We start from the raw sequence: 922,746 nt of genomic DNA, 5'->3' as shown, positions 1-922,746 counted from the left end.
GATCGCGCGCCGCCATTTCGGCGCCACCTCGCTTGATGAAATGGTCGGCTTCGGCTTTCTGACCGAAGCCGAACGCAACGAGCTTAACGAATGCCTGCATCAGCTCTGGCGCATTCGCTTTGCGCTACATCTTGAGCTCAACCGCTACGATAATCGCCTGCTGTTCGACAGGCAGTTCAGCGTCGCCCGCCGTCTGCGCTATGAAGGCGAAAGCAACCAGCCGATTGAGCATATGATGAAGGATTTCTTCCGCGTCACCCGTCGGGTGAGCGAGCTGAACCAAATGCTGATCCAGCTGTTCGAAGAAGCGATTCTCGCGCTCACCGAGGATGAGAAGCCGCGACCGATTGATGATGATTTTCAACTGCGCGGCACGCTTATCGATCTGCGCGATGACACGCTGTTTATCCGTGAACCGCAGGCCATTCTGCGCATGTTCTATACGATGGTGCGCAACAGCAGCATCACCGGCATTTACTCCACCACGCTTCGCCATCTGCGCCACGCCCGCCGTCATCTGACGCAGCCGCTTTGCTACATTCCGGAAGCGCGGACCCTGTTCCTCAGTATGCTGCGCCATCAGGGCGCGGTAAGCCGCGGGCTGCTGCCGATGCACCGCCATAGCGTGCTGTGGGCCTATATGCCGCAATGGTCGCATATTGTCGGCCAGATGCAGTTCGATCTGTTTCACGCCTATACCGTTGATGAACACACCATCCGCGTGCTGCTGAAGCTTGAGAGCTTCGCCAAAGAAGAGACCCGTAGCCGCCATCCGCTGTGCGTGGAACTGTGGCCGCGCCTGACGCATCCGGAGCTGATCCTTATCGCCGCCCTCTTTCACGATATCGCCAAAGGGCGCGGCGGCGACCATTCGATTCTCGGCGCGCAGGACGTACTGAAATTCGCCGAGCTTCACGGCCTTAACTCGCGCGAAACCCAACTGGTCGCCTGGCTGGTGCGCCATCATTTGCTGATGTCGGTTACCGCCCAGCGTCGCGATATTCAGGATCCGGAAGTGATCAAGCAGTTCGCCGAAGAGGTGCAAACGGAAAATCGTCTGCACTATCTGGTCTGTCTGACCGTCGCCGATATCTGTGCCACCAACGAAAACCTGTGGAACAGCTGGAAGCAGAGCCTGCTGCGCGAGCTCTATTTCGCCACCGAAAAACAGCTGCGCCGGGGGATGCAAAACACGCCGGATATGCGCGAGCGGGTGCGTCACCATCAGCTACAGGCGCTGGCGCTGCTGCGGATGGAAAATATCAATGAACAGGCGCTGCACCAAATCTGGAACCGCTGCCGCGCCAACTACTTTGTGCGCCATACGCCAAACCAGCTCGCCTGGCATGCGCGCAATCTACTGAAGCACGATCTCAGCAAGCCGATGATCCTGCTCAGTTCCCACGCCACGCGCGGCGGCACCGAGATTTTTATCTGGAGTCCGGACCGCCCTTACCTCTTTGCCGCCGTTTGCGGCGAGCTGGATCGCCGCAATCTTAGCGTTCACGATGCGCAGATCTTCACCACCCGCGACGGCATGGCGATGGATACCTTTATCGTTCTTGAGCCGGACGGCAGCCCGCTTTCCGCCGACAGGCACGAGATGATCCGCGTGGGCCTGGAACAGACCCTCAGCCAGCGCAGCTGGCAGCCACCGGCGCCCCGTCGTCAGGCGGCGAAGCTGAGGCATTTTTCCGTGCCGACGGAGGTGAATTTCCTGCCGACGCATACCGACCGGAAATCCTTTCTTGAGCTGATTGCTCTCGATCAGCCGGGTCTGTTAGCGCGCGTCGGCCAGGTGTTTGCCGACCTCGGCATTTCGCTCCACGGGGCGCGAATTACGACAATTGGTGAGCGAGTAGAAGATTTATTTATAATCGCCACCGCAGACCGGCGCGCCCTTAATAATGAGCTACAGCAAGAAGTGCAACAACGGTTGACAGAGGCCCTCAATCCAAACGATAAAGGGTAACGTATTTTTTTTAAGTAAATGGAAAGAGTAAACAATGCAGCAATTACAGAACGTTATTGAGTCCGCTTTTGAGCGTCGCGCCGACATCACCCCGGCAAACGTGGATACCGTGACCCGCGAAGCGGTTAACCAGGTGATTTCTCTGCTTGATTCCGGCGCGCTGCGTGTCGCTGAAAAAATTGACGGCCAGTGGGTCACCCATCAGTGGCTGAAGAAAGCGGTTCTGCTCTCTTTCCGTATTAACGATAACCAGGTTATCGATGGTGCGGAAAGCCGCTACTTCGATAAAGTCCCAATGAAGTTCGCGGATTATGATGAAGCGCGTTTCCAGAAAGAAGGGTTCCGCGTCGTTCCGCCAGCGGCCGTTCGTCAGGGGGCGTTTATCGCTCGTAATACGGTTCTGATGCCGTCCTATGTGAACATCGGCGCCTACGTTGACGAAGGCTCCATGGTGGATACCTGGGCGACCGTCGGTTCCTGCGCGCAGATCGGCAAAAACGTCCACCTGTCCGGCGGCGTCGGTATCGGTGGCGTACTGGAGCCGCTGCAGGCTAACCCGACCATTATCGAAGATAACTGCTTTATCGGCGCGCGTTCCGAAGTCGTTGAGGGCGTTATCGTCGAAGAGGGTTCCGTTATCTCTATGGGCGTGTACCTCGGCCAGAGCACCAAAATCTACGACCGCGAAACCGGTGAAGTGTTCTACGGCCGCGTTCCGGCAGGCTCCGTCGTCGTCTCCGGCAACCTGCCGTCAAAAGATGGCAAATACAGCCTGTACTGCGCGGTCATTGTCAAAAAAGTCGATGCCAAAACCCGCGGCAAGGTTGGAATCAACGAACTTCTGCGTACCATCGACTAAGCAGTATGAAAAGCGGGAGGCATCCCGCTTTTTTTATATATTAAGCTGGCGAAGATAGATTTTTTCGTTAATTATTCAAAGATTACGATGATATCAAAGGTACCGTTATGTACGATAATCTGAAAAGTCTTGGTATTACCAATCCTGATGAAATCGATCGCTATAGCCTGCGGCAGGAAGCCAACAACGACATTCTGAAAATCTACTTTCAGAAGGATAAAGGCGAGTTCTTCGCTAAGAGCGTCAAGTTCAAATATCCGCGTCAGCGCAAAACCGTGGTCGCCGACGGCGTGGGCCAGGGGTATAAAGAAGTCCAGGAAATTAGCCCTAACCTACGCTATATCATCGACGAGCTGGATCAAATCTGTCAGCGCGATCGTAGCGAAATCGATCTGAAACGTAAGATTCTTGACGATCTGCGTCACCTGGAAAGCGTTGTCACCAATAAGATCAGCGAAATCGAATCCGATCTGGAAAAACTGACGCGCAACAAATAAGTTGAGCCTGTTCCCGGCGTTAATCCTCCCGGCCGGGAACGATATTCTATCTCTGCTCATCGAGCTGCAGCGCAATATACAGCAGCAGACGATCGTCAAAATTGCCTAAATCCAGCCCCGTCAGCTCAGAAATGCGGTTCAAACGGTATTCCAGCGTATTGCGGTGAATAAACAGCGCCTTTGAGGTCGCCAGCGGCTGCACGTTATGACGAAACCATGCCTGTAAGGTGCGGCGCAGCAGACCGTTGTTATCCATCGCCTTCAGGCGAACCAGCGGGCGCGCCAGTTCATTGGCCTGCCAGCCGCCGCGCAGGCTATCAAGCAGCACCGGCAGCATCAAATCCTGGTAGAAATAGCTGCGGCTCTCCGGCATCCGCTGCTTGCCGACCATCATCGTGGTTCTGGCGGTGCGGTATGAACGGGCGATGCTGCCCGGCCCGGTAAAAAAGTTTCCCAACGCCACGCGAAAACGCAGCTGACCGTTCTCTTTCATCCTGCTGATCAGCTGCTCGACCCGTTTGCAATGATCTTCCGCATCCCAGCGGCCAAAGGCATTCAGCGCGGGTTTCAGCACCACCATTTCCGTCAGCGAGACAATGGCCACCAGATTATTACGGTCCGGCGTGGTCAACGCGGTCTGGAGCTGCTGCAGCTCCGCCATCGCGCTATCGACGCCCAGCTGGCCGCTATCTACTTCTATCATCGCCACCACGCGCGGCTGATTGAGATCGATCCCCAGACGCTGGGCCCACTCGGTCAGCGCCGGGGTATTCTCTTCCGCCTGAATCAGGTTCATGACCAGTTCTTCGCGCAGACGGCTATCCTGGGCCAGAAGATGCATCAGCCGCGATTGTTCCAGCATCATCTCGGCGGTCATACAAACCAGTTCCCCGTATTTGCGCAGCGACTCCGGTTCCCCGGTCAGACCGATGACGCCGACGATCTCCCCTTCGAGACGCAGCGGCAGGTTTATTCCCTGACGCACGCCGTGCAGATGTCGGGCAACGGCATCATCAATATCGACAACCCGCCCCTGAGAAAGCACCAGCAGCGCCCCTTCGTGCAATTCACCAATTCGCTCGCGGTCTCCGCTGCCGATAATGCGCCCGCGGGCATCCATTACGTTAATATTGGTATCAATAATGCGCATCGTACGCGCCACGATATCCTGCGCCATTTTGGTATCAAGATGCCAGCCAGCCATGTAACCCTCCCGTGAGCAGGCTACCAGCATAAAAGAGTTGGCAAAACGTCGCATTGTGCATTCGCACAAAGGCGGGGCAAGATGTATGGAGTTGTGGAAGATGTCACAGAACGAAAAAGGAAAGGTCCAGCAGCAATAAAAAAGCCCCTTCCCTCCACAAGGAGAAAAGAGGCTTTGCGAACCGTCAAGAATTACTGCATCAGCAGATAAATCGACGTATCGCCGCGCTGGATATTGAGGGCCAGAACCGACGGTTTGGCATCAAAGATTTTGCGCAGGTCGGCGATATTTTTCACCGGCTGTTGGTTAGCGCCAACGATAATATCGCCTTTCTTCAGGCCAATCTGCGCCGCCGGCGTTCCCGCTTTCACATTGCTCACCACAACGCCTTTGTCCTGGCCTTTGTTGCTCATTTCAGCACCTTCAATACCGTTGAAGATAGTGCTTGAATCAACCTGATTCTGATTGCTTTGCTGCAGCTCAACGGTCACCGTCACCGGCTTACCGTCACGCAGCAGGCCAAGCTCGACTTTGCTGCCGATCGACATGGTGCCCACCTGGGCACGCAGCGCGGCAAAGCTGCTGATCGACTTACCGTTCAGAGTCGTAATCACGTCGCCGGCCTTAATGCCCGCCTTAGCGGCCGCCGAGTTCGGCATCACCTGGCTGACGAAAGCGCCGCGCTGAGCGTCGACTTTCATCGCTTTCGCCAGTTCGGAGTTCAGCTCGGTCCCCATGATACCCAGCTCACCGCGTTTAACCTGGCCAAATTTGACCATCTGATCGGTCAGGTTTTTCACCATGTTGCTCGGAATCGCGAAGCCGATACCAATGTTACCGCCGTCCGGCGCCAGAATCGCGGTGTTGATACCGATCAGCTCGCCGTTGAGGTTAACCAGCGCGCCGCCGGAGTTACCGCGGTTAATCGCCGCATCGGTCTGGATAAAGTTTTCATAATTTTCAACGTTCAGGCCGCTACGACCTAATGCGGAGACGATCCCCGAGGTGACGGTTTCGCCCAGGCCAAACGGGTTACCGATCGCTACGGTGTAATCACCAACGCGCAGAGCGTCAGAGTCCGCCAGCTTAATCGCGCTCAGGTTTTTCGGATCCTGAATCTGAATCAGCGCAATATCAGAACGCGGGTCTTTACCGACCACTTTCGCGTCGAACTTACGTCCATCGCTCAGCTGAACTTTGATCGTGGTGGCGTTATCCACTACGTGGTTGTTGGTGACGACATAGCCTTTAGCGGCATCGATGATCACCCCGGAACCGAGGGCCATAAATTTCTGCTGCTGGCCGCCATCGCTACCCGGCGCGCCGCCCTGCCCGCCGCCCTGACAGAACGGAGAGCTTTGGAACGGAGAACCATCCTGACAGAACGGCGAATTATCGCCAAAGAACTGCTGGAAGTTACGCGGCATTCGCGGCGTATTAACGGTGGTGCTCCCCTCAACGTTAATGCTCACGACCGACGGCATCACTTTTTCCAGCATCGGGGCCAGGCTTGGCATTTGCTGCGCATTAGTCGCCGAAGAAGCTGTTTCCGCCGCGCTCGCAGAGAGAGGGGACAACGCCAGACCTAAACTCAGAGCCAGGGCACTCATTGCTAACGTGGTTTTTTTCATATGTTTCAATCTCGATTTCAGATAACGAATAGTTGCTGTGTTGGTGACTATCAGAGTCATTTTATAGCGCGAAGTTCCGGAATGAAGTTTTGGTAAAAGTAAAAATTTATTGTCCGTCTTTACAAAACTTACCCTTATTCTACGGCCATCAATCGTCGATATTCATCCCATGCATACAAGTCGGTCATTCCGCTGATATAGTCCTGAATGAGACGACAGCGATAATAATATTCCAGCACCGGAAATTCCGGATTATTGCGCGAAATCTTATTTACGGCCTCTATGTAAGCTAACCGATGGCGGGTTGAAAGTTTCTGAAAGAGACGCGATGCAATCGGTAAACTGCGCACCCGCTCTTTTTCCACCAGCAGACTAAATTCATCCAGCGATAATTTTAGCAGCGGCTGGTAGATATCCAACAAACCGCTGATAACGCGATAGCCCTGCAGCTCCAACTGCTCGACATCAGGATGACTAAATACATGTTTTACCGCAACATTTTTATAAAGCTCAAGCAGTTGGCTGCAATCGCTGTCGTCCTCAAGCAGAGCATGATTAAAATCACCGCTAAAAATCTTCGGCAGATTATCAATAAACCGCCGCGCCGCGTAGGGTACCAGTCTATTGAGCGTATTCACCCGTAAATACATAAAAAACTGATCTTCGGTACTCCGGCTAAGAGAATTCGCACGCGATTTCTCCCAGGCGTTTTCGACAACTTGATTAAACAAGGAGCCTTTTTCGTGAACGCCCCAGGCTTCATAGAGATGCTGATAAAGCTGCTCTACGCTGAAGATGCGTTTTTCTACCGCATCTTCAAGATCGGCGACGCAATATGAGATGTCATCCGCAGCTTCCATAATCCACGTTAATGGGAAGCGATTGTAAGGGGCCAGATCCAGTTCTTTACGTAACCTCGCAATATAGCCCTCTTCGGCTAAATAATAACCAGGTTTTTTCATTAAATAATTGTGGCTGGCTGGCGGTTCCCCGCGCCACCATGCCGGACGCGTATATTTTAGAATACAGCCCACCTGCGCCCAGGTCAGATTCATTCGCATCAGCGTGTGCACTAAGCGAATGCCCTGGGCATTGCCTTCAAACCAGCATAAATCCTGGCGAACCTTGCGTCGGAGCTCGTTCAGTTGGCTATCGCCTTCCTGCAGGCGCAACGCCGCGACCACGCAGCGATCGTCAGTTAATGGCTGGCTGGCCGCATCGCCGGGGAAAAGCCGCTGGCTGAACCAATCGTTAATGGCCGCCTCGCCAAAATGGCCAAAAGGCGGATTGCCGATATCGTGCATCAGGCAGGCCATTTCAACGATGCTTTCGAACGGCCCGGTGAGCTCATCCAGCCCGTAGCTCTCCAGCAGCTTCTGTTCTTTCAGGCGGCTCAGCACTTCTTTAGCGATATAGCGGCCAACCTGTTGAACCTCCAGGGAGTGGGTCAGACGGGTTCGCACCGCGGCGTTGCGCTCCAGCGGGAAAACCTGGGTTTTCTGCTGCAACCGGCGGATCGCCGGAGAGTTGATGATGCGCCCGCGATCGCTTTCGAAAATTCGCAGGATTTCACGCTCCGTCTCAACGCCCTGCGGTGAACGATAGCGGCGACGCCAGTTAATCTTGTTGCGAAAATCGATCTTAGCCATGATCTCCCCCGAGCGAGCAATAACGTTTCCTTCTAAGCGCATGATAGACTATGCCGCTAAAACCCACATATCGCGAGTAAATCTATGAAAATCGGCATTATTGGCGCAATGGAAGAAGAAGTTACCCTTCTGCGCGACAAAATCGACAACCGCCAGACCCTCACTATCGGCGGCAGCGAAATCTACACCGGCCAGCTTCAGGGTATTGACGTCGCTCTGTTGAAATCGGGTATTGGCAAAGTGGCCGCCGCCATGGGTGCGACCCTGCTGATGGAGCACTGTAAGCCGGATGTGATTATTAACACCGGTTCCGCGGGCGGTCTGGCATCAACCCTGAAAGTCGGCGATATCGTCGTCTCCGACGAAACGCGCTATCACGACGCGGACGTCACCGCGTTTGGCTATGAGTATGGCCAACTGCCGGGCTGCCCTGCCGGTTTCAAAGCCGATGATAAGCTGATTGCCGCCGCGGAGACCTGCATCAAGGCGCTGAACCTGAATGCGGTACGCGGACTGATCGTCAGCGGCGACGCCTTCATCAACGGTTCTATTGGCCTCGCAAAAATCCGCCACAACTTCCCGCAGGCCGTTGCGGTAGAAATGGAAGCCACCGCCATCGCGCACGTCTGCCACAACTATGGCGTACCGTTTGTTGTCGTTCGCGCGATCTCTGATGTTGCCGACCAGCAGTCGCACCTGAGCTTCGACGAGTTTCTCGCCGTTGCCGCGAAGCAATCCACCCTGATGGTGGAAAACCTGGTGCAGCACCTGGCCCGTGGCTAAGTCGCTCAACGCGGCGCTTGCCGTCCTGATGCTGCTCGCCCCGGCGTGGCTTTTCGCCGCGCCGCGGGTGATTACGCTCTCTCCCGCCAATACTGAACTGGCGTTTGCCGCCGGTATTACGCCGGTTGGCGTCAGCAGCTACTCCGATTATCCCCCTGAAGCCGCAAAAATAGAGCAGGTTTCCAGCTGGCAAGGAATGAATCTGGAACGTATCGTCGCCCTCAAGCCCGACATGGTGCTGGCGTGGCGCGGCGGCAACGCTGAACGTCAGGTGAATCAGCTTAGCTCGCTCGGGATAAAAGTCATCTGGGTCGAAACGTCGACCATTGAAGACATTATCGCAACGCTTCGCCAGCTGGCGCAGTGGAGCCCGCAGCCGGAAAAGGCGCGGCAAGCGGCGCAGAAAATGCAGGACGAGTACCAGACCTTAAAAGCCCGCTATGCGAGCGGGCCGAAAAAACGCGTTTTTTTACAGTTCGGCGCCAGCCCGCTCTTTACCACCAGCAAAGGATCGATTCAGGATCAGGTTCTGACCCTGTGCGGTGGAGAAAACATTTTTGCCGCCAGCCGGGTTCCCTGGCCGCAGGTGAGCCGTGAACAGGTACTGGCAAGGCAGCCTCAGGCCATTGTCATCGCCGGCGACGCCAGTCAACTTCCCGCCGTTGAGCGCTATTGGCAGAATCAGCTAAAAATTTCGTTTATTGCGCTACATGGCGACTGGTTTGAACGCGCGAGCCCACGTATTATCCTCGCCGCAAAACAACTCTGTACTGCGCTCGAGCAGATAAAATAACCACCTGCTAACCCAGGTGCTCAGAACCTATCCCACCAGGCGCAATTGTTGCAGCCAGTCTGGAGGACAGCGCGGAACAACCGCTGCGTACACGCAGTACGTGAGGTTCGTAAGCGCTGACCAGGGCCAAACTGGCAAATGAAATAGCCTGATGGGATAGACTATAAGTGGGAACTGACGATGCTTGTCTATTGGCTGGATATTATTGGCACCGCCGTGTTTGCCATCTCCGGCGTCCTGCTGGCTGGAAAGCTGCGCATGGACCCTTTCGGCGTGCTGGTATTAGGCGTGGTAACTGCGGTGGGCGGCGGGACTATTCGCGATATGGCCCTTGCTAACGGCCCGGTATTTTGGGTTAAAGATCCTACCGATCTGGTGGTGGCGATGGTCACCAGCATGTTCACTATCCTGCTGGTGCGCCAGCCGCGCCGGTTACCCAAATGGGTACTGCCGGTGCTGGACGCCGTTGGTCTGGCGGTGTTTGTCGGTATCGGCGTCAACAAAGCCTTTATTGCCCATAGCGGGCCGCTGGTGGCCGTCTGTATGGGCGTCGTCACCGGCGTCGGCGGGGGGATCATCCGCGATGTGCTGGCGCGCGAAATCCCGATGATACTGCGTACGGAAATCTACGCCACGGCCTGCATCGTTGGCGGCATCGTGCATGCGACGGCGTACTACACTTTTCAGGTTCCGTTAGAAAACGCGGCGATGATAGGTATGGTGGTCACGCTGGTCATCAGGCTGGCGGCAATCCGTTGGCACCTGAAGCTGCCAACTTTTGCGCTTGATGAGAATGGGCGGTAATAAAAGCAAAACGGTAACCTTAACGTTACCGTTACCGTTTTTCGCGTTGGCTCCCTCTCTCTGTGGGAGAGGCTGGGGGGGCCGCGCTATCTTTAAACGCTGAACGAGGAGCCGCAGCCGCAGGTGCTTTTCGCATTCGGGTTGGTCACGATAAAACGCGAACCTTCCAGACCTTCGGTATAATCGACGGCGCCGCCGACCAGATACTGCAGGCTCATTGGGTCAACCACCAGGCCGACGCCCTGCTTCTCAATAGTCATATCGCCTTCGTTAACCTGATCGTCGAAGGTAAAACCGTACTGGAAACCGCTGCAGCCACCGCCGGTGATATATACGCGCAGTTTCAGGTTGGGATTGTCTTCATCAGCAATCAGGTCTTTTACTTTAATCGCTGCGGCTTCGGTAAACTCCAGCGGCAACGCTACGTCATCACTCATTTTATGCTCCCATTGATACTTCTGACCGGTTAAAGAATAACCCGACCTTTTGAGCCATTATCCAATACCCGAGTAAATCGTTCAAGTATTCTCCCCGCCGACCGGCTGCGCCCTGGCTTCCTGCTCCGCCTTTTGTTTTGCCAGGGTGCGCTGCAGGATTGTCGAGTATAAAGGCTTACCGCCGAGGAATTGTGCCAATAGTGTTGCGCCGAGACAGGTAATAATCATTGGCAAAATGAGCTGATAGTTATCGGTCATCTCCAGCACCAGAACGATGCCGGTCAACGGCGCGCGAACCGAGGCGGCGAGCAGCGCGCCCATACCGGCGATGGCAAAGGTTCCTGCATCCAGATGATACGCCGGAAACAGTGGGGTCGCCGCCATACCAAATGCCGTCCCCAGCAGCGTCCCCAGCGCCAGCATCGGCGCAAAGATACCGCCGGGCGCGCCGGAAGAGAAGCAGAGCAGCGTGGTGATCACCCGCGCGATAAAAATAAACAGTAGCAGGCCAACGGAAAAATTGCCCGCCGCGGCGATAGGGATCAGGTTAAACCCGCCGCCGGACGCCGTTGGCTGAATCAGCCCCAGTACGCCGCAGCTGCCGCCGATCAGGCCGCCAATCAGCACCCACTTTTTGATATTGCCGCCGTGGATCCGCTGGAACATATCCTGGGTACGCAGCACCAGCGTATTAAACAGTGGGCCAATGCAGCCAAAAATCATCCCGAGGATCAAATACAACCACAGGGTGTTGACCGGCGCATTGCTGAGCTTACCAACCTCGATAACCGCTTTATCGCCGTTGAAGATACGGAAAACGATGGTGGCCATAATCACGCCGGTAAATACGGCTTTAATGGAGATCAGGTTGTAGCGAAACTGCGGGCGCATCTCTTCAATAATAAACAGAATCCCGGCGAGCGGCGCGTTAAAGGCGGCGGAGAGCCCCGCCGCGGCGCCGGTGGCCAGAAGCGTATGGCGCGCTTCCGGGCTACGCATGCGGAACACGTCCACCACCATACGCCCAAGGTTGCCCCCAAGCTGGACCATCGGCCCTTCGCGTCCCAGCACCATTCCCGCGCCCAGCGTACCCATGCCGCCGATAAACTTCACCGGCAGCACGCGCCACCAGCGGACGGGACGCAGCTCTTCCAGCGCGCCTTCAATTTCCGGGATCCCGGAGCCGCCCGCTTCCGGCGCAAAACGCCGCACGAGGAAATAGCCCACCATTGCCAGCAAAGCGGAGAGTATAAAGGCCAGCGGCCACACCAGAAACCAGTGGTCAGCCACCTCTACCAGCGCGCCAATACGCAGGTTCTGCACCCAGTTGACGCTTTTCTCAAACGCGACGCCGACCAACCCCGCCAGCGTTCCGACAACGGCGGCCATTAATAACACCGCCAGCGGCGTCTTATCACGCTGAATCAACCGACGCACGGCATCGCTGCGGCGAACGCGTACGAACTGATGTGCTGAAGAAGAGGGATTTTCTGCTTTCATGCCATTATCAATGATGAGTAATACAAATAGAAAGAAGGGCATTCTAGCCAACCGGACAAGCGCCGTCGTCAAAAAAATGCGCCGCGACCTCATTGTTTCAATTGGGCAAAACTTTCATAACCTTCCTGGAATAACTTAGAATAGTCGACAAAACATTTTTCACGAACCAGGACCCAGGCAATGAGCAAATCTGAAAATCTGTATAACGCTGCGCGTGAACTTATTCCCGGCGGCGTGAACTCTCCGGTACGTGCCTTCACCGGCGTCGGCGGTACGCCGCTGTTTATCGAGCGCGCAGACGGCGCTTACCTTTACGACGTTGATGGTAAAGCGTATATCGATTATGTCGGTTCCTGGGGCCCGATGGTGCTGGGTCACAACCACCCGGCCATCCGCAACGCGGTCATTGAAGCCGCCGAACGCGGTTTAAGCTTTGGCGCGCCGACGGAGATGGAAGTCAAAATGGCGGCGCTGGTTACCGAACTGGTCCCGACCATGGATATGGTTCGCATGGTGAACTCCGGCACCGAAGCGACCATGAGCGCCATTCGCCTGGCCCGCGGCTTCACCGGTCGTGACAAAATCATTAAGTTCGAAGGCTGCTACCACGGCCACGCCGACTGCCTGCTGGTGAAGGCCGGCTCAGGCGCGCTGACGCTCGGCCAACCGAACTCGCCGGGCGTGCCGGCGGACTTCGCCAAACACACGCTGACCTGCACCTATAACGATCTGTCATCGGTTCGCGCCGCGTTCGAACAGTATCCGCAGGATATCGCCTGCATCATCGTTGAGCCGGTGGCCGGTAATATGAACTGTATCCCGCCGCTGCCGGAGTTTCTGCCGGGCCTGCGCGCGCTGTGCGACGAGTTCGGCGCGCTGCTGATTATCGATGAAGTGATGACCGGCTTCCGCGTGGCGCTGGCCGGCGCGCAGGATTACTACGGCGTGGTGCCGGATCTAACCTGCCTTGGCAAAATCATCGGCGGCGGTATGCCGGTAGGCGCATTCGGAGGTCGTCGTGAAGTGATGGATGCCCTCGCGCCGACCGGCCCGGTTTATCAGGCAGGCACCCTCTCCGGCAACCCCATTGCGATGGCGGCAGGTTTCGCCTGCTTAAGCGAAGTGGCGCAGCCCGGCGTGCACGAGACGCTAACCGAACTGACCAACCAGCTGGCCCAGGGTCTGCTGGACGCCGCTCGCGATGCCGGTATCCCGCTGGTGGTGAATAACGTTGGCGGCATGTTCGGCATTTTCTTTACCGACGCGCCAACCGTGACCTGCTACCAGGACGTGGTCAAATGCGACGTAGAGCGTTTCAAACGCTTCTTCCACCTGATGCTGGAAGAGGGCGTCTATCTGGCGCCGTCGGCGTTTGAAGCGGGCTTTATGTCCATCGCCCACAGCGAAGAAGATATCGACAACACCGTTGCCGCCGCGCGTAACGCCTTCGCGAAGCTGTAACTCTGATTGCCGGGGCTGCTCAGCCCCGGCAATGCCTCTCCGAGGTGCTGCACTCTTTGAAAATCAATAAGCGGCTTATAACATCGCGACGCCCGGCGGGCATCGCGATGCGGAAAAGCTACCGGCTCTGTTTTCTTAACAGATAGATAAAGTACGGCGCGCCGATAAAGGTCGACAACAAGCCCGCCGGGATCTGATACGGGAACAGCATCATCCGGCCGCACCAGTCGGCGAACACCAGCAGCCCCCCGCCAATCAGGCCGGAGATCGCCATATGCGGCATCGTACGCCGGAATCCCATCATACGCGCAATATGCGGCGCCATTAATCCCACAAAGCTGAGGGGGCCAATCGTTAGCGTTGCGGCCGCGGTCAAACATGCCGCCAGCAGCAGTAGCCCAATGCGTGACGGCGTCAGCGCCATACCGACCGCCCTCGCCGCCTCGCCGCCCAGCGGCAGAATCGTCAGCCAGCGGCGGCAGAGCGGGGCCAGCGCCAGCAGGATCAGCATCACCACGCCGCTGCGCACCACCAGCTCCGGCGTCGCGCTGTAGGTGGAGCCGGAAATCCACGTCAGGATCTGCGCCATTCGCGGATCGCCGCTGGCCTGCAGCATCATCAGCAGCATGGTAAACGCGGTACTCAGCGCCATCCCCGCCAGCAGCATACGGTGCGGCGAAAATCCGCCGCGCCCGGCGGCAGCCAGGATAACCAGCAGCGTCGCCGCCGCGCCGAGGCTACCGGCGGGCAGCAGCCAGCCAAAGGCGTTGCCCGGCACGAAAAATAGCATCAGCACCACGCCAAACGCCGCGCCCGAGCTGATGCCAAGCACTTCCGGACTGGCCATCGGATTACCGGTTAAGCGTTGGATAATGCAGCCCGCCACCGCCAGCATCACGCCGGCGAACAGCGCCGCCAGAATGCGCGGCCAGCGCCAGGGCATTAGCTGATCCAGTAGCGTTCCGCTGGCCCAGTGCCAGCCCTGCGCGTCGCGGCCGAAAGCCAGCGCCGCGACGATGGCCAGCAGCAGAATCGCCAGCCCGCCCAGCGCGAACCACAGCACATGTTGGCGTTCAGCCAGCACTTTATCGCCACCGTTCATCACCGGCGCACTAATGCTGCGTAGGCGCGGCAGCAGCCATAGCAGCAGCGGCGCGCCAATCAGCGCGGTCACCGAACCGGTGGAGACCTCCATCCACACCCGGGCCAGCCACAGGATGAGCTGATCGGAGAGCCACAGCAGCAGCGCGCCAATCAGGGCCGCCAGCAGCAGGCGCGATAGCAGGCGGCGAGCGCCCAGCATCTTCGCCAGCAGCGGCGCGAACAAACCGATAAAACCAATAATCCCCACCGCATTCACCAACAGGGCGCTGATGATAATCGCCAGAGTCAACGCCCCCAGCCGCGCCAGAGAAAGCGCCAGACCGAGATTGCGCGCCACGCCGTCGTCCAGCCCCATCAGGGTCAGCGGACGCAGCAGCAGCAGGGTCAGAATCGCCCCGCCCAGCAGCTGCGGCCACAGCCGCTGCACCACGCTCCAGTCGGTCTGCGTCAGGGTGCCGGTGCTCCACAGGAACATGCTTTGCAGCTGGTCATGATGGAAGATCGCCATCAGCTGATTAAGCGCGCCGCAGTAGAGACTCACCACCAAGCCTGCCAGAATCAACGTCACCGGCGAGAGGCGTTTGCCCCACGACACGCCAAACACCAGCGCGCCGACAATGCAGGCCCCGGCCAGCGCGGCAAACTGCGACGCCAGCACGCCAGGGATTGCCCATAGCGTGGTGACCGTCATGCCCAGCTGCGCCCCGGTCGCCACGCCGAGCGTCGTCGGCTCCGCCAGCGGGTTACGCAGCACCTGCTGGAACAGCACGCCCACCAGCCCCAGCCCGGCGCCGACCAGCAGCGATATCGCCAGCCGCGGCAGCAGGCTGTAGTGGAACAGCATCTGGGCGATATTATCGATACTCGGCTGCCAGAGCGCCTGTCCCCACTCGCTTCGCGGCAGCGCCACGTTGAGGTTGAACAGCGTCAGCGCAGCAGCGACGATAAGCAGAGTTAACAGCAGAGATGTCGCCAAAGGCGAAATACGCGATCTCACGCCGGGCCTCCCTGAGCATCGGCCAACACGCGGGCAAAATGCATCGCCGATAGCGTCGCGCCATAGAACCACACCGCCGGGACGCGTTGAAAACGCCCTGCACGAACGAACGGCATCGCTTGCCACAGCGGCGTCGCCGTGAGCTGCGCCATCTCCCGCGCATTGCCGTGATCGAAGCAGATAACGTCGGCGTCTCTGTAGGCCGCCAGCCGGTCAATACCGACGGTGACGCTGCCCCAAAAGGTGGTCTCGCCCTGCCAGGCATTGTTGATGGCAAAGCGGTCGAGCACTTCCTGGAACAGACAGTTCTGCGCAAAGACCAGCACGTGGCGGGTATCAAGCAGGGTAATCATCAGCAGCGGGCGATCGCCGCGACGGGCAAAGCGCGGACGCAGGCTCTCCATCAGCGCGTCAAATTCCGCCAGATGGCGCTTCGCTTCCTGCTGCCTGCCGATCAGGTCAGCCATTTCGCTAAGCGACTGCTGAGCCATCATCAGCGGACGCTTGCCGTCGCTGAAGGTGAATCCTCGTCCGGGCGCAATACGCGCCAGCTTTTCCGCCGACGGGCCATATCCTGCCGACCAGACCAGAAACGACGGCTTCATCTGCGTCAACAGCTCCAGATTGGGTTCGGTGCGCAGCCCAACGTCAATCACCGAATCAGGCAGCGCCGGTTCATTGACCCACAGCCTGTAGTTAGGGATATCGGCAACGCCGTAGGGCGTGACGCCCAGCGCCAGCAGCAGCTCTACCGGCAGCCATTCGAGCGCGACAATACGCTGCGGATCCACTTCCGCCGCCCGCGCGCCGCGCATCTGCCATAGCAGCGGCGACAGCGCCATCGCGGTCAGCAGGCGCCGCCGCGTGATGAATGTGAGGTTTTCCATCAATAGACAAAACTTACTGGCGCTGCGCCAGCCGGATGCGGCAGGATCCCCATCGGGATGCCGTAAATTTGTTCCAGGGTTTCGCTGCGCATCAGCGCCGCGGGCGTTCCCTGAGCGATCATCTCACCGCCGCGCAGCGCAACCAGATAGTCGCAGTAGCGCGCCGCCATATTGATATCATGCAGGACGGCGATCACCGTCAGCCCGCGCTGCTGGCTGAGGCGATGAACCAGCGCCAGCACATCCACCTGGTGGGCGATATCCAGCGCCGAGGTCGGTTCATCAAGCAGCAGGCAGCGGCTATCCTGGGCCACCAGCATGGCAATCCACGCGCGCTGGCGTTCACCGCCGGAGAGGCTGTCCACCAGCCGCTGGGCCAGCGGTTTAAGCCCGACCAGCGCAATCGCCTCTTCCACTTTCTCCCGATCCGCCGCGCCAAAACGCCCCAGCGCCCCGTGCCACGGGTAGCGGCCGATCGCCACCAGCTCACGCACCGTCATGCCTTCCGCCGGTGGCAACTGCTGCGGCAAATAGGCGACTTTGCGGGCAAACGCTTTGCTGCCCCAGCTGTCGAGCGGCTGGCCGTCGAGCAAAATATCCCCATCCGACGGCGGCTGATGGCGGCCAAGCATTTTCAGCAGCGTTGATTTGCCGGAGCCGTTATGGCCAATCAGGCCGGTGACTTTTCCCGCCGGGAAAGTTAACGACAGAGGATGCAGCAGCGTTCGGCCGGGCACGCGGAAGGTCACGCGGTCCAGTGAAAACGTCGTATCGGAGTGCGGAATGTTTTCCTGCATAACGGAACCTGGTCAGAGGCGCGGCGAACCGCGCCCGTTAAGTGGTTAGAAACGGAAAGTCGCGGTCGCCACAACCTGGCGTTCAGCGCCCCAGTAGCAGGCGTATTCGCTGTAGCAGCTGGAAACGTATTCGCGATCGAACAGGTTGTTGACGTTGACCCCGATCGACGAACCCGGTAGACCAAAGCGCGCCAGATCATATTTCACGGTAGCATCCATTAACGCGTAGCCCGCGACGTTGAAGGATTCGTCTTTTTTTCCCGTCGAAGTATTGTTTTTGTAATAGCTTACCGTTGAACCGACATAGCGCGCCCCGGCGCCCACCGTCAGGCCGCTCAGCGCGGTTTCGTGGAAGGTGTAGTCTGCCCACAGCGACGCCATATTGCGCGGCACTTCCGCCGGACGCTTGCCGTTAAAGGTGGTGTCATGCTGGTACTGGGCGTCGGTATAGGTATAGGAAGCCGTCACGTTGACGTTGGCGTTAACCGCCGCTTTCGCCTCCAGCTCAATCCCGCGTGAGCGGATTTCGCCCGTCTGGATACTGAACGAGGAGTTGTTCGGATCCGCCGTCAGGTTTTTATCTTTGGTCAGTTGATATACCGCGGCGGTCAGCACAACCGGCATATCCTTCGGTACGTACTTCACGCCGGCTTCGTACTGTTCGCCGTGGGAAGCATCGAAGGGTTTGCCATCCCGCGACGATCCGGAAACCGGCTCAAAGGACTGGCTGTAGCTGAAGTATGGCGAGATACCATTATCAAACAGATAGTTAATGCCGCCGCGCCAGGTGAACTGCTGATCGTGATTTTTGGCGAGGGTATTCGCAGGGCGCGTCAGGGTGGAAGCCATCGCATAGTCGTAGCGGCCACCCAGCGTCATCACCCACTTATCCCACGCCATCTGATCCTGCGCGTACAGGCCGGTCTGCTCCATGCGGTTCAGCACCGAATAGGGGAAGTTAACGCTGACGTCTGGATTGCCATACTGCGGGTTCTGCATGTCAATCGCGGAAGCCGTCCCGTAGTCGGCCTTAACATCATTACGCATGCGCGAATAATCCACGCCGGTTAACAGAGTGTGCCCTACCGCGCCGGTTGCGAAATCAGACTGCAGCTGGGTATCAACGGTGAACGTATTGAGATGCTCATCGGAGCGAACATACGCGCGGTTGATTTTGCCTGTCGGCGTATATCCGTTGCCGTAGACTGAACGATACAGGGTATGGACATCCGCATAACGCAGGTTCTGACGCACGGTGAAAGTGTCATCAAACTGGTGCGAGAAGCTGTAGCCGACCATCTGCTGACGGCGAGACATCTTATTATTCGCTTCGCCTTCGTTGAAGTCCGTCGGCAGCTTGTGCGCCTTACCGTTGGCGTCGTAATACGGCACCACTGTCCCTTCACGCGGCAGCCAGCCGTAATACCCGGCATAGGGATCGCTCTGGAAATTACTCAGGAAAGTGAAGTCCGTTTTGTCATCCGGACGCCAGCTAAAGGAGGGCGCGACCGCATAGCGGGTCGATTTCGCCATCTGCTGCTGGGCATCCTGGCTGCGACCCAAACCAGTCAGGCGATACGACCACACCCCGTCATCATCAATGGCATCGCTGAAATCAAACCCCGTCTGCCACAGATTATCGGTACCCATTTTAAACTGGATTTCTTTCAGCGGCTCAGTGGTCGGTCGCTTGCTGACCATGCTGACGATACCGCCAGGGTTGCTGTTGCCGTACAGCACCGACGTTGGCCCACGCATCACTTCAACACGTTCAAGGAAATAGGGGTCCATCGACACTTCAGAATAGTTATTCCCCTGCAGCTTCATCCCATCCAGATACTGGTTGGTGTTCACCGTCGTCGACGTGGTGAAGCCGCGAATCGTCACTACGTCATAGGTGGTTGAGCTGCCGCGAGTCGAGAATACGCCCGGCGTATAGGCCAGCGCTTCTTTAACCGTCGTCGGCTGCTTCATCTCCATTTCCTGGCGGGTCACTACGGAAATAGACTGCGGCGTTTTTTCGATGGGCGTATCGGTTTTTGTTGCGGTCGCCGAATGTTTCGCCGCGATGGTCGCTGCCGGTCCCCAGGCGCTCTCCTGCGGGGCCGGAGCGGCAGTTACGGTGATGGTTTCTTCTTTCGGTTCAACTGCCGCCTGTGCATAAACAGACATGCCGCTAACCGCCGTGGCTACTACAGCTGCGATTTTACGCAGCGAGTGATTTGGCTGAGCAGTTTTAAGACGCGCCATGGGTATATCTCTAATAGAAGTGAATGATAACGTAAACGAGAATTATTATTATAACGGCTGACATAATAGGCGAAACGATCGCGGCAAGGCAAGAAATATGCCCCTGACGAAATATCAAAGGATGAATAAATAACCAGACGGTAAGTGTGGAGTTAAGCGGGTGTTAATTAATTTATCGATATAAAAAGGCCCCCTAATACTGAGGTATTAGAGGGCCACTATTTTAGCATCCATTTAAACGACGAAGCGTCGGCTTAAAGGATGAAGCGGAACGTTAATTACTGCCGAACATATCCTTAATCCAGCCCGCGACGCCATCGCTCTTCTCCTGCTTCGGCGGTTGCTGCTGCTGGTTTTGCTGCTGTTGCGGCTGCTGCCCGGACTGGTTGAACGGATTATTCGCCTGCTGCTGCTGGAGCTGCTGCTGTTGGATCTGTTCGCCCTGGCGGCACAGCGCGTCCGGCGTGGTGGTCCATACCGGCAGCGAGCGCATGCCGCCGCTGCAGACAAAGTTACCGCTGCCATCGACGCCCATATCCACCACGTCTTCCGGCGGCGTCAGCACCAGCGGGGTCGGGGTCTGGTTTGCCAGATAGCGCTGGTAAATGGACATTGCGCCGCTGGCGCCGTACAGCTTGGTCGGCTGGTTATTATCGCGACCCACCCAGGTAATGGTCACCTGACCACCGTCAATACCGGCAAACCAGGTATCAACGTTGTTGTTGGTGGTCCCGGTTTTACCCGCCAGATGCAGGCCCGGATACTTCGCGCCCAGCTGGCGACCGGTACCGCGCTGCACAACCTGCTGCATGGTCCATAGCGTCATGTAAGCCGCCTGGGCCGGCACCGCGCGCTCCGCCTGCGGATAGCTCTGATAGAGCACGGTACCATCTTCGGCGATAACGGAACGCAGCGCTGACAGCGGCGCGCGGTTGCCCCCGCTGGCGATGGTCTGGAACGCCTGCGCCACTTCAATCGGCGTCAGGTTCAGCGCCCCCAGCAGCATCGACGGAACCGCGTTCAGCTGATTCTTCGGCGCGCCCAGTTTAGTCCAGGTATCGACCACCGCCGGCAGGCCCAGCGCCATCCCGAGGTTCACCGTCGGCACGTTCATCGAACGCGTCAGCGCATCAACCAGCATCACCTTACCGCTATCGCTGTAGCGACGGTCGTCGTTCTGCGGCGACCACGTCTGGCCATTAGACAGGCGAATCGAGATAGGCGCATCGGCAATCCAGGTATTGAGGCGATACTGGTTCGGCTGGCTTAGCGCGGTCAAATAGGTCGCCGGTTTTGCCAGTGAACCAATTGAACGGCGCGCCTGCATTGCGCGGTTATAGCCGGCAAACTGCGGCTCCGCCCCGCCGACCATCGCCCGCACCTCGCCGGTGAAGCGATCGACGACCACCATCGCGGTTTCCAGATCCGGCAGCTTACGCTGTTTCTTCAGCGCCGGAATACCTTCCGTCGCCGCCTTTTCCGCCGCATCCTGCGCGACTGAGTCGAAGGTGGTGAAGATCTTCACGCCGGAGAGATCTTTCACTTTGTCGCCCAGTTTCGCCTGCAGCTCCTGGCGCACCATCTGCATAAACGCCGGCTGCGGAGAGATAACCCCGCCGCGCGGCTGTACGCCCAGCGGACGCGCGCTCAGCATGTCATACAGCTCTTGATCGATAACCTGCTGCTGCTGCAGCAGACGCAGCACGAGGTTGCGTCGCTCCAGCGCCAGTTTTGGGTTACGCCATGGGTTGTAGACCGACGCGCCTTTTACCATCCCCACCAGCAGCGCCTGCTGATCGAGGCTCAGCTCTTCCACCGGACGGCCAAAGTAATAGAGGCTCGCCAGCGGGAAGCCGCGGATCTCGTTATCGCCGCTCTGACCGAGGTACACTTCGTTCATATACAGCTCAAGGATACGATCCTTGCTGTAGCGGGCATCAACGATCAGCGCCATATAGGCTTCGTTAGCCTTACGCCAGTAGGAACGTTCGCTGGAGAGGAACAGGTTCTTCACCAGCTGCTGGGTCAGCGTACTCGCCCCCTGCACCGTACGCCCGGCGGTCAGGTTCGCCAGCACCGCGCGGCCAATCGAGTAGAGGCTGATGCCGTCGTGTTCGTAGAAATGGCGGTCTTCCGTCGCCAGCAGGGTATCGACCAGCAGATCCGGGAAGCCGTTGCGCTTAACAAACAGACGCTGTTCGCCGTTGGCCGATTGCAGCATGGTGATCAGGCGAGGATCGAGGCGGAAGAAACCGAACTGGCGGTTATTATCCATATTCTCGATGGTATCCAGGCGATCGCCGTTGAAGGTCAGACGCGCGCGCACCTGTCCTTCTTTACTGTCCGGGAAATCGAACGGACGGCGGATCATCTCGATGCTGTTGGCCTGTACCGTATATTCGCCCGGGCGCGTCATCGCGCTCACCTGGCGATACTGCGTGGCGTTAAGCAGACGCACCATTTCGTTTTTGCTGATCTGCATATCCGGCTCAAGGTTGACCATCCGGCCATAGACCGCGGCGGGCAGATCCCAGACTTTACCGTCAATGCGGCTACGGATTTTCTGATCGAGGTAGACGCCATAGGCGGCAATCAACACCGCGCAGACGACCCCAATCTTAATCAGCAGCCATAGCCAGGCGCGTTTACGACGAGGGGGTTTACCGCCTTTGCCTTTTCCTTTCCGCGGCATCGGTTTTTCATCCTCATAGTCATCATCGTAATCGTCGTCGTAGTCCTCTTCCCGAACCCGACGGCGAGTTACCTTTTGTTTTGCCGGGCGCGAGGGTCTCCCCTTACGTCCGATCGGCTCGCGGTCATCTCCCGCCATGCTTTTTCTCCGCAACTTACAGGCGTAAAAGCCTGATTCTCAATGTTTCCCCGATTGGGGGAAAGAAGAAATCTCTCAAATTGACGCCCGACCGTTTTGGCTTTCAGGCGACCATTTATGAACTGCGCGACGCGTTATCATGTCGCTCGCATGATTTTCACTTTAAAAATTCACCATACAAATCACATTGTTACCGGCTTCATCGACAGAATAGTTCGGGACACGGAACTGATTGTCCAGGCGATACAGGATAGCACTAAACCGTGACATTCTTAACCAGCATTTTACATGCTCATCAGGTAACAAAAGGGAAATTATTATGTTTTTTAACAACATAAACATGTCCGCCCGTCTCCTTCTGCATACCGCCAAAAGAAAGCGGAACGGTAACGCCGGAAAATAGTATTTCCGCCAGCAAAAAGAAATAACGCAGATGAAAGAAAAAGAAATTTAAAAGCGCGCAATGATAAAAACGCGAGCGGCTTAACATTGTTAATTTGGCAGATTTTCTGATGACTACGGATAAATATTTGTTAAACTGTCAGCCAATTAATTTTTCCGATTAATATATTATGCGCAACTTTATTCTATTTCCGATGATGGCGGTCGTCCTGCTCTCAGGTTGTCAGCAAAATCGCCCGACAACCCTCAGTCCTGCCGTGAGCGGTCAGGCCCAGTTAGAGCAGCTTGCCTCCGTCGCCGCCGGGGCGCGCTATCTGAAGAATAAGTGCAACCGCAGCGATCTGCCCGCCGATGAAGCGATTAACCGTGCGGCAATAAACGTGGGTAAAAAGCGCGGATGGGCGAATATTGACGCGAATCTTTTAAGCCAGCGCAGCGCGCAGCTATATCAACAGCTCCAGCAGGACAGTACCCCGGAAGCGACAAAATGCAGCCAGTTTAATCGCCAGCTGGCGCCCTTTATTGATAGCCTGCGCGACAATAAATAGCGCTTATTTATATTCCGCCAGCGCTATTTTATTCTGCCTGCGGACTCTCCTCAATCGCCCCGCCCGGCCAGTCATCCAGCGCCGCGAGGGTAAACGTTTTACCGTTGAAGCTAAATACGGTGAGGTCCTGCTGAATCTGCTCGATAACCAGGTTCGCCAGCGGCGAGTCGCCCTCCTTCCAGGACTGTCCGTTTAATACAATGCTGCGTTTATCCGCCAGTGAAGCGTAGACGTGCGCGCTGTAGCGCAGAGGCGGCAGGTTATCTTCATCTATCGCTATTTCCGGTTCAGCCTGAATTTCGGGCCCGGCGTTAACCGGCGCCACGGCAGCTTTGACCGCCGGTTGATTCAGCGGGACTAACGCCGCATGGGCTACCGACTGCCTCATCGGCTGCGGCTCGGGCTTGTTCCGCCACTGCTCGCCGCCGAACCATCCGAGCGCAATCAGCAGCGCGGCGTACAGCGGTACGGTCACGTAGGGGATCTGCACCATTCTTCCTACCGCCGCCGGGGGCTCGGACTGCGGGTACGGCTCTTGCGGGCGAACAAGCACCGGCTTCTCCTTAATCAAGACACGCCATCCCGGCGCGGGGTTTTGACGCCGCGGGCCGGGAGGTTAAGGTTTTACTTACTGCTTACCGGCAGCCCGGCGCCCTGGGCTTCGCCCTGCGGCAGTTCCAGCACCGCAACGGACCAGGCCGGCAGAGTGACGGTGCCATCAGCGGCAATCTGCACGCCGTTTGCCAGCGAGTTTTCGCCCGCCGTCTGCTGGATCGCGCTCAGCTGCAGCGTTTCACCGGCAAACTCATTCAGCGTGCGGCTTTCCGGCGCGGCGTTAATCGCCACCACCAGACCGTCAAGGCGGCTATCCAGGCTGGCGCCCGCTTTCATCCCGTCATCCACGGTCATCACCAGCAGACCGGCCTGTTGGTCGGAACCGGTATTACGGAAATCAACGCGCTTCATTACCGCGCTGCCATCGCCCAATGTGAACAACGGCGAGGATTTCCGCAGCTCGGTCAGCTCCTGGTAGAACGCGGTCATCTGCTTCAGCTCCGCTTCGCCCGGGGTGGCAACCATCTCTTTGACGCGAGTAATCACCTCATAGTTGCTGCCGTCATCGCTGATGCGCGGCATACCAACGTTGTAGTTATTATCCTGCAGGGAATAATCCACGCGGTTGAACCAGTCGCCGGAGTCGTAGGAGTCGCGGGTAAAGGATTTCGAACGCAGCAGTTCAGAGCCCTGCTGATCGAACGCGATCCCCTGCCCCAGCATCACCGTCGCCAGCGAAACGGCCTGCATGCGAACGCGGGTCGCCAGATCGGCTTCCTGGGACGCTTTGTAGCTGATCATGTCCCACAGCGTCTGGTTGTCGTGTTTCGAAACATAGTTGACGACTTCCGTCGGGTCTGCGGCGTAGCCGCCAGGCGCGCCGTTATAGTCAATTTCGCTGCCTTTCTTCGCCGCGCCGTCTTTGTCGATCATCACAAAGTCAGCGAGGTTACCGGCCATCCCCAGACGGGTCAGATCGGCCAGATGGCGGACCTGGTCATCGCTCAGGCTGGCGAGTTCGTTTGGCAACACGCCCGCACCGCTGCCGATGCCCTGGTTCTGACGCAGCGCATCGCCGGAATCGAACGGGCCGCCGCCGCGCACGGAATCGCGCAGGCGATCGGAGAACGTGCCGATACCGGTACCTTTCAGGTTGATCTGCGAGGCGATTTCAAAACGATCGCTCTGGTTAGAGTCCCAGCCTTCGCCGAAGAAGTAGATATCCGGGTTCAGGGCCTTAATGCGCTCCCACGCCGACAGAATTTGCGCTTTCGGGTGATAGCCCATCAGGTCGAAGCGGAAACCATCGATTTTATAATCGGTGGTCCATACCGCCAGCGAGTCGGCGATCAGCTTGGCGAACATCCGATGCTCCGGCGCGGAGTCGGAACAGCAGGTGGCGGATTCGACGCTGCCGGTGGTTTCATTCAGACGCTGATAGTACCAGGGTACGATCTTATCCAGTACCGACGTGCGATCGGTCGGACCCGCGGCGTTGGTGTGGTTGTAGACCACGTCCATAATGACGTTCATCCCCAGATCCTGCTTGATCGCCTGAATCATGGTGCGGAACTCTTTGATGCGCGTCGTGCCTTCCGGATCGGTCGCGTAGGATCCTTCCGGAACCGTGTAGTGGAACGGATCGTAGCCCCAGTTGTAGGAGTCGGTCTGCGCCACCAGCGTATTCAGCGCCTGCACCTGCGGATTATCCTGGCTATCGCTCTGCTTAAGCTGATTCAGTACCTCTTCCACCGTGGAGCCGCTGTCGCAGTATCCGGCGAACTCGCTGCTTTTCACCGCGCTGTTCACTTCACACAGGCGACTGAACGGTTGCTGAATATCGGCGACCTTGTCGCTGAACTCGTTCACCGTCGCCAGATCGAAGACCGGCAGCAGCTCAACGTGCGTCACACCTGAAGCGGAGAGCGTCTTCAGATGCTGCACCATATTGCTGTCGCCGGCGGTCAGCGCAAGGTATTTACCGCGCAGTTCGGCCGGAACGGTCTGGTCCCAGGCGGAGAGATCGCGAATATGCGATTCATGGATCGTCATCTTCGCTAAATCCGCTTTCGTCTTCTGGGCGTGCGGCATCGTCAGGTTGTCCCAGCCGTCAGGCTTCAGGGCACTGTCGTTGAGATCGACAACCTGGCTGTACTCCGAGTTGGTCGACAGGCTATGCGCATACGGGTCGGTGACTTCGTACTGTTCAACCTTACGCGACTGCGGGTGATAAACCGTCATCGCATAGCGGTAGAACGCGCCTTTCAGATCGCTGCCGCCCTGCCATGACCACGCGCCGGAAGCGCTGTCGCGGGTCATCGGATGGCTGCCAATGACTTTCTTATCGGCGCTGTAGACCACCACATCCACCTGCTGGGCAGTCGGCGCCCAAACGCGGAAGGTGACGCCGCCGTCGGCCAGCTGCGCGCCGTAGCTCAGGGCTTCCGCCGCTTCGGCATAGGCGTCATCCAGGACGCCCGCCGTCTGCACCTGGGTGGCGGAAATCAGGATCCCGTCCTCTGCGGCGGCAATGGCGACCGTTTCGCCCTGCAGCAGCTCGTCCACGTTGGCGTTGTCCGGCAGCTTAAAGGCCGCATAGCTGGAAAGGTGCGGGAAGCGCATGCTGACCTGCTGGCTGACGGTAGTCGGCGTCAGCTTCAGGTAGCGGTCGGTAAATTTGCCTTCGCCGTCGGCCGCCACTTTACTGCTGTGGCTGTAGTAGAGGCGCACGATGGGCTTATCCTGCCCGCCCGGCCACAGCAGCGTATTTTTGTCGACCCAGTGGGCTTCGGCCAGCGCGACGCCAAAAGCGGCGCGGAAGGCGTCGGCGCGGGAGTCATAGACCGCGCTGTTACCGGCAATCACCGATACCGTACGATCGGTGAAGTCGCCAAACGCCACCCGCAGGTCGCTATCGATCAGCTTATCGGTGCCGTCGCGGACAATGACGTTGATACAACCGCTCTCTTTGTTGAGCGGAATCACCCAGTACGGGCCATATTTATCGCTGCCGCTCGGCGTGGTGCTGACGTCATTCCAGTCGGCCACCGGCGCGCTCAGCGCGTCGCAGGTTTCGTTGTTCCAGAGATAGAGGTTTTTGCTGCTGTAGTCCGCCGCGCTACTGCTGGTGATGCCGGCAATATCCACCAGGTGGATGACCGCCTGGTTTTCTACCGCCGTGACCGCTTCGCCGGGCACCGCAACGTCAGGTAAACGTACAACCACATCCTGATTATCAGGAGTGTCGGGATTTCCAGAGGAAGAAGAAGAGGATCCGTTATCGCAGCCGCTAAGTAAAACCAGCGATCCCAGAACCAGGGCATTACGGGTATATCTGAGCATTCGATAGTCCCTATACATGCTGATTAAATTATATGAAGTGTTATATACGCGAAACTATTCCTGGCGCACTTAAGCCCCATGAAGAAATGACGAGCATATCTTTAAAGCGTCGATAATTAGATATTCTTGCTCTCTTAGGTTCAATCATCCATTCACTCCTCCTCCGGGGGCGTAGGCGGCCGGAGGAGAAAAAATAAAAAGGGAATGACGACCGCAATAGCCAAACTCTTTATGATTCGCAGCGACCTACGCAGATTCCCGCAATAAGCACGCTCAAAAATAAAAAATGCCCCACCCATATCGGTAGGGCGGTACCTTTTGCTGAGGGAAATAGAATGAGCAAAGGAATAAAAATGCATAATTCCGTGATGAGATTAACAATACCAAATAAAAAAATAATTAATTACGCGCCTCATATTGTGACCTCCATCATATTATTTTTTATCTGCCAGCAGCTCGCGCAATTAACCTGGAAAATAATTCTCCCGGTAAACTTTACGGATAACGCATTGAGCTCTGCCGATATGACGTCGCCCGCAGCCCCCTCCGCGGAAACGGCGCTGCCGCGCTTTACGCTGTTTGGCCTTGCGGAGAAAACCTCCGCCTCCGCGCCCGGCGGCAACCTCGACCAGGCGCCCGTTTCGGCGCTCAGACTGCGCGTTACCGGCCTGCTCGCCAGCACCGACCCGTCCCGCGCCATCGCTATCATGATGAAAGGGAATCAACAGGTTAGCCTCGGTATTGGCGATAATACGCCGGGCGGAGAGGCGAAAATCATCGCCATTTCCCCCGACCGCCTGATTGTTAATTACCGCGGCAGAAATGAGGCTATCCCGCTGTTTAACGACCCGCCCGCCGTCGGCAAAAATAGCGCCGCGCCGCCAGCCCGCCACCTGGCGCAGGAGCTCCGCGCGCAGCCGCAAAATATTCTTCATTACCTCAATATTTCGCCGGTCATGGTTAACGACAAACTCAGCGGATATCGCCTGAACCCGGGCAAAGACCCGGCGCTATTTCGCCAGTCGGGTCTCCGGGAAAACGATCTGGCGATAGCCCTCAACGGTCTGGATTTACGCGATAAAGAGCAGGCCCGCCAGGTATTAGCCCAGCTGCCGGAATTAACTGAAATAACCCTTACCGTTGAACGCGACGGCCAGAAAAACGATATTTATCTAGCCCTGAGGGATGAATAATTGATCATCGCCAACGTTATCCGCTCATTTTCCTTGACGCTACTGATATTCGCCGCGCTGTTATTCAGACCGGCCGCGGCGGAAGAGTTTTCCGCCAGCTTCAAGGGCACCGATATTCAGGAATTTATCAATACGGTGAGTAAAAACCTGAATAAAACGGTCATTATCGATCCCAGCGTGCGCGGCACCATTACCGTGCGCAGCTACGATATGCTCAACGAAGAGCAATATTATCAGTTCTTCCTCAGCGTCCTTGATGTCTACGGTTTCGCCGTAATTAATATGAATAACGGCGTCCTGAAAGTGGTGCGTTCGAAAGACGCGAAAACCGCCGCGGTGCCGGTGGCGAGCGATGCCGCGCCGGGTATTGGCGATGAGGTCGTCACCCGCGTCGTGCCCCTGACCAACGTCGCCGCCCGCGATCTGGCGCCGCTGCTGCGCCAGCTTAACGATAACGCTGGCGTGGGCAGCGTGGTGCACTATGAACCCTCCAACGTCCTGCTGATGACCGGCCGCGCGGCGGTCATCAAGCGCCTGCTAACCATTGTCGAACGCGTCGATAACGCCGGAGACCGCAGCGTAGTGACCGTTCCGCTGTCCTGGGCTTCCGCCGCCGATGTGGTCAAGCTGGTGACCGAACTCAACAAGGACACCAGCAAATCAGCGCTGCCCGGCTCGATGGTCGCCAACGTGGTGGCCGATGAACGCACCAACGCGGTGCTGGTCAGCGGCGAGCCGAACTCCCGCCAGCGGATCATCGCCATGATTAAGCAGCTCGACCGCCAGCAGGCGACCCAGGGCAATACCAAAGTCATCTACCTGAAATACGCTAAAGCCTCCGACCTGGTCGAAGTGCTGACCGGTATCAGCAGCACGATGCAGAGCGAAAAGCAGGCCGCGAAGCCGGTGGCGGCGCTGGATAAAAATATCATTATCAAAGCGCACGGCCAGACCAACGCCCTGATTGTCACCGCCGCACCGGACGTAATGAACGACCTTGAGCGGGTAATCGCCCAACTTGATATCCGCCGCCCGCAGGTGCTGGTCGAGGCGATTATCGCCGAAGTGCAGGACGCTGACGGCCTGAACCTCGGCATCCAGTGGGCCAATAAAAACGCCGGGATGACCCAGTTCACCAATAGCGGCCTGCCGATATCCACCGCTATCGCCGGGGCCAACCAGTACAACAAAGACGGCACCGTCAGCAGCTCGCTGGCCAGCGCCTTAAGCTCCTTCAATGGTATTGCCGCCGGCTTCTACCAGGGCAACTGGGCGATGCTGTTAACCGCCCTCTCCAGCAGCACCAAGAACGATATTCTCGCCACGCCGAGCATCGTTACCCTCGACAACATGGAAGCCACCTTTAACGTCGGCCAGGAGGTCCCGGTACTCACCGGCTCGCAAACCACCTCCGGCGATAACATCTTCAATACCGTCGAGCGCAAAACCGTCGGCATCAAGCTAAAGGTGAAGCCGCAAATCAACGAAGGCGATTCGGTCCTGCTGGAGATCGAACAGGAGGTCTCCAGCGTGGCGGACGCCGCCTCCAGCACCAGCTCGGATCTCGGCGCGACCTTCAATACCCGTACGGTCAATAACGCGGTGCTGGTCGGCAGCGGCGAAACGGTGGTCGTCGGCGGCCTGCTGGATAAAAGCGTCTCCGACACCGCCGACAAAGTGCCGCTGCTCGGCGATATTCCGGTCATTGGCGCGCTGTTCCGTTCCACCAGCAAAAAGGTCTCCAAGCGCAACCTGATGCTGTTTATCCGCCCGACGGTGATCCGCGACCGCGACGAGTACCGCCAGGCCTCATCCGGGCAGTACACCGCTTTTAACGACGCCCAGAGCAAACAGCGCGGCAAAGAGAACAACGACGCGATGCTGAATCAGGATCTGCTGGAGATCTACCCGCGCCAGGATACCGCCGCGTTCCGTCAGGTCAGCGCCGCTATCGACGCGTTCAATCTGGGAGGCAATCTATGACCCCCGCCGCTGAACGACGCCCGCTGCTCCCCTTCGGCTACGCCCGCGCGCACAGCGTGATGCTCCTGAGCAGCGGCGAAAGCTGCGAGGTTTTCTGCCTCGCCGTTACCGCGCCGCAGGCGCTGCTGGAAGCCCGCCGGGTCGCTGCGATGCCGTTCCGCCTCGAACGGCTGGAAGAAGAGGCGTTCGAAAAGCTGCTGGTGCTGAGCTATCAGCGCGACTCCGCCGAGGCCCGGCGCATGATGGCCGATATCGGCAACGAGCTGGATCTGTATACCCTTGCCGAAGAGCTGCCGGACACCGACGACCTGCTGGACAGCGAAGACGACGCGCCGATTATCCGCCTGATTAACGCCATGCTCACCGAGGCCATCAAAGAGAAAGCCTCGGATATTCATATCGAAACCTATGAGCGCCACCTGCAAATTCGCTTTCGCGTCGACGGCGTCCTGCGCGAAATCCTGCGCCCCCAGCGCCGACTCGCCGCACTGCTGATCTCGCGCATTAAGGTGATGGCGAGCCTGGATATCGCCGAAAAGCGCATTCCGCAGGACGGGCGCATGGCTCTGCGCATTGGCGGACGCGCCGTCGACGTGCGCGTCTCTACCCTGCCGTCGAGCTACGGCGAGCGCGTGGTGCTGCGTCTGCTCGACAAAAATAGCGTCAATCTCGACCTGCTGACCCTCGGGATGACTCCCGCCCTGCTGCGGCAGGTAGATGGGCTGATCGCCCGCCCGCACGGCATCGTGCTGGTGACCGGGCCGACCGGTTCGGGAAAAAGCACCACCCTCTACGCCGCGCTGAGCCGCCTCGACGCGCGCGAGCGCAACATCATGACCATTGAAGACCCCATCGAATATGAGCTGGAGGGCATCGGTCAGACCCAGGTTAACGCGAAAGTCGACATGACCTTTGCCCGCGGGCTGCGCGCCATTTTGCGCCAGGACCCTGACGTGGTGCTGGTGGGCGAAATCCGCGACGGCGAGACGGCGCAAATCGCCGTTCAGGCCTCGCTAACCGGCCATCTGGTGCTCTCGACGCTGCACACCAACAGCGCGCTGGGGGCCATCTCGCGCCTGCAGGATATGGGCGTGGAGCCTTTTCTGCTCTCCACCTCGCTGCTGGCGGTGATGTCGCAGCGGCTGGTGCGCCGGCTCTGCCCGCATTGTCGCCAGCAGGAACCGGCAAACGCCGACACCGCCCACCAGATGGAGATCGCCCCCGGCACGGCGCTCTGGCAGCCCCGGGGCTGCGCCGAGTGCGGTTTTACCGGCTATCGCGGACGCACCGGCATCCATGAACTGCTGCTGGTGGACGATCGCGTACGCATGGCTATCCACCGCGGCGAAAATGAGGTGACGCTGATCCAACAGCTGGGGACGGATTATATGACCCTGCGCCGCGCCGGGCGGGAAAAGGCGCTGGCCGGGATCACCAGTTGGCAAGAGGTGCTAAGGGTCACCGAGCAGCCGATCGCGGAGGCTTGCTGAAATGGCGCTGTTTCGTTACCAGGCCCTCGACGAACAGGGCAAACCCCGGCGCGGCGTCCAGCAGGCGGACTCCGCCCGCCACGCGCGCCAGCTGCTGCGGGAAAAGGGCTGGCTGGCGCTGGACATCGACCCGGCAGCCGGCGGCGGCAGGCCATCGCGCTTTATGCGCCGCACCAGCGCCCGCGATCTCGCCCTCGTCACCCGCCAGCTGGCGACGCTGGTCGCCGCCGCGATCCCGCTGGAAAAAGCGCTCGACGCGGTGGCCCAGCAGAGTGAAAAACCGCAGCTGAAAACGCTGATCGCCGGCGTGCGCGGCAAAGTGCTGGAAGGCCATTCGCTGGCGGAAGCGATGCGCGGCCACCCGGGCTGCTTTGACGCGCTCTACTGCGCGATGGTCGCCGCCGGAGAAGCTTCAGGCCACCTCGACGGCGTGCTGAACCGGCTGGCGGACTACACCGAGCAGCGCCAGCAGCTGCGCGCCCGCCTGCTGCAGGCGATGATTTACCCCATCGTGCTGACCCTGGTGGCGGTCAGCGTGATCGTCATTCTGCTGTCGACGGTGGTGCCGAAGGTCGTCGAGCAGTTTATCCACCTTAAGCAGGCGCTGCCGTTTTCCACCCGCCTGCTGATGGCGATGAGCGATATGCTGCGCGCCGCCGGGCCGTGGCTGCTGCTGGCGATTTTGCTCCTCATTCTCCTGCTGCGCTACCTGCTGCGGCAGCCGGCAAAGCGGCTGGCCTGGCACAGGCTGCTGCTGCGCCTGCCGTTAATTGGCCGGGTCGCGCGCAGCGTTAACAGCGCCCGCTACGCCCGCACCCTGAGCATCCTCAACGCCAGCGCCGTTCCGCTGCTGCTGGCGATGCGCATCAGCGCGGATGTGTTGAGCAACGCCTGGGCGAAGCGCCAGCTGGAAGCCGCCAGCGACGCGGTGCGCGAAGGCGTCAGCCTGCATCGCGCGCTCGAAATGACCCAGCTTTTCCCGCCGATGATGCGCTACATGGTCGCCAGCGGCGAACGGAGCGGCGAGCTCAACAGCATGCTGGAGCGCGCGGCGGACAACCAGGACCGGGATCTGAGCGCACAAATTCAGCTGGCCCTCAGCCTGTTTGAACCCCTGCTGGTGGTGGCGATGGCCGGCATGGTGCTGTTTATCGTCCTCGCCATCCTGCAGCCGATACTGCAGCTCAATACCTTGATGAGTATGTGATTGTTCTAATGGAGAAAAATATGCAACGACAGCGCGGATTCACCTTACTGGAAATCATGGTGGTGATTGTTATCCTCGGCGTGCTCGCCAGCCTCGTGGTGCCCAACCTGATGGGCAACAAGGAAAAGGCCGACCGGCAAAAAGTGGTCAGCGATCTTGTGGCGCTCGAGGGCGCGCTGGACATGTACAAACTGGACAACAGCCGCTATCCCACCACCGAGCAGGGGCTGCAGGCGCTGGTCAGCGCGCCATCCGCCGAGCCGCACGCGCGCAACTATCCCGAAGGCGGCTATATCCGCCGTCTGCCGCAGGACCCCTGGGGCAGCGATTACCAACTGCTGAGCCCCGGCCAGCATGGTCAGGTGGATATTTTCAGCCTCGGGCCGGACGGCGTGCCGGAGAGCAATGACGATATCGGCAACTGGACGATCGGGAAGAAATAGTGCGACAGCGCGGCTTTACGTTGCTGGAGATGATGCTCATTTTGCTGCTGATGGGGGTCAGCGCGGGCATGGTGCTGCTGGCTTTCCCCGCCTCGCGCGACGATAGCGCGGCGCAGACGCTGGCGCGCTTTGAAGCGCAGCTGCGCTTTGTCCAGCAGCGCGGGCTGCAAACCGGCCAGTTCTTTGGCGTCTCGGTGCACCCAGACCGCTGGCAGTTTCTGGTTCTGGAGGCCCGCGATGGCGCCGATCCGGCCCCCGCCGACGATGGCTGGAGCGGCTATCGCTGGCTGCCGCTGCGCGCCGGACGCGTCGCCACTTCGGGCAGCATCGCCGGGGGCAAGCTGAACCTCGCTTTTGCGCAGGGCGAAGCCTGGACGCCGGGCGACAATCCCGATGTGCTGATCTTTCCCGGCGGCGAGATGACGCCGTTCCGGCTGACCCTCGGCGAGGCGCCGGGTATCGCGTTTAACGCCCGCGGCGAAAGCCTGCCCGAACCGCAGGAGGCGCAATGAAAAAGCAGTCCGGTATGACGCTGATTGAAGTCATGGTCGCCCTGGTGGTCTTCGCTCTCGCCGGGCTGGCGGTGATGCAGGCGACGCTCCAGCAAACCCGCCAGCTGGGACGCATGGAGGAGAAAACCCTCGCTAGCTGGCTGGCGGACAATCAGCTGGTACAGCTCCGGCTGGAAAACCGCTGGCCCGCGCTGAGCTGGTCGGAAACCACGCTGCAGGCGGCAGGCGTCAGCTGGCACATTCGCTGGCAGGGGGTGGAGACCGATCTGCCTCAGTTGCGGGCGCTGGACGTCGAGGTTCGCCACGCCAAAAGCGATAAGACGCCCGTCTCTTCGCTGCGCACCTACGTGACATCGCCATGATCCGGCGCTCAAGCGGCTTTACCCTCGTCGAAATGCTGCTGGCGCTGGCCATTCTCGCCGCGCTCAGCGTCGCCGCGGTCACGGTGCTGCAAAACGTGATGCGCGCCGATACGCTCACCCGCGATAAGAGCGGGCGCATGCAGGCGTTACAGCAAACGTTCAGCCAGATGGCGGCGGACTTTAGCCAAATCATTCCCCGCCGCAGCCGCGACAGCGCAAGCCTGTTTTTTGCCGGGCGCTTTCAGCTCGGCAGCGATGACGGGGCCATCGCCTTTAGCCGCAACGGCTGGCCCAATCCTTTGGGGCTCCTGCCGCGTTCGGAAATTCAGAACGTCAGCTACCGCCTGCGCGGCAGCCAGCTGGAACGTCTGAACTACGACCAGCAGGACCCGCTGCCCGGTAGCCAGCCAACGGTGACTATTGTGCTGCGCGACGTGCGGGCGTTTGGCCTGCGTTTTTACGCCAGCGGCCGCTGGCAGGACGAATGGCAGCAGGCGCAGACGCTGCCGCAGGGGCTGGAAGTCACCCTGACGCTGGAGCCGTACGGCGAGATCCGCCGGCTGTTTCTGCTTACGCCGGGAGACAGCCGATGAACCACCGCCAGCGCGGCATCGCCCTGCTCATGGTGCTGCTGATCCTCGCCCTGATGATGGTGCTGGCGAGCGCCATGACCGAGCGCAGCGCCCGGATGTACCAGCAGACCGCCACCACCCTCGATAACCTGCAGGCCAAATGGTACGCGCTGGGGGCGGAAACCCTGGCGGCGGCGCTGCTGCAACGCGACGCGCTCGACTCGCCGAACCAGACCCACCTGGCGCAGAACTGGGCCCAGCAGGGGCGCCGCTTCACGGTCAATGACGGCGAGATCTACGCCACGATTACCGACGCTCAGGCCTGCTTCAACCTCAACGCCATTAACCAGCGCGGCGACGACGAAAGCGCCGCAGTACCTTACCCCGCACAGATCTTTACCCGCCTGCTGGAAAACCTCGGCAGCGAGCCGCTGCGCGCCTTACAGCTCACTGCCGCCCTGCGCGACTGGGTCGATGACGATCGCCAGCCGCTGCTGAACGGCGCGGAAGACGAGGTCTATATGGCGCAATCCCCCGGCTATCTGACCGGCAATCAGCCGCTGCAGGACGTCAGCGAGCTGCGTCTGCTGGCCGGGATGGACGCCGCGCTCTATCAGCGCCTGCTGCCCTACGTCTGCGCCCTGGCGGACGAGACGCTGCAGGTGAACGTCAATACCCTGCAGCCCGATCGGGCCGCGCTGCTGGCGGCGCTGTTCCCCGCTGAACTCACCCTCGTCGAAGCCCGGCAGCTGCTGCAGGCCCGCGCGGCCACCGGCTGGAGCAGCGTCGCCGCCTTCCTGTCGCAGCCGGCATTACAAAAAACCGATACCGCCGCCGCGCGCCCGTGGCTGGCGGTTCACAGCGAGCGTTTTATCGCCACCTTCAGCGTAGTGATGGGCAACGCCCGCTATCAGCAACGCAGCCTCCTGCAAAAGCAGGGGCGTACCTTCGGCGTCGTCCAGCGGCGCTACGGAATCTACTGGGTAGCCGATGAATAACCACCATACCTCTTCCGCCGCCGTGCTGATTATTCGCCTCAATCCCGATGCCGCGACGGCGATATGGCGGCTGGCCGCGCCGGGCGACACGGCGCAGACTGGCGAGTGGCATCCTGACGCTGGCGATCCGACGCTCAGCCTGCTGGCGCAGCGCCATCCGGCCTGGGTACTGGTGCCCGCCAGCGATTGCGCATTTCATCGCGTCGCTCTGCCCGCCGGGGCGCGCAGAAGACCGCAGCAGGCGCTGGCGTTTTTACTCGAAGAACAGCTGGCGACGGAAGTTGAGGAGAGCCACTTTGCCTTGCTCCACCAGCACAAAACCGACTGCGCCGTGGCGGTGGTCGGGCGGGGAAAGATGCGCGCCTGGCAGGCCTGGTGCGACAGCCTCGGGCTGAGCGTACTGGCTCTGACGCCGGATGTCCTGGCGCTGCCGCACAGTCCCACCGGCTGGAGCGCCGTACGCTGCGGCGAGCAGTGGCTGTTTCGCTGTGATACGTGGGGCGGAATGGCGGTGGAAACCGTATGGCTCGACCAGCTGCTGACCCACTGGCAAGACCTCGCGCCCATCGCCTGCTACTCGCCGCCGCCGGATATCGCCGCGCCGTGGCAGCCTCTCCCGGCGCAGGATCTGCTGCAGCTGGCGGCGGCCAATCCTGATGCGCGCAGAATCTGCTTACGCCAGGGCGATTTTGCCGCAAAACGCCGCCGGCAGCCGACGCCACGACGCTGGCGCCCGGTAATCGTCGCGGCGCTGGCGCTACTGCTGCTGTGGAGCAGTAATTGCCTCCACGATCATCTCATGCTGGGACAGCAGGCCGACGCCGCCGTGCAGGCCAGCCGTGATTTTTACCGCCAGTGGTTCCAAACGGAAAAGAACGTCGTCAACCCGCGCCTGCAAATGCAGCAGCATCTGCGGCAGATGAAAAACGCGGGCGCCCGGCCGGCGCTTATCTCGCGGCTCGGCGCGCTGCAGCAAATCATCGACGACACGCCGGGCATCCGCCTGCGGACGTTGAGCTTTGACGCCGCGCGCAACGCGCTGCAGCTGGAGATATCCGCCGTTTCCTCGCAGGCCCTGGAGCAGTTCAGCCAGCGGGCGCGGGCGAGGTTTCGCGTGCAGACCGGCGAGATGAAGCCGCGCGCCGACGGTATTGAAGGGCGCCTGACGCTGGAGGGGAACGATGCATAACCTGCTCGCCTTATGGCAACAGCGTACGCGCCGCGAACGGTGTCTGCTGCTGGGTATGGCCGTGGTACTGCTCATCGGCCTGGTCTATTACACGTTATGGCAGCCGTGGCAAAACCGCGAGGCGCAGTGGCGGCAAACGCTGGCCAGGGAGCAGGCCAGCCTGCAGTGGATGCGCCAGCAGACGCCCCTTATCCGTCAGCTTCGCAATCAGAAGCCGCCCACCGCGCCGGAAGAACCCTCGACGGTGATTATGCGCGAAGCCGCCCGTCACGGTCTCACCATCGTTCGCCTGCAGCCGCAGGGCTCCCGCCTGAGCCTTACCGTGCAGCCCGCCGATTTCCAGGCGTTGATGGCATGGCTGGACGCGCTGGGGCAGGCGGGGATGACCACCGCCACCCTGGCGGTGACCGCCGTAGCGCAGCAGCCCGGCTGGGTGACCGTCAATACGCTGGTGCTGGAGCGCAGCGATGAAAAATAGACTCACTATCGGCCTGCTGCTGGCGGCGATCTATCTCTTCTGGCTGCTGCTCAGCGCGCCGGCGAGACTGCTGGCCCTGACGCTATCGGACGACGCGCGGCTCGCGCAAACGTCGGGCACTCTGTGGCAAGGAGAGGCTCATCAGGCCAGCTGGCGCGGCGTTGAATTAGCCTATTTACGCTGGGAGTTTGGCTTCTCGACCTGGCTTCCCGGCTGGCATATCCGTTTTAACGATCCCTCCGGCCTGCGCGGCCAGGCCTGGCTGCACGGCCTGAACGAGTTTGTGGTGCGCGAGGGACGGCTCGTGATTCCGGCCCGTTTAATCAGCCAGCGGCTGGCGCTGGGTATGCCGCTGGAAGCCCGCGGCCAGCTGGCGCTGACGCTGCCGGAGGCCAGCTTTAACGCCAACGGCTGCCGGCGGATAGCCGCGAGCGCCGTGCAGTGGCAAGATGCGGCGCTCAGCTCCCCCGCCGGGTTGCTCGAACTGGCCCAGGTCAACGGCAAATTAAGCTGTACCCCGGCGGGTGCGCTGGCTGTCGCCCTGACCCAGGACTCCCATCAGCTTAGCCTCACCGGACAGGGCGTTCTGACGCCCGACGGGCGCTATACGTTTAACGGTACGCTGCAACCTCGTCAGGCGGCCCCGGCGCTGCTGACGCTGCTGGTCGCGCAAAACGGCCGTAAAGATGAGCAGGGACGCATACCGTGGCGGTGGCAAGGAGAGTGGCTATCCGAGGAGAAAAAATAATGGTCGAAAACATCGCGTTATTACCCGAGTTCGCCGCGCAATACCCGTTTCTCTGGGGCAGCTTTTTATTCCTGTCCGGACTGGCGTTCGGCAGCTTTTTTAACGTCGTTATCCACCGTCTGCCGCTGATGATGGAGCAGGCAGAGGGAATCAATCTCTGTTTTCCCGCGTCGTTCTGTCCGCAGTGCCGTGAGCCCATCGCCTGGCGGGACAATATTCCGCTACTGGGCTTCCTGTTTCTTAAGGGGCGTTCGCGCTGCTGCGGGCAGCCGATCTCGCCTCGCTATCCTCTGATGGAGCTGGCGACCGGCGCGCTGTTTGTGCTGGCGGGATACCTAATGGCGCCGGGCGTGCCGCTGCTGGGCGGGTTGATTTTATTGTCGCTGCTGCTGATCCTCGCCGCCATCGACGCGCAAACGCAGCTGCTGCCGGACGGGCTGACGCTACCGCTGATGTGGGCCGGGCTGTTGTTCAATCTTAGCGCGACTTACGTGCCGCTGGCGGAGGCGGTCGTGGGCGCGATGGCCGGGTATTTATCGCTGTGGTCGGTGTACTGGGTATTCCGTCTGCTGAGCGGTAAAGAGGCGCTGGGCTACGGCGATTTCAAACTGCTGGCGGCGCTCGGCGCGTGGCTCGGCTGGCAGGCGCTGCCGCAGACGCTGCTGCTGGCTTCCGCCAGCGGCCTGGTCTGGACGCTGCTGCAGCGCCTGATAACCCGGCAGTCGCTCCAGCAGCCTTTGGCCTTCGGGCCCTGGCTGGCGCTGGCGGGCGGCGGCATCTTTTTGTGGAGCCAAATTTACCCCCCCATCTTCCCGGTGGCGCTGCGCTGACCGGGCTACGGGTTCCCCGCCGTCTGCGGGCCGGTAGCCCGGACAGGTGCGCCAGCACCGCCTCCGGGAAGCCGTACCCACCGAGGCTTCGCATACTCCCCCCCGGTGGCGGCTGACGCCTTACCGGGGCTACGGGTTCCCCGCCGTCTGCGGACCGGTAGCCCGGACAGGTGCGCCAGCACCGCCTCCGGGAAGCCGTACCCACCGAGGCTTCGCATACTCCCCCCCGGTGGCGGCTGACGCCTTACCGGGGCTACGGGTTCCCCGCCGTCTGCGGACCGGTAGCCCGGCCAGGTGCGCCAGCACCGCCTCCGGGAAGCCGTTCCTACCGAGGCTTCGCATACTCCCCCCCGGTGGCGGCTGACGCCTTACCGGGGCTACGGGTTCCCCGCCGTCTGCGGACCGGTAGCCCGGACAGGTGCGCCAGCACCGCCTCCGGGAAAATAACCGGTTACGAATATTTTTTGGTGCGCCGGGTCGGGGCGGTATTGGCCGGATCGTCCGGCCAGACGTGCTTCGGATAGCGCCCTTTCATCTCTTTTTGCACCTCGCGGTAGCTCCCCTGCCAGAATGCGCCTAAATCGCGGGTGATCTGCAGCGGGCGCTGCGCCGGCGACAGTAGCTCCAGCACCAGCGGCACCCGCCCCTGGGCGATAGTCGGGGTCGTCGCCTCGCCAAACATCTCCTGCATCCGCACCGCCAGCGCCGGAGGGTTATCATCGTGATAACGAATCGCGATGCGGCTACCGGTCGGCACCGTATAGTGCGTGGGTAGCTCGCTGTCCAGCTTCTGGCGCAGCGGCCACGGCAGCCAGTTTTGCAGCGCCTGACGCACATCCAGCGCCTTCAGCGCGCGCAGAGAATGGACGCCCGTCATCTGCGGTAACAGCCACTGCTCAAGCGATGCCAGCAGCGATGCCTCATCAACGGCTGGCCACGCCTCCTCCGGCAGCCACTGCGCCGCGCAGTGCAGGCGCAAACGCAGCTGCTCCGCCTCCGGCGTCCAGTTGAGCACGCTCAGCCCCTTTTCGCGGATGCCGTTGAGCATCGCCTGATGCAGCTCCTCTTCCGACGGCTTCGCCAGCGGTTGAGTTTTAATCACCAGCCGTCCGATACAGGTACGCCGCCAGGCCTTCAGCGTGCCTAACGCCTCATCCCACTCGACGATATCGGAGCGCTGGACCAGCGCCGGACACCGCTCAATCAGCGCGTTAATCTCTACCGGCAGCGCCAGCAGGATCCGCGCATCCGGCGATGAACTTCCCTGCAGCAGCAGCGGCGCGATCAGCCACTCGTGGCGGCCCAGCGCATCGTCGGCGTCGAGCATCGCCCCCATTCCGTTGGCCAGCTGATAGCGCCCCTCCTGGCCGCGACGATGGGCGATACGGTCGGCAAAAGCGGAGGCCAGCAGCGCCGCGATTCTGTCGGCGTCAGGCTGACCGCCGCGCACCGCCAGCCGTTTTATCAACTGCTGCGCCCGCTGCTGCCAGTTGCCCTGCTGACGGGCAAACGCCGCGCTAAGATCGCTATTGCCGCCGCGCGGCGGCTCTTCCAGGATCGCCGCCAGCTTAGCCGCCGTGGCGGCGCCATCGGCATCCTCCGCCGCGGTCAGCATCGCCGCCAGACGCGGATCGTTGCCCAACGCCGCCATTTTGCGCCCGTGCGACGACAGCCGCTCGCCTTCCAGCGCAGAAAGGTCGGTGAGCAGACGCCGGGCCGCCGCCAGATTAACCGCAGGCGGCAGATCCAGCCAGCTAAGCTGCGCCGGGTCCTGGCATCCCCACTGCAACAACTCCAGCAACAGTGAAGACAGGTCGCTTTGCAGGATTTCCGGATCGCCCTGCGCCGCCGCGCGCTCGGCCTGCTCTTTAGCAAGCAGATGCAGACAGATCCCCGGTTCCAGACGCCCGGCGCGTCCGGCGCGCTGGGTCATTGAGGCCTGGCTGATGCGCTGCGTGACCAGGCGGGTAAGCCCGGTGCGGGCGTCAAAGCGGGCGACGCGCTCCTGGGCGCTATCTACCACCAGACGAATCCCCTCAATGGTCAGACTGGTTTCGGCGATATTGGTCGCCAGCACCACCTTGCGCATCCCGACGGGCGCAGGCAGTATCGCCTTGCGCTGCTCACTCAGCGGCAGCGCGCCGTACAGCGGGCACAGCACAACATCGCTCGCCACCCGCTCCGCCAGCCGCTCCTGTACCCGTTGGATCTCGCCGACGCCGGGCAGAAACAGCAGCATTGAACCGTTTTCGCTACGCAGCAGTTCCGCGGCGGCAATCGCCACCGCCTCGTCAAAACGCTGATGGGTCGCCAGCGGCTGAAAACGCCGCTCAACCGGAAACGCGCGCCCTTCGGAAACGATAACCGGCGCCTCCGGCAGCAGACGCTGCAGGCGCTCATTATCGAGCGTCGCCGACATAATCAGCAGCTTGAGATCGTCGCGTAGCCCCTGCTGGACGTCGAGCAGCAGCGCCAGCGCCAGATCCGCCTGCAGGCTGCGCTCGTGGAACTCATCGAGGATCGCCAGCCCCACGCCGCTCAGCTCCGGATCGCGCTGGATCATCCGCGTCAAAATACCTTCCGTCACCACTTCGAGGCGCGTGTTCGGCCCGACGCAGGTCTCGGCGCGCATGCGGTAGCCCACGGTCTCGCCGGGCTTCTCCCCCAGCAGTTCCGCCAGCCGCTGCGCCACGTTACGCGCCGCCAGCCGCCGCGGCTCCAGCAGGATAATGCGCCCGTTAATTTTACCCTGCGCGAGGATTTGCAACGGCAGCCAGGTGGATTTCCCGGCGCCGGTTGGCGCATTAAGCAGAACCTGCGGCGCATGCCGCAGAGCAGAAAGAAGTTCAGGGAGGACGGCGGCAACCGGCAATGAGGACACGAAGCGCTCCGGAGGTTAACATTTGCGGGCAAGCATTGTAGCATCCCGGTAATTCATTACCGAGTCTCTATCATGTCCGAGCCGAAAAGGCTGTTTTTCGCCCTTGAACTTCCCGCAGAAGTTCAGCGGCAGATCGTTCACTGGCGCGCCGCCAGCTTTCCCGAAGATGCTGGTCGACCGGTGACGGCGGCAAACCTCCATCTGACGCTGGCGTTTCTTGGCGAAGTGAGCGCGGATAAGCAGCGGGCGCTGTCAGCGATGGCCGAACGAATTCGCCAGCCGGGCTTTACCCTGATCCTTGACGATGCCGGGCAGTGGCTGCGTTCGCGAGTGGTGTGGCTGGGCACTCGTCAGCCGCCGCGCGGAGTTCTGCAATTAGCGAATATGCTGCGCGCCCAGGCCGCCCGCAGCGGCTGCTATCAGAGCCCGCAGCCGTTTCATCCGCATATCACCCTGCTGCGCGACGCGCGCCACGCGGTGGCTATTCCGCCGCCCGGATTTCGCTGGGCGTTTGCGGTCAACGAATTTGTACTCTACGAATCCAGCTTTAGCCGCGGCCGCACCCGCTACAAGGCGCTGGAACGTTACCCTTTCGACAAGGAAAGCTGATGCTGTTTACTCCCCCGCTACGGTCCGCCACCCTCATTAAACGTTACAAACGGTTTCTCGCCGATGTGATCACCCCCGACGGTCGCGAGCTGACCCTGCACTGTCCCAACACCGGCGCCATGACCGGCTGCGCCGCGCCGGGCGATACCGTCTGGTATTCCACTTCAGATAATCCTAAACGCAAATATGCCCACACGTGGGAAATAACCGAAACCGTAGAAGGTGCGACAATTTGTGTTAATACTCTACGTGCTAACACGTTGGCGAAAGAGGCGATTCTGGCGGGAAATATTCCCGAGCTTTTGGGCTATAACACGCTGAAAAGCGAAGTGAAGTATGGTGATGAAAACAGCCGCATTGATATTCTGTTACAAGCAGATGACCAACAAAACTGCTATATTGAAGTGAAATCGGTTACGTTGGCGGAAAAGGAATACGGTTACTTCCCCGATGCGGTTACCGAACGCGGCCAGAAGCACCTGCGGGAGCTGATGAGCGTGGCGGCAGCGGGCGATCGGGCGGTGATTTTGTTCGCCGTGCTGCACTCGGCGATCGACCGTTTCTCACCCGCGCATCATATTGATGCCAGATACGCACAGCTATTGATTGAGGCGCAAAACAAGGGGGTGGAAATTCTCGCGTACAAGGCGGAACTTTCTACCGAGATGATGACTCTGAATAAGCCGATTACCGTGGTGTTAACCCCCGGTAAATAAACGGCTAAATAGTATTCGGGTCGCGAGCGCAAATACGCTTTTCCTCACAGGGTTGTCAAGTGTAACGTTTAGATAATTGCTATCCGGAAAAGCATCTGCTATTTATAGCGGCCTGATTTTTCCCCCAACACGGGGATCGATAGTGCGTGTTAAGGAGAAGCAACATGCAAGAAGGGCAAAACCGTAAAACATCGTCCCTGAGTATTCTCTCCATCGCTGGGGTGGAGCCGTACCAAGTGAAGCCGGGCGAAGAGTATATGAACGAAGCCCAGCTGGCGCACTTCAAGCGCATTCTTGAAGCGTGGCGTAATCAACTTAGGGATGAAGTGGATCGCACCGTAACGCATATGCAGGATGAAGCTGCTAACTTCCCGGACCCGGTAGACCGTGCCGCTCAGGAAGAAGAGTTCAGCCTGGAGCTGCGTAACCGCGACCGCGAACGTAAATTGATCAAAAAGATCGAGAAAACGCTGAAAAAAGTCGAAGACGAAGATTTCGGCTTCTGTGAATCCTGTGGCGTCGAGATTGGTATCCGTCGTCTGGAAGCGCGTCCGACCGCTGACCTGTGCATTGATTGCAAAACGCTGGCGGAAATTCGCGAAAAACAGATGGCAGGCTAATTCACTTCGCTGGCACATCTCTGGCGGGAGCTTTCTCCCGCCCTGATGCTTTAGTCATATCATGAAAGATTCACACTACATCGGGCGCTTTGCTCCCTCACCTTCCGGCGAACTCCACTTCGGTTCATTGATTGCCGCGCTTGGCAGCTATCTGCAGGCTCGGGCTCAGAACGGTATCTGGCGCGTGCGCATTGAAGATATCGATCCGCCGCGGGAAGTTCCCGGCGCCGCGGACACCATTCTTCGTCAATTAGAACGCTACGGCCTGCACTGGGACGGAGAGGTACTCTGGCAGTCAAAACGCCACGAAGCCTATCGCGAGCACCTCGCCTGGCTGCGCGAGCAGGACCTCTGCTATTACTGCACCTGCACCCGCGCGCGCATCCACGGCATTGGCGGTATTTACGACGGCCACTGCCGCGATTTACGCCTCGGCGCGGAAAACGCCGCTCTGCGTCTGCGGCAAACGCGTCCGGTCCTCGAATTTTATGACCGACTGCGCGGCACGATCGTCGCCGATGAGCCGCTGGCGCGGGAAGATTTCATTATCCACCGCCGCGATGGGCTGTTCGCCTATAATCTGGCGGTGGTAGTGGACGATCATTTTCAGGGCGTCAGCGAAATCGTCCGCGGCGCCGATCTTATCGAGCCGACGGTGCGGCAAATATCGCTTTATCAGCATTTTGGCTGGCAGGCGCCGGACTATATCCATTTGCCGCTGGCCCTCAACGCGCAGGGCAATAAACTGTCGAAGCAAAACCACGCTCCGGCGCTGTCTGAAGGCGATCCGCGCCCGGAAATTGTGCGGGCGTTAACGTTTCTTAATCAGGATGTCATTCAGGAATGGCAGACGCTCAGTATTGAGGATTTACTCGAGTACGCGATAGCGAACTGGCGGCCGGAGCAAATCCAGCATTCTCAAATGCGTTCCGCTGAGCTATGATTAGCCGCTATTTTTTTGTCCTGAAGTCCGTCTGACACTACGAGGTGTACCATTTTTACCCGAGTCGCTAATTTTTGCCGTAAGGTGCTAAGCCGTGAAGAGCGCGAGGCAGAAGCCGCCGTCGAACAATTACATATGACGGTTATTCCGCGCGAGCAGCATGCAATTTCCCGCAAAGATATCAGTGAAAATGCCCTCAAGGTCATGTACAGACTTAACAAGGCGGGCTATGAATCGTGGCTGGTCGGCGGCGGCGTACGCGATCTGCTGCTGGGCAAAAAACCTAAAGATTTTGACGTTACCACTAATGCGACCCCGGAACAGGTCCGTAAGCTGTTCCGCAACTGCCGCCTGGTAGGCCGCCGCTTCCGCCTGGCGCACGTGATGTTCGGGCCGGAAATTATCGAAGTCGCCACCTTCCGCGGCCATCATGAAGGCCACACCACCGATCGCATCACCTCCCAGCGCGGCCAGAACGGTATGCTGCTGCGCGACAACATCTTCGGTTCGATTGAAGAAGATGCCCAGCGCCGCGACTTTACCATCAACAGCCTCTACTACAGCGTGGCGGATTTCACCGTCCGCGACTACGTCGGCGGCATGAAAGATCTGCAGGATGGCGTCGTCCGTCTGATCGGCGATCCGGAAACCCGCTATCGCGAAGATCCGGTGCGCATGCTGCGCGCGGTGCGTTTTGCAGCGAAGCTCAGTATGAGCATCAGCGAAGAGACCGCCGAGCCGATCCCGCGCCTGGCGACGCTGCTGCACGATGTGCCGCCGGCGCGTCTATTTGAAGAAGTCCTGAAGCTGCTGCAGGCCGGCGACGGTTATGAAACCTACATCCTGCTGCGCGAATATAATCTGTTCCAGCCGCTGTTCCCGACCATTACCCGCTACTTTACCGAGCGCGGCGATAGTCCAATGGAGCGCATCATCAGCCAGGTGCTGAAGAATACCGATACCCGCATTCGCAACGATATGCGCGTTAATCCGGCGTTCCTGTTCGCGGTGATGTTCTGGTATCCGCTGCTGGAAACCGCGCAGAAAATCGCGCAGGAGAGCGGACTGGCCTACTACGATGCCTTCGCGTTGGCGATGAACGACGTGCTGGACGAGGCCTGCCGCACGCTGGCCATCCCGAAACGTATTACTACCCTGGTGCGCGATATCTGGCAGCTTCAGCTGCGGATGTCCCGCCGTCAAGGTAAACGCGCGTGGAAGCTGATGGAGCATCCAAAATTCCGCGCCGCCTACGATCTGCTGGAGCTGCGCGCCGGCGCCGAAAACAGCAGCGAGCTGCAGCGTCTGACCAAATGGTGGGGCGAGTTCCAGGTCGCCGCGCCGCCGGATCAGAAAGATATGCTGGATGATTTAGGGGACGATCCGGCCCCGCGCCGCCGCCACCGTCGTCCGCGCAAACGCGCGCCGCGCCGCGAAGGTAGCGCATGACGCTCGTCTATATCGCGATTGGCAGCAATCTGGCCTCTCCGCTGGAGCAGGTCAACGCTGCCGTTAACGCGCTGGCGGACATACCCGATAGCCGGGTAATAAGCGTTTCCTCTTTCTACCGCACGCCGCCCCTGGGGCCGCAGGATCAGCCTGACTACCTCAACGTCGCCGTCGCGCTGGAAACCGCGCTGACCGCAGAAGCGCTGCTCAACCACACCCAGCGTATTGAACTGCAGCAGGGCCGCACGCGTAAAGCCGAACGCTGGGGACCGCGCACGCTGGACCTCGACATCATGCTGTTTGGCGATGACGTGATTAGCAGCCCGCGCCTGACCGTACCGCACTACGATATGAAAAACCGCGGTTTTATGCTGTGGCCGCTGTTTGAAATCGCCCCCGAGCTGCGTTTCCCCGACGGTACGGCATTACGGGCTGTTCTGGCAAATCTCGGCGCAGAAAAACCCGCCCTCTGGTAATAACCCTTCTTTTTTAGCAATTACGGCGATCGTGGTAATCGGTTGCCTAAAACCATTGCCCCCCTGAATGCTGCTGTTAGAATGCCGGTTAAAATGACTTTCATCATCAGGAAACGTTATGAAACCGACCACTATCGCCCTGCTGCAGAAATGTAAACAGGAGAAGAAACGCTTCGCCACTATCACCGCCTACGACTACAGCTTTGCAAAGCTGTTCGCCGATGAGGGTATAAACGTGATGCTGGTCGGCGATTCGCTGGGCATGACGGTGCAGGGCCACGATTCCACCCTGCCGGTGACCGTTGAAGACATCGCCTATCACACGCGCGCGGTACGCCGCGGCGCGCCGAACTGTCTGCTGCTCGCCGACCTGCCGTTTATGGCTTACGCCACACCGGAACAAACCTTCGAGAACGCCGCTATCGTCATGCGCGCGGGAGCCAACATGGTCAAAATCGAGGGCGGCGCCTGGCTGGCGGATACCGTGAAAATGCTTGCCGAGCGTGCGGTACCGGTGTGCGGACACCTCGGTCTGACCCCGCAGTCGGTGAATGTCTTTGGCGGGTATAAAATTCAGGGCCGCGGCGATGCCGGGCAAGTTCTGCTTGATGATGCGCTGGCGCTGGAAGCGGCGGGCGCGCAGCTGCTGGTGCTGGAGTGCGTACCGGTTGAACTGGCGAAACGCGTCACCGAGGCGTTAACCATCCCGGTGATTGGTATCGGCGCGGGCAACGTCACTGACGGACAAATCCTCGTGATGCATGACGCTTTTGGTATTACCGGCGGTCATATTCCAAAATTCGCCAAAAATTTCCTTAGCACAGCGGGCGACATGCGCGCCGCGGTACGGCAATATGTTGCCGAAGTGGAGTCCGGCGTGTATCCGGGCGAAGAACACAGTTTCCATTAAGGAGTGTTGTTGTGCTGATTATTGAAACCCTGCCGCTGCTGCGCCAGCATATCCGCCGTTTACGCCAGGAGGGCAAGCGCATTGCGCTGGTTCCCACCATGGGCAACCTGCACGATGGCCATATGAAGCTGGTTGATACCGCTAAAGCCAGCGCGGATGTCGTGGTGGCAAGTATCTTCGTCAACCCAATGCAGTTTGACCGCGCCGAGGATCTGGCGCGCTATCCGCGTACCCTGCAGGACGATTGCGAAAAGCTGAACAAACGGAAGGTCGATTTGGTCTTCGCGCCTGCCGCGGCGGAAATCTACCCGCAGGGTACCGAAAGCCAGACTTACGTCGATGTCCCGGGGCTGTCGACGATGCTTGAGGGCGCCAGCCGTCCAGGCCACTTCCGCGGCGTTTCCACTATCGTCAGTAAGCTGTTCAACCTGATCCAGCCGGACGTCGCCTGCTTCGGCGAAAAAGACTTCCAGCAGCTGGCGCTGATCCGCAAAATGGTCGCGGATATGGGCTACGACATCGAGATTATTGGCGTACCGATTATGCGCGCGAAAGACGGGCTGGCGCTGAGTTCGCGCAACGGCTATCTCAGCGCAGAGCAGCGCAAAATCGCGCCGGGGCTGTATAAGGTGATGAATCGCGCGGCGGAGAAACTGGCGGCCGGCGAGCGCAACCTTGACGAAATTATCGCGATTGCCGGGCAGGAGCTGAACGAAAAAGGCTTCCGCGCCGATGATATCCAGATCCGCGACGCCGATACGCTGCTCGATTTGACCGAAAACAGCCAGCGCGCGGTGATCCTGATGGCGGCGTGGCTCGGCGAAGCACGTTTGATCGACAACCAGATAGTGGCGCTCGCTCGGTAGACACGGGTTAAAAATCGGGCAATACTGCCAGGAATTTCCTCAAGGCGGACGTCACGCCCGCTTTGTTATCGTTAAGCTTTAAAGGTAGACGTTATGATTCGTAATATGCTGCAGGGCAAACTCCACCGCGTTAAAGTCACGCAGGCCGACCTGCACTATGAAGGCTCCTGCGCTATTGATCAGGATTTCCTGGATGCGTCCGGCATCCTGGAAAACGAGGCTATTCATATCTGGAACGTGACCAACGGTAATCGTTTCTCCACCTACGCCATCGCCGCGGAGCGCGGTTCGCGAATTATCTCCGTTAACGGCGCCGCGGCGCACTGTGCGAGCGTCGGTGATATTCTGATTATCGCCAGCTTCGTTATGATGCCTGACGAAGAAGCCCGCGCCTGGCAGCCGAAAGTGGCCTATTTTGAAGGCGAGAACGAAATGAAGCGCCAGGCAAAAGCTATTCCGGTACAGGTTGCCTGATCTACCCCTGCGGCTGGTTGCTTATCAGCCGCGACATGGTTTCCAGCGAATCCGTTCTTAATACATACAGCCTTTTCAATAAGAACGGATTATCCCCCGGTTTCACCTTTCCTCTTACCGTCGTCACCGCCAGATGAAAACCAGCGTCATTCGCCGCCTGAACCGCCGTGGCGTTATAGCCGCCAAACGGGTAAGAGAGATACTGTACGTGCGGATTAAACTGCGCCAGCGCCCGCCGCGAATGCTCAAAATCAAACAGAATATTGTGATAGCTGCGGCTGAGCAGAATTGGATGACGATCGGTATCAACCCGATGGAGAAAATGGGTATGCGACTGCACGTCAAAAACGTCCTGAATCTGTTTTAGCTCGGAAATACTCATAAACTGCAGCGATTTCGGCGCCCATTTCTGCGGATGGCGCTTAATGCGCGACGAGATAATAAAAGCCGTGGCGTGAAAGCCATACTGCTTGAGGATCGGGTACGCGTAGCGGTTGACCGACTTCAGCCCATCGTCAAAGGTGATCACCACCGAGCGCGCCGGTAGGTTCACTTTATTACGCAGATAGCCCTCAAGCTGATACATACTCAGCGTGGTATAGCCCTGGTCGCGTAGCCAGGTCATCTGGTTGCTGAAGGCGCGAACGGAAGTCGTTGTTGAGGTATGGCGAAAGCGGGTGTTTTCTTCGTCACGAAGAATATGGTGGTAGGTAAGGATGGGGATGCCGTTATCTTCCTGGGCATCAAGGCTGCTCACCCACGCCAGCCGGTTGCCGATGCGAATCTGAAACCAGGTTTGATTCAGCCGATCTTTAAGCTTGCTGATAATCGGGTAACGCAAATTACTCGCCAGGGTGCCAAAGGGCGCGCTGCCAACGGCGGGGGCATCATATACCGGCGTATCTTTCCAGGTCATGAGGTTTTGGTTGCTCAGGGATTTATGCAGATCGCCCAGGCTGTCCTCAACCCGCTGCTTCCCCTGTACCGGCTCCAGGTGGCCTTTATCAATAAAGCCGGTCGCAAAGCCAAAATTAAACTCATAGTAATCCGCCGCCGTCGGCACTACCGCCAGAATCTGTCCTGCCCGCACGTTGCCGACGCTCACTACCTGATTGCCCACCTGTGCCCAGATATCGGCATCTTCGGTCGTCTGCATATAACGTGCCGGGACACCCTGCTGGCTTAACAAACTGGCTGAGGCGCCGAGCGTCGTGAACAGGAGAAGTAAAGCAAGAATTCGGGCAAACATGCGCATCGAACCAGTAGACAAGAACTGCCGTCATTGTAACAAAAGCATCATCAATACCAATGCTTAATTCCCGTACGGCTCATGCAGTAGTCGAAAAGGCGGATTTTTTTGCTGCTGATGCCAGAGGCTGCTCACCGCAGGACCTCCGGCGCTGACAATCGCGTGGCGGAAGGCTTCACTACTGAGGGACGGACGTAGCAGATACATACTTTCCAGTAATGGGTAGCTGATACCAGAAATCACTTCGCAGTGGGTGTGCTTGTGGCTCATCAGCGCAGCGACGCGATAAGGCGCCGCGCCGGTTTTATCAGTCAGAAAAATGACCCCTTTCCCGCCGTCAGTTTCGTGCAGCGCGTCGCACATCATGCGGCTCAGCATATTGCTGCTGAGATTACGCCAGTAGTTAACCGCCCGACACTGCGTCAGCGGCCCAAACTTTTTCTCCAGACGATCCAGCATCTCCTGCGCCAGTTCGTCATGACAGGTAATCACCCAACCTAACATCGCCTACCTCCTTAGCAGGCAAACAATTTAGCAAGGGAAGCGATAAATATCGGTGATGACAATCAAAATTGTTTGCTGGCGCTTCGCTTAACTGCGCAGCGAAGCGCCATGAACGGCTAAATTAGCTGCGCAGCCCGCGCCCGCGCTGGATCAGATACCAACACAAAATATAAAACGCGACGATAAACACCACCAGCACGCCGAAGGTTGTGGCGAGCGGAACATCGTTAATGCCGAGGAAGCCGTAGCGGAAGCCGCTGATCATGTAGACAATCGGGTTCAGATGCGACAGGCCTTGCCAGAACGGCGGCAGCAGGGTCAGCGAATAAAAAACCCCGCCGAGGTAGGTCAGCGGCGTCAGCACGAAGGTCGGAATGAGGCTGATATCATCAAAGGTTTTGGCAAACACCGCGTTCAGCAGACCAGCCAGCGAAAATAACACGGCGGTCAGCACCAGAGTCAGGGCGACAAATACCCATGAGTGAACCTGGAACGGAACGAAAAACAGCGAAATCGCCGTCACCAGAATCCCGACGCACAGACCGCGGGCAACGCCGCCGCCCACATAGCCGGCGATCACCACATGGGTGGGGACCGGCGCGACCAGCAGTTCTTCAATATTGCGCTGAAATTTCGCGCTGAAGAATGATGAAGCGACATTGGCGTAGGCGTTGGTGATCACCGCCATCATAATCAGGCCCGGCACGATAAACTGCATATAGGTAAAACCATGCATTTCACCGATGCGCGAGCCGATCAGATTGCCAAAAATGACAAAGTAAAGGGTCATCGTAATGACCGGCGGCACCAGCGTCTGGATCCAAATACGCATAAAGCGATGGATCTCTTTGGTCCAGATGCTTTTCAGCGCGACCCAATAAAGCTGCATCATGCTGATTCTCCTTTCCGATCGTGTACCAGCGTGACAAACAGCTCTTCCAGACGGTTAGCTTTGTTACGCATACTTAATACCTGTATTCCCTGCGCGCTCAATTGCGTAAATACGCTATTAATCCCCTGCTCGCGCAGCACCTCAACCTCCAGCGTCGACGTATCAACCAGACGATACTGATAGCCTTCCAGTACCGGTAATGGGCTTTTGGGAGCCAGATCGAGAATAAAGGTTTCTGATTTCAGCTTGGAAAGCAGCGCCTTCATCGAGGTGTTTTCCACCAGCTCGCCGTTCTGAATAATACCGATATTGCGACACAGCATTTCGGCCTCTTCCAGATAGTGGGTCGTCAGAATGATCGTGGTGCCTTTATCATTCAGATCTTTCAGGAATCCCCACATCGAACGACGCAGCTCAATATCCACTCCCGCCGTTGGCTCATCGAGAATCAGCAGCTTCGGTTCATGCATCAACGCGCGGGCAATCATCAGGCGGCGCTTCATGCCCCCGGAGAGCATCCGCGCGCGTTCGTTGCGCTTTTCCCAAAGATCGAGCTGTTTGAGGTACTTTTCGCTACGGGCGATGGCTTCTTTGCGCTCAACGCCGTAGTAGCCCGCCTGGTGAATCACAATCTGCTGCACGGTTTCAAAGGGGTTAAAGTTGAACTCCTGCGGCACCAGGCCGAGCTGGCGCTTGGCGTTCACCACATCCTTTTGCAGGTCATAGCCAAACACGTTGACCTCGCCGGAGGTTTTGTTCACCAGCGAACTGATAATGCCGATAGTGGTGGATTTTCCCGCGCCGTTCGGCCCCAGGAGCGCGTAAAAATCGCCCGCTTCTACCTGAAGATCGATTCCGCGCAGCGCCTGAACCCCGCCGGGGTAGGTTTTTTTGAGCTGTTTTAGTTCCAGAGCAATGGTCATTAAATGTCTCTTCTCGTGTCGTGACACGCGATGGGTTGTTTTAAAAAATGTGAGGTTAACCTATATTAGCGCAACGCACTTACTTGGTTACAGGCCCGTAAACATCCATGAACGATATAGATACACTCATCAGCAACAATGCACTATGGTCAAAAATGCTGGTGGAGGAAGACCCCGGTTTCTTTGAGAAACTGGCACAGGCGCAGAAGCCGCGCTTTCTGTGGATTGGATGTTCCGATAGCCGCGTCCCCGCTGAACGTTTGACCGGCCTGGAACCCGGCGAGCTGTTTGTACACCGTAACGTCGCCAACCTGGTGATTCATACCGACCTGAACTGCCTTTCCGTGGTGCAGTACGCGGTCGATGTACTGGAAGTCGAACACATCATCATCTGCGGCCACTACGGCTGCGGCGGCGTGCAGGCGGCGATTGAAAATACCGAGCTAGGCCTTATCGACAACTGGCTGCTGCATATTCGCGATATCTGGTTTAAGCACAGCTCGCTGCTGGGGGAAATGCCCGAAGAGCGCCGCCTTGATACGCTGTGTGAATTGAATGTGATGGAGCAGGTTTACAACCTTGGCCATTCAACGATTATGCAGTCGGCGTGGAAGCGTGGACAGAAAGTGACAATTCACGGCTGGGCCTACGGCATTCACGACGGCATGTTACGCGATCTTGACGTGACCGCCGTCAGCCGCGAAACGCTGGAACAGCGCTATCGCCATGGAATTTCCAACCTTAAAAGCAAGCACGTCAATCACAAGTAATTCACGCGCCCCTCTTAATATCCCGGATAAGCCGGGATAGATAATCCGCGTTACTCGTCCAGCAGCGTCACTTTGCCGATATACGGCAGGTGGCGGTAGCGCTGAGCATAGTCGATGCCGTAACCCACCACGAACTCGTCCGGGATCGCAAAACCGACAAACTCAACCGGCACCTTCACTTCGCGGCGGCTTGGCTTATCGAGCAGCGTACAAATCGCCAGCGATTTCGGTTCACGCAGGCTGAGGATTTCGCGCACTTTTGACAGCGTGTTGCCAGAGTCGATGATGTCTTCCACGATCAGCACATCTTTACCGCGGATATCCTCATCCAGGTCTTTGAGGATTTTGACGTCACGGGTGGTGGACATGCCGCTACCGTAGCTGGAGGCGGTCATAAAATCGACTTCATGCGGTACCTGAACTTCACGGCACAGGTCGGCCATAAACATAAATGAGCCACGCAACAGCCCCACCAGCACCATTTCGCTGCCGCTATCTTTGTAGTGCTCGTTGATTTGGCGACCGAGCTCAGCAATACGGGCTTTGATCTCGGTTTCCGGGATCATCACTTCTACAGTATGTTTCATAAAACTAACCATTTGATTCTTAATGTAAATCATCAACTCCGCTGCGATTGCACCGACGTTGACCGGCAAGCCACGCAGTATACCAGCAAAAAGAAATATGCGATGCAGTGATTAATAAAGCCCATTTTGTGATTCCGATCACACTTGTTAAATCCTATAATTAATTGCAGTTAAAAAATTAACAAACAAACGAGTGTCCTTCTATGGCAGAAACAAAATCTCAACAATCACGGCTACTCGTGACGCTGACGGCTCTTTTTGCAGCGTTCTGTGGCCTGTATCTCTTAGCAGGCGGGGCCTGGCTGGTCGCCCTCGGCGGCTCATGGTACTACCCTGTCGCAGGTCTGGTGATGCTGGCCGTCACCGTCTTGCTGTTCCGCGGTAAGCGTTCTGCGCTTTGGCTGTACGCCGCGCTGCTGCTTGCCACCATGATCTGGGGCGTATGGGAAGTTGGCTTCGACTTCTGGGCGCTGACTCCGCGTAGCGACATTCTGGTCTTCTTCGGCATCTGGCTTATTCTGCCGTTTGTCTGGCGTCGCCTGCCGATTCCCTCCTCTGGCGCCGTTGCCGGGCTGGTTGTCGCCCTGCTGATTAGCGGCGGCATCCTTACATGGGCTGGCTTCAACGACCCGCAGGAGGTCAACGGTACGCTGAGCGCTGATGCAACGCCAGCGGCACCAATTTCCGAGGTGGCCGATGGCGACTGGTCGGCGTATGGCCGCAACCAGGAAGGCCAGCGCTACTCGCCGCTGAAGCAGATTAACGCCGATAACGTGAAGAACCTGAAAGAGGCATGGGTATTCCGTACGGGCGATCTCAAGCAGCCTAACGATCCGGGTGAAATCACCAATGAAGTCACGCCGATTAAAGTTGGCGACACGCTCTATCTGTGTACCGCCCACCAGCGCCTGTTCGCGCTTGATGCGGCCACCGGTAAAGAAAAGTGGCATTTCGATCCGCAGCTCAACGCGGACCCGTCTTTCCAGCATGTGACCTGCCGCGGCGTTTCATATCATGAAGCCAAAGCGGATAACGCGCCGGCGGATGTGGTTGCCGACTGCCCGCGCCGCATTATTCTTCCGGTCAACGATGGCCGCCTGTTCGCCATCAATGCCGAAACCGGTAAGCTGTGTGAGTCCTTCGCTAATAAAGGCATTCTCAACCTGCAAACCAATATGCCAGTCACCACGCCGGGCATGTATGAACCCACTTCACCGCCGATTATTACTGATAAGACAATCGTCATCGCCGGCGCCGTGACCGATAACTTCTCCACCCGCGAGCCTTCAGGCGTTATTCGCGGCTTTGATGTGAATACCGGTAAACTGCTGTGGGCCTTTGATCCGGGCGCGAAAGATCCCAACGCGATTCCTGATGATGAACATCATTTCACCCTGAATTCACCAAACTCCTGGGCACCGGCGGCCTATGACGCGAAGTTGGATCTGGTCTACCTGCCTATGGGCGTGACCACCCCGGATATCTGGGGCGGCAACCGTACGCCCGAACAAGAGCGCTATGCCAGCTCCATCGTGGCGCTGAACGCCACGACCGGTAAACTGGCGTGGAGTTACCAGACCGTTCATCACGATCTGTGGGATATGGATATGCCGTCGCAGCCGACGCTGGCGGACATTGACGTGAACGGCAAAACCGTGCCGGTGATTTACGCTCCGGCAAAAACCGGTAATATTTTTGTCCTCGATCGCCGTAACGGTGAGCTGGTCGTCCCGGCACCGGAAAAACCGGTTCCGCAAGGGGCGGCGAAAGGTGACTACGTCGCGAAAACTCAGCCGTTCTCCGACCTGAGCTTCCGACCGAAGAAAGACCTGACCGGCGCGGATATGTGGGGCGCCACCATGTTCGACCAGCTGGTGTGCCGCGTTATCTTCCATCAGCTGCGCTATGAAGGGATTTTCACTCCACCGTCAGAACAAGGTACGCTGGTCTTCCCGGGTAACCTGGGGATGTTCGAATGGGGCGGTATCTCCGTCGATCCGAACCGCCAGGTGGCGATTGCTAACCCAATGGCGCTGCCGTTTGTCTCAAAACTGATCCCTCGCGGACCCGGTAATCCGATGGAGCAACCAAAAGACGCCAAAGGTTCGGGTACCGAGGCCGGTATTCAGCCGCAGTACGGCGTTCCTTACGGCGTCACGCTCAACCCGTTCCTGTCACCGTTCGGTCTGCCCTGCAAACAGCCAGCATGGGGCTATATCTCCGCGCTGGATCTGAAAACCAACGAAGTGGTGTGGAAAAAACGTATCGGTACGCCACAGGATAGCCTGCCGTTCCCGATGCCGGTTAAGCTCCCGTTCACCATGGGTATGCCGATGCTGGGCGGCCCAATTTCGACGGCCGGCAATGTGCTGTTTATCGGCGCGACCGCGGATAACTATCTGCGCGCTTACAATATGAGCAACGGCGAGAAGTTATGGCAGGCACGTCTGCCGGCTGGCGGTCAGGCGACGCCGATGACCTATGAAGTGAATGGCAAGCAGTACGTTGTCATCTCTGCGGGCGGTCACGGTTCGTTTGGCACGAAGATGGGCGACTATATCGTCGCTTATGCTTTACCGGACGACGCGAAGTAAAAAAAGAAGGCCCGGTTTCCGGGCCTTCTCTCTATGGTACGTCTCTCTCTTTTCGCGCCAGGCGAGCCCGCTTAGACGAGCTACACCGTAAATCCAAGCATCATCCCCGTATCTTCATGCTCCAGCAGATGGCAGTGCGCCATATAGGCATGTTCTTTCGGCGCATCGTGATCAAATTTCACCAGCACTTCACTGACATCGCCTTCCACCCTGACGGTATCTTTCCAGCCGCTCCGGTGGGGTGCCGGCGCTTTACCGTTTTCGGACAAAATACGGAACTGAGTACCGTGAATATGGAAAGGATGCAACATCATGTCGCCTTTGCCGGAAATCACCCACCGCTCATACTGCCCTTTCGCCGCCGCAAACAGGGGAACATTCATATCAAAGGCTTTACCGTTGATTCGATTCGCATTATGGAAATCAAAACCTTGATGACCGTGCTTCATCTGCGCCATGCCGCCATGATTCATGTTTCCGTGATTCATATTCCCCATATCGCCATGATTCATCATCATGCCATGGTCCATGCCGGACATCGCCTGGTCGCCATATTTTTGCATCAGCGCCTGCATCCCCATCATATCGAGCATCGGATCCATAGAGAGCTGCAGAGTACGCTGAGTAAACCCCTGAAGGGAGGGCAGCGCTGGCATAGCGGCCAGAACATCCGGCAGCTTACCGGAAGCCTGGATAGTCAGTGGCTGCACGCGTAATACCGGCTGCGGCCGATCAAACGGAGCAATCGCCATCCCCATCTGGTTAACCGGTAGCGTAATTAAATCAAAGGGTTTCCCGTCAGTGGTATCCACCAACACTTCGAAACGCTCCCCCATCAGCACCGGCAGCTCGTTGACTTTCACCGGCTCAGCCAGCAGACCGCCATCGCTTGCCACCACGTACATGGGCCGCTTATCGCTGGTGGCGAAATTCAAAGAACGCGCATTACAACCGTTAAGCAGACGCAACCGTAGCCAGCCGCGAGGCGCGGCATGCTCCGGGTAAAGCGCCCCGTTAGTCAGCAGCGTATCGCCAAACCAGCCAACGGCTGCGCTCATGATATCGAGCTGATAATCAATCTCTCCCGCTGCGGTGAACTTTTTATCCTGCACAATCACCGGGACATCATCAATTCCCCACTGCTTTGGCAAGAGCAGCTTTTCGCTTTCCGCATCAGAAATCAGTACCAGCCCGGCCAGCCCCATCGCGACCTGTCTGCCGGTTTTGCCATGTTGATGAGGATGGAACCAACAGGTCGCCGCCCGCTGCGTTGGAGTAAAGGTCACCGTGCGGGAGCCTCCGGCGGCAATCACGCCGTGGGGACCGCCGTCAACGGCGCCGGGAACCTCCAGACCGTGCCAGTGTACGGTGGTCTCCTCCGCCAGCCGGTTATGAATATCGATGGTTGCCTGCTCCCCCTGCTTAAGCTGTAGGGCCGGGCCCAGCAGATTACCGTTATAGCCCCAGGTGGTCGCAAGATGAGAGCCGAACTGCGTTTTTCCGGCCTGGATGATCAACGAGATGCGATTGCGCGCGTCGGCGGTAAGTAGCTCCGGTACAGGCAACGATGGACGACTGGCGGCGAAAACCGAGCGACTCCATAGCGGCAATGCGCTGGCTACGCTTACCGCAGCGGTTAGTTTAAGAAACTCACGACGTTGCATTTTCACATCCTTTTTATTCTGCTGGTGAATAATTGAGCTTAAACCCTCCCCCAACAGGAAGGTCAAGTAGAAGAGTAAGAATAAAGCTCGGCGCAGTGTAACGAAGTATGCTAACGTTGTTCGTCCGTGATTCAATGGTAGAAAAAATGAAGACGCTTTTCAGAACAATAGTGCTTGGCAGCCTGCTCACTCTCTCCGCCAATAGCTATGCATTAAGCGAGTCCGAAGCGGAGGATATGGCTGATTTAACGGCAGTATTCGTCTTTCTGAAGAACGACTGCGGTTATCAAAATCTGCCCAACACGCAGATTCGCCGCGCCCTGGTCTTTTTTGCTCAGCAGAACCAGTGGGATTTAAGCAATTACGACAGCTTCAATATGAAAGCGCTGGGTGAAGATAGCTACCGGGACCTCAGCGGAATCAAAATCCCCACCACCAAAAAATGTAAAGCGCTGGCGCGTGACTCACTTAGCCTGCTTGCTTACGTGAAATAATCCCCCTCATTTCAAAAAATCGGTAGCCGTGAGAATACGGCTATGATGCGCCGTAATAATAGCGGCTCAATTAACTACGCGCTTTAATTTATATCTCAATTCATAGAATTCACTAACAATTCAAACTTAATTCATTAAGAGTTTGACTCATCACTAAAACAAATATAATAAATAGACTTTCAAAAACAAAACTCTAATATTGCAATCTTCTTTTTTGCACACTATTATCGCCCAATAACACCCCTTTTTATCAATGGAATGAAACCTTGAACATATCCTTATTTACACGCATAGCGCCTCTGGCCGTCATTTTATTAGTGGGCTGTAATTCAACGCAGTCCAGACAATCCGCCAGATTAATGAAACCATTATCTGATACGACATTAAGCCAACAACAAACGGAACAGCAGAGAGTCGCAGATGAGCAAGCGCGTTTAGACTCCTGCCGTAAGGCTCTTGAGTCTCTGAAAGAAGTGAATCCAAAGCAGGCAGACAAACTCGGTAATGAGTTCACCGCCCTGCTGAGCGCTGCAACCCAATATAATTCTGTCCGCAGTAAAGTCGCTGAACCGACAAAACAGGGAATCGATTCGATGTACCAGTTCAAATCAATCAAGCTATGCGCTGATATTGAAAAGGCATTGATAGATAGTCTTGTTAAACGTGGTGAAAATGTTCAGCTATGAACGGGAAAATAGCTAAAAACTTCAATTCGGTATCGCTGGCAGCAGTGTTTGTGCTGGCGCTATCGCCGGACGCCTTTGCGGAAAAAGATGCGCTGATAAGCGTCACGACGAGTTCAAGCAGCGACGCTTCAGGCCCTGCATTTTTAAATTACGCTAAAGAGCAGCAGGCGCAGGAAAGTCGTGAGCCTGTTAAGCCCGTGGAGGAAAAAAGCAATAAAACAAAAACAACCAATAAAAAAAGCGTTCAGAGTACCAATGATATCTCCCGCCAGGCTGCAATAATTTCTCAAAAAGATAAACTCATCCGCCAGCTTCGACAGCAGCTGGAAGCTAAACCTGTGACGATTAATGCCGCAGCAGATAACCAAAAAGAGCTGACTGATAAAATTCAGCTGCTTGAGAAAAAATTAGCGGCTGCTGTAGCCGAAAAACAACGATTAATAGATAAAGAGCTAACGGCCGCAGCTGAAATAAAACAGAGCGTGGGCCAGCGTAACGCCTCCGAAAATAAAATAGTGCAGCAAGAAAAAAGGCTATTATTAGTAGAATCCGCAAAACAAAAAGCCGAGCTGCAGCTGACTGAGGCAACCGCTGAAAAACAGGCACTGATAAAGAAACTCGCCGCGGCGGAAACGGAAAAGCAAGATACGGCCTCCAGGCTCACGGCTGCTGCATCAGACAAACAAGCGCTCATTAGCAAGCTCGCTGCCGCTGAGTCAGCTCAGGGGCAAATGCGCGCAAAACTCACCGCGGCTGACGCCGCCCGGCAGGCGCTACAAACGAAGCTGGAGGCGGCTGAAACAGACCATAAAGTCGTGCTCGCGAAGCTCGCCGCCTATGAAACGAAAGAAAAGGATTTAACGACAAAACTGGCGGCTGCAGGGGTAGAAAAACAGGCGCTCACGGCTAAACTGGATTCCTTTATCATCAGCAAGCAGCAGTCATCCCTTCAGGAGGATGCCGCCGATAAAGATAAAGCCCAACTGCAAGCCAGCGCAGATGAAATTACCCGACTAAAAACCATGTTAGCTGATGCCGAAGCTAAAAAACCAGCGGCTATCGACCTTGCGAAAGCGCCCCTGCAGCAGGCTTACGCTATTGGCGTATCGATGGGCGCTGAAGTGCTACAGCTCTTATCCACCCGGGATTCCCAGGGCGTAAAAATGAGCAAAGATACCGTACTGCAGGGGATCCAGGATTCTTTTTCCGGAAATATCGCCCTTGATGAGAAAGCGCGCAATAAAGCTTTGTTCGATGTATCTAAAAAAGTCTTTCAGAACCTGAAGAAGATCGAACAGCAAACGCTTAGCGAAGGAAAGAAATATCAGCAAAAGTTCGCGCAGCAAAAAGGAGTGGTATTGAAAGATGGCGTTTACAGTCGCATAGATTATGCCGGTAAGGGCAAGATTCTCGATAGCGACATCGTTACCGTCACCATCAAAGAAACGCTTACTGACGGAACCGTCATTAACGATATGGAGGCGGAGGGTAAAGTGTGGTCTCAGTCCCTGAAATCTTATCCTCCACTGTTCCTTGGGCCCATAAAGCGGCTGGGAAATCACGGCGCTATTACGGTCGTGATCCCTCCCGAGCTCGCCTACGGCAGCGAAGGCAAACCGCCTAAAATCCCGCCGGGAGCGACCATGGTCTATTCGCTCAGAATCGTTGACGCCACTGCAGCACAACCGCAGGCTAAAAAACCCTGATCCTAACGCCTCCCGCCAGGGCGGCGTTCGCCATTTTCTTACCACGCCTCATTTGCTGAAATATCCGCCGTGCATCATCTTCTATAGTTGGCTATGATGTTGCGCTCATTTTAATGGGTGTAACAGATGTTAACAAAGGAGGATCTGCCCGTGGCCGATAGCAATCTGTGGCATGAAACGCTGCACGACCATTTTGGTCAGTATTTCAGCGTTGATAACGTTCTGTATCATGAGAAAACCGAGCATCAGGATTTAATCATTTTCGAAAACGCGGCGTTTGGTCGCGTGATGGCGCTGGACGGGGTGGTACAAACCACCGAGCGTGATGAGTTCATCTACCATGAAATGATGACCCATGTTCCGCTAATGGCCCACGGTCAGGCGAAACATGTGTTAATTATCGGTGGCGGCGATGGCGCCATGCTGCGCGAAGTCTCTCGCCACGGCAATGTCGAAAGCATCACTATGGTAGAAATTGACGCTGGCGTGGTGTCGTTCTGTCGTCAGTATCTGCCTAATCATAACGCTGGCGCGTACGACGATCCGCGTTTTACGCTGGTCATTGACGATGGCGTCAATTTTGTTAACCAAACGGCGCAAACGTTTGACGTCATTATCTCCGATTGCACCGATCCTATCGGTCCCGGCGAGAGCCTGTTCACTTCCGCATTTTATGAAGGCTGCAAACGCTGCCTCAATCCTGGCGGGATTTTCGTCGCTCAGAACGGCGTCAGCTTCCTGCAGCAGGATGAAGCCGTCGATAGCCATCGCAAGCTCAGTCATTACTTTAGCGATGTGAGCTTCTATCAGGCGGCGATTCCAACCTATTACGGCGGCATTATGACCTTCGCATGGGCCACGGACAACGAAGCCCTGCGCCACCTTTCCAGCGAAATCATCCAGGCCCGCTTTCATAAATCGAACCTGAAGTGCCGTTATTACAATCCGGCAATTCACGCGGCGGCATTTGCTTTACCGCAATATTTACTGAATGCGCTATCCACCGTTAAGTAAGGGGGTGATCTAAATTGAAAAAATTGAAGCTGCACGGCTTTAACAATCTGACCAAAAGCCTGAGTTTTTGCATCTATGATATCTGCTACGCGAAAACGGCAGAGGAGCGCGATGGCTACATCGCCTATATTGACGAACTCTACAACGCCAACCGCCTGACAGAAATTTTGTCCGAGACCTGTTCAATTATCGGCGCAAATATTCTTAACATTGCGCGTCAGGATTATGAGCCTCAGGGCGCCAGCGTGACGATCCTGGTCAGCGAAGAGCCTATCGATCCGCAGCTTATCGATCAGACCGAACATCCGGGCCCGCTACCGGAAACCGTTGTGGCGCATCTCGATAAAAGCCATATCTGCGTTCATACCTACCCGGAAAGCCATCCTGAAGGCGGGCTGTGCACCTTCCGTGCCGATATTGAAGTCTCAACCTGCGGGGTCATTTCACCGCTGAAGGCCCTGAATTATCTGATTCACCAGCTAGAATCCGATATTGTCACCATTGACTATCGCGTTCGCGGTTTTACCCGCGATGTGAACGGCATGAAGCACTTCATCGATCATGAAATTAACTCCATTCAGAACTTCATGTCCGAGGATATTAAGTCTTTGTATGACATGGTGGACGTGAACGTTTACCAGGAGAATATCTTCCATACCAAGATGCTGCTTAAGGAATTCGACCTTAAGCACTATATGTTTCACACCAGGCCGGAAGATTTAACCGAAGAAGAGCGCAGGGTCATCACTGACCAGCTGTGGAAAGAGATGCGTGAAATTTACTACGCAAGAAATATACCGGCGGTGTAACGCCCGGCGGAGCACGGAGGCTCCGCCAGACTTAGCGCTGCTGCATAAACTCACGATAGGCGGCAACGACCTGTAAAAAATCTTCAATACCGCACAGCGAGAGGCTTTCTTCGTCGTAGTAGCTCATCCCCTCTTCTATCTCATCGCCGGAAAAATCCAGCTGATTGGCGCGGATCATCACTTCTTCACCATCCAGCCATAATGTGTATTCATGACCGGCACGCTGCCAGGAACGTTCGCTGCCTTTGACGGTGCGCGCGGCCTGCTCGACTTCATCAAGCAGGGTAAGGTTATCTTTGACCTCTTCGTTGAACCAGTGGCCGATAGCCTCATGATCCATCGACATTCGCACCTTTACCACTCCGGTAATATCGCGCAGAAATTCGTAATCCATAGTCTTTTCCTCTGCAAGGGCAGTGCGTCACCGCTGCACTGTACCCATAGCGTCATTATCGCAGCAGTAAGGGAGAAAAAAAGCGTCGCGGACGGAGGGATTGGAAATAAAAATGCCCGGTGACGCAAAGTTCACCGGGCATTGAGGGGATTATGTACCGCTCTGACCTAGCGCATTACACCGCGGTCTGGAAAATAACCCCGTCAGCCTTCTCAGTGTACTGACCCAGCTGGTCGAAGTTCAGATAGCGGTAGGTATCCGCCGCGGTTTTATCCACCTGAGCCACGTAGGTCTGGTACTCTTCCGGCGTCGGCAGCTTACCGATAAGCGCGGCGACTGCCGCCAGCTCCGCAGAGGCCAGGAAGACGTTAGCGCCGGTACCTAAACGGTTCGGGAAGTTACGGGTTGAAGTAGAAACCACCGTCGCACCGTCAGCAACGCGCGCCTGGTTACCCATGCACAGGGAGCAGCCAGGGATTTCAATACGCGCGCCGCTCTTACCAAACACGCTGTAGTAACCCTCTTCAGTCAGCTGCGCGGCATCCATACGGGTTGGCGGCGCTACCCACAAACGGGTCGGCAGTTGACCTTTGTGGTTGTCCAGCAGCTTACCAGCCGCGCGGAAGTGGCCGATGTTGGTCATGCAGGAACCGATAAACACTTCATCGATCTTCTCACCCTGCACGTCGGACAGCAGACGCGCATCGTCCGGATCGTTCGGCGCGCAGAGGATTGGCTCTTTGATATCGGCCAGATCGATATCGATCACCGCCGCATATTCTGCATCCGCATCCCCTTCCAGCAGTTCAGGTTCCGCCAGCCATTTTTCCATGCCCTGAACGCGACGTTCCAGCGTACGGCGGTCGCCGTAGCCTTCCGCGATCATCCACTTCAGCAGGACGATGTTGGAGGTCAGATACTCAACGATCGGCTCTTTGTTCAGCTTGATCGTGCAGCCTGCAGCCGAGCGCTCTGCAGAGGCATCGGTCAATTCAAACGCCTGCTCAACTTTCAGATCCGGCAGACCTTCGATCTCCAGAATGCGGCCGGAGAAGATGTTTTTCTTACCTTTCTTCTCAACGGTCAGCAGGCCCTGTTTGATCGCATACAGCGGGATGGCGTGCACCAGATCGCGCAGGGTAATGCCCGGCTGCATTTTGCCTTTAAAGCGCACCAGCACCGATTCCGGCATATCCAGCGGCATGACGCCGGTCGCGGCGGCAAACGCCACCAGGCCAGAACCTGCCGGGAAAGAGATACCAATAGGGAAACGGGTATGCGAATCACCGCCGGTACCGACGGTATCCGGCAGCAGCATACGGTTCAGCCAGGAGTGGATAACGCCATCGCCAGGACGCAGCGAGACGCCGCCGCGGTTCATAATAAAGTCCGGCAGCGTGTGGTGCGTGGTGACGTCAACCGGCTTAGGATAAGCGGCGGTATGGCAGAAGGACTGCATCACCAGGTCGGAAGAGAAGCCCAGGCACGCCAGGTCTTTCAGCTCGTCACGGGTCATCGGACCGGTGGTGTCCTGAGAGCCTACGGAGGTCATCTTCGGTTCGCAGTAAGCGCCCGGACGAACCCCGGCTACGCCGCAGGCGCGGCCAACCATTTTCTGCGCCAGAGAGTAGCCGCGGCTGCTTTCCGCCACGTCTTTCGCCTGACGGAATACCTCGCTGTGCGGCAGGCCAAGCGCTTCACGCGCTTTGGTGGTCAGGCCACGACCAATGATTAGCGGGATACGGCCGCCTGCGCGTACTTCGTCGATCAGCACGTCGGTTTTCAGCTCGAAGGTCGCCAGCAGTTCGCCGGTTTCGTGGTTACGTACTTCACCTTTGAACGGATAAACGTCAATCACGTCGCCCATGTTCAGGTTGTTTACGTCCACCTCAATCGGCAGCGCGCCGGCATCTTCCATAGTATTAAAGAAGATAGGCGCAATTTTGCCGCCGAGAACCAGACCGCCGCCGCGTTTGTTCGGCACGTTCGGAATATCGTCGCCCATAAACCACAGCACCGAGTTGGTGGCGGATTTACGCGATGAACCGGTACCCACGACATCGCCGACGTACGCCAGCGGGAAACCTTTTTGCTGCAGTGCTTCAATCTGCTTAATCGGGCCGACGGCGCCTGGCTGATCCGGGTCGATGCCTTCACGGGCGTTTTTCAGCATTGCCAGCGCGTGCAGCGGAATGTCCGGGCGGGACCAGGCATCAGGAGCCGGAGACAGGTCATCGGTGTTGGTTTCGCCGGTGACTTTAAAAACGGTCACGGTGATTTTGTCAGCCAGCTGAGGACGGCTCAGGAACCACTCAGCGTCAGCCCAGGATTGCATCACCTGTTTGGCATATTCATTGCCCGCTTTGGCTTTCTCTTCAACATCGTAGAAGTTGTCGAACATCAGCAGGGTGTGGGACAGCGCTTTCGCGGCAATCGGCGCCAGTTTTGCGTCGTCCAGCGCGTCAATCAGGGGATGAATGTTGTAACCGCCCTGCATGGTGCCCAGCAGTTCGACAGCTTTTTCACGGGTAACCAGTGGAGAAGTTGCATCGCCTTTGGCGATCGCGGCAAGGAATCCGGCTTTAACATAGGCGGCTTCGTCGACGCCCGGCGGTACGCGGTTAATTAACAGGTCTAACAGGAATTCTTCTTCACCCGCTGGCGGGTTTTTCAGCAGTTCTACCAGCGCGGCCATTTGGGTTGCATCTAAGGGTTTCGGTACAATCCCCTCGGCGGCACGCTCAGCTACGTGCTTACGGTATTCTTCTAGCACGACGGTTCTCCTCGCTCTCATTGTAAAATGCGGTAGGCGATTCTCTTCACGCTCCTGTGAGACAGCAGTTTGTAGGGTAAATGCCCGATACCGCGTCGGCAGCATAGCAGGATTTTGGCGGGGTGTTAATCTGTTTACAAAAAAGCAACATTAAAAATTAGCTGAATCGTTAAGGGCAGAATATTGCAGGTTTTCTGTCAGTTTAGCGGTATATAAAATTAATTCTGTTACACATCATTGTCCAAAAACCCAACTAAAATCAAAAACGCAAATTCGCGATCTTTATACTCAGGCAATCCCCCGCTTGACGACAATACTCTGTCAAAACGGGCCAATCTTTGTGCCGGGAGTCCTTATGACGCTGCCTTTCAAACCCCATCTGCTCGCGCTGCTTTGCAGTGCCGGACTATTAGCCGCTGCGGGTACGCTCTACGTTAAAAGCCGGGAACCGCAAACGGCCCCCGAGCCACCCGCCGTTGCGCAGACGGCGCAGACCACCGCCGCCGCTCAGCCGGTTACCGCAACCTATACCCCCGCGCAGATAGACCAGTGGGTCGCGCCGATCGCGCTCTATCCGGACAATCTCCTGTCCCAGGTGCTGATGGCTGCGACCTATCCGAGTAACGTCGTTCAGGCGGTGCAGTGGTCGCAGGATAATCCCGCAATGAAGGGGGATGCGGCGGTACAAGCGGTGGCAAGCCAGCCCTGGGATCCCAGCGTAAAATCGCTGGTCGCCTTCCCTTCCCTGCTCGCGTTAATGGGAGAAAACCCGCCGTGGATAGAAAACCTGGGTAACGCATTTCTCGCCCAGCCGCAGGACGTCATGGATTCGGTGCAGCGCTTACGCGCCATCGCCCAGCAGACCGGAACGCTAAAATCTACGCCGCAGCAGAAAGTCATCACCGCCACAAACGCTGCGGCAACGTCGACAACCAGCACCTCCCGCAGCAGCAGCGCCGTGACATCCTCCCCTCCCGCCCAGGTGATTAAAATCGAATCCGCCGATCCGAACGTGGTGTACGTGCCGGCCTATAACCCTTCTGTAGTTTACGGCGCCTGGCCTAACACGGCCTACCCGCCGGTCTACCTGCCGCCGCCTCCGGGTGAACAGTTCACCGATAGCTTCGTCAAAGGTTTTGGCTATAGCCTCGGCGTCGCCACCACCTACGCCCTGTTCAGCAGCATCGACTGGGATGATGACGATCGCCATCATGACGATGACGATCACCACCACGATGATGATCATCACGGCGGCTACTCGCACAACGGCGATAATATCAATATCAACGTCAATAATTTCAACCATATTACCGGGCAGAATTTGCCGGGTAACCACGCTAACTGGCAGCATAATCCAGCCTGGCGCGGCAATATTCCATACCCGAACAACAACATCGCGCAGCATTACCATCAGACCAATGTTCCCGGCGGGCTTAGCGCTACCCAACATCAACCCGTCGATCGTAACGCGCAGCGTCAGGCGGCCATGACTCAGCTACAGCAGCGTACCGGGCCTGCGGCTGCCGCGGATAACTCGCTTGCTCGCGCGCCGTCCCGCGATGCCCAGCGTCAGCTCGCATCGCAGCAGCTGCATCAGGTGACCCAGCGCAATAACTACCGCGGCTATGACGCCACGCCGGCGGTTACACATAACGCCGTACAACAGCAGCATCGGGAAGCGGTAAAATCGCAAATTCAGCATCCAACGGCGCAGCAGCAACAGCGCCGCGAACAGCTGCGGACCGCAACGCCCGCACAACGTCAACAGAAGCTGAATGACCTGCACGCCAATGCCCTGAGCGGTAACGATATCCGCTCTCCTTCCTGGCAGTCGCAGCAGGCGCGCGGCCTGCAGAGCCGTCATATCTCGGGTTTAAGCAGCGAGCAGCGCAGTGCGGCCAGAGAACAGCTTTCTGAACATCATGAACTGCGCCGCCGCTGAGGATAATCAGATGAAAAAATTATTAACAATGACTCTGCTGGCCCTGGCGCCCGCCATATCGTTGGCTCAACAGCAGTTTTCCTCTCCGCAACAGGCCGCCAGCGCGCTGGCCGAGGCGATCGGCAAGCATGATGAATCGGCGCTCAACGGGCTGCTGGGCGATAGCTGGCAGCAGTTTTTACCGCCGGATGGCATTGCCCCTGACGCCGTCGATCGCTTTCAGCGTGACTGGAAAGTGAGCCATCGTATCGTTCAGCAACAGGATAGCGCCTGGCTGGAGGTAGGTCAGGAAGCGTGGCGGCTACCGATCCCCATAATTCAGGATAAGAGCGGCTGGCGTTTTGATATGGCCGCTGCTGAAGATGAGATCCTGACTCGCGCGATTGGCCGCAATGAGCTGTCAGCCATTCAGGCAATGCATGCTTACGTTGATGCCCAGCAGGATTTCTATCGATTAAACCACGCCTGGGCGCAGAAGATTATCAGCAGCGATGGCAAGAAAGATGGCCTCTACTGGCCAGCCGCTCCCGGCGAAGCCCCCAGCCCGTTAGGACCGGCGTTTAGTCCCGTAGAACCCGGCGAGGGCTATCACGGCTATCGTTTCCGCATAATTAAAGACGGCGAGAATCAGGGCGCCGCCCTGCTGGCATGGCCGGTGGAATGGGGAAAGACCGGCATCATGAGCTTTATGGTTAACCAGAATGACGAGGTTTATCAGGCTAATTTAGGTGATGAAACGCAGATCAAGGCGCGGGCGATTTCTCAGTTTTCGCCTGACTCCGGCTGGCAGGCCATCCATCAATAGTAAAATGCCCGGCGCGATATGGCGCTGCCGGGCAGTATCACTACGTTGGCTTAGCCCTGATGAGGCATCAGAGACGGGTAGCCGGCAAAAGCCGGTTTAGTGCTGGTCAACGCCGCTTCATCAGCGCTGATGCTACCGGAGTTCGCCGCCCATACGCCTTCGCTGGTCTTCGTTATTTGCTGATGCTGTATATTCAAATCCTGGCCCATAGCGGCAATATGGGTGCTTTCGGTACCGCCGCTGTTATCAGCCCAGGGAATCGCGGCATCCGCCGCGCAGGCCATACCAGAAACCAACGTTGCAGCCAGGAGAGTGGTGGTTAAAAGCCTTTTCATCGCATACCTCACATATAGTTAACTACCTATAAGTTTACATAGTTACTATTTTTCAGGAATTAATAAGGTATGCAATTTTATTAACGGCGACACAGTTCTAAACATCACCGATAAAAAAAGCGGCTCACTGAGCCGCTTTTTGATTTTGCCTGAAAGAAAAACTTACTTTTTCTTCGCTTTCGCGTTCGGCAGGTCGGTGATGCTACCTTCGAAGACTTCTGCCGCCAGGCCAACGGACTCGTGCAGAGTCGGGTGAGCGTGGATGGTCAGCGCGATATCTTCAGCGTCACAGCCCATTTCGATCGCCAGACCGATTTCACCCAGCAGCTCGCCGCCGTTGGTGCCGACAATCGCTCCGCCGATAACGCGGTGAGATTCTTTGTCGAAAATCAGTTTGGTCATACCGTCAGCGCAGTCGGAAGCGATAGCACGGCCAGAAGCAGCCCACGGGAAGGTGGCGGTTTCGTAGCTGATGCCTTTCTCTTTCGCTTCTTTCTCCGTCAGGCCAACCCATGCAACTTCCGGCTCGGTATAGGCGATGGACGGAATCACTTTCGGGTCGAAGTAGTGCTTCATGCCGGCGATAACTTCGGCAGCAACGTGGCCTTCGTGAACGCCTTTGTGCGCCAGCATCGGCTGACCGACGATATCGCCGATAGCGAAGATATGCGGCACGTTGGTACGCAGCTGTTTGTCAACGCGGATAAAGCCACGCTCGTCAACTTCAACGCCTGCTTTACCGGCATCGAGGTTTTTACCGTTCGGCACGCGACCGATAGCCACCAGCACGGCGTCATAGCGCTGCGCTTCAGCCGGGGCTTTTTTGCCTTCCATGGAAACGTAGATACCGTCTTCTTTCGCTTCAACGGCGGTCACTTTGGTTTCCAGCATCAGGTTAAATTTCTTACTGATGCGCTTGGTGAAGACTTTCACCACGTCTTTATCTGCTGCCGGGATAACCTGGTCGAACATTTCAACCACGTCAATCTCTGAACCCAGCGCATGGTATACGGTACCCATTTCCAGACCGATGATACCGCCGCCCATAACCAGCAGGCGTTTTGGTACGGTTTTCAGCTCCAGCGCATCGGTGGAGTCCCATACGCGCGGATCTTCATGCGGAATGAACGGCAGTTCGATCGGACGGGAACCCGCCGCGATGATAGCGTTGTCGAAGTTGATCACGGTTTTGCCGTTTTCGCCTTCCACTTCCAGGGTGTTAGCGCCGGTAAATTTACCCAGACCGTTAACCACCTTCACTTTACGCCCTTTGGCCATGCCAGCCAGACCGCCGGTCAGCTGAGTGATGACTTTTTCTTTCCAGGTGCGAATCTTGTCAATGTCGGTTTTCGGCTCACCGAAAACGATACCGTGTTCGGCCAGCGCTTTCGCTTCTTCGATAACTTTAGCAACGTGCAGCAGTGCTTTAGAAGGGATACAGCCGACGTTCAGGCAAACACCGCCGAGGGTGCTGTAACGTTCTACGATGACGGTTTCCAGACCTAAATCAGCGCAACGGAAGGCAGCAGAATAACCTGCGGGGCCTGCCCCAAGTACCACGACCTGAGTTTTGATTTCAGTACTCATCATGACCTCTGTAATTTGTATCCGGCGGGTCTGACGCTATTGTTTTTACGCCCATGTCCACCGGGACGTTCTATCCGCAAGCATTTTACAAAATTGTTAACAATTTTGAAACAACAAACGGCAAACGATTTTGTCCTTTATTGCTGGTAACTTCAAAACGGATAAGAGATTACCAGAAAAAAGCCGGCCGTCAGGCCGGCTTTTCGCTTACATCACCAGGCGGCGAATGTCGCTCAGCATATTGTTGATGATGGTGATAAAGCGCGCACCATCAGCACCGTCGATCACGCGGTGGTCGAAGGACAGAGAGATCGGCATCATCAGCCGCGGCACGAACTCTTTACCATTCCATACCGGCTCCATCGCGGATTTAGACACGCCGAGGATAGCCACTTCCGGCGCGTTCACAATCGGCGCGAAGTGGGTGGTACCCAGGCCGCCGATGCTGGAGATAGTGAAGCAACCACCCTGCATTTCGCCAGCGGTCAGCTTACCATCTCGCGCTTTCTTAGAAATCACGGTCAGTTCACGAGACAGCTCGGTAATGCTCTTCTTGTTCACGTCTTTAAAGACCGGAACAACCAGACCATTCGGGGTATCAACCGCCACACCGATGTTGATGTATTTCTTCAGCGTCAGACGCTGAGCATCTTCAGACAGGGAGCTGTTGAAGCGCGGCATCTGCTCAAGCGCCGCGGCAACGGCTTTCATGATGAAGACAACCGGAGTGAATTTCACGTCTAGCTTACGCTTCTCAGCTTCGGCGTTCTGCTGTTTACGGAACGCTTCCAGATCGGTGATATCGGTTTTATCGAAGTGCGTAACGTGCGGGATCATCACCCAGTTACGGCTCAGGTTAGCGCCAGAGATCTTCTGGATGCGGCCCAGTTCAACTTCTTCCACTTCACCAAACTTGCTGAAGTCCACTTTCGGCCACGGCAGCATGCCCGGGATACCGCCGCCGGTAGCAGCAGGCGCGGCTTCAGCGCGTTTAACCGCTTCTTTCACGTAGGCCTGAACGTCTTCGCGCAGGATACGACCTTTACGACCGGAACCTTTCACTTTCGCCAGGTTGACGCCGAATTCGCGCGCCAGACGACGAATCAGCGGCGTTGCGTGAACGTAAGCGTCGTTTTCAGCAAACTCAGATTTGCCTTCCGCTTTTGCAGCAGGCGCTGCGGCAGGTTTAGCCGCCTGAGCCGGTGCTGCAGCAGGAGCCGGAGCGGCTGCGGCCGGAGCCGCGGCAGGCGCTGCGCCTTCCACTTCGAAGACCATGATCAGAGAACCGGTGGAAACTTTGTCGCCGGTGCTGATTTTGATCTCTTTCACGGTACCCGCGAACGGCGCCGGCACTTCCATGGAAGCTTTGTCGCCTTCAACAGTGATCAGTGACTGTTCAGCGGCAATTTTATCGCCCACTTTCACCATCACTTCGGTCACTTCAACTTCATCACCGCCGATATCCGGAACGTGAACTTCTTTAGAACCCGAAGCTGCCGGTGCAGCAGCAGCCGGAGCGGCTTCCGCTTTTGCCGGAGCTGCGGCAGGCGCTGCGCCCGCCACTTCGAAGATCATGATCAGGGAACCCGTGGACACTTTGTCGCCGGTGTTGATTTTGATCTCTTTCACGGTGCCCGCGAACGGCGCCGGTACTTCCATAGAAGCTTTGTCGCCTTCTACGGTAATCAGGGATTGTTCAGCGGCGATGGTGTCGCCCACTTTGACCATGATTTCCGTGACTTCAACTTCATCACCGCCGATATCCGGTACATGAACTTCTTTCGCGCTGGCGGCTGCCGGTGCTGCGGCGGCCGGAGCGGCTTCTTTCTTCTCTTCCTGCGCAGGTGCAGCGGCTGCTGCACCATCGGCGGAATCGAAAATCATGATCAGTTTACCGGTCTCGGTTTTGTCGCCGACGGAGACTTTGATCTCTTTAACGACGCCAGCCTGTGGAGACGGAACTTCCATAGAGGCTTTGTCGCCTTCTACGGTGATCAGCGACTGTTCAGCTTCAACTTTGTCGCCCACTTTGACCAGAATCTCGGTGATTTCAACTTCATCAGCCCCGATGTCCGGTACTTTGATTTCGATAGCCATTATTCTTTTACCTCTTACGCCAGACGCGGGTTAACTTTATCTGCATCGATGTTGAATTTAGTGATGGCTTCCGCAACCACTTTCTTATCGATTTCGCCACGTTTAGCCAGTTCGCCCAGCGCTGCTACCACTACGTAGGAAGCGTCAACTTCGAAGTGGTGACGCAGGTTTTCACGGCTGTCAGAGCGACCGAAGCCGTCGGTACCCAGTACGCGGTAATCATCGGCCGGTACGTAAGTACGAACCTGCTCAGCGAACAGTTTCATATAGTCAGTCGATGCGACTGCCGGAGCGTCGTTCATCACCTGAGCAATATACGGAACGCGCGGCGTTTCCAGCGGGTGCAGCATGTTCCAGCGTTCACAATCCTGGCCATCGCGCGCCAGTTCGGTGAAGGAGGTGACGCTATAAACGTCAGAACCTACGCCGTAGTCGTTAGCCAGGATCTGCGCGGCTTCACGAACGTGACGCAGGATAGAACCGGAGCCCAGCAGTTGAACTTTACCTTTGCTACCTTCAACGGTTTCGAGTTTGTAGATACCTTTACGGATACCTTCCTCGGCGCCTTCCGGCATGGCCGGCATGTGGTAGTTTTCGTTCAGCGTGGTGATGTAGTAGTAAACGTTCTCTTGTTTCTCACCGTACATACGCTCCAGACCATCGTGCATGATGACCGCAACTTCGTACGCGTAAGACGGATCGTAAGAGATACAGTTCGGGATGGTCAGAGACTGAATATGGCTATGGCCATCTTCGTGCTGCAGACCTTCGCCGTTCAGCGTCGTACGACCGGAAGTACCACCGATCAGGAAGCCGCGAGCCTGCTGGTCGCCGGCCTGCCAGCACAGGTCGCCGATACGCTGGAACCCGAACATGGAGTAGTAGATGTAGAACGGGATCATCGGCAGGTTGTTGGTGCTGTAGGAGGTCGCAGCAGCCAACCAGGACGCGCCTGCACCCAGTTCGTTGATACCTTCCTGCAGAATCTGGCCTTTCTCGTCTTCTTTGTAGTATGCAACCTGCTCACGGTCCTGCGGGGTGTACTGCTGGCCGTTCGGGCTGTAGATACCGATCTGACGGAACAGACCTTCCATACCAAAGGTACGCGCTTCATCGGCAATGATCGGCACGAGGCGGTCTTTGATGGATTTGTTCTTCAGCATCACGTTCAGAGCACGAACGAACGCGATAGTGGTAGAGATCTCTTTATTCTGCTCTTCCAGCAGTGGCCCGAAATCTTCCAGAGTCGGCAGCTCCAGCTTCTCATCGAAGTTCGGCTGACGGCTCGGCAGATAGCCGTGCAGTTTCTGACGCTGGGCGTGCAGATAGGTGTGCTCTTCGGAACCTTCCGGGAAGGTCACGTATGGCAGTTTTTCGATATCCGCATCGGCAACCGGCACGTTGAAACGATCGCGGACGTAGCGAACGCCGTCCATGTTCATTTTCTTAACCTGGTGGGCGATGTTTTTACCTTCAGCGGTGTCACCCATGCCGTAACCTTTAATGGTATGGGCGAGGATAACGGTAGCTTTGCCTTTGGTTTCCTGCGCTTTTTTCAGTGCAGCATAGACTTTCTTCGGATCGTGGCCGCCGCGGTTGAGGGCCCAGATCTGCTCGTCAGTCCAGTCGGCAACCAGCGCTGCGGTTTCCGGATATTTACCGAAGAAGTGCTCACGCACGTAGGCGCCATCTTTGGATTTGAAGGTCTGGTAGTCACCGTCAACGGTCTCTTCCATCAGCTGGATCAGTTTACCGCTGGTGTCTTTACGCAGCAGTTCGTCCCAGCGTCCGCCCCAGATAACCTTGATAACGTTCCAGCCAGCACCGCCAAAGATGCCTTCCAGTTCGTTAATGATCTTGCCATTACCGGTAACCGGGCCGTCAAGACGCTGCAGGTTACAGTTGATAACGAAAACCAGGTTGTCCAGTTTCTCACGGGTCGCGATGGTGATCGCGCCTTTGGATTCCGGTTCGTCCATCTCACCGTCGCCCAGGAAGGCGTAAACGGTTTGTTTGGAAGTATCTTTCAGACCACGGTGTTCCAGATATTTCAGGAACTTAGCCTGATAAATCGCGCCGATAGGGCCCAGGCCCATAGAAACGGTCGGGAACTGCCAGAATTCCGGCATCAGTTTCGGGTGCGGATAAGAGGACAGACCTTTACCGTGAACTTCCTGACGGAAGTTGTTCATCTGCTCTTCAGTCAGACGACCTTCCAGGAAGGCACGCGCGTAGACGCCCGGAGAGATGTGGCCCTGGAAGTAAACCAGGTCGCCGCCGTCCTGCTCGTTGCGTGCGCGGAAGAAGTGGTTAAAGCACACTTCGTAGAAGGTTGCGGAAGACTGGAAGGAAGCCATGTGGCCGCCCAGTTCGAGATCCTTTTTCGATGCGCGCAGAACGGTCATGATGGCGTTCCAGCGGATCGCAGAACGGATACGACGTTCCAGATCCAGATTCCCCGGGTATTCCGGTTCCTCTTCAACGGCAATAGTGTTTACGTAACCGCCGGTCGATGCGCCAGCAGCCACTTTCACCCCGCCTTTGCGGGCTTCAGAAAGGAGTTGGTCAATAAGATACTGAGCGCGCTCAACACCTTCTTCACGGATGACCGATTCGATCGCCTGTAGCCAGTCGCGAGTTTCGATCGGATCCACGTCATTGGGTAAACGTTCTGACATGGGGGGTATTCCTTATCTATCTAATCGTTGATTAATCTGGAACCTGTCCCATTGAATTCTCGCCAGAGAATGCAATAAGACAGGTTCTGCGTTTAGTTGCCGCGCTCTAAAAATGGCGCTTAAGAACCGGAGTTCTCATCTTTTCGTTGCTGTAAACGACGCAGCGAGCGTTCACGACGGCTCTGCTCACGGCTACGATCCAGCAAAATTTCCTCAATGAACGCCAGGTGACGATGCGACGCTTCACGCGCCTGCTCCGGTTCCCCGGCGATTATCGCCTCAAAAATGCGAGTACGATGATTGCTGACCTGCGGGAGCATCTCCCGACGGGCGTACAACAATTCAAAATTCTGGCGAACGTTCTGGGCCAGCATCGGCTCCATACAGCGTAGTAGATGGAGCAGCACCACATTGTGCGCCGCTTCGGTGACGGCAATTTGATACTGGACGACGGCATCGGATTCGGCGTCAAGATCGCCGGACTGCTGAGCCCGCTCAATGGCCTGATGCAGCTCGCGAATACGTTCGCGGTCTTCATCGTTGCTGCGCAGCGCTGCGTAATAAGCCGCAATGCCTTCAAGCGCGTGACGGGTTTCCAGCAGATCGAATTGGGATTCAGGGTGGTCGGACAGTAGCTCTACCAGCGGGTCGCTGAAGCTCTGCCACAGGCGGCTTTGTACAAACGTTCCGCCCCCCTGGCGACGAAGCAACAAGCCCTTAGCTTCGAGGCGTTGAATAGCCTCACGGAGCGAGGGACGGGAAACGTCGAACTGTTTTGCCAGTTCACGTTCTGGCGGGAGTTTTTCACCGGGGCGCAACGTCCCCTCAAGGATTAAAAACTCCAGCTGCTGCTCTATCACATCGGATAGTTTTGGTTGGCGGATCTTGCTGTAGGCCATATTCCCTGTCTCTGCCATTAGCCCGGAGTCAATTGGTCTTACCAATTCATAGTTCGTATCGCTAAAGTAACAAAGTATTCACCTTCTGTCCATACAGGTTTTGATTGAAATCATTAAACCTGGCATGTTTTAACAACCTTACAGAAATAACATTTCATAAATGTAACTTTGCACAAATGTTGTGTTTACTCACAAAGAGGTAGCGTTAACTTAATCGAAACGAAAAATTACGCTATCTGAACCGATTCAACTCACCAAGTAATGAATATAAATTCAATAAAAGCGACTAAATGGCAAAGAAGAGGTAGGAGCGGAATATTGAGGTGTGATTTACAAATGGTTTCTTTTTGCTCGCTTCGTCATCATCCCTTCATAAAGCAGGTGCATTCAGCGGCGCTTATCACTATTCTCCATGATACGAAAGGCCTTTTCATGAATTCCCTCTCCGCCTTGCGTAAAGAAATAAATACATCATCGGAATTTGATAATTACACAAACACAACAATATGTGCGTTGCATCACTCGGGGCAAAACGGAGCTCAGGCCCGCTGAAATTTCACTGACTATGCTATCAGGCAGGGATGGACAGCGAAGAAGTCACCTGAAGGATGACGCGGACAAACATAATAACCATAACCACACACGAGGTTTCATGATGGAAGGTCAACAGCATGGCGATCGGCTAAAGCGCGGCCTTAAAAACCGCCATATTCAGCTTATTGCGCTGGGAGGCGCTATCGGTACCGGCTTGTTTCTCGGTAGCGCATCCGTCATCCAAAATGCAGGTCCCGGTATTATTCTGGGCTACGCAATTGCCGGTTTTATTGCCTTCCTGATTATGCGTCAGTTGGGCGAGATGGTCGTTGAAGAACCGGTGGCCGGTTCATTTAGTCATTTTGCCTACAAATACTGGGGCGGCTTTGCGGGCTTCGCTTCCGGCTGGAACTACTGGGTTCTTTACGTGCTGGTCGCGATGGCCGAGCTGACCGCGGTCGGGAAATACGTTCAGTTCTGGTGGCCGGAAATTCCTACCTGGGTTTCTGCGGCCATTTTCTTTATCGCCATCAACGCGATCAACCTGACTAACGTCAAAGTGTTTGGCGAAATGGAGTTCTGGTTCGCTATCATTAAAGTTGTCGCCGTCGTGGCGATGATCCTGTTCGGCGGCTGGCTGCTGTTTAGCGGCAACGGCGGCCCGCAGGCCACCGTACGCAACCTGTGGGAGCAAGGCGGATTCCTGCCGCACGGCTTCACCGGGCTGGTGATGATGATGGCGATTATTATGTTCTCGTTCGGCGGTCTGGAGCTGGTGGGTATTACCGCCGCAGAAGCGGATAACCCGGAACAAAGCATTCCAAAAGCCACTAACCAGGTTATCTACCGTATTCTGATTTTCTATGTGGGCTCGCTGGCCGTTCTGCTTTCGCTGCTGCCATGGAGCCGCGTGACCGCCGATACCAGTCCGTTCGTCCTGATTTTCCATGAGCTGGGCGATACCTTTGTCGCTAACGCCCTGAATATCGTGGTCCTGACCGCGGCGCTTTCGGTGTATAACAGCTGCGTTTACTGCAACAGCCGTATGCTGTTCGGCCTGGCCCAGCAGGGTAACGCGCCAAAAGCGCTGATGAGCGTCGATAAACGCGGCGTGCCGGTCAACACTATTCTGGTCTCCGCACTGGTGACCGCGCTGTGCGTCCTGATTAACTACTTCGCGCCGGAATCGGCGTTTGGTCTGCTGATGGCGCTGGTAGTTTCTGCCCTGGTGATCAACTGGGCGATGATCAGCCTGGCGCATATCAAATTCCGTCGCGCTAAGCAGCAGCAGGGCGTGGTGACCCGCTTCCCGGCGCTGCTGTATCCGCTGAGCAACTGGATTTGCCTGCTGTTCATGGCGGGAGTACTGGTGATCATGCTGATGACCCCTGGCATGGCGATCTCCGTTTACCTTATTCCGGTATGGATTGCCGTTCTCGGCGTCGGCTACCTGTTTAAGCAGAAAACGGCCAGCACCATTAAAGCATAATCATACATCTCCTGAATCTGTGCCCGCCCGCCGCTGGCGGGCACAGCGCATTGTTATCTGCTTCACACTTTCCCCCTGATAACCGATTTATCCATATCGTTAACCCTTTCCTACAACGCATTTATTTATTACCCGACTAATAATTCTCTCCATACCGCAACGGGGAGATCGCCGCGATGAATGGCAATAAGCTTTCAGTTAAAGAGAAAATAGGCTACGGGATGGGTGATGCCGGATGCAATATCATCTTCGGTGCCATCATGCTGTTTGTTAACTATTTTTATACGGATATTTTTGGCCTCGCACCTGCGCTGGTGGGTGTATTACTGCTCTCTGTACGCGTTATTGATGCGGTTACCGATCCGATTATGGGGGCGATGGCCGACCGTACCCGCAGCAAATATGGCCGTTTTCGTCCATGGCTGCTGTGGATTGCCTTCCCGTACGCGCTGTTCAGCGTCCTGATGTTTACCACGCCGGAGTGGACGTACAATAGCAAGGTTATCTATGCTTTCGTCACCTACTTCCTGCTCTCGCTGACCTATACCGCGATTAACATCCCCTACTGCTCACTGGGTAGCGTGATTACGAATGACCCGCAGGAACGCGTGGCCTGCCAGTCCTATCGCTTCGTGATGGTCGGTATTGCCACTCTTCTGCTATCCCTGACGCTGCTGCCGATGGCGGACTGGTTCGGCGGTGAGGATAAAGCCAAAGGCTACCAGATGGCGATGACCGTGCTGGCGTTTATCGGTATGTGCATGTTCCTGTTCTGCTTTGCCACCGTTCGTGAGCGCGTAAAACCCGCAGTCCAGACCAACGACGAGCTGAAAAAAGATCTGAAAGACGTCTGGAAAAACGACCAGTGGGTTCGCATCCTGCTGTTAACGCTGTGCAACGTCTGTCCGGGCTTTATTCGCATGGCCGCCACCATGTACTACGTCACCTGGGTTATGCAGCAAAGCACCCATTTCGCCACGCTGTTTATCAGCCTTGGCGTGGTCGGGATGATGATCGGTAGTATGCTGGCGAAAGTTCTGACCGACCGCTGGTGTAAACTGCAGGTGTTTTTCTGGACCAATATCGTCCTGGCCGTTTTCTCCTGCGCGTTCTATTTCTTCGACCCGCACGCCACCATGATGATTATGGCGCTCTACTTCCTGCTGAATATCCTGCATCAGATCCCCTCACCGCTGCACTGGTCGCTGATGGCCGACGTTGACGACTACGGCGAATGGAAGACCGGCAAACGCATCACCGGCATCAGCTTCTCCGGCAACCTGTTCTTCCTGAAGGTCGGTCTGGCTATCGCCGGCGCGATGGTTGGCTTCCTGCTCTCCTGGTACGGTTACGATGCTGGCGCGAAACAGCAAAGCGCATCCGCGATTAACGGTATCGTACTGCTATTCAGCGTTATCCCCGGCGTCGGCTATCTCATTACCGCGGGAGTGGTGCGTATGCTGAAGGTTAACCGCGAATTTATGAGGCAAATTCAGTCTGACCTCGAGAAACGCCGGGTCAACTATAGCGAGCTCAATGACTATCAGGAACTGAAAACCGGCGAACATGTAAGGAAAGCGTAATGAAAAACTGGCCGAATCCATTTATTGAACAACGCGCGGACCCGTATATTCTGCGCCATCAGGATAGCTACTACTTTATTGCCTCGGTGCCGGAGTACGACCGTCTGGAAATCCGTCGCTCAGCCACCCTTGAAGGCTTGCGCGACGCGCAGCCGGTGGTCGTCTGGCGTAAGCCGGACAGCGGCCCAATGAGCCAGCTCATATGGGCCCCGGAACTGCATGAGATTGACGGAAAATGGTACATCTACTTTGCGGCAACCCACACGCACGACCTGGATGCGCTGGGGATGTTCCAGCACCGCATGTTCGCGCTGGAATGCGCGGACAGCGACCCATTAACCGGTAAATGGCAGGAAAAAGGGCAGATTAAAACGCCGCTTGATACCTTTGCGCTGGATGCCACTACCTTCCGCCATCAGGGCAAACAGTGGTACCTGTGGGCGCAAAAAGACCCTGACATTAAAGGCAACACCAACCTCTATCTGGCTGAGCTGGAAAATCCGTGGACGCTAAAAGGCAAGCCGGTGATGTTGAGCAAACCTGAGTTCGACTGGGAGTGCCGAGGTTTTCTGGTGAACGAAGGCCCGGCGGTACTGTTCCACGGCGACAAGCTGTTCGTCAGCTATTCCGCCAGCGCCACCGACGAAAACTACTGCATGGGCTTACTGTGGATAGACGTTAGCGCCGACCCGCTCCGGCCGGAAAACTGGCATAAAGCGCCGCAGCCGGTATTCCGCACCAGTTATGAGAATCGTCAGTATGGGCCCGGACACAATAGTTTTACGCAGACGCAGGAGGGAGAAGATGTGCTGGTGTACCACGCGCGTAACTACACCGAAATCGAAGGCGACCCGCTGTACGATCCAAATCGTCATACGCGCCTGAAGCTCATTCGCTGGCAAGAAAACGGGATGCCTGATTTTGGCATCCCGGCAGCAGACACGTATTAAGAGTCATGCCTGCCCGCCAACGGGCAGGCGCTTAAATCAGCGTACCGTAAATGGTCAGCAGCGCCATAATCACCACCACCACCAGCGATGTTTTCTTCGCCATGGAGACCGCCGCCTTCGGCGTGGCCACTTTATCCACGTGCGGCTCACGCGCCAGCGAATACTGTGCCAGACGCGTCAATACCTGATACTGAGAAGAGTGGCGGTCGCCCAGCGAGGCAAACCACGCCGGTAAGGCTTTTTCCCCGTGTCCAACCAAAGCGTACACCACGCCGACCAGGCGTACCGGAACCCAATCGACCACGTGCAGAATACCGTCGATACCCGACTGTAAGCGATGGCGCGGCGTCTGATAACGCGCCAGCCACGTTTGCCAGGCCCGCAGCGTACAGTAGGCGATCAGGGTTAACGGCCCCCACGGCCCGCCGACCACAAACCAGAACAGCGGAGCAAGATAATAGCGGTAGTTAATCCACAGCAGCGCATTTTGCAGCTCGCTCAGATACTCACGCTGGTCGCAGCCGGGCGGTACGCCGTGGATCAGGGTAAGTTCACTGGCCATGGCGTCGCAGGCGCGGCTATCATCGCGCGCCGCGGCCTTCAGGTAGGCGTGATAGTGCAAACGGACTTTACCTGCGCCGATGCACAGCAGGCCCAGCAGGATCCAGAACACCAGCAGCGGAACGTTAAACAGCAGCCCCTGCAGCAGGCGCTGAATAATAAACACCACTGCCGCCGCCGCGACCGTCATCAGTACGGTTGTCAGCAGGGAATAATGCTTTATCCGGCGAAACAGCACTTCCAGCCGATGATCGAGCTGCCAGTGCTCGCCCAGCTTAAACAAGCGCTCGGCAATGAGGACTAACAGCGTAGTGAACAACGTCATGGCATCTCCTTATTCTGACGACGGGGTTAACAGACCGCGAAATTTTACCCAGTCAAAAGCCGGGCCGGGATCCGTTTTACGCACTGGCGCAATATCGCTATGGCCGGTGATATTGTCGGCTATCGCCGGATAGAGCGGGATAAGCTGACGGGTAACGGCTGCCAGCTGCTGATACTGCGCGTCGGTATAAGCCAGCTCGTCGGTCCCTTCCAGCTCAATGCCTATCGAAAAATCGTTGCAGCGCTCGCGCCCGTGATAGCTTGAAACACCCGCGTGCCACGCGCGCTTGTCGAAAGGCACATACTGCACGATTTCACCATCGCGGCGAATCAGACAATGCGCCGAAACGCGAAGATGGGCAATCTCGGCAAAGAAAGGATGGGCATGGGGATCGAGCGTACCGCTGAACAGGGCATCAATCCACGGGCCGCCAAATTCGCCGGGCGGTAGGCTTATATTGTGCACCACCAGCAAAGAGGGAGTTTCATTATCCGGACGACTATCTTGATGCGGCGAAGGTACCCGACGCGCCTCGACCAACCATCCCCCGTTCAACTGCATGTTGAGTCTCCTTTTACTAGCTTATGCATTCGCGGCACCGCGTCCAACAAATCCCCGGCATCATACGCCCTGTCGCTCAGCGGACTAACGCCAAAAGCTGAAACCGCCGGCAAAATGAAGCGGATGTGGTACAAAAACGTTGTTCAGGTTAGCATGTTTCCCACTTCTGAATCTTATCTATCTGGAGCTTTATCATGACGCCTCGTCGCTACAATCCCGACCGCCGCCGTGACGCGCTGCTGGAGCGTATTAATCTTGATATTACCGATGCCGTCGCCCAATCCCTGCGGGAAGATTTAGGCGGTGAAGTGGATGCGAATAACGACATTAGCGCACAATTATTGCCGCAGGATGCGCGCTCGCATGCGGTCGTGATCACCCGCGAAGATGGCGTATTTTGCGGTAAACGCTGGGTAGAAGAAGTCTTTATTCAGCTTGCGGGCGATGACGTTAACTTCACCTGGCATGTTGCCGATGGCGATGCGGTAAAAGCAAACCAGCCGCTGTTTGAGCTGGATGGCCCTTCGCGTATTCTGCTCACCGGCGAGCGCACCGCGCTTAATTTCGTGCAGACGTTGTCCGGGGTGGCGAGTGAAGTCCGCCGCTATGTCGATCTGCTGGCGGGCACCAAAACTCAGCTGCTCGATACGCGCAAAACGCTGCCGGGTCTGCGCACGGCGCTGAAGTACGCGGTCTTATGCGGCGGCGGTGCCAACCATCGCCTGGGCCTCTCCGATGCCTTTCTGATTAAAGAGAATCATATTATCGCTTCCGGCTCGGTACGGCAGGCGGTTGAAAAAGCGTTCTGGCTACACCCTGATGTGCCGGTAGAAGTGGAAGTCGAAACCCTTGAAGAGCTGGACGAAGCGCTGAAAGCCGGCGCCGACATCATTATGCTCGACAACTTCACTACCGACCTGATGCGCGAAGCGGTCAAACTCACCCAGGGTCAGGCGGCGCTGGAAGTCTCCGGCAACGTCACATTCGATACCATCCGTGAATTTGCCGAAACCGGCGTCGACTACATCTCCGTTGGCGCGTTGACGAAACACGTGCGCGCCCTCGACCTCTCTATGCGTTTTCGCTAATCCCCCTGCCCCGGTTTTCACTTTATGCCGGGGCTCGCTTTTGCGAACTGACTCGCATGCCAATAATCCCTCCATGCAAGCGGCCCAAAAAGCCTGGAACCCGGCTTCCTTAGGCGAAATCTGCGGCTCGTATCGCTAAAAAAAGCCCGGCAAAGTGCTCCCGAAGATAACAAGGAGCAACTTATGAACAAACAACATGGCTTTACCCTCATCGAACTCATGGTGGTCATCGGGATCATCGCCATTCTCAGCGCAATCGGCATTCCGGCCTATCAGAACTACCTGCGAAAAGCGGCGCTTACCGACATGCTACAAACCTTCGTCCCTTTCCGTACCGCCATTGAGCTATGCGCGCTGGAGCACGGCGGATTAACCCCCTGCGATGGCGGAAGCAATGGGATCCCCTCCCCCGCAACCACCCGCTACGTCTCCGCTATGACCGTAGCGACGGGCGTTGTCACGCTCACCGGCCAGGAAAGTCTCAATGGCCTGAGCGTCACTATGACGCCGTCCTGGGATAACGCTAACGGTATCACCGGCTGGCAGCGCGTTTGTAATATTACCGGCGATAGCGCACTCAAGCAGGCCTGTGAAGATGTGTTCCGTTTTAACTGAGGGGGCGGCAATGAAAACTGAACAATTGATCCCCCTGTGCCAGCGCTACAAGGCATTGCTGCTCGATAGCGATGAACACACCATTGCCATCGCCGTAGTCGATGCCCCTGCGCCGGAACTCATGGAAGCCCTGCGCTTCGCGACTCAGAAAAGGATTGATATCGAATGCTGGAGCCAGGACCGGATGGACAAACGGCTGCAGACGCCGGGAATATCAACGCTCGCCCCACCTGTTGAAGCCTCAGCCAGCGTCGTTGAACAGGTGAATAACCTTCTCGAACAAGCCCTGCGCCAGCGCGCGTCTGATATTCATATCGAACCCGGCGACGATCGCCTGAGAATTCGCCTGCGGGTAGACGGCGTACTCCATTCTCTTGCGCCGCTAGCCGCGGAGCTCGCCGCCCCAATCACCGCCCGACTTAAGGTGCTCGGTAATCTGGATATCGCCGAACATCGGGTACCGCAGGACGGTCAGTTCACCCTCACGCTCTCCGAGCGTCCGATCTCGTTTCGGATCGCCACGCTTCCCTGCCGCGGAGGGGAGAAAATCGTTCTGCGTTTACTACATCAGGTTGAACAAGCGCTGGACCTGGAGGCGCTGGGGCTCTCCTCCCAGCAGCTTGCCGCCTTCCGCTCGGCGCTAAACCAACCCCAGGGCCTGATGCTGGTTACCGGTCCGACGGGAAGTGGGAAAACCGTCACTTTATACAGCGCGCTACAGGCGCGGAATCGCGACGAGGTCAATATATGCAGCGTTGAAGATCCGCTAGAGATCCCCATTGTGGGGATGAATCAGACGCAGATTAACCCCCGGGCGGGTTTAACCTTTCACAGCGTACTGCGCGCCCTGCTCCGTCAGGATCCTGATATCGTAATGGTGGGAGAAATACGCGATGCGGAAACCGCTGAAATCGCGATAAAAGCAGCGCAGACCGGGCACCTGGTGCTCTCAACGCTGCACACCAATTCAACCAGTGAAACGCTGGTCCGCCTGCAGCAGATGGGCGTTGCACGCTGGATGATCTCATCCGCGCTTTCGCTGGTGGTTGCTCAGCGTCTGGTACGCAAGCTGTGCCCCCACTGCCGGCGGGAAACCGGCAGTTCGGCTGATGTTCCGCACAGCCTGTGGCCGCGGGCGCTTCCTCGCTGGCAGGCTCCGGGCTGTCAGCACTGCTATCACGGCTACTACGGTCGCCTGGCGCTCTTTGAGCTGCTACCCGTCAATACCACGTTACGGCAGGCGATAACTCAAGGTCTTAGCGCCGGGGAGATCGAGTCCCTGGCAAGGGAATCCGGCATGATGACGCTATTTGAGAGCGGCTGCCTGGCCGTCGAACGCGGGATGACCAGTCTGGAAGAAGTGGTACGCGTGTTGGGGATACCGCATGGCGACTAAACGACTGTGGCGCTGGCGCGGTATCACTCTCCAGGGCGCTCCCTGCCAGGGAACGCTCTGGCAGGATAATCGTCCGGAGGCATTGCAGGTTCTACAGCAGCAACGAATTATCCCGCTGACGCTGCGCCGCTGTAGCGTGCAAAACGCCCTCTGGCATCCGCGCTATAGCGGTGAAATCATCCGCCAGCTGGCGGCCCTTCTTCAGGCCGGCCTCCCGCTGGCTGAGGGGCTGGAACTGCTGGCTCAGCAGCAGCCCAATGCGCAATGGCAAGCGTTGCTGCAAACCCTGGCAGAGGATCTGGCGCAGGGCATTTCGCTTTCAGGCTCTCTGGAAAAATGGCCTGAAGCGTTCCCCCCGTTATATCTGGCCATGATCCGCACCGGTGAGCTTACCGGTAAACTGGAGCTATGCTGCGCCGAGCTGGCCCAGCAGCAGCGAGAACAGCTGCTCCTTACCGAGAAAGTGAAAAAAGCGCTGCGCTACCCGCTGATTATTTTGACTCTGGCGCTGCTGGTGGTCATGGGAATGCTGTGTTTCGTCTTACCGGAGTTTGCCGCTATATATCAAACTTTCAACACCCCGCTACCGTGGCTGACCCGCGTGGTAATGAGCGTCGGTGAGGGGCTAACTCGCTTTTGGCCATTGCTCGCGGCGCTGGGTATTTTGCCTGCGATACTCAACCGGCTGATTTGCCAGCGGCCAGGCTGGCTGCTGTATCGCCAGAAGCTGCTCCATACGCTGCCGGTGTTTGGCAAACTGCTATGCGGCCAGCGGCTTAGCCAGATTTTTACCGTACTCGCCTTGACGCAAAGCGCCGGTATCAGCTTTCTGCAAGGGCTGCAAAGCGTAGAGGAAACCCTGAATTGTCCGCTGTGGCGACAGAGGCTCCGCCAGGTTTGCCGGCAAATTACCCACGGCGATCCCATCTGGCAGGCGCTCGCCAACAGCGGAGGATTTACGCCGCTGTGTCTACAGCTGATTCGTACCGGTGAAGCTTCAGGTTCGCTGGATACCATGCTGGCTAATCTGGCTCGTCACCATAGCGAGCAGACGCATCAGCAGGCAGATAACCTGGCCACCTTACTGGAGCCAATGATGCTGGTTGTAACCGGAACGATTGTCGGCGTGCTGGTGGTGGCGATGTATTTACCCATTTTTCATCTGGGCGACGCCATTAGCGGGATGGGGGGATAACGCTGGCGCAAACGCGCCAGCGAGCGGCATTACAGGCTGTTGAACACGCGGTTCTCTTGTTCCTGTACGCGAATAAAAGTCGTACGTTTAGTCAGTTCTTTCAGCCGTGAAGCACCAACGTAGGTGCACGCGGAGCGCAGGCCGCCAAGAATATCGCGCGCGGTGTGTTCAACCGGGCCGCGCAGAGGCAGCTTAACGGTTTTGCCTTCCGCCGCACGATACTGGGCTACGCCGCCAACGTGACGGGTCATCGCCGACTCGGAGCTCATGCCGTAGAACAGCATGAATTTTTCACCGTTTTCTTCAACCACGGTGCCGCCGCTCTCTTCGTGACCAGCCAGCATACCGCCAAGCATAACAAAATCTGCGCCGCCGCCGAATGCTTTAGCCACATCTCCGGGCATAGTGCATCCGCCGTCGCTGATAATCTGCCCGCCCAGGCCGTGCGCCGCGTCGGCACATTCAATCACGGCGGAAAGCTGCGGATAGCCGACACCGGTTTTCACGCGGGTTGTACATACGGAGCCCGGGCCGATGCCAACCTTCACGATATCGGCGCCAGAAAGAACCAGCTCTTCGCACATTTCGCCGGTAACAACGTTACCTGCAATGATGGTTTTCTGCGGCCAGGCTTCGCGGGCTTTCGCGACAAACTGCACGAAGTGCTCGGAATAGCCATTCGCCACGTCAATGCACACAAAGCTAAGCTGCGGGTTCTGGATCAGAATCTGTTTGGTTTTTTCGAAATCCGCGTCGGAGGTCCCGGTGGAGACCATTACGTGCTGCACGACATCCGCAGATACGCTCTGAACAAACGCCTGCCACTGTTCAACGCTGTAATGCTTATGCACCGCGGTCAGAACGCCGAACGAAGCCAGAGCTTTAGCCATAGCGAACGTGCCAACGGTATCCATGTTAGCAGCAATAATCGGCACGCCAGTCCAGGTCTGGCCAGAGTGTTTGAAAGTGAATTCACGTTCCAGCTGTACGTCAGAACGGCTTTTGAGGGTAGAACGTTTCGGGCGGATAAGAACGTCTTTAAAACCAAGCTTCAAATCTTCTTCAATACGCATGTGCGAATTCCTGGGGTTAATTGCATTATTGTGAGAGCACAACTCCAGTGACGCTATCATACGCACGAATCATGGCCGCGCAAGACTGCGATTTTCACTTTTTTTACGCTACAATCGTATAAATTTACCTGGTGAATAGCCAAAAGCGAATTTGCGATATCCCATCGCTGGCGTATCATTTTTAACCATTTGATTTACATGCGCAAAAAAAAAAGAATAGGTGGTGACAGCGCTTTATCGGTTGATATTACGCCGGTAAACCCACTGTCGCAGTGGCGTCGTCGCGTCGTAAATAACGGCGCCGTTAGTGAAAAATGTGCATGTAGTCAGTTTCAGGATTGAGGTGTATGACATACACGGTAGCGTTAACAGGCGGCATCGGCAGCGGTAAAAGTACCGTAGCCGATGCATTCTCACACCTCGGGGTTAACGTTATTGATGCTGACATTATCGCGCGCCAGGTGGTAGAGCCCGGCACTCCGGGGCTCAACGCTATTGCTCAACGCTTCGGTCCGCAGATACTTAATGAAGATGGCACCCTTAACCGTCGTGCTCTGCGCGAGCATATTTTCGCTCATGCAGAGGATAAGAGCTGGCTAAACGCGCTGCTGCACCCACAAATTCAGCAGGAAACGCGTCGCCAGATGCAGCTTGCCACCTCGTCTTATATTCTCTGGGTTGTACCTTTATTGGTCGAAAACCGTTTGTCCGCCAAAGCCGATCGCGTGCTTGTTGTTGATGTGCCCAAAGAGACGCAGATAGAGCGCACGATGCTTCGCGATCGGGTCAGTCGGCAACATGCGGAACATATTCTTGCCGCTCAGGCCACGCGCGAGCAGCGCCTTGCCGTTGCGGATGATGTTATTGAAAATATGGGTTCGCCTGATGCCATCGCATCAGATGTCGCCCGCCTGCATGCAAAGTATCAACGGCTGGCATCGCAGGCCGCCTCACAGGAAAAACCGTAATGCATACCCCTGTTCTATTCGAACATCCGCTTAATGAAAAAATGCGCACCTGGCTGCGTATTGAGTTTTTGCTCCAGCAGTTGGCCGTACATCCGGCGATTACCAGCCATGCGGATGCACTTCACTTTTTCCGCAATATCGGCGACCTTTTAGATGTATTCGAACGCGGTGAAGTGCGTACCGATCTGATAAAAGAGCTGGATCGCCAGCAGCGGAAGCTGCAATCCTGGGCGGAAGTCCCTGGCGTTGATCGGGATCGTATCAACGAGTTGCGTCAGCAGCTGAAGCAATCTGGCAGTACGTTGATGTCGGCGCCGCGTATCGGCCAGTATCTGCGAGAGGATCGTTTGATCGCCCTGGTACGCCAGCGCTTAAGCATCCCAGGCGGCTGCTGTAGCTTCGATCTCCCGACGCTGCACATCTGGCTGCATATGCCGCAGGAATATCGCGATGAGCAGGTAGGCAAGTGGCTGGCCAGCCTGGAACCGTTGACCCAATCGCTGATGCTCATCCTCGATCTCATCCGCAACTCGGCCCCCTTCCGCAAGCAGACCAGCCTGAACGGTTTTTATCAGGACAACGGCGAAGACGCCGATCTGCTGCGTCTGCATTTGGATCTTGCCAGCCAGCTCTATCCCCAGATATCAGGCCATAAGAGCCGCTTTGCCATCCGCTTTATGCCGCTGGACAGCGAGCACGGTATCGTGCCGGAGCGTTTTGATTTTGAACTGGCCTGCTGTTAAGGAGAAAAGATGTCAGAAGAGATAACCGTCAACTGCCCAACCTGCGGAAAAATCGTGGTCTGGAATGAGCAGAGCCCGCATCGCCCGTTCTGTTCCAAACGCTGCCAGCTTATCGATTTAGGTGAATGGGCGGCGGAAGAAAAGCGCATCCCAAGCAGCGGCGATCTGTCGGATAGCGATGGCTGGAGCGAAGAAAAAGAGTAACTGACTCAGGGCGGGCACTCGCTGCCCCGCCCTAATTTGCCCGATGCCAGCGTTACCCCCGGCAGATCTGAGAATATTGAATTAATTTGGCAATGACAGGTTCGTTTGCCGGCGGAAAATCCTCCGCAACGAGCGCGCTCTGCGCAATCCAGCGGCCCGGTTGCCCTTCTTTACCCCACGGCTCGCCATCCCAGCTTTCCACCAGCCAGAACCACAGCGTGATATGACGATCGGGAAACTGATACTCCAGCTTATCAAACAGACGGGAAGCACGCACCGTAATGCCGACCTCTTCCTGCAATTCGCGAACTAAGGCCTGCTCAGACGACTCTCCTGCTTCGATTTTTCCGCCAGGGAATTCAAGTTTATTCGCCATATGCGCGTCGGCAGCGCGCTGGGTTATAAAAATTTCCCCTTGCGAATTACGGATAATACCCACTGAAATTTGCAGCGTTTTCATTGTCCTTGTTCCATAAAAAAGGCGCAGATATCTGCGCCCTGGTATTCAAGATTGTAAAGCTTAGCTCAGACGACCGTGGCACTGCTTATATTTTTTACCGGAGCCGCACGGACACGGATCGTTACGACCCACTTTACGCTCGCCGGTTTGTTCAGCCAGCGCCTCCGCGGCAGCGGTATCATCATCCTGGTGGCTCAACTGCTGCATCTGCGCCAGACGCTCAGCTTCTTCACGACGCTGCTGCTCCATCGCTTCCACCTCTTCCGGCATCCGCACCTGAACTTTGCTCAGCGTACTGATCACTTCATACTTCAGGGACTCCAGCATTGAAGCGAACATGGAGAAAGATTCACGCTTATATTCCTGCTTCGGATCTTTCTGCGCATAGCCGCGCAGATGGATGCCCTGACGCAGGTAGTCCATCGCTGCCAGATGCTCTTTCCACAGGGAGTCCAGCGTTTGCAGCATGACGCCTTTTTCAAAGTGACGCATCATTTCAGCGCCAACCACTTCTTCCTTGCGCTGATAGGTTTCAATGGCGCTCTGCAGAATACGCTCGCGCAGCGTTTCTTCATGCAGCTCCGGCTCTTTATCCAGCCACTCTTTGAGCGGCAGATCGAGGTCGAAATCATTTTTCAGACGCTCCTGCAGGCCTTCGATATCCCACATCTCTTCCAGCGACTGCGGAGGAATATGGGCATCGATGGTCGCTTTAAATACGTCTTCACGAATGCTGTTAATCGTCTCGCTCACGTCGGTCACGTCGAGCAGCTCATTTCGCTGGGTGTAAATAGCGCGACGCTGATCGTTAGCCACATCGTCATATTCCAGCAGCTGCTTACGGATATCGAAGTTGCGGCTCTCGACTTTACGCTGCGCGTTGGCGATCGCTTTGGTCACCCATGGATGTTCGATAGCCTCACCCGGCTTCATACCCAGTTTACGCATCATGCCGGACACGCGGTCAGAAGCGAAGATACGCATCAGAGCATCTTCCATCGACAGATAGAAACGGGAAGAACCGGCGTCCCCCTGACGGCCTGAACGACCGCGCAGCTGGTTATCAATACGGCGAGACTCATGGCGTTCGGTACCGATAATATGCAGACCACCCGCAGCCAGCACCGCATCGTGACGAACCTGCCAGTCGGCTTTGATCTGCGCAATCTGTTCCGGAGTCGGGTCTTCCAACTGGGCGATCTCAGCCTGCCAGCTACCGCCGAGCATAATGTCGGTACCACGACCGGCCATGTTGGTCGCAATGGTCACCGCAGACGGATAACCCGCCTGAGCGACGATATCCGCTTCGCTGGCATGGAATTTCGCGTTCAGCACGTTGTGCTTGATGCCCGCCTTCGTCAATTCATTAGAGACCACTTCTGATTTTTCGATAGAAATGGTCCCCACCAGCACCGGCTGGCCAGCGGCGGTACGCTGTTTGATATCTTCGATAATGGCCTGGATTTTTTCCGCTTCGGTCATATAAACCAGGTCCGCCATGTCTTTACGAATCATCGGGCGGTTGGTCGGAACCACAACGGTATCCAGCTTGTAGATCGAACTAAATTCAAACGCTTCGGTATCGGCAGTACCGGTCATCCCCGCCAGCTTCTCGTACAGGCGGAAATAGTTCTGGAAGGTAATTGAAGCCAGCGTCTGGTTTTCGTTCTGAATATCAACGCCTTCTTTTGCTTCAACGGCCTGGTGCAGACCATCGGACCAGCGGCGCCCCTGCATCGTACGGCCGGTATGTTCGTCGACGATGATCACTTCGCCATCTTTAACGATGTAATCAACATCGCGGGTAAACAGCACGTGCGCGCGCAGCGCGGCGGTCACATGGTGCATCAGCATGATATTAGTCGGTGAGTACAGCGACTCGCCTTCTTCCATAATACCTTCATTTACCAGCAGCTCTTCAATCAGCACCAGACCGCGTTCGGTCAGGTTTACCTGACGCGCTTTCTCATCAACGGAGAAGTGTCCTTCGCCGGTAAAGGTCTCGGAGTCTTCTTTATCCTGACGTACCAGGTGCGGAATGATCTTGTTCACTTTCTTATACATTTCCGAGCTGTCTTCAGCCGGGCCGGAAATGATAAGCGGGGTACGCGCTTCATCGATCAGAATGGAGTCGACTTCATCCACCAGCGCATAGTGCAGTTTGCGCTGCACGCGCTCTTCAGGACTGAACGCCATGTTGTCGCGCAGATAGTCAAAGCCATATTCATTGTTGGTGCCGTAGGTGATATCGGCTGCGTAGGCTTCACGCTTGGCCGGCGCAGGCAGGCCGGACATGTTAATCCCAACGGTCATCCCCAGGAATTCAAACAGGGGGCGGTTGTTCTCCGCATCACGCTGTGCCAGATAATCGTTGACGGTGACCACGTGAACGCCTTTGCCGGTCAGCGCATTCAGATACGCAGGCAGCGTTGCGGTCAGCGTTTTACCTTCACCGGTACGCATTTCTGCAATACAGCGGTCGTTGAGGACCATGCCGCCGAGCAGCTGAACGTCAAAGTGACGCATACCGAAGACGCGCTTACTGGCTTCACGCACGACGGCAAAGGCTTCCGGGATCAGGCTCTCCAGGCTTTCACCTTTTTCCAGGCGAGCGCGGAACTCCGCGGTTTTCCCTTTCAGTTCGTCATCGGAAAGCTTTTCCATGGAAGGTTCCATGGCGTTGATCACGTTGACGGCTTTGCGCATACGACGCAGCGTACGGTCGTTACGGCTGCCGAATACTTTAGTTAATAATTTGATTAGCATAATAAAATCTCAAACGCCCCGCGCTGCGGAGTCACAAAAAAATAGAATGGTCCGTTTTTGGTTTAGCTGAGGCGTTGAGGCCCGGCGCGAATGCCGGTAACCTGGCTAATCCAGGTACAGACGCGAAACGCGCGGTGGGAAAAAGAGGGGTTGTATGCCGCCAGGCGAACAATGGCAGGAGGTGTACTCTCCTGCGTCAACAGCGCGCTAAGCGTGTCAAGCAGAGCCAGATGCTGCGCCTGAAGCGGTGAAGACTCTTCCGCTACCGGCAGCGCCTGCGGCGCCATCGCAAAAGAGAGATGGCGAATAACCGTACGAATGGCGTGCTGATGCCAGTAATCAACGGTGAAATTAGGTCGACGGCTGGAAGATTCCAGCAGCGCTAGCTGAGAAAAATTAACTTTCGCAGGATTATGGTTGCTGGACGTCGTTTTAGCGGGCGACGCGGTCTCATGTTCATGACCATTGCTAAGCGCAGGCAGGCCGAGACTAGCCGCGACCATCCCCAACAGGAGATGCGGCCAGAAATACCGTCTGCCAAACTGTCGCCAGCGCGTCAGCAATCCACTCACTTACGTTACCTTTTGTTGGTAGCAACCCTGAGAAATATTTTGCGTCCAAATACTAACATTAATACGTCTTCACGGCAGCAGGAATGAGGTCTCAGGCGGGGTAAAAACGTTTAAAAAAGGAACGAACGCGCAAAAAATGCAGTTAAAAATCAAAGCAGGACGCAGCGAGAATATAAAAAAGAAAACGACTGGCTCCCTGGCCGGAGAGAGTACCAGGTTACCAGTCGAATTTACTGCCGGGTCTGACTTATGCCAGAACCAGCGTCGGAGCGCGGAACGCCAGCGGCATTTCTGCGTCGTCCTCGAAGGTCACATACTCCCAGGCTTCCTGTTTTGCCAGAACAGCCTGCAGCAGTTTGTTATTCAACGCGTGACCGGATTTGTATGCCGTAAATGCACCGATAATATTGTGACCACACATAAAGAGGTCGCCAATGGCATCCAGCATTTTGTGACGGACAAACTCATCTTCAAAACGCAGACCGTCTTCGTTCAGTACGCGATAATCGTCAACAACGATGGCACAATCGAAGCTGCCGCCCAGGCACAGGCCGCGGGACTGCAGATATTCGATATCACGCATGAAGCCGAAGGTACGCGCGCGGCTAATCTGGCGCATAAACGCATCAGCCGAGAAGTTCATTGCGTAGCGCTGGCTGCTGGAGTCAATCGCCGGATGGTTAAAATCAATGGTGAAGTCCAGTGAAAAACCATTATACGGTTTGAATTCAGCCCATTTATCGCCATCTTCAACGCGAACCGTCTCTTTGATACGCACAAATTTCTTAGCGCAGTTCAGTTCATCGATGCCGGCATCCAGCAACAGATAAACGAACGGAGCCGCACTACCGTCCATAATCGGGACTTCCGGCGCATCGACTTCAATAATAATGTTGTCGATACCCAAGCCAGCCAATGCAGCATTGAGGTGCTCGACCGTCGATATCCGCACGTCATGCTCGTTGACCAGGCAAGTACAGAGCATGGTATCACGCACAGATTTGGCATCAGCCGGAAAATCAACCGGTGGATTCAAGTCGGTGCGACGATAGATGACCCCGGTATTTGCCGGCGCAGGGCGTAACGTCAGGGTGACTTTCTTGCCGGTATGCAAACCGACGCCAGTCGCCTGAACGATACGTTTAAGAGTCCTTTGTTTGATCATCGTATAATCTCGCCAAGTTACCTATCCAACCGAAGTGTACTATACATTCGGCAGGCCAGTTTAGCACAAAGAGCGCAGATGCCCAACTTCCAGCCAATTCTTAATCGGCTTGCTTACGCAGGAAGGCTGGGATATCCAGATAATCCGGCTCTTTCGCCGCCTGCGGCGTATTGTCGTTGACCACTTTTGCGGCCGGTTTCTGCTCTTGAGTCAATGGAGACATACCGTGCTGCTGGTAACGATCCATCACCGGCTGCTGCACCTGCTTGTTAGTCACCAGAGTAATTTCCGGACGTTTGTCCATACCGATACCGGTGGCAACAACGGTTACGCGCAGTTCGTCGTTCATATCCGGGTCCAGAGAAGTACCGATAACCACGGTGGCGTTATCCGAAGCAAATGCGCGGATAGTATTACCCACGGTCTCGAACTCATCCAGACGCAGATCGAAGCCCGCAGTGATGTTGACCAGAACGCCACGCGCGCCGGACAGATCGATATCTTCCAGCAGCGGAGAAGAAATCGCCATTTCAGCCGCTTCTTCCGCACGGTCTTCGCCGCTCGCCACGCCGGAGCCCATCATGGCGTAGCCCATTTCAGACATCACGGTACGCACGTCCGCAAAGTCGACGTTCATCAGGCCAGGACGGGTGATCAGTTCAGCGATACCCTGCACCGCGCCTTTCAGCACATCGTTTGCGGCGCCGAAGGCGTCAAGCAGAGAAATGCCGCGGCCCAGTACTTTCAGCAGCTTGTCGTTCGGGATGGTGATCAGCGAGTCGACGTGCTTGGATAGCTCGGTGATACCCTGCTCAGCGAACGCCATACGTTTCTTGCCTTCAAAATTGAAAGGCTTCGTCACCACGGCAACGGTCAGGATACCTAAATCTTTTGCAACTTCAGCAACCACTGGCGCAGCACCGGTTCCGGTACCGCCGCCCATGCCGGCTGCGATAAACACCATGTCGGCGCCGTCAAGAGCGGCACGCAACGCTTCACGGTCTTCATCCGCTGCGTTACGGCCGACTTCCGGGTTTGCGCCTGCGCCCAGACCTTTGGTAATACCGCTACCGATCTGAATAGTCTGGCCAACAGCCGTTTTGCGCAGAGCCTGCGCGTCGGTGTTCACCGCGAAAAACTCAACACCCTCAATGCGCTCGCGCACCATGTGCTCAACGGCGTTACCGCCGCCGCCGCCGACGCCGATGACTTTAATCACCGCGTCGTTGGTCAGTTCCATAGGTTCAAACATAATTTCTCTCTCCGTTGTGCCTGTCGCCTGAGATCGCTAATTTTCTGCGTTCTCTTAAAAAATTAAAACTCTTTTCGCAACCAACTGTTGAGTCGTTTGATCCACGACCCGACCGTTACGCGTTTTTCCACTTCTGCTTCACCACTGAGATGAGATTCCTTCCCGTAGTGCAGCAACCCAACCGCCGTCGAGTAATACGGCTCCTGGGCATAATCCGTTAATCCGGTAATGTTCAGCGGCGCGCCAATTCTCACCTGCGTATGGAATACGCGCTGCGCGCAGGCGGCAAGTCCTTCTATTTGCGCCGCACCGCCGGTTAATACAATGCCTGCCGCCAGGTGGTGCTTCACACCTTGCTGACGCAGCTGTTCCTGCAGTTGCAGAATCTCTTCATTCACGAGGTTGAGCAATTCGGTATAGCGTGGCTCAATCACCTCTGCCAGCGTCTGACGCTGCAGGCTGCGGGGCGGACGCCCGCCCACGCTCGGTACTTCGACGTTTTCATCTTTACCAACGATGGAGCCCAGCGCACAGCCGTGACGCACTTTAATGGCTTCCGCGTCGCTCGGCGGCGTACCGAAAGCGTAAGCAATATCGCTGGTCACCACGTTGCCCGCGTACGGGATCACTTTGGTATGACGCAGCGCGCCGCCGGTATATACCGCGATATCCATTGTACCACCGCCGATGTCCACCACGCAGACACCCAGTTCACGTTCGTCTTCCGTTAATACGGAATAGCTGGCGGCTAAACCGGCGAAAATGAGCTGATCAACTTTCAGACCGCAACGTTCCACCGCTTTGACAATATTTTTCGCCATATCGTTATGGCAGGTAATCAAATGCACTTTCGCCTGCATACGTACGCCAGACAATCCGACGGGGTTTTTGATTCCCTCCTGGTAGTCGATGGCGTACTCCTGCGGGATAACGTGCAGAACGCGATGTTCGTCGCGCACGCGAACCGATTTCGCGGTATGTACCACGTTTTCAACGTCGTCCTGCGTCACTTCTTCTTCTGAAATCGGCACCATGCCAATTTCATTTTGACAGCTGATATGTTTGCCTGAAAGCGCCAGATAGACTGACGAGATCTGGCAATCCGCCATCAGTTCGGCCTGGTCAATGGCGCGCTGTACGCATTTCACCACGGATTCCAGGTCGTTCACTCCGCCTTTATCCATACCACGCGATGGGCAACTGCCCACGCCAATGATATTAATCATACCGTCGGGCAGAACTTCCCCTACTAAAGCGGCAACCTTAGCGGTGCCAATCTCCAGTCCAACTACCAGTTTTCTGTCCGTCGCCTTGATCATTGTTGTTCTGCCTGTGCCTGATTCTGTTGTTGTTGAGTTTCCTCTACGGGAACCGGTACCCAACCGACTGCCGCTCCCGAGTCATAACGCAAATCAACGTAGCTTATCCGTTTGCCGTCGGTCTGCGCCTGCTGCTGAAGAACCGGGTAGAGTTCCATAAAGCGCTGAAGCCGTTTCATGGTGTCACCCCGGCCAAGGTTGAGCTTAATATCGTTATTCAGCGTCAACTGCCAGGAACGACGCGCGGTCATTGCCGCCACTTTCAACGTGAACTTATCCTTTGCCAGCACCTGCCCCATGTCGCGGTATCCCTGAAGAACTTCGTTCTCGCTGCCTTCCGGGCCGTACAACATCGGTAAATTCTGTTTACTGGTGCGATCTGACGGCACGCTGAAAGAATTTCCGTCCACGTCTACCATATGCTGATCATTCCAGCGCGCAATCGGCACATATTCAACCAGATGAATCTTCAATTCGTCCGGCCACTGCTTTCTGACGCTCGCCTGCTTAATCCACGGCAGACGTTCAATCTGGCTTTGAATTATATTGACGTCCTGCGTCATAAAGGTGCCCGGCGACCCTAATGCCAGAATAGCCTGACGGATATCATCGTTGCGCGTGTAGTGACGCTCACCGGTGACCACCATCTTTGACAGCGGTAATCGCTGTGCATCCTCCATCCAGCCCAGAACCATCCATCCGCTGACCAGCACGGTACAGAGCACCGCCAGCAGGAAGAAAATACCTGCCAGACGAGAGCCATTACTTCGACGCGAAGAAGTTTCTTCTTCCTCTTCGTGGTTCCGCGTATTCAGCGCAGCCTGCGACATATCACCCCGCCAGGTCCAGAATTCGTACAACAAGCTGCGAGAAGCTCATCCCGGCCTGACGCGCCGCCATTGGCACCAGGCTATGGCTGGTCATGCCAGGAGAGGTGTTTGCTTCCAGCAGATAAAACTGGCCATCGCTGTCCAGCATCACATCAATTCGTCCCCAGCCGTAACAGCCAAGACTCTCCCAGGCTTTTTGTACCAGAGCCTGGATTTCCGACTCGCGCGCGGGATCTTCAAAACCTGGGCAGAAATATTGCGTTTCATCAGAGAGATACTTTGCTTCATAATCATAGAAGGTTCCAGCCGCCTGGATACGTATTGACGGTAAAATTTCTTCTCCGACGATGGCGACAGTAAATTCCGGCCCACTGAGCCATTTTTCAATCAGAACTTCATCATCATGCTGAAAAGCCAGCGCCAGTGCATTTTGTAATGCACAACTTTCGTTGACTTTGGACATTCCGACGCTGGAGCCTTCCCGGCTCGGTTTTATAATCAATGGCAGTCCGAGGGCCGAGATTTGCTGTTCAACTTCAGCAGAAAGCCCCGCGTCGAACTGTTTACGCGTTAGCGCAACCCATGGCGCAACGGGTAACCCCGCGCCCTGCCACAGTAATTTACTGCGCAGCTTATCCATTGAGATAGCCGAAGCCATCACGCCGCTGCCCGTGTAGGGGAGTTGAATGAGCTCCAGCAGCCCCTGCAACGTACCATCTTCGCCGCCGCGGCCGTGCAACGCAATAAACGCTTTCTGAAAACCCATATTTTTCAATTGGGTAATATCGGTATCGCGCGGGTCGACAGGATGCGCATCGACACCAGCTTCACGCAGACCGGCAAGCACCGCCGAACCTGAATTGAGCGAGACTTCACGTTCAGCGGAGGTTCCGCCGAAGAGGACCGCGATTTTATCAGCCATGGCGTTCCTCCTGCGTTGTTTGCGGTTGCAATTTGATTTCCGCCAGGTGACGAGCGATTTTTCCGATATTTCCCGCCCCCTGAACCAGCACCAGATCGTTGCCGGTCAATACCGAAGCCAACATTTCCGCCGCTTGCGCCGGGTCGGAAACCAGGATCGGGTCGACTTTACCGCGCCCGCGAATCGTACGGCACAGCGAGCGGCTATCGGCGCCAGGAATGGCGGCTTCGCCAGCGGAATAAACGTCCAGCATCAGCAGCGCGTCAACCTGGGTCAGCACGTTGGCGAAATCGTCGTACAGATCGCGCGTACGGGTAAAACGATGCGGCTGAAACAGCATAACCAGATTTTTATCCGGCCAGCCCGCCCGCGCCGCTTTGATGGTGGCATCCACTTCCGTAGGATGATGGCCATAATCATCGATCAGCATCGCGGTGCCGCTTTTACCGTTAACCTCAGCTAACGGGTATTCGCCAAGGAAATCAAAACGACGGCCGGTACCCTGGAAGCTTTCCAGCGCGCGCAGGATAGCTTCATCATCAATCCCCTCTTCCGTCGCAACGGCCACCGCCGCCGCCGCATTCAGCGCATTGTGGCGACCTGGAGCGTTCAGCGTTACCTGAATAACATCTTTATCCTGACGTACCAGACGGAAGTGGCCCTGGGCGCCGACCTGACGATACTCTTCCACGCGAACGTCGGCATCATCGCTGAAGCCGTAGGTGGTTATCTGGCGGCCAACGCGCGGCAGCAGTTCACGGATAACCGGATCATCCACGCACATCACCGCACGACCGTAGAACGGCAGATTGTGCAGGAAGTTAATAAACGTCTGTTTCAGGTTTTCGAAGTCGCCATGGTAGGTATCCATATGATCGGCTTCGATATTGGTCACGATAGCAACCATCGGTTGTAAATGCAGGAACGAAGCGTCGCTCTCGTCCGCTTCGGCAATCAGGTAGCGGCTGTGGCCAAGACGGGCGTGGACGCCAGCGGCTTTCACCAGACCGCCGTTTACGAAGGTTGGATCAAGTCCCGCTTCAGCATAAATGCTCGATACCATCGCCGTGGTCGTGGTTTTTCCGTGCGTGCCAGCAATGGCAATGCCGTGACGAAAACGCATCAGCTCCGCCAGCATCTCGGCGCGACGAATAACCGGAATACGCGCTTCGTGGGCGGCGACAATCTCCGGGTTATCCGCAGAAATTGCGCTGGAAACGACGACAACGCTCGCATCGCGCACGTTCTCAGGGCGATGGTTGAAATAAATCGTGGCGCCAAGCTGAGCCAGCTGCTGAGTCACCGGATTCGGCGCCAGATCGGAGCCGCTAATCTGATAACCTTCGTTGGCCAGAACTTCGGCAATACCGCCCATGCCGGCACCGCCAATGCCAACAAAGTGAATGTGCCGGACGCGACGCATCTCGGGCACTATGGAACGCAGTTTTGCCAGATCTTGTGTATTCATTCTTTACGCCATCAACTTCTTTATTCGGACGGTGATCATCACCGCGATTAGCGCGCCAGTGCTGCGGCGCTCACTTCTTCTGCTACCCGTTCGGTAGCGTCCGGAATCGAGGCTCTACGCGCTCGCTCCGCCATATCCAGCAGCGTTTCGCGATCCCAACTTGCCAGGGTTTGCGCGACGGCCTCCACGGTAAACTGCGGCTGCTCAAGGATCTTCGCTGCCCCGGCTTTCTCCAGCGGCAGCGCATTCCAGTACTGCTGACGATCTTTGTGCTGAAAAGGCACAAACAGCGCCGGTAAACCAGCGGCGGCAATTTCGCTCACCGTCAGCGCTCCGGAACGACACACAACAACATCGGCCCAGGCATATGCCGCCGCCATGTCGTCAATAAACTCGGTAACTTTGTGCTGAGGCTGCCCGGCATCGCAATAGGCCTGCTGCACGGTTTCCTGACCGCCTTTACCGCTCTGGTGCCAGATGGTGACAGAAACACCGAGCTTCGCCGCCACCTGCGGCATCGTCTGATTGAGCACGCGCGCGCCCTGCGAACCACCCACCACCAATACGCGAATCGGTCCCTGACGTCCGGCTAACCGCTGCTCCGGCAGCGGCAGCGCCAGCACATCGGTGCGAACCGGGTTACCCACAACATCAGCATGCGGGAAAGCGCCGGGGAACGCCTGCATCACTTTTTTAGCGATTTTCGCCAGCCATTTATTCGTCAGGCCGGCAATACCGTTCTGTTCATGCAGCACAACCGGGATCCCCAGCGACCATGCCGCCAGACCGCCGGGGCCGGAAACGTATCCGCCCATACCCAGCACCACGTCCGGCTGAAAACGCTGCATAATCGCCCGCGCCTGACGCCAGGCGTTGAAAATACGCACCGGCGCCAGCAGCTGCGCCTTCAGGCCCTTGCCGCGCAGGCCGGAAATCTGAATGAAATCAATTTCAATGCCGTTCTTCGGCACTAAATCCGCTTCCATACGATCCGCGGTGCCCAGCCAGCGAACCTGCCAGCCCTGGTCCATTAAATGGTGCGCAACCGCCAGTCCGGGGAACACATGTCCGCCGGTACCGCCTGCCATCACCATTAACCGCTTTTCCTGACCGCTCATCGAACACCCCGTGTAAACGCCTGGGCTTTTTCCAGGCGCGTTTCATAATCAATTCGTAACAGCAACATGATGGCCGTCGACATAATCAGCAAGCTTGACCCGCCGTAGCTGATCAGCGGCAGCGTCAGGCCTTTAGTTGGCAGCATACCCGCCGCCGCGCCGACGTTAACCAAAGCCTGGAAGCTAAACCAAATTCCAATGGCGCAGGCCAGAAATCCGGAGAAACGGTGGTCAATCTCCAGCGCCTTACGGCCAATGGACATGGCGCGAAAAGCGACGAAGAATACCATTAAAAGAGCGAGTACCACACCGATATAACCGAGCTCTTCGCCGATAATGGCGAAGATGAAATCGGTATGCGCCTCCGGCAAATACTCCAGTTTCTGCACCGAATTGCCCAGGCCTTGCCCCCACATTTCGCCGCGACCAAAAGCCATCAGCGACTGGGTCAGCTGATAGCCGCTGCCGAACGGATCTTCCCACGGGTTCCAGAAAGAGGTTACGCGGCGAATACGATACGGCTCGGCGAGAATCAGCAGGACAACCGCTGAGATCCCCATCCCGATAATGGCGATGAACTGCCACAGCTTGGCCCCCGCCAGGAACAACATGGCCAGGGTGGTCACAAACAGCACGACGACGGTCCCGAGGTCAGGCTGCGCCAGCAGTAAAATCGCCAGTACGAAAATCACGCCCATCGGCTTTAAAAAGCCGCGCAGGTTGTTACGCACTTCGTCGCCTTTACGCACCAGGTAGTTGGCGATGTAGCAGAACAGCGACAGCTTGGTGAACTCCGCAGGCTGGATACGCAGCGGCCCCAGCGCAATCCAGCGCGATGCGCCGTTGACCGAGCTGCCAACCACCAGAACAATCAGCAGCATGACGATAGAGGCGATCAGCATCGCGGTACTATGGCGCTGCCAGAACTCCATCGGCAGGCGCAGCGTCACCATCGCCAGCCCTAAAGCCAGCAGGATGTATAAGCCATCGCGCTTGGCAAACAGAAATGGGTCGTTAGCCAGACGCTGGCCTACCGGCATCGACGCCGAGGTCACCATAATGAAGCCGATCGCGGCCAGGCCAAAGGTCAGCCACAGCAGCATCCGGTCATACATGACCAGACTATCGGTATCTTTTTGCCGCGAGCCCATCACCCAGCCTTTCAGCGCGGCGAACAGCCATGCGAAAATAAACATTCCCGGCAGACGCGGCAGTCTCAGCCGTGGCATTTTCAGGCGCGGGAGTGATAAACGCATCAACCTAACTCCTTCGCCAGGCGAGCAAAGACATCGCCGCGTTGTTCAAAGTTTTTAAACTGATCGAGGCTGGCGCACGCCGGGGATAGCAGAACCATATCGCCCGGGACAACCTGTGGCGCAATCTGGCGCATCGCCTGCTCCATGGTTTCCGTTTGCACAGCGACATCCGGGCGAAGGGCAGCCAACTGCGCGCCGTCGCGGCCAAAGCAGTACAGGCGGACGTGGTCGCCGGTCAGGTAACGGCTTAACGGCGTGAAATCAGCCGATTTCCCATCGCCGCCCAGCAGCAGATACAGCGTTCCGTCAAGATGCAGTCCATTGAGCGCCGCTTCAGTACTGCCGACGTTCGTGGCTTTAGAATCGTTGATCCAGCGCACGCCGTTGTGCTCCAGCACCTGCTGGAAACGATGCGCCAGGCCGGTAAATGTCGTCAGCGCTTTCAGGCTGCTGGCGCGCGGCAAACCTGCGGCGTCCGCCAGGGCCAGCGCAGCCAGGGCGTTACTGTAGTTGTGCTGGCCGCTAATCTTCATCTCTTTGACGTTGAGCACTTTCTCGCCTTTAACGCGCAGCCAGGTTTCCCCTTGCTGACGATTCAGGTGATAGTCGCCAACGTCTACGCCGAAGCTGATGCAACGATCGTCAGCGCCGCGTACCGGCATGGTTAACGCATCGTCGGCGTTGACGATACAGGCTCGCGCATTTTCGTAAACTCGCAGTTTGGCGGCGCGGTACTGCTGGAGCCCCAGCGGATAGCGGTCCATATGATCTTCGGTGACGTTAAGGATCGTCGCCGCTACCGCCCGCAGGCTCGAAGTGGTTTCCAGCTGGAAGCTGGAAAGCTCCAGGACATAGAGTTCGCGCTCAGGATCCAGCAGCATCAGCGCCGGCAGGCCAATATTGCCGCCTACGCCGACGTTCAGACCCGCCGCCTTCGCCATTTCCCCTACCAGCGAAGTGACGGTGCTTTTACCGTTAGACCCGGTGATAGCAATAATCGGCGCCTGCGCCTCGCGGCAGAACAGTTCGATATCGCCGACAATTTCTACGCCTGCATCCGCCGCCGCGCTCAGGGAAGGATGCGCCAGCGCGATGCCCGGGCTGGCGACAATCAGGTCAGCCGTCAACAGCCAGTCTTCGTTCAGACCGCCAACATAGCGCTCAACGGCTTCCGGCAGTTTATCCAGCCCCGCAGGCGCAACGCGGGTATCCATCACCCGCGGCGTCACGCCGCGGGCCATGAAAAAGTCCACGCATGACAGGCCGGTCATACCCAGCCCAATAATGACGACTTTTTTACCCTGATAATCTGCCATGATTAACGTACCTTCAGCGTCGCCAGGCCTATCAGCACCAGCATCAGCGAAATAATCCAGAAGCGCACGATCACGCGCGGTTCCGGCCAGCCTTTCAGTTCATAGTGATGGTGGATCGGCGCCATGCGGAAAATGCGCTGACCGCGCAGCTTGAAGGAGCCGACCTGCAGAATCACCGAGAGCGTTTCCACTACGAATACGCCGCCCATAATCACCAGCAGAAACTCCTGGCGCAGCAGCACGGCGATAATACCCAGCGCGCCACCGAGCGCCAGAGAACCCACATCGCCCATAAAGACCTGCGCCGGATAGGTGTTAAACCACAAGAAGCCCAGCCCCGCGCCGACAATCGCCGTACAGACGATCACCAGTTCACCGGCATGACGCAAATAAGGGATATGCAGGTAGTTGGCGAAATTCATGTTCCCCGTCGCCCACGCGACCAGCGCGAATCCGGCGGCAACAAATACGGTCGGCATAATCGCCAGCCCATCGAGGCCGTCGGTCAGGTTGACCGCATTCCCGGTTCCGACGATGACAAAGTAGGCCAGCAGGACGTAGAACAGGCCCAGCTGCGGCATGACGTCTTTGAAGAACGGCACCACCAGTTGAGTCGCCGGCGTATCTTTCCCCGCCATGTACAGCGCAAAGGCAACGCCCAGCGCAATCACCGACATCCAGAAGTATTTCCAGCGGGCAATCAGGCCTTTGGTATCTTTACGCACCACTTTGCGATAGTCATCGACGAAGCCGATGATGCCGTAGCCGACCAGAACCGTCAGTACGCACCAGACGTAGGGGTTGGATGGGTAAGCCCACAGCAGAACGGAGACCACAATGGCGGTCAGGATCATAATCCCACCCATCGTTGGCGTACCGCGCTTACTAAAGTGAGATTCCGGGCCATCATTACGCACAACCTGGCCAAAGGAGAGTTTTTGCAGACGGGCAATCATGCGCGGGCCCATCCACAAAGAGATGAACAGCGCGGTCAGCAGGCTGACGATGGCGCGAAACGTCAGGTAGGAAAAGACGTTAAAGCCTGAATAATATTTGACCAAATGTTCGGCCAGCCATACTAACATGTTCCGTTCTCCTGTAATGCGCGTACTACCACTTCCATGGCGGCACTACGTGAACCCTTCACTAAAATGGTCATAATTTTGTGTTCTGACAGCAGCGCTTGCAGCCGCGTTACCAGCAGCACTTTATCGTTAAAGTGTTCACCGACGCCGCTGGCGCCGCTGATCTCCGCGCTCAAGGAACCTACGCTCAGTACGCGATCGAGCCCGGCTGCTTTTGCCGCTTCGCCCACCTGGCGATGGCACGCCTGGCTTTCCGCGCCGAGTTCAGCCATATCGCCGACCACCAGCACCCGGTAGCCCGGCATCTCAGATAGCACCTGCACCGCGGCGGTCAGCGAGCCGACGTTAGCGTTATAGGAATCATCCAGCAGGAGCTGGCTATCGGTCAGCTGAATCGGGAATAAACGCCCCGGCACCGCTTTCAGATCTTTCAGCCCCGCTTTAATTGCCTCATGCGTCGCGCCTACCGCCATGGAAAGCGCCGCTGCGGCCAGCGCGTTGGCGATGTTATGGCGCCCCGGCAGCGGCAGCAGCACATCAACGCTGCCGGTTGGGGTTTGCAGAGTAAATTCGGTCCCGTGCGAAGTCACATGAACGTTGGTTGCCGTGAAGTCGCTATTGGCGGCGTTCGGCGAGAAACGCCAGGTTTTACGATCGCCAATGACGCTTTGCCAGTTCAGCCAGTCATTATTGTCGGCGTTCATAATCGCGATGCCGTTGAGCGGCAGGCCGGTGTAAATTTCGCCCTTCGCTTTCGCCACGCCTTCCAGGGAACCAAAACCTTCCAGGTGCGCGGCGGCCAGGTTATTCACTAACGCCGCTTCAGGTCGCGTCAGGCTGACGGTCCAGGCAATTTCGCCCTGGTGATTGGCGCCTAGTTCGATAACCGCGTAGTCATATTCTTTGGTGAGACGCAGCAGCGTCATCGGCACGCCGATATCATTGTTCAGGTTGCCAGCGGTATACAGCGTATTGCCGCACTGGCTCAGAATCGCGGCGGTCATCTCTTTGACCGAGGTCTTGCCTGAAGATCCGGTCAGCGCGACCACGCGCGCCGGAACCTGCTGGCGCACCCACGCGGCCAGTTCACCGAACGCCAGACGCGTATCCTTCACCACCACCTGCGGCAAATCGCAGGCCAGCCGACGGCTGACCAACAATGAGCCCGCGCCGGCAGCCTTAGCCTGTTCGGCAAAGTCATGTGCGTCAAAGCGCTCGCCTTTTAGCGCCACGAACAGGCAGCCTGCCGTGACCTTACGGGTGTCAGTGGTGACGTCTTCGATCGCCACATCGCTGCCGTGCAGCTCGCCGCGCGTAATGTCAGCAAGCTGGCTGAGAGTCAAGCGAATCATGCTACCGCCCCCAGCAGACGCGCCACGGTGACGCGATCGGAGTAATCGAGTCGGCGATTGCCGACAATTTGATAATCCTCGTGGCCTTTACCCGCCACCAGAACGACGTCGTTTTCTTTCGCCTGCATTACCGCGTTGGTCACCGCCTCCGCGCGCCCTTCCACCGCTTTGGCATGGCCCGCATCGAGCATACCGGCCAGGATATCGTTGATAATCGCCCGCGGCTCTTCGGTACGCGGGTTGTCATCGGTGACAACCACGATATCGGCAAACTCTTCGGCGATCGCCCCCATCAGCGGGCGCTTGCCTTTGTCGCGATCTCCGCCGCAGCCGAACACGCACCACAGTTTACCGTTGCAGTGCAGACGCGCCGCCTGCAGCGCTTTTTCCAGCGCGTCGGGCGTGTGGGCATAATCAACCACGACGGTCGGTTTACCCGGCGCGCTGAACACTTCCATACGCCCGCAAACCGGCTGCAGGCGCGCGGCGGTTTTCAGCAGTTCGGCCAGCGGATAGCCCAGCGCCAGCAGAGTGGCTAACGCCAGCAGCAGGTTGCTAACGTTGAAGGCGCCCATCAGGCGGCTTTCGATCTCGCCGTTGCCCCAACTGGAGGCAAACTGAATGGTGGCGCCGCTGTCGTGATAGTTCACGGCGGTTGCTTTCAGCCAACGCCCCCGGCAGTTCGGGTTAATGTGGTCTTCCATTGATACGGCCACCGCATCCGGCAGCTTCGCCAGCCAGCGGCGACCGACTTCATCGTCCGCATTGACAATCGCCTGACCGCAATGATGGGTTGAATAGAGCAGCCATTTCGCCGCTTCGTAATGCTCCATATCACCGTGATAATCAAGGTGATCGCGGCTCAGGTTGGTAAAGACCGACGCGGCAAACTGCAGCGCGGCGACGCGATGCTGCACCAGCCCGTGGGAAGAGACTTCCATCGCGGCGAACGTCGCCCCCTGCCCTGCCAGGCCAGAGAGTACGTGTTGAACATCAACCGCCGAACCGGTGGTGTTTTCCGTGGGGATAACTTTCTCCAGCAGGCCATTGCCTACGGTTCCCATGACCGCGCTGGTTTCTCCCAGCAGCTGCGCCCATTGCGCCAGCAGCTGGGTAGTGGTGGTCTTGCCGTTAGTCCCAGTGACGCCAACCAGGCGCAGTTGTTCCGAAGGCTGATGGTAAAAACGTCCGGCCAGCGCGGATAAGCGCTCGTTGAGTTGGCTCAGATAGATAACCGGCACACCGTGCATTTCACGGATTTCGCCATCATGAGCCTCATCTTTGGCCTCAGCAATAATGGCAGCAACACCTTGCGCTATCGCCTGCGGGATATAACGACGCCCGTCCGCCTGATGACCTAAAACCGCGACAAAAAGATCGCCAGAAGCAGCCACCCGGCTGTCCAGCGTCATTTCTCGCAGAATTCGCTCCGGCGCATTTGGCACCCACGGAGCGAGAAGGTCGCGCAAATTACGATCTGCCACCTGTTCCCTCGCCTTGATTAATCACTAATTCACTTTTTTCAGCCGTTGCCAGCGCATCCGGTTCAATGTTCATGGTACGCAGTACGCCGCCCATGATGGCACCGAAGACCGGCGCGGAAACGGCGCCGCCGTAGTATTTACCCGCCTGCGGATCGTTGATCACCACCACCAGCGCAAAACGCGGGTGGCTGGCGGGCGCAACGCCTGCGGTGTAAGCAATATATTTGTTGATGTAGCGGCCGTCGGGCCCCACTTTCTTCGCCGTACCGGTTTTAATAGCGATGCGATAGCCTTTAATCGCCGCCTTCACGCCGCCGCCGCCGGGCAGCGCTACGCTTTCCATCATGTGAACAACGGTACGAACGAGTGATTCCGGGAAGACGCGCTCGCCCGGAACCGGTGGATCAACTTTGGTAATCGACAGCGGGCGATAGATGCCGTAGCTGCCGATCGTTGCGTAGACTCGCGCTAACTGTAACGGGGTTACCATTAGCCCATAGCCGAAAGAAAAGGTGGCCCTCTCTATGTCAGACCACCGTTGTTTTTGAGGGTATAAGCCACTGCGTTCTCCGACCAACCCCAAATTGGTCGCTTTTCCAAGTCCAAAACGTGAGTAAGTGTCTACTAACGCTGAGGACGGCATCGCTAACGCCAGCTTGGAAACACCGACGTTACTCGACTTCTGTAGCACCCCGGTCAGGGTCAATTCGCTGTAGCGCGCCACGTCTTTGATTTCGTGGCCGTTAATTCGATAGGGAATGGTGTTCAGTACGGTATTTTCGTTAACAATGCCGCGCTGAAGCGCCGTCATCACTACCATCGGTTTTACCGTTGAACCTGGCTCAAACACGTCGGTAATGGCGCGGTTACGCATGGTATCTTTGGAGGTGCCCGCGAAATTGTTCGGGTTGTAGGATGGGCTGTTGGCCATCGCCAGCACTTCACCGGTGTTGACGTCAACCAGAACCGCAGTACCTGACTCCGCTTTGTTAAACGCCACCGCATTATTCAGCTCGCGATACACCAGCGCCTGCAGGCGCTCATCAATGCTCAGCGCCAGGTTATGCGCGGCCTGGCTATCGGTAGACGAGATATCTTCGATGACCCGCCCGTAGCGGTCTTTACGCACGATACGCTCGCCGGGCTGGCCGGTGAGCCACTTATCAAAGCTCTTCTCAACGCCCTCAATACCCTGGCTATCGACGTTAGTGAAACCAATGAGGTGAGCGGTTACTTCGCCCGACGGATAGTAGCGGCGCGACTCTTCCCGCAGATGAATGCCCGGCAGCTTGAGTTTGCGGATGTAATCGGCCATATCAGGGTTAACCTGACGCGCCAGATAGATAAAACGCATCCGCGGATTGGTATTGATACGCGATGCCAGCTGATCCAGCGGCATATTCAGCGCATCGGCCAGCGCCTTCCAGCGGTTGTCGAGCGTCACGCCGCCGGCTTCATGCAGCTCTTTCGGGTCAGCCCAGATGGCTTTTACCGGTACGCTCACCGCCAGCGGGCGGCCGGAACGATCGGTTATCATGCCGCGCGCGGTGGAGACCTCCTGCACGCGCAGAGAACGCATGTCCCCCTGACGTACCAGCATGTCCGGGCTAATTACCTGTAGCCAGGCCACGCGGCCCAGCAGGAAGCCCAGCGCCAGCAGAATACAGCCGCACAGCAACGCAAAACGCCAACTGATAAAGTTGGCCTGTTCTTCCTGACGTTTTGCTTTTGGCGTTTTCGGCGCTGCTTTCATGCGTCGCAATAATCCTTATTTCTGTACAACGATATTTTCTTGTGATGGATCGACGTGCTGCATCTGCAGCTTCTCGGTCGCGATCCGCTCAACCCGACTGTGATCGCCGAGAGCGTTCTCTTCGAGGATCAGGTTGCGCCATTCAATATCCAGCGCGTCGCGTTCCAGCACCAGCTGTTCGCGCTGCGCGGTTAAGAGGCGAGTATGGTGCGCCGTTGTCACCACCGTAATCGCCGTGATAATGATGCAAATGAACAGGCAGAGTGGCAGCTTCCCAAACCGCAGAAGGTCGTCTCCGATCACGCCAGGCAAAGCATGGCGCTCGTTGCTTCCTATCGACCCTTTCACCTTGCTTAGGGCTTCTGTCACTCTGCCGATCATGCGTTCGTCCTCTCTGCAATACGCAGAACTGAACTACGGGCACGAGGATTTTCAGCTACCTCTTTTTCGCCCGGCATCAACTTGCCTAATGCTCTTAGCTCACGGCCGCCCAGTTTTTTAAGCTGCTCTTCGGTCATCGGTAACCCTGCCGGAACCTGCGGACCGCGGCTTTGCTCGCGCATAAAGCGCTTCACAATACGGTCTTCCAGCGAGTGGAAACTGATGATTGAGAGCCGCCCGCCCGGGGCCAGCACGCTGAGCGAGCTTTTTAGCGCCTGCTCTATCTCCTCCAGTTCACTGTTCACCCAAATGCGCACCGCCTGGAAGGTACGGGTCGCGGGATGTTTGAATTTGTCTTTCACCGGCGTCGCCGCCGCAACGACTTCCGCCAGCTCTTTGGTGCGGGTCATCGGTTCGATGCGGTTGCGTTCGACGATGGCGCGGGCGATGCGTTTACCAAAGCGCTCTTCGCCAAAGGTTTTGATAACCCAGGCGATGTCCGCCTCGTCGGCGGTTTGTAGCCATTCAGCGGCAGATTGACCGCGCGTCGGATCCATACGCATATCCAGCGGGCCATCGCGCATAAACGAAAAACCACGTTCAGCGTCATCCAGCTGCGGCGAGGAGACGCCAAGATCGAGCAAAATACCGTCGATCTTACCGGTGAGATTGCGCTCGCCAACATAGTCGGCCAGCTGAGAAAAAGGACCATGAACGATGGAAAAGCGGGGATCATCGATAGTTTTCGCGACGGCGATAGCCTGCGGATCGCGATCGATCGCCAGCAGACGTCCCTCCGCTCCCAGCTGGGAGAGAATCAGGCGCGAGTGGCCGCCGCGACCAAAGGTACCATCAATGTAGATACCATTTGGACGAATATTCAGGCCGTTAACGGCTTCATCCAGCAGTACCGTAGTGTGTTTATAATTTTCCATCATTTTACAAAGACAAATCCTGCAGGCGCTCCGACAGTTCCCCGGAAGCGGACTGCTCAGCGTCGATATCTTCCTTGACCCGTTGATACCAGGTCGTTTCATCCCACAGCTCAAACTTATTGAACTGCCCGACCAGCATCACTTCTTTTGTCAGCCCGGCATGTTGCCGCAGCACCGGCGCTATTAATAGCCGCCCGGCGCTATCCATCTGACATTCGCTGGCATGTCCCAAAAGCAAACGCTGTACGCGCCGCTCGGTGGGGTTCATGCTCGATAAACGCGATAATTTTTGCTCAATGATTTCCCATTCAGGCAAAGGGTAAAGCAGCAGGCACGGGTGATGGATGTCAATGGTGCACACCAATTGACCGGAAGCATCCTCGATCAGCCCGTCGCGGTAGCGCGTCGGTACGGCCAGACGGCCTTTGCTGTCGAGATTGACTAACGTTGCCCCACGGAACATGCCAGCCTCACCCCTTTTCGCCACTTTACCCCACAAATTCCCACAAGAAGGAGTTTACGGAGCGGAGGAAAAGCTTGTCAAGCCAGCACGAATGCCAACAGAGCTCAAAAACCCATTATTTACAGCCGATATTCGCCCTGAGGAAAAATCAACCAACAAACGAGGCAAATTAACGTTATGAATATCGGTAAGAAAACAACCAACAAACTTGTAACAGTTAAACCAGCAAAATATCTTCGCGGGGAAAATATAAAGTGTCAGTTTGCGACGCGAGCGGCATTTTAGGCCATTCTGGTGACCGTTAACAGTACCAGTTTTCGCAGGAGAGGCACTCTTACTGCGGAGTACAGCGCTTATGGCTTTCATAATAGCGAGGAAACGGGTGTTAATTCAGCAACTCACCCGCCGAATGTAACAAAATAATACAACTGAATTCATTAATCCCTTAATGGGCTAATTAAAGCGCAAAATAAAGAAGGCTAAGAATAAAATTAAAAGAGATGTCAGGAAGATTAAGGATTTGTCTGAAAGATGCTTAACCCTGCAATTTTTACGTCATCTCATCGAATTATCGCCAGACGCGTAACCGTCTGGCGAATGCGTAACGAATAATCCTGATAACGCACTAGCGGCGGTTCAGACTGCCGCGGCGATAAAGATTGCGCCGAATGCGGCTTAACCCCGGTTTCGGCTTCCGCGGTTCATCAAGGCTGGCGAGCACAATCTCCAGCACGCGTTCCGCAACGTCGCGATGACGCTGAGCAACGGCTAAAACGGGGCACTGGAGGAAATCCAGCAGCTCATTATCGCCAAAAGTCGCAATCGCCAGTTCCGAAGGCAGCTTCCCTTCCCGGCGCAGCGTGACGTCCATCACCCCCTGCAGTAACGGAAATGAAGTTGTAAACAGCGCCTGAGGCATCGGATGAGTTTCCAGCCACTTTTCGAAAAGCTGGGCCGCGGCTTCGCGCTCGTAGCTGTTAGCGTAGAGGAAATGCACCTCTCGCGGATCGTCCTTCCACGCCGTACGGAATCCCTGCTCACGCAGGAAGCTCACCGAAAGTTCCGGCAGTGCGCCAAGGTACAGCACCGTTTCAGCAGGGAATTTACGTAACTCCGCCCCAAGCATTTCAGCGTCGTCCTGATCGGCGCCGACGACGCTGGTGAAGTGCTCACGATCGAGCGCGCGGTCAAGGGCAACAATCGGGAACGGATCGTTAGCCCAGCGCTGATAGAACGGATGCTCAGGAGGTAATGAGGTGGAAACGATAATCGCATCGACCTGACGCTGCAGCAGATGCTCAATGCAACGCATTTCGTTATCCGGTTGATCTTCGGAACAGGCGATCAGCAGCTGATAGCCGCGCTGGCGCGCCTGACGCTCCAGGTAATTTGCGATGCGCGTATAGCTGGTGTTTTCCAGGTCCGGGATAACCAGGCCAATGGAACGCGTACGTCCTGCACGCAAGCCTGCAGCAACCGCATTCGGGTGATAGTTGTGCTCACGAACAACCGCCATCACCTTTTCAACAGTTTTATCGCTGACGCGATACTGCTTCGCTTTACCATTAATCACATAGCTAGCGGTAGTTCGCGAGACACCGGCCAGCCGGGCGATTTCATCCAGTTTCACAATTGCCCCTTGGGTAATAAGTACAGAACATAACCATTCTTCAGGTATGGATTCGTTTTTATAACATCTAAGCGCAGAAAAGTAAGTGCAGCAACCGCTTTAGTCCACAGTTCCCACCGATTTCGCAAAAAAATAGCCCGACAGGGGGTGTCGGGCTATTTTTACGTCAGTTTGCGCTGCTCAGCGCATGATTTTGTCGCCACGCGACAATCCGACAACGCCGGAGCGGGCTACCTCAACAATACGAGCCACATCGCGCAGCGACGCTAAAAACGCATCAAGCTTGTCGCTGGTTCCCGCCAACTGAACGGTATAGATAGACGGCGTGACGTCGATAATTTGTCCGCGGAAGATTTCCGTATTGCGCTTGACCTCATCGCGCCCATAGCCGCTGGCCTGCACTTTCACCAGCATAATCTCGCGCTCTACGTGCGCGCCTTGCCCGAGTTCGTTAACGCGCAGAACGTCCACCAGCTTGTGCAGCTGCTTTTCGATCTGCTCAATCGCTTTCTCATCGCCAACGGTCTGAATCGTCATTCTGGATAACGTCGGATCGTCCGTCGGCGCTACCGTCAGGCTTTCAATATTATAACCGCGCTGTGAAAAGAGGCCGATCACGCGGGATAAAGCGCCCGATTCGTTCTCCAGTAATACTGATAATATCCGGCGCATAATCAGGTCCTCTCCGTTTTGCTCAGCCACATCTCGTCCATACCGCCGCCACGAATTTGCATGGGGTATACATGCTCACTGCCGTCAACCGTGACATCGACAAAAACCAGTCGATTGTTACGTACCTGCTCCAGCGCCTCGGCTAGCTTCGCTTCCAGCTCCTGCGGGTCGCTAATACGAATTCCCACATGGCCGTAGGCTTCCGCTACGCGAGCAAAATCAGGCAATGACTCCATATAGGACTGCGAATGACGGCCGGAGTAGAGCATATCCTGCCACTGCTTCACCATCCCGAGATAGCGGTTATTAAGGTTCAGCACCAGCACCGGCAGCTCGTACTGCAGCGCGGTGGAGAGCTCCTGAATATTCATCTGGATGCTGCCGTCGCCGGTCACGCAAATCACCGTTTCTTCCGGCAGCGCCATCTTCACGCCCAGCGCGGCGGGAAGGCCGAATCCCATGGTCCCGAGACCACCGGAGTTAATCCAACGCCGCGGTTTGTCGAAAGGATAATAGAGCGCCGCGAACATCTGATGCTGACCGACGTCGGACGTCACGTACGCATCGCCGTGAGTCAGCCGCCAGATGGTTTCAATTACCGCCTGCGGTTTAATCTTGCCGCTTTGCGTGTCGTATTGCAGGCAGTGACGCGCGCGCCACTGTTCAATCTGCTGCCACCAGTCGCGGATTTCATCCAGCGGCTGCTGGGTCTCCTCGTGTTCGAGCAGCTCCAGCATCTGTTCCAGCACCAGGCGGGCGTCGCCAACGATAGGCACGTCGGCAGGCACCGTCTTGGATATAGAAGTAGGATCGATATCGATATGCAGTACCGTCGCGTTCGGACAGTACCTGGCCAGATTATTTGTCGTACGATCGTCGAAGCGCACGCCAACGGCGAAAATCACGTCGGAATTGTGCATGGTCATGTTGGCTTCATAAGTGCCATGCATGCCCAGCATCCCCAGCGCCTGCTGGTGCGATGCCGGAAAGGCGCCGAGCCCCATCAGCGAAGACGCCACCGGCAGCTTCAGCTTCTCAACCAGTGTATACAGCTGCGGTTCACATTGGGCGTTAATCGCCCCGCCGCCGACATACACCACCGGTTTTTTTGCCGCTACCAGCGTCTGCAGCGCACGTTTAATCTGCCCTTTATGGCCCGACGTCGTCGGGTTATACGAGCGCATGCTAACCGTATCTGGCCAGACGTACGGCAGTTTTTTGGCCGGATTGAGGATATCTTTCGGTAAATCGACGACAACCGGGCCGGGACGCCCGCTGGCCGCCAGCCAAAAGGCCTTTTTCAGCACGCCAGGAATATCTTCGGTTTGCTTGACCAGAAAGCTGTGTTTGACCACCGGTCGGGAGATGCCAACCATGTCGCACTCCTGGAACGCATCGTAGCCGATTAAGGAGGTCGCGACCTGGCCGGAAAGAATCACCAGCGGAATGGAATCCATATAAGCCGTCGCAATGCCGGTTATCGCGTTAGTCGCCCCCGGACCGGAAGTGACCAGCACCACCCCGACTTCGCCGGTTGCGCGGGCAAGGCCATCCGCCATATGAACGGCAGCTTGCTCATGGCGGACCAGAACGTGATCGATACCGCCCAGGGTGTGTAACGCGTCATAGATATCGAGGACAGCGCCCCCGGGATAACCGAATACCTGCTTGACGCCCTGATCGACCAGCGACTGGACGACCATTTCGGCTCCTGACAACATCTCCATGGTTTGCCTCCCGGCTTATTGTTTTTAACGACAGCGGAATCCGATTTCCGCGCGCTCGCACAAGACGAAGCGCAATGGCTTCGTAGTGAGGTGAATAGACTGCATGCCGTTACCATAACTGCTCGCTAACGGGCAGGCAATTGGCGACCGTCGGCGCATAAGGGGCATTAAAAGGATAAAAGAAAGGTTCGCAGGTAAAACACGGTGAAAAACTTCGGAGATAAGAAAATATGATAGTCAATACTCGGGGAAAATAACCAACTACAGCAAATCATCCATTTTTTAACTGACAGCGCGAGAGGCTGAGAAATGCAAACAGAATAAAATTCTACATTTAGTGAATTTTGTCACACAAAGCAGGAGCCGAAGCCCCCGTTTGTATTGCGACCGTTTATCGCTTGCAGATATTCACCAGCAATTCTTCCATCCACTGATGGCCTTTATCACGGCCCGCCGCTTCATGCCAGGAAAGATAGCAGGTACGGCTATTCACTTTCAGCGGCAAAGGTAATATTTGCAAATCCAGCTTATCGGCAAACTCGCTGGCTAACCAGCGCGGTGCGATAGCGACCATGTTGGTCTGAGAAACCACATTTAATACGCTGACCATCGCGTTCCCCTGATAGGCAATACGCGATTGTTTATCAGCAGTGTCGTACCATGGCTGGCTAAATGAGGCGTAACGATCGAGAGCGACAACGGCGTGCTCCTCCTGATAAATATCGTTTTCCATCATCGGGCCAGAAATACGTGGATGTTTACGGCTCGCCACCAAAACCATTTCATCTTTAAATAAAGGCACGCAGGCAAACTCAGGGCGACGAAACTCTTCATAGCCGACGACGAATTCGATTTCCTGATAACGTAATTGATGTTCCGTGTTTTGATTCAATGCCGATTTAAAGACCAAATGAATGTTGGGCGCGATCTCGCCAACTTTATTGAAAATAACCGAAGTCAACGCGTTATCCAGCGGGCTGCAAACGCATAAATTAAACACCCGCTCGCTGCTAAGCGGCTCAAAGCCCGAGCCCGGCAATTCGTTCTGCACTAATTGCAATGCCTGCCGTACAGAACCAAATAGCTGATAAGCGCGCGCCGTTGGCTGGATGCCGCGTCCATAACGAACAAACAGCTCATCATTAAACATCACTTTCAGCCGTGATACCGCATTGCTGACCGCCGGCTGCGACATGCCCAGGGAATGCGCCGCACGGGTGATATTTTGTTCCTGCATAACCGCATCGAATACGGTTAGCAGATTGAGGTCGACCATCCGCAGCTGAGGTTTAGTGTTTTCTACCTCAGAGGTTGATTTATATTCAGTATCTTCTTTTAACATATTTAACTCCACTGTCACGCTAAATTCCCTTTGCCAAAGTGCAGTAATTAATTCTGAAATATCATTTATCATGCATATGACATTTGCAAAAGAGCAAAGATGAATTTTAGGAATATATCAAGGTTATGAGTAGTACCAGAAAATCGGCTTTTAAACCTTCCCGTGACAACCCAAACCATATCGTTTACTTGATGGAATTAAGTGTACCCATAAATATTAAAAATAAACAATAACAGCAACGGTTAACTATAATTTAAGCACTATTACAATATCAATTTAACCCTCCCCTAAAATTCACATTTTATTATCATTGATAATTCACTTTCATATGTATGAACACATTCACAAAACAAATAAATTTAGCGTTTTCATTAAGATATGAAGCTGATCATGCGCCATATCCACGAAGCGGCAATTGAAAATGAAAATTATCAAATGGTGAAATTATCTCAACATGTCCCGATGCCCTAAAAAGGATCATCGGCAAAAAAGCGCGATTGTCAGCACAATTAGCTAATTCCCCTCTCAGGTAAAAAGGCCTTTTCTTCACCCAAGGGTTGACATCAAACCCCATATCCAGTAACTCTAAAAGCATAACGATTTCATCTGGAGCATGACGCAATGATTCGCAGCATTCGCTTTCTCAGCCTACTACTACTAAACGCATCCATTTTGCGCGGTAGGCTGTTGGGCGACGTTCATCGTTAAGTCATCTTCCAGCAAGACTATAAAACCCGCGCCAATGCGCGGGTTTTTTTATGCTCGCAAGCAAGGCGCCAGGACAGAGAACAAGGATCTAAACCATGAGCCAGCAAGTCATTATTTTCGATACGACCTTACGCGACGGTGAACAAGCGTTACAAGCCAGCCTGAGTGTGAAAGAAAAACTGCAGATTGCTATGGCCCTTGAGCGGATGGGCGTTGACGTGATGGAAGTCGGTTTTCCGGTCTCATCCCCTGGCGACTTTGAGTCCGTACAAACCATTGCGCGCACCATCAAAAACAGCCGCGTTTGCGCGCTGGCGCGCTGCGTAGAAAAAGATATCGACGTTGCGGCGGAATCATTAAAAGTCGCAGAAGCGTTTCGTATTCACACCTTTATCGCCACCTCGCCGATGCATATCGCGACCAAGCTGCGCAGTAACCTGGATGAAGTTATCGAACGGGCGATCTATATGGTGAAACGCGCGCGTAACTACACTGACGATGTCGAGTTTTCCTGTGAAGACGCTGGCCGTACGCCGATCGCCGATCTGGCTCGCGTTGTTGAAGCCGCGATTAATGCAGGCGCAACGACCATCAATATTCCGGATACCGTCGGCTACACCATGCCGTTCGAATTCGCCAACATTATCACCGGTCTGTACGAACACGTCCCCAATATCGACAAAGCCATCATCTCCGTCCATACCCATGACGACCTGGGCATCGCGGTCGGTAACGCCCTCGCCGCGGTCCACGCCGGCGCTCGTCAGGTGGAAGGCGCGATGAACGGTATCGGCGAACGCGCCGGTAACTGCTCTCTGGAAGAGGTGATCATGGCCATCAAAGTGCGCAAAGACATTATGAATGTGCACACCCGCATTAATCACCAGGAAATCTGGCGTACCAGCCAGACCGTGAGCCAGATCTGCAATATGCCGATTCCTGCCAACAAAGCGATCGTCGGTACCGGCGCCTTCGCCCACTCTTCCGGTATTCACCAGGATGGCGTGCTGAAGAATCGCGAAAACTACGAAATCATGACGCCAGAATCTATCGGGCTGAACCAGGTACAGCTGAACCTGACTTCCCGCTCCGGCCGCGCAGCGGTGAAACACCGTATGGAAGAGATGGGCTATAAAGAAACCGACTACAACATGGACCATTTGTATGATGCGTTCCTGAAGCTGGCGGATAAGAAGGGCCAGGTATTCGACTATGACCTGGAGGCGTTAGCCTTCATTAACAAACAGCAGGAAGAACCGGAGCATTTCCGCCTCGATTACTTCAGCGTGCAGTCCGGTTCCAGCGATATCGCAACCGCCTCCGTGAAGCTGGCCTGCGGCGATGAGACAAAAGCTGAGGCCGCTAACGGTAACGGCCCGGTGGACGCCATTTATCAGGCCATTAACCGCATCACTGGCTATGAGATTGAGCTGGTTAAATATGACCTGAACGCTAAAGGCCAGGGTAAAGACGCGCTGGGTCAGGTTGACATCGTGGCTAACTACAACGGCCGCCGCTTCCACGGCGTGGGTCTGGCGACGGATATTGTGGAGTCTTCCGCGAAAGCCATGGTTCACGTCCTGAACAACATCTGGCGCGCCGCTGAAGTCGAAAAAGAGTTGCAACGCAAAGCTCAGAATAAAGAGAACAATAAGGAAACCGTGTAATGTCGAAGAATTACCATATTGCTGTTTTACCAGGTGATGGTATTGGCCCGGAAGTGATGAACCAGGCGTTGAAAGTACTGGAAGCCGTTCGCCACCGTTTTGATATGCGCATTACCACCAGCCAGCATGACGTGGGCGGTATCGCCATTGACCGTCAGGGCACTCCGCTGCCTCAGTCTACCGTCGAAGGCTGCGAGCAGGCCGACGCGATTCTGTTCGGCTCCGTTGGCGGACCGAAATGGGAGCATCTGCCGCCCGCGGAACAGCCGGAGCGCGGGGCGCTGCTGCCTCTGCGTAAGCACTTCAAATTATTTAGCAACCTGCGTCCGGCTAAGCTGTACCAGGGTCTGGAAGAATTCTGCCCGCTGCGCGCCGATATCGCCGCCAACGGCTTCGATATTTTATGCGTCCGCGAACTGACCGGCGGCATCTACTTCGGCCAGCCGAAAGGCCGCGAAGGCAGCGGCCAGCACGAGAAAGCGTTTGATACCGAGGTGTATCATCGCTTTGAGATTGAGCGTATCGCCCATATCGCCTTCGAGTCCGCCCGCAAGCGTCGCCACAAAGTGACCTCGATTGACAAAGCGAACGTGCTGCAGTCTTCTATTTTGTGGCGTGAAATCGTCAGCGAAATCAGCAAACAGTATCCTGACGTTGAGCTGTCGCATATGTATATCGACAACGCTACCATGCAGCTGATTAAAGATCCGTCCCAGTTTGACGTTCTGCTGTGTTCCAACCTTTTCGGCGACATTCTGTCTGACGAATGCGCCATGATCACCGGTTCAATGGGAATGCTGCCGTCCGCCAGCCTCAACGAGCAGGGCTTCGGCTTATACGAGCCCGCAGGCGGCTCCGCGCCGGACATCGCCGGTAAGAACATCGCGAACCCGATCGCGCAGATCCTCTCGCTGGCGCTGCTGCTGCGCTACAGCCTGGATGCCGATAGCGCGGCAACAGCGATTGAAAATGCGATCAACCGTGCATTAGAAGAAGGCGTGCGTACCGGCGATTTAGCGCGCGGCGCGGCGGCGGTCAGTACCGATGAAATGGGCGATATCATTGCCCGCTATGTCGCTGAAGGGGTGTAATCATGGCGAAGACGTTATACGAAAAGTTGTTTGATGCTCACGTGGTTTATGAAGCGCAAAACGAAACCCCGCTGCTGTACATTGACCGTCATCTGGTTCACGAAGTGACCTCGCCGCAGGCGTTTGACGGCCTGCGCGCGCATAAACGCCCGGTGCGTCAGCCGGGTAAAACCTTCGCCACGATGGATCACAACGTTTCGACGCAGACGAAAGACATTAATGCGTCCGGCGAGATGGCGCGTATCCAGATGCAGGAGTTAATTAAAAACTGCAAAGAGTTCGGCGTTGAGCTGTATGACCTGAACCACCCTTTCCAGGGCATCGTCCACGTGATGGGGCCGGAACAGGGCGTCACCCTGCCGGGTATGACCATCGTCTGCGGGGACTCCCACACGGCAACCCATGGCGCATTCGGCGCGCTGGCCTTCGGTATCGGCACCTCTGAAGTCGAGCACGTTCTGGCGACACAGACCCTGAAGCAGGGGCGCGCCAAAACCATGAAGATCGAAGTCAAAGGCAAAGCCGCGCCGGGCATCACTGCCAAAGATATCGTCCTGGCGATTATCGGTAAAACCGGCAGCGCCGGCGGGACCGGTCACGTCGTGGAGTTCTGCGGTGAAGCCATTCGCGATTTAAGCATGGAAGGCCGTATGACCCTGTGCAATATGGCGATCGAAATGGGCGCGAAAGCGGGCCTGGTGGCGCCGGACCAGACCACATTTGATTACGTCAAAGGCCGTCTGCACGCGCCGAAAGGCGTAGATTTTGCCGACGCCGTCGCTTACTGGAAAACCCTGACCACCGACGATGGCGCGACGTTTGATAGCGTTGTCACCCTGCAGGCGGAAGAGATTGCCCCGCAGGTCACCTGGGGCACTAACCCGGGCCAGGTGATCTCCGTTACCGACATCATTCCGGATCCGGCCTCATTCTCCGACCCGGTAGAGCGCGCGAGCGCTGAGAAAGCGCTGGCCTATATGGGGCTGAAATCTGGCGTGCCATTAACCGAAGTCGCCATTGATAAAGTCTTTATCGGTTCCTGCACCAACTCGCGTATCGAAGACTTACGCGCGGCGGCCGAGATCGCTAAAGGCCGCAAAGTCGCGCCGGGCGTTCAGGCGCTGGTCGTACCGGGTTCCGGTCCGGTGAAAGCGCAGGCCGAAGCAGAAGGCCTGGATAAAATCTTTATTGAAGCCGGTTTTGAGTGGCGTTTACCGGGCTGCTCCATGTGCCTGGCGATGAACAACGACCGTCTGAATCCGGGCGAGCGCTGTGCCTCCACCAGCAACCGTAACTTTGAAGGCCGTCAGGGCCGCGGCGGACGCACTCACCTGGTCAGCCCGGCAATGGCAGCAGCGGCGGCCGTGACCGGTCATTTCGCCGATATCCGTAGCTTGAAATAAGGAAACCATCATGGCAGAGAAATTTACCCAACATACCGGCCTGGTGGTTCCGCTGGACGCCGCGAACGTCGATACCGATGCAATTATTCCAAAGCAGTTTCTGCAGAAAGTCACGCGTACCGGTTTTGGCGCCCATCTGTTTAACGACTGGCGCTTCCAGGACGACAAAGGCGAACAGCCTAACCCGGAATTCGTGCTGAACTTCCCGGAGTATAAAGGCGCCTCTATCCTGCTGGCGCGGGAAAACTTCGGCTGCGGCTCCTCGCGCGAGCACGCACCGTGGGCGCTGACCGATTACGGCTTTAAAGTCGTTATCGCCCCCAGCTTCGCCGATATCTTCTACGGCAACAGCTTTAACAATCAACTGCTGCCGGTCACGCTGAGCGAAGCGCAGGTCGATGAGCTGTTTAAACTGGTCCACTCTCAGCCCGGCATTAAATTTGAAGTCGATCTGGAATCCGAGGTGGTTAAAGCTGGCGATAAATCCTATAGCTTTAAAATTGACGCTTTCCGCCGTCACTGCATGCTTAACGGTCTGGACAGCATCGGCCTGACTCTGCAGCACGAAGAAGCGATTTCAGCCTATGAGCAAAAACAACCGGCCTTTATGAATTAAGGCGACCCGCAGTTTATAACTCAGCCCGAACTTCGCTTCGGGCTTTTTTTCGTCGGGCGAAAATGAGATCTGGCGCACATATATCAATATTAGTCGCCCTGGCAAAACAAATTTTTATCCGTAAAAAATATAAATCATTATCAATTGGGCATCTATTCAATCATTCCCCCACTCTTTTTGTGTCATTCCACAAGTACAAGTAAAAAATCGATTGAAATATTTAAGATAAAAACATGAATATGTAAATTGATTGTTAATCCCATAGAATCCCGCTATAGCTCCACGCAAAAAAAAGCATTATTTTTCTATTAGACCCCTCGTTATCTTTCCCCACAGAGAAATATTAACTTTGGACAGGCCAGAATCGCCGTAAGCGGCCATCAGGCATCCAGTGGAGAGAGCATATGAGCCACTACCCCCATCTTTTTTCCCCGTTGACCATTAACGGAATGACGATAAAAAACCGCATCATCATGCCGCCGATGGGGACCAACCTGGCGAGCCTGAACGGTGAAGTCACCCAGGAACAGATTGACTACTATGAGCTACGCGCGCGGGGCGGCACAGGACTCATCACTATCGAGAATATTTGTATCGATTTTCCTTTCGCCTCTAACGGCACCACGCAGCTGCGTATCGATAACGATCAATATATTCCGCGCCTGTTCAAATTAACCGAAACCTTACATAAACACGGTGCCTGCGTCGGTATTCAATTAAACCACGCTGGCGCTTCAGCCTATGCGTATCGCCTGAATGGTGAAATGCCGCTTTCTTCTTCAAGCACCCCGTCCAAAAAGAACGGTAATATTCCCCGTCCGATGACGCACGACGAGATTTATCATGCCGTCGATAAATTTGGTGATGCCGCGGAACGCGTACGCCGCGCCGGATTCGACTGCGTGGAAATTCACGCCGGCCACTCTTATTTAATTAGTCAGTTTTTATCACCGCTGTTTAATAAGCGCACCGATGAATTTGGCGGTAGCGTAGAGAATCGCGCCAGAATATTAACCTTAATCGTCGATAAGGTACGCGCCTGCGTAGGTCCGCGTTTCCCGGTCAGCCTGCGTATTAGCGCCGATGATTTCCTGGAGGGCGGGAATACCCTCGAAGATTCACTGCGGATCCTCGAACTGTGCGAGGAAAAAGTAGATATTATCAACGTCTCCGCAGCGCAAAACGACAACCTGAATTTCCAGATAGACCAGATGTCTCTGGAAGATGGCTGGAAGCGCTACCTCTCCCGCGCGGTACGTGACAAATTCCACAAACCCACGGTGATTGCCGGCAACATCCGTACCCCGAAAGTCGCAGAAGATATTATCGCCAGCGGCGATGCCGACCTGATTGCCATCGGTCGCGGGCTGATCGCCGAGCCGGAGTGGGTGCAAAAAGTTCAGAGCGGTAACGAACGTTTGATGCGGAAATGCATCTCCTGCAACATTGGCTGCGCGGATCACCGTATCGCCCGCTCGCGCCCTCTGCGCTGCTCGATCAACCCGGATATCATCCACGGCGACGCTTACAAACAGCAGCGCGTGATCCGTGATACCAACGTCGTGGTTATCGGCGCGGGTACGGCGGGAATGGAAGCCGCATGCACCGCGGCTGAAGTCGGCTGCCATACCTGGCTGCTGGAAGAAAAACACAGCATCGGCGGGCTGGCCAGTGAGATCTCCCTGCTGCCGGAGAAAAAGCGTATCGCTGATTTTCCGCAGTTTATGAAAAACCGTATCGCCTCCCTCGATAACCTGATGCTGCAGGTCGGCAAGCGCGCCACCGTGGCGTCCGTTTCCGCTTTGCGCCCGAATTTAATCGTCAACGCCACCGGTTCAGTTCCCCTGCTGCCGCCGATTGAAGGGCTGCGTGAAAACATCGATGTCGAAGGCGGCAACGTCTTCTCCATTACCAACATGATTCATCATCTGGACCAGTTTGCCGATGCAACGGGTAAACGCATCGCCGTCGTCGGCGCGGGCGCCGTGGGTCTGGACGTTATTGAATACTTCTCCGCGCGCGGTGCCAGCGCCGTGCTTATCGAGATGCAGGACGCGCCGGGACGCGATCTGGACATCATTACTAAAAATGCCATGTTGACCATGCTCGATGAACATCACGTGGAACAGCACATGCGCACGCAGCTGGTTGCCGTCACCCCAACGCATTTCACCGTTAAAAATGCGGATGGCGCCTTCGACATTCCTTTTGATTACGGCTTCGTCTGCCTGGGAATGCGCGCCAACACCGCCGGTCTCAATGAGATTGAGCAATGGGCCAGAGCCAATAACGTAAAAATAATGAACATCGGCGACAGCCTGATGGCCCGGCGAATTATTGATGGCGTGCGCGAAGGGCGCAACGTGCTGGATACCCTCGAAGATATGGGGGCTCTCGGCAACCGCGAATCGACAAAAATTCCATTTCTAACATATTGAGGATTTTATCATGGCAGAACGTATTACCGGACACACCGAGCTGATTGGCCTGATTGCGACCCCGATTCGTCACAGCATGTCACCGACCATGCACAACGAAGCTTTTGCCCATCTGGGGCTGGACTATGTTTACCTGGCGTTCGAAGTGGGTAATGAAGAGCTGAAAGATGTGGTACAGGGCTTTCGCGCGTTAAAACTGCGCGGCTGTAACGTCTCGATGCCGAACAAAACGGAGATTTGCCAGTATCTGGACAAACTCTCTCCGGCTGCAGAGCTGGTTGGCGCGGTGAATACCGTGGTGAACGACAATGGCGTACTGACCGGCCACATCACCGATGGCACTGGATATATGCGCGCGCTCAAAGAAGAAGGCATCGACATCATCGGCAAAAAGATGACCGTGCTGGGCGCCGGCGGCGCGGCAACCGCCCTCTGCGTACAGGCCGCGCTGGACGGCGTCAAAGCGATCTCCATCTTCAACCGCAAAGATAAATTCTTCGCCAATGCAGAACAGACCGTCGCCAAAATCCGTAACAACACCCGCTGCGAGATCCACCTGTTCGATCTGGACGACCATGACAAACTGCGCGCGGAAATCGACAGCAGCGTCATTCTCACCAACGCCACCGGCGTGGGCATGAAACCGTTTGAAGGCCAGATGCTGCTGCCTGACGACAGCTTCCTGCGCCCGGACCTGATCGTGTCTGACGTGGTCTATAACCCGCGCAAAACCTATCTGCTGGAAGTGGCCGAGAAAAAAGGCTGCCGCACCATCAACGGTCTGGGGATGATGCTCTGGCAAGGCGCGCGCGCTTTTGAAATCTGGACAGGCAAAGAAATGCCGGTTGAACACATCAAAAGTATCCTGTTCTAAGGATGGGCGCGATGAAAAATCCATATGTCCCAACGGCAGCTGGGCTCTATCTAAACTACCTGATCCACGGCATGGGGGTGCTATTAATTACCCTCAATATGGCGAATCTGCAGGAACAGTGGGGAACCGACGCGGCCGGCGTCTCCATCGTCATTTCGTCGCTCGGGATTGGCAAGCTCGCCACGATCGTCACCGGATTCCTGTCCGATCGTTTTGGCCGTAAACCCTTTATCTATCTCGGGATTGCCAGCTATGTGGTGTTCTTTCTCGGTATTCTGCTGACGAAAAATATCTATCTGGCCTACTGCTGCGGCATTATGGCGGGACTGGCGAACAGCTTCCTCGACTCCGGTACCTACCCGGCGCTGATGGAATCTTTCCCAAACTCCGCCAGCCGCGCAAATGTGCTGATTAAGGCCTTTGTCTCTGCCGGGCAGTTCCTGCTGCCGTTCATTATCAGCCTGCTGATTTGGGCGAATATGTGGTACGGATGGTCGTTTATTATCGCTGCGGCATTGATGCTCCTGAGCGCCGTCTACCTGATAAAAATGCCGTTCCCGGACCATCGGGCGAAAAAGGAGAGCGCAGAAAAATCGCCGGCTGCCGCCGCTGCCCCACAGGCGGACTCCAGTAAACTGGATATGGTTATCTTTACCCTGTACGGCTATATCGGTATGGCGACGTTTTATCTGGTCAGCCAGTGGCTAGCGCAGTATGGCGAGTTCGTTGCCGGTATTCCTCACGAGTCGGCAATTAAACTCCTGAGCGTCTATACTGCGGGTTCCCTGACGTGCGTATTCGTCACCGCCGCCTTTGTCAAAGAGGTATTTAGTTCAGCCGTCGCCATGATCGTCTACACCTTCCTGTCGATGATTGCATTGCTGATCGTTTGCCTGTTCCCGACGCCAATGGTGGTTACCGGCTTCGCCTTTATCATCGGTTTCTCCGCCGCCGGCGGCGTACTGCAGATAGGCGCGACCATCATGGCCATGAGCTTCCCGAACGGGAAAGGCAAAGCCACCGGGATCTTTTATACCGCAGGCAGTCTGGCCAGCTTTACGATCCCGCTGATCACGGCAAAACTATCGAAGATAGGTATCGCCAGCATTATGTGGTTCGATCTCCTGATCGCTATCGTCGGCTTTGTGATCGCCCTGTACATCGGTTATCGTCAGCTTCAGGTTCGCGCCGCTGCCAGAACATCCCATGTTGCAGCAACCGCCTGATGGTCAATGACAAAAAGAATAATGGATACCAACATGACTCAAGCAGTAACAGTAAAAAACATCACCTTCCAGGAAGGGGAAACCTTAATTTGCGTACCGCTGATCGGTAAAACGCTTGCCGAGCTGCAGACCAACGCTCGCGCGCTGGCTACCGCCGGAGCTGACATTATCGAATGGCGCGTCGATCACTTCACCCAGGTCAGGGAAATTGAGCAGGTCCTGCTGGCGCTGGGTGAAATTCGCCAGCTGCTGGATGCGATCCCGCTGCTGTTCACCTTCCGCAGCAAAAAAGAGGGTGGCGAAACGGAAATCAGCGATGAAGCCTACTTTGAGCTAAATCGCCAGGCGGCCGTCAGCGGTCTGACCGACGTGATTGATATCGAGCTGTTTAACGACGAAGCGCAAATTCGCTCGCTGGTGAATGATGCCCATGCTGCTGGCGTAAAGGTCATCATGAGCAATCATGATTTCCATAAAACGCCGGCCCAGGAAGATATCATCTACCGCCTGCGCCGCATGCAGGATCTCGGCGCTGACCTGCCGAAGATCGCGGTTATGCCGCAGTCGCCGCAGGATGTCCTGACGCTGCTCTCGGCAACGCTGACCATGAAAGAGAAGTACGCCACTCGACCGTTAATCACCATGTCGATGGGTAAATCCGGCGGCGTCAGCCGGGTAACCGGCCGTTTGTTCGGTTCAGCGATGACCTTCGGGACCGTAGGCCAGGCTTCTGCGCCGGGACAAATTGCCATTACCCAACTGCGTGAACTGATGGATATCCTTTCCTGATAAAACATCGCCCGGAGGTCTTCCTCCGGGCATCATGCTAGCGGATTTTTTGACTGTCATTAATAATGACATCTTTAAATGACTGAATAGCTGGAGAAAGTACCCGCTCTTTCATCGTTGCCAGGTAGATATAACGTGGAGGAATCGCATTTTTGATCGTCAGGATATGCACGTTGTAATACGAGAGCGCGGAAATTCGCGGCATAATCGCAATCCCATAATCAATACTGACCAGCCCCGCCATCGCCGTATCCTCATCAACGTAGCAGGCAATATCCGGCACCAGTTTTTGCTGCATAAACACGTTATCAATAAAAGGTCGCAGACCGCTATTTTCTGAAAAATAGATATAGGGGTAGTGGATTGTCTCCACCAGGTCGACTTCATTTTCATAGAGCCTGGCCAGAGGGTGATCTTTTGCCGTCACCACCACCAGTTCTTGCTGAATAATAGGAATAAAATCAATATCCGGTTCATCCGCAATATAAGAACAAATAGCCAGATCGCTTTTCCCGGCCTTGAGTTCCTGCAGAAGCGTTAACGACGTACCCTGCGTAAAGGAAAATGTCACATTGTGACGAGATGGTGAAAGTGAATACTTATTAATTAACTGCGGAACAACATACTCTCCCATGGTATAAATAAACGCGATGCGTATATTCTCTTTGTTCTCTGCGCTATTTTTTTGCAACGTCATGCGGCCATTTTCTAACGAGGCCAGCGCATCTTCCACGTAGGGAAGAAAGCGCTTACCGTTCTGCGTAATCTTGATATTGCGCCCCTGCCTGGCGAATAGCGCCACGCCCAGCTCTTTCTCCAGTTCAGATATGGCATGGCTCAGCGAGGGTTGAGTGATAAAAAGGCTGGAGGCGGCTTCAGTGTAGTGCTCGGTTTCTGCCAGCCGCTTAAAATAATAAAGTTGCTTTAGGTTCATTATTTTTGCTCGTATAATATAAGAATAAAACTAATGCCCCTAATATACCATACAAGCCATCTATGATGAGCCGAAACGGAGAAATACCGGCGTTATATCAAATATTGTTTTACGTAACAAAGCATGACTTCTCATCGATAGAGTCAATACTTAAGCAGAATATTTCTGCATGCATAAATACATGCAAAAATATTTTAAACTTTAAAGGAAATCACTATGAGGACGATCGATGCTCAGGAACGGCCGATTTTGCCGTCGGCCGCGCAGAAGCGAACTAAAACGCGAATTGTAATTTTAATGTTACTATCGATAGGGACGATGATAAATTATCTCGATCGTACTATTTTAGGTATTGTTGCTCCCAAGTTAACAAGCGAAATACATATTGACCCGGCGATGATGGGGATCGTTTTTTCTGCTTTCGCCTGGACCTACGCGCTGGCACAAATTCCCGGCGGGATGTTTTTAGATCGCTTTGGCAATAAACTGACCTACGCGCTTGCTATTTTCTTCTGGTCAACCTTTACCTTATTACAAAGTTTTTCTGTCGGGCTAAAGTCTCTGCTGCTGCTGCGTTTAGGCTTAGGTATCAGCGAAGCCCCCTGCTTCCCGGTTAATAGCCGGGTCGTCAGTAAATGGTTCCCCCAGCATGAACGCGCTCGCGCGACGGCAACTTACACCGTCGGTGAATATATTGGCCTGGCCGCATTCTCCCCGCTACTTTTTTTAATTCTTGAACATCATGGCTGGCGAACGTTATTTATTCTGACCGGCGGTCTGGGCATCGCGTTTACTTTTGTATGGTGGAAGTTTTATCACGAACCGCATCAATCAAAAACGGCAAATAAAGCAGAGCTGGAGTATATCGGCGTAGAAAATACGGCTGCCGCCAATGAAAACATCCCTTTCAACTGGCCGGATGCGAAGCGTCTACTCTGCTGCCGACAAATCATTGGCGCCAGTCTTGGGCAATTTGCCGGTAACACCACGCTGGTGTTCTTCCTGACATGGTTCCCGACTTATCTGGCCAACGAACGCCACTTACCGTGGCTACACGTGGGTTTCTTCGCCTCCTGGCCGTTCCTGGCCGCCGCTATCGGGATATTTTTCGGCGGCTGGGCATCCGATAAAATATTAAAGAAAACCCAGTCGGTTAATATTAGCAGGAAGCTGCCTATTATTTCCGGACTGCTGCTTTCGAGCTGCATCATCCTTGCTAACTGGGTCGACAGTAATACCGCAGTGATTATTATCATGTCGGTAGCTTTTTTCGGCCAGGGGATGGTCGGTCTCGGCTGGACGCTTATTTCTGATATTGCACCAAAAAATATGGGCGGCCTGACCGGCGGGATCTTCAACTTCTGCGCAAATATGGCGTCAATTATCACCCCATTAATTATTGGCGTCATCATATCAATGACTGGAAATTTTTTCTACGCGCTAATTTATATCGGTTTAACCGCAATAATTGGCGTTATCGCCTATATTTTTATTATCGGTGATATCAAAAGAATTGAATTGAAATAACCGGCCCAGACATTGCCCCGGCTTCCTGCCGGGGCAATGAAAACGCTTAGATATCTTTCACCCTGCTGGTCATAAACAGCGTCACCAGGGAAATCGCGGCAATCGTCCAGTAGACGCTGGCGTGGCCATAGCTTTGCGACAGCGCGCCCTGAATGACCCCGGCCAGAATGACTCCGGTGGAAATACTGTTGGTAAACAGCGTCGTCGCGGCCCCCGCCCTTCCGGGCATCAGATCCTGAAACCACAGCATGCCAATCCCGGCCACAATGCCGATAAAGACGGCATTAAACAGCTGTAAAATCAGCAGCGCAACCCGGTCGTGAAACAGAATCAGGCCGATATAAAACAGCACACCCGCCGCAACCGCCGTCACCATCATATTGCGCTTGCCCCAGCGCTTAACGTAGTAGCCCGCCAGAATCATCGCCGGGATCTCCAGCCCGGCAGCGGTGCCCATCAGGATCCCAGCAAGGCTGTCCGGCAGGCCAAGATCGCTGCTGATCCAAAGAGGCATATCAATGATATACATGGTATTGCAGGTCCACATCAGCGTGGAGGCGATAAACAGCATCCGCACGTTTTTATCGTGCCACCCTCCGGCCTGCACCAGCACTTCGGCCCCTTCCGAGGGTTGTTCAACGCGGGCGACCGACGGTAGCTTAAAAGCGATCAGCGCCAGGCTAATGACAAAGATCCCGGCGGCAATGGAGAACATGGTGGTGAAGCCATAATTCAGCGCCAGCATAAAAGCCAGCGGTGGGCCAATGACCCACGCTAGCGAGAGCTGCGCACGCATTATCGAACTGAACATCACCACTTCGCGCGCCGAGCTATCGGCATATTCCCGCGCCAGAGCGAAGAGCTGCGGCATCGCGGCATTCGCCACGGAGGCCAGCATAACCCCGCAGGTAATCAGCGTCAGATAGTGGCGATTGAACGCAAACAGCAGCGCGTTTCCCACCGCCATCAGGCAGCAAAACATAATCAGCCGTCGACGATCGCCTCGACTATCGGAGCGTTTAGCCAGCGCCAGGCTGACCAGAATCCCGGCAATGGCGTTAACGGTATAGAACAGCCCCACCCAGAAAGGCTGCGCACCGACTTCGCGGCTAAGAAATAAGCTGAGCGTCGGCGCCTGCAGCGCGCCTGCGATCCCCATCATGAAAGCGACAAGCATAAAAGCGGCGTAAACGCCGTTAAGCCGACGCCCCATCGTCATTAACCACAGCATGAAATATCCTTAAACACGCGAAGAAGAAAACGAAAAAAGCCAGCAGAAGTTTTCTGCTGGCGGGTGATTCTATACTCTATGGATTTCGAGTTGCGGGCAGGCGGCCAGAACGTAAGTCCCTGGGAACATAGATAACTATGTGACCCGGGCGAGCGGGCGCAGCCAACGCACCTGCAGCTTGAAAGACGACGAGTATAACACCAATACTCAGTCACACATGATGTCTGCAAGTCAATGTTCAGAGGTCTGCGACGTAACTCCCCACTGCATCAGTTCACCGAGAATTTCCTGCTGTCTTTCTGCCATCAGGCGGGCCATCCAGGACGCATCCTGCGTCGCAGAAAAGTAGCATTGGTAGAACTGTTTTGCGGTTGACCTCATCATATCCACCTCCTCGCTTCATCGACGTGGATTATTGCCTTAATATAGGAAGTAATAAATTGCTGAGTTTTTATCAGGAGTTCCCCTTTTATGTCTTCCGGTCGTTTACAACAGCAGTTCATCCGCCTGTGGCAGTGCTGCGATGGCAAGTCGCAGGAGACAACGCTGAATGAACTGGCAGAGATGCTAAGCTGCTCGCGTCGTCATATGCGTACCTTACTCAACATGATGGAGGCGCGCGGCTGGCTGACCTGGGAGGCGGAGGCCGGACGCGGCAAGCGTTCCCGGCTCGCTTTTCTCTATACCGGTCTCGCGCTGCAGCAGCAGAGGGCGGAAGATCTGCTGGAGCAGGACAGAATCGATCAGCTGGTACAGCTGGTGGGCGATAAAGCCGCCGTCCGGCAAATGCTGGTTTCCCATTTAGGCCGCAGCTTTCGCCAGGGTCGGCATATCCTGCGCGTGCTCTACTACCGGCCGATGAAAAATTTGCTGCCCGGCAGCGCGCTGCGCCGCTCGGAAACCCATATCGCCCGGCAGATTTTTAGCGCTCTCACCCGGGTAAATGAGGAAAATGGGGAACTGGAGGCCGATATTGCTCACCATTGGCAGCAGATCACCCCGACCCACTGGCGCTTTTTCCTGCGTCCGGGGATTCATTTTCATCATGGTCGCGAACTGGAGATGGAGGATGTCATCACCTCCCTGCAGCGCAGCAACGCGCTGCCGCTGTTTTCTCATATCGAGCGTATCGACTCCCCTACCGCCTGGACTCTCGACATTCATCTCAGCCAACCCGACCGCTGGCTACCGTGGTTGTTAAGCCAGGTACCGGCCATGATCCTGCCGCACGAGTGGCAGTCGATGGACAATTTCTCCAGCATCCCCGTCGGCACCGGGCCCTACTCGGTGGTGCGCAATAACCAGAACCAGCTCAAAATTCACGCCTTTGACGACTATTTCGGCTACCGGGCGCTGATCGATGAAGTGAACGTCTGGGTCCTGCCGGAAATCAGCGAAGAGCCCAACGGCGGGTTAACGTTACAGGGCACCACGCAAAGCGAGAAAGCGGTAGAAAGCCGTCTGGAAGAGGGTTGTTATTACCTGCTGTTCGACGCCCGCAGCCCGCTCGGCGCCAACGCGGCGGTACGCCAGTGGTTAAGCTATCTGTTCCAGCCCGCCAGCCTGCTCTACCACGCCGGCGAGCACTATCAGGGAAACTGGTTCCCGGCCTATGGTCTGCTGCCCCGCTGGCATCACGCGCGCAGCCACGCCTGCGAAAAACCGCCGGGCCTGGAAACGGTCAGGCTGACCTACTACCAGGACCACGTCGAGCATCGCGTGATCGGCGGGATCATGGCGACGCTGCTGGCCGAGCATCAGGTTAAGCTGGAGATTCAGGAACTGGAATACCAGGAGTGGCACCGCGGTGAAGCGGTCAGCGACGTGTGGCTTAACAGCGCCAACTTTACCTTGCCGATCGATTTTTCCCTGTTTGCCTGGCTGTATGAAGTCCCGCTAATTCGCAACTGTATTCCCATCGACTGGGAGGAAGACGCAAGCCGCTGGCGCGCGGGAGAGCTTAACCCCGCCACCTGGAGCCAGCAGCTGCTGGCCAATCAAACCGTGGTGCCGCTCATCCACCACTGGCTGATGATCCAGGGGCAGCGCAGTATGCGCGGCGTACGCATGAACACGCTCGGCTGGTTTGACTTTAAATCCGCGTGGTTCGCGCCGCCGGAACCGTAATGCTTTCAGTCCGCTGACAAAATCATTACACTAACTGCCGTTCTCAACGGGGTGCTGAATTATGGCTGAGAAAATACCCGTCGAACCTGATCCGGATAACGCCGGCGAAGGGATTTGAGGCCCACTCAAAATCCTTTGCCCCCCCTTTTTCTGAGGTGCAAAGTGTTGAAAAAATTACTCCCGCTGCTGGCGCTGGTCGCCGCGCCCGTTTTTGCCAAACCGCTACTCACCGTTTATACCTACGACTCGTTCTCCGCCGACTGGGGCCCTGGCCCGGCGGTTAAAAAAGCCTTTGAAGCCGACTGCGGCTGCGAACTGAAGTTCGTGGCGCTGGAAGACGGCGTCTCGCTGCTCAATCGTCTGCGCATGGAAGGCAAAAACAGCAAAGCCGACGTGGTGCTTGGGCTGGATAACAACCTGCTGGAAGCCGCCTCGCAGAGCAAACTGTTCGCCAAAAGCGGCGTACCGGCCAGCGCGGTCAGCGTACCCGGCGGCTGGGACAACGACACCTTCGTCCCGTTCGATTACGGCTACTTCGCTTTTGTTTACGATAAAAACAAGCTGAAAAATCCGCCGAAAAGCCTGAAAGAGCTGGTTGAGGGCGAGCAAAAATGGCGGGTGATTTATGAAGATCCGCGTACCAGCACGCCGGGTCTGGGGCTGCTGCTGTGGATGCAAAAAGTGTACGGCGATAAAGCGCCGGAAGCCTGGCAGAAGCTGGCGGCGAAAACCGTCACCGTCACCAAAGGCTGGAGCGAAGCCTACGGCCTGTTCCTGAAAGGCGAGAGCGATTTGGTGCTGAGCTATACCACCTCCCCGGCCTACCATATTATTGAAGAGAAGAAAGATAACTACGCCGCGGCGAACTTCGCGGAAGGTCACTATTTACAGGTTGAAGTCGCCGCCCGCACCGCGGCCAGCAAGCAGCCGGAGCTGGCGGAAAAATTCCTCAAATTTATGGTCTCGCCGGGCTTCCAGAACGCGATCCCGACCGGCAACTGGATGTATCCGGTCACCCAGGTTGCGCTTCCGGCGGGCTTTGACGCGCTGATGAAACCGCAAACGACCCTCGAATTTACCCCGCAGCAGGTGGCCGCCGAACGCCAGAACTGGATCAGCGCATGGCAACGCGCCGTCAGCCGCTAGCTTTCGGCTGGCTCCTGCCGGGAGTCACGGCGGCCATCATTCTGGTCGTCGTGGCGCTGGCCGCCTTTCTGGCGCTGTGGTTCAGCGCGCCGGAAGCGGCCTGGGGCGTGCTGATCGGCGATAGCTATCTCTGGCACGTCGTACGCTTCTCTTTCTGGCAGGCCTTTCTTTCGGCGCTTTTTTCGGTGCTGCCGGCGATATTTCTCGCCCGCGCCCTCTATCGGCGTCGATTCCCCGGGCGAACGCTGCTGCTGCGCCTTTGCGCAATGACCTTAATTCTGCCGGTGCTGGTGGCGGTCTTCGGCATCCTCAGCGTCTACGGCCGTCAGGGCTGGCTGGCCGAATTATTTAACGCTTTCGGCTGGCAGTGGTCGTTCTCGCCCTACGGGCTGCAGGGGATCCTGCTGGCGCACGTATTCTTTAATATGCCGATGGCCACGCGCCTGCTGCTGCAAACGCTGGAAAATATCCCCGGCGAGCAGCGGCAAATCGCCGCCCAGCTCGGCATGCGCGGCTACGTCTTCTTCCGCCTGGTTGAGTGGCCGTGGCTGCGCCGGCAAATTGCTCCGGTCGCGGCGCTGATCTTTATGCTCTGTTTCGCCAGCTTTGCGACCGTGCTGTCGCTGGGCGGCGGCCCGCGGGCAACCACCATCGAACTGGCGATTTACCAGGCCCTTAATTTCGACTACGACCCGGGCCGCGCGGCGATGCTGGCGCTGATCCAGATGATCTGCTGCCTTGGGCTGGTGCTGCTTAGCCAACGGCTGAGCAAAGCCCTCGCCATCGGGGCCAGCAACATTCACGGCTGGCGCGATCCCGACGATCGCCTGCACAGTCGATTAAGCGACTTTGCGTTGATTACCGCAGCGCTGCTGCTACTGCTGCCGCCGCTGCTGGCGGTGATACTCGACGGTCTGAACAGCAATCTGTTTCGCGTGCTGCATCAGCCCGCGCTGTGGCAGGCGCTCGGGACGTCGCTGCGCATCGCGCTTGCCGCCGGACTCTTGAGCGTTATCCTGACCATGATGCTGCTATGGAGCAGCCGCGAGCTTCGCGCCCGCCGTCGCCCGCTGGCCGGGCAGGCGCTGGAGCTAAGCGGGATGCTGATCCTCGCCATGCCGGGCATCGTGCTGGCCACCGGCTTCTTCCTGCTGCTCAATAACAGCGTGGGCCTGCCCGAGTCCGCCGACGGTATCGTGATTTTTACCAATGCGCTGATGGCGATCCCCTACGCGCTGAAGGTGCTGGAGAACCCGATGCGCGATATCGCCGCCCGCTACGGTACCCTCTGCCAGTCGCTGGGGATGCACGGCTTTACCCGTCTCAGGGTGGTTGAGCTTCGCGCGTTAAAGCGCCCGCTGGCCCAGGCGCTGGCCTTCGCCTGCGTGCTGTCGATTGGCGACTTCGGCGTGGTGGCGCTGTTCGGTAACGAAGATTTTCGTACCCTGCCGTTCTACCTGTATCAGCAGATCGGCTCTTATCGTAGCCAGGACGGCGCCGTGACCGCCCTTCTGCTCCTGCTGCTGTGCTTTTTACTCTTTAGCGTGATTGAAAAACTTCCGGGGCGCGATGCTAAAACTGAATGATGTGACCTGGCTTTACCAGCATCTGCCGATGCGTTTTACGCTTGCCGTCGAACGCGGAGAACGCATCGCGGTGCTTGGCCCCAGCGGCGCCGGGAAAAGCACGCTGCTGAACCTGATTGCCGGTTTTCTGCCGCCTGCCAGCGGCAGTATCGACATCGACGGCCAGCCTCATACCCACACGCCGCCCGCGCGTCGTCCGGTATCGATGCTGTTTCAGGAAAATAACCTGTTTAACCACCTCACCATCCGCCAGAACATTGCTCTGGGAATGCATCCGGGGCTCAAGCTGAACGCGGAACAAACCGCCCATTTGCGGGCCATCGCCGAACAGATGGGGATCGATGCGATGTTAGAACGGCTGCCGGGCGAGCTTTCCGGCGGCCAGCGTCAGCGCGCGGCGCTGGCGCGCTGTCTGGTACGCAAGCAGCCGGTGCTGCTGCTGGATGAGCCCTTCTCGGCGCTCGACCCCGCGCTGCGCCAGGAGATGCTGGCGCTGGTTGCCGACGTCTGCCAGCAGCAGCGGCTGACGCTATTAATGGTATCGCACAGCGTGGAAGATGCGGCGCGCATCGCGCCGCGGTCGATAGTTGTGGCCGAGGGACGAATCGCCTGGGATGGCGACACCGCCTCGCTGCTCAGCGGCAACAGCAGCGCCTCGGCGCTGCTGGGCATTAGCGCAAAATAACCTTCTGCAGGATCTCGAGATAGACCGGCATCAGCGGATGGCGGAAGGCGAAAACCAGCGCGGCCCCGGCGGCACACAGCGAAAGCGGAGCGAGCCACAGCAGACGCGAACGCGGCAGAAAGCGGGTTAACCGATCGGCGGAATTTTTAGCGCTGCGCCACAGCCGCCAGCACAGCCACGCCGCCAGCCACGCCAGCAGCGCCGCGCCCAGCAGCAGCCACTTAAAGCTGGCGCTATTCTCATCGGCCGGGATATCAATGGCCGCCCCGGCGAGGATCCCCGGTAAGAAGTAGAGCGGCGGCCACAGCAGGCAGCCAATGATATTGGGCGGGATGAATTTCGCGACCGGCAGATCGAGCATTCCGGCGACCATCGGCACCAGCGGGCGCGTCGGCCCGACAAATCGGCCAATCAGAATGGTCAACATGCTGTGCTGATGCAGCGCATGTTCGGTTTTATCCAGCAGCGCTTTATTTTTCTTCAAAAAAGACCAGCGGTGCAGCGGCTTTTTGAAGCGCCAGCCCAGCCAGAACGAAATCCAGTCACCGAGCAAACAGCCGATAATCCCCGCCAGCCACGCCTGCCAGAAGTTAACCTCGCCGCTGCCGATCAGCGCCCCCAATCCGGCCATCATCACCGTTCCCGGTAAGATAAGCCCCACCAGCGCCAGCGACTCGAGGAAGGCGACCAGCAGAACGGCTATCAGGGAATAGACCGTAGATTGAGTAATAAAGTGTTCCAGCAATGCTTGCATAATGTACCCGGTTTAAAAACGAAGCACGGATTCTCCGGAGCCGTTAATACTTCGTCAAGCCATCATTTGTTTGTATAGTTTACTGGCTGTGTTAATAACCCGGGCTATCATTTCACTTTCTTTACTTTTTATTCACACCCGGCGCGAAACTCGCTCGGGCTGGCGCCGGTACACTTCTTAAATACGCGCGAAAAGTAGAGCTGATCCTCAAAACCGACGTTACGGCCAACGGTGGCGATCGGCATCCGCGTGGTGCTCAGCAGCAGCTTGGCCTGGCTAATGCGCTGATCCTCCCGCCACCCCAGCACGCTGATCCCCAGCTGCTGGCGGAACAGATGCGACAGGCGCGACGGCGACAGGCACACGTGCTGGGCGACGCTGGCGATATCAAAATGGCTGTCCGCCAGATGGTCGCTGATGTACTGGCAGGCATCGCGCACCCGGTTATCCAGCGGCGGATGCAGCGATTCGTTGATGGCCTCCATGCGCCTGAGCAGCAGCTGTTCCATGAGATTGATCGCCAGCAGTTCGGAGTAACGCCCGGCCCCCTGCCCGGCTTCCACAATCTGCCCGAACAGTTCGCCAAAGCGCGTCTGCCACTGCTCATCCGGGCGAAAAAAACCGGTCTGGGCGAAAATCGTCGGCCAGTTTAGCCATTCATGCCAGTAGGCGCGCGGCCGGAAATAGACCCACTGGTGATACCACTCGCGAGCATCGGGGTGACGACCATAATGGTGAATCTCTCCCGGCGGAAACAGCAGCATATCGCCGGGCCGGCAGATAAACTGCTCCCCGTGGTTATTGATCACCCCTTCGCCGCGAATCGTCAGGTTCAGGATATAGCCTTTCATCCCCAGCGGACGGTCAATAAAGAAATCCAGATAGCCATCGGCGTCAATCGGCGTCAGGCCCGTCACCAGATGGGCGTTAAAAGAGTAACCCGGCAACAAAGGATCGTTTTGCGTTTCGGCCATAAACTCTGCTCTCCTGGAGACATTAAGGACACCAATTGTCCATACCTTGCATTTTATCCTCTGGCTGACAGCGCGTGCTGCGACGCGGGTTATAAATTGAATTAAAACCCGCCGCCTCTCGGCAAAAACTGAGCACAGCGCACAATTCAGGCGCTTTTAGCGCATAACTGAAGTGTCTATAAAGACGGCAGGAAAGTCCACATTGAATATTTGCACGGCGTCACACTTTGCGACGTCACAGCAATATAGTCCATAAGATTAGCGAATACAGCCTGACGGTTTTCAGCCCAGATATCTACTGTTTCACCATGAATGATTTTTAGCATGGAGTAACAGCATGGCAATTGCGATTGGCCTCGATTTTGGCAGTGATTCAGTACGCGCCCTGGCGGTAGAGTGCGCAACGGGCGAAGAGCTCGCCGCAAGCGTCGAGTGGTATCCGCGCTGGCAGGAGGGGCTATTCTGCGATGGCCCGAACAACCAGTTCCGCCATCATCCACGCGACTATATCGAATCGATGGAAGCCGCGCTGAAAAGCGTCCTCGCATCCCTTAGCGCCGAACAGCGCGCTGCCGTGGTGGGTATCGGCGTGGATAGCACCGGCTCAACCCCCGCGCCCATCGACGCCGACGGCAACGTCCTGGCGCTGCGCGACGAATTCGCCAGCAACCCCAACGCCATGTTCGTCCTGTGGAAAGACCACACCTCGGTGGAAGAAGCGGAGGAGATTACCCGCCTCTGCCACCAGCCGGGCAAAGAGGATTACTCCCGCTATATCGGCGGTATCTACTCCAGCGAATGGTTCTGGGCCAAAATCCTCCACGTTACCCGCCAGGATAGCGCCGTCGCCGAAGCCGCCGCGTCGTGGATTGAGCTATGCGACTGGGTACCCGCACTGCTTTCCGGTACCACCCGCCCGCAGGATATTCGTCGCGGCCGCTGCAGCGCCGGGCATAAATCGCTGTGGCACGAAAGCTGGGGCGGCCTGCCGCCAGCCGGTTTCTTCGATGAACTCGACCCGATTATTAACCAGAATCTGGCCTATCCGATGTTCAGCGAGACCTGGACTGCGGATGTCCCGGTCGGCACCCTGACCGCCGAGTGGGCCGCGCGCCTGGGCCTGCCGCAAACCGTCGCCATCTCCGGCGGCGCTTTCGACTGCCATATGGGCGCCGTCGGCGCCGGTGCGCAGCCAAACGCGCTGGTCAAAGTGATCGGCACCTCCACCTGCGACATTCTGATCGCCGATAAACAGAGCGTCGGCGAGCGTACGGTGAAGGGTATTTGCGGCCAGGTCGACGGTAGCGTTGTGCCTGACTTTATCGGTATGGAAGCGGGGCAATCCGCGTTTGGCGACATCTACGCCTGGTTTGGCCGCATCCTCGGCTGGCCGCTGGAGCAGCTGGCGCAGGCCCACCCGGAACTCAAAGAGCAGATCAAAGCCAGCCAGAAACAGCTGCTGCCCGCGCTGACCGACGCCTGGGCGAAAAACCCGTCTCTCGACCACCTGCCGGTGGTGCTGGACTGGTTTAACGGCCGCCGTACGCCGAATGCCAACCAGCGTCTAAAAGGGGTCATTACCGATCTCAACCTCGCCACCGACGCCCCGGCGCTGTTCGGCGGGCTGATTGCCGCCACCGCCTTCGGCGCCCGCGCCATTATGGAGTGCTTCACCGACCAGGGTATCCCGGTCAATAACGTGATGGCGCTCGGCGGCATCGCGCGGAAAAACCCGGTGATCATGCAGGCCTGCTGCGATGTGCTGAATCGCCCGCTGCAAATCGTCGCCTCCGATCAGTGCTGCGCGCTGGGCGCGGCTATCTTCGCCGCCGTCGCCGCGGGCGTATATCGCGATATCCCCGCCGCGCAGGAAAACATGGCCAGCCAGGTGGAAAGTACCCTGCAGCCCCGCCCGGCCCAGGCGCAACGCTTCGAACAACTCTACCAGCGCTACCAGCAGTGGTCGCTTAGCGCGGAACAACGTTATCTTCCTTCGACTGCAAAGGCGGAAACCGCGCCGCAATCGCAGGCAGCTCTCACCCATTAAGGATATAAAAATGACTATTTTTAATAATTATGAAGTGTGGTTCGTCATCGGTAGCCAGCATCTGTATGGCCCTGAAGCGCTACGTCAGGTTACGAAGCACGCAGAACATGTGGTGAACAGCCTGAATGCGGAAGCCAAACTGCCGTGCAAACTGGTGCTTAAGCCGCTGGGGACTACCCCGGATGAGATCACCCATATCTGCCGCGACGCCAATTACGATGACAAGTGCGCCGGGATGGTGGTGTGGCTGCATACCTTCTCACCGGCGAAAATGTGGATTAACGGCCTCACGATCCTCAACAAACCGCTGATGCAGTTCCATACCCAGTTCAACGCGGCCCTGCCGTGGGACAGCATCGATATGGACTTTATGAACCTGAACCAGACCGCGCACGGCGGCCGCGAGTTCGGCTTCATCGGCGCCCGCATGCGTCAGCAGCACAGCGTGGTGACCGGCCACTGGCAGGATAAAGAAGCGCATCAGCGCATCGGCGCGTGGATGCGCCAGGCGGTCTCTAAACAAGATACCCGCCACCTGAAAGTCTGCCGCTTCGGCGATAACATGCGCGAAGTGGCGGTGACCGACGGGGATAAAGTCGCCGCGCAGATCAAGTTTGGCTTCTCGGTTAACACCTGGGCGGTGGGCGATCTGGTACAGGTCGTCAATGCGGTCAGCGACGGCGAAATCAGCGCGCTGATTGATGAGTATGAAAGCAGCTATCGTCTGACGCCCGCGGTGCAAATCCACGGCGATAAGCGGCAGAACCTCCTCGACGCCGCGCGCATTGAGCTGGGGATGAAGCGCTTCCTGGAACAGGGCGGCTTCCACGCGTTTACCACTACCTTTGAAGATTTACACGGCCTGAAACAGCTTCCGGGTCTCGCCGTGCAGCGTCTGATGCAGCAGGGCTACGGCTTTGCGGGCGAGGGCGACTGGAAAACCGCCGCTCTGCTTCGCATCATGAAGGTGATGGCAACTGGTCTGCAGGGCGGCACCTCTTTTATGGAGGATTACACCTATCACTTCGAGAAAGGCAACGATCTGGCGCTGGGCTCGCATATGCTGGAAGTCTGCCCGACCATCGCCACCGCGGAGAAACCGATTCTCGACGTCCAGCCTCTGGGCATCGGCGGTAAAGCCGATCCGGCGCGCATCATCTTCAACACCCAGACCGGCCCGGCGATCGTTGCCAGCCTGATCGATCTCGGCGATCGCTATCGTCTGCTGGTGAACACCATTGAGACGGTGAAAACGCCGCACGAGCTGCCGAAACTGCCGGTCGCCAACGCCCTGTGGAAAGCGCATCCGGATCTGCGCACCGCGTCCGAAGCCTGGATCATCGCCGGCGGCGCGCACCACACCGTCTTCAGCCATGCGCTGACCCTCGACGATATGCGCCAGTTTGCTGAGCTGCAGGATATCGAGCTGACCGTGATTGATAACGAAACCCGTCTGCCCTCCTTCAAGGATGCGCTGCGCTGGAACGAAGTGTATTACGGTTCAAAACGCTAAGAGACCGCCCCCTCACCCTCTCCCCAGGGGAAAGGGTGAGGGGAACTGACTCGCCAGCAATTCGGAGCACAGTATGTTAGAAGATCTCAAACGCCAGGTTCTCGAAGCCAACCTGGCCCTGCCTAAGCACAATCTGGTTACCCTCACCTGGGGCAACGTCAGCGCCGTCGACCGTGAACGGGGGGTGCTGGTAATTAAACCCTCCGGCGTCGACTACAGCGTAATGCGCGCCGAAGATATGGTGGTGGTCAGCCTGGAGACCGGCGAAGTGGTTGAAGGCCAGAAAAAACCCTCTTCGGATACCCCAACCCACCGCCTGCTGTATCAGGCATTCCCGACGCTGGGCGGCATTGTTCATACCCATTCGCGTCACGCCACCATCTGGGCGCAGGCCGGACAGTCGATTCCCGCCACCGGCACCACCCACGCCGACTACTTCTACGGCGCGGTCCCCTGTACCCGTCTGATGACCGACGAGGAGATCAACGGCGAGTACGAATGGGAAACCGGCGCGGTGATCGTCGAAACCTTCCGTGAAAAAGGCATCGATCCAGCGCAAATGCCCGGCGTGCTGGTGCACTCGCACGGCCCGTTTGCCTGGGGGAAAAACGCCGAAGACGCGGTGCATAACGCTATCGTGCTGGAAGAGATCGCCTATATGGGCATCTTCTGCCGCCAGCTGGCGCCGCAGCTGCCGGAGATGCAGCAAACGCTGCTGGATAAACACTATTTGCGCAAGCACGGCGCGAAAGCCTATTACGGGCAGTAGCGCCACGGTTTCCCGGCTCGCGCTGCGCTTAGTCGGGCTACAGGTGCACAGCCGTCTGCGGGACGGGTAGCCGGGTAGCCCGGCTAAGGCGTTTACGCCGCAATCCGGGAAACAGCGCGCAACCCAACCTCCGGACTATACCTGTATAAAACCCCAGCATCATTCCGTGAACCAGGCTATAATCAGGCCTGGTTTTCACTCATGAGAGCACGGCGTGACGCAGCCACGAGCAGGTTTTTTACTCACCCGTCACTGGCGGGATACCCCACAGGGCACCGAACTGACTTTCTGGCTGGCGACCGATGACGGCCCGCTTGAGGTTACGCTGCCGCCGCAGGAATCCGTAGCGTTCATTGCCGAATCCCAGCGTCCGCAGGTTGAACGCCTGCTGCAGGGGGAAAACGGCCATCGCCTTGCTGCGCTCAATCTGCAAGATTTTCATCGCCAGCCGGTTTTTGGCCTTTACTGCCGCGCTCACCGCCAGCTGATGCGGCTGGAAAAAAAGCTGCGTGAAAACGGCGTCACGGTATATGAAGGCGACATCCGCCCGCCGGAGCGCTATCTGATGGAGCGCTTTATTACCGCCCCGGTGTGGGTGGAAGGCGAGGCGCGCGGCCAGCAGCTGGTCAACGCGCGAATGAAGCCCAACCCCCACTACCGCCCGCCGCTGAAATGGGTTTCGCTGGATATCGAAACCAGCCGCCACGGCGAGCTCTACTGCATCGGCCTTGAAGGCTGCGGCCAGCGGGTCGTCTATATGTTAGGTCCGGAGCCCGCCACCCCGCCTGCCGTCGATTTCACGCTGGAGTACGTCGCCAGCCGCCCGCTGCTGCTGGAAAAGCTTAACGCCTGGTTTGCCGCTCACGACCCGGACGTGCTGATCGGCTGGAACGTGGTGCAGTTCGATTTACGCGTTCTGCAAAAGCACGCTGAGCGCTATCGCATCCCGCTGATGCTCGGGCGCGGCAACAGCGAACTGGAGTGGCGCGAGCACGGTTTTAAAAATGGCGTCTTCTTTGCTCAGGCCAATGGCCGACTGATTATCGACGGCATCGAGGCGCTGAAATCCGCGTTCTGGAATTTCTCCTCTTTTGCCCTGGAATCGGTCGCCCGCGAACTGCTCGGCGAGGGCAAAGCCATCGATAACCCCTGGGATCGGATGGATGAAATCGACCGCCGTTTTCATCACGATAAACCGGCGCTGGCGACATACAACCTGCAGGACTGCGAGCTGGTTACGCGCATCTTCCATAAAACCGAGATCATGCCCTTTTTACTGGAGCGCGCGACGGTCAACGGCCTGCCAGCGGATCGCCACGGCGGTTCGGTCGCCGCCTTCAGCCATCTCTATTTCCCGCGCATGCACCGGCTCGGCTACGTTGCGCCGAACCTTGGCGCAGTACCGCCGCAGGCCAGCCCCGGCGGCTACGTGATGGACTCGCGCCCCGGCCTGTACGACTCGGTACTGGTGCTGGACTACAAAAGCCTGTATCCGTCGATTATCCGCACCTTCCTGATCGATCCGGTGGGGCTGGTTGAAGGGCTAGCGCATCCCGATGACGCTCACAGCACCGAAGGCTTTCTTGGCGCGCGCTTCTCGCGAGAAAAACACTGCCTGCCGGGGATTGTCGGGCAGATCTGGCACGGGCGCGACGAGGCTAAGCAGCATAAAAACAAGCCGCTGTCGCAGGCGCTGAAGATCATTATGAACGCCTTCTACGGCGTGCTCGGCACCAGCGCCTGCCGCTTTTTCGATCCCCGTCTGGCCTCCTCCATCACCATGCGCGGCCACGCGATTATGCGCCAGACCAAAGCGCTGATTGAATCCCAGGGCTACGACGTTATCTACGGCGATACCGACTCCACCTTCGTGTGGCTCAAGCGGGCCCACAGCGATGAGGAAGCCAGCAGCATCGGCCGCTCGCTGGTGGCCTTCGTCAACGAATGGTGGGCGGCGGAGCTCGCTAAAGATGGGCTGGCCAGCACCCTGGAGCTGGAGTTTGAAACCCACTTCTGCCGCTTTCTCATGCCCACCATCCGCGGCGCGGATACCGGCAGTAAAAAACGCTATGCCGGAATGATTCAGGAAGCGGATGAGCAGCGCATGGTGTTTAAAGGCCTGGAAACGGTGCGCACCGACTGGACGCCGCTGGCCCAGCAGTTTCAGCAGGAGCTTTATCTGCGCATTTTCCGTCATCAGCCCTATCGCGATTACGTACGCGAAACCATCGATAAGCTGATGAACGGCGAGCTTGACGATCGGCTGGTCTACCGCAAACGCCTGCGCCGTCCGCTGGCGGAGTATCAGCGCAACGTGCCGCCGCACGTGCGCGCGGCCAGGCTCGCTGATGAGCAAAACGTCAGGCTGGGCAGGCCGCAGCAGTATCAGCAGCGCGGCAGCATTAAATACGTCTGGACCACCGGCGGGCCGGAGCCGGTGGACTATCAGCAATCGCCGCTGGATTATGAACACTACCTTTCTAAGCAATTAGAGCCGGTCGCCGAAGGAATACTTCCCTTTGTCGACGACGATTTTGCTACAATAGTGACGGGACAACTGGGGCTATTTTGATTTTTCCTCACCCATTCCGCTGGCGCAAAAGCCGTAAAATGAAGGGTGAGGAGGACGTGACGAACGTTCCGCCATCCAGTAATATAGCGCCCTTTCCATTCCTGGACCCAATTTTGACGTATCTCCGATTCTCCATGGAGATGATCAACTATTGCCTGCAATCAAAGAACTAAAGAGCCGAACATATATGCCTTTTACACTTGGTCAACGCTGGATTAGCGACACAGAGAGCGAACTGGGATTAGGGACGGTCGTTGCGCTGGACGCGCGCATGGTGACTCTGCTTTTCCCCGCCATCGGCGAAAACCGTCTGTACGCACGCAACGACTCCCCGATCACCCGCGTGATGTTCAACCCGGGCGATACCATCACCAGCCATGAAGGCTGGCAGCTCCAGGTTGACGAAGTTAATGAAGAGAACGGTCTGCTGGCCTACACCGGTACCCGCCTCGATACCCAGGAAGCCAACGTCACCCTGCGTGAAGTGCTGCTCGACAGCAAACTGGTCTTCAGCAAACCGCAGGACCGTCTGTTCGCCGGGCAGATCGACCGCATGGACCGTTTCGCCCTGCGCTATCGCGCGCGCAAATTTCAGAGCGAACAGTACCGCATGCCGTGGAGCGGCCTGCGCGGCCAGCGCACCAGCCTGATCCCGCATCAGCTGAATATCGCTCACGACGTTGGCCGCCGCCACGCGCCGCGCGTCCTGCTGGCGGACGAAGTGGGTTTAGGTAAAACCATTGAAGCCGGGATGATCCTGCATCAGCAGCTGCTCTCCGGCGCTGCCGAACGCGTCCTGATCGTCGTTCCGGAAACCCTGCAGCACCAATGGCTGGTGGAAATGCTGCGCCGCTTTAACCTGCGCTTTTCGCTGTTTGACGATGAGCGCTACGCCGAAGCGCAGCACGACGCCATTAACCCGTTCGAAACCGAACAGCTGGTTATCTGCTCGCTGGACTTCGTGCGCCGCAGCAAGCAGCGCCTGGAGCACCTGTGCGATGCCGAATGGGACCTGATGGTCGTCGATGAAGCGCACCATCTGGTGTGGAGCGAAGACGCGCCAAGCCGCGAATATCAGGCTATTGAACAGCTGGCCGAGCGCGTGCCGGGCATTCTGCTGCTCACCGCGACGCCGGAACAGCTCGGGATGGAGAGCCACTTCGCCCGCCTGCGCCTGCTCGACCCTAACCGTTTCCATGATTTCGCTCAGTTTGTTGAAGAGCAGCAGAACTACCGTCCGGTTGCCGACGCCGTCGCCCTGCTGCTGGCCGGGAATAAGCTGAACGACGCCGAGCTGAACGCGCTGAGCGATCTGATAGGCGAACAGGATATCGAACCGCTCTTGCAGGCGGCCAACAGCGATCGCGATGATGCCCAGGCCGCGCGCCAGGAGCTGGTCTCCATGCTGATGGACCGTCACGGCACCAGCCGCGTACTGTTCCGCAACACGCGTAACGGCGTGAAAGGCTTCCCGAAACGCGAGCTGCACACGATTCGCCTGCCGCTGCCGACCCAGTACCAGACGGCTATCAAGGTTTCCGGGATTATGGGCGCCCGTAAAACCGCCGAAGAGCGCGCCCGCGATATGCTCTATCCGGAGCAGATTTATCAAGAGTTTGAAGGCGACACCGGCACCTGGTGGAACTTCGACCCGCGCGTTGAGTGGCTGATGGGCCATCTCACCAGCCACCGTTCGCAAAAAGTGCTGGTCATCTGCGCCAAAGCGGCCACCGCGCTGCAGCTGGAGCAGGTCCTGCGCGAACGCGAAGGTATTCGCGCCGCGGTGTTCCACGAAGGGATGTCGATTATTGAACGCGACCGCGCCGCCGCCTGGTTTGCCGAAGAAGATACCGGCGCGCAGGTGCTGCTGTGTTCTGAAATCGGCTCAGAAGGCCGTAACTTCCAGTTCGCCAGCAATCTGGTGATGTTCGATCTGCCGTTCAACCCGGATCTGCTGGAGCAGCGTATCGGCCGTCTTGACCGTATCGGCCAGGCTCACGATATTCAGATCCACGTTCCCTATCTGGAGAGAACCGCCCAGTCGGTGCTGGTACGCTGGTATCACGAAGGTCTGGACGCGTTCGAGCATACCTGCCCGACCGGCCGTACCGTTTACGACAGCGTGCATAACGAACTGATTAACTATCTCGCCGCCCCGGAAAATACCGACGGCTTCGACGAGCTGATCAAAGCCTGCCGCCAGCAGCATGACGCGCTGAAAGCGCAGCTGGAGCAGGGCCGCGACCGCCTGCTGGAGATCCACTCCAACGGCGGTGAAAAAGCCCAGCAGCTTGCGGAAAGCATTGAAGAACAGGATGACGACACCAGCCTGATCGCCTTCTCCATGAACCTGTTTGATATCGTCGGCATCAACCAGGACGATCGCGGTGAAAACCTGATTGTCCTGACCCCCTCCGACCATATGCTGGTTCCGGATTTCCCGGGTCTGCCGGAAGATGGCTGCACTATTACCTTTGAGCGTGATGTCGCCCTGTCCCGCGAAGACGCACAGTTCATCACCTGGGAGCATCCGCTGATTATCAACGGTCTGGATCTGATCCTCTCCGGCGATACCGGCAGCAGCACCATTTCGCTGCTGAAGAACAAAGCGCTGCCGGTGGGAACCCTGCTGCTGGAGCTGATTTACGTCGTTGAAGCACAGGCGCCGAAGCATCTGCAGCTCAACCGCTTCCTGCCGCCGACGCCGGTGCGCATGCTGCTCGACAAAAACGGCAACAACCTCGCCGGTCAGGTGGAGTTCGAAAGCTTTAACCGTCAGCTGAGCGCGGTTAACCGCCACACCGGCAGCAAGCTGGTTAACGCCGTCCAGCAGGACGTCCACGCGATTTTACAGCAGGGCGAAGGCCAGGTCGCCAAAGCGGCCCAGGCGCTGATCGACGCCGCGCGTAAAGAAGCCGACGACAAGCTGACGGCCGAGCTGTCGCGCCTTGAAGCGCTGCGCGCCGTGAACCCGAACATCCGCGATGATGAACTGGCAGCTATCGAGAGCAACCGTCAGCAGGTGATGGACGCGCTGGCTCAGGCAGGCTGGCGTCTTGATGCGCTGCGCTTAATCGTCGTCACCCACCAGTAACGGAACGCGAATATGGCGATGGAAAACTACAATCCGCCGCAGGATCCCTGGCTGGTTATTCTTTACCAGGATGAGCACATTATGGTGGTCAACAAGCCGAGCGGCCTGTTGTCCGTGCCGGGGCGGCTTGCTGAGCACAAAGACAGCGTGATGACGCGCATTCAGCGCGACTTTCCGCAGGCCGAGTCGGTACACCGACTGGATATGGCGACCAGCGGCGTGATTGTGGTGGCCCTGACCAAAGCGGCAGAGCGCGAGCTAAAGCGGCAGTTCCGCGAACGCGAGCCGAAAAAGCAGTACGTCGCCCGCGTCTGGGGGCATCCGGAAAAAGCGGAAGGTCTGGTGGATTTACCGCTGATTTGCGACTGGCCGAACCGGCCAAAGCAGAAGGTGTGTTACGAAACCGGCAAAGCGGCGCAAACCGAGTATGAAGTGCTGGAGTTCGCGGCGGACAACACCGCCCGCGTGCGCCTGAAGCCGATTACCGGGCGTTCGCATCAGCTGCGCGTGCATATGCTGGCGCTGGGCCATCCGATTCTCGGCGACCGCTTTTATGCGTCGCCGGAAGCGCTGGCGATGGCGCCGCGTCTGCTACTGCACGCCGAAACGCTGACCATCACCCATCCCGCTTTCGGTAATTCGATGACCTTCCGCGCGCCGATCGACTTCTGATCGCTTATCTCTGTCCCGGGTCGTGCCGCCAGCGGCTCACCCGGGCTATCCGTCGCTCATCATCGCAACGGGAAACAGGCGTTAGTCGCGGGCAAACCACGCATCAATCATCTGCTCGACGCGGGCAACAACCTCCCCGGTATCATGACGGCGGCTGCGGGCGCAGGCATGCGCGGGCTCGTCGCACAGCAGGCAGCGGCGCTGGTTCTCCCCCATAGACTGACGGCCCACCAGGCCATTCTTCGGGCAAATCACATCAATATCCCACAGGCGGCCCAGCGGGTGAGTATGCTCGAGGTCGGTACAGAAGGCTTTGATTTCGCTGGCGGCGTGATCGACGCACCACAGCGCTTCCGGCCCGGTCGGCAGCCACAGCACCTGGCGATCCAGCGTCTGCCAGCGGTGTTTCCACAGCATCTGATCGCAGGCCTGCAGCGCCACGCCCATCATATTACGGTAGCGAATGCTGTCTTTCACCGCGCCCGGCGTCACCAGGGTCAGCGAAATCAGCGGCCGTTGATAATGGGCTAACCAGTCGGCCTGGCGAGCCGCACGCTGCTCTTTCGCCGCCAGCAGCGCTTCCATGCTTACGCCCTCACGGGCGAGAGTATCCACTGACATTTGTTTCTCTCCTCACTTAATAAAAGGCAGCGGACAGGCTGCCGTCGCGGTCGCGAATAATGGCGCTGATTGTATCGCTAAACGATCCCTGTTTTGGAGACGGGGCGCAGAAATTTTCTGCGCTATTTAGCACGAAAAAGCAGACTTAGCTGTTATATAAAAGTTAAATCACGCCAGAAAGTGACTGAGGAACAGCAATCCCAGCGATACATTAATCGCGCCGCCGATTCTTGTTGCGATCTGGGCGAACGGCATCAGGTTCATGCGGTTGCCGGAAGTCAGAATCGCCACATCGCCGGTGCCGCCCTGCCCGCTCTGGCAGCAGGAGACAATCGCCACGTCAATCGGGTGCATGCCAATCTTTTTGCCGACCAGGAAGCCGGTCGCCACCAGCGCCGATACGGTGCTGATAATCACCAGCAAATTGGTAAGGGTAAAGGCGTTGACCAGCTCCTGCCACGGCGTGATCGCCACGCCGACGGCAAACAGAATCGGATAGGTCACCGCCGTGCGGAAGAACTTATATACCATCTGCGAGCCCTCCTGCAGACGCGGAGAGACGCCGTTTACCAGCTTAAGCAGCACCGCGAGAAACAGCATTCCCACCGGCGCGGGCAGGCCGATGGTCTTCTGGCCAAGCATACCCAGCATATAGAGCAGCACCGCCAGCAGCGCGCCGGAGGCCAGCGTCGTCACGTCCATTTTGCCCTCGGCGGGCGTTTCGCGGTGCGTCTCGTTGCGGCGGTTCGGCATCAGCTGCCCCTCGCCGGTCAAATGCGGGAAACGCTTGCCCAGCTGGTTTAAACCGCCGGCGATCACAATCGCCGTCAGGCTGCCCAACATCACCATCGGCAGCACGCGACCGAGCGCAACGCCCTGATCCATATGCATCAGCGCGGCGTAGCCAATCGACAGCGGAATCGCCCCCTCGCCGACGCCGCCGGCCATGATTGGCAGGACGATAAAGAAAAACACCTGAAACGGCTCCAGCCCCAGGGCGGTACCCACGCCGACGCCGACCACCATACCGACGATTTCTCCGCACAGCATCGGGAAGAAAATCCGCATAAAGCCCTGAATCAGCGTGGTACGGTTCATGCTCATAATGCTGCCGACGATAATGCAGCAGATATAAAGGTAAAGAATGTTGGTCGACTTATAGAATTTGGTAGTCGACTCCACCACCACATCCGGCAGCAGGCCGTAGTGAACCAGCGCAGAAGGAATAAAGGTCGCGCAGATGGCCGCCGCGCCGAGTTTACCGAGTATCGGCAGGCGCTTACCGAATTCGCCGCAGGCAAAGCCGAAAAAGGCCAGCGTCGCCACCATCACGACGATATCGCTCGGCAGCTTGCCGCCCAGACAGTCCAGCGCGATCAGGCCGCCGGCCAGCAGGAAGAGCGGCAGCGGGATAATACCGACTTTCCAGTTATCGAGGATATGCCACCAACGCTGCTTAAGCGGCGCTTTTGGCGTATTAATAGGGTCGATGGTTGCAGGGAATGCATTGTCTGTGGTGCTCATAATTAAGCCCTCTGGTTATTATTATTTTTCAGGTTAGAGGGCCATGCACAGAGTTAATGTGAGGATCGGCAGATTAAAAACGAAGTTTTAATGGTCACTATGGTTTTTATGGTTTCTATTATTATTGTGAAACCGCTCTGATTTATAGCCGTGGTTTTTAAGGTTTTTAAATCCAGCGCCTGATTAACCTTGATAAATTCCCCGCCAGCGGATAATTGTGGTTCCCTGACGCCCGCGTGGACGTCCACCGGTCACCCTCAGCCACGATGCCGGTAGCGAAAAAATGATACGCTGCCGCATCCCTGATACTGTGCATTATACTTATGAAGGTTTCATTTCAGTTTAAGCTGTTCATTTCGCTGGTCGCTTTTTTCTCAGTGCTGTTCGCGCTCCTGGGAGTCTATTACTATTTCGACGCCAGCCATCAGCTTTATCAGGAAATGAGCGCCCGCGCGAGAATACAGGCGGAAGAAATCGCGCTGATGCCTAATTTACGTCAGCAGGTGACGCGTGAAGATGCGCAGGCGATAAAGCCTTTTATGCAAAATATCGCCGCCCACAGCGACGCCAGCTTTATTGTTATTGGCGACAAGCGGGGCGTGCATCTGTTTCACTCGGTCCACCCGGAGTGGGTCGGCACGCGACTGGTTGGCGGCGATAACCAGCCGGTGCTCGAGGGGCAAAGCACGACCACTATCCGTAAAGGGGGGCTCGGTATTTCCCTGCGCAGCAAAGCGCCGATTTTCAATGACGCCGGCCGGGTGGTCGGTATTGTCTCCGTCGGCTATCTCACCAGCTATCTCGACAGCATCACGCTGGAAAAAGTCATCAACATCTTCGTCGCCGCGGTGCTGCTGCTTATCGCACTGTTTATCTTCTCCTGGTACTTCACCCGCAGCATTAAAAAGCAAATTTTCTCGCTGGAGCCGCGCGAAATCGGCCTGCTGGTGCGTCAGCAAAAAGCGATGATGGAGTCGATATACGAAGGGGTGATCGTGATTGACCATCACCGGCGTATCGAAGTGATAAACCACGCCGCCCGCAGCCTGCTCGGACTGAGCCAGCCCGCGCACCAGCTGCGCGGTAAGTCGATCGATAGCGTCATTACCCCGCAGCCGTTTTTCGCCAGCGGTGAGATGCTCGAAAACGATACCCACGATGAGCTATGCCGTTTTAATCAGCTTACCGTGCTCGCCAGCCGGGTGCGTATCATGCTGGAGAATTCGCTCCAGGGCTGGGTGATCACCTTCCGCGACCGCGATGAAATCAACTCGCTGAGCGCCCAGCTCAGCCAGGTGAAACGCTACGTCGATAATCTGCGCATCATGCGCCATGAACAGCTCAATCGGATGACCACCCTGTCCGGCCTGCTGCATATGGGCCACTATGATGAGGCGATTCGCTATATTCAGGCGCAGTCGGAGCATGCCCAGGAGCTACTGGACTTTATCTCATCGCACTTTAATTCGCCGACGCTGTGCGGCCTGCTGCTGGGCAAAGCCGCCCGCGCGCGGGAAAAAGGGGTCGAACTGAGCTTTGACCCGGCCTGCCGCATCGACCGTCCGCTGCCGTCGTTGATGGAGTCCGAGCTTATCTCTATCATCGGTAATCTGCTGGATAACGCCATTGAGGCCACCCAGCGCGCCGAACTGCCGCACGAACCGGTCGAGATCCTGATTCAGCTCAACGCCCGGGAATTAATGATTGAAGTCGCCGATCGCGGCGTCGGTATTCGCCCGGAGATCCGCGAGCATATCTTTGAGCGCGGCGTCACCACCAAAACTCGCGGCGATCACGGTATTGGACTGTATCTTATTGAACGCTATGTCACCCAGGCTGGCGGCACGATTGAAGTGGCCGACAACGCGCCGCGCGGGGCGATTTTCACGCTGTTTATTCCCGCCGACGGGCCAGCCCATCCGCAAGAAGAGAAGCACTATGCATCATGACCTGGTCGATGTTCTGATCGTTGAAGATGAAAGCGAACTGGCGCGGCTGCACGCCGAGCTTATCCAGAAACATCCGCGTATACGGCTGGCGGGCACGGCGGCTTCTCTCGCCCAGGCGCGGCAGATACTCAACGCCAGGCCGCCGCAGCTGGTGCTGCTGGATAACTACCTGCCGGACGGCAAAGGGGTCACCTTGATGAACGACCCTATTATGGGCCACGCTGGCTGCTCGGTGATCTTTATCACCGCCGCCAGCGATATGGAAACCTGTAGCCAGGCAATTCGCAACGGCGCCTTCGACTACATTCTCAAACCGGTGTCGTGGAAGCGCCTGAGCCAGTCCCTTGAACGGTTCGTACAGTTCTACGACCAGCAGCGCGAATGGAAGATTGTCGACCAGCAGAACGTGGATTCGCTGTATCAGCTGCAGGCTAAAAACTACCGAGCCGATAGCGGCAGTAAAGGTATTGAAGAAAAAACGCTGGCGCTGGTGCAGAGTCTGTTTACCGGCGAAGATGAACGCTGCTTTTCGGTGGATGACGTGGTGAGCGAGGCTGGATTGAGCAAGACCACGGCCCGGCGCTATCTGGAGCACTGCGTGGAAATCGGTTTTCTGCAGGTAGAAATGCTGTACGGCAAGATAGGCCATCCGCGGCGCATGTACCGCCGCGCCGCCAGCGCATCGTGACGCCTCTCCCGTCCGGGAGAGGCCGGTCGTTTAGAAGCCGCGCTGCTCTTTAATCAGCTCCCAGGCTTTCTGGATCTCCTGCGCTTTCTGCTTAGCCATCTCCATCATTTCCGGCGGTAGCCCTTTCGCCACCAGCTTATCCGGATGGTGCTCGCTCATCAGCTTACGATAGGCGCGCTTGACGGTGGCGGCATCGTCGGTCGCTTTAACCCCCAGCACATTGCAGGCGTCTTCCAGGGTTGGCCCGCGCTGCGCCTGCTGCCAGCCGGCGTTACCGCCGCGCTGCCCGTAAGATTGCTGCTGCGAACCGCCGCCAAACTGCGCCCCGCCCTGCATCATGCGCAGGAACTGCTCGAACTGAGCGCGGGAGATGCCCAGCTCATCGGCAATCACAAACAGCACGTCGCGTTCGTTGGGATGCAGTTCGCCGTCGGCGAAAGCCGCCTGCAGCTGAATTTCCAGAAACATCCGAATTAAATCAAAACGCCCAAAACAGACGCTGCGCAGCTGGCGCATTTTCTCACGCAGCGGGTAATCATCTGATTTCCCTACCCGAAACGCGTGCTGCGCCGCGGTTCGCGCTTCGCCGTGCAGACTCATGCGATCCATCAGCAAATTGGCGACATGAATATCGGCTTCGGTGACGCGTCCTTTCGATTTGGTCAAATGCCCCATCACTTCAAAAGTGGTGGAGAAGAACAGCGACTGACGCTCCTGCTGGTTGGCGAAGACATTCAGCCGGCGACTGCGCGCACGGTCAAACATATGCCCGACTAAGAACCCCAGCACCACGCCCCAGAAGCCGCCCCCCATCATCAACGCAACCGCAACGCCAATTATTTTACCCAAATACTGCATAGACTCCCCAATCTCTCTGCCGCCAGTTAAGCTATATCTGACCGCACGTTACAAAGCGTTTACGCCTCGGTCAATTGTGGGACATAGCCTATAATTTGCTTTATCATACTCGTCATTCTACACAGTGCCTAACGCTCGGGAAGTAAACGGGCAGGATTAACACTAGCGCGATTTAGACGAGTACGTTAGGCTCTGACCGTTTGCAAGCCGCTGCCACACGATGACGGAACAACAAATACAACGTATGAAAAAACGTATTCCCAGCCTCCTGGCCACTATGATTGCCAGCGCCTTGTATAGCCAACAGGGCCTCGCTGCCGATCTCGCCACGCAGTGTATGCTTGGCGTACCAAGCTACAATCGTCCTTTGGTTGAAGGGAAACCCAACGACCTGCCGGTGACGATCGATGCCGATCATGCGAAAGGCAACTATCCTGATAACGCCGTATTTACCGGCAACGTTGATATCAATCAGGGGAACAGCCGACTGCAGGCCGATGAAGTTCAGCTTCACCAGCAGCAGGCCGACGGCCAGCCGCAGCCGGTGCGTACGGTTGATGCCCTCGGCAACGTTCACTATGACGACAATCAGGTGATCCTCAAAGGGCCGAAAGCCTGGTCGAATCTGAACACCAAAGATACCAACGTCTGGCAGGGCGATTACCAAATGGTTGGCCGTCAGGGGCGCGGTACCGCTGACCTGATGAAACAGCGCGGCGAAAACCGCTACACCATTTTAGAAAACGGCAGCTTCACCTCGTGTCTGCCCGGCTCTGACACCTGGAGCGTGGTCGGCAGTGAAGTTATCCACGACCGCGAAGAACAGGTCGCTGAGATCTGGAACGCTCGCTTCAAGCTCGGTTCCGTACCGATTTTTTACAGTCCCTACCTGCAGCTGCCGGTGGGCGACAAGCGTCGTTCGGGCTTCCTGATCCCCAACGCCAAATACAGCACCAAAAACGGCGCAGAGTTCTATCTTCCTTACTACTGGAACATCGCTCCGAACTTCGACGCCACGCTGACCCCGCACTATATGAGCAAGCGCGGCGGCGTCATGTGGGAGAACGAATTCCGCTATCTGACCAAAGCAGGAACCGGCTTAATTGAGTTCGACTACCTGCCTTCGGATAAAATTTACCAGGACGATCACTCAGGCGACAGCAATAGCCGCCGCTGGCTGTTCTACTGGAACCATTCGGGCGTCGTAGACCAGGTGTGGCGCTTCAACGCCGACTACACCAAAGTCAGCGACCCGGACTACTTTAACGACTTCAGCTCGAAATACGGTTCCAGTACCGACGGCTACGCCACGCAGAAGCTCAGCGCCGGTTACGCTAATCAGAACTTTGACGCCACCGTATCGACCAAGCAGTTCCAGGTCTTTAACCGCGACTCAAGCAATGCCTATTCCGCCGAGCCGCAGCTGGACGTGAACTACTACCAGAACGATGTCGGCCCGTTTGATACCCATCTTTATGGCCAGGCGGTGCATTTTGTTAACTCGAACAGCAGAATGCCGGAAGCGACACGCGTTCACTTCGAGCCAACTATCAACCTGCCGCTGTCTAACGGTTGGGGAAGCATCAATACCGAGGCAAAACTGCTGGCAACCCATTACCAGCAAAGCAACCTTGATGACTACAACGCGGCCAACGGTACCGATTATAAAGACTCCGTTAACCGCGTGATGCCGCAGTTTAAAGTCGATGGCAAAATGGTTTTCGAGCGCGATATGCAGGAGAACTATACCCAGACGCTTGAACCGCGCATGCAGTACCTGTACATCCCGTATCGCGACCAGAGCAAAATCGGCACCTACGACTCAACGCTGCTGCAATCGGACTACAGCGGCCTGTTCCGCGACCGTTCGTACAGCGGTCTCGATCGCATTGCGTCCGCCAACCAGGTCTCCACCGGCATCACATCTCGCGTTTATGATGCCGCCGCCGTTGAACGTTTTAATATTTCCGTTGGTCAAATCTACTATTTCACCGAGGCGCGTACCGGTGACGACAACATCAACTGGGAGAACAACGACACGCGAGGTTCACTGGTATGGGCTGGCGATACCTACTGGCGCATCACCGACGACTGGGGTTTACGCGGGGGAATTCAGTACGATACGCGTCTGGATAACGTCGCTACCGGCAGCGGAACCGTGGAATACCGTCGCGACGAAAACCGTTTAGTACAACTTAACTATCGTTATGCGAGCCCGGAATACATTCAGGCGACCCTGCCGTCTTATTCCACCGCTAAGCAGTACAAAGATGGTATCTCGCAGGTGGGGATGACCGCCAGCTGGCCAATCGTCGATCGTTGGGCAGTCGTCGGCGCGTATTACTACGACACGAATACCAGAAAGTCAGCGAACCAGATGTTAGGGGTTCAGTATAGCTCCTGCTGCTACGCTATCCGCGTCGGCTATGAACGTAAGATCAACGGCTGGGATAACAGCAGCAGCGAAAGCAAATACGACAACACCTTCGGCTTTAACATTGAGCTGCGCGGCCTGAGCTCCAACTACGGTCTCGGCACCCAGCAGATGCTGCGTTCGAACATTTTACCGTACCAGAGCTCCCTGTGATGTGGCTGGTTTACACGTAATCCGCAATTGCGGTTAATTGAAATGGAAAAAGTATGAAGAACTGGAAAACGCTGCTTCTCGGTATCGCCATGATCGCGAATACCAGTTTCGCTGCCCCACAGGTTGTCGATAAAGTAGCGGCTGTCGTCAATAATGGCGTTGTTCTGGAAAGCGACGTCGATGGCTTGATGCAATCGGTAAAACTTAACGCCGGCCAGGCCGGGCAGCAGCTGCCGGATGACGCCACCCTGCGTCATCAGATCCTTGAGCGTCTGATCATGGACCAGATTGTCCTACAGATGGGCCAGAAAATGGGCGTGAAGATCTCTGACGATCAGCTCGACCAGGCCATCGCCAACATTGCTAAACAAAACAACATGACCATGGATCAGATGCGCAGCCGTCTGGCCTATGACGGTATCAACTACAGCACCTACCGTAATCAGATTCGTAAAGAGATGCTGATTTCGGAAGTGCGTAACAACGAAGTTCGTCGTCGTATTACCGTTCTGCCCCAGGAAGTTGAAACCCTGGCCAAACAGATTGGCGATCAGAACGACGCCAGCACCGAGCTGAACCTCAGCCACATTCTGATCCCGCTGCCGGAAAACCCAACTTCCGAGCAGGTGGCAGAGGCTCAGGAGCAGGCGAACTCGGTGGTTGAGCAGGCGCGCGGCGGCGCGGACTTCGGCAAGCTGGCTATCACCTACTCTGCCGACCAGCAGGCGCTGAAAGGCGGCCAGATGGGCTGGGGCCGGATTCAGGAACTGCCGGGCATCTTCGCCCAGGCGCTGAGCACCGCGAAAAAAGGCGATATCGTCGGCCCGATACGCTCCGGCGTTGGCTTCCATATCCTGAAAATTAACGATATGCGCGGCGGCAGCCAGAACATCTCCGTGACCGAAGTTCACGCCCGCCATATCCTGCTGAAACCGTCGCCGATCATGAACGACGATCAGGCTCGGGCGAAGCTGGAGCAGATCGCGGCTGACATCAAGAGCGGGAAAACCACCTTTGCCAAAGCGGCGAAAGAGTTCTCTGAAGATCCGGGCTCTGCCAACCAGGGCGGCGATTTAGGTTGGGCGACGCCGGATATCTTCGATCCGGCCTTCCGTGACGCCATTCTGCGCCTCAATAAAGGCCAGACCAGCGCTCCGGTTCACTCCTCCTTCGGCTGGCACCTGATTGAGCTGCTGGATACCCGCAACGTCGACAGAACCGACGCCGCGCAGAAGGATCGCGCTTACCGCATGCTGATGAACCGCAAGTTCTCTGAGGAAGCGGCGACCTGGATGCAGGAACAGCGCGCCAGCGCCTACGTGAAGGTTCTGAGCAACTAATCGCATTAGCCTCATACACAACATCACGCAGGGTGTATCGAGGCGGCTGAGCAAATCGCCCCGGTCTCTGACGGGGGCGACGAAGCGCAGCCAGTAAGAGACCGCCTGAAGGATGAAGTGTATGAATCGAGTTGTTATCACTCCCGGTGAACCTGCCGGGATTGGCCCCGACCTCGTTGTGCAGCTTGCGCAGCGCGACTGGCCGGTAGAGCTGGTGATCTGCGCCGATGGCGCTCTGTTATCCGACCGGGCAAAGCTGCTCGGTCTTCCTTTATCGCTTCTGCCTTACGATCCCACCGCCCCCGCTACGCCACAGCGCGCAGGCACCCTGACGCTTCTCCCCGTCGCGCTTAACGCGCCGGTTGAACCGGGCGTGCTCAACGTCAGCAACGGCCGCTACGTGGTGGACACGCTGGCCCGCGCCTGCGATGGTTGCCTGAACGGCGAATTCGCCGCCCTGATTACCGGGCCGGTGCACAAAGGCATTATTAACGATGCCGGGATCGCGTTTACCGGTCATACCGAGTTCTTTGAAGAGCGCTCGCAGGCCAGTAAAGTGGTGATGATGCTGGCGACTGAAGCGCTGCGCGTGGCGCTGGTGACCACTCACCTGCCGTTAAAAGCAATAAGCGATGCGATTACGCCCGAGCTGCTGCGGGAAATCATCACCATCCTGGATCACGATCTGCGTACCAAATTTGGCATCAGCAACCCACACGTGCTGGTTTGCGGCCTGAACCCGCACGCCGGCGAAGGCGGCCATATGGGTACGGAAGAGATCGATACCATCATTCCGGTGCTCGAAGAGATGCGCGCGAAGGGCATGAACCTCAGCGGCCCGCTGCCGGCGGATACCCTGTTTCAGCCGAAATATCTCGACCATGCCGATGCGGTGCTCGCGATGTATCACGATCAGGGCCTGCCCGTGCTAAAATACCAGGGCTTTGGCCGCGGCGTGAATATTACGCTCGGTTTACCATTTATTCGCACTTCCGTTGACCACGGCACCGCGCTTGAACTTGCGGGCCAGGGGAAAGCGGAAGTCGGCAGTTTTATCACGGCGCTTAATCTCGCCATTAAAATGATTGTTAATACTCAATGAATAATCGAGTCCATCAGGGCCACTTAGCCCGTAAACGCTTCGGGCAAAACTTTCTCAACGATCAATTTGTGATCGACAGCATTGTCTCGGCCATCAATCCACAAAAAGGTCAGGCGATTGTTGAAATCGGCCCCGGCCTCGCCGCGCTGACCGAACCGGTTGGCGAACGCCTCGACCAGCTCACCGTTATCGAGCTGGACCGCGACCTGGCCGCTCGTCTGCAAACGCATCCGTTCCTCGGACCTAAGCTGACGATTTATCAGCAGGATGCGATGACCATGAACTTTGGCGAGCTGTCGCAGAGCATGGGCCAGCCGCTGCGCGTCTTCGGCAACCTGCCGTACAATATCTCGACCCCGCTGATGTTCCATCTGTTCAGCTATACTGATGCCATTGCCGATATGCACTTTATGCTGCAAAAAGAGGTCGTCAATCGCCTGGTTGCCGGGCCGAACAGTAAGGCGTATGGTCGGTTAAGCGTAATGGCGCAGTACTACTGCCAGATCATCCCGGTGCTTGAAGTGCCGCCGAGCGCCTTTACGCCGCCGCCTAAAGTCGATTCCGCCGTAGTGCGTCTGGTGCCTTACCGCACGCTGCCGCATCCGGTGAAAGAAGTACGCGTACTGAGCCGTATCACGACAGAAGCGTTTAACCAGCGTCGGAAAACGATCCGCAACAGCCTCGGCAACCTGTTCAGCGTTGAGGTTCTGACCGAACTGGGTATCGACCCGGCCAAGCGCGCAGAGAATATTTCCGTGGCGCAGTACTGTCAGCTAGCTAACTGGTTATCTGAGAACGCGCCCACCAAGGAGAGCTAACCATGATTAATTCGCCCCGAGTATGTGTGCAGGTACAAAGCGTCTATATCGAATCGCAATCTTCTCCGGAAGAAGAGCGCTACGTCTTTGCTTATACCGTCACTATTCGCAATCTGGGGCGAACTCAGGTTCAGCTTCTTGGCCGCTACTGGCTTATCACCAACGGCCACGGTCGCGAGACCGAAGTCCAGGGTGAAGGGGTTGTCGGCGAGCAGCCGCATATTCCCGCTGGCGGTGAGTATCAATATACTAGCGGCGCGGTCATTGAAACGCCGCTGGGCACCATGCAGGGGCATTATGAGATGATCGATGTGAACGGCGCGCCGTTCTCCATTGAAGTCCCTGTTTTCCGTCTCGCAGTACCAACCCTCATCCATTAAAACAATGTCTACATACCTTATTGGCGACGTTCACGGTTGCTACGATGAACTGATCGCATTATTAGAGCAGGTGGAGTTTAACCCTGAGGTTGATACGCTGTGGCTCACGGGCGACCTGGTCGCGCGCGGCCCCGGTTCTCTGGAAGTGCTGCGTTTCGTGAAACAGCTTGGCGATAGCATTCGCATCGTGCTGGGCAATCATGACCTGCACCTGCTGGCGGTCTTTGCGGGCATTAGCCGCAATAAACCCAAAGATCGGTTGAAATCGCTGCTTGAGGCGCCGGACGCCGACGATCTGCTCAACTGGCTGCGTCGTCAGCCGATGATGCAAATCGATGAAGAGAAAAAGCTGGTCATGGCCCACGCCGGGATCACTCCGCAGTGGGATCTGGAAACCGCCAAACAGTGCGCCCGCGATGTGGAAGCCGTGCTCGCCAGCGACTCCTATCCGTTCTTCCTCGACGCGATGTACGGCGACATGCCGAACAACTGGAGCAATGAGCTCAGTGGCCTGGCGCGCCTGCGCTTTATCTCCAACGCCTTTACCCGCATGCGCTACTGCTTCCCGAACGGGCAGCTGGATATGTACGCCAAAGAGGCGCCGGAAAACGCCCCCGCGCCGCTGAAACCGTGGTTTGCCATTCCCGGGCCGGTGGCCAACGAATACAGCATTGCCTTTGGTCATTGGGCTTCACTGGAAGGAAAAGGTACGCCGGAAGGCATTTACGCGCTGGATACCGGCTGCTGCTGGGGCGGCGATCTGACCTGTCTGCGCTGGGAAGATAAAACGTACTTCACCCAGCGATCGAACCGGCAGACAAATCTTGATGAAGGCGAGGCGATCGCCTCCTGAAGAGAGTCACCCCGGTGAACGAACGCCACCGGGGGAAACCTTAGCGACGCTCCAGGATCTCGAAGCAGTAGCTATGGGAATTCTGCGCATCGGCATCGTGGAACTCGCTGAATACCGACTCCCACTCGTCCGGGTCGTAATCCGGGAAATGAGTATCGCCCTCCACCTCCGCATCAATATGCGTCAGATAGAGCTTGTGCGCTTTCGGCAGGAACTGCTCATACACGCGACCGCCGCCGATCACCATCATCTCTTCCACATCGCCGCAGGCGGCAATCGCTTCATCAACCGACTTGACCCACTGCACGCGATCGTCGGTGCCGGGCTGGCTGCTAATCACGATATTTTTACGTCCCGGTAACGGGCGACCGATGGATTCCCAGGTAAGACGCCCCATCACTACCGGTTTGTTTAAGGTATTGCGCTTAAACCAGGCGAGATCGGCAGGCAGGTTCCATGGCATGGCGTTTTCCATACCAATGACGCGATCTACCGCTAACGCCGCAATCAGACTGATCATTAAATAATTCCCGAATGCAAAAAATTGTCGCCACTATACGGAAAGCGTAATACTTCGTCGACTGGGCGAAGGGTAAAGAATCAGAAAATTTTAAGTTTTGCTGGCGAGCCCACGTAAGCCCCGTGAGCCGCCAGAACAGGATTTAAATTGAAAACAAAATGTTACTTGTAAAGCTAACGTAACACCCTGAATTTACCCTATAGCGAGGGCTTATTCTCCGGCTCATCGGCGATGTCGCCGGTATGCCGTCCCTCTTCCGTCCCCTGCCAGCCGTGACGCTGAACCAGCGATAAATGATTGCGGTCCTCGTTAATAATGCCGGTCAGCATATCGCTGGTGCGCTTGAATACCGCCACCCGGGAAGCCGCGTCGTTTTCCGCCATCGCCACCATCTCTTCGACCATTTGCAGGTTGAAACGGCGGAACAGATCGGCGCGTTCGCGGGCCTCATACGCGCCGAGGCCCAGCGCCTCCAGCGTCATGCGCCCGGACTTCAGCGCCGCTTCGAAGGTTTCGCGCTCCGGCGCTTCGACCCCGGCCTGGCGCAGCTTAATATAATGATCGACATCGCGGGCGCGGGAGATGATCTGCAGATGCGGGAAATGCTCTTTTGCCAGCTCCGCCAACTGCAGATTCGTCTGCGGATCGTCGATGGCGTTAATCAGCACTTCCGCTTTTTCCGCCCCCGCCGACTCCAGCAGGTCTACCCGCGTCGCATCGCCGTAGAATACCTTCATATCAAACTTACGCAGGGTATCAACATGGTCGGGATCGTGATCGAGGATCACCATCTTCACGCCGCTGGAGAGCAGCACGCGGCCGGCAATCTGCCCGTAACGACCGAAGCCAGCGATAATCACCCGCGGCTGCTCTTCATCAATTTCATCGGCTTCGCGCTCCTGACCGCTGGCGGATTTCTCCAGCCGGGTCAGCAGCACCAGCAGGATCGGCGTCGCCGCCATCGATAGCGCCACGGCCAGGGTCAGCGCCTTCGCCCACTCGCTATCCAGGACATCGGCCATCTGCGCCGCGCCGAAAACCACGAAGGCGAATTCGCTTCCCTGCCCCAGCAGCACCGCAAACCAGCGGCGCTGGGCGCGCGGCACGCCTAACGGCCGGGCGATCAGCCACAGCATCAGGGATTTAATCACCAGGAATCCCACCAGCAAAATCAGGATCCGCAGCGGATGGGTGACCAGGGTACCGAAGTCGATAGACATGCCGACGCCGATAAAAAACAGCCCCAGCAGCAGGCCCTTAAACGGCTCAATATCGCTCTCCAGGGCGTGGCGATACTCCGAGCTCGCCAGCAGCACGCCGGCAAGGAAGGCTCCCATCGCCATCGACAGCCCGACCTCTTCCAGCAGCAGACCGAAGCCGAATACCAGGAACAGGGCCACGGCGCTGAAGACTTCGCGCAGGCCGGAGCGCGCGACAAAACGCAGCATCGGCCGGGTCAGATAGCGCCCGAGCGCCACCACCAGCGCCAGCGCGCCCGCCACTTTCAGCGCCGAGAGCGCAAACGCGCCCAGGGTCGTCGAGCCGCCGCTCGCCGCCAGTAGCGGGATCATCGCCACCAGAGGAATGGCCGCGATATCCTGAAACAGCAGCACCGCAAAAGCGCTGCGGCCCAGCTGCGTGACCGTCAGGTTACGTTCGTTCATCGCCTGCATGGCGATCGCCGTTGAGGAGAGCGCCAGAGTCATGCCAATCAGCTCGGCAACCTGCCAACGCAGACCAAGCGACATGCAGAACAGGCCGATCAGCACGCCGCAGACGACCATCTGCAGCGCCCCGCCGCCGAACACCGAGGCACGCAGTTTCCACAGCCGTTGGGGATCCAGCTCCAGGCCGATAACAAAAAGCATCAGCACCACGCCGATTTCGGCAAAATGCAGAATCGACTCGGCGTCGGTGACCAGCCGCAGCCCCCACGGGCCAATAATACAGCCGGCAATTAAATAGCCGAGTACCGACCCCAGCCCAAGACGTACGGCAATCGGCACAATCAGCGCGGCGGATCCTAAATAGATCAGCGCCTGTATCAACGTATGGCTATCCATTATTGTGCGCCTCCTGCCATTCGATTAAGCGTTGACGATAGCGGCGCGCCTGCGCCTGAAGGGTTTCGTCATCGCAGATAAAAGTGCAATGCATCGCGAACGGCGGCAACCATTTCATGCCGCAATACAGCGCGGTGGCCTGCAGCGGCTGCGCCAGCACGTCGAAACCGGGGAAGGAACCAATATCAAAGTGGCTTTCGCCGCCGCCGGTGGTGACCGCCCACATCAATGACTTACCGCGTAATGCGATACCGTTGTGCCCATACGCCCAGCCGTGCGCCAGTACCTTATCCAGCCACAGCTTCAGCAACGGCGGTACGCTGTACCATTGCATCGGATGCTGCCAGATGACCAGATCGGCACGGGCCAGCGCGGCCTGCTCGGCGGCAATATCGATATTGAAATCGGGATAAAGTTGATAGAGGGAGCGTATCTCTACGCCGTCAAGCGTCCCTGCCTGTTCAAGCATCCGCTTATTCGCATGCGAGTGCTGCGGATAAGGGTGCGCATAAATTATGAGGATCATTGATTAGCCTGCGTTTACTCTTGTTGTAATCAGCAAGAGTGTAGACAGTTAATGCTGATACTTACAGCTTCCGTTGGCGTAACCGCAGGAATTGGGGGTGCCTGACACCCCGCGAGTCATGGCCGCTTTGCCCGCTACAGGCGTCGGTCTTGCGCATTTGGATAGCTTAATGGCACGCTTTTTTAATTCCGCTAACCCGGCTTTTTACCGTCTCGTTATCATTTTTATCTAACGTATCAATATAGCGTAAAAACTGCGGCCCAATATCCGAATGGCAAATGGACCGTATCGCCTCATCATTAAATGTCTCGCCTGTATTGGGCCAGTGACTCCTATAAAAGTCATCAGCGGCGATCTCCCACAATTGTCGGTCAGGGATGTTCGGTTGGTTACGTAACTGTGTATTCAGCAAAAGGGTAAAGATCTCAATTGCGTCCTTATTTGTTTCCAGCGAGGCATTATGGAAAGCGTTCTTAACGCGCCGTGCCGCGTAGGCTAAAATAAAGCTATTACCTTTATTATAATACAGTTCAGGATCCTGCCAGTTTATGCGCGAAATGACCTGATGAATGATATCTTTTTTGCCAAACATAACGACGTAGAATAATAAATTAGTACTGCCGGAATAATACTTACCAATATCAATTTGCTGACGTAATAACGAAGGTTGTTTTTTTAATATATCAACAAATCTCTCCGTTTCTCCGCCAAGAACATAGCTCGCCGCAGTTAATATTTCTGAATCTGGTTGAGAATACTTTGCAAATAATCTCATAGCGCGAACATCCGCGTTTTCAATGGTACGATCAATAATAGCGGCACCCGTTTGGGTTTTAGCTAATTCAGGAAATGCGGAAAGCAGCAGTTCGGCTTGCTTAATAACGCTATCGGGGTGGGTGGGTCTTTTATAATAAACATCGATCGGCTGGGCAAAGGTATGCTCCAGTCCTGTCCATTGTGCAGGCGCAGCATAAACAATGTCCTGAGCCTGCTTGCGCTCTGCGGCAGATGAAGCCTGAATAGCGTCAATAAAAACCTGCAGCGCCGTTAAATTTTGAGAATGGATGGCCTCGAAAAAGGGAATGGTATAATAATCACTCTGATTCGCATCGTAATCAAAAGAGCCTTGCCGGTTTTTTAATGGGCTACCCAACTGCTGTACAAAATATTGATATAACTCTTTCGGCAATGATTTATCATAGATGGCAAATAAATAGATTTCGTATTGTTCCTGCTGAGATTTACTTTTAAACAAGCGGTCAAACTCGGGTAATTTTTGCACTGTAAACTTACCCAGCCTGAACTCAGCAATGCTGTTCGCGCGGTCCAGTTCGGCAAAAGACATGTCGACCTGTTCCATTGATGGGCCAATAAATTTATTGGCGATAAGCGCAAAGGTCAGCAAAGTCAACGCATGAATAAATCCCGCATTTTTTACGGAAAAAGTGCTAAAAAGTATTAACGCTAAAATCAACGCGGCGCCAGCCGCCCAACTAAAATAAATAAAGTGGTCAAGTGTAAATGTATATAAAAAACCTAAATACTTATAAACCGCACACAATATTATCGCAGCAAAAAACAGAAAAACATAGGCTACTGACATGTTTTTCCCAATAACCCTACCTTTACTCCATAAAATAAGGAAAATCAGGAATCCCCCACCGATGAGCGCGGGAATAATAAAAACGCAGAAGATAACAAACAAAAAACCGTTACCATTCATTGAAACCATCCATATTTATTATCTGTTGTATATGCCATTTCCATGGCTTTTTAAGCGTATCAGGTACATCGGTAACTTAGAACAGAATGAGTATAGAATTAAAAATAAAAACATTAAATGGATTAATCACGGGCTGGTTGCAGTTTGCGTAAGACGTTACTGATGGCAGGGCAACACACTATTTTAATCGGCGTTTTTGAAACAGAATAAACCATTGCCGAACCGGCCCCGCCGTACTCCTCGCGAGGCCAGAGATAACGCTTAGTTATCCAGTTCATCCATCGATTTAACCTGATCGCGATTGATCTGCTCGGTACGACCGGTTTCCGCATTTTTGTAGGACACCAGACCGGTGTCGTCATCTACCTGCGGTTTGCCGTCGGTCACAATGGTTCTGCCGTCGGTCGTTTTCAACGACTGATTAGATGAACAACCGGCCACGGTAAGAAGCGCGGCGGCGGCGAAAACAGCTGCGGTGAGGGGCTTATAGTGCATCGTGTTTCTCTCCCATTATTCAGTCATATTCATTATCACCCTAACCATCTTAGGCTAGCTGACTGACCGGGGAGAGAAAACCAGAACTCTCCGAAGTAGGCTGTTAACGCCGATCCCCCTGTTTTTGTTCGAAGTTCACCGCCGCGCCGATCAGGTTAGCCTCGTTGCGGTACTGGCAGAGCACCACGTGCGGGAGAAATTCCGTTAACGCTTTTTCATTGACCAGCTCGGCCAGGCGTTGCTTAATACCACCGAAAATCTTATCGCTGGCGGAGATACCGCCGCCGATAATCAGACAGTCTGGGTCATAGCACACCTGCAAATTCAGTAAGCCTACCGCCATCCAGTGGTAAAACTGCGCCACTTCCTGCTGCGCGATATTGTCGCCCTCCTCGGCCAGGCGAAAGACATCCTCTCCGGAGACGGAGTCAGCCGCCAGCGACATGCGCCGGGCATAACGACGCGCCGTAGCGACGGCGGTTGCCAGTTCGCTAAAGGTTTGCCCCTCGTGCAGGGTCATCATGCCAAATTCGCCGGCGTAGCGATGGCTGCCGTGGCGCAGGACTTTATTGTCGACAATCGCGCCACCGATACCTGAACCGGCAATCACAAACAGTACGCTGTCATACTCGCGGCCCGCGCCCAATGCCGCCTCGGCGATACCCGCCGAGTTGGCGTCGTTCTCAATGCATACCGGAAGTGAAAACAGCCCGGAAAGCTCTTCGACGATGGGAAAGTGATGAATATAGGGAATGGCGCTCAGGCCGCTAATGACCCCGCTCTGCGGATCCACACACCCGGGAGCACTAATTGAGATCCCATCAATGGCGTAGCGCGGCTGGAACTGTTGATAAAGATCCAATAGCCGATTTTTCATCTCTTCCCAGCTATCAGGCGTCTCAACCGATGCGGTGTCCTTCAGCTCCCCCTGCTGCCAGACGCCATATTTAATCGATGTACCGCCCCAATCAAACAAAAGTATCGCCATGTAGTTATCCTTGCGTGCGTCATGAAATGGTTTTGTTCCATTAAGGATGAACCCTCCCGCCCCGTTTCGCTTTATCGCGACGCAAAAAAAAGCGCCTCCGGCGTTGGCCACCGGAGGCGCTTTTACTGGCAGATGAGATTACTTTTTAATCTGCGCGTGCATTTCCTGTACCGAGGTCACCTTCTCCATCGCGTTGGCATTCAGCGCCATTGCGGTAGCGAAACCGCCGTTCAGCGTGGTGTCGTAGTGCACCTTGTACTGCAGCGCGCTGCGGCGAATCAGCTTGGAGTCTTCAATCGCCTGACGGCCCGCGGTGGTGTTGATGATGTAGGTATATTCGCCATTCTTGATACGGTCCTGAATGTGCGGACGGCCTTCATGCACCTTGTTCACCAGACGCGGGTTGATGCCGGCTTCGCCCAGCACAATCGCGGTACCGTGGGTCGCATCCAGCTCGAAGCCAAACTTCAGCAGTTTTGCCGCCAGATCCACCACGCGCTCTTTGTCGCCTTCGCGAACGGAGAGCAGCGCGCGCCCTTGTTTCTTCATCGTCGAGTTGCTGCCCAGCTGCGCCTTGGCGAACGCTTCCGCGAAGGTGCGGCCTACGCCCATGACTTCACCGGTAGAGCGCATTTCCGGCCCTAACAGCGGGTCAACGCCCGGGAATTTGTTAAACGGCAGCACCACCTCTTTCACCGAGTAGTACGGCGGGATGATCTCTTTGGTTACGCCCTGCTGGGCCAGCGTTTGGCCGACCATTACGCGCGCCGCGACTTTTGCCAGCGGTACGCCGGTGGCTTTCGAGACGAACGGGACGGTACGCGCCGCGCGCGGGTTGACTTCAATCAGGTAGACTTCGTTGTTTTTAACCGCAAACTGCACGTTCATCAGGCCGCGAACCTGCAGCTCAAAGGCCAGCTTCTGCACCTGCTCGCGCATCACATCCTGAATTTCCTGGCTCAGGGTGTAGGCCGGCAGTGAACACGCGGAGTCGCCGGAGTGCACGCCCGCCTGCTCGATATGCTCCATGATGCCGCCAATCAGCACCATTTCGCCGTCGCAGATTGCATCGACGTCGACTTCAACCGCATCGTCAAGGAAGCGGTCCAGCAGCACCGGCGCATCGTTAGAGACGCTGACCGCGGTCTGGAAGTAGCGACGCAGGTCGATTTCATCGTAGACGATTTCCATCGCACGGCCGCCAAGCACATAGGACGGGCGCACCACCAGCGGGTAGCCAATCTCTTTCGCCTTTTCGACCGCCATTTCGATCGCGGTCACGGTGGCGTTGGCCGGCTGCTTCAGCTTCAGGCGGTCAACCGCGTGCTGGAAGCGTTCGCGGTCTTCCGCGCGGTCGATAGCATCCGGGCTGGTGCCGATAACCGGCACGCCAGCCGCTTCCAGCGCGCGCGCCAGCTTCAGCGGAGTCTGGCCGCCGTACTGTACGATAACGCCTTTTGGCTTCTCTATACGCACGATTTCCAGCACGTCTTCCAGGGTTACCGGCTCGAAGTAGAGGCGGTCTGAGGTGTCGTAGTCGGTGGAGACGGTTTCCGGGTTACAGTTGACCATAATGGTCTCGTAGCCGTCTTCGCGCAGCGCCAGGGAGGCGTGGACGCAGCAGTAGTCGAATTCGATGCCCTGGCCGATACGGTTCGGGCCGCCGCCGAGCACCATGATCTTGTCGCGGTCAACGGACGGGTTCGCTTCGCACTCGTCTTCATAAGTGGAGTACATGTAGGCGGTGTCGGTGGCGAATTCCGCCGCGCAGGTATCCACGCGCTTGTAGACCGGGTGCAGGTCGTACTGGTCGCGCAGCTTGCGGATTTCCGCTTCGCGCACGCCAGCCAGCTTCGCCAGACGCGCATCGGCAAAACCTTTGCGCTTGAGCTGACGCAGGAAGTCGGCGTCGAGGCCGGTAATACCGACTTCAGCCACTTTCTCCTCCAGACGCACCAGCTCTTCAATCTGTACCAGGAACCAGCGGTCAATATTGGTCAGGTTGAACACGCCATCAACGGAGAGGCCCGCGCGGAAAGCGTCAGCGATGTACCAGATACGCTCTGCGCCAGCATCTTTCAGTTCGCGGCGAATCTTGGTCAGTGCTTCCGGGTCATCAAGGCTCACTTTCGGGTCGAAACCAGTGGCGCCCACTTCCAGGCCGCGCAGCGCTTTCTGCAGGGATTCCTGCTGGGTGCGACCAATCGCCATCACTTCGCCCACCGATTTCATCTGGGTGGTGAGGCGGTCGTTAGCGCCGACGAATTTTTCAAAGTTGAAGCGCGGGATTTTAGTCACGACGTAGTCGATGGACGGTTCAAACGACGCCGGGGTACGGCCGCCGGTGATATCGTTCATCAGCTCATCAAGGGTGTAACCTACCGCCAGCTTCGCCGCGACTTTGGCAATCGGGAAGCCGGTGGCTTTCGAGGCCAGCGCCGAGGAGCGGGAGACGCGCGGGTTCATCTCGATAACGATCAGGCGACCATCTTTCGGGTTCACCGAGAACTGAACGTTGGAACCGCCGGTTTCGACGCCGATTTCACGCAGTACCGCCATCGAGGCGTTACGCATGATTTGGTACTCTTTGTCGGTCAGGGTTTGCGCCGGCGCCACGGTGATGGAGTCGCCGGTATGGATGCCCATGGCGTCGAAGTTTTCGATAGAGCAGACGATGATGCAGTTGTCGTTTTTATCACGCACCACTTCCATCTCGTACTCTTTCCAGCCGATTAGCGATTCATCAATCAGCAGCTCGTTAGTCGGCGAGAGATCCAGGCCGCGTTCGCAGATTTCTTCGAACTCTTCACGGTTGTAGGCAATACCGCCGCCGGTGCCGCCCATGGTAAAGGAAGGACGGATGATGCACGGGAAGCCAACGTCAGCGGCAACCGCCAGCGCTTCTTCCATGGTATGGGCGATGCCGGAACGCGCGGTGTCGAGGCCGATTTTCTTCATCGCCACGTCGAAACGGCGGCGGTCTTCGGCTTTATCAATCGCATCGGCGGTGGCGCCAATCATGGTCACGCCGAACTCGGCCAGCACGCCCTGACGCTCCAGCTCCAGCGCGCAGTTCAGCGCCGTCTGGCCGCCCATAGTCGGCAGAACCGCATCCGGACGCTCTTTCTCAATAATCTTGCGCACCACTTCCCAGTGAATCGGCTCGATGTAGGTGGCATCGGCCATTTCCGGGTCGGTCATGATGGTAGCCGGGTTAGAGTTCACCAGAATGACGCGGTAACCCTCTTCGCGCAGCGCTTTACACGCCTGGGCGCCGGAGTAGTCAAACTCACACGCCTGACCGATAACAATCGGGCCCGCGCCCAGAATCAGGATGCTTTTTATATCTGTACGTTTTGGCATGGCTCTCTTAACTCCTGATTATTTCGCGGACTGACGGTACTGCTCAATTAATTCGATAAAATGGTCGAACAGCGGTGCGGCATCGTGCGGGCCAGGGCTCGCTTCCGGGTGCCCCTGGAAGCTGAACGCCGGTTTGTCGGTACGGTGAATGCCCTGCAGGGTGCCGTCGAACAGCGACTTGTGGGTCACGCGCAGGTTAGCGGGCATAGACGCTTCATCCACCGCAAAACCGTGGTTCTGCGCGGTGATCATCACCACGTTGTTATCCATATCTTTTACCGGATGGTTGCCGCCGTGGTGGCCGAACTTCATCTTCACGGTCTTCGCGCCGCTCGCCAGCGCCAGCAGCTGATGGCCGAGGCAGATGCCGAATACTGGAATGTCGGTTTCCAGGAACTTCGTAATCGCGTCGATAGCGTAATCACAAGGCGCCGGGTCGCCAGGGCCGTTGGACAGGAAAATACCGTCCGGATTCATCTTCAGCACCTCTTCAGCGGAGGTCTGCGCCGGAACCACCGTCAGACGGCAGCCGCGATCGACCAGCATGCGCAGAATGTTGCGCTTGGCGCCGAAATCGTAGGCCACCACGTGGAACGGCAGCTCGCTTTCCGCTTTGGCTTCCGGCAGGTCTCCCGCCAGCGTCCAGCTCCCCTGCGTCCAGCTGTAGGTTTCTGCGGTCGTCACTTCCTTCGCCAGATCCATACCGTTGAGGCCCGGGAACGCTTTCGCTTTTTCCAGCGCCAGCTGCGCGTCCGGACTGTCGCCGGCGATGATGCAGCCGTTCTGCGCGCCTTTTTCACGCAGCAGACGGGTCAGCTTACGCGTATCGATATCGGCAATCGCCACGATGTTATGGCGCTTCAGATAAGAAGAGAGGTCTTCGGTATTGCGGAAGTTGCTGGCAATCAGCGGCAGATCGCGAATGACCAGACCCTGAGCATGTACCTGAGAAGACTCTTCATCGGCGGCATTGGTGCCGACGTTGCCGATATGGGGATAGGTTAGAGTGACGATTTGGCGGGAATAGGAAGGATCAGTGAGGATTTCTTGATAACCGGTCATTGAAGTATTGAAAACGACTTCCCCAACCGCCGTGCCGGTAGCCCCTATGGCCCGACCGTGAAACTGGGTTCCGTCTTCCAGAACCAATAGCGCTGACTTAATCAAAACACCCTCCAGAGAATATCCACTCACTTTATTTGCATATTAATTCATAATGTAGATCTGAATCAATGCAAATCTGTTGCCCGCAGAATTTTGGCAAACGGCGGCATTCTGGAGAGATGGCCGGTAAAAGTCAACTTAAAGCGGATATTTTTAATCTTGTTTCAAGCGACTATTCAGCAATACCGGTCTTAACGGGCAAAAAGATCAACTAACTAGCCTGGGAAAACGCTTGCGGAGGTGGATGATTGTAAAATCTTAGCGCAGGGATTGAAAAAGTAGACCAGACGGTCAAAATTTACAATAAAACAACAAAAAATACGCAGATAACGTATTATTTTGTAGATTTAACCATAAAAAATATCTAAAACCCAAAAAATAAAAAAGGGCAATAAAATATTGCCCCTTGCAATCAATTACTTATTGAATGCAATAACCACATCACGATGGGTAATAATCGTTATAAAGAGTTCAGTTCAAGCACATCACGCATATCAAAAAGACCGTTTTTCTTACCTTTCAACCATAAAGCAGAGCGTACGGCGCCATTAGCAAAAGTCATCCGGCTGGAGGCCTTGTGACTGATTTCAATGCGTTCACCGATATCCGCAAACATCGCCGTATGCTCGCCGACGATATCCCCGGCGCGGACGGTCGCAAAACCGATAGTGCCGGGAACGCGTTCGCCGGTGTAGCCTTCGCGACTGTAGACCGCACACGCTTTCAGATCTTTATCCAGGGCACCGGCAATCGCTTCGCCCATCGCCAGCGCCGTACCCGATGGCGCATCCACTTTGTGGCGATGATGCGCTTCGATAATCTCAATATCGGTATAGTCGCCCATCACCTTCGCTGCCTTCTCCAGCAACTTGAGCATCACGTTGACACCGACGCTGAAGTTGGCGGCAAAGACGATGGCGATCTCCTGCGAAGCCTCGCGAATGGCCTGTTTGCCGGCGTCGTCAAAACCGGTGGTGCCGATAACCATTCCTTTACCGTGTTGACGGCAAAAGGCGAGATGGTTCAGCGTGCCTTCCGGGCGGGTAAAGTCGATGAAAACGTCGAAATCGTCTTTTACCGCCTCAAGGCTGCTTTGCACCACAACCCCCGCCTTGCCTGCGCCCGCCAGCTCGCCCGCGTCGCTGCCGAGCAGCGACGAACCTTCGCGCTCCAGCGCCGCGCCAAGCGCCGCGCCGTCCATCTGCTGTACTGCCTGAATTAACTGGCGTCCCATCCGGCCGCCCGCGCCCGCGATGGCCACGCGGATTTGTGCATCATGCATAGCTATTCTCTTTTGTTAACACTACGTAAATTGTTTTCAGAGTAACCAGCCCATCGATGGGCCGCTACTCAAAAACACCGATAATTAGAAATTTATGACAAACTGCCGCCGATATCAGTAAAAACTATAAGATTGTGCCGAGAATTTGCCGTTGAGTAGTGAGGAGAGAGGAGCAAGCGCGGTCCGCAACCCCGGATCGGCCCTCTGCTGGCCAATCCGGGTAAACCGTCGAGATAAAAGCGAGCGATTAGTGCAGGAACAGCTCCCCGGCCGGGAAACCGGACAGGAACGAGGTGACCGCCAGCAGGTCGGCGCTGCCGCCGGGGCTAAGGTGACGGACAATCAGTTCATCATCCAGCTGGCGAAGCGCTTCCAGACCGCCGTCGGTCAGCACACCGCCTTCCCACAGCAGCCTTTGCGCCTGCTGCTGCACAAAATTCAGCCCTTCAAGCCCGCCGCGCGACACCAGGTTGGTGTCGTCATTCCAGGCCATCAGGTGCAGCAGGGTCTGCAATAACGCCAGATTGGTATCGCCGGTCTCCGCCATAACGCGATTGAATACCGGCATCGCCTGGGTGCGCACGGTGCGAAAGCCACTCTCCGCTTCGCCCCGGGCGCCGGAGAGCCCGTAGCGCAGGAAATGACCTTCGCCTTTACTCACCTTCTTTCCCGCGGCAGAGGAGAGCTCACGCCCGACCAGCCCCCGGCAGAAGCGGGCCACCTGATCGCAAACCCGGTGCTGCTCAACCGGCTCTCCTCTTGCCACCAACCTTCCCACCGCCGCGCTGAGCAGGCCAAAAGCGAAGATCGCGCCGCGATGGGTATTCACTCCGCCGGTGGCTGCCAGCATATCCGTCTCGCAGGCCATGCCTACCGGACGCAGCATCGTCAGCACCTTTTCCGGCATGATATTGGCGGTGTCGTGGCCCATAATGAAAAACTTCTCCATCCACGGGGCGACAACCGCCGTGCTGGCCTCAAAGGAGGCCAGATCCATATCCCGATGCGCGCCGGCGTTACGAATATCCACCAGCCCGGGCTTCGGCGTCAGGCGAACTTCGGTCAGCAGCGCCCGTTCCACACGTGAAACCATCTCCTCCGCCGCCACCGTTTGACGGCTCGATGGGCGATGCTGGCTCATCATCACTTCGCTCATGCCTTTCTCCTCAGCGCGTTTAACCGGCGCTTTTAACCTGATGAATGACGTCGATCACCGAACCGTCGCGATAGCGCACGACGGCCACCACCCGATCGGTAAATGCGATCGGCTCAGGCTTGCCGGTCAAAAGCTCGGCGCGCTGCTGTAGCGCTTCGATGGTCATCAGCGGGATATCCGCCTGACGCAGGCGATCGATCAGATCCTGACGCGCCGGGTTGACGGCGATACCGTGGTCGGTCACCAGCACATCCACGCTGGCGCCCGGCGTCACGCGGGTTAACACCTTCTCGACCACGCACGGAATGCGTCCACGCACCAGCGGCGCGGTGATAATGGTTAAGTCAGCACCCGCCGCCGTATCGCAGTGGCCGCCGGATGCCCCGCGCAGCACGCCGTTAGAGCCGGTCATCACGTTAACGTTGAATCCGGTATCGATTTCCAGCGCGCTCAGCATCACCACGTTCAGGCGTTCGCAGGCGATGCCTTTCGAACCCGGATTGGCGTATTGATTAGCGGAAATTTCGATATGGTTAGGGTTATTGGCCAGCGAACGCGCGGCGTCGCCGTCGAAAGACTGGGTATCCAGCAGCGCTTTGATCAGGCCCTTTTCGTGCAGATCGACCATTGTGCCGGTAATCCCGCCCAGACCAAAGCTGGCGGTAATGTTGTGACGGCGCATCTTATCTTCGAGGAAGCGGGTCACCGCCAGCGAGGCGCCGCCGGTACCGGTTTGCAAAGAGAAGCCATCTTTAAAATAACCGGAGTGCTCGATCACTTTCGCCGCCTGGCGGGCGATCAGCAGTTCGCGCGGGTTGCTGGTCAAACGGATCGCCCCGGCGGTGATTTTCGCCGGATCGCCGACCTCGTCGACCTGCACGATCAGATCGACCTGATCCTGGGCGATGCTGGCCGGATAGTTTGGATAATCCACCCACTCTTCGGTCAGCAGCACCACGCATTTGGCGGCATCGGCATCCACTTTGGCGTAGCCCAGCGATCCGCAGCGGGATTTACCGCTAAAGCCGTTGGCGTTGCCGTATTCATCGCAGCACGGCACGCCGAGGAACGCCACGTCAATGTTTAGCTCGCCGCTTTGTACTAAATACGCGCGGCCGCCGTGGGAGTGGATTTGGACCGGATTTTCCATCAGACCGGCGGAGATCTCTTCTCCCAGCTTACCGCGCAGGCCGGAGGTGTAAATCTGGCGGATCACGCCATTTTTAATATGTTCAATCAGCGGCCAGTGGGCGTCGATCAGCGAGCTTGAGGCCAGCGTCAGATCGCGAAAGCCCATTTCAGCCAGCTTCGCCACCACCATATTGACCACCTTGTCACCGCCGCGAAAGGCGTGGTGAAAAGAGATGGTCATGCCGTTTTGCAGGCCCGAACGGCGAATCGCCTCCTCCAGCGAGGCGCAGATTTTACGTTGGCGCTTTTCGCTTTCGCTGGCCAGCCACGGGCTTTTCGCCGTCACGCCCGCATAGGGCGCTAATCCTTCCGGCATCACGTACTGCTGATTAAGCATTGCTACGGTCTCTTTCATTATTTGCTCCTTAATCACGAATGCCGGAAGCCGACAGCGCCACGACTTTGCGCGCATGGTCGATAATCGGTCCATCTATCATCTTACCGTTCAGCGATACCACGCCCAGACCGCGCTCTTCCGCCTCTTCCGCCGCCGCGATCACATCGCGCGCATGCTCAACGTCTTTCAGGGTTGGGGCATAAACCTGATGCAGCAGTTCAATCTGGCGCGGGTTGACCAGCGATTTGCCGTTAAAGCCGAGGTTTTTCGCCAGATTCGCTTCCGCGAGGAAACCTTCTTCATTGTTAATGTCCGACCACACCACGTCATAGGCCGCGATCCCGGCGACGCGCGCCGCGTGCAGCACCGCGCAGCGGGCATAAAACAGCTCGGTGCCGTCGCCGCGGCAGGTGCCCATATCCATCACGTAGTCAAAGGCCGCCAGCGCGATCGCCGACAGACGCGGGCTGGAGCGCGCGATCTCGACCGCATTCACCACCCCCAGCGCCGACTCAATCGCCGCCATGAGCTTAGTGCTGCCCACTTCCCGTCCGCACTCGCGTTCAATCCGCTCGACGTGCGCTTCCAGTTCATGGATATCTTCTTTGCTGTCGGTCTTCGGCAGGCGCACCATATCCACCCCCGCGCGCACTACCGCCTCCAGATCGGCGAGGCCAAACGGCGTATTGAGCGGGTTAATACGCACCACGGTTTCCACATCCCGATAGAGCGGATGCTGTAGCGCGTGATGCACCAGCAGGCGGGCGGTATCTTTTTCACGGAGCGAAACGGCATCTTCGAGGTCAAACATCACCGCGTCAGCGCCGTACACAAACGAGGTGCTTAACATCGCGGCGTTGGCGCCGGGGATAAACAGCATACTGCGACGAGGTTTCATAGCTGGCTCCATTGCAGTTGAGATTGTTGCGCCGCGCGCAGCGCCGCGGCCTGAACGCGAGCCTTCAGCACGCACTCCAGCGCGCCTTTATCATCGACGACCACATTCGCGCGAGTGACACCAAGCTGCGCCAGGGTCTCTCTGACCACCTGCTCAATCGCCGCGCCGAACTGCTGCTTCACAATACTGTCGATTTCAAGCTGAATACCCGGCTCATTGGCAGGCCCAATCCTGACCATGACATCGCTGGATTCCAGCGTGCCGGCCAGGGCGTCAATCATCATTTCCATAGAGGCTGATCCTTAGTTATGGAGGTAATATCTAGGCGGTTTGATGTTCGCTTTCCGCCAGCTGCATCAGAAAAGAGAGCGTTCCCGGCGGAACCAGCGGCGCAATAGCCGACCACTGGCGCTCCTTATAGAGTTTGCGCACCCGTGAAGCCGAAATCGGTGCGCCGTCTTTCTCGACCCGCTCCAGCTCCACCACCTGAATCGCGGGCGTCTCGCCGGGCGCTTCCAGCAGTTCCTTCATGCGCAGGTTGTAGTTACGGGTTAAAGAGCACAGCGGCTCGCTACCGACAAAACGGTGGGTAATCTGTAGCGCCGGGGCTAAATGTTCGCGGAAAAGCTGTAGGTCGATCTGGCAGTGGCAATCATCGACCACGCCTTTATCTTTGAGGAAATAGCCGGGGAAAGTCGCCCGGGAGATCAGATAAGCCGAACCTGGATGTAAGGTCACGTTGGCGATCCCGGCGATCCCCTGTTCAATCAGCGCCACGCGATCCTGATAGCTGAAAAATGAAGCGTCTTCTTTCACCACAAACAGATGCAGCCAGTCGCACTGGCGAGCGGCCTGCTCTACCAGCCAACGGTGTCCCAGGGTAAAGGGATTGGCGTTCATCACGATAGCGCCGATTTTTTCCCCGGGCTGGCGGTACATGGTCAGTTGGCGGCAATAGCGCGCCAGGCGTTCGCGGCTATTTTCCATTAACACCGCCTGGTCACCCGCGCGGGCGATAGGCCAGAATCCGGCGCTGGAAAATAGCGCCGCGTTATCGGGTTTAGTGAACAGGAACAGCTCGCTGCGGCCCAGCTCATACGCCAGGGTCATCAGCTCAGTCAGCAGCTTCAGGCTGAGCCCTTCTCCCTGCAACGACGGGTCGACGGCAATACACTTCAGGACGCATCCGGCAATCGCGCCGCAGCCGACAATGCGCCGCTGATCCTCGGCGACAATCACCCTTTCGCAATCCGCCTCCAGCGAGAGCTGATGCTGATGAAGAAAGAGGTCAACGGCCTCTCGCCGCCGGGGATCTTTTTGTACGGTGACGCGTTTTATTATCAGATTCATTTTTTAGCGCTTCATTAACCAAAAACGGACTGTATTTCGCCACCGTTCCCGCAGCGGTTCTTTTATTTAAATCACATTTTTCCGCGTACCTTAATTGGCTTTATGGTTTTTATGTTGTTAATTAATTCAGAAGAATAAAAACAATTAAATTAATTAAAAACACGGCCAATCAGTGAAGATAATCACATATCGCCGTGGAACATATTTATTATTATGCCGCCGTTCTATTATTGCTTGTTCTAACGCCATTATTCCTTTTTTTAACAGGGTGACGTCATATGACTAATATGAGCCAGGCTCCATCTGCGGAGAAAAAAGGCGTTAGCGATATTCTGGGGTTTAAAATCTTCGGCATGCCGCTACCGCTTTACGCCTTTGCGTTAATCACTTTACTACTTTCACATTTTTATAATGCCCTGCCGACCGACATTGTCGGCGGCTTCGCCATCATGTTTATTATTGGCGCCGTTTTTGGAGAAATTGGCAAACGCCTGCCAATCTTCAATAAATATATCGGTGGCGCGCCGGTGATGATCTTCCTCGTTGCCGCCTATTTCGTTTACGCTGGCATTTTTACCCAGAAAGAAATTGAGGCGATCACCAATGTGATGGATAAAAGTAATTTCCTGAATTTATTCATCGCCGTGTTGATTACCGGCGCCATTCTCTCGGTTAACCGTAAACTGCTGCTGAAATCTCTGCTCGGCTATATTCCAACCATCTTAATGGGGATCCTCGGCGCATCCATCTTCGGTATTCTTATCGGCTTGTGCTTCGGTATTTCCGTAGACCGCATCATGATGCTGTACGTCCTGCCGATTATGGGCGGCGGCAACGGCGCTGGCGCGGTGCCGCTGTCTGAAATTTATCACTCCGTTACCGGCCGTTCGCGTGAAGAGTACTACTCAACCGCGATCGCTATCCTGACCATCGCCAACATCTTTGCCATCGTCTTTGCCGCGCTGCTCGATATTATCGGTAAAAAACACACCTGGCTGAGCGGCGAAGGCGAGCTGGTACGCAAGGCCTCCTTCAAAGTAGAAGATGATGAAAAAGCGGGCCAGATTACCCATCGCGAAACGGCCGTCGGCCTTGTGCTCGCCACCACCTGCTTCCTGCTGGCCTACGTTATCGCCAAGAAAATTCTGCCCAGCATTGGCGGCGTGTCTATCCACTATTTTGCCTGGATGGTGCTGATTGTCGCAGCCCTGAACGCTTCAGGTCTCTGCTCGCCGGAAATCAAAGCTGGCGCCAAACGTCTGTCTGACTTCTTCTCTAAACAACTGCTGTGGGTGCTGATGGTCGGCGTCGGCGTGTGCTACACCGACCTGCAGGAAATTATCGACGCGATCACCTTCGCTAACGTGGTGATTGCCGCTGTGATTGTCGTCGGCGCCGTCGTCGGCGCCGCTGTCGGCGGCTGGCTGATTGGCTTCTTCCCGATTGAATCGGCGATTACCGCGGGCCTGTGCATGGCTAACCGCGGCGGTTCCGGCGACCTGGAAGTACTCTCTGCCTGTAACCGTATGAATCTTATCTCCTATGCGCAAATCTCTTCCCGTTTGGGCGGCGGAATTGTGCTGGTCATCGCCAGCATCGTGTTCGGCATGATGATGTAACCAACACGCACGATGGCGATATTTGAGCGTCAACCACAGAGGTGCAAATTAGGGTCCAGAGCCGGGGGCGGCTTCGGGAAATCCACCCTACTCCTTAGCCGGAAGCACCGATTGGTTAACCTTCAAAGGCGCCATCGTGCCCTTACTTTTGGATCGTTTCATGACTGATGCAGCACTGTTACTGGGTGAAGGCTTCACCCTGATGTTCCTCGGCATGGGGTTCGTGCTGGCGTTTCTGTTTGTGCTGATTTTCGCCATCCAGGGCATGTCCGCCGCCGTCAACCGCGTCTTCCCCGAACCGGCTCCGACGCCCAGAGCCGCTCCTGCCGCCGCCGCGCCCGCTGACGACTTCGCCCGCTTAAAGCCGGTGATTGCCGCCGCTATCCACCACCATCGCCGACTTAACCCTTAATTCACGGAGGAATCCATGACCGTTGCCATTACCGATGTCGTCCTGCGCGACGCCCACCAGTCCCTGTTCGCCACCCGCCTGCGCCTCGACGATATGCTCCCCGTCGCCGCGCAGCTCGACGACGTGGGCTACGGCTCCCTCGAGTGCTGGGGCGGCGCCACCTTTGACGCCTGCATCCGCTTCCTCGGCGAGGACCCGTGGGTCCGCCTGCGCGAGCTGAAAAAGGCCATGCCGAAGACCCCGTTACAGATGCTGCTGCGCGGCCAGAACCTCCTCGGCTACCGCCACTACGCCGATGACGTGGTGGAACGCTTTGTTGAGCGCGCCGTCAAAAACGGCATGGACGTCTTCCGCGTCTTCGACGCCATGAACGACCCGCGCAATATGCAGGCCGCCCTGCGGGCGGTGCGCAGCCACGGGGCGCACGCCCAGGGGACTCTGAGTTACACCACCAGCCCGGCCCACTCCCTGCAGACCTGGCTCGATTTAACCGAACAGCTGCTGGAAACCGGCGTCGACTCCATCGCCATCAAGGACATGTCCGGTATCCTCACCCCGATGGCGGCGTATGAACTGGTCAGCGAAATCAAGAAGCGCTATGACGTCAGGCTGCACCTGCATGCTCATGCCACCACCGGGATGGCGGAGATGGCCCTGCTGAAGGCCATCGAGGCGGGCGTCGACGGCGTGGACACGGCCATCTCTTCCATGAGCGCCACCTACGGCCACCCGGCCACCGAGGCGCTGGTGGCGACGCTGGCCGGAACGGAACACGACACCGGGCTGGATATCCTGAAGCTGGAGAGCATCGCGGCCTACTTCCGCGAGGTGCGCAGGAAATATCACGCCTTTGAAGGCCAGCTGAAGGGCACCGACAGCCGTATCCTCGTGGCCCAGGTGCCGGGCGGGATGCTCACCAACCTCGAGGGCCAGCTGAAGCAGCAGAACGCCGCCGACAAACTCGACCAGGTGCTGGCGGAAATCCCCCGCGTGCGCGAGGACCTCGGCTTTATTCCTTTAGTCACCCCGACCTCGCAGATTGTCGGCACCCAGGCGGTGCTTAACGTCCTGACCGGGGAGCGCTACAAAACCATCGCTAAAGAAACGGCGGGCATTCTGAAGGGTGAATACGGCCACACCCCGGTGCCGGTCAATGCCGCCCTGCAGGCGCGCGTGCTGGAGGGGGCCGCCCCGGTGACCTGCCGCCCGGCGGACCTGCTGAAGCCGGAGCTGGCTGCACTGGAAGAGGACGTGAAGCGCCAGGCGCAGGAGAAGGGCATCATGCTTGCCGATAACGCCATCGACGACGTGCTGACCGTGGCCCTGTTCCCGCAGGTCGGTCTGAAGTTCCTTGAGAACCGCAATAACCCGGCGGCCTTTGAGCCGGTCCCGCAGGCGGAAACCGCGCAGCCGGTGGCAAAAGCGGAGAAACCTGCCGCCTCCGGCGTCTACACCGTGGAAGTGGAAGGCCAGGCCTTTGTGGTGAAGGTCAGCGACGGCGGCGATATCAGTCAACTGACCGCGGCTGTTCCTGCCACCGCGCCAGCCGCTGCCGCTCCGGCAGGTGCAGGCGCCCCGGTGACCGCGCCGCTGGCGGGCAATATCTGGAAGGTGACTGCCACCGAGGGCCAGACGGTCGCCGAAGGCGACGTGCTGCTGATCCTCGAAGCCATGAAGATGGAAACCGAAATCCGCGCCGCGCAGGCCGGCACCGTGCGCGGTATCGCGGTGAAATCCGGCGACGCGGTCTCCGTGGGCGACACCCTGATGACGCTGGCGTAAGGAACAGGAACCATGGAAAGTCTGAACGCCCTGATTCAGGGCATGGGCCTGATGCACCTCGACATCGGCCAGGCCATCATGCTGCTGGTGAGCCTGCTGCTGCTGTGGCTGGCGATTGCGAAGAAGTTCGAGCCGCTACTGCTGCTGCCGATTGGCTTCGGCGGCCTGCTGTCGAATATCCCGGAGGCCGGGCTGGCGCTGACCGCCCTGGAGAGCCTGCTGGCGCACCACGACGCCGGGCAGCTGGCGGTGATTGCCGCGAAGCTCAACTGCCTGCCGGACGTTCATGCCATCAAGGAGGCATTAGCCCTGGCCCTGCCGTCGGTGCAGGGGCAGATGGAGCAGCAGGCGGTGGATATGGGCTACTCCGCCGGGGTGCTGGCGGTGTTCTATAAGGTCGCCATCGGGTCGGGTATCGCCCCGCTGGTGATATTTATGGGCGTCGGGGCGATGACCGACTTCGGTCCGCTGCTGGCCAACCCGCGCACCCTGCTGCTGGGGGCGGCGGCGCAGTTCGGTATCTTCGCCACGGTGCTCGGGGCGCTGACGCTGAACTACTTCGGGATTATCAGCTTCACCCTGCCGCAGGCGGCGGCGATAGGCATTATCGGCGGCGCGGACGGCCCGACGGCGATTTATCTCTCGGGCAAGCTGGCGCCGGAGCTGCTGGGGGCCATCGCGGTGGCGGCGTACTCGTATATGGCGCTGGTGCCGTTAATCCAGCCGCCGATTATGAAGGCGCTGACCACGGATAAGGAGCGGAAAATCCGCATGGTGCAGCTGCGCACGGTGAGCAGGCGGGAGAAAATCCTGTTCCCGGCGGTGCTGTTGCTGCTGGTGGCGCTGCTGCTGCCGGACGCGGCGCCGCTGCTGGGGATGTTCTGCTTCGGCAACCTGATGCGCGAAAGCGGCGTGGTGGAGCGCCTGAGCGACACGGTGCAGAACGCGCTGATAAATATCGTGACCATTTTCCTCGGGTTATCGGTGGGCGCCAAGCTGGTGGCGGACAAGTTCCTCCAGCCGCAGACGCTGGGGATTCTGGTGCTGGGGGTGATTGCGTTCTGTATCGGGACGGCGGCAGGCGTGCTGATGGCGAAGCTGCTGAACCTGTTCAGTCACAACAAAATCAACCCGCTGATTGGCTCGGCCGGGGTGTCGGCGGTGCCGATGGCGGCGCGGGTATCGAACAAGGTGGGGCTGGAGTCGGACGCGCAGAACTTCCTGCTGATGCACGCGATGGGCCCGAACGTGGCGGGAGTGATTGGCTCGGCGATAGCCGCCGGGGTGATGCTCAAGTACGTGCTGGCGATGTAAATCGTTACCTTTCCCGGATTGCGGCTGACGCCTTATCCGGGCTACCGGCGCGATCGGGTAGCCCGGACAGGCGCTACGCGCCGCCTCCGGGAAATACCCCAGGCGACGGTGCCAAAGCCCAAACCGAAGGTACGTAAAACGTCGTATTCCGACTAAGCGAGTTCTGAAATCAGTCAATCTGTGGGCCGATTCCGCGCCGACGGCCACTAAAAAAGAGAAAATAACCTTTTGATGTCAATTCGCCCAATGTTTGCCCGAAAAATCACGCACTGGTTTGCCCGACGTTCGTTTCAGAACCGCATCTTCCTGCTGATCCTGTTTACCTCGACAATCGTGATGCTGGCGATGTCATGGTATCTCACCAACATTACCGAGGAGCGCCTGCATTACCAGGTCGGGCAGCGCGCGCTGATTCAGGCGATGCAGATCTCCGCCATGCCCGAACTGGTTGACGCGGTGGAAAAGCACGATTTACCGCGCATTAAAGCACTTATCGACCCGATGCGTTCGTTTTCCGACGCCACCTATATCACCGTCGGCGACGCGAAAGGCCAGCGCCTGTATCACGTGAATCCTGAGGAGATCGGTAAATACATGGAGGGCGGAGACAGCGACGAGGCGCTATATAACGCCAAAAGCTACGTGTCGGTGCGTAAGGGATCGCTGGGTTCTTCACTACGCGGCAAGTCGCCGATCCAGGACAGCACCGGGAAAGTGATCGGCATCGTATCGGTGGGATACACCATCGAACAGTTAGAGAACTGGCTGAGCCTGCAAATCGGATCGCTGATGATCCCGATGGCGATTATGCTGCTCCTGCTGCTTTACTGCGCGCGGCGCTTCTCGCTGCATATTAAAAAGCAGATGCTAAATATGGAACCTCAGCAGCTATCACAGCTGCTCATCCAGCAGAGCGTCCTGTTTGAATCGGTCTTTGAGGGGCTGATAGCCATTGACTCTCATTACAGAATTACCGCCATCAATCAGACCGCGCGGAGGCTATTAAACCTGAGCCAGCCGGAAACCATCCTGATTGGCAAAAGCATCAATAGCGTGATCTCTCAGGAGGCATTCTTCTATGACGCGCCGCAGACCAATAAAAAAGACGAAATCGTCACCTTTAACCAGATTAAAGTGATCGCCAGCCGCATGGCCGTCACGCTCAATAGCGAGCCTCAGGGCTGGGTCATTAGCTTTCGCAGTAAAGACGATATCAACACCCTGAGCCTGCAGCTTAGCCAGGTTCAGCAGTACGCGGATAATCTGCGGGCCGTGCAGCACGAGCATCGCAATCTGATCTCCACCATCGCCGGGCTGCTGTTTTTAAAACGCTATGACAACGCGCTGGATCTTATTCAGCAGCAGTCTGAAAGCCACCAGAAGGTGCTCGATTTTATTGCCCGTAACTTTAAAGTGAATCACCTTGCCGGGCTGCTGATCGGCAAGTATTACCGCGCCAAAGAGCTCGGAATAGAGCTGGTATTCGATCCCGCCTGCCACGTTGAGACCTTACCCTCGTCGCTTTCGCATAATGAGTGGATCTCGATCGTCGGTAATTTGCTGGACAATGCCTACAACGCCACCTTGCGCCAGCCGACAGGTTCAAGGCAGATCGAATGCCTGATCAACAGCGAGGGCGACGAAGCGATCGTCGAGATCGCCGACCAGGGCTGCGGAATTGACGAATCGCTGCGCGATCGTATTTTTGAACGCGGCGTCACCAGCAGCGACAGCGGCGATCACGGCATCGGACTCTGGCTGGTTCGCAGCTACGTTGAGCAAGCCGGCGGCAATATCGTCGTCGATAACAACATTCCTTTTGGCACCATTTTTACCCTTTATATCCCCCTGACCAGAGATGAACATCATGGATAGCATTACAACTCTTATCGTTGAAGACGAACCTATGCTGGCGGAAATCCTGGTGGATACGATCAAGCAATTTCCCCAGTTCGAAGTCATTGGCATTGCCGATAAACTGGAAAGCGCGAAAAAGCTGCTTCGCCTCTATCAGCCCCAGCTCACTCTGCTGGATAACTTCTTGCCCGATGGTAAAGGGCTCGATTTGATCCGCCACGCCGTCAACACGCATTATCAAGGGCGTATCATTTTCATCACCGCCGATAACCATATGGATACCATCAGCGAAGCCCTGCGGATGGGCGTTTTTGATTACCTGATTAAACCGGTTCATTATCAGCGATTGCAGCATACCCTTGAGCGTTTTGCCCGCTATCGCAGCTCTCTGCGCTCAAGCGAACAGGCAAGCCAAACCCATGTTGACGCCCTGTTCAATATCCAGGCAAAAGAGCATACGGAAGCCGCAGGCTCTCCGCTACGCGGTATTGATGAGAGCACCTTTAACCGGGTATTGCAGCTCTTCGCCGACCCGGAAACGGTCCATACCGCAGACACGCTCGCCCGTATTCTCGGCAGCAGTAAAACCACCGCCCGCCGTTACCTTGAGCAAGGGGTTAAAAATGATTTTCTTGAAGCTGAAATCAGCTATGGCAAAGTCGGCAGACCGGAGCGGATTTATCACGGTAAACATCCTGCGCCTATTTAAGCCCCAGGAGATGCCCTGTTTATCGCGCATCTCCTTTCATGCGCTTATTCCACGGTGTAGCTGACAATAATTTGGCCTTTTTTCATCTTCACCTGGCTAATGACGATTTTCCCCAGCTCGGACAGGCTGGCAACGTGCGTACCGCCGCAGGGATAGCTCTGCATATCGCCGAACCCAATCTGGCGCAGGCCATCGGCAAAAGCGACCTGACGCGGTAAATTTCCTGCCTGCCAGGCGGCGACTTTTTCCAGCAGCGCGCTGGCTTCGGGCAGCCCGCCGTTAGCCCCTGCGGCAAAAATGATACGGCTTTCTCCCGGCCAGTGATGCCCTTTCATCGGCTGCCAGCCTGACTGCTCGCCGGCCTGGGCAAGCACGTGCCCGGCGGAGTGCAGGCGCGCGTGAAGCCGTCGGCTTTCCGCATCGATTCGGATCGTGACCTCGCCTGACGGCAGCGGCTGTGAAACGATATGCGCTACGCTATCGCCGCGCGAAACCACGCCTTCGACCGCCAGATCGGCAATCCAGCCGCGATCCGCCGGCTGACCGCCGCCCTGCGGGTGAAACAGCGTACGGTCCAGCTCAATGGCATAGCGGCCATCGGCTTCGCTCAGGCAGTTGACGACTCGCGCCAGGCATTCAGTGGCGTCGCTGGTGTAATAAAGGCGTTCAGTCATGGTTGTTCTCCTCTCTGTCAGGACAGTATATTGATATTACTGGTGGCGATAATCCCGCCTGACATCAATGCAATTTTGCCCTGGAAGCACAAATGAATCTAAGCCTACTGCCCGACCTCGCCCTGTTTGTGCAGATTGTTGAACAGGGCAGCTTTTCCGTCGTCGCGCGCCAGACGGGCGCGACGCCCTCGGCTATCAGCCGCAGCGTTTCTCGCCTTGAACAGGAGATGGGCTGCAAGCTGCTGCATCGCACAACGCGCAAGCTACGCCTCAGCGAGTCCGGTAAGACGGTGTATGAACATGCGCTGGAGATGCTGGAGTCGGCGCGTCTGGCTATGGATTCCGCCAGCAGTACCCAGGCGGTGGCGCAGGGCAAGCTCACGCTAAGCGTGCCGAAAGCCGTGGGCCGGTTTGCCATTCACCCGCTGATGCTGGAATTTTTTACCCGCTATCCGCAGGTCGACGTCTGTCTGCGGCTTGAGGATCGGGTTCTCGATTTTATCGATGACGGTATTGACCTGGCGTTGCGTATCACCCACACCCCTTCCCCGGGTCTGCACGGTAAACCGTTGATGACGATAAGCCACGTCGTCTGCGCGACGCCCGGCTACCTGGAACAACATGGAACGCCGCGAATGCCGCAGGATCTGCGCGCTCATAGCTGTATCAGCCTTGGCGAAACGCCCGCCGATGCGCGCTGGAAATTCCGCCGTGCGGGGAAAACGGAGACGATCCAGACCCACGGCCGCTACGCCGCCAACCACACCGCCGTGCGCCTCGATGCCGTGAAGCAAAATCTGGGGATCGGCAGCCTGCCGCTGTTTACCGCCCGTGAGGCGCTGGCGCGCGGCGAAATTGTGCAGGTTTTACCGGAATGGGAGTTTATCAGCAGCTATTCCGGCCAGCTGTGGCTACTGTGGTCGGGCAACAAGCATATGCCCGCCAGAATGCGGGCGATGATTGATTATCTCAGCGAGAAGATGCAGCCGGCTTCAGGCAGCACAGCCATAGCGCGACGATCAAAAACCATGGAATAATAAGGCACAGGGCGAACCACCATCCTGAACGACCGATATCGTGCATCCTGCGGCAGCCAACGGCCAGCAGCGGAACAATCATCGGCAGCGAAAGAAGACCGCTGAGCGGTGCAGCGAAAAAAATGAAAACGCCGTACTGAGAGTTATGCTGCATCGCCAAAAACCAGGTCGCCAGCGGCAGGGCAAGAATCAACAGGTTGATGAGCAAAAAAGACCAAAACTCCTGCCTGCTGGCCACTCCGCTAAAATCGAGGCCCTTTTTCCATCCGTTAAAATACGCTTGTCCATTCGTCATTTTTCTCTCCCTGTTCATAGCCCAATCCAGTATTGGCTGCGTACCGGAGAGATTACGCCAGAATAACCCATCATGCGATAGCGCAAAACGGCGAGAGTTTTGAACGTGAGTTATTTTGCCTCGGCTATGAATAAAACGGGGATGATATATCATCCCCATTTATTCATCTTGCCGATGAAGATCATTTAATGTTGGTGGGTTGTTAAGCGTAATTTATTATAATTAATTAAGCTCCCCGCTTTAATAATCTCCCGCTCTGATGCGGTTAATCCCTCCATATAAAGCGAGATCTCTTTAACGGGATGCTGAGGGCTAATCACGAAGGCGGTAATTTGACTCATATTGGTTTCCAAAGCGGACTTGATTCCCGGGATATAGATGAAGTCGCCCACTTCAAATTCCGGCAGCGCCTCCATCTGCAGCGGCAGCATCCCCCAGTTGATAACGTTTGAACGATAGCGCTTGGTCGCATACTGCTGGGCAATATTCGCCAGGCCGCCGAGGACTCTCTGGCAGCTGGCGGCCTGCTCGCGCGCGGAACCATCGCCGGGTTTTACCGCATACACCATACTGCCTATCTCCGTCTGCTCGAGGGTGACATTTTCCTGTCCCGGCAGCTGTCGGATCCGGGAAAAAACCGCCTCAAGCTCCGGCTCCAGACGACAAGGGTTGTCGCCTGTCATCCGCCTTGTTTCCAGAGCGGCAATCTTCTTACTGCGGCCAACGTAGCCCGGGTCGCGTCGTGAAAGGGTAAACTCGGCCAGCCCTAAAGGATTGGAGCGGAATGAAGAGGTTTCTCCTGATGGAATAAGTTCATCGGTGGTGGTCACCGGATCCATTATCTTTGAGGTCACGTTTAACAGAATATTTTCCGTTAGCGCACTCATCTCCGGCCAGTCTTTAATATTCGGACCATAAATCAGCGATTGTTGCGTCGCCCCCTTAATAAAGCCTTGATAAACGCGATTTTTATAAGGCGAAGCATCAAATTCATACTGCGGAATGTTTTCCCAGCAATCGAGTTCGCAAGCCGATGTCAGCACGCCCCCATTGGCTGCCGTCGCCGCAATGGAGCGGGCATCCATCAGCGCGACAGCCGACATTTGCCCATTCCCCGGTTTTGACCCTTCCCGGTTTGGAAAATTACGCGTCGTGTGGCGAATGCTTAATCCGTTATGCATGGGCGTATCGCCTGCGCCAAAACAGGGTCCACAAAATGCGGTGCGCATAATCGCGCCGGCGCTCAACAGCGCGCTGGTCATGCCTTTTTTAGTCAGGTCCATTAATACCGGTTGGGAAGAGGGATATATCGACAGAGAGAAAGCGTTGTCACCACAGGAGCGGTTTTTTAGGGCATGCGCCGCTTCGACCACGTTAACATAATTTCCGCCGGCGCAACCGGCGATAATTCCCTGCTGAATCCGCAGTTTGCCATTTTCGATTTTATCCCGCAGGGTGAGCGCTGCGCGTCCCTGGGAAATTTTATCGGCCGCCGTTTCGACCTCATGCAAAATATCCTGCAAATTGTCATTAAGCGTATCAATTTCATATACGTTGGCGGGATGAAAGGGCAAGGCGATCATCGGCTTGATGCTACTTAAGTCCACTTCTATGCAGCCATCATAGTAAGCCATCTCTTTTGCCGAGAGCGGACAATAGTCCTGCTCCCTGCCATGAATGCGTAAGTAGTGTTTGGTCTCTTCATCGGTTTGCCAGATAGAGGATAAACACGTGGTCTCCGTTGTCATCACATCCACGCTATTTCTGAAGTCGGTAGACATCGTCGCCACGCCCGGGCCAACAAACTCCATAATTTTATTTTTCACGTAACCGCGCTCAAACACCGCGCCAATGATCGCCAGGGCAATATCCTGAGGGCCAACGCCGGGAGAGGGTTTACCCGTCAGATACACCGCAACTACCTCTGGATAATCAATATCCCAGGTCTCACCGAGCAGCTGCTTAACTAATTCTCCGCCCCCCTCGCCAACCGCCATCGTTCCCAAAGCGCCATAGCGGGTATGGCTGTCTGAGCCCAGGATCATTTTCCCGCCGCCGGCCATCATCTCACGCATATATTGATGAATAACGGAAATATGGGGCGGGACATAAATGCCGCCGTACTTTTTCGCTGATGACAAGCCAAATATATGGTCATCGCTATTGATCGTGCCGCCGACTGCGCAAAGGGAGTTATGACAATTCGTTAAAACATATGGCAATGGAAAACGCTCCATGCCTGATGCCTTAGCGGTCTGGATGATGCCCACAAAAGTAATATCGTGGGAAGCCATTGAATCAAATTTAATTTTTAACTTATGATCATCCCCTGACGTATTATGGGCGGAGAGAATCGACCATGAGATCGTTCTCTTGCGCGCCTCCTCCTTCTCCTCTACCGCGGCTGAACGATTATCAGCACAAATAATACCATGCTGATGCGAGATATAGACTCCATGGTCATATAATTTAATCATGACATATATCCTTAGATGTAGAAAAAATCACGCCTGAGCGATTAGCCCTACTTTTTAAAAGATCGCTGGCCGCGATTAATAAAATGGAAAGAAAATGGGCAACAAAATAAAGCTAACAATTACCGATATCAAAATAAGCGGCAAACCAACTTTTACATAATCGACAAACTTATATCCGCCGGCGGAAAAAATCATCATATTGGCAGGCGTTCCCACTGGCGTCGCATAAGCGCATGAACAGCCGATAACAATCGCCATTAACACCGCCCGGGGATCGGCGCCCATCGAATGGGCAATAGACAGGCCAATCGGCATTAATAAAGCCGCCGTTGCCGTATTTGACATAAAATTGGTTAAAATGCAGGAGATGATTAATACGGCGCTTAAAAGTAAGAAAGGCGAGGCCTGGTGTCCGAGCAAGTCTATTATTGAGCGTGCCATGATCGCGCCAGCGCCGGTGGTTTCCAGTGCCTTTGCTAATGCCAGAGTGCCGCCGAACAGGAAAATCGTCTGCGAGTCGATGGCCTGGTAGGCCTGTTTTTCAGTAATCACCCGGGTCATAACCAACGATAAAGCGCCAATTGAACCAATAATCGCGATCGGCAAACCAATGCGCTTTTCGAAGATCATGCCCAATACCGTCGCGATCAATACCGACAGCGCAATCACCTGCTTATACGTCGGGCAATCGACCGTCCTGATGCTTTCAGCGCCGTGCTTCTGAAGCGTATTTTTGCCGGGTAATATCCGGTAGCCGATAGTCACAAAATAGAGAATACCGCAGGCTAACATGGGAATACCTAACTTAGCGTATTCAAAAAAACCGAAACTTTGGCCAACCTGTTCCAGCGCCGATTGCGCGATCAGGTTGCCGGGTGAACCGATCAGCGAAAGATTACCGCCCAACGCCGAGGCAAACGCCAGCGGCATAAGAAGCCGGGAGCGGGCGTACCCTGATTTAATCGCTGCGCCTATTACCACAGGAATTAAAACCGCCGCCGTGCCGGTATTGGACAAGACTCCGGAAAGGAGCCCACAGACTAACATAATGATGACAATAAGCTGCTTTTCGCTCCGCGCATAACGCGTCACAATACCGCCAATCTTATCCGTTACGCCGGTTTCAAATAAGGCGCCGCCGACCACAAACATTGCCACAAACAAAATGACATTTTGATTAATAAAACCGGAAAAAGCCGTTTGCACATCAAAAACGCCGGTAACCACCAGAGTAATACAAACAATCATGGCCGTTACAGCCAGCGGGATTTTTTCCCATACAAACATTACTATAGAAAAAACTAATAGCGACAATGTAATCGTAACTGGAGACATAAATATATCACACCTCACCTTATCAAAGGCCATATAATCATATTTGAAATCAGGTAACTTCACCCATACTTAAACGCTCAAATAAAAAGAGCAGATAAGTCACATGCCGCTCTGAATAATAAACCTTGCCCCTGGGCACCCTGTGATGCCCAGTTAAGCTATCATTTCCTCAAAAAATTTTTAAATTACCTTCCAGGCGATTAATATTTCCCACCACCATACTCCTAGCGTGATTTGCAGGAGGAAAGTAAGTAACGCTAATATTCCACCGATAATCCACCATGATTTAATATCATTATAGCCAACGCCAAAAATAACTGGCCCTGCCGCCCCGCCGTAGTGGGTTACCATGCCACCATAAGAGTTGCTGAAGAGTAAGGCGAGCGCAGTTAGCATGACCGGTGCGCCAGAAACGTTCGCCAGCATAGCAAAAACGGGAACCATCGCCACAATATAAGCGCTGCCTGACGCAAAGAAGTAACGCACTAAAATGCTTAAGGCAACAATAACGATGAAAGCGACATTACCATGACCGTTAAATGAAATATTATTTTTTAATAAATCAGCCAACCATAAGAAAAAGCCAACTTTGGAGAGCAGGGAACTTAAACCAATAATACCGCCGTACCATATGAGCGTATTCCATCCCCCCTTATTCTTAATCACGTCATCCCAGGTGACGATTCTCAACACCAGCATTAACGCCATAACGCCGATCGCCACGGTAGACTCATTCACTCCCAGCGATTGACTAAATACCCAACCGCCAAGCGCAAGAACAAAGAGGCAGGACAGCATCTTTTCACGTAGCGTCATTGGCCCCAAAGCTTCCATACCGGCTTTGGCGATCTTTTTGTTATCGACTTTCTTCAGTTCTGGCGGGTAAAGCTTGTAGGTAATCAGCGGCGTCAACAGTAACATGATAATTCCGGGTAATCCGGCCGCCAGCGCCCATCCTCCCCAGCTCAATTTTATATGGCAAATATCTTCGATCATTTTTAGCGCAAGTATATTTCCGGCCATCGCGGTGAAGAACATATAGCTGGTTGTTTTGGTCACCATATAGACGTTCAGCATGAGATAATGACCAACGCGTTTTGCGCTGCGCTCCGGCTCGGACCCAAGAGCGACGGCAACACTGTTAATAATCGGCAGTACAATTCCGCCGGCACGCGCTGTATTTGAAGGCGTCGCGGGCGCCAGGATCAGGTCAAGGAAGGCGGTAACGTAGCCCAGACCCAACGTCGTACTGCCAATTTTGCCGATCAGAATATACGCAATTCTTTTCCCCAATCCGGTAATGACAAATGCCGCGCTCAGGGTAAATGCAGAAAACACCAACCAGGTGGTACCTGATGAATATCCGCTTAACACGCTGGCCGCTTTTATCGAACCGTCGCCTAAATTTCCCACAACCACCATTGATGCGGCCACCGCGATCAGCAGGACCACGGGCTCAGCAAAAGGTTTAATGACTAACCCGACAATCGCGGCCAGATAGATACCGGATAATACCCAGGCAAGTTTTGATAACCCTTCTGGCGCTGGGAATAAACTGATGAGTAACGGTATTGCTATTATAACAAGCAGTTTCCATAATTTATTCTTTTGCATTTCCATTCCTTCCCTGCAATCAATATGTAAGGATGCTGGTGAAACGTATTCACATCACTCCCTCCCCGATTCCGGGTATTTTTATAGATACTCAGAGAGTGGGTATTTATTCGGGAATGTAAACCGTTCCTGAAAGGATCTTCCGCGCAGTACGAATAACCGAAGCCCGGATATCTTCTGGGCGTTCAGTCGTCTGGCTTAAGTCGACTTCAATACCGCCGCTGGGGTGTTCGACTTTAATGATTCCGTCGCCTGATAGCTTCGTCAGTTCATTAGCAATGGTTTTCGGAATAATACATGCGCTTGCCAGACCGATAGCACCGGTAATCGCCAGCGATTTATGGCAATTATGCGGCATAAAATAGCGTACGTTTATACTTCCGCCGCTTAATGCAGGAGAAATCAGAACCGGTTTTGGGATAACCATATTCGTTACATCCCCAAACCCCATCGCCTTACCGGCCTGGATACGAATAGATTCAAGCGATTTTAATAACCCGCTATCCCGATCTAATTCACTCGCAGATTCATATCCGGTTTTGCCCAGACTCTGAGCCGGGATCACCACCATGGGCATCGCCATATCAATACAGGTCACTCGTACATCATCGAATACGTCCATACGATTACCCGTCGGGAAAAGGCGTCCGGATTTGGCCCCCGCCGCATTCAAAAAAGTCAATGCAACCGGCGCGGCGCGCCCCGGAACGCCATCGATTTGGCTATCCCCTTCATAGATAACCTTGCCGTCAGGTGTTTGAACGTCAGCGTCAATAAAAGTATTGGTGTTCACGTTTCTTATACGCACTCGCGTAACCGGAGACGCCGCCTCAACTAACCCATGTTCAATCGCAAACCCGCCTACCGCACACAGCATATTGCCGCAGTTTGGCGTTGTATCCACCCGCCGTTCATTAACGATGACCTGAACAAACAGATAATCGATATCCGCTTCTTCGCTAAGCGATTGACTGATAATCGCCACCTTACTGGTTTGTGGGCTCCCTCCGCCAATGCCGTCAATTTCCAGCTCATGACCCGAACCCATGATGGCTAATAAGCAGTCATCACGTTTCTGAATATCCTTGGGTAAATCATCTGCTAAAAGAAAGGCGCCTTTCGATGTCCCACCACGCATTAATACACAGGGAATGCTCTTCATAGCATGTTCCTTATTCGCTAAGAAATAGAAGAATGGTGTAAAACGGCTCCGTGAATTTAATTGGTTTTATGTTTTTTAAGATTTTTATTTACTTAATTAACGGCCAATATCAATCACCTCAGGCATTTTACAAATTCATTCTACTTGCCAGAATCTCACCGGTTGATAAAATTTTGCCATAACAGTTATTCCTGCTGAGTATTAATAAAAAAGCATTCCCGCTTAATAATGACTAGTCATCTACTTAGAGAAACGCTTATTAACCCCTACGGAGCAATAATGAAAAATGAACTATCCGGTATGAAAGCTTTTGTCACGGTTGCGGAGCTAGGCTCATTTAGTAAAGCAGCCGAGCAGCTCAACCTCACGCAACCCGCGCTGACTAAAAAGATAAAAAAAATAGAGGATAATCTGAATATTGCGCTGTTCGAACGAACCACGCGAAAAATTGCGCTTACTCAGGCCGGAAAAATGCTTCTCCCAAAGGCCAAAGCGTTGATTGCCAGCCTTGATGCGGCAATATTTAACCTCAACGATTTAACGTCTCAAATACATGATACGGTAACGCTATCTTGCATTCCGACCGCCGTATTTTACTTTTTACCGCGTGCTATCGTGCAATTTAACCAAAGCTATCCCAACATCAAAGTACGAATTTATGAACAAGGTATAGAAACGTGCATGAACTCGGTACGCAAAGGCGATGTTGATTTTGGAATAAACATGAACTTCATCACATATCCAGACATCGATTTTATCCCTCTGGTGAATGAACCTTTTGTTCTGGCGTGTCGGCAAGACCATCCGCTGGCGGGGAGACAATTAGTTGAATGGCGGGAACTGGTGAGCCAAACCTTAATCGGGGTAAGGAAATCAAGCGGCAACAGACAGTTAATCGAGAAATGCCTGGCTGATAAGCCCTGGCGACTGGATTGGTTTTATGAAGTCCGACACTTGTCGACCTCGCTCGGTCTTGTCGAAGCCGGGTTGGGCGTCTCGGCGCTCCCCTGCCTGGCGATGCCCCATAGCGGCAACAGCACCGTCGTGAGCGTTCCGCTTGTCGAGCCGGTGATCCGGCGCACGCTGGGTATGATCCGCGTAAAGAACCGGCCCCTTTCCGCGGCGGCAGAACGATTAGCGTCGCTATTACTGCTGATGTGGACCGATGAAGCGGGCACGCTATGGCGCAACGTCGTCGACCCCATTCAGAGCACCTGAGCGCCATGCCCGGCCGCTTCGTTACCGGGCTAGGGCGCCAGCGCAATCACCTCGGCCGCCCAGCGCTGAAATCCTTCGACATCCAGCCCCAGCGCCACCTGCGCATTTGCCGGTTGGCCCAGTTTGCCTTCGATATCCACCACCGTGGTGCCTGAGGTCCATATGCCCTGGGTTTCTACCGCCACAAAGCACGGTGCAAGGGTAAACAGCTGCGGACGGACCAGCCAGGCAATCGCGCACAGGTCGTGCATACGCAGCCCGCTGCTCATGCTCCCGCTACGGTAGTGGCTAAACAGCGCGTGCAGCATCTTTCCGGTCTGATTAAGCGTCGGCAGAGTGGCGAGATACGCCGGCGCCAGCATCGCCTGATTGGTGACATCCAGCCCGCACATAACGATCTCCAGCCCGCTGCTGAACACTTTAGCCGCCGCTTCCGGGTCGATGGCGATGTTAAATTCCGCGTTCGGCGTAAAGTTACCGCGCCCGGCGGAGCCGCCCATAATCACCAGACGACGGATGTTAAAACGGCATTCAGGGTACTGGGTCAGCAATAGCGCGATGTTGGTTAATGGGCCAATCGCCACCAGCGTCATCGGCTCCGGAGCGTGCATCAGCGCGTCGCGGATCGCCTGAAACGCCGGTTTCGCCAGCGGCTGACGGTGATGTTCAACAAAATCGTAGCCTTCCATCCCGGATTCGCCGTGCACGGAAGCGGCGTCGCGCAGCGGGCGAACCAGCGGCATCGACGCCCCCTGGGCCAGCGGGACACCAGCGTTCCAAAAATGCAGAAGCTGCAGGGCGTTGCGGGTCGTTTTCTCCACCGATACATTCCCCGCGACCGTGGTCATCAGCTGCAGATCCAGCTCGGGGGCGAACAGCGCGGCGGCAATCGCCGCGGCGTCATCAATGCCGGGATCGGTATCCAGAATGATAGGTAAGCGCATAGTTTCTCCATAAAAAATGCCAGACGTTAAGCCTGGCATCTTCTCATACTGCGGCGGAAAAGAACTTACTCTACTTCACGGACGTCTACGCGCAGCTCTTTCGGCACCTCGAAAACGATGTTCTCTTCGCGCCCTTCCAGCGGCACCGCTTCGCCGCCGCCCAGCTCCTGCAAACGCGTAATCACGTTCTGGACCAGAATATCCGGCGCCGAAGCGCCCGCGGTGACGCCGACGCACTGCGCTTCTTTCACCCACGCTTCCTGGATATCGGTCGCGTCGTCGATCAGATAGGCCGCTTTCCCCATCCGCTGAGCCAGCTCGGCCAGACGGTTAGAGTTAGAGGAGTTCTTCGACCCTACCACCAGCACCACATCGGCCTGCCCGGCCAGCGCGCGGACGGCTTCCTGACGGTTAGTCGTGGCATAGCAGATATCATCTTTGCGCGGCCCGACGATTTTCGGGAAACGCTCGCGCAGAGCGTCAATCACGTCGGAGGTATCGTCGACGGAGAGCGTCGTCTGGGTCATAAACGACAGCTTAGCGTCGTTTTTCACGTCCAGCGTCCAGACATCGTCCGGCGATTCCACCAGGTACATTCCCCCCTGCGGGTTGCTGTACTGGCCCATGGTACCTTCGACTTCCGGATGACCGGCGTGACCAATCAAAATGGATTCTTCGCCGCGACGGCTGGCGCGGGCGACTTCCATATGCACTTTGGTGACCAGCGGACAGGTGGCGTCAAACACCGTCAGATCGCGGCTTTTCGCCTCGTTGCGAACGGCCTGAGAGACCCCGTGGGCGGAGAAGATCAGGATTGCGCCGTCCGGCACTTCGCTAATCTGCTCAATAAAAATCGCGCCGCGCTGCCGTAGGCTATCGACAACATAGCGGTTGTGCACGACTTCATGACGCACGTAGATCGGCGCGCCGTACAGCGTCAGCGCGTTTTCAACAATGCTGATAGCGCGGTCAACGCCTGCGCAGAAGCCGCGCGGGTTAGCCAACAGAATCTGCATCTTACCCCTCCAGCGCCGGATCGATCTCCAGCACTTCAACATCAAAATGAACGGTACGCCCGGCCAGCGGGTGATTGAAATCAACGGTGATCGAATCGCCGTTCACTTCGCGGATCACGCCGGGCATTTCGCTGCCATCCATTGCGGTAAAGAGCATAATCGCGCCGATTGAAGGCTCGCCCGCGTCGATAAATTCCCGGCGCGAGAAGTATTGGATCAGGTCCGGGCTCGGTACGCCAAACGCGGCGTCCGGCTCCAGCGAAAAGGTGGTTTTATCCCCTTCTTTCAGCCCCAGCAGATGCTGTTCAAGACCTTCAGAAAGCGAGGTATCGCCCAGGCGAAACAGCGCGGGTTTACCGTTATTGCGTGTTGACTCTGCGGTGGAGCCATCGTCGAGCTTTAAGGTGAAGTGCACCAGCACCGCACTGTTGCTCTGTACTGATTTAGACATGCAGGTTGCTCACTTGTTTTGCCCGGCGGCGATGGCGCCGCCGGGCGAGTTTTGTTACGCCTGTTTCTTCGCAGCCGCGTTCGGTAAGAAGCCTTCCAGCACGATCAGCGCCGCGCCGATACAGATAGCGGTATCGGCAAGGTTGAAGGTGGCGAAGTGCCAGTCCCCGACGTAGAAATCGATCATATCGACGACAAAACCATGCCACAGCCTGTCGAATAAATTCCCCAGCGCGCCGCCAATAATCAGCGCATAGGCAATGTTATTCAGCTTTTGCGTCGCCTTAGAACGATACATCAGCACCGCGAGGATCACGCAGATACCGATAGCGATACCGGCGAAGAACCAGCGCTGCCAGCCGCCGCTGTCGGCGAGGAAGCTAAAAGCCGCGCCATAGTTGCGCGCATAGTGCAGATTAAGCGATGGGAACAGCGATACCGTATCCCCCAGAGCGAAGTTCTGGAGGATCAGGAATTTACTGCCTAAATCGATAATCAGCACGACTACGACGACCCACAGCCAGCGTAGCCCCGTTGAACAAATCGGTTTACTCATCAGGCAAACTTACGTTTTTCGCCGTCACCGGCGATGTTGCTGACACAGCGTCCGCAGATATCCGCGTGTTCCGCCACCTTGCCGATATCCGTGGTGTAATGCCAGCAGCGCGGGCACTTGTCACCTTCGGCTTTGCTCAGCACGACTTTCAGGCCTTTCAGCAGCTCACTCTGCCAGGCGTCGGCCGGAGCCTGCGCATAATCGGCAACTTTCGCCCCTGAGGTCAACAGGACAAATCGTAATTCGTCGCCCAGCGCGTTGAGCTTCGCCGCCAGATCGGCATCGGCGTACAGGGTCACCGCCGCCTCCAGCGAGCCGCCAACCTGCTTATCCGTACGCGCCTGTTCGATAACCTTGTTGACTTCGCCGCGCACCTTCAGCAGCGCGTCCCAGAAACCGTCGTTCATCGCTTCGTCAGCGTCCAGGCCAAACAGGCCGGTATACCATTCGCCGGTAAAGACGTATTTCTCGCGGTCGCCCGGCAGGTAACCCCAGATTTCGTCAGCGGTGAAGGACATGATCGGCGCCATCCAGCGCACCAGCGCTTCGGCAATATGGTACAGCGCAGTCTGGCAGCTACGACGCGCGATGCTGTCGGCCTTGGTGGTGTACTGGCGGTCTTTAATGATATCGAGCCAGAACGAGCCCATTTCGATGGAGCAGAAGCGCATCAGGCGCTGCACCACTTCGTGGAAATCGTAAGATTCGTAGGCTTTGACGATATCGTCCTGCGCCGCTTGCGCGCAGCCTACAGCCCAGCGGTCCAGTACGACCATCTCTTCCGGTTTCACCATGTCTTTTGCCGGGTCGAAGCCGTTGAGGTTCGCCAGCAGGAAGCGCGCGGTGTTACGGATACGACGATAGCTGTCGGCGGCGCGTTTGAGGATCTCGTCGGAGACGGCCATTTCGCCGGTATAGTCGGTGGAAGCCACCCACAGGCGCAAAATATCCGCACCCAGCTTGTTCATCACGTCCTGCGGCGAAACGGTGTTGCCGATAGATTTGGACATCTTGCGGCCCTGACCATCAACGGTAAAGCCGTGGGTCAGTACCTGGCGGTAAGGCGCTTTGCCCTTCATCGCGGTAGAGATCATCAGCGAGGACATAAACCAGCCGCGGTGCTGGTCGGAACCTTCCAGATACATGTCGGCGGCGTGACCGGTAAATTCCGGACGCACGTCAACAACGGAGGAGTGGGTCGACCCGGAGTCAAACCACACGTCCAGCGTATCCGGCACCTTCTCGTAGCTATCCGCATCGGCGCCGAGGATATCGCGGGAATCGAGATCCCACCACGCCTGGATGCCGTCAACTTCTACGCGTTTGGCGACTTCTTCCATCAGCTCCAGCGTACGCGGGTGCAGCTCTTGCGTCTCTTTATGCACGAACAGCGACATCGGTACGCCCCAGGTGCGCTGACGAGAGATACACCAGTCAGGACGGTTGGCGACCATCGATTCGATACGCGCCTGGCCCCAGTCCGGGATCCACTGCACGCCTTTGATTTCGGAAAGCGACTGCGCGCGCAGGCCTTTTTGATCCATGCTCACGAACCACTGCGGCGTGGCGCGGAAGATAATCGGCGTTTTGTGGCGCCAGCAGCACGGGTAGCTGTGCTGCATTTTTTCAACGTGCAGCAGCGCGCCTTTTTCTGACAGCAGCGCAACGACAACATCGTTGGCTTTGAAGACGTTTACGCCGTCCAGCGTCGGGTAAGTTCCCGGCAGGTAGGCGCCGTCCGGACCAACCGGGTTAGCGACTTCCAGACCATATTTTTGACCGATGACATAGTCATCCGGACCGTGGCCTGGCGCGGTATGTACCGCACCGGTACCCGCGTCCAGCGTGACGTGATCGCCCAGGATCGCCGGGACGTCGAAATCGAGGAACGGATGCTTAAAGCGCATCAGCTCCAGCTCGGCGCCGTTCACCACCGCCAGGATGGTGTAATCAGCAATGCCGGCGCGCTTCATCACGCTTTCGACCAGGTCTTTCGCCAGGATCAGCGCCTGATCGTCAACCTGCACCAGCGCATAGTCAAACGCCGGGGAGAGGGAGATGGCGCGGTTCGCCGGCAGGGTCCACGGGGTGGTGGTCCAGATAACCAGAGAAACCGGGCCGTTAACGTCGGCCACGCCGAATTTCGCCAGCACCGCCGCTTTATCGGTCGCGTGGAACGCCACGTCGATGGACGGGGAGGTTTTGTCGTAATACTCGACTTCCGCTTCCGCCAGCGCTGAGCGGCAGTCTACGCACCAGTGCACCGGCTTAGCGCCTTTGTGCAGGTGGCCGTTGCCGATGATTTTACCCAGCGCGCGGATGATGTTGGCTTCGGTTTTGAAGTCCATGGTCAGGTACGGGTGCGACCAGTCGCCGAGCACGCCCAGACGGATAAAGTCTTTACGCTGTCCGTCAACCTGGGTGGCGGCGTATTCGCGGCACTTGGCGCGGAACTCGGCGGCGGTGAATTTCTCGCCCGGCTTGCCGTACTCCTGCTCCACTTTCAGCTCGATCGGCAGACCGTGACAGTCCCAGCCCGGTACGTACGGGGAGTCATAGCCCGCCAGCCCTTTGGACTTAACGATAATGTCTTTCAGAATCTTGTTAACCGAGTGACCAATATGAATGCTGCCATTCGCATAAGGAGGGCCATCATGCAGAATGAAGGTTTTTTTGCCTTTTTTGGCTGCACGAATGATGCCGTACAGGTCATCATCGGTCCAACGCGCCAGCATTCCCGGTTCACGCTTGGCGAGATCGCCGCGCATCGGGAACCCTGTTTCCGGCAAATTCAGGGTCGATTTATAGTCACTCATCAGATTCTCGGTTCCGTATTTCGGTTTGATAAACACCGTCAGGGTTATGCCTGCCCGGTTAGCCCAAAGAAGTCGCGGGCCGTTAACTCATCACGTGCGATTTGCGTTTTTAGTTCATCAAGCGACGCAAATCGCTGCTCGTTACGTATTTTTTTACGCAGTATTACATCTATATGGCGACCGTAGAGGTCCATTACAACATCCAGGAGATGAACTTCCAGCTGCTGACGCACGCCGGATACCGTTGGACGAGTACCAATGTTGGCGACGCCCATAAACGGTTTGTCGCCAAGCCCTGTCACTTCTACCGCATAGACCCCTTTTACCGGGGAAACCTGACGGCGCAGCGGTAAATTCGCCGTCGGGAAGCCTATTGTGCGCCCGAGCTCATCGCCGTGCACTACGCGCCCGGAGATGGTAAACGGATGCCCCAGCAGCGTCTCCGCGAGGGGCAGATCGTCGTCAGCCAGCGCCTGGCGCACCGCCGTGCTGCTGATGCGCACGCCGCCTTCACAGAAGGTTTGGGTGCTGGTGACGTCAAAGCCATACTCCACGCCGGCTTTTTGTAATAACAAGAAATCCCCCTGGCGACCCGCGCCAAAGCGGAAATCATCGCCAACGGCGAGGAACTGGACTCCCAGCCGGCGGACCAGCAGTTCGCTGATAAAGTCCTGGGCGGTCAATGCGGCAAAGCGCCGATCGAAGCGCACGCACAGGACGTAATCGACGCCGCTTTCGGCCAGATAGTTCAGCTTCTCACGCAGGCGCGTTAATCGCGCTGGCGCTTTATCGGCGGCAAAAAGCTCAAGCGGCTGTGGTTCAAAAATCATCACCACCACCGGTAAGCCACGCTGGCGACCTTCTGCGCGCAAACGCTGCAATAATGCCTGGTGCCCGCGATGCACGCCGTCAAAATTTCCAATGGTCAGCACGCACCCGTGCGGGGCCTGACTGAGATTATGTATGCCGCGTATCAGCTTCATGTCTGGCTCAAAACAGTGAAAATCGTCCGAGTATACCTTGTACAACTGGCGACGTTAACCAGCGATTGCACCTCTTCACTGAAAGATCCCGGTAATTCATTCACTCAGCGCGAGATTGCGGGAAAATCTCTCCGGCATCGTCGATTTTTATGGTCGAAAGGCTGTATTCGCCAGCAACAAGCTGGTAGAATCTTGCGCCATCACTACGTAATGAAGCGTTGTTAGTTTGAACGACGCTTATTTGCACAAATCCATTGACAAAAGAAGGCTAAACGGGCATTCTCCTCGGCCTTTGAATTGTCCATATAGAACACATTTGGGAGTTGGACCTTGGCTAATATCAAATCAGCTAAGAAGCGCGCCGTTCAGTCTGAAAAGGCCCGCAAGCACAACGCTAGCCGTCGCTCTATGATGCGTACTTTCATCAAGAAAGTATACGCAGCTATCGAAGCTGGCGACAAAGCTACTGCACTGAAAGCATTTAACGAAATGCAACCAATCGTGGACCGTCAGGCTGCTAAAGGTCTGATCCACAAAAACAAAGCTGCGCGTCATAAAGCAAACCTGACCGCTCAGATCAACAAACTGGCTTAATCGCCAGCGCGTTGTCGCTTTGAAAAAAACCCGCGAAAGCGGGTTTTTTTATGTCTGCCATTTATGACGCTGGAGCCTGGACCCGGCCTCGGCATTGTCCTCGTGCAGCCCTACGCCTGAGGTGGCGTAAAAAGCGCCGAATAGTCACGGTTACAAATCCGCTGCACCGCCGGATGCTGGATCATTCGTTCCGCAAAGATGGCGTGATACTCTTCCATGACGTTGTCCATGCGCCCGATCTCAACTATCGATTCATCGCTATAGAAATCATGCGCATATAGCGTCGGCGCAACGAAAATCGCATTGTGCGCCGCGCCGAAGGCCTTCATCAACGCCGCATCGTCAAACTCGCCCAGAATTTCCACCTGCAGCCCCTGCGAGTTAAACCAGTTGAGCAGCTTGCGCCCTAACATGGAACGACGGCCGGGGATCAGCAGACGACGTTCTTCCAGGCAGCCCGGGAAGGGTTTTTCCGGCGGCGGATTCATGCACCAGAAGCTCACGCTGCACTCGCCGATTTTTACCGAAAATAGCCCTTCCTGCTGAGTGGAGTCGATGGGGCAGTCGGAGATGATCATATCGAGCTTATGCTGGCTTAGCTGCTCAAGCAGCATTTCGTGGGTCGACTCGAAACAGCGTAAATGGATCTGTTCGTTATCGACGACGGCGGCATCCAGTACACCGCTGACCAACCGTTTCGACAGCGCGTCCGCGACGCCAACATCAAACAGCAGATTCGACTCTTTACGATAGTTAACGATGTCGAGCATTTCCTGGCTTAGCGTAAACATACGATCCGCGTAGCGGAACACAAGCTCGCCGAGTTCGCTGGGCTCCAGCCCTCTTCCTTTGCGCTTGAACAGCTTCCCCTGCAGGCGCTCTTCCAGGGCTTTAATTTGCCCGGTAATGGTCTGCGGCGTCAGGAACAGCGCTTCCGCGGCGCCGACAACGGAGCCTTCTTTGTAGACGTGCCAGAAGTAGTACAGGTGATTGTAGTTGATATGCGACATGCTTCTCTCCCTGATAATGTCCTGGAGAGCCGTAGCCGGCTCTCCGTGAGATGTTAAGCCGCGTAGCCCGAATCCGTTACGCGCTTACGCAATATGATGTATCCCGTGACGGCCGATAGTATCGATCCAATCAGGATGCCAAGCTTAGCCCAGTTGATCAATCCGGGGTCTACGCTGCCGAAGGCCAAAGTGGCAATAAAAATCGACATCGTGAAGCCAATACCACACAAAATGCCGACCGCCATAATCTGCTTACAGGTAGTCCCTTCAGGCAACGAGGCCCATTTCAGCTTCAGCGCCAGCCAGCAGAACACGCTAATGCCCAATGGCTTACCGATAAACAGCCCGGCGATAATACCCAACGGCAGCAGCGAGGTCAGCCCTTCCAGCGTGACGCCTTGCAAAGACACACCCGCGTTAGCGAAGGCGAACAGCGGCAGGATCAGGAACGCTACCCATGGATGCAGAACATGCTCAAGCTGCTTCGCCGGTGATTTACCGTTCTGCTCTTTTAGCGGGATCATAAAGCCGACGATGACGCCAGCCAGCGTGGCATGAACCCCCGATTTCAGCACCGCGGTCCACAGTATGGCGCCGACCAGGATATAGATACCGGTCCGCCTTACGCCACACAGATTTAACGCCGCCAGCACAATAATGGCTCCGGCAGCGACAACCAATGACACCACGGAAAGATCGTGCGTATAGAACAGCGCAATAATAATGATGGCGCCCAGATCGTCGATGATAGCCAGCGCCATCAGAAAAATCTTCAGCGCAGCGGGAACCCGATTACCCAACAACGCCAGTACGCCAAGCGCGAAGGCAATATCGGTCGCCGCCGGAATCGCCCAACCCTCTCTGGCAATCGGATCCTGGCCGTTAAACGCGAGGTAGACCAGCGCCGGAACCACCATTCCGCCCAGCGCCGCGACGACCGGAAACACAGCCTGTCGACGGCTGGCCAGCGCCCCTTGATTCATTTCACGCTTCACTTCAAGGCCGATAAGCAAGAAAAATACCGCCATCAGCGCGTCGTTAATCCACAACAGCATGTTCTTGTTGATCTCAAGCGCGCCAACCTTTAGCTGAACCGGCGTCTCAAGGAAAGCATGATACCAACCGCTGGTCAGGCCGACATTAGCCATCAGCATAGCCAGCGCCGCGGCGATGATAAGAATGATGCCCCCGGAGGCATCACTACTAAAAAAACGATGCAGATGTTTCACTTTTTATAATCTCTTTCTGGGGAATACTTCGTAATTACTATCCTACTCCGCCTGAATCATCGTTAAAATTAGATTATACATGATAAATGGATCGGTTTTTACGAACTATAAAACCCACAACTGGTGATGTCATAGCGATAACCTGCGCCATTAGTTATCTCATTTTTGTAATAACCTGAGATCATCGTCGCTTCAAAAGCACGGTTTTCGTTTCAGGTTCAATCTCCTGCAAGATCAGATATGGAGATTAACGATAAGATGCACAATCCAGCTGTCGTTATCCGCTGGCAGCAGGATTTTGTTATCATCCCGGGAGCGGAAATTACCGTTATCAAGGACCATCAACTCAACGATTCCCGAACTGTCGTTCGCGAGCTCCACAACCTGGTGCTGCCGGCCGTTTCCATCTCACGGTCCGCAGCGTATCCAGCGACATGAACAGTTTTGCATGCGGGTTATACCGGTACATTTCCAGCGTAATACGCGGAAAGATAATAGTTTTCGGCAATGCCAGTGCTTCCACCGTCGGGATCAGCCCGTCTTTATCCCTGACGAAAAGTTGCTCATTATAAAAAAGCTGTAGCCTGGTTAGCGCGATGGAAACAGCCGCCGACGTTTCGGATAATCGTTTTGATGCTTTTGTCACATTCCCTGCCGATATAACGGCATCCAGCACTTTCACCAGATTATAATCAACCTCTTTTTAAAATTTCCTGAATTCCCCCCTGAAATAAATACAATACAAATAATTATTTAAGCAATGCACATCATATATAAAAAGGTATTTTGAGCACTATATCGCTCGTCTTGCATGCATTTTTTCAAGGTGTTTACGGTAGATAAAGTAAAATCAAAGATGACCCAGGAAAAAGAAAATTACCATAAAAAACAAAGAATAACATTACCACCAAAAAATCGAATATTTATTACCGAGGAAACACTTTTTATTGCCAATACGTAAGATATAAAAAAACCCGAAATAAATTTCGGGTTTTTTTATATAAAGTGATGATTAACGCGTCAAATCATCGAAAAATTTCTTCACACCGTCGAAGAAACTTTTGGAGCGTGGACTGTTCTTCTCGCCCGTCGGCCCGCCAAAGCTTTCCTGAAGATCTTTCAGCAGCTGCTTTTGTTTATCGTTAAGACCAACCGGCGTTTCGACCACCACGCGGCACAGCAGATCGCCCTGCGCGCCGCCGCGCACGGACTTCACGCCTTTGCCACGCATCCGGAACAGCTTCCCTGTCTGCGTCTCGCCAGGCACCTTAAGATTCACGCGACCGTCCAGCGTCGGGACCTCAATCTCGCCGCCGAGAGCGGCCATGGTGAAGTTAATCGGTACTTCACAGTACAGGTTGTTGCCTTCACGCTCGAAAATGGCGTGCTGCTTAACCTGAACCTGAACATACAGATCGCCTGCTGGCGCGCCGTGCTCGCCGGCTTCACCTTCGCCCGCCAGACGAATACGGTCACCGGTATCGACGCCCGCCGGAATTTTAACCGACAGCGTTTTGGTTTTCTCTACGCGACCATGACCATGGCATTTATTGCACGGATCTTTGATCAGCGTACCGCGTCCCTGACAATGCGGACAGGTCTGCTGAACGGCGAAGAAGCCCTGGCGCATCTGCACCTGACCCGCACCGTGGCAGGTAGGACAAGTCTGCGGCTGGCTTCCTGCTTTGGCGCCGCTGCCGTGACAAACGTCGCACTCTTCTAGCGTCGGAATGCGGATCTCTTTAGTGACTCCGCGAACCGCCTCTTCTAAGGTCAGATCCATGTTGTAGCGCAGGTCTGCGCCGCGCGATGCGCGCTGGCGACCACGACCGCCGCCAAAGATATCGCCGAAAACATCGCCAAAGATATCGCTGAAATCCGCGCCGCCGCCAAAACCGCCGCCGCCGCCGCCCATACCGCCTTGCTCAAAGGCGGCGTGGCCGTACTGATCGTAGGCTGCGCGCTTCTGGGCATCGGTCAGGACTTCATACGCTTCTTTGATTTCTTTGAATTTAGCTTCAGCCTCTTTATCGCCCTGGTTACGGTCCGGGTGATACTTCATGGCCAGGCGCTTATACGCCTTTTTGATTTCACGCTCTTCCGCCGATCTGGAAACGCCTAAAATCTCGTAATAGTCTTGCTTTGCCATTGGTGTTTTTCAGCCCCTTAACATGCGTGCACGGGCGGAGAGGAAACCTCTTCGCCCGTGCCAGTGTTTTACCCGTTCAAAGGGCGATTATTTTTTGTCTTTCACTTCTTCGAACTCAGCGTCAACAACATCGTCGTCCTTCGCGTTGCTCTCGGAAGCGTCAGCGCCGCCAGCCTGCTGCTGAGCGTGCTGCTGCTGCGCGATTTCCATCAGCTTCTGAGAAGCCTGAGCCAGCGCCTGCATTTTCGCTTCAATATCAGCTTTATCTTCACCTTTCAGCGAAGTTTCCAGCGCGGTCAACGCAGACTCGATAGCGGTTTTATCGTCAGCCGGCAGCTTGTCGCCTGCTTCCTCAACCTGCTTACGCGTGCTGTGCAGCAGGTGGTCACCCTGGTTGCGGGTCTGTACCAGCTCTTCAAACTTACGGTCAGCTTCCGCGTTCGCTTCAGCATCGCGAACCATTTTCTGAATCTCTTCTTCGTTCAGACCAGAAGACGCTTTGATGGTGATCTTCTGCTCTTTACCGCTGTTTTTGTCTTTCGCGGAAACGTGCAGGATACCGTCAGCATCGATATCGAAGGTCACTTCGATCTGCGGCATACCGCGCGGCGCCGGGTTGATACCATCCAGGTTGAACTGACCCAGTGATTTGTTATCAGAGGCGCGTTTACGCTCACCCTGAATAACATGGATGGTTACCGCGGACTGGTTGTCTTCAGCGGTAGAGAACACCTGGCTGTGCTTGGTCGGGATCGTGGTGTTCTTATTGATCAACGCAGTCATCACGCCGCCCATGGTTTCGATACCCAGAGACAGCGGGGTAACGTCCAGCAGCAGTACATCTTTCACTTCACCGGTCAGGACACCGCCCTGTACGGCTGCGCCAATGGCGACGGCTTCGTCCGGGTTAACGTCTTTACGCGGTTCTTTACCGAAGAACTCAGCGACTTTTTTCTGCACCATCGGCATACGGGTCTGACCACCGACCAGGATAACGTCCTGGATATCGGATACGGACAGGCCAGCATCCTGCAGAGCAACTTTCAGCGGCTCGATAGAACGGTTAACCAGATCTTCAACCAGGCTTTCCAGTTTCGCACGGGTCACTTTGATGTTCATGTGTTTCGGACCGGTGGCATCCGCGGTGATGTACGGCAGATTGACGTCGGTCTGCTGAGCGGAAGAGAGTTCAATCTTCGCTTTCTCAGCGGCTTCTTTCAGGCGCTGCATAGCCAGCGGGTCGTTACGCAGGTCAATGCCCTGATCTTTCTTAAACTCGTCAACGAGGTAGTTGATCAGACGAGTATCGAAGTCTTCACCGCCCAGGTGGGTATCACCGTTGGTCGCCAGAACTTCAAAGGTTTTTTCGCCGTCAACTTCGTCGATTTCGATAATGGAGATATCGAAGGTACCACCACCGAGGTCGTATACCGCGATGGTGCGGTTGCCGACTTCTTTATCCAGACCGTAAGCCAGCGCGGCGGCGGTCGGTTCGTTGATGATACGTTTGACTTCCAGACCTGCGATACGGCCGGCGTCTTTAGTTGCCTGACGCTGAGCATCGTTAAAATAAGCAGGTACGGTGATAACCGCTTCAGTTACTGGTTCACCCAGGTAATCTTCAGCCGTTTTCTTCATTTTCTTCAGCACTTCAGCAGAGATCTGCGGCGGTGCGGTTTTGGTGCCTTTCACATCAAGCCATGCGTCGCCATTGTCTGCGGCAACGATTTTATACGGCATGATAGAAACGTCACGCTGGACTTCTTCGTCCTGGAAGCGGCGGCCAATCAGGCGTTTAATCGCAAACAGGGTGTTTTGCGGGTTTGTCACTGCCTGACGTTTAGCCGGCTGACCAACCAGAGTTTCACCATCCTGGGTATAGGCAATGATAGAAGGCGTGGTGCGATCGCCTTCGGCGTTCTCCAGCACGCGTGCAGTAGTGCCATCCATAATCGCTACACAAGAGTTGGTAGTACCCAGGTCGATACCAATAATTTTACCCATCTAAACGTCTCCACTAAAAATTCAGTCAACATGTGGTTGTGAACCTGTAATAAGGGCGAAACGTGCGGTTTCAACTGCCCAGACATCATTTTTTTTCAGGTTCATTCACTGCGGTTGACTACAAGATGGGGTCACCCGCCGCTTCATCAAGGGGGGGATACAAAAAATTTTTGTCCTGATCCTGCCGCAGAGGGGGACCGGGCATCAGAAGAAGGCCGAAAAGCGGGTTTAAAAATGCACAATATATAATGAATAAAAATAATTAAATTAAAATTCATTCATATTGTAATTGACATAATCCGCAATGATTACGCGCTAAAGACAATAAAGTTCTGGTGATAAAATATTTATCACTGATAACACATCAAATAATAAGGAAATCCTCATGAAATCACTCATTCATATATCAGCAGGATTATTGTTAAGCGCCGCGTTAATCACATCCGTTTCCGCTAACGATCATAAAATTTTAGGCGTTGTCGCCATGCCGCGAAATGAGACTAACGATCTCACCCTGAAGCTGCCGGTTTGCCGGGTGATTAAGCGAATCCAGCTCACCGCCGATCGCGGCGATATCCAGCTTTCCGGCGCGACGGTGTACTTTAAAGCCAGCAATAGCGCCAGTCAGAACCTCAGCGTGCCGTCAACCATCAAAGAAAGGGCAACCAGCGACTGGATTAACATTAATAGCGACAACGATAACAAGCGCTGCGTTAAAAAAATCGCTTTTTCCGGCCACACCATTAACTCTTCTGACATGGCTTCGCTAAAAATCATTGGCGACGATTAATATCACTGTTCACATTATCTGAGATTTATGAAAATTAATTATCTGGATGATGAAGACCTCTCTTTTCTTCATCGCTGCAGCGAAGAGCATCTGGAAACATTCACCAGAATTCTGACCCACAATGAGAATGGTAAGCCGCGCCTTTCAAGCGCGCTATTGCGTAATGAAAATTTTCAGGCGATGGCCGGGCATCCTGAGCGCTATCGTCGCAACTGGCAGCTTATTGCCGGCGAGCTCCAGCACTTTGGCGGCGACAGCATCGCCAACACGCTGCGTCGTCACGGAAAGTTCTACCGGGAAATTTTGCTGGACGTCTGCAAGAGGCTAAAAATCAAAGTAGAAAAACAGATGTCTACGCCGGAAATCGAGCAGTATCTTCTGGAGCATTTTCTGGAACATAGCTGGAAGAAGATGGACGATCGGCAGAAGGCTGACTTTTTCATTGCCGTTGAGTGTCGGGTCAACGAGCATAAAGAGATACTCCCCTTTCTGCTACAGACGAATAAGCTGGCGCAGGGCGTCTCGCATCTTCTCGAGGCCCGGCTGACGAAGATCCTCCGCACGCACGCCGCCGTTAGCGTAATCGGCCACGGTTTGGTGCGTGGAGCCGGACTTGGCGGCCCTCTCGGCGCCGCGTTTAATGGCATTAAAGCCGTGAGCGGCAGCGCTTATCGCGTGACCATTCCGGCCGTGTTGCATATTGCCTGTTTGAGGCAAATGACCAGACTTCATCAGGTGAAAAATGAAATTGGTGAAAAATACCCCGCCAGATCATAGACAGTAACGCAGCGCCTAATTATTATGCCGCGCCCCGCCGCTGAGTGGCGGGGAATGCTTCCCTTTCTAATCATTATTTTGAGGAATTATGGGCAACACTAAGTTGGCTAATCCGGCACCGCTGGGCCTTATGGGCTTCGGCATGACCACTATTCTGCTTAACCTGGCAAATAGCGGCCTGTTCGCGTTTGATGTAGCTATCCTGGCGATGGGCATTTTTTACGGCGGCATTGCGCAGATTTTTGCCGGTCTGCTGGAATTTAAAAAAGGCAACACTTTTGGTTTAACCGCATTCACGTCTTACGGCGCTTTTTGGCTGACGCTGGTTGCCATTCTTTTGATGCCGAAAATGGGGCTTGCAGAAGCGCCTAATGCGCATTTCCTCGGTATGTACCTTGGACTGTGGGGCATTTTTACCCTGTTTATGTTCTTTGGCACCCTGAAAGCCGCGCGTATGCTGCAGTTTGTATTTCTCAGTCTGACCGTGCTGTTCGCGCTGCTGGCGATTGGTCACCTGGCTGATAACGAAGGCATTGTGAAGATTGCAGGCTGGGTCGGTCTGGTCTGCGGCGGCAGCGCCATCTATCTGGCGATGGGTGAAGTGCTGAACGAACAGTTTGGCCGTACCGTTCTGCCAATTGGCGAAAAGCATTAATTAACTTCACCGCCCGTCCGCGAGCGGCGAAGTAAGCCCTATCGATTTACGGCAGGCGCTGCAGTTCAGCTTTCGGCGCAGCGACCTGCTCATCCAGTCCCTGGCGTAGCCAAATCCCCAGCCCCAATCCCATAAACGACAGTGCCAGTACGTACCACGCGGGCGCCATCGGCGAAACGCCCATCAGCATGGTCACCGCAATCGGCGTCAGGCCGCCAAAGATGGCATAAGAGACGTTATAAGAGAATGAAATCCCGGTAAAACGCACTTCAGCCGGGAACGCGCGCACCATCACATAAGGAACCGCCCCTACCACGCCGACGCACAGGCCCACCGTACCGTAGAGCAGAAACAGACGCTGCGGGCTAGCGCCGGAAAGATGGTAGAAAGCCCAGCTTGCCGCCGCGAGGAATACGCTGCCGACAATAAACGTGCGGCTGGCGCCAAAACGGTCGGCGGCCAGGCCTGCCAGCAGGCAGCCGATACACAGCATGATGGTGGCGATACTGTTCGCCTGCAGGGTGATGGCGGGGGCAAAGCCGTAGTGTTTTTGCAGCCAGACCGGCGACATCAGGATCACCACCACCACGCCGGCGGATAAAAGCCAGGTCAGCAGCATTGAGACCGCCACCGCTTTCTGATGCTTCAGCGCGACGGCCTTAACCGGCAGCTCCTGCGCTAACGCCTTGCGCTGCTGCATTTCGAGGAAAACAGGCGTCTCCTGGAGCCAACGGCGCAGATACATGGCGACGAGCCCAAACGCGCCGCCCAGCAGGAACGGAATACGCCAGCCGCCCTCATGGATACCCTGCGGCGTCAGGTTGGTATTAATCAGCGTCGCCACGACCGATCCCAGCAGGATCCCAACCGTCAGGCCGGCGGTCAGCGTCCCGCAGGCGATACCGATTCTTTTTTCCGGTACATGCTCCGCCACAAAAACCCAGGCGCCGGGGACTTCGCCGCCAATCGCCGCCCCCTGAAGAATACGCATAAATAGCAGCAAAAGCGGCGCCACGATGCCCACCGACGCGTAGGTAGGCAGCAGGCCAATCGCCAGCGTAGGCAGCGCCATCAGTAAAATGCTCAGAGTAAACATTTTCTTACGCCCGACCAGATCGCCAAAGTGGGCCATAATGATGCCGCCAAGAGGACGCGCTAAATAGCCCGCCGCAAATATGCCGAAGGTCTGCACCTGGCGCAGCCATTCCGGGATATCCGCTGGGAAAAATAGCTCGCCGACGACGGCGGCGAAGAAGACAAAGATGATGAAATCGTAAAACTCCAGCGCGCCGCCGAGGGCGGCCAGCGTCAGCGTTTTATAATCCTGTCGATTCAGAGGTCGGGTGCAGTGTGACATAACGGGCAATCATCCAGAGGTATGAAGTTATTCTACGTACTGTGTAAAGTAAAAAACACTATATCGTAAATAAAACAACACACCACTGGTGATGCAGGTTATATCAGGAATACGGTAAATTCAGGATAATGTTTCACGTCTGGCGCTTTTAGGACGGAAAGCTGCTACTACTTCGCCGTTTGTTTCCACATAAGGCCCCTCAAGTAGCTGTACACAATACGGTACACTTGCGAAAACGCCGTGCACCAGCACGTTACCTTCCGCATCTTTCACGCCTTCCAGCGTTTCCTCAATCGCCTTTGGCTGGCCGGGCAGGTTAAGGATCAGCGCCTGCTTGCGGATAACGCCAACCTGACGAGAAAGAATGGCCGTCGGCACAAAGTGCAGGCTCACCTGACGCATTTGCTCACCAAAGCCGGGCATCACCCGATCGGCAATCGCCAGCGTCGCATCCGGAGTGACGTCACGACGGGCCGGGCCCGTGCCGCCGGTAGTCAACACCAAATGGCAGCCCATTTCATCCACCAGCTCGCACAGTGTTTGCTCAATAATAACCTGTTCATCCGGGATCAAGCGGGTCTGCAATTCGAAAGGCGTGGAGAGCGCGCGGGCCAGCCACGCTTCAAGCGCGGGGATGCCTTTATCCTGATAGACGCCGCTGGAGGCGCGATCGGAAATGGAAACTAAGCCGATTCGTAAGGTGTTCATGATTATTCCGTTCAAACAGTATCAATAAACAGAATAATACACCGAGGGGAGCAAGGCAGACAGTTTAATGTGGCCGACGGGCGTCGGCCACATGCAGGATTACAGCAGATCGCCGATCATTTTTTCCAGTTTTTCCTGGTCGATCGCAAACTTGCGGATACCTTCCGCCAGTTTGTCTACCGCCATCGGATCCTGATTGTGCTGCCACAGGAACTCGGATTCGGTGATACGAGCCGGACGCGCTTTAACTTCGCCGCTAAAGGCCAGTTTACGCTCGATAGCGCCTTCGCTTTCCGCCAGCTCTTTCAGCAGCGCCGGGGCGATAGTCAGGCGATCACAGCCAGCCAGCTCCAGGATCTCGCCGAGGTTACGGAAGCTTGCGCCCATAACCACCGTCTCGTAGCCGTGCTGTTTGTAGTATTCATAGATTTCGCTTACCGAAACCACGCCCGGATCTTCTGCCGGCGCGTATTCTTTCTTATCGGTATTGGCTTTGTACCAGTCGAGGATACGGCCAACGAATGGAGAAATCAGGAATACCCCCGCTTCCGCACAAGCGCGTGCCTGAGCGAAGGAGAACAGCAGCGTCAGGTTACAGTTGATGCCTTCTTTTTCCAGCTGCTCGGCGGCGCGGATGCCCTGCCAGGTCGAAGCCAGTTTGATCAGAATGCGGTCGTTACCGATGCCGGCATCGTTATACAGCTTGATGAGACGCTTAGCTTTGGCGATAGATGCCTCGGTGTCATAGGACAGGCGAGCATCGACTTCGGTGGAAATACGGCCAGGGATCAGCTTAAGAATTTCGAGACCAATATTCACCGCCAGCTTATCGGAAGCATCGATAATCTGCTGCGCGCGGTCACTGCTCTGGCCGCGAGCCCATGCAACAGCGTCATCAATCAGCTTACGGTACTCAGGGATCTGAGCCGCGCCGAGAATCAAAGAAGGGTTAGTCGTGGCGTCCTGAGGCTGATACAGCTTCATTGCCGCGATATCTCCGGTATCAGCTACGACAGTGGTGTACTGACGCAGAGAGGTCAATTTATCCGTCATGATAGTGTTTCTCTTAAACAGCAGTTAAGGGGATGTAACCGGTCTGCCAAGATGATAACACGCTGCCGGGGCAGCGCAACCGCCTACAATGCATGAGCGCAGAGTGTGATAAACTGGGTCAATTAATTACCTGAACACTAAAGGATTGTCACTGGATTGGTAGCGCTTACACTCGCGCACCGATATGGGCAAGAGGATGCTTGATGCCTGATTTTCTGTCGTTTATCAATGAAATACTCTGGGGCTCGGTAATGATTTACCTGTTACTGGGCGCCGGCGTCTGGTTTACCTGGCGAACAAAATTCATTCAGTTCCGTTATATCCGTCAGTTCAGCAAAAGTCTGAAAAGGAGCCTTCAGCCGCAGCCCGGCGGCTTAACGTCTTTTCAGGCGCTGTGTATGAGCCTGGCGGCGCGCGTGGGCAGCGGCAATATGGCAGGCGTTGCGCTGGCCATTGCCGCAGGCGGCCCCGGCGCCGTTTTCTGGATGTGGCTCTCGGCGCTGCTCGGTATGGCCAGCAGCTTCGCCGAATGTTCTCTCGCCCAGCTTTATAAAGAGCGCGACTCCCGCGGGCAGTTTCGCGGCGGCCCCGCCTGGTATATGGCCCGGGGACTCGGTATGCGCTGGATGGGCGTGCTGTTTTCCATTTTTCTGCTGCTGGCCTACGGGATCATCTTTAATACCGTACAGGCCAACTCCGTTGCCCATGCCATGGCGTATGCATTTCATTTACCTGAGGCGATTACCGGCGGCGTCCTGGCGGTTCTGACCCTGCTGGTCATCGTTCGCGGCATTCGCGGCGTAGCGCGAATGATGCAGTGGCTTGTGCCAGTGATGGCCCTGCTATGGGTGGCGACCAGCCTGGTCATCGGCCTGTGGCATATCACCGCCCTGCCGACGATTTTTGAAACCATCTTCCGCTGCGCTTTCGGCTGGCAAGAGGCCGCCGCGGGCGCAGTCGGCTATACCATCAGCCAGGCGCTAACCAGCGGCTTTCAGCGCGGGATGTTTTCCAATGAAGCGGGGATGGGCTCAACGCCTAATTCCGCTGCCGCCGCTGCCTCCTGGCCCCCTCACCCTGCGGCGCAGGGGATCGTACAGATGATTGGCGTTTTCATTGACACCATCGTGATCTGTACCGCCAGCGCCGTCATCATCATGCTGGCGCCGCGAGACGGCAATGGAGAAGCGGTGAACGGCATTCAGGCTATTCAGCACTCGATGAACAACCTCATCGGCGACTGGGGTTCCAGCTTTGTCGCTATCGTGGTGCTGCTGTTCGCCTTCAGCTCGATCGTCGCAAACTATATCTATGCCGAAAATAATCTCATTTTTCTCCGCATGGATAGTGACCGTAATATCTGGCTGCTGCGTCTGCTTACGCTGTGCATGGTTGCTACCGGGGCGATGATCGGCCTACCGGTGGTGTGGCAGATGGCGGATACCATCATGGCGCTGATGGCGATAACCAACCTGACGGCTATCCTGCTGCTCTCGCCGACGGTACGCATCATTGCCAGTGATTACCTGCGGCAGCGGCGGCTGGGCCAGCGGCCGGAATTTGACGTCACCCGCTACCCTGAGATTCATCAGCAGCTGGTGCCGGGTACCTGGGACAACCTGCCGCGCGAATAGCGCGGCAATCGCAGCTATCGATCCTCTCATGACGTTTTTTTGCTAAAGTCGTCAAAAATTTCCCGCAAGGACTGGATATGCTCATTCTGATTTCACCTGCAAAAACGCTCGATTATCAAAGCCCGCTGGCAACGACGCGTTATACCCAACCTGAACTGCTGGAACACTCTCAGGAGCTTATCGGTATTGCCCGCCAGCTGTCGGCGCCGCAGATTGGCAAACTGATGGGTATCAGCGACAAGCTGGCTGACCTGAACGCGACTCGTTTCCACGACTGGCAGCCAGACTTCACCCCGGACAACGCCCGTCAGGCGATTCTGGCGTTTAAGGGGGATGTCTATACCGGCCTGCAGGCAGAAACCTTTAGCGAGGCTGATTTCGATTTTGCCCAGCAGCATCTGCGAATGCTTTCCGGCCTGTATGGCGTTCTGCGCCCGCTGGATCTGATGCAACCTTACCGCCTGGAAATGGGGATTAAGCTTGAGAACGCGAAAGGCAAAGATCTGTATCACTATTGGGGAGACGTGATTACCGATAAGCTGAATCAGGCGTTGAAAGCCCAGGGCGACGATATTGTGGTGAATCTGGCTTCTGATGAGTACTTCAGGTCGGTTAAACCCAAACGGCTTGAGGGGCAATTGATTAAGCCGGTGTTCCTCGATGAGAAAAACGGCAAGTTTAAAGTGATCAGCTTCTACGCTAAGAAAGCGCGCGGCTTAATGAGCCGTTACATCATTGAAAATCGTTTAACGAAGCCGGAGCAGCTGACCCGCTTTGACAGCGAAGGTTATTTCTTTGACGCCGACGCGTCGGGCAACGGGGAGTTGGTCTTTAAACGCCATGAGCAGTAAAAGAAAACTCCCCTGCCGCGGATAACGCAGCAGGGGAGCGCGGGCTCGGGTTTAACCCATCATCAGCTTACGCAGCGCGGCAAAATCGGCCGGCAGATTATGCGACAGCAGCGGCAGGTCTGCGCGTTCGGCCAGCTCTTTTGGCAGCGGCAGCGTCTCTTGCAGAATCTCTTCCACGCTCTCTTTAAATTTCGCCGGATGCGCCGTGCCGAGGAACAGGCCGTACTCGCCCGGCTGCAGCTGGTCGCGCAGCGCGCGATACGCAATCGCCGCATGCGGTTCTGAGGTATAGCCGATGGCCTTCAGCTCGCGCATGGTCTCTTTGGTGGTTTCATCATCCACCGCCGCGTAGCCCAGCTCATTCAGACGCCAGATTTTACGGCGGAACAGCTCTTCCACGCGCGGCCAGTTATTCGGCTGGCTGACGTCCATGGCGTTGGACAGCGTGGCCTGAGTCGCTTTCGGCGACCAGTTGCCGTCCTGCAGGAAGCGCGGCACGGTGTCATTGGCGTTAGTTGCCGCGATAAAGCGTTTGATTGGCAGACCCAGGGATTTGGCCAGCAGGCCGGCGGTCAGATCGCCAAAGTTACCGCTGGGTACAGAGATAACCAGCTGATTACGGGCTTCCTGAGGCAGTTGAGCAACGGCTTCAAAGTAGTAGCAAATCTGCGCCAGCAGGCGGCTGATATTGATTGAGTTAGCCGAGTTCAGACCCAGAGCGGCCTTCAGCTCTTCATCATCAAAGGCCTGCTTAACCAGCGCCTGGCAGGCATCAAAATCACCGTCGATAGCCACGGTTTCAATATTGCCGCCAAGGGTGCAGAACAGCTTTTCCTGCAGCGGGCTGATCTTGCCGCGCGGGTAGAGAATGACGACTTTGACGTTTGGCAGGCCATAGAACGCATGCGCGACCGCCGCGCCGGTGTCGCCGGAGGTTGCCGTGAGGATAGTGACCGGTTTGTCGCCGGCGATATGGGTCAGCATCTGCGCCATAAAGCGGCCGCCGAAGTCCTTAAACGCCAGAGTCGGGCCGTGGAACAGCTCGAGGCAGCCGACATCGTCCTGCACTTTGCTGACCGGCGCCGGGAAGGTGAACGCGTTGCCGATGCGCGCTTGCAGCACGTCCTGCGGGATCTCGTCGCCGATAAATGCCGACAGGATTTTCGCGCTACGCGACACCAAGTCCTGCTGCAGCATTTCGTCGATTTCAGTCAGGCTGAATTCCGGCAGATCGTGCGGAAAGAACAGCCCCTGATGCTTGCCAAGCCCCTGGGTGACGGCCTGCGCAAAGCTGACCTGTTCGTTATGATCTTTTAAGTTATAGAGTTTCATTGGTTATCCCACTACTCGAGCGCCCGCCGTGTCCAGCCGGCAAATATGAACGAAGCCTTCCTGATTTTGCAGATAGTGCGTAGCCAGCCAGTCGGCGACGCGCTGCGCGGTTTCCGGTTTATCGCATAATGCGAACAAGGTTGGACCGGAACCGGAAATGCCGCACGCCTGCGCGCCAATTTCCATTGCTGCCTGACGCGCTTCGCTGAAGCCCGGCAGTAGTTTGGTACGATACGGTTCGGCAATCACGTCTTTCATCAATTTCGCCGCCAGCTGAGGCTGACGGGAATAGCAGGCGTGAATAAAGCCCGCCAGGTGACGACCGTGGGCAATACAGTCCTGACGGCGATACTGCGCCGGCAAAATTGCCCGCGCTTCCGCCGTTGAGACCTTAATCCCCGGATAGGCCAGCACCCACAGCCACTCGTCGAAGGACGGAATCTGCTGGCTGATGATGCCGTTTTCCTCAAGCATCAGCTGTATCCCGCCAAGATAGCACGGCGCGACGTTATCGTAATGGATACTGCCAGAAATCCGCCCTTCCATCTCGCCCATCAGCGCCAGCATTCGGCTCTCATTGAGCGGCTTGCCGCAGAACTCATTCATCGCCACCAGCGCGGCGACCACGGAACAGGCGCTGGAGCCCAGCCCGGAACCGATCGGCATGTTTTTTTCCAGCGTCATCGCCACCGGTACCTTCTTGCCAATCTCCTGGCAAAAGCGCTCCCAGCATTGATAGACGATGTTTTCCTGCGGCGCCGTCGGCAGCTTGCTGGCGAAGCGACCCACGTTTTGCAGGCTAAAGCTCGCCGCCGCCTCAACGGAGACGTTGTCCCCCAGCAGCGTGCCGTCAACCGGCGTCACCGCAGCGCCCAGCACGTCAAACCCGACGCTCATATTGGCACTGGAAGCCGGGGCATATACTTTGACCATCTTAAACTCCTAACTTCCATGACAGGGTACGCAGCAGGTCGGCGAAAACGCCAGCCGCCGTCACATCGTTCCCCGCGCCATAACCGCGCAGCACCAGCGGCAGCGGCTGGTAATAGTGGCTGTAGAACGCCAGCGCATTCTCGCCGTTTTTCACTTTGAACAGCGGATCGTTGCCGTCAACCGCGGCGATTTTGACGCGACAGGTGCCATCCTCTTCGATATTACCGACATAGCGCAAGACTTTACCTTCATCGCGCGCTTTGGCGACCCGCGAGGCAAACTCATCATCCAGAGAAGGCAACCGCGCCATAAAGCTGTCGACATCGCCGCTGGCATCAAACCCCGCCGGCAGCGCCGGTTCCACGATAATGTCAGACAGTTCGAGCTCACGTCCGGTTTCACGCGCGAGGATCAGCAGCTTACGCGCGACATCAACGCCAGAAAGATCGTCGCGCGGATCCGGTTCGGTATAGCCCATCTCACGCGCCAGCCTGGTCGCCTCAGAGAAGCTCACGCCCTCATCGAGCTTACCGAAGATAAACGACAGCGAGCCGGACAGAATACCGGAAAAGCGCAGCAGCTCATCGCCCGCGTTCAGCAGATTTTGCAGGTTTTCGATAACCGGCAGCCCCGCGCCGACGTTGGTGTCGTATAAAAACTTACGCCGTGAGCTGCTCGCGGCGTGGCGCAGCTGATGATAGTAATCCAGCGATGAGGTATTGGCCTTTTTGTTCGGCGTGACCACGTGGAACCCTTCGCGCAGGAAATCGGCGTACTGATCGGCCACGGCCTGGCTGGAGGTACAGTCGACAATCACCGGATTCAACAGATGGTACTCTTTCACCAGACGAATGAGTCGGCCCAGATTGAACGCCTCTTTGGCTTCCGCCAGCTCGTCGCGCCAGTGTTCAAGGTTCAGGCCGTGTACGTTAGTCAGTAAAGCGCGAGAGTTGGCCACGCCGCAAACGCGCAGATCGATATGCTTACTCTTCAGCCAGCTCTGCTGGCGTTTGATCTGTTCGATCAACGCGCCGCCGACGCCGCCAATACCAATGACAAACACTTCAATAACCTGATCGGTATTGAACAGCATCTGGTGGGTCACGCGCACGCCGGTGGTGGCGTCATCGTTGCTGACGACAACGGAGATAGAGCGCTCGGAAGAACCCTGGGCAATGGCGACAATGTTGATATTGGCGCGGGCCAGCGCAGCGAAGAACTTCGCAGAGATGCCGCGCAGCGTGCGCATACCGTCACCGACAACGGAAATAATCGCCAGACGCTCCATTATCGACAGCGGCTCAAGCAGCCCCTCTTTCAGCTCCAGATAAAATTCATCTTCCATCACCCGCTTCGCCCGGGCGCAGTCGCTCTGCGGTACGCAGAAACTGATGCTGTATTCGGAAGAGGACTGGGTGATAAGCACCACTGAAATTCCCGCGCGGGACATGGTGGCAAACACCCGCGCCGCCATGCCAACCATGCCCTTCATCCCCGGACCGGAGACGTTGAACATCGCCATGTTATTGAGGTTGGAGATCCCTTTCACCGGCAGGTCGTCTTCATCGCGGCTGGCGCCGATAAGCGTACCCGGAGCCTGCGGATTGCCGGTATTTTTGATTAAACAGGGGATCTGGAACTGGGCGATAGGGGCGATAGTACGCGGGTGCAAAACTTTAGCGCCGAAGTAGGACAGCTCCATCGCTTCCTGATAGGACATCGACTTCAGCAAACGCGCATCCGGGACCTGACGCGGGTCACAGGTATAAACGCCGTCAACGTCGGTCCAGATCTCGCAGCAGTCGGCGCGCAGGCAGGCGGCCAGCACCGCGGCGGAGTAATCAGAGCCATTACGGCCCAGCACCACCAGCTCACCTTTTTCGTTACCCGCGGTGAAGCCCGCCATCAGCACCATATGGTCCGCCGGGATCTGGCTGGCGGCAATGCGGCGAGTCGACTCAGCGATATCAACGGTGGATTCGAGATAATGGCCAACGGCCAGCAGTTTTTCAACCGGGTTAATCACCGTGACGTTATGACCACGCGCTTCCAGCAAGCCGGCCATAATGGCGATAGAGAGCTTTTCTCCCCGGCAAATAAGGGACGCGTTAACGCTATCCGGGCACTGCCCAAGCAGGCTAATGCCGTGCAGGACGTGTTTGATTTGTGCGAATTCCTGCTCAACAAAAGCTTTCAGCTGCGCGAGCGGAAAACCCGGTTGTGCATCGGCGAGACCTTGCAGAAGTTCGGCGAAAATGCGTTCGGCATCGGCGATATTGGTCAGCGCATCCTGCCCGCCAATGGTTTTTTCGATCATGGCAACCAGGTGATTAGTGATCTTCGCCGGGGCAGACAGTACGGTCGCTACCTGCCCCTGCCTGGCATTACTCTCCAGAATATCGGCAACGCGCAGAAAACGTTCTGCATTTGCCACTGATGTACCGCCGAACTTCAACACACGCATGGTTATGACCCCTTGATTTTTTATCGAAAAAAAAGCCCGCACTGTTCAGGTGCGGGCTTTTTTCTGTGTTTCCTGTACGCGTCAGCCCGCACCGTTACCTGTGGTAATAGTGGTGGTGATAATCGTGGTGATCATGCCGATGCGATTCATGGATGTTGTGTACTCTGTAATTTTTATCTGTCTGTGTCCTGTGCCTATATTGGTTAAAGTATCTGTCGACTTAAGTCAACGAATTTCTACTTTTGGCCCATTTTTTCACACCTGGCCAATACGCCATGGTCCCCTGATAATTCATCCGAATTTGCGCATCAGGAGGCCAATAATTAGCACATAAGGCCATATGAAAATAATATGACAGAACTTTAATCTGGAAGGTTTTTTTCAATATCGTGCAGTAAACGATGCAGCATGGCGGTGTCCCGCTGCTGCAAAAGACCCATTCGCTGCTGGAGCCAGTCGGTCAGTTTTATATCGTCCTCCACGCCGAGGCGCTCGAGCAGATCGCGAGTGCGAAGGCGTAGCGCCTGCAGCTGATTGTCATCCACGCTGGCGGATGTTGACGGGGTATTCTGCAGCAACGAAGTCAGCTGATAGCAATAGACCATCACCGACTGCCCCAGATTGAGCGAGGGATAGTCAGCCACCATCTGCACGCCGCTCAGCACATCGGCAAGGGCCAGCTCTTCATTGGTTAATCCGGAATCTTCCCGGCCAAACACCAGCGCGGCATGATGCATCCACTGCGCTTTTTCTTCCAGCAGCGGCAAGAGCTGTTGCGGCGTCGCGTAGTAGTGAAAACGCGCCCGGCTACGGGCGGTCGTAGCGACGGTAAAATCGACATCGTGCAGCGCCTGCTCTAACGTGGCATAAGTTTTAACATTATCGAGGATCTCGCCAGAACCGTGCGCGACCCAGCGCGCCGCAGGCTGCAAATGAGCATCGCTATCGACGATACGCATATCGCTAAACCCCATGGTTTTCATCGCTCTGGCTGCCGCGCCCACGTTTTCTGCCCGAGCCGGGGAGACTAATACAATTGATAAACGCATTTGGTTTCTCTTTTACTTTTTAGGCGGCGGGAATGACGATTTTTCCCTTCATATTACGCGCCGTGAATTTACAAATTTGCAACAAAAATCACTAAATTTGAGCTTTATCACCCATAAAAAAAACTAAACTATTCCCAAGGCACCATGTCACAGAGTATGTTAACAGAACGGCTTTATCCGTATGTTTGGCAATGAAATTTATGTCCGAATACGTTTTGAGGCTTTGGATTCATCACGTTTATTATTTTCTTAGCGCAACTAATTGTGCGGGATATGAATTGTGACGATGAATCCCGTTTAGATGCAATGATTTCACAAGACTGTTAACGTGCTACAATTGAACTTGATATATGTCAACGAAGCGTAGTTTTATTGGGTGTCATGCCTCACTTAGCCTGTTATGTTGCTGTTAAAATGGTTAGGATGACAGCCGTTTTTGACACCGTCGGGTCCAGAGGGAAAGTACCCACGACCAAGCTAATGATGTTGTTGACGTTGATGGAAAGTGCATCAAGAACGCAATTACGTACTTTAGTCATGTTACGCCGGGCATGTTAATTTGCGACATGCACCAGGCAGGTCAGGGACTTTGGTACTTCCTGTTTCGATTTAGTTGGCAATTTAGGTAGCAAACATGCAGACCCCGCACATTCTTATCGTTGAAGACGAGTTGGTAACACGCAACACGTTAAAAAGTATTTTCGAAGCAGAAGGTTATGATGTATTCGAAGCGACCGATGGCGCGGAAATGCATCAGATCCTGTCTGAAAATGATATCAACCTGGTGATCATGGATATCAACCTGCCAGGCAAAAATGGTCTCCTGTTAGCACGCGAGCTGCGTGAGCAGGCGGACGTCGCGCTGATGTTCCTTACCGGCCGCGATAACGAAGTGGATAAGATCCTCGGCCTCGAAATTGGCGCCGATGACTATATCACTAAACCGTTCAACCCACGTGAACTGACGATTCGCGCGCGCAACCTGCTCTCCCGTACCATGAATTTGGGTACCCCGAGTGAAGAACGCCGCAGCGTAGAAAGCTATAAGTTCAACGGCTGGGAGCTGGATATCAATAGCCGTTCGCTGGTTAGCCCTAATGGTGAGCAGTACAAGCTGCCGCGCAGTGAATTCCGCGCCATGCTGCACTTCTGCGAAAATCCGGGCAAAATCCAGTCGCGCGCGGAACTGCTGAAAAAAATGACCGGCCGTGAGCTGAAGCCGCACGACCGCACCGTGGACGTGACCATCCGTCGCATTCGTAAGCATTTTGAATCCACTCCGGACACCCCGGAAATTATCGCCACCATCCATGGCGAGGGGTACCGCTTCTGTGGAGATCTGCAGGAATAACATCATTTTTCTTGCTGTCATAACGTAAAAACGGCGCAATTCGCGCCGTTTTTTTATTTCCAGATCCTCAACTTATCGTCATCATCACCGCCCTCGGGCTGCCTCTCTTTTGGCTTCGGGAGAGATAGCGTGTACCAGTCAACGCGACGCGTCAGGAACATCAGCGCGCTGAGCGCCAGCAGTAGCACTCCCGTTCCCAATAGCAGCGCGCTATCTTCCGAACGCAATAGCATCCACATAACGCCATCCAGCAGCAGCAATGCGCAGACAAAAAGAAAGCTGTTAAGCCATCCCTTCAGCACCGCATTCAGATAAACCCCATTGATCAGCGCCCCTATCAGGCTGGCAACAATCCATGACGGCGTAAAGCCAATATGCTCGGACAGGGCCAGTAATATCAGATAGAACATCACTAGCGACAAACCAACCAGCAGATACTGCATCGGGTGTAAACGGCACTGAGTCAGGCTCTCGAAAACGAAAAACGCCATAAACGTAAGGGAGATTAATAGAATGGCATACTTTGTCGCCCTATCGGTCAGCTGGTACCGATCGGCCGGCGTCGTAACGTTAACGTTGAAAGCAGGCAGTTGACGCCACTCAATCTCGCGATCGTCCATAAAAAACCGGGCCATATTGTTCGCAAACCAGCTACTCTGCCAGCGGGCGCTATAACCTGATGGGGAAACCTCACGACTAACCGGGAGAAAATCGCCCAGGAAACCAGGATGCGCCCAGTTACTGGTCAGCTGTAATTGGCTATTGCGTCCGAGCGGCGCGACTGAGAAGCTTCCGGTTCCGTTCAGGTTGAGTGTGAATTCAACATCCAGCGTTTTTTGTTGAGGAGTTAACAGCGGCATTGGCATATGAATTCCCTCTCCGCTGCCGCTGATACCGATTCCGGGCTCCACCGGCAGTGCCTCTCCATTAATTTTCGGAGCAATAATGGTGCCAATCCCGCGTGCATCGCTAACGCCGACCACCATAACCGGTTTACCTAACGTAATATTATCTTTTCTGAGTTCAGCCAGACGGGAAACATCAAATTGCGCCTTAATCCCCAGATCGTTGTGCCAGATTTGGCCTTCATAAATCCCTATTTTTCTGGATTCAACGTTCTGTTTTCCGGCTATCGCCAGCGACTCAGGTAACCAGTAATGCAGCCAGTGACGTTGATATGTGACCTCTTTTTTATCCTCAATGCGGGTCAATACCTCGGTCACGGGAATGGCGATCAGCGGCCCGACCAGTTTCTGCGATCCGCTGGTACTGCTCTCCAGAGCTTCGATGACTTCGCTGCGATAATCCGCGCGTTCAACGATCAGCTGCCGGACGATCATCAGCGGGATCGATAACAGTAAAATACACCCCAGCAGGGTGCTCATTTTCCAGAATAGTGGTGATTTCAACATAGCCCTCTCCTTAGTAATGCGCTTACCTTAAAGGGGCTATGTGTGGAGAATTTGAAGCTATGTGAAGTGAGCGTGAAGTCTCAGCAAAGCGCACACGCCGCCTTCCGGGCGGTTAACCAGCTCGATATCGCCCTGATGCAGGCGCGCAACTTCACGAACAAACGCCAGCCCCAGGCCGCTGCTTTTTTGGCCATTGTCACGGGGAAGAGAATAGAAACGCTCAAAAATACGCCCTAGCGCGTAGTCGGGAATGCCGCTTCCCGTATCGCATACGGTTAATCGCACGCCGCCATCACCTTCTTCCGCGCCAAGAACAATCTCCCCTTCGGCAGGAGTGAAATCGATAGCATTATCAAGCAGATTACCCAATGCTTGCGCCAGGAGCTCACCATCGCCCTCTACCGTCAGAGACGTTTCCTGCCAACGCAGCGTGAGGTTTTTCGCTGCCAGCGCGATGTCGCGCTCCTCGGCCAGACGACGAAAAAGCGCAGCGACGGAGACGGGACGTTGGGCGATCTCCAGCCGATTCTCCAGCCGGGCCTGCTGAAGTAAATTTTCCACCAGCGCCTGCATGCGCGCATTCTGCGCCAGGATATTGCGAGTAAAACGCGCGGCGACCTCAGGCGGAGGCGCCTCCCGAAGAATTTCTGCCGCGCCGCGAATCGCCGCCAGCGGGCTCTTCAGTTCATGGGTCAGCGCATAAACGTAGTTTTCAATCGCGTTTTTACCTTCAAGCTTAAGACGCATACTTTCCAGCGCCTGCGCCAGCTTGCGCAGTTCGCTGCTGCCCGCGTCCGGCAACGGAAGCGGACGGTCGGCGGTCACGGAGTCGGCGTAGCGAACCAGCTTGCCGATGGAAAAGTTAATCCACCATACCATCGCAACGCCGATCAGTAGCGCGATCCCCAGCAGCGCCCCTCCGGCCCACAGAATACGCCGCTCGCTGCGTTTGATGACCGGCGCCATGGCCAGATTAGGTTTTCCGACGCTGAGCACGCCAATGATTCGACCGTTATCCGTCACCGGCGCGGCAATATACATCACCGAGCTATTATCATCGTTCGGATCGCTTCGCGTGCTGCGCGCCCCGTATTGCCCGCGTAAAGTGAGCCAGACATCGTTCCAGCGCGAATAGTCTTGCCCCTGCGCGTTGCCCGCGGAATCAAACACCACCTTGCCCTGCGCATCGGTCATATAGACGTGATATTCGTTGCGAACTTTCTTAATGCCGGCAATATTGGCGTTGATCGGCTGGCGATGCAGCGTTTGAAAAGCCTGGGCCAGGCGCCCGTGCTGGGGATCGGCGGAGAGTAAATCCTCACGGGCCAGCTCGGCAAGCAGGGTCGCCGTATCAATCAGCGTCCCTTCCGTTGCGCGCCGAACCCCGGGTTTAATCTCCTGAACGAAGATAGAAAGCACAAACCAGGCAGCGATCGCCACTATCAAAAAGTAGCCCATCAGCAGCCGCATACCGATGCGCATCAGAAGCCTCCAAGGCTGTATCCCATACCGCGGTGCGTGTTGATCGGGGAGAGATCGGGATTCACTTCTCGCAGCTTAGCGCGCAGCGTTTTGATATGGGTATCAACGGTACGATCGAAGCTCTCGTTCGCGTCGCCCCATACTTTCTCCAGCAGCAGCTGGCGGGAAAAAATGCGCCCAGGAGAATGAAGTAGCGTTTTTAATAATAAAAACTCATAGCGGGTCAGATTCAGACCCTGGCCGCACCACGTAACCTGAGCCGCGGCGTCATTCAATGTGAATTCCCCCACGCGCAAAAGCGGTGAAGGGGCGGCGAATTTCTGCAGCCGCCGCAGGACGGTGCGAACCCTGGCGCAAACTTCACGGGGGGAAAATGGCTTGGCGATATAATCATCAGCGCCGATTTCCAGACCGAGCAGCTTATCCACCTCTTCGCTGCGGGCCGTCAGGAACAGCACCGGCAGCGCCGGATAGCGGGCCAGCAGTCGCCGACATAGCTCAAACCCGCTGATATCAGGCAGGCCGACGTCCAGAATCGCGAGGTCGGGTTGGTGATGATGCGCCGCGTCCAGCGCAGGGAGCCCGCGCTCGAACGCCGTAACGATAAATCCTTCCTGTTGCAGCATGTAGACGAGCGTATCGGCGATACTCATCTCATCTTCCACCAACCAGATCCGCGGTTGTTGCATCGGCGTTCCCTGTTATTTATTCCATGGCATAATCGGCACGGCGCTAAGCGCATTTTTCGGCGAGCCATCGACGATTTTATCCGAATAGGTCAAATAGATCAGCGCATTGCGTTTGGCATCGTAAAAACGCACGACCTGCAGTTTTTTAAATACCAGCGAGGTCCGTTTCTGGAACACCACATCGCCCTGCGTTTTACCGTTTTTGATTTTATCCGCCAGCTCAATCGGCCCCACCTGCTGACAGGAAATAGCGGCATCAGAGGTGTCTTCCGCCAGCCCTAACCCGCCTTTAATTCCTCCGGTTTTCGCCCGGCTGATGTAGCAGGTGACGTTCTGAACGTCCGGGTCGTCAAAGGCCTCGACGACGATTTTATGATCCGGTCCAAGGAACTTAAATACGGTATCCACAGAGCCGATTTGTTCCGCCTGCGCCATCTGGCAGCCCGCCAGCAAAAGCATTCCCGCCACTAACTTCTTGTATTTCATATTGTTACCATTCTTAAAAATTTAGCTGAGTGATTATCACACATTAAGAAGAAAAGTTTTATAGATCACAGCTTTACAAAATTACCACCGAAACTTCTGGAAGAATCGCATTTAAAAGCAAAAAAAACACTGAATGCTAAAACATCAAAAAATGCTATTATCCGCTACCTTTAGTATCAGGCACCTGAGTTTAAGGATGGGGATATTTTATGGATCAAGCAGGGATTATTCGCGATCTCCTTAGCTGGCTGGAAGGTCACCTGGATCAGCCTCTCTCACTGGACAATGTGGCAGCGAAGGCGGGCTATTCCAAGTGGCATCTGCAAAGAATGTTCAAGGACGTGACCGGCCATGCTATCGGTGCCTATATTCGCGCCCGTCGCTTATCTAAGTCGGCGGTTGCCCTACGCCTGACCGCGCGTCCGATTCTTGATATTGCGCTGCAGTATCGCTTTGACTCGCAGCAGACTTTTACTCGCGCCTTTAAAAAGCAGTTTTCGTTGACGCCAGCCCTCTACCGACGCTCTCCCGACTGGAGTTCCTACGGTATGCGCCCTCCGCTGCGTCTGGGCGAGTTCACCATGCCGCACTATGAATTCGTCACGCTGAACACCACTCAGCTGGTCGGCGTCACCCAGAGCTATACCTGTAAGCTGGAGGAGATCTCCGATTTCCGTAATCAGATGCGCGTCCAGTTCTGGCGGGAATTCCTCGCCAATACGCCATCGATTCCTCCGACGCTGTACGGCCTGCATGAGCCGCGTCCTAGCCTCGATAAAGACGATGAGCAAGAGGTGTTTTATACCACCGCGCTGACGCCGGAGCTGGCAAACGGCCACCTGCATAACGCCCATCCGGTAACGCTGGAAGGCGGCGAATACGTGATGTTTACCTACGAAGGTTTGGGCACCGGGCTGCAGGAGTTTATTCTGACGGTTTACGGCACCTGCATGCCGATGCTTAACCTCACCCGTCGTAAGGGCCTGGATATTGAACGTTTCTTCCCGGAAGATGAAAGCCGGAATCAGGAACCGCCTATTCAGCTGCGCTGCGAATACCTGATCCCGATTCGTCGTTAACGCTGGAGCTCATCCATCGCGGGGGCATCAAGATGCGACACATCCCCCGCGGTTTCCACCACCCATCCCGACGCCAGCCAGGGGCTTTGCTGATAGTCAACGCGGGAAATAGAGCAGTTGCGTAGACGCAGGCGACGCTCCGCGTAAGCGGGCAGACCAAGAATCGTACTCACCAGACATCCCAGCGCCATCCCGTGGCTCACCAGCAGCGGTCGGCTACCCGCAGGCAGTTCCAGACAAGACGTCAGCGCCGCGTGCATACGCTCGCTCAGCTCCTGCATTGACTCCCCCTGCGGGATACGCCCGTCGGGCGTGCCGTTAACCAGCTGTCGACGCCAGCCCTCCTCTTCTTCGCTCAGCGAGTCGATATGGCGCTTTTCAAGCACGCCCATATCCAGCTCACGCAAGCGTGAATCGGTCACGACGCTGCATCCGCAGGCTTCAGCGATGATTTCTGCGGTACGGCGCGTGCGGCCTAAATCGCTGGCGATAATATGCGTAATTCCCAACGTTCTGGCGCGCTCGCCCACCTGCCAGGCCTGACGCTCACCGTGGGCGGTAAGCGGGCTGTCGGACTGGCCCTGAATACGTCGCTCGGCGTTCCACTGCGTTTCACCGTGGCGAACAAGGTATACCTGTAACATGCTTTATTATCCGTTCTGAGCTCTTAACCCTCGAGCTACAAGCATAGCCGCCTGCAGCAAGAATGATTTGGAGTATACTGCGATGATGTTTAGTAATTCTGAGTTGTTTTGATTATGCACCATGTTGTCTCAGCTACCACTAATCCCGCCAAAATTCAGGCAATTCTGCAGGCTTTTAACGAGATCTTCGGCGAAGGATCCTGCCACATTGAGTCCGTCTCCGTCGAGAGCGGCGTGCCGGAACAGCCTTTTGGCAGCGACGAAACGCGCGCTGGCGCACGAAATCGCGTGGCTAACGCGCGTCGTGCGCGGCCAAACGCGGACTTCTGGGTCGCCATTGAAGCCGGCATCGACGAAGGCAGCACCTTTAGCTGGGTGACGATCGACGACGGCAGCCTGCGCGGCGAAGCGCGCTCGGCGACCCTGCCGCTACCGCAGGTTATTCTTGAAAAAGTCCAGGCAGGAGAAGCCCTGGGGCCGGTGATGTCTCAGCATACCGGCATCGATGAAATTGGCCGCAAAGAGGGCGCTATCGGCGTATTCACGGCCGGCAAGCTCACCCGCAGTAGCGTTTATCATCAGGCCGTCGTGCTGGCGCTAAGCCCGTTCCATAACGCTATTTATCGTCAGCTTTAATCAACGCCTGCTCCAGCCACAGACGTAGCTCCGCCGGTGCCGATTTGAGGCTGTTCGAACCGCGGGTAATGGTGGCGATCCCGGCGCCGAGTTCGTTTTTCAGCTCGCGCTGGCTCATCTCGCCGCGCAGTAGTTCTTCAATGATGCGCACCCGCGTGCCGAGCGCCTCGCGCTCGTCGGGCGTCAGCATGAGCTGTAAAAGCGGCAGATGGAGATCGTCGGCGTACGCCTGCTGCAGGAGGGCGACAAAACGCAGCCACTCCTGATGACGCTGTTCGGCCACCGCCGCTGAATAGGGGGATTGTTGGGTCATGTTACGCCACCTGTCGAATGTACTCACTAACGAGTACAAAGCATAACATACTTCTGTCCGGACTCTACGGATTTCGGGCAACATCGCGAAATCCGATGTTGCCCGAAGGAGGCTGTATTAATAGCGCAGCTTCCACTCCGCATCGCTCAGCAGCGTGTCTTTCTGACCCATAAAATAGCGATAGTAGGCATCATAGGACAGAACGTTTTTCACATAGCCGCGCGTTTCAGAGAACGGAATGCTCTCGATGAACGCCACCGCGTCAATGCGTCCGCCGCTGTTGCCCCGCCAGGTGCGCACTCGCCCAGGACCGGCGTTATAGGCCGCAGAGGCGAAGATTCGGTTATTGCCAAACTGCTGGTAAACATATTGCAGATAGCTGGTACCAATGTTGATGTTCATTTCCGGATCCAGCAACTGCGACGGACCGCTATAGCCGGGAATACTGAACATGCTCACCGTATGCGTTGCCGTACCCGGCATAATCTGCATCAGACCGCGGGCGCCAACCGGTGAACCGGCTTTCGGGTTCCAGGCGCTCTCCTGGCGCGCGATGGCCATCGCGTAGCTTTGCGGAATATCTTTACCGCTGATGTAGCGGGTAAAGAGGTCGTTATAGGCCAGCGGGAAACGCTCTTCCAGCTGATCCCACAGTTTTCCGGCGATGGTGGCCTGGACGCTCAGATCCCACCAGTCCTGATTAAACGCGTAACGAGCCAGCTGCGCCTGCTGATCTTTGGTTTTGCTGGTCACCAGGTTTGCCCACTCGCTGCGGGCGGTATTATCCATATTCCAGTACATCAGCTCGCGGACCCGCGCCATTTCCGGCCCCGAGGTCAGCGCCGGGTCGAGATTCGCCGGCGCTTTGTCGACGCGGAAGGTGTACTCCTCGCCAACGCGCTGGGCGGCGACCATGGGATAAAAGCCGCGCTGCTGCATCAGCGAGCGCAGAATATCTTTCGCTTCGTCATCACGTCCGCGTTCCAGCAGCAGATCGGCCTGCCAATAGCGCCATTCGTCCTTCTCTTTCGCCTCCATCGGTAAACGCGCCAGCCAGGTGTTCAGGCCACGGCGATCCCCAAGCCCCAGCGCCATACGTACCCGGCGCTCCACCAGCGAGGTAGATTGCGAACGCATAATGGCGTCGTCGCGCCAGATGGCCTGCTCTTCGGTCACATCGCTGCCCATCAGGCGCCAGGCGACGATATCCCGCAGCTCCTGAATCTGATCTTCATTGAGCTGCTGCGCCTGCGCTAGTGAGGGGATCATCAGGCGCGCGTTTTCCACATCCTGCCGGGCAACGCTGGCAAACGCGACCGCCGCCATCTGGCGGGTGAAATCCGTCGCGCCGGTTGTGCGGGCGAAGGTCATCACGCTATTGGGATCGTCAGCCAGCGCGATGACCGCCGTGGCAATGGTTTGATAGTCGGCCGGCATCTGCTGGGCCAGAACCCGTACCAGGCTGGTATTGCCGGCTTTCATCGCCAGGCGAATGCGTTCAAGGTAGGCCAGCGGATCCTGCTGACCGGAGGCGCGCCAGGCGCCAAACAGCTGGTCACAGGCGTTTGGCTGGCTTTTGCCGCTCAGCCACAGCGCTTTCGCCCCATCCCAGGCTTCCTGAGCCTGGCCGACGTTCCATTTCGCATAGTAGTAATTGCACTGCGCCTCGGTGCCGGTCGGCTTATCCGGGCTGAAGGCCAGCAGGCCGCGCCAGTCGCTGCGGCGCGCCAGTTCGTTGACGAACCGTGATTTCAGCGATCGTGCGGGAGGCAGCGTAGGATTGGCGGCAATAAAATTGGTCACCACCAGCGCCGGCTGGTTCATCAGATCGTCGGTAATCTGCCGGTACTGGAGATAAGGATAGAGCGGATAGGTCGTTAGCGTGGGCATCAGCTGATTAACGACATCCATCTGTCGACCGTCCCACGCCTGTTTAATTTGAGCATAGCGGCTGCGCTGTTCATCCAGTGAATCCGCATGCGCCAGTTGGCTTAACGTCAGCAGACTTACGCCGGCGGCCAGAAGACGCCACGTCACAGTTTTGGCTTTTTCCACAAGCTCTTCCTCTATTCAGGTACACCACAGCAGCATCATGCCGCGGGCAAAAATTTCAGGTATTACGTAGATATGCTAATCAGACAACGCGAATCGCGCCACGTCCCGGACATTTTTTTACTCTTTTGTGAATCCCATCGCCTCGCTGGGATTAAAGCGCGAAAAAGGCTACACTTCGCCTTTGAAAACTATTCACTACCCTACTCAATATCATTCTGGCTGCATCAAGCTAGCCTGAGGGATGAAGAGTATATAAAAGAGGCGAAGTCCAACGTGGCTCAATTCGTTTATACCATGCATCGTGTCGGCAAAGTGGTTCCGCCGAAACGTCATATTCTGAAAAATATCTCCCTGAGCTTTTTCCCTGGCGCAAAAATCGGCGTTCTCGGTCTGAACGGCGCCGGTAAGTCGACCCTGCTGCGTATTATGGCCGGCATCGATACCGATATCGAAGGCGAAGCGCGTCCGCAGCCGGGCCTGAAAATCGGCTATCTGCCGCAGGAGCCGCAGCTCAATCCGGAGCAGACCGTACGTGAGTCGGTTGAAGAAGCGGTGGCCGAAGTGGTCAATGCGCTGAAAGGCCTGGACGAGGTGTACGCCAAATACGCGGAGCCGGATGCCGACTTCGACAAACTCGCCGCCCAGCAGGGCAAGTTCGAAGAAATTATCCAGGCGCACGACGGGCATAACCTGAACGTGCAGCTGGAACGCGCCGCCGATGCTCTGCGCCTGCCGGACTGGGATGCGAAAATCGCCAATCTCTCCGGTGGTGAACGCCGCCGCGTCGCGCTGTGCCGCCTGCTGCTGGAAAAACCAGACATGCTGCTGCTCGACGAACCGACCAACCACCTGGATGCGGAATCCGTGGCCTGGCTGGAACGGTTCCTGCACGACTTCGAAGGCACCGTGGTGGCGATCACCCACGACCGTTACTTCCTCGATAACGTCGCCGGCTGGATCCTTGAGCTTGACCGCGGCGAAGGTATTCCGTGGGAAGGCAACTACTCCTCCTGGCTGGAGCAGAAAGATCAGCGTCTGGCGCAGGAAGCGTCTCAGGAAGCGGCGCGTCGTAAGTCAATCGAGAAAGAGCTGGAGTGGGTCCGTCAGGGCGCGAAAGGCCGTCAGTCTAAGGGCAAAGCCCGTCTGGCGCGCTTTGAAGAGCTTAACAACGTTGAGTACCAGAAGCGTAACGAGACCAACGAACTGTTTATTCCGCCAGGCGCACGTCTGGGGGATAAAGTGGTGGAAGTCAGCAACCTGCGTAAATCCTACGGCGACCGTCTGCTGATTGACGATCTGAGCTTCTCGGTACCGAAAGGCGCTATCGTCGGCATCATCGGTCCTAACGGCGCGGGTAAATCGACGCTGTTCCGCATGATGTCCGGTCAGGAACAGCCTGACGCCGGTTCTATCACCCTCGGTGAAACCGTCAAGCTGGCTTCCGTCGATCAGTTCCGCGATGCCATGGACAACAGCAAAACCGTGTGGGAAGAAGTTTCCGGCGGGCTGGATATCATGAAGATCGGCAACACCGAGATGCCGAGCCGCGCCTACGTGGGCCGCTTTAACTTCAAAGGGGTTGACCAGGGCAAGCGCGTCGGCGAGCTGTCCGGCGGTGAGCGCGGACGTCTGCATCTGGCGAAGCTGCTGCAGGTGGGCGGTAACGTCCTGCTGCTTGATGAACCAACCAACGACCTGGATATCGAAACCCTGCGCGCGCTGGAAAACGCCCTGCTGGAGTTCCCGGGCTGCGCGATGGTTATCTCGCACGACCGTTGGTTCCTCGACCGCATCGCGACCCATATTCTGGACTACCAGGATGAAGGTAAGGTGGAGTTCTTCGAAGGTAACTTTACCGAATACGAAGAGTACAAGAAACGCACCCTCGGCGCCGATGCGCTGGAGCCGAAGCGTATCAAGTACAAACGTATCGCGAAATAAAAGCAAAAGGGCAACGCAGGTTGCCCTTTTTGGTGTTTGCCCTCTCTCCCGCCGGGAGAGTGTTGTAGCCCGGCTCAGGCATTCAGGCCGCAGAAGGCCTATCCCTGCTCGCCCATCATCTCTTTTACCAGCTCAACGCAGCGCAGGAAGCGGGCATCGTAATCGGCCTCTTTCACATGCACAAAATCTATCTCGTTTTCTTTGAGCAACGACACCAGCATCGTCTGAAACTCCTTGCGGTCTACCGAGCTGCCAAGGCTACGTAAACCGTCGGCTACCCACGGCGTGTTGTTTTCCAGCAGGATGACCAGGTCAAAACGATACTCGTCGATCAGCGCTTGAACAAAGGGGTGTTCCCGCCCTTCGTACTTGAGACAGAACGCCTGGGTGCTGACAAAATCCGTGTCGATGAACGCCACCTTGTTGGCATACTTCACCGCGAAATCAATATATTGCGCGTGCCCAAGGGCAATCTTGTCATAGTCGGAGTATTGCAGCGCCATCTCATCGCCGCCGAGGTGCGAAAAGACATAGTCGCGGCCATATTCCCAGGCGCTGGTGGTATTAAAGATATTGGATAGCTTATTCACCAGCGTCGATTTACCGCTCGACTCACCGCCGAGGATCGCCACCGTGCGCACAAAAAACGGCTTCACTTCGGTAGGAATATATTCCCAGTAGCGGAACGGATTTTCACGGATCTGCCCGCCGCTGATGTTCATAAAGGTGCGTTTAGGATCGATGAGTACGGTTTCAATTCCCAGATGATCCAGATACTGCGGCGCGTCGCCCTCTTCCGAGGTGTAGATCCAGTTAGGTTCGATGCCCTTCTCGCTCATAAAGGCGCGGATCCCGCGGCTCCAGACGTCCCAGCCGTGCGGATAAGGCTCCATTCCCTCTTCATTGAAGGCGTGGATGCGGATATTCTTCTGATACTTAAAGGTTTGCAGCAGCCAGCGCAGGCGGTCAGGTACGGTCGGCTGCTGCGACATCGCGCTCTTTTCAAACAGCTCACGGTCACGGGGATCGTCGTAGCCCATAATGATGTGCAGCTCATCGACCTGGCTACAGGCGCGCTGAATCAAGTAGATATGGCCGGTATGCAGCGGGTAAAACTTACCAAATACCACGCCAACGCTTTTTTGCCGACGCGGAAACTCCAGCCCGAGAAACCGGTGCAGCGCTTCCAGCTTCTGCGCGCTGGGGCTTTTAATTTTCGCGTTCAGCAACTGGCTCAGATAGCCTTTTGTCATCCCGCTGGCGTCCGCTACCTGCTGTAGCGTACAGCCCTTCTGCTTAATGGCGCTTTTTAAATAGTCAAATGACGACATAGCGAGTCTCCTTTTCACTTATTATAAGTCGTCAAAGACGCTTAGCGCGTCCGCAAGCTTTTTCACGCCAAAGATTTGCATCCCTTCCGGCGCTTTTTTCGGCACATTCGCTGCCGGAACAATCGCCCGACGAAAACCATGCTTAGCCGCTTCGGAGATACGCTCCTGCCCGCTCGGCACCGGGCGAATTTCGCCTGCCAGCCCCACTTCGCCGAAGACGACCAGATCCTGCGGCAGCGGACGGTCGCGCAGGCTGGATACCATCGCCAGCAGCAGCGCCAGGTCGGCGCTGGTTTCGGTGACCTTCACCCCGCCAACCACGTTGACGAAGACGTCCTGGTCGGCCATCTGCAGACCGCCGTGACGATGCAGGACCGCCAGCAGGATCGCCAGGCGGTTTTGCTCCAGCCCCACCGCCACGCGGCGCGGGTTGGACATCATCGAGTGATCGACCAGCGCCTGGATCTCCACCAGCAGCGGTCGCGTGCCTTCCCAGACCACCATCACCGAACTGCCGGAGGTCACTTCGTCCCCGCGGCTCAGAAAGATGGCCGATGGGTTGCTTATCTCACGCAGCCCCTGCTCGGTCATGGCGAATACGCCCAGTTCGTTGACCGCGCCGAAGCGGTTTTTATGGCTGCGCAGGGTGCGGAAACGAGAATCGGCGTCGCCGTCGAGCAGCACGGAGCAGTCGATACAGTGCTCCAGCACTTTCGGCCCGGCCAGCGAGCCGTCTTTGGTGACGTGACCGACCATGACGATAGCCACGCCGCGCGTCTTGGCAAAGCGCGTTAAATAGGCCGCCGTTTCGCGCACCTGGGCCACGCTGCCCGGCGACGACTGCACGTCGGCCATATGCATGACCTGGATGGAGTCGATAACCATCAGCTGCGGCTTTTCTTCGTCGGCTATCTGGCAAATCTGCTCAATGCTGGTTTCTGACAGCATATTGAGGTTGGCCGTCGGCAGGCCTAAACGGTGAGCGCGCATCGCCACCTGCTGAAGCGACTCTTCCCCGGTGACGTAGAGCGTTTTCATGCCTTCGGAGAGCTTACACAGGGTTTGCAGCAGCAGCGTCGACTTACCCGCGCCGGGGTTGCCGCCAATCAAAATCGCGCTTCCCGGCACCACGCCGCCGCCGAGCACGCGGTCAAACTCTTTAAATCCGGTCGAAAAACGCGGCAGCGCTTCGAGGCTGATATCGGAGAGCTTCTGCACTTTCGACACGCCGGCATTACCGGCATACCCTGACAGGCGTTCGTTTCTTGCCACCTGCGGCGAAGCGGCAATGCGCATCTCGGTTATGGTATTCCAGGCATGACAGGCGCTGCACTGCCCCTGCCAGCGCGGATAATCCGCACCGCATTCATTACAGACAAATGCGCGTTTTGGAGCTTTCGCCACGTTAACCTCTTACTTTTGATTCATGCTGCCGGAGAGAATACAGAATACCCCCATCAGGTCAGCGTGGCGGATTGTCACCTCCGCCAGTTCATTAACTTTTGGCTTTGCATGATAGGCAATGCCGAGCCCTGCCGCTTTAATCATCGGCAGATCGTTTGCGCCATCGCCAATGGCGACGGTTTGCGCCGGCGGGATCTCATACTTTTCCGCCAGTTTACGCAGCGTATTGGCTTTATATTTCGCATCGACGATATCGCCGATGACGTTGCCGGTCAGCTTACCGTCCCTGATCTCCAGTTCGTTGGCGAACACCGCGTCGAGATGCAGCTTGTCGCGCAGATACTCGGCAAAGAAGGTGAAGCCGCCGGAGGCGATCGCCACCTTCCAGCCAAGCGTCTCCAGCTTCAGCACCAACTGGGTCAGGCCCGGCATCAGCGGCAGCGATTCGCGCACCTGCAGCAGAATGCTGGCATCGGCATCTTTCAGGGTCGCCACGCGCTGGCGCAGGCTGGCGGTGAAATCAAGTTCGCCGCGCATCGCGCGCTCGGTCACTTCCGACACCAGCTCGCCGGTCCCGGCCAGTTTGGCGATTTCATCGATGCACTCAATCTGAATCGCCGTCGAGTCCATATCCATGACCAGTAAGCCCGGCGTACGTAAATGCGGGATTTTACCCAGCGGCGCCACGTCAAACCCGGCTTCATGGGCCAGACGGGTGGCACGAAGCGTAAGGGAGCCCGCCAGCCGCATCACCTGATAGTCGTCAACCGCCCAGGAGGCGACGATAACCAGCGCCGCGCCCAGCTCGCGCTGCCACTCGGTCAGACGATGCTTGTTAAGACCGCGACCATACAGCAGCCAACCGCTGCGTCCGGCATGATAATCCAACGGCATGACCTCATCACCGCTCAGGGAAAGCGGCAATCCAGGCCACAGGGAAACATCTTCAGGCAGGTCGCACCAGGTCAAACTGTTTGGCATCACGGCTCCACATAACTTCATTCAGGCGAGGAAAATAACGCATGAGGCTACCTTGTAACCAGCGCTTCTGGCAACATTAAGCTGCAAATTTTCAAAGGTGGAATATGGTACGCGCAAAACTTAAATTCCGACTGCATCGCGCGGTAATTGTTCTGATCTGTCTCGCACTCCTCGTCGCCCTGATGCAGGGGGCCTCCTGGTTCAGCCAGAACAGTCAGAAGCAGCGCAATCCGCAGCTGGAAGAACTGGCACGCACGCTCGCCCAGCAGGTCACGCTCAACCTGGCGCCGCTGTTGCGTAGCGAAACGCCCGATGAAAAGCGGATTAGCCAGCTGCTGGAACAGCTTACCCACAAAAGTCGCATCCTCGACGCCGGCGTTTATGACGAGCAGGGCGACCTGGTGGCGCGTTCAGGCGAAAGCGTCGAGGTACGCGATCGGCTGGCGCTGGACGGTAAAAAAGCGGGCGGTTACTTCAACCAGCAAATTGTCGAGCCTATTCAGGGAAAAAACGGCCCGCTCGGCTACCTGCGCCTGACGCTGGATACCCATACCTTAGCCACCGAAGCGCAGCAGGTCGATAATACCACCAATATCCTGCGCCTGATGCTGCTGCTATCGTTGGCCATCGGCGTCGTCCTGACGCGCACCCTGCTGCAGGGAAAACGTACCCGCTGGCAGCAATCGCCTTTCCTGCTCACCGCCAATAAGCCGGTGCAGGATGAAGATAAAGATGAATCAGAATAAGGAAATCGCTATGTCCACGTTGCGCCTGCTGCTCTCCGACTCTTACGACCCCTGGTTCAACCTGGCGGTTGAGGAGTCTATTTTTCGCCAGATGCCCGCCACCCAGCGGGTACTGTTTCTGTGGCGCAATGCCGATACGGTGGTCATTGGCCGGGCGCAAAACCCGTGGAAAGAGTGTAATACCCGACGCATGGAAGAAGATAACGTGCGCCTCGCGCGTCGCAGCAGCGGCGGCGGTGCGGTATTCCACGATCTGGGCAATACCTGCTTTACCTTTATGGCCGGCAAACCGGAGTACGATAAAACCGTTTCCACGAATATCGTCCTGTCAGCGCTGAATGCGCTGGGCGTCGAGGCGGAAGCCTCGGGCCGCAACGATCTGGTGGTGAAAACCACTGAGGGCGACCGCAAGGTCTCCGGCTCCGCCTATCGCGAAACGATGGATCGCGGCTTTCATCACGGTACGCTGCTGCTGAACGCCGATTTAAGCCGTCTGGCCAACTACCTCAATCCTGATAAGAAGAAGCTGCAGGCCAAAGGCATTACCTCCGTACGCGGACGGGTAGCCAATCTGGTCGAGCTGCTGCCGGAGATTACCCATCAGCAGGTCTGCGAGGCGATTCAGGAGGCATTCTTCGCCCATTACGGCGAACGCGTCGCAGCTGAAGTGATCTCGCCGGAGAACATGCCGGACCTGCCGAATTTTGCCGCGACCTTTGCGCGCCAGAGCAGCTGGGAGTGGAACTTTGGCCAGGCGCCCGCCTTCAGCCATCTGCTGGATGAGCGTTTTACCTGGGGCGGCGTAGAGCTCCATTGCGACGTCGAGAAAGGCCATATCACGCGCACGCAGGTCTTTACCGACAGCCTTAACCCGGCGCCGCTGGAGGCGCTGGCCGCCAGATTGCAGGGTTGCCTGTACCGCGCGGATATGCTGCAGCAGGAGTGTGACGCGTTGATTGGGGATTTCCCGGAGCAGGAAAATGAGCTGCGGGAGTTGTCAGCGTGGATTGCACAGGCCGTACGCTAGCTACGGCCTGGTGCCCTCATCCCGGCCCTCTCCCATAGGGAGAGGGAGGAAGAGATGATTACTCTTTATCGCCCAGCAGAACGGATTCCAGCGCGATTTTAATCATGTCGTTGAAGGTCGTCTGACGTTCAGCGGAACTGGTCTGCTCGTGGGTACGGATATGGTCGGAGACCGTGCAGATGGTCAGCGCTTTAGCGCCAAACTCCGCCGCGACGCCGTAGATACCGGCCGCTTCCATTTCCACGCCCAGGATACCGTATTTTTCCATCACGTCGAACATCTCGCCGCCATCCGGCGCATAGAACAGGTCGGCGGAGAAAATGTTGCCCACGCGAGCGTCAACGCCCAGCGCTTTTGCCGCGTCAACCGCGTTACGCACCATGCCAAAGTCGGCAATCGCCGCAAAGTCGTGGTCTTTAAAACGCATACGGTTAACTTTAGAGTCGGTGCAGGCACCCATGCCGATAACCACGTCGCGCAGCTTAACGTCCATACGCACCGCGCCGCAGGAGCCTACGCGAATGATTTTTTTGACGCCGAAGTCGGTGATCAGCTCTTTTGCGTAAATGGAGCAGGACGGGATCCCCATACCGTGGCCCATAACGGAAATTTTGCGGCCTTTGTAGGTGCCGGTGAAGCCCAGCATACCGCGCACGTTGTTCACTTCGCGGACGTCTTCAAGGAACGTTTCTGCAATGTGCTTCGCGCGCAGCGGGTCGCCCGGCATCAGCACAACGTCAGCGAAATCGCCCATTTCTGCGTTAATGTGTGGAGTAGCCATCGTTAAATCCTTCTGAATGTTGTTGCCTGATGGCGGCAGCGCCTTATCAGGCCGACAAAAAAGGCCCGGCGAACGAAGCTCGCCGGGCAAATAATCACAGCATGTTTTTGCCGTAGTCCATCGCAGAGGTACCGAAGTACGTCGCCAGGGTCTGGCCAATATCCGCGAAGGTTTCACGGTGACCCAGCGAGCCCGGCTTCACTTTCGGGCCATAAATCAGTACCGGAATGTGTTCACGAGTATGGTCGGTACCGGTCCAGGTCGGGTCGCAGCCGTGATCGGCGGTCAGGATCAGAATGTCATCTTCCCCGACCAGTTCCATCAGCTCCGGCAGACGGCGATCGAACAGCTCCAGCCCTGCGGCATAGCCTGCAACGTCGCGGCGGTGGCCCCAGGAAGAGTCGAAGTCTACGAAGTTGGTGAAGACGATGGTCTCGTCCCCCGCTTCTTTCATCTCTTTGACGGTGGCGTCAAACAGCGCATCCAGGCCGGTCGCTTTCACTTTTTTAGTGATACCGCAGTTGGCGTAGATATCGGCGATTTTACCCACCGATACGACCTGGCCCTTTTTCTCGTCGACCAGCTTCTGCAGTACCGTCGGCGCCGGCGGCTCAACGGCCAGATCGTGGCGGTTACCGGTGCGCTGGAAGTTGCCGGCTTTATCGCCGATAAACGGACGCGCGATGACGCGACCAATGTTGTAGCCGCCTTCGGTCAGCTCTTCACGCGCGATTTCACACAGCTCGTACAGCTTATCGAGACCATAGGTCTCTTCATGGCAGGCAATCTGGAATACCGAGTCAGCGGAGGTATAGAAAATCGGCTTGCCGGTTTTCATATGCTCTTCGCCCAGCTGGTCGAGGATAACGGTACCGGAAGAGTGGCAGTTGCCGAGGTAGCCCGGCAGGTTGGCGCGCTTAACCAGCTTATCCAGAAGCTCCTGCGGGAAGCTGTTTTCATGCTCGGGGAAGTAGCCCCAGTCAAAGAGAACCGGCACGCCGGCGATTTCCCAGTGGCCTGACGGGGTGTCTTTACCGGAAGAGAGTTCATGCGCCCATGCGTAAGCGCCGATAACTTCCGCGCTGCCGTCCATACCGGCGGCAACTTTACCGGTAGAACCCTCATGGGCTTTAACCAGCCCCAGACGGGTCAGATTAGGCAAATTCAGCGGGCCTTTGCGGCCGTTGTCAGCCTCGCCCTTGGCGCAGGCTTCTGCAATATGGCCCATGGTGTCCGAGCCGACGTCGCCAAAGCGATCGGCGTCTTCAGTCGCACCGATGCCGAATGAGTCCAGCACCATAATAAATGCACGTTTCATATTATTCTCCGTACCTTTTGCGCTGTAAAAAAGCGATCAGATCAGTATATAACTATTCGGTGATACGACGATAGACCGTCGGCGTCATTTCAGGCGCTTTAGCGCCAAGTTTTATGGCGGCTTTAACGGCCCTGGCCGCTTCCTGCCAGCTGTTTTCATCTTTTGCATGGATAACCGCCAGCGGCTGCTGCGCGTCTACGCGCGCGCCGAGGCGAACCATATCGGTGAAACCGACGCTGTAATCAATCAGATCCGAGGCCTGACGGCGACCGCCGCCCATCGACACCACCGCCATGCCCAACGCACGGGTGTCCATTTCTGCGACAAACCCTTCGCCTTCGGCGTAGACCGCTTTGCTCAGCATCGCGGCCGGCAGATATTTATCGTAGTTTTCCACGAAGTCGTTCGGCCCTTTTTGCGCCGCCACCATCCGGCCGAAGACGTCGGCGGCTTTACCGTTATCCAGCACCGCCTGTAGCTTCGCCCGCGCGTCGGCCTCGTTCTCCGCCAGTTTGCCGGAAATCAGCATCTCGACGCATAGCGCCATCGTCACCTCAAGCAGCCGCGGATTGCGGTACTCGCCGGTGAGGAACTGCACGGCTTCACGCACTTCCACCGCATTCCCGGCGCTGGAAGCCAGCACCTGATTCATATCGGTTAACAGCGCGGTCGTTCGCACGCCGGCGCCGTTGGATACCCCGACGATCGCTTCAGCCAGCGCGGCGGAAAGCTCATAAGTAGGCATAAAGGCGCCGCTGCCGACTTTGACATCCATCACCAGCGCGTCCAGTCCTTCCGCCAGCTTCTTGGCCAGAATCGAGGCGGTAATCAGCGGGATAGAGTCCACCGTCGCGGTGATATCGCGCGTCGCGTAAAAACGTTTGTCCGCCGGCGCCAGAGAGCTGGTCTGCCCGATAATCGCGACGCCGACATCTTTAATGATTTCCCGGAAGCGGCTATCGTCCGGGAAGATATCGAACCCTGGAATCGCCTCCAGCTTATCGAGCGTACCGCCGGTGTGCCCGAGGCCGCGCCCGGAGATCATCGGCACATAGCCGCCGCAGGCCGCGACCATTGGCCCCAGCATCAGCGAAGTCACATCGCCCACGCCGCCGGTGGAGTGTTTATCAACGATTGGGCCATTAAGGTTAAGATGCTTCCAGTCCAGAACGGTTCCTGAATCCCGCATCGCCATGGTCAGCGAAACGCGTTCCGGCATAGACATATCGTGGAAAAAAATGGTCATCGCCAGCGCGGCGATCTGCCCTTCTGAGACGGTGTTGTCGCGGATGCCGTTGATGAAGAAGCGAATTTCTTCATCACTCAGCGCATGACCATCACGTTTTTTACGAATAATTTCTTGTGCGAGAAACAAGATAACCTCCCGGGGAAAGAGTCAAAGACCAACCGCAGGCCGGACAACATCCGGCCTTGAGGTCGGCAAATTACGTTTTAGTAGCTGCTGGCGCTCTTACCATCGCCGTGACCCAGCGCTTTCAGCAGGCTTGCCAGCAGGCTGGAGGCGCCAAAACGGTAGTGGCGAGAGTCCGCCCAGTCGGCACCGAACAGCTCATCGGCAATCGCGAGGAATTTTTGCGCGTCTTCTGCGCTACGCACGCCGCCTGCCGGCTTGAAGCCGACGCTCTGCTGAACGCCCATATCGCGGATGACCTCCAGCATGATGCGCGCGCTTTCCGGGGTCGCGTTCACCGGAACTTTACCGGTAGAGGTTTTGATGAAGTCGGCGCCGGCTTTGATGGCGATTTCAGACGCTTTACGAATCAGCGCATCTTCTTTCAGTTCGCCGGTTTCGATAATCACTTTCAGCAGCACGTTTGCTGCCGCGCAGGCTTCTTTACAGGCTTTCACCAGGTCAAAACCGACCTGTTCGTTGCCGGCAATCAGCGCGCGGTAAGGGAACACGACGTCAACTTCGTCAGCGCCGTAAGCGATCGCCGCGCGGGTTTCCGCCAGCGCGATATCAATATCATCGTTACCGTGCGGGAAGTTAGTCACCGTCGCGATGCGAATATCCGGGGTACCCTGCTCGTTCAGCGTTTTACGCGCGATCGGGATAAAGCGCGGGTAGATGCACACTGCGGCAGTATTACCTACCGGTGTTTTGGCCTGGTGACACAGCGCGATCACTTTTTCATTGGTGTCATCATCGTTCAGGGTGGTCAGGTCCATCAGTTTCAACGCGCGCAGGCTGCTTGCCGTTAAATCAGTCATTTCATACTCCGACGGCGTAGTGCCGTTTTAAAGTTTGTTCACCTTGCGAGTCTGTTACTATTGTAACATTCCCTCGCCGCTACACTTCGATACACATCACAGTTAATGAAAACTAATTGCTAATTTGCATTACTGTATAGTGATAAAAATCACAAAATAAAGCCTAATCCGTGCGCTTCCACTGCCAGACTCTCTATAAGCATAATCAGGAATCGCCACTGCGAATCAATGTTATTATTATAACATAACCTCGCAACAAGCCTCGACACCGGCACCGACATTTTGTGCGAAAAAATGCCAGATACATCATGAGTGGTTGATAAATAGAGAATTATAAAATGATAGAATTTTAACACTCAGAAGTGAGAACCCCACGGCGGCAATGCCGCGGGGTTCTTGGCGTGCAAGACGGCGTTATAGCGCGAGGAATACGCCCGCTATCGTGGCGCTCATCAGGTTAGACAGCGTTCCCGCCGCCACGGCCCGCATGCCCAGTTGGGCAATTTCCTGGCGGCGATTAGGCGCCATGCCGCCCAGTCCGCCAATCAGGATGGCAATGGACGACAGGTTGGCAAAACCGCACAGGGCAAAGGAGATGATGGCCTTGGTGTGGGTTGAAATCACCTGCAAACCGGCGGCAGCGACCTCGGTATCGGCTTTCAGATACTCGCCGAAATTCATGTAGGCCACAAACTCGTTGATAATCAGCTTCTGGCCGATAAACGAACCGGCAACGGTGGCTTCATTCCACGGCACGCCAATCACCCACGCCAGCGGCGAGAAAACCCAGCCAAGGATCATTTGCAGCGACAGGTCCGGATGGTTAAACCAGCCGCCCACGCCGGAAAGAATACCGTTAACCAGGGCAATCAGCGCGATAAACGCCAGCAGCATCGCCCCGACGTTAAGCGCCAGCTGCATCCCGGAAGCCGCGCCGGATGCGGCGGCATCCAGCACGTTCGCCGGCGCCTGCGGATCGGCGTCATTTTTTTCCATCGCCGGGTTGTCCCGGGGCTGCTCGGTCTCCGGCACGATAATCTTCGCGAACAGCAGGCCGCCCGGCGCCGCCATAAACGAAGCGGCGATCAGATATTCCAGCGGTACGCCCATCTGAGCGTAACCGGCCAGAACGGAGCCCGCTACCGAGGCCAGCCCTCCGCACATCACCGCGAAAAGCTCGGAACGGGTCATGGTGGCGATGTAAGGACGCACCACCAGCGGCGCTTCGGTCTGACCAACGAAGATGTTCGCCGTGGCGGAGAGCGACTCCGTGCGCGAGGTTTTGAGTACCGCGCGCAGCGCCCCGCCGAGGATGCGGATAACAAACTGCATGATGCCGAGGTAATAAAGCACGGCGATCAGCGATGAGAAGAAGACGATGACCGGCAGGACGCGCAGGGCAAAAACAAACCCGCCGCCGCCGAAGACTTCAAACATCTTATCGGAAACCAGCCCGCCAAAAATAAAGCCGATCCCTTCATTGCCGTAGGCAATCACGTTAGCAACGCCGTTCGACATGGCCAACAGCGCCGTACGCCCGGCCGGTACATAAAGAATTAACGCGCCGATCCCGACCTGGATAATCCAGGCACCGAGGACGGTGCGCAGATTGATGGCTTTTCGATTACTGGAGAGGAGCACAGCGATGGCTAACAGCACCACCATGCCAATAAGTCCCATGATAATTTGCATACAGAGTCCCTGTGTATTGATAGTTCAGTCTAAAACCCCGCGATTATAACGGCATGAAACCATCACGCTTATTTCAGCTCACACATTTTAAGCAAAACAATGAGATAAAAAGGCAGGAATGAGACACAGGTCACTCAGTAAGACGTTACTGAAGGGAAAAAATCTCTTTTGTATTATCTATCAGGGTATTAGCTATCACTTCCGCGGGCTCAGGGCGCAGCTCGCATAGGGTGGAGAAGACGCGAGCCGCCTGTTCGGGCCGGTTCGGCTGCCCCTGGAAACCGTTCAACGGCATATCCGGCGCATCGGTCTCCAGCAGTAGCGCCGAAAGCGGCAGCTGCGCCATCACATCGCGGGTCTTGCTGGCGCGCGGGTAGGTAATGGTGCCGCCAACGCCAATCTTATAGCCCAGTTGCACAAACCGCTCCGCCTGCTGAAGGCTGCCGGCAAAACCGTGGACCACGCCGGTTCGCGGTAAAGCGTGTTTTTTCAGCAGCATCGCCAGCTTATCGTGAGTGCGTCTGGAGTGGAGGATCGCCGGCAAATCGTAGCGTTTCGCCAGACGTAGCTGCGCCTCAAATACAGAAAGCTGGCGCTCAAACTGCGGATCTTCGCGATAGAGATCGAGACCTATCTCCCCGACCGCGACCAGCTTAGCATCGCGTTTCGCCAGACAGCGCTCAAGCCGTTCAAGGCTGTCGGCGCCATGCCGCTCAATCGCTATCGGGTGGAGGCCCAGGGCGGCGTAGAGCTCGCTATGCTTCTCTGCCAGCGCTAACACGCGGTCAAAGTTATCCGCTTCCGTCGCGGGCACCACGATCTGCGTCACGCCAGCCCGCACCGCCCGGGCAATACTGGCGCTTTCGTCACCGGTGAACGGGGGGAAATCGAAATGGCAGTGGGTATCAATAAATCGCAGGGTCACGCCAGATCCTCACTCTCAAAGCTGGCATCATTGGCCTGCACGGCCGCGATAACCGGAGCCTGGGGGATCTCATTGGCCACCGGCGCCGGCGGGATAACCACCGTTTTCGGCACCGCAATACGCGGCGCATGGCGCAGCAGCGGCGGTCTGTCGGCCAGCAGTTTGCCGACGGTGGCGAGGAAATAGCGCCCGCACTGGCGCCCGGTCTTGTAGTCTTCCAGCAACGCCGGTAGACGACTGCCTAACGCCATACTCTTCAACGGCTTCTGCGGATAAATCTCCAGAATTCTCAGCTTACCCGGCGGTTTTTCAATGAACTCCTGGGTGGAGCGATAGGTGGTTTCGTGGTGCTGCACCAGATTCACAAACGGCTGCAGGCTGCTTTCGCCGAGCCAGCGCTCCATCCGCTTAAACCACTGCGGGGTGTAGTACATCTGGGACGGTACGGTGCGGATCACCACGATGGTTTGCGCACCGCGACGGGCGGCTTCCTGCACGGGGATCGCATCGCTGACGCCGCCGTCGAGATAGTTCACGCCGTCCAGCAGCACGCCGCTGCGGTAAAAACCGGGAATGGCGCTGGAGGCGCGAATCAGGTCAAGCCAGGTCTGCTGGGTTGGGGAGAAGTAGTTTGGCGTGTAATCATCGCCGCGACAGGCGCACATCCAGAACTCTTTGCCCTGGGCAAAACGATCTTCAGCATAGGCCATCGCCAGCGGCATTTTTTTCGCGGTGCTGTCGACCAGCCAGTCGAGATCGATAAGATTTCCGCCGCGCACAAAACGCATCGGGTCGAAAAACTCGCGGGCGGTGGTGTAGCGGGTGATCACCTTGCGGGCATAGCCGGGCTGGTTGCATAGATAGGCCGACAGGTTTTGCGCCCCGGCAGAGGTGCCAAACATCATATCGAACGGGTTAAATCCCGCGCGCATGAATTCGTCCAGCACCCCGGCGGTAAAAATCCCTCTCTGTCCCCCGCCTTCGCACACCAGAGCAAGCCTGCCCGGCTGGAAGGGTTTAACAGATAACGGCGTAATGTTGCCCAACGTAACGGGAATTCGCTGCCCCACCCTGCTTTCCTGTCCTGCTTATTATAAAAACAAAGGTAACGCATTTTTTAACGCCCTGAAACCGAGAAAGCCAGTCACATTGACTGGCTTTATGTAAGACGGTATTTCACACGTTAACGTCTAGGGACGCCGACGGCCGGTGAACAGGCTGACCAGGAACAGGATAATACCGACAACGAAGACAATTTTCGCAGCCCAGGCAGCGGTACCAGCCAGGCCACCAAAGCCCAAAGCGGCGGCAATTAACGCGATCACCAGAAAAATAATGCCCCATCTAAACATACGTCTCTCCTTACCATAGTTAATGACGGTCGATTTTCTGCGCACTCAGGCCGCGCATACACAACCCTGTGGTGCTACACATCCTGCGGAAAGGCCGCAGAATAATTTTTTTAATGAATAGATTTATTTGACGCTAAGGTCGTTCTTCACGCTTTTGACGCCGGATACAGCTTTCGCAATACCTTCCGCCCGCTCCGACTGCTTACTGGATGCGACCGTACCGGATAGATGTACAACGCCATCGGTGGTCTCTACCTTCACGTTTCGCGACGGAACGATATCGTCAGCCAGCAATTTAGCTTTGATCTCGCTGGTCACCGCCGTGTCGCCGGCATAGCCCTTCAGCGAAGCAGATTTTTCGTTCTGCACGCTAAGCTTATCGTTAACGGAGCTCACGCCTTCAACCGCCTTCGCGACGCTAAGCGCCTGCTGGTGCTGTTCTGAACTATCAACCGTCCCGCTTAAGGTGACGACTTTATCTTCAGTTTTCACAGAGATATCGGTGCTGCGAATATCTTTATGATCGATCAGCGCCGCTTTCACCCTGGCGGTGATGGTGCTGTCGTCCATAAAATTCCCGACTTTGTTCATCGAATTATCGACGGCTTGCCCGGCATTGCTTGCTGCAGATTTCGCGCTGTCTACGGTCGAGTTTTCTGCATACGCCGAAGCGCTGATTATTGCTGAGCCCAGGAAGAGGGCCAGGAGTGTCTTGCCGCTCTTAAGTCTTGTCATCGTCGTTCCTCGTTATATCTAAGCAGGTAAAGCAAAATAAGTAGTCTATTAAGCCAGGATTCCAAAAATTACTTATTAAATGTAGTAGATACACGGAAGAGTGCGGCATTAACGGGTAAAAAAGCGCGCAAAACGGTAAGAATTAAGAACTTTCCAGAAAGGGCAAACCGAGGGGAAAATGGCGTGGAGCGCGGCGAAAACCGCGCTCCAAAGAGGATTAGTGCTCGCGGGTTTTACGGAACTGGACGTCTGGGTAACGTTCCTGCGTCAGATTCAGGTTCACCATGGTCGGGGCGATATAAGTCAGGTTATCGCCGCCATCCAGCGCCAGCTGAATTTCATTCTTACGCTTGAACTCTTCAAATTTCTTCGCGTCGCTGCATTCCACCCAGCGTGCGGTCGCGACGTTGACGGACTCATAAATCGCCTCGACGTTGTATTCGCTCTTCAGACGAGCGACAACCACGTCAAACTGCAGCACGCCCACCGCGCCGACGATCAGATCGTTATTGGCGATCGGCCGGAATACCTGCACCGCGCCCTCTTCCGAGAGCTGTACCAGTCCTTTCAGCAGCTGCTTCTGCTTGAGCGGATCTTTCAGGCGAATACGGCGGAACAGTTCCGGCGCGAAGTTCGGGATACCGGTGAACTTCATCATTTCGCCCTGGGTGAAGGTATCGCCAATCTGGATGGTGCCGTGGTTATGCAGGCCAAGGATATCGCCCGGATACGCTTCTTCCACGTGCGAACGGTCGCCGGCCATAAAGGTTAGCGCGTCGGAGATCACCACGTCCTTGCCGATACGCACCTGGCGCATCTTCATGCCCTTCTCGTACTTACCGGAAACCACGCGCATAAAGGCCACGCGGTCGCGGTGTTTCGGGTCCATGTTAGCCTGAATTTTAAACACGAAGCCGGTGAACTTATCTTCCGAGGCTTCCACCGTGCGGGTGTCGGTTTTACGCGGCATCGGCGCAGGGGCCCACTCCACTAAACCGTCCAGCATATGATCGACGCCAAAGTTACCCAGCGCGGTTCCGAAGAATACCGGGGTAATTTCGCCCGCCAGGAACAGCTCTTTATCGAACTCGTTAGACGCGCCCTGCACCAGCTCCAGCTCATCGCGCAGCTGCTGCGCCAGGTCTTCACCCACCGCCGCATCAAGCTCCGGGTTGTCTAACCCTTTCACGATGCGCACTTCCTGGATGGTGTGGCCTTTACCGGTCTGATACAGGTAGGTTTCATCTTTATAAAGATGGTAAACGCCCTTGAACAGTTTGCCGCAGCCAATCGGCCAGGTGATCGGCGCGCAGCCGATTTTCAGCTCGTTTTCCACTTCATCCAGCAGCTCCATCGGGTCACGGATGTCGCGGTCAAGTTTGTTCATAAAGGTCAGGATCGGCGTATCGCGCAGACGGGTGACTTCCATCAGCTTACGGGTACGATCCTCGACGCCTTTTGCGGCATCGATAACCATCAGGCAGCAGTCCACCGCCGTCAGGGTACGGTAGGTATCTTCGGAGAAGTCTTCGTGCCCCGGGGTATCCAGCAGGTTAACCAGGCAGTCGTGATAGGGGAACTGCATCACGGACGTGGTGATGGAGATACCGCGCTGCTTTTCCATCTCCATCCAGTCAGATTTTGCATGCTGGCTGGAGCCGCGGCCTTTTACCGTACCGGCGGTCTGAATCGCCTGTCCGAATAACAGAACCTTTTCAGTAATGGTCGTTTTACCGGCATCCGGGTGAGAAATAATGGCAAAAGTGCGGCGCTTGGCCACCTCCTGCAAATAAGGAGACAACGTCATAATTCAATCTTCTTGAGTAAGCGGCAACGCGCCGCGCATGTTGAATACGAAAAAATTGCGGCTATTTTACCCATCAATGGGGGGGAGGCAATCAGTGTTTACACAGGAGTTGCTCCAGTTCGCTCAAAGAGGTGACCGTCCAGTCCGGGCGGAGGTCCGCGGGCAGCTCGCGTTGATGGGGGTTGAACCAGCAGGTCGCCAGGCCGGCATTTACGCCGCCGCGAATATCAGACTCAGCGGTATCGCCAACCATCAGCACCCGCGAACGATCGGGGTTGCCCGCCTGCGCCAGCGCATAGTCAAAAATACGCGCATCCGGCTTAGCCACCCCAACCTCTTCGGAGATAATCAACAAATCAAAGTGATCGCGTAAACCGGTACGTTCAAGACGCGTCTGCTGTAGCGAGGTAAAACCGTTGGTGATGATGCCCATTTTCACCTTCCCCTGCAGCGAGTCGAGCAGCGATACGGCCCCCGGCAGCGGCGAACAGATTTCCGCCATCGCGTTCATAAACGCGGCGTTCAGCTCGCCGGGAGGGACATTCAGGCGCTCCGCCCAACCGTCAAAGCGCTGATGCTGCAGCTGAAGCGAAGTAATGGCGCCGTTCTGATAATCCACCCACAGCGGCTTATTCACGGCCTGGTAGTCCTGAAAATCCTCTGCGGAGAACGTCACGCTATAGTCGAGAAACATCCGCTGTAGGCCGCTAAACGAGTCAAACGTAAATAACGTTTCATCGGCATCAAAGAAAATCCAGTCCCACTTCATCGTATCACCTTGTCTTACATACTGATTGGCAGTGCCATAATGATTGCGTCCTCACGTCCGTCGACCGTGGGGTAATAGTTGCGGCGAATCGTCGCCTCGTTAAAGCCTAAGCTTTCATAGAGCGCGATGGCGGCGACGTTAGACGCGCGCACCTCCAGCCACAGCGTGACGACGCCGCGTTTTTCGACCTCATCAATCACCTGTTCCAGCAGTTCCCTGCCCAGACCGCGACGCTGAAACGCGGGGTCGACGGCGATATTGAACAGCGTCGCCTCGTCGAGGATGATTTGCGTAATGGCAAAAGCCGCCATCACGCCGTCCACGGACAGTTGAAGATTCAGATAGCGCTCGCCCTGATTACTGGCAAACGTCTGCTCGCTCCACGGAAAAGCGTGGGCGCGCGTTTCAATTTGCCAGGCGCGGGGCAAATCAGCCGGGTTGAGGGTAGAAATCGTGTTCATGTGCGCAAATCTGTTGCCAGAGCGCCATGCGGGCAGGCGTACTGGTCTGAAGTTCATCGAAAGCGGGCGTGGCGATCTGTGCGCCCGCCAGCGGTAGCGGCGCGTCGGTGCCCAGCCGCCAGCTATTACAGCGTGCGTCCTGAGGCAGCATCGCAACGCGCTCAGGCGTCAGCTGCATCACCTGCTCCGGCGTCAGGGCCAGCGCGCGCAGAATATCGCTGATAAGCGGTTCGCTCAGCAATGGCGGTTCTTCCGCCACCATCACCAGGCGAATATGTCCAGGAAGCGAGATAGCGATTTCACCCTGTAACGCCCCAGGACGACGCAGCGACCACTGGGTGATGCCCAGCTGCTGTAATTGCCAGTCTCGTCGGGATGTCATAGCGAAACACTCCTGTTAATTAAGCGCGCAATATAGCAAATCCGTCGTATCTGCGCCAACAAACTACGCGGCGGTCGGAGCGCGTCCCACCGCCAACAAAGAGGCAGCCTGAAAGATAACGTGTATAATCGGCGCCAGTCTCAATGAAGGAGTGTTTCATGTCCGCTTTTACCCCGGCAAGTGAAGTCTTGCTGCGCCACAGTGATGATTTCGAGTCCGCCCGCGTTCTGTTTGCCGGTGACCTGCAGGATGACCTGCCCGCACGTCTGGACACGGCCGCCAGCCGCGCCCATACCCAGCAGTTCCACCACTGGCAGGTACTGAGCCGCCAGATGGGCGAAAATGCCCGCTATAGCCTGGTCGCAGAGGCCGGCGATGTCGCCGATTGCGATACGCTGATCTACTACTGGCCAAAGAATAAACCGGAAGCGCAGTTTCAGCTGATGAACCTGCTTTCGCTGCTGCCGACCGGTATTGATATTTTCGTGGTTGGCGAGAACCGCAGCGGCGTACGCAGCGCCGAGCAGATGCTGGCGGAGTATGCGCCGCTGAGCAAAATCGACAGCGCGCGCCGCTGTGGCCTGTATCACGGTCGTCTGGAGAAACAGCCCACGTTCGATCCCGAACAGTACTGGGGCGAGTACCCGCTGGAGAATCTGACGATTAAAACGCTTCCCGGCGTCTTCAGCCGCGACGGGCTGGATATTGGTAGCCAGCTGCTGCTTTCCACGCTCACCCCGCATACCAAAGGTAAAGTGCTGGACGTCGGCTGCGGCGCTGGCGTGCTGGCAACCGTGCTGGCCAGCCACTCGCCTAAAGTTCGCTTAACGTTATGCGACGTCAGCGCGCCGGCAGTAGAAGCCAGTCGCGCTACGCTCGCCGCTAACGGCATCGAAGGGGAAGTGTTCGCCAGCAACGTGTTCTCCGAAGTAAACGGCCGTTTCGACATGATCATCTCCAACCCGCCTTTCCACGACGGTCTGCAGACCAGCCTGGAAGCCGCGCAAACCCTGATCCGCGGCGCCGTTCGTCATCTCAACAGCGGCGGAGAGCTCCGCATTGTCGCCAACGCCTTCCTGCCCTACCCGAACGTGCTGGATGAGATCTTCGGCTTCCATGAAGTGATTGCTCAAACGGGCCGATTTAAGGTCTACCGAACGGTGATGACGCGTCAGGCGAAGAAATAACCTCGTTTTTTTCGGCGCCAGCAGCCGCTGGTCGCCGATGCTTCCCCTCCCTGACCGCCCATTTTTGCAACAATCAATCCAACTGATACAATTAACTATTGACGAATAGCTGAAAACCACTAGAATGCGCCTCCGTGGTAACGATACTTTCATAGTGTCGATGGTATGCGAAGGTGGCGGAATTGGTAGACGCGCTAGCTTCAGGTGTTAGTGTCCTTACGGACGTGGGGGTTCAAGTCCCCCCCCTCGCACCATAATCCACGTTGATATTGCTCGCACTGGGCGAAGGTGGCGGAATTGGTAGACGCGCTAGCTTCAGGTGTTAGTGTTCTTACGGACGTGGGGGTTCAAGTCCCCCCCCTCGCACCAACGAGGCGATATCAAAAATTAAGAATACTGTGCGAAGGTGGCGGAATTGGTAGACGCGCTAGCTTCAGGTGTTAGTGTCCTTACGGACGTGGGGGTTCAAGTCCCCCCCCTCGCACCAATATTCTTATCCCTTCTGCTTTATCCCATCAGCTTGACATTCATTATAATCAGCATCATTCCACTGACTAACGCCACGCATGACGGCAGCAAAACGAAATGTCGCAGCTGACGGTGCCAAATCATCATCGCTGACATAAGCATTCCCAGCGCCACCAATGCGCGCCAGGCATCAACCGACAAATCGGCAAACCCAAGCGCGGCAATCAGTACGCCGGGGAGCACCACGCCCCATCCACTCCCTAAAGTTCGCTGCAACATGTTTTCGCCTCTCGTAACGATAATGATAACCAATATCATATGGTAGTTTTTATCATTTGTCATGTCAGGGAAACGGGAAGCCTTTATTCTTTACGTTTGCAGTAATGACATACATTCATGAAGGTGATAAATTAAGCAAAAGAAATTATATATTAAATAATCTGATTATTTCGTAAAAACCTTATTTTGCGCACTGTTTTTTATTATTCACTTCAAACTAACATCACATTGAATTTTAACGATTAATAATGACAACTCCGACATGACTGCACAATCCTGGCGCTCCCATTACGAACAGAAATATCAGTATTCCTTACGGCTATTTTTACTGCTTAATTTAGTTTCATCTTTCTTATCCCTTGTCAGCCCGCTCTTCACCGTCATCACGTTTACTCTGCCCTGTTTTCTGATTGTTGCCTGCAGCACGGTCCTGCTGCTGTGGCACTGTAAGTTCGCTCAGCACAAAATAAATATTCCGGTTATTTCTCTGATATTTGGCCTGCTTTGGGCATGGCACGTTGCGCTAAAAGCAATGATGATGGGTCCGCCGCATTTTAACTACCTGGTGATCGCCTTATTAAGCGTGTTATTTATTGGCACTATTGCTTTTTCCAGCAATATCATTGGCTTTACTTTGCACTCTTTACCAACCTACCTTACCTGCCTGATTCTTGGCGGCGGAGAACAATGGTTGCGCATGTCCTGGTGCTTCTTGTTGCCTATTGCGGGTATCACCCTGCAAAGCTTAATTCAGAAACGCAGCGATATATTCACCCAGGGACTAATGGATAAGCTGCTGAAGGAACGTAATACCCTTAACGATCTCAGTATGTTGGATCCGCTTACCGGCTTGTATAACCGTCGGGGTTTACAAAATCGTCTGGATACCGTTCTCTCTCTGGACAGCGCCGGACATTACGTCCTGCTGCTGGATATTGACCATTTCAAAGCCTACAACGACCACTATGGGCATATGATGGGCGACCAGGCATTAATTCAGGTTTCCGCCGCCATTCGTAACGCCGTGCGCTCACGCGATATCGTAGCCCGCTTTGGCGGCGAAGAGTTCATGGTGCTGTTGACCAGCAGCAGCGCGGAGAACGCTCTTCAGGCCGCAGAGCGCATCCGTCAGCGGGTCTACGATCTGAAAATCCCGCATATGTTTAACGAAAGCGTCGCGACCAATGTGACCATTAGTATCGGTATGACGCCGCTGGTGGATGCTGATATCGACAGCGCCCTGAAACGGGCGGATAACGCGCTCTACGAAGCCAAAAACATGGGAAGAAACATCATTCTCGCCAGCTAATCCTTTACCGCGCGGCAAGAGTCGCCGCGCGGACAAATCACTTGCCAAGCCGGGACCACGGCATTAGTATCAGAAATCATTATCATTTAGATTTGTATCTGGCACTCGATGGCTTACCGTTCACTCGCATTCAATACTGAGATCATCTGGCGGGCCCCGCTCCCTTCGGCTGAGCGTGAACTGGCAAATTCAATACGCGACAAAATTAGCGCGTTACGTCCGCATCTGCTGGATTTTCTCCGTCTGAATGAAGAAGCCCCTCCCCATGCGCTAACTCTGGCTGAGTGGTCACAGCCCGCGACGCTGAGTTCGTTCATCGCGACCTGGTCCGACCATATTTATCGTCACCAGCCCGGTCAACCCCGTGAGCAAAAACCGCTGCTGTCCCTCTGGGCGCAATGGTACATCGGTTTATTGGTGCCCCCTTTAATGTTGGCGCTGTTGAGCGAAGAACGCGCCATTAGCCTGGCGCCGGAACATGTGCGCGTCGAGTTTCATGAGTCAGGCCGCGCCGCCTGTTTCTGGATTGATGTTCATTCAGCAGGTACTTCCCCGACAGAGTCCGCGCAGTCCCGGATGGAAAAGCTGGTCACCACGGCTTTACAACCCGTCGTGCAGGCGCTTGAAGCCACCGGCGATATTAATGGCAAACTTATCTGGAACAATACTGGCTACCTGATTAACTGGTATCTGGGAGAAATGAAAACGTTGCTGGGAGATGAAAAAGTGGCCGCTCTGCGCCAGCGCTGCTTCTTCGAAAAACAGCTATCCAACGGCGAGGATAATCCGCTGTGGCGAACCGTGGTTTTACGTGAAGGACAGCTTGTGCGCCGCACCTGCTGCCAGCGCTATCGCCTGCCGGATGTGCAGCAGTGCGGGGACTGCACGCTGAAATGATCTTTTGATAACGACAACGGGCGGCTATTTCAGCCGCCCGTTTGCTTTTATGCCGTCTGCTGGCTCTCTTCCGCAATGCGCTGCGCCTCTTCGGCCTCCTGCGCTAACAGCTGTTTCTCATAAACCTTGAAGAAGGGGAAGTAGATAATCGCGGAAACGCACGCGAGGACAACCACCAGAATCGCCGCCCGGAAATCCCAACCCAGCGCCCATGCGCCGCCAATCGGTGCCGGGGCGGTCCACGGCACAACCGAAATCACCCGACCAATGAGATCCATCTTCATGGCAGCCCAGGCCAGTACGGCGTTAACCATCGGCGCCAGCAGGAAGGGAATAAAGAACACCGGGTTCATCACAATAGGCGTGCCAAAAATGACCGGTTCGTTGATGTTAAACAGGCTTGGCACCACGCTCAGGCGGCCAATCGACCGCAGATGCGCGGAGCGGCTACGCAGATAACAGAACACCAGCCCCATCGTCGCTCCTGAACCGCCAATCACAATAAAAAATGTCCAGAACGCTTCCATAAAGATATGCGGCAGCGGCGCCCCCTGCGCCAAAGCCTGCTGGTTCATGCCGAGGTTAGTGAGCCAGAACATCTGCAGCATGCCGGAAACAATAGCCGCACCGTGGATACCCGCAAACCACAGCAGGTGGCCCACCAGAACCGCCAATAAAATGGCGGGTAACGAGTCGGCTGCGGAAACCAGCGGTTTAAAGATAGCCATGATGGCCTGAGGGATCAGCATATCAAAATGATGCTGAATAAGCAGGCTCAGGGGATATAGCGTCAGGACGACAACCAGTACCGGGATCAGCAGATCAAATGAGTTTTTGATCATCGGCGGCACCTGATCCGGCAGGCGAATACCAATATTATGCGCTTTCAGGAAACGCATCATTTCAACGCAGTAGACCGCTACAAGAATCGCCGTAAATATCCCGGTTCCTCCCAGGCTATCTACCGGCAGGTTGCCGTTCGTTTTTGGCGCCGCCACCAGCAGGAAGGCCATAATCGACAGCATGGCGCACATAAAGGGGTCGAGCTGATCGGTTTTTTCGTAATGCTTGCCGAGGTTATAGGCGATCGCGGCGCAAATGTAGATCGACATAATACCCATCGTCATATCGAACGGCGTCAGAATTCGCCCTTCAAACTCTTTTGCCAGATCCAGCCAGGCGCGGGCAAATCCCCATGTGGTATCCGGTGAAAACGGCGGATAAGCGAATACCAGCAGAAAAGAGCCGACAATCATAAACGGCATGGCGGAGATAAAACCGTCGCGGATAGCCATCACATGGCGCTGAGATGAGATGCGCCCGGCGACAGGGCTGATGTAATTTTCTACGAAGCGAAATATCAGATTAAATGCAGCATGGTTAGCAGACATAGCAGCCCTCCTGACAGGCTAGATGAACAGGCCCAACAACGATTATCCTGCCGCTGTGATGAATCTGCTTCTGCGAGTGGGCGACCAGATTTGATAACCCGCAGGCTTTAGTGCTCAGGTACGTTCGATTCATCTTCGGCTCTTTTGTTATAGGTGACGCAGGGAAGTTACCTTGTCAGTATTCATGTCTCCATGAATAACCGCAACCGGTTACAGTAACCGGTTGCGGCGAATGTGAAGGAGATCCAAAAATTAGAAAGAATCTTGATTATCAACGAGAGATATTTACACTTTGCGAAGCTTGTGACAGATTTTTAACAAGCCTTAATCAGGAGATTCCAATGAGTCTGCAGTCCGTGCGGCAGTTTTTTGCTGAGCGCGCCCCCGATATCGAAATCATCGAACTTACTCAGAGCACGGCCACGGTAGCGTTAGCCGCAGCGGCACATAATGTTGAACCCGGGCAAATAGCCAAGACCCTGTCTTTAAAAATAAAAGAAAGGGTTGTGCTCGTTGTCGCAAAAGGCGATGCACGCCTGGATAATAAAAAACTAAAGGAGGCATTTGGCGCCAAAGCGCGCATGCTCAGCAGCGATGAGGTCATTACGCTAACGGGACACCCCATTGGCGGCGTGTGCCCCTTTGGTCTGGAAGTTCCGCTGGCGGTGTACTGCGATATCTCACTGAGGCAGTACCCGGAAGTGCTGCCAGCAGCAGGATCAATTCATAGCGCCGTTCGCATTTCACCCGAGCGGATGGCGCAGTTGACTGATGCTAAGTGGATTGATGTTTGTCTTTAATAGACCATTGGCGCTACTGAGCAAGGCGCATAACTCTGGCATCGTCATTATTCGCCGACAGGCGCATTAAAATGTCTGCCGCGCTCAGTAGTCCTATATCAGAACTGACGCCAAGCTTGGTCATGGCATTGAACTTATGGGCCCGAATCGTTTTAATATTTCTTTCCAGCTGTGTCGCTATTTCAGGTAATGAGTAGCCATAAGACATATATCGTAGGATGGTATGTTCCGTTGGGCTCAAAATTTGGCTAGAAATGTTCTGCTTTTGACATACCGATCCCTCATTAGTCTGGTAGCTATGTTCGAGAAGCTGAAGCAAATATTCCTGCAGTTGGATCCGACAGGCCGATTTATTCAGAATGCCGTGTAAACGGGAAGGCGTCAAATGGCTAACCAAACGCATTTCCGCTTCATCATTAGCCAGGACAATTCTTTGCGTTTCGGGGCAATAACGCGCGATCTCATGGAGAAAGAGCAAACTTTCAAGACGGGACCTGCGGTTCCCTGAAAGGGAAAAAATAATCGCAGAAAAATCTTCAGACTGAAACTCTCGTTTTAATGCTTTAGTATCTTTAAAGAATTGAATACGATAATTCTTACCACTTTCATTAAGTAAGATGTGGCGAAGAGCCACTTCCGTCATCGCACATTTCTCTACGATAGCGATATATCGTGTTGTGAAGTCTTTTTCCATTCTGTTTGATCTCCATAGGCTGAATAAATATTCAGCTCCTTCATTCCCTGTGCACTATTAATCCAGGCATACATCTCTGCATTACTACGCAGAGATAAGCGGCGCATAGCACTATTTTTCTGCGCACTTATGGTTTTATTGCTCTTCTTCAATAAAGCAGCAATTTGATTAATTCCCCACCCTTTTGCAAGCAGCCTCAATACCTTACGCTCAGAAAGAGTCAAAATGACCATCTTTTGCTGTTCTTCACCGATGCGTTCAACTTCAGGAGAAAACAACGTCTGGCTAATACGCTCAGCGGCAAGACCACCGGCGCGAACCACTTCGATAAGGCGTTTTACCGGCTCGCTGTCTGAAATTAACGTACTTTCGGGACGCATTAATAATTGAACGGCTAACGGAAAACAGGTGCTACCTACCATAAAGACCCAGTGTATATCCCTGTATTGGGTCATTAAAGAGTAGTAGTGTTCACAAATATTTCCTGGATGCTCTATTTCACCGGAAAGATCAGCGATAACCAACACTGCGCGGCGCAATTGCAGCAGGGTTAGCTCATCCTGAGAACGACAAAAACTCAATTCATAATCAGGGAGATGCTCCCCAACGATGGCCTTCAAACCGGACTGCATCACCGGTATTCTACTGATAATAATGCCGAACTTACCCTGTCCTGGTAACATAAACCCTCCGCTTCCTGTCGAAGATTCACCGCCGGCGCAAAACAATCGGATGAATAATTTAATAGCCATCATAATTATTTTGCCAAAATGAATCTTTATCGTCCCTGGCGGGTACGCTCTTTCGCACCCTAAAGCCAACTTATATAATGAGGAGTAACATATTGCTGTTATCCATGCCAATGATTAACATTAACACAGGTAGTTGTCATCAATAAATTAGAAATGGTTAACATCGTCGTTAGATACGCTAACTTAAGATATATTAAATAAAGATTTCTTTATTTTATTTTTTTCCTAAATGCTTTTGGGGATTCACCGCTATAGCGACGAAAGAAACGAGAAAAATAGGCCGCGTCATTAAACCCCAAGTAATCAGAAAGTTGCGCAATAGTCATGCTGGTATACTGCAGGTTGCGCCGCGCCTCAAGCATCAACCTTTGATGTAAAACGCCCAGCGCACTGCAGCCATAAAATTCATGGCACAAATAATTTAAATGGGTCGCGGATACCCCCACCCGACTGGCATATCCGGCTAAGGGCAGATGTTCGCGATAATGGCTTTCTATAAGACGAGAGAAATGGCGCATCACGCTACGCTTGCGTTCCGCTTTGTCCTCCGCTATCGGCTGCGGGCGATATTGCCGATTCAGCCAGACCAACAGCGCTCCCAGCAGTGAATGCAGCATCATTTCACGCGCATCATATTCCTCACGGTACTCTTCTCGCAAAGCGGTAAACAGCGCCCGAATATGGCCTCGGGAGGCTTTTACCGGCACACACTGCGGCTGGCCGAGGAGATCCAACTGGCGACCAAACTGATTCTCAACCCTCCTGAGCAGGGGTAACGCCAGGGATAAAACGTATCCTTCCGTGCCCGGCGAAAATCGAAATCCATGAATACATAGCGCCGGAACAACCTGAATACAGGATTCCACCATCACGGTGGTTGTTCCTTCGATTTCAATTTCCGCCCGCCCTTTATGCAGGTACAGCAGTTGCACCAGCTCAGCATGCTGATGCACGCGGATATGCCATTCATAAAGATGGCTGCGCTGGAGTATCGACTCACAGTGCAGAAGTTCGGGCGTTGGCCAGCCCTGCTAGTTTGAAAACGGGAATGGTGCTCACTGCCTGCATCACGCCTCCTGATATTTTGGGTGTTACACCACGCGCTCCATCGGCAGACCAACATAGTTTTCAGCGATAGTGGTTAACCCCGCGCGTGATTGCAGATAATAACGACGATCCGCCGCCTGCATTTTTCTGTCGAACTCGCTTTGCTGCGGAAAATCATGCAGCAGACGCGTCATAAACCAGCTGAATCGCTCCCCCTTCCACACCCGATCCAGCGCCAAACGCGAGTAGCTGGCTAAGAGGTCAACGCGGCCATGGTGATAATACTCGCGCAGGATCCGCCATAAATAGTTCACGTCGGACGCCGCGAGATTCAGCCCTTTTGCCCCGGTAGGCGGTACGATATGCGCCGCATCTCCCAGCAGAAATAGTTTGCCGTACTGCATCGGCTCTACCACATAGCTGCGCAGCGGCGCGATGCTCTTCTCCAGTGAGTGACCCGTTACTAACTTGCTGGACAACTCATCAGGGAGACGCCGTTTAAGCTCATTCCAGAAGCGCTCATCAGACCAGGCCTCTACCTTTTCGCTAAGCGGTACCTGCAGATAATAGCGGCTTCTGGTTAGTGAGCGCTGACTACACAACACAAACCCGCGTTCGTGGTGAGCGTAAATCAGCTCCGGATTTACCGGCGGCGTGTCGGCCAGCAGTCCCAGCCAGCCAAACGGCCAGACGCTCTCGTACTCTTTCAGAACCCCTGCCGGAATGCTCTGCCGGGACACGCCGTGAAAGCCGTCGCAACCGGCAATAAAATCGCACTCCAGGCGGTGGTTTTCTCCGTTACAGGCAAAAGAGACCGACGGTCTATCGCTTTTGGCATCATTAATTGTGACGTCGCTAACGCCATAAATCGTCGGGGCGCCACTTTCCGCCCGCGCCGCCATTAAATCCCGCGTCACCTCAGTCTGGCCGTATACCATCACGCTTTTGCCTTCCGTCAGCTCCGTCAGCGCAACCGGTACGCGTTTGCCTTCAAACAGAAACTCGACCCCATGATGGATCAGGCCTTCAGCATCCATTCGCCGGGCCGCCCCGGCTTCGCGCAGCAGCTCTACCGTTCCGCTTTCCAGAATGCCCGCGCGGATCCTCCCCAGTACATACTCGGGCGTCTGCCGCTCAAGGATCACGGTCTGAATCCCGGCGTGATGTAATAGCTGCCCCAACAGGAGCCCGGATGGACCCGCGCCGATAATCGCCACCTGTGTTTTCATAGGATTGCCTCAGCAAAGTTAATTATTTGTTTGTTTTTTGTTTATTAAAAGTTTGAATTTGCATTTTTGATAAGTCTGCCGGGAAAAAGAAGGGAGAAAATGGCGCAAAAATTGTACTTTTCACCAATTTTACGGAAGTGTGGCTGAGTTCAAATTTTCACGGAGCCCGCAGAACGGGTGTTTTTTTACACATTGTTTGATCCTGACCGCTCAGAGAAAGCACGACTTCAGGTAAAAGTATCGCCAGACACTACGGCATCGGGCATCACGGACAGCAGGTATTTATGCAAGCAGATCGGGCAACCCAGCGCGCAATCACGCGCTTGTGCATTCAATGTGGTCTTTTCTTATTACAGCATGGCGCGGAAAGCGCGCTGGTTGAGGAGCTTTCAACTCGTCTGGGCCTGGCGTTGGGGATGGATAGCGTTGAAAGCGCCATCTCTTCCAATGCGATTGTGCTCACCACCATCAAAGATGGCGAATGCCTGACTTCAACGCGAAAAAACACCGATCGCGGCATCAACATGCACGTCGTCACGGAAGTTCAGCATATTGTGATTATGGCGGAGCATAAGCTGCTGGATTATAAGGATGTCGAAAAACGATTCGCGCAAATCAAACCGCTGCGCTATCCACGCTGGCTGCTGGTGTTAATGGTCGGCCTCTCCTGCGCCTGCTTTTGCAAGCTTAACAACGGCGGCTGGGACGGCGCGCTGGTCACCTTCTGCGCCAGTACGATAGCCATGTATATTCGTCAGGTACTCACCCATCGCTCCATGCATCCGCAAATCAATTTCTGCCTCACCGCCTTCGTCGCAACGACCATCTCCGGACTGATGCTGCGCCTGCCCGCTTTCGCCAGCACGCCGACGATAGCCATGGCCGCCAGCGTACTGCTGCTGGTGCCCGGTTTTCCGCTGATCAACGCCGTTGCCGACATGTTTAAAGGGCATATCAATACCGGCCTGGCGCGCTGGGCCATTGCCAGTCTGCTCACGCTCGCCACCTGTATTGGCGTGGTGATGGCGATGACGATGTGGGGGCTACGCGGATGGGCATAATTATGTATCTCTACGCGCTGGCGCAGGATATGGCTCTGGCAGCCATCCCCGCCGTTGGGTTCGCCATGGTATTCAACGTCCCGCAGCGGGCGCTGCGCTGGTGCGCGCTACTGGGGGCTATCGGCCACGGCTCGCGCATGGTCATGATGACGGCGGGTTTTAATATCGAGTGGGCAACGTTCATGGCCGCCCTGCTGGTTGGCAGCATTGGGATCCAGTGGTCTCGTTGGTATCTGGCGCACCCAAAGATTTTCACCGTAGCGGCGGTGATCCCGATGTTTCCCGGTATCTCCGCCTATACCGCGATGATTTCAGCGGTCAAAATCAGTCATTTTGGCTACTCGGAAGAGATGATGATTATGCTGCTGAGTAACTTTCTCAAGGCTTCATCCATCGTTGGCGCATTATCGATCGGCCTTTCTATCCCGGGGCTTTGGCTGTATCGCAAGCGTCCGCGCGTTTAATTCACCGCGCCGCCGGGTTACCTGCGGCGCTCCTTCCTGAGCGACCTCTATGCTACTATGTGTGCAGCTACCCCTCTCCTTTTAGTTGTTCAGAGTTGAGATTGATTTATGTCTTCACGAATATTAACTACCGATTTTAGCGGTCTGGATGACTTCATGCAGGATCACGCAGCGGTACTGGCAAAATCGGCCGGCGGCGCCGTCGCCGTGTTTGCCAACAATGCCCCCGCCTTCTATGCGCTGACGCCGGAGCGTCTGGCGCAGCTGCTGGAGCTGGAAGCCAAACTGGCGCGCCCCAATAGCGATATCGCCCTCGACGCGCAGTTTTTTGACGAGCCGACGGCGGTTCCCGTTGCGGTACCGATGGGGAAATTCCCGATGTACGCCGACTGGCAGCCGGACGCCGATTTCCAGCGTCTGGCCGCGCTGTGGGGCATCGCCCTGAGCCAGCCCGTTACGCCGGAAGAGCTGGCCGCATTTGTCGCCTACTGGCAGGCGGAAGGTAAAGTCTTTCATCACGTCCAGTGGCAGCAGAAGCTGGCGCGCAGCGTACAGATTGGCCGGGCCAGCAACGGCGGCCAGCCGCGGCGTGACGTCAACGCAATTAGCGAACCTGAAAATCATATTCCACGAGGATTCCGAGGATGAGCATGAAAAATGTCGGCGATTTAATGAAGCGCCTGCAAAAAATGATGCCAGCCCATGTCGAACCCGCGTTTAAGACAGGTGAGGAGCTACTGGCATGGCAAAAAGAACAGGGCAAGCTGCGGTCTGAAGCGCTGGAACGCGAAAACCGCGCCATGAAAATGCAGCGTACCTTTAACCGCTCCGGCATCCGACCGCTGCACCAGAACTGCTCGCTGGATAACTACCGGGTTGAGTGTGAAGGCCAGATGATTGCGCTGTCCCGAGCGCGCCAGTACGTCGAGGAGTTCGACGGCAATATCGCCAGCTTTATCTTCTCCGGCAAACCGGGCACCGGAAAAAACCACCTCGCCGCCGCAATCTGCAACGAACTGCTACTGCGGGGTAAGTCGGTGTTGATTATTACCGTCGCCGATATCATGTCAGCGATGAAAGATACCTTCGGCAACCGGGAAACCAGCGAAGAGCAGCTTCTCACCGACCTGAGCAAGGTCGACCTGCTGGTGATTGACGAAATCGGGATGCAAACGGAATCACGCTACGAAAAGGTAATCATTAACCAGATCGTCGATCGCCGCTCTTCGTCAAAGCGCCCCACCGGTATGCTGACTAACAGCACCATGGACGAGATGAACAAGCTGCTTGGCGAGCGCGTCATGGACCGCATGCGGCTGGGCAATAGTCTGTGGGTCAACTTCAACTGGGACAGCTACCGCGATCGCGTGACCGGCAAAGAGTATTAAGATATTTCTGAACACTGCCGGCGTTATAATCAGGGCATTGTTCACTCACGGCGAAGAGTATGTCTATGAAATCGGTAAAAACGTTATTCCGCACGGCGATGGTGGCCGGCGCACTATTGACCTTCGGCGCTCACGCCACCTCCTGGCAGGATTCTCTTTCCAGCGCCGCGAAACAGCTCAGCAGCCAGAGCGGTAGCCAGCAAAGCGGCGGCATGTCCCTCTCTTCGCTGACCGGTTTGCTCAACGGCGGCAGCCAGTCGTTGACTTCCAGCAGTATGAATAATGCCGCCGGGATTATGTCTTATTGCGCGAAACAGAAACTGACCTCGGTAACCAATACCGAAAACATTAAAAACCAGGTTCTGGATAAGCTGGGTCTCAGCGCGCCGGAAAAACAAAAAGAAGACACCAACTATCTTGATGGCCTTCAGGGCTTGCTGAGTAGCAAAGACGGTCAGCAGCTGAATTTGAATAACCTCGGCAGTAGCCCGCTGGCGGAAAAAGTGAAAACCAAAGCCTGCGACCTGGTATTAAAACAGGGCGTTAGCTTCCTCTCCTGATCCTGGCCGCATAATGCCGCGTTTGGCGCTTTACCCTGGCCAGCGCGGCCGCAACCTCTGTTTTTTAACATCTCTCCTTCTGAACCCCTGGCAGACAAGATGTGAAGCGGGTCAAAAATGGCGATTTCTAAACCAATTCTGAACCACAGCACAAATTCATGACGATACAATTGCGGCAATATTGCGCTGCAATTACAGTGTAGCGTGAAAAAAGATCTATCTGGCCAGCCGACAGCTGGCGTGAATGAGGATGAGCTGTGTCAGAGTTGTTATCCATCGCCCTGTTTGTTGCCTCGGTGATGATTTACGCGTTAAAAGCCGGTCGTAATACCTGGTGGTTCGCCGCCACGCTCACGGTGCTGGGCCTGTTCGTTATTCTGAATATTACCCTCTACGCCAGTAATTACTTCACCGGCGACGGTATCAATGACGCGGTACTTTATACGTTGACCAACAGCCTGACGGGCGCTGGCGTGGGCAAATATATTCTGCCGGGCGTTGGGCTGGTCGTGGCGCTGGTCGCGGTATTTGGCGCACTCGGCTGGGTGCTGCGCCGCCGCCGTCATCATCCTCATCACTTTGGTTACAGCCTGGTGGCGCTGGTCCTGGCGCTGGCGTCCGTGGACGCCAGCCCGGCCTTCCGCCAGATTAGCGAACTGGTCAAATCCCAGTCCCGCGATGGCGACCCTGACTTCGTGGCTTACTACAAAGAGCCGTCAAAGAGCATCGCGAACCCAAAACTGAACCTGGTGTACATCTACGGCGAAAGCCTTGAGCGCACCTATTTTGATAACGACGCGTTCCCGGATCTGACCCCGGAGCTCGGTAAAGTGAAAAGCGAGGGGCTGGATTTCAGCAATACCGCCCAGCTACCCGGCACCGACTACACGATTGCCGGAATGGTCGCTTCCCAGTGCGGGATCCCGCTGTTCGCGCCGTTCGAAGGCAACGCCTCGGCCTCGGTTTCCAGCTTTTTCCCGCAGAATATCTGTCTGGGCGATATCCTGAAAAACTCGGGTTATGAGAACTACTTCGTACAGGGCGCTAACCTGCGCTTCGCCGGAAAAGATGTGTTCCTGAAATCTCACGGCTTCGATCATCTGTACGGCGCGGAGGAGCTAAAAACCACGGTCGCCGACCCAGCTTATCGTAACGACTGGGGCTTCTACGACGATACCGTCCTTGATGAGACGTGGAAAAAATTTGAGGCGCTTTCGCAATCCGGAAAACGCTTCTCGCTGTTCGCTCTGACGGTCGATACCCATCATCCGGATGGGTTTATCTCCCGTACCTGCCAGCGCAAAAGCTACGATATGGACGGTAAAAAGAACCTCTCTTTCAGCGCCGTTTCCTGTAGCCAGGAGCATATCGCGGCGTTAATCGAGAAGATTAAAGCCTCGCCGTGGTTCAAAAATACGGTCATCGTGGTCTCATCCGATCACCTGGCGATGAAAAACAGCGCCTGGGATTATCTGAATAAGCAGGATCGCAGCAATCTGTTTTTCATCCTGCGCGGCGATCAACCCCAGCAGGATACGCTGGCCGTCAAACGTAATACCATGGATAACGGCGCGACGGTGCTCGATATTCTCGGCGGCGATAACTTTATTGGTCTTGGCCGCAGCAGCCTTTCCGGGGAGTCGCTTTCAACCGTTTTCCTCAATATGAAAGAGAAGGTTATGGCGTGGAAGCCGGATATCATCCGCCTGTGGAATTTCCCCAAAGAGATGAAGAATTTCACCGTCGATTCGCAGAAGAATATGATCTCCTTCTCCGGCAGCCATTTCCGCCTGCCGCTGCTGCTGCGCATCTCCGATAAGCGCGTTGAGCCGCTGCCGGAGAGCGAATACTCCGCGCCGCTGCGCTTCCAGCTGGCCGACTTCGCGCCGCGCGATAACTTCGTCTGGGTCGACCGCTGCTACAAAATGGGCCAGCTATGGTCGCCGGAGCTGGCGCTCTCCACCGACTGGTGCGTATCGCAGGGCCAGTTGGGCGGCGAACAACAGGTCCAGCGCGTTGACAAGGCCCTGTGGCAGGGTAAAACCGCCTTTAAAGATACCCTTATCGATATGGAACGTTATAAGGGCAACGTCGATACGCTGAAGATTGTCGATAACGATATTCGCTATAAAGCCGACAGTTTCCTGTTCAACGTGGCCGGCGCGCCGGAAGAGGTGAAGCAATTCAGCGGCATCTCTCGCCCGGAATCATGGGGACGCTGGTCTAACGCGCAGCTCGGCAGTGAAGTGAAAATTGAATATAAAGAGCCGCTGCCTGAGAAATTCGACCTGGTGATTACTGCCAAAGCCTACGGGCCGAACGCCAATAAACCGATTCCGGTACGCGTGGGCAACAGCGAACAAACGCTCACTTTGGCGAACGATGTCACCACCACTACCCTGCATTTCGATAACCCGGCGCACAGCAATACGCTAACGATTGCCCCGCCGGATCCGCAGTCGACCAACGAGGGGAATATTCTCGGCCACTCCCCACGCCAGCTCGGTATCGGCATGGTTGAAATCAAAGTGGTGAAAAGCGAAGGATAAAACAAGCGCGCCCGGCGGCTTTTTACGCCGGGCCATAGTATCAGGGGCAGGATATCAACAATGCAGCGGCTTTAATTCATCCGCCGAAAGCCCGGTGATCCGCTGTACCGTCTCTTTATCTAAGCCGTCCTGCAGCATGCTGCTGGCAATGCGTAGCGCCTCCCGTCGGCTCCCTTCCTGCAGGCCTTCCTGGCGACCTTCTTGTATCCCTTCCCGCATCCCCTCCTGCTTCCCCTCTTGCCAACCTTCCTGCTTAAGTTTTTGAGCGATAGACATCAACCTCTCCTCATACTGTGGCAGACGGCGGGCCAACCGGCGGAGAAACACGCTCGGGTCGGCGGTATTGCCGTACTGCAGCATATAGTGAAACAGCACTCGCAACTGTCTGCGGTTAGTGTATCCCAGCATCACAAGGGTCGCCAACGACTCCGTGATCCCGCTGAGATCGCGCTGGCGAATATGCTTTTGCATCAGCTCCAGCAGCGCGACCCGTCGATGCTGGACGATCTCGTCATCCGGCATCGCCGTAACGTCAATCAGCGGAAACGGGCGGCCATACAGCGTCTTAGCCATCTGCGGGTCGGCAAATTCATCCAGCCAGTTCAGGGAGAAAGGATAGGGACTGGTCGCGCCATGATAGAAAAGCATCGGCACCACCAGCGGCAGCTCTTTATGCCCGGCGTCGAGGTGGCGCTGCATCGCGGCAATCGCATAGCGCATCAGGCGAAACGCCATATGATTATCCGGCGAGCTTTGATGCTCTATCACCACATAGACATACCCCGGACCGGAGGTGGTTTGTACCGACCACAGCACATCAGAGTACCAGGCGCGCAGATCTTCATCGACAAAGCTCGCCGACTCCAGGCGCAGGGTGGCAAAATCACACTGCTGGCGGATCTCCTCCGGCAGGTACAGCGTGAGGAAATCATTCGCCGTCTCCGGGTGGCGAAGAAATCGTTTAAACACCGCATCGTGCGGCGTCGAGGTCATTCGTTTTTTCATGGCCATCCGCTTGCCTGAAAGTGAAGGAAAGCCGGACTCTACCACCGCTTTTTACCCGGTTGGTTTTGGCGATGATTTTCTGGGAAGCGCCTCGGAGAATAGCGCGGCGGCCAGCCGGGCTGGCCGCTACAGGCAAGAGTTAGTAATCAAACTGACGGTAATAACGACGGATATTCAGGTCGTGGCCGGTGTGATGCTCAAAGTGGGCCGCCAGCCTGTCCACCAGCAGGGTCGACACCACGCACGGCGCCATAATCCAGCGGAAGGCGTCATCAATACCGCTCAGCGGGTAGTCGCGCGGGTCAATCACCACCAGATGGTCGGTGATCTTCTCAGCGAAGCGTTCGACGCGCTCATCCAGCGCCCGGCATTTACCCTCGCCTTTGACCAGGAACAGCGGGACCTCTTTTTCCAGCAGCTCCAGCGTGCCGTGGAAAAACTCTGCCGAACTCACCGACTTGGTCCGCTTCCACTGCATCTCTTCCAGAATACACATCGAGAACAGATAAACCTCGCCCCACATTTCCGCCCCGCCAATCCACATCATGTAATCACTGGTATGATATTGAGCGGCGATTTTATCCGCCTGCGGATCGAACTGGCGTTTAGCCTGCAACAGATTTTCCGGCAGCAGTTCCAGCTGGCGTGCAAAACGATCGTAATCGGCAAATTCGCCGTGACGATAAATCACGCGGAAGAATAACCAGTACAGCAGCATATATTCATATTCCACGCCGTTCTTGTGGCACATCGGAATATGCCAGCTCGCCGCCTCGGCTAATGGCGAATCGGCATTACGGGTAATGGCCACCACGCGAATCCCCTGCGCTTTGCACCATTCTGCAATGGCTACCGACTCTTTGGTATCGCCGGACTTGGATAGCGTCACCACCACCGCATCTTTATTTAATTTTTTGTGTCCACGATGAATTAATTCCGCCGCCTGCTCAAGGTAAACCGGCACGCTGGTTAATTCTTTTGCGAACTCACTTATTGCCATCATCGGCGCCAAAGAACCGCCTACCGAGGCGAAAAATAACGCGCTACAGCCGCTGTGATAAATATCATCGGCGACGGCTTCCGCCTGTTTGCGCGCAGCGATGATCTCGCGAGCACTGGTCAGGTACTCGTCCTGATTAAAACCCAACATAGTTATTCTCCTGAATAATCAGATTTTACTTTTTAATACGTGGTCAAAATCGTCAAAAATACGTTTTGCCAGATCGATCCCTTTTAGTCGGGCGGTATGCCATGCCAGCATCTGGACAGGAACGATCAGCAGCAGCGGCGCCAGGTGATGGTCGCACGGACAGCTCAGCGCCAGCGCCTGCTCATCCTCTTCGTCGCTGAGCGTCAGCGTAAAGGCCCGGGCAATGGACGGCGCCATATAGTCCCGCAGCGCCCGGGTCCGCGCATCCGGCGCATCTTCGATAAACAGCATCACGTGACGGGCGTTCGCCTCCAGATAGGGGCCGTGCATATAGGCCTCAAGCTCAAATCCGCTGGAAGGGACGCGCACCGTCTCAGTAAATTTGGTTTCGAACTCCTTCGCCACGCCAACCAGCGCGCCATAGCCGGTGGCGACAAAGCGCTCGCCGCCCCGCAGCGTTTCGCCATGCCGCTCGATAAACCGCGAGGTGCGGGCGATAACGTCCGGGATCGCCGCCGCCAGCCGCTGCAGCTCGTCAAGATAGCGCTGCTCCTCGGCCTCGCTGGCTGTTCCCTGGACACGGGCTATCATCAGCGCCATCAGCAGCAAATTCAGTACCGTCGCGCTAAATCCGCGGGTGACAAACCCCACGCTCTCAATACCGGTATTGATATCCAGTACCCCGTCGCAAGCACGGGCTATCGGGCTTTGCGGGTCGGAGGTCAGGGCAAAAACCGGCAGGCTCAATGCCTGGACCTTGCGCATCGCCTCCAGCGTCGAGGCGCTTTTTCCGCTCTGCGAAATCGCCACCACCAGATCGGTATGCGGATCGACAGCCTCGTAATGCGTAAAGTTGTACGGCTCTTTAATTTCAACCAGCACGCCGAAGCGCTGTTCAAAGAAATAGCGCGCGCACAGAGCGGCGTTTAGCGACGATCCGGTCGCCAGCAGCAAAATACGGCGTACCGGATGCTGGCGGGCGAAATCCTCAATCGCCGCCAGCTTTTGCCGATAGTCGCGCAGGATCTGCGCCAGACAAGCCGGCTCTTCGCTGATATAGGTCATCATCGTTGGTACCATTTTCGACTCCCGTTAAAACAAGCCAATCCACGAACCCAGAATGCCCACCAGCGCCATCCCGCCAATAATAGAAAGCGGTTTGACCTTACGCCCCAGCAGCCAGTAAACGATGCCAAAGCTCAGCAGCGGCAACATGCAGGGCAGAATGTCGTTGATAATGTCCTGTACCTGGGTTTTCGCCTCCCCGGCGCCGAAAGAGACAGGGATGGTGATATCAATCATTGAGGCGGTCATCGCGCCCACCACCATCAGGCCGATAATCGACGCCCCGTAGGTCAGGCTCTCCATCATTCCGCTCTTCTGGATCCGCTGCAGCACCCCGGTGCCCAGCACATAGCCCCAGCGGGTAAAGAACCAGCGCACCAGGATATGGGGCACGTTAAACACCAGCAGAAACAAGATTGGCCCGAGAATATTGCCCTTCAGCGCCAGACTGGTGCCGATGCCGGTGGCGATCAGCCGCAGCGTGCCCCAGAAAAAGGAGTCCCCCAGCCCGGCCAGCGGCCCCATCAGCGACGCTTTAACGTTATCAATCGCGTTGGCGTCCATATTTTTCTGCTGGCTGTTTTTCTCCTCCATCGCCGTGGTGATCCCCAGCAGCAACGTGACGATATGCGGCGTGGTATTGAAGAACACCAGATGCCGTTTCAACGCTGCGGCCAGCTCCTCTTTGCGCGGATAGAGCTTTTTCAGCACCGGAATCAGCGCGTAAACAAAGGCGAGATTCATCTGCCGCTCATAGTTCCACGAGAACTCCATCTGGAAGGAGCGCCAGAACACCCGGCGTAAATCTCGTGGCGTAATACGGGTCTCTTCTTGCTCCTGCGGGCGCAGGGTCTCTTCAGAAATCATCTTCGTCGTCATCGCTGACTCCTTGTTCTGTCGTCGTACGAGGTGAGCTCAACGCGGTGACGTTAACCATGACCACCGCCACGATAGCGCCGAGAATGGCGATGCCGGTCACCGGGATTTTCAGGTAGGCCATCAGCACGAAGCCAAGGAAAAAGTACGGCGCGACTTTCTTGTTAATCAGCAGCCTGGCGAGCATCGCGAAGCCGAGGGCCGGAATGATGCCGGTAGCGACGCTGAGCCCGTGTTTGATAAATTCCGGGATCGTATCGAGCAGGGATTTCACCGCGTTGCTGCCGACCAGGAATGAAACGGTCACCACCGTGGCCAGCATCAGCGACAGCCCGAAGCCGGCAATCAGATGCATCCGCTCAATGCCCCGCGTATCCGCCCGTTCCGCGTAGCCGTCAGCCTTCTGGCTGAGCATCGGGATAAACATCCCCAGATAAACGTTTTTCAGGATCAGCGTCAGGGTGGCGATAGGCAGGCCAAGCAGCAGCGCCGTTTCCGTTCCCGCGCCGGAGGTAATGGCGAACGCCACCCCGAGAATGCCGCCGGTCACCACGTCAGGCGGTATCGACGCACCGACGGAGAAAGATCCGATAAACGCCAGCTCGAGCGTCGCGCCCATGATGACGCCGGTCTGCACATCCCCCAGCACCAGCCCGGTCAGCAGCCCGGTGACGATTGGCCGCGAAATCAGCGACGTCCCTAATGCATATTCCGATTGCGCGATAAACGCCACCAGACCCAGTAAGAGAGCCTCTACCATAATCTGTCCTCCGGAATTAAACGCATTCCGCAAAAAGCTGTTTGCGATCGTTAGGGACCTGGCGGATCTCAACCTCGACGCCTTTCCCGACCAGTTGCTGCAGTTGCTCTATTTCTTCCGGGAGTAAATTAATCGCCTTAGAGATATTTTTACTGCCCTCTTTAGCCTTAATCCCACCGAGATTAATGCTTTTTATTTCCGCGACGGCGCTGGCAATACGCCAGGCGTCATTCACCGACTCCACGACGATAAAGAGATTATATTTATCCGTAACGCCGCTTTTTATCGCCTCAATAGCGTCGTTAATATTTTTAATCACCAGTTTTACCGAAGGCGGTTTGGCGAGCTTAATGGTAGTTTTGCGTAATTCATCATCAGGGACATTATCGTTGGCGATTAAAATGCAATCGGCGCCGACATATTGCGTCCAGGAAAAGGCCACCTGGCCGTGAAGTAATCGATGGTCAACCCTTAAAAGCGTAATCATAGTGCTCCCTCATTTCAGAAGTCTTTATCAATAGTCGTCGCACTAGCAATCGTGTGATTGCAGTACTGAATGCTCTCTTTGGCGCTTATTAATGCTTCAGAAATTAATTTTTCGCTATTCTCTTCCCCTGCGGAAATGAGCAAATCAATAATTAGCGGCAGATTTAAACCAGACAATAAATGAAAGCGCGGACGCGATAAAAAGCGCACAAACTCATTATTGACGCTACCGGCGAAAATATCCGTAATGACAATCAGCTCATCCTCGGCGGGAAAACGCGCCAGCAGCGTCTCCACCTGCTGCGTCAGATCGGCCTCCTCTTCGACGTAGGCGCAGAGGGTATGAATATCCGGCTGCTTGCCGAGGATCAGCTCCACGGAGTTCAGCAGACCGTTAGCAAAGGTGCCATGGCTGGCAAAAATATAGTGTCGTTTCATCCTTACCTCGAAAGCGCATTCCACTGCTTTCTTAATTGCAACCGGCGTGCCAGAAACAGTGGCGCGCCGGTTAGCGCAAGGACGAACGGAGGAAGGGAACTAAAACTCTTGATCTTCCTGAATAAATTCTGTTTCCCGCGTCAGGATATCGTGAATGTAATACAGCTCCACGGCGGGGATTTTGACACTATATCCGCTCTCAATGACACTAAAGGCCTCGCGCAGAATAACCAGCTCGCTCTCCGGACACTGCCTTCCGGAATAATGGGATGGCGACGCGTTGCGGATCAGGCGCTCAATCAGACAGCTGATATGCACGTACAGCGCCACCTTGCGATCGTTGGGCACGTCGCAGCCGGCCAGATGCTCATAGCGCAGTAAAAACTGCTCGACCTGATTGATCACTTTACCGGTATCAAGGATCGTCACCGACTCGATCACCCGGCGCAGCGAGAAATTTTTCAGGATCAGGTTATTGATCTCGCTGACCTGTTCAGAGGAGGCCAGCTCGCCGAAGATACGCATCAGCGGGCGGCTCCCCTGGCCGGAAATCAGCGAATCCAGCGAGATCCACGGCAGATCGGCAAGATGCGGATCGAGAGTACCGACGATAGCCAGCACCTCGTAGCGGCTGAGCATCGGCTCCCGCCGCGCGGGATCGGCGAGCGTGTCCACATCGCAGGCCACAATATCGATGCCGAGCGCTTCGGGAATACTGGCTTTTAACAGCGCCGACAGATTCGCCGCCGCCCCCAGGCCGGTGGCGCAGGTCGTGAGAATCGCCCGCGGTTTGTCCGCCTGCGGATAATAGAGCTGATGCTCAACCGCGAGGTCATCGCCAATCTCACGGACAATATCTTCCAGCATATCGCCCTGCAAAATCCGCTCCCCGACGTACATCGCCATCCCGGTCGAGACGTTATTAATAATCGCCACCGGCGTAGTCAGACGGCGGTTAAAGTGGCTGTGAATGGCGTTCAGCGATCCCATATCGACCAGGATGATCAGCCCGGAGGCCAGCGCGTGGCTCTCGATATAGGCCATCACCTGGTCGGCGATAGCCTCCGGCGTCACGTCGAGCGGCATATCGAATGACTCAAACAGCTGGCTTTTCAGCAACCGGTTCGCCACGTTGGCGATGCTGCTGGCGGTGGCGTAGCCGTGGGCGAGAACGATCGCCCGGGTAACCTGCTGCTGGCTGATGGCGCCGTTTTTCTGTAACCACAGCACCAGCAGCAGCAGATCAATGCGCCGGGGTTCAATATCCAGCTTCAGCGCCAGCGCGGCGAGGATCTCTTCACAAAAGCGATACAGCAGCGGAAACTTTTGCGCCAGGAAATCCTCCAGCTGGCGGCTTTTCTCGTTGCTCATGGTGGAGTGCGCCTGACGAGAGCGATGTATCAGGTAGTGGCTAAGGGCATAAATACAGTTGCCGTTAAACTGGATATTGAAGCGCTTTTCAAGGCGATAAAACTCTTCCCGCGCCTGATGAGTCAGCAGCAGCAGCAGATGCGAACTATTAGCATCGTGATTATCGAAAATCAGCCGATCGAAGAGGGTTTCAATCTCCTCGCCCATGCTTTTTTGCGCCTCTTCCCAGACCGTTTTTTTACTTAATACCGCTTCATATAGCGCCAGAACGCGGCACTGAGTATCGTAGATCAGCCCCTGAACCGGATCGCGCGCGCGCAGCAGCCAGACCAGACTGGTCTGCGGTTCGATAAGCAGCGGCTCCTGCTGGCCCATCGGTTCGCTGAGCGCTGGCGTCGCGGCCATGATATTTTCCGGCAGATCGTGCAGCGTGACGTTAAGCATCTCGCTGCCCGGACACCTGGCCCAGGCCGACGCAACGGCGTACTTCACCACATTCTTCAGCTCACCGACGTTACCGCGATAAACATAGTGCGTCAGCACCTGTAGCAGCCGGGGCGTCAGCTGCAGCCGGGCGGCCAACGTGCGCGCCTCCTGCCAGAAAAACTGCAGCGTTAACGCTTCTTTTTCGTGGCGGCTGCGGTTTTGTAAATCAGGCAGGCTAACGAGGATCGGAATACGGCGAATAAAGGTGGTCAGAAAAGTGCTGTGAATATCTTCGGTAGTGGCAAACACCAGCCGCAGAGAAATCGGCATCCCCTGCGCCGTTTCCCCCACCCGATAGATCTCCTTGCGATCCAGCCAGGTGAAGAGCTTCTCCTGCCCCTGCGCATCCAGACGATGGACTTCATCGAGAAACAGCACGCCGCCGTTTGCCGCCTCAAAGGCCCCGGCTTTATCCCCCTGCGCGCCGGTAAACGCGCCTTTAACGTAGCCAAACAGGTTGGCGGCCAGCAGCTCCGGGTTACTGGCGTACTGGGCGCAGTTGAAGCTGACAAAGGGCGCATCGGGCGCCAGCAGTCCCTGGGCGATGGCAAACTCGTGCATCAGCTCCGCCATATAGCTCTTACCGGTACCGCTGTCGCCGGTAATCAGCAGCGGTAGGCCGCCGTTAGGATAAAACAGCGCGGTTTTCATCTGTTCGATAGGCTTGCGCAGGCTGCCGTCATGGCCGGTCAGCAATGAGAAATGATCCGCCTGCTCCGGCTGTCGGTCGCTCTCCGCCAGCAGCTCCGCCATGCTGACGTACTCGCTGCGCGAAAGAGGGAAAAACTGCTGGCAGAAGGCGGCCTTATGCAGAAAATAGACCGGCCGGGTATTGATCTTCACCAGCACATCCTGGGCCACCAGTTGATTCAGGTAGTGGCTGGCGGTGTTTCTTTGCATCGCAAAACGCCCGGCGAGATAGCTGGCGGTAAAGACCTCGCTCAGATTATCCGGATCAAAAAAATCGGTCTGATTTTGCAGAAAAGCCAACAGTTCCGTTTTACGCATCGCATCCCCCCTCTTCGCCTGTCAGGGGCTTATGATGCGGGAAATCCGCCAGGCGTTGGCGCTTAATTCATTTTTTGCGGTTCAGAGCACAAAAAAAAACGACGCCCAAATCCGCGGGCGCCGCACAACAAACCGACTACAGCCGCGACAGGGCCTCCCGCATCCCCGCGCTCAAAATCACTTCCAGATACCGCGTGACCTGTTCGGCAAGCCCCGGTATTGCCGTCAGATCCTCACCCCAGTGCGCGGTATCCTGCAAAACCTCCGTCACCAGCTCCCCCAGCGGGCGGCCCTGGGCCACCTGTGCCCACCCTTCGGCAAAACGAGTTAACCAGACGTCATCATCCTGTAACGGATACGTCTGCCCGTCACGCTGGCCGCGGTAGAAGGCGATAAGCGCCGCCAGGGCGAAGGTTAAGCGCGGCGGAATGACGCCATGCTGGCGGGTATTCGCCAGCAGCTGCGGCAGGATCCGGGTGCGAAACTTGGTCATCCCGTTCAGGGCGATGGAGAGCAGCTGATGGCGGATAAACGGGTTGAGAAAGCGTCCGGTAACGGCATCAGCAAACTGGCGTAGCTCATCGGCGGGCAAATCCAGCGCCGGGATAATCTCCTCGTCGATGGTTTGCTGCACATAGTGGCGAATGGCTTCGTCGCGCATCGCTTCGCCGACGGTATCCACGCCGCACAGCCACGCCACCGGGACCAGCGCGGTGTGCGCGCCGTTAAGAATGGCGACTTTGCGCTCTTTGTAGGGCCGGATATCCTCTACGATATGAATATTGAGCGGGCAGCGGTCAAGCCGCAGCTTTTCCGCCAGCGCCCGCGGTCCCTGGATAACGAACAGCCAGAAATATTCGGCGGTATCGAGGAAAGCATCATGGTAGCCCAGCTCCGCCTCCAGCTTTTCTGCTTCATCACGCGGGTAGCCGGTGACGATGCGGTCAACTAGCGTTGAACAAAACGTATTGGCGGTCTCAACCCAGTCGCGAAAAGCCGCGGGCAATTGCCACTCTTCGGCGTAGCGCAGCACCAGCGCCTTCAGCGCTTCGCCGTTGTAGTCAATCAGCTCACACGGGATAATCGTCCAGCCCTTATCCGCTGCGCCGTTGAAATGGCGGAACCGTTCGAGCAGCAGCTGGGCCAGCTTCGCCGGGAAACTCACCGGCGGCTTATCGTCAGGCCGGTCTCCGGCGTGATAGCTGATGCCCGCTTCGGTGGTATTTGAAAATACGAACGCGATCGCCGGATTTCGAGCCAGCGCCAGATAGCCGGCAAAATCCTGCCAGGGGTTAATTTCATTGTTTACGGAGCGAATAATCCGCGCCTCGCTCACCGCCTCGCCGCGTTCGTCCAGCCCGCGGATCACCGTGGTGTAGAGTCCGTCCTGGGTATTGAGCGACGGCGGAAACTCAGTGTTGATCGGGCGAACGATGGTTACGCCTGCCGCCAGATCGGTTTTCTCATTCAACAGATCCAGCTGCCAGTCGATAAACGCCCGCAGGAAGTTGCCCTCGCCGAACTGAATCGCGCGCGTCGGGTACTGCGGCCCGGGAAAATCTTGTCTGTTTAACGATTTCATGAGTTTACCTGCTAAAAATGAATGACGCCTTTGATCAGCTGGCGATTATTAATCACTTCGCTTTCGTAAATGTCCGCCAGCGATCTGAAATCGTAACGGTGGGTCAGCATCATCCTGGCGGTGATTTTCCCCTCGGCCATCAGCCGCCCGACTTTGGCAAAATCCTCTTCCGTCGCATTGCGGCTGCCCATCATGGTGGTCTCTTTCTTATGAAATTCCGGGTCTGAGAACTGCAGTTCACCTTTAAACAGGCCAACGAATATGATGCTGCCGCCGTGGCGGATTAAATTCACCGTGTTGTTCATCGCATGCTGATTCCCGGTGGCGTCGATCACTTTTTGCGCCAGAGAACCGCCGAAGGCTGCGCACAGCTGTTCGATAAACTGCGGGTCGGAAGGATCGAGGGTGCTCAGGCCGAGATGCTGCGCCACGTGTTCGCGCCGCGCTGGACTGGTGTCCGCCACCACCACCTGCGCCCCGTCGGCTTTGGCGATAGCCGCCGCCCCAAGGCCGATGGGGCCCGCGCCAACCACCAGCACCTGCTCTCCCGCCCGGATAGCGGCGCGACGCACCGCGTGGGCGCTGATGGCGAAGGGTTCAATCAGCGCCGCGGCTTCCGGCTCGACGTCATCCACCACCAGCAGATTTTTGACCGGCACGCTGAGGTACTCGCTAAACCCGCCGTCCCGATGCACGCCGATAACGGAAATCTTCTCGCAGCAGTTTGTCCGGCCGCTCAGGCAGGCCGGACACTGGCGGCAGGCGACGTAGGGAATGACGGCAACCTGCTGGCCGCTTTTCAGATTAAGAATATTTTTACCAAGCCCGATTATCTCGCCGCATATTTCATGACCAAGAACGCGCGGATAGCTAAAAAAAGGTTGATTGCCGCCCCATGCGTGAATATCCGTGCCACAAATCCCCACCGTTTTTATTTTAATGAGAACCTCATCGTCACCGGGAATGGGAATCTGGCGTTTTTCCCAGTGAAATTTTTTGGGTTCTTGACACACTAGCGTATTCATCGACGTCATAATAATTGCCTCCGTATTTGTTGGCTTAGATATCGATGAAAAACAGAGGTGAGAATAAATTCATTGCAAAAATTGTGAAATCTCGCGCACAAAACTGTTTTAAATCCGGCTTTAATAGCGAAAAAACAGGAAACCTATTATGAGCCGCTCGCAAAATCTTCGTCACAACGTCATTAACCAGGTCATTAACGATATGGCGCGCGGCTTTCTCCCCTCGCCGCTACCCTCACAAAGCGCGCTGGCGGAGATGTACAACATCAGCCGCACCACCGTGCGCCACATCCTCAGCCACTTATGCGAGCGCGGCGTGCTGCACCAGGTCAAGCAGGATTACCAGATCCTCCGCCAGCCGGAGGTGCAGGACGGCTTCGATGGCGCCAGCGCCTCGCTGGCCGAACAGAATCGTCTCTTCGAACAGGCGTTTTTCACCATGATCAACCAGCGCCAACTGCGCGCCGGGGAGATGTTCTCCGAACTACAGCTGGCGCGGGCGGCGGGCGTCAGCCCGGTGGTGGTCAGAGAGTTTTTGTTGAAATTCAGCCGCTACAACCTGATTGAAAGCGAAAAGCGCGGCCAGTGGAACATGAAGAAGTTTGAGTTATCCTGGGCCGAGCAGTTGTTCGAACTGCGGGAAATGCTGGAAACCCACGCGCTTCAGCACTTCCTCAACCTGCCGGATAACGACGCCCGCTGGCTGCAGGCCAGAACCCTGCTTGAGCGCCATCGCGCCCTGCGGGACAGCATCGGCGACAGCTTTCGTATGTTTTCGCAGCTCGATCGCGACTTTCATACGCTGCTGCTGTCCGCTGCGGAAAATATATTTTTTAATCAATCACTTGAAATTATTTCCGTGATCTTCCACTTTCACTATCAGTGGGATGAAAGCGATCTTAAACAGCGCAATATCATCGCCATTGATGAACATATGACCATCCTCAGCGCCCTCATCTGCCGCAGCGATCTGGACGCCAACCTGGCGCTGCGTAACCACCTGAACTCGGCGAAGCAATCGATGATTAACTCGCTCAAACAGAGCGAATCCCTGGCTCATTAAGTACCGATTAAAAACAGAAAATGATTATCAGCAGCACAAATCTCAAAACATAAACCAATGCCGTAAAAAAGGTTATTTATGCTGAAAACAAGTCGACTTACTTTACTGTGAAATAGGTGGGTGGTGTTTAAACCATTCGATGTCACTTGTCGTTCAAATAGAATAGCCAGGAGTCAGGCGTGGAACAACAAAATATAACTATCGACCCGCAGACAACCTTTAAAAAAGGGAAAGCGGAGACGATTTCAGTTCCGTTAGATAATACGTTAACGCGTAGCACTCGCATTAAAAAAATTCAGACAACGGCAATGATCCTGTTATTTCTTGCGGCGGTAATCAACTACCTCGACAGAAGTTCATTGTCCGTCGCGAACTTAACGATTCGCGAGGAGTTGGGGCTGAGCGCCACCGAAATCGGGGCGCTGCTGTCCGTTTTCTCGCTGGCCTACGGTATCGCCCAGCTCCCCTGCGGGCCGCTGCTGGACCGTAAAGGTCCGCGCATCATGCTCGGGCTGGGTATGTTTTTCTGGTCGCTGTTTCAGGCGGTCTCCGGAATGGTGCACAGCTTTACCCAGTTCGTGCTGGTGCGTATCGGCATGGGGATCGGCGAAGCGCCGATGAACCCCTGCGGCGTCAAGGTGATCAACGACTGGTTTAATATTAAAGAGCGCGGCCGCCCGATGGGTTTCTTTAACGCCGCGTCGACCATTGGCGTCGCCATCAGCCCGCCGATCCTGGCCGCCATGATGCTGATGATGGGCTGGCGCGGGATGTTTATCACCATCGGCTTGCTGGGGATCTTCGTCGCTATCGGCTGGTATATGCTCTATCGCAACCGGGAGGATATCGCTCTCACCGCCGATGAGCAGGCCTACCTTAACGCCGGGAGCGTCAACGTTCGCCGCGACCCGCTAAGCTTTGCCGAATGGCGCAGCCTGTTTAAAAACAAAACCATGTGGGGAATGATGCTGGGCTTCAGCGGCATCAACTATACCGCATGGCTGTATCTGGCCTGGCTGCCGGGCTACCTGCAAACGGCATATAACCTCGATCTGAAAAGTACCGGTTTTATGGCCGCCATTCCTTTCCTGTTCGGCGCCGCCGGGATGCTCATCAACGGCTACGTCACCGACTGGCTGGTCAAAGGCGGCATGGCGCCGATCAAAAGCCGCAAAATTTGCATTATTGCCGGGATGTTCTGCTCCGCCGCCTTTACCCTTGTTGTGCCGCAGGCCACCACCTCTATCGTCGCGGTGCTGTTAATCGGTATGGCGCTGTTCTGCATCCACTTTGCCGGCACCTCCTGCTGGGGATTGATTCACGTCGCGGTGGCCTCAAGGATGACCGCGTCCGTCGGCAGCATCCAGAACTTCGCCAGCTTTATCTGCGCCTCCTTTGCGCCGGTGGTGACCGGGTTTATCGTCGATACCACCCATTCATTCCAGCTGGCGCTAATTATCTGCGGCTGCGTGACCGCCCTCGGCGCGCTGGCCTATATTTTCCTGGTCCGACAGCCGATTAGCGACCCGCGTAACGGCTGAATCTTAACGCCCTGCCGACGGCAGGGCGCTCAAGGCCGCACTCATCTCATACTGTTTTAATGCCATGGGCGTATAGCCGGCGGCGTGAAACAGCGGCGTAAAGCGCTCCGGGATGGTCACCGACGTCCCGAGGCCGGGAAAGCGTTGGGCGAGCGCCCTCAACATTTCCTGTCCCAGCCCGCGCCCGCGGGCGGCGGGATCGACCCATAAAAACTGCAGCTGCGGCCTGCTGGATAAGGTCGCCAGCACGGCGAAAGCCTGCTGATGAAGGCTCAACGCCCGGCACGGGAGGGTGCTGAAGGTTAGCGGGTCCATCAGCCACGGCAGCTGGCCGTTAATCTCGGCGCCGGCCCTGCGCGTCAGCGCCAGCACGTCATACTCCTGCAATACGGATGACTCCCCGCTCGCGGCCTGCGCGCTCAGATAGCCGCACAGCCCGTGCCGCACCTCGAAGCCCAGCGATTGATACAGCGCCACCGCGGCATGGTTGTCGCGGATAACCTCCAGCCACATCCGCCGTACGCCCTGCGCGCGCAGCGCGTCGATAAGCGGCGTCATCAGCCGGCGGCCAACGCCCTTTCCGCGATACGCGGGCCGCACCGCGAACGCCGCCAGCCGGGCTTCATCGCCGCGTCGGGCGACGACCGCCATCGCGGCGGGGACATCACCATCCAGCCAGACGCGAGAATCCAGCAGGCTCAGCCCTTCGGCGCTAAAACGCTGGACAAAAACCTCCACCGACAGCGTGACGGGAACGAGATAATCTTCGAAACAGTCGCAGAGGATCGTCGTCAGCTGCTCAATGCTGAACTGGGTGGCGGGAACGGCGGTAAGCTCCATACATTTCTCCCGGAGGCTGCTATGCTGAGGTGATGAAAACTAACACTATAACCGCCGCCGCGACGTTACGCCTGACTGAGGAGAACGATATTCCCCTCCTGCCTGCGATTGAGCGCTCGGCGGCCCAGGCTTTTCGCCAGATCCCGGCGCTGGCATGGCTGGCGGAAAGCGATGTGATAAGCCCCGAGCGTCACCGGCTGTTTCTCGAAACGGACCACAGCCTGCTGGCCGTAGCCGATGAACACCCGATCGGCTTCGTGCTGACCGAACCGCTGGACGATGCGCTGTTTATCGTGGAGATCGCCGTCCATCAGGCGTGGCAGGGGCGAGGCGTTGGCCGCATGATGCTGGAGCAGGTTATAGCGACAGCCCGTCAGGCGGCGTATCCGGCGGTCACGCTCACCACCTTCCGCGACGTGCCGTGGAACGCGCCGTTCTACACGCGCCTCGGATTTTCAATGCTGAACGAGCTAAGGCTACCGGCAGGGCTGGCGGCGAAAAGAGATCTGGAGACGGAACACGGGCTAGCGCCGGAAACGCGCTGCGCCATGCGCTTAGCGCTGTAGCCTTCGTCGCTGCTTTCAGCGTCTGAATATGGTACAAAGTATCATTCCAAATTAACCCGTTGATACCCGTATGTCCTCGCCAATCGATATCATTTCCTGCATTACCGATCGCTTTGTTGAACTGACGGCGACCGAAAAGCGCATCGCGCAGTTTATTCTCGATGATGTCGCGGCGGCGGCGGCGCTGCCCATCGCGGAGATGGCGCGTCTGACCCATACCAGCCAGGCCTCGGTCACCCGCTTTGCCCGGGCGCTGGGCTGCAAAGACGTCCGCGAGCTGAAGATGAAGCTCGCGCAATCCCTCGCGGTCGGGCAGCGGTTTATCCTCGATGTGCCGGACCTTGAAGGCGTACAGGGGATCTACGAGTCGATCATCGGCGTGCTGGAGACCAACCGGCGGGCGCTGGATCTTGAGGCGCTGAAGCGTGCGGTGAGCTGGCTGAGCGACGCGCGGCAGATCCTCGCCCTCGGCATGGGCGGCGGCTCCACCATCTGCGCCCAGGAGATCCAGTATCGCCTGTTTCGCCTCGGCCTGCCGGTGGTCAGCCAGAATGACGGTCTGCTGGTGCGTATGATGAGCTCGGCGGTAACGCCAAAGGATGTGGTTATCGTGCTGTCCTTAGGCGGCTATACCCAGGAAATCATTGAAAGCGCGGCGATTGCCAGCCAGTACGGCGCGAAGGTGATTGCGATTACCCCTGCCGGAACGCCGCTGGCGGAACAGGCGGATCTGGTGCTGCCGCTGCTGGTGCGCGAAAACGACTATATCTTCAAGCCCAGCACTTCGCGCTATGCGATGCTGGCGATGGTTGACGTGCTGGCCACCGAGCTGGCGATGGCCAACAAGACCCAGGCAAAAGGCAGACTGCGCCGCATTAAGCTGGCGCTCGACAGCCACCGCGGCGGCGTCGACCGGCAGCCGCTGGGCGATTAACCGCAGCGGGCGGCGGCGATAAACCTCTCCGCCTGCTGACGGGTACGCTCCACGGCCTGCCCGGCGCGATAAAGATCGCTTCCCAGACCGGCGCCGGCGCACCCCGCCCGCACCCAGCTCGCCAGATTCTCCGGCGTCACGCCGCCGACCGCCAGCACCGGTACCTCCGGCGGCAGCACCGCTTTCAGCGCCCGAATGTAGTCCGGGCCGAATGCGGAAGACGGGAAAATCTTCAGCCACTGCGCCCCGGCGTCCAGCGCGCTAAACGCCTCGGTCGCCGTGGCGCATCCGGCGCAGACCCGCATTCCGCGCGCCACCGCCCGGCGAATCACCTCCGGCTGAGTATTCGGCGTCACGATAAGCTTCGCCCCGGCGTCGGCCAGAAAATCGACCTGTTCAACCTTAAGCACCGTGCCCGCGCCAATCATCGCCTGTTCGCCAAAGCGCGCGACCATCTGCGGAATGCTCTGCCGCCAGTCCGGTGAATTAAGCGGGATTTCAATATAGCGGAAGCCCGCGCCCACCAGCGTCGCAATATGCTCCGCCGCCTCAGCGGGGCGGATGCCGCGTAAAATCGCCACCAGTTTAATCTTGTCCATGCATTATCCTCGCCATGCCGTTCAGCAATGCCTCATCGCCGCTGCAGCGCTTTACCGTCATTCCACGCGCCCTCATCGCCCGACTGTAGCGGGCGTTCAGCGCCGGGTCGCCGACCAGCGTGACGGTAGAGGGGCGGTAACGCTGGCCCATGACCGCCACCTCCGCGCCAATCAGCAGGCCGGAGAGATAGTCGCTGACCGAGGTCGCCGCCAGCGCCCCGAGTACCCTGGCGGCCCTGGCGACAAACAGTTCGCTCACCAACGACGGCTGCGCCAGCCCTTTTTCCAGCCCCCGCTCAAACGCCGCCTCGTCCGGCTGCTGGGCCGGTAGCCCTTTGCCGAGCAGCGACTGCGTCATCAGCAGATGATGCAGTTCCCCGGTCATCGCCGTGACAAAATGGCGCACCGCGCCGTCCTCCATCTGCACCCATTTACAGTGGGTGCCCGGCAGCACGTAACACTCCGCCGGCGCCAGCTGCCAGGCCCCCAGCAGCTGCGTCTCTTCGCCGCGCATCACGTTGTAATCCCCGGCCTGGTCCATCTTGAGGCCGGGAATAATCCACACGTCTTCGGCCACGGCGCAAAGCTGCTGCCCCGGCGCGTCAATCGCCGCCGGGCAGGCAAGATAGGGCACCGCCTGCCAGCCGGCATCACTGCCGATCATCCCGGCCATCAGCACCGGCAGCGTCGCCGCGCCGCGCCAGGGCGCCAAATGCTCCTCGAATACGTCGGCGGGCGCCCGCCCGTTCAGGCGGGTGATGCCCAGCGGCAGCTGCTTCGTTTCGACGCACTGGCCGTTGCGAATCAGCCAGCCGCGCAGCTGGGTGGAGCCCCAGTCGACGGCAATATAGTCCCTCATTGCGCTTCTCCTGAGGCCTGCGCCACCGCCGTTTTCGCCGGCGCCGCCTGCCCTTCCCGCTCCAGGGTAATCATCTCCAGCGCTTGCTGACGGCTGATTTTGCTGGCAGGCGTCATTAACGTGACAAAAACAGCGGAAACGAAGCTGCCGACGACCGACGGTATGCACGGGTTGCCCCAGTAAGCCAGCCAGTCGGCCTTAATCAGAACCACAATAGAGACCAGCATGCCGCTCAGCAGCGCGGTTAACGCGCCCTGCCAGTTAAAGCGCAGCCAGAAGCGGCCCAGAATCGAGCAGACGAACAGCCCGGACATCAGCATCGAGATCATTTTGGTGATATAGCTGATGATATCGTTCGAGGTCAGGGCGAAGATCATCGCCAGGCCGATAACAAACGCCAGCATCCAGCGCGACAGCGTAATGGCTTTATCTGCCGGGGGCATTTTCCCGGTAACGAGGGTATAAACATCGCGCATCATAATAGCGACGGCGGCTATCGCATCGGAGCTGGCCGAAGACATGGTGGCGGAAAGCCCGGCAATCAGCACCACCAGCCCCAGCATCGCCGGCAGGAAGCTGGTCGCGAACAGGAAGGCGTAATTGCTGTTCTCCAGATGGGGGTTCATCGTCCATGCCGCCATGCCGATAATCGCCGGTAGCACCGAGAAAAACAGATACAGCACGCCGGTATAGACAAACGAGCGGCGCACCGAAGAGACGTCTTTCCCCGAGTAGATACGCTGACGATAGGAAGGGGTCGCCAGTACGCCGACGCCGATGACCATCGCCAGCGATAGCGCTGGCATCACCCCGAGCTTGTCAACGGCAAACAGGCTCATCGCCTTAGGATCCATCGCCTGAACAATGGCATCCCATCCCCCCACGTGAACCACGGCCAGAATCGCCATCAGAATAAAACCGAAAAACAGAATTAATGCCTGAATGGTATCCGTCCACACCACCGCAGAATAACCGCCAATAATCACGTAAATCGCAAACGCCAGAGCGATAATAATTTTTGCCAGCGTCAGATTTATTCCTGTGGCCCAGGATAAATACATGCTGCCGCCGAGAATATGCGCCCCCAGCCAGCCAATCGAAGCAATAAATATCATTATGCCGACGATATTTTTAATTAAATGGCTGCCGCCGGTATAATACGACAGCTCCTCGCTCATGGTCATAAAACGGAGTTTACGCACCGGCGCAAACAGCCAGGCCACCAGCAGAATACCGATCGCCCCGCCCACGCCGTACAGCATGCCGGCCCAGCCGTTGCTGTAGCCGAAGCCTACGGCGCCCATGCTTGAACCGGTTCCCACCATGGTCGCCACGGTGGAACCCAGCGTCAGAAAAAGCGGTAAGGAACGGCCGCCGAGTAAAAAATCTTCACCGCTTTTTTGATTACGCGACACGTACCAGCCAAGCCAAATCATGGCCAACGCGTAAATAATAAAGCCGACTAAAAAGATATGACTATTCATAATTCACATCCTGCCAGTTGAGTAGGTAAAAGGTAAAAGGCTACGGAGCGCTGAATGAATTCAGCGCTCAAAATTCTGTTTATATTTCTGATGAATAAATTTTTATACGCGAGCCGCGTTATAACAGGTCACATCCACTTCGACTTTACAATCCACCACCAGGTCCGCGACGCAGCAGATACGGGCAGGCGGGTTGTCGGCAAAGAACTCGCGGAACACTTTATTGAACGACTGAAAATAGCGCGAATCGGTGAGGATCACTTTGACATGCACCACGTCGGCCAGGCTGTAGCCCGCTTCGTTCATGATATCCACGCAGTTCTGAATCGCCAGCCGCGACTGCTCGACAATCCCGCCCTCCACCACTTCACCATCCTTCATCGGCGTCTGACCGGAGACATACAGCCAGCCTCCCGCCTCCACCGCGCGCGCGAACGGCAGATGCTGCCCGCCAGTCCCGGTACCGCCTTCCACGCCATAACGTTTAATACTCATCTTTCACTCCTCAGTTCATTTGGCGGCGCAGGAAACGCCCCGCACGCCCGATAATCTTTTTATCGCTGCCGTAGCTCATCACGCCGTTGACCATCACCGCCTCAATACCGTCCGCCGGTTGTTTCGGGTCGGAGAAGCTGGCGACATCGCGCACCGTCTGCGGATCGAACAGCACCAGATCGGCGAAATAGCCCACTTTCACCAGCCCGCGATCGGCGAGCTGGAAACGCGCCGCCGACAGTCCGGTCATTTTGTGAATAGCGGTGGTCAGCGGAAACAGCCTTTCATCGCGGCTGTAGTGGCCTAATACCCGAGGGAAAGCGCCCCACAGCCGCGGATGCGGCATCGGATCGTTCGGCAGACCGTCAGAGCCGATCATCGTCACCGGATAACGCAGTACCCGCCGTACGTCCTGCTCATCCATGTTGTAGTAAATGGCCCCGGCGGGCATCAGCCGCGCCGCCGCCTCATGCAGGCTAACCTGCCAGCCGTCGGCAATCTGCTGCAGGGTTTTCCCGGCCTGTTCCGGCTGCGCTTCCGACCAGGTGATGACGATGTCGAACTCATCGGTCACCTGCTTCATATCCAGCGTCGATGAGCTGGCGGAATAGGGGTAGCAGTCGCAGGCGATCTCCTGGCGCTGGCGCATTTCATCAAAGAAGGCCAGCGTCTCCTTCGTGCGACCCCAGTTTTTCGCGCCGGCGCACTTGTGGTGCGAAACCACCACCGGCACGTTGCCGTGGCGGCCAATGCGGAACGCCTCGTCGAGCGCATCCAGAATCGGCTCGAACTCCGAACGCAGGTGGGTGGTATAAATTCCCCCCTCTGCCGCCAGTTCCTCGGCCAGCGCCATCACCTCTTCAGTGGTGGACTGAAACGCGCTGGCGTAGGCCAGCCCGCTGCTCAGGCCAAGCGCGCCCTGGCGCAGCGCGTCGCGCAGCTGGACGCGCATCCCGGCGATTTCGCTTTCGGTCGCCGGGCGGAACAGATCGTCCATATGATTATTACGCAGCGCGGTATGGCCAATCAGCGTGCCAACGTTCAACGACGGCTTTGCCGCCTCCACCGCGTGGGCGTAAGCGTCCACGGTGGGGTAAATAAAGTGCTCCTGCTCGCCCAGCAGGTTCATCGGGTCCGGCACGCCGTCGCGCAGGGTCGCCGTCGCCGCGCTGATCCCGCAGTTGCCGACAATCACCGTCGTCACCCCCTGGCTCAGCTTGGGCAAATAGGCCGGCATACGGATGACGTTAATGTCGTCATGGGTATGCACATCGATAAATCCGGGCGCCAGCACGCGCCCCTGCCCGTCAATCACCTGCTCCGCCGGCAGGTTTAGCGCCGGGGCCACTTCCACAATTCGATCGCCCTTCACCGCCACGTCGCCGCGAAACTGCGGTCCGCCGCTGCCGTCAATGACCGTGACGTTTTTGAAAAGCCAGTTAACTTTCATCGCAATTACTCCCTTTCAACTCTGCCGACAAGTTAACCATTTACAAGGCGGAAAAACAGTGGAAAACTACGCAAAAACCAGATCAAATTATGATACTTTTATTCATACATAACGAAATAAAGTAAATAAATATATATTTTTCAATTAATTATAATTGATACTCAGCTTTAATCCGAGCATAAACCCTGAAAGGATAATGTTATGAAATACCATCAAGATACACTGATTCCGCATAAGGCCGCCGTCATGTCCGCCCCGGCGAATCTGCTGGCGGAGGAGGTCTGCCTCCCTGCCGCGCTGCTGAAAAAAACGGCGCTGGAGAATAACATCGCCTGGATGCAGCGCTATGCCGACGCGCGCGGCGTCTCGCTGGCGCCGCACGGCAAAACGACGATGACGCCGTGGATTTTTCAGGCCCAGCAGCGGGCGGGCGCATGGGGGATCGGCGCAGGCAGCGCCTGGCAGGCTGGCGCGGCGATGGCCAGCGGGGTTGAGCGCGTCCTGATGGTCAATCAGCTGGTCGGCAGGGCGAATATGCAGGCGGTTTCGCGGCTGAAAGCGCATTACCGGGCGGCGGATTTTATCTGCTGTATCGATAGCCTCGCCAACGCCCGCGCGCTGTCGGCCTTTTTCAGCGAACGGCGGCAAACGCTGGACGTGCTAATTGAGCTGGGCGTGGCCGGCGGGCGCTGCGGCTGCCGCAGCGTTGACGATGCGCTAACCCTGGCGCAGGCCGTCGCGGACCTTCCTGGCCTCAAGCTGCGCGGTCTCGAACTGTATGAAGGGGTGCTGCACGGCGACGATCCGCAGCCGCAGGTGGAAGTGCTGCTGCGCCAGGCCGCCGATTTGGCCTGCCGGATGGAGCATTTGGTTGAGGGGGAGTTTGTGCTGACCGGCGCGGGCACCGTCTGGTATGACGTGGTGTGCAATATCTGGCTGGCGGCGCAGAAGCCGGCGCGGTGCCGAATCGTCATTCGCCCCGGCTGCTATATCACCCACGACCGGGGGATCTACGATATCGCGCAAAAAGCGCTGGTGGCGCGCGATCCGATCGCCTGCGATCTGGGCGGCGATTTAACCTCGGCGCTGGAGCTGATGGCGATGGTCCAGTCGGTGCCGGAAGCGGATCGCGCGGTGGTCAACTTCGGTAAACGCGACTGCGCCTTCGACGCCGGGCTGCCGCAGCCGATCGACCGGTATCGCAACGGCGAGCGGCTGTCCGCAGAGGGGATCGAAAGCGTCGGGATCATGGATCAGCACTGTATGCTGCGCCTCGCGCCCGGCAGCGACGTGCAGGTCGGCGATATTCTGGTGTTCGGCACCTCGCACCCGTGCCTGACGTTTGATAAATGGAAAACCCTGCTGCTGGTGGATGAGCAGTATAACGTGCTGGAAGAGCTGGATACCCTGTTCTGAAGAACGCCTTCTCCCGGAGGCGGCGCGCTGCGCCTGTCCGGGCTACCAGACGGTGAACCCGTAGCCCGGACAGGTGCGCCAGCACCGCCTCCGGGATGTTTTTCGCGCGGACAACGCATTACGCCTCTTCCTCGCCCCGCGTTCCATTCCCCAGGGCGATAAACTCCTCCAGCAGCGCGGTAAGCTGGCGCATTTTTTCGACGGTAAACTCGGCTTCTATCTGGCGATAGGCTTCTTCGACCTGGGCCTGGGCGCTTTCATACAGCTTCAGGCCCGCCGGGGTCAGCGAAACGTACAGCTTGCGCTGATCGTTAACCGGCTTTAAGCGCAGTACCAGGCCGTCGCGTTCCATACGGGTCAGGATGCCGGTCAGGCTCGGGCGTAAAATACAGGCGCGAAAGGCCAGGTCGTGAAAATCCATCGACGGATTTTCGGCGAGGATCCGCACGATACGCCACTGCTGCTCGGTAAGATTATGGCGTTTAACGATGGGCCGAAAGTGGGCCATCGCCGCTTCCCGCGCCTGCAGCAGCGCGATAGTTAACGAATCATGCATCACATACCTCTGAATGAAATTCCTCATCTGTTAATAAGTTAATAATTAGCCTTAATTGCCGCAGAAGGCAACCGGTTTCTGTCTTTGAAAAGTACCAGATGGTACAAAGAAATTTAATTACCAATTGATTTAAAACATAAAAATTAAAATTCTGTAAATATATTGTTAATCCGATCACAAAACATTCACTTCTGTTTGCCAAACCTTCCTGCAAAGCATAAAAGATGATCATTAACATATTAATGAAATTCGTTATTCCCAAATCTGCAGCAGAGGAGTGGTCAATGAAAGGCACCATCTTCGCCGTGGCGCTTAACCACCGCAGCCAGCTCGACGCCTGGCGCGAAGCGTTCCAACAGGCTCCCTATAAAACCCCGCCGAAGACCGCGGTCTGGTTTATCAAACCGCGCAACACCGTTATCGGCGACGGCGAGAGTATCCCCTATCCGGACGGTGAAACCGTGCAGAGCGGCGCCACCGTGGCGCTGATCGTTGGTAAAACCGCGCGCAAAGTCGCCGCAGAAGACGCTGCGGCTTATATTGCCGGGTACGCGCTGGCCAACGACATCAGCCTGCCGGAAGAGAGCTTCTATCGTCCGGCCATCAAAGCCAAATGCCGCGACGGCTTCTGCCCGCTGGGCGCCCTCGCGCCGCTCAGCAACGTCGATAACCTGACCATCATCACCGAAATCAACGGTCGCGAAGCGGACAGCTGGAATACCGCCGATCTTCAGCGCTCCGCCGCCGAGCTGCTAAGCGCCCTGAGCGAATTCGCCACCCTCAATCCCGGCGATGCGATTCTGATCGGTACGCCCCACACTCGCGTTACGCTGCGCCCCGGCGATCGCGTACGCCTTCTCGCCGAGGGCTTCCCGGCGCTGGAAAACCCGGTGGTTGCTGAAGGAGAGCTGGCATGAGACGAGCACGTATTGAGTGGCAAGGACAGCGGCACGATGTCCAGGTTAATGAACGCGGTCAGGTCAAGCTCGCCAACGGCAGTCTGCTTAAGGAAGGCGAGTTTCGCTGGCTGCCGCCCGCCAACGGCACCCTGTTCGCGCTGGGCCTGAACTACGCCGATCACGCCAGCGAGCTGGCGTTTACGCCGCCAACGGAGCCGCTGGTATTTATCAAAGCGCCCAACACCTTTATCGGCCACCGGCAGGAATCAGTGCGCCCGGATAACGTCGAGTACATGCATTACGAGGCGGAACTGGTGGTGGTGATTGGCAAAACCGCGCGTAAGGTCGCCGAAGCCGACGCTATGGCGTACGTAGCCGGCTACACCGTCTGCAACGATTACGCCATCCGCGACTACCTGGAAAACTACTATCGCCCCAACCTGCGGGTCAAAAGCCGTGACACCCTGACGCCGATCGGCCCGTGGATCGTCGGCAAAGAGGCGATCCCGGATCCGCATAACCTGGCGCTGTGCACCTGGGTCAACGGCGAACTACGCCAGCAGGGCACCACCGCCGATCTGATCTTCAGCATTCCGTTCCTGATCGCTTACCTCAGCGAATTTATGACCCTGCAGCCGGGCGACATGATCGCCACCGGCACGCCTAAAGGGCTATCGGACGTGGTGCCGGGCGATGAAGTGATCGTCGAAGTGGAGGGCGTCGGCCGTCTGGTCAACCACATCATCAGCCAGCAGGCATATGAGGAGAAGCTGTCATGAAAAAAATTAACCACTGGATCAACGGCAAAAACGTCGCCGGAAGCGACTATTTCCACACCACCAACCCGGCCACTGGCGAAGTGCTGGCGGAGGTCGCCTCCGGCGGCGCCGACGAGGTGAATCAGGCGGTAGCCGCGGCGAAAGAGGCGTTCCCGAAATGGGCCAATCTGCCGATGAAAGAGCGCGCGCGTCTGATGCGCCGGCTGGGGGATCTGATCGATCAGAACGTCCCGGAGATCGCCGCCATGGAGACTGCCGATACCGGTCTGCCGATCCACCAGACCAAAAACGTGCTGATCCCGCGCGCTTCGCATAACTTCGAGTTCTTCGCCGAGGTGTGCCAGCAGATGAACGGCAAGACCTACCCGGTTGACGACAAGATGCTCAACTATACCCTCGTGCAGCCGGTCGGCGTCTGCGCGCTGGTGTCGCCGTGGAACGTGCCGTTTATGACCGCGACCTGGAAGGTGGCGCCGTGCCTGGCGCTGGGTAATACCGCGGTGCTGAAGATGTCCGAACTGTCGCCGCTAACTGCCGACCGTCTTGGCGAGCTGGCGCTGGAAGCGGGTATTCCGGCGGGTGTGCTGAACGTGGTTCAGGGCTACGGCGCGACAGCGGGCGATGCGCTGGTCCGCCACCATGACGTGCGCGCGGTGTCTTTCACCGGCGGTACCGCCACCGGGCGCAACATCATGAAAAACGCCGGGCTGAAAAAGTACTCCATGGAGCTGGGCGGCAAATCGCCAGTGCTGATTTTCGAAGACGCCGATATTGAGCGCGCCCTCGACGCCGCGCTGTTCACCATCTTCTCGATCAACGGTGAACGCTGCACCGCCGGTTCACGCATCTTTATTCAGCAGAGCATCTATCCCGAGTTCGTTAAACGCTTCGCCGAGCGGGCGAACCGCCTGCGCGTCGGCGACCCGACCGACCCGAACACCCAAGTGGGGGCGCTGATTAGCCAGCAGCACTGGGAGAAAGTCTCCGGCTATATCCGCCTCGGCATTGAAGAAGGGGCGACCCTGCTGGCCGGCGGCGCGGATAAACCGACCGATCTGCCCGCCCATCTGAGAAACGGCAACTTCCTGCGGCCCACGGTGCTGGCGGACGTCGATAACCGCATGCGCGTGGCGCAGGAAGAGATTTTTGGCCCGGTAGCCTGTCTGCTGCCGTTTAAAGACGAGGCGGAAGGTCTGCGCCTGGCCAACGACGTGGAGTACGGCCTCGCCTCGTATATCTGGACCCAGGACGTCAGCAAAGTGCTGCGCCTGGCGCGCGGCATCGAAGCCGGAATGGTGTTCGTCAACACTCAGAACGTCCGCGACCTGCGTCAGCCTTTCGGCGGCGTGAAGGCCTCCGGCACCGGCCGCGAAGGCGGCGAATACAGCTTTGAAGTGTTCGCTGAAATGAAAAACGTCTGCATCTCGATGGGCGACCATCCGATCCCAAAATGGGGAGTCTGATATGGGAAAGTTAGCGTTAGCAGCAAAAACCACTCACGTACCGTCGATGTATCTTTCTGAACTGCCGGGTAAAAATCACGGCTGTCGTCAGGGAGCCATCGACGGGCACAAGGAAATCGGCAAGCGGTGCCGCGAACTCGGCGTCGATACCTTCATCGTCTTTGATACCCACTGGCTGGTCAACAGCGCTTACCACATTAACTGCGCCGACCATTTCCAGGGCGTCTATACCAGCAACGAGCTGCCGCATTTTATCCGCGACATGACCTACGACTACGACGGTAACCCGGAGCTCGGCCACCTGATCGCCGACGAAGCGGTCAAGCTCGGCGTCCGCGCTAAAGCGCACAACATCCCGAGCCTTAAGCTGGAGTACGGCACGCTGGTGCCGATGCGCTACATGAACGCCGATAAGCACTTCAAAGTGGTGTCGATCTCCGCCTTCTGTACCGTTCACGACTTCGCCGACAGCCGCAAGCTGGGCGAAGCCATTCGTAAAGCTATCGAGAAATATGACGGCACCGTAGCGGTTCTGGCCAGCGGCTCGCTCTCACATCGCTTTATCGATGACCAGCGCGCAGAAGAAGGCATGAACAGCTATACCCGCGAGTTCGATCATCAGATGGATGAGCGGGTCGTGAAGCTGTGGCGCGAGGGTAAATTCAAAGAGTTCTGCACCATGCTGCCGGAGTACGCCGACTACTGCTACGGCGAAGGCAATATGCACGACACGGTGATGCTGCTGGGCCTGCTGGGCTGGGATAAATACGACGGCAAAGTGGAATTTATCACCGAACTGTTCGCCAGCTCCGGCACCGGCCAGGTCAACGCCGTGTTCCCGCTGCCGGAAACGGCTTAAGGAGAGCGCAGAATGCCGCATTTTATCGCTGAATGTACCGACAACATCCGGGAACAGGCTGATTTACCGGATCTGTTCAGCAAAGTGAACGACGCGCTGGCGGCGACCGGCATCTTTCCCATCGGCGGCATTCGCAGCCGCGCCATCTGGCTGGATACCTGGCAGATGGCCGACGGCCAGCATGATTATGCCTTTGTGCATATGACGCTGAAGATTGGCGCCGGGCGCAGCCTGGAGAGCCGCCAGGACGTGGGCGATATGCTGTTCACGCTGATCAAAGCCCATTTCGCCGCGCTAATGGAGAGCCGCTACCTGGCGCTGTCGTTTGAGCTCGATGAACTGCACCCGACGCTGAACTACAAGCAGAACAACGTGCACGCCTTGTTTAAATAGCGTGCGCCCGGCCAGTCCCCTCTCCTCGTTAGGGAGAGGGAGAAAACAAGCACTGCCACAAAACCCCAGGCCGGGTAAGACGCGCCAGCGTCGCCACCCGGCGCAGCAGCACCGAAAGACGTAACAGGAAGCGACTATGCTCGATAAACATACCCATACCCTGATCGCCCAGCGGTTGAACCAGGCGGAAAAACAGCGTGAACAGATCCGCGCCATCTCGCTGGATCACCCGACGATCACCATCGAAGACGCCTACGCCGTACAGCGCGAATGGGTAAATATGAAAATCGCCGAAGGCCGCGTGCTGAAAGGGCATAAAATCGGCCTGACCTCAAAAGCGATGCAGGCCAGCTCGCAGATAAGCGAGCCGGACTACGGCGCGCTGCTGGACGATATGTTTTTCCACGACGGCGGCGATATCCCCACCGACCGCTTTATCGTCCCGCGTATCGAAGTGGAGCTGGCCTTCGTGCTCGCCAAACCGCTGCGCGGCCCCAACTGCACGCTGTTCGACGTGTATAACGCCACCGACTACGTGATCCCGGCGCTGGAGCTGATTGACGCCCGCTGCCACAACATCGATCCGGAAACCCAGCGTCCGCGTAAAGTTTTCGACACTATTTCCGATAACGCCGCCAACGCCGGGGTGATCCTTGGCGGTCGACCGATTAAACCCGACGAGCTGGACCTACGCTGGATCTCCGCTCTGCTCTATCGCAACGGCGTGATTGAAGAGACCGGCGTCGCTGCGGGGGTGCTGAATCACCCGGCCAACGGCGTGGCCTGGCTGGCGAACAAGCTGGCGCCGTACGACGTCCAGCTGGAAGCCGGACAGATTATTCTCGGCGGCTCCTTTACGCGTCCGGTACCGGCGCGCAAGGGCGACACCTTCCACGTCGACTACGGCAATATGGGCGCGATCAGCTGCCGGTTTGTCTAGGAGAAACATGATGAATAACGCCTTTAAAGACGCCTTAAAAGCGGGTAGACCGCAGATTGGCCTGTGGCTGGGGCTGACCAGCAGCTACAGCGCCGAGCTGCTGGCCGGGGCCGGATTCGACTGGCTGCTGATCGACGGCGAGCATGCGCCAAACAGCGTGCAGACGATACTGGCCCAGCTGCAGGCGATCGCTCCTTACCCCAGCCAGCCGGTGGTCCGTCCGTCGTGGAACGATCCGGTGCAGATCAAACAGCTGCTGGATATCGGCGCCCAAACCCTGCTGGTGCCGATGGTGCAAAACGCCGATGAAGCGCGGCTGGCGGTGAAAGCCACCCGCTATCCGCCCGCCGGCATTCGCGGCGTCGGCAGCGCGCTGGCCCGCGCCTCGCGCTGGAACCGCGTCCCGGATTATCTCCATCAGGCCAACGACGCGATGTGCGTGCTGGTGCAGATCGAAACTCGCGAAGCGCTCAGCAATCTGCCGCAGATCCTCGATGTCGAGGGCGTGGACGGCGTGTTTATCGGCCCGGCGGATCTGAGCGCCGATATGGGCTTCAGCGGCAACCCGCAGCATCCGGAAGTGCAGGCCGCCATTGAGCGCGCCATCGCGCAAATTCGCGCGGCGGGCAAAGCGCCGGGGATCCTGATGGCCAGCGAGCCGCTGGCGAAGCGCTACCTGGAGCTCGGCGCGCTGTTTGTCGCCGTCGGCGTCGATACCACCCTGCTGGCCCGCGGCGCGGAAGCGCTGGCGGCGCGATTTGGCGCGGAAAAAAACCGCCCAGGGTTCGTCAGGCGTCTATTAACGCCGGGTGGCGCTGCGCTTACCCGGCAACCCGCAGTACCCTACAAAATTCCCATTAGAGGAAAATGATAATGAGCGATACATCATCTGCCATCCCGGAAAAGTTCGATCCGGCTAATCAGCACAAGCAGCTGACGGCGCAGCAGCAGTCGGTTATCAACAAGCTCTTTCGCCGCCTGATCGTGTTTTTGTTCGTGCTGTTTATCTTTTCGTTTTTAGATCGCATCAATATCGGCTTTGCCGGGCTGACCATGGGGCAGGATCTGGGCCTTAACGCCACCATGTTCGGCCTTGCCACCACCCTGTTTTACGCTACCTACGTCATTTTCGGCATTCCGAGCAACGTGATGCTCAGCATCGTCGGCGCTCGCCGCTGGATCGCCACCATCATGGTGCTGTGGGGCATCGCCTCCACCGCCACCATGTTCGCAACCGGTCCGAACAGCCTCTATATCCTGCGCATGCTGGTAGGGATCACCGAGGCCGGTTTTCTGCCCGGCATTCTGCTCTATCTAACCTACTGGTTCCCGGCCTTTTTCCGCGCCCGCGCCAACGCGCTGTTTATGATCGCGATGCCGGTCACCACCGCGCTGGGGTCAATCGTCTCCGGCTATATCTTGTCGATGGACGGCCTGCTCAACCTGCACGGCTGGCAGTGGCTGTTCCTGCTGGAAGGCTTCCCGTCGGTGCTGCTCGGCATTATGGTCTGGTTCTGGCTTGATGATTCGCCGTCGAAGGCCAAGTGGCTGACCGCGGAAGACAAAAAATGCCTGCAGGAGATGATGGATAACGACCGCCTGACGCTGGTCCAGCCGGAAGGGGCGATCAGCCATCACGCCATGCAGCAGCGCAGCCTGTGGCGGGAAGTGTTCACGCCGATCGTGCTGATGTACACCCTGGCCTATTTCTGCCTGACCAATACGCTCAGCGCGATCAGCATCTGGACGCCGCAGATCCTCAAAAGCTTTAACGAAAGCAGCAGCAATATCACCATCGGCCTGCTGGCGGCGATCCCGCAGATTTGTACCATTCTCGGGATGATCTACTGGAGCCGCCACTCCGATAAACACCAGGAGCGTAAGCACCACACCGCCCTGCCGTTCCTGTTCGCCGCCGCGGGCTGGCTGCTGGCGTCGGCCACCGATCACAGTCTGATCCAACTGTTCGGGATCGTGATGGCCTCCACCGGATCGTTTAGCGCAATGGCCATTTTCTGGACCACGCCGGATCAGTCGATCAGCCTGCGCGCCAGAGCGATCGGCATCGCGGTGATCAACGCGACCGGCAATATCGGATCGGCGCTCAGCCCCTTTATGATCGGCTGGCTGAAGGATATTACCGGCAGCTTTAGCAGCGGCCTGTGGTTCGTCGCCGCCCTGCTGGTCATCGGCGCGGTGATTATCTGGGCGATTCCGATGAAAGGATCGCGTCCGCGCGCGACGCCGTAAGGAGCCGCTATGTGCCAGAGCCCTGTTACCAATATCGATATGAATAAAGAGTACGATGAGAGTCTGGGGACGGAAGAGGTGCATTATCAATCGTTTGCCCGGATGGCGGAGTTCTTTGGCCGCGATATGCAGGCGCACCGCCACGACCAGTATTTTCAGATGCACTTTCTCGATACCGGGCAGATTGAGCTACAGCTCGACGATCATCGCTATTCGGTGCAGGCGCCGCTGTTTGTCCTGACGCCGCCCTCGGTGCCGCACGCTTTTATCACCGAGTCCGATAGCGATGGTCACGTGCTGACGGTGCGCGAGGATCTGGTCTGGCCGCTGCTGGAGGTGCTGTACCCCGGCACCCGGGAGGCCTTCGGCCTGCCGGGCATCTGCCTGTCGCTGGCCGATAAGCCCGAGGAGCTGGCGGCGCTGGCGCACTACTGGCGGCTGATTGAACGAGAATCGACCTCGCAGCTGCCGGGGCGGGAACACACCCTGACGCTGCTGGCGCAGGCGGTGTTCACCCTGCTGCTGCGCAACGCGAAGCTTGACGACCATGCGGCCAGCGGGATACGCGGCGAGCTCAAGCTGTTCCAGCGGTTTAACCAGCTGATCGACAGCCACTACCACCAGCACTGGACGGTACCGGATTACGCCTGCGAGCTGCATCTGACCGAATCCCGGTTAACCGATATTTGCCGCCGCTTCGCCAACCGACCGCCCAAGCGGCTGATTTTCGACCGGCAGCTGCGCGAGGCCAGGCGATTACTGCTCTTCTCCGACAGTACGATCGGTGAGATAGCCTGGCAGTTGGGATTTAAGGATCCGGCCTATTTTGCCCGCTTTTTTAACCGCCTGACGGGCTGTTCGCCGAGCGCGTTCAGAACGCAAAAAGTACCGGTGTCTTAGGATCGTCCCGCAGGCGATGCCGTGCATCTGTCCAGGCTACCGGCCCGCAGACGGCGGTGAACCCGTAGCCCGGGCAAGGCGCGTCAAGCGCCGCCCCCGGGAGCAGAGCGCAGAGTCGCTGAATGTCCCGCAGGCGATGCCGCGCATCTGTTCGGCTACAAATTCAAAACCCGCGCTGACTTATCGCCCGGTTCACCGGGGAGCCAGGCCGGAAAATAGAAAAACCGACCCCGATCACATAACCCAATCCCGCCTGAAAAGTACCGACCGTTGACCTAAAAGTCTCTTCACGAAAGCCGCGTTAACCGCTTCAATTGAACAACAAAAACAAAACATAAATTTAACATCGCATTCCGATTAATACTGAAGAGGTCACCTATGAAACCTGAAAACTTCCGTGCAGATACCAAGCGCCCGTTAACCGGTGAAGAGTACCTGAAGAGCCTGCAGGACGGCCGCGAAATCTATATTTACGGTGAACGCGTTAAAGACGTGACCACCCATCCGGCGTTCCGCAACGCCGCCGCCTCCGTCGCCCAAATGTACGACGCGCTGCATAAACCCGAGCTGCAGGATACCCTGTGCTGGGGCACCGACACCGGCAGCGGCGGCTACACCCACAAGTTCTTCCGCGTGGCGAAAAGCGCCGATGACCTGCGCCAGCAGCGCGACGCCATCGCCGAATGGTCGCGCCTGAGCTACGGCTGGATGGGCCGCACCCCGGACTACAAGGCCGCGTTCGGCTGCGCGCTCGGCGCGAACCCGGGATTTTACGGCCAGTTCGAGCAGAACGCCCGCGACTGGTACACCCGCATCCAGGAAACCGGCCTGTACTTTAACCACGCCATCGTCAACCCGCCGATCGATCGCCATAAGCCCGCCGATGAAGTGAAAGATGTTTATATCAAGCTGGAGAAAGAGACCGACGCTGGGATCATCGTCAGCGGCGCGAAGGTGGTGGCCACCAACTCGGCGCTGACCCACTACAACATGATCGGCTTCGGCTCGGCGCAGGTGATGGGCGAAAACCCCGACTTCGCGCTGATGTTCGTCGCGCCGATGGATGCCGAAGGCGTTAAGCTTATCTCCCGCGCCTCCTATGAGCTGGTCGCCGGCGCCACCGGATCGCCGTACGACTATCCGCTCTCCAGCCGCTTCGACGAAAATGATGCGATCCTGGTGATGGATAACGTGCTGATCCCATGGGAAAACGTCCTGATCTATCGCGACTTCGACCGCTGCCGCCGCTGGACGATGGAAGGCGGCTTCGCCCGCATGTATCCGCTGCAGGCCTGCGTGCGCCTGGCGGTGAAGCTCGATTTCATCACCGCCCTGCTGAAACGCTCGCTGGAGTGTACCGGCACCCTTGAGTTCCGCGGCGTGCAGGCCGAGCTCGGCGAAGTGGTGGCCTGGCGCAATATGTTCTGGGCGCTGAGCGATTCAATGTGCGCCGAAGCGACGCCGTGGGTCAACGGCGCGTATCTGCCGGATCACGCCGCGCTGCAAACCTACCGCGTGATGGCGCCGATGGCCTACGCCAAAATCAAAAACATTATCGAGCGCAGCGTCACCAGCGGCCTGATCTACCTGCCGTCCAGCGCCCGCGATCTCAACAACCCGCAGATCAACGAATACCTGGCGAAATACGTGCGCGGATCGAACGGTATGGATCACGTCGAGCGTATCAAGATCCTCAAACTGATGTGGGACGCGATCGGCAGCGAATTCGGCGGCCGCCATGAGCTGTATGAAATCAACTATTCCGGTAGCCAGGATGAGATTCGCCTGCAGTGCCTGCGTCAGGCGCAAAGCTCCGGCAACATGGACAAAATGATGGCGATGGTGGATCGCTGCCTGTCCGAGTACGACCAGAACGGCTGGACGGTGCCGCATCTGCACAACAATACCGATATCAACATGCTGGATAAGCTGCTGAAGTAACCGGCAGCGGGAGGTCACAATGCAATTAGATGAACAACGTCTGCGTTTTCGCGATGCCATGGCCAGTCTGTCGGCCGCCGTTAACGTCATCACCACCGAAGGCGAGGCGGGCCGCTGCGGTATCACCGCCACCGCGGTCTGTTCGGTGACCGATACGCCGCCGTCGGTGATGGTCTGCATCAACGCCAATAGCGCGATGAATCCGGTGTTTCAGGGCAACGGCAAGCTGTGCATCAACGTGCTGAACCACGAGCAAGAGGAGATGGCCCGCCACTTCGCCGGCATGACCGGGATGACGATGGACGACCGCTTCGGCCTCAGCGGCTGGCAAAAAGGCGCGCTGGGCCAGCCGGTGCTGAAAGGCGCGCTGGCGAGCCTCGAAGGCGAAATTAGCCAGGTGCAGACCATCGGTAGCCATCTGGTCTATCTGGTGGAAATCAGGAATATTACCCTGAGCCAGCAAGGTCACGGGCTGATTTACTTTAAGCGCCGCTTCCATCCGGTGATGATGGAGATGGACGTCGTGGCGTAGTTTTGCTTCCCCTCTCTCGCGGGAGAGGGGATTGTCTGTTTTCTCCGCTCGTCACAGTGAGAATATACCTGTGATCTCAATCACATATTTAAGCCCGCCGGGATTCCTGCCCAACCGCTTACCCCCGCAAGTGACCGCTTAACCCTACATATAACCACTCACAGATTTACCCAACTTTACGCGCGCGACGTTCTGGCAAGATGGTCCCCAGCATAGCTAATCAATGCCTCCTCAAACCCTAACTAAACCCAGACGGCTTCGGCCCATTATTCATCTTATTAAGCCAGGTTTTACTATGGATACTAAAAAGTTATTCAAGCACATACCCTGGGTGATTCTTGGAATCATCGGGGCATTTTGCCTCTCGGTCGTCGCTCTGCGCCGCGGTGAGCACGTCAGTGCGCTGTGGATCGTGGTGGCGTCGGTTTCCGTCTACCTCGTCGCCTACCGTTATTACAGCCTGTATATCGCGCAAAAGGTAATGAAGCTCGACCCTACGCGCTCCACGCCTGCGGTGATTAACAACGATGGCCTGAACTACGTTCCGACCAACCGCTACGTGCTGTTTGGCCACCACTTTGCCGCTATCGCCGGCGCCGGTCCGCTGGTGGGCCCGGTGCTCGCCGCGCAGATGGGCTACCTGCCGGGTACCCTGTGGCTACTGGCGGGCGTGGTGCTGGCCGGGGCGGTGCAGGACTTTATGGTGCTGTTTATCTCCTCGCGCCGTAACGGCGCCTCGCTGGGGGAAATGATCAAGCAGGAGATGGGGCCGGTACCGGGATCCATCGCCCTGTTCGGCTGCTTCCTGATAATGATCATCATCCTCGCGGTGCTGGCGTTGATCGTGGTGAAAGCGCTGGCGGAAAGCCCGTGGGGCGTGTTTACCGTCTGCTCGACCGTGCCGATTGCCCTGTTTATGGGGATCTATATGCGCTTCCTGCGCCCAGGCCGCGTAGGCGAAGTGTCGGTGATTGGTATCGTCCTGCTGGTGGCGTCCATTTACTTCGGCGGCATCATTGCCCACGACCCGTACTGGGGCCCGGCGCTGACCTTTAAAGACACCACTATTACCTTTACCCTGATCGGCTACGCGTTTATCTCCGCGCTGCTGCCGGTGTGGCTGATTCTGGCGCCGCGTGACTACCTGGCGACCTTCCTGAAAATCGGCGTTATCGTCGGCCTGGCGCTGGGGATCGTTATCCTCAACCCGGACCTGAAAATGCCGGCGGTGACCCAGTACATTGACGGTACCGGCCCGCTGTGGAAAGGCGCCCTGTTCCCGTTCCTGTTTATCACCATCGCCTGCGGCGCGGTCTCCGGCTTCCACGCCCTGATCGCTTCCGGCACCACGCCGAAGCTGCTGGCTAACGAAACCGACGCCCGCTTTATCGGCTACGGCGCGATGCTGATGGAGTCCTTCGTGGCGGTGATGGCGCTGGTAGCGGCCTCAATCATCGAACCGGGCCTCTACTTCGCGATGAACACCCCGCCGGCGGGCCTCGGCATCACCATGCCGAACCTGCACGAAATGGGCGGTGAAAACGCCGCGCTGATTGCCGCGCAGCTAAGGGATGTCACCGCGCACGCGGCGGCGACCGTCAGCTCCTGGGGCTTTGTGATTTCACCTGAGCAAATCCTGCAAACCGCGAAAGATATCGGCGAACCGTCGGTACTCAACCGCGCGGGCGGCGCGCCGACGCTGGCTGTGGGTATCGCTCACGTGTTCCACAAAATCATCCCGATGGCGGATATGGGCTTCTGGTACCACTTCGGTATTCTGTTTGAAGCGCTATTTATCCTCACCGCGCTGGATGCCGGTACCCGCGCAGGCCGCTTTATGCTGCAGGATCTGCTGGGCAACTTCGTACCGTTCCTCAAGAAAACCGACTCGCTGGTGGCGGGTATTATCGGCACCGCGGGCTGCGTCGGCCTATGGGGCTACCTGCTGTATCAGGGCGTGGTCGACCCGCTGGGCGGCGTGAAGAGCCTGTGGCCGCTGTTCGGTATCTCTAACCAGATGCTGGCCGCCGTGGCGCTGGTGCTCGGCACCGTGGTGCTGGTCAAAATGCAGCGCACCAAATATATCTGGGTCACCGTGATCCCGGCCGCGTGGCTGCTGCTGTGCACCACCTGGGCGCTGGGCCTGAAACTGTTCAGCACCAACCCGCAGATGGAAGGTTTCTTCTTCATGGCGCAGCAGTATAAAGAGAAGATCGCCGCCGGCGGCGAACTGACCGCGCAGCAGATTGCCAACATGAACCATATCGTGGTGAACAACTACACCAACGCGGGTCTGAGCATTCTGTTCCTGGTGGTGGTCTACAGCATCATCTTCTACGGCATCAAAACCTGGCTCAACGTGCGCAACAATAAAGTGCGTACTGACAAAGAGACGCCGTACGTGCCGGTACCGGAAGGCGGCGTGAAGACCTCTTCGCATCACTAAACCTTAATGCCGGATGGCGCTACGCTTATCCGGTCTACACAAGCGAATGTTTGTAGGCCGGATGAGGCGCTAGCCGCCATCCGGCTTTATTCGTTCTCTGGGACTCACAATGTTTGGTAACTTAGGTCAGGCAAAAAAATACCTCGGTCAGGCGGCAAAAATGCTGATCGGCATTCCGGATTACGACAACTACGTCGAGCATATGCAGACCAACCATCCGGACAAGCCGTACATGACCTATGATGAATTCTTTCGCGAACGCCAGCAGGCTCGCTACGGCGGCGATGGCAAAGGCGGCGTGCGCTGCTGTTAATGGAGGTAAACATGGCACCGATTGCAGTCACCCTGCTGACCGGTTTTCTTGGCGCGGGTAAAACCACCCTGCTGCGTCATATTCTGAACGAACGGCACGGCTTTAAAATTGCCGTTATCGAAAATGAATTTGGCGAAGTCGCCATCGATAACCAGCTTATCGGCGATCGCGCCACGCAGATTAAAACCCTGACCAACGGCTGTATCTGCTGTACCCGCTCCAACGAGCTGGAAGACGCCCTGCTCGATCTGCTCGACAGCCGCGATCGCGGAGACATCGCTTTTGACCGGCTGGTGATCGAATGCACCGGCATGGCCGACCCCGGCCCGATCATCCAGACCTTTTTCTCTCACGATGTGCTGTGTGAACGCTATCTGCTGGATGGCGTGATTGCGCTGGTTGACGCGGTGCACGCCGACCAGCAGATGAATCAGTTCACCATCGCCCAGTCGCAGGTGGGCTACGCCGATCGCATTCTGCTCACCAAAACTGACGTGGCGGGCGACAGCGACAAGCTCCGCGAACGGCTGACGCGTATTAACGCCCGCGCGCCGATTTACAACGTTACCCACGGCGATATCGATCTGAACCTGCTGTTTAACACCAGCGGCTTTATGCTGGAAGAGAACGTGGTCAGCAGCAAACCGCGCTTCCACTTTATGGCCGATAAGCAGAACGACGTGTCGTCTATCGTGGTGGAGCTGGATTATCCGGTGGATATCAGCGAGGTGTCGCGGGTGATGGAAAACCTGCTGCTCACCTTCGCAGAACAGCTAATGCGCTATAAAGGGATGCTGTGGATCGACGGCGAGCCCAACCGCCTGCTGTTCCAGGGGGTTCAGCGGCTATACAGCGCCGACTGGGATCGGCCGTGGGGCGATGAACGGCCGCACAGTACCCTGGTGTTTATTGGGATACAGCTTCCGGAAGATGAGATTCGCACCGCCTTTGAAAGCCTGCGCAGGTAGCCACGCAGCTCATCCCCCTCTTCAGGAGGGGGAATACGCGCATGAAAATGTAAAACTTTACTTTTATATGTAACAACAGAAACGTTTTTGGAAATAATTAGAAAGGCAATTATTGCGTTTATAACCGCTTTTTCTCGCCTGTTCAGCGAATATTTAGCCAAAAGATTCAACTCACGCTCAACGGCCAAAGATTACCCATTGACAGCGCCGTAAAAACAACTAACAAACAACACAAATAAATATATCTAATAACAAAATTAGCATAAAACAGTCATCGCTAGCTGATTTGCAGTCATAAAAATCGATTGTTAAGGTGCCCTCCGCGTAATGTAATGATGAGGCACAAACCATGAAAAAGCTGAATATCCTTCTCCTCACGGCCTTGACCGCCGTCTCGGGATCCGCACTGGCGATGGGCGGTACCGTTGAGCAGGGCAAGAACTTCACCAACCTGAATCTGGAAATGGGGAAATCCTCCTCTGGCCTGTATGTGGAAAGCAACTGGCTCAAAAATACCGATGACGGTACCCAGACAGGCGGCGTCGGCGCGGGTTATAACCTGGAACTCGGCCCGGTGATGCTCAATGCCGGCGCGAAAGCTATCTACCTGGGTCCCAAAAAAGGCGATAACGGCGTGGCCTTCCCTATCGGTGGCGGCGTCAACGTGGCCCTGACCGACAGCATCCATCTCTATGGTGAGGGCTATGCCGCGCCAGAGGGCCTGAACAACAGCGTCAAAAACTACGTTGAAGCCAACGGCGGCGTAAGCTGGACGCCCATCACCCCGGTCACGCTGAAAGTGGGCTATCGCCATGTCAGCGTCGACGGCAAAGATGGCCGCCCGGGCCACACGCTGATTGACGGCGCTTATGTCGGCGGTGGGGTTACCTTCTGATGAACGGCCGCTTCGCCGCGCTTTGCGCGCTGAGCCTCGCCGTGCTGCTGTCAGGCTGCGTCCAGTACAAATGGGTGAAACCGGGCGTCAGCGATACGGAGATGAATAAAAAGCTCACCGAGTGCGAAGCGCAGGCGCTGATCGATCTCCCCCCGGATAACGTCGTCACCGGTTCAAGCTCGGAAAAAACGGACAAAGAGAACAAGAAAAAGGATATTTCCACCAGCTATACGGTGGAGGACGCCAATGCGGGGCGCAGAGATACGCTTGTAGACAGCTGCATGTTTAAAAGCGGCTGGGATAAGATTGAAGTTCAGTGATCGCCAAAAAAACCTGCCGGATGGCAGGTTTTTGTCTTCACGCCGTTATTTATGCACGACGACCAGTTTCTGATTCACAAACTCTTTAATGCCAAGATCGGAAAGCTCGCGGCCAAACCCGGAGCGCTTAACGCCGCCAAACGGCAGCTCCGGCGCGGTATCGGTTAGCCAGTTGATATAGACCATCCCGGTTTCAATCCGCGAGGCCATACGTTTCGCCCTTTCGATATCCTGGCTGAATACGGCTCCGCCAAGGCCATAGTGCGAATCGTTGGCCAGCTTCACCGCCTCATCGTCATCTTTCACCACGTAGATTTGCGCGACCGGACCGAAGAACTCTTCGAAGTAGGCCGGGTTATCGCGGGTAATGCCGGTCAAAATGGTCGGCTCGAAAAAGCTGCCCTCCCGCTGCGCGGGTTTGCCGCCCAGGTGCAGCTTCGCGCCGTTTTTCAGCGCGTCATTCACCTGCCTGGTCAGCGTTTCCAGCGCATCTTTTGAGGAGAGCGGACCCAGCGTCGTACTCTCATCCAGCGGATCGCCGATTTTCACCTGACGGAAGGCCTCGGTAAACTGGCTCAGGAACGCGTCGGCAATTTTTTCATGCAGGATAAAGCGCTTCGCCGCGGTGCACACCTGGCCCGCGTTGTTGAGCCGCGCCTGTACACCGATCTTCACCGCCTTCGCCAGATCGGCATCGTCCAGGACCACAAAGACATCGTTACCGCCCAGTTCAAGCGTCGCTTTCTTAATGTGTTTAGCCGCCTGCGCCGCCACCACGCTACCGGCTTTTTCCGAGCCGGTCAGGGCCGCGCCCTGTACGCGATCGTCGGCGATAATCTTCGCCACCTGATCCTGAGAAATAAACAGGTTAGTCCACGCGCCTTCCGGCGCGCCGGCTTCGCGTACCAGGTGGGCGAAGGTTTCCGCACAATGCGGGACGATGCTGGCATGCTTGGCGATAACCGGGTTCCCCGCCGCCAGGTTCGGCGCCAGCACGCGCATAAGCTGGTAATAAGGGAAGTTCCACGGTTCTACCGCCATCAGCACGCCGATGGGATGGTGTTCGACCCAGGCTTCACCCAGCTCGGACGGATACTTTACCGGCGCCAAAAACTGTTTGGCGTTGTCGGCGTAGTAGCGGGCAATTTGCGCGCACAGTTTCACTTCACCGCGGCTTTGCTCAATCAGTTTGCCCATTTCCTGGCTGGCGATTTTCGCCAGTTCGTCAACCCGGCTGTCGATCAGGTCAGCCAGCTTGTGCAGCACCGATAGCCGCTGCGCTATATCGCCTTTCGACCACGACGAATGATATAGCGCATCCGCCTTCTGCAGGGCCGCTTCTACGTCCGCATCGCTGTGTGACGGGTACGCTTTGATGAGCTGATTATTTGCAGGATTCACCGTCTGATAAGCCATATCGCATGTCTCCTTGTTATCGCTGTTAACGCAGTCATAAATACCGCACAGGTTGTTAAGGGTAGTCGAGATAGCTGAGGATGCGGCCAAACTCAGAGAGATACGGAATTTTCCCGAAATGGAACGGGGAACGCTATCAGCATAAACCCCTCATAAATAACGTCAATATATCAATAGCTTAGTGAATAACAGCCCGGATATCTGCCTCCGACACACCGGTAATTCTCAGCACCGTTTCCAGCGCCATCCCTTCGGCGAGCATCGTTTGAGCAATACGCAGCGCTTCGGCGCGCTGCCCCTCCTCAACGCCCTCAGGTCGACCTTCCCGCTTCCCCTGCCTGCGCCCCACTTCACGTCATCTTTCGGCGATAGTCATTAGCTTCCCCTTGTGATGCGGTACCCGCCGGGCCACTTCGCGGATAAATTTCCCCAACCGAAGCGCTTTGCCCGAGTGAATCAGATAATTAAACAGCGTTTTTAGCTGCCTGTCCTTAGCGTATCCGCTAAGCAAAATGGCCGTCAGATGTTCCACAATGCCCAGCAGATCGCGCTGACGAATATGTTTTTGCAGCAGTTCAAGTAAGGCTACTCGGCGATGCTGGACAATTTCATTCCTCGTTTGCAAGCGAGACATTTTTGTGGAAGGCGACTCGCGGTTCTTCCGCAGGCTGAAGGCATGTTATAAACAACTATCCCTCTCAGCTAAGGAGCCCACCGTGAGCCATACGCGCAATATTCAGCAAACCTTTTGGCGCGACGAACAGCTGCCCTGGCTGGAGCTGCGCAGTACCTGGAACAGCCGCCAGGCCTATAAACGTCATCGCCATCCGCAGCTCTCCATTGGGGCGATTATCGAGGGGGAAACGCGCTGTCTCTGCAATGGTCAGGAGTATCTGCTGCGGCCGGGCGATCTGATTATTATTCCCGCCCAGGCGCCCCACAGCTGTAATCCGCGCGACGGCCAGCCGCGCAGCTACCATATGCTCTATCTCGAGCTAAGCTGGTGCTGGCGACAGCTGGCAGGCGATGGGCATCATGAGCGATTGATAGCCTCCCAGCCGGTGATACGCGATGCCGAACTGTTTGCCCGGTATTTGCAGATCGTGGAATTGATGAGCCAGCAGAACACCGCCGCGTTACCCGAAAGCGTCGCCCGATTGCTGCGCGGCCTGCCGCTGCGCCCGCTCGCGCCTGCGGCGCTAAGCCAAACCAGCGCGCGTTTGTTCAGTCGTCTGGCAACCAATCTGCAGGCGCCGCCGACGCTGGATAGCCTCGCCGAGGAGTTTGCGCTGCGTAAAGAGACGCTGATCCGCGCCTTCAAGCACGATACCGGCCTGACGCCCGCCAGTTTTATCAATATCGCGCGGATTGAGTTCGCCAAATCGCGCCTGCGCGCCGGGGATACTATCGCCGATGTGGGCTACCAGGCCGGGTTTGCCGACCAGAGCCACTTTCATAAAACCTTTGTCAGCTATACCGCCGCCACGCCGCGCCAGTATGCGCAGCGCCGATCAATAACAGACAATAATTAGCGTTCGCGCTGGCGTAGGGTGACCTCAGGTTATTACTGAGGTTGCTATGGACATACTCGCTACGCTCTTTCCCTCCGCCTTCCCCGCGCTGGCGCTCTCCCATTTTGTCGCCCTGCTGAGCCCCGGGCCGGATTTTTTTCTGCTGGTGGGCTACGCCATCCGCTATCGCCTGCGCGGCAGCGTCGGCCTGTGTCTCGGTATTGCCGCCGGAAACGGTTTATATATTATTCTGGCGATTATCGGCTGGGGGATCCTGCGCCAGGCGCCGCTGCTGTTTACGGTGATTGAGCTGCTGGGCGCGGCGTATTTGCTGTGGATTGGCAGCCTGCTGCTCAGAAGCCGCCCGGCCACGCTGGCGCTGCACGGCGCCTCGGCTTCGCGCCCGTCGCTGGTGAGACAGCTTTTTCTCGGGCTGGGTTCTTCGCTGCTGAATCCGAAAAACGCGCTCTTCTACCTCGCGCTGATGACCTCCCTATTGGGACCGAACGTCACGCTGGTGCAGCAGGCCGTCAGCGGGGCATGGATGACCAGCGTGGTGCTGCTGTGGGATCTGTTGCTGGTCACGCTGATTGCGCTACCCTCGGTGCAGCGCCGCCTTTCCGCCGTCGTCTGGCGAGTCGAGCGCACGGCCGGCGCCATACTGATGGTTTTTGGCGGCTGGATTGTGTGGCAGTTTATTTTTAATTAGTATTGTCGACGACCCGATAAGGACAAAGCCTCATCATTCTCTGTACAAGAATAAACGAGGCTCTATTCTCTCTCTCTTTTAAACAATATTTATTCCGGGCTATTTGCCGTCAACATATCCATCGGCACAAATACCCACTGCTGCGCTTCCGAGCCGTTAAATTCGAAAAGAATAATCGGATTCCCCGGGTTTGTGCCGCGGTTGTAGCTGTCCATAACAAAGGTCGGATTTTGTTTGCTTTTAATAAAGCGACGTGAGCTGACTAAATCCCACCGCTGCGTCGCTTTATTCCCGCGAACCTGGAGCTCAATCGCTGCGCCTGAACCCATACGATCCTCGCGGATACCCAGCAGCAGCTCCTCACTGGCGGCCAGGACGATCTCGCCGGTCCTGTCATCAACCGACCACAGAATTTTATTTAACGGTGAGGACGCTGGTAAGATAACAGCCTTAGCCCCGGTTTGCTGATCGCTAATACCTAATACCATGTCTTTTTTTGCTGTATATTTAAATATACCAATCATGATCAACTCCTTTTATAAAAGACCAGTAGCAAGAGAAATTGATTAACGTTCTCCCTGAAATAAACAATGCCTTATTTAACCTTGAGTATAATGTGATTAAGATCACTTATTAATAATTAATTTAAGAAAGAACTCATGTAAAATATATATTATGAATGTATTTAACTTTAATTATTTAAAAATAGAATTTAAGCTACGTAAATTAAATTAACCCTCCTCGTCTCTCTCGTCGGAAAAAGAGGAATCCGAATGACCAGGGCGTCAAATGGCGAAGATTTTACGCATTAGCCGTCAGGCTATATGCTTAAGACTATGGAAAAACTCGCTGAACTGAAACGCGCCAAGCTGCTGGCGCTCTCGCTGCTGCTGATTGCAGCCGCTATTTTTATCACTACCCTCGTGCTGCCGCCGACGCCATGGGTCGGTGCGCTAAAGGCTATTTCCGAAGCGGCGATGGTCGGTGCGCTGGCGGACTGGTTCGCGGTAGTGGCGCTGTTTCGCCGCATTCCGCTGCCGTTCGTTGCGCAGCATACGGCGATTATCCCGCGCAATAAGGACCGGATAGCCGATAATCTCGGCTATTTCGTGCAGGAAAAATTTCTTGATACACCGTCGCTGGTGGCGCTGATCCGCCGCTACGAACCGGCGCTGATGCTCGGTAACTGGTTCAGCCAGCCGGAAAACGCGCGGCGGGTCGGCCAGCATCTGCTGCAAGTGATGAGCGGGTTTCTCGAGCTCACCGACGATGCGCGCATTCAGCGCCTGCTGCGCCGGGCGGTGCATAAAGCAATTGATAAGGTCGATTTAACCCAAACCAGCGCCATGATGCTGGAGGGTCTGACGCGCGATAACCGCCACCAGAAGCTGCTCGATTCGCTGATTAGCCAGCTGATCGCCCTGCTCCAGCGCGACAGCTCGCGGGCGTTTATTGCCCGCGGTATCGTGCACTGGCTGGAGACCGAGCATCCGCTAAAGGCCAAACTGCTGCCTACCGAATGGCTCGGCGAGCACAGCGCTGAAATGGTTACCGACGCGGTTAACACGCTGCTCGACGAAGTGAGTCAGGATCGCGCCCATCAGATCCGCCAGGCCTTCGATCGCGCGGCGCTGAAGCTGATCGACAACCTGAAGTCCGATCCGCTGATGGCGGAAAAAGCGGACAATATCAAAGCGTATCTGAAAAACGATGAGACCTTTAACCGCTATCTGGGCGAAGTGTGGGCCGACCTGCGCGGCTGGGTTAAAAACGACGTTAATAGCGACGATTCACGCATCAAGCAGCGCATTGCCGAAGCCGGTCAGTGGTTTGGCGAAACGCTGCTCCACGATGAGGCGCTGCGCGAATCGCTGAACGAACACCTTGAGCAGGCGGCGCACCGGGTGGCCCCGGAGTTTGCCGCCTTCCTGACGCGCCATATCAGCGATACGGTCAAAAGCTGGGACTCCCGCGATATGTCGCGACAAATCGAGCTGAACATTGGTAAGGACCTGCAGTTTATCCGCATCAACGGCACGCTGGTCGGCGGCACTATCGGCCTGCTGCTGTGGCTGTTTTCACAAATTCCGGCGCTGCTGCATTTACATATTTAATTCAACTATTTGTTTTTAATGTATTTATTACACGAATACATATTAACCGCTAAAAACATATGGATATTTAGGTTGACCCTAAATTTATTGCAGTGTGAAGTGCTGAAATAGTGCGCGCATAAACGGCTATTTATGGCGTAGAGACTCAACAAGGAGCCCACCGATGTTGCAATGGATGACCCGCTTTTTTGCCCGCCATTCCGCCACCCTGTTCTTCCCGGCAGCGCTGATCCTCTATGACTTTGCCGCCTATCTGACCACCGATCTTATCCAGCCGGGTATTATCCACGTGGTGCGCGACTTTGACGCCGACGTGGCGCTGGCGCCCGCGTCGGTCAGCCTGTATATGGCCGGCGGCATGGCGCTACAGTGGCTGCTCGGGCCGCTCTCCGATCGTATCGGCCGCCGTCCGGTACTGCTCACCGGCGCGCTGATCTTTACCCTGGCCTGCTTCGCGACCCTGTTCACCACCTCAATGGAGCAGTTCCTTGCCGCGCGCTTTGTTCAGGGCACCAGTATCTGTTTTATCGCCACCGTCGGCTACGTCACCGTGCAGGAGGCGTTCGGCCAGACAAAAGCCATTAAGCTGATGGCGATTATTACCTCGATCGTGCTGATTGCGCCGATAGTTGGCCCGCTCTCCGGCGCGGCGCTGATGCACTTCGTGCACTGGAAAGTGCTGTTCGGCATTATTGCCGTCATGGGGTTTATCGCCTGGCTGGGGCTGCTGCTGAATATGCCGGAGACCGTCCGGCGCGGCGACGTCCCCTTCAGCGCCAGGGGGGTGCTGCGCGATTTCCGCGATGTTTTCCGCAACCGCATTTTTCTGTTTGGCGCCGCCACGCTCTCGCTCAGCTATATTCCACTGATGAGCTGGGTTGCGGTCTCGCCGGTTATCCTGATTGACGACGGCGGCTTAACCACCGCCGAGTTCGCCTGGACCCAGGCGCCGGTCTTCAGCGCGGTGATTATCGCCAACCTGTCGGTGGCGCGCTGGGTAAAAGATCCCACCCGCTCGCGCTTTATCTGGCGCGCGGTCCCTATCCAGATGATCGGGCTGGCGATCCTGATCCTCGGCAATCTGCTGTGGCCGAACGTCTGGCTATGGTCGGTACTCGGCACCTGCTTCTATGCTTTCGGCATCGGGCTGATTTTCCCGACGCTATTCCGCTTTACTCTGTTTTCTAACGATCTGCCAAAGGGCACCGTTTCCGCGTCGCTGAATATCGTGATCCTCAGCGTCAGCGCGCTCTCCATCGAAGCGGCGCGCTGGCTGTGGTTTAACGGCGGCAGGCTACCTTTTCATCTGCTGGGGGTGGCGGCGGGGATCGCGGCCGCGTGCTGTCTGGCAGGCTTATTAAGCCGGATACGCCAGCGACCGGAAGCCATGCTGGCGCAGGAGTAGCGCACATTGACTACTCCACGGTCCAGGCTTCGCTAAAGCTCTCGTCGGCGAACAGCTCCGTCAGGCCGCTGATCTGTTTCAGGCGCAGCACCTCATCCGCATCCATACCGAGCTCTTCGCCGATGCGCCGATCGTCCCAGCCCTGGCGATGTAAATCGCGGACGATGTCGGACATCGCCGCGATCTGGTGTTTGCCCCTGGCGCGATTATGGCGAATGGTAGCGGCGATACGCTCTTTCTGCCCCTCCCGCTCGGCATTGATGAGCGTCACCGGAAGATAACCATGCAGACGGCGGCTCAGCTCCGGGCGACTCTTACCAATCAGATGGCGGTGAAAGCCGTCCACGACCAGGTGCCGTCGCTGCTGGCGGGCTACCACTACCGGTTGGGTAAAACCATCCAGTTCGATAGAACGCTCCAGAAGTTTTTTTTCCACCGTCGCCATCACGTTAGGGTTGTAGTCATTCGCCTCAACCGTGTTGGCTTCGACCCACAGCACGCAGTCCACCGGCTCGCGGCAGAAGGGGCTGTGCTGGTGGATCAGGCTCTTCAGCTCGTTAATCGCTTTGATTTTCAAGTCAACATCGTCAAACGACTCGAGATACTCAATCACTGTCTTAGCCACATCCGGTGACATCAAAGCGTCCTCCACTCTTTACGTTTGTTACTCACCAGCCGACAGTAACGCTCATAGTGCTTAGGCTGCGTCGGGCTGAACGACAGCATCCGGCACCAGAAATCGTTTTTCAGTAGCGTCTTGCAGATACGGCGCCATGAGGGAATATCGCGATAGCCGAGATCTTTTTCCTGCTCATCGGGGATATCGTCAGGGAAACCGCGGGTCTGGTACCAGTGCAGATAAATAGCGATTTTATTGCGGTAATGCTCGGCGGTTTTCTCCGGCATGCTATCGAGCAGAAAGAGCGCATATTCGCGCCAGCTAAAATGCGCCGGTTTGCGGATTTTGGTCTTCAGCGCAAAGTAGTCGCCGCTGGCGTTGGCGTAAATCGCGCCGCTGTGCGCGCCGCATACCCGACGGCACATCCGCTCCCAGGTCTCCGGCTCAAGTATGTGATAAAGCCACAGCCCGCGCCGCTGCTCGGGGCCGAAAGGCTCGCAGACGCGCATATTTTTCAGCGGCACGCCGGCGCGATGCATCAGGTCATAGAGCGGGTTGTAGGGGAGCCGCGACTTGTGATTAAAGATCCAGATGTCGCGGGTCCGCCAGTCATAGAGGGGATAGCAGGTGTAGCTAAACCCTTCCGGCGAGGCGGTGGTCCATGGCTTATCGTCCTCAAAGCGCAGTTTGGTCGGCGAGGTAAGCGCCATGTAGCGATGCAGCGACTCGTCGGTGCGGATACCGATCAGCGAAGCGAGGCTTCTCCCGGCGGCCAGCCAGTGCGAAAAAGCCGGAACAAAGGCTTCAAACGTCATTTCAGGCTGATAAAAAGGGAAAAAACCGGCATCGGTGATGGCATCATCCGGCGGTTGCCTTACCCATTCAACCCCGGCCCGCCAGGCGACCCATTCCGGCTCGTGCTGCGATACGCCGCTCACCGTGGTCATCGGCAGCGCCACCCAGTAGAAGCGGCTTACCACGTCCTGATAGCGCTCTTTCATATTTTGCACGTGCTGGATAGTTAATAAATACTGCGCTTCCCAGTCCACGAACAATACCGCAAACTTTTTCCCTTTTTTACGCGCAACGGCCGCCGCCAGATGAAATAATACCGTCGAGTCTTTACCGCCGGAAAAAGATAAACAGACCTGCTCGAAAGTATCAAATACCCAATCCAGGCGCATCAGAGCAGCGTCAAAAACATTCATATCCAGTTTTACGCGTTTCATCCTTCACCCCTGATAAATGAATCGCCGTCAGAATGTACTTATAGAAAAAATCCGTAAGCCAGATAACCTGAAAACAGGTCTATAGATTATTCATCCAGATACCGACATGCTGAAAAAAGGCGAGCGCAACTAAATGTTATTCACATCATAAAAACCATATTATCTCATTTAAATTCATGAGGTTATGAGAATCCCTCAGATTATCTTCATTTTATCGAGAATACTGTGATCTCAGTCACAATTAGCTCCTGAGCGATTTAATCAACCTACCTCGTTGTGGCCAAAAACATCACGCCATATCACAACTGACTCCCCGCGATCGGATATAATCAGCTGCCCTGATTCACCGTAACAATATTGATTAAGGAACGCTATGAGCGATATCGATCTCAGCCCGCCGCAACGCGATCTGCTGCGCGAGAAGCTGTGTAAATACTGCGAAGAGAATTTTGAGCTGGAGCTGGAGCAATTTGACGCGGAATTCTTTGTCGACTTTATCGCGAAAGAGCTGGGTCCAATGTTTTATAACGCCGGGATTGATGCGGCCATCGCCACCCACCTTGCATTGAGCGATCGGATTCAGGAAGAGATGGATCTGAAAAAAGTCTATTAGCGGGAGATCAATAAACACGCACAATAAACAGGGTTATAATGCGGCCTCTTTCATCATCTCCCGTGTACGGGGAAGGAAAACCATGTCGCTTATCACCCATCTACCCGCCATCTTTGACCACTTCTCCGCAGCCCGCCAGCAGGGTTTCCTCACGGTCATGGAGCTTAAAGAGCAAAACATACCGCTGGTTGGCACCTACTGCACCTTTATGCCGCAGGAAATTCCACTGGCCGCCGGCGCGGTGGTGGTGTCGCTGTGCTCCACCTCCGACGAGACGATTGAAGAGGCGGAAAAGGATCTGCCGCGCAACCTCTGTCCGCTGATAAAAAGCAGCTACGGTTTTGGCAAGACTGACAAATGCCCCTACTTCTACTTTTCCGACCTCGTGGTGGGCGAAACCACCTGCGACGGCAAAAAGAAAATGTACGAATACATGGCCGAATTCAAAGCCGTGCACGTGATGCAGCTGCCGAACAGCGCCAGCGATGATGCCTCGCGAGCGTTGTGGAAAGCGGAAATTTTGCGCCTGCAGAAGGCGGTGGAAGATCGCTTTGGTACGCCGATCACCGAAGCCGCCCTGCGCGAGGCGATTATCCTCAAGAACCGCGAACGGCGGGCGCTGGCGAACTTTTATCGCGTCGGGCAGCTCAACCCGCCCGCGCTCAGCGGCAGCGATATTTTAAAAGTGGTCTACGGCGCGACCTTCCGCTTCGATAAAGCGGCGCTGATCGATGAGCTCAACGACATGGCGGATCGGGTGCGCCTGCAGTGGCAAGAGGGCAAACGGCTGGAGGCGCGGCCGCGTATTCTGATCACCGGCTGCCCGATCGGCGGCGCGGCGGAAAAAGTGGTGAAGGCCATTGAGGACAACGGCGGCTGGGTGGTCGGTTTTGAAAACTGCACCGGCGCGAAAGCCACCGAGCGCTGCGTGGAGGAGACGGGTGACGTTTACGACGCCCTGACCGAGAAATATCTCGCCATCGGCTGCTCCTGTATTTCGCCAAATGATCAGCGCCTGTCCCTGCTCAGTCAAATGGTAGAAGAGTACCAGGCCGACGGCGTGGTAGACGTCATTCTGCAGGCCTGCCATACCTACGCGGTGGAGTCGCTGGCGATAAAACGCCACGTGCGCCAGCAGCACGATATCCCCTATATCGCCATTGAGACCGACTATTCGATGGCGGATCTCGGCCAGCTCAGCACCCGCGTGGCGGCCTTTATTGAGATGCTTTAGGAGCGCGCGTGACCGTTACCGTAGGGATTGATTCCGGATCGACCGCCACCAAAGGCATCCTGCTCGCCGATGGCGTGATTCAGCGCCGCTTTCTCTGTCCGACGCCGTTTCGCCCCGCCGACGCCATCGTTGAGGCGTGGGAAACGCTCCGCGCTGGCTTAAGCGAACGCCCCTTTTTAACCTTAACCGGCTACGGTCGCCAGCTGGTGGATTTTGCCGATAAGCAGGTCACCGAGATCTCGTGCCACGGGCTCGGCGCGCGGCTGCTGGCCCCGCAGACCCGGACGGTCATCGATATCGGCGGCCAGGACAGCAAGGTTATCCAGCTGGACGACGCGGGTAATCTCACCGATTTTCTGATGAATGATAAATGCGCGGCGGGCACGGGGCGCTTTCTGGAGGTGATCTCGCGTACGCTGGGGGCCAGCGTCGACCAGCTCGACAGCATCACCGAAGGCGTTGAGCCCCATGCGATTACCAGTATGTGCACGGTGTTCGCCGAATCCGAGGTCATCAGCCTGCGTTCGGCCGGGGTGCCGCCGGAGGCGATCCTCGCCGGAGTGATCAACGCCATGGCCCGACGCAGCGCCAATTTTATCGGCCGCCTGTCGGCGCAGGGCCCGCTGCTGTTTACCGGCGGCGTCAGCCGCTGCGCGGCCTTCGCGCGGAGGCTGGAGGAGCACGTGGGTATGGCGGTGCAGACGCATCCCGACGCGCAGTTTGCCGGGGCGATCGGCGCGGCGCTGATCGGTTTACGTCAGAGGAGCCGCCGGTGACGGAATATCTGTTTTTATTTCACTCAACGGTGGGGGTAGTGCGGATGCGCAAAGCCCTGCAGGCGGCGGGAGCGACCTTCCGGGTGAAGGACATTCCGCGCCAGCTGCGCGGCGGCTGCGGGCTGTGCATTTATCTGCGCTGTGAGCCGGGCGAAGAGCAGAAGTGGATTCTCCCCGGCCACACGGCAACCCTGTTTCGCGTCGCCGGGGATGATTATCAGCTGCTGGCTCAGTTTCCGCAGCAGGCGTAACCCGGCGTGAAGCGAGCACAATATCCGGGTTTAGTCCCTCACTCCAGCAGCTGGCGAACGCAGGATTTAAACACCCGCACGCCATCCGCCAGCGCGGCGCGGTCGAAGCGCATCTCCGGATGATGCAGCCCCGGCAGCAGGTCGCAGCCCAGCCCCCAGAACCCGCCCTTCACCTGTGGACGCAGGCGCAGGTAGTGGAAAAAGTCCTCGCTGCCCGGCGTACTCTTCGCTGCCGTTAAGCCGGCTTCGCCAAACGTTTCGCGAATCGCCTGGCTGACGATAGCCGTAGCCTGTTCGTCGATAATCGCGGCGGGCATCTCCTTGACGATCTGGATATCGACGGTGGCGCCGTAAGCCGCCGCGCTGCTCTCTATCGCTCGCACCACCCGCTCTTTCAACGTCGCCATGCCCTCATTTTCCGCGCTGCGCAGATCCCAGCACACGTGCGCTTTCGCCGGCACCGAATTGGTCACTCCCGCATCGCACAGAAAGCGCGTCGCTTTAGCGCTCCAGGTCAGCGAAGGCGCCAGATGAATCCCGTTTACCGCCTGCACCGCGTGCGACGCGGCGTCCAGCGCGTTAACGCCCAGATGAGGCCGGGCGGCGTGCGCGGCTTTGCCGTGGAAATCGACCATCACCGTCGCCGAGGCGGAGTAGTACATCGCCGGCACCGCCTTGCCTTTCGGACACTCCTCCAGCGGCCTGAGATGGAAGCCGAACAGCATCTCCACGTCGTCCAGCACGCCCGCTTCCGTCAGCGCGATCGCCCCGGTGCCCAGCTCTTCAGCGGGCTGAAAGAGTATTTTCAGCTTCCCGCGCTTTACCAGCCCTTCGGTGAGGATCTCTTCCGCGGCGGTCAACACCACCGAAGAGTGACCGTCATGACCGCAGGTATGGCGAGCCTCTAAGCGGCCATCGATGATATGGCCCAGCGCATCCATATCCGCCCGCAGCGCCACGACCGGCCCCGGCTTACCGCTATCCAGCAGCGCAACAATGCCGGTGGTGCCGCCGACGTTGCGCTGCACCTGAAACCCTGTGGCTTCTAATGCATCGCCGATGTATGCCGACGTTTTGTACTCTTCAAAGCCCAGCTCCGGGATTTGATGCAGATAATTGAAATGCTCTAATGTTCGCGACACGTCTTACTCCTTGCCTTCTATTATGCAATCACGCGCATGACCAGCATGGCGATGACGGCATTGATAATGCTCACCGCCATCAGCAGCGGCCAATATTTTTTCGGGACATCCGCTACGCCGAGCAGGCGCCCCATGTACTGCAGCTGCGAACCCATGAGGAAAATCGCCGGGATCAGAATCGTGATATCCGCCACGTTGAGGGTACCTTTGCTCAACAGGCTCACCGCCACGCCGGTTCCCGCAGAGGCGGAAAGCCAGGAGGTCAGCAATACGGTAATGGCTTCCCCCGGCAGGCCGAACAGGCCCATCAGCGGCGCGCAGACGTGGCCGATGATCTGCATCACGCCGAGCAAATTGAGCATTTCAGCGATCACATAGGCCATTAATACATTCGGCATCAGATTGTTGATGGCGATATTAAATCCTTTGCGCGCGCCGATAACGAAAATATCGAACGGGTTACTGCCGACTTTTGCCGAATTATTCATTTTCAAAATCCCTTTTATAAGCGGTATTCAGAACCAGACGCGTGATTGCCGCGCCGACAAATTTCAGCACAAACATTAAAAGCAGCGGAATAATGATAGGAATGGTTAACGAAGCGAAAAGCGCTGAGCCAATTGAGAAGTAGTTATTAATCAGACCGGCCCCGGAATATTGCCAGGCACCCATAATAACCAGATCCTTACGATTTATTTTGTCGCTGTCATACAGCTCTTTGGTCAGCGCCGCGCCGGCATCGGTACTCTGTAAATCGGTAATCAGCGCCAGGCCGGTATAGCCCGGGATCCCGAGCAGCGGGCGAAGCAGCGGGGTCAGCAGCTTATGCGCCGCGCGGATCGCCCCGTAGTGGGTAAATATCTCCAGCAGCCCCAGCGCCAGCATCACCGTCGGCACCAGCGACAGGGCAAACAGGAAACCGGCCTTGGCGCTGATGCCGCCGCTGCCGATAAAGGTGTTGGTTTCCGGCGTTTTCATGGTGCCGAACGCGCCGCCGAGGGTGGTAAAGTCAAACGCCCCCAGCCAGGCCATGCCTTCAACCTTAAACAGTAACCCGGAGAAAACTAACAATACGATGATCAGTGAAATCCAGGCTCCGGGCCCGACTTTCCACTCATTTGTCGTTTCGTCGGAGGAACATTCCAACGTTTTATTTTCACTCATAGCCTGTCCTCTCACATAATGAAATGTTAGTGCGATTGTTTGCAATTTGAAATTTTGTCAATTTATTGTTATTCGAATTTATTATTTTCACTGATAAGCTTTTCCATATTCCCTTAATCAGCATCATCACCATTTCTTATTCTTTAACTTCCCGAGCCTTGCCACCTTAATAGCAAGCCGGGAATAAGCGATGAGAATTTTCCTCCCTGCCAGTTTTTGTCCGAATTACGATTATCTATAACTTGCCGGGATGATAAATACCTGTGAAAGGGTGTTATTGTTGACCGCAGGTCAACAAAGGAGCGAGAAACGATGTTGCATGAGAGGCCAATGAGCTATCTGTATGAAGTCGGGATTCAGGGAGGCATTCGCCGGGCTGCCGATATGCTGGGTATCAACCCGTCAGTCATCAGCCGCCAGATAGCGCAGCTGGAACGGGCGCTGGAGCTGCCGCTGCTGGAACGCCAGGGGCGAAACGTGGTGCTTACCGAAGCCGGACGTCTGCTGGCGGAGGACTACTTCGAAAGCCGTCAACGCCGGGAAAAGCTGGAAAGCCATCTGAAGGATTTACGCCACATGCGCGGCGGGACAATTTCAGTGAGGATTGGCGGCGGGCTGGTCACCACCTTTATTGAATCGGTGATGAGCACCTTTTCGCAGTCCTGGCCTAACGTGTTCGTGGATATTAGTGTCGGCAGCATGCAGGAGATGCTCAACGATATCGCCAGCGGCGAAGCGGATATGGCGGTCGCCTTCGGCCCCATCGGCAACCCGGAGCTTAAACGCCACAGCTTTCAGTGGGGCCCTATCTGCGCGGTGGTCTCGCCACAGCATCCCATCGCAGCCCAGCGCGCCGTCACCATCGATGAGCTCACGCAATATCGCCTGATCGCGCTCACCGACAGCTTTGGCCTGCAGCGCCATATGAACGCCATGTTTAAAACCGCCGGACGGCAGTTTCATCCGGCCTATCGCTGTAACCTCTTTTCCACCGCCATGAGCCTGAGCCAGGCGGGATTGGGGATCTCTTTTATGACCGCATACGCCGCCCGGGAAGCGATCGCCCACGGTATTCTGACCGCGGTCCCCATTGACCATCCTATCGCCAGCAGCGCCCAGTGCCACCTGCTACGCAACTCCGACCGCCGCTTTTCTCCGGCGGCGCATCATATGTGGCGGCTGCTGCACAACGCTTTTCGCGACGCGCAGCGGGCGCTGGCGGCCTGAGCTTATTCGGTCACCACAAACCGGGTTGGCGCAAAGCAGTTCAGCAGCCGATGCATAAGGAAGACCATGGTCAGCGTGACGATCAGCGCCACGGTGACGGAAGTGATGCGGTACAGATCGCTGAACACCAGGTCCTGGTCCGGATGCAGGTTCTGGCCGAACATGATGCCGATGGTGGTGATGCTGGCAAAGCCAACGCCGGCACCCACTTTCTCCATCACGTGCAGGCGTGCGCTAAACGCCAGGCCGAGGCCAATCAGCGGCATCATCAGCAGCATATGGTTGCTGAAGTCGTAAATAATCAGCTGCACCACCAGAATATAAAGGCAGGCCAGCACCACCCCCACCACCCGCCAGATCGAGCTGATTACCGCGCCGCGATAGTGCATCGGGAACAGAATTAAAATCCCCGCCATCAGCGCCGACAGCGAGTCGCTCAGATCGCAAACCTGGAAGATCACAAAGATCATCGTCGCCACGCTGCCGGAGAGCAGCGATTCATGACGAATACGGGCGGCGTCTTTTTCAATGCGCGGCGGCGGCTTGCGCGGTTCAACGTCCGGGATGAAGTAGTTGAGTAATGCGCTCAGCGCCACCGCCATCACGCAGGCCTCCATATTGGAGAACATCAGGGTGTGCCAGTTGCTGGTGGGATAGCTCATAAAGTTGAGCATCGTGCTTTGACACACCACGCCCATCGACCCCAGCAGAAACAGCGGCCCCTGGCTCATAAAGCGAAAGCGCATCACGTACAGGCCAAACACCACCAGCGTCATCATCACCGGCCACTGCGAAAGATAGCCGACGATCAGCACCATTTCGACGCAGTTTACCGCCGCGCTGAACACAAACTGCCGCGCCACGTGACGGTTAAATACCGGCACCAGCGACAGCAGCATCAGCGGATAAACCACGAAAAAGACGCCGTACTGCACGTCGTAGAAGGTCGAAATGCTCAGCGCGATAGTGCCGGCCACGGCGATGCGCAGCGTCTGGCGAAAATCGTTGGCCGTATAGACGATGTTGCCGTGCGGGGTGAAAACCCGCGCCAGGGTATTAATAGACATAGTGCAGCAGGCTCACCAGATGGATCTGCGCGCCGGCAAAGGTGCGGGCGAACGGGCCATCGCTGTTATAGAGCTGTACCGTCGCGCGGGCCCCGGTGGGAAGTGGTTTATCCAGCGGCTCATCAAGCGCGACGTGAATGCGCATGCGCTGCGCGTCGCGCACCCAGCGGGTAGACTGCTCCGGCTGCGACAGCTGGCCATTGACCTCTTCCTGTCCGGCCAGAATACCGGCATCGCTGCTGGTGACGTGCGCCCGGAAGACTTTCCCCGGCAGCGCATCAAACACCACCGCGGCATCGGTGTTGACGCCGGTGTGGCGCAGGCTCTTCTCGCGGAAATCGGCGACGATATCGGTCTGATTGCTGACCAGCGCCAGCAGCGGCGTGGCGGCGGTGGCGTACAGACCGGGGTTAAGCTGAAGGTTGCTCACCATGCCGTCGGTTTCGGCGCGCACCTTCGTCCAGCCAAGGTTAAGCTGCGCCTCTTCCAGTGCGTTGCGGTACTTCTGCAACGTGACGTTGCGCGCATCGTCGCGCTCGCCGCGCTGGATCAGCAGATTCTGGATGCTGGCGTTGAGCGCGCTGACCGACTGCTCGCTGGTCTGCCAGGTGGTGCGCACTTTATCCAGATCCGACTGAGAGACGTTCTGCATGGTGCTCAGGCGCTGGTAGCGATCGAAGGTCACCTTATCGTTGCGCGCGGTGTACTGGGCGGTGCGCAGGTTGGCGCGGGCAGAAGCGATCTGCGCGTCCAGCTGCTGGTTGCTGAGTTTCGCCTGTTCAAGGGCGATTTGCGCCGCTTCCACTTTATTGATAAACGGCGTCGGATCCAGTTCATAGAGCAGGTCGCCCTTCTTCACCTGGCTATTGTTGTGCACATAGACATGGGAGACATAGCCGGAGACGCGCGACGAGACCGGCGTGACCACGCGCATCACGGTGGAGTCCGGCGTGAGCGGGATCCAGATATCGGCAACGATAAACCAGGCGAATATGGCCAGGAAGGCGGCAATACTCACCCTTACCCAGCGGGCAAATTTCTGTTCAGGGGTCATCATAGTGTTTTAGATCTTGTTATCTTCTTCGCGGATAGTCCGCAGATTGCAGGCAATTTGATTTAACGTGGCGCTAAAGGCGGCGAGCTGCGCTTCAGGGATAGTTTCGGTGACGCGCTGTTGATAGGTCTCAATCACGCGGTTCAGCTTCTCCAGAATAGCGCGGCCTTCCGCCGTCAGCGTCAGCAGGCGGATGCGTTTGTCATAAGGCGATGTTGAACGCAGCAGATAGCCCTGCTTTTCCAGCTGCGTGAGGGTGCGCATCAGCGGCGGCAGTTCAATGCCCTGCACCTCCGCCAGCTCGCTGACCGAGACGTTATCCCCCAACTGATGCAGCTGCATCAGCACCGTCCAGCTTGACTGGGTCAGGCCGGTGTCGGTAATGGCAGAATCAATAATCGCGCGCCACTGGCGCACGACCATCGCCATGCGCATGCCCATCGGGCGCTGGGCAAACAGATCGTCTTCGGTCATCTTATTTTCCTCACTTAGCTGCGAAGAAAATAATACTTATCACGATAAGTATCAAGAAACGAAGAATTGATAAGCATGAATTGATAAATTCTATGAATGTATCATCCCCGGTCACGCTAGTGCTTACCGGGGCTACAGTTCTCCGCGGTCTGGTAGCCCGCACAAGGCGCGTCAGGCGCCGCCTCCGGGAAACCACCTCCAGGGCAGCTGCGGTCATCTCCCCGGTGGCGGCTAACGCCTGACCGGGGCTACGGGTTGATTACCGTTTGCGGGCCGGTAGCCCGGACAGGCGCGTCAAGCGCCGCCTCCGGGGAAATGCCGGGTAAAAAATCGCACTTTTTAATTGATCTGATCCCGGCGCAGTCCGACATCTTTTAGCTGTTCGTCGCTCATTCGCTGCAATGTTCTGCGTGTTTGTTCGCGAAGCCACCATTTTTTGATTATCCGCGCCAGAAATACGAAGCCGATAAACGGCTGTCTTGCCCGATTCTCGTGAAATTCCATCCTCTACCTCCTCACCTTGCCAGAGGCTTTATCTTCACGGATCCGGGGCTAAACAATACAGATTCACAAAATACTTTTCTTTAACATACAGATTCGCTAAAACGTACAGCAGACCTCATTTTTACCGCCAATCTGTACTGGTTTATTGATCTGTATGGCGACGATCAAGGATACAGCATGACCCGCTATCAACATCTGGCCAGCCTGCTGGCAGAACGCATCGAACAGGGGCTGTATCGCCCCGGCGAAAAGCTGCCGTCGGTACGCAGCCTGAGCCAGGAACACGGCGTCAGCATCAGCACCGTTCAGCAGGCCTACCAGACGCTGGAACAGCAGCAGCTGATCGTGCCGCAGCCGCGATCCGGCTATTTCGTGGCCCCGCGTAAAGCTCAGCCGCCGGTGCCGCCGATGTCGCGGCCGGTCCAGCGCCCGGTAGAGATCACTCAGTGGGATCAGGTGCTGACCATGCTCGACGCCCGCCACGATAAATCGATTATCCCCTTCGGCGGCGGCTCGCCGGACGTCACCCAGCCAAGCCTGAAGCCTATCTGGCGCGAGCTGAGCCGGGCAATTCAGCACAACCTTAGCGAAGTGTTGAACTACGACGAGCTGGCCGGGCGTCGCGAACTGCGGGAACAGATCGCCCGCCTGATGCTCGACGGCGGTTCGGTGGTCACCGCCAACGATCTGGTGCTTACCAGCGGCTGCCACAGCGCGCTGTCGCTGGCGCTGCTGTCGGTGTGCCAGCCCGGCGATATCGTCGCCGTCGAATCCCCTTGCTACTACGGCACCATGCAGATGCTACGCGGATTAGGGCTAAAAACCATCGAGATCCCCACCGATCCGGAAACCGGGATCAGCATCGAGGCGTTAGAGCTGGCGCTCGATCAATGGCCGATCAAAGGGGTGATCCTGGTCCCCAACTGCAATAATCCGCTGGGATTTATCATGCCGGATGCCCGCAAGCGGGCGGTGCTATGCCTCGCCCAGCGCCACGATATCGTTATCTTTGAGGATGATATCTACGGCGAGCTGGCGACCGAATACCCGCGCCCGCGCACCATCCATTCCTGGGATATCGATGGCCGGGTGATGCTCTGCAGTTCGTTTACCAAAACCATCGCTCCCGGCCTGCGCATCGGCTGGATTGCCCCCGGCCGTTATTACGATCGTCTGCTACAGATGAAGTATGCCGCGAGCGGCACCAACGTCCCCTCCACCCAGCTGGCGGCCTGTAACTTTATTCGCGAAGGCCACTACCACCGCCACGTACGGCGGATGCGGCAGATCTATCAGCGTAATATGGAGATCTACACCTGTTGGCTGCGGGAGTTTTTCCCCTGCGGAATCTGCGTTACCCGCCCGAAAGGCGGCTTTATGCTGTGGGTCGAGCTGCCGGAGCAGGTGGACATGGTCTGCGTCGCGAAGCAGCTGTGCCGGCTGAAGATCCAGGTCGCGCCGGGATCGCTGTTTTCAGCATCCGGGAAGTATCGCAACTGCTTAAGGATCAACTGCGCCCTGCCGCCGATTGAGAAGCATAAAGAGGTGATGGTGCAGCTGGGCATGGCGGTGAAAGTGGCGATGGAGTGAGGTTATAGGCTGGTCCCCGGTGGCGCTGCGCTGACCGGGCTACGGGTTCACCGCCGTCTGCGGATCGGTAGCCCGGACAAGGCGCGTCAAGCGCCGCCTCCGGGGAAGACACATGAATACCCGCCAAGGCGAGCAATATTATGAAATTACATACATTTAGTGATAGCCGACCCTTCATCACTGTTTATAAAATGCCATGATGCTGTACATTGCTTTAGCGAAGGAATTGCCATGCGAAATTACAAAGTCATTACCCCATTGTTCCCGACCTACGACCAGGCCCGCGCCATGATGAAAGCCGTAGCAGGATGCTCAGTAAAATCGGTCCGTAATATGATCTCCGCCATTCAGGAACAGACCGGCACGCCACAGAACCCGGTTGACTGGTCCGAACCGGACCACTGGATTAAGGAACGACTGAGCGGTGAGGATGCCAAAATTGCCTGGCAAATCTGGAATACAGATAACCATATACTTAACCCCCGCCACAGCTATGGTTGTTATATGTTTATCAACAACCCGCTATTCGATTTGATGCAGACCGATGAGGATGGTGGCTGGCATCCCAGTGAACAAGGACGCTTATTCCTCGCTTATGATGAAGCGACGCTGCGTAAACTGGACGATATTGAAGGCATGCTGCAGCTATTGGAATTGCTCGCCGGCCGCGAACAGGCCCGGCGCGCCGATCTGCTTCCGGAATGGCAGGCTTTCTTGCATCAGCACTCTAAATTCGCCTCTCCAAGTTCAGTTAAAACAACGCTCTATGCCCGGCTGTATAACCTGGTTGAACGTAAACTGGTGGCCCGCGAAGGGATGAGCTACAAAATTACCGATACCGGTAGAAAATGGCTTGGCAAAGCGCTGCCAGAACGCCAAACCGACCCGCGCAAAGAACTTCTGGATGCAGTGAAGCGCTACAATCAACAGCAAAAAGAGCTGCTGCGTGAACAGATCTCCACTATGAATCCCTACAAATTTGAGCATCTGGTCGGCCAACTACTGGAAGCGATGGGTTATGAACAAGTCGAGGTGACCAAAGCCTCCGGCGATAAAGGCGTGGATGTGGTCGGTAAAGTGCAGGTTGGCATCACCACTATTACCGAAGTGGTGCAGGTGAAGCGGATGCAAAATACCATTACCCGCCCGTTTATCGATCAGCTGCGCGGCGCTTTGCCCTACCACAAAGCTATTCGCGGCACGCTAATCACCACTGGAAAATTTGCGGCAAAATGCGCAGAGGCGGCGTTATTCCCCGGAGCCGCGCCGATTACGCTAATCGACGGCGATCGCCTGCTGGAACTGTTGATTGAAAACAACGTCGGGATCAGACGCAGTAATGCCGTTGAATTACTGGACGTGGATTTACAACTGTTTGATGAGCTGGAGATTGAGTAGAGGGCGAACTTCACCTCTTTTACCGTTACAATAGCCAGCAAATTTTTCCAGAACGAGTTCATCATGGCCAAAGCACCAACCAAAAAAGCCAAAGCAAAGAAAGGCTTTGAAGACACATTATGGGATACCGCGAACCAGCTTCGTGGCAGCGTTGAATCCTCCGAATACAAGCACGTGGTGCTGAGCCTCGTGTTCCTCAAATTTATCAGCGATAAGTTTGAAGCCCGCCGCAAAAAGATGGAAGACGAAGGCCAGGGCGATTTCCTCGAAATGGAAGTCTTCTATCAGCAGGACAACATCTTCTATCTGCCGGAAGAGGCGCGCTGGTCGTTCATCAAGCAGCACGCCAAACAGGATGATATTGCCGTGCGCATTGATACCGCGCTCTCCACCATTGAGAAGCGCAACCCGACGCTGAAAGGCGCGCTGCCGGACAACTACTTCAGCCGTCAGAATCTGGAAACCAAGAAGCTGGCGTCGCTTATCGACACCATCGATAACATCGAAACGCTGGCCCACGAAACCGACGTGGAAGCGCTGTCGAAAGAAGACCTGGTCGGTCGCGTGTATGAATACTTCCTCGGCAAGTTTGCCGCCACTGAGGGTAAAGGCGGCGGCGAGTTCTATACGCCAAAATGCGTGGTGACGCTGCTGACCGAAATGCTCGAACCGTTCGAGGGCAAAATCTATGACCCCTGCTGCGGTTCGGCGGGGATGTTTGTGCAGTCGGTGAAGTTTGTCGAAAGCCATCAGGGGAAAAGCCGTGATATCGCCCTGTACGGTCAGGAGCTGACGGCCACCACCTACAAGCTGGCGAAGATGAACCTTGCCATTCGCGGCCTCTCCGCCAACCTCGGCGAGCGCCCGGCGGACACCTTCTTCAGCGACCAGCACCCGGACCTGAAAGCCGACTATATTCTGGCCAACCCGCCGTTTAACCTGAAAGACTGGCGCAACGATGCCGAGCTGACCAAAGACCCGCGCTTTGCTGGCTACCGCACGCCGCCGACCGGTAACGCCAACTACGGCTGGATTTTGCATATGCTTTCCAAGCTGTCGGCCAACGGTACCGCCGGTTTTGTGCTGGCGAACGGCTCGATGAGCTCCAACACCAGCGGCGAAGGAGAGATCCGCGCGCAGATGATCGAAAACGATCTGATCGACTGCATGATTGCCCTGCCCGGCCAGCTGTTCTTCACCACCCAGATCCCGGTGTGCCTGTGGTTTATGACTAAGTCGAAGGCGGCCGATCCGGCCAAAGGCTATCGTAACCGTCAGGGCGAAACGCTGTTTATCGATGCGCGTAACCTTGGCACCATGATCAACCGCACCATCAAAGAGCTGACGGCGGACGACATCGCCATCATCGCCGACACCTACCATGCCTGGCGCAGCACACCGGAAGAGCTGGTCGAGCGCGTTAAGCGCGGCGACAGCAAGCTGGCGCAGTACGAAGACCAGGCCGGGTTCTGCAAGGTCGCGACTATTGCAGAGATGAAGGCTAACGACTATGTGCTGACGCCGGGCCGCTACGTCGGTGCCGCCGAGCAGGAAGACGACGGCGTGGCATTTGAAACCAAAATGCGCGAGTTGTCGCAGACGTTGTTTGCGCAGATGAAGCAGGCGGAAGAACTGGATAAAGCCATTCGCCAGAACCTGGAGGCGTTGGGTTATGGGGAGTAAGTGGAAAGAATGTGAATTAGGCGATTTTATTGAGCTTAAACGTGGTTATGATCTTCCTAAAAGCACTCGAAACGAAGGTAGCATCCCAATAATTTCCTCATCAGGTTTTACTGATTTCCATGACAAACCAATGGTTAAGGGGCCTGGTGTAGTAACAGGTCGATATGGAACAATTGGTGAGGTTTTCTATTCTGAAGAAGATTTTTGGCCTCTCAATACAACACTTTATGTTGTTGACTTTAAGGGAAACGATCCTTTATTCGTGTATTACCTTCTTCAGACAATTTCGTATGCAGACTATACAGATAAAGCAGCAGTACCAGGAGTAAACAGAAATCATCTGCACAAGGCCAAAGTTAAAGTACCTATTTATCTAGATATCCAACAAAAAGTGGCTGCCCAGCTTTATCAATTAGAGAAAAGAGTCACGCTTGGTAAGCAAATCAACCAAACCCTGGAACAAATGTCACAAACCCTGTTCAAATCCTGGTTTGTGGATTTTGACCCGGTGATTGATAACGCGCTGGATGCGGGAAACCCAATCCCGGAAGCGCTGCAATCTCGCGCCGAACTGCGTCAAAAAGTACGCAGTAGTGCAGATTTCAAACCACTTCCGGCGGATATCCGTGCACTGTTCCCGGCTGAATTTGAAGAAACAGAGTTGGGTTGGGTGCCGAAAGATTGGTATCACAAAAATGCTGAAGAAATCGCAACAATTTCTATCGGGAAAACACCTCCACGTAATCAAAAGGAGTGCTTCAGCCACAAAAAAGACAGCAATTACACATGGGTCTCAATTAAGGATCTTGGTAATTGCAATGTATTTATTAAAGAAAGCAGTGAATATTTAACTACTGATGCAGTAAATAACTACAACGTAAAGATTGTACCTAAAGGAGCTGTTTTATTAAGCTTCAAACTGACTATTGGCCGAATAGCGATAGCAGAGAGCATATTAACCACCAATGAGGCTATTGCTCATTTTTATAATATGAAGCATGGGGTCAACAAAGAGTATCTGTATTCATACTTACAGCATTTTGATTACAATACTTTAGGAAGTACATCCTCTATTGCAACGGCTGTCAACTCTAAGATCATAAGAAAAATCCCCATTCTTTTACCTGATACTGATATACTGCATCAATATAAAATATCAACAGATATCATATTTAAAAGAATAAGCTTCAACAATCGAAATACATATGATCTAACCGCCCTTCGCGACACTCTGCTCCCCAAACTTATCTCCGGCGAGCTGTCTCTGGAGGATCTCCCGGATTTAGTGAACCAAACCGAACCCGCATAATGCATTTTGCCCCTGTTAAATCAGGGGCTTTCTGGTAAGGTTTTCTTTAGTTACAGGAACCCTTACCAGAAAACCAGCCAGGGCCGGAGCGAGATATGCATCTCTCATTCAGTGAAGCGAAGTTAGAACAAGCCATTATCGAACTGCTACAGGATCAGGGCTACCAACATCTGATCGGCGATGATGTGCCGCGTTCAAGCCTCGATCAGGTGGTTATCGAAGACGATCTTCGTCACTACTTCGCCGCGCGCTACCAGGCCGACGGCATCACCGATGAAGAGATCCAGCGGCTGATTAAGCAGTTCACTACCCTGCCCGCCTCCGATATTTACGAAAGCAATAAAACCTTCTGCGCCTGGCTGGCCAACGGTTTCCTGTTTAAACGCGACGATCGCCAGCAGAAAGATCTCTATATCGAACTGCTCGACACCCGGCATCTGCCCGCCGCACTACGTGAACTGTTCGATACCGAAGAGGTTCCGCTGCAACAGGCCGCGGAAACGCCAGCAAGTTATCATCTTACCCAACCGCTGAACCGGGTAAAAATCGTCAATCAGCTGACCATCACCGGTAAAGAAAACCAGCCGCGTATACCGGATGCCATTCTATATATCAACGGCCTGCCGCTGGTGGTCTTTGAATTTAAAAGCGCGGTGCGCGAGCAGGAAGCCAATATTGGCGATGCGTATAAGCAGCTCTGCACCCGCTATCGCCGTGATATTCCGCAGTTGTTCGTCTATAACGCGCTGTGCATTATCAGCGACGGCGTCAATAACCGCATGGGCAACCTGTTTGCACCGTATGAGTATTTCTATTCCTGGCGCAAAGTCACCGGCAATGAAAACCGCGAGCAGGACGGCATCCCTTCCCTGCACTCGATGATTCAGGGGCTGTTTCATCCGGTCCGCCTGCTGGACGTGATCAAAAACTTTATCTGCTTCCCGGATAAAGCCAAACATGAAGTGAAAATTTGCTGCCGCTACCCGCAGTACTATGCGGCGCGCAAGCTGTACTACAGCATTGAACGGGCGCGTAAACCTTTCGGCGACGGCAAGGGCGGCACCTACTTTGGCGCGACCGGCTGCGGTAAGAGCTACACCATGCAGTTCTTAACCCGCCTGCTGATGAAAAGCGTCGAGTTCGCCAGCCCGACTATCGTGCTGATCACCGACCGCACCGACCTGGACGATCAGCTCTCGGCACAGATGTGCAATGCCAAAAACTATATTGGCGACGACACCGTAGTGCCCGTCACCAGCCGCGATGATCTGCGGGAAAAACTGGCCGGTCGCAACAGCGGCGGCGTCTTCCTGACCACCATCCACAAATTTACCGAAGATACCGAACTGCTCTCCGGGCGCAGCAATATCATCTGTATTTCCGACGAAGCGCACCGCAGCCAGGTCAACCTCGATCAGAAAGTGATCGTCGATAAAGAGAGCGGCAGAGTGCGCAAAACTTACGGTTTCGCCAAATATTTGCACGACTCCCTGCCGCAGGCCACCTACGTTGGTTTTACCGGCACCCCTATCGACGCCACGATGGAAGTCTTTGGCAACATCGTCGACAGCTATACCATGACCGAATCCGTTCAGGATGAGATCACGGTGCGCATCGTCTACGAAGGCCGCGCGGCGAAGGTCATCCTCGACACCCGCAAGCTGGAAGAGGTGGAAAAGTACTACGAAGAGTGCGCTAACGCCGGTACCAATGAATGGCAAATCGACGAAAGTAAAAAAGCCAGCGCCACCATGAACGCCATTCTCGGCGACGATGATCGCCTTGAGGCACTGGCGGAAGACTTTGCTAAACATTATGAAAAACGTGTCAACGAAGGCTCCACGGTGAAAGGCAAGGCGATGTTTGTCTGCGCCAGCCGAGAGATTGCCTGGGATTTCTATCGTCAGTTAAAAGACTTTCGTCCGGAGTGGTTTGAGGTTAAACAGGCCCCGGATGACGTTGAACTGACCGAGCAGGAAGAGAAAGAGCTGCCGCCGTCCGAAATGGTCAAGATGGTCATGACGCGTGGCAAAGATGATCATGCGAAACTGTACGAGCTGCTGGGCAGTAAAGAGTACCGCAAAGAGCTGGATAAACAATTCAAAAACGCGAAGTCGAATTTCAAAATCGCCATCGTGGTGGACATGTGGTTGACTGGTTTTGATGTGCCGGAGCTGGACACCATTTATATCGATAAGCCGTTGCAAAAACACAACCTGATCCAGACCATCTCCCGCGTTAACCGCAAGCTGGAAGGCAAAAGCAAAGGGCTGGTCGTCGACTATATCGGTATTAAGCGCCAGATGAACCAGGCGCTGGCGATGTATTCCCGCATTGATGCAACGAACTTTGAAGATATCCAACAGTCAGTGATTGAGGTGAAAAATCATCTCGATCTGTTGGCGCAGGTTTTACACGATTTCGATAGCCGACCTTACTTCAGCGGAGAACCGCAGGCGCAGCTGGCATGCCTGAATCAGGCGGCAGAGTTTGTTATGCGTACTCAGAAGACAGAGCGCCGCTTTATGGGGCTGGTGAAGCGCCTGAAAGCGGCCTATGACATCTGCTCCGGCAGCGAGTCGTTGTCGCAGGCCGAGCGCGACCATATCCATTTTTATATTGCCGTGCGCTCTATCGTCTTCAAGCTGACCAAAGGCGACGCGCCGGACGTCACGCAGATGAACGCCCGTGTGCGTGAGATGATTGCCGATGCGTTAAAGGCCGACGGCGTGGAAGAGCTATTTTTCCTTGGCGACAAGAAAGCGGAGTCGATCGATATCTTTGATGAAGATTACCTGGCGCGCATTAATAAGATCAAACTCCCGGCAACCAAAATTCAGCTGCTGCAAAAGCTGCTGGAAAAAGCCATCAGCGACTTTAAAAAGGTTAACCAGCTGCAGGGGATCAACTTCACCCGCCGTTTCCAGTCGATTATGGATAAATATAACGAACGCCGGGAAGATGATGTGCTCAATGGTGAGGAATTCGATTCCTTCAGCCAGGAGATGACCGATATTATCTACGATATTAAAACCGAAATGGGTACCTATGCCGAAATGGGGATTGATATCGAAGAGAAAGCTTTTTACGACATTCTGGCGCACATGCGCGATAAGTATCAATTCACCTATGAGGATGACAAGATGCTGGCGCTGGCGAAAGAGATGAAGGCGGTGGTCGATAACACCTCGAAGTATCCGGACTGGAGCAAGCGTGATGATATTAAAGCCAAGCTGAAGGTGGAACTGATTCTGCTGCTGCACAAACATAAATTCCCACCGGTGGCGAATGATGATGTGTATATGGGCGTGCTGGCGCAGGCAGAGAATTTTAAGGCGAACATCACAACATCATGATTAACTTCAGTCAATTTTCAAACCATAATACTAAGATTAAATTATAATATTAAACTATGTATAATTTATGGACTAACTAACATGCAACTAAATTTACCAAGTAATAGATTATACGGAAATCAACAACTCATTGAATTTGAGAAGATCACAGCTCTTATTGGAGAAAATGGCGCAGGTAAATCCTCAATCCTCCAATCCATTTTTGTTAACCGCCTGGCAAAATCAATACTTTCTGATAAAAAAGTTGTTTGCTTCTCTTCTGGCCAAAATGAAAAATTTTCCGAGCATTTCTCTAACTACTTAAATCAAGAAAGAAATGCTAATAGAGGGCTAAGTTTAGACTGTTGTTATTATGATAAAACATGGTCAAAATTATTGATTTTTCTCTCAACTATTAGTAACGATAGGGGATTAGTTCGTTCATTTCTTGTGAGAAAGAATTACGTTGAATTATCAGAAAACAATCTCACCGATATTTCAAGCACTCTCACTTTTTCTGTTCAAGTTAGTCGAGCCTATGTCAATAGAGTACAAAAGGCGTTACAAGATGAAGAAGATGGAGAAATGGACACACTACGTTCGACGAGTTATCATCGTACACTTGAAAGTTTTATAAATACAATAGTTGACCATGACTATGATTTTAGTTCTCCAATGGAATCTAAATCAATACAGTTAGATTTCCAAAAGTTTAATAATCCATCATATATTAACACTGCTGAAGATTATTTTGACCCTATAATTTCCTTTTATACACAAGCTGCAGACAACGATTATTTTATATCAAAACCATCTATGAAGTTGACCTTTAAAGATGATTTGGAATTAAGCGATTTAAGCGATGGTGAGTATCAGATCTTATTTCTATATTCATTACTTGATCTATTTGATCATCCAGATACCATTTTTCTCCTTGATGAAATAGATTCACATCTTCATTATAAAAATATAGAGATCCTCTGGAAGGAATTACATGCAATAAAAGGCCATGCGATTACCTCCACACATCTTATTGATTCAATAACAGCACGAGAAAATACGTTCTCAACATTAAAAATAGTAAACAGGGGGAAAATTTGCGAACAAGATAAAATGAAAGCATTAATTCAAAGACTTTCAATGCTAACTAGAATTAATTCAGTACAGTTTGAATTATGTAATAAACTTGATAATATTGTTGTCCTTGATCATTACAATGACTGGAAAATATTCACTTCACTTGCACATAAAAAAAATTTAGACATCGCTAAATTAATCAATTTACAGCCGGTCAAACATCCTTCTGGTTACGGAAATATTACACATGACTTTGCAAAATCGAAAATAGATTGGCTCGAAAATTTGCTATCCTCAAACAGCGATAGAAAGCCTCATCGTATATTTTTAGTATGCGATAGGGATGAAGCAATCCTCACATTTAAAAGTGATGGAGTTTCTGTTGCTGTGCAGCAGCTCGAAAGGCGGATTAGAGAACTAAAAAGCAAATATAGTCCCAGAACCGAAATTTATTTACTTTCATGGCATCGTCGTGAAATAAAAAACTATCTTTTATCTTATTCTGCTATGTCTGAATATGATAAGATTGGTTGCGTAAACAATGATGATCTACCAAAAAATTCCTATTTGAAGTTAAATGACCCCGGAGATAATGATCATATAAGGGCTTTAAATGTAAAGGAATATATGACTGAGTTAATAGACTCAGAGGGCATTGGCTTGGATGAAATAAAATTAGCCAAGTATATTTCTTTCATCCCCGCAGAAGAAATAAGTATAGATATTGAAAATATGTTTAAATTTTTAGAGAGCAAACTATGAAAAATAAGAACATACTAGAAATAATGCTCAGTATTATTAAAAATGAACAAAATATAATAAATACTGAACAAGCCGTAAAAGTTATTTCATGCTTGCTGATAAAAAAATATTTATCACTTTCTCAGGAAGGAACGATAAATATCCAACGCTGTAATAGCTCACATAACAATGATATTATTGGTTGCATTGAACAAATAGAGAGTATTATAAGGAGATCAGATAGATTCCATGACCATAATAACACCACTGTTTTAACAGACCTTTCTTATCATTTAGAGGAATTAGATAAATTTATATCCACAACAAATTTAAAGAATGCTTTAGATGATATAAATTCATTATCGCACTTTTACAATTTAAGGGATGATTATGCAAAACTGTTATCTCGTATGTCTGACGAGTCAGGTAGTTCAGGTGCATACTATACTCCAACTGCAATTTGTGAACTTCTGACTCATGATATTCCAAGCTCCCCAAGTGATTATATTTATGATCCAGCATGTGGAACTTCAGGTCTTTTACTATCTGCCGTTTATAAAATAAAAAATACATATAAAAATGTCAATCTAAAAGTTTTTGGTAAGGATCTATCATCTTTTTCGTGTCTACTATCTTTATGTAATATATTACTAAACAATATAGACAACTTTTCTATCGAATGCGGTAACAGTATTCAATGCAACAATTTAGATCATAAATATAACTTAATAATATCAAACCCTCCATTCGGGAAAATAGACACATATAATAATTATTTCGCCCATAAATATCTGGAATATAATTTTTTAGAGCATATAATGCTCTCTCTCGAGAATAATGGTAATGCAGTCATTATATTACCTAACAGGTTTTTTTCAGATGAGCATCACGAAGCTATCACTCTTAAGAAGAAATTGCTGTCAGATTTCAATGTAACTAAAATAATATCATTGCCTGCTGGTGTTTTCTTACCTTACACAGCAGTTAAAACTAGCATACTATTTTTCAGTAAGAACGGACCCACAAAACAAATTTTAGTGCATGATGCTAGCACTCAATATAAAATAACAAAATCAAATCCTTTTAGTATTAGCAATACTCAGGAAATAATATCATCATTATCACAAAATAATAATTCTCAAAGCACCTGGCTTTTAAATCATGACGAATTACAATCTAATTATAATTTTCTAGAGCGTCCAGAATTTTACAGAGAGAGATTAAATTTTAATACTTCATTAGAAGATATTGATTCTCTTGATAATAATTTAAGTAATTTTGATGATGTGCTATTTTCATTAAAAAATGACATAAAGCGATTAAAAGATGATCTCGACCAAATCAGGACTAGCAATACATCAATAAAATATAACCTTGATGATATATTGATAATAAAGGCTGGTTTATTGCTACAGAAAAATAATTTTTCAGAAAAAGGGGAAGTACCCGTTTTTGGTGGGAATGGGATTATTGGTTATACTAATGAGGCAAAAGAATTTGGCGAAACTATTGTTATTGGCAAAGTTGGAGCGCTTTGTGGAAACGTGCGATATTGCAACGGAGACATTTGGGTTACAAACAACTCCATGGTTGTTAAGAATAGAAAAGACGATGTAGTCTACATGCCCTATCTTGCGAAGTTATTAAATGCAATGGAGTTAAGAAAACTTTCATCAGGAACTGCACAGCAATATATCACCGTCCGTCATATAAAATCGATAGATATAAAATTACCATCAATAGAAATTCAAATTAAAATAGATAATTTACTGCATCAAATAGAGAATAAAATTAACTCAATGATTAAACTCAGAGATAAAATAAACTCTTGCAGTATTCATATAATGAATGATATTACTTGCAATTTACAGATAATAAAATAATCAGCTCATTACAAGCGGTGATATTGTAAACGCATTGGTTATTTATAATTAAAACTAGACTTTGATTAAAGTACTGGGTAAATTTACAGGTGTTATTTTTCGCAAGACGCCCGTGCTGCAACACGAGCGCCTTGCTAATCACAACCACTATTGGAATAGGAATAGAGATCATGACTACCCCGCATTCTATTGCAGAATTCACCGATCCAGAAGTCTCCCCGGAAAATAACCGTAAAGGCACAGTCAGTTACGCGAGCCGCTTTGAAGATCATCAGCATATCCCGGCGATTATCATGAAAGGCCAGTGGCTTGCAGCCGCCGGTTTTACCACCGGCAGCAAAATCGATATCAAAGTAATGGAAGGCTGTATCGTGATCACCGCGATGCAGCCGGAGCCGGAACTGGTGGAATCGCTGCGCCAGCTGAATAAGCTGTCGGCGCGCAAGCAAAAACAGGTTCAAGCGTTAATCAGCGCGATCGCCGGGCAGAAACGTAAGCTGGCCTAAGCTAAATTCCCCGGCGGCGCTGCGCTGACCGGGGCTACGGGATTCCTGCCGTCTGCGGGCCGGTAGCCCGGACAGGCGCATCAAGCGCCGCCTTCGGGATTTCTCTTCTCCAGGCACCTAAGACCTTACAATGCGCTCATATCACCGCATATTTTAAAATCATACCGCCGCACGCTGCAGCGTAATATGCTGGATAATAACCCCATAACAGTAAACAATTAGCGAATGACAACTAAAGACAATATAACAAAAAGTTTTTTGCTAAATAACCAGCATATAAGAAAACCCCACCAATATATCTAACCGCATGATTCACCAGCAAATATATATCATTTATTTTTGAAAAACCTGACCTGATTGCCTTCCAGTAATAATCCCGATAAATTCACTCATTCCCTATACGGGAAACTCTAAATATAAAAAACACAACAATATAACCGGGATGAATGTCATGAAAATTACCAAAGATCGGGTGGTTTACGCCATGTCGCGGGATAACGCTCCTGTCGCTACCGTCAGCAGCGGAAGTGAAGTGCTGTTTGAAACCTGCGACTGCTTCTCCGACCAAATCACCTCCGCCGATGCCGTGTTCAACGAACTGGACTGGCAGCGTATTAACCCGGCGACCGGGCCGGTGTACGTCGAGGGCGCCGAGCCGGGCGATGCGCTCAAGGTCACCATCAAACGCATTACCCTAAGCAGCAATCAGGCGGTGATGGTCACCGCACCGCAGCTGGGGGTGATTGGCGACGAGCTCGATGCCCCGAAGGTCACCATCGTGCCCATTGAAAACGACCATGCCATACTGCCCGGCAACGTGCGCGTGCCGCTTAATCCGATGGTCGGCGTGATCGGCGTCGCGCCTGCCGGGGAAGCCATCTCCTGCGGCACGCCGGATAGCCACGGCGGCAATATGGACTGCAAAATGATTACCGCCGGCAGCACCCTGTGGCTGCCGGTCAACGTCCCCGGCGCGCTGTTCGGACTGGGGGATTTACACGCCGCGATGGGCGATGGCGAAGTCTCGGTCTGCGGTCTGGAAATCCCCGGCGAAGTACTGGTCGAACTGACGGTGGTTAAAAACCGCCGCCTGCCGCTGCCGATGCTCGAAAACAGCGAGACCCTGTTTACCCTCGCCTCGGCGCTGACACTCGATGATGCCGCCGCCATGGCTACCCGCAATATGGCGCATTTTATCGCCGACAATACCTCCCTGATGCTGGCAGACGCCATCAGCATCCTGAGCATTGCGGGCGACCTGCAAATCTGTCAGGTTGTCGATCCGCTGAAAACCTGCCGCTATGCGTTACCAAAGTCAGTGGCTGAGCAGCTCTCCCTGAGCATCGAAGGGGAGCGGGCATGAGCGTTGAACAATTTGGCTATAAGCAGGAGCTGCATCGGGCGCTGACGTTCCGCGATCTGCTGGTCTACGGCATGATATTTATGGTACCCATCGCGCCGTTTGGCGTCTTTGGCTACGTCTGGGACGGCGCGCAGGGCATGGTGGCGCTGGCCTATCTCATCGGTATGGTGGCGATGTTCTTTACCGCCATGAGCTACTGGTCGATGTCGCGCGCGTTTCCGGTTTCCGGCTCGGTATACGCTTATGCCCAGCGCGGTATTCATCCGATTGTCGGCTTTTTTGCCGGCTGGCTGATCCTGCTGGACTATATTCTGGTGCCGTCGCTGCTCTATATCGTCAGCGCGGCGGCGCTGGCGCCCATGCTGCCGGGCGTGCCGGGCTGGCTGTGGATTGTCGGCTTTATCGCGATTAACAGCCTGATTAACCTGCGCGGCATTACCTTTACCGCACGCGCCAATAACACGATTCTGATCGCGGAGATCGTGGTGCTGTCAGTGTTCGTCGTGCTGGGGCTGATTGCGCTCTACTCCGGCGCCGGGGCGGGCCATCTGACCCTCGACCCGCTCTACAACGCCGATAAGTTCAGCCTGCCGCTGGTGATGGGCGCGGTCTCCATCGCCGTGCTCTCGTTCCTCGGCTTCGACGGGATCTCCACGCTGTCGGAGGAAACGAAAGACGGCGTAGATACCGTGGGTAAGGCGTCGCTGGGCGCGCTGATGCTGGTCGGTTCGCTGTTTATCCTGCAGACGTGGATTGCCGCCGATCTGGCGCAGGGCATGACGTTTAGCAGCCTCGATACCGCCTTCTACGATACCGCGAATCTGGCGGGCGGCGGCTGGCTGAAGTATGTCACCATGTGGTCGACGGTGATCTCGTGGGGGATTGCCAACGCCCTGGTGGCGCAGGCCGCCGTGTCGCGCATTCTGTTTGCGATGGCGCGCGATAAGCAGCTGCCGCAGCTGCTGGCGAAAGTGCACCCGCGGCTGAAAACGCCTTACGTCAGCACCCTGTTTGTGGCGCTGATTTCGCTGGCTTCCGGCCTGTGGTTCTACGGCGATATCGATAACCTCAGCCGTCTGGTGAACTTCGGCGCGCTGATGGGCTTCCTGGTGCTGCATATCGCCGTGATAAACTATTACATCATTCGTCAGAAATCGCGCAATCTGGTGGTGCACCTGCTGTTCCCGGTGGTGGGCCTGTGCATTATCGGCTTTGTTATTTATGAAATGGACGCGCAGGCGAAGGTACTGGGGCTGAGCTGGCTGGCGGTTGGCGTGGTCTATTACCTGCTGATGCGCCTGGTGCTCAAGCGCAATGTGGAATTGAAGCTGGAAGGCTAACGCAATTTATCTATCCCGGAGGCGGCGCGTTGCGCCTGTCCGGGCTACCCGATCGCACGGGCCGGTAGCCCGGACAAGGCGCGTCAAGCGCCGCCTCCGGGGAAACAACGCGCAATGCCGCCTCCGCTTTTCCCCGGCTCGCGCTGCGCTTAGCCGGGCTACGGGTTCCCGGCCGTCTGTTCGTCCTCGCCAAAAAACACCATACCTTTATAGGGCTTCTCCCGGCACGCCGCCAGGCGCCGGGCGAGGTTGCCAACGTGCAGCTCCAGCTTGTGGCCGTCCGGGTCGAGAAAATAGTGCGACGCACCTTCGCTTTTATTGGTTTTCCATACCGGAACGCCAGCCGCATTCAGCCGCCCGGCAAAAAGCGCGAAATCCTCTTCCGCAATGCTGAACGCGTAGTGGGTGTAGTCGCTCTCCTCCGGCGGGGTAATGCGCCGCTGCGGGTCCAGCGACAGGCACAACCAGAGGTCGCCGCAGGAAAAATACGCGCCGTTATCCCAGCGGGCGTGCAGCGTCATCCCCGGCAGCTGCTGATAAAACGCCACGCTCGGCGCCAGTTGGCTGACCGCCAGAGTCAGATGATTTAATCCGCTTAACATGGCTTCCCCTCTAATGACGATACGATTTGCTGGCGCAGCCACCGGTGCGCCGGATCGCGGTGCCAACGCTCATGCCACAGCATCAGCATCTCAAACCCGGCGACCGCCAGCGGCGGTTCGACCACCGTCAGGCCGCCAGCGTCGCGCACCAGCCGCTCCGGCAGCACCGCCACCAGTTCGCTATTGCGCAGCGTCTCCAGCATAAACAGGAAATGTGGCACGGAAAGGACAACCCGCCGCGCCAGCCCGAGATTCGCCAGCGCGTTATCGGTCGCGGCGCTGAATCCTCCGCCGTCCGGCGAGACAATCACTTGCTCCAGCTGGCAGAACTGCGCCAGGCTTAATGGCGACTGCAGCGCCGGATGCCCGGCCCGTCCTGCCAGCACGTAGCGTTCGTGGAACAACAAACGCTGATGCAGCCCGGGCGGCGCGCCGTCGCGCGTGTGAAAAAAAAGATCCACTTCATCGCGATCCGCCTGCTGTACCAGCCGTGCGGGCTGTAGCTCAAACAGCGCCAGGCGGCTGGCCGGAGAGGCGACGCGCAGGGTATTGAGCACCGGCAGCAAAATCGCCGACGCCATATAGTCCGTCGCCGCCACCCGCCAGGTCTGCGCCGCCGTGGCCGGGTCAAAAGGCTGAACCGGCGCTACCGCCAGCTCCAGCGCCAGCAGCGCATCGCGCAGCGGCCCGCGCAGTTCATCGGCGCGGGCGGTGGGCTGCATTCCGCGCGGCCCAGGCAGCAGCAGCGGGTCGGCGAAAATCTCGCGCAACCTTGCCAGCTGGACGCTGACCGACGGCTGCGACAAATTGAGGCGCTGCGCCGCGCGGGTGACGTTATTTTCGCTGAGCAGGACGTTCAGCGTACGCAGCAAATTGAGATCCAGCCCCTGGAGATTAATCATCACTATACCTGTCATTGCAGCAATTCATTTCTACTATAGCGCCGCTGACTCTACTCTGCAGCTCTCCATTGCTCAGAGGTGATTTCAATGAAAATATTACTGGTTTATGCCCATCCCGAGCCGCGCTCGCTGAACGGCGCGCTGAAAGATTTTGCCGTGCAGCATCTGCAAAACGCCGGTCACGAGGTGCAGGTGTCCGACCTCTACGCCATGCGCTGGAAGGCGGGATTTGATGCCGATGACAGCAGCGCCCCGCCGGTCGGTGAAAGCTGGCGGGCGACGCGGGATTCGCAATACGCCTTCGCTAACGGCACGCAAAGCGCGGATATCGTGGGCGAACAGGAGAAGCTGCTGTGGGCCGATACGGTGATTTTTCAGTTCCCGCTATGGTGGTTTTCACTGCCCGCCATCATGAAGGGCTGGATTGACCGGGTCTACGCTTACGGGTTTGCCTACGGCGTTGGCGAGCACAGCGAAACCCACTGGGGCGATCGCTACGGCGAAGGCACGTTCGCGGGGAAACGGGCGATGCTGGTCGTTACCGCCGGCGGATGGGCGGAGCACTACGCGCCGCGCGGAATTAACGGGTCTATCGACGATATCCTGTTCCCCATTCAGCACGGGATGCTGTTCTTTCCCGGCTTTGACGTCCTGCCGCCGGTGGTGTTCTACCGCACCGACAAACTCGATGAACAGCGCTTCGCCATCCTGCGCGAGGAGCTGGCCCGGCGGCTGGATACCCTCTCTGACACGCCGCCCATTCCCTTCCGTCGTCAGAATCACGGCGACTATCTGATCCCCTCTTTGAACCTGCGTCCGGAGCTGGCGCCTGGAGAAAACGGCCTCGCTATCCACGTGAAGCCGATGTGAATCTCGGTGGGTGATATTCGCGGCGCGGCGAATATCACCACAATTCATAAGGTGAACTGTGAGCCTCCACGCAATAACGGCATCGCGCCCCGCTACGCCCCTTCGCATATTGATAGCGATCAAGAATAATCATACCGTCTGGTCGGTATGATTCGGACCATGAATATAGAAGCCCAACATCGTAAAAAAGATCCCGTCCGTCTGCATAAGCAGCTGCTGGAATCCGCGGCCACCATTGCCGGTCGGGACGGCATCGCCTCGCTGTCGCTGAACGCCGTTGCGCGCGAAGCGGGCGTCAGCAAAGGCGGTTTACTGCACCATTTCCCCAACAAGCAGGCGCTGATTTTCGCCCTCTTTGCCCGCCTGCTGGCGATTATGGAAGAAGCGATTTCAGAGCTTATGGCCGCGGATAACGTCTCTTATGGCCGCTTTACCCGCGCCTATCTGCACTATCTGTCGGCCCCGGAACTTACGGATACTCAGGAGAGCCGCCAGCTGATGGTGCTGTCGCTGGCCATGCCGGATGAACCGGTGCTGCGAAAATGCTGGCGCGACTGGATGCTCGACCATCTGGCGAAAGGCGATGAACTGGACAATAGCCATACCGGCACGCTGGTGCGCTATGCGGCGGACGGCATCTGGCTATCGGAATTAACCGAGGGGCGCACTATGAGCCCCGGGCACCGGCAGTCGCTGGTCAGCGATCTGACGAAGATGACGCTTCCTGCGTGAAGCATGTTGAGGCCGCGATGCGCTATAACATCCATGGCCGTCTTATTTATGATGCAATGGACGGCACGCTAACGTTACCGGGAAGCGATGAGGCGGACAGCCAGCTGTCCATCACCGCCAACACGCTGCTATGGTTCTTCCTGCGCCACACCGAGGTGGTCAGCCGCGATGAGGTGCTTAAAAAAGTCTGGGATGACAACGGTTTAACTTCATCCAACAGCAATCTCAATCAGTATCTGAGCATGCTGCGCAAAACCTTTCGCCACTACGATATCGACAACATTATCGTCACCGTGTCGCGCGGACTACTGCAGCTCAATCCCGATCTCACTATCGAGATGCTCGACGCCAGCCCGGAGCCGGAGCCGCCGCTCGCGGCAGAAGCTGAGCCAGACCCGGCCGCGGTCCCGGAAGAAAAAAAGACCGTTTCCAGCCGCCACGCGCGCGGCACCTGCTGGTATCTGGCTGGCGGCTGCCTGCTCACCATCGCCCTGCTGCTGGTGGTATGCAGCTTTCTCGGCGGCAACACTTCGCACCCCATCACCCTGACGCAAATGCGCCACAGCCAGTGCGAGCTGCTGGCCAGCGATGAGATGCTGCGCTCCGTTGCCGGAACCGCTTATGGCAAGAATTTTGATGTCGTGCGCCAGCGCCTGAAGCTGGAGTGCAAGCCCGGCGAACGCTTTGTCTTCTTCTATGGCGACCGGCTGGAAACCAACGGCCTGGGCCGGGTATTCCTCGCCCACTGCGCGATGCATGAAGATAACCCGTTCAGCTACTGCGATAACTATTTTTACTATTCATGGAAGCCGCAATGAGACTCGCCCCGCGCCCCTTTTTCGCCCTCTCCAGCCTGGTGTTTATTGCCGCCGCCGGGTTCTGCGCCTGGAAGCTGCTACCGGTCGAAAACGGCGGGGTGATGAGCTGCTCGACCAAAGCGATTATGCGCTTTGAGAACATGGAGAAAGAGAACGTCAACGGCAATATCCATTTCAATTTCGCCGCCAACGGAAAAGGGTCGATGGTCGTCGAAGGCTATACCGATTCCGCCGCCGGTTGGCTCTATCTCCAGCGCTACGTCAAATTCAGCTACATCAGCAAACGCATCTCCACCACCGAGCGCCACTATCGCATCAGCAAGTGGGAATCCAGCGCCTCGTCCATCGATGAGTCGCCGGACGTCATCTTCGACTACTTTATGCGCGAGATGTCCGACAGCCACGATGGCCTGTTCCTCAACGCGCAGAAGCTCAATGAGAAAGCCATTCTTCTCAGCTCTATCAACTCACCGCTCTACGTCTGCACGCTGAAGTCCGGCAGCAAACTTGACTAAGCTCACACCCGCTTTTCCTTCATCGCTTCCGCTTTAGTAAAACCGCACGTTTTGCATTTAGCCTGCCGAATAAAACACGATCCTCTCCACACTTCATACATCGTCAAATTACCCCTGATCTGCAATAAATTAGCAACTTATTAACATCATTTCGCTTTCGGCTAAAGGGTGAAAAAAACGCCGCAAATGTCACTCAATCCTCCTCCGTCAAGCAGCACAAACGCATAAATCGCCCGCTTTTTAAATCTAATTCACAGAGTAAAAAACTAAAAATACACATTAAGCAGATTTAAATTTCACTTCATTCGCCATTCCCTATAGTGAACCCCGAACGCCGCTTCCGCGTCCTGACGTCGTTACGCGGACGGTTTTCCCGAATCACAAAACCTGTTCTGAAGGAGAAACCATGGGTGATGCATTAGGGCTTATCGAAACCAAAGGTCTGGTGGCCTGCATTGAAGCAGCGGATGCGATGTGTAAAGCCGCCAACGTTGAGCTGATTAGCTATGAAAACATCGGCTCGGGGCTGGTGACCGTCATGGTGAAGGGCGATGTCGGCGCGGTGAAAGCGGCGGTGGATTCCGGCGTCGAATCCGCGCAGCGCATCGGTGAAGTGGTGACCTCGCTGGTTATCGCTCGTCCGCATAACGACATCAACAAAATCGTCATTAAACACAAGGCCTGATGGCCAGGAGAACGCAAATGGGTGATGCATTAGGTCTGATTGAAACCAAAGGGCTGGTGGCCTGTATCGAAGCGGCGGATGCGATGTGTAAAGCCGCCAACGTTGAACTGATTGGCTATGAAAACGTCGGCTCCGGCCTCGTCACCGCGATGGTGAAGGGCGACGTCGGCGCGGTGAAAGCGGCGGTGGATTCCGGCGTCGAATCCGCGCAGCGCATCGGCGAAGTGGTGACCTCACTGGTTATCGCCCGCCCGCATAACGACATCAACAAAATCGTCTCGCATTACAAAATCATGGATTAACCGGAGAAAAACCTGATGAAAGAAGCGCTTGGTCTTATCGAAACCAAAGGTCTGGTGGCCTGTATCGAAGCCGCGGATGCGATGTGTAAAGCCGCCAACGTGGAGCTGATTGGCTATGAAAACGTCGGCTCCGGCCTCGTCACCGCGATGGTGAAGGGCGACGTCGGCGCGGTGAATGCCGCGGTAGATTCCGGCGTGGAAGCGGCAAAACGCATCGGCGAAGTCGTCACCTCTCGCGTCATCGCGCGTCCGCATAACGACATCGAAAAAATCGCGGCGCAGCACAAAGCATGACCTGACAGGGCGCGCCCCGTCTCCACTCTTTTAGTCTGATGAAGGATAGACTCATGATTGAACTGGATAACGATTTGCAGTCCCGGCAGAACGCCCGGGAGCTGGTGCGCAATGCCAAAAAGGCGCAGGCGATTCTGGCCACCTTTTCGCAGCAGCAAATCGACGCCATCGTGAAGAACGTGGCCCAGGAAGCGGCGCATCATGCCGAAGCGCTGGCGAAAATGGCCGCGGAAGAAACCGGTTTTGGCAACTGGCAGGACAAAGTGCTGAAGAACCGCTTCGCCTCGCTGCGCGTCTACGACGCCATCAAAGATATGAAGACCGTCGGCATCATTCATGACGATCAGGTACAAAAAGTGATGGACGTGGGCGTGCCGCTGGGGGTGATTTGCGCGCTGGTACCGTCGACCAACCCGACCTCCACCGTCATCTATAAAACGCTGATCGCCCTGAAGGCCGGCAACGCGATTATCTTCTCCCCGCATCCCGGCGCCCGTCAGTGCAGCTGGAAAGCGATTGAAATCGTGAAGCGCGCGGCGGAAGCCGCAGGGGCGCCTGCCGGTAGCGTCGACGCCATTAGCCAGCTGACCCTCGAAGCCACCTCAGAGCTGATGCACAGCAAAGACGTGTCGCTGATCCTGGCGACCGGCGGCGAAGGTATGGTGCGCGCCGCCTACGCGTCCGGCACGCCGACCATCAGCGGCGGCCCGGGTAACGGCCCGGCATTTATCGAACGCAGCGCCGATATCCCCCACGCGGTGAAAGATATCATCACCAGCAAAACCTTCGATAACGGCGTGATCTGCGCCTCCGAGCAGTCGATTATCGTCGAGCGCTGCATTTACGACGAGGTGCACCGCGAACTGGAAGCCCAGGGCGCGTACTTCATGAACGAAAGCGAAGCGGCAAAAATGGCGGCCCTGCTGCTGCGCCCCAACGGCACCATCAACCCCAAAGTGGTCGGTAAAACCGCGCTGTATCTGAGCCAGATGGCCGGTTTCTGCGTTCCGGCCAGCACCCGAGTGCTGATTGCCGAGCAAACTACGGTATCGCATACCAACCCCTACTCGCGGGAAAAACTGTGCCCGGTACTCGGCCTGTACGTCGAAGAGGACTGGAAAGCCGCCTGCCAACGCGTGGTAGAGCTACTGACCAACGAAGGCCTCGGCCACACGCTGGTGATCCACACCCGTAATCAGGACGTCATCCGCCAGTTCTGCCTGGAAAAACCGGTTAACCGCATTCTGATCAACACCCCGGCGGCGCTGGGCGGCATCGGCGCGACCACCAACATCACCCCGGCCCTGACCCTCGGCTGCGGCGCGGTCGGCGGCGGCTCCAGCTCGGACAACGTCGGGCCGATGAACCTGCTCAACATCCGCAAAGTGGGCTACGGCGTGCGCTCCATCGATGAGCTGCGCGCGCCGGGCAGCCGCCCGGAACCGCAGCCGATCATCGTCAGCCCGGCAGCCGGCCCGAACCGCAGCATCTTCGACGATGAGCGCTTTAACGCCCCGGCGGCCGCCGCCACTGCAGCCCATCCGGCCAGCGCCGACGATCGCTTTGCGACTGCCGCCGTCGGCGCGGAAAGCGAAATTAATGAGCAAAACGTGGAACGCGTCATCCGCCAGGTGCTGGAACGCCTTGGTAAGTAACACATTGATATAAGGCGATAAAAACAATGATTCTCGCAAAGGTAGTCGGACATGTCGTCGCCACGCAGAAATGCGATGAGCTACGGGGCAGCAACCTGCTGCTGATCGTCAAATTGGATGATGACCAGCAGCCGATGAAAGACCACACCTGGGTTGCCGTTGACAGCGTCGGCGCCGGTATGCACGACATCGTGCTGGCCGAAGAGTACCTGGCGCTCAACAAAGAGCGCTACAAGGCCATGTCGGTGGTAGCCATTGTCGAGAACGTGTTTCGGGACGCTTAAGGAGTCAATAACCCAATGAGTGAATTTTTGCTGAAACCCCGGATTCGCTTTGGTCAGGATGCGCTTGCCATCCTGAACGAGCTGCCCGCCCGCAACGTGCTGCTGGTCACCGACCAGGCGATGGTTAAGTTTGGCCTCGCCGATCGCGTCACGCAGATCCTCAATGCGCGCGGCATCGCTTTCCAGGTCTGGGACGACGTGGTGGCCGACCCGGATATCGCCACCGTAGTGCGCGGTATGAAGCGGATGGATAGCAGCTATCCGGATCTGGTTATCGCGCTGGGCGGCGGTTCGGTGATTGATGCAGCCAAAGCGGTTATTTTCGCCCTGGCGCAAACCCGTCCGGACGCTCACCGCGAGCCGCCCTGCTTTGTGGCGATCCCCACCACCAGCGGCACCGGCTCGGAAGTCACCGCCTTTTCGGTGGTGAAGGCCCACGCCGAGAAGCTGGTGCTGGTGGACCCGTCGCTGCTGCCGGATATCGCCATTCTTGACCCGGCTCTGGTGGCCTCGGTGCCGCCGGCGATCACCGCCGATACCGGGATGGACGTGCTGTGTCACGCGCTGGAAGCCTATGTCTCCCGCGCCGCCAGCGACTTTTCCGATGCGCTGGCGGAGAAAGTGGTGCAGCAGGTGTTTAGCTACCTGCCGACCTGCTGGCGTAACGGCGGCGACCTGCTGGCGCGCGAAAAGATGCACAACGCCTCCTGCATGGCGGGTATGGCCTTCACCAACGCCTCGCTCGGCATCACCCACAGCCTCGCCCACGCGCTGGGCGGCGTTTTCCGCGTGCCGCATGGTCGCGCCAACGCGCTACTAATGGCGGAAGTGGTGGCGTGGAACGCCGATTATCAAGGGCAGTGCGCTACCGATGCCGCCCGCAAATATGCCCGATTAGCCCATCTGCTGGACCTGCCTGCGGCCAATACCCGCCAGGGCGTCGCCAGCCTGCTGGTCGCCATTCAGGCGCTAAAAGACGAAATGAGCATGCCGACCGGTATTCGCGACACCGGCATCGATGCTGCCGATTTTGAACAACGGCTGACGGAGATGGTCGGCCAGGCGCTGCGCGACAGCTGTACGCCGACGAACCCACGCGCGCCGGACGCTCACGCATTAACCGAACTCTATCGCCGGGCGTGGACCGGTAACGCCTGATAACAAGAACTGGAGAACCTTACCCATGGCACACTACAGCTTAACGCCGCGCGTCAAAGTGTTGGCAGAACGTTTACTCTCACAAAAAAGCACCCTGTGCACCGAACATGCCACCACGCTGAGCGCCCTTGATGGCGATATCGCCGGGGTTCCCGCCGCCGTCAAACCGGCGCGCCGCTTCTATGAACTGATGCGCCAGCTGCCGCTGAGCATCAGCGCCGACGAACTGATCGTCGGCAACCAGACCCGCAAGCCGCACGGGGCGATTTTCCACGACGAAAGCGCTACGCATCGCCCGTCCGCGTTCCAGTTTCTTAATCTGAACAGCGACCTCGACTCCCCGGACTATAAGCTGGTAGTGGAGAAAGGCGTACTGGCGATCAAACATCAGCTGGAAGAGAAAACCCGCGCGCTGGGCAGCGCCGTTAGCCGCAGCGGCATGGACGAAGTCAACGGCTGCCGCGCGGCCATCTACGCCTGCGATGCCCTGCTGGCGCTGGCGCAAAACCTGGCCAACAGCGCGGAAACGCTTGCCGCCGCGGAAACTAACGCTTACCGCAAAGCGGAACTGCTGGACAGCGCCGCCATTCTGCACCACGTTCCGGCCCATCCGGCGCGCAGCTTTAAAGAAGCGTGTCAGGCCTTTTATCTGTTCCAGCTGGCGCTTCAGCTGGATAACGGCAGCTACGCCGTCAACCCGGAAGGCGCCGACAAAGCCCTGCTGCCGTACTACCAGCACGATATCAACAACGGCGCGCTGTCCCCGCAGCAGGCGTATGAAATCGTCGAATCTCTGTGGTTCAAGCTGGCGGAACTGAGTGAAGTCCGCGCCGCCTGCGCTATCGACGGTTATCCGATGTTCGACGCCCTGCAGCACGGCGCAAGCCTCGAGAACGCGCGCATCAACGAACTCTCCGACATGTTCCTGAGCGCGCAGCAAAACCTCAGCGCCCTGCATCTGCCGGTGCGTCTGTTCAGCGGCGCGAAGCCAGTTTCCGCCGCGCCGTTCGCTGCCTGTAGCGAAACGCCAGCGGCAGAAGGTTTAACCCCGCGTATGCAGCGCCTGCGCAACCACTACCTGACCGTGCGCCCGAGCGTCTCCATTTACCGCGCGCTGGCCTTTACCGAAGTGGTGAAAGCCAATCCGGGGATGCCGACGATTCTGCTGCGCGCCAAAGCCTTCCGTCACGCCTGCGAAACCGCGCCGATTCTGATTCAGGACGATGAGCTGATCGTCGGCCATCCGTGCGGCAAGCCGCGCGCGGGCGCGTTCTCACCGGATATCGCCTGGCGCTGGGTGCGCGACGAACTCGATACCATGAGCACCCGTCCGCAGGATCCGTTTGAGATCAGCGAAGCAGATAAAAAAACCATCCGCGAAGAGATCGTACCGTTCTGGGAAGGCCGCTCGCTGGACGAAATCTGCGAAGCCCAGTACCGCGAAGCGGGCGTATGGGCATTCAGCGGCGAAACCTTCGTCAGCGACCTCTCCTACCACCAGATCAACGGCGGCGGCGACACCTGCCCGGGCTACGACGTGCTGCTGTTCACCAAAGGGATGAACGGCATTAAGGCCGACGCCGAGGCGCATCTCGCCAGCCTGAGCATGGAAAACCCGGAAGATATCGACCGTATCTACTACTACAAGGCGGCGATTGAAACCTGCGAAGGGGTCATTAACTACTCCCACCGCATCGCCGCCCGCGCCCGCGAACTGGCCGCGATTGAGCAGAACGCCCAGCGCCGCGCCGAGCTGCTGACTATCGCCGAGGTGAACCAGAACGTCCCGGCGAATCCACCGAAAACCCTGCAGGAAGCGCTGCAAAGCATCTGGACGGTCGAGTCGCTGTTTGAAATTGAAGAGAACCAGACCGGCCTGTCGCTGGGTCGCGTTGACCAGTACTGCTACCCGATGTTTGAAGCCGATATCCGCGAAGGCCGCCTGACCCACGATAGCGCGCTGGAGCTGCTGCAGGCGTTTATTATCAAGTGCGCCGAATTGATGTGGATGTCCAGCGAGCTGGGGGCGAAATATTTCGCCGGCTATCAGCCGTTTATCAACCTGACCGTCGGCGGCCAGAAGCGCTCCGGCGGCGATGCCTGTAACGACCTGACCTATCTGATTATGGATGCCGTGCGCTTCGTGAAGGTTTACCAGCCGTCGCTGGCCTGCCGTATTCACAACCAGTCGCCGCAGAAGTACATGGAAAAAATCGTTGACGTGGTGAAAGCGGGGATGGGCTTCCCGGCCTGCCACTTCGACGACTCCCATATCAAGATGATGCTGCGTAAAGGCTTCGATTTCGAAGACGCCCGCGATTACTGCCTGATGGGCTGCGTCGAACCGCAGAAATCCGGCCGCATCTATCAGTGGACCTCCACCGGCTACACCCAGTGGCCCATCGCCATTGAGTTCGTTTTAAACCGCGGCCGGATGGTGCTGTTCGACAGCTATCAGGGGCTGGATACCGGCGACCTGCGCGACCTGCGCACTTTCGAAGAATTCGACGCGGCGGTGAAACAGCAGATCGCCCATATCGTGCGTCTGTCGGCGATCGGTACGGTCATCAGCCAGCGCGTGCACCGCGACGTGGCGCCGAAGCCGCTGATGTCGCTGCTGGTGGAAGGCTGCATGGAAAAAGGCAAAGACGTTGCCGCCGGCGGCGCGATGATCAACCACGGCCCGGGACTGATCTTCTCCGGTCTGGCGACCTACGTCGACTCCATGGCGGCGATTCGTAAGCTGGTATTTGAAGAGAAGAAATACACCCTCGAGCAGGTGCGCGACGCGCTGCTGGCGAACTTCGAAGGCTTCAAAGGCCTGCGCCGCGACTGCCTCAACGCGCCGAAATACGGCAACGATGATAACTACGTTGACCAGTATGCGCTGGATATCACCGAGTGGACCGAGCGCGAGTGCCGTAAGTACAAGATGCTCTACTCCACCCTGAGCCACGGCACCCTGTCTATCTCCAACAACACGCCGATCGGCGAGCTGACCAACGCCACGCCGAACGGCCGCCTGGCGTGGATGCCGCTCTCCGACGGCATCAGCCCGACTCAGGGCGCGGATAAGCAGGGTCCGACGGCGATCATCAAGTCGGTGAGCAAGATGAACGTCGAAACCATGAACATCGGCATGGTGCACAACTTCAAGTTCCTCAAAGGGCTGCTGGATACCCCGGAAGGTCGTCACGGCCTGATTACCCTGCTGCGCACCGCGTCGATTCTCGGCAACGGCCAGATGCAGTTCAGCTACGTCGATAACGAAGTGCTGAAAAAAGCCCAGCAGGAGCCGGAAAAATACCGCGACCTGATCGTCCGCGTCGCGGGCTACAGCGCCTACTTCGTTGAGCTGTGCAAAGAAGTTCAGGACGAAATCATCAGCCGCACGGTGATTGAGAAGTTCTGATAAAAACACGGACGTTGGTGGACAAGGATGTCCAGGCTATTTTTGTGGGGGCAAATGTGAATAAAGAATTAACCGGGCGAATTTTCAATATTCAGAAATATTCGATCTATGACGGCGATGGTATTCGCACGCTGGTTTTTTTCAAAGGCTGCAATATTCGCTGCCCGTGGTGCGCTAACCCGGAAGGGCTGGCCAGCCAGTTTCAGGTGATGTTCTCGCAGGATAAATGCATTAACTGCGGCGACTGCGTTAACGTCTGCCCGGCGGGTATTCATTATCGGGCGGAAGAAAACGGCGAAATGAAGCATTTCGTCAATCGTAATAAAGACTGTATCGGCTGTCGCAAGTGTGAAGAGATTTGCACCCAGAACGCGCTGGATATTATGGGCAAAGATGTCACCGTCAGCGAACTGATGGACATCATCATGCAGGACTACGACTTTTATATCTCCTCCGGCGGCGGCGTGACCATCGGCGGCGGTGAAATGAGCCTGCAAACCGATTTTGCCGTCGCGCTATTTAGCGAATGCAAAAAGATGATGCTCAATACCGCCGTGGAAACGCAGGGCACCACGCCGCTGGCCAATTATCAAAAGCTGGCGCCGGTGACCGACACCTTCTTATTCGATATTAAGCAAATTAACAGCGAGCACCATAAAGCGTTATTTGGCATCGGTAACGAAGGTATTCGCCGCAACCTGGAGTGGCTGGTCGATTCTGGCGCTAACGTCATTATCCGCATGCCGCTGGTTCGCGGCTATAACGACTCGTTCGATGCCATTACCGGGGCCATTGATTACGTACAAAAGCTGGCGAAGCGCGGAAATATCCGCCGCATCGATATGCTGCCTTACCACCAGCTCGGGCGCAAAAAATATGAGCGCCTCGATATGCCCTATCCCATTACCCGGGACCCAACGTATTCCGCCGCAGAGTTAGACCGGCTGGAAACGTTCTTCACGCAGTTTGATTTTGATATTCGCTTAGTCCGCCATTAACAGGAGCCGACAATGAAAAGTTTAGGCGTAATTGAAACGCGAGGATTAGTTGCCGCCGTTCAGGCCGTGGATGCCGCCTGTAAAAGCGCAGGCGTGTCCTGCATTGGCTACCGCAAAGTCGGTTCGGGGCTGGTGAGCGTCTGCTTTGAAGGTGAGATCAGCGCTATCCACACCGCTATCGAACGCGGCGTCGCCGTCGCCGCGCTCATCGACCCGCAGGTCAAATCCCTGACGATCGCCCGTCCGGAGCGCAGCATCGTGGACGCCCTCAGCGCCCTTAAAGGCCGTCCGCCGCGCGCGGAAGCTGCCGCTGCCGCGCCGCTTGAGGCTGAAGCCGTCGCGCCCGCCGCTGTGGAAACAAGGGAACCCACTGAACCCGCCGCCGCGCCTGCGCCGACGGAAGATAAAAACGCGGCGATGAGGAAAGGGAAGAAGGCATGATCGACACCCTGCTCCATGAAAAAATCGCCGCCCGCCTGAGCCACGTTGCTCCGGCTATTCCGGTCGGCATCTCTAACCGCCACGTCCATCTGGCGCAGCAGGACGTCGAAGCGCTGTTTGGCAAGGGCTACGTCCTGACGCCGTTTAAACCGCTGCGCCAGCCGGGGCAGTTCGCGGCCCAGGAGTGCGTCACCGTGGTCGGTCCGAAGGGCTCGCTCACCCAGGTGCGCGTCCTCGGCCCAACCCGCCCGGTATCGCAGCTGGAAATCTCCCGTGCCGACTGCTTTACCCTCGGCATCAAAGCGCCGGTTCGTGAATCCGGCCAGTTGGAGAACGCGGGCAGCGCGCTGCTGATCGGTCCGGCTGGCCACGTTGAGCTGCGATCTCAGGTGATCTGCGCCTGGCGGCATATCCATATGTCGCCGCAGGACGCCCGCCATTTGAACGTCGCCAACGGCCAGAAGGTTAGCGTACGCAGCGATGGCGAACGCCAGTTGACCTTCGATGAAGTGGTGGTGCGGGTGCGCGAAGACTTCGCGCTGGAGTTTCATATCGATACCGAAGAGGCCAACGCCGCCGGCTTGAAAAACGGCGCGCAGGTCACGCTCATCGGCTAACGGAGGCTCGCCATGACCAACCAACAGATGGAAGACCTGGTTGAACGCATTATTCAGCGTCTGCGGCCGCCGGTACTGGTGATGGTGACCGCCGCGGCGGGCTACCGGCAAGCTATTCGCCAGCGGCTGGCCGGCTGCGGCGAGAGCCTACACCTGGCGCTGGAGAGCGGGATTGACGACGGCGAGCAGTGGCAGGCTATCGGTAAAACGCTGGCGGCGGCGGACTGGCAACATGCGCTGCCTTCGGCCTCGTATAAGGCGCTGCTGCTGCCGTTTCTCGACTACCCGCTGGCGGCGGATCTGCTGAAGGGTTCCCTGCACAGTCCCGTTGCCCGCCGCGTGCACGATGCCCTGTTGAGCGGCCTGCCGGTGCTGGCGCTGCGCTATCACTGCGATCCCGCTAGCGAGCTTAACCAGCTGCGGGGCGCGCAGCCTGATACCGCTTACGCCGGGCATATGCAGGCCACGCTGGCCCGCCTGGCCGAATGCGGCGTCACGCTGTGCACCATGAACGAATTGCTGGAGAAGCTGGCGTCGGGTCGCGAAGCGACGGCGGCGCCGGCGAGCAGCCCGCGGCGTTATCTCACTGTCACAGACGTGGTGAATAATCCGGCGCTGGCCTGTACCCCTGAAGCGCAGTTGACCGATGCCGCTAGCGATTTTTTAAAAAACAGAAAAAAGAACCTTACCTTAAATAGTAAACCCGGAGTTTAACTTATGTCTTCAAAAACAAAGTGTTGGCTATGGATGTTGCTGGTTATCGTTTCCGAAACCTCAGCCACCTCCACCCTCAAAATGTTCGGCAGCAGTGAAGGGATGACCAAAATGCTGCTGCTCGGGCTGCTGGTGCTGCTGTACTGCACCTGCTACTACTCGCTGTCCCGCGCGGTGAAGGATATTCCCGTCGGTCTGGCCTACGCCACCTGGTCCGGTACCGGCATCCTCGTGGTGTCGACGCTGGGAATGGCGTTTTACGGCCAGCACCCGGACACCGCCGCCATTATCGGTATGGCGGTTATCGCCAGCGGTATCGTGATCATGAACCTGTTTTCCAAAATGGGTAGCGAAGAGAGCGAGGAAGCGCCCGCGCAACCGGCCGCTGCCGCTGCATCTCTGGACAAAAAAGTCGCCAACTAACAAAAAAGGAATGACCTATGTTTAACCTCGGATTTTTATGGCTGGCGCTGTCTATCGGCTCCGAAATCACCGGCACGTCGATGATCAAAAAGACCAACGGCTTCAGCAAGCTGGCGCCGTCGGTGCTGGTGGTCTGCGCCTACGGCCTGTGCTACTTCGCCCTCACCCGCGCGATGAGCACTATTCCGGTCGGCGTTGCCTACTCGCTGTGGTGCGGCTTTGGCATCGTCGGCGTCACGATTTGCTCGATGATCCTCTATAAGCAAAAACCGGATATCCCGGCCATCCTCGCCATGGTGCTGATCATCTCCGGCGGCATCATTATGAACGTCTTCTCCAGCATGTAAGCTCCGCCAGCGCCTTCATTGATTGCGGTGAAGGCGCTAAAAACCTCACTTAATAAACCGTTATTGGCGTAATAAAAAAACAAAAAACCATCGCCTGCTAATCAATAACGCTAAAAAGACGACAAGCGTCAAATTTTTATACTCCGCTTATCGATAAATAATTTTTTGTGATTTTAATCGTGGTTATTTTCTCATTTTACCTTATTTTTATGGCATCCCTTCACCCACAGAGGACGATGTCATGACGCAAAAATCGATTTATCGTCTCATTGCCCAAGGCGGCCTGGACGACTGGTATAATTTAGATCACCGCATCTCCAACGACTTCCCTCGTTAATTCTCCGCTGCTGTTCACTCTCTAAAAAAATTAATTCAGCACTGCGTTTAGTCGCTATTTGTTGCGCTTTTTATTTGTCGCCAAATAGCCAAACGCGGCACAGCATCCCCATGGAGAAAATAAATGAAACGTATCCCTGAGCCGTTCCGCATTAAAATGGTCGAAAACATTCGTATGACCACTTTTGACGATCGCGTCAAAGCGCTGGAAGAGGCGGGCTATAACCCGTTTTTGCTCAATAGCCAGGACGTGTATATCGACCTGCTGACCGACTCCGGCACCGGCGCGATGAGCGACCATCAGTGGGCCGGGCTGATGATGGGCGACGAAGCCTACGCCGGGTCGCGTAACTATCAGCATCTGTGCGAAAAGGTCAAAGAGATTATCGGCTATCCCTATACCATTCCCACCCACCAGGGGCGCGGCGCGGAGCAGATTCTGTTCCCGAGCCTGATTGCTCGCCGCAAGTCGGCGCATCCGGTGTTTATTTCCAACTTCCACTTCGATACCACCGCCGCGCACGTGGAGCTCAACGGCGCGAAAGCCATTAACGTGGTGACGCCGAAAGCCTTCGACACCACCTCGTGGTACGACTGGAAAGGCAACTTTGATATTGTTTTGCTGAAAGCGACCATCGCCGAACACGGCGCGGAAAACGTGGCGGCGATTATTACCACCGTCACCTGTAACAGCTCCGGCGGCCAGCCGGTATCGCTGGCGAATATGCGCGAGGTGTATCAGATTGCGCGTCAGAATAATATTCCGGTGGTAATCGACTCCGCCCGCTTCTGCGAAAACGCCTGGTTTATTAAACAGCGCGAAGAGGGCTACGCCGATAAATCGGTGAAAGAGATTATTCTTGAGATGTACCAGTACGGCGATATGCTGACCATGTCCGCCAAGAAAGACCCGATGGTGAATATTGGCGGACTGTGCTGCTTCCGCGATGACGAAGATCTCTTCAACGAAGTGCGCATCCGCTGCGTGCCGATGGAGGGTTTTGTCACCTACGGCGGCCTGGCGGGACGCGATATGGAGGCGCTGGCTATCGGCCTGGAAGAAGGAACCAACGAGGATTACCTCGCTTATCGCATCAATCAGGTGGAATACCTCGGCGAACGCCTGCGCGAAGGCGGCATTCCGATTCAGTATCCGACCGGCGGCCATGCGGTGTTCGTCGATGCTAAGCTGCTGCTGCCGCATATCCCACCGGAGCAGTTCCCGGCGCACGCGCTAAACAACGAGCTGTATCTGGAAGCGGGCATCCGCAGCGTGGAAATCGGCTCCCTGCTGCTGGGCCGCGATCCGCAAACCGGCAAACAGAAGGCGTCGCCGATGGAGCTACTGCGCCTGACCATTCCGCGCCGGGTTTATACCAACGATCACATGGACTATATCGCTGATGCGCTGATCGCCGTTAAGGCGCGCGCCGCCACGATTAAGGGTCTGACCTTTACCTATGAGCCGCCGGTACTGCGCCACTTCGTCGCCAGACTGAAACCGGTGAAATAAATAACGTCCTGGCGCTCTCGCAACGGGAGCGCCATTAATTTAAATCCATCTCTTTAAGCTCAATCATTCGGGTTGCGCCGGGTAGCCGTTTGCCCGCAGCCCGTTATTTACTATATAGCCACGTGAGGAATGCACCTTATGGCTACATTATCAGTCTCAAAAGCGGTCTCAACTAATACACCATCGCTGATTGGCGGAGCGATGATTATCGGCGGCACGATTATTGGCGCCGGCATGTTTTCTTTACCGGTGGTGATGTCCGGCGCCTGGTTTTTCTGGTCGCTGCTGGCGCTCATCTTTACCTGGTTTTGTATGCTGCACTCCGGGTTAATGATCCTCGAAGCCAATCTTAATTATCATATTGGCGCCAGCTTCGACACGATTACCAAGGATTTACTCGGAAACGGCTGGAATATTATTAACGGCCTGACCGTCGCCTTCGTATTATATATCCTGACCTACGCCTATATTTCCGCCAGCGGTTCAGTTATTCAGCATACTTTTGCGCAAATGGATCTCGCGGTACCGGCGCGCTTAGGCGGCCTGGCGTTCGCGCTGGTGGTCGCCTTTATCGTCTGGCTAAGTACGAAAGCGGTAAGCCGGATGACGACTATCGTACTGGGCGCTAAAATCCTCACCTTCTTTATGACCTTCGGCGGACTCATGTGGCACGTGGAGCCCGCGATTCTGTTTAACCGCGCGGAGGGCAATGCATCCTATCTACCCTACGTTCTGATGACGCTGCCGTTCTGCCTGGCTTCATTTGGCTATCACGGCAACGTCCCCAGCCTGATGAAGTACTACGGTAAAGATCCGCTTACCATTCGCCGCTGCCTGCTGCTCGGCACGCTGATGGCGCTGGTGCTGTATATCATCTGGCTGGTCGGCACGATGGGCAATATTCCGCGCCCGGCGTTTATCGCTATCGCCGAAAAAGGCGGCAATATCGACGTGCTGGTGCAGACCTTAAGCGGCCTGTTGAACAGTTCGACCCTCGATTTATTGCTGACCGTCTTTTCCAACTTCGCCGTCGCCAGCTCGTTCCTGGGCGTGACTCTCGGCCTGTTTGATTATCTGGCGGATCTGTTTAAGTTTGACGATAGCCGGCTGGGGCGGTTTAAAACCGCGCTGGTGACCTTTCTGCCGCCGATCGCCGGCGGGCTGCTGTGGCCTAACGGTTTTATCTACGCTATTGGCTTCGCCGGTCTCGCCGCCACCGTCTGGGCCGCTATCGTCCCCGCCCTGCTGGCGCGCGCCTCACGCAGGCGTTTCGGCAGCCCGAACTATCGGGTATGGGGCGGCAATGCCATGATTATCCTGATTTTGTGCTTCGGCGGCGCCAACGCAATAATTCATATCTTATCCAGCTTTAACCTGCTGCCGGTTTATCGCTGAATGAAAAAGGGCTTTTACTGCCGCGGCTTTTCGTGGCAGGATAAAAAGATGAACAGAAACGTTGTCATTTCTCACCTCCGCCGTTGGTGGCTGCCTGCATAACAGGCGGCAAGATGTCACGTTTCCTCTATTCAAAGCCGCCGGAAGGCGGCTTTGTTGTTTTTGAGTGTCGCCCTTCGGCCTGATAGCATCCTAAGGAGTCACTCATGAGCACCAGCCAAACTATTCTGACCGGCGACCGTCCTACCGGCCAGCTGCACCTCGGACACTACGTCGGTTCCCTGCGCCAGCGCGTGCAGCTCCAGCATGACCACCAGCAGTTTATCCTCGTCGCGGATCTCCAGGGACTGACCGACAACGGCAGCAATCCGCAAAAAATCAGCAGCAATATCCTTGAGGTGATGGCCGATTATCTCGCCGTCGGCATCGATCCGCAGAAGACCACCATTTGCCTGCAATCTGCCCTGCCGGCGCTGGCCGAACTCAGCGCGCTGTATATGAATATCGTCACCGTCGCCCGGGTTGAACGTAATCCGACGGTAAAAAATGAAATCGCTCAGAAGGGGTTTTCCCGCTCGCTGCCGGTGGGATTTTTAGCCTATCCCATTAGCCAGGCCGCCGATATCACCGCCTTTAAGGCCGAACTGGTGCCGGTCGGCGACGATCAGCTACCGATGATTGAACAGACCAATGAGATCGTGCACAAAATGAATAGCCTGACGACGACGCCGATCTTACAGCACTGCAAAGCGCTGCTCAGCGACGTCAGCCGTCTGCCGGGCATCGATGGCAACGCCAAAATGTCGAAATCGCTGGGAAACACGCTCACCCTTTCGGCCAGCGAAGAGGAGATCCATCGTGCGGTCAGCGCCATGTATACCGACCCGAATCACCTGCGGGTCGCCGATCCGGGCCAGATAGAAGGCAACGTGGTGTTTACTTATCTTGATGCCTTCCATACCGATAAAACCTTTGTGGCCGAGATGAAAGCCCACTATCAGCGCGGAGGGCTGGGAGACAGGCAGTGCAAAAACGCGCTGGAGACCTGCTTACAGGAGCTGCTGGCGCCGATACGCGAACGCCGGGCGATCTATATTCAGGATAAAGGCATGCTGCTGGCGCTGCTGCGCCGGGGAAGCGAGCGGGCGCATCTGCTGACACAACGGACGCTGCATGAAGTGAAACGCGGCCTGGGGCTGCCGGTGCTGTTCTGAGGCACGGAGATCTCGCCGCATTGAAATCCGCTGCCGCATCTCTCCCGGGGGCGGCGCTTGACGCGCCTTTCCCGGGCTACAGGTTCACAGCCGTCTGCGGCCAGGTAGCCCGGACAGGCGCAGCGCGCCGCCTCCGGGATGGCGCCCGACCGGAAGATATTCTGCGGTTTATTCCCCGGTGGCGGCTGTCGCCTTACCGGGGCTACGGGTTCACAGCCGTCTGCGATCCGGTAGCCTGGACAGGCGCAGCGCGCCGCCTCCGTGATGGGCCTGGCTGCTAGTTGCTGTCGCTTTCATGCAGCTTCACGCAGTTGCGCCCATCGCGCTTGGCGACGTACAGTGCGCTGTCGGCGTCGCGCAGCAGAAGATTGTAGTCCGGGTGACCGGTGTGGACGGCGTAGCCGATGCTGGCGGTAATCGAAATCTCATTGTCAGCGCCAACGCTAAACGCCAGCTGGCTGATTTTTTTACGCAGCCGTTCAAGGATAGTAAAGGCTTCCGCCGCGCCGGTCTCCACCAGCACCAGCAGAAACTCCTCGCCGCCGTAGCGGAAGATATAATCGCTGGATCGAATATTATCGCTGAGCAGCTCCGCAACATGCTTGATGGCCCGGTCGCCGACCATATGGCCCCAGCTATCATTGATCTCTTTAAAGTGGTCAATATCGATAATCGCCACCGTCATCGGCAGCTCATACTCCATCGCCAGCGTCACTTCATGCTTGAGGACAACCGGCAGATAGCGACGGTTCAGCAGGCTGGTCAGCGAATCCTTACCGCTTTGCATCTGCGACAGGCTGCTAAAGAGTACCCCCAGCTGGCTGCCGATCTGCTGGCAATGGATATGAATCCCCTGCAGCAGAGCCTGCGTATTTTTATACTCAGAACCGTCAGACGAGGATTTCCAGGCGGATAACAGCGCATCCACCTTGCTAATTAAATCGGCGATCTCCTCCATTTGCGGATTTTTGTTAAAATAACGCACGCATTTATGGCGGAACCACAGACCAAATTCCGAATCAGATAATAACGCGCCGTTAATATCTGTCTTATTATCGCTAACGATATTAAAAATAGCGCTATTTTCCCATCCGGAGAGCGAGGCCTGCTGCTTGCCATATTCCAGCGGCACGTTATCCATCAGGCTATACAGGCGGTAGGCCTCTTCATTTTTTGTCGCCCGATAGTGCGACAGGGTATAGGCGTGGCACATCATCTCTACCGCCATGTTAATGGCCATGATGGCATAGTAGATGGCGGCGACGCTGGTTTCGCGATCGAGGTGACTATCGCGGATATTTTCAATCAGCCCGGCTTTCAGCTGGCGCGCGCCGCGAAGCACGGCCTCTGCCGGGATACCGATACGCGAATGGATGCTGCCGATCAGGTACTGCCGCTCCGCCAGCGCCTGCAAATTTTCTTTCTCACACATCAGGATATCTTTCACCCACCCGGCCAGCGAGCTGCTGAGCCGCTCCTGGACTAAATCATAGGTAAGATGCCTGGCGATATCCGGGTCCTGAAAAATAAAGTCATAGAAACGGGTCGCTAACGCCTCCGCCTGCTGCCCGGCTATATTTTTAAGTACCGCCTTCACCTCCGGCGTCAGGCTGTCGTACAGCGGCAACCATTCCTTAAAAATAATTGAGATATATTTTTGGCTTTCATCTTTCATTGAATAAAGCGCTCGCCTGGCGTGAGTGTATTTTCAGGGCCGGAGATCATACAACAGTTCTCCTGGAGCAACCAGATTAAAAATGCGCCAGTTCCCCACCAATAATATCCTCAGGTTATTAGCGTTGTGCGGTAGCTTATAAGTATGATGATTTAATGAAGCGCTATGAGATTGTATGAGCGACTCCCCGAGGCATTAAACCCAAATAGTATTATGGGTAATATTGGCGTATCGGTCCGCGGCTGTTTTTATGTTAACCCAGCGACAAGTCCATGTTTTGTATATGGACATAATTAGTGCGGGTGTTAGTATTGCATTGACGGTAGCAATAAATATGCGTGTTTCATTTAAGGCGAGGATTGCTGATGATGACCACATTAATCGCACCTCTTTCCGACCGGTTCGCCGCGCAGCAGGATTCACGCGCCGGTTGGCCTTGCCCCCCATTCCTCCCTTTCCTGAAGAGACGATACTTCGCTACGCGGAGGAGAAGCGCGCACCACTCAGCCTATGGAACAAAGCGAGTCGCGTATGGACAAAATCAAACGGCGTTGGGTTGGATACGTTATTGGTTTAGCGGTGGTGATTGCCGCGGCGGCATGGTGGATGCTGCGCCCGCCGGGGATTCCAGCGGGCTTTGCCAGCAGCAACGGTAGAATTGAAGCCACGGAAGTCGATATCGCCACCAAAACCGCCGGACGTATCGAGACGATCCTGGTCAAGGAGGGGCAGTTTGTTCGCCAGGGCGACGTCCTGGCCCGCATGGATACCCGCGTGCTCAACGAACAACGGCTGGAGGCCGCCGCGCAAATCAAGGAAGCAGAGCGCGCGATTGCCGCCGCGAAAGCCCTGCTCGACCAGCGCCAAAGCGAAATGCGCGCTACGGAAGCGGTGGTGAAGCAGCGGCAGGCGGAGCTGAACTCCTCGGCTAAACGACACGTCCGCTCCAGCACGCTCTCGCAGCGCGGCGCGGTCTCCGCGCAGCAGCTGGATGACGACCAGGCGGCGGCAGAAAGCGCCAGGGCGGCGCTGGAATCTGCCAAAGCGCAGGTCTCTGCCGCCAGGGCCGCGATTGAAGCGGCGCGAACCAGCATCATTCAGGCGCAAACCCGGGTCGAGGCCGCCCAGGCGACCGAACGGCGGATTATCGCCGATATCGACGATAGCGAACTGAAAGCACCGCGCGATGGTCGTATTCAGTACCGCGTCGCCGAACCGGGAGAGGTGCTGGCGGCGGGCGGGCGGGTGCTGAATATGGTCGACTTGTCCGACGTCTATATGACCTTCTTCCTGCCGACCGAGCAGGCGGGCCTGCTGGCGCTGGGCAGCGAAGCGCGAATTATCCTCGATGCCGCGCCAAATCTGGTGATTCCCGCCAATATCAGTTTTGTCGCCAGCGTGGCGCAGTTTACGCCCAAGACGGTGGAAACCAGCGATGAACGGCTGAAGCTGATGTTCCGCGTAAAAGCCCGTATTCCGCCAGCGCTGTTGGCAGAGCATCTGGAGTATGTGAAGACCGGCCTGCCCGGGATGGCCTGGGTGCGTCTGGATAACCAGCAGACGTGGCCTGAAGCGCTGACGGTGAGGCTACCGCAATGAAAACCGTCGCCCGCCTGGAAAACGTCAGCCAGCGCTTTGGTGCAACCGTCGCGCTGAAGGACATTACGCTGAGCATTCCCGCCCGCTGTATGGTGGGCCTGATCGGGCCAGACGGCGTGGGCAAGTCCAGCCTACTATCGCTGATTTCCGGCGCGCGCGTGATTGAGCGCGGCAACGTCATGGTGCTCGGCGGCGACATGCGTGATGTGCGTCACCGCCAGGACGTTTGCCCGAAAATCGCCTGGATGCCCCAAGGGCTGGGGAAGAACCTCTATCACACCTTATCGGTCTATGAAAACGTTGATTTCTTCGCCCGTCTGTTCGGCCATGATAAAGCCGAACGCGACATCCGTATCAATGAACTGCTCCAGAGTACTGGCCTGGCGCCGTTTCGCGACCGTCCGGCGGGGAAACTCTCCGGGGGGATGAAGCAGAAGCTCGGCCTGTGCTGCGCGCTTATTCACGACCCGCAGTTGCTGATCCTCGATGAACCTACCACCGGCGTCGATCCCCTCTCGCGGGCGCAGTTTTGGGATCTGATCGACAACATTCGCCAGCGTCAGCCGGAGATGAGCGTACTGGTCGCCACCGCTTACATGGAAGAGGCGGAGCGCTTTGACTGGCTGGTAGCCATGAACGCGGGGGAAGTTCTGGCGACCGGCAGCGCCGATGAGCTTAAAGCGCACACGGCAAGTCAGACGCTGGAGCAGGCGTTTATCGCCCTGCTTCCCGACGCTCAACGCCTGGCGCATAAAGAGGTGATCATCCCGCCGCGCCATACGGATGAAGACGAAATTGCGATTGAAGCGCGCGGGCTCACCATGCGCTTCGGTAATTTTGTCGCCGTTGACCACGTGAATTTTCGTATCGCCCGCGGCGAGATTTTCGGCTTCCTCGGCTCCAACGGCTGCGGCAAATCAACGACCATGAAAATGCTGACCGGGCTGCTACCGGCCAGTGAAGGCGAAGCGTGGCTGTTTGGCCAGCCGGTCGACCCCAGAGACATCGAGACCCGCCGCCGCGTCGGCTATATGTCGCAGGCCTTTTCCCTCTACAGCGAACTGACCGTGCGGCAAAACCTCGAACTGCATGCGCGCCTGTTCCATATCCCGAAGGCGGAAATCCCCGGACGGATCGCCGAAATGAGCCAGCGCTTTATGCTGGAAGAGGTAGAAGACACTCTACCCGCTTCGCTACCATTAGGTATCCGTCAGCGGCTCTCGCTGGCAGTCGCGGTGATCCACCGTCCAGAAATGTTAATCCTTGATGAACCCACCTCCGGCGTCGATCCGGTAGCCCGGGATATGTTCTGGCAGCTGATGGTCGATCTAGCCCGCCAGGACCGGGTAACGATTTTTATCTCCACCCACTTTATGAATGAAGCGGAACGCTGCGATCGCATTTCGCTGATGCATGCCGGAAAAGTGCTGGCCAGCGATACGCCGCAGGCGCTGGTCGAACAGCGCGGATCGGCCAGCCTTGAAGAGGCGTTTATCGCCTGGCTGCAGGAAGCAGCAGATACCGCCCAGCCGCCTGATGCGAAAGCCGCGCCGGTTCCCGCGATAGAACACAAAACCGAAAGCGTGGCGCCGCGCCAGACGTTTAGCCTGCAGCGCTTGTTTAGCTACAGCCGCCGTGAAGCGCTTGAGCTACGCCGCGATCCGGTGCGATCGACCCTGGCCCTGCTCGGCACCGTGATCCTGATGTTCATCATGGGCTACGGGATCAGTATGGACGTCGAAGATCTGCGATTCGCGGTGCTCGACCGCGACCAGACCGTCAGCAGCCAGGGCTGGTCGCAAAATATCGCCGGTTCGCGCTACTTCATCGAACAGCCGCCGCTGCAAAGCTATAGCGAACTGGACAGAAGAATGCGCAACGGCGAGCTGGCGGTGGCTATCGAAATTCCGCCCAATTTTGGCCGCGATATCGCCCGTGGAACGCCGGTGCAAATTGGCGTGTGGGTGGACGGCGCCATGCCGAACCGCGCGGAGACGGTGCGCGGCTACGTCCAGGCCATGCATCTGGCCTGGCTGCAGGAGATGGCCGGTCGCCAGTCCAGCCCAAACCGCGATACGTCACTGATTTCCATCGAAACCCGCTACCGCTATAACCCGGATGTGAAAAGCCTGCCGGCGATTGTCCCGGCGGTAATTCCGCTGCTGTTGATGATGATCCCGGCGATGCTCAGCGCGCTTAGCGTGGTCCGCGAGAAAGAACTCGGCTCAATTATCAATTTGTACGTGACGCCAACCACCCGCAGCGAATTTCTGCTGGGTAAACAGGTGCCATATATCGTGCTGGGGATGTTCAACTTCTTCCTGCTCTGCGCGCTGTCGGTGTTTGTCTTTGGCGTACCGCATAAGGGGAGTTTTCTGACGCTCACCCTCGCCGCGCTGCTCTACGTCACTATCGCCACCGGGCTTGGCCTGCTGATCTCCACCTTTATGAAAAGCCAGATTGCGGCGATTTTCGGCACCGCGATCATTACGCTTATCCCGGCGACGCAGTTCTCCGGGATGATCGACCCCGTCGCCTCGCTGGAAGGGCCCGGCCGCTGGATTGGCCAGATTTATCCAACCAGCCACTTTCTGACCATCGCGCGCGGAACGTTCTCCAAAGCGCTGAATCTGACGGACCTGTGGGGATCCTTTATTCCGCTGCTTATCGCGGTTCCGCTGGTGCTGGGCCTGAGCGTGTGGCTGTTGAAAAAACAGGAGGGATAATGCGTGGATTACGCAATATTTATAATTTGGGGATGAAAGAGCTACGCAGCCTGCTGGGCGATAAAGCGATGCTGACGTTAATTGTCTTTGCTTTTACCGTCTCGGTGTACTCCTCCGCAACCGTGATGCCGGGTTCACTACATCTGGCGCCCATCGCTATTGCTGACATGGATAAGTCGCAGCTTTCATCGCGTATTATCAATGGTTTTTATCGGCCCTGGTTTTTGCCGCCGGCGCTGATCACCGCTGATGAGATGGACGCCGGGCTGGATGCGGGACGCTATACCTTCGCCATCAATATTCCGCCGGATTTCCAGCGCGACGTTCTGGCCGGACGCCAGCCCGAGCTGCAGGTTAACGTCGACGCGACGCGTATGAGCCAGGCGTTTACCGGCAATAGCTATATCCAGAATATCGTCACCGGCGAGGTGAACAGCTTTGTCACCCGCTACCGGGATAACGGCTCGCTGCCGGTTGAGCTGGCCGTCAGAATGCGTTTTAACCCGAACCTGGAACAGGAGCGTTTCGGCGCCGTCATGGCAATTATCAACAATATCACCATGCTGGCGATCGTGCTGACCGGCTCGGCGCTGATACGCGAGCGAGAACATGGCACCGTAGAGCACCTGCTGGTTATGCCGGTCACGCCGTTTGAGATCATGATGGCGAAGATATGGTCAATGGGGCTGGTGGTGCTGGTGGTTTCCGGGCTCTCCCTGATCCTGATGGTTCAGGGCGTGCTGCAGGTACCGATAGAGGGCTCAATTCCGCTCTTTATGCTTGGGGTCGCCCTGAGCCTGTTTGCCACCACCTCGATCGGCATTTTTATGGGTACGGTGGCGCGTTCCATGCCGCAGCTGGGGCTGCTGATGATTCTGGTGCTGTTGCCGCTGCAGATGCTTTCCGGCGGCTCCACACCCCGGGAAAGTATGCCGCAGGCTGTACAGGATATTATGCTCACCATGCCGACAACCCACTTTGTCAGTCTGGCGCAGGCCATTCTTTATCGCGGCGCGGATTTCTCCATCGTCTGGCCGCAGTTTCTGACGCTGCTGGCTATCGGTGGGGTATTTTTTACTGTCGCGCTACTGCGTTTTCGCAAAACGATCGGTGAGATGGCCTGAGTCAACGCCGGTGCCGCTCCCTGCGGTCGCAGCATCGGCGTTATTTATTTCGATTCATAAAGCGCCGCAAAGCCCAGGTGAACCCCATCGCCATGCTGAACAGGATAAACAGCAGCAGCACCCAGCTGACGGAAATTCTCAGTAGCGCGCTTAGCGTCATAAGTGGCTGAAGATACACGGTAAAGGAGTGATCGATAGGCTTTCCCAGCAGAACCATCAGTCCATCTGTTAACCAGACAAGCGCCCGACAAACCAGCCAGATGATCGCTGGCCAGCAGAGCAAGACCAGAAAGGTAAAACGCTCCCGGATATAATTTATTAGTTGGCGCAGAGGAGGCCAGTTAATCAGAATTTTCATTTATATTCTCATATTGCCAGCCGGTAACATGCATTATCCGTCGAAGGACGTTACCGGGTTAGCTTCCATACAGGCAATGCACTCTATGTTTTTAGCAAATTTGAATTAACTTAAACCAGATCGAGTTAACAAAGTGTTAAGGACACTAAGTCATTTCGCAGAAAAAGTCCAGCGGTTATACCTTCTGCCCGGCATGATGAGGAGGTTTCGTATCTATTTGTTAACCTGATTACATTAGAGTAACTTAATAATTAAGCTGGAAATATTCTTAATATAATTCATATTAAATATTAAGAAACGATTTTATATACATTTTTATTTTCATATAAAACATATATCAATATAAAAACCGCCTTCATAAAGTTATTTTATTCAGAAAATAAATTCCTTGCAGGCTATTTCTCAATAAAAAAGGGTTGAAAGAGCACTATTTTTTTCGTCATCGCTGCTGATAATCATTTCCCCTGACGGCTCGCCTCAATATTCATCGTTCTCGTTGCGAGTCCAGACAAAACATGAAAACCACTTTATTTTCAATGGGATATCAATCAATGCTGTTTTAATACGGCGGATACCTCATCACAATAGCCGTTCGGCTGATGCGTTCGGTAATGTTAGGTATTGCTGTATATCAGCTGCTGAAACGGCCGAAATCGTCCCATAAGGTAAACTAAAGAAACAGCCCGCTGCGTCATTTTTATACCTTAGCCACGCTTTAACCGGAGGGAGGGCGTATGACCAGCTTCAGGCTGGAATACATCAGCGCTGTCGGTAACGTGATAGCACTCTCCGTAATTTCTCAGGCCACGAAAACGCAAAAAGCCCATCCGTCAGGATGGGCTCTTCACTTAATTGATGCCTGGCAGTTCCCTACTCTCACATGGGGAGACCCCACACTACCATCGGCGCTACGGCGTTTCACTTCTGAGTTCGGCATGGGGTCAGGTGGGACCACCGCGCTGTTGCCGCCAGGCAAATTCTGTTATCTGTATCAGGCTGAAAATCTTTCTCTCAAATCCGCCAAAACATCTTCGGCGTTGTAAGGTTAAGCCTCACGGTTCATTAGTACCGGTTAGCTCAACGCATCGCTGCGCTTACACACCCGGCCTATCAACGTCGTCGTCTTCAACGTTCCTTCAGGACCCTTAAAGGGTCAGGGAGAACTCATCTCGGGGCAAGTTTCGTGCTTAGATGCTTTCAGCACTTATCTCTTCCGCATTTAGCTACCGGGCAATGCCATTGGCATGACAACCCGAACACCAGTGATGCGTCCACTCCGGTCCTCTCGTACTAGGAGCAGCCCCCCTCAATTCTCCAGCGCCCACGGCAGATAGGGACCGAACTGTCTCACGACGTTCTAAACCCAGCTCGCGTACCACTTTAAATGGCGAACAGCCATACCCTTGGGACCTACTTCAGCCCCAGGATGTGATGAGCCGACATCGAGGTGCCAAACACCGCCGTCGATATGAACTCTTGGGCGGTATCAGCCTGTTATCCCCGGAGTACCTTTTATCCGTTGAGCGATGGCCCTTCCATTCAGAACCACCGGATCACTATGACCTGCTTTCGCACCTGCTCGCGCCGTCACGCTCGCAGTCAAGCCAGCTTATGCCATTGCACTAACCTCCTGATGTCCGACCAGGATTAGCTGACCTTCGTGCTCCTCCGTTACTCTTTAGGAGGAGACCGCCCCAGTCAAACTACCCACCAGACACTGTCCGCAACCCCGATTAGGGGCCCACGTTAGAACACCAGCCATTAAAGGGTGGTATTTCAAGGATGGCTCCACGCAGACTGGCGTCCACGCTTCAAAGCCTCCCACCTATCCTACACATCAAGGACCAGTGTTCAGTGTCAAGCTATAGTAAAGGTTCACGGGGTCTTTCCGTCTTGCCGCGGGTACACTGCATCTTCACAGCGAGTTCAATTTCACTGAGTCTCGGGTGGAGACAGCCTGGCCATCATTACGCCATTCGTGCAGGTCGGAACTTACCCGACAAGGAATTTCGCTACCTTAGGACCGTTATAGTTACGGCCGCCGTTTACCGGGGCTTCGATCAAGAGCTTCTCCTTACGGATAACCCCATCAATTAACCTTCCGGCACCGGGCAGGCGTCACACCGTATACGTCCACTTTCGTGTTTGCACAGTGCTGTGTTTTTAATAAACAGTTGCAGCCAGCTGGTATCTTCGACTGATTTCAGCTCCATGGGTAAACCACTTCACCTGGTATCAGCGTGCCTTCTCCCGAAGTTACGGCACCATTTTGCCTAGTTCCTTCACCCGAGTTCTCTCAAGCGCCTTGGTATTCTCTACCTGACCACCTGTGTCGGTTTGGGGTACGATTTGATGTTACCTGATGCTTAGAGGCTTTTCCTGGAAGCAGGGCATTTGTCACTTCAGCACCGTAGTGCCTCGTCATCACACCTCAGCGTTAATAACGTTCCGGATTTACCTGGAACATCCGCCTACATGCTTAAACCGGGACAACCGTCGCCCGGCCAACATAGCCTTCTCCGTCCCCCCTTCGCAGTAACACCGAGTACAGGAATATTAACCTGTTTCCCATCGACTACGCCTTTCGGCCTCGCCTTAGGGGTCGACTCACCCTGCCCCGATTAACGTTGGACAGGAACCCTTGGTCTTCCGGCGTGCGGGTTTTTCACCCGCATTATCGTTACTTATGTCAGCATTCGCACTTCTGATACCTCCAGCAACCCTCACAGGCCACCTTCAACGGCTTACAGAACGCTCCCCTACCCAACAACACATAGTGTCGCTGCCGCAGCTTCGGTGCATGGTTTAGCCCCGTTACATCTTCCGCGCAGGCCGACTCGACCAGTGAGCTATTACGCTTTCTTTAAATGATGGCTGCTTCTAAGCCAACATCCTGGCTGTCTGGGCCTTCCCACATCGTTTCCCACTTAACCATGACTTTGGGACCTTAGCTGGCGGTCTGGGTTGTTTCCCTCTTCACGACGGACGTTAGCACCCGCCGTGTGTCTCCCGTGATAACATTCTTCGGTATTCGTAGTTTGCATCGGGTTGGTAAGTCGGGATGACCCCCTAGCCGAAACAGTGCTCTACCCCCGAAGATGAGTTCACGAGGCGCTACCTAAATAGCTTTCGGGGAGAACCAGCTATCTCCCGGTTTGATTGGCCTTTCACCCCCAGCCACAAGTCATCCGCTAATTTTTCAACATTAGTCGGTTCGGTCCTCCAGTTAGTGTTACCCAACCTTCAACCTGCCCATGGCTAGATCACCGGGTTTCGGGTCTATACCCTGCAACTTAACGCCCAGTTAAGACTCGGTTTCCCTGCGGCTCCCCTATACGGTTAACCTTGCTACAGAATATAAGTCGCTGACCCATTATACAAAAGGTACGCAGTCACCCCATAAAGAGGCTCCTACTGCTTGTACGTACACGGTTTCAGGTTCTTTTTCACTCCCCTCGCCGGGGTTCTTTTCGCCTTTCCCTCACGGTACTGGTTCACTATCGGTCAGTCAGGAGTATTTAGCCTTGGAGGATGGTCCCCCCATATTCAGACAGGATACCACGTGTCCCGCCCTACTCTTCGAGTTCACAGCCTGTGTGTTTTAGTGTACGGGAGTATCACCCTGTACCCTGCGACTTTCCAGACGCTTCCACTAACACACAAGCTGATTCAGACTCCGGGCTGCTCCCCGTTCGCTCGCCGCTACTGGGGGAATCTCGGTTGATTTCTTTTCCTCGGGGTACTTAGATGTTTCAGTTCCCCCGGTTCGCCTCGTTAACCTATGTATTCAGTTAACGATAGTGCAACGAATTGCACTGGGTTTCCCCATTCGGACATCGCCGGCTATAACGGTTCATATCACCTTACCGACGCTTTTCGCAGATTAGCACGTCCTTCATCGCCTCTGACTGCCAGGGCATCCACCGTGTACGCTTAGTCGCTTAACCTCACAACCCGAAGATGTTTCGTAAAACATCTTCGTGTCGCGAAAATTTGAGAGACTCGAACACACATTAGCTGTGTGTCGTTTCAATTTTCAGCTTGATCCAGATTTTTAAAGAGCAAATATCTCAAACGTCACCCGAAGATGAGTTTTGAGATATTAAGGCAGGTGACTTTCACTCACGAACCAGCAAGTGGCGTCCCCTAGGGGATTCGAACCCCTGTTACCGCCGTGAAAGGGCGGTGTCCTGGGCCTCTAGACGAAGGGGACACTGAAGTCTCAATCGCAAGACGCCTTGCTATTTATTTTTCATCAGACAATCTGTGTGGACACTACAAAGGCAGGTTCTTTCAGGTAAGGAGGTGATCCAACCGCAGGTTCCCCTACGGTTACCTTGTTACGACTTCACCCCAGTCATGAATCACAAAGTGGTAAGCGCCCTCCCGAAGGTTAAGCTACCTACTTCTTTTGCAACCCACTCCCATGGTGTGACGGGCGGTGTGTACAAGGCCCGGGAACGTATTCACCGTGGCATTCTGATCCACGATTACTAGCGATTCCGACTTCATGGAGTCGAGTTGCAGACTCCAATCCGGACTACGACATACTTTATGAGGTCCGCTTGCTCTCGCGAGGTCGCTTCTCTTTGTATATGCCATTGTAGCACGTGTGTAGCCCTACTCGTAAGGGCCATGATGACTTGACGTCATCCCCACCTTCCTCCAGTTTATCACTGGCAGTCTCCTTTGAGTTCCCGGCCGGACCGCTGGCAACAAAGGATAAGGGTTGCGCTCGTTGCGGGACTTAACCCAACATTTCACAACACGAGCTGACGACAGCCATGCAGCACCTGTCTCAGAGTTCCCGAAGGCACCAAAGCATCTCTGCTAAGTTCTCTGGATGTCAAGAGTAGGTAAGGTTCTTCGCGTTGCATCGAATTAAACCACATGCTCCACCGCTTGTGCGGGCCCCCGTCAATTCATTTGAGTTTTAACCTTGCGGCCGTACTCCCCAGGCGGTCGACTTAACGCGTTAGCTCCGGAAGCCACTCCTCAAGGGAACAACCTCCAAGTCGACATCGTTTACAGCGTGGACTACCAGGGTATCTAATCCTGTTTGCTCCCCACGCTTTCGCACCTGAGCGTCAGTCTTTGTCCAGGGGGCCGCCTTCGCCACCGGTATTCCTCCAGATCTCTACGCATTTCACCGCTACACCTGGAATTCTACCCCCCTCTACAAGACTCCAGCCTGCCAGTTTCGAATGCAGTTCCCAGGTTGAGCCCGGGGATTTCACATCCGACTTGACAGACCGCCTGCGTGCGCTTTACGCCCAGTAATTCCGATTAACGCTTGCACCCTCCGTATTACCGCGGCTGCTGGCACGGAGTTAGCCGGTGCTTCTTCTGCGGGTAACGTCAATCGACAAGGTTATTAACCTTATCGCCTTCCTCCCCGCTGAAAGTACTTTACAACCCGAAGGCCTTCTTCATACACGCGGCATGGCTGCATCAGGCTTGCGCCCATTGTGCAATATTCCCCACTGCTGCCTCCCGTAGGAGTCTGGACCGTGTCTCAGTTCCAGTGTGGCTGGTCATCCTCTCAGACCAGCTAGGGATCGTCGCCTAGGTGAGCCGTTACCCCACCTACTAGCTAATCCCATCTGGGCACATCTGATGGCAAGAGGCCCGAAGGTCCCCCTCTTTGGTCTTGCGACGTTATGCGGTATTAGCTACCGTTTCCAGTAGTTATCCCCCTCCATCAGGCAGTTTCCCAGACATTACTCACCCGTCCGCCACTCGTCACCCGAGAGCAAGCTCTCTGTGCTACCGTTCGACTTGCATGTGTTAGGCCTGCCGCCAGCGTTCAATCTGAGCCATGATCAAACTCTTCAATTTAAGTTTGATGCTCGTGAATTAAACTTCGTAATGAATTACGTATGTTCACTCAGAGACTTGGTATTCATTTTTCGTCCGAAGACGTTAAGAATCCATGTCACTTTGAGTGCCCACACAGATTGTCTGATAAATTGTTAAAGAGCAGTGCAACGCGGCTTTCGCTCACCGTTGCGAGGTGGCGTATATTACGCTTTCCTCTTTCAGAGTCAACCCGTTATTTCAGGATTTTTTCTCTTCAACCGACCGGGTTGTTTGTGAAGTGATTCACATCTGCCGTGTCAGTGGGAGCGCATTATAGGGAGCTCCCGGGATATAGCAACCCTTAAAATACAAAAAACTTATCAAACGCTCATAATTTAAACTTTTCGCACCCCGCGCCCGTTACTCAAAATCGAGAAAACCCAGACGCCATGCTGCCTGTAGGGCATTTCAGTCAAAAACGAACTTTTGCGAAAATCAACGATATTCGCCAGTCGATCGCCCCTCTATCGCATGCCGTTACGTCAAATGATGAATTAAGCACCAGCCTTGACCCATGACAAAGCGGCATAAGGGTGCCTATTTCTATAATCAGGCCCGTTTCTTCTTATTGGTATGAACCTATGGCTTATCAACTCAACATTAACTGGCCGGAGTTTTTAGAAAAGTACTGGCAAAAGCAGCCGGTGGTATTAAAGAAGGCTTTTGCGAATTTCGTCGATCCGATTACCCCGGATGAACTGGCCGGGCTGGCCATGGAACCGGAGGTCGATAGTCGACTGGTGAGCCTCAAGAACGGTCAATGGCAGGCCAGCAACGGCCCGTTTGAACATTTTGATGGTCTGGGCGAAACCGGCTGGTCGCTATTGGCTCAGGCGGTAAACCACTGGCATATGCCCGCCGCTGAGCTGGTGCGCCCTTTCCGCGTACTGCCGGACTGGCGTTTAGATGACCTGATGATCTCCTTTTCCGTACCGGGCGGCGGCGTGGGCCCGCACATCGACCAGTATGATGTCTTTATTATTCAGGGCATGGGTAGCCGCCGCTGGCGCGTGGGCGATAAGCTGCCGATGCGTCAGTTCTGCCCGCATCCGGCGCTGCTGCACGTCGACCCGTTCCCGCCGATTATTGATGAGGATCTGGAGCCTGGCGATATTCTGTACATTCCGCCGGGATTCCCGCACGACGGAATCACTCACGAAACGGCGCTGAACTACTCCGTCGGCTTCCGCGGGCCAAACGGCCGCGATTTGATCAGCAGCTTTGCCGATTACGCGCTGGAAAACGATCTCGGCGGCGAGCACTACAGCGATCCAGATTTAACCTGCCGCGAACATCCGGGCCGGGTTGAAGAGTATGAACTGGAACGTCTGCGCGGCATGATGATCGAGATGATTAGCCAGCCGGAAGATTTCCGTCAGTGGTTTGGACGATTTGCTACCACGCCGCGCCACGAGCTGGATATTGCGCCAGCTGAACCGCCTTATGCAGAAGAAGAGATTGTCGACGCGCTGGAGGGAGGCGAAATGCTGACTCGCCTGAGCGGCCTGCGGGTACTGCACATCGGCGATGACTTTTTTGTCAATAGTGAACAGTTGGAGCCAACCGAACCTGCGGCTCTGGATGCGCTGTGCCGCTATACCCTGCTGGGTAAGGATGAGCTAGGCGAGCGCGCGCTGCGCAATCCGGCCTTTATCGCCGAGCTGACCCGTTTGATTAACCAGGGCTATTGGTTCTTCGACGAATAGCGCTTCATCATCGGTTCATATAAAGAAGGCGCGAATAGCGCCTTCTTCTTTTATATCACTACGGCATTATTTTCCGAGCAGCGTCTCATACTGCGCCTGGAACTGCGGCGCGTTCCATGAGCCATCAAACAGGGTGTAAGTAATATACCCCTTGTTCAGCCAGCCCGAGTCATTATCCCCTTCCGCCGGTTTTATCGCTTCCGGATTCATCGTCTGTTTTGCGGTGCCGTCCGCCAGCAGTTCATAACCAATCTGTGGCGCGGGGAACTGTTCATTCTCAATATAATGAACGCCCTTAATTTCAGCCGACGGCAGCGGCGGATAGTTAATGCTCAAACCGGACCCTTGCGGCAAAATCGGGCTTCCCGGTTTATGCGCGGCGTTAAGTTTATCGACCAGCGAAACGACGTAATCCACCGAGTCAGGCCAGTACTTATGCGTGCTCGGCCATTTGTTCTTCATCTCTTCTTCCGTGAATCGGTAGCCAATACTGGCGGCAATCGCCGGGAAGCCATAGCGAATGGCGCGAGCCGCGGCGCTCACGGTACCGGAGTTAACCTGCGCCATACCGGTATTGGGACCATCGTTGACGCCCGAAATCACCAGATCCGGCGGCGCGTCTTTCAGGACGCCCCACAGGCCAAAATCCAGCGCATCGGCAGGGGTTCCGGGGAAGCAGTAGCGTTTATCAGCGGCTTTTTTGACATCAAAAACTTTACCCGTCTTAAAGGTAATTGCCGACCCGATCCCGCTCTGATTCGTTGCCGGCGCCACCATCCAGACGTCATACCCTTTGGCCGCCAGTTTTTCCTGCAGCGATGTGGTTCCCACAGACTGGCAGCCATCGTCGTTAACCAGCAGTATTTTCAACGGTTTTTCAGCAGCCTGTACGCCAGCGGCAGATAACGCCAGAATGGCGGCAGTCAGGATTTTCGTTCTCATCATCACTCCTTGTTGGGTAGCAGAGGTATTTCTTCGGCGCAAAAAAAAACCTAAGACTCCTGCCGCACGCCTCATTGGCGGACAGGGGTCTTAGGTTTTGCCTGTGGTCAGTAACAATCCCAGAGTGCAGCGAAAATAACGCCAGTGCGCGGCAGAGTCCAGAGCAGACATCATTATTTTGTGACGGAGATCAATCCTCAATAATTATTTAAGCCAAAAATTACCAATTAATCTGAAAATTAAACTTAAGATACAACTCAATCAGCAAAATTACCTGCATGAAGACGATCACATTTATTGACATTAATAATAAATAGAGGATGTCTTTTTGCATAATTAGTGCTAACGTCGCCCTTGTTGGATTGTTACTGTTTAGAACAGGCGAAACCTACGTCATCGAGTTCGAGCGAACATAACCTTATTTATGCTTCGCGTCGAATATCTGACGTAGGTTTTTTTTTGCTTATAAAAAGACCATTCAGGTGGAGCGTTATATGAAGAAGTGGCTAATAGCATTAATGATGGCGGCAGGCGCGGCAACCTGCTCTGCGGCGGAAGTTAAAAACGATGATGGCGTGAATATCTATTTCGCCCGTCATGGCAAAACGCTGCTGAATACGTTTGACCGCGTGCAGGGTTGGGTGGACTCCCCGCTTACCGAAGACGGCATTCGCGTCGCTCGTTATCTCGGCGAGGGGCTTAAAGGTATTCCGTTTGATAGCTTCTATTCCAGCGATGCCGGACGTCAGCGTGAAACCATGCAGGTGATCCTTAAGCAAGCCGGAGTAAGTGATTACAAACTTACCGAGCTAAGCGGCCTGCGAGAAGCCTTCTTCGGCGGTTTTGAAGGCGGCTATAACAAAGATATGGCCGATGCCGGCGCTAAACAGCTGGGGCTTAAAGATGGCGCAGCGCTGTTCAGCCAGATGAAAGCGGGCACCCTGGCCGTCGATACCAACCAGAATGCGCTGGCAGCAGCCGATCCCAAAGGCATGGCGGAAAACTATCAGCAGATAAAAACCCGTACCCAGGCAGCGCTGCACACTATCGTTGAAAACGCGCAGGCCCGGGGCGATAAAAACGTGCTGGCGATTTCATCCGGTACCGCAATGCAGATTATGATTTCCGATTTAACCGACGATAACGCGAAAAACAAACCGCTTGCCAATGCCGCGGTGGTGAAAATTGTTTATAAAGACGGCAAATATACCGTTCCTGAAATCGGCACTATGAAATATGTCGACGCCGGAAAACAGGCTCTCGATAAAAAATAATACCCACGCTTAATTATTTATTACGGCAGACTTCAGGCGAAAACACCTCGCCTGGATCGCTGCGTCCCTACTCTGGGGTTTATTATGAAAATCAATACTACAACAGTCGCCATTATGCTGCTGGCTATTCCCGCCAGCGCCTGGTCAGCTTCGGCCACTAACAGTCTGAAGGAGCGCGATAATATCGATACCGTGCTCGACGATCCGTTATTCAGCCAGTCCCATATGAATTTGTCGTTTAAAAACTACTGGAAATATCTTAAGGAAGAAGAGACCGAGCCAAAGAAAGTCCATAATGCCTGGGGTCAGGGCGTCGCCGTCGATTATCAGTCCGGCTATTTTGCCGATATTATTGGCTTTGATGCCACTTACTACGGCGCGGTAAAGCTCGGCGCCAGCGATTACTTTAACTCCCGCGGCGTGCTGTATAACAACGGCAGCGGGAATAAAAAGAGCAACGCTGAGGGCTTTTCCAAATTCGGTCAACGCAACATCAAGCTGCAGTATCGCCTGGCGGACACTCAACTGAACGCCCGCTGGGGCTGGCAGACGATGAAAAACTTTGGCGTCATCTCCAACTCGACCCGCCTCTCCCCGACCACCTATTTGGGCTGGACTGGCGCGGTGAACTACGGCCCCTTCACGCTGCGCGGCGCGTACATCGAAAGCGCGATGGATCGTAACTCGCCGGATAAGAAACGCTTCCAGACCAACAGCGGGCAGTATATTAACCATATCGCCAGCGGCGATATTCTGTGGCAAAGCGAGCACCTGAACATGCAGTACGGCTATGGTGAAAGCAACAACTATCTGCGCCGCCATATTCTGTTCACCAATATTAAGCCGATAAAAGCGCTGAACATCGGAACTCAGGTCTACGCCACTCACGCGCTGGACGAGTATAAAGCGATGCCGGCGAATAAGCGTGACTTTGACGACGACGCCTGGCACATCGCCATGGATGTGAAGTGGCAGGCGGACAACTGGAGCACCAAGTGGGGTCTGGGCTATACCGATGCGAACAAGGCCAATGAAGTAGGCTTCTACCCGCGCCATATGAGTAAAAACTCGCGCGGAACCTTTATCTCAATGGCCTATGCCGGCAACGACTATATGCGCGACGGTGAACTGGTTCTCTCTAATATGTCGGACTATAACCTGACGCCGGAGCTGGCGATCGGTCTCGCCGGCAACATCGCCCAGTTTAACTACCGCGGCAACCACGTCCGTACCGGGGAAATTAACGCCTTCAGCCGCTGGGTACCGACGCACCCAAGACTGAAAAATCTCACCGTCTGGGCGATGTTCGGACCGGGCTGGTCCTATAAGATGAATGGCAAAACGCCGGTGCTCACCGACGGCCATTACAGCCGGGCCAATTCGCTCTCTTCGGAAGTGATTATCGAATATAAATTTAATCTGTTCTGATACGCCCGCCCCGCCGCTCATGGCGGGGCAACCCTCCCCGGCTACTTCTTCACCTCATTAAGCTCATCGTTATAGCTTTCCCGCGTCACGCAGACGCACAGGATGGTAATCAGCGCCATGCAGGCGAGAAACAGCGAGATGGGCCACGATGCGCCGCCGGACCACACCAGCAGCAAGGTACCGATCATCGGCGTTAAGCCGCCGACGATATTCGCCAGCTGGAAGCCGAGCGACACGCCGGTATAGCGCACGCTGGTGTCAAAAAGCTCCGAAAAGAAGGCCGGCTGGACGCTGAACATCATGCCCAGCCCCACGGAATAGCAGAAGGTGGTGGCGAACATAAACATCTTCACCGAGCCGGAGTCGATCATCCAGAACAGCGGGAAGGCAAAGATCAGCGTGATAGCGGCGCCGGCCAGATAGACCGGTCGGCGGCCAATTTTATCGGAAAGCCAGCCGAAGAACGGAAAGGTAAAAATGCCGACAAAACTGGCCAGCAGCAGCCCGTTCAGCGCCGTTTCGCGAGTAAAGTTGAGTTCCCGGGTCACGTAGGACATAAAGAATGCCACCGTCAGCCAGCCCAGAACAATCTCCCCCATGCGCATACCCATCGCCAGGAATACCGCTTTACGGTGATGTTTGAGCACGGTGAGAATAGGAAACTTCTGCTCCGCCGCTTTCGGCGCGTTCTGCTGCTGTTTCTGATTCTCCTGAAACACCGGCGTCTCTTCGATCCTTGAGCGGATAAACATCCCGACGAACAGCAGCGCGATGCTTAACAGGAAAGGCACGCGCCAGCCCCATGACATCAGGTCCTCCTCCGGCAGCATCACCACCAGCGCAAAAACGCCGGTGGCGATAAACAAGCCAAGCACGTTGCCCAACTGAACAAAAGTGCCGAAAAAGCCCCGGCGATGGCGCGGCGCATACTCGGTGATCAGCGTCGTCGCCCCACCCCATTCGCCGCCGATGGCAAAGCCCTGGCAGAGGCGCAAAAAGATAAGTATCAGCGGCGCGGCGTTGCCTATGGTGTTGTAGCTGGGGATTAAGCCTATGAAAAAAGTCGAAATACCCATAATCATCAGCGACAGAACCAGCGATTTTTTGCGGCCGATCTTATCCCCGTAGTGGCCAAATACGATGGCCCCGATGGGCCGGCTGACGAAAGTAATCGACAGCGTCAGGAAAGATACCAGCAGCGCCATCAGCGGCGAGAGGTTAGGAAAAAACAGCGACGGAAACACCAGCGCGGCGGCGGTGCCGTAGATAAAAAAGTCATAGAACTCAATCGTTGTGCCGGAGAGACCGGAGCCCAGCACGGTGAGCAGCTTTCTTCTTTCATGGGTTTGTTGCGATGTTTGTTCATTTTTTGCAGGGGTCATGGCGGGCGAGGTAAGCATAGTCATCATTAAATCCTCTGTCCTGAATCATTATTGTTAAGTCGGGCAGCGCCTGGCTAACACATCGTTGGCGTGGGAAAATCGCCGGCAAGCTAACTCGAATTAGCTAATTATAACAAGAGACAGAGATTCACAACGTAAATGCTAAAAGAGTGTGACCAGGATCGGTTAAATTTTAACACCCGCGCCAGCGCCGCGAGACATATCGCTCAAGACATAACGCAAATAATTCATTAAATTCAATTTATTAAATATTAAACGCTGATTTACCGTCCCCGCTTCGCTTCCCGCCCGCTTTTCTGCCCGCCTTGATGCCGCCTCAGCAAGCGTTCCCGGTCACCTGACCTCACGTTTAAAATAAAGAGTTAAATATTAATAAGTTAATAATTTCACATTGATAGCCATCACAAATCCCCGGTAAAGAGTTTGTTCCTGTCTTTTTTTTGACCTAACTTGCTAATTCGAGTTAGCCAAAGAAATTAGCCAGCAATAAAGCGATTGATGCCGCGCTTACCCCGGCGCAGCACGCTCAACGATAACTAAGCGACCTATCCCCTACAGGAGAAATTCACATGCTGAATTTAACGTTACCCGCGGAAGCCGAACTTATTACCCCGCAGCCAGGCGAAGTGTTGATGGTGACCAATGCGGATCTCCGCGAACCGGCTAACGTCACCTGCTGGCCCACGCAGAAGCAGTTTGAACAGCGCCTGGAAACGGCGCTGGAAACATTAGGCTATAGCCTGCGCCGCGCCCATCCGGTCAACGAGCGGCGCGGTCACGGGTTTATCAGCAGCCAGAAAGAGGGCAGCGAGCTGTTCGCCGGGATCGATCCGGATGCGCCGATTATTGTCCTGCTTACCGCCTGGCAATACTCCCATCATCTTGCTCCTTCGCTGGTACATCATCGCGGCCCTATTTTGCTGCTCGCCAATTTTGACGGCACCTGGCCGGGCCTCGTCGGCATGCTCTGTATGGCAGGCTGCCTCACCAGCCTGGAGCGCAACTACTCGCGGCTGTGGTCGGAAACCTTCGCCGACGAGGCGTTTATTCGCGGCCTGGACACCTGGCTGCGCGACGGCCATCTCAGCCATAAGCTCGGCTATCTGCATCCGGTCGCGCCCAGCGCGCCGCTGCTGGCCAGCGAAGCCGGACAGATTGGCGTGAAGGTTGGGCAGTCGATCCTCAAACACAAGGCCATTGTCGGCCTGTTCGATACTTTCTGTATGGGGATGATCAACGGCGTGTTCCCGCAAAAAGCGATGATCGACGTAGGGATGCCGGTGGAGTCGCTGTCGCAATCGGCGCTGCTGGTTGAAATGAACAAAGTGCCGACCGACCTGCGCGAAGCCTGTCTCGACTGGTATGAGACCCGCGACATGCGCTTCCGGTTCGGCGCCGACGGGGCGAAGGATCTGACCCGGGAGCAGGTGCTGGAACAGTGCGCGATGATGATCGCCATGGCGCGCTTCGTGAAACGCTTCGGCCTGACGGCGGTGGGCGTGCAGTATCAGCAGGGGCTCAAAGACAGCTGCGCCGCCTCGGATTTTGCCGAAGGCGCCATCGGCAACGCGGAACGTTTCCCGATCCCGGATGAGAACGGCGAGATCGTCTGTCCGGACGCGCCGATCCCCTGCATCAACGAGGTGGATATGGGCAGCGCCATCCCGCAGGTGATGCTGGCGAAGCTGCTCGGCGCGCTGGGCATGGCGAGTGAAACCACCCTTCACGATATCCGCTGGGGTAGCGAATACAACGGCACGTTCTACTGGGATCTGGAGATCTCCGGCGCGGTGCCGTTCGCCCATCTGAAGGGCGGGATCGCCGGGGCCACCGGCTATCGCCAGCCGGCGATGTTCTTCCCCTACGGCGGCTCGACCATTGCCGGGCAGGGTAAAGCCGGACGCTTTATCTGGGCGCGCGCGCACTACGAAGGCACTCAGGTGATCCTGCATATCGGCACCGGCACCGCCGTCGAACTGCCGCATGACGAATTCGAACGCCGCCGCCGGGCAACCAACTACGAGTGGCCGTTACTCAACGCCGTTCTCGACGGGGTTTCGCGCGATGATTTAATGGCGGGCCATCAGAGCAACCATCTCAGTCTGGCTTATGTAGAAGAGGAGGTGTTATCCGAAGTGCTGAACGCCTTTATTGCCCAGGCGCTGACGCAAAATATGAAAGTCTTTATCGCAGGCGATGCGCATTTATTAATGAAATAACAACTGATTCGCTTATGTAATTTTTACGTTGTTAGCGATCCTGACAAACATCCGCTGCATTCGTCTCTTTATCGTCCATAAAGAGCGGATCAACGCGCATCTGTCCGGGCGGGCCCTCCGCCTGCCCGGATAAGAGAGGATTATATGTATCAGCAGCAACATATTGAATTTATTATCCAGAAGGCAAAGAAACGGCTCGATCAGCAGGAGGCCCCCGGCTGCACCAAAGCGGGATGGCTAATGATCACCGCATTATTAATTGAGTCATGGGATATTTATTCCATGGCGTTTATTTTATTCGCCCTGAAAGATATTTATGAGCCCAGCAGCTGGCTGCTCGGTTTTACCGCCGCCGGCACCCAGCTTGGCGCGGTGGTCGGCGCGCTGCTCGGCGGCTGGCTGACCGATAAGCTCGGACGGCGTAAAATTTTCCTCTGGTCGATGATCCTGTTCGCGATCTTCGCCGTTCTTCAGGGCCTGGCGCCCAATATGTACTGGCTGGCGATTATTCGCTGCCTCGCCGGGATCCCGGTGGGCGCGGACGTGGCTAACGGCTTTACCTACATTATGGAGGTGATGCCGAAGGGCAAGCGCGAAGTGATGGCCAACCGCTGGCAGTTTATGTTCGCGCTGGGGATTATCGCCGCCATTCTGCTGGTCACCACGCTGGTGGCGCTTGATGTTCACCCGGATATGATCTGGCGCATCGTGCTGGCGGTCCCGGCGATCCCGGCCTGCCTGCTGCTGTTTATGCGTCGGGAGCTGCCGGAGACGCCGGCGTGGTTCGTCGAACGCGGCCGCTTTATCGAAGCGAAAAAAGCCTCCCGTGACTATTACGGCGAACAGGATGGCCGTCTACTGGACGACATTCTGCCCAATGAAAACGTCACCATCGCCGACCCGACGCTCAAAGAGACGCTGCACGATCTGTTCCGTCGTCCCTTTACCCGCCGCACCACCCTGTTCGGCTGGTTCTCCTGCGCCGTGCAGTCGTTTGAAAACTACGCCTTCTCCTTCTTCCTGCCGCTGATCCTCGTCACCATCGGGATTTCCGGGCAGATCCAGAATAACCTCGCCCTGCTGGCGGTGAACTGTATCGCCGCGCTCTCGGCGTTTGTCGGCCCGCTGCTGTTGCCGAAGCTCGGGCATAAGGGGCTGAGCAAATACGGCTTCCTGCTGGTCACCATCGGCATCTCAATTTCGGCGTGGGGCGTCTACAGCAGCAGCTTCGCATTTATCATCTTCGGCGCGGCGCTGATGCTGTGGGGCCACTACTGGGACTCCGAAAGCGGCATGACGGTGATCTCGCTGGTGGCAAAACCGCGCTATCGCGGCGTGGCCTCCGGCATCGGCTACACCATCGTCAAGGTCACCGCCTTCGTTACCACCCTGGTCTTCCCGGCCCTGTTTGAAGCGGTCGGCGTACCCATCGCCTCGATGATTATCGCTATCGCGCCGTTCTGCGCCTTCCTCGCCTCCATCTTCCTGCTACCGGAAGTCTTCGGCCATGCGGTGGGCGACGAGAACGATCGAGAGCATGACGCCAGCCCGGCAATCGCCCTGGAGGGTCATGAATCCCCGGCCTCCAAACATTAACCGCCCGGGCCGCAGGGGCGGCCCCCGCTGAACCCATAAAGGAAGGAATCAAATGAACAGCACAAAAATGCCCGTGATTGAAAATATCGAACTGATGACCGCCCGCGTTCCGCTGCCGGAAGGCCCGTGGGGGGATCAAATTCACCACGTCACCGATATCGAAGTGGCGATTGTTGACGTCTACGGTTCAAACGGCCACGTTGGCACCGGCTTTAGCCACACTTCCGGCTGGTGCGGGAAAACCATCTCTGCGCTGATTGCCGAGATTATCCCTGACGTTATTGGCCAGCCGCTCTCCCCGCGCGGCCTGTGGCATCGCTCATATAAACACGTACACGACGTCGGCGGCGCGGGCGTCACCACCCATGCCCTGGCGGCGCTGGATATCGCCTATTGGGACCTGCTAGGCAAAACCCTCAACGCGCCGATTATCGACATTCTTGGCCGCGTGCGCGATCGCGTTCCGCTGTACGGCAGCGGCATTAACCTGCATCTGTCCATTGAGGAAGTGATTGACCAGGTCAAACGCTGGAAAAGCACCGGCTACCTGGCGGCGAAAGTGAAAGTGGGCAAACCGACGCTGGAGGAGGACGTGGAGCGGCTGCGTAAGATTCAGGAGGCGGTGCCGGGCTTCCCGCTGGCAGTGGACGCCAACCAGGGCTGGAACTTCCCGCAGGCGCTGCGCGCTTTCAAGCTGTTCGAACCGCTCAACCTGCTGTGGATTGAGGAGCCGATGCCCTCCGACGATATCGCCGGCCACCTGCGGCTGCGCGAACGCAGCGCCACGCCTATCGCGCTGGGAGAAAACGTCTATAACTTAAACCAGTTTACGCAGTACATCGAGAGCGGCAGCGCGGATTACATCCAGGCGGATCTCGGCCGCGTCGGCGGGATCACCGGCTATCTGGATATCGCCGCCGTCGCCCGCGCGCACAACCTGCCGATGACGCCGCATTTTGTCATGGAGCTCAGCGCCAGCCTGCTGGCGACGGTGCCGAATATCTCATACGCCGAGATGACCGACGGCGGGCGCTGGAAAGATCTGCGCATCATCGCCGAAGCGGGCGAAGAGGTGGACGGCTACTACGTACCGAGCGAACGGCCGGGCCACGGCATTATTCTCGATCGTGATTACCTCGCAACCCACAAAATCTAACCACGCAGTGAGGGGAAAGGACAATGGAAGACACGTTATTCTCGGTTAAAGACAAGGTCATCATCGTGACCGGCGGCCTTGGACAGCTGGGGGCGCAGTACGTGAAGACGTTACACGACCGCGGCGCGAAGGTGGCGGCGCTGGCCACCCGCGTCGATGCCGCGCGCGTCGACCGCGTGCTGGGGGCGATTAAGGACTCCGATCGCCTGCTGTGCGCGGAAGTGAATATTACCGATAAAGCCAGCATTAACCGGGTGCTGGACAGCATTGAAGCGAAGTGGGGCGTGCCGGATGGCCTGGTCAACAACGCGGGCGTCGACACCCAGCCCAGCGCGCCGCCGGAAGTCTCCGGGCCGTTTGAGGAGTTCCCGGAAGAGGTGTTCCGCGAGGTGGTGGAAGTGAACCTGGTCGGCACCTTCCTGATGACCCAGCAGGTCGGCAAGCGCATGAAACAGGCCGGCAAAGGCGGCTCGATCATCAACGTCGGTTCGATCTACGGCGTGGTCTCTCCGGTGCAGGATATCTACAGCTACAAAAAAGAGGACACCGGCATTCCGTTCGTCAAACCGGTGGCCTATTCGGCGGCAAAGTCCGGGCTGTATAACTTTACCCGCTACTGCGCCACCTACTGGGGGCGCGACGGCATTCGCGTCAATACTCTGACCCTCTCCGGCGTCGAGCGCAGCGATCAGGACCCGCGCTTTCAGAAAAACTACACCAGCCGTATCCCCATCGGGCGGATGGCGAAAGCCCACGAGTACAACGGCGCGGTGGTGTTTTTGCTCTCCGACGCCTCGGTCTATATGACCGGTTCCAACGTGGTGGTGGATGGAGGCTGGACCGCATGGTAAGCGATAAATGGCAGGTTTTTCGCGGCATTATCTCCGCCGTGGTGACGCCGATGCACGCCGATGAGTCGGTGAACTACGCGGCGCTGGACGCGCTCGCCCGCGCCCAGCTGGCACGCGGGGTTGAGGGCTTTTACTGCTGCGGCTCCTCCGGGGAGGGGCCGTTGCTGCGTTTCGATGAGCGCCGGCAGGTGCTGGCGACGCTGGTGCAGTCGGCGGGCGGTCGCGTGCCGGTGATCGCCCACGTCGGGACGCCGCGCACCCGGGATGCCGTCGAGCTGGCGAAGCACGCCGAGCAGGACGGCGCCAGCGCGGTGTCGCTGGTGCCGCCCTACTACTACAAATATAGCCGCGAGGAGATTATCGCCTACTACCGTCGGGTGCTGGACGCCATTTCGATTCCGGTGATTTTGTATAATATTCCGCAGTTTACCGGCGTCGAGCTGGATGCCCAGAGCGCCGACGCGCTGCTCGGCGATGAGCAGGTTCTGGGGGTGAAGCATACTTCGCATAACCTCTATTCGCTGGAACGAATGATCGCCCGCTACCCGGAGAAAGTCTTTTTTAACGGTTTCGATGAGATCTTCCTTTCCAGCCTCGCGGCGGGCGCGACGGCCACGGTTGGCACCACGGTTAACCTGCAGCCGGAGCTGTTTCTCGCCCTGCGCAGCGCCTTTCAACAGGGCGAAATCGCCCGGGCGCAGCGCCTGCAGCAGCAGATCAACGAGGTGGTGGGGCAACTGGTCGCGCGCGGCGTGTTCCAGTCGGCGAAGTATCTTGCCGCGAAAGAGACCGTCGATACCGGCCCCACCCGCGAGCCATTTGTGGCGCTGACCGCGGTGCAGAAAGGCGAGCTGGATGACCTCTATCTGCGCTTACGGGGGTATATCGCCGATGCCGGACAATGACGCGCTCTGTCCCCAGGTCCGTCTGAACGATAGCGTTGTGTGCCAGCAGGTCGCGCGGTTTTTACAGGAGACGGAAAGCGATGCGCGAACCCGGGGGCTGGCAGTGGCGGTTGTCGGGCCGGAGGGCGAGCTCATCGCCTTTGGCGCGCACGCTCGCTGCCCGCCGCTACCGCGCCAGCTGGCGCAGCGCAAGGCCTGGAGTGCCCTGCGCTTTCGCCGTCCGACGGCAACGCTGGCGCAAGAGGTCAGCGCCGGCGCCCTGCGGCTGGCGGTATTTAACGACCCGCAGTTGCTGGCGATGCCGGGCGGCGAGCCGGTGATCGTCGACGGGCTGGCCATTGGCGGCGTCGGTATCAGCGGCCTGCCGCCGGCGCTGGACGCCGGGCTGGCGGCTCGGTTTGTTCAGCGATTGACTTGATGAGGGATCGTTAAGGGTTCCCGGATTGCGGCGCCCGCGCCTTTTCCGGGCTACCAGCGCGCGCAGGCTGCGGTATTTGTAGCCCCGGCCAGCATAGCGCGGCCGGGGATTGACGTGTTCACACAAGCCGTGTCATTTACTGGCTCCGTTGCTTCTCCACCGACAGCGGGCGGTGAATCAGGGTCATCGGGACGGTGATCTTCACATCGGCATTTTCCCCCTGCAGCTTCTGCTGCATCAGATGAAACGCGTGCTGCGCCCAGGCGTCCTCATCCTGGCGCATCGACCATACCGCGTTCGGCAGAAATCCCAGCATCTGATGTTCATCGAAGGTGCCGATGGGAATATCCGACGGAATAAAGCCGTAAGTTTCCCGCAGCGCGCTCAGCGTCCCTTCCAGAATGGGCAGAGAGGAGGCGATAAACGCCTTCGGCGGCTCGCGGTGCTGACGGAGAAAATCGAGCATCAGCTGTTTGCCCTCTTCCTGACGGTTATGGCTGGCGGACAATATCCACTCCTTGCCCGTGGGCAGTTCGCTCAGGTAGCCCTGCAGACGACGCTGGATCGACGGCTGCTGGGTATCCCCGGCGATAAAAAAAATCGGCGAGACGTCCACCGCCTGGGTCATCGCCTGCACCAGCTTTTTGCTGCCGTTGTAGTTATCGCTCACCACCAGCGACACGTCGCTCTCGCCAAAATCGCGGTCGAGCAGCACCAGCGGCCGCTTGCGCGCCACCTTCTGGTGATGCAGCTGCGTTTCCCGGGTAGAGGGCACCACGAAGAGCCCGTCAACGTTGCGCGCCAGCAGTCCTTCAACCAGACTGTTTTCATGCTCGCTGTCGCTGTAGGTGCAGGCAATCATTAGCTGATACCCCGCCTGACGGCAGCAGGCTTCGAGCTTTTCCGCCAGGGTGGAGAAAAACAGGTTGGATAAACGCGGGATCACCAGCCCTAAGGTCTCGGTTTTATTGAGCTTCAGGCTGCGGGCGATATGGTTAACGACCAGCCCGTTCTCGGCGATGTAATCATTAATACGCTGCTGCGTTTTGGCGCTGATGCGATACTGCTCAGCTTTGCCACCCAGCACCAGGCGCACGGTGGTAATCGAGATTTCCAGCGCCCTGGCGACTTGCTCAACGGTTTTGGCCATAAACTCATTTTCCATAACGAACAGAACGGCTTAATCATAAACTAATTCGAGTTAGCAATACATTAGCCGCGCTGTTATTTTGAACAAAGCGTCAGTTTTCTGCCGCCTCTGCCGCTCTCGATCGCGATCCTGCTACGCTGGCGATCGTTAAGATCCTTCTCCGCCCTCTCTGTCGACGTGTGTGCCGGGAGAGATTCTGGCCGTGCTATTTCACTTTACCGGTTTAACCTCGGTCACCCAGGTGGGGAGATCCCATGTCCCGCCGAGGCGAAGATAGCGGCACATTCCGGTGATCGCTTCACGGCTTTTGCGGAACGTTGTGCCATCCCAGAGCCAACTTGCCGTCCCCCAGCAATCGCCGAGCCCTCGCCCTTTCTGGCTCATAAAAATCTCGCCGTCACCATACTCAGAACCGGAGACCGTGATAAGCGTCGGATTGCCCTCAAGTTTGCTATCCACAACCCAATAGCCATATCCCTCGTTATAGGCCGCCCGCCAGCACAAGGCCGAAATCAGAGAATGGGCGTGATCCAGCGGCGTCAGGCTAATAGTTTCAGCCTTCTCACCCTCCTCAGGCTGGAGGCGATCGCACCAATCATCGTTCTTTAGCGTGGCCAGAAGCTTCGGCTTGAGCACCGCCAGCTCAGGCGCGGTTAACGCTCTCTCCTGCGTTTTCTCAGGAATGACCCGGTGAATAACCGGGGCGGGAATCGCTGCCCGGACGCTGCTTTCCGGCCTGTCGCCTTTTTTGGTCAACGCCCCTGGCGTGCCGATTCGCCCCTGAACATCGTCCATTTTCAGCAGTACCGCGTAAGCGCCTTCGCCGGAAAGCACAAACGGCGCCTCCGCGCCTGTAAATTCGACCTTCCCGCTGCCTTTGATGGCGTTAACGATCGCCCGGGCCTGTTTCTCCGAGAGCGGCCAGCTCTCTTTTGCCGGCTTCACATCGCCTGCCGGCTGGCCATTGATCCACAGCGTCAGTTTGCCCGGCAGAACGTCGCTGTCGGTCACCTCCGCCAGCATCAGCTCTCCCGAGACGGCGGTGCCCGCTCCGGCCTGGCGGGTCAGCAGCACCGAACCTCCGCTTCCTTCTTCAGCGCTGTATCCCGCCGCCCGGCAGGTCAGCGTGTTATCACACACCACTTCCCAGTCTTTGTGACTGAATGACACGCCTGTTTTCGCCAGCGCGGGGAGACTAAGTACGGCCAGTGCCAGCATGCCTCTCCAGCGTTCCTTTTTCATAACTTCTCTCCTTAATCGGTCATTCGTGTAGTCTGAGTAATCCACCTCGCCGAGAGAAGCGTTTTCCCCTGCCGCGGCATTTTTTCAGACAACGACATGGATGCAGTACGGCTTTACGCTTCGTTGGACATATTCCCGCCCGTACAGCCCGGCTGAAAATGGCGGGCTGAGAGTCTGATTAACTCATTCAACATCATTTCTGGGATCACAAAATAACATCCACCGTGATGTTAAATCATCTTGTGATATTCCGCGCGGCTGCGACCGGCTAACTCTTTTTACGATCTCACTTCATCTTTGCGATTCATAGGTGAATTCCGCTCTGGTTATTCAGGGGATTCTTTTATGCATCGGTTCATCTTTTCTTTGACGTCATCAATAATATGAAGCTATCCCGAGTATTCAGCGTATTGCCGTCGTTATTTTTTGCCGCCGCGTGCGCTGCCGGGTTATCCCACATAGATAATTGTGAAGTGGGCTGCCCGACCGGTGGAAGCGACCAGACGCTGGTTCGCGAAGCCTATACGCTCAATAACAACAGCCACCGCAAATTCGCTAATTGGGTGGCGTATAAAATCACCAAAGCCAGCCTGGCCAGCGGGCGTTCGCGCAGCTGGAAGCGCGATCCGGATTTACCCGCTACGGATACCCTTGCCCCCGCGGCATACAAAGGGGCCAGCGCAGCATTGGCGGTCGATCGCGGGCATCAGGCGCCGCTCGCCGGGCTGGGCGCCAGCGCAGACTGGCAGGCGTTAAACTATCTTTCTAATATCACTCCGCAGGCATCCGCCCTGAATCAGGGGGCGTGGGCGCGGCTGGAGGATAAGGAGCGCGCCCTCGCCGAGCGCAGCGACGTGGCGGCGGTGTGGTCCGTTACCGGGCCGCTGTTCGAACGGCATATCGCCACCCTGCCCGCCGCGCCCGAGGTGGAGCTTCCCAGCGGCTACTGGAAGATTATTTTTATCGGCTCCAGTCCGGACAAGGGCAAATACGCGGCGTTTTTGCTGGATCAGGCGACGCCCAAAAGTGCCAGTTTTTGTGATTATCAAGTGACGGTGGAGGAGATTGAGCGGCGGACTCATCCGGCGCTCTCGTTCTGGTCCACCCTGCCGGCAGGTATCGCTCGCCGCCTGAAGTCCCGGAAGGGGACGCTGGCAAAAGAGATGGGGTGCCCGTAATTAGGTATGGGCATCCTGTTGCGCGCATTATCTCGCTTTTATTTTTTGAATCTGCTTTACGGTTATTTCAGCAATATCAGGAAAGTCATTTTCAACAGGCGCTAATTAATAGATGCACGCATTCTGTTAATTCTTAATTCGCAGTTAAAGGCGTTTATTATGTCCGATTAAAGTCTGGACTTTATTTTTATTACTGGTTAGGTTTACAGGTGTTATTTAGCGCGGTGCGAATGTGCGCCAACACACCCGCACCGCTGATCACAATTACTATTTACCAGGAATAGCAACCATGACTAATGCTGATTGTATTGTAGATTCGTTTGATCCAGAAGTGTCGCCGAAAAATAAGCGTCAGTTGACGGTGAGTTATGTGAGACGTTTGCCAGATCGTCGTCTTGTTCCGGCGCTGATCATGAAGGGCGAGTGGCTGGCGGCGGCAGGGTTTTCGACCGGCACCCGGGTGGAGGTGCGGGTGATGGAGGGCTGTATTGTGCTGACGGCGGTTGAGCCGGAACCGGAGCTGGAAGCCGCGATGCGTAGGGTGGAGAAGCTGTCGGCCAGGAAGCAGAAGCAGGTCAGAGAGTTTATCGGGGTGATTGGGGGACGAGGTTGAGGGGCCAGGATTGCGGTGACAGACAGGATTTTAATGCCATGCTCTATATCGCCACTCCGGACCTGTACTTATCCATCAAATCCCTACAACGCTCCTTTTAGATAACAGATAAACACCTGTTAATACGACTGAATGAGGAAACCATCATGGAGACTTACCGATTACATCGCGGCAGGCTTATCGACCATATCCAGCTTGTGGTAAATGATTTCGAGGCCAGCAAAGCGTTTTATACAGCCGTGCTGGCGGTCCTTAAGATCCCTGTTGTGAATACCTACGACGATTATTTTTGGGCTGATGAGCTTGTTGTTTCATCCATTAATAGCCCCGGTTCCGCAGGTAAGCCGACAGGACGCCATCATCTGGCTTTCCAGGCCAGGGATCGTGAGACGGTGGATGCTTTTTACCAGGCAGCGCTGGCACACGGCGGCAGTGATAACGGCGCACCCGGTGAGCGAACTTATCACCCGGGGTACTACGCGGCCTTTGTACGCGATCCCGATGGTAACAATATCGAAGCGGTTTACCATGGCGAGGGGGAACGCAGTACGGCATCGGTGGAGATTGGCTTCAGTCTTTAAGTATAACGGCCTCCGGGCAGGGGCCGTATTGGGCGGTTGGCATTAAGTCAGACCAGGAGCCAGCCCAGGAATTAGCTATATCGAAGCCCTCATAATAATGAGGGCTACATAAAATAAATTCAGTGTTGTAAATTCATTGCGTATTCATTTTATAAAGGAATAACGATGGGAGCCATTAACGAGATAGATATTGCAAAGCTGGTTTTGCTACCCGCGATTTTATATGTGGCTAAAAAGATCATCGACTGGGCGGGAAAAGTGATGTCCAGCCCGCCAGCAAAGCGAAAAATTCGCTTCGAAAAGGTACCTATTGAAACGAAAATAGAGGTGCTGAATAAAATCGCTGAGATAGCGAACGCTGAAATACCCGACACTAAACTCTCGAGGACGCATCAGACGGTACAAATGAAATTTTTGTATGAGCAGATCGGGATAACGCTTCCTGTCTGGCACGCCCATCAGCTGATCGCGTGTATCGCTGATAAAAATATCGGCTCATATGATGTACGATTAATGAGTTTCCTTAAAAACCCATCCTTTTATCGTTGTGAAGAAAATCATTTTTCTGTAGATGCTGAAAAAATAAAAAAATTTCACATCGTTAGTGGAGGTTTCTGGCTAATTTCAATCGTCATTTTTGCCTGCGCCTGGTGGACAACAATACAATCGTTACTGGCCAGCGGGGCTGTAAATTCAGCTATCGCATTTTCACTGTTTTACTTTATTTCCGCTATTGTGGTCACTGGCTTTATCTTGAGCCAGGTTGGAGAAACCTGGCAAAGCGCCAGATTCGCCAGGCTGTTTGAAAGGTGGTGTGAGGATGAAGCGGGGGTGGAAAGTGGGGAGCATGCTGTGCTAGCCGCATCGGGGCCAGAAGAACAGATGCCTCAACAGGAGGTTTTCAAATGATGAAATGCAGATACAAAAAAGTATTTTAGTGGTCTGATTGGGGGATTTGGTGCGAAGGCCGGACTCATGGACTAAACTTAACTAATTAATAATTAAAGATAATGTGAGGGTTATTAATTATCGATATACGATAAAAGTCCATATTTTTCGACGATGCCCTCATCCAATGCACTAACGGTGATCCCCGTATAAGATGTCCACCCATGTAAATTTTTCACGTATTGCATAATCTCACCGGGAACCTCACGTGAAAAGTGTAAAACAATCTCGTCTTCAGTTCCATGCCATGCTGAAAGGGTGTCGATCTGAACGTTTGTAGCGATTTTTTTCCAATCACAGATCGTTAGTCCTGATATTTGAAGCAAACCTAAGGTGTTATAGTCCCCATTATCAAAGGGCAGTTCATCAGGTATAGGATTTACTTCAATATTTTCTGCATCAATCTCAGGATATTCTTTCTTCACAAAATTGATTATTGCGGTTGAAAAACTACTCGTACCAAATGTAGGTTTAAACCAATGCGAAACTTCTCTGTTGAAAGTATCAATCCTATGGTCATAATATTCAACAATGACTTCTAACCCACGATAAGAACTCATAACATCCTTGAAGTTTTTATCATTTACAGAAAAAGTAAATATTACTTCAGGTTTTTTTCTGGTCATAGCGGCCTCAACATAAAGCTTAATGAGTTTAAGAAGATTAATCCTTACCAGGATAAATAAACACTAAAAACAGGACAACTTCAAGATAAAAGTTACAAATAAAATAAGGAATCGAAGTTTTATAGTGGAATATTACATTAAATAATCGCTATTAAATGTAACATACCACTGGTACCGAAGAAAGCATCAATAATGATACTTAATTGTCCTTTTCTCTAGAGTACATGATGAGTACTTACCCCACTTGTCTTCAACAGCACATTTATTTCTTTCAACCCAGTTAGAGTATTTGTCAAATTTATAATTAATATACTCGACACCATCTCCGACTTCAGGGTTGTTCAAGGATGAAGAAAAGGTCTTTATAAGATTACCACTTTCTGAATACTTCTCCCAACTTTTATATGTCACCCTTTTATTATCAACATATCTTTTCTTCAAAATAAACAATGGATTTTTTTTATCTTTTCCAAACTCATATTCATATATAACAGTTTCCATAGGGACATTTCCAGAACGATAGTTTGAAATATTCACTCCCTTGGCATTTATAAATGTTTCCTTTATTACAAATCCTTTCCTATAATACCTTTTTATTTCACCCAAGATAGGAGAAGGTTTATCATATGAAACCTCGATATCTCCTGATGCTAGCTTTCGATATATCAAGTTTGTTTGATATATTGTCTCTTTATTATTTTTATCATAAAGATATGATCTAATGGATTTTATATTCCCATATTTATCTCTGTCATATAAAGAATAATCAAACTTCATCAAGTTGCTTGATGGTGAGGAATGCTTGTACGCATTATCGATATCCACTCTTACAGGAAGAGGATTTGGATAACCAGATGAGATATGAATCGCCTTACTGGGTGTTTTTATATAATAAATGTTTTCGTCCGGATCATATCGAATCATCCTTTTTTCTTCTGACCTCGTAGTCCTCTCAATGATTTCTTTTACAGGTCCATGGACATCCCCTATTCCATAATCTAACGCGGGGTCTTTTGCTAGCTGTCTATTAACAAAACCTCCGGGATCATCTGCATATGAAGATAATGGTATACAAAAAATAATACTTAAAGTTTTCCTGTACATATACTCCTCCTCAAAAAATTCCCCGTGATAACCCACCGATTACATACCTAAAGAATCTCTCAAAAATCAGATAAAAACCCATATGTTCAGCCTAAAGGTAAGTACTTTAGTAAGTCTAAAGAAAATCAATCTTAAGGAATGCTAAAGATGGTGTCAAGGCACACTATCAAGATGGATCCATGATCCCCAAGCGATTGAAAGAAGCTCGTAAAAGAGCAAAATTGACACAGGAGAAACTCGCTGTTATGGCAGGAATAGAGGAGGCGACCGCCTACTCCAGGATGTCTCATTATGAAAACGGTACACATCGCCCTTCATTTGAGACAGTCTGCGCTTTTGCCAAGGTCTTAAACGTACCTGAATGTTATTTTTATACCGTCGACGATTCTTTTGCTGAAGCCTTGCTTGAGCTTTATGATAAGCATCAAGCATTTTGGAAAATATCCGCGAAAAGTTAATAACAAATCAACTACTAGATCATATCTAAATAAAATAAAACATTTTATAATTTATATTAATTAACAGCCCACAGATGCGGGCTATTTTTATCGAACAACCTTTTTAACTATCTTTTATGAGGTACCTGATGCTAATTTCTCAGTAGAGATTTTTTGTAATAAAGCTTCAGCGCTGTTGATGCCGCTAATTAGGTCAAGATTTTCTTCTCGCCATTGGGCAGTGAGTTCACCACAGAATGCTTTAGCAAGGATGGATTGAGTGAGATTATTGATTCGTGCTAATGCGTTATTAGCCGCCCTTTGAATGGAATCAGCATAGGAAAGAAATTGGTCAATACGCAGAACTATTTCTTCAATCTCCTTTTCAGGAGGAAGTCCAATAGGCAAGACATTTAATGCTGCCTGTGTCAATTTTGCCCGCCCAGTAGTGCCAGTTAACCAAGGGATTATTTTATAATACATCAATGCATAGCATAAATAATCATTTGCTGATTTTGTTGGGGCAGATAGAATATGAACATGATTATTTACCCAACATTTCCCTGTATAACGGTAGGCTATTGGCTTCACTCTTCCATAGAATGTTTCATCCTCTGTAACTAGTACGTAATCACCATTAAATATAAAGTCATCTACTCGGTCCACTTCACCATTAGCACCAAAATATGGATAGAGGCCCTCAGATTTAATCCTTTTTTCTTTTTTAACCGGTATTCTCTGGCTATCCAGACAGTCTGCAATTTGAGAAACACTAACTATTTCCCAGGATGGAGGAACAACCAATTCTCCTCCAGTTTCTATATCAGGAAGGTGTGGTTCTATAAATTTTTTAGTTCTCTTTAAATCACCAAGCGCCAACAATTCATTCTGATATATAGAAAACCGTTCCTTTCTAAGACTAATCCAGCGAACAACCAGTTCCTTTGCCGATTCTGATGTTTTATTTTCATTTCTCCATTCTGCAGTAAGCTTTCCGCTTACTGCAGAAAGTAATACTGAGTGACGAAATTTTTTCAAAAGCTCAGGGATATTTTCCAGCCGGGATTTAATGCTCTCTACTCGAGCCCAAAGACTACCGAGCTTATTGGATATAATTTTTTGCTCAGCTAAAGGAGCCAAATAAAAAGGAGCATTTCGGCCATCATTTGTTCCTAGTCCAGGCATATTCACGCCATAACTAACCTCATTGACGTACCGTAAAAAGAACGGACTTTTTAGCCAGAAAAATATATACTTATTAATGCAAAAAGGTTCTGCATTAATAGGGATGATTTCCGTGGTACAAACCCCCTCATCATCAGCCATGATGACTTTATTCAGGTATGGTCGCAATTTCCCGTAGAGAACATCTCCCTTATTAAAACAATTTTTTGTGCTTTTGAATGGCCGATCAGTTACTCTAACCTTAGAAAGGAGTTTAGATGAGTCTTTTTCAATGTCCTCAAGCTCTAAAACCCACGTATTTTCAGTCACATCAACTAAAGTTTTTTTAGCAGACCGACCATAATCAACTATATTCCCTAATTTTGTATTAACCCATTCCCGAGGCAATTTATTTTCATTCATCCCTTCACTCCGTCCAGCATTTCATTCAGCAGAACTTTCTGCTTATCCGCCTCTTCCCCAGCTCCCAGCTCACGTATCAACGCATCCAGTTCACCCAAAGCCTGCACCAGTTCACTCATCGCTTCACTGGCCAACACAGATGGCTCTGGCAGGTTGGCAGCATCCACACTGCTGTTATCCCGCAGCCAGGAGATATCTAGAGAATCACCTTTGGTATCGCGGATCCACTCCCGGGTAAAGACCCGCCAGCGGCTGGTTATCAGGCGATCATCAACATTGTCGTTTTCCGCCGTGTCAGGCGCGTCAATTTCTTCAGCGTTAAAACTCCATTCTCCTTGCTGACGAGGTGCATTACCATAGGGAGAGTCGCCAAAAACTGCTTCAAACGGCTTGAGATGACTATCGCCAAATGGAGTACGTTTACCAAAGCTTGGCATATTGGTACGCAGATCATAGACCCAGACATTTTCAGTGCAGTTTTCTTCTTGGTATTTATTGGCTTCAGTGCCTTTGGTGAAAAACAGCACATTGGTTTTGACGCCCTGAGCGTAAAAAATACCGGTCGGTAAACGGAGGATGGTATGCAGATTACATTTGTTCATCAGGTCACGACGCACATCGGTACCCACCCCAGCCTCAAACAACACGTTATCCGGCAGCACAACCGCAGCGCGGCCACCTGGCTTGAGGTTGCGATAAATATGCTGTAAAAAAGCCAGTTGCTTATTGCTGGTTGGATAGGTCAAGTCATCACGGGTAATACTGGCTTCACCGCCTTTTGCTGTGCCAAACGGTGGGTTAGCCAGTATAATATCGGCTTTCGGCAGCGCCTGCCCGGCCATACCTAATGCATTCCCCTGATGGACTACACCTTCAGCATCACCTTCCATGCCATGTAACAGGCAGTTCATTAACGCTAAGCGACGAGTAAATACCCAGAATAAACCCACTTACTACCCAGTAGTCATTTTTCTATAGCATTTCATAAAAAACAAAAAACCTTTTATTAACAACCTCTTATATAAATCCCCCACATCATCTGTACTTAGAACAGTCAACTGGGGAACGGAGTCTGCATGTACCGCCACTCCCCATTTAGTAACCATTTTCTGATGTAGCCCCCTGAAACACCAGACAGTAGCTGTATCTCCAGATAAGAGATAGGCTTGAATATATGTCTAACACTAACACCAATTTTGAGATGACCGGGATCCTGTTAGGGCAAGAAGTCCGTAAACGTAAAACTCCTCAGGAAAAGATCGCCATTATCCAGCAGACGATGGAGCCAGGCATGAATGTCTCCCATGTCGCCCGCCTGCATGGCATCCAGCCCAGCCTGCTGTTTAAGTGGAAGAAGCAGTATCAGGAAGGCAGCCTCACCGCCGTTGCGGCCGGAGAAGAAGTCGTTCCAGCTTCTGAGCTTACTGCTGCTCTGAAGCAGGTCCGGGAGCTTCAGCGCCTGCTGGGCAAGAAGACGATGGAAGTTGAGATCCTGAAAGAAGCTGTGGAGTACGGTCAGTCGCGAAAATGGATAGCGCACGCGCCCTTGTTGCCAAAGGACGGGGAATAGCCCTGGTCAGCCGCACCATGGGCGTGTCGCGTGCGCAGCTGTCACTGCGAATAAACCGTTCTGCCGACTGGCAGGACAGGCGCTGTAAGCGGCGTAATGATGAAGCAGACGCTGAAATACTGTCAGAGCTCCTCGATATCATCAGCGATATGCCCAGTTACGGCTATCGCCGTGTGTGGGGCATCCTGCGTAAGCAACGTCGCACAGAGGGGCTGACACCCGTGAACGCCAAACGGCTTTACAGGATAATGAGCGAGCATAATCTGTTGTTATTGCATGACAAACCAGAGCGGCCAAAGCGTGAACATAAGGGCAAAATAGCGGTGGCAGAAAGCGATATGCGCTGGTGTTCAGATGGCTTCGAGTTCGGCTGTGACAACGGAGAAAAACTGCGGGTTACGTTCGCGCTGGACTGTTGCGACAGAGAGGCCATAGACTGGGCTGCAAGCACCGGAGGCTACGACAGTTCGACGGTGCAGGATGTGATGCTGAGGTCGGTGGAAAAGCGCTTCGGCGACAGGCTGCCGGAAACACCAGTGCAGTGGCTGACGGACAACGGTTCAGCATATACCGCGCATGAAACGCGGAGGTTCGCCAAAGAGCTGAATCTGGAGCCGTGTACAACAGCGGTGAGCAGCCCGCAGAGCAATGGCATGGCCGAACGGTTCGTGAAGACGATGAAGGAAGACTATATCGCGTTCATGCCGAAACCGGATGTGAGAACAGCCCTGCGAAACCTTGCAGCGGCGTTCACGCATTACAATGAAAACCACCCGTACAGTGCGCTGGGATATCACTCTCCGAGAGAATACCGGCGGCAACGTGCATCGTTAACCTAAGATACAAAAGCTGTCCGGAGATGGTGGGTCAAGATCATTAGTAACCATTTTCTATGGCGCTTCAGGTAGAGAGGGCAGCAGAATTTCTTCACCGTTGTCCACCAGAGCCCCATCATCAACAAGCTTCTTCAACCATCGCGTAAAATGTTTAATATCAATTCCCTGACTTTTCAAATCATCACGAATTGATTTTTTTGTGCATTTTTCACCATTTTCCAAACGATTATTTATTATTCCCCAAAGAATTTTATGATTTAGAGTGAGGTTAGAAACCTCAGACAATTCAGGAAATAAATACTTTGGCCTTCTCGCACTGTCAATAACAGCCAGAGAAGAGACTGACTCACCATCAGTATCGACAAATAACTCTGACTTTTGCAATTCATAAGCGTTAGATTTCGGTTCTTCTGCATCTTTCATCTTCGTACAAGATAGAACTAATGCTTGTTCTTCGGCCTCTCTTTTAACATTAAACTCAACATCAAGTGCAGCTCTAAATGAGCTTGACCCTCTGGCACCCTTAGATTCATCCTTGCCTGAATGATGTACAACAAGGACGGTTGCAGATGTTTTATTTTTTAATGAGTCACAACCTTCAATAAATGCACCCATATCTCTGGCATCATTCTCATCCTTTCCACCAAAACAACGTGCAAGGGTGTCGAAAATAATTAGTCGAACAGGAAAATGACTCATATCCTCAATGTATTTAACCAACTCAACAAGAGTACTAATCTCTGACCTTCTCACCGGAAACACAGGCCTATTAACTAACCAAAGATTATCAGCCTCTTTTTGGTATATATTTTCCCAAGCTTTAACCCGACGAGATACTCCAATTCCTCCTTCCCCTACTATATAGACAACAGCCCCCTGATTTACTTTATTTCCTGCCCAATTAACTCCAGTTGCAATGTGACATGCCCATGACACCGCCAAAAAGCTTTTATAAGAACCGCTGGGACCATAAATGCTGCATAATGTTTGGTCTGGAAGGTGATTTTTCATAACATAACATTGCTGCTTATTATAACCGTCAGACCCTTTACTTAATGGCATTCCATTTACGCTGGAAATTTTTTTCACATTGTTACTGATGTTTTCATCGTTCATAATATCATTTCCGTTATATAATTAGAGACTATTTTCTGACAAAGGCACCCCTCTGCCAGAAAGACAGTTTATTTTTCTTTGCCATTTACTTTGTAGATGTGCTGATTTTTTCTTGGATCCAGGAATTAATTTCACTTTCAATGAAAGCTACTTTTCTTGAGCCTATTTTTATCTTTCTTGGGAATACCCCCAATTTGATTAATTCATAGATTCTTGGCCGGGAGTATCCAGTTCTGTTAATTACTTCATCAAACGTAAGCAACTTATCCATTTCTCACCTCTCATAAAAATTTATTTACTATTATTTTCAAAGTCATATGGATGATGAAACCCATGTTGCAACTGCATTAGATAATCTGACCACCATTGCATCATTTTTTGCCTTTCTGGAATAAGCTCTGCTTTGTGAATGTATGCAGCACGAACATTATTTCTTTCTTGATGGCTCATTTGTCTTTCTATTGCATCTCGGCTCCATTTCCCAGACTCAATAAGGGCACTACATGCCATAGTCCTGAACCCATGAGAACAAAGATCTTTTTTGGTATCGTATCCCATCGATTGTAAGGCATGATTAATAGTATTCTCACTCATTGGTTTTTTAGGGAAATGATCACTGGTAAATACAAATATTCTTTCTCCTGTAATGCTTTTTATTTCCTGAATAATCGAACATGCTTGATGACTCAACGGTACAATGTGGGGTGTTTTCATCTTAGAACCACGATAAGAATACTTTACCCCCGGTATTTCCTCCCTGACCGATGGGATAGTCCATAATGAATTTTCTAAGTCAAATTCCTTCCAGCGCGCAAAACGCAGCTCACTTGAGCGCACGAAAGTATGTAAAAGAAATGTCATAGCTAACTGAGTTAATCTTCTGCCTTTAAATTTTTCTATGCGTTTAAGGAACTCTGGTATGTTCTCTAATTCCAGTGCAGCACGATGCTCCGAGTTTCTTTTTATCAGAGCCCCCGATTTGTGCGCAATGGGGTTAAACTCCAACAATCCATTATCAACAGCCAAAGTCATAACTGAATTAATACGCTGATAAATACGCGATGCCAACTCTAAACGCCCTGAATCTTGAACTTGCTTAACAGGTTTTAGAAGATCCTGCGTTTTGAGGAGCTTAATATTATCGTCACCAAATACTGGAAAAACCTCATCCAGTAGACTTTTAAGAATGCGTCTACTATGTTCCTTTGACCATTGGCGATTACTCGCATGCCATTGCATAGCGACTTCACGGAATGTTAAAAAACCTTCTTCATCCTTCGTCCCTCTTGGATCAATTCCTCTGGCAATATTTCTTTTGACCTCTTCTCGTTTTTCACGTGCTAATGCCAAAGGGATATATTTATACTCACCAAGAGATATCAGCCGATCTTCTCCATTAAATCGGTAACGCAGTCGCCAATAAGCAGAGCCATTTGATTTAATCAACAGGTATAGTCCACTGCCATCTGATAGACGACTGTCTTTTTCGATAATTTCCCCACTCAGTTTCCGAGCATTTAACTCTCTGAGTTGTTTTTTAATATAAGCATCCGTCAGAAACATAATTAAATTCTCCGATAGTATTTTTAGATATCAAGACGCCTGTTAACGACTGACCACATATCCAAACTACTACGAGCGAAAGAGGAGCCGAATAGCAAACCCTAAAATACGGAGTTAAATCCCATAAAAAATAAATTATCGATATTTATTAAAATAAAACGCATATCTTTTTAATTTTAAATCCAAAAAATATGTACATTACAGTATAATACACTACCTGAGGTAGACCTCGGTTATTTCGGGTCTGAAATGCCCCAGTTCCTGACTGACAATCTCAAGTGCCTCAGCATAATGGCATCCGAGACTCTGAAGTTCTTCCATTCGTTCCTGCGCATAACTATGTCGCGTCCCATGACTCCCCGCAGACCAGCCCAAGGTTCTGGTACTGGCTGTGCTGAATGATCGGCTCCAGGATTGCCCTGCTGCGATGGCATAAAATTGGTCATAGTGGACACCACGATCAGTGATTTTTATCGGTTCTGGTAATCGTGTTGTCTCCAGGTTTTCGGCCAAATCAGTGGATAACCTAATTTCCCGAATTAGCCCGCCTTTTCCCTGCACCGTGTACGCCTTCCCAGACCGTCCCATAAATTTTTTAGCCGAAACAGGCCTGATATTCGGTTGGCGTTGCTGTAACTCACAGATCGTAAATAATTCGTGGCTACGTAATCCCGCATTGTAGGCAATCAGTGTTGCCAGACCATTTTTATCGGACTGATGCGATGAAATAAGGAAGATCTGTTCTGATGTATATGATCTCGATGATAATTCTTTCTCTTTCAAAGAATGCACTACCTCAAGAACTTCTCCGGAGGGTAATTCCTGCGTCAGATGAATCATCATTGCCTGTAGAGCCTGACGTTCCATATCCAGGCTTTTCTGACCAACAGCAGCAGCCCTTTGATGGAAATAAACCGTGGCCATTTCAGGCGTAACATCCTGTAGGTTTATTCCGCCATTTATTCTGAAATACAGGGCAATCCGCGTCAGGGCTGCCTGATAATTTCTCACTGTGCCAACTGAGCGAAAAACATCAGCCTGCAAAATTTTCATTACGTTAGCGGCCTGCCGTTTTGCTATTTCCCGGTCAGTTTTTTTGACTGAGAATTTGGCCATCATTCTTCTCCAACCAGCGTGTGACTGTTGTTAAAACAACACAGACTCTTTTTTTTCGTAACCAACGCTGAATTTCAGATGCAGAAGCACCATGCCGCCTTAGCGCAAGTATTTCCATTCGATATCTGTCCAGACGCGATTTATTGCGCCTGTAGGGCTTTTTCCTGCGCTGCCGTGTTTCTGCCTGTAATTGCTTTACTATCATTTCTGCATCGAACATAAGAAGCCTGCTGAGTTGTAAGAACATCTGGTCCGCGGTCTGCAGCCAGCGACCACTATGAATAGCATGACCCATAGCGCCTGTTCGCCCCGGTTAGCCTGTATCAGGCGGGCTCGGACTGTTCTCGCCCTGGAAGAAAAGTTGTGAGTTTTTACCGCAGGCAATATCCCCATCAGATTAGGGTTCTGCGTGAGAGTTATTAGCGTTAGGTATATTTGATAAAATGCTTATAAAACATAATCATATTGAAATATGACGCAGCTAAATCGCATTTGATAGATTTGAGGCATACATTCATAACTTACTGAAAAGTTAGGAAAGCCATAGATTTGATACCTGTTCTGGCCAGGTTTTGCCATTAAATCATTATTGCCTGTTGTCGGCCAGGCTTTGCCATCAGAGATGTTGTAATTTGTCAGTTTCAGCCCTGACAGCCCCTAAGGACGGCTTAATACTTTTAAGTTAATAAAAAGTTATGGCAAAATCAACGTTGCATCGATTAAGTTGCGCATTTTCCCTCTCAGCCCTTGCCGTACAACGCCTCCCAGCCTAGTCCTTATATAACGCATAGCGTTAATGATGGTGAAAGCATTATCGAGTGAGCCTTCAGGCGATGCATTTTTTGTAAGCCTTGAGGCGTATGATTCTTCTTTAACACAAATCCTACGGCAATTTGAATCAGGATGGTAACCGTTTGAGCTTCATTTGCTCGTCAGTTGACTGTTGTTCGCAAGTCATTTGGGCATTCTTTGATAAACTGACAGACAGCTTTGAGCGAAAAGCAGGCGCTCCGAAATCAGCAAGACATAACAGCAATCTTGCGCTCATCGTTATTACCGCATGCCTTAAAACGGCATGCGGGTGGTGGCGGATGTCACTTACCTCTCTGCAGCCACGCGATATTGCTAGCGCAAGCTATTCTTACTGAACTCACTACGTTCCTGATGGATTTGAAATCAGCAGCCGCCAACCTCCGTCAACGCTTCGCAACAACACCTGCGTTGCTGTACCGGACTCTTCGTGCAGTGTTCTATCCTTAGTGGTTATGGTCAAAGTCCAGTCAATAATAAGCAGAGCAATTTCACCGGCGGAGAGGATCGAGCGGATATGGTTTCTGATAACTGGCTGGGATGATGTCAGTGACAAAAAAGTGTCCCGAAGCTTTTCAGGATCGCTTTCGATGACCACACCATCAGTCATTTTCATAGTGGCACGGTTACTGAACAGAGCCAGCAGGTCATCAACCCTGCCTGCATTGAAAGCATCATCAAACGCGGCTATCGTTTCGACAGGCGAATGGTAGACTGCTGTCCCCCCTTCAATGGCGGCTGTAAATTTTAACAGGTGGCTGGCGACCTCTGTAGGGGCCTCCAGAGGCAAGAGATGTCCGACGTCTGGAATGATATACATTGATGCATGTGAAATAAGGGGCAGCAATTCTCTTTGCAGAGTAGCCGGAAGGTCTACACGATCCAACTCCCCTGAAATGACCGTCACAGGGACATTAATTGAGTCCACTTCCTGGGTAATGTCTTCGCCGATAGCCGTATTAGGCCAGCCTTCTTTGGCCTCGGATGAGGCCCTCAAACTGTCCTCGATTACCTGTTCACGCAGAGCAGAACTTAGTGCCCCCGCTGTCAGGACATTATCAATCACAAAGCCGACAGATTCGCGGCTGTTATATGCGCTGGATAACGTATCGCGCTGCTCAGGCGTGAGACGCATAGGTGAAGGTGGAGAGGGAGCGATAAGCATCAGGCCTTCAAGACCTGCAGGCCGACGCGACGCCATCAGTTGGGCAACTTTTCCCCCCATCGAATGGCCAACAAGAATGTAGCGTTTAAGCTCAAGCGCTGAAATAACCCCTTCGGCATCCCGAGCAAGGTCACCAATTCGGTATCCTGATTTAGGTGCGTCTGAGCCCCCCCAGCCCCGGTGGTCGATTGCAACTGTGCGGTAGTGGTCAGGTAACTGACTTATCACGCTCTCCCAGGTACGGGATGAACCGCCATAATAATGCAAAAATACCAGTGCAATTTCACCGCTGCCCTGTTGCTCAATGTGGATACCCGTTCCATTCACCTTAATTTTCATCGTCTCATGCCTCTTCATGTAATTAAGGTAATGGTAATTGCTGTCATGAGTGATGATAATCAGCGTAATTGTGTCGACAGCCGATACTCTGATTATCGAATGGTGGTAAGTAATGGACAGGTTCACCAGCATGCAGATTTTTATCGCGGCAGTGGATGAAGGCAGTTTCGCCGCCGCCGCGAGACGTTTTAAGCTTTCGGCTGCAATGGCAGGAAAGCATGTCAGCGCTATAGAATCTGATCTAAATGTACGACTTCTTCAGCGTTCAACACGCCGTCTTAGCCTGACGGATGCCGGTGAGCGGTATTATGAACGTTGCAAAGTTATTCTTGAGGTTCTTGAGGATGCGAACCGGGAAGCCAGTGATGTTCAGAAAACACCGAAGGGGTTGCTTCGCGTTGCAGCACCGGTCGCCTTCGGTGCAATGCATCTTGGTAGGATCGTATCACGCTATCTGGAGCAATTTCCGGAGGTCAGTCTGGACGTTGTACTGGAGGATAAATACGCCGATCTACTCGAAAATCGAATCGATGTTGCCATCCGAGTTGGGCGTCTTGAGGATCCGACACTGGTTACGCGGCGGCTGGCACCTTGCAGGATGGTTTTGTGCGCCTCACCGGAGTATTTGAAAAAACATGGCACACCAGAGACGCCGGATCATCTTTCCCGTGCGCCTCGACTGGCGTTCAGCCAGGCGGTTTCAGCGGGAGACTGGACGATTTATGATGCACAAGGCAGGGCGCACAGTATTGAAGGCCCATGCCGTATGACTGCCAATAACATTCAGTTGCTTCTCGAATCTGTACTGGCCGGAACAGGCATTGCTTACGGGCCCAACTTTGTTTTTGGCGAGCATATTAAGCAGGGCAAGCTGATAAAGCTGCTGCCAGCATACCGGACGACTGAACTTACTATTCAGGCTGTTTATCCCAGTGCGATCCGTATTCCTTTCAAGGTTCGCAGCTTTGTTGATTTTATTGCTAAAGCGTTAGGAGATACACCGCTGTGGGGAGAAGAAAATTGAAATATGCAAGAAGTAACGTCTGCTGTTGGCACTGAGTGGACGAGTTTACAGGGTTGAAGGTCCGCTGTGAGCGAAAAGCGGACATTATGTTATTAAGCGTATTGCGACAAAGCAGCTTGCATCCACACGGTAATTTGTTGCTGCGAGGTGTTAATCCACGGAATGCAAGCAACACTGGACTGAAGCTGATGTATTTTTAGGCGTCCGATAGCGTTGCCATATCAATAACGAAGCGATAATGTACTTCGCCGCGCTCCATGCGCTCGAAAGCCTCATTGATTTCCGCTATAGCAATCATCTCGCATTCGGGTAATATCCCTGTCTTCCCACAGAAATCCAGCATTTCCTGCGTTTCTGCGATGCCTCCTGACGGCGAGCCGGTAATACAGCGCCGTCCCATAATTAACGGTAGGGAATTAAACCCGGCCATATTGCCAAGCGCGCCGACGATCACCAATGCTCCTTCGACGTCGAGCAGTTGAACATATGCAGATACATCATGCTCAACCGGAATGGTGTCAATGATGACGTCGAACGAAGACGTTGCCGCTTTCATTGCGTCATCCGAGTTAGAAATAAGGGTTGTATCGGCTCCCAACGCACGTGCCTCGGCCGTCTTGGCCTCTGTCCGCGTGATAACAGTCACATGAGCACCAAGGCCAGCAGCGAATTTCACAGCCAGGTGCCCAAGACCACCTATTCCGATGACACCGACACGACTGCCAGGGCCCACATTCCAGGTCCTTAATGGTGAGTAGACCGTGATGCCAGCGCATAAGAGTGGCGCAGCACGCGCAGCATCGAGACCCTCTGGCATCCGCAACACAAATTCCTCACGAACGATAATGTGTTTGGAATATCCTCCAAGAGTTGTCTTGCCGTCATGCCGGTCACTGCTGTTATAGGTCATGGTAGGGAATTCCCGACACATTTGCTCTTCACCGCGACGACACTGATCGCAGACCCGGCAGCTGTCAACGATTGTTCCGACAGCGACTGCATCCCCGATTTTATAGTGCGTGACGTTTGGGCCAACTTCGATAACCGTACCGATGATTTCATGACCTGGAATACTCGGGTACACCGTTGGATTCCAGCTCCTCCAATCATCTCGGATTTGATGAAGGTCAGAGTGGCAGACGCCACAATAGTTAATTTCGATTGCTAGATCGTCGTCACGGAGCGCGCGGCGTTCGAATGACATGGGAGCGAGCCCACTCTGCGCATTTTGCGCAGCATAGCCGAAGGTTTTCATAGGGTATACCTCATCTGTAAGTGTTACTGACTTGGTGTGCGGGTCAGGCAAGTTTGTCAGGCCTGGTCTGTTGGACGAACTACGATTTCGTTGATCGCCACGCGCCTCGGATTCGTCACGATAAATTCAACAGCTTTTGCGATATCCTCCGCATACAGGCGCTCGACCTCGCCGAACGCCACTTTGAAGCTCTCCCATTGCCCCTCTTGTTTCCACAATTCGGTCTCCGTAGCTCCTGGCTCGATGACAGAGAAACGAACTGATTGTTTGGTAAATTCTTGTCGCCAAGCTTCCGTAGCACCAGTAACGGCAAATTTCGTCGCGTTGTAAATTGCGACCTGTGCAGCAGCCACACGACCTGCAACGGACGATATATTCACAACATCAACGACCTTTCTTAGACTTGTAGTGACTGAGGCGATAAGGTGCGGCAAAGCTGCTTTTGTGACGTACATTAAGCCACGTAGATTGACGTCAACCATCTGATCCCACTCTTCGAGCGGAGCGTCAATCGACGGCCCGTTAAGCATGACTCCAGCGGCGTTTACTAGCGTATCCAAGCGGCCGTACTCTGAGATGACTTGCTCGATTGTCTGGCTTGCAACGTTGGGTAATGTGATATCCGCCTCGATCGGCAGCGCTTGTCCACCGGCTCCACGGATTTTCTCGGCCAATGCTTCGAGGCGATCGACGCGACGCGCAATAAGGGCGACACGGGCGCCCGCGTCGGCCAATTTCAATGCGGTTGCCTGACCAATACCGCTGGACGCACCGGTAACCAAAGCTACCGAACCAGACAATGTTTTTAATGTGCTCATGTCCATTATTTACTCCATTCTAAAATTTTAAGGGGAGCGAGAGTCTGCCCGCTTAAAGCTGGCAGCTTTGCGCCATCTTCAACATTGAATGTAGAGCGGAGAGCATGTCTGTCGTGAGCACGATCCTTCCTGATTATTGCCTAATCCTCTTGATTGAGGGGGAAATTTAAAATCGAGCTAAAGAAAATAGCTATGCTTTATGGGGGTGTAGATACGGATAGGATTATCATGATTTTTGAACCAGACGAGACTGATCGGCTTCGCCGGGCCGAGACTTCCGACATTCGCAATCGACTGGCCCGTCAGATATCAATGTTTGTGGGCGATGAAGATGAGCGAATGACATCGCTACCAGGTTTGAGCTTCGCCAAGGTCAGAAAACCAATGCCCCGTAGCTCTTATTTGTATGAGCCAAGCATCTCCATGATTGTACGAGGCAGCAAGCGTGTCCAGCTTGGGGGAACCACCTACCTTTATGATGAGTCTCGCTTTCTACTGACCTCCGTTGACCTGCCGACAGTAACTGAGGTTTTGGAAGCCACAGAGGCGTCTCCTTACCTTTGACTACTTATGCGGCTGAACCTACCTGTTGCAAGGGAAATGATTGCCGAAATGGGGGGACCCGAAGCGCCGCTTCCTGGTGGAACAACTGGGATGTCGACGGGACCGGCCACCGTTGACTTGTTTGACGCTATTGAGAGATTGGTCAGACTGCTCGATCATCCGCAAGACCTTGAGCATATTGGTGCCCTGAACCGTACCGGGTTTCTTGGAGACTAAACTCTCAGTGAAAGGAGACCCAAAATGAAATCACAATCCGCCAAACGCTATCCCCCTGAACTGCGTGAGCGCGCTGTCAGAATGTTGTTGGAACACCGTGATGAGTATGACTCTGAGCCGGATGCCATTCGTGCCATATCGTCAAAAATCGGGTGCCATTACGACACCCTACGAGTCTGGTTGCGTCAGCATAAAAATGATGTCCGTGGTGGTGTCAGCCCCGTCAGCACTGATGATGGTGGACTGAGCACCAATGAGCGCCAGCGTTTAAAAGAACTGGAGCGTGAAAATCGGGAGCTACGCCGCAGCAATGATATATTGCGCCAGGCCTCAGCTTATTTTGCTCAGGCGGAGCTCGACCGCCACTGGAAAAAATAATGCCACTTATGCAGCGTCTGAGTGGTACACACGGGGTCGGGCCGGTATGTCGCGAACTGGATATTGCCCCGTCGACATATTACTGGCATCAGCAACGCCAGCTACATCCTGAGAAATGTAGCCAACGAGAAAAGTGCGATGCTCAAATCATCCAGGAGATAAAACGCGTTTACGGAGAAAATTACAGTGTCTATGGGGCACGAAAAGTCTGGCGTCAGTTGCTCCGCGAGGGCTTTAGCGTCGCCCGGTGTACTGTTGAACGCCTGATGAAAATAATAGGTCTTCGGGGCGTACTCCGTGGCAAAGTCATCAAGACCACGATCGGTCGTAAAACAGCGGCAGCAGCGGATCTGGTAAACCGCCAGTTTGTGGCAGAACGTCCCAATCAGCTTTGGTGTGCAGATTTTACGTACGTTAGCACCTGGCATGGCTTCGCCTATGTGGCGTTCATCATCGATGTGTTCGCAGGCACGATCGTTGGCTGGCGGGTCTCATCGTCGATGGAAGCAAGGTTCGTGCTGGATGCTCTGGAACAAGCTCTGTGGGCACGTCGCCCCTCAGGTACAATCCATCACTCGGACAAGGGCTCCCAATACGTGTCACTGGCGTACACCCAGCGGCTGCAGGAGGCGGAGCTGTTGGCGTCGACAGGCAGTACAGGCGACTCTTACGATAATGCCCTGGCCGAGAGTATCAATGGCCTTTACAAAGCGGAAGTGATCCACCGTAAAAGCTGGAAAAACCACACGGAAGTGGAGCTTGCGACACTGGCGTGGGTGGACTGGTTCAACAATCGAAGGTTACTGGAACGGCTAGGACACATACCGCCGGTAGAAGCCGAAAAAGCTTATTATGCTACCAGTACAAATAATGATCTGGCAGCCTGAGCTTCCGGACTAAACACTCTCCAAAAAAACCGGGGCGGTTCACGTTATAATCCTGTCGCCAGTCATTAATGATTTCCCGGGCATGTAGAATATCGCTGAACCAGTGTTCATTCAGGCATTCATCCCGAAAGCGGCCATTGAAACTCTCAATAAATCCGTTCTGCGTTGGCTTGCCCGGCTGGATTAAGCGCAACTCAACACCATGTTCAAAGGCCCATTGATCGAGCGCGCGGCAGGTAAATTCCGGGCCCTGATCGGTTCTTATCGTTGCAGGATAGCCACGAAACAGCGCAATGCTGTCCAGAATACGTGTCACCTGAACGCCTGTAATCCCGAATGCCGTGGTGATCGTCAGACACTCCTTCGTAAAATCATCCACGCAGGTCAGACACTTAATCCTGCGGCCGCTGGCAAGTGCATCCATGACAAAATCCATCGACCATGTCAGGTTTGGCGCATCCGGGCGAATAAGCGGAAGCCGCTCAGTCGCTAGCCCCTTGCGGCGTCGCCTGCGCTTTACACTCAGGCCGTTGAGATGATAGATGCGGTATACCCGCTTGTGGTTGACGTGAAGGCCCTCCCGACGCAGTAGTTGCCAGATGCGCCGGTAACCAAAGCGGCGGCGCTCAAGTGCCAGCTCTGTGATGCGTAGAGACAGCTGCGCGTCAGCAGCCGGACGCTGAGCCGAATAACGGCAAGTCGACAGGGACAAACCTGCCAGCCTGCAGGCACGACGTTGCGACAGACCTGCGGCCTCACACATGACTTCCACTGCTTCCCGCTTCTAGTCTGTCGTCAGAACTTTCGGCCAAGAGCCACCTGAAGCGCCTCCTTATCCAGCATGGCTTCAGCGAGCAGCTTCTTGAGGCGGGCGTTCTCCTCTTCAAGCGACTTGAGCCGCTTCACTTCAGGGACTTCCATGCCGCCAAACTTCTTGCGCCAGGTGTAAAACGTGGCATCGGAAATGGCGTGCTTACGGCAGAGCTCACGGGCAGAAACTCCGGCTTCGGCCTCGCGGAGAATACTAATGATCTGTTCGTCGGGAAAACGCTTCTTCATGGGGATGTCCTCATGTGGCTTATGAAGACATTACTAACATCGCGGTGTGTTAATCAACGGGGAGCAGGTCACGTTGCCGAAGCGGCGTTCCACCGCTCCCAGCATTACGTCCTGTACTGTTTCACTGTCGAAGCCGCCCGTAGTGACTGCCCAGTGCAGTGCCTCACGGTCACAGCAGTCCAGCGCGAACGTGACTCGCAGTTTTTCTCCGTTATCACAGCGGAACTCGAACCCGTCAGAGCACCATCGTTGATTGCTTTCTTTCACGGCCACTTTGCCAGTATGTGCCCGTTTCGATGGCGGTACAGCGGTTTTTCGCTCAAGCAACAGCGCATTCTGGCGCATGATCCGGTAAACACGTTTGGCATTGATCGCAGGCATACCATCAAGTTCGGCCTGTCTGCGAAGCAGCGCCCATACCCGACGATAACCATACGTGGGCAGCTCTCCGATAACATGGTGTATACGGAGAAGCACATCCGTATCATCTGAGTGACGGCTGCGGCGACCATCTTTCCAGTCATCGGTTCGTCTGAGAATTACGTGCAACTGCGCACGCGACACCCGGAGACAACGGCTGACTAAGCTTACTCCCCATCCCCGGGCAATAAGGGCGCGTGCGCTATCCACTTTTTTGCACGCCCGTATTCAACGGCTTCTTTAAGGAGTTCATTTTCCATCGTTTTTTTGCCGAGCAGGCGCTGGAGTTCTTTAATCTGCTTCATGGCAGCAGCAAGTTCAGAGGCAGGAACGACCTGCTCTCCTGCGGCCACAGCAGTAAGACTTCCCTCCTGGTATTGCTTGCGCCAGAGAAATAACTGGCTGGCTGCCACACCGTGTTGCCGGGCAACAAGGGAGACCGTCATTCCCGGTTCAAAACTCTGCTGAACAATAGCGATCTTTTCCTGTGTAGTACGCCGTCTGCGTTTCTCCGGTCCTAAGACATCAATCATCTGCTCTCCAATGACTAGTCTAAAAACTAGTATTAAGACTATCACTTATTTAAGTGATATTGGTTGTCTGGAGATTCAGGGGGCCAGTCTAGGTAGCCTTTACGCCTGCCTGAAGTCACATTTTTCTTGCATATCTGACACTTTGGTTCCCACCACTATTTGGTATACACCACTTTGTCGAATACATCAGGTTATGACCAGACGGCTCTCGCTGTACGCTCACGAATAAACTGAGCGTTGTCATGCAGATGGAGCTTATCACCAATGGCTACCACTCTGCGGTCGGGTAGATAGCCAAAATCAGCGGGAGAACGGCTGACAAGCTGTACCAGAAGTGCACAAATTTGCTCAAATGGCCACTGGGGTTCACGGCCCGTACGCAGTGATATCAGGCGTTCAGTGCCACACAGGGTAAACTAGTTGAGCCAGCGTCCCACGGACGAACGGGCACAGCAAAGTATTCTGGCGACGTCGGAAACACGACTTCCTCGGTGCAGCATCAGTATAGTGGTCAGCCTGCGGGCATGATTTTTATCGCGAGTTTTATGGATAGTTTTTTGCATCAGGCGTCGTTCGGTACGGGGTATTGGTGCTATGATCGACATCGCTTAGTCCGGTTGGTGATTATGGTTGGTTTGGCGATTGATCAGATCGCATAATCCGGGCTGAGTTCCCTTAAAATGATCTACTATTTGGCGCAGCTATTTAGTATTTCGTGAGGGTGAAATGGATATACATCTTCACTCTAAATAGACGCAGACGACCAGGTCCGCGTACAGCAAAAATATGTAGTCACATCAGCCTAGGTTGAAAATTTGTAAGAGTATTAGTCAAAAATAATTATGGCCGGAGTACGAATAGTGGACCATCGATTGGAACGCTGGTCCACTAAATTTTAATTAAAACGAGCCATTCGTTGTTTGTGTGTCATTGCTATTGAACTGGTTATTTGCACCAGACTGCCACTCAACATTAGCCGTCGGATTGGTTTCATTACGTTTCACACACTTCCATTCAACATTTAAGTCAGAAGGAAGCTCTAAGCTCGCACTCCATTGTGGATATTGTGTCGGTGATATTTTTACCGCTTTAGTTAAGTCCCAACCACCTAACTGAGGTATATTACCAATAATATAAACACTTTGACCTGAAATCGTATAACCGTTATTACATGTGAAGTTTATGCTTTGTACTGTAGGGTTCTCCGCATCATCTGATTGTGAGCGAATGACAACAGCTTCATTTTGCATAAGTGTTAGTGTTGCCTGTTTATTTGCTACTGAAACACTATTATTCCCAATCAAACTCGGATATACCCCATTAGGAACCGCTATATTTTTAACATTAATTGTGTTAGCCTCACCACGATTAAGTGCAACAATAACAATATCGTTCCCAGAACGCCGCTCAAATACTAATATATCATCATTAACCCATAGTTCAGTATAAGTTCCATTTTGAATTGCCGGGCTACTTTTCCTTAGGTCACCCAGTGTTTTAATAATGGAGAAAGCCTCACTTTCCGTATCAAATCCTGGCATTTTCTCTCGGTTGTAAGGATCACTGCCAACTTGACCAAAACTGTTAGAGGTAAAGTTAGCGGCATAATGTTCAGTACCATAATAAATGGCAGGAATACCACGTACAGTCATTGTCGCAACCAGACCGAGGTCTATACGTTTCTGAGCAAAAGCTTCACTCTGACTTCCACCGGTTTCATTATTTCCAGGACCAAAAGTAGTGGCGTTTGAACGCAGAGCGGTACCAATGCGTGCCATATCATGGTTATCCATAAAAACAACCTGCCAGTCATCACTGGTAAAGACTGTTTGTCTTTTTATCAGATAACTATTTAACGTTTTCATTGTATTTCCGCTACGTCCTACCAAAACTCTTTCTAAAGTATCGCGGAATCCAAAATCCAGCAACGCTGACCCGGAAGTGTTGGCGTAATCGATAGCATTACCATCAACACCTGTTGTAGTATTCGCACTGGCACCAAACCATTCACCGAAGAAAAAAAATCCTTCCCGGCCGATAGACTTACTGTAATCATAAATATCGCTGGTCCATTTCTGTATAAAAGACTTGTCCATATGCTTGATGGCATCAATCCTGATAGCATCCACACCAGCATCGATCCAAAATTTAGAACCATCCAACAAGTACTGGTAGACATCAGTATTGGATTGATTGAGGTCTGATAGATTGAATAGATTATGATTCTTCACTTGGAAGAAATCATTCCAGTTCGTTACCCCACCATTGTGATGATACCAGCCCGTATTGGCGGCAACATCTGTAGGATAATCAGTAATAAACACACCATCACGATATAGTGCACCAAATTCATTTTCATCATTAGCATTCGAATGATTAGGGGCATAATCAAGAACCAGTTTCATATTATAATCAGGACTATGCATCAAACTAGTCAGTTCTTTGAAATCATCGAGATTGCCAAAATGTTCATCTATACGAAAATAATCTCTTCCCCAATAACCATGATATCCAGTATTGCCAGCAGCATCAGTATTATTCACATTATCGATTGGGGGAGTAATCCAGATTGAAGTAACACCAAGTGATTTTAAATAGGGTAGTTTATTAATCAACCCCCGGAGATCTCCTCCAGTATATTTTTTTAAATTATTAGGATCGTAGGTTGCAGAATTAAACCCTGCATTATTACTTGGATCTCCATCGCTGAAACGATCAAGGAATAGAAAATATATCGTCTCCTTACGAAAATCAAGATAAGTTTCTTCTGGTTCAGCAGCAATCGTCTGCATGCTACAAAAAAAAGTATTTAATGCAATCGAAATGGCAATAGCAGCCGAGGTATTAAAAAAACGGTTTCTTTTCATTATCTAGTCCTAATAAAGTTAGTGAAAATATTAGTTTTACTTTATATTAACTCCACTTAAATTGAAAAATAACTACAACTACAACTACAACTACAACTACAACTACAACGCGAGATGAAAATAATCGAAGCGTCAATAAAAGCGACTTCATAAGGATCGTGAATTCAGGAACCACTACACACGTATATTTTGCAGTGCAGTGGTGATATATTGTGATGAGGTGAGCTAAGAAAAAATCACACTCTTACATTTGTCAGATTGTTCTCATTATAGAAATCAAAAACATGACAAAAGGCAGTATTAAGATTAAATCTTAAAGTTTTCCCTATATGAAATGGATTAATATCTTGTGTATCAACTCTGGCAATAAGTTCCTTCCCACCAACGATAAAATATAAAAATTTTTCGCTCCCCATATTTTCAACCACCGTTAAAACTCCCTCAAAGGTATTAAGGTCATCATCATCGCTAGCAAGAGAGATATGCTCTGGTCTAATACCAAAACACACAGGCTTATTAATATAACCTTCAAGCAACACTTGCTTACTATGTGGAATTAATATTTCAACGCCAGGAGCAATTTCAACATACAACCTCTCATTATTCTTACGGATAGCAGTATCTATCAAATTAATTGATGGTGAACCGATAAAACTGGCAACGAACTTATTATTAGGATAATTATAAAGATCAGTAGGTGTATCAACCTGCATGATATTCCCATGGTTAAGAACACAAATGCGATCTCCTAGAGTTAACGCTTCAGTCTGATCGTGAGTAACATAAATCATTGTAGCAGGATGCCCCTCCTCTTTCAGAGAACGATGTAGTTGGGCAATTTTCATCCGCATCGATACCCTGAGCTTGGCATCAAGGTTTGATAAAGGCTCATCGAATAAAAAAACATCAGGTTTACGTACAATCGCCCGGCCAACAGCGACACGCTGGCGCTGTCCGCCCGACATTTCTTTCGGCTTACGATAAAGCAGTTCGGTAATTTCAAGTTTTTCGGCCGCGTCTTCAACCCGGCGTTTAATCTCATCCTTAGGTCGTTTCTGCATTTTTAGACCAAAAGCCATGTTGTCGAAAACGGTTTTATGCGGATAAAGTGCATAGTTTTGGAAAACCATGGCAATACCACGGTCTTTGGGCGGAAGGTCATTAACCTTTCTATTTCCGATATAAATTTCGCCTCCGCTAATATCTTCAAGACCGGCAATCATTCTCAAAGTTGTTGATTTCGCACAACCGGAAGGCCCGACAAAAACCATAAATTCACCGTCATGGATTTCGAGATCGATACCATGGACAGCCTTAAAGCCATTTTCATATCTTTTTTCAATTTTCCGCAAACTAACCGTTGCCATGATTTACCCCATAAGAAGAAAGACATCTGTGGCTAACAAGACTATACTTACCATCGTCCAAATATTAGCCACGACGTATGTTTACTATTCTGCTGGAAGCAGCTTAATTATTTACATTGTGCAACGGCAACCTGAAGTGGCTTTTTATCTTCAGCAATTTTGACCGTCCAGACGTAGCGGCCAGCAACTGGTAACGTTACTGCTGTATTTTTTGCAAAACCTGCTCGTTTCAGATCCTTAACTTGTCCAACTGTTAACTCCAGACCCGCTGCAGTGAATTGCGGATTCCAGCTCATCGTAGCGAACTGAACGCTAAGATTACCGGCTTTTTCATCTATAACTAACTGATATATACCATTGCCTTTATAGAGCATTTTACGGTTTTCTTGCTGAATCCATTGTCCTTCAGGAAAGGTACCAACAACATATAAAGAAGGCCGAATCGGTCCACGCTCGTCAACGGAAGGCAGAGCACAATTATAGAAAGGATTATCAGCGGAACCCTGTGCGTTAACTGAGGTACTAAAAACAGCAGAGGCATAAAGCATAGTGAATACGGCAGCAATAATTAAATTTAAACGTTTCATAACAAATACCATCCTTCAAAAATTTGTGGACAATGACGAAAAACGTCAGTGACTAAGTACTGGCACGATAAAATTCTATTCTCTTCAAAATTTAGGAGTTTAAAAAATTAAAAAAACGATTCCTCCATGTGTCCGATATAGATCGATTTTTTTTAAATTGATGATTTTTTGTTAAAATGTTAAGAACGGCAATGTTTTTGTAATAAGCACGGGTATCTTTTGCCGGGTAACCAAATAAGTCGCTATTCTCAGGGAAGGAGTGACTTACACCTGATTTTGCCTTGATAATAGAATGGCTACCAATCGCTATATGGCCGGAGGTCCCAACCTGTCCCTGTACGATAACATGGTCACCAAGAGTTGTATGACCGGCAAACCCAGCCTGTGATACTATTAAGCAGTTTTCACCAATATGACAGTCATGTCCAATCTGAATCTGATTATCTATTTTAGTTCCCCGACCAATCGTCGTGTTACCTAATGTTCCACGATCTATTGTATTGTTGCTCCCGATCTCTACATCATCGTAAATAATGACTCGCCCCACACTTTCTACTCGTTGATACTTACCATTTCTTGAAGCCATATACTCAAAACTGTAGTTACCAATCGAATTGTTTGAGTCGATAGTTACATTATTTCCGATGATAGTTCCTTCTTTAATAACAGTGTTGCAGTGGATAGCAACATTATCCCCAATAATAACCCCATTCATGATCTTCACACCAGGCATAAAAATGCAGCCATCACCAATTTGGCAATGTTTTCCAATATAAACATCTGAGAGTGCCGACGTATTCCCTTGATCATTGAGATGAAACCTTTTTACTTTATAAGAACGAAGAAAAAGATTAAGGCGCTCAACATCCAAATGTGAGATAACAATATGTGCCTTCGCTGGGCTATCCAGTATTTCATCAGGTCCTATCAGCACGTCAGCATGTGAGCCAGATAAGAATTGCAAGTCTTGTTTGGCGAAAACAATAGCCAGGCCGCCGACATCAGGACTGCGAATTGGCCGTATAAAGTTAACCCGAATTGCTCCATCACCGGTATAGCTCCCGGATAACAGAGTGGCGATTTCCATAACACTGAACATAAACGCCCCTTACGTTAAGACTAAAAGCGATATAGTGCCTGAGCATAGAAGGTATGTTGTGTTAACTCGCTCTTATTTCTAGCTTCCCATCCTGATAATCGACTTTTTTTCTCAACTTCATTAGCATACTCGTACTCAGCTTTGGCTACCCAACTTTCACCTATTGATTGTTCATAACCAACGGTAGCTTTTCTAATGTCTTTGAAGTAGTTAATGCCAGCATTACCGCCACCACTACGATCAGTATTTTTAGTTTCATTTTTCCCGACACGTACCCGCGTGTACAGCGTGCCGGCATCATCAAAGCTATATTGAACAATAGGCTCTATATATCTTTCATTAAAATCACTTTTCTCATTAATGGTTCCATCTGGTTGCTTCTCATCATTAGTTTTAATTTGGTAATAGAATTCAACACCGACCTCCCAGTTACCAAAACGCTTGTAGGGTTTAAACAATGCACTATATCCCTGCTCTTGCCTTTTCCCCCATGCATTGCGATCTTCTTTACTCAAAAGGTATTCAAGATTAGAATAGAATCCCATATTATAATCATTATTCCAGTAGGTTAAATATGGTCTAATGCTGTGCTCGGCAAGGTTTTTACGTAGACCACTAACATCCGGAGAATAAACTTTACTTCTTGTATATTCTAGCTCATAAATTAAACCAGTAGCCCAACCGTTACCAAGATCATGACCTTTATTCAATGAAAAAAGCTGCTTAATACCATCTTCATTCTCATAATAACCAGGCTCCTTTTGCTCTCTATTTTCTATTTTAAAAGAGTAAAAACCCATAAAATTCCATTGTGGATTGTTATAAAAAAAGTTGAAAACCTCATTGGTAATCGTCTTCTCCTTTTTATCCGTGTTATTGAAACCACGAGTTACCTTATCTTCATATTCAACAGAAGTCCCTACATGGCCACCAAACGAAAAAAAACTTTCATCAAAAGCGACGTCTTCAGGTTTGTACCCACGCTGATCGCTGGCTGCAAATGAATGTACGGGCGCTGTGAGAGCAAGAGCAATAGAGGCAGAGAGTAATTTTTTTTTCATAGTGCTTCCTTATTCAGCTATCACAACATCGGAAGAGAATGCTGAGGGATAGCGTTAAATTTTATCATGATTAGTAGTTCCTCATGGACGCCTATTAAATTTCTCTCATTTAATTTTTTTTTCCTCATGGCAATAACGTAAACGAGATTCAAGTCACTAATCTTTCGATAAAATTGTGACCAAAATCACGTTTTATGTTTTTATTAAATTCAGGATATCATTTTTAGCCTATTTTTTGCTGCCAATAAGGGACTGGATTCATACCTAAAAAATGGAGAACAGAATCACAAAAATTGTTCAAACATCTGATGTTTTTTGACAAACATCACAAATAAACCTATCTGGGTAGACCGCATGTTGACATAAAAAAGGACGCATGCATCATAGTGGTACACTACGTACTACTAAAATGAGTAACTATGAAAATAAAATTGTTAGACGCTGTTCTGCTCTTCGGTCTGACGGCCCTTGTTCCCGCAGCTTGGGGAGAGAGTATTGCACCTGAAAAACAAGCAAATCTTCTAATATGGACGGATATTTCTACGCTAGATTATATGAAATATGCTGCTGAAAACTTTAATAAAACATATAACAGCCAGGTAAGATTTACGTTTAGGGGATTGGCGCCAATAGATGCCGCCTCGCGAATGATACAGGATGGTGGATCCACGCGCGTTGCTGACGTTGCCGAAATCGAGCACGATCTTTTAGGCCGACTGGTTGTTGCCGGTGGCGTAATGGAAAATCTGATCTCGGCAGAACGTATAAATAAAAAATTTATGTCTAATGCAATAAATGCTTCACGCTATGAAGGAAATAATTATGGTTTTCCAGTAAGTTATGCAACCGTCGCATTATTTTATAACAAGGATATCCTTCGGTTGCCGCCAGATAAATTTGAAGAGTTGATCCAGCTAAGTGCTGAATTTAATAATGTTAAGGAAAATAAATATACCTTGTTATGGGATGTACAAAACTATTATGAGTCAAGAATGTTTCTAACCCTGTATGGTGCTTACGAATTTGGTCAGGAAGGGACAAACGTCAAGGACCTAGGAATCAACTCCGAATTAGCCCAAAAAGGGCTTGCAGCGATGAAACGACTTAAAACTGCAAACCCATCTAATCCGGTAGATATGCGTAATCCACAGGTGCGTCGAGGCTTATTTTCTGAAGGCAAAGTAGCTGCCATCATCGACGGTCCATGGGCAATCCAGGGATATAACAACAGTAAAATTAATTTTGGCGTTGTTCCCATACCTACTCTTGAAGGAAAACAGCCACGTTCGTTTTCTACGGTTCGCCTGGCGGTCGTCTCTTCTTATAGTAAATCGCCTAAGGCGGCACAACTTTTCGCTGACTATCTCTCATCTGATGAAATGTTAATGAAACGCTATGAGATGACAGAATCTATACCTCCGGTACCGAATCTGATGAACAAAATCCTACCAACTGCAAATGAAGCGACGAGCGCAATTATTAAACAAGGGCTTCACTCTGATGCCATGCCATCTATTCCGGAAATGGGTTATTTATGGTCCCCACTGGCAAATGCGATTACCGATATGTGGATCAATGACCAAACGCCAAAAGCAGCACTTGACCGTGCTCGTAATATCATTGATGAGCAAATCAAATTTCAGGAGTAACTATGTTATTGTCTGAGGGAAAAAGCATGCGTATATTTCCGGCATCTTTTCTTATTATGGGCGCTACGCAGCTCATTTCTGGTCATTGGATAAAAGGCTCCGTTTTTTTATTATTCCAGATTGTAGTTATTAGCAACATCAATTTATTACTCAACGCAACGCAGGGACTCATCACTTTAGGCACCGTGGCCCAAACACGTAGTGGGTTTGATATTGTAGCTGGTGACAATTCAATTTTTATGTTGGTTGAAGGTGTTGTTGCATTCATTTTTTTATTTTTTTCAATTTTTGTTTATTGGTTAAATATTAAGGATGCGCAGGTATGTGAAAAGTGCCATCAGAGCTTTACGGAACAGTTACGAACGATTTACGATAATCGTTTTGCTACTATCATGTTGGCTCCGGCATTTATTGCCTGCATTGCCTTTATTATTATGCCGATGATCATCACCGTTTTGGTATCACTAACAAACTACTCGGCTCCTCATCATATCCCACCTAAAAATCTTGTTGATTGGGTCGGATTGAAGAATTTCATTACCCTCTTTGAGCTTCGGATCTGGTCTAAAACGTTCGTTGGTATTGGTGTGTGGACTGTGCTATGGGCTTTTTTTGCAACTCTATGCACTTGTAGCTTTGGATTTCTGTTAGCCCTCGCGTTAGAAAACAAAAAAATTATAGCGAAGAAAGCCTGGCGAGTCGTATTCATCTTACCCTATGCGATCCCGGCGTTCGTTACCCTGCTTATTTTCCGTCTGCTTCTGAATGGAATTGGTCCAGTAAATAGTACATTAAATAGCTGGGGTATTGATTCAATTGGTTTTCTTTCCGATCCATTAATAGCTAAAATGACTGTAATTGCGGTAAGTGTATGGGTTGGCGCTCCCTACTTTATGCTGCTAATCACCGGAGCAATGACCAATATTCCCCGTGACCTATACGAAGCAAGTGAGGTGGATGGTGCTAGTAAATTCCAACAGTTCCGTGAAATCACGTTACCGATGGTTCTGCACCAGGTCGCCCCTTCATTGGTTATGACCTTTGCACATAATTTCAATAACTTTGGTGCAATATACCTGCTAACAGAAGGTGGGCCGATAAACCCGGAATATCGCTTTGCCGGACATACTGATATTTTGATTACGTGGATCTATAAATTAACCCTTGATTTTCAGCAATATCAAATTGCTTCTGTCATCTCAATCATTATTTTCCTGTTCTTATCGATATTTGCGATCTGGCAATTTAGGCGAATGAAATCATTCAAAGAAGATGTGGGGATGTAAATGAGAAACATTATTAGCAAGATAATGACGATTTTAGTCTATCTTTTCTTATTATTAAATGCACTTGTTGTCCTTGGGCCAGTAATATGGACAGTTATGTCATCGCTAAAGCCTGGGAACAATCTTTTTAGTTCTGGTTTTACTGAAATATCATTTACATTAGAACATTACCATAATCTACTTACGGGAACGCCTTATTTAAAATGGTACAAAAACACCTTTATACTCGCAACCTGTAACATGCTTATTTCTTTGGTAGTAGTAACAATAACGGCATTTATTTTTTCAAGATATCGTTTCAAAGCCAAAAAAAAAATACTCATGAGCATTTTAGTGTTACAGATGTTCCCGGCATTTCTTTCCATGACCGCAATTTATATCTTATTGTCAAAGATGAATCTAATTGATACATACATTGGTTTGCTATTAGTCTACGTTACTGGTTCCCTACCTTTTATGACATGGCTGGTTAAAGGTTATTTTGATGCAATCCCTACGTCATTGGATGAAGCAGCAAAAATTGATGGTGCAGGGCATCTAACTATATTTTTTGAAATTATATTACCGCTTGCTAAACCTATTCTCGTATTTGTGGCATTGGTTTCATTCACCGGCCCATGGATGGACTTTATTTTACCAACTCTAATTTTACGCAGTGAAGATAAAATGACTCTGGCAATTGGTATCTTTAGCTGGATATCCTCCAACTCAGCTGAAAACTTTACGCTATTTGCTGCTGGTGCATTATTAGTTGCTGTACCAATAACGTTACTTTTCATTGTTACACAGAAACATATTACTACCGGACTGGTTAGCGGTGCGGTAAAAGAATAAGATCAGGATAAGATATGATTACAATTAGTTCATTAAGCCACTCCGCAAAGAGTGCCGATAGCTACGCTTATAATAAAGAAACCCTACATATTAGATTTCGCACAGTCAAAGGCGAGGTCGCGAAAGTCTCTCTGTGGATCGGCGATCCCTATCAATGGGAGGAAGGTGGCCTAGATGGTGGAAACCTTGGCGGCAGCGACGCGCATGGATGGAGCGGCGGCAACGAAGTTCACATGGAAAAAGAGGGACAAAGCGAGAGCTATGACCACTGGTTTGCCGCATTTACTCCGTGCAAACGACGTAGCCGCTATGGTTTTATATTATACGGAAATAACGGGGAAAAATTATTATTTGGTGAACGACGCTGTGTTGATATAAGTAAACCACCTGTAGCAGAGACAGAACTGAGTAACTTGTCCAACTTTTTTTGCTTCCCTTATATCAATCCAGGTGATGTACTTTCTACGCCAGAATGGGTTAAAAAAACAATATGGTATCAGATCTTTCCTGAACGATTTTGCAATGGCGATCCATCGATATCGCCAGAAAACGTACAACCGTGGGGAACGCCTCCAGATTCAAAAAACTTTATGGGCGGTGATTTGCAGGGCATTATTAACAAACTTGATTATTTGCAAGATCTTGGCGTTAACGGTTTATACCTTTGTCCCATATTTACGGCTAACGCTAGCCATAAATATGATACCGTAGATTATTTTAACGTTGATCCCCATTTCGGTGGCAACGATCGGTTTAAAGAATTGGTGCAAAAAGCTCACCAACGAGGAATGAAGGTCATGCTGGATGCAGTGTTTAATCATATTGGTAATCAATCACCATTATGGTTAGATGTTGTAAAAAATGGTGATAAATCACCTTACGCAGACTGGTTCTGGATTAAAAAATTCCCGGTATACCCATCTGGTGATAAAAATGAGTGGGATTTCCGTAATTTCAATTACGAAACCTTTGGTAATGTTATTGAAATGCCTAAACTTAATACTGAAAACCCCGCTTGTCGTGATTATCTGCTGCAGGTGGCGAGATATTGGATTGAAGAATTTGATATTGATGGCTGGCGCCTTGATGTTGCCAATGAAGTCGACCACGAATTTTGGCGAGCTTTCCGTAGAACGGTAAAAAGCATAAAACCTGATTGTTATATTCTCGGTGAAATTTGGCATGAAGGCATGCCATGGCTGCGCGGAGACCAGTTTGACTCCTTGATGAACTATCCTCTAATGCAAGCAACTACTGACTATTTCGCTTTACAAGCATATGACAAAAAAACATTTATAGATATTGTTACCCATGCCTATCTTTGCTATCCACGTAACGTTAATGAAGTTATGTTTAATCTTCTTGAAAGCCATGATACTTCACGTTTATTAAGTCTGTGTGGTAATGATAAACGTAAAGCCCGGTTAGCCTATCTCTTTATGTTTAGTCAGGTGGGTTCTCCTTGTATTTATTACGGTAGCGAAGTTGGTATGAATGGCAGCAGAGCAATGGGATCGGAAGATAATCGTAAATGTATGATATGGGATGAACAAAAGCAGGATTTAGAGTTTAAGTCATTTATTAAAGATCTTATTCTATGGAGGAAAAAACATTCCGAATGGAATGATCCTAAAATACACTGGAATAATGTCGACCATCCGGCAGTTGTCGCTTTTAGCAGAGGAGAAGTACATTTCCTCCTTAATAATAGTGATGAATCTTTAGCTATTAATTATCAGGGCAGAACACTATCTCTGACACCTTTTGGGTTTTATATTATCGGTCTGGACCATAAGGACATCATATCATGAAACTCGGTATCTCACTTGCGATTGACTGGATACGTGGCGTGTTAATAGACGATGGTGAAGTTTGTTATCGTACTCAGGTATTAACACCAATAGACTGCCAGCAAAGTGTAGATACCGTATTACATATGATTTTTAGTATCCAGCGGACCTATGGAAATATTGACTTTGTCGGTATCAGCATTATGCAAAGCAACGTGTCCCGCTGGGGGCCGTTAGATAGAATAACCAATTTTTTCGAAATGGCTATAGATAAGAAGACTGGTATTCATTGCCAGTCTTTCGGCCCAGCACTTGTTGTTTTACAAAACCTAGATACGTCCTTATTATCAGGGCTAAAAGGTAATATTATGAGTATTGTCGTTGATTTTGGCTGTGAACTTTGTGTAGTCGATAAATACAACGATGATAGCGTATTTGACCATGCAATAAATGTTTCCTGGGCTCATCTCCCATTGAAAAATTATCAGCCACTCATTGATGGTATATCTCCGGTTTGCGAATGCTGCGGGATAGGATGCGTTCATCAATTCATTTCGACATCCGGGATCGAAAGACAGTATTTTCAGTTCTCTCTTCAGCGGAAGAGTGCCTTAGAAATAATTCAGGGAGTTGATGGCAGTGATGCATGGGCGCAAAAAGTCTACCGAATGTGGATGGATCAACTAGCCAGAGCCTTACTTGATCCAATAATGGTTTTTAAACCTAGATTGTTAGTGCTCAGTGGATTAGCAACAATACACTCAGACTTTCCGTTAAGTCTAAAAAGTGTATTAAGCCGACACTGTCCAAATAATTATCTACCAGAAATAATTCGCTTAAATTATGAAGAATATCGTTTTGCCTATGATGCGGCGATGGCTAATAAGGAAAAGGCGCAATACACCTCTACCCTTGCGTTGTAAGTAATGATAAACTAACAGACGGGCTATGTTGCATGTGAGGTTATGTTAATGAACGAACTGGTAAAAACACTTATGGGTTTTGGCTTTACAAAGACAGATGCCAATGTATACATCAACTTGCTAAAAAACGGTCGTTCTAGCGGCTATAAGATAGCAAAAGAAATATCATTATCACGTTCTAGCGTCTACTCATCAATTGATAGTCTATATAAAAATGGCTTCATTTTTATGGCCGATGGCAATACTAAAGAGTATCAAGCAAAATCTCCCGAGCTTATTTTCAGCAACATAGAAAAGCAAACCATTGAAAACATCAATGTATTAAAAAAAGAACTCTCACGTATGATGCTACAGGAAGAGAAAGAGTTCATATATAACGTCTCTGGTTTTGATAATTCACTACAAAAAGCCAGAGAAATGCTCGAACTGGCTCAAATCGAAGTTTACCTGAACACTGACTTCCATCTTGAACTCATTGCTCAAGAACTCATTAATGCCGTTGAGCGCGGGGTTCGGATTATCGTGTTCTCATTTAACCGACTCGCGCTACCACATGAATCTATCGAATTGTACTCTCGATTTGAAATAGATGAAAAGATTTATCCATCACATCGCTTCATGCTAGTGATTGATATGAAAAATGCTCTAATGCTTTCCCATCGGGAAGAAACACATGGCTTATATACCAATAACAAATTACTAGTTAAAATCATGGCTGAACATATTCATAGTGATATTTATCTAACTGAATACGAAAAAATGGCACCGGAAAGAAAATGCCGGATATTAACCGTTCATGAGCTTGAAAATGATATGGTCAATGATGAACTATCGATATCATCAAAAAAAATGTAAGAATATGATGCAGTATATTTATATCCTGCGAGTATTGATTACAACTGTTTTATTGGCTACGTTCTGGCGACAGGCCTGCCAACTAAGTTGATGAACTCCTGCAGTGGACGTTGGCTTTTCCGATAAATAACTAGCAATATGGCACCCACTAAAGGCTTACGATTGCCTTCAAGTTAAGCAATACTGTATAAGCTAGGGGACTATGTAGCTTACTTATCCGGCGAAGATAGGCACTCATGAGATTGAATTATGAATACCGTTGAAGACTTCAACCAGATTTATACTGATGCAGGGTGTAACCTTGAGCAAACATTAGCTGATATTACAAGGCTTCATGTCGAGAATTAAGATAGCAAAAATCAGCTTAATGCGATGGCTGCGCAACTCCAGATTCTGCAGGTGTAGTGGCGAAGACCTTATCACCCGTGAAAAAGCAATCTCGAGCGTATCGTCGCCACGCTCGAGATGAAGGAAATGACTCAGGGAACGCTGATCCGTAAATTGTGCACATATACAACGGCGTATCCGACAAGACAGGCGGTATTTGAATATGACCGGCTGGTACGCAACACCTATACGCTAAGATATTTGCGCGATCCGCAGCTGGAACGCAACATCCGGCGTTCCCTGAACTGGATTGAATCTTATCACCAGCTACGTGCCGCCATCGCTAAAGTCGGTGGAAAGAAAGAGTTAACAGGGAAAAATGACATTGAAGCAGACATCAGTAATCGGTGCGGGCGGCTGATTTCCAACGAGATCGTTTATTACATCTCAGCGATCCTGTCACGATTGCAGGATGGTCTGGAAGCCGAAAACAGTGACAAGGGTATTGAGGCACTAACCCGGATATTACCGGTGGCTTGGGAGCACATTTTGTTGAACTGACATTATACCTTCAGAGCAGTCGTGAAATTATTGGCTTGGATGCATTGCTCGCCAGTTCAAAATAGCAGTATTCTAAATCGATTTTGACAGGAGCCAGTCTCAAAATGACTAGAGCACGAAGCAGAAGCAGGGGCGCGAGCGTAGCTAACCTGCCGTGGAGGCGTTCAGCAGGTACCGCTGCGCCTGTTGCCGCTTCTGCGCATAGTTGCTGAGCAGCACTTGCTTTGATTTCCCTTCGTTGTCGTAAAACAGGCCGCCTTTATCGGCGATAAAGCGATAATGGTGTTCAATCTGGTTTATAACCCAGTCAATGCGTTGCAAGGTGAGCAAGGTACAAGACTGGCCATGCAGATCATCTTCGATATCCAGTACGTGGGAGCGGAAGGCCTCCAGGAAAAATAACTGGCTCAGCGCGGCAGAGTCCGCCAGCGCTGATTCCCAGCGTGCCGTTATCTGCTGAAAATGAGCCTGCACCTGCGGGGCAGCCCACCGGGCGCGTAGCCAGGCGAGCTTACGCCGGTAGCTTTCAACCGCTAGTCGCTTCAAATCGCGATAGTGCGCCAGCTGCTGCTCCGCGCCGGGGACCTGGGTCATCAGCCAGTTAAAAAAGAAGCGGGTCTCAAAGCGCTCGACAAAGTGAAAAAGGGGATCGGCCAGACCGTTGCTGTTGAATTCCCTGAGCGGATCGAAGGGATACATATAGCCAAAATCGAATAGCCACAGATGCTCCTCCCGGTCCACCAACAGATTTCCATTACAAAGATCCCACTCCATCAACCCCTGTTCTTCGCAAGCTTCCAGGGTAGTAAATAGCTGGGCGATCAGCGACGGGGTCAGTTGGTGAATCAGCTCGCCATCGATCCACGGAGAGAGAAGAATGCCGAGACGATAATCAGCATACAGCGTTGGGACGATGTGGGCGAAGCTCGGGGCGGTGACAGGGTTATCCTTCAGCCGCTGCAATGCCTGCCGGCTCTGCACTTCATTTAAAAACGACAGCTGGCCGTTAAGGTTGGCAACGCCAGCGACAGCGCGTCGTTTTTTTAAATTATACTCCTCGCAGCCGATGCGCAACCGGTAAACCTCACCGGTCAGGCCAGAACCGTATACCTGCACCACATACGGTGAATCGGGGCCCAGCGCGGCGAGGGTCTCCGGTGGCAGCGGGCAGTGGCTGACGTCGCCTACAATAAGGGCTTCTCCGCTGCGGTCAAACGCCTGCTGTTGCTGTTGTCTGAGGTTCATGGTGTCTCCGGGAATCTTTCGGCATCGAGAACGTACCGCGCTATAACACCTGAAAGCGGTAGTAAAAACATCCTACCTCCGACTGCCTTTTCAGGCTGAGCGGTGGCGCACCAGCGGAGGAAGCCAGGGGCATAGGGAAGTGGTCGGGACAGATGTTGTCAGCCTCGGTGGGTTTTAGCAGCCTGTTTATTCGCCTCATAGCGCTTCACTGCTCTTGACCCTTTTTTTACTCTAGCTCGTAATGTAAGCACACCTGTTTTAGTTCCACGCACTTTTTGAGAGTTCCGGTTTTTCAGCCATCAGCCGGTACTCTTCCGGCGTCAGATTATTCAGAGATTCATGAGGTCGCTCGCCGTTATATTCCATCAGCCAGCGCTCGGTAATTTCCCGTGCTTCATTCAGTGTTCTGAACAGGCATGATCTATGAACCGTACCGGGTTTCTTGGAGACTAAACTCTCAGTGAAAGGAGACCCAAAATGAAATCACAATCCGCCAAACGCTATCCCCCTGAACTGCGTGAGCGCGCTGTCAGAATGTTGTTGGAACACCGTGATGAGTATGACTCTGAGCCGGATGCCATTCGTGCCATATCGTCAAAAATCGGGTGCCATTACGACACCCTACGAGTCTGGTTGCGTCAGCATAAAAATGATGTCCGTGGTGGTGTCAGCCCCGTCAGCACTGATGATGGTGGACTGAGCACCAATGAGCGCCAGCGTTTAAAAGAACTGGAGCGTGAAAATCGGGAGCTACGCCGCAGCAATGATATATTGCGCCAGGCCTCAGCTTATTTTGCTCAGGCGGAGCTCGACCGCCACTGGAAAAAATAATGCCACTTATGCAGCGTCTGAGTGGTACACACGGGGTCGGGCCGGTATGTCGCGAACTGGATATTGCCCCGTCGACATATTACTGGCATCAGCAACGCCAGCTACATCCTGAGAAATGTAGCCAACGAGAAAAGTGCGATGCTCAAATCATCCAGGAGATAAAACGCGTTTACGGAGAAAATTACAGTGTCTATGGGGCACGAAAAGTCTGGCGTCAGTTGCTCCGCGAGGGCTTTAGCGTCGCCCGGTGTACTGTTGAACGCCTGATGAAAATAATAGGTCTTCGGGGCGTACTCCGTGGCAAAGTCATCAAGACCACGATCGGTCGTAAAACAGCGGCAGCAGCGGATCTGGTAAACCGCCAGTTTGTGGCAGAACGTCCCAATCAGCTTTGGTGTGCAGATTTTACGTACGTTAGCACCTGGCATGGCTTCGCCTATGTGGCGTTCATCATCGATGTGTTCGCAGGCACGATCGTTGGCTGGCGGGTCTCATCGTCGATGGAAGCAAGGTTCGTGCTGGATGCTCTGGAACAAGCTCTGTGGGCACGTCGCCCCTCAGGTACAATCCATCACTCGGACAAGGGCTCCCAATACGTGTCACTGGCGTACACCCAGCGGCTGCAGGAGGCGGAGCTGTTGGCGTCGACAGGCAGTACAGGCGACTCTTACGATAATGCCCTGGCCGAGAGTATCAATGGCCTTTACAAAGCGGAAGTGATCCACCGTAAAAGCTGGAAAAACCACACGGAAGTGGAGCTTGCGACACTGGCGTGGGTGGACTGGTTCAACAATCGAAGGTTACTGGAACGGCTAGGACACATACCGCCGGTAGAAGCCGAAAAAGCTTATTATGCTACCAGTACAAATAATGATCTGGCAGCCTGAGCTTCCGGACTAAACACTCTCCAAAAAAACCGGGGCGGTTCAGTGCGGACTTAACAGCGCCCCTCTTGGCACATCCCTGACGTCCCCACCTTCCAGGCTTTTACCTCTTTCAACCGCTCACATTGCTCAAAACCGTATACCACTTAAAATCGAACTTCCGATATACGGATCGGTATCCTGTATCATGCGATATGCCAACAGATACCATCAGATATTATGAGAACAAGAAACGAACAGAATTTAGAGTATCTAGCTGATTTCAGAAATGAAAAAAGCCGCCCTTAGGCGACTTAATTGCATCGTATGGTGCGAAGGCCGGACTCAAATCATGTCGTAACTTAATGAAATCAAAAAGATAATATATAAACCATAAATTATATGCCCCCTTTTGTGCCCCCAACCATTTTTGCGACCATATCAAACTTAGCTGTTTGATATTACTATCTAATTAAAGACTAACGCCCCATTCGGTTAGGATCCGAAACCCGGATCCTAACCGGAACTCAAATACCATAAAAAAGTTTTTTTGCATTTAACTGTTCACACTGTTCACCTCCTTATTTTTCTTTTTAATATCATAGTGATAGATGGTGATTAGTTGGTGAAGAGTGAACAGTCAACTCTTCACCTCAGCGCATCTCTGGCCTGTTTCCGGCGAACATCACCGCAATACGATGGTGATGAGGGGGGGGGTAAAAAGTTTTTTTGGGTTTAACTGTTCACACTGTTCACCTTTGGTTTTTTATTAATACTTTCATAGTGATACAGGGTGAACATACGGTGAAGGGTGAACAGTGGATTGTTCACCCTTGAGGGAGGGACAGATACAAAAAGACCGGCTGTTGCCGGTCTGAGACAGGTTAAGTTGCGGTGGGTTCGTCGCACTTCGGCAGCCAGTCGCCGTAGCTTTCTTCTTTCAGCGACAGGTTGGTTTGTATCCCCTGCTTTGTGTGCCGCTTCTCATAATTCATCCCGTACTCTTTCAGCATCATGGGCAGTCCCAGTCCGAACATTTTCAGGCTGAGCACATTCCTGTAGCCGTTGGCCTCCATATAGGCCAGATACGCGTGATAGAGATATTTACGGTAATTACGCGGGATGATACTGGCATTACCCATGAACATCCCGTTGGTCTGCGGCAGCGCTTCCAGATAGCCGCAAAAATCAAACGTCGGGTCAGCGTCGCGTTTGATGCTGAGCGCCTCATCGGAGTTCTGCTGCGACTGGAGCAGGGCGCGGGCGCTCATCGGGTCGCTGAACTGCTGCATCAACTGGCGTACGATGACGGCCAGCTCGCGGGCGATTTTATCCCTGAGCTGCGGGTCGCGCTCCTCCGGGGCTATCTGCTCCGGGAAGTGGATAATCACCCGGCGACGTGACACGCCGCCGCTGCGGTCGGTGAAGCGCATCGGGTTATTGTTCACGGCCAGAATCACCGCCGGAATATGTGTCGAGTAGGGATTCTGGTATTTCGGGTCAACGGAGACCGCATCGCCGCCGGTGATGGCCTTGAGTCCGGCACCGTCACCGCTCCATTTCTCCTGGTCAGGCAGACGTATCAGTGAGAAGCCAATCAGGGAGGCACGCTTGCGCGGGTCTTCCAGCGTGTCGATATCGGCTGACGTGGCGTTATCCTCTCCGGCCAGCATCGTGGCGATTTCGGCGAGAATACTTTTCCCGCTGCCGCCGGGGCCGGTGACTTCGAGAAAGAGCTGCCAGTCGTAGCGGTTCGCCAGCACCATAAATAGCGCGGCCAGAATCACGTTACGTTTTGTCGGGTTGCCACTGGCCGCCCGGTCGAGCCAGCGCCAGAAGTTCGGCGCGTGGGTTTCCAGCGTTTCCCCTTCCACCGGCGGGGTAAAATCCACGTCACACAGGGTGCGCAGCCAGTGCGATTTGCTGTGCGGGCTGAACAGACCGCTCTGGGTGTCGAGCACCCCGTTGCGAAAACCAATCAGACGGCGTGCTGGTGCATCCTGCTGCGGAATAATCAGTTTCAGGGTCTCCACCACAGAGGTGATTCTCCCCGACGAGAACGGGGCGCGTATGCGCTGGAATAAATCAGCCACACTCCGTGAAAAAGTGGCGGCCGGGATATTTTTCCAGATGCCGTTTTCATAGCGGGACAGGAGCTGGCCGTTGGCGTCCACGGCCAGCGCTTCACCGTAATGCTCATGCACCCGCCAGGCCTTGTCGCTGGCGCCCATGGCGGTAAATTCCGCCTCGCTCATGGTGTCAAACGGGCTTTGTGCCGCTGGCCGGATGGCGGCATAAATGGCTTTCCGCGTGGCGTCCTCCCCCTTCAGCATCATCGCATCATTCCAGTCACCGAACACCGGCGGCAGGGCGACAACGCCCTCACAGGCCTGAGCGGCAGCTACCGCTTTAGTCTGGCCGTCGCCGTTCAGGTCACGGTCGGCGGCGAGGATAATCTGACAGGCCGGGTGTTTCTGACGGGCCAGGCTCGCCAGAGAAAGAAGGTTCACGGACGACAGCGCCACCATGACGGTTTCTCCGGTCAGGTGATGCACGCTAAGGGCCGTCGCATAGCCCTCCGCTATCCACAGGCGTTTTCCCGTCTGTTTCTGTCCGTCGATGAGATGGCATGCGCCTTTGACCTGCCCGCCCTTCAGGGTGCGCTTGAGCCCCTCAGCATTAATAAGCTGGAGGTTAACCAGCACGCCGGACTCGTCATACAGCGGCACCACCACATCACCGGCGCGGTAGGCCACGCCGCCGGTTTTGTGAGACGCGGTCAGCGTCAGACACTCACGACCGGCAAAGCCCTTGCGGGTCAGGTAGGCGTTGCCGGTAGCCGGGTGAGTTTTCTCCAGCAGTCTGACGGCCAGCGCGGCCGCTGCTTTGCGGTCGGCTTCAGTCTCAGCCTCTGCGGCTGCTATCGCCTCCGGGGCCACCGGTGGCAGGTGGCCGGTGACGGCGTTCACCTTCCCGGCGGCCTCGGAGGCCGACACGCCGAACACCTTCTCAACCAGTTTAAGGCCGTCACCGGCGCCGCACTGGTTACAGAACCATGTGCCGCGCCCCTCTTTATCGTCAAAGCGGAACCGGTCAGCCCCGCCACACACCGGACAGGCCTGATGGCGGTTTTTTATCACTTTCATTCCCAGCGCCGGGAGAATGCGCGGCCAGTGGCCGCACGCCTGTTTTACGGTGTCCGTTACGTTCATTTTCATGGTTTTCTCCCTCAGTGCAGTACAGGCGATGTGATATGGCGGGCGCAGAGCTCATCCATCACGGCGAGCCCGAGGAAGGACAGCGACGGAGCGGCTTTCAGCGGCCCGGCCTCCATCAAATCTTCCAGCAGCGCACAGGCAATCAGACGGCCTTTTTCCTCGCCGTGCTGGCGCAGATAGAAGCCCTCCAGCTCGGTAGCGATGGCGCTTTCCAGCGCGTCGAGGGTGAGGTGGGGATAGCGGTGCTGACGTTCGCACAGGGTCAGCCAGGCACAGGCCACGGCGCGGCGATACAGAGCAGCACGCAATACAGGCGGCAGAGGCGTTTTCATACGTTGCCCTCCCCGGTGAACCAGCGGTGGTTGCAGCGCTCGACCACGCCGTCGAGCTGGGCGGTCATCAGGTAAATCACGGAGGTAAGCTGTAACTGCTGGGCCGGGTCACGACGCAGGGAAGTACAGTCCTGCACCTGCATCAGCTCGCCGACGAACTGGCCGACGTTGCGCAGGTGCTCCAGGCATTCGAGGTCTTTGACGGTGATGGCGGGCTGTTTCATGCGCGCACCTCCGCCACCGGCAGACGACCGGCAAACGAGAGGACGTAATCGCGGACGAGGGAAAGGCGTGCGGCGTGTTCATCTCCGGCCACGGCGCGGAGCATACAGATACGGGGCTGACGGTCTGCGCGACGAACGGCGGCAAACACAAAGACAAATTGCGGGTGTGACGGGGTGAGGATAGTAGCCATGACGGCAGCCTCCTTGAAGTAGTTTGAAAAACTACCACCGGAAACGCCAATTTCACTGGTGGCAGCCCGAGCGGGGTTGGCGTAACCGGCCTTCAAGGGAACCGGCCAGCCCGAAGGCTGCCCCGCCCGGACTACCATTATCAGAAAAGAACCCTGGTGCACGAATAAACACCACAGCCCTGAAAATGGGTGTGCCTGAGCAACGACATAAAAAAACACGCATGGCGCGTGTCGTGTCGCCTTGAAGTTATTCGGAACGCCAATTCCGGCTGTCGATTTTGCGACAGCGGCAAAACTATACCTGGAAACGGCGAAGGGAAGCAAGCCAGAAAAAGAGGGTTTTTGCGGAACGGGCATCATCATGCGTCATAGCCCCGGTTGCGTTCGGCGATACGGTCGGCCATCCACCCGGTGATTTCCGACTGCGCCCACGCCACGTTTTTCCCGCCGAGGGAGATTTGTTTCGGGAAAGCCTCCCGGCTGATGAGGTCGTAAATCGTGGAGCGGGACAGCCCGCACAGATGCATCACCTCGGGCAGACGGATAAAGCGTTCCTGAACGGCGTCAGAGAGCGGCATCAGCGGCGCAGCAGGGGCAGAAGACGGGGAAGAAAAAGCGGTGTGCATCGGGCTACCTCATAAAGTCCATACAGTGCCGGTCGTGTCCGTCCGGCTTCAGGTAGCTCTCTATTTTGTGAATATTTTCTCTGAGGGCAACAAGTCTTTTTGCAGCGAAATACCACACAACAAGCTGTTAACAAGCAAATGGCAAACAGTGGCAATCCCTGACAATCGTTGACAATCCCTGATAATCCTTTGGTAAACCGATGATTACTTTTATTTATATATTCTTCATTTTTAATCGCAAAAAAGACTAAGTGAACAAGGCATCGTCAAAACTGAAAGGTGAACAGTGGTGAACAGTGGGTGAACAGTCACCCCCTCAACTGTTCACCCTTTATCTTACTGTATTACTTATATTTTTTCTTATGGTGAACAGTGGTGAATAGTTAACAGTAAAAAAACAAACAGTGAGCATGCTTTTCCTGAGACCTTTCTCTGGCAAGCCGGGTTTTGACGTCCTGTTTGTGCCAGAACTGCCACAACCGCAACAGGTCGTGTTGTTGTGTGTGCCCCGGCAGAATCACCTCATGTTGAAATCACGAGGAAACCTGCCATGACCGACACCCCCTTTATCCCTGATTACCTGAAACCGGCTCTGGAGCGACTGGCCGCCGCCAGAACGGCCCATCTTGAACAGGCCCGCCGGATGGAGGACACCCTGACGGCCATCACCCGCGCAGAGGAGCAGAAAGCGGCGCTGGAGCAGGACAACGGCAGCGACACCCGCACATGGCGCGCTGCTTTCCGTGCCGGGGGTGCCATGCTGACCGATGAGCTGAAAAGCGGTCATATCGAACGCGTGGCCCGCCGGGAGCTGGCGCAGGAATGTGACAACCTGACCGAAGTGCTGGCCTTTGAACGTGACCTGCTGAAAGTCGCCTGCAACAGCACCGCGCAGGCATTCCGCCAGGCGCATCACGCCGTACTGTCTGAATACGCGAAGGAAGAGCTCGACCGGGCGCTGAACGACACCCTCGGGCCACTGGTCCGGGCGATGGTGCTGAAAGCGGATGTGATGGCAAACCCGCTCGCCAACACCATCGGCCATCAGGGGTATATCGAGCCGGAGAAAGAGGTCATGCATCAGGTGGTGACCTTCCTGACCAGGAAAGTGAGCGACTTCTCCGTCACGCCAGCGGATGAGCCGGTGCTCTCCCTGACCGGCTTCCCGGCCGTCGCGCTTGCGCACATGGACCACGACGCCGCCAGCACGCCCGGCCAGCTAAAAGTCTGGCAGGAGAAAATCCGTCAGCGCGAGGCTGACCTGAAAGCGCGGGGGCTGCTGCCATGATGCACTGTCCGTTCTGCAAAAAGTCGGCGCATGCCCGCACCTCCCGCTATCTGTCGGAGAACGTCAAACAGCGCTATCACCAGTGCACCAATATTGAGTGCTCGGCGACGTTCCGCACCACTGAAGCCATCGACGAGGTTATCCGGCCCCCGGCGGAGAAGACGCCGCCTGTCGCGGAGCCGGTCACACCCCCGGCACCCCGCAAGGTGCAGGGCTGCTACAGCTCGCCATACCGTCATTAATCAGGGGAGAACTGACCATGACCACCCTCACGCTACAGCAGGCCTTTGAAGCCTGTCAGAAGAACGAAACCGCCTGGCTGAACCGTAAAGCCGAACTCGCGGCCGCAGAGCAGGAATATCAGGAACAGGTGCTGGCCGGGGATGACCGTATACCGGGCAGAATGCAGACACTGCGCGAGATTATCGATGTCAAAAAATGGGAGATAAATCAGGCCGCCGGGCGCTATATCCGCTCCCATGAAGCGGTACAGCGCATCAGTATCCGCAACCGGCTGAATGACTTTATGCAGGCGCACGGGACAGAGCTCGCCGCCACGCTCGCCCCGGAGCTGATGGGACTCAGCCAGCAGCCCGCACTCCTGACCGGCCATGCGCTCGACCGCTCGGCGCATTACCTGCGCGAAGCGCTGTCCGTGTGGCTGAGTAACGGTGAAGAAATTAATTATTCGGCAGAAGACAGCGATATTTTAACGGCCATCGGATTCAGGCCTGACGCGGCTTCACGGGTGGATAATCAGGAAAAATACACCCCCGCACAGAGCCTGATTTATGCCCGCCGGCGCACGGAACTGGCCGGCAGGTAGCCCCGCAAGAAATCCCCGAAAATACCGCTATTTTTCCCGAATTAAGCCATGCATCCACAGGGTGCATGGTTTTGCATGCGCTTTCCCGTCCAGTCACTCCCTTCGCAGCCCTGTCCCGGCGCGGCCTGAGCCCCCCGATGCACCTGCATGAAAACCGACCCACGAAGCGTGCAGGCGAGGCGGGGAAAGCACTGCGCGCCAGCGGTAAAGTATTTATTTAATGATATTTAATTTGGCGGCCTGAGCGCGTCGCTGCGCTGCGCGGGTTCGCGGGAGTGTCGGTGGGTGGTGCGGTGCTGTTCGGGGGCGTGGTGAGCCTCTGAGGCGGTTAGGTGAGGGATAAGAAAACACAACACAGTGGATGAGGGAAATCTGTTATTTCAGTATTCATTTTATTGTTCCTAAAATTGCTATTTCCCTGACGTATTCAGGTCTGTAGCAGCCTGAACCTCGCCATGCACCTGCATGCAAATCACCCCACGTAGCAGGCTGGAGAGGCGGGGGAATAATTACGTACCTGCATTAAAAGACGTATTAATTTCGATAGCCGGTTAAGGCTAATAAGAGTGAATGTAAAAAATGCAATAGTCAGTTACACATCAGTATGTAGCAAAGCGAAAAAAAAAAATAGATTGCGTTATTATATATAAAACACTCCAAAATAAGAGCAACCACGACAAATTAGAAATACCGACCCATTCAAAAAAAATTTTATCAAGCCTGTTACACCTCCATATTACCAGTGATGCAACAGGATTTTAATAGCACTTATAACTTGCGTATTATATTACTATTATAATGCATAAGATTCACATGCAAACCATCTAGCATAGCAATTAGATCGGTATATTTTTCACTAGTACCCATTATAATTTGTTTGTCATCCAAGTATGACTCAGAGGCTTTTTTTATGAATGTTTTAAAGCTAACATCTTTGGTTTCCTGTTGCCTTGGTTCATCCATAATGAGTAAACCCAAGTGATTTGTAGATATATCATGTGAATGGGAATCCAGCATTAACAATGAATATAGATATGACCAAATCACCCTTATATTATCACTAGCAGATGCTTCAGAACCAATATCTACGCTATCTACAGTGGGTTTGTATGTATTTGTCGACAAATCAAAATCTTCAATAGGTGTGCTTTTGTATCCAAAATCTTGCAAATTGGTCTTAAACGAATCCTTTAAGATTTTTAGTTTTAATCTGTCTTTTTGAGTAAAACCATCATATGGAAGCTTCGCCAGTCTGTTATTACACTCCCGCCAGTCGGAGAGAACAGCAAGAAGTGTAGTTTTTTTATCGTCTTCAAAATTCAAGAGCGAGCCCAAACTGTCAATATCTTTTTCCAGCTTAACCTCTTTCCGTATTAGTTCTCTAAGCTCTGAATTTATAGGGGATGAGATACTACGATGAATTTCTCTAATCTGATTACGCAACTCTCGAACTCTAGCATTAGCCACATTTAATGCTGCCTCTTTCTTTTCAAATTTTAATTTTTCACTTTTGGCTAAACTATCGAAAACTGCAAAAGTTTTCTCAAGATATTTTATATTGTCTTCAACCGTTAATGTTTTACCATCCAAAACTGTTGGCAAAAGTGTATTTTCTATATTTTGCCCACACGTTGGACAATTGCCTTCAACAAAAGAAAAACTCTCCTGTGAACCTAATAACTGCAGCTTTTCAATATCCTTATACTTTCTCAAGCTTTCTTTCGTGTCATTCAACCCTTTGTTTATTGATATAATATACTGCTTATTGGACTCTATATCAGATATTAATAAGGAAAGAGCGTGCTCATGATTTGCCAAATTTACTCTCAAATTATCAAGAAGTAAATCCAGTCCTCTATCATTTGGGATATCATCATTTTTTATCTGCTCTCTGACGGCTTCTAACTCATTTTCAAGAATCGATTTATACTTTGGTAATGATACTTCATGATTCTCTTCATCCAGTGTATATAAATCACTATCCTGATAGATCTCAGACTTGGCGGAGATTTTTTCAGGTATTCTTGTTGACACAAAGAAACCATAAACTTTTGCATTAGATTCTAAATCAGAGATTGTATTCATCCATTTAGTTTCATAGTTTCTCTTTTCATCCAAACATACCTCTCGCTTCCTTCTAATTTCGCGAACATCCAGATCGAGAGTATACTCAAGAATATTTTGTGACAAATCCTTTATTCCAAGGTAAGTTGGAATGATATTCAGTATACTACCCCACCCCCTAGTCTGCTCTACATAATTAACTGTAAAAATTGACTCAATATAAAGTGGGCATTTGGTACCATCATATTTAATCACCTGTGGTTGTTTTATTCCTAAAAAATCAGACAGGAAATAATGAAATCCCTTTTCACGCTGTGCAGAACCTGGATCTTTTAGAAAGAAATCATTAAATTCCCGTGGGTTAATTTGGTTAAACTCACAATCGTAGACGGTAACTATTTTTGAAGCCTCACTATCACTCTTCCTTAATACAGTAATTGTTCTTGCATTTTCATTCGCAATTTGGAGATATATTTTAGATTCATTAACTTGTATTTCCGCATCATTATCATCCCTTAATTTTGTTGTAAGTGCAGATTTTAAAGGATTGTTCCTCGAAGGTCCCAAAATACCTTCCAATCCTAATGCATAGATTATTGATTGTATGCATGTAGACTTACCAGAAGAATTCTCAGCACTTATGATATTTAAGCCATAGTCAAATTTGAGGTCTACCCCATAAGCCCCATCACTTGTACTTGTCCTAATTATCAATCGTTCCACTTTAAGCTTGCTCATATAATCCCTTTGTATAGTATCTGATCGATTTTTTTATCGGAAAACTCGGATTTACTGTATTTGTCAATAAATTCCTTTTCAAAAACAAACAATGTTGGGTCTTTATAAATTTTGTTAGACAAAAGCACACCTTTATTGGTTAAGACAATACTTTTTGCTGAGTCTAAGGAAAATACTCCTTCAGCTAATCCCAATGATATTGCTTTATCTAAGAGAGGATCAAAGCGAATGTTAATGTCTCCATAAGCCCCCTCAGAAAAATATCGAACTCTTTTATCAGCAGACGATATTAAGGAGTATAAAACTTGCATTTTTTTCAAGTTCGCAGAGGAACCCCTACATAGCTTTTTAAGAATAATAGCCAGTAAAGATATTCTCCAGATAGGTCTTAATTCCGGTTCAATTGGCGAACCAATTGAGTTAAATGTCATTTTTTCAGGAGTTTCTTTTAAAATATCCATGATTAAAAGTCCAAATTACAACGCATTAGCCAATCACCGACTACTCCAATTGAAATGCATTTTAAATTATCTTGATGAAGACGGCTGGATTCTTTGAGCTTATTATTAAGAAATTCCATTTGCTGATATGGAGTTAAAATATCATGATCAAAGAAAGTTAAGGACAAATCTTGTTCACGATCCAAAATGCCGTTAGTGATTTTCTCATGTAAAATTGGATAGTTTTCTTTTAGGTCGTTCATGATATTTTTATACATAACGATGTTTTTTAACAGTATTGTCGATGTATTTTCAACCTGAGCTTCGTCGTTCTTTAATTTTGCAAGCTTTCTTGATATATTATCGCCAAATTCACTGCTATTATCTTTAAGATGATCAATATCACTAATATCCACTTGAGGAAGTTCTATTCTCAGTAGCCTTAGCCCACTACTAATTAAATCGTCCTCTTCTTTTTTGAAATTGTCTCTATCCCAAATCAATACTTTAAAATCATTATTATCAACATAAGGCAAATTGGCAGCTAGAACTTCACTTTCCTTATTAACAACATGTACATTCAATTGTTTAGACAAATGCTTTGGCACTACTAAAATCCAACGTCTTATTTTTGTATTTCGTAATATTTTCTTTAAATATCCTTTTTTATCTAAGATAAATTTCCCAATATCCGCAGTCACCTTATCTCTTTGTTTTTCATACAACTTATCTACTGTGCATGCCTCATCAGGACAATAAGACTGGAAAGCATATCCTTGCAGGCAATACCCCTCAATGCCTGCATCACCATTATGAAAGTCAGGTATTGGGACATAATTTTCGTCACCAAACTTAAGCCGCAGAAGATCATTTACATGACCTTCCCATTCTTTGGCTTCCCATACTTTATTTTTAGATATTTCCATTAGCCGCCAACTTGGAATAATTGGTATTTAAAATATAAACACCATTATCACAAAGAAACAAACAAATCAACAACTTAAGATAGACTAACTGTGGAAAAATCTATTTATCATCAATCTATTTGAAATTTAATATTTTTTTAATCGCGCAAAGTCGAAGGATGTGATGTAGGTTGATTTATTCATATCAAGATAGTCAGCCCACCATTGAACCATGAGGCGTCGTTCATCCAAATGCTCAGATGTATGAATATACGCCGCACGCACATTATTACGCTCTGAATGGCTCAACTGCCGTTCTATCGCGTCATCGCTCCATAACCCTGACTCACCGAGCGCACCACGCGCCATCGTCCTGAACCCATGCCCGCAAACCTCAGTTTTCGTGTCATATCCCATGGCACGCAACGCACTGTTTACCGTGTTTTCACTCATGACCTTAGTTGCATCGTGATCCCCCGGAAAAAGCAGCTCTTTATCACCACTAATCTGCTTTAACTGGGCTAACAAAATCATCGCCTGCCGACTAAGCGGAACGATATGCTCCTCTTTCATCTTCATGCCACGGTATGAGTAACGCACGCCTTTAATTTCTTCTCGCTTTGCAGGTACACGCCAAAGAGATTTATCGAAATCAAACTCTTCCCAACGAGCAAAACGTAACTCGCTGGAACGTACAAAAGTTAGCAGAGAAAGCTCAACCGCGATCCGCGTCATTACACGGCCACGATATGCAGCAAGACGAGCAAGAAACTCAGGGAACCGGCTAGAGGGTAAAGCAGGATAGTGTCGTGCTTTGGTTGTTGATAAAGCACCAGCCATATCACTGGCCGGGTTAGAGTCGATGTAATCGTTCTGTACGGCATAACGCATAATGGCCGTGACACGCTGCTGAAGACGCTGCGCAACGTCATGTTTACCACTTGCATCAACTTTTTTAATCGGGGCTAACAGGTGGCTGGTTTTGAGCTGGCGAATATCAGACGTGCCGATATAAGGAAAGATATAAAGCTCAAGATAGCGAAGAACGCGCGATCGATGGTCTTCACTCCAGCGCTTGTTACTTGCATGCCATTCACGAGCAATGGTTTCGAAAGTATATGCTCCCGAATTTTCAGCCTGAGCTTCTTTCTGTTCGGCTTTCGGGTCAATGCCCTGCACTAACAGCTTTTTGGCTTCATCGCGCTTTGCTCTCGCCTGAGCAAGCGTCACGGTAGGCCAAACACCAAAAGCGAGGCGATCCTCTTTTTTGTCAGAGGGGCGTCGGTATTTCATGCGCCAGTATTTGGACCCCTTAGCCGAAACTTCGAGATACAAACCGCCACCATCGGCCATTTTGTAGGTTTTGTCTTTAGGCTTTGCGGTCTCTACCTGCCTGGCGTTGAGCTTCATTTTGGGGGCACATTTCTAATCGAAGTTAAGATGCCCCCAATTATGCCCCCAATGACATCCGGATTTCAACGGACAACCTCGGACGACTCAGGACGTAAAAATCGCTGCAAGCATTGATTTTTAAGGGATAATTGGACTTTCTCGGATGGTCTTGGAAGTACTAATGGTGCCGAAGGCCGGACTCGAACCGGCACGTATTTCTACGGTTGATTTTGAATCAACTGCGTCTACCGATTTCGCCACTCCGGCACGGAAAGGATACGGAAAACGTTCTGGATTATACCTGTCGCACGCTGCCATGCAAGCAACGTTGCATTCACCTGCCACCAAGTGATGAATTTTTCATCGGCTCAGTGTGTTAGCCTCTTCAGGGTACATTTTGCCCTCCTCTATAACCCCCATCCCCCCTCCTTCTGCCAAGCGTCCCCTCGCCCCATGCTCTACACTTCCTTCTTAACTACGCCAAACCCAAGGAAACTGTCATGAGCACTATTAAAAGTTACGCCGCCAAAGAAGCGGGCGCCGATCTGTCGCTGTGGGAGTACGATGCCGGCGACCTTAAGCCGGAAGATGTCGAAGTGCAGGTGGAGTACTGCGGGATCTGCCACTCCGACCTGTCGATGATCGACAACGAATGGGGCATGTCGAGCTATCCGCTGGTGGCCGGTCACGAGGTGATAGGCCGGGTGGCGGCGCTGGGCAGCGCGGCGCAGGATAAAGGGCTGAAGGTTGGCCAGAAGGTCGGTATTGGCTGGACGGCGCGCAGCTGCGGCCACTGCGACGCCTGTATCAGCGGCAACCACGTGAACTGTCTGGAAGGCTCGGTGCCCACCATCATCAACCGCGGCGGCTTCGCCGATAAGCTGCGCGCCGACTGGCAATGGGTGATCCCGCTGCCGGAAAACGTCGATCTTGAATCCGCCGGGCCGATGCTCTGCGGCGGCATTACCGTCTTCAAGCCGCTGCTGATGCATCACGTCACGGCGAACAGCCGCGTCGGCGTCATCGGCATTGGCGGCCTCGGCCATATCGCCATCAAGCTGCTGCACGCGATGGGCGCGGAAGTCACCGCCTTCAGCTCCAATCCGGCGAAAGAGCAGGAAGTGCTGGCAATGGGCGCCGATCGCGTAGTGAACAGCCGCGATCCCGAAGCCTTAAAGGCGCTGGCCGGCCAGTTCGACCTGATTATCAACACCGTCGCCGTCGACCTCGACTGGCAGCCGTACTTTGAAGCGCTGGCGTACGGCGGCAACTTCCACACCGTCGGCGCGGTAATGAAGCCGTTCCCGGTCCCCGCGTTTACCCTGATTGGCGGCGACCGCAGCATCTCCGGTTCGGCCACCGGCAACCCGGCCGAGCTGCGCAAGCTGATGAAATTTGCCGGACGCAGCAAAGTCGCGCCGACCACCGAGCTGTTCCCGATGTCGCAGATCAACGAGGCGCTGAAGCACGTTCGCGAGGGCAAGGCCCGCTACCGCGTGGTGCTGAAAGCCGACTTCTGATCGTTCCTCATCATGCTTCAGGCCGCAGCCGCGCGGCCTGAACGCCACTGGCCGGGATGATGCCGGGCGGCCCGTCTGCCCGGCGCTTGTTTCCCTGGTCATTAAACCGTCATCTCCCCGCCATACGTTTGCAGTCAATCCTTCTCACAATCCGGGCTTCTACAAACGCCTGAACGAGACGTCCGCCACCATGAGAAAAACCTGGCTCCCCTGGCTGATACTGTCGCCTTCCCTGCTGTTTTTATTACTGTTTACCTGGTTTCCCCTCGGGCGATCGGTTTATGACAGCCTGTTCGATACCCGCATGGTCAGCGACGGCGGCCAGTATGTCGGGCTGGAGAACTTCAGTCGTCTGTTCGCCGACAGCGTCTTCTGGCAGTCGCTGGTGAATAACCTGCTTTATATCCTGCTGACGGTGGTACCGGGCGTGACCCTCGCCCTGCTGCTGGCGGTCGCCCTGACCGAGAATCACCGCGTCAACCGCTGGCTGCGCACCGCCTTCTTCTTCCCGATGATTATCCCGATGGTCAGCGCCGCCGCGCTGTGGCTGTTTATCTTTATGCCCGGCCTTGGCCTGCTCGACCACTATCTGGCGAAGCTGTTTGGCCCGATGAACAACAACTGGCTGGGGCGCAGCAATAGCGCGCTGCTGGCGCTGGCGCTGATTGGCGTGTGGAAGTTCGCCGGTTACTACATGCTGTTTTTCCTCGCCGGGTTGCAAAGCATTCCGGCCTCCACGCGCGAAGCGGCGATAATGGAAGGCGCCACCCGCACGCAGGTGTTCTTTAAGGTGACGCTGCCGCTGCTGCGCCCGACCCTGAGCTTCGTCATAACCACGGCGCTGATCTACTCCATCACCCAGATCGACCACGTGGCGGTGATGACCCGCGGCGGGCCGGATAACGCCACGACCGTGCTGCTCTACTACATCCAGAACCTCGCCTGGGACACCCATGATTTAGGTAAAGCTTCCGCCGCCACCTTCCTGACGCTGGCCGGGCTGTTTGCCTTCTCGCTGATTAACCTCAAACTGCTGGAGAAAGGAGCGCACTATGAGCGCTGAAATCTCGCCGCTGGCGCTGCGATCGCACAGCGCATCGCGCCCGCTCTGGCTGCGCCTGCGCCGCTCGCAGCCCTTTACGCTCACGGTATTAATGTGCTGCCTGGCGCTGCTGTGGATGAGCCCGTTTTTATGGATGCTGGCAACCTCGTTTAGCGCCACGACCTTCGGCGAGGATATGGCCTCGCTGCTGCCCCGTATGCCGCTGACGCTGGATAACTTCCGCGATGCCTGGGACAGCGCCGACTGGCTGAGCCTCTACGCCAACACCCTTATCTTCACCTTCGGCACCTTCTTCGCGCAGCTGTTGACCATCACCACCGCCGGCTACGTCTTCGCCTGCCACGAGTTCCGCGGCAAGAAGACGCTGTTCCTGATGTTCCTCGTCCAGCTGATGATCATGCCGGTGGTGATGATGGTGCCGAACATGTTGACCCTGAAAACCTTCGGCCTGCTCAACACCCTCACTGGGGTAATGATGCCCTACTTCACCTCGGCGTTCGGCGTGTTCCTGATGCGTCAGGCGTTTCTGGCCATACCCAAAGAGCTGGAAGAGGCGGCGCTGATGGAGGGCTGTCGCTGGTGGCAGGTGCTGTTCCGCGTGCTGCTGCCGATGTCCTGGCCGTCGGTGCTGGCCTTCGCCACCGTCAGCATTACCTACCACTGGAACGAGTATCTGTGGCCGCTGATGATGCTGAACGACCCGGACAAACAGGTGCTGACCGTGGGGCTGGTCTCGTTCGCCATGGGCGCCGAATCCGGCGGTCAGTGGGGCATCATCGGCGCCGGCACGCTGATGGTCTGCCTGCCGCTGATGCTCGCGTTCATCCTCTTCCAGAAACAGTTCCTGCGAAGCTTCGGCTTCTCCGGGATCAAATAAGGAGCTCTTCATGCTGTTAGCGCAAATTTCCGATACCCATTTCCGCAGCCGCGGCCAGAAGCTGTACGGCTTTATTGACGTCAACGCCGCTAATGCCGACGTCGTCTCCCAGTTGAACGCCCTGCAGGAGCGTCCGGACGCGGTTGTGGTGAGCGGCGATATCGTCAACTGCGGCCGCCCGGAAGAGTATGAGGTCGCCCGCCAGATCCTCGGCAGCCTGAACTATCCGCTGTATCTCATTCCCGGCAACCACGACGATAAAGCGCTGTTTCTGGAATACCTGCATCCGCTGTGCCCGCAGCTCGGCCGCGATGCGCAAAACATACACTACGCGGTAGACGATTTTGCCACTCGCCTGCTGTTTATCGACTCCAGCCGCGCGGGTACGTCGAAAGGCTGGCTGACCGAGGAAACCATCAAGTGGCTGGAGTCTCAGCTGTTTGATGGCGGCGATAAACCGGCGACGGTGTTTATGCATCATCCGCCGCTGCCGCTGGGCAACGCGCAGATGGACCCTATCGCCTGCGAAAACGGCCATCGTCTGCTGGCGCTGGTTGAGCGTTTCCCGTCGCTGACGCGCATTTTCTGCGGCCATAACCACAGCCTGACCATGACCCAGTATCGCCAGGCCATCATCTCCACCATCCCGGGAACCGTCCACCAGGTGCCCTACTTTCATGAAGATACCCGACCGTATTACGACCTCTCTCCGGCGTCATGCCTGATGCATCGCCAGGTCGACGAGCAGTGGGTGAGCTATCAGCATCCGCTGACCCACTACGCCGGACCGTGGATGTACGACGAAAATATCAGCTGCCCAACGGAAGATCGCTAAACGCCATGCTTAGTCTGCAAAACATCAGTAAACAGTTTGACGGTAAACCGGCCCTCAGCGCCCTGTCGCTGGATATTCGCGAAGGGGAATTCGTGGTGCTGGTGGGCCCGTCCGGCTGCGGTAAAAGCACCCTGCTGCGCCTGCTCGCCGGGCTGGAGCCGGTCAGCGAGGGGGAGATCTGGCTGCACGATGAGAACATCACCGACATGTCGCCCAGAGAGCGTAATTTCGCGATGATCTTTCAGAACTATGCGCTGTTTCCGCACCTGTCGGTGCGCGACAACATCACTTTCGGCATGAAGGTACGCAAAGAGGAGAAAACCAGCTGGCAGCCGCGGGTGGATAAAGTCGCGCAAATGCTGCAGCTGGATACCCTGCTCGATCGCAAGCCGGCGAAGCTCTCCGGCGGCCAGCGGCAGCGGGTGGCGATGGCGCGGGCGATTGTGCGCAATCCGCGCCTGTTCCTGATGGATGAGCCGCTCTCCAACCTTGACGCCCGCCTGCGTAGCGAAGTGCGCGACAGCATTATGGACCTCCACCAGCAGCTCAGAACCAGCACCGTCTACGTCACCCATGACCAGACGGAAGCGATGTCGATGGCCGACCGCATCGTGGTGATGAACGGCGGCCACGTACAGCAGGTCGGGCGACCGGAGTATCTCTACGCCAACCCGGCCAACCTGTTTGTCGCCGGGTTTATCGGATCTCCGGCGATGAATCTGCTCTCGCTGCCCTGCGCTGATGGTGAGGTATTACTGGGTGAGCTGCGCTATCCGCTGCCGCCGCGCTACCGTGAAGAATCCCGGGTGTGGTTAGGCATTCGCCCGGAACATATCAGCGACCGCGTGGAGGAGAACCATCTGCGCTTGCCCGCCACCGTGCTGCAACGAGAACTGATGGGAGCCGATTATTTGCTCCACGTCAGTACCCCCATCGGCACCTTACGCTTTAGCCGTCGCCATCGCGGCGCGGTACCGGAGAAAGGCGATTCGCTGATCCTCGGCTTTTCACCTGCCGATGTGCATCTTTTTCATGCTGAGAAACAGCATAATTTAGCGCCGGTACATCAGGCGTAATTGTTGCAGTCAGTTTGGACACGGACAGCGCGGAAGAACCGGAGCGTACGTGTAGTACGTGAGGATTCTGAGCACTGCCCAGGGCCAAACTGGCAAATAAAATAGCCTGTGGACAGGTGCTTACTGATGGAGACAAACTATGTTTAAACCTCTCACCGCTCTCGCGGTTGGGCTCAGCCTTGCCCTGAGCGGCGCGGCGCTGGCGAAAGAGAAGATCGACTTCATGTTCCCGGCGCCGGTGGACGGTAAGCTGACCATGGAGATGACCCGCGTCATTAAGCAATTCAACGAGTCGCAGCAGGATGTCGAAGTGCGCGGGATCTTTACCGGTAACTACGACACCACCAAGATCAAAGCCGAATCAGCGCAGAAGGCCGGACAGCCGCCCGCGCTGGTGATTATGTCCGCTAACTTCACCACCGATCTGGCGCTGAAGGATGAGATCCTGCCGATGGATGAGCTGTTCCAGTATGGCGATCAAAAAGCGGGGGATTTTCTGGTGAAGGCGTTCTGGCCCGCCATGCATAAAAACGCCCAGGTGATGGGCACCACCTATGCGATCCCGTTCCATAACTCGACGCCGATCCTCTACTACAACAAAACGATGTTCGATCGGGCCGGGATCAAACAGCCGCCGCAAACCTGGGCCGAGCTGCTGGCGGACGCCAGAAAGCTGACCGACGAAAGCAAAGGCCAGTGGGGGATCATGCTGCCGTCGACTAATGATGATTACGGCGGCTGGATCTTCTCGGCGCTAGTGCGCGCTAACGGCGGGAAATATTTTAACGAGGACTATCCGGGCGAAGTCTATTACAACACGCCAACCACCATCGGCGCCCTGCGCTTCTGGCAGAACCTGGTCTATAAAGACAAAGTGATGCCTTCCGGGGTGTTAAATTCGAAACAGATCGGCGCCAGCTTCTTCTCCGGCAAAGTCGGAATGGCGATGCTGAGCACCGGCGCGCTGGGCTTTATGCGCGAGAACAGCAAAGATTTTGAGCTGGGCGTGGCGATGCTGCCGGCTAAAGAGCAGCGGGCGGTACCGATCGGCGGCGCCAGCCTGGTCAGCTTCAAGGGCATCAACGACGCGCAGAAAAAAGCGGCGTATCAGTTCCTGACGTATCTGGTGAGCCCGCAGGTCAACGGCGCCTGGAGTCGCTTTACCGGCTACTTCTCCCCGCGTAAGGCCGCCTACGATACGCCGGAAATGAAGGCGTATCTGCAGCAGGATCCGCGCGCGGCTATCGCCCTCGAACAGCTGAAGTATGCCCATCCATGGTACTCCACCTGGGAGACCGTTGCCGTGCGTAAGGCGATGGAAAACCAGCTGGCCGCGGTGGTCAATGATGCCAATGTTACCCCGGAAGCCGCGGTGCAGGCGGCGCAGAAGGAAGCCGATGCGTTGATGAAGCCCTACGTCGATAAAACCGCGCTGGCGGAAGTGAAGTAGCCCTTTCCCTCGCTATCCCCGTCGATAGTTGAGGTATCTTCTGTCATACCGTACGGAAGCAGTGTACCCCCTCCCCCTGTTTCAAGGGGGAGGGGATCGTTCGATACGGCTCATTAGCCCGGGCCGTACAGACCGCTGAGTACCTATCCAGCATCGCAGATACCGCTCAGCGTTACACTTTATTCGCCTGCGATTCAGCCACTATTCGCCGGGCCCTGGCGGCCTGCCCTTCTTCACTGGTGTCCAGCTTATCCCGCAGATAGTGCTCGATTTGTTCAAGACTACGGTGGCGAGTTTCCGGTACGCATTTAATGACGAATATCGCGCCAAATACGCCAATACCGGCGAAGATAAAAAAGGTGCCTGAAAGCCCTAACCACGCCAGCAGTATCGGGAAGAACAGGGAGATCAGGAAGTTGGCAATCCACATTGAAAATACCGCCCCCCCCATAAAAATACCGCGCAGACGGGTTGGGAAAATTTCCGACATAAGCAGCCAGGTCACCGGCGACAGCGCCCCCTGCTGAAAGCTCAGAAACAGTAACATCCCTGCCAGAACCATATAGGCACGCAGCGCATCAGGCTGGCCGTTAACCGTCTCCGGCAACAGATAGCTGACCGCACCGATAAAGACCAGGCAGGCGGTGCAGCCGAACTGACCAATCATGGTCATTGGGCGACGGCCAATTTTGCCAAGCATCCAGATGCCAACGAATGTCATCAATACTGAGACTACGCCGTTGGCGATAGTGGCAAACAGCGCGGCATTATCAGTCATACCAACCGAGGTCAGTACCGTGGGGGCATAGTACATAATGGTATTTACACCGGTAAGCTGCTGAATAACCGCTATACCAATACCGATCATAAACAGCTTGAACAACCACGGGGTCATAATCTCGCTGAACCGGGGCTTACCGAGATTGCGCTGTTCATCCAGCGTTTCGGTGATTTCCAGCAGCTCCCACTCAACATCATCTTTATGCCGGGTGCGCTCAAGCACGCGACGGGCTTCCGCCAGGCGCCCTTTCATCGCGTACCAGCGCGGTGAATCCGGCATAAACATCATGCCAAACCAGAGCAGCACGGCGGGTAGCGTCGCCACCGCCAGCATCCAGCGCCAGGTGCTTTCCCCGCCCCAGACTTCATGGAACGTGGCATTAGAAATATAGGCCAGCAGTTGACCGGATACGATCATCAGTTCCTGCAAAGTAACCAGCTGTCCGCGCTTATTCGCGGGAGCTATCTCGGCAATATAGACCGGTACGGTGGCCGCAGCCCCGCCGACCGCCACGCCGAGAATAAGACGAAAGAAAATCATCCAGTTAACGTCCGGCGCCATAGAGGTGCCTATCGCGCCGATGGCAAAAAGCACCGCCAGCCACAGAATAATTTTCTTTCTGCCCGCCGCATTCGCCAGATTGCCAGAAAGCAGCGCGCCAAAGGCGGCGCCGAATAGCAGCGAGCTGGTGACCAGACCGGTGGTAAAGGGAGTAAGATGAAGCTCGGTGCCCATAAAGAGTAAAGCACCGGAAATCACCCCGGTATCATAGCCAAAAAGTAAACCGCCAAGCGTCGCGATCAGGGCGACAACTTTTACAAAGGGCGTTGTCGGGGTCTCGCTATTCGGTCCCGACGCTTTATTGAGTGTAAGATATTGTTCCTTAGACATAATAGACTCCAGTAACCCGCCTTGTTTGAGGGAAGATTTGCTCTAGTCTGAATGCAGAGGCCGAGGCCTCACCGACGTGTTGTTTTCGTTCTACGTCTTGAGCTACTGCTGAGTGATGGGGTAAAAAAAGCAGGCCATACGACGTATGGCCTGAAAATGAAACAACGATTAGATTCCTGCCGTCTCGCGGATATATTTGCGCGCTTTTACGGCGTATTCGAATGGGTTGGCCAGCGCCGGATCCTGCTCGGCCTCAACCACCATCCAGCCTTTATAGCCATGTTCGTCCAGCAGTTTGAACACCGGACGGAAATCAATAACGCCGTCGCCCGGCACGGTGAAGGTCCCCTTCTTCACGCCGTCCAGGAAGGAGAGCCCTTCGCGACGCACCTGCTCGATCACCGGCGGACGCACGTCTTTCAGGTGTACGTGGTTAATGCGCGGCAGATATTTTTTCAGAATCGCCAGCATCGGCTCTTCGCCGCCTTCGGAATACCAGGCGTGTCCGGTGTCGTAGAGCAGGAAGACTTTGTCATCCACCAGCGACATAAACTTGTCGATCTCTGCCGTCGTCTGGATACCGGTACCCATATGGTGATGCAGACAGACCTGCATGCCCTTTTCCGCCGCCAGACGACCGAGGGTGTTATAGCCCTCCGCCACCCGCTGCCACTCTTCTTCGCTAAAGCACGGTTTCGCATTCTCCAGGATGGGCTTTTCCAGCCCCTGAATGCTGCCGCTCTGCTCGGAGCAGCCGATGACTTTCGCGCCCATAGCATGCAGAAAATTCATGTGGTTAACGAATTCGTCAATGGTCTTTTCCCGCTGGCCGTTAGCAAAAAAGGTGCTGAACCAGGCGTTGCAAATCTGAATGCCGCGGATATCCAGCATCGGCTTGAGAACCGCCGGATCGCGCGGATATTTGCTGCCGACTTCGCTGCCGGTAAAGCCCGCCAGCGCCATTTCGCTGACGATTTGCTGGAAAGTATTTTCGCTGCCCAGCTCCGGCATATCGTCGTTAGTCCAGCCAATCGGGGCGATGGCCAGTTTTACGTTATCTTTGTTCATAGTAGGGGCTCCTGCCGCTGCGCCTCACCGGCGCAGCAATTCACGTTCGATGAGTTCACGGGTTTCCACTGCCTGGTATTTCATTTTTTCCGGGTAGCCGAACAGCGAGGTGGCCACAATCGGCTCACCGCCGACCTTGAAGGTCTGTTCGGCAAATTTCATATCGCGCAGAGTGCGGAACAGCGCGTCGAAATCAACATCCCCTTCCCCGACGCCCACGTGCTGGTGAACGACGGCATCTACGCCCGGTGGGTTAACGATATAGCGGCAATGTTTTGTATGGTTGCGGGTATCCGCGATCAGCACGTGGGAGAGATCGCTTCCCGCGTAGCGCAGCATCTTCTCAACGTCGCCCACGCCTTTGTCATAAAAGAAGGTGTGCGGGACGCTGTAAACGTACTTCACGTTATCGCTGCGGAACGACTTCACGATATCGACGGTTTCGTTGTTCTCTTCGCAGAAGTCCCACGGATGCGCCTGAATTTCAACGCGGATGCCTTCGCGCTCAAAAATCGGCAGCAGCTCTTCCATAGAGCGATAGAACATCTCATCGCAAATCTCCGGCTGGTTAGGATCGCCGGAAAACTCGGTGTTGATCACCTGTACACCCATTTCAACCGCGATTTCGATCAGCCGTTTCCAGTTTTTCACTGCCGCCTGACGGCGCAGCTCATCCGGACCGGACCAGCGATAGACGCAGATAAACGAAGAGAGCTCCACGCCGGTATCGCGCAGCGCCTGCTTGTACTCAGCCATAATTTCCCGGCTGGCCCGCGGGTGCTTGTAGAACGGGTTGATCTGCGGGTGCGGCGATTGCTCAATGTATTTGTAGCCCCATTCGGCCACCTGGTGGACCATGCGGGTAACCCCGAGGTCTTTAATAACATCAACGTCAAAAGCAATTTTCATCGTCGTTACCTGTGCAAAGAAGTTCCGTCAGCAAAGCGGGATTAGCGTTTGTAGAATGCCGGGCATTCAGGCAGCGTCACCTCAACCGGGTCGCTGGTTCCCTGCGCTTTGATACAGGCGTCGGCAGCGACGGACGCCGCGTAGCCATCCCACGCCGATGGGCCGTGCAGCTGGCCGGCCTGAACATCATTGATAAAGGCCTGCAGCTCAACGTCATACGCTTTGATAAAGCGATCCTTCCAGTCGGTCAGAATAGCGGTCGACAGGTTAGCGGCTTTGCGCATCTGCACGGCCGACGGCTCAGGCAGGCGGGCAATTCCGGTTTCCCCTACTACTTCACACTGGATGTCATAGCCGTACTGGCAGTTCACAAAGACTTCCACATCGATCAGCGTGCCTTTTTTGGTTTCAAACGACACGATCTGCGGGTCTTTCAGACGCGCATGGGTGTGGGACGTGGAGCGCGGGAAGCGCACCTGCACGGAGCGATAGTCGTCATTCAGCAGCCAGCGCAGCACATCCAGCTCGTGAATCAGGGTGTTGGTGATCGCCATATCGGTGGTGTAATTCTCGCCCACCGACTGGTTGCGGTGCGCGCAGCGCAGCATCAGCGGCGCGCCGATGTCGCCGTCATCGATCACTTTTTTCAGCGCCAGATAGCCTTCGTCGTAAGGGCGCATAAATCCAACCTGCACCAGGCGGCGACCGGCTTTCATTTCCGCATCAACGATACGGCGGCAGCCTTCCGCGCTCATCGCCAGCGGCTTCTCGCAGAACACCGGCTTACCGGCGGCGATGGCGGCCAGCGTGTACTCTTCGTGGGTGGGGTCCCATGAGGTGACCAGAATGGCATCCACATCGCTGGCCTTAATCACGTCATGACCGTCGGCGTACACTTCGGCATGCACGCCCGGCAGCGCAACCGCGGCGCGCGCGTTCTCTTCGTTGATGTCCGAAACCGCCACTACCGTGGCTCCCTGCAGTACCTGAGTGCAACGACGGATATGTTCTTTACCGATAGCGCCGGCACCGATGACACCTAATTTGAGTGACATAGTTGGTTTTCTCCCGAGATTTGTAGGGTTCAGGGTTTGTGTTCTGTTTTAGTAATCCCGCGCCTGAGCGCGTTTTTCATTGATCATTTGCGCCACTTTGCGGATCCGTTCGGAGAGCGCAGACTGCGCGACGCCGACGTTCCACCAGCTGCCGTATTTGTGCACCATGGTTTTCGGCAGCACTTTAATGTCTATCAGGGTGCTGACGGTTTCGCGGCGCGCGGCGTCCAGCGCGTGGCGTAGTTCTTCTAGCGTCGTGACGCGCCAGGTTTTGCAGCCGTAGCCGGCAGCGACAGTGGCGAAATCTACCGGCACCAGGCCGCCCTGCAGCTGGCCCGATTCGGCGCAGCGGAAGCGGAACTCGGTGCCGAAGCTGTCCATCCCGTGCTCCATTTGCAGGTTGTTAATGCAGCCGTTGGCCATGTTGTCGAGCAGCACGATGTTGATCTTCGCGCGCTCCTGTAGGGAGGTCACCAGCTCGGAGTGCAGCATCATGAACGAGCCGTCGCCGACCAGCGAATAGACCTCGCTTTGCGGCTGGGCTAACTTCACGCCCAGCGCGGCGCTGACTTCATACCCCATGCAGGAGTAGCCGTATTCAACGTGATAGGTGTTGGCGGCCCGGTTGCGCCAGACGCGCTGCAGGTCTCCCGGCAGGCTCCCCGCCGCCGCTACAATCACCGCATCCGCCGGCAGCGTTTCGTTAAGTACGCCAAGAACGCTGCTTTGCGTCAGGGTGGAGTCGGTTATCTGGCGAAATTCGCGATACACCGATTCCCGATCCAGATGGTCGTCGATTTCCGGGACGAAAGCGGTTTCCTGCCACACCGCCTGGTAAACGCGCTGGGTCTCTTTCAGCTGGCGACTCTGCACGCTTTCAATCTGCTCGCCCCAGCCAGCCTGCCAGGATTCGCCGGACAGGGCGCCGTCCAGGGCAGTGAGGGCTTCGCGGGCATCCGCCAGCATCGGAATCCCATCCAGCTTCCAGGCATCGAAGTTGCTGACGTTAATATTGAGGAAACGCACGCCCGGGTGCTGGAAAATCCATTTTGACGAGGTGGTGAAATCGCTGAAACGGGTGCCAAGACCGATGACTAAGTCCGCCTCTTTCGCCAACAGGTTCGCCGCCAGGCAGCCGGTTTCGCCGACGCCGCCCACGTTATACGGATGCGAAGAGACAACGCTGCCTTTACCCGCCTGGGTTTCGGCAAACGGAACGCCGTAGCGCTCGGCAAAACGGGTCAACGCCTCGCCTGCGCCGGAGTATTTCACCCCGCCGCCGCAGACGATCAGCGGCTTACGGCTGGCTTTAATCGCCGCCACGGCATCCGCCAGCTGCGCGGCGCTGGCCGGGCGGCGGTCAAGGCGGTGTACCCGACGGGTAAAGAACGACTCCGGATAATCCCAGGCTTCGCCCTGGACATCCTGCGGCAGACAAAGCGTGACCGCACCGGTTTCCGCCGGGTCGGTCAACACGCGCATGGCGTTGATGCAGGCGCTCATCAGCTGTTCCGGACGGGTGATGCGATCCCAGTATTTACTCACCGCGCGAAACGCGTCGTTAGTGGTAATGCTGAGATCGTGGCTCTGTTCGATTTGCTGCAGCACCGGATCAGGCTGGCGGGTCGCAAACACATCGCCCGGCAGCAGCAGCAGCGGGATGCGGTTGGCGGTCGCGGTGGCGGCGGCGGTAATCATGTTCGCCGCGCCGGGGCCAATGGAGGAGGTACAGGCAATAATCTGACGACGCAGGGACTGTCTGGCAAAACCGGTAGCGACATGCGCCATCCCTTGCTCGTTACGCCCCTGATAGACCCGCATTTCACCGCTATCTTGTTCAAGGGCCTGCCCCATTCCCAGCACGTTGCCGTGGCCAAAGATAGCAAAGATGCCTTTGACGAACTTATGCTCTTCGCCATCGACTTCCAGGTACTGGTTATCCAGGAACTTCACCAGCGCCTGCGCCATTGTCAGTCTCAGTTTGCCCATGTTGCCCAATCCTTATTATTCAGTATTTGCGTGTGGGTTAGCGTTTTGCCCTGCGCCGCGATACAAGCGATGAGTCAGGAAAATCGTTAACGTCACTGGAATACTTTTGGATTATAGGCAAACATTTTTTTCATTAAATAGAAATACAGAAGAAATATTTCATTTTGCGAGAGGGATCAAACTCTCTATGCATTTCACCCGTTTCATTCGCATCCTATATCGGGGATAACGCGCAAATTACGCGGTCCACCTCTTAATATCCCCTTAAAAATCATAGGTAAAGATAGATGTTCAACTGACGTCCGTTTAACTTTCAGCCGCTGTGCAGGATCCGAGGCAGAATGAGGCTCAGCGCGGCATAGTGGTATATCCCTCACATTTTTGGTTTTTTAATTTCGATCTAGTTTGCAAATGAAATATTTATTTCTCAAACTAAGGGTAACCAATAACCCTCAGGCTGTTTTCGGAGACGCTGTCGGCAGTCCGACTCTTCCGTACAGCAGAAATGCAAAAGGAAACCCTAGCTATGAATGCAGCAGTAAAGCGACTCGACGTCATCTGTATTGGCCGGGTGGCAGTCGATCTCTATGCCCAGCAGATTGGCGCGAGGCTGGAAGATGTCGCCAGTTTTTCTAAATACCTGGGTGGCTCTTCCGGCAACGTCGCCTTCGGCACCGCCATTCAGGGATTAAAATCGGCGATGCTCGCCCGCGTGGGCGATGAGCATAATGGCCGTTTTCTTCGCGAAACCCTGAGCCGCGCCGGCGTCGATACCGAATATCTGATCACCGATAAGCAGCGCCTGACGGCGTTAGTAATGCTGGGGATTAAAGATCAGGAGACGTTTCCGCTGATTTTTTACCGCGATAACTGCGCCGATATGGCCCTTTCGCCAGAAGATATTAAGGAAGAGTACATCGCCTCTTCCCGGGCGCTGGCGGTAACCGGCACCCACCTTTCGCACGCCAACACGCGCGAAGCGGTGCTGAAGGCGCTGGAGTACGCACGCCGTCACGGCCTGCGCACCGCGCTGGATATCGACTATCGTCCGGTGCTTTGGGGTTTAACCTCTTTAGGTGACGGTGAAACGCGTTTCATTGAATCCGGCCAGGTGACCAGCCAACTGCAGGAAGTCCTGCATCTGTTCGATTTGGTGGTCGGTACTGAAGAAGAGTTTCATATTGCCGGCGGCAGCACCGATACCCTGACTGCGCTGAAAAACGTGCGTAACGCCACGAAAGCGACGCTGGTTTGCAAGCGCGGCCCGATGGGCTGCGTGGTGCTGGAAGGCGCCATTCCCGACAACTGGGATAGCGTGCCGCTACAGCAGGGCGTACGCGTAGACGTGCTTAACGTGCTGGGCGCGGGCGATGCCTTTATGTCCGGCCTGCTGCGCGGCTGGCTTAACGATGAAGGCTGGGAGCAGGCCTGTCGCTACGCTAACGCCTGCGGCGCGCTGGTGGTTTCACGCCACGGCTGCGCGCCCGCGATGCCGACCAAAGCCGAGCTTGACGACTATCTGTCGCGGGCAGAATCGGTCCCGCGGCCGGATATCGACGATCGCCTCAACCATCTGCATCGCGTCACCAGCCGCCGCCAGGCGTGGCCGGAGCTGTGCATTTTCGCCTTTGACCACCGTAAACAGCTGGCAGATCTGGCGCTGGAAACCGGGCGTGATGAATCCTGCATTCCGCAACTGAAGCTGCTGCTGCTGGCGGCCGCGGAAGCCGCCGCAGACGAAGCCGGTCTTGACGGTCGCAGCGGCATCCTCGCCGATGGCACCTACGGCCAGCGCTCGCTCAATGCCATCACCGGCAAGGGCTGGTGGATTGGTCGGCCGATTGAAATGCCGAGCTCGCGCCCGCTGCGCCTGGAACATGGCAACATCGGTTCCCAGCTGATCGACTGGCCGCTGGAGCACGTGGTGAAATGCCTGGTCTTCTATCATCCGGCCGATCCCGCCGAGCTGCGCGCCGAACAGGATGCGCTGCTGCTGGAGGTCTGGCAGGCGTGCAACAAGTCCGGGCATGAGCTGCTGCTGGAAATCATCCTGCCGGAAAACGGCCCGGATAAAGATGAACGCCACTACCACGACATGCTGGAGCACTTCTATCAGCTGGGCATCCAGCCGGACTGGTGGAAGCTGCCGCCGCTGTCGAGCGCGGAATGGGAAAGGATCGGCAAACTGATCGCGCGAGAAGATAGCTGGTGCCGCGGGATCTTAATCCTCGGCCTGGACGCCCCTTCGGACCGTCTGCGCGCCGGTTTTGCCGAAGCGGCGAAGCATCCGATGATCAAAGGTTTTGCCGTAGGACGCACCATTTTTGGCCAGCCTTCACGGCGCTGGATGCAGGGCGAGCTCAGCGACGAGGCGCTGATTAACGAAGTGAAACGCAACTACCTTACGCTCATCGGCTACTGGCGAGAAGCCCGCGGCTGATTCAGCCCCCGCCCGCATCCTCTTTCGAAGATGCGGGCTTTTTTCTGGATCTTCGTGAAATGAATCGCGTATTTCATCGTAGTAAATGAAAAATTCGCTTCATTTGATACACTGGAAATTATATTCCTTTCATTTTCTCAGAGCGCAATCTATGGCCAATAATCCGACCCAACTTACCATCTTGCAGGATGAAATCAGGCGTCGCTACGACACGTTAAGCAAACGCCTGAAACAGGTAGCCCGCTATATTCTCGATAACAGCAATAGCGTGGCTTTCGACACCGTGGCCTCTATCGCGCAACAAGCTGATGTCCCCCCTTCCACGCTGATCCGCTTCGCTAACGCCTTTGGTTTTAGCGGCTTCAACGAAATGAAGCAGATGTTCAAGCAGCATCTGATGGAAGAGACGGCTAACTATACCGAGCGCGCGCGTCTGTTCCGCCAGACCACGACGGATGACGCAACCCCGCCGGAAACGCCGACCGAAATCCTGAATATGTTCACCATGGTCAATACCCAGGCGCTGCAGCAGCTGGCGATGCAGACCTCCGGCGACGATCTGCAGCGCGCGGTCGCGCTGCTGGCGGAAGCGGAGAATATCTACGTTATTGGCCTGCGCCGCTCCTTTAGCGTCGCCTCCTATTTGACCTACGCTCTGCGCCATCTGGACCGTAAAGCATTTCTGATTGACGGTCTGGGCGGCATGTTTACCGAGCAGCTCAGCCTGGTCGGGCCGAAAGATGTCGTGGTGGCGGTGAGCTTCTCTCCGTATGCGCGGGAAGTGGTTGAACTGGTGGAGCTCGGCGCGCAGCGTAAAGCACGACAGATAGCGATTACCGACAGCCAGGTCAGCCCGCTGGCGGCCTTCAGCGACGTCTGCTTTGTGGTGCGCGAGGCGCAGGTTGATGGTTTCCGTTCGCAGGTGGCCTCGCTGTGCCTGGCCCAGACGCTGGCGGTCTCGCTGGCGCTGAACAGCAGCAAGGATGCAGAAACGAAGCAGCTGGCTTAAATTTTTCATGCCTCCCGGATGGCGACGTAAACGTCTTATCCGGGCTACTTGTCCGCAGACGACGGTAAACCCGTAGCCCGGCTAAGCGCAGCGCAAGCCGGGGATGTGCCAGAATTGCGACGACGATCTTATTCGGGCTATAGGATCAAAAAGGCCGGCTAGCGTTGCTAACCGGCCTTTTTATTATCAACCAATGTTAATCGTGGCGGGGATAATCAGGGCTGTTGATCCACGCGTGATCCTCTTCCCAGGTAAACATCCATTTGCGATCCGGACCGGCCATTACGTTCAGATAGTAGCTGTCATACCCGGCAATCGCCGCCACCGGATGGTAGCCGCGCGGCACCATGACCACATCGTGGTTGTAGGGAGCCATGCAGGCATCGAGGCTGCGATCATCGGTGTAGACGCGCTGGAAGGCAAAACCCTGCGGCGGATCGAAACGGTGATAGTAGGTCTCTTCCAGCTGGGTTTCCTGGCCCGGCAGCGCCGTATCGTGCTTGTGCGACGGCCATGAGCTGGTCGCCCCTTCCTCGGTGTAAACCTCCACCACCAGCAGGCAGTCCGCCTGCGCGCTATCCGGCAGAATATTGTGCACCAGGCGCTGGTTGCGCCCCTTACCCCGATGCTCTACGCCCACGTCCTGCGGGGAGATAACTCGAGCCGGTAAAGTTCCTTTACCCGGGGCGCTGCATACGGCCAGCTCGAGGTCTGAATCTGCCGTCACTTCGACTTTATCCTGCGGCGGCACGTAGACTGACCAGGGCGGCGTCCGCTCAAACGGCGACATACGCTGGCCGAGGTTCGGGAAATCCGCCCGCGTGGTTTTTACCGAAGCCAGGCCGGCGACCAGCACCAGGCACAGTTCGCGATCGCCGCTTTCCAGGGTGACGGTTTGTCCTTTCTTTAACATCCAGACATCAAAACCAATGTACTTCCACCCCGCGCTCTGTGGGGTGATGTGCTGAATCTGCCCTTCTTTTTTTGCTTTAGCCAGTAAAGACATGGCGCTCTCCTTCGCCGATTAGCCTAACGTCGGCATACTGAATTCAGATACGGTTTGCTGACCCTGCGGCCAGCGGACGGTGGCGGTTTTCATACGCGTATAGAAGCGCACGCCGTCCGGGCCATGCACGTTCAGTGCGCCGAATACGGAGCGTTTCCAGCCGCCAAAGCTATGGAAGGCCATGGGAACGGGTACCGGTACGTTGACCCCAACCATTCCGGCCTGGACATCATGGACAAATTCACGCGCGGTGTGGCCGTTGCTGGTAAAGACGGCGCTGCCGTTGCCGAACTCATGGCTGTTCACCAGCTCCAGCGCGCTGTGGTAATCCGCCACGCGGACAATACCCAGCACCGGGCCAAAAATCTCCTCGCGCCAGATTGTCATCTCCGGCGTGACGTTGTCGAACAGCGTTCCGCCGACGTAGTACCCCTCTTCAAACCCGGGAACCTGCGGCTTGCGGCCATCAACCACCAGCGTCGCCCCCTCGCTGACCCCTTTATCAATATATCCCAGCACTTTTTTCTGATGGGTATCGGAGACGACCGGCCCCATTTCGTTCTCCTCTTTTCCGCGCATACAGCCCGGCCCCACCTTCAGGGACTCCACCAGCGGCTTCAGGCGCGCAATCAGTTTATCCGCCGTCTCATCGCCGACGGCGACCACCACCGGCAGCGCCATGCAGCGCTCGCCCGCCGAGCCGAACGCGCCGCCCATAATGGCGTTCACGGTGGCATCCAGATCGGCATCCGGCATCACAATCGCGTGGTTTTTCGCCGCGCCAAACGCCTGTACTCGCTTGCCATAGGCGCTGGCGGTTTTATAAATATGCTCCGCCACGCCGGACGAGCCCACGAAACTTACCGCCGCGATCCGCGGGTCCCGGTAGAGCTGCTCAGCGTCTTCATTACTGCAGTGCACCACGTTAAAGACGCCATCCGGCAGCCCTGCTTCTTTCAGCAATTCCGCCAGACGCACCGCGGCGGTCGGCGCCAGCGCTGGCGGCTTGAGGACAAAGCTGTTGCCGCAGGCCAGCGCCAGCGGGAACATCCACATCGGCACCATCGCCGGGAAGTTGAACGGCGTAATGCCCGCCACCACGCCCAGCGGCTGCATCAGCGAATAGCTATCAACGCCGGTGCCGACATCCGATGAGAACTCCCCTTTGATCAGATGCGGAATACCGCAGGCAAACTCGACGACTTCCATGCCGCGCGTCAGCTCACCCATCGCGTCGGAAAACACTTTACCGTGCTCGCTGACGATAATCCCCGCCAGCTCTTCAGCATGCTGTTCCAGTAACATTTTAAAATTGAACATCACGCGCGCGCGGCGCAGCGGCGTGGTGCGCGACCAGCTCTCAAAAGCATCACGCGCCACCTGAATGGCGTCAGAGACTTCCTGCGCGGTCGATAACGTGACTTCGCGGACCACTTTGCCCGTCGCGGGGTCGAATACCGGCATTGTTTTGTTGCTGCCGCTGGTAACGGTTTTCCCGCCAATAAAGTTTCCTGTGATAGTCATGCTCTCGCCTCATCTGTATGGGGTATCGGGGGCCAACGCAGTACGGCCCATTACTGGATCTGCTGTGCTATAACCGTAGTAAAATGAAATTAATATTTCAATATTGATAGCTAATGAAATTCAATTTTGGTGACGATGGTCGCAATTTATTGTAAGGAAACGCCGCCTTGCGCGCTAAAGTCCGATAAAAAGAGATTAGACATAGCGCCTCCTGGAGCCAGCAGCAATGAAAGCACAACAGAAAAATATTTTGCGAGTCGGCTCAAAAAACCGCCATTTCATACATTGCTAATTTTGGAATAAATGTTTTGACTATGAGGCATTCGAACGAATTCGATCCCTACGTTTCAGGAGAGTCAAAATGGCTATTGCATCGCAACGTTTCTGCATCAACCGCAAGATCGCCCCGTCACTCAGCATTGAGGCCTTTTTCCGGCTGGTGAACAGCCTCGGGCTGAACAAAGTCGAGCTACGTAACGACCTCCCCAGCGGAAAAGTAACCGACAACCTGAGCCATCAGCAGGTGCGGGAGTTGGCTGACCGCTACCATATTGAGATCCTCACGATCAACGCGGTCTACCCCTTCAACTGCCGCACCGCAGAGGTTCGTAGCCTGACGGAGTCATTGTTAAAAGAAGCCAAAGCCGTTGGCGCCAAATCGCTGGTGCTGTGCCCGCTGAACGATGGTACCGAGGTTCCGGCGAGCGAAACCCTTAACGCCCTGCGCGACCTGGCGCCGCTATTCGCCTTCTACGGCATTCAGGGGCTGGTGGAACCGCTCGGTTTCCCGCAGAGCTCGCTGCGCTCCTCGGCGCAGGCGCAAACGCTAATCCACGACGCGCGGGTGCCGTTTAAGCTGCTGATCGATACCTTCCATCATCATCTTTATCCGCAGGCGGAGCAGGAGTTTAACCAGGTGGATATCGGCGAAATCGGTCTGGTCCATCTTTCCGGCGTAGAGGATACCCGCCCGCGCGAAGCCCTTACCGACAATGAGCGCATCATGCTGAGCGCAAAAGACCAGTTGCAAAGCTGCGAGCAGGTCAAAAACCTGGAGGCGCGCGGCTATCAGGGCGTGTATGCGTTCGAACCCTTCGCGCCGGAGCTGGCAAACTGGAGCGAAGGCGATATCCGCCGCGAAATCGAGCAGAGCATCGCGTTAATTCAGCGCCACTGCGCCTGAAGCGAATAAGCGAAGGCGCGCATGATTTCCCTCCTTTTGTCATCAGGTTGCCTATACTCGCAGCAGGATAAATGGAGAAATCGATCATGAGCGCACCTCTGCTGATTGCCCGCACGCTGGATAAACAGCTGCATTTACTGCCCGCTATGGCCAACCGCCACGGCTTAATTACCGGCGCCACGGGGACCGGTAAAACCGTCACCCTGCAAAAGCTGGCGGAGTCGTTCTCGGAGATCGGCGTTCCGGTATTTATGGCCGATGTGAAAGGCGACCTCACCGGTATCGCCGAGTCGGGCCAAAGTTCGGAAAAGCTGCAGGCGCGTCTGGAAAAAATCGGCGCAACGGACTGGCAGCCGCACGCCAATCCGGTGGTGCTATGGGATATTTTCGGCGAAAAAGGCCACCCGGTGCGCGCCACGGTTTCCGATCTCGGGCCGCTGCTGCTGGCGCGCCTGCTCAACCTCAATGAGGTTCAGTCCGGGGTGCTGAATATCATCTTCCGTATCGCCGACGATCGCGGGCTGCTGCTGCTCGACTTTAAAGACCTGCGCGCCATTACCCAATACATTGGCGACAACGCCAAAGCGTTTCAGAACCAGTACGGCAATATCAGCAGCGCCTCCGTTGGGGCGATTCAGCGCGGGTTACTTACCCTTGAGCAGCAGGGCGCGGAGCACTTTTTCGGCGAACCTATGCTCGATATTCAGGACTGGATGCGCGTCGACGCTGAGGGTAAAGGGGTGATTAATATCCTGAGCGCCGAGAAGCTCTACCAGATGCCGAAGCTGTACGCCGCCAGCCTGCTGTGGATGCTCTCAGAGCTTTACGAACGGCTGCCGGAGGCCGGCGACCAGGAGAAGCCAAAGCTGGTCTTTTTCTTTGATGAAGCGCATCTGCTGTTTAACGATGCGCCGCAGGTGCTGCTGGATAAAATCGAGCAGGTTATCCGCCTGATTCGCTCTAAGGCCGTCGGTGTTTATTTCGTTTCGCAAAACCCGGCGGACATTCCCGATGCGGTTCTCGGTCAGCTGGGCAATCGCGTGCAGCACGCCCTGCGCGCCTTCACGCCGAAAGACCAAAAAGCAGTAAAAACCGCCGCGCAGACCATGCGCGCGAATCCGGCGTTCAGTACCGAACAGGCGATCCAGGAGCTGGGCACGGGGGAGGCTCTGATCTCCTTTCTTGATGAGAAGGGCAGCCCTTCGATAGTGGAACGCGCGATGGTTATCGCCCCCTGCTCACGTATGGGGCCGGTCACCGATGACGAACGTAACGGGCTGCTTAACCACTCGCCGCTATACGGAAAATATGAAGAAGAGATCGACCGTGAATCGGCCTTTGAAATGCTGCAACAGGGTGTTCAGAGCACAACGGAGCAACAGCAGTCGCCGCCGGTAAAAGGCCAGCAAAACGGCGATGACGACGGCCTGCTCGGCGGATTAAAAGACATTCTGTTCGGTACCACCGGGCCGCGCGGCGGCAAACGCGACGGTATCGTACAAACGGCAGCCAAGAGCGCGGTGCGTCAGGTGACCAACCAGATAGTCAGGGGAATGCTGGGAAGCTTGCTTGGCGGGCGGAAACGCTAAAAAAACGCCCCCTTTCTGACTTCAGGAAGGGGGCGCGTTACGTCAGGATTTGCGCATCATCAGCCAGAGGCTCAGCAAGAAGAAGCTGGCGCTCGGCAGCAGCGCGCCGATAATCGGCGGAATGCCGTATACCAGGGTTAGCGGGCCGAAAATCTGGTCCAGCACGTAGAAGATGAAGCCGAAGCTGATCCCGGTCACTACCCTGACGCCCATCGGCACGCTACGCAGCGGGCCAAAGATAAACGACAGCGCCATCAGCATCATCACCGCCACCGACAGCGGCTGGAAGATTTTGCTCCACATATTGAGCTGATAGCGGCCCGGATCCTGACCGCTGGACTTCAGATAGGTGACATAGTTGTGCAGGCCGCTGATGGACAGTGCGTCCGGGTCCAGCGCCACCACGCCGAGCTTATCCGGGGTCAGGTTGGTCTTCCAGGTCCCGCTGACCGTCTGCGTTCCGGTGACCTGTTTCGGATCGGTCAGGTTGGATTCATCTACCTGCGACAGCCGCCAGAGCTTATTCTCGGTATCGAATTTGGCCGACGCGGCATAGCGAACGGACTGCAGGCGGCGCTGGTCGTTAAAGGCGTAGATGCTCACTCCGCCCAGCTCATCGCTGCCTTTTACCCGCTCGATATACACAAAGTTATGGCCGTCTTTCGCCCACAGCCCCTGCTGCGTGGAAAGCAGCGACCCACCGTACATCTGCTGAGCACGATAGTTACGCGCCATCTGCTCGCCCTGCGGGGCAACCCACTCGCCTATCGCCATGGTCAGCAGCACCAGCGGAATCGCGGTTTTCATCACCGACAGCGCCACCTGCAGGCGGGTAAAGCCGGAAGCCTGCATCACCACCAGTTCGCTGCGCTGCGCCAGCATCCCCAGCCCCAGCAGCGCGCCGAGCAGCGCCGCCATCGGGAAGAAGATTTGGATATCTTTCGGCACGCTGAGAATCGTGTAGATTCCGGCCCCCAGCGCATCATAGTTGCCCTGCCCGGCCTTTTTCAGCTGGTCGACAAACTTGATGATGCCGGAGAGGGAAACCAGCATGAACAGGGTCATCATGATGGTGTTGAAAATCGTCTTACCGATATAACGGTCAAGTACCCCAAACGCCTGCATCACGCCGCTCCTTTGTTAAAACGGGCACGGAAGCGGCGCATCGGCACCGTATCCCACAGGTTCAACAGCACGGCCAACGCGAAATAGAGCAGGTTTACCGCCCACATCCAGATCATCGGGTCCATTTTGCCTTTACCGCCGCTCGATTTAATCGACGTTTGCAGCAGGAAGAACACCAGATAGAGCAGCATCGCCGGCAGCATCGACAGCACGCGGCCCTGGCGCGGGTTCACCACGCTAAGCGGCACCACCATCAGCGCCATGATGAACACCGTCGCGACCAGCGTGAAGCGCCAGTGCAGCTCCGCCCGGGCGCGATCGGTATCGGTACGCCACAGGGTGCGCATATCCATCTGCTCGGTATCGTTCGGATCGGATGCCACGGCCTGATGGCCGACAATCGCCTGATAGTTTTTAAAGTCGGTAATGCGGAAGTCGCGCAGCATCGCGGTGCCTTCAAAGCGGGTGCCCTGATTCATGGTCACCACCTGCGAGCCGTCTTTACGCAGCGAGAGCTCGCCGGTATCCGCGACAACCACCGACGGGCGCGCGTTGCCTCGCGGCCGCAGCTGAGCGAGGAAAACGTCGCTGAAGCGGTTGCCGTTGACGTTCTCAATAAACAGCACCGCGCTGCCGTCGCTGGCCTGCTGGAACTGGCCCTGAGCCAGCGCCGCCATGCCGGGGTTCGCTTTCGCTTCCGCCAGCACTTCATCCTGGTGACGAGAAGACCAGGGGCCGGCCCACATCACATTGACCGCCGCGACGATGCCCGTAAAGAGCGCCAGAATCATGGCGGCTTTCACCAGCACGGCCTTGCTCAGGCCGCAGGCGTGCATCACCGTGATTTCGCTTTCGGTATACAGTTTGCCCAGCGTCATCAGCAGCCCGAGGAATAAGCTCAGGGGCAGAATGAGCTGCGCCATTTCAGGTACGCCCAGCCCTAACAGCGAGAGCACCAGATTGGTCGGGATATCGCCATCAACAGCGGCGCCGAGGATCCTGACCAGTTTCTGACAGAAGAAAATGAGTAGCAGGATGAATAGGATCGCCAACTGGCTTTTCAGCGTCTCACGAACCAGATATCTTATGATTATCACTATAAATACGCCCGTAAAAACCCGTTTTATTGCAGGAAAATTGCTTGTTTCATGGCTTAAACGTCATTTATTCTCTTTGGTCGTCGAAAACATCGCTAAGATTAAATGACTCGCTGGTTCTGCGTATCAGGATCTTTTCTGACGAACCAAGGCCGTAATAACGTTAAGATTAACACGAAGTCACCACAACAGCGGACATGAGTTACGAAAGCTTTCAATTCTATCCGTAGCCACCGTCGTTGTCTTTAAGATTCAGGAGCGTAGTGCATGGAGTTCAGTGTAAAAAGCGGTAGCCCGGAGAAGCAGCGGAGCGCCTGTATCGTGGTCGGCGTCTTTGAACCACGGCGCCTCTCCCCCATCGCCGAACAGCTTGATAAAATTAGCGACGGTTATATCAGCGCCCTGCTGCGTCGCGGCGAGCTGGAAGGCAAACCTGGCCAGACTTTATTGCTGCACCATGTGCCGAACATTCTGTCGGAGCGCATTCTGCTTATTGGCTGCGGTAAAGAGCGCGAGCTGGATGAGCGTCAATACAAGCAGGTCATTCAGAAAACTATCAATACGCTGAATGATACTGGCTCGATGGAAGCCGTCTGCTTCCTGACTGAGCTGCACGTCAAAGGCCGCAATAACTACTGGAAAGTGCGTCAGGCGGTCGAGACCGCCAAAGAGACGCTGTACAGCTTTGACCAGTTGAAAACCAACAAAAGCGAGCCGCGCCGCCCGCTGCGTAAAATGGTTTTCAACGTCCCGACCCGTCGCGAGCTGACCAGCGGCGAACGCGCCATTCAGCACGGTCTGGCGATTGCCGCCGGTATTAAAGCGGCAAAAGATCTCGGCAATATGCCGCCAAACATCTGTAACGCTGCCTATCTGGCTTCTCAGGCGCGCCAGCTGGCCGATACCTACAGTAAGAACGTCATTACCCGCGTTATCGGCGAACAGCAGATGAAAGAGCTGGGAATGAACTCTTATCTGGCGGTCGGCAACGGTTCGCAGAACGAATCACTGATGTCGGTTATCGAATACAAAGGCAGCCCGGCGGAGGATGCGCGTCCTATCGTGCTGGTCGGTAAAGGCCTGACCTTTGACTCCGGCGGCATCTCCATCAAGCCAGCCGAAGGCATGGACGAGATGAAATACGATATGTGCGGCGCGGCGGCGGTGTACGGCGTAATGCGCATGGTGGCAGAACTTCAGCTGCCGCTGAACGTTGTCGGCGTGCTTGCCGGATGTGAAAACATGCCGGGCGGTCGCGCCTACCGACCAGGCGACGTGTTGACCACGATGTCCGGGCAAACGGTTGAAGTGCTGAACACCGATGCCGAAGGGCGTCTGGTGCTGTGCGATGTGCTGACCTACGTCGAGCGCTTCGAGCCGGAGACGGTAATCGACGTGGCGACGCTGACCGGCGCCTGCGTGATAGCGCTGGGCCATCACATCACCGGCCTGATGTCGAACCACAATCCGCTGGCCCACGAGCTGATCGGCGCCTCCGAACTGGCGGGCGATCGCGCATGGCGTCTGCCGCTTGGCGACGAGTTCCAGGAACAGCTGGAGTCTAACTTCGCCGATATGGCGAACATCGGCGGCCGTCCAGGCGGAGCGATTACCGCGGGCTGCTTCCTGGCGCGCTTTACCCGCAAGTACAACTGGGCGCACCTGGATATCGCCGGTACCGCGTGGCGTTCCGGGAAAGCCAAAGGCGCGACCGGTCGTCCGGTGGCGATGCTGTCGCAGTTCCTGCTCAACCGCGCTGGATTTACCGGCGAAGAGTGATGCAACGTGCCGGGTGTACCCGGCCTACTAACGACAGTACATCGTAGGCCGGGTCCACCCGGCTTAAGCATTTAAAGTCATCACAAGAAGCCCCATATATGAAAAACGCAACGTTCTACCTTCTGGACAACGACACACAACAAGACGGTCTGAGCGCCGTTGAACAACTGGTGTGTGACATTGCCGCAGAACGTTGGCGCAGCGGCAAGCGAGTGCTCATCGCCTGCGAAGATGAGCAGCAGGCCATTCGTCTGGATGAGGCGCTGTGGGCGCGGCCAGCGGAAAGTTTTGTTCCGCATAATCTGGCGGGAGAAGGTCCGCGCGGCGGCGCGCCGGTGGAGATCGCCTGGCCGCAAAAGCGCAACAGTAGCCCGCGGGATATACTGATTAGCCTGCGGCTAAACTTTGCAGATTTTGCCACCGCTTTCACAGAAGTGATAGACTTCGTCCCTTATGAAGATTCTTTGAAACAACTGGCGCGCGAACGTTATAAAGCGTACCGCATGGCTGGTTTCAACCTGAACACGGCAACCTGGAAATAATGGAAAAGACATACAACCCCCAAGATATCGAACAGCCGCTTTACGAGCACTGGGAAAAGCAGGGCTATTTCAAGCCTAACGGCGATGAAAGCAAAGAGTCCTTCTGCATCATGATCCCGCCGCCGAACGTCACCGGCAGTTTGCATATGGGTCATGCCTTCCAGCAAACCATCATGGATACCATGATTCGCTACCAGCGCATGCAGGGTAAAAACACCCTGTGGCAGGCCGGTACCGACCACGCGGGTATCGCTACCCAGATGGTGGTTGAGCGTAAGATTGCCGCCGAAGAAGGTAAAACCCGCCACGACTACGGTCGCGACGCCTTTATCGATAAAATCTGGCAGTGGAAAGCGGAGTCCGGCGGCACCATTACCCGCCAGATGCGCCGCCTGGGCAACTCCGTGGACTGGGAGCGCGAGCGCTTTACCATGGACGAAGGCCTGTCCAACGCCGTCAAAGAAGTCTTTGTCCGCCTGTATAAAGAAGATCTGATCTACCGCGGCAAGCGCCTGGTCAACTGGGACCCGAAACTGCGTACCGCTATCTCCGATCTGGAAGTGGAAAACCGCGAGTCTAAAGGCTCGATGTGGCATATCCGCTATCCGCTGGCCGACGGCGCGAAAACCGCTGACGGTAAAGATTATCTGGTCGTCGCCACCACCCGACCGGAGACCGTGCTGGGCGATACCGGCGTGGCCGTTAACCCGGAAGATCCGCGCTATAAAGACCTTATCGGCAAATTCGTGATCCTGCCGCTGGTTGACCGCCGCATTCCGATTGTGGGCGATGAACACGCCGATATGGAAAAGGGCACCGGCTGCGTGAAGATCACCCCGGCGCACGACTTTAACGACTATGAAGTGGGCAAGCGTCACGCCCTGCCGATGATCAACATCCTGACCTTTGACGGCGACATCCGCGAAACCGCGGAAGTTTACGATACCAAAGGCAACGAGTCTGACGTCTACTCAAACGCCATCCCGACGGAGTTCCAGAAGCTGGAGCGCTTTGCCGCGCGTAAAGCGGTGGTTGCCGCTATCGATGCCCTGGGCCTGCTGGACGAGATTAAACCGCACGACCTGACCGTCCCTTACGGCGACCGCGGCGGCGTGGTGATCGAACCGATGCTGACCGACCAGTGGTATGTGCGTGCCGACGTGCTGGCAAAACCGGCGGTAGAGGCGGTTGAGAACGGCGATATCCAGTTCGTGCCGAAGCAGTACGAAAACATGTATTTCTCCTGGATGCGCGATATTCAGGACTGGTGCATCTCCCGCCAGCTGTGGTGGGGTCACCGCATCCCGGCATGGTACGACAACGACGGCAACGTCTACGTTGGCCGCACCGAGGACGAAGTGCGTCAGGAAAATAACCTCGGCGCCGACGTGGCGCTGCGCCAGGACGAAGACGTTCTCGATACCTGGTTCTCCTCCGCGCTGTGGACCTTCTCCACCCTCGGCTGGCCGGAAAATACCGATGCCCTGCGCCAGTTCCACCCAACCAGCGTGATGGTTTCCGGCTTCGATATCATCTTCTTCTGGATTGCCCGCATGATCATGATGACCATGCACTTCATCAAAGATGAAAACGGCAAGCCGCAGGTGCCGTTTAAAACCGTCTACATGACCGGCCTGATCCGCGATGACGAAGGCCAGAAGATGTCCAAATCGAAGGGCAACGTTATCGACCCGCTGGATATGGTCGACGGCATTTCCCTGCCGGAGCTGCTGGAAAAACGCACCGGTAACATGATGCAGCCGCAGCTGGCGGAAAAAATCGCCAAACGCACCGAGAAACAGTTCCCGAATGGCATTGAGCCGCACGGCACCGACGCCCTGCGCTTTACCCTGGCGGCGTTGGCCTCTACCGGCCGCGATATCAACTGGGATATGAAGCGTCTGGAAGGTTACCGTAACTTCTGCAACAAACTGTGGAACGCCAGCCGCTTTGTGCTGATGAACACCGAAGATCAGGATTGCGGCTTTAACGGCGGCGAGATGACCCTGTCGCTGGCGGACCGCTGGATCCTCGCGGAATTCAACCAGACCGTAAAAGCCTACCGCGAGGCGCTGGACGGCTTCCGTTTCGATATCGCCGCGGGCATTCTGTATGAGTTCACCTGGAACCAGTTCTGCGACTGGTATCTGGAGCTGACCAAGCCGGTGATGACCGGCGGTTCCGAGTCTGAGCTGCGCGGCACCCGCCACACGCTGGTAACCGTTCTGGAAGGTCTGCTGCGCCTGGCGCACCCGATTATCCCATTCATCACCGAGACCATCTGGCAGCGCGTGAAGGTCATTTGCGGTATCACTGCCGATACCATCATGCTGCAGCCGTTCCCGCAGTACGATGCGTCTCAGGTTGACGAAGCGGCGCTGGCCGATACCGAATGGCTGAAGCAGGCGATCGTCGCCGTGCGTAACATCCGTGCGGAAATGAACATCGCCCCAGGTAAGCCGCTGGAGCTGCTGCTGCGCGGTTGCAGCGAAGCCGCGGTTCGTCGCGTGAACGACAACCGTAGCTTCCTGCTGAACCTGGCGCGTCTGGAAAGCATCACCGTGCTGCCCGCCGATGATAAAGGTCCGGTTTCGGTGACCAAAATTATTGACGGCGCCGAGCTGCTGATCCCGATGGCTGGTCTTATCAACAAAGAAGATGAGCTGGCGCGCCTCGCGAAAGAAGTGACAAAAATCGAAGGCGAGATTGGCCGCATCGAAAGCAAACTCTCCAACGAAGGCTTTGTGGCGCGCGCGCCGGAAGCGGTGATCGCCAAAGAGCGTGAGAAGCTGGAAGGTTACGCGGAAGCGAAAGCGAAGCTGATTGAGCAGCAGGCGGTTATCGCCGCGCTGTAATTCACTCGCCCCTTATCCCATCCGGGTAAGGGGCGTTTTCTGTGAAAGATCCTCGCTTGCACTCTCCCCTTCCGCAATGTTATTAACAACATTATCCGTCATCATTTTGCAATGAGTCTTCACATGAATACGAGCGCAACCCTACCGCTAACCCTGCGCCGCATCACGGCTAATGATAATCCGGCGATAGCTAACGTTATCCGCCAGGTTTCCGCCGAATATGGTCTGACCGCCGATAAAGGCTATACGGTCGCCGATCCGAATCTGGATCAACTCTATGAGCTTTATAGCCAACCGGGTTCCGCCTATTGGGTCGTTGAGCTGAATGGTGAAGTGGTTGGCGGCGGCGGCGTGGCGCCGCTCTCCTGCAGCGAGCCCGATATCTGCGAACTGCAAAAAATGTATTTTATGACCTCCGCGCGCGGCCGGGGGCTGGCGAAAAAGCTGGCGCTGATGGCCCTGGATTACGCCCGTGAACAAGGTTTCAAACGCTGCTATCTGGAAACCACCGCCTTCCTTAAAGAAGCGGTCGGTTTATATGAGCATCTCGGCTTTGAGCATATCGACGGGCCGCTGGGCTGCACCGGCCACGTTGACTGCGAAGTCACGATGCTGAAAGTATTGTAGCTCCTGAGTGTTCCTTGTACCGGCCACAGCATCAGACAAAGACCACAACGCTAATCGGTGATGGGCGCAGGCCGCTGCGGTGAAGCTGCGGCCTGGCGCTCAGACCGGCACGCCGCTGTGAAAACGAAACTCCGCTTCAGGCGCGTTAATTAACGCCGCTTCCGCCTCGCCAAGCTGGCGCACGCGTTCGCTGATATCGTCCGCGGCAATCCTCTGCGCTAAGTCCAGATAGTCCTGATAGTGGCGCGCTTCGGAGCGCAGCAGCGACAGATAAAACTTCTGCAGATCGTCATCCAGCCATGGCGCCAGCGCGGCAAAACGCTCGCAGGAACGGGCTTCAATGTAGGCGCCGCAAATCAGTTTATCGATCAGCATCACCGGTTCGTGAGAACGCACTTCCCGACGCAGCCCACGGGCGTAATTGCTGGCGGTGATTTTGACGTAGGGAATATCGCGGGAAAGCATGATTTCGCGCACCTGCCAGAAGTGATGCAGCTCCTCTTTGATCAGCAAAATCATGCTGTCGAGCAGCTGACGTCCCCAGGGATCGTCGGTCTGCGGCATGGCGCTTTTGTTTATCTGCTTATGCAGCGCGACGAAATCCGGCTCCGGGCCCCAGCGGTAAGTGAAGTCCTCATAGGGCTTCAGGCAGGCCAGCAGCTCATCGGCGCCGTCTTTATCCGCGACGTATCGACGTACCAGCAGCATGGCGTTTTGCGCCGCTTTCAGCTCGCACACCATATGGTCGGTCAACAGCAGCGGAAGATTTTCCGGTTTACGGGCTTCATCAATCCACGCCTGAGGAGTTGGGCAATGCAGAAAACCTAAAATCGGGGCGAGTATTTGCGGGTAATCCATTAAAATTCCTTGCTATACGGCGGCATAACGCACCGCCGTATACCTCTGCTACCTAGTGGCGAACGCCGTCGTCGTCTTCATCAACGAGATCTTCGTCGTCATCGCCTTCTTCGTCTTCCCCGTTAGGATCTTCGTAGTAGGTGCCCCAGCCGTCGTATTCCACGTCGTATTTTTCCGCCAGCGTCATCAGCTGCTCAACCTGGGCATCGATCAGCTCGGCATTCAGCGCGGATTCGCTGAGGATATCGCAGCAAATAACGGTATCGCCCTCTTCCACTTCCAGCTCTTCTGGCTCAGTCACTTCATAGCCCAGCTTGAAGGCTTCTACCGCCACTTTCTCCAGCGTTTCGAAATCATCGGCGGAGAGATGGTGCTCAATGGTATACAGCGCGTCCGGATCGCTGCCGTCTTCGAGCAGCTCTTCAATAATCAGACGCGTTTCTTCACGCTGTTCTTCCAGTAATTCCGGGTTGGCCATGGCTCGTTCCTCATAATGTGTCGCAGATGCTTCTATTGTCACATACCGCCGTGATTGCCTCCACCTTCTGAGCGAAAGATTTATGACACGGGGTTGCAAATGAATATTCATACATATAAAGTGAATTTTAATTCAACAAATGGTCTAAGCCATGTGAGGGAACCATGTCCGCGTTTTATCAGAAGCATTTTTTAAAGTTGCTTGATTTTACTCCTGCAGAAATTACCGCCCTGCTTGAACTGGCGGCCAGGCTCAAAGCTGATAAGAAAAACAATATCGAAATTCAGCATCTCACCGGCAAAAACATCGCGCTCATCTTCGAAAAAGACTCTACCCGCACCCGATGCTCTTTCGAAGTTGCCGCATTTGACCAGGGCGCTCGCGTCACGTATCTCGGACCAAGCGGCAGCCAGATTGGCCACAAAGAGTCGATTAAAGACACCGCCCGCGTGCTGGGACGCATGTACGACGGTATTCAATATCGCGGTCATGGCCAGGAAGTGGTGGAAACTCTTGCCGAATATGCCGGCGTTCCGGTCTGGAACGGCCTGACCAATGAATTCCACCCTACTCAGCTGCTGGCGGACCTGCTGACCATGCAAGAGCACCTGCCGGGCAAAGCCTTTAACCAGATGACCCTGGTCTACGCCGGCGACGCGCGGAATAATATGGGCAACTCCATGCTCGAAGCCGCCGCGCTGACCGGTCTGGATCTGCGTCTGGTCGCGCCAACGGCCTGCTGGCCGGAAGAGAAGCTGGTCGAGCAGTGCCGGGCGCTGGCGCAGAAAAACGGTGGCAATATTACGCTGACCGAAGATATTGCCGCGGGCGTGAAGGGCGCTGACTTTATCTATACCGACGTCTGGGTATCGATGGGCGAAGCCAAAGAGAAGTGGGCGGAGCGTATCGCGCTGCTGCGCGCGTATCAGGTGAATAGCGAGATGATGGCGCTGACCGGCAATCCGCAGGTGAAATTCCTCCACTGCCTGCCCGCGTTCCACGACGACCAGACCACGCTCGGCAAACAGATGGCGGCGGAGTACGGCCTGCACGGCGGGATGGAAGTGACCGACGAGGTATTTGAATCCGCGGCCAGCATCGTTTTCGATCAGGCGGAAAACCGCATGCATACCATCAAAGCGGTGATGGTGGCGACGCTGGGTAAGTAAGCGTTCTCACGATATTTCCCCGGATTGCGCTGCGCTTATCCGGGCTATCCGCCGCCAAACCGCACGGATCTGTAGCCCGGGCAAGGCGCCAGCCGCAGCCCGTGGGCGTTCCCGGAGGCGGCGCTTGACGCGCCTGTCCGGGCTACCGGACCGCAACAACCATAGCCTCGGCGAGCAGCCCGGGATATTTTTACGCCATCAGCATCTTCACAACCGCTTTGCGCACCTTCGCCGGCGTGCCGACGGCGCACAGCGGCTTATGCACTTCGCCGGGATAGAACACCACAAAGTCGCCTTCGCTGAGGATGACGGTTTTTTCCTGCGCCCCCTCCGCCAGGAAGGCGATGTCTTTATCCGCCAGCCAGTTGGTATCCGGCGCACCGGCGGGAAGAACGCTAAAGGTCATGCCCTCCTGGCCTTTGAGTACAATCTGGATGTCGAGGTAACGGGCGTGATACTCGGCGCGGCGGTCAGCCATCGGCTCGGTGGTATCTTCGGATATGAGATAGAACAGATTGTTGCCGTCAATATCATGTTTACCCAGCGGCGTCGCGTCGGTGACGTGGGCCTTAACGTGTTCGATAGCTTCGCGCAGAGACGCCGGCAGCCAGCTCTGCAGATGGTGAATGTTCCCAACGATCATAATAACCTCTGATTATAAAACAGCTTTTCATTTTCCGTTTTATAACCCCCTTCGCACTGCCATACCACCTCTTTTTCAGGGTTTTTTGCATTACCGCACTCTTCTCCAGGCAAACGTTTACCTTTTGTGGATTAATCGCTTGATCCGAAAATTGAGCTGCGTATAATGCCACCCGTTTTGCCGGGAGGAATTATGGTTCAGTGTGTACGACATCGCGTCTTACCGCGTCTGAAAACAGGCGCTGGCCTGCCGTTTTTTCTTTCCGTTGCATCCGTATTCGTAAAGCCCCTTATTTAAGGGGCTTTTTTTTTGCCCAGGCGTCAGGAGATAAACATGGCTAATCCGCTGTATCAAAAACATATCATTTCTATAAACGATCTCAGCCGCGAAGACCTTGAACTGGTACTGGCAACCGCAGCAAAGCTCAAAGCCCATCCACAGCCTGAGCTGCTGAAGCATAAAGTGATTGCCAGCTGCTTTTTTGAAGCGTCGACCCGCACCCGCCTGTCGTTTGAAACCTCGATGCACCGCCTGGGCGCCAGCGTGGTCGGTTTCTCAGACAGCAGCAACACCTCGCTGGGCAAAAAAGGCGAAACCCTGGCCGATACCATCTCGGTCATCAGCACCTATGTCGATGCCATCGTTATGCGCCACCCGCAGGAAGGCGCGGCGCGCCTGGCGACCGAGTTCTCCGGCGGTATTCCGGTACTCAACGCCGGCGACGGCGCGAATCAGCATCCGACGCAGACCCTGCTGGATCTGTTCACCATTCAGGAGACCCAGGGCCGTCTGGAAAATCTTAACGTCGCGATGGTCGGCGATCTGAAATACGGCCGCACCGTTCACTCCCTGACCCAGGCGCTGGCGAAATTTAACGGCAACCGCTTCTACTTTATCGCGCCGGACGCGCTGGCCATGCCGCAGTACATCCTCGACATGCTCGACGACAAAGGCATTGCCTGGAGCCTGCATAGCGCCATTGAAGAGGTGATGGAAGAGGTGGACATTCTGTATATGACCCGGGTGCAGAAAGAGCGCCTCGACCCGTCGGAATATGCCAACGTGAAGGCGCAGTTTGTCCTGCGCGCCGCCGATCTGGAAGGCGCCCGCGCCAACATGAAGGTGCTGCACCCGCTACCGCGTATTGATGAAATCACCACCGATGTCGATAAAACGCCGCATGCCTGGTACTTCCAGCAGGCGGGCAACGGCATCTTCGCGCGCCAGGCGTTACTGGCGCTGGTACTGAATAGCGATCTGGCACTGTAAGGGGAAAAAGAGATGACACACGACAACAAATTACAGGTAGAAGCCATCAAACGTGGCACCGTTATCGACCATATCCCGGCGCAGGTCGGCTTTAAGCTGCTAACCCTGTTCAAACTGACCGAAACGGATCAGCGCATCACCATCGGCCTGAACCTGCCGTCAGGCGAAATGGGCCGCAAAGATTTAATCAAAATCGAAAACACCTTCCTGACCGACGAGCAGGTCAACCAGCTCTCCCTGTATGCGCCGCAGGCGACGGTGAACCGCATTGATGATTATGAAGTGGTCGGTAAATCCCGTCCGCATCTGCCGGATCGCATCAACAACGTGCTGGTTTGCCCCAACAGCAACTGCATCAGCCACGCCGAGCCGGTCTCTTCCAGCTTTGCGGTAAAAAAACGTGAAAACGATATCGCGCTGAAGTGCAAATATTGTGAAAAAGAGTTCTCACATAATGTGGTTCTGGCGAACTAATTGAGGTTGGTATTGCGTACCCGGCTCCCTATAATGGCCGGGTCTCTTACCTCTCATCTTTCGCAGTTAGCGACGCGAAAGATTTATATAATGCTGTGATTCAGGAGAACTCATGTCTAAAACTATCGCGACGGAAAATGCACCCGCAGCTATCGGCCCGTACGTTCAGGGTGTTGATCTGGGTAACATGATTATCACTTCCGGCCAGATCCCGGTAGACCCGAAAACCGGCAGCGTGCCGGAAGATGTCGCCGCTCAGGCGCGTCAGTCGCTGGACAACGTGAAGGCCATCGTTGAAGCCGCGGGTCTGAAAGTGGGCGATATCGTTAAAACTACCGTTTTCGTGAAAGATCTGAACGACTTCGCCACCGTGAACGCCGCCTATGAAGCCTTCTTCACTGAACATGACGCCACCTTCCCGGCGCGCTCCTGCGTGGAAGTGGCGCGTCTGCCGAAAGACGTGAAGATTGAGATTGAAGCGATCGCCATTCGTCGCTAATCGGATGCGGTATGAACAAAGGCAGCCAACGGCTGCCTTTGTTGTTTCTGCGCGTAAAGCTCCCCGCTCACTGCCAGCCGTAGCGACGGCTGTAGAAACCTTTCACCATCTGCGTCAGCGTCATATAGCCCGCCAGGATGGCAATTAGCCACGGGAAGTAGCTTAGCGGCAACGCCTGAAGCTGCAAATAGCCTGCCAGCGGCGAGAACGGCAGCGCAATCCCTACCACCATCACCAGCAGCGTCATCACGATCAGCGGCCAGGCCGCGCGGCTCTGAATAAACGGGATCCTGCGCGTGCGGATCATATGCACAATCAACGTCTGCGACAGCAGGCCAACCACGAACCAGCCGGACTGGAACAACGTTTGATGTTCCGGCGTATTGGCATGGAACACCCACCACATCAGACAGAACGTCAGAATATCGAATATCGAACTGATCGGCCCAAAAAAGACCATAAAGCGCCCGAGATCCGCCGGGTTCCAGCGCTGCGGTTTACGGATCTGCTCATCGTCAACGTTATCAAACGGGATCGCGACCTGGGATACATCGTACAGCAGGTTCTGGATCAGCAGATGCAGCGGCAGCATCGGCAGGAACGGCAGGAAGGCGCTGGCCACCAGCACGCTGAAGACGTTACCGAAGTTGGAGCTGGCGGTCATTTTGATGTACTTGAGCATATTGGCGAAGGTCCGGCGGCCTTCAATAACCCCCTCCTCCAGCACCATCAGGCTCTTCTCCAGCAGGATGATATCCGCCGCCTCGCGGGCAATATCCACCGCGCCGTCGACGGAAATACCGATATCCGCCGCGCGCAGCGCCGGGGCGTCGTTAATGCCGTCGCCCATAAAGCCCACCACGTGTCCTTCGCGTTTCAGCAGGGTCACGATACGCTCTTTGTGCAGCGGCGCCAGGCGCGCAAACAGGGTCGTACGTTTTGCCAGCTCGGCTAGCTCATCATCGTTCAGCGCTTCAACCTGGCTGCCGATAACCACATCCCCCGCGTCCAGCCCCACTTCGTGGCAGACTTTGGCCGCCACCAGCTCGCTGTCGCCGGTGAGGATTTTGACCGTAATGCCGCTGGCCTTCAGCGCCTTCAGCGCCGGGGCTGTGGTCTCTTTCGGCGGATCGAGGAAGGCGATATAGCCTTCGAGGATCAGGTCTGACTCATCCGCGCGCTGGTAGTCGCCTTCGCGGGCGGGCAGGTACTTCGTCGCCACCGCTACCACGCGCAATCCCTGACGGTTGAGGGTATCGGTCACGCGACGGATGCGCCGCAGCATGGTGTCGTCCAGCGGTACGATGTCGCCGTTATAGCGCACCTGGGTCGAGACGTTGAGGATCTCCTGCAAAGCGCCTTTGCAGATCAGCTGATGGACGTTGTCCTGCTCCTGCACCACCACCGACATACGGCGACGCTCAAAATCGAACGGGATCTCATCCACTTTTTGCCAGCGTTCCGCCAGCCCGCGCGCCGGCTCCAGTTCCACTCCCTCCAGCACTGCGGTATCGAGCAGATTCTTCAGTCCGGTCTGATAATGGCTATTCAGCCAGGCGGTATGCAGCACGCGTTCGCTCACTTTGCCGGAGACATCGGTGTGGTTCTCCAGCACGATTTTATCCTGCGTCAGGGTACCGGTTTTATCGGTGCACAGAATGTCCATCGCGCCAAAGTTCTGTATCGCGTCGAGATGCTTGACGATCACTTTCTGTTTCGACAGCTTCACCGCCCCGCGCGCCAGGGTCGAGGTGACGATCATCGGCAGCATTTCCGGGGTCAGGCCCACCGCGACGGAGAGCGCGAACAGCGCCGCCTCCCACCAGTCGCCTTTGGTGTAGCCGTTAATCAGCAGCACTATCGGCGTCATCACCAGCATAAAGCGGATCAGCAGCATGCTGACCCGGCTGATGCCTTTCTGAAAGGCGTTCGGCTCGCTTTCCTGCTCGCTGACGCGACCGGCCAGCTGGCCAAACCAGGTGCCGCCGCCGGTGGCGAAAACGATGGCCTGCGCCGATCCGCTCACCACGTTGGTGCCCATAAAGCACAGGGTGTCGCACTCCAGCGGGTTCGTCTGTAGCGGGTCGCGGGTGCGGGTCACTTTTTCGACGGGCAGCGATTCCCCGGTCAGCGAGGCCTGGGCGACAAACAGGTCGCGCGCCTGAATGATGCGCAGATCTGCCGGGATCATGTCTCCCGCCGATAGCTTGACGATATCTCCCGGCACCAGCTGGTCGATAGGGAGTTCGCACCAGCGGCTCTCGCCCTGCTCGTTCACCACCCGCAGGACCGTCGCGGTGTTGCTGACCATCGCCTTCAGGGCATCCGCCGCTTTGGTCGAGCGGGCTTCCTGGATAAAGTTCAGCAGCGTGGAGATCCCCACCATCAGGGCGATAACCGCCGCGGCAAACAGATCCTCCGTCGAGTAGGAGACGATACCCAGGACGGTCAGCAGCAGGTTGAAGGGGTTGCGATAGCAGCTCCACAGATGCACCCACCACGGCGACGGCTTCTGCGCCGGGATCTGGTTTTCGCCGTACTGCGCGATTTTCTGCGCCACTTCGCCTTCGTTTAGCCCTTCCGGATGGCTGGCGAAAGCGCGCCAGATTTCATTCTCATCCATTGCCGCCACGTTCAGGCACTGCTTACCGAGAGAATCCGGGATCGGCGCGCTCGCCAGATTGCGGGCATCGGGTAGCGGATCGCGTTGCACTAAACGACGCGGTAAATGACGGCCAAGCTGGGCAAACAGCTGGCGGGTAAAATTTTTCAACATAAACAGTCCCTCCGCGCTCGCGCGAGCGAACGCAGCGCTACCGACAGGCGCGAGTCAACCTTACCTGTCAGGCATATTATTTTTATGGCAGGGACATCAAGGACGTCGCTGCTTTACGCTTCCGGTAAAGCAGCGCTAAGCGGGATTACCGGAAAAAAAGATGGCTCCATCGAGGGTCGGGAGTGGGTTCGGGGTCCATAAAATCTCCGGTAAATGAATACAAACGGCGCGAATTATATCGTCACCGATAATCTATTTGTGGCTATTATGGCGATGATACCCCCGGGTAGCTAAACCAGACGTAAACCAGACTTTGCTCATTGTGGTTTCCTTGAGTAGCATTAGGCTGACTTTAATCGGACCACAACGAGAACCCTGCATGCAAAACCGGCTGACCATCAAAGATATCGCGCGCTTAAGCGGCGTCGGGAAATCGACGGTATCCCGCGTGCTTAATAACGAAAGCGGCGTTAGCGAACGCACTCGCGAGCGAGTGGAAGCGGTGATGCAGCAGCACGGATTTTCGCCCTCGCGTTCCGCCAGGGCGATGCGCGGCCAGAGCGATAAAGTGGTGGCGATCATCGTCACCCGTCTGGATTCGCTGTCGGAAAACCTCGCCGTTCAGACCATGCTCCCCGCCTTTTACGCCCAGGGCTACGATCCGATTATGATGGAAAGTCAGTTCTCCCCGGCGCTGGTCGAGGAGCATCTCGGCATGCTCGCCCGGCGCAATATCGACGGCGTGGTGCTGTTTGGTTTTACCGGCATCCAGCAAGAGATGCTCACCCCTTGGCGGGAGACGCTGGTGCTGCTGGCCCGCGACGCGCCGGGCATCGCCTCCGTCTGCTATGACGATGAAGGGTCGATCAGGATGCTGATGCAGCGCCTTTACGATCGCGGGCATCGCCATATCAGCTTCCTCGGCGTGCCGCATAGCGATGTGACCACCGGGCAGCGCCGCCACCAGGCCTATCTCGATTTCTGTCTGAAAAAACGCCTCACTCCCCTCGCCGCGCTGCCGGGTCTGGGCATGAAACAGGGCTACGAAAGCGTCGCAGAGGTGCTATCGGCAGAGACCAGCGCGCTGGTCTGCGCTACCGATACCCTCGCGCTGGGGGCCAGCAAGTATCTCCAGCAGCAGGGAATCGATCGCCTCCAGCTTGCCAGCGTCGGCAGCACGCCGCTGATGAAGTTTCTCCACCCGGAGATCCTGACGGTCGATCCCGGCTATGCCGAATCCGGACGCCAGGCGGCACAGCAGCTGATCGAGCAGATCGCCGGCAACCGTGAGCCCCGTCAAATCGTCATTCCCGCCGTACTGAATTAAGTCCGCCTGAGCGATTTATGTGATCTTCGCTGCGTTTCGGGAACGTTCCCATTTTGCAATTCAAACGAAGCGGTTAGGATTCAGCTCAAGTTAAATATGCTATCTCTCCCCCTCGGTCATGAGGCCTCATCATGAGTAAAGTGAATCAGCAGGACATCGATAAACTTATCGAACTGGTGGGCGGGCGCGACAATATCGCCACCGTCAGCCACTGTATTACCCGTCTGCGCTTTGTGCTGAATAATCCGGCCATCGCCAAACCGAAAGACATTGAACAGCTACGCATGGTGAAGGGCTGCTTTACCAACGCCGGACAGTTCCAGGTGGTGATCGGCACCGAGGTTGGCGACTACTATAAAGCGCTGCTGGCGACCACCGGCCAGGCCAGCGCCGACAAAGAGCAGGCCAAAAAAGCCGCGCGGCAAAATATGAAATGGCATGAACAGCTCATTTCACACTTCGCGGAGATCTTCTTTCCGCTGCTGCCTGCGCTGATCAGCGGCGGCCTGATCTTAGGCTTCCGCAACGTGATCGGCGATCTACCGATGAGCAACGGCCAGACGCTGGCGCAGATGCACCCGTCGCTGAAAACTATTTATGACTTCCTGTGGCTGATTGGCGAGGCGATCTTCTTCTACCTGCCGGTGGGCATCTGCTGGTCCGCGGTCAAGAAAATGGGCGGCACGCCGATCCTCGGCATCGTGCTGGGCGTCACGCTGGTCTCTCCGCAGCTGATGAACGCCTACCTACTGGGCCAGCAGGTGCCGGAAGTCTGGAATTTTGGTCTGTTCACGATTGAGAAAGTCGGCTACCAGGCGCAGGTTATCCCGGCCCTGCTGGCGGGACTGGCGCTCGGCTTTATCGAAACGCGGCTGAAACGCATCGTGCCTGACTATCTCTATCTGGTGATCGTACCGGTCTGTTCGCTGATTCTGGCGGTCTTCCTCGCGCACGCTTTTATCGGCCCGTTTGGCCGCATGATTGGCGACGGCGTGGCCTGGGCCGTGCGTCACCTGTTAACCGGCAGCTTCGCGCCGATTGGCGCCGCGCTGTTCGGCTTCCTGTACGCGCCGCTGGTGATTACCGGGGTTCATCAGACCACGCTCGCCATCGATATGCAGATGATTCAGAGCATGGGCGGGACGCCGGTATGGCCGCTGATTGCGCTATCCAACATCGCCCAGGCATCGGCGGTCGTGGGAATCATCATCGCCAGCCGCAAGCAGAATGAACGCGAAATCTCCGTTCCGGCCGCCATTTCCGCCTACCTCGGCGTCACGGAGCCGGCCATGTACGGTATCAACCTGAAGTACCGCTTCCCGATGCTGTGCGCGATGGTCGGCTCCGGTCTTGCCGGGCTACTGTGCGGTCTGAACGGCGTAATGGCCAACGGTATCGGCGTCGGCGGCCTGCCGGGCATCCTCTCTATCCAGCCAACCTACTGGCAGGTTTACGCGCTGGCGATGGCCATCGCCGTGGTGGTGCCGATTGTCCTGACGACGGTCGTCTACCAGCGCAAATTCCGCCAGGGCACCTTACAGATTGTCTAACTTCTTATTTTCGGGGCGCCCAGGCGCCCCCTTGCTGTAGCAGGAACGCGATATGAATACCCTTCCCCTCTGGTGGCAAAACGGCGTTATTTATCAAATCTATCCGAAGAGTTTCCAGGACACGACCGGGACCGGAACCGGCGATCTGCGCGGCGTGACCTCCCGCCTCGACTATCTGCAAAAGCTCGGCGTTGACGCCATCTGGCTGACGCCGTTCTACGTCTCGCCGCAGGTGGATAATGGCTACGACGTCGCCAACTATACCGCTATCGACCCAACCTACGGTACGCTGGACGATTTCGACGAACTGGTCGCTCAGGCGCACGCTCGCGGGATCCGCATTGTGCTGGATATGGTGCTGAACCACACTTCGACCGAACACGCGTGGTTCCGCGAAGCGCTCAATAAAGAGAGTCCGTATCGCCAGTTCTATATCTGGCGCGACGGTGAACCCACCACGCCGCCCAACAACTGGCGCTCTAAATTTGGCGGTAACGCCTGGCAGTGGCACGCCGAAAGCGAGCAGTACTATCTGCATCTGTTCGCGGTTGAGCAGGCGGACCTGAATTGGGAAAACCCGGCGGTGCGCGCGGAGCTGAAAAAAGTGTGCGAGTTCTGGGCCGATCGCGGCGTCGACGGCCTGCGCCTCGACGTGGTCAATTTGATCTCCAAAGACCAGACCTTTCCGTCCGATACGGATGGCGACGGCCGCCGCTTCTATACCGACGGCCCGCGAGCGCACGAATTTTTGCAGGAGATGAGCCGCGATGTGTTCACCCCGCGCGGTCTGATGACGGTCGGCGAAATGTCCTCCACCACGCTTGCGCATTGCCAGCAATATGCAGCGCTCGACGGCGGCGAACTGTCGATGACCTTTAACTTCCACCATCTGAAGGTAGACTATCCCGGCGGCGAGAAGTGGACGCTGGCGCGCCCGGATTTTGTGGCCTTGAAATCGCTGTTCAGGCACTGGCAGCAGGGGATGCACAATCGCGCGTGGAACGCGCTGTTCTGGTGTAACCACGACCAGCCGCGCATCGTCTCCCGCTTCGGCGACGAGGGGGAGTACCGCGTCCCGGCGGCGAAAATGCTGGCGATGGTGCTTCACGGTATGCAGGGCACGCCCTATATCTATCAGGGCGAAGAGATCGGCATGACGAATCCGCACTTTATGCGCATTACCGATTATCGCGACGTTGAGAGCCACAACATGTTTATCGAACGCGCGGCGCAGGGTCAGGACCCGGATGAACTTCTGGCGATTCTGGCCAGCAAATCGCGCGATAACAGCCGTACGCCAATGCAGTGGAACAACGCTGATCACGGCGGTTTTAGCGCAGGCGAGCCGTGGATTGCGCTGTGCGATAACTATCGCGAGATCAACGCCGAAGCGGCGCAGGCGGACCCGGAATCGGTGTTTTATACCTATCAGCAGCTGATTGCGCTGCGCAAGAGCGCGCCGGTGCTGACCTGGGGCGACTATCAGGACCTGCTGCCGGAACATCCGTCGCTGTGGTGCTACCGCCGTCAGTGGCAGGGACAAACGCTGGTTGTCGTGGCGAACCTGAGCCGCGAGTTCCAGCGCTGGCAGCCGGAAGCGATGAGCGGCGAATGGGGGATGCTGATGAGCAACTACGCGGAAGCGGCAAACCGTCCTGCCGCTATGACCCTGCGTCCGTTTGAAGCGGTATGGTGGCTGCAGGAGTAACCCCCTCCCCGGCTTGCGCTACGCTTAGCCGGGCTACCGATGCACAGCCGTCTGCGGGCCGGTAGCCCGACGCCGGGATGAATGCATCGGTATGGCTTCTTCCCGGGTCGCGCTGCGCTTAGCCGGGCTACAGTCCATCGCCATCTGCGGGCCGGTAGCCCGGACAGGCGCGTCAAGCGCCGCCTCCGGGAATACGCTTTAAATACGCTCCGCCGCAGACAGCGTCGGGCTGGCTTCCGGCTGCGCTGACGCCTGCTCTTCTTTTGCCTTCAGGCGATCCCATACCCGGAAAAAACGGATAATAGATCACCAGCGAGATCGCCAGGTTCACCACCTGCAGCACCGCGCCGGAAATATGTCCCCCCGTCGCCAGATAGCCGCTCATAAAAATCGGCGTGGTAAACGGCAGCGCAATCCCCGCCGGCTTCATCACCAGCCCGGTGGCCATCGCGGTATACGAGACAATCACCAACAGGACCGGCGTCAAAATAAACGGCAGGAAGAAGTACGGGTTCATCACCAGCGGAATGCCGAATACCATCGGCTCGCTGATATTGAACAGCGCCCCCGGCGCGGCAATTTTCCCCAGCTGTTTCATCTGCTGGCTACGGCTGCGCAGCAGCATAAAAATCACCAGCCCCAGCAGCGCCCCGGTACCGCCGGGCGCAATCCATAGGTCATAAAACTGCTGGGTGATGATATGCGGGATCGGCAGTCCGTTCTGAAACGCCTCCAGGTTCTCCGACATATTCGACAGCCAGACCGGGCGAATAAACACCAGCACGATGGTGTCGCCGTGCAGCCCCAGGGTCCACAGAATGCCAATCAGGATCACCGAGATAATCATCCCCGGCAGCGAACCGCCGACGTGCGACATCGGAATACCAATCAGCGTGGTGATCATGCTATTGATATCGCCGAACGGCGAGGCTTCGACGATCAGGCGCAGCGCCAGCACCACGGCCAGCACGCAGAAGCCGGGGATCAGGGCGAGAAAGGATTTCGCCACCGCCGGCGGTACGCCGTCCGGCATGCGGATCACCAGATTACGGCTGGCCACCAGGCGGTAGATCTCCGTGGAAAGCAGCGAAATCACAATCGCCACAAACAGTCCCTGGCTGCCAATCATCCCCACCGGCAGCACGCCTTTGACAAGTTGCGCCGCTGAACCATCTGCCGGCGTAAAGAGCGTCACCTGCGGGATCGTCATCACAAACGCCACCAGCGACATCGCCCCGGCGCTAAGCGGGTCCAGGGTGCGATATTTTTCCGCCAGCCGGTAGGCAATGCCGAAGGCCGAGAGCAGCGCCATGATGTCATAGGTCGCTTTGACCGGGTACAGCATTTTGTCGCGCCAGGCATCGCCAAATACGCTGGCCATCATCTCACCGTAGCCGGGAATCGGCAGGTAGGCGAATATCAAGAAAAACGAACCAATCAGCATAAACGGCATATTGAGAATAATGCCGTCGCGTACCGACAGGACATGCTTCTGGCCGCCGATTTTCAGCGCGGCGGGCATGACATAGCGTTCAATAAATGAAGTACGAGACATAGTGGTATCCCCGAAGGCGGAAAAGTTTAGTTAAACTGCGTTAGCCAGGGGCGGTTGATGGTTAACACCTCATCAAGCAGCGCCCGGGCATCGGTCACATTCCCGACCAGCGGGTTACTGACCAGCGCCAGCAGCGCGCTATCCCGGCAGCCGTGGACCGCGGCCTCAATCGTCAAGCGCTCGAAGGCTTTCACCTGCTGCGTCAGGCCGTTCATGATCGGCGGCAGCGCGCCAAAGGCCAGCGGTCGCGCGCCCTGCGCGTCAATAAGGCTGTTAATTTCCACCACCGCATCATCATCAAAACCGTGGATCGCGCCGTTGTTGCGGGTATTCACCACCATCTCTTTGCCAAGATTGTTGTAGATGGCGTTAATCAGCTCCACCGCCACTTCGGAGTAGTAAGCCCCGCCGCGCAAGCTAAGCTGTTCGGGCTTTTCATCCAGCTCAGGCCGGGCATAGATGTCAAACAGCTCCTGTTCCACCTTCATCACCTGCTCCGCGCGGGTGCCTTTGGTTTTCGCCGCCTCAATCTCTTCCGCCAGCATGGCCGGCGTCAGCCAGAAATAGCGGTGATAGGGACAGGGAATCGCCTTCAGGGCCCGCAGAAACTCCGCCGGCCACGGCAACGATTTAATATTGTTCATCGACAGCGATTGACCGTCGCACAGCATGTCGAGAACCTTACGGGTGACATCCTCCCGCCCCTGCATCACTTTGTGTACCCAGACCATATGATTCAGCCCGGCGAAGCTCAGCCTGACCTCCTCTGCTTTTGCCTCCAGCATGCCGGCGATCGTATGCTGCATGTTGATCGGCACGTTGCACAGGCCGATGATTTTGGCGCTGCTGTAGCGGCTCACCGCCTCCGTCACGATCCCCGCCGGATTGGTAAAGTTGAGGATAAAGGCGTCGGGTGCCAGCGCCTCCACTTTGCGCGCGACCTGCAACATCACCGGAATGGTGCGCAGCGCTTTGGCGAATCCGCCGACGCCGGTGGTTTCCTGGCCCAGCAGGTTATATTTCAGCCCCAGCCGCTCATCCGCCGCCCGCGCCGCCAGCTGCCCGACCCGCAGCTGGGTCAGGACGAATTTAGCGCCGCGAATGGCCTCATCCAGGCGGAAATGGACGCTGACCTTAACCTGTTCGAGGCCATGGCGCTTGAGCATACGCTGGGCCAGCGCGGCGATAATCGCCACTTTCTCGCGCCCGGCTTCGACATCGACCAGCGCCAGTTCCGTAACCGGAATCTGCTGATGGCGAAGGATAATGCCTTCGATAAGTTCCGGCGTATAGCTGCTGCCGCCGCCGATGACGGCAATTTTCAATGTTTGCATAGTGGCCTCATTTTTGGCGTACAGATCCCCGCGCAAGGCCGCAGCGGCTTTGCGAAATGAACGCGTTGATGGGAAAGCGTTAGTGGTTCAGCAGAGCGAGCGCTTTATCAAGAACGGCGGCCCCGCGCATCATGCCGTAATCCGCCATATCGATTACCGCAACAGCTTTCCCGTGCGGGGCAGCAAGCTCGGTCAGTCGGGCCGCTTCGTACTTCACCTGCGGCCCCAGTAAAATCACGTCGGCATTCGGCAACTCGCGTTCAAACTCGGCAACGGGCACGGCATAAATCTCCAGCGCCAGCGCGCGCTGCTGCGCCTCGGCTGTCATTTTGTTAACCAGCATGCTGGTGGACATTCCGGCGGCGCAGCACAGGACGATACGTGGCATAATTCCTCCCAATGGGTTTTGCTTGAGCGAGCGCTAAATAGACACCATCGACTATAAGACGAGGTGCCGGTATGGGTGAAGGCTATATGAAAATTTTTTTCATGTACGTGATCGAAGCGTTATTTTTCACCTCTTTACCCCGCCATATAAGCGAAACCGGCAATAATCTCAGGCGTTGCGCGTGATTAAGTGGTATAAAAAGCCAGCATCATTTGAAAAATATTTTCAATCAGGCGGTGGCGGAGAAAGAGGCTGAAAGCATGGATATCGTAGGGCAGTTACAGGAAGGCATGGCGCGCTTTAGCGCTCAGGAATCAAGAGTCGCGGCATTTATTCTGCAGAATTTAAGCTTTACCGCCAGCGCTTCGATTGATGAACTGGCGGTGCGCGCTGGCGTGAGCGCAGCCACAATTACCCGCTTTGCCCGCTCCGTCGGCTGCGAAGATATTCGTGATTTGCGCAAGCAGCTGGCGCAGGCCTGCGAACGTCGCACCAGTTGGCTAAACGAGGAGAGCGCCGCGCTGCCCGCCGCGTGGCGCGACAAGTTAAGCCTGATTAGCGCAAATCTGGAGCAGCAGCTGGTCAGCACGCCCGAGTCGACGCTGCAAAAGCTGCGCACGCGCCTGCAAAATGCCCGCGCCGTGCACTGTTTCGCCCTCGGCGCGCAGGATATCGCGCTGGCGACGCTGCTTCAGCACCAGCTGCTCTCCATCGGTATCGTGATGAATCTCTGCCAGGACAGCGCCCTGATGCGGATGATAGCCAGTACCCTCAGCGACGATCATCTCCTGCTGGTGCTGGCAACCGGCGAGGCCGACGCGATTTTGCAGGGCGCCACCCTGCTGGCCCGGGTACAGGAAGCGACGATTTTCGCCCTCACCCCGGCCAACCACGCGTTGAGCAATATGGCCTCCGCGCTATTGCCCCTGCCTGAGAATGCGCAGGCCGCGCGTTACGCCCTGCTACTGCTGGTCGACCTGCTTAACGACGCGCTGCTCGCCTGACGTTATCCCTTTCGGGCCTGAATTTCCTGCGTTCAGGCCCCATTTTTGCTTATTTTATAAGCGGATAAATTTACATTAAGCGCAAGCGCCCATCATTCCTGCTCTCCTCTTTTTACTTTGTTCTGCATCAATAAAATTGCAAACATCTTTGATGCAAAGCACTACATATAGAACTTAAAATGCGTCCCGGCCCCACATATTGTATTAATAGTCTATTATGTCACCACGCCCATCGTACTCAGGCGGTGATGGGATGTGGATAAAAAGGGCCGGGATCGGAGGGAAACGGCGGCAGCTATAGCGCCTCGTGGCTTCGATTGTCCTTCCGCCTCTGTGGATAACCTGTTCTGTAAAAATTATGGAGTGATCATGACACCGCATGTGATGAAACGCGATGGCTGTAAAGTGCCGTTCAAGTCAGAGCGCATTAATGAAGCAATTCTACGTGCAGCTAAAGCAGCGGGAGTCGATGACGCAGACTATTGCGCCACCGTCGCAGAAGTCGTTAGCCAGCAAATGCAGGGCCGCGCCCAGGTGGATATCAGCGAGATCCAGACCGCCGTTGAGAACCAGCTGATGTCCGGGCCGTACAAGCAGCTGGCGCGCGCCTACATTGAATATCGCCACGACCGCGATAGCCAACGTGAAAAGCGCGGTCGTCTGAACCAGGAAATTCGCGGCCTGGTTGAGCAGACCAACTCGGCGTTACTCAACGAGAACGCCAACAAAGACAGCAAAGTCATCCCTACCCAGCGCGATCTGCTGGCAGGCATCGTCGCCAAGCACTACGCGCGCCAGCACCTGCTGCCGCATGACGTGGTGATGGCCCACGAGCGCGGCGTGATCCACTATCACGATCTCGACTACTCCCCGTTCTTCCCGATGTTCAACTGTATGCTGATCGATCTTAAAGGCATGCTGACCCAGGGATTTAAAATGGGCAACGCCGAGATTGAACCGCCGAAGTCTATCTCTACCGCTACCGCGGTGACGGCGCAGATTATCGCTCAGGTCGCCAGCCATATTTATGGCGGTACGACCATCAACCGCATCGATGAAGTACTGGCGCCGTTTGTTACCGAAAGCTTCAATAAGCACCGTAAAATTGCCGAAGAGTGGCACATCCCTGACGCCGAAGGCTACGCCCGTTCCCGCACCGAGAAAGAGTGCTACGACGCCTTCCAGTCGCTGGAATATGAAGTGAACACCCTGCATACCGCCAACGGTCAGACGCCGTTCGTGACTTTCGGTTTTGGCCTTGGCACCAGCTGGGAATCGCGCCTGATTCAGCAGTCCATTCTGCGCAACCGCATCGCGGGCCTCGGTAAAAACCGCAAAACGGCGGTGTTCCCGAAGCTGGTCTTCGCCATTCGCGACGGCCTGAACCACAAGTTCGGCGATGCGAACTACGACATTAAACAGCTGGCGCTGGAGTGCGCGAGCAAGCGTATGTACCCGGACATCCTCAACTACGATCAGGTCGTGAAGGTGACCGGCTCGTTCAAAACCCCGATGGGCTGCCGCAGCTTCCTCGGCGTGTGGGAAAACGAGGACGGCGAACAGGTGCACGATGGCCGCAATAACCTCGGCGTTATCAGCCTCAACCTGCCGCGCATCGCGCTGGAAGCGAAAGGCGACGAAACCGAGTTCTGGAAACTGCTCGACGAACGCCTGCAGCTGGCGCGTAAAGCGCTGATGACCCGCATCGCCCGCCTGGAAGGGGTAAAGGCTCGCGTGGCGCCGATTCTGTATATGGAAGGGGCCTGCGGCGTGCGTCTGAAAGCGGACGACGACGTTTCGGAGATTTTCAAAAACGGCCGCGCGTCGATTTCGCTGGGCTATATCGGCATCCATGAAACCATCAACGCGCTGTTCGGCAACAAGCATATGTACGATAGCGCTGCGCTGCGTGAGAAAGGCGTCGCCATCGTTCAGCGCCTGCGCGAAGCGGTAGACCAGTGGAAAGACGAGACGGGCTACGGCTTTAGCCTGTACAGCACGCCGAGCGAAAACCTCTGCGACCGCTTCTGCCGTCTGGATACCGCTGAGTTCGGCGTGATTGAAGGCGTGACCGATAAAGGGTATTACACCAACAGCTTCCACCTCGACGTGGAGAAGAAGGTGAACCCGTACGACAAAATCGATTTTGAAGCGCCTTATCCGCCGCTGGCTAACGGGGGCTTTATTTGCTACGGCGAGTACCCGAATATTCAGCACAACCTGAGAGCGCTGGAAGACGTCTGGGATTACAGCTATCAGCACGTACCCTATTACGGGACCAATACGCCAATCGACGAATGCTACGAGTGCGGCTTTACCGGTGAGTTCGAGTGCACCAGCAAAGGGTTCACCTGCCCAAAATGCGGCAACCACGATGCTTCTCGCGTATCGGTAACCCGCCGCGTGTGCGGCTATCTCGGGAGCCCGGACGCGCGTCCGTTCAACGCCGGCAAGCAGGAAGAAGTGAAGCGCCGCGTGAAGCATTTGGGTAACGGGCAAATCGGTTAATTCCGCGCGATTCAGCCCTCTCCCCAACGAGGAGAGGGTACCGACCAGTAGCCGTTTGGCTCCTCAGGAGCCGTTCCCGGATCGCGGCGCAACGCGCTTTTTATCCAGGGCTACCGCCACTATATGGGTTTCCTCAAATCAGTTGGCGTTGTAGCAAGGCGGCAAGCGAGCAAGTCCCGGGGAGCTTACTGTAGTAAGTGACCGGGGCGCACGAGCGCAGCCAACGCCGCTACAGCGTCAAATGAGAAGAGGAAACAATGAATTACCATCAGTACTACCCGGTAGATATCGTTAACGGTCCGGGCACCCGCTGCACCCTATTTGTCTCCGGCTGCGTTCACGAGTGCCCCGGCTGCTACAACAAAAGCACCTGGCGGCTGAACTCCGGCATGCCGTTCACCGCCGAGATGACCGACCGCATCATTGCCGACCTCAACGACACGCGCGTTAAGCGCCAGGGGATCACCCTCTCCGGCGGCGACCCGCTGCATCCGCAGAACGTCCCGGAGATCCTTAAACTGGTTCAGCGCGTTCGCGCCGAGTGCCCCGGTAAAGACATCTGGGTATGGACCGGCTACACGCTTTCCGAACTTAACGACGCGCAGATGCAGGTGGTGGATCTCATCAACGTGCTGGTTGATGGCAAATTTGTGCAGGATCTCAAAGACCCGGCGCTAATCTGGCGCGGCAGCAGCAACCAGGTTGTGCACCATTTGCGTTAATACCAGCATGGCGTTCATCAGTTAATTTTCACCAGGCCACCTTTAATCACCAGCATCCCGCCGCCGTCAACGGTCTGGGTGGCACTGGCTTTGCTGGTAAGCGTCGCTCTTGCTTCCTGGCTGATGGTTACGGCTTTCTGGGACAGTGAGGATTTGGCTTCACTGGCGATGCTGGCGGCATCCAGCTTCATGCTGCCTGACGCGCTGGCGTTAAGACCCGCCCCACTCTTTATGTCCAGGGTTTTGCCGCTCTCGAGGGTGAGCGTGCCGCTGACCTTAATCGTTAGATTACCGTCAACATTGAGCGTGTAGTTGCCTTTTACCTTATGCGTCTCATTACCGTCGATAGCGTGTTCCTGATCGCCCTTCACCGTTACGCTGCGTTTATTTTTCACACTCAGGATCTCATCATGGCCAACGATGGTTGTACTGTCGTTCAGCACGGTGACCTGAAAATCCTTCTGCGCCTGCATCGCCAGCAGCTCGGCATCTTTTTTGTCGTCGAAGCGCAGTTCGTTAAAGCCTTGTTCGCTGTGGGTTTTAATGCCCGACTGAGTTTGATTCGCCGGTAGCGCATACGGCAGGGCATTCGCGCCGTTGTATACACAGCCGGTAATGAGCGGCTTATCCGGGTCGCCGTCGATAAAGCTCACGACCACTTCCTGACCAATGCGCGGGATAAACTGCGCGCCGAAGCCGTTACCGCTCCAGGCGGTGGCGACCCGCAGCCAGCAGGAGCCGATCTCATCGTTTTTGCCTTCCCGCTCCCACGGAAACTGCACTTTTACCCGTCCGAGCTTGTCGGTCCAGATTTCTTCTCCATTTTTGCCGACCACCGTTGCGGTTTGCGTAGGCATAAACGGCTTCGGCGTGGCGCACGGTGGGTGATACGGGGTGGCTTTCGGGATAGCGGTAAAACGGTTACGGTAGCGTTCGCCGTCATATTCCTGGCTGACGGTGGTGATGAGCCAGTCGATATTGGTTGCTTTGTCGTCATGATCGGCGAGGGTAAACCAGTGCCCTGCCATCAGCGCTGGGCAGTCGCTTTCGCCGATCAGCTGTTTCGGCTGCTCAGATTTATCATTGCCGGGGTGAGCCCCCTGCGCGGTAGCCTGTAAACGCAGCTGCGCCGAACGAATCATTCCGGTTTCCCGCCCGCCGTTCTGAGCCGCCTGATACTTGACTTTTTTCTCGCCGGGAATAGGCGGGCAGGCGCTGTTATCATCCGCCAGCACCAGCGTATGCTTGCCTTCTTTATGGGTGAAGAACCAGAAGATCCCCTCCTGCTCCAGCAGCCGCGAGACAAAATTGAAGTCGCTTTCCTTATATTGCAGACAGTATTCGCGCTTCGCCGGTTTGCTTTTCAGCTGGAACTTGTAGTCGGTAAATCCGCCGTCCTTAAACACCTTCTCGACAATTTCTTGCGCGTTGAGATTCTGAAAAACGCGGTTGTTGCTGGAGAGCGTCAGCCACCACAGCCAGGGGCGCAGCACAAACTGATAGCGATCGGCGTTGCTGGTCGCCGGAAGCTGGCGTGCCTCGGCAATCAGCCCGTCATAGTCGGCATTGTTGATCGTTGTTGTTAGATGGGTCGCCAGCACGGTATCAAGGATTAACGGCACGGAGGTGGTTCCTGCGACAGTGGCGGTGGTCAGGCCGTTAAGCTGGGAGTCGGTGCGCGCGGTCGCGGCGGTAAGGCCGGTCAGGGTGAGTTTGATGATGGTGGTTTCGGGCATGGGAAATTCCTTTTCAGCAGCAGCGCTAACGCCGGTCAGCATGATGATAAACATCATCACCATCGCACCTACCTACGGCAATCGCAGGAACACCAGCCTCCTGATCCACGACCTGATACCCGGCGCTACGTAGCTTGATTTTATAACGGTATAATTTGCCGCAAAGGCAGGCGGTGCGAAGCTTCCACCCTCAGCTACCTTTCTTATTCATCGCCACATCCCAAACGGAAGAGACGTTGCCTTCTTTCTGACCATCCGATTTCTGAGCGGTGATTTCCCATTTAATTTTGGTAAAGTTCAGCGACATCGTTTCGACCGGTTTGCCGCCGGAACCGCCGCTAACGCTCAGATGTGAGATAACGACGTTCATCATGGTATATACGATAAATGGCAGCATTTTTCCGTTATCATTACGGCACAACGTCAGAACGGCTTCTGTAATCGGTTTCCCGCTACAGCAGTACTCATTGAGCTTTGGCGTCGCGAGATCGACAAACTTGGTCAACGACATTTCACCGACATGCGCCCGCCCTGAGGTACGTTCAGTGTTACTGACGTCATTAGCGATCTGCATCGCCACGTTATGGCTGTAGCTCATGATCTCAAGCTGTTTTTCAAATCCTTTGGCCTGACTTTCACCTTCGATATCGTCGAGCTTTAAAAAAATCGCATCCATCTTTTGCTCCTTATCAATCAGCCGGCAACCGGTAGCGGCAGTTCCGCCATCAGCCGAATCGCACCGCTTTTTTTCACATTCCTATTATTTTTACGCACATTGAACTAATACAATGACTTTTATGCTAAGCGTCTTCGCCTATATTCGCCCATTCCTGTTACGAGAATATTCGTAGTGCTAATCCTGTCGCCCCACTATTCAAATAGTATTTTTCAGGATAACTATAAGCAATATAAAAAACACAACCACAAATAAATATCAATCAAATTCTTTACTGCCAAGCACCGAATATGAATTGATAAAAATCAAATTAAAACAATTAATTAACCAAAATCAATTAGATGTAAAAAAACCAACAAAATATACATCGATAAAAACCGCTCGCTGATATCAACTCTTTAACAGGTTAAATTATGAATAGTGATATGCATCAAAAAACGCATCTACTTTATTTATTACTTTGGTTATGTAGTATCTGTTCAAACTAATAAACGGGCGCTGAATGTTATAAAAGCGCATCAGTTTATTCCGCGAGTCATCATCCGCCGACTGTGGCGGCAACTGGGGGTATTACCATGAGTTGTCCCGGAGTTTGTACCGGCGCATTATTGCAGTGCTCATTTGGCGTTGCGCCGTCGATGCTGAACGTACTGCTCACCAGCCCCACCCTCGTCAGCAACATGCCGATGGCGAATATTATGGATAACAAACCGTTTGTGAATATTTTGCCGTTCGGGATCTGCAACAGTATCGCCAACCCGACGGTGGCCGCCGCTACCGCCGCAGCGCTTGGGGTATTGACGCCGATGCCCTGTATTCCGACAACGCCCGCGCCGTGGATGCCAGGCTCACCCACGGTGCTGGTGGGGAATATACCCGCCCTCACCGCCCAGTCACAGTTGATGTGCATATGGGGCGGCGTGATTCAGATTCGTTTTCCTGGGCAGATGACGACGGTCGTGGCGTGATGTTGTGAACGGTGACAGATACGGAAAACGCGGCGAAGGGCCAAATCAAAATCGGCTGACGCACTCCATCGCCACCGCTTTAAACTCATCAAAGCTGCGGGTGACGGCCAGGCGGGCCATAGCGCGTTCGCGCAGGAAGGTAACGAAAATATCGTAGATCGCCATCGCTTCTTCATACTCGCTTTTGCTGATGGCAAGCAGGAAGATGATATGCGCGGTTTCATCGCCCCAGGCAATGCCGTGCGGCGCAATCACGGTATAAACCACGGTCTTTTTTGCCAGCAGCCCAAGGGCGTGGGGCAGCGCGATGCCGTCGCCGAGCATGGTGCTGACGATAGCCTCACGCTCCACCACCGAATCATGAAACTCCGCGCCGACAAACCCCTCCCGCTGCAGCTGCTGGCACAGCGTGGCAAACAGCGTCTGCCGATCCATCGGAGCATCAATTACCTGAAAGTGGGCCTCATCAAAATACTTATTCAGCATCCACGGACGCGTGCGGTCCACCAGCACCAGCTTGCCGATTTGGTCGAGCTGATAGTCGGTAGGAAACGGCGCAATGGTCACCACCGGTTTATCTTTCTCGCTGATGCGCACGGTGGAGATGACAAAATCTTCCGCGACTTCTTGCCGCTGTTCATATTCGCGCTGCGAGAGGGTGGCGGCAATTTCCAGCTGCGGATACTTCCGCTGCAGGATGGCTTCAATCATCCGCACCATCGCGTTGCTGGTATCGCACACCAGCAGCACCTGCGGCTGACGCTGGTAGCCGATATTGTAATGGCGCTCCAGCCCGACGCCGATATGCAGCACCAGAAAGCCGATCTCATTTTCGCTGATGGCGTAGGGGGTATATTTTCCCCAGCTGGATACCGCCGCCAGGGTCATATCCCACGCCATCGGATAGTGCTGCTTGATGTTATCGAGCAGCGGATTGGGGATCATTATCTGGTAGCGCACGCGGGTGATCATGGTCTTAATATGGGTCAGTAAATCCGCATGCAGCTGGGCGTCGTCCAGCAGATTGTAGTTATATTGCTGATTGATATAGCGCAGGATGTAGTTCACCAGCGCTTCGTCGTCGTCGGCGCTGATGGTGCCCGGATCGACGTCCTGCACCTGACGGGCGGCAAGATGGACGCACAGCCACTCCTCTTCCGCCGCGGCAAGCGGTTTACCCGCCAGCTGTTGCAGGGTGCTCGCCAGCTCGCGGGCGGCGTCGCGCACGTTCTGCGCCACATCCTCGGCGCTAAAGTCGGCCAGCGGATACCCTTCGCTCACGCGGCGCACGGCAACCGCGCCGTACAGGCAGACAAAACGTTCTCCCGCGTCAGTCAGGCGCACATGATGGCGGGTCAACGTCTCCTGCAGCACGCCCGCCAGCAGCGCCGGTACGCTGGCGTCAAACGCCTCTTCGCCGATAAGCGGGTTCAGCGGCCCCTGCTGGCTCAGCTCCCACAGCAGATCGGTCAGGCAAGCGCGAATGGAGACCTCGCTCCCGAACAGCTTCATGCCGTGGCGCGGACGGGTCTCGAGGGTAAGCTGATAACGCTGAAAACGTTCGCGTACGTCAACCATGTCGCCCTGTAAGGTGGCGCGGCTGACGAACCACGCATCGGCCAGGTCCTCCAGCTTGATAGAAAACGCGGAGGTTAAAAAGCGCACCAGCAAAAAGTGGCTGCGATCCGCCGCGGTTCGCGGGATGTGCTGCGCTTTCGGCGCGCTCTCTTCCAGCGTCTGATAGCGCGACGGATCGTGGATCACCAGCTGATAACCGCTGCCGCGAGTGAGGGTGAACTGCGCGCCGTAGTGCTGCAGCAGCGCGTTCAGCGCGGTAATGTCCGCGCGCACCGTGCGTGTAGAAACCGACAGCCGCTGCGCCAGCTCCTCCTGCGGCAGCGTTTCGTTTTGCAACAGAGTAAACAGCTGCGCTAAACGTTGATTGGGAAATCGCATGTCAGTTCCTTTTTCTTACGGCTCAGGGTTGAGCGGATATCACCATCTGCGACGGGCCGCCGACCGGAGTGTAGTCCGGGGAGAACGTCAACCTGCCATCCTTCGGCGCGACGCGGAAACGGGTAATGTTGTCGCTACGCTGGTTCATGACGTACAGCCACTGCTCCTGACTGTCCAGGGTCAGCGTGCGCGGGTAGTCGCCGCGGGTCCAGATATCTTCCTGGTGACTCAGGCTGCCGTCGGCCAGCACCGTAAAGTGGGCGATACTGTTATGCAGCCGGTTGGCGACGTACAGCTGCTTGCCATCGCGGCTCAGGACCAGGCCGGCGGCAAAGCTGGTGCCCTTATACTCTTCAGGCAGCGCCGAGACCGTTTTCCCCTCGCGCAGCAGGCCGCTTTGCTTATCAAGATGATAGAAGGTAAGCGTCGATGCCTCTTCGTTAATCAGCCATAGTCCGTCGCCCTGCGGCGTAAACACAAAGTGGCGCGGCCCGGCGCCGGGAGATGAGGCGTCAATAAACGGCGGATCGTTCGGCGTCAGCTTGCCGCTGGCGTTATCCAGCCGGTACTGATAGATCCGGTCCAGCCCCAGATCGGTGGAGTAAACGAACCTACCGCTGGGATCGGCGGCGACCATATGGGCGTGGGGGCCGTTATGATCGCTAATGGCAAAACTGCCTTCGACGGCCGCCGCCGGGCGTTCCGCACCCGCAGGCCCTTGATCCTGATGTATATCCACCGCTTCGCCCAGGTTACCCTCTTCCTTCACCGGGAGCACCGCGATACTGCCACTGACGTAGTTTGCCACCAGCAGATGGCGGCCATCGGGGGTCAGGGAGAGATAAACCGGCCCGGCGCCGCCGGAAGCGACCTGATTGAGCTCGCTCAATTCGCCGTTGCTGCCGATGCGCCACGCCTGAACCACGCCCTTGTCCACTTCGCTGGCGGCGTACAGGGTTTTGCCATCCGCCGAGACGGCGAGCTGGGCAAGATTAGGCAGCTTAGCAACCAGCGCTTTATCGCGCAGCGCCCCGGTCTGGCTATCAACGGTAAAGCGGTACAGTCCTTCGCCATTGGGGTTGTAGGTGCCGACCCAGGCGTAGTGGGTTTGCGCAGCGGCGCCGGCGGCGAGTAGAGAGAGTGAAGCAACAAGCAGGTGACGAGCGGTTGGCATGGTGGCTCCTTGATGGTTCGCTAAGGGTTTCCCCTCACCCTAACCCTTTCCCCAAAGGGGCGAGGGTACAGTTCGGTATTCTCCCTCACCCTTTGGGAGAGGGCCGGGGTAAGGGGCAACGGCGCTATTTGACTAACTGTTTGGTGATCGAAAGCAGCTGACGCACGTCCGCCGGGCGGGTGTTACCGCTGGCTTTATCAATAATCGAACTGTAGATATGCGGGATAATTTTACTCACGCCGGCGTCCAGCGCGATCTGCAGGATCTCGCCGTAGTTTTCCAGATCGATCCCGCCGGTCGGCTCCAGCCAGAAATCATAACGGGCGCAGGCCTCGGCAACCGCGATAAACTCGTCGCGATGTTTTAACCCGCCCATCGGGAAGTATTTAATCGAGCTGCCGCCCATATCTTTCAGCAACGCAATCGCGGTTTCCAGCGGTACGATGCCGTCCGGCGCGCCGCTGCTGAGCGGGCCGGTGGAGATCTTCACCATCCCCGGCGTACCGGTTGGCGACACCAGGCCGTTGACCACGGTGTCGTTCTGCCCCAGCAGCGCGCGGCTGGTCGCTACGCCGGTAAATACCTGATTAACGTGCTGCGGCTGCACCTGGCGCGAGATTTCGCTGACCATCGCCGACTGGTTCGGGTCGCCGGCTCCCAGCCCCACGGAGAGCGCGTTATCAATCCGCAGCGCGTATTCCCGCATATCGGCCACCGCGCTGGCGACGTCCGGGTAATTTTTGGAGAGCACGCCCACCAGTACATGACCTTCCGCCGCCTCATAAATCTCGCTGGCGTTATCTTTACTGCCCGCCAGCACGTTCAGGCAGACGCGGTCACGGTAAAAATTAGGGGTCAGTTTCATGCGTTTTTCTCCTTGTTCAGAACCTCTGCAATCCGACGGGAGACAATCTCCAGCTGCTGCGCGTTCACGCTGCGGACATCGGCTTCAATAATGCCTTCATTGGCCTTATAGCCGCGGAAGTAGATGGCGTATTCGCCCTGCTTCAGCGCGTTGACCAAATCACCGGTATTGACGCCGGTCACCGCTTCATCAAACTTAATCTCCGCCCGCGCGATATCGCGACCGGCGCTGTCCCAGACCACGCGCGCCGTCACGCCATTAAGCGTATTAAGCTGCTGAATAAACGGCGTCATCTTCGCCACCATCTGCTCACCGCTCTCTTTGCTCGCCGTCAGGTAGTGTTCGATGGCGCAGGTCAGGCCGAGAATCCCCTCTTTGCCCACCTTCATCGCCCGGCCAATGCCGTTCGACTGGCGTTTGACCCACTCAACGTATTGGGTTTTGCCGATCACCAGCCCGCTGGTCGGCCCTTCGATCGCCTTCGCGCCGCTATAAATCACCAGATCCGCGCCGGCGCGATAGTAGGCCTGGAGGTCTTCCTCCGCCGCCGCGTCGACAATCAGCGGCAGATTATGGCGCTGCGCCACCGCGGCCGCCTGCGCCACGTTGAGCATGCTTTTCTGCACGCAGTGGTGGGATTTGATATACAGAATGGCCGCGGTGCGCGGGGTAATCGCCGCCGCCAGCTGCCCGGCGGAACATTCATTGGCGTAACCCGCTTCCACCAGCCTGCCGCCGCCCAGCGCCACCATGGTGCCCACCGGCGCGCCGAAGTTGACGTTATGGCCCTTAGGCAGCACGATTTCGTTGTTTTCGATCGGCGTCACGTGCAGGTTTTCCAGCAGCCAGTCGCTGTCTTTTACCAGCACCGCCGCCACCGACTGGGCGATGCCCGCCGAGGCGCAGGAGACGACGGTCGCCCCTTCCACGTCCAGCAGCTTCGCAATATACGCGCCGGTTTTATTGACCAGATCTTTCATCTCGAAGTACTGGTTCATGCCCGCCATCGCGGCTTCCACCACTTCCGGCCGCGGCGTGGAGACGCCGAGAATGGTCATACGACCGGAGGTATTAATAACCTGTTTTAAATCATATTTCTCAAAAATCGAAGGCATTTTCCGCGCTCCCTTGTTCGGTCAGATAGCCCTTGCCCGCGCGAACGGCGGCAAGCGGCTGCAGAATCGTGTCGGTCTGAAGGCTCTCTTTTTCCGCATCCACCAGCACCGTCGGCGTCTGCGCGAGGGTAAACAGCGTGAGATCGGCGTCGTAGCCCACCTCCAGCCGCCCTTTATGAGTCAGACGCAGGCCGTCTGCGGCGTTGGCGGTCACGCAGTCGATGACCTGCGGCAGCGACATCCCGATGGCGAGGAATTTCGACATCACCAGCGCCAGCGAGCGCACCGGGCCGTCGATACGGTTGCGGCAGTAGATATCGGAGCTGATGGTGTGCGGCAGAATGCCCATAGCAATCGCCCGACGCGCCACCTCAAAGCTGAAGCTGGCGGTACCGTGGCCGATATCAAGGCGCACGCCGCGCTGTAGCGCGCGGGTAATCGCGCTTTTCAGCTCGCCGGACGGCGTCAGAATACGATTGGGTTTACCGTTGTAGCAGTGGGTAATGATGTCGCCTGAGGTCAGCCGATCGGCGATTTCATCCAGGTCGGGCGGATTATTGCCGATATGCACCATCAGCGGCAGGCCGCCGTTTTCCTGCTGCATCGCCTTCGCGCGCGCCAGCGGCGTAATGCCGTTTTCGCCCACCACGCTGCTGCTCATCCGCGCCTTCAGGCCGACGATAAAGTTCGGATAGCGGTTGACCGCCTGCTTCACCGCCTCCGCGTCGATATTCGCCATATTGGCCAGTTCATTCTGGGCAATCAGTCCGACGCGGGAGATGTTAAGCAGGGCATAAACCTCGGTCGCGGCTTCGCGGGTCAGCTGGTAGAAATCATCCACGTCGTCCGCGCCGGTGCTGCCCGCGTCAATCACGGTGGTCACGCCGGTAGCAATCCCCACGCTGTCCGGCTCATCATGGTATATCGGCGAGTTCGGATAGCAGTGAACGTGGGAGTCAATCCAGCCCGCGCTGACGTAACAGCTGCCGTCCAGCGCAATAGTTTTGCGCGCAGGGGCGCTAATCTCGCCAAGCGCCGCGATTTTACCGTCCCGGATGGCGATATCGGTCAGGGTATCGTCGACGAGGCGCGCACGGCGCAGGAGTAAATCAAACATATCTCTCTCCTGTTAACGCGGGCGCCGATGCGCCCGCAGGACTTAACTAATCGCCACCGGGAAAATTGACCCAAGGAGCATCGCGCCAAGGATCGCGCCGCCGGTGATCGGCTTCTGCCAGATGTAGAACAGCAGCGCGCCCGCCAGAGAACCGATGCCGATAGGAATAGAAGCGGCCATGGCGCTGAGAATAATCAACGGCCCGAGGAAGCGGCCGGAGGCGTTACCGGCCCCCATCATGACGTCCGCGCCGTAGGTGGAGTCGCTCTGGTTGATGGTGAATTTACGCGCCAGGATGATGATGTAGCCAATGGCGAGGCCAAGCACCAGGCCGGTGGCCAGAGAGGCGGCAAAGTTGGCGACCGGGAAAACAAAGCCCGCGCCGAGCAGCAGCGCCGGAACGCCCAGGCCGACGCCGGTCTGAATCGCTCCGCCGATATCCAGAATCCCCACAAGCGAGCCTTCGATAATACGCGCGAACAGGAAGCTGGCGCCGAACGCCGCCACCGCGCCGTAGGCCCCGGTATCGATTCCCGCTTTCAGCATCGCCACGAAAGCGACTTCGTTAAACGCGCCGATGCCGTAGAGGTAGTACATATGCGTCCCGGCAAAGACGCCGGAGGAGAGCAGGCCAACAAAGATCGGGAACGACCAGTCGGCATACCAAAAACCTTTATTTTGTTCCATGAGAGGCTCCTGTTATTTACCGCTGAGCGAGTTGTGGATCAGTTCCAGCCAGTTCGGCACGGTCAGATGGAAGGATTCAATCATCTTCATGTCGAAACCGCGGAAGAAGCCGCTCAGGACGAACAGCGCGACGATGGCCACCATCATCACTTTAGTGACGCGGTGCCAGCCGCTCTCTTCTACGCCTTTACCAATCAGGATGCCCAGCACCAGGCCCGGTACGGCGTTACCCATAATCAGCTGCGCCGCGCCGCCGAAAATCGTCGCCCAGAAGCCCGATTTTTTACCGGCATCAATCGCCGCCAGCCAGAAGATAACCGGCATCACCGTGTTCACCAGCAGGTTTGCCGCCGGAACCAGGACTTTGACCGCCGTCACCTGCAGCGCTTCCGGTACTGAAGAGGCGGTCAGGTTAAGGAAAGCGACCACGATCATGCCGATAATGCCGCAGGCGATGGCCATCTTTTTCGGATCGTGCAGCGTCTCGCCGACGTTGCGGTTTTTGATCATCAGGGCCGCCGCCCCCCAGTTGGGGATGATGCGGTGGTCAACGTCCTGCGTGAAGGAGCCTGCCGCGACGGAAGAGGCCCAGGCGTTGAAGAAGAAGCCCAGGCCAAAAGAAAAGTGGGAAGCCGGATCGCCTTCACATGAATTCAGCTCGCCCAATGTACGAAACGCCCCCATCCCCTGCGTGGTGGGCGCATGAAACATGCGTGCCGCTCCGGCGCCAACGCCGACGCCGACCAGGCCGCCGATGATGAGCGATTTTATTAAAATTATCAGGAACATAGTCTGACCCTTTGGTGAAAATCAGGTTTGCGTGACGAAATCCACTTTGTCGAGATTAATGGCGGTCACGGTGACGGTGACCTTCAGCTCCACGCTGTAGCTCCGTCGCTCGCGGCGCAGAAAGAAGAATAAAAACGCCTCTTTCCGTACCGCTTCACGCGCATGAACAACCTCCACATCCTGTGGTTCAATACGCAGTAGAATGTGCGGCGACGTTTTCATCACCGCCGCCTGAACATGGTTCAGCGCATCGGCGAAAGCGCGCGCTTTGCTCTCGCCTTTGCCGGTAACGCTCACCGTGGTGATGAATTGCTCTTTCATGCTCACGCGCCGTACTTCTTCTTCCAGGCCTCAACCAGGCGTTCGCCCAGCTCTTCTTTATCCATAAAGCCGAAGCCCAGAACGTTGTAGCCTTCGTTGATCGCGGTGACGCCTTCATCAACGGAACGCATGCCATATTTTGCTTTGTAGCCGTGCTTATTCTGCGCGGTGATCGCCCCTGCGCCGCCGCTGCCGCAGAAAGAGATACCGAAGGTGGCGTTTTCGGCTTTCATCATGTCGCCCAGCTTCATATCCGCGGCGACGCCCGGGACGACAACGGCGCGAGCGCCAGCTTTTTCCGCACCTGCGGCAACTTTTTGTCCTTTACCCAGGCGATCGCCAATAACAACGGTGATTTGTTCCATTTGAGTGCTCCTTACAGGTTATCTTTCGCGACTTCGAAGTGGACAGACAGCAGCCAGGCTTCTTCATCTGGCAGATTGCCGAACTGTGCGACCACTTCGCGGGCCAGCATCATTGAATCTTCCGAGATCTCTTCGAACAGGCTGGCATCCACTTCCGGCAGCGGCTCGCCGCTGATTGAGCGATGGGCCATCGCCCGAACGTGGGAGGTCAGCATTTGCTCCTGCACGTCGTTGGGGACGATGTTGCGGCGGCTTAATAGCGCGAAAACCTGCTGCAGCATCTTATCGGCCAGCTGCTCGGTTAGCGTGGCCTGCTCCTCTGGGACGTGTGTTACCGCTCCGTTATTCACTTGAATTACCCCGTTGATGTCTCTGGAGATAACACTAATGCCGGGGAGAAAGAGTTTGTAGCGAGTTGTTTTCCACTTCGAAGTGGAAAGAACGGCGGCAGGTGTGATTCATTTCACATAACCACAAAGAATGTATTCACTTAATAAAATTCGCGTGATGAATATCACAAAAACGCCAGCGATGCTGAAGCGGAACCCGCTGAGTAGAAAAGAGAAAAATGTGATGAAGGTAGTTTTTTACGTCAGCTTACCCACCTGCAAGGGCCCGCGGAACGGTTTGGGGTTTGGGGTTTGGGGTTTGGGGTTTGGGGTTTGGGGTTTGGGGTTTGGGGTTTGGGGTTTGGGAGTATTTTTCAGTTTGCCATGCCGGGCGAGGCGTCAGCCGCCGCCCGGCAGAAATACCTAAAATCTAAAAACGATTAACGATACTTCTTGTGATAGGCGTTGCGGGTGGTTTTAAACTCTTCCGCGGCGGCCTGGGCCTCTTTAACTTTACCTTCATCGGCCAGCTTCAGCGCGCCGTCGATCTGGCCGATCAGCACATCAAAACCGTGACGATAGTCTTTCATTTCCGCGCTGTCCGCCGCTTTACCTTCCAGCTTCGGCGGCGTCTCTTTCTGGGCATCCACCGCCGCCGTACGCATCTTATTCAGCGCCGCTTTCAGCTCGCCGGCGTCGGAGGTTTTCTGCACCACTTGCAGGTTCTCGGCAAGGGTATCCATGTCTTCGCCCAGATCGGCGAAGGCCGATGCCGAACCGAGCGCAAAAGCCGATACGGCCAGCATCGCTAACAGTTTTTTACGCATTGCTCACTTCCTTTTTTATTATTTAGCACACAGGTTTTATTGCCCGGCGATTTTCATCTCCGGCAGCAGCACGGAACCGCACTGAATGTTGCTGCGCGTTTCGATATCGTCGCCGATGGTCACGATATTACGCCACATATCTTTCAGATTTCCTGCAATGGTTATCTCACTGACCGGATACTGAATTTCGCCATTCTCTACCCAGAAGCCGGATGCGCCGCGTGAGTAGTCGCCGGTGACGCCGCTTACACCCTGCCCCATCAGTTCCGTTACGACAAGACCGGTTCCCATCTCTTTAAGCAACTTTGCAAAACTGAGGCCGCGGCCGTTGATCCGCCAGTTGTGAATACCGCCCGCGTGGCCGGTGCTCTTCAGCCCCAGCTTGCGCGCCGAGTAATTGGTCAGCAGCCATTGGGTCAGCACGCCGTCTTTAATGATATCGCGGCGTTCCGTACGGACGCCTTCGCTATCAAACGGGGTGGAAGCCAGCCCTTTCAGCAGGTGCGGATGCTCTTCAATGGTCAGCCACTCCGGCAGGATCTGGCTACCCAGCGCATCAAGCAGGAAGGTGGATTTACGATAAACCGACCCGCCGGCGATCGCTCCGACCAGATGCCCGAACAGACCGGTAGCGACTTCGTTGGCGAAAATCACCGGCGCTTTCATCGTCGATAGCTTACGCGGGGCCAGGCGCGACAGGGTACGGCGGGCGCACTCCTCGCCAACCCACTCCGGCGATTGCAGATCGTCTATCGCCCGCCCGATGGTGTAAGCGTAATCGCGCTCCATATCGCCATTCTCTTCGGCAATCACGCAGCTGGAGAGCGAATGGCGGGTCGAACAGTAGCTCTGCAGCATACCGTGGCTGTTGCCGAAGACTTTAATGCCGTAGTGGCTGTTAAAGCTGCCGCCTTCAGTATTGCTGATGCGCTTATCGGCTTTCAGCGCCGCCTGTTCAGCGCGGGAGGCCAGCTCAATGGCTTCGTCCGGCGACACTTCCGCCGGATGGAACAGGTCAAGATCCGGGGCCTCAAAGGCCAGCAGCTCTTTATCCGCCACGCCCGCGCACGGGTCCGGCGAGGTGTAGCGGGCAATATCCAGCGCCGCCTGCACCGTGCGGGCGATAGCCTGCGGGCTAAGATCGGTCGAAGATGCGCTGCCTTTACGGTTTTGGTGATAAACGGTGATGCCCAGGGCGCCATCGCTATTGAATTCTACGTTCTCCACTTCGCCGTAGCGGGTACTAACGCCGATACCGGTAGTTTTGCTGACGGAGACTTCCGCGCCGTCGGATTTGCCTGCCGCCAGTTCCAGCGCCGTGGTCACGGCCTCTTCCAGCGTCTTACGCTGTTGTGCAACTTGAGAGATGACTTTCATCGCTAATGCCATAATGTAAGAAGGAGTTAACTGAAGTCTAACAGAGAACCGTTTTTCAGTGCGCGCCTTAACTGGTAACATTAGTCTCTTTTTTAAGGAGCCTGAGATGACAAAGCAGCCCGAAGACTGGCTCGACGACGTCCCTGGTGATGACGTCGAAGATGAAGACGATGAAATTATCTGGGTCAGTAAAAGTGAAATTAAGCGCGACGCCGAAGAACTGAAGCGTCTTGGCGCGGAAATGGTCGAGCTGGGTAAAAACGCGCTCGATAAAATCCCGCTGGATACCGACCTGCGCGACGCGATTGAACTCGCCCAGCGTATCAAGAAAGAAGGCCGCCGCCGCCAGATGCAGCTGATTGGTAAAATGCTGCGTAGCCGCGACGTCGAGCCGATTCGTCAGGCGCTGGACAAGCTGAAGAACCGCCACAACCAGCAGGTTGCGCTGTTCCATAAGCTTGAGCAGATCCGCGATCGTCTGATTGATAATGGTGATGAAGCCGTGGCTGAAGTGCTGAACCTGTGGCCTGACGCCGATCGTCAGCAGCTGCGTTCGCTTATCCGCAACGCCAAAAAAGAGAAAGAAGGCAACAAGCCGCCGAAGTCCGCGCGTCTTATCTTCCAGTATCTGCGAGAACTGGCCGAAAGCGAAGGCTAATTTTGAACGACTCCCCCGGATTACGGCCCGTGCCCAATCCGGGCGACCCCCCACCTCCTCTTACAAATCACATGGTCGATAGCCCGTCGCCGTTGTCATGGCTTTAAATCGGTTGTAATTTTTCATTTTAATTTCATTTGGCGTTTATATTTAACTTTTATTTCACAAAAAAGCCGTTCCATTCCTGCCTGGCTGGTCATTCCACCTTTCCTCTAACGCTGCCAGACAAATCCCAATGCATTAATCTCATTAACTTAAATAACAAAACCCGCCTTTATAACGCTGACTTTATCAGCAGTTTGCTTATCTTTGATCCATCTCTCAAAACGGTCTTGTTATTTCATACATCATTATAATGAAAAATTAATTTCATTAAGTCGTGAGAAACGAAACGGTGCGAGCGCGTATTTTGGCCAGTCAGTTCTGTTAATTAAAACCAGGCGTCTGCAGGCTTTCTTCAGGAGAAAGTCGACCAAATCTTCCGCGCCGCCGCAGGTGAATCGCCCGGTAATCATCAGGGATTCACTATTCACGAAAGTGGCTGACCCGGCGCTAAGCCGTTCGCCGCCGGTCAGAGCCAGATTTTTAGAGAGTCGACAGCTATCATCATGGAGAAAAATATGACTACTGTACCAAGGCTGAAATATTTCGTTGATGGTCAATGGCGCGTATCGCAGACCGAACGCTATATGGACGTCTATAACCCAAGTACCGGGGAAGTGATGGCTCAGGCCCCCTGCTGCACCGAGCAAGAAGTGCTGGATGCCGTTGCCGCGGCGCGCAAAGCCTTTCCGGCGTGGTCAGATACGCCAGCCATTAAACGCTCGCAAATTATGTTCCGCGTTCGCGAATTATTAATCCAGCATCAGGACCGTTTAACCGAGCTGGTGGCAAAAGAAAACGGTAAAGCCTGGGGCGACGCCCAGGGCGATGTTTTAAAAGCGAAAGAAGGCACCGAGCTTGCCTGCTCGATTCCCACTCTCATGGCCGGCGAAAACCTGATGGACGCCTCTGCCGGGATCGACACCAACCTTTACCGTGAGCCAATTGGCGTGTTCGCCGGTATTGTGCCGTTTAACTTCCCGGCGATGATCCCGATGGGATGGATGGCGCCATTATGCGTCGCTTCCGGTAATACCATGGTGATAAAAGCGGCCAGTATGACGCCGATGACCTGTATGGAAATCACCAAGCTCTATCAGGAAGCAGGCGTGCCGGATGGGGTTATCAACGTAGTGACCTGCTCACGTAACGAAGCCGATATATTGCTAACCCATCCGGACGTCAACGGCGTCTCCTTCGTCGGCTCCACCTCCGTGGGCCTGCACGTTTACTCCAAAGCCGCCGCTCATGGCAAACGCGTTCAGGCGCTGTGCGAAGCGAAAAACCATGCCCTGGTGCTGGCCGATGCGCCGATTAACCGCACCGCAGCGGGGATTATCAACGCCGCGTTTGGCTGCGCGGGCGAACGCTGCATGGCGCTGCCGGTCGTCGTGGTGCAGGAAGAGATCGCCGATAAGCTGATTGCCGCCGTCGTCGAAAAAGCCAAACAGCTGAAAATCGGCCCCGGCTATCTGCGCGATACCGATATGGGTCCGGTGATTTCTAAAGACCATAAACGGTCGGTGATCGGCTGGATTAATAAAGGCATTGAGGAAGGGGCGAAGCTGGTGCTCGATGGTCGCGATATTAAGGTGCCGGGCCAGGAAAACGGCTTCTATGTCGGGCCGACCATACTGGATCGCGTAACCGAAGAGATGAGCGTCGGCACGCAGGAAATTTTCGGGCCGGTGCTGTGCTTTAAGCGGGTGAAAACCTTCGAAGAAGGTCTGCAATTAATGAACAATAACCCGTTTGCCAACGGCTCGGTTATTTTCACCCAAAGCGGCTACTACGCCCGTGAATTCCAGAAACGCACCCACGGCGGTATGGTCGGTATCAACGTCGGTATCCCGGTGCCGGTCGGCGTATTCCCGTTCTCTGGCCATAAGCAGTCCTTCTTCGGCGACCTGCACTGCCTGGGCAAAGACGGCGTACGTTTCTACACCGAATCAAAATGCGTGACCTCGCGCTGGTTTGATGAAGAGGAAGCGAAACGCGAAAAAGTCGACTCCTGGGACGGTACGATTTAATCGCCGCTTATTCTCCAGTTAATTCGAGTTGCCGCCATCGCCTCCCTCCTGGAAATATGGCGGATAAAAGAAAAAGCTCCCTCCAGATATTGCTCCGGCGATATCTGGAGCATTAATTCGATTTTTTTACTCTGCACGTGTCGCTGAATCGAAAATGACGAATGCACACTAAAAAAATCCTTAATATTAAATGGAGTTTCCTATGACCCAGGCCTTCTCAATTCCTCGTAGTATTATTTATGGCGAAAACGCTTTAGAACACCTTTCCACGCTGAGCGGTAAAAAAGCCGCATTAGTCACCGGCGGAAGTTCAATGAAGCGTTTTGGCTTTCTGGATAAAGCCGTTAGTGAACTTAATAAAGCGGGGATGGAATGCATTATTATCGATAATGTCGAACCCAACCCATCCATTAAAACCGTCTGGCGCGGCGCAAAAGAGATGCAGGCCTTTGAACCAGACTGGATAGTGGCGATTGGCGGCGGCTCTGCGCTTGATGCCGCCAAAGTCATGTGGTGTTTTTACGAGCATCCGCAGCTGAAGTTTGAAGATATCCTCCCGGTCGGTTCTATGCCAGCGCTGCGCAATAAAGCCCGGTTTGTAGCGATTCCTTCCACCAGCGGCAGCGCCTCTGAAATCACCGCGTTCTCGGTGATCACCGATACGGCAAATCATATTAAGCACCCGATTGTTGCCGCCGATCTGGTGCCGGATATTGCTATTCTCGACCCCACAATTCCGGCAAAAATGCCGCCGCACGTCACCGTTCACACCGGTATGGACGTTCTGACCCACGCGATTGAAGCCTATGTGTCCACCGCGGCCAACTCGTTTACCGATCCCTATGCGGTAGAAGCGATTCGGCTGGTGTTTAAGTATCTGGAAACCGCCTGGCGCTCGCCTGATGATATAAACGCCCGCATGCATATGCACAACGCCTCTGCGCTGGCGGGAATCGCCTTCACTAATGCTTCGCTGGGATTAGTCCACGCGATGGCGCATAAAATTGGCGGCGAGTTTGGTATTACCCACGGGCTGGCGAACGCGATTATGTTGCCTTATATCATTCGATATAACGCGAAGTTCACCAAAAAATATCGCCAGCTGGAAGCGGCTTTAGGCATCAATAACCTGAGTGATGCGATCAACGCGCTGAATCAACGTCTGGGAGTGCCGAAAACGCTAAGCCAGTGCGATGAAGTTGAAATCAATGAAGTGACCTTTGTGAATGTTCTCGACAGAATGAGCCGCCATGCCGTCGACGATCCCTGCACCTTAACTAACCCTAACTATCCGTCCGTTCAGGATGTCAAAGGGCTCTATACCCAGGCATTCTACGGCGCGTAATCGCCTCCCCGCTGCGCTTTTCTTAAACGGTAAAGCAGCGTCAACCAGGGCCGCATAGGTAATTAAAACCCGGCGGCCTTATCGGTTCCACAGACGTCATCATAGCCGTGGCCAACAATAGCTGAATCGTTAAAGCTTATTTCGCTTTAAATCACATATTTTTAGCAAACATTTTTATAATTACCTAAAAAACGCGATTTAAATCTCATTTAAAAATATAAAAACGGCCATTTTCTCACCAGGTGAGACACTTCACATTTTCATAATCCACTTGCAACTAAATTCCCTCCATCAGCGACACAATCGATTCAGCAAAAGGAATAAAAAATGAAAAAAACATTAGCTTTAACCGTAATCGCTATGCTTGTTTCTGGGCCAGTAGTAGCAAAAACGTGGGTGCTGACAAGCGCTGAAAGCGGCATGGATAAAGGAAACTGGCAGATAACCAGCGATCAGCTGAAGATTAAAGATCATAATTTCAGCATTGAGCAAAAAGTCCTTCACGGCGGTAAACAAGAAGGCAGCAAAATCCTCGTCATCCACAGCAAAGACGGCCTGACAATTACCCTGAGCCCGACCCGCGGCATGAACCTGCTGAAAATCGAAGGGTTTGGTTCGCGAATGGGCTGGGACTCGCCGGTTAAAGAGGTAGTCAACCCGGCGTTCATAAACCTCGAAAGCCGTAACGGGCTGGGCTGGCTGGAAGGGTTCAATGAGATGATGGTGCGCTGCGGCTATGAATGGACCGGCCATCCGGTAACCGCAGACGGTCAGATTTATACCCTGCACGGCAAAGTTGGCAACACGCCGGCCTCACAGGTGGAAGTGGAAGTCGCGGACGCCGCGCCGTATGAAATTCGCGTTCGCGGACTGGTGAAGGAGAGCACGTTTAAGAAAGCGGATCTGCAGACCATGACCGAGCTGCGCTATGTACCCGGCAGCAACAGCTTCAGCCTGCACGATGTCTTAACCAACCATGCCGACTATCCGCATGACTATCAAATTATCTATCACAGCAACTTTGGCAAGCCGATCCTCGAAGAGGGGGCCCGCTTCCTGGCGCCGATTTCAAGCATCAGCCCGTTCAATGACTACGCCAGGGCCGGCTTAAAAACCTGGCAAACCTACGCCGGTCCAACCAAAGGTTTCGATGAAATGGTGTTTAATATGCAGCCGCTGGCGGATGAAAATCATCAAACCCTGGCCGCCGTGGTCAACAAAGCCGGCGATAAAGGGGCATCGATTCAGTTTGATACCCGCCAGTTGCCGGTGCTGACGCTGTGGAAAAACACCGATACTGAGAAACAGGGCTACGTAACCGGTATTGAGCCGGGCACCAGCTACGCCTATCCGGTGACCATTGAGCGCGAGCAAAAACGCGTTAAGCAGCTTCAGCCTGGGGCAAGCACCCAGTTTGATCTGACCTATACGCTGCTGCACAGCAGCGAGCAGGTTGCCGACGTGGAGAAGAAAATCGCGGCCATTCAGGGCGATACCAAAGTCGCGGAAAACGAAACGCCTATCGCGAAGGAGTAGCGCTGTTTCCCGCAGGCGTTGCCGCGCACCTGTCCGGGCTACCGAACCGCAAACGGCAGTAACCCGTAGCCCCGGTAAGGCGTCAGCCGCCACCGGGGAATGGTTCAGAGGCCACGTTGGATATACTTTCCCGCAGGCGGCGCTTGACGCGCCTTATCCGGGCTACAAAACCTTGACCGCACCAGCCCGATCCATGACCACCAAACGCAAATCCTGCGCAAAGCGCTGGTACTGCGCTTCATTAATCGGCTGCGGGTAGCTCAACACGATCAATTCATGATCGGCGATCCCCTGATGATAGCTCGGGTGGCGATGGGCCCAGGGATTCGCGCAAAAACCCATGGTGTCATAAAAGCGCAGGCGCTTATGGGCGATCTCGCTGGTCAGCGGATCGATTTCCAGAATGGTCAGCGGCGCGCGCTGAAGTATTTCAGCTAACAACCGCTTGCCGTAGCCGCGCGATCGTAACCTGTCGTCAACGGCCAGATGCTCAATATAGACATAGTCGGTAAACCGCCAGCAGCCGCTCAGGCCAATAAACAGGCCATCATCGAACCAGGCTTCCAGTTCATAATGCGGATTATCAAGCGCCTGCTGTTTAGCCTCGGCTTCACGCTGTTCATGCCACGGGAAGGCCCTGCCGTACAGCGCGTCAAGCGCGGGAAAATGCGCGGAATCGGTAGAGGTCACTCTTTGTGAAATCAACATGAACCATCCTGGTCACAAAAACCCTCCGCCCTCGCGCGGAGGGCGGATAAACGAGGAGCATAGCCTACTCGGCCGCCTCGGCTTTTTTCGCCAGCTTATCGAGCAGCTTCTGATGAATGCCGCCAAATCCGCCGTTGCTCATCACCAGAATGTGATCGCCCGGATGGGCAGTTTTAACAATCATCTCCACCAGCGCATCGACATCGGCGCTCCAGTGCGCGGGCTGAACGCAGGCGTCAGCCACTTCAGCGACCTGCCACGGAATATGCTGCGGCTGCAGCAGGAAGACTTCGTCCGCGCGGCCAAGGGACGGCGCCAGGTCGTCTTTGCAGATACCCATTTTCATGGTGTTGGAACGAGGTTCAAGCACGGCAAGAATACGCGCGGTACCGCCAACCTTGCCGCGTAGCGCCTGCAGGGTCGCCAGAATCGCCGTCGGGTGGTGGGCAAAATCGTCGTACACGGTCACGCCGTTGGCTTCGCCGCGCAGTTCCAGACGCCGGCGGGCGTTAATAAAGCTGCCCAGCGCGTTAGCCGCATCGGCAGGCTGCACGCCGACATGACGGGCGGCGGCAATGGCCATCAAACCGTTATGCATATTATGTTCGCCAACCAGCGCCCACTTCACCTCGCCGACTTTCTCGCCGTCCAGCCACACTTCCCATGAGGAAGCATCTGTGGTGAGCTTTTTCGCCTGCCAGTGGCCCTGTTCGCCGACCAGCTCCTGCTCGCTCCAGCAGCCCATCGCCATCGTCTGTTTCAGATTGATGTCGTTCTCCGGCAGGATAATCTTGCCTTTGCCCGGCACAATGCGCACCAGATGATGGAACTGTTTCTGGATCGCTTTCAGATCGTCAAAGATGTCCGCGTGGTCAAACTCAAGGTTATTGAGAATCAACGTGCGTGGACAGTAGTGAACAAACTTGGAGCGTTTATCGAAGAAAGCGCAGTCGTATTCATCGGCCTCAATCACGAAGAACGGGCTGTCGCCAAGGCGCGCGGAAACATCGAAGTTGCCCGGAACGCCGCCGATAACAAAGCCCGGCTTGTAGCCGCAGGCTTCGAGGATCCAGGTCGCCATGCCGGCGGTGGTGGTTTTCCCGTGCGTTCCGGCAACCGCCAGCACCCAGCGATCGCGCAGCACGAAATCGTGCAGCCACTGCGGTCCGGACATGTAAGGGATATTATTTTCCAGCACCGCTTCCACGCACGGGTTTCCGCGCGTCATCGCGTTACCGATAATCACCAGATCCGGCTGCGGATCCAGCTGGCTGGCATCATATCCTTGAATTAACTCAATTCCCTGATTTTCCAGCAGGGTACTCATTGGCGGATAGACGTTCGCATCCGACCCCGTTACCTCATGACCGAGGGAACGCGCCAGCATCGCCAGCCCCCCCATAAACGTGCCACAGATTCCTAAAATATGAATGCGCATTCGTCACTTCCTTCTCTTATCTGAAGCACAGTTTACCGGGATGTTGGGGGTGAAAGAAATGCATTTAAGGCGAATCCGTATTTTGCTGGCGCGATTCACCTGTGCGAACTTTTTTTATTCTTTGTTAAGATTGTTATGTTCGTTTTACTTCACATAAACATGCAGGGAACGGGTTATGAAAACGTTAGGTGAATTTATTGTCGAAAAGCAGCACGAGTTCTCTCACGCAACCGGCGAGCTTACTGCTTTGTTGTCGGCGATAAAGTTAGGCGCCAAGATCATCCACCGCGATATCAACAAGGCCGGTCTGGTCGATATCCTGGGTGCCAGCGGTGCTGAAAACGTTCAGGGCGAGGTGCAGCAAAAACTCGACCTGTTTGCCAATGAAAAGTTGAAAGCCGCACTGCGAGCACGCGATATTGTTGCCGGGATCGCCTCTGAAGAAGAAGATGAAATCGTCGTCTTTGAAGGATGTGAACACGCCAAATACGTGGTGCTGATGGACCCGCTGGATGGATCTTCTAACATCGACGTTAACGTCTCCGTTGGAACGATTTTCTCTATCTATCGCCGCGTCACGCCGGTGGGAACCCCCGTTACTGAAGAAGATTTCCTGCAACCGGGCAACCGACAGGTCGCCGCGGGCTATGTGGTTTACGGCTCCTCGACGATGCTGGTTTATACCACCGGCTGCGGCGTCCACGCCTTTACCTACGACCCGTCCCTTGGCGTCTTCTGCCTGTGCCAGGAGCGCATGCGCTTCCCGGAAAAGGGCAACACCTACTCGATTAACGAAGGTAACTACATCAAGTTCCCGATGGGTGTGAAGAAGTACATCAAGCATTGCCAGGAAGAAGATAAAGAGACCCAGCGCCCGTACACCTCGCGCTACATCGGCTCTCTGGTGGCGGATTTCCACCGCAACCTGCTAAAAGGCGGCATCTATCTCTACCCGAGCACCGCCAGCCACCCGGACGGTAAACTGCGCCTGCTGTACGAATGCAACCCGATGGCGTTCCTCGCGGAACAGGCGGGCGGTAAAGCCAGCGATGGTAAAGAGCGTATTCTGGATATCATTCCGGAAAGCCTGCACCAGCGCCGCTCTTTCTTCGTCGGCAACAACCATATGGTTGAAGACGTCGAGAACTTTATTAAAGAGTTCCCGGACGCGTAACGCGCCTCTTCCCCTCCCGCCGTACGGGAGGGGAAATTCTCCAATCAGTGTCCCACCCTTGTGACCGGCGAGCTCTGCCGATTCTCCCACAGCACCGTCAGGCCGCGCTGCAGCGCAATAAAGATAAACAGCAGAATACCGATGGCGATCTTGGTCCACCATGAACTGAGCGTACCGTCGAAGTTGATATAGGTTTGAATCAGCCCCTGAATCCCTACGCCAAACAGCGTGCCGAGCACCGTCCCTACCCCACCGCTTAACAGCGTGCCGCCGATAACCACTGAAGCAATCGCGTCCAGCTCAACGCCGACGCCCGCCAGCGCATAGCCCGCCTGGGTATAGATGGAGAAGACGATCCCCGCCAGCGTCGCCAGTCCGGTGGAGAGCATATAGATACGGATTGTCGTGCTCCGCGTGGAGATCCCCATCAGGTTCGCCGACGTCGCGTTGCCGCCGATGGCGTAAACCTGATTGCCAAAGCGGGTGCGGTGGGCCATAAAAATTCCGCCGATTACCACCAGCAGCATCAGCAGCCCCATCGCGCTCAGACGCCCGCCCCCGGGGATGGTCCATGCCAGTCCGGAAAGGGCGTCATAGACCGGATGATTAATGGGAATCGACTCTTCCGAGACCAGGTAGCTGACGCCACGCAGGAAAAACATCCCGGCGAGGGTGATGATAAACGCCGGGATCTTCAGCGCATCAATAAGCAGGCCCATAAACGCGCCAAAGGCGCAGCCCATCACCAGCACCAGCGGAAACGCCACCAGCGGCGAAATCCCCCAGAAACCGATCGCTTTAGCGAGAAAGACCCCGGTAAAAGCGATCACCGACCCGACCGACAGATCGATCCCGCCGGAGAGGATCACGAAGGTCATACCGACGGCGATGATCCCGAGAAAGGCATTGTCGGTCAGGATATTGCAGATCACCCGCGTCGAGGCAAAGCCGGGAAACTGGGTCAGGCAGTAAAGGTATCCCAGTACGAAGACCGCGAGGGTAATCATTAACGGTAAATTACGTTTTATCATGGCCGCGCATCCCCTTCAGTATGCTGATAAAGCGCGGCGACTGGACGATCAGTACGCACAGCACCACCACCGCTTTGACTACCTGATTAAGCTCCGGCGGGAAGCCTGACAGCAGGATCCCGGTATTCATGCCCTGGATAATCAGCGCCCCGACGACCGAGAGCAGCAGGTTAAAGCGCCCGCCCATCAGCGAGCCGCCGCCGATAACCACCGCCAGGATGGCGTCCAGCTCCAGCCACAGCCCGGCGTTATTGGCATCCGCGCCGCGAATATCCGCCGCAACGATAATCCCGGCGATTGCCGCGCAAACGCCGCTGAGTACGTAGGCCAACATCACGACGACGCGGGTATTTACCCCGGCGTTTTTCGCCGCGCGAATGTTAATCCCCACCGCTTCGATAAACATTCCCAGCGCGGTTTTGCGGGTAAACAGCCAGAACAGCGCCAGCGTGACGATGGCGATAATCACCGGCGTCGGGAACAGCAGCAGCGACCCGCTGCCCAGCCACGCCAGATGCGGTGAGTCAAAGGTCACGATCTGCCCGGAGGTGATCAGCTGCGCCACTCCGCGCCCGGCGACCATCAGGATCAGCGTGGCGACGAACGGCTGGATCTTCAGCACCGCCACCAGGATCCCGTTCCACAGACCGGCCAGCGCGCCGGCCCCCAGCGATGCCAGCAGCACAATCGGCAGGCTGTGCCCTGCCACGGTCATCGACGCTGCCGTTGCGCCGGCAATCGCCATCACCGCCCCGACGGAGAGGTCAATCCCGCCGGTGGCGATAACCAGCGTCATGCCAATCGCCAGCAGCGCCACCGGGGCGGCGCGGTTTAAAATGTCTATCGGGCTGCCGAACAGCCGCCCGTCCTGGAGCACGACCTGATAAAAATGCGGCGCGACCAGGCTGTCAACCACCAGCACCAGCAGCAGCGCAATAATTTGCGGCATCCCTTTTGGCCAGTTAAAGCGCCGTTTCGGCTGGCCGCTTTTCGGAACAGATTGAGGCATCATCGGTTACTCCTTATGCCGCAATAGCGTTCATGATCGCCGGTACGGAGAGCTCGCTCAGCGCCAGCTCCGCCACCTGCTGGCGATCGCGCATGATAATCACCCGATCGGCGTAACCCACCAGCTCTTCCAGCTCTGAAGAGATGACCAGCAGCGCCAGGCCATCGGCGCACAGGGTTTCGATCAGGCGGATGATTTCGGCGTGGGCGCCAACGTCAATACCGCGGGTCGGTTCATCGAGGATCAGGAACTGCGGCTTCGTCAGCAGCCAGCGGGAGAGCAGCACCTTCTGCTGATTACCGCCGGAGAGAAATTCGATCGGCTGTTCAGCGCTGGGGGTACGAATACCGAGTTGACGAATAAAACGTTCGGCAATCTCATTTTGTTCGCGGCGACTAATCGGCCGCAGCCAGCCGCGCTGCGCCTGTAGCGCGAGAACGATATTTTCCCGCACCGAGGCGGCGGCGATTATGCCGTCGGTTTTACGATCTTCCGGACAGAAGCCGATCCCGAGGCACGATGCCTGATGCGGCGAGCGCAGGGTTTGCGGCTTGCCTTTGATCCACGCTTTGCCGCTGTCGGCGGGTTTAATGCCGAAAATGACTTCCGCGGTTTCCGTGCGTCCTGAGCCTAACAGCCCTGCCAGACCGACGATTTCACCGGGACGGACCTGCAGATTAAACGGTGCAATAGTGCCTTTTTTGCCAAAATCTTCGAAGGCGGCCACCGGCTTATCGCTCAGCAGGGTGCGGCCCGCGCGCTGCAGGGCGTTATGCTCCAGCTCGCGGCCCAGCATCATTTTCACCAGTTCAATTTGCGGCAGCTCGCGGGTTTCCCGGCAGCCGACAAAACCGCCGTTACGCAGAACGGTGATGCGGTCGCTGACGGCGTAAACCTGGTCGAGGAAGTGGGTGACGAAAATCAGGCTGACGCCGCTATCGCGCAGTTGGCGCATCAGGGTGAAGAGCATTTCCACCTCCTGGGTATCCAGGCTGGCGGTCGGTTCATCAAGAATTAACACTTTTGCTGACAGGTCAATTGCCCGGCAGATCGCGACAATCTGCTGCATGGCGACCGAAAAGCGGTTCAGCGGTTCACGGACATCGAGAGAAAAACCGTAGGACGCCATCAGCGCGGTGGCGCGTTTTTCCATCTCTTTGCGCTGCAGGAGGCCAAAGCGCCGGGGCTCGCGGCCAATAAACAGATTATCCGCCACCGACATGTTAGGCAGCAGGTTCACTTCCTGATAGACGGTGCCGATCCCCAACTGCTGGGCGTGGGCGGTATTTTTTGGCGAGATTTCCCGGCCTTCCAGCCAGATTGCCCCGCGGTCGGCGTGGTAGACGCCGGTAAGCGCTTTAATCAGGGTGGATTTACCCGCGCCGTTTTCGCCTAACAGAGCCATGATTTCGCCCCGGCGCAGGCTGAAATTAACGTTATCCAGCGCCTTCACGCCGGGGAAAAATTTGCTTAGCCCTTCAGTACGAAGGATTTCCTGATGTTGTTCGCCGTTCATGCTCTCCCCTCACCTTAACCCTCTCCCCGGCAGGGAGAGGGAGCTCAGCCGCGCTTTAGCGACCGGGAAAATCCCGGAGGCGGCGCTGCGCGCCTGTCCGGGCTACTCAATCCGCAGACGGCGATGAACCTGTCGCCCGGAGCGCATAGCGCCACCGGGAGCGTGCCTGTTTTTCGCTACTTAGTAGCCCATATTTTTCTTCTTCTCTAACTCTTCTTTCGCCGTATCCGGCAGATAAAGGGTCGATTTGGTGATGGTGACTTTTTCAGGCAGGGTGCCGTCTTTTTTGTATTTCTCCAGCGCATCGAACGCCGGGCCGGCCATATTCGGCGTCAGCTCAACGCTGGCGTTAGCCTCGCCGGCCATCATCGCTTTATAGATATCCGGCACCCCGTCGATAGAGCCGGTGAGGATATCTTTGCCCGGCTTCAGCCCGGCCTCTTTAATCGCCTGAATGGCGCCAATCACCATGTCGTCGTTATGGGCGTAAACCATGCAGATGTTCTTGCCGTTGTTCTCCGCTTTGATAAAGCTCTCCATCACTTCTTTACCCTTACTGCGGGTAAAGTCGCCGGACTGAGAGCGGATAATCTTGATATTGGAGGCTTTAGAAATGGCTTCAGCGAAGCCTTTCTTGCGGTCAATCGCCACGCTGGCCCCCACGGTGCCCTGCAGTTCAACAACGTTACACGGCTTGCCGTCGACGGTTTTCACCAGCCACTTACCGATTAGCTGGCCTTCCAGCACGTTGTTCGCGGTAACGGTGGTCATATAGAGATCTTTGTCTTTGACATCAATTGAGCGGTCGAGCAGGAATACCGGGATTTTGGCTTCTTTCGCTTCCTTCAGTACCGGCTCCCAGCCGGTCGCCACTACCGGAGCGATGAAGATGGCATCGACGCCCTGAGCGATGAAGGAGCGTACGGCTTTAATCTGGTTTTCCTGTTTTTGTTGGGCGTCGGCAATCTTCAGAGTGATGCCGCGCTTCGCGGCCTCTTCCTTCGCGACGTTGGTTTCGGCCGCACGCCAGCCGGATTCAGAACCGACCTGCGAAAAACCTACGGTAAGAGGGGCAGCCATGACCATAGACGACATAGCTGCGGAAACTGCTGTGACAAGAAGTAAGCGCTTCCACATAAGAGGATCCTCGTAGGGTTATTGTTGGTTAAAGCCTCACCTGCGAACAAACTATAGACAATCGGAGATGTAACTGAATGCGTTACATCACACTTCAAAAAAGTTAATTAGATGTTAATCGATACGCTTTTCAGCAGCGGAGAGCCGGTGAGGCTTCGCGACCCGCGCGAGCTTCGCCGTTTATGACGAAATTTTTCACGCTTTGAGATATCAAGCATATGCAATGAAAACGGTTACATAAATTTATTCAGTATGCGGCTATGTTTATGGATTTTCAGGCTGTATAGCGGGGAAAAATTCAGACTCCCCCCACCCGTTCTGGAGAAAAAGAAGCGAAGACATTCGATGCGAGTTGGCTATAATACCGGGCACTTGTTTGCCATACATTTTAAAGGAAACAGACATGAGCTTACTCAACGTACCTGCGGGCAAAGATCTGCCGGAAGACATCTACGTCGTGATCGAGATCCCGGCGAACGCAGATCCTATTAAATACGAAGTCGACAAAGAGAGCGGTGCACTGTTCGTTGACCGTTTCATGTCCACGGCGATGTTCTATCCGTGCAACTACGGCTACATCAACCACACTCTCTCCCTGGACGGTGACCCGGTTGACGTTCTGGTCCCGACGCCGTACCCGCTGGAGCCAGGTTCAGTCATCCGCTGCCGTCCGGTCGGCGTACTGAAAATGACCGACGAATCCGGTGAAGATGCGAAGCTGGTTGCGGTACCGCACACCAAGCTGAGCAAAGAGTACGATCACATCAAAGATGTGAACGACCTGCCGGAACTGCTGAAAGCGCAGATCACCCACTTCTTCGAGCACTATAAAGACCTCGAAGCGGGCAAATGGGTTAAGGTTGACGGCTGGGACAACGCCGAAGCGGCGAAAGCTGAAATCGTGGCTTCCTTCGAGCGCGCTAAGAAGTAATTCTGCCGCACTCAGGTTAGCGAAAACACCGCCTCCGGGCGGTGTTTTTATTTGGGATATTGAGCCATTTCCCGGTTAGCGACTAACGCGCCTTGGCGGGGCGACAAAAGTTACCCCCGCAAAAAACAACGCCACCCGAAGGTGGCGTTATCGTTATTAATACTGGTCTTTGTCCAACCAGTTGCCGCTTTCTATCCGCGTGAAGCCCTCAACGGGGCGCTGATAGACATACATCCAGGCGCTACCGTAGGGCGTCTGGATCAGGTGACGAGCATACTCGCCGCCTTTGGTACGCAGCGCATCCAATTCAGCCAGCGTCGATGCGTCAATACGATAGACTTCACCATGTACCGTGCCATCGCCGGGCACCGCGCCTGGATAGTGGCCCAGGCTGTACAGTTGATAATCATTGACACTATGATCGCCCAGCCACTGAGCGTTGGTCATCCAGTGGCTGTTGCCTTGTTTGCGTCGTAAACTGCCGTAAACAAATATTCGCATTGCTAAAACTCAAACTGATAGAGCAAATCGAGAGCCTGGTCTACACCAGACACGGCTTCCATATATAGCTTAGGCATCAGGCGATAACGTAACGTCAACGTCGCCAGGGAATCAAAGATCCCTACCCCATATTTTACCTGCAGACCGGGCAGCACATAGCCGCTGACCACCACCTGGGAGGAGTCGCCCACTCCCTCGGTATCCAGCGCCAGATTGCTTACGCCAAACGTCTCGCCGATTTTACCCACAACCTGACCACTTTGTGCAACCCCCATACCAATAAGCATGGAGGTCATTGCCGCACTATCGCTCTGTCCGCTGCCTAAACCCTGCCCGCGGAGCAGGTAAGAGAGCGCTTCCTGCTGCGACATCGCCGGATCGGAGAAAATCTCCGCTTTCGGCTGATCGGCCGAGCCGGTCACGCGAACGCCGGCGATAACGTCGTCCTCGGTGGCGTCCGGGTTACGAATGGCTTCGATATTCAGCAGCGGCTGATCCGGCGGGCCGGAAAACAGCAGCTCGCCTTTACGCACGATCAGATCCTGGCCGTAGGCATGGAAGCGGCCTTCCGGGATGTTGATCTGCCCGTTCAGTCCCAGCCCCTGTTTATCCTGCGCCACTTTCAAATCGCCGGTCAGACGCGCTTTCAGACCGAAGGCATCGAGACGAACGTTGTTGCCTACGTGAATCGTCAGGTTGCTGTTGATAGGGATACCGGCGCTCTGCTGCTTAATCGGCTGCAGATTTTTATCCAGCATCACTTCGTCAGATGAGACCCCAACGGCGCTTTCCGGCACTTCGTTGACCACGATACGCGCCCAGGGCACATCAACGCTGCCATCCAGGTTAAACAGGCTTGGCGTGGCGGTAAACACCACGTCCGGCGAGACATCCAGGCGCACCATCGGCGGCACGGTTATCCGTACCCGGCTGCCCTTCGCCGCAATCTGCGCGCGCCAGTTGTCAATCTGCGTCCAGTCGGCGTTGCCGCTAAGCGCGATGTGGCCCTGGCTGGTATTCACCGTTCCCTGTAGGGTCGAGCGGGTACCGGTGAAATTCATCGCCAGCTGGCTCGGCTGCATATCGAACGGCATAAAGTTACCGTCAATATCAACGCCATTCAGCTGCATCTGACCGAACAGCTGCGGACTCTGAAGGTTGCCGCCAAGCGTCAGGCGAGCATTCAGTCTCCCTTCCGCCTTTTCGCCGCGCGAGAAGATAGGGTTAATCATCGCCAGCGAGAAGTTGTTGATATTGACGTTGCCGCCCAGATTGCGTCGGCCCTGCGGATCGGTGACCTGCACCTGCCCGTCCAGCTGACCATTGTTGGTCAGGCGAATCAGCCAGCCCAGTTGGGCGCGATTATTATGCAGATCGGCGGTGAGGTTGAGAGTATCGAAAGCCACCGGCAGCGGCGCGTCGTTGACCGTCTGAGTGACCTTCACGTTACGCCCGTTCAGCGTCACTTTGCCCTGCGGCAGCCCCTCTTTGGTGGTGTCCCAACTCACATCGGCATTGCCGCTAAACACGCCGCTGGCCTGGGTCGCTTCCGGCATAAACGGCTTCAGCATCGCGAGGTCGAAACGGTTGAGGTTCACCACCGCGCGCCCGCTTGCCCCGGCGTCGATGGTCTGCGGTACGCACAGCTCGGCGTTCGGGTTAGTCCAGCAGTGCGGCCCGATGCTGATTTTCTGTTCGAGGTTACGGTAATCCAGCGCGATATTGCGCGTCAGCGCCACCGGCCCCACCGGGGTCTGGAAACGGGTATTGCTCAGCGTGCCTCTCCAGCGCTCCGCTTTGCGGTCAAAGCTCCCCGCCAGCGACAGCTGCCCGGAGACCGGATCGCCCTGCACCCGCAGCTGCAGGTCGTGCTGCTTCTCGTTGCCCTTCGCATTGAGCTGCACCAGGCTGATATTGACGCCCGGCTGGCTGATACGGTCCACGCGCACGTCGAGGCTACCGCCAATCTGGTCGGTTGACTTCACATCACCCTTCACGTTCACCTGGGCCACCGACAGCTCCTGCCAGCGCAGCGCCCGGGCGGTGATGTCCGCCAGCAGCTGCGGCGCGTCGACGGTGCCGCGAACTTTCACCAGCCCCTTCGCCGTCCCGCCCAGGCCCGGCAGGGCGTTGTCGAGATGCGGCGCGTCAATGGTGGCGTCAAGGTTAAGATCTTTGACCCCCAGCTCGCCTTTCACGTCAGCGCTGTTGGGGCCTAACGCCAGATGCAGACCGGGGATTTTCCACTGCATATAGCTGTTGCCCTGCAGCGACCCGCTCACATCGACTTTATTTTGCTTCACGTTACCGGTGATTTTCAGCTCCGGTACCGACATCTGCCAGCTGCCGCCGTACAGGCTGCCCTGGGTCTTAATCAGGCCGTTGAGCTTCGACGGCCAGTCCGGCACCTCTTTAGCGGTGTTGATACCGTTAAGCGTCAGTTCACCGCGCCAGCTGATCGCCTGCTGCCAGTCGAGCAGCGCCTTCAGTTCGGTTTTCCCTTCGAGAGCGGCGACGGTCAGCTTATCAAGATTGACCTGCTGCTCGTTGCCCTTGGCGTCGAGGTTAATCTTCGCCGGCGGCAGCGACTGCCCTTTGACCGCGGTGCTGAAGGCCAGGGTGTAGTCGGTCATCTTGCCGTTAAATTTCAGCAGGAGATCGTCAGCCTGATACGCTTTCTCGCCGGTGAACGGCCAGTAAAGCTGCTTGCTTTTAATCTCCATATCCAGCGGCAGCCCCGCCTCCGCCAGCTGCGTTTCGGCGCGCAGGGTCATCGTCACGGGACCGTTTAAATCCACGCCGAGCGTAAGCTTCTTACGGACTTCACCGCCCACTTTCAACTGCACTTTCTCGCCCTTCAGGGGATCAATATTCAGCGTACTGTTGAGGGTAATATCGACCGGCCAGTTATCCTGCAACTGGGCGTTGCCGGAAGCCGTGACTTTGCCCTGGTCGGAGTCCACGTCCAGCGCGTCCAGCTTCATCTGCCCATCAATGCTGCTGACTTTGAGCAGCAGATTATAGATGGTGATATCGGTATCGCCGGTGAGACGCAGCTGCTCGCCGCGGAAGGCCTGAATATTGAGATTCAACGGCAGATGGACGTCGGTCATTTCCGGCAGCACCGGCGTCGAGAACAGATCTTTCATCGTCTCGCCGAGCGGCTTTTCTTCCGGCTGCGGATTGTCAATTTTCGGCTCGACCACCTGCTCCTGGGCCACCTTCGCCACCTTCGGCAGCGCGATGAGCAACCCCTGCAGGGAGGTCGGCGTCAGGGTCAGGTTTTTCTCCTGCCAGTTCAGACCGCTGGTAAAGTCGCGCAGCGAGACGGCGGTATCGTCAATTTTTACGTTGACGTTATGCAGCGCCACCCGGCTCAGGGTGATGGGATAAGGCGTGGAGAGATTCAGCGGGCCGCTATCTTCTTCTTCAACCGGCGCCGCCGGCGGCATCTTGCTGGTATCGATCGCCACATAGATATCGCGCAGAGAAAGATCGTTGACGCACAGGCTGCTGTCCCACAGGCAGCGCAGCTTGACGCCGAGGTGGAACTGGCCAGCGGTGACCGCCACGCCCGGCTGCTCAAAGCGCACGTTCTCCAGCGTCAAATCGCGCCAGCCGCCGGTCGCTTTGCCGATCTCCAGCCCCGGAACCCAGCGGTCGGCGGCTTTGATCACCAGATGCAGGCCGGTGGTGGTCCCCACCAGGAATCCTACCGTCCCCAGCAGCAGCACAAGAAAAATCAGTACGCCGAGGCTTATCTTCTTCCATAAACTCATAATTCAGGCCCCAGACCGATATAAAACTGTAAACCGTGCTCTTCTTTGTCGCCGATCGGTCTGGCGATATCCAGCTTGATTGGTCCGACCGGAGACTGCCAGCGCACGCCGAGGCCGGCGCCGGTTTTAAAGTTGCTCTCGCGGATATCGCTCACCGCTTCGCCGCTATCGACAAACACCGCGCCCCACCATTTGCCGCTCACGTTGTACTGATACTCCAGCGAGCCGGTGGCCAGTTTCGAGGCCCCCATCAGCTTGCCGTCATCATCTTTTGGCGAGATAGATTTGTATTTATACCCGCGAATGCTGCGGTCGCCACCTGCGAAGAAACGCAGATCCGGCGGGACCTTGCTGAAGTTATCGGCCTCAATCCAGCCAAGATTGCCGCGCACCACGAAGCGGTGGCGGTCATACAGGGTGCGGATCCAGACGTCCTGCGCCTGCATCACGATAAAGTTGATGTCCGAGCCCCACATGGTGTTGGAGTAGTCCACCGAATAGCGCTGCGAATCGCCCCAGGTCGGCATCAGGCCGCCGCGCGAGCGGGTACGGTTCACCGACACGCCGGGGTAGATCAGCATGGTGGTGTTAGTGACGTTGGCCTGGGTAAAGTGGTCGAGGCTCCAGCGCAGGTTCAGCGCGCGCTGCCAGCCGCTCGACATCTCCCAAAAACGTGATACCCCGAGGGTCGTAGAGTCGGCTTTGGTATCGTTAAGATCGGTACGCTTAAAGCCGCCCTGCATCAGGTAGTACTGCTCCAGCGGGCTTTTTAACAACGGCACTTTATAGCTGAAATCAAGCTGCTGTTCCGGGGCGGAAAGGCTGAGGCTGGAGGTCAGGCTGTGGCCGTAGGAGTTCATCCACGGCTTTCTCCAGGTGCCTTTGACGCGCGGCCCGACGTCGGTTGAGTAGCCGACCCCGGTTTCAACGGTATTCTCTTTACGCGGAGAGACCACGCCCTGCAAAGGCAGAATTTTGGTCTGGCGGGATTTTTCAAACTGCGGCGCCACCACGACGGAGCTAAACCAGCCGGTTGCCGCCAGGCGGCGGTTCAGTTCGGCGAGATCCTGGGAGGTGTAGTAGTCGCCCTGCTTAAACGGCACCAGGTTTTGCAGATATTCGTCGCGAATTTGCGAGCCTTCAAAAGTGACCGGGCCAAAGCGGTAGCGCTCGCCGCTGTTGTAGTCGATATCCCAGAAGGCCTGATGCCGGTCGAGAGAGACGCCGAGCTGGCTTTTATTAAATTCGCTATCAAAATAGCCTTTACGTAGCGCAACGCGGGTCAGGGAGCTTTTGAAGCCATCATAGTCGCTGTGGTTCAGCACGGTGCCGATCGCCGGGCGCGTTTTTAACAAATCCAGATAGTCGCGATCGGTTCGGGCGCCGCCGCGTAAAATCACTTCGGTGCCGCCAATACGCACCGGCTCGCCGGGCGTGACTTTGGCGATCAGGACCTGGCGGCCCCTCGCCGGCGGCGGACGTAAATCAAAATCGATCGTCGGTTCGTAGTAGCCGAGCGCTTTCAGGCCTTCGCGGATAGCATCATCAACGCGCGCGCGAAAGCGCCGGTCCGGCGTGACTTCATCGCTCTGGATCGTAGATAGTTGGGCGCGGACGTTTTTTTCCAGTTCCCCGGATAACCCCTCAACCTGCAAACGCACGCTCGCTGCGCTGGCGACCCCGCTGACCAGCAAAAGGCTGGTGATACATAACTGGCGGATTTGTAGCACGTTTTCTCCTGAATATCCTTGTTTCCCCCCGAAGGAAACGAAAGCGCCGCTCCACGGCTTAACAAAACCCTAACAATCAAGGGTTGAAAAATAGACGTTATCCCAAATAATTCTTATGTTTAAATCTAGACGTATTAAGCGCGTTTATTGTGTTAAAAGACGCGCTTGGTTACAACCTTAACCACATTTTCTGTTTTGAGAGGCCCACCGTGAGTCTATTTGATAAAACGCATCTTGTCGCCCAAGCGGACGCGCTGCCGGGACGCAACACGCCGATGCCGGTGGCTACGCTCCACGCCGTCAATGGTCACTCGATGACCAACGTTCCCGCAGGAATGGAAATCGCTCTGTTCGCCATGGGCTGCTTCTGGGGCGTCGAACGCCTGTTCTGGCAGCTGCCCGGCGTCTACAGTACCGCCGCCGGCTACACTGGCGGCTATACGCCCAACCCGACCTACCGCGAAGTGTGCAGCGGCGAGACCGGCCACGCCGAAGCGGTGCGCGTGGTCTACGATCCGCAGGTTATCAGCTATGAGCAGCTGCTCCAGGTCTTCTGGGAAAACCACGACCCGGCGCAGGGTATGCAGCAGGGTAACGATCGCGGTACCCAGTATCGTTCCGCGATTTATCCGCTGACGCCGGAGCAGAGCGAGGCGGCACAGGCCAGCCTGGCGCGTTTCCAGGCGGCAATGAATGAAGCGAACGACACCCGGACGATCACCACCGAGATAGCGACGGCGAAGCCGTTCTATTATGCCGAAGACGATCACCAGCAGTATCTGCATAAAAACCCGTACGGATACTGCGGTATCGGCGGAATCGGCGTTTGTTTGCCGCCGCAGGCCTGATGCCGCCGCGTGGTTCCCGCAGGCCGCCGGATTGAATAATTTACGCTCTGGCGGCTTTACAGTACCTTACGCTATACTACGCCGTGCTATCGCCGGTCCAGGGCCTTCGGACCGGCTTTTTGTGAATTCCACTTAGCGTTATCCACTTCCCTTCCGAGGATCTGATCTCAACGGTCAGATAAGATATGTTAAACAGTATTTTAGTCATACTCTGTCTGATAGCCGTCAGTGCGTTCTTTTCGATATCGGAAATCTCGCTGGCCGCATCACGTAAAATCAAACTCAAGCTGCTGGCCGATGATGGCAACATCAACGCTCAACGCGTGCTGAAGATGCAGGAAAACCCCGGTATGTTCTTTACCGTGGTGCAAATCGGTCTCAACGCGGTGGCGATTCTCGGCGGTATCGTCGGCGATGCTGCGTTTTCACCGGCTTTCTACGGCCTGCTGAGCCGCTATCTGTCGCCGGAGCTCTCCGAGCAGCTGAGCTTTATTATTTCTTTTACCCTGGTCACCAGCCTGTTCATTCTATTTGCTGACCTGACTCCGAAACGCATCGGTATGATTGCGCCTGAAGCCGTCGCTTTACGCATCATCAACCCGATGCGCTTCTGCTTGTTTATCTTCCGCCCGCTGGTGTGGTTGTTTAACGGCATGGCCAACAACATCTTCCGCCTGTTCAAAATTCCGATGGTGCGTAAAGACGACATTACCTCCGATGATATTTACGCCGTCGTGGAAGCCGGCGCGCTGGCCGGGGTGCTGCGTAAGCAGGAGCATGAGCTGATTGAAAACGTGTTCGAGCTAGAATCGCGCACCGTACCTTCATCCATGACCTCGCGTGAAAACGTCATCTGGTTCGATCTTCATGAGGATGAGCAGAGCCTGAAAAATAAGGTCGCGGAGCATCCGCACTCCAAATTCCTGGTGTGTAACGAAGATATCGACCACATCATCGGCTACGTTGACTCTAAAGATCTGCTGAACCGCGTGCTGGCGAACCAGAGCCTGGTGCTGACCGGCGGCGTGCAGATTCGCAATACGCTGATTGTCCCGGATACCCTGACGCTCTCTGAAGCGCTGGAAAGCTTTAAAACCGCCGGTGAAGACTTCGCCGTGATCATGAACGAGTATGCGCTGGTGGTCGGGATTATCACCCTGAACGACGTGATGACCACCCTGATGGGCGACCTCGTCGGCCAGGGGCTGGAAGAGCAGATCGTCGCGCGCGATGAAAACTCCTGGCTGATTGACGGCGGGACGCCGATTGATGACGTGATGCGGGTGCTGGATATCGATGATTTCCCGCAGTCCGGCAATTACGAGACCATTGGCGGCTTTATGATGTTTATGCTGCGTAAAATTCCCAAGCGGACCGACGCGGTGAAATTTTCCGGCTATAAGTTCGAAGTGGTGGATATCGATAACTACCGCATCGATCAGCTGCTGGTGACCCGTATCGACAATAAGCCGACGGTGCTGGTGCCCAAGCTACCGGACGCGGCAAATAGTGATAAAGAGTCGGCGTAACGCGTTTGACGAACCGATAAGGCGGATGAAAATCCGCCTTTTTTATTGCCCGAATGTGAGGCGGCTCACGCCCCTCGGGCGATAGCAGATTTTTACTGCTCCATAGCGAAACGTTCATGACTCCCCGCTTCGCAAAAAGGTAACTTTGCTCGCGACTACACGATCATATTCCTGAATAAAGGAAGCGAGGGTTACCATGATAGAATCAAATAAAAACTACTATATAAGCTGTCTGTTCTTCCTGTTCTTCTTTATTGGCTGGGGATGCTGCTATCCTTATTTATCATTGTGGTTAACGGAAACCATCGGTATTAATTACACCGATGTCGGTCTGGTTTATTCCTTTACTGCGGTTATTGCCGTTTGCGTTCAACCATTATTCGGGTTCATCTCCGACAGGCTCGTCTATCGTAAAAACCTGATGTGGATGCTGGCCATCATTATTACCCTTTTCGCCCCTTACTGGATCTACGTCTTTGCGCCATTATTAAAAGTTAACGTTTTTCTCGGGGCGCTGGCCGGCGGTATTTATATTGGCATGGCCTACGGCGCAGGCTGCGGTATTTGCGAAGCTTACATTGATAAAGTCAGCCGCGCTTCCGGCTTTGAGTTTGGTCGCGCCAGAATGTTTGGCGGCATTGGCGCGGCTATTGGCACCTTCGCGGCAGGCAAGCTCTACGGCATCGACCAGAACATGATTTTCTGGCTGGCCAGCTGCGCCGGCGTATGCCTGCTGGTCATTGTCTGGAAAATGCAGATCAGCGCGCATAAACAAGACGCGATGCAGAGTCGTAAAGCCTCGCCTGTTACCCTGAGCGACGCCGCCTCGCTGCTGAAAATGAAGAAATTCTGGTTCTTCGCGATCTACACGATCGGCGTCGGCGCGGTATATGAAACCTACGACCAGCAGTTCGCCATCTATTACAGCCACTTCTTTGAGAGCAAAGCGCGCGGCGCGGAAGTATTCGGCTATTTAACCACCGGTCAGATTTTCCTTGATGCGGTAGTGATGTTCTTCGCCCCATGGTTCGTGAATAAAATCGGCCCGAAAAATGCGCTGCTGTACTGCGGAATGATTATGAGTCTGCGCATTATCGGCTCGGCCTGGGCTATGGGTCCTGTGTCCATTAGCCTGATTAAACTGCTGCACGGTTTTGAAAGTTCAGTATTACTCGTCGCCGCGCTGAAATATATTACCGCCAACTTCAACCCGCTGCTATCAGCCACGGTTTATTTAATCGGCTTCCAGTTTTCGAAAAGCTTTAGCTCTATTTTCCTTTCTACCGGCATCGGTCATATGTACCAGAGCATGGGCTTTACCAGCAGCTATATCGTGCTCGGCGGTATCGCCCTGTGCTTTACGCTGATTTCATTTATTACGCTGGATAAAGCGCGCGCTTTTGCCCCGCAGCCGGCGCCCGCGCATTAATTTAAGGAGGTAACCTGTATGTCTGATTTATTTTATGGCGTGGCCTATTACGATGAATATATGCCGGAAGATCGGCTGGCGAAAGATATCGCCTTAATGCAGGAAACGGGCATTAACGTGGTGCGCATTGCCGAATCGACCTGGAGTACGCTCGAGCCCCGGGAGGGCGAATATAACTTCTATCATATCGACCGGGTGCTGGATGCCATGCATGAGGCGGGGATCGCGGTGATTATCGGCACGCCGACTTACGCCGTCCCGGCCTGGCTGGCGGCTAAACATCCGGACATACTGGTCACCACCGTCGATGGCCAGCAAAAATATGGCCCGCGCCAGATTATGGATATCGTCAACCCGACCTTTCGCCGCTATGCCGAAAAGATTATTCGTACGCTAATGGCGCACGTGCAGCGACATCCGGCAATTATTGGCTGGCAGCTGGATAATGAAACCAAGCATTACGATAATATCGGCCGCTATATGCAGGAGGGGTTTGTGCGCAGCCTGCGAGAAAAATACCCCGATCTCGACCGGTTGAATAACGATTTTGGTCTGGACTACTGGAGCAACCGTATTGATAGCTGGCAGGATTTTCCGCCGGTCGAGAATACCATTAACGCCAGCCTCGCCTGCGCGTTCTCTCGCTACCAGCGCCAGCAGGTGACGGAGTATCTCGCCTGGCAGGCGGAGATCGTGCGCGAATATGCCCAGCCGCATCAGTTCGTCACCCACAACTTCGATTTTGAATGGCGCGGCTACTCCTACGGCGTGCAGCCGCGAGTCGACCATTTTGCGGCGGCGCAGGCGCTGGATATTGCCGGTGTCGATATCTATCACCCGAGCCAGAAGCACCTGACCGGGCGGGAAATCGCGTTTGGCGGCGCCATTACGCGCTCGCTCAAGCAGGGCAACAACTACTTCGTGCTGGAAACCCAGGCGCAAGGCTTTGCCCAGTGGACCCCTTATCCTGGCCAGCTGCGCCTGCAGGCCTTTAGCCACGTGGCCTCGGGAGCGGCGATGGTCTCCTACTGGCACTGGCATTCGATTCATAATGCGTTCGAAACTTACTGGAAAGGGCTGTTAAGCCATGACTTTTCGCGCAACGCGACCTGGCAGGAGGCCACCACTATCGGGGCTGACTTCGCCCGCCTGTCGCCGCAGCTGGCGGAGCTGAAGGCGGAAAACGACGTCGCGCTGCTGATCAGCAATGAGGCGATGGACGCCCTCAACCAGTTCCGCCCCGGCGACGCGCAGGGCAATATTTATAACGATATTTTCCGCCGCTTCCACGATGCGCTGTACGACCACAATATCAGCCTCGATATTATTCACGACGTTAACGAGGAAACCGCGCACTACCGCGTGCTGATCGTACCCGGACTCTACGCCGCGGATGATGGCCTGCTTACGCGCATTAACCGCTATATTGAACAGGGCGGCAGAGCGCTGATCGGCTTTAAATCGGGCTTTAGCGATGAAAACGTGAAGGTGCGCAGCGGCGCGCAGCCGGGAGTTTTGCGCGAAAGCTGCGGCGTGAGCTACAGCCAGTTCACCCTGCCGGAAGAGACGACGGTAAGCGCGTGCAGCGCGGACATTGATTGCAGTAAAGATAACCAGGCCGAGCTGTGGATGGAGCTGCTGACGCCGGACGCCGGTACCCGTACGCTACTGCACTATCAGCATCCGGCATGGAGCGATTTTGCCGCCGCCACCGAGGCGGATTACGGCCAGGGCCGGGCGATTTACGTTGGCTTCCTGCCGCAAAAAACGCTGATTAGCCAGCTGTTCGACCGGCTGACGGCGGGTCTGGATCTGCGTTCACGTACCTCGGCCTACCGCTATCCGCTGGTGGTCAAAAAGATGCGCAACCGCGACGGCAATAGCATCTACTTCCTGTTTAACTACTCCGGCGATCCGCTGGCGTTTATCAGCGAGACATCGGGTAACGCGCTGCTGAGCGGGGAAAAAGTTCACTGCGGCCAGCCGTTGCGTCTCAGGGCATGGGAATTTAGTATCATCGAAAGTTAAGCGAGCGGCGGCACTCGGGCGGGGGAAACGATGGAACTGGATATCAATGAGCTACTGAACTTCTCGCCATTGATGAAGACCTTTACCTTCAACGCCTGGGTCGTCGCCGGCTTTACTCCCATCACCCGTGGCTCAAAGCTGGACTACTACATTAACCGCCCGCAGGGAATGAAAGGTTACATCATCAATCTGACCCTGCGCGGCCAGGCGCGCGCGAAAGCGGGCGACGGCTCTCTTCTGTTTCGTGAAAACGACCTGCTGCTCTTTCCCCCCGGCGTTCCCCACCATTATGGACGGGACGAACACAGCGACTATTGGGATCACTTATGGATCTACTTTATCCCTCGCCCCTACTGGATAGACTGGCTAAAGTGGGATCAAACAGCGCACGGTATCGGCAAAACCACGGTCAACGATCCTGAGCAGCTGCAAAGCCTGCGCGATCTGTTCTATGAGGTCATCCGCCATCACTCCGCTTCCGCCCCGCTGTCGGAGGCGCTGGCGATGAACGCGCTGGAGCGCCTGATCCTGAGCTGCTTTCAGCGACAGCCGATCAGCAACCGCCACGCCCACGATCCGCGGATTAACGCCGTATGCGACTATCTTAACGAACATATTGCCCAGGAGATTAAGATTGAGAACCTGGCGGCGATGGTTTTTATCTCCCCCTCCCGGCTGGCGCATCTGTTCAAAAATGAACTGGGGCAAACGGTTTACGCCTGGCGCGAGGCGCAGCGCATTAACCGCGCAAAGTGGCTGATCCAAACCACGTCGCTGCCGCTTAACAAAATCGCCCTGTCGGTAGGTTATGGAGACCCGGTCTATTTCACGCGCATTTTCCGCAAGCATAACGGCATTCCGCCGGGCGAGTACCGCAAACGCTATGCGGAAATGAAGGGGTAGGTCCAGAAACATCAACGGCTCCCGTTGGGAGCCGCCTTTTTACCGTGTAGCCATACCACTTTTCAGATTATGCCATCTCTGTCTGCAGACGGATAACCTGACGATTGACTTCGGACATCACCGACAAATGCAGCTTGTCCTTCACCTTCGGGATAAGGATTTTGCCCTTATCAAACTCAAAAGCGCCAACGTCCTTGATATACAAACGTCCACGGAACAGGATCTTCACGTACTTCGCTACTTGTAGCGGATTGTAGCGTTGGAAAATTTTCATTGTTGTCTCCTGCCAGGGTTACGCTCCTGTGGTGCCACAGTTAGCCCACGTACCGGAAGCGCAAATTTTAGTGCCCTGAAACTATAGTCCAGAATCTGAGTGATACCCAGTATGTATAAGTTTATTTACCTTATGATGACAATAATTCAGAGTTTTCGTTTCAGGCATCCGATGAAGGTAGTATAAGTCGCCGATTTTGGACGAATTTGTGCGTTAACACGCAAACTGGCACCATCATTGCGGGTAATGCGCATAAATCGCACTTATGATTAAAGCAGACCAAGTGGTCGGATCACCTGCAAAGATAATAAAAGGAAACACCATGACCCTACGTAGATTACTGGCCGTTTCATGTCTCCTGTTCCCGCTGATCGCCTCGGCGCACAACTTTGTCGACGGTCAGCGCGTTGCGCCGGTCGGCGTCGCGGATCGAGGGGAGCTGGTGCTGAATAACGATAAGTTTAGCTATAAAAGCTGGAATAGCGCGCAGCTGGCGGGGAAAGTGCGCGTCGTGCAGCATATTGCCGGGCGCTCGTCGGCAAAAGAAAAAAACGCCACTCTGATTGAAGCCATTAAGAGCGCGAAGCTCCCGCACGATCGCTATCAAACCACCACCATCGTTAATACCGATGACGCTATCCCGGGTTCAGGCGTGTTTGTCCGCAGCAGTATTGAGAGCAACAAGCAGCTCTACCCCTGGTCGCAGTTTATCGTCGACAGCAACGGTGTGGTCCGCAAAGCATGGCAGCTCAATGAAGAGAGTTCGGCCATCGTGGTGCTGGATAAAGACGGCCGCGTACAGTGGGCTAAAGACGGCGCGCTCAGCCAGGAGGAAGTGCAGCAGGTAGTGGCCCTGCTGCACAAGCTGCTTAATAAATAGAGACCCGGAAGCCGGGGTTGAGGAACGATTCACGCGGCGTGTAATCCAGGGTACGCCCCTGCCAGTCGTGAACGTGCGCCCCGGCGGCGCTGGCGACCGCATGACCGGCCGCGGTGTCCCAGGTGGAGGTCGGCCCGAAGCGCGGATAAAGCTGGGCCTGCCCTTCGGCGACCAGACAAAACTTCAGCGACGAACCGATTGAGGTCGTCTGGTGTTCGCCAAGCTGCTCCAGATACTCCTGCAGCTCCGGGTCATTACCGTGGGAGCGGCTAATCACCACCAGCGGCGGACGCGCATCGCGGACCTGAATCTGCTTGCGAACGCCGCACTCCTCTTTCCATGCTTTGCCCTTTTCCGCGCTGTACATCACCTTCATCACCGGCGCGTAGACCACGCCAAGGATCGGTTTCCCGTTTTCAATCAAAGCGATATTGACGGTAAACTCGCCGTTGCGCTTGATAAACTCTTTGGTGCCGTCCAGCGGGTCCACCAGCCAGTAGCGCTGCCAGTGCTGGCGCACCTCCCAGGCCGGCGGGTCCTCTTCCGACAGAACCGGAATATCGGGCGTCAGCGCCAGCAGGCCGCTGATAATCACCTTGTGCGCCGCAATATCCGCGGCCGTGACCGGAGAATCGTCCTTCTTGCTGGCGATGTCCATCGGCTGTTTTCCATCGTAAACTTCCATAATGGCATCGCCCGCGTTCCGTGCAAGCTGACATACTTGTTCTAACATTCTCCACCTCGTCTGGTTACAGTGGCGTTAACTCGTTGTTTTATTTATATCGCATCATTGTGAGTTCCGCTATCTGTGATAACGATGGCGGTTTCATTCATCGCTTTTCTGGCATGATTCACATTTCTGTAAGCAACAGAATGTAAATACATTTTCTTCTGTGCCATTGCTCATAAAAAAGGACGCCACTGATGATTAAGTTTAGCGCAACGCTGCTGGCCACGCTGATCGCCGCCAGCGTAAATGCGGCGACGGTCGATTTGCGGATCATGGAAACCACCGATCTGCACAGTAATATGATGGACTTTGACTATTACAAAGACAGCGCCACGGAAAAATTTGGCCTGGTGCGCACCGCAACCCTGATTGAAAAAGCACGCCAGGAAGCCAAAAACAGCGTGCTGGTCGATAACGGCGACGTCATTCAGGGCAGCCCGCTGGGCGACTATATGGCGGCGAAGGGGCTGAAAGAGGGCGATGTTCACCCGGTCTATAAAGCGATGAATACCCTGGACTATGCGGTGGGGAACCTCGGTAACCACGAGTTTAACTACGGGCTCGACTTCCTGCACAAAGCGCTGGCCGGCGCGAAATTCCCCTACGTGAACGCCAATATCATCGATGCCAAAACCGGCAAACCGATGTTTACGCCTTATCTGATTCAGGATACCCAGGTTCAGGATAGCGACGGCAAAACGCAGACGCTGCGTATTGGCTATATCGGCTTCGTACCGCCGCAGATTATGACATGGGATAAAGCCAATCTCAGCGGCAAAGTCACCGTCAACGACATTACCGCAACCGCGCGCAAATTTGTCCCGGAAATGCGTGAAAAAGGCGCGGACGTGGTCGTGGTCATTGCCCACTCCGGCCTCTCCGCCGACCCGTATCAGGCGATGGCGGAGAACTCCGTTTACTATTTAAGCCAGGTGCCCGGCGTCGATGCCATTATGTTCGGCCACGCGCACGCCGTCTTCCCGAGCAAAGATTTTGCCGGTATTAAAGGCGTGGATATCGCTAAAGGTACGCTGAACGGCGTACCGGCGGTGATGCCGGGCATGTGGGGCGATCATCTTGGGGTGGTCGATCTGGTTCTGAACAACGACAGCGGCAAATGGCAGGTCAGCGCAGCGAAAGCCGAAGCGCGCCCGATCTACGATGCGGCGGCGAAGAAATCGCTGGCGGCAGAAGACAGCAACATGGTGGCGGTATTAAAAGCCGACCATGACGCCACCCGCGAGTTTGTCGGCAAACCGATCGGTCAATCCTCGGACAATATGTACAGCTACCTGGCGCTGGTGCAGGACGACCCGACCGTACAGGTAGTCAACATGGCCCAGAAAGCCTATGTGGAGCACTATATTCAGGGCGACCCGGATCTGGCGAAGCTGCCGGTACTCTCCGCCGCCGCGCCGTTTAAAGTCGGCGGACGGAAAAACGATCCGGCCAGCTTTGTGGAAGTGGAAAAAGGTCAGCTCACCTTCCGCAATGCCGCCGATCTCTACCTGTATCCCAACACCCTGGTGGTGATGAAAGTGAGCGGTAAAGAGGTGAAAGAGTGGCTGGAGTGCTCCGCTGGGCAGTTCAATCAGATTGACCCCGCCAGCAGCAAGCCGCAGTCGCTGATTAACTGGGACGGCTTCCGCACTTACAACTTCGACGTCATTGACGGCGTGAACTACCAGATTGATATCACCCAGCCGGCGCGCTACGACGGCGAATGCAACAGCGTCAATCCGCAGGCCGAGCGAATTAAGCATCTGACCTTTAACGGCAAGCCGATCGATGCGAACGCCACTTTCCTCGTCGCGACCAACAACTACCGCGCCTACGGCGGTAAATTCCAGGGCACCGGCGAAGATCATATCGCGTTCGCCTCACCGGATGAAAACCGCTCGGTGCTGGCGGCGTGGATTGGCGCGGAGTCGAAGAAAAACGGCGAGATCCATCCGGCGGCGGATAACAACTGGCGCCTGGCGCCGATCCACAGCAGCGTACCGCTGGATATTCGCTTTGAAACCTCTCCGGGCGATAAGGCCGCGGCGTTTATCAAAGAGAAAGCGCAATACCCAATGCGTCAGGTCGCCACCGACGATATCGGTTTTGCCATTTATCAGCTGGATTTGAGTCAGTAATTGCCCCTTCCCCGGTTGCGCTACGCTTACCGGGGCTACCCAGGCATCACCCTCAGGCTACCTGCCCGTGGTTCGCCAGAACCACGGGCAGGTTCAGTTCAATCCAGTCCGCCAGCGCCGCCACCTTCTCGCTTACCTGCTCACCGAGCGGAGTCAGACTATATTCAACGTGCGGGGGCACCACCGGATAGGATACGCGATTAAGAAAGCCGTCCTGTTCCAGCGCCTGGAGCGACTGGGCCAGCATCTTTTCGCTGACGCCGCCGATCTTACGCCGCAGATCGCTAAACCGATGGGTGCCATCGCGCAGAGACACCAAAATCAACACGCCCCAGCGGCTGGTCACATGCTTGAGCACTTCCCGCGAGGGGCACTGTTCGGCAAACAGGTTGCCGTTGCGTAGCTGCTCGCTCAGCGTCAGATTCGCCATATTCATACTTACCTTTTTGTACGTACTTACTAAAAGTTAGTTAAGGTGTTAGCTTACCACAACTGCCAATGAACACGAAGGAGAAGACCTATGATCGCAATTACCGGCGCAACCGGCCAGCTTGGCCAGCACGTCCTGGAAAATCTGTTAACTACCGTACCCGCAGACCAGGTTGTGGCTATCGTGCGCAACCCGGCGAAGGCCGAATCGCTGAGCCAAAAGGGCGTAGTGGTTCGTCAGGCCGACTACGGCGACGAAGCCGCGCTGACCGCCGCCCTGCAGGGCGTAGACAAACTGCTGCTGATCTCGTCCAGCGAAGTCGGCCAGCGCGCCGTCCAGCACCGCAACGTGATTAACGCCGCGAAAGCCGCCGGCGTAAAATTTATCGCCTACACCAGCCTGCTGCACGCCGATACCTCTCCGCTGGGGCTGGCGGATGAGCATATCGCCACCGAGAAAATGCTCGCCGACTCTGGCGTTGCATATGCCCTGCTGCGCAACGGCTGGTACACCGAAAACTATCTCGCCAGCGCGCCGCCGTCGATTGAGCACGGCGTGTTTATCGGCGCAGCCGGTAACGGCAAAATCGCCTCCGCGACCCGCGCAGACTACGCCGCCGCCGCCGCTCGCGTTATCGCCGAAGAGGGCCACGCCGGAAAAGTGTACGAGCTGGCGGGTGATGAGGCGTGGACGCTGAGCGAACTCGCCGCAGAGCTGAGCAAACAAAGCGGTAAAAATGTGGTGTATCAAAACCTCAGCGAAGCCGACTTCGCCGCCGCGCTGAAGGGCGTCGGGCTGCCTGCCGGTCTGGCGGATATGCTGGCGGATTCCGATACCGGCGCTTCCAAAGGCGGTCTGTTCGACGACAGCCGCACTCTGAGTAAGCTCATCGGTCGCCCAACCACGACGCTGGCAAAGAGCGTCAAAGGCATTCTGTAACTGTTACATAGTGGTTAATTTTTGTAGCATCCCGGCGGGCCATCCTCAATAATAAAAGGATGTCCGTCGGGAGTTATCGCATGCAAGGCGTACCGGAGCAGTTTAATGATGAAAGAGACAGCGCGCGCTTCCGCCATCTGGCGCAGCTGCCCGGCGTTGAGCTATATCATGCCCATATCTCCCGCTACGCCTTTGAACCGCACACCCATGAAGCCTTTGGTATCGGCGCGATCGAGCTCGGCGCCGAGCGTTTTCGCTATCGGGGCAGCCAGCACGTGGCTTCGGTCAACTCTATCGTCACCATGAATCCCGATGAGCTGCACACCGGCGAGGCGGAAACCGCCGACGGCTGGCGCTATCGGATGATTTATCTCGACCCGGATACGCTGGAAGAAGTGACCGGCGAACGCCACTGGTGGTTCAGCGAGGTGGTTCGCCAGGATCCGCTGCGCTCCCGGCAAATCGGCAATCTTATCTATGGCCTGTGGCATACCGACGATCCGCTGGCGCAGCAGGGTCTGCTGCTGGATCTAATCGATACCTTCCGTCCGTTTGCCCATCACGCCGCTGCGCTGCCCGAGGCCCGTCACCGCTTCGAGCGGGTACGCGACTATCTGCACGATAACTATATGCGTACGGTCACCCTCGATGAGCTGGCGCAGGTGGCAGCGCTCAGCCCATACCATTTTCAACGCCAGTTCAAAGCGCACTTTTACGTCACGCCGCACCAGATGCTGATGGCGATTCGCCTGTGGCGCGCCAAAGCGTTTCTCACCCACGGCATGCCCGCCGCCGACGTCGCCCTCGCCGCCGGACTGACCGACCAGTCGCACCTGACCCGCGCGTTCACCCGCCGCTACGGCATTACGCCGGTGCGTTATCAAAAGCAGGTTCTCCCGCGCTAATGCGCAACCTCATACAATATTCCCGCTTTTGCCTCGCCTACACTGTCGGCAACGAAAAGAGTAATGGAAGGCGTGATGATTAGTGGTGTGCTGTACGCCCTGCTGGCAGGGCTGATGTGGGGATTGATATTCGTGGGTCCTTTACTGGTGCCGGAATACCCGGCAGTTTTACAGTCGATGGGGCGCTATCTGGCGCTGGGGCTTATCGCCCTGCCGCTGGCCTGGCTGGGCCGCGCGCGGCTGCGCCAGCTCACCGAGAAAGATTGGTGGACGGCGCTGGGGCTGACCATGATGGGTAACTTAATCTATTACGTCTGCCTGGCCAGCGCGATTCAGCGTACCGGCGCGCCGGTCTCCACGATGATTATCGGCACCCTGCCGGTTGTGCTGCCGGTTTTCGCTAACCTGCTCTATAGCCAGCGCGACGGCAAGCTGCCGTGGCGACGCCTGTTTCCGGCGCTGGTCTGTATTGCCCTCGGCCTCGCGTGCGTCAATATTGCCGAACTGCATCAGGGTTTACCCGATTTCAGCCCCTGGCGCTACGGCTCCGGTATCGCGCTGGCGCTAATCTCGGTAGTGTGCTGGGCCTGGTACGCACTGCGCAATGCCCGCTGGCTGCGGGAAAATCCGGACAAACCGCCGATGATGTGGGCTACCGCCCAGGCGCTGGTCACCCTGCCGGTATCGCTGGCCGGGTATCTCATCGCCTGCGGGTGGCTGCACGGCCAGCACGCGGACTTTCCGCTGCCTTTCGGTCCGCGTCCGGCGGTATTTGTCACCCTGATGCTGGCGATCGCTATCTTCTGCTCATGGGTCGGCGCGTGGTGCTGGAACGTCGCCAGCCAGCGTCTGCCAACGGTGATCCTCGGGCCGCTGATTGTCTTCGAAACCCTTGCCGGACTGCTGTATACCTTTCTTTTGCGCCAGAGCCTGCCGCCGCTTCTGACCTTCAGCGGTATCCTGCTGCTGGTGCTCGGCGTGGTGTCTGCGGTGCGTGCCCGCCCGGAAAAGCCCGCGCTGCAGGAGCTGGTCAGCGAGAAAAAATAGCCAGGTATCCCAAAGGGGTATTCCCAGGAGAATAAGATGCATTTAAAATACAACTTATATTCTTGATGACGAGGTAACTGCTATGGCTTTCCGTGACCAACCTTTAGGCGAGCTGGCGCTGACGATTCCGCGCGCCTCCGCGCTGTTCCGTCAATATGATATGGACTACTGCTGCGGCGGCAAACAGACGCTGGAGCGCGCGGCGTCGCGCAAAGAGCTGGACGTCGCGGTGATTGAAGCCGAGCTGGCTAAACTGGCGGAAGAGCCGGTGGAGCGCGACTGGCGGGCTGCGCCCTACGCGGACATCATCGATCACATTATCGTTCGCTATCACGACAGGCATCGCGAACAGCTGCCGGAGCTAATTTTACAGGCCACCAAAGTCGAGCGCGTTCATGCCGACAAGCCCAACGTTCCGAAGGGCCTGACCAAGTATCTGACCATGCTGCACCAGGAGCTTTCCAGCCATATGATGAAAGAGGAGCAGATTCTGTTCCCGATGATCAAACAGGGCATGGGAACGCAGGCCGGCGGTCCTATCAGCGTCATGGAAAGCGAGCATGATGAAGCGGGCGAGCTGCTGGAGGTGATTAAGCACATCACGCAGAACGTGACGCCTCCGCCGGAAGCCTGCACCACCTGGAAAGCGATGTACAACGGCATCAACGAACTGATTGATGACCTGATGGAGCACATCAGCCTCGAAAATAACGTGCTGTTCCCGCGTGCCCTCGCCGGAAAGTAATAAAAAAGGCGCCCGCAGGCGCCCTCGACATTGTCAGTCTTATTGGCCACCCCGGGTGGCCTTTTTTATGACGGGCCGCTGCAAGCAACGTTAAAAATCTCTCCCGAACATTTTTTTATTTCGCCAGACGCTTCTTGCCGGCAAACAGCCAGCCCGCCCCCAGCAGCACAAACCACAGCGGAGTCACCATCAGCGCTTCGCGGGTATCGGCTTCCAGCGTCAGCAGTACCAGCACAAAGGCGAAGAAGGCCATGCACACCCAGCACATCAGTTTGCCCAGCGGCATCTTGTATTTGGACTGCTCATGCAGCTGCGGGCGCTTTTTGCGATAGACCAGATACGAGCACAGGATAATCGTCCAGACGAACATAAACAGGATCGCCGACACCGTGGTAATCATGGTGAACGCCGCGATCACGCTCGGATTGACCATCAGCATCACCACGCCGCCCAGCAGGCACATACAGGAGAAGGTCAGGCCTTTCGCCGGTACCGCACGCTTCGACAGCTTAGCGAACATTTTTGGCGCCTGTCCGTCCTGCGCCAGACCGAACAGCATACGGCTGGTGGAGAACACGCCGCTGTTGGCGGAAGAGGCCGCCGAGGTCAGCACCACGAAGTTGATCAGGCTCGCCGCCGCCGGCAGCCCCACCAGCACAAACAGCTCGACGAACGGGCTCTTCGACGGCACCACTGAGCTCCACGGCGTCACTGACATAATCACAATTAGCGCGAAGACGTAGAACATAATGATGCGGATTGGAATCGAGTTAATCGCCCGCGGCAGAGATTTCTCAGGATCTTTGGTTTCCGCCGCCGTGGTTCCCACCAGCTCGATGCCCACGAAGGCGAAGACCGCGATCTGGAAGCCGGCAAAGAATCCGCTGATGCCTTTCGGGAACCAGCCGCCGTCATTCCACAGATGGGCGAAAGAGGCTTCCACGCCGGTCGGTGACTGGAAGTGCATCATCACCATCACCAGGCCGACGACGATCAGCGCCACGATAGCGACGATTTTGATCATCGCAAACCAGAACTCCATCTCGCCGAACATCTTCACGGTAGCGAGGTTAAGGCCCAGCAGCAGCAGGATGACTGCCAGCGAGGCGACCCAGTCGGAGAGTCCCGGGAACCAGAACTGCGCGTAGGCGGTGATCGCCACCACGTCCGCCATCCCGGTGACCACCCAGCAGAACCAGTAGGTCCAGCCGGTAAAATAGCCAGCCCAGGGTCCCAGCAGGTCGGCGGCAAAATCGCTGAACGACTTATATTCAAGATTCGACAGCAGTAATTCACCCATGGCGCGCATGACGAAAAACAGCATAAAGCCGATGATCATATAAACAAAAATAATTGACGGCCCGGCAAGGCTGATGGTTTTACCCGAGCCCATAAACAGCCCGGTGCCGATCGCGCCACCGATAGCGATAAGCTGAATATGCCGGTTAGTGAGATTTCGCCGCAGCGATTGTTCAGTCGGAGCCTGTTCGTCGGCAACGACTTTTACCTGATCTACCATGTGATTTTTCCTGTTGTACCTGTCTGTGTTGTTCGGGCTCTACTGGCCCTTCATTCGTCTTAACCCTGGAACGAGGGTTTATCGATATTAGGTAAGAATCGGAGGGATGAATACTATGATTTAGATATAATGTTAATTTTATGTTTAAAGTGAGTGTTATATCACTCCGGTTACGCGAAACAGCTCACAAAAATACACCCATTAAGCCGATATGCAATATAAAGTTCCAGCAAATTCATAACTTAAGGGTTTTACACTATTTAAAGCGGCCTCCTCCCCCCTGCGGGAGAGGAAGCACCTGCTGTTTAGATAATATCCAGCAGTTCAACTTCAAAAATCAGGGTACTGAACGGAGGAATGGATGCGCCCGCGCCGCGCTCGCCGTAGGCCAGGCTGTGCGGAATGGTCAGTTCCCATTTGGAACCTACCGGCATCAGGGTCAGCGCTTCAATCCAGCCGCCGATTACGCCGGTCACCGGGAATTCAGCCGGCTCGCCGCGCGCGACGGAGCTATCGAAGACGGTACCGTCGATCAGTTTGCCGGTATAGTGGACGCGAACGCGGTCAGTACGCGCCGGGATCGGGCCTTCACCCTGGGTCAGAACGCGGAACTGCAGGCCAGACTCGGTGCTGTTCACGCCTTCGCGCTCGCGGTTCTCTTCCAGGTATTTCTCGCCATCCGCGGCCATTTCCTGGAAACGCTCGCGACGCACGGCGTCAGCGCGTTCGTGGATTTCACGCAGCGCGCGGTGAACGGCTTCCACCGGCACCTGCGGCTGTTGACCTTCCAGCGCGTCAGCAATACCCGCGACCAGCGCTTCCGGCAGCAGCCCCTGCAGGCCAGACTCGCTCAGCTGTTGTCCAACCTGCAAGCCGATACCGTAACTTGCCTGTGCTTCGATCGTGTCAAAAGTTGGGGTTGCCATCTTTGTTCCTTTTTTCGTGGGGGCTCTCATGCTCTCTGGCTTCCAAAATGCAAAAGACAATGAGCAGAGAAAAGAGGTGGGAAGCATATCAGCCATAGCACGACGGGTAAAACTTTGTCGCCTGGATGATGACAAATCTAAGGGAAACAGAAACAATAGAGGGATAAGGTTAACCTCACGAAACATAGCTTTGTCTCGTCCTTCAGGAAGTTAGCCATCTATACTCTAGAGAGAGCAGGATAAAAATATGCGGAGCAGGAGGAAAGCCATGCCCGGGCGCTTTGAACTGACATCTACCCTGGCGAAGATCTGGCACGCCCCGGATCATTTTCGCCTCATGGATCCGCTACCGCCGATGCACCGCCGGGGCATTATTGCCGGAGCGCTGCTGGTGATTATCGGCGTTCTGCTCCCTTCCGAGGATAACAGCAGCGAGGTTCAGGCCAGCCGCGAGGCGAATCTCAACCTGCAATCCCAGTCGCAGCCCTCTTCCGGTAATCAGGCTGTCCCGCTGCCGCCCATCACCAATACGCCGCCCGTGAACGATGCCGATCAGGTGGCGCCGGTCGCGCCGGAGCCGATTCAGGATGAGCAGCCGGATCAGCCGCAGCAGCAGGCCGCTTCCCAGCCGTATCAGGAGCCGCAGTCGACGCCGGGCATCGAGCAGCAGTGGCGGACCTACCGCATTGAATCGGGGAAAACTCTCGCGCAGCTGTTCCGCGACCACAACCTGCCGCCGACCGACGTTTACGCCATGGCCCAGGTGGAAGGCGCAGGAAAACCGCTAAGCTCACTGCAAACCGGGCAGACGGTACAGATCCGTCAGAACGCCAATGGCGTAGTCACCGGGCTGACCATCGATACCGGCGGCGGCCAGCAGGTGCTGTTTACCCGCCAGTCGAACGGCAGCTTTATTCGCGTCCGTTAAGATCTCACGGCCGGGTAACTGACCCGGCCAGCCGTGAAGCTTTGCCGGGCTTATTTACCCACCAGATCCCGGTGCACACCAGCGCCAGCGCAACCGCATATTTCAGCTCAAGAATATTCTCGCCGAGGAAGATGGCCGACAGCACGGTGCCGGCAACCGGGACCACAAAGTTGAACGGCGCAATCATACTCACGCGGTTATGCTTAAGCAGCACGCTCCATAGCGCAAAAGCGATGGAAGAGAGCAGGGTCAAATAAGCCAGCACCAGCGCAGCAGCGGCGCTGTGGACCGCCAGGGTTCCGCCGGTCAGGTAACCGCCGCCAACCAGCACCAGGCCGCCAAACGCCAGCTGCCAGCCGGTCATCACCGTCGGGTCAACCGTCTGCGAAATGCGCTTACCGTACAGCGTCGCCGCCGACAGGATAAAAGCCGCCAGCACCACAAAACCGTCGCCCTGCCAGACAAAGCTAAAATCGCTCAATGAATGATTAACGTTCACCAGCATCACGCCGGCAAAACCGAGAATGCAGCCGACGGCTTTGTTGTAGCTCAGCCTGTCATTCTGATAGATAAAGTGCGCCAGCAGGACGCTGAAGAAGGTGCCGGTGGCGTTCATAATCGAGCCCTTCACGCCGGTGGTAAACGCCAGGCCAACGTAGAAGAAAATGTACTGGATGGACGTTTGCGTGACGCCCAGTATCGCCAGTTGGCCGCACTGACGGGAATTTAAGCGGGCGATCGGCTTACGCTGCGCCAGCGCGAAGAGCAGCAGTAGCGCTCCGGCAAACAGGAAGCGATAGCCAGCGAAGACGATTTTAGACGGCACATCATCAGTGGCAATCTGAAATAGTTCATAGCCGCTTTTAATCGCCGGGTAGGAGCTTCCCCACAGCAGGCAGCAGAGGGTTGCGCAGGCATAAGCCACTTTCTTGCGGGTAAAAATCGAGGGTGCGTCCATTCACTTCACCAGAAATAAAATAGTGTTTTATTTTATTATCCAGAAAGTTTCTAAGAATAGCCACCATACCAGGAAAAGATTCAGCAAAGACAGAAAAGCAAAACGCCGGCACAAGGCCGGCGTCTCGACGTGAGTTGAGTAATAAATTACTCAGCTACAACGTTAACAACCAGTTTAGCGAAAACTTCGCTGTGAACCTGGAAGTCCACTTCGTGCTCACCGGTGGTGCGCAGAACGCCGTTCGGCAGACGAACTTCGCTCTTAGCAACGGCAACGCCAGCTGCAGTTACAGCGTCAGCGATGTCGCGAGTACCGATGGAACCGAACAGTTTACCTTCGTCGCCAGATTTAGACGCGATGGTAACGGTGCCCAGTGCGTTGATTGCTTCAGCACGTGCGTTAGCAGCGCCCAGAACTTCTGCCAGTTTGGCTTCCAGTTCAGCACGGCGTGCTTCGAAGAATTCAACGTTTTTCTTGGTAGCAGGAACAGCTTTACCCTGTGGTACCAGGAAGTTACGAGCATAGCCCGCTTTAACGTTAACCTGATCACCCAGGCTACCCAGGTTTGCTACTTTATCAAGCAGAATAACTTGCATTACCTTATCCTCTCAAAGTCGTATTAATGGACCGTGACCGATTACTGATGACGATCAGTGTACGGCAGCAGGGACAGGTAGCGAGCGCGTTTGATAGCGCGTGCCAGCTGACGCTGATATTTTGCACGGGTACCGGTGATACGGCTCGGGACAATCTTACCGCTTTCGGTGATGTAGTTTTTCAGCGTAGCGATATCTTTATAGTCGATCTCTTGAACGCCTTCCGCGGTGAAACGGCAGAACTTGCGACGACGGAAATAACGTGCCATATGGCTAGTCTCCAGAATCTATCAATTCAATCTGCTCGGCATGCAGAACCATTTTGCTCAAGCCGTTCTTTGCCTTGTGGCAAGAGATGAACCCTCGAACGATTACTGCGCTACCGACCGTTATACTGTGAGTAATGGCCTGGTTCTCGTGTCCGCTGATTATCACGGGCATTTGGCACCATGCCTGCCGGTGAAAACCGGCTTCCTCCTGCACTGAACGATGCTCAAGCACGAACTGGCAGTGTGGAATTCCTGACGGGCTGACCTTACGAAGTGGAGTCCTGCATACAATGCCGGACAGCTCCAGACGGTTGGTCATCAGGATTACTCTTCAGAATCCCCAGCTTCAGAATCATCTGCGGTTTCGTTGGCGAAATCTTCGCGACGCTCGCGGCGCTCGTCTTTCGCTTTAACCATCGGAGATGCTTCGGTAACAGCGTGCTTAGTACGCATTACCATGCTGCGGATAACGGCGTCGTTGAAGCGGAAGTTAGTTTCCAGCTCATCGATCGCTTCCTGCGGCGCTTCAACGTTCAGCAGAACGTAGTGAGCTTTGTGCAGTTTGTTGATCGGATAAGCCAGCTGACGGCGGCCCCAGTCTTCCAGACGGTGGATCGTACCTTCTGCTGCAGTGATTGCACCAGTGTAACGTTCGATCATGCCCGGAACCTGTTCGCTCTGGTCAGGATGGACCATAAAAACGATTTCGTAATGACGCATCGAATTGCTCCTTACGGATTATTCAGCCTCCTGTCTGGGTCAGCCGCGGCCCATGGAGGCAAGGAACGTGTTAAAGGGCGGCTGAAAAATTGACGCGTCATAATACGGGCGAGCGGGTTTTAAGACAAGTGAATTGTGCAAATAATTCGCACTAAGCGCGAAGTGGCCTTAAGCCAGTGATTTAAAATTAATCAACGGCGGAAGCGACAATTTTTTGAACAACTGCATCAGAAATGGTCGCGATACGCCAGCGAGGCAGCGATTACACTTAGATTAGAAGCAATCCATACCCCAGGGAAGCGGGTTAACGTCAGGACTGTCATAAGGAGCGTAGATGATGAAATACATCCTCATAACCATGATGGCAGCGCTTTTGTTGAGCGCCAACGCGCTGGCTGCTATTAAAATCGATGCCCGCCAGGCCCGCAACATGGACGATGTGCAGAGCCTCGGCGTTATCTATATCAACCACAACATCGCCACCGAGCAGGAAGCCGACCAGGCGCTTAGCCAGCAGAGCGATGCTCAGGGAGCGAAATACTTCCAGCCGATCCTCATTCATGAACCGGGAAGCGACGGTCCGATTCACGCCAGTGCGGCCATTTACCGTTAATTTGCCTGTTTTTTGACTTCGCCCGATAGTCAGGGCGAAGTCTTAATGCAATTGAGAATTATTTTTCTTCGTGCCTTATCAGCAGGAACGTAACCTGATTTAATCTCTCTTTAACCACATGATTATCCGGAGTGATTCATGGTTCCGCGTTTTGCCACGCTAAGCCGTATCCCGAAAGGGGTTTGGGTTCTTGGCGGCGTTAGCCTGCTGATGGATGTTTCGTCAGAGATGATCCACAGCCTTCTTCCTCTATTTATGGCCACCACGCTGGGGGCCAGCGTGATTATTATCGGCATTATCGAAGGCGTTGCTGAAGCTACCGCGCTGATGCTGAAGGTTTTCTCTGGCGTCATCAGCGATTATGTCGGCAAACGCAAAGGCCTTGCGCTGCTCGGCTATGGCCTGGGGGCGCTAAGCAAACCTCTTTTCGCCATCGCGCCAACCTCCGGCGTGGTGTTCAGCGCGCGAATGATCGACCGCGTGGGCAAAGGGATACGCGGTGCGCCGAGGGATGCGCTGGTCGCCGACGTCACTCCGCCGGAAATCCGCGGCGCCGCCTACGGGCTGCGCCAGGCGCTGGACACTATCGGCGCTTTTCTGGGACCGCTGCTTGCCGTCGCGCTGATGTTTCTCTGGGATAACGACTTCCAGTCTATTTTCTGGGTCGCGGTCATTCCTGCCGCGCTCTCCATCGCTTTATTAGGCTTTGGGCTAAAAGAGCCAAAAACGCCGATCACCCGGAAACGGACCAATCCCCTGCGCCGCGAGAACCTAAAAAAGCTTTCAGCCGCCTACTGGTGGGTTGTGGTTATCGGCTCGATTTTTACCCTCGCCCGCTTCAGCGAAGCGTTTCTGGTGCTGCGCGCCCAGCAGATGGCGATCCCGCTGTTCGCGATTCCGCTGGTGATGGTCGCGATGAACCTGGTGTACAGCCTGACCGCCTATCCGTTCGGTAAACTATCGGACAGCATGAGCCACAGCAAAATGCTGCAGTGGGGTCTGCTGGTGCTGATCGCCGCCGATATCGTGCTGGCCTTAAGCAGCCACTGGAGCACGCTTTTAGCCGGCGTGGCGCTATGGGGCATTCATATGGGGATGACGCAGGGACTGCTGGCGGCGATGGTGGCGCATACCGCCCCGCCGGAGCTGCGCGGAACGGCGTTCGGGATGTTCAACCTGATGAGCGGCGTTGCGCTGCTGCTGGCCAGCGCAGGTGCGGGCGTGCTGTGGGAGGTATTCGGTGCCGCCTCGACGTTTTACGCCGGCGCGGTAATCTGCGTGCTGACGCTGATCGGTATGCGCTGTATGCCGTCGGCTTATCAGCAAAACTAAAAATAGCTCCGGAGCAGACCGGTTGATTCATCATAAAGATGAATGCTCCGGAGCACGTCTTTCACTTTTGCCCGTAATAGGCATCTGGCCCGTGCTTACGCATAAAGTGCTTGTCCATCAGCCAGCTATCGATGGGCTTCAGCTGCGGGTTGATCCCGCGAGCAATCCACGCCATCCGCGCCACTTCTTCCATCACCACCGCGTTATGCACCGCATCGTGCGCATCTTTGCCCCAGGCAAAAGGCCCGTGCTGATAGACCACGATGCCCGGCGTATGCAGCGGCTCAACGTCGCCCAGCGTTTCAATAATTACGCGGCCGGTGTTCAGCTCATAAGCCTCAGCCACTTCCTGCGCGCTTAACGCCCGGGTGCAGGGAATATCACCAAAGAAGTAGTCCGCGTGGGTCGTCCCCAGCGCGGGAATGGCCAGGCCCGCCTGCGCCCAGGCCGTCGCGTGCGTCGAGTGGGTATGCACCACGCCGCCGAGGCTCGGATAGCGACGATACAGCGCCAGGTGCGTGGCGGTATCGGAAGAAGGACGATAGCGCCCCTCCACCACCTTACCCTCGAGATCGACTACCACCATATCGTCCGCTTTCATGGTCTCATAGGCGACGCCGCTGGGCTTAATCGCCACCAGCCCACGTTCACGGTCGATGGCGCTGACGTTACCCCAGGTAAAAGTGACCAGTCCGTAACGCGGCAAATCCATATTAGCGTCAAAGACCTGCTGTTTTAACGTTTGCATTATGCCGCCTCCACCAGACCGGCGCTGGCCATCCGCGCCTTCACCCAATCGCGCGCTTTCGCAACTTCAGCGGCCGGATCGTCGGTCGTTTCGCTCCACATTTCAATTAGATACGGGCCGCAATAGCCGCTCTGCCTGAGCGTTTCAAAGCAGCGCTCGAAATCGACAACGCCTTCGCCAAACGGCACGTTCTTGAATACGCCCGGTTTAGTATCCTTCACATGTACGGCAACGATATGCCCGATCCCGGCCTGCAATTCCATCTGTACGTCGTTATCCCATGCCGACAGATTGCCGATATCAGGGTAAAGCTGGAACCACGGATTATTGAGATAGTGGGCATAGCCCAACGCCTTGCTGATCGAGTTCATCAGCGGGTAGTCCATGATTTCCATCGCCAGCGTCACCTGCGCGCGGCTCGCCATTTCGACGCTCTCTTTTAGCCCGTCGCGGAAACGACGGCGCGTCTCGTTATTGGCTTGCTGGTAGTAAACGTCGTAACCCGCCAGTTGGATAACGCGAATACCCACATCCTGCGCCAGCCGAATCGCTTTGCGCATAATCGCCAGGCCCTGCGCCCGAACCGCGTCGTCTTCGCTACCGAGCGGAAAGCGGCGATGGGCGCTCAGGCACATAGAGGGTACCCGCACCCCGGTTTCAGCAATCGCGTTGACCAGCGCAAGGCGCTGCTCCCGACTCCAGTCGAGCCGCGCCAGACGGGCGTCAGTTTCATCGACCGACATTTCGACGAAATCAAAGCCGAGCTCTTTCGCCAGCCGTAGGCGTTCCTGCCAGCACTCCCCCGCGGGGAGCGCTTTTTCATAGATACCGAGCGGAATTTGTTTTGACAGCATGACCGCTCCTTAGCCCCACAGCTGGGCGATAGAACGTTTAAACTGCCGGGCGGCCTCTACCGGAGAAGCGGCGTCGCGAATGCTGCGACCGGCGATAAAGACGTGAATGGGAATACCTTTAAACAGCGGTAAATCTTCCAGCGCCAGGCCGCCGGTGACGGTGACTTTAAAGCCCATTTCGGACAAGCGTTTGATCGCGCTGATATCCGCCTCGCCCCACGCCACACCGGCCGCCTGGGCATCGCGGCTACGGTGATAAACCACCTGCTGAATACCCGCTTCGCGCCACTCCTGCGCCTGCTCCCAGGTCCAGTAGCCGGTCAGTTCGATCTGGACGTCGCCGTTGAACTCTTTCGCGACGTCCAGCGCGCCTTTGGTGGTGTTGATGTCCGCGCAGCAGATCACGGTGACCCAATCGGCGTTGGCTTCAAAGCACATGCGGGAGAGAATTTTACCGGCATCGGCGATTTTGGCGTCCGCCAGCACGATTTTATTGGGATAGAGCGCCTTCAGGTCGCGAACGGCGCGTACGCCTTCAGCCACACAAAGAATGGTGCCGACTTCAATAATGTCCACTTCATCGGCTATCAGGCGCGTCGTTTCATACGCGGAAGACATGGATTGATTATCGAGCGCAACCTGCAACATAGGTAATGACATTGTAGTGTTCCTTTTAAACGGCCGCCGCCGTGGCGTTATCAATTAATTCCAGCACTTCCTGCGCGGTGCGGCAGGCGCGTAAACGGTCAAAATTGGCTTCATCTTCAAACAGGTTGACGATCTGCATGATGCCGACTTCCTGATGGGTATTGGCATCCACGGCCGCCATGGTGATCAGAATATCGACCGGGTCGTTATCCTCGTGATTAAAAACCAGCGGCGTTTTCAGCGTGACCAGCGCAAAGCCGGTTTTCTTAACCCCCTCTTCCGGGCGGCCGTGCGGCATCGCCAGACCGGGAGCAATCACAAAATAGGGGCCATGCTGGGCTACGCCATCGAGAATGGCCTGGTAGTAGCGCGGCTCAACGACATCCGCCTTCACCAGTAAATCAACGCTCAGCTTGACGGCTTCCTGCCAGGTACTGGCGTCGGCCTGGAGAAGGATGGAGTTATTCTCCACCAGCGAATCGCGTAATTTCATTTGGTCTCCTTACTTCACATCCTGCGGGAAGTGCGCTTTGATCACTTCCAGCAGTTTTGGGCCAAAATCCGCAGGCGAGAGCATGTTGCGCACGCCAACCACATATTTGTTGCCGGAGACGCTAATCTCACCGGCGATATGGGTGGAGGCGATGATGATGTCCGCGCCGTTTAGTTCACTTTTGTATTCACCCACCGCGCAGCTGTTCACCGTGTGATCGATATTTGACTGGGTCAAAAACTGGTCCACCTTCATCTTCATGATCATGGAACTTCCTTGCCCGTTGCCACATACAGCCAGAATACGTACGGTCATAGTCAAAACTCCTTATTGAGCAGAAGCATCTGCCAGTTGTTTTTCCGCGTCCTCTTCAGCACGCAGCGTGCGCCCTGCGAAGAACATATAAGCCAGTGCGATAATGATGATGACGGCCATAAACGCGATACCGATGGAGGCGAAGCCCTGCATCATCGGCGGCGCCAGAATTGACCAGTCCGCCATACCCATCCAGGCGCTCATACCGGTCAGCTTCACCGCCCAGACGCAGCCAAAAATTTCGATCATCCCCATTACCAGACAAATTTTGAGCGCCGCGCGCCAGCCGCCAAAGTGGTTAGCAAATACGCCGATGGTGGCGTTAGAGAAGAACATTGGGATAAAGCCCGGAATAATCAGAATGGAAGAGCCGAAGCCGACCAGAATACCGACGGCGATCAGCTGGCCGATGGTGCCCCACATAAAGCCCCAGACGACGGCATTTGGCGCAAAGCTATAAATCGCGGCGCAGTCAATCGCCAGCACGGCACCGGGAATCAGGCGTTGGGAAATGCCGTTGAACGCTTCAGAAAGTTCGGCGACGAACATGCGCACGCCCTGGGTGATAATGAAAATAGCGACGGCGAACGAGAAGCCGGTTTGCAGGATATAGATCGTCCAGTGAGTTTTACCCGCCATCGCCTGTACGGTGTCGATGCCGAAGGAGAGCAAAATCGCGCCGAAGAAAATGGTCATCACGATGGCCGTGGAGACGATGTTGTCGTGAAAGATGTTCAGCCAGCCCGGCAGCTTGAGATCCTCAACGCTCTCCTCTTTTTTACCCAGATACGGGGCGACCTTGTAAGCAATCCATGAAGCGAACTGCTGCTGGTGTCCGATGGAGAAGCCGCAGCCGTCGGTCACTTCCTGGGTCGGCTTATACATCATGTTCGAGGTAATGCCCCAATAGAGCGACACCAGCACCGCCGTGCAGATAATCGTCGTCCACATCGGGTAGCCGAAGATATAAAAAAAGACGGCAATCAGCCCCGCCTGCTGGAACATGATGTGCCCGGTCAGCATGATGGTACGAATACCGGTAATACGCCGCAGCAGGACATAACAAATATTCAGCGCCAGGGCTAACAGCACGGCATAGCCCACCCAGCTGTAGGCATCGCCCATCCGCTCAATGGTCGCCATCATGGAGGCGTAGGTATCAGAAATAGCGCCGTTGATGCCGTAAACCTCAGACATTTTCGCCACCACCGGTTTAAACGTGCTGGTCAGAATGCCGGAGCCGGCCTGCAGCAGCATAAAACCGATAATGGTTTTAATTGTTCCTTTAACGATAACGCTGGCGCTTTTGCGCAGCAGGATATAACCCAGGCAGGTCACAATACCCAGCAGCAGCGGGGCGTTGGTCATAACCTGGTTAAAGAACACGGTAAAGATGTGGTAGAGAATCTCCATAACACACTCCAGAAGGTGGACGCTCTGAACGCACGCTACGCCCAGGTTGGTTGTTGCGATCACTCTAATAATCAAAAATAATCACAACAAGATTATATTTGATTAAATGTGACGCACGCCGCAAATAATCACACAATCCGTCATGGTATTAATTCTCATTTTCATAACCTGAAAAATAGTATATGTAAATCAATTAAATAAAATAACACGCATATCATGAAGTATGCCTCCGCCTCTTTTTAACCCCCACTATTCCTCTCATGAAGGGCGAAATTCAGGATTGCAATCCTGAACAAACGATGCCAGTATTCGTCAAAACAAATCACATCGTGATTACTTTTGATAATATGTGAGGGGAAAACAAATGAGTAAAGTGCAAACCATCACCCGCGAATCATGGATCCTGAACACTTTTCCGGAATGGGGTAGCTGGCTGAATGAAGAAATTGAACAAGAGCAGGTTGCGCCGGGCACCTTTGCGATGTGGTGGTTGGGTTGTACGGGCATCTGGCTGAAATCCGAAGGCGGAGCCAATATCTGCGTCGATTTCTGGTGCGGTACCGGCAAGCAAAGCCACGGGAATCCGCTGATGAAAACCGGCCACCAGATGCAGCGTATGGCCGGCGTGAAGAAGCTCCAGCCCAACCTGCGCACCACCCCGTTTGTTCTCGATCCGTTCGCTATTCGCCAGATCGACGCCGTGCTGTCTACCCACGATCATAACGATCACATTGATGTGAACGTGGCCGCCGCGGTTATGCAGAACTGCGCCGATGACGTGCCGTTTATCGGCCCGCAAACCTGCGTCGATCTGTGGATTGGCTGGGGCGTACCGAAAGAGCGCTGCATCGTGATGAAGCCGGGCGATGTGGTCAAAATAAAAGATGTTGAAATTCATGCGCTCGACGCTTTTGACCGTACGGCTCTGATTACCTTACCCGCGGATCAAAAAGCGGCAGGCGTACTGCCGGACGGAATGGATCAGCGCGCGGTGAACTACCTGTTCAAAACGCCGGGGGGCAACCTGTACCATAGCGGCGATTCCCACTACTCCAACTATTACGCGAAGCACGGTAACGAACACCAGATCGACGTGGCTCTCGGTTCCTATGGCGAGAACCCGCGCGGTATCACCGACAAAATGACCAGCGCCGATATCCTGCGCATGGCCGAATCGCTGAATGCCAAAGTGGTGATCCCGTTCCATCACGATATCTGGTCAAACTTCCAGGCCGATCCGCAGGAAATCCGCGTTCTGTGGGAAATGAAAAAAGACCGTCTGAAGTATGGCTTTAAGCCTTTCATCTGGCAGGTGGGTGGGAAATTCACCTGGCCGCTGGATAAAGATAACTTCGAATACCACTATCCGCGCGGATTCGACGATTGCTTCACCATGGAGCCGGACCTGCCCTTTAAGTCTTTCCTGTAAGGCTTCTCCGGCGGGACCGCCCGCCGGAAATTATCCCCGTCAGCATTAGTATTTTCACCTGATTTCAAATATCATCTTTGCTTATCACTTTTAATCGGATTTGCTCATGACGGAAGCGCAAAGACATCAAATTTTACTGGATTTGCTGGCACAAACGGGATTTGTCACCGTGGAGCAGGTGATTTCCCGGCTGGGAATTTCTCCGGCGACGGCACGACGCGATATCAACAAACTCGACGAAAGCGGCAAGCTGAAAAAAGTCCGCAACGGCGCAGAAGCCGTCAGCGAGCAGCGCCCGCGCTGGTCGCCAATGAATATTCACCAGGCGCAAAACCACGATGAGAAGGTACGGATTGCGCGCGCGGCTTCGCAGCTGGTGAACCCGGGCGAAAGCATCGTCATAAACTGCGGCTCTACCGCATTCCTGCTTGGGCAAGAACTGTGCGGTAAACCGGTGCAGATCATCACCAACTATTTGCCGCTGGCTAACTACCTGATCGATCAGGAACACGACAGCGTCATTATTATGGGCGGGCAGTATAACCGTAGCCACTCCATCACGCTGAGCCCTCAGGGCAGCGAAAACAGCCTGTACGCCGGGCACTGGATGTTTACCAGCGGCAAAGGGTTGACCGCGGAGGGGCTATATAAAACCGATATGCTGACGGCGATGGCGGAGCAAAAGATGCTTAACGTCGTCGGCAAACTCGCGGTACTGGTCGACAGCAGCAAAGTTGGCGAACGCGCCGGAATGCTCTTCAGCCAGGCCGGGCAAATCGACCTGGTGATAACCGGTAAACAGGCGGATGAAGCGATTCTCAAGCAGCTTGAAGATCAGGGCGTTCAGGTGATTCGCGTTTAAAGGTGACGTTGAAAAAAAGCCACCGTCGCAGCTAACGCTTCCGGCGTAATGCGGTGACGAACGCCTTTCTGCCAGATGCAGGTTAGGTTGTCGGCCAGTGCGTTTTGCTGCAGCGCCTGCTGCAGACGGAAGGTCTCCCCCGGCGGTACCACATCATCCTCATCGCCGTGCCAGAGCAGCAGCGGTCGGCTGGCGAGGGTCGCCAGCTGCTGGCTGACGTCCCACTCCGCCAGCTGCCCTGCCTCCCACGAAGGCGAAGGAAAAAGCGTCTGCGAGAGCGTACTGAAATAGCCTGACCCCATCAGGCAGGCGACGCTTTTCAGCTCCGGGTGATGGGTCATAATCCCCAGCGCAGTCATTCCACCCATCGATGCGCCGGCCACCGCCAGCCTGTCGCCCGCAAGCCATCCTTGCTCCCGAATCGCCTCCTGTAATGCCGGAAACTCAACAAAATTGTGCGTCAGAATCGGCCAGAAGCGCTGCATCCGCCCCTGTTCGTCTCCCCGGTAGCGCGCGCCGTGTTCCGCAGCATCAGGCATAATCACCCGAAACCCCGCCTCTGCAAGCGCAACGGCGAAATAGCTGTAGACCAGCTTAGAAGAGGTAAAGCCATGATAAAAGACAATGCAGGGAAGCGGAGTATCCGCGGCGCCCTGCGGGTACGCATGGAGAACCTCCCCGCCCGCAAGGTTACGCATTTCTAGTGCGATCATTTACCGTCTCCTTTCTCTAAAGTGATGTTATGTTAGTACTCAAGCCACGCGTTCGCACATGATTCATAATCTTGAGAACCAGATTACGCTTTCACGATATTTTCATTCGAAAATCGCGTACGGGATAACAATTTGGGAACATTCCCCGGCAATGACATTCAGGCTACCACTACACTATGGCTAACAGGAAACGAGATATGGTTATGCGTAGGTTTACACCGTGGTTACTGGCAATCGCTTTAACCGGCTGTAGCGCCCTACAGGGGACGCCCAAGGCGCCGCCGCCAGCAACCAACCATCCACAAGAGATCCAGCGTAACCAGACGACGGGTCTGCAGAAGATGGGGACGGTGAGCGTATTAATGTACGGCTCGCCGATGGATGTAGAGGCTGCGCTGAAGGTCAAAGCAGAGGCGGCTAAGGCGGATTACTACGTCATCATTATGATTGATGACACCATGGTTCCAGGCCAGTGGTATTCGCAGGCAATTTTGTACCGTCAATAGCGGTCAACCTTTAAGCCAGCTTGACACTGCTTTGCATCCATTCACGTTCTCCTGCGCCTAATAACGTTCAGCCAGCCGTAAACCTGGCAGAACGTTAGCAACGGACTGCCCTCAGGACTATGTGAAATGGAGCTGACGATGAAACGAACTTTTACCCTACCCAGCCTGATGCTGACCTCCGCCACGGCCAATACTTCCGCGCAGTCGGCGGAGTTTGCCAGCGCTGACTGCGTAACTGGCCTGAACGAAATTGGCCTGATTTGCGTTAACAACATCTCCGGCAGCCAGCAGGATGTGGAGCACGCCATCGCCGTGCAGGCCGACGAGCAGGGCGCGTCCTGGTATCGCATCGTCCAGATGTACGAGGAGCAGCAGCCGGATAACTGGCGGGTACAGGCCATTCTTTATGCCTGAGGCGCCTGGCGTCCGCGCCCCATTGCCCGTAACAGTAAGTCGTCGAGCGTTTGCTCATCCAGGCGCATGCCGCCGCGCGTATCGAGCATCATCCGGCACCAGGCTTCAGCCAGCGGCGGTGAAGCGAAGCGTAATACCTGCGCGCCAACGCCAAGCAGATAAACCAGCCGGGTAATCTCCCGTCCCTGCTCTTCCAGAGGGCGCCGTAGCCACTGCTGCAGCTGCCGCCACGCCCGATCGAAATGACGATTTTGCCCTTTCACTTCCGCGCACTCCGCCGCCAGAAGCTCAAGCGCCGCCGGCTGCTTCATCAGAACCCGCATCACGTCCAGACACATAATATTCCCTGAACCTTCCCAGATGCTGTTTACCGGCATTTCACGGTACAAACGCGGCAGTTCACTTTCTTCACAGTAGCCGGAGCCGCCCAGCACCTCCATCGCCTCGGCGACGAAGGCGATCCCGGATTTGCAGATAGCAAATTTCGCCGCGGGCGTGAACAACCTTGCCCATAGCGCTTCCTGCGCATCATCGCGCCTGTCCCATGCCCGCGCCAGGCGGAACAGAAACGCGGTTTGCCCTTCAAGCCGCAGCGCCATCTGCCCCAGCACCTGACGCATCATCGGCTGATCGACCAGATTTTTGCCAAACGCCTGACGCTGCAGGGCATGGTACAGCGCCACCGAATAGGCCCGGCGCATCAGCGCATGGCTGCCCAGGGCGCAGTCAAAGCGGGTCAGGCCGCCCATTTTGAGAATTTGCCGGACGCCATCCCCCTCTTCTCCGACCAGCCAACCGCAAGCGTTGAAAAACTCGACTTCACTGCTGGCGTTCGCGCGGTTACCCAATTTATCTTTCAGCCTCTCCAGATGTACGCCGTTACGCTGACCGTCCGGCAGCAGGCGCGGAACAAAAAAGCAGGAGAGCCCCGCCGGCGCCTGCGCCAGCACCAGATGAGCATCGCTCTGCGGCACGGAGAAAAACCATTTATGTCCAATCAGATGATAAAAGCCTTCGGCGGTCTTCTCCGCACGGGTCGTGTTGCTCAGGACATCAGATCCCCCCTGCTTTTCAGTCATCCCCATGCCGATAAGCAGCCCGCGTTTCTGATTTCCCGGTATCAGATGCGGATCGTAGCGATCGCTTAATAGCGGTGATAACCAGTCGCTAAAGGGCCTGGGTAAGGAACGCTGCAGCAATGGGATAGCGGCAAAGGTCATGGTGATGGGACACAGGGTTCCCGCTTCTACCTGCGCGTGCAGCATAAAGCGGGCAGCGCGGGCAACGAAAGCGCCTTCTCGAGCGTCCTCCTGCCAGGCAAGGTTATGTACCCGGTTAGCGCATAGTCCCTGCATCAGGAGATGCCAGGCCGGATGGAAACGAACATCGTCAAGCCGCGATCCCGTGGCGTCATAGCGCAGCAGTTCCGGCGGGTTGCTGTTGGCCAGGCGCCCCAGCTCCAGCGATTCCGCCGTCCCCAGCTGTTGACCAATGCTCGCCAGCAGATCGCCATCCCAGCCCGCGCCTTCGCGGACGACGGCTTCACGCAGGGCGGTATCGGACAAGAACAAGTTGCTGTTGCACAGCGGCGAGGGTTGATTAAATACGGTATGAGTTTGCCAGTGCATTATGTTTCCCTCCTTCAATGGCTCTATGCATAAGTATGGACAACGGCGCACTTTCCGTCAGAGAACTCTGTTATAAAGTTCTCTCACAATCAGAAAGGGAATTTCATGATTCATTTAATTATTGAAGATCGGGAAAACGCGCTGATCTATATCCCGCTTATCCGCCGCCATTTTCCCCATCTCGCTATCAACGCCATCAAACAGAACCTGAACGCTTCGGGTTACGTCACGTCATTTGATGAAGACACGATCTGCGCAGACATTCTGGAAGAGCAGAACCCCATTGGAAATTTTCTTAATCTCATCAAGGTATTAAAGCATCGAGGCGCGCGGCTTAAATTCATCGAACAAACGGGAGATGAACCGGGAGATGAATTACTCTTGAGCCAGGTGTTGAACTATGTGGAAAGAGGTCTCGAAATCGCCCGTCAGAGAGAGCGAGAGGATGAACAGGACTGATGAAGATAAGCCATTCCGGAGAATGGCTTATTCAGAAAGAAGAGATTAGCTGCGCTGGCGCACCGCTTCAAACAGGCAAATACCGGTTGCAACCGATACGTTCAGCGACGACACGCTACCGGCCATCGGAATGCTGATCAACTCATCGCAGTGTTCGCGAGTCAGGCGACGCATGCCTTCGCCTTCCGCGCCCATCACCAAAGCCAGCGATCCGGTCATCTTGCTCTGGAACAGGGTATGGTCGGCCTCACAGGCGGTCCCGACGATCCAGACGTTCTCTTCCTGCAGCAGACGCATGGTGCGGGCCAGGTTGGTGACGCGGATCAGCGGGACGTTTTCCGCCGCGCCGCAGGCCACTTTTTTCGCCGTGGCGTTCAGCTGCGCAGAGCGGTCTTTGGGGACAATCACCGCATGCACGCCAGCGGCGTCGGCGCTACGTAAACAGGCGCCGAGGTTGTGCGGATCGGTCACGCCGTCGAGGATCAAAAAGAACGGCCGATCGAGAGAGGCGATCAGATCCGGCAGATCGTTCTCCTGATACTGACGTCCGGGCTTCACGCGGGCAATAATCCCCTGATGAACGGCGCCTTCGCTTTTCTCATCGAGAAACTGGCGGCTGGCGACCTGAATCACCACGCCCTGCGCTTCCAGAGCATGGATCAGCGGCATGAGGCGCTTATCCTCACGGCCTTTCAGAATAAAGACTTCCTGGAAACGCTCAGGAGCGCGCTCCAGCAGCGCCTGCACCGCGTGGATGCCGTAAATCATTTCACTCATTTATCTACTCGTTTAGGTTCTGTTTTCAGTCCCTTCACCCCGGCCCCATCACGATGGTGGGAGACGCCGGGGCAAAGGGAGATCATTACTCAGCTATTTTCTTTTTCGCCGCGCGCTTGGCCTTGGTCGCTGCGGCGATCTTCTGGGTTTTCTCCGACGGCTTCTTCGCTTTCTTCTCGCCTTTTGGCTGAGCGGACTTCGGCTGAGATTGGCCTTTCTGCTTGCGGAATGCGCTATCTGGCTCGAAGTTCACCTGCTTGCCCGCCTGGCGGCGGCGCCCGGACGATTTACCTCCGGCGCCTTTCTTCGCCTTTTCACGCTCGGTTTTACCGACGTTGCGCGGCGCGCGTTCGCTGGAGATAAGCGAGAAATCAATTTTACGCTCGTCCATGTTGACCGCTTCAACGCGCACTTCTACACGATCGCCCAAACGATAGGTCTGACCGCCGGATTCACCGATCAGACGCTGCCCTACCTGATCGAAGCGGTAGTAGTCGTTATCGAGGGAAGAGACGTGCACCAGACCGTCAATAAACAGCTCATCCAGACGGACGAAGAACCCAAAGCCGGTCACGCTGGCAATCACGCCCTTAAAGACGTTACCGACCTGATCCAACATGAAATCACACTTCAGCCAGTCCGAAACATCGCGCGTCGCTTCATCAGCACGGCGTTCGGTCATCGAACAGTGCGCCCCCAGCTGCAGCATCTCATCCATGCTGTAGTGCCAGCCGCCGGTCTCGGTGCTGTTGCCTTTATGTCCCTGCTCTTTCGCCAGTAAATACTTGATCGCACGATGCAGAGAAAGGTCAGGATAGCGGCGAATCGGCGAGGTGAAGTGGGCGTAGGATTGCAGCGCCAGGCCAAAGTGACCGCGATTTTCCGGGTCGTATATCGCCTGTTTCATCGAGCGCAGCAGCATGGTTTGCAGCATCTCCGCATCCGGACGATCGGCGATAGACGTCAGTAATTCCGCATAGTCGCGCGGCTCCGGCTTGTTGCCGCCAGGCAGCTCAAGCCCCAGCTCCGCCAGAACCGAACGGAAGGCGGTAATCGCTTCGGTGCTTGGTTTGTCATGGATACGGAACAGGGCCGGTTCCTCGGCCTTCTCAACGAAGCGCGCAGCGGAAATGTTCGCCAGGATCATGCACTCTTCAATCAGCTTGTGCGCATCGTTACGCTGAGTCTGTTCAATGCGTTCAATACGGCGTTCAGCATTGAAGATGAATTTAGCTTCTTCACTCTCAAATGAGATACCGCCGCGCTCTTCGCGCGCGCCGTCCAGCACTTTGTAAAGGTTATGCAGCTCTTCAATATGCTTAACCAGCGGCGCGTACTGCTCGCGCAGATCCTGGTCACCCTGCAGCATATGCCAGACTTTGGTATAGGTCAGACGGGCGTGGGAGCTCATCACCGCTTCGTAGAATTTGAAGCCGGTCAGACGCCCCTTGGCTGAAATGGTCATTTCGCAAACCATACAGAGTCTGTCGACCTGGGGATTCAGTGAACACAGGCCGTTAGAGAGCACTTCAGGCAGCATGGGAACCACCTGAGACGGGAAGTAGACCGAGGTGCCGCGGCTGCGCGCTTCGCCATCCAGCGGCGTCCCCGGACGCACGTAGTAGCTCACATCGGCGATCGCCACCCACAGACGCCAGCCGCCGCCGCGTTTCTTCTCGCAGTACACGGCATCATCAAAGTCGCGGGCGTCTTCGCCATCAATGGTGACCAGCGGCAGGCTGCGTAAATCAACGCGCCCTTTTTTCGCCTCTTCCGGTACCTGTTCTTTCAGGCCGGCGACCTGTTTTTCGACCGCTGGCGGCCAGACGTAGGGGATTTCATGGGTGCGCAGGGCCATATCGACCGCCATGCCGGTCCCCATATTGTCGCCGAGCACTTCAACGATTTTACCGATCGCTTTAGTGCGGCGGGTTGGACGCTGGGTCAGCTCAACCACCACGACAAAGCCCATACGCGCGCCCATAATCTGTTCCGGGGGGATCAGGATATCGAAGCTTAAACGGCTGTCATCCGGTACCACAAAGCCGACGCCTGCATCGGTAAAGTAGCGGCCCACAATCTGGCCCGTTTTTGGCACCAGTACGCGGACAATTCGTGCTTCCCGACGGCCTTTACGGTCGGCGCCCAGCGGCTGCGCCAGCACCTGATCGCCGTGAATGCAGGTTTTCATCTGCTCAGACGACAGATACAGGTCATCTTTACGGCCTTCCACGCGCAGGAAGCCATAGCCATCGCGATGGCCAATAACGATACCTTTCAGCAGGTCAAGACGTTCCGGCAGCGCATAGCACTGACGACGCGTAAAGACCAGCTGACCATCGCGTTCCATTGCGCGCAATCTGCGGCGCAATGCTTCTTGTTGTTCTTCGCCTTCAATATTCAGCTCTGTTGCCAGCTCATCTCGGCTAGCCGGTTTTTCGCGTTTTGCTAAATGATCGAGGATAAATTCCCGGCTCGGGATTGGATTAGCGTATTTTTCAGATTCGCGGTCCAGGAAAGGATCTTGTGACATGTCGGTTCCTCCGTTGTCATCTCCAGTGAAGTTTACGTCACTCCACCAGTAATAATTTATAAAGCGGTTGATTCTTTTCAACCAAATCGGCCAGCGTGTAGTTATCCAGTTCCTTGAGAAAACTTTGCGCGGCTTCAGCAAGCGCCTGTTTCAGACGACAGGCGGGCGTAATATGGCAAAATTCGCTACTACAATTGACCAACGAGAGCGGCTCCAGATCGCGAACAACATCACCCACGCGAATCATATTTGCCGGTTTACCAAGACGAATCCCTCCGTTCTTTCCCCGTACCGCCGTCACATACCCTACGCGACTTAGCTGATTGATTATTTTAACCATATGATTACGAGAAACGCCGTAAACCTCCGTTACTTCGGAGATGCTGGTCATTCTTCCATCCGGCAGCGACGCCATATAGATCAGCGCGCGTAATCCGTAATCAGTGAAACTCGTTAACTGCACAATCAACCTCAGGGAAAAGAAAAACAGAGTGCGTCGGTAGACGTAATTACTATTGATGATAAACCAGCCAGCGCTCAGGCCGCTAATTTATTTAAGTGGGGCGGGCGAACAGTAAAAACAAGAGGCGCCTTAACGGCGCCCCTGGAGATCATTACGCGTCGAATGGATCGCGCAAAATCATCGTCTCGGTACGGTCAGGACCGGTAGAGATAATATCAACCGGTACGCCGGTCAGCTCTTCAATGCGTGCGATGTAGTTCAGCGCTGCCTGCGGCAGGCCGCTGCGCTCTTTCACACCAAAGGTGGTTTCAGACCAGCCCGGCATGGTTTCATAAATCGGCTCGATGCCTTCCCAGTTGTCAGCAGCCAGCGGAGTGGTCGTCACTTCGCGGCCATCCGGCATACGGTAGGCAACGCAGATTTTAACTTCTTTCAGGCCGTCCAGGACGTCCAGCTTAGTCAGGCAGAAACCCGACAGGGAGTTAATCTGCACCGCGCGGCGTACCGCCACGGCATCCAGCCAACCGGTACGACGACGACGGCCGGTGGTGGCGCCAAACTCGTTACCCTGCTTGCACAGGAACTCGCCGGTTTCATCAAACAGCTCAGTCGGGAACGGACCCGCGCCTACGCGAGTGGAGTAGGCTTTAATGATACCCAGAACGTAGTCTACATAACGCGGACCCAGACCGGAACCGGTCGCCACGCCACCGGCGGTGGTGTTGGAAGAGGTCACGTACGGATAAGTACCGTGGTCGATATCCAGCAGCGTACCCTGCGCGCCTTCAAACATGACGAAATCGCCACGCTTGCGCGCCTGGTCGAGCAGATCGGAAACGTCAACAACCATCGCGGTCAGGATGTCGGCAATCGCCATCACGTCATCGAGAACTTTCTGGTAATCAACCGCTTCGGCTTTGTAGAAATTCACCAGCTGGAAGTTGTGATATTCCATCACTTCTTTCAGTTTCTCAGCGAAGGTGGCTTTATCAAACAGATCGCCAACGCGCAGACCGCGGCGAGCCACTTTATCTTCATAAGCCGGGCCGATACCGCGACCGGTCGTACCGATAGCTTTCGCGCCACGCGCTTTCTCGCGGGCGACATCCAGCGCAACGTGATATTCGAGGATAAGCGGGCAAGCTTCAGAAAGCAGCAGACGCTCGCGGACAGGGATACCACGGTCTTCCAGACCTTTCATCTCTTTCATCAGCGCAGCCGGAGACAGCACGACACCGTTGCCGATGATGCTGGTGACATTCTCGCGAAGAATACCTGATGGAATAAGATGGAGGACGGTTTTTTCACCGTTGATTACGAGAGTATGGCCGGCGTTGTGACCGCCCTGATAGCGCACAACATATTTAGCCCGTTCAGTCAGGAGATCGACGATCTTCCCTTTACCTTCGTCACCCCATTGGGTGCCCAGTACGACGACGTTGTTACCCATTTTTCAAAATCACCGTTTGCTTAAAAATGGATTCTACCATCGCTTTTTCAGAGTTACAGCACTTTTTGCACTCGAAAGACGGGAAATTAGTCTACTTTACGCTCAGCCAATCGTTTTCCTCAACATGTAGTAGATGACGATGCCAGCAACCACAAGACCACCGCCAAACCGGCGTAATAAATTATCCGGTAGTTGGCTCATGGTGGCGACCATTCGACGCCACGCGCGTGGATAAAGCAGCGGACCCAGTCCTTCAAGGACTAAAACCAGCGCCAGTGCCAGCCAGATTGTTGAATTCATTATCCACCTTTATTTATACGCCGCCCAGTACAGAACCAGTCGTTTATCAACGTTGCGTTTACTTTTATTTCATATTGTCCGGTATTTCATCGTTATTATGAACCTATTTAGTGAAACAAAATTCATAATTTATTGTATTGAATGTGTTTTTTTAAATTGCAACTATGCCAGCGCGTATCAGTTTCAGATACGAGCATAAAATAATCAGGAGGATTATGATGAGAGAATTAACCGCAATTGAAATCGACGCCGTAAGCGGCGCAGGCTGGTTACAGGATAGTCTCGCTTCTATAGGTGCAAAAGCTGGCGCCGCCGTGTGGTCGCTCAGCAGCGATATGTTGAACATTGAACTGCCGATTATAGGCACTATCAATCTTTCAACTATTGCTCCCGATTTAGGCAAAACCGTAGGCGAGACGGTTGGTTTCACCGTTGGCGGAGCCATTGAGAGTACCCTGGCAGGCCTGCCGGTAATCGGCGGTCTGCTCAATAAACTTCTCGGCAATTAATTCCAGCTCGGTTGTAAAAAAGGCGCCTTATAAAGGGCGCCTTTTTACTTATGCCATCAGTTATTAACGATTCGTTGCCGTAGGTGATTTCATATAGCGGAAGAAATCGCTGTCCGGGCTGAGAACCATCACATCCTGATTGCTCTGGAAGCTGTTCTCGTACGCGCGCAGGCTACGGATAAAGGCATAGAAGCCCGGATCCTGACTGAATGCGTCAGCAAACAGTTTCGCCGATTCCGCATCGCCTTCACCGCGCAGGATACGTCCCTGACGCTCGGCTTCCGCCAGCGTTTTGGTCACTTCATAATCCGCGGTCGCGCGCAGTTTTTCAGCTTCTTCCTGACCTTGTGAACGATGGCGACGGGCAACCGCTTCACGCTCGGCGCGCATACGGTTGTAGATCGCTTCAGACACTTCAGCCGGCAGGTTGATCTGTTTGATTCGCACGTCGACGACTTCAATACCCAGCGCCGCCATACTGTTCGGGTTGATCACCTGAACCTTACCGTTGGTTTCCGCTTCAATACGCTCTGCCGCTTTGGCAATCGCGTCATCGGCAGCCGGCGTGCTGACTTCATCTTCCGTGCCCGCGGAACCTGAGTTCAGCGCATCGCGCACTTCCAGGGTCAGACGACCGCGGGAGTCGGTCACGATGTCTTTCACATCGAGACGGCCAATTTCAGAACGCAGACGGTCAGAGAATTTACGTTTCAGCAGCACCTCGGCCTGGGAGACATCACCGCCGCCGGTTGCCAGGTAGTAACGGCTAAAGTCGCTGATGCGCCACTTGATGTAGGAGTCAACGATCAGGTCTTTCTTCTCTTTGGTGACGAAGCGGTCGGCCTGATTGTCCATCGTCTGGATACGCGCATCGAGCATCTTCACAGACTCAATAAACGGAATCTTGAAGTGCAGTCCTGGCGCGTACACCAGAGGTTTGTTTTCATCGTCGCGCAGAACTTTACCAAAACGCAGCGTGATCCCGCGCTCGCCCTCTTTGACCACAAAGATGGACATGTAGAGCACCACCAGCACGATGACAATTATCGCGATAACAGATTTACGCATCGTTATTCCCCCTGACGCTGGTAGTCGTTACGCTGCGCGTTGGCGCGGCGTTGGTCCATAATGGTGCCTCCCGTAGAGGTAGAAGCGTTACTGGCGCTGTTTGAGCTGGATGCAGGCGGCAGACGCAGCAGATCGCTTGCGCCACTGCTATCGCTCTTTGCCGCCGGCGCGCCGGCGCCTTTCAGCATCTGATCCAGAGGCAGAACCATCAGGTTGCTCCCCTTATCGTTAACCAGCACTTTGCGCGTATGGCTCAGCACTTTTTCCATGGTTTCGATATACAGACGCTCGCGGGTGATTTCCGGAGCCGCTTTATACTCAGGCAGGATTTTCGCAAAGCGAGCCACTTCACCCTGAGCTTCAAGAACGGTCTGGGTCTTGTATGCGCGAGCTTCTTCAAGAATACGCTGCGCCTGACCGTTAGCCCGCGGCTGAACTTCGTTGGTGTAAGCTTCCGCTTCACGAATGTACTGCTGTTCGTTTTCACGTGCGGCAATCGCATCGTCAAACGCGGCTTTTACTTCTTCCGGCGGACGCGCCGTCTGGAAGTTGACGTCCAGCAGGGTAATACCCATGTTGTACGGACGAATGGTCTCTTCCAGCTCACGCTGAGTATCGCTACGAATGACGGTACGTCCTTCGGTCAGGATACGGTCCATGGTGTATTTGCCGATCACGCCGCGCAGGGCGCTGTCGGTAGCCTGACGCAGGCTGTCGTCCGCGCTGGTGACGCTAAACAGATAGCGTTCCGGATCGGTCACGCGGTACTGCACGTTCATCTCAACGCGCACGACGTTTTCGTCAGACGTCAGCATGACGCCGGAAGCCGCCAGTTCACGGACCGACTCAACGTTAACCGCCTGAACGCTATCAATGAAGGTCGGTTTCCAGTTAAGGCCAGGCTCAACCAGATGGCTAAATTTACCAAAGCGAGTGACGACGCCACGTTCAGCTTCTTTAATGGTATAGAAACCGCTGGCTGCCCAGATAATAACCGCAGCGGCGGCAACGATGCCGACGATACGCCCGCCCATTGGCCCGCGAGGTCCCTGAGAGCCGCTACCGCCGCCCAGTCCACCTTTTCCGCCACCCAGGCCGCCAAGTTTTTTGCTTAGCTTACGGAAGATATCATCCAGATCGGGAGGTCCCTGATCGCGACCGCCTTTGTTGCCATTTCCCCCAGAGTTGCCGCCTTGGTTATTGCTGCTTCCCCACGGGTCGCGGTCCTGTCCGTTATTACCGGGCTGATTCCACGCCATGTATATGCTCCATATTTGTTTTTGATATCCCCACAGGGGTTAATATCTTCAGGCAAGCTGCAAGGTCAAATCACGTATTCAACCAGCGCTGGCTCTTGTTTACAGAGGCGACGCCAGTCAACGATCGGCATGCGCACCTGCAGACCAACGCTACCGTCATCCTCCATCCACTCTTTCTCTATCGCCTGAAGCTGATAGAACCGGCTTCTCAACCGGCCTTCCTGCGGTGGCAGGCGCAGCGTGTGCTGCGCCACTTCACCAGAAAGCCGTTCCGTCAAAGCCTGAAAAAGCAGCGGTACGCCAACCCCGGTCTGGGCGGAAAGCCAGACCCGAATCGGTTTATTTTCTTCATCTCGATCGATACGCGGCTCAAAATCATCCAGCATGTCGATTTTATTCATAACCAGCAGCGTCGGGATCTCATCGGCCTCGATCTCCGCGAGCACCGTATTTACCGCGTCAATGTTTTCCTGCACACGCACATCGGCCGCATCAATAATATGCAGCAGCAGCGTCGCCTGGCGCGTCTCCTGGAGCGTCGCTTTAAACGCGGCCACCAGGTCGTGCGGCAGGTGGCGGATAAAACCTACGGTATCCGCCAGTACGGTTTCGCCAACATCAGGGACGTCAATGCGGCGCAGCGTCGGATCCAGAGTGGCGAACAGCTGGTTCGCAGCATAGACCTCGGCTTCAGTTATCTGGTTGAACAACGTGGATTTACCGGCGTTGGTATAACCGACCAGCGACACGGTAGGAATATCGGCTTTGGCGCGTGAACGCCGTCCCTGCTCGCGCTGTTTTTCAACTTTTTCCAGCCGCGCCAGGATCTGCATAATACGGTTACGCAGCAAACGGCGGTCAGTTTCGAGCTGGGTTTCACCCGGGCCGCGCAAACCAATCCCGCCTTTCTGTCTTTCAAGGTGGGTCCAGCCGCGAACGAGGCGAGTCGCCATGTGACGCAGCTGCGCCAGCTCGACCTGCAGTTTCCCTTCGTGGGTACGCGCTCGCTGGGCAAAAATATCTAAAATCAGGCCGGTACGATCGATAACCCGACATTCGCATAAGCGCTCCAGGTTTCGTTCCTGAGCCGGACTCAGGGCATGATCGAAGAGCACGACCGATGCTCCGGTCGCTTTGACGGCTTCCGCTATTTCGACAGCTTTACCTTCACCAACAAAATACTTCGGGTGCGGTGCTTTACGGCTACCGGTAATCACCTGCATTGCTTCGACACCGGCGGAAGAGGCCAGAGTTTCAAACTCCTGGAGATCTTCCATATCTTTGTCTTGCGAAAAATAGATGTGTACCAGTACCGCCTGCTCACCGGCATCATAACGGTCAAACAAGCGTAAACCCCTTATAAAATACCAGCGGGGAACGCAGAAAACCTGGCTCCCCGACGTGGAAAAACAGCTTCTGCCTTATTCGGCGTCTTCGCTGTCTTGCTGCGACGCAGAAGTACCCTGCGCACCACCACCGTGGTGATAGTTGTTTGTACCGCCGCCAGCATTATTGCTGTGGTGTGACACCGGGCGAGACGGGACAACAGTAGAAATTGCGTGCTTATAGACCATCTGGCTGACCGTGTTTTTCAACAGGATCACGAACTGATCGAAAGACTCAATTTGCCCTTGCAGCTTAATACCATTCACCAAATAAATAGAAACCGGAACACGTTCCCGACGCAAAGCGTTCAGGAACGGATCTTGTAAAGATTGCCCCTTAGCCATTCTCTCTTTTCCTTATATGTATGCTTGTTTTGTACTCAGAACCTTACGATTCTTAAAAAAATTACGCACGATACCTGTTCAATTGTACACGTTCAGTCCAGGCTAGCACCAACAACCTGTAATACTTTGTTGAACGCTTGTTCAGGTTGTTCACTGTCTAACCAATGAATACCTTCCCAACCGCGCAGCCAGGTAACCTGACGTTTAGCCAACTGTCTCGTGGCGCAAACACCTCGATAAACCATTTCATCATACGGGATCTCGCCATTTAGGTACGACCACATCTGGCGATATCCGACACAACGAATGGAAGGCATATCCGTATGCAAATCTCCCCGGGCAAAAAGCGCCCGCACTTCTGCTTCAAAACCTGAAGCCAACATCTGATGAAAACGCTGTTCTATGCGTTGATGGAGCAGTTCACGGCTCGCCGGGGCGATGGCGAACTGGTGCACCTTATACGGCAGAGCATCACCTGACGTTTGCGTCAGCTCCGTTAAAGTTTTACCCGAAATGAAAAAAACTTCCAGTGCTCGGGAAAGTCTTTGCGGATCATTTGGATGAATACGCGCGGCGGCAACCGGATCAATTTCCTGTAGCTGCTGGTGCAACGCGTTCCATCCTTGCTCTGCGGCCTGTTGCTCGATCCTGGCCCTGACCTCAGGGTCAGCCGAGGGTAGAGGCGACAATCCTTCCAACAACGCCTTGAAATACAACATCGTTCCGCCAACCAGTAGCGGAATACGCCCGGCGGCAACAATATCAGCCATCTCAGCCAGCGCATCACGACGAAAATCCGCCGCGGAATAAGCTTCAGCCGGATCAAGAATATCCAGCAGCCGATGCGGCGCAGCGCTTAGCTCCGCGGCATCCGGCTTGGCCGTGCCGATGTCCATTCCTCGATAAATGAGGGCTGAATCAACGCTAATCAACTCTACTGGCAAAACTTTACGTAAGGCGATCGCCAATGCGGTTTTACCAGAGGCCGTCGGGCCCATTAAAAATATTGCCTTAGGCAGGCTTGCCTCGGTTACATCACTCATCTTTCAGGGCATTCATCGCCGAATGTAAATCAACAGGTTGTAACAGACCACCCGGCGGCGCTTTAACCAGCTGCGGACATAAGCGCTCAATATCCGCCAGGACGGCAATCGCCTGCGCCATATTCCACTGCGCATGTTCGCTCGCCAGGTTACGCGCCATCCACTGAGCAATATTGCCGACGTCGACGGTTTTTTGCTGCGCCAGGTAGCCTATCAGTTCAGGAATCAAGATTTGTAAATTTTGTTGTCTTAAGGGTAAAGGCACTGCGCGGATCGTCACGTGGTGCGCATCGGACTGGAGTTCAATCCCGACCTCTGCCAGCGCCGACTGCGCCTGCTTGAGCGCGTCTTTTTCCTCTTCGGACACTTTTATCCGTAGCGGGATAAGCAACGGTTGGGCGCAAACCGCCTCTGCGCCCGGCGTCAGCTGCGCCTGGCGCAGCCAGCGCTCAGCGACCGGCAGGGCCAGCAGCGCTAACTTACCGTCGCGCTCCAGCAGCGCGCAGTCGCTATCGATAATGGTCAGCACGCGGCCAAAGCTTTGGCTATGACCTGACAGGCCTTCCGCCGCCGGTGCGGGAGATTTGGGTTTGCGCTCCGCGGCAGGAGTATCCAGCAGTTGGCGGTAGAGCGCACCCTGCTGTTTTTGATAGCCTGGCTGCGCATGCGGCCAGCCGGCTCCGTCAGTTGAAGATGACCCCGAGGCGGCAGGTTCTCGCGAACCGCCAGCGTTAAAGCGCGGCGCGGCGGGCTCATCACGATATCGGGGAGCCGCGTTTTCACGCGCGACCGCCGGCTGGGCAAAATGATTGCCGCCTGCCGCAACGCGATTTTCCGGCACCTGCCGCAGCGCGGGCTCACCGCCCTCTTTTGCCAACGGCACCTCCAGCTGCTGCTGCAGGATGCTCAGCACGCCCTGATAGATAAAATCGTGCACCAGACGCGATTGATGAAAACGCACTTCATGTTTGGCCGGGTGGACGTTCACATCCACCTGATGCGGATCTATCTTCAGGTACAGCACAAAAGCAGGCTGCTGATCGGCCCCCAGTTTGTCTTCACAGGCCTGACGAATCGCGTGATTAATCAGGCGATCGCGCATCATCCGCCCATTGACGTAGCAATATTGAATCTCCGCCAGCGTCGGATTGGTATGCAGAGGATCGGCCACCCAGCCGCTGAGGGTAAGATCCCCATGCTGCCACTCAATCGCCAGCGCGTGTTCGAGAAATGGCAAACCGCAGATCGCGCCCAGACGCCGCTCGCGCTGGCCGTCCTGCGATACCGCCCGGTACTGGCGCACGACTTTACCATTGTGGCTGAGGTTGATAGTGACGTCGAAACGCGCCAGCGCGATGCGCCGGACGATCTCGTCGATATGGCCAAATTCGGTTTTTTCGGTGCGCATAAATTTGCGCCGGGCGGGGGTGTTATAAAACAGATCCAGCACTTCCAGCGTTGTCCCAACCGGGTGCGCCGCCGGCTTCACGGTGACCGCCTGATCGCGCCCTTCGGCATAGGCCTGCCAGGCCTCCTGCTGATCCTCGGTACGCGAGGTCAACGTCAGGCGAGCCACTGAGCTGATACTGGCCAGAGCTTCGCCGCGAAAGCCGAGGCTAATGATCGCCTCAAGGTCGTCCAGCGAAGCAATTTTACTGGTGGCGTGACGGGCCAGCGCCAGCGCCAGCTCGTCTTTTTTAATGCCGCAGCCGTTATCGCGAATGCGGATTAACTTCGCCCCGCCGCGCTCAATATCAATGTCGATGCGCGTCGCCCCGGCATCGAGGCTATTTTCCACCAGCTCTTTGACCACCGACGCCGGTCGTTCCACCACTTCACCTGCGGCAATCTGGTTGGCGAGCTGCGGCGGTAGAACCTGTATCGGCATGGCCGTCTCCTTAATTTAACAACGTCCCATCAGACGAACCTGCGCTGGCGGTCTGCGCGGCTGCCCCGCGCGGCGCGGATTGCAGAGGATGCTGCATAAAGTAGTTACGCAGACCGTTATAAATCGCTTCTGCGACCTGCTGCTGATAGGCATCGCTGCCCAGCAGCCGCTCTTCGCCGGTATTACTGATAAAACCCGTTTCGACAAGGATCGACGGGATATCCGGCGAACGCAGTACGCCGAGGCTGGCATGCTCAGGACGACGCTTATGTAAATCGCCGATACGCTGCAGCTGGCTCAGCACATTGGTCGCCACATCATACCCGACGCGCTGGGAATGGCCGAACTGTAAATCCAGCACCGCCTGGCTCAGGTAAGGGTCCGACTGGCTATTGGCCAGCACATCACCCGCGCCGCCCAGCAGCTCGGACTGCTTCTCATGTTGTTCGAGCCAGCCGGCCATTTCGCTGTTCGCGCGGCGGTTGGAAAGTACCCAAACCGAGGCTCCGGTTGCATCGCGATTCGGCGCAGCGTCGGCGTGAATGGAGACAAGGAAATTGGCGTTTTGCTTACGCGCGACGTCAGATCGTCCCATGACTGAAATAAAGTAATCGCCGTCGCGCGTCAGAACGGGCCTGAACTGCGGATCGGCATTCAGCAGCGCGCGGAGCTTACGCGCAATAGCAATGGTCACGTTCTTCTCTTTCGTGCCGTTCGGGCCAATGGCCCCCGGATCCTGGCCGCCGTGGCCGGCGTCAATGGCGATAATCACTTTGTCGTCGCCAGAAACGGTACGCGCCGCGGGACGCGTTACGCTACTGGTGCTGGTCACCGCGGTGAGCCGGTCGTTATCGGCTTTAAACGGGTTGCGTGCGGGTTCGCTCGGACGCACGGGCTGCGCCATGGGCCTTTCCGCCTGTCTAACCACCACCGGCTGCGGCGGTGGCGGAGGTGGAGGCGGTGCGTCGGCGTTAATCGTAAACACCACGGTGTAGTTAGAGCCGTTCTGCTGTTTCACCGCGCGGGTTTTGCCATCGGCAGTTAAATCCACCAGCAGGCGCAGCGACTGCGTATCCTGCGGCGTCCCGGAACGAATACTTTTTACCAGATTATTACCGCTAAACTGCAGCGGTAGCCCCTGGAGTACGCCGGTCTGTTTAATATCCAGCGCCACGATGCGTTTGCCCTGGGGGCTAAACGAATACTCAGGCTCGCCGATAAAACTAATGGTAATGCGGGCCTGCCGATCGCCATTTGAGACCTGGATATCGGATAAACTTGCCGCAGTGGCCTGAATGCTGAACAGCATCAGCGCGGCGGCCAGCCAACTGGTTAAGCGATACATCATCCCGTCGTCCTTCAGGCTAATTAGCCAAACGCGCCAATAAAGACTCACCCAATGAGGAGACCGCGGTTACGCGCGCCTCACGCCCTTGTGCCTGATACTCGAGGTGAATTTCAACATCCGGGTCCGGCAGTACTCCCGTGCCCTGCTGCGGCCATTCCACCAGGCAGATAGCATCGTCAGTAAAATAATCGCGGATCCCCATAAACTCGAGTTCCTCAGGATCCGCCAGGCGATAAAGATCGAAGTGATAGACCATCAAATTCTCGAGACTGTAAGGCTCGACGAGGGTGTAGGTTGGGCTTTTAACGTTGCCACGGTGACCGAGAGCCTGAAGGAAACCGCGGCTAAAGGTGGTCTTACCCGCCCCTAAATCGCCATACAAATAGATGACCGTCGCGCCAGTGCATGCCTGCGCGACGCGGTTGCCAAGGCTTAAAGTGGCCTGCTCATCGGGTAAAGGAATCACTCGGTTAATCATGGTCTACGTCAATCACATCCGGGTTAACAACACGCCTGAGCGTGGAAAAAAGATCGGTCGCCAGCATTCCGCGGGTGCCGTGTCTCGCCGCCAGCCGATCGGCGGCTTCGCCATGAGCAACGCATCCGGCGCAGGCAGCATCATACGGCGCCAGGCGCTGGCCTAACAACGCAGCGATAATGCCGGTCAGCACATCGCCCATCCCGCCGCTGGCCATTCCAGCATTACCGGCGTCAATAATGCCCATTTCGCCGGTTTCGCTCGCCACGACCGTACCTGCACCTTTCAGCACCACGATGCCACCATAACGTTTTACCAGACGTTGTGCAGAATGTAAGCGATCGCTTTCAATTTCTGCCACACTCACGTTCAGCAGACGGGCGGCTTCGCCGGGATGCGGCGTCAGCACGCGATTGTGACGTTTATCGGGATTGATTGCCAGCAGGTTCAGCGCATCCGCATCCCAGACCATCGGTTTGCGAAAATTCTCCGCCTGGCGCAGCGCATTCTTACCCCACTCGCTCTGACCAAGACCCGGCCCAATCGCGACGACATCCGCCCATTGCAGGCTTTCCTCAAGCGCGCGGGATGACAGTTCATGGACCATCAGCTCCGGCCTGGCGGTCAGAACGGGGGCGATATTGTCCTTATGAGTCAGGACGCGCACCAGCCCGGCGCCCGCGCGCAGCGCCGCTTCCCCGCTCATGCGAATGGCTCCCGCCGTACCCGGTTCGCCGCCAATAATCACCAGCTTACCGTGATCGCCTTTGTGCGATGTTGGGCGTCGCGGCGGCAGCCAGTCGGGAAGCTGCGAGGCATCGAATCGACTGATTGCCGTCGTCTGGCCTGCCAGCCAGCGCTCAAGCCCTAAAGCGTGATGATGCAGGCGGCCCACGACATCGCGGGCTTTGCCGGTCAGCAGCCCCGGCTTAAGCGCGATAAACGTGATGGTATGAGCAGCATGGATAACCGCGCCTGGCGTCGTACCTGTCTGCGCGTTCAGACCAGAGGGAATATCGAGCGCGACAACCGGCGCCGGATGAGCGTTAGCATGCGCGATAAGCTCAGCGACGTTTTCCCGGGGCGCGCTCTGTAGCCCGGTACCGAGCAGGCCGTCAATAATCAACGTGATATCTTCAGGCCAGGCGATGTTCGCGGCGTGAATCGTCCCGCCGGCGTTAAGCCACTCTTCACGCGCCAGGCTGGCCTCTTCCGGCAGCGGCTTCTCACTCTCCAGCGCCAGCAGCGTAACCTGAATCCCGCGCGCCTGCGCCAGGCGAGCCACCACGTAGCCGTCTCCGCCGTTATTACCGTGGCCGCAAAGAATCAACCAGTGCTGGCTTCCTGGATACTGTACGCAGGCAAGTTCAAAAGCCGCTTCGCCCGCACGGCGCATCAGCTCATATAACGTCAGCCCAAGGGCATCCGCCGCCTCTTTTTCCGCCCGCCGTAGCGCCTCCGCCGGCCAGATGATATGTGGTATACTGTCGGTGTTTTTCGTCATCGTATGGTCCATCATGTCACAGCCCCTCGATCTCAATCATTTAGCGCAGCAAATCAAACAGTGGGGCACAGAGCTGGGGTTCCAGCAGGTCGGTATTACCGATACCGATCTCAGCACCAGCGAACCTAAACTACAGGCGTGGCTGGATAAACAATACCACGGCGAAATGGAGTGGATGGCGCGCCACGGCATGATGCGCGCGCGCCCTCATGAACTCCAGCCCGGTACCTTACGCGTGATTAGCGTGAGGATGAACTATCTGCCCGCTAATGCCGCATTCGCCCGCACCCTGAAAGATCCCGCGCGGGGTTACGTTAGCCGTTACGCCCTCGGAAGGGACTATCATAAGCTGTTACGTCATCGCCTGAAAAAATTAGGTGAGATGATTCAGGCGCAGTGTGCTTCGCTCAATTTTAGACCCTTTGTCGATTCCGCGCCGATTCTTGAACGCCCTTTAGCCGAAAAAGCGGGGCTGGGATGGACAGGTAAGCACTCACTTATCCTCAGCCGCGATGCCGGCTCGTTCTTTTTCCTCGGCGAGCTGCTTATCGACCTCCCTCTTCCCATCGACCAACCCGTCGAGGAAGAGTGTGGGCGCTGCGTGGCCTGCATGACTATCTGCCCAACCGGCGCCATCGTCGAGCCCTATACCGTCGACGCCCGGCGCTGTATCTCCTATCTGACGATTGAACTGGAAGGCGCCATCCCGGAAGAGTTCCGCCCGCTGATCGGTAACCGCATTTACGGCTGCGATGATTGCCAGCTGATTTGCCCGTGGAACCGCTTCGCGCAGCTGACCGATGAAGATGATTTCAGCCCGCGCAAGGCGCTGCATGCCCCTGAGTTACTGGAGCTTTTCACCTGGAGCGAGTCATATTTTCTAAAAGTGACGGAGGGATCGGCTATTCGCCGTATTGGCCATCTGCGCTGGCTACGTAATATCGCTGTCGCGCTGGGCAATGCGCCCTGGGATGAAGCCAACCTCAAAGCGCTGGAGAGCCGCCGGGGTGAGCACCCACTTCTCGATGAACACATCGAGTGGGCGATGACGCAGCAAATGGCAAAACGAAATGCCAATGTGGTTGAGGTGCAATTGCCCAAGAAGCTACGGCTGGTCAGGGTGGTTGAAAAAGGACTACCGCGCGACGCCTGATTCATTCACAGGGTGTGAATAAAAATAAAAACACATTGCGTTTCAACGGGCAGACGTTCGTCAAGTGATCGGATTAACACTTTGAAATGAAATTTAATTCTTATATTTCAGTTATATATAAAAATACTATTTACATAGTGAAGTGTTTTTCTGAGAAAAGACGAAAGACTAACCTGTGGATAACTCTGTTCACAGTATTTTCAGGACATCGCGAAAAGCATTCATGACGTGTAGTTGCGCTGTGGATAAACTGGATATGAGAAGAAATTTTGGAGCGGGAAACGAGACTCGAACTCGCGACCCCGACCTTGGCAAGGTCGTGCTCTACCAACTGAGCTATTCCCGCTTGGGTGTGGTAACTTTCAAATTTTGGAGCGGGAAACGAGACTCGAACTCGCGACCCCGACCTTGGCAAGGTCGTGCTCTACCAACTGAGCTATTCCCGCTTGGGTGTGGTACTTTCAAATTTTGGAGCGGGAAACGAGACTCGAACTCGCGACCCCGACCTTGGCAAGGTCGTGCTCTACCAACTGAGCTATTCCCGCATACTTCTGGCCATATTTCTATGGCGTCGTGATTTGCATTTCTGCTTCGTCACGGGAGGCGCATTATACGAGAATTCGATTTAGCTGCAACCCCCCTGAACGCAATTTTTTTCGTTTTTGGTTTAAGTGACCACTTTATCACCACATCCAGGCCTGGTTTGTCTAAATAAACAGCAAATGCCGCAAAATGACTTTTTCCGGGCTCGCTAAAGGCGCAAAATCGCTCAAGTTTACAGGCGGATATCGCCCGCTGACGGTCAACAACGATGATAACCAGGGAAATAAAATGAAAAAAGCGCTTACCGTCCTGCTGCTGGCCACGCTTGCCACAGGAACAGCATCGGCAACAACGCTACATTTTGGGACAACGACGGCCAATCCGCCGTTTGAAACCGTCAGTGGCAAAAACCAACCCACGGGTTTTGATATCGACCTGGCCAATGCGCTGTGCAAGCAGATGCAGGTTGAATGCAAATTTACTCCCCAGGGGTTCGATACCCTCATCCCGGCGCTGCGCTTTAAGAAATTCGACGCCGTGATTGCCGGTATCGAAGTGATTCCGATGCGGGAAAAACAGGTCGCGTTCAGCCATCCCTATCGTCAGGCGCTGTCCGGCGTAGTGGTCACAGCCAAAGACGCCGCCCATACCTTTGCCGATCTGAAGGATAAAAAACTCGGCGTCGTGAAAGGCACCCTTCATCAGCACTATCTGCGGGACAAACAAAAAGCCGTGCATGCGGTGCCTTACGACAGCGACGAAAGCGCCCTGCGCGCGCTTAAAGAAGGCGTGATTAGCGGCGTGATGGGCGATCAGGAGACGTTAACGAAATGGCTCCAGGATAACCCCGACTACGCCATGATGGACGAACGCGCCACGGATCCCGGCTACTACGGTAAGCAGTACGCCATTGCGGTACGTAAAGACGATCCTGAGCTGCTGAATAACCTCAATGCCGCTCTGGATGTCGTAAAGGCCTCGCCGGAATTCCAGGCGATGGAACAGAAGTGGTTTAAATAATCAGACGTCATGCCGGGGCGCTTCTGGCCCCGGCATAAACATTAAAGCTTGATGAAGTGCTCGCGGTAGTAAGCCAGTTCCGCGACCGACTCGCGAATATCGTCCATCGCCTGGTGCGTCCCCTGTTTCTTAAAACCGTCAAGAATTTCCGGTTTCCAGCGACGAGCCAGCTCTTTCAGCGTGCTGACGTCGAGGTAACGGTAGTGAAAATAGGCTTCCAGCTCCGGCATATATTTAAACAGGAAGCGGCGATCCTGGCCGATGCTATTGCCGCAGATTGGCGACTTACCCGCCGGTACCCATTTTTTGAGGAATTCGATAGTCGCCAGTTCGGCTTCACGATCGCCCTGGGTGCTCGCCTTCACCCGCTCCACCAGCCCGCTGCCGGTATGGGTACGCACGTTCCACTCGTCCATCAACGCCAGCTGCGCATCTGACTGGTGTACCGCAATCGTCGGCCCTTCCGCCAGAATGTTCAGATTCGCGTCGGTCACCAGGGTGGCGATTTCGATGATGCGATCGCGCTCCGGATCCAGCCCCGTCATTTCAAGATCGATCCAAATCAGGTTGTTTTCATCTGCACTCATGTTATTTTCCACCCTTCTTACGTCACTATATTCATCTAAAATAGCGTGTATCATAGAGGTTTTGCCCGTACAGGGCGACCAGGAGCCAGTTCGATTGAGTAAAAATAAACTCTCCAAAGGCCAACAGCGCCGCGTGAAGGCCAACCACCAGCGCCGCCTGAAAACGACTTCGGAGAAGGCCGATTTTGATGACAACCTGTTCGGTGAGAAATCCGAAGGGACCGTCATTAGCCGCTTTGGCATGCATGCCGATGTCGAATCCGCCGACGGTAGCGTCCACCGTTGCAATATTCGCCGAACTATTCGTTCGCTGGTTACCGGCGATCGCGTGGTCTGGCGCCCGGGCAAAAGCGAAGCTGACGGCGTCAACGTCAAGGGTATCGTCGAGGCCGTACATGAACGAACTTCCGTACTGACGCGTCCGGATTTCTACGACGGCGTCAAACCTATCGCCGCCAATATCAATCAGATTGTTATTGTCTCCGCGATTTTGCCTGAGCTTTCTCCGAATATTATCGACCGCTATCTCGTGGCCTGCGAAGCGCTGAACGTTGAGCCGCTGATCGTACTCAACAAGATCGATCTGCTGGATCAGGAGAGCATGGCCTTCGTCAACGAGCAGATGGACATTTATCGCCATATTGGTTATCGCGTATTGATGGTTTCCAGCCGCACGCAGGATGGCCTGAAGCCGCTTGAAGAGGCGCTCACCGATCGTATCAGTATTTTTGCCGGGCAGTCCGGGGTAGGCAAATCCAGCCTGCTGAACGCGCTGCTGGGCCTGCATGATGACCAAATCCTCACCAATGACGTTTCGGACGTCTCAGGACTGGGGCAACACACCACCACGGCCGCGCGCCTGTACCACTTCCCGCACGGCGGCGATGTGATTGATTCGCCGGGCGTACGCGAGTTCGGTCTGTGGCACCTCGACGCGGAACAAATCACCCACGGCTTTGTCGAATTCCATGATTATTTAGGCCGTTGCAAATACCGCGACTGCAAGCACGACGCTGACCCGGGCTGCGCCATTCGCGAAGCGGTGGAGAAAGGGGAAATCGCCGAAAGCCGATTTGAAAACTACCACCGCATTCTGGAAAGCATGGCGCAGGTACAGGTAAAAACGCGTAAAAGCTTTTCATCATCTGATGACTGACATTTAACCTGAGCATCGTTAGAATCGTCCCCCTTTTTCAGGTCCCGCTGTTGCGCGGGGCCAGGAACGACAAATAATGGCCTGGAGGCTACCTTGTTAAACGATCTTAAACTTTCACTGCAATACATTCTGCCTAAACTGTGGCTCACCCGCCTCGCAGGCTGGGGTGCGCGCAAGCGAGCAGGCTGGCTGACAAAGCTGGTCATCGATCTGTTCGTGAAATATTACAAGGTCGATATGAAAGAGGCGCAAAAGCCTGACACCGCCAGCTACCGCACCTTTAACGATTTCTTCGTTCGCCCGTTGCGCGATGACGTACGTCCGTTAAACACCGACCCGAGCGTGCTGGTGATGCCTGCCGATGGCGTCATCAGCCAGCTCGGCGCCATTGAAGACGACAAAATTTTGCAGGCCAAAGGTCACAACTACAGCCTGGAAGCGCTGCTGGCCGGTAACTACCAGATGGCCGACCTGTTTCGTAACGGCAGCTTCGTCACCACGTATCTGTCACCGCGCGATTACCACCGCGTGCATATGCCGTGCAACGGTATTCTGCGCGAAATGATCTACGTGCCGGGGGACCTGTTCTCCGTGAACCATCTGACCGCGCAAAACGTGCCGAATCTTTTTGCCCGCAACGAGCGCGTCATCTGCCTGTTCGATACTGAATTCGGCCCCATGGCGCAGATCCTCGTCGGCGCCACCATCGTCGGCAGCATCGAAACCGTATGGTCCGGTACCGTGACGCCGCCGCGTGAAGGCGTCATTAAGCGCTGGACCTGGCCCGCCGGCGATAGCGAAGGCTCCGTCGCCCTGCTTAAAGGCCAGGAGATGGGCCGCTTTAAGCTGGGCTCCACGGTGATCAACCTATTTGCGCCAGGCCAGGTGACGTTGGTTGAGCAGTTACACAGCCTGTCGGCCACCAAAATAGGCCAGCCGCTGGCAACCGCGCCTGAAGCCGTAGCGCCGGTCGAGCCCGCTCCGCTGGCAGAGGAAGAAGTCCGCGCTGAACATGCCGCCAGTCCGCTGGTTGACGATAAACAAGACGAAGGTTAATTCCTGAAAAAAAAAGGTTACGCCGTGCGCCTGATATACACTTTCCTGCTGGCCTGGTGCCTCAGTTTTGGGGCGTACGCAGCGACAGCCCCGGATGCTAAACAGATAGCTCAGGAACTGGAACAGGCGAAGGCGGCGAAGCCCGCCCAGCCTGAGACCGTCGAAGTCCTGCAATCTGCCCTCAACGCCCTTGAGGAGCGTAATGCTTCCCTTGAGCGCGTCCGTCAGTACCAGGACGTTATCGATAACTTCCCCAAACTGTCGCAAACCCTGCGCGCGCAGCTCAATAATCTGAGCGATGAGCCGCGCCAGGTCTCTACTACCCTCTCCTCTGATGCGCTGAACCAGGAGATTCTCCAGGTCAGCAGCCAGCTGCTGGAAGCCAGCCGTAAAGCTCAGCAGGAGCAGGATCGCGCCCGGGACATCGCCGACTCGCTTAACCAACTGCCGCAGCAGCAGAGCGATGCCCGCCGCCAGTTGAACGAGGTTGAGCGCCGGGTTGGCGCGCAAAATAGCAATACGCCGCTGGCGCAGGCGCAGAATCTTGGTCTGCAGGCGGAGTCCGCGCGGCTGAAAGCGCTGGTCGATGAGCTCGATCTGGCCCAGCTCTCCGCCAATAACCGTCAGGAACTTTCACGGTTGCGCTCCGAGCTGGCGCAGAAAGAGAGCGAACAGCTCGACGCCTGGCTACAGGCGCTGCGTAATCAGCTAAATAATCAACGACAGCGCGAGGCGGAGAAAGCGCTGGAAAGCACCGAACTGCTGGCGGAAAACAGCGAAAACCTGCCGCCGGATATCGTGGCGCAGTTTAAAGTTAACCGCGAGCTGTCGCAGGCGCTCAACCAGCAGGCGCAGCGGATGGATCTGATCGCCTCGCAGCAGCGCCAGGCGACCAATCAAACCCTGCAGGTGCGTCAGGCTTTAAACACCCTGCGCGAACAGTCCCAGTGGCTGGGTTCTTCCAATCTGCTCGGCGAAGCCCTGCGCGCGCAGGTTGCGCGGCTGCCGGAAATCCCGCGACCGCAGCAGTTGGATACCGAAATGGCGCAGCTGCGCGTGCAGCGTTTACGCTATGAAGATCAGCTCGGCAAACAGCCGCAGCTAAGACAAATTCGTCAGGCGGATGGGGAACCGCTCACCAGCGAGCAGAACCGTATTCTGCAGGCTCAGATGCGTACGCAGACTGAGCTGCTCAACTCCCTGCTGCGCGGCGGCGATACGCTTATGCTCGAACTGACCAAGCTAAAAGTCGCTAACGGTCAGCTTGAGGATGCGCTTAAAGAGATCAACGAAGCGACCCACCGCTATCTGTTCTGGACCTCCGACGTCAGCCCAATCGGCTTCTCATGGCCGCTGGAGATCGTTCAGGACCTACGCCGTCTGATCTCGCTCGATACCATGAGCCAGCTCGGCAAAGCCAGCATGATGATGCTGACCAGCAAAGAGACCCTGCTGCCGCTCTTCGTCGCGCTCATTCTGGTGGGGTTCAGCATCAGCTCGCGCCGCCATTTCACCAGCTTCCTTGAGCGCTCCAGCGCGCGCGTCGGCAAGGTTACGCAGGATCACTTCTGGCTCACGCTGCGCACGGTGTTCTGGTCAATACTGGTGGCCTCGCCGCTGCCGGTACTGTGGATGACGCTGGGCTATGGCCTGCAGGCCGCCTGGCCTTTCCCGCTGGCGGTCGCCATTGGCGATAGCGTCACCGCCACGGTGCCGCTGCTGTGGGTGGTGATGATTTGCGCCACGTTCGCCCGCCCGAACGGCCTGTTCGTCGCCCACTTCGGCTGGCCGCGTAGCCGCGTCAGCAAAGCGATGCGCTACTACCTGATGAGCATCGGGCTGATCGTGCCGCTGATTATGGCGCTGATTACCTTCGATAACCTCAACGATCGCGAGTTTTCCGCCTCGCTGGGCCGCCTCTGCTTTATGCTGATTTGCGGCGCGCTGGCGATGGTGACCCTGAGCCTGAAACGCGCCGGAATCCCGCTGTATCTGGATAAAGAAGGCAGCGGCGACAATATGCTGAACCGGCTGCTGTGGAATATGCTGCTCGGCGCGCCGCTGGTGGCGATGCTGGCGGCGGCGATCGGCTATCTCGCCACGGCGCAGGCGCTGCTCGCCAGGCTCGAAACCTCGGTCGCCATCTGGTTCCTGCTGCTGGTGGTCTATCACATCATCCGCCGCTGGATGTTGATCCAGCGGCGCCGCCTGGCGTTCGATCGCGCCAAGCACCGACGGGCGGAGATCCTCGCCCAGCGCGCACGTGGCGAAGAAGAGGCTCAGCATACCAGCAGCCCGGAAGGTTCAATGGAAGCCGAGGTCAGCGAGGTCGATCTGGATGCCATCAGTACCCAGTCGTTGCGTCTGGTGCGCTCCCTGCTGATGCTGATCGCGCTGGTGTCGGTTATCGTGCTGTGGTCAGAAATCCATTCCGCGTTTAGCTTCCTGGAGAATATCTCGCTGTGGGACGTCACTTCTACGGTACAGGGCGTTGAGAGCCTGGAGCCGATTACCCTCGGCGCGGTGCTGATTGCCATCCTGGTGTTGATTATTACCACCCAGCTGGTGCGCAACCTGCCCGCGCTGCTGGAACTGGCGATCCTCCAGCATCTGGAACTGACGCCGGGCACCGGCTACGCCATCACCACCATCACGAAGTATCTGCTGATGCTGATCGGCGGTCTGGTCGGCTTCTCGATGATTGGCATTGAGTGGTCCAAGCTACAGTGGCTCATTGCCGCCCTCGGCGTCGGTCTCGGTTTTGGCTTGCAGGAGATCTTCGCCAACTTTATCTCCGGCCTGATTATCCTGTTTGAGAAACCGATACGGATTGGCGATACGGTCACTATTCGCGATCTCACCGGCAGCGTGACGCGTATTAATACTCGCGCCACGACTATCAGCGACTGGGACCGTAAAGAGATTATCGTGCCGAACAAGGCGTTCATCACCGAACAATTCATCAACTGGTCGTTGTCGGATTCCGTGACCCGCGTAGTGTTAACGGTGCCTGCGCCGGTGGATGCCAATACCGAAGAGGTGGCGCAGATCCTGTTAAATGCCGCGCACCGCTGTTCGTTGGTTATCGATACCCCGGCGCCGGAAGCGTTCCTCGTTGACCTGCAGCAGGGGATCCAGATTTTCGAGCTGCGTATCTACGCCGCCGAAATGGGTCACCGTATGCCGCTGCGCCACGAGATGCATCAGCTGATTCTGGCCGGGTTCCGCGAGCACGGTATCGATATGCCGTTCCCGCCGTTCCAGATGCGCCTGGAGAGCATCGATGGCAGAAAAAGCAGCAGAGCGCTGACCTCGGCAGGGAAAACCAGCCGCACGCCCGGCAGCCTGTAAGAACGGCCTTGCCTGAACACAGGCAAGGCCAGAACGATCGCACTACCGGACAATCAACCATACCGCCGTACATCGGCGGTCATCCCCGTCAATGTCCTGCAGGAAAGTGGAAAGGAAGATCAGGCGCGGTCGACGGTAAACGAGATAACGTCGCCGATGCTTTCTGCGCCCAGCGCCAGCATCACCACCCGGTCAACGCCCAGCGCTACGCCGGAACAATCCGGCAGCCCGGCTTCCAGGGCAGCCAGCAGATGATGATCGATGGGCTGCTGCGGCAGGCCGCGAGCCGCACGCTTGCGGTTATCCTGCTCAAAACGCTGCCGCTGTTCGCGGGCGTCTGTGAGCTCATGAAAACCATTAGCCAGCTCAATGCCTTTGTAATAGACCTCGAAACGTTCCGCTACGCGATGATCTTCAGTGCTGATTTGCGCCAGTGACGCCTGGCTGGCCGGGAAATGATAGATAAACGTCGGACGATCTTTACCAATATGCGGCTCGACGCCCATGACAAAAAGTAGCTGAAGCAGCGTGTCCCGATCCTCTTCCGTATCGGCAATATTGCTCAAATCGAGCTTCGCCGCCACTTCGCGCAGCTGCGTTTTATCTGCCGACAGCGGGTCGATTTCCAGATGACGCAGGAAGGCTTGCTGATAAGAGAGGCTTTCGGCCGGCTGGCAGTCGAGTACCTGCTGTAGCAGATCGTCTACTTCGTTGATTAGCCGGTACATGTCATAGCACGGACGATACCACTCCAGCATGGTGAATTCCGGATTATGGTGACGCCCCATCTCTTCATTACGGAAGCTACGGCATAGCTGAAACACTGGGCCGCAGCCGGCCGCCAGCAGGCGCTTCATGTGATATTCCGGGCTGGTCATCAGGTACAGGTTCAGCCCCTGAGAGTGGCCAGGACCAACGAAACGCGTCTCAAACGGGACCATATGAATATCCGTCACCGTCGCCTGACTCATGCAGGGCGTCTCCACCTCCAGCACGCCGCGGTCGGTAAAGAAACGGCGAATTTCCGCCATCACCGCTGCACGTTTTAACAGATTTGGAATGGATGCGCTCGGCTGCCAGGTTGCCGTTTCGCTCATGGTACTTTCTCCGATTTGAAACAAGGGCACGAAGTCTACTCGTAACTGGCAGATGAAACAAATTTTGTGCGAATGCGTAAACGCGTTACATACACTTAATTTATTGATAACCCAAAAGCATAAAGCAAGCAGATAAACAACCGCACAGAACGATAAAAAAATCGAACACGTCAATTTTCCCTTATGACCCTACGGCTATACTCCTTACCTATAAAGGAGCAGTGATACGTTTTCGCCAGCCCGGCGGCGAAATAAACAAAAACTGGAGGAATGTCGTGCAAACTTTTCAAGCCGATCTTGCCGTAATAGGCGCAGGCGGAGCAGGTCTTCGCGCCGCAATAGCCGCCGCGCAAGCTAATCCAAATGCTAAAATCGCTCTAATTTCAAAAGTCTATCCTATGCGCAGCCATACCGTTGCTGCTGAAGGGGGTTCCGCTGCCGTCGCGCAGGATCATGATAGCTTTGAGTACCATTTCCACGACACCGTTGCAGGCGGCGACTGGCTGTGTGAGCAGGACGTCGTTGACTACTTCGTTCATCACTGCCCGACGGAAATGACCCAGCTCGAACAGTGGGGATGCCCGTGGAGTCGCCGCCCGGACGGCAGCGTCAACGTCCGGCGATTCGGCGGCATGAAGATCGAGCGAACCTGGTTCGCTGCCGATAAAACCGGCTTTCATATGCTGCACACCCTGTTCCAGACTTCGCTTCAATTCCCGCAAATCCAGCGCTTCGATGAGCATTTTGTTCTGGATATTTTGGTGGATGATGGCCAGGCTCGCGGTCTGGTCGCGATGAATATGATGGAAGGTACGCTGGTGCAAATCCGCGCCAACGCGGTCATTCTGGCGACCGGCGGCGCAGGACGCGTGTATCGCTACAATACCAACGGCGGTATCGTCACCGGCGACGGTATGGGTATGGCGCTCAGCCACGGCGTACCGCTGCGCGATATGGAGTTCGTGCAATATCACCCCACCGGTCTCCCGGGTTCCGGAATTCTGATGACGGAAGGCTGCCGCGGCGAAGGCGGTATTCTGGTCAACAAGAACGGCTACCGCTATCTGCAGGATTACGGCATGGGTCCGGAAACTCCGCTGGGCGAACCGAAAAATAAATATATGGAGCTGGGCCCGCGCGATAAAGTCTCCCAGGCTTTCTGGCACGAATGGCGTAAGGGCAACACGATCCCCACGCCGCGAGGCGATGTGGTCTATCTCGATCTGCGACATTTGGGCGAGAAAAAGCTGCTTGAACGTCTGCCGTTTATCTGCGAACTCTCGAAGGCCTACGTTGGCGTCGATCCGGTGAAAGATCCCATTCCGGTACGTCCGACCGCGCACTACACCATGGGCGGGATCGAAACCGACCAGCAGTGTGAAACCCGCATCAAAGGGCTATTTGCCGTGGGCGAATGTTCTTCGGTCGGCCTGCACGGCGCCAACCGCCTTGGCTCCAACTCCCTGGCGGAGCTGGTGGTGTTTGGCCGTCTGGCCGGAGAACAGGCCATGCAGCGCGCAACCGAAGCGGGCGAAGCCAATAGCGCCGCGCTGGACGCGCAGGTCGTCGATATCGAGAACCGCCTGAAAGATCTGGTTAATCAGGAAGGTAACGAGAACTGGGCCAAGATTCGTGACGAAATGGGCCTGTCAATGGAAGAAGGCTGCGGTATCTACCGTACGCCGGAGCTTATGCAGAAAACGGTTGATAAGCTGGCCGAGCTGCAGGAGCGCTTCAAGCGCGTGCGTATCACCGACACCTCCAGCGTGTTCAATACCGACCTGCTGTACACCATCGAACTGGGCCATGGCCTGAACGTCGCCGAATGTATGGCGCATTCCGCCCTCGCGCGTAAAGAGTCCCGCGGCGCGCATCAGCGTCTGGACGAAGGCTGCACCGAGCGTGACGACGTCAACTTCCTCAAGCATACCCTCGCCTTCCGCGATGCCGACGGTAATACCAGTCTGGAGTACAGTGAGGTGAAAATCACCACTCTGCCGCCGGCAAAACGCGTGTACGGTGCGGAAGCGGAAGCAGCCGAGAAGAAGGAGACGACGAATGGCTGAGATGAAAAATATGAAAGTCGAAGTGGTGCGCTACAACCCGGAAGTGGATATCGCACCGCATAGCGCTTTCTATGAAGTTCCCTACGATGAGCAAACCTCACTGCTTGATGCTCTGGGCTACATCAAGGACAACCTCGCGCCAGACCTCAGCTACCGCTGGTCCTGCCGCATGGCGATTTGCGGTTCCTGCGGCATGATGGTGAACAAGGTGCCAAAGCTGGCCTGTAAAACTTTCCTGCGCGAATACACCAAAGGTATTAAAGTCGAGGCGCTGGCCAACTTCCCAATCGAGCGCGATCTGGTGGTCGATATGACCCACTTTATCGAAAGCCTGGAAGCCATTAAGCCGTACATTATTGGCAACCCGCGCACGCCCGATCAGGGCCCGAACACGCAGACGCCGGCGCAAATGGCCAAATACCATCAGTTCTCCGGCTGCATCAACTGCGGCCTGTGCTATGCGGCCTGTCCGCAGTTTGGTCTTAATCCGGAGTTTATCGGCCCGGCGGCGATCACCCTCGCCCATCGCTACAACGAAGACAGCCGCGACCACGGTAAAAAGGAACGTATGGCGCAGCTTAACGGCCAGAATGGCGTCTGGACATGTACTTTCGTGGGCTACTGCTCCGAAGTCTGCCCGAAACACGTCGACCCGGCGGCCGCGATCCAGCAGGGCAAGGTAGAAAGCTCGAAAGACTTTCTTATCGCCACCCTGAAACCACGCTAAGGAGTGCTGTATGACGACTAAACGCAAACCCTACGTGCGGCCGATGCCGTCCACCTGGTGGAAAAAGCTGCCGTTTTATCGCTTCTATATGCTGCGTGAAGGAACGGCGGTACCCACGGTCTGGTTCAGCATCGTGCTGATTTACGGGCTGTTCGCACTGAAGCATGGCGCGGAGAGCTGGGCGGGCTATATCGGTTTCCTGCAAAACCCGATTGTCGTGATCCTGAACCTGATCACGCTTGCAGCCGCGCTGCTGCATACCAAAACCTGGTTTGAGCTGGCGCCGAAAGCCGCCAATATTATCCTTAAAGGCGAGAAAATGGGGCCAGAGCCAATTATTAAAGGGCTTTGGGTCGTCACTGCGGTCGTCACCGTGGTGATCCTGTTTGTCGCGCTGTTCTGGTAAGGAGGCTGGAATGATTAATCCCAATCCAAAACGTTCGGATGAGCCGGTATTCTGGGGGCTGTTTGGCGCTGGCGGCATGTGGGGAGCGATTATCGCCCCCGTCATTGTGCTGCTGGTAGGTATTATGCTGCCGCTGGGCCTCGCGCCTGCTGACGCATTCAGCTATGAACGCGTACTGGCTTTTGCCCATAGTTTTATTGGCCGTGCATTCATTTTCCTGATGATTGTTCTGCCGCTATGGTGCGGGCTTCACCGTATTCACCATGCGATGCACGATTTGAAAATTCACGTACCCAACGGTAAGTGGGTCTTCTATGGACTCGCGGCGATTCTGACCGTCGTCACCCTCGTCGGCATATTGTTCATCTAAACGGATAGCCGTACGCGGCTTTTACCTCAGCTGCAATAAGCCCGGTAGCATTCTGTTACCGGGCTCGCTTCTCAAGAAAATTCTGCCGCATTTTTCCTGCCTGACTCTACACTTAGCTTAAAACTGGCAAGGAAAAAATTATGCGTCTGCTACCCGTTATTGCGGTTGTTGCCGCTTCATTTCTGCTTGTAGCCTGTACTACGCTGGCACCGCCTCCTGGCGTAACCGTGGTTAGCCCCTTCGACGCTCAACGCTATCTTGGTACCTGGTATGAGATTGCCCGCTTCGATCACCGTTTTGAAAGCGGCCTGGAAAAAGTCACCGCAACGTATAGCCTGCGCGATGATGGCGGGCTGAACGTGGTAAATAAAGGCTACAACCCCGATCGGGGTATGTGGCAAAAAACCGATGGCGTAGCTTATTTTACCGGGGAACCCACTCGCGCCGCGCTGAAGGTCTCATTTTTCGGCCCCTTCTATGGCGGCTATAACGTGATAGCGCTGGATAAGGATTATCGCTACGCGCTGGTTTGTGGACCCGATCGCGACTATCTCTGGCTACTGGCGCGTACGCCGAAAATCCCGCCGGAAGTGAAGCAGCAGATGCTGGATATCGCTACCCGGCAAGGATTCGACGTGAGCAAACTGCTATGGGTCAATCAGCAGTATTAATGCGCGCTCATTTTCAGGCCAATGATGCCAATCACAATGCACGCCAGGCTGGCAATGCGCATCGGACTGGCGGATTCGCCCAGCAGGATAATACCCGTCACAGCTGCGCCGACCGCGCCTATTCCGGTCCAAACGGCGTAAGCCGTCCCTACGGGCAACGTTTTCATCGCCCATGACAACAGCGCCATGCTGATGACCATGGCGGCAATCGTTATTACGCTTGGCACCAGGCGGCTAAAACCGTGGGTATATTTCAGACCGACTGCCCAGACGACTTCCAGCAGACCAGCGATAAACAGAACTAACCAGGACATATGGCTCCTTTGATGGGGCCGTCCCCAGATGTGAAACGCTTACAGGTCGTCCCGTAAGGTAGATGATATTTCACATGAATTATACACGACGTGACTAAGGTGAGGAAGAACGGTACGACCAGCGGCCGTACCGCTATGGTCTATTGCTGAGCTTTGGTCGCGGCGCCCGAAATCGCGCTGCCGCCTTCTGAAATATCCTGACCAACACCGCGCGTGGTGTTACATGCAGTCAGTACAGAGGAAAGAGCCAAAACCGTAAAGAACGCTGCAATCGCTTTTTTTACCATAATGTCATCCTTATTAACCAGTTTTAGTTATCGTGCTCTATAAGCATAGACAAACTGGTCCAGGATGAGGGAAACGCGGCGATTTTTAAGAGAAAAAGAGGTTAAAAGGATTGAGCCAAACGGAGAAACTAATTGTGAATGAGGATTTCCTGATGAAATCAGGTTAACTGGCAGCATGAGAAATGACATGGCCCAGACTTTGGATATCTTCACCGACGCCGCGAGCCGTATTGCATCCGGCCAGAAGAACGCAGCTTAGTAATAATAGTAGTACCGGAAGTTTTAATTTATGAGCCATCTTCCCTGCCTGCGTCTACGCTCGGTAGAGGGCGCAGCGAAACGCTGCGCCAACCATCTCAGCGCATAAATTACTTCACGCGGGATACGTATTCGCCAGAGCGAGTATCCACTTTGATGACTTCGCCGATCTGTACGAACAGCGGAACCTTAACCACGGCGCCAGTGGAGAGAGTTGCAGGTTTACCGCCGGTACCAGCAGTATCGCCTTTCAGGCCTGGATCGGTTTCAACGATTTCCAGCTCAACAAAGTTCGGCGGCGTAACGGAGATTGGCTGACCGTTCCACAGAGTCACAATACATTCAGCCTGATCCAGCAGCCATTTAGCGTTGTCGCCAACGGCTTTAGCGTCAGCGGCCAGCTGTTCGAAAGTAGAGTTATTCATGAAGTGCCAGAACTCACCGTCGTTGTACAGGTAAGTCAGGTTCATATCGACAACGTCCGCGCCTTCAGCAGAATCCGTAGACTTGAAGGTTTTCTCTACACGGGTACCCGTCAGCAGGCGGCGCAGCTTAACGCGCGCAAAAGCCTGGCCTTTACCTGGTTTAACGAATTCACTGGCTTCAACTGCATAAGGTTCGCCGTCCATCATGATTTTAAGACCGGCACGAAAATCGTTGCTATAGTAAGTCGCCATAAGGCCCTCTGAAACTTTGTTAATTGGTAGCTAAGCCACAAAATGGCGCATATTGTAACCCTAAATACCCCATCCAGAGAAGATTGGTTAACGCAACTTGCCGATGTTGTGACCAGTCCTGATGAACTGCTGCATCTTTTAAATGTAGACGCTGATGCGAATCTATTGGCGGGACGCGATGCCAGGCGCCTGTTCGCACTGCGTGTCCCGCGGGCATTTATTGCCCGTATGGAACCAGGAAACCCCAATGATCCACTTCTCCGTCAGGTACTTACCTCCCGGGAGGAGTTTGTTAATGCTCCGGGATTTACCACCGATCCGCTGGAAGAACAGCACAGCGTTGTGCCTGGTCTACTGCATAAATACAGCAACCGCGCGTTACTGCTGGTTAAAGGCGGCTGTGCGGTTAATTGTCGTTATTGCTTCCGCCGCCACTTTCCCTATGCTGAAAACCAGGGTAATAAGCGCAACTGGCAGATGGCCATGGAGTACATTGCGTCTCATCCAGAGCTGGATGAAATCATTTTTTCCGGCGGTGACCCGCTGATGGCGAAAGACCCAGAACTAGACTGGCTGCTTACGCAGTTGGAAGCCATCCCGCATATTAAGCGCCTGCGTATCCACAGTCGGTTGCCCATTGTGATTCCTGCGCGCATTACCGATACGCTGATTGCGCGTATCTCTGCTTCATCGTTGCAGGTACTGCTGGTGAACCATATCAACCATGCTAACGAAATAGATGCGGCGTTTCGTACCGCGATGAAGAGTCTGCGTATAGCTGGCGTCACTTTACTTAATCAAAGCGTACTACTGCGCGGCGTAAACGATGACGCGCGCACGCTCGCCGATCTGAGCAATGCGTTATTCGATGCCGGAGTCATGCCTTATTACCTTCACGTTCTGGATAGAGTGCAGGGCGCAGCACATTTTATGGTCAGCGACGAAGAGGCGAGGAAGATTATGCGTGAACTGCTCACGATGGTATCTGGTTATTTAGTACCAAAACTTGCACGGGAAATCGGTGGTGAACCGAGCAAAACACCGCTGGATTTGGGCTTAAAACAGCGCTAATCAATATGTCTGCCGGGCCCGGCCTGGCAGACACTATCAGGATGCAGTCACTGACTGACATCAGAACGCAAATGCAACATTACTTCACGTGAAAAAATCAACCCAGCTAAATATTACATATACGTATAAAAGAATAGCCTAAGCACATATTAATTTTATTCATAATATTAAAGAAAGTATATTGGTTGCTATTAAGGCTACCAGTAGCAGCAAAAACCAGCCTGGCAAACTCAAAGCTGGCTGCTTATTATTATCATTTATATGTAACTCTGGAGGCCTTGCGGGGTTATCAAGCACCTTCCTTTCCGCCATGAGAGGAGCAACATTGCTTATTATCGGTATGTTTTCTAAATTTCCTGACTCTTCTTCATCGGTTCTGGACAAAAAATCAACGTGGGAATCTGCTGCCAAAACAAAGCCACGCTGCCGTACAGTAACAATGATATCTTGCGATAATCCAGCTTTTAGTAGTGACTTTCTTAATAGCGAAATATTTTGATAGAACGTATTTTGCGAGACAACAACGCCTCTCGTTTTCCACACTGTATCTAAAAACTCCTCACGAGATATAACTTTTCCATTGCTTTCCAGCAATAGTTGAAGACAACGCGCGGTAGGTGCATTTAGAGCAACGCTATCACCGTGCTCACCTAATGGTTTTAGCTTATTCACATTTGTATCAAAAATAACTTCATTATTAATGATATATTCGTTGAATACCATAATGTTATCCCTTCCTTTATTGGATATGTGAAATCACAACAAATAAACATAGAGTTCATCGTCAAAGGCCAGAAAATCCTTTTCACAACCGGAGTTAGTTGACTGCAGACAAAAAAACCACGTTATCCGTGCGACATGAACAAGATTAACATGTTATTTTTAGGCAAAGAGACGATGGCGCCATTATTATACTAGCCATCTTAAACCATTACTAAACAGACAACAAAACATGAACTAATGACAATTCAAGTTTTAAATAAATTTTAGATAAAATTCACATGCATTTTGCCCCCCTTCCATTTAAATTCGTCGTCGCTCAAGCCTATAAAGCCTGAAGACTGGCATAAGGACGAGCGAAAGGAAACGATAGGGCTCAGGCGCAGATAAAGGTCAGTCAGCCATTAACTACTAGTTAATTATTAACAATAGTTATAGTTGATAACCAAGCCAGGCATCTATTCAGGAATTTTTAAGCTTTTATAAATGGATTAAATAAATGAAAAAAACAATCGTAGCTGTAATGGTCGCTGCATCTGCAGTTCTGAGCGCACAGGCTTTCGCGGCAGGAAACAGTTCTCAACTGACAATCCTCGGCAACGTAACCGACACTGGCGAATCCTGTAACGTCACTCCTGCAGCTCTGATCCAGGGCGGCTCTTTGACTCTGGATGACGTAAAAGCCTCTATCCTGGAAGGCCAGGGCATCAACACTCCATATATGGCGCTGGCTAAAGATATCGAGTACAAAATTGAAGACTGCCAGAAAGGCTCTTCTGCGTATACTGGTAACCTGAACGTTACTGTTACCGGCGACTACATCAGCGGCCAGGATGATATCCTGACAAATACCGCAGTTAACCCGGCAACGAATGCAGCTGTAACCGTAGTTAATACCGACGGTTCACGCGTTAGCTTTACTGGCACAACTGCAAAAACTATCGCTTATACCGCGGGCACCCCGTCTTATATGCGTTATAAAGCAGCATATGTTAAAACTGCAAACGGTGTAACTGATGGTGCTGTTAAAGGTGTAGCTACCTTTACTATCTCCTACTAATGCCCAATGGGGTTTGCCATCGACGGCAAGCCCCATTCTTATTATTCAGGGAATGAATTATGTTCAAGTCATTATTAAAAATAGTGGCCGTTATTTCTCTTTCCGCAAGCTTTGTCGCCCATAGTGGAGTGGTGGTTGATTCTACCCGTCACCTTTATAAAGAAGGTACGCGAGAAATCAGCGCCAACCTGGAAAATAAAGACAACATCCCTTATTTAGTCAAATCATGGGTTGAACCACGTGAAGGAAACGCTACCTCATTTTTTATGGTTACGCCACCGCTGTTCCGTCTCGAGGCCAAGCAAAAAAATACCGTCCGTATTTTTCCTAATGCCAATATCATCAATGCGCCAAAAGATAGAGAGTCCGTTTATTATTTTAACGTGATGTCTATCCCACCAACTAGCGATGCGGATACGGATAAAAACAGAATTCAGCTGGCTGTACGCCATAGAATGCGTCTGATCTATCGTCCTTCATCCTTACAAGATCTCTCAATAAACCAGGAAGCCAAAAAACTGGAATGGCGTAAAGTCAATAACAAAATTACGGTTAAAAATACAACACCATTTTTTATCTATTTTAAATCTATCAAAATTAATGGCGTCGAACTGAGCGGTTTCATTAACAATATTGATGCCTTTGCGACAAAAGAATTTTCGTTACCAGCAGGCGCAAATGGATCTGAAGTAGAGTGGAAAATCGCGACGGATAACGGGGGCACTGGTTCTGCCTACTCCGTATCAATTTAATTTCTATCCTTTTTTGATAGGCCAGGGTGAAAAGTATGTCTATTTTAATAAAAAAAAGGGATGATGTTTTTTCTAGTGTGTCCCGCACATTTTTCGTTCTTGTACCTGCGCTAGCCCTTGGTTTTAGCAACAATACCTTGGCTCGCGATTTTTTTGATCCTGACTTTATCAAATCAGTGGGTCAAAACGATCCCTCTTCAATACCGGATTTATCACTATATGCAACCAAGGATGCTCAGGCTCCGGGGAAGTATCGCATCGACGTTGTTTTAAACAATAATTTACAAGAAACGACTGACGTGCGCTTTGTTGAAAAAAAAGATTCTGCTACCGGTGATTTAAAATTAGTACCATGTTTAAGTATTGCTACACTAAAGAACTATGGCTTAAGGACCGAGGCATTTCCAACCCTAAAGGAGGATGCTGACGGCTGTACGAACACTAACATTATACCGAACTTCAAAACCGATTTTAACTTTAATACTCAACAACTATTAATATCTATACCCCAGGCAGCGCTCTCAACTATTGCGCAAGGCTTTGTCCCTCCGGAAGAATATGATGACGGTATTAACGCCTTATTGACCAACTATCAGTTCAGTTCAGGCAAGGACTACGAGGCCAATAACGAATATTATAACCTTAACCTGCAGTCCGGGCTGAATATTGGGCCATGGCGACTTCGAAACCTTAGCACCTGGAATAAATCAGCAGGTGCAAAAAGCGATTGGGATTCCGTTTATCTATATGCTCAGCGCAGCATCATTCCATTAAAGAGCAAGTTGGTAATGGGGGAAAGCTCATCCCTGTCGAGCATTTTTGATAGCGTGCCCTTTACAGGGGTCCAGTTGGCGACAGACGAGGATATGATCCCGGAAAGCCTACGCGGTTTCGCGCCAATTGTTCGTGGTATTGCCAGAACTAACGCCCGTGTCGTTATCAAACAGAATGGTTATCAGATTTACCAGGCTTTTGTTGCTCCCGGTGCCTTTGAAATAACCGACCTCTACTCTACCGGCGGTAACGGCGACCTGTACGTTACCGTAGAAGAAGCCGATGGTTCCCGTCAAAACTTCGTCGTGCCATACGCTTCTCTGCCGCTGATGCTCAGAGAAGGCCAGATGGAGTATGAAATTACCAGCGGTCAATATCGTCCCTATGACGACAATATTGATGAAAAACCCTTTACGCAGGCCACCATCAGCTATGGCGCGTTAAGCAATACAACGTTTTACACCGGTATTCAGGCAGCATCTAACTATCAGGCGCTGGCATTTGGCGTTGGGCAAAACCTTGGCGATATTGGCGCACTTTCAGCTGACGTCACCGAAGCGTGGTCTAAGAAAAAAGATGCGGATAAAACGTCCGGCCAGTCCTGGCGCATCCGTTACGGTAAAAATATTATTGAAACCGGCACCAATATTACCGTCGCTGGTTATCGCTATTCCACTTCTGGCTTTAATACACTTACCGACGTGATGAATACCTACAACAATCGCTACGGTGGTTATACTTCTCACTCGATACGTAACCGAACTAATATTACCGTCAGCCAGAGCCTGGGGTCAGGGCTAGGTAGCCTTTCCGTATCCGGTATATTTGAGGATTATTGGGATAGCAATCGCCACAACAACTCATTAAACGTTGGCTACAACGGCGGGTTCCGACGCTTTAACTATTATGCAGGCTATAGCTATAGTCGTTATTCCTGGAGCAACAATGGTTCAAGCCGTACCGCAGAGGACGATCATGTTTTTACCTTTAATATCACTGTACCGTTAAGCGACTGGTTACCGAAGACCTACGCAACCTATAATGTCACTAACAGTAGCCCGGGTTCTACCGATCAATATGTCTCCCTGAGCGGTACAGCTCTGGAGAACGATAAACTGGACTGGAACGTACAGCAGGGTTATAGCAATCGAGAAGATGCGAGCGGCGGCGTATACGGTAACTATAGAGGTTCTATGGGTTCGGTTAACGGAGGTTACAGTTATAGCAAGCATAGTCAGTTAGTTAACTATGGTATGAGCGGCGGTGCATTAGTTCATGCTGACGGAATCACCTTAGGTCAGGAAATGTCAGAGACTTCAGTATTAGTTAAAGCTCCGGGTCTGGACCACGTACGTTTGGAGAATGATGAAACCGTAGAGACCGATTATCGAGGTTATGCGATTCTTCCGTACGTAACACCTTATCATCGTACTAGCGTAACTCTTGATAGCACATCTCTTAGCGATAATATGGAGTTGCCAAACACAACCCAGAAAGTTGTGCCAACTCGCGCCGCTATCGTAAGAGCTAATTTCGAAGGGAGTATCGGCCGTCGTGCATTCCTGATTCTGAAACGAACTTCAGGTGAAAATGTACCTTATGGCGCCACGGTAACTCCGGCACTCGATAAAAAAGCGCAGGCCAGTATCGTTTCAGACGGAGGCATGGTTTATATGTCGGGATTAAAAGACACTGGTGATGTTTATGCCCAATGGGGAACAAAAGCGGGACAAAACTGCACAGCTTCATATAATTTAGCGGATCAATCAGCAAATATAGCCCAAGTTAGTGCTGTTTGCCGATAAACAGGGATAGAACTTCAATGAAAAAACTAATTTTGTTTATTAGCTTATTATGCTTCAGCCTACCGACGCTATCTATATGCAAATATAGTAAGACTTCAAATCCCACGGTAGGCATTTCGATTAAATCAAAAATATTATCCGATAAGTCTTTACCCGCAGGCTCAATATTAGGCGTGGGAACAGTTGGTGGAGGCGTCGCTGATATGAAAACTTTTTATGATTGTGAGGCTGGGGATGTTTACGCCGTATCGGCATCGCCGGGGGCTATAGAGGCTCCGGGCGTAAAAGGAATACAGGGTGGTACAGTTTATGAAACAGGCATCAAAGGTATTGGTTATCAAATATCAGATGCTATTTCAGGCAGTAACATTCGCCCTATCCCTGCCAAAATGGGAAGTATTTCTGCCTACCGACTGACAGTTAATCCAGTAGTACAATTAACAGCCTGGTTAATTAAAACAAATGACGATATTGATACAAATGTGACATCATCACGAACAATATCAGTCATGTATCTCGCAGGAACACCAACGCAGGTTCAGTCCAGATCATCAACGGCTCGCTTGCTTGGTGCAAATTTAACACTAGGCGCATTTACTTTCCGAGAAACGTCTTGTGAGGTAACCCCGCGCAATGGAAGCACCATAAAGTTGCCTAATATTGAAGCAAGTCAGCTAAATGCCGTCACCCCGGGGAACGCAACCGGCAAACAAAAAGATATCATTCTGGATATTAATTGCCCAACTTCATCAGTAGGGAGTAAATATACCTACTGGTTTAACCCCATCACGCCAAACAGCTCCTCAACTAATGGAGTTTTAATGAACTCCGTCCCCGTTGCTTCAGGTGGTGCACAAGATGTCGGATTAATTATCAAAAAAGACGGCACTGCTATTAAATTCTATGATTATGATGCTTATTCAATTGCTAAAGTGGCTAAAACGCAGGAAGTAAAATTAACTGCTGACTACTATCGCTTATCTAGCACCATATCTACCGGCACAGTACAAGGAATTTTCGAAATAATTTTACAGGAAAAATAGAACGACATACGAACACCCTATTAGTAATAACTATCGAAAAAGAGAGCGTCGCTCTCTTTTTCGTATAGCCTCCCCCCATTCATTCGTCCTTTCAATATCTTTTCTTAAAACTGAACAGATTCACATAACATGTGATAAAAATTCAGCTCTAATTCACATATAATTTAATTGATTATCTGCAAACTCAGAATTATCTTCTTCACCGGGCTAATTACGCCTGCTTGTAAAAATTGTTGTAATTAATTATTAAAGGACTAAAAATGAAAGAATTAACTATCTTCGAAATGGAAGAAATCGCCGGGGGCTATAGCTGGGATTTTTCTTCCGCCTCCGCTGGGATTCAATCGCTTGTGTGTAACGCTGTTGAAGCCATAGGTTCTACCGCTCTTGGCGCTATTGTCGGCGCTGGTGTCGGTACGCTCATTGGGGGGACTCAGTCCGGTGAAAACGGCGGTCTGTTAGGGTTTGGTATGTTCGGTAACCTGGTTGGTATGTTCTGGGGAATGCTGTGGGGCGGCGTAGCATGTGGGGCCGGCGCGCTAGCCGTGGGCTGGGACGAAACGCTTAGCTATGTTAAAACTACAGTAGACAAAGTACTGGACGGTACTTTCGTACCATGGTCTTAATTATTTACTTTAATAATTAACACTCTAATAAAGGCCCTGAACAGGGCCTTTCATTTCCCTTAATATCAACTGAAACCAATACAATGCATAACGACCTCTATCGCAAGGAAGCGATTGAATATAAAAGATTTTACTGGAAAGGTAAGGCGCTATTATTAGCTGGGTTACCTGCATGGCTAGTGACCTTATTATCTTTGATATTCTTAATCGCGCTAGTAGCCACTATTATTTTTTGTAAATTCACTCAGCGAATAGATGTTCGTGGAGAGGTCATCACACTACCTCATTCTATAAATGTTTTCTCTCCACAGCAGGGTTTTGTTGTTACACAATATGTAAAAGTAGGCGAAATTGTTAAAAAAGGACAGCCACTTTACGAACTGGATGTGTCACGAAACACCACTAGCGGCAATGTTAGCGAGTCCCAAATAGAATCTATCAATGAAAAAATCATTAATGCCAATGATATTATAAAAAAATTAAAAAAGAACAAAGATGAAACTTTAAATGCCCTGGATTCACAAATTAAAAACGTTAAGGATTCGCTAAAAGAAACGAATCATATGCTGGCTAATACTCAAGCAGGCTTACGTAAAATGTATGAAAACTTATCTAATTATGATAAGTATCTAAAAAATGGTCTTATCACTAAAGACCAATATAACTATCAACACTCATTATATTTTCAACAACAAAGCAACTATCAGTCTCTAATCAGCCAGCAAATGCAGCTTGATACTCAGGTGACTCAAATTAATAGTGACAGAGTAACAAAAGCAGCAGATTTTGATAATCAAATCTCTAACCAATATAATCAGATAAATGATTATAAAAATCAATTGATAGAGTCGAATGCCAGCGGTAATGTTGTAATTAAAGCAACCGCCAATGGTAAAGTTGAGTCTTTAGCGGTAACCAAAGGACAGATGGTAGAAAATGGTAGTAGTTTAGCCCAGATAAAACCGACAGGTGACGTTGAATACTATCTAATTCTATGGCTACCAAATAATAGCATTCCTTACATAAAACCTGGTGATACCATTAATATTCGTTATGATGCCTTTCCAGCAGATAAATTTGGACAATTTCCAGGCAAAGTTCTTTCCATATCGTCTATGCCCGCATCGCGCCAGGAGTTATCAGAATATACAAACGTTAGTAATGGAACCAATCAACAAGAGCTTGCACTTTATAAGGCAATAGTAACAATCAAACATAAATCATTTAACTATAAAGGTAAAACCTTAACGTTATCAAATGGTCTGAAAGCCCAGGCTGTCGTTTTCTTAGAAGAACGGCCTCTTTATATGTGGATGTTTACTCCTTTTTATAAAATTTCGCAAAGCGTAAGTGGCCCCATAAATGACTAAAGAACTATTTGCAACTATTACAACAAAACTTAATTTTTCGCTACGTAAAAAAATTCCGGTAATTTTACAATCTGAATCGGCTGAATGCGGTATTGCCTGCCTGGCAATGGTATGCGGCTACTATGGACTGGACATTGATTTATTTAATTTCCGCCAACGCTTTGGTAGCCCTTCTCAAGGTTCGTCCCTTATGCAGCTGAGTAAAACAGCAGAACATGCTGGGTTGAAAAGTCGTGCACTATCCTTGGATCTCGACGAAATAAGACAACTCAAATTACCCTGTATCATTCACTGGGGGATGAATCATTATGTAGTTTTGACCAAGGTCAGAAAGTCCAGCTTCATTGTTCATGACCCTTCCTTAGGGAAACGAGTTATTGGATTGCAGGAGATGTCGAATAACTTTACAGGTATTGCGCTGGAGTTATGGCCAGATCAAAATTTTGATCAAGAGACAGCAAAGTCACGCTTACGTTTGTTGGACTTAATGCGTAATATCGTTGGGTTAAAATCGGTATTACTTAAAATATTTGCCTTTTCTGTTGTTGTAGAGGCTATCGGGTTACTTTTACCGATTGGTACACAATTAGTTACTGACCATGTCATCATGGCCCATGATCAAAGCTTGCTTTCGGTAATATGCATTGGTTTGGTTTTCTTTACTCTATTCCGTACTTTTATCAGTATGTTAAGAGCCTGGACATCATTAACGTTGAACACGTTAACTAACATCCAATGGAAAACTACCCTGTTTGATCATCTGACCAAATTACCCCTTAGTTTTTTTGAAAAGCGGCATTTAGGCGATATACAATCTCGTTTTTCATCGCTTGATACCATTCGGTCAACTTTTACTAATAGTATTGTCGGTGGAATTATCGACTCCATTATGACTATTGGTCTTTTGATCATGCTTGCACTATACGGCGGCTGGTTAGTATGGGTGGTAGTAGGGTTTACCGCTTGCTATGCTATTATGCGCCTTTCTACGTATCATTTTTACCGTCGCGTAGCGGAAGAACAAGTGGTTAAAGGAGCTCGGTCTAGCTCTCATTTTATGGAATCACTTTATGGCATTTCTACCATTAAGGCATTAAATTTAAAAGAGCGCCGTTCTCAGCACTGGCTGAATATTAATATTGATGCTTGTAACGCAGGGATTAAGCAGACACGTTTTGATATGATGTTTAGTGGTGTTAATACATTTATCTCTTCGATTGATCAGGTTGCCGTCTTATGGCTTGGAGCCATTATGGTTATTGATAATGAGATGACCCTAGGCATGTTTATGGCTTTTAACGCTTATCGTGGTCAATTCTCTCAACGTGCATCGAGCCTCATTGATTTATTTATGCAGTTACGTATGTTATCTCTGCATAATGAACGTCTTTCTGAAATCGTCTTTAGCAAACCAGAAGAGGAGTTACCATCACGCCGCGTATTTACTGAAAACACGGGTGCCAGGTTAGAAGTAAAAAATCTCTGCTATCAATATGATCCTTTTTCGCAACCAATATTCTCTAACCTAAATATTACGATTGAACCAGGAGAATCCATTGCCTTAATTGGTCCATCTGGGGTGGGTAAGACGACTCTATTAAAAGTTATGTGTGGTTTACTTTCCCCAACAAGCGGTGATGTTCTGGCCGACAATCTCGATATCCAAAAAATTGGGCTAAATAACTATCGGCAGGGTACTGCCTGCGTTTTACAAGAAGATCGTCTTTTTTCTGGCTCATTGACCGATAATATAAGCGGTTTTGAGGATAATGTTGATTTAGAATTCGTTATGGAATGCGCGCGCCGATGCAACATTCATGATGAGATAATGAAAATGCCGATGGGCTACGAAACTATAGTTGGTGAGCTAGGCCTAGGTATTTCAGGCGGACAAAAGCAGCGTATCTTAATTGCACGTGCTCTTTATCGTAAACCTAGCATCTTATTTATGGATGAAGCCACCAGTCACCTTGATCTTAAAAATGAATCAATTATAAACCAGTCAATTTCTGGTTTGAGCATCACCAGAGTTATTGTCGCTCATAGGCCATCAACGATTGCCTCAGCCGATCGGGTCATTGATTTGTCTCGATCATGTAACCTTACGCTGGCTTAATAATAAAGAAAAAGGAGAATATAATGCAAAATACATTAAAGGGATTTAATACCGCAGTGATTAAACATGAAGATCATTTTTTAGCTCTTCTTTTGAAGGTTAAATCGCAAAATGACATCTGCCAAACCTATTATTTACAAGCTCCACACCTTGCAGATCTTTGCTTAATTCTACAAAGCAGAATTAATTTAGTTGCACAGCGCATCTCTGAGGAAGGTGATACTTATAAAGAAAAATTAAATAATATTAATGAAATCATTATTGCTGAAACCCCAGAAATTGAGATATCAGAGATTGAAGAGCCAGATTCTGGACAACGAATTACTTCTCTTACATTTGCTCCAGGAAACGCGTCAGCAAAAATTGTCGCAGTCTTACAAAATAAAAAAACCATAATATTTAACATCGATGATACGCAGGTTGATGCACTTTCAGTTGCAATTCAACAAGCATTAATCAATTCTAATGAAAATGATTTAATGCAGAACATTTACTTCGATATGAAATACCTAATGCTTTATACAGTAGATTTATCAAAAGAAAAAAATATTTCATATCAACAACATATTCAAGAAGACTGGAAAACCACTTTATATAAAAACTATCTAGCTATACTTTTCTGCTTTGAAACACCACAGGGCAAGAAAATTCTGACCGGAGCTATTGTCAAAATAAATTCCCAACATCCATCAGCAGAAACTAATACCATTATTAGGCGAGTGCTGGATAACCACTCTAAATTAAACGTTAATGACGAAGGATATTCACCACATGAAATATACAGTAATATAATGCCAACCCCACCTGGGAAAATACTTACTCTCCCTGAATGTTTGAATGCCCTTCATCATTTCTATCGGGAAATGAATACAAAATTACCTGGATAAGCTCGCTTACTGAAAAAGTCATCCCCTCCTTGCATAAATTATCAAAGTATCCCTCTCCATCAGGAGAGGGATAACCCGCAGTTAAATCAGTTCGGGCACTTATAAACCTGGCCGTTCATTTGGCTATCGGTCGGGACAAAGCTCGACAGCAGATTCTGCGTCGGGCTGCTGACGCCGTAAATCACGTTACCGCCCATTGCTGCCGCCTGGTTACGCAGGGCGTTTGCCGCACCGCGCATAGAGCCGCCCTCATCCCCATTCTGCCCGGATAGCCAGTTGCTCTGCGTGCCGGTCGCGGTTCCTAACAGCTGGCATTCAGAACCCGGCTTATCTTCAACAAAGCGTACGTTCTGGCCGCCAGAGGTCAATTCGTTGCTGGAGCTGCAACCTGCTAACAACAATGCTGCGCCGACAATCCCTGCTAAATATTTTACCTGCATGTTATTCCCCACGATCAATGAGCTGGACGCACTGGCCCGGATGTACAACCTTATACTAAAAAGACGACAAAAAGAAAAACCCCCGAGCATTTCTGCCCGAGGGTTTCCTTGTTTCTAAGGGGTATAGCGCACGATTACATCATGCCGCCCATACCACCCATGCCACCCATACCGCCAGCAGCACCTAAATCAGGAGCATCGCCTTTCGGCAGGTCGGTGACCATGCACTCGGTGGTGATCATCAGACCAGCAACGGATGCTGCGTACTGCAGAGCAGAACGAGTCACTTTAGTTGGGTCCAGGATACCGAAGTCGATCATGTTGCCGTATTCTTCGGTAGCGGCGTTGTAACCGTAGTTACCTTCGCCCGCTTTCACGTTGTTAGCAACAACAGATGGCTCTTCACCAGCGTTGGAAACGATCTGACGCAGCGGTGCTTCCATTGCGCGCAGCGCAACTTTGATACCGACGTTCTGATCTTCGTTCTGAGCGGTCAGGCCAGCCAGTTTAGCAGCAACGCGAACCAGCGCTACGCCACCACCAGCAACCACGCCTTCTTCTACCGCAGCACGGGTCGCGTGCAGGGCGTCGTCAACGCGTGCTTTCTTCTCTTTCATTTCAACTTCGGTAGCCGCGCCGACTTTGATTACCGCAACGCCGCCGGCCAGTTTAGCCACGCGCTCCTGCAGTTTTTCACGGTCGTAGTCAGAAGTCGCTTCTTCAATCTGCTTACGGATCTGAGTAACGCGGCCCTGAATCGCAGCTTCTTCACCCACGCCATCGATGATGGTGGTGGTGTCTTTGTTAATAACAACGCGTTTCGCCTGACCCAGGTCTTCCAGAGTCGCTTTTTCCAGCTCCATACCGATCTCTTCAGAGATAACGGTACCGCCGGTCAGCGTTGCGATGTCCTGCAGCATAGCTTTACGACGGTCGCCGAAGCCCGGTGCTTTAACCGCAGCCACTTTAACGATGCCGCGCATGGTGTTCACCACCAGGGTCGCCAGCGCTTCGCCTTCAACGTCTTCAGCGATGATAACCAGCGGTTTGCCAGCTTTCGCTACGGCTTCAAGAACCGGCAGCATTTCGCGGATGTTGGAGATTTTTTTGTCAGCCAGCAGAATGAACGGGCTTTCCAGCTCAACAGCACCGGTTTCCGGCTTGTTGATGAAGTACGGAGACAGGTAGCCGCGGTCAAACTGCATACCTTCAACCACGTCCAGTTCGTCTTCCAGACCGGTACCGTCTTCTACGGTGATCACGCCTTCTTTACCGACTTTATCCATCGCTTCAGCGATCAGTTTACCTACGGTTTCGTCGGAGTTAGCGGAGATGGTGCCAACCTGAGCAATGGCTTTAGAGTCAGAGCACGGTACGGACAGCGTTTTCAGTTCTTCAACAGCGGCTACGACAGCTTTGTCGATACCACGTTTCAGATCCATCGGGTTCATGCCCGCAGCGACGGCTTTCAGGCCTTCAGCGATGATAGCCTGCGCCAGTACGGTTGCGGTGGTAGTACCGTCGCCTGCAGCGTCGTTCGCTTTAGAGGCAACTTCTTTAACCATCTGCGCGCCCATGTTTTCGAACTTGTCTTCCAGCTCGATTTCACGCGCTACGGACACGCCGTCTTTGGTGATGGTCGGCGCACCGAAGGATTTGTCAAGAACCACGTTACGGCCTTTCGGGCCCAGGGTTACTTTAACTGCGTCTGCCAGTACGTTTACGCCGCGCAGCATTTTCACACGAGCGTCGTTACCGAATTTTACGTCTTTAGCTGCCATTTTATCTTTCCCTTAAATTCGTATGTTCAGTGTCGTTCGCGGATTACGCTTCAACAATTGCCAGAATGTCGCTTTCGGACATGATCAACACTTCTTCATTGTCGATCTTCTCGGATTTTACGCCGTAGCCATCGTTGAAAATGACGATGTCACCAACTTTAACGTCCAGAGGCTGCACGGTTCCGTTTTCCAGGATGCGGCCCTTACCGACAGCGATGATTTCGCCACGAGTTGATTTTGCTGCCGCAGAACCGGTCAGAACGATGCCGCCAGCAGACTTCGTTTCAACTTCTTTACGTTTGACGATCACACGATCATGTAACGGACGAATACTCATTTTGATAGCTCTCCTTTGAGAAAGTCATTATCAGTTATGGATGACGCCGGTCCGCACACGGTTTTCCGGCTAGTGCCCTGAGAGATGGGGATGGGGTTTTCCCGCTTCAAGGGGAAAAGCAAAAAAAAATTTGTCCACGTGCTCAGACGCACACTAATTTGCCGCCCTCAGCTGACGTCATAAGCAAAAGCGATTGTGATACCATCCCTTTTTTGCCGGGCGCAAGGTTGAATCATGAGTGGTTTAAAACAGGAGTTGGGGCTTGCTCAAGGAGTGGGGCTACTTTCCACATCATTACTGGGAACCGGCGTTTTCGCCGTTCCGGCGCTGGCGGCATTGGTCGCCGGCGATAACAGCCTGTGGGCCTGGCCCGCACTGATTTTACTGGTGTTTCCCATCGCTATCGTCTTCGCCACGCTGGGCCGCCACTTTCCCAGCGCAGGCGGCGTAGCGCATTTTGTGCATATGGCTTTTGGCCCGCGCCTGGCGCGCGTCACCGGCTGGCTCTTTTTATCGGTGATCCCGGTTGGGTTACCCGCTGCCCTGCATATCGCCACCGGCTTTGGTCAGGCGCTCTTTGGCTGGCACGACAGCCAGCTGCTGCTGGCCGAGCTGGGAACGCTGGCGATTATCTGGTGGGTCGGTTCTCGCGGAGCCAGCTCCAGCGCCAATCTACAAACGCTGGTTGCCGTGCTGATTGTCGCCCTGATTGTCGCCATCTGGTGGCGCGGCGCGATAAACCCAGCGCAGATCCCCTTCCCGCCGCCTTCTGATATCGACAGTTCGCAGCTTTTTTCTGCCCTTTCGGTGATGTTCTGGTGTTTTGTCGGACTTGAGGCCTTCGCGCACCTGGCCTCTGAATTTAAGCAGCCGGAACGCGATTTCCCCCGCGCGCTGATGATCGGCCTGTTACTGGCGGGTTCAGTCTACTGGGCCTGTACCGTGCTGGTCCTGCATTTTCATGCCTTTGGCGAGGAGATGGCCGCCGCCGCGTCGCTACCCAATATCGTTGTACGCCTGTTCGGTGTCCAGGCGCTATGGATTGCCTGCGTTATCGGCTATCTCGCCTGCTTCGCCAGTCTCAATATTTATATTCAGAGCTTTGCCCGCCTGGTCTGGTCGCAGGCGCAGCACAAACCCGATAGCTATTTGTCCCGCCTGTCGCCGCGGCAAATTCCGCGTAACGCGTTGAACGCGGTCCTCGGCTGCTGCGTGATTAGCGCATTGTGCATTTATGCGCTCAATATCAACCTTGATGCGCTGATCGTCTACGCCAACGGCATTTTTATCATGATCTATCTGCTGTGCATGCTGGCGGGCTGCCGTCTGCTTCAGGGACGTTATCGTCTGTTAGCGGCGTTTGGCAGCGTACTGTGCCTGGTGCTGCTGGCGATGGTTGGCTGGAAGAGTCTGTACGCGTTTATCATGCTGGCGGGACTGTGGCTGTTTTTACCGAAGCGCCGGCTGGCAGAGAGGTATTCCAGGCCGGAGTAACCGGCCTGGAGGATGTTAGTCGCGGCGATCGTCTTTATGATCGAGACGGTCGCGCTCGTCGTCTTTACGCTGATATTCGCCTTCAAAGGTATCGCCGCCGCCCGTTCCGGCGCTAAACCCGCCGCCAGGCATCCGGCTAAAACGCAGATGCGGCATCAGCTTCAAGGTCAGATGCTTCTGCACCGGAGGCAGCAGCAGCAGCAGACCCAGGAAATCGGTAAAGAACCCCGGCAGAAGTAACAACAGACCGGCGATAATCAGCGACACGCTTTTGATCATCTCAGCGGCCGGGCTCTCCCCCGCCGCCATCTTCTGCTGCATCAGCATAAGGTTTTTAAAACCCTGGTTTTTCACCAGCGATATCCCCACCACCGAGCTGAAGATCACCAGAATCAGCGTCAGCAGGACGCCAAGCACATGGGCGACCTGGATAAAGATCGAGATTTCAATGTAAACGTATAAAAAAACGGCAATTAACGGAATCCAACGCACCGGCGTCTCCTTCATAAACAGACGCCCGCATCGGCGCCCGTAGTCATAGATGTGCTATTCGCATCAAAAAGATGTTGGGCCAAAACGTCACTTTTCAATCGTAAAAAAAGCTTATTTTTTTCAACAATAGAAAACCGGTGACCCATTTCACAGATTAATAATTCTTATAAGATTCACTACATAATAAGTGATCAGGGCGGCTGATATTCGCTATCATCAGCATATGATCGTGGGTACCGGGCCGATTAAGGAAATAATCTGCGGCCAGAAAATGCGCTAGATCCGATAAATTCTGCGTATTTGGTGAATTCATAGGCAGCTTGAAAGAGAAGGTTCACATGTTAAACAACATTCGTATCGAAGAAGACCTGTTGGGTACCAGGGAAGTTCCAGCTGACGCTTACTACGGCGTCCATACTCTGAGAGCGATTGAAAACTTCTACATCAGCAACAACAAAATCAGCGATATCCCTGAATTTGTCCGCGGAATGGTGATGGTGAAGAAGGCCGCTGCGCAGGCTAACAAAGAGCTGCAAACTATCCCCAAAAGCGTTGCCAATGCCATTATCGCCGCCTGCGATGAGGTCCTGAATAACGGCAAATGCATGGACCAGTTCCCGGTCGACGTCTTCCAGGGCGGCGCGGGCACTTCCGTAAACATGAACACCAACGAAGTACTGGCCAACATCGGCCTTGAGCTGATGGGCCACCAGAAAGGCGAATATCAGCACCTCAACCCTAACGACCACGTTAATAAATGCCAGTCCACTAACGATGCCTACCCGACCGGTTTCCGTATCGCGGTCTACGCCTCTATCCTCAAGCTGATCGATGCGATTAACCAGCTGAGCGAAGGCTTCCAGCAGAAGGCGGTTGAGTTCCAGGACATTCTGAAAATGGGTCGGACTCAGCTACAGGATGCGGTGCCGATGACCCTCGGTCAGGAGTTCCACGCGTTTAATGTTCTGCTTAACGAAGAGACCAAATGCATTCTGCGCACTGCGGAACTGCTGCTGGAAGTGAACCTTGGCGCGACCGCTATCGGCACCCGCCTGAACACCCCGGATGGTTATCAGCAGTTAGCGGTACAAAAACTGGCGGAAGTCAGCAACCTGCCGGTTGTACCCGCAGAAGATCTGATCGAAGCGACCTCCGACTGCGGCGCCTACGTGATGGTCCACAGTTCCCTGAAGCGCCTGGCGGTAAAACTGTCCAAAATCTGTAACGACCTGCGCCTGCTCTCTTCCGGCCCACGCGCTGGCCTGAACGAAATCAATCTGCCTGAACTGCAGGCGGGCTCTTCCATCATGCCCGCCAAAGTTAACCCGGTGGTCCCGGAAGTCGTCAACCAGGTGTGCTTCAAGGTGATCGGTAACGACACCACCGTCACCATGGCTTCCGAAGCGGGCCAGCTGCAGCTGAACGTGATGGAACCGGTGATTGGCCAGGCGATGTTTGAATCTATTCATATTCTGACCAACGCCTGCTACAACCTGCTGGAAAAATGCGTCAGCGGCATTACCGCCAACAAAGCGGTATGTGAAAGCTACGTCTATAACTCGATTGGCATCGTCACCTACCTCAACCCGTATATCGGCCACCACAATGGCGATATCGTCGGCAAGATTTGCGCCGAAACGGGCAAGAGCGTCAGGGACGTGGTGCTTGAGCGCGGGCTACTGACCGCAGCGGAGCTGGATGACATCTTCTCTGCGCAGAACCTGATGCACCCGGCCTATAAAGCGAAGCGTTACACCGATGAAAGCGAACAATAGGTCTTCAGAGTAGACTTACCACAGGCATGTCAGCGATGACATGCCTTTTTTGTTCTTATTGATTTACTAAATCACAACAACCCAATATCAACTTGTTAATAAAACAAGGAAGGCATATATGTTTGGTGCAGAACTCGTTATTGTCCTGCTGGCTATTTATCTGGGAGCCAGACTGGGGGGCATCGGCATCGGTTTCGCCGGTGGCCTGGGCGTCCTCGTCCTGACTCTCGTTTTTCAAATTAAACCCGGCGCGATCCCCTTCGACGTCATTGAAATCATTATGGCGGTTATCGCCGCTATCGCCGCCATGCAGGTCGCCGGAGGGATGGACTATCTGGTCAGTCTCGCCGAACGAATGCTCCGGCGTCACCCCAAATACATCACCTTTCTCGCCCCGTTGGTCACCTGGTTTATGACCGTACTTGCCGGAACCGGGCATACCGCGTTCTCGACCCTACCGGTGATCACCGAAGTGGCAAAAGAACAGGGCATCCGCCCTTCGCGCCCGCTCTCCATCGCGGTGGTCGCTTCGCAGATTGCGATTACCGCCTCGCCGATTTCGGCAGCGGTGGTCTTTTTTGCCGGCATTCTTGAGCCGCTGGGCGTCAGCTACCTGACCCTGCTGGCGATCTGTATTCCGGTTACCCTGATTGCCGTCATGCTTACCGCCATCGTCTGTAACTTCCTCGGCTGCGAGCTGAAAGACGATCCGATTTATCAGGAGCGACTGGCAAAAGGGGAAGTCAAACTGCGCGGTAGCCAGGTTTTTGAACTGAAGCCGCACGCCAGACGCTCGGTCTTACTGTTTCTGATTGGTATCATCGCGGTGATGTTCTACGCCACCGCCATTAGCGATACCGTAGGCCTGATCCAGAACCCGGTCCTGCCGCGTAACGAAGCGATCGTCGTATTTATGCTGACAATCGCGACGCTGATAAGCATTACCTGCAAAATCGACACTGGTGAAGTCCTCAACGCCAGCACCTTTAAATCCGGCATGAGCGCCTGCGTCTGCGTTCTCGGCGTCGCATGGCTGGGGGATACGTTCGTCAAAGCCCACATCAGCGATATCCAGACCGTGGCGGGCGACCTGCTGCACAACTACCCGTGGCTGCTGGCGGTGGTGCTCTTCTTCGCCGCGACCCTGCTTTATTCCCAGGCTGCGACCACCAAGGCGCTGATGCCCGCCGCGCTGATGCTGGGCGTGAGCCCGCTTACCGCCATCGCCTCGTTTGCCGCCGTCTCCGCCCTTTTCGTTCTGCCGACCTACCCAACCCTGCTGGCGGCGGTCGAAATGGACGACACCGGCTCAACCCGCATCGGCAAATACGTCTTTAACCATGCTTTCCTGATCCCCGGCGTCATCGCCATTACGCTGTGCGTGATCCTCGGGTTTATTTTCGGTGGCATCATGCTGTAAATCTCTTCAAATTCGGGCCAGATCCTGGCCCGTTGCGTTAATCCTCCCCACCTTGCGTGCTATAGTGCCTCTTTTCGCTGATACGAGGTTCACGATGACTACGCCTGATGCTGTTGTTGTACTCTGTACCGCGCCGGATGAAGCGACCGCCCAGGACCTGGCGGCCAAAGCGCTGGCGGAAAAACTCGCCGCCTGCGCCACTCTCCTGCCGGGAGCGACATCGCTCTACTACTGGGAAGGAAAACTGGAGCAGGAGTATGAAGTGCAAATGCTGCTGAAAACCGACCTTGCCCATCAGCAGGCGCTGCTGGACTGCCTGAAGTCCCATCACCCGTATCAAACCCCTGAACTTCTGGTTCTGCCCGTTATTCACGGAGACAACGATTACCTCTCATGGCTCAACGCATCATTACGCTGATCCTGCTGCTTTGCAGCACTTCGGCCATTGCCGGCCTGTTCGACGCCCCTGGCCGTTCGAACTTTGTTCCTGCTGACCAGGCTTTTGCCTTCGATTTTCAGCAGAATCAACACGATCTTAATCTGACCTGGCAAATCAAGGATGGTTACTATCTTTACCGTAAACAGATAAAGCTGACGTCCGCCGATGCGGCGTTTAGCGAACCTTCGCTGCCCGCAGGCGAATGGCATGAGGACGAGTTTTACGGTAAAAGCGAAATTTACCGCCAGCGCCTGACCGTGCCGGTCACTCTGACTCACGCCGCCGCCGGCGCGACCCTGACCGTCACCTGGCAAGGCTGCGCGGATGCCGGTTTTTGCTATCCGCCGGAAACCAAAATCGTGCCGCTCGGCAACGCGCTGGCGCAGTCCGGCGATAAAAAACCGATGCTTAATCCGCCCCTGCCGCTGGAAACGCGCCCGGCGCTGCCGGTCGAGTCACCCGCTGACCTTGCGCCCCCCGCTACGGACGAAAAAAGCGCCGATCTGCCCTTTAGCGCGCTGTGGGCGCTATTGATTGGTATCGGCATCGCGTTTACCCCCTGCGTTCTGCCGATGTATCCGCTCATTTCCGGTATCGTGCTGGGCGGTCAAAAACGCCTCTCCACCGCCCGCGCGCTGCTGCTGGCCTTTATCTACGTTCAGGGTATGGCCTTAACCTACACCGCGCTGGGGCTGGTTGTTGCCGCTGCGGGCCTGCAATTCCAGGCGGCGCTGCAGCACCCTTATGTGCTGATTGGCCTGTCGGTGGTGTTTATCCTGCTGGCGCTGTCGATGTTTGGTCTATTTACGCTCCAGCTGCCTTCGTCGCTGCAAACGCGTCTGACGCTGATGAGCAACAAACGCCAGGGCGGTTCAACCGGCGGCGTATTCGCCATGGGGGCAATTGCTGGATTAATCTGCTCGCCCTGCACCACCGCGCCGCTGAGCGCCATTCTGCTCTATATCGCCCAGAGCGGTAATCTGTGGCTGGGCGGCGGAACGCTGTACCTCTACGCGCTCGGAATGGGGCTGCCGCTGATCCTGGTGACCGTATTCGGTAACCGACTGCTGCCGAAAAGCGGCCCGTGGATGGCCCACGTCAAAACCGCCTTTGGCTTTGTGATCCTCGCGCTGCCGGTCTTTTTACTGGAGCGTATCGTGGGCGAACCGTGGGGCCTGCGGCTTTGGTCGCTGCTGGGCGTCGCCTTTTTTAGCTGGGCGTTTATCACCTCACTGGGCGGCACGCGCCCCTGGCTGCGTATCGTGCAAATAGCGATGCTCGGCGCCGCGCTGGTCAGCGCCCGTCCACTGCAGGACTGGGCTTTCGATGCGCCGGTCGCCCAACAGCAGGCCCATCTCCAGTTTACCCGCATCCATAACGTCGATGAGCTCAATCAGGCGCTGGCGCAGGCGAAAGGCAAAACGGTGATGCTCGATCTGTACGCCGACTGGTGCGTGGCCTGCAAAGAGTTCGAGAAATACACCTTCAGTTCACCTGACGTTCAACAGGCCCTGAAAGAGACCGTTCTGCTGCAGGTTGATGTCACGAAGAATAGCGAGCAGGACGCGGCGCTGCTGAAGCACCTCCAGGTGCTCGGCTTGCCCACGATTCTGTTTTTCAACGAACGGGGCGAGGAGCAGCCCGCGCAGCGCGTCACCGGGTTTATGGATGCCGCGGCATTCAGCGCCCATTTGCGCGATCGACAACCGTGAGCGACACTGTAGGAGGAAAAATGGAGGAAAAGACCGTGCAACGTGAAGATGTCCTGGGTGAAGCCATCCAAATCCTCGAAATCGAGGGTATCGCTAACACCACGCTGGAAATGGTCGCCGAGCGCGTGGCTTACCCGCTCAATGACCTCAAACGTTTCTGGCCTGACCAGGAGGCGCTGTTATATGACGCGCTTCGCTATCTCAGCCATCAGGTCGATGCCTGGCGCCGCCAGCTTTTGCTGGACGAGTCGCTCAGCGCGGAGCAGAAGCTGCTGGCCCGCTACGCCGCGCTGACCACCTGCGTGAGCAACCATCGTTATCCCGGCTGCCTGTTTATCGCCGCCTGTACTTTTTACCCGGACCCTCAGCATCCGATCCATCAGCTGGCCGAGCAGCAAAAGCAGGCTTCGCTGGCCTATACCCACGAACTGCTTAGCCAGCTCGAAGTTGACGATCCAGCAATGGTCGCGAAGCAGATGGAGCTGATCATCGAAGGCTGCCTGAGCCGACTGCTGATCAAACGCAGCCAGACGGACGTCGATACCGCGCGTCGCCTGGCTGAAGACATTTTGCGTTTTGCCCAGTGCCGTATGGGCGGCGCCCTGACCTGATTCCGATATCTTAACTGATTCATCGCGCATATAATTCCCCTTCATCGATATGCTGACAGGGTTTGATATGCGCTCTCTTCTTTGGCTTGCCGCCATGGGGCTGTGTTCAACACCGCTCCTGGCAGCCTCTCCGCAAGGCTTTTCTTTCGCGCATAAAGACTGGGAGCTCGCCTGCGACAACACCGGGACCTGTCGGGCCGCGGGGTATGGCACCACCGTGGGCGAAGTCAGCGTTCTGCTGACCCGCAATGCGGGCGCGGCGCAGCACGTCATCGCTGTCGCGACCTTCGCGCAAACCGAACGCGATATTCCTCCCGATGCCGCGGTAAACCTGTTTATTGACGATCGGGATCACGGTCCGCTTGAGGTCGCCGACGAGAGCCACTTTCGCTTTGATGATACCCAGACGGCGGCCCTGATTCAGGCCCTTGAGCACAACGGCAAAATTGAGCTGGCGCTTAACGGCGAGCGTAAGACGCTTTCCGACGCAGGCAGCAGCGCCGTATTTTTGAAGATGGATGAGTTCCAGCGGCGCCTGGGGACTGCCGATGCGCTGTTACGCCAGGGCGACGCCGGTGATGACAATATTTTAACGGCAGCGCCCGCGCCGGAAATTATCGCCGCGCCGGCGGTTCACGATGCCGCTACCGCGCCGTTGACGGCAAAGCAGCGGCAGAAACTCCTTCCCCAACTCGTCCCGCTCCTGAACAGCCATTGTGACGACTGGAAAAACGCGGATATCCCGGCGTCTGAGCGCCAGCTCACCGCAACTCCGCTGGATAAAAACCACACGCTGATTCAGGCCCTGTGCTGGCGCGCGGCCTACAACGACGGCTATGCAGTGTGGGTCGTGGACAAAGGGTTCATGACCCCGCCTCAGCTGGTCACCACCGACGCCTCCAGCTATGCCGACGGCGTGCTCACCTTTTTCAATAAAGGCCGCGGTATCGCCGACTGCATCAGCGGCGAAGAACGCGTCTGGGACGGTAAAACGTTTATCCAGAGCCTGAAGTACACCACCGGTGACTGCCGGGAAATCGCCCCCGGAGGCGCGTGGATGCTGCCCACCTTTGTGGGCCAGGTTATCCCAAAGCAGCAGAAAGATGCCGATAACAACGCGCTGAAAGCGTTATACAACGCGGTGTTAAAAGAGCAGAAGGTCAATCCTGAACTGGATCTGAATAAGATCGCCGAGCAGTTTCCCCTCAGCGGCAACGTCAGCCATTTTACGCTGACCTACGCGGACGACTCTCTGGTCTCGACGACGAAGCCCTCCGCCGATATCAGCGATGATGAGTGGCAGACGTTTCTCCAGTCCGATATCAGCGCCGACTCCGAAAACGGCAAAGTCAGCTTTACGCTGGTTGACCTCGACGGAGACGGTAAACGTGATTTAATCATCGACAGCTACGTCGGCGGTACCGGACTCTTTAGCTATACCGGGATATTAAAACGCAGCGACGACGCTTTTGCTGCGGTCAACAGCGATGATAGCGGCAACGGCGATGATTTTGACGCAGGCGTTCCGGGCGCGCTCTACTCTCTTAACGGCCGCGGCGCCAACCAGTGGAGCCACTGGGTACGCATTAATGGCCAGGTTTATGCGCTCTGGTACAACGGCCAGTTTGGCGAAGATAATCTCTATCTCTTGCGCCCGTTTGGCCCCTCAGGCAGTACGCCAGCAGTGACGATCCGCTATCGCTACACCCTCAACGACATCAGCTCGCCGGAAAAAGGTCAACCCCTGACGCCGGCGCTGAATGACAGGGAAAAATCAGACCTGCTGAAGTCGCTGGAAGTGATGCAGAGCAGCCTGCTCAAGGATAAGCCGCAGAGCGACAATGACGCGCCGATTTGTCCTATTCCTCCTGGCACGTCATCCGACGACGCGGAAAACTACTACAGCGGCGTACCATCGAACTATATCTACGAAACCGTGGCGTATATCCCGGTCTGGCTCAACGATAAATGTTTTATCGGCACCATCTTTAGCCACCATGGCGCCTATCGCCACGGCGTCGACGCGGAAATCACGCTCAGCTCGCCGCGCGATGATGAAGACATCGTTGGCGACTACGCGATCTCCGGATTGCGCCGCGCTATCTCGGTGACCAGCGGCTGGAAAATCCGCGAAGGCGACAACGGTATGATGTAATTTTCAGCAAAAAAGCGCCTTTGGGCGCAGAATTGCCGCAAAGTTAAGCAACCAGTAGATAAAACGAGAAATTTGATTGACGGGGCGTACGGATTACGGTTTAATGCGCCCCGTTGCCCGGATAGCTCAGTCGGTAGAGCAGGGGATTGAAAATCCCCGTGTCCTTGGTTCGATTCCGAGTCCGGGCACCACTATTCAGAGAACCCAGCCTATGGCTGGGTTTTTGCTTTTCTACGACCGGACACTCCATCAAACGGCGTTCGATGATTCGCCGCACGGCGGCTCACCCCTTCGGGGGCAGCGCGACAAGCGCAGTTCAACGCCTGCGGCGTTAGTCCGAGTCCGGGCACCACTATTTAAAGAACCCGCCTAAAAGCAGCCTAATCGCGGAATAAGCAGACGTTGGTATCCGGGGTGAGTTGAGTGCGTCGAACAATTAAGCTTCATTAAAACTATTTTTTGCGGAGCTCTTTCGAGCTCCGCGGATTAGGCTATTTCAACAATGACTTTACTTTGCGGGCCACACGGCGAACCAGACTCCTGCCTCTGTTTGCGCCCTGGACATGAATCGCTTCATAAAGAGCATTAAAGCGATCGTGGGCCCAGCCATCTCTTTGCTGAGAAATTAGACCATCAATCTTATTATTTAAAAGCTGTAGTTCATTACTGACAGAATGGCCGCCATTGATGCTGCGCAGTCGGCTCACTTCATTCTCCAGTTCATGAATTTTTTCGAGGTACGAAGGAATCAAGCCCATCGCATAGTTATATTTCACATTTTCATCCATAAATGGACGGAAGCTACGGTAGTTGTTTTTGCTCTTATTTCCGCTTAACAACATTCCGGAGTTTGCTACTCTATACCAAAATAGCGGCTCAGGGACGATTTGCAATTTATAGCCATGTAAGGATATTTTCGCAAAAAACTCCCAATCTTCATGACCTAAACCGTAATCTTCAGTAAAACCGCCGATGTTGTCGAAAGCTTCTTTCTTGATCAGAGCATTAGCATCGCCAAAGCAGTTACTAAAGCTGGCGATATTTAAATCAGGGCCTAACGGGAGCCAGCAGTGCGTCATTTTACGGAATGGCGAAGGGAACTCCTCACCAAAAATGAGATCGCTTGGGGTGGTCAACACATCGGCTCCGGAGTTTAATGCTGCCGTGACAAATGTCTCAACCTCAAAAGGTTTAGCGACATTATCATCATCCATAAACATCAGATATTCACCGGAGGCGTGTCGAGCGGCCAAATTTCGTGCCGCGCCCAGGTAGTTATTTGAACTGCGGATGATTTTCCAGCCTCGAGCGTTAAAGTCGTTCTCGATAAGGTTCAAATAACGATGAGATTCTTCTTTTGTGCTTCCATCATCAACTAAGATAACTTCAATATTTTGGTACGTCTGCGTTTTTATTGAGGCAAGTGCCTGCTGGAGCAAATGATGACGGTCGAAATGAGTAATACATACGCTCACTAACGGACGATTAGATTCATCAATTTTCTTGAAGACGCAGTTATCTTTTCTTTCAATGGCGGCAAACCACGCTGCCTGGATATTTTCTTGTGATTCAACCAGTCCGGGTTTGATGTTTATATTTTTTAAGCGATAGTGAATTTTACCGTATAAATCAACCGGCGTTGGGGTAAACAGAACCTCAGCATGATGCTCCTGCGGAATAAGTTCTGGAATCCCTCCAACGTTTGAGGCGAGGAAGTTAACGTTATTAATCAAGCATTCATAAACGGTATATGGGGAGTTTTCAACGAGCGATGGGATGATGACTAATACATTTTTTCTTTTTATATATTCGTTTGCATTAGTACGGTCATAATCGCTGATGATATTGACTGCCAGACCCAGGTTTTTGGTCTGGCTCATGATATAGGTAAATGAATCAATTTTACCCAGCGTGACGTTTTTTCCAAGGAAGGTCACACCAGAGATCGTCTCTTTATCTTCGGCAGAGAGTTTTCTTAATGCGCGCAGGAAGATATCGAGCCCTTTACGGGTTTCAAGTCGGCCGAAAAATACAAGCTCAACGCCTGAAGCGTTTTTTTCATTGGCTTTAACGACAACATCACTTCTCTTTTCAAACCCTTGAAATGGCTCGCAATTTAAAATAACATGGCGTTCTTCAGGAACATTCCAGTGTTTACTCAACATCCAATCAATTAAATACTGAGACGGACTAACGACTTCATCAGCCATCTCAACTACCATTTTTTCCATATAATAGAGTTCAAGGTGATTCTGATCATATGGGAGCTGGTAGTTACCTTCATCAGCCCATAACGTTGAGCTATGGGTATTGACAATGAATTTGGTATTTTCAAAATCAGTGCCATTCTTTTTACTTAATAAAGCGTAATAAAGATCTGCCTGCCATTCACAAGAAATAATAGTGTCATAGATATTATTCTCTTTCAGCCAGAGCAAAATTGAGTAACTTTTTCTTCTAAAATAGGGGGCATCGATATTAATCTCTTTTACCAGACCGGTACTCAGCAAATTAATACCAAAGGTGCTATAAATACGTGACCAATCGCTAAAAGTTGATGCAGATGACTCTGAATAGTCACCACATGTATACAATACATCGACATCATACCCCTTTTTTGCCAAAGTAGTGGCAAGGGCTGTGAAAGCAGTACCAATGCCGCCGTTACGGACAGGCCCCTCTATGTCCGGCGTCATTATAAGAACTTTCTTCATTGTGATCTTTCCTTAGTAACCTAGACTTTTCTATAATAATGAGTGAGTTGAAGTAATATTAAGATAGCAATCAATAGCTTCTGTTAAACAGGATAAAAAATGACCAGTGCAGAGTTAAAATTTGATTTATTTCTAAAATCCTATCATCCATCTCATCGATTTGTCTATAAGGCAAACCCCGGTAACGCGGGCGATGGCGTGATTGCATCTGCAACGTACGATTTTTTCGAACGAAATGCGCTTACCTATGTTCCTTACAGAGCCGATGAGCGTTACAGCGCTGATACTGATATTTTAATTTTTGGTGGCGGAGGAAACCTCATCGAAGGGTTATATGCTGAAGGCCGCGATTTCATCCAAAATAATATTCATAAATTTCACAAAACGATCATTATGCCTTCGACAATCAGAGGGTATAGCGATTTATTCACTAATAATATCGATAAATTAGTAGTGTTTTGCCGTGAAAATACCACTTTCGATTATATAAAATCTCTCAGCTATGAGCCAAATAAGAACGTATTCATTGCTGATGACATGGCATTTTATCTCGATCTTAGTAAATACCTGTCTCTTAAACCGGCCTATAAACAACAGGCAAACTGTTTCAGAACAGATTCAGAGTCGCTGACAGGAGAACATAAAGAAAACAATCATGATATTTCGCTCACGTGGAATGGCGACTATTGGGATAATGAATTTCTGGCACGAAACTCTACCCGTTGCATGATCAATTTCCTTGAAGAGTATAAAGTTGTAAATACCGATAGACTGCATGTAGCAATTTTAGCATCCCTGCTGGGAAAAGAAGTCAATTTCTACCCTAACTCATACTACAAAAATGAAGCCGTTTATAATTACTCGCTGTTAAATCATTACCCAAAAACGTGCTTTATTACTACCAGCTAAAAAATGCAGCGTATATTAATACGCTGCTAAAAATTCACATCACCTTTACAGCATTATCAATTATTGCCTGCCAGCCTTCACGCGAGTATTCATTTGCCCGGCTATAGTCGGCGAATTTATCGATCGCGCCAATAAAAAGATTATCATTCACTTTCTTGATTTCGCCTACAGCTGAACTTTCCACGTTACTTTTCACGTAAAGTATTTTACTGTTACCGTGCTTCTTAAACTCTTTTGCTAAAGCAAATACTATATCATCAAGATTATTGCCATTGCTTTTTACGACAAAAATTTTATTTTCATCAGCAAGGCTGTTCTTAAATTTATTTATCAAGTAATGAATCTTATCCATTTCCCTGGAATAGATAAGATCATTTTCCTGTTCGGTATAACGCCAGACCCAGCCATCATCTTTATTATAGCTATACATTTCAGTATGAAAACAAATATCATACTATTGATCAAGAATTATATCCTGTCAGGATGCTGTGAGATTTTCATAGATAATATATTCTTTCAGGCCGGGGCGGATAAAGCCACCCGGCGGAAATCCAGGCACGGTAGCTAAACGCGCCTCAGCCAAACATCTTCCTTCCTAGCTGGCGCCCCGCCTCCAGATGCGCTTCCGCCGTTTGCAGGTCCGGCAACAGCAGCATCTGCGAACTGGCGACCGTAGCCCCGCAGTAATCAAAAATGCCGTGGACAATTTGCGCATTAAAAGCATCGGTAAACCCGTGCTTGTCATACGTTTGTTGACTGGCTGCGCCTAATGCCACCAGATGTACCCGCAGGCGTCCCAGCTTCTTCACTACGTTGCCGTCGGCGGTCTCCTCATAGGCCCAGCCGTTTGAAAACACCCGGTCAATCCAGCCTTTCAGCAGCCCCGGCATCGACCACCAGTAAATGGGAAACACCAGCACCAGCGCGTCGGCGTTATCGATTCTGGCCTGTTCAGCGATCGCATCGGACGGCGTAGCGCCGGTTTGCCGAAAGGCGGCAATATCCGGTTCGGCAAAAACCGGGCTAAAGCCTTCCCGGGTTAAATCGGCAATTTCAGCGCTGTGATGCGAGCCGGATTCGGCAACCCCCTGCGCAATCGCCGCCGCAACGCTGTGAGTCAGAGAAGTATTAAGAGGATGAGAAACCACGATTAATGCATGCATGACGGATACCCCAGTTGCTATACAACGATATTGGACGTAGTCTTATATACTAACAGTAACCTACCAATAGTAAGTTACCTTTGGTATATAAGCATGTCAACGGGAGAATGCTTCTATGTCTGAACCACTCGTACGGCAGCGTTTAACGCGAGAAGAGCGGCGCAAACAGCTGATTGATGTTGCCTGGCAGATTATTCGGCAAGAAGGGACCGATGCCCTGACGCTGGGCTACCTGGCGACGCAGGCGGGAGTCACTAAACCGGTGGTTTACGATCATTTTGACAGCCGTTCGGGACTTTTCGCGACGCTATACACGGAATACGACCAGCGCCAGACGGCGCGAATGGATGAAATACTGCGCAATACCGAACCGAATGCGGATAAACTGGCCGCGGCGATCGCCAACGCCTATATCGAGTGCGTGCTGCTTCAAGGGCGCGAGATGCCGAGCGTCATGGCCGCGCTCGCCGGGACGCCCGAGCTGGAGAAGATCAAACAAGAGTGCATCGCCACTTTTACCGGGAAATGCCGGGACTATTTTGCGCCGCTTTGCGAAAGTGACAACCTCAGCGAAGCGGCCATTCTCGCCATGCTCGGGTCCGCCGACGGTCTATCGGCCTCGGTCGTGAGCGGCGTTATCACGGAGCAGCAGGCTAAAGATGAGCTCTTTCAGGTGATTATGTCGATGCTGCAGCGCTGCTGCCATCGCTAAGCCGCGCCCGCCGCCCGGCGGTCGCGTTGATGATTATCAGCCGCCCGCTTTCTTGATCGCCGCATCCAGCGAGGCTTTATCCGCCAGCCCCGGGAACACGGTGATCGTCGCTTCCGTGGCGCCGGTGGTCGGCATCACGATAACTCCAGGCGTCCCGCTCAGGCCAATTTCCTGCGCCAGCTGATTGATGCTTTCCAGCGCCGGTTCAACGTCCGCCGCTTTCCCGGCATCGAAATTCACTTTCTTCGCCTGCTGCTGGATGTCGGCGGCCGTCAGCTTGCCTTCGTTATGCCCGGTGGAATAGATCCCGTTATGGTAGGTCAGATAAGCCTCAGCGCCCTTCTGCTGATAAATCTGCAGGCCGGTTTTCGCTGCTGCAAGCGAGGTTTCCCAGCGGCTGCCAAAAATTGGCCACTCTTTAAAGGCAAAGCGGGTCTGCGGGTTCTCTTTGATCACCTGTTCCATTACCGGCGCCAGACGGCTGCAGTAAACGCATTGATAATCAAAGAATTCAATGACCGTAACTTTGCCCTCTTTCGGGCCGTAGGTTGGGGTATTTTTATCCTGGGTCAGCGCGGCCGCGTTCTTCAGTACCGCCTGGGTCGCGGCGCTGGCCTGCTGCTGTTGCTGAATTTGCTGCAGCTTCTGGCTGGCCTGCAGCAGCACTTCCGGATGCGCAACTAAATAATCCGCGGCGATTTTGCCAATACGGGCCTCTTGTTCAGGCGTAAAGGTCGGTGCGTCAGCAGCGGTCGCCATAACCGGAAACAGGGAGGCGCCAATAAAGGCAAATGTGAGTAAATTCTTGTGGCCGGGCATGTGGTTAGTCCTTGCGATAGGTGAACGGCAGATGTGTTTCTACGAACAAAATATCATCCTTTACCTGCGAATCATTGCCGGACGAGGCAATGATTGGTAACTATATTTTTCAATAACTCGCTGCGTTCGGGTTCTCGGACAGGTGGTCAAGGCGCCCGAACGAGAGTACCCTTCGCCCCTGCGTTTTCCTGTAGGGTCTTTTTTGGTGGTTCGATGAGTTGGCTATGAATGAGTTTTTCAGTCAGTGGGACGTGGCGGTTATTCTGCTGCAAATTATCGCTATCGATCTGTTACTGGGCGGCGACAACGCGGTGGTGATCGCGATGGCCTGCCGTAAGCTGCCGCCGCAGCAGCGTACCAAAGCCATTATTATCGGTACCTTCGGCGCGATTGCGGCACGCGTGCTGCTGCTGGCCGTCGCCATCTATTTACTCTCACTACCGTGGCTTAAAGTGGTCGGCGCGCTGATGCTACTGTGGATTGGCATCAAGCTGGTGACTAATCAGGAAGAAGAAAGCGAGGTCAGCAGTTACAGCAGCCTGTGGCGTACCGCGGTCACCATTACCGTTGCCGACGTCATTATGTCGCTGGATAACGTACTGGCGGTTGCCGCCGCCGGGAAAGGCCATCTGCTGCTGGTCGCGCTGGGTGTATTAATCAGCATTCCGATTATCGTCCTCGGCAGCAAACTGGTGCTGGCAATCCTCAACCGCTTCCCGTCCGTGGTGATGCTGGGCGGTGCGCTCATCGGCTGGATAGCCGGTTCAATGATGGTGACCGATGTGACCATCGTTCATCTCTTCCCCAACGCGCCCGCCGCTCTCCCACTGATGGGTGGAACCATTGGCGCAGCCCTGGTGCTGCTCGAAGGGCTGCGCAGAAACCGCAGGCGCTCCACCGAATAGGGACATTGTCGATCGGCCGCCGTCAATCCCGACGGCGTCAAGTTTGCGCCACTTTTCCGCCCCATCCGCCCTCATTTGCCCTAAGCTTAATAAAGACACCTGATCCAGGGATCTGTAACCGTCATATTGCGCATAAATGAGATAACGCCATGGAATTAAAGGATTATTATGCCATTCTAGGGGTTCAGCCAACGGACGATCTGAAAACCATTAAGACCGCCTATCGCCGTCTGGCACGTAAATATCACCCCGATGTCAGCAAAGAAAACGATGCCGAAGCCAAATTCAAAGATCTCGCCGAAGCCTGGGAAGTGCTTAAAGATGACCAGCGCCGCGCCGAATACGACCAGCTCTGGCAGCACCGCAACGATCCGCAGTTTGGCCGGCAGCAGCAGCATTCCCGCGAGCAGAGCTATAGCCAGCAGGACTTCGACGACATCTTCTCCACCATGTTTGGCCAGCAGGCGCACCATAGCCGCCGCCAGCACGGCGTCCGCGGTCATGACTTAGAGATAGAAGTCGCGGTGTTCCTTGAAGAAACCCTGGCGGAGCAGACGCGCACCATCAGCTATAAGCTGCCGGTTTATAACGTCTTTGGCATGGTCGAAAGCGAAACGCCGAAAACCCTGAACGTGAAAATTCCCGCGGGCGTCGTCGACGGCCAGCGCATCCGTCTGAAAGGCCAGGGTACTCCCGGTGAAAATGGCGGCCCCAATGGCGATCTGTGGCTGGTGATCCATATCGCCCCGCATCCGCTGTTTGATGTCGTCGGCCATAACCTTGAAATCGTCCTGCCGCTGGCGCCGTGGGAAGCCGCATTGGGCGCTAAAGTTACCATCCCGACGCTGAAAGAGAGCATCCTGCTAACCATTCCGCCGGGCAGCCAGGCCGGTCAGCGGCTGCGCGTGAAAGGCAAAGGGCTGACCAGCAAAACCACCACCGGCGACCTGTATGCGGTGATTAAAATCGTCATGCCGCCAAAACCAGATGAGAAGAGCCGCGCGCTCTGGCAGCAGTTGGCGGATGCGCAATCCAGCTTCGAGCCGCGTAAGACATGGGGGAAAGCCTGATGGCTAAGATAACAGTGACGTTCACGATTACCGAGTTTTGTCTCCACACCGGCCTTTCCGAAGAGGAGCTTAACGAGATTGTCGGCCTCGGCATGATTGAGCCGCGCCAGCCGCAGCGGGAAAACTGGCTGTTTGACGATAGCGCGGTGACCATCGTGCACCGCGCCGTACGCCTGCGCAAAGAGCTGGAGCTGGACTGGCCGGGTATCGCTGTCGCCTTAACGCTGCTGGACGAGAACGCGCGCCTGAGCCGCGAAAATCAAATCCTGCAGCAGCGGCTGGCGCGCTTTCTGACGCATAGCTAAGCCCTCGACGCGGCATCGCCCGGTCCTTACCGGGCCTGGGCGGTCCGCGAATAACCTCAGCAGGGCATAAAAAATGCCGCCGGGGGAAGCCCGCGGCGGCATGAGTTACCAGCAAAACGATTTAGTCGTTGATGCGCGGATGCTGCTGCACCAGGCGAGAACGTTTTTCCTGCAGGTCGGCGATTTCCTGATCGATATCTTCGATTTTATGCTCGATATTATCGTAGTGCTCGCCGAGAATTTCTTTCGCTTCCTGAATATCCGAAGCCGCTGGCGTCGCCCCTTTCAGTGGACGATTGGCGGTCTCTTTCATCGACAGGCCGGTAATCAGGCCAATAACCGCAATCACCATCAGATAGTAAGCCGGCATCATCAGGTTCTGCGTGCTCTCTACCAGCCACGCCGCCAGGGTTGGCGTCAGACCGGCAATCAGCACCGAGATGTTAAAGGCGCTGGCCAGAGCGCTAAAGCGGATGTGGGTCGGGAACATCGCCGGCAGCGACGAGGCCATCACCCCGATAAAGCAGTTCAGCACTACCGCCAGCACCAGCAGACCGGCGAAAATCAGGCCGAGAACGTTACTGTTAATCATGATAAAGGCCGGAATCGACAGCGCGAACAGCGCCACGCTACCAATCAGAATAAACGGGCGACGGCCAAAACGGTCGCTGAGCATACCGATAACCGGCTGAACGAACAGCATCCCGACCATGATGGCGATGATGATCAGCACCCCGTGATCTTCTGAATAGTGCAGGTTATGCGACAGGTAGCTCGGCATATAGGTCAACAACATGTAGTAGGTCACGTTGGTGGAAATCACCAGACCGATACAGGTCAGCAGGCTACGCCAGTGTTTGGTCGCAATCTCTTTGAAGGAGACTTTCGGTCCTTCCTGCAGGCCTTCGCGATCGCCCTGCTCCATTTTATCAACGTGCTGCTGGAACGCCGGCGTCTCTTCCAGCGCATGACGCAGATAAAGACCAATAATCCCTAACGGCAGCGCCAGGAAGAACGGAATACGCCAGCCCCAACTGAGGAAGTTCTCTTCACCCACCACGCTGGAAATCAGTACCACCACGCCCGCGCCCATCACAAAACCGGCTATTGAACCGAAGTCCAGCCAGCTGCCCATAAAGCCGCGTTTACGGTCAGGCGAGTATTCCGCCACAAAGATCGATGCGCCGGTATATTCTCCGCCCACCGAAAAACCCTGCGCCATTTTACATAGCAGCAGCAGTATTGGCGCCCAGATGCCAATCGTGGCATACGACGGAATAAGACCGATACAGAATGTACTTATCGACATGATGACAATGGTTATCGCCAGAATCTTTTGTCGACCGTATTTATCGCCCAGCATCCCGAAGAACAGGCCGCCTAATGGACGAATTAAGAAGGGAACCGAGAAGGTACCGAGCGCGGCGATCATCTGCACGCTGGGGTTGGCATCGGGGAAAAAGACTTTACCCAGGGCATACGCAACAAAACCATAAACCCCAAAATCGAACCATTCCATCGCGTTACCCAGCGACGCTGCGGTAATCGCTTTCTTCAGTTTGCTATCATCAATGATGGTCACATCCCGAAGCGTGATGGGTTTTACTTTTTTCCTTTTAAGCATAATTTTCCTCTTTTGCTCTCGCCTTGAGCGCACGAATCTCCGCCGAATGACAAGGTCATTCGCGTCATGCGTTGGGAGCGGCGAATTGCTGTGCTCCACATTTCAAGCGTAGCAGGTTTGCCTGCACTGTCTGCTGACAGTCCGTACAACCGAACCTGTTGACGCCTGCTCTGGCCATAATCAAATAAGCGGTGCCGCTAATAAGTGTAGTGAATTTGCGTTCTCGCCTTTTTACCCTAACAGCGTTTAAATTTGGGATCAACTTCACAAAAATTTACCTACCCTTAAACAGAGTCATCTCAAACCAATAAGTTCAATGAATATTGGAACTTAGCGATACATTTCCGGAAATAACTGGCGGTTTTTAAGGAAATAACCCCGCCTATCCCCACAATATATATTCTCTTTCTCCGCTGGGAAGTGTCATAAAAAAGGCCCGACAAAAGTGCGGGATTGCGCTATAATCAGCATCACTTTCGGCTATCAGCCGCCATTTAAAGGACCAACGTCCTGTTTTACCCAGTAATCGCGAGGAACGTCATGCAACTGCCCCACTGCCCAAAATGCCATTCTGAATACACTTATGAAGACAACGGCATGTTTGTTTGCCCGGAATGCGCCCATGAATGGAACAATGCCGAGCCTGTGGACGATAACGACGCGCTGATTGTCAAAGACGCCAACGGCAATTTACTGGCCGACGGCGATAGCGTCACCGTAGTAAAAGATCTGAAGGTTAAAGGCAGCTCTTCGATGCTAAAAATTGGTACTAAAGTTAAAAATATCCGCCTGGTGGAAGGCGATCATAATATTGACTGTAAAATTGATGGTTTTGGCCCAATGAAGCTAAAATCCGAATTTGTTAAAAAGAACTGATTTTATTCCCCCGACGCCTATCGTCGGGGGAAATATATTTTTTCCGCGCTCTGGCCAGCCTTCCCGCATTCGTACTCACTTTACCCGTCGCTGCCGCCTGGCTTAATTCCGCAATCCCCTTCTACGCTTAATGGAATATTCGTTACCTGAGGTAATGCTTATGCCCTTAAGTCCCTATATCGCTTTTAGCGGCAACTGCGCTGCCGCCATCGCTTTCTACCAGCAGGCGCTGGGCGCTGAGCTGCTCCACAAAATCACCTGGGGTGAAATGCCGCAGAATAGCCAGGACGCCGAAGATGGCTGCCCTTCCGGGCAGCACCTGGCTGCCGACGGTATCGCCCACGCCAGCCTGCGCATCGCGGATGGCATCCTGATGCTCAGCGACAGCCCCTCCAGCAAAATGGAGCGCTACGCCGGGTTTACCATCGTGCTCGACCCAAAAGACGTTATCGAGGGTAAACGCTGGTTTGACGGCCTCGCCGACGGCGGCCAGATAGAGATGGCCTGGCAGGAAACGTTCTGGGCGCACGGCTTCGGTAAAGTCATCGACCGCTTTGGCGTCCCGTGGATGGTCAACGTGGTGAAAGAGCCTTAACGCTTACCTTCCTCCCCTCACCCTCCGGTAGAGAGCCGGGGTGAGGGCATCCGTGCGTTCATTCCCCCTCCCCCTGTCATCCCACCGGCATTAACTCTTCATCCCCCGGTCATCATGAGTTAACCGAAATGTAACAAAAAACCGTCAGGATCGGCCCACGCTCAGAGGGAAACTCCTTCATGTCCATAGTGAGGCTCGATTGACATGTACTTATCCAGACATCCGACCAGTTACCCGACACGATATCAGGAAATTGCCGCCAAACTTGAGCAAGAGCTTCGCCACCACTACCGCTGCGGCGACTATCTTCCCGCCGAGCAGCAGCTGGCGACCCGCTTTGAAGTTAACCGCCATACCCTGCGCCGGGCCATCGATCAGCTCGTCGAACGCGGCTGGGTCCAGCGCCGCCAGGGCGTCGGCGTGCTGGTTCTGATGCGCCCGATCGATTATCCGCTCAACGCCCAGGCCCGCTTTAGCCAGAATCTTCTCGAACAGGGCAGCCATCCGACCAGCGAGAAGCTGCTGTCGGTGTTACGCCCGGCCAGCAGCCACGTTGCCGAAGCCTTTGCCATTAATGAAGGCGATAACGTCATCCACCTGCGCACCCTGCGCCGCGTTAACGGCGTCGCGCTGTGCCTGATAGACCACTACTTTACCGACCTGCGACTGTGGCCGGTTCTGCAAACCTTTACCCACGGCTCTCTCCATGACCTGCTGCGCGACCGGCTTGATATCGAACTGACCCGCGTACGCACCAAAATCAGCGCCCGCCGCGCGCAGGCCAAAGAGAGCACTATTCTCGGCATTCCCAACATGGCGCCGCTGCTGTGCGTGCGCACCCTGAATCATCGCCAGGACGAGCAGAACGCGACGGAGTACTCCGTCAGCCTGACTCGCGCCGACATGATTGAATTCACCATGGAGCACTGAATGCACTTTGATACCGCTACCCGCCAGCGCTGGATGTCCGTGCTGGCCCACAGTGAACCACAAGAACTGGCGGCGCGGATGCAGACCCTGCAGCTCGCGCCGCAGTATGAGCTGATTCGCGCCCCGGAAACCGGACTGGTTCAGCTGCAGGCGCGTATGGGCGGCATCGGCGACCGGTTCTTTGCCGGAGACGCCACCTTAACCCGCGCCGCCATTCGCCTGGCCGACGGAACGCTCGGCTATAGCTGGATTTTGGGCCGCGACCGTCCGCACGCTGAACGCTGCGCGGCTATCGATGCCCTGATGCAGTCGCCACACCATTTTCACACCCTGATGGAAACCCTGATAACCCCGCTGGAAGAACAACGTAGCGTGCGCATTGAAGCCCGACGCGCCGAAGTCAACGCCAGCCGGGTCGACTTCTTTACTCTGGTTCGCGGAGATAACGCATGACACTACAACCCGCCTTTACCCTGGCTGTGCAGGACGCCCAGCACAGTTTCCGCCGCCTGCTGAAAGCGATGAGCGAGCCGGGAGTGATTGTCTCCCTGCAACAGCTTCAGCACGGCTGGCAGCCGCTGAACGTCGCCTCCACCAGCCTGCTGCTGACGCTGGTGGATCACGACACGCCGGTTTGGCTGGCTCCGGCGCTGCATAACGATCTCGTCGGCCAGAATCTGCGCTTTCATACCGGCGCGCCGCTGGTTGAGCAGCCGCAGCAGGCGATCTTCGCCGTCGCCAGCGACACCATCAGCGCCGAGCAGCTTAACGTGCTTTCCGCCGGAACCGTCGTCGCCCCGGAAACCGGCGTCACGCTGGTGGTCCAGCTTGCCAGCCTGAGCGGCGGCCGGATGCTGCGGCTGACCGGCGCGGGGATCGCCGAAGAGCGGATGATCGCCCCGCAGCTGCCGGAATGCATCATTGAAGAATTGACCGAGCGCCCGCATCCGTTCCCGCTGGGCATCGATCTGATCCTCACCTGCGGCGAACGCCTGCTGGCTATCCCGCGCGCCACCCATGTCGAGGTCTGCTAATGTACGTAGCCGTCAAAGGCGGCGAGAAGGCGATCGTCGCCGCTCACGCCCTACAGGAACAGAAACGCCGAGGCGATGGACGGCTTCCTGAAATCAGCGTTGACCAGATTAGCCAGCAGCTTAATCTGGCGGTGGACCGGGTGATGACCGAAGGCGGTATCGCCGACCGGGAGCTGGCGGCGCTGGCGCTGAAGCAGGCCAGCGGCGATAGCGTCGAAGCGATTTTTCTGCTGCGCGCTTACCGCACCACGCTGCAAAGGCTGGCGGTCAGCGAGCCCGTCGACACCGCCGGAATGCGCCTTGAGCGCCGTATTTCGGCGGTCTATAAAGATATTCCCGGCGGCCAGCTGCTCGGCCCAACCTACGATTACAGCCACCGCCTGCTCGATTTTACCCTGCTGGCCAACGGCGAAACGCCGCCGCTGGCGACCGATAGCGCGCCGCAGGAAGCCGCGCCGCACGTTTTTAATCTGCTGGTTCAGCAAGAACTGGCGAAAGCCGAACGAGATACCGACGCGCAGCCCGACGATATCACCCGCCATCCGCCGGTCTATCCCTGCTCGCGCTCTTCGCGCCTGCAGCAGCTGGCGCGCGGCGACGAGGGCTATCTGCTGGCGCTGGCCTACTCCACCCAGCGCGGCTACGGGCGCAACCACCCGTTTGCCGGTGAAATTCGCAGCGGCTACGTCGCGGTGGAGATCGCTCCCGAAGAGCTGGGATTCACCGTCAATATCGGTGAACTGTTGATGACCGAATGCGAAATGGTTAACGGCTTTGTCGCCCCTGAGGATGAACCGCCGCACTTTACCCGCGGCTACGGCCTGACATTCGGCATGAGCGAGCGTAAAGCGATGGCGATGGCGCTGGTGGACCGTGCGCTCCAGGCGCCGGAGTACGGCGAAGAAGTGGCGGGCCCCGCTCAGGATGAAGAGTTTGTGCTGGCGCATGCCGATAACGTCGAGGCGGCCGGTTTCGTTTCGCACCTTAAACTTCCCCACTATGTCGATTTCCAGGCCGAACTGGCGCTGCTTAAACGCCTGCAACGGGAGAATCAACGTGGCTAACGCATTGACCGGCTACAACTTTGCTTATCTCGACGAGCAAACCAAACGCATGATCCGCCGCGCCATCCTGAAAGCGGTGGCCATCCCCGGCTACCAGGTGCCCTTCGGCGGTCGCGAGATGCCGATGCCCTACGGCTGGGGCACCGGCGGTATCCAGCTTACCGCCAGCGTCATCGGCGAAAATGACGTGCTGAAGGTGATTGACCAGGGCGCCGACGACACCACCAACGCGGTGTCGATTCGCCAGTTTTTCCAACGCGTCACCGGCGTCGCGACCACCGAGCGCACCGAAGACGCGACGCTGATCCAGACCCGCCACCGGATCCCGGAAACGCCGCTGACTGAAGATCAGATCCTGATCTTCCAGGTGCCGATCCCGGAGCCGCTGCGTTTTATCGAGCCGCGCGAGACCGAAACCCGCACCATGCACGCGCTGGAGGAGTACGGCGTGATGCAGGTGAAGCTGTACGAAGATATCGCCCGCTTCGGCCATATCGCCACCACCTACGCCTATCCGGTGAAGGTCAACGGCCGCTACGTAATGGACCCGTCGCCGATTCCGAAATTCGATAACCCGAAGATGCATATGATGCCCGCCCTCCAGCTGTTCGGCGCCGGACGTGAAAAACGCATCTACGCGGTGCCGCCGTACACCCCGGTAGAAAGCCTCGATTTCGACGATCATCCGTTTACCGTTCAGGAGTGGGATGAACCCTGCGCCATCTGCGGTTCGCGCCATAGCTATCTTGATGAAGTGGTGCTCGACGACAGCGGCAAACGGATGTTTGTTTGTTCCGATACCGATTATTGCCGCCAGCAGAGCGAGGAGCAGAAAAAATGAGTCATCCGTTACTGGCGGTCAATAATCTGACCCACCTCTACGCGCCGGGCAAAGGCTTCAGCGACGTCTCGTTTGAACTGTGGCCGGGAGAGGTGCTGGGTATCGTCGGCGAGTCCGGCTCCGGGAAAACCACCCTTCTACAGGCGATTTCCGCCCGCCTGACGCCGCAGCAGGGCGACGTGCTCTATCAGAACCGTTCGCTGTACGCGATGAGCGAAGCGGATCGCCGCCGCCTGCTGCGCACCGAATGGGGCGTGGTGCACCAGCATCCGATGGACGGACTGCGCCGCCAGGTGTCGGCGGGGGGGAATATCGGCGAGCGCCTGATGGCGACCGGCGCGCGGCACTACGGTGATATTCGCGCCACCGCCGAGCAGTGGTTGCAGGAGGTGGAGATCCCGCCTTCGCGCATTGACGACCTGCCCACCACTTTTTCCGGCGGTATGCAGCAGCGTCTACAAATCGCCCGCAATCTGGTGACCCAGCCGAAGCTGGTGTTTATGGATGAACCCACCGGCGGGCTGGACGTGTCGGTGCAGGCGCGCCTGCTCGATCTGCTGCGCGGCCTGGTGGTGGAGCTAAACCTGGCGGTGGTGATTGTGACACACGACCTCGGCGTCGCCCGCCTTCTGGCTAACCGTCTGCTGGTGATGAAACAAGGACAGGTGGTGGAAAGCGGCTTAACCGACCGGGTGCTCGACGATCCCCATCACCCCTACACCCAGCTGCTGGTGTCGTCGGTGTTGCAGAACTGAACATAGGTCCACTCCCCGGTGGCGCTGCGCTGACCGGGCTACGGGTGCCGGGCCGTCTGCGGGCCGGTAGCCCGGACAGGCGCAACGCGCCGCCTCCGGGAATCCCCGGTCGCGCTTCGTGAGTTAATGCATCAGGTAGCCCGGATAAGGCGTTTACGCCGCGATCCGGGGAAATTCAGGCACGATGAGGCTAAAAATGAACGCCATCCGCGTTGAAAACATCCATAAAACCTTTGTTCTGCACCAGCAGCACGGCGTCCGTCTGCCGGTCCTCGCCGACGCCTCGCTGACCGTGAATGCCGGTGAATGCGTGGTGCTGCACGGCCACTCCGGCAGCGGAAAATCGACCCTGCTGCGCTCGCTGTACGCCAACTATCTCCCCGATAGCGGCCACATTCATATTCGCCACGGCGACGAATGGGTCGACCTGGTTACCGCCACGCCGCGCAAAGTGCTGGAGGTGCGCAAAACTACCATCGGCTGGGTCAGCCAGTTTCTGCGGGTGATCCCGCGTATCTCCGCCCTCGACGTGGTGATGCAACCGCTGTTCGAACTGGGCGCCTCGCGCGAAGAGAGCGCCGCGAAAGCCGCCCGCCTGCTAACGCGCCTGAACGTCCCCGAACGCCTGTGGCACCTCGCCCCCTCAACCTTTTCCGGCGGCGAACAGCAGCGGGTCAACATTGCCCGCGGCTTCGCGGTCGACTACCCGATTTTGCTTCTCGACGAACCCACCGCCTCGCTGGACGCTAACAACAGCGCCGCGGTGGTGGCGTTGATTCACGAAGCCAAAGCCCGCGGCGCGGCGATCGTCGGTATTTTCCACGACGAGGCCACGCGCAACCAGGTCGCCGACCGCCTGCACCCGATGGGGATTTCAGCATGATTATTAATAACGTAAAGCTGGTCCTCGAAGACGAGGTGGTTAACGGTTCGCTGGAAGTTCACGACGGCAGAATCTCAGCCTTTGCCGAAAACCAGAGCCGGCTGGCGGAGGCGGTTGACGGCGAAGGCGGCTGGCTGCTGCCGGGGCTTATCGAGCTGCATACCGACAACCTGGACAAGTTTTTCACCCCGCGACCCAAGGTGGACTGGCCCGCCCACTCGGCGATGAGCAGCCACGACGCGCTGATGGTCGCCAGCGGCATCACCACCGTGCTCGATGCCGTGGCTATTGGCGATGTGCGCGACGGCGGCGACCGTCTGGAAAACCTGGAAAAAATGATCAACGCCGTCGAAGAGACGCAAAAGCGCGGCCTCAACCGCGCCGAACACCGACTGCATCTGCGCTGCGAACTGCCGCATCACACCACCCTGCCGCTGTTTGAGAAGCTGGTAGGCCGCGAGCCGGTGAGCATGGTCTCTCTGATGGATCACTCCCCCGGCCAGCGCCAGTACGCCGACCTCAGCAAATATCGCGACTACTATCAGGGCAAATACCATCTGAACAACGAACAGATGGACAACTTCGAACAGGAGCAGATGGCGCTGGCGGCAGCCTGGTCGCAGCCCAACCGGCAGCGCATCGCCGCTATCTGCCGCGAGCGCAATATCGCGCTGGCCAGCCACGATGACGCCACCTGCGAACATGTGCTCGAATCACGCCAACTTGGCAGCACCATCGCCGAATTTCCCACCACCCTTGCTGCCGCGGAGGCGTCGCGCCGGCACGGCATGAACGTTCTGATGGGCGCGCCAAATATCGTGCGCGGCGGTTCCCACTCGGGCAACGTCGCCGCTCACCAGCTGGCGGCCAGCGGCCTACTGGATATTCTCTCCTCCGACTATTATCCCGCCAGCCTGCTGGATGCCGCTTTCCGCATCGCCGACGACGGGGGCAACGCCTTTACCCTCGCGCAGGCCATTCGCCTGGTAAGCAAAAACCCGGCGCAGGCGCTGGGGCTGCATGACCGCGGGGTGATTGCCGAAGGTAAACGGGCGGATCTGGTGCTGGCGCACCGTCGCGGCGAGCATATCCATATTGATCGCGTCTGGCGGCAAGGCAAGAGGGTCTTCTGATGACAGGAAAACTGATTTGGCTGGTCGGTCCGTCCGGCTCCGGTAAAGACAGCCTGCTGGCGGCGCTGCGCCAGCGGGAGCATCCCCAGCTGCTGGTGGCGCACCGCTACATTACCCGCCCGCACAACGCGGGTTGTGAAAACCATATCGCCCTCAGCGAACATGAGTTTTTTACCCGCGCCGAGCAGCATCTGTTTGCCCTTAGCTGGCACGCTAACAATAATTACTACGGCATCGGCATCGAGATTGACCTGTGGCTGCACGCCGGGTTTGACGTGGTCGCTAATGGCTCCCGCGCCCACCTCGCGCAGGCGCAGGCGCGCTATGCCGACGCCCTGCTGCCCATCTGTTTGCAGGTCTCGCCGGAGGTGCTGCGACAGCGCCTGGAGCAGCGTGGAAGGGAGAACGAGACGGAAATCGCCCAGCGGCTGGAACGCGCGGCGCGCTATACGCCGAGCGCGTGTCTGACCCTGAATAACGATGGCCGTCTGAGCCAGTCGGTGGATGCGCTGGTCTCGCTGATTCGCGTTCACGGCAACCGACGCGAGCAGCAAATTGCCTGAGACGAGGAGAAAACATGAGCCTGACGATCCGCTTGACCGGCACCGGCGGCGCGCAGCTGGTGCCGGTTTTCGGCTGCGACTGCCGCGCCTGCCGCCGCGCTCGCGCCGACGACGCGCATCGCCGTCGCCCCTGTAGCGCGGCGGTGAAGTTCAACAACGCGGTGACGCTGCTCGATGCCGGGCTGCCGGATCTGCTGGAGCGGTGGCCCGCCGGTAGCTTTCAGCAGTTTCTGCTCACCCATTATCATATGGATCACGTGCAGGGCCTGTTCCCCCTGCGCTGGGGAGTGGGCGAACCTATTGCGGTTTACGGCCCGCCCGATGAACAGGGCTGCGATGACCTGTTCAGGCATCCGGGCCTGCTGGATTTCAGCCATACCGTTGAGCCGTTCGTGATGTTTGAACTTCAGGGATTGCGCGTTACGCCGCTGCCGCTGAACCACTCAAAGCTCACTTTCGGCTACCTGCTGGAATCGGCCCATAGCCGGGTCGCCTGGCTGTCCGACACCGCCGCCCTGCCGGAAAAAACCCTCAAGTTCCTGCTTAACAACCGACCGCAGCTTATCATCATCGACTGTAGCCACGAGCCGCGCCCGCAGCCCCCGCGCAACCACTGCGATCTCAACACCGTGCGGGCCATTAACCAGGTGATTGGCTGCCCGCGGGTGATCCTTACCCATATCAGCCACCAGTTCGATGCGTGGATGATGGAAAATTCTCTGCCTGCGGGATTTGAAGCGGGATTTGACGGTATGGAGATTGTGCTGGATTAACCGGGCGCGACGAAGGCCGCGGGTCGCGCCGCATCAATAATCATCATCCAGCCTGCGCTGGTCGCTTTCCAGCTGACGGCGGTCCCGGTCCAGCTGGCGCTGACGCTCATCAAGTTCGCGGCGACGATCTTCCAGCTGTCGCCGTTGATCGTCATACTGCCGCTGGCGATCGGCGTTTTGCTGACGGCTGCCCTGATAGCGTCCATCATCATAATCATCGTCATCGGAACGGCTGCCGTTGGGTTGATAAGCGTCATTAATGGCCTGCTGAATATTGCCGATCGCGTCGTCAATAATATCGGCGTGCGCCAGCTGGCTGGCGAAGGAAAGAGCGCAGAAAAGCAAAGCAGTAGAGTAACGTTTCATAAAGCCAGTCTCATCAGGGGGCTGGCTCTACGTTAATCAAGGGCTATCGCGGCGAGTAGCGGAGGAATCTCAAATCCGCTGCTGTTCAATCGCGCCGATGGCGTCTACCCGGCCCTGATGGCGTCCGCCCTCAAATTCGGCGCTCAGCCAGGCATCAACGATCATTTTCGCCAGTTCAAGGCCGATCACCCTGGCGCCAAAGGCCAGAACGTTGGTGTCATTATGCTGGCGTGAAAGCTGCGCGGAGTAAGGCTCGCTGCACACCACCGCGCGAATGCCCGGGTGCTTATTGGCGGCGATGGAGATGCCGACGCCGGTGCCGCAGATCAGAATCCCGCCGTCAACTTCGCCGGCGGCAACCGCCTGAGCGACGGCGCTGGCATAGCGCGGATAATCGGTGCGTTCCGTTGACCATGCGCCTTTATCCACCACCTCCATTCCGCGCTGACGCAGATGCAACACAATATCGTCTTTCAGAATAAACCCGACATGATCGCAGCCAATTGCAATCCTTTTCATACCTAGCCTCGCCTGTTATTCACTTTACGGAAATGCTTTATGTTGTGATTTAAACGGCATTTATCGGCCAAATAAGCGTCAAAAACACCGCAGCCAGGGCCTGTTCTACACGCTGTAATTTCACAAATCAAGCGTCAGTGTTCTTTTACCTCAAACAATCACGCCGTTAAAAACATCAATATAAAACATATAATTTATTGATATTTAATAAATAACAAATCAAAAAACGAAAAATCCGCCCACCCAAAACTTCACAACAGATAATACTTTATAAAAATATAAAATTTGTGAAGTTGATTGTATCTTTTCTGTTTTGCCTGTGGTGATATAGTGACGTCTTCATTTTATGGACAATGAGAAAGCGATGAGTCAGTCAGAATCCAGTTCGCTCCCCAACGGTATCGGCCTTGCCCCCTGGCTTCGCATGAAGCAGGAAGGGATGACCGAAAATGAAAGCCGCATCGTCGAATGGTTGCTTACCCCCGGCAATCTGAGCGATGCGCCGGCCATTAAGGACGTCGCAGAGGCGCTGTCGGTGTCTGAGGCCATGATCGTTAAGGTCTCTAAACTGCTTGGTTTTAGCGGTTTTCGTAATCTGCGCAGCGCGCTGGAAGCCTATTTCTCGCAGTCTGAGCAGGTCCTGCCGACTGAGCTCTCTTTTGATGAAGCGCCGCAGGATGTGGTGAATAAGGTGTTTAACATCACCCTGCGCACCATTATGGAAGGCCAGTCGATCGTTAACGTCGACGAAATTCATCGCGCGGCGCGCTTTTTCGCCCAGGCCAACCAGCGAGACCTGTATGGCGCAGGCGGTTCAAACGCCATCTGCGCGGACGTGCAGCATAAGTTTTTACGCATCGGCGTGCGCTGCCAGGCCTACCCGGACGCGCATATCATGATGATGTCCGCCTCGCTGCTGAAGGAAGGCGATGTGGTACTGGTGGTCTCGCACTCCGGGCGCACCAGCGATATCAAATCGGCGGTGGAGCTGGCGAAAAAGAACGGCGCAAAAATTATTTGTATCACCCATAGCTATCATTCACCGATTGCCAAACTAGCTGATTTTATTATTTGTTCGCCAGCACCAGAGACGCCTTTATTAGGCCGTAACGCCTCAGCGCGTATATTACAACTCACATTATTAGATGCTTTTTTTGTTTCCGTTGCCCAGCTGAATATTGAACAAGCGAATTTAAATATGCAAAAAACCGGCGCGATTGTTAATTTCTTTTCACCCGGCGCGCTTAAATAAAAAACCGATCCCACGTTGGTGGGATCAATATAACTGTATCCTACACTGAGAATACTGCCATGAATAAATATCTGAAAATTTTCAGCGGCACGCTCATGGGCGTAATGTTATCCACCAGCGCCTTTGCCGCCGCCGATTATGCTGTGGTCTTAAAAACCTTATCCAATCCGTTTTGGGTGGATATGAAAAAGGGCATAGAAGACGAAGCCAAAACGTTGGGCGTAAGCGTCGATATTTTTGCCTCCCCTTCCGAAGGCGATTTTCAGTCGCAGCTGCAGCTGTTTGAAGACCTGAGCAACAAAAACTACAAAGGTATCGCCTTTGCGCCCCTCTCCTCGGTAAACCTGGTGATGCCGGTGGCTAAAGCCTGGAAAAAGGGCATCTATCTGGTCAACCTCGATGAAAAAATCGATATGGATAACCTGAAGAAAGCCGGCGGCAACGTCGAGGCTTTCGTCACCACCGATAACGTGGCGGTTGGGGCGAAGGGCGCGGCTTTTATTATCGACAAGCTGGGTGCGGAAGGCGGCGAAGTGGCGATTATCGAAGGTAAAGCCGGTAACGCCTCCGGTGAAGCTCGCCGCAATGGCGCCACCGAAGCCTTCAAAAAAGCGAGCCAGATCAAGCTGGTTGCCAGCCAGCCCGCCGACTGGGACCGTATTAAAGCGCTGGACGTCGCCACGAACGTGCTGCAGCGTAACCCGAATGTTAAAGCGATTTACTGCGCCAACGACACCATGGCGATGGGCGTCGCCCAGGCCGTCGCCAACGCGGGTAAAACCGGCAAGGTGCTGGTGGTCGGTACCGACGGTATTCCGGAAGCGCGCAAAATGGTCGAAGCCGGACAGATGACCGCGACTATCGCGCAGAACCCGGCGGATATCGGCGCGACGGGCCTGAAGCTGATGGTCGATGCCGAGAAGAGCGGCAAGGTGATCCCGCTGGATAAAGCCCCGCAGTTTACGCTGGTGGATTCCATTCTGGTGACGAAGTAAGTCTGTAAATCCCCTTTTCCTTTGGGAGAGGGGAATTCACCCAGAGGTAATGAAGGAAATTTTCTATGCTCACGCCATATATTTCAATGGCGGGGATCGGCAAATCCTTTGGCCCGGTTCACGCATTAAAATCGGTTGATTTAACTATTTACCCGCACGAAATACATGCGTTATTAGGGGAAAATGGTGCCGGTAAATCAACGCTGATGAAAGTATTGTCGGGAATCCATGAACCGACCAAAGGCACCATTACCATTAATAATGTCAACTACGACAAGCTGGACCATAAATTAGCGGCCCAGCTCGGCATCGGCATTATTTATCAGGAGCTCAGCGTCATTGATGAATTAACGGTGCTGGAGAATTTATATATTGGCCGTCATCTGACGAAAAAAGTCTGCGGCGTTAACGTCATCGACTGGCGAGAGATGCGCGTGCGGGCGGCAATGATGCTGCTGCGCGTCGGGCTGAAGATCGATTTAGACGAAAAGGTGGTGAATCTCTCCATCAGCCATAAGCAGATGCTGGAAATAGCCAAAACGCTGATGCTCGACGCCAAAGTGCTGATCATGGATGAGCCGACCTCCTCGCTGACCAACAAAGAGGTGGACTATCTGTTCCTGATCATGAACCAGCTGCGTAAAGAGGGCACCGCCATTGTTTATATCTCGCACAAGCTGGCGGAAATACGCCGCATCTGCGACCGCTACACGGTGATGAAAGACGGCAGCAGCGTCTGCAGCGGAATGGTCAGCGAAGTGAATAACGACGACATCGTACGCCTGATGGTCGGCCGCGAGCTGCAAAACCGCTTTAACGCCATGAAAGAGAGCACCGGCAATATCGTCCGCGAGACGGTATTCGAAGTGAAAAACGTTACCAGCCATGACAAAAAAAAGGTACGCGATATCTCATTTAGCGTGAATCGCGGCGAAATTCTCGGTTTTGCTGGGCTGGTCGGCTCCGGGCGCACGGAGCTCATGGACTGCCTGTTTGGGGTTGATAAACGTAGCGGCGGTGAAATTTATCTCAACGGCAAAGCGATCTCCCCCCGCTCGCCGCTGGACGCCTTAAAAAAAGGGATGGGCTACATCACCGAAAGCCGCCGGGAAAACGGCTTTTTCCCCAATTTTTCCATCGCTCAGAACATGGCGGTCAGCCAGAGCCTGAAGCGCGGCGGCTACAAAGGGGCCATGGGGCTGTTCCGCGAAGGCGACGAACGCAAAACGGCGGAAGAGCAGCGCAAGCTGCTGGCGCTGAAGTGCCATTCGGTCGATCAGAACATCACCGAGCTTTCCGGCGGCAACCAGCAGAAGGTGCTGATTTCCAAATGGCTGTGCTGCAGCCCCGAAGTGATCATTTTTGACGAGCCGACGCGCGGTATCGACGTCGGCGCGAAAGCCGAAATTTATAAAGTGATGCGCCAGCTGGCCGATGACGGAAAAGTCATCCTGATGGTGTCATCCGAACTACCTGAAATTATCGCCGTCTGCGACCGCATTGCCGTGTTCTGCGAAGGGCGACTGACGCAAATCCTGACCAATCGCGACGACTTGAGCGAAGAGGAGATTATGGCATGGGCATTACCACAAGAGTGAAAGGCGATATGGACGAGAAAAAACCGTTTAACTTCGCGCTATTCTGGGATAAATACGGCACCTTTTTTATCCTCGCCATTATCGTCGCGATCTTCGGCACCCTGTCGTCAGAGTACTTTCTGACGACCAACAACATTACGCAGATCTTCGTCCAAAGTTCGGTCACCGTCCTGATCGGCATGGGCGAATTCTTCGCGATCCTCGTCGCCGGGATCGATCTGTCGGTCGGGGCGATCCTCGCGCTCTCCGGGATGGTCACCGCTAAGCTGATGCTGGCGGGCGTCGATCCGTTCCTCGCGGCGCTGATTGGCGGCGTGCTGGTCGGCGGCGCGCTGGGCGCCATCAACGGCTGCCTGGTCAACTGGACCGGCCTGCACCCGTTCATTATCACCCTCGGCACCAACGCTATCTTTCGCGGTATCACCCTGGTGATTTCCGATGCCAACTCGGTATACGGCTTCTCGTTTGATTTCGTTAACTTCTTCGCCGCCACGCCGCTGGGTATACCGGTTCCGGTGATTTTCTCGCTGATTGTGGCGGTGATCCTCTGGTTCCTGACCACCCGCATGCGCGTGGGCCGCAACATCTACGCGCTGGGCGGTAACAAGAACTCCGCTTTCTACTCCGGTATCGACGTCAAATTCCACATGCTGCTGGTGTTCATTATCTCCGGCGTTTGCGCCGGGCTGGCGGGCGTGGTCTCCACCGCGCGTCTCGGCGCGGCGGAACCGCTGGCGGGGATGGGCTTTGAAACCTACGCCATCGCCAGCGCCATCATCGGCGGCACCAGCTTCTTCGGCGGCAAAGGACGCATCTTCTCGGTGGTCATCGGCGGCCTGATTATCGGCACCATCAATAACGGACTGAACATTCTGCAAGTACAAACCTACTACCAGCTGGTGGTAATGGGCGGATTAATCATCGCGGCTGTCGCCCTCGACCGTCTTATCAGTAAGTAAGGAATTTATAATGAAAATTGCTCCCTCTTTAATGTGTATGGATCTGCTGAAATTCAAAGAACAGATCGAGTTTATCGACCAGCACGCAGACTATTTTCACATCGACATTATGGACGGTCATTTTGTACCGAACCTGACCCTGTCGCCATTTTTCGTCGGCCAGGTGAAAAAGCTGGCCAGCAAGCCGCTGGACTGCCATCTGATGGTCACCCGCCCGCAGGACTACATTAGCCAGTTGGCGCAGGCGGGGGCGGATTTTATCACCCTGCATCCGGAAACGATTAACGGCCAGGCCTTCCGTCTGATCGAAGAGATCCGCCGCCACGGCATGAAGGTCGGGCTGATCCTCAACCCGGAAACCCCGGTCGAGGCCATGAAGTACTACATTCATAAAGCCGACAAAATCACGGTGATGACCGTCGATCCGGGCTTCGCCGGGCAGCCGTTTATCCCGGAGATGCTGGAAAAAATCGGCGAACTGAAAGCCTGGCGCGAGCGCGAAGGGCTGAACTACGAGATCGAAATCGATGGCTCCTGCAATAAAGCCACCTATCAAAAACTGATGGCGGCGGGCGCGGACGTCTTTATCGTCGGCACTTCAGGCCTCTTTAATCACGCCGAGAAGATTGAAGATGCGTGGCAGATCATGGTCGAGCAGATCCTGGCGGCGAAACACGAGGTACTGCCTCATGCAAAAACAGCGTAACGTTGTTGCGGGCGTGGATATGGGCGCGACCCATATCCGCCTTTGCCTGCAAACCGCGCAGGGCGAAGCGCTGCACTGCGAAAAGCGGCGCACCGCGGACGTGATTAGCGCCGACGGCCTGGTCAACGGCATTAAAAACCTGTTGCAGCAGCAGCTGACCCTGCACGACGCCCGTTGCTGCGGGCTGGTGATGGGGTTCCCGGCGCTGGTGGCAAAAGACAAGCGGACGATTATCTCAACGCCCAATCTACCTCTCGCCGCCGACGACCTCTACAACCTGGCCGACCGGCTGGAAGCAGCGCTATGCTGCCCGGTGGAGTTTTCCCGCGATGTGAATCTGCAGCTCTCTTTTGATGTACAGGAGAATGGCCTGCAGGAGCAGGAGGTGCTGGCGGCCTATCTTGGCACCGGTATGGGCTTCGCGGTCTGGCTGAACGGCGGGCCGTGGACCGGCGCGCACGGCGTGGCGGGCGAGCTGGGGCATATTCCGCTGGGCGATGACGCCCTCACCTGCGCCTGCGGCAACCCCGCCTGTCTGGAAACCGTTTGCTCCGGCATTGCGCTCAAGCGCTGGTATGAACAGCAGCCGCGAGCGTACGAGCTGGGCGAACTGTTCGTCCACGCCGAGCAGGAGCCGTTTGTCCAGACGTTGCTAAACCACGCCGCCCGCGCTATCGCCACCAGCGTCAACCTGTTCGATCCCGACGCGGTAATTCTTGGCGGCGGTGTGATGGATATGCCCGCCTTCCCGCGCGATACCTTAATCGCGATGGTCAAAACCTACGTTCGCCGTCCGCTGCCGTATCAGGCCGTACGCTTTATCGCCGCGTCATCATCAGCGTTTAACGGCGCCCAGGGCGCGGCGGCGCTGGCACGCAGCCGTTATTTACCCCTTCCTGTTACAGTATGATATTTAACGTCAGGCCGGATGCCGCTCATATCGGTATCTGGCCCATAATATGACCATAAATCATATGCAGTTAAATGCCCCTGATTTTATAAATCATAATTGAATGTAATAACTTCATTAATCACCCTATCGCAATCCGCACAAATACCTCATAAAAAGAGGTGCCCATCTCACATTTCTTATTCTATAAACATAAAAAAACATCTTATTATGGGAAAGAAATAAAGCAGCCCTTCTTTTAACTAAATAAATTCACAATACAAATGATAAATGGAGATTTATATGAATAACTTGCAGTTATTCCGTTTGAACAGGACTTTTATTGCCATTGCTGTCGCAACAGGGTTATTAGTTAACACCTCTTTTGCGAGCGAAACCGCCCAGCCAGCCACGCAATATACGCAGCAAATTAACCAGCAATATACTCAGTCGCTACCCTTTAACGACCGTCAGGACTTTGATGATGCGCAGCGGGGATTTATCGCCCCGCTTCTCAATCAAGGTATTCTGAAAAATGCTGATGGGAAAACCTATTATCGGGGGGAGGATTATAAATTCGATATCAATGCGCCAGCCCCCGACACGGTGAACCCCAGCCTGTGGCGGCAGTCGCAAATCAACGGTATTTCCGGCCTGTTTAAAGTCACCGAACGCATGTATCAGGTCCGCGGCCAGGATATTTCCAATATTACCTTTATTGAAGGCGATACGGGTATCATCGTTGTTGATCCCCTTGTCAGCCCGGAGGCCGCAAAATCCAGCCTCGACCTCTACTATCAGCATCGCCCGCAAAAACCTATTGTTGCCGTCATCTATACCCATAGCCACACCGATCACTATGGCGGCGTCAAAGGTATCGTCAGCGAAGAGGATGTTAAAACAGGCAAAGTGCAGGTTATTGCTCCAGCCGGGTTTATGGAAGAAGCCATCAGCGAAAACGTGCTGGCCGGGAATATTATGAACCGCCGGGTTCTCTACTCTTATGGTCTGTTGCTACCCCATAACGCTCAGGGCAATATCGGCAACGGTCTGGGCGTCACCATCAGTGCGGGCAACCCAACGATCATCGCCCCGACCAAATCGATAACCAAAACCGGTGAAAAACTGAATATCGATGGCCTGGAATTTGACTTTTTAATGGCGCCGGGCAGCGAGGCGCCATCAGAAATGCACTTCTATATCCCGGCGCTTAAAGCATTATGTACCGCAGAAAATACCACCCATACGCTGCATAACTTCTACACCCTGCGCGGCGCTAAAACGCGCGATACCAGTAAATGGACCGATTACCTGAATGAAACGCTCGATATGTGGGGCAGTCAGGCTGAAGTACTGTTTATGCCGCATACCTGGCCGGTCTGGGGTAACCAGCACATTAACGACTATATCGGCAAATATCGCGACACCATCAAGTATATCCATGACCAGACGCTCCATCTGGCTAATCAGGGCTATACGATGAACGAAATCGGCAACATGATTAAGTTGCCCCCAGCGCTGGAGAATAACTGGGCCAGCCGCGGCTACTATGGTTCCGTAAGCCACAACGCCCGCGCGGTTTATAACTTCTATCTCGGTTACTTTGACGGCAACCCGGCCAACCTCAACCCCTACGGCCAGGTCGATATGGGTAAACGCTACGTCGAAGCGCTGGGCGGCGCAAAACAGGCAATTGAGCTGGCGCAAAAAGCTTATGAAAAGGGCGACTATCGCTGGACGTCAGAACTGCTCAAGCAGGTGATTGCCGCCGAACCGCAAAACCAGGCGGCAAAAGATCTGCAAGCGAATTCCTTTGAGCAATTGGGTTATCAGGCGGAGTCCGCAACCTGGCGCGGTTTCTACTTAACCGGCGCGAAAGAGCTGCGCGAAGGCGTGCATAAACTCACCCACAATACCTCAAATTCACCCGACACCATCAAGGGTATGACGGTCGAAATGCTGTTTGATTACATGGCAGTCCGTCTGGATAGCGAGAAAGCGGCAGGCAAAAATATCAGCCTGAATTTCAATCTTGATCGAGGCGAAACCCTGAATCTGACGCTGAACAATAGCGTGCTCAACTATCGCCAGGCTTCTCAGCAGAAGCCCGATGCATCCTTCACTATCAGCCGTGCTGACCTGCACGACGTGTTGACCGGCCAGGCCAAAATGGCCGATCTGCTGAAAACAGGGAAAGCCAAAGTCACCGGCGATGCGGCAAAGCTGGATGAAATCTTCTCCACGCTCGATCAATTTGAACTGTGGGTGAATATCGTTACGCCTAATTAATCAGGCTCGCTTCCGGAAATTTCTATTCTTTTCCGGAAGCGAATACATCCATGAGGGAAATATAAACACCTAAAAACAATAAAAAATATAAATAAGTCATGAATGCGGATGATTAATAAAGACATTTCACTCTCAATTAAAAATGGGGATACTGTGACCTCTTTTTCCTGTTTTACATTCACACGGGATATTTTTCGCAATAGACAGGATGTATTTCATTATGCAAACGGTTAAATCCAGTATTGTGATGCAGCTAAAAAATATATGCTGGCTCACTCCGGCCGCATTGTTGACGGGATGTACATTATCTCCGGCAATTCCGGTCATTGGCGCCTATTATCCTGGATGGCTCTTCTGCATTATTGCCGGAGTCATCCTTACGCTCATCACGCGGCGGGTTGTTCTGCTCAAATATAAAATGCCAGCGCTTGCAGGCGTTATTTATACCGCCCTTTTTGCTCTCTACTCCATGCTGTTCTGGCTGGTATTTTTCTAACCCCTATTGAGATGCACTCATGGAAAGTTCGTCGAAAAAAATTCCTCGCAATAAATTACCGGCTCTGCTTCTGGTACTACTGGCCGTCGTCGTTTTACTCGTTGTCATCTGGCGACTGGATAGCGCGCCCGCTACTAACGACGCCTACGCTTCAGCGGATACGATTGATGTGGTTCCGGAAGTCAGCGGCCGCATTGTCGAACTGGCGGTTAGCGATAACCAGCAGGTCAAGCAGGGCGATCTGCTGTTTCGCATCGATCCCCGAACCTATGAAATGAACCTGGCGAAGGCCGAAGCTTCTCTTGCCGCGCTGGATAAACAGATTATGCTCACCCAGCGCAGCGTAGACGCGCAAAAATATGGCGCTGACTCCGTTCAGGCGACGGTCGCCAAAGCCCGCGCGGCGGCTAAACAGGCCAGCGATACCCTGCGCCGCACCGAGCCGTTGCTCAAGGAAGGTTTTGTTTCCGCAGAGGATGTCGATCGCGCCAGAACGGCGCAGCGCGCCGCCGCAGCCGACCTTAATGCGGTATTGCTCCAGGCGCAACAGGCCGCCAGCGCGGTCAGCGGCATCGATGCGCTGGTTGCCCAGCGAGTCGCCGTTGAAGCAGATATCGCGCTCACTAAACTACATCTTGAAATGGCGACGGTTCGCGCACCGTTCGATGGACGGGTGGTCGCATTAAAAACCTCCATCGGCCAGTTTGCCTCCGCTATGCGTCCGCTCTTTACCCTGATTGATACCCGCCACTGGTACGTCATCGCCAACTTCCGCGAAACGGAGTTGAAAAACATCCACACCGGTACACCCGCGACTATTCGTCTGATGAGCGACAGCGGCAAAACCTTCGCCGGTAAAGTCGATTCCGTCGGCTACGGCGTACTGCCTGACGACGGCGGTCTGGTGCTGGGCGGTCTGCCGCGGGTTTCCCGTTCGATTAACTGGGTTCGCGTGGCCCAGCGCTTCCCGGTAAAAATCATGGTGGATAAACCCGACGCAGAGATGTTCCGCATCGGCGCATCGGCGGTCGCCACTCTCGAGCCGCAATGATGAACGCGCTTAATTACCTGCCGCTGCCGCTGGTCAAAGCGCTGGCTTTTTTTCGCGAGGAATTAAGCGAAGAGCGCCCCGGCAGAGTGCCGCAAACCATGCAGCTTTGGGTTGGCTGCCTGCTGGTGGTGCTGATCTCAATGACCTTCGAGATCCCCTTTCTGGCGCTTTCGCTGGCGGTGCTGTTTTACGGCATCCAGTCCAATGCTTTCTATACCAAATTCGTGGCGATCCTGTTCGTGGTGGCCACGGCGATGGAGATCGGCAGCTTATTTCTGATCTACAAATGGTCTTATAGCTATCCGCTCGTGCGGCTGATCGTCGCTGGCGTAATTTTGCTGGGCTGTATGTTTATGATGCGCGCCCATCGCCTGGGGCTGGTCTTCTTCGCCGTGGCGATTGTTTCAATCTACGGGCAATCTTTCCCCGGAATGCTCGATTACCCCGAAGTCGTCGTTCGTCTGACGCTATGGTGTATCGTCGTGGGACTCTACCCGACGCTGCTGATGGTACTGATCGGCGTCCTGTGGTTTCCCGCCCGCGCGGCGGATCAGATGCGCGCAGCCCTGTGCGCGCGGCTTGATGACGCCGCCAGCCGCCTGACGCAATCCGCCGAACCGCTACCTGAAAAGCGCATTGAACAGGAAGCGTTAGCGCTGCAAAAACTGAACGTCTTCTGTATGGCCGATGATGCCGACTGGCGAGCAAGAAGCGCATGGTGGCAAACCTGCGTCACGACGGTGACCTACCTTTACGCCACGCTGAACCGCTACGACGCCGCCGCCTTTGCCAAAAATCAGACAATCGATTCTCTACGGCAAAAGCTGCAAAGCGAAATCGCCGCCCTGAAAAACGCCATTAGCGACGGGGAGACCTGGCATAGCGAGTGGCAACTGAGCGCTGAAGAGACCGCTGCGGCACGCGAATGCGGGCTGGAGAATGCCTGTCAGATTCTGCGACAGCTGGGTCAAATGGACCCGGACACGCCGCCCACGCCTGCAACCAAACCACCCTCCATGGCGCCGGATGCTTTCACTAATCCGAACTATATTCGTTACGCCCTGAAAACGCTGCTGGCGTGCATGATCTGCTACGTCTTTTATTCCGGCGTCGATTGGGAAGGGATTCACACCTGCATGCTGACCTGCATCATCGTCGCTAACCCCAATCTCGGCTCGTCGTATCAGAAAATGACCCTGCGCTTCGGCGGCGCATTCTGCGGCGCGATCCTCGCTCTGCTGATGACCATTTTTGTGATGCCCTGGCTGGATAATATCGTCGAACTGCTGCTGGTGCTGGCGCCGGTTTTTCTTATCGCGTCATGGATCGCCACCGGCTCAGAACGTTCTTCATACATCGGTACGCAAATGGTGGTCACCTTCGCGCTGGCGACGCTGGAAAATGCCTTCGGTCCGATTTACGACCTGGCGGAAATCCGCGATCGCGCCTTCGGTATTATGATTGGCATCGTCGTTTCAGCGGTGCTTTACACCTTTATCTGGCCGGAAAGCGAAGCGAAAACGCTGCCGCAAAAGCTGGCGGGCGCGCTGGGTCTGCTTGGCAAATTGCTCCGCGTTCCGCGCCAGCAGGAAGCCGCCGCGCAGCGAACCTATCTGCAACTGCGCGTCGGCGTTCATGCGGCGTTGAATAGCTGCGAAGAGATCTGCGAGCGGGTGGCGCTGGAGCGCCAGCTTGACGATGACCAGCGTCTGCTGCTGGTGAAACGTAGCCAGGCGGTTATTCAGCAGGGGCGCGAAATCCTCTACGCCTGGGATGCCGCCTGGAATGACGCCCAGGCGCTGGATAATTCGCTATTGCAGGAGCGGGCCGGGCGTTTTGCCGATGCCCTGGAAAAATACGCCGCCGGGCTGGCCGCCGCAGCCAGCACGCCCCCGGTCATCGAGCTTATCGACACCGCCATTTCACCCACGCTATATCAACAGGAGCAACGCGTCATGCAGCAAATGGCCCGTTTACCGGACTGGACTCGCCCGGCGCTGACGCCAGCCGAAGAGCAAGTGCAAGGAGCCGCTCAACTATGACCCGTAACCTTTCACGCTTACTACTCTGCGGCCTGCTCGGTAGCGCTACGGCGCTTTCCGGCTGCGCGCTGGTGCGCAAAGATTTCACGCCGCATCAACAGCTGCAGCCAGAGCAGATTAAGCTGGCCAGCGATATCCATCTCGCCAGCCAGGGATGGCCGCAGGCGCAGTGGTGGCGTCAGTTCAATGACCCGCAGCTGGACGCCTTAATTCAGCGCTCGCTTTCCGGGTCGCACACGCTTGCCGAAGCGAAACTGCGTGAAGAAAAAGCGCAATCGCAGGCCGATCTGCTGGAAGCCGGTACGCAGCTTCAGGTTGCCGCCATGGGGATGCTCAACCGCCAGCGCGTTTCGACCAATGGTTTCCTTGGCCCGTTCGCCGACCAATCCGACAGTCGGCTCATGCCGATGGACGGCCCCTACTATACCGAGGGCACCGTTGGGCTGCTCGCCGGTCTGGATCTGGATTTATGGGGCGTCCACCGTTCGGCCGTTGCTGCGGCTATCGGCGCGCAAAACGCCGCAGTCGCCGAGACAGCCACCGTAGAGCTAGCGATCTCCACCGGCGTCGCTCAGCTTTACTACAGCATGCAGGCCAGCTATCAGATGCTCGACCTGTTGCAACAAACCCGCGAAGTCATTGAGTATGCGGTAGAAGCGCACCAGAGTAAGGTTGCCCATGGCCTGGAGGCGCAGGTGCCTTATCACGGCGCCCGAGCGCAGGTGCTGGCGGTCGATAAACAGATCGCCGCGGTAAAAGGGCAGATCGTCGAAACTCGTGAAACTCTGCGCGCCCTGATCGGCGCGGGGGCTGGCGATCTCCCTGCGATCAAGCCCGTATCTCTGCCGCGGGTGCAAACCGGTATTCCAGCCACGCTCTCCTACGATTTGCTGGCCCGACGTCCGGATCTACAGGCTATGCGCTGGTATGTCCAGGCTTCGCTGAATCAGGTGAACGCCGCGCGCGCCCTGTTCTACCCGAGCTTTGATATCAAAGCGTTCTTCGGCGTCGATTCCATTCACCTGGATAAACTGTTCGAAAACCGCAGCAAGCAGATCAACTTTATTCCTGGCCTGACGCTGCCGCTGTTTGATGGCGGACGCCTGAATGCGAACCTCGAGAGCACCCGCGCCTCCAGCAACATGCTGATTGAGCGCTATAACCAGTCGGTGCTCGACGCCGTGCGCGATGTCGCTATCAACGGCACGCGCCTGCAAACGCTGAACGATGAGCGCACAATGCAGGCTGAGCGGGTCAGCGCTTTCCGCTACACCCAAGCCGCCGCCGAAGCGGCCTATAAACGCGGGCTTAGCAGCCGTTTGCTGGCGACCGAAGCCAGACTGCCGGTGCTGGCGGAAGAGATGTCGTTACTGATACTCGATTCCCGGCGTGTAGTTCAGAGTATTCAGCTGATCAAAACGCTGGGCGGCGGCTACCAGGCGCCGGTAGCCAAAAAATAACCCTCACGCCGCGTGACGTCCGTCGCGCGGTATTTTCATCGACACGTCAAAACTGACGATAGCCTGCTTTTCGTCATCATTTCGCCCAAAAAAACGACGTATTATCAGTCGATACCCACAATGAAAACATGGCATAGAAGATGCATATTGATGGCGCGATAGCGCGTGTGCGCCAATTGATTAACTGGAGCAAGACCGATGAAAAAAGTCGTCACGGTTTGCCCGTATTGCGCATCAGGTTGCAAAATTAACCTGGTGGTCGATAACGGCAAAATCGTCCGGGCTGAGGCGGCACAGGGGAAAACCAACCAGGGTACCCTGTGTCTGAAAGGCTATTATGGCTGGGACTTTATTAACGATACCCAGATCCTGACCCCGCGCCTAAAAACCCCCATGATCCGTCGCCAGCGTGGCGGCAAACTGGAATCCGTCTCCTGGGATGAGGCGCTCGACTACGTCGCCACTCGTCTCAGCGCCATTAAAGAGAAGTATGGCCCGGACGCGATTCAGACTACCGGTTCGTCCCGTGGGACGGGTAATGAAACCAACTATGTGATGCAAAAATTCGCGCGCGCCGTTATTGGTACCAATAACGTTGACTGCTGCGCTCGCGTCTGACACGGCCCTTCGGTTGCAGGTCTGCACCAATCGGTCGGTAACGGCGCTATGAGTAATGCCATCACCGAGATCGACAACACCGACCTCGTGTTTATCTTCGGGTACAACCCGGCAGATTCACACCCTATTGTGGCGAATCACGTGATTAACGCCAAACGCAATGGGGCGAAAATCATCGTCTGCGATCCGCGTAAAATCGAAACCGCGCGCATCGCCGATATGCACATTGCGCTGAAAAACGGCTCGAACATCGCGCTGCTCAACGCCATCGGGCATGTCATTATCGAAGAGGATCTCTACGATAAATCCTTCGTCGCCAGCCGTTCCGAGGGCTTCGAAGAGTATCGCAAAATCGTCGAAGGCTATACGCCGGAGTCGGTGGAAGAGATTACCGGCGTCAGCGCTCAGGAGATCCGCGCCTGCGCCCGCATGTACGCCAACGCAAAGTCCGCCGCGATCCTGTGGGGGATGGGCGTGACCCAGTTCTATCAGGGCGTGGAGACCGTGCGTTCGCTGACCAGCCTGGCGATCCTGACCGGCAACCTCGGCAAGCCGAGCGTCGGCGTTAACCCGGTACGTGGCCAGAACAACGTTCAGGGCGCCTGCGATATGGGCGCGCTGCCGGATACCTATCCGGGCTATCAGTACGTCAAGTTCCCGGAAAATCGCGAGAAGTTCGCCAAAGCCTGGGGCGTTGAAAGCCTGCCGGAACATACCGGTTATCGCATCAGCGAGCTGCCGCACCGCGCGGCGCACGGCGAAGTGCGGGCAGCGTACATCATGGGGGAAGATCCACTCCAGACCGACGCCGAGCTGTCCGCCGTGCGTAAGGCTTTCGACGATCTGGAACTGGTTATCGTCCAGGATATTTTCATGACCAAAACCGCCTCAGCGGCCGACGTCATCCTGCCGTCCACCTCGTGGGGCGAGCATGAAGGCGTCTATACCGCAGCGGACCGCGGCTTCCAGCGCTTCTTTAAAGCGGTAGAGCCGAAGTGGGACCTGAAAACCGACTGGCAGATCATCAGCGAAATCGCCACCCGTATGGGCTATAAGATGCACTACAACAACACCCAGGAGATCTGGGACGAGTTGCGTCATCTGTGCCCGGATTTCTACGGCGCCACCTACGAGAAAATGGGCGAGCTGGGCTACGTGATGTGGCCATGCCGCGATGAGTCCGACGCTGACCAGGGGACTTCTTATCTGTTTAAAGAGAAGTTTGATACCCCGAACGGTCTGGCGCAGTTCTTCACCTGCGACTGGGTCGCGCCGATTGACAAGCTCACCGACGAGTATCCGATGGTGCTGTCGACGGTGCGTGAAGTCGGCCACTACTCGTGTCGTTCGATGACCGGCAACTGTGCGGCGCTGGCCGCGCTGGCGGATGAACCGGGCTACGCGCAGATCAACACCGCCGATGCCGAGCGTTTAGGCATTGAGGATGAAGCGCTGGTGTGGGTGAACTCGCGTAAAGGCAAAATCATCACCCGCGCGCAGGTCAGCGATCGCCCAAATAAAGGGGCGGTTTATATGACCTACCAGTGGTGGATTGGCGCCTGTAACGAGCTGGTTTCCGAGAACCTGAGCCCGATAACCAAAACCCCGGAGTACAAGTACTGCGCCGTCAACATTGAGCCGATTGCCGACCAGCGGGCCGCCGAGCAGTACGTGATTGACGAGTACAACAAGCTGAAAACCCGTCTGCGCGAAAGCGCGCTGGGCTAATCAGGCCGCCTCCCCGGAGGCGGCGCTTCGCACCTGTCCGGGCTACAGAATCCGTAGCCCGGGCAAGGCGTTTACGCCGCCCCCGGGAAACAGACGGCACGACTCTTCGGGTAAAACATAAGTATTCCCCACAAGTTCCCGTCGTTTTCTTCTCCTTCACCTGCCTTTATACTGCTCACTATGTCCTCTACCGATAATAAAAAATGAAATACCTCTTTTTACTGCTGGTGATGGCAAGCGTCGCCGCAGGCGCCATGGAACCCGGCAGCCAATACAAACCGCAGGCCGAAGCGGGCGACCCGCGCGCGCAGTATTACCTGGCGGATACCTACGTTAGCTTCGGCGATTTTCCGCAGGCCGAATACTGGGCGCAAAAAGCTGCGGACAACGGCGACGGCGATGCGCTGGCGCTGCTGGCCCAGCTCAAAATCCGTAACCCGCAGCAGGCCGACTATCTCCAGGCGAAAGCGCTGGCGGAAAAATCCATCCAGACGGGTAGCAGGGCGGGAGAAATAGTCCTCGCCCGGGTGCTGGTAAATCAGCAGGCCGGTACGCCGAACTATCCGCACGCCATCTCCCTGTTACAGCATGCCGCCCAGGATCCGGAAAGCGACTCCGCCGTCGATGCCCAGATGCTGCTGGGGCTGATCTACGCCAGCGGCGTTCATCCGCCGGAGGATGACGCAAAAGCGACGCAGTATTTCAAAGAGAGCTCCGCCCTCTCCCGCACCGGCTACGCCGAGTACTGGGCCGGGATGCTTTTCCAGCAGGGAGAAAAAGGCTTTATCGAACCGAACAAGCAAAAAGCGCTGCACTGGCTCAACGTCAGCTGTCAGGAGGGGTTTGATACCGGCTGTGAAGAGTTCGACAGGATCAGTAAACGATAAGAAAAAGCCCGGTGCGATGTCACCGGGCCTGCTGTTTTATTGCGCCGTTTTATCAAATTTGCCCAGCACTTCACGCTCATACGCCAGCGCTTTTTTGCGGTCAAATTTATGTTCCCACTTGGCGATAACCAGCACCGCCAGCGCGTTACCCACCACGTTCAGCGCGGTACGCGCCATATCAAGGATACGGTCAACGCCGGCGATAAAGGCCAGACCTTCCAGCGGAATGCCCACGCTGCCCAGCGTCGCCAGCAGCACCACGAAGGAGACGCCCGGCACGCCGGCAATCCCTTTCGACGTCACCATCAGCGTCAGCACGAGGGTAATTTCCTGCCAGATGGAGAGGTCGATACCGTACAGCTGGGCAATAAAGATCGCCGCAATGCTCTGATACAGCGTTGAGCCATCGAGGTTAAACGAGTAGCCGGTCGGCACCACGAAGCTGGTGATCGACGCCGGCGCGCCATAGGCTTCCATCTTCTCAATAATACGCGGCAGCACGCTCTCGGAGCTGGCGGTAGAGTAGGCCAGAATCAGCTCATCCTTCAGAATGCGGATCAGGGTCCAGATGCTCAGTCCGCACACCCGCGCCACGATGCCTAAAACCACCAGCGCGAAGAACAGGATCGCGAAGTAAACCAGAATCACCAGCTTCGCCAGCGGCCACAGCGAAGCGAAGCCGAAGGTCGCCACGGTCACCGAGATCAGCGCGAACACGCCGACTGGCGCATAGCGCATCACCATGTGCGTCACTTTGAACATGGTTTCAGAGATAGAGCGGAACACCGTAACCAGCGGTTCGCGGTGGGTGGCGGGCAGCGAGGAGAGGCCGAGACCAAACAGCACCGAGAAGAAGATGATCGGCAGCATGTCGCCTTTCGCCATCGAGGCCACGATATTGGTCGGTACCAGCGAGAGGATCGTGCCCATCAGGCCATGCGCGTGGCTCTGCACTTCCGCCGTGGTGTTTTGATACTTTGAAATATCCACCGCCGCCAGCTGCGACATATCGATCCCGCTCCCCGGCTGGAAGACGTTGGCCAGGGTAATCCCCAGCACGATAGCCACCGTGGTGATCACTTCAAAATAGATAATGGTTTTCGCGCCGATACGGCCCAGCTGCTTCGCATCGCCCACGCCCGCAATACCGACCACCAGGGTCGAAATAACGATCGGTACGACGATCATTTTAATCAGATGGATAAAGATATCGCCCGCCGGGGTCAGCAGATTCGAGATCAGCCAATCACGGCTTTCGGCGTGGTAATGCAGGTAACTGCCCAGAAGTATGCCCAGCACCAGGGCCAGCAAAATTTGCCAGGCCATGCTGACTTTTGTTTTTTTCTTCACTACAGACTTCCTCAATGAAAGGCACCATTCCAGGAGGTAATGGCGCCCACTGAAAGGGGTATGAATTGTGTTGCGTTGCTTTATAGGGTTATTTAACGCGCAATATCAGTATCATTTGCACGGCATGCTGCGCAAGTCTTTAAGAACAGCGGTTTACTCTGATTTTATGCATAAACCCGCTAATATCCCCACCTTATGTTGCATAAGTATTTGTTATAAAAAATATTTAATATATTCAATTTCTATAAATCCATTTCTGAAATTATTTCACCTCAAAGTTTCATTTGATTGCTTTTCATTCAATTTATTTATTGCGTGATCTGCCCCCCAAATAGCAAACAAAGCCGCCAAAGCCCCTACTATTAACGTTTATTTGACATATATTTAACAACCTACAGGAGAAAAAAAGCCATGAGCCAAATACATAAACACCCTATTCCCGCTACTATTGCGGAACGTTGCCTGATTAACCCGGAACAGTACCAGGCGCAGTATCAGCAGTCCGTCACCGACCCTGATGCCTTCTGGGGCGAGCAGGGCAAAATCCTTGACTGGATGAAACCCTACACGCGCGTGAAAAACACCTCATTCGCGCCGGGCAATATTTCGATTAAATGGTACGAAGACGGCACGCTGAACCTCGCCGCTAACTGCCTCGATCGCCATCTGGCGGAGCGCGGCGACCAGACGGCCATCGTCTGGGAGGGCGATGACGCCAGCCAGAGCAAAAACATCACTTATCGCGAGCTACACCGCGATGTCTGCCGCTTTGCCAACGTCCTGCTCGATCTCGGCATTAAAAAGGGCGATGTTGTCGCTATCTATATGCCGATGGTGCCGGAAGCGGCGGTGGCCATGCTGGCCTGCGCCCGCATCGGCGCTATCCATTCGGTGATTTTCGGCGGCTTCTCGCCGGAAGCGGTCGCCGGACGTATTATCGATTCAAACTCCCGCCTGGTGATCACCGCTGATGAAGGGCTGCGCGCCGGTCGCGCGATCCCGCTGAAGAAGAACGTCGATGACGCGCTGAAGAATCCGAACGTCAAAAGTATCGAAAATGTGGTGGTGCTCAAGCGTACCGGCGGCAAAATCGACTGGCAGGAAGGGCGCGACCTGTGGTGGAGCGATCTGATTGAGAAAGCCAGCGCGGAACACCAGCCTGAAGAGATGAACGCCGAAGATCCGCTGTTCATCCTGTATACCTCCGGTTCCACCGGTAAGCCAAAAGGCGTGCTGCACACCACTGGCGGCTACCTGGTCTATGCGGCCTCGACTTTTAAATACGTGTTCGACTACCATCCGGGCGACATCTACTGGTGTACCGCCGACGTCGGCTGGGTCACCGGTCACAGCTACCTGCTGTATGGCCCGCTGGCCTGCGGCGCGACGACGCTGATGTTCGAAGGCGTACCGAACTGGCCGACCCCGGCGCGCATGTGCCAGGTGGTGGATAAGCATCAGGTCAACATTCTTTATACCGCCCCTACGGCGATCCGCGCGCTGATGGCGGAAGGCGATAAGGCTATCGAAGGTACCGACCGCTCTTCCCTGCGCATACTCGGCTCCGTCGGCGAACCGATTAACCCGGAAGCCTGGGAGTGGTACTGGAAGAAAATCGGCAACGAGAAGTGCCCGGTGATGGATACCTGGTGGCAGACCGAAACCGGCGGCTTTATGATCACCCCGCTGCCCGGCGCCATCGAGCTAAAAGCCGGCTCCGCCACGCGTCCCTTCTTCGGCGTCCAGCCGGTGCTGGTAGATAATGAAGGCACGCCGCTGGAAGGTGCGACCGAGGGCAACCTGGCGATCGCCGACTCCTGGCCGGGTCAGGCGCGCACGCTTTTTGGCGACCACGAACGCTTCGAGCAGACCTATTTTTCCACTTTTAAAAATATGTACTTCAGCGGCGACGGCGCGCGCCGTGACGAAGATGGCTACTACTGGATCACCGGTCGCGTCGATGACGTGCTGAACGTTTCCGGCCACCGTCTGGGTACCGCCGAAATTGAATCGGCGCTAGTGTCGCATCCGAAAATCGCCGAAGCGGCGGTGGTCGGCATTCCGCATAACATTAAGGGCCAGGCCATCTATGCCTACGTGACCCTCAACCATGGCGAAGAACCGACGCCGGAGCTCTACGCCGAGGTACGCAACTGGGTACGTAAAGAGATCGGACCGCTGGCGACGCCGGACGTGCTGCACTGGACCGATTCCTTACCGAAAACCCGTTCGGGCAAAATTATGCGCCGTATTCTGCGCAAAATTGCCGCGGGCGATACCAGTAATCTCGGCGATACCTCAACGCTTGCCGATCCGGGCGTGGTGGAAAAACTGCTCGAAGAGAAGCAGGCCATCGCGATGCCATCGTAAACCAACCGATCCCCTACACCCTCTCCCCTTCGGGGGAGAGGACATAAATACATACTCCCGAAGGATTTCAGGTAGCAGGAATGCGGTAAACAGGCTGATTCCCGACAGTTAGCTGCCGGGCGGATGAGTGTTGCCGACGACCGGCGCGTGAATGACAAAAGGGAACCTCTGGAGACGCTACGATGAACGATCAGATTTGTCAGCGGATAGAAAATAGTGCGCATTTTAAGGAGCTTGTTGCAGCCCGGCAAAGGTTTGCCGCCATCCTGTCACTGATTATGCTGGTGATATATGTGGGCTTTATTCTGCTTATCGCCTTCGCCCCTGGCTGGCTGGGCACACCGCTGCATGCGGGCACCAGCGTCACCCGGGGTATTCCGATTGGTATCGGCGTGATCGTTATCTCTTTCGTATTAACCGGAATATACGTCTGGCGGGCAAATGGTGAATTTGATCGGCTGACGAAGAGCATTCTCAGCGAGGTTAAAGCATCATGAAGAAAGTCCTGACGGCGCTCGCCGCCACGCTCCCTTTTACCGCCAATGCCGCGGATGCTATCACCGGCGCGGTACAGCGCCAGCCGACCAACTGGCAGGCGATTATCATGTTCCTGATATTCGTCGCCCTGACGCTCTATATCACTTACTGGGCGTCAAAACGCGTACGTTCGCGCAGCGATTACTACACCGCGGGCGGCAATATCACCGGTTTCCAGAACGGGCTGGCGATTGCCGGCGACTTTATGTCAGCGGCCTCGTTCCTCGGCATTTCCGCGCTGGTTTACACCTCCGGCTACGACGGGCTAATCTACTCGCTCGGTTTCCTCGTCGGCTGGCCGATCATTTTATTCCTGATCGCCGAACGCCTGCGTAACCTCGGGCGCTATACGTTTGCGGACGTGGCGTCCTATCGTCTTAAACAGGGGCCGATTCGCACCCTCTCCGCCTGCGGTTCGCTGGTGGTGGTGGCGCTCTATCTGATCGCCCAGATGGTCGGCGCGGGTAAGCTTATCCAGCTGCTGTTCGGCCTCAACTACCACATTGCGGTCGTCCTGGTCGGCGTGCTGATGGTGCTCTACGTGCTCTTTGGCGGCATGCTCGCCACCACCTGGGTGCAGATTATCAAAGCGGTCCTGCTGCTTTTCGGCGCCAGCTTTATGGCCTTTATGGTGATGAAGCACGTCGGCTTCAGCTTCAATAATCTGTTCAGCGAAGCGATGGCGGTCCACCCGAAAGGCGCAGCGATTATGAGCCCAGGGGGACTGGTGAAAGACCCGATATCGGCGCTGTCGCTCGGCCTCGGGCTGATGTTCGGTACCGCGGGCCTGCCGCATATTCTGATGCGTTTCTTCACCGTAAGCGACGCTAAAGAAGCGCGTAAGAGCGTGTTTTACGCCACCGGTTTTATGGGTTACTTCTATATTCTGACCTTTATCATCGGCTTCGGCGCGATCATGCTGGTGGGGGCGAATCCAGCGTTCAAAGATGCGGCCGGTCAGCTTATTGGCGGCAACAACATGGCGGCGGTGCATCTGGCGGACGCGGTCGGCGGCAATCTGTTCCTCGGCTTTATCTCGGCCGTCGCCTTCGCTACCATTCTGGCGGTGGTGGCCGGTTTAACGCTGGCGGGCGCTTCGGCGGTCTCTCACGACCTGTACGCGAACGTGTTCCGTAAAGGCGCGACCGAACGTCAGGAGCTGAAGGTCTCGAAGATTACCGTGCTGATCCTTGGCGTAGTGGCGATTCTGCTGGGCATTCTGTTCGAGAATCAGAACATCGCCTTTATGGTCGGCCTGGCGTTCTCCATCGCCGCCAGCTGTAACTTCCCGATTATCCTCCTGTCGATGTACTGGTCGAAGCTGACCACCCGCGGAGCGATGATTGGCGGCTGGCTGGGTCTGCTGACCGCGGTGATACTGATGGTCCTCGGCCCAACAATCTGGGTACAGATCCTCGGTCACGAGAAGGCGATATTCCCGTATGAATATCCGGCACTGTTCTCTATCGCCGTTGCCTTCATCGGTATCTGGTTCTTCTCCGCAACCGATAATTCCGCGGAAGGATCGCGCGAGCGCGAGCTGTTCCGCGCCCAGTTTATCCGTTCGCAGACCGGGATTGGTATCGAGAAAGGTCAGGCGCATTAATCACACCGGTTCCCCGGCCCGATGGTCGGGGAACGCTTTACTCTAATTATAGCTAAAGGTTATCGTTCCGCTGGCATTGGCCGTTCCCGGTGTTATTTCAGAGCCGGTTTTATAATAGTTAGTCGAAAATACCAGCTGGTTCGATGCCGCAGCTCCACCGGTGTTAGCAGGATCGGCGAATATCGTATAACCAGCCTCTGCGCCGGGATTCGTCACCGTCGTTCTGTTGACGGCATCGAAGACCCTGTATGTAGAATTGTTTACGGATAGCGGCGCGCCGTTGATATTCAACTGCACCCCCACGCCGGTCGCGACATTGTCGCCAGGCGTTAACGCAATCACGGTATGATCAGGGTTATCACCTTCCGCTTCTGTCGCCGTAATACGCATCGTCACGTTGGTTCCTGGCTCGCAGCTCAGGGTAAGCGTTTGCTGAGCAAAACCGGCTTTAGCAGAGAGATTGAACGCGTTCGAGTTAACTGAGCCCATCGGAAAATTCAGCGCGGTTGTGCTCGCTGTACAGCCCATCGGCGTCAGCTGGATTTTTGTCGTACCGCTCACGTGCAGTTGGGAAATAACCATCAACTTATTGTCATCTCTAATCGAAACCGATGAGACGGGATCCTTCAACGTCAGGGCGCTATTGCTGGCTATCGCTCCGCCAGTAGCAACCAGCTGCAGCTGATATTTTGGCGTATAATTTGTGCTGGCCCAACTATCAAGAAATCCAGTTGGTTTTCCCAAATACATATCTGCATCACCGATATAATGTTGGCTATAATCGGCATTAAAATCATCAGAATCGCCATTATATTCCCCGGTAATATTTAACCACACTTTTACCCGCAGACCGATACCTGGTACGTTAGTCGAATATATTCCATCGCTAACAGATGAGACGATATTCCCGGAAGACCATGCAAATTGAGCGTATATATTCCCTTGACAGTTAAGCACGCTGGTTTGCGAACGCGTTATTTGCCCTGAATCATAAAGAATCGTTCCTGCCGAGTAGCTTCCCGCATTAATCAATATTTTTTCAGGTAGATTCGTCATCGACACATCGCCATAATTAGTGCCCGTATCGCATGACCAGCCATAAATAGGGAAGCCTAACGCCAGTAGTAATAAAATAGTCTTAAACATATCTTTCCCTGCACGTTATGCATTATTTGTAAGACACATTAAATGTCGCGGCATAAATTACGCCCCCGGCAGTTATCTGGCCATAGGGGGTATACATTCTGGCAATCATGTCAAAAGTGTGACCGCCCTCGCCGTCACTGAATGTGTAGATATATTGATCACCTGGCCCCAGAGACTTTGAATCCTTGAGGCTAAATAGCTGTAAACCAACGCCTTTCGCTCCGCTACTATCGGTCTGGGCATTTTTATATATCATTGAATAAGTACTATCATACCCCGAGCCGCTGAAGGTAATAGTGACCGAGGCTGTACCTTGAGCGCAATTTTCAAACTGAAGATAAACAGGGACGTTTTCGCTATTAGCGCCCGCTTTTCCGGTCATATGTTGATAAGATACCGTACCTAAGTCGATATTTTCAGACGGTTTTATCGACACCTCACAGGAGGGTTCTTCTATCGTGCCGGTAACATTAAAATTCACGGTGCTATTGGCATCATAGGCCCAGGCCGCAGCGCTCACGAAGAGCTGAATAGTACAGCATAATACCAAAAGAGCGATATTCCTCGCCCGTGAAGCGTACTTCATTCCCGCCGTTAAAATAGGGTGTCTATTCATAGATTACTCATCGACAGTTCGCCTGATAAAAAATAATATCGTCGGTTGATTTATTGCCTGAAAAATCATAATTAAAACGGCATTGGGAATTCTGTTCATCGCCCCATTTCACCAACATGCGGCCTTTTTCTGGTAGACCCGTCAGATAAACCTGCCCGGCATCACCCACAATAGCGCTTCTGCTCTCTTTAGCATCCAGGCTTTCATCACTCAGTGAAACGATCGCGCCAAAAGGCACTTCTTTGTTACCAAAGCGCAGGGTCATCATTGCCTTATAGCCAATCCAGGTATCATATTTAACCTTGACGATAGCGTTACGTGTCGGTACCACCGTTCTGACGATGTTATCAATTTCCGCTCCTGAGACCTGCTGCTCATCAAGGGAGAGACTATTTTCGTGATAGGGCCGGACAAAAGGCACGACAGCGTATCCGGCGGAATCGGTCATGACGTTGGTCTGGCCGCGTACCGCCACATCGCTGACGCCGGGGGCTTCAATCAGCGCCACGCTCTCTCCAAGATAACGGGATAGCGTTATTCCACCGGAGTGCGCGAGCATCCCGCCGCGCAGCGAGTAATTATAGTGAGAGCTATAGCTGTCATAGCCATATCCGGCGGCCACCTCGCCTTTAGACCCCTGGTAGTTCAGGTTGACGTTGCCTGAGGTGCTCTTGTCGCTGGCGTTGTACCCTTCCTGCACATTCCAGTTCAGAGATCGGTCCGCAAAAGCCGCGCCGCTCAAACCAAGGCTGTGGGTAGTGTCCCCCATCCGGCTGCTGTTCATGTTGTAGTTGGCTGAGGTATTCGCGCCAAACGGTACGCTCACCGTGAGCGAGATAATATTATCGCTGGATGGCGAACTGTCGCTGTTCTGGCTGGAGCTTTGCACATTTCGGTTATAGGAGTAGTTGATGAAATATGACACCTGCCCAAGGGTATTGCTGTAACTGACACCCAGTGACTCCATACGTGAATCATCCCAGTAAGACTCGCTTACCAGCGACAGGGAGAGTGAACCAAAGCCTGAGAGAATCTGCGAGGCCGAGGCGTCAAAGCGATTTTTCGTCCGCCCGTTTGATGAACAACAGCTGCTATTAGCTGTGGCGTTATCGATGAAATTCTGCAAAGAGTAATAACCATGCGTTGAATAGCGATACCCTGCGACGGAAAAGTTGGTTCCCGTTAATGGAAAGTCTTTACTAAACCGCACGCGGTAAGACTGCCCCTCGCTGGAAGAGGTTTTATCCGCTTCCGGGTTTTCTTTTATCTCAGCCCAGGACTGGGAAGCATCAAATGAGAGCGCGCCGACAGAACCCAGATTAAACCCGGCCCCCAGCAGCGCATTGCTATATTTATCTTCCAGCTGCTGAAAACCACCGTACAGCGTGACGTTGCTCAATGCCCCCCAGGCGACGGTAGACTGCAGGAAATTGAATTCTTTTCCGCCTGAGCTTCCGGAGCGAGTTTTCCCGCTGCTGAAAGCATATTCTACCTGCCCCTCTCGCTGCAGAATCGCCAGCGAGGCAAAAGGCACAACAAAGCTCTGTTCACTACCATCAGATTCTTTCACCTTAACAAAGAGATCGCCCGCGCTCCCGGTGGGGTAAAGGTCGTTTATCTCGAATGCTCCAGGAGAGACCGTGGTTTTATAGATGCTGTATCCGTTCTGATAGACCGTAACGTCCGCCGTAGTACGGGCGATCCCTTTTATCACGGGAGCAAAACCATTCATGCTGTCCGGCAGCATCTCTTTATCAGAGTTCAACTGCAAACCGCTGAAGCTAATGCTGTCAAAGATGCCTGATGAAGTATAAGTCTGCCCTAATATCAGTTGGCCTTTCAGGGCGTGGATATCGCGAGAAATATAGCTATAGACGGAGTCCCACTGGTTGCCGTCCTCATTATGATTAAGGGTACTGTAATTACGTAAACGCCACGGCCCTACGTTCAGCCCCGGTTGCAAGCTGACAAACTGGCTGGATGTCGATTCACCACCGTGCCGCGGATCGGTTTTTTGCCCGGAAATGTTGTAATTTAGCAGCCCGGCAGTGATACCCTGCTGCCACAGGCTTTCCGGGACGTAACCCTGCGGACGGTGCCGCAGGGCGACCTGCGGTAATGTAAAATCGATTCGCTGGCGTGGAAGCAAGACCGAGGTCTCCCATCCCGGGATCGCAGACAATTTTGCGCATTCAGAGCCCGCCACCGTGAGCGCAGGGTAGTCTTCAACTTTAATCGACCAATCTTTTAGGTGCGCTACGCTGATACAAGGCTGAGCAGAAGCGCCATCACCTTCATTTTGCGGCTTAAAAACGATAGATTCAGAGGTAATAAATTTTTCGTTAATATAGACATCGAGGTTATATTTACCGGGAGGCACGCTTGCCTGGGAAATATAGGATAAATCTACGACTGATGCGCCGGTTTCATTGACTTCAAGTAAGTGGGGATTAAAATATTCCCCAGCGGAAGTCGATAACGGAAATGCGCCAAGACAGCAGAGGATGGCGACATAGCTGCTTTTCAATGAAAATGCATGATTCCATCTTACGTTATTGGATGATGGCGGTATATTTCGGTCCTGACATACCATAATCATTGATCACACTCCATGTGACTTCTCTTTTCCCAGACGAAGTTGCACTTGCTACCGGTATTTTTATTGTTGAATAAGGAGCGACAAACCACGCCTCAGGTAGCGCCTTGCCATTAATATAAATTGCGGAGAAATTCATATATAATGGAGAGTTATTTTTCACCTTGATTTCTCTTCCTTCACTGGACCACTGCAGTTTTTCAGAGAAATTTTCCGGAATCACGTTTTTTAGGGCAGCGGGCCGATAAATAAGCTTAATCCGGGAATTAATTGCAAATTGCACCATGTTTTTGTCTGGTTCGTTGTCCATAGCCGGAATCCCTTTAACGTTGAGCCAAAACATAGATTCCCGATCTTCCGGTAGGGGTTTACCCGAGCGGAGAATGCGAACAAACCCCTGCTCGCCCGCTTTCAATCTGAACAGAGGGGGGGTAGTAATAAATGAATCTTTCGCAGGTGAGGTATCATCAACGATAGAGATCCAGGATTGCACTATATTTGTTACATTATCTTTATTTTGAACAGATACCGTCGTGGTCTTTTTTGTTCCATCGAAAATAACTCGCGTACCGCCAACGACCACGCTCGCCTGCGATACTGAAATGCAGAAAAAAAATAAGACAAAGCATAATAATCTGTTCATAACCGTGTCCAAACAGGGAAAGCAGTTGCTTTCCCTTTATGTATTTATCACTTAATCAATAATAGGTGACGTTATAAGTTACTGTTGTACTTACCGGACCTTTAGTTGGGTCGGCGGCGCCAGACTTAGCCATTTTTACGGTAAACGGAACGGTGGCTTCGCCAGTGGAAATATCCACATCAGAACCTTCGGTATTGTTCTTCTGTAAATTTCCGGCGTTATCAAAAATAGCGACAGCAACATTGGTAGCTGGAGACACTGAAGCCTGGTTTTTAAAATAATCACTATTGTAAGAATCTGCTTCACCACCAAAGGTAATTTTGGCTTTAGTCAGTGCACCAGCATCCGTAGGGCAGCCGGTCAAAGTGAAAGAGAAACTCTTTGCTGCGCTATAGGTGTTAGCTTTTAAATCTGCTACCGAAACAGTGCCCATTTCAATAGCTGTAACGCCATTATCGATAGTAGCGGTACAAGTCGTATCGGCAACGGTTCCGGTGAACTTTATGGTGTTATCCGCATGAGACATTGCAACCAGAGAGCATCCTGCAGATAAGGCCAGGATTTTAGCTAACGTTTTCACATTGGTTTTCATTTGTATTCCCCTATTTATCCAGATGAACAATCAATCCATCAATTGTTTATGGGCATATATTAGCGAATGAGATTGGATACCAACTTAACTACCGCCGGTATATTTTAGGGGAATGAATCGCTTGCATTATATTCACTAAAATACAAGAGCTTTACTTCCACATGAATCCATTCATTAATAAAAGCTCACAGCCCAAATATAACTCAACGCAGGGAAATCCTCAAGAATGAGATAAGGTGTCCTTCAGGATCATAAATAGTTCACATTAATAACCATTAAATATAATTTAAAAATAATCAAATAAAATCAGGTGATTATAAATCTCATATATTCACATAAAAAATGTCACAATTAATATAAATTCAAATAACAAATAAACACCTTCAAAAATGACACATTTAGTTACAAATAAAACGTAAAGTCATTAAGAATATTCGTGAACACATTTAAGAATAAAACACCTGCGCATCCAAATGCTATCATCCACGCAACTGATTGAATTATTACCGCTAAAAGAAAAATAACGCATAGTGCTAAACTTCGTCATTAGAAGCATTCAAAAAATCACCCCTCATCAGGCTCATCTGCCAAAAAGAGCTCAATGATGTCAGAACAGCGCCCAGCGTACCATCGGCGCCGCCAGCACCATGACTACCCCGGAAAGCATCATCACCAGGCTGGCGATGACGCCCTCCTGCGGCCCCAGTTCATAAGAACGCGCGGTACCAGCGCCGTGCGATGCCGCGCCAAACCCTGCCCCTTTGGCCATCCCCTCGCGGATAGAAAGACGCAGAAACAGCACATCGCCCACCGCCATGCCAAATACCCCGGTAACCACGACAAACAGAGCGACTAAATCAGGCTGGCCGCCCAGCGGTTTGGCTGCCGCCAGCGCGAAGGGCGTGGTAACCGAACGTACCGCCAGGCTGCGCTGGATCTCATCGGGCAAGGTAAACAGTCGCGCCAGCCACACCGAACTGGTGACCGCGACAACCGATGCGGTCGTCACTCCGGCAGTCAGCGACATCCAGTGGCGCTTAATGATCGCCAGATTGTCATACACCGGTACGGCAAAAGCGATCGTCGCCGGCCCCAGAAGCCACAGCAGCCAGTGGGCCTCTCCCATATAGCATTGATAAGAGATATGACCGAAAATCAGCAATATGACCAGCAGAATCGGGGTAAAAACTAGCGGCATCAAGGGCAGTTTATGGAAGCGACGATAAAGCCGCTTGTTGGAAAAATAGAGGCCCAGCGTGACCAGAAGACACAGGACGCTTAGCTGAAAATCACTCATGTTTCATCCTGCTCACTTCATAGCGATATACTTTATCAACCACCCACGCCGTTGCGCCCAGCACCATCATGGTACTTAAGCCAATCACCAGAAAGATGCGCCAGCCATCAACCATCAGCAACTGCGCGTAGTTAACGACCGCCACCACCGCCGGCACGAAAAACAGCAGCATCTCCGCCAACAGCCAGCGGGCGCCGGCCCGTACCCAGTTTAGGGGGATAATGCGGCAAACAATCAGCGCCAGCAGCATCAGCATGCCGACCAGATTCGCCGGAAGCGGCAGATGCAGCCAGTTAACTAAATATTCAGCGCAGACAAACAGTCCGGCGTAGATCAGGACCTGAACCGGTACCTGCAGGCGTTGCATAATACAAGGCGTCACGCGAGCCAGCGCAAAGGCCATGAGCGGCATTCCATAAAAAGAAGACAGGCGGGCAGTATAGAGAGCCGCCAGCCCCGGCAGAAATGAATTAAAATCATCACAGGTATAGTCTCAGGGAATAATTATGGATATTCGAACGCTGCGCTATTTTGTCGAGGTCGTTCGCCAGCAAAGCTTTACCCGCGCGGCGGAAAAACTATTCGTCACGCAACCCACCATCAGCAAAATGCTAAAAAATCTGGAAGATGAGCTGAGCTGCACCCTGCTGATCCGCGACGGGCGCAGGCTGCTGCTGACCGATACCGGAAGGGTGGTTTTCGAGCGCGGGCAGGCTATTCTTGGCGAATTTCATCAGCTGGAGTCGGAGCTAAGCGATATAAATCATCTGCATAAAGGCGTGCTGCGCCTCGGCATCCCACCGATGGTCGGGATGCTGATGGCTGAACCAATTAGCCACTTTCGCCAGCGCTATGCGGGCGTCGAGCTGAAAATCGCCGAATTTGGCGGGCTGACCGTGCAGCAAGCGGTAAGCAACGGCGAGCTGGATTTAGCCATGACGGCGCTCCCCGTTGACGAGGCCAGCGGCCTGACCACGCTATCTCTGTTCAGCCATCCGCTCTGCGTGCTGACGCCGAGGACGGCGCAGTGGGAAAGCATTGCGTCATTGTCGCCAGAAGCGCTCGCCGCGTATCCGCTGGTGATTTACAACGAGGATTTCGCCCTCAGCCAGCAGCTGATGCGGCTATTTGCTCAACATGACGTCAAGCCGCGCATCGCCGTGCGCAGCGGACAGTGGGATTTTCTGGCCGCCATGGTGCAGACAGGGATTGGCGTTGCGATTTTGCCGGAACCGATTTGCCAGCGTCTCGACCCGCGGAGCTTTTGCTGGATCCCATTACAGAGCGAGCTGCGCTGGGAGCTGGGAATGATTTGGCGGGAAGGCGTATATATGTCGCACAGCGCGCGGGCGTGGCTGGAATGTAGTAAGGCATTTTGGTTGAGCGACGATATCGCTGGATAGATCTTGTGGGAAGCATACCTTTCGCCAAAAGCTCGGCAGGTATGCTGCGCTAGCCTGCCTTTATCCGATTCGAATAACGGGTTTAATGGTTTTCCCACACTCGCTATCGTGAGCAGCCTGGTTAATCTCCTCGAAGGGATAAAAACGTATCAGCTTATCAATGGGGAAACGCCCTTGCACATACAGCTCAACCAGCTGCGGGATAAATATATCCGGGATGCTGTCGCCCTCAACGATGCCGCGCAATACCTTGCATTTTTGCATCACATCATTCATATCCAGCGCGAACGTGGTCCCGGTTTTTGAGGCGCCGACAATACCGCACATACCACGTGGGCGTAGCGCCTCAACGGCGGCGCGGACAATCTCAGGCCGCCCGGTAGACTCCAGGCTAAAGTCAACGCCATCGCCAGTGATATGCCGGATAGCTTCAACGGGATCTTCTTTCTTACTGTTAATCACATGCGTTGCACCCAGCTCACGCGCTAATGCCAGGCGCTCCTCAACCACGTCAATGACGATGATAGTTGTTGCCCCGGCGACGTAGGCAGCCATGACGCCGCTTAATCCCACCGTTCCGCCGCCAAAGGCGGCAAAAGAGCTTCCGGCTGCTACTTTTAATGCATTCAACACCGCTCCGGCGCCGGTCTGGATACCGCAACCCAACGGCCCAAGCAGCTCCAGCGGCGCATCCGGGCGAACCTTAACAAGATTACGCTGATCGACCACGGAGAACGCGGCGAAAGATGACTGGCCGAAAAAGCGATCGTGCAGCGTTTGGTTGCCATGGTGGCATAGCGCATGGCTGCCATCACTACGCTGGCCGGAAAAATTCAGGGCATTAAAGTTTTGACAACTGGCCGGCACGCCCTCAAGACAAGGACGGCAAGCGCCGCAGGATAAAAATGTCAGTACGACATGATCGCCGGGGACCACTTTTTGTACTTCCGCCCCGACGGCCTCCACCACTCCTGCCCCTTCATGGCCCAGCACGATAGGCTGCGGGATCGGATAGAGCCGATCGCGGGCAACCATATCGGTATGGCACATCCCCGTCGCCACGATACGAACAACGACCTCATGAGGCTGAAGCGAATTTAACTGGACGGTTTCCAGTTCAAAAGGGCCGCCCGGCTGACGGACAACGGCAGCCTTAAACGATCCCGGTAAAGCGCAATGCTCGGTCATACAATCTCCTTAATTAACCTTCCCCAAAGCCAGAAGAGAACGCGTCGTCATCTCTGGCATACCACCGCCAGCAACAAGGCGGCGGCCGCCAGTCAGGTATTATTTCCCGAGAATGACGTCAACCAGCACCGAACGCTTCTGAGTACGAATAATATTGACGGCTTCCTCCAGGGTATCGAGTAAGTCCTCAGCGCGATCTACCTTCATAGCGACCGCGCGGCTTGATGCAGCGATAGCCGCCAGATCGGGCGATAACGTAAATGATGTCGCCGGAACCTTATCCATTTTCGCCGCATAGCCGTCCGGATATAGCGCCAGCGTTCCACCGGCCACCGCGCCCCATCCAGCGTTATTGCCAACGACAACCAGCACGGGAAGCTTCATTACCTCGGCAATGTGATGGCATACCGCGGGATTGGAAAACAGATAAGAACCATCGCCAACGGCGGCGATCACTAATTCATCGCGATTGGCTAGCTGTAATCCCAGGGCGATAGGGAATGCTTCACCCAGTCCGCCGGAGAGTGCTTCCTGATAATAGCTTTCCGGCTGAATGAAGTTGGCGAACTGCGGTAATGTGGTTAATTCAGATGTGATTTTACCGTTGTATTTATTAGCCAGCGCTCCCAGACAATAGCTTAACCATGGCTTGCCGATAGGCCCTGCGTTTGCGGAATCAACAAGGTTATCTCTTGTGGTTCTTTCTTTTTTATTATGCGCAGCGACATGGGAATAGCGCTCCTCGACGCTCGCGCTTTTCTCCGCCAGATAAGGTTTTAATGCATTATCCAGTAATTTGAATATCGTATCCGTTTCACCAGCCAGGTTAACATCAGATTGATACCCGCGAACCGGGTAGCGTGAGAAGAGCGGGTCGGGACCAATTTGAATAACCTTGCAGTCCGGATTAACGTTCATACTCTCAATCATCCAGGGCGCCTGCGAGTCAATGACGATGACCACATCCGCTTTTGACAACCAGTAAGCTGGCTCATTGCCGGCATACATCGGATGGGCAGCGGAAATGGTCACCTCGGTCCCCCAATATTCCACCACCGGAATCGCCCACTGTTCGACGAAGGTGCTAATCAGGTCGAAGGCTTGCCGGGTCCTTGCGCCTCTTTGCGAGAAGATAACCGGGTGCCTGGCGTTGGCAATCAGCGTGGCAGCCATTGACAGCGAGTCCGGAGCCGGGGAAAAACTTATCGGCTGCTGGGAGGGCCGGCAGTTCAGGGCGGCCGAGTCGGTGGCAAAAGTTTCGCACAAAGGCTCGCGTGGCAAGCTTAAATAAACCGGTCCTTTGGGCAAAGAGTTCGCAATCGCCCAGGCGCGATCGACATGTTCCCCGGCCTGATCGGCATAACGCAATTCAAAATCCCATTTAACCGATTCACGAACCAGCGCGGCCTGATCGCGCATTTCCTGACCATAGCCGATAGGCGTATTCCGACAGCCGAAATGAGAATGTTCACTGATGGGCGTGCGCCCGCCAAAAATGATTACCGGTATATTACTATTGGCAAGATTAATAATCCCGCATGCGGCATTAGCCAACCCGACATTCGTATGCACCATCACAGCTTGCACTTTACCGGTTGCCAGATAGTATCCATGGGCCATGCCAATCGCGGCGTTTTCATGCGGGCAAACAACAAATTCAGGAACCAAACACCCTTCGCTTTTTAAGCGAGAGTAGGCCTCAACCATCGGCGGATAATCCGTTCCTGAATTGATAAAGATGAATTCAACGCCAAGCGCCTGCAAACGATATAATATCATTTCCGCGGCAGATATATTAATTAATTGCATATTCTCACCTGATTATTCTATCTGCATAATTAAAAGGTTAACAGGATGAATCCACCCATGGTCAGGATCGAGGCAATAATACTCAACGCCATGGTCGAGGCCATTTCTTGTTCACCCGTTTTATATTGCATTGCAATAATGATAGCAATCGATCCCACTGGAATAGCCATCGTCAATACGACTTCTTTAATTTGCTCCATTGAGAAACCGAGGCCGACCAGCGCGAAATAACATAGTCCGGGAACGATAATATTTCTGGCTATAACGGTAATAATAGTAGGCAGCGTAATCACTACACTACGCGCATAGAGCACAATACCCGCCGAGAACAGCGCCAGTCCCCCGGTTGCTTTACCCAATAATCCTAACGACATGGCCACGGTCTCGGGAATATGGATATCCATTATCACGATAATAAGAGCCAGAACCGGCGACCAGACTACCGGCTGTTTAATAGCATTAATCACGCTAGAGATAAACGATGTATTATTTTTGTCGCCGGAAGCATACGACATTAATATCATAACCAGCGGAAGTTGAAAAACGTTTTGCGTAATGCTTGATACCGTAATCAGCGATGCGCTTACCGTGCCAAATAAAAAAGCCAGCACCGATGTCCCAATAAAAGGAACGGCAGGAGAACCAATCGCCAGCGCCTGCAGCGTGCTTAAAGAGAGATCCCGCCTGCAGATATAACGCGCAACAAGCAATGGAATTAAAAAACTTACAATTAGCGCAACGATAATCGCGGCGGCAACGGGCCCCATATTCATAACAATACTACGCGGGGTCATCACCATATTACTAAAAATACTAAGGGGGAGAGCATAGAGCATGACGAGTTTATTTATCGCGCCAGCCTGCTCCCACGCAAAATCTTTTCGCTTACCGCTGATGTAACCAAGCAAAACGGTTACTATTACAGGTAAGATGGCACCAAGAATTAAGAGAATACTGTTATTTGTCATAGTGTCATTTCTCTTCAGAACCGATTTTCAGGTATATGTGATTTAAAACCGAACAGATTAAAACTCTTACTAAGGACTCCTTCCCGCTATCGCCATGATACTTCTCTCGCAGGCACACATTGTATTCTTACGCGTCAGGCATGAATATAAGATTACAATGAGCAATTAATTAGTTTAATGAATAATTACCCATCACTTTCAGGAAAATTTATTTTCTTGATGCTGTCTACATAATTTCCATTGATAGTAATATAGAATAAAATTGATATACAATGCGAAAACGTACCGTTTAATGAGTATTTGACATGTCTATAAAAATGAAGCAAATACAGGCATTTATCATGGTATCCTCAGAGGGTAACCTCACTCTTGCGGCAAGCAAACTTGGAATAACGCAATCTGGCCTGAGCCGACTGTTATCCGGCCTTGAGTCAGATTTGAATGCCACGCTATTTGAACGGCATAAGCATGGGGTCTCACTGAGCGAGCTGGGCACGGCCTTTTTACCTCATGCCATTACCTTAATGAACACCGAGCGAAAAGCGCGCCAGGAACTGGATCTTATTAATGGTTCAGGGAAAGGAATAGTCAGAGCCGGCTGCGTATCCAGTTTTCTATCCAGCCATTTTATCGAGAAAGTAAACAACTTCCATCAGGCCTTTCCTGATATTTATATTAAGATCCAGGATCGCATAGATTCAGAGCTTTTTAAATCATTATTAACTCATGACATCGATATCGCCATATGCGGCCCGTTGCCGCATAATGATAAAATCATCGAGCGTGGAAAAATAAACTTCACGGATAGCATACAGATTATTTCGCGTAGCAACCATCCGTTACAGGGCAAAAAAAACTTGAAATTACAGGATACTGAAGAATATTCGTGGATTATGCCGCCAAACGATAGTACCCCTATGCAGATATTAACCGAAGTCTATCATGATAATAACATGACGCCGCCAAAACCGATTATCGAATGCTCTTCATCATCCGCGATAAAATCCCTCATATGCAACAGTGATTTATTAACCTCGATGCCAGCCCCGATATATCACCTCGAACTTACCGCCGGCCTAATTAAACCGCTAGCAATTGAAAATACCATTTTCATAAGAGATTTCTTTATTTATACTCATTTTGGCATTCTTTCTGAAACCTCTAAAAAATTCATCCAGTTTCTAAAAAGATAACGCCTTTATTTTATTCACTACTCTGCAATTACGCAGATCTTCTAATCTGCCAGGCACTCCCTTTCTTCGCACCGGCAAATAAAATCCGTGATGATAGCGTACATAATGTTGCGGGCTCATCGGCTAGCGCATCGTGAAATCCCGGTTCCCCGAGCGGCGAAGGCCATCGGGGAACCGGGAAAAGTTTAGCGATCTTCGATTAACAGGGCTTCCAGCAGGTCGAGGTCGTGCAGCAGCTTCTGCAGCGTCTCGTTACTGATCTGCCGGGTAGCGCGCAGGTGGTACAGCTCCCCGCGTTCTGAGCGCAGCGCCGCCAGACGGAACCGGCGTTCGAGGCTCTCTTCCAGCATCGAGGTTTCAACATCGTTGCGCCCATCGGCGCGACGACGCAGGTTACCAATGACCCTGGAACTGACCTCGGTCAGCAGCTGATTATCGATATTCTCTTTGGTATCCGCAGCCAGGCGCTCTTCCATTTTCTGAATCGCGACAATCGCCACATCCGCGGTTGCCGCCCGCGCCAGACGCTCCTCTTTGCGCTGCTGGACATGATCGCTCGACTCGATATGCCGCAGCAGAATCGGCAGCACAATCACGCCGACGAACAGCGAGAACAGAATCACCCCGGCGGCGAGGAACACCAGCTCATAGCGCGCCGGGAAGACGTTGCCGTCCGGCAGCAGCAGGGGAATCGACAGCACGCCGGCAAGGGTAATCGCCCCGCGGACGCCGGCGACGGAGGAGATCAGCAGCTCGCGCGTGGTCCAGGAGCCGAACTCCATCGGTTTCTTTTTCAGGAAACGCTGGCTGAGTTTGCGCATCGTCCACAGCCAGCCAAAACGCACCAGCATCAGGGCGGCATAAATCAGGATGATATCGGTAAACAGCATCCAGGTTTCGACGTTGGGATCCGCTTCCGCGGCCACCAGCGAAGTGGAGAGAATATCCGGCAGCTGCAGGCCCAACAGCAGGAAGACCATGCCGTTAAACACGAACTCCAGCATCGCCCAGGTGCTGTTGGCGCGCAGGCGCATCGCCAGCGGCGCGCTGCGCATCACCCCGGAACGCGTGATGGTCATCCCCGCCGCGACCGCCGCCAGGATTCCGGAAAAGCCGATATGCTCGGCGATCAGGTAAGAAGCGAACGGCAGCAGGAACAGCAGCACAATTTGCGTCGCCGGTTCATCGCCGCCCCAGCGGCTGAGGAAGCGCATCGAGCGCCCGTACAGCCAGCTGACCACGAAGCCCGCGAGAATACCGCCGACAGCCACCTTGAAAAACTCCACCGTCGCGCCGCCGACGGTAAAGACCATCGTGCCCATCGCCACCGCAACGGCAAACTTCAAGGAGACCAGGCCGGAGGCATCGTTCATCAGCGCCTCGCCCTGCAAAATCCCCATAATTTTTTTCGGGATGCGCCCTTCGCCGACAATCCCGGACAGCGCCACGGCATCCGTTGGCGACAGTACCGCCGCCAGAGCAAAAGCCGGAATCAGCGGAATACCCGGAACGATCCAGTAGATGAGGTAGCCAATACCGACCACCGTCACCACCACCAGCGCTAGCGCCAGACCGAAAATTTCTCGCCCATGCTCAATGAACTCGCGGGTCGGCGTCTTCCAGCCGTCGGCAAAAAGCAGCGGCGGAATGAACAGAACCAGAAAGAGTTCAGGGTCGAATTCGACATGCAATCCGAAGGTAGGCCAGGCCAACAGCGCGCCGATGCCGATTTGGATTAAGGGGAGTGGAACCTGAAAGGGCAGTACGCGTGTAACCACCCCGGAGAGAGAGACCACGAGGGTCATGATGAGTATGGTAAAGAATATTTCCATGTGTTCCCTGTTTGCTGCGTTTCTTTTTTTACATCTGAGGCGTCATGTCTCGGCATAATACGCTACTCAGATTAACGCAAAAGGAAACAGGATGTGGCTTAAAAATTAAGCGGGCGGCCAAAGCCGCCCGTTGTTAGCAGGAAAAGTTAAATCGCCCAACCGCCAGCGTAGAAGATAACCAACGCCGCGGCGATGATCACCGTACCCAGGTTTAGCTTACGCCATTCGCCGGACACCAGTCGTCCAATCACCAGCGCCGCAAAGCCGATCATGATACCGGTCACGATGTTGCAGGTCAGCACGATAAAGACCGCGGTAATCAGGCCCGCCATCGCGTCGACGAAGTCGTTGAAATCGATTTTCGCCACATTGCTCAGCATCAGCAGGCCGACGTACATCAGCGCCGGAGCGGTGGCATATGCCGGAACCAGATAGGAGAGCGGCGAGAGGAACAGGATCAGCAGGAACAGCACGCCAACGGTCACTGCCGTCAGGCCGGTTTTGCCGCCCGCCGCCGTACCGGCAGCCGATTCGATATACACCGCCGCCGGCGCCGCGCCCACCAGGCCGGAGAAAACGCTGCTCAGGGAGTCGGTGGTCAGCGCTTTGCCGCCGTTAATAATTTGCCCGTCTTTATCCAGCAGGTTCGCCTGACCGGCCACCGCGCGGATAGTACCGGTGGCGTCAAACACCGCGGTCATCACCAGCGCAAGCACGCTTGGCAGCACGACCGGGTTCAGCGCGCCCACGATATCCAGGCTACCGATCAGCGAGTTGCCTTTATCGTCGCTCAGCGACGGCATGGCGAAAATCCCGGTGAAGTGGACGTTAGGATCGAAGATCAGGCCGATAATCGAGACGCCGATAATCGTCAGCAGGATACCGCCCGGTACTTTCAGTTTTTCAAGGCCGATAATCACCGCCAGCCCGATCAGCGACATAATCACCGGGAAGCTGTCAAAATGACCCAGCGCCACCGGCAGACCATCCAGCGGGTTTTTGATAACCAGGCCCACGCCGTTGGCGGCAATCAGCAGCAGGAACAGGCCGATACCAATCCCGGTGCCGTGCGCCACGCCCTGCGGCAGGTTACGCAGGATCCAGCTACGAATACCGGTTGCGGAAATCACCGTAAACAGCACGCCCATCAGAAAGACCGCGCCCAGCGCGACCGGAATGCTGATCTGCTGACCCAGCACCAGGCTGAAGGCGGTAAACGCGGTCAGCGAGATGGCGCAGCCAATCGCCAGCGGCAGGTTCGCCCACAGGCCCATCACCAGCGAGCCGACGCCGGCAACCAGACAGGTGGAGACAAATACCGCTGCCGGCGGGAAACCCGCTTTACCGAGCATACCCGGCACCACAATGACGGAATAGACCATCGCCAGAAAGGTGGTAAGACCGGCAACGATTTCCTGACGCACGGTGCTGCCGCGAGCAGAAATTTTAAACCAGGCGTCCAATGAACCGCCGGTACGCGCAGAAGGCGTAGACATAGAAAACTTCCCCTGAGAATTTTTATCGTTCGTCTGGATGCGTGGTGGACCATCCACTGCCAGTTAAACGCGATCTCCTTGTGCTACATCGCAGCGCCAGGGGCTGTGAAAAGCAAACGTTTAACTCCGCGCATCCAATACGGTGTGAAGAATGACTTTGCTCCCCCCTGTTAGCAGAGGAAATGATGAGCAAAATAAAAAGGCAAACGATTATCCAGCCTTTAGACGGGCCTTTTCAACTGAAGTTTGTCGTATTTCGCTAAATTTCGCTTATGACGTTCAGGAAATAACCAGCCGATGCGCAAACGTTATCGTCCATGCGCAATCCGGTAACATTTTTGTATTGCGCTGATAGCAATTTTCGTCGGTCATCGGCTTTAGTAATAGTTTACTCGCCGGGTAAGGTAAACGGCCCCCCGCGCTCAATCGCCTTCTGCCAGGCCGGGCGCTGCTCTACGCGCTGAACCCACTGCGTCAGATGCGGTAAATCATCCACGCCGCCGCGCGCCAGCAGCGCCATCGCCGGAAAGCTCATCTGAATATCGGCCATACTTAGCTCCGCGCCGGCAAACCAGCGCTGGCGGGAAAGGTGCGCCTCAATAAAGCGGGCATGGGTTTCCAGCTGACGGTTAAGCCACGCCTTTTGCACCCCTTTGCCCAACGCATTGCCCAACGTGCGCATGCCAAACGGCACCGGGGGTTTACCCAGGCTGGCAAATACCAGCTTCATCAGCAGCAGGGGCATTAGCGAACCCTCGGCGTAGTGCAGCCAAAAACGATATTGCAGCTTATCTTCCACCGACTCGGGCTTTAAGCGCCGGGCGCTATCATAGGTTTCCTGTAAATACTCCAGAATGGCGCCGGATTCCGCCAGAATATGGCCGTTATCCTCGACAACCGGCGATTTGCCCAGCGGATGAACGCTTTTTAATTCCGCCGGGGCGAGCATATCCTTTCCCCGCTGATAAGAGACAACCTGATAAGGCAGCTGCAGCTCTTCCAGCGCCCATAATACGCGCTGCGATCGTGACTGATTGAGATGATGTACCGTTAACATGGGCCTCTCCCGCTGTTTGTTCAAATTAACTATAGGAACAGGCGGCGAATGACGGGAATTTTTCGGCAAACGGAAGAGGCAAATTCAGAGAAAAGAGCCACACTTAAAGTGTCGGCGCAAACCGGAACCTCCATCAAAGATTGCGCAATACTGAGGTGAGCCGACGTCGGGGGAAACCCTCCTGCGTACCAGCGGGATAGAGCGAAAGACCAAGACCGGAAAACAACTAAAGCGCCCTGTTGTGGCGCTTTAGTTTTTTTAGTCATCTTCCAACAATCGCGCGCCGGTCCCCTCTTCGCCCAGCTTATCGCCCGGGTTGCGTAACGGACAGTCGCGGCGCGACAGACAGCCGCAGCCGATGCAGCCGTCGAGCTGATCGCGCAGCGCGGTCAGGGTATGGATGCGCCGGTCCAGCTCTTCCCGCCACTGGGACGACAGCATCTTCCACTCTTTAGCGCTGAGGTTATGCCCTTCCGGCAGTACGCCGAACGCGTCGCCGATGGTTGCCAGCGGGATACCAATACGTTGCGCAATCTTAATGATCGCCACAGCGCGCAGGACGTCGCGCCGGTAGCGCCGCTGATTGCCCGCGTTGCGCTGGCTGTGGATCAGCCCTTTGCTTTCATAAAAGTGCAGCGCGGAGACGGCCACGCCGGTTCGTTTTGCCACTTCGCCGGGCGTCAGCAGCATTTTGATGCGGGGTGATTTCTTTTCCATAAAGCGCTTTACCTCAAGTTAACTTGAGGAATTATACTCGCCCGCAGACAAAACGACGAATCGAGAATTGAGAGAGGCCGCTTTATGTCCCATCAGGATATTATCCAAACGCTTATTGAATGGATTGATGAACATATCGATCAACCACTTAACATTGATATAGTCGCCAGAAAATCGGGATACTCGAAATGGTATCTACAGCGGATGTTCCGCGCCGTGATGCATCAAACGCTGGGAGATTACATTCGCCAGCGCCGCCTGCTGCTCGCCGCGGAAGCGCTAAGAACCACCCAACGTCCTATTTTTGATATCGCGATGGATCTCGGCTACGTGTCGCAGCAGACCTTCTCGCGGGTGTTCCGCCGCGAATTTGACCGTACGCCTACCGCCTATCGCCATCAAATTTCTGCCTGATAAGGCTGCTGATAAGGGCAGAGGCTGATGCGGTCATTCGCCAGCCACTGCATGAACTCCTGCGGCGGCATCGCTTTCGCAAAGTGCCATCCCTGGCAGTATTGCACGCCGCGCTTTTGGAGCCATGCGACCTGCTCTGCCGTTTCGACGCCTTCAGCCACGATTTTTAAGCGCAGGCTGTTCGCCATCTGGATAATATGCTCGGCAATCATGTGGCTGGTGGTGTTGCTCGTCAGCATGTCGACAAAAGATTTATCAATCTTAAGGACATCGACGTTGAGCGCATGGAGGTTGTTCAGGTTGGAGTACCCGGTACCGAAATCATCAATAGCGATTTCATATCCCGCCTCGCGGAACGCCTGAATCACCGGCGTCGTTTTCGCCACGTCGATAAACCCGCGTTCGGTCACTTCAATTTTAATTTGCTCCGCCTTGACCGCGTAGCGGCGGATCTTCTCGTTGATGTTCTCAATCAGGCGCGCAGAATGGAAATCGGAAGCGGAAAGGTTAATCGCCACGTACAGATGCGGCTGCCGTGCCAGAAACTCGCCAAGATCGGCAAAAACCTCTTCTATCACATAGTCGGTGACCTGCGCGATCATCCCTTCGTTTTCCGCCAGCGGAATAAACTCCGCCGGGCTCATCACCGGGCCATCAAAACCCGGCCAGCGCAATAATGCTTCGGTACCGACGCAGCGGTGATTTTTAATATCGATAACCGGCTGATAGTGCAGGCACAGCTGGCGACGGCTCAACGCCCGCTGCAGCATCTTACGCGGAGAGTGGTACTGCTGCCGGGTGCGCGACCACACCAGTAAAAGCAATACGCTGCAAATCAGCCCCAGCGGTAACGTCAACGTGACCTGGTTATAAAAATTCTGATAATAGCTGACGCGCGAGGTCGACATAATGACGGCTATCGGGCGAACGCTGGAATGGGCGATGGTATAAACGCGGCCATCCTGATGAAATAAAGCCTCTTCAGCGCGAATCAGACGATGCAGCTCAGCGGGGTCGGCATTCTTGCTGACGGAAAAAAACTGCCGGGTTTTGGTGTCAAAAACGCCCCAGGCGAGGTTGCGGTCGCTGGTTATCAACGCGCTGTATGAGAGCGGATTCACCACCACCACATAGTTGCCGCGCTGCATATAGTTCATCGCGTAGTCTGGGTAGAAAGGCGTTTCGCGGTAGTAGTAAATCGCGATATCCGGCTTTTTGGTATAGGTTGCGGCCGGAATTCGCCACCCCGTCGGGCGGCGTACCGTGGTGGAGCAGAAAAAATGGGTGCCGTTGGCGTAGATTAAATCGTCGATATAGAGCAGGCCGCGAACAATCCCGAGCAGATATTGCTGATGCTGCGGCGAACATATCTCTCCCTGATACAAACGGGCTTTATCCCGCGCTTCGTCGGCCTCACGAATCACCAACTCCGTTTTTTGCAGCGCCAGCCGAGAAAACAACCGCAGCTGATCGCCGGTTTCCGCTTTGGCGCGTATCTGCGCAAACCACAACGCCAGCAGCACCGGTAGCAGAATGACTAACACGATGCCAAATATTCTCAACGCCTTACGTGGCGCGCTATGATTCATTTCCGCTTCTTATCCATGCGATACGCCTTAATCAAGGTGAGCTACCCCGATGACTCTGCTTACTTTGATATGAATCAGGGCATCTCAGCAACCCATGCTTTGACGTAAAAACCTCATGACGATGAATTATGAATAATACTGGCTTATAGAAGTCTGGAGAAACATTCTCAACAGAATGAGATTAGCTCCACTATGTTATTCGGTTTATCCGTATAATTAGCCGGAATAAGTAACAAAATCCGTAGAACATAAACCTATATAAAAAAGAAAAGTCGCCGGGAATCCCTTATAATCGGCCTTCACGCTGAAAGAAGAATCCTACCCCTCCCTATTAACCATGCTATTTGAATGGTTAATAGGCGCCATAAAAGACCTTTTTTGGGCTGGTCAATAAAAGAACAAGTGTGATATAGTTCACATTAGTTGATGAAACAAAAACGTTGTTTCATTACGATCTTGTTTGCCTGAAGATAGCCAGAGCACCGTACCATCGTCAGTCTCACCCGGTTGTCACAGGCTCCCAAATTTCGTTGAGGATAGGTTGATGGCTTCCATTACTACCAGTGTCGTACTTTTGCGCTGGCCGCTCGTGAGCGCAGTGCTGATGTTTCTGGCCAGCTCGTTAAACATTCAGCTACGTAAAAGCGATTATGCCGGTTTAGCGGTGATTTGTAGCTGTATGGGCCTGGCCGCGGCCTGCTGGTTCGCCACCGGTCTGTTAGGCATCACGCTGCTGGACGTGGCGAAAATCTGGGGCAATATCAAGGACGTGATGATTGAAGTCATGAGCCAGACTCCGCCTGAATGGCCGATGATGATGACCTGATGTCCGCCCGCCCAGGCCGGGCGCCGGTGTACCTGTCCGGGCAGTAACGCCCTGGCCCGGACAGGTGCGCAGCAATTCCCTCCTCTGCGACAGCTAAATACATCACCAGCATAAACCGTAGCGATGGCAAGGTAGCCGCCAGGTTTTAACGCATCCGCTGGCCCAGATCGCGCTGCCCCGGCGGCAGCCCCGGTACTGCGCGTGGAAAGTCGTTCGGGCAGCGTTTTATGGCACAGAGCGCCTGGTAACGGCAGGAGTCTGCCGTCGTGGCGGTAGAATGATAAGGGCAGGAAGGCCGCTCCCGCAGCTTCTCCCACTGCGCCTCATCGTATCGCGTGATGTTATAAACTTTTACCGCGTGATATTGCTCGTTGATTAACACACTCGATGAGTAGAGTTTTATCGACTCGCCCGGCAGTAATAAAATGTCGGCCTCATACCAAAGAATAAACTTTAAAAACCGTAGGCCGGAAATTGAGGAAAAAGCCACCCCGGAATGTGGGCAGACAAGAGTATTATGAATAGTCCATTTCATTTTCTATCCTTGCGTGCATTGCTGATTAATGACTCTATTATTGATAGCATTCATCATAGCTAACCGCAAGGCGATCGATTAATAATGTGATATCAGACAATACTCAAAGTGCTTTATACTCACTAAGATGTAGCGTGAATATTGCATTATAACAATGAATGGTTAGTCATAATAATCAACGGCAGCGCCAGTCATGAGCATACATAAATAAGAATATATTGACAATAAATTACAGGCTACCAACAGCAGTAGCCTGTAATATTACACTGGGAATGAATCAAAAATAACTAAGCTATTGTGCGCATATTAAACGCCGGTATCACCATGTTTTACCAATATTAAACTGGAACTGTTCAGCTTTATCCCCATCGTATTTTTTAAACGGCTCGGCCCATGAGAATACCAGCGGGCCTAATGGCGACATCCACTGCACCGCAATCCCGGCGGACATCCGGATATGCGACGGATCGCCATAGTCAGGGATCCCGGCCGCCAGCGTCTGGGCGGTATTTTGCCAGGAGGTGCTCCATACCGTACCGGCATCGAGGAACAGCGACGTCCGCAGGCTGTCAGCGTATTTGTCATTCACAAACGGCGTCGGCACAATAAACTCGCTGTTCAGCACCGCCATCGCGTTACCGCCAACCGCATCGGAAGACGAGTCCAGCGGACAGGCGCTGTAGCTGCTTTCAGAACCATTACAACGATAATAAGCCGCTTTTGGGCCAATCGTATTCGACGAAAAACCGCGAACCGACGACGATCCGCCAGCATAAAAATTATCATAAAACGGTACCGATTTGCCGTTCAGCCCATCGGCATAGCCCGCGCGCAGGTGCTCCATCCACACCCAGCTTTTGCTCTCGGTCAGCGGCATATATTGGGTGGTATCGAAAGTGACTTTGTAATAGCTGTTATCCGAACCGGGCACGGTAACCTTGGCGGTCAGGCTGCTTTTATTCCCCGCGCGCGGGAAGAAGCCGCGATCGAGGTTGTTATAGCTCCAGCCAACGCTGGCAAAATAGTCATTGGCGCTATAGGTGGCGCCGCTGTCGCCATCTTTGGTGACGACGTCAGGATAGATACCCCGCGAGTTAAGATAGCGCCAGGTGGTGAGCTCCGGGTCCATATTGGTCAGGCGGTTATGGACATAGTCCAGGCCCAGGTTAAGAGCGTTATTCTCGCTAATCGGGAACCCCAGCGTACTGCCAACGCCGTAGCTTTGCTGGTTGTAGCTGCCGGAATCGGCATCAGAAGCATCGTAACTGTTATAGAAGATTTTGCCGCCGAGGCTGATGCCATCCACGGTGAAGTAAGGATTCGTCGCCCCCAGCTCAATATAGGACTGGTAGCTGTTGCGCGTGCCGTTGAAGCTGACGCTATTGCCGCTCCCCAGCCAGTTATCCTGCGTGACGCCGAGCTGGTAGCTCACGCCGCTGTCGGTACCGAAGCCCAGACCCACGTTAAAGGAGCCGGTATTGCGCTCCTTCACCTTATAGACCACGTCCACCTGATCCTGACTACCGCTAACCGGAACGATCTGCTTGTCGACGGTTTCGAAAAATCCGCTACGATCCAGCCGCGTTTTTCCCTGCTCGACCTTTTCGTCATTCAGCCACGCGCCTTCCATCTGGCGCATTTCGCGACGCAGCACTGCATCGCGGGAAGTATCGTTACCCTCAAAGCGAATCTGACGCACCGAATAACGACGGCCGGCATCCACGTTAATATGCAAAACGACGTTTTTTTTCGCCTCATCAATATCCGGCGCGGTGTTCACCTGCGGCCAGGCATAGCCGTATTTTCCCAGTAGCGTCTTAATGCTGTTCTCAGACGCCGTAATTTCCGCGCCGCTGTACCATTTCCCCGCTAAAGGCTTCACCAGCGCTTCAATTTCCTGGCTATGCTGCGCCATGTCGCCGGTCACGACCGTACTGGTCACTTTATAACGATCGCCTTCGCTAAGATTGATCGTGATATACAGCGATTTTTTATCCGGGGTAATACTGACCTGACTCGAATTAATGGTAAAACGCGCATAGCCGCGATCGAGATAATAGCTACGAATGGTCTCCAGATCCGCCGCCATCTTTTGCTTTTGGTATTTCTTATCGCCAATCACGTTCCACCACGGAACGCTGTCGCGTAGCTGCAGCTGGTCCAGCAACGTTTCTGTGCTAAAAGCCTGGTTGCCAATAATATTAATTTGCGCGATTTTTGCCGATACCCCTTCCTGAAATACAAAGGTTAAATCAACGCGATTACGCGGCAGCGGCGTGACGACAGCGTGAACCTGAGCGCTATATTTCCCGACGCTGTAATAAAAATCCTGGAGCCCTTTTTCTATTTCCGTGAGCGCATTGCGATCCAACGCGCTGCCCTCTTCAATACCTGTGGCGGCCAGATTCTCTTTGAGGGCATCATCCTTAACGGATTTATTCCCGGAAAAGCTGATTTTAGCGATGCTTGGCCGCTCTGTAACCTGCACCACCAGCGTGCTGCCATCGCGCAGGATCTGCACGTTCTCAAAGTTGCCGATGGCATAGAGGGCGCGGACCGAATCGCTGATATCCTCATTAGAAACCTCTTCTCCCGTATGAACAGGCATGCTCAGTAGCGCAGCGCCAACGGTAACGCGCTGTAGCCCCTCGAAACGAATGTCATCTACCGTATAGGCGGTTGATGCGTAAAGCGTTAAAGGGGAAATCAATAGACCGGCGATGAGACTCGTTTTTTTTAGCATGGAGGTGTCGTCTAAAAGATATTTGGCAATAGCAGATATCCTGCTGGGAATAATGCAGTTCAGTGCGCCAGACAAATTCTGACGCAGTTTTAAATAACCTGAACGAGGCGCAGAATTGCACGTAATTATGACGAGAAAATGGAGAAAAAATGGATGTGTGAGAATGTTGAAAAAATTATTTTTTAATGGAACTTTCTTTCCCCCACCCAGTCAGATAAGCATTTCCAGGCAACATTAAAATTCTACACCGCCTGTTTTTTAATTAAAAAAATAAAAAGCCCCCTTTCGCATTGGTTGAAAGGGGGAAAAAGATCTTGTTAGGAATGATGCTCTCTGGGATAAACCAGGAACAGCCACAAACTAACCTATAACCCCGTAGATAAAATGAAGAGATAGTGAATAAATTATGCAGCCAGATTGCCATCATAATGAAATGAGTCGATATCATGCCACGAAATGAAATTCAGCGTTCAGTGCTGAGCGAGCTGGTGCGCTGGATAAAAAACAACCTTGAGAAGAAACTCACCATGCGGGCGCTAAGCCTCTTTTCCGGCTATTCCGAATGGCACCTATTTCGCCTCTTTCGTCACTATTTTAATATGTCGCCAATGGCCTATATCCGCCAGCAGCGGATGCAATTAGCCCTTGATTTATTAAAGGTTAAACCGGCTTTTCGCATCGTTGATATTTGTATTCTGGCGGGCTATGAAGATATCAGCGCCTTTAACCGCACCTTTAAAAGGTACTATATGATGACGCCAGCCCAGCTGCGCAAAATCCTGAATATATGATGATAGAGGCTCCCCCTCCTCCGCATTGCTGCGGTTGGGAATGGAAGGGGGAAGAGGAACAACTTTAGAATGGAAATGGCAGGATGCCACCGTTAATCGTTTCTGGGATCAGGCAGACCCGATCAACAGGAAGCAGTGTAAGCTGCTATGTTGAATTAATTGTGTAGAGGCCATGGAGATTTTGTCATAATTTATATCCGAACCCAATGTCCTTGACGCTAAAATAAAAAAACCGGAATAGTTCATTATTCCGGCGGATGATTGGGTGGTTGATCAGAAATGCGTATTCACGCTGATATAAAACGTCCGTCCCGATTCATTATAGGTCTCCGCCCCTGCGCCATACAGATAAGCGCCGGTCGTCGAATTCCCCGTTGTCTGCGCATTACCGGCACGGTAGTGACGAATATCGAACAGATTATCCACTCCGCTGGTCAGGCTCAGGTTTTTATTCACATCCCAGGTCGCGCTGAGCCCGACAATGCTGTACGGGCTCACTTCATTTAATTCGCTGCCGGATACCGCCTCGCCTTTATAGTTGAAACGTTTAGGTTTCTGACGGCCGTACCAGGTGAAAGTGCTCTGCAACGAAAGATCGTCGCGTACCTGCCAGCTGACGGTCGAGTTCAGCGTAAACTGCGGGATCACCGACAGGCGATCGCCGGTGGTCTTGTTCTTACTCTGCAGCATCCACGTCAGGTTGTTGCTCCAGTTGACCGTTTCACTTACCGGGAGATTCAGCGAACCTTCCAGCCCTTCAACCAGCGCCTTCGGTACGTTTTCCCATTGGTAAATATTGGTGGTGCCATTGCTGGCCGTCCCCACCGCCGAGTAGCCCGACTCAATCTTGTTATGGTAGTCGTTACGGAACCAGGTCAGCCCCGCCTGATAGCCGTTGTGCTTATACTCAAGGCCAATCTCTTTATTGACGCTGGTTTCCGCCTTCAGATCGCTGTTCCCCATCAGGTAACAGGCTGAGCTGCTGGCATAACAGCCCTGGCCGTTGCTGTAGAGAATATAGTTCGGGTTGAGCTGGTAAAGGTTCGGCGCTTTATACGCGCGGGCGATGCCAAGCTTCAGCGTCCAGTCATCCGACAGCCCCTGCGAGAGATTCAGCGAGGGGCTCCAGTTATTGCCGACGATGCTGTGATGGTCGAAGCGCAGGGCCGGCGTCAGCATAGTGCTCTCGGTCAGCGCGATATTGTCTTCGGTAAACAGCGAGAAAATCTCGGCGCTGGAATAGGGGCTGCGTCCGGTTGCCGACATACCGTCAATGGAGCCATAAGAGAGCGACTGGGTGGTCGACACGCCATCTTTCATCCGCTGCTGGTTCCACTCGGTACCCAGCGTCAGATTCTGTTCGAATCCCAGGGTAAACGGAATATTCACCTCGCTGTGCAGCAGCACATCCGACAGGTCGATATCGGAGAATTCGCTGCTGGAGAAGATCCCTTCCGTTCCGCCCGCCAGTCCCTCGTTCATACGCGAGTTACGGGTGTGCTCATACTGCGCCCAGGTATTGCTGGTCACGCCGTTATCCCAGCCGCCGGTCCACGTGACGCCATACGTCTGGCGATAGAGGCGGTTGGTCTCTTTCCCGTACAGACTTTTCACCAGCGTGCTGGTGTTGGTATTCTGCGTGTCGCCTGCATACAGATTGCCCTGGCGACTGTAGCCGGTTTCAAACTCCAGCGCCTGCATCGGCGCAAATTCCCAGCGCAGCTTACCGTGGATATCTTTATTCACCACGCCTTCGCGCCCTGCAGGATACGATCCCGCATAGCTACCGGTTCGGGCCGCTTCGTGGCCAGCGTTGATATCCTGGGCATCGGCCTGCGTTTTGCTCAGGTTTCCCCATAAATTAAAGCTGACCTCATCCGATAGCGGACCATTGAGGCTGAAGTTTGTCCGCTTCGTCGCGCCCTCTTTACGATGCTGAGGTGCGTTCATATAGGTATTCCAGGACCCATGCCACTCGCTGGTGGCCGGTTTTGTGACGATATTCACCACCCCGCCCATCGCGCCGTTACCGTAGCGGGCCGCCGCAGGGCCGCGAATCACGTCGATATGATCGATCATTTCCGCCGGTACCCAGCTGGTATCACCGCGCGTATCGCGGTCGCCGCGCCAGCCATAGCGCACGGAATTACGACTGGTCACCGGTTTACCATCCACCAGAATCAGGGTGTTCTCCGGTCCCATGCCGCGAATATCGACCTGGCGGTTATTACCGCGCTGGCCGCTGGTGGAGTTACCGGTGAGGTTGACGCCGGGCTGGGTACGAATCAGCTCGGAGACATCACGCGCGGGCGGATGTTTACGGATCTCCTCAGCGGTGATGGTCGATACGCCGGGGGCTTGCAGCGTCTGCGCCGCCGCGGTGACCACCATCGTTTCATCGTCATTTACCGCAGCCGTTTCAGATTTCTTCGTATCGTCTGGCATGCTGCCATCAGCGGCCTGAACCGGCAGCGTCCCTCCCCAGATGACCATCGGGATCAGCACGGCCAGCGAGTAGTGTGAATCGTATTTCATGGAATATGCCCTGTTTTTCTTTTTAGCTGTCGGGGCACGTCTTCTTCATCAGTCAGGTAAACAACGGTAATGACTTTTATGCAAGCACAGTATCTCTGCTTTTGGCGTAGCCGGGCCCTCCCGCTTAAATAGCGGAATAGCAATAAATAATGAGCAGCCAAAATAGATTTATTACTCTGGCAAAAATGAAGAAATAAACGCACCGTGCTATTCTTTGACAGCATTCGCCGAACAGCAGTAATAGGAGTCTTGTGCCACACAACGTTATTAGAAATGAGATTTATTATCAAGTGGATAATTATCCACCGCACGGATAATTTTTAACAAATCAATAAAAACAAAAAGATAAGAGAGCTAAAGTCGTTTTTTATTTTTAGAACAGTTAAATAACTGAAGTATATCCACATTAAAAAAACACAATTCAGACATATTATCTCCATAATTAATTAGGGCGTGTGGGTTTATTATTTCACGATAAATATCGTCATTGTAAATTAATAGAATAATTAAAATAGCGGATTAGCCGACTCGCATACGCGATCGCCGGACATGCTAACGGCCAGAAATTGACTAAAATAAGACCATCCCACTGCGGAGCACCGCGCCATGAACACTTCGTCGTTCTATCGATACCTTGTCGGCGGGCTCGCATGCTTTGCCGCCCTGCTATGCTTCACCTCCGTTTACGCCGCCGCTGAGAACAAACTGTCAGAGCCAGAGGAACGAGAGGCCCTGAAGGTCGACGTTGACGATATGCTACAGCCCTGGAAGGGAGATTTACCCGGAATGCTCGACCGGCGAACTATTCGCGTATTAACCACCTTCAGCAAAACCTTTTTCTTTATTAACAAAGGCACTCAGCGTGGCGCCACTCACGATATTTTTATGGAGTTTGAACGTAGCCTTAACCAAAGCCTGGCGAAGGAGAAAAAGCTTAAACATCGTCATCTTAAGGTCCGTATCATCTTTGTGCCAGTTGCCCGCGACCAGCTCATCAGCGCGCTTAACGCCGGTAAAGGGGATATTATCGCCGCCAACCTGACGATTACCCCCGCTCGCCAGCAGGAGATGACCTTTACCGCGCCGATATACTCTCACGTTCAGGAGCTGCTCCTTTCCGGCCCAGGTTCCCCCAAAGTGGAAAATCTGCAGCAGCTTTCCGGTAAAACGGTCTTTGTGCGTACCTCATCGAGCTATTACGAGAGCCTGGTCGCGCTCAACGCGCGCTTTGCGCAGCAATCTTTGCCCCCCATCACCATCACATCGGCGCCCGAAGCGCTGGAGGATGAAGATCTGATAGAGATGCTCAGCGCGGGCCTGATTCCCTTGACCGTCGTCGACCGCCACAAGGCACTGTTCTGGAAGCAGGTCTTCCCCAGCATTCAGGTTCATCAAAACATCATTCTGCGCAACGAAGGCAATATCGGCTGGGCGGTACGCAACAACAGCCCGCAGCTGCTGGCCTTGCTTAATGAATTCATCAACAAAAATCGTCAGGGCAGCAAGCTGGGTAATACGATTCTGCTGCGCTACCTGAAGGATGCCCGATATGTTAAAAACGCGGCAGCGCAAAAAGAGCGGCGTAAATTTCTGACCATGGTGGAGATCTTCCGCAAATATGGCGATCGCTACGACGTTGACTGGCTGCTGATGGCGGCGCAGGGCTATCAGGAGTCGCGGCTTAATCAGTCTGTACGTAGCCACGTCGGCGCGATTGGCGTTATGCAGGTAATGCCAGGCACCGGTAGGGAGCTGAACGTCGGCGATATTAAACTGCTCGACCCCAATATTCACGCCGGGGTGAAATATATGCGCTGGATGATAGACCGCTACTATGGCGATGAACCGATGACCCAGCTTGATAAGGCGCTTTTCTCGTTCGCCTCCTATAACGCGGGCCCCGCGCGCATTGCCCGGCTACGGGCGGATACCAAAAAACGCGGTTTTGATCCAAACGTCTGGTTTGGCAACGTGGAGTATCTGGCCGCCGAGAAGATCGGTTCCGAGACCGTAAGCTATGTCAGCAATATCTATAAATATTACATCGCTTACCGGCTGATTGTGGATGAAATGGCGCGCAAGCAGCTGGCGACAGCTACGCCAGCCGCTGCGGCCACGCCCGCTTCACGGTGAAATAGCGCTGAAAAACCGCGTTTCAAAATAGAAAAAGCCCCGGGCTGGGGCTTTTTCAGAACTGACTTCACAACGGTTAATCGCGATTAGAACGGGATATCGTCGTCAAAGTCCATCGGCGGCTCATTGGAAGGGGCTGCCGGAGCCTGCTGCTGCGGACGAGACTGCGCGCCGCCGCTGAACTGGTTTCCGCCCTGCGGCTGCTGAGGCTGACCCCAACCGCCCTGCTGCTGACCGCCGCCTGCCGGGGCGCCTGCGCCCTGCTGACGACCGCCGAGCATTTGCATCGTGCCGCCAACGTTAACCACAACTTCGGTGGTGTATTTTTCCTGACCGGATTGGTCAGTCCATTTACGCGTACGCAGCTGGCCTTCAATGTAGACCTGAGAACCTTTACGCAGATACTCGCCGGCCACTTCCGCCAGTTTGCCGAACAGCACAACGCGGTGCCATTCGGTCTGCTCTTTCATCTCACCGGTCGCTTTATCACGCCAGGATTCGGAAGTAGCCAGCGTAATGTTGGCAACTGCGCCACCACTCGGCATGTAGCGTACTTCCGGGTCCTGGCCCAGATTACCGACGAGAATCACCTTGTTTACGCCTCTGCTGGCCATGTTTGTGTCTCCTGAATGCGTTTCTTAATAGTGTAAACGCGCGAGTGTACCATTTCCAGGTGCTATGTTGATAGCTGGGAAGTAGGTTCCAGATAACTCTCGCGGTGCGACATTTTTACACATCCCGCCGGAAAATGCATTCCAATACTGTATATTCAAACAGGTTAAATTGTGTCATAATTAGCCGTTTCTGCCGTTTGTCCTTCTAACAAACCAGGCAATCCGCGTATCTACCGGGAAAGGTGAATGGATAAGATCGAAGTTCGGGGCGCCCGCACCCACAATCTCAAAAATATCAACCTCGTCATCCCGCGCGACAAACTCATTGTCGTCACCGGGCTTTCGGGTTCAGGCAAATCCTCATTGGCTTTCGACACGTTGTATGCCGAAGGGCAGCGTCGCTACGTTGAGTCGCTCTCCGCCTACGCGCGGCAGTTCCTGTCGCTGATGGAGAAACCCGATGTCGACCATATTGAAGGGCTGTCGCCGGCGATTTCCATTGAACAGAAATCAACGTCCCACAACCCCCGTTCAACGGTAGGCACCATTACCGAAATTCACGACTACCTGCGCCTGCTGTACGCTCGCGTCGGCGAGCCGCGTTGCCCGGATCACGACGTCCCGCTGGCGGCGCAGACCGTGAGCCAGATGGTCGATAACGTGCTCTCCCAGCCTGAAGGCCAGCGCCTGATGCTGCTGGCGCCAATCATTAAAGAGCGCAAAGGCGAACATAACAAAACCCTGGAAAACCTTGCCGGGCAGGGCTACATCCGCGCGAGGATCGACGGCGAGGTCTGCGATCTCTCCGATCCGCCAAAGCTGGAGCTGCAGAAGAAACACACTATTGAAGTGGTGATTGACCGCTTTAAGGTGCGCGACGATCTCAGCACGCGCCTGGCCGAGTCTTTTGAAACCGCGCTGGAGCTGTCGGGCGGCACCGCCATCGTCGCCAATATGGACGATCCGAAAGCTGAAGAGCTGCTGTTTTCCGCCAACTTCGCCTGCCCGATTTGCGGCTACAGCATGCGCGAACTGGAACCGCGCCTGTTCTCCTTCAACAACCCGGCGGGCGCTTGCCCGACCTGCGACGGCCTCGGCGTGCAGCAGTATTTTGACCCGGAACGCGTGATTCAGAACCCTGAGCTGTCGCTGGCGGGCGGGGCGATTCGCGGCTGGGATCGGCGCAATTTTTACTACTTCCAGATGCTGAAGTCGCTGGCGGAACATTATGAATTCGATGTTGAAGCCCCCTGGGGCACGCTGAATAGCAGCGTACAAAAAGTGGTCCTGTACGGCTCAGGCAAAGAGAATATTGAATTCAAATATATGAACGATCGCGGCGATACCTCGGTGCGCCGCCATCCGTTCGAAGGCGTGCTGCATAACATGGAACGCCGTTATAAAGAGACGGAATCCAGCGCGGTACGTGAAGAGTTAGCGAAATTCATCAGCAACCGTCCCTGCACCAGCTGTGAAGGGACCCGCCTGAAGCGCGAAGCGCGGCACGTGTTCGTGGAAAATACCCCGCTGCCGACCATCTCGGACATGAGCATCGGCCACGCGATGGACTTCTTCAACAACCTGAAGCTCTCCGGCCAGCGTGCGCAAATTGCTGAAAAAGTTCTGAAAGAGATTGGCGATCGCCTGAAGTTCCTCGTCAACGTCGGTCTGAACTACCTGACGCTCTCCCGTTCGGCGGAAACCCTCTCCGGCGGCGAAGCGCAGCGTATCCGCCTCGCCAGCCAGATCGGCGCGGGCCTGGTCGGCGTGATGTACGTACTGGATGAGCCCTCTATCGGCCTGCACCAGCGCGATAACGAACGCCTGCTTGGCACCCTGATCCATCTGCGAAATCTCGGCAACACCGTGATCGTCGTTGAGCACGATGAAGACGCTATTCGCGCCGCCGACCACGTTATCGATATCGGCCCGGGCGCCGGGGTACACGGCGGTCAGGTCGTGGCCGAAGGCAAGCTGGAAGATATTATGGCGGTGCCGGAATCGCTGACCGGCCAGTTCATGAGCGGCAAGCGTAAAATCGAAGTGCCGAAACAGCGCGTGCCCGCCAATCCGGAGAAAGTGCTGAAGCTGTCCGGCGCGCGCGGCAATAACCTGAAAGACGTGACCCTGACGCTGCCGGTAGGCCTCTTCACCTGCATTACCGGCGTTTCCGGGTCGGGTAAATCCACGCTGATCAACGACACGCTGTTCCCGATTGCCCAGCGTCAGCTCAACGGCGCCACTATCGCCGAACCGGCGCCGTACCGCGACGTGCAGGGGCTGGAACATTTCGACAAAGTCATTGATATCGACCAGAGCCCCATCGGTCGTACGCCGCGTTCTAACCCGGCAACCTACACCGGCGTCTTTACGCCGGTCCGTGAACTGTTTGCCGGCGTACCTGAATCGCGTTCGCGCGGCTACACGCCGGGCCGCTTCAGCTTTAACGTGCGCGGCGGTCGCTGTGAAGCCTGCCAGGGTGACGGCGTGATCAAAGTCGAGATGCACTTCCTGCCGGATATCTACGTGCCGTGCGACCAGTGCAAAGGCAAGCGCTATAACCGCGAAACGCTGGAGATAAAGTACAAAGGCAAAACGATTCATGAAGTGCTGGATATGACCATCGAAGAAGCGCGTGAGTTCTTCGATGCGGTACCGGCGCTGGCGCGTAAGCTGCAAACGCTGATGGACGTCGGCCTGACCTATATTCGTCTGGGCCAGTCAGCGACTACCCTCTCCGGCGGCGAAGCACAGCGCGTCAAGCTGGCGCGCGAGCTGTCCAAACGCGGTACCGGGCAAACGCTGTATATCCTTGATGAACCGACCACCGGTCTGCACTTTGCCGATATTCAGCAGCTGCTGGAAGTTCTGCACCAGCTGCGCGACCAGGGCAATACCATCGTGGTGATTGAACACAACCTGGACGTCATCAAGACGGCTGACTGGATCGTTGACCTTGGGCCGGAGGGCGGAAGCGGCGGCGGGGAGATCCTCGTTTCCGGTACCCCGGAAACGGTCGCCGAGTGCGAGGCCTCCTATACGGCTCGCTTCCTCAAGCCCATGCTGAAGTAATCTCATCTGCCTCTTCCCGTCCCGGGAAGAGGCATCATTTCCTCTCATTTTTTCCCGCTGATATTTTGTGATTTGCGGCCGGACGGCATCTGTTATCAGATAGCACCACAGCCATAAATTGCAGGATGCATCATGTATTTACAGCCTGGAGTTTATCGCCTGCCCCTCGCCGCGGCGCTGTTTTTGATGACCGCCTGCAGTTGGGTTGATAGCTACAGCAGCACGGCATATCAGCAGCTGCTGGTGCTGGTGCTGGAAGAACTTATCTGCAGTTCATCAGCGATGCAGCGGCCGCGCCGGTCGACCGACAATGACTCAGGCAAGAAGATCGCCAGATTAGTCAGCAAGTTAGCCTGGCGTTAAGCGATAGCGATGCGCTATGACAGAATAATCTACGCGTGCAGGAGAAAACGCGCGGCTGGTTAACCCATGACGACCTGGCTCTGCTTCTGCAAGGGCAGCGCGATATTGCCCGCATTCGCGCCAACAACGCGCATATCGCCATGCAGACGCATCTTCAGTCGACGCTGCTTCGTCTGATCGATATGGCGCTGCTGGGTTGAATATCGCTTTATGACAACAGCTTACGCTTGTTCTCAGTAAGAGAATCAAGCGCCTGCTGATATGACGCATCCACCAGATAGTAAATTTGTGAATCAGGCAAGGAGCCATCAAGAAACACCGTGCTCCAGTGGGCTTTATTGAGATGTTTGCTGGGGCGCACATCGCGATGCTGCTGCCTCAGCAGCTCTGCGAGCTCGGGGCTGGTTTTTAACGAGACCGCGGGCCGGTTGTCCTCCACCTCTTTTATCATCGCAAACAGTACGTCAGCCGCTTTGATTTGCGTCGCTTTCCAGTCGCTATGTACGCTTTGTTCCGCGCCCGGCTTAGCCATGCAGTACTGCAATAAATCCGAAATTGTCATTTTTATTCCCCCATCAGCGTCGCGATGATATGGCGCGATCCGCCATGAATACGATGCTCCCCGAGCCAGATACCCTGCCAGGTCCCCAGCCTGACGCGCCCATCCCCAACGGGCAGCATCAGCGATACGCCCAACATCGACGACTTAATGTGCGAAGGCATATCATCAGGACCTTCATAATCGTGTTCATACGGCGCGTTATCCGGTACGGCAGTAAGAAAATGCTGCTCCATATCGTAACGGACGGTCGGATCGCAGTTTTCATTAAGCGTCAGGGAAGCAGATGTATGCTGGAGCAGCAAATGCAGCAGGCCCGTTTTCACCCGCGACAGTTCACGGATTTGACCGAGAATTTCATCAGTGACCAGATGGAAGCCCCGTGATTTTGGGCCTAACGTCAGGGTTTGCTGATGCCACATAGGCGACTCCTTCTACTAATGAACCTTCCTAAGTGTGCAGCAATAAGCGAAAAGGTAAAACCTTTGGCACGCTATTTTGCACAAAAAAACGGCAGCTCGCTGGCTGCCGTTTTAGCAATACATAATTAAGCCGTCGTCAGCTTAATATTCTGAATTCACAATCACCTCTTCTCCCTGAGCGCCCGCCATCGGCAGCGGCTTATAGGAAGAGTTGGATGCCCGCAGGACGCGGATCCCGCGTGCGCCAACCTCACGGGCGGCAGAAATATCGTTATCCGAATCGCCGTAGAAAACTTTAATGCCCTTCTCCTGCAGCCACTGCGTTTTGGTGTTCTGACCAGGCTTATCGCCGGCAAAAATAACCGGATTCATGTTCGCTGCCGGGATGAGAAAATCGTCTTGCAGGGTTTTTGATACCGTTTCGGTTTTGGTCTGGCTGCGTCCGGTGACAAAATAGATGCTATCGCCGCGCTTCACATGCATCGCAATCAGCTGGCGCGCCACCTCTTTCGGCATGCTGAATTCATCCCAGCCGTTGTTCATTTTTTCCCAGAACTGCGGATTTTTCAGGTAGTCATCGCTGCCGGGTGAATAGGTTTTCTGCCCGCGCCAGAAGCCCGGACTGGAGAACAGGACGGTATCATCAATATCAAAGCCGACCGCCATCGGTTGGCGTCCCAGCAGGCTATTTTCAATCTGAGCCACGGAAACCCAATGTATTGGCGCCTGTTCGGCGAGTTTCGCCATATTGGTGCCCGTCCACAGCGGCTGCGGTGTGGAGGCGCGAGCAACGACAGAGCTATTTAGCGTGAACAGTAAGCAGATGGCCCCAAAGGCCAGGGTGATCTTGCGCATATTTTTCCCTAAATAATCGAATCGTTATAGTTTTCAATAATGTGTACGCTTATTAATGCACCAAGACCTTACCCCCCGCTGAGGCGGATAGGAAGGTTTTTCTGCTCAGATGTCATATAAAAAGAGAATGATCACACTTCAGGGAGGGAATTACCCTCACCAAAATATTGGCGAGGGTAAAAGCGGTCAGTAAGGATTTATATTACCGCGGCAAAGGCCTGCGCCACGCGCTGTACGTTGCGTGAATTCAGCCCCGCGACGCACATGCGGCCGCTGGCAATCAGGTAGACGCCAAACTCATCGCGCAGGCGGTCGACCTGGGCCAGGCTGAACCCGGTATAGCTAAACATTCCGCGCTGCTTCAGCAGATAGTCAAAATTACCGCCCGGCACCGTCTCTTTAAGCACATTAACCAGCTCCTGACGCATGGCCAGAATACGGGTACGCATCCCTTCCACTTCCGCCAGCCATGAGGCTTTCAGCTCGCTGTCGCTCAGTACCGCAGCAACCACCTGCGCGCCAAAGTTCGGTGGGCTGGAGTAGTTGCGACGTACGGTCGCTTTTAATTGCCCCAGCACGCGAATCGCGGTTTCAGCGTCTTCACAGACGATCGACAGCCCGCCAACGCGCTCGCCGTACAGGGAGAAGATTTTTGAGAACGAGTTGCTGACCAGCATTGGCATGCCGGCGTTCGCAATGGCGCGAATAGCGTAAGCATCCTCTTCCATTCCGGCGCCAAAGCCCTGATAGGCGATATCGAGGAAAGGAATCAAATTACGCGCTTTCAGTACCTCAACCACCTGATCCCACTGGGCGTTGCTGAGATCGGCTCCCGTTGGGTTATGGCAGCACGGATGCAGCAGCACGATATCGCGCTCCGCTAGCGAATTGAGTTTTTCCAGGAACGCCGCGAAACGCACGCCATTGGTCTTCTCATCAAACCAAGGGTAAGTACTTACTTCGAATCCTGCCCCTTCAAATATAGCGATGTGGTTTTCCCACGTCGGGTCGCTCACCCATACGCGCGAGCCCGGGAAGTAGCGTTTCAGGAAATCAGCGCCCACCTTCAGGGCGCCGGAACCGCCCAGCGTTTGAATGGAGGCCACGCGATTTTGCGCCAGCACCTGATGATCGGCGCCGAACAGCAGCGGCGCGATAGCGTGACGATAGGTGTTCAGCCCTTCCATCGGTAAATAGACCGAGGCGCCGTGCGGCTGGGCATTGAGGCGCGCCTCCGCTGCGGCAACCGACTGCAGCTGCGGAATAATCCCGTCCTCGTTGTAATAAAGACCGATGCTGAGATTTACTTTGTCACTACGCGGATCGTCTTTGAAACGCTCCATCAGGGAGAGAATGGGGTCGCCAGCGTAGGCGTCAACTTTCTGAAACACGGGATGTTTCTCCAGGTTTACATGGGCTCGTCATAACACAATAAACCGGATGTGAAAGAAGGTCGAGAGGATGTTGGCGTATGGCTGGGTTTGATCGCCCATCCCGGATGGCGGCTTAAAACGCCTTATCCTGGCTACCGGCCCGCAGCCGGTAGCGAACCCGTAGCCCCGGTAAGGCGTCAGCCGCCACCGGGGGAAAGAGCGCTGGCTGAAATCAATCCACGTACTTCATTGATACCCGCGAAGTCAGGCGGGTAATAAGTTCGTAAGCACTTACTTTTGTGATTGCGGCAATACGCTCGACGGGCAGGCCTTCGCCCCACAGCACGACCGGGTCGCCCGATTTATCCTGCGCTTCGGGCCCGAGATCGACGCAAATCATATCCATCGCCACGCGTCCGACAATCGGCACTTCGCGGCCGTTGACCAGCACCGGAGTTCCGGACGGCGCGGCGCGCGGATAACCATCGCCGTAGCCCATCGCCACCACCCCTAAACGCGTATCACGCTCGCTGATCCAGGTTCCGCCGTAGCCCACCGGCTCCCCGGCTTTATGCTCGCGCACCGCGATCAGGCTCGAGGTCAGAGACATCACCGGCTGGCAGCCAAAGTCCGCGCCGGTAGAGCCACCGTCGAGCGGCGACACGCCGTAGAGAATGATCCCCGGACGCGCCCAGTCGAAATGCGACTGCGGCCACAGCAATATACCGCCGGATGCGGCGATAGAGCGCAGCCCCGGTTTCCCTTCCGTGAAGGTGGTAAAGATATCCAGCTGACGTTCGGTCGCGCCGCACTCGGGCTCATCCGCACGGGCAAAATGGCTGACCACGTTGACCGGCTGGCGGACGTTCTTACACTGGCTGAGACGCTGATAAAACGCTTCGGCCTGTTCGGGCAGAACGCCTAATCGATGCATCCCGGTATCCAGCTTCATCCATACGGTGACCGGCTCGGGTAAATCTGCCTCCTCCAGCGCCGCCAGCTGTTCCGGGCTGTGTACCGCCGTGTGCAGGCGCTGGGTGGAAATCACCGGCAGGTCGGCGGCCTCAAAGAACCCCTCCAGCAGGAGAATCGGCTGGGCGATACCGCCCGCGCGCAGGCGTAGGGCTTCTTCAAGACGGGCGACGCCAAAAGCATCGGCGTCAGGGAGCGTTCGCGCGGTCTCAAGAAGACCGTGTCCGTAGGCGTTCGCTTTCACCACCGCAACCAGTTTGCTGGCGGGCGCCAGTTCACGCAGACGTTGCAGGTTGTGTCGCAGAGCGCGGCGGTTAATGACTACAGTTGCCGCTTGCATTTGAATTCCTTAATAAAAGAATCTCCTGAATCCTTCGTGTTGCAGGAAGGCGACAAACCTGAGAATCCCCGGGAGCTTAGTAAACTAAGTGACCGGGGTGAACAGGCGTAGTCAACGCATCTGCGGCATGAAGGATGACGGAGATTTATTCGTCGTCGTATTGTGGCCCAGCATAATTATCAAAACGCGACCACTGACCGTTAAACGTCAGGCGCACCGTCCCGATAGGGCCGTTACGCTGTTTACCAATAATAATTTCGGCGATGCCTTTTAAATCACTGTTCTCGTGATAAACCTCGTCACGGTAGATAAACATGATTAAGTCGGCGTCCTGCTCAATGGAGCCGGATTCACGCAGGTCGGAGTTCACCGGACGCTTATCCGCACGCTGTTCCAGCGAGCGGTTAAGCTGCGACAGCGCCACCACCGGCACCTGCAGCTCCTTCGCCAGCGCCTTGAGCGAGCGCGAAATTTCGGCGATTTCCAGCGTACGGTTATCGGAGAGCGACGGCACGCGCATCAGCTGCAAGTAGTCGATCATGATAAGTCCGATCCCCCCGTGCTCGCGGGCAATACGCCGCGCGCGGGAGCGCACTTCCGTCGGCGTCAGGCCGGAGGAGTCATCGATATAAATATTGCGCTTTTCCAGGAGGATCCCCATGGTGCCGGAAATACGCGCCCAGTCTTCGTCATCCAGCTGGCCGGTACGAATGCGGGTCTGGTCAACGCGCGACAGCGAGGCCAGAGAACGCATCATAATCTGCTCCGAGGGCATCTCGAGACTGAAGATGAGTACCGGCTTATCCTGCAGCATCGCAGCGTTTTCCACGAGGTTCATCGCAAAGGTCGTTTTACCCATCGACGGACGCGCAGCGACGATAATCAGGTCTGACGGCTGAAGACCGGCGGTCTTTTTATTGAGATCGTCATAGCCGGTATTGACCCCGGTGACGCCGTCATGTGGTTGCTGGAACAACTGCTCAATACGCGCCACGGTGGCGTCCAGCACCTCGGCGATATTCTTCGGCCCTTCGTCTTTATTCGCGCGGCTTTCGGCAATTTTAAACACCCGGGATTCGGCGAGGTCGAGCAGATCTTCGCTGGTGCGGCCCTGGGGGTCGAAACCGGCTTCGGCGATTTCATTCGCCACGGAGATCATTTCGCGTACGACCGCGCGTTCACGAACGATATCGGCATAGGCGCTGATATTCGCCGCGCTTGGCGTATTTTTCGATAGTTCGGCCAGATAGGCGAAGCCGCCGACGCTGTCCAGCTGACCCTGGCGCTCCAGCGATTCCGCGAGCGTAATCAGGTCAATCGGGCTGCCAGACTCCTGCAGACGCGCCATTTCGGTGAAAATATGGCGATGCGGACGGGTATAAAAATCTTCCGAAACAACGCGCTCGGCAACGTCGTCCCAGCGTTCGTTATCCAGCATTAAACCGCCCAACACCGACTGTTCCGCTTCAATCGAGTGCGGCGGGACCTTCAACCCATCGAGCGGATAGTCTCGCACGCGGGGTTCAGTCTGTGGTTTGTTGAAGGGTTTATTTCCTGCCATAGTGAATGGAGTTACCGAGATAGTGAATGGGTCGAAAGATTACCACATTTATGGGGGAAGCATGGCAACACGAATTGAATTTCACCAGCACGGAGGGCCTGAAGTTCTGCAAGCGGTAGAGTTCACGCCGAAAGATCCCGCAGAGCACGAAATTCAGGTAGAGAATAAGGCCATTGGCATCAACTACATTGATACCTATATCCGCAGCGGCCTCTACCCGCCGCCATCATTGCCGAGCGGTCTGGGCACCGAAGCCGCTGGCGTGGTGAGCAAAGTTGGCAGCGGCGTGAAGCATATTAAAGCCGGCGATCGGGTGGTCTACGCGCAATCGGCGCTGGGGGCCTATAGCGCCGTGCACAACGTCCCCGCCGATAAGGCCGCTATTTTGCCGGACGCAATCTCTTTCGAGCAGGCGGCGGCCTCATTCCTGAAAGGGCTCACGGTCTATTACCTGCTGCGTAAAACCTACGAAATCAAAGCGGGCGAGCCGTTCCTGTTTCATGCGGCGGCCGGCGGCGTCGGGCTCATCGCCTGCCAGTGGGCAAAAGCGCTGGGGGCTAAACTGATCGGTACCGTCGGCAGCGCGCAAAAAGCAGAACGCGCTAAACAGGCCGGCGCCTGGCAGATCATTAACTATCGCGAAGAGAATATCGTCGAGCGCCTGAAAGAGATCACCGACGGTAAGAAAGTCCGCGTGGTGTATGATTCCGTCGGTAAAGATACCTGGGAAGCCTCACTTGACTGCCTGCAGCGTCGGGGGCTGATGGTGAGCTTCGGCAACTCTTCCGGCCCGGTGACCGGCGTCAACCTCGGGATCCTCAATCAAAAGGGTTCGCTGTACGTCACCCGCCCTTCTCTGCAGGGCTATATCACTACGCGTGAAGAGCTGACGGAAGCCAGCAACGAGCTGTTCTCGCTGATCGCCAGCGGCGTGATAAAAGTGGATGTCGCGGAGAGTCAAAAATATGCGTTAACCGACGCCAGACGCGCGCATGAGGTGCTGGAAAGCCGGGCGACGCAGGGTTCGAGCTTGCTCTTGCCGTAATGGCCGGAGCACAAAAGTTTAGGGCTTCCCATGTGGAAGCCCTTACTTTTTTTGTTCGGCTGTATGTAGGGTACAGCGCGATGAATTCGTTAACGCGCTAATAGTGACAGATTTAATAAGCAAAGCCTACGCTGTTTTATGCAAAAATCTTCAGGTTGTGACATACCGCTCAATACCTTAGTAACGCCAGCGATTATTACCGCGATAGCGGTTCGCGGCTGGCGATTTTATCGCCCGAATCACCCAAACCACGACAATGGCCAGCAGCAGCCACGGCAGCAGTTTAATCATTAACGCAAACAGACCGCCGACGAACATCAGCGCGGTCGCGACCACAATAGCGGCAATAATGCCCAGCAGCGACACGCCGGTGACCAACAGCATGACAAAAAAGCCAATTACAAATAAGAGTTCCAGCATCGTCTTTCCCCTAAAGAAATTTTATCTACCTTGCCGGATATTACAAAAATCGTGCCAAATATAACTTATTGAATAAAAACAAAAACGCCCAACACGATACGTGCAGGGCGTGGTGAATTTGACCAGGTTTTAGCGAAAAACTAACGCTTATCGGCAACCAGCTTTAGCGCCTGTTCCAGCACGTTGATATCCGCCCCGGCTTTATGCGCATTTTCGCTCAGATAGCGACGCCACTGGCGCGCGCCGGGGATCCCCTGAAACAGCCCCAGCATATGGCGCGTCACATGTCCCAGATAAGTCCCGTTGCTAAGCTCGCGCTCGATGTAGGGATACATCGCCCGGACCACGGAGACCGGATCGGCATCGACGCCGTCCACGCCGAAAATTTCCCGATCCACCGCGGCCAGAATGCCCGGATTCTGATAAGCCTCACGACCGACCATCACGCCGTCCATATGCTCAAGATGCAGCTTTGCCTCTTCCAGCGACTTAATGCCGCCGTTAATCGCCATGGTCAGATGCGGGAAATCACGTTTAAGCTGGTAGACGCGCGGATAATCCAGCGGCGGGATCTCGCGGTTTTCCTTGGGGCTCAGACCTGAAAGCCAGGCTTTGCGCGCGTGGATGATAAACATCTCGCATTCGCCTTTTCCGGATACCGTTTCGATAAAATCACACAGAAACGCGTAGCTGTCCTGGTCATCAATGCCAATACGGGTTTTCACCGTGACCGGGATCGACACGACGTCGCGCATCGCTTTAATGCAGTCGGCAACCAGCTGCGCGTTCCCCATCAGGCAGGCGCCAAACATACCGTTCTGCACGCGATCGGACGGGCAGCCGACGTTCAGGTTAATTTCATCATAGCCGCGCGCCTGCGCCAGCTTCGCGCAGTGCGCCAGCGCAGCCGGATCGCTGCCGCCGAGCTGCAGGGCGACCGGATGCTCTTCTTCGCTGTAGGCCAGATAGTCGCCCTTGCCGTGAATAATCGCACCGGTTGTCACCATTTCGGTATACAGCAGCGTATGGCGCGACAGCTGACGCAGAAAATAACGGCAGTGTCTGTCGGTCCAGTCGAGCATCGGCGCGATGGAAAAACGGTGAGCGGCGAAAGCAGTAGGCGTTGATTCTGACATCATGGCGAATAAATAAGCATCCGGGTAAAAAGGGGCGCTACTATAGCACAAAGATAAACCACTGACGCATAGCGTCAGCGCTCACCTTTTTTATCCCGCCATAAACCCTATATTTTCCGCGGCTTCCCGTCGTGAGGGCCAAAAAACTGCGGCGGATGGTCAACCCAGCGATCCTGACGCGTGGCGGCATAGCCGGGGTTCAGCGGGTAGTAGATGCGATTGAATTTCTTATTTGCCTCACCAACGACTAACAGGCGCACCTCCTGCTCGGTGTTATTGAGGAAGGTGTGGCAAATGCCGGTTCCGGCAGGAAAACCGACGCTATCCCCCGGCTCCAGCTTCCAGAGGTAGCCGTTAATCCACACCTCAGGATAGCCGTCCAGCACGTAGATGAACTCTTCTTCATCGCTTTCCGCATGCGGGTAAGAGGTACGACGCCCGGGCGGCAGACGTTCATGGTGGATCCCCAGACGATTCAGCCGCAGGCCGCGCGCCAGCGGCGCGCCGATGGAGAAAAGCTCAGTACTGTCGGGATAGGTGGAATCATCCGCACCTTCCAGTTCACGCCAGTGTCGTATGCAATCAGGTCGTTTCATCGTTTTCTCCCGAAAATGAGATGCTTCAGGTATAGCATAAGGCGGCAAGATAGCGCGCCCCAGAAGCGCATGACCGGGGCGACCAACGCACATGTCACACGAAGTGTGACGGCTATATCCCGCCGGGTCTCGGCGTTTTACCGGTATCGTGATAAAGTAACAGTTTCAGATTCACGCGACCAGAGGACGCTCATGGATAAGACCACTTCGCAACAAATGTTAGCGCATGCTGAAAAGCTGTGCGCGCAGCGTGGCGTGCGCCTGACCCCGCAGCGCCTCGAAGTATTGCGTTTGATGAGCCTGCAGCAAGGGGCAATCAGCGCCTATGACCTGCTCGATCTCCTTCGTGAAAAAGAACCTCAGGCGAAACCGCCGACGGTATACCGGGCGCTGGAGTTTTTACTGGAGCAAGGGTTCGTACATAAGGTGGAATCCACCAATAGCTACGTGCTGTGTCACCTTTTCGATCAGCCAACCCACAGCTCGGCGATGTTTATCTGCGACCGCTGCGGCGGCGTCAAAGAAGAGTGTGCGGAAGGCGTCGAAGATATTATGCATACGCTGGCGGCAAGAATGGGGTTCGCTCTGCGCCACAACGTCATTGAGGCTCATGGCCTGTGCGCCGCCTGCGTTGAAGTGGAAGCCTGCAGTACGCCGGGCCACTGCCACCACGACCATACCATCCAGATCAAAAAGAAAGCCCGCTGAGGCGTTAGCCGCAGCGGGAAACAAGGGTAACGGCACCTCCATGTACCGATCGTGCAGGCAATAACAGTGGGTTAAAACACGGCGTTTTCGCTACCAGCGATAGTCGTTTTTGGTTTCCCAGTCGGTCACTTCTTTCTCTGCCTGGTCTTTGGCGTAACCGTAACGTTCCTGAATTCTGCCCACCAGCTGGTCGCGTTTGCCTTCAATGACGGTCATATCATCGTCGGTCAGCTTGCCCCATTTTTCTTTCGCTTTACCTTTGAACTGTTTCCAGTTACCGCCGATTTCGTCTTTATTCATCATGCATTCCTCATCGTTCGGTTATCGTTCGGTGAATGAACAGCCCGCTGTGTACCGGACATGACTTAACTATAGATGAGTATTCTGAGTAAGATTTATTATTCGGAATCTTTAACCATCAGATGAACTAAATGCACTATGAAAACCAGGTTCCACGCTGCCAGTGCCGCCGCCAGATAACCGCCAGGGAAGCGCCGCGCAGGGCGAGAAATACCGCCAGCGCCAGCCACAGCCCGTGGTTACCGAGCGCCGGTACAGTTAACAGCGTCAGGGCAAACCCTGCCGCCGCGACCGCCATGCTGTTGCGCATCTCCGCGCCGCGCGTCGCGCCGATAAACATACCGTCCAGCAGGTAACACCAGACGCCGATGACCGGCAGGATCATCTGCCAGACCAGATAGCGATCGGCCAACTGCTGTAGCGAAGGCAGCGAGGTCAGCAACGCGATAATTTGTTCACCGGCAAGGCCGTAAATAAGCGCAAACGCCAGCGCCACCAACCCTGACTGGCGGCAGGCCGCATGCCAGACCGCAAGCAGTTGGCTGTCATCACGCGCGCCGTAGGCCTGCCCGGAGTGCGCCTCAACGGCATAGGCAAAGCCGTCCAGCGCATAGGCGGTAAAGGTCAGCATCGTCATGAGGACCGCATTGACCGCGACGATATCGGCGCCGAGGCGGGCGCCAAATACCGTCACCGCCCCGAAGCAGAGCTGTAGCAGCAGCGAGCGCAGCATGATGTCGCGATTCAGCGCCAGCAGACGGCGTATATCGCCGCGCCAGGCGTTTTTCAGCATCGACAGGGATACGCCGCGCAGCGCCAGTACGCGCCGCGCCATAAGCAGTCCGATAAAGAAAGTGGCGTATTCTGCCATGACCGTCGCCAGCGCCGCCCCCTGCACGTTCATATGCAGGCCCATCACCAGCCATAAATCGAGCACAATGTTGAGGACGTTGCCGACCACCAGCAGAATCACCGGCGCTCTGGCGTACTGTACGCCCAGCAGCCAACCCAGCAGAACCAGATTCGCCAGCGAGGCCGGCGCGCTTAGCCAGCGAATCTCAAGGAAGCGTCGGGCCTGTTCAAGCACCGCTTCGCTACCGCCGACAATATGCAGCGCCAGGTTTATCAACGGGATCCTGAAAAGCACAATCGCCAGCCCGGCGGCCAGCGCCAGGCCCAGCGGCTGCACCAGCGCGCGCGCCAGCCGCTGCGGATCCCTGGCGCCAAACGCCTGCGCCGTCAGCCCGGTGGTGCTCATACGCAGAAAAAGGAGCAGCATAAAGAGGAAGCTGGTCGCCGTTGCGCCAACCGCCACGCCGCCCAGATAAATCGGGCTGTCGAGATGACCAATAACGGCGGTATCCACCAGCCCCAGCAGCGGAACGGTGATATTGGAGAAGATCATGGGCAGCGCTAAGCGCCACAGGGCTTTGTCGGCGGCGTTAAAAAGCATGGAGAAAGCGCCTAAATGAGGAAAAACGACGCAGCATCATGCTTCAGATGATGCTGCGAGATGAAGAGATTATTGCCAGTTGCCGTTGCGGATAACGCCGACGGCCAGGCCTTCAATAGTAAAGCTTTGTTCGCGAAGGTCGACCACGATCGGCGAGAATTCGCTGTTTTCCGGCAGCAATTCCACGACGTTACCCTGTTTTTTCAGACGCTTCACGGTCACTTCTTCGTCGATACGCGCCACAACCACCTGACCATTGCGCACATCCTGCGTTTTATGGACAGCCAGCAGGTCGCCATCGAGAATACCGATATCCTTCATCGACATACCGCTAACGCGCAGCAGAAAATCGGCGTTCGGCTTAAACATGGCCGGGTCCACCTGGTAGTGGCCTTCAATGTGCTGCTGCGCTAGCAGCGGCTCACCTGCCGCGACGCGGCCAATAAGCGGCAGACCGGTTTCTTCTTCCGTCAGCAGACGAATACCGCGGGAGGCGCCGGAAACGATCTCGATTGCGCCTTTACGCGCCAGCGCTTTCAGATGCTCTTCCGCCGCGTTTGGGGAGCGAAACCCCAAGCGCTGAGCAATCTCCGCACGCGTCGGCGGCATGCCCGTCTGGCTGATATGATCCCGAATGAGATCAAACACCTCTTGCTGCCTGGTCGTTAACGCTTTCATTCCGCCCCCTGGGTGTATATACAGTTATGCTGTGAGTATATACAGCTAACGGTGATTTTGGAACCACATTTCACACAAAAATCAGGAGTTTCTTTCCGTTTTGCGAGCAGCTACGACAAGACTTAGCGGTAGTTCGCCCACAGCAGCGTTCCCCACGCGATCAGCGCGATGATAATCGCCAGCAGTACCGCCGCCGATCCCATATCTTTCGCTCGCCCCGAAAGCTCATGATGCTCGGGACCGATACGGTCAACCACCGCCTCAATCGCGCTATTGATAATTTCAACTATCATCACTAACAGGACCGAGCTAATGAGCAGCACCCGCGTGATGGCATCGACGTCCAACCAGCAGGCGATCGCCACGGCAATAATGGCCGCGATGCCTTCCTGACGAAATGCGGCCTCATTGACCCACGCCGCACGGAATCCTTTCCAGGAATACCCGGCCGCTTTAATAATTCGGGTTAACCCAGTGGTATTATTGGCCATCAAACAAACCTTTTTATGTAAATGACGTCAATGAGTGTACGCGTTTGCCGCGTTACAACGGAAATTTTGCGCACTTTCTGTTATTCTTGCGGCGCATTTGCATGATTAACCAGAGGCTTCACATCGTCTATGTCTGGCTGGCAACGAATTTACTATAAATTACTGAATTTACCATTAAGGGCGCTGGTAAAAAGCAAGTCGATTCCGGCGCAACCTGCGCAGGAATTAGGCCTGGATACCTCGCGTCCCATTATGTACGTCCTGCCCTACAATTCGAAGGCGGACCTGCTGACGCTGCGCGCGCAATGTCTGGAACATGAGTTACCGGACCCGCTGGAGCCGCTCGAGATCGACGGCGCCCTGCTTCCGCGCTACGTATTTATCCACGGCGGGCCGCGCGTGTTCACCTATTACACGCCGAAAGAAGAGTCTATCAAGCTCTTTCACGACTATCTGGATTTACACCGCAATCATCCCGATCTTGACGTGCAGATGGTGCCGGTTTCGGTGATGTTCGGTCGCGCGCCGGGGCGTGAAAAAGGCGAGGTTAACCCACCGCTGCGTATGCTCAACGGCATTCAAAAATTCTTCGCCGTTCTGTGGCTGGGCCGCGATAGCTTCGTCCGTTTCTCGCCTTCGGTCTCGCTGCGCAAGATGGCGGACGAGCACGGTACCGATAAAACTATCGCTCAGAAGCTGGCCCGCGTGGCGCGCATGCACTTCGCCCGCCAGCGCCTGGCGGCGGTTGGCCCGCGCCTGCCTGCGCGCCAGGATCTGTTTAATAAACTGCTGGCGTCAAAAGCCATTGCCCGCGCGGTAGAAGACGAAGCGCGCAGCAAGAAAATTTCCCATGAGAAGGCTCAGCAAAACGCTATCGCCCTGATGGAAGAGATCGCCGCGAACTTCTCCTATGAGATGATTCGCTTGACCGACCGCGTGCTGGGCTTTACCTGGAACCGGCTGTATCAGGGTATCAACGTCCATAACGCCGAGCGTGTCCGCCAGCTGGCGCACGAAGGCCACGAGATAGTCTACGTCCCGTGCCACCGCAGCCATATGGACTATCTGCTGCTCTCTTACGTCATTTATCATCAGGGCCTGGTGCCGCCGCATATCGCTGCCGGCATCAACCTGAACTTCTGGCCCGCCGGGCCGATTTTCCGTCGCGGCGGCGCGTTCTTTATTCGCCGCACGTTCAAGGGCAATAAGCTCTACTCAACCGTATTCCGCGAATATCTTGGCGAGCTGTTTAGCCGCGGCTATTCGGTGGAGTACTTCGTTGAGGGCGGTCGTTCACGTACCGGTCGTCTGCTGGATCCGAAAACCGGCACCCTGTCGATGACCATCCAGGCGATGCTGCGCGGCGGTAACCGCCCTATCACCCTGGTGCCGATTTACATCGGCTACGAGCACGTGATGGAGGTCGGCACCTACGCCAAAGAGCTGCGCGGCGCGACGAAAGAGAAAGAGAGTCTGCCGCAGATGCTGCGCGGCTTGAGCAAGCTGCGCAATCTCGGCCAGGGCTACGTTAACTTCGGCGAACCGCTGCCGCTGATGGCCTATCTGAACCAGCACGTGCCGGACTGGCGCGAATCTATCGACCCTATCGAAGCGGTCCGTCCTTCCTGGCTGACGCCGACGGTGAATAACATCGCCTCGGATCTGATGGTACGCATCAATAATGCCGGCGCGGCAAACGCCATGAACCTGTGCTGTACCGCGCTGCTGGCATCGCGTCAGCGTTCGCTGACCCGCGAGCAGCTCACCGAGCAGCTGGAGTGCTATCTCGCCCTGCTGCGCAACGTGCCATATTCAGCGGATGCGACCACGCCTGCGGCCTCAGCCAGCGAGCTTATCGACCACGCGCTGCAGATGAACAAGTTCGAAGTCGAGAAAGATACGATTGGCGATATCATCATTCTACCGCGCGAGCAGGCCGTCCTGATGACCTATTACCGCAACAACATCGCCCATATGCTGGTGATGCCGTCGCTGTTAGCCGCCATCGTCACTCAGCATCGTCGTATTACCCGCGCCGAAATTCTGCGTCACGTCGAGATGTTCTATCCGTTCCTCAAGGCCGAGCTGTTCCTGCGTTGGGAAAAAGCGGAGCTGGCGGGCGTCGTCGATGCGCTGATCGCCGAGATGCAGCGTCAGGGTCTGATCGCCCTGAACGACGATGAGGTGAGCGTTAATCCGTCTCACGCCCGTTCTCTGCAGCTGCTGGCCGCAGGCGCGCGCGAAACGCTGCAGCGCTACGCCATCACCTTCTGGCTGCTGAGCGCCAACCCGTCAATCAACCGCAGTTCGCTGGAGAAAGAGAGCCGCACCGTGGCGCAGCGCCTGTCCGTTCTGCACGGCATCAATGCGCCGGAGTTCTTCGATAAAGCGGTGTTCAGCACGCTGGTGCTGACCCTGCGCGACGAAGGCTATATCAGCGATACCGGCGACGCCGAGCCGGAAGAGACGTTGAAGATCTACCGCATGCTGGCGGATCTGATTACTTCTGATGTGCGGTTAACGATTGAAAGCGTTACCCAGGATGAAGCGTAACGTTTAACAAGATATCCCGGCCTGCGCCGGGCTACCGGACCATGCGGTTTTGTAGCCCGGCTTTGGCGTTTACGCCGCAAGCCGGGAAACCCACAGCGCTACTGCATATATCCCATCGCCAGGCCAAGAAACAGCACCAGCCCAACGTAGTTATTGTTCATAAACGCCTTAAAGCAGGCATCGCGTTCGCGTTTAAATATTAGCTTCTGCTGCCAGGCGAACAGCGCCGCGGCGATAAACAACGACCAGTAATACTCCCAGCCCAGCCCGCTCAGCCAGCCCACCGCGGCCATCAGGCCCAGTACCGCCACCTGTAAGATACCAATGATTAAGCGATCGTTGTCGCCAAACAGGATCGCCGTCGATTTGATACCGATTTTGACGTCATCATCGCGATCGACCATCGCATACTGGGTATCGTAGGCCACCGCCCACAGGATATTGGCGAGGAACATCAGCCAGCAGCTCAGCGGCAGCGACTCGCTCACCGCCGAAAACGCCATCGGGATCGACCAGCCGAACGCCGCGCCCAGTACGACCTGCGGCAGGTGGGTGTAGCGTTTCATAAACGGATACACCCACGCCAGGGCCAGCGCCGCTATCGACAGCAGAATGGTCATGGTGTTCAGGGTCAACACCAGCAGGAATGAAAGCAGCACCAGCACGACAAACAGCGTTCGCGCCTCTTTTTCGCTCACATCGCCGCTCGGCAGCGGGCGGCGGGCCGTACGTTTGACGTGACCGTCAAACTTGCGATCGGCATAGTCGTTGACCACGCAGCCTGCGGCGCGCATCAGCCAGACGCCGGCGACGAAAACGGCGAGGATCCATAGCGGCGGTATCCCCGGCGTCGCCACCCATAGCGCCCACAGCGTCGGCCACAGCAGCAGCAGCGCGCCGATCGGTTTGTCAGTACGCATCAGGCGATGAAACGCCAGCAGCTTGTTCTGCGTCAGACTCCACTCCATTTCATTTTCCTCTCAATACAACGGCGATGCAGGCAAAAACAGTTCCGTCAGCAGCAGCGGTTTGCCGCTCAACCGGAGGCGGGAACGGCGCCCCCACAGCTCTGCATGACGACCAATTTCAATAAAATCGCGGGTTAGCGTCGATGACGTGAAGAGATAGCGGCCCAACGGCGTTTGTCCCAGCTGTTGTAGCGCCAGTTCAGGGCCGCTCAGCGTTGATTCCGGCACGATGGTGCGACCGGCCAGCCAGGGTTCACCGTTGGCGCAAAGAATGATTTCCCGCAGCCAGTAGCGGGGTTCGCTCGGTAACAGGGACTCCTCACCGGCCAGCGCCTCGCATCCAACAAAGCCTTCGTTAACCATGATGACGCTGACTTTCTTCCCCTGCTGCTCAAAGCGTTTGGTCATTGAGTCTTCCAGCAATAGCCAGTCGCGCAGATGCGCATCCAGCGGGGGTATCTCGGCAAAATAACGCAGCGCACGCAGTTGCGTAAGCGCGGAATGTGGCATGCCTGAATCTCCGGTACATAACGTAAAGGTATTGTATCGCAGAATGGAGGATGGGGGGCGGGCAAACGTCAATATACGATCATCCGCGCAACAGCCGTGCAACAGAGGCCGCCGCGCGCTAAAAAAAAGTGCGCCCGAACGGACGCACCTAAAGGCTGTGCCTAAACATCAGCATTGCGGGGAGACGGTCACCCCTTGCCTTTTACACTGCTGATAAAGGTGGAACGAGCAGATTTCGAGCCAAGACGTTCAGCTTCGTTCATCAATTTCAGGGCCTTGTCGATATCGCCTTTCGCAACCGCCTGCTTGATACCGTTGTTGAAGTAGGTTTCGGTATCGTCGAGCATCGGTTCGCTTTTCGCCGCTGGAGCCGGGGCCGGAGCGGCGACCGGCGCGCTATAGGCAGGAGCAGCGGTATTACCGACGGTAACAGGCCCCGGACCTGACGAACCGAACAACGGGCCAACCAGTACGCTGGAGGCGGTAGAGGTTTTCACCTTCAGACTAATGGTACCGTTTGTAACGTGTTTCGCGATGGGATCCGGAATATCCGGCACCGCATTGCCGGTACCTTTGGCGTAAGCCTTCGCCGGATCGATTAATTTAGTGGTCTGCTGCAAATCCTGCGGCGTGGTAAAAACCAGCACATAAATTTTCTGCTGTCCCAGCGCCGGAGTCAGGCGCATTACGCCTTCCAGACGATCTGAACTCATCACTCCCGGTTCAAGATAGGTAAAGTAGCTGCTGGGGAAGAACGCGGATGGCGTCATATTTTGGTCAAGAATCAGCACGTTCGGCGCATATACCGCAGTTTGTTTTTCCACTTCGCTGGTTAACGTAATATTGAGCTCGCCAATATTCGCCGGAACGCTGTATGCGGCGACCGGGCCACTGATACCGGGGACATTGAGCGTCTGTCCGGCCACGGCGAGCTTTGTCGTCTGCGTTTTGGATTGATCGACCGGAGTCCAGGTTAGCTGCTGCAACGCAGAGGCCGGAATCGACGGCGCGGCAGAGGTGTTCTGCGGCACGAAATTAACATCAGCAAAACTGACTGCGGGTACGCAGGCCATCAGGCCGACGGACAGGCAGAGGGCAACGAGACTTTTCTTCATTTTCATTGTTATCACCTCAATTCCGATGGCCGAGCGGTAGCCAGGCAATAGCGCGCTGGGCCTAAGATAGAGGGGCTTACGCCCCTCTTTTAGTTACGAACGGTTAGATTCGATTACCACCAGATTTCCATCTGGGCACCGAAGGTCCACTCGTCGTTATCGCCACGGCTAAAGGTTTTAGCGCTGGTGTCGTTGTACGCTACGCCGCTATCGTTATAGCCCCATTTCTCATCCCATTTGGCGTACGTTGCGAATACGCGGATTGCCGGACGGGACCAGATGCTGTCCCCAGCCTGCCACTGTTGTGCCAGAGTTACTTTATACTGGCTGTTACGATCGCTGGTGCGTTGAGATTTGACGTTGTCGTAGCCGATTTCCATCAGGGTGCTCATGATAGGCGTCCACTTGTACATTGGACGAACGCCGACGGTCCACCACTGGGTACCATTGTTGTTGTCGCGGTCGATATCCTGGTACATACCGACGTACATCAGATCCCAGCTATCGCCGAGAGAGATCGCACCGTGGTCCAACACGCGCCACATAGATCCATCGTTATTAATGCTGCCGCCCTGCGGAACACCTTTACCGCTGGAGGTCATAGAGTCAGTCGCATACTGCAGAACAAATTTGTTAAAGCCTTTCAACATGCTCTGAGTATGCTCAGCGGTGAGCATCCAGCCGTCTTTGGAAGCGCCCGGCTGCAGTGAGTAATCATCAGGGATGTTTGTGTGGCCGTAGTCAACGCCCAGTTCCAGCGTGCCGCCCGGGTTAGTTTCCAGACCGGCTAAACGCACGTCGAATACATCATTCGGCACGATATTGTCATAGACGCGATTACCGAACTTGTCGCGATCGGCGAAGGTGCCGGAGCCGCCGGATTCAGAAGAACGCGTTGCTGCCAGAGAGAGTTTACCGAAGCCCAGATCGATGTTTTCAATACCCGCACCAGGACCAGAAATATCCCAGTAGTAGAAGTCGATCATATGAACGTCATGACGCTGGTAGAAGCGCTTACCGGCCCAGATGGTGGAGCCTGGCAACCATTCGATCAGGTTTTTACCCTGCACGTTAGCTTCACGGAATGCCGGACTGGTGGATTCCCAGTCGTTCTGCTGTGACACAGAGTAAGCGACGTTGGTATCGAAGTAGAAGCTCTTATCACCTTCTTTCCATACTTCCTGGCCCAGCTTCAGTTCCGCATAGGTTTCACATTCGTTACCCAGACGGTATTTACTTTGAGCGCCGGTTGCCTGGAAGCACTGTTGTTCACCGCCGCTGCCGGTCCAGCCGATACCAGAACGAGCATAGCCGTGGAAATCAACGGCCAGCGCCTGAGCAGACATAACGCCTGCCGCAACGGCGACCGCCAGTGGAAGTTTGCGCAGAGTAATCATCATTCTATCTCCTGAGATCATTGCTTTTCTTTGAACGCTTCGCCTGTTGTTGCGCCTGTTTTTCGACGCTGCAGGGTGCACGTTTTTTTTAATGGGAAGCCTTACACGCCCGGCTCTTTATGCAGCCGACGACAAGCGGTGCCATCCTCACGGAATAAATGGCAGCGCTCCGGCGGCAAACCGATGGCGAATGTGGCTCCCTCTTCTACCAGCACCACGTCATTCTGGCGGTAAACCAGGTTTTGACGGATGGATGGGATCTGGATATGAATTTGCGTTTCGTGGCCGAGCTGTTCGACCACCTGAACTTCACCTTCAAGGGTGACGTCGGCGATATCGCTGGGCAGCAGATGTTCCGGGCGAATACCTAAGGACATGTTGGCGCCGACCTGAACACGGGCGCTGTCCACCGGCAGCCAGACCTGCTGACGGTTCGGCAGCTCCACCTGCACCTGCTCAATGGCGGTAGCGGTGACCTTAACCGGCAGGAAGTTCATCTTCGGCGAGCCGATAAAGCCCGCGACGAAGCGATCCGCCGGGTAGTGATAGAGTTCGAGAGGCTTGCCGACCTGCGCGACGCGACCGGCGTCGAGCACCACAATTTTGTCGGCGAGGGTCATCGCTTCGACCTGGTCGTGGGTCACGTAAATCATCGTGCGGCCAAGACGCTTATGCAGACGGGAAATCTCAATGCGCATCTGTACGCGCAGCGCGGCATCAAGGTTAGAGAGCGGTTCATCCAGCAGGAAAACGCGCGGTTCAGCCACCAGGGTACGACCAATCGCCACGCGCTGACGCTGACCACCGGAAAGCGCTTTCGGTTTACGCTCCAGCAGGTGAGCCAGCTGCAGCACTTCCGCCACCTGGGTCACGCGCTGGTTAATCAGCTCTTTTTTGGCGCCGGCCAGCTTCAGGCCAAAAGACATGTTTTCCGCGACGGAAAGATGGGGGTAAAGCGCATAAGACTGAAACACCATCCCGATACCGCGCTCGGCGGGCGGGACATCATTCATTCGGGTATCGCCAATCAGCAGATCGCCGCTGGTCACCGTTTCCAGCCCGGCAATCATACGCAGCAGGGTGGATTTGCCGCAGCCTGATGGCCCAACAAACACGACGAACTCCCCATCCTGGATCTCGAGATTGATATCTTTTGATACCACCACGTCACCCCAGGCTTTCGTTACATTTCGCAGCTGTACGCTCGCCATGCCCTTCTCCCTTCGTTACAACCTGTCACTTAACGACACATTCAAGATGGGGTGACTATGCGGCATTCATTAGTCTGGTAAATCCTCCACCCCCCGGCTTTTTCATGGGGGAGGAGACGGGAGGATGAGAGATGACGTCTCGCCGCCGGGGGGGACGGGTCGATACCGATTTCGTGATGCAGCCTGCAAAATTGGCCGCCTTTTTATGTGCTCCAGGACTCATAACCGGCATTTCTGCTATGGAGATCACACAATCGGGGGATGGGGCGTAGACATGGGGAGGATGGAAAGAGGTTGTTAAAAAAGGAAACTCATCACCGTTAAGCCACTCAAGTGTATCCACGAGCACATCACCAAATAGGACGGGTATATGAAAATCAAAACTGGCGCTCGCATCCTCGCGCTGTCTGCATTGACCACGATGATGTTTTCCGCCTCTGCCCTCGCAAAAATCGAAGAAGGTAAGCTGGTTATCTGGATTAACGGCGACAAAGGCTACAACGGCCTCGCTGAAGTGGGTAAAAAGTTTGAAAAAGACACCGGCATTAAAGTATCCGTAGAACATCCGGATAAGCTGGAAGAGAAATTCCCGCAGGTTGCCGCGACCGGCGACGGCCCTGACATCATTTTCTGGGCCCACGACCGTTTTGGCGGCTACGCCCAGTCTGGCCTGCTGGCGGAAATCTCCCCGGACAAAGCTTTCCAGGACAAACTCTATCCGTTCACCTGGGACGCGGTTCGCTATAACGGCAAGCTGATTGCCTACCCGGTTGCCGTCGAAGCGCTGTCGCTGATCTATAACAAAGACCTGGTGCCAAATCCGCCGAAAACCTGGGAAGAGATCCCGGCGCTGGATAAAGAACTGAAGGCGAAAGGTAAGAGCGCGCTGATGTTCAACCTGCAAGAACCGTACTTCACCTGGCCGCTGATCGCTGCCGACGGCGGCTATGCGTTCAAGTTTGAAAACGGCAAGTACGATGTGAAAAACGTGGGCGTGGATAGCGCTGGCGCGAAAGCTGGCCTGACCTTCCTGGTCGACCTTATCAAGAACAAGCATATGAACGCCGACACCGACTACTCCATCGCGGAAGCGGCATTCAACAAAGGCGAAACCGCGATGACCATCAACGGTCCGTGGGCGTGGTCTAACATCGATAAGAGCAAGGTTAACTACGGCGTTACCCTGCTGCCGACCTTCAAAGGCAACGCGTCTAAACCGTTCGTTGGCGTACTGAGCGCCGGTATTAACGCCGCCAGCCCGAACAAAGAACTGGCGAAAGAGTTCCTCGAAAACTACCTGATGACCGACCAGGGTCTGGATGAAGTGAACAAGGACAAACCGCTGGGCGCGGTCGCGCTGAAATCCTTCCAGGAGAAACTGGAAAAAGATCCGCGTATCGCCGCCACCATGGCGAACGCCCAGAAAGGCGAAATCATGCCGAACATCCCGCAGATGTCCGCCTTCTGGTATGCCGTTCGTACCGCAGTGATCAACGCAGCTAGCGGTCGCCAGACCGTCGAAGCGGCGCTGAAAGACGCACAGTCTCGTATCACCAAGTAATACGGTTTCCCTTATTTCTTAGAGAATAAGGTTTGTTGAATACGTTGTTACACGAAATCATTCGCGCTACATCGAGGCGGCAAGGATGACAAATCCCCAGGCGCTTACATCAGTAAGTGACTGGGGTGCGCATCCGCAGCCAACAAAGAGGTAGCGCGAAGGATAAAGTGTAAAGAGGATGATCCCCATGGATGTCGTGAAAAAGAAGCACTGGTGGCAAAGCCCGCAGCTCACATGGTCTGTGATCGGCTTGCTGTGCCTGCTGGTGGGTTACCTTGTTGTTTTGATGTACGCCCAGGGGGAGTACCTGTTTGCCATCATGACGCTGATTTTAAGCTCGGTTGGCCTGTATATTTTTTCCAATCGCAAGGCCTACGCCTGGCGCTATGTTTATCCGGGTCTCGCCGGGATGGGGCTGTTCGTCCTGTTCCCGCTGATCTGCACGATCGCAATCGCTTTCACCAACTACAGCAGCACTAACCAGCTGACCTTCGAACGCGCCCAACAGGTACTGATGGACCGCTCCTTCCAGGCGGGCAAATCCTACAACTTCGCGCTCTATCCGGCGGGAGATGAGTGGAAGCTGGCGCTGACCGACGGCGAAAGCGGCAAAAACTATCTTTCCGACGCCTTTAAATTCGGCGGCGAGCAGAAACTGGCCTTAAAAGAGGCTGACGCCCTGCCGGAAGGCGATCGCGCCACGCTGCGCGTGATTACGCAAAACCGTACCGCCCTGAACCAGCTGACCGCCGTGCTGCCGGATGAAAGCAAAGTCATTATGAGCTCCCTGCGTCAGTTCTCCGGTACTCAACCGCTGTACGCGCTGGCCAATGACGGTACGCTGACCAACAACCAGAGCGGCGTGAAATATCGTCCCAACGCCGAGGTCGGTTTCTATCAGGCGATCAACGCCGACGGCAGCTGGGGCAGCGAAAAGCTCAGCCCGGGCTACACCGTAACCATCGGCTGGGATAACTTCACCCGCGTGTTCCAGGATGAAGGGATCCAGAAACCGTTCTTCGCGATTTTCGTCTGGACGGTGGTGTTCTCCGTTCTGACCGTGATTCTTACCGTTGCGGTCGGCATGGTGCTCGCCTGTCTGGTCCAGTGGGAAGCCCTGAAGGGCAAAGCGATTTACCGCGTACTGCTGATTCTGCCGTATGCCGTACCGTCGTTTATCTCGATTCTGATTTTCAAAGGCTTGTTCAACCAGAGTTTTGGCGAGATCAACATGATGCTCAGCGCGCTGTTCGGCATCAAGCCGGCCTGGTTTAGCGACCCGACCACCGCGCGCACGATGATTATCATCGTCAACACCTGGCTGGGCTATCCGTACATGATGATCCTGTGCATGGGCCTGCTGAAAGCGATTCCTGATGATTTATATGAAGCCTCGGCAATGGATGGCGCTACGCCGTTCCAGAACTTCTTCAAAATTACGCTGCCGCTGCTGATCAAGCCGCTGACGCCGCTGATGATCGCCAGCTTCGCCTTTAACTTTAACAACTTCGTGCTGATTCAGCTGTTGACCAACGGCGGGCCGGACCGGCTCGGCACCACCACGCCGGCGGGCTACACCGACCTGCTGGTGAGCTATACCTACCGCATCGCCTTTGAAGGCGGCGGCGGTCAGGACTTCGGCCTCGCGGCGGCTATCGCCACGCTGATCTTCCTGCTGGTAGGCCTGCTTGCGATTGTTAACCTGAAAGCCACACGTATGAAGTTTGATTAAGGGAGATAACGATTATGGCTATGGTTCAACCCAAATCTCAGAAGCTGCGCCTGTTTACCACGCATCTCCTGCTGCTGGTTTTTATCGCGGCGATTATGTTCCCGCTGCTGATGGTCATCGCTATCTCTCTGCGCGAAGGGAACTTCGCCACCGGTAGCCTGATCCCTGAAAGTATCTCCTGGGAGCACTGGCGGCTGGCGTTAGGCTTCAGCGTTGAACACGCTGACGGTCGCGTCACGCCGCCCCCCTTCCCGGTCCTGCTGTGGCTGTGGAACTCCATCAAGGTGGCCGGCATTACCGCCATTGGCATCGTCGCGCTCTCTACTACCTGCGCTTACGCTTTTGCCCGTATGCGCTTCCCGGGTAAAGCCACGCTGCTGAAAGGGATGCTGATTTTCCAGATGTTCCCCGCGGTTCTGTCGCTGGTCGCGCTGTATGCCCTGTTTGACCGTCTCGGCCAGTACGTGCCGTTCGTCGGCCTGAATACCCACGGCGGCGTCATCTTCGCCTATATGGGCGGTATCGCGCTGCACGTCTGGACGATTAAAGGTTACTTCGAAACCATCGACGGCTCGCTGGAGGAAGCGGCGGCGCTGGACGGCGCCACCCCGTGGCAGGCTTTCCGCCTGGTGCTGCTCCCGCTGTCGGTACCGATTCTGGCGGTGGTGTTTATTCTGTCGTTCATCGCCGCGATTACCGAAGTACCGGTGGCCTCCCTGCTGCTGCGCGATGTGAACAGCTATACCCTGGCGGTCGGAATGCAACAGTATCTCAACCCGCAGAACTATCTGTGGGGCGACTTTGCCGCTGCAGCGGTGCTCTCCGCTATTCCGATTACCGTAGTGTTCCTGCTGGCCCAGCGCTGGTTGGTCAACGGCCTGACGGCAGGCGGAGTGAAAGGTTAATTTTTTTGTAACACCCGCCCCAAATTTCAGATGAGGGCCGGCGGTTTAGCGGCAATGCGCGTCCCCAACCGGGCATTGCCGCCGCCGCCCTCAGCTGAAAAAGTAAGGCAAATGCCACTGCTATCCTCAACTGGACCCTACATAAATTCTATTTGTGACTGTTGGTCAGCGGCCCTGGAGGCCGCTTTTTTTTATTCGCGTTTCAGGCGGTTGGAATTACACAGCCAAAGCGTAATCACCAGAATCAGGATCGCAGCGGAGTAAATCAGCACCGCCATAGGCGACTCATGATCGATAATGATCAGGCGGACGATGGCGGTGATGCCGATATAGACAAAGTAGCGCAGCGGGAAGTGAAATCCCGACTCAAAATACTTCACTATCAGCGCGATAAACTCGAAATAGAGGAAGTAGACGACCAGCCCCTCCACCAGCTTGTACTTGCTGACAGGCTCCGGCGTAAACAGGACGTGCGCCAGATGCAACGTCTCCTTGCCCAGAAATACGATCAGAATGACCCCCAGGCACAGCAGGCCAAGATTCAAAACGGTTTGCATTGCGGTTGCAATAAAACTCACCAACGGACGATAAACCGGCGGCATAGATACACCTCATAATCATCATTATTTGTGACCTGTATAACGCAAAAGTGTGATCCAGATCGACATTATTCGTTAACTTTTTGCCACCGGCGGCGTAAATGTAACAATCACTTGCCACACTGACAGGTTAAAAAGGAAACAACCATGTTCAAAATTCGTATTGCAGGGCCAGAAGATGCAGCCTTGCTCAACGAAATGGCCAATGCCAGCTATCGCCACCACTTTGCCCATCTCTGGCACAACGCCGATGAACTGGAGCACTACCTGCAGCAAGAATATTCCATGGCCGCGCTGGCGCCCAGCCTGGCCGATCCGCAGTGCTGTTGGTTGATTGCGGAAGCCGCGCGTCCTGTCGGCTTTGCTAAATACGCCTGTGGTCAGAATATTCATCCCGAGGGTCCCTCCGGCACGCTGCTGCATAAGCTTTATCTGCTGCCCGACGCCACCGGACATCGCTACGGCGAGCAGATTTTCCGCGCCGTCGAGACGCGAGCAAAAGAGAAGGGTGAACGCTGGCTATGGCTGGAAGTGCTCGCCGTGAATACCAGCGCCCGCCGTTTTTATGAACGCCAGGGGATGCAGCACGTGAAGGATGTGGCATTTCATTCTGCAACCCAGGAAAGCACACTCCATATTCTGGCTAAACCAATCTGAGAGGCAGCATGCATACCCTTCGTGAAACAGCCATTCGCAACGTCGCCAGCGGCGAAAACGTGGTGATTTACCAGCCCGCCAACCTCTACGACTGCACGCTTGGCGATAACGTCTTCGTCGGGCCATTTGTGGAGATTCAGGGCCATACCCGCATCGGCAACGACAGCAAAATTCAGTCCCACACCTTTATCTGCGAGTACGTGACCATCGGCGAGCGCTGTTTTATCGGCCACGGCGTGATGTTCGCCAACGATATGTTCCGCGAGGGAAAACCCAACGCCGACCGCGAGAGCTGGGGAAGAATTGTGATTGGCAACGATGTGTCTATCGGCAGCGGCGCAACCATTCTGGCGGTCAGCATCTGCGATGGGGTCGTGATTGGCGCGGGCAGCGTGGTGACCAAATCCATTACTGAGAAAGGCGTGTGGGCCGGGAACCCGGCAAAGCTGCTGCGCCGGCTATAACAAAAATGCCGGCCACATGGGCCGGCATTGCGAACGTTTTAGCGATTATGCGCGCCAGGATTTATAGCGGTTAATCAGGCCGTTAGTGGAGCTGTCGTGGCTGCTCACTTCGGAACCATCTTTCAGCTCCGGCAGGATGCGGTTAGCCAGCTGTTTGCCCAGCTCCACGCCCCACTGGTCGAAGGTGAAGATGTTCATAATCACGCCCTGGGTGAAGATTTTGTGCTCATACAGGGCAATCAGCGCGCCCAGGCTGAACGGCGTAATTTCACGCAGCAGGATGGAGTTGGTCGGGCGGTTGCCTTCAAACACTTTGAACGGCACCACGTGTTCCAGGGTCGCCGGATCTTTACCCTGATCGCGATATTCCTGCTCAACCACTTCGCGGGATTTACCAAACGCCAGCGCTTCGGTCTGGGCAAAGAAGTTAGACAGCAGCTTCGGATGGTGGTCGGACAGCGGGTTGTGGGTAATCGCCGGGGCGATAAAGTCGCAAGGCACCATTTTGGTCCCCTGGTGAATCAGCTGGTAGAACGCGTGCTGACCGTTGGTACCCGGCTCGCCCCAGATGATTGGGCCCGTCTGGTAATCCACGGCGTTGCCGTTACGGTCAACGTATTTACCGTTGGATTCCATGTTGCCCTGCTGGAAGTAGGCGGCAAAGCGGTGCATATACTGGTCGTACGGCAGAATCGCTTCGGTTTCAGCACCGAAGAAGTTGTTGTACCAGATACCGATCAGCGCCAGCAGTACCGGCAGGTTTTTCTCAGGCGCGGTCGTGGAGAAGTGTTTATCCATCGCGTGCGCGCCGGAGAGCAGCTCAACAAAGTTGTCGAAGCCGACGGACAGGATGATGGACAGGCCGATGGCTGACCACAGAGAGTAACGGCCGCCAACCCAGTCCCAGAACTCAAACATATTGGCGGTATCAATACCGAACTCGCCAACCGCTTTACCGTTGGTCGAGAGCGCGGCGAAGTGTTTCGCTACGTGCTTCTCATCGCCGGCGGTCGCCAGGAACCAGTCGCGCGCGCTGTGAGCGTTGGTCATGGTTTCCTGAGTGGTAAAGGTTTTCGACGCGACCAGGAACAGCGTGGTTTCCGGGTTCACCGTTTTCAGCACTTCGGCGATGTGGGTCCCATCGACGTTGGAAACAAAGTGCATGTTCAGGTGGTTTTTGTACGGGCGCAGCGCTTCGGTCACCATGAACGGGCCGAGGTCGGAGCCGCCGATACCGATGTTCACGACGTCGGTAATCGCTTTACCGGTGTAGCCTTTCCAGTTGCCGGAGATAATGGCTTCGGAGAAGGTTTTCATCTTCTCAAGCACGGCGTTCACTTCCGGCATCACGTCTTTGCCATCAACCAGAATCGGAGTATTGCTGCGGTTACGCAGCGCAACGTGCAGCACCGCGCGGTCTTCCGTGCGGTTAATCTTCTCGCCGGAGAACATGGATTTAATGGCGTCTGCCAGGAAGGTCTCTTTGGCCAGGTCCTGCAGCTTAGCCAGCGTCTCTTCGGTGATGCGGTTTTTGGAAAAATCCACCAGCATCAGATCGTCGAACGTGGCGGAGAATTTAGAGAAACGATCGCTATCCTTCGCGAACAGATCCGCGATGGTAACGTCTTTCATTTCATCAAAGTGTTTCTGTAATGCCTGCCAGGCAGAGGTCTGCGTTGGGTTGATGTTTTTCATTAGCAATACTCTTCTGATTTGAGAATTGTGACTGCGGTCGATTGTAGCGCCGGTGACGAAAAATTGTGATGATTTTTATGTTATGCCGATGATACGCGTCAGAAATTGGACCGATTTGGCGCAAAACGCCCCTGATAGTATAGACATCATAAGGCTTTTTTCTGTCAGCGACCCGCCCATGAAAAATCCGCATAACCCTGACGTTGACATACTTCGCCTGAAGCCTTTATATAACGGCAGTATTTACGTATACGTAGGTATGTATGGATCGCGCATTTCACGCTACAGCGAAAGGGTATTGCAGGGGGGTATAATGTCCCGCGTCCCCCTGGCAAAGTGAAAGACGTCGGTAATTGCCAGAAGAGGTGCGTTGCCCAGGTAACCGTATTGGAGGAGCCAGTCCGGGGAAAATACGTGAGGGGGAGCAACGCCGAGGTGAATAAGCGTCTGGTTACGCTCATCACCGGCCACAGGGGCTGAATCCCCTGGGTTGTCACCAGAAACGTTCGCAGTCGGGCGTTTCATACTCGCCAGCTGATACAAAGCATCGGCAAGCGGGTCTACAAGGTGGAGCACTTCTGGGTGACATCGTAGTTTGTTTATCGCTCTGCGCCCACCCTGTTTTTCGCTCTTCCCTTGTGCCATGGCTGAATAATTTGGCCTGGCTTATTAAGACATTTTATTGCAATCCGGTTGCGTCCAGCCCCGCCAGGATTGGTTTTCTGGAATCGTTTTAATAAGTCAGGCCCCCTGACACGAGGTTGTTATGACAGATTTAGTTGTAGCCAAGTTCGGCGGCACCAGCGTTGCCGATTTTGATGCCATGAACCGCAGCGTAGACGTCGCGCTGTTGGATGCCAATACCCGCGTGGTGGTGCTTTCCGCCTCAGCGGGCGTGACCAACCTGCTGGTCGCATTAGCGGAAGGGCTGGAACCCGGCGAACGTTTCGCGAAACTCGATGCCATGCGTCAAATCCAGTTCAATATTCTGGAGCGTCTGCGCTATCCGAACGTGATCCGCGATGAAATAGAGCGCCTGCTGGAAAACATCACCACCCTGGCGGAAGCCGCCTCCCTGGCCAGTTCAACCGCGTTAACCGACGAGCTGGTCAGCCATGGCGAACTGATGTCTACCCTGCTGTTTGTCGAGATCCTGCGCGAGCGCGGTATCGCCGCCCAGTGGTTCGACGTACGCAAAATTATGCGCACCAACGACCGCTTTGGCCGCGCGGAACCGGATATCGCCGCCTTATCTGAATTAACCCAGCAGCAGCTGACCCCGCGCCTTGCGGAAGGGCTGGTGATCACCCAGGGCTTTATCGGCAGCGAAGCCAAAGGCCGTACCACCACCCTGGGCCGCGGCGGCAGCGACTATACCGCCGCGCTGCTCGGCGAAGCGCTAAACGCCACCCGCGTCGATATCTGGACCGATGTTCCGGGTATCTACACCACCGACCCGCGCGTCGCGCCGGCAGCCAAACGCATTGACGTTATCGCTTTTGAAGAAGCGGCGGAAATGGCGACCTTTGGCGCGAAGGTCCTGCATCCGGCCACCCTGCTCCCCGCCGTGCGCAGCGATATTCCGGTATTCGTCGGCTCCAGCAAAGAGCCGAAGGCCGGCGGCACGCTGGTGTGCAAAAACACCAAAAACCCGCCGCTGTTCCGCGCGCTGGCGCTGCGCCGCAAGCAGACGCTGCTAACCCTGCACAGCCTGAATATGCTGCACTCGCGTGGTTTTCTGGCCGAAGTGTTTAGTATTCTGGCGCGTCACAGCATCTCCGTCGATCTGATCACCACGTCGGAAGTGAGCGTGGCGCTAACCATGGATACCACCGGTTCGACGTCAGCTGGCGATACCCTGCTCACCCAAGGGCTGTTGACCGAACTTTCCTCTCTGTGCCGGGTTGAGGTCGAGCAGGATCTGGCGCTGGTCGCCATCATTGGTAATGAGCTGTCGAAAGCGTGCGGCGTCGGTAAAGAGGTGTTTGGCGTACTGGATCCGTTCAACATTCGAATGATTTGCTATGGCGCATCCAGCCACAACCTGTGCTTCCTGGTGCCGGGAGCGGATGCCGAAAAAGTGGTGCAGAAGCTGCATCATAATCTGTTCGAGTAATGGCGAAAAAATGGCCCGTCATTTCTGCCGGGCCATTTTTAGTTCCCCATCACCGTGGTCATCAGCAATCTGTCCAACTCCCTAATATCCCCTGTCCGGCTATCCGGCAGCGCGGGAGGGATCGCGCCTCTGAGCAGCTCGGACTGAATAAACGCATGCAGTAATGGTCGCCGCGGGCCGTACTCCGCCTCTCCCGCACGTTGTTTACGTTCCAGCAGCGCGTTTATTTCCTCACGCAGCCCCGTTTCCAGCTCGCTTCCCGCCAGCAGTTGATCAAAGCGCATCGGCGGTACGCCTTTTCCCGCCTCAACCCAGCGGACGGCCAGCAGCGGGCGCAGCACGTAGAAGTACTTTTTCAGCCGCACGTGTTCGCCTTGCAGATAGCCGCGAAAATTTTTCCTGGCCATCGAGTAGTAATGCCAGCGGGCGCGTACCGGAGAAAACCAATGCGGGATGAGTTTTTTAAGCGCCTTAACCGTCGCGTCATCCTGCCGATACACCACTGGCGAATCCAGCCACTCGATCAGCGTCGGGTTCGCCCCTTTCAGCAGGCCCAGCGCCTTGCGCCACTCCCAGCCGCAGACGTCCAGCTCATCGTCAATGGGCAGCTCGATAACATCGCGCGGCGCGTCCACCCGCAGATACCACTCCAGCGGATGAACGTAGAGAAACCGCACATCATAATCGCTGTCCGGCGAGGCAAAGCCCCAGCCTCGGCTACCGGATTCACAGGCGTAGAGCACTCTGACGCCGTAGCGCCGCTCCACGTCCGTTAACTGCCGTTGCACCTTATGGCGCATAGCGGCATTCACACCGTGATACGTCATTTTCATTATCCTTTTAGATTCACCAGGCCATGCAGCACCTGGTCCAGACCGCCAAAGACCGAGATTTTATCGATACGTTCCGCCACTCTTTCCAGCGTTTCCAGCTCTTTTAAGCGCAGCGCGACAGGATTATTTTCCATCACCTTCGCGGTGTTGAGCAGCGAACGGGTCGCCGCGGTCTCTTCACGGCGGCGGATCACATTCGCCTGCGCCGATTTCTCCGCTTCCACCAGCTGCGACAGAATGGCTTTCATGTCGCCGGGCAGCACAATATCCTTCACGCCCAGCGAGGCGACGTCGATGCCAAATGCCGCCATGCGCTCGGTAACCTGCGCGTTCACCACCTCATCGATGATTTTCTTATCTTCCAGCAGCTCGTCCAGCGTTCGCGTCCCGACGGCTTCACGCAGCGCAAACTGCAGCTCGCGATACAGATGATCCAGCGGCTTCGTCAGCTGTCCGAACGCCCGCAGCACATCGTCATAGCGCCAGTTCGCCGCCAGATTTAAACGCAGGTTCACTTTATCTTTGGTCAGAATCTCCTGACCGCCAACCTCCAGCACCTGCAGGCGGGTATCGACCACTTCCGCTTCCACCAGGTGATTGACCTTCCAGTACGCGCTTAATCCCGGCTGCAGCAGCGCTTGCGTCTCACCGTCGACTTTCAACACCCCAACGTGCCACGCCGGCACCGATACGGTGAGGATCGCTTCGCGGCCTTTTACCGCCCCGTGACGTCGCGGCTGCAGCACCGCATTCATGATGTCAGCCGGAACCTCAACCTGGCGGGTATCGATACGTAGCAGCCGCATCTCGTCACCGGCGGACCAGTACAGCCGGCGCGTCGAAGGCGGTAAAATGTCCTGCAGCACACCGTTGGCATACAGCGCCCCGGTTTCGATATCCGTCAAATCCACCGCCAGGCAGTAGCGTTCAACCCATTGAGGCTGAAAGCGTCGTAAATACTCCGCCAGCGCTTCCGGCACCTCGCTGCCGTCCCGGTTTACGATCAGCACGTCAGGAACGTTGAACCACGGCAGGCGGTGCTCGCCTGCTTCCAGAACCTGATAGTAGTCACCCTGGCGGGATAAAAGGCCAAGCTGACCTTTACGTACCGTAATTTTTTTCGTCATTTTTTATTCCTTTACATTTAATCAGGCGCGGGTGCAGGGGCGGAGCCGCAGGGGAACTCCCTTTTGCCTGCGGCACGGCGCCTTTACCGGCGACCAGCTTTGGGGAGTGCCGACTGCGCACAACCCCGTGGTGTTTTTATGATTAACAACCAGTTTTCATTGGAGATGAAATCGGGAATCGAACCCATTGGTGGTCATCGGCTGACGGAACGCGCCCGAAAAACGGTCTGTACCGTTCCTGGCGTGCCGGCGGGGTTTAATCCCCTGCGTCTTCAGCATCGTGACGAAAGGACTATTGCCAGATGCGTGCCAAAAACAAAAATGGCGAAAGTTATTTTTTAACTAATTAATTAGTAAAGTTTTTATTTTTAAAGCACACCGTGACGCTTGCTCACGCCAGCAGGTTTTTTTATCTTTAAATATCGATACTTATCTTTTGGGATAAACATGAAAAAGCGGCGAGTGGTGATAGGCGTCCTCGGAACGGTACTGGATAAACGCGGCAAGCGAGCGAACCGCTTTAAAAAATGGCGGCCCACCGTGGGGCTATGCCAGCAGGCCGATTTTCCCGTCGACCGGCTGGAGCTCCTCCACCAGCCGCGTGATGAAAGCATGGCGCAAAAGCTGATTGACGATATCGCCCAGCTTTCGCCGCATACCGAAGTGCGCCCGCATACGGTTGAGATAAACGATCCCTGGGATTTTGAAGAGGTCTACGCGGCGTTTCTCGACTTTGCCAACCGCTATCGCTTTGATACCGAAAACGAAGAGTATCTGGTGCATATCACCACCGGGACCCACGTGGCGCAGATCTGCTGGTTCCTGCTGACCGAAGCGCGCTACCTCCCCGCCAGCCTGCTGCAGACCAGCCCTGCGCCGAAAAGCGCAGCGGATGAAGCCGTCGCCGCCGGTATTTACTCGGTGATCGATCTGGACTTAAGCCGCTATACGGCGCTCACCAGCCGCTTTCAGCGCGAGCAGCAGCAGTCCGTCTCCTTCCTGAAGGCAGGCATCGAGACGCGGAACGCGACGTTCAACGCGCTTATCGATCGTATTGAGCGCGTGGCGATCCGATCGGCCGATCCGATCCTGCTTACCGGCCCAACGGGCGCTGGTAAATCCGTCCTCGCCAAACGTATTTTTCAGCTTCGTCAGTCGCGGCATCGGGTGGCGGGAAAATTCATGGCGGTGAACTGCGCCACGCTGCGCGGCGATAACGCCATGTCCACGCTGTTTGGCCATGTCAAAGGCGCGTTTACCGGCGCGGTGACGCCTCGCGCCGGGCTATTACGCGAAGCCGACGGCGGCGTACTGTTTCTCGATGAAATCGCCGAGCTGGGGCTGGATGAGCAGGCCATGCTGCTGAAGGCCATCGAAGAAAAAACCTTTTTTCCGTTTGGCTCGGATAAAGAGGTGCACAGCGACTTCCAGCTGATCGCCGGCACGCATCGCGATATGCAGCAGTGGGTGGCAGAGGGGCGCTTTCGCGAAGATCTTTATGCGCGCATCAATATGTGGCGCTTTGCCCTCCCCGGCCTGGCGCAGCGGCGGGAAGATATTGCGCCGAACGTGGAGTATGAATTACGCCGACTGGCCAACGAGCGGCAGACGCAGATCCGCTTCGATAAAGACGCCCGCGAGCGCTATCTGGCCTTTGCCTGCTCGCCGCAGGCGCAATGGCGCGGCAATTTCCGCGAACTTAGTTCGTCCGTGACGCGCATGGCGACCCTGGCCGAGCAGGGGCGCATTACGCTGGCCGTTGCGGAAGAGGAGATAATGCTGCTGAAAGCGAGCTGGCAGCTCACGACATCTTCTGCTGATATTGCGATGGAAATCGATCTGTTCGATCGCCGCCAGTTGGAAACGGTGCTGGCGGTCTGCCAACGCAGCGCTTCGCTCTCCGAAGCCGGACGCGAGCTGTTCGCCGTCTCCCGGCAGAAAAAGGCCAATCCCAACGATGCCGACCGTCTGCGCAAGTATTTAGCGCGCTTCGGACTCAGTTGGGAGATCGTCCGCAGCGGAACATGAGCATAATTTGTTTGAATAATATGTCTTAGCACGATAAACAATAGCGATGGCCGGGCTCGATCCCGGCCGGTCTATAACAAGCAAACACAACTTACGTGCAAGGAAAACAACATGCTCGCCACGCTTACGCGGCTGTTCCCATTATGGGCGCTGCTGCTCTCGGTTATCGCCTATTACACGCCATCCACTTTCACTCCCGTTGGCCCGTGGGTCCCGACGCTGCTGATGCTGATTATGTTCGGTATGGGCGTGCACCTGAAAGTCGACGATTTTAAGCGCGTGCTTTCCCGCCCCGCGCCGGTCGCCGCAGGCATTTTTCTCCACTACCTGGTGATGCCCCTCGCCGCCTGGCTGCTGGCGCTGATTTTTCATATGCCGCCGGAGCTCTCCGCCGGGATGGTGCTGGTCGGCAGCGTCGCCAGCGGTACGGCATCCAACGTGATGATCTTTCTGGCAAAAGGCGATGTCGCGCTTTCGGTCACCATCTCGTCGGTTTCCACGCTGGTCGGTGTGGTCGCCACGCCGTTGCTGACGCGTCTGTACGTAGATGCGCATATTCAGGTGGACGTGATGGGGATGCTGCTCAGCATTCTGCAAATCGTGGTGATCCCGATTGCGCTGGGGCTGGTCGTGCATCATCTGCTGCCGAAAGTGGTCAAGGCGGTTGAGCCGTTCCTGCCGGCCTTTTCGATGGTCTGCATTCTGGCGATTATCTGCGCCGTGGTGGCCGGTTCCGCGTCGCATATCGCTTCCGTAGGCTTTGTGGTGATTATCGCCGTCATCCTGCATAACACCATCGGCCTGCTCGGCGGCTACTGGGGCGGACGGCTGTTTGGCTTTGACGAGTCCACCTGCCGCACGCTGGCGATCGAGGTGGGAATGCAGAACTCCGGCCTTGCTGCCGCGCTGGGGAAAATCTACTTTGGCCCGCTGGCCGCGCTGCCCGGCGCGCTGTTCTCGGTCTGGCACAACCTGTCCGGCTCGCTGCTGGCCGGTTACTGGTCAGGAAAGCCTATTGTTGATAAATCGCGTAAAACGGTAAAAGAGAGCTAACAACCCGTAATTTTCCCGGCTTGCGCTGCGCTTAGCCGGGCTACGGTCCGTGCAGCTTGCGGGTTTTGTAGCCCGGACAGGTGCGCAGCACCTGTCCGGGATTTTCTGCGAGGCACAATAATTTACCGTGAGACGTCAGCCCCAATACCGTACACTGAAGCCATAGGCTAACTGAGGGCACGACTATGGCACTCCCCCGCATCACCCAAAAAGAGATGACCGAGCGCGAACAGCGAGAACTGAAAACCCTGCTCGACCGCGCGCGCATCGCCCACGGCCGTCCGCTGACTAACGCGGAAACCAATAGCGTGAAAAAAGAGTACATCGATAAGCTGATGCTCCAGCGGGAAACCGAGGCGAAAAAAGCCCGCCAGCTGAAGAAAAAGCAGGCATACAAACCGGATGCAGAGGCCTCGTTTTCCTGGTCGGCCAATACGCCGACCCGCGGCAGACGTTAACGCCCTTTCTTTCTGCGCCCCGGCGCGGTAAAGCGTTTGCCGTTCGACGCCGGGCGGGAAGATTTCTCGCCGCTTTTTTCAATCGCCACCACCGGGCGCTTGATGCCGGCCGTTTTCGGCTTTGCTTTTGCCTTCGGTTTCGCTTCTGAAGACGAGCTCTCAATCAGTTTAAAGAGATCGATCAGCTCATCATCGGTCAGATCGCGCCACTCTCCCAGCGGGATCCCCGTCAGGCTGACGTTCATGATCCGCGTCCGTTCAAGCTTCGTCACTTCATAGCCAAAGTGTTCGCACATCCGGCGAATCTGGCGATTCAGCCCCTGCACCAGGGTGATACGAAATACAAACGGCGCTTCTTTTTTCACTTTGCACTTCTTCGTCACCGTGCCGAGAATCGGTACCCCCGCGCCCATACCGCGGATAAACTCATCGGTTATTAGCTTATCAACGGTGACCAGATACTCTTTTTCGTGATCGTTACCAGCGCGCAGGATCTTATTCACCAGATCGCCATGGTTGGTCAGAAAGATCAGCCCCTGGGAGTCTTTATCCAGACGACCGATTGGGAAAATGCGTTTACTGTGGTTAACGAAATCCACAATATTGTCGCGCTCGCCGTCTTCGGTGGTGCTGACGATGCCAACCGGTTTATTCAGCGCAATCAGGACGAGATCGTCCGCTTCGCGCGGCTCAATCAACCGGCCATTGACCTTTACCACGTCGCCAGCTTTAACCTGGTCGCCAATGGTGGCGCGCTTGCCGTTGATAAAAACGTTGCCTTGTTCAATAAAGCGATCGGCTTCACGGCGCGAGCAAATTCCGCTCTCGCTGATGTATTTATTAAGTCGGGTTGATGAGTCGGGCAGCATAAAATCTCCTGTAAAAGCGAAATATACCCTACCTTGCGGGCGATAAAAAAGAATCGCGCGCGCGTCGCCTGGCGCTAAGTGTGATCTGCCCCGCCTTTCAACACAAAAGTGTACTCTTGAGATCCCGGCAACTTTACTCAGCGAAATAACGCAGAATCAGGCTGTTAGCATGCCTGGCACAAACGTGCCGTCGACCTCATGCCAGCAAAGCAAATGTGCAACACAAACGGTCAGAACACCCTCTTGAAATAGAGGAAAATTTCTTTGAAGCGGGCCGCTGATGGGGTTATATCAGATCATGACAGCCATTCTCTCATTTGCACAAATGTGCAGGAGCCGACAGTGACGATGGAAAACAGCGACGATATTCGTCTGATCGTGAAAATCGCCCAGCTCTATTACGAGCAGGATATGACCCAGGCGCAGATAGCCCGCGAACTGGGGATATATCGCACCACCATCAGCCGCCTGTTGAAACGCGGCCGCGAGCAGGGCATCGTCACTATCGCCATCAACTATGACTACAACGAAAATCTGTGGCTTGAGCAGCAGCTAAAACAAAAATTTGCTCTCAAAGAGGTGGTGGTGGCGGCCAGCGACGCTCTACAGGAGGAGGAGCAGCTCAATCTCATCGGCCAGCATGGCGCGCAATTGGTTGATAGGCTGCTGGAGCCGGGCGATATCGTCGGCTTCTCCTGGGGGCGGGCGGTGCGCGCGCTGGTGGAGAATCTGCCGCAGGCCGGTCAGTCCCGCCAGGTTATCTGCGTGCCGATTATCGGCGGCCCCTCCGGCAAACTGGAAAGCCGCTACCACGTGAATACGCTAACCTACGGCGCAGCGGCGAAGCTGAAAGCGGAATCTCATCTCGCCGACTTTCCGGCACTTCTCGATAATAAATTGATTCGCAACGGTATTATGCAGTCACAGCACTTTAAAACGATTGCCTCCTACTGGGATAACCTGGACGTCGCGCTGGTGGGGATTGGTTCCCCGGCGATCCGCGACGGCGCAAACTGGCACGCGTTTTACGGCAGTGAAGAGAGCGACGATCTCAACGCCCGCCAGGTTGCCGGAGATATCTGCTCACGCTTTTATAATATTGATGGCCTGATGGTAGAGACCGCCATGAGTGAGAAAACGCTCTCTATTGAGATGGCGAAACTCAGACAGGCGCGCTATTCGGTAGGCATCGCGATGGGCGCGGAAAAATACTCCGGCATCCTTGGTGCCTTAAACGGTCATTACATTAACTGTCTGGTGACGAATCGAGAAACCGCTGAGTCATTACTGAAGTAAATTTCAGGAATATGTTTTCACGCAGCGCTGCTGCGGGGGATCCCTTTATCTAAAGAAACAGGAGTCGATAATGAATACATGGTTAAATTTAAAAGAAAAAATAATTACCGTGACCGGCGGCGCATCAGGAATTGGCCTGGCGATTGTCGATGAGTTATTAGCCCAGGGCGCGAACGTGCAGATGATCGATATTCACGGTGGCGATAAGCATCAGAGTAGCGGTAATTATAACTTCTGGCCTACCGATATATCCAGCGCCAGCGAAGTACATAAAACCGTCGACCATATTATTCAACGTTTTGGCCGCATCGATGGTTTAGTCAATAACGCTGGCGTTAACTTCCCGCGCTTATTAGTCGATGAGAAAGCACCGTCCGGTCGCTATGAATTAAATGAAGCGGCATTCGAAAAAATGGTCAATATCAACCAGAAAGGCGTGTTCCTGATGTCGCAGGCGGTGGCGCGCCAGATGGTTAAACAGCGCAGCGGCGTGATTGTTAACGTCTCGTCGGAAAGCGGCCTCGAAGGCTCGGAAGGCCAGAGCTGCTATGCCGCGACCAAGGCCGCGCTGAACAGCTTTACCCGCTCCTGGTCGAAAGAGCTGGGCAAGCACGGTATCCGCGTGGTGGGCGTCGCGCCGGGCATTCTGGAAAAAACCGGCCTGCGTACCCCGGAGTATGAAGAAGCGTTGGCCTGGACCCGTAATATTACCGTCGAACAGCTGCGCGAAGGCTATAGCAAAAATTCTATTCCTCTTGGCCGCTCCGGTCGACTCACTGAAGTGGCTGATTTTGTTTGCTATCTACTCTCAGAACGCGCCAGCTACATGACCGGAGTAACCACTAACATCGCCGGCGGAAAAACGCGCGGCTAAGGGGGGAAAATGGTTAACGTCATCTTCTGCGCCCACGGCCAGCTAGCCTGCGCCATGCTCGACTCGGTGCGCATGGTCTACGGCGATGTCAACGTTAGCGCCGTGGAATTTGTACCGGGAGAAAACTCGGGCGATATCGCCGATAAGCTTGAAAAGTTGGTAAGTACTCACAAAGAGGAGGAGTGGCTTATCGCCGTCGATCTCCAGTGCGGCAGCCCGTGGAACGCCGCCGCCGGGCTGGCGATGCGCAACCCGCGGCTCCGGGTCATCAGCGGCTTGTCGCTACCGCTGGCTCTGGAGCTGGTGGATAACCAGCAAACGATGCATGCGGAAGAACTGTGCCAACATCTTGAGACCATCGCCAGCCAGTGCTGCGTCACCTGGCGGCAGCCGGAAACCGTTGAGGAGGATTTCTGATGAACATTACGCTCGCGCGCATTGACGACCGCCTGATTCACGGCCAGGTCACCACCGTTTGGTCAAAAGTGGCTAACGCCCAGCGCATTATTATCTGTAATGACGACGTTTATAATGACGACGTTCGCCGCACGCTGCTTCGCCAGGCCGCGCCTCCGGGCATGAAGGTCAACGTGGTGAATCTTGAGAAAGCCGTCGCCGTTTATCACAACCCGCAATATCAGGACGAAACCGTTTTTTATTTATTCACCAACCCGCAGGACGTACTAACCATGGTGCAGCAGGGCGTCAACATAGCCACCCTGAATATTGGCGGCATGGCCTGGCGTCCGGGTAAAAAACAATTAACCAAAGCAGTCTCATTAGACGAAGCGGATATTAATGCCTTTCAGCAGTTAGATAAGTTGGGTGTTAATCTTGATTTACGCGTCGTAGCCTCGGATCCGTCAGTTAATATTCTCGATAAAATAGCAGAGCAGTCCGTAACAGAATAATAAAAGGCTCCTGTTTTATTACACACTGTCATTCTGGATGCATCGCGGCGACAAATGAGCGAGTCACCAGCAGCATAGATAACTATGTGACTGGGGCAAGAAAGTGTCGTCAACAAAGAGGCAGCCTGAAGGACAGCGTGTAAATGCCGTAACAGGCAGGGATTTCTATACCCTCAAGGTGAAAAATTATGGAAATAAGTACCCTACAAATCATCGCCATATTTATTTTTTCCTGTATTGCCGGGATGGGCAGCGTGCTGGATGAATTCCAGACTCATCGCCCATTAATCGCCTGTACCGTGATTGGCTTAATTCTCGGCGATTTAAAAACCGGGATTATGCTCGGCGGCACGCTGGAGCTGATCGCGCTCGGCTGGATGAACGTCGGCGCGGCGCAGTCTCCGGATTCGGCGTTAGCCAGCATTATCTCCGCCATCCTGGTGATCGTGGGCCAGCAAAGTATCGCTACTGGAATAGCGATTGCGCTGCCGGTCGCCGCGGCGGGCCAGGTGCTCACCGTGTTCGCCCGTACCCTTACCGTGGTGTTTCAGCACGCGGCGGATAAGGCAGCAGAAGAAGCGCGCTTCGGGACAATCGATCTGCTGCACGTATCGGCGCTGGGCGTTCAGGCGCTGCGCGTCGCCATTCCCGCACTCATCGTTTCTCTGTTTGTCAGCGCGGATATGGTCAGCAATATGCTCAACGCCATCCCAGAATTCGTTACCCGCGGTCTGCAAATCGCCGGCGGTTTTATCGTGGTGGTCGGCTACGCCATGGTGCTGCGCATGATGGGCGTGAAGTATCTGATGCCCTTCTTCTTCCTCGGCTTCCTTGCGGGCGGCTATCTCGATTTCAGCCTGCTGGCCTTCGGCGGCGTAGGGGTCATCATCGCGCTGATTTATATCCAGCTCAATCCACAGTGGCGCAAATCCGAACCGCAGGCTGCCGCCACCTCTTCCACCGCCCTTGACCAGCTTGACGACTGATGGAGCCCAACATGGAACAGAGAAAAATTACCCAAGGCGACCTGGTGAGCATGTTTCTGCGCTCCAACCTGCAGCAGGCGTCATTCAACTTCGAGCGTATTCACGGGCTTGGCTTTTGCTACGACATGATCCCGGCCATCAAGCGCCTCTATCCGCTGAAGGAGGATCAGGTCGCCGCGCTGAAGCGCCATCTGGTGTTCTTTAACACCACCCCGGCGGTGTGTGGGCCGGTGATTGGCGTGACCGTCGCGATGGAGGAAGCGCGGGCCAACGGCGCCGCTATCGACGATGGCGCCATCAACGGGATCAAAGTCGGCCTGATGGGCCCGCTGGCCGGGGTGGGTGACCCGCTGGTGTGGGGCACGCTGCGGCCGATTACCGCCGCCCTCGGCGCTTCGCTGGCGCTCTCCGGAAACCTGGTTGGCCCGCTGCTGTTCTTCTTTATTTTCAATGCGGTGCGTCTGGCTATGAAGTGGTACGGGCTGCAGCTTGGCTTCCGTAAAGGGGTCAATATCGTCAGCGAGATGGGCGGTAACCTGCTGCAAAAACTGACCGAAGGCGCCTCCATTCTTGGCCTGTTTGTGATGGGCGTGCTGGTCACCAAGTGGACCACTATCAATGTACCGCTGGTGGTCTCGCAAACGCCGGGCGCCGATGGCTCGACCGTCACCATGACCGTACAGAACATCCTCGATCAGCTCTGCCCCGGCCTGCTGGCCCTGGGCCTGACCCTGCTGATGGTGCGTCTGCTCAATAAGAAAGTGAACCCGGTATGGCTGATTTTCGCCCTGTTCGGTTTGGGGATACTCGGTAACGCGCTGGGCTTCCTGTCCTGATTATTCCGCCCCGACGATGCCGGGGCTACTTCAACAAGTTAGCCCCAACAGATTTCGCAGTACGGCAAGGCGGCAACCGAACGTACCCGTAATGTGAAAGATGAAGGGGATGAGGTGGTAAATATGCAAACAACAGCCCTGCGCCTGTACGGCAAACGCGACCTGCGCCTGGAAACCTTCGAACTCCCGGCGATGCAGGATGATGAAATCCTCGCCCGGGTGGTCACCGACAGCCTGTGCCTCTCCTCATGGAAAGAGGCGAACCAGGGCGAGGACCACAAAAAGGTGCCGGACGATGTGGCGACCAACCCGATCATCATCGGCCATGAGTTCTGCGGGGAAATTATCGCCGTCGGCAAAAAGTGGCAGCACAAGTTTCGCGCTGGTCAACGCTATGTTATTCAGGCCAACCTGCAGCTGCCGGATCGCCCGGACTGCCCCGGCTATTCCTTCCCGTGGATCGGCGGCGAAGCCACCCACGTGGTGATCCCCAACGAGGTGATGGAACAGGATTGTTTGCTTTCCTGGGAAGGCGATACCTGGTTTGAAGGCTCGCTGGTGGAACCGCTTTCCTGCGTGATCGGCGCGTTCAACGCCAACTATCATCTGCAGGAAGGCAGCTATAACCATGTGATGGGCATTCGCCCACAGGGGCGCACGCTGATCCTCGGCGGCACCGGCCCGATGGGGCTGCTGGCTATCGACTACGCGCTGCATGGCCCGATCAATCCGGCGCTGCTGGTGGTCACCGACACCAATAAGCCCAAGCTCAGCTATGCGCGCCAGCACTATCCCTCCGAGCCGCAAACGTTGATTCACTATCTTGATGGGCGTGACGCCAGCCGCGAAACGCTGATGGCGCTCTCCGGCGGCCACGGTTTTGACGATATCTTCGTCTTCGTCCCAAATGAACAGCTCATCACCCTGGCTTCCTCGCTGCTGGCCGCAGACGGCTGCCTGAACTTCTTCGCCGGTCCGCAGGATAAGCAGTTCAGCGCGCCGATCAATTTTTACGATGTGCATTACGCCTTTACCCACTACGTTGGCACCTCCGGGGGCAATACCGACGATATGCGCGCCGCCGTCGCGCTGATGCAGGCGAAAAAAGTCCAGGCCGCGAAGGTGGTGACACATATTCTGGGGCTGAACGCGGCGGGCGAGACGACCCTGGATTTACCGGCGGTTGGCGGCGGTAAAAAGCTGGTCTATACCGGGAAAAATATCCCGCTGACGCCGCTGGGAGAAATCCGCGATCCGCAGCTGGCGGCGATCATGGAGCGCCATCACGGTATCTGGTCAAAAGAGGCGGAGGAGTATCTGCTGGCCCACGCGGAGGATATTGCTCATGATTAATCGCGATACGCAGCTGTGCATGTCGCTGGCCGGTCGCCCGGGCAACTTCGGCACCCGCTTTCATAACTATCTGTATGAAAAGCTCGGGCTGAATTATATCTATAAAGCCTTTACCACCCAGGACATTGCCGCGGCGGTAAACGGCGTGCGCGCATTAGGCGTTCGCGGCTGCGCGGTCTCGATGCCGTTTAAAGAGAGCTGTATACCGTTTCTCGACGCGCTTGACCCTTCGGCAAAGGTGATTGATTCGGTCAACACCATCGTCAACGACGACGGCAGGCTGACCGGGCTGAATACTGACTATATCGCGGTAAAAAGCCTGATTGACAGCCATCGGCTCGACGCCTCCGCCAAAGTGATGATCCAGGGCAGCGGCGGGATGGGCAAAGCGGTCATCGCCGCCTTCCGCGATGCCGGTTTCCGCGATGTGATTATCGCCGCCCGCCATCGCGAGCGCGGCCTGGCGCTGGCGAAGCAGTACGGTTTTCAGTGGCAGCCCAGGCCGGAGGGAATGGCGGCGGATATTCTGGTTAACGTCACCCCGCTCGGTATGGCGGGCGGTGCGGAAAGCGAAACCCTGGCCTTTAGCCAGACAATGGTGGAACGGGCCGCCGTGGTATTTGACGTGGTCGCGCTACCGCCGGAAACCCCGCTTATCAGGCTGGCGCAGAGGCTGGACAAGCGCGTTATCAGCGGCGCGGAGGTGATTGCCCTGCAGGCGGTGGAGCAGTTTGCGCTCTACACCGGCGTGCGTCCGGACGCGGCGCTTGTCGCTGAAGCCGCGGCCTTTGCCAGAGGGTAGGGGCAAAACGGTGAGCGCCAGGGAGGGCGCTCTAATAACCGTTGATCAGAAAGTCGATTGCATCGCGCAGCGCAGCCCTGTCCGCCGTCAAATCAGCAACGCACTTGCCCAGTTCTTTTTGCTGCAAACCCGCCATCATATGCGTCATCACAATATAAGTTTGACCGGCAATCGTAATCACGGGGCAAATTTTGGTCGGAGGCTGGGTATCAGGTAGTTGGTTTTGTTCTATCACAGGGGCAACCAGGATATGCTTCAGGACATTCGCGACCGGATGCTGCAGGTTGATTAAATAAGGGAAAACCTTTTTACCGCTTCCCGTATTCTCATAAGCGCAATATTGTTCCATCAGAACGGCCTTTGAAAATCACTAAACGAACCGTTTTCTTCTACCCATTGGTTAATCGTATCGATCGATTTCTTATTGTCTCGTAACCACTCTTCACGTTTGTGCTCACGAAATTTCTCAAGTAAAGCTTCCGTTAAAACCGCCGAAATGTTGATTTTAAGTTTACGCGCCTCTTCCAGGATTTCAGGCGAAAGCGAGACATTGACTGATTTTTTAACGTTCGACGTAGTGCGCATGATAGCCCCCATGGTAATGCGCATGACATGCCTCAGATTAGCGTAATAAACGAGCATTTTCTATTCCTTTGCCTGTGAATCATCAACGTAAAACTAAGCGGTTCCCGCTAACCTGTCACGCCCGGTAGAGTCAGTCTGCGAGGCGCTTTCCAGATTAATTCAGAGAGTCGCTGCGCCAATAATCGCCGTTCCGCTATGCTCAGCGCGTCTCAGCGTGAGCCACGTCAGCAAGCGGTAAGATATCCTGTGATAACATCCCTGCCCGAATAATCATCTGGCCAAATGGAGAAATGATGGAACTGCTGCTATTGAGTAACTCAACGCTGCCGGGCAAAGCCTGGCTGGAACATGCGCTGCCGACCATTGCCGGGCAGCTAAACGGCCGCCGTTCTGCGGTATTTATTCCTTTCGCCGGGGTAACGCAAACCTGGGACGATTACACCGCGAAAACCGCCGCCGTCTTCAGCCCAATGGGCGTCACGGTCACCGGTATTCACAGCGTCGCGGACCCGGTGTCGGCGATTGCGAATGCGGAGATAGTTATCGTCGGCGGCGGCAACACCTTTCAGCTGCTGAAAGAGTGCCGCGAACGCGGCCTGCTGGCGCCGATGGTGGATGTGGTGAAGCGCGGAGCGCTGTATATCGGCTGGAGCGCGGGCGCTAACCTGGCCTGTCCGACGATTCGCACCACTAACGATATGCCGATTGTCGACCCTAACGGTTTTGCTGCGCTGGGGTTGTTCCCGCTGCAAATTAACCCGCATTTCACCAACGCGCTGCCGGAAGGCCATAAAGGCGAGACCCGCGAGCAGCGGATCCGCGAGCTGCTGGTGGTTGCGCCAGAGCTGACGATTATCGGTCTGCCGGAAGGCAACTGGATTCAGGTGACGCAGGGCCACGCCACCCTCGGCGGCCCGAATCCGACGCTGGTGTTCAGAGCCGGAGAAGAAGCAGTAACCCTCAACGCTGGTCATCGTTTCTGATCCCTGCTTGCTCTTGTCCCGGAGGCGGCGCGTTGCGCCTGTCCGGGCTTGTATGATTAACCCGTCAGAAAGAACCGGCCAGTTCTCTCTGATGGCGGTCCGGATGCCGTGTCCGGGCTTAGGCTTTCGCGCCTGTTCCGTAGATCCTTTGCACCGGACCGCCGTTCTTTCTCATGTGATAAACCGGACAGTATCATGGACCGGCTTTCACCGGTAACCCGTATTCGCAAGGTTGGTTTCACTATGGAAAATGAACTCCACTTCATCGGTATTGATGTCGCCAAAGCTAAACTGGATGTCGATATTCTTCGCCCTGATGGCCGGCATCGTTGTAAAAAATTTGACAATACCCTCTCCGGGCACGAAGCGCTGGTCCGCTGGCTTCGCGGCCATGATGTGAACCGTGCCCATGTCTGCATGGAATCCACCAGCACCTACATGGAAGACGCGGCCGCGCATCTGAGTGATGCCGGGTATACCGTGTCCGTCATCAACCCCGCCCTCAGTAAAGCTTTCGCACAGAGTGAGGGGTTGCGCAGTAAAACCGACAAAGTGGACGCCCGTATGCTGGCTCACTTCTGCCGGGAAAAACGCCCGCCAGCCTGGGAGGCCCCCCATCCGACAGAGCGGGCACTGAAAGCCCTGGTGTTACGCCATCAGGCGCTGACAGAGATGCAGACACAGGAGAAAAACCGGCGGGAAACCGCGCCGGAAGTTCAGCTGACCAGCATTGATATCCTGCTGGGGTGTCTGAGCGCGGAGCTGGCGCGTATCGAAAAACAGATAAAAGACCTGACGGATAATGACCCGGATATGAAACAACGGCGGAAGCTGCTGAACAGTATCCCGGGCATCGGAGAGAAAACGGCGGCGGTTCTGCTGGCGTATACGGGCCTGAAGCTGAAGTTCGGTACAGGGCGGCAGTTCGCGGCGTATGCAGGACTGACGCCGGTGCAGCATGAGTCAGGCAGCAGCGTGATGCGGGCGAGCCGGATGAGCAAGGCGGGACCGGTTCATCTGCGCAAAGCGCTATACATGCCAGCGTTATCGGCGCTGTACCATACGGCGTGGGGAAAAGCGTTCAGGAAAAGGCTGGAGGGGAATGGTAAGCGTGCGAAAGTCATCACAGGGGCGATGATGCGAAAGCTGGCGCAGGTGGCGTACGGTGTACTGAAGTCAGGAAAGGCGTTCGATGCGTCACAGCATGAGCTGTTGATAGCGTAAGAAAGCGTGCCGGATGAAACGACAGCGCGGGATGTCGCTGTCGTTGTTGTGCCTGTCATCCGGGAGCCGGAGAAGATGACAGTGGTGAAAAGAGTTGCAGGCGTTCACAGTATCTACCGTTCCGCAGATGTCCGTGGGCCAGCGCATTCCCCGGGTTGCGGCGTAAACGCCTTACCCGGGCTACCGGCCCGCAGACGGCGGTAATCCTGTAGCCCGGCTAAGCGCAGCGCGAACCGGGGATGTCAGGCGGCTCATCAGCGCTTAATAATCATCGCGCTCATCGTCCTCATCCGGCTGCTCCATCACGCTATAGGCTACTGAGCAGAACAGCGAGTTAAGACGTTTCATATCGCCCAGCAGCGCGAGGTGCAGCGTACTGGTTTCAATACTCTGCACGTTTTGCTGATGCAGACGGTCAACGTGCGCGTGTGAGTAGCGGCGGTTCATAATGCGAAAACGATGCTTGCTGCGTCGCAGGCGGCGGGCGCTCGGCACGTCGCCGGAGAAGAAGACCGACATCGCCAGCTGCAGATTGCTGAGCAGCTGATCGTAGAGCGCGTCCAGCTCTTTCAGCCCCTCCATAGAGAATGCGCGGCGCGCGGCCAGCGATTTATCGGCGATTTCGCTCCCCATCCTTTCGACAATATCCGAAGCCTGCTCGAGGTTGAGCGCCATTTCGATAATTTCCGCCCAGCGGCGGGACTCCTCATCCGCCAGCTCCTCTTTCGGCATCCGCGCCAGATAGAGCTTAATCGCGGTGTAAAGCACGTTGATATCATCCGCCATCCGCCGTAGCTCTTTCTCCTCACGCGGCTCGCCGTGCATCACTTTACGCAGGCTTTCCAGCATCTGCTCCATGGCATCGCCGATACGCAGGGTTTCACGGGCGGCATTGGCCAGCGCCAGCGCGGGCGTATCCAGCGCCGAAGTATCCAGGTGCTTCGGCTTCAGTCGCGCATCCAGCTCCGGCTCATCGCGAATCAGACGCTTACAGAGATTCGCCATCGGCCCGGCGAACGGCACCATGGCGATACAGCGGATCAGGTTGTAGAAGACGTGGAAATAGATGACCAGCTCGGATTTTTGCAGCGGGAGTTCATCCATGACGTTTGCCAACAGATGCACAAACGGCAGGATAATCAGGCTGCCCACCAGCTTAAACAGCAGGCTGCCGAGCGCAACGCGGCGCGCGGCGGCATTGGCGCCGCTGTTGTTTAACATGGCCAGCAGTCCGGAGCCGAGGTTGGCGCCGATCACCAGGCACAGCGCCACCGGAAACGAAATCACGCCGGTGGCGGTTAACGTCGCGGTCAGCAGCACCGCCGCCAGACTGGAATAGCTGATGATGGCAAACACCGCGCCGATCAGCGCATCCAGCATAATATCGCCGGTCAAAGAGGCGAAAATCACCTGTACCCCGTTGGCCTGGGTGATGGGATGCACCGCCTGGACGATCAGCTCCAGCGCCAGCAGAATCAAGCCCAGACCAATCCCCACGCGCCCAAGCTGGCCCGCGCGCGTTTGTTTGCGGCCAAGGAAAAAAATCACGCCGATAAAAATCAGCAGCGGCGAAAGCCACGACAGGTCGAAGGTCAGCACCCTCGCCATCAGCGCGGTACCGACGTCAGCGCCCAGCACCATCACTAGCGCAGGGGCCAGCGCCACCAGATCCTGGGCGACAAAAGAGGTGACCAGCATGGTGGTGGCGTTGCTGCTCTGGACCAGCGCGGTAACGCCGATCCCCGCGCAGAAGGCGAGCGGTTTTTTCTCTACGCTGCTGCTGAGCACGCTGCGCAGGCGAGCGCCGTAGACGCGCATCACGCCAGTACGGACGATATGGGTGCCCCACACCAGTAGAGCGACGGCGGACAACAGGTGTAGCAGAGTTAACACGGAATCAGCTTCTCCTTATATTTATTCGTTCCCGAACTCATAAACCGTTACAGGCCGGATGGCGCTTCGCTTATCCGCTCCACAACGATCTCAAGCTCTTAAGTATAAGGGTTTACGCTCAATAAAGAGACAGGGCGCTCATTGAGCGCCCTGTTAGTTGTAAGAAAAGGTGACCACTTTACAAATTAATCAGCGTCATACCCCAGATTAGGCGCCAGCCAGCGCTCCACTTCCGCCACGCTCATTCCTTTTCGTAACGCGTAGTCTTCCACCTGATCGCGCTGAATTTGCGCCACCGCGAAGTACTTGCTGTCAGGATGGCTAAAGTACCAGCCGGAAACCGACGCGCCGGGCCACATGGCAAAGGACTCCGTCAGCTTCATGCCGGTGTGTTTTTCCACCTCCAGCAGCGCCCAGATCGTCGCCTTTTCAGTGTGCTCCGGGCAGGCCGGATAGCCCGGCGCCGGGCGAATCCCCTGGTAGTTCTCGCGGATCAGCTCTTCGTTGCTGAGGTTCTCGTTCGCCGCATAGCCCCAGTAGACCTTGCGCACCCGCTCATGCAGATATTCGGCAAAGGCTTCCGCCAGGCGGTCGGCAATCGCCTTCACCATAATCTTGTTGTAATCATCGTGCTGCGCTTCGTAGGCGTCGGCCAGCGCGTCTTCCTCAAGGCCGCCGGTCACCGCAAAGGCGCCGATATAATCCGCTTTTCCTGACAGTTTCGGGGCGACAAAATCCGCCAGGCAGTAGTTGGCAAAACCAACTTTTTCGGTCTGCTGGCGTAAATGATGCCCCACCGTCAGCACGTGCGTGCGAGTTTCATCGCGATAGATTTCGACATCGTCGCCGACCCGGTTAGCCGGGAACAGCCCCACTACGCCTCGCGGATTCAGGGTCTTCTCGGCGCTGAGCTTATCCAGCAGCTCATTGGCATCGCTGAACAGGCGCTTCGCCTCTTCGCCCACCACTTCATCTTCCAGAATGCGCGGATATTTCCCGGCCAGCGACCAGGTCATAAAGAACGGCGTCCAGTCGATATAGTTACGCAGGGTTTCGATACTGGCTTCCACTTCCTGCACGCCCAGGCGATGGGCCACCGGCGGCGTATAGCTTTCCCAGTCAAAGGCCAGATCGTTATCGCGCGCGGCTTCCAGCGTGACCGGCGGGGTGCGCGGCTTTTTACGCCCGTGCTGAATACGTACCGTTTCGTACTCTTTGCGGGTTCGGGCGACAAAATCATCACGCTGGGTCGCGGACAGCAGCGCAGCGACCACGCCGACGGTACGCGAGGCGTTCTGTACGTAGACCGTCGGGCCGCTGTAGTTCTGCTCGATTTTCACCGCCGTATGCGCTTTCGAGGTAGTGGCGCCGCCGATCAGCAGCGGAATAGTAAAGCCCTGACGCTCCATCTCCTTCGCCACGTTGACCATCTCATCCAGCGACGGCGTAATCAGCCCGGAGAGGCCAATCAGATCGGCGTTCACTTCACGGGCGGTTTTCAGGATTTTATCCGCAGGCACCATCACGCCAAGATCGACGATTTCGTAGTTATTACACTGCAGCACCACGCCGACAATGTTCTTACCGATGTCGTGAACGTCGCCTTTCACGGTGGCGATCACCATCTTGCCGTTGCTGGAGCCTTTCTCTTTGCTGGCTTCGAGATAGGGTTCAAGGTAGGCCACCGCCTGCTTCATTACGCGGGCGGATTTCACCACCTGCGGCAGGAACATTTTCCCCTCGCCGAACAGATCGCCGACCACGTTCATGCCGTCCATCAGCGGCCCTTCGATAACCTCAATCGGACGCGCGGCCTGTTGGCGAGCTTCTTCGGTATCCAGTTCGATAAATTCGGTAATGCCCTTCACCAGCGAGTATTCGAGGCGTTTTTTGACGTCCCAGCTGCGCCACTCCGCCTGCTGGGCGTTGGCAGTGTCATCCGTTTTGCTGCCGCGATATTTTTCCGCCAGATCGAGCAGGCGTTCGGTGCCGTCATCGCGGCGGTTCAGAATCACATCTTCAACCGCGTCGCGCAGCTCGGCGGGCAGATCGTCGTAAATCGCCAGTTGGCCGGCGTTGACGATACCCATATCCATACCGTTGCGGATGGCGTAGTAAAGGAATACCGCGTGAATCGCCTCGCGCACAGGGTCGTTGCCGCGGAAGGAGAACGACACGTTAGAAACGCCGCCGGAAATGAGCGCGTGCGGCAGTTCGCGTTTGATATCTTCGCAGGCGCCGATAAAGTCCTGGGCGTAGTTGTTGTGCTCTTCAATTCCGGTCGCCACGGCGAAAATATTCGGGTCAAAGATGATATCTTCCGGCGGGAAACCCACCTCTTCGGTGAGAATTTTGTACGCCCGGCGGCAAATTTCAATTTTCCGCTCGCGGGTATCGGCCTGGCCCACTTCATCAAAGGCCATCACCACCACGGCGGCCCCGTAGCGGCGCACCTTTTTCGCGTGCTGGATAAACGGCTCAACGCCCTCTTTCATCGAGATGGAGTTAACGATGCCTTTACCCTGAATACACTTCAGGCCTTTTTCGATAACTTCCCATTTGGAAGAGTCGATCATAATCGGCACGCGGGCGATATCCGGCTCACCGGCGATCAGGTTGAGGAAACGCGTCATCGCCGCTTCGGCGTCGAGCATCCCCTCATCCATATTGATATCGATAATCTGCGCGCCGCTTTCGACCTGCTGGCGCGCTACATCCAGCGCTTCGTTATATTTTTCTTCTTTAATCAGGCGCTTAAATTTCGCCGAGCCGGTGACGTTGGTGCGTTCGCCAACGTTCACAAACAGGCTGTCGTCGCCGATATTCAGCGGCTCCAGGCCGGAAAGACGGCAGGCAACGGGGATCTCCGGCAGCTGGCGCGGCGGCAGGCCGGCCACCGCGTGGCTCATGGCGGCGATATGTTCCGGCGTGGTGCCGCAGCAGCCGCCGACAATATTCAGGAATCCGGCTTCAGCCCATTCGCGAATTTGCGCCGCCATCGTGTCGGCGTCCAGATCGTATTCACCAAAAGCGTTTGGCAGACCGGCGTTCGGGTGGGCGGTGACGTAGCACTCGGCGATACGCGACAGCTCCTGCACGTACTGGCGCAGCTCATCCGGCCCGAGGGCGCAGTTGAGGCCGAACGTCAGCGCATCGGCGTGGCGCAGCGAGTTATAAAAAGCTTCGGTGGTCTGGCCGGACAGCGTGCGCCCGGAGGCGTCGGTGATGGTGCCGGAGATCATAATCGGCAGATCGACACCCAGCGCTTCGAACTCCTCTTTAACCGCAAAGATCGCCGCCTTGGCGTTGAGGGTATCGAACACCGTCTCAATCAGAATCAGATCCGCCCCGCCTTCCACCAGCGCTTTGGTGGATTCACGATAGGCTTCCACCAGCCCGTCAAAGGTGATGTTGCGGTAGGCCGGGTCGTTGACGTCCGGAGAAATAGACGCGGTGCGGTTAGTCGGGCCGAGAACGCCTGCGACGTAGCGCGGTTTTTCCGGCGTGCGGGCGGTCCAGGCATCGGCGCTGGCGCGGGCCAGTTTCGCCGCCGTAAAGTTGATCTCCGCCGACAGGGATTCCATCTGGTAATCCGCCATCGCGATGGTCGTCGAGTTAAAGGTGTTGGTTTCAATGATATCCGCCCCGGCCTCGAAATAGGCATCGTGGATAGCGGTTATCACTTCCGGCTTGCTGAGAACCAGCAGGTCGTTGTTGCCCTTCAGGTCGCACGGCCAGTCGGCAAAGCGTTCGCCGCGAAAGTCCTGCTCACTCAGACGATAGCTCTGGATCATGGTGCCCATGCCCCCATCCAGAACCAAAATACGTGCTTTTAACTGCTGACGCAGTTGCTCAACTTTGCTGCTCACACTCGCTCCCGACAACGCTCAACCAGACCGAAAAAACTCAACAGACCATACTGGCACAAACCGAAGGGGTGGAAAAGAGAACAGCGGGCAAGATGAGACATGTTCAGCTTCACTCATCCGATCAGTCGGGTAGTGATTGCATTATCGCCAAATAAAACGAAAATCATTTCCACGATACAGAAAAAAGGAGTCCGCGATGGCGACCCCCGCTCCCGCAAAACGCGGCAGAAAACCTGCCTCTCCCGCCGCCGCTCCGGCTGGCGGACAAGTTCAGTCCCTGACTCGCGGACTGAAACTGCTTGAATGGATTGCTGAATCCCACGGCAGCGTGGCGCTGACCGAGCTGGCCCAGCAGGCTGGTTTGCCTAACTCCACGACGCACCGCCTGCTGACGACCATGCAGCAACTGGGTTTTGTTCGTCAGGTCGGTGAGCTGGGACACTGGTCGGTAGGCGCGCATGCTTTCGTCGTCGGCAGCAGCTTCCTGCAAAGCCGTAATCTGTTGGCGATCGTCCATCCGATTTTGCGTCAGCTGATGGAAGACTCCGGCGAAACGGTTAACCTCGCGGTGCTGGACCAGAGCGACCATCAGGCGATTATTATCGATCAGGTGCAGTGTACCCAGCTGATGCGCATGTCGGCGCCGATTGGCGGTAAGTTACCGATGCACGCTTCCGGCGCCGGAAAGGCGTTTTTGTCGCAACTAAGTGAAGATCAGGTCACCGGTCTGCTGCACCGTCAAGGCCTGCACGCTTATACCCACGCCACGCTGGTATCGCCGGTGCATCTGAAAGAGGACCTGGCCCAGACGCGCAAACGCGGCTACTCGTTTGATGATGAAGAACACGCGCTTGGCCTACGCTGCGTGGCGTCATGCATTTATGATGAACATCGTGAGCCGTTCGCCGCCATCTCTATTTCCGGGCCCATTTCCCGCATTACCGATGATCGCGTGACCGAGTTCGGCGCGATGGTGATTAAGGCGGCGAAAGAAGTCACGCTGGCCTACGGCGGAGTGCGCTAAATGAGCGATCTGAAATCCTACTGGCAGGATAAATACCCTTCCGCTTTTTGCTGGTCTTTCGGCGATTCCGCGGCGCTGGCCGACGAGCTGGCGGCCCTGGTCGTCGCGGGGAAAAAGCGCGGCACCTGCGGCTCGCTTGTCAGCTATCAGCAGGAACAGCCGCCCGTGACGCCAGGGGCATATCACATTGTGCTGGACGGCAAAGGAAAAGCCGTCTGCGTGATACGCACCCTGACGCTCAGGCTCATCCGTTTTAACGAAATGAGCCCGGAGCTCGCCGCGCTGGAAGGCGAAGGCGATTTGAGCCTCGCCTACTGGCAATCGGCGCATCAGGCCTTCTTTGAACGAGAGGGCACCTGGGCGCCGGATATGGAGCTGGTATACGAAGAGTTTACCGTTATCGAAGCGGCCTGAGCCAGCCCGCCTGTTACCCCGCCTGCTGCAGATTGCCATAGCGCACGCAAAAGCGCTGGCGGCGGCGATAGGCGTAAACATCTTCCACGTGGCCGTTGCGGATGCGCGTTTGCAGCTCCCGCCAGTAGTCGGCGCGCAGCAGGTCGGCATGCATCTCTTCAAATAGCGGCCCGATGCGCGGATCGGCGCACAGCCAGTGGCGAAACTCTTCCGGGAAAACATCGCCCGGCGAGACGCTATACCAGGGCTCGCTGGCGAGTTCATCTTCCGGGTAGCGCGCCGGCGGGATCTCGCGGAAGTTCACTTCCGTCATATAGCAAATTTCATCATAATCGTAGAACACCACCCGGCCGTGACGCGTGACGCCAAAGTTTTTAAAGAGCATATCGCCGGGGAAAATATTGGCGGCGGCCAGCTGTCGAATGGCGTTCCCGTACTCCTCCACCGCATCGCGCAGCGCCTGACCGTCGACCTGCTCCAGCCAGATATTGAGCGGCACCATCCGCCGCTCGATATAAAGATGGCTGATGGCGATGCGATCGCCGAGATCGGTAATTTTCGCTCCGGCCTCGGTTTGCAGCAGGGTCATCAGTTCGGGCGCAATTTGCCGTTTCTCCAGCACGAAGTTCTCAAACTCCTGGGTATCGGCCATCCGTCCCACGCGGTCGTGCTCTTTGACCAGCTGATAGCAGGCGCGCACGTGGGCGGCGGTCATCTCTTTTTGCGGCGCGAAGCGGTCCTTAATGACCTTAAATACCCGGTCAAATCCCGGCAAAGTAAACACCAGCATCACCATTCCACGGATCCCCGGCGCTTCAATAAATTGCTCATCGCTGCGGGAAATGTAGTGCAGGTATTCCCGATAACTCTCGGTTTTCGCATGCTTCTGGCAGCCAATCGCCATATACAGTTCGGCGGTGGTTTTACCCGGGAGAATCTCGCGCAGCCACTCAACCAGCGCGCCGGGCAGCGGCGCGTAAACCATAAAATAGGAGCGGGCGAAGCCAAAAACGATGCTGGCTTCGGCGTGCGTCGTCAGACAGGCATCGACAAACAGTTCACCTTCATCGGAACGATGGATGGGGAGAAGAAAAGGCAGCGTCGCCATCGGCGTGACGAGTTTACCCACCAGCCAGGCCGCCTTATTGCGATAAAACAGTTCATTCGCCACCTGCAGATGCGAGCGGGAAAGCAACTCGCTGCCGAGCGCTTCCTGCAGGCAAGCGGTGATATATCCGATGTCGCGCGCGCTGTTTTGCCACGGCAGACGGAGAGGAAGATCGGATAACACTTTGCGTAATAACGTGTCCCAGCCCCGGTTCGGGAAGAAATCTTTAGCCAGCGGCCGCGGGATGGAACGTAAGCGCCGCTCCGGCTGCGAGCTGAAAATAAAAAGCCGCTCGGGAGTCAGCGAGCGGTGGTCAAACAACCGGCAATAGACGGAATTAAAAAAGCTCTCCGCAATTTCGAAGCGAGGGTAATCCGGCAGCAGGCGGGTATAGTGCTCTTTCACCCGCAGCAAAAATTCGGTATCGGTATTTTTACCATCGGTAATGCAGCGCAGCTGTTCGACGACCAGGCCGACATGGTGATCGTAAAGGTGAATACGCTGCTTCATCGCCTGCTGGACGGCATGCCAGTCAGCCTGTTCAAAGCGCTGCTGGGCGCCGGAAGTCACTTCAAGAAAACGACCATATTGGGCGTCAAAACCCTGCAAAATAGTTTGAGCAATCAATAATTCCAGGCCACGCGTCATCGCTTTCCCCCATCCAGCATCCGGTCATGCCGGTTGGCGCGTACGCTTATCCGGCCTACCGCTTTCGTAGGCCCGGTAAGCGCAGCGCCACCGGGCAGCAATCAGAACTGCGACTCTTCCGTCGAGCCGGTCAGCGCCGTCACCGACGATGTTCCGCCCTGGATAATGGTGGTCACCTTATCGAAGTAGCCGGTACCCACTTCCTGCTGATGAGAGACAAAGGTGTAGCCATCTTTAGCCGCCGCGAACTCCGGCTGCTGGACTTTCTCAACATAATGCTTCATGCCCTCGCCCTGGGCGTAAGCGTGCGCCAGATCGAACATGTTGAACCACATGCTGTGGATACCGGCCAGGGTGATGAACTGATACTTGTAGCCCATATCCGCCAGCTGCTGCTGGAAGCTGGCAATGGTTTTATCATCCAGCTTTTTCTGCCAGTTAAACGACGGCGAGCAGTTGTAGGCCAGCAGTTTGCCCGGATATTTCGCGTGAATCGCATCGGCAAAGCGCTTTGCCAGCTCAAGGTCCGGGGTGGAAGTTTCACACCACACCAGGTCGGCATAGGGCGCGTAGGCCAGCCCGCGGCTGATCGCCTGTTCGATACCGGCATGGGTGCGGAAGAACCCTTCGCTGGTACGGTCTCCGGTGATGAACTGACGATCGTAAGGATCGCAGTCTGAGGTAATTAAATCCGCCGCATCGGCGTCAGTACGGGCGATCACCAGGGTCGGCACGCCCATCACGTCCGCCGCCAGGCGCGCGGCAACCAGTTTCTGAATCGCTTCTTGCGTGGGTACCAGTACTTTGCCGCCCATATGGCCGCATTTCTTCACCGATGCCAGCTGGTCTTCGAAGTGTACGGCCGCTGCACCGGCCTCAATCATCGATTTCATCAGCTCGAACGCATTAAGCACGCCGCCAAATCCCGCTTCCGCGTCGGCGACGATCGGCAGGAAATAATCGGTATAACGCGGATCGTTCAGCTCAATGCCCGCAGACCACTGGATCTGATCCGCGCGGCGGAAGGTGTTGTTGATCCGATCGACAACTGCCGGTACCGAGTTTGCCGGATAGAGCGATTGATCCGGATACATGCTGGAAGCCAGGTTGGCGTCCGCCGCGACCTGCCAGCCGGAAAGATAAATCGCTTCAATGCCCGCTTTCGCCTGCTGCAGCGCCTGCCCGCCGGTCAGCGCGCCCAGGCTGTTGATGTAGCCTTTTTTCGCTTCGCCGTGCAGGAGTCGCCACATCTTTGCCGCGCCCAGCTGCGCCAGGGTACACTCTGGATTGACCGAGCCGCGTAGCTTCACCACGTCCTCGGCGCTGTATGGGCGGGTAATCCCTTCCCAGCGCGGTTTCGTCCACTCTTTGTTTAATTCTTCGATTTGTTGGGTACGAGTCTTCATGTGCAGATGCTCCATATTGTTGTGTGGTGAATTAGGCCAGAAGGCGATAGCCCGGCAGGGTTAAGAAATCGATCAGCTCGTCGGAGGTGGTGATCTGTTCCATCAGGCGAGCGGCTTCATCAAAACGCCCGCTGCTGTAGCGGTGCTCGCCCAGTTCGTCCTGAATCACCCGCATCTCTTCGGCCAGCCACTGGCGGAACAGCGCTTTGGTTACCGGTGTGCCGTTACTGAGGGTTTTCTCATGATGGATCCACTGCCAAATCGAGGTGCGGGAGATTTCGGCCGTTGCCGCATCTTCCATCAGGCCATAGATCGGTACGCAGCCATTACCGGAGATCCACGCCTCGATGTACTGCACCGCCACGCGAATATTGGCGCGCATGCCCTCTTCGGTTCGTTCGCCCTCGCAGGGGGCCAGCAGCTGTTCAGCGGTAATCGGCGCGTCGTCTTCGCGGGTAACCGACAGCTGATTTTTGTTCTCGCCCAGTACACCGTTAAAGACGGCCATCGCGGTGTCAGCCAGCCCGGGATGGGCGATCCAGGTACCGTCATGGCCGTTATTCGCCTCCAGCGACTTATCGGCTTTTACTTTATTCAGCACCTGATTGTTGCGTTCAGCGTCTTTACTGGGGATAAAGGCCGCCATACCGCCCATCGCAAACGCGCCGCGCTTGTGGCAGGTCTTAATCAGCAATCGCGAATAGGCGCTGAGGAAAGGTTTGTCCATCGTCACTACCTGACGATCCGGCAGAACGCGATCAGGGTGGTTCTTCAGCGTTTTGATATAGCTGAAGATGTAGTCCCAGCGCCCGCAGTTCAAGCCAACAATATGGTCGCGCAGGGCATGTAGGATTTCATCCATCTGGAATACGGCGGGCAGCGTTTCAATCAGCAAGGTGGCTTTAACGGTGCCGCGCGGCAGCTCAAAACGGTCTTCCGTAAAGCTAAAGACTTCACTCCACCACGCCGCTTCCTGCCAGGCCTGAGTCTTCGGCAGATAGAAATAGGGGCCGCTGCCTTTTTCCAGTAACGCTTTGTAGTTATGGAAGAAATAGAGTGCGAAGTCGAACAGGCTGCCGGGAATGGCTTCACCGCGCCAGGTCACATGTTTTTCCGGCAGGTGCAAACCGCGAACGCGGCAGATCAGTAGCGCCGGGTTCGGCTTGAGCTGATAAATCTTGCCGGCTTCATTGGTGTAGCTGATGGTGCCATTAACCGCATCGCGCAGGTTAATTTGCCCATCAATGACTTTGTTCCATTCGGGCGCCAGCGAGTCTTCGAAATCCGCCATGAAGACTTTCACATTCGCATTGAGCGCATTGATCACCATCTTGCGCTCAACCGGCCCGGTGATTTCCACCCGCCGATCCTGCAAATCCTCCGGAATGCCGCGGATCTTCCATTCACTATTACGAATGGAAGCTGTTTCCGAAATAAAATCAGGAAGCTTTCCGTCGTCAATTGCCTGCTGCTGCTGGATACGCGCCGCCAGGAGTCTGTTGCGCTCTGGCGTAAAGCGGCTCACCAGCTCGGTCAGAAACTCCACTGCCTCAGGCGTTAAGATTTGCTTTTCCTGGTCGCCATATGGCTGGCTAAAAGCCAGTTCGTCAGTAATTGTCGCCTGCTGCGTCATGTGCTGCTCCTCTTGGTTGATCCAGTTGGCGCGAACGTAAGATCGTTGTGTAGTTTTCGTTCAGCACAATTAAGACTACGCATTTATTTTTCAAAATCAAAAACAATTTCCATTTTTAATTTAATTAAAAGTTAACCTATTGATAACAATATAAATAAAGTTTAATTACAATATGAGCTGCGTTTCGGAAATAAAAAAGGCACCCGAAGGTGCCAGAGGCAAAATGCTGAAACGCTTTAGGATCGCGTTGTGTAGAAGATTAATCCAGAGTCGGATTCATATGGCGTAGATCGTATGGTGTGATCTGGTAGACGTAATAATTCAGCCAGTTGATAAACAGCAGATTGCCATGGCTTCGCCATGTGGCGCGCGGTTTGTTCTGCGGATCGTTTTGCGGGAAATAATTGTACGGAACCTGCGGATCGAGGCCCGCTTCCACATCGCGGAAAAACTCGCTGGCCAGGGTATTGGCGTCATATTCCGGGTGACCGGTCACGAAGGCGATGCGTTTATCTTTACTGGCGAACAGGTAGGCGTCCCCCTCTTCCGTCTCCGCCAAAATCTCCAGGTCGGTGTAGTCGCGAATCAGCGCCGCCGGAAAATCGGCATAGCGCGAATGCGGGGCCAGAAAGCTATCGTCAAAGCCGCGGGTTAACAAGGCATGAGGTTGCAGGATATGGTGTTCATATACGCCGGAAATCTTTTCAGAGCGGGTCTGTTTAGGAATACCGTAGAGAATATTAAGGGCAGCCTGTACCGCCCAACAGACAAACAGCGTGGAGGTGACATGATCTTTTGCCCACTCCAGTACCTGCTTGATCTGCGGCCAGTAGGCAACGTCATTAAACTCAACAAGCCCTAAAGGCGCGCCGGTCACAATCAGGCCGTCAAAGTTCTGATCGCAAATATCTTCAAAGTTGCAGTAAAAGTTGTTGAGGTGTTCCGCCGGGGTATTACGCGATTCGCGAGCATCGATGCGCAGCAGCTGGATATCAAGCTGCAGAGGAGAGTTGGAAAGCAGTCGCAGAAACTGATTCTCAGTCTCGATTTTCTTCGGCATCAGATTAAGGATGAGCACCTTCAGCGGGCGGATTTCCTGAGTCGTCGCGCGAGTTGTCGTCATCACAAAGACGTTTTCATTACGCAAGAAATTGACGGCCGGTAGCTCGTCCTGCACCCGAATTGGCATAACTTTATTACCTCATAGCATACGTATAAACGTTTAGACATCCAGACAGCTGAAGATACCCAGGAATAAGGTGAATGTCGAGCCTGCAGGTGCAGGGTGAGAAAATTTCACGGAGATTTTTAGGTTAGAATATAAGAACAAATAAAAGGAGCAATTATGGTTATTAGTATCCGCCGTTCACGGCATGATGAAGGGGAAAAACTGGTTGCGATCTGGCGTCGGTCGGTTGATGCCACACACGATTTCCTGTCAAAAGAGTATAGAGTGGAACTCGAAACGCTGGTGAGTTCATTTCTACCCGAAGCGCCGCTGTGGGTGGCGGTAACGGAGAAAGATGAGCCCGTCGCCTTTATGCTTCTTACGGGTGAACATATGGATGCGCTATTCGTTGACCCTACGGTCCGCGGCTGTGGAGTCGGTAAATTACTGATTGAACACGCGCTAACGCTGGCGCCAAAGTTGACGACCAACGTTAATGAGCAGAATGAGCAAGCGGTCGGATTTTATCAGAAGATGGGCTTTAAGGTGACGGGGCGTTCAGAGACGGACGATCTTGGTAAACCTTATCCGTTATTGCATCTGGTACATGAGTAAAATATGGGGCCGGATAAGGATCAACTCCTGTCCGGTCATTCGCAGACCACAAAAACGCAAAAAGCCCATCCGTCAGGATGGGCTCTTCACTTAATTGATGCCTGGCAGTTCCCTACTCTCACATGGGGAGACCCCACACTACCATCGGCGCTACGGCGTTTCACTTCTGAGTTCGGCATGGGGTCAGGTGGGACCACCGCGCTACTGCCGCCAGGCAAATTCTGTTATCTGTATCAGGCTGAAAATCTTCTCTCAATCCGCCAAAACATCTTCGGCGTTGTAAGGTTAAGCCTCACGGTTCATTAGTACCGGTTAGCTCAACGCATCGCTGCGCTTACACACCCGGCCTATCAACGTCGTCGTCTTCAACGTTCCTTCAGGACTCTCAAGGAGTCAGGGAGAACTCATCTCGGGGCAAGTTTCGTGCTTAGATGCTTTCAGCACTTATCTCTTCCGCATTTAGCTACCGGGCAATGCCATTGGCATGACAACCCGAACACCAGTGATGCGTCCACTCCGGTCCTCTCGTACTAGGAGCAGCCCCCCTCAATTCTCCAGCGCCCACGGCAGATAGGGACCGAACTGTCTCACGACGTTCTAAACCCAGCTCGCGTACCACTTTAAATGGCGAACAGCCATACCCTTGGGACCTACTTCAGCCCCAGGATGTGATGAGCCGACATCGAGGTGCCAAACACCGCCGTCGATATGAACTCTTGGGCGGTATCAGCCTGTTATCCCCGGAGTACCTTTTATCCGTTGAGCGATGGCCCTTCCATTCAGAACCACCGGATCACTATGACCTGCTTTCGCACCTGCTCGCGCCGTCACGCTCGCAGTCAAGCCAGCTTATGCCATTGCACTAACCTCCTGATGTCCGACCAGGATTAGCTGACCTTCGTGCTCCTCCGTTACTCTTTAGGAGGAGACCGCCCCAGTCAAACTACCCACCAGACACTGTCCGCAACCCCGATTAGGGGCCCACGTTAGAACACCAGCCATTAAAGGGTGGTATTTCAAGGATGGCTCCACGCAGACTGGCGTCCACGCTTCAAAGCCTCCCACCTATCCTACACATCAAGGACCAGTGTTCAGTGTCAAGCTATAGTAAAGGTTCACGGGGTCTTTCCGTCTTGCCGCGGGTACACTGCATCTTCACAGCGAGTTCAATTTCACTGAGTCTCGGGTGGAGACAGCCTGGCCATCATTACGCCATTCGTGCAGGTCGGAACTTACCCGACAAGGAATTTCGCTACCTTAGGACCGTTATAGTTACGGCCGCCGTTTACCGGGGCTTCGATCAAGAGCTTCTCCTTACGGATAACCCCATCAATTAACCTTCCGGCACCGGGCAGGCGTCACACCGTATACGTCCACTTTCGTGTTTGCACAGTGCTGTGTTTTTAATAAACAGTTGCAGCCAGCTGGTATCTTCGACTGATTTCAGCTCCATGGGTAAACCACTTCACCTGGTATCAGCGTGCCTTCTCCCGAAGTTACGGCACCATTTTGCCTAGTTCCTTCACCCGAGTTCTCTCAAGCGCCTTGGTATTCTCTACCTGACCACCTGTGTCGGTTTGGGGTACGATTTGATGTTACCTGATGCTTAGAGGCTTTTCCTGGAAGCAGGGCATTTGTCACTTCAGCACCGTAGTGCCTCGTCATCACACCTCAGCGTTGATAACGTTCCGGATTTACCTGGAACATCCGCCTACATGCTTAAACCGGGACAACCGTCGCCCGGCCAACATAGCCTTCTCCGTCCCCCCTTCGCAGTAACACCGAGTACAGGAATATTAACCTGTTTCCCATCGACTACGCCTTTCGGCCTCGCCTTAGGGGTCGACTCACCCTGCCCCGATTAACGTTGGACAGGAACCCTTGGTCTTCCGGCGTGCGGGTTTTTCACCCGCATTATCGTTACTTATGTCAGCATTCGCACTTCTGATACCTCCAGCAACCCTCACAGGCCACCTTCAACGGCTTACAGAACGCTCCCCTACCCAACAACACATAGTGTCGCTGCCGCAGCTTCGGTGCATGGTTTAGCCCCGTTACATCTTCCGCGCAGGCCGACTCGACCAGTGAGCTATTACGCTTTCTTTAAATGATGGCTGCTTCTAAGCCAACATCCTGGCTGTCTGGGCCTTCCCACATCGTTTCCCACTTAACCATGACTTTGGGACCTTAGCTGGCGGTCTGGGTTGTTTCCCTCTTCACGACGGACGTTAGCACCCGCCGTGTGTCTCCCGTGATAACATTCTTCGGTATTCGTAGTTTGCATCGGGTTGGTAAGTCGGGATGACCCCCTAGCCGAAACAGTGCTCTACCCCCGAAGATGAATTCACGAGGCGCTACCTAAATAGCTTTCGGGGAGAACCAGCTATCTCCCGGTTTGATTGGCCTTTCACCCCCAGCCACAAGTCATCCGCTAATTTTTCAACATTAGTCGGTTCGGTCCTCCAGTTAGTGTTACCCAACCTTCAACCTGCCCATGGCTAGATCACCGGGTTTCGGGTCTATACCCTGCAACTTAACGCCCAGTTAAGACTCGGTTTCCCTGCGGCTCCCCTATACGGTTAACCTTGCTACAGAATATAAGTCGCTGACCCATTATACAAAAGGTACGCAGTCACCCCATAAAGAGGCTCCTACTGCTTGTACGTACACGGTTTCAGGTTCTTTTTCACTCCCCTCGCCGGGGTTCTTTTCGCCTTTCCCTCACGGTACTGGTTCACTATCGGTCAGTCAGGAGTATTTAGCCTTGGAGGATGGTCCCCCCATATTCAGACAGGATACCACGTGTCCCGCCCTACTCTTCGAGTTCACAGCCTGTGTGCTTTAGTGTACGGGAGTATCACCCTGTACCCTGCGACTTTCCAGACGCTTCCACTAACACACAAGCTGATTCAGACTCCGGGCTGCTCCCCGTTCGCTCGCCGCTACTGGGGGAATCTCGGTTGATTTCTTTTCCTCGGGGTACTTAGATGTTTCAGTTCCCCCGGTTCGCCTCGTTTGACTATGTATTCATCAAACGATAGTGCAACGAATTGCACTGGGTTTCCCCATTCGGACATCGCCGGCTATAACGGTTCATATCACCTTACCGACGCTTTTCGCAGATTAGCACGTCCTTCATCGCCTCTGACTGCCAGGGCATCCACCGTGTACGCTTAGTCGCTTAACCTCACAACCCGAAGATGTTTCGTGAAACATCGTCGTGTCGCGAAAATTTGAGAGACTCGAACACACATTCACTGTGTGTCGTTTCAATTTTCAGCTTGATCCAGATTTTTAAAGAGCAAATATCTCAAACGTCACCCGAAGATGAGTTTTGAGATATCGGTTGGTTGTGCCTTTCACTCACAGCCAGCAAGTGGCGTCCCCTAGGGGATTCGAACCCCTGTTGCCGCCGTGAAAGGGCGGAGTCCTAACCGCTAGACGAAGGGGACACGAGGTGTCGCGACTTCGCAGCCGTCTTGCTTCTTTACATCTATCAGACAATCTGTGTGGACACTACAAAGGCAGGTTCTTTCAGGTAAGGAGGTGATCCAACCGCAGGTTCCCCTACGGTTACCTTGTTACGACTTCACCCCAGTCATGAATCACAAAGTGGTAAGCGCCCTCCCGAAGGTTAAGCTACCTACTTCTTTTGCAACCCACTCCCATGGTGTGACGGGCGGTGTGTACAAGGCCCGGGAACGTATTCACCGTGGCATTCTGATCCACGATTACTAGCGATTCCGACTTCATGGAGTCGAGTTGCAGACTCCAATCCGGACTACGACATACTTTATGAGGTCCGCTTGCTCTCGCGAGGTCGCTTCTCTTTGTATATGCCATTGTAGCACGTGTGTAGCCCTACTCGTAAGGGCCATGATGACTTGACGTCATCCCCACCTTCCTCCAGTTTATCACTGGCAGTCTCCTTTGAGTTCCCGGCCGGACCGCTGGCAACAAAGGATAAGGGTTGCGCTCGTTGCGGGACTTAACCCAACATTTCACAACACGAGCTGACGACAGCCATGCAGCACCTGTCTCAGAGTTCCCGAAGGCACCAAAGCATCTCTGCTAAGTTCTCTGGATGTCAAGAGTAGGTAAGGTTCTTCGCGTTGCATCGAATTAAACCACATGCTCCACCGCTTGTGCGGGCCCCCGTCAATTCATTTGAGTTTTAACCTTGCGGCCGTACTCCCCAGGCGGTCGACTTAACGCGTTAGCTCCGGAAGCCACTCCTCAAGGGAACAACCTCCAAGTCGACATCGTTTACAGCGTGGACTACCAGGGTATCTAATCCTGTTTGCTCCCCACGCTTTCGCACCTGAGCGTCAGTCTTTGTCCAGGGGGCCGCCTTCGCCACCGGTATTCCTCCAGATCTCTACGCATTTCACCGCTACACCTGGAATTCTACCCCCCTCTACAAGACTCCAGCCTGCCAGTTTCGAATGCAGTTCCCAGGTTGAGCCCGGGGATTTCACATCCGACTTGACAGACCGCCTGCGTGCGCTTTACGCCCAGTAATTCCGATTAACGCTTGCACCCTCCGTATTACCGCGGCTGCTGGCACGGAGTTAGCCGGTGCTTCTTCTGCGGGTAACGTCAATGAGCAAGGTTATTAACCTTACTCCCTTCCTCCCCGCTGAAAGTACTTTACAACCCGAAGGCCTTCTTCATACACGCGGCATGGCTGCATCAGGCTTGCGCCCATTGTGCAATATTCCCCACTGCTGCCTCCCGTAGGAGTCTGGACCGTGTCTCAGTTCCAGTGTGGCTGGTCATCCTCTCAGACCAGCTAGGGATCGTCGCCTAGGTGAGCCGTTACCTCACCTACAAGCTAATCCCATCTGGGCACATCCGATGGCAAGAGGCCCGAAGGTCCCCCTCTTTGGTCTTGCGACGTTATGCGGTATTAGCTACCGTTTCCAGTAGTTATCCCCCTCCATCGGGCAGTTTCCCAGACATTACTCACCCGTCCGCCACTCGTCACCCGAGAGCAAGCTCTCTGTGCTACCGTTCGACTTGCATGTGTTAGGCCTGCCGCCAGCGTTCAATCTGAGCCATGATCAAACTCTTCAATTTAAGTTTGATGCTCGTGAATTAAACTTCGTAATGAATTACGTATGTTCACTCAGAGACTTGGTATTCGTTTTTCGTCTTGCGACGTTAAGAATCCATGTCACTTTGAGTGCCCACACAGATTGTCTGATAAATTGTTAAAGAGCAGTGCAACGCGGCTTTCGCTCACCGTTGCGAGGTGGCGTATATTACGCTTTCCTCTTTCAGAGTCAACCCGTTATTTCAGGATTTTTTCTCTTCAACCGACCGGGTTGTTTGTGAAGTGATTCACATCTGCCGTGTCGATGGAGGCGCATTATAGGGAGTTCCCGAGCATCCGCAATAGTAAAATTGCAGAAAAATGACTGACTGCTGCATTCCCCAGCAAAACCCCGCTTTATACCCAGTTACGCACAGAATTATCCACAGATGACGAAAGGTGCCCCCTTATAAAGGCCATCTCTCTTCTCTATATAAGGTCTATATAAGGCGCGATCCGGGGGTAAAAATAGAAAGATAAAAATTCGCGAGCGTTGCGCAAACGTTTTCGTTACAATGCCGCGCTATAACAAGGATGCCCGGTTGGGTGCGTTAGGTGAGTTTTTAGGCAAAAACTCACCTAACGCTCTCTGTAATATTCAAATCCTGGGGATTTAATACCATGCAACAACGTCGTCCAGTCCGCCGCGCCCTGCTCAGTGTTTCTGACAAGGCCGGTATCGTCGAATTCGCGCAGGCGCTTTCCGCTCGTGGTGTCGAGCTACTCTCTACGGGTGGTACCGCACGCCTGCTGGCTGAGAAAGGTCTGCCGGTGACCGAAGTCTCTGACTACACCGGTTTCCCGGAAATGATGGACGGACGCGTGAAGACTCTGCATCCGAAAGTTCACGGCGGCATTCTCGGCCGCCGCGGCCAGGATGACGGCATTATGCAACAGCACGGTATCGCCCCTATCGATATGGTGGTTGTTAACCTGTATCCGTTTGCTCAAACCGTGGCCCGCGAGGATTGCTCGCTGGAAGACGCGGTAGAGAACATTGATATCGGCGGCCCAACCATGGTTCGCTCGGCGGCGAAGAACCATAAAGATGTCGCCATTGTGGTGAAGAGCAGCGACTACGATGCCATTATTCAAGAGATGGATGCCAACGAAGGTTCCTTAACTCTCGATACCCGCTTCGACCTCGCCATTAAAGCATTTGAACATACCGCAGCCTACGACAGCATGATTGCCAACTACTTCGGCAGCATGGTTCCGGCCTATCACGGCGAGAGCAAAGAAGCCGCTGGCCGCTTCCCGCGCACCCTGAACCTGAACTTCATTAAGAAGCAGGATATGCGTTACGGTGAAAACAGCCACCAGCAGGCTGCCTTCTATATAGAAGAAGAAATCAAAGAAGCTTCCGTGGCGACCGCGCAGCAGGTTCAGGGCAAGGCCCTCTCTTATAACAACATCGCCGATACCGATGCGGCGCTGGAGTGTGTGAAAGAGTTTAGCGAGCCGGCCTGCGTTATCGTGAAGCACGCTAACCCGTGCGGCGTGGCGGTAAGCACCTCCCTTCTTGACGCCTACGACCGCGCGTATAAAACCGACCCGACCTCTGCCTTCGGCGGTATTATCGCCTTTAACCGCGAACTGGATGCCGAAACCGCGCAGGCCATCATCTCCCGCCAGTTTGTTGAAGTGATCATCGCGCCGACCGCGACGGAAGAAGCCCTGAAGATCACTGCCGCGAAACAGAACGTCCGCGTCCTGACCTGCGGTCAGTGGACGCAGCGCGTGCCGGGCCTGGACTTCAAACGCGTTAACGGCGGCCTGCTGGTTCAGGACCGCGACTTGGGTATGGTGACGGAAGGCGAACTGCGCGTGGTTTCCAAACGCCAGCCGACCGAGCAAGAGCTGCGTGACGCGCTGTTCTGCTGGAAAGTGGCGAAGTTCGTGAAGTCCAATGCCATCGTGTATGCCAAGGAGAACATGACCATCGGAATAGGCGCAGGCCAGATGAGCCGCGTTTACTCGGCCAAAATCGCCGGGATTAAAGCCGGTGATGAAGGTCTGGAAGTGAAAGGTTCGGCTATGGCCTCCGACGCCTTCTTCCCGTTCCGCGACGGTATTGATGCCGCCGCTGCCGTTGGCGTGAGCTGCGTCATTCAGCCTGGCGGTTCTATTCGCGACGAAGAGGTGATTGCCGCCGCCGATGAGCACGGCATCGCGATGATCTTCACCGATATGCGCCACTTCCGCCATTAATTTACGGAGCAGACGATGAAAGTATTAGTTATTGGCAACGGCGGGCGCGAGCACGCGCTGGCCTGGAAGGCCGCACAGTCACCGCTGGTTGATACCGTTTTTGTCGCCCCGGGTAACGCCGGTACCGCCCTGGAACCGGCGCTGCAGAACGTGGCTATCGGCGTCACCGATATTCCGGCGCTGCTGAGCTTTGCCCAGAACGAGAAGATTGACCTGACCATCGTTGGTCCGGAAGCGCCGCTGGTGATTGGCGTGGTAGATGCGTTCCGCGCCGCCGGGCTGAAAATCTTCGGTCCAACCGAAGGCGCAGCGCAGCTGGAAGGTTCCAAAGCCTTCACTAAAGATTTTCTCGCCCGTCATAAAATTCCGACGGCGGAGTATCAGAACTTTACAGAAATTGAGCCCGCTCTGGCGTACCTGCGTGAGAAAGGCGCGCCGATCGTCATTAAGGCCGACGGCCTGGCCGCTGGCAAGGGTGTGATTGTTGCCATGACGCAGGAAGAAGCGGAAGCCGCCGTTCACGACATGCTGGCAGGTAACGCCTTTGGCGACGCCGGACACCGCATCGTCATCGAAGAGTTTCTCGACGGCGAAGAAGCAAGCTTTATCGTGATGGTCGACGGCGAGCACGTCCTGCCGATGGCCACCAGCCAGGATCACAAACGCGTGGGCAATGGCGATACCGGCCCGAACACCGGCGGTATGGGCGCTTACTCTCCGGCACCGGTGGTAACCGATGAGGTTCACCAGCGCACCATGGAACGCATTATCTGGCCAACCGTTAAAGGTATGGCCGCGGAAGGGAACACCTACACCGGTTTCCTCTACGCGGGCCTGATGATCGACAAACAGGGTAATCCGAAGGTTATTGAGTTCAACTGCCGCTTTGGCGATCCGGAAACCCAGCCGATCATGCTGCGCATGAAATCGGATCTGGTGGATCTGTGCCTCGCCGCCTGCGACGGTAAGCTGAATGAGAAAACCTCCGAGTGGGACGAGCGCGCCTCGCTGGGCGTTGTAATCGCCGCCGGTGGCTATCCGGGCAACTACAGCACCGGCGATGAGATCCACGGCCTGCCGCTGGAAGAAGCGGCTGACGGTAAGGTCTTCCACGCCGGAACCAAACTTGCTGACGACGATCGCGTATTGACCAGCGGCGGTCGGGTGCTGTGCGCTACCGCGCTGGGCCGCACCGTCGCTGAAGCGCAAAAGCACGCTTACGCCCTGATGAGCGATATCAGCTGGGACGGCAGCTTTAGCCGTAACGACATCGGCTGGCGCGCTATCGAACGTGAGCAAAACCGCTAACGGCTGAGCTTTGCCAGCAGCGTTTTGCGCGTAATGCCTAACCGACGGGCGGCTTCAGTTTTGTTGCCGCCCGTTCTTTCAAGTGCCGCCAGAATCGCTTCTTTCTCCACCTCCACCAGCGGCTGAATACTATCATCGCCGTGCGGCGCGTCCGCAACCGGCGTACCGGTAATCGCCAGCGGCAGCTCGCGTTCGGAGATGTACTCGCCGGTCAGCAGGACCACCGCCCGCTCCACCGCATTTTCCAGCTCGCGAATATTGCCCGGCCAGGCGTAGTGAATCAGCAAGTCCATCGCCTGTGGCGTAAATCCCTGTACCGCTTTGCGGTTACGCTCGGCATACCGTTGCAGGAAATAGCGCGCCAGCGGGGGGATATCCTCCCTGCGATGACGCAGCGGCGGCATGTCGATAGTCACGACGTTCAAACGGTAGTAGAGATCCTGGCGAAAACGTCCGGCGCTGACCTCTTCGGCTAAATCCCGATGGGTGGCGGCAATCAGCCGTACGTCAACCGAAAGGGTCTGGTTGCTGCCCACGCGCTGCACTTCGCGCTCCTGAATCGCCCGCAGCAGGCGCACCTGCATCAACGGCGAAATGTCGCCTATCTCATCAAGGAACAGCGTACCGCCGTCCGCTTCAACGAAGCGCCCTTCTCGCCGTTTGTCCGCACCGGTAAACGCGCCCTTCTCATGGCCAAACAGCTCCGACTCCAGCAACGACTCGTTGAGCGCCGCACAGTTGAGGATCACCAGCGGCCTGCGGCTGCGAGCGCTGCTGGCGTGCAGCGCTCGCGCGACCAGCTCTTTCCCTGTGCCCGACTCGCCGTGAATTAATACCGTCGCATCGGAGGGCGCAACCAGGGTGATATTGTTCAGCAGCGCCCGCATCGCCGGGCTATCCCCCACCATACCAAACTGGGCGGCGGGGGTCTCTGTGACGGGAGACTCGCTTAGCCGGGTGTGGGCCAACGCCTCGGATAGCGTCAGCTGCAGCTTGTCAAAGTCCAGCGGCTTAATAAGGTAGTCCAGCGCACCGGATTTCAGCGCCTCTACAGCGGTATCAACGCTGGAGTACGCGGTCATGATCAGAACGGGAATCGACGGATTGAAGGTTTTGATCTCTTTTAGCGTTTCGATGCCGTCCATCTCCGCCATGCGAATATCGCAAAGCACCAGATCAAAGACCTTCTCGCGCACCTTTTCCAGCGCCTGTAAGCCGTTGTTGGCCAGCGCAACCCGATAACCCCAGCCCCGCAACAGCGCCTGTAAGATAGTGCAGTGGCTAATGTCATCGTCCACCACCAGAATATCGACCTGCTCGCCACTCATCCTTGTTCATCCTTCTGTTGCCCATTAACCGGCAAATAGAACGTAAATAGCGCGCCCTTGCCGGGGGCGCTCTCGGCGTCAATTGTCCCGCCGTGCTGCTCAACGATGTTCTGCACCACCGCCAGGCCCAGCCCGGTGCCGTCGGCCTTGGTACTAAAGTACGGTGTGAAAATGGCCTGTAGCTGTTCCGCCGTCATTCCCTTGCCGCTGTCAGCAACGCTCACCTTGACTCGCCCATCGCCGCACTCCCTCACCGCCACCGTAATCACGCCCTCGCGGCCAATGGCATGGACAGCATTGAGATAAAGGTTAAGCAGCACCTGTTTCAAACGATCCGGATCGGCCTGGATGCGGCATAGCGCGGGCTGCGCGGTAAACGTCAGAGATATTGCCCGGCTGGCGGCATCCTGGCTAACCAGTTGAAGCGAATGCGTGATCACTTCATTTAAATCAACCGATTGATATTTTAAATGCGCCGGACGCACCAGTTCCAGCAGCTCGCTGACGACCCTGTTCAGGCGATCGGCTTCTCTGGCCATCACCAGAGCCAGCTGATGCGCTTCACCATCGGCTGGGGTTCGCTCGGCGAAATACTTGGCCAGCCCTTTTATGGATGATAGCGGGTTGCGGATTTCATGGGCGACCCCCGCGGCCAGATGACCGAGCGCCACCAGCTTTTCTTTTCGCGCCGTCGCCTCCTGCAGCTGCTTGCGTGAACGCTGATAGCGGCGGAACCAGAACTGCGCCAGCACCGTTGCTGCCATCACCACGCCTGCCGCGCAGAGCATAATGACCATATTGCGCAGGCCACGAGCATGGTCGGCATCCAGCTCGCGGGTATCAAAGGCAATAAAAATGACCTGGGGCGCCTGATTACGCAGATCGGCAGATTCGCGACGCATCATCATGCGCATATGATGCCCGCCGCCGTTAAGCGGGCGAAACTGACGATAAATCTCCAGCGCCGGCTCCGGTTGTTCGAGGCGGCGCCAGCGCTCCTCGCTACCGATATTCAGCTCCCGCAGGGTGCTGGCAGGATAGAGCGACTCACCGACCCGCCGCGGGTCGCTATGGGCGATAATTTTACCGTTCTCATCCGTCACCGCGAACCACAGTACGCCGGGCTGCCAGGCCATCTCCTCCAGCAGCGTCTGCAACTGGGAATGATGCATGCGCATTCCCATTCCGACCCGGGTTCCGGACTCAAGAGCGCGAATCAGCACGCTGCCTTTTTCCTGGATAGTCTGGCGTGCGGCTTCATTTTCACGGCCATAGTCACGCACGATTAAAGCGGAAAACAGGCATACCAGCAGCAAGATAAGGCCGGTTAACAACCAGCTCAGCCCAACGGCGACGGAATCCTTAGACAACCGCATCACGTTCATGACAACTCCCTTTCCTCAGACACCGCATAGCCCAGCAGAAATCATGCCACTATTCCGTCCCATCTAACCTCTCCCTGGGCGCAAACCGGGAAGGCGATCGAGTAAAAATGACCCGCTGCGTCCTTTACCGCGAGTCATTTTTACTCGCTCCCGTCCGCTGAAAAGCATTCAACGCCCGATATCCTGCGGCCTTTCCACTCTGGCACGGAAGATGCAAATCACTGAGTAACCATAAGACAGGAGAATAAACTATGAAACGGAACAAAAAAATGACGCTGACGCTGATTGCCCTCGCCGCGCTGACTTTCGGCAGTAGCTCAGCCTGGGCAAGGCACCACTGGAATAACGGCAACGGTATGGGCCCCCAGGGCTATAACCAGCTGACGACCGAGCAACAGGCCACTGCCCAGAAGCTGCATAATGATTTCTATGAACAAACCCGCGTTTTACGTCAGCAGCTCATATCAAAACGCTACGAATACAACGCGCTGTTAACCACGGATAAACCTGACAGCGCGAAAATCGAATCCGTCGCCCAGGAGATGGACGCTCTCGGTCAGAAGCTTGCCCAACAGCGGGTGAAGTTCGATCTCGCATTAGCGCAGGCGGGTATTCCTCGCGGCGAAGGTATGGGGTGTGGGGGCCGCGGTCATATGGGGATGAACCACTGGTAACACTGGTAAAGTTCAGAAGCTTTTTTCGGTCGGCTGCCAGGTACAGAAGTCTTCGTTTGCCACCAGCAGCAGCTGAGAGCCTTCCGGCGCTTCGAGCCATGCCACGCTCACCTCAACGGATGAGTGATTCTGGCGACGCTCAATATGCGCCAGCGCCAGCGTATCGAGGTCAGGCTTCACGGTCTGGCCTTCACAGGTCGTCACCGTCCTGTTGGCGTGCCAGCGCCCCTGCCGCAGCATAACGCGTCCCTGACGCAAGGCATCGCTGGTCTGGCGTATTTGCTCAGCGCGATAGCGGTATAGCGCGACCTGATCGCTGGAAAGCTGCTGCTTCTGGCCATCGATTTCACGCTGCATAAAGCTGAGTTCGCCCTGCGCATCAAACCGGGCGCGAATATGTTCCGGCGGTTTGCCGTAGACGTTGAGTTCGATCAGCGCGAGCTGGCCATCCTGCCAGCGGTACTCGCTGGTCGAGGTATTACCATGACGCCATGGACTGAAGGCCGCAAGGAGATGGACCTCGCTGGCGGAATCTTTGCGCCAGATACGCATCGCCCCCTGGTTATCCGCATATCCGCTGGCGGTAAACGGCGGGAGAGAGGAATCATGGCTGCAGGCAGTGAGCAGCAATACGCCTACCAGCGCCAGCGTGCGGCGCCAGGTAGACAAAAGGGGCCGACAAGCCCCTTCGATAAAACTGTACACTGCCACGCGGTCTTACTTAACTGCGTCTTTCAGAGCTTTACCTGAAACAAATGCCGGTACGTTTGCTGCGGCGATTTTGATTTCATTACCGGTCTGCGGGTTGCGGCCAGTACGCTCAGCGCGGTGGTTCACTTTGAAGGTACCGAAACCAACCAGTTGAACAGCATCACCTTCTTTCAGAGACTCGGTAATTGCAGCCAGGGTAGATTCCAGGGCAGCTTTCGCCTGTGCTTTGGACAGGTCAGCTTTGTCCGCAATTACATCAATCAGTTGAGTCTTGTTCATAAGTTATCCTTACAATGTGTTTATCGCTTGCTAAGCATCGAGTGCGACGGAAATGCCTGAAAAGCACTCTCCTGCATACACGCACCGATAGCCACGTTTTTTCGCCCCCCAAATGTAGACCAGACGGGGGGCGGAATGGAAGCCTTCAGACGCTACAATTCAGGCGGTAAATCACGTTTTCTGGTCTCATTGCTGAAAATTTATACCAATATTGCTCTCGCCGGCCTCGCGAAGGTCTGCCCGTAGCCCTTTGATCAGTTCAATATCGCGTTCTTCGCAGTCGGCCAGAAGACGGAAAATCTCCCACTGAATATCCCACTCTTGTTCAACGGCCGGGTTTTCTTTGAGCTCTTCGTCGGTCATTTCGCGACCAGCCTGGGTCATTTCCAGCATCGCGACGGTGGTGATCGAACTCTTGCTGACTTCAATAGCATGTTCGAGCGTTTCGCCGCTCAGCCGCGAATGAATCAGTTCACTCAGTGCGACGCAGGCATCGATGGCCGGATAAACGCCGTACAGGTCGTAATCATCTGCGGCAGGAATCGCTTCTTCCAGCTTTTCCAGCTGGCTGTCGAAATTCACCTTCGCGTCTTTTACCGTCAGCGTTTCCCAGATCAGATCGAGGATACGGCGATAGAGCTGGCCATCGGCGAACTCAGTTTGCTGACAGAACATGGCGTAGTTGGGGTACATCCGCTCGCACAAGCAGGCCATAAAGGTCACGTGCTGCCAGCTTTCCAGCTTCTCCAGGCGCAGATGAATCGGGTTTTGTAACATGATGAAATCTCGAAGTCAGAAATTAGCCGCAGTGTACCTGAATCAGCCGTGATTTGCTTGCCAACGCACAAACGCCGGACGTCGGGACGCCACCGCATCAGCCCAGCGCGTCGGCTCAGGCAGGCGGTAGCCTTTCAGGCAGCGTTCTACCCACATCAGCGCGCTATCCAGGCCCACGCGGTGCCCGGTACTCACAAATAGGGGATTACAGCGCGTTTTACTGCGCAAAACCCACGCCAGCTGGTCGCCTTTATCCAGCAGTGGCGCCAGCGCGCCGGGCTCATCGCCCAGCGGCTCAAACTTACCGCACAGCCGTTTTTTCGCCACGCCGATAGTCGGCACATCCACCAGCAGGCCAAAATGGCTGGCGACGCCGAGGCGGCGCGGGTGGGAAATACCGTGGCCATCGACGAATAAGAGATCGGGTTTGCGCGAAAGCAGCTCCCACGCCGCCAGCAGCGCGGGAGTTTCGCGAAAGGAGAGGAAGCCGGGGATATAGGGCATTGTGGTCGCAACGCGCGCGACCTGATACTCCACCAGCTCCAGGGAGGGATAGCTCAACAGTACCATCGCCGCCCGGGTCACCTCCCCCTCTTGCTCAAATCCAACATCCGCTCCGCCGATCAGCGTCGGCGGATCCTGTTCCAGCCGATCGCCTCGTTCAACCGATGCCGCCAGGCTGAGCTGCTGGGTGCGTAGCGATGATAAATCCATAATCACTCCTTAACGGTGGTATGGCGCTGACAACCGGTGCACAGCCTCCACAAATACGCCCGCGTGTTCCGGGTCGACATCCTGATGAATTCCGTGCCCGAGGTTAAAGACATGGCCTTCGCCCTGGCCAAACCCGGCGAGAATGGTCGCCACCTCTTCTTCGATGCGCGCCGGGGGGGCATACAGCATCGAGGGATCCATATTGCCCTGCAGGGCGACTTTATGGCCGACGCGACGCCGCGCATCGGCGATATCGGTAGTCCAGTCGAGCCCCAGCGCATCGCAGCCGGTTTCCGCCATCGCTTCCAGCCACTGCCCGCCGCCTTTGGTAAACAGCGTGACCGGCACGCGACGGCCATCGTTTTCACGCAGCAGACCATCAACGATTTTATGCATGTAATAGAGCGAGAACTGCTGGTAATCCCGGCCGGTCAGCGCGCCGCCCCAGGTATCAAAAATCATCACCGACTGCGCGCCCGCTTTGATTTGCGCATTCAGATACAACGTGACGCTTTTCGCCAGCTTATCGAGCAGCGCATGCAGGGCCTGCGGTTCGGCGTACATCATCTTTTTGATCACCGTAAACGCTTTGCTGCTGCCGCCTTCAACCATATAGGTCGCCAGCGTCCACGGGCTGCCGGAAAAGCCAATCAGCGGCACTTCCCCCTTCAGCTCACGGCGAATCGTGCGCACGGCGTTCATCACGTAGCCAAGTTCATCTTCCGGGTCGGGAACCGGTAATTTATCGACATCCGCTTTACAGGTGACGGGCGAGGTAAAACGCGGCCCTTCCCCGGCTTCGAAATAGAGCCCCAGCCCCATGGCATCCGGGATAGTGAGAATGTCCGAGAAGAGGATAGCCGCATCCAGCTTATAGCGACGCAGCGGCTGCAGCGTGACCTCGCAGGCCAGCTCGGCGTTTTTACACAGCGACATAAAATCGCCCGCTTCGACGCGGGTGGCTTTATATTCCGGTAAATAGCGGCCCGCCTGACGCATCATCCACACCGGGGTGACATCAACCGGCTGGCGTAGCAGCGCGCGCAGGTAACGATCGTTCTTCAGTTCGGTCATTTTTACATTCCTTTAGCGTTGATGCGCCAAGTGTAACATGTCACTCATACTCTGCCCGACACATCGCCACGGTATCTTCAATCAGGCGGCGCGCCACGGTGCCCGGCGGCGGCAAAAGCGGCAAATCGTCATAGCGATACCACCCCGCCTCCAGCAGCTCTTTCTTGTCGATGACAATCTCGCCGCTATCGTACTCGGCCATAAACGCGGTCATCAGCGATTGCGGGAACGGCCAGGGCTGAGAGGTCACGTAGCGCAGATTTTTCACTTTAATGCCGCTCTCTTCCATCACCTCGCGGGCAACGGTCTGCTCCAGGGTCTCACCCACTTCGACAAACCCGGCCAGCACCGTGTGCACGCCGTTGCGATGGCGGGTATGCTGCGCCAGCAGAATAGCGTCATCCCGGCGGATGGCGACGATGATGCAGGGGGCGATTTGTGGGTAATAACGTTCGCGGCAGTGGCTGCACAGCATCGCCCATTCGGTTTTGCTGGGATGCATCGGATGGCCGCAGTAGCCGCAGAATTTGTGCGAGCGGTAGAACTCCGCCAGTTGGATCCCGCGTCCCGCCAGTTGAAAAAGGCCAGCATCCTGATCGAGCACCTGACGCAGCGATCCCATCTCATGCCGGCGATCCTGGCGTACCAGCCACACCGGCTCGCCCTGCCATTCTCCGATTCGCAGCGCGGGCTGGCCAGCAAGATTAAAATTTACCGCTTCGCCATAGGGTAATTCCCCGTCGGGCAACCATAATTTCTGTTCGTGGCTGACGATCCACCAGCCGCGATCTAATTTTTCAATAATACGATCCATATCTATTGCACTACCTTTATTTTACTGGCACTTTTAACATTAAATTTACATTTTGGTGAGCAACGTATTTCTCTTAAATCCTTGCGGAGTCAACCATGTTAAACCAGCTGGAAAACCTGACGGAACGTGTTGGAGGCAGCAATAAACTGGTCGATCGCTGGCTACAAGTACGTAAGCATTTGCTTGTGGCTTACTACAACCTGGTTGGCCTGAAGCCTGGCAAAGAATCCTTTATGCGGCTTAATGAGAAAGCGCTGGACGATTTTTGTCAAAGCCTGGTGGACTACCTCTCCTCCGGCCATTTTAATATTTATGAACGCTTTATCGGCGAATTGGAAGGCGATACGCCACTTTTAGCCGCCACGAAGATTTATCCACAGCTGCAGGCTAATACCCAGCAGATCATGGATTACTACGACTCCTGCCTCGAAAACGCCATCGATCACGATAACTACCTCGAGTTCCAGCAGGCGCTGTCGGATATCGGCGAAGCGCTGGAAGCGCGCTTTGCGCTGGAAGATAGCCTGATCGCCCTCGCCGTCGCCCACAGTCAAAAAGATAACGTCAGCGACAATATCGCGCCGACCGCTTGAGTTGTGAACCATTAACGCGTAGTTTACATACATTCCCCCTCGCTGAGAGGGGATGTCATCTTGTCGGAGTGCCCATTTTCCACACTGGAAAAGGCTGAGACCGTTTATTCGGGATCCGCGGAACCTGATCAGGCTAATACCTGCGAAGGGAACAAGAGTAAACTGCGTTTAGCGTCAGCCTCTTCAGGGCCGATCGCATCTGTTACTCCATCCGTCGTCTGGCAAGCCATATCCTGTTTAACTGGAATGAGCTATGTCTACAACAAAACTCACGCGTCGAGAGCAACGCGAACACGCCCAGCGCTTTATCGACACGCTGGAAGGTACCGCATTTCCCAATTCGCAGCGCATCTATATCCACGGTTCGCGGGAAGATATTCGCGTCCCGATGCGCGAAATCCAGCTTAGCCCGACCCTTATCGGCGGCAGCAAAGATAATCCGCAATACGAAGCGAATGAAGCGATTCCGGTCTATGACACCTCCGGCCCCTACGGCGATCCGCACATCGCGATTAACGTTGAGCAGGGTCTGAAAAAACTGCGTCAGCCATGGATTGATGCGCGTCGCGATTGTGAAGAACTCAACGACCGCAGTTCGGCGTATACCAAACAGCGGCTGGCGGATGATGGCCTCAACGAGCTGCGCTTTACCGGCCTGCTCATCCCCAGGCGCGCCATGGTCGGGAAATGCGTGACTCAGCTGCACTACGCCCGGCAGGGGATTGTCACCCCGGAGATGGAGTTCATCGCCATTCGCGAAAATATGGGCCGCGAGCGTATTCGTGGCGAAGTGTTACGCCGGCAGCATCCGGGCGTTGGGTTTGGCGCGCGGCTGCCGGAGAATATCACCCCGGAGTTTGTGCGCGCTGAAGTCGCCGCCGGGCGCGCGATTATCCCGGCCAATATAAATCATCCAGAATCCGAGCCGATGATTATTGGCCGCAACTTCCTCGTGAAGGTTAACGCCAATATCGGCAACTCGGCGGTCACCTCGTCGATAGAAGAAGAGGTCGAGAAGCTGGTGTGGGCGACGCGCTGGGGAGCGGATACGGTGATGGACCTTTCCACCGGCCGCTATATTCACGAGACCCGCGAGTGGATCCTGCGTAATAGCCCGGTACCGATCGGTACGGTGCCGATCTACCAGGCGCTGGAGAAGGTCAACGGGATTGCCGAAGATCTTACCTGGGAAGCTTTCCGCGATACGCTGCTCGAGCAGGCTGAGCAAGGGGTGGACTACTTTACCATCCACGCGGGCGTGCTGCTGCGCTACGTGCCGATGACCGCCAGGCGCCTGACCGGCATCGTCTCCCGCGGCGGCTCAATCATGGCGAAATGGTGCTTATCCCATCATCAAGAGAACTTTCTCTATCAGCATTTCCACGAAATTTGCGAAATCTGCGCCGCCTATGACGTCTCGCTGTCATTGGGCGATGGCCTGCGTCCCGGCTCGATTCAGGATGCCAACGACGAAGCGCAGTTCGCCGAGCTGCACACCCTGGGCGAACTGACCAAAATCGCCTGGGAGTATGACGTGCAGGTAATGATCGAAGGCCCGGGCCATGTGCCGATGCAGATGATTCAGCGCAATATGACCGAAGAGCTGGAGCACTGCCACGAAGCGCCTTTCTACACCTTAGGGCCGCTCACCACCGATATCGCACCGGGCTACGACCACTTCACTTCGGGTATCGGCGCCGCCATGATCGGCTGGTTCGGCTGCGCGATGCTCTGCTACGTGACGCCAAAAGAGCACCTCGGCCTGCCGAATAAAGAAGACGTTAAGCAGGGACTGATTACCTACAAAATCGCCGCCCACGCCGCCGACCTCGCCAAAGGCCATCCCGGCGCGCAGATCCGCGATAACGCCATGTCGAAAGCACGCTTCGAGTTCCGCTGGGAAGACCAGTTCAACCTGGCGCTCGACCCGTTCACCGCTCGCGCTTACCACGACGAAACCCTGCCGCAGGAGTCCGGCAAAGTGGCCCATTTCTGCTCCATGTGCGGTCCCAAATTTTGTTCAATGAAGATAAGCCAGGAAGTTCGCGACTATGCCGCCGCACAGACCATCGAGGTGGGGATGGCCGATATGTCGGATAACTTTCGCGCCCGCGGCGGCGAGATCTACCTGAAAAAGGAGGAAGCCTGATGTATCAACCCGATTTTCCCGCAGTTCCTTTCCGCCTGGGGCTTTATCCGGTCGTCGATAGCGTTGCGTGGATCGAACGCTTGCTGGACGCGGGCGTTCGCACTATCCAGCTGCGCATCAAGGATAAACGCGATAGCGAAGTCGAAGACGATGTGGTCGCCGCGATCGCGCTGGGGCGCAAATATGATGCGCGGCTGTTTATTAATGATTACTGGCGCCTGGCCATCAAACATCAGGCCTATGGCGTGCATTTAGGCCAGGAGGATCTGGAAACCACCGATCTCAGCGCCATCCGCAACGCCGGGCTGCGCCTGGGGGTTTCCACGCATGACGATATGGAAATTGATATCGCGCTGGCGGCTCGTCCCTCTTACATCGCCCTCGGGCACGTTTTTCCAACGCAAACCAAGCAGATGCCCTCCGCCCCCCAGGGACTGGAGCAGCTCGCGCAGCATATTCAGCGTCTGGGCGATTATCCGACCGTGGCGATTGGCGGCATCAGCCTTGAACGCGCCCCGGCGGTACTGGCGACCGGCGTCGGCAGCGTTGCGGTGGTCAGCGCCATTACTCAGGCGGCCGACTGGCGACAGGCAACGGCTCGGCTGCTCGAGATAGCGGGAGCCGGTGATGAATGACAGCGATTTTATGCGTTATAGCCGCCAGCTGCTGCTGGAGGATATCGCCATTGAAGGCCAGCAAAAGCTGCTGGCCAGCCGGGTGCTGCTCGTGGGTCTCGGCGGGCTGGGCTCTCCCGCCGCGCTCTATCTGGCCGGGGCCGGCGTCGGCACGCTGGTGCTGGCCGACGATGACGACGTGCACGTCAGCAACCTGCAGCGGCAAATTTTGTTCACCAGCGATGATATCTCGCGCTCCAAAGCCGCTGCCGCCAGGGCCCGGCTGGCTCGCCTTAATCCGCAGATTGAGCTGATTGCGCTGAAGCAGCGTTTAGGCGGAGAGGCCCTGCAGGATGAAGTGGCGAAGGCCGATGTGGTACTGGATTGCACCGATAACATGGCGACCCGACAGGCGATCAATGCCGCCTGCGTCGCGCTTCAAACCCCGCTGATTACCGCCAGCGCCGTCGGGCTGGGGGGCCAGCTGATGGTACTGACGCCGCCGTGGGACCAGGGCTGCTATCGCTGCCTGTGGCCGGACGCTAACGAGCCCGAACGCAACTGCCGTACGGCGGGCATCATCGGCCCGGTGGTCGGCATGATGGGCACGTTACAGGCGCTGGAGGCCATCAAGCTGCTCGCCGGCATGGCCACGCCGCGTAACGCTCTGCGCCTGTTCGATGCCCGCACCAGCAGCTGGCGCACTCTCGCGCTCCAGCGGGCTCAGGGTTGTCCGGTCTGTGGAGGGCAGCATGCAGGTGTGGTTTAACGATGAACCGTTGCAGTGCGCCGAAGCGACCTCCGTCGCCGCTCTGCTCACGCAGTTGGAACAGCAGCAGCCGGGCGTCGCGTTGGCGCTCAATCAATGCATCCTGCCGCGTGAACGGTGGGAAGATCATCTTTTGCAGGAAGGCGACCAAATCCTGCTTTTTCAGGTTATTGCTGGAGGCTGATATGTTACGTATTGCGGATAAAACGTTTGAGTCCCATCTTTTCACCGGCACCGGTAAATTCGCTGCCCCCGACGTCATGGTGGAGGCCATTCGCGCCTCCGGCAGCCAGCTGGTAACGCTGGCGATGAAGCGCGTCGATCTTCGTCAGCATAATGACGCGATCCTCGCGCCGCTGTTGGCGGCTGGCGTTAGCCTGCTGCCCAACACCTCCGGCGCCAAAACGGCGGAAGAAGCGGTCTTTGCCGCCCGTCTGGCGCGGGAAGCGCTGGGTACTCACTGGCTGAAACTGGAAATTCACCCGGACGCCCGCTGGCTGCTCCCCGACCCGATTGAAACGCTGAAAGCGGCGGAAATTCTGGTACGGGAAGGCTTCGTGGTGCTGCCCTACTGCGGCGCCGATCCGGTGCTGTGCAAACGTCTGGAAGAAGCGGGCTGCGCGGCGGTGATGCCGCTCGGCGCGCCAATTGGCTCCAATCAGGGACTGGAAACCAAAGCGATGCTGGAAATTATTATCGAGCAGGCCACGGTCCCGGTGGTCGTTGATGCGGGTATAGGCGTACCGAGCCACGCGGCGCAGGCGCTGGAAATGGGCGCTGACGCGGTACTGGTGAATACCGCCATCGCCGTGGCCGACGATCCGGTAACCATGGCCCGCGCCTTCCGCTTAGCGATCGATGCCGGATTGCTGGCGCGGCAGGCTGGCCCGGGCGCGCGCAGCACGCAGGCGCAGGCCACCAGCCCGCTGACCGGCTTTCTGGAGGCGCGGGTATGAACACCTTCACTGACCGTTGGCGGCAGCTGGACTGGGACGACATTCGCCTGCGGATCAACGGGAAAACTCCCGCCGACGTTGAACGCGCCCTGGCGGCCAAACAGCTTAGCCGCGACGATATGATGGCCCTGCTCTCGCCCGCCGCCGCGGATTATCTGGAGCCTCTGGCCCAGCGCGCCCAGCGCCTGACTCGCCAGCGCTTTGGCAATACCGTCAGCTTTTATGTCCCGCTGTATCTCTCGAATCTGTGCGCCAACGACTGTACCTACTGCGGTTTCTCAATGAGTAACCGCATCAAGCGCAAGACCCTGGATGAAACGGAAATTGCCCGTGAATGCGCGGCGATCCGCGCAATGGGCTTTGAGCATCTGCTGCTGGTCACCGGCGAACATCAGGGCAAAGTCGGCATGGACTATTTTCGTCAACATCTGCCCGCGATTCGCCGCCAGTTCGCCTCGCTGCAGATGGAGGTTCAGCCGCTGGCGATGGAAGAGTACGCCGAGCTGAAAACCCTCGGCCTGGACGGAGTGATGGTCTATCAGGAGACCTATCATGAAAGCATGTATGCGAAACATCATCTGAAAGGGAAAAAGCAGGACTTCTTCTGGCGGCTGGATACGCCGGACAGGCTCGGACAGGCGGGGATTGATAAAATTGGCCTTGGCGCATTAATTGGCCTCTCCGACAGCTGGCGGGTGGATTGCTTTATGGTGGCGGAACATCTGCTGTGGCTCCAGCAGCACTACTGGCGAAGCCGCTACTCCATCTCCTTTCCGCGGCTGCGCCCTTGCGCCGGGGGAATCGAGCCCGCCTCTTTAATGGATGAACGACAGCTGGTGCAGACCATCTGCGCTTTCCGCCTGCTGGCTCCGGAAGTGGAGCTCTCGCTCTCCACCCGCGAATCCCCCTGGTTCCGCGATCGGGTGATCCCGCTGGCCATCAACAACGTCAGCGCATTTTCGAAAACCCAGCCCGGCGGATATGCCGATAACCATCCTGAGCTGGAGCAGTTCTCGCCTCATGATGACCGTCGCCCGGAAGAGGTCGCCCGCGCGCTGGTGGCCAGCGGGCTGCAGCCGGTCTGGAAGGATTGGGATAGCTGGCTGGGACGCGCCTCCCAGTCGTCATGATGAAGAATGTCATTTCTTAAATGTTCTTCGCGCACGATCGTAATAAGAGAAACGGAAGATTGTGGTTATATTTCCGTTTCTCTATTCTGCCCTCGTCAGCAACGGATGCTGTCCAGGGCGAATAATAGCTCTTCCTCATTTCGCCCTGCTCCATCTCTGCGCCGCAAGGGTAATTATATTAATATCGAATATTAATCAGCCCATATCACAACGTCAGAGTTATAATTATCGGAGTTTTATCTGATTCGCTCAGCAGGCATGCTGGCTAAACCTGCGTCTTCATCCACGGTTTAACGCTTCTGGAACGATTTACGACTCATGGCTCGTCATAATAGAAAGCTCTCTTTCACCACGCCGATCGTCATCGGGTTTGCGGGTATTTTAATCAGCTTCTTGCTTATCGCGGTGTTTGCCACGATGACCCAGAGGAAAGATTTTCTCGAAGATTATCATCACATTAACCGCAACTTTACCCACAATATGGCGACCAACTACACGGAGACGCTGCTGCGGGGCAACGATTTTATCCTCACCCGCGCCACGACGTTCTTTGCGCGTAATGACGAGCTGAACAATGCGGTGAACGTTAATCCTGAAAAGGGCCTGATGCAGTTGATGCAGCTGCAAAATATGATGCAGACCGTTTCGTCCATCTCGCTGGCGGATACCAACGGGCACTATCTGCGCGCGCCCGAAGTCCTTGAGACCGAAGACAGCCAGTCCTTCGATGCCAAATCGAGACCATGGTTTATTAAGCAAGCGCAAGCCAGTACCTTCAGCCTGTATACCAGCCCGTACATCGACTACTTCACGCATCATCCGACCATTACCCTCTATAAACCCATTATTTCCCCGGAAGGGCGGCTGAAGGGCAGCCTCGCTTTTCATCTCGATCTGACCTCAATGGGCTACGCGTTACGGCAAATGGTCGCCCCGGTTCAGGGGGAATTTTTTGTGGTGCAACGCGATGGTAAAGTCGTTCTCCATCCCGACCCTGGCGCCTTATTCAAACCCTACGTCAGTGAAGCCTTGATGGACAGAATGACCAGCGGTGAAGGCCAGCTTTATGACGCGGTGACCGACGGCTGGTACTATTACTATTCCTTTACCAACCCCGACTGGTTTGTCATTTATCGGGTCGATAACTCGACGCTGGTCAACTTAACGCGCCATGAAACGGATATCGTTGCCTGGAGCTTTGCCCTGGCCGCGATCGTCATCGTGCTGTTTGGCCTGTATCTACGCCATGCTTCACGTACGGTGTTAATGAACATCATCAACGCCATTAAAACCGGAGATGTTCAGCGCGCCCCGCGCCTGGAAGCGATGCTCAGCAAAGCCATCGAGAGCAATAAGCAGCGTGAGTTAACCTATGTTCGCCAGGCGACCATCGATGCATTAACCGGCTGCAAAAACCGACGCGCCTTCGATAGCGATATCGCCGCGCTGATGAACGATCATCACCCTTTCTCTCTCGCACTGGTTGATATTGATAACTTCAAAACGATAAACGACACCTGGGGTCATCTCAACGGTGATATCGTTCTGCGCAACGTCGCCCGCGAAGGGCTGCAGATCCTCCAGCCCCTGCAAATTTCACTTTACCGCTACGGCGGCGAAGAGTTTGCGGTGATATTTTCCGACGAGCATATTGATAACGCTCTGAGGCTGCTGGAAAGCTGGCGAGCCAGCGTCGCGCAGCGCTCCTGGCGTGAAGAGGGATTGACCGTCACCTTTAGCGCAGGCTTGGGCGAATGGAATATGGAGCCCCTGGAGCAGCTTGTCGTGCGCGTTGATGAAGCGCTTTATAAAGCCAAGCAGCAGGGCAAGAATCGTATCGTTCGCACCTAAGAGAGCCCGTTGCTATAGGCCCGGCCGCGCGGGCTTTTACCGTTTTCAACCCCAAATCCGAAACCGGTTTCATTATTTTGTGATGACTTACACACAATCGCCGTAAAGCGGTTGTCCCACCCGCCAGCCCGCGATAAAGATGGTACATCAAGGAACATAAGGGCCATCAATTATGAAGAATATCGTTTTATGCTGTGCCGCAGGTATGTCCACCAGCATGCTGGTTCAACGAATGCAGGCCGCTGCGCAACAAAAAGGCGTGGAAGTCTCGATCAAAGCCGTACCGGTTGCCGAGTTTAAAGATAATCTTGCGGCTGCCGATATTATCCTGCTCGGTCCTCAGGTGAAGTACGAGCAAGCCAAGCTACAGGCTATGGCCGACCCGTTTGGGAAAAAAGTCGCCGTTATCGATATGATGGATTACGGCATGATGAAAGGCGATGCCGTGCTTGATAAAGCCCTGAAGTTGATGGAGTAAGAGATGGAAGATTTAGAAACGATCATCATGGAGCTGCTGGTTAACGCCGGTTCAGCGCGCAGCTCGGCTTTAACCGCTCTGCAGCTGGCGCGTAAAGGCGATTTTGCCGCCGCCGAACAGGCGATGACGGAATCCCACGAATTCGTCAAGCATGCGCACAAAATCCAGACCCAGCTGATTGGCATGGATGAAGGCAGCGGCAAGCTTCCGGTTAACCTGATTACCGTACACTCTCAGGATCACCTGATGAACGCGATGGTCATTCAGGATCTGGCAACCGACATGATTGAACTCTATCGCCGAATTCCGCTCGCCCAATAACGTCAACAGGCGCCGCTACCGGCGCCTGAATCCTCTCTTAAAGAAATCCGTACATTGCCGCAAACACCCAACCAAAGACGCAAGAGACGCTGACGCCAATAAGTCCGGGCAGAATAAAGCTATGGTTAATCACAAAGCGACCGATATGCGTCGTACCTGAGCGATCGAACTGAATCGCCGCCAGATCGCTTGGGTAGGTCGGCAGAATATAGTAACCGTAGCAGGCTGGCGCGGAAGCGACGATGTAGGCCGGGTCGACGCCAATCGCCAACGCCACCGGGACAATCGCCGCCAGGGCAGCCGCCTGGGAGTTAACAAACTTCGATACCAGCAGCAGAACGATGGCGTAGGCCCACGGGTACTCCTTCACCATCTCCCCGAGCACGCCTTTAATCTCGGTCATATGCGCGCCGAACATGGTCTCCGCCATCCACGCGATGCCGTATACGGCCACGATAGCGATCATGCCGGAACGGAAAACCTCATTTTTGGAAATCGAAGCCGGGTTGGTTTTCGTAATAATGATGATGAGCGCTCCGGAGAGCAGCATAAACATCTGGATCACCAGCACCATCGACAGCGCTTTACCGTCGACAACCGGACGCAGTTCGGAGAAGGCGCCGAGTAAGGCAACCACCGCTATCGAGGCCAGAAAAATCCACATCGCGATCCAGTTACTGGTCGGAAGCTTCTTATCCAGCAACGTGGCCGTGTCGCCATAAACGTAGTGGCGGTTTTCCGGTACCGCGATAAAGGCCTGGAACTCCGGATCTTTATCGAGATCTTTGCCGCGAAACCAGCTGAAGATACCAATGGCCAGAATCCCCAGCAGCGTGGACGGAATGGTTATTGCCAGCAGATCGAGAAACTCAAGGTGCTTACCGTTAAAGGTAAAATTGCCAAGCATCGCCACCAGCGAGACGACCGCTACGGAAACCGGGCTGGCGATGATCCCCATCTGCGCGCCGATCGAGCTGGCGGCCATGGGGCGCTCCGGACGAATATTATTTTTGATGGCGACATCATAAATAATCGGCAGGATGGTATATACCACGTGCCCCGTGCCGCAAAGAATCGTCAGCGTACAGGTGACGAATGGCGCGACGATCGAGACATATTTCGGGTTTCGCCGCAGGAGCTTCTCGGCAATCTGCAGCATGACGTCTAACCCACCGGAAGCCTGCAGCGTCGCCGATGCGGCCACTACGGCGATAATCACCAGCATGACATCGACGGGAGGTTTTCCGGGCTTAAGATGAAAAACAAAGACCAGGATGACTAAGCCAATTCCGCCCAAAAGGCCGAGCGCAATGCCGCCCTTTTTCGCGCCATAGAACAGACAAATTAAGATAATGATAAGTTGTATAGCAAATTCCATACATCCCCCAGAAGCTATCCATTAAATAACGACAATACTCTCCGCTTTGTTTTTATTTGTTCACCTCCTCCATCGCCTTTTTGACGGGCGTAACCATCCCCTCGGCTGCGGTAAACCGAAAAGAACAGGGAAAGTAATCACATGATTATTTTAGTTTTTTGACTATATAGCGTTTGCGGAGCTTATTTTTTGATACGTGTAGAATTTTCACCCATTGATAGATGATGAAAATCAGAAAAGAAAATAAATAATTACGGCAGATGCTTATACTTGCTAATTAATTGCAGCAAATATATCAATAAAATGTAATCGAAAAGTAGATATAGAAATAATGATAATAAACTGGCAGGCAAAAAAAAAGCCAGTCAGGTTACCTGACTGGCTTTTTAAGCGCTTAGCGAATCAACGATTAATCGTTGTCAGATCCGCCCAGACCGGCGTTCAGCAGTTCTGCCAGGTTGGCAGAAGCTTCTTCCACGCTGACCTGCGGCGCTGCTGGCAGCTCGCCCGCTGCGCGACGGCGCATACGATCCTGGTGATACGCATAACCGGTACCGGCCGGGATCAAACGACCCACGATAACGTTCTCTTTCAGGCCACGCAGTTCGTCGCGTTTACCCGCTACGGCTGCTTCGGTCAGGACACGCGTGGTCTCCTGGAACGATGCGGCAGAGATGAACGATTCGGTTGCCAGAGACGCTTTGGTGATACCCAGCAGATCGCGGGCGAATGTTGCCCCCACTTTGCCATTCGCTTCCAGATCGCGGTTTGCAATCTTAACGCGAGAGTATTCAACCTGTTCGCCTTCCAGGAAGTCGGAGCTACCGGCGCTTTCGATGGTCGCTTTACGCAGCATCTGACGAACGATAACTTCGATGTGCTTATCGTTAATCTTAACGCCCTGCAAACGGTATACGTCCTGAACTTCGTTAACAATGTAACGCGTCACAGCATGCACGCCACGCAGACGCAGAATGTCGTGCGGCGCTTCCGGACCGTCGGAAACCACGTCACCACGTTCTACACGTTCACCTTCGAACACGTTGAGCTGACGCCACTTAGGAATCATCTCTTCGTACGGATCGCTACCGTCTACCGGGGTGATAACCAGACGACGTTTCCCTTTGGTTTCTTTACCGAAGGAAATGATGCCGCTGATTTCAGCCAGGATTGCCGGCTCTTTCGGACGACGTGCTTCGAACAGATCCGCAACGCGCGGCAGACCACCGGTGATGTCCTTGGTACCGCCAGATTCCTGCGGTACACGCGCCAGGGTGTCACCAGAGCTGATCTGTACGCCATCTTCCAGCTGAACAATCGCTTTACCCGGCAGGAAGTACTGCGCAGGCATATCGGTGCCAGGGATCAGAACGTCATTGCCCTGAGCATCAACGATTTTCAGCGCCGGACGCAGGTCTTTACCGCCAGTGGTACGCTCTGCAGAATCCAGAACCACCAGAGAAGACAGACCGGTCAGCTCGTCGGTCTGACGAGTAATGGTCTGGCCGTCAATCATGTCAGTGAAGCGGACGAAACCACTCACTTCCGTGATAACCGGCATGGTGTGCGGATCCCAGTTTGCTACGGTTTCACCGCCGGCAACCTGCTCGCCATCACCTTTCGCCATAACGGAGCCGTAAGGCACTTTATAGCTCTCTTTGGTACGACCGAATTCGTCGATCAGCTTCAGCTCGGTATTACGGGAGGTAATAACCAGCTTACCGCTGGAGTTCACAACCGACTTCGCGTTGCTCAGACGGATGCTACCTTTGTTTTTCACCTGGATGCTGGACTCAGCAGCCGCACGAGATGCCGCACCACCGATGTGGAACGTACGCATCGTCAGCTGTGTACCCGGCTCACCGATGGACTGTGCCGCGATAACGCCGATAGCCTCACCTTTGTTGATGATGTGGCCACGCGCCAGGTCACGACCGTAGCAGTGGGCACATACACCAAAGTCGGTGTCGCAGGATACAACGGAACGTACTTTGACGGAGTCAACGGAGTTCTCTTCCAGCAGATCGCACCAGTGCTCGTGCAGCAGCGTGTTACGTGGAACCAGAATGTCCGCCGTACCCGGCTTCAGAACGTCTTCAGCAGTCACACGACCCAGAACGCGATCGCGCAGCGGCTCTTTAACATCGCCACCCTCGATAACCGGGGTCATGGTGATGCCTTCCAGGGTGCCGCAGTCATCTTCAGTGACGACCAGGTCCTGCGCGACGTCAACCAGACGACGAGTCAGGTAACCGGAGTTCGCCGTTTTCAGTGCGGTATCCGCCAGACCTTTACGCGCACCGTGCGTGGAGATGAAGTACTGGAGTACGTTCAGACCTTCACGGAAGTTCGCGGTGATCGGCGTTTCGATGATGGAGCCATCCGGCTTCGCCATCAGACCACGCATACCGGCAAGCTGACGAATCTGTGCAGCAGAACCACGCGCACCGGAGTCGGCCATCATGTAGATGCTGTTGAAGGAGACCTGCTGCTCTTCTTCGCCGTTACGGTTAATAACGGTTTCAGTTTGCAGGTTGTCCATCATCGCTTTGGATACACGATCGTTCGCCGCAGCCCAGATATCGATAACTTTGTTGTAGCGTTCGCCCGCGGTCACCAGACCAGACTGGAACTGCTCCTGAATCTCAGCAACTTCTGCTTCCGCTTCGCTGATGATCTCGTATTTTTTCTCCGGGATGACCATGTCATCGATACCAACGGATGCACCTGAACGCGCTGCATAAGCAAAGCCGGTGTACATCGTCTGATCCGCAAAAATAACGGTCGGTTTCAGGCCCAGAATACGGTAGCAGGTGTTCAGCATCTTGGAGATGGCTTTCTTACCCAGCGCCTGGTTGACGATGGAGAAAGGCAGACCTTTCGGTACGATCATCCACAGAATGGCACGACCAACGGTCGTATCTTTCAGGCTGGTTTTCGCAACGAACTCGCCGTTTTCATCTTTTTCGTATTCGGTGATACGCACTTTAACGCGCGCATGCAGAGAGGCCAGGCCAGCGCGGTAAATACGCTCAGCTTCTTTCGGGCCAGTCAGCACCATGCCTTCGCCTTTGGCGTTAACACAGTCACGGGTCATGTAGTACAGACCCAGTACAACGTCCTGAGACGGAACGATGATAGGTTCGCCGTTCGCCGGGGACAGGATGTTGTTGGTAGACATCATCAGCGCACGCGCTTCGAGCTGGGCTTCCAGCGTCAGCGGTACGTGAACAGCCATCTGGTCACCATCGAAGTCGGCGTTGTATGCCGCACAAACCAGCGGGTGAAGCTGAATAGCTTTACCTTCGATCAGTACCGGCTCAAATGCCTGGATACCCAGACGGTGCAGAGTTGGTGCACGGTTCAGCAGTACCGGGTGTTCGCGGATAACTTCGTCCAGGATATCCCAAACGACAGCTTCTTCGCGCTCAACCATTTTCTTCGCGGCTTTGATGGTGGTGGCGAGGCCACGCAGCTCCAGCTTGCCGTAGATGAACGGTTTGAACAGCTCCAGCGCCATTTTCTTCGGCAGACCGCACTGATGCAGACGCAGGTATGGACCTACGGTGATAACCGAACGACCGGAGTAGTCAACGCGCTTACCGAGCAGGTTCTGACGGAAACGACCCTGCTTACCTTTGATCATATCGGCCAAAGATTTCAGAGGACGCTTGTTAGAACCGGTGATCGCACGACCGCGACGACCGTTATCCAGCAGGGCGTCAACCGCTTCCTGCAGCATACGTTTTTCGTTGCGTACGATGATGTCCGGCGCGGCCAGATCCAGCAGACGTTTCAGACGGTTGTTACGGTTAATGACGCGACGATACAGATCGTTCAGGTCAGAAGTCGCAAAACGACCGCCATCCAGCGGAACCAGCGGACGCAGATCTGGCGGCAGTACCGGCAGAACGGTCAGGATCATCCACTCCGGCTTGTTGCCAGACTGGACGAACGCTTCCAGCAGTTTGATACGCTTGGTCAGCTTCTTACGCTTGGTTTCGGAGTTGGTTTCGTTCAGCTCTTCGCGCAGAGTTTCACACTCTTGCTCCAGATCCATGCTCTTCAGCAGGGCCTGGATAGCTTCCGCACCCATCTTCGCGTCAAATTCGTCACCGAACTCTTCCAGCGCATCCAGATACTGCTCTTCAGTCAGGATCTGCTGGCGTTCCAGGTTGGTCATACCACCTTCGATAACCACATAGGATTCGAAGTACAGCACGCGTTCGATATCGCGCAGCGGCATATCGAGCAGCAGGCCGATACGGGACGGCAGAGACTTCAGGAACCAGATGTGGGCGGTCGGAGACGCCAGCTCGATGTGGCCCATACGCTCACGGCGCACTTTAGTCTGGGTCACTTCAACGCCGCACTTCTCACAGATCACACCGCGGTGTTTCAGGCGCTTGTACTTACCGCACAGGCACTCGTAATCTTTTACTGGCCCGAAAATACGCGCACAGAAAAGGCCGTCACGCTCAGGTTTGAACGTACGGTAGTTAATGGTTTCCGGCTTTTTAACTTCACCAAAAGACCATGAACGGATCATGTCTGGCGATGCCAGAGCAATTTTGATCGCATCAAACTCTTCGGTTTTAGTTTGCGCTTTCAGAAACTTTAATAAGTCTTTCACGGATTTGCTCCCGTCGGAGTAAGCACAATCTGGCGCCGGGTCTTACCCCGGCACCAGTGACCTGTTTGAGCGAGAGTTACTCGTCTTCCAGTTCGATGTTGATGCCCAGCGAGCGAATCTCTTTCAACAGTACGTTGAAGGATTCCGGCATGCCCGGTTCCATCTGATGGTTGCCGTCTACGATGTTTTTATACATCTTAGTACGGCCGTTCACGTCATCAGACTTAACGGTGAGCATTTCCTGCAGGGTGTATGCCGCGCCATATGCTTCCAGCGCCCACACTTCCATCTCCCCGAAGCGCTGACCACCGAACTGCGCCTTACCACCCAGCGGCTGCTGAGTAACCAGGCTGTAGGAACCGGTAGAACGCGCATGCATTTTGTCATCAACCAGGTGGTTCAGTTTCAGCATGTACATGTAGCCAACGGTAACCTGGCGCTCGAATTGCTCACCGGTACGACCGTCGAACAGGGTGATCTGGCCGGAAGTCGGCAGGCCACCAAGCTGTAACAGTTCCTTGATTTCAGACTCTTTCGCACCGTCGAAGACCGGCGTTGCGATCGGCATACCTTTTTTCAGGTTTTCAGCGAGACGCATAACTTCTTCGTCAGTGAAGGTATTCAGATCCACCTTCTGACGAACGTCGGTACCCAGATCGTAGGCACGCTGGATGAACTCGCGCAGTTTGGCGACTTCCTGCTGCTGTTTCAGCATGGCGTTGATTTTCTCGCCAATACCTTTCGCAGCCATACCCAGGTGGGTTTCCAGGATCTGACCGATGTTCATACGAGACGGTACGCCCAGCGGGTTCAGTACGATGTCTACCGGCGTGCCGTTTTCATCGTAAGGCATATCTTCGATCGGGTTGATCTTAGAGATAACACCCTTGTTACCGTGACGACCTGCCATTTTGTCACCAGGCTGAATCTGACGTTTAACGGCCAGATACACTTTAACAATCTTCAGCACGCCCGGTGCCAGATCGTCGCCCTGAGTGATTTTGCGGCGTTTCGCTTCGAGTTTTTTCTCGAACTCGTGTTTCAGTTCGTCGTACTGCTCAGCCAGCTGTTCCAGCTGATTTTGCTTCTCTTCGTCGGTCAGGCCCAGTTCCAGCCAGCGATCGCGCGGCAGCTTGTCGAGCTTCTCAGCTTCGATACCACCGGAGACCAGCACCGCGTAGATACGTCCAAACAGGCCGGCTTCGAGGATCTGCAGTTCTTCAGACAGGTCTTTTTTAGCCTGTTTGAGCTGCATCTCTTCGATTTCCAGCGCACGTTTGTCTTTTTCTACGCCGTCGCGGGTAAAGACCTGAACGTCGATAATGGTACCGGAGACACCGTTTGGTACGCGCAGAGAAGAATCTTTAACGTCAGACGCTTTCTCGCCGAAGATCGCGCGCAGCAGTTTCTCTTCCGGCGTCAGCTGGGTTTCACCTTTCGGCGTAACCTTACCAACCAGAATATCGCCGCCGGTCACTTCCGCACCGATATAAACGATACCGGATTCATCCAGTTTAGAGAGCGCAGCTTCACCCACGTTCGGGATGTCGGCAGTGATCTCTTCCGGCCCCAGCTTGGTGTCACGAGACACGCACGCCAGTTCCTGAATGTGGATGGTGGTAAAACGGTCTTCCTGGACAACACGCTCGGAAACGAGGATGGAGTCTTCGAAGTTGTAACCGTTCCACGGCATGAACGCTACGCGCATGTTCTGACCGAGCGCCAGTTCACCGAGGTCGGTGGACGGGCCGTCAGCCAGCACGTCGCCGCGCTCAATTGGCTCGCCCAGAGAGACACACGGCATCTGGTTGATACAGGTGTTCTGGTTCGAGCGGGTGTACTTGGTCAGGTTATAGATGTCGATACCTGCTTCGCCCGGGTACATCTCGTCTTCGTTAACTTTAATAACGATACGGGAAGCATCCACGTACTGAACGGTACCGCCACGTTTAGCAACCGCAGTTACACCAGAGTCAACGGCAACAGCACGTTCCATACCGGTACCAACCAGCGGCTTATCAGCGCGCAGAGTTGGAACGGCCTGACGTTGCATGTTCGCACCCATCAATGCACGGTTGGCGTCATCGTGTTCCAGGAACGGGATCAGGGACGCACCGACGGAAACCACCTGCTGGGTGGATACGTCCATGTAGTCAACCTGGTCGCGGCTGAACAAGCTGGATTCGCCTTTACTACGGCAAGTAACCAGATCTTCTACAAAGTGGCCTTCGTCATCCAGGTTGGAGTTCGCCTGAGCGATAACGTAGTTGCCTTCTTCGATAGCAGACAGGTAATGAATTTCGTCGGTTACAATACCGTCGGTCACTTTACGATACGGCGTCTCAAGGAAGCCGTATTCGTTAGTCTGTGCGTACACGGACAGGGAGTTGATCAGACCGATGTTCGGACCTTCAGGCGTTTCGATTGGGCATACGCGACCGTAGTGGGTCGGATGTACGTCTCGAACTTCAAAGCCTGCGCGTTCACGGGTCAGACCGCCCGGGCCGAGTGCGGAGATACGACGTTTGTGCGTAATCTCAGACAGCGGGTTGTTCTGGTCCATAAACTGAGACAGCTGGCTGGAACCAAAGAACTCTTTCACTGCTGCGGAAATCGGCTTGGCGTTGATCATATCCTGAGGCATCAGGGTGTCCAGATCGCCCAGAGACAGACGCTCTTTCACCGCACGCTCTACGCGCACCAGGCCAACGCGGAACTGGTTTTCCGCCATTTCGCCTACGGAACGGATACGACGGTTGCCGAGGTGGTCGATATCATCGACTTCGCCTTTACCGTTACGGATATCAATGAGCTTCTTCATCACTTCGATGATGTCTTCTTTGCTCAGGATACCGGATCCTTCGATTTCGTCGCGCAGCAGAGAACGGTTGAACTTCATACGACCAACCGCGGACAGATCGTAGCGGTCTTCGGAGAAGAACAGGTTCTCGAACAGGCTTTCAGCCGCTTCGCGAGTCGGCGGCTCACCAGGACGCATCATGCGGTAGATCTCTACCAGCGCGCTCAGACGGTCATTGGTCGGGTCGACGCGTACAGTCTCAGACATGTACGGACCGTGGTCCAGATCGTTGGTGAACAGCGTTTCGATACGCTTATGGCCAGACTGGCTCAGCTTAGCCAGCAGATCCAGGCTCAGCTCCATGTTCGCTGGGCAGATCAGCTCGCCAGTAGATTCGTCGACATAATCTTTAGAGGCGACTTTGCCCGCAATGTACTCAACCGGAACTTCGATATGTTTGATATCGTCTTTTTCCAGTTGGCGAATGTGACGTGCGGTGATGCGACGCCCTTTCTCAACGTACACTTTACCGTTCGCTTCGATGTCGAAGGAGGCGGTTTCGCCGCGCAGACGCTCCGGAACCAGTTCCATCTGCAGCTTGTTATCGCGAATTTCAAAGACCACTTTCTCGAAGAACAGGTCAAGGATCTGCTCAGTGGTGTAATTCAGCGCGCGCAGGATGATGGTAGCCGGCAGCTTACGACGACGGTCAATACGGACAAACAGGTTGTCTTTCGGGTCGAACTCGAAGTCCAGCCAGGAGCCACGGTAAGGAATGATACGTGCGTTATACAGGACCTTACCGGAAGAGTGGGTCTTACCTTTGTCACTGTCAAAGAAGACGCCCGGGCTACGGTGCAGCTGAGAAACGATAACGCGCTCGGTACCGTTGATAACGAAGGTACCGTTGTCGGTCATGAGCGGAATTTCGCCCATGTAGACTTCTTGTTCTTTAATGTCTTTAACGGTGCCTTCCGGCGCTTCGCGCTCGTAGATCACCAGACGCAGTTTTACGCGCAGCGGTGCCGAGTAGGTCACGCCGCGGATCTGACATTCTTTAACGTCAAAAACCGGTTCGCCCAGACGGTAGCTGACGTACTGCAGCTCAGAGTTACCGCTGTAGCTTTTAATCGGGAATACGGAACGGAAAGCTGCTTCCAGACCATACTGCCCTTCAGGATCTTGCTCGATGAACTTCTGAAACGAGTCAAGCTGGATAGAAAGGAGATAAGGTATGTCCAGAACCTGCGGACGTTTACCAAAATCCTTACGAATACGTTTTTTCTCGGTATAGGAGTAAACCATAGGGTTCCTCAGCTCGCTGACAAGTCGACCCATCTGCCCACATAAGGCAGTTTTTTATGCAACACTATTTTGTTGACCGGAAAATGGAACACTTTCCGCAATACCTGTTTCTATCACGCTTAAACCATTTCATTGCGATTTACACAGCTCAGGAACCCTAACCTGTCGCAGTATATTAAGTCGTCTATAGAAACAAGCATTGTCAGGACAACCAGCAGTCAAACAGTGTGAAATTCTACTGGCGCCTTACAGCGCAAAAAGGCTGGTGACTAAAAAGTCACCAGCCATCAGCCTGATTTCTCAGGCTGCAACCGGAAAGGTTGGCTTATTTAACTTCAACTTCAGCGCCAGCTTCTTCCAGAGATTTTTTCAGTGCTTCAGCGTCATCTTTGCTCACGCCTTCTTTCAGAGCGGCCGGAGCAGATTCTACCAGGTCTTTAGCTTCTTTCAGACCCAGGCCAGTTGCGCCACGTACTGCTTTGATAACGGCAACTTTGTTAGCGCCAATACCTTTCAGAATTACGTCGAATTCAGTTTTTTCTTCAGCAGCTTCAACCGGGCCAGCAGCTACAGCTACAGCAGCAGCAGCGGAAACACCGAATTTTTCTTCCATTGCAGAGATCAGCTCAACAACGTCCATTACGGACATAGCGGATACTGCTTCAATGATTTGATCTTTAGTGATAGACATTTAAATTGTTCCTGAATATCAGAATAAGTTTATACGTAAGCGAATGCTTTACAAAGACAACTGCGATTAAGCAGCTTCTTTCGCATCGCGTACAGCAGCCAGAGTGCGAACCAGTTTGCCAGCCGAAGCTTCTTTCATGGTTGCCATCAGGCGTGCAATTGCTTCTTCGTAGGTCGGCAGAGTTGCCAGGCGGTCGATTTGCGACGCCGGGATCAGCTCACCTTCAAAGGCTGCGGCTTTGACCTCAAATTTTGCATTCGCTTTCGCGAACTCTTTGAACAGACGAGCGGCAGCGCCCGGGTGTTCCATAGAGTATGCAATCAGGGTCGGACCAATAAACGTGTCTTTCAGGCACTCGAAAGGAGTACCTTCAACGACGCGGCGCAGCAGGGTGTTACGAACAACACGCATGTATACGCCAGCTTCACGACCTGCTTTACGCAGTTCAGTCATTTTGTCTACAGTCACGCCACGGGAATCCGCAACTACTGCAGACAGCGCGCCTTTGGCTACTTCGCTGACTTCAGCAACAATCGCTTGTTTGTCTTGAAGATTTAAAGCCATTAGCTTTGCTCCTGGATGTTTGCCAGAGCTCATGCTCTGGAACTCACTTCACTCGACTCAAAGAGAAGAGCGTCTTAATACGGTGAGCAGAAACAAGCCAGAGTATCCAAAAATAATCTTAGCGTTCTGTCACCGTCTACGCAGGGCATTAAGTCTCTTGCGAAACACCTGCGGTCTTCGACGGAGGCCTGGATAGGCCAGGCTCCAACGAACAAATCTTTTTATCTGCTAACTTTCGTTAACAAACGTGGGGGGTAAGATTGTAGACAAATTCACCGCCCACGTAAAGCTAATCTTAGTTCGCAGAAGCGCTCAGACCAGCCTGATCAACGGCAACGCCAGCACCCATGGTGGTGGAGATGCTGATTTTCTTGATGTACACGCCTTTAGCCTGAGTCGGTTTCGCTTTTTTCAGCGCAACCAGCAGAGCTTCCAGGTTTTCTTTCAGTTTATCAGCGTCAAAATCCACTTTACCGATGGTGGTGTGGATGATGCCGTTTTTGTCGTTACGGTAACGAACCTGACCTGCTTTAGCGTTCTTAACCGCTTCAGCAACGTTCGGCGTTACGGTACCCACTTTCGGGTTTGGCATCAGGCCGCGCGGACCCAGAACCTGGCCCAGCTGGCCAACAACGCGCATTGCATCCGGGGAAGCAATGACAACGTCAAAGTTCATTTCGCCTTTTTTGATCTGGTCAGCCAGATCTTCCATACCTACCAGCTCTGCGCCAGCAGCTTTAGCTGCTTCAGCGTTAGGGCCCTGGGCAAATACGGCTACGCGAACTGAACGGCCAGTACCGTGCGGCAGTACGGTCGCGCCACGAACGTTCTGGTCAGATTTACGAGCGTCGATGCCGAGGTTAACGGCAACATCAACGCTTTCAACGAACTTAGCAGTAGCCAGTTCTTTCAGCAGAGAGATGGCTTCGTTGATGTCGTACTGTTTGGTCGCATCAACTTTGTCACGAATCACGGACATGCGCTTGGTCAGTTTAGCCATTTCTTAATCCTCCACTACCAGGCCCATGGAACGTGCAGTACCTTCAATGGAGCGAGTCATCGCTTCAATGTCGGAACCAGTCATGTCGGCAGCTTTGGTCTGCGCGATTTCCTGCAGCTGAGCGCGGGAAATTTTACCTACTTTGTCTTTGTTCGGTTTACCGGAACCAGACTTGATACCAGCCGCTTTTTTCAGCAGAACTGCTGCCGGCGGAGTTTTGGTAACGAAGGTGAAAGAACGGTCAGCGTAAACGGTAATAACAACCGGGATCGGCAGACCTTTTTCCAGGGATTCAGTTTTTGCGTTGAACGCTTTGCAGAATTCCATGATGTTCACACCCTGCTGACCCAGTGCTGGACCAACCGGCGGACTCGGGTTTGCCATACCAGCTGCAACCTGCAGCTTGACATAGGCTTGTACTTTCTTAGCCATGTAAATTTCCTCGTTTGGGTGTAGCGCCTGAAAAGGCTCCCCGTGATAAATATCGCTTTATGGGAATCAGACCCATAAAAACAAAAGGCGCGAAATTGTATGTCAATTCCGCGCCTCATGCAACGATTAAAACGTTGCTTTTTTGATCGGCTGTTAGGCTTTTTCTACCTGAGCGAAGTCCAGTTCAACCGGCGTCGCACGACCGAAGATAGAAACGGACACTTTCAGACGAGACTTCTCGTAGTCCACTTCTTCAACCACACCGTTAAAGTCGGCAAATGGACCGTCGCTAACGCGAACCATTTCACCCGGCTCAAACAGCGTTTTCGGCCGCGGCTTATCGCCAACCTGCTGCAGGCGGTTCATGATCGCGTCGACTTCTTTGTCACTGATCGGTGCCGGACGGTCAGACGTACCGCCGATGAAACCCATCACGCGCGGTACGCTGCGCACCAGGTGCCAGCTCGCGTCGTTCATCACCATCTGGACCAGCACGTAGCCCGGGAAGAATTTGCGTTCGCTTTTACGACGCTGGCCGCCGCGGATTTCGACCACTTCTTCGGTCGGCACCATGACTTCGCCAAACAGCTCTTCCATATTGTGTAATTTGATATGTTCACGCAACGAGGTAGCTACGCGACCTTCAAAACCGGAAAACGCCTGAACGACGTACCAGCGTTTTTTAGGAGCTTCAGACATCTCAGAACCTCAGGCCAGTGATAAAGGATACCAGGCGAACCAGAATACCATCCAGTCCCCACAGGATCAGTGACATTACGGCTGTCACTGCGGCAACAATCAGCGTGGTATGCAACGTTTCCTGGCGAGTCGGCCAGATCACCTTGCGGACTTCGGTTCTCGCTTCACGAGCGAAGGCGACTGTCGCCTTACCTTTTGTCGTTAACAGCGCGACACCGCCCGCTGCAGCGATCAGAATCACTACAGCCAGCGCACGCACTGCCAGCATAATGTCACGATAAAGGAAGTTGCCGACGATGGCCACGACCAGCAGCACGACTACGATTGTCCACTTCATCGCTTCGAGGCCGCGCCCGCTCCCTTGAGCTTCGGTATTCGCACTCATAAACCAACCTGTCACAAGAATTCAGACAAATAACTTCACCCCGCATGAGATGCGAGGCGACCAAACCGAAATGCTCTGCTGCGTTTCGGACTTAACGCCCTCTTCAGAGCCTGTCTCAGCAATGATTATGATCCAAAAAATCACTGATGAGCCAGGTTCTGGTGTGAAAGCGTGCAAAAAGGGCATCAAATGATGCCCTTTTATTGCGCATTGCGTCAAATGTTATCAGCAATTAGCCGAGAACTTTAGCAACCACGCCCGCGCCAACGGTACGGCCACCTTCACGGATTGCGAAACGCAGACCGTCGTCCATCGCGATCGGGTGGATCAGGGTAACAACCATTTTGATGTTGTCGCCCGGCATGACCATCTCTACGCCTTCCGGCAGTTCGATGGTGCCAGTCACGTCAGTTGTACGGAAGTAGAACTGCGGACGGTAGCCTTTGAAGAACGGAGTATGACGGCCGCCTTCGTCTTTGGACAGAATGTACACTTCAGATTCGAACTTGGTGTGCGGCTTGATGGAACCCGGCTTAGCCAGTACCTGACCACGTTCGATTTCTTCACGTTTGATACCACGCAGCAGAACACCAACGTTCTCACCAGCACGGCCTTCGTCCAGCAGTTTGCGGAACATTTCAACGCCAGTACAGGTAGACTTCGCAGTCTCTTTGATACCAACGATTTCAACTTCTTCGCCAACTTTGATGATACCGCGCTCGACACGACCGGTAACAACGGTACCACGACCGGAGATGGAGAATACGTCTTCGATCGGCAGCAGGAACGGCTTGTCAATCGCACGCTCTGGTTCCGGGATGTAAGAATCCAGGTAGCCAGCCAGTTCGATGATTTTCGCTTCCCAGTCTGCGTCGCCTTCCAGCGCTTTCAGAGCGGAACCACGAACGATCGGGGTGTCGTCGCCCGGGAAATCGTACTGGGACAGAAGTTCACGAACTTCCATTTCAACCAGTTCAAGCAGCTCTTCGTCATCAACCATGTCGCATTTGTTCAGGAACACGATGATGTACGGAACGCCTACCTGACGACCCAGCAGGATGTGCTCACGAGTCTGCGGCATCGGGCCGTCAGTCGCAGCAACAACCAGGATCGCGCCGTCCATCTGCGCAGCACCGGTGATCATGTTTTTAACATAGTCGGCGTGGCCCGGGCAGTCTACGTGCGCGTAGTGGCGAGTCGGGGTGTCATATTCAACGTGAGACGTGTTGATGGTGATACCACGAGCTTTTTCTTCCGGCGCGTTATCGATCTGATCGAATGCGCGAGCAGAACCACCGTAGGTTTTAGCCAGAACGGTAGTGATTGCAGCGGTCAGCGTTGTTTTACCATGGTCAACGTGGCCGATAGTACCGACGTTAACGTGCGGTTTTGTACGTTCAAACTTTTCTTTAGACATCGATTGTCCCTCTAAGACACGGATAAATCGGTGATATCACCACATCAACCGGGCAACATGCCCGACTTGTTGAATGCAATAAACTAGAGAGAAACAGGGGAGGAGAGATAAAGAAGTGGTGCTGATACCCAGAGTCGAACTGGGGACCTCACCCTTACCAAGGGTGCGCTCTACCAACTGAGCCATATCAGCACGTTTGGAGCGGGCAGCGGGAATCGAACCCGCATCATCAGCTTGGAAGGCTGAGGTAATAGCCATTATACGATGCCCGCATCCTGAAACTCGGCTACCCAGTTCTTTCTATAACAAAAAAAAGAGAAGCGTCTCTTTTTCTGTTTGAGCTGACCAGTTTAACCAATCAACTCTGGCTCCGCAAAGCGTTGCCGAAAGATGGTGGTGGGGGAAGGATTCGAACCTTCGAAGTCGATGACGGCAGATTTACAGTCTGCTCCCTTTGGCCGCTCGGGAACCCCACCAGGCACTTGATGGTGCCGACTACCGGAATCGAACTGGTGACCTACTGATTACAAGTCAGTTGCTCTACCTACTGAGCTAAGTCGGCATCAAGTAGCGCGCATTCTAGGGAGACCTGCGAGTTCATGCAACTAAAAAATTGCAGAAAATGTTCTATTGCTCACATTTTGTGCTCAAACGAGAAAAAATGGTGTAATTTCAAACAGGGCCGGACAAAAATACGCCAACCTTCTTCACAAATACGGTTAACGAGGAGGGCAAAAGGCATATCCAAACCGCGAAAGCGGCATCGATTCCTCACAGCCTCTCCATAAGATGCAATGAAAACTCACTGGCTTCTACCGAGGACTTTATATCCCCTTACCAAACCATTCATCTCTGTGATGCTACCTTTAGAAAGCATCATTCAATGAGTTTTTTTCTTATTATTCCGCGCAATCTGGTGTTACCCTCCTGCCCATTGTCCTGATTAACTAGTGTGAAGCACCCCGCCTTCATGTAATTCGGCGGTTGCAAGAGCATGCTTATGAGCCTAAAAGAGCAAACGTTAATGACACCGTATCTACAATTTAACCGCGACCAATGGGCTGCACTGCGTGATTCCGTTCCGATGACGCTAACAGAAGAAGAAATCACGCGGTTAAAAGGCATCAACGAAGATCTTTCCCTGGAAGAAGTTGCAGAGATTTATTTGCCGCTGTCGCGTTTACTCAATTTCTATATCAGCTCTAATTTGCGCCGGCAGGCTGTACTGGAACAATTCCTTGGCACCAACGGCCAGCGTATTCCTTATATCATCAGCATTGCGGGTAGCGTGGCGGTCGGGAAGAGCACCACCGCGCGCGTACTACAGGCGTTACTTAGCCGCTGGCCTGAGCATCGACATGTAGAATTGATTACGACAGATGGTTTTCTGCACCCTAACGCAGTATTGAAAGAACGTGGACTGATGAAGAAGAAAGGCTTCCCGCAGTCTTACGATATGCATCGCCTGGTTAAATTCGTCTCCGACCTGAAATCCGGTGTACCTGACGCTACGGCCCCGGTCTATTCACATCTCATTTATGACGTGATTCCGGATGGGGATAAGACGGTCACTCAGCCTGATATATTAATTCTTGAGGGATTAAATGTTTTGCAGAGTGGAATGGATTACCCTCACGATCCGCATCATGTATTTGTTTCCGACTTCGTTGATTTTTCAATTTATGTGGATGCGCCAGAAGAGTTGCTCAAAACCTGGTATATCAATCGTTTTCTGAAATTCCGCGAAGGGGCGTTTACCGACCCGGACTCTTATTTCCATAACTATGCTCAGTTGTCTAAAGACGAAGCTATTAATATTGCCACATCGCTATGGAATGAGATTAATCTTTTGAATTTAAAAGAGAATATTTTACCAACGCGTGAGCGAGCCAGCCTTATCATGACAAAAAGCGCAAACCACTCAGTCAATCAGGTGCGGTTAAGGAAATAAAAAGGGGAGCGCTGGCTCCCCTTTTTCATTCAGCGCCTCGCAATGAGATCTCACCGCCAATCCAAGGTTTTATCACCCCTTCTTGTTCCAGTAATAATGCGCCTTGAGCATCAATACCTCGAGAAATGCCAAAGATCTCTTTATCGCCAATAATAAGTTTAACCGGACGGTTAATAAAGTTATCGAGCTTTTCCCAGCGGCCCAGATAGGGCGCCAGGCCCTCATTCTCAAAAAGTTTAAAACCTGCCCGCAGCTCTTTAATCAGACAAGCGGCTAACTGATTACGATCGATAGAGATCCCGGCCTCCTGCAGGCTGATCCAGCCCTGATTGACAACATCAGACTCCACGCGGCGCATCATGAGATTAATCCCCGCGCCGCTGACTATCTGTGCCGCATCGCCGGTTTTCCCCGTCAGTTCCACCAGGATCCCGGACAGTTTGCGGTCCTGCAAATAGAGGTCGTTCGGCCATTTCACCCGTACTTTATCCGCCCCCAGGCTCTGCAGCACCTCGGCAATGACGATCCCGATGACCAGACTCAAACCTATAGCCGCAGCAGGCCCCTGCTCCAGTCGCCAGTACATTGAAAGGTAAAGATTAGACCCAAACGGCGAGAACCACTTGCGCCCGCGGCGGCCGCGGCCAGCCTGCTGATACTCAGCCACGCAGGCATCACCAGATTGCAGTTCGCTGAGCCGGTCCAGAAGATACTGGTTCGTGGAATCTATCACCGGTAGTACGGTTACCCGACCATGCTCAATCTGCCTGGCGATCTGCTCTTCGTCCAGTAGCTGGATAGGCTCAGGGAGACTGTAGCCTTTGCCCGGAACGGTGAACACGTCGACTCCCCAATCACGCAACGTTTGAATATGCTTGTTGATCGCTGCCCGGCTCATTCCTAAACGCTCGCCAAGCTGTTCACCTGAGTGAAATTCAGCATCAGCCAGTATCGATATTAGCGTCAAAGGAACGGTGTAGTCTTTCATGCAATAGTCTCCTCGGCATTGACTTCACCCGTTTCGCCAATAAAGCGCACCTCCGGCTGTAGCCAAATATCAAACTTCTCACCAACCTGTTGACGTACGTAGTGAGCCAATTCAACCACATCTTCACTGGTTGCCTGATTATGATTGATTAATACCAATGCCTGCTGGCTATGTACCGCTGCGCCGCCCATGACTTTGCCTTTAAGCTGGCATTGATCGATAAGCCAGCCGGCGGCTAGCTTCATGCTGCCATCAGGCTGAGGATAGTGGGGGATGTTCGGATAGGCAGCCAGCAGTGCTTGAGCCTTGTCTGCGCTAACGACCGGATTCTTAAAGAAGCTCCCCGCATTTCCATTCACTTTGGGATCGGGAAGTTTGGTCATGCGCATATGACATACGGCATCAAACACCTGCCGAGGGGTAACGGTTTGCGGATCAAGCCGGGTTAAATCGCCGTAGGTCAAAACGGGTTGCCACTCTTTTGGTAACATCAAACCAACGGCCACAATCGCGTAGCGATCTTGATATTCATGCTTAAAAATACTGTCCCGGTAGCCAAAACGACATTCCGCGGCGAAAAGGCGCAGTTTCTCACCAGTCGCTAACTCAACGCAATCGACGTACTGGCAAACCTTTTGTAATTCAACGCCGTAAGCACCAATATTTTGAATCGGCGAGGAGCCGGTGCAGCCAGGAATCAGGGCAAGATTTTCCAGGCCAGGCATGCCGTTATTCAACGCAAACTGCACTAGCTGATGCCAGTTCTCTCCTGCGCCAACATGCAAATGCCACGCGTCTGGTGTTTCACTCACTTCGATTCCCATAATACGGTTAATAATCACCGTACCGGCATAATCCTTCAGGAACAGAACATTGCTTCCTTCACCAAGGATCAGGATTGGCTGGCGCTGTGCAGCGGCATTTTGCCAGGCATCCAGTAGCTGTTTTTCAGTTTCGGCGCGAACAATCGTTTTGGCAGAACGGTCAATACCGAAGGTATTCCAGGGCTTAAGTGAGTGGCTCATAATGGCTTCCAGATGCAAAATCTGCATTAGTTTACCGTATATAGCGAGGGAAGGCTTGCCTGAATGTCAGGGGGACCAGGAACCATGACGTTACCAAAGTCCAGTCATTCGCAGACCACAAAAACGCAAAAAGCCCATCCGTCAGGATGGGCTCTTCACTTAATTGATGCCTGGCAGTTCCCTACTCTCACATGGGGAGACCCCACACTACCATCGGCGCTACGGCGTTTCACTTCTGAGTTCGGCATGGGGTCAGGTGGGACCACCGCGCTAGTGCCGCCAGGCAAATTCTGTTTAATCTGTATCAGGCTGAAAATCTTTCTCTCAAATCCGCCAAAACATCTTCGGCGTTGTAAGGTTAAGCCTCACGGTTCATTAGTACCGGTTAGCTCAACGCATCGCTGCGCTTACACACCCGGCCTATCAACGTCGTCGTCTTCAACGTTCCTTCAGGACCCTTAAAGGGTCAGGGAGAACTCATCTCGGGGCAAGTTTCGTGCTTAGATGCTTTCAGCACTTATCTCTTCCGCATTTAGCTACCGGGCAATGCCATTGGCATGACAACCCGAACACCAGTGATGCGTCCACTCCGGTCCTCTCGTACTAGGAGCAGCCCCCCTCAATTCTCCAGCGCCCACGGCAGATAGGGACCGAACTGTCTCACGACGTTCTAAACCCAGCTCGCGTACCACTTTAAATGGCGAACAGCCATACCCTTGGGACCTACTTCAGCCCCAGGATGTGATGAGCCGACATCGAGGTGCCAAACACCGCCGTCGATATGAACTCTTGGGCGGTATCAGCCTGTTATCCCCGGAGTACCTTTTATCCGTTGAGCGATGGCCCTTCCATTCAGAACCACCGGATCACTATGACCTGCTTTCGCACCTGCTCGCGCCGTCACGCTCGCAGTCAAGCCAGCTTATGCCATTGCACTAACCTCCTGATGTCCGACCAGGATTAGCTGACCTTCGTGCTCCTCCGTTACTCTTTAGGAGGAGACCGCCCCAGTCAAACTACCCACCAGACACTGTCCGCAACCCCGATTAGGGGCCCACGTTAGAACACCAGCCATTAAAGGGTGGTATTTCAAGGATGGCTCCATGCAGACTGGCGTCCACACTTCAAAGCCTCCCACCTATCCTACACATCAAGGACCAGTGTTCAGTGTCAAGCTATAGTAAAGGTTCACGGGGTCTTTCCGTCTTGCCGCGGGTACACTGCATCTTCACAGCGAGTTCAATTTCACTGAGTCTCGGGTGGAGACAGCCTGGCCATCATTACGCCATTCGTGCAGGTCGGAACTTACCCGACAAGGAATTTCGCTACCTTAGGACCGTTATAGTTACGGCCGCCGTTTACCGGGGCTTCGATCAAGAGCTTCTCCTTACGGATAACCCCATCAATTAACCTTCCGGCACCGGGCAGGCGTCACACCGTATACGTCCACTTTCGTGTTTGCACAGTGCTGTGTTTTTAATAAACAGTTGCAGCCAGCTGGTATCTTCGACTGATTTCAGCTCCATGGGTAAACCACTTCACCTACATATCAGCGTGCCTTCTCCCGAAGTTACGGCACCATTTTGCCTAGTTCCTTCACCCGAGTTCTCTCAAGCGCCTTGGTATTCTCTACCTGACCACCTGTGTCGGTTTGGGGTACGATTTGATGTTACCTGATGCTTAGAGGCTTTTCCTGGAAGCAGGGCATTTGTCACTTCAGCACCGTAGTGCCTCGTCATCACACCTCAGCGTTAATAACGTTCCGGATTTACCTGGAACATCCGCCTACATGCTTAAACCGGGACAACCGTCGCCCGGCCAACATAGCCTTCTCCGTCCCCCCTTCGCAGTAACACCGAGTACAGGAATATTAACCTGTTTCCCATCGACTACGCCTTTCGGCCTCGCCTTAGGGGTCGACTCACCCTGCCCCGATTAACGTTGGACAGGAACCCTTGGTCTTCCGGCGTGCGGGTTTTTCACCCGCATTATCGTTACTTATGTCAGCATTCGCACTTCTGATACCTCCAGCAACCCTCACAGGCCACCTTCAACGGCTTACAGAACGCTCCCCTACCCAACAACACATAGTGTCGCTGCCGCAGCTTCGGTGCATGGTTTAGCCCCGTTACATCTTCCGCGCAGGCCGACTCGACCAGTGAGCTATTACGCTTTCTTTAAATGATGGCTGCTTCTAAGCCAACATCCTGGCTGTCTGGGCCTTCCCACATCGTTTCCCACTTAACCATGACTTTGGGACCTTAGCTGGCGGTCTGGGTTGTTTCCCTCTTCACGACGGACGTTAGCACCCGCCGTGTGTCTCCCGTGATAACATTCTTCGGTATTCGTAGTTTGCATCGGGTTGGTAAGTCGGGATGACCCCCTAGCCGAAACAGTGCTCTACCCCCGAAGATGAATTCACGAGGCGCTACCTAAATAGCTTTCGGGGAGAACCAGCTATCTCCCGGTTTGATTGGCCTTTCACCCCCAGCCACAAGTCATCCGCTAATTTTTCAACATTAGTCGGTTCGGTCCTCCAGTTAGTGTTACCCAACCTTCAACCTGCCCATGGCTAGATCACCGGGTTTCGGGTCTATACCCTGCAACTTAACGCCCAGTTAAGACTCGGTTTCCCTGCGGCTCCCCTATACGGTTAACCTTGCTACAGAATATAAGTCGCTGACCCATTATACAAAAGGTACGCAGTCACCCCATAAAGAGGCTCCTACTGCTTGTACGTACACGGTTTCAGGTTCTTTTTCACTCCCCTCGCCGGGGTTCTTTTCGCCTTTCCCTCACGGTACTGGTTCACTATCGGTCAGTCAGGAGTATTTAGCCTTGGAGGATGGTCCCCCCATATTCAGACAGGATACCACGTGTCCCGCCCTACTCTTCGAGTTCACAGCCTGTGTGTTTTAGTGTACGGGAGTATCACCCTGTACCCTGCGACTTTCCAGACGCTTCCACTAACACACAAGCTGATTCAGACTCCGGGCTGCTCCCCGTTCGCTCGCCGCTACTGGGGGAATCTCGGTTGATTTCTTTTCCTCGGGGTACTTAGATGTTTCAGTTCCCCCGGTTCGCCTCGTTTGACTATGTATTCATCAAACGATAGTGCAACGAATTGCACTGGGTTTCCCCATTCGGACATCGCCGGCTATAACGGTTCATATCACCTTACCGACGCTTTTCGCAGATTAGCACGTCCTTCATCGCCTCTGACTGCCAGGGCATCCACCGTGTACGCTTAGTCGCTTAACCTCACAACCCGAAGATGTTTCGTGAAACATCATCGTGTCGCGAAAATTTGAGAGACTCGAACACACATTAGCTGTGTGTCGTTTCAATTTTCAGCTTGATCCAGATTTTTAAAGAGCAAAACTTCGCAGTGAACCTTTTCAGGTACACTCTGAAGTTTTCTTGTGGTGTGCAGTAAAAGATGGTGGAGCTATGCGGGATCGAACCGCAGACCTCCTGCGTGCAAAGCAGGCGCTCTCCCAGCTGAGCTATAGCCCCATCGTAGTTAAAACCTCTTCAAATTCACCGTGATGAATTTGGTAGGCCTGAGTGGACTTGAACCACCGACCTCACCCTTATCAGGGGTGCGCTCTAACCACCTGAGCTACAAGCCTGCAGAGATTTTTTACTGCTTATTTTTCATCAGACAATCTGTGTGGACACTACAAAGGCAGGTTCTTTCAGGTAAGGAGGTGATCCAACCGCAGGTTCCCCTACGGTTACCTTGTTACGACTTCACCCCAGTCATGAATCACAAAGTGGTAAGCGCCCTCCCGAAGGTTAAGCTACCTACTTCTTTTGCAACCCACTCCCATGGTGTGACGGGCGGTGTGTACAAGGCCCGGGAACGTATTCACCGTGGCATTCTGATCCACGATTACTAGCGATTCCGACTTCATGGAGTCGAGTTGCAGACTCCAATCCGGACTACGACATACTTTATGAGGTCCGCTTGCTCTCGCGAGGTCGCTTCTCTTTGTATATGCCATTGTAGCACGTGTGTAGCCCTACTCGTAAGGGCCATGATGACTTGACGTCATCCCCACCTTCCTCCAGTTTATCACTGGCAGTCTCCTTTGAGTTCCCGGCCGGACCGCTGGCAACAAAGGATAAGGGTTGCGCTCGTTGCGGGACTTAACCCAACATTTCACAACACGAGCTGACGACAGCCATGCAGCACCTGTCTCAGAGTTCCCGAAGGCACCAAAGCATCTCTGCTAAGTTCTCTGGATGTCAAGAGTAGGTAAGGTTCTTCGCGTTGCATCGAATTAAACCACATGCTCCACCGCTTGTGCGGGCCCCCGTCAATTCATTTGAGTTTTAACCTTGCGGCCGTACTCCCCAGGCGGTCGACTTAACGCGTTAGCTCCGGAAGCCACTCCTCAAGGGAACAACCTCCAAGTCGACATCGTTTACAGCGTGGACTACCAGGGTATCTAATCCTGTTTGCTCCCCACGCTTTCGCACCTGAGCGTCAGTCTTTGTCCAGGGGGCCGCCTTCGCCACCGGTATTCCTCCAGATCTCTACGCATTTCACCGCTACACCTGGAATTCTACCCCCCTCTACAAGACTCCAGCCTGCCAGTTTCGAATGCAGTTCCCAGGTTGAGCCCGGGGATTTCACATCCGACTTGACAGACCGCCTGCGTGCGCTTTACGCCCAGTAATTCCGATTAACGCTTGCACCCTCCGTATTACCGCGGCTGCTGGCACGGAGTTAGCCGGTGCTTCTTCTGCGGGTAACGTCAATCGACAAGGTTATTAACCTTATCGCCTTCCTCCCCGCTGAAAGTACTTTACAACCCGAAGGCCTTCTTCATACACGCGGCATGGCTGCATCAGGCTTGCGCCCATTGTGCAATATTCCCCACTGCTGCCTCCCGTAGGAGTCTGGACCGTGTCTCAGTTCCAGTGTGGCTGGTCATCCTCTCAGACCAGCTAGGGATCGTCGCCTAGGTGAGCCGTTACCCCACCTACTAGCTAATCCCATCTGGGCACATCTGATGGCAAGAGGCCCGAAGGTCCCCCTCTTTGGTCTTGCGACGTTATGCGGTATTAGCTACCGTTTCCAGTAGTTATCCCCCTCCATCAGGCAGTTTCCCAGACATTACTCACCCGTCCGCCACTCGTCACCCGAGAGCAAGCTCTCTGTGCTACCGTTCGACTTGCATGTGTTAGGCCTGCCGCCAGCGTTCAATCTGAGCCATGATCAAACTCTTCAATTTAAGTTTGATGCTCGTGAATTAAACTTCGTAATGAATTACGTGTTCACTCTTTGAGACTTGGTATTCATTTTTCGTCCGAAGACGTTAAGAATCCATGTCACTTTGAGTGCCCACACAGATTGTCTGATAAATTGTTAAAGAGCAGTGCAACGCGGCTTTCGCTCACCGTTGCGAGGTCCCGTATAATACGTTTTCCTCATTCAGAGTCAAGCGTTTAATTTCGCTTTTCTCTGTCGGCATTCATCGCTGAATCCCGCTGACCCGGCGGCTTGCGTGCCGTTGTTCCGTGTCAGTGGGAGCGCATTATAGGGAGTAATTCCGAAGTGACAAGGGGAAATTTCAAAAAACTTTTCGTTCGCTCAACTTTCCATCACCAGGGTGATTTAACGCGCTATTTGCTGGTCATTTGCGCAATTTCCCGCGCAAATCTGCCCACCTGCTGCCAGTCGGTATACACCACTTCTTTACTAACATCCGTTTCGCCGCCGGTCATCTTCATAATAAGGCGAATCATAAACCGATCGTACCAACGATAGCGTGGATAGCGAAGCGCTCCGGCAAATACCGCGCAGTGCTGCGGCTGCCAGGGCGAGTTGAGCAGAAACTTTCGCGTGTAGCTGTTGGTCTGCGGCGTTCGTTTTTCTGGCTTACGCGCGACGAGGTTAACCGAGAAAAATGCTCCCGGCAGCGCCTGCAGCGACTGAAGATGCGTTTTGACAAACCGCTCCAGCGCGGGATGAAAGTGACCATAGCGGATTGATGCGCCAATCACGACGCGATCGTATAAAGGCCACTCCACCTCATTAGTACGGTTGAGGTCAATCGTATCCGCATCAATCCCCTGCTCTTTTAATTCAGATGCCAGATAGGAGGCGATTTCACGCGTCTGTCCGTCGCGGGTAGAAAATAGAATCAAAGTTTTCACAGGCACTCCTGTTATTCGCGCCAGAAAGTCGGAGTAAATAGCACCAGCAAGGTGAACACTTCCAGACGACCAAACAGCATATTAGCAATCAAGATCCATTTTGCGACAGGGTTCATCGTCGCAAAGTTATCCGCCACCACGCCCAGTCCCGGGCCAAGGTTATTCAGCGTCGCGACGACCGAAGCAAAGGCCGAGAAATCATCCACGCCGGTGGCGATAATCGCCAGCATACTAATGATAAACACCAGCGCATAGGCGGAGAAAAATCCCCAAACGGCTTCAAGGATACGTTCCGGCAACGCACGGTTCCCCAGTTTAATACTGTATACCGCATTAGGGTGTACCAGCCGTTTAAGCTCACGGTTACCCTGCTTGAAAAGCAGAAGAATACGGATAACCTTCAAACCACCGCCCGTCGACCCGGCGCAGCCGCCGATAAAAGCCGAGCAGAGCAGAAGGACCGGTAAGAATAGCGGCCAGCGCGCGATACTGTCGGTAGTGAATCCTGCCGTTGTCGCCATCGAAACAACCTGGAAGAACGCCTGGTTCACCGTCATGAGTGCAGAACTGTATACATCATGCAGCCACAGCACCAGAGTACATACCACCACCAGCGTGAGCTGCACGCCGATAAACATGCGGAATTCGGGATCGCGCCAGTACACTTTCAGGCTGCGCCCGCTGAGTAATGAAAAGTGCAGGCCGTAGTTACAGCCCGATATCAGCAAGAAAATAGCAATAATGGAGTTAATCGTTGGGCTATTAAAGTAGCCCACGCTGGCGTCATGGGTAGAGAATCCGCCAATCGCAATCGTCGAGAAGCTATGCCCGATGGCGTCGAACGCCGGCATACCGGCAAACCACAGCGCCAGCGCGCAGGCCACCGTCAGTAAGACATAAATAAGCCACAGCGTTTTCGCCGTTTCAGCGATTCGCGGCCGCATTTTATTATCTTTCAGCGGCCCGGGCATTTCCGCCCGATACAGCTGCATCCCCCCGACGCCCAGTATCGGCAGTATCGCTACCGCCAGCACGATGATCCCCATCCCGCCAAACCATTGCAGCATCTGGCGATAGAAAAGAATGGCGTGAGGTAATGAGTCAAGCCCTACCAGCGTGGTTGCCCCGGTCGTTGTCAAACCCGAGAAAGATTCAAAGAAGGCATCCGTGATGCTCAGGTTAGGCTGCTCAGAGAAGATAAAGGGCAGCGAGCCGACGCTTCCGAGCACCGTCCAGAACAGCACGACGATAAGAAATCCTTCGCGGGATTTCAGTTCGCCCTTCTCACGACGGTTAGGCCACCACAGCAGCGAGCCGATCGCCAGGGCGACAAAAAAGGTCTGTGTAAACGCCCGCCCCGCGCCATCGCGATATATCAGGGCTATTAATCCCGGGAGGATCATTGTCCCCGAAAACAAAATGACCAGCAGTCCAACGATTCGGGTTATCGCGCGAAAATGCATCTCTGGCGCTTCCTTTGATATGCAAAAAAATCAGGTGGGGATTATTCGTCAATCTTCAGTAATTGCAACGAACCGCGACTAAAATCAGCCAGTTTTGCTGAAAAAAGCGCCACTTCAGCCTGAGGAAGCGCCACGCGCAGCTGAACAGACGCTTGATATTCGCTCTCGACAATTTTCCCTGAGAATTGAGCCAACAGCGTTTCAATCCCGGCCAACTGCCCGTATTCACACTGCACAGTATATGCGGTCAGCGGCGTCTTGCGCTGTGTTGCGAGCTGCGCAAGCGCCTGATGCACGCCGCCGCCGTACGCTTTGACCAGACCGCCGGTGCCGAGCAGAATACCACCGTAGTAGCGCACGACGACAGCGGTTATCTCGCCGACGCCGCTGCCCATAAGCTGCGCCAGCATCGGCTTACCCGCCGTCCCCGCCGGTTCGCCATCATCGGAAAATCCCAGTTGCTGCGAGTCATTTGGCGGCCCGGCGACCCACGCCACGCAGTGGTGACGGGCATCCAGATGATCAGCCCTAACTGACTCGACAAACGCTTTTGCCGCCGCTACGCCGTCGGTATGCGCCAACAGCGTGATAAAGCGGCTCTTTTTGATCTCTTCCACAAAGGTGACCGGCGCGGCCGGTATCAACCAGCTTTCCATTACGCCAGTTTCAGATCGCGCGTCATGTTTTCAATACTGTTTTCGTGGATCACGACGTTGTCTTCAATACGAATACCGCCAAACGGTTTCAGCGCTTCAATTTTCTGCCAGTTGAAGTGTTTGCTGAACTGCCCTTCGCGCCACGGCGCCAGCAGCGATTCGATAAAGTAGATGCCCGGTTCAATCGTCAATACCATCCGCGGCTGCAGCACGCGCGTGCAGCGCAGGTAGGGATATTTTGCCGGCGCGGCCAGATGGGTACCGGTATCATCCTGCATAAAGCCCGCGACATCATGAACCTGCAGACCCAGAGGATGGCCAATGCCGTGCGGCATAAACGGTCCGGTCAGGTCGTTTTCCACCATCGCTTCTTCGCTCATCTCTTTGACTATTTGATGTTTGCGCAGCAGTTTGGCAATACGCTGATGGAACTGGACATGATAATCCACGTAGCTCACGCCCGCCTTCATGGTGCTAATCAGCGCCAGCTGTTCATCATTAACGTCTTTAACCAGCTGAGCATAGTCGTTATCGCCATGCGCCGCCCAGGTACGCGTCAGGTCCGCCGCATAGCCGTTATATTCCGCGCCCGCATCCAGCAGGAAGCTGCGCAACTCCGCCGGCGCGCGGTGATCCAGCTTAGTGTAATGCAGAACGGAAGCGTGTTCGTTCAGCGCCACAATGTTGCTGTACGGTACATCGGTGTCGCGATGGCCGGTAGCAGTCAGATAGGCCTGGTTAATATCAAACTCGCTCATCCCGGAGAGGAACGCTTCATGAGCGGCCTGATGACCGTTAACCGCCGACTTCTGCGCTTCGCGCATACAGGCCAGCTCATAGTCAGTTTTATAAGAGCGGTAGTAGTGCAGATAATCAATCACCCCTTTCGGGTTGATTTTATCCGCCGCGAGTTCTAACCCCAGCGCGCGTTCCGGTACCGGTCCGATATACGCGATATTGCCGCGGGCGGCGGGTAGCTGGCTGCCGATACCGTCCGCTTTCGGCAGGGCAATGACTTCCACCTCTTCGGTCCAGAACGAAGTTGGCAGCGGTTCCACGTTATGCCAGTAGTCGACCGGCAGGTAGAACCACAGTTTCGGTTTGTTGACACCGTCCACCAGCAGCCAGCAGTTAGGGACCTGGGTAACCGGCACCCAGGCTTTGAACTGCGGGTTGACCTTGAACGGATACGGATGATCGTCAAGGAAGACGTTGAACAGTTCACCGGAGTGAATCAGCAGGGCATCCAGCTTAAAGCGGGCCAGAACATCACGGGTACGCTCTTGTAGGGTAACGATATGATTTTTATAGAGACCGGCAAGGGATTCCATCTTTTATCCTTTGATTTTATGAGATCGTGATGTTTCGCATCTTAGCACAATGACCTCAAACGGGGTGATCTCTACCGGGTGTGATCCGACCAGCATTTATTTAAAGTCTTATTTGCAATTTCTTAACATAAAATCCACACTCCGTCTCATCTGGTACGACCAGATCATATTGCTGGATTCAGGAGACTGACATGCTCTACAAAGGCGACACCCTGTACCTCGACTGGCGGGAAGACGGCATTGCCGAACTGGTATTCGATGCCCCCGGCTCGGTCAACAAGCTCGATACCGCAACCGTAGCCAGCCTCGGTGAAGCGCTGGACGTACTGGAAAAACAAAAAGATCTTAAAGGGCTGCTGCTGCGCTCCGAAAAAGCCGCTTTTATCGTCGGCGCGGATATCACCGAATTTCTTTCTCTGTTCCTGGTTCCCGAAGAACAGCTCAGCCAGTGGCTACATTTCGCTAATAGCGTATTTAATCGCCTGGAAGATTTGCCGGTTCCGACCATCTCCGCCGTCAACGGCTATGCGCTGGGCGGCGGCTGCGAATGCGTACTGGCGACCGATTATCGCCTGGCGACGCCGGACCTGCGCATTGGTCTGCCGGAAACGAAGCTGGGCATCATGCCGGGCTTTGGCGGCTCGGTGCGGATGCCGCGCATGCTTGGCGCGGACAGCGCGCTGGAAATCATTGCCGCAGGTAAAGACCTCGGCGCCGAACAGGCCTTAAAAATCGGCCTCGTCGACGGCGTGGTTAAACATGAAAAACTGATCGATGGCGCAGTAGCCATTCTGCGTCAGGCCATTAACGGCGACCTGGACTGGAAAGCGAAGCGCCAGCCGAAGCTGGAGCCGCTTCACCTGAGTAAAATTGAAGCCGCAATGAGTTTTACCATCGCCAAAGGCATGGTGGCGCAAACCGCCGGGAAACACTACCCGGCCCCGCTTACCGCCGTTAAAACCATTGAAGCCGCCGCCCGCTTTGGCCGCGAAGAAGCGCTGAACCTGGAAAACAAAAGTTTCGTCCCGCTGGCGCATACCAACGAGGCGCGCGCGCTGGTCGGTATCTTCCTCAACGATCAGTACGTCAAAGCGAAAGCGAAGAAGCTGACGAAAGATGTCGACACGCCAAAACACGCGGCCGTGCTGGGCGCGGGGATTATGGGCGGCGGTATTGCATACCAGTCGGCCTGGAAAGGCGTGCCGGTGGTCATGAAGGATATTAACGACAAATCGCTGACGCTGGGCATGACCGAAGCGGCGAAGCTGCTGAATAAACAGCTTGAGCGCGGCAAAATCGATGGGCTCAAGATGGCCGGCGTCATTTCCACTATTCAGCCAACCCTGGATTACGCCGGCTTTGAGCGCGTGGACGTCGTGGTCGAAGCCGTCGTTGAGAACCCAAAAGTGAAAAAAGCGGTACTGGCGGAAACCGAAGAGAAGGTGCGCCCGGATACCGTGCTGGCCTCCAACACCTCGACCATCCCTATCAGCGAGCTGGCCAGCGTCCTGCAGCGCCCGGAAAACTTCTGCGGCATGCACTTCTTTAACCCGGTGCATCGCATGCCGCTGGTTGAAGTGATCCGCGGCGATAAAACCTCGGATAAGACCATTGCCAAAGTCGTCGCCTGGGCCAGCAAAATGGGCAAAACGCCGATTGTGGTCAACGACTGCCCCGGCTTCTTCGTCAACCGCGTACTGTTCCCCTACTTCGCCGGTTTCAGCCAGCTGCTGCGCGATGGCGCGGACTTCCGCAAGGTCGACAAAGTGATGGAAAAACAGTTTGGCTGGCCGATGGGGCCCGCCTATCTGCTGGACGTCGTGGGCATTGATACCGCGCATCACGCGCAGGCGGTCATGGCGGCGGGCTTCCCGCAGCGAATGCAGAAAGAGTATCGCGATGCGATCGATGCGCTATTCGACGCCAAGCGTTTCGGCCAGAAAAACGGCCTTGGCTTCTGGCGCTACAAAGAAGACAGCAAAGGTAAGCCGAAGAAGGAAGAGGATACTGTCGTCGATAGCCTGCTGGCGGAAGTCAGCCAGCCGAAGCGCGATTTCAGCGATGAAGAGATTATCGCCCGGATGATGATCCCGATGGTCAACGAAGTGGTGCGCTGTCTCGAAGAGGGCATTATTGCCAGCCCGGCGGAAGCCGATATGGCGCTGGTTTATGGCCTGGGCTTCCCTCCGTTCCACGGCGGCGCGTTCCGCTGGCTCGATACGCTCGGTAGCGCAAAATATCTCGATATGGCGCAGCAGTACCAGCACCTCGGCCCGCTATACGACGTGCCGGAAGGATTGCGCAGCAAAGCGCGTCATAACGAACCGTACTATCCCCCGGTTGAGCCTGCCCGTGCGCCAGGCGACCTGAAAACGGCTTAAGGAGTCACAATGGAACAGGTTGTCATTGTCGATGCAGTTCGTACCCCGATGGGCCGTTCGAAGGGCGGCGCCTTTCGCCACGTGCGTGCGGATGATCTCTCCGCGCACCTGATGCGTAGCCTGCTTTCGCGTAATCCGTCTCTTGAGGCGAGCGCGATCGACGATATTTACTGGGGCTGCGTCCAGCAGACCCTGGAACAGGGCTTCAACATTGCCCGCAACGCGGCGTTGCTGGCGGAGATCCCGCATTCGGTACCCGCCACCACGGTCAATCGGCTGTGCGGTTCTTCTATGCAGGCGCTTCACGACGCGGCGCGTATGATCATGACCGGCGATGCCAGCGTCTGCCTGATTGGCGGCGTAGAGCATATGGGCCACGTTCCGATGAGCCACGGCGTGGATTTCCATCCCGGACTGAGCCGTAACGTCGCCAAAGCCGCCGGAATGATGGGTCTGACGGCAGAAATGCTGGCGCGTCTGCACGGCATCAGCCGGGAAATGCAGGACCAGTTCGCCGCCCGCTCCCACGCTCGCGCCTGGGCCGCGACGCAGTCCGGCGCATTCAAGACGGAGATCATCCCGACCGGCGGTCACGACGCCGACGGTGTGCTGAAGTCTTACAGCTACGATGAAGTCATTCGCCCGGAGACGACGGTAGAAGCGCTGGCCGCGCTGAGACCCGCGTTCGATCCGGTCACCGGCACCGTGACGGCGGGAACCTCTTCCGCCCTCTCCGATGGCGCCGCAGCGATGTTGTTAATGAGCGAAAGCCGCGCCCGCGAACTGGGCCTGAAGCCTCGCGCTCGCGTGCGCTCGATGGCTGTCGTCGGCTGCGATCCGTCAATAATGGGCTATGGCCCGGTTCCCGCGTCAAAACTGGCGCTGAAAAAGGCCGGGCTCAGCGCCAGCGATATCGATGTGTTCGAGATGAACGAAGCTTTTGCCGCCCAGATCCTACCGTGCATTAAAGATCTGGGGCTGATGGAACAGATAGACGAGAAGATCAACCTCAACGGCGGCGCGATCGCCCTGGGCCATCCGCTCGGCTGTTCCGGCGCGCGCATTAGCACTACGTTGATCAACCAGATGGAGCGTAAAGACGCGCAGTTCGGCCTAGCCACCATGTGTATTGGTTTAGGTCAGGGGATCGCAACGGTATTTGAGCGGGTTTAATCGAAGAGTTAATCCCCGAAATAGTTTAGTTGCCGTTCTTCCCGCCTGTCAGGGGCGGGTTTTTTATTTCTACCGATCCGTTATTATCCCCATGTACCTAATGATTATTAAGGATAATGAAGAGTGATGAAAACACTCCCAATCATTTTTCTGCTAACCACGTTCTCTGCCGCAGCGCTCGCCAGCGAACAGGATAGCGCTCAGGCATGCCTTTCCAGGGGGATCAGTAAAATGGCGCAGGACCCTGGCAGCGATCGGCTAAAGCATCTGGTCATCACCGACATTAATACCGAACGCTATGATGAGAAGATAGGCAGCCAGCATATCGCGACGCAGCTCACCGCTACGCTGGAAAAAGAAGGGAACCCGGTAGGGAAAATGCTCTGTTTGCTGGAAAACGATCGGCCGCTGTACGTTTACTTCAGCGATGACCGGTAAAAACAGCACCCAGGCCAAAAGCCCGGATGCTTTCAGAGCGGCTATCAGATAAACGCAAAGGCATCGCCAAACAGGCGATCTTCACGCGCGCCGCGCTCGTTGCAGAACAGGTCACGGGCAATTTTCGCCATCTCAAAACGGCCGGCGATATAGATATCATGCTCGCCCAGCGTACCGTAATCCTGCAGAACCGCCGTGAGCACGGTTCCGGTACGGCCACGCCACTCAGCTTCAGGCTGCTCAACAACGGGTTCAACGCGCAGGCCTGGATGCTGCAGGCTTAACGCTTCCAGCTCGGCCAGATCGTAGAGATGCTTCGCTTCGCGTCCGCCCCAGTAGATGGCGATATCGCGGTTCGGATTGCGCGCCAGCGCGGTGAGCAGAATCGAACGCACGTAAGAGAAGCCCGTCCCCCCGGCAATCAAAATCAGCGGGCGTTCTTCATCATCGCGCAGCCAGGCTTCGCCATGCGGCATATCGACCTCGATTTCACGCTCTTTCAGAATACGATCCATCACCGCCATCGCATACAGGTTAAGTTCAGATGCACCGATATGCAGCTCGATAAACTCCTGTTCCGACGGCGTAGAAGCCATGGAGAATGGGCGCTTATCGCGTTCGTCCATCACGACCATCAGATACTGACCAGCCCGGAAGGCAAACGCCGCTTCCGGCACTAATCGAACGCGATACACAGTATCGGTAATCGCCTCCACCGAGGTCACTTTACAGCTTAAGGTTGTCATGCGTCCCCTCTGTCGGGTCTATTGTGCAAAACAGCGGCGTAGCCCCGCTTACTGTTATTTGAAGATAGCCAGTTCGTCCCAGATGGCGTCGACGCGCGCCGTCACCTCAGGATCTTTTTTGATCGGACGACCCCACTCGCGCTGGGTCTCTCCAGGCCATTTGTTTGTGGCATCCAGCCCCATTTTTGAACCCAAACCGGAAACCGGTGAGGCAAAATCCAGATAATCAATTGGCGTATTTTCTACCAGTACCGTATCACGCGCCGGGTCCATACGGGTAGTAATCGCCCAAATCACATCATTCCAGTCGCGCGCATTGACATCGTCATCGCAGACGATAACAAACTTGGTATACATGAACTGACGGAGGAACGACCAGACGCCCATCATGACGCGTTTCGCGTGACCGGCGTACTGCTTCTTCATCGTGACCACCGCCAGGCGATAGGAACAGCCTTCAGGCGGTAAATAGAAATCCACGATTTCAGGAAACTGCTTTTGCAGGATGGGTACGAACACTTCGTTCAGCGCAACGCCCAGTACCGCGGGTTCGTCCGGCGGACGCCCGGTGTAGGTCGAATGGTAGATGGCGTCTTCACGCTGAGTAATATGGGTGACGGTAAAGACCGGGAAGTTATCCACTTCATTGTAGTAGCCCGTATGGTCGCCATACGGGCCTTCCGGCGCCATCTCTCCGGCCTCAATATATCCTTCCAGCACAATCTCCGCGCTGGCGGGCACTTCCAGATCGTTAGAGATGCACTTAACGACTTCGGTTTTCGTGCCGCGCAGCAGCCCGGCAAACGCATACTCGGAGAGGGTATCCGGAACCGGGGTCACCGCCCCGAGAATCGTCGCCGGATCGGCGCCCAACGCGACGGAAACAGGAAAACGCTCGCCTGGATGCGCTGCGCACCACTCCTGGAAGTCCAGCGCGCCGCCGCGATGCGATAGCCAGCGCATAATCAGCTTGTTCTTGCCAATCAGCTGCTGGCGATAAATACCCAAATTTTGCCGCTCTTTATGCGGACCGCGGGTCACCGTTAGCCCCCAGGTGATCAGCGGCGCGGCATCTTCCGGCCAGCAGGTCATGATCGGGATGCGGGTCAGATCCACCTCATCGCCGTGGATGATTTTTTGCTGGCACGGGGCTCCACGCAGACGCTTAGTCGGCATATTCAGCACCTGCTTGAACTGCGGCAGCTTATCAAACAGGTCGCGGAAGCCTTTTGGTGGTTCCGGCTCTTTCAGGAATGCCAGAAGCTTACCCACTTCCCGCAGCGAACTGACATCCTCCTGCCCCATTCCCAGCGCGACTCGCCGCGGCGTGCCGAAAAGATTACACAGCACCGGCATGGCGTAGCCTTTAGGATTTTCGAATAGCAGGGCCGGACCGCCAGCGCGCAATGTGCGGTCGGCAATTTCGGTGATTTCCAGGTGAGGATCGACCGGCAGGGAGATCCGTTTCAATTCCCCCTGCTGCTCCAGTAATGTCAGAAATTCGCGTAGATCGTGGTATTTCATGGAGTTGTTATTGACCTCTATACAGGCGGCTGATTATACGGCGTTCGCCGGAGCTATGCTGTATTTTTGTTAAATTAGCGTGAAAGAACGCTGAAATTTAGTTTTCACCCGCAATGATTTCGCGATCGTACCGGGCTTTTGTTATGCTTGCTGCTAGTAGCATTGGAAAGAGTCATTATGCAAGCCTGGTACTTACTTTATTGCAAACGTGGGCAGCTTGAACGCGCCCAGGAACACCTTGAGCGGCAGGCCGTGAATTGCCTGATGCCAACGATCGAGCTGGAAAAAATCGTCCGCGGTAAACGCACGACGGTCAGCGAGCCCCTGTTCCCAAATTATCTGTTTATCGAGTTCGATCCGGAAGTGATTCATACCACCACCATCAGCGCAACGCGCGGTGTGAACAGCTTTGTGCGTTTCGGCGCGCTGCCCGCTATCGTGCCGTCTGCCGTCATTCATCAGCTTTCCATCTACAAACCGGAAGGGATCACCGATCCGGAAACGCCGCATGAAGGCGATAGCGTGCTGATTACCGATGGCGCCTTTGAGGGTCTGCAGGCTATTTTTACCGAACCGGACGGTGAAGCCCGTTCTATGCTGCTGCTGAATTTGCTTAACAAGCAGGTGCTACAGAGCGTGAAAAATACTGATTTTTATAAAATCTGACGGCGCCTAAAAGCGCACGCCAAAGAGTCTTCTGACGTTAGCATCGGTAATCTCTTCCAGCCACTGCGCCTCTTCCCCGCGCCATCCCGCGATGCTGGTCAGAATATGCGGCAGGTAGGCGGGCTCATTGCGGCGGGAAGCGGGTTTTGGCCGCATATCGCGCGGCAGCAGATACGGCGCATCGGTCTCAACCAGCAGGCGATCTGCCGGAATATCCGCCAGCAAGGCTCGAAGCTCCAGCCCCCGACGCTCATCACATACCCAGCCGGTGATACCAATAAATAAACCGTGCTCAACGCATTCGCGCATCTCTTCACGGCTACCCGTAAAGCAATGCACCACGGCCCCCGGGAGCTTATCAAGCCAGGGAACCAGCAGGGCCAGAAAGCGCTCATGCGCATCGCGACAGTGCAGGAATACCGGCATCGACAGCTCCGCTGCCAGCGCCAGCTGGGCGCTAAACGCCGCTTCTTGCTCCTGAGGCGTCGAAAAGTTGCGGTTGAAATCGAGGCCGCATTCGCCAACCGCGACGACTTCCGGCTCGCGAGCCAGCGCATAGACCGCTGCCGCTACCGAGTCCGTCCAGCAGCGACTGTCGTGGGGATGAACGCCGGCCGTTGACCAGCATCCCGAATAGCGGCGCGCCATCTGCTGCGCCTGCGCGCTTTCATGCAGGTTGGTTCCCGTCAACAGCATCCCGGTGACGCCCGCCGCCCGGGCCCGGGACACCACCTCATCGCGATCGCGGGAAAACTGCGAACTGGTCAGATTTACGCCGATATCAAACATCATCGCTCCCATATGGCAACCGCCCTGGCGGGCGGTTGAGCGTTATTCTTCTTTACCCTGCGCCTCTTCGGCGGCGGCATCCTCGTCACGCGTCAGGCGTTTACCGGTATAGAACCGCGCGAAGAAGACACCGACCTCAAACAGACAGTACATCGGAATCGCCAGCAGAGTTTGCGAGAACACGTCCGGCGGAGTCAGCAGCATCCCCACAACGAATGCGCCAACCAGGACATAGGGGCGTTTCTTACGCAGGTCGTCCGGCGTGGTGACGCCCATCCAGCACAGCAGCACGATGGCCACCGGAACCTCGAACGAGACGCCAAACGCGATAAACAGCGCCATCACAAAGTCGAGATAGCTACGAATATCGGTAGAGACCTGTACGCCTTCCGGCGCCGCGTGGGTCAGAAAGCCAAACGCCAGCGGAAAAACGACGAAGTAGGCGAAAGCCATACCGATATAGAACAGCAGCGTACTGGAGACCAGCAGCGGCATAACCAGCCGACGCTCATGCTTATACAGCGCTGGCGCCACAAAGGCCCAGACCTGATACAGAATGACCGGTACCGACAAAATTATCGATACCATAAAGGTCAGCTTGATCGGCGTGAAGAAAGGCGAGGCCACATCCGTCGCGATCATGGTCGCGCCAACCGGCATCTGCCGAATAAGCGGCGCGGAAACCAGCTGATAGATATCGTTGGCGAAATAGACTAACGCCAGGAAAATGACCAGAATCGCAAGAATGCTGTTGATCAAGCGCTTGCGCAGCTCGATCAGATGCGTAATTAGCGGTTGAGTATCGTCTACGCCCATTTTTACTGTTTATCACTCGATACAGGGGAGGAAGAATCGGAAGCCGACACGGCAGTTTTTACTTTCACTGCCGGGATTTCACTCTGCGAAGCGGAAAGCTCTTCAGCCACGGGGTCAGGCGCATGCTCCGGCGCGCTGGCCTGGTGTTCAGCCGTCGCCGGCGTCACGTCCTTGCGCTGCTCTTCACTCCCTTTAACGACCGGGTTGTGAATGGTGTTGGCTTCATCGCTGGCTTTTTCAGGATCGTGGGCGGAGTAGGATCGCTTCATAGATTCAGCCGCTTCACGCAGCTCATCCATTGAAGCTTTTAGCTCGGGCGTCAGGTTGTCCAGGCTGGCCTTTTCCACCTTTTTAAGGCTTTCCTGAAACTCCTGCAGTTTTAATTCCTGCGTTATTTCATTTTGTACGGTAGCCGCAAGCGACCGCAGCGTGCGGATCCAGCTAACCACCGTCTTTACCGCTACCGGTAGTCGCTGCGGCCCCAAAACGATGAGGCCAATCACGAATACCAGCAGCAGCTCACTAAAACCGATATCGAACACGAATTACACCTGCTCTTTGTCGTGGCGTTTAGTCTCGTCTTTCTTTACATCATCCGGCTTATCAGCAAGGGTTTTCGCCGCAAAATCGGCATCGGGTGCGGATTTTTCCGGTTTATCTTCGTCGCTCATGGCCTTTTTAAAGCCTTTGATCGACGCTCCTAAATCTGAACCGAGCGAGCTCAGCTTTTTTGTCCCAAAAAGCAGAACCACGATGACGACAACAATGAGTAACTGCCAAATACTGATACCACCCATACACATTCCCCTATGACAGATGATGATTATTAGGACGCATTATACACATTATGCGCGGTGATAAAGGCGACCGCCGTCAGTTCGTCTTTCGCCAGCCGATAAGCCAGGTTACGACGCCAGCGGCCATCAGCCAGCCCGGCATCATGCCCCACTCGGGACGGTGGATGAATAACAGCGTACCACTCAGTAATAAAACCGCGCCTATACCAAACAGATAGCGGGACTGACCCTGGCGCACGTGTCGCACCTGGATGTCGCGCACGATGGTATCGACGCTATTCTGCAACTGCTTGCTTTGCTGCAGGCTCTGATACACCAGCTCAGGTATTTCCGGCATTCTTTCGATCCAGAACGGCGCTTTTTCTTTAAACGCCCGCACCAGAGCCGGAATGCCCACCTGTTCTTTTATCCACGACTCAAGGAACGGTTTCGCCGTTTTCCACAAGTCTAACTGAGGATAGAGCTGGCGACCTACACCTTCTACGTAAAGTAATGTCTTCTGCAGCAGAACCAGCTGCGGCTGCACTTCCATATTGAAACGTCGCGCCGTGTTAAACAGGTTCAGCAACACGTGGCCAAACGAGATTTCCGCCAGCGGCTTTTCAAAAATAGGCTCGCAGACGGTACGAATAGCAAACTCGAACTCTTCAACGTTGGTATCCGCGGGAACCCAGCCGGAATCAACGTGCAGCTCCGCAACTTTGCGGTAATCGCGGTTGAAGAAGGCAATGAAGTTTTCCGCCAGATAGCGCTTATCTTCTTTGTTCAGCGAGCCGACGATACCGCAGTCAATGCCAATGTACTGCGGATCTTCCGGGTGGTTACGGCTGACAAAAATATTGCCCGGATGCATGTCGGCATGGAAGAAGCTGTCGCGGAAAACCTGGGTAAAGAAGACCTGTACGCCACGCTCAGCCAGCAGCTTCATGTTAGTCCCCTGCGCTTCCAGCGCGGCGACGTCGGACACCGGGATCCCGTAAATCCGCTCCATCACCATCATGCCTTCGCTGCAGTAGTCCGAGTAAACTTCCGGGACATAGAGCATCGGGCTCTCTTCGAAGTTGCGGCGAAGCTGGATAGCGTTAGCTGATTCACGCAGCAGGTTGAGCTCATCCAGCAGCGTTTTTTCGTATTCGCGAACCACTTCCTGCGGGCGAAGACGGCGGCCGTCCGGCAGCAGACGCGGCACCCAGCGGGCAAGACGGTAGATGAGCTTCATATCCGCTTTGATAACCGGAACGATATCCGGGCGAATCACCTTAATGACAACCTCTTTGCCGTTCTCTTTCAGACGTGCGGTATGCACCTGGGCAATAGAAGCGGAAGCGAGCGGTTCAATCGAGAAGTCATCAAACCAGGCCTCTACCGGCAGGCCGCCCATGGCTTGCTCAATTTGCTTTTTGGCCTGCAGACCGTCAAAAGGCGCAACGCGGTCCTGCAGCATGGCCAGCTGATCGGCAATATGGGGTGGAAAGAGGTCGCGACGGGTCGAGAGCATCTGGCCAAATTTGATCCACACCGGCCCCAGTTCCTGTAATGCGAGGCGCAGTCGCTCGCCGAGAGGGCGGTCGTTATGGCGATTGGGCATCCAGAAGAGCATCCGCCGCCAGATTCGCAGCGGCAGCGTGATACGCATTTTGGGAATGAGCTCATCCAGCCCGTAGCTCAAAAAGGTGTGGACGATAAAATACAGGCGCCGTATTTCTCCTGGCGTCATTTGCCCTCCAGCGTTTCCAGCCGTTTTTCCAGCGCGGCCAGGGTTCGTTCCACCGCAGCGGTTTCCTCTGCAAACCAGGCCAGCTCCAGCGGACCCGGCGCCAGGCGCCACTCTTCGGTAATCGCTTCCGCTACATAGCGCTGCTGGCGCTGAGCGCCATGCACAAGAAAGCGAGCGCCGCCGCGGAATACTTTACCGAAGCCTTCCGCAACAACATCACCGGTATACGGGGCGAGCAGTTCAGCCGGATCGAACTCCGCCAGATCGCACAGCGTGACGGTATTTTGCACCACCTGCAGATCGCCCTCTACTTCGAGATCGCCGCTACGAATCAGCGCGGTAAGCTGCTGGCGATTGCGTAGCTGCGGAAGCACGCTCAGGCGGGTACGCACGGTGCAGTCGGCCTCGCCTTCCCACGCGCCCAGCACATCCAGCTGGCGTTCGCTAAAAACCAGCACCACCGGATCGGAAAGCTCTTGCAGCTCGACGCGCAGCACTTTCCCCAGCAGACGCTGGCGGGCGGGTTTCAGCGCCCGATCGCGCCAGAGGAAAGCGTTGAGGACCGTCTCAAGACCGGCGGTAACCAGTGGTTTGAAAGGCATAACGTCCCTCCTGTCAGAACTTATAACCGCGGTGTAGCGCAACGATGCCTGCCGTCAGGTTGTAGTAGTCGACGCTTTCAAACCCTGCGTCCTGCATCATACCTTTCAGCGTCTCCTGATCGGGGTGCATTCGAATAGATTCAGCAAGATAACGATAGCTTTCGGCATCTTTAGCAACCAGCTCACCCACGCGCGGCAGAATATGGAAAGAATAGGCGTCGTAGGCTTTGCTGAGCGGCTCAATAATCGGTTTCGAGAATTCCAGCACCAGCAGACGACCGCCTGGCTTTAATACGCGATACATGGAGCGCAGCGCTTTTTCTTTGTCGGTCACGTTACGCAGACCGAAAGAAATCGTAATGCAATCAAAGGTGTTGTCCGCAAAAGGCAGCGCTTCAGCGTTTGCCTGGACGTATTCCACGTTGCCGACGATGCCGATGTTGCGCAGCTTCTCACGGCCCATTTTCAGCATTGAGTCGTTGATATCCGCCAGCATCACGCGGCCGGTTTCGCCCACCAGACGAGAGAATTTCGCCGTCAGATCGCCGGTGCCACCCGCCAGATCCAATACGGTTTGCCCGCGGCGGACGCCGCTGCAGTCGATGGTGAAACGCTTCCACAAACGATGAATACCGAACGACATCAGGTCGTTCATTACGTCATATTTTGCGGCCACAGAATGAAATACATGCGCCACCATGTCAGCTTTCTGCTCTTTGGCGACAGTCTGAAAGCCAAAATGCGTCGTTTCTTGTGAATCCTCAACCATCTCAATGCCTGCTTGCTTATCAAGAAAATGTTCGTTGAGTGTAACAGGTTTAGCGCACTTCCCATACGCTTCAACGCGGCTGAGGGCGGTTATCATACGCGGCGGCAGCGGCCGTATCGGAAGAAAAATCTTTATCTTCCTGAACGTTACCGTCATCTGTAAGGAAGTATTCCTCATCCTGTGCGGTTGCCTGTTCGACTAAGTCAGGATTAATCCCACGTTTAACCTCCACGCCCAGCTCGCGAAATGATTCCGCCTGCACCAGCAGGTTGCCTCGCCCGGAAGCGAGCTTTTTCATCGCCTGGCGGTAGTTATCCTGGGCTTTATCCAGGCTCTGGCCGATAGCGGACATATCGTCAACAAACAGGCGCATTTTGTCGTACAGCCGCCCCGCTCTTTCGGCAATTTTCTGCGCGTTACGGCTCTGATGCTCATAGCGCCAGAGATTGGCGATAGTCCGCAGCGCCACCAGCAGCGTGGTCGGGCTCACCAGCATAATGTTGTTTTTCAGCGCTTCGCTAATGAGTTCCGGCTGGCGATCGATCGCCAGCAGGAAGGCCGGCTCCACCGGGATAAACATCAGAACGTAGTCGAGCGAGCGCAGCCCCGGCAGCTGCTGGTAGTCTTTACGCCCCAGCAGGCGCATATGGTTGCGTACGGAAGCGATATGCTCCTGCAGCGCCGCTTCACGGGTATAATCATCTTCGGCATTGAAATAGCGTTCGTAGGCCACCAGGGTCATCTTGGCATCGATAACCACGTCTTTCCCCTGCGGCAAACGGACAATCACATCAGGCTGCATCCGCGAGCGGTTGTCCGTTTCGATGCTCACCTGGGTCTGATATTCATGGCCCTCCCGCAGCCCGGACGCTTCCAGCACGCGGGTCAACACCACCTCGCCCCAGTTGCCCTGGGTTTTGTTATCGCCCTTAAGCGCGCGAGTCAGGTTTAGCGCCTCCTGGGCCATTTGCGCATTAAGCTGCTGGAGATTACGGATTTCATGGGCCAGGGTGTGGCGCTCCCGCGCTTCCTGGCCAAAGCTATCCTGCACCTGACGGCGAAAACCATCCAGCTGCTCGCGAAGCGGCGTCAGCAGGCCGTGCAGGCTCTGGCGATTCTGCTCATCCACCCGTCGGTTGCTGTGCTCAAAGATGCGATTCGCCAGGTTCTCAAACTGCTCGCTAAGCCGCTGCTCGCTGTTGACCATCTGGCGGATTTTATCTTCGGCATGCAGCTGAGTGGATTCAAGACGGGTTGTCACTTCACGGAGATCGGCTTCCAGCGAGGCGTTGATATCGCGCAGGCTGCGCAGCTCGTTATTGAGCAGCTCGCACTCTTCTCGCCAGTGGGACTCCTGCACCAGCTGCTGGCGGGCCGCGCTCAGTTCAATATCCAGCTCGCGCCGCTCTTCGATAAGATCGGCGCGAATTTGATCGGCGTGCGCTTTCGTCGCCAGCCAGCCAACAATCAGGCCCACGGCCAGCGCCGCAACGGCACTCATAATAATCGAAATATCCACAACGCCCCCTGCGGCAACCACTTACGGCACAAAATAGAATTGTGCTGTACAAACGTCCAGTTGGAAAGGGTTTTCCTGCGAGGCGCTACGCAAAAAAGAAGAGCCGGAGAGTCCGGCCCTTTACGGAAAGGAGAAGAACTACAGCAGGCGACGCGCCGCTTCCACGACAATTTTCACCGCGTGGCTTTCGGTTTGCTTCATGGTTTCCGCGTTCGGAATTTCCTGCTGGGTACGGTTGACGATAACTCCGGCAACCATCCCGGCGCGCAGGCCCTGGCTGGCGCACATCGTCAGCAGCGTGGCGGATTCCATTTCATAGTTCATCACGCCCATCGCCTGCCACTCTTCCATCGAGCCTTTAAAGCGGCTCACAACGCGGCCGGAGAAGGTGTCGTAACGTTCCTGACCCGGATAGAAGGTGTCGGAGGAGGCGGTCACGCCGATATGGGTGGTTGCGCCGATAGATTTCGCCGCTTCAACCAGCGCGGTAGTACATTCAAAATCAGCCACCGCCGGGAACTCCATGGGCGCAAAGTGCAGACTTGCACCGTCCAGGCGGACAGAAGCGGTAGTCACCAGAACATCGCCTACGTTGATGTGCGGCTGGATGGCGCCGGTGGTGCCAATACGCAGGAAGGTACGGATGCCGAGCTGGGCCAGTTCTTCCACGGCGATAGAGGTCGATGGGCCGCCGATACCGGTAGAACAAACAATCACTGCTTTACCGTCCAGCTCCGCGCGCCAGGTGGTGAATTCACGGTGAGATGCCAGCTTAACCGGCTTATCCATCAGCGCGGCGATCTTTTCCACACGCTCCGGATCGCCAGGGACGATAGCCAGCGTAGCCCCTTGTAAATCGTTTTTGGTGAGGCCGAGATGAAAAACATCAGACTTGGACATAAAAAACTCCTCTGTGGGTCGAATTATCAGCAGAAGCAAAACGGTACTTTACAGAAGCTGTCGGCTCAATTTTGTGACAACAATCACCACGAATGAAATTCATTGCAATAACTTTCCATAAAAGGGTGATATACATCACATTAACAAGCTAAATCGCGGAAGCCTGAACAAAAGATAGCCTGTTTCGGGCACTGTGTTTGGTTAACGTCCTGTCCAGAGCAGCTATAGTTATTGCTGCGCTAACAAATTAAGGGTACGGAGAATACCATGACGACAATTAAGCAAACCGGCTTTGCACCTGCAGCCACGCCGCACGCCGCCACTGCCGTTCACACATCAGATGAGAACATCGTCTCCGGAGAGACATCAATCCCTTCGCAGGGGGATAACATGCCGGCATTCCACGCCCGCCCGGGGAACATCGACGGCCCGCTGCCGGTCGTCATCGTGGTTCAGGAAATTTTCGGCGTGCATGAACATATTCGCGATATTTGCCGCCGTCTGGCGAAAGAGGGGTATCTGGCTATCGCTCCAGAGCTGTACTTCCGCCAGGGCGACCCTAATGATTACAGCGACATCCCTTCTCTGTTCCAGGGGCTGGTTAAAAAAGTGCCGGACTCTCAAGTGCTGGCCGACCTCGATCACGTAGCCAGCTGGGCCTCCCGCCACGGCGGCGATGCCCATCGCCTGCTGATTACCGGCTTCTGCTGGGGCGGGCGCATTACCTGGCTGTACGCTGCGCATAACCCGCAGCTAAAAGCCGCCGTCGCCTGGTACGGCAAACTGGTCGGCGAGAAAACGTTGAATTCGCCGAAGCATCCGGTGGATATTGCCGTCGATCTCAACGCGCCGGTTTTAGGGCTGTATGGCGCGAAAGATGACAGCATTCCGCAGGATACGGTGGAAACCATGCGCCAGGCGCTGCGGGCGGCCAACGCCACGGCGGAGATCGTGGTTTACCCGCAGGCCGATCACGCTTTTAACGCCGACTATCGCGCCAGCTATCATGAAGAGTCGGCGAAGGACGGCTGGCAGCGGATGCTGGCGTGGTTTGCCCAGCATGGCGGTCAGCGCGGTTAAAGTTCAGCTATTGCCGATATGGCGCTTCACCATCCCGGCAATAGTACCGTCCGCTATCCATGAAGAAAGGCAGCGGCAAATAAATTCATAGTGCTGCGGCGCATTGCGCGGGACGCATATCGCCTGGCGTATCTGGCTAAAGCTGTCGGGCAGAACGCGTAACGCCGGGTTTTCCTGCGCGGCTTGCTCCAGAGGCTGGCGAATACCGGCCGCCATATCGCCTTCGCCGTGGATGAATGCCTGAATAGCCTCCTGAGAAGTGGCGTACTGGCGCATCGTCGCGTGTTTTAGCGTGCGAATCAGATACAGCTCGTAGGCCGCACCTTTGCCCACGTTTATCACCACACCTTCGCGGTCCATCTCCTGAACCGACCGTATTTCACTCTCTTTTTTAACCATCGCCGAGCTTTCGATGGTGACGTAGGGCGGCGTGAAGCGAAGCTTATCTTCCCGCGCCGGGTCGATAGCCAGAAAAGCGATATCCCATTGATCCTGCAGCGCCGCATCCACTACCTGCCCGGCCGTCGGCCAGGTCACAAACCGCGCTTCGCGCTGGCTCTCTGCCGCCAGCTTGTTCGCCAGCTCAACGGTTATCCCTCCCGGAGAGCCATCCGGCAGAAGTGTCGCGAGAACCGGGTTGCCCAGGTTAATGGCAAAACGCAAATATCCCTTTTGATCGTTATATTCAGTCATCATTTACCTCCGAAGAGCGACATTCGCCCGGTTCAGGAAACGCTTAACTTTAGCCAAAGAGATCCTTCCTGGGCAAACTCAATACACAGGATCGCGGCTTGTTGGTTGGACGTTCTTAATGCTCTTCTGCTTACCCCGACCCGCCACGAGTCGGGTCGCTCTCCATTAGGCCTGGCGCAGGTTCTGCGCGGCCTTGACCATGTTGGTCAGCGCGCTTAGGGTTTCCGGCCAGCCGCGGGTTTTCAGGCCGCAGTCCGGGTTCACCCACAGGCGCTCGGCCGGGATACGCTGCGCGGCTTTCTTCAGCAGCGCTTCGATCCACTCCACGCTCGGCACGTTCGGGGAGTGAATGTCGTACACGCCCGGCCCGATTTCATTCGGATAGTCGAACTCTTCGAACGACTCCAGTAGCTCCATATCGGAGCGCGAGGTTTCGATGGTAATGACGTCCGCATCCAGCGCGGCAATAGAGTCCATGATGTCGTTGAACTCGCAATAACACATATGGGTGTGGATCTGCGTGTCGTCTTGCGCCACCGCCGCGTTGATGCGGAAAGCTTCCACGCCCCACGCCAGATACGCATCCCAGTCGCTACGCTTCAGCGGCAGGCCTTCGCGCAGCGCCGGTTCGTCGATCTGGATGATACCGATACCGGCGGCTTCCAGGTCCGCCACTTCGTCGCGCAGCGCCAGAGCAATCTGCTTCGCAATCGTTTCACGGGTGACGTCCTCCCGCGGGAAGGACCAGCAAAGAATGGTCACCGGGCCGGTCAGCATGCCTTTTACCGGTTTTTCGGTCAGCGACTGAGCGTATTTAGCCCACTCAACGGTGATCGCCTCCGGACGGCTGACGTCGCCGATCACCACCGGCGGTTTGACGCAGCGGGAACCATAGCTCTGTACCCAGCCGTTCTGCGTGAAAATAAACCCATCCAGGTGTTCGCCGAAGTATTCCACCATGTCGTTACGCTCGGCTTCACCATGTACCAGCACGTCCAGGCCCAGGCGCTCCTGCTCCATAATCGCCTGTCTGATGTGTTCGGCGATGCCGGTACGGTAGTTGTTCGCATCCAGATTGCCCTTTTTAAAGTCCAGACGCAGGCCGCGGATCTCAGTGGTCTGCGGGAAAGAACCGATGGTGGTGGTCGGCCAGGCCGGCAGCTTAAAGCGGGCGCGCTGCGCTGCGGCGCGGACTTGATAGGCGCTTTGGCGCTGGCTGTCCTGAGCGGTGATGGCCGCCAGACGCTTCTCCACCGCCGCGTTATGCACGCGGGTTGAGTGGCGACGGGCCTGAATCGGCGCGCTCCATTCAGCAATCGCCGCGGTATCGCCGCTGTTCAGCGCATCGCGCAGCAGCGCCAGCTCCTCACATTTTTGCAGGGCGAAGGCAAACCAGCTCTTCACCTCCGCATCGAGCCGCGTTTCCACGCTCAAATCGATCGGGCTGTGTAGCAGGGAGCAGGAAGAGGCGACCCACAGCTCGCGTTTACCGACAATAGCTTTAACCTGCGCGTATTTCTCGCTCAGATCGGCGCGCCAGACGTTGCGGCCGTTGATCAGTCCGGCGGAGAGCAGCCAGTCGGCAGGCAGGCGTTTATGCAGCTCGGCGACATTATCCTGGCCGTGGACCAGATCCACATGTAGACCCTGTACCGGCAGCGCGGTGATGGTGTCGAGGTTATCGGCAATGCCTTCAAAGTAGGTGGTCAGCAGCAGCTTAACCTCGCCGTTAAGCGCCTCGTAAGCCGGTTTGAAGGCGTCCAGCCACGCCTGCGGCAGCTCCAGCACCAGCGCCGGCTCATCAATCTGCACCCATTCAATACCGCGTTTTGCCAGTTCAGCCAGCACTTGCCGGTAAACCGGCAGAATATCGTTCAGCAGGCTCAGGCGGTCGAACGGCTCGCCTTTAACCTTACCGAGCCACAGGTAAGTGACCGGCCCGAGCAGGACGGGTTTCGCCTTGTGGCCCAGCGCCAGCGCTTCATCCACTTCATCCAGCAGCTGGGTCCAGCTCAGTTTGAACCGCTGGCCCTTCACGAATTCCGGCACCATGTAGTGGTAGTTGGTATTAAACCATTTGGTCATTTCCGCCGCCGCTGCCGGTTCGCCGGTCGGCGCGCGGCCGCGGCCAATGCGGAACAGGGTATCGATATCGACGGAGCCGTCTTTGTTCTGATGACGAGCCGGCACGTTGCCCAGTAGCAGGCTGGTGGTCAGAACATGGTCGTACCAGGCGAAATCGCCCACCGGCAGCAGGTCAACGCCGGCCTGCTTCTGTTGATCCCAGTGGCGAGCGCGCAGCTCGCGGCCGACGGCCAGCAGTTCTTCGCGGCCGGTATTGCCCGCCCAGTAGCTCTCTTGCGCTTTTTTCAGCTCGCGACGCAGGCCAACGCGAGGGAAACCGAGGGTGTGATTAATAATTGTCATTTTTTTGAGCCTCATAATTTCAATCCGAAAGATTTCGGATTTAGGGAAGGCGGCAAGCTTGCTCATCCCCAGGAGCTTACTGAAGTAAGTGACTGGGGTGAGGAAGTGCGGCCAACGCACCATAAATTCGAAAGATAAAGTATTTAGCCATCCAGATGTTTACACATCCATAATTGGCAGTTACTGTATATTCCTCAAGCGCAAATTATTCATGCCGAAGTGAAGGACTTTCATGATCGAAATTAAACACCTGAAAACGCTCCAGGCGTTGCGGAATAGCGGTTCTCTGGCAGGCGCTGCGGCGGCCCTGCACCAGACCCAATCCGCCTTGTCCCACCAGTTCAGCGATCTGGAACAGCGCCTCGGCTTCCGTCTGTTTGTGCGCAAAAGCCAGCCGCTGCGCTTTACGCCGCAGGGAGAGATCTTGCTCCAGCTGGCAAATCAGGTGCTGCCGCAAATCAGCCGCGCCCTGCAGGATTGCAACGAGCCGCAGCAAACCCGGCTGCGCATCGCTATCGAATGCCATAGCTGTATCCAGTGGCTCACCCCGGCGCTGGAGAGCTTCCGCGCCCGCTGGCCGCATGTGGAAGTGGATTTCCAGTCCGGGGTGATCTTCGACCCGCAGCCGGGCCTGCAGCAGGGCGAGCTGGATCTGGTGATGACCTCGGATATCCTGCCGCGCAGCGGCCTGCACTATTCGCCCATGTTTGATTTCGAAGTGCGTCTGGTGATGGCGCCAGACCATCCGCTGGCGGCAAAGATGCGCATTGCGCCTGAGGATTTAGCGACCGAAATGCTGCTGATTTACCCGGTACAGCGCGCTCGTCTGGATATCTGGCGTCACTTCCTGCAGCCGGCGGGGATCAGTCCACAGCTGAAGAGCGTCGACAATACGCTGCTGCTAATTCAGATGGTGGCGGCGCGGATGGGGATCGCCGCCCTGCCTCACTGGGTAGTGGAGAGCTTTGAGCGCCAGGGTCTGGTGGTCACCAAAACCCTGGGCGAAGGACTGTGGAGCCGACTGTACGCCGCGGTGCGCGACGGCGAGCAGCGTCAGCCGGTCACCGAAGCGTTTATTCGCTCAGCGCGGAATCACGCTTGCGACCATTTGCCGTTTGTGCGGAGTGCGGAGCGACCCAGCGTCGATGGACCCATAGCGAGGCCAGGATCACCAGAGCGCCAATAATAAAGCTCGGCCAGCGGGGCTGAGTTTGCCAGATGGCAAGGTTCACCAGCAGCCCGGCGGGCACGTGCATATTGTTCATGATGCCGAGCGTACCGGCATCGACCTGGGTGGCGCCGTAGTTCCACATAAAGTAGCCAATCCCCGATGCCGCCACGCCAAGAAACAGCAGAATGCCCCACTGTAGCGAGGTTTCCGGCATTTTCTGCGCATTCCCCAGCATAGACCAGGCGACAACCGCCACCAGAAACGCCCCGACGTAGAACCAAGCGAAGGCGTTATGCTGCGGCATCGGACGCGTTTCCATCAGGCGCTTGTAGCCCACCATGCCAATCGCGAAGCTGATGTTGGAGAGCTGAACGAGGATCAGGCCGGTCCAGAAATGGTTGGTCACCTGGTCATAACGAATAATGCCCGCGCCGATAACCGCCAGCAGCGCGCTGCAGGCGTAGCCCCAGCGCAGAGGGCGGCGGCTCATTAAATCGTAAATCAGCGTGATGTAGAGCGGCGTCAGAACGGTAAACAGCAGAAGCTCGGATACCGTCAGGTACAAATAGGCCTGGAAACTCAGCATGTACATGATGCCGAGCTGCATCGCGCCTACCAGCATATACAGGCCGATAGTGGTCAGGCTCTGCCCGCGGGTGCGCAGGAAGGGCAAAAACACCAGCGCCGCCAGGCCAACGCGCGCCAGCACCGCAAAATAGCTATCGACGTGGCCTGCCAGGTATTCGCCATACAGGCTAAAAGAGAAGGCCCACAGAATGGTGGTGATAATCAGTAGCGCCACAATGAATGTCTCGTAGAGTAAAGAACACCCATTGTAGCGAAGTGACAGGTTGACAACTGCTCATTAATAAAACAATCGTCAATCTTTTTTAGTCAAGATAGAGTTTACGCAGATAGTGGGGAACGGCATCATCGACATTGCTGCCGATCACTTCCAACTCAGGGTGCAGGTCTTTCAGCCGCTGGTGCGCGTTGGCCATAATGCAGCCCTTGCCCGCCATTGACAGCATCTCCGCATCGTTCATACCGTCGCCGAAGGCGATACACTCTTTCAGGCTATAGCCAAGCATTTTCGCCACCGCCTCCAGCGCATGCCCTTTCGACACGCCGCCCGCCATCACTTCAAGGCAGGTGACGGTAGAGAAGCTCACGTTCACGCGATCGCCCCAGCGGGCATTGATCGCCTGCTCCAGCGGCAGCAGATGCTCATGCTTATCGCAGGTGAAAAAGACTTTGCTAATGCCTTCCGGGTCCAGCTCGCCCGGCTCGTAGAGCTTGTAGTTAAACACCGCCTCTTTGAAGAAGCGCATCTCTTCCGGACGGTGGCGGTTCATATACCACTCATCTTCACGATAGACGTTGGTCACAATCGCCGGATCGTTACGCATCATCTCAAACAGGTCGGCGGCGATATCGCGGTCGAGGTTGTGGGCGAAGATCTGCTGCCCTTCGCTATCGTGCACGCGAGCGCCGTTCGAGGTGATCATATAGGATTTAATGCCGAGATTATCGCGAATTTGCCCAACATCGATGTAGTGGCGGCCGGTCGCGAACACGAAGTTGATACCGCGTGCGGTAAGCAGCTTCAGCGTCTCTTTGGCGTAGGGAGTTAAGCAGTGATCGGGAGAAAGCAGCGTGCCATCTAAATCAGACGCAACAACCTGGTACATAAAAATTTTAACCTCTAAGCAGGGCGACGAGCGTTTCGCCGGATTAAGTGTGTCGACCAAAAAAATCGACGATAGCGTTTAGCGCGACCGAGCGCATGGCGTCCTTTTCAAAAAGGATCTCATGGTATGCCCCTTCTATGACAAACGGCTTATTCCCTTCACAGGGATGGCCGCCCGCGGCGCGACGTTCACAGTAGCGATCGTGCATGCGGTTATCGACCACCCGCTCTTCTTCCGCCTGGAGCAATAGCGTGGGTGTGACGTCTTTTTCCGCACCGGCCAGCACCTCTTCGCCGGCGAGGATCCCCTCGCGCACCCAGTGGAACGTCGGCCCGCCGACACGCAGCTGCGGCTCATCGGCGTAAAAACGCAGGTTGCGGCGATAGCGTTGGCGGCTGTGCGTCAGGACGTTGACCGCAAAGGGCAGCGCGCGCCAGCGGCCGGTACCGAGGGCATACTCTTCACGAATGCGCTGATGGCCCTCAGCCCAATCGAGAATATGGCGCACCATCCAGTCAGGCAGGCGCATAACGATGCCGAACATCGGCGCGCAGAGCGCCATCGCATCGCAATGCTGGTGGTAGCGCTGCAAAAATAGCGTCGCAATGGCGCCGCCCATGGAGTGGGCCAGTATAAACCGCTTCCGCCAGCGTCCGGGCGCTACCTGCTGCTGCCAGAACGCGGCGAGATCGTCGACGTAATCGCTGAAATTAACGACGTGCCCGCGGTGGGTGTCAGAAAGCATGCGTCCGGAGCGCCCCTGGCCGCGATGATCGATAATCATCACGTCAAAACCGCTGCGGAAAAGATCGTAAGCCAGTTCGGCGTACTTAACGTAGCTTTCAATGCGACCCGGGCAGATAACCACGACCCGATCATGACTTTTGGCGCAGAAGCGAACAAAGCGCACCGGAACGTTATCCACGCCCGTAAATTCAGCCTCTTCCCGCTGACGCCAGAAATCGGTCAGTGGCCCCATGGTAAAGGCCGCAAACGCGTTTTCTCGTGTTTCCCAGTCCTTTTGCTGCAAAAACATCGGGCTTACACCCCTGATAACCGCTGAAAATCGTTTTTTTATCGTGTATCACACAATGCTTACACAATAGCGTATTGTGGCATAAAAACAGACAATCAGGGAGTTTCTCATGACGTTCGAGTGGTGGTTTGCCTATCTGCTGACATCGATTATTCTCAGCCTGTCACCGGGTTCCGGGGCGATAAACACCATGACCACCTCAATCAACCACGGCTATCGCGGCGCGGCGGCCTCTATTGCCGGTCTACAGACCGGACTGGGCATCCATATTGTGCTGGTGGGCATCGGCCTGGGTACGCTGTTTTCCCGTTCGCTGCTGGCCTTTGAAATCCTTAAATGGGCGGGCGCCGCTTATCTTATCTGGCTCGGCATTCAGCAGTGGCGGGCCGCGGGCTCTCTCGATCTGAATACCCTTGCGCAAGCGCAGACCCGCGGCAAACTCTTTAAGCGCGCGGTTTTCGTGAATCTGACCAACCCGAAAAGCATCGTCTTCCTCGCCGCGCTATTCCCGCAATTTATCGTGCCGCACCAGCCCCAGGTGATGCAGTACCTCGTGCTCGGCATCACCACCATTGTGGTCGATATTATCGTCATGATTGGCTACGCCACGCTGGCGCAGCGTATTGCCGCGTGGATTAAGGGGCCGAAGCAGATGAAAGCGCTAAACAAGATCTTTGGTTCGCTGTTTATGCTGGTCGGCGCCCTGCTGGCCTCCGCGCGCCACGCCTGATGTATAGATAAACAGCAAATTACTGTATTGATGACTCTGGCAGAAAAGTAGCTTGAGGAAGGTATGCAGAAGGGCATAAAAGAGGGCAAACGCGCCGCGCTTCTTAGCGTCGCGAAGGTCATGCTCGAACGGGATATTGATGCGGCGGCGGTGATGGAAATGACCGGTCTGACGTCCGACGATTTGCAGCAGCTCCGTCATTAATACCCGGCCCACCCATAACCTCTTAGGCGGGCCGCAGAACGCTTAGCGCGAAATAATCAGATGAATACCGAAGCCGGCGAATAGCGTACCGGCAATGCCGTCGATCCATTTCGCCATCCGCTGGTAGCCGCGGCGCATGCCCGGGAGGGCGAACAGGCTGGCAACCACCGTAAACCAGGCCAGCGTCTCCAGCACGATCAGCAGGAAAATCCCCCAGCGCGCGCCGGAACTGACGCTGTCGCCGACAAACAGCGAGAAAACGGAGCCGAAGTAGATAATCGCTTTGGGGTTCGCCAGATTGGTCAGCAGCCCTTTCAGGAAGCTCCGGCCGCTGCGCGCCAGCTCAACCTGAGGCTCTACCGCCGCTGCCGCTTCGCCTTTTTTCAGCGCGCCGCGCAGCATCTGCAAGCCCATCCAGCACAGATACAGGCCGCCACCGACCATAATGATGGTATGCAGCCAGGCCATCTTCGCAATAATCAGGTTCAGGCCGAGCAGGGCTACGCCCGCCCACACCATTACCCCGCAGGTGATCCCCAGCACGCCCATCATCGCCTCTTTGCGAGAGCGGCTAACGGCGGTCTGTGAGACAAAGAAAAAGTCCGGGCCAGGACTCATCAGCGCAATGATATGCACCAGCGCCACGGTGAAGAAAAGCGTCAACATGATTAACTCGCAGGAAAATAGTCAGGACGAAAACTATATTTGCACTTTTTCGTCCGGCTGACTACTCATCATCGCCATCCACGTGCGCCCGGATCAGGGCCATAAACTCTTTACCAAAGCGCTCAAGCTTACGCGTACCGACGCCGTTGACGCTGAGCATCTCTCCTGCCGTCAGCGGCGTTTGCTCGGCCATTTCAATCAGCGTCGCATCGTTAAACACCACATAGGGCGGGATATTCTCTTCATCGGCAATCGCTTTACGCAGTTTGCGCAGCTTGGCGAACAGCTTACGATCGTAATTGCCGCCGAAGGATTTCTGCATCGCTTTCGGCTTCAGCGCCACAATACGCGGTACGGCAAGCTGCAGCGTCACGTCGCCGCGCAGGACCGGACGCGCGGCTTCGGTAAGCTGCAGCGCAGAGTGCTGGGCAATATTCTGCGTGACCAGCCCCAAATGAATAAGCTGACGGATAACGCTGACCCAATGCTCATGGCTCTGTTCGCGCCCGATACCGTAGACCGGCAGCTTATCGTGCCCCATATCGCGAATACGCTGGTTATTGGCGCCGCGCAGCACTTCCACCACGTAGCCCATACCAAAGCGCTGGTTAACGCGATAAATCGTCGACAGCGCCTTACGCGCGTCCATTAAACCGTCGTACTGTTTTGGCGGGTCAAGGCAGATATCGCAGTTGCCGCAGGGCTCCTGGCGCCCCTCGCCAAAGTAGTTGAGCAGCACTAAGCGGCGGCAGGTTTGCGCTTCGGCAAAGGCCCCCATCGCGTTGAGCTTATGGCGTTCAATGTCCTGCAGCGGCCCGGCGGGCTTCTCTTCAAGGCAGCGTCTGAGCCACGCCATATCCGCCGGATCGTAAAACAGCATCGCCTCGGCAGGCAGCCCATCGCGCCCGGCGCGCCCGGTCTCCTGGTAATAGGATTCAATATTGCGGGGGATATCGAAATGCACCACAAAGCGGACGTTCGGTTTGTTGATACCCATACCGAAGGCCACCGTCGCCACCACGATTTGCAGATCGTCGCGCTGGAATTTCTCCTGCACGTCGGCGCGGATATGATTTTCCAGCCCGGCGTGGTAGGCCGCCGCGCTAATACCACGACTTTGCAGGCGCGCGGCGGTATCTTCAACTTTCGAGCGGCTATTGCAGTAGATGATCCCCGACTTGCCGCGCTGGTCCTGCACGTAGCGCATCAGCTGATCCAGCGGCTTAAACTTCTCCATCAGCATATAGCGGATGTTGGGACGGTCGAAGCTGCTGACCTGGATGAGCGGATCGTTCAGGTCCAGCAGGCGGACAATGTCGCGACGCGTGGTGTCATCGGCGGTGGCGGTCAGCGCCATAAACGGGATGTGCGGTATCCGCTGGCGCAGCTGCCCTAACGCGGCGTATTCCGGACGGAAGTCGTGGCCCCACTGGGAAATACAGTGCGCCTCGTCTACCGCCACCATCGACAGATTCCAGTGCGTAAGATGCTCGAGGAAGTTATCCAGCATCAGGCGCTCCGGGGCGATATACAGCAGGCGGATCTGCCCGCTGCGGCAGCCGGCCATCACCTCCTGCTGCTGCTCCCGGCTCTGCGTTGAGTTCAGGCACGCCGCCGCCACGCCGTTAGCCAGCAGCTGATCGACCTGGTCCTTCATCAAGGAAATAAGCGGCGATACCACAACGGTCAGACCGCCCAGCACCAGCGCCGGCACCTGATAACACAGCGACTTGCCGCCGCCGGTCGGCATCACCACCAGGCAGTCGCGCCCGGCCAACGCCGTATCGATAATGGTATCCTGGCCCGGGCGAAACTGCTGGTAGCCGAAGGTCTCTTGTAAAACCTGCTTAGCCAGCGATTCCTGATTCAATACTTCCGCCTGCGCCACGTTGACCCCATATGCCTGAAAAGAAAACAGGCGCTATTTTCAGCGCCTGAGAGCCAGAGTGCAACGATTAAAACAGATCGTTGAGCATCAGCCCGACGCCAACGCGGGTCTGATTAAAGTTATAATCGATGAGCGACTCGCCATAACCGCTATAAACCTGAGTATAGACGCGCACGTGTTTGGTGATCGGATAGCTCACCCCAAGCTCGGCGCCGCCGTAGCCGGTATTCCAGTTATATTGCCCTTGGGCGCTGAGAATAGCGTCGCCCAGCTGATAGCCCACTTTCAGCCGGTAATACCCCATATATTTGGTGATATCCGGGTTATCGTCGGTGCTGCCAATCACGTACCAGGGCTTCACCTCGACCAGCCAGTTGCCATTTTGCGCCATCAGCCGGGTATAGAGGCGGTTCCAGCTGCGGGAAGTGGGATCGGAACGGCCGTTAGAGTCGTGGTTATATCCCATTTCAACGTCGCGCAGCGTCCAGCCGGCGAACGAGTAATCGGTCGCGAAACCGAGGAACAGCTGCGGCTCGTAGTTGGTTTCGCGAAACGGCGCGGACTCTTTGCTGTTGGAGAGCTGCCACCAGGATTTTTGCGTATACGAAGCGCCCAGCAGCGAATTCTCGCCCAAAATCCCGCGCCATAATGGAAACGCCAGGCTGAGCTGGAACTTCACTTCATCTTTACGCGCGTTCTCGGCCCAGTCGTAGCTACGAATCGCTTCTTTGTTAAGATCGCTGGTCCACGTATAGAGCAAATAGTTGCTCTCATAGGGATAGAGCAGGAACGGATTATCATGGTCCTGTAATAGGTTGGCGATAATGCTCCCGCGAACGGCCGGGGTGTCGTGGACCTGTTTATTCACCGGCGCGTCCTGCGCCAGAACGCCAGCCGGAAGCGCAATAAACGCCAGCAGGCAGGCCAAAGAGATACGCATTGCTGTTCTCCTGGATGGATATTTATTATTTCTGTTTAACCCAGGCAGCATTCTACCTATTTATACGTCTTCTGACCTGTTATCCGTTCTTAAAGTAGAAATCAATATTTTAGAAGCATAAAATCAACATTTCATTAACTTTTGGAAATGCTGTTATGTCTGAACTGACCGCCGCCGCCGCCCTGAAGCTGGTGGGAGAAATTTTCGTCTACCATATGCCGTTTAATCGTGCCTTAGGCCTGGAGCTGGAGCGTTATGAAAAGGAATTTGCCCAGCTGAGTTTCAACAACCAGCCGATGATGGTCGGCAACTGGGCGCAGAGCATCTTACATGGCGGCGTGATCGCCTCAGCGCTGGACGTCGCGGCGGGACTGGTATGCGTCGGCAGTACGCTCACCCGGCACGACACCATCAATGAAGAAGAGCTGCGCCAGCGCCTGTCGCGGATGGGCACCATCGATCTGCGCGTCGACTACCTGCGTCCAGGCCGCGGGGAACGCTTTACCGCCACCAGCAGCCTGCTGCGCGCCGGTAACAAAGTGGCGGTAGCCCGCGTCGAGTTACATAACGAAGAGCAGGTGTATATCGCCAGCGCCACGGCGACGTATATGGTGGGTTGATCGGCCTAAATCGAGTAACATCACTCTCTTTGGCAATGGATTTGTACCGATGGATGCTAAACAAACGCGGGTGGGGGTTCTGCTGGCCCTGGCCGCCTATTTTATCTGGGGTATCGCGCCGGCGTACTTCAAGCTTATCTACTATGTTCCCGCCGATGAAATCCTGACTCACCGCGTGATCTGGTCCTTCTTCTTCATGGTGGCGCTGATTAGCGTCAGCCGCCAGTGGCCACAGGTCAAAAGGCTGCTGAAAACGCCAAAAAAAGTGTTGCTGCTGGCGCTCTCTGCGGTGCTGGTGGGCGGTAACTGGCTGCTGTTTATCTGGGCGGTGAATAATCATCATATGCTGGAAGCCAGCCTGGGCTACTTTATCAATCCGCTGGTGAACATTCTGCTGGGGATGATCTTCCTCGGGGAGCGTTTCCGTCGGATGCAGTGGCTGGCGGTGCTGCTGGCCGCCTGCGGCGTGCTGGTACAGCTCTGGACCTTCGGCTCGCTGCCGATTATCGCCCTGGGCCTGGCGTTCAGCTTCGCTTTTTACGGCCTGCTGCGTAAAAAGATCGCCGTGGATGCGCAAACCGGGATGCTGTTTGAGACGCTCTGGCTGCTGCCGGTCGCCGCGATTTATCTGTTTGGCATCGCCGATAGCCCGACCAGCCACATGGGGCAGAATCCGTGGTCGCTGAACCTACTGCTGATGGCGGCAGGCGTGGTCACCACTATTCCGCTGCTGTGCTTTACCGGAGCGGCGACGCGTCTGCGCCTCTCCACGCTGGGCTTCTTCCAGTATATCGGCCCGACGCTAATGTTCCTGCTGGCGGTGACCTTCTACGGCGAAGTGCCGGGCGCGGATAAAATGGTGACCTTCGCCTTTATCTGGGTGGCGCTGGCGATTTTCGTGATGGATGCGATTTACACGATACGCCGGACACGTAGGGCATAAAGCCAGACCAATACGCAAAAAAAAGGAGCCGAAGCTCCTTTTTTTACAGCCAGTTTTTGCGCTTAAAGTACAGATACGGCGCCAGACCGGCGAGCATCATAAAGACAATCGCCCCGGGGTAGCCAAAGCTCCAGTGCAGCTCGGGCATAAACTCAAAGTTCATCCCATAGCTGGATGCCACCAGGGTCGGCGGCAGGAACACCACGGAGACCACCGAGAAGATTTTGATGATGCGGTTCTGCTCGATGTTGATAAAACCCATCGCCGCCTGCATCAGGAAGTTAACCTTCTGAAACAGCGATTCGTTGTGCGGCAGCAGGGATTCGATATCGCGCAGGATCTCACGCGCCTGCTCCAGCTGGCCTGCCGGCAGACGGGCTTTACGTACGAGGAAGTTCAGCGCGCGCTGGGTATCCATCAGACACAGGCGAACTTTCCAGCCGATATCTTCCTGCTCCGCCAGCGTCGAGAGCGCCTCGTCGTAGTCGTCGCCCTGTCGGCCTTCCATGATCACCCGGCTGAGCTTTTCCAGATCGCTGTAGATGTTTTCGATTTCATCCGCCAGCTGCTCAATTTTGGTTTCGAACAGGTCCAGCAGCAGCTCGTAGGCGTTGCCGTCCACCATCGACTGGCTGCGGGCGCGCATGCGATACAGGCGGAAAGCGGGCAGCTCCCGCTCGCGCAGGGTGAACAGACGCCCTTCGCGGATAGTGAACGCCACGGTAGAGTTACCGGCGTGATCCTCAGCATCTTCAAAAAAGAAAAATGAGTGGATATGCAGGCCGTCTTCATCCTCAAAGAAACGCGCTGACGCTTCGATGTCTTCCAGCTCCGGGCGCGTCGCCAGGTTCTGGCCCAATTCCGTTTGCACGCGGCTACGTTCATCGTCGTCAGGCTCGACCAGATCGACCCACACCGAACTGGCGAGGTGCTTGATCTCGTCGGCTTCAAGCCGCGTTAAACGATTGTTTTCCAGTTGAAATGCGCTCAGCATGACCGGGACTCCCAATGCAAAAAATTATCGGACAGTTCGGTGGGCACACAGAAACAATTTGGGTTTCAGACCATTAAGCCTGACTCAGAGCGACGGGAATAGAACGAGTCGCTGACAACCGCTAAGGCTATCAGCATAAGAGGATAGCCTTAGGAGTTGTTCCTGATGGGCAGGAAATTGAGCCAGCATCTACTGGGTGTGTCCAAGGCGAATGTCCTCTTAGCGTAATCGTGCGCGCATGTTACGCCAGCGCAAAAACGGCGTCAACACGCAACGGAACGCTAAAGAGCAAATCAAGCTCCTTAACGCATAAAGGTAGCAGAATATTACAAAATTATGATATTTTTCTTACTGTTACACTGTTTCCAACCGGGCGTACGCCGCGACCAGCCATTTGATCCCCTGCCCCTGAAACGCAACCTGCAGGCGGCTGTGTTCACCGCTGCCTTCGAGGTTAACGATCGTCCCTTCGCCAAACTTGGCATGGCGCACGCGCTGGCCCAGCTTGTAGCCGGTGTCGTTTTCCGCCATCGGCGTCCCCATCCGCTGATGGCTGACCGGACGGCTCACCGTCGCGCGCAGCCGCACCTCTTCTACGCACGACTCCGGCAGCTCGCCGATAAAGCGCGATGGCCGGTGATACACCTCTTTGCCATACAGGCGGCGGGTTTCCGCGTAGGTCAACGTGAGCTTCTGCATCGCGCGGGTGACGCCGACGTAGGCCAGGCGGCGTTCTTCTTCGAGGCGGCCGCCCTCATCCAGCGCCATCTGGCTCGGGAACATCCCCTCTTCCACCCCAACGATAAAGACCTGCGGGAACTCCAGCCCTTTCGCCGAGTGCAGGGTCATCAGCTGTACCGCGTCCTGCCAGGTATCCGCCTGCCCTTCTCCCGCCTCCAGCGCCGCGTGCGAGAGAAACGCCTGCAGCGGCATGAGATCTTCATCTTCTTCGTTGTAGCTGAACTGGCGCGTTGCCGTCACCAGCTCCTCTAAGTTTTCAATACGCGTCTGGCCTTTCTCGCCTTTCTCCTGCTCGTACATCATGCGCAGACCGGAGTCTTTAATCACCCGGTCGGTCTGCACGTGCAGCGGCATATCGGCGGTCTCCTGCGCCAGCGCGTCAATAAGCTCCATAAAACGCTGCAGGGCGCTGGCGGCTCGCCCGGCCAGGACTTTGTCTTTTAACAGCTCGCGGCAGGCCTGCCATAGCGTTAGCTGGCGATCGCGCGAGGTCTGGCGCACCACGTCCAGGGTGCGATCGCCGATACCGCGCGTCGGGGTATTCACCACGCGCTCAAACGCCGCGTCGTCATTACGATTGGCGATCAGGCGCAGATAGGAGAGCGCATCTTTGATCTCCTGGCGTTCGAAGAAGCGCATGCCGCCATAAATACGATACGGCATGCTGGCCTGCAGCAGCGCCTCTTCCAGCACGCGCGACTGGGCGTTGCTGCGATACAGAATCGCGCACTGCTCCAGCGCCCCGCCGTTTTCCTGCCAGGTTTTGATGCGGTTGACGACAAAGCGCGCCTCATCAAGATCGTTAAACGCGCAGTAGAGCGAAATCGGCTCGCCGTCGGCGCCGTCGGTCCACAATTTTTTTCCCAGCCGTCCGCTGTTGTTCTCAATCAGGGCGTTCGCCGCACTGAGGATATTGCTGGTCGAGCGATAGTTTTGCTCGAGGCGGATAGTTTCCGCGCCGGGGAAATCGTTGAGGAAGCGCTGGATGTTCTCCACCTGCGCGCCGCGCCAGCCGTAAATGGACTGATCGTCATCGCCGACGATCATCACCTTGCCGGTATCGCCCGCCAGCAGGCGGATCCACGCGTACTGAATGTTGTTGGTATCCTGGAATTCGTCGACCAGGATATTGGTAAAGCGCTCGCGGTAGTGCTGCAGAATATGCGGCTTATTCAGCCACAGTTCGTGCGCGCGCAGCAGCAGCTCGGCGAAATCCACCAGCCCCGCCCGATCGCAGGCTTCCTGATAGGCCTGATACACCTTCTGCCAGGTCTGCTCAACCGGGTTGCCGTAGCTCTGAATATGGTGCGGGCGCAGGCCTTCGTCTTTCTGGCCGTTGATGTACCACATCGCCTGACGCGGCGGCCACTGCTTCTCATCGAGGTTCATCGCCTTAATCAGGCGCTTAAGCAGGCGCAGCTGGTCTTCGCTATCGAGGATCTGGAAGTCCTGCGGCAGGTTGGCATCAAGGTGATGGGCGCGCAGCAGCCGGTGCGCCAGGCCGTGGAAAGTGCCGACCCACATACCGCCCTGGGTGGTGCCCATCAGTTGACCAATACGATGGCGCATCTCCGCCGCCGCTTTGTTGGTAAAGGTCACCGCCATAATGGAGTAAGGGGAACAGTTCTCAACGCTCAGCAGCCAGGCGATGCGGTGTACCAGCACGCGCGTCTTACCGCTGCCCGCTCCTGCCAGAACCAGCATATTCGTACGTGATGCCGCAACGGCTTCACGCTGTTTGTCATTAAGGCTGTCGAGCAGGTAAGAAACGTCCATTGGCACCGCCGGAAATGAGACGCCCGGCAACGTGCAGTTCACCGGGCTACTGTTAATTTATACAGAACTACTGACGATTATATCAGCGAGGTCAGAGATGCCAACCGTGAAATTTCGATGTGCGGCAGCAGACGGCTGTCAGCGGTGCGCATCAGGTCTGCGCCCTGCGGTTTGATCCAACAGGCCTGCATGCCGCAGCGAATGGAGCCCGCCACGTCAGTCGTCAGATCGTCACCGACGTGCAGAATCTGCGCCAGCGGCAGCTCCAGCCGCTCTGCCGCCAGATGATACATATCGGCAAAAGGTTTAGAGCGCCCGTCCGGACCGGCGCGCAGCACGAAGCGGAAGTAGTCGCTCAGGCCAAAAAGTTCCGGCCGGGCATTACCGTTGGTAATGGCCACCAGCGGCCATTTTTCCGCCAGCTTCGCCAGCGTATCGTGCGTCTCTTGCGGGACGTCGATCAGGCTGCGCCAGTGGGCGAAGTTGGCCATCGCTTCATCCGCCCCCGTTTTCGCCAGCGCCGCAGAAAGCCCGGCGTTGAGCATCCCCAGCTCCAGCGCGCGGCGGCGCCACTCGGTGACATCGTGGTAAATTTCCGGCTCTGAGGCCAGCAGCGTCTGGCGCAGCCGGTTGAGTTCACTGGCGTCAAATTGACTCAGCGACGGATGGTAGCTGCGCACAAAGCTCAGCGACTCATGCAGCGTCCGGTCAATCACCGGGCGGTTGTCATAAAGGGTATCGTCCAGGTCAAATGTCAGTGCTGAAATCTGGCCCAGAGGTCGGTAAAAACGCATTATTTCCCCCGTTTGGCGCGCGGATGCGCCGCATCGTACACCGACGCAAGGTGTTGAAAATCAAGATGGGTATAGATTTGAGTGGTGGAAAGGTTCGCATGCCCCAGCAGCTCCTGCACTCCGCGCAGATCGCCGCTCGACTCCAGCATATGAGTCGCGAAGGAGTGGCGCAGCTTATGCGGATGTACGTGACTGTTGAGGCCCTGCTTAACGCCCCATTCGGCAAAGCGCTTTTGCACATTGCGCGCTGAAATTCGCTTGCCCAGTTTCGATAAGAACAGGGCGTCTTCATCGGCGCCGAACAGGCCGCGCAGGTCGAGCCAGTGCTCAATCCACGCCACCGCGTTGCGGCCAATCGGCAGGCGGCGCTCTTTGCTGCCTTTGCCCATCACCCACACCTCGCCGGATTCCAGATCGAGGTGCTTAATGTCGAGATTCACCAGCTCCGAGAGACGCAGCCCCGCGCCGTACATCACTTCCAGCATCGCCCTGTCGCGTACCGCCAGCGGATCGTTAAGATCGATATCCAGCAGCCGGTTAACGTCGTCGACATCGATATTTTTCGGTAAATGGCGCGGTGTTTTCGGCGCCGAAATCCCCTTTGCCGGATTAGCCGCCAGTTCACCCTGGCTCACCAGCCAGTCAAAGAAGCTGCGTAATGCGGAGAGGCGTAACGCCAGGCTCGCCGGTCCCAGCCCCTGACGACGGCTGCGTACCGCCAGGCTACGGACCTGGGCGGCATCGCACTGCTGCCAGCTTTTCAGCCCGGCGTTTTCCGCCAGCGCGATAAGCGTCTCGAGCTGACGGCGGTAGTTCAGCAGCGTTATTGGGCTAAGCTGACGCTCGACGCCGAGATAGCGTAAAAAGCGCTCTACGGAAGGCAACAGCGGTGAGGCGTTCATGCGCGCTCGATCCAGCGCTCCAGCAACCCCGGGAGCATCGACGCAATTTCCTGCAACAGCTGCGTTCCCTGACCTTGCTGATAGTGCTGGGGATCGCGACTGCTGAACAGCATCACGCCGGGCGCTTCATCACCCCCCAGCAGCGACATCGCCACCGAGCCAACGGCTTTTGCTTCCGGCAGCGCCACCAGCAGTTCCGGACCGTTCAATGGGCCAAGATAGTGGCGCTGCTGGCCAAGCCGCTGGATGCGAATGGGCTCAAACGCCTGACGGCTTATCGCCAGATGGGTGAATTTAGAGGGCGCGCCGAGCCGCCAGCTGTCGGGAAACAGGCGCACCGTCGCGCCCGCCAGCCCCAGCTCGCGCGCCCAGCGATGAAAGCGGTTCAGCATTTCATCAAGGCTATCGGCCGCCGCCAGCCGCGTCTGGAGATCAAACAGGCGCTGAAACAGGCTTTCGTTCGCCGTCGCCTGCGCCATCAGCAGCGACATATTCTCTTCCAGCACGTTGATATGATTCCGCGCCCGCGCCATATGCCATTCCACCAGCGAGACCGAACCACGTACCGGATGCGGAACCGACATGTGCTCCACCAGCGCCGCATTACGAATAAAGAATTCAGGATGTTGCAACAGATAGTCCACCACTGCGCGATCGTTCAGCACGCTGGTGATTTCCTGCTGTTCTTCCCCGACTTGTTTCATAAATGAATAAATCCGTCATAGACATGTGCCGCCGGGCCAGTCATATACAACGGTTGGCCCGGACCTTTCCAGGCGATATCAAGACGCCCGCCGGGTAATTCCACGCGGACCTCCTCGCCCAGTAAACCCTGCTGGATACCTACTGCCGCCGCCGCACAGGCGCCGCTGCCGCAGGCCTGCGTTTCACCCGCGCCGCGTTCATACACGCGCAGACGAATATGGGAGCGGCTGATCACCTGCATAAAGCCGATGTTCGCCCGCTCCGGGAAGCGCTCGTGGTTTTCCATCACCGGACCGAGCGTTTCCACCGTCGCGGTTTCCACATCATCGACCTGAATAACGCAGTGCGGATTACCCATCGACACCACGCCGCACAATACTGTCTGTTCAGCGGCGCGCATGATATAGGTCTTTTCCGCTTTGTTCGCGCGAAACGGCACCTGCGACGGTTCGAAGTTCGGCTCGCCCATATTCACGCGCACCAAATCGTCTTCCGTCACGCTTAATACCATACGGCCATTTGACGTACTCACGCGGATATCACGTTTATTGGTCAGGCCTTTCAGGCGCACAAAGCGGGCGAAACAGCGCGCGCCATTGCCGCATTGCGCCACTTCGCTACCGTCTGCATTGAAGATGCGATAGTGGAAATCGAGCTCTGGATCGTAGGGCGGCTCAACCACCAGCAGCTGATCGAAGCCCACGCCAAGATGCCGATCCGCCAGGCGGCGAATCAGTTCCGGGGAGAAAAAAACATTCTGAGTTACCGCGTCAACGACCATAAAGTCATTGCCAAGGCCATGCATCTTAGAGAACTGCATCATCTACTCCAGCAGCGCGGAACTGTCAGTAATTCACCTGGGTCGGACCACCGCTATCGCCGCGATCGTTACGATCCGGCGTAGAGCTCTGGATACCGCTATCAACCGGTTTAGTCGGCGGAGGCGCCGTTTTATCCGCTGGTGGGAAATAAAGCGGCCCTTTCAGGCCACAGCCGGTCAGGCTGAGGACCGCTAATAAAACGGCAAGCGCTGGGAAAACGTTTTTCATGGATAGTTGCCCGTAATTCATTCTTTCTGCTTTCTATCATCGCAGGAGAAGACGTAAAAGCAAGCGTTTAGCATCTCACTGCGCGCGCTTTTGTTTCGCGCTATACTGCCGCCACTATCAAAAAAGCGGGAAAGAACCATGAACGACAGTGAATTCCATCGCCTGGCCGATACCCTGTGGATGACTATCGAAGAGCGCCTCGACGACTGGGATGGCGACAGCGATATCGACTGCGAAATCAACGGCGGCGTGCTGACTATCAGCTTTGAAAACGGCAGCAAAATTATCATTAACCGTCAGGAGCCGCTGCACCAGGTGTGGCTGGCAACGAAGCAAGGCGGCTACCATTTCGACTTGAAAGGCGACGAGTGGGTGTGCGATCGCAGCGGCGAAACGTTCTGGGATCTACTGGAACAGGCGGCGACCGCGCAGGCCGGTGAAGCGGTGAGTTTTCGCTAAGCGCGCGTGATTCGAGTTCCCCGGATTACGGCTGACGCCTTATCCGGGCTACATAACCCTCTACCGCACGCTACCCTTTCTCAGGAATAGTGCTGCAGCATCGGCGATGATGCAGCATCCTGACCGGCTGAAGCGGTGGCGGCGGCAATCACCTGGCTGCGGAACGGGATCACCTGTTCGCGACCGTCGACGTCGACGATTTGATAAAACTGCGGCAGGTTAAAGTTGATAAAGCTGGAGCCGTAGGTAAAGCGGTCATGCGACGAAGAGTAGAAGCGGCTGACGTCGCGCACCAGCTCCTCTTTGCTGCCCTCGCAGTGGTGATACACCTCGGCGCGGTTGCTCTCATCAAGAATATAGATGTTAAATCCGTTATCGTTATCCGCATCTTCAAAGAAGAACTGAATGATCCCTTCGCTGGCAAAACCATCCACCACCTGCGGCAGCCTGACGTGGTTAGTTTCCACCTGCACCGACAGACCATGCAGTTTGTTATGCGAAATCGCGCCGTAGAATTCGATGGCGTTTTCCAGCTTCTGTACCGAGACGTTAAGGCGCTCGAAGAACAGCCCCCAGGTCTGCCCGGAAACGCGCAGCGCTTTAAAGCGGCCGGTATCCTGACGGGTGCTGGAGAGGCGTAGCTCAACGCATTCAGAAACCAGCTGCTGCACGCGAGTACGGATCAGGCCGCGCAAATGCTGGCTATAGCAGAAGACCTCTACGCTATCCGGCGGCGCGGCGTCCTGATGCATCTTGCCGAGAATCGTTTTCAGCGCTTCGATCATCGCCTGCTCGCCGTTAAAATGCAGCGTTCGCACCTCGTTCCACGAGTTGCGGTACAGCAGATCGATGCTGCCAATCAGGCACTTTTGCTCTTCGCCGAAGCTGAAAACATCGAGCTTACGGAAATCAAAATGCACCACCTGATTGCGGAAGGCCGCCGTCGGGTCATATTCGAGATTGACGATAATCGCCAGATGGCGAATTTCGCACGGGCTATACAGCGCTTTCGGCGTCGGGGACGGCAGGCGCAGCGGGAAGTGGTGCGCCACGTCAGCCACCATCTCCTGCAGTTTAGCCAAATCGACAATGCCGTTGCCCTTAATAAACAGGCGAGTGCGCGACGTCAGCAGGCCGTTAAACCAGGCCCAGGCCACCAGCTTATTAAGATAACGGTTATATTCCAGCGGCTGGTGGCTGATGATCGACTCCATATCCGGCGCGCGGTTATAGACATACCAGCCGGTACGGTTGGCACGGCCCGGCGGCACGTGGATAAAGGTCAGATTCGGCTCAGACAGATCCGGCGAAATTTGCGGGTTGACCAGGGTGACTTTCCCCGGCAGCGCTTCAAAGGCGGCGTACAGCTTACGCGTCAGCACGCCAATATCCTGCGGGCTGGCGGAAACGCTCAGGTTATTGCGGCGCGCAAAACGAATCAGGTTGCGATAGCTCTGCATCATCGCATCAAGCAGCTCGTTATGCGCTTTACGGACTTCGTCAATCTTCCAGTTGGCCCGGTTATCGAGCATCATCAGACGCTTTTCATCCCAGCCCCACTCTTTCACCAGGTGGCTGACGACTTCGCGACGCCAGCCGACGCAGGCGCGCTCGCGGCTCAGCTTCTCGCAGACTTTTAAATAGAAACATCGACGCACCAGATCGAGGCGCGTTTCATCTTCGATAGCCTGCAGATAGACCGTTACGCGCTCCAGCATCATGCAGTAAGGGTCGAGGCCAAACGATACGATTTCACCGTCATGCAGGCGCTGCTTGATATCTTTTGCCAGCAGGCGGTTGTTGGGATACTCCCAGGAGTACGCTTCCAGCAGCAGCGTCTTCAGCACCGCTTTATAGGGTGAGTCGATGCTTTTATACAGCTGCCACAGGCTGGCGCCGAAGTACTCTTCCGCCGACAGGGAACTCAGGCCGCCGAGATCCAGCCATTCGTTCGGCGTCAGCACGCCCTGCGCGTAGAGGCTCATCACGTAATCATCGTAATGCTCCTCTTCCTCGCACGGCACCATATTCCACAGAATACGCTTCCCGGCAAGGCGCACCGCGGTGCGGTAAAACTCATCCAGCAGCAGGATGTGTTGAGTTGAGCCGCAGTCTTCACCGCCCAGGCTGCCGCTTTCGTTATGGCGGAAGCGGTTTTCGTCGATCAGGAAGAAACTCACCTCAACGCCCAGCGACGCCGCCCAGCTTTCCAGCAGGCTACATTTGCGCTGCATCAGCTGGCGCTCTTCGCTATCCAGCCACGACTGATGGCAAACCCAGATATCCAGGTCGGAAGAGCAGCTTTGGCCGACGGAAGAAGTACTGCCCATGGAGTAAAGGCCGGTGATCGGCAGCTCGCCTTTCGGCGGTTCCTGGGTCAGCATTCCACGATTGAGTTCAAGCTCGTCAAGGTAGTGACGTTGGGTTTCATCAGGCGTGTAGAGGCAAATGCCACGGGGAACGTTACCGTCAAGGTAACCCGGCATCAGCGGATGATGATAATGTAGTAATGTCGGCAGTAGACTGTAAACCTGCTGGAAAGCGGGTCCCATGGCAGCAAGGGCGCGATCCACGCGCAATTGGTTGATGGCATCCAGTCTCTGTTTCAGTGTCTCAATATAGAGGTACAAGACATATCGCCTGATGTTCAAAAACCCGACGTACAATAGTACGGAGAGTTTCAGTATTTCAACAAAAACCGTCACCATTCGTCGTCGGTGTGGTTGTGATGAGCTGCTGACTGACAAATGGTTTAAAACGTGATCAATCTAACACCTTGCTGATTGACCGTAAAGAAAGATGCGCTACATACAAGTGTAGCACCCTTTACTACGTGTAAATTCTTCACTACGTTTGCGGCAACCCGCAAACGCATGAAAGGCTAAAATGATGGCCGCGACCCTTACCCCCACAAAACTAACATCCCTAAGACAACAATGTTAGGATGGTTAGTGGTCGACTATGACGGTAACAAGCATGTTAGACAAAGTTTTGAGAATTGCCACACGGCAAAGCCCGCTTGCGCTATGGCAGGCACATTATGTGAAAGAGCGTCTGGAAGCCTGTCATCCGGGGCTTTCCGTTGAACTGGTGCCGATGGTCACCCGCGGCGACGTGATCCTTGATACGCCCCTTGCAAAAGTGGGCGGCAAGGGGCTCTTTGTGAAAGAGTTAGAGCTGGCGATGCTGGAAGGTCGCGCCGATATTGCCGTCCATTCCATGAAAGACGTGCCGGTGGAATTTCCCGCAGGACTGGGGCTGGTGACCATTTGTGAACGGGAAGATCCGCGCGATGCGTTTGTCTCGAATCACTACGCTTCCATTGATGAACTGCCGCACGGCAGCGTCGTAGGCACATCAAGTTTACGCCGCCAGTGTCAGCTGGCCGCAGCGCGGCCGGATCTCACCATCCGCTCCCTGCGAGGCAACGTTGGCACCCGTTTAAGCAAGCTCGATAGCGGCGAGTACGACGCGATCATTCTTGCCGCCGCAGGGCTTAAACGTCTGAATCTGGAAGCGCGTATTCGTCAACCGCTGTCACCGGAGCAATCTCTGCCCGCCGTCGGCCAGGGCGCTGTCGGCATTGAGTGTCGCCTTGACGACGAATGGACCAAAGCGCTGCTAGCCCCGCTGAACCATACGGAAACGGCCATACGCGTACGCGCTGAACGGGCGATGAACACCCGGCTTGAAGGCGGTTGCCAGGTGCCTATCGGCAGCTATGCCGAACTGATCGACGGTGAACTATGGCTGCGCGCGCTGGTTGGCGCGCCGGATGGCTCGCACACGGTACGCGGCGAGCGGCGCGGTCGTCCGGAAGATGCCGAAACGCTGGGCGTCTCCCTTGCCGAAGAACTCCTGGATAACGGCGCGCGCGACATTCTCGCCGTCGTTTACGCAGGAGAAGCGCCACGATGAGCATTCTGGTTACCCGTCCGCTGCCGCAAGGCGAAGAGTTAGTCAGCCGCCTGCGCGCGCTGGGACGCGTGGCCTGGAGCTTTCCGCTCATCGAGTTTACCCCAGGCCGACAGCTCCCTGAGCTGGGCAGCCAGTTGGCAAGCCTGGCGGCGGGCGATTTACTCTTCGCGCTATCCCAGCACGCCGTTGAGTTTTCCCACTCTCGCCTCCAGCAGCAGGGGCTGCGCTGGCCCGCTGCGCCCGACTATTTTGCCATTGGCCGCACCACCGCGCTGGCCCTGCATAAAGTCAGCAATCGACAAGTTCGCTACCCGTTAGATCGGGAAATCAGCGAAGTCTTGCTACAATTACCTGAATTACAAAACATTGCGGGGAAAAAAGCGCTCATCCTGCGCGGCAACGGCGGACGAGAATTACTCGGCGACACGCTTCGCGAACGCGGTGCCGATGTCACTTTTTGTGAATGTTATCAACGTAGTGCGAGGCACTATGATGGCGCAGAAGAAGCAATGCGCTGGCAGTCTCGCGGGGTTTCGACGCTGGTTATTACCAGCGGCGAGATGCTGCAGCAGCTCTGGATGCTAATACCACAGTGGTATCGCGAACGTTGGCTCCTGAGCTGTCGCATTTTAGTTGTCAGTGAACGTCTGGCCGAACAGGCCAGGGAATTGGGCTGGCAGGATATCCAGGTTGCCGATAGCGCCGACAACGATGCGCTGCTACGCGCATTACAATAACTCTCAACATTGGAAGCCATAATGACGGAACAACAGAATCAATCCGCCGTGGTTGAAGAGACCAGGGAGGCCGTGGACACGACGCCACAGCCAGAAAATAACGTAGAAAAGAAAAACGGCGGCAGTAAAACCAGCCTCGCTCTGAGCGCCATAGCTATCGCTATCGCCCTCGCCGCTGGCATAGGTCTTTATGGCTTGACGAAGACCCAGGCGACCCGCCAGAGCGAAGCCAGCGCCGGGCTATCCAGCCAGATCGCCGCGCTGCAAAAAGCGCAGGAAAACCAAAAAAGCGAGCTTGAAGGCATCATTAAGCAGCAGGCCGACCAGCTGACGCAAGCGCAGCGTCAGCAGGATGCTCTGGCGAAGAAGCTGGAAGAAGTGCAGGAGAAGGTCGCGGTCATTTCCGGCAGCGACGCAAAAACCTGGCTGCTCGCGCAAGCTGATTTCCTCGTGAAGCTGGCCGGACGTAAGCTGTGGAGCGATCAGGACGTGACGACCGCCGCCGCGCTGCTGAAAAGCGCCGATGCCAGCCTGGCCGACATGAACGATCCAAGTCTGATTAGCGCCCGTCGCGCCATCACCGACGATATCGCCTCGCTCTCCGCCGTAAGTCAGGTGGACTATGACGGCATCATTCTGAAGGTTAACCAGCTCGCCAACCAGATCGATAATTTACGTCTGGCGGACAATAATGACGATGACACCCCGATGGATTCCGATAGCGATGAGCTGTCCAGCTCCATTAGCGAGTGGCGGGTAAACCTGCAAAAAAGCTGGCAGAACTTTATGGACAGCTTTATTACCGTTCGCCGCCGAGATGAGACCGCCGTGCCGCTGCTGGCGCCAAACCAGGACGTCTACCTGCGCGAAAACATTCGCTCGCGTCTGCTGGTCGCGGCGCAGGCCGTTCCACGTCATCAGGAAGAAACCTACAAACAGGCGCTGGATAACGTCTCAACCTGGGTTCGCGCCTACTACGATACTGAAGACGCGACCACTAAAGCCTTCCTTGAGGATGTGGATAAGCTCAGCCAGCAAAGCATCACCATGAACGTACCAGAGAGCCTGCAGAGCCAGGCGCTGCTTGAGAAGCTCATGCAGACGCGCGTTCGTAATCTGATGGCGCAGCCGGCTGAAACCCAACCCAGCGCACCGGCTCCAGCCCCTGTCCCTGCGCCACAAGGAGAGTAACGCATGTTGAAAATTCTCTTACTCTTCGCGCTGCTGCTTGCCGGGATCGTTGTTGGCCCGATGATCGCCGGTCATCAGGGCTACGTCTTGATCCAGACCGATAACTACAACATTGAAACCAGCGTCACCGGGCTAGCGATCATCATGATCCTCACCATGGTGGTGCTGTTTGCCATTGAGTGGCTGCTACGGCGTATTTTCCGCACCGGCGCGCATACCCGCGGCTGGTTCGTGGGCCGCAAACGTCGTCGCGCCCGTAAGCAAACCGAGCAGGCGCTGCTGAAGCTGGCGGAAGGCGATTATCAGCAGGTTGAGAAGCTGATGGCGAAAAATGCCGATCACGCTGAGCAGCCGGTTGTGAACTACCTGCTGGCGGCAGAAGCCGCTCAGCAGCGAGGGGATGAAGCTCGCGCCAACCAGCATCTGGAGCGCGCCACCGAGCTCGCCGGCGACGACCTGATTCCTGTCGAAATCACCCGCGTACGTCTGCAGCTGGCGCGTAATGAAAACCACGCCGCCCGCCACGGTATCGACAAGCTGCTGGAGATCACGCCGCGTCATCCGGAGGTCCTGCGCCTCGCCGAGCAGGCCTACATTCGTACCGGAGCCTGGAATTCGCTGCTGGATATCATTCCGTCAATGGCGAAAGCCGACGTCAGCGATGAAGAGCACCGCGCCGAACTGGAACAGCTGGCGTGGATTGGTCTGATGGATAAAACGCTGGCCGACGGCGGCAGCGAAGGTTTGCGCGGCTGGTGGAAAAACCAGAACCGTAAAACCCGCAGCCAGGTGGCGCTACAGGTGGCAATGGCGAATCGCCTTATCGAAAGCGACGACCATGATACCGCGCAGCAGATTATTATCGATGGTTTGAAAAAGCACTACGACGACCGTCTGGTCATGCCGATCCCGCGGCTGAAAACCAATAATCCGGAACAGCTGGAAAAAGTGCTGCGTCAGCAGATTAAAACGGTCGGCGACCGCCCGCTGCTGTGGAGTACGCTGGGACAATCGCTCATGCGCCACGGCGAGTGGCAGGAAGCCAGCATTGCGTTCCGCGCTGCGCTCAAGCAGCGCCCGGATGCGTTTGACTACGCGTGGCTGGCCGATACCCTCGACCGCCTGCATCAGCCGGAAGAAGCGGCGACGATGCGTCGCGACGGCCTGCTGTTAACCCTGCAAAACAACCCGCAGCAATAATGCGATTCTCGCCTCCGCCGGGGGCGAGAATCTCTTCTCTTCCCGCCTGAACGCTTTCCGATCCCTGAAAAGAAAAAAACGCCTGCTCTGAAACCAGAGCAGGCGTTAAAACAGGTCTGTTTGACAACAAATTGGGTGCTTCACTCAACGTAGTGTCCATGGTGTTTGATGAGGCTTGCGCGACATCTGTCAGTGGACGATAAGCACCGTAAAACGGCTCTGCATCATTCCTGAGTTTATGAGGCACTAAGGCGAACATAAGAGATGGAATGAGCATCTACCCGGTTATTATCGCACAGGATCGGTAGAAAATGCATCTACCCGAACAGGGAATTGGGACTATTCTGGAGAATAAATAGCATTGTGATTAGCGGAATATTATTTGCGATATCAGGAAGATAAAAGAGTTTTTTTTTGCAAAATCAGAAAACAAAAAACCCCGCCGAAGCGGGGTTCAAAATTGGTCGGCGAGAGAGGATTCGAACCTCCGACCCACTGGTCCCAAACCAGTTGCGCTACCAAGCTGCGCTACTCGCCGATGTACTGCTTTTTTGAATTTTTAGTTCAATTCTTTATAAAGTCGTGGTGCGAGGGGGGGGACTTGAACCCCCACGTCCGTAAGAACACTAACACCTGAAGCTAGCGCGTCTACCAATTCCGCCACCTTCGCAATATCACAACTTTCTAAATAATGGGGTGGCTAATGGGATTCGAACCCACGACAACTGGAATCACAATCCAGGGCTCTACCAACTGAGCTATAGCCACCACTGCAAATCTTTTACGCGGTATTGAAACCACCGCAGCTCCAGCACCGGGTAAATGGTGCGCCCGACAGGATTCGAACCTGAGACCTCTGCCTCCGGAGGGCAGCGCTCTATCCAGCTGAGCTACGGGCGCTTAGCGCCGTTGCGGGGTCGGATAATACGGACTTCCTACCCCGCTGTCTAGTGCCTTTTTAAAGAAAATTATCGTTTGCTCATGCTTTGTGCGTTTTGTTGCTTATTGCGCCACATTATCAACATTTCCGCGTCGACCAAGGCCAAATACCTTATAAATAAGCGTCACGGCGGCAAGGAAAATTATTCCGACAAAGAGCGACATACGCGTATCGTCGTTAAATCCCATCCCTATTAGCACGCAAACCAGGAACGCCATGGTCAAATAGTTTGCCCACGGGAACAGCAGCGAGCGAAACGGATGGCTGGCCATGGCTTCTTTATGCACGAGACGAAAACGCAGCTGGCTAATCAGAATCACAAACCACGGTACCATGCCCGGCAGCACGCTGGCGCTGTAGACGTAGACGAAAACCCGCTGTGGATTAGGGATAATGTAGTTCAGGCACGAACCGACCAGCAGAATCAGGATCGATAGCGCCACGCCCGCCGAGGGTACGCCGTTGCGCGAGACTTTGGCGATGGCCGCAGGCAGCTGACGATTCCTTGCCAGCGCGTAGAGCATGCGTCCGCAGCTGTACATTCCGCTGTTACAGCCGGACAGCGCCGCCGTGAGTACCACAAAGTTAATAATACCTGCCGCCGCGGTGATGCCGATTTTGGCAAAGGTCAGCACGAACGGACTGCCGTTGGAGCCAATCTGATCCCACGGGAAAATAGTGACGATCACGAAAATCGCCCCCACGTAGAAAATCAGGATTCGCCACAGCACTTTGCCTACCGCGCTGCGCAGCGTGACCTGCGGGTTCTTCGCTTCACCGGCCGTAATGCCGATAAGCTCGACGCCCTGGTAGGAAGCGACCACGATACACAGCGCCGTCAGGAAACCCTTCCAGCCGCCGGCGAAGAAGCCACCGTGCTCGGTCAGATTGCCAAAGCCAATAGCGTGTCCGCCGTTACCGAAGCCAAAGAAAATAACGCCCAGCCCCACCACGATCATCACAATAATGGTGGTGACCTTAATCATGGCGAACCAGAATTCAATTTCGCCGTACAGACGTACCGCCGCCAGATTCGCCAGCGCTACCAGCCCAACCGCGATAAGCGCCGGTATCCACTGCGCCATCTCCGGGAACCAGAACTGGACATAGACCCCGATCGCCGTAATCTCCGATATCCCGACCGCCATCCACATAAACCAGTAGGACCATGCGGTGAGATAGCCGAAAAACGGGCTCATATAGCGGTGGGCATAAACGGCGAACGAGCCGGTTACCGGTTCAAGGAACAGCATTTCGCCCATCGAACGCATGATAAAGAAGACAAAGAGCCCGGCGATGATATACGCCAGTAGAACCGAAGGTCCGGCCCACTTGAGCGTACTTGCCGCGCCCATAAATAACCCCACGCCAATCGTGCCGCCAAGGGCGATTAGCTCAATGTGTCGCGCCTCCAGTCCCCGCTGAAGTTCCGCTTTTTTCTCAGTCATATAACCTCTTGTGTTTGCCCTGCTCCGGGTTTAAGCACATCCCAACCAGGATGTGTCTATACCGGTTATTTTTATGAATGAATAAAATGGAATAGCCCTGCCTGCGCGACGGTGAACTGACCGTCGCGTTTTAAGCATGCGAATGGTTAATGAATTTGAGGGAAATGGCAAATAAAGTATCAGGCGAGTGAAGACATTACACAGAATACCCAGGTAAACCCGCCCGCTTGCAGTGGAATGTCACAGCTTACCGGTGTAATACCAGCGTAAATAGCGCAGCAGGCGCGCCTGCCTTTTTATGCGGCTCGGCTGCGAAACCAGTCGATAGAACCACTCCAGACCCAGGTCCTGCCAGAACTTCGGCGCCCGCTGCACGTGGCCGGTAAAGACGTCGTAGGTACCGCCCACGCCCATATACAGCGCCTGCGGATAAACGTCCCGACAGTCGCGCATCAGGATTTCCTGACGCGGCGAGCCCATCGCCACCGTGACGATCTTCGCCCCGCTATCGCGGATACGCTCAAATAGCGCCTGACGCTGGTCAGCGGCAAAATAGCCGTCCTGGCTTCCAACGATATTCACATTCCAGCGCTGGCGAAGCTGCTGCTCCGTTTGCGCCAGTACCTCGGGCTTGCCGCCGATCAGAAATACCGGCGTTCCCTGAGCGCCTGCGCGCGCCATCAGGGCTTCCCATAAATCCGCGCCGGCGACGCGCGACACTTGCGACTGAGGATATTTTTTACGTAATGAGCGAACTACGCTGATGCCGTCAGCGTATTTGAATTCTGCGGCTTCGATCAGCGCCCGAACGTCGGGGCTGTCTTCTACCGCCAGCATCTTCTCTGCATTAATCGCCACCAGCGTCCCCGTACGGATCTCGCCGTCGGCGTACAGATAATCCAGAGCGTGTTGCATATCGCGCCAACCAATGAGTTGTAGCCCTCTCAGCAGATACAACGGCGCGGATGTGGTCTCAGTCATGTACACCCTTATCAGACTTGAGGTTGCGTCAGCGGTTTAGCCCGCTTGTGAATCAGCCCCACGCTATCCAGGAACCAGTACAGCAGTTTTGCCGCCAGCAGGCAGATCCCAAAGATGACGAGGAAAAAAACCACGCGGGAACCAAATGAATCCAGCCCTTCACGCGCCAGCACGATCATGTTGAAGATAGCGCCAAAACAGAAACTGTGCAGGATCGCCGCTTTATAGCGGTTCGTCTCCCGGTTGCCAAGCTCGTACAGCCAGTCAAACCATTTAATGATCAGCCCAACCGCTACCGCTCCCAGCGGCACGAACCAGACGCCTCCCATCACCACCAGCGAGCCAATCAGGGTCGGCGAAATCGCCAGGCCAGAATGGTTATTCAGCACGTCCCAGGTGAAATAGTTCGCGGTATTGAGCACCATTGTCGGCCGACCGTGCCACAACCAGCTGGGGATAAAGACATAGAAATCCCGGACGATGGGCGCCAGTCCCTGAAACTCAATCTTGTCGTAGTTTTGCAGCAGCAGGGCCAGGTTCTCCCACGGCGAGAAGGTGTCGCGGGTCAGATAGAGGAAAGTATAAAACGCCTCATCGCCGCTGACGTTCATACCGTAGCGTTTGAGGGCCAGCCAGAACATACCGACGATGCCCAGCACGCCCGCCGCCGCCAGCATCCACAGGCTGATCCAGCCGCGAATGATGCCGATAAACAGGAAAATGGCAAAAGCGATGATAATGTTAGCCCGGGTGCCGCCAACGATGGCGTAGGTCAGCAGGCCAAAGGCGACGGTGCTAACGAGGAAGAATATCCACGCTTTATAATCCTGACGCAAAAAATAGACCACCAGCATTGCCGGGATGAAAAAGTAGAAGAAGCGCTTTAGCGCCACGCCGGAAACTTCGCTGGAGAAGATCTGGCTATAGGAGTTGAGCTTGAATAGCAGAAATCCGTTGTGCGCAAAGAAGATGCCGACGCAGAGCAGCGCCAGCCCCAGTAAAATGCCCCAGGTCAGATGGGTCTCCACGCGATTCATCGTAAACAGCGGACGATGCGAATGGCCGCGCGTCGCCGAGCGTAGCCGCGTTTTGTAGGTGGCATAGTAAACCGCATAAAAACAGACGGAAACCAACAGGGTTTGCAGCAGAATTTCCGGCGGGGCGACCGCGACGTCAAAGCGAAACACCAGAATACTGGTCAGCGGGAAGCCAAAGAAAAAGGTCAGCAGAAACAGCAGCGAGAAAAAAACGTTGAAGTTGAAGCGCACGCGACGAAATTCAAAGTACGTGGCGGTGGCGATAAAAAGCGTCGACAGCAGCCAGACCAGCAGCAGCCCGCTAAATTGCATTAATGTCATGCGTCCACCCCCGCGGCAATCCGCAACGCTCGTCGCCAGCCCGTCAGATAATTCGGACGGAAGAAGGCGATCTGATTTTTATCCACGCCAGCCAGCTGGCGCTGTGCTTCACGCACAACGCTCACGTCCAGCGCATCGCGGGTAAAGAGTACCGGAATATGCTGCTCCGACATATCCTGCCAGAAGGGATTATCCCGATTCAGCACGCAAGGGATCCCCGCCTGAATCAGCAGGCATAGCGTGCCGATACCCTGCTGGCGGGCAAACAGGAAGTAGCCCAGATCGCAGCGGCGCAGCAGCGCAAGATAATCATCAAACGCCAGCTTGTCGCTCAATACCTGGAGATGCTGTGGGCTGAACAGAGCCGCGCCGGCCTCGCGAACTTCGTTAATGTAGTCGCTATTATTGGCCGGATAGCCCATCGGCACGACAACGTTAACCGTATCGCCAAACTGCTGGCGAATCGCGCGCAGCGCCGCGATATGCTCGTTGCTGCGGTCGCCGGAATTACCCACCAGGATAGTCAGCGTGTCGCCGCGCGGGGCGCTATCGGCGAGCGAATTCAGCGCCGGATCCATGCGGGTCGGGAAGTAGAGCAGCTCACCCGGCACGCCCGAATGGCGGGCGGAGAACCAGCTCAGATCGCCGCGGGTAGCAAACACGCGCCCTACCCGGCCCTGCGCCATGCGCCGCAGGGGATAAAACAGACGAAACTTCAGGCTGGCGGAGTTCTCATACAGGTCCGCCCCCCAGATATGCCAGTTAAACTGCGCCGGGCGGATCCCGCCGCTGAGCAGCGCCAGCCACAGGCCGGTATTGAACTGGCCGTGAAAGAAAAAGCGCTGCTGCCGGTTCGCTTTTGCCTGCGCGATAACCGCCTGCGCCAGCGACTTTTTCCCCGGATAACAGCTGATGGAGAGCGCGGGATAGGCTGCGCGGATCCCTGTCTCCTCACCGACGACCATAAATATACGCGCCTGCTCGTCATCGACGGCCAGCTCATCATTAAAGAACCGCAGCACGGTCTGGTTGTGGTGCGGGATATCCGATCCCAGTACATGTATCAGTGCTGTCATGCCCGTTTACGCCAAAGTAAAAACACGCCGCTACAGAGAGCGAAATAAACAATATAAGTAGCCATATACGCCTGCGCCGCGCCGATTGCGCCATGCGCCGGGATAAGCCAGTGCGAGAATGCGGTCAACAGCGCGAACTGGCTGATTTCCGTCAGAATATAAAAACGCAGCGAGGCTTTGGCGATCACCAGATAGCCATAGACGTACGCCCCCACCTTCAGCACATCGCCCACCAGTTGCCAGGCAAACAGGTCGCGCATCGCCGTGAAACGATCGGAAAAAAGTAGCCAGATAGCGAAATCGCGCAGCAGCCACACCGTAAAGCTTGCTGCCGCCACCGCCGGGAGAACAAATTTTAACGCTTTGCCAATCTCGCGGGTGATATCCGCTTTCGCCGTTAGCCGGGACAATGTCGGTAACAGATAAACGCTAAATGAGGCGGTAATAAACTGCAGATAGGCGTCGGAGATGCTGCTCACCCCTTGCCAGATCCCCACCGCGTCCCAACCATAATGGGCCGCCAGCAGGTTACGCATCATCACGTAGGCGACCGGCAGCGTCACCGAGGTAATCAGCGCCATCAGGGTAAATTTGGACAGCTGCCCCGCCAGGCCGTTGTCCCAACGCGGGCGCAGCGCGCTCAGCGGAATATTACCGCGTCGCCACAGTACGAAGGCCGCTGGCACCACCACCAGCGCGGGTACCAGCGCCAGTCCCAGCAATGCGCCCTGGTAGCCGCCGAAACGGTAGCAGGCATAGTACGCCGCCACGCCAATCAGGCTCCCGGCGATAAGCGACAGCGCATTGCCCGCCGCATCGCGAAAACCTTTCATCAGCGCTAACAGGAAATTCGCCCAGGCGATCCCCATCTGCACCAGGGCCACCAGCCGCACCAGGTTCTGATATTGCTGATGGCCGAACAGCCCCTGGCTAATTGGCGCGGCCGCCAGCAGGAAGATCAGCGCCAGCAGGGTGGAGAAACCCAGTACCATCGCCGAAGCGGTGCCAACGACGTTGTACAACTGCCGGCGATCGTCATGATGCTGGGCTACCAGCTTAGTGACGCCGTTAAATATCCCGGCCCCCGCCAGTACGCCAAGTACGGTCACCAGCTGGCGGAAGTTACCCGCCTGCCCCACCCCTGCCGGGCCGAACGACACGGCCAGCAGCTTAACCACCAGCAGACCGGCGCCGATTTTGACCAGCGTGGACGCCGCGGTCCACAGAGACGCTTTTGCCAGCGACATATCAGGAGAAATAGCTCAGCAGCGAGTTAATTACCGTGCGCTGGTTGACGTTCGACAGGTTGTAGAATAACGGCAGACGCAGCAGGCGTTCGCTCTCCTGAGTGGTGTAGCGATCCGTCCCGTGGAACTCGCCGAAGGTTTCTCCGGCCGGGCAGCTGTGCAGCGGGATATAGTGGAACACCGCCAGAATCTCCGCCTCTTTCAGCCAGGCGATCAGCTTGCTGCGATCGTCAATATCGCGCAGCTTGATATAGAACATGTGCGCATTTTGCCCGCAGTCGGCCGGAACGCTCGGCAGATCGATACGTCCAGCCCGCGCCAACGGCAGCAGGGCATCGTAGTAGTTCTGCCACAGCGCCAGGCGCTGCTGGTTAATCCGCTCCGCCGCTTCCAGCTGCGCCCACAGGTAGGCGGCCTGTAAATCGGACATCAGATAGCTGGAGCCGATATCGCGCCAGGTATATTTATCCACCAGACCACGGAAAAACTGGCTGCGGTTGGTGCCTTTTTCACGAATGATCTCTGCGCGCTCGATCAGCTTGCGATCGTTAATCAGCGTCGCGCCGCCTTCACCGCCCGCGGTGTAGTTTTTGGTTTCATGGAAGCTGAAGCAGCCAATATGGCCGATAGTGCCGAGCGCCCGACCTTTATAAGTCGACATCACGCCCTGAGCGGCATCCTCCACCACAAACAGATTATGCTTGCTGGCGATAGCCATAATGGTGTCCATCTCGCAGGCCACGCCGGCGTAGTGGACCGGTACAATCGCGCGGGTTTTCTCGGTAATGGCCGCTTCAATCAGCGTTTCATCAATATTCATGGTATCGCGACGAATATCAACGAAGACGATTTTCGCGCCGCGCAGCACAAAGGCGTTGGCGGTGGAGACGAAGGTATAGCTCGGCATAATCACTTCATCGCCCGGCTGGATGTCCAGCAGCAGCGCTGCCATCTCCAGCGAAGCGGTGCAGGACGGCGTCAGCAGCGCTTTGGCGGTGCCGAAACGCTGCTCCATCCACTGCTGACAGCGGCGGGTAAAACCGCCATCGCCGCACAGCTTGCCGCTGCCCATCGCGGACTGCATATAATCAAGTTCGGTTCCCACCACCGGCGGCGCGTTAAATGGAATCATCATGTCACCTGTATAACCAGTACGCGGTGCTTTCGATATTCGCACCGCTAAGAATGTAACGTTTAAGCGCGGCGGTGTTGCCCATCTGGGTCGCCACCCGCAGTGTCGTCAGCCCACGCAGCGCGGCCCAGCGCTGGGCTGCCTGCATTAATTCCACTCCGGCGCCGCGTCCGGCCAGCAGGCCAATCCTCGCCTCGCGCTCGCTGAGCTGGCGCAGGGAGACAAACGCGCGAATATCACCATCAGGGGCGCGAAACACCAGACACTGATGATCGAAAGTCCCGCGCACCGCATTTTCAATCCACTGGGCATAGAAACGACCGCTGGCATCGGCTGCGTACCAGGGGGCACGAAAACGGCTCTGCGCAAAGGCCAGCGCCGCCAGCTCGCGCAGCCGGGGGATATCCACCGCGGTCGCCGGCTCGGCGCCGCTATCATCAGAAGCCGCAGGCGAAAGCGCGAGATCGACCTCGCCCTCCACCAGCCGGAAGCCCAATGCCTGCAGTGCGTCCAGACGCGCGACATCATCCGCCGCGACTTTCGCCTGCACCCGCGACCATCCGGCCAGCGCTTGCGCCGTCAGCGGCGGCGCATCGTCGCCAAAGCGTACGATAGCGCTATTGACGCCGAAGAAGCGGTTTTCCCATTCAAGGGGTTCAATACTGGCGCGGACGGGCACGGAGTAAATCCAGTAAGTATTGGCCGTAGCCAGTTTTTTCCAGCCGTTTCGCCGCGCGCTTTACGCCGTCGTCGTCCAGCCAGCCGTTGCGCCAGGCGATCTCTTCCAGGCAGGCAATCTTGAAACCCTGACGTTTTTCCACCGTTTGCACAAACATGCTGGCCTCGATCAGGCTATCGTGCGTGCCGGTGTCGAGCCAGGCAAAACCGCGGCCCAGCAACTCAACCGTCAGCGCGCCATCGTCGAGATACATTTGATTGATGGAGGTGATCTCCAACTCGCCGCGCGCCGAGGGTTTAACCCGTTTCGCGTATTCCGCGACTTTACCGTCGTAGAAATAGAGGCCGGTTACCGCCCAGTTGGATTTGGGCTGCTTTGGCTTCTCTTCCAGCGAAATCGCGCGGAAATCGTCATCAAACTCCACCACGCCAAAGCGTTCCGGGTCCATCACCTGATAGCCGAACACCGTCGCCCCGGTCATGCGGGCCGCGACGCTACGCAGCTTCGGACTAAACCCCTGGCCGAAAAAGATGTTATCGCCCAGCACCAGACATGATGGTTCACCGTTGAGAAAAGCCTCTCCAATGATAAAAGCCTGCGCCAGCCCGTCCGGGCTTGGCTGTGCGGCGTAGCTTAGCTGCACGCCGAACTCCGAACCATCACCAAGCAGTCGTTGGAAATCACGCTGGTCATCCGGAGTGGTAATGATCAACACTTCGCGGATCCCGGCCAGCATCAGCACCGAGAGCGGATAGTAGATCATCGGCTTGTCGTAGATAGGTAGCAGCTGTTTTGAGACGCCGCGCGTGATCGGATGCAGACGTGTCCCCGATCCGCCTGCCAGAATAATACCTTTCATTTTTCCCCCCTCAAGCGCTCAGCCATGCAGCCCCAGGCGTTCACCCTGATAGCTGCCGTCCAGCACCTGCCGCCACCAGGATTCATTGGCCAGATACCACGCAACCGTTTTGCGCATCCCGCTGGTAAACGTTTCATTCGGCGTCCAGCCCAGCTCCCGCTCTATTTTCGTCGCGTCAATGGCGTAGCGTAGGTCGTGGCCGGGACGGTCAGCAACAAAAGTGATGAGATCGCGATAGCGCGCCAGGCCATTCGGCTTGTGCGGCGCCAGCTCTTCCAGCAGATCGCAAATGGTTTCTACCACCTCGATATTCTTCCGTTCATTATGGCCGCCAATATTATACGTTTCGCCCGGCTCACCGCGCGTTGCTACCTGATAGAGCGCCCTGGCGTGATCTTCAACGAACAGCCAGTCGCGAATCTGCTCGCCATTGCCATAAACCGGCAGCGCTTTACCCGCCAGCGCATTCAGGATGGTCAGCGGGATCAGTTTTTCCGGGAAGTGATACGGCCCGTAGTTATTCGAGCAGTTGGTCACCAACGTTGGCAGTCCGTAGGTGCGCTGCCAGGCCCGTACCAGATGATCGCTGCTGGCTTTCGAGGCCGAATAGGGACTGCTGGGCGCATAAGGCGTGGTTTCGGTAAAAAACGCGCCGCTATCGTGCAGATCGCCATAGACCTCATCCGTTGAGATATGGTGGAAGCGAAAGACCGTTTTTTTTTTCGTTCCCCAGCGTATTCCAGTAAGCACGCGCCGCTTCAAGCAGCGTATAGGTACCGACAATGTTGGTTTCGATAAACGACGCCGGACCATCAATAGAGCGGTCGACGTGGCTTTCGGCGGCCAGATGCATCACGATATCGGGCTGATAGTGGTGGAAGACACGGTCCAGTTCGGCACGATCGCAGATATCCACCTGTTCAAAGGCGAAACGCGGATCCCCGGCAACAGGCGCCAGCGACATCAGATTTCCGGCGTAGGTCAGCTTATCAACCACCACTACGTTATCAGTAGTTGCAGTGATGATTTCGCGCGCCACCGCCGAACCGATAAATCCCGCGCCACCGGTGACCAGAATCGTGCTCACCGCCACACCCCTTTGGTATCGACGATAAACTGCTGGCTAACGCTATCCCCGCCGACCGCTTTAAATTCTTTGTGATCGACTAGCATCACCAGCACATCGGCGCTCGCCAGCGCTTCGTCCAGCGTCGCCAGAGCGCACAGTCCGTCGAGCTTTTTCGGCAGATGATGAATATTTGGCTCAACGACCAGGGTTTCGCCGCCGTGCCAGCGGGCGATTTGCGCGGCGATAGCCATTGCCGGGCTTTCGCGCAGGTCATCAATATTCGGCTTAAACGCGAGGCCAAAGCAGGCGATTTTTAGCTCGCTGGCGCGTTTGTTGCTCACCGCGAGGCAGTCGGCGACTCGCGCTTTCACCTGGTCGATTACCCATTCTGGTTTGTGATCGTTAACTTCACGCGCGGTCCGGATAAGCCGAGCCTGCTGCGGATTCTGCGCCACGATAAACCACGGGTCGACCGCGATACAGTGGCCGCCAACGCCCGGGCCCGGCTGAAGAATATTGACCCGCGGATGACGATTCGCCAGGCGAATCAGTTCCCAGACGTTAATCCCCTGATCGGCGCAAATTAGCGAAAGTTCATTGGCAAAAGCGATATTAACGTCACGGAAGCTGTTTTCAGTCAGCTTGCACATCTCGGCAGTGCGCGAGTTGGTCACCACGCATTCGCCTTCAAGGAAGATTTTATACAGCTCGCTGGCGCGGGCCGAGCAAACCGGCGACATGCCGCCAATCACGCGATCGTTTTTAATCAGCTCAACCATCACCTGCCCCGGCAAAACGCGCTCTGGACAGTAGGCGATATTGACGTCGGCCGCTTCGCCAGCCTGCTGCGGGAAACTCAGATCGGGGCGCATTTCCGCCAGCCAGCCCGCCATCTGCTCGGTTGCCCCCACCGGCGACGTGGACTCAAGGATAACCAACGAGCCTTTCTTCAGCGTCGGGGCGATAGATTTCGCCGCCGATTCGACGAAAACCATATCCGGTTCGTGCAGATCTTTAAACGGCGTCGGCACCGCAATAAGATAGGCGTCGGCTGCTACCGGCGCGGTGGTGGCGCTCAGGTAGCCCTGCTCGACCGCCGTTTTGACGACGCTCGCCAGATCCGGCTCCACGATATGAATTTCTCCACGGTTAATGGTCTCCACGGCGTGTTGATTGATATCAACGCCGACCACCCGCTTTTGCCGGGAGGCGAACGCGGCAGCGGTTGGCAGGCCAATATATCCAAGGCCAATCACTGAAATGGTAGAAAAATTCATAGCGTTACCTGATTATTTTTAAGTGCAGACAAAATACGATGACACGCTTGTCCATCGCCGTACGGGTTATGCGCCCGGCTCATGGCCTGATACGCGAACTCATCTTGCAGCAAGCGCGTGACTTCATTGACGATGCGTTGGCTATCGGTGCCCACCAGGCACACGGTTCCCGCGCTGACCGCTTCCGGACGCTCGGTCATGTCACGCATCACCAGCACCGGCTTACCGAGCGATGGCGCTTCTTCCTGGATACCGCCTGAATCGGTCAGGATCAACCATGCGCGATTCATCAGCCAGACGAACGGTAGATAATCCTGTGGCTCAATAAGCATGACGTTCTCAACGTGGCCGAGAATACGCTTAACCGGCTCGCTGACGTTCGGGTTCAGATGCACCGGATAGACAATTTGTACGTCCGGATTGTTGGCGGCGATCTCCGCCAGCGCATGGCAGATTTGCTCAAAACCACGGCCAAAGCTTTCCCGACGGTGCCCGGTGACCAGAATCATCTTTTTGCCGTTGGCGAGGAAGGGATAGCGCTGAGTCAGTTCGTTGCGCAGGGCTTCATCGCTCAACACCCGGTCGCGCACCCAGAACAGCGCGTCAATAACCGTATTGCCGGTTACCGCGATCCGATTGTCGGCGATGTTTTCCCGCAGCAGGTTCTGCCGCGAGGTTTCCGTTGGCGCAAAGTGGTACGTTGCCAGATGTCCGGTCAACGTACGGTTCCCCTCTTCCGGCCATGGCGAGCTCAGATCGCCGGTACGCAGCCCGGCCTCCACATGCCCTACCGGAATGCGCTGATAAAAAGCGGCCAGGCTTGCCGCCATCGTCGTGGTGGTATCGCCATGCACCAGCACCACGTCCGGCTTAAACGACTCCAGCACCGGCTTTAAGCCCTCAAGGATGCGACAGGTAATCTCCGTCAAACCCTGCCCCGGCTGCATAATGTTAAGGTCGTATTCCGGAACAATAGAAAAAAGTTTCAACACCTGATCGAGCATCTCCCGATGCTGCGCGGTCACGCAAACTTTCGCCTCAAAATGAGGATCCTTTGCCAGCGCATGAACCAGAGGCGCCATTTTGATAGCTTCTGGTCTCGTGCCAAATACCGTTAGTACTTTCACATCGATTCTCTTCGATTAGGTGATAAAGGCTGAATGTCCTTCACCACGGGCCGCATTCACTGGACACGGCGACGCGATAACGCAACGCCTGCGCCGATGAGCGCGCCCACAATCCCCCACATCACCATCAGAAACACGCGGCGCGGGCTATCGCGTTTTACCGGTTCTTCAGGCGTTCGCAAATACCTGTAAGTCTGAAAACGCGGATCCAGGGTTGGCCCAACGTTTAATGTCGTTAGCATGGCGCGGCTTTGGTCATAATCAATATCGTACTGCGGCCCCACCGCCTGCAGATTTTCCAGTCGGGCCTGCAGCATCGGCCGCCCCAGTAAAAACAGCTCTGAATCCGGCAGCTGGTCTGGTGGAATATCGGTTTCGCTGCGGGAGATATTGTGCTGCTGCGCGACTTTCAGCGCCTGTTCCACGCTATGCATGCGGCGATTGAAAATCTCTCGTGCCACCTCTTCCTGGCGCTTCACCTGCGCTTTCATCTGGATGGTACGCGCGGCCCAGGCGCCTTTAAGCTCGTCATTCAGATGCCCTGCCGCACGCTGGCTGGCGAAAGCCACATACTGGCGCAGCAGATTATTGGCATCCGGAGCGGTTTCCGCCGTCAGCTTCACGCTATCGTTGACGCTTTTTAGCGCATCGCCGGGCATAAACTGGATATCGTTGATCAGGTCATCCAGCAGGGCGGCATCGGCGCGAGCGTTACCCGACTGGCGCTGCTTGTAGTAGTCCGTTTGCAGCCAGAAGTCGCGGCGGGTATCCCATGACGCCTGCTGCATGATGAACTCTTTATAAGCTTCATCCATTACCGAAGGCTGATCGACCGAGACGAGATTGGCCTTGATATCGAGATTGCGTAAAAACTGCTGCTGCGAATAGTATCCCCCCAGCATGTTTACCGTTGGCCGGTCGGTAATCGCCGTCGCGCTCCACTCCTGGCGAGCAAAAAAGGTATAAACCAGAACAATCAGTGCAAAGAGCACTGCGATACCTGCTATCCAGCTTTTTCCTGCCCATAAGGCGCGAAACAGCCCGCGAATATCCAGCTCATTCTCAACGTTCACTGTTTGTGCTCCCGGTAATGGTTGAGTCATCACGTCCCCAGATTGACTTGGTTAATTAGGATTATTGCCGCTGTGTCGCCGAATTCTGCGTCTAATGCGCTTAACCATGCGCGCCACTTTCCAGGCGCGTTTAATGCAGTAGCCATAAAGAAAGAAGGCTACCAAAAAGAGTATTAACATCACCCATTCCGGCACAATGCGGGTGTATTCCGCCACCACGCCAACCAGGGCCAGCAGCGCGGCGGCCAGGGTGATCAGGACAAATGCCTGGCGGGAAGTAAAGCCGGCGCGCATGATTAAGTGATGAATATGCTGGCGGTCCGGGGAGAATGGACTCATCCCTTTACGCAGGCGACGGTACATAATCGCCACCATATCCATCAATGGGATAGCAATAATCCACAGCGCCGTGACCGGGCTAATAGGATGCGTTTTTCCCTGCGTGGTCTCCAGCAGGATCCAGATGATAGTAAAGCCAATCATGGTGCTGCCGGCATCACCCATAAAGACCTTATAGCGACGACCAAGCGCACCGAGGTTAAGTAAAATATAGGGCAAAATGGCGGCAATCATCGCAAAACACCACATCGCCAGGCTGTACTGGCCATCAAACCACAGGATGATTCCCGTTGCCGCGAAAGAGACGGAGGAGAGGCCGCCAAGCAGCCCATCGATACCATCTACCATATTGAAAGCATTGATCGCCGCCCAAACGGCGAACAGCGTGAGGAAGAAGCCAAAGGGGCCGAGCACCAGTTCCCAAGAGCCGAATATAAAACCGAGGCTACTAAGATGAAGATTACCCACCATCATCATAATGACGGCGATAGCGGCCTGAATAACGGCGCGAATTTTTACGCTGATATCAAAGCGGTCGTCCAGCGCGCCGACCAGCACAAGCACCCCGGCACACCCCAGGTATAACCTTGCATGGGGAATGTAATAATCGGCGATGGCAAACGTAAAACAAATACCTGCGAAAACTGAAATACCACCGACTAACGGAATCAAACCCTGATGCCGTTTGCGATAGTTAGGTTTATCCACCAGCCCAACTCTTTTTGCCGCCTTGCGGGCGATAAATATAAACAGGGTAGTGAATAAGAAAATACTGATTAATTCAGTAATAGCAGTGAGTAAATTCACAACGCATGTGCTCTCAGCATAGTTAATCCGGGAAGTATAACGATGATGCCTCAACTCCAGAAGGGGCAAAGCAGAACATTACAAATTTATTGTAGAAATTTTAGACTGTTAAAGCCGTCTCTGCCTGCCAGCATTCTGCACACATCATACGTTAATACCCATTTTGTTTTCCCTTGCTGGATCATACAAACCCGGAAAACAAAACGCCACGCAATAGCGTGGCGTTTTCTGGCATTTTTAACTTACGAGCGCTTCATCATGTCGAAGAAGTCATCGTTAGTTTTGGTCATCGCCAGTTTATTGATGAGGAATTCCATCGCGTCGATTTCACCCATCGGGTGAATGATTTTACGCAGGATCCACATCTTCTGCAGCTCTTCCTGAGTGGTGAGCAACTCTTCTTTACGGGTACCGGAACGGTTGTAATCGATAGCCGGGAAGACGCGTTTTTCTGCGATCTTACGAGAGAGATGAAGCTCCATGTTACCGGTGCCTTTAAACTCTTCGTAGATAACTTCGTCCATTTTAGAACCGGTATCGATCAGTGCCGTAGCGATGATGGTCAGGCTGCCGCCCTCTTCCACGTTACGCGCGGCGCCGAAGAAACGCTTCGGACGATGCAGGGCGTTGGCGTCCACACCACCGGTCAACACTTTACCGGAAGCCGGGACCACGGTGTTGTAGGCGCGCGCCAGACGGGTAATGGAGTCGAGCAGGATGATAACGTCTTTCTTATGCTCAACCAGACGCTTCGCCTTCTCGATAACCATCTCGGCAACCTGAACGTGGCGGGATGCCGGCTCGTCAAAGGTCGAAGCGACAACTTCACCTTTAACCAGACGCTGCATCTCGGTCACTTCTTCCGGACGTTCGTCGATAAGCAGTACCATCAGTACGCAATCAGGATGGTTGTACGCAATGCTCTGCGCGATGTTCTGCAGCAGCATGGTTTTACCGGCCTTCGGCGGCGCGACAATCAGACCACGCTGGCCGCGGCCGATCGGCGACGCCAGATCCAGTACGCGGGCGGTTAAGTCTTCCGTTGAGCCGTTACCACGTTCCATACGCAGACGTGAATTTGCGTGCAGCGGGGTTAAGTTCTCGAACAGAATCTTGTTACGCGCGTTTTCCGGCTTATCGTAGTTAACTTCGTTAACTTTCAACAACGCAAAGTAACGCTCACCCTCTTTAGGAGGACGAATCTTACCGGAAATGGTGTCACCAGTGCGGAGGTTGAAACGGCGGATTTGGCTGGGGGATACGTAGATGTCGTCGGGACCGGCGAGGTAGGAGCTGTCTGCTGAACGGAGGAAACCAAATCCATCCTGCAGTATCTCCAGTACGCCATCGCCAAAGATATCCTCGCCACTCTTCGAATGCTGCTTGAGGATGGCAAAAATAATATCCTGCTTACGCATACGGGCCAGGTTTTCCAGCCCCATATTTTCGCCGAGAGTAATCAGCTCAGAAACCGGCGTATTCTTTAATTCGGTAAGATTCATAATGGTGTGGGTTCTTAAACTCGGGGTAATTCTCGAACTTAATGTTGTGAATGGTATGGCAGGAACATCCATGCCTGTTAACGGCCTTCATCTCGTGTCTGTACGTTGCCTGGTCACAGGAAAGAACGCAGAACTGAAACGACTAAACGGAATGAGTGATAAGCCCGGATTATAAGCCTCACGCGCATTTTTGCGGGACGCTTTGGGTAAAACAAGATTCAAACAAAGGTATGTTTAAAACGAAGTCTGAGATTAACTTAGCACGACTCTCGCCGGGCGTCCAGAGATCCGCAAAAAATAGGAGGCTGGACGCCGGGAGAGCAAGCCGCTTACGCCAGGTTGGCGTCGAGGAACTCTTTTAACTGGCCTTTGGACAGCGCGCCAACTTTGGTCGCTGCAACTTCGCCATTTTTGAACAGCAGCAGGGTCGGGATACCGCGAATGCCGTATTTCGGCGCGGTGCCCGGGTTCTGATCGATGTTCAGTTTCGCAATGGTCAGTTTGCCCTGATACTCTTCAGCGATCTCATCCAGAATCGGGGCGATCATTTTGCACGGACCACACCACTCTGCCCAGAAATCGACGAGGGTTAGCCCGTCAGCCTTGAGTACGTCCGTGTCAAAACTGTCGTCAGTCAGGTGAATAATTTTATCGCTCATATTTAACTCCACAGGAATAAGCCTGGTGTGTTGGTGTCGCGGCCATCAACGACGTGTCGATGCTACGTTACGCACGCTGTTCTTCAGAATGCCTCTTTTATCGATCTGCGTCACAATGTCCATCATGAACTTTGCCCCGCAAAAGATAAAGCAACCCACGTTCAAACCGGCTTATCGCAGATTTGTCACCCTCGCCTCGCTTAGTAGTCTAAGCTTTCGAAGATTCGTTCAGTTGCCGCAGACGCACCTTGAATAATTTCATACATAGCCAACGAAAGGTTGACGTTATTTCACCGGATACGCTTTCTTAATGCAATAGTTAGCTGATATTCTACCACACTATGAGCAAAACACATTTAACAGAACAGAAGTTTTCCGACTTCGCCCTGCACCCGGCAGTGATTGAAGCCCTTGAAAAGAAAGGGTTTCATAATTGCACACCCATCCAGGCACTCGCCCTCCCGCTTACGCTGGAAGGTCGCGATGTCGCCGGGCAGGCGCAAACCGGTACCGGTAAAACGATGGCGTTTCTGACGTCAACGTTTCATTATCTTCTCACTCACCCGGCGATCGCTGACCGCCAGGTCAACCAGCCGCGCGCGCTGATCATGGCGCCGACGCGTGAACTGGCGGTACAGATTCATGCTGACGCCGAACCGCTGGCGCAGTCTACCGGTCTGAAGCTGGGCCTGGCATACGGCGGCGACGGCTACGATAAGCAGCTGAAAGTACTGGAAAGCGGCGTGGATATTTTGATCGGTACCACCGGTCGCCTTATCGACTACGCCAAACAGAACCATATTAACCTCGGCGCCATTCAGGTTGTCGTTCTTGACGAAGCCGATCGCATGTACGATCTCGGCTTTATTAAAGATATCCGTTGGCTGTTCCGCCGTATGCCGCCGGCGAATCAGCGCCTGAACATGCTGTTCTCAGCCACCCTTTCTTATCGCGTCCGTGAACTGGCGTTCGAACAAATGAACAACGCCGAGTACGTCGAAGTTGAGCCTGAGCAGAAAACGGGCCACCGTATTAAAGAAGAGCTGTTCTATCCTTCCAACGAAGAAAAAATGCGCCTCCTGCAGACCTTGCTTGAAGAAGAGTGGCCGGATCGCGCGATTATTTTCGCCAATACCAAGCATCGTTGTGAAGATATCTGGGGTCACCTGGCGGCGGACGGCCATCGCGTTGGCCTGTTAACCGGCGACGTCGCGCAGAAAAAACGCCTGCGCATTCTCGATGAATTTACCCGCGGCGATATCGACATTCTGGTCGCAACCGACGTTGCCGCCCGCGGTCTGCATATTCCGGCCGTTACGCACGTCTTTAACTACGACCTGCCGGACGATTGCGAAGACTACGTTCACCGTATTGGCCGTACCGGCCGCGCTGGCGCCAGCGGTCACTCCATCAGCCTGGCCTGTGAAGAGTACGCGCTGAACCTGCCGGCGATTGAAACCTATATTGGTCATTCAATTCCGGTCAGCAAATACAATTCTGACGCGCTCATGACCGAACTGCCCAGACCGCTGCGCCTCACGCGCCCGCGCCCTGGCAACGGCCCGCGTCGTAACGGTCCACCACGTAATCGTCGTCGTTCAGGTTAAAGCAATATGCCATACACAACATCATGCAAGTTGCATCAAGGCGGCAAGAGAACGAATCCCGATGAGCCTATTCTGGTAAGCGCTCCGGGAAAGAGAACGCGGCCAGCGCAGAGGCAGCTTGAAGGATGAAGTGTATGAGTTCCACCTCGCTCTATGCAGCTATCGATCTTGGCTCCAATAGCTTTCATATGTTGGTTGTACGCGAGGTGGCCGGGAGCATCCAGACCCTCAGTCGTATCAAACGCAAAGTCCGTCTGGCCGCTGGCCTTAATGGCGACAACACGCTCTCTGCCGAAGCCATGGAGCGCGGCTGGCAATGCTTGCGCCTGTTCGCCGAGCGTTTGCAGGATATTCCCCCGACGCAAATCCGCGTGGTCGCTACGGCGACGCTGCGCCTGGCGGTTAACGCCGGTGAGTTTCTGGAAAAAGCACGGGAAATCCTCGGCTGCGCGGTGCAGGTTATCAGCGGCGAAGAGGAAGCGCGCCTGATTTATCAGGGCGTCGCACATACAACCGGCGGCGCGGATCAGCGTCTGGTCGTGGATATTGGCGGCGCCAGCACCGAGCTGGTTACCGGCACCGGCGCGCAAACCACCTCGCTTTTTAGCCTGTCGATGGGCTGCGTGACCTGGCTGGAACGGTACTTCGCCGATCGCAGCCTGACCAAAGAAAACTTTGACCAGGCCGAAACCGCCGCGCGTGAAGTTTTGCGTCCCGTCGCCGATGTTCTGCGCTATCACGGCTGGAAAGTGTGCGTCGGGGCTTCCGGTACGGTCCAGGCGTTACAAGAAATCATGATGGCGCAGGGGATGGATGAACGCATCACCTTAGCCAAACTACAGCAGCTCAAACAGCGCGCTATTCAGTGCGGTCGTCTGGAAGAGCTGGAGATTGAAGGCCTGACCCTTGAACGCGCGCTCGTCTTTCCTAGCGGACTGGCGATTCTCATGGCCATCTTCAGCGAGCTGAACATTCAGTGCATGACGCTCGCCGGCGGCGCGCTGCGTGAAGGTCTGGTCTACGGCATGCTGCACCTGTCGATCGATCAGGATATTCGCAGTCGTACCTTACGTAATATTCAGCGCCGGTTTCTGGTTGATACCGAACAGGCGCAGCGCGTTGCCCAGCTGGCCGCCCATTTCGTTCATCAGGTGGAAAACAGCTGGGAAATTGAGCCGCTATGCTTCGATTTGCTGCAAAGCGCCTGCCAGCTGCATGAAATCGGCCTGAGCGTGGAGTACAAGCAGGCGCCTCTGCACGCCGCCTGGCTGGTGCGCAATCTGGACCTGCCCGGCTTTACCCCCGCGCAAAAGAAGCTGTTGGCGACCCTGCTGTTAAACCAAACCAGCACCGTCGACCTTTCTTCCCTTCATCAACAAAACGCGGTTCCGCCGAGAGTCGCGGAGCATATGTGTCGTCTGCTGCGTCTGGCTATTCTGTTTGCCAGCCGCCGACGCGACGACCTGCTGCCGATGATTACGCTGGCTGCCGTCGATGAAAATTTGACATTAACGCTGCCCCATGGGTGGATGGAAAATCATCCGCTGGGCCGGGAAATGGTCGAACAGGAGTGCCAGTGGCAGAGCTACGTTCACTGGCCGCTACTGCTGAACGAGGATGGCGCAGCAAAATAGTCCAATCAGGGGAATATCATGCGAGAAGAACTGGACTTCAAATCGCTACGTTTTTTTTCCGCCCTCTTCCGCCTGGGGAATGTCTCTCCTGCCGCCGAAGCGCTCAACGTCAGTCAGCCGACCGGCAGCCTGTTGTTGAAAAAGCTGCGCGAGCATTTTGACGATCCCCTGTTTGTGCGAATCGGGCAACGTATGGTGCCCACGCCTCGCGCCGATGATATCGCCCAGACCATTTTTACCATTCTTCAGCTAGTCGATAACCAACTTCCCGGCAATCCTGAATTTAACCCCCAAACCAATACGCGTAACTTCACTATCGGCATGACCGATATTAGCCAAATGACGTTGTTACCGCCGCTGCAGGCTCTGCTACAGCAGCAGCGCGCCGAAGGCATTACTTTTTCCGTATTGAATATCGACGATCAAACGCTGGGCGCGCTTGAGTCGGGTAAATGCGATTTAGCTATTGGCTATCTGATGCAGCTACCGGATAGCGTTTATCAGCAACGCCTGTTTAATCAATCCTACGTTTGCCTGGCGGCAGAAAACCATCCGCGGATCCGAGACTCGTTTACTGCCGAGAACTGGCGGCTGGAAAAGCATCTTGCCGTTCACGTCAACGGCACAGGGCATGGCGATATCGATAAATTGCTTAATGAGTACGGCATGCCGCGCCGTATCGCCCTCACCCTCCCCAGCTTTTTAGGCGCAGGCGAACTGGTTGCGGATAGCGAATTGCTTGCCGTCGTCCCCGAGCAGCTGGCGAACCATATTATTAATCGCTATCCCTGCTGCAGCTGGCCGTTGCCATTTTCGTTACCGGAAATTGCTATTCGCCAGGTCTGGCATCAGCGTCTACATCGCGATCCGGGGCATATCTGGCTACGGTCGCTGATCGTCAACTTACCCACAACGGGCAGTAACACAACCATCTATTAATTTTTAGACCTCAAATCATAATACTGTATTAGTTTTCCTGATAGTCTGTATTACATTCTGCTTATTGCTGCCAATACGTAAAAAATCCTATTCTCCTCGCATCAGATAATATCGAAAACGATTAGAGGAATAGATTATGCGTGGTAAAATCGCTTTAGAAGAACACGTTTCAACACCTAAAAATAACAGCCTGTGGGATGCAACGGGTGAAGCCTCAAGAAATGGTTCTGAATACATGCAGGACGTTGAGCGCCGCTTATTAGATCGTAGCTATCAGCTGAATGAAATGGCCCAGAGGAATATTGACCATGTTATCCTTTCTTTAACTTCACCTGGGGCCCAATCTATTTTAGATAAAGCGACAGCCGTATCTTTTGCTCGCGAAACCAATGACTATATCATCGAGAACTACGTTAAACCCAATCCGGATAAATTCAGCGCATTCGCTACTTTAGCATTACAAAATCCCGAAGCTGCGGCCGAAGAGCTGGATCGCGCAGTAAAAAAACTGGGAATGAAAGGCGCGCTGATTAACGGTTATACCAATGTCCAGGATAGCGAACACGGCCTGTACCTGGATGATGAATCGATGCTGGTATTCTGGGATAAAGTCAATGAGCTGAACGTTCCCGTTTATCTGCATCCTCGTGAACCATTAGAAGGCGCTGCGCGCGGTATCTACACCGGCTATGAAAGCCTGATCGGTTCCGCCTGGGGGTTTGCGCAGGAAACCGCAGTTCATGCGATTCGCCTGATGATGAGCGGACTGTTTGACCGCTATCCAAACCTGAATCTGGTGCTGGGCCATTTAGGCGAAGGACTGGTCCATATGCTGCCACGAACGCAGCATCGTCTCTATCGCCAGCGTTTCGGCTGCGGCCTCGGCAAAGCAGAAAAACCATTAATGCACTATTTGCAGAATAACTTTATCGTGACCACCAGCGGCCACTTTAATACTTATTCGCTGCAAAATGCGCTTGATATTATGGGCCCGGATCGCGTGATGTTTTCCGTCGATTATCCCTATGAAGATATTCATCAGGCCTGCGATTGGTTCGATCCGCTGGAAATGGATACTGAACTGAAAGATAAAATTGCCTGGGGCAACGCTAGCCGCGTGTTTAATATTAAATAACCCATCCCATTACAACTAAAGGGCCTAATAACAGGCCCTTTTCATTTATGGAGAATATATCATGCCGCTAGGTATTTTTATTTGCAGTGGTTCACTGCTTATCGGTGCCATTTTTGGCGCTTCTCTCAACCGATTTATTCCTGAGCATTTAAAAAAAACCTTACCGCTAATCGCCGGATTAATATCCATCAGTATGGGCGTATTTTTTCTCAATAAGTTGATAAATCTGCCGCCTATTGCTTTGGCAGTCATCGTGGGTACCATTATCGGTAGCCTGCTGCATATCGAAAAGCTTATCGAAAATGCCGCAATGAAGCTTCGGGGTCCTATCGAGAAGGTTTTTCCCACCAACGGCAACTCCGGTATGGAGCCAGAGGATTTTACCAACCAGTTTATCGCCGTACTGATCCTGTTTTGCGCCAGCGGAACCGGTATTTTTGGTGCATTAACCGAAGGAATGACCGGAGATGCGACAATATTGATCACTAAATCTATTCTCGACTTCTTCACCGCCGCTATTTTTGCCTCCGCGCTGGGGTATATCATCGCCGTTATTTTTGTGCCCCAGCTAATTGTATTTGCGATCCTCTTCTTCGCCGCCAGCTTTATTATGGTGTTTATCACTCCGTCAATGATCGCGGATTTTACGGCCTGCGGCGGCATCGTCATGTTGGCGACGGGTTTTCGACTCTGCGGTATTCGCGCTTTTCCAACGGCGAACATGCTACCCTCGCTGCTGCTGGTAATGCCCTTCTCCGCCGCCTGGCAACAATGCATCGCCTGAAGGGCATCTTTACCAGCATCGCCCGGATACTGGCATCACGCCTCTTTTCTGCGTACGACGTCTGGTTTGCCGCCAGGCAACGACTGGAGCTTCACTCTGAAATCAAAATTAAAGTAATTGCTCAGGCAGAAGGCGGTACCGTACTCAAGCACCTCGCCCTGAGCATTACGGCTTTTCAGCGTAATTTTCATCAATGGCACCCCCTGCGGCAAGTCGAGCAAATTCAGCTCTTCCCCCGAAGGAACATGTACCGTCAGGGAGTAATCCTGAAGATCGGGAAAAATAGCATTTTCCGCCCAGTGCGCGTACAGCGACCCTTCAAGTAAATCCGGGCGGGGCAAGAAACGCTCGGGAATAAACATGGTTTCGATAGAAACCGGAAGGGCATCGACCAGACGTACGCGTTTAATTTTCGCCACCCGATCGCCGACCGCGATCTCCAGCTCACGAGCCAGAAAATCATCCGCCGCCAGCTTTTCCCGCACCAGCCATCGATTGGACACCGTTCCTGAATTTTGTAGCTGGGCAGAAAACCCGCCGCTGGCAAGGTTATAGCTTACCGGCAGATTCACCTCGGTCCCTTTTCCATGGCGCTTAATCACCAGCCCGGCTTCCAGCAGCGCATCAAGGGCCTTAACCACCGTCACGCGCGATAGTTCCAGCGTCTGCGACATTTTGCGCTCGGAGGGCAGAATGCTGCCGTGCGTCAATAACCGCTCCGTCATCGCAGCTTCAATAGCTTGTTTAAGCTGAATATAAAGCGGCGCGGGAGCCTCTGCATTCAGACGCCCTTTTATATACTCAAGCAACGGTTGCGACATAATTTCGTGGCCTTGCGGAATTCAGTGGCAGTGGATTTATCATAGTGGATCCATACTGGAATCAATAGCCCCATCATAACGTCTCCCCACTATTTTTGAGCGCCGCATTTTTCTCTCAGAATGCGCCTGCGATCACAGCATGATGATAAAGGACTTTAACTGGACTTAATCTGGATCTATTTTTAGATTAACTTTTATTCATTTCTTCCTGGGAGCCGACGATGTCTGATATTCGCCCTACCTATATTGCCGAAAGCCGCATCCTTGGCTGTCTTTTTGGGCAAGCCATCGGTGATGCGATGGGCATGCCCTCTGAACTGTGGCCTAAACGTCGAATCATTAACCATTTTGGCTGGATTGAACGCTTTCTTCCCGGACCGAAAGAGAATATTGCTGCCTGCGAATTTCGCGCCGCCGAGTTCACGGATGACACCCATCAGTGCATCGCGCTGATGGATGCGCTTGATGAAAACAACGGCGTGACCGATCCACTGGCCATCGCCAGACACATTCTGCTGTGGGCCCGACGCTGCCAGGCATTTGAGAAAAATATTCTCGGCCCAACCTCAAAGGCTTCTCTGATCGCGCTCGAACAGGGGCAACCGCTGGATGAGATCGCGGCCAACGGCGTGACCAACGGTGCGGCAATGCGCGTGGCGCCGATGGGCTGTCGACTGCCCACCGAGGACAGGGCGTTTTTCATTGAGCAAGTGCGGCTATCCTGCCTGCCGACGCACAAATCCGACATCGCCATCGCCGGCGCGGTGGTCATTGCCTGGGCGATCAGCCGCGCCATTGAAGGGGCCGAATGGCCGTTAATCAAAACGGAGCTGGCTTCGCTGGCAAATGAAACCCAGCGCCATTACGAGTCCACTTTTAGTCCACTTCTTGGGAACCGTATCCACCTGGCGCTGGAAACGATCTCCGGAGAGACTGACCACCTGACAGGTATCGAACGTATTTATGAGGATATCGGCGCCGGTATGGATATTATCGAGTCTGTCCCCGCAGCGATTGCGCTGGTCGAGCTGGCAAAAACGCAGCCCATGAAATGCGCTATGCTGGCAGCCAATTTAGGCGGCGACACCGACACTATTGGCGCGATGGCAACCGCCATCTGCGGCGCGCTTCATGGCATAGAGGCTTTTCCTGAAGAACCTATACAACAGATTAAGCAGGCCAACAGCATCGACTTCGCGCCTTACGCACAGCGGCTTGCAGGATACCGCTTCGCATAATTCACTGAGGGCATCACTATGGACAGCAAAGCTTCATACGATGGAAATATCCAGACGGCAGATCCCGGAATGGCGGAATTAGGGATCGGTCTCGTTCCCCCGGTCCACCAGACCCAACAACCGGTCCAGCTGTTTTTCGTCTGGTGCGCCGCGAATATTGGCATTCTTGGGGTCGTTTACGGCGCGGTCATTGTGGCGTTTGGCCTCTCATTTTGGCAGTCGATCCTTGCCGCCGTGGCGGGCGTCGCCTCTTTTGCGCTGGTCGGCGTCACCAGCATCGCCGGCAAAATCGGCCGCACCACGACGCTCACCCTCTCCCGGGTCATTTTTGGCAAACGCGGCAATATCGCGCCCACCAGCTTCTGTTGGGTGAATCTGATGGGCTGGGAAGCGGTCAATATCATTACCGGCACGCTCACCCTCGTCGCGCTGTTTGCCGCCATGGGTCTTGAAGAGAGCCTGACCACCACCGCGCTGTCGCTTTTCTTGTTTGGCGGGCTGACCGTACTGGTCAGCGTGCTCGGACAAAATGCCGTGCTGATGATGCAAAAATGGATCACCCGGATCTTTGGCGCCATGACGCTGCTGGTAGTGATCTATTTACTCTTCACCGCAGACTGGCAGGCCATCCTCGCGCTGCCTTCAGGCAGCTGGCTCACCGGCTTTTTGCCAGCGGTATCAATTATTGCCGCGGGCACCGGCATCAGCTGGGCTATCGCCGGCGCCGACTATAGCCGGGATCAGCGTCCCGACGCCGGTGAAAAGCCTATTTTTCTCGCCGTTGTCAGCGGTGCCGCGCTCCCCCTACTGCTGCTGATGCTCACCGGGATACTGCTTACCGCCCAGATCCCCGACCTGGCCTCCAGCGAGAACCCCATTTCAGCGATTGGCAAACTGCTGCCTTCCTGGATGGCAATCCCCTATCTGGCCGCGGCGACCGCCGGGGTCGTGACCATCGCCGTGCTGAGTCTCTATTCCGCCAGCCTTAACCTGTTAAGCATGGGGATTAAGCTCCAGCAGCGCTCCGCCGTAGCCCTTGATGCCGTTCTGGTGCTGGGGATCGCGCTCTACGTGCTGTTTGTCTCGAAAGATTTTCTCGGCCCTTTCATCGCGTTTCTGATTTTCTGCGGCGTATTTCTGGCCGCCTGGGCCGCCATTTTTATGGTCGATTTTTATCGGATTCGCCGCCGAGCCGGATATGCTGAAGCTGATTTATTCAGGGAAAGCGGAGCGAACCGCACCGCGCTGGGCTGCTGGATTGTCGGCGCGCTGGCGGGATTGATGGTATCCAAAACCGGGTTTATCGACGGACCTTTCGCGGTCGGCATTTTCGCGGACTCTAGCCTGGGTCTGTTTGTCTCTTTTATTCTGAGCCTGGCGCTGTATCTGGCGTTCGGCGCAAGAAAGGAGGCCAGCCGTGACAATAACAGCTGACCTGCTGTCGCCGCGGCGGCCGATCGTGGTTATCGGCGCCGCTTTTGGCGACATGATTCTCCATCTCGATGCGCTGCCGCATAGCGGTAGCGATGTTTCTGCCCGCGATGGCGGACGGCAGATTGGCGGCTGCGCGTTTAATGTCGCCCGCGCGCTCTCGCGCCTTGAACTCCCTTTGATAAACGCGATACCGGTGGGCAATGGCGAGTGGGGGCAGGCCGTTGCACAGAAAATGGCGCTGGAAAACCTACCCGTCCTCTTGCGCCACCCCACCCATGATAACGGCTGGTGTCTGGCACTCGTCGAGGCGAACAAAGAGCGGACGTTTATCACCATTGAGGGCTGCGAGCAGCACTGGAACAACGAGCTGCTGGCACAAATTCCGCAGCCGAAGGACGCCATAATTTATGTCTCTGGCTACGAGCTGGCCAGCGAAGCGCTGCGCCAGTGGATTCTGGACCTTACGGAAGATAAAACGCTGTTTGTCGATTTTGGCCCGCGTCTGAACGATCTGGATATTCACTTTATCCAGGCGCTGCTGGGCAAAGCTCCTGTGCTCACTCTGAATCGCGATGAACTCAGCGTGCTGTGCGCACGTTTATACGATTTGGATAGCGCGACCCTTGACGCCGCTTCACGGCTCGCCAGCGACTGGCATTTACGGGCGATCTGTCGGTTCGATAAAGATGGCGCGTGGGTGGTTGAACCTGACGCACAACCGCAGCATATTCCTGCCTGCCGCGTGAAGGTCTACGATACGATTGCCGCTGGAGACAGCCACTGCGCCGGTACGATCGCCGGGCTGGCCTGCGGGATGGATCTGCGCCAGGCCGCGCTGCTGGGCAATGAAGTAGCGGCTATTGTCGTCACCCGGCCGGGTGCAGACGGTGCTCCGGGTCGCGAAGAGCTACGTCAGTTCCAGATTCAGCAGCAAAACGGCCGCTAGCCGCTATTTACGCGCTTTCGCCAGCATCGCCCGGATGTTGGCGACGTTCGCCTTACCTTTATGCATACGCTCTTCCGGCGAAATCACTTTGCGCTCCTGCTCCCAAATCAGATCATCCTGCGGCAGCTCCAGCAGGAAACGGCTCGGCTCCGGTCGCACCAGCTCGCCGTACTGACGGCGCTCTTTGCACAAGGTAAAAGTAAGCTCTTTCTGCGCGCGGGTGATACCCACGTAGGCAAGACGGCGTTCTTCATCGACGTTGTCTTCATCAATGCTGCTCTGGTGCGGCAGCAGCCCTTCCTCCATGCCAACCAGGTAGACGTAGGGGAACTCCAGCCCTTTTGAAGCGTGAAGCGTCATCAGCTGAACCTGATCCGTCTCCTCATCCGACTCGCCGCGCTCCATCATGTCTCGTAGCGTAAAACGGGTCACGACCTGGGTGAGGGTCATCGGTTCATCGATATCGCTGCCCTCCAGCATTTCCGTCATCCACGTGAAGAGCGTATTGACGTTTTTCATCCGCATTTCGGCGGCTTTCGGGCTGGGCGAAGTCTCATAGAGCCAGGATTCATAATCCACGCCGCGGATCAGATCGCGGACGGCGGCAATCGGCTCGCGCTCTGAAAGCTGCTGGATCTCCCGCAGCCAGTGGGTGAAGCGGGTCAAAGACTCATAGCCGCGTCCGTTCAGCGTCTGGGTCAGGCCCATATCGAAGCTGGCGGTAAACATGCTTTTATTGCGCCCCATCGCCCATTCGCCCAGCTTTTGCAGCGTCGCCGAACCGATTTCGCGCTTCGGCGTATTGACGATGCGCAGGAAGGCGCTGTCGTCATCAGGGTTAGTCAGCACGCGCAGATAGGCCAGCAGGTCTTTAATTTCCGGACGGGAAAAGAACGACGTGCCGCCGGAAATTTTGTACGGGATGCGGTTTTGCATCAGCATCTTTTCGAAAACCCGCGACTGATGGTTGCCGCGATACAGGATCGCGTAATCCTTATAGGCGGTTTTATTAATAAAGTGATGGGCGATCAGTTCGCCAGCCACGCGTTCCGCCTCGTGGTCTTCATTGTTGGCGGAGAGCACCTTCAGCTCTACGCCATAGCCCAGCTCGGAAAACAGGCGCTTTTCGAAGACGTGCGGGTTGTTGGCAATCAGGATGTTGGCCGCCTTCAGAATACGCCCGGAAGAGCGGTAGTTTTGCTCCAGCTTGATCACCTGCAGCGCCGGGAAATCCTGGCTTAGCAGCACCAGGTTCTGCGGCCGCGCGCCGCGCCAGGAGTAGATCGACTGATCGTCATCGCCGACTACGGTAAAGCGCGCCCGCTGCCCCACCAGCAGTTTCACCAGCTCGTACTGGCTGGTGTTGGTGTCCTGGTATTCATCCACCAGCAGATAGCGAATCTTGTTCTGCCAGCGCTCCCGCACCTCTTCGTTGCGCTGCAGCAGCAGGGTCGGCAGCAGGATCAGATCGTCAAAGTCGAGTACGTTACAGGCTTTCATATGCGCGTCGTACAGCCCGTAGCAGTGAGCAAAGATCCGATCCCGCTCCCCTTTCGCGCCGGCGGCGGCCTGGGCAGGGGTTTTCAGATCGTTTTTCCAGTTGGAGATCGTGGAGATCAGCTGCTGAAGCACCACTTTATCGTCTTCGATCAGCCCTTCGGTGAGCTCTTTTAACAGCGCCACCTGGTCGGTATCGTCGAACAGCGAGAAGTTGGATTTCATCCCTAACGCAGCGTATTCGCGTTTGATGATATCCAGCCCCAGCGTGTGGAAGGTGGAAATCATCAGGCCGCGCGCTTCTTTACGCCCCAGCGTTTGCCCGACGCGCTCTTTCATTTCGCGCGCCGCCTTGTTGGTAAAGGTAACCGCCGCGATATGGCGCGCCTGGTAGCCGCAGCCGCGGATCAGGTGGGCGATTTTATTGGTAATAACGCGGGTCTTACCGGAACCGGCACCCGCCAGCACCAGGCACGGTCCGGTAACGAATTCGACGGCTTGTTGTTGGCCAGGATTTAAACGCATGGGTGTATTTTGCTCAATCTTCGAACGGGGTGGGGATTGTAGCAGAAAGAGGGGCGGTGAGAGCAACAGGCTGCCCATTCAGGCAGCCTGGAAATCGGTCAATCAGGATGTGGCAAGCGGAGTATAGCCGTTACGCTGCGCGCTCTTGATCCAGCTGTACGAGCCCATCACCGCGATCGCCGTCAGCAGGACATATTCAAGCGACATGGCGTAAACGCCTTGTACCGCGTAGATAACGACGCTAATCACGTCAATAAGTACCCACAGCAGCCAGTTTTCGACGAACTTACGCGTCATCAGCACCATGGCGGCAATCGACAACACCAGCATGGTGGAATCCCAGAACGGGAAGGCATCGGGCTGGAGGTCGGGCATCGCAACCTGCATACCGAAAGTTTGCAGCAGGGCAATCATGATACGAGTGAGCGTCGCGAACACCGGATCGATAAACAACGTCATCAGCACAATCGCCACCGCGCAGACGCCGCCCAGCGCCAGGGTTTGCTGACGGGAAAGCCAGCGTACCTTGAGCGCGGCCTCCTGCGCCTCGTTTTGCCGGCTCCACGCGTACCAGCCGTAAATGTTGGCTGCGAAAAAAAACACCTGCAGCAGCAGGCTGGCATAGAGCTGAATCTGGAAAAAAATGGCCGCAAACAGCGTGACGTTGATCAGGCCAAACAGATAGTTGATGATTTTTTCCCGGCTGGCGCACCAGATACACAACAGGCCGAATATGGTACCGATGGCTTCAATCCACGATAGCGCATAGCCGCCTTCGCCGAGAGGAATGTTGACCATCACATTGTTAATGCTAAAAAAGTCCATCACAAACCTCCTTGCTGGCTAGCGGAATAAATGGCGCGCAGCGCCAGGGTAATTTGCCGTTCTTCGCCCTGCTGGCACAGCGCTTCCTGCTGGACATAATCATTGATGCTGCTATCCAGACAACCGTTATGGGCAACAACCACGTTGAGTAATGAAGCCGTACGTAGCCCGCGCAGCGCGCCGATAGTCATCAGGGCGGCGCTCTCCATATCCGCCCCCAGAATGCCGCGCGCCGACCACTGCGCATCCAGTTCCGCCTCACGATCGGTATAGAAACTGTCATGGCTGCGCACCAGACCGCACGCGGCCGGGATATTCATCTGCCGCGCCTGCGCCATCAGTTCCCAGGTCAGCTGTGGGTCAGCGCAGGCCGGATAGCCCGCCGGCGCATAGGTTCGGCTGGTACCGTCATCCATCACCGCGGCGTGAGCGATAATCACGTCGCCGAGCGCAAGATTATCCTGCAGTGCCCCGCAGCTGCCGATACGAATCAGAGTGGTTACGCCGATCTGGCGCAGTTCTTCAATGGCGATCGCGGTGAAGGGGCCACCGATTCCGGTGGAGAGTACCAAAATCTCGACGCCCTGATACCAGCCGCGCGCGGCGCGAAACTCCCGGTTCTGACCGAGCGGCTGTGGATTATCAAGAAAATTGGCGATGCGGTCGACCCGCTGCGGGTCGCCCGGCAGCAGCGCGTATCGCGCGCCGGTCATCTCTTTGCTTAACTGGATATGGGGTTGCAGCGACATTCTCCCGCCTCCTTACTCTTGCGGTTATCCGATATCAGCCTCCTGCTTCAGTTTTTCAGGAGCTAACAACACAATGCGTTCACCATCGGTATCAATAATCTGTAGCGCTTTCAGGTCATGCAAAATACGGTTAATACTGCGGGTCGTCGCCGCGAATTCCTGGCTGAGATTTTGCTTATCCAGCAAGATTTCACTGGCGCCATCCTTTTGATAACGCAGCCATAACGCCTGACATACCCGCTGATGCAGCGAGTAAAGATTGTCGCTGCTGGCCTTCTTCGATAGCTGGTAATACTGCTGGCTAAAAAAGCGCAGCATCCGCTGGTTAAAATGGTTATCTAACGCCAGCCAGCGGCAGAAATGTTCCTGCGACAGGCTCAGGAGCTGCACATGACCCACCGCCACCACCGAGCAGATGTAATGACGCGACTCAAAGATCTCGAGCTCGCCCAGCATGTCGCCTTTACGGTAACGGGCCTGGCGGTAGCGGCGCCCGTCTTCAGCCTCATAGAAAACGTCCACCTCACCGGCGATAATCAGCGAAAACCGCTGACACACGTCACCCTGTCGGCAGATAAAATCACCGCGCGGGATCTCTTCGAAGCGCCAGCGCCGCATGATCTCCAGAGGACAATATTTCAGTAATTCATAGAGCAGCGGATCGCTGACAATCTCGCTCAGCCCGGAAAGCCAGCTAACTGAAAAGTCAGGTTTTTTCATTGTGTCCATGTTATCTCGCTCCACGACGTTAAGGACAGGACGGCTGTCCCTGGCAGGGGGGAATACGCCGGATAAAAGTGTTGCTCATCTCCCGCTTCCGTCTATCAGGCGAGACATCTGTCCCGCGATGGCGAAGAGTATATGTCCACGACCAAAGCGGGTGGTAAAGTAACGGGATATCTTTGAGACGTGAGAACAAAATAATGGCAAAGAGCGCAGCAGCCCTGCACATCCTGGTTAAAGAAGAGAAGCTGGCGCAAGAGATCCTCGCCAAACTGGAACGTGGCGTAAGCTTCGATCATCTGGCCAAGCGCTATTCAAAGTGCCCCTCCGGGCGCAACGGCGGCGATCTCGGCGAGTTTAATCAAGGAGTCATGGTTGGGCCGTTCGATAAGGCAGTCTTCAGCTGCCCGCTGCTCAAACCTTACGGGCCGGTCAAAACCAAGTTTGGCTACCACATCATTAAGGTGCTGTATCGCCGCTAGCCCATGCTACTATTGCGCCCTGATTCATCCCCTATTCAATCAAGGTACGATCATGGCAAAAACGGCAGCAGCACTGCATATTCTGGTTAAAGAAGAGCAGCTGGCACTGGATCTTCTGGAGCAAATTAAAAACGGCGCCGATTTCGGTAAACTGGCGAAGAAGCACTCGATCTGCCCGTCAGGCAAACGCGGCGGCGATTTAGGTGAATTCCGCCAGGGCCAGATGGTGCCGGCGTTTGATAAAGTCGTCTTCTCCTGCCCGGAGCTGGAGCCCACCGGCCCGCTGCACACCCAGTTTGGTTATCACATCATCAAAGTGCTGTACCGGAAATAAACAACAAAGCCTTCTCGCTGAGAAGGCCTTGAATGTTTGCTCCCTCTCCCTGTGGGAGAGGGCTGGGGTGAGGGTATCCCCCCACCACCGTCGTTTTTATTTACCCGGCAACCGCAATGCGTTTCATATCAGTCATGTAACCACGCAGTTTCTTACCAACCTGCTCGATAGCATGGCCGCGAATGGCTTCGTTCACGTCGCGCAGCTGAGCGTTGTCTACCGCGCCTTCGGCAATCGCTTTGCCCAGGTCGCCGGTCTGCAGGGTGGTCATGAACTCTTTCAGCAGCGGTACGCAAGCGTAAGAGAACAGGTAGTTACCGTATTCAGCGGTATCGGAGATAACCACGTTCATTTCGTACAGACGCTTACGAGCGATGGTGTTGGCGATCAGCGGCAGCTCGTGCAGTGATTCGTAGTAAGCAGACTCTTCGATGATGCCGGAATCCACCATGGTTTCGAACGCCAGCTCAACGCCCGCTTTCACCATCGCGATCATCAGAACGCCTTTATCGAAGTACTCCTGCTCGCCGATTTTACCTTCAAATTGCGGTGCGGTTTCGAACGCGGTTTTACCGGTTTCTTCACGCCAGGTCAGCAGTTTCTTATCGTCGTTGGCCCAGTCAGCCATCATGCCGGAGGAGAATTCACCGGAGATGATGTCATCCATATGCTTCTGGAACAGCGGCGCCATGATCGTTTTCAGCTGTTCGGACAGCGCGTAAGCACGCAGCTTAGCCGGGTTAGACAGGCGATCCATCATCAGGGTGATACCGCCCTGCTTCAGCGCTTCGGTGATGGTTTCCCAGCCGAACTGAATCAGTTTTTCGGCGTATGCCGGGTCGGTACCCTCTTCCACCAGCTTATCGAAGCACAGCAGAGAACCGGCCTGCAGCATACCGCAGAGGATGGTCTGCTCGCCCATCAGGTCAGATTTCACTTCCGCGACGAAGGAAGATTCCAGAACGCCCGCACGGTGACCGCCGGTCGCCGCAGCCCAGGCTTTAGCAATCGCCATGCCTTCGCCTTTCGGATCGTTTTCCGGGTGAACCGCGATCAGGGTCGGTACGCCGAAGCCGCGCTTGTACTCTTCACGCACTTCGGTACCCGGGCACTTCGGCGCCACCATCACGACGGTGATATCTTTACGGATCTGCTCGCCAACTTCCACGATGTTGAAGCCATGAGAGTAGCCCAGCGCCGCGCCGTCTTTCATCAGTGGCTGAACGGAACGCACAACGTCAGAGTGCTGTTTGTCCGGAGTCAGGTTGACCACCAGGTCAGCCTGCGGGATCAGCTCTTCGTAGGTACCTACTTTGAAGCCGTTTTCGGTCGCTTTACGCCATGAAGCGCGCTTTTCGGCAATCGCTTCTTTACGCAGCGCGTAGGAGATATCCAGACCGGAGTCGCGCATGTTCAGACCCTGGTTCAGGCCCTGAGCGCCACAGCCGACGATGACCACTTTTTTACCCTGAAGGTAGCTTGCGCCATCGGCGAATTCGTCGCGACCCATAAAGCGACATTTGCCCAGCTGCGCCAGCTGCTGGCGCAGGTTCAGTGTATTAAAGTAGTTAGCCATGGTGATACCTCGTGATGTTGTGCTGTCTTATTGTTCGGTTCGCTTGCCGTGTCTGTGCAAGAGAGAATGAACTTACTATATGACAGGAAATTTATTGCGGAAATTGATATATTCACAACGTCACGTTGCAATTTCTGCAATGTAAAATTGTGGAGTGCCGCCGGTGGACTTACGCGATCTAAAAACCTTCCTGCATCTGGCGGAAAGCCGCCATTTTGGCCGCAGCGCGCGAGCGATGCACGTCAGCCCCTCCACGCTTTCCCGGCAGATTCAGCGCCTGGAAGAAGACCTTGGGCAGCCGCTGTTTGTCCGCGATAACCGCACGGTAACGCTTACCGAAGCGGGAGAAGAGCTCCGCACCTTTGCCCAGCAGACGCTATTGCAGTATCAGCAGCTGCGCCACGCTATCGATCAGCAAGGTCCGTCGCTGTCGGGCGAACTGCATATCTTCTGTTCGGTGACCGCCGCCTACAGTCATCTGCCGCCGATTCTCGATCGTTTCCGCGCCGAACATCCCTCGGTGGAAATAAAGCTCACCACCGGCGATGCCGCCGATGCGATGGAGAAAGTGGTCACGGGTGAGGCCGATCTGGCGATTGCCGGGAAACCCGAGACGCTGCCTGGCGCGGTGGCGTTTTCCATGCTGGAGAATCTGGCGGTGGTGCTGATCGCCCCGGCTCTGCCTTGTCCGGTTCGCAACCAGATCTCGGTGGAGAAACCCGACTGGGCAACGGTACCCTTCATTATGGCCGATCAAGGGCCCGTGCGCCGCCGCATTGAGCTGTGGTTTCGCCGCCATAAAATCAGTAATCCGTCGATTTACGCTACGGTGGGCGGACATGAAGCCATGGTTTCTATGGTGGCGCTGGGCTGCGGCGTAGCGCTGCTGCCGGAAGTGGTACTGGAAAATAGCCCGGAACCAGTACGCAATCGCGTAATGATTCTGGAGCGCAGCGACGAGAAGACCCCTTTTGAACTCGGCGTCTGCGCGCCAAAAAAGCGGCTGCATGAGCCGCTGATTAATGCATTCTGGAATTTGCTGCCTGGCCACTAGTGCCGGATGCCTGAACCGGCCTACAACCCGATCGTAGGCCAGATAAGCGCTGCGCAGCCTAACCTGCGAGGAAGAACCTGAACGCTGGATTATTGCTCTCGTCGTGACAATCGTAGCCCAGCTCATGCAAGCGGGTTTCAAAATCAGGCTCGTGATCGCCCAGTTCGAATGCCGCCAGCACGCGGCCATAATCGGTACCGTGGCTGCGATAATGGAACAGAGAAATGTTCCAGTGGGTGCCAAGGGTATGCAGGAACTTCAGCAGGGCACCGGGGGATTCCGGAAACTCGAAGCTGAACAAACGTTCCTGCAGCGGCTGCGACGGACGCCCGCCCACCATATAGCGCACGTGAAGCTTAGCCATTTCATCGTCAGAGAGATCCACTACGCTGTAGCCGCCCTCGTGCAGCAGGTTGAGGATCTCTTTCCGCTCTTCCAGACCACGGCTCAGGCGCACGCCGACAAAAATGCAGGCATTTTTCGCATCGGCGAAGCGATAGTTAAATTCGGTGACCGAACGGCCGCCCAGCAGCTGGCAGAACTTGAGGAAGCTACCCTTCTCTTCCGGAATGGTGACCGCCAGCAGCGCTTCACGCTGTTCCCCCAGCTCGCAGCGTTCGGAAACGTAGCGCAGGCCGTGGAAGTTGACGTTCGCGCCGGAAAGCACGTGCGCCAGGCGTTCGCCGCGAATATTATGCTGAGCGATATATTTTTTCATCCCCGCCAGCGCCAGCGCCCCGGAAGGTTCAGCCACCGCGCGTACGTCTTCAAACAGGTCTTTCATCGCCGCGCAGATGGCATCGCTATCGACAGTAACGATGTCGTCGAGATACTCCTGACACAGACGGAAAGTCTCATCGCCGATACGTTTAACCGCTACGCCTTCGGCAAAGAGCCCGACGCGGGGTAAATCAACCGGATGACCCGCATCCAGCGCGGCTTTCAGACAGGCAGAATCCTCGGCCTCAACCGCAATGACCTTAATCTGCGGCATCAGCTGTTTGATCAGCACCGCCACGCCCGCCGCAAGACCGCCGCCGCCGACCGGGACAAATACGCGATCGATATGGGCATCCTGCTGCAGCAGCTCCAGCGCCAGCGTACCCTGCCCGGCAATCACCATCGGGTGGTCGAAAGGCGGTACCCAGGTAAAGCCCTGCTGTTGCGCCAGCTCGATGGCTTTGGCCTTGGCTTCATCAAAGTTCGCGCCGTGCAGCAGCACTTCGCCGCCGAAGCCGCGCACCGCATCGACTTTGATATCCGCCGTGGCGGTTGGCATGACGATCAGCGCCTTCACGCCCAGGCGAGAAGCCGAGAAAGCCACGCCCTGCGCATGATTACCCGCCGAAGCGGTAATCACGCCATGCGATTTTTGCTCTTCCGTCAGCCCCGCCATCATCGCGTACGCCCCGCGCAGCTTAAAGCTGTGCACCGGCTGACGATCTTCACGCTTCACCAGCACAACGTTATCGAGGCGCGACGAGAGCTTTTCCATTTTTTGCAGCGGCGTGATCTGCGCGGCTTCATATACCGGCGCGCGCAGTACCGCTCTGAGGTATTCCGCCCCCTCGGGGGCGGCGGACAGGGGTTGCGACTCGGCCATTATTAACCCCCAAGTTTCGATTTATCACGCACCGCGCCTTTGTCGGCGCTGGTTGCCAGGCTGGCGTAGGCGCGAAGGGCAAAGGAAACCTGACGCTCACGATCTTTCGGCGTCCATGCTTTATCACCGCGCGCTTCCTGAGCTTCGCGGCGCGCCGCAATCTCGGCATCGCTCAGCTGCAGCTGAATACCGCGGTTCGGGATATCGATAGCAATCATGTCGCCATCTTCAATGATCGCGATATTGCCCCCGCTGGCGGCTTCCGGAGAAACATGGCCAATGGAAAGACCCGAAGTACCGCCGGAGAAGCGTCCATCGGTAATCAGCGCGCAGGCTTTACCCAGCCCCATTGATTTCAGGAAGGTCGTCGGGTAGAGCATTTCCTGCATCCCCGGACCGCCTTTCGGCCCTTCGTAGCGAATAACCACCACGTCACCGGCGACAATCTTGCCGCCGAGGATTGCATCCACAGCCGCGTCCTGGCTTTCGTATACCTTAGCCGGGCCGGTAAATTTGAGGATGCTGTCGTCAACGCCGGCGGTTTTCACGATGCAGCCATTCTCGGCAAAGTTGCCGTACAGAACCGCCAGACCGCCGTCCTTGCTGTAAGCATGTTCCAGCGAGCGGATACAGCCTTCTGCGCGATCGTCATCCAGGGTGTCCCAGCGGCAGTTCTGAGAGAAAGCCTGCGTTGTGCGGATACCCGCAGGGCCAGCGCGGAACATTTTTTTGACCGCTTCGTCCTGCGTGACGGTGATATCGTACTGCTCCAGCGTCTGCGGCAGGGACAAACCAAGCACGTTTTTCACGTCGCGGTTCAGTAGCCCGGCGCGCTCCAGTTCGCCTAAAATGCCCAATACGCCGCCCGCGCGATGAACATCTTCCATATGATATTTCTGCGTACTTGGCGCGACCTTACACAGCTGCGGCACTTTACGGGAAAGTTTATCGATATCGCTCATGGTGAAGTCGATTTCCGCTTCCTGCGCCGCCGCCAGCAGATGCAGTACGGTATTGGTAGAGCCGCCCATGGCGATATCCAGCGTCATGGCGTTTTCAAACGCCGCCTTATTGGCGATATTACGCGGCAGCGCAGAGGCGTCGTCCTGCTCGTAGTAACGTTTAGTCAGCTCAACGATACGCGAGCCCGCATTGAGGAACAGCTGCTTGCGATCGGCGTGAGTCGCCAGCAACGAGCCGTTACCCGGCTGCGACAGGCCCAGCGCTTCAGTCAGGCAGTTCATGGAGTTCGCGGTGAACATCCCTGAACAAGAGCCGCAGGTCGGGCAGGCGGAACGTTCAACCTGATCGCTTTGATCGTCGGAGACTTTCGGGTCAGCGCCCTGAATCATCGCATCGACCAGATCGAGTTTAATGATCTGATCGGACAGCTTGGTTTTCCCGGCTTCCATTGGGCCGCCGGAAACAAAAATTACCGGAATATTCAGGCGCAGAGACGCCATTAACATCCCCGGGGTGATTTTGTCGCAGTTGGAGATACAGACCATCGCATCAGCGCAGTGGGCATTAACCATGTACTCCACCGAGTCGGCGATCAGTTCGCGGGATGGCAGTGAATAAAGCATACCCCCGTGGCCCATGGCGATACCATCATCCACCGCAATGGTGTTGAATTCTTTGGCGACGCCGCCAGCGGCTTCGATTTGCTCAGCAACCAGTTTGCCGAGATCGCGCAGGTGAACGTGGCCCGGCACGAACTGGGTGAAAGAGTTCACCACGGCGATAATCGGCTTACCAAAATCATCGTCGGTCATTCCAGTGGCGCGCCACAGCGCGCGGGCACCCGCCATATTACGGCCGTGAGTGGTTGTGGCGGAACGGTACTTAGGCATGCTTTAGTTACTCCCAGTTTCGGTGAAATGGGGCGTTGCGTGTCGCCCCATTTTTTATGCTTATTGATTAACCTGATCCAACCAGCCCCATTTATCCTCGGTTTCACCGGTGAAGAGGCCAAAGAATGCTTGCTGAATGCGCTTGGTGATCGGGCCGCAGCGGCCTTCGCCCACCTGAATACCATCAACGCTGCGTACTGGGGTGATCTCTGCGGCAGTCCCGGACATAAAGACTTCGTCAGCCAGGTACAGGGACTCGCGGGACAATACCTGCTCGCGGACTTCCAGGCCCAGGTCTTTCGCCAGCTTGATGATAGCGTCGCGGGTAATGCCCGGCAGCGCGGAAGAGGTGAACGGCGGAGTAAACAACACGCCATCTTTAACTTCAAACAGGTTTTCACCGGCGCCTTCAGAGATGTAGCCGTTCACGTCCAGCGCGATACCTTCCTGATAGCCATGGCGACGCGCTTCGCTGCCGACCAGCAGCGAAGAGAGATAGTTACCGCCGGCTTTGGCCGCGGTCGGAATGGTGTTTGGCGCCGCGCGATTCCAGGAAGAAACCATCGCATCGATCCCCTGATCCAGCGCTTCGGCACCCAGGTAGGCGCCCCACGGGAACGCCGCGATGATCACGTCAGTGTTATAGCCCGGAGGCGGGTTGACGCCCATGCCAACGTCGCCGACAAAGACTAACGGACGGATATAGGCGCTGGTCAGGCTGTTTTTACGAATAACTTCGCGACAGGCTTCCATCAGCTCATCGACGCTCTGAGAAACCGGGAAACGATAGATTTTGGCTGAGTCATGCAGACGCTGCATATGCTCACGGTGACGGAACACCACCGGTCCCTTGTGAGAGTCGTAGCAACGGATGCCTTCAAATACGGAAGTCCCGTAGTGCAGCGCATGGGACATCACGTGAACCTTCGCCTCGCCCCACGGAACCATCTCACCATTGAACCAAATGTAGTCAGCTTTTTTCGTCGTCATTATTCTTCCTTTGCGCTCAGGCGCGAATTTGTTGTGATGTAGGTTGCTGGATCTCGACGCAGGCGACGTCCACCAGTTTGCTTAATTGACTAAACAGTAATTCGACGGGCCGCTGGCTGGCAACGGTCAGTTCGATATTAATATTCCGGGCATCGGCGGCGGTTTCCATATTCATCGCGCAAATCTGGAACCCGCGATGGCGCACGACGCGCAGCACGCGTTCTAAGGTTTCAGGGTTAAAGCGAGCCTGCAAGGCGACCTGATGTTGCATCATGATAATTTCTCCAGCATTTCTGCATTACTGGCACCGGGCGGCACCAACGGCCAGACGTTCTCAAGTTCATCGATTGAGACATGAAGCAGGTAAGGCCCCTGGCTCGAAAGCATGGTGTCGAGTGCCGCTTCAACCTGGTCTTTACGGGTGATGTGTTGACCAGGGATGCCGAAGGCGCTGGCCAGAGTAAGAAAATCGGGGTTATCGGTAAGAGTGGTTTCGCTATAACGTTCCTGAAAAAACAGCTGCTGCCATTGTCGAACCATTCCTAAACGCTGGTTGTCCAGTAAGACTATCTTCAGCGGCAGCTGCTTGCGTTTTACGGTGCCCAGCTCCTGCACGTTCATCATGAAGGAGCCGTCACCGGAGATACAGATAACCGTATCATCGGGGCGGGCCACCTGCGCGCCTACTGCTGCCGGCAGGCCAAAGCCCATTGTCCCTAATCCGCTGGAAGTGATGAAATTCTCCGGACGCGTATAGGTCATATGCTGCGCTGACCACATCTGATGCTGGCCCACATCGGTGGTCACGACGCAATCTGCTGGTTTGCGCTCGGAAAGCTGCTTCAGCAGCAGCGGAGCATAGATGGCCTCGCCCGGATGATCGTAGCGCCAGGCGTGCTCGGCGCGCAGCTGCGCATTACGTTGACGCCAGGCATCGATAGACAGCGGCTGCTGCAGCGCGGGCAGCATTACATTCAAATCGCCGGTCAGGCCGATATGCGCCTGACGGAGCTTGTTCAGTTCAGCCGGATCGATATCCATATGGATAACTTTGGCGTGCGGGGCAAACGTATTCAGCTTGCCGGTGACGCGATCGTCAAAGCGGGCGCCTACCGCGATCAGTAGGTCACATTCCTGTACCGCCAGGTTGGCCGCCTTGGTGCCGTGCATCCCCAGCATCCCCAGATAGTAGGGATAATCCGCCGCCACCACCCCCAGTCCTTTCAGGGTGGCGGTCGCTGGCATTTGCGTGACGGTAAGAAATTCGCGCAGCGCCGGAACCGCCTGCGCCATCCCCACGCCGCCGCCAACGTATAACATCGGCTTCTGCGACTGAGTCAGCATCTGCAAAGCGTATTCGATATCCGCATATGGAAAATCAACGTCGTCGGCTACCATGGAAAAATGCGGATCGAGATCGCCCTGAGCCAGCTGGATGTCTTTTGGGATATCGACCAGCACGGGACCGGGGCGCCCGGAGTTTGCTACGTGGAAAGCTTCGGCAATGATGCGCGGCAGTTCTTCCAGCGACTGCACCAGGAAACTGTGCTTGGTGCAAGCCAGCGATAAACCGAGAACATCAACTTCCTGGAATGCGTCGGTGCCAATGAACGGGGCGGCAACCTGGCCGGTGATAGCAACAACGGGAACGGAATCAAGCAGCGCGTCGGCGAGGCCGGTGATCAGGTTGGTTGCGCCAGGCCCCGAAGTGGCGATACACACCCCGGTTTTGCCGGTAGCCCTGGCATAGCCGATAGCCGCCATAGCCGCGCCCTGTTCATGCCGGCACAATAGGTGTTCCACGCCGCCGTCATACAATGCATCGTAAACCGGCATAATTGCTCCACCCGGATAGCCAAAAACGGTATCGACTCCCTGTGCTCGCAAAGCATGTACTACCCACCGCGCCCCATTCATAGTTACTTCCCCGTCGTAGATCGAGAGAAACAGAATTTTATGCTACCAGCCATCGTCTGCTCCTCTTTTCTGTTTTTAAGTTATAAAAAAACCCCCGGACCTTTCGGTGCGGGGGTCTTAGTTCGTTAAGGCTTGTTTTTTAAGCCTTTCCTCGTCCAAGTGCAGCCCCGCACGGTGGGATAATAATCACCACCACGCTAATCACGACCAGGCTAATCACTCGTAGAAGGGCTGTCATTTTATGTTCTTTCTGGCTTCATGTTCGAAGGAATACCTAAAGAGGTACCACAGACATCACGTTAAACACAAGATTTTTTTATGACCGCATTTCTTACCTTGCTAACCATTTACGAAAAAACAATTGTTTTTAATAGAAAAAATATGAAATGAAAATATTTCAATTTGTGGCGTACTCCACAGCACTTTTTCTGTTCCTGACTGACAACCGTGTTTTGCGAGCCAGTATCCAAAGCGAGTGCAAAGTGGCAATGGGCCAAAAATTGGCTGGAAGCAAGCATGTAAAATTTAATATTGCCGAATTACTCGATAACAGATCCCCGACATAATCCTGGCTCTCAGGAGGTTTTATGTCACTCGCCATTGTTTACACCCGCGCCGCTCTCGGGATCGGCGCCCCGCTTATCACGGTTGAAGTTCATATCAGCAACGGACTCCCTGGCCTGACCATGGTAGGGCTGCCGGAAACAACGGTGAGAGAAGCGCGTGACCGGGTACGTAGTGCGATTATCAACAGCGGCTACGCTTATCCGGCGAAAAAAATCACCATTAATCTGGCTCCGGCCGATCTGCCAAAAGAAGGTGGAAGATATGATTTACCTATCGCTCTCGCGCTTCTGGTGGCCTCAGAGCAGCTAAATGCTACCAGGCTAAATCAATATGAGTTTGTCGGCGAGCTGGCGCTTACAGGCGCTCTGCGTGGCGTTCCTGGTGCCATATCCAGCGCCATGGAGGCAATAAAAGCGGGTCGGAAGATTGTTATCTCTAATGAGAATTCTCCGGAGGTAGGATTAATCGGCGGCAGTGACTGCCTTATCGCCACCGATCTCCAGGAAGTCTGCGCTTTTCTCGAAGGTCGCAATCCCCTCACTCCTCCACTCTCAGAAGGAGAGTATTCGGATGATACACCGGTTGACCTGCGTGATGTTATTGGCCAGCAGCAGGGGAAACGCGCGCTGGAAATTATCGCCGCAGGTGGCCACAACCTGCTGATGATAGGCCCGCCCGGCACCGGTAAAACGATGCTCGCCAGTCGATTACCGGGACTGCTACCGCCGTTGAGTAACCAGGAGGCGCTGGAAAGCGCGGCAATACATAGCCTGGTCGATTCCACGCGTGCGACGAAAAATTGGCGTCGCAGGCCCTTTCGCGCCCCGCATCATAGCGCCTCCCTGGCGGCCATGGTGGGTGGCGGCTCAATTCCGGCACCAGGAGAGATCTCGCTGGCCCATAATGGCGTCCTGTTTCTGGATGAGCTGCCTGAATTCGAACGCAGGGTACTGGATGCGTTACGAGAACCGATTGAGTCAGGGGTTATCCATATCTCTCGCACGCGCGCCAAAATTGATTATCCGGCCCGTTTCCAGCTTATTGCAGCGATGAACCCCAGCCCGACAGGGCACTATCAGGGCCAGCATAATCGCGCCTCGCCACAACAGACGCTACGCTACCTTGGCCGTTTATCCGGCCCGTTTCTCGACCGGTTCGATCTCTCTCTGGAGATCCCACTTCCGCCGCCGGGAGTACTCAGTCAGGGAACACACGAGGAGGAAAGTAGCGCCAGCGTGCGTCAACGTGTTCTGGCCGCACGCGAAAGACAGCTATCACGACAGAAAAAACTTAATGCGCATCTGGGAAATGATGAGATGAAAATCTGCTGCCGGCTTCATCAAGATGACGCTATCTGGCTGGAGCAGACGCTAACTCAGCTTGGACTTTCAATCCGCGCCTGGCAACGCCTGCTTAAAGTTTCCCGGACTATTGCGGATATTGAAGCCGTCGATTGCATCGAACGTCATCATCTGCAGGAGGCTCTCGGCTATAGGGCAATAGACAGAATGTTGAGCCATCTACAAAAAATGATGGCGTAAAAAAAGGGCTTACGCCCTTTTTCTTAATCATCGCTTTCTGTGTAATCTTCCGTACCTTCCACCTGCGGCTTGCCGCCGGACAGAGTATGGAAACGCTTCGGACGCTTAATGCGCGCCATGTACTTAATCCAGACGCGTTCTGCTTCCGTTGCGGGCTCACGTTCACCACGGCATACCGAAACAAACTGTTTTTCATCGTCGGTGACAGGCTCGCGTTTACCTAGTTCGAGTTCATTAAAGGCATAACCATGACGTTCCAGCAGTTGCGCCTCTTTGATGGTGAAATCTCCATGACGGGAAAACCCGCGCGGATAATTTTTATTGTCGAAAAAACGATTAGTTGTCGTAAAGCTTTCCGCCATCCTACACGCTCCTGATTCTTTGGCCGAGCTAATTATGGCGCGGAGTATTAGTTACGCTTGACAGAGCGTCAAACAAAACATTTAAATCATCACGACAAATAATTTTGCGGAGAAGAGTGTGGATACGGAATTGCTGAAGACTTTCCTTGAGGTGAGCAGAACTCGCCACTTTGGCCGAGCCGCAGAGGCGCTTTATCTGACGCAGTCAGCAGTTAGCTTTCGTATTCGTCAGCTGGAGAACCAGCTGGGGGTGAACCTTTTTACCCGTCATCGTAATAATATCCGTCTGACTTCAGCCGGAGAGAAACTGCTGCCCTACGCCGAAACCCTGATGAATACCTGGCAAGCTGCGCGCAAGGAGGTCGCGAATGCTTCCCGACATAATGAATTTTCGATCGGTGCCAGCGCTTCTCTCTGGGAATGTCTGCTTAACGGATGGCTGGGCAAGCTCTATACGGAGCCCTATAACCTCCAGTTTGAGGCGCGGATTGCGCAGCGCCAATCGCTGGTCAAACAGCTGCATGAACGCCAGCTTGATCTCTTGATCACGACAGAATCGCCGAAGATGGATGAACTAAGCAGCCAGTTACTGGGTAATTTTACATTAGCGCTTTATTGTTCATCACCGGCTAAGTACACGAATGAATTGAATTATTTACGCCTGGAATGGGGGCCGGATTTTCAACAAAATGAAGCCGGATTGATCGGAAATGATGATATTCCTCTGCTGACCACCAGTTCTGCCGAATTAGCGTACCAGCAACTCAGCGCCCTTAAGGGCTGTACATGGTTGCCCGTGCTCTGGGCGCAGGAGAAAAATAACCTGCATACGGTGACCGACAGTGCGACGCTTTCAAGACCCCTCTATGCAATTTGGCTACAAAACAGCGACAAACAAGCGCAGATTCGTGAGATCCTGAAGCACAATATATTGGGATAGACGCACTCCTCCAGGGACGGAGGAGGATCGGCGGGAAATTTAAAGCAAAAAAAATCCTTTGCCTGAGCAAAGGATTATTATATGGCAGGGGCGGAGAGACTCGAACTCGCGACACCCGGTTTTGGAGACCGGTGCTCTACCAACTGAGCTACGCCCCTAAATTTTCTTATCATTAAGCCTGCATTATCAGCAGGCTTAATTTTTTTAATAAGTGGCGGAACGGACGGGACTCGAACCCGCGACCCCCTGCGTGACAGGCAGGTATTCTAACCGACTGAACTACCGCTCCACCGAATACTTCTGTAACCACCGGATTAATGCACCGGCTTACTACTTAATTTGATGCCTGGCAGTTCCCTACTCTCACATGGGGAGACCCCACACTACCATCGGCGCTACGGCGTTTCACTTCTGAGTTCGGCATGGGGTCAGGTGGGACCACCGCGCTACTGCCGCCAGGCAAATTCTGTTATCTGTATCAGGCTGAAAATCTTCTCTCAATCCGCCAAAACATCTTCGGCGTTGTAAGGTTAAGCCTCACGGTTCATTAGTACCGGTTAGCTCAACGCATCGCTGCGCTTACACACCCGGCCTATCAACGTCGTCGTCTTCAACGTTCCTTCAGGACCCTTAAAGGGTCAGGGAGAACTCATCTCGGGGCAAGTTTCGTGCTTAGATGCTTTCAGCACTTATCTCTTCCGCATTTAGCTACCGGGCAATGCCATTGGCATGACAACCCGAACACCAGTGATGCGTCCACTCCGGTCCTCTCGTACTAGGAGCAGCCCCCCTCAATTCTCCAGCGCCCACGGCAGATAGGGACCGAACTGTCTCACGACGTTCTAAACCCAGCTCGCGTACCACTTTAAATGGCGAACAGCCATACCCTTGGGACCTACTTCAGCCCCAGGATGTGATGAGCCGACATCGAGGTGCCAAACACCGCCGTCGATATGAACTCTTGGGCGGTATCAGCCTGTTATCCCCGGAGTACCTTTTATCCGTTGAGCGATGGCCCTTCCATTCAGAACCACCGGATCACTATGACCTGCTTTCGCACCTGCTCGCGCCGTCACGCTCGCAGTCAAGCCAGCTTATGCCATTGCACTAACCTCCTGATGTCCGACCAGGATTAGCTGACCTTCGTGCTCCTCCGTTACTCTTTAGGAGGAGACCGCCCCAGTCAAACTACCCACCAGACACTGTCCGCAACCCGGATAACGGGCCCACGTTAGAACACCAGCCATTAAAGGGTGGTATTTCAAGGATGGCTCCATGCAGACTGGCGTCCACACTTCAAAGCCTCCCACCTATCCTACACATCAAGGACCAGTGTTCAGTGTCAAGCTATAGTAAAGGTTCACGGGGTCTTTCCGTCTTGCCGCGGGTACACTGCATCTTCACAGCGAGTTCAATTTCACTGAGTCTCGGGTGGAGACAGCCTGGCCATCATTACGCCATTCGTGCAGGTCGGAACTTACCCGACAAGGAATTTCGCTACCTTAGGACCGTTATAGTTACGGCCGCCGTTTACCGGGGCTTCGATCAAGAGCTTCTCCTTACGGATAACCCCATCAATTAACCTTCCGGCACCGGGCAGGCGTCACACCGTATACGTCCACTTTCGTGTTTGCACAGTGCTGTGTTTTTAATAAACAGTTGCAGCCAGCTGGTATCTTCGACTGATTTCAGCTCCATGAGCAAGTCACTTCACTTACCATCAGCGTGCCTTCTCCCGAAGTTACGGCACCATTTTGCCTAGTTCCTTCACCCGAGTTCTCTCAAGCGCCTTGGTATTCTCTACCTGACCACCTGTGTCGGTTTGGGGTACGATTTGATGTTACCTGATGCTTAGAGGCTTTTCCTGGAAGCAGGGCATTTGTCACTTCAGCACCGTAGTGCCTCGTCATCACACCTCAGCGTTGATAACGTTCCGGATTTACCTGGAACATCCGCCTACATGCTTAAACCGGGACAACCGTCGCCCGGCCAACATAGCCTTCTCCGTCCCCCCTTCGCAGTAACACCGAGTACAGGAATATTAACCTGTTTCCCATCGACTACGCCTTTCGGCCTCGCCTTAGGGGTCGACTCACCCTGCCCCGATTAACGTTGGACAGGAACCCTTGGTCTTCCGGCGTGCGGGTTTTTCACCCGCATTATCGTTACTTATGTCAGCATTCGCACTTCTGATACCTCCAGCAACCCTCACAGGCCACCTTCAACGGCTTACAGAACGCTCCCCTACCCAACAACACATAGTGTCGCTGCCGCAGCTTCGGTGCATGGTTTAGCCCCGTTACATCTTCCGCGCAGGCCGACTCGACCAGTGAGCTATTACGCTTTCTTTAAATGATGGCTGCTTCTAAGCCAACATCCTGGCTGTCTGGGCCTTCCCACATCGTTTCCCACTTAACCATGACTTTGGGACCTTAGCTGGCGGTCTGGGTTGTTTCCCTCTTCACGACGGACGTTAGCACCCGCCGTGTGTCTCCCGTGATAACATTCTTCGGTATTCGTAGTTTGCATCGGGTTGGTAAGTCGGGATGACCCCCTAGCCGAAACAGTGCTCTACCCCCGAAGATGAGTTCACGAGGCGCTACCTAAATAGCTTTCGGGGAGAACCAGCTATCTCCCGGTTTGATTGGCCTTTCACCCCCAGCCACAAGTCATCCGCTAATTTTTCAACATTAGTCGGTTCGGTCCTCCAGTTAGTGTTACCCAACCTTCAACCTGCCCATGGCTAGATCACCGGGTTTCGGGTCTATACCCTGCAACTTAACGCCCAGTTAAGACTCGGTTTCCCTGCGGCTCCCCTATACGGTTAACCTTGCTACAGAATATAAGTCGCTGACCCATTATACAAAAGGTACGCAGTCACCCCATAAAGAGGCTCCTACTGCTTGTACGTACACGGTTTCAGGTTCTTTTTCACTCCCCTCGCCGGGGTTCTTTTCGCCTTTCCCTCACGGTACTGGTTCACTATCGGTCAGTCAGGAGTATTTAGCCTTGGAGGATGGTCCCCCCATATTCAGACAGGATACCACGTGTCCCGCCCTACTCTTCGAGTTCACAGCCTGTGTGTTTTAGTGTACGGGAGTATCACCCTGTACCCTGCGACTTTCCAGACGCTTCCACTAACACACAAGCTGATTCAGACTCCGGGCTGCTCCCCGTTCGCTCGCCGCTACTGGGGGAATCTCGGTTGATTTCTTTTCCTCGGGGTACTTAGATGTTTCAGTTCCCCCGGTTCGCCTCGTTTGACTATGTATTCATCAAACGATAGTGCAACGAATTGCACTGGGTTTCCCCATTCGGACATCGCCGGCTATAACGGTTCATATCACCTTACCGACGCTTTTCGCAGATTAGCACGTCCTTCATCGCCTCTGACTGCCAGGGCATCCACCGTGTACGCTTAGTCGCTTAACCTCACAACCCGAAGATGTTTCGTAAAACATCATCGTGTCGCGAAAATTTGAGAGACTCGAACACACATTAGCTGTGTGTCGTTTCAATTTTCAGCTTGATCCAGATTTTTAAAGAGCAAAACTTCGCAGTGAACCTTTTCAGGTACACTCTGAAGTTTTCTTGTTTTTGGCAGTAAAGATGGTGGAGCTATGCGGGATCGAACCGCAGACCTCCTGCGTGCAAAGCAGGCGCTCTCCCAGCTGAGCTATAGCCCCATCGTAGTGAAATCTCATCAACCTTAATTTCTGTTGAAGCAAGGCGTGGTGACACGAAGCATACTTAGAGTATGTGAGTGTCGCCGCAACGCAGCATCAGCAGAAATTTGGTAGGCCTGAGTGGACTTGAACCACCGACCTCACCCTTATCAGGGGTGCGCTCTAACCACCTGAGCTACAAGCCTGCAGAGATTTTTTACTGCTTATTTTTCATCAGACAATCTGTGTGGACACTACAAAGGCAGGTTCTTTCAGGTAAGGAGGTGATCCAACCGCAGGTTCCCCTACGGTTACCTTGTTACGACTTCACCCCAGTCATGAATCACAAAGTGGTAAGCGCCCTCCCGAAGGTTAAGCTACCTACTTCTTTTGCAACCCACTCCCATGGTGTGACGGGCGGTGTGTACAAGGCCCGGGAACGTATTCACCGTGGCATTCTGATCCACGATTACTAGCGATTCCGACTTCATGGAGTCGAGTTGCAGACTCCAATCCGGACTACGACATACTTTATGAGGTCCGCTTGCTCTCGCGAGGTCGCTTCTCTTTGTATATGCCATTGTAGCACGTGTGTAGCCCTACTCGTAAGGGCCATGATGACTTGACGTCATCCCCACCTTCCTCCAGTTTATCACTGGCAGTCTCCTTTGAGTTCCCGGCCGGACCGCTGGCAACAAAGGATAAGGGTTGCGCTCGTTGCGGGACTTAACCCAACATTTCACAACACGAGCTGACGACAGCCATGCAGCACCTGTCTCACGGTTCCCGAAGGCACCAAAGCATCTCTGCTAAGTTCCGTGGATGTCAAGAGTAGGTAAGGTTCTTCGCGTTGCATCGAATTAAACCACATGCTCCACCGCTTGTGCGGGCCCCCGTCAATTCATTTGAGTTTTAACCTTGCGGCCGTACTCCCCAGGCGGTCGACTTAACGCGTTAGCTCCGGAAGCCACTCCTCAAGGGAACAACCTCCAAGTCGACATCGTTTACAGCGTGGACTACCAGGGTATCTAATCCTGTTTGCTCCCCACGCTTTCGCACCTGAGCGTCAGTCTTTGTCCAGGGGGCCGCCTTCGCCACCGGTATTCCTCCAGATCTCTACGCATTTCACCGCTACACCTGGAATTCTACCCCCCTCTACAAGACTCCAGCCTGCCAGTTTCGAATGCAGTTCCCAGGTTGAGCCCGGGGATTTCACATCCGACTTGACAGACCGCCTGCGTGCGCTTTACGCCCAGTAATTCCGATTAACGCTTGCACCCTCCGTATTACCGCGGCTGCTGGCACGGAGTTAGCCGGTGCTTCTTCTGCGGGTAACGTCAATGAATAAGGTTATTAACCTTACTCCCTTCCTCCCCGCTGAAAGTACTTTACAACCCGAAGGCCTTCTTCATACACGCGGCATGGCTGCATCAGGCTTGCGCCCATTGTGCAATATTCCCCACTGCTGCCTCCCGTAGGAGTCTGGACCGTGTCTCAGTTCCAGTGTGGCTGGTCATCCTCTCAGACCAGCTAGGGATCGTCGCCTAGGTGAGCCGTTACCCCACCTACTAGCTAATCCCATCTGGGCACATCTGATGGCAAGAGGCCCGAAGGTCCCCCTCTTTGGTCTTGCGACGTTATGCGGTATTAGCTACCGTTTCCAGTAGTTATCCCCCTCCATCAGGCAGTTTCCCAGACATTACTCACCCGTCCGCCACTCGTCACCCGAGAGCAAGCTCTCTGTGCTACCGTTCGACTTGCATGTGTTAGGCCTGCCGCCAGCGTTCAATCTGAGCCATGATCAAACTCTTCAATTTAAGTTTGATGCTCGTGAATTAAACTTCGTAATGAATTACGTATGTTCACTCAGAGACTTGGTATTCATTTTTCGTCCGAAGACGTTAAGAATCCATGTCACTTTGAGTGCCCACACAGATTGTCTGATAAATTGTTAAAGAGCAGTGCAACGCGGCTTTCGCTCACCGTTGCGAGGTCCCGTATAATACGTTTTCCTCATTCAGAGTCAAGCGTTTAATTTTGCTTTTCTCTGTCGGTATTCATCGCTGAATCCCGCTGACCCGGCGGCTTGCGTGCCGTTGTTCCGTGTCAGTGGAGGCGCATTATAGGGAGTTCTGAGACGTTGACAAGCCCTGTTTTCAAAAAATCTTTCAACCGTCTCTTTTTTGTGCAAAACGCTATGAAAGCGGTAATTTTTCCAGCGATTCGAAGCCGTAGCGCCGCAAAACGCTCAAAAGCTGTTCGGTTTCAGGCGTCAGCGCCATACAGTAGGCAATATTGGCATCACTCGATTTTGCGTCAGGCGCTTCGTGCTCTAATAGCCAGGCCGTGCGACGCGCAATCGCCGCCCCGGAGTCGATCATTCTCGTCCCTTCCGGCAGAACCTGCTGCAGCTCTTCCTGTAATAGAGGGAAATGCGTACACCCCAGCACAACCGTATCAGGCGGTTCCTGCATTCGCAGCCAGGGACGCAGGATACGCCGCAGTTCATCCAGCGGGACCGGCTCACCGTGGAGCTTAGCCTCCGCCAGCTCCACCAGCTCTGCCGACCCCAGCATTTCGATTTTGCATTCATTCGCAAAGCGGGAGATCAGTTCGCGCGTATAAGGACGTTTTACCGTTCCGCGCGTTGCCAGCAGGCCAACAACGCCATTCGCCGTTAAGCGTGCCGCGGGTTTTATCGCCGGAACGACGCCGACAACCGGAAAGGCGAATTTATCGCGTAATGCGGGGAGGGAAACGGTACTTGCGGTGTTACAGGCAATAACGGCCAGCGCCAGCGGATAGCGCTGCTGAACTGCGGTAACGATCTCAAGGACGCGTTCAACAATAAACGCTTCGCTCTTCTCGCCGTACGGGAAAGCAACGTTGTCGAAAGCGTAGATATAATGCAGATCCGGCAGAAGCTGCCGGATCTCGTTGTAAACCGACAGCCCACCGACGCCGGAATCAAACACCAGCACGGTGGGACGTGGATCAGAAGGTGTAGCTGCCAGACAAGTAGTATTCTCGTCCTGCAGTTTGGTAGCCATAAGCTGTCTCGTAATCTTTATCGAACAGGTTAGCTATTTTACCACGAACTGTCAGGCGATCGGTGATCGGATACGATGCAGAAACGTCTACCGTGCTGTAGCTCGGCAAAATCCTTTGCGTATTGTTGTACTGGGAGGTGTTGTTATCGTAGCGCTTCCCATAATACTGCCAGGACACATCCATATCGACATCAAACACGGACCAGTCCAGCTGATACTTTGCCTGTCGTTTAGAACGTCGGGCCAGCACTTCACCGTTATCATCGTTACGCGGATCGACATACTGCAACGTTACGCGATGGCTGAAAATACCGGTGTCGACACTTCCCGTCCACTCCACGCCTTTAATCGTCGCGGCATTAATATTGTCGTACTCCCCTTCATAGGTGACAGGATCGGAGTAATAGGTAATCAGATTAGTAATCTTGTAATGGTACGCGGACAAGCGCCAGTCCACGGGACCAGTGAGCCCTTCCAGCCCCGCTTCCCACTGCTTCGACTCTTCAGGCTTCAGGTTGGGATTCGCGTTGATACCAAATCGGGTCGAACCAAACTGTTGCCCTAACGAAGGCGCAAGGAAGCCGGTACCGTAGCCGAGGGTCAGGCGATAGTTTTCGACAAATTCCCAGCCTGCGGTCGTCTGCCAGGTACCGTGCCAGCCAAACTGCTCATCGTGGTCTTCACGCCCGGAAGCTTCGAGGGTCACATCGCCAAACTGCTGCTGGCCCGTCAGATATAACCCCGTATTGTCACGTTTATAGGTATCCGACATCGTCGTGTCTGATGACGTTAATCGCTGCTGCTGCCAGTCCACCCCTGCGCTGACAGAACCATGACCCACAATAACGTTATTGCCCCACTGCAGGTTATGCTGCGTCATCCTGTCGAGCGTCGTCCCATCATTATAACGACCATAAATACTGCTGTAGTTATAGTCCTTTACCTTCTGATAGCTGGCGATAAGCTGAGAGGAGTAGATACCGGAATTAAAGTTCAGCCCCGCATCCCAGCTTTGGTTGTAGAGCTGGTTTTCATCGGCGCTGTAGGCCGGGCTATACGGCGGGCTTCCAAGATCGTAATCAGAGTTGTTGGTATAGCTGTGTCCGCGGAAGAAACCGTCAAAATTCTCGTTAAATTTATGCTCGAGGCTGCCCCAAAACGTTTTATTACGAAAACCGTCGCGATCGCCGTCGTGCTCCCAGGTTGAACCTGGCTGAACGTTGAAGCCTTTATTACCCTCATAGGAGCCCGCAACCGTCGCCACCGTATCGCCAAAGCGATGGCGCAGGGTGCCGTCATATTGTTGGTAACCTTTAGAACCTACCCCAGCGGTAATTTTGGATTGTTCTTTATCAGAATGCGTAATGACGTTAATCACCCCGCCCATAGCCCCGGAACCATAAATCGCCGAACGCGGGCCACGGATATATTCGACGCGCTGCACCAGTGATAAAGGGATCTGATTCAAATCAGGGTTGTTTGTAATTCCAGGTCGGACCATGGGAACGCCGTCAACCAGCACCAGTACCTGTTTAGCTTCAGTACCACGGATAAACAGAGAGGAAGATTGCCCCATGCCGCCATTTTGCGCGACGTCCACGCCAGGCAATCGGCGCATCACATCGTTCAAATCTTTCGCCTGCCAGCGCTCGATATCTTCCCGGGTAACCACATCAGTCGGCGCAAGGACCGTATTGACCGGCTGTTGAAAACGGTTTGCTGTGACCACTAACGTATCTGAATTGCTGTCCTGCGCCCAGCCGGAAAATGCCGTGACGGAGAGCGCCGTCATCAGCGAAGCTTTTTTAATCATTTTAAAGCATCCGTAATAAACAAAGGATGCCGCCGGCTCTATCAGTAGCACGCGATGATAGAAACCAAATGCGACGTATTCCGGCAGGTCTTCGGGCTTGGAGTGTTTGATGGATGAGGACTTCCCGCTAAATAACCGCAGTGTCTGCATAATGCGCTCATCCCACTTTTCCTTACCGCTGCGCGTCAGCTCCAGATTTACACTGGATTCCCTATTAACTCATAGGACCGGTAGCACGATGCTATAATCAGAAACATATAGATGTCCAGACTTCTACCGTTATATTTCCTTATATCATCAGGGCTGGACATCCCCGGCGCTTTCCCTACAATCCCCCGCGTACTTATTTTATTCAGGATGCATCATGACCCCCGAACACCTTCCTACCGAACAATATGAAGCGCAGCTGGCAGAAAAAGTCGTCCGTTTGCAGAAAATGATGGCGCCTTTCAGCGCCCAGGTTCCGGAAGTGTTTCGTTCGCCGATCAGCCACTATCGTATGCGCGCAGAGTTCCGTCTGTGGCACGATGGCGACGATCTGTACCACATTATGTTCGATCAGCAGACCAAATCCCGTATCCGCGTCGATACCTTCCCGGCCGCCAGCGAGTTGATTAATCAGCTGATGGCCGCGGTGATTGAAGGTGTACGCGATAACCCGGTACTGCGTCATAAACTGTTTCAGGTGGATTATCTGACCACCCTGAGTAATCAGGCCGTGATATCACTGCTGTATCATAAGAAGCTTGACGACGAATGGCGTCAGCAGGCTGAGCGCTTCCGCGATGCGCTGCGGGCGCAAAATCTGAATGTGCACCTGATTGGCCGCGCCACAAAGACGAAAATCGAGCTGGATCAGGACTATATCGATGAACGTTTGCCAGTTGGCGGGCGCGAAATGATCTATCGTCAGGTTGAGAATAGCTTCACCCAGCCGAACGCGGCGATGAACGTCCAGATGCTGGAGTGGGCTATCGATGCTACCAAAGACGCAACCGGCGACCTGCTTGAGCTGTACTGCGGTAACGGCAACTTTTCGCTGGCGCTGGCGCGTAATTTCGAACGGGTGCTGGCAACGGAAATCGCCAAACCGTCCGTCGCGGCGGCGCAATACAATATTGCAGCGAACCACATTGATAACGTGCAGATTATCCGCATGTCGGCGGAAGAGTTTACCCAGGCGATGAACGGCGTACGGCAGTTTAATCGTCTACAGGATATCGACCTGAAGAGCTATCAGTGTGAGACGATTTTTGTCGATCCGCCGCGCAGCGGGCTGGATAGCGAGACGGAGAAAATGGTGCAGGCGTACCCGCGTATTCTGTATATCTCCTGCAATCCTGAGACCCTATGCCAGAACCTGGAAACGCTCAGTGAGACCCACGAGATCGCGCGCCTGGCGCTGTTCGACCAGTTCCCGTATACCCATCATATGGAATGCGGCGTGCTGTTGACGAAGAAGTAAAGTCGGGTGAGAAAACCCGGCAACAACGCTGTTGCCGGGGGAAAGATTATTCCGCGACCGCGTTCTTGCGATTGCGCAACTTGTAGCCAATCCAGAACACCATAATCACCGACAGAACCGCCGGGAAGAAGTTAGAGCCGATGTCCGGATATTCCGCGCGCACGACGGTGCTGTAAACCAGCACGCCGAGAATAAAGCAGGCTGCGGCAAGCCCCGGCAAACCCACGGGCATACTACGATTCTGATAGCGCTGATGCAGGCAGTAAACCGTCAGCACCAACGACAAAATAGGGAAGATGGAAAAAGGGACAATGGAGCTGAATAGCGCGGCGAAGGTACCATTAATGGATAAACCTGCGATCAGCGCCAGCAGCAGCGTACCTCTATCTTGTACTGAGTGTTTCATTGCTCGTCCTTCACGTTATTCGGAATGATTTGATATTTTTTCTTGTTCACGGCGATACCAGTAATACGCGCCTTTCGAGATCATTCTGAGCTGCAGCACCAGGCGTTCTTCCAGCTGTCGACGCTGCTCCGGGCCCACATCGAGAGCCTCGGCGCCAGCGCTAAATACGATGGTGACCATAGCTTCAGCCTGCGCTTCGGTAAAGGCGCGCGGCATATGGTTTTCGATTTCTAAATAGTCGGCAAGTTCCGCGATAAAATGCTGAATTTCACGCGCCACGGCGGCGCGAAACGCCGCAGACGTACCGGATCGTTCCCGCAGCAGCAGGCGGAAGGCGTTCGGATTGTTGCCAATAAATTCCATAAAGGTGGAAACAGAGGTGCGAATGACGCTGCCGCCTTTCGCAATACGCTGGCGCGCCTGGCGCATCAGCTGGCGCAGCATAAGCCCGCTTTCATCCACCATGGTCAGACCAAGCTCATCGACATCACGAAAATGGCGATAGAAGGACGTCGGGGCGATCCCCGCTTCCCGCGCAACTTCGCGCAGGCTTAAGCTGGCAAAACTGCGTTCAGCGCTTAGCTGACTAAATGCCGCTTCCACCAGCGAACGCCGGGTTTTTTCTTTTTGTTGCGCTCTTACGCCCATCACGTTGTCTGAATCCTTCCATAAGCCCTTCCGGCACTATACCAGAGATCAGAACCAATCGGTTTACACTGGATTGTGAATGATTGTTTACGAGCTGTTTCTGCTTTTATGCCGCAAAAAAGCACAACGATAATTGGGTTAAAGCGCGGCAAATGTTATCATCGTGTTTATTTTATGTATAAAACAGGTGAGTAATGCCATGTCACACTCTTGGGATTATGATGCAATTGTGATTGGTTCCGGTCCTGGCGGAGAAGGTGCCGCCATGGGGCTGGTGAAACAGGGAGCACGCGTTGCCGTCATTGAGCGCTACCATAACGTCGGCGGCGGTTGTACCCACTGGGGTACCATCCCGTCAAAAGCCCTCCGCCATGCCGTCAGCCGTATTATCGAGTTTAACCAAAATCCCCTCTACAGCGACCATTCCCGTCTTCTTCGTTCTTCCTTCGCCGACATCCTGAACCATGCAGACAGCGTCATTAACCAGCAAACCCATATGCGTCAGGGTTTCTATGAGCGTAACCACTGCGAAATCCTGCAGGGCAATGCCCATTTTGTTGATGAGCACACTATCGCGCTGGAGTGCCACGACGGTACCGTGGAAACGGTGACGGCGGAAAAGTTCGTGATTGCCTGTGGTTCACGCCCGTACCATCCGGCAGACGTCGACTTCCATCACCCGCGCATTTATGACAGCGACTCGATCCTGAGCCTGCACCACGAACCGCGCCATGTGATCATTTATGGGGCCGGGGTGATCGGCTGCGAATATGCGTCGATCTTCCGCGGAATGGAAGTGAAGGTGGATCTGATCAACACCCGCGATCGCCTGCTGGCGTTTCTCGATCAGGAAATGTCCGACTCCCTCTCCTATCACTTCTGGAACAGCGGCGTAGTCATTCGCCACAATGAAGAGTACGAAAAGATTGAGGGCGTGGATGATGGCGTCATCATGCACCTGAAATCCGGTAAAAAGCTCAAAGCGGACTGCCTGCTGTACGCTAACGGCCGCACCGGGAATACCGACTCTCTGGCGCTGGAAAATATCGGCCTGCAAACCGATAGCCGCGGTCAGCTGAAGGTCAACAGCATGTATCAAACCGCCCTGCCGCATATTTATGCCGTCGGCGATGTGATTGGCTACCCGAGCCTGGCCTCTGCCGCCTACGACCAGGGCCGCATCGCAGCCCAGGCGCTGGTGAAAGGCGAAGCCTCGGCGCATCTGATTGAAGATATCCCTACCGGTATTTACACCATTCCGGAAATCAGCTCCGTTGGCAAAACCGAGCAGCAACTGACGGCCATGAAAGTGCCTTACGAGGTAGGGCGCGCGCAGTTCAAGCATCTGGCGCGAGCGCAGATTGTCGGCATGAGCGTCGGTACGCTGAAGATCCTGTTTCATCGCGAAACGAAAGAGATCCTTGGGATTCATTGCTTTGGCGAGCGCGCGGCCGAAATTATTCACATCGGCCAGGCGATAATGGAGCAGAAAGGCGGTGGTAACACCATTGAGTACTTCGTTAACACCACCTTTAACTACCCGACGATGGCGGAAGCCTATCGGGTAGCCGCGTTAAATGGCTTAAACCGCCTGTTTTAACGCGGTATCGAAATGGCCATCCATCTTCCCGCGGATGGCCTCTGCCAGATGTTCATAGCGGCTACGCAGCGGCGAACCCGGGCGATAAACCAGCCCCACGGTACGTCTCGGTTCCGGCTTGATACAGGGCACATAGACCACGCCATCGCGCTTTCTCTCCTGCGGCACGGCTAAGGCTGGCAGCAGCGTGATGCCGCTACCGGCAGCCACCATGTTACGCAACGTTTCGAGGCTGGTCGCCCGGAAATGCGTATCTTCATCGGCGCCCGCTTCAAAGCAAAAACCCATCGCCTGATCGCGCAGGCAGTGGCCGTCTTCCAGCATCAGCAGCTTTTCACCGGCCAGGTCCGACATCGGCACGCACTCGCGGTTCGCCCACGGGTGATCTTCGTAAATAGCCAGCATCATGGGCTCATCAAACAGCGGCACCTCAATAAACGCTTCGCTCTCTTTGACCAGCGCCAGAATCGCGCAGTCGAGCTTACCGCTATCAAGCTGCGCTAAAAGCTGATGGGTTTGTGCTTCATGCAGGTACATTTCCAGCTTGGGAAAGGTCTGATGCAGCATCGGGATAATCAACGGCAGCAGATAAGGGCCAATCGTCGGGATCAGCCCAATATGCAGCGGCCCGGACATGGTCTCTCCCTGCTGGCTTGCCATTTCCTTCAGCACTTTGACTTCGCGTAGCACGGTACGCGCCTGATCCACCAGCAGCAGCCCTGCCTGGGTGAACAGAACCTTACGGCTGGTGCGTTCCAGCAACATCACGCCGAGCTCATCCTCCAGCTTACGGATTTGCCCGCTAAGCGTAGGTTGGCTGACGTGGCAAGAATCCGCCGCACGGCGGAAGTGGCGGTGTTCGGCTAGCGCTACCAGATATTCAAGATCGCGAATATTCATTATTCATCCTCCATCGCCACGATAGTCCATGGCGATAGATAGAATAGCAACGAACGATTATCCCTATCAAGGTTTCTGTTCAATAATAAACCCATAAATGAGGAAAACTGCAGAAAATCATCGCGCTTCCTCAACAGTTTTCTACCCGGATAACTAAAGCCAACGTGAACTTTTGCGGACCTTGTGTCCGCTTTTTTTTGGCATAAAAAAAGCCCGGGCGTTGCCCGAGCTTCATATATTGACCACCTTACAGGCAGCCCCGCAGACGACTCAAACCAGGCGCTGTTTAGCGTCGGCAATCGCCTGAGCAACCTGCTGAGGAGAAACGCCGCCTTTAGCCGCACGCTTATCCAGACACGACTGCAGCGACAGGATTGGATAGACATCCTCGGCGATAACGCGGCTAAATTTCTGTAAATCGGCCAGGGGCAGATCTTCCAGCGGCTTGCCTTGGGCAATGGCCTCGACCACCGCTTCACCGACAATATGGTGCGCTTCACGGAACGGCACGCCTTTAGCAACCAGATAATCCGCCAGTTCGGTGGCATTCGCATAACCCTGCTGCGCCGCTTCTTCGCAGCGCGGGCGTTTTACCTGAATACCGTCGAGCACCAGCGCCGCCATATGCAGGCAGTCGAGCCAGGTATCAAGCGCGTCAAACAGCCCTTCTTTATCTTCCTGCATATCTTTATTGTAGGCCAGCGGCAACCCCTTGAGGGTCATCATCATGCCGGTCAGCGCGCCCTGCACGCGGCCGCATTTACCGCGGATCAGCTCCAGCGCATCCGGGTTTTTCTTCTGCGGCATCAGGGATGAGCCAGAAGTCACGCGGTCAGAAAGCTCAACAAAGCCCGCTTCGCCGGTATTGAAGAAGATCAGATCTTCGGCAAAACGCGACAGGTGAACCATACCGATTGAGGCATCGGACAGCAGTTCCAGTACGTGATCGCGATCGGACACGCTGTCCAGGCTATTGCGGGTCGCCGATGCGAAGCCCAGCCAGCCGGCAAGCTGTTCACGATCGATTTCATAGGCGGTACCCGCCAGCGCTCCGCAGCCCAGCGGGCTGACGTCCAGACGTTTAAGCGCATCCTGCAGACGGCTTTCATCACGCGCCAGCATTTCGACATAGGCCAGACACCAGTGGGCGAACGTCACCGGCTGCGCGCGCTGCAGGTGAGTATAGCCCGGCATGACGGCGTCCTGGTTATTCTCCGCCGTCTCGACCAGCGCGCTTTGTAGCTGACGATTCGCCGACAGCAGTTCCACAACGGTATCTTTGCACCACAGCTTCAGGTCGGTCGCCACCTGGTCATTACGGCTACGCCCGGTGTGCAGCTTTTTGCCCAGCTGGCCGACTTTGTCGATCAGCTTACCTTCCACCCAGCTATGAATATCTTCCGCATCGCTTTCGAGGATCTGCTGCGGGTTAGCCCGCACGTCTTCCAGCAGAATGTTCAGCGCCTCTTCCAGCTGCTGTTGTTCATCAGCAGTCAAAACACCCACCGTCACCAGCGCTTTGGACCAGGCGACAGAGCCAACGATATCCTGCTCCGCCAGGCGATAGTCAAAGCGCAAAGAGTCGTTGAACTGTTTGAACCGCTGATCCGCTGCCTGAGTAAAACGCCCACCCCAAAGTGCCATAACATGCTTCCTTAATATCTTTGAATTTTATTGCCCGGCGGCGCTGCGCTTACCGGGCCGACAAAATGATAAATTGATTATGCCAGAATACGCGTGCCGATCGGCGTGCCGTTAAACAGCGCCGGGAGCTGCTCCGCGTGGCGCCAGGAGGCGATATCGACCGGGCGGCCTAATGTCCGCGCCGCGTCCAGGGCCGCATTCACTTTGACGATCATGCCGTCGGTGATAATGCCCTGCTCGATCAGCTGTTCAGCCTTCTCGGCGGTCATTTCCGCAATGCGCTGCCCTTTGCCATCAAGAATGCCGCTCACGTCAGACAGCAGAATCAGGTCTGCGCCGAGCGTTGCCGCCAGCGCGGTCGCCGCCTGGTCGGCGTTGACGTTCATCAACTCGCCTTCATCGGTGACGCCGATGGAGCTAACGACCGGCATATAACCGCCCGCCAGCAGCGTGTTAATCAGCGCCGGAGAACCCGGCTGAGCGAATCCGACATGACCGAGCTCTTCATCAAGCTGCGTCACTTTGACGCTATCGCCGTCGCCGAGGAATAGCCCAACGGCAGCCAGGCCGTGCTTCTTCGCCCACGCCAGCAGCGTTTTATTGGCGGTTCCCGCCAGCGCGCCGGTAATAATGTCGATCTGATCCGCTGGCGTGACCCGCAGACCGTTTTTCTTATTTACCGGCAGGTTGAGCTGCTTCATGAGCTCATCCACCACGCAGCCGCCGCCGTGCACAATAATCAGCGGGCGCTGATGGGATTCGCGGTAGTTCACCAGCGCCGTAAACAGGCGCTCCAGCGCTTCTTCGCTATCCAGCAGGACGCCGCCGAGTTTGATAATTAAAGGATTCATCATCACACCTTAAATAAGAGACTGCGTCTCAGCGAAGCCGAAACGAATATTAGCGCACTGCACGGCCTGCGCGGCCGCGCCTTTCAGCAGGTTGTCTTCCGCCGCCACCACGATGATGTGTTCATCCTGGACCGCAAAACCGATATCACAGAATGGCAGACCCACGACATTTTTCAATGCAGGGACACCTTTATCGTATAAACGTACCAGCGGTTTATCCGCATAGGCCTGCTGGAACACCGCCGCGACCTGCTCTTTGCTCACGCCGGGCTTCAGACGGCAGGTAATGGTCTCCAGAATCCCACGCTTAAAATTGCCCAGATGCGGGGTAAAAATCACATCCGCGCCCAGGTGGGTTGAAATTTCCGGGTGATGACGGTGGTTGAAAACGCCGTAAGGTTGCAGGCTGACTTCGCAGAAGCTATTGCCGATAGAGGCTTTACGCCCGGCACCGCTGACCCCGCTGGTCGCGTTGATCACCGGCCACTGGTTAAGATCCAGCAGCCCCGCGTCGATCAGCGGTTTTAACGACAGCTGAGCCGCCGTCGGGTAGCAGCCCGGTACGGCGATCAGATTGGCTTCTTTTAGCTTTTCGACGCTCCACTCGGCCAGGCCGTAAACCGCCTGCTCCAGCAGTTCAGGATGCTGATGAGTGAAACCGTAATATTTTTCATAGAAGGCGCCGTCATTCACGCGAAACGCCCCGGAGAGATCGAACACGACGCAGCCAGCGGCGAGGAACTGCGGCGCCAGGTCATGGCTGACCTCGTGCGCGGTAGCCAGAAAAACGACATCGACTCCGGCGCTAAACTCGCTGATATCGGACATCGGCTGCAGCGGCAGATCGACAATGCCTTTCAGCTGCGGATGCAAATCGGAAACTAATTTTCCCGCATCATTGCTTTGCGCGGAGACCGTCAATGCGGTTATGGTCATATGAGGATGGCGATTTACATAGGCCACTAGCTCTGCGCCGGCATAACCGCTGGCGCCCACAATCAGCGTGTTCAACATTGGGGCTCTTCACCTTCTTGCTTACGTATATTTGCCCTGGAAGACCGTTGCCTTCCCCACCCTGCTGAGCCGTAAGAGCATCATCCTTACATTCGATGGGTTTTCTTACGCTCAACGATAATGTATTTTTATTCACAAATAATGCATGAATATTGATACTATCACGACCCGAGGTGTGTCAACAATGAAAAACAAATTACCGCCCTTTATCGAGATTTACCGCGCGCTGATCGCCACACCCTCCATCAGCGCAACCGAAGAGGCGTTGGATCAAAGCAATGAGTCTTTAATCAATTTACTGGCTGGCTGGTTCCGCGATATCGGCTTTAATGTTGAAGTTCAGCCAGTCCCGGACACGCGCAATAAATTCAACCTGCTGGCCAGCAGCGGCCACGGCGCTGGCGGCCTGCTGCTTGCCGGGCACACCGATACCGTCCCGTTTGATGATGGCCGCTGGACCCGCGACCCTTTTACCCTGACCGAGCACGACAATAAGCTGTATGGTCTCGGCACCGCGGATATGAAAGGCTTCTTCGCTTTTATTCTTGACGCCCTGCGCGACGTTGACGTCACTCAGTTGAAAAAGCCGCTCTATATTCTGGCGACGGCCGATGAAGAGACCAGCATGGCCGGCGCCCGCTACTTCGCCGAGACGACCCAGCTGCGACCGGATTGCGCCATTATCGGCGAGCCCACATCGCTGCAGCCGATACGCGCGCACAAAGGCCACATGTCCAACGCGGTTCGCATTCAGGGGCAGTCGGGCCACTCCAGCGACCCGGCACGCGGCGTCAACGCGATTGAACTGATGCACGACGCCATTGGCCGCATCATGCAGCTGCGCGACGACTTAAAAGAGCGTTATCACTATGCCGCCTTTACCGTTCCCTGGCCGACGCTGAATCTCGGCGCCATCCACGGCGGCGATGCCTCCAACCGCATTTGCGCCTGCTGCGAACTGCATATGGATATTCGTCCGCTGCCTGGAATGACGCTCAACGATCTCAACGGGCTGCTGAACGAGGCGCTGGCGCCGGTGAGCGAGCGCTGGCCTGGCCGCCTGACCGTTTCTGAACTGCATCCGCCGATCCCCGGTTACGAATGTCCGCCGGACCATAAACTGGTTGAGGTCGTAGAAAAACTCCTCGGCGCGCAAACCGACGTGGTGAACTACTGTACCGAAGCGCCGTTTATTCAGACCCTCTGCCCGACGCTGGTATTAGGCCCGGGCTCTATCAACCAGGCCCACCAGCCGGATGAGTACCTGGAAACGCGCTTTATTAAGCCGACCCGCGAGCTCATCACTCAGGTGGTCCACCATTTTTGCTGGCATTAAATACGCATCCTCTCGGGCGATTTCATCGACGCGAGAGGGTGACAATTATCACATTTTCATAAGCAACACTTATCAAGCGACCTCCGAGTTAAATTTCGCAAATTGCCGCCATTTATTCGTTTGCTGAAGCGATTTCGCAACAATTGACGTGGGGGTTTTTACGTGGCTTTATAAAAGACGGTTGCTTATCCACTGCTCAAATTATCGAGCGCCGGATATAACAAAATAAAATGAGATGGGGTGTCTGGGGTAACATGAACGAACAATATTCCGCTTTGCGTAGTAATGTCAGTATGCTCGGTAAGGTGCTGGGCGACACCATCAAGGATGCGCTAGGAGAAAACATTCTTGATCGTGTCGAAACTATCCGTAAGTTGTCCAAATCTTCTCGCGCTGGCAATGAAGCCAACCGCCAGGAACTGCTCACCACGTTGCAAAACTTGTCCAACGACGAGCTGCTGCCGGTGGCGCGCGCCTTTAGCCAGTTTCTGAACCTGGCGAATACCGCTGAGCAATACCACAGCATTTCGCCAAAAGGCGAAGCGGCCAGTAATCCTGAAGTGATTGCCCG

General features: G+C 55.1%; 805 protein-coding genes, 24 tRNA genes, 12 rRNA genes, 17 pseudogenes, 4 riboswitches and 3 other annotated features (2 of these 865 cut by a window edge). Of the genes and pseudogenes, 397 read left to right on the top strand and 461 right to left on the bottom strand.

Annotation, left to right across the window (positions count from 1 at the left end; translation table 11 throughout):
• The 3 genes from glnD to BWI76_RS05190 all read left to right on the top strand — a co-directional run.
• Positions 1-1,972, top strand: the 3' portion of a protein-coding gene (gene glnD, locus BWI76_RS05200; RefSeq protein ID WP_024360359.1) for a bifunctional uridylyltransferase/uridylyl-removing protein GlnD. The gene continues 692 nt to the left of window position 1, outside the view; only the last 1,972 of its 2,664 coding nucleotides appear in the window; its start codon lies beyond the left edge, outside the window; its stop codon occupies positions 1,970-1,972.
• 34 nt (positions 1,973-2,006) lie between these two features.
• A complete protein-coding gene (dapD, locus tag BWI76_RS05195; protein ID WP_004872026.1) occupies positions 2,007-2,831 on the top strand; it encodes a 2,3,4,5-tetrahydropyridine-2,6-dicarboxylate N-succinyltransferase in 825 nt (274 codons plus the stop codon).
• Positions 2,832-2,938: 107 nt separating this feature from the next.
• Positions 2,939-3,328 carry a DUF3461 family protein gene (locus BWI76_RS05190; RefSeq protein WP_004872029.1) on the top strand — a complete coding sequence of 130 codons (390 nt, stop codon included), beginning with the start codon at positions 2,939-2,941 and terminating at the stop codon, positions 3,326-3,328.
• Between the two features lie 46 nt (positions 3,329-3,374).
• Here the strand turns inward: BWI76_RS05190 and cdaR are convergent, their stop codons facing one another.
• The 3 genes from cdaR to dgt form a co-directional block, all read right to left on the bottom strand.
• Positions 3,375-4,532 (bottom strand): DNA-binding transcriptional regulator CdaR, encoded by a 1,158-nt coding sequence (gene cdaR, locus BWI76_RS05185; protein ID WP_004098741.1) that lies wholly within the window; start codon positions 4,530-4,532, stop codon positions 3,375-3,377.
• 191 nt (positions 4,533-4,723) lie between these two features.
• Positions 4,724-6,163: a serine endoprotease DegP gene (gene degP / locus BWI76_RS05180; protein ID WP_004872032.1), complete on the bottom strand. Its 1,440-nt coding sequence runs from the start codon at positions 6,161-6,163 to the stop codon at positions 4,724-4,726.
• 134 nt (positions 6,164-6,297) lie between these two features.
• Complete coding sequence (gene dgt / locus BWI76_RS05175; protein WP_024360358.1) at positions 6,298-7,812, bottom strand: dGTPase; 1,515 nt, start codon at positions 7,810-7,812, stop codon at positions 6,298-6,300.
• Positions 7,813-7,896: 84 nt separating this feature from the next.
• On the opposite strand from dgt, the gene mtnN reads away from it, so the two are divergent.
• From mtnN to BWI76_RS05160, 3 genes are all read left to right on the top strand, one after another.
• On the top strand, positions 7,897-8,595 hold the full coding sequence (gene mtnN / locus BWI76_RS05170) for a 5'-methylthioadenosine/S-adenosylhomocysteine nucleosidase (RefSeq protein WP_024360357.1): 699 nt from the start codon (positions 7,897-7,899) through the stop codon (positions 8,593-8,595).
• Positions 8,588-9,388 carry a vitamin B12 ABC transporter substrate-binding protein BtuF gene (gene btuF / locus BWI76_RS05165; protein WP_004872042.1) on the top strand — a complete coding sequence of 267 codons (801 nt, stop codon included), beginning with the start codon at positions 8,588-8,590 and terminating at the stop codon, positions 9,386-9,388. The genes mtnN and btuF overlap by 8 nt, the downstream gene beginning before the upstream one ends.
• Positions 9,389-9,568: 180 nt before the next feature.
• Positions 9,569-10,192 (top strand): TRIC cation channel family protein, encoded by a 624-nt coding sequence (locus tag BWI76_RS05160; protein WP_004129095.1) that lies wholly within the window; start codon positions 9,569-9,571, stop codon positions 10,190-10,192.
• A 92-nt stretch (positions 10,193-10,284) separates the two neighbouring features.
• On the opposite strand, the gene erpA is transcribed toward BWI76_RS05160, so the two are convergent.
• Both erpA and clcA read right to left on the bottom strand, forming a co-directional pair.
• Positions 10,285-10,629 carry an iron-sulfur cluster insertion protein ErpA gene (erpA, locus tag BWI76_RS05155; RefSeq protein ID WP_004098733.1) on the bottom strand — a complete coding sequence of 115 codons (345 nt, stop codon included), beginning with the start codon at positions 10,627-10,629 and terminating at the stop codon, positions 10,285-10,287.
• 81 nt (positions 10,630-10,710) lie between these two features.
• The gene (clcA, locus tag BWI76_RS05150; RefSeq protein ID WP_004872045.1) at positions 10,711-12,129 is read right to left on the bottom strand and encodes a H(+)/Cl(-) exchange transporter ClcA; all 1,419 of its coding nucleotides are present in this window, start codon (positions 12,127-12,129) and stop codon (positions 10,711-10,713) included.
• 180 nt (positions 12,130-12,309) lie between these two features.
• On the opposite strand from clcA, the gene hemL reads away from it, so the two are divergent.
• Complete coding sequence (gene hemL, locus BWI76_RS05145; protein ID WP_004129093.1) at positions 12,310-13,590, top strand: glutamate-1-semialdehyde 2,1-aminomutase; 1,281 nt, start codon at positions 12,310-12,312, stop codon at positions 13,588-13,590.
• Positions 13,591-13,708: 118 nt separating this feature from the next.
• Here hemL and fhuB read toward each other — a convergent pair whose 3' ends face one another.
• The 5 genes from fhuB to mrcB form a co-directional block, all read right to left on the bottom strand.
• Complete coding sequence (gene fhuB / locus BWI76_RS05140) at positions 13,709-15,691, bottom strand: Fe(3+)-hydroxamate ABC transporter permease FhuB (RefSeq protein ID WP_049085788.1); 1,983 nt, start codon at positions 15,689-15,691, stop codon at positions 13,709-13,711.
• Complete coding sequence (gene fhuD, locus BWI76_RS05135) at positions 15,688-16,578, bottom strand: Fe(3+)-hydroxamate ABC transporter substrate-binding protein FhuD (RefSeq protein ID WP_049085787.1); 891 nt, start codon at positions 16,576-16,578, stop codon at positions 15,688-15,690. Before fhuD ends, fhuB begins: the two co-directional genes overlap by 4 nt.
• Positions 16,578-17,375 (bottom strand): Fe3+-hydroxamate ABC transporter ATP-binding protein FhuC, encoded by a 798-nt coding sequence (fhuC, locus tag BWI76_RS05130; RefSeq protein ID WP_024360353.1) that lies wholly within the window; start codon positions 17,373-17,375, stop codon positions 16,578-16,580. The genes fhuD and fhuC overlap by 1 nt, the downstream gene beginning before the upstream one ends.
• A gap of 45 nt (positions 17,376-17,420) precedes the next feature.
• Positions 17,421-19,625: a ferrichrome porin FhuA gene (fhuA, locus tag BWI76_RS05125; protein WP_049088231.1), complete on the bottom strand. Its 2,205-nt coding sequence runs from the start codon at positions 19,623-19,625 to the stop codon at positions 17,421-17,423.
• A 274-nt stretch (positions 19,626-19,899) separates the two neighbouring features.
• A complete protein-coding gene (mrcB, locus tag BWI76_RS05120) occupies positions 19,900-22,455 on the bottom strand; it encodes a bifunctional glycosyl transferase/transpeptidase (protein ID WP_004872057.1) in 2,556 nt (851 codons plus the stop codon).
• A gap of 572 nt (positions 22,456-23,027) precedes the next feature.
• On the opposite strand from mrcB, the gene pulS reads away from it, so the two are divergent.
• The gene (gene pulS, locus BWI76_RS05110) at positions 23,028-23,405 is read left to right on the top strand and encodes a GspS family T2SS pilot lipoprotein variant PulS (RefSeq protein WP_004872072.1); all 378 of its coding nucleotides are present in this window, start codon (positions 23,028-23,030) and stop codon (positions 23,403-23,405) included.
• A gap of 28 nt (positions 23,406-23,433) precedes the next feature.
• Here pulS and gspB read toward each other — a convergent pair whose 3' ends face one another.
• Positions 23,434-23,958 carry a type II secretion system assembly factor GspB gene (gene gspB, locus BWI76_RS05105; protein WP_004872074.1) on the bottom strand — a complete coding sequence of 175 codons (525 nt, stop codon included), beginning with the start codon at positions 23,956-23,958 and terminating at the stop codon, positions 23,434-23,436.
• 71 nt (positions 23,959-24,029) lie between these two features.
• Positions 24,030-27,302 carry a pullulanase-type alpha-1,6-glucosidase gene (pulA, locus tag BWI76_RS05100; protein ID WP_049088230.1) on the bottom strand — a complete coding sequence of 1,091 codons (3,273 nt, stop codon included), beginning with the start codon at positions 27,300-27,302 and terminating at the stop codon, positions 24,030-24,032.
• A gap of 353 nt (positions 27,303-27,655) precedes the next feature.
• Here pulA and gspC point away from each other — a divergent pair, with 353 nt between their 5' ends.
• From gspC to BWI76_RS05035, 13 genes are read left to right on the top strand one after another with little or no spacing between them, the layout of a single operon-like run.
• Positions 27,656-28,495, top strand: coding sequence for a type II secretion system protein GspC (gspC, locus tag BWI76_RS05095; RefSeq protein ID WP_049088229.1), 840 nt, complete (start codon positions 27,656-27,658; stop codon positions 28,493-28,495).
• Entirely contained in the window at positions 28,496-30,478 is a 1,983-nt protein-coding gene (gene pulD / locus BWI76_RS05090) for a GspD family T2SS secretin variant PulD (protein WP_004872081.1), read from the top strand. It begins immediately after the preceding gene.
• Positions 30,475-31,968 carry a type II secretion system ATPase GspE gene (gene gspE, locus BWI76_RS05085; RefSeq protein WP_049088228.1) on the top strand — a complete coding sequence of 498 codons (1,494 nt, stop codon included), beginning with the start codon at positions 30,475-30,477 and terminating at the stop codon, positions 31,966-31,968. Before pulD ends, gspE (BWI76_RS05085) begins: the two co-directional genes overlap by 4 nt.
• A gap of 1 nt (position 31,969) precedes the next feature.
• A complete protein-coding gene (gene gspF / locus BWI76_RS05080; RefSeq protein WP_049088227.1) occupies positions 31,970-33,175 on the top strand; it encodes a type II secretion system inner membrane protein GspF in 1,206 nt (401 codons plus the stop codon).
• 20 nt (positions 33,176-33,195) lie between these two features.
• Positions 33,196-33,618, top strand: a complete 423-nt coding sequence (gene gspG, locus BWI76_RS05075) for a type II secretion system major pseudopilin GspG (protein WP_004098709.1) — start codon at positions 33,196-33,198, stop codon at positions 33,616-33,618.
• Positions 33,618-34,130 carry a type II secretion system minor pseudopilin GspH gene (gspH, locus tag BWI76_RS05070; protein WP_004872083.1) on the top strand — a complete coding sequence of 171 codons (513 nt, stop codon included), beginning with the start codon at positions 33,618-33,620 and terminating at the stop codon, positions 34,128-34,130. The genes gspG and gspH overlap by 1 nt, the downstream gene beginning before the upstream one ends.
• Positions 34,127-34,492 (top strand): type II secretion system minor pseudopilin GspI, encoded by a 366-nt coding sequence (gspI, locus tag BWI76_RS05065; protein ID WP_024360343.1) that lies wholly within the window; start codon positions 34,127-34,129, stop codon positions 34,490-34,492. The genes gspH and gspI overlap by 4 nt, the downstream gene beginning before the upstream one ends.
• Positions 34,489-35,085 (top strand): type II secretion system minor pseudopilin GspJ, encoded by a 597-nt coding sequence (gene gspJ / locus BWI76_RS05060; protein ID WP_024360342.1) that lies wholly within the window; start codon positions 34,489-34,491, stop codon positions 35,083-35,085. The genes gspI and gspJ overlap by 4 nt, the downstream gene beginning before the upstream one ends.
• Positions 35,082-36,062, top strand: a complete 981-nt coding sequence (gspK, locus tag BWI76_RS05055) for a type II secretion system minor pseudopilin GspK (RefSeq protein WP_004872086.1) — start codon at positions 35,082-35,084, stop codon at positions 36,060-36,062. The genes gspJ and gspK overlap by 4 nt, the downstream gene beginning before the upstream one ends.
• Positions 36,055-37,251, top strand: coding sequence for a type II secretion system protein GspL (gene gspL, locus BWI76_RS05050; RefSeq protein WP_049088226.1), 1,197 nt, complete (start codon positions 36,055-36,057; stop codon positions 37,249-37,251). Before gspK ends, gspL begins: the two co-directional genes overlap by 8 nt.
• On the top strand, positions 37,244-37,729 hold the full coding sequence (gene gspM / locus BWI76_RS05045) for a type II secretion system protein GspM (RefSeq protein ID WP_049085777.1): 486 nt from the start codon (positions 37,244-37,246) through the stop codon (positions 37,727-37,729). The genes gspL and gspM overlap by 8 nt, the downstream gene beginning before the upstream one ends.
• On the top strand, positions 37,719-38,477 hold the full coding sequence (locus BWI76_RS05040) for a type II secretion system protein N (protein WP_004872089.1): 759 nt from the start codon (positions 37,719-37,721) through the stop codon (positions 38,475-38,477). Before gspM ends, BWI76_RS05040 begins: the two co-directional genes overlap by 11 nt.
• Positions 38,477-39,307, top strand: a complete 831-nt coding sequence (locus BWI76_RS05035) for a prepilin peptidase (protein WP_049088225.1) — start codon at positions 38,477-38,479, stop codon at positions 39,305-39,307. Before BWI76_RS05040 ends, BWI76_RS05035 begins: the two co-directional genes overlap by 1 nt.
• Before the next feature lie 451 nt (positions 39,308-39,758).
• On the opposite strand, the gene hrpB is transcribed toward BWI76_RS05035, so the two are convergent.
• Positions 39,759-42,188, bottom strand: a complete 2,430-nt coding sequence (hrpB, locus tag BWI76_RS05030) for an ATP-dependent helicase HrpB (RefSeq protein ID WP_049085605.1) — start codon at positions 42,186-42,188, stop codon at positions 39,759-39,761.
• 72 nt (positions 42,189-42,260) lie between these two features.
• On the opposite strand from hrpB, the gene thpR reads away from it, so the two are divergent.
• The 9 genes from thpR (at position 42,261) to panD (ending at position 49,251) form a co-directional block, all read left to right on the top strand.
• Entirely contained in the window at positions 42,261-42,797 is a 537-nt protein-coding gene (gene thpR, locus BWI76_RS05025; protein WP_004872093.1) for an RNA 2',3'-cyclic phosphodiesterase, read from the top strand.
• Positions 42,797-43,513: a DNA/RNA nuclease SfsA gene (sfsA, locus tag BWI76_RS05020; RefSeq protein WP_024360334.1), complete on the top strand. Its 717-nt coding sequence runs from the start codon at positions 42,797-42,799 to the stop codon at positions 43,511-43,513. The genes thpR and sfsA overlap by 1 nt, the downstream gene beginning before the upstream one ends.
• A 164-nt stretch (positions 43,514-43,677) precedes the next feature.
• Positions 43,678-44,133, top strand: coding sequence for an RNA polymerase-binding protein DksA (gene dksA / locus BWI76_RS05015; RefSeq protein WP_004098689.1), 456 nt, complete (start codon positions 43,678-43,680; stop codon positions 44,131-44,133).
• A 61-nt stretch (positions 44,134-44,194) separates the two neighbouring features.
• Positions 44,195-45,076: a tRNA glutamyl-Q(34) synthetase GluQRS gene (gene gluQRS, locus BWI76_RS05010; RefSeq protein WP_024360333.1), complete on the top strand. Its 882-nt coding sequence runs from the start codon at positions 44,195-44,197 to the stop codon at positions 45,074-45,076.
• A 51-nt stretch (positions 45,077-45,127) separates the two neighbouring features.
• Entirely contained in the window at positions 45,128-46,525 is a 1,398-nt protein-coding gene (pcnB, locus tag BWI76_RS05005) for a polynucleotide adenylyltransferase PcnB (protein ID WP_071830632.1), read from the top strand.
• The gene (folK, locus tag BWI76_RS05000) at positions 46,522-47,001 is read left to right on the top strand and encodes a 2-amino-4-hydroxy-6-hydroxymethyldihydropteridine diphosphokinase (protein WP_004872100.1); all 480 of its coding nucleotides are present in this window, start codon (positions 46,522-46,524) and stop codon (positions 46,999-47,001) included. The genes pcnB and folK overlap by 4 nt, the downstream gene beginning before the upstream one ends.
• Before the next feature lie 118 nt (positions 47,002-47,119).
• Complete coding sequence (gene panB / locus BWI76_RS04995; protein WP_004098680.1) at positions 47,120-47,911, top strand: 3-methyl-2-oxobutanoate hydroxymethyltransferase; 792 nt, start codon at positions 47,120-47,122, stop codon at positions 47,909-47,911.
• An 11-nt stretch (positions 47,912-47,922) separates the two neighbouring features.
• Positions 47,923-48,777 (top strand): pantoate--beta-alanine ligase, encoded by an 855-nt coding sequence (gene panC / locus BWI76_RS04990; protein ID WP_004872105.1) that lies wholly within the window; start codon positions 47,923-47,925, stop codon positions 48,775-48,777.
• A gap of 93 nt (positions 48,778-48,870) precedes the next feature.
• Entirely contained in the window at positions 48,871-49,251 is a 381-nt protein-coding gene (gene panD / locus BWI76_RS04985; protein ID WP_004129045.1) for an aspartate 1-decarboxylase, read from the top strand.
• Position 49,252: 1 nt separating this feature from the next.
• Here panD and BWI76_RS04980 read toward each other — a convergent pair whose 3' ends face one another.
• From BWI76_RS04980 to BWI76_RS04965, 4 genes are all read right to left on the bottom strand, one after another.
• The gene (locus BWI76_RS04980; protein WP_049085606.1) at positions 49,253-50,506 is read right to left on the bottom strand and encodes a polysaccharide deacetylase family protein; all 1,254 of its coding nucleotides are present in this window, start codon (positions 50,504-50,506) and stop codon (positions 49,253-49,255) included.
• Between the two features lie 57 nt (positions 50,507-50,563).
• Positions 50,564-51,004, bottom strand: a complete 441-nt coding sequence (locus BWI76_RS04975; RefSeq protein WP_004872110.1) for a PTS sugar transporter subunit IIA — start codon at positions 51,002-51,004, stop codon at positions 50,564-50,566.
• Between the two features lie 121 nt (positions 51,005-51,125).
• Positions 51,126-51,896 (bottom strand): ABC transporter permease, encoded by a 771-nt coding sequence (locus BWI76_RS04970; protein ID WP_004129040.1) that lies wholly within the window; start codon positions 51,894-51,896, stop codon positions 51,126-51,128.
• Positions 51,893-52,819, bottom strand: a complete 927-nt coding sequence (locus tag BWI76_RS04965; protein ID WP_004872112.1) for an ABC transporter ATP-binding protein — start codon at positions 52,817-52,819, stop codon at positions 51,893-51,895. The genes BWI76_RS04970 and BWI76_RS04965 overlap by 4 nt, the downstream gene beginning before the upstream one ends.
• Positions 52,820-52,926: 107 nt before the next feature.
• On the opposite strand from BWI76_RS04965, the gene can reads away from it, so the two are divergent.
• Positions 52,927-53,589, top strand: coding sequence for a carbonate dehydratase (gene can / locus BWI76_RS04960; protein ID WP_004129036.1), 663 nt, complete (start codon positions 52,927-52,929; stop codon positions 53,587-53,589).
• Between the two features lie 50 nt (positions 53,590-53,639).
• On the opposite strand, the gene hpt is transcribed toward can, so the two are convergent.
• Positions 53,640-54,176: a hypoxanthine phosphoribosyltransferase gene (gene hpt / locus BWI76_RS04955; RefSeq protein ID WP_014227950.1), complete on the bottom strand. Its 537-nt coding sequence runs from the start codon at positions 54,174-54,176 to the stop codon at positions 53,640-53,642.
• Between the two features lie 203 nt (positions 54,177-54,379).
• Here hpt and BWI76_RS04950 point away from each other — a divergent pair, with 203 nt between their 5' ends.
• Positions 54,380-56,770, top strand: a complete 2,391-nt coding sequence (locus BWI76_RS04950) for a glucose/quinate/shikimate family membrane-bound PQQ-dependent dehydrogenase (protein WP_004872116.1) — start codon at positions 54,380-54,382, stop codon at positions 56,768-56,770.
• 80 nt (positions 56,771-56,850) lie between these two features.
• Here the strand turns inward: BWI76_RS04950 and cueO are convergent, their stop codons facing one another.
• On the bottom strand, positions 56,851-58,434 hold the full coding sequence (cueO, locus tag BWI76_RS04945; RefSeq protein WP_004872119.1) for a multicopper oxidase CueO: 1,584 nt from the start codon (positions 58,432-58,434) through the stop codon (positions 56,851-56,853).
• 146 nt (positions 58,435-58,580) lie between these two features.
• Here cueO and BWI76_RS04940 point away from each other — a divergent pair, with 146 nt between their 5' ends.
• The 5 genes from BWI76_RS04940 to speD all read left to right on the top strand — a co-directional run bounded on the left by BWI76_RS04940 (position 58,581) and on the right by speD (position 63,143).
• A complete protein-coding gene (locus tag BWI76_RS04940) occupies positions 58,581-58,928 on the top strand; it encodes a YacC family pilotin-like protein (RefSeq protein ID WP_004872121.1) in 348 nt (115 codons plus the stop codon).
• Between the two features lie 266 nt (positions 58,929-59,194).
• Positions 59,195-59,614 carry a hypothetical protein gene (locus BWI76_RS04935; protein ID WP_024360328.1) on the top strand — a complete coding sequence of 140 codons (420 nt, stop codon included), beginning with the start codon at positions 59,195-59,197 and terminating at the stop codon, positions 59,612-59,614.
• On the top strand, positions 59,611-61,320 hold the full coding sequence (locus BWI76_RS04930) for an FKBP-type peptidyl-prolyl cis-trans isomerase N-terminal domain-containing protein (protein WP_004872128.1): 1,710 nt from the start codon (positions 59,611-59,613) through the stop codon (positions 61,318-61,320). The genes BWI76_RS04935 and BWI76_RS04930 overlap by 4 nt, the downstream gene beginning before the upstream one ends.
• A 150-nt stretch (positions 61,321-61,470) precedes the next feature.
• Positions 61,471-62,334: a polyamine aminopropyltransferase gene (speE, locus tag BWI76_RS04925; protein WP_004872131.1), complete on the top strand. Its 864-nt coding sequence runs from the start codon at positions 61,471-61,473 to the stop codon at positions 62,332-62,334.
• Between the two features lie 14 nt (positions 62,335-62,348).
• Positions 62,349-63,143 (top strand): adenosylmethionine decarboxylase, encoded by a 795-nt coding sequence (speD, locus tag BWI76_RS04920; RefSeq protein WP_004872133.1) that lies wholly within the window; start codon positions 62,349-62,351, stop codon positions 63,141-63,143.
• Between the two features lie 31 nt (positions 63,144-63,174).
• On the opposite strand, the gene yacL is transcribed toward speD, so the two are convergent.
• Both yacL and acnB read right to left on the bottom strand, forming a co-directional pair.
• Complete coding sequence (gene yacL, locus BWI76_RS04915) at positions 63,175-63,537, bottom strand: protein YacL (protein WP_004129024.1); 363 nt, start codon at positions 63,535-63,537, stop codon at positions 63,175-63,177.
• 175 nt (positions 63,538-63,712) lie between these two features.
• Positions 63,713-66,310 carry a bifunctional aconitate hydratase 2/2-methylisocitrate dehydratase gene (acnB, locus tag BWI76_RS04910; protein ID WP_024360326.1) on the bottom strand — a complete coding sequence of 866 codons (2,598 nt, stop codon included), beginning with the start codon at positions 66,308-66,310 and terminating at the stop codon, positions 63,713-63,715.
• A 355-nt stretch (positions 66,311-66,665) separates the two neighbouring features.
• Between acnB and BWI76_RS04905 the strand changes: the two genes are divergently transcribed.
• Entirely contained in the window at positions 66,666-68,252 is a 1,587-nt protein-coding gene (locus tag BWI76_RS04905; RefSeq protein WP_049085608.1) for a DUF3300 domain-containing protein, read from the top strand.
• A 10-nt stretch (positions 68,253-68,262) separates the two neighbouring features.
• A complete protein-coding gene (locus BWI76_RS04900) occupies positions 68,263-69,057 on the top strand; it encodes a DUF2950 family protein (protein ID WP_049085610.1) in 795 nt (264 codons plus the stop codon).
• 50 nt (positions 69,058-69,107) lie between these two features.
• On the opposite strand, the gene BWI76_RS04895 is transcribed toward BWI76_RS04900, so the two are convergent.
• From BWI76_RS04895 to pdhR, 5 genes are all read right to left on the bottom strand, one after another.
• Positions 69,108-69,392, bottom strand: a complete 285-nt coding sequence (locus BWI76_RS04895; RefSeq protein ID WP_004872139.1) for a hypothetical protein — start codon at positions 69,390-69,392, stop codon at positions 69,108-69,110.
• Positions 69,393-69,554: 162 nt separating this feature from the next.
• Complete coding sequence (lpdA, locus tag BWI76_RS04890) at positions 69,555-70,979, bottom strand: dihydrolipoyl dehydrogenase (RefSeq protein WP_004098637.1); 1,425 nt, start codon at positions 70,977-70,979, stop codon at positions 69,555-69,557.
• Between the two features lie 207 nt (positions 70,980-71,186).
• The gene (gene aceF, locus BWI76_RS04885; RefSeq protein ID WP_004872140.1) at positions 71,187-73,076 is read right to left on the bottom strand and encodes a pyruvate dehydrogenase complex dihydrolipoyllysine-residue acetyltransferase; all 1,890 of its coding nucleotides are present in this window, start codon (positions 73,074-73,076) and stop codon (positions 71,187-71,189) included.
• Positions 73,077-73,090: 14 nt separating this feature from the next.
• Positions 73,091-75,754 (bottom strand): pyruvate dehydrogenase (acetyl-transferring), homodimeric type, encoded by a 2,664-nt coding sequence (aceE, locus tag BWI76_RS04880; RefSeq protein WP_004872141.1) that lies wholly within the window; start codon positions 75,752-75,754, stop codon positions 73,091-73,093.
• A gap of 119 nt (positions 75,755-75,873) precedes the next feature.
• Positions 75,874-76,653, bottom strand: coding sequence for a pyruvate dehydrogenase complex transcriptional repressor PdhR (gene pdhR, locus BWI76_RS04875; RefSeq protein ID WP_004098632.1), 780 nt, complete (start codon positions 76,651-76,653; stop codon positions 75,874-75,876).
• Positions 76,654-77,305: 652 nt separating this feature from the next.
• Here pdhR and aroP point away from each other — a divergent pair.
• The 3 genes from aroP to BWI76_RS04860 all read left to right on the top strand — a co-directional run bounded on the left by aroP (position 77,306) and on the right by BWI76_RS04860 (position 81,209).
• Positions 77,306-78,676, top strand: coding sequence for an aromatic amino acid transporter AroP (gene aroP, locus BWI76_RS04870; RefSeq protein ID WP_102136210.1), 1,371 nt, complete (start codon positions 77,306-77,308; stop codon positions 78,674-78,676).
• A 176-nt stretch (positions 78,677-78,852) separates the two neighbouring features.
• Positions 78,853-80,259 (top strand): glycoside-pentoside-hexuronide (GPH):cation symporter, encoded by a 1,407-nt coding sequence (locus BWI76_RS04865; protein ID WP_004872145.1) that lies wholly within the window; start codon positions 78,853-78,855, stop codon positions 80,257-80,259.
• The gene (locus BWI76_RS04860) at positions 80,259-81,209 is read left to right on the top strand and encodes a family 43 glycosylhydrolase (RefSeq protein WP_004872146.1); all 951 of its coding nucleotides are present in this window, start codon (positions 80,259-80,261) and stop codon (positions 81,207-81,209) included. Before BWI76_RS04865 ends, BWI76_RS04860 begins: the two co-directional genes overlap by 1 nt.
• 31 nt (positions 81,210-81,240) lie before the next feature.
• Here BWI76_RS04860 and ampE read toward each other — a convergent pair whose 3' ends face one another.
• Positions 81,241-82,095, bottom strand: a complete 855-nt coding sequence (ampE, locus tag BWI76_RS04855) for a beta-lactamase regulator AmpE (RefSeq protein ID WP_004872148.1) — start codon at positions 82,093-82,095, stop codon at positions 81,241-81,243.
• 9 nt (positions 82,096-82,104) lie between these two features.
• Complete coding sequence (gene ampD / locus BWI76_RS04850) at positions 82,105-82,656, bottom strand: 1,6-anhydro-N-acetylmuramyl-L-alanine amidase AmpD (protein ID WP_004872150.1); 552 nt, start codon at positions 82,654-82,656, stop codon at positions 82,105-82,107.
• Between the two features lie 194 nt (positions 82,657-82,850).
• On the opposite strand from ampD, the gene nadC reads away from it, so the two are divergent.
• From nadC to hofC, 4 genes are all read left to right on the top strand, one after another.
• The gene (gene nadC / locus BWI76_RS04845; RefSeq protein ID WP_004872153.1) at positions 82,851-83,744 is read left to right on the top strand and encodes a carboxylating nicotinate-nucleotide diphosphorylase; all 894 of its coding nucleotides are present in this window, start codon (positions 82,851-82,853) and stop codon (positions 83,742-83,744) included.
• Between the two features lie 183 nt (positions 83,745-83,927).
• Positions 83,928-84,359, top strand: a complete 432-nt coding sequence (ppdD, locus tag BWI76_RS04840; protein WP_004872155.1) for a prepilin peptidase-dependent pilin — start codon at positions 83,928-83,930, stop codon at positions 84,357-84,359.
• Positions 84,360-84,369: 10 nt separating this feature from the next.
• Entirely contained in the window at positions 84,370-85,755 is a 1,386-nt protein-coding gene (gene gspE, locus BWI76_RS04835) for a type II secretion system protein GspE (RefSeq protein ID WP_024360319.1), read from the top strand.
• On the top strand, positions 85,745-86,950 hold the full coding sequence (gene hofC, locus BWI76_RS04830) for a protein transport protein HofC (RefSeq protein ID WP_004872159.1): 1,206 nt from the start codon (positions 85,745-85,747) through the stop codon (positions 86,948-86,950). The genes gspE (BWI76_RS04835) and hofC overlap by 11 nt, the downstream gene beginning before the upstream one ends.
• 29 nt (positions 86,951-86,979) lie before the next feature.
• Here hofC and BWI76_RS04825 read toward each other — a convergent pair whose 3' ends face one another.
• Positions 86,980-88,023 (bottom strand): GMP reductase, encoded by a 1,044-nt coding sequence (locus BWI76_RS04825; protein ID WP_049087180.1) that lies wholly within the window; start codon positions 88,021-88,023, stop codon positions 86,980-86,982.
• A 347-nt stretch (positions 88,024-88,370) separates the two neighbouring features.
• Between BWI76_RS04825 and coaE the strand changes: the two genes are divergently transcribed.
• Genes coaE through yacG form a run of 3 tightly spaced genes read left to right on the top strand, consistent with a single transcriptional unit; the run spans position 88,371 to position 89,938 of the window.
• Positions 88,371-88,991 carry a dephospho-CoA kinase gene (gene coaE / locus BWI76_RS04820; RefSeq protein WP_004872162.1) on the top strand — a complete coding sequence of 207 codons (621 nt, stop codon included), beginning with the start codon at positions 88,371-88,373 and terminating at the stop codon, positions 88,989-88,991.
• Positions 88,991-89,734 carry a cell division protein ZapD gene (gene zapD, locus BWI76_RS04815; protein ID WP_024360317.1) on the top strand — a complete coding sequence of 248 codons (744 nt, stop codon included), beginning with the start codon at positions 88,991-88,993 and terminating at the stop codon, positions 89,732-89,734. Before coaE ends, zapD begins: the two co-directional genes overlap by 1 nt.
• Positions 89,735-89,743: 9 nt before the next feature.
• Positions 89,744-89,938: a DNA gyrase inhibitor YacG gene (yacG, locus tag BWI76_RS04810; RefSeq protein ID WP_004872170.1), complete on the top strand. Its 195-nt coding sequence runs from the start codon at positions 89,744-89,746 to the stop codon at positions 89,936-89,938.
• 52 nt (positions 89,939-89,990) lie between these two features.
• Here the strand turns inward: yacG and mutT are convergent, their stop codons facing one another.
• From mutT to BWI76_RS28015, 24 genes are all read right to left on the bottom strand, one after another.
• Positions 89,991-90,398 carry an 8-oxo-dGTP diphosphatase MutT gene (gene mutT, locus BWI76_RS04805; protein WP_004872171.1) on the bottom strand — a complete coding sequence of 136 codons (408 nt, stop codon included), beginning with the start codon at positions 90,396-90,398 and terminating at the stop codon, positions 89,991-89,993.
• A 60-nt stretch (positions 90,399-90,458) separates the two neighbouring features.
• Positions 90,459-93,164 (bottom strand): preprotein translocase subunit SecA, encoded by a 2,706-nt coding sequence (gene secA / locus BWI76_RS04800; protein WP_024360315.1) that lies wholly within the window; start codon positions 93,162-93,164, stop codon positions 90,459-90,461.
• A 62-nt stretch (positions 93,165-93,226) separates the two neighbouring features.
• Positions 93,227-93,736, bottom strand: coding sequence for a secA translation cis-regulator SecM (gene secM, locus BWI76_RS04795; protein ID WP_004872173.1), 510 nt, complete (start codon positions 93,734-93,736; stop codon positions 93,227-93,229).
• 247 nt (positions 93,737-93,983) lie between these two features.
• On the bottom strand, positions 93,984-94,901 hold the full coding sequence (gene lpxC, locus BWI76_RS04790) for a UDP-3-O-acyl-N-acetylglucosamine deacetylase (protein ID WP_004098599.1): 918 nt from the start codon (positions 94,899-94,901) through the stop codon (positions 93,984-93,986).
• Between the two features lie 100 nt (positions 94,902-95,001).
• Complete coding sequence (ftsZ, locus tag BWI76_RS04785) at positions 95,002-96,153, bottom strand: cell division protein FtsZ (RefSeq protein WP_004098597.1); 1,152 nt, start codon at positions 96,151-96,153, stop codon at positions 95,002-95,004.
• A gap of 62 nt (positions 96,154-96,215) precedes the next feature.
• Positions 96,216-97,472 carry a cell division protein FtsA gene (ftsA, locus tag BWI76_RS04780; protein WP_004098594.1) on the bottom strand — a complete coding sequence of 419 codons (1,257 nt, stop codon included), beginning with the start codon at positions 97,470-97,472 and terminating at the stop codon, positions 96,216-96,218.
• Positions 97,469-98,302 (bottom strand): cell division protein FtsQ, encoded by an 834-nt coding sequence (gene ftsQ, locus BWI76_RS04775; protein ID WP_049087179.1) that lies wholly within the window; start codon positions 98,300-98,302, stop codon positions 97,469-97,471. The genes ftsA and ftsQ overlap by 4 nt, the downstream gene beginning before the upstream one ends.
• Position 98,303: 1 nt before the next feature.
• Complete coding sequence (locus BWI76_RS04770; protein WP_004872176.1) at positions 98,304-99,224, bottom strand: D-alanine--D-alanine ligase; 921 nt, start codon at positions 99,222-99,224, stop codon at positions 98,304-98,306.
• Positions 99,217-100,692: a UDP-N-acetylmuramate--L-alanine ligase gene (murC, locus tag BWI76_RS04765; RefSeq protein WP_024360312.1), complete on the bottom strand. Its 1,476-nt coding sequence runs from the start codon at positions 100,690-100,692 to the stop codon at positions 99,217-99,219. Before murC ends, BWI76_RS04770 begins: the two co-directional genes overlap by 8 nt.
• A 47-nt stretch (positions 100,693-100,739) precedes the next feature.
• On the bottom strand, positions 100,740-101,810 hold the full coding sequence (murG, locus tag BWI76_RS04760) for an undecaprenyldiphospho-muramoylpentapeptide beta-N-acetylglucosaminyltransferase (protein ID WP_004872178.1): 1,071 nt from the start codon (positions 101,808-101,810) through the stop codon (positions 100,740-100,742).
• Entirely contained in the window at positions 101,807-103,066 is a 1,260-nt protein-coding gene (gene ftsW / locus BWI76_RS04755) for a cell division protein FtsW (RefSeq protein ID WP_004128950.1), read from the bottom strand. Before ftsW ends, murG begins: the two co-directional genes overlap by 4 nt.
• The gene (gene murD, locus BWI76_RS04750) at positions 103,066-104,382 is read right to left on the bottom strand and encodes a UDP-N-acetylmuramoyl-L-alanine--D-glutamate ligase (RefSeq protein ID WP_064371489.1); all 1,317 of its coding nucleotides are present in this window, start codon (positions 104,380-104,382) and stop codon (positions 103,066-103,068) included. The genes ftsW and murD overlap by 1 nt, the downstream gene beginning before the upstream one ends.
• A gap of 2 nt (positions 104,383-104,384) precedes the next feature.
• The gene (mraY, locus tag BWI76_RS04745; RefSeq protein ID WP_004098585.1) at positions 104,385-105,467 is read right to left on the bottom strand and encodes a phospho-N-acetylmuramoyl-pentapeptide-transferase; all 1,083 of its coding nucleotides are present in this window, start codon (positions 105,465-105,467) and stop codon (positions 104,385-104,387) included.
• Positions 105,461-106,819 carry a UDP-N-acetylmuramoyl-tripeptide--D-alanyl-D-alanine ligase gene (gene murF / locus BWI76_RS04740; RefSeq protein ID WP_064342168.1) on the bottom strand — a complete coding sequence of 453 codons (1,359 nt, stop codon included), beginning with the start codon at positions 106,817-106,819 and terminating at the stop codon, positions 105,461-105,463. The genes mraY and murF overlap by 7 nt, the downstream gene beginning before the upstream one ends.
• A complete protein-coding gene (gene murE / locus BWI76_RS04735) occupies positions 106,816-108,303 on the bottom strand; it encodes a UDP-N-acetylmuramoyl-L-alanyl-D-glutamate--2,6-diaminopimelate ligase (RefSeq protein WP_004872180.1) in 1,488 nt (495 codons plus the stop codon). Before murE ends, murF begins: the two co-directional genes overlap by 4 nt.
• Positions 108,290-110,056 (bottom strand): peptidoglycan glycosyltransferase FtsI, encoded by a 1,767-nt coding sequence (locus tag BWI76_RS04730; protein WP_004098582.1) that lies wholly within the window; start codon positions 110,054-110,056, stop codon positions 108,290-108,292. The genes murE and BWI76_RS04730 overlap by 14 nt, the downstream gene beginning before the upstream one ends.
• Before the next feature lie 15 nt (positions 110,057-110,071).
• Positions 110,072-110,437 carry a cell division protein FtsL gene (gene ftsL / locus BWI76_RS04725; protein WP_002888550.1) on the bottom strand — a complete coding sequence of 122 codons (366 nt, stop codon included), beginning with the start codon at positions 110,435-110,437 and terminating at the stop codon, positions 110,072-110,074.
• A complete protein-coding gene (gene rsmH / locus BWI76_RS04720; RefSeq protein ID WP_004128935.1) occupies positions 110,434-111,375 on the bottom strand; it encodes a 16S rRNA (cytosine(1402)-N(4))-methyltransferase RsmH in 942 nt (313 codons plus the stop codon). Before rsmH ends, ftsL begins: the two co-directional genes overlap by 4 nt.
• A 1-nt stretch (position 111,376) precedes the next feature.
• On the bottom strand, positions 111,377-111,835 hold the full coding sequence (mraZ, locus tag BWI76_RS04715) for a division/cell wall cluster transcriptional repressor MraZ (protein ID WP_004108122.1): 459 nt from the start codon (positions 111,833-111,835) through the stop codon (positions 111,377-111,379).
• Between the two features lie 625 nt (positions 111,836-112,460).
• Positions 112,461-113,465, bottom strand: a complete 1,005-nt coding sequence (cra, locus tag BWI76_RS04705) for a catabolite repressor/activator (protein WP_004098577.1) — start codon at positions 113,463-113,465, stop codon at positions 112,461-112,463.
• A gap of 180 nt (positions 113,466-113,645) precedes the next feature.
• A complete protein-coding gene (ilvN, locus tag BWI76_RS04700; protein ID WP_004098573.1) occupies positions 113,646-114,137 on the bottom strand; it encodes an acetolactate synthase small subunit in 492 nt (163 codons plus the stop codon).
• A 2-nt stretch (positions 114,138-114,139) separates the two neighbouring features.
• On the bottom strand, positions 114,140-115,864 hold the full coding sequence (ilvI, locus tag BWI76_RS04695) for an acetolactate synthase 3 large subunit (protein ID WP_004872187.1): 1,725 nt from the start codon (positions 115,862-115,864) through the stop codon (positions 114,140-114,142).
• A gap of 391 nt (positions 115,865-116,255) precedes the next feature.
• Positions 116,256-117,224 (bottom strand): transcriptional regulator LeuO, encoded by a 969-nt coding sequence (leuO, locus tag BWI76_RS04690; protein WP_098067380.1) that lies wholly within the window; start codon positions 117,222-117,224, stop codon positions 116,256-116,258.
• A 370-nt stretch (positions 117,225-117,594) separates the two neighbouring features.
• Positions 117,595-117,801: a hypothetical protein gene (locus BWI76_RS28015; RefSeq protein ID WP_133116562.1), complete on the bottom strand. Its 207-nt coding sequence runs from the start codon at positions 117,799-117,801 to the stop codon at positions 117,595-117,597.
• Between the two features lie 26 nt (positions 117,802-117,827).
• Between BWI76_RS28015 and leuL the strand changes: the two genes are divergently transcribed.
• The 9 genes from leuL to aroD all read left to right on the top strand — a co-directional run bounded on the left by leuL (position 117,828) and on the right by aroD (position 128,018).
• The gene (gene leuL / locus BWI76_RS28745; protein WP_009654551.1) at positions 117,828-117,914 is read left to right on the top strand and encodes a leu operon leader peptide; all 87 of its coding nucleotides are present in this window, start codon (positions 117,828-117,830) and stop codon (positions 117,912-117,914) included.
• A 95-nt stretch (positions 117,915-118,009) separates the two neighbouring features.
• Entirely contained in the window at positions 118,010-119,581 is a 1,572-nt protein-coding gene (gene leuA, locus BWI76_RS04680) for a 2-isopropylmalate synthase (RefSeq protein ID WP_004128923.1), read from the top strand.
• A complete protein-coding gene (leuB, locus tag BWI76_RS04675; RefSeq protein ID WP_004872190.1) occupies positions 119,581-120,672 on the top strand; it encodes a 3-isopropylmalate dehydrogenase in 1,092 nt (363 codons plus the stop codon). Before leuA ends, leuB begins: the two co-directional genes overlap by 1 nt.
• A 2-nt stretch (positions 120,673-120,674) precedes the next feature.
• Positions 120,675-122,075, top strand: coding sequence for a 3-isopropylmalate dehydratase large subunit (gene leuC / locus BWI76_RS04670; RefSeq protein ID WP_004872192.1), 1,401 nt, complete (start codon positions 120,675-120,677; stop codon positions 122,073-122,075).
• 10 nt (positions 122,076-122,085) lie between these two features.
• Complete coding sequence (leuD, locus tag BWI76_RS04665) at positions 122,086-122,691, top strand: 3-isopropylmalate dehydratase small subunit (protein ID WP_004872194.1); 606 nt, start codon at positions 122,086-122,088, stop codon at positions 122,689-122,691.
• Between the two features lie 404 nt (positions 122,692-123,095).
• On the top strand, positions 123,096-125,129 hold the full coding sequence (locus BWI76_RS04660) for an FAD-dependent oxidoreductase (RefSeq protein ID WP_004872195.1): 2,034 nt from the start codon (positions 123,096-123,098) through the stop codon (positions 125,127-125,129).
• Between the two features lie 10 nt (positions 125,130-125,139).
• Positions 125,140-126,003, top strand: a complete 864-nt coding sequence (locus tag BWI76_RS04655; protein WP_024360304.1) for a shikimate dehydrogenase — start codon at positions 125,140-125,142, stop codon at positions 126,001-126,003.
• Positions 126,004-126,014: 11 nt separating this feature from the next.
• Complete coding sequence (locus BWI76_RS04650; RefSeq protein ID WP_024360303.1) at positions 126,015-127,229, top strand: MFS transporter; 1,215 nt, start codon at positions 126,015-126,017, stop codon at positions 127,227-127,229.
• 33 nt (positions 127,230-127,262) lie between these two features.
• A complete protein-coding gene (aroD, locus tag BWI76_RS04645) occupies positions 127,263-128,018 on the top strand; it encodes a type I 3-dehydroquinate dehydratase (RefSeq protein ID WP_024360302.1) in 756 nt (251 codons plus the stop codon).
• Positions 128,019-128,055: 37 nt separating this feature from the next.
• Here the strand turns inward: aroD and BWI76_RS04640 are convergent, their stop codons facing one another.
• The gene (locus BWI76_RS04640; RefSeq protein WP_004872203.1) at positions 128,056-128,952 is read right to left on the bottom strand and encodes a LysR family transcriptional regulator; all 897 of its coding nucleotides are present in this window, start codon (positions 128,950-128,952) and stop codon (positions 128,056-128,058) included.
• Between the two features lie 216 nt (positions 128,953-129,168).
• On the opposite strand from BWI76_RS04640, the gene BWI76_RS04635 reads away from it, so the two are divergent.
• Entirely contained in the window at positions 129,169-130,479 is a 1,311-nt protein-coding gene (locus BWI76_RS04635; RefSeq protein ID WP_004872204.1) for an MFS transporter, read from the top strand.
• A 46-nt stretch (positions 130,480-130,525) separates the two neighbouring features.
• Here BWI76_RS04635 and BWI76_RS04630 read toward each other — a convergent pair whose 3' ends face one another.
• Positions 130,526-131,710 carry a sugar efflux transporter gene (locus BWI76_RS04630; protein WP_004872206.1) on the bottom strand — a complete coding sequence of 395 codons (1,185 nt, stop codon included), beginning with the start codon at positions 131,708-131,710 and terminating at the stop codon, positions 130,526-130,528.
• A 231-nt stretch (positions 131,711-131,941) separates the two neighbouring features.
• Complete coding sequence (gene sgrT, locus BWI76_RS04625; protein WP_004872207.1) at positions 131,942-132,094, bottom strand: glucose uptake inhibitor SgrT; 153 nt, start codon at positions 132,092-132,094, stop codon at positions 131,942-131,944.
• Between the two features lie 87 nt (positions 132,095-132,181).
• Between sgrT and sgrR the strand changes: the two genes are divergently transcribed.
• The 4 genes from sgrR (at position 132,182) to thiQ (ending at position 137,254) form a co-directional block, all read left to right on the top strand.
• Positions 132,182-133,837 (top strand): HTH-type transcriptional regulator SgrR, encoded by a 1,656-nt coding sequence (gene sgrR / locus BWI76_RS04620; protein WP_004872209.1) that lies wholly within the window; start codon positions 132,182-132,184, stop codon positions 133,835-133,837.
• Between the two features lie 37 nt (positions 133,838-133,874).
• Positions 133,875-133,968, top strand: a riboswitch (TPP riboswitch).
• A gap of 31 nt (positions 133,969-133,999) precedes the next feature.
• A complete protein-coding gene (gene thiB, locus BWI76_RS04615) occupies positions 134,000-134,983 on the top strand; it encodes a thiamine ABC transporter substrate binding subunit (RefSeq protein ID WP_004872211.1) in 984 nt (327 codons plus the stop codon).
• Entirely contained in the window at positions 134,959-136,569 is a 1,611-nt protein-coding gene (gene thiP / locus BWI76_RS04610; RefSeq protein WP_004872213.1) for a thiamine/thiamine pyrophosphate ABC transporter permease ThiP, read from the top strand. Before thiB ends, thiP begins: the two co-directional genes overlap by 25 nt.
• Positions 136,553-137,254 (top strand): thiamine ABC transporter ATP-binding protein ThiQ, encoded by a 702-nt coding sequence (gene thiQ / locus BWI76_RS04605; RefSeq protein ID WP_004872215.1) that lies wholly within the window; start codon positions 136,553-136,555, stop codon positions 137,252-137,254. Before thiP ends, thiQ begins: the two co-directional genes overlap by 17 nt.
• Here the strand turns inward: thiQ and BWI76_RS04600 are convergent.
• Both BWI76_RS04600 and araC (BWI76_RS04595) read right to left on the bottom strand, forming a co-directional pair.
• On the bottom strand, positions 137,241-138,008 hold the full coding sequence (locus tag BWI76_RS04600) for a DedA family protein (protein ID WP_004872217.1): 768 nt from the start codon (positions 138,006-138,008) through the stop codon (positions 137,241-137,243). The genes thiQ and BWI76_RS04600 overlap by 14 nt on opposite strands.
• Positions 138,009-138,136: 128 nt before the next feature.
• Positions 138,137-138,982, bottom strand: coding sequence for an arabinose operon transcriptional regulator AraC (gene araC / locus BWI76_RS04595; RefSeq protein WP_004128863.1), 846 nt, complete (start codon positions 138,980-138,982; stop codon positions 138,137-138,139).
• 337 nt (positions 138,983-139,319) lie between these two features.
• On the opposite strand from araC (BWI76_RS04595), the gene araB reads away from it, so the two are divergent.
• The 6 genes from araB to rluA all read left to right on the top strand — a co-directional run bounded on the left by araB (position 139,320) and on the right by rluA (position 149,649).
• The gene (gene araB / locus BWI76_RS04590) at positions 139,320-141,029 is read left to right on the top strand and encodes a ribulokinase (RefSeq protein WP_024360298.1); all 1,710 of its coding nucleotides are present in this window, start codon (positions 139,320-139,322) and stop codon (positions 141,027-141,029) included.
• A gap of 10 nt (positions 141,030-141,039) precedes the next feature.
• Positions 141,040-142,542, top strand: coding sequence for an L-arabinose isomerase (gene araA, locus BWI76_RS04585; RefSeq protein WP_004872220.1), 1,503 nt, complete (start codon positions 141,040-141,042; stop codon positions 142,540-142,542).
• A gap of 73 nt (positions 142,543-142,615) precedes the next feature.
• Positions 142,616-143,311, top strand: a complete 696-nt coding sequence (gene araD, locus BWI76_RS04580; RefSeq protein WP_004872223.1) for an L-ribulose-5-phosphate 4-epimerase — start codon at positions 142,616-142,618, stop codon at positions 143,309-143,311.
• Between the two features lie 214 nt (positions 143,312-143,525).
• A complete protein-coding gene (gene polB, locus BWI76_RS04575) occupies positions 143,526-145,883 on the top strand; it encodes a DNA polymerase II (protein ID WP_064371490.1) in 2,358 nt (785 codons plus the stop codon).
• Between the two features lie 187 nt (positions 145,884-146,070).
• Complete coding sequence (gene rapA, locus BWI76_RS04570; RefSeq protein WP_004128858.1) at positions 146,071-148,977, top strand: RNA polymerase-associated protein RapA; 2,907 nt, start codon at positions 146,071-146,073, stop codon at positions 148,975-148,977.
• 12 nt (positions 148,978-148,989) lie between these two features.
• Positions 148,990-149,649, top strand: coding sequence for a bifunctional tRNA pseudouridine(32) synthase/23S rRNA pseudouridine(746) synthase RluA (gene rluA / locus BWI76_RS04565; protein WP_004872228.1), 660 nt, complete (start codon positions 148,990-148,992; stop codon positions 149,647-149,649).
• Positions 149,650-149,730: 81 nt separating this feature from the next.
• Here rluA and citX read toward each other — a convergent pair whose 3' ends face one another.
• Together citX and BWI76_RS04555 are read right to left on the bottom strand one after the other, a co-directional pair.
• Positions 149,731-150,270 carry a citrate lyase holo-[acyl-carrier protein] synthase gene (citX, locus tag BWI76_RS04560; protein WP_004872231.1) on the bottom strand — a complete coding sequence of 180 codons (540 nt, stop codon included), beginning with the start codon at positions 150,268-150,270 and terminating at the stop codon, positions 149,731-149,733.
• Positions 150,271-150,438: 168 nt separating this feature from the next.
• Positions 150,439-151,794, bottom strand: a complete 1,356-nt coding sequence (locus BWI76_RS04555; RefSeq protein WP_004872233.1) for a 2-hydroxycarboxylate transporter family protein — start codon at positions 151,792-151,794, stop codon at positions 150,439-150,441.
• A gap of 323 nt (positions 151,795-152,117) precedes the next feature.
• Between BWI76_RS04555 and BWI76_RS04550 the strand changes: the two genes are divergently transcribed.
• Both BWI76_RS04550 and BWI76_RS04545 read left to right on the top strand, forming a co-directional pair.
• Complete coding sequence (locus BWI76_RS04550) at positions 152,118-153,743, top strand: sensor histidine kinase (RefSeq protein ID WP_004872236.1); 1,626 nt, start codon at positions 152,118-152,120, stop codon at positions 153,741-153,743.
• Complete coding sequence (locus tag BWI76_RS04545) at positions 153,733-154,431, top strand: response regulator (RefSeq protein ID WP_004872238.1); 699 nt, start codon at positions 153,733-153,735, stop codon at positions 154,429-154,431. Before BWI76_RS04550 ends, BWI76_RS04545 begins: the two co-directional genes overlap by 11 nt.
• Positions 154,432-154,461: 30 nt before the next feature.
• On the opposite strand, the gene djlA is transcribed toward BWI76_RS04545, so the two are convergent.
• Positions 154,462-155,289, bottom strand: coding sequence for a co-chaperone DjlA (gene djlA / locus BWI76_RS04540; protein WP_024360292.1), 828 nt, complete (start codon positions 155,287-155,289; stop codon positions 154,462-154,464).
• A 244-nt stretch (positions 155,290-155,533) separates the two neighbouring features.
• Between djlA and lptD the strand changes: the two genes are divergently transcribed.
• The 6 genes from lptD to apaH all read left to right on the top strand — a co-directional run bounded on the left by lptD (position 155,534) and on the right by apaH (position 162,369).
• Positions 155,534-157,876 carry an LPS assembly protein LptD gene (lptD, locus tag BWI76_RS04535; protein ID WP_024360291.1) on the top strand — a complete coding sequence of 781 codons (2,343 nt, stop codon included), beginning with the start codon at positions 155,534-155,536 and terminating at the stop codon, positions 157,874-157,876.
• Between the two features lie 53 nt (positions 157,877-157,929).
• A complete protein-coding gene (surA, locus tag BWI76_RS04530) occupies positions 157,930-159,216 on the top strand; it encodes a peptidylprolyl isomerase SurA (RefSeq protein WP_004872241.1) in 1,287 nt (428 codons plus the stop codon).
• A gap of 121 nt (positions 159,217-159,337) precedes the next feature.
• On the top strand, positions 159,338-160,318 hold the full coding sequence (gene pdxA, locus BWI76_RS04525) for a 4-hydroxythreonine-4-phosphate dehydrogenase PdxA (RefSeq protein ID WP_098067388.1): 981 nt from the start codon (positions 159,338-159,340) through the stop codon (positions 160,316-160,318).
• Positions 160,315-161,136 carry a 16S rRNA (adenine(1518)-N(6)/adenine(1519)-N(6))-dimethyltransferase RsmA gene (rsmA, locus tag BWI76_RS04520; RefSeq protein ID WP_004098527.1) on the top strand — a complete coding sequence of 274 codons (822 nt, stop codon included), beginning with the start codon at positions 160,315-160,317 and terminating at the stop codon, positions 161,134-161,136. Before pdxA ends, rsmA begins: the two co-directional genes overlap by 4 nt.
• 2 nt (positions 161,137-161,138) lie before the next feature.
• The gene (apaG, locus tag BWI76_RS04515; RefSeq protein ID WP_004128828.1) at positions 161,139-161,516 is read left to right on the top strand and encodes a Co2+/Mg2+ efflux protein ApaG; all 378 of its coding nucleotides are present in this window, start codon (positions 161,139-161,141) and stop codon (positions 161,514-161,516) included.
• Positions 161,517-161,520: 4 nt separating this feature from the next.
• Positions 161,521-162,369, top strand: coding sequence for a bis(5'-nucleosyl)-tetraphosphatase (symmetrical) ApaH (apaH, locus tag BWI76_RS04510; RefSeq protein WP_004872243.1), 849 nt, complete (start codon positions 161,521-161,523; stop codon positions 162,367-162,369).
• Between the two features lie 40 nt (positions 162,370-162,409).
• On the opposite strand, the gene folA is transcribed toward apaH, so the two are convergent.
• From folA to citC, 14 genes are all read right to left on the bottom strand, one after another.
• Positions 162,410-162,889 carry a type 3 dihydrofolate reductase gene (gene folA, locus BWI76_RS04505; protein WP_004098524.1) on the bottom strand — a complete coding sequence of 160 codons (480 nt, stop codon included), beginning with the start codon at positions 162,887-162,889 and terminating at the stop codon, positions 162,410-162,412.
• Positions 162,890-163,086: 197 nt separating this feature from the next.
• A complete protein-coding gene (gene kefC, locus BWI76_RS04495; RefSeq protein WP_004872245.1) occupies positions 163,087-164,952 on the bottom strand; it encodes a glutathione-regulated potassium-efflux system protein KefC in 1,866 nt (621 codons plus the stop codon).
• Entirely contained in the window at positions 164,945-165,478 is a 534-nt protein-coding gene (kefF, locus tag BWI76_RS04490) for a glutathione-regulated potassium-efflux system oxidoreductase KefF (protein WP_004872246.1), read from the bottom strand. The genes kefC and kefF overlap by 8 nt, the downstream gene beginning before the upstream one ends.
• Positions 165,479-165,644: 166 nt before the next feature.
• Positions 165,645-167,201, bottom strand: coding sequence for a hypothetical protein (locus tag BWI76_RS04485; RefSeq protein WP_004872247.1), 1,557 nt, complete (start codon positions 167,199-167,201; stop codon positions 165,645-165,647).
• Positions 167,202-167,462: 261 nt separating this feature from the next.
• A complete protein-coding gene (locus BWI76_RS04480; RefSeq protein ID WP_004872248.1) occupies positions 167,463-167,696 on the bottom strand; it encodes a YgdI/YgdR family lipoprotein in 234 nt (77 codons plus the stop codon).
• Positions 167,697-167,799: 103 nt separating this feature from the next.
• Positions 167,800-168,684 carry an ROK family protein gene (locus tag BWI76_RS04475; protein ID WP_004872251.1) on the bottom strand — a complete coding sequence of 295 codons (885 nt, stop codon included), beginning with the start codon at positions 168,682-168,684 and terminating at the stop codon, positions 167,800-167,802.
• A gap of 138 nt (positions 168,685-168,822) precedes the next feature.
• On the bottom strand, positions 168,823-172,047 hold the full coding sequence (gene carB / locus BWI76_RS04470) for a carbamoyl-phosphate synthase large subunit (RefSeq protein ID WP_024360287.1): 3,225 nt from the start codon (positions 172,045-172,047) through the stop codon (positions 168,823-168,825).
• A gap of 18 nt (positions 172,048-172,065) precedes the next feature.
• Positions 172,066-173,214 carry a glutamine-hydrolyzing carbamoyl-phosphate synthase small subunit gene (gene carA / locus BWI76_RS04465; RefSeq protein ID WP_004128821.1) on the bottom strand — a complete coding sequence of 383 codons (1,149 nt, stop codon included), beginning with the start codon at positions 173,212-173,214 and terminating at the stop codon, positions 172,066-172,068.
• A 457-nt stretch (positions 173,215-173,671) separates the two neighbouring features.
• On the bottom strand, positions 173,672-174,493 hold the full coding sequence (gene dapB, locus BWI76_RS04460; RefSeq protein WP_004872257.1) for a 4-hydroxy-tetrahydrodipicolinate reductase: 822 nt from the start codon (positions 174,491-174,493) through the stop codon (positions 173,672-173,674).
• Between the two features lie 247 nt (positions 174,494-174,740).
• A complete protein-coding gene (citG, locus tag BWI76_RS04455; RefSeq protein WP_370512068.1) occupies positions 174,741-175,634 on the bottom strand; it encodes a triphosphoribosyl-dephospho-CoA synthase CitG in 894 nt (297 codons plus the stop codon).
• A gap of 34 nt (positions 175,635-175,668) precedes the next feature.
• Positions 175,669-177,195 (bottom strand): citrate lyase subunit alpha, encoded by a 1,527-nt coding sequence (citF, locus tag BWI76_RS04450; protein ID WP_024360284.1) that lies wholly within the window; start codon positions 177,193-177,195, stop codon positions 175,669-175,671.
• Positions 177,196-177,205: 10 nt separating this feature from the next.
• On the bottom strand, positions 177,206-178,075 hold the full coding sequence (citE, locus tag BWI76_RS04445; protein WP_004872260.1) for a citrate (pro-3S)-lyase subunit beta: 870 nt from the start codon (positions 178,073-178,075) through the stop codon (positions 177,206-177,208).
• The gene (gene citD / locus BWI76_RS04440) at positions 178,072-178,365 is read right to left on the bottom strand and encodes a citrate lyase acyl carrier protein (protein ID WP_004872262.1); all 294 of its coding nucleotides are present in this window, start codon (positions 178,363-178,365) and stop codon (positions 178,072-178,074) included. Before citD ends, citE begins: the two co-directional genes overlap by 4 nt.
• 31 nt (positions 178,366-178,396) lie before the next feature.
• Entirely contained in the window at positions 178,397-179,425 is a 1,029-nt protein-coding gene (citC, locus tag BWI76_RS04435) for a [citrate (pro-3S)-lyase] ligase (protein ID WP_004872264.1), read from the bottom strand.
• A 278-nt stretch (positions 179,426-179,703) separates the two neighbouring features.
• Between citC and citS the strand changes: the two genes are divergently transcribed.
• From citS to BWI76_RS04405, 6 genes are all read left to right on the top strand, one after another.
• Positions 179,704-181,044 carry a citrate/sodium symporter CitS gene (gene citS, locus BWI76_RS04430; RefSeq protein ID WP_004872267.1) on the top strand — a complete coding sequence of 447 codons (1,341 nt, stop codon included), beginning with the start codon at positions 179,704-179,706 and terminating at the stop codon, positions 181,042-181,044.
• 160 nt (positions 181,045-181,204) lie between these two features.
• The gene (locus BWI76_RS04425; protein WP_004872269.1) at positions 181,205-181,456 is read left to right on the top strand and encodes an oxaloacetate decarboxylase subunit gamma; all 252 of its coding nucleotides are present in this window, start codon (positions 181,205-181,207) and stop codon (positions 181,454-181,456) included.
• 15 nt (positions 181,457-181,471) lie between these two features.
• Positions 181,472-183,238, top strand: a complete 1,767-nt coding sequence (gene oadA / locus BWI76_RS04420; protein WP_004872273.1) for a sodium-extruding oxaloacetate decarboxylase subunit alpha — start codon at positions 181,472-181,474, stop codon at positions 183,236-183,238.
• Positions 183,239-183,250: 12 nt separating this feature from the next.
• A complete protein-coding gene (locus BWI76_RS04415) occupies positions 183,251-184,552 on the top strand; it encodes an oxaloacetate decarboxylase subunit beta (protein ID WP_004872275.1) in 1,302 nt (433 codons plus the stop codon).
• A gap of 246 nt (positions 184,553-184,798) precedes the next feature.
• Entirely contained in the window at positions 184,799-186,427 is a 1,629-nt protein-coding gene (locus BWI76_RS04410) for a sensor histidine kinase (RefSeq protein WP_004872278.1), read from the top strand.
• Entirely contained in the window at positions 186,420-187,118 is a 699-nt protein-coding gene (locus BWI76_RS04405; protein WP_004872280.1) for a response regulator, read from the top strand. Before BWI76_RS04410 ends, BWI76_RS04405 begins: the two co-directional genes overlap by 8 nt.
• Positions 187,119-187,162: 44 nt before the next feature.
• Here the strand turns inward: BWI76_RS04405 and BWI76_RS04400 are convergent, their stop codons facing one another.
• Positions 187,163-187,792, bottom strand: coding sequence for an alanyl-tRNA synthetase (locus tag BWI76_RS04400; protein WP_049088265.1), 630 nt, complete (start codon positions 187,790-187,792; stop codon positions 187,163-187,165).
• Positions 187,793-187,884: 92 nt separating this feature from the next.
• Here BWI76_RS04400 and BWI76_RS04395 point away from each other — a divergent pair, with 92 nt between their 5' ends.
• On the top strand, positions 187,885-188,829 hold the full coding sequence (locus BWI76_RS04395; protein WP_004872282.1) for a LysR family transcriptional regulator: 945 nt from the start codon (positions 187,885-187,887) through the stop codon (positions 188,827-188,829).
• Here BWI76_RS04395 and BWI76_RS04390 read toward each other — a convergent pair.
• The 5 genes from BWI76_RS04390 to BWI76_RS04370 all read right to left on the bottom strand — a co-directional run bounded on the left by BWI76_RS04390 (position 188,762) and on the right by BWI76_RS04370 (position 195,712).
• Positions 188,762-189,124: a DUF805 domain-containing protein gene (locus tag BWI76_RS04390; protein WP_004872283.1), complete on the bottom strand. Its 363-nt coding sequence runs from the start codon at positions 189,122-189,124 to the stop codon at positions 188,762-188,764. The two genes, BWI76_RS04395 and BWI76_RS04390, sit on opposite strands and share 68 nt — an antisense overlap.
• A 185-nt stretch (positions 189,125-189,309) precedes the next feature.
• A complete protein-coding gene (locus tag BWI76_RS04385) occupies positions 189,310-191,601 on the bottom strand; it encodes a hydratase (protein ID WP_004872286.1) in 2,292 nt (763 codons plus the stop codon).
• 75 nt (positions 191,602-191,676) lie between these two features.
• Complete coding sequence (locus BWI76_RS04380) at positions 191,677-192,969, bottom strand: SLC13 family permease (RefSeq protein WP_370516686.1); 1,293 nt, start codon at positions 192,967-192,969, stop codon at positions 191,677-191,679.
• A gap of 147 nt (positions 192,970-193,116) precedes the next feature.
• Complete coding sequence (locus BWI76_RS04375) at positions 193,117-194,550, bottom strand: anion permease (RefSeq protein ID WP_004872289.1); 1,434 nt, start codon at positions 194,548-194,550, stop codon at positions 193,117-193,119.
• A gap of 106 nt (positions 194,551-194,656) precedes the next feature.
• Complete coding sequence (locus tag BWI76_RS04370; protein ID WP_004872291.1) at positions 194,657-195,712, bottom strand: 4-oxalomesaconate tautomerase; 1,056 nt, start codon at positions 195,710-195,712, stop codon at positions 194,657-194,659.
• 279 nt (positions 195,713-195,991) lie between these two features.
• Here BWI76_RS04370 and BWI76_RS04365 point away from each other — a divergent pair, with 279 nt between their 5' ends.
• Entirely contained in the window at positions 195,992-196,930 is a 939-nt protein-coding gene (locus BWI76_RS04365) for a LysR family transcriptional regulator (RefSeq protein WP_049086844.1), read from the top strand.
• A gap of 29 nt (positions 196,931-196,959) precedes the next feature.
• On the opposite strand, the gene rihC is transcribed toward BWI76_RS04365, so the two are convergent.
• The 6 genes from rihC to ribF form a co-directional block, all read right to left on the bottom strand.
• Entirely contained in the window at positions 196,960-197,874 is a 915-nt protein-coding gene (rihC, locus tag BWI76_RS04360; RefSeq protein WP_049088261.1) for a ribonucleoside hydrolase RihC, read from the bottom strand.
• 65 nt (positions 197,875-197,939) lie between these two features.
• Positions 197,940-198,890: a 4-hydroxy-3-methylbut-2-enyl diphosphate reductase gene (gene ispH, locus BWI76_RS04355; protein ID WP_049086835.1), complete on the bottom strand. Its 951-nt coding sequence runs from the start codon at positions 198,888-198,890 to the stop codon at positions 197,940-197,942.
• Between the two features lies 1 nt (position 198,891).
• Positions 198,892-199,341 (bottom strand): FKBP-type peptidyl-prolyl cis-trans isomerase, encoded by a 450-nt coding sequence (fkpB, locus tag BWI76_RS04350; RefSeq protein WP_004872298.1) that lies wholly within the window; start codon positions 199,339-199,341, stop codon positions 198,892-198,894.
• Positions 199,342-199,395: 54 nt separating this feature from the next.
• Positions 199,396-199,896, bottom strand: coding sequence for a signal peptidase II (lspA, locus tag BWI76_RS04345; protein WP_004872301.1), 501 nt, complete (start codon positions 199,894-199,896; stop codon positions 199,396-199,398).
• Positions 199,896-202,712, bottom strand: coding sequence for an isoleucine--tRNA ligase (ileS, locus tag BWI76_RS04340; RefSeq protein WP_004872303.1), 2,817 nt, complete (start codon positions 202,710-202,712; stop codon positions 199,896-199,898). The genes lspA and ileS overlap by 1 nt, the downstream gene beginning before the upstream one ends.
• Before the next feature lie 44 nt (positions 202,713-202,756).
• Positions 202,757-203,695 carry a bifunctional riboflavin kinase/FAD synthetase gene (ribF, locus tag BWI76_RS04335; RefSeq protein ID WP_004872305.1) on the bottom strand — a complete coding sequence of 313 codons (939 nt, stop codon included), beginning with the start codon at positions 203,693-203,695 and terminating at the stop codon, positions 202,757-202,759.
• 330 nt (positions 203,696-204,025) lie between these two features.
• Between ribF and rpsT the strand changes: the two genes are divergently transcribed.
• Positions 204,026-204,289: a 30S ribosomal protein S20 gene (gene rpsT, locus BWI76_RS04325; RefSeq protein ID WP_003018940.1), complete on the top strand. Its 264-nt coding sequence runs from the start codon at positions 204,026-204,028 to the stop codon at positions 204,287-204,289.
• A gap of 110 nt (positions 204,290-204,399) precedes the next feature.
• Here rpsT and nhaR read toward each other — a convergent pair whose 3' ends face one another.
• The 6 genes and pseudogenes from nhaR to dnaK form a co-directional block, all read right to left on the bottom strand.
• Complete coding sequence (gene nhaR / locus BWI76_RS04320) at positions 204,400-205,299, bottom strand: transcriptional activator NhaR (protein ID WP_004872310.1); 900 nt, start codon at positions 205,297-205,299, stop codon at positions 204,400-204,402.
• A gap of 53 nt (positions 205,300-205,352) precedes the next feature.
• Entirely contained in the window at positions 205,353-206,528 is a 1,176-nt protein-coding gene (nhaA, locus tag BWI76_RS04315; protein ID WP_024360379.1) for a Na+/H+ antiporter NhaA, read from the bottom strand.
• Between the two features lie 98 nt (positions 206,529-206,626).
• A pseudogene (locus tag BWI76_RS28395) lies at positions 206,627-206,921 on the bottom strand (hypothetical protein); the annotation flags it as partial.
• 118 nt (positions 206,922-207,039) lie between these two features.
• A pseudogene (locus BWI76_RS04310) lies at positions 207,040-207,213 on the bottom strand (LysR family transcriptional regulator); the annotation flags it as partial.
• Positions 207,214-207,540: 327 nt separating this feature from the next.
• The gene (dnaJ, locus tag BWI76_RS04305) at positions 207,541-208,677 is read right to left on the bottom strand and encodes a molecular chaperone DnaJ (protein WP_024360381.1); all 1,137 of its coding nucleotides are present in this window, start codon (positions 208,675-208,677) and stop codon (positions 207,541-207,543) included.
• A gap of 87 nt (positions 208,678-208,764) precedes the next feature.
• A complete protein-coding gene (gene dnaK, locus BWI76_RS04300; protein WP_004128758.1) occupies positions 208,765-210,681 on the bottom strand; it encodes a molecular chaperone DnaK in 1,917 nt (638 codons plus the stop codon).
• A 385-nt stretch (positions 210,682-211,066) separates the two neighbouring features.
• Here dnaK and BWI76_RS04295 point away from each other — a divergent pair, with 385 nt between their 5' ends.
• The 3 genes from BWI76_RS04295 (at position 211,067) to satP (ending at position 212,903) form a co-directional block, all read left to right on the top strand.
• Positions 211,067-211,471 carry a DUF2541 family protein gene (locus BWI76_RS04295; protein ID WP_004132813.1) on the top strand — a complete coding sequence of 135 codons (405 nt, stop codon included), beginning with the start codon at positions 211,067-211,069 and terminating at the stop codon, positions 211,469-211,471.
• A gap of 27 nt (positions 211,472-211,498) precedes the next feature.
• Entirely contained in the window at positions 211,499-212,248 is a 750-nt protein-coding gene (gene msyB, locus BWI76_RS04290) for an acidic protein MsyB (protein ID WP_064371491.1), read from the top strand.
• Between the two features lie 88 nt (positions 212,249-212,336).
• On the top strand, positions 212,337-212,903 hold the full coding sequence (gene satP / locus BWI76_RS04285; RefSeq protein ID WP_004132816.1) for an acetate uptake transporter: 567 nt from the start codon (positions 212,337-212,339) through the stop codon (positions 212,901-212,903).
• Between the two features lie 46 nt (positions 212,904-212,949).
• On the opposite strand, the gene BWI76_RS04280 is transcribed toward satP, so the two are convergent.
• The 3 genes from BWI76_RS04280 to tal all read right to left on the bottom strand — a co-directional run bounded on the left by BWI76_RS04280 (position 212,950) and on the right by tal (position 216,021).
• On the bottom strand, positions 212,950-214,260 hold the full coding sequence (locus BWI76_RS04280) for an MFS transporter (RefSeq protein ID WP_024360385.1): 1,311 nt from the start codon (positions 214,258-214,260) through the stop codon (positions 212,950-212,952).
• Between the two features lie 120 nt (positions 214,261-214,380).
• A complete protein-coding gene (gene mog / locus BWI76_RS04275; protein ID WP_004098459.1) occupies positions 214,381-214,968 on the bottom strand; it encodes a molybdopterin adenylyltransferase in 588 nt (195 codons plus the stop codon).
• Between the two features lie 99 nt (positions 214,969-215,067).
• A complete protein-coding gene (tal, locus tag BWI76_RS04270; protein ID WP_004098458.1) occupies positions 215,068-216,021 on the bottom strand; it encodes a transaldolase in 954 nt (317 codons plus the stop codon).
• Between the two features lie 203 nt (positions 216,022-216,224).
• Here tal and BWI76_RS04265 point away from each other — a divergent pair, with 203 nt between their 5' ends.
• Together BWI76_RS04265 and yaaA are read left to right on the top strand one after the other, a co-directional pair.
• Positions 216,225-217,655, top strand: a complete 1,431-nt coding sequence (locus tag BWI76_RS04265) for an alanine/glycine:cation symporter family protein (protein ID WP_024360386.1) — start codon at positions 216,225-216,227, stop codon at positions 217,653-217,655.
• Between the two features lie 77 nt (positions 217,656-217,732).
• Positions 217,733-218,506 carry a peroxide stress protein YaaA gene (gene yaaA / locus BWI76_RS04260; RefSeq protein ID WP_004132824.1) on the top strand — a complete coding sequence of 258 codons (774 nt, stop codon included), beginning with the start codon at positions 217,733-217,735 and terminating at the stop codon, positions 218,504-218,506.
• 51 nt (positions 218,507-218,557) lie between these two features.
• Here the strand turns inward: yaaA and thrC are convergent, their stop codons facing one another.
• The 6 genes from thrC to yjjY form a co-directional block, all read right to left on the bottom strand.
• The gene (gene thrC, locus BWI76_RS04255; RefSeq protein ID WP_004132826.1) at positions 218,558-219,838 is read right to left on the bottom strand and encodes a threonine synthase; all 1,281 of its coding nucleotides are present in this window, start codon (positions 219,836-219,838) and stop codon (positions 218,558-218,560) included.
• Between the two features lie 3 nt (positions 219,839-219,841).
• A complete protein-coding gene (thrB, locus tag BWI76_RS04250; protein WP_004132828.1) occupies positions 219,842-220,771 on the bottom strand; it encodes a homoserine kinase in 930 nt (309 codons plus the stop codon).
• 1 nt (position 220,772) lies between these two features.
• A complete protein-coding gene (thrA, locus tag BWI76_RS04245) occupies positions 220,773-223,235 on the bottom strand; it encodes a bifunctional aspartate kinase/homoserine dehydrogenase I (RefSeq protein ID WP_004132830.1) in 2,463 nt (820 codons plus the stop codon).
• 25 nt (positions 223,236-223,260) lie between these two features.
• Positions 223,261-223,378: a sequence feature (Thr leader region), on the bottom strand.
• Complete coding sequence (gene thrL / locus BWI76_RS04240) at positions 223,317-223,385, bottom strand: thr operon leader peptide (RefSeq protein WP_004222578.1); 69 nt, start codon at positions 223,383-223,385, stop codon at positions 223,317-223,319. Its footprint overlaps the feature before it by 62 nt.
• A gap of 212 nt (positions 223,386-223,597) precedes the next feature.
• The gene (locus BWI76_RS04235) at positions 223,598-224,284 is read right to left on the bottom strand and encodes a tRNA/rRNA methyltransferase (RefSeq protein WP_049086823.1); all 687 of its coding nucleotides are present in this window, start codon (positions 224,282-224,284) and stop codon (positions 223,598-223,600) included.
• Between the two features lie 398 nt (positions 224,285-224,682).
• Positions 224,683-224,823, bottom strand: coding sequence for a protein YjjY (yjjY, locus tag BWI76_RS28000; protein WP_001541509.1), 141 nt, complete (start codon positions 224,821-224,823; stop codon positions 224,683-224,685).
• A 95-nt stretch (positions 224,824-224,918) separates the two neighbouring features.
• Here yjjY and arcA point away from each other — a divergent pair, with 95 nt between their 5' ends.
• The gene (arcA, locus tag BWI76_RS04230) at positions 224,919-225,635 is read left to right on the top strand and encodes a two-component system response regulator ArcA (protein ID WP_004132265.1); all 717 of its coding nucleotides are present in this window, start codon (positions 224,919-224,921) and stop codon (positions 225,633-225,635) included.
• Between the two features lie 53 nt (positions 225,636-225,688).
• On the opposite strand, the gene creD is transcribed toward arcA, so the two are convergent.
• From creD to creA, 4 genes are read right to left on the bottom strand one after another with little or no spacing between them, the layout of a single operon-like run.
• Positions 225,689-227,047, bottom strand: coding sequence for a cell envelope integrity protein CreD (creD, locus tag BWI76_RS04225; protein ID WP_004132266.1), 1,359 nt, complete (start codon positions 227,045-227,047; stop codon positions 225,689-225,691).
• Between the two features lie 57 nt (positions 227,048-227,104).
• A complete protein-coding gene (creC, locus tag BWI76_RS04220; protein ID WP_049086821.1) occupies positions 227,105-228,529 on the bottom strand; it encodes a two-component system sensor histidine kinase CreC in 1,425 nt (474 codons plus the stop codon).
• Positions 228,529-229,218: a two-component system response regulator CreB gene (gene creB, locus BWI76_RS04215; RefSeq protein WP_004132269.1), complete on the bottom strand. Its 690-nt coding sequence runs from the start codon at positions 229,216-229,218 to the stop codon at positions 228,529-228,531. The genes creC and creB overlap by 1 nt, the downstream gene beginning before the upstream one ends.
• Before the next feature lie 12 nt (positions 229,219-229,230).
• Positions 229,231-229,704 carry a protein CreA gene (gene creA, locus BWI76_RS04210; protein ID WP_024360392.1) on the bottom strand — a complete coding sequence of 158 codons (474 nt, stop codon included), beginning with the start codon at positions 229,702-229,704 and terminating at the stop codon, positions 229,231-229,233.
• 209 nt (positions 229,705-229,913) lie between these two features.
• On the opposite strand from creA, the gene robA reads away from it, so the two are divergent.
• Positions 229,914-230,783 (top strand): MDR efflux pump AcrAB transcriptional activator RobA, encoded by an 870-nt coding sequence (gene robA, locus BWI76_RS04205; RefSeq protein WP_004132273.1) that lies wholly within the window; start codon positions 229,914-229,916, stop codon positions 230,781-230,783.
• Here robA and gpmB read toward each other — a convergent pair.
• A complete protein-coding gene (gene gpmB / locus BWI76_RS04200; protein WP_004128725.1) occupies positions 230,780-231,427 on the bottom strand; it encodes a 2,3-diphosphoglycerate-dependent phosphoglycerate mutase GpmB in 648 nt (215 codons plus the stop codon). The two genes, robA and gpmB, sit on opposite strands and share 4 nt — an antisense overlap.
• Positions 231,428-231,541: 114 nt before the next feature.
• Here gpmB and yjjX point away from each other — a divergent pair, with 114 nt between their 5' ends.
• Positions 231,542-232,063 carry an inosine/xanthosine triphosphatase gene (gene yjjX / locus BWI76_RS04195; RefSeq protein WP_004132276.1) on the top strand — a complete coding sequence of 174 codons (522 nt, stop codon included), beginning with the start codon at positions 231,542-231,544 and terminating at the stop codon, positions 232,061-232,063.
• Here yjjX and trpR read toward each other — a convergent pair.
• On the bottom strand, positions 232,044-232,376 hold the full coding sequence (gene trpR / locus BWI76_RS04190; RefSeq protein ID WP_004132278.1) for a trp operon repressor: 333 nt from the start codon (positions 232,374-232,376) through the stop codon (positions 232,044-232,046). The genes yjjX and trpR overlap by 20 nt on opposite strands.
• Positions 232,377-232,493: 117 nt before the next feature.
• Positions 232,494-234,431 (bottom strand): murein transglycosylase, encoded by a 1,938-nt coding sequence (gene sltY / locus BWI76_RS04185; protein WP_004132280.1) that lies wholly within the window; start codon positions 234,429-234,431, stop codon positions 232,494-232,496.
• Positions 234,432-234,704: 273 nt separating this feature from the next.
• Between sltY and ettA the strand changes: the two genes are divergently transcribed.
• Complete coding sequence (gene ettA / locus BWI76_RS04175; RefSeq protein ID WP_014227837.1) at positions 234,705-236,372, top strand: energy-dependent translational throttle protein EttA; 1,668 nt, start codon at positions 234,705-234,707, stop codon at positions 236,370-236,372.
• Between the two features lie 98 nt (positions 236,373-236,470).
• On the opposite strand, the gene nadR is transcribed toward ettA, so the two are convergent.
• The 3 genes from nadR to serB are packed head-to-tail and all read right to left on the bottom strand — an operon-like array spanning position 236,471 to position 240,088.
• On the bottom strand, positions 236,471-237,703 hold the full coding sequence (nadR, locus tag BWI76_RS04170; RefSeq protein ID WP_004132285.1) for a multifunctional transcriptional regulator/nicotinamide-nucleotide adenylyltransferase/ribosylnicotinamide kinase NadR: 1,233 nt from the start codon (positions 237,701-237,703) through the stop codon (positions 236,471-236,473).
• A gap of 21 nt (positions 237,704-237,724) precedes the next feature.
• Positions 237,725-239,107, bottom strand: a complete 1,383-nt coding sequence (gene radA, locus BWI76_RS04165) for a DNA repair protein RadA (protein WP_024360394.1) — start codon at positions 239,105-239,107, stop codon at positions 237,725-237,727.
• A 9-nt stretch (positions 239,108-239,116) separates the two neighbouring features.
• The gene (gene serB, locus BWI76_RS04160) at positions 239,117-240,088 is read right to left on the bottom strand and encodes a phosphoserine phosphatase (protein ID WP_049086195.1); all 972 of its coding nucleotides are present in this window, start codon (positions 240,086-240,088) and stop codon (positions 239,117-239,119) included.
• A gap of 104 nt (positions 240,089-240,192) precedes the next feature.
• Between serB and BWI76_RS04155 the strand changes: the two genes are divergently transcribed.
• Together BWI76_RS04155 and lplA are read left to right on the top strand one after the other, a co-directional pair.
• The gene (locus BWI76_RS04155; protein ID WP_004128710.1) at positions 240,193-240,834 is read left to right on the top strand and encodes a YtjB family periplasmic protein; all 642 of its coding nucleotides are present in this window, start codon (positions 240,193-240,195) and stop codon (positions 240,832-240,834) included.
• Between the two features lie 10 nt (positions 240,835-240,844).
• Complete coding sequence (gene lplA / locus BWI76_RS04150) at positions 240,845-241,861, top strand: lipoate--protein ligase LplA (protein WP_004132289.1); 1,017 nt, start codon at positions 240,845-240,847, stop codon at positions 241,859-241,861.
• Positions 241,862-241,919: 58 nt separating this feature from the next.
• On the opposite strand, the gene deoD is transcribed toward lplA, so the two are convergent.
• The 13 genes from deoD to BWI76_RS04085 form a co-directional block, all read right to left on the bottom strand.
• Positions 241,920-242,642 carry a purine-nucleoside phosphorylase gene (gene deoD, locus BWI76_RS04145; protein WP_004098401.1) on the bottom strand — a complete coding sequence of 241 codons (723 nt, stop codon included), beginning with the start codon at positions 242,640-242,642 and terminating at the stop codon, positions 241,920-241,922.
• A gap of 94 nt (positions 242,643-242,736) precedes the next feature.
• The gene (gene deoB / locus BWI76_RS04140; protein ID WP_064371493.1) at positions 242,737-243,960 is read right to left on the bottom strand and encodes a phosphopentomutase; all 1,224 of its coding nucleotides are present in this window, start codon (positions 243,958-243,960) and stop codon (positions 242,737-242,739) included.
• A 52-nt stretch (positions 243,961-244,012) separates the two neighbouring features.
• A complete protein-coding gene (gene deoA / locus BWI76_RS04135; RefSeq protein WP_004132291.1) occupies positions 244,013-245,335 on the bottom strand; it encodes a thymidine phosphorylase in 1,323 nt (440 codons plus the stop codon).
• Positions 245,336-245,412: 77 nt separating this feature from the next.
• On the bottom strand, positions 245,413-246,192 hold the full coding sequence (deoC, locus tag BWI76_RS04130) for a deoxyribose-phosphate aldolase (protein WP_004132293.1): 780 nt from the start codon (positions 246,190-246,192) through the stop codon (positions 245,413-245,415).
• A gap of 414 nt (positions 246,193-246,606) precedes the next feature.
• Positions 246,607-247,884 (bottom strand): NupC/NupG family nucleoside CNT transporter, encoded by a 1,278-nt coding sequence (locus BWI76_RS04125; RefSeq protein ID WP_004132295.1) that lies wholly within the window; start codon positions 247,882-247,884, stop codon positions 246,607-246,609.
• Between the two features lie 145 nt (positions 247,885-248,029).
• On the bottom strand, positions 248,030-248,809 hold the full coding sequence (locus tag BWI76_RS04120; RefSeq protein ID WP_004132297.1) for a metal-dependent hydrolase: 780 nt from the start codon (positions 248,807-248,809) through the stop codon (positions 248,030-248,032).
• Complete coding sequence (locus BWI76_RS04115; RefSeq protein WP_004132299.1) at positions 248,806-249,879, bottom strand: patatin family protein; 1,074 nt, start codon at positions 249,877-249,879, stop codon at positions 248,806-248,808. Before BWI76_RS04115 ends, BWI76_RS04120 begins: the two co-directional genes overlap by 4 nt.
• 120 nt (positions 249,880-249,999) lie before the next feature.
• Positions 250,000-250,161: a DUF1328 domain-containing protein gene (locus tag BWI76_RS04110; RefSeq protein WP_003856556.1), complete on the bottom strand. Its 162-nt coding sequence runs from the start codon at positions 250,159-250,161 to the stop codon at positions 250,000-250,002.
• A gap of 123 nt (positions 250,162-250,284) precedes the next feature.
• Complete coding sequence (gene osmY, locus BWI76_RS04105; protein WP_004132300.1) at positions 250,285-250,896, bottom strand: molecular chaperone OsmY; 612 nt, start codon at positions 250,894-250,896, stop codon at positions 250,285-250,287.
• A 217-nt stretch (positions 250,897-251,113) separates the two neighbouring features.
• On the bottom strand, positions 251,114-252,703 hold the full coding sequence (gene prfC, locus BWI76_RS04100) for a peptide chain release factor 3 (RefSeq protein WP_004128689.1): 1,590 nt from the start codon (positions 252,701-252,703) through the stop codon (positions 251,114-251,116).
• A 91-nt stretch (positions 252,704-252,794) separates the two neighbouring features.
• Complete coding sequence (gene yjjG / locus BWI76_RS04095) at positions 252,795-253,472, bottom strand: pyrimidine 5'-nucleotidase (protein WP_004128688.1); 678 nt, start codon at positions 253,470-253,472, stop codon at positions 252,795-252,797.
• A gap of 14 nt (positions 253,473-253,486) precedes the next feature.
• On the bottom strand, positions 253,487-253,933 hold the full coding sequence (gene rimI / locus BWI76_RS04090) for a ribosomal protein S18-alanine N-acetyltransferase (RefSeq protein ID WP_004128686.1): 447 nt from the start codon (positions 253,931-253,933) through the stop codon (positions 253,487-253,489).
• Positions 253,902-254,315 carry a DNA polymerase III subunit psi gene (locus tag BWI76_RS04085; RefSeq protein WP_004132304.1) on the bottom strand — a complete coding sequence of 138 codons (414 nt, stop codon included), beginning with the start codon at positions 254,313-254,315 and terminating at the stop codon, positions 253,902-253,904. Before BWI76_RS04085 ends, rimI begins: the two co-directional genes overlap by 32 nt.
• A gap of 158 nt (positions 254,316-254,473) precedes the next feature.
• Between BWI76_RS04085 and rsmC the strand changes: the two genes are divergently transcribed.
• The 4 genes from rsmC (at position 254,474) to BWI76_RS04065 (ending at position 255,989) form a co-directional block, all read left to right on the top strand.
• A complete protein-coding gene (gene rsmC / locus BWI76_RS04080) occupies positions 254,474-255,502 on the top strand; it encodes a 16S rRNA (guanine(1207)-N(2))-methyltransferase RsmC (protein WP_024360401.1) in 1,029 nt (342 codons plus the stop codon).
• Between the two features lie 167 nt (positions 255,503-255,669).
• Positions 255,670-255,756 (top strand) — tRNA-Leu (locus tag BWI76_RS04075).
• Between the two features lie 28 nt (positions 255,757-255,784).
• Positions 255,785-255,871 (top strand) — tRNA-Leu (locus BWI76_RS04070).
• A gap of 31 nt (positions 255,872-255,902) precedes the next feature.
• Positions 255,903-255,989: transfer RNA gene (locus BWI76_RS04065), tRNA-Leu, on the top strand.
• Positions 255,990-256,009: 20 nt separating this feature from the next.
• On the opposite strand, the gene BWI76_RS04060 is transcribed toward BWI76_RS04065, so the two are convergent.
• On the bottom strand, positions 256,010-256,249 hold the full coding sequence (locus tag BWI76_RS04060) for a DUF1435 domain-containing protein (RefSeq protein ID WP_004132308.1): 240 nt from the start codon (positions 256,247-256,249) through the stop codon (positions 256,010-256,012).
• A 262-nt stretch (positions 256,250-256,511) separates the two neighbouring features.
• Here BWI76_RS04060 and BWI76_RS04055 point away from each other — a divergent pair, with 262 nt between their 5' ends.
• Positions 256,512-257,558, top strand: coding sequence for a GGDEF domain-containing protein (locus tag BWI76_RS04055; RefSeq protein ID WP_024360402.1), 1,047 nt, complete (start codon positions 256,512-256,514; stop codon positions 257,556-257,558).
• Positions 257,559-257,666: 108 nt separating this feature from the next.
• Positions 257,667-258,455, top strand: a complete 789-nt coding sequence (gene fhuF, locus BWI76_RS04050) for a siderophore-iron reductase FhuF (protein WP_004132120.1) — start codon at positions 257,667-257,669, stop codon at positions 258,453-258,455.
• A 47-nt stretch (positions 258,456-258,502) separates the two neighbouring features.
• Here the strand turns inward: fhuF and BWI76_RS04045 are convergent, their stop codons facing one another.
• The gene (locus BWI76_RS04045) at positions 258,503-259,846 is read right to left on the bottom strand and encodes a PTS sugar transporter subunit IIC (RefSeq protein ID WP_004132118.1); all 1,344 of its coding nucleotides are present in this window, start codon (positions 259,844-259,846) and stop codon (positions 258,503-258,505) included.
• Between the two features lie 341 nt (positions 259,847-260,187).
• Here BWI76_RS04045 and BWI76_RS04040 point away from each other — a divergent pair, with 341 nt between their 5' ends.
• Positions 260,188-260,646, top strand: coding sequence for a YbaK/EbsC family protein (locus tag BWI76_RS04040; RefSeq protein WP_004132117.1), 459 nt, complete (start codon positions 260,188-260,190; stop codon positions 260,644-260,646).
• A gap of 13 nt (positions 260,647-260,659) precedes the next feature.
• On the opposite strand, the gene bglJ is transcribed toward BWI76_RS04040, so the two are convergent.
• The 4 genes and pseudogenes from bglJ to pobA form a co-directional block, all read right to left on the bottom strand.
• Positions 260,660-261,340 carry a DNA-binding transcriptional activator BglJ gene (gene bglJ / locus BWI76_RS04035; protein WP_064371494.1) on the bottom strand — a complete coding sequence of 227 codons (681 nt, stop codon included), beginning with the start codon at positions 261,338-261,340 and terminating at the stop codon, positions 260,660-260,662.
• Complete coding sequence (locus tag BWI76_RS04030; RefSeq protein ID WP_004132115.1) at positions 261,301-262,023, bottom strand: helix-turn-helix transcriptional regulator; 723 nt, start codon at positions 262,021-262,023, stop codon at positions 261,301-261,303. The genes bglJ and BWI76_RS04030 overlap by 40 nt, the downstream gene beginning before the upstream one ends.
• A 278-nt stretch (positions 262,024-262,301) precedes the next feature.
• A pseudogene (locus BWI76_RS04025) lies at positions 262,302-263,160 on the bottom strand (helix-turn-helix domain-containing protein).
• Positions 263,161-263,183: 23 nt separating this feature from the next.
• Positions 263,184-264,368 (bottom strand): 4-hydroxybenzoate 3-monooxygenase, encoded by a 1,185-nt coding sequence (pobA, locus tag BWI76_RS04020; protein WP_004134231.1) that lies wholly within the window; start codon positions 264,366-264,368, stop codon positions 263,184-263,186.
• Positions 264,369-264,652: 284 nt separating this feature from the next.
• Between pobA and BWI76_RS04015 the strand changes: the two genes are divergently transcribed.
• From BWI76_RS04015 to opgB, 6 genes are all read left to right on the top strand, one after another.
• Positions 264,653-265,429 (top strand): threonine/serine ThrE exporter family protein, encoded by a 777-nt coding sequence (locus tag BWI76_RS04015; RefSeq protein ID WP_004128660.1) that lies wholly within the window; start codon positions 264,653-264,655, stop codon positions 265,427-265,429.
• On the top strand, positions 265,420-265,893 hold the full coding sequence (locus BWI76_RS04010; protein ID WP_004134228.1) for a threonine/serine exporter: 474 nt from the start codon (positions 265,420-265,422) through the stop codon (positions 265,891-265,893). The genes BWI76_RS04015 and BWI76_RS04010 overlap by 10 nt, the downstream gene beginning before the upstream one ends.
• A 108-nt stretch (positions 265,894-266,001) precedes the next feature.
• Positions 266,002-266,541: a primosomal protein DnaT gene (dnaT, locus tag BWI76_RS04005; RefSeq protein ID WP_004134226.1), complete on the top strand. Its 540-nt coding sequence runs from the start codon at positions 266,002-266,004 to the stop codon at positions 266,539-266,541.
• 2 nt (positions 266,542-266,543) lie between these two features.
• The gene (gene dnaC / locus BWI76_RS04000) at positions 266,544-267,281 is read left to right on the top strand and encodes a DNA replication protein DnaC (protein WP_014227813.1); all 738 of its coding nucleotides are present in this window, start codon (positions 266,544-266,546) and stop codon (positions 267,279-267,281) included.
• A gap of 65 nt (positions 267,282-267,346) precedes the next feature.
• Positions 267,347-267,841, top strand: coding sequence for a DUF2501 domain-containing protein (locus tag BWI76_RS03995; protein WP_064371565.1), 495 nt, complete (start codon positions 267,347-267,349; stop codon positions 267,839-267,841).
• 257 nt (positions 267,842-268,098) lie between these two features.
• Positions 268,099-270,390: a phosphatidylglycerol--membrane-oligosaccharide glycerophosphotransferase gene (gene opgB / locus BWI76_RS03990; protein WP_049088576.1), complete on the top strand. Its 2,292-nt coding sequence runs from the start codon at positions 268,099-268,101 to the stop codon at positions 270,388-270,390.
• Between the two features lie 54 nt (positions 270,391-270,444).
• On the opposite strand, the gene BWI76_RS03985 is transcribed toward opgB, so the two are convergent.
• The 10 genes from BWI76_RS03985 to BWI76_RS03940 all read right to left on the bottom strand — a co-directional run bounded on the left by BWI76_RS03985 (position 270,445) and on the right by BWI76_RS03940 (position 281,651).
• Positions 270,445-271,401, bottom strand: coding sequence for an Rpn family recombination-promoting nuclease/putative transposase (locus BWI76_RS03985; RefSeq protein WP_165774987.1), 957 nt, complete (start codon positions 271,399-271,401; stop codon positions 270,445-270,447).
• 133 nt (positions 271,402-271,534) lie between these two features.
• Complete coding sequence (locus BWI76_RS03980) at positions 271,535-272,545, bottom strand: SIS domain-containing protein (RefSeq protein WP_004134216.1); 1,011 nt, start codon at positions 272,543-272,545, stop codon at positions 271,535-271,537.
• Between the two features lie 18 nt (positions 272,546-272,563).
• A complete protein-coding gene (locus BWI76_RS03975; RefSeq protein WP_064371495.1) occupies positions 272,564-273,625 on the bottom strand; it encodes an SIS domain-containing protein in 1,062 nt (353 codons plus the stop codon).
• Between the two features lie 12 nt (positions 273,626-273,637).
• Positions 273,638-274,489, bottom strand: a complete 852-nt coding sequence (locus BWI76_RS03970) for a PTS system mannose/fructose/sorbose family transporter subunit IID (protein ID WP_004134215.1) — start codon at positions 274,487-274,489, stop codon at positions 273,638-273,640.
• Positions 274,467-275,246 carry a PTS mannose/fructose/sorbose/N-acetylgalactosamine transporter subunit IIC gene (locus BWI76_RS03965; protein ID WP_004108505.1) on the bottom strand — a complete coding sequence of 260 codons (780 nt, stop codon included), beginning with the start codon at positions 275,244-275,246 and terminating at the stop codon, positions 274,467-274,469. The genes BWI76_RS03970 and BWI76_RS03965 overlap by 23 nt, the downstream gene beginning before the upstream one ends.
• Positions 275,247-275,262: 16 nt before the next feature.
• Positions 275,263-275,733, bottom strand: a complete 471-nt coding sequence (locus BWI76_RS03960) for a PTS sugar transporter subunit IIB (RefSeq protein ID WP_004134214.1) — start codon at positions 275,731-275,733, stop codon at positions 275,263-275,265.
• Between the two features lie 14 nt (positions 275,734-275,747).
• Positions 275,748-276,170: a PTS sugar transporter subunit IIA gene (locus BWI76_RS03955; RefSeq protein ID WP_004134213.1), complete on the bottom strand. Its 423-nt coding sequence runs from the start codon at positions 276,168-276,170 to the stop codon at positions 275,748-275,750.
• A 99-nt stretch (positions 276,171-276,269) separates the two neighbouring features.
• Positions 276,270-279,035 carry a sigma 54-interacting transcriptional regulator gene (locus BWI76_RS03950; RefSeq protein ID WP_004134212.1) on the bottom strand — a complete coding sequence of 922 codons (2,766 nt, stop codon included), beginning with the start codon at positions 279,033-279,035 and terminating at the stop codon, positions 276,270-276,272.
• 136 nt (positions 279,036-279,171) lie between these two features.
• On the bottom strand, positions 279,172-280,617 hold the full coding sequence (locus tag BWI76_RS03945) for a tagaturonate reductase (protein WP_004134211.1): 1,446 nt from the start codon (positions 280,615-280,617) through the stop codon (positions 279,172-279,174).
• Between the two features lie 11 nt (positions 280,618-280,628).
• Positions 280,629-281,651, bottom strand: coding sequence for a zinc-binding alcohol dehydrogenase family protein (locus BWI76_RS03940; protein WP_004134210.1), 1,023 nt, complete (start codon positions 281,649-281,651; stop codon positions 280,629-280,631).
• A gap of 139 nt (positions 281,652-281,790) precedes the next feature.
• Between BWI76_RS03940 and BWI76_RS03935 the strand changes: the two genes are divergently transcribed.
• Together BWI76_RS03935 and BWI76_RS03930 are read left to right on the top strand one after the other, a co-directional pair.
• Complete coding sequence (locus BWI76_RS03935) at positions 281,791-282,705, top strand: GntR family transcriptional regulator (protein ID WP_004134209.1); 915 nt, start codon at positions 281,791-281,793, stop codon at positions 282,703-282,705.
• Positions 282,706-282,884: 179 nt separating this feature from the next.
• Positions 282,885-284,246 (top strand): MFS transporter, encoded by a 1,362-nt coding sequence (locus tag BWI76_RS03930; protein ID WP_004134208.1) that lies wholly within the window; start codon positions 282,885-282,887, stop codon positions 284,244-284,246.
• A gap of 3 nt (positions 284,247-284,249) precedes the next feature.
• On the opposite strand, the gene BWI76_RS03925 is transcribed toward BWI76_RS03930, so the two are convergent.
• Positions 284,250-285,086, bottom strand: coding sequence for a GNAT family N-acetyltransferase (locus BWI76_RS03925; RefSeq protein WP_004134207.1), 837 nt, complete (start codon positions 285,084-285,086; stop codon positions 284,250-284,252).
• Between the two features lie 32 nt (positions 285,087-285,118).
• On the opposite strand from BWI76_RS03925, the gene BWI76_RS03920 reads away from it, so the two are divergent.
• Positions 285,119-285,652: a GNAT family N-acetyltransferase gene (locus BWI76_RS03920; RefSeq protein WP_004134206.1), complete on the top strand. Its 534-nt coding sequence runs from the start codon at positions 285,119-285,121 to the stop codon at positions 285,650-285,652.
• A gap of 70 nt (positions 285,653-285,722) precedes the next feature.
• Entirely contained in the window at positions 285,723-286,586 is an 864-nt protein-coding gene (locus BWI76_RS03915; protein ID WP_004134204.1) for a MurR/RpiR family transcriptional regulator, read from the top strand.
• Here the strand turns inward: BWI76_RS03915 and BWI76_RS03910 are convergent.
• The 5 genes from BWI76_RS03910 to BWI76_RS03890 all read right to left on the bottom strand — a co-directional run bounded on the left by BWI76_RS03910 (position 286,583) and on the right by BWI76_RS03890 (position 291,473).
• On the bottom strand, positions 286,583-287,185 hold the full coding sequence (locus tag BWI76_RS03910; protein ID WP_024360417.1) for a 2-dehydro-3-deoxy-6-phosphogalactonate aldolase: 603 nt from the start codon (positions 287,183-287,185) through the stop codon (positions 286,583-286,585). The two genes, BWI76_RS03915 and BWI76_RS03910, sit on opposite strands and share 4 nt — an antisense overlap.
• Entirely contained in the window at positions 287,172-288,044 is an 873-nt protein-coding gene (locus tag BWI76_RS03905; protein ID WP_064371496.1) for a 2-dehydro-3-deoxygalactonokinase, read from the bottom strand. Before BWI76_RS03905 ends, BWI76_RS03910 begins: the two co-directional genes overlap by 14 nt.
• Positions 288,041-289,528 carry a sodium:solute symporter family protein gene (locus tag BWI76_RS03900; RefSeq protein ID WP_004134200.1) on the bottom strand — a complete coding sequence of 496 codons (1,488 nt, stop codon included), beginning with the start codon at positions 289,526-289,528 and terminating at the stop codon, positions 288,041-288,043. The genes BWI76_RS03905 and BWI76_RS03900 overlap by 4 nt, the downstream gene beginning before the upstream one ends.
• A 102-nt stretch (positions 289,529-289,630) precedes the next feature.
• On the bottom strand, positions 289,631-290,023 hold the full coding sequence (locus BWI76_RS03895) for a RidA family protein (protein WP_004134199.1): 393 nt from the start codon (positions 290,021-290,023) through the stop codon (positions 289,631-289,633).
• 10 nt (positions 290,024-290,033) lie between these two features.
• Positions 290,034-291,473 (bottom strand): N-acyl-D-amino-acid deacylase family protein, encoded by a 1,440-nt coding sequence (locus BWI76_RS03890; protein ID WP_004134197.1) that lies wholly within the window; start codon positions 291,471-291,473, stop codon positions 290,034-290,036.
• A 201-nt stretch (positions 291,474-291,674) separates the two neighbouring features.
• On the opposite strand from BWI76_RS03890, the gene BWI76_RS03885 reads away from it, so the two are divergent.
• Positions 291,675-292,889 (top strand): amino acid deaminase, encoded by a 1,215-nt coding sequence (locus BWI76_RS03885; protein WP_004134196.1) that lies wholly within the window; start codon positions 291,675-291,677, stop codon positions 292,887-292,889.
• 118 nt (positions 292,890-293,007) lie between these two features.
• Here the strand turns inward: BWI76_RS03885 and hpaR are convergent, their stop codons facing one another.
• The gene (gene hpaR, locus BWI76_RS03880; RefSeq protein ID WP_004133165.1) at positions 293,008-293,445 is read right to left on the bottom strand and encodes a homoprotocatechuate degradation operon regulator HpaR; all 438 of its coding nucleotides are present in this window, start codon (positions 293,443-293,445) and stop codon (positions 293,008-293,010) included.
• Between the two features lie 153 nt (positions 293,446-293,598).
• Between hpaR and BWI76_RS28740 the strand changes: the two are divergent.
• The 16 genes and pseudogenes from BWI76_RS28740 to BWI76_RS03800 form a co-directional block, all read left to right on the top strand.
• Positions 293,599-293,673, top strand: a pseudogene (locus BWI76_RS28740) (hypothetical protein); the annotation flags it as partial.
• Positions 293,674-293,729: 56 nt separating this feature from the next.
• Positions 293,730-295,123 (top strand): annotated as a pseudogene (locus BWI76_RS28735) (fumarylacetoacetate hydrolase family protein).
• Positions 295,120-296,586: a 5-carboxymethyl-2-hydroxymuconate semialdehyde dehydrogenase gene (gene hpaE, locus BWI76_RS03865; protein ID WP_024360422.1), complete on the top strand. Its 1,467-nt coding sequence runs from the start codon at positions 295,120-295,122 to the stop codon at positions 296,584-296,586. The pseudogene BWI76_RS28735 and the gene hpaE overlap by 4 nt, the downstream one beginning before the upstream one ends.
• 1 nt (position 296,587) lies before the next feature.
• Entirely contained in the window at positions 296,588-297,445 is an 858-nt protein-coding gene (gene hpaD / locus BWI76_RS03860; protein ID WP_004133172.1) for a 3,4-dihydroxyphenylacetate 2,3-dioxygenase, read from the top strand.
• Between the two features lie 12 nt (positions 297,446-297,457).
• Positions 297,458-297,838, top strand: a complete 381-nt coding sequence (locus BWI76_RS03855; protein WP_049086533.1) for a 5-carboxymethyl-2-hydroxymuconate Delta-isomerase — start codon at positions 297,458-297,460, stop codon at positions 297,836-297,838.
• A 136-nt stretch (positions 297,839-297,974) separates the two neighbouring features.
• Positions 297,975-298,778 carry a 2-oxo-hept-4-ene-1,7-dioate hydratase gene (hpaH, locus tag BWI76_RS03850; protein WP_024360424.1) on the top strand — a complete coding sequence of 268 codons (804 nt, stop codon included), beginning with the start codon at positions 297,975-297,977 and terminating at the stop codon, positions 298,776-298,778.
• Between the two features lie 10 nt (positions 298,779-298,788).
• Complete coding sequence (hpaI, locus tag BWI76_RS03845; protein ID WP_413772591.1) at positions 298,789-299,649, top strand: 4-hydroxy-2-oxoheptanedioate aldolase; 861 nt, start codon at positions 298,789-298,791, stop codon at positions 299,647-299,649.
• Between the two features lie 2 nt (positions 299,650-299,651).
• Positions 299,652-301,028, top strand: coding sequence for a 4-hydroxyphenylacetate permease (gene hpaX, locus BWI76_RS03840; RefSeq protein ID WP_004133177.1), 1,377 nt, complete (start codon positions 299,652-299,654; stop codon positions 301,026-301,028).
• A 9-nt stretch (positions 301,029-301,037) separates the two neighbouring features.
• Complete coding sequence (hpaA, locus tag BWI76_RS03835) at positions 301,038-301,928, top strand: 4-hydroxyphenylacetate catabolism regulatory protein HpaA (protein ID WP_024360426.1); 891 nt, start codon at positions 301,038-301,040, stop codon at positions 301,926-301,928.
• A gap of 378 nt (positions 301,929-302,306) precedes the next feature.
• On the top strand, positions 302,307-303,869 hold the full coding sequence (gene hpaB, locus BWI76_RS03830; protein WP_004133179.1) for a 4-hydroxyphenylacetate 3-monooxygenase, oxygenase component: 1,563 nt from the start codon (positions 302,307-302,309) through the stop codon (positions 303,867-303,869).
• A 19-nt stretch (positions 303,870-303,888) separates the two neighbouring features.
• The gene (locus BWI76_RS03825; RefSeq protein ID WP_004098296.1) at positions 303,889-304,401 is read left to right on the top strand and encodes a 4-hydroxyphenylacetate 3-monooxygenase reductase subunit; all 513 of its coding nucleotides are present in this window, start codon (positions 303,889-303,891) and stop codon (positions 304,399-304,401) included.
• A 295-nt stretch (positions 304,402-304,696) separates the two neighbouring features.
• Positions 304,697-306,847 (top strand): pyruvate/proton symporter BtsT, encoded by a 2,151-nt coding sequence (gene btsT, locus BWI76_RS03820; RefSeq protein WP_024360427.1) that lies wholly within the window; start codon positions 304,697-304,699, stop codon positions 306,845-306,847.
• Positions 306,848-306,956: 109 nt separating this feature from the next.
• The gene (locus tag BWI76_RS03815) at positions 306,957-307,160 is read left to right on the top strand and encodes a YbdD/YjiX family protein (RefSeq protein ID WP_004098292.1); all 204 of its coding nucleotides are present in this window, start codon (positions 306,957-306,959) and stop codon (positions 307,158-307,160) included.
• 11 nt (positions 307,161-307,171) lie between these two features.
• Positions 307,172-308,128, top strand: a complete 957-nt coding sequence (gene yjiA, locus BWI76_RS03810; RefSeq protein ID WP_004133181.1) for a GTPase — start codon at positions 307,172-307,174, stop codon at positions 308,126-308,128.
• 349 nt (positions 308,129-308,477) lie between these two features.
• A complete protein-coding gene (locus BWI76_RS03805; protein ID WP_004133182.1) occupies positions 308,478-309,023 on the top strand; it encodes a YfaZ family outer membrane protein in 546 nt (181 codons plus the stop codon).
• Complete coding sequence (locus tag BWI76_RS03800; protein ID WP_004133183.1) at positions 309,023-309,343, top strand: hypothetical protein; 321 nt, start codon at positions 309,023-309,025, stop codon at positions 309,341-309,343. The genes BWI76_RS03805 and BWI76_RS03800 overlap by 1 nt, the downstream gene beginning before the upstream one ends.
• A 45-nt stretch (positions 309,344-309,388) precedes the next feature.
• Here the strand turns inward: BWI76_RS03800 and BWI76_RS03795 are convergent, their stop codons facing one another.
• Both BWI76_RS03795 and BWI76_RS03790 read right to left on the bottom strand, forming a co-directional pair.
• A complete protein-coding gene (locus BWI76_RS03795) occupies positions 309,389-310,759 on the bottom strand; it encodes an NAD-dependent succinate-semialdehyde dehydrogenase (RefSeq protein WP_004133184.1) in 1,371 nt (456 codons plus the stop codon).
• Between the two features lie 178 nt (positions 310,760-310,937).
• A pseudogene (locus BWI76_RS03790) lies at positions 310,938-311,372 on the bottom strand (Rpn family recombination-promoting nuclease/putative transposase); the annotation flags it as partial.
• Positions 311,373-311,475: 103 nt separating this feature from the next.
• Between BWI76_RS03790 and BWI76_RS03785 the strand changes: the two are divergent.
• Entirely contained in the window at positions 311,476-312,291 is an 816-nt protein-coding gene (locus BWI76_RS03785; RefSeq protein WP_064371498.1) for an AraC family transcriptional regulator, read from the top strand.
• A gap of 46 nt (positions 312,292-312,337) precedes the next feature.
• Positions 312,338-312,979: a LysE family translocator gene (locus BWI76_RS03780; RefSeq protein WP_024360430.1), complete on the top strand. Its 642-nt coding sequence runs from the start codon at positions 312,338-312,340 to the stop codon at positions 312,977-312,979.
• Between the two features lie 89 nt (positions 312,980-313,068).
• Here BWI76_RS03780 and BWI76_RS03775 read toward each other — a convergent pair whose 3' ends face one another.
• Positions 313,069-313,503, bottom strand: a complete 435-nt coding sequence (locus BWI76_RS03775; protein WP_004133187.1) for an RICIN domain-containing protein — start codon at positions 313,501-313,503, stop codon at positions 313,069-313,071.
• A 300-nt stretch (positions 313,504-313,803) separates the two neighbouring features.
• Between BWI76_RS03775 and BWI76_RS03770 the strand changes: the two genes are divergently transcribed.
• Positions 313,804-315,093 (top strand): DUF445 domain-containing protein, encoded by a 1,290-nt coding sequence (locus BWI76_RS03770; protein WP_074168711.1) that lies wholly within the window; start codon positions 313,804-313,806, stop codon positions 315,091-315,093.
• 163 nt (positions 315,094-315,256) lie between these two features.
• The gene (gene mdtM / locus BWI76_RS03765) at positions 315,257-316,498 is read left to right on the top strand and encodes a multidrug efflux MFS transporter MdtM (protein ID WP_024360432.1); all 1,242 of its coding nucleotides are present in this window, start codon (positions 315,257-315,259) and stop codon (positions 316,496-316,498) included.
• A gap of 10 nt (positions 316,499-316,508) precedes the next feature.
• On the opposite strand, the gene BWI76_RS03760 is transcribed toward mdtM, so the two are convergent.
• Complete coding sequence (locus BWI76_RS03760; protein WP_004133192.1) at positions 316,509-317,135, bottom strand: IbrB-like domain-containing protein; 627 nt, start codon at positions 317,133-317,135, stop codon at positions 316,509-316,511.
• Complete coding sequence (locus BWI76_RS03755; protein ID WP_004133194.1) at positions 317,135-318,346, bottom strand: phosphoadenosine phosphosulfate reductase; 1,212 nt, start codon at positions 318,344-318,346, stop codon at positions 317,135-317,137. The genes BWI76_RS03760 and BWI76_RS03755 overlap by 1 nt, the downstream gene beginning before the upstream one ends.
• A 373-nt stretch (positions 318,347-318,719) precedes the next feature.
• Between BWI76_RS03755 and BWI76_RS03750 the strand changes: the two genes are divergently transcribed.
• From BWI76_RS03750 to BWI76_RS03735, 4 genes are all read left to right on the top strand, one after another.
• The gene (locus BWI76_RS03750) at positions 318,720-318,959 is read left to right on the top strand and encodes a DUF2164 domain-containing protein (protein ID WP_004133196.1); all 240 of its coding nucleotides are present in this window, start codon (positions 318,720-318,722) and stop codon (positions 318,957-318,959) included.
• Between the two features lie 82 nt (positions 318,960-319,041).
• The gene (locus BWI76_RS03745) at positions 319,042-320,193 is read left to right on the top strand and encodes a double-cubane-cluster-containing anaerobic reductase (RefSeq protein ID WP_004133197.1); all 1,152 of its coding nucleotides are present in this window, start codon (positions 319,042-319,044) and stop codon (positions 320,191-320,193) included.
• 8 nt (positions 320,194-320,201) lie between these two features.
• Positions 320,202-320,969 carry a putative 2-hydroxyacyl-CoA dehydratase activator YjiL gene (gene yjiL, locus BWI76_RS03740; RefSeq protein WP_004133200.1) on the top strand — a complete coding sequence of 256 codons (768 nt, stop codon included), beginning with the start codon at positions 320,202-320,204 and terminating at the stop codon, positions 320,967-320,969.
• Positions 320,966-321,220 (top strand): DUF3343 domain-containing protein, encoded by a 255-nt coding sequence (locus BWI76_RS03735; protein ID WP_004133202.1) that lies wholly within the window; start codon positions 320,966-320,968, stop codon positions 321,218-321,220. Before yjiL ends, BWI76_RS03735 begins: the two co-directional genes overlap by 4 nt.
• Positions 321,221-321,258: 38 nt before the next feature.
• Here BWI76_RS03735 and BWI76_RS03730 read toward each other — a convergent pair whose 3' ends face one another.
• Genes BWI76_RS03730 through BWI76_RS03720 form a run of 3 tightly spaced genes read right to left on the bottom strand, consistent with a single transcriptional unit; the run spans position 321,259 to position 323,526 of the window.
• Positions 321,259-322,362 (bottom strand): M20 peptidase aminoacylase family protein, encoded by a 1,104-nt coding sequence (locus tag BWI76_RS03730; protein ID WP_004133204.1) that lies wholly within the window; start codon positions 322,360-322,362, stop codon positions 321,259-321,261.
• Positions 322,363-322,382: 20 nt separating this feature from the next.
• Positions 322,383-322,850, bottom strand: a complete 468-nt coding sequence (locus BWI76_RS03725) for a YjiG family protein (RefSeq protein ID WP_004128539.1) — start codon at positions 322,848-322,850, stop codon at positions 322,383-322,385.
• Positions 322,843-323,526 (bottom strand): nucleoside recognition domain-containing protein, encoded by a 684-nt coding sequence (locus tag BWI76_RS03720; RefSeq protein ID WP_004133206.1) that lies wholly within the window; start codon positions 323,524-323,526, stop codon positions 322,843-322,845. The genes BWI76_RS03725 and BWI76_RS03720 overlap by 8 nt, the downstream gene beginning before the upstream one ends.
• A 312-nt stretch (positions 323,527-323,838) precedes the next feature.
• Here BWI76_RS03720 and BWI76_RS03715 point away from each other — a divergent pair, with 312 nt between their 5' ends.
• On the top strand, positions 323,839-324,753 hold the full coding sequence (locus tag BWI76_RS03715; protein ID WP_024360438.1) for a LysR substrate-binding domain-containing protein: 915 nt from the start codon (positions 323,839-323,841) through the stop codon (positions 324,751-324,753).
• Between the two features lie 2 nt (positions 324,754-324,755).
• Here the strand turns inward: BWI76_RS03715 and BWI76_RS03710 are convergent, their stop codons facing one another.
• The 4 genes from BWI76_RS03710 to BWI76_RS03695 all read right to left on the bottom strand — a co-directional run bounded on the left by BWI76_RS03710 (position 324,756) and on the right by BWI76_RS03695 (position 327,852).
• Positions 324,756-325,820 (bottom strand): DUF2955 domain-containing protein, encoded by a 1,065-nt coding sequence (locus tag BWI76_RS03710; protein ID WP_004133209.1) that lies wholly within the window; start codon positions 325,818-325,820, stop codon positions 324,756-324,758.
• Complete coding sequence (locus tag BWI76_RS03705) at positions 325,810-326,877, bottom strand: HlyD family secretion protein (protein WP_004133210.1); 1,068 nt, start codon at positions 326,875-326,877, stop codon at positions 325,810-325,812. The genes BWI76_RS03710 and BWI76_RS03705 overlap by 11 nt, the downstream gene beginning before the upstream one ends.
• A 6-nt stretch (positions 326,878-326,883) precedes the next feature.
• A complete protein-coding gene (locus BWI76_RS03700) occupies positions 326,884-327,348 on the bottom strand; it encodes a MarR family winged helix-turn-helix transcriptional regulator (RefSeq protein WP_004133212.1) in 465 nt (154 codons plus the stop codon).
• Between the two features lie 339 nt (positions 327,349-327,687).
• Entirely contained in the window at positions 327,688-327,852 is a 165-nt protein-coding gene (locus tag BWI76_RS03695) for a DUF1127 domain-containing protein (protein WP_004098259.1), read from the bottom strand.
• A gap of 177 nt (positions 327,853-328,029) precedes the next feature.
• Between BWI76_RS03695 and BWI76_RS03690 the strand changes: the two genes are divergently transcribed.
• The 10 genes from BWI76_RS03690 (at position 328,030) to BWI76_RS03640 (ending at position 344,077) form a co-directional block, all read left to right on the top strand.
• Positions 328,030-329,442 carry a PLP-dependent aminotransferase family protein gene (locus BWI76_RS03690; RefSeq protein ID WP_004137263.1) on the top strand — a complete coding sequence of 471 codons (1,413 nt, stop codon included), beginning with the start codon at positions 328,030-328,032 and terminating at the stop codon, positions 329,440-329,442.
• A gap of 231 nt (positions 329,443-329,673) precedes the next feature.
• A complete protein-coding gene (locus BWI76_RS03685; protein WP_004137261.1) occupies positions 329,674-330,840 on the top strand; it encodes a restriction endonuclease in 1,167 nt (388 codons plus the stop codon).
• Between the two features lie 63 nt (positions 330,841-330,903).
• Positions 330,904-332,523, top strand: a complete 1,620-nt coding sequence (locus BWI76_RS03680) for a type I restriction-modification system subunit M (protein WP_049086903.1) — start codon at positions 330,904-330,906, stop codon at positions 332,521-332,523.
• Complete coding sequence (locus BWI76_RS03675) at positions 332,513-333,832, top strand: restriction endonuclease subunit S (RefSeq protein WP_004137257.1); 1,320 nt, start codon at positions 332,513-332,515, stop codon at positions 333,830-333,832. Before BWI76_RS03680 ends, BWI76_RS03675 begins: the two co-directional genes overlap by 11 nt.
• 95 nt (positions 333,833-333,927) lie before the next feature.
• The gene (locus BWI76_RS03670; RefSeq protein ID WP_004137255.1) at positions 333,928-337,188 is read left to right on the top strand and encodes a type I restriction endonuclease subunit R; all 3,261 of its coding nucleotides are present in this window, start codon (positions 333,928-333,930) and stop codon (positions 337,186-337,188) included.
• Positions 337,189-337,269: 81 nt separating this feature from the next.
• A complete protein-coding gene (locus tag BWI76_RS03665) occupies positions 337,270-339,006 on the top strand; it encodes an AAA family ATPase (RefSeq protein WP_049100142.1) in 1,737 nt (578 codons plus the stop codon).
• Complete coding sequence (locus BWI76_RS03660; RefSeq protein ID WP_074168712.1) at positions 339,003-340,868, top strand: N-6 DNA methylase; 1,866 nt, start codon at positions 339,003-339,005, stop codon at positions 340,866-340,868. Before BWI76_RS03665 ends, BWI76_RS03660 begins: the two co-directional genes overlap by 4 nt.
• A 170-nt stretch (positions 340,869-341,038) precedes the next feature.
• Entirely contained in the window at positions 341,039-341,374 is a 336-nt protein-coding gene (symE, locus tag BWI76_RS03650; RefSeq protein ID WP_004137249.1) for an endoribonuclease SymE, read from the top strand.
• Between the two features lie 451 nt (positions 341,375-341,825).
• On the top strand, positions 341,826-342,737 hold the full coding sequence (locus tag BWI76_RS03645) for an acetamidase/formamidase family protein (RefSeq protein WP_004137247.1): 912 nt from the start codon (positions 341,826-341,828) through the stop codon (positions 342,735-342,737).
• A complete protein-coding gene (locus BWI76_RS03640; RefSeq protein ID WP_004137245.1) occupies positions 342,734-344,077 on the top strand; it encodes an APC family permease in 1,344 nt (447 codons plus the stop codon). The genes BWI76_RS03645 and BWI76_RS03640 overlap by 4 nt, the downstream gene beginning before the upstream one ends.
• A 158-nt stretch (positions 344,078-344,235) precedes the next feature.
• Here the strand turns inward: BWI76_RS03640 and BWI76_RS03635 are convergent, their stop codons facing one another.
• Both BWI76_RS03635 and BWI76_RS03630 read right to left on the bottom strand, forming a co-directional pair.
• The gene (locus BWI76_RS03635; RefSeq protein WP_004133043.1) at positions 344,236-344,679 is read right to left on the bottom strand and encodes a FosA family fosfomycin resistance glutathione transferase; all 444 of its coding nucleotides are present in this window, start codon (positions 344,677-344,679) and stop codon (positions 344,236-344,238) included.
• Positions 344,673-345,581 (bottom strand): LysR family transcriptional regulator, encoded by a 909-nt coding sequence (locus BWI76_RS03630; RefSeq protein ID WP_049086909.1) that lies wholly within the window; start codon positions 345,579-345,581, stop codon positions 344,673-344,675. The genes BWI76_RS03635 and BWI76_RS03630 overlap by 7 nt, the downstream gene beginning before the upstream one ends.
• Before the next feature lie 87 nt (positions 345,582-345,668).
• On the opposite strand from BWI76_RS03630, the gene BWI76_RS03625 reads away from it, so the two are divergent.
• From BWI76_RS03625 to trpS, 21 genes are all read left to right on the top strand, one after another.
• Entirely contained in the window at positions 345,669-346,451 is a 783-nt protein-coding gene (locus tag BWI76_RS03625; RefSeq protein WP_004133047.1) for an NAD(P)H-dependent oxidoreductase, read from the top strand.
• A gap of 147 nt (positions 346,452-346,598) precedes the next feature.
• Positions 346,599-347,183, top strand: coding sequence for a TetR/AcrR family transcriptional regulator (locus BWI76_RS03620; RefSeq protein WP_004133049.1), 585 nt, complete (start codon positions 346,599-346,601; stop codon positions 347,181-347,183).
• 17 nt (positions 347,184-347,200) lie between these two features.
• Positions 347,201-348,001 carry a winged helix-turn-helix domain-containing protein gene (locus BWI76_RS03615; RefSeq protein WP_004133051.1) on the top strand — a complete coding sequence of 267 codons (801 nt, stop codon included), beginning with the start codon at positions 347,201-347,203 and terminating at the stop codon, positions 347,999-348,001.
• Positions 347,998-348,516: a FidL-like protein gene (locus tag BWI76_RS03610; RefSeq protein ID WP_004133053.1), complete on the top strand. Its 519-nt coding sequence runs from the start codon at positions 347,998-348,000 to the stop codon at positions 348,514-348,516. Before BWI76_RS03615 ends, BWI76_RS03610 begins: the two co-directional genes overlap by 4 nt.
• Before the next feature lie 406 nt (positions 348,517-348,922).
• Positions 348,923-349,201, top strand: coding sequence for a BMC domain-containing protein (locus BWI76_RS03605; protein WP_004098239.1), 279 nt, complete (start codon positions 348,923-348,925; stop codon positions 349,199-349,201).
• 17 nt (positions 349,202-349,218) lie between these two features.
• Positions 349,219-349,503: a BMC domain-containing protein gene (locus BWI76_RS03600; RefSeq protein WP_004098238.1), complete on the top strand. Its 285-nt coding sequence runs from the start codon at positions 349,219-349,221 to the stop codon at positions 349,501-349,503.
• Between the two features lie 15 nt (positions 349,504-349,518).
• On the top strand, positions 349,519-349,797 hold the full coding sequence (locus tag BWI76_RS03595; RefSeq protein WP_002442217.1) for a BMC domain-containing protein: 279 nt from the start codon (positions 349,519-349,521) through the stop codon (positions 349,795-349,797).
• A 53-nt stretch (positions 349,798-349,850) separates the two neighbouring features.
• Positions 349,851-351,452: an acetaldehyde dehydrogenase (acetylating) gene (locus BWI76_RS03590; RefSeq protein ID WP_004133055.1), complete on the top strand. Its 1,602-nt coding sequence runs from the start codon at positions 349,851-349,853 to the stop codon at positions 351,450-351,452.
• 26 nt (positions 351,453-351,478) lie between these two features.
• The gene (locus BWI76_RS03585; protein ID WP_004133057.1) at positions 351,479-351,736 is read left to right on the top strand and encodes a EutN/CcmL family microcompartment protein; all 258 of its coding nucleotides are present in this window, start codon (positions 351,479-351,481) and stop codon (positions 351,734-351,736) included.
• A gap of 15 nt (positions 351,737-351,751) precedes the next feature.
• Entirely contained in the window at positions 351,752-352,894 is a 1,143-nt protein-coding gene (locus BWI76_RS03580; RefSeq protein WP_004133059.1) for a 1-propanol dehydrogenase PduQ, read from the top strand.
• Positions 352,895-352,919: 25 nt separating this feature from the next.
• A complete protein-coding gene (gene cutC, locus BWI76_RS03575; protein ID WP_004133061.1) occupies positions 352,920-356,306 on the top strand; it encodes a choline trimethylamine-lyase in 3,387 nt (1,128 codons plus the stop codon).
• 44 nt (positions 356,307-356,350) lie between these two features.
• Positions 356,351-357,304 carry a choline TMA-lyase-activating enzyme gene (cutD, locus tag BWI76_RS03570; protein ID WP_004133063.1) on the top strand — a complete coding sequence of 318 codons (954 nt, stop codon included), beginning with the start codon at positions 356,351-356,353 and terminating at the stop codon, positions 357,302-357,304.
• Between the two features lie 12 nt (positions 357,305-357,316).
• On the top strand, positions 357,317-357,745 hold the full coding sequence (locus BWI76_RS03565; protein WP_004133064.1) for a BMC domain-containing protein: 429 nt from the start codon (positions 357,317-357,319) through the stop codon (positions 357,743-357,745).
• Positions 357,742-358,362 (top strand): phosphate propanoyltransferase, encoded by a 621-nt coding sequence (locus BWI76_RS03560; protein WP_004133065.1) that lies wholly within the window; start codon positions 357,742-357,744, stop codon positions 358,360-358,362. The genes BWI76_RS03565 and BWI76_RS03560 overlap by 4 nt, the downstream gene beginning before the upstream one ends.
• A gap of 12 nt (positions 358,363-358,374) precedes the next feature.
• On the top strand, positions 358,375-359,076 hold the full coding sequence (locus BWI76_RS03555; RefSeq protein ID WP_004133066.1) for a hypothetical protein: 702 nt from the start codon (positions 358,375-358,377) through the stop codon (positions 359,074-359,076).
• 3 nt (positions 359,077-359,079) lie between these two features.
• The gene (locus BWI76_RS03550; RefSeq protein ID WP_004133067.1) at positions 359,080-359,499 is read left to right on the top strand and encodes a DMT family transporter; all 420 of its coding nucleotides are present in this window, start codon (positions 359,080-359,082) and stop codon (positions 359,497-359,499) included.
• A gap of 17 nt (positions 359,500-359,516) precedes the next feature.
• The gene (locus BWI76_RS03545; protein ID WP_004108688.1) at positions 359,517-359,846 is read left to right on the top strand and encodes a DMT family transporter; all 330 of its coding nucleotides are present in this window, start codon (positions 359,517-359,519) and stop codon (positions 359,844-359,846) included.
• 241 nt (positions 359,847-360,087) lie between these two features.
• Positions 360,088-360,183, top strand: a complete 96-nt coding sequence (gene tnaC, locus BWI76_RS03540; RefSeq protein WP_004098218.1) for a tryptophanase leader peptide — start codon at positions 360,088-360,090, stop codon at positions 360,181-360,183.
• A 123-nt stretch (positions 360,184-360,306) separates the two neighbouring features.
• Complete coding sequence (gene tnaA, locus BWI76_RS03535; RefSeq protein WP_004133069.1) at positions 360,307-361,695, top strand: tryptophanase; 1,389 nt, start codon at positions 360,307-360,309, stop codon at positions 361,693-361,695.
• 138 nt (positions 361,696-361,833) lie between these two features.
• Entirely contained in the window at positions 361,834-363,090 is a 1,257-nt protein-coding gene (gene mtr, locus BWI76_RS03530; RefSeq protein WP_049099361.1) for a tryptophan permease, read from the top strand.
• A gap of 206 nt (positions 363,091-363,296) precedes the next feature.
• Positions 363,297-364,304, top strand: coding sequence for a tryptophan--tRNA ligase (gene trpS, locus BWI76_RS03525; RefSeq protein WP_049088624.1), 1,008 nt, complete (start codon positions 363,297-363,299; stop codon positions 364,302-364,304).
• Positions 364,305-364,581: 277 nt separating this feature from the next.
• Here the strand turns inward: trpS and BWI76_RS03520 are convergent, their stop codons facing one another.
• A complete protein-coding gene (locus BWI76_RS03520; RefSeq protein ID WP_004133075.1) occupies positions 364,582-365,979 on the bottom strand; it encodes a GGDEF domain-containing protein in 1,398 nt (465 codons plus the stop codon).
• A 531-nt stretch (positions 365,980-366,510) separates the two neighbouring features.
• Between BWI76_RS03520 and BWI76_RS03515 the strand changes: the two genes are divergently transcribed.
• The 3 genes from BWI76_RS03515 to BWI76_RS03505 are packed head-to-tail and all read left to right on the top strand — an operon-like array spanning position 366,511 to position 371,428.
• Positions 366,511-367,578 (top strand): HlyD family secretion protein, encoded by a 1,068-nt coding sequence (locus BWI76_RS03515; protein ID WP_064371566.1) that lies wholly within the window; start codon positions 366,511-366,513, stop codon positions 367,576-367,578.
• The gene (rbbA, locus tag BWI76_RS03510; protein WP_049087256.1) at positions 367,575-370,304 is read left to right on the top strand and encodes a ribosome-associated ATPase/putative transporter RbbA; all 2,730 of its coding nucleotides are present in this window, start codon (positions 367,575-367,577) and stop codon (positions 370,302-370,304) included. Before BWI76_RS03515 ends, rbbA begins: the two co-directional genes overlap by 4 nt.
• Positions 370,304-371,428 carry an ABC transporter permease gene (locus BWI76_RS03505; RefSeq protein ID WP_049087257.1) on the top strand — a complete coding sequence of 375 codons (1,125 nt, stop codon included), beginning with the start codon at positions 370,304-370,306 and terminating at the stop codon, positions 371,426-371,428. Before rbbA ends, BWI76_RS03505 begins: the two co-directional genes overlap by 1 nt.
• Before the next feature lie 40 nt (positions 371,429-371,468).
• Here the strand turns inward: BWI76_RS03505 and BWI76_RS03500 are convergent, their stop codons facing one another.
• The 5 genes from BWI76_RS03500 to BWI76_RS03480 form a co-directional block, all read right to left on the bottom strand.
• Positions 371,469-371,786, bottom strand: a complete 318-nt coding sequence (locus BWI76_RS03500) for a hypothetical protein (protein WP_004133081.1) — start codon at positions 371,784-371,786, stop codon at positions 371,469-371,471.
• Between the two features lie 857 nt (positions 371,787-372,643).
• Positions 372,644-372,759 (bottom strand): 5S ribosomal RNA (gene rrf / locus BWI76_RS03495).
• Positions 372,760-372,827: 68 nt separating this feature from the next.
• Positions 372,828-375,733, bottom strand: a 23S ribosomal RNA gene (locus BWI76_RS03490).
• 190 nt (positions 375,734-375,923) lie between these two features.
• Positions 375,924-375,999: transfer RNA gene (locus BWI76_RS03485), tRNA-Glu, on the bottom strand.
• Positions 376,000-376,084: 85 nt separating this feature from the next.
• Positions 376,085-377,624: ribosomal RNA gene (locus BWI76_RS03480) — 16S ribosomal RNA — on the bottom strand.
• Together the 16S, 23S and 5S rRNA genes with 1 tRNA gene alongside form the textbook arrangement of a ribosomal RNA operon.
• Before the next feature lie 602 nt (positions 377,625-378,226).
• On the opposite strand from BWI76_RS03480, the gene BWI76_RS03470 reads away from it, so the two are divergent.
• Entirely contained in the window at positions 378,227-379,351 is a 1,125-nt protein-coding gene (locus BWI76_RS03470) for a cupin domain-containing protein (protein ID WP_004133465.1), read from the top strand.
• A 66-nt stretch (positions 379,352-379,417) separates the two neighbouring features.
• Here the strand turns inward: BWI76_RS03470 and surE are convergent, their stop codons facing one another.
• Positions 379,418-380,293: a 5'/3'-nucleotidase SurE gene (gene surE / locus BWI76_RS03465; protein ID WP_004108710.1), complete on the bottom strand. Its 876-nt coding sequence runs from the start codon at positions 380,291-380,293 to the stop codon at positions 379,418-379,420.
• A 494-nt stretch (positions 380,294-380,787) separates the two neighbouring features.
• Between surE and BWI76_RS03460 the strand changes: the two genes are divergently transcribed.
• Positions 380,788-381,567 carry a histidine phosphatase family protein gene (locus tag BWI76_RS03460; protein WP_049085957.1) on the top strand — a complete coding sequence of 260 codons (780 nt, stop codon included), beginning with the start codon at positions 380,788-380,790 and terminating at the stop codon, positions 381,565-381,567.
• Positions 381,568-381,651: 84 nt separating this feature from the next.
• Complete coding sequence (locus tag BWI76_RS03455) at positions 381,652-382,995, top strand: OprD family outer membrane porin (protein WP_049085958.1); 1,344 nt, start codon at positions 381,652-381,654, stop codon at positions 382,993-382,995.
• 41 nt (positions 382,996-383,036) lie between these two features.
• Here the strand turns inward: BWI76_RS03455 and BWI76_RS03450 are convergent, their stop codons facing one another.
• Positions 383,037-384,401: an MFS transporter gene (locus BWI76_RS03450; RefSeq protein WP_004133468.1), complete on the bottom strand. Its 1,365-nt coding sequence runs from the start codon at positions 384,399-384,401 to the stop codon at positions 383,037-383,039.
• Positions 384,402-384,967: 566 nt separating this feature from the next.
• Between BWI76_RS03450 and BWI76_RS03445 the strand changes: the two genes are divergently transcribed.
• From BWI76_RS03445 to BWI76_RS03420, 6 genes are all read left to right on the top strand, one after another.
• Complete coding sequence (locus tag BWI76_RS03445) at positions 384,968-386,617, top strand: hypothetical protein (protein WP_064371499.1); 1,650 nt, start codon at positions 384,968-384,970, stop codon at positions 386,615-386,617.
• A gap of 144 nt (positions 386,618-386,761) precedes the next feature.
• Entirely contained in the window at positions 386,762-388,213 is a 1,452-nt protein-coding gene (locus BWI76_RS03440; RefSeq protein ID WP_004133470.1) for an MFS transporter, read from the top strand.
• A 52-nt stretch (positions 388,214-388,265) separates the two neighbouring features.
• Positions 388,266-389,369, top strand: a complete 1,104-nt coding sequence (locus BWI76_RS03435; RefSeq protein ID WP_004133471.1) for a mandelate racemase/muconate lactonizing enzyme family protein — start codon at positions 388,266-388,268, stop codon at positions 389,367-389,369.
• Between the two features lie 23 nt (positions 389,370-389,392).
• On the top strand, positions 389,393-390,220 hold the full coding sequence (locus BWI76_RS03430; RefSeq protein WP_004133472.1) for an SDR family oxidoreductase: 828 nt from the start codon (positions 389,393-389,395) through the stop codon (positions 390,218-390,220).
• The gene (locus BWI76_RS03425; RefSeq protein ID WP_004133473.1) at positions 390,214-391,125 is read left to right on the top strand and encodes a dihydrodipicolinate synthase family protein; all 912 of its coding nucleotides are present in this window, start codon (positions 390,214-390,216) and stop codon (positions 391,123-391,125) included. The genes BWI76_RS03430 and BWI76_RS03425 overlap by 7 nt, the downstream gene beginning before the upstream one ends.
• Positions 391,112-391,543, top strand: coding sequence for a GlcG/HbpS family heme-binding protein (locus BWI76_RS03420; protein WP_004133474.1), 432 nt, complete (start codon positions 391,112-391,114; stop codon positions 391,541-391,543). Before BWI76_RS03425 ends, BWI76_RS03420 begins: the two co-directional genes overlap by 14 nt.
• Before the next feature lie 136 nt (positions 391,544-391,679).
• On the opposite strand, the gene BWI76_RS03415 is transcribed toward BWI76_RS03420, so the two are convergent.
• Entirely contained in the window at positions 391,680-392,693 is a 1,014-nt protein-coding gene (locus BWI76_RS03415; RefSeq protein WP_004133475.1) for a LacI family DNA-binding transcriptional regulator, read from the bottom strand.
• 210 nt (positions 392,694-392,903) lie between these two features.
• Complete coding sequence (locus BWI76_RS03410) at positions 392,904-393,935, bottom strand: DUF1176 domain-containing protein (protein WP_049085961.1); 1,032 nt, start codon at positions 393,933-393,935, stop codon at positions 392,904-392,906.
• A gap of 383 nt (positions 393,936-394,318) precedes the next feature.
• On the opposite strand from BWI76_RS03410, the gene BWI76_RS03405 reads away from it, so the two are divergent.
• From BWI76_RS03405 to BWI76_RS03390, 4 genes are all read left to right on the top strand, one after another.
• The gene (locus tag BWI76_RS03405; protein ID WP_049100006.1) at positions 394,319-395,113 is read left to right on the top strand and encodes a DNA/RNA non-specific endonuclease; all 795 of its coding nucleotides are present in this window, start codon (positions 394,319-394,321) and stop codon (positions 395,111-395,113) included.
• 289 nt (positions 395,114-395,402) lie between these two features.
• A complete protein-coding gene (gene symE / locus BWI76_RS03400; RefSeq protein WP_004133486.1) occupies positions 395,403-395,726 on the top strand; it encodes an endoribonuclease SymE in 324 nt (107 codons plus the stop codon).
• A 146-nt stretch (positions 395,727-395,872) separates the two neighbouring features.
• The gene (locus BWI76_RS03395; RefSeq protein ID WP_004133487.1) at positions 395,873-396,307 is read left to right on the top strand and encodes a VOC family protein; all 435 of its coding nucleotides are present in this window, start codon (positions 395,873-395,875) and stop codon (positions 396,305-396,307) included.
• Positions 396,308-396,472: 165 nt separating this feature from the next.
• Positions 396,473-397,216 carry a hypothetical protein gene (locus BWI76_RS03390; RefSeq protein WP_004133488.1) on the top strand — a complete coding sequence of 248 codons (744 nt, stop codon included), beginning with the start codon at positions 396,473-396,475 and terminating at the stop codon, positions 397,214-397,216.
• A 113-nt stretch (positions 397,217-397,329) separates the two neighbouring features.
• Here the strand turns inward: BWI76_RS03390 and BWI76_RS03385 are convergent, their stop codons facing one another.
• The gene (locus tag BWI76_RS03385) at positions 397,330-397,881 is read right to left on the bottom strand and encodes a hypothetical protein (RefSeq protein WP_004133489.1); all 552 of its coding nucleotides are present in this window, start codon (positions 397,879-397,881) and stop codon (positions 397,330-397,332) included.
• Between the two features lie 186 nt (positions 397,882-398,067).
• A complete protein-coding gene (locus tag BWI76_RS03380; RefSeq protein ID WP_064371501.1) occupies positions 398,068-398,985 on the bottom strand; it encodes a hypothetical protein in 918 nt (305 codons plus the stop codon).
• A 179-nt stretch (positions 398,986-399,164) separates the two neighbouring features.
• On the opposite strand from BWI76_RS03380, the gene BWI76_RS03375 reads away from it, so the two are divergent.
• A complete protein-coding gene (locus BWI76_RS03375) occupies positions 399,165-399,443 on the top strand; it encodes a helix-turn-helix domain-containing protein (RefSeq protein WP_004133491.1) in 279 nt (92 codons plus the stop codon).
• A 114-nt stretch (positions 399,444-399,557) separates the two neighbouring features.
• Here BWI76_RS03375 and BWI76_RS03370 read toward each other — a convergent pair whose 3' ends face one another.
• Entirely contained in the window at positions 399,558-401,009 is a 1,452-nt protein-coding gene (locus tag BWI76_RS03370; protein ID WP_004133492.1) for a restriction endonuclease subunit S, read from the bottom strand.
• Positions 401,006-401,938: pseudogene (locus BWI76_RS03365) on the bottom strand (N-6 DNA methylase); the annotation flags it as partial. The pseudogene BWI76_RS03365 and the gene BWI76_RS03370, both read right to left, overlap by 4 nt.
• 272 nt (positions 401,939-402,210) lie before the next feature.
• Here BWI76_RS03365 and BWI76_RS03360 point away from each other — a divergent pair.
• A protein-coding gene (locus BWI76_RS03360; protein ID WP_102136217.1) for an IS3 family transposase occupies positions 402,211-403,418 on the top strand; the annotation gives its coding sequence in 2 pieces (ribosomal slippage) (positions 402,211-402,532 and positions 402,532-403,418; 1,209 coding nt in all).
• Positions 403,419-403,469: 51 nt separating this feature from the next.
• Here the strand turns inward: BWI76_RS03360 and BWI76_RS03355 are convergent.
• The 6 genes from BWI76_RS03355 to BWI76_RS03330 all read right to left on the bottom strand — a co-directional run bounded on the left by BWI76_RS03355 (position 403,470) and on the right by BWI76_RS03330 (position 409,656).
• Positions 403,470-404,531, bottom strand: coding sequence for a helicase RepA family protein (locus BWI76_RS03355; protein ID WP_004133501.1), 1,062 nt, complete (start codon positions 404,529-404,531; stop codon positions 403,470-403,472).
• Between the two features lie 85 nt (positions 404,532-404,616).
• Complete coding sequence (locus BWI76_RS03350; protein ID WP_004133503.1) at positions 404,617-404,802, bottom strand: helix-turn-helix transcriptional regulator; 186 nt, start codon at positions 404,800-404,802, stop codon at positions 404,617-404,619.
• A gap of 20 nt (positions 404,803-404,822) precedes the next feature.
• Positions 404,823-406,094 carry a tyrosine-type recombinase/integrase gene (locus tag BWI76_RS03345; protein ID WP_004133505.1) on the bottom strand — a complete coding sequence of 424 codons (1,272 nt, stop codon included), beginning with the start codon at positions 406,092-406,094 and terminating at the stop codon, positions 404,823-404,825.
• Between the two features lie 213 nt (positions 406,095-406,307).
• Entirely contained in the window at positions 406,308-407,213 is a 906-nt protein-coding gene (locus BWI76_RS03340) for a hypothetical protein (protein WP_016808127.1), read from the bottom strand.
• Entirely contained in the window at positions 407,182-407,505 is a 324-nt protein-coding gene (locus tag BWI76_RS03335; RefSeq protein WP_223226694.1) for a hypothetical protein, read from the bottom strand. The genes BWI76_RS03340 and BWI76_RS03335 overlap by 32 nt, the downstream gene beginning before the upstream one ends.
• Positions 407,506-408,363: 858 nt before the next feature.
• Positions 408,364-409,656, bottom strand: coding sequence for an alpha/beta fold hydrolase (locus BWI76_RS03330; protein ID WP_004133510.1), 1,293 nt, complete (start codon positions 409,654-409,656; stop codon positions 408,364-408,366).
• On the opposite strand from BWI76_RS03330, the gene BWI76_RS03325 reads away from it, so the two are divergent.
• The gene (locus BWI76_RS03325; protein ID WP_004133512.1) at positions 409,655-410,548 is read left to right on the top strand and encodes a LysR family transcriptional regulator; all 894 of its coding nucleotides are present in this window, start codon (positions 409,655-409,657) and stop codon (positions 410,546-410,548) included. The two genes, BWI76_RS03330 and BWI76_RS03325, sit on opposite strands and share 2 nt — an antisense overlap.
• Before the next feature lie 196 nt (positions 410,549-410,744).
• Here BWI76_RS03325 and BWI76_RS03320 read toward each other — a convergent pair whose 3' ends face one another.
• Positions 410,745-411,803, bottom strand: coding sequence for an NAD(P)-dependent alcohol dehydrogenase (locus BWI76_RS03320; RefSeq protein WP_004133513.1), 1,059 nt, complete (start codon positions 411,801-411,803; stop codon positions 410,745-410,747).
• A gap of 56 nt (positions 411,804-411,859) precedes the next feature.
• Positions 411,860-412,627: an SDR family NAD(P)-dependent oxidoreductase gene (locus tag BWI76_RS03315; protein ID WP_004133514.1), complete on the bottom strand. Its 768-nt coding sequence runs from the start codon at positions 412,625-412,627 to the stop codon at positions 411,860-411,862.
• Positions 412,628-412,813: 186 nt separating this feature from the next.
• On the opposite strand from BWI76_RS03315, the pseudogene BWI76_RS03310 reads away from it, so the two are divergent.
• Together BWI76_RS03310 and BWI76_RS03305 are read left to right on the top strand one after the other, a co-directional pair.
• A pseudogene (locus tag BWI76_RS03310) lies at positions 412,814-413,401 on the top strand (AraC family transcriptional regulator).
• Positions 413,402-413,425: 24 nt separating this feature from the next.
• Positions 413,426-414,666, top strand: a protein-coding gene (locus tag BWI76_RS03305) for an IS3 family transposase (RefSeq protein WP_177916616.1) whose coding sequence is annotated in 2 segments (ribosomal slippage) — positions 413,426-413,741 and positions 413,741-414,666 — 1,242 coding nt in all. Because the reading frame shifts where the segments join, the coding sequence is not laid out codon by codon here.
• Positions 413,734-413,850 (top strand) — a sequence feature (AL1L pseudoknot). It overlaps the preceding gene by 117 nt.
• A gap of 31 nt (positions 414,667-414,697) precedes the next feature.
• Here BWI76_RS03305 and BWI76_RS03300 read toward each other — a convergent pair.
• The 8 genes and pseudogenes from BWI76_RS03300 to BWI76_RS03255 all read right to left on the bottom strand — a co-directional run.
• Positions 414,698-415,725, bottom strand: a pseudogene (locus tag BWI76_RS03300) (IS3 family transposase); the annotation flags it as partial.
• A gap of 72 nt (positions 415,726-415,797) precedes the next feature.
• Positions 415,798-416,678, bottom strand: a pseudogene (locus BWI76_RS03290) (IS3 family transposase); the annotation flags it as partial.
• Positions 416,679-416,956: 278 nt separating this feature from the next.
• Positions 416,957-417,283, bottom strand: a pseudogene (locus tag BWI76_RS03280) (helix-turn-helix domain-containing protein); the annotation flags it as partial.
• A gap of 294 nt (positions 417,284-417,577) precedes the next feature.
• Complete coding sequence (locus BWI76_RS03275; protein WP_016809084.1) at positions 417,578-419,545, bottom strand: alpha-amylase family glycosyl hydrolase; 1,968 nt, start codon at positions 419,543-419,545, stop codon at positions 417,578-417,580.
• 236 nt (positions 419,546-419,781) lie between these two features.
• Complete coding sequence (locus BWI76_RS03270; RefSeq protein WP_004136079.1) at positions 419,782-420,912, bottom strand: ABC transporter ATP-binding protein; 1,131 nt, start codon at positions 420,910-420,912, stop codon at positions 419,782-419,784.
• A gap of 107 nt (positions 420,913-421,019) precedes the next feature.
• Complete coding sequence (locus BWI76_RS03265; RefSeq protein ID WP_004136080.1) at positions 421,020-421,499, bottom strand: hypothetical protein; 480 nt, start codon at positions 421,497-421,499, stop codon at positions 421,020-421,022.
• A gap of 91 nt (positions 421,500-421,590) precedes the next feature.
• The gene (locus BWI76_RS03260; protein WP_004136081.1) at positions 421,591-422,598 is read right to left on the bottom strand and encodes a UDP-3-O-(3-hydroxymyristoyl)glucosamine N-acyltransferase; all 1,008 of its coding nucleotides are present in this window, start codon (positions 422,596-422,598) and stop codon (positions 421,591-421,593) included.
• 20 nt (positions 422,599-422,618) lie between these two features.
• A complete protein-coding gene (locus BWI76_RS03255) occupies positions 422,619-423,659 on the bottom strand; it encodes a hypothetical protein (protein WP_004136082.1) in 1,041 nt (346 codons plus the stop codon).
• Between the two features lie 419 nt (positions 423,660-424,078).
• Here BWI76_RS03255 and BWI76_RS03250 point away from each other — a divergent pair, with 419 nt between their 5' ends.
• The 7 genes and pseudogenes from BWI76_RS03250 to BWI76_RS03220 all read left to right on the top strand — a co-directional run.
• Positions 424,079-425,308: a maltose ABC transporter substrate-binding protein gene (locus BWI76_RS03250; RefSeq protein ID WP_004136083.1), complete on the top strand. Its 1,230-nt coding sequence runs from the start codon at positions 424,079-424,081 to the stop codon at positions 425,306-425,308.
• A gap of 2 nt (positions 425,309-425,310) precedes the next feature.
• On the top strand, positions 425,311-426,594 hold the full coding sequence (locus tag BWI76_RS03245; RefSeq protein ID WP_004136084.1) for a carbohydrate ABC transporter permease: 1,284 nt from the start codon (positions 425,311-425,313) through the stop codon (positions 426,592-426,594).
• On the top strand, positions 426,595-427,428 hold the full coding sequence (locus tag BWI76_RS03240; protein ID WP_004136085.1) for a sugar ABC transporter permease: 834 nt from the start codon (positions 426,595-426,597) through the stop codon (positions 427,426-427,428). It begins immediately after the preceding gene.
• Positions 427,429-427,442: 14 nt separating this feature from the next.
• Positions 427,443-429,239, top strand: coding sequence for a glycoside hydrolase family 13 protein (locus tag BWI76_RS03235; protein ID WP_026055970.1), 1,797 nt, complete (start codon positions 427,443-427,445; stop codon positions 429,237-429,239).
• Complete coding sequence (locus BWI76_RS03230; RefSeq protein WP_004136089.1) at positions 429,236-430,141, top strand: ROK family protein; 906 nt, start codon at positions 429,236-429,238, stop codon at positions 430,139-430,141. Before BWI76_RS03235 ends, BWI76_RS03230 begins: the two co-directional genes overlap by 4 nt.
• Before the next feature lie 48 nt (positions 430,142-430,189).
• The gene (locus tag BWI76_RS03225; protein ID WP_004136090.1) at positions 430,190-430,996 is read left to right on the top strand and encodes a TrmB family transcriptional regulator; all 807 of its coding nucleotides are present in this window, start codon (positions 430,190-430,192) and stop codon (positions 430,994-430,996) included.
• Between the two features lie 429 nt (positions 430,997-431,425).
• Positions 431,426-431,949: pseudogene (locus tag BWI76_RS03220) on the top strand (Tn3 family transposase); the annotation flags it as partial.
• A 79-nt stretch (positions 431,950-432,028) separates the two neighbouring features.
• Here the strand turns inward: BWI76_RS03220 and BWI76_RS03215 are convergent.
• Positions 432,029-433,129, bottom strand: coding sequence for an AarF/UbiB family protein (locus tag BWI76_RS03215; RefSeq protein ID WP_004136092.1), 1,101 nt, complete (start codon positions 433,127-433,129; stop codon positions 432,029-432,031).
• A 258-nt stretch (positions 433,130-433,387) separates the two neighbouring features.
• Positions 433,388-433,543, bottom strand: a pseudogene (locus BWI76_RS03210) (integrase core domain-containing protein); the annotation flags it as partial.
• A 63-nt stretch (positions 433,544-433,606) separates the two neighbouring features.
• Here BWI76_RS03210 and BWI76_RS03205 point away from each other — a divergent pair.
• Positions 433,607-434,847, top strand: a protein-coding gene (locus tag BWI76_RS03205) for an IS3 family transposase (RefSeq protein ID WP_177916616.1) whose coding sequence is annotated in 2 segments (ribosomal slippage) — positions 433,607-433,922 and positions 433,922-434,847 — 1,242 coding nt in all. Because the reading frame shifts where the segments join, the coding sequence is not laid out codon by codon here.
• Positions 433,915-434,031, top strand: a sequence feature (AL1L pseudoknot). It overlaps the preceding gene by 117 nt.
• Positions 434,848-435,707: 860 nt before the next feature.
• Here BWI76_RS03205 and BWI76_RS03200 read toward each other — a convergent pair.
• The 6 genes and pseudogenes from BWI76_RS03200 to BWI76_RS03180 form a co-directional block, all read right to left on the bottom strand.
• Positions 435,708-438,041, bottom strand: a complete 2,334-nt coding sequence (locus BWI76_RS03200) for a primase-helicase zinc-binding domain-containing protein (protein WP_004136096.1) — start codon at positions 438,039-438,041, stop codon at positions 435,708-435,710.
• Between the two features lie 11 nt (positions 438,042-438,052).
• On the bottom strand, positions 438,053-438,373 hold the full coding sequence (locus BWI76_RS03195) for a DUF5375 domain-containing protein (protein ID WP_004136098.1): 321 nt from the start codon (positions 438,371-438,373) through the stop codon (positions 438,053-438,055).
• On the bottom strand, positions 438,370-438,597 hold the full coding sequence (locus BWI76_RS03190) for a hypothetical protein (protein WP_004136110.1): 228 nt from the start codon (positions 438,595-438,597) through the stop codon (positions 438,370-438,372). The genes BWI76_RS03195 and BWI76_RS03190 overlap by 4 nt, the downstream gene beginning before the upstream one ends.
• Positions 438,594-438,788 carry a host cell division inhibitor Icd-like protein gene (locus BWI76_RS28635; protein WP_032433479.1) on the bottom strand — a complete coding sequence of 65 codons (195 nt, stop codon included), beginning with the start codon at positions 438,786-438,788 and terminating at the stop codon, positions 438,594-438,596. The genes BWI76_RS03190 and BWI76_RS28635 overlap by 4 nt, the downstream gene beginning before the upstream one ends.
• Before the next feature lie 24 nt (positions 438,789-438,812).
• Positions 438,813-439,145 (bottom strand): annotated as a pseudogene (locus BWI76_RS28630) (ash family protein); the annotation flags it as partial.
• 2 nt (positions 439,146-439,147) lie between these two features.
• A complete protein-coding gene (locus tag BWI76_RS03180) occupies positions 439,148-439,414 on the bottom strand; it encodes a helix-turn-helix transcriptional regulator (RefSeq protein ID WP_004136113.1) in 267 nt (88 codons plus the stop codon).
• A 550-nt stretch (positions 439,415-439,964) separates the two neighbouring features.
• Here BWI76_RS03180 and BWI76_RS03175 point away from each other — a divergent pair.
• Genes BWI76_RS03175 through BWI76_RS03165 form a run of 3 tightly spaced genes read left to right on the top strand, consistent with a single transcriptional unit; the run spans position 439,965 to position 441,528 of the window.
• On the top strand, positions 439,965-440,702 hold the full coding sequence (locus BWI76_RS03175; protein ID WP_004136114.1) for a hypothetical protein: 738 nt from the start codon (positions 439,965-439,967) through the stop codon (positions 440,700-440,702).
• On the top strand, positions 440,699-440,944 hold the full coding sequence (locus tag BWI76_RS03170; protein ID WP_004136116.1) for an ogr/Delta-like zinc finger family protein: 246 nt from the start codon (positions 440,699-440,701) through the stop codon (positions 440,942-440,944). Before BWI76_RS03175 ends, BWI76_RS03170 begins: the two co-directional genes overlap by 4 nt.
• A 17-nt stretch (positions 440,945-440,961) precedes the next feature.
• On the top strand, positions 440,962-441,528 hold the full coding sequence (locus BWI76_RS03165; protein ID WP_004136118.1) for a phage polarity suppression protein: 567 nt from the start codon (positions 440,962-440,964) through the stop codon (positions 441,526-441,528).
• Positions 441,529-442,296: 768 nt separating this feature from the next.
• Here BWI76_RS03165 and BWI76_RS03160 read toward each other — a convergent pair.
• The 5 genes from BWI76_RS03160 to BWI76_RS03145 all read right to left on the bottom strand — a co-directional run bounded on the left by BWI76_RS03160 (position 442,297) and on the right by BWI76_RS03145 (position 447,334).
• Positions 442,297-444,330 (bottom strand): ATP-binding protein, encoded by a 2,034-nt coding sequence (locus tag BWI76_RS03160; RefSeq protein WP_004136120.1) that lies wholly within the window; start codon positions 444,328-444,330, stop codon positions 442,297-442,299.
• A complete protein-coding gene (locus BWI76_RS27995; RefSeq protein ID WP_145977443.1) occupies positions 444,327-444,791 on the bottom strand; it encodes a hypothetical protein in 465 nt (154 codons plus the stop codon). Before BWI76_RS27995 ends, BWI76_RS03160 begins: the two co-directional genes overlap by 4 nt.
• Positions 444,792-444,793: 2 nt before the next feature.
• On the bottom strand, positions 444,794-445,696 hold the full coding sequence (locus BWI76_RS03155) for a hypothetical protein (protein WP_004136122.1): 903 nt from the start codon (positions 445,694-445,696) through the stop codon (positions 444,794-444,796).
• A gap of 126 nt (positions 445,697-445,822) precedes the next feature.
• Complete coding sequence (locus tag BWI76_RS03150) at positions 445,823-447,085, bottom strand: tyrosine-type recombinase/integrase (protein ID WP_004136132.1); 1,263 nt, start codon at positions 447,083-447,085, stop codon at positions 445,823-445,825.
• 164 nt (positions 447,086-447,249) lie between these two features.
• Positions 447,250-447,334, bottom strand: a tRNA-Leu gene (locus BWI76_RS03145).
• 233 nt (positions 447,335-447,567) lie between these two features.
• On the opposite strand from BWI76_RS03145, the gene ahr reads away from it, so the two are divergent.
• The 6 genes from ahr (at position 447,568) to BWI76_RS03115 (ending at position 453,888) form a co-directional block, all read left to right on the top strand.
• Positions 447,568-448,587 carry an NADPH-dependent aldehyde reductase Ahr gene (gene ahr / locus BWI76_RS03140; RefSeq protein WP_004128305.1) on the top strand — a complete coding sequence of 340 codons (1,020 nt, stop codon included), beginning with the start codon at positions 447,568-447,570 and terminating at the stop codon, positions 448,585-448,587.
• A gap of 190 nt (positions 448,588-448,777) precedes the next feature.
• Positions 448,778-449,650 carry a carbohydrate ABC transporter permease gene (locus tag BWI76_RS03135; RefSeq protein ID WP_004128303.1) on the top strand — a complete coding sequence of 291 codons (873 nt, stop codon included), beginning with the start codon at positions 448,778-448,780 and terminating at the stop codon, positions 449,648-449,650.
• Complete coding sequence (locus tag BWI76_RS03130; protein WP_004136134.1) at positions 449,640-450,527, top strand: carbohydrate ABC transporter permease; 888 nt, start codon at positions 449,640-449,642, stop codon at positions 450,525-450,527. Before BWI76_RS03135 ends, BWI76_RS03130 begins: the two co-directional genes overlap by 11 nt.
• Positions 450,528-450,537: 10 nt before the next feature.
• Positions 450,538-451,362, top strand: coding sequence for a phosphodiesterase (locus BWI76_RS03125; protein WP_004136135.1), 825 nt, complete (start codon positions 450,538-450,540; stop codon positions 451,360-451,362).
• Between the two features lie 5 nt (positions 451,363-451,367).
• On the top strand, positions 451,368-452,438 hold the full coding sequence (locus BWI76_RS03120; RefSeq protein WP_004136137.1) for an ABC transporter ATP-binding protein: 1,071 nt from the start codon (positions 451,368-451,370) through the stop codon (positions 452,436-452,438).
• A gap of 139 nt (positions 452,439-452,577) precedes the next feature.
• Complete coding sequence (locus BWI76_RS03115; protein ID WP_004108836.1) at positions 452,578-453,888, top strand: ABC transporter substrate-binding protein; 1,311 nt, start codon at positions 452,578-452,580, stop codon at positions 453,886-453,888.
• Between the two features lie 172 nt (positions 453,889-454,060).
• Here the strand turns inward: BWI76_RS03115 and BWI76_RS03110 are convergent, their stop codons facing one another.
• From BWI76_RS03110 to iolD, 5 genes are all read right to left on the bottom strand, one after another.
• Entirely contained in the window at positions 454,061-455,560 is a 1,500-nt protein-coding gene (locus BWI76_RS03110; RefSeq protein WP_004136138.1) for a sugar porter family MFS transporter, read from the bottom strand.
• Between the two features lie 168 nt (positions 455,561-455,728).
• Complete coding sequence (gene iolE / locus BWI76_RS03105; RefSeq protein WP_004098147.1) at positions 455,729-456,628, bottom strand: myo-inosose-2 dehydratase; 900 nt, start codon at positions 456,626-456,628, stop codon at positions 455,729-455,731.
• Between the two features lie 24 nt (positions 456,629-456,652).
• Complete coding sequence (locus BWI76_RS03100; protein WP_004098146.1) at positions 456,653-457,537, bottom strand: sugar phosphate isomerase/epimerase family protein; 885 nt, start codon at positions 457,535-457,537, stop codon at positions 456,653-456,655.
• A 41-nt stretch (positions 457,538-457,578) separates the two neighbouring features.
• Positions 457,579-458,592, bottom strand: a complete 1,014-nt coding sequence (locus BWI76_RS03095) for a Gfo/Idh/MocA family protein (protein WP_004136140.1) — start codon at positions 458,590-458,592, stop codon at positions 457,579-457,581.
• Between the two features lie 48 nt (positions 458,593-458,640).
• Positions 458,641-460,581: a 3D-(3,5/4)-trihydroxycyclohexane-1,2-dione acylhydrolase (decyclizing) gene (gene iolD, locus BWI76_RS03090; RefSeq protein ID WP_049087198.1), complete on the bottom strand. Its 1,941-nt coding sequence runs from the start codon at positions 460,579-460,581 to the stop codon at positions 458,641-458,643.
• A 526-nt stretch (positions 460,582-461,107) separates the two neighbouring features.
• On the opposite strand from iolD, the gene BWI76_RS03085 reads away from it, so the two are divergent.
• The gene (locus BWI76_RS03085; protein ID WP_004136144.1) at positions 461,108-463,021 is read left to right on the top strand and encodes a bifunctional 5-dehydro-2-deoxygluconokinase/5-dehydro-2-deoxyphosphogluconate aldolase; all 1,914 of its coding nucleotides are present in this window, start codon (positions 461,108-461,110) and stop codon (positions 463,019-463,021) included.
• 151 nt (positions 463,022-463,172) lie between these two features.
• Entirely contained in the window at positions 463,173-464,030 is an 858-nt protein-coding gene (locus BWI76_RS03080; RefSeq protein ID WP_004098142.1) for a MurR/RpiR family transcriptional regulator, read from the top strand.
• A gap of 196 nt (positions 464,031-464,226) precedes the next feature.
• On the opposite strand, the gene iolB is transcribed toward BWI76_RS03080, so the two are convergent.
• Together iolB and BWI76_RS03070 are read right to left on the bottom strand one after the other, a co-directional pair.
• Positions 464,227-465,036: a 5-deoxy-glucuronate isomerase gene (iolB, locus tag BWI76_RS03075; RefSeq protein ID WP_004136145.1), complete on the bottom strand. Its 810-nt coding sequence runs from the start codon at positions 465,034-465,036 to the stop codon at positions 464,227-464,229.
• An 18-nt stretch (positions 465,037-465,054) separates the two neighbouring features.
• Positions 465,055-466,560, bottom strand: coding sequence for a CoA-acylating methylmalonate-semialdehyde dehydrogenase (locus tag BWI76_RS03070; RefSeq protein ID WP_004136147.1), 1,506 nt, complete (start codon positions 466,558-466,560; stop codon positions 465,055-465,057).
• 361 nt (positions 466,561-466,921) lie between these two features.
• Here BWI76_RS03070 and BWI76_RS03065 point away from each other — a divergent pair, with 361 nt between their 5' ends.
• Both BWI76_RS03065 and BWI76_RS03060 read left to right on the top strand, forming a co-directional pair.
• Positions 466,922-467,743: a TIM barrel protein gene (locus BWI76_RS03065; protein WP_004136148.1), complete on the top strand. Its 822-nt coding sequence runs from the start codon at positions 466,922-466,924 to the stop codon at positions 467,741-467,743.
• Positions 467,744-467,829: 86 nt separating this feature from the next.
• The gene (locus BWI76_RS03060) at positions 467,830-469,332 is read left to right on the top strand and encodes a helicase HerA-like C-terminal domain-containing protein (RefSeq protein WP_004136149.1); all 1,503 of its coding nucleotides are present in this window, start codon (positions 467,830-467,832) and stop codon (positions 469,330-469,332) included.
• A 42-nt stretch (positions 469,333-469,374) separates the two neighbouring features.
• Here the strand turns inward: BWI76_RS03060 and lptG are convergent, their stop codons facing one another.
• Both lptG and lptF read right to left on the bottom strand, forming a co-directional pair.
• A complete protein-coding gene (gene lptG, locus BWI76_RS03055; protein WP_004136150.1) occupies positions 469,375-470,457 on the bottom strand; it encodes an LPS export ABC transporter permease LptG in 1,083 nt (360 codons plus the stop codon).
• Positions 470,457-471,554 carry an LPS export ABC transporter permease LptF gene (gene lptF / locus BWI76_RS03050; RefSeq protein WP_004128284.1) on the bottom strand — a complete coding sequence of 366 codons (1,098 nt, stop codon included), beginning with the start codon at positions 471,552-471,554 and terminating at the stop codon, positions 470,457-470,459. The genes lptG and lptF overlap by 1 nt, the downstream gene beginning before the upstream one ends.
• A 267-nt stretch (positions 471,555-471,821) precedes the next feature.
• Here lptF and pepA point away from each other — a divergent pair, with 267 nt between their 5' ends.
• From pepA to BWI76_RS03025, 4 genes are all read left to right on the top strand, one after another.
• Positions 471,822-473,333 (top strand): leucyl aminopeptidase, encoded by a 1,512-nt coding sequence (gene pepA, locus BWI76_RS03040; protein WP_004136151.1) that lies wholly within the window; start codon positions 471,822-471,824, stop codon positions 473,331-473,333.
• A gap of 98 nt (positions 473,334-473,431) precedes the next feature.
• Entirely contained in the window at positions 473,432-473,875 is a 444-nt protein-coding gene (holC, locus tag BWI76_RS03035) for a DNA polymerase III subunit chi (protein ID WP_004098129.1), read from the top strand.
• Positions 473,875-476,730 (top strand): valine--tRNA ligase, encoded by a 2,856-nt coding sequence (locus BWI76_RS03030; protein WP_049087201.1) that lies wholly within the window; start codon positions 473,875-473,877, stop codon positions 476,728-476,730. Before holC ends, BWI76_RS03030 begins: the two co-directional genes overlap by 1 nt.
• Before the next feature lie 123 nt (positions 476,731-476,853).
• Positions 476,854-477,357: a GNAT family N-acetyltransferase gene (locus BWI76_RS03025; protein WP_024360506.1), complete on the top strand. Its 504-nt coding sequence runs from the start codon at positions 476,854-476,856 to the stop codon at positions 477,355-477,357.
• Between the two features lie 99 nt (positions 477,358-477,456).
• On the opposite strand, the gene miaE is transcribed toward BWI76_RS03025, so the two are convergent.
• Both miaE and rraB read right to left on the bottom strand, forming a co-directional pair.
• On the bottom strand, positions 477,457-478,215 hold the full coding sequence (gene miaE, locus BWI76_RS03020) for a tRNA isopentenyl-2-thiomethyl-A-37 hydroxylase MiaE (RefSeq protein WP_004136153.1): 759 nt from the start codon (positions 478,213-478,215) through the stop codon (positions 477,457-477,459).
• Positions 478,216-478,267: 52 nt separating this feature from the next.
• Positions 478,268-478,693: a ribonuclease E inhibitor RraB gene (gene rraB / locus BWI76_RS03015; protein WP_004098122.1), complete on the bottom strand. Its 426-nt coding sequence runs from the start codon at positions 478,691-478,693 to the stop codon at positions 478,268-478,270.
• A gap of 99 nt (positions 478,694-478,792) precedes the next feature.
• Between rraB and argL the strand changes: the two genes are divergently transcribed.
• Together argL and argF are read left to right on the top strand one after the other, a co-directional pair.
• Positions 478,793-478,888: a putative translational regulatory protein ArgL gene (gene argL / locus BWI76_RS28730; RefSeq protein WP_370798676.1), complete on the top strand. Its 96-nt coding sequence runs from the start codon at positions 478,793-478,795 to the stop codon at positions 478,886-478,888.
• Entirely contained in the window at positions 478,858-479,862 is a 1,005-nt protein-coding gene (gene argF / locus BWI76_RS03010; RefSeq protein ID WP_024360508.1) for an ornithine carbamoyltransferase, read from the top strand. Before argL ends, argF begins: the two co-directional genes overlap by 31 nt.
• Positions 479,863-480,052: 190 nt before the next feature.
• Here the strand turns inward: argF and BWI76_RS03005 are convergent, their stop codons facing one another.
• Complete coding sequence (locus tag BWI76_RS03005; RefSeq protein WP_004137188.1) at positions 480,053-480,505, bottom strand: YhcH/YjgK/YiaL family protein; 453 nt, start codon at positions 480,503-480,505, stop codon at positions 480,053-480,055.
• Positions 480,506-480,697: 192 nt separating this feature from the next.
• Between BWI76_RS03005 and BWI76_RS03000 the strand changes: the two genes are divergently transcribed.
• The 4 genes from BWI76_RS03000 (at position 480,698) to ridA (ending at position 482,747) form a co-directional block, all read left to right on the top strand.
• Positions 480,698-480,802 (top strand): pyrBI operon leader peptide, encoded by a 105-nt coding sequence (locus tag BWI76_RS03000; RefSeq protein WP_009652331.1) that lies wholly within the window; start codon positions 480,698-480,700, stop codon positions 480,800-480,802.
• A gap of 36 nt (positions 480,803-480,838) precedes the next feature.
• Positions 480,839-481,774 (top strand): aspartate carbamoyltransferase, encoded by a 936-nt coding sequence (gene pyrB / locus BWI76_RS02995; RefSeq protein WP_049087203.1) that lies wholly within the window; start codon positions 480,839-480,841, stop codon positions 481,772-481,774.
• 12 nt (positions 481,775-481,786) lie between these two features.
• Positions 481,787-482,248 (top strand): aspartate carbamoyltransferase regulatory subunit, encoded by a 462-nt coding sequence (gene pyrI / locus BWI76_RS02990; protein WP_004137189.1) that lies wholly within the window; start codon positions 481,787-481,789, stop codon positions 482,246-482,248.
• A gap of 112 nt (positions 482,249-482,360) precedes the next feature.
• A complete protein-coding gene (gene ridA / locus BWI76_RS02985) occupies positions 482,361-482,747 on the top strand; it encodes a 2-iminobutanoate/2-iminopropanoate deaminase (protein ID WP_004137191.1) in 387 nt (128 codons plus the stop codon).
• A gap of 67 nt (positions 482,748-482,814) precedes the next feature.
• Here ridA and mgtA read toward each other — a convergent pair whose 3' ends face one another.
• Positions 482,815-485,523, bottom strand: coding sequence for a magnesium-translocating P-type ATPase (gene mgtA / locus BWI76_RS02980; RefSeq protein ID WP_049131478.1), 2,709 nt, complete (start codon positions 485,521-485,523; stop codon positions 482,815-482,817).
• A 145-nt stretch (positions 485,524-485,668) separates the two neighbouring features.
• Entirely contained in the window at positions 485,669-485,722 is a 54-nt protein-coding gene (gene mgtL, locus BWI76_RS28725) for a mgtA regulatory leader peptide MgtL (RefSeq protein ID WP_219192905.1), read from the bottom strand.
• Positions 485,723-485,902: 180 nt separating this feature from the next.
• Between mgtL and treR the strand changes: the two genes are divergently transcribed.
• The 3 genes from treR to treC all read left to right on the top strand — a co-directional run bounded on the left by treR (position 485,903) and on the right by treC (position 490,108).
• Positions 485,903-486,850, top strand: coding sequence for a trehalose operon repressor TreR (gene treR / locus BWI76_RS02970; protein ID WP_024360510.1), 948 nt, complete (start codon positions 485,903-485,905; stop codon positions 486,848-486,850).
• A gap of 131 nt (positions 486,851-486,981) precedes the next feature.
• Positions 486,982-488,400 carry a PTS trehalose transporter subunit IIBC gene (gene treB / locus BWI76_RS02965; RefSeq protein WP_004128239.1) on the top strand — a complete coding sequence of 473 codons (1,419 nt, stop codon included), beginning with the start codon at positions 486,982-486,984 and terminating at the stop codon, positions 488,398-488,400.
• A 52-nt stretch (positions 488,401-488,452) separates the two neighbouring features.
• On the top strand, positions 488,453-490,108 hold the full coding sequence (gene treC, locus BWI76_RS02960; protein ID WP_004137201.1) for an alpha,alpha-phosphotrehalase: 1,656 nt from the start codon (positions 488,453-488,455) through the stop codon (positions 490,106-490,108).
• A 198-nt stretch (positions 490,109-490,306) separates the two neighbouring features.
• Here treC and celB read toward each other — a convergent pair.
• From celB to BWI76_RS02945, 3 genes and pseudogenes are all read right to left on the bottom strand, one after another.
• Positions 490,307-491,663: pseudogene (gene celB / locus BWI76_RS02955) on the bottom strand (PTS cellobiose transporter subunit IIC).
• 26 nt (positions 491,664-491,689) lie between these two features.
• Positions 491,690-492,997, bottom strand: coding sequence for a 6-phospho-beta-glucosidase (locus BWI76_RS02950; protein ID WP_049087206.1), 1,308 nt, complete (start codon positions 492,995-492,997; stop codon positions 491,690-491,692).
• A gap of 79 nt (positions 492,998-493,076) precedes the next feature.
• The gene (locus BWI76_RS02945) at positions 493,077-493,385 is read right to left on the bottom strand and encodes a PTS sugar transporter subunit IIB (protein ID WP_004137208.1); all 309 of its coding nucleotides are present in this window, start codon (positions 493,383-493,385) and stop codon (positions 493,077-493,079) included.
• Positions 493,386-493,645: 260 nt separating this feature from the next.
• On the opposite strand from BWI76_RS02945, the gene BWI76_RS02940 reads away from it, so the two are divergent.
• The 3 genes from BWI76_RS02940 (at position 493,646) to nrdG (ending at position 497,619) form a co-directional block, all read left to right on the top strand.
• The gene (locus BWI76_RS02940; protein WP_024360515.1) at positions 493,646-494,389 is read left to right on the top strand and encodes a MurR/RpiR family transcriptional regulator; all 744 of its coding nucleotides are present in this window, start codon (positions 493,646-493,648) and stop codon (positions 494,387-494,389) included.
• Between the two features lie 369 nt (positions 494,390-494,758).
• Positions 494,759-496,897 carry an anaerobic ribonucleoside-triphosphate reductase gene (gene nrdD / locus BWI76_RS02935; RefSeq protein WP_004128226.1) on the top strand — a complete coding sequence of 713 codons (2,139 nt, stop codon included), beginning with the start codon at positions 494,759-494,761 and terminating at the stop codon, positions 496,895-496,897.
• Between the two features lie 257 nt (positions 496,898-497,154).
• Positions 497,155-497,619 carry an anaerobic ribonucleoside-triphosphate reductase-activating protein gene (gene nrdG / locus BWI76_RS02930; RefSeq protein WP_024360517.1) on the top strand — a complete coding sequence of 155 codons (465 nt, stop codon included), beginning with the start codon at positions 497,155-497,157 and terminating at the stop codon, positions 497,617-497,619.
• Between the two features lie 17 nt (positions 497,620-497,636).
• Here nrdG and BWI76_RS02925 read toward each other — a convergent pair whose 3' ends face one another.
• Together BWI76_RS02925 and BWI76_RS02915 are read right to left on the bottom strand one after the other, a co-directional pair.
• The gene (locus tag BWI76_RS02925; protein WP_064371567.1) at positions 497,637-499,355 is read right to left on the bottom strand and encodes a type VI secretion system Vgr family protein; all 1,719 of its coding nucleotides are present in this window, start codon (positions 499,353-499,355) and stop codon (positions 497,637-497,639) included.
• Positions 499,356-499,545: 190 nt separating this feature from the next.
• Positions 499,546-500,031 (bottom strand): Hcp family type VI secretion system effector, encoded by a 486-nt coding sequence (locus BWI76_RS02915; RefSeq protein WP_004137212.1) that lies wholly within the window; start codon positions 500,029-500,031, stop codon positions 499,546-499,548.
• Positions 500,032-500,606: 575 nt separating this feature from the next.
• Here BWI76_RS02915 and BWI76_RS02910 point away from each other — a divergent pair.
• Positions 500,607-500,999, top strand: coding sequence for a DUF4280 domain-containing protein (locus BWI76_RS02910; protein WP_064342101.1), 393 nt, complete (start codon positions 500,607-500,609; stop codon positions 500,997-500,999).
• Between the two features lie 45 nt (positions 501,000-501,044).
• On the opposite strand, the gene BWI76_RS02905 is transcribed toward BWI76_RS02910, so the two are convergent.
• The 12 genes from BWI76_RS02905 to pmbA form a co-directional block, all read right to left on the bottom strand.
• Positions 501,045-502,955 (bottom strand): BglG family transcription antiterminator, encoded by a 1,911-nt coding sequence (locus tag BWI76_RS02905; RefSeq protein WP_004137216.1) that lies wholly within the window; start codon positions 502,953-502,955, stop codon positions 501,045-501,047.
• 22 nt (positions 502,956-502,977) lie between these two features.
• Complete coding sequence (locus BWI76_RS02900) at positions 502,978-504,129, bottom strand: lactonase family protein (protein ID WP_024360520.1); 1,152 nt, start codon at positions 504,127-504,129, stop codon at positions 502,978-502,980.
• Positions 504,130-504,253: 124 nt separating this feature from the next.
• Positions 504,254-504,994 (bottom strand): 2-dehydro-3-deoxy-phosphogluconate aldolase, encoded by a 741-nt coding sequence (gene dagF, locus BWI76_RS02895; protein ID WP_004137220.1) that lies wholly within the window; start codon positions 504,992-504,994, stop codon positions 504,254-504,256.
• Entirely contained in the window at positions 504,991-506,109 is a 1,119-nt protein-coding gene (locus BWI76_RS02890; protein WP_024360521.1) for a DgaE family pyridoxal phosphate-dependent ammonia lyase, read from the bottom strand. Before BWI76_RS02890 ends, dagF begins: the two co-directional genes overlap by 4 nt.
• Entirely contained in the window at positions 506,093-507,226 is a 1,134-nt protein-coding gene (locus BWI76_RS02885) for an amidohydrolase/deacetylase family metallohydrolase (RefSeq protein ID WP_004137221.1), read from the bottom strand. Before BWI76_RS02885 ends, BWI76_RS02890 begins: the two co-directional genes overlap by 17 nt.
• Positions 507,227-507,268: 42 nt before the next feature.
• Complete coding sequence (locus tag BWI76_RS02880; RefSeq protein ID WP_004128208.1) at positions 507,269-507,913, bottom strand: DUF4310 family protein; 645 nt, start codon at positions 507,911-507,913, stop codon at positions 507,269-507,271.
• 12 nt (positions 507,914-507,925) lie between these two features.
• On the bottom strand, positions 507,926-508,702 hold the full coding sequence (locus BWI76_RS02875) for a DUF4311 domain-containing protein (RefSeq protein WP_004098075.1): 777 nt from the start codon (positions 508,700-508,702) through the stop codon (positions 507,926-507,928).
• A 21-nt stretch (positions 508,703-508,723) separates the two neighbouring features.
• Entirely contained in the window at positions 508,724-509,023 is a 300-nt protein-coding gene (locus tag BWI76_RS02870; RefSeq protein WP_004871019.1) for a DUF4312 family protein, read from the bottom strand.
• Positions 509,024-509,025: 2 nt separating this feature from the next.
• Complete coding sequence (locus BWI76_RS02865) at positions 509,026-509,388, bottom strand: SFCGS family glycine-rich protein (protein WP_004098072.1); 363 nt, start codon at positions 509,386-509,388, stop codon at positions 509,026-509,028.
• An 11-nt stretch (positions 509,389-509,399) separates the two neighbouring features.
• Positions 509,400-509,738: a PRD domain-containing protein gene (locus tag BWI76_RS02860; RefSeq protein WP_004098070.1), complete on the bottom strand. Its 339-nt coding sequence runs from the start codon at positions 509,736-509,738 to the stop codon at positions 509,400-509,402.
• A gap of 419 nt (positions 509,739-510,157) precedes the next feature.
• The gene (gene cybC / locus BWI76_RS02855) at positions 510,158-510,544 is read right to left on the bottom strand and encodes a cytochrome b562 (protein ID WP_004128201.1); all 387 of its coding nucleotides are present in this window, start codon (positions 510,542-510,544) and stop codon (positions 510,158-510,160) included.
• A gap of 36 nt (positions 510,545-510,580) precedes the next feature.
• A complete protein-coding gene (gene pmbA, locus BWI76_RS02850; RefSeq protein ID WP_004128199.1) occupies positions 510,581-511,933 on the bottom strand; it encodes a metalloprotease PmbA in 1,353 nt (450 codons plus the stop codon).
• A gap of 94 nt (positions 511,934-512,027) precedes the next feature.
• On the opposite strand from pmbA, the gene yjgA reads away from it, so the two are divergent.
• The 4 genes from yjgA to BWI76_RS02830 all read left to right on the top strand — a co-directional run bounded on the left by yjgA (position 512,028) and on the right by BWI76_RS02830 (position 517,592).
• Positions 512,028-512,579: a ribosome biogenesis factor YjgA gene (gene yjgA / locus BWI76_RS02845; RefSeq protein WP_004128196.1), complete on the top strand. Its 552-nt coding sequence runs from the start codon at positions 512,028-512,030 to the stop codon at positions 512,577-512,579.
• Between the two features lie 620 nt (positions 512,580-513,199).
• Positions 513,200-514,711 carry a CoA-acylating methylmalonate-semialdehyde dehydrogenase gene (locus BWI76_RS02840; RefSeq protein ID WP_004871025.1) on the top strand — a complete coding sequence of 504 codons (1,512 nt, stop codon included), beginning with the start codon at positions 513,200-513,202 and terminating at the stop codon, positions 514,709-514,711.
• A 202-nt stretch (positions 514,712-514,913) separates the two neighbouring features.
• The gene (locus tag BWI76_RS02835) at positions 514,914-516,056 is read left to right on the top strand and encodes an iron-containing alcohol dehydrogenase (protein WP_004871027.1); all 1,143 of its coding nucleotides are present in this window, start codon (positions 514,914-514,916) and stop codon (positions 516,054-516,056) included.
• Between the two features lie 327 nt (positions 516,057-516,383).
• Complete coding sequence (locus BWI76_RS02830; protein ID WP_004871028.1) at positions 516,384-517,592, top strand: aldose 1-epimerase family protein; 1,209 nt, start codon at positions 516,384-516,386, stop codon at positions 517,590-517,592.
• 162 nt (positions 517,593-517,754) lie between these two features.
• Here the strand turns inward: BWI76_RS02830 and BWI76_RS02825 are convergent, their stop codons facing one another.
• Together BWI76_RS02825 and mpl are read right to left on the bottom strand one after the other, a co-directional pair.
• Positions 517,755-518,300, bottom strand: coding sequence for a GNAT family N-acetyltransferase (locus BWI76_RS02825; protein WP_004871030.1), 546 nt, complete (start codon positions 518,298-518,300; stop codon positions 517,755-517,757).
• A gap of 64 nt (positions 518,301-518,364) precedes the next feature.
• On the bottom strand, positions 518,365-519,738 hold the full coding sequence (mpl, locus tag BWI76_RS02820; protein ID WP_004871032.1) for a UDP-N-acetylmuramate:L-alanyl-gamma-D-glutamyl-meso-diaminopimelate ligase: 1,374 nt from the start codon (positions 519,736-519,738) through the stop codon (positions 518,365-518,367).
• 175 nt (positions 519,739-519,913) lie between these two features.
• Here mpl and fbp point away from each other — a divergent pair, with 175 nt between their 5' ends.
• Positions 519,914-520,912 carry a class 1 fructose-bisphosphatase gene (gene fbp / locus BWI76_RS02815; RefSeq protein WP_004098053.1) on the top strand — a complete coding sequence of 333 codons (999 nt, stop codon included), beginning with the start codon at positions 519,914-519,916 and terminating at the stop codon, positions 520,910-520,912.
• 44 nt (positions 520,913-520,956) lie between these two features.
• Here the strand turns inward: fbp and yjfF are convergent, their stop codons facing one another.
• From yjfF to ytfQ, 4 genes are all read right to left on the bottom strand, one after another.
• Positions 520,957-521,943 (bottom strand): galactofuranose ABC transporter, permease protein YjfF, encoded by a 987-nt coding sequence (gene yjfF, locus BWI76_RS02810; protein ID WP_004128182.1) that lies wholly within the window; start codon positions 521,941-521,943, stop codon positions 520,957-520,959.
• Positions 521,930-522,955, bottom strand: a complete 1,026-nt coding sequence (gene ytfT, locus BWI76_RS02805; protein ID WP_049089953.1) for a galactofuranose ABC transporter, ATP-binding protein YtfT — start codon at positions 522,953-522,955, stop codon at positions 521,930-521,932. Before ytfT ends, yjfF begins: the two co-directional genes overlap by 14 nt.
• A gap of 10 nt (positions 522,956-522,965) precedes the next feature.
• Positions 522,966-524,468 (bottom strand): galactofuranose ABC transporter, ATP-binding protein YtfR, encoded by a 1,503-nt coding sequence (gene ytfR / locus BWI76_RS02800; RefSeq protein WP_004871040.1) that lies wholly within the window; start codon positions 524,466-524,468, stop codon positions 522,966-522,968.
• Between the two features lie 180 nt (positions 524,469-524,648).
• On the bottom strand, positions 524,649-525,605 hold the full coding sequence (gene ytfQ, locus BWI76_RS02795) for a galactofuranose ABC transporter, galactofuranose-binding protein YtfQ (RefSeq protein WP_004871043.1): 957 nt from the start codon (positions 525,603-525,605) through the stop codon (positions 524,649-524,651).
• 403 nt (positions 525,606-526,008) lie between these two features.
• On the opposite strand from ytfQ, the gene ppa reads away from it, so the two are divergent.
• Positions 526,009-526,536: an inorganic diphosphatase gene (gene ppa, locus BWI76_RS02790; protein ID WP_004098041.1), complete on the top strand. Its 528-nt coding sequence runs from the start codon at positions 526,009-526,011 to the stop codon at positions 526,534-526,536.
• A 156-nt stretch (positions 526,537-526,692) separates the two neighbouring features.
• Here the strand turns inward: ppa and BWI76_RS02785 are convergent, their stop codons facing one another.
• Genes BWI76_RS02785 through tamA form a run of 3 tightly spaced genes read right to left on the bottom strand, consistent with a single transcriptional unit; the run spans position 526,693 to position 532,546 of the window.
• Complete coding sequence (locus BWI76_RS02785; RefSeq protein WP_004871046.1) at positions 526,693-527,037, bottom strand: gamma-glutamylcyclotransferase; 345 nt, start codon at positions 527,035-527,037, stop codon at positions 526,693-526,695.
• Between the two features lie 2 nt (positions 527,038-527,039).
• The gene (gene tamB, locus BWI76_RS02780) at positions 527,040-530,816 is read right to left on the bottom strand and encodes an autotransporter assembly complex protein TamB (protein ID WP_049087212.1); all 3,777 of its coding nucleotides are present in this window, start codon (positions 530,814-530,816) and stop codon (positions 527,040-527,042) included.
• Positions 530,813-532,546, bottom strand: coding sequence for an autotransporter assembly complex protein TamA (tamA, locus tag BWI76_RS02775; RefSeq protein ID WP_024360275.1), 1,734 nt, complete (start codon positions 532,544-532,546; stop codon positions 530,813-530,815). Before tamA ends, tamB begins: the two co-directional genes overlap by 4 nt.
• 209 nt (positions 532,547-532,755) lie before the next feature.
• Here tamA and msrA point away from each other — a divergent pair, with 209 nt between their 5' ends.
• The 5 genes from msrA to araC (BWI76_RS02750) all read left to right on the top strand — a co-directional run bounded on the left by msrA (position 532,756) and on the right by araC (BWI76_RS02750) (position 539,283).
• The gene (gene msrA, locus BWI76_RS02770) at positions 532,756-533,394 is read left to right on the top strand and encodes a peptide-methionine (S)-S-oxide reductase MsrA (RefSeq protein WP_004871050.1); all 639 of its coding nucleotides are present in this window, start codon (positions 532,756-532,758) and stop codon (positions 533,392-533,394) included.
• A gap of 185 nt (positions 533,395-533,579) precedes the next feature.
• Positions 533,580-534,923, top strand: coding sequence for a hemolysin family protein (locus BWI76_RS02765; protein WP_004098030.1), 1,344 nt, complete (start codon positions 533,580-533,582; stop codon positions 534,921-534,923).
• A 196-nt stretch (positions 534,924-535,119) separates the two neighbouring features.
• Positions 535,120-536,352, top strand: a complete 1,233-nt coding sequence (locus BWI76_RS02760) for an oligosaccharide MFS transporter (RefSeq protein WP_004871054.1) — start codon at positions 535,120-535,122, stop codon at positions 536,350-536,352.
• 18 nt (positions 536,353-536,370) lie between these two features.
• On the top strand, positions 536,371-538,380 hold the full coding sequence (locus tag BWI76_RS02755) for a beta-galactosidase (RefSeq protein WP_064371505.1): 2,010 nt from the start codon (positions 536,371-536,373) through the stop codon (positions 538,378-538,380).
• Positions 538,381-538,410: 30 nt separating this feature from the next.
• The gene (araC, locus tag BWI76_RS02750) at positions 538,411-539,283 is read left to right on the top strand and encodes an arabinose operon transcriptional regulator AraC (protein WP_024360272.1); all 873 of its coding nucleotides are present in this window, start codon (positions 538,411-538,413) and stop codon (positions 539,281-539,283) included.
• Between the two features lie 67 nt (positions 539,284-539,350).
• Here araC (BWI76_RS02750) and BWI76_RS02745 read toward each other — a convergent pair whose 3' ends face one another.
• The gene (locus tag BWI76_RS02745) at positions 539,351-539,557 is read right to left on the bottom strand and encodes a DUF1107 domain-containing protein (RefSeq protein WP_004128166.1); all 207 of its coding nucleotides are present in this window, start codon (positions 539,555-539,557) and stop codon (positions 539,351-539,353) included.
• Positions 539,558-539,879: 322 nt separating this feature from the next.
• On the opposite strand from BWI76_RS02745, the gene BWI76_RS02740 reads away from it, so the two are divergent.
• On the top strand, positions 539,880-540,437 hold the full coding sequence (locus tag BWI76_RS02740; protein ID WP_004871061.1) for a YtfJ family protein: 558 nt from the start codon (positions 539,880-539,882) through the stop codon (positions 540,435-540,437).
• Here the strand turns inward: BWI76_RS02740 and cysQ are convergent.
• Positions 540,427-541,170 (bottom strand): 3'(2'),5'-bisphosphate nucleotidase CysQ, encoded by a 744-nt coding sequence (gene cysQ, locus BWI76_RS02735; RefSeq protein ID WP_004871063.1) that lies wholly within the window; start codon positions 541,168-541,170, stop codon positions 540,427-540,429. The two genes, BWI76_RS02740 and cysQ, sit on opposite strands and share 11 nt — an antisense overlap.
• A 191-nt stretch (positions 541,171-541,361) precedes the next feature.
• Between cysQ and BWI76_RS02730 the strand changes: the two genes are divergently transcribed.
• A complete protein-coding gene (locus tag BWI76_RS02730; RefSeq protein WP_004871064.1) occupies positions 541,362-543,305 on the top strand; it encodes a bifunctional 2',3'-cyclic-nucleotide 2'-phosphodiesterase/3'-nucleotidase in 1,944 nt (647 codons plus the stop codon).
• A 52-nt stretch (positions 543,306-543,357) separates the two neighbouring features.
• Here the strand turns inward: BWI76_RS02730 and BWI76_RS02725 are convergent, their stop codons facing one another.
• The gene (locus BWI76_RS02725; protein WP_004871067.1) at positions 543,358-543,735 is read right to left on the bottom strand and encodes a winged helix-turn-helix transcriptional regulator; all 378 of its coding nucleotides are present in this window, start codon (positions 543,733-543,735) and stop codon (positions 543,358-543,360) included.
• Between the two features lie 90 nt (positions 543,736-543,825).
• Between BWI76_RS02725 and BWI76_RS02720 the strand changes: the two genes are divergently transcribed.
• From BWI76_RS02720 to ytfE, 4 genes are all read left to right on the top strand, one after another.
• Entirely contained in the window at positions 543,826-544,674 is an 849-nt protein-coding gene (locus tag BWI76_RS02720) for an SDR family oxidoreductase (RefSeq protein ID WP_049087214.1), read from the top strand.
• An 80-nt stretch (positions 544,675-544,754) separates the two neighbouring features.
• The gene (locus BWI76_RS02715; RefSeq protein ID WP_004871071.1) at positions 544,755-545,579 is read left to right on the top strand and encodes an AraC family transcriptional regulator; all 825 of its coding nucleotides are present in this window, start codon (positions 544,755-544,757) and stop codon (positions 545,577-545,579) included.
• 75 nt (positions 545,580-545,654) lie between these two features.
• Positions 545,655-546,626: a DMT family transporter gene (locus BWI76_RS02710; RefSeq protein ID WP_049087221.1), complete on the top strand. Its 972-nt coding sequence runs from the start codon at positions 545,655-545,657 to the stop codon at positions 546,624-546,626.
• An 82-nt stretch (positions 546,627-546,708) separates the two neighbouring features.
• Positions 546,709-547,371 (top strand): iron-sulfur cluster repair protein YtfE, encoded by a 663-nt coding sequence (ytfE, locus tag BWI76_RS02705; protein WP_004871074.1) that lies wholly within the window; start codon positions 546,709-546,711, stop codon positions 547,369-547,371.
• Positions 547,372-547,486: 115 nt separating this feature from the next.
• On the opposite strand, the gene cycA is transcribed toward ytfE, so the two are convergent.
• On the bottom strand, positions 547,487-548,890 hold the full coding sequence (gene cycA / locus BWI76_RS02700) for a D-serine/D-alanine/glycine transporter (RefSeq protein ID WP_024360266.1): 1,404 nt from the start codon (positions 548,888-548,890) through the stop codon (positions 547,487-547,489).
• Between the two features lie 305 nt (positions 548,891-549,195).
• Positions 549,196-549,816, bottom strand: coding sequence for an FKBP-type peptidyl-prolyl cis-trans isomerase (gene fklB / locus BWI76_RS02695; protein WP_004871077.1), 621 nt, complete (start codon positions 549,814-549,816; stop codon positions 549,196-549,198).
• Positions 549,817-550,084: 268 nt separating this feature from the next.
• Here fklB and BWI76_RS02685 point away from each other — a divergent pair, with 268 nt between their 5' ends.
• Entirely contained in the window at positions 550,085-550,744 is a 660-nt protein-coding gene (locus BWI76_RS02685) for a LysM-like peptidoglycan-binding domain-containing protein (protein WP_004871078.1), read from the top strand.
• A gap of 4 nt (positions 550,745-550,748) precedes the next feature.
• On the opposite strand, the gene BWI76_RS02680 is transcribed toward BWI76_RS02685, so the two are convergent.
• The 5 genes from BWI76_RS02680 to rpsF form a co-directional block, all read right to left on the bottom strand.
• Complete coding sequence (locus tag BWI76_RS02680) at positions 550,749-551,702, bottom strand: DMT family transporter (protein WP_004871079.1); 954 nt, start codon at positions 551,700-551,702, stop codon at positions 550,749-550,751.
• Positions 551,703-551,848: 146 nt separating this feature from the next.
• Complete coding sequence (gene rplI / locus BWI76_RS02675; RefSeq protein WP_004098003.1) at positions 551,849-552,298, bottom strand: 50S ribosomal protein L9; 450 nt, start codon at positions 552,296-552,298, stop codon at positions 551,849-551,851.
• Between the two features lie 41 nt (positions 552,299-552,339).
• A complete protein-coding gene (gene rpsR, locus BWI76_RS02670) occupies positions 552,340-552,567 on the bottom strand; it encodes a 30S ribosomal protein S18 (RefSeq protein ID WP_000135199.1) in 228 nt (75 codons plus the stop codon).
• A gap of 4 nt (positions 552,568-552,571) precedes the next feature.
• A complete protein-coding gene (priB, locus tag BWI76_RS02665) occupies positions 552,572-552,886 on the bottom strand; it encodes a primosomal replication protein N (RefSeq protein WP_004128142.1) in 315 nt (104 codons plus the stop codon).
• Positions 552,887-552,891: 5 nt separating this feature from the next.
• Positions 552,892-553,287 (bottom strand): 30S ribosomal protein S6, encoded by a 396-nt coding sequence (gene rpsF, locus BWI76_RS02660; RefSeq protein WP_004098001.1) that lies wholly within the window; start codon positions 553,285-553,287, stop codon positions 552,892-552,894.
• Positions 553,288-553,624: 337 nt separating this feature from the next.
• On the opposite strand from rpsF, the gene BWI76_RS02655 reads away from it, so the two are divergent.
• On the top strand, positions 553,625-553,900 hold the full coding sequence (locus BWI76_RS02655; RefSeq protein ID WP_004871080.1) for a DUF1471 domain-containing protein: 276 nt from the start codon (positions 553,625-553,627) through the stop codon (positions 553,898-553,900).
• A 138-nt stretch (positions 553,901-554,038) separates the two neighbouring features.
• On the top strand, positions 554,039-555,232 hold the full coding sequence (locus BWI76_RS02650) for an MFS transporter (RefSeq protein ID WP_024360265.1): 1,194 nt from the start codon (positions 554,039-554,041) through the stop codon (positions 555,230-555,232).
• A gap of 61 nt (positions 555,233-555,293) precedes the next feature.
• On the opposite strand, the gene BWI76_RS02645 is transcribed toward BWI76_RS02650, so the two are convergent.
• From BWI76_RS02645 to ulaA, 6 genes are read right to left on the bottom strand one after another with little or no spacing between them, the layout of a single operon-like run.
• Positions 555,294-555,980, bottom strand: a complete 687-nt coding sequence (locus tag BWI76_RS02645; protein ID WP_024360264.1) for an L-ribulose-5-phosphate 4-epimerase — start codon at positions 555,978-555,980, stop codon at positions 555,294-555,296.
• A complete protein-coding gene (gene ulaE, locus BWI76_RS02640; RefSeq protein ID WP_049087215.1) occupies positions 555,980-556,834 on the bottom strand; it encodes an L-ribulose-5-phosphate 3-epimerase UlaE in 855 nt (284 codons plus the stop codon). Before ulaE ends, BWI76_RS02645 begins: the two co-directional genes overlap by 1 nt.
• A 9-nt stretch (positions 556,835-556,843) precedes the next feature.
• Positions 556,844-557,494 carry a 3-keto-L-gulonate-6-phosphate decarboxylase UlaD gene (gene ulaD / locus BWI76_RS02635; protein ID WP_004128129.1) on the bottom strand — a complete coding sequence of 217 codons (651 nt, stop codon included), beginning with the start codon at positions 557,492-557,494 and terminating at the stop codon, positions 556,844-556,846.
• A 13-nt stretch (positions 557,495-557,507) separates the two neighbouring features.
• Positions 557,508-557,975, bottom strand: coding sequence for a PTS ascorbate transporter subunit IIA (gene ulaC / locus BWI76_RS02630; RefSeq protein WP_024360261.1), 468 nt, complete (start codon positions 557,973-557,975; stop codon positions 557,508-557,510).
• Between the two features lie 9 nt (positions 557,976-557,984).
• Positions 557,985-558,290 (bottom strand): PTS ascorbate transporter subunit IIB, encoded by a 306-nt coding sequence (ulaB, locus tag BWI76_RS02625; RefSeq protein ID WP_004109091.1) that lies wholly within the window; start codon positions 558,288-558,290, stop codon positions 557,985-557,987.
• 12 nt (positions 558,291-558,302) lie between these two features.
• Positions 558,303-559,703: a PTS ascorbate transporter subunit IIC gene (gene ulaA / locus BWI76_RS02620; RefSeq protein ID WP_004871084.1), complete on the bottom strand. Its 1,401-nt coding sequence runs from the start codon at positions 559,701-559,703 to the stop codon at positions 558,303-558,305.
• A gap of 364 nt (positions 559,704-560,067) precedes the next feature.
• Between ulaA and ulaG the strand changes: the two genes are divergently transcribed.
• Complete coding sequence (ulaG, locus tag BWI76_RS02615) at positions 560,068-561,132, top strand: L-ascorbate 6-phosphate lactonase (protein ID WP_024360260.1); 1,065 nt, start codon at positions 560,068-560,070, stop codon at positions 561,130-561,132.
• Positions 561,133-561,238: 106 nt separating this feature from the next.
• Positions 561,239-561,994 (top strand): HTH-type transcriptional regulator UlaR, encoded by a 756-nt coding sequence (ulaR, locus tag BWI76_RS02610; protein ID WP_004871087.1) that lies wholly within the window; start codon positions 561,239-561,241, stop codon positions 561,992-561,994.
• Here ulaR and yjfP read toward each other — a convergent pair.
• On the bottom strand, positions 561,991-562,707 hold the full coding sequence (yjfP, locus tag BWI76_RS02605; RefSeq protein WP_004871088.1) for an esterase: 717 nt from the start codon (positions 562,705-562,707) through the stop codon (positions 561,991-561,993). The genes ulaR and yjfP overlap by 4 nt on opposite strands.
• A 197-nt stretch (positions 562,708-562,904) precedes the next feature.
• Here yjfP and bsmA point away from each other — a divergent pair, with 197 nt between their 5' ends.
• Both bsmA and yjfN read left to right on the top strand, forming a co-directional pair.
• Positions 562,905-563,213 carry a biofilm peroxide resistance protein BsmA gene (bsmA, locus tag BWI76_RS02600; RefSeq protein WP_024360258.1) on the top strand — a complete coding sequence of 103 codons (309 nt, stop codon included), beginning with the start codon at positions 562,905-562,907 and terminating at the stop codon, positions 563,211-563,213.
• Between the two features lie 138 nt (positions 563,214-563,351).
• Positions 563,352-563,627 (top strand): DUF1471 family protease activator YjfN, encoded by a 276-nt coding sequence (yjfN, locus tag BWI76_RS02595; protein WP_004871092.1) that lies wholly within the window; start codon positions 563,352-563,354, stop codon positions 563,625-563,627.
• Here yjfN and BWI76_RS02590 read toward each other — a convergent pair.
• A complete protein-coding gene (locus BWI76_RS02590) occupies positions 563,618-565,255 on the bottom strand; it encodes an isovaleryl-CoA dehydrogenase (protein ID WP_004871094.1) in 1,638 nt (545 codons plus the stop codon). The two genes, yjfN and BWI76_RS02590, sit on opposite strands and share 10 nt — an antisense overlap.
• Before the next feature lie 105 nt (positions 565,256-565,360).
• Here BWI76_RS02590 and BWI76_RS02585 point away from each other — a divergent pair, with 105 nt between their 5' ends.
• Positions 565,361-565,714 carry a hypothetical protein gene (locus BWI76_RS02585; protein WP_004871096.1) on the top strand — a complete coding sequence of 118 codons (354 nt, stop codon included), beginning with the start codon at positions 565,361-565,363 and terminating at the stop codon, positions 565,712-565,714.
• A 45-nt stretch (positions 565,715-565,759) separates the two neighbouring features.
• Here BWI76_RS02585 and rlmB read toward each other — a convergent pair whose 3' ends face one another.
• The 5 genes from rlmB to BWI76_RS02560 all read right to left on the bottom strand — a co-directional run bounded on the left by rlmB (position 565,760) and on the right by BWI76_RS02560 (position 571,237).
• A complete protein-coding gene (gene rlmB / locus BWI76_RS02580) occupies positions 565,760-566,491 on the bottom strand; it encodes a 23S rRNA (guanosine(2251)-2'-O)-methyltransferase RlmB (protein WP_004871097.1) in 732 nt (243 codons plus the stop codon).
• Between the two features lie 85 nt (positions 566,492-566,576).
• A complete protein-coding gene (gene rnr, locus BWI76_RS02575) occupies positions 566,577-569,024 on the bottom strand; it encodes a ribonuclease R (protein ID WP_004871099.1) in 2,448 nt (815 codons plus the stop codon).
• Between the two features lie 37 nt (positions 569,025-569,061).
• Positions 569,062-569,487 (bottom strand): nitric oxide-sensing transcriptional repressor NsrR, encoded by a 426-nt coding sequence (gene nsrR / locus BWI76_RS02570; protein WP_004097980.1) that lies wholly within the window; start codon positions 569,485-569,487, stop codon positions 569,062-569,064.
• Positions 569,488-569,638: 151 nt separating this feature from the next.
• Complete coding sequence (locus BWI76_RS02565; RefSeq protein WP_004097979.1) at positions 569,639-570,937, bottom strand: adenylosuccinate synthase; 1,299 nt, start codon at positions 570,935-570,937, stop codon at positions 569,639-569,641.
• Between the two features lie 102 nt (positions 570,938-571,039).
• Entirely contained in the window at positions 571,040-571,237 is a 198-nt protein-coding gene (locus tag BWI76_RS02560) for a DUF2065 domain-containing protein (RefSeq protein ID WP_004097978.1), read from the bottom strand.
• 218 nt (positions 571,238-571,455) lie between these two features.
• Here BWI76_RS02560 and BWI76_RS02555 point away from each other — a divergent pair, with 218 nt between their 5' ends.
• Positions 571,456-571,746, top strand: coding sequence for a hypothetical protein (locus BWI76_RS02555; RefSeq protein WP_004871104.1), 291 nt, complete (start codon positions 571,456-571,458; stop codon positions 571,744-571,746).
• Between the two features lie 63 nt (positions 571,747-571,809).
• On the opposite strand, the gene hflC is transcribed toward BWI76_RS02555, so the two are convergent.
• From hflC to nnr, 9 genes are all read right to left on the bottom strand, one after another.
• Positions 571,810-572,814, bottom strand: a complete 1,005-nt coding sequence (hflC, locus tag BWI76_RS02550; RefSeq protein WP_004871105.1) for a protease modulator HflC — start codon at positions 572,812-572,814, stop codon at positions 571,810-571,812.
• A 2-nt stretch (positions 572,815-572,816) separates the two neighbouring features.
• A complete protein-coding gene (hflK, locus tag BWI76_RS02545; RefSeq protein WP_004128085.1) occupies positions 572,817-574,073 on the bottom strand; it encodes an FtsH protease activity modulator HflK in 1,257 nt (418 codons plus the stop codon).
• A gap of 65 nt (positions 574,074-574,138) precedes the next feature.
• Positions 574,139-575,419 (bottom strand): ribosome rescue GTPase HflX, encoded by a 1,281-nt coding sequence (gene hflX, locus BWI76_RS02540; protein ID WP_004128082.1) that lies wholly within the window; start codon positions 575,417-575,419, stop codon positions 574,139-574,141.
• Between the two features lie 75 nt (positions 575,420-575,494).
• The gene (gene hfq, locus BWI76_RS02535; protein WP_004871115.1) at positions 575,495-575,803 is read right to left on the bottom strand and encodes an RNA chaperone Hfq; all 309 of its coding nucleotides are present in this window, start codon (positions 575,801-575,803) and stop codon (positions 575,495-575,497) included.
• 92 nt (positions 575,804-575,895) lie between these two features.
• Complete coding sequence (miaA, locus tag BWI76_RS02530; protein WP_032695150.1) at positions 575,896-576,846, bottom strand: tRNA (adenosine(37)-N6)-dimethylallyltransferase MiaA; 951 nt, start codon at positions 576,844-576,846, stop codon at positions 575,896-575,898.
• The gene (mutL, locus tag BWI76_RS02525; protein ID WP_004871118.1) at positions 576,839-578,734 is read right to left on the bottom strand and encodes a DNA mismatch repair endonuclease MutL; all 1,896 of its coding nucleotides are present in this window, start codon (positions 578,732-578,734) and stop codon (positions 576,839-576,841) included. The genes miaA and mutL overlap by 8 nt, the downstream gene beginning before the upstream one ends.
• A 10-nt stretch (positions 578,735-578,744) precedes the next feature.
• Positions 578,745-580,082: an N-acetylmuramoyl-L-alanine amidase AmiB gene (amiB, locus tag BWI76_RS02520; protein ID WP_004871121.1), complete on the bottom strand. Its 1,338-nt coding sequence runs from the start codon at positions 580,080-580,082 to the stop codon at positions 578,745-578,747.
• Positions 580,083-580,098: 16 nt separating this feature from the next.
• On the bottom strand, positions 580,099-580,560 hold the full coding sequence (tsaE, locus tag BWI76_RS02515) for a tRNA (adenosine(37)-N6)-threonylcarbamoyltransferase complex ATPase subunit type 1 TsaE (protein WP_004871122.1): 462 nt from the start codon (positions 580,558-580,560) through the stop codon (positions 580,099-580,101).
• Positions 580,553-582,064: a bifunctional ADP-dependent NAD(P)H-hydrate dehydratase/NAD(P)H-hydrate epimerase gene (nnr, locus tag BWI76_RS02510; RefSeq protein WP_165909815.1), complete on the bottom strand. Its 1,512-nt coding sequence runs from the start codon at positions 582,062-582,064 to the stop codon at positions 580,553-580,555. The genes tsaE and nnr overlap by 8 nt, the downstream gene beginning before the upstream one ends.
• Before the next feature lie 13 nt (positions 582,065-582,077).
• Between nnr and queG the strand changes: the two genes are divergently transcribed.
• Positions 582,078-583,217, top strand: coding sequence for a tRNA epoxyqueuosine(34) reductase QueG (gene queG, locus BWI76_RS02505; protein ID WP_064371506.1), 1,140 nt, complete (start codon positions 582,078-582,080; stop codon positions 583,215-583,217).
• A gap of 270 nt (positions 583,218-583,487) precedes the next feature.
• Here queG and BWI76_RS02500 read toward each other — a convergent pair.
• From BWI76_RS02500 to BWI76_RS02490, 3 genes are all read right to left on the bottom strand, one after another.
• Positions 583,488-583,563 (bottom strand) — tRNA-Gly (locus tag BWI76_RS02500).
• Between the two features lie 24 nt (positions 583,564-583,587).
• Positions 583,588-583,663: transfer RNA gene (locus BWI76_RS02495), tRNA-Gly, on the bottom strand.
• A 23-nt stretch (positions 583,664-583,686) separates the two neighbouring features.
• Positions 583,687-583,762: transfer RNA gene (locus BWI76_RS02490), tRNA-Gly, on the bottom strand.
• A gap of 286 nt (positions 583,763-584,048) precedes the next feature.
• Between BWI76_RS02490 and BWI76_RS02485 the strand changes: the two genes are divergently transcribed.
• Positions 584,049-584,780, top strand: coding sequence for an arginine ABC transporter substrate-binding protein (locus BWI76_RS02485; protein ID WP_004871130.1), 732 nt, complete (start codon positions 584,049-584,051; stop codon positions 584,778-584,780).
• A 41-nt stretch (positions 584,781-584,821) separates the two neighbouring features.
• Here BWI76_RS02485 and orn read toward each other — a convergent pair whose 3' ends face one another.
• Entirely contained in the window at positions 584,822-585,367 is a 546-nt protein-coding gene (orn, locus tag BWI76_RS02480; protein WP_004097954.1) for an oligoribonuclease, read from the bottom strand.
• Between the two features lie 94 nt (positions 585,368-585,461).
• On the opposite strand from orn, the gene rsgA reads away from it, so the two are divergent.
• From rsgA to mscM, 3 genes are all read left to right on the top strand, one after another.
• Positions 585,462-586,523, top strand: a complete 1,062-nt coding sequence (gene rsgA, locus BWI76_RS02475) for a small ribosomal subunit biogenesis GTPase RsgA (RefSeq protein ID WP_004871132.1) — start codon at positions 585,462-585,464, stop codon at positions 586,521-586,523.
• 93 nt (positions 586,524-586,616) lie between these two features.
• Positions 586,617-587,579 carry an archaetidylserine decarboxylase gene (gene asd, locus BWI76_RS02470; RefSeq protein ID WP_049086623.1) on the top strand — a complete coding sequence of 321 codons (963 nt, stop codon included), beginning with the start codon at positions 586,617-586,619 and terminating at the stop codon, positions 587,577-587,579.
• Between the two features lie 24 nt (positions 587,580-587,603).
• A complete protein-coding gene (gene mscM / locus BWI76_RS02465) occupies positions 587,604-590,930 on the top strand; it encodes a miniconductance mechanosensitive channel MscM (RefSeq protein ID WP_049086624.1) in 3,327 nt (1,108 codons plus the stop codon).
• A 119-nt stretch (positions 590,931-591,049) separates the two neighbouring features.
• Here the strand turns inward: mscM and epmA are convergent, their stop codons facing one another.
• The gene (gene epmA / locus BWI76_RS02460; protein WP_004117360.1) at positions 591,050-592,027 is read right to left on the bottom strand and encodes an elongation factor P--(R)-beta-lysine ligase; all 978 of its coding nucleotides are present in this window, start codon (positions 592,025-592,027) and stop codon (positions 591,050-591,052) included.
• A gap of 275 nt (positions 592,028-592,302) precedes the next feature.
• Between epmA and frdA the strand changes: the two genes are divergently transcribed.
• The 5 genes from frdA to BWI76_RS02435 all read left to right on the top strand — a co-directional run bounded on the left by frdA (position 592,303) and on the right by BWI76_RS02435 (position 596,267).
• Complete coding sequence (gene frdA, locus BWI76_RS02455) at positions 592,303-594,093, top strand: fumarate reductase (quinol) flavoprotein subunit (RefSeq protein WP_004871137.1); 1,791 nt, start codon at positions 592,303-592,305, stop codon at positions 594,091-594,093.
• Positions 594,086-594,820, top strand: a complete 735-nt coding sequence (locus BWI76_RS02450; protein ID WP_004097940.1) for a succinate dehydrogenase/fumarate reductase iron-sulfur subunit — start codon at positions 594,086-594,088, stop codon at positions 594,818-594,820. The genes frdA and BWI76_RS02450 overlap by 8 nt, the downstream gene beginning before the upstream one ends.
• Before the next feature lie 10 nt (positions 594,821-594,830).
• On the top strand, positions 594,831-595,226 hold the full coding sequence (frdC, locus tag BWI76_RS02445) for a fumarate reductase subunit FrdC (protein ID WP_004871138.1): 396 nt from the start codon (positions 594,831-594,833) through the stop codon (positions 595,224-595,226).
• Positions 595,227-595,236: 10 nt separating this feature from the next.
• Positions 595,237-595,596: a fumarate reductase subunit FrdD gene (gene frdD / locus BWI76_RS02440; RefSeq protein WP_004871139.1), complete on the top strand. Its 360-nt coding sequence runs from the start codon at positions 595,237-595,239 to the stop codon at positions 595,594-595,596.
• A gap of 140 nt (positions 595,597-595,736) precedes the next feature.
• Positions 595,737-596,267: a lipocalin family protein gene (locus BWI76_RS02435; RefSeq protein ID WP_004871140.1), complete on the top strand. Its 531-nt coding sequence runs from the start codon at positions 595,737-595,739 to the stop codon at positions 596,265-596,267.
• Here BWI76_RS02435 and sugE read toward each other — a convergent pair.
• The 4 genes from sugE to efp form a co-directional block, all read right to left on the bottom strand.
• On the bottom strand, positions 596,264-596,581 hold the full coding sequence (sugE, locus tag BWI76_RS02430) for a quaternary ammonium compound efflux SMR transporter SugE (protein WP_004128029.1): 318 nt from the start codon (positions 596,579-596,581) through the stop codon (positions 596,264-596,266). The two genes, BWI76_RS02435 and sugE, sit on opposite strands and share 4 nt — an antisense overlap.
• Positions 596,582-596,721: 140 nt before the next feature.
• Positions 596,722-596,868, bottom strand: coding sequence for a lipoprotein toxin entericidin B (gene ecnB / locus BWI76_RS02425; protein WP_004097935.1), 147 nt, complete (start codon positions 596,866-596,868; stop codon positions 596,722-596,724).
• A 163-nt stretch (positions 596,869-597,031) separates the two neighbouring features.
• On the bottom strand, positions 597,032-597,166 hold the full coding sequence (locus BWI76_RS02420) for an entericidin A/B family lipoprotein (protein ID WP_004871141.1): 135 nt from the start codon (positions 597,164-597,166) through the stop codon (positions 597,032-597,034).
• Positions 597,167-597,236: 70 nt separating this feature from the next.
• A complete protein-coding gene (gene efp, locus BWI76_RS02415) occupies positions 597,237-597,803 on the bottom strand; it encodes an elongation factor P (protein WP_004097931.1) in 567 nt (188 codons plus the stop codon).
• Between the two features lie 42 nt (positions 597,804-597,845).
• Between efp and epmB the strand changes: the two genes are divergently transcribed.
• On the top strand, positions 597,846-598,874 hold the full coding sequence (epmB, locus tag BWI76_RS02410) for an EF-P beta-lysylation protein EpmB (protein ID WP_004871143.1): 1,029 nt from the start codon (positions 597,846-597,848) through the stop codon (positions 598,872-598,874).
• 159 nt (positions 598,875-599,033) lie between these two features.
• Here the strand turns inward: epmB and BWI76_RS02405 are convergent, their stop codons facing one another.
• Positions 599,034-599,597, bottom strand: coding sequence for a transcriptional regulator (locus tag BWI76_RS02405; RefSeq protein WP_024360243.1), 564 nt, complete (start codon positions 599,595-599,597; stop codon positions 599,034-599,036).
• A 496-nt stretch (positions 599,598-600,093) separates the two neighbouring features.
• Between BWI76_RS02405 and BWI76_RS02400 the strand changes: the two genes are divergently transcribed.
• The 8 genes from BWI76_RS02400 to yjeJ all read left to right on the top strand — a co-directional run bounded on the left by BWI76_RS02400 (position 600,094) and on the right by yjeJ (position 610,027).
• Positions 600,094-600,654: a fimbrial protein gene (locus BWI76_RS02400; protein ID WP_004871147.1), complete on the top strand. Its 561-nt coding sequence runs from the start codon at positions 600,094-600,096 to the stop codon at positions 600,652-600,654.
• A 59-nt stretch (positions 600,655-600,713) separates the two neighbouring features.
• Complete coding sequence (locus BWI76_RS02395; RefSeq protein WP_004871149.1) at positions 600,714-601,406, top strand: molecular chaperone; 693 nt, start codon at positions 600,714-600,716, stop codon at positions 601,404-601,406.
• Between the two features lie 35 nt (positions 601,407-601,441).
• Complete coding sequence (locus tag BWI76_RS02390; protein WP_004871151.1) at positions 601,442-603,985, top strand: fimbria/pilus outer membrane usher protein; 2,544 nt, start codon at positions 601,442-601,444, stop codon at positions 603,983-603,985.
• Between the two features lie 17 nt (positions 603,986-604,002).
• The gene (locus BWI76_RS02385; RefSeq protein WP_049099395.1) at positions 604,003-605,028 is read left to right on the top strand and encodes a fimbrial protein; all 1,026 of its coding nucleotides are present in this window, start codon (positions 604,003-604,005) and stop codon (positions 605,026-605,028) included.
• Between the two features lie 260 nt (positions 605,029-605,288).
• Positions 605,289-605,654: a hypothetical protein gene (locus BWI76_RS02380; RefSeq protein WP_004871155.1), complete on the top strand. Its 366-nt coding sequence runs from the start codon at positions 605,289-605,291 to the stop codon at positions 605,652-605,654.
• An 83-nt stretch (positions 605,655-605,737) separates the two neighbouring features.
• On the top strand, positions 605,738-607,024 hold the full coding sequence (locus tag BWI76_RS02375; RefSeq protein ID WP_004871156.1) for an HlyD family secretion protein: 1,287 nt from the start codon (positions 605,738-605,740) through the stop codon (positions 607,022-607,024).
• Complete coding sequence (locus tag BWI76_RS02370; protein WP_049099393.1) at positions 607,017-609,140, top strand: peptidase domain-containing ABC transporter; 2,124 nt, start codon at positions 607,017-607,019, stop codon at positions 609,138-609,140. The genes BWI76_RS02375 and BWI76_RS02370 overlap by 8 nt, the downstream gene beginning before the upstream one ends.
• 23 nt (positions 609,141-609,163) lie before the next feature.
• Positions 609,164-610,027, top strand: coding sequence for a YjeJ family protein (gene yjeJ, locus BWI76_RS02365; protein ID WP_004871160.1), 864 nt, complete (start codon positions 609,164-609,166; stop codon positions 610,025-610,027).
• Positions 610,028-610,113: 86 nt separating this feature from the next.
• Here the strand turns inward: yjeJ and BWI76_RS02360 are convergent, their stop codons facing one another.
• From BWI76_RS02360 to BWI76_RS02350, 3 genes are all read right to left on the bottom strand, one after another.
• The gene (locus tag BWI76_RS02360) at positions 610,114-610,467 is read right to left on the bottom strand and encodes a DUF4156 domain-containing protein (RefSeq protein WP_004871163.1); all 354 of its coding nucleotides are present in this window, start codon (positions 610,465-610,467) and stop codon (positions 610,114-610,116) included.
• Positions 610,468-610,601: 134 nt separating this feature from the next.
• Complete coding sequence (groL, locus tag BWI76_RS02355; RefSeq protein WP_004871165.1) at positions 610,602-612,248, bottom strand: chaperonin GroEL; 1,647 nt, start codon at positions 612,246-612,248, stop codon at positions 610,602-610,604.
• Between the two features lie 43 nt (positions 612,249-612,291).
• On the bottom strand, positions 612,292-612,585 hold the full coding sequence (locus tag BWI76_RS02350; protein ID WP_003855929.1) for a co-chaperone GroES: 294 nt from the start codon (positions 612,583-612,585) through the stop codon (positions 612,292-612,294).
• Positions 612,586-612,819: 234 nt separating this feature from the next.
• Between BWI76_RS02350 and yjeH the strand changes: the two genes are divergently transcribed.
• Entirely contained in the window at positions 612,820-614,079 is a 1,260-nt protein-coding gene (yjeH, locus tag BWI76_RS02345) for an L-methionine/branched-chain amino acid transporter (RefSeq protein WP_024360233.1), read from the top strand.
• A 15-nt stretch (positions 614,080-614,094) separates the two neighbouring features.
• On the opposite strand, the gene BWI76_RS02340 is transcribed toward yjeH, so the two are convergent.
• Positions 614,095-614,571, bottom strand: a complete 477-nt coding sequence (locus tag BWI76_RS02340; protein ID WP_004097899.1) for an FxsA family protein — start codon at positions 614,569-614,571, stop codon at positions 614,095-614,097.
• A gap of 338 nt (positions 614,572-614,909) precedes the next feature.
• On the opposite strand from BWI76_RS02340, the gene aspA reads away from it, so the two are divergent.
• The 7 genes from aspA to BWI76_RS02300 all read left to right on the top strand — a co-directional run bounded on the left by aspA (position 614,910) and on the right by BWI76_RS02300 (position 622,874).
• A complete protein-coding gene (gene aspA, locus BWI76_RS02330) occupies positions 614,910-616,346 on the top strand; it encodes an aspartate ammonia-lyase (RefSeq protein WP_004871171.1) in 1,437 nt (478 codons plus the stop codon).
• A gap of 118 nt (positions 616,347-616,464) precedes the next feature.
• Entirely contained in the window at positions 616,465-617,766 is a 1,302-nt protein-coding gene (locus BWI76_RS02325) for an anaerobic C4-dicarboxylate transporter (RefSeq protein WP_004871172.1), read from the top strand.
• Between the two features lie 94 nt (positions 617,767-617,860).
• Positions 617,861-618,184 (top strand): divalent cation tolerance protein CutA, encoded by a 324-nt coding sequence (cutA, locus tag BWI76_RS02320; RefSeq protein ID WP_004109254.1) that lies wholly within the window; start codon positions 617,861-617,863, stop codon positions 618,182-618,184.
• Entirely contained in the window at positions 618,160-619,917 is a 1,758-nt protein-coding gene (locus tag BWI76_RS02315) for a protein-disulfide reductase DsbD (RefSeq protein ID WP_049089186.1), read from the top strand. Before cutA ends, BWI76_RS02315 begins: the two co-directional genes overlap by 25 nt.
• A 35-nt stretch (positions 619,918-619,952) precedes the next feature.
• Positions 619,953-620,528: a transcriptional regulator gene (locus BWI76_RS02310; protein WP_004871181.1), complete on the top strand. Its 576-nt coding sequence runs from the start codon at positions 619,953-619,955 to the stop codon at positions 620,526-620,528.
• 67 nt (positions 620,529-620,595) lie between these two features.
• Positions 620,596-622,683 (top strand): DUF1176 domain-containing protein, encoded by a 2,088-nt coding sequence (locus BWI76_RS02305; protein WP_064371508.1) that lies wholly within the window; start codon positions 620,596-620,598, stop codon positions 622,681-622,683.
• A 115-nt stretch (positions 622,684-622,798) separates the two neighbouring features.
• Positions 622,799-622,874: transfer RNA gene (locus BWI76_RS02300), tRNA-Phe, on the top strand.
• 300 nt (positions 622,875-623,174) lie between these two features.
• On the opposite strand, the gene BWI76_RS02295 is transcribed toward BWI76_RS02300, so the two are convergent.
• Complete coding sequence (locus tag BWI76_RS02295) at positions 623,175-625,397, bottom strand: glycosyltransferase (RefSeq protein WP_064371509.1); 2,223 nt, start codon at positions 625,395-625,397, stop codon at positions 623,175-623,177.
• Between the two features lie 99 nt (positions 625,398-625,496).
• On the opposite strand from BWI76_RS02295, the gene BWI76_RS02290 reads away from it, so the two are divergent.
• The gene (locus BWI76_RS02290; RefSeq protein WP_004137416.1) at positions 625,497-626,306 is read left to right on the top strand and encodes a polysaccharide pyruvyl transferase family protein; all 810 of its coding nucleotides are present in this window, start codon (positions 625,497-625,499) and stop codon (positions 626,304-626,306) included.
• Positions 626,307-626,340: 34 nt separating this feature from the next.
• Here the strand turns inward: BWI76_RS02290 and BWI76_RS02285 are convergent, their stop codons facing one another.
• Positions 626,341-626,736, bottom strand: a complete 396-nt coding sequence (locus BWI76_RS02285) for a hypothetical protein (RefSeq protein WP_004137418.1) — start codon at positions 626,734-626,736, stop codon at positions 626,341-626,343.
• 145 nt (positions 626,737-626,881) lie between these two features.
• Positions 626,882-627,469, bottom strand: a complete 588-nt coding sequence (locus BWI76_RS02280; RefSeq protein ID WP_004137419.1) for an NAD(P)H-dependent oxidoreductase — start codon at positions 627,467-627,469, stop codon at positions 626,882-626,884.
• Between the two features lie 115 nt (positions 627,470-627,584).
• Here BWI76_RS02280 and BWI76_RS02275 point away from each other — a divergent pair, with 115 nt between their 5' ends.
• Positions 627,585-628,181 (top strand): TetR/AcrR family transcriptional regulator, encoded by a 597-nt coding sequence (locus BWI76_RS02275; protein WP_004137421.1) that lies wholly within the window; start codon positions 627,585-627,587, stop codon positions 628,179-628,181.
• Positions 628,182-628,217: 36 nt separating this feature from the next.
• Here the strand turns inward: BWI76_RS02275 and BWI76_RS02270 are convergent, their stop codons facing one another.
• Positions 628,218-629,000, bottom strand: a complete 783-nt coding sequence (locus BWI76_RS02270; protein WP_004137423.1) for a DsbA family protein — start codon at positions 628,998-629,000, stop codon at positions 628,218-628,220.
• A gap of 224 nt (positions 629,001-629,224) precedes the next feature.
• On the opposite strand from BWI76_RS02270, the gene BWI76_RS02265 reads away from it, so the two are divergent.
• The 3 genes from BWI76_RS02265 to cbpM all read left to right on the top strand — a co-directional run bounded on the left by BWI76_RS02265 (position 629,225) and on the right by cbpM (position 631,280).
• Entirely contained in the window at positions 629,225-629,905 is a 681-nt protein-coding gene (locus BWI76_RS02265) for a TerC family protein (RefSeq protein WP_004137424.1), read from the top strand.
• 149 nt (positions 629,906-630,054) lie between these two features.
• Positions 630,055-630,975, top strand: a complete 921-nt coding sequence (gene cbpA, locus BWI76_RS02260; protein WP_049087484.1) for a curved DNA-binding protein — start codon at positions 630,055-630,057, stop codon at positions 630,973-630,975.
• Positions 630,975-631,280, top strand: coding sequence for a chaperone modulator CbpM (gene cbpM, locus BWI76_RS02255; protein WP_004097873.1), 306 nt, complete (start codon positions 630,975-630,977; stop codon positions 631,278-631,280). The genes cbpA and cbpM overlap by 1 nt, the downstream gene beginning before the upstream one ends.
• Before the next feature lie 121 nt (positions 631,281-631,401).
• On the opposite strand, the gene proP is transcribed toward cbpM, so the two are convergent.
• Complete coding sequence (gene proP / locus BWI76_RS02250) at positions 631,402-632,904, bottom strand: glycine betaine/L-proline transporter ProP (protein WP_024360222.1); 1,503 nt, start codon at positions 632,902-632,904, stop codon at positions 631,402-631,404.
• Between the two features lie 540 nt (positions 632,905-633,444).
• Here proP and BWI76_RS02240 point away from each other — a divergent pair.
• The 12 genes from BWI76_RS02240 to phnP all read left to right on the top strand — a co-directional run bounded on the left by BWI76_RS02240 (position 633,445) and on the right by phnP (position 642,351).
• The gene (locus tag BWI76_RS02240) at positions 633,445-633,780 is read left to right on the top strand and encodes a zinc ribbon domain-containing protein YjdM (protein WP_004137429.1); all 336 of its coding nucleotides are present in this window, start codon (positions 633,445-633,447) and stop codon (positions 633,778-633,780) included.
• Between the two features lie 160 nt (positions 633,781-633,940).
• Positions 633,941-634,375 carry a VOC family metalloprotein YjdN gene (gene yjdN, locus BWI76_RS02235; RefSeq protein WP_004137437.1) on the top strand — a complete coding sequence of 145 codons (435 nt, stop codon included), beginning with the start codon at positions 633,941-633,943 and terminating at the stop codon, positions 634,373-634,375.
• A 204-nt stretch (positions 634,376-634,579) separates the two neighbouring features.
• Positions 634,580-635,305 carry a phosphonate metabolism transcriptional regulator PhnF gene (phnF, locus tag BWI76_RS02230; RefSeq protein ID WP_004137439.1) on the top strand — a complete coding sequence of 242 codons (726 nt, stop codon included), beginning with the start codon at positions 634,580-634,582 and terminating at the stop codon, positions 635,303-635,305.
• Positions 635,306-635,758 (top strand): phosphonate C-P lyase system protein PhnG, encoded by a 453-nt coding sequence (gene phnG / locus BWI76_RS02225; protein WP_004137441.1) that lies wholly within the window; start codon positions 635,306-635,308, stop codon positions 635,756-635,758.
• Entirely contained in the window at positions 635,755-636,339 is a 585-nt protein-coding gene (phnH, locus tag BWI76_RS02220; RefSeq protein ID WP_004137449.1) for a phosphonate C-P lyase system protein PhnH, read from the top strand. Before phnG ends, phnH begins: the two co-directional genes overlap by 4 nt.
• Positions 636,339-637,403 (top strand): carbon-phosphorus lyase complex subunit PhnI, encoded by a 1,065-nt coding sequence (locus tag BWI76_RS02215; RefSeq protein ID WP_004137451.1) that lies wholly within the window; start codon positions 636,339-636,341, stop codon positions 637,401-637,403. Before phnH ends, BWI76_RS02215 begins: the two co-directional genes overlap by 1 nt.
• Complete coding sequence (locus BWI76_RS02210; protein WP_004137461.1) at positions 637,396-638,244, top strand: alpha-D-ribose 1-methylphosphonate 5-phosphate C-P-lyase PhnJ; 849 nt, start codon at positions 637,396-637,398, stop codon at positions 638,242-638,244. The genes BWI76_RS02215 and BWI76_RS02210 overlap by 8 nt, the downstream gene beginning before the upstream one ends.
• A complete protein-coding gene (gene phnK / locus BWI76_RS02205; RefSeq protein WP_004137463.1) occupies positions 638,241-638,999 on the top strand; it encodes a phosphonate C-P lyase system protein PhnK in 759 nt (252 codons plus the stop codon). The genes BWI76_RS02210 and phnK overlap by 4 nt, the downstream gene beginning before the upstream one ends.
• A 196-nt stretch (positions 639,000-639,195) precedes the next feature.
• A complete protein-coding gene (phnL, locus tag BWI76_RS02200; RefSeq protein WP_004137464.1) occupies positions 639,196-639,882 on the top strand; it encodes a phosphonate C-P lyase system protein PhnL in 687 nt (228 codons plus the stop codon).
• Positions 639,879-641,015 (top strand): alpha-D-ribose 1-methylphosphonate 5-triphosphate diphosphatase, encoded by a 1,137-nt coding sequence (gene phnM / locus BWI76_RS02195; RefSeq protein ID WP_064371512.1) that lies wholly within the window; start codon positions 639,879-639,881, stop codon positions 641,013-641,015. Before phnL ends, phnM begins: the two co-directional genes overlap by 4 nt.
• The gene (gene phnN, locus BWI76_RS02190; RefSeq protein WP_004137468.1) at positions 641,015-641,578 is read left to right on the top strand and encodes a ribose 1,5-bisphosphokinase; all 564 of its coding nucleotides are present in this window, start codon (positions 641,015-641,017) and stop codon (positions 641,576-641,578) included. Before phnM ends, phnN begins: the two co-directional genes overlap by 1 nt.
• 14 nt (positions 641,579-641,592) lie before the next feature.
• Positions 641,593-642,351: a phosphonate metabolism protein PhnP gene (gene phnP, locus BWI76_RS02185; RefSeq protein WP_004137470.1), complete on the top strand. Its 759-nt coding sequence runs from the start codon at positions 641,593-641,595 to the stop codon at positions 642,349-642,351.
• Between the two features lie 33 nt (positions 642,352-642,384).
• Here phnP and yjdP read toward each other — a convergent pair whose 3' ends face one another.
• The gene (gene yjdP / locus BWI76_RS02180) at positions 642,385-642,717 is read right to left on the bottom strand and encodes a DDRRRQL repeat protein YjdP (protein WP_004137472.1); all 333 of its coding nucleotides are present in this window, start codon (positions 642,715-642,717) and stop codon (positions 642,385-642,387) included.
• Between the two features lie 69 nt (positions 642,718-642,786).
• Positions 642,787-643,236, bottom strand: coding sequence for a bifunctional allose-6-phosphate isomerase/ribose-5-phosphate isomerase RpiB (rpiB, locus tag BWI76_RS02175; RefSeq protein WP_004137473.1), 450 nt, complete (start codon positions 643,234-643,236; stop codon positions 642,787-642,789).
• Between the two features lie 364 nt (positions 643,237-643,600).
• Here rpiB and BWI76_RS02170 point away from each other — a divergent pair, with 364 nt between their 5' ends.
• From BWI76_RS02170 to BWI76_RS02110, 13 genes are all read left to right on the top strand, one after another.
• Positions 643,601-644,488: a MurR/RpiR family transcriptional regulator gene (locus BWI76_RS02170; protein WP_004137474.1), complete on the top strand. Its 888-nt coding sequence runs from the start codon at positions 643,601-643,603 to the stop codon at positions 644,486-644,488.
• Positions 644,489-644,547: 59 nt separating this feature from the next.
• The gene (gene alsB, locus BWI76_RS02165; RefSeq protein WP_004137475.1) at positions 644,548-645,483 is read left to right on the top strand and encodes a D-allose transporter substrate-binding protein; all 936 of its coding nucleotides are present in this window, start codon (positions 644,548-644,550) and stop codon (positions 645,481-645,483) included.
• A 65-nt stretch (positions 645,484-645,548) separates the two neighbouring features.
• Positions 645,549-647,081 carry a D-allose ABC transporter ATP-binding protein AlsA gene (alsA, locus tag BWI76_RS02160; protein ID WP_004137476.1) on the top strand — a complete coding sequence of 511 codons (1,533 nt, stop codon included), beginning with the start codon at positions 645,549-645,551 and terminating at the stop codon, positions 647,079-647,081.
• Entirely contained in the window at positions 647,060-648,040 is a 981-nt protein-coding gene (gene alsC, locus BWI76_RS02155) for a D-allose ABC transporter permease (protein WP_004137477.1), read from the top strand. Before alsA ends, alsC begins: the two co-directional genes overlap by 22 nt.
• A gap of 10 nt (positions 648,041-648,050) precedes the next feature.
• The gene (gene alsE, locus BWI76_RS02150) at positions 648,051-648,746 is read left to right on the top strand and encodes a D-allulose 6-phosphate 3-epimerase (protein ID WP_004137478.1); all 696 of its coding nucleotides are present in this window, start codon (positions 648,051-648,053) and stop codon (positions 648,744-648,746) included.
• Positions 648,730-649,656 carry an allose kinase gene (alsK, locus tag BWI76_RS02145; protein ID WP_064371513.1) on the top strand — a complete coding sequence of 309 codons (927 nt, stop codon included), beginning with the start codon at positions 648,730-648,732 and terminating at the stop codon, positions 649,654-649,656. The genes alsE and alsK overlap by 17 nt, the downstream gene beginning before the upstream one ends.
• A gap of 282 nt (positions 649,657-649,938) precedes the next feature.
• Positions 649,939-651,924, top strand: coding sequence for an alkyl/aryl-sulfatase (locus BWI76_RS02140; protein WP_004137482.1), 1,986 nt, complete (start codon positions 649,939-649,941; stop codon positions 651,922-651,924).
• 220 nt (positions 651,925-652,144) lie between these two features.
• The gene (locus BWI76_RS02135) at positions 652,145-652,420 is read left to right on the top strand and encodes a YtcA family lipoprotein (protein ID WP_004137484.1); all 276 of its coding nucleotides are present in this window, start codon (positions 652,145-652,147) and stop codon (positions 652,418-652,420) included.
• A gap of 19 nt (positions 652,421-652,439) precedes the next feature.
• Positions 652,440-653,471 carry a multidrug transporter subunit MdtN gene (gene mdtN / locus BWI76_RS02130; protein ID WP_024360210.1) on the top strand — a complete coding sequence of 344 codons (1,032 nt, stop codon included), beginning with the start codon at positions 652,440-652,442 and terminating at the stop codon, positions 653,469-653,471.
• A complete protein-coding gene (mdtO, locus tag BWI76_RS02125) occupies positions 653,471-655,513 on the top strand; it encodes a multidrug efflux transporter permease subunit MdtO (protein WP_004137488.1) in 2,043 nt (680 codons plus the stop codon). Before mdtN ends, mdtO begins: the two co-directional genes overlap by 1 nt.
• Positions 655,510-656,973 (top strand): MdtP family multidrug efflux transporter outer membrane subunit, encoded by a 1,464-nt coding sequence (locus BWI76_RS02120; RefSeq protein ID WP_004137490.1) that lies wholly within the window; start codon positions 655,510-655,512, stop codon positions 656,971-656,973. Before mdtO ends, BWI76_RS02120 begins: the two co-directional genes overlap by 4 nt.
• Before the next feature lie 198 nt (positions 656,974-657,171).
• Positions 657,172-659,319 (top strand): formate dehydrogenase subunit alpha, encoded by a 2,148-nt coding sequence (gene fdhF, locus BWI76_RS02115; protein WP_077598917.1) that lies wholly within the window; start codon positions 657,172-657,174, stop codon positions 659,317-659,319.
• A 203-nt stretch (positions 659,320-659,522) separates the two neighbouring features.
• Positions 659,523-660,206: a tetratricopeptide repeat protein gene (locus BWI76_RS02110; protein ID WP_024360207.1), complete on the top strand. Its 684-nt coding sequence runs from the start codon at positions 659,523-659,525 to the stop codon at positions 660,204-660,206.
• Between the two features lie 36 nt (positions 660,207-660,242).
• Here the strand turns inward: BWI76_RS02110 and gltP are convergent, their stop codons facing one another.
• The gene (gene gltP, locus BWI76_RS02105) at positions 660,243-661,556 is read right to left on the bottom strand and encodes a glutamate/aspartate:proton symporter GltP (RefSeq protein WP_004137495.1); all 1,314 of its coding nucleotides are present in this window, start codon (positions 661,554-661,556) and stop codon (positions 660,243-660,245) included.
• A 411-nt stretch (positions 661,557-661,967) separates the two neighbouring features.
• On the opposite strand from gltP, the gene acs reads away from it, so the two are divergent.
• From acs to actP, 3 genes are all read left to right on the top strand, one after another.
• Positions 661,968-663,926: an acetate--CoA ligase gene (gene acs, locus BWI76_RS02095; protein ID WP_004137496.1), complete on the top strand. Its 1,959-nt coding sequence runs from the start codon at positions 661,968-661,970 to the stop codon at positions 663,924-663,926.
• 182 nt (positions 663,927-664,108) lie between these two features.
• On the top strand, positions 664,109-664,423 hold the full coding sequence (locus BWI76_RS02090) for a DUF485 domain-containing protein (RefSeq protein ID WP_004127871.1): 315 nt from the start codon (positions 664,109-664,111) through the stop codon (positions 664,421-664,423).
• Positions 664,420-666,069, top strand: a complete 1,650-nt coding sequence (actP, locus tag BWI76_RS02085) for a cation/acetate symporter ActP (RefSeq protein WP_004137497.1) — start codon at positions 664,420-664,422, stop codon at positions 666,067-666,069. Before BWI76_RS02090 ends, actP begins: the two co-directional genes overlap by 4 nt.
• A 42-nt stretch (positions 666,070-666,111) precedes the next feature.
• On the opposite strand, the gene BWI76_RS02080 is transcribed toward actP, so the two are convergent.
• From BWI76_RS02080 to BWI76_RS02050, 7 genes are all read right to left on the bottom strand, one after another.
• Complete coding sequence (locus BWI76_RS02080) at positions 666,112-667,215, bottom strand: type 1 fimbrial protein (RefSeq protein WP_049089212.1); 1,104 nt, start codon at positions 667,213-667,215, stop codon at positions 666,112-666,114.
• A 22-nt stretch (positions 667,216-667,237) separates the two neighbouring features.
• The gene (locus BWI76_RS02075; RefSeq protein ID WP_004137499.1) at positions 667,238-667,831 is read right to left on the bottom strand and encodes a fimbrial protein; all 594 of its coding nucleotides are present in this window, start codon (positions 667,829-667,831) and stop codon (positions 667,238-667,240) included.
• A gap of 7 nt (positions 667,832-667,838) precedes the next feature.
• Positions 667,839-670,430 carry a fimbria/pilus outer membrane usher protein gene (locus BWI76_RS02070; RefSeq protein ID WP_064371514.1) on the bottom strand — a complete coding sequence of 864 codons (2,592 nt, stop codon included), beginning with the start codon at positions 670,428-670,430 and terminating at the stop codon, positions 667,839-667,841.
• Positions 670,384-671,070 (bottom strand): fimbrial assembly chaperone, encoded by a 687-nt coding sequence (locus BWI76_RS02065; RefSeq protein ID WP_004137503.1) that lies wholly within the window; start codon positions 671,068-671,070, stop codon positions 670,384-670,386. Before BWI76_RS02065 ends, BWI76_RS02070 begins: the two co-directional genes overlap by 47 nt.
• Positions 671,071-671,125: 55 nt before the next feature.
• Entirely contained in the window at positions 671,126-671,662 is a 537-nt protein-coding gene (locus BWI76_RS02060; RefSeq protein ID WP_004137506.1) for a fimbrial protein, read from the bottom strand.
• Positions 671,663-672,269: 607 nt separating this feature from the next.
• The gene (locus BWI76_RS02055; protein ID WP_004137508.1) at positions 672,270-672,959 is read right to left on the bottom strand and encodes an LrgB family protein; all 690 of its coding nucleotides are present in this window, start codon (positions 672,957-672,959) and stop codon (positions 672,270-672,272) included.
• Entirely contained in the window at positions 672,952-673,362 is a 411-nt protein-coding gene (locus BWI76_RS02050; RefSeq protein ID WP_049087473.1) for a CidA/LrgA family protein, read from the bottom strand. The genes BWI76_RS02055 and BWI76_RS02050 overlap by 8 nt, the downstream gene beginning before the upstream one ends.
• A gap of 103 nt (positions 673,363-673,465) precedes the next feature.
• Here BWI76_RS02050 and BWI76_RS02045 point away from each other — a divergent pair, with 103 nt between their 5' ends.
• A complete protein-coding gene (locus BWI76_RS02045; protein ID WP_064371515.1) occupies positions 673,466-674,362 on the top strand; it encodes a LysR family transcriptional regulator in 897 nt (298 codons plus the stop codon).
• A gap of 60 nt (positions 674,363-674,422) precedes the next feature.
• On the opposite strand, the gene BWI76_RS02040 is transcribed toward BWI76_RS02045, so the two are convergent.
• The 3 genes from BWI76_RS02040 to BWI76_RS02030 form a co-directional block, all read right to left on the bottom strand.
• Positions 674,423-675,550 (bottom strand): NAD(P)-dependent alcohol dehydrogenase, encoded by a 1,128-nt coding sequence (locus BWI76_RS02040; protein ID WP_004137513.1) that lies wholly within the window; start codon positions 675,548-675,550, stop codon positions 674,423-674,425.
• Positions 675,551-675,649: 99 nt separating this feature from the next.
• Complete coding sequence (locus tag BWI76_RS02035; RefSeq protein WP_004137515.1) at positions 675,650-677,359, bottom strand: thiamine pyrophosphate-requiring protein; 1,710 nt, start codon at positions 677,357-677,359, stop codon at positions 675,650-675,652.
• A gap of 29 nt (positions 677,360-677,388) precedes the next feature.
• Positions 677,389-678,327, bottom strand: a complete 939-nt coding sequence (locus BWI76_RS02030; protein WP_004137517.1) for an AEC family transporter — start codon at positions 678,325-678,327, stop codon at positions 677,389-677,391.
• A 305-nt stretch (positions 678,328-678,632) separates the two neighbouring features.
• Between BWI76_RS02030 and BWI76_RS02025 the strand changes: the two genes are divergently transcribed.
• Complete coding sequence (locus tag BWI76_RS02025) at positions 678,633-679,520, top strand: LysR family transcriptional regulator (RefSeq protein WP_024360197.1); 888 nt, start codon at positions 678,633-678,635, stop codon at positions 679,518-679,520.
• Between the two features lie 185 nt (positions 679,521-679,705).
• On the opposite strand, the gene BWI76_RS02020 is transcribed toward BWI76_RS02025, so the two are convergent.
• The 4 genes from BWI76_RS02020 to soxR all read right to left on the bottom strand — a co-directional run bounded on the left by BWI76_RS02020 (position 679,706) and on the right by soxR (position 684,622).
• A complete protein-coding gene (locus tag BWI76_RS02020) occupies positions 679,706-681,352 on the bottom strand; it encodes a Na+/H+ antiporter (RefSeq protein ID WP_004137520.1) in 1,647 nt (548 codons plus the stop codon).
• Positions 681,353-681,498: 146 nt separating this feature from the next.
• Positions 681,499-682,848 (bottom strand): NCS2 family permease, encoded by a 1,350-nt coding sequence (locus BWI76_RS02015; protein ID WP_024360196.1) that lies wholly within the window; start codon positions 682,846-682,848, stop codon positions 681,499-681,501.
• 388 nt (positions 682,849-683,236) lie between these two features.
• Complete coding sequence (locus BWI76_RS02005) at positions 683,237-683,905, bottom strand: glutathione S-transferase family protein (protein ID WP_004137527.1); 669 nt, start codon at positions 683,903-683,905, stop codon at positions 683,237-683,239.
• Positions 683,906-684,163: 258 nt separating this feature from the next.
• On the bottom strand, positions 684,164-684,622 hold the full coding sequence (gene soxR / locus BWI76_RS02000) for a redox-sensitive transcriptional activator SoxR (RefSeq protein ID WP_004097815.1): 459 nt from the start codon (positions 684,620-684,622) through the stop codon (positions 684,164-684,166).
• Positions 684,623-684,706: 84 nt separating this feature from the next.
• Here soxR and soxS point away from each other — a divergent pair, with 84 nt between their 5' ends.
• Entirely contained in the window at positions 684,707-685,036 is a 330-nt protein-coding gene (gene soxS / locus BWI76_RS01995; RefSeq protein ID WP_004097813.1) for a superoxide response transcriptional regulator SoxS, read from the top strand.
• Here soxS and BWI76_RS01990 read toward each other — a convergent pair.
• The gene (locus BWI76_RS01990) at positions 685,021-686,625 is read right to left on the bottom strand and encodes an EAL domain-containing protein (protein WP_024360194.1); all 1,605 of its coding nucleotides are present in this window, start codon (positions 686,623-686,625) and stop codon (positions 685,021-685,023) included. The two genes, soxS and BWI76_RS01990, sit on opposite strands and share 16 nt — an antisense overlap.
• 544 nt (positions 686,626-687,169) lie before the next feature.
• Here BWI76_RS01990 and BWI76_RS01985 point away from each other — a divergent pair.
• Entirely contained in the window at positions 687,170-687,451 is a 282-nt protein-coding gene (locus BWI76_RS01985) for a YjcB family protein (RefSeq protein WP_004097808.1), read from the top strand.
• A 145-nt stretch (positions 687,452-687,596) separates the two neighbouring features.
• On the opposite strand, the gene iraM is transcribed toward BWI76_RS01985, so the two are convergent.
• On the bottom strand, positions 687,597-687,986 hold the full coding sequence (iraM, locus tag BWI76_RS01980) for an anti-adapter protein IraM (RefSeq protein WP_004137529.1): 390 nt from the start codon (positions 687,984-687,986) through the stop codon (positions 687,597-687,599).
• 319 nt (positions 687,987-688,305) lie between these two features.
• Positions 688,306-690,729 (bottom strand): outer membrane protein assembly factor BamA, encoded by a 2,424-nt coding sequence (gene bamA / locus BWI76_RS01975; protein WP_004137532.1) that lies wholly within the window; start codon positions 690,727-690,729, stop codon positions 688,306-688,308.
• A 446-nt stretch (positions 690,730-691,175) separates the two neighbouring features.
• Here bamA and BWI76_RS01970 point away from each other — a divergent pair, with 446 nt between their 5' ends.
• Positions 691,176-691,520 (top strand): helix-turn-helix domain-containing protein, encoded by a 345-nt coding sequence (locus BWI76_RS01970; protein WP_004137534.1) that lies wholly within the window; start codon positions 691,176-691,178, stop codon positions 691,518-691,520.
• A 273-nt stretch (positions 691,521-691,793) separates the two neighbouring features.
• On the opposite strand, the gene BWI76_RS01965 is transcribed toward BWI76_RS01970, so the two are convergent.
• Positions 691,794-694,055, bottom strand: coding sequence for a TonB-dependent siderophore receptor (locus tag BWI76_RS01965; protein ID WP_004137536.1), 2,262 nt, complete (start codon positions 694,053-694,055; stop codon positions 691,794-691,796).
• A 606-nt stretch (positions 694,056-694,661) separates the two neighbouring features.
• On the opposite strand from BWI76_RS01965, the gene BWI76_RS01960 reads away from it, so the two are divergent.
• Positions 694,662-696,188, top strand: a complete 1,527-nt coding sequence (locus BWI76_RS01960; protein WP_049089222.1) for a lytic transglycosylase F — start codon at positions 694,662-694,664, stop codon at positions 696,186-696,188.
• A gap of 86 nt (positions 696,189-696,274) precedes the next feature.
• Here the strand turns inward: BWI76_RS01960 and ssb1 are convergent, their stop codons facing one another.
• Positions 696,275-696,802 carry a single-stranded DNA-binding protein SSB1 gene (gene ssb1 / locus BWI76_RS01955; protein WP_004097799.1) on the bottom strand — a complete coding sequence of 176 codons (528 nt, stop codon included), beginning with the start codon at positions 696,800-696,802 and terminating at the stop codon, positions 696,275-696,277.
• Between the two features lie 246 nt (positions 696,803-697,048).
• Here ssb1 and uvrA point away from each other — a divergent pair, with 246 nt between their 5' ends.
• From uvrA to BWI76_RS28280, 3 genes are all read left to right on the top strand, one after another.
• Positions 697,049-699,874: an excinuclease ABC subunit UvrA gene (uvrA, locus tag BWI76_RS01950; protein ID WP_004097797.1), complete on the top strand. Its 2,826-nt coding sequence runs from the start codon at positions 697,049-697,051 to the stop codon at positions 699,872-699,874.
• Positions 699,875-700,006: 132 nt separating this feature from the next.
• Complete coding sequence (locus BWI76_RS01945) at positions 700,007-700,237, top strand: hypothetical protein (protein WP_064362635.1); 231 nt, start codon at positions 700,007-700,009, stop codon at positions 700,235-700,237.
• 35 nt (positions 700,238-700,272) lie between these two features.
• Positions 700,273-700,437, top strand: coding sequence for a hypothetical protein (locus tag BWI76_RS28280; RefSeq protein ID WP_004137542.1), 165 nt, complete (start codon positions 700,273-700,275; stop codon positions 700,435-700,437).
• Positions 700,438-700,445: 8 nt separating this feature from the next.
• Here the strand turns inward: BWI76_RS28280 and BWI76_RS01940 are convergent, their stop codons facing one another.
• The 6 genes from BWI76_RS01940 to dnaB all read right to left on the bottom strand — a co-directional run bounded on the left by BWI76_RS01940 (position 700,446) and on the right by dnaB (position 706,319).
• Complete coding sequence (locus BWI76_RS01940) at positions 700,446-700,799, bottom strand: MmcQ/YjbR family DNA-binding protein (protein ID WP_004127822.1); 354 nt, start codon at positions 700,797-700,799, stop codon at positions 700,446-700,448.
• A 2-nt stretch (positions 700,800-700,801) separates the two neighbouring features.
• Positions 700,802-701,218 carry a secondary thiamine-phosphate synthase enzyme YjbQ gene (locus tag BWI76_RS01935; RefSeq protein WP_004137545.1) on the bottom strand — a complete coding sequence of 139 codons (417 nt, stop codon included), beginning with the start codon at positions 701,216-701,218 and terminating at the stop codon, positions 700,802-700,804.
• A 141-nt stretch (positions 701,219-701,359) separates the two neighbouring features.
• Positions 701,360-702,073, bottom strand: coding sequence for an acid phosphatase AphA (gene aphA / locus BWI76_RS01930; protein ID WP_004137547.1), 714 nt, complete (start codon positions 702,071-702,073; stop codon positions 701,360-701,362).
• Between the two features lie 197 nt (positions 702,074-702,270).
• A complete protein-coding gene (gene tyrB, locus BWI76_RS01925; RefSeq protein ID WP_049087465.1) occupies positions 702,271-703,464 on the bottom strand; it encodes an aromatic amino acid transaminase in 1,194 nt (397 codons plus the stop codon).
• 214 nt (positions 703,465-703,678) lie between these two features.
• Entirely contained in the window at positions 703,679-704,758 is a 1,080-nt protein-coding gene (alr, locus tag BWI76_RS01920) for an alanine racemase (RefSeq protein ID WP_004137549.1), read from the bottom strand.
• Positions 704,759-704,903: 145 nt separating this feature from the next.
• Positions 704,904-706,319: a replicative DNA helicase gene (gene dnaB, locus BWI76_RS01915; RefSeq protein WP_024360186.1), complete on the bottom strand. Its 1,416-nt coding sequence runs from the start codon at positions 706,317-706,319 to the stop codon at positions 704,904-704,906.
• Between the two features lie 61 nt (positions 706,320-706,380).
• Here dnaB and BWI76_RS01910 point away from each other — a divergent pair, with 61 nt between their 5' ends.
• Positions 706,381-707,364, top strand: coding sequence for a quinone oxidoreductase (locus BWI76_RS01910; protein WP_024360185.1), 984 nt, complete (start codon positions 706,381-706,383; stop codon positions 707,362-707,364).
• A 177-nt stretch (positions 707,365-707,541) separates the two neighbouring features.
• Here BWI76_RS01910 and pspG read toward each other — a convergent pair whose 3' ends face one another.
• From pspG to BWI76_RS01895, 3 genes are all read right to left on the bottom strand, one after another.
• Positions 707,542-707,784, bottom strand: a complete 243-nt coding sequence (pspG, locus tag BWI76_RS01905; RefSeq protein ID WP_004137559.1) for an envelope stress response protein PspG — start codon at positions 707,782-707,784, stop codon at positions 707,542-707,544.
• A 140-nt stretch (positions 707,785-707,924) separates the two neighbouring features.
• The gene (dusA, locus tag BWI76_RS01900) at positions 707,925-708,923 is read right to left on the bottom strand and encodes a tRNA dihydrouridine(20/20a) synthase DusA (RefSeq protein WP_024360184.1); all 999 of its coding nucleotides are present in this window, start codon (positions 708,921-708,923) and stop codon (positions 707,925-707,927) included.
• 104 nt (positions 708,924-709,027) lie between these two features.
• A complete protein-coding gene (locus BWI76_RS01895; RefSeq protein WP_004127806.1) occupies positions 709,028-709,516 on the bottom strand; it encodes a cupin domain-containing protein in 489 nt (162 codons plus the stop codon).
• A gap of 192 nt (positions 709,517-709,708) precedes the next feature.
• Between BWI76_RS01895 and zur the strand changes: the two genes are divergently transcribed.
• Positions 709,709-710,224, top strand: a complete 516-nt coding sequence (gene zur, locus BWI76_RS01890; protein ID WP_004137565.1) for a zinc uptake transcriptional repressor Zur — start codon at positions 709,709-709,711, stop codon at positions 710,222-710,224.
• Positions 710,225-710,314: 90 nt separating this feature from the next.
• On the opposite strand, the gene BWI76_RS01885 is transcribed toward zur, so the two are convergent.
• The 4 genes from BWI76_RS01885 to BWI76_RS01870 all read right to left on the bottom strand — a co-directional run bounded on the left by BWI76_RS01885 (position 710,315) and on the right by BWI76_RS01870 (position 713,146).
• Complete coding sequence (locus BWI76_RS01885) at positions 710,315-710,524, bottom strand: CsbD family protein (protein ID WP_004137568.1); 210 nt, start codon at positions 710,522-710,524, stop codon at positions 710,315-710,317.
• A 136-nt stretch (positions 710,525-710,660) separates the two neighbouring features.
• Positions 710,661-711,977: an MATE family efflux transporter DinF gene (gene dinF / locus BWI76_RS01880; protein ID WP_024360183.1), complete on the bottom strand. Its 1,317-nt coding sequence runs from the start codon at positions 711,975-711,977 to the stop codon at positions 710,661-710,663.
• Positions 711,978-712,046: 69 nt separating this feature from the next.
• Entirely contained in the window at positions 712,047-712,655 is a 609-nt protein-coding gene (gene lexA / locus BWI76_RS01875) for a transcriptional repressor LexA (RefSeq protein ID WP_004097774.1), read from the bottom strand.
• 122 nt (positions 712,656-712,777) lie between these two features.
• Positions 712,778-713,146, bottom strand: a complete 369-nt coding sequence (locus BWI76_RS01870) for a diacylglycerol kinase (protein ID WP_004137572.1) — start codon at positions 713,144-713,146, stop codon at positions 712,778-712,780.
• Between the two features lie 129 nt (positions 713,147-713,275).
• Between BWI76_RS01870 and plsB the strand changes: the two genes are divergently transcribed.
• A complete protein-coding gene (plsB, locus tag BWI76_RS01865) occupies positions 713,276-715,699 on the top strand; it encodes a glycerol-3-phosphate 1-O-acyltransferase PlsB (RefSeq protein WP_004137573.1) in 2,424 nt (807 codons plus the stop codon).
• 98 nt (positions 715,700-715,797) lie between these two features.
• On the opposite strand, the gene ubiA is transcribed toward plsB, so the two are convergent.
• From ubiA to malK, 5 genes are all read right to left on the bottom strand, one after another.
• Positions 715,798-716,667, bottom strand: a complete 870-nt coding sequence (gene ubiA, locus BWI76_RS01860) for a 4-hydroxybenzoate octaprenyltransferase (protein ID WP_024360182.1) — start codon at positions 716,665-716,667, stop codon at positions 715,798-715,800.
• A 12-nt stretch (positions 716,668-716,679) separates the two neighbouring features.
• Positions 716,680-717,177, bottom strand: a complete 498-nt coding sequence (gene ubiC / locus BWI76_RS01855) for a chorismate lyase (RefSeq protein ID WP_004137576.1) — start codon at positions 717,175-717,177, stop codon at positions 716,680-716,682.
• Positions 717,178-717,365: 188 nt separating this feature from the next.
• Entirely contained in the window at positions 717,366-718,298 is a 933-nt protein-coding gene (malM, locus tag BWI76_RS01850; protein ID WP_004137577.1) for a maltose operon protein MalM, read from the bottom strand.
• 107 nt (positions 718,299-718,405) lie between these two features.
• The gene (locus tag BWI76_RS01845; RefSeq protein ID WP_004137578.1) at positions 718,406-719,692 is read right to left on the bottom strand and encodes a maltoporin; all 1,287 of its coding nucleotides are present in this window, start codon (positions 719,690-719,692) and stop codon (positions 718,406-718,408) included.
• Positions 719,693-719,790: 98 nt separating this feature from the next.
• On the bottom strand, positions 719,791-720,900 hold the full coding sequence (malK, locus tag BWI76_RS01840; RefSeq protein ID WP_004097762.1) for a maltose/maltodextrin ABC transporter ATP-binding protein MalK: 1,110 nt from the start codon (positions 720,898-720,900) through the stop codon (positions 719,791-719,793).
• A 370-nt stretch (positions 720,901-721,270) separates the two neighbouring features.
• On the opposite strand from malK, the gene malE reads away from it, so the two are divergent.
• The 3 genes from malE (at position 721,271) to malG (ending at position 725,098) form a co-directional block, all read left to right on the top strand.
• On the top strand, positions 721,271-722,461 hold the full coding sequence (gene malE, locus BWI76_RS01830) for a maltose/maltodextrin ABC transporter substrate-binding protein MalE (RefSeq protein ID WP_004137579.1): 1,191 nt from the start codon (positions 721,271-721,273) through the stop codon (positions 722,459-722,461).
• A 187-nt stretch (positions 722,462-722,648) separates the two neighbouring features.
• A complete protein-coding gene (gene malF / locus BWI76_RS01825) occupies positions 722,649-724,193 on the top strand; it encodes a maltose ABC transporter permease MalF (protein ID WP_004137580.1) in 1,545 nt (514 codons plus the stop codon).
• A 14-nt stretch (positions 724,194-724,207) separates the two neighbouring features.
• The gene (malG, locus tag BWI76_RS01820) at positions 724,208-725,098 is read left to right on the top strand and encodes a maltose ABC transporter permease MalG (protein ID WP_004137581.1); all 891 of its coding nucleotides are present in this window, start codon (positions 724,208-724,210) and stop codon (positions 725,096-725,098) included.
• A gap of 191 nt (positions 725,099-725,289) precedes the next feature.
• On the opposite strand, the gene psiE is transcribed toward malG, so the two are convergent.
• Positions 725,290-725,700 carry a phosphate-starvation-inducible protein PsiE gene (gene psiE, locus BWI76_RS01815; RefSeq protein ID WP_004097754.1) on the bottom strand — a complete coding sequence of 137 codons (411 nt, stop codon included), beginning with the start codon at positions 725,698-725,700 and terminating at the stop codon, positions 725,290-725,292.
• Positions 725,701-725,844: 144 nt separating this feature from the next.
• On the opposite strand from psiE, the gene BWI76_RS01810 reads away from it, so the two are divergent.
• Both BWI76_RS01810 and BWI76_RS01805 read left to right on the top strand, forming a co-directional pair.
• Positions 725,845-726,354 carry a GNAT family N-acetyltransferase gene (locus BWI76_RS01810; protein WP_004137582.1) on the top strand — a complete coding sequence of 170 codons (510 nt, stop codon included), beginning with the start codon at positions 725,845-725,847 and terminating at the stop codon, positions 726,352-726,354.
• 8 nt (positions 726,355-726,362) lie between these two features.
• Positions 726,363-726,818, top strand: coding sequence for an acyltransferase (locus tag BWI76_RS01805; protein ID WP_004097740.1), 456 nt, complete (start codon positions 726,363-726,365; stop codon positions 726,816-726,818).
• A gap of 45 nt (positions 726,819-726,863) precedes the next feature.
• Here the strand turns inward: BWI76_RS01805 and pgi are convergent, their stop codons facing one another.
• The gene (gene pgi / locus BWI76_RS01800; RefSeq protein ID WP_024360180.1) at positions 726,864-728,513 is read right to left on the bottom strand and encodes a glucose-6-phosphate isomerase; all 1,650 of its coding nucleotides are present in this window, start codon (positions 728,511-728,513) and stop codon (positions 726,864-726,866) included.
• Positions 728,514-728,865: 352 nt separating this feature from the next.
• A riboswitch (Lysine riboswitch) is annotated at positions 728,866-729,099 on the top strand.
• Positions 729,100-729,279: 180 nt separating this feature from the next.
• Between pgi and lysC the strand changes: the two genes are divergently transcribed.
• Positions 729,280-730,629 carry a lysine-sensitive aspartokinase 3 gene (lysC, locus tag BWI76_RS01790; RefSeq protein WP_004137585.1) on the top strand — a complete coding sequence of 450 codons (1,350 nt, stop codon included), beginning with the start codon at positions 729,280-729,282 and terminating at the stop codon, positions 730,627-730,629.
• A gap of 38 nt (positions 730,630-730,667) precedes the next feature.
• Here the strand turns inward: lysC and BWI76_RS01785 are convergent, their stop codons facing one another.
• A complete protein-coding gene (locus BWI76_RS01785; protein WP_049089240.1) occupies positions 730,668-731,456 on the bottom strand; it encodes a nucleotidyltransferase domain-containing protein in 789 nt (262 codons plus the stop codon).
• Positions 731,457-731,461: 5 nt separating this feature from the next.
• Positions 731,462-732,589 carry a slipin family protein gene (locus BWI76_RS01780; protein WP_049089224.1) on the bottom strand — a complete coding sequence of 376 codons (1,128 nt, stop codon included), beginning with the start codon at positions 732,587-732,589 and terminating at the stop codon, positions 731,462-731,464.
• 138 nt (positions 732,590-732,727) lie between these two features.
• Between BWI76_RS01780 and BWI76_RS01775 the strand changes: the two genes are divergently transcribed.
• The 4 genes from BWI76_RS01775 (at position 732,728) to BWI76_RS01760 (ending at position 736,128) form a co-directional block, all read left to right on the top strand.
• Positions 732,728-732,931: a hypothetical protein gene (locus tag BWI76_RS01775; RefSeq protein WP_071830618.1), complete on the top strand. Its 204-nt coding sequence runs from the start codon at positions 732,728-732,730 to the stop codon at positions 732,929-732,931.
• A 105-nt stretch (positions 732,932-733,036) separates the two neighbouring features.
• Positions 733,037-734,617, top strand: coding sequence for an RNA repair transcriptional activator RtcR (gene rtcR, locus BWI76_RS01770; protein ID WP_004137588.1), 1,581 nt, complete (start codon positions 733,037-733,039; stop codon positions 734,615-734,617).
• A 111-nt stretch (positions 734,618-734,728) separates the two neighbouring features.
• The gene (gene panS, locus BWI76_RS01765; RefSeq protein WP_004137589.1) at positions 734,729-735,670 is read left to right on the top strand and encodes a ketopantoate/pantoate/pantothenate transporter PanS; all 942 of its coding nucleotides are present in this window, start codon (positions 734,729-734,731) and stop codon (positions 735,668-735,670) included.
• Between the two features lie 185 nt (positions 735,671-735,855).
• Positions 735,856-736,128 carry a DUF3811 domain-containing protein gene (locus BWI76_RS01760; RefSeq protein WP_004137590.1) on the top strand — a complete coding sequence of 91 codons (273 nt, stop codon included), beginning with the start codon at positions 735,856-735,858 and terminating at the stop codon, positions 736,126-736,128.
• Here BWI76_RS01760 and rluF read toward each other — a convergent pair.
• The gene (gene rluF, locus BWI76_RS01755) at positions 736,125-736,997 is read right to left on the bottom strand and encodes a 23S rRNA pseudouridine(2604) synthase RluF (RefSeq protein WP_004137591.1); all 873 of its coding nucleotides are present in this window, start codon (positions 736,995-736,997) and stop codon (positions 736,125-736,127) included. The genes BWI76_RS01760 and rluF overlap by 4 nt on opposite strands.
• A 348-nt stretch (positions 736,998-737,345) precedes the next feature.
• On the opposite strand from rluF, the gene BWI76_RS01750 reads away from it, so the two are divergent.
• From BWI76_RS01750 to BWI76_RS01715, 8 genes are all read left to right on the top strand, one after another.
• Positions 737,346-738,293, top strand: a complete 948-nt coding sequence (locus BWI76_RS01750) for a sugar-binding transcriptional regulator (RefSeq protein ID WP_032711104.1) — start codon at positions 737,346-737,348, stop codon at positions 738,291-738,293.
• A gap of 70 nt (positions 738,294-738,363) precedes the next feature.
• A complete protein-coding gene (locus BWI76_RS01745; protein WP_064371516.1) occupies positions 738,364-739,167 on the top strand; it encodes an SDR family oxidoreductase in 804 nt (267 codons plus the stop codon).
• A gap of 9 nt (positions 739,168-739,176) precedes the next feature.
• Positions 739,177-739,584 (top strand): mannose/fructose/sorbose PTS transporter subunit IIA, encoded by a 408-nt coding sequence (locus BWI76_RS01740; protein ID WP_004137595.1) that lies wholly within the window; start codon positions 739,177-739,179, stop codon positions 739,582-739,584.
• A complete protein-coding gene (locus tag BWI76_RS01735; protein WP_004137596.1) occupies positions 739,584-740,078 on the top strand; it encodes a mannose/fructose/sorbose PTS transporter subunit IIB in 495 nt (164 codons plus the stop codon). The genes BWI76_RS01740 and BWI76_RS01735 overlap by 1 nt, the downstream gene beginning before the upstream one ends.
• Positions 740,079-740,266: 188 nt before the next feature.
• On the top strand, positions 740,267-741,064 hold the full coding sequence (locus tag BWI76_RS01730) for a PTS mannose/fructose/sorbose transporter subunit IIC (RefSeq protein WP_049087459.1): 798 nt from the start codon (positions 740,267-740,269) through the stop codon (positions 741,062-741,064).
• 11 nt (positions 741,065-741,075) lie between these two features.
• A complete protein-coding gene (locus tag BWI76_RS01725) occupies positions 741,076-741,900 on the top strand; it encodes a PTS system mannose/fructose/sorbose family transporter subunit IID (protein ID WP_004137598.1) in 825 nt (274 codons plus the stop codon).
• Between the two features lie 123 nt (positions 741,901-742,023).
• Positions 742,024-743,253, top strand: coding sequence for an L-sorbose 1-phosphate reductase (gene sorE / locus BWI76_RS01720; RefSeq protein WP_004137599.1), 1,230 nt, complete (start codon positions 742,024-742,026; stop codon positions 743,251-743,253).
• Positions 743,246-744,055, top strand: a complete 810-nt coding sequence (locus BWI76_RS01715) for a shikimate 5-dehydrogenase (protein ID WP_004138476.1) — start codon at positions 743,246-743,248, stop codon at positions 744,053-744,055. Before sorE ends, BWI76_RS01715 begins: the two co-directional genes overlap by 8 nt.
• A gap of 31 nt (positions 744,056-744,086) precedes the next feature.
• On the opposite strand, the gene BWI76_RS01710 is transcribed toward BWI76_RS01715, so the two are convergent.
• Together BWI76_RS01710 and BWI76_RS01705 are read right to left on the bottom strand one after the other, a co-directional pair.
• The gene (locus BWI76_RS01710; RefSeq protein ID WP_004138474.1) at positions 744,087-744,404 is read right to left on the bottom strand and encodes a CcdB family protein; all 318 of its coding nucleotides are present in this window, start codon (positions 744,402-744,404) and stop codon (positions 744,087-744,089) included.
• Positions 744,404-744,697, bottom strand: coding sequence for a type II toxin-antitoxin system CcdA family antitoxin (locus BWI76_RS01705; protein ID WP_004138471.1), 294 nt, complete (start codon positions 744,695-744,697; stop codon positions 744,404-744,406). Before BWI76_RS01705 ends, BWI76_RS01710 begins: the two co-directional genes overlap by 1 nt.
• A 236-nt stretch (positions 744,698-744,933) precedes the next feature.
• On the opposite strand from BWI76_RS01705, the gene pepE reads away from it, so the two are divergent.
• Both pepE and BWI76_RS01695 read left to right on the top strand, forming a co-directional pair.
• Positions 744,934-745,623 carry a dipeptidase PepE gene (pepE, locus tag BWI76_RS01700; protein ID WP_004138468.1) on the top strand — a complete coding sequence of 230 codons (690 nt, stop codon included), beginning with the start codon at positions 744,934-744,936 and terminating at the stop codon, positions 745,621-745,623.
• Between the two features lie 243 nt (positions 745,624-745,866).
• Positions 745,867-746,847 (top strand): IS110 family transposase, encoded by a 981-nt coding sequence (locus tag BWI76_RS01695; protein ID WP_004138466.1) that lies wholly within the window; start codon positions 745,867-745,869, stop codon positions 746,845-746,847.
• 261 nt (positions 746,848-747,108) lie between these two features.
• On the opposite strand, the gene BWI76_RS01690 is transcribed toward BWI76_RS01695, so the two are convergent.
• Both BWI76_RS01690 and metH read right to left on the bottom strand, forming a co-directional pair.
• Entirely contained in the window at positions 747,109-748,740 is a 1,632-nt protein-coding gene (locus BWI76_RS01690; protein ID WP_004127714.1) for a Na/Pi cotransporter family protein, read from the bottom strand.
• A 185-nt stretch (positions 748,741-748,925) separates the two neighbouring features.
• Entirely contained in the window at positions 748,926-752,609 is a 3,684-nt protein-coding gene (gene metH, locus BWI76_RS01685; RefSeq protein ID WP_064371518.1) for a methionine synthase, read from the bottom strand.
• Positions 752,610-752,805: 196 nt separating this feature from the next.
• On the opposite strand from metH, the gene iclR reads away from it, so the two are divergent.
• Positions 752,806-753,633, top strand: coding sequence for a glyoxylate bypass operon transcriptional repressor IclR (iclR, locus tag BWI76_RS01680; protein WP_024360169.1), 828 nt, complete (start codon positions 752,806-752,808; stop codon positions 753,631-753,633).
• Positions 753,634-753,642: 9 nt separating this feature from the next.
• A complete protein-coding gene (locus BWI76_RS01675) occupies positions 753,643-754,047 on the top strand; it encodes an ASCH domain-containing protein (protein ID WP_102136219.1) in 405 nt (134 codons plus the stop codon).
• Between the two features lie 13 nt (positions 754,048-754,060).
• Here the strand turns inward: BWI76_RS01675 and aceK are convergent, their stop codons facing one another.
• The 4 genes from aceK to metA all read right to left on the bottom strand — a co-directional run bounded on the left by aceK (position 754,061) and on the right by metA (position 760,031).
• Positions 754,061-755,803 (bottom strand): bifunctional isocitrate dehydrogenase kinase/phosphatase, encoded by a 1,743-nt coding sequence (gene aceK / locus BWI76_RS01670; protein WP_004138461.1) that lies wholly within the window; start codon positions 755,801-755,803, stop codon positions 754,061-754,063.
• A 101-nt stretch (positions 755,804-755,904) separates the two neighbouring features.
• The gene (gene aceA, locus BWI76_RS01665; protein ID WP_004138460.1) at positions 755,905-757,209 is read right to left on the bottom strand and encodes an isocitrate lyase; all 1,305 of its coding nucleotides are present in this window, start codon (positions 757,207-757,209) and stop codon (positions 755,905-755,907) included.
• A gap of 31 nt (positions 757,210-757,240) precedes the next feature.
• Positions 757,241-758,842 (bottom strand): malate synthase A, encoded by a 1,602-nt coding sequence (aceB, locus tag BWI76_RS01660; protein ID WP_049089230.1) that lies wholly within the window; start codon positions 758,840-758,842, stop codon positions 757,241-757,243.
• A gap of 259 nt (positions 758,843-759,101) precedes the next feature.
• Positions 759,102-760,031, bottom strand: coding sequence for a homoserine O-acetyltransferase MetA (gene metA / locus BWI76_RS01655; RefSeq protein WP_004138454.1), 930 nt, complete (start codon positions 760,029-760,031; stop codon positions 759,102-759,104).
• A gap of 156 nt (positions 760,032-760,187) precedes the next feature.
• On the opposite strand from metA, the gene BWI76_RS01650 reads away from it, so the two are divergent.
• Positions 760,188-760,625 (top strand): acetyltransferase, encoded by a 438-nt coding sequence (locus BWI76_RS01650; protein ID WP_004138452.1) that lies wholly within the window; start codon positions 760,188-760,190, stop codon positions 760,623-760,625.
• A 99-nt stretch (positions 760,626-760,724) separates the two neighbouring features.
• On the opposite strand, the gene rrf (BWI76_RS01645) is transcribed toward BWI76_RS01650, so the two are convergent.
• The 4 genes from rrf (BWI76_RS01645) to BWI76_RS01630 form a co-directional block, all read right to left on the bottom strand.
• A 5S ribosomal RNA gene (gene rrf / locus BWI76_RS01645) occupies positions 760,725-760,840 on the bottom strand.
• Between the two features lie 66 nt (positions 760,841-760,906).
• Positions 760,907-763,812, bottom strand: a 23S ribosomal RNA gene (locus tag BWI76_RS01640).
• Between the two features lie 190 nt (positions 763,813-764,002).
• Positions 764,003-764,077: transfer RNA gene (locus BWI76_RS01635), tRNA-Glu, on the bottom strand.
• 87 nt (positions 764,078-764,164) lie between these two features.
• Positions 764,165-765,704, bottom strand: a 16S ribosomal RNA gene (locus BWI76_RS01630).
• 637 nt (positions 765,705-766,341) lie between these two features.
• Between BWI76_RS01630 and purH the strand changes: the two genes are divergently transcribed.
• Both purH and purD read left to right on the top strand, forming a co-directional pair.
• Positions 766,342-767,931, top strand: a complete 1,590-nt coding sequence (purH, locus tag BWI76_RS01615) for a bifunctional phosphoribosylaminoimidazolecarboxamide formyltransferase/IMP cyclohydrolase (protein ID WP_024360697.1) — start codon at positions 766,342-766,344, stop codon at positions 767,929-767,931.
• Positions 767,932-767,946: 15 nt separating this feature from the next.
• Positions 767,947-769,239 (top strand): phosphoribosylamine--glycine ligase, encoded by a 1,293-nt coding sequence (purD, locus tag BWI76_RS01610; protein WP_024360696.1) that lies wholly within the window; start codon positions 767,947-767,949, stop codon positions 769,237-769,239.
• On the opposite strand, the gene zraR is transcribed toward purD, so the two are convergent.
• Together zraR and zraS are read right to left on the bottom strand one after the other, a co-directional pair.
• Positions 769,236-770,567, bottom strand: coding sequence for a sigma-54-dependent response regulator transcription factor ZraR (zraR, locus tag BWI76_RS01605; RefSeq protein WP_004870527.1), 1,332 nt, complete (start codon positions 770,565-770,567; stop codon positions 769,236-769,238). The genes purD and zraR overlap by 4 nt on opposite strands.
• Positions 770,564-771,952 carry a two-component system sensor histidine kinase ZraS gene (gene zraS, locus BWI76_RS01600; RefSeq protein WP_004870525.1) on the bottom strand — a complete coding sequence of 463 codons (1,389 nt, stop codon included), beginning with the start codon at positions 771,950-771,952 and terminating at the stop codon, positions 770,564-770,566. Before zraS ends, zraR begins: the two co-directional genes overlap by 4 nt.
• Before the next feature lie 251 nt (positions 771,953-772,203).
• Between zraS and zraP the strand changes: the two genes are divergently transcribed.
• Positions 772,204-772,626, top strand: coding sequence for a zinc resistance sensor/chaperone ZraP (zraP, locus tag BWI76_RS01595; protein WP_004870523.1), 423 nt, complete (start codon positions 772,204-772,206; stop codon positions 772,624-772,626).
• A gap of 12 nt (positions 772,627-772,638) precedes the next feature.
• Here the strand turns inward: zraP and BWI76_RS01590 are convergent, their stop codons facing one another.
• The 6 genes from BWI76_RS01590 to nudC form a co-directional block, all read right to left on the bottom strand.
• Entirely contained in the window at positions 772,639-773,331 is a 693-nt protein-coding gene (locus BWI76_RS01590) for a DUF1481 domain-containing protein (RefSeq protein ID WP_004870522.1), read from the bottom strand.
• Positions 773,332-773,343: 12 nt separating this feature from the next.
• Complete coding sequence (gene hupA / locus BWI76_RS01585; RefSeq protein ID WP_004097675.1) at positions 773,344-773,616, bottom strand: nucleoid-associated protein HU-alpha; 273 nt, start codon at positions 773,614-773,616, stop codon at positions 773,344-773,346.
• Between the two features lie 186 nt (positions 773,617-773,802).
• On the bottom strand, positions 773,803-774,393 hold the full coding sequence (locus tag BWI76_RS01580; protein WP_004097673.1) for a YjaG family protein: 591 nt from the start codon (positions 774,391-774,393) through the stop codon (positions 773,803-773,805).
• A gap of 42 nt (positions 774,394-774,435) precedes the next feature.
• Positions 774,436-775,107, bottom strand: coding sequence for a deoxyribonuclease V (gene nfi / locus BWI76_RS01575; protein ID WP_024360693.1), 672 nt, complete (start codon positions 775,105-775,107; stop codon positions 774,436-774,438).
• A gap of 9 nt (positions 775,108-775,116) precedes the next feature.
• The gene (hemE, locus tag BWI76_RS01570) at positions 775,117-776,181 is read right to left on the bottom strand and encodes a uroporphyrinogen decarboxylase (protein ID WP_064371519.1); all 1,065 of its coding nucleotides are present in this window, start codon (positions 776,179-776,181) and stop codon (positions 775,117-775,119) included.
• Positions 776,182-776,221: 40 nt separating this feature from the next.
• On the bottom strand, positions 776,222-776,995 hold the full coding sequence (gene nudC, locus BWI76_RS01565) for an NAD(+) diphosphatase (RefSeq protein ID WP_004870513.1): 774 nt from the start codon (positions 776,993-776,995) through the stop codon (positions 776,222-776,224).
• Between the two features lie 95 nt (positions 776,996-777,090).
• Between nudC and BWI76_RS01560 the strand changes: the two genes are divergently transcribed.
• The 10 genes from BWI76_RS01560 to BWI76_RS01515 all read left to right on the top strand — a co-directional run bounded on the left by BWI76_RS01560 (position 777,091) and on the right by BWI76_RS01515 (position 785,856).
• Positions 777,091-777,588 (top strand): Rsd/AlgQ family anti-sigma factor, encoded by a 498-nt coding sequence (locus BWI76_RS01560; protein ID WP_004127603.1) that lies wholly within the window; start codon positions 777,091-777,093, stop codon positions 777,586-777,588.
• A gap of 54 nt (positions 777,589-777,642) precedes the next feature.
• Positions 777,643-777,756: riboswitch (TPP riboswitch) on the top strand.
• 85 nt (positions 777,757-777,841) lie between these two features.
• On the top strand, positions 777,842-779,737 hold the full coding sequence (thiC, locus tag BWI76_RS01555) for a phosphomethylpyrimidine synthase ThiC (RefSeq protein ID WP_004870510.1): 1,896 nt from the start codon (positions 777,842-777,844) through the stop codon (positions 779,735-779,737).
• A complete protein-coding gene (gene thiE / locus BWI76_RS01550) occupies positions 779,737-780,372 on the top strand; it encodes a thiamine phosphate synthase (RefSeq protein WP_004870507.1) in 636 nt (211 codons plus the stop codon). The genes thiC and thiE overlap by 1 nt, the downstream gene beginning before the upstream one ends.
• Positions 780,365-781,120, top strand: coding sequence for a HesA/MoeB/ThiF family protein (locus BWI76_RS01545; RefSeq protein WP_004870504.1), 756 nt, complete (start codon positions 780,365-780,367; stop codon positions 781,118-781,120). Before thiE ends, BWI76_RS01545 begins: the two co-directional genes overlap by 8 nt.
• A complete protein-coding gene (gene thiS, locus BWI76_RS01540) occupies positions 781,104-781,304 on the top strand; it encodes a sulfur carrier protein ThiS (protein ID WP_004870502.1) in 201 nt (66 codons plus the stop codon). The genes BWI76_RS01545 and thiS overlap by 17 nt, the downstream gene beginning before the upstream one ends.
• A 1-nt stretch (position 781,305) precedes the next feature.
• Positions 781,306-782,076 carry a thiazole synthase gene (gene thiG, locus BWI76_RS01535; protein WP_049132040.1) on the top strand — a complete coding sequence of 257 codons (771 nt, stop codon included), beginning with the start codon at positions 781,306-781,308 and terminating at the stop codon, positions 782,074-782,076.
• Positions 782,073-783,206, top strand: a complete 1,134-nt coding sequence (gene thiH / locus BWI76_RS01530; RefSeq protein ID WP_024360690.1) for a 2-iminoacetate synthase ThiH — start codon at positions 782,073-782,075, stop codon at positions 783,204-783,206. Before thiG ends, thiH begins: the two co-directional genes overlap by 4 nt.
• A gap of 318 nt (positions 783,207-783,524) precedes the next feature.
• Complete coding sequence (locus BWI76_RS01525; RefSeq protein ID WP_004870495.1) at positions 783,525-785,057, top strand: sensor domain-containing diguanylate cyclase; 1,533 nt, start codon at positions 783,525-783,527, stop codon at positions 785,055-785,057.
• A 172-nt stretch (positions 785,058-785,229) separates the two neighbouring features.
• The gene (locus BWI76_RS01520; RefSeq protein ID WP_004097653.1) at positions 785,230-785,535 is read left to right on the top strand and encodes a PTS sugar transporter subunit IIB; all 306 of its coding nucleotides are present in this window, start codon (positions 785,230-785,232) and stop codon (positions 785,533-785,535) included.
• Between the two features lie 3 nt (positions 785,536-785,538).
• Positions 785,539-785,856 carry a PTS lactose/cellobiose transporter subunit IIA gene (locus BWI76_RS01515; RefSeq protein WP_004870492.1) on the top strand — a complete coding sequence of 106 codons (318 nt, stop codon included), beginning with the start codon at positions 785,539-785,541 and terminating at the stop codon, positions 785,854-785,856.
• 37 nt (positions 785,857-785,893) lie between these two features.
• Here the strand turns inward: BWI76_RS01515 and BWI76_RS01510 are convergent, their stop codons facing one another.
• From BWI76_RS01510 to BWI76_RS01435, 14 genes are all read right to left on the bottom strand, one after another.
• Positions 785,894-787,234 carry an anaerobic C4-dicarboxylate transporter gene (locus tag BWI76_RS01510; protein ID WP_004870490.1) on the bottom strand — a complete coding sequence of 447 codons (1,341 nt, stop codon included), beginning with the start codon at positions 787,232-787,234 and terminating at the stop codon, positions 785,894-785,896.
• Positions 787,235-787,643: 409 nt separating this feature from the next.
• Entirely contained in the window at positions 787,644-791,867 is a 4,224-nt protein-coding gene (gene rpoC, locus BWI76_RS01505) for a DNA-directed RNA polymerase subunit beta' (protein WP_004127580.1), read from the bottom strand.
• A 76-nt stretch (positions 791,868-791,943) separates the two neighbouring features.
• Positions 791,944-795,972, bottom strand: a complete 4,029-nt coding sequence (gene rpoB, locus BWI76_RS01500) for a DNA-directed RNA polymerase subunit beta (protein ID WP_004870488.1) — start codon at positions 795,970-795,972, stop codon at positions 791,944-791,946.
• A gap of 325 nt (positions 795,973-796,297) precedes the next feature.
• Complete coding sequence (rplL, locus tag BWI76_RS01495) at positions 796,298-796,663, bottom strand: 50S ribosomal protein L7/L12 (protein WP_004097645.1); 366 nt, start codon at positions 796,661-796,663, stop codon at positions 796,298-796,300.
• A 66-nt stretch (positions 796,664-796,729) separates the two neighbouring features.
• A complete protein-coding gene (gene rplJ, locus BWI76_RS01490) occupies positions 796,730-797,227 on the bottom strand; it encodes a 50S ribosomal protein L10 (protein WP_004870486.1) in 498 nt (165 codons plus the stop codon).
• A 295-nt stretch (positions 797,228-797,522) separates the two neighbouring features.
• Positions 797,523-798,227 carry a 50S ribosomal protein L1 gene (gene rplA / locus BWI76_RS01480; protein WP_004097642.1) on the bottom strand — a complete coding sequence of 235 codons (705 nt, stop codon included), beginning with the start codon at positions 798,225-798,227 and terminating at the stop codon, positions 797,523-797,525.
• A 3-nt stretch (positions 798,228-798,230) separates the two neighbouring features.
• Positions 798,231-798,659: a 50S ribosomal protein L11 gene (gene rplK, locus BWI76_RS01475; RefSeq protein ID WP_004097640.1), complete on the bottom strand. Its 429-nt coding sequence runs from the start codon at positions 798,657-798,659 to the stop codon at positions 798,231-798,233.
• A gap of 153 nt (positions 798,660-798,812) precedes the next feature.
• On the bottom strand, positions 798,813-799,358 hold the full coding sequence (gene nusG / locus BWI76_RS01470; RefSeq protein ID WP_002438628.1) for a transcription termination/antitermination protein NusG: 546 nt from the start codon (positions 799,356-799,358) through the stop codon (positions 798,813-798,815).
• A 1-nt stretch (position 799,359) separates the two neighbouring features.
• Positions 799,360-799,743, bottom strand: coding sequence for a preprotein translocase subunit SecE (secE, locus tag BWI76_RS01465; RefSeq protein WP_004097638.1), 384 nt, complete (start codon positions 799,741-799,743; stop codon positions 799,360-799,362).
• Positions 799,744-799,975: 232 nt separating this feature from the next.
• Positions 799,976-801,160: an elongation factor Tu gene (gene tuf, locus BWI76_RS01455; RefSeq protein ID WP_004097636.1), complete on the bottom strand. Its 1,185-nt coding sequence runs from the start codon at positions 801,158-801,160 to the stop codon at positions 799,976-799,978.
• A gap of 116 nt (positions 801,161-801,276) precedes the next feature.
• Positions 801,277-801,352 (bottom strand) — tRNA-Thr (locus BWI76_RS01450).
• 5 nt (positions 801,353-801,357) lie between these two features.
• Positions 801,358-801,432, bottom strand: a tRNA-Gly gene (locus BWI76_RS01445).
• 119 nt (positions 801,433-801,551) lie between these two features.
• A tRNA-Tyr gene (locus tag BWI76_RS01440) sits at positions 801,552-801,636 on the bottom strand.
• A gap of 10 nt (positions 801,637-801,646) precedes the next feature.
• Positions 801,647-801,722, bottom strand: a tRNA-Thr gene (locus tag BWI76_RS01435).
• A gap of 438 nt (positions 801,723-802,160) precedes the next feature.
• On the opposite strand from BWI76_RS01435, the gene coaA reads away from it, so the two are divergent.
• The gene (gene coaA / locus BWI76_RS01430; RefSeq protein WP_004127574.1) at positions 802,161-803,111 is read left to right on the top strand and encodes a type I pantothenate kinase; all 951 of its coding nucleotides are present in this window, start codon (positions 802,161-802,163) and stop codon (positions 803,109-803,111) included.
• A 25-nt stretch (positions 803,112-803,136) separates the two neighbouring features.
• On the opposite strand, the gene birA is transcribed toward coaA, so the two are convergent.
• The 11 genes from birA to pepQ form a co-directional block, all read right to left on the bottom strand.
• A complete protein-coding gene (gene birA, locus BWI76_RS01425) occupies positions 803,137-804,099 on the bottom strand; it encodes a bifunctional biotin--[acetyl-CoA-carboxylase] ligase/biotin operon repressor BirA (RefSeq protein ID WP_004127571.1) in 963 nt (320 codons plus the stop codon).
• Entirely contained in the window at positions 804,096-805,124 is a 1,029-nt protein-coding gene (murB, locus tag BWI76_RS01420) for a UDP-N-acetylmuramate dehydrogenase (protein WP_004870477.1), read from the bottom strand. Before murB ends, birA begins: the two co-directional genes overlap by 4 nt.
• A 168-nt stretch (positions 805,125-805,292) precedes the next feature.
• A 5S ribosomal RNA gene (gene rrf / locus BWI76_RS01415) occupies positions 805,293-805,408 on the bottom strand.
• Positions 805,409-805,478: 70 nt separating this feature from the next.
• Positions 805,479-808,385: ribosomal RNA gene (locus tag BWI76_RS01410) — 23S ribosomal RNA — on the bottom strand.
• Positions 808,386-808,564: 179 nt separating this feature from the next.
• Positions 808,565-808,640, bottom strand: a tRNA-Ala gene (locus tag BWI76_RS01405).
• Positions 808,641-808,679: 39 nt separating this feature from the next.
• Positions 808,680-808,756: transfer RNA gene (locus BWI76_RS01400), tRNA-Ile, on the bottom strand.
• Positions 808,757-808,827: 71 nt separating this feature from the next.
• Positions 808,828-810,367: ribosomal RNA gene (locus tag BWI76_RS01395) — 16S ribosomal RNA — on the bottom strand.
• A 391-nt stretch (positions 810,368-810,758) separates the two neighbouring features.
• Positions 810,759-811,292, bottom strand: a complete 534-nt coding sequence (hemG, locus tag BWI76_RS01390) for a menaquinone-dependent protoporphyrinogen IX dehydrogenase (RefSeq protein WP_004870475.1) — start codon at positions 811,290-811,292, stop codon at positions 810,759-810,761.
• 11 nt (positions 811,293-811,303) lie between these two features.
• On the bottom strand, positions 811,304-812,755 hold the full coding sequence (gene trkH / locus BWI76_RS01385; protein WP_004097624.1) for a Trk system potassium transporter TrkH: 1,452 nt from the start codon (positions 812,753-812,755) through the stop codon (positions 811,304-811,306).
• 41 nt (positions 812,756-812,796) lie between these two features.
• Positions 812,797-813,411 carry an IMPACT family protein gene (locus BWI76_RS01380; protein ID WP_004870471.1) on the bottom strand — a complete coding sequence of 205 codons (615 nt, stop codon included), beginning with the start codon at positions 813,409-813,411 and terminating at the stop codon, positions 812,797-812,799.
• Positions 813,411-814,742 carry a Xaa-Pro dipeptidase gene (gene pepQ, locus BWI76_RS01375; protein ID WP_004870469.1) on the bottom strand — a complete coding sequence of 444 codons (1,332 nt, stop codon included), beginning with the start codon at positions 814,740-814,742 and terminating at the stop codon, positions 813,411-813,413. The genes BWI76_RS01380 and pepQ overlap by 1 nt, the downstream gene beginning before the upstream one ends.
• 191 nt (positions 814,743-814,933) lie before the next feature.
• On the opposite strand from pepQ, the gene fadB reads away from it, so the two are divergent.
• The 3 genes from fadB (at position 814,934) to BWI76_RS01355 (ending at position 818,734) form a co-directional block, all read left to right on the top strand.
• Positions 814,934-817,123, top strand: coding sequence for a fatty acid oxidation complex subunit alpha FadB (gene fadB, locus BWI76_RS01365; protein WP_004870467.1), 2,190 nt, complete (start codon positions 814,934-814,936; stop codon positions 817,121-817,123).
• A 9-nt stretch (positions 817,124-817,132) separates the two neighbouring features.
• Positions 817,133-818,296, top strand: coding sequence for an acetyl-CoA C-acyltransferase FadA (gene fadA, locus BWI76_RS01360; RefSeq protein WP_004870465.1), 1,164 nt, complete (start codon positions 817,133-817,135; stop codon positions 818,294-818,296).
• A gap of 126 nt (positions 818,297-818,422) precedes the next feature.
• The gene (locus BWI76_RS01355) at positions 818,423-818,734 is read left to right on the top strand and encodes a hypothetical protein (protein ID WP_004870464.1); all 312 of its coding nucleotides are present in this window, start codon (positions 818,423-818,425) and stop codon (positions 818,732-818,734) included.
• A 44-nt stretch (positions 818,735-818,778) separates the two neighbouring features.
• Here the strand turns inward: BWI76_RS01355 and fre are convergent, their stop codons facing one another.
• Complete coding sequence (gene fre, locus BWI76_RS01350) at positions 818,779-819,480, bottom strand: NAD(P)H-flavin reductase (RefSeq protein WP_004870462.1); 702 nt, start codon at positions 819,478-819,480, stop codon at positions 818,779-818,781.
• 54 nt (positions 819,481-819,534) lie between these two features.
• Complete coding sequence (ubiD, locus tag BWI76_RS01345; protein WP_024360609.1) at positions 819,535-821,004, bottom strand: 4-hydroxy-3-polyprenylbenzoate decarboxylase; 1,470 nt, start codon at positions 821,002-821,004, stop codon at positions 819,535-819,537.
• Positions 821,005-821,181: 177 nt separating this feature from the next.
• Here ubiD and rfaH point away from each other — a divergent pair, with 177 nt between their 5' ends.
• The gene (gene rfaH, locus BWI76_RS01340) at positions 821,182-821,670 is read left to right on the top strand and encodes a transcription/translation regulatory transformer protein RfaH (protein WP_004097595.1); all 489 of its coding nucleotides are present in this window, start codon (positions 821,182-821,184) and stop codon (positions 821,668-821,670) included.
• Positions 821,671-821,676: 6 nt separating this feature from the next.
• Here rfaH and tatD read toward each other — a convergent pair whose 3' ends face one another.
• The 9 genes from tatD to udp all read right to left on the bottom strand — a co-directional run bounded on the left by tatD (position 821,677) and on the right by udp (position 829,579).
• Entirely contained in the window at positions 821,677-822,471 is a 795-nt protein-coding gene (gene tatD / locus BWI76_RS01335; RefSeq protein WP_170960597.1) for a 3'-5' ssDNA/RNA exonuclease TatD, read from the bottom strand.
• 30 nt (positions 822,472-822,501) lie between these two features.
• Positions 822,502-823,275: a Sec-independent protein translocase subunit TatC gene (tatC, locus tag BWI76_RS01330; protein WP_004097593.1), complete on the bottom strand. Its 774-nt coding sequence runs from the start codon at positions 823,273-823,275 to the stop codon at positions 822,502-822,504.
• 2 nt (positions 823,276-823,277) lie between these two features.
• Positions 823,278-823,817 carry a Sec-independent protein translocase protein TatB gene (gene tatB, locus BWI76_RS01325; RefSeq protein WP_024360611.1) on the bottom strand — a complete coding sequence of 180 codons (540 nt, stop codon included), beginning with the start codon at positions 823,815-823,817 and terminating at the stop codon, positions 823,278-823,280.
• Between the two features lie 3 nt (positions 823,818-823,820).
• On the bottom strand, positions 823,821-824,072 hold the full coding sequence (tatA, locus tag BWI76_RS01320) for a Sec-independent protein translocase subunit TatA (protein WP_004127537.1): 252 nt from the start codon (positions 824,070-824,072) through the stop codon (positions 823,821-823,823).
• 76 nt (positions 824,073-824,148) lie between these two features.
• Positions 824,149-825,789, bottom strand: a complete 1,641-nt coding sequence (gene ubiB / locus BWI76_RS01315; RefSeq protein ID WP_049131288.1) for a ubiquinone biosynthesis regulatory protein kinase UbiB — start codon at positions 825,787-825,789, stop codon at positions 824,149-824,151.
• Positions 825,786-826,391 (bottom strand): ubiquinone biosynthesis protein UbiJ, encoded by a 606-nt coding sequence (gene ubiJ / locus BWI76_RS01310; protein ID WP_004870452.1) that lies wholly within the window; start codon positions 826,389-826,391, stop codon positions 825,786-825,788. Before ubiJ ends, ubiB begins: the two co-directional genes overlap by 4 nt.
• A gap of 13 nt (positions 826,392-826,404) precedes the next feature.
• Positions 826,405-827,160 carry a bifunctional demethylmenaquinone methyltransferase/2-methoxy-6-polyprenyl-1,4-benzoquinol methylase UbiE gene (gene ubiE, locus BWI76_RS01305; protein WP_004127530.1) on the bottom strand — a complete coding sequence of 252 codons (756 nt, stop codon included), beginning with the start codon at positions 827,158-827,160 and terminating at the stop codon, positions 826,405-826,407.
• Between the two features lie 70 nt (positions 827,161-827,230).
• Positions 827,231-828,679, bottom strand: coding sequence for a DNA recombination protein RmuC (gene rmuC / locus BWI76_RS01300; RefSeq protein ID WP_064371520.1), 1,449 nt, complete (start codon positions 828,677-828,679; stop codon positions 827,231-827,233).
• A gap of 138 nt (positions 828,680-828,817) precedes the next feature.
• Positions 828,818-829,579 carry a uridine phosphorylase gene (udp, locus tag BWI76_RS01295; RefSeq protein WP_004097583.1) on the bottom strand — a complete coding sequence of 254 codons (762 nt, stop codon included), beginning with the start codon at positions 829,577-829,579 and terminating at the stop codon, positions 828,818-828,820.
• 267 nt (positions 829,580-829,846) lie between these two features.
• Between udp and BWI76_RS01290 the strand changes: the two genes are divergently transcribed.
• A complete protein-coding gene (locus BWI76_RS01290; RefSeq protein ID WP_004870444.1) occupies positions 829,847-830,659 on the top strand; it encodes a dienelactone hydrolase family protein in 813 nt (270 codons plus the stop codon).
• Positions 830,660-830,662: 3 nt separating this feature from the next.
• Here the strand turns inward: BWI76_RS01290 and BWI76_RS01285 are convergent, their stop codons facing one another.
• Positions 830,663-831,352, bottom strand: a complete 690-nt coding sequence (locus BWI76_RS01285; protein ID WP_024360616.1) for a transporter substrate-binding domain-containing protein — start codon at positions 831,350-831,352, stop codon at positions 830,663-830,665.
• 165 nt (positions 831,353-831,517) lie between these two features.
• Complete coding sequence (gene metE / locus BWI76_RS01280; protein ID WP_064371568.1) at positions 831,518-833,779, bottom strand: 5-methyltetrahydropteroyltriglutamate--homocysteine S-methyltransferase; 2,262 nt, start codon at positions 833,777-833,779, stop codon at positions 831,518-831,520.
• A gap of 232 nt (positions 833,780-834,011) precedes the next feature.
• Between metE and metR the strand changes: the two genes are divergently transcribed.
• Positions 834,012-834,965 (top strand): HTH-type transcriptional regulator MetR, encoded by a 954-nt coding sequence (gene metR, locus BWI76_RS01275; RefSeq protein WP_024360618.1) that lies wholly within the window; start codon positions 834,012-834,014, stop codon positions 834,963-834,965.
• Here metR and BWI76_RS01270 read toward each other — a convergent pair.
• From BWI76_RS01270 to pldB, 3 genes are all read right to left on the bottom strand, one after another.
• Positions 834,853-835,752: a carboxylate/amino acid/amine transporter gene (locus BWI76_RS01270; protein ID WP_064342056.1), complete on the bottom strand. Its 900-nt coding sequence runs from the start codon at positions 835,750-835,752 to the stop codon at positions 834,853-834,855. The two genes, metR and BWI76_RS01270, sit on opposite strands and share 113 nt — an antisense overlap.
• A gap of 88 nt (positions 835,753-835,840) precedes the next feature.
• Positions 835,841-836,641, bottom strand: coding sequence for a sugar/pyridoxal phosphate phosphatase YigL (gene yigL, locus BWI76_RS01265; RefSeq protein ID WP_004133236.1), 801 nt, complete (start codon positions 836,639-836,641; stop codon positions 835,841-835,843).
• Positions 836,642-836,684: 43 nt separating this feature from the next.
• Complete coding sequence (gene pldB / locus BWI76_RS01260; protein ID WP_024360620.1) at positions 836,685-837,677, bottom strand: lysophospholipase L2; 993 nt, start codon at positions 837,675-837,677, stop codon at positions 836,685-836,687.
• Positions 837,678-837,786: 109 nt separating this feature from the next.
• Between pldB and rhtB the strand changes: the two genes are divergently transcribed.
• Positions 837,787-838,407 (top strand): homoserine/homoserine lactone efflux protein, encoded by a 621-nt coding sequence (gene rhtB / locus BWI76_RS01255; protein WP_004133238.1) that lies wholly within the window; start codon positions 837,787-837,789, stop codon positions 838,405-838,407.
• Positions 838,408-838,458: 51 nt separating this feature from the next.
• Positions 838,459-838,611, top strand: a pseudogene (locus BWI76_RS27980) (ISNCY family transposase); the annotation flags it as partial.
• Between the two features lie 42 nt (positions 838,612-838,653).
• Here the strand turns inward: BWI76_RS27980 and rhtC are convergent.
• The 3 genes from rhtC to pldA form a co-directional block, all read right to left on the bottom strand.
• Positions 838,654-839,277 carry a threonine export protein RhtC gene (rhtC, locus tag BWI76_RS01250; RefSeq protein WP_004133243.1) on the bottom strand — a complete coding sequence of 208 codons (624 nt, stop codon included), beginning with the start codon at positions 839,275-839,277 and terminating at the stop codon, positions 838,654-838,656.
• Positions 839,278-839,338: 61 nt separating this feature from the next.
• The gene (recQ, locus tag BWI76_RS01245) at positions 839,339-841,165 is read right to left on the bottom strand and encodes an ATP-dependent DNA helicase RecQ (protein ID WP_004133244.1); all 1,827 of its coding nucleotides are present in this window, start codon (positions 841,163-841,165) and stop codon (positions 839,339-839,341) included.
• 67 nt (positions 841,166-841,232) lie between these two features.
• Positions 841,233-842,105: a phospholipase A gene (gene pldA / locus BWI76_RS01240; protein ID WP_004133247.1), complete on the bottom strand. Its 873-nt coding sequence runs from the start codon at positions 842,103-842,105 to the stop codon at positions 841,233-841,235.
• 155 nt (positions 842,106-842,260) lie between these two features.
• On the opposite strand from pldA, the gene yigI reads away from it, so the two are divergent.
• A complete protein-coding gene (gene yigI, locus BWI76_RS01235; RefSeq protein ID WP_004097567.1) occupies positions 842,261-842,725 on the top strand; it encodes an acyl-CoA thioesterase YigI in 465 nt (154 codons plus the stop codon).
• A gap of 49 nt (positions 842,726-842,774) precedes the next feature.
• A complete protein-coding gene (rarD, locus tag BWI76_RS01230; protein WP_004133249.1) occupies positions 842,775-843,668 on the top strand; it encodes an EamA family transporter RarD in 894 nt (297 codons plus the stop codon).
• Positions 843,669-843,711: 43 nt separating this feature from the next.
• On the opposite strand, the gene corA is transcribed toward rarD, so the two are convergent.
• From corA to lptM, 8 genes are all read right to left on the bottom strand, one after another.
• On the bottom strand, positions 843,712-844,662 hold the full coding sequence (gene corA / locus BWI76_RS01225) for a magnesium/cobalt transporter CorA (protein WP_004097564.1): 951 nt from the start codon (positions 844,660-844,662) through the stop codon (positions 843,712-843,714).
• Between the two features lie 149 nt (positions 844,663-844,811).
• Complete coding sequence (gene ysgD / locus BWI76_RS28720; RefSeq protein WP_349817343.1) at positions 844,812-844,868, bottom strand: YsgD/CorL family protein; 57 nt, start codon at positions 844,866-844,868, stop codon at positions 844,812-844,814.
• Positions 844,869-845,016: 148 nt separating this feature from the next.
• Positions 845,017-847,179 (bottom strand): DNA helicase II, encoded by a 2,163-nt coding sequence (gene uvrD / locus BWI76_RS01220; RefSeq protein ID WP_004127467.1) that lies wholly within the window; start codon positions 847,177-847,179, stop codon positions 845,017-845,019.
• A 77-nt stretch (positions 847,180-847,256) separates the two neighbouring features.
• The gene (gene yigB, locus BWI76_RS01215; protein ID WP_004133252.1) at positions 847,257-847,973 is read right to left on the bottom strand and encodes a 5-amino-6-(5-phospho-D-ribitylamino)uracil phosphatase YigB; all 717 of its coding nucleotides are present in this window, start codon (positions 847,971-847,973) and stop codon (positions 847,257-847,259) included.
• Positions 847,973-848,875, bottom strand: coding sequence for a tyrosine recombinase XerC (gene xerC / locus BWI76_RS01210; protein ID WP_004133253.1), 903 nt, complete (start codon positions 848,873-848,875; stop codon positions 847,973-847,975). The genes yigB and xerC overlap by 1 nt, the downstream gene beginning before the upstream one ends.
• Positions 848,872-849,579, bottom strand: coding sequence for a DUF484 domain-containing protein (locus BWI76_RS01205; RefSeq protein ID WP_004133256.1), 708 nt, complete (start codon positions 849,577-849,579; stop codon positions 848,872-848,874). The genes xerC and BWI76_RS01205 overlap by 4 nt, the downstream gene beginning before the upstream one ends.
• The gene (gene dapF / locus BWI76_RS01200) at positions 849,576-850,400 is read right to left on the bottom strand and encodes a diaminopimelate epimerase (RefSeq protein WP_004107680.1); all 825 of its coding nucleotides are present in this window, start codon (positions 850,398-850,400) and stop codon (positions 849,576-849,578) included. Before dapF ends, BWI76_RS01205 begins: the two co-directional genes overlap by 4 nt.
• A 25-nt stretch (positions 850,401-850,425) precedes the next feature.
• The gene (gene lptM / locus BWI76_RS01195; protein WP_024360622.1) at positions 850,426-850,629 is read right to left on the bottom strand and encodes an LPS translocon maturation chaperone LptM; all 204 of its coding nucleotides are present in this window, start codon (positions 850,627-850,629) and stop codon (positions 850,426-850,428) included.
• A 138-nt stretch (positions 850,630-850,767) separates the two neighbouring features.
• On the opposite strand from lptM, the gene cyaY reads away from it, so the two are divergent.
• A complete protein-coding gene (gene cyaY, locus BWI76_RS01190; protein ID WP_004097546.1) occupies positions 850,768-851,088 on the top strand; it encodes an iron donor protein CyaY in 321 nt (106 codons plus the stop codon).
• Positions 851,089-851,168: 80 nt separating this feature from the next.
• Here cyaY and cyaA read toward each other — a convergent pair whose 3' ends face one another.
• On the bottom strand, positions 851,169-853,718 hold the full coding sequence (gene cyaA / locus BWI76_RS01185) for a class I adenylate cyclase (RefSeq protein WP_004133261.1): 2,550 nt from the start codon (positions 853,716-853,718) through the stop codon (positions 851,169-851,171).
• Between the two features lie 346 nt (positions 853,719-854,064).
• Between cyaA and hemC the strand changes: the two genes are divergently transcribed.
• From hemC to hemY, 4 genes are read left to right on the top strand one after another with little or no spacing between them, the layout of a single operon-like run.
• On the top strand, positions 854,065-855,006 hold the full coding sequence (gene hemC / locus BWI76_RS01180) for a hydroxymethylbilane synthase (RefSeq protein WP_064342054.1): 942 nt from the start codon (positions 854,065-854,067) through the stop codon (positions 855,004-855,006).
• Complete coding sequence (gene hemD / locus BWI76_RS01175; RefSeq protein ID WP_024360625.1) at positions 855,003-855,743, top strand: uroporphyrinogen-III synthase; 741 nt, start codon at positions 855,003-855,005, stop codon at positions 855,741-855,743. Before hemC ends, hemD begins: the two co-directional genes overlap by 4 nt.
• Before the next feature lie 21 nt (positions 855,744-855,764).
• Positions 855,765-856,934 carry a uroporphyrinogen-III C-methyltransferase gene (gene hemX / locus BWI76_RS01170; RefSeq protein ID WP_024360626.1) on the top strand — a complete coding sequence of 390 codons (1,170 nt, stop codon included), beginning with the start codon at positions 855,765-855,767 and terminating at the stop codon, positions 856,932-856,934.
• Positions 856,935-856,937: 3 nt separating this feature from the next.
• Positions 856,938-858,134 carry a protoheme IX biogenesis protein HemY gene (hemY, locus tag BWI76_RS01165; protein WP_004133271.1) on the top strand — a complete coding sequence of 399 codons (1,197 nt, stop codon included), beginning with the start codon at positions 856,938-856,940 and terminating at the stop codon, positions 858,132-858,134.
• 461 nt (positions 858,135-858,595) lie between these two features.
• On the opposite strand, the gene BWI76_RS01160 is transcribed toward hemY, so the two are convergent.
• The 19 genes and pseudogenes from BWI76_RS01160 to trxA form a co-directional block, all read right to left on the bottom strand.
• Positions 858,596-858,672 (bottom strand) — tRNA-Pro (locus tag BWI76_RS01160).
• A 45-nt stretch (positions 858,673-858,717) separates the two neighbouring features.
• A tRNA-Leu gene (locus BWI76_RS01155) sits at positions 858,718-858,804 on the bottom strand.
• Between the two features lie 22 nt (positions 858,805-858,826).
• Positions 858,827-858,902: transfer RNA gene (locus tag BWI76_RS01150), tRNA-His, on the bottom strand.
• Positions 858,903-858,957: 55 nt separating this feature from the next.
• Positions 858,958-859,034 (bottom strand) — tRNA-Arg (locus tag BWI76_RS01145).
• A 102-nt stretch (positions 859,035-859,136) separates the two neighbouring features.
• On the bottom strand, positions 859,137-860,522 hold the full coding sequence (gene thrP, locus BWI76_RS01140) for a bifunctional threonine/serine APC transporter ThrP (RefSeq protein ID WP_004133272.1): 1,386 nt from the start codon (positions 860,520-860,522) through the stop codon (positions 859,137-859,139).
• Between the two features lie 240 nt (positions 860,523-860,762).
• Complete coding sequence (wecG, locus tag BWI76_RS01135; protein WP_004133273.1) at positions 860,763-861,503, bottom strand: lipopolysaccharide N-acetylmannosaminouronosyltransferase; 741 nt, start codon at positions 861,501-861,503, stop codon at positions 860,763-860,765.
• A gap of 11 nt (positions 861,504-861,514) precedes the next feature.
• Positions 861,515-862,861, bottom strand: a complete 1,347-nt coding sequence (wzyE, locus tag BWI76_RS01130) for an ECA oligosaccharide polymerase (protein ID WP_004133275.1) — start codon at positions 862,859-862,861, stop codon at positions 861,515-861,517.
• A complete protein-coding gene (locus BWI76_RS01125) occupies positions 862,858-863,937 on the bottom strand; it encodes a TDP-N-acetylfucosamine:lipid II N-acetylfucosaminyltransferase (protein WP_064371522.1) in 1,080 nt (359 codons plus the stop codon). The genes wzyE and BWI76_RS01125 overlap by 4 nt, the downstream gene beginning before the upstream one ends.
• A complete protein-coding gene (wzxE, locus tag BWI76_RS01120; RefSeq protein ID WP_064371523.1) occupies positions 863,934-865,184 on the bottom strand; it encodes a lipid III flippase WzxE in 1,251 nt (416 codons plus the stop codon). The genes BWI76_RS01125 and wzxE overlap by 4 nt, the downstream gene beginning before the upstream one ends.
• A 1-nt stretch (position 865,185) precedes the next feature.
• On the bottom strand, positions 865,186-866,316 hold the full coding sequence (gene rffA / locus BWI76_RS01115; RefSeq protein ID WP_064371569.1) for a dTDP-4-amino-4,6-dideoxygalactose transaminase: 1,131 nt from the start codon (positions 866,314-866,316) through the stop codon (positions 865,186-865,188).
• Positions 866,317-866,320: 4 nt separating this feature from the next.
• A complete protein-coding gene (gene rffC / locus BWI76_RS01110) occupies positions 866,321-866,995 on the bottom strand; it encodes a dTDP-4-amino-4,6-dideoxy-D-galactose acyltransferase (protein WP_004133280.1) in 675 nt (224 codons plus the stop codon).
• Positions 866,973-867,854 carry a glucose-1-phosphate thymidylyltransferase RfbA gene (rfbA, locus tag BWI76_RS01105; protein ID WP_004133281.1) on the bottom strand — a complete coding sequence of 294 codons (882 nt, stop codon included), beginning with the start codon at positions 867,852-867,854 and terminating at the stop codon, positions 866,973-866,975. The genes rffC and rfbA overlap by 23 nt, the downstream gene beginning before the upstream one ends.
• Positions 867,855-867,872: 18 nt before the next feature.
• Positions 867,873-868,941: pseudogene (gene rffG / locus BWI76_RS01100) on the bottom strand (dTDP-glucose 4,6-dehydratase).
• Positions 868,938-870,200, bottom strand: coding sequence for a UDP-N-acetyl-D-mannosamine dehydrogenase (gene wecC, locus BWI76_RS01095; protein WP_004133284.1), 1,263 nt, complete (start codon positions 870,198-870,200; stop codon positions 868,938-868,940). The pseudogene rffG and the gene wecC overlap by 4 nt, the downstream one beginning before the upstream one ends.
• On the bottom strand, positions 870,197-871,327 hold the full coding sequence (gene wecB, locus BWI76_RS01090; RefSeq protein WP_074168715.1) for a non-hydrolyzing UDP-N-acetylglucosamine 2-epimerase: 1,131 nt from the start codon (positions 871,325-871,327) through the stop codon (positions 870,197-870,199). The genes wecC and wecB overlap by 4 nt, the downstream gene beginning before the upstream one ends.
• 56 nt (positions 871,328-871,383) lie before the next feature.
• On the bottom strand, positions 871,384-872,430 hold the full coding sequence (gene wzzE, locus BWI76_RS01085; RefSeq protein WP_004133286.1) for an ECA polysaccharide chain length modulation protein: 1,047 nt from the start codon (positions 872,428-872,430) through the stop codon (positions 871,384-871,386).
• Between the two features lie 21 nt (positions 872,431-872,451).
• Positions 872,452-873,546, bottom strand: a complete 1,095-nt coding sequence (wecA, locus tag BWI76_RS01080; protein WP_004127391.1) for a UDP-N-acetylglucosamine--undecaprenyl-phosphate N-acetylglucosaminephosphotransferase — start codon at positions 873,544-873,546, stop codon at positions 872,452-872,454.
• Between the two features lie 242 nt (positions 873,547-873,788).
• A complete protein-coding gene (rho, locus tag BWI76_RS01075; RefSeq protein WP_002883293.1) occupies positions 873,789-875,048 on the bottom strand; it encodes a transcription termination factor Rho in 1,260 nt (419 codons plus the stop codon).
• A gap of 329 nt (positions 875,049-875,377) precedes the next feature.
• Positions 875,378-875,707: a thioredoxin TrxA gene (gene trxA / locus BWI76_RS01070; RefSeq protein ID WP_004097507.1), complete on the bottom strand. Its 330-nt coding sequence runs from the start codon at positions 875,705-875,707 to the stop codon at positions 875,378-875,380.
• A gap of 341 nt (positions 875,708-876,048) precedes the next feature.
• Here trxA and rhlB point away from each other — a divergent pair, with 341 nt between their 5' ends.
• From rhlB to BWI76_RS01045, 5 genes are all read left to right on the top strand, one after another.
• Entirely contained in the window at positions 876,049-877,314 is a 1,266-nt protein-coding gene (rhlB, locus tag BWI76_RS01065; RefSeq protein WP_024360632.1) for an ATP-dependent RNA helicase RhlB, read from the top strand.
• A 125-nt stretch (positions 877,315-877,439) separates the two neighbouring features.
• Complete coding sequence (gene gppA, locus BWI76_RS01060; RefSeq protein WP_162685363.1) at positions 877,440-878,948, top strand: guanosine-5'-triphosphate,3'-diphosphate diphosphatase; 1,509 nt, start codon at positions 877,440-877,442, stop codon at positions 878,946-878,948.
• A gap of 18 nt (positions 878,949-878,966) precedes the next feature.
• The gene (locus tag BWI76_RS01055) at positions 878,967-879,887 is read left to right on the top strand and encodes a LysR family transcriptional regulator (protein WP_004133290.1); all 921 of its coding nucleotides are present in this window, start codon (positions 878,967-878,969) and stop codon (positions 879,885-879,887) included.
• Positions 879,888-880,023: 136 nt separating this feature from the next.
• Positions 880,024-881,022: an amidohydrolase family protein gene (locus tag BWI76_RS01050; RefSeq protein WP_004133291.1), complete on the top strand. Its 999-nt coding sequence runs from the start codon at positions 880,024-880,026 to the stop codon at positions 881,020-881,022.
• Between the two features lie 61 nt (positions 881,023-881,083).
• Complete coding sequence (locus BWI76_RS01045) at positions 881,084-881,806, top strand: DUF554 domain-containing protein (RefSeq protein WP_004133293.1); 723 nt, start codon at positions 881,084-881,086, stop codon at positions 881,804-881,806.
• Between the two features lie 35 nt (positions 881,807-881,841).
• On the opposite strand, the gene BWI76_RS01040 is transcribed toward BWI76_RS01045, so the two are convergent.
• Positions 881,842-882,627: a GntR family transcriptional regulator gene (locus BWI76_RS01040; protein WP_004133295.1), complete on the bottom strand. Its 786-nt coding sequence runs from the start codon at positions 882,625-882,627 to the stop codon at positions 881,842-881,844.
• Positions 882,628-882,848: 221 nt separating this feature from the next.
• On the opposite strand from BWI76_RS01040, the gene BWI76_RS01035 reads away from it, so the two are divergent.
• From BWI76_RS01035 to BWI76_RS01025, 3 genes are read left to right on the top strand one after another with little or no spacing between them, the layout of a single operon-like run.
• Complete coding sequence (locus BWI76_RS01035) at positions 882,849-883,865, top strand: ADP-ribosylglycohydrolase family protein (RefSeq protein ID WP_004133296.1); 1,017 nt, start codon at positions 882,849-882,851, stop codon at positions 883,863-883,865.
• An 18-nt stretch (positions 883,866-883,883) separates the two neighbouring features.
• Positions 883,884-885,299, top strand: a complete 1,416-nt coding sequence (locus BWI76_RS01030) for a purine-cytosine permease family protein (protein WP_004133297.1) — start codon at positions 883,884-883,886, stop codon at positions 885,297-885,299.
• Positions 885,283-886,245: a PfkB family carbohydrate kinase gene (locus tag BWI76_RS01025; protein ID WP_004133298.1), complete on the top strand. Its 963-nt coding sequence runs from the start codon at positions 885,283-885,285 to the stop codon at positions 886,243-886,245. Before BWI76_RS01030 ends, BWI76_RS01025 begins: the two co-directional genes overlap by 17 nt.
• Before the next feature lie 3 nt (positions 886,246-886,248).
• Here BWI76_RS01025 and rep read toward each other — a convergent pair whose 3' ends face one another.
• The 4 genes from rep to BWI76_RS01005 form a co-directional block, all read right to left on the bottom strand.
• Entirely contained in the window at positions 886,249-888,267 is a 2,019-nt protein-coding gene (gene rep / locus BWI76_RS01020) for a DNA helicase Rep (protein ID WP_004133299.1), read from the bottom strand.
• A 102-nt stretch (positions 888,268-888,369) separates the two neighbouring features.
• Entirely contained in the window at positions 888,370-889,092 is a 723-nt protein-coding gene (gene pnuC, locus BWI76_RS01015) for a nicotinamide riboside transporter PnuC (RefSeq protein WP_004133300.1), read from the bottom strand.
• Complete coding sequence (locus BWI76_RS01010) at positions 889,092-889,841, bottom strand: nucleoside phosphorylase (RefSeq protein ID WP_004133301.1); 750 nt, start codon at positions 889,839-889,841, stop codon at positions 889,092-889,094. Before BWI76_RS01010 ends, pnuC begins: the two co-directional genes overlap by 1 nt.
• 24 nt (positions 889,842-889,865) lie before the next feature.
• Positions 889,866-890,570 (bottom strand): Crp/Fnr family transcriptional regulator, encoded by a 705-nt coding sequence (locus BWI76_RS01005; protein ID WP_049086036.1) that lies wholly within the window; start codon positions 890,568-890,570, stop codon positions 889,866-889,868.
• A 194-nt stretch (positions 890,571-890,764) separates the two neighbouring features.
• Here BWI76_RS01005 and ppiC (BWI76_RS01000) point away from each other — a divergent pair, with 194 nt between their 5' ends.
• Positions 890,765-891,046 (top strand): peptidylprolyl isomerase PpiC, encoded by a 282-nt coding sequence (gene ppiC / locus BWI76_RS01000; RefSeq protein ID WP_004127352.1) that lies wholly within the window; start codon positions 890,765-890,767, stop codon positions 891,044-891,046.
• A 52-nt stretch (positions 891,047-891,098) separates the two neighbouring features.
• Positions 891,099-891,380, top strand: a complete 282-nt coding sequence (ppiC, locus tag BWI76_RS00995; RefSeq protein WP_004127351.1) for a peptidylprolyl isomerase PpiC — start codon at positions 891,099-891,101, stop codon at positions 891,378-891,380.
• A gap of 100 nt (positions 891,381-891,480) precedes the next feature.
• Here the strand turns inward: ppiC (BWI76_RS00995) and ilvC are convergent, their stop codons facing one another.
• A complete protein-coding gene (ilvC, locus tag BWI76_RS00990) occupies positions 891,481-892,956 on the bottom strand; it encodes a ketol-acid reductoisomerase (RefSeq protein ID WP_004133304.1) in 1,476 nt (491 codons plus the stop codon).
• Between the two features lie 163 nt (positions 892,957-893,119).
• On the opposite strand from ilvC, the gene ilvY reads away from it, so the two are divergent.
• Entirely contained in the window at positions 893,120-894,010 is an 891-nt protein-coding gene (gene ilvY / locus BWI76_RS00985; protein ID WP_004133306.1) for an HTH-type transcriptional activator IlvY, read from the top strand.
• 58 nt (positions 894,011-894,068) lie between these two features.
• Here ilvY and ilvA read toward each other — a convergent pair whose 3' ends face one another.
• The 6 genes from ilvA to ilvL form a co-directional block, all read right to left on the bottom strand.
• Entirely contained in the window at positions 894,069-895,613 is a 1,545-nt protein-coding gene (ilvA, locus tag BWI76_RS00980; protein WP_004133308.1) for a threonine ammonia-lyase, biosynthetic, read from the bottom strand.
• 2 nt (positions 895,614-895,615) lie between these two features.
• Positions 895,616-897,466 carry a dihydroxy-acid dehydratase gene (gene ilvD, locus BWI76_RS00975; RefSeq protein WP_049086037.1) on the bottom strand — a complete coding sequence of 617 codons (1,851 nt, stop codon included), beginning with the start codon at positions 897,464-897,466 and terminating at the stop codon, positions 895,616-895,618.
• Positions 897,467-897,526: 60 nt separating this feature from the next.
• Positions 897,527-898,456 (bottom strand): branched-chain amino acid transaminase, encoded by a 930-nt coding sequence (locus BWI76_RS00970; RefSeq protein ID WP_004097473.1) that lies wholly within the window; start codon positions 898,454-898,456, stop codon positions 897,527-897,529.
• Between the two features lie 16 nt (positions 898,457-898,472).
• A complete protein-coding gene (gene ilvM, locus BWI76_RS00965) occupies positions 898,473-898,730 on the bottom strand; it encodes an acetolactate synthase 2 small subunit (protein WP_004107599.1) in 258 nt (85 codons plus the stop codon).
• Positions 898,727-900,373, bottom strand: coding sequence for an acetolactate synthase 2 catalytic subunit (gene ilvG, locus BWI76_RS00960; RefSeq protein WP_024360643.1), 1,647 nt, complete (start codon positions 900,371-900,373; stop codon positions 898,727-898,729). The genes ilvM and ilvG overlap by 4 nt, the downstream gene beginning before the upstream one ends.
• Positions 900,374-900,512: 139 nt before the next feature.
• The gene (ilvL, locus tag BWI76_RS00955) at positions 900,513-900,611 is read right to left on the bottom strand and encodes an ilv operon leader peptide (RefSeq protein WP_001311244.1); all 99 of its coding nucleotides are present in this window, start codon (positions 900,609-900,611) and stop codon (positions 900,513-900,515) included.
• Positions 900,612-900,960: 349 nt separating this feature from the next.
• Here ilvL and BWI76_RS00950 point away from each other — a divergent pair, with 349 nt between their 5' ends.
• Positions 900,961-902,481, top strand: coding sequence for a YifB family Mg chelatase-like AAA ATPase (locus BWI76_RS00950; RefSeq protein WP_024360644.1), 1,521 nt, complete (start codon positions 900,961-900,963; stop codon positions 902,479-902,481).
• A 23-nt stretch (positions 902,482-902,504) separates the two neighbouring features.
• On the opposite strand, the gene BWI76_RS00945 is transcribed toward BWI76_RS00950, so the two are convergent.
• The gene (locus tag BWI76_RS00945; RefSeq protein WP_004097464.1) at positions 902,505-902,843 is read right to left on the bottom strand and encodes a DUF413 domain-containing protein; all 339 of its coding nucleotides are present in this window, start codon (positions 902,841-902,843) and stop codon (positions 902,505-902,507) included.
• Positions 902,844-902,961: 118 nt separating this feature from the next.
• On the opposite strand from BWI76_RS00945, the gene hdfR reads away from it, so the two are divergent.
• Entirely contained in the window at positions 902,962-903,783 is an 822-nt protein-coding gene (gene hdfR, locus BWI76_RS00940) for an HTH-type transcriptional regulator HdfR (protein WP_024360645.1), read from the top strand.
• 82 nt (positions 903,784-903,865) lie between these two features.
• Here the strand turns inward: hdfR and BWI76_RS00935 are convergent.
• From BWI76_RS00935 to btuB, 9 genes are all read right to left on the bottom strand, one after another.
• Positions 903,866-903,941, bottom strand: a tRNA-Trp gene (locus BWI76_RS00935).
• Between the two features lie 54 nt (positions 903,942-903,995).
• A tRNA-Asp gene (locus BWI76_RS00930) sits at positions 903,996-904,072 on the bottom strand.
• A gap of 55 nt (positions 904,073-904,127) precedes the next feature.
• Positions 904,128-904,243: ribosomal RNA gene (gene rrf, locus BWI76_RS00925) — 5S ribosomal RNA — on the bottom strand.
• A gap of 66 nt (positions 904,244-904,309) precedes the next feature.
• Positions 904,310-907,215, bottom strand: a 23S ribosomal RNA gene (locus BWI76_RS00920).
• 178 nt (positions 907,216-907,393) lie between these two features.
• Positions 907,394-907,469: transfer RNA gene (locus BWI76_RS00915), tRNA-Ala, on the bottom strand.
• Between the two features lie 108 nt (positions 907,470-907,577).
• Positions 907,578-907,654 (bottom strand) — tRNA-Ile (locus BWI76_RS00910).
• A gap of 71 nt (positions 907,655-907,725) precedes the next feature.
• Positions 907,726-909,265, bottom strand: a 16S ribosomal RNA gene (locus BWI76_RS00905).
• Positions 909,266-909,643: 378 nt separating this feature from the next.
• Positions 909,644-910,498 (bottom strand): glutamate racemase, encoded by an 855-nt coding sequence (murI, locus tag BWI76_RS00895; RefSeq protein WP_024360568.1) that lies wholly within the window; start codon positions 910,496-910,498, stop codon positions 909,644-909,646.
• Entirely contained in the window at positions 910,443-912,311 is a 1,869-nt protein-coding gene (btuB, locus tag BWI76_RS00890) for a TonB-dependent vitamin B12 receptor BtuB (RefSeq protein WP_049089331.1), read from the bottom strand. Before btuB ends, murI begins: the two co-directional genes overlap by 56 nt.
• Before the next feature lie 64 nt (positions 912,312-912,375).
• Positions 912,376-912,558, bottom strand: a riboswitch (cobalamin riboswitch).
• A gap of 117 nt (positions 912,559-912,675) precedes the next feature.
• Here btuB and trmA point away from each other — a divergent pair.
• The gene (gene trmA / locus BWI76_RS00885) at positions 912,676-913,776 is read left to right on the top strand and encodes a tRNA (uridine(54)-C5)-methyltransferase TrmA (protein ID WP_004870560.1); all 1,101 of its coding nucleotides are present in this window, start codon (positions 912,676-912,678) and stop codon (positions 913,774-913,776) included.
• Positions 913,777-913,822: 46 nt separating this feature from the next.
• Here the strand turns inward: trmA and BWI76_RS00880 are convergent, their stop codons facing one another.
• Together BWI76_RS00880 and fabR are read right to left on the bottom strand one after the other, a co-directional pair.
• Positions 913,823-914,182: a YijD family membrane protein gene (locus BWI76_RS00880; protein WP_004127333.1), complete on the bottom strand. Its 360-nt coding sequence runs from the start codon at positions 914,180-914,182 to the stop codon at positions 913,823-913,825.
• 15 nt (positions 914,183-914,197) lie between these two features.
• Positions 914,198-914,833: an HTH-type transcriptional repressor FabR gene (gene fabR / locus BWI76_RS00875; RefSeq protein ID WP_004107582.1), complete on the bottom strand. Its 636-nt coding sequence runs from the start codon at positions 914,831-914,833 to the stop codon at positions 914,198-914,200.
• 196 nt (positions 914,834-915,029) lie between these two features.
• On the opposite strand from fabR, the gene sthA reads away from it, so the two are divergent.
• Positions 915,030-916,430, top strand: coding sequence for a Si-specific NAD(P)(+) transhydrogenase (sthA, locus tag BWI76_RS00870; RefSeq protein WP_004116922.1), 1,401 nt, complete (start codon positions 915,030-915,032; stop codon positions 916,428-916,430).
• Here sthA and oxyR read toward each other — a convergent pair.
• The 4 genes from oxyR to argC all read right to left on the bottom strand — a co-directional run bounded on the left by oxyR (position 916,413) and on the right by argC (position 920,839).
• Positions 916,413-917,330 (bottom strand): DNA-binding transcriptional regulator OxyR, encoded by a 918-nt coding sequence (gene oxyR / locus BWI76_RS00865; RefSeq protein ID WP_004127331.1) that lies wholly within the window; start codon positions 917,328-917,330, stop codon positions 916,413-916,415. The genes sthA and oxyR overlap by 18 nt on opposite strands.
• Before the next feature lie 270 nt (positions 917,331-917,600).
• Positions 917,601-918,974, bottom strand: a complete 1,374-nt coding sequence (gene argH / locus BWI76_RS00855) for an argininosuccinate lyase (protein ID WP_004870563.1) — start codon at positions 918,972-918,974, stop codon at positions 917,601-917,603.
• Between the two features lie 77 nt (positions 918,975-919,051).
• The gene (argB, locus tag BWI76_RS00850; protein ID WP_086544362.1) at positions 919,052-919,828 is read right to left on the bottom strand and encodes an acetylglutamate kinase; all 777 of its coding nucleotides are present in this window, start codon (positions 919,826-919,828) and stop codon (positions 919,052-919,054) included.
• 6 nt (positions 919,829-919,834) lie between these two features.
• Complete coding sequence (argC, locus tag BWI76_RS00845) at positions 919,835-920,839, bottom strand: N-acetyl-gamma-glutamyl-phosphate reductase (protein WP_004870566.1); 1,005 nt, start codon at positions 920,837-920,839, stop codon at positions 919,835-919,837.
• Positions 920,840-921,023: 184 nt separating this feature from the next.
• Here argC and argE point away from each other — a divergent pair, with 184 nt between their 5' ends.
• Positions 921,024-922,175 (top strand): acetylornithine deacetylase, encoded by a 1,152-nt coding sequence (gene argE / locus BWI76_RS00840; protein ID WP_004127321.1) that lies wholly within the window; start codon positions 921,024-921,026, stop codon positions 922,173-922,175.
• Between the two features lie 254 nt (positions 922,176-922,429).
• A protein-coding gene (ppc, locus tag BWI76_RS00835; protein ID WP_049085917.1) for a phosphoenolpyruvate carboxylase crosses the window boundary here: on the top strand, positions 922,430-922,746 show its 5' portion. The gene runs 2,335 nt beyond the window's last position; the window shows 317 of its 2,652 coding nt (coding positions 1-317); the start codon lies at positions 922,430-922,432; the stop codon falls past the right edge of the window.

Source organism: Klebsiella sp. M5al, assembly GCF_002090195.1.
Taxonomy (GTDB): domain Bacteria; phylum Pseudomonadota; class Gammaproteobacteria; order Enterobacterales; family Enterobacteriaceae; genus Klebsiella; species Klebsiella grimontii.
Note: the sequence above shows the minus strand (reverse complement) of the source record. Positions and strands in the feature narration are given on the sequence as shown.

What these genes read in the sequence shown, in the direction of transcription:
- dapD (WP_004872026.1), top strand. Translation starts at nt 2,007, where the DNA reads ATGCAGCAATTACAGAACGTTATTGAGTCCGCTTTTGAGCGTCGCGCC.
- BWI76_RS05190 (WP_004872029.1), top strand. Translation starts at nt 2,939, where the DNA reads ATGTACGATAATCTGAAAAGTCTTGGTATTACCAATCCTGATGAAATC.
- cdaR (WP_004098741.1), bottom strand. Translation starts at nt 4,532, where the DNA reads ATGGCTGGCTGGCATCTTGATACCAAAATGGCGCAGGATATCGTGGCG.
- degP (WP_004872032.1), bottom strand. Translation starts at nt 6,163, where the DNA reads ATGAAAAAAACCACGTTAGCAATGAGTGCCCTGGCTCTGAGTTTAGGT.
- dgt (WP_024360358.1), bottom strand. Translation starts at nt 7,812, where the DNA reads ATGGCTAAGATCGATTTTCGCAACAAGATTAACTGGCGTCGCCGCTAT.
- mtnN (WP_024360357.1), top strand. Translation starts at nt 7,897, where the DNA reads ATGAAAATCGGCATTATTGGCGCAATGGAAGAAGAAGTTACCCTTCTG.
- BWI76_RS05160 (WP_004129095.1), top strand. Translation starts at nt 9,569, where the DNA reads ATGCTTGTCTATTGGCTGGATATTATTGGCACCGCCGTGTTTGCCATC.
- erpA (WP_004098733.1), bottom strand. Translation starts at nt 10,629, where the DNA reads ATGAGTGATGACGTAGCGTTGCCGCTGGAGTTTACCGAAGCCGCAGCG.
- clcA (WP_004872045.1), bottom strand. Translation starts at nt 12,129, where the DNA reads ATGAAAGCAGAAAATCCCTCTTCTTCAGCACATCAGTTCGTACGCGTT.
- hemL (WP_004129093.1), top strand. Translation starts at nt 12,310, where the DNA reads ATGAGCAAATCTGAAAATCTGTATAACGCTGCGCGTGAACTTATTCCC.
- fhuD (WP_049085787.1), bottom strand. Translation starts at nt 16,578, where the DNA reads ATGGAAAACCTCACATTCATCACGCGGCGGCGCCTGCTGACCGCGATG.
- fhuC (WP_024360353.1), bottom strand. Translation starts at nt 17,375, where the DNA reads ATGCAGGAAAACATTCCGCACTCCGATACGACGTTTTCACTGGACCGC.
- fhuA (WP_049088231.1), bottom strand. Translation starts at nt 19,625, where the DNA reads ATGGCGCGTCTTAAAACTGCTCAGCCAAATCACTCGCTGCGTAAAATC.
- mrcB (WP_004872057.1), bottom strand. Translation starts at nt 22,455, where the DNA reads ATGGCGGGAGATGACCGCGAGCCGATCGGACGTAAGGGGAGACCCTCG.
- pulS (WP_004872072.1), top strand. Translation starts at nt 23,028, where the DNA reads ATGCGCAACTTTATTCTATTTCCGATGATGGCGGTCGTCCTGCTCTCA.
- pulA (WP_049088230.1), bottom strand. Translation starts at nt 27,302, where the DNA reads ATGCTCAGATATACCCGTAATGCCCTGGTTCTGGGATCGCTGGTTTTA.
- gspC (WP_049088229.1), top strand. Translation starts at nt 27,656, where the DNA reads ATGCATAATTCCGTGATGAGATTAACAATACCAAATAAAAAAATAATT.
- gspE (WP_049088228.1), top strand. Translation starts at nt 30,475, where the DNA reads ATGACCCCCGCCGCTGAACGACGCCCGCTGCTCCCCTTCGGCTACGCC.
- gspF (WP_049088227.1), top strand. Translation starts at nt 31,970, where the DNA reads ATGGCGCTGTTTCGTTACCAGGCCCTCGACGAACAGGGCAAACCCCGG.
- gspG (WP_004098709.1), top strand. Translation starts at nt 33,196, where the DNA reads ATGCAACGACAGCGCGGATTCACCTTACTGGAAATCATGGTGGTGATT.
- gspI (WP_024360343.1), top strand. Translation starts at nt 34,127, where the DNA reads ATGAAAAAGCAGTCCGGTATGACGCTGATTGAAGTCATGGTCGCCCTG.
- gspJ (WP_024360342.1), top strand. Translation starts at nt 34,489, where the DNA reads ATGATCCGGCGCTCAAGCGGCTTTACCCTCGTCGAAATGCTGCTGGCG.
- gspK (WP_004872086.1), top strand. Translation starts at nt 35,082, where the DNA reads ATGAACCACCGCCAGCGCGGCATCGCCCTGCTCATGGTGCTGCTGATC.
- gspL (WP_049088226.1), top strand. Translation starts at nt 36,055, where the DNA reads ATGAATAACCACCATACCTCTTCCGCCGCCGTGCTGATTATTCGCCTC.
- gspM (WP_049085777.1), top strand. Translation starts at nt 37,244, where the DNA reads ATGCATAACCTGCTCGCCTTATGGCAACAGCGTACGCGCCGCGAACGG.
- BWI76_RS05040 (WP_004872089.1), top strand. Translation starts at nt 37,719, where the DNA reads ATGAAAAATAGACTCACTATCGGCCTGCTGCTGGCGGCGATCTATCTC.
- BWI76_RS05035 (WP_049088225.1), top strand. Translation starts at nt 38,477, where the DNA reads ATGGTCGAAAACATCGCGTTATTACCCGAGTTCGCCGCGCAATACCCG.
- thpR (WP_004872093.1), top strand. Translation starts at nt 42,261, where the DNA reads ATGTCCGAGCCGAAAAGGCTGTTTTTCGCCCTTGAACTTCCCGCAGAA.
- sfsA (WP_024360334.1), top strand. Translation starts at nt 42,797, where the DNA reads ATGCTGTTTACTCCCCCGCTACGGTCCGCCACCCTCATTAAACGTTAC.
- dksA (WP_004098689.1), top strand. Translation starts at nt 43,678, where the DNA reads ATGCAAGAAGGGCAAAACCGTAAAACATCGTCCCTGAGTATTCTCTCC.
- gluQRS (WP_024360333.1), top strand. Translation starts at nt 44,195, where the DNA reads ATGAAAGATTCACACTACATCGGGCGCTTTGCTCCCTCACCTTCCGGC.
- folK (WP_004872100.1), top strand. Translation starts at nt 46,522, where the DNA reads ATGACGCTCGTCTATATCGCGATTGGCAGCAATCTGGCCTCTCCGCTG.
- panB (WP_004098680.1), top strand. Translation starts at nt 47,120, where the DNA reads ATGAAACCGACCACTATCGCCCTGCTGCAGAAATGTAAACAGGAGAAG.
- panD (WP_004129045.1), top strand. Translation starts at nt 48,871, where the DNA reads ATGATTCGTAATATGCTGCAGGGCAAACTCCACCGCGTTAAAGTCACG.
- BWI76_RS04980 (WP_049085606.1), bottom strand. Translation starts at nt 50,506, where the DNA reads ATGCGCATGTTTGCCCGAATTCTTGCTTTACTTCTCCTGTTCACGACG.
- BWI76_RS04975 (WP_004872110.1), bottom strand. Translation starts at nt 51,004, where the DNA reads ATGTTAGGTTGGGTGATTACCTGTCATGACGAACTGGCGCAGGAGATG.
- BWI76_RS04970 (WP_004129040.1), bottom strand. Translation starts at nt 51,896, where the DNA reads ATGATGCAGCTTTATTGGGTCGCGCTGAAAAGCATCTGGACCAAAGAG.
- BWI76_RS04965 (WP_004872112.1), bottom strand. Translation starts at nt 52,819, where the DNA reads ATGACCATTGCTCTGGAACTAAAACAGCTCAAAAAAACCTACCCCGGC.
- can (WP_004129036.1), top strand. Translation starts at nt 52,927, where the DNA reads ATGAACGATATAGATACACTCATCAGCAACAATGCACTATGGTCAAAA.
- hpt (WP_014227950.1), bottom strand. Translation starts at nt 54,176, where the DNA reads ATGAAACATACTGTAGAAGTGATGATCCCGGAAACCGAGATCAAAGCC.
- BWI76_RS04950 (WP_004872116.1), top strand. Translation starts at nt 54,380, where the DNA reads ATGGCAGAAACAAAATCTCAACAATCACGGCTACTCGTGACGCTGACG.
- cueO (WP_004872119.1), bottom strand. Translation starts at nt 58,434, where the DNA reads ATGCAACGTCGTGAGTTTCTTAAACTAACCGCTGCGGTAAGCGTAGCC.
- BWI76_RS04940 (WP_004872121.1), top strand. Translation starts at nt 58,581, where the DNA reads ATGAAGACGCTTTTCAGAACAATAGTGCTTGGCAGCCTGCTCACTCTC.
- BWI76_RS04930 (WP_004872128.1), top strand. Translation starts at nt 59,611, where the DNA reads ATGAACGGGAAAATAGCTAAAAACTTCAATTCGGTATCGCTGGCAGCA.
- yacL (WP_004129024.1), bottom strand. Translation starts at nt 63,537, where the DNA reads ATGGATTACGAATTTCTGCGCGATATTACCGGAGTGGTAAAGGTGCGA.
- BWI76_RS04905 (WP_049085608.1), top strand. Translation starts at nt 66,666, where the DNA reads ATGACGCTGCCTTTCAAACCCCATCTGCTCGCGCTGCTTTGCAGTGCC.
- BWI76_RS04900 (WP_049085610.1), top strand. Translation starts at nt 68,263, where the DNA reads ATGAAAAAATTATTAACAATGACTCTGCTGGCCCTGGCGCCCGCCATA.
- BWI76_RS04895 (WP_004872139.1), bottom strand. Translation starts at nt 69,392, where the DNA reads ATGAAAAGGCTTTTAACCACCACTCTCCTGGCTGCAACGTTGGTTTCT.
- lpdA (WP_004098637.1), bottom strand. Translation starts at nt 70,979, where the DNA reads ATGAGTACTGAAATCAAAACTCAGGTCGTGGTACTTGGGGCAGGCCCC.
- aceF (WP_004872140.1), bottom strand. Translation starts at nt 73,076, where the DNA reads ATGGCTATCGAAATCAAAGTACCGGACATCGGGGCTGATGAAGTTGAA.
- aceE (WP_004872141.1), bottom strand. Translation starts at nt 75,754, where the DNA reads ATGTCAGAACGTTTACCCAATGACGTGGATCCGATCGAAACTCGCGAC.
- pdhR (WP_004098632.1), bottom strand. Translation starts at nt 76,653, where the DNA reads ATGGCCTACAGCAAGATCCGCCAACCAAAACTATCCGATGTGATAGAG.
- aroP (WP_102136210.1), top strand. Translation starts at nt 77,306, where the DNA reads ATGATGGAAGGTCAACAGCATGGCGATCGGCTAAAGCGCGGCCTTAAA.
- BWI76_RS04865 (WP_004872145.1), top strand. Translation starts at nt 78,853, where the DNA reads ATGAATGGCAATAAGCTTTCAGTTAAAGAGAAAATAGGCTACGGGATG.
- BWI76_RS04860 (WP_004872146.1), top strand. Translation starts at nt 80,259, where the DNA reads ATGAAAAACTGGCCGAATCCATTTATTGAACAACGCGCGGACCCGTAT.
- ampE (WP_004872148.1), bottom strand. Translation starts at nt 82,095, where the DNA reads ATGACGTTGTTCACTACGCTGTTAGTCCTCATTGCCGAGCGCTTGTTT.
- ampD (WP_004872150.1), bottom strand. Translation starts at nt 82,656, where the DNA reads ATGCAGTTGAACGGGGGATGGTTGGTCGAGGCGCGTCGGGTACCTTCG.
- nadC (WP_004872153.1), top strand. Translation starts at nt 82,851, where the DNA reads ATGACGCCTCGTCGCTACAATCCCGACCGCCGCCGTGACGCGCTGCTG.
- ppdD (WP_004872155.1), top strand. Translation starts at nt 83,928, where the DNA reads ATGAACAAACAACATGGCTTTACCCTCATCGAACTCATGGTGGTCATC.
- gspE (WP_024360319.1), top strand. Translation starts at nt 84,370, where the DNA reads ATGAAAACTGAACAATTGATCCCCCTGTGCCAGCGCTACAAGGCATTG.
- hofC (WP_004872159.1), top strand. Translation starts at nt 85,745, where the DNA reads ATGGCGACTAAACGACTGTGGCGCTGGCGCGGTATCACTCTCCAGGGC.
- BWI76_RS04825 (WP_049087180.1), bottom strand. Translation starts at nt 88,023, where the DNA reads ATGCGTATTGAAGAAGATTTGAAGCTTGGTTTTAAAGACGTTCTTATC.
- coaE (WP_004872162.1), top strand. Translation starts at nt 88,371, where the DNA reads ATGACATACACGGTAGCGTTAACAGGCGGCATCGGCAGCGGTAAAAGT.
- zapD (WP_024360317.1), top strand. Translation starts at nt 88,991, where the DNA reads ATGCATACCCCTGTTCTATTCGAACATCCGCTTAATGAAAAAATGCGC.
- yacG (WP_004872170.1), top strand. Translation starts at nt 89,744, where the DNA reads ATGTCAGAAGAGATAACCGTCAACTGCCCAACCTGCGGAAAAATCGTG.
- mutT (WP_004872171.1), bottom strand. Translation starts at nt 90,398, where the DNA reads ATGAAAACGCTGCAAATTTCAGTGGGTATTATCCGTAATTCGCAAGGG.
- secA (WP_024360315.1), bottom strand. Translation starts at nt 93,164, where the DNA reads ATGCTAATCAAATTATTAACTAAAGTATTCGGCAGCCGTAACGACCGT.
- lpxC (WP_004098599.1), bottom strand. Translation starts at nt 94,901, where the DNA reads ATGATCAAACAAAGGACTCTTAAACGTATCGTTCAGGCGACTGGCGTC.
- ftsZ (WP_004098597.1), bottom strand. Translation starts at nt 96,153, where the DNA reads ATGTTTGAACCTATGGAACTGACCAACGACGCGGTGATTAAAGTCATC.
- ftsA (WP_004098594.1), bottom strand. Translation starts at nt 97,472, where the DNA reads ATGATCAAGGCGACGGACAGAAAACTGGTAGTTGGACTGGAGATTGGC.
- ftsQ (WP_049087179.1), bottom strand. Translation starts at nt 98,302, where the DNA reads ATGTCGCAGGCTGCGCTGAATACGCGGAACCACGAAGAGGAAGAAGAA.
- BWI76_RS04770 (WP_004872176.1), bottom strand. Translation starts at nt 99,224, where the DNA reads ATGGCTGATAAAATCGCGGTCCTCTTCGGCGGAACCTCCGCTGAACGT.
- murC (WP_024360312.1), bottom strand. Translation starts at nt 100,692, where the DNA reads ATGAATACACAAGATCTGGCAAAACTGCGTTCCATAGTGCCCGAGATG.
- murG (WP_004872178.1), bottom strand. Translation starts at nt 101,810, where the DNA reads ATGAGCGGTCAGGAAAAGCGGTTAATGGTGATGGCAGGCGGTACCGGC.
- ftsW (WP_004128950.1), bottom strand. Translation starts at nt 103,066, where the DNA reads ATGCGTTTATCACTCCCGCGCCTGAAAATGCCACGGCTGAGACTGCCG.
- murD (WP_064371489.1), bottom strand. Translation starts at nt 104,382, where the DNA reads ATGGCAGATTATCAGGGTAAAAAAGTCGTCATTATTGGGCTGGGTATG.
- mraY (WP_004098585.1), bottom strand. Translation starts at nt 105,467, where the DNA reads ATGTTAGTATGGCTGGCCGAACATTTGGTCAAATATTATTCAGGCTTT.
- murF (WP_064342168.1), bottom strand. Translation starts at nt 106,819, where the DNA reads ATGATTCGCTTGACTCTCAGCCAGCTTGCTGACATTACGCGCGGCGAG.
- BWI76_RS04730 (WP_004098582.1), bottom strand. Translation starts at nt 110,056, where the DNA reads ATGAAAGCAGCGCCGAAAACGCCAAAAGCAAAACGTCAGGAAGAACAG.
- ftsL (WP_002888550.1), bottom strand. Translation starts at nt 110,437, where the DNA reads ATGATCGGCAGAGTGACAGAAGCCCTAAGCAAGGTGAAAGGGTCGATA.
- rsmH (WP_004128935.1), bottom strand. Translation starts at nt 111,375, where the DNA reads ATGATGGAAAATTATAAACACACTACGGTACTGCTGGATGAAGCCGTT.
- mraZ (WP_004108122.1), bottom strand. Translation starts at nt 111,835, where the DNA reads ATGTTCCGTGGGGCAACGTTAGTCAATCTCGACAGCAAAGGCCGTCTG.
- ilvN (WP_004098573.1), bottom strand. Translation starts at nt 114,137, where the DNA reads ATGCGCCGGATATTATCAGTATTACTGGAGAACGAATCGGGCGCTTTA.
- ilvI (WP_004872187.1), bottom strand. Translation starts at nt 115,864, where the DNA reads ATGGAGATGTTGTCAGGAGCCGAAATGGTCGTCCAGTCGCTGGTCGAT.
- BWI76_RS28015 (WP_133116562.1), bottom strand. Translation starts at nt 117,801, where the DNA reads ATGCTTTTAGAGTTACTGGATATGGGGTTTGATGTCAACCCTTGGGTG.
- leuL (WP_009654551.1), top strand. Translation starts at nt 117,828, where the DNA reads ATGATTCGCAGCATTCGCTTTCTCAGCCTACTACTACTAAACGCATCC.
- leuA (WP_004128923.1), top strand. Translation starts at nt 118,010, where the DNA reads ATGAGCCAGCAAGTCATTATTTTCGATACGACCTTACGCGACGGTGAA.
- leuB (WP_004872190.1), top strand. Translation starts at nt 119,581, where the DNA reads ATGTCGAAGAATTACCATATTGCTGTTTTACCAGGTGATGGTATTGGC.
- leuC (WP_004872192.1), top strand. Translation starts at nt 120,675, where the DNA reads ATGGCGAAGACGTTATACGAAAAGTTGTTTGATGCTCACGTGGTTTAT.
- leuD (WP_004872194.1), top strand. Translation starts at nt 122,086, where the DNA reads ATGGCAGAGAAATTTACCCAACATACCGGCCTGGTGGTTCCGCTGGAC.
- BWI76_RS04660 (WP_004872195.1), top strand. Translation starts at nt 123,096, where the DNA reads ATGAGCCACTACCCCCATCTTTTTTCCCCGTTGACCATTAACGGAATG.
- BWI76_RS04655 (WP_024360304.1), top strand. Translation starts at nt 125,140, where the DNA reads ATGGCAGAACGTATTACCGGACACACCGAGCTGATTGGCCTGATTGCG.
- BWI76_RS04650 (WP_024360303.1), top strand. Translation starts at nt 126,015, where the DNA reads ATGAAAAATCCATATGTCCCAACGGCAGCTGGGCTCTATCTAAACTAC.
- aroD (WP_024360302.1), top strand. Translation starts at nt 127,263, where the DNA reads ATGACTCAAGCAGTAACAGTAAAAAACATCACCTTCCAGGAAGGGGAA.
- BWI76_RS04640 (WP_004872203.1), bottom strand. Translation starts at nt 128,952, where the DNA reads ATGAACCTAAAGCAACTTTATTATTTTAAGCGGCTGGCAGAAACCGAG.
- BWI76_RS04635 (WP_004872204.1), top strand. Translation starts at nt 129,169, where the DNA reads ATGAGGACGATCGATGCTCAGGAACGGCCGATTTTGCCGTCGGCCGCG.
- BWI76_RS04630 (WP_004872206.1), bottom strand. Translation starts at nt 131,710, where the DNA reads ATGCTGTGGTTAATGACGATGGGGCGTCGGCTTAACGGCGTTTACGCC.
- sgrT (WP_004872207.1), bottom strand. Translation starts at nt 132,094, where the DNA reads ATGATGAGGTCAACCGCAAAACAGTTCTACCAATGCTACTTTTCTGCG.
- sgrR (WP_004872209.1), top strand. Translation starts at nt 132,182, where the DNA reads ATGTCTTCCGGTCGTTTACAACAGCAGTTCATCCGCCTGTGGCAGTGC.
- thiP (WP_004872213.1), top strand. Translation starts at nt 134,959, where the DNA reads ATGGCAACGCGCCGTCAGCCGCTAGCTTTCGGCTGGCTCCTGCCGGGA.
- thiQ (WP_004872215.1), top strand. Translation starts at nt 136,553, where the DNA reads ATGCTAAAACTGAATGATGTGACCTGGCTTTACCAGCATCTGCCGATG.
- BWI76_RS04600 (WP_004872217.1), bottom strand. Translation starts at nt 138,008, where the DNA reads ATGCAAGCATTGCTGGAACACTTTATTACTCAATCTACGGTCTATTCC.
- araC (WP_004128863.1), bottom strand. Translation starts at nt 138,982, where the DNA reads ATGGCCGAAACGCAAAACGATCCTTTGTTGCCGGGTTACTCTTTTAAC.
- araB (WP_024360298.1), top strand. Translation starts at nt 139,320, where the DNA reads ATGGCAATTGCGATTGGCCTCGATTTTGGCAGTGATTCAGTACGCGCC.
- araA (WP_004872220.1), top strand. Translation starts at nt 141,040, where the DNA reads ATGACTATTTTTAATAATTATGAAGTGTGGTTCGTCATCGGTAGCCAG.
- araD (WP_004872223.1), top strand. Translation starts at nt 142,616, where the DNA reads ATGTTAGAAGATCTCAAACGCCAGGTTCTCGAAGCCAACCTGGCCCTG.
- rapA (WP_004128858.1), top strand. Translation starts at nt 146,071, where the DNA reads ATGCCTTTTACACTTGGTCAACGCTGGATTAGCGACACAGAGAGCGAA.
- rluA (WP_004872228.1), top strand. Translation starts at nt 148,990, where the DNA reads ATGGCGATGGAAAACTACAATCCGCCGCAGGATCCCTGGCTGGTTATT.
- citX (WP_004872231.1), bottom strand. Translation starts at nt 150,270, where the DNA reads ATGTCAGTGGATACTCTCGCCCGTGAGGGCGTAAGCATGGAAGCGCTG.
- BWI76_RS04555 (WP_004872233.1), bottom strand. Translation starts at nt 151,794, where the DNA reads ATGAGCACCACAGACAATGCATTCCCTGCAACCATCGACCCTATTAAT.
- BWI76_RS04550 (WP_004872236.1), top strand. Translation starts at nt 152,118, where the DNA reads ATGAAGGTTTCATTTCAGTTTAAGCTGTTCATTTCGCTGGTCGCTTTT.
- BWI76_RS04545 (WP_004872238.1), top strand. Translation starts at nt 153,733, where the DNA reads ATGCATCATGACCTGGTCGATGTTCTGATCGTTGAAGATGAAAGCGAA.
- djlA (WP_024360292.1), bottom strand. Translation starts at nt 155,289, where the DNA reads ATGCAGTATTTGGGTAAAATAATTGGCGTTGCGGTTGCGTTGATGATG.
- lptD (WP_024360291.1), top strand. Translation starts at nt 155,534, where the DNA reads ATGAAAAAACGTATTCCCAGCCTCCTGGCCACTATGATTGCCAGCGCC.
- surA (WP_004872241.1), top strand. Translation starts at nt 157,930, where the DNA reads ATGAAGAACTGGAAAACGCTGCTTCTCGGTATCGCCATGATCGCGAAT.
- pdxA (WP_098067388.1), top strand. Translation starts at nt 159,338, where the DNA reads ATGAATCGAGTTGTTATCACTCCCGGTGAACCTGCCGGGATTGGCCCC.
- rsmA (WP_004098527.1), top strand. Translation starts at nt 160,315, where the DNA reads ATGAATAATCGAGTCCATCAGGGCCACTTAGCCCGTAAACGCTTCGGG.
- apaG (WP_004128828.1), top strand. Translation starts at nt 161,139, where the DNA reads ATGATTAATTCGCCCCGAGTATGTGTGCAGGTACAAAGCGTCTATATC.
- apaH (WP_004872243.1), top strand. Translation starts at nt 161,521, where the DNA reads ATGTCTACATACCTTATTGGCGACGTTCACGGTTGCTACGATGAACTG.
- folA (WP_004098524.1), bottom strand. Translation starts at nt 162,889, where the DNA reads ATGATCAGTCTGATTGCGGCGTTAGCGGTAGATCGCGTCATTGGTATG.
- kefC (WP_004872245.1), bottom strand. Translation starts at nt 164,952, where the DNA reads ATGGATAGCCATACGTTGATACAGGCGCTGATCTATTTAGGATCCGCC.
- kefF (WP_004872246.1), bottom strand. Translation starts at nt 165,478, where the DNA reads ATGATCCTCATAATTTATGCGCACCCTTATCCGCAGCACTCGCATGCG.
- BWI76_RS04485 (WP_004872247.1), bottom strand. Translation starts at nt 167,201, where the DNA reads ATGAATGGTAACGGTTTTTTGTTTGTTATCTTCTGCGTTTTTATTATT.
- BWI76_RS04480 (WP_004872248.1), bottom strand. Translation starts at nt 167,696, where the DNA reads ATGCACTATAAGCCCCTCACCGCAGCTGTTTTCGCCGCCGCCGCGCTT.
- BWI76_RS04475 (WP_004872251.1), bottom strand. Translation starts at nt 168,684, where the DNA reads ATGGCGATACTTTTGTTTGATTGGGGCGGTACATCGATTAAATATGGC.
- carB (WP_024360287.1), bottom strand. Translation starts at nt 172,047, where the DNA reads ATGCCAAAACGTACAGATATAAAAAGCATCCTGATTCTGGGCGCGGGC.
- dapB (WP_004872257.1), bottom strand. Translation starts at nt 174,493, where the DNA reads ATGCATGATGCACAAATCCGCGTGGCCATCGCGGGCGCGGGCGGCCGG.
- citG (WP_370512068.1), bottom strand. Translation starts at nt 175,634, where the DNA reads ATGAGCCAGCATCGCCCATCGAGCCGTCAAACGGTGGCGGCGGAGGAG.
- citF (WP_024360284.1), bottom strand. Translation starts at nt 177,195, where the DNA reads ATGAAAGAGACCGTAGCAATGCTTAATCAGCAGTACGTGATGCCGGAA.
- citE (WP_004872260.1), bottom strand. Translation starts at nt 178,075, where the DNA reads ATGAAACCTCGTCGCAGTATGCTGTTTATCCCCGGCGCCAACGCCGCG.
- citD (WP_004872262.1), bottom strand. Translation starts at nt 178,365, where the DNA reads ATGGAAATGATGATTGACGCCCTGGCCGGCACGCTGGAATCCAGCGAT.
- citC (WP_004872264.1), bottom strand. Translation starts at nt 179,425, where the DNA reads ATGAATCTGATAATAAAACGCGTCACCGTACAAAAAGATCCCCGGCGG.
- citS (WP_004872267.1), top strand. Translation starts at nt 179,704, where the DNA reads ATGACTAATATGAGCCAGGCTCCATCTGCGGAGAAAAAAGGCGTTAGC.
- BWI76_RS04425 (WP_004872269.1), top strand. Translation starts at nt 181,205, where the DNA reads ATGACTGATGCAGCACTGTTACTGGGTGAAGGCTTCACCCTGATGTTC.
- oadA (WP_004872273.1), top strand. Translation starts at nt 181,472, where the DNA reads ATGACCGTTGCCATTACCGATGTCGTCCTGCGCGACGCCCACCAGTCC.
- BWI76_RS04415 (WP_004872275.1), top strand. Translation starts at nt 183,251, where the DNA reads ATGGAAAGTCTGAACGCCCTGATTCAGGGCATGGGCCTGATGCACCTC.
- BWI76_RS04410 (WP_004872278.1), top strand. Translation starts at nt 184,799, where the DNA reads ATGTTTGCCCGAAAAATCACGCACTGGTTTGCCCGACGTTCGTTTCAG.
- BWI76_RS04405 (WP_004872280.1), top strand. Translation starts at nt 186,420, where the DNA reads ATGGATAGCATTACAACTCTTATCGTTGAAGACGAACCTATGCTGGCG.
- BWI76_RS04400 (WP_049088265.1), bottom strand. Translation starts at nt 187,792, where the DNA reads ATGACTGAACGCCTTTATTACACCAGCGACGCCACTGAATGCCTGGCG.
- BWI76_RS04395 (WP_004872282.1), top strand. Translation starts at nt 187,885, where the DNA reads ATGAATCTAAGCCTACTGCCCGACCTCGCCCTGTTTGTGCAGATTGTT.
- BWI76_RS04390 (WP_004872283.1), bottom strand. Translation starts at nt 189,124, where the DNA reads ATGACGAATGGACAAGCGTATTTTAACGGATGGAAAAAGGGCCTCGAT.
- BWI76_RS04385 (WP_004872286.1), bottom strand. Translation starts at nt 191,601, where the DNA reads ATGATTAAATTATATGACCATGGAGTCTATATCTCGCATCAGCATGGT.
- BWI76_RS04380 (WP_370516686.1), bottom strand. Translation starts at nt 192,969, where the DNA reads ATGGCCTTTGATAAGGTGAGGTGTGATATATTTATGTCTCCAGTTACG.
- BWI76_RS04375 (WP_004872289.1), bottom strand. Translation starts at nt 194,550, where the DNA reads ATGCAAAAGAATAAATTATGGAAACTGCTTGTTATAATAGCAATACCG.
- BWI76_RS04370 (WP_004872291.1), bottom strand. Translation starts at nt 195,712, where the DNA reads ATGAAGAGCATTCCCTGTGTATTAATGCGTGGTGGGACATCGAAAGGC.
- BWI76_RS04365 (WP_049086844.1), top strand. Translation starts at nt 195,992, where the DNA reads ATGAAAAATGAACTATCCGGTATGAAAGCTTTTGTCACGGTTGCGGAG.
- rihC (WP_049088261.1), bottom strand. Translation starts at nt 197,874, where the DNA reads ATGCGCTTACCTATCATTCTGGATACCGATCCCGGCATTGATGACGCC.
- ispH (WP_049086835.1), bottom strand. Translation starts at nt 198,890, where the DNA reads ATGCAGATTCTGTTGGCTAACCCGCGCGGCTTCTGCGCAGGCGTTGAC.
- fkpB (WP_004872298.1), bottom strand. Translation starts at nt 199,341, where the DNA reads ATGTCTAAATCAGTACAGAGCAACAGTGCGGTGCTGGTGCACTTCACC.
- lspA (WP_004872301.1), bottom strand. Translation starts at nt 199,896, where the DNA reads ATGAGTAAACCGATTTGTTCAACGGGGCTACGCTGGCTGTGGGTCGTC.
- ileS (WP_004872303.1), bottom strand. Translation starts at nt 202,712, where the DNA reads ATGAGTGACTATAAATCGACCCTGAATTTGCCGGAAACAGGGTTCCCG.
- ribF (WP_004872305.1), bottom strand. Translation starts at nt 203,695, where the DNA reads ATGAAGCTGATACGCGGCATACATAATCTCAGTCAGGCCCCGCACGGG.
- nhaR (WP_004872310.1), bottom strand. Translation starts at nt 205,299, where the DNA reads ATGTCGCATATCAACTACAATCACCTGTACTACTTCTGGCACGTCTAC.
- dnaJ (WP_024360381.1), bottom strand. Translation starts at nt 208,677, where the DNA reads ATGGCAAAGCAAGACTATTACGAGATTTTAGGCGTTTCCAGATCGGCG.
- dnaK (WP_004128758.1), bottom strand. Translation starts at nt 210,681, where the DNA reads ATGGGTAAAATTATTGGTATCGACCTGGGTACTACCAACTCTTGTGTA.
- BWI76_RS04295 (WP_004132813.1), top strand. Translation starts at nt 211,067, where the DNA reads ATGAAATCACTCATTCATATATCAGCAGGATTATTGTTAAGCGCCGCG.
- msyB (WP_064371491.1), top strand. Translation starts at nt 211,499, where the DNA reads ATGAAAATTAATTATCTGGATGATGAAGACCTCTCTTTTCTTCATCGC.
- satP (WP_004132816.1), top strand. Translation starts at nt 212,337, where the DNA reads ATGGGCAACACTAAGTTGGCTAATCCGGCACCGCTGGGCCTTATGGGC.
- BWI76_RS04280 (WP_024360385.1), bottom strand. Translation starts at nt 214,260, where the DNA reads ATGTCACACTGCACCCGACCTCTGAATCGACAGGATTATAAAACGCTG.
- mog (WP_004098459.1), bottom strand. Translation starts at nt 214,968, where the DNA reads ATGAACACCTTACGAATCGGCTTAGTTTCCATTTCCGATCGCGCCTCC.
- tal (WP_004098458.1), bottom strand. Translation starts at nt 216,021, where the DNA reads ATGACGGATAAATTGACCTCTCTGCGTCAGTACACCACTGTCGTAGCT.
- BWI76_RS04265 (WP_024360386.1), top strand. Translation starts at nt 216,225, where the DNA reads ATGCCTGATTTTCTGTCGTTTATCAATGAAATACTCTGGGGCTCGGTA.
- yaaA (WP_004132824.1), top strand. Translation starts at nt 217,733, where the DNA reads ATGCTCATTCTGATTTCACCTGCAAAAACGCTCGATTATCAAAGCCCG.
- thrC (WP_004132826.1), bottom strand. Translation starts at nt 219,838, where the DNA reads ATGAAACTCTATAACTTAAAAGATCATAACGAACAGGTCAGCTTTGCG.
- thrB (WP_004132828.1), bottom strand. Translation starts at nt 220,771, where the DNA reads ATGGTCAAAGTATATGCCCCGGCTTCCAGTGCCAATATGAGCGTCGGG.
- thrA (WP_004132830.1), bottom strand. Translation starts at nt 223,235, where the DNA reads ATGCGTGTGTTGAAGTTCGGCGGTACATCAGTGGCAAATGCAGAACGT.
- BWI76_RS04235 (WP_049086823.1), bottom strand. Translation starts at nt 224,284, where the DNA reads ATGCGTTTATCAATTGTATTAGTCTCCCCGGCTCGGGCAGAAAACGTG.
- yjjY (WP_001541509.1), bottom strand. Translation starts at nt 224,823, where the DNA reads ATGACTAAAGTACGTAATTGCGTTCTTGATGCACTTTCCATCAACGTC.
- arcA (WP_004132265.1), top strand. Translation starts at nt 224,919, where the DNA reads ATGCAGACCCCGCACATTCTTATCGTTGAAGACGAGTTGGTAACACGC.
- creD (WP_004132266.1), bottom strand. Translation starts at nt 227,047, where the DNA reads ATGTTGAAATCACCACTATTCTGGAAAATGAGCACCCTGCTGGGGTGT.
- creC (WP_049086821.1), bottom strand. Translation starts at nt 228,529, where the DNA reads ATGCGCATCGGTATGCGGCTGCTGATGGGCTACTTTTTGATAGTGGCG.
- creB (WP_004132269.1), bottom strand. Translation starts at nt 229,218, where the DNA reads ATGCAACAACCGCGGATCTGGTTGGTGGAAGATGAGATGAGTATCGCC.
- creA (WP_024360392.1), bottom strand. Translation starts at nt 229,704, where the DNA reads ATGAAATACAAGAAGTTAGTGGCGGGAATGCTTTTGCTGGCGGGCTGC.
- robA (WP_004132273.1), top strand. Translation starts at nt 229,914, where the DNA reads ATGGATCAAGCAGGGATTATTCGCGATCTCCTTAGCTGGCTGGAAGGT.
- gpmB (WP_004128725.1), bottom strand. Translation starts at nt 231,427, where the DNA reads ATGTTACAGGTATACCTTGTTCGCCACGGTGAAACGCAGTGGAACGCC.
- yjjX (WP_004132276.1), top strand. Translation starts at nt 231,542, where the DNA reads ATGCACCATGTTGTCTCAGCTACCACTAATCCCGCCAAAATTCAGGCA.
- trpR (WP_004132278.1), bottom strand. Translation starts at nt 232,376, where the DNA reads ATGACCCAACAATCCCCCTATTCAGCGGCGGTGGCCGAACAGCGTCAT.
- nadR (WP_004132285.1), bottom strand. Translation starts at nt 237,703, where the DNA reads ATGTCGTCATTTGACTATTTAAAAAGCGCCATTAAGCAGAAGGGCTGT.
- serB (WP_049086195.1), bottom strand. Translation starts at nt 240,088, where the DNA reads ATGCCAAACAGTTTGACCTGGTGCGACCTGCCTGAAGATGTTTCCCTG.
- BWI76_RS04155 (WP_004128710.1), top strand. Translation starts at nt 240,193, where the DNA reads ATGGTACGCGCAAAACTTAAATTCCGACTGCATCGCGCGGTAATTGTT.
- lplA (WP_004132289.1), top strand. Translation starts at nt 240,845, where the DNA reads ATGTCCACGTTGCGCCTGCTGCTCTCCGACTCTTACGACCCCTGGTTC.
- deoD (WP_004098401.1), bottom strand. Translation starts at nt 242,642, where the DNA reads ATGGCTACTCCACACATTAACGCAGAAATGGGCGATTTCGCTGACGTT.
- deoB (WP_064371493.1), bottom strand. Translation starts at nt 243,960, where the DNA reads ATGAAACGTGCATTTATTATGGTGCTGGACTCATTCGGCATCGGTGCG.
- deoC (WP_004132293.1), bottom strand. Translation starts at nt 246,192, where the DNA reads ATGACTGATTTAACGGCAAGCAGCCTGCGCGCGTTGAAACTGATGGAC.
- BWI76_RS04125 (WP_004132295.1), bottom strand. Translation starts at nt 247,884, where the DNA reads ATGCAAATTATCATGGGACTTATTGGCATGGTGGTGCTGTTAGCCATC.
- BWI76_RS04110 (WP_003856556.1), bottom strand. Translation starts at nt 250,161, where the DNA reads ATGTTTAGATGGGGCATTATTTTTCTGGTGATCGCGTTAATTGCCGCC.
- osmY (WP_004132300.1), bottom strand. Translation starts at nt 250,896, where the DNA reads ATGACAAGACTTAAGAGCGGCAAGACACTCCTGGCCCTCTTCCTGGGC.
- prfC (WP_004128689.1), bottom strand. Translation starts at nt 252,703, where the DNA reads ATGACGTTGTCTCCTTATTTGCAGGAGGTGGCCAAGCGCCGCACTTTT.
- yjjG (WP_004128688.1), bottom strand. Translation starts at nt 253,472, where the DNA reads ATGAAGTGGGACTGGATTTTCTTTGATGCCGATGAAACGTTATTTACG.
- rimI (WP_004128686.1), bottom strand. Translation starts at nt 253,933, where the DNA reads ATGAACACGATTTCTACCCTCAACCCGGCTGATTTGCCCCGCGCCTGG.
- BWI76_RS04085 (WP_004132304.1), bottom strand. Translation starts at nt 254,315, where the DNA reads ATGACATCCCGACGAGACTGGCAATTACAGCAGCTGGGCATCACCCAG.
- rsmC (WP_024360401.1), top strand. Translation starts at nt 254,474, where the DNA reads ATGTCCGCTTTTACCCCGGCAAGTGAAGTCTTGCTGCGCCACAGTGAT.
- BWI76_RS04060 (WP_004132308.1), bottom strand. Translation starts at nt 256,249, where the DNA reads ATGTTGCAGCGAACTTTAGGGAGTGGATGGGGCGTGGTGCTCCCCGGC.
- BWI76_RS04055 (WP_024360402.1), top strand. Translation starts at nt 256,512, where the DNA reads ATGACTGCACAATCCTGGCGCTCCCATTACGAACAGAAATATCAGTAT.
- fhuF (WP_004132120.1), top strand. Translation starts at nt 257,667, where the DNA reads ATGGCTTACCGTTCACTCGCATTCAATACTGAGATCATCTGGCGGGCC.
- BWI76_RS04045 (WP_004132118.1), bottom strand. Translation starts at nt 259,846, where the DNA reads ATGTCTGCTAACCATGCTGCATTTAATCTGATATTTCGCTTCGTAGAA.
- BWI76_RS04040 (WP_004132117.1), top strand. Translation starts at nt 260,188, where the DNA reads ATGAGTCTGCAGTCCGTGCGGCAGTTTTTTGCTGAGCGCGCCCCCGAT.
- bglJ (WP_064371494.1), bottom strand. Translation starts at nt 261,340, where the DNA reads ATGGAAAAAGACTTCACAACACGATATATCGCTATCGTAGAGAAATGT.
- BWI76_RS04030 (WP_004132115.1), bottom strand. Translation starts at nt 262,023, where the DNA reads ATGTTACCAGGACAGGGTAAGTTCGGCATTATTATCAGTAGAATACCG.
- pobA (WP_004134231.1), bottom strand. Translation starts at nt 264,368, where the DNA reads ATGAAAACACAGGTGGCGATTATCGGCGCGGGTCCATCCGGGCTCCTG.
- BWI76_RS04015 (WP_004128660.1), top strand. Translation starts at nt 264,653, where the DNA reads ATGCAAGCAGATCGGGCAACCCAGCGCGCAATCACGCGCTTGTGCATT.
- BWI76_RS04010 (WP_004134228.1), top strand. Translation starts at nt 265,420, where the DNA reads ATGGGCATAATTATGTATCTCTACGCGCTGGCGCAGGATATGGCTCTG.
- dnaT (WP_004134226.1), top strand. Translation starts at nt 266,002, where the DNA reads ATGTCTTCACGAATATTAACTACCGATTTTAGCGGTCTGGATGACTTC.
- dnaC (WP_014227813.1), top strand. Translation starts at nt 266,544, where the DNA reads ATGAAAAATGTCGGCGATTTAATGAAGCGCCTGCAAAAAATGATGCCA.
- BWI76_RS03995 (WP_064371565.1), top strand. Translation starts at nt 267,347, where the DNA reads ATGAAATCGGTAAAAACGTTATTCCGCACGGCGATGGTGGCCGGCGCA.
- BWI76_RS03985 (WP_165774987.1), bottom strand. Translation starts at nt 271,401, where the DNA reads ATGGCCATGAAAAAACGAATGACCTCGACGCCGCACGATGCGGTGTTT.
- BWI76_RS03980 (WP_004134216.1), bottom strand. Translation starts at nt 272,545, where the DNA reads ATGTTGGGTTTTAATCAGGACGAGTACCTGACCAGTGCTCGCGAGATC.
- BWI76_RS03975 (WP_064371495.1), bottom strand. Translation starts at nt 273,625, where the DNA reads ATGGTACCAACGATGATGACCTATATCAGCGAAGAGCCGGCTTGTCTG.
- BWI76_RS03970 (WP_004134215.1), bottom strand. Translation starts at nt 274,489, where the DNA reads ATGACGACGAAGATGATTTCTGAAGAGACCCTGCGCCCGCAGGAGCAA.
- BWI76_RS03965 (WP_004108505.1), bottom strand. Translation starts at nt 275,246, where the DNA reads ATGGTAGAGGCTCTCTTACTGGGTCTGGTGGCGTTTATCGCGCAATCG.
- BWI76_RS03960 (WP_004134214.1), bottom strand. Translation starts at nt 275,733, where the DNA reads ATGATTACGCTTTTAAGGGTTGACCATCGATTACTTCACGGCCAGGTG.
- BWI76_RS03955 (WP_004134213.1), bottom strand. Translation starts at nt 276,170, where the DNA reads ATGAAACGACACTATATTTTTGCCAGCCATGGCACCTTTGCTAACGGT.
- BWI76_RS03950 (WP_004134212.1), bottom strand. Translation starts at nt 279,035, where the DNA reads ATGCGTAAAACGGAACTGTTGGCTTTTCTGCAAAATCAGACCGATTTT.
- BWI76_RS03945 (WP_004134211.1), bottom strand. Translation starts at nt 280,617, where the DNA reads ATGAAATCGTTAAACAGACAAGATTTTCCCGGGCCGCAGTACCCGACG.
- BWI76_RS03940 (WP_004134210.1), bottom strand. Translation starts at nt 281,651, where the DNA reads ATGACGTCGATGAATACGCTAGTGTGTCAAGAACCCAAAAAATTTCAC.
- BWI76_RS03935 (WP_004134209.1), top strand. Translation starts at nt 281,791, where the DNA reads ATGAGCCGCTCGCAAAATCTTCGTCACAACGTCATTAACCAGGTCATT.
- BWI76_RS03925 (WP_004134207.1), bottom strand. Translation starts at nt 285,086, where the DNA reads ATGGAGCTTACCGCCGTTCCCGCCACCCAGTTCAGCATTGAGCAGCTG.
- BWI76_RS03920 (WP_004134206.1), top strand. Translation starts at nt 285,119, where the DNA reads ATGAAAACTAACACTATAACCGCCGCCGCGACGTTACGCCTGACTGAG.
- BWI76_RS03915 (WP_004134204.1), top strand. Translation starts at nt 285,723, where the DNA reads ATGTCCTCGCCAATCGATATCATTTCCTGCATTACCGATCGCTTTGTT.
- BWI76_RS03910 (WP_024360417.1), bottom strand. Translation starts at nt 287,185, where the DNA reads ATGGACAAGATTAAACTGGTGGCGATTTTACGCGGCATCCGCCCCGCT.
- BWI76_RS03905 (WP_064371496.1), bottom strand. Translation starts at nt 288,044, where the DNA reads ATGAGGGACTATATTGCCGTCGACTGGGGCTCCACCCAGCTGCGCGGC.
- BWI76_RS03900 (WP_004134200.1), bottom strand. Translation starts at nt 289,528, where the DNA reads ATGAATAGTCATATCTTTTTAGTCGGCTTTATTATTTACGCGTTGGCC.
- BWI76_RS03895 (WP_004134199.1), bottom strand. Translation starts at nt 290,023, where the DNA reads ATGAGTATTAAACGTTATGGCGTGGAAGGCGGTACCGGGACTGGCGGG.
- BWI76_RS03890 (WP_004134197.1), bottom strand. Translation starts at nt 291,473, where the DNA reads ATGAAAGTTAACTGGCTTTTCAAAAACGTCACGGTCATTGACGGCAGC.
- BWI76_RS03885 (WP_004134196.1), top strand. Translation starts at nt 291,675, where the DNA reads ATGAAATACCATCAAGATACACTGATTCCGCATAAGGCCGCCGTCATG.
- hpaR (WP_004133165.1), bottom strand. Translation starts at nt 293,445, where the DNA reads ATGCATGATTCGTTAACTATCGCGCTGCTGCAGGCGCGGGAAGCGGCG.
- hpaE (WP_024360422.1), top strand. Translation starts at nt 295,120, where the DNA reads ATGAAAAAAATTAACCACTGGATCAACGGCAAAAACGTCGCCGGAAGC.
- hpaD (WP_004133172.1), top strand. Translation starts at nt 296,588, where the DNA reads ATGGGAAAGTTAGCGTTAGCAGCAAAAACCACTCACGTACCGTCGATG.
- BWI76_RS03855 (WP_049086533.1), top strand. Translation starts at nt 297,458, where the DNA reads ATGCCGCATTTTATCGCTGAATGTACCGACAACATCCGGGAACAGGCT.
- hpaH (WP_024360424.1), top strand. Translation starts at nt 297,975, where the DNA reads ATGCTCGATAAACATACCCATACCCTGATCGCCCAGCGGTTGAACCAG.
- hpaI (WP_413772591.1), top strand. Translation starts at nt 298,789, where the DNA reads ATGAATAACGCCTTTAAAGACGCCTTAAAAGCGGGTAGACCGCAGATT.
- hpaX (WP_004133177.1), top strand. Translation starts at nt 299,652, where the DNA reads ATGAGCGATACATCATCTGCCATCCCGGAAAAGTTCGATCCGGCTAAT.
- hpaA (WP_024360426.1), top strand. Translation starts at nt 301,038, where the DNA reads ATGTGCCAGAGCCCTGTTACCAATATCGATATGAATAAAGAGTACGAT.
- hpaB (WP_004133179.1), top strand. Translation starts at nt 302,307, where the DNA reads ATGAAACCTGAAAACTTCCGTGCAGATACCAAGCGCCCGTTAACCGGT.
- BWI76_RS03825 (WP_004098296.1), top strand. Translation starts at nt 303,889, where the DNA reads ATGCAATTAGATGAACAACGTCTGCGTTTTCGCGATGCCATGGCCAGT.
- btsT (WP_024360427.1), top strand. Translation starts at nt 304,697, where the DNA reads ATGGATACTAAAAAGTTATTCAAGCACATACCCTGGGTGATTCTTGGA.
- BWI76_RS03815 (WP_004098292.1), top strand. Translation starts at nt 306,957, where the DNA reads ATGTTTGGTAACTTAGGTCAGGCAAAAAAATACCTCGGTCAGGCGGCA.
- yjiA (WP_004133181.1), top strand. Translation starts at nt 307,172, where the DNA reads ATGGCACCGATTGCAGTCACCCTGCTGACCGGTTTTCTTGGCGCGGGT.
- BWI76_RS03805 (WP_004133182.1), top strand. Translation starts at nt 308,478, where the DNA reads ATGAAAAAGCTGAATATCCTTCTCCTCACGGCCTTGACCGCCGTCTCG.
- BWI76_RS03800 (WP_004133183.1), top strand. Translation starts at nt 309,023, where the DNA reads ATGAACGGCCGCTTCGCCGCGCTTTGCGCGCTGAGCCTCGCCGTGCTG.
- BWI76_RS03795 (WP_004133184.1), bottom strand. Translation starts at nt 310,759, where the DNA reads ATGGCTTATCAGACGGTGAATCCTGCAAATAATCAGCTCATCAAAGCG.
- BWI76_RS03780 (WP_024360430.1), top strand. Translation starts at nt 312,338, where the DNA reads ATGGACATACTCGCTACGCTCTTTCCCTCCGCCTTCCCCGCGCTGGCG.
- BWI76_RS03775 (WP_004133187.1), bottom strand. Translation starts at nt 313,503, where the DNA reads ATGATTGGTATATTTAAATATACAGCAAAAAAAGACATGGTATTAGGT.
- BWI76_RS03770 (WP_074168711.1), top strand. Translation starts at nt 313,804, where the DNA reads ATGCTTAAGACTATGGAAAAACTCGCTGAACTGAAACGCGCCAAGCTG.
- mdtM (WP_024360432.1), top strand. Translation starts at nt 315,257, where the DNA reads ATGTTGCAATGGATGACCCGCTTTTTTGCCCGCCATTCCGCCACCCTG.
- BWI76_RS03760 (WP_004133192.1), bottom strand. Translation starts at nt 317,135, where the DNA reads ATGTCACCGGATGTGGCTAAGACAGTGATTGAGTATCTCGAGTCGTTT.
- BWI76_RS03755 (WP_004133194.1), bottom strand. Translation starts at nt 318,346, where the DNA reads ATGAAACGCGTAAAACTGGATATGAATGTTTTTGACGCTGCTCTGATG.
- BWI76_RS03750 (WP_004133196.1), top strand. Translation starts at nt 318,720, where the DNA reads ATGAGCGATATCGATCTCAGCCCGCCGCAACGCGATCTGCTGCGCGAG.
- BWI76_RS03745 (WP_004133197.1), top strand. Translation starts at nt 319,042, where the DNA reads ATGTCGCTTATCACCCATCTACCCGCCATCTTTGACCACTTCTCCGCA.
- BWI76_RS03725 (WP_004128539.1), bottom strand. Translation starts at nt 322,850, where the DNA reads ATGAATAATTCGGCAAAAGTCGGCAGTAACCCGTTCGATATTTTCGTT.
- BWI76_RS03720 (WP_004133206.1), bottom strand. Translation starts at nt 323,526, where the DNA reads ATGAGTGAAAATAAAACGTTGGAATGTTCCTCCGACGAAACGACAAAT.
- BWI76_RS03715 (WP_024360438.1), top strand. Translation starts at nt 323,839, where the DNA reads ATGTTGCATGAGAGGCCAATGAGCTATCTGTATGAAGTCGGGATTCAG.
- BWI76_RS03710 (WP_004133209.1), bottom strand. Translation starts at nt 325,820, where the DNA reads ATGTCTATTAATACCCTGGCGCGGGTTTTCACCCCGCACGGCAACATC.
- BWI76_RS03705 (WP_004133210.1), bottom strand. Translation starts at nt 326,877, where the DNA reads ATGATGACCCCTGAACAGAAATTTGCCCGCTGGGTAAGGGTGAGTATT.
- BWI76_RS03700 (WP_004133212.1), bottom strand. Translation starts at nt 327,348, where the DNA reads ATGACCGAAGACGATCTGTTTGCCCAGCGCCCGATGGGCATGCGCATG.
- BWI76_RS03695 (WP_004098259.1), bottom strand. Translation starts at nt 327,852, where the DNA reads ATGGAATTTCACGAGAATCGGGCAAGACAGCCGTTTATCGGCTTCGTA.
- BWI76_RS03690 (WP_004137263.1), top strand. Translation starts at nt 328,030, where the DNA reads ATGACCCGCTATCAACATCTGGCCAGCCTGCTGGCAGAACGCATCGAA.
- BWI76_RS03685 (WP_004137261.1), top strand. Translation starts at nt 329,674, where the DNA reads ATGCGAAATTACAAAGTCATTACCCCATTGTTCCCGACCTACGACCAG.
- BWI76_RS03680 (WP_049086903.1), top strand. Translation starts at nt 330,904, where the DNA reads ATGGCCAAAGCACCAACCAAAAAAGCCAAAGCAAAGAAAGGCTTTGAA.
- BWI76_RS03675 (WP_004137257.1), top strand. Translation starts at nt 332,513, where the DNA reads ATGGGGAGTAAGTGGAAAGAATGTGAATTAGGCGATTTTATTGAGCTT.
- BWI76_RS03670 (WP_004137255.1), top strand. Translation starts at nt 333,928, where the DNA reads ATGCATCTCTCATTCAGTGAAGCGAAGTTAGAACAAGCCATTATCGAA.
- BWI76_RS03665 (WP_049100142.1), top strand. Translation starts at nt 337,270, where the DNA reads ATGCAACTAAATTTACCAAGTAATAGATTATACGGAAATCAACAACTC.
- BWI76_RS03660 (WP_074168712.1), top strand. Translation starts at nt 339,003, where the DNA reads ATGAAAAATAAGAACATACTAGAAATAATGCTCAGTATTATTAAAAAT.
- symE (WP_004137249.1), top strand. Translation starts at nt 341,039, where the DNA reads ATGACTACCCCGCATTCTATTGCAGAATTCACCGATCCAGAAGTCTCC.
- BWI76_RS03645 (WP_004137247.1), top strand. Translation starts at nt 341,826, where the DNA reads ATGAAAATTACCAAAGATCGGGTGGTTTACGCCATGTCGCGGGATAAC.
- BWI76_RS03640 (WP_004137245.1), top strand. Translation starts at nt 342,734, where the DNA reads ATGAGCGTTGAACAATTTGGCTATAAGCAGGAGCTGCATCGGGCGCTG.
- BWI76_RS03635 (WP_004133043.1), bottom strand. Translation starts at nt 344,679, where the DNA reads ATGTTAAGCGGATTAAATCATCTGACTCTGGCGGTCAGCCAACTGGCG.
- BWI76_RS03630 (WP_049086909.1), bottom strand. Translation starts at nt 345,581, where the DNA reads ATGATTAATCTCCAGGGGCTGGATCTCAATTTGCTGCGTACGCTGAAC.
- BWI76_RS03625 (WP_004133047.1), top strand. Translation starts at nt 345,669, where the DNA reads ATGAAAATATTACTGGTTTATGCCCATCCCGAGCCGCGCTCGCTGAAC.
- BWI76_RS03620 (WP_004133049.1), top strand. Translation starts at nt 346,599, where the DNA reads ATGATTCGGACCATGAATATAGAAGCCCAACATCGTAAAAAAGATCCC.
- BWI76_RS03615 (WP_004133051.1), top strand. Translation starts at nt 347,201, where the DNA reads ATGCGCTATAACATCCATGGCCGTCTTATTTATGATGCAATGGACGGC.
- BWI76_RS03610 (WP_004133053.1), top strand. Translation starts at nt 347,998, where the DNA reads ATGAGACTCGCCCCGCGCCCCTTTTTCGCCCTCTCCAGCCTGGTGTTT.
- BWI76_RS03605 (WP_004098239.1), top strand. Translation starts at nt 348,923, where the DNA reads ATGGGTGATGCATTAGGGCTTATCGAAACCAAAGGTCTGGTGGCCTGC.
- BWI76_RS03600 (WP_004098238.1), top strand. Translation starts at nt 349,219, where the DNA reads ATGGGTGATGCATTAGGTCTGATTGAAACCAAAGGGCTGGTGGCCTGT.
- BWI76_RS03595 (WP_002442217.1), top strand. Translation starts at nt 349,519, where the DNA reads ATGAAAGAAGCGCTTGGTCTTATCGAAACCAAAGGTCTGGTGGCCTGT.
- BWI76_RS03590 (WP_004133055.1), top strand. Translation starts at nt 349,851, where the DNA reads ATGATTGAACTGGATAACGATTTGCAGTCCCGGCAGAACGCCCGGGAG.
- BWI76_RS03585 (WP_004133057.1), top strand. Translation starts at nt 351,479, where the DNA reads ATGATTCTCGCAAAGGTAGTCGGACATGTCGTCGCCACGCAGAAATGC.
- BWI76_RS03580 (WP_004133059.1), top strand. Translation starts at nt 351,752, where the DNA reads ATGAGTGAATTTTTGCTGAAACCCCGGATTCGCTTTGGTCAGGATGCG.
- cutC (WP_004133061.1), top strand. Translation starts at nt 352,920, where the DNA reads ATGGCACACTACAGCTTAACGCCGCGCGTCAAAGTGTTGGCAGAACGT.
- BWI76_RS03565 (WP_004133064.1), top strand. Translation starts at nt 357,317, where the DNA reads ATGAAAAGTTTAGGCGTAATTGAAACGCGAGGATTAGTTGCCGCCGTT.
- BWI76_RS03560 (WP_004133065.1), top strand. Translation starts at nt 357,742, where the DNA reads ATGATCGACACCCTGCTCCATGAAAAAATCGCCGCCCGCCTGAGCCAC.
- BWI76_RS03555 (WP_004133066.1), top strand. Translation starts at nt 358,375, where the DNA reads ATGACCAACCAACAGATGGAAGACCTGGTTGAACGCATTATTCAGCGT.
- BWI76_RS03550 (WP_004133067.1), top strand. Translation starts at nt 359,080, where the DNA reads ATGTCTTCAAAAACAAAGTGTTGGCTATGGATGTTGCTGGTTATCGTT.
- BWI76_RS03545 (WP_004108688.1), top strand. Translation starts at nt 359,517, where the DNA reads ATGTTTAACCTCGGATTTTTATGGCTGGCGCTGTCTATCGGCTCCGAA.
- tnaC (WP_004098218.1), top strand. Translation starts at nt 360,088, where the DNA reads ATGACGCAAAAATCGATTTATCGTCTCATTGCCCAAGGCGGCCTGGAC.
- tnaA (WP_004133069.1), top strand. Translation starts at nt 360,307, where the DNA reads ATGAAACGTATCCCTGAGCCGTTCCGCATTAAAATGGTCGAAAACATT.
- mtr (WP_049099361.1), top strand. Translation starts at nt 361,834, where the DNA reads ATGGCTACATTATCAGTCTCAAAAGCGGTCTCAACTAATACACCATCG.
- trpS (WP_049088624.1), top strand. Translation starts at nt 363,297, where the DNA reads ATGAGCACCAGCCAAACTATTCTGACCGGCGACCGTCCTACCGGCCAG.
- BWI76_RS03520 (WP_004133075.1), bottom strand. Translation starts at nt 365,979, where the DNA reads ATGAAAGATGAAAGCCAAAAATATATCTCAATTATTTTTAAGGAATGG.
- BWI76_RS03515 (WP_064371566.1), top strand. Translation starts at nt 366,511, where the DNA reads ATGGACAAAATCAAACGGCGTTGGGTTGGATACGTTATTGGTTTAGCG.
- rbbA (WP_049087256.1), top strand. Translation starts at nt 367,575, where the DNA reads ATGAAAACCGTCGCCCGCCTGGAAAACGTCAGCCAGCGCTTTGGTGCA.
- BWI76_RS03505 (WP_049087257.1), top strand. Translation starts at nt 370,304, where the DNA reads ATGCGTGGATTACGCAATATTTATAATTTGGGGATGAAAGAGCTACGC.
- BWI76_RS03500 (WP_004133081.1), bottom strand. Translation starts at nt 371,786, where the DNA reads ATGAAAATTCTGATTAACTGGCCTCCTCTGCGCCAACTAATAAATTAT.
- BWI76_RS03470 (WP_004133465.1), top strand. Translation starts at nt 378,227, where the DNA reads ATGGCTTATCAACTCAACATTAACTGGCCGGAGTTTTTAGAAAAGTAC.
- surE (WP_004108710.1), bottom strand. Translation starts at nt 380,293, where the DNA reads ATGAGAACGAAAATCCTGACTGCCGCCATTCTGGCGTTATCTGCCGCT.
- BWI76_RS03460 (WP_049085957.1), top strand. Translation starts at nt 380,788, where the DNA reads ATGAAGAAGTGGCTAATAGCATTAATGATGGCGGCAGGCGCGGCAACC.
- BWI76_RS03455 (WP_049085958.1), top strand. Translation starts at nt 381,652, where the DNA reads ATGAAAATCAATACTACAACAGTCGCCATTATGCTGCTGGCTATTCCC.
- BWI76_RS03450 (WP_004133468.1), bottom strand. Translation starts at nt 384,401, where the DNA reads ATGACTATGCTTACCTCGCCCGCCATGACCCCTGCAAAAAATGAACAA.
- BWI76_RS03445 (WP_064371499.1), top strand. Translation starts at nt 384,968, where the DNA reads ATGCTGAATTTAACGTTACCCGCGGAAGCCGAACTTATTACCCCGCAG.
- BWI76_RS03440 (WP_004133470.1), top strand. Translation starts at nt 386,762, where the DNA reads ATGTATCAGCAGCAACATATTGAATTTATTATCCAGAAGGCAAAGAAA.
- BWI76_RS03435 (WP_004133471.1), top strand. Translation starts at nt 388,266, where the DNA reads ATGAACAGCACAAAAATGCCCGTGATTGAAAATATCGAACTGATGACC.
- BWI76_RS03430 (WP_004133472.1), top strand. Translation starts at nt 389,393, where the DNA reads ATGGAAGACACGTTATTCTCGGTTAAAGACAAGGTCATCATCGTGACC.
- BWI76_RS03425 (WP_004133473.1), top strand. Translation starts at nt 390,214, where the DNA reads ATGGTAAGCGATAAATGGCAGGTTTTTCGCGGCATTATCTCCGCCGTG.
- BWI76_RS03420 (WP_004133474.1), top strand. Translation starts at nt 391,112, where the DNA reads ATGCCGGACAATGACGCGCTCTGTCCCCAGGTCCGTCTGAACGATAGC.
- BWI76_RS03415 (WP_004133475.1), bottom strand. Translation starts at nt 392,693, where the DNA reads ATGGCCAAAACCGTTGAGCAAGTCGCCAGGGCGCTGGAAATCTCGATT.
- BWI76_RS03410 (WP_049085961.1), bottom strand. Translation starts at nt 393,935, where the DNA reads ATGAAAAAGGAACGCTGGAGAGGCATGCTGGCACTGGCCGTACTTAGT.
- BWI76_RS03405 (WP_049100006.1), top strand. Translation starts at nt 394,319, where the DNA reads ATGAAGCTATCCCGAGTATTCAGCGTATTGCCGTCGTTATTTTTTGCC.
- symE (WP_004133486.1), top strand. Translation starts at nt 395,403, where the DNA reads ATGACTAATGCTGATTGTATTGTAGATTCGTTTGATCCAGAAGTGTCG.
- BWI76_RS03395 (WP_004133487.1), top strand. Translation starts at nt 395,873, where the DNA reads ATGGAGACTTACCGATTACATCGCGGCAGGCTTATCGACCATATCCAG.
- BWI76_RS03390 (WP_004133488.1), top strand. Translation starts at nt 396,473, where the DNA reads ATGGGAGCCATTAACGAGATAGATATTGCAAAGCTGGTTTTGCTACCC.
- BWI76_RS03385 (WP_004133489.1), bottom strand. Translation starts at nt 397,881, where the DNA reads ATGACCAGAAAAAAACCTGAAGTAATATTTACTTTTTCTGTAAATGAT.
- BWI76_RS03380 (WP_064371501.1), bottom strand. Translation starts at nt 398,985, where the DNA reads ATGTACAGGAAAACTTTAAGTATTATTTTTTGTATACCATTATCTTCA.
- BWI76_RS03375 (WP_004133491.1), top strand. Translation starts at nt 399,165, where the DNA reads ATGATCCCCAAGCGATTGAAAGAAGCTCGTAAAAGAGCAAAATTGACA.
- BWI76_RS03370 (WP_004133492.1), bottom strand. Translation starts at nt 401,009, where the DNA reads ATGAATGAAAATAAATTGCCTCGGGAATGGGTTAATACAAAATTAGGG.
- BWI76_RS03355 (WP_004133501.1), bottom strand. Translation starts at nt 404,531, where the DNA reads ATGAACGATGAAAACATCAGTAACAATGTGAAAAAAATTTCCAGCGTA.
- BWI76_RS03350 (WP_004133503.1), bottom strand. Translation starts at nt 404,802, where the DNA reads ATGGATAAGTTGCTTACGTTTGATGAAGTAATTAACAGAACTGGATAC.
- BWI76_RS03345 (WP_004133505.1), bottom strand. Translation starts at nt 406,094, where the DNA reads ATGTTTCTGACGGATGCTTATATTAAAAAACAACTCAGAGAGTTAAAT.
- BWI76_RS03340 (WP_016808127.1), bottom strand. Translation starts at nt 407,213, where the DNA reads ATGATGGCCAAATTCTCAGTCAAAAAAACTGACCGGGAAATAGCAAAA.
- BWI76_RS03335 (WP_223226694.1), bottom strand. Translation starts at nt 407,505, where the DNA reads ATGGGTCATGCTATTCATAGTGGTCGCTGGCTGCAGACCGCGGACCAG.
- BWI76_RS03325 (WP_004133512.1), top strand. Translation starts at nt 409,655, where the DNA reads ATGCAGATTTTTATCGCGGCAGTGGATGAAGGCAGTTTCGCCGCCGCC.
- BWI76_RS03330 (WP_004133510.1), bottom strand. Translation starts at nt 409,656, where the DNA reads ATGCTGGTGAACCTGTCCATTACTTACCACCATTCGATAATCAGAGTA.
- BWI76_RS03320 (WP_004133513.1), bottom strand. Translation starts at nt 411,803, where the DNA reads ATGAAAACCTTCGGCTATGCTGCGCAAAATGCGCAGAGTGGGCTCGCT.
- BWI76_RS03315 (WP_004133514.1), bottom strand. Translation starts at nt 412,627, where the DNA reads ATGGACATGAGCACATTAAAAACATTGTCTGGTTCGGTAGCTTTGGTT.
- BWI76_RS03275 (WP_016809084.1), bottom strand. Translation starts at nt 419,545, where the DNA reads ATGAAAAGAAACCGTTTTTTTAATACCTCGGCTGCTATTGCCATTTCG.
- BWI76_RS03270 (WP_004136079.1), bottom strand. Translation starts at nt 420,912, where the DNA reads ATGGCAACGGTTAGTTTGCGGAAAATTGAAAAAAGATATGAAAATGGC.
- BWI76_RS03265 (WP_004136080.1), bottom strand. Translation starts at nt 421,499, where the DNA reads ATGAAACGTTTAAATTTAATTATTGCTGCCGTATTCACTATGCTTTAT.
- BWI76_RS03260 (WP_004136081.1), bottom strand. Translation starts at nt 422,598, where the DNA reads ATGTTCAGTGTTATGGAAATCGCCACTCTGTTATCCGGGAGCTATACC.
- BWI76_RS03255 (WP_004136082.1), bottom strand. Translation starts at nt 423,659, where the DNA reads ATGAAAAAAAAATTACTCTCTGCCTCTATTGCTCTTGCTCTCACAGCG.
- BWI76_RS03250 (WP_004136083.1), top strand. Translation starts at nt 424,079, where the DNA reads ATGAAAATAAAATTGTTAGACGCTGTTCTGCTCTTCGGTCTGACGGCC.
- BWI76_RS03245 (WP_004136084.1), top strand. Translation starts at nt 425,311, where the DNA reads ATGTTATTGTCTGAGGGAAAAAGCATGCGTATATTTCCGGCATCTTTT.
- BWI76_RS03240 (WP_004136085.1), top strand. Translation starts at nt 426,595, where the DNA reads ATGAGAAACATTATTAGCAAGATAATGACGATTTTAGTCTATCTTTTC.
- BWI76_RS03235 (WP_026055970.1), top strand. Translation starts at nt 427,443, where the DNA reads ATGATTACAATTAGTTCATTAAGCCACTCCGCAAAGAGTGCCGATAGC.
- BWI76_RS03230 (WP_004136089.1), top strand. Translation starts at nt 429,236, where the DNA reads ATGAAACTCGGTATCTCACTTGCGATTGACTGGATACGTGGCGTGTTA.
- BWI76_RS03225 (WP_004136090.1), top strand. Translation starts at nt 430,190, where the DNA reads ATGAACGAACTGGTAAAAACACTTATGGGTTTTGGCTTTACAAAGACA.
- BWI76_RS03215 (WP_004136092.1), bottom strand. Translation starts at nt 433,129, where the DNA reads ATGAACCTCAGACAACAGCAACAGCAGGCGTTTGACCGCAGCGGAGAA.
- BWI76_RS03200 (WP_004136096.1), bottom strand. Translation starts at nt 438,041, where the DNA reads ATGAAAATGAACGTAACGGACACCGTAAAACAGGCGTGCGGCCACTGG.
- BWI76_RS03195 (WP_004136098.1), bottom strand. Translation starts at nt 438,373, where the DNA reads ATGAAAACGCCTCTGCCGCCTGTATTGCGTGCTGCTCTGTATCGCCGC.
- BWI76_RS03190 (WP_004136110.1), bottom strand. Translation starts at nt 438,597, where the DNA reads ATGAAACAGCCCGCCATCACCGTCAAAGACCTCGAATGCCTGGAGCAC.
- BWI76_RS28635 (WP_032433479.1), bottom strand. Translation starts at nt 438,788, where the DNA reads ATGGCTACTATCCTCACCCCGTCACACCCGCAATTTGTCTTTGTGTTT.
- BWI76_RS03180 (WP_004136113.1), bottom strand. Translation starts at nt 439,414, where the DNA reads ATGCACACCGCTTTTTCTTCCCCGTCTTCTGCCCCTGCTGCGCCGCTG.
- BWI76_RS03175 (WP_004136114.1), top strand. Translation starts at nt 439,965, where the DNA reads ATGACCGACACCCCCTTTATCCCTGATTACCTGAAACCGGCTCTGGAG.
- BWI76_RS03170 (WP_004136116.1), top strand. Translation starts at nt 440,699, where the DNA reads ATGATGCACTGTCCGTTCTGCAAAAAGTCGGCGCATGCCCGCACCTCC.
- BWI76_RS03165 (WP_004136118.1), top strand. Translation starts at nt 440,962, where the DNA reads ATGACCACCCTCACGCTACAGCAGGCCTTTGAAGCCTGTCAGAAGAAC.
- BWI76_RS03160 (WP_004136120.1), bottom strand. Translation starts at nt 444,330, where the DNA reads ATGAGCAAGCTTAAAGTGGAACGATTGATAATTAGGACAAGTACAAGT.
- BWI76_RS27995 (WP_145977443.1), bottom strand. Translation starts at nt 444,791, where the DNA reads ATGGATATTTTAAAAGAAACTCCTGAAAAAATGACATTTAACTCAATT.
- BWI76_RS03155 (WP_004136122.1), bottom strand. Translation starts at nt 445,696, where the DNA reads ATGGAAATATCTAAAAATAAAGTATGGGAAGCCAAAGAATGGGAAGGT.
- BWI76_RS03150 (WP_004136132.1), bottom strand. Translation starts at nt 447,085, where the DNA reads ATGAAGCTCAACGCCAGGCAGGTAGAGACCGCAAAGCCTAAAGACAAA.
- ahr (WP_004128305.1), top strand. Translation starts at nt 447,568, where the DNA reads ATGAGCACTATTAAAAGTTACGCCGCCAAAGAAGCGGGCGCCGATCTG.
- BWI76_RS03135 (WP_004128303.1), top strand. Translation starts at nt 448,778, where the DNA reads ATGAGAAAAACCTGGCTCCCCTGGCTGATACTGTCGCCTTCCCTGCTG.
- BWI76_RS03130 (WP_004136134.1), top strand. Translation starts at nt 449,640, where the DNA reads ATGAGCGCTGAAATCTCGCCGCTGGCGCTGCGATCGCACAGCGCATCG.
- BWI76_RS03125 (WP_004136135.1), top strand. Translation starts at nt 450,538, where the DNA reads ATGCTGTTAGCGCAAATTTCCGATACCCATTTCCGCAGCCGCGGCCAG.
- BWI76_RS03120 (WP_004136137.1), top strand. Translation starts at nt 451,368, where the DNA reads ATGCTTAGTCTGCAAAACATCAGTAAACAGTTTGACGGTAAACCGGCC.
- BWI76_RS03115 (WP_004108836.1), top strand. Translation starts at nt 452,578, where the DNA reads ATGTTTAAACCTCTCACCGCTCTCGCGGTTGGGCTCAGCCTTGCCCTG.
- BWI76_RS03110 (WP_004136138.1), bottom strand. Translation starts at nt 455,560, where the DNA reads ATGTCTAAGGAACAATATCTTACACTCAATAAAGCGTCGGGACCGAAT.
- iolE (WP_004098147.1), bottom strand. Translation starts at nt 456,628, where the DNA reads ATGAACAAAGATAACGTAAAACTGGCCATCGCCCCGATTGGCTGGACT.
- BWI76_RS03100 (WP_004098146.1), bottom strand. Translation starts at nt 457,537, where the DNA reads ATGAAAATTGCTTTTGACGTTGATGTTATTAAAGACCTCGGGGTTACC.
- BWI76_RS03095 (WP_004136140.1), bottom strand. Translation starts at nt 458,592, where the DNA reads ATGTCACTCAAATTAGGTGTCATCGGTGCCGGCGCTATCGGTAAAGAA.
- iolD (WP_049087198.1), bottom strand. Translation starts at nt 460,581, where the DNA reads ATGGGCAAACTGAGACTGACAATGGCGCAGGCGCTGGTGAAGTTCCTG.
- BWI76_RS03085 (WP_004136144.1), top strand. Translation starts at nt 461,108, where the DNA reads ATGAATGCAGCAGTAAAGCGACTCGACGTCATCTGTATTGGCCGGGTG.
- BWI76_RS03080 (WP_004098142.1), top strand. Translation starts at nt 463,173, where the DNA reads ATGGCCAATAATCCGACCCAACTTACCATCTTGCAGGATGAAATCAGG.
- iolB (WP_004136145.1), bottom strand. Translation starts at nt 465,036, where the DNA reads ATGTCTTTACTGGCTAAAGCAAAAAAAGAAGGGCAGATTCAGCACATC.
- BWI76_RS03070 (WP_004136147.1), bottom strand. Translation starts at nt 466,560, where the DNA reads ATGACTATCACAGGAAACTTTATTGGCGGGAAAACCGTTACCAGCGGC.
- BWI76_RS03065 (WP_004136148.1), top strand. Translation starts at nt 466,922, where the DNA reads ATGGCTATTGCATCGCAACGTTTCTGCATCAACCGCAAGATCGCCCCG.
- BWI76_RS03060 (WP_004136149.1), top strand. Translation starts at nt 467,830, where the DNA reads ATGAGCGCACCTCTGCTGATTGCCCGCACGCTGGATAAACAGCTGCAT.
- lptG (WP_004136150.1), bottom strand. Translation starts at nt 470,457, where the DNA reads ATGCAGGCGTTTGGGGTACTTGACCGTTATATCGGTAAGACGATTTTC.
- pepA (WP_004136151.1), top strand. Translation starts at nt 471,822, where the DNA reads ATGGAGTTCAGTGTAAAAAGCGGTAGCCCGGAGAAGCAGCGGAGCGCC.
- holC (WP_004098129.1), top strand. Translation starts at nt 473,432, where the DNA reads ATGAAAAACGCAACGTTCTACCTTCTGGACAACGACACACAACAAGAC.
- BWI76_RS03030 (WP_049087201.1), top strand. Translation starts at nt 473,875, where the DNA reads ATGGAAAAGACATACAACCCCCAAGATATCGAACAGCCGCTTTACGAG.
- BWI76_RS03025 (WP_024360506.1), top strand. Translation starts at nt 476,854, where the DNA reads ATGAATACGAGCGCAACCCTACCGCTAACCCTGCGCCGCATCACGGCT.
- miaE (WP_004136153.1), bottom strand. Translation starts at nt 478,215, where the DNA reads ATGGATTACCCGCAAATACTCGCCCCGATTTTAGGTTTTCTGCATTGC.
- rraB (WP_004098122.1), bottom strand. Translation starts at nt 478,693, where the DNA reads ATGGCCAACCCGGAATTACTGGAAGAACAGCGTGAAGAAACGCGTCTG.
- argL (WP_370798676.1), top strand. Translation starts at nt 478,793, where the DNA reads ATGAATATTCATACATATAAAGTGAATTTTAATTCAACAAATGGTCTA.
- argF (WP_024360508.1), top strand. Translation starts at nt 478,858, where the DNA reads ATGTCCGCGTTTTATCAGAAGCATTTTTTAAAGTTGCTTGATTTTACT.
- BWI76_RS03005 (WP_004137188.1), bottom strand. Translation starts at nt 480,505, where the DNA reads ATGATCGTTGGGAACATTCACCATCTGCAGAGCTGGCTGCCGGCGTCT.
- BWI76_RS03000 (WP_009652331.1), top strand. Translation starts at nt 480,698, where the DNA reads ATGGTTCAGTGTGTACGACATCGCGTCTTACCGCGTCTGAAAACAGGC.
- pyrB (WP_049087203.1), top strand. Translation starts at nt 480,839, where the DNA reads ATGGCTAATCCGCTGTATCAAAAACATATCATTTCTATAAACGATCTC.
- pyrI (WP_004137189.1), top strand. Translation starts at nt 481,787, where the DNA reads ATGACACACGACAACAAATTACAGGTAGAAGCCATCAAACGTGGCACC.
- ridA (WP_004137191.1), top strand. Translation starts at nt 482,361, where the DNA reads ATGTCTAAAACTATCGCGACGGAAAATGCACCCGCAGCTATCGGCCCG.
- mgtA (WP_049131478.1), bottom strand. Translation starts at nt 485,523, where the DNA reads ATGTTGAAAAATTTTACCCGCCAGCTGTTTGCCCAGCTTGGCCGTCAT.
- treR (WP_024360510.1), top strand. Translation starts at nt 485,903, where the DNA reads ATGCAAAACCGGCTGACCATCAAAGATATCGCGCGCTTAAGCGGCGTC.
- treB (WP_004128239.1), top strand. Translation starts at nt 486,982, where the DNA reads ATGAGTAAAGTGAATCAGCAGGACATCGATAAACTTATCGAACTGGTG.
- treC (WP_004137201.1), top strand. Translation starts at nt 488,453, where the DNA reads ATGAATACCCTTCCCCTCTGGTGGCAAAACGGCGTTATTTATCAAATC.
- BWI76_RS02950 (WP_049087206.1), bottom strand. Translation starts at nt 492,997, where the DNA reads ATGCAAACATTGAAAATTGCCGTCATCGGCGGCGGCAGCAGCTATACG.
- BWI76_RS02945 (WP_004137208.1), bottom strand. Translation starts at nt 493,385, where the DNA reads ATGCCACGTATCGTCCTGTGCTGCGCCGCCGGAATGTCCACCAGCATG.
- BWI76_RS02940 (WP_024360515.1), top strand. Translation starts at nt 493,646, where the DNA reads ATGGATATCGTAGGGCAGTTACAGGAAGGCATGGCGCGCTTTAGCGCT.
- nrdD (WP_004128226.1), top strand. Translation starts at nt 494,759, where the DNA reads ATGACACCGCATGTGATGAAACGCGATGGCTGTAAAGTGCCGTTCAAG.
- nrdG (WP_024360517.1), top strand. Translation starts at nt 497,155, where the DNA reads ATGAATTACCATCAGTACTACCCGGTAGATATCGTTAACGGTCCGGGC.
- BWI76_RS02925 (WP_064371567.1), bottom strand. Translation starts at nt 499,355, where the DNA reads ATGCCCGAAACCACCATCATCAAACTCACCCTGACCGGCCTTACCGCC.
- BWI76_RS02915 (WP_004137212.1), bottom strand. Translation starts at nt 500,031, where the DNA reads ATGGATGCGATTTTTTTAAAGCTCGACGATATCGAAGGTGAAAGTCAG.
- BWI76_RS02910 (WP_064342101.1), top strand. Translation starts at nt 500,607, where the DNA reads ATGAGTTGTCCCGGAGTTTGTACCGGCGCATTATTGCAGTGCTCATTT.
- BWI76_RS02905 (WP_004137216.1), bottom strand. Translation starts at nt 502,955, where the DNA reads ATGCGATTTCCCAATCAACGTTTAGCGCAGCTGTTTACTCTGTTGCAA.
- BWI76_RS02900 (WP_024360520.1), bottom strand. Translation starts at nt 504,129, where the DNA reads ATGCCAACCGCTCGTCACCTGCTTGTTGCTTCACTCTCTCTACTCGCC.
- dagF (WP_004137220.1), bottom strand. Translation starts at nt 504,994, where the DNA reads ATGAAACTGACCCCTAATTTTTACCGTGACCGCGTCTGCCTGAACGTG.
- BWI76_RS02890 (WP_024360521.1), bottom strand. Translation starts at nt 506,109, where the DNA reads ATGCCTTCGATTTTTGAGAAATATGATTTAAAACAGGTTATTAATACC.
- BWI76_RS02885 (WP_004137221.1), bottom strand. Translation starts at nt 507,226, where the DNA reads ATGTTTGATTTACTCCTGCGCCGTGCGCGCCTCGTCGACGATACCCTG.
- BWI76_RS02880 (WP_004128208.1), bottom strand. Translation starts at nt 507,913, where the DNA reads ATGGAACAAAATAAAGGTTTTTGGTATGCCGACTGGTCGTTCCCGATC.
- BWI76_RS02875 (WP_004098075.1), bottom strand. Translation starts at nt 508,702, where the DNA reads ATGTTCCTGATAATTTTAATAAAATCGCTCATCATCGGCGGCCTGGTC.
- BWI76_RS02870 (WP_004871019.1), bottom strand. Translation starts at nt 509,023, where the DNA reads ATGAAAGAGCAATTCATCACCACGGTGAGCGTTACCGGCAAAGGCGAG.
- BWI76_RS02865 (WP_004098072.1), bottom strand. Translation starts at nt 509,388, where the DNA reads ATGGAACAAATCACCGTTGTTATTGGCGATCGCCTGGGTAAAGGACAA.
- cybC (WP_004128201.1), bottom strand. Translation starts at nt 510,544, where the DNA reads ATGCGTAAAAAACTGTTAGCGATGCTGGCCGTATCGGCTTTTGCGCTC.
- pmbA (WP_004128199.1), bottom strand. Translation starts at nt 511,933, where the DNA reads ATGGCATTAGCGATGAAAGTCATCTCTCAAGTTGCACAACAGCGTAAG.
- yjgA (WP_004128196.1), top strand. Translation starts at nt 512,028, where the DNA reads ATGACAAAGCAGCCCGAAGACTGGCTCGACGACGTCCCTGGTGATGAC.
- BWI76_RS02840 (WP_004871025.1), top strand. Translation starts at nt 513,200, where the DNA reads ATGACTACTGTACCAAGGCTGAAATATTTCGTTGATGGTCAATGGCGC.
- BWI76_RS02835 (WP_004871027.1), top strand. Translation starts at nt 514,914, where the DNA reads ATGACCCAGGCCTTCTCAATTCCTCGTAGTATTATTTATGGCGAAAAC.
- BWI76_RS02830 (WP_004871028.1), top strand. Translation starts at nt 516,384, where the DNA reads ATGAAAAAAACATTAGCTTTAACCGTAATCGCTATGCTTGTTTCTGGG.
- BWI76_RS02825 (WP_004871030.1), bottom strand. Translation starts at nt 518,300, where the DNA reads ATGTTGATTTCACAAAGAGTGACCTCTACCGATTCCGCGCATTTTCCC.
- mpl (WP_004871032.1), bottom strand. Translation starts at nt 519,738, where the DNA reads ATGCGCATTCATATTTTAGGAATCTGTGGCACGTTTATGGGGGGGCTG.
- fbp (WP_004098053.1), top strand. Translation starts at nt 519,914, where the DNA reads ATGAAAACGTTAGGTGAATTTATTGTCGAAAAGCAGCACGAGTTCTCT.
- yjfF (WP_004128182.1), bottom strand. Translation starts at nt 521,943, where the DNA reads ATGATAAAACGTAATTTACCGTTAATGATTACCCTCGCGGTCTTCGTA.
- ytfT (WP_049089953.1), bottom strand. Translation starts at nt 522,955, where the DNA reads ATGATGCCTCAATCTGTTCCGAAAAGCGGCCAGCCGAAACGGCGCTTT.
- ytfR (WP_004871040.1), bottom strand. Translation starts at nt 524,468, where the DNA reads ATGAACGGCGAACAACATCAGGAAATCCTTCGTACTGAAGGGCTAAGC.
- ytfQ (WP_004871043.1), bottom strand. Translation starts at nt 525,605, where the DNA reads ATGTGGAAGCGCTTACTTCTTGTCACAGCAGTTTCCGCAGCTATGTCG.
- ppa (WP_004098041.1), top strand. Translation starts at nt 526,009, where the DNA reads ATGAGCTTACTCAACGTACCTGCGGGCAAAGATCTGCCGGAAGACATC.
- BWI76_RS02785 (WP_004871046.1), bottom strand. Translation starts at nt 527,037, where the DNA reads ATGCGAATATTTGTTTACGGCAGTTTACGACGCAAACAAGGCAACAGC.
- tamB (WP_049087212.1), bottom strand. Translation starts at nt 530,816, where the DNA reads ATGAGTTTATGGAAGAAGATAAGCCTCGGCGTACTGATTTTTCTTGTG.
- BWI76_RS02765 (WP_004098030.1), top strand. Translation starts at nt 533,580, where the DNA reads ATGTTAAACAGTATTTTAGTCATACTCTGTCTGATAGCCGTCAGTGCG.
- BWI76_RS02760 (WP_004871054.1), top strand. Translation starts at nt 535,120, where the DNA reads ATGATAGAATCAAATAAAAACTACTATATAAGCTGTCTGTTCTTCCTG.
- BWI76_RS02755 (WP_064371505.1), top strand. Translation starts at nt 536,371, where the DNA reads ATGTCTGATTTATTTTATGGCGTGGCCTATTACGATGAATATATGCCG.
- araC (WP_024360272.1), top strand. Translation starts at nt 538,411, where the DNA reads ATGGAACTGGATATCAATGAGCTACTGAACTTCTCGCCATTGATGAAG.
- BWI76_RS02745 (WP_004128166.1), bottom strand. Translation starts at nt 539,557, where the DNA reads ATGAAAATTTTCCAACGCTACAATCCGCTACAAGTAGCGAAGTACGTG.
- BWI76_RS02740 (WP_004871061.1), top strand. Translation starts at nt 539,880, where the DNA reads ATGACCCTACGTAGATTACTGGCCGTTTCATGTCTCCTGTTCCCGCTG.
- cysQ (WP_004871063.1), bottom strand. Translation starts at nt 541,170, where the DNA reads ATGTTAGAACAAGTATGTCAGCTTGCACGGAACGCGGGCGATGCCATT.
- BWI76_RS02730 (WP_004871064.1), top strand. Translation starts at nt 541,362, where the DNA reads ATGATTAAGTTTAGCGCAACGCTGCTGGCCACGCTGATCGCCGCCAGC.
- BWI76_RS02725 (WP_004871067.1), bottom strand. Translation starts at nt 543,735, where the DNA reads ATGGCGAATCTGACGCTGAGCGAGCAGCTACGCAACGGCAACCTGTTT.
- BWI76_RS02720 (WP_049087214.1), top strand. Translation starts at nt 543,826, where the DNA reads ATGATCGCAATTACCGGCGCAACCGGCCAGCTTGGCCAGCACGTCCTG.
- BWI76_RS02715 (WP_004871071.1), top strand. Translation starts at nt 544,755, where the DNA reads ATGCAAGGCGTACCGGAGCAGTTTAATGATGAAAGAGACAGCGCGCGC.
- BWI76_RS02710 (WP_049087221.1), top strand. Translation starts at nt 545,655, where the DNA reads ATGATTAGTGGTGTGCTGTACGCCCTGCTGGCAGGGCTGATGTGGGGA.
- ytfE (WP_004871074.1), top strand. Translation starts at nt 546,709, where the DNA reads ATGGCTTTCCGTGACCAACCTTTAGGCGAGCTGGCGCTGACGATTCCG.
- cycA (WP_024360266.1), bottom strand. Translation starts at nt 548,890, where the DNA reads ATGGTAGATCAGGTAAAAGTCGTTGCCGACGAACAGGCTCCGACTGAA.
- fklB (WP_004871077.1), bottom strand. Translation starts at nt 549,816, where the DNA reads ATGGCAACCCCAACTTTTGACACGATCGAAGCACAGGCAAGTTACGGT.
- BWI76_RS02685 (WP_004871078.1), top strand. Translation starts at nt 550,085, where the DNA reads ATGCCCGGGCGCTTTGAACTGACATCTACCCTGGCGAAGATCTGGCAC.
- BWI76_RS02680 (WP_004871079.1), bottom strand. Translation starts at nt 551,702, where the DNA reads ATGGACGCACCCTCGATTTTTACCCGCAAGAAAGTGGCTTATGCCTGC.
- rplI (WP_004098003.1), bottom strand. Translation starts at nt 552,298, where the DNA reads ATGCAAGTTATTCTGCTTGATAAAGTAGCAAACCTGGGTAGCCTGGGT.
- rpsR (WP_000135199.1), bottom strand. Translation starts at nt 552,567, where the DNA reads ATGGCACGTTATTTCCGTCGTCGCAAGTTCTGCCGTTTCACCGCGGAA.
- priB (WP_004128142.1), bottom strand. Translation starts at nt 552,886, where the DNA reads ATGACCAACCGTCTGGAGCTGTCCGGCATTGTATGCAGGACTCCACTT.
- rpsF (WP_004098001.1), bottom strand. Translation starts at nt 553,287, where the DNA reads ATGCGTCATTACGAAATCGTTTTTATGGTCCATCCTGACCAGAGCGAA.
- BWI76_RS02655 (WP_004871080.1), top strand. Translation starts at nt 553,625, where the DNA reads ATGAAATACATCCTCATAACCATGATGGCAGCGCTTTTGTTGAGCGCC.
- BWI76_RS02650 (WP_024360265.1), top strand. Translation starts at nt 554,039, where the DNA reads ATGGTTCCGCGTTTTGCCACGCTAAGCCGTATCCCGAAAGGGGTTTGG.
- BWI76_RS02645 (WP_024360264.1), bottom strand. Translation starts at nt 555,980, where the DNA reads ATGCAAACGTTAAAACAGCAGGTCTTTGACGCTAATATGGATTTGCCG.
- ulaE (WP_049087215.1), bottom strand. Translation starts at nt 556,834, where the DNA reads ATGCTGTCAAAACAAATTCCGCTCGGTATCTATGAAAAAGCGCTCCCC.
- ulaD (WP_004128129.1), bottom strand. Translation starts at nt 557,494, where the DNA reads ATGTCATTACCTATGTTGCAGGTTGCGCTCGATAATCAATCCATGTCT.
- ulaC (WP_024360261.1), bottom strand. Translation starts at nt 557,975, where the DNA reads ATGAAATTACGCGATTCGCTGGTGGAGAATAACTCCATCCTTCTCCAG.
- ulaB (WP_004109091.1), bottom strand. Translation starts at nt 558,290, where the DNA reads ATGACCGTACGTATTCTGGCTGTATGTGGCAACGGGCAAGGAAGTTCC.
- ulaA (WP_004871084.1), bottom strand. Translation starts at nt 559,703, where the DNA reads ATGGAGATTCTCTACCACATCTTTACCGTGTTCTTTAACCAGGTTATG.
- ulaG (WP_024360260.1), top strand. Translation starts at nt 560,068, where the DNA reads ATGAGTAAAGTGCAAACCATCACCCGCGAATCATGGATCCTGAACACT.
- ulaR (WP_004871087.1), top strand. Translation starts at nt 561,239, where the DNA reads ATGACGGAAGCGCAAAGACATCAAATTTTACTGGATTTGCTGGCACAA.
- yjfP (WP_004871088.1), bottom strand. Translation starts at nt 562,707, where the DNA reads ATGATCGCACTAGAAATGCGTAACCTTGCGGGCGGGGAGGTTCTCCAT.
- bsmA (WP_024360258.1), top strand. Translation starts at nt 562,905, where the DNA reads ATGGTTATGCGTAGGTTTACACCGTGGTTACTGGCAATCGCTTTAACC.
- yjfN (WP_004871092.1), top strand. Translation starts at nt 563,352, where the DNA reads ATGAAACGAACTTTTACCCTACCCAGCCTGATGCTGACCTCCGCCACG.
- BWI76_RS02590 (WP_004871094.1), bottom strand. Translation starts at nt 565,255, where the DNA reads ATGCACTGGCAAACTCATACCGTATTTAATCAACCCTCGCCGCTGTGC.
- BWI76_RS02585 (WP_004871096.1), top strand. Translation starts at nt 565,361, where the DNA reads ATGATTCATTTAATTATTGAAGATCGGGAAAACGCGCTGATCTATATC.
- rlmB (WP_004871097.1), bottom strand. Translation starts at nt 566,491, where the DNA reads ATGAGTGAAATGATTTACGGCATCCACGCGGTGCAGGCGCTGCTGGAG.
- rnr (WP_004871099.1), bottom strand. Translation starts at nt 569,024, where the DNA reads ATGTCACAAGATCCTTTCCTGGACCGCGAATCTGAAAAATACGCTAAT.
- BWI76_RS02565 (WP_004097979.1), bottom strand. Translation starts at nt 570,937, where the DNA reads ATGGGTAACAACGTCGTCGTACTGGGCACCCAATGGGGTGACGAAGGT.
- BWI76_RS02560 (WP_004097978.1), bottom strand. Translation starts at nt 571,237, where the DNA reads ATGAATTCAACAATCTGGCTGGCACTGGCGCTGGTTTTAGTCCTTGAA.
- BWI76_RS02555 (WP_004871104.1), top strand. Translation starts at nt 571,456, where the DNA reads ATGAGAGAATTAACCGCAATTGAAATCGACGCCGTAAGCGGCGCAGGC.
- hflC (WP_004871105.1), bottom strand. Translation starts at nt 572,814, where the DNA reads ATGCGTAAATCTGTTATCGCGATAATTGTCATCGTGCTGGTGGTGCTC.
- hflK (WP_004128085.1), bottom strand. Translation starts at nt 574,073, where the DNA reads ATGGCGTGGAATCAGCCCGGTAATAACGGACAGGACCGCGACCCGTGG.
- hfq (WP_004871115.1), bottom strand. Translation starts at nt 575,803, where the DNA reads ATGGCTAAGGGGCAATCTTTACAAGATCCGTTCCTGAACGCTTTGCGT.
- miaA (WP_032695150.1), bottom strand. Translation starts at nt 576,846, where the DNA reads ATGAGTGATGTAACCGAGGCAAGCCTGCCTAAGGCAATATTTTTAATG.
- mutL (WP_004871118.1), bottom strand. Translation starts at nt 578,734, where the DNA reads ATGCCGATACAGGTTCTACCGCCGCAGCTCGCCAACCAGATTGCCGCA.
- amiB (WP_004871121.1), bottom strand. Translation starts at nt 580,082, where the DNA reads ATGATGTATCGCTTAACCAGTTGGCTGGCCGCCGCGCTGATGCTGTTC.
- tsaE (WP_004871122.1), bottom strand. Translation starts at nt 580,560, where the DNA reads ATGATTAACCGAGTGATTCCTTTACCCGATGAGCAGGCCACTTTAAGC.
- nnr (WP_165909815.1), bottom strand. Translation starts at nt 582,064, where the DNA reads ATGACGAAAAACACCGACAGTATACCACATATCATCTGGCCGGCGGAG.
- queG (WP_064371506.1), top strand. Translation starts at nt 582,078, where the DNA reads ATGTCACAGCCCCTCGATCTCAATCATTTAGCGCAGCAAATCAAACAG.
- BWI76_RS02485 (WP_004871130.1), top strand. Translation starts at nt 584,049, where the DNA reads ATGAAAAAAGCGCTTACCGTCCTGCTGCTGGCCACGCTTGCCACAGGA.
- orn (WP_004097954.1), bottom strand. Translation starts at nt 585,367, where the DNA reads ATGAGTGCAGATGAAAACAACCTGATTTGGATCGATCTTGAAATGACG.
- epmA (WP_004117360.1), bottom strand. Translation starts at nt 592,027, where the DNA reads ATGAGCGAAACGGCAACCTGGCAGCCGAGCGCATCCATTCCAAATCTG.
- BWI76_RS02450 (WP_004097940.1), top strand. Translation starts at nt 594,086, where the DNA reads ATGGCTGAGATGAAAAATATGAAAGTCGAAGTGGTGCGCTACAACCCG.
- frdC (WP_004871138.1), top strand. Translation starts at nt 594,831, where the DNA reads ATGACGACTAAACGCAAACCCTACGTGCGGCCGATGCCGTCCACCTGG.
- frdD (WP_004871139.1), top strand. Translation starts at nt 595,237, where the DNA reads ATGATTAATCCCAATCCAAAACGTTCGGATGAGCCGGTATTCTGGGGG.
- BWI76_RS02435 (WP_004871140.1), top strand. Translation starts at nt 595,737, where the DNA reads ATGCGTCTGCTACCCGTTATTGCGGTTGTTGCCGCTTCATTTCTGCTT.
- sugE (WP_004128029.1), bottom strand. Translation starts at nt 596,581, where the DNA reads ATGTCCTGGTTAGTTCTGTTTATCGCTGGTCTGCTGGAAGTCGTCTGG.
- ecnB (WP_004097935.1), bottom strand. Translation starts at nt 596,868, where the DNA reads ATGGTAAAAAAAGCGATTGCAGCGTTCTTTACGGTTTTGGCTCTTTCC.
- BWI76_RS02420 (WP_004871141.1), bottom strand. Translation starts at nt 597,166, where the DNA reads ATGGCTCATAAATTAAAACTTCCGGTACTACTATTATTACTAAGCTGC.
- efp (WP_004097931.1), bottom strand. Translation starts at nt 597,803, where the DNA reads ATGGCGACTTACTATAGCAACGATTTTCGTGCCGGTCTTAAAATCATG.
- epmB (WP_004871143.1), top strand. Translation starts at nt 597,846, where the DNA reads ATGGCGCATATTGTAACCCTAAATACCCCATCCAGAGAAGATTGGTTA.
- BWI76_RS02405 (WP_024360243.1), bottom strand. Translation starts at nt 599,597, where the DNA reads ATGGTATTCAACGAATATATCATTAATAATGAAGTTATTTTTGATACA.
- BWI76_RS02400 (WP_004871147.1), top strand. Translation starts at nt 600,094, where the DNA reads ATGAAAAAAACAATCGTAGCTGTAATGGTCGCTGCATCTGCAGTTCTG.
- BWI76_RS02395 (WP_004871149.1), top strand. Translation starts at nt 600,714, where the DNA reads ATGTTCAAGTCATTATTAAAAATAGTGGCCGTTATTTCTCTTTCCGCA.
- BWI76_RS02390 (WP_004871151.1), top strand. Translation starts at nt 601,442, where the DNA reads ATGTCTATTTTAATAAAAAAAAGGGATGATGTTTTTTCTAGTGTGTCC.
- BWI76_RS02385 (WP_049099395.1), top strand. Translation starts at nt 604,003, where the DNA reads ATGAAAAAACTAATTTTGTTTATTAGCTTATTATGCTTCAGCCTACCG.
- BWI76_RS02380 (WP_004871155.1), top strand. Translation starts at nt 605,289, where the DNA reads ATGAAAGAATTAACTATCTTCGAAATGGAAGAAATCGCCGGGGGCTAT.
- BWI76_RS02375 (WP_004871156.1), top strand. Translation starts at nt 605,738, where the DNA reads ATGCATAACGACCTCTATCGCAAGGAAGCGATTGAATATAAAAGATTT.
- BWI76_RS02370 (WP_049099393.1), top strand. Translation starts at nt 607,017, where the DNA reads ATGACTAAAGAACTATTTGCAACTATTACAACAAAACTTAATTTTTCG.
- yjeJ (WP_004871160.1), top strand. Translation starts at nt 609,164, where the DNA reads ATGCAAAATACATTAAAGGGATTTAATACCGCAGTGATTAAACATGAA.
- BWI76_RS02360 (WP_004871163.1), bottom strand. Translation starts at nt 610,467, where the DNA reads ATGCAGGTAAAATATTTAGCAGGGATTGTCGGCGCAGCATTGTTGTTA.
- groL (WP_004871165.1), bottom strand. Translation starts at nt 612,248, where the DNA reads ATGGCAGCTAAAGACGTAAAATTCGGTAACGACGCTCGTGTGAAAATG.
- BWI76_RS02350 (WP_003855929.1), bottom strand. Translation starts at nt 612,585, where the DNA reads ATGAGTATTCGTCCGTTACATGATCGTGTGATCGTCAAACGTAAAGAA.
- yjeH (WP_024360233.1), top strand. Translation starts at nt 612,820, where the DNA reads ATGAGTGGTTTAAAACAGGAGTTGGGGCTTGCTCAAGGAGTGGGGCTA.
- aspA (WP_004871171.1), top strand. Translation starts at nt 614,910, where the DNA reads ATGTTAAACAACATTCGTATCGAAGAAGACCTGTTGGGTACCAGGGAA.
- BWI76_RS02325 (WP_004871172.1), top strand. Translation starts at nt 616,465, where the DNA reads ATGTTTGGTGCAGAACTCGTTATTGTCCTGCTGGCTATTTATCTGGGA.
- cutA (WP_004109254.1), top strand. Translation starts at nt 617,861, where the DNA reads ATGACTACGCCTGATGCTGTTGTTGTACTCTGTACCGCGCCGGATGAA.
- BWI76_RS02315 (WP_049089186.1), top strand. Translation starts at nt 618,160, where the DNA reads ATGGCTCAACGCATCATTACGCTGATCCTGCTGCTTTGCAGCACTTCG.
- BWI76_RS02305 (WP_064371508.1), top strand. Translation starts at nt 620,596, where the DNA reads ATGCGCTCTCTTCTTTGGCTTGCCGCCATGGGGCTGTGTTCAACACCG.
- BWI76_RS02295 (WP_064371509.1), bottom strand. Translation starts at nt 625,397, where the DNA reads ATGAAGAAAGTTCTTATAATGACGCCGGACATAGAGGGGCCTGTCCGT.
- BWI76_RS02290 (WP_004137416.1), top strand. Translation starts at nt 625,497, where the DNA reads ATGACCAGTGCAGAGTTAAAATTTGATTTATTTCTAAAATCCTATCAT.
- BWI76_RS02285 (WP_004137418.1), bottom strand. Translation starts at nt 626,736, where the DNA reads ATGTATAGCTATAATAAAGATGATGGCTGGGTCTGGCGTTATACCGAA.
- BWI76_RS02280 (WP_004137419.1), bottom strand. Translation starts at nt 627,469, where the DNA reads ATGCATGCATTAATCGTGGTTTCTCATCCTCTTAATACTTCTCTGACT.
- BWI76_RS02275 (WP_004137421.1), top strand. Translation starts at nt 627,585, where the DNA reads ATGTCTGAACCACTCGTACGGCAGCGTTTAACGCGAGAAGAGCGGCGC.
- BWI76_RS02270 (WP_004137423.1), bottom strand. Translation starts at nt 629,000, where the DNA reads ATGCCCGGCCACAAGAATTTACTCACATTTGCCTTTATTGGCGCCTCC.
- BWI76_RS02265 (WP_004137424.1), top strand. Translation starts at nt 629,225, where the DNA reads ATGAATGAGTTTTTCAGTCAGTGGGACGTGGCGGTTATTCTGCTGCAA.
- cbpA (WP_049087484.1), top strand. Translation starts at nt 630,055, where the DNA reads ATGGAATTAAAGGATTATTATGCCATTCTAGGGGTTCAGCCAACGGAC.
- cbpM (WP_004097873.1), top strand. Translation starts at nt 630,975, where the DNA reads ATGGCTAAGATAACAGTGACGTTCACGATTACCGAGTTTTGTCTCCAC.
- proP (WP_024360222.1), bottom strand. Translation starts at nt 632,904, where the DNA reads ATGCTTAAAAGGAAAAAAGTAAAACCCATCACGCTTCGGGATGTGACC.
- BWI76_RS02240 (WP_004137429.1), top strand. Translation starts at nt 633,445, where the DNA reads ATGCAACTGCCCCACTGCCCAAAATGCCATTCTGAATACACTTATGAA.
- yjdN (WP_004137437.1), top strand. Translation starts at nt 633,941, where the DNA reads ATGCCCTTAAGTCCCTATATCGCTTTTAGCGGCAACTGCGCTGCCGCC.
- phnF (WP_004137439.1), top strand. Translation starts at nt 634,580, where the DNA reads ATGTACTTATCCAGACATCCGACCAGTTACCCGACACGATATCAGGAA.
- phnG (WP_004137441.1), top strand. Translation starts at nt 635,306, where the DNA reads ATGCACTTTGATACCGCTACCCGCCAGCGCTGGATGTCCGTGCTGGCC.
- phnH (WP_004137449.1), top strand. Translation starts at nt 635,755, where the DNA reads ATGACACTACAACCCGCCTTTACCCTGGCTGTGCAGGACGCCCAGCAC.
- BWI76_RS02215 (WP_004137451.1), top strand. Translation starts at nt 636,339, where the DNA reads ATGTACGTAGCCGTCAAAGGCGGCGAGAAGGCGATCGTCGCCGCTCAC.
- phnK (WP_004137463.1), top strand. Translation starts at nt 638,241, where the DNA reads ATGAGTCATCCGTTACTGGCGGTCAATAATCTGACCCACCTCTACGCG.
- phnL (WP_004137464.1), top strand. Translation starts at nt 639,196, where the DNA reads ATGAACGCCATCCGCGTTGAAAACATCCATAAAACCTTTGTTCTGCAC.
- phnM (WP_064371512.1), top strand. Translation starts at nt 639,879, where the DNA reads ATGATTATTAATAACGTAAAGCTGGTCCTCGAAGACGAGGTGGTTAAC.
- phnN (WP_004137468.1), top strand. Translation starts at nt 641,015, where the DNA reads ATGACAGGAAAACTGATTTGGCTGGTCGGTCCGTCCGGCTCCGGTAAA.
- phnP (WP_004137470.1), top strand. Translation starts at nt 641,593, where the DNA reads ATGAGCCTGACGATCCGCTTGACCGGCACCGGCGGCGCGCAGCTGGTG.
- yjdP (WP_004137472.1), bottom strand. Translation starts at nt 642,717, where the DNA reads ATGAAACGTTACTCTACTGCTTTGCTTTTCTGCGCTCTTTCCTTCGCC.
- rpiB (WP_004137473.1), bottom strand. Translation starts at nt 643,236, where the DNA reads ATGAAAAGGATTGCAATTGGCTGCGATCATGTCGGGTTTATTCTGAAA.
- BWI76_RS02170 (WP_004137474.1), top strand. Translation starts at nt 643,601, where the DNA reads ATGAGTCAGTCAGAATCCAGTTCGCTCCCCAACGGTATCGGCCTTGCC.
- alsB (WP_004137475.1), top strand. Translation starts at nt 644,548, where the DNA reads ATGAATAAATATCTGAAAATTTTCAGCGGCACGCTCATGGGCGTAATG.
- alsA (WP_004137476.1), top strand. Translation starts at nt 645,549, where the DNA reads ATGCTCACGCCATATATTTCAATGGCGGGGATCGGCAAATCCTTTGGC.
- alsC (WP_004137477.1), top strand. Translation starts at nt 647,060, where the DNA reads ATGGGCATTACCACAAGAGTGAAAGGCGATATGGACGAGAAAAAACCG.
- alsE (WP_004137478.1), top strand. Translation starts at nt 648,051, where the DNA reads ATGAAAATTGCTCCCTCTTTAATGTGTATGGATCTGCTGAAATTCAAA.
- alsK (WP_064371513.1), top strand. Translation starts at nt 648,730, where the DNA reads ATGCAAAAACAGCGTAACGTTGTTGCGGGCGTGGATATGGGCGCGACC.
- BWI76_RS02140 (WP_004137482.1), top strand. Translation starts at nt 649,939, where the DNA reads ATGAATAACTTGCAGTTATTCCGTTTGAACAGGACTTTTATTGCCATT.
- BWI76_RS02135 (WP_004137484.1), top strand. Translation starts at nt 652,145, where the DNA reads ATGCAAACGGTTAAATCCAGTATTGTGATGCAGCTAAAAAATATATGC.
- mdtN (WP_024360210.1), top strand. Translation starts at nt 652,440, where the DNA reads ATGGAAAGTTCGTCGAAAAAAATTCCTCGCAATAAATTACCGGCTCTG.
- mdtO (WP_004137488.1), top strand. Translation starts at nt 653,471, where the DNA reads ATGAACGCGCTTAATTACCTGCCGCTGCCGCTGGTCAAAGCGCTGGCT.
- BWI76_RS02120 (WP_004137490.1), top strand. Translation starts at nt 655,510, where the DNA reads ATGACCCGTAACCTTTCACGCTTACTACTCTGCGGCCTGCTCGGTAGC.
- BWI76_RS02110 (WP_024360207.1), top strand. Translation starts at nt 659,523, where the DNA reads ATGAAATACCTCTTTTTACTGCTGGTGATGGCAAGCGTCGCCGCAGGC.
- acs (WP_004137496.1), top strand. Translation starts at nt 661,968, where the DNA reads ATGAGCCAAATACATAAACACCCTATTCCCGCTACTATTGCGGAACGT.
- BWI76_RS02090 (WP_004127871.1), top strand. Translation starts at nt 664,109, where the DNA reads ATGAACGATCAGATTTGTCAGCGGATAGAAAATAGTGCGCATTTTAAG.
- actP (WP_004137497.1), top strand. Translation starts at nt 664,420, where the DNA reads ATGAAGAAAGTCCTGACGGCGCTCGCCGCCACGCTCCCTTTTACCGCC.
- BWI76_RS02080 (WP_049089212.1), bottom strand. Translation starts at nt 667,215, where the DNA reads ATGTTTAAGACTATTTTATTACTACTGGCGTTAGGCTTCCCTATTTAT.
- BWI76_RS02075 (WP_004137499.1), bottom strand. Translation starts at nt 667,831, where the DNA reads ATGAATAGACACCCTATTTTAACGGCGGGAATGAAGTACGCTTCACGG.
- BWI76_RS02070 (WP_064371514.1), bottom strand. Translation starts at nt 670,430, where the DNA reads ATGATTATGGTATGTCAGGACCGAAATATACCGCCATCATCCAATAAC.
- BWI76_RS02065 (WP_004137503.1), bottom strand. Translation starts at nt 671,070, where the DNA reads ATGAACAGATTATTATGCTTTGTCTTATTTTTTTTCTGCATTTCAGTA.
- BWI76_RS02060 (WP_004137506.1), bottom strand. Translation starts at nt 671,662, where the DNA reads ATGAAAACCAATGTGAAAACGTTAGCTAAAATCCTGGCCTTATCTGCA.
- BWI76_RS02055 (WP_004137508.1), bottom strand. Translation starts at nt 672,959, where the DNA reads ATGAGTGATTTTCAGCTAAGCGTCCTGTGTCTTCTGGTCACGCTGGGC.
- BWI76_RS02050 (WP_049087473.1), bottom strand. Translation starts at nt 673,362, where the DNA reads ATGGCCTTTGCGCTGGCTCGCGTGACGCCTTGTATTATGCAACGCCTG.
- BWI76_RS02045 (WP_064371515.1), top strand. Translation starts at nt 673,466, where the DNA reads ATGGATATTCGAACGCTGCGCTATTTTGTCGAGGTCGTTCGCCAGCAA.
- BWI76_RS02040 (WP_004137513.1), bottom strand. Translation starts at nt 675,550, where the DNA reads ATGACCGAGCATTGCGCTTTACCGGGATCGTTTAAGGCTGCCGTTGTC.
- BWI76_RS02035 (WP_004137515.1), bottom strand. Translation starts at nt 677,359, where the DNA reads ATGCAATTAATTAATATATCTGCCGCGGAAATGATATTATATCGTTTG.
- BWI76_RS02030 (WP_004137517.1), bottom strand. Translation starts at nt 678,327, where the DNA reads ATGACAAATAACAGTATTCTCTTAATTCTTGGTGCCATCTTACCTGTA.
- BWI76_RS02025 (WP_024360197.1), top strand. Translation starts at nt 678,633, where the DNA reads ATGTCTATAAAAATGAAGCAAATACAGGCATTTATCATGGTATCCTCA.
- BWI76_RS02020 (WP_004137520.1), bottom strand. Translation starts at nt 681,352, where the DNA reads ATGGAAATATTCTTTACCATACTCATCATGACCCTCGTGGTCTCTCTC.
- BWI76_RS02015 (WP_024360196.1), bottom strand. Translation starts at nt 682,848, where the DNA reads ATGTCTACGCCTTCTGCGCGTACCGGCGGTTCATTGGACGCCTGGTTT.
- BWI76_RS02005 (WP_004137527.1), bottom strand. Translation starts at nt 683,905, where the DNA reads ATGTTAACGGTACATCATCTCAATCAGTCACGATCGCAGCGCGTATTA.
- soxR (WP_004097815.1), bottom strand. Translation starts at nt 684,622, where the DNA reads ATGGAAAAGAAATCACCCCGCATCAAAATGCTGCTGACGCCCGGCGAA.
- soxS (WP_004097813.1), top strand. Translation starts at nt 684,707, where the DNA reads ATGTCCCATCAGGATATTATCCAAACGCTTATTGAATGGATTGATGAA.
- BWI76_RS01990 (WP_024360194.1), bottom strand. Translation starts at nt 686,625, where the DNA reads ATGAATCATAGCGCGCCACGTAAGGCGTTGAGAATATTTGGCATCGTG.
- BWI76_RS01985 (WP_004097808.1), top strand. Translation starts at nt 687,170, where the DNA reads ATGGCTTCCATTACTACCAGTGTCGTACTTTTGCGCTGGCCGCTCGTG.
- iraM (WP_004137529.1), bottom strand. Translation starts at nt 687,986, where the DNA reads ATGAAATGGACTATTCATAATACTCTTGTCTGCCCACATTCCGGGGTG.
- bamA (WP_004137532.1), bottom strand. Translation starts at nt 690,729, where the DNA reads ATGCTAAAAAAAACGAGTCTCATCGCCGGTCTATTGATTTCCCCTTTA.
- BWI76_RS01970 (WP_004137534.1), top strand. Translation starts at nt 691,176, where the DNA reads ATGCCACGAAATGAAATTCAGCGTTCAGTGCTGAGCGAGCTGGTGCGC.
- BWI76_RS01965 (WP_004137536.1), bottom strand. Translation starts at nt 694,055, where the DNA reads ATGAAATACGATTCACACTACTCGCTGGCCGTGCTGATCCCGATGGTC.
- BWI76_RS01960 (WP_049089222.1), top strand. Translation starts at nt 694,662, where the DNA reads ATGAACACTTCGTCGTTCTATCGATACCTTGTCGGCGGGCTCGCATGC.
- ssb1 (WP_004097799.1), bottom strand. Translation starts at nt 696,802, where the DNA reads ATGGCCAGCAGAGGCGTAAACAAGGTGATTCTCGTCGGTAATCTGGGC.
- uvrA (WP_004097797.1), top strand. Translation starts at nt 697,049, where the DNA reads ATGGATAAGATCGAAGTTCGGGGCGCCCGCACCCACAATCTCAAAAAT.
- BWI76_RS01945 (WP_064362635.1), top strand. Translation starts at nt 700,007, where the DNA reads ATGTATTTACAGCCTGGAGTTTATCGCCTGCCCCTCGCCGCGGCGCTG.
- BWI76_RS01940 (WP_004127822.1), bottom strand. Translation starts at nt 700,799, where the DNA reads ATGACAATTTCGGATTTATTGCAGTACTGCATGGCTAAGCCGGGCGCG.
- BWI76_RS01935 (WP_004137545.1), bottom strand. Translation starts at nt 701,218, where the DNA reads ATGTGGCATCAGCAAACCCTGACGTTAGGCCCAAAATCACGGGGCTTC.
- aphA (WP_004137547.1), bottom strand. Translation starts at nt 702,073, where the DNA reads ATGCGCAAGATCACCCTGGCCTTTGGGGCCATCTGCTTACTGTTCACG.
- alr (WP_004137549.1), bottom strand. Translation starts at nt 704,758, where the DNA reads ATGCAAGCGGCAACTGTAGTCATTAACCGCCGCGCTCTGCGACACAAC.
- dnaB (WP_024360186.1), bottom strand. Translation starts at nt 706,319, where the DNA reads ATGGCAGGAAATAAACCCTTCAACAAACCACAGACTGAACCCCGCGTG.
- BWI76_RS01910 (WP_024360185.1), top strand. Translation starts at nt 706,381, where the DNA reads ATGGCAACACGAATTGAATTTCACCAGCACGGAGGGCCTGAAGTTCTG.
- pspG (WP_004137559.1), bottom strand. Translation starts at nt 707,784, where the DNA reads ATGCTGGAACTCTTATTTGTAATTGGCTTTTTTGTCATGCTGTTGGTC.
- dusA (WP_024360184.1), bottom strand. Translation starts at nt 708,923, where the DNA reads ATGATGTCAGAATCAACGCCTACTGCTTTCGCCGCTCACCGTTTTTCC.
- BWI76_RS01895 (WP_004127806.1), bottom strand. Translation starts at nt 709,516, where the DNA reads ATGAAACGACCTGATTGCATACGACACTGGCGTGAACTGGAAGGTGCG.
- zur (WP_004137565.1), top strand. Translation starts at nt 709,709, where the DNA reads ATGGATAAGACCACTTCGCAACAAATGTTAGCGCATGCTGAAAAGCTG.
- BWI76_RS01885 (WP_004137568.1), bottom strand. Translation starts at nt 710,524, where the DNA reads ATGAATAAAGACGAAATCGGCGGTAACTGGAAACAGTTCAAAGGTAAA.
- dinF (WP_024360183.1), bottom strand. Translation starts at nt 711,977, where the DNA reads ATGCTTTTTAACGCCGCCGACAAAGCCCTGTGGCGCTTAGCGCTGCCC.
- lexA (WP_004097774.1), bottom strand. Translation starts at nt 712,655, where the DNA reads ATGAAAGCGTTAACGACCAGGCAGCAAGAGGTGTTTGATCTCATTCGG.
- BWI76_RS01870 (WP_004137572.1), bottom strand. Translation starts at nt 713,146, where the DNA reads ATGGCCAATAATACCACTGGGTTAACCCGAATTATTAAAGCGGCCGGG.
- plsB (WP_004137573.1), top strand. Translation starts at nt 713,276, where the DNA reads ATGTCTGGCTGGCAACGAATTTACTATAAATTACTGAATTTACCATTA.
- ubiA (WP_024360182.1), bottom strand. Translation starts at nt 716,667, where the DNA reads ATGGAGTGGAGTCTGACGCAGAACAAGCTGCTGGCGTTTCATCGCCTG.
- ubiC (WP_004137576.1), bottom strand. Translation starts at nt 717,177, where the DNA reads ATGCCACATTCCGCGCTTACGCAACTGCGTGCGCTGCGTTATTTTGCC.
- malM (WP_004137577.1), bottom strand. Translation starts at nt 718,298, where the DNA reads ATGAAAATGAAGAAAAGTCTCGTTGCCCTCTGCCTGTCCGTCGGCCTG.
- BWI76_RS01845 (WP_004137578.1), bottom strand. Translation starts at nt 719,692, where the DNA reads ATGATGATTACTCTGCGCAAACTTCCACTGGCGGTCGCCGTTGCGGCA.
- malK (WP_004097762.1), bottom strand. Translation starts at nt 720,900, where the DNA reads ATGGCGAGCGTACAGCTGCGAAATGTAACGAAAGCCTGGGGTGACGTG.
- malE (WP_004137579.1), top strand. Translation starts at nt 721,271, where the DNA reads ATGAAAATCAAAACTGGCGCTCGCATCCTCGCGCTGTCTGCATTGACC.
- malF (WP_004137580.1), top strand. Translation starts at nt 722,649, where the DNA reads ATGGATGTCGTGAAAAAGAAGCACTGGTGGCAAAGCCCGCAGCTCACA.
- malG (WP_004137581.1), top strand. Translation starts at nt 724,208, where the DNA reads ATGGCTATGGTTCAACCCAAATCTCAGAAGCTGCGCCTGTTTACCACG.
- psiE (WP_004097754.1), bottom strand. Translation starts at nt 725,700, where the DNA reads ATGCCGCCGGTTTATCGTCCGTTGGTGAGTTTTATTGCAACCGCAATG.
- BWI76_RS01810 (WP_004137582.1), top strand. Translation starts at nt 725,845, where the DNA reads ATGTTCAAAATTCGTATTGCAGGGCCAGAAGATGCAGCCTTGCTCAAC.
- BWI76_RS01805 (WP_004097740.1), top strand. Translation starts at nt 726,363, where the DNA reads ATGCATACCCTTCGTGAAACAGCCATTCGCAACGTCGCCAGCGGCGAA.
- pgi (WP_024360180.1), bottom strand. Translation starts at nt 728,513, where the DNA reads ATGAAAAACATCAACCCAACGCAGACCTCTGCCTGGCAGGCATTACAG.
- lysC (WP_004137585.1), top strand. Translation starts at nt 729,280, where the DNA reads ATGACAGATTTAGTTGTAGCCAAGTTCGGCGGCACCAGCGTTGCCGAT.
- BWI76_RS01785 (WP_049089240.1), bottom strand. Translation starts at nt 731,456, where the DNA reads ATGACGTATCACGGTGTGAATGCCGCTATGCGCCATAAGGTGCAACGG.
- BWI76_RS01780 (WP_049089224.1), bottom strand. Translation starts at nt 732,589, where the DNA reads ATGACGAAAAAAATTACGGTACGTAAAGGTCAGCTTGGCCTTTTATCC.
- BWI76_RS01775 (WP_071830618.1), top strand. Translation starts at nt 732,728, where the DNA reads ATGATTAACAACCAGTTTTCATTGGAGATGAAATCGGGAATCGAACCC.
- rtcR (WP_004137588.1), top strand. Translation starts at nt 733,037, where the DNA reads ATGAAAAAGCGGCGAGTGGTGATAGGCGTCCTCGGAACGGTACTGGAT.
- panS (WP_004137589.1), top strand. Translation starts at nt 734,729, where the DNA reads ATGCTCGCCACGCTTACGCGGCTGTTCCCATTATGGGCGCTGCTGCTC.
- BWI76_RS01760 (WP_004137590.1), top strand. Translation starts at nt 735,856, where the DNA reads ATGGCACTCCCCCGCATCACCCAAAAAGAGATGACCGAGCGCGAACAG.
- rluF (WP_004137591.1), bottom strand. Translation starts at nt 736,997, where the DNA reads ATGCTGCCCGACTCATCAACCCGACTTAATAAATACATCAGCGAGAGC.
- BWI76_RS01750 (WP_032711104.1), top strand. Translation starts at nt 737,346, where the DNA reads ATGGAAAACAGCGACGATATTCGTCTGATCGTGAAAATCGCCCAGCTC.
- BWI76_RS01745 (WP_064371516.1), top strand. Translation starts at nt 738,364, where the DNA reads ATGAATACATGGTTAAATTTAAAAGAAAAAATAATTACCGTGACCGGC.
- BWI76_RS01740 (WP_004137595.1), top strand. Translation starts at nt 739,177, where the DNA reads ATGGTTAACGTCATCTTCTGCGCCCACGGCCAGCTAGCCTGCGCCATG.
- BWI76_RS01735 (WP_004137596.1), top strand. Translation starts at nt 739,584, where the DNA reads ATGAACATTACGCTCGCGCGCATTGACGACCGCCTGATTCACGGCCAG.
- BWI76_RS01730 (WP_049087459.1), top strand. Translation starts at nt 740,267, where the DNA reads ATGGAAATAAGTACCCTACAAATCATCGCCATATTTATTTTTTCCTGT.
- BWI76_RS01725 (WP_004137598.1), top strand. Translation starts at nt 741,076, where the DNA reads ATGGAACAGAGAAAAATTACCCAAGGCGACCTGGTGAGCATGTTTCTG.
- sorE (WP_004137599.1), top strand. Translation starts at nt 742,024, where the DNA reads ATGCAAACAACAGCCCTGCGCCTGTACGGCAAACGCGACCTGCGCCTG.
- BWI76_RS01715 (WP_004138476.1), top strand. Translation starts at nt 743,246, where the DNA reads ATGATTAATCGCGATACGCAGCTGTGCATGTCGCTGGCCGGTCGCCCG.
- BWI76_RS01710 (WP_004138474.1), bottom strand. Translation starts at nt 744,404, where the DNA reads ATGGAACAATATTGCGCTTATGAGAATACGGGAAGCGGTAAAAAGGTT.
- BWI76_RS01705 (WP_004138471.1), bottom strand. Translation starts at nt 744,697, where the DNA reads ATGCTCGTTTATTACGCTAATCTGAGGCATGTCATGCGCATTACCATG.
- pepE (WP_004138468.1), top strand. Translation starts at nt 744,934, where the DNA reads ATGGAACTGCTGCTATTGAGTAACTCAACGCTGCCGGGCAAAGCCTGG.
- BWI76_RS01695 (WP_004138466.1), top strand. Translation starts at nt 745,867, where the DNA reads ATGGAAAATGAACTCCACTTCATCGGTATTGATGTCGCCAAAGCTAAA.
- iclR (WP_024360169.1), top strand. Translation starts at nt 752,806, where the DNA reads ATGGCGACCCCCGCTCCCGCAAAACGCGGCAGAAAACCTGCCTCTCCC.
- aceK (WP_004138461.1), bottom strand. Translation starts at nt 755,803, where the DNA reads ATGACGCGTGGCCTGGAATTATTGATTGCTCAAACTATTTTGCAGGGT.
- aceA (WP_004138460.1), bottom strand. Translation starts at nt 757,209, where the DNA reads ATGAAGACTCGTACCCAACAAATCGAAGAATTAAACAAAGAGTGGACG.
- aceB (WP_049089230.1), bottom strand. Translation starts at nt 758,842, where the DNA reads ATGACGCAGCAGGCGACAATTACTGACGAACTGGCTTTTAGCCAGCCA.
- metA (WP_004138454.1), bottom strand. Translation starts at nt 760,031, where the DNA reads ATGCCAATTCGGGTGCAGGACGAGCTACCGGCCGTCAATTTCTTGCGT.
- BWI76_RS01650 (WP_004138452.1), top strand. Translation starts at nt 760,188, where the DNA reads ATGGTTATTAGTATCCGCCGTTCACGGCATGATGAAGGGGAAAAACTG.
- purH (WP_024360697.1), top strand. Translation starts at nt 766,342, where the DNA reads ATGCAACAACGTCGTCCAGTCCGCCGCGCCCTGCTCAGTGTTTCTGAC.
- purD (WP_024360696.1), top strand. Translation starts at nt 767,947, where the DNA reads ATGAAAGTATTAGTTATTGGCAACGGCGGGCGCGAGCACGCGCTGGCC.
- zraR (WP_004870527.1), bottom strand. Translation starts at nt 770,567, where the DNA reads ATGAGTGGCGAGCAGGTCGATATTCTGGTGGTGGACGATGACATTAGC.
- zraS (WP_004870525.1), bottom strand. Translation starts at nt 771,952, where the DNA reads ATGAACGTGATGCGGTTGTCTAAGGATTCCGTCGCCGTTGGGCTGAGC.
- zraP (WP_004870523.1), top strand. Translation starts at nt 772,204, where the DNA reads ATGAAACGGAACAAAAAAATGACGCTGACGCTGATTGCCCTCGCCGCG.
- hupA (WP_004097675.1), bottom strand. Translation starts at nt 773,616, where the DNA reads ATGAACAAGACTCAACTGATTGATGTAATTGCGGACAAAGCTGACCTG.
- BWI76_RS01580 (WP_004097673.1), bottom strand. Translation starts at nt 774,393, where the DNA reads ATGTTACAAAACCCGATTCATCTGCGCCTGGAGAAGCTGGAAAGCTGG.
- nfi (WP_024360693.1), bottom strand. Translation starts at nt 775,107, where the DNA reads ATGGATTTATCATCGCTACGCACCCAGCAGCTCAGCCTGGCGGCATCG.
- hemE (WP_064371519.1), bottom strand. Translation starts at nt 776,181, where the DNA reads ATGACCGAACTGAAGAACGATCGTTACCTGCGCGCGCTGCTACGCCAG.
- nudC (WP_004870513.1), bottom strand. Translation starts at nt 776,995, where the DNA reads ATGGATCGTATTATTGAAAAATTAGATCGCGGCTGGTGGATCGTCAGC.
- BWI76_RS01560 (WP_004127603.1), top strand. Translation starts at nt 777,091, where the DNA reads ATGTTAAACCAGCTGGAAAACCTGACGGAACGTGTTGGAGGCAGCAAT.
- thiC (WP_004870510.1), top strand. Translation starts at nt 777,842, where the DNA reads ATGTCTACAACAAAACTCACGCGTCGAGAGCAACGCGAACACGCCCAG.
- thiE (WP_004870507.1), top strand. Translation starts at nt 779,737, where the DNA reads ATGTATCAACCCGATTTTCCCGCAGTTCCTTTCCGCCTGGGGCTTTAT.
- BWI76_RS01545 (WP_004870504.1), top strand. Translation starts at nt 780,365, where the DNA reads ATGAATGACAGCGATTTTATGCGTTATAGCCGCCAGCTGCTGCTGGAG.
- thiS (WP_004870502.1), top strand. Translation starts at nt 781,104, where the DNA reads ATGCAGGTGTGGTTTAACGATGAACCGTTGCAGTGCGCCGAAGCGACC.
- thiG (WP_049132040.1), top strand. Translation starts at nt 781,306, where the DNA reads ATGTTACGTATTGCGGATAAAACGTTTGAGTCCCATCTTTTCACCGGC.
- thiH (WP_024360690.1), top strand. Translation starts at nt 782,073, where the DNA reads ATGAACACCTTCACTGACCGTTGGCGGCAGCTGGACTGGGACGACATT.
- BWI76_RS01525 (WP_004870495.1), top strand. Translation starts at nt 783,525, where the DNA reads ATGGCTCGTCATAATAGAAAGCTCTCTTTCACCACGCCGATCGTCATC.
- BWI76_RS01520 (WP_004097653.1), top strand. Translation starts at nt 785,230, where the DNA reads ATGAAGAATATCGTTTTATGCTGTGCCGCAGGTATGTCCACCAGCATG.
- BWI76_RS01515 (WP_004870492.1), top strand. Translation starts at nt 785,539, where the DNA reads ATGGAAGATTTAGAAACGATCATCATGGAGCTGCTGGTTAACGCCGGT.
- BWI76_RS01510 (WP_004870490.1), bottom strand. Translation starts at nt 787,234, where the DNA reads ATGGAATTTGCTATACAACTTATCATTATCTTAATTTGTCTGTTCTAT.
- rpoB (WP_004870488.1), bottom strand. Translation starts at nt 795,972, where the DNA reads ATGGTTTACTCCTATACCGAGAAAAAACGTATTCGTAAGGATTTTGGT.
- rplL (WP_004097645.1), bottom strand. Translation starts at nt 796,663, where the DNA reads ATGTCTATCACTAAAGATCAAATCATTGAAGCAGTATCCGCTATGTCC.
- rplJ (WP_004870486.1), bottom strand. Translation starts at nt 797,227, where the DNA reads ATGGCTTTAAATCTTCAAGACAAACAAGCGATTGTTGCTGAAGTCAGC.
- rplA (WP_004097642.1), bottom strand. Translation starts at nt 798,227, where the DNA reads ATGGCTAAACTGACCAAGCGCATGTCCGTGATTCGTGACAAAGTTGAT.
- rplK (WP_004097640.1), bottom strand. Translation starts at nt 798,659, where the DNA reads ATGGCTAAGAAAGTACAAGCCTATGTCAAGCTGCAGGTTGCAGCTGGT.
- nusG (WP_002438628.1), bottom strand. Translation starts at nt 799,358, where the DNA reads ATGTCTGAAGCTCCTAAAAAACGCTGGTACGTCGTTCAGGCGTTTTCC.
- secE (WP_004097638.1), bottom strand. Translation starts at nt 799,743, where the DNA reads ATGAGTGCGAATACCGAAGCTCAAGGGAGCGGGCGCGGCCTCGAAGCG.
- tuf (WP_004097636.1), bottom strand. Translation starts at nt 801,160, where the DNA reads ATGTCTAAAGAAAAGTTTGAACGTACAAAACCGCACGTTAACGTCGGT.
- coaA (WP_004127574.1), top strand. Translation starts at nt 802,161, where the DNA reads ATGAGCCTAAAAGAGCAAACGTTAATGACACCGTATCTACAATTTAAC.
- birA (WP_004127571.1), bottom strand. Translation starts at nt 804,099, where the DNA reads ATGAAAGACTACACCGTTCCTTTGACGCTAATATCGATACTGGCTGAT.
- murB (WP_004870477.1), bottom strand. Translation starts at nt 805,124, where the DNA reads ATGAGCCACTCACTTAAGCCCTGGAATACCTTCGGTATTGACCGTTCT.
- trkH (WP_004097624.1), bottom strand. Translation starts at nt 812,755, where the DNA reads ATGCATTTTCGCGCGATAACCCGAATCGTTGGACTGCTGGTCATTTTG.
- BWI76_RS01380 (WP_004870471.1), bottom strand. Translation starts at nt 813,411, where the DNA reads ATGGAAAGCTGGTTGATACCGGCCGCGCCGGTCACCTTTGTGGAAGAG.
- pepQ (WP_004870469.1), bottom strand. Translation starts at nt 814,742, where the DNA reads ATGGAATCCCTTGCCGGTCTCTATAAAAATCATATCGTTACCCTACAA.
- fadB (WP_004870467.1), top strand. Translation starts at nt 814,934, where the DNA reads ATGCTCTACAAAGGCGACACCCTGTACCTCGACTGGCGGGAAGACGGC.
- fadA (WP_004870465.1), top strand. Translation starts at nt 817,133, where the DNA reads ATGGAACAGGTTGTCATTGTCGATGCAGTTCGTACCCCGATGGGCCGT.
- BWI76_RS01355 (WP_004870464.1), top strand. Translation starts at nt 818,423, where the DNA reads ATGAAAACACTCCCAATCATTTTTCTGCTAACCACGTTCTCTGCCGCA.
- fre (WP_004870462.1), bottom strand. Translation starts at nt 819,480, where the DNA reads ATGACAACCTTAAGCTGTAAAGTGACCTCGGTGGAGGCGATTACCGAT.
- ubiD (WP_024360609.1), bottom strand. Translation starts at nt 821,004, where the DNA reads ATGAAATACCACGATCTACGCGAATTTCTGACATTACTGGAGCAGCAG.
- rfaH (WP_004097595.1), top strand. Translation starts at nt 821,182, where the DNA reads ATGCAAGCCTGGTACTTACTTTATTGCAAACGTGGGCAGCTTGAACGC.
- tatD (WP_170960597.1), bottom strand. Translation starts at nt 822,471, where the DNA reads ATGGGAGCGATGATGTTTGATATCGGCGTAAATCTGACCAGTTCGCAG.
- tatC (WP_004097593.1), bottom strand. Translation starts at nt 823,275, where the DNA reads ATGGGCGTAGACGATACTCAACCGCTAATTACGCATCTGATCGAGCTG.
- tatA (WP_004127537.1), bottom strand. Translation starts at nt 824,072, where the DNA reads ATGGGTGGTATCAGTATTTGGCAGTTACTCATTGTTGTCGTCATCGTG.
- ubiB (WP_049131288.1), bottom strand. Translation starts at nt 825,789, where the DNA reads ATGACGCCAGGAGAAATACGGCGCCTGTATTTTATCGTCCACACCTTT.
- ubiJ (WP_004870452.1), bottom strand. Translation starts at nt 826,391, where the DNA reads ATGCCTTTCAAACCACTGGTTACCGCCGGTCTTGAGACGGTCCTCAAC.
- ubiE (WP_004127530.1), bottom strand. Translation starts at nt 827,160, where the DNA reads ATGGTTGAGGATTCACAAGAAACGACGCATTTTGGCTTTCAGACTGTC.
- udp (WP_004097583.1), bottom strand. Translation starts at nt 829,579, where the DNA reads ATGTCCAAGTCTGATGTTTTTCATCTCGGCCTCACCAAAAACGATTTA.
- BWI76_RS01290 (WP_004870444.1), top strand. Translation starts at nt 829,847, where the DNA reads ATGACGACAATTAAGCAAACCGGCTTTGCACCTGCAGCCACGCCGCAC.
- BWI76_RS01285 (WP_024360616.1), bottom strand. Translation starts at nt 831,352, where the DNA reads ATGACTGAATATAACGATCAAAAGGGATATTTGCGTTTTGCCATTAAC.
- metE (WP_064371568.1), bottom strand. Translation starts at nt 833,779, where the DNA reads ATGACAATTATTAATCACACCCTCGGTTTCCCTCGCGTTGGCCTGCGT.
- metR (WP_024360618.1), top strand. Translation starts at nt 834,012, where the DNA reads ATGATCGAAATTAAACACCTGAAAACGCTCCAGGCGTTGCGGAATAGC.
- yigL (WP_004133236.1), bottom strand. Translation starts at nt 836,641, where the DNA reads ATGTACCAGGTTGTTGCGTCTGATTTAGATGGCACGCTGCTTTCTCCC.
- pldB (WP_024360620.1), bottom strand. Translation starts at nt 837,677, where the DNA reads ATGTTTTTGCAGCAAAAGGACTGGGAAACACGAGAAAACGCGTTTGCG.
- rhtB (WP_004133238.1), top strand. Translation starts at nt 837,787, where the DNA reads ATGACGTTCGAGTGGTGGTTTGCCTATCTGCTGACATCGATTATTCTC.
- rhtC (WP_004133243.1), bottom strand. Translation starts at nt 839,277, where the DNA reads ATGTTGACGCTTTTCTTCACCGTGGCGCTGGTGCATATCATTGCGCTG.
- pldA (WP_004133247.1), bottom strand. Translation starts at nt 842,105, where the DNA reads ATGCGTATCTCTTTGGCCTGCCTGCTGGCGTTTATTGCGCTTCCGGCT.
- yigI (WP_004097567.1), top strand. Translation starts at nt 842,261, where the DNA reads ATGTCTGAACTGACCGCCGCCGCCGCCCTGAAGCTGGTGGGAGAAATT.
- rarD (WP_004133249.1), top strand. Translation starts at nt 842,775, where the DNA reads ATGGATGCTAAACAAACGCGGGTGGGGGTTCTGCTGGCCCTGGCCGCC.
- corA (WP_004097564.1), bottom strand. Translation starts at nt 844,662, where the DNA reads ATGCTGAGCGCATTTCAACTGGAAAACAATCGTTTAACGCGGCTTGAA.
- uvrD (WP_004127467.1), bottom strand. Translation starts at nt 847,179, where the DNA reads ATGGACGTTTCTTACCTGCTCGACAGCCTTAATGACAAACAGCGTGAA.
- yigB (WP_004133252.1), bottom strand. Translation starts at nt 847,973, where the DNA reads ATGCGTTTTTACCGACCTCTGGGCCAGATTTCAGCACTGACATTTGAC.
- xerC (WP_004133253.1), bottom strand. Translation starts at nt 848,875, where the DNA reads ATGAACGCCTCACCGCTGTTGCCTTCCGTAGAGCGCTTTTTACGCTAT.
- BWI76_RS01205 (WP_004133256.1), bottom strand. Translation starts at nt 849,579, where the DNA reads ATGAAACAAGTCGGGGAAGAACAGCAGGAAATCACCAGCGTGCTGAAC.
- dapF (WP_004107680.1), bottom strand. Translation starts at nt 850,400, where the DNA reads ATGCAGTTCTCTAAGATGCATGGCCTTGGCAATGACTTTATGGTCGTT.
- lptM (WP_024360622.1), bottom strand. Translation starts at nt 850,629, where the DNA reads ATGAAAAACGTTTTCCCAGCGCTTGCCGTTTTATTAGCGGTCCTCAGC.
- cyaY (WP_004097546.1), top strand. Translation starts at nt 850,768, where the DNA reads ATGAACGACAGTGAATTCCATCGCCTGGCCGATACCCTGTGGATGACT.
- hemC (WP_064342054.1), top strand. Translation starts at nt 854,065, where the DNA reads ATGTTAGACAAAGTTTTGAGAATTGCCACACGGCAAAGCCCGCTTGCG.
- hemD (WP_024360625.1), top strand. Translation starts at nt 855,003, where the DNA reads ATGAGCATTCTGGTTACCCGTCCGCTGCCGCAAGGCGAAGAGTTAGTC.
- hemX (WP_024360626.1), top strand. Translation starts at nt 855,765, where the DNA reads ATGACGGAACAACAGAATCAATCCGCCGTGGTTGAAGAGACCAGGGAG.
- hemY (WP_004133271.1), top strand. Translation starts at nt 856,938, where the DNA reads ATGTTGAAAATTCTCTTACTCTTCGCGCTGCTGCTTGCCGGGATCGTT.
- thrP (WP_004133272.1), bottom strand. Translation starts at nt 860,522, where the DNA reads ATGACTGAGAAAAAAGCGGAACTTCAGCGGGGACTGGAGGCGCGACAC.
- wecG (WP_004133273.1), bottom strand. Translation starts at nt 861,503, where the DNA reads ATGACTGAGACCACATCCGCGCCGTTGTATCTGCTGAGAGGGCTACAA.
- wzyE (WP_004133275.1), bottom strand. Translation starts at nt 862,861, where the DNA reads ATGACATTAATGCAATTTAGCGGGCTGCTGCTGGTCTGGCTGCTGTCG.
- BWI76_RS01125 (WP_064371522.1), bottom strand. Translation starts at nt 863,937, where the DNA reads ATGACAGCACTGATACATGTACTGGGATCGGATATCCCGCACCACAAC.
- wzxE (WP_064371523.1), bottom strand. Translation starts at nt 865,184, where the DNA reads ATGTCGCTGGCAAAAGCGTCTCTGTGGACCGCGGCGTCCACGCTGGTC.
- rffA (WP_064371569.1), bottom strand. Translation starts at nt 866,316, where the DNA reads ATGATTCCATTTAACGCGCCGCCGGTGGTGGGAACCGAACTTGATTAT.
- rfbA (WP_004133281.1), bottom strand. Translation starts at nt 867,854, where the DNA reads ATGAAAGGTATTATTCTGGCAGGCGGATCGGGGACACGTCTGCATCCG.
- wecC (WP_004133284.1), bottom strand. Translation starts at nt 870,200, where the DNA reads ATGAATTTTTCTACCATTTCAGTGATTGGCCTTGGATATATTGGCCTG.
- wzzE (WP_004133286.1), bottom strand. Translation starts at nt 872,430, where the DNA reads ATGACTCAACCATTACCGGGAGCACAAACAGTGAACGTTGAGAATGAG.
- rho (WP_002883293.1), bottom strand. Translation starts at nt 875,048, where the DNA reads ATGAATCTTACCGAATTAAAGAATACGCCGGTTTCTGAGCTGATTACT.
- trxA (WP_004097507.1), bottom strand. Translation starts at nt 875,707, where the DNA reads ATGAGCGATAAAATTATTCACCTGACTGACGACAGTTTTGACACGGAC.
- rhlB (WP_024360632.1), top strand. Translation starts at nt 876,049, where the DNA reads ATGAGCAAAACACATTTAACAGAACAGAAGTTTTCCGACTTCGCCCTG.
- gppA (WP_162685363.1), top strand. Translation starts at nt 877,440, where the DNA reads ATGAAGTGTATGAGTTCCACCTCGCTCTATGCAGCTATCGATCTTGGC.
- BWI76_RS01055 (WP_004133290.1), top strand. Translation starts at nt 878,967, where the DNA reads ATGCGAGAAGAACTGGACTTCAAATCGCTACGTTTTTTTTCCGCCCTC.
- BWI76_RS01050 (WP_004133291.1), top strand. Translation starts at nt 880,024, where the DNA reads ATGCGTGGTAAAATCGCTTTAGAAGAACACGTTTCAACACCTAAAAAT.
- BWI76_RS01045 (WP_004133293.1), top strand. Translation starts at nt 881,084, where the DNA reads ATGCCGCTAGGTATTTTTATTTGCAGTGGTTCACTGCTTATCGGTGCC.
- BWI76_RS01040 (WP_004133295.1), bottom strand. Translation starts at nt 882,627, where the DNA reads ATGTCGCAACCGTTGCTTGAGTATATAAAAGGGCGTCTGAATGCAGAG.
- BWI76_RS01035 (WP_004133296.1), top strand. Translation starts at nt 882,849, where the DNA reads ATGTCTGATATTCGCCCTACCTATATTGCCGAAAGCCGCATCCTTGGC.
- BWI76_RS01030 (WP_004133297.1), top strand. Translation starts at nt 883,884, where the DNA reads ATGGACAGCAAAGCTTCATACGATGGAAATATCCAGACGGCAGATCCC.
- rep (WP_004133299.1), bottom strand. Translation starts at nt 888,267, where the DNA reads ATGCGTTTAAATCCTGGCCAACAACAAGCCGTCGAATTCGTTACCGGA.
- pnuC (WP_004133300.1), bottom strand. Translation starts at nt 889,092, where the DNA reads ATGGACTTTTTTAGCATTAACAATGTGATGGTCAACATTCCTCTCGGC.
- BWI76_RS01010 (WP_004133301.1), bottom strand. Translation starts at nt 889,841, where the DNA reads ATGTCGCTGCAACCCCATATCCAGTTAAGCAAAGAGATGACCGGCGCG.
- BWI76_RS01005 (WP_049086036.1), bottom strand. Translation starts at nt 890,570, where the DNA reads ATGGACACAATGAAAAAACCTGACTTTTCAGTTAGCTGGCTTTCCGGG.
- ppiC (WP_004127352.1), top strand. Translation starts at nt 890,765, where the DNA reads ATGGCAAAGAGCGCAGCAGCCCTGCACATCCTGGTTAAAGAAGAGAAG.
- ppiC (WP_004127351.1), top strand. Translation starts at nt 891,099, where the DNA reads ATGGCAAAAACGGCAGCAGCACTGCATATTCTGGTTAAAGAAGAGCAG.
- ilvC (WP_004133304.1), bottom strand. Translation starts at nt 892,956, where the DNA reads ATGGCTAACTACTTTAATACACTGAACCTGCGCCAGCAGCTGGCGCAG.
- ilvA (WP_004133308.1), bottom strand. Translation starts at nt 895,613, where the DNA reads ATGGCCGAGTCGCAACCCCTGTCCGCCGCCCCCGAGGGGGCGGAATAC.
- ilvD (WP_049086037.1), bottom strand. Translation starts at nt 897,466, where the DNA reads ATGCCTAAGTACCGTTCCGCCACAACCACTCACGGCCGTAATATGGCG.
- BWI76_RS00970 (WP_004097473.1), bottom strand. Translation starts at nt 898,456, where the DNA reads ATGACGACGAAAAAAGCTGACTACATTTGGTTCAATGGTGAGATGGTT.
- ilvM (WP_004107599.1), bottom strand. Translation starts at nt 898,730, where the DNA reads ATGATGCAACATCAGGTCGCCTTGCAGGCTCGCTTTAACCCTGAAACC.
- ilvG (WP_024360643.1), bottom strand. Translation starts at nt 900,373, where the DNA reads ATGAATGGGGCGCGGTGGGTAGTACATGCTTTGCGAGCACAGGGAGTC.
- ilvL (WP_001311244.1), bottom strand. Translation starts at nt 900,611, where the DNA reads ATGACAGCCCTTCTACGAGTGATTAGCCTGGTCGTGATTAGCGTGGTG.
- BWI76_RS00950 (WP_024360644.1), top strand. Translation starts at nt 900,961, where the DNA reads ATGTCACTCGCCATTGTTTACACCCGCGCCGCTCTCGGGATCGGCGCC.
- BWI76_RS00945 (WP_004097464.1), bottom strand. Translation starts at nt 902,843, where the DNA reads ATGGCGGAAAGCTTTACGACAACTAATCGTTTTTTCGACAATAAAAAT.
- murI (WP_024360568.1), bottom strand. Translation starts at nt 910,498, where the DNA reads ATGGCTACCAAACTGCAGGACGAGAATACTACTTGTCTGGCAGCTACA.
- btuB (WP_049089331.1), bottom strand. Translation starts at nt 912,311, where the DNA reads ATGATTAAAAAAGCTTCGCTGATGACGGCGCTCTCCGTCACGGCATTT.
- trmA (WP_004870560.1), top strand. Translation starts at nt 912,676, where the DNA reads ATGACCCCCGAACACCTTCCTACCGAACAATATGAAGCGCAGCTGGCA.
- BWI76_RS00880 (WP_004127333.1), bottom strand. Translation starts at nt 914,182, where the DNA reads ATGAAACACTCAGTACAAGATAGAGGTACGCTGCTGCTGGCGCTGATC.
- sthA (WP_004116922.1), top strand. Translation starts at nt 915,030, where the DNA reads ATGTCACACTCTTGGGATTATGATGCAATTGTGATTGGTTCCGGTCCT.
- oxyR (WP_004127331.1), bottom strand. Translation starts at nt 917,330, where the DNA reads ATGAATATTCGCGATCTTGAATATCTGGTAGCGCTAGCCGAACACCGC.
- argH (WP_004870563.1), bottom strand. Translation starts at nt 918,974, where the DNA reads ATGGCACTTTGGGGTGGGCGTTTTACTCAGGCAGCGGATCAGCGGTTC.
- argB (WP_086544362.1), bottom strand. Translation starts at nt 919,828, where the DNA reads ATGATGAATCCTTTAATTATCAAACTCGGCGGCGTCCTGCTGGATAGC.
- argC (WP_004870566.1), bottom strand. Translation starts at nt 920,839, where the DNA reads ATGTTGAACACGCTGATTGTGGGCGCCAGCGGTTATGCCGGCGCAGAG.
- argE (WP_004127321.1), top strand. Translation starts at nt 921,024, where the DNA reads ATGAAAAACAAATTACCGCCCTTTATCGAGATTTACCGCGCGCTGATC.